This is a genomic window from Curtobacterium sp. L6-1, from assembly GCF_018885305.1.
GTDB lineage: Bacteria > Actinomycetota > Actinomycetes > Actinomycetales > Microbacteriaceae > Curtobacterium > Curtobacterium aetherium.
Genome location: NZ_CP076544.1, coordinates 1 through 922,746, shown reverse-complemented (window position 1 = coordinate 922,746; position 922,746 = coordinate 1). Strand labels below are relative to the sequence as shown.

The 922,746-nt window shown below is 72.2% G+C and carries 836 protein-coding genes, 15 tRNA genes, 9 rRNA genes, 2 other RNA genes, 4 pseudogenes and 1 riboswitch (1 of these 867 only partly in view); of the genes and pseudogenes, 339 read left to right on the top strand and 527 right to left on the bottom strand.

Translation table 11 applies throughout. The features are described from left to right. The 7 genes from KM842_RS04310 to KM842_RS04280 all read right to left on the bottom strand — a co-directional run. Nucleotides 1–589, bottom strand: partial view of a F0F1 ATP synthase subunit delta gene (locus tag KM842_RS04310; RefSeq protein WP_216261267.1) — the 5' portion only. Its footprint begins 206 nt before the window's first position; the window shows 589 of its 795 coding nt (coding positions 1–589); its start codon is at nt 587–589; the stop codon falls past the left edge of the window. Between the two features lie 2 nt (nt 590–591). Then, nucleotides 592–1,155 carry a F0F1 ATP synthase subunit B gene (locus KM842_RS04305; RefSeq protein WP_216261265.1) on the bottom strand — a complete coding sequence of 188 codons (564 nt, stop codon included), beginning with the start codon at nt 1,153–1,155 and terminating at the stop codon, nt 592–594. A 9-nt stretch (nt 1,156–1,164) separates the two neighbouring features. Further along, a complete protein-coding gene (gene atpE / locus KM842_RS04300) occupies nt 1,165–1,401 on the bottom strand; it encodes an ATP synthase F0 subunit C (RefSeq protein WP_058729232.1) in 237 nt (78 codons plus the stop codon). Nucleotides 1,402–1,462: 61 nt separating this feature from the next. Next, nucleotides 1,463–2,323 (bottom strand): F0F1 ATP synthase subunit A, encoded by an 861-nt coding sequence (gene atpB / locus KM842_RS04295; protein ID WP_253206248.1) that lies wholly within the window; start codon nt 2,321–2,323, stop codon nt 1,463–1,465. Nucleotides 2,324–2,427: 104 nt separating this feature from the next. Next, a complete protein-coding gene (locus KM842_RS04290; RefSeq protein WP_216261263.1) occupies nt 2,428–2,907 on the bottom strand; it encodes a Cg1360 family ATP-synthase-associated protein in 480 nt (159 codons plus the stop codon). Then, the gene (locus KM842_RS04285; protein ID WP_216261261.1) at nt 2,904–4,157 is read right to left on the bottom strand and encodes an MraY family glycosyltransferase; all 1,254 of its coding nucleotides are present in this window, start codon (nt 4,155–4,157) and stop codon (nt 2,904–2,906) included. The genes KM842_RS04290 and KM842_RS04285 overlap by 4 nt, the downstream gene beginning before the upstream one ends. Beyond that, nucleotides 4,154–4,828: an L-threonylcarbamoyladenylate synthase gene (locus tag KM842_RS04280; protein WP_216261259.1), complete on the bottom strand. Its 675-nt coding sequence runs from the start codon at nt 4,826–4,828 to the stop codon at nt 4,154–4,156. The genes KM842_RS04285 and KM842_RS04280 overlap by 4 nt, the downstream gene beginning before the upstream one ends. Nucleotides 4,829–4,866: 38 nt before the next feature. On the opposite strand from KM842_RS04280, the gene KM842_RS04275 reads away from it, so the two are divergent. Beyond that, on the top strand, nt 4,867–5,520 hold the full coding sequence (locus tag KM842_RS04275; RefSeq protein ID WP_253206247.1) for an HAD family hydrolase: 654 nt from the start codon (nt 4,867–4,869) through the stop codon (nt 5,518–5,520). A gap of 34 nt (nt 5,521–5,554) precedes the next feature. Here the strand turns inward: KM842_RS04275 and prmC are convergent, their stop codons facing one another. The 9 genes from prmC to argS form a co-directional block, all read right to left on the bottom strand. Continuing rightward, the gene (prmC, locus tag KM842_RS04270; protein WP_216262065.1) at nt 5,555–6,388 is read right to left on the bottom strand and encodes a peptide chain release factor N(5)-glutamine methyltransferase; all 834 of its coding nucleotides are present in this window, start codon (nt 6,386–6,388) and stop codon (nt 5,555–5,557) included. A gap of 128 nt (nt 6,389–6,516) precedes the next feature. Then, the gene (gene prfA / locus KM842_RS04265; RefSeq protein ID WP_216261255.1) at nt 6,517–7,599 is read right to left on the bottom strand and encodes a peptide chain release factor 1; all 1,083 of its coding nucleotides are present in this window, start codon (nt 7,597–7,599) and stop codon (nt 6,517–6,519) included. A 3-nt stretch (nt 7,600–7,602) separates the two neighbouring features. Then, nucleotides 7,603–9,768, bottom strand: a complete 2,166-nt coding sequence (rho, locus tag KM842_RS04260; protein ID WP_216261253.1) for a transcription termination factor Rho — start codon at nt 9,766–9,768, stop codon at nt 7,603–7,605. Between the two features lie 128 nt (nt 9,769–9,896). Then, nucleotides 9,897–10,844, bottom strand: coding sequence for a homoserine kinase (gene thrB, locus KM842_RS04255; RefSeq protein WP_253206340.1), 948 nt, complete (start codon nt 10,842–10,844; stop codon nt 9,897–9,899). A 74-nt stretch (nt 10,845–10,918) separates the two neighbouring features. Beyond that, entirely contained in the window at nt 10,919–11,998 is a 1,080-nt protein-coding gene (thrC, locus tag KM842_RS04250) for a threonine synthase (protein WP_216261249.1), read from the bottom strand. A 107-nt stretch (nt 11,999–12,105) separates the two neighbouring features. Next, nucleotides 12,106–13,413: a homoserine dehydrogenase gene (locus KM842_RS04245; protein ID WP_216261247.1), complete on the bottom strand. Its 1,308-nt coding sequence runs from the start codon at nt 13,411–13,413 to the stop codon at nt 12,106–12,108. A 28-nt stretch (nt 13,414–13,441) separates the two neighbouring features. Further along, nucleotides 13,442–14,863 carry a diaminopimelate decarboxylase gene (gene lysA / locus KM842_RS04240; RefSeq protein WP_216261245.1) on the bottom strand — a complete coding sequence of 474 codons (1,422 nt, stop codon included), beginning with the start codon at nt 14,861–14,863 and terminating at the stop codon, nt 13,442–13,444. 67 nt (nt 14,864–14,930) lie between these two features. Continuing rightward, complete coding sequence (locus KM842_RS04235; protein WP_216261243.1) at nt 14,931–15,695, bottom strand: LmeA family phospholipid-binding protein; 765 nt, start codon at nt 15,693–15,695, stop codon at nt 14,931–14,933. A gap of 2 nt (nt 15,696–15,697) precedes the next feature. Beyond that, complete coding sequence (gene argS, locus KM842_RS04230) at nt 15,698–17,362, bottom strand: arginine--tRNA ligase (RefSeq protein ID WP_216261241.1); 1,665 nt, start codon at nt 17,360–17,362, stop codon at nt 15,698–15,700. Nucleotides 17,363–17,435: 73 nt separating this feature from the next. Between argS and KM842_RS04225 the strand changes: the two genes are divergently transcribed. The 4 genes from KM842_RS04225 (at nt 17,436) to KM842_RS04210 (ending at nt 23,741) form a co-directional block, all read left to right on the top strand. Further along, nucleotides 17,436–18,029, top strand: a complete 594-nt coding sequence (locus tag KM842_RS04225; RefSeq protein WP_216261239.1) for a hypothetical protein — start codon at nt 17,436–17,438, stop codon at nt 18,027–18,029. A 132-nt stretch (nt 18,030–18,161) separates the two neighbouring features. Continuing rightward, nucleotides 18,162–18,233, top strand: a tRNA-Arg gene (locus KM842_RS04220). A gap of 253 nt (nt 18,234–18,486) precedes the next feature. Continuing rightward, a complete protein-coding gene (locus tag KM842_RS04215; protein ID WP_216261237.1) occupies nt 18,487–22,416 on the top strand; it encodes a Pls/PosA family non-ribosomal peptide synthetase in 3,930 nt (1,309 codons plus the stop codon). An 8-nt stretch (nt 22,417–22,424) separates the two neighbouring features. Continuing rightward, the gene (locus KM842_RS04210) at nt 22,425–23,741 is read left to right on the top strand and encodes a M1 family metallopeptidase (protein WP_253206246.1); all 1,317 of its coding nucleotides are present in this window, start codon (nt 22,425–22,427) and stop codon (nt 23,739–23,741) included. On the opposite strand, the gene KM842_RS04205 is transcribed toward KM842_RS04210, so the two are convergent. Together KM842_RS04205 and KM842_RS04200 are read right to left on the bottom strand one after the other, a co-directional pair. Beyond that, complete coding sequence (locus tag KM842_RS04205) at nt 23,738–24,445, bottom strand: 4'-phosphopantetheinyl transferase family protein (protein WP_216261236.1); 708 nt, start codon at nt 24,443–24,445, stop codon at nt 23,738–23,740. The two genes, KM842_RS04210 and KM842_RS04205, sit on opposite strands and share 4 nt — an antisense overlap. Nucleotides 24,446–24,486: 41 nt before the next feature. After that, nucleotides 24,487–24,690, bottom strand: a complete 204-nt coding sequence (locus KM842_RS04200; protein WP_111043803.1) for a hypothetical protein — start codon at nt 24,688–24,690, stop codon at nt 24,487–24,489. A 219-nt stretch (nt 24,691–24,909) separates the two neighbouring features. Here KM842_RS04200 and KM842_RS04195 point away from each other — a divergent pair, with 219 nt between their 5' ends. The 5 genes from KM842_RS04195 to KM842_RS04175 all read left to right on the top strand — a co-directional run bounded on the left by KM842_RS04195 (nt 24,910) and on the right by KM842_RS04175 (nt 30,461). Beyond that, a complete protein-coding gene (locus tag KM842_RS04195; RefSeq protein ID WP_216261234.1) occupies nt 24,910–26,943 on the top strand; it encodes a TPM domain-containing protein in 2,034 nt (677 codons plus the stop codon). A gap of 47 nt (nt 26,944–26,990) precedes the next feature. After that, nucleotides 26,991–27,716 carry a PspA/IM30 family protein gene (locus KM842_RS04190; RefSeq protein ID WP_216261232.1) on the top strand — a complete coding sequence of 242 codons (726 nt, stop codon included), beginning with the start codon at nt 26,991–26,993 and terminating at the stop codon, nt 27,714–27,716. A gap of 59 nt (nt 27,717–27,775) precedes the next feature. Then, nucleotides 27,776–28,597, top strand: coding sequence for an arginase family protein (locus KM842_RS04185; protein WP_216261230.1), 822 nt, complete (start codon nt 27,776–27,778; stop codon nt 28,595–28,597). Nucleotides 28,598–28,700: 103 nt separating this feature from the next. Continuing rightward, a complete protein-coding gene (locus KM842_RS04180) occupies nt 28,701–30,101 on the top strand; it encodes a dihydrolipoyl dehydrogenase family protein (RefSeq protein WP_216261228.1) in 1,401 nt (466 codons plus the stop codon). 3 nt (nt 30,102–30,104) lie between these two features. Further along, nucleotides 30,105–30,461 carry a Fe-S oxidoreductase gene (locus tag KM842_RS04175; RefSeq protein WP_216261226.1) on the top strand — a complete coding sequence of 119 codons (357 nt, stop codon included), beginning with the start codon at nt 30,105–30,107 and terminating at the stop codon, nt 30,459–30,461. Between the two features lie 156 nt (nt 30,462–30,617). On the opposite strand, the gene KM842_RS04170 is transcribed toward KM842_RS04175, so the two are convergent. Beyond that, nucleotides 30,618–31,448, bottom strand: coding sequence for an ABC transporter ATP-binding protein (locus KM842_RS04170; RefSeq protein ID WP_216261224.1), 831 nt, complete (start codon nt 31,446–31,448; stop codon nt 30,618–30,620). Further along, complete coding sequence (locus KM842_RS04165) at nt 31,445–32,362, bottom strand: siderophore-interacting protein (RefSeq protein WP_216261221.1); 918 nt, start codon at nt 32,360–32,362, stop codon at nt 31,445–31,447. Before KM842_RS04165 ends, KM842_RS04170 begins: the two co-directional genes overlap by 4 nt. A gap of 183 nt (nt 32,363–32,545) precedes the next feature. Here KM842_RS04165 and KM842_RS04160 point away from each other — a divergent pair, with 183 nt between their 5' ends. From KM842_RS04160 to KM842_RS04135, 6 genes are all read left to right on the top strand, one after another. Continuing rightward, nucleotides 32,546–33,499: an alpha/beta fold hydrolase gene (locus KM842_RS04160; RefSeq protein ID WP_216261220.1), complete on the top strand. Its 954-nt coding sequence runs from the start codon at nt 32,546–32,548 to the stop codon at nt 33,497–33,499. A 110-nt stretch (nt 33,500–33,609) separates the two neighbouring features. Further along, on the top strand, nt 33,610–35,109 hold the full coding sequence (locus KM842_RS04155) for an ABC transporter substrate-binding protein (RefSeq protein ID WP_216261218.1): 1,500 nt from the start codon (nt 33,610–33,612) through the stop codon (nt 35,107–35,109). A 9-nt stretch (nt 35,110–35,118) separates the two neighbouring features. Beyond that, nucleotides 35,119–36,072, top strand: coding sequence for an ABC transporter permease (locus KM842_RS04150; RefSeq protein WP_216261216.1), 954 nt, complete (start codon nt 35,119–35,121; stop codon nt 36,070–36,072). Continuing rightward, nucleotides 36,069–37,007: an ABC transporter permease gene (locus KM842_RS04145; RefSeq protein ID WP_253206245.1), complete on the top strand. Its 939-nt coding sequence runs from the start codon at nt 36,069–36,071 to the stop codon at nt 37,005–37,007. The genes KM842_RS04150 and KM842_RS04145 overlap by 4 nt, the downstream gene beginning before the upstream one ends. Further along, nucleotides 37,004–37,966 carry an ATP-binding cassette domain-containing protein gene (locus KM842_RS04140; RefSeq protein ID WP_253206244.1) on the top strand — a complete coding sequence of 321 codons (963 nt, stop codon included), beginning with the start codon at nt 37,004–37,006 and terminating at the stop codon, nt 37,964–37,966. Before KM842_RS04145 ends, KM842_RS04140 begins: the two co-directional genes overlap by 4 nt. Beyond that, on the top strand, nt 37,963–38,778 hold the full coding sequence (locus KM842_RS04135; protein WP_437124541.1) for an ABC transporter ATP-binding protein: 816 nt from the start codon (nt 37,963–37,965) through the stop codon (nt 38,776–38,778). Before KM842_RS04140 ends, KM842_RS04135 begins: the two co-directional genes overlap by 4 nt. 616 nt (nt 38,779–39,394) lie before the next feature. On the opposite strand, the gene KM842_RS04130 is transcribed toward KM842_RS04135, so the two are convergent. Genes KM842_RS04130 through KM842_RS04120 form a run of 3 tightly spaced genes read right to left on the bottom strand, consistent with a single transcriptional unit; the run spans nt 39,395 to nt 41,730 of the window. Further along, a complete protein-coding gene (locus KM842_RS04130) occupies nt 39,395–40,834 on the bottom strand; it encodes an amidase (RefSeq protein ID WP_216261212.1) in 1,440 nt (479 codons plus the stop codon). A gap of 9 nt (nt 40,835–40,843) precedes the next feature. Beyond that, nucleotides 40,844–41,059 (bottom strand): helix-turn-helix domain-containing protein, encoded by a 216-nt coding sequence (locus KM842_RS04125; RefSeq protein WP_216261210.1) that lies wholly within the window; start codon nt 41,057–41,059, stop codon nt 40,844–40,846. Further along, nucleotides 41,059–41,730, bottom strand: coding sequence for a hypothetical protein (locus KM842_RS04120; RefSeq protein WP_216261208.1), 672 nt, complete (start codon nt 41,728–41,730; stop codon nt 41,059–41,061). The genes KM842_RS04125 and KM842_RS04120 overlap by 1 nt, the downstream gene beginning before the upstream one ends. Before the next feature lie 124 nt (nt 41,731–41,854). Here KM842_RS04120 and KM842_RS04115 point away from each other — a divergent pair, with 124 nt between their 5' ends. Beyond that, nucleotides 41,855–42,550, top strand: a complete 696-nt coding sequence (locus KM842_RS04115) for a hypothetical protein (protein WP_216261206.1) — start codon at nt 41,855–41,857, stop codon at nt 42,548–42,550. On the opposite strand, the gene KM842_RS04110 is transcribed toward KM842_RS04115, so the two are convergent. Continuing rightward, nucleotides 42,547–43,518 (bottom strand): NAD-dependent epimerase/dehydratase family protein, encoded by a 972-nt coding sequence (locus tag KM842_RS04110; protein ID WP_216261203.1) that lies wholly within the window; start codon nt 43,516–43,518, stop codon nt 42,547–42,549. The genes KM842_RS04115 and KM842_RS04110 overlap by 4 nt on opposite strands. Before the next feature lie 101 nt (nt 43,519–43,619). Here KM842_RS04110 and KM842_RS04105 point away from each other — a divergent pair, with 101 nt between their 5' ends. Next, nucleotides 43,620–45,284, top strand: a complete 1,665-nt coding sequence (locus KM842_RS04105; protein WP_216261202.1) for an ABC-F family ATP-binding cassette domain-containing protein — start codon at nt 43,620–43,622, stop codon at nt 45,282–45,284. Nucleotides 45,285–45,310: 26 nt separating this feature from the next. Next, entirely contained in the window at nt 45,311–45,796 is a 486-nt protein-coding gene (locus KM842_RS04100; protein ID WP_253206243.1) for a tetratricopeptide repeat protein, read from the top strand. Nucleotides 45,797–45,802: 6 nt separating this feature from the next. Here KM842_RS04100 and KM842_RS04095 read toward each other — a convergent pair whose 3' ends face one another. After that, a complete protein-coding gene (locus KM842_RS04095) occupies nt 45,803–46,465 on the bottom strand; it encodes a TetR/AcrR family transcriptional regulator (RefSeq protein ID WP_253206242.1) in 663 nt (220 codons plus the stop codon). 104 nt (nt 46,466–46,569) lie between these two features. Here KM842_RS04095 and KM842_RS04090 point away from each other — a divergent pair, with 104 nt between their 5' ends. Further along, nucleotides 46,570–47,517: an alpha/beta hydrolase family protein gene (locus tag KM842_RS04090; RefSeq protein ID WP_253206241.1), complete on the top strand. Its 948-nt coding sequence runs from the start codon at nt 46,570–46,572 to the stop codon at nt 47,515–47,517. 74 nt (nt 47,518–47,591) lie between these two features. On the opposite strand, the gene KM842_RS04085 is transcribed toward KM842_RS04090, so the two are convergent. Both KM842_RS04085 and KM842_RS04080 read right to left on the bottom strand, forming a co-directional pair. After that, nucleotides 47,592–48,140 (bottom strand): gluconokinase, encoded by a 549-nt coding sequence (locus KM842_RS04085; RefSeq protein ID WP_216261198.1) that lies wholly within the window; start codon nt 48,138–48,140, stop codon nt 47,592–47,594. After that, nucleotides 48,137–49,639 carry a GntP family permease gene (locus tag KM842_RS04080; protein ID WP_216261196.1) on the bottom strand — a complete coding sequence of 501 codons (1,503 nt, stop codon included), beginning with the start codon at nt 49,637–49,639 and terminating at the stop codon, nt 48,137–48,139. Before KM842_RS04080 ends, KM842_RS04085 begins: the two co-directional genes overlap by 4 nt. Before the next feature lie 213 nt (nt 49,640–49,852). Here KM842_RS04080 and KM842_RS04075 point away from each other — a divergent pair, with 213 nt between their 5' ends. Together KM842_RS04075 and KM842_RS16115 are read left to right on the top strand one after the other, a co-directional pair. Next, on the top strand, nt 49,853–50,551 hold the full coding sequence (locus tag KM842_RS04075; protein ID WP_216261193.1) for a FadR/GntR family transcriptional regulator: 699 nt from the start codon (nt 49,853–49,855) through the stop codon (nt 50,549–50,551). Then, nucleotides 50,548–50,754 (top strand): annotated as a pseudogene (locus tag KM842_RS16115) (hypothetical protein); the annotation flags it as partial. The gene KM842_RS04075 and the pseudogene KM842_RS16115, both read left to right, overlap by 4 nt. Nucleotides 50,755–50,937: 183 nt before the next feature. Here the strand turns inward: KM842_RS16115 and KM842_RS04065 are convergent. From KM842_RS04065 to KM842_RS04045, 5 genes are all read right to left on the bottom strand, one after another. Beyond that, nucleotides 50,938–51,543, bottom strand: coding sequence for a GNAT family N-acetyltransferase (locus tag KM842_RS04065; RefSeq protein WP_216261191.1), 606 nt, complete (start codon nt 51,541–51,543; stop codon nt 50,938–50,940). A gap of 23 nt (nt 51,544–51,566) precedes the next feature. After that, nucleotides 51,567–52,253, bottom strand: coding sequence for a uracil-DNA glycosylase (locus KM842_RS04060; protein WP_216261189.1), 687 nt, complete (start codon nt 52,251–52,253; stop codon nt 51,567–51,569). A 1-nt stretch (nt 52,254) separates the two neighbouring features. Continuing rightward, complete coding sequence (locus tag KM842_RS04055) at nt 52,255–52,974, bottom strand: Type 1 glutamine amidotransferase-like domain-containing protein (RefSeq protein ID WP_216261187.1); 720 nt, start codon at nt 52,972–52,974, stop codon at nt 52,255–52,257. Further along, the gene (locus KM842_RS04050) at nt 52,971–53,504 is read right to left on the bottom strand and encodes a phosphoribosyltransferase (RefSeq protein WP_253206240.1); all 534 of its coding nucleotides are present in this window, start codon (nt 53,502–53,504) and stop codon (nt 52,971–52,973) included. The genes KM842_RS04055 and KM842_RS04050 overlap by 4 nt, the downstream gene beginning before the upstream one ends. Nucleotides 53,505–53,592: 88 nt before the next feature. Further along, entirely contained in the window at nt 53,593–54,369 is a 777-nt protein-coding gene (locus KM842_RS04045) for an SDR family oxidoreductase (protein WP_216261186.1), read from the bottom strand. 116 nt (nt 54,370–54,485) lie between these two features. Between KM842_RS04045 and KM842_RS04040 the strand changes: the two genes are divergently transcribed. Continuing rightward, on the top strand, nt 54,486–55,595 hold the full coding sequence (locus KM842_RS04040; RefSeq protein ID WP_216261184.1) for an acyltransferase family protein: 1,110 nt from the start codon (nt 54,486–54,488) through the stop codon (nt 55,593–55,595). Nucleotides 55,596–55,607: 12 nt separating this feature from the next. Here the strand turns inward: KM842_RS04040 and KM842_RS04035 are convergent, their stop codons facing one another. Further along, on the bottom strand, nt 55,608–56,594 hold the full coding sequence (locus KM842_RS04035) for a helix-turn-helix domain-containing protein (protein ID WP_216261182.1): 987 nt from the start codon (nt 56,592–56,594) through the stop codon (nt 55,608–55,610). Nucleotides 56,595–56,893: 299 nt separating this feature from the next. Here KM842_RS04035 and KM842_RS04030 point away from each other — a divergent pair, with 299 nt between their 5' ends. From KM842_RS04030 to KM842_RS04010, 5 genes are all read left to right on the top strand, one after another. After that, a complete protein-coding gene (locus tag KM842_RS04030; protein WP_216261180.1) occupies nt 56,894–58,225 on the top strand; it encodes a bifunctional o-acetylhomoserine/o-acetylserine sulfhydrylase in 1,332 nt (443 codons plus the stop codon). Between the two features lie 66 nt (nt 58,226–58,291). Further along, a complete protein-coding gene (metX, locus tag KM842_RS04025) occupies nt 58,292–59,491 on the top strand; it encodes a homoserine O-acetyltransferase MetX (protein WP_216261178.1) in 1,200 nt (399 codons plus the stop codon). Between the two features lie 180 nt (nt 59,492–59,671). Beyond that, entirely contained in the window at nt 59,672–60,829 is a 1,158-nt protein-coding gene (locus tag KM842_RS04020) for a sensor histidine kinase (RefSeq protein WP_216261177.1), read from the top strand. Continuing rightward, entirely contained in the window at nt 60,826–62,142 is a 1,317-nt protein-coding gene (locus tag KM842_RS04015; RefSeq protein ID WP_216261174.1) for a hypothetical protein, read from the top strand. The genes KM842_RS04020 and KM842_RS04015 overlap by 4 nt, the downstream gene beginning before the upstream one ends. Nucleotides 62,143–62,272: 130 nt before the next feature. Beyond that, nucleotides 62,273–62,944: a response regulator transcription factor gene (locus tag KM842_RS04010; RefSeq protein ID WP_216261172.1), complete on the top strand. Its 672-nt coding sequence runs from the start codon at nt 62,273–62,275 to the stop codon at nt 62,942–62,944. Between the two features lie 758 nt (nt 62,945–63,702). On the opposite strand, the gene KM842_RS04005 is transcribed toward KM842_RS04010, so the two are convergent. From KM842_RS04005 to KM842_RS03990, 4 genes are all read right to left on the bottom strand, one after another. Further along, entirely contained in the window at nt 63,703–64,971 is a 1,269-nt protein-coding gene (locus tag KM842_RS04005; RefSeq protein ID WP_216261170.1) for an MFS transporter, read from the bottom strand. Between the two features lie 232 nt (nt 64,972–65,203). Then, a complete protein-coding gene (locus tag KM842_RS04000) occupies nt 65,204–65,380 on the bottom strand; it encodes a hypothetical protein (RefSeq protein WP_216261168.1) in 177 nt (58 codons plus the stop codon). A 485-nt stretch (nt 65,381–65,865) separates the two neighbouring features. Next, nucleotides 65,866–66,174, bottom strand: coding sequence for a thiamine-binding protein (locus tag KM842_RS03995; protein WP_216261166.1), 309 nt, complete (start codon nt 66,172–66,174; stop codon nt 65,866–65,868). Between the two features lie 96 nt (nt 66,175–66,270). Further along, nucleotides 66,271–67,536, bottom strand: a complete 1,266-nt coding sequence (locus KM842_RS03990) for a glycosyltransferase family 87 protein (RefSeq protein ID WP_216261164.1) — start codon at nt 67,534–67,536, stop codon at nt 66,271–66,273. A 138-nt stretch (nt 67,537–67,674) separates the two neighbouring features. On the opposite strand from KM842_RS03990, the gene KM842_RS03985 reads away from it, so the two are divergent. Continuing rightward, nucleotides 67,675–68,400 carry a YceI family protein gene (locus tag KM842_RS03985; protein ID WP_253206239.1) on the top strand — a complete coding sequence of 242 codons (726 nt, stop codon included), beginning with the start codon at nt 67,675–67,677 and terminating at the stop codon, nt 68,398–68,400. 161 nt (nt 68,401–68,561) lie between these two features. On the opposite strand, the gene KM842_RS03980 is transcribed toward KM842_RS03985, so the two are convergent. After that, a complete protein-coding gene (locus KM842_RS03980; protein WP_216261162.1) occupies nt 68,562–69,404 on the bottom strand; it encodes an ADP-dependent NAD(P)H-hydrate dehydratase in 843 nt (280 codons plus the stop codon). 24 nt (nt 69,405–69,428) lie between these two features. On the opposite strand from KM842_RS03980, the gene KM842_RS03975 reads away from it, so the two are divergent. From KM842_RS03975 to KM842_RS03965, 3 genes are all read left to right on the top strand, one after another. Continuing rightward, the gene (locus KM842_RS03975; protein WP_216261160.1) at nt 69,429–70,052 is read left to right on the top strand and encodes an HAD-IA family hydrolase; all 624 of its coding nucleotides are present in this window, start codon (nt 69,429–69,431) and stop codon (nt 70,050–70,052) included. A 190-nt stretch (nt 70,053–70,242) separates the two neighbouring features. After that, nucleotides 70,243–71,610: a hemolysin family protein gene (locus tag KM842_RS03970; RefSeq protein WP_216262050.1), complete on the top strand. Its 1,368-nt coding sequence runs from the start codon at nt 70,243–70,245 to the stop codon at nt 71,608–71,610. Further along, nucleotides 71,607–72,647: a hemolysin family protein gene (locus KM842_RS03965; RefSeq protein ID WP_216261158.1), complete on the top strand. Its 1,041-nt coding sequence runs from the start codon at nt 71,607–71,609 to the stop codon at nt 72,645–72,647. Before KM842_RS03970 ends, KM842_RS03965 begins: the two co-directional genes overlap by 4 nt. Nucleotides 72,648–72,807: 160 nt before the next feature. Here KM842_RS03965 and guaB1 read toward each other — a convergent pair whose 3' ends face one another. Further along, on the bottom strand, nt 72,808–74,247 hold the full coding sequence (gene guaB1 / locus KM842_RS03960) for a GMP reductase (RefSeq protein ID WP_216261156.1): 1,440 nt from the start codon (nt 74,245–74,247) through the stop codon (nt 72,808–72,810). Between the two features lie 189 nt (nt 74,248–74,436). Here guaB1 and KM842_RS03955 point away from each other — a divergent pair, with 189 nt between their 5' ends. Then, complete coding sequence (locus tag KM842_RS03955; protein WP_216261154.1) at nt 74,437–78,252, top strand: multifunctional oxoglutarate decarboxylase/oxoglutarate dehydrogenase thiamine pyrophosphate-binding subunit/dihydrolipoyllysine-residue succinyltransferase subunit; 3,816 nt, start codon at nt 74,437–74,439, stop codon at nt 78,250–78,252. Between the two features lie 63 nt (nt 78,253–78,315). Here the strand turns inward: KM842_RS03955 and KM842_RS03950 are convergent, their stop codons facing one another. The 3 genes from KM842_RS03950 to KM842_RS03940 all read right to left on the bottom strand — a co-directional run bounded on the left by KM842_RS03950 (nt 78,316) and on the right by KM842_RS03940 (nt 79,722). Continuing rightward, nucleotides 78,316–78,753: a GNAT family N-acetyltransferase gene (locus KM842_RS03950; RefSeq protein ID WP_216261138.1), complete on the bottom strand. Its 438-nt coding sequence runs from the start codon at nt 78,751–78,753 to the stop codon at nt 78,316–78,318. Nucleotides 78,754–78,832: 79 nt separating this feature from the next. Then, nucleotides 78,833–79,075: a zf-HC2 domain-containing protein gene (locus tag KM842_RS03945; protein ID WP_216261136.1), complete on the bottom strand. Its 243-nt coding sequence runs from the start codon at nt 79,073–79,075 to the stop codon at nt 78,833–78,835. Beyond that, nucleotides 79,072–79,722, bottom strand: a complete 651-nt coding sequence (locus KM842_RS03940; RefSeq protein WP_253206339.1) for a sigma-70 family RNA polymerase sigma factor — start codon at nt 79,720–79,722, stop codon at nt 79,072–79,074. Before KM842_RS03940 ends, KM842_RS03945 begins: the two co-directional genes overlap by 4 nt. A 338-nt stretch (nt 79,723–80,060) precedes the next feature. Here KM842_RS03940 and aroA point away from each other — a divergent pair, with 338 nt between their 5' ends. The 5 genes from aroA (at nt 80,061) to KM842_RS03915 (ending at nt 88,075) form a co-directional block, all read left to right on the top strand. After that, nucleotides 80,061–81,488 (top strand): 3-phosphoshikimate 1-carboxyvinyltransferase, encoded by a 1,428-nt coding sequence (gene aroA, locus KM842_RS03935; protein ID WP_216261134.1) that lies wholly within the window; start codon nt 80,061–80,063, stop codon nt 81,486–81,488. Next, nucleotides 81,485–82,540: a ribosome small subunit-dependent GTPase A gene (rsgA, locus tag KM842_RS03930; RefSeq protein WP_216261132.1), complete on the top strand. Its 1,056-nt coding sequence runs from the start codon at nt 81,485–81,487 to the stop codon at nt 82,538–82,540. Before aroA ends, rsgA begins: the two co-directional genes overlap by 4 nt. Nucleotides 82,541–82,627: 87 nt before the next feature. Next, nucleotides 82,628–83,770 (top strand): hypothetical protein, encoded by a 1,143-nt coding sequence (locus tag KM842_RS03925; RefSeq protein ID WP_216261130.1) that lies wholly within the window; start codon nt 82,628–82,630, stop codon nt 83,768–83,770. Nucleotides 83,771–83,851: 81 nt separating this feature from the next. Beyond that, on the top strand, nt 83,852–84,637 hold the full coding sequence (locus tag KM842_RS03920) for an inositol monophosphatase family protein (RefSeq protein WP_216261127.1): 786 nt from the start codon (nt 83,852–83,854) through the stop codon (nt 84,635–84,637). Between the two features lie 741 nt (nt 84,638–85,378). Then, on the top strand, nt 85,379–88,075 hold the full coding sequence (locus tag KM842_RS03915) for a helix-turn-helix transcriptional regulator (RefSeq protein WP_216261126.1): 2,697 nt from the start codon (nt 85,379–85,381) through the stop codon (nt 88,073–88,075). Between the two features lie 101 nt (nt 88,076–88,176). Here the strand turns inward: KM842_RS03915 and KM842_RS03910 are convergent, their stop codons facing one another. After that, nucleotides 88,177–89,481 (bottom strand): glycosyltransferase family 2 protein, encoded by a 1,305-nt coding sequence (locus KM842_RS03910; protein ID WP_216261124.1) that lies wholly within the window; start codon nt 89,479–89,481, stop codon nt 88,177–88,179. Between the two features lie 385 nt (nt 89,482–89,866). Here KM842_RS03910 and KM842_RS03905 point away from each other — a divergent pair, with 385 nt between their 5' ends. From KM842_RS03905 to KM842_RS03870, 8 genes are all read left to right on the top strand, one after another. Further along, entirely contained in the window at nt 89,867–91,264 is a 1,398-nt protein-coding gene (locus KM842_RS03905) for a nucleotide sugar dehydrogenase (protein WP_216261122.1), read from the top strand. Nucleotides 91,265–91,275: 11 nt separating this feature from the next. Then, nucleotides 91,276–92,295, top strand: coding sequence for an NAD-dependent epimerase/dehydratase family protein (locus KM842_RS03900; protein WP_216261120.1), 1,020 nt, complete (start codon nt 91,276–91,278; stop codon nt 92,293–92,295). Beyond that, entirely contained in the window at nt 92,296–94,125 is a 1,830-nt protein-coding gene (gene glmS / locus KM842_RS03895) for a glutamine--fructose-6-phosphate transaminase (isomerizing) (protein ID WP_216261118.1), read from the top strand. Beyond that, nucleotides 94,122–95,654 carry a polysaccharide deacetylase family protein gene (locus KM842_RS03890; RefSeq protein WP_216261109.1) on the top strand — a complete coding sequence of 511 codons (1,533 nt, stop codon included), beginning with the start codon at nt 94,122–94,124 and terminating at the stop codon, nt 95,652–95,654. The genes glmS and KM842_RS03890 overlap by 4 nt, the downstream gene beginning before the upstream one ends. Nucleotide 95,655: 1 nt before the next feature. Next, the gene (locus KM842_RS03885; RefSeq protein ID WP_216261107.1) at nt 95,656–96,555 is read left to right on the top strand and encodes a hypothetical protein; all 900 of its coding nucleotides are present in this window, start codon (nt 95,656–95,658) and stop codon (nt 96,553–96,555) included. Nucleotides 96,556–96,601: 46 nt separating this feature from the next. Beyond that, on the top strand, nt 96,602–97,321 hold the full coding sequence (locus KM842_RS03880) for a M50 family metallopeptidase (RefSeq protein WP_216261105.1): 720 nt from the start codon (nt 96,602–96,604) through the stop codon (nt 97,319–97,321). 233 nt (nt 97,322–97,554) lie between these two features. After that, complete coding sequence (locus KM842_RS03875) at nt 97,555–99,048, top strand: O-acetylhomoserine aminocarboxypropyltransferase/cysteine synthase family protein (protein WP_216261103.1); 1,494 nt, start codon at nt 97,555–97,557, stop codon at nt 99,046–99,048. After that, nucleotides 99,048–100,352: an LLM class flavin-dependent oxidoreductase gene (locus tag KM842_RS03870; RefSeq protein WP_216261101.1), complete on the top strand. Its 1,305-nt coding sequence runs from the start codon at nt 99,048–99,050 to the stop codon at nt 100,350–100,352. The genes KM842_RS03875 and KM842_RS03870 overlap by 1 nt, the downstream gene beginning before the upstream one ends. Before the next feature lie 56 nt (nt 100,353–100,408). Here KM842_RS03870 and KM842_RS03865 read toward each other — a convergent pair whose 3' ends face one another. The 7 genes from KM842_RS03865 to KM842_RS03835 all read right to left on the bottom strand — a co-directional run bounded on the left by KM842_RS03865 (nt 100,409) and on the right by KM842_RS03835 (nt 106,605). Further along, nucleotides 100,409–101,245 (bottom strand): hypothetical protein, encoded by an 837-nt coding sequence (locus KM842_RS03865; RefSeq protein ID WP_216261099.1) that lies wholly within the window; start codon nt 101,243–101,245, stop codon nt 100,409–100,411. A 202-nt stretch (nt 101,246–101,447) separates the two neighbouring features. Continuing rightward, nucleotides 101,448–101,823: a transfer-messenger RNA gene (gene ssrA, locus KM842_RS03860) on the bottom strand. Between the two features lie 123 nt (nt 101,824–101,946). Continuing rightward, nucleotides 101,947–102,423, bottom strand: coding sequence for an SsrA-binding protein SmpB (gene smpB / locus KM842_RS03855; protein ID WP_216261097.1), 477 nt, complete (start codon nt 102,421–102,423; stop codon nt 101,947–101,949). A 124-nt stretch (nt 102,424–102,547) separates the two neighbouring features. Beyond that, a complete protein-coding gene (ftsX, locus tag KM842_RS03850; RefSeq protein ID WP_216261095.1) occupies nt 102,548–103,462 on the bottom strand; it encodes a permease-like cell division protein FtsX in 915 nt (304 codons plus the stop codon). Continuing rightward, entirely contained in the window at nt 103,459–104,214 is a 756-nt protein-coding gene (gene ftsE / locus KM842_RS03845) for a cell division ATP-binding protein FtsE (protein WP_216261093.1), read from the bottom strand. Before ftsE ends, ftsX begins: the two co-directional genes overlap by 4 nt. A gap of 76 nt (nt 104,215–104,290) precedes the next feature. Beyond that, complete coding sequence (prfB, locus tag KM842_RS03840; RefSeq protein WP_216261091.1) at nt 104,291–105,400, bottom strand: peptide chain release factor 2; 1,110 nt, start codon at nt 105,398–105,400, stop codon at nt 104,291–104,293. A 41-nt stretch (nt 105,401–105,441) separates the two neighbouring features. After that, entirely contained in the window at nt 105,442–106,605 is a 1,164-nt protein-coding gene (locus tag KM842_RS03835; RefSeq protein ID WP_216261089.1) for a cysteine desulfurase family protein, read from the bottom strand. 57 nt (nt 106,606–106,662) lie between these two features. Here KM842_RS03835 and glgX point away from each other — a divergent pair, with 57 nt between their 5' ends. The 3 genes from glgX (at nt 106,663) to glgB (ending at nt 113,466) form a co-directional block, all read left to right on the top strand. Next, nucleotides 106,663–108,774: a glycogen debranching protein GlgX gene (gene glgX / locus KM842_RS03830; RefSeq protein WP_216261088.1), complete on the top strand. Its 2,112-nt coding sequence runs from the start codon at nt 106,663–106,665 to the stop codon at nt 108,772–108,774. A gap of 85 nt (nt 108,775–108,859) precedes the next feature. Then, the gene (locus KM842_RS03825) at nt 108,860–110,860 is read left to right on the top strand and encodes a maltotransferase domain-containing protein (RefSeq protein ID WP_253206238.1); all 2,001 of its coding nucleotides are present in this window, start codon (nt 108,860–108,862) and stop codon (nt 110,858–110,860) included. Beyond that, the gene (gene glgB, locus KM842_RS03820; protein ID WP_253206237.1) at nt 110,857–113,466 is read left to right on the top strand and encodes a 1,4-alpha-glucan branching protein GlgB; all 2,610 of its coding nucleotides are present in this window, start codon (nt 110,857–110,859) and stop codon (nt 113,464–113,466) included. Before KM842_RS03825 ends, glgB begins: the two co-directional genes overlap by 4 nt. Before the next feature lie 105 nt (nt 113,467–113,571). On the opposite strand, the gene KM842_RS03815 is transcribed toward glgB, so the two are convergent. Beyond that, entirely contained in the window at nt 113,572–114,585 is a 1,014-nt protein-coding gene (locus tag KM842_RS03815) for a tetratricopeptide repeat protein (RefSeq protein WP_216261086.1), read from the bottom strand. Between the two features lie 109 nt (nt 114,586–114,694). Then, the gene (locus tag KM842_RS03810) at nt 114,695–116,323 is read right to left on the bottom strand and encodes a DUF8094 domain-containing protein (protein WP_216261084.1); all 1,629 of its coding nucleotides are present in this window, start codon (nt 116,321–116,323) and stop codon (nt 114,695–114,697) included. 206 nt (nt 116,324–116,529) lie between these two features. Here KM842_RS03810 and KM842_RS03805 point away from each other — a divergent pair, with 206 nt between their 5' ends. Continuing rightward, a complete protein-coding gene (locus KM842_RS03805) occupies nt 116,530–118,386 on the top strand; it encodes a coiled-coil domain-containing protein (RefSeq protein ID WP_216261082.1) in 1,857 nt (618 codons plus the stop codon). 155 nt (nt 118,387–118,541) lie between these two features. Here KM842_RS03805 and KM842_RS03800 read toward each other — a convergent pair whose 3' ends face one another. The 10 genes from KM842_RS03800 to KM842_RS03755 form a co-directional block, all read right to left on the bottom strand. Beyond that, nucleotides 118,542–119,315 carry an alpha/beta hydrolase gene (locus KM842_RS03800; RefSeq protein WP_216261081.1) on the bottom strand — a complete coding sequence of 258 codons (774 nt, stop codon included), beginning with the start codon at nt 119,313–119,315 and terminating at the stop codon, nt 118,542–118,544. Then, nucleotides 119,312–119,617 (bottom strand): Rv1322 family protein, encoded by a 306-nt coding sequence (locus KM842_RS03795; protein WP_216261079.1) that lies wholly within the window; start codon nt 119,615–119,617, stop codon nt 119,312–119,314. Before KM842_RS03795 ends, KM842_RS03800 begins: the two co-directional genes overlap by 4 nt. Before the next feature lie 12 nt (nt 119,618–119,629). Further along, a complete protein-coding gene (locus KM842_RS15825) occupies nt 119,630–120,520 on the bottom strand; it encodes an aggregation-promoting factor C-terminal-like domain-containing protein (RefSeq protein ID WP_253206236.1) in 891 nt (296 codons plus the stop codon). Nucleotides 120,521–120,679: 159 nt separating this feature from the next. Then, on the bottom strand, nt 120,680–121,228 hold the full coding sequence (locus KM842_RS03785) for a DivIVA domain-containing protein (RefSeq protein ID WP_216261077.1): 549 nt from the start codon (nt 121,226–121,228) through the stop codon (nt 120,680–120,682). A gap of 55 nt (nt 121,229–121,283) precedes the next feature. Next, nucleotides 121,284–122,276: a phosphatidate cytidylyltransferase gene (locus KM842_RS03780; RefSeq protein WP_216261075.1), complete on the bottom strand. Its 993-nt coding sequence runs from the start codon at nt 122,274–122,276 to the stop codon at nt 121,284–121,286. Beyond that, entirely contained in the window at nt 122,276–122,830 is a 555-nt protein-coding gene (frr, locus tag KM842_RS03775; protein WP_111052922.1) for a ribosome recycling factor, read from the bottom strand. The genes KM842_RS03780 and frr overlap by 1 nt, the downstream gene beginning before the upstream one ends. A gap of 54 nt (nt 122,831–122,884) precedes the next feature. Beyond that, nucleotides 122,885–123,604, bottom strand: a complete 720-nt coding sequence (pyrH, locus tag KM842_RS03770) for a UMP kinase (RefSeq protein WP_216261072.1) — start codon at nt 123,602–123,604, stop codon at nt 122,885–122,887. A gap of 105 nt (nt 123,605–123,709) precedes the next feature. After that, complete coding sequence (gene tsf, locus KM842_RS03765; protein ID WP_216261071.1) at nt 123,710–124,537, bottom strand: translation elongation factor Ts; 828 nt, start codon at nt 124,535–124,537, stop codon at nt 123,710–123,712. A 90-nt stretch (nt 124,538–124,627) separates the two neighbouring features. Next, on the bottom strand, nt 124,628–125,542 hold the full coding sequence (rpsB, locus tag KM842_RS03760) for a 30S ribosomal protein S2 (RefSeq protein WP_216261069.1): 915 nt from the start codon (nt 125,540–125,542) through the stop codon (nt 124,628–124,630). Between the two features lie 283 nt (nt 125,543–125,825). Further along, complete coding sequence (locus tag KM842_RS03755) at nt 125,826–127,268, bottom strand: sugar porter family MFS transporter (protein WP_253206235.1); 1,443 nt, start codon at nt 127,266–127,268, stop codon at nt 125,826–125,828. Here KM842_RS03755 and KM842_RS16015 point away from each other — a divergent pair. After that, entirely contained in the window at nt 127,153–128,490 is a 1,338-nt protein-coding gene (locus KM842_RS16015; RefSeq protein WP_367397708.1) for a M23 family metallopeptidase, read from the top strand. The genes KM842_RS03755 and KM842_RS16015 overlap by 116 nt on opposite strands. Here the strand turns inward: KM842_RS16015 and KM842_RS03745 are convergent. From KM842_RS03745 to rplS, 9 genes are all read right to left on the bottom strand, one after another. After that, nucleotides 128,440–129,411, bottom strand: coding sequence for a tyrosine recombinase XerC (locus KM842_RS03745; RefSeq protein ID WP_216261063.1), 972 nt, complete (start codon nt 129,409–129,411; stop codon nt 128,440–128,442). The two genes, KM842_RS16015 and KM842_RS03745, sit on opposite strands and share 51 nt — an antisense overlap. Before the next feature lie 79 nt (nt 129,412–129,490). Next, nucleotides 129,491–130,792: a DNA-processing protein DprA gene (locus KM842_RS03740; RefSeq protein WP_253206234.1), complete on the bottom strand. Its 1,302-nt coding sequence runs from the start codon at nt 130,790–130,792 to the stop codon at nt 129,491–129,493. Continuing rightward, nucleotides 130,789–132,312 carry a YifB family Mg chelatase-like AAA ATPase gene (locus KM842_RS03735; protein ID WP_216261060.1) on the bottom strand — a complete coding sequence of 508 codons (1,524 nt, stop codon included), beginning with the start codon at nt 132,310–132,312 and terminating at the stop codon, nt 130,789–130,791. The genes KM842_RS03740 and KM842_RS03735 overlap by 4 nt, the downstream gene beginning before the upstream one ends. Continuing rightward, nucleotides 132,309–132,695: a YraN family protein gene (locus KM842_RS03730; protein ID WP_216261058.1), complete on the bottom strand. Its 387-nt coding sequence runs from the start codon at nt 132,693–132,695 to the stop codon at nt 132,309–132,311. The genes KM842_RS03735 and KM842_RS03730 overlap by 4 nt, the downstream gene beginning before the upstream one ends. Nucleotides 132,696–132,880: 185 nt before the next feature. Then, nucleotides 132,881–133,237 (bottom strand): histone-like nucleoid-structuring protein Lsr2, encoded by a 357-nt coding sequence (locus KM842_RS03725; RefSeq protein WP_216261056.1) that lies wholly within the window; start codon nt 133,235–133,237, stop codon nt 132,881–132,883. A gap of 78 nt (nt 133,238–133,315) precedes the next feature. Further along, nucleotides 133,316–133,639, bottom strand: a complete 324-nt coding sequence (locus tag KM842_RS03720) for a DUF2469 family protein (RefSeq protein ID WP_110826150.1) — start codon at nt 133,637–133,639, stop codon at nt 133,316–133,318. 65 nt (nt 133,640–133,704) lie between these two features. After that, complete coding sequence (rnhB, locus tag KM842_RS03715) at nt 133,705–134,400, bottom strand: ribonuclease HII (protein WP_216261054.1); 696 nt, start codon at nt 134,398–134,400, stop codon at nt 133,705–133,707. Then, nucleotides 134,397–135,146, bottom strand: coding sequence for a signal peptidase I (gene lepB / locus KM842_RS03710; RefSeq protein ID WP_216261052.1), 750 nt, complete (start codon nt 135,144–135,146; stop codon nt 134,397–134,399). Before lepB ends, rnhB begins: the two co-directional genes overlap by 4 nt. 158 nt (nt 135,147–135,304) lie before the next feature. Then, nucleotides 135,305–135,658, bottom strand: a complete 354-nt coding sequence (gene rplS, locus KM842_RS03705; RefSeq protein ID WP_110826147.1) for a 50S ribosomal protein L19 — start codon at nt 135,656–135,658, stop codon at nt 135,305–135,307. A 167-nt stretch (nt 135,659–135,825) separates the two neighbouring features. Between rplS and map (KM842_RS03700) the strand changes: the two genes are divergently transcribed. Then, complete coding sequence (map, locus tag KM842_RS03700) at nt 135,826–136,617, top strand: type I methionyl aminopeptidase (protein ID WP_216261050.1); 792 nt, start codon at nt 135,826–135,828, stop codon at nt 136,615–136,617. Nucleotides 136,618–136,792: 175 nt separating this feature from the next. Here the strand turns inward: map (KM842_RS03700) and trmD are convergent, their stop codons facing one another. The 5 genes from trmD to KM842_RS03675 all read right to left on the bottom strand — a co-directional run bounded on the left by trmD (nt 136,793) and on the right by KM842_RS03675 (nt 141,093). Continuing rightward, complete coding sequence (gene trmD / locus KM842_RS03695; RefSeq protein ID WP_216261048.1) at nt 136,793–137,482, bottom strand: tRNA (guanosine(37)-N1)-methyltransferase TrmD; 690 nt, start codon at nt 137,480–137,482, stop codon at nt 136,793–136,795. A gap of 2 nt (nt 137,483–137,484) precedes the next feature. Then, a complete protein-coding gene (gene rimM, locus KM842_RS03690) occupies nt 137,485–138,039 on the bottom strand; it encodes a ribosome maturation factor RimM (protein WP_216261046.1) in 555 nt (184 codons plus the stop codon). Nucleotides 138,040–138,058: 19 nt separating this feature from the next. After that, nucleotides 138,059–138,295 (bottom strand): RNA-binding protein, encoded by a 237-nt coding sequence (locus KM842_RS03685; RefSeq protein ID WP_110826143.1) that lies wholly within the window; start codon nt 138,293–138,295, stop codon nt 138,059–138,061. A gap of 3 nt (nt 138,296–138,298) precedes the next feature. Then, nucleotides 138,299–138,709, bottom strand: coding sequence for a 30S ribosomal protein S16 (rpsP, locus tag KM842_RS03680; protein ID WP_216261044.1), 411 nt, complete (start codon nt 138,707–138,709; stop codon nt 138,299–138,301). A 269-nt stretch (nt 138,710–138,978) separates the two neighbouring features. Then, nucleotides 138,979–141,093, bottom strand: coding sequence for an oxidoreductase (locus KM842_RS03675; RefSeq protein ID WP_253206233.1), 2,115 nt, complete (start codon nt 141,091–141,093; stop codon nt 138,979–138,981). Nucleotides 141,094–141,187: 94 nt separating this feature from the next. On the opposite strand from KM842_RS03675, the gene KM842_RS03670 reads away from it, so the two are divergent. Both KM842_RS03670 and KM842_RS03665 read left to right on the top strand, forming a co-directional pair. Then, on the top strand, nt 141,188–142,318 hold the full coding sequence (locus tag KM842_RS03670; protein WP_216261042.1) for a glutamate--cysteine ligase: 1,131 nt from the start codon (nt 141,188–141,190) through the stop codon (nt 142,316–142,318). 248 nt (nt 142,319–142,566) lie between these two features. After that, entirely contained in the window at nt 142,567–143,550 is a 984-nt protein-coding gene (locus tag KM842_RS03665; protein WP_216261040.1) for a hypothetical protein, read from the top strand. Nucleotides 143,551–144,328: 778 nt separating this feature from the next. Here the strand turns inward: KM842_RS03665 and ffh are convergent. The 3 genes from ffh to KM842_RS03650 form a co-directional block, all read right to left on the bottom strand. Further along, entirely contained in the window at nt 144,329–145,882 is a 1,554-nt protein-coding gene (gene ffh, locus KM842_RS03660) for a signal recognition particle protein (protein ID WP_216261038.1), read from the bottom strand. 71 nt (nt 145,883–145,953) lie between these two features. Further along, nucleotides 145,954–146,931: a hypothetical protein gene (locus tag KM842_RS03655; protein ID WP_216261036.1), complete on the bottom strand. Its 978-nt coding sequence runs from the start codon at nt 146,929–146,931 to the stop codon at nt 145,954–145,956. Then, nucleotides 146,928–147,299, bottom strand: coding sequence for a PadR family transcriptional regulator (locus KM842_RS03650; RefSeq protein ID WP_216261034.1), 372 nt, complete (start codon nt 147,297–147,299; stop codon nt 146,928–146,930). The genes KM842_RS03655 and KM842_RS03650 overlap by 4 nt, the downstream gene beginning before the upstream one ends. A gap of 81 nt (nt 147,300–147,380) precedes the next feature. On the opposite strand from KM842_RS03650, the gene lipB reads away from it, so the two are divergent. Next, nucleotides 147,381–148,145 (top strand): lipoyl(octanoyl) transferase LipB, encoded by a 765-nt coding sequence (gene lipB / locus KM842_RS03645; RefSeq protein WP_216261032.1) that lies wholly within the window; start codon nt 147,381–147,383, stop codon nt 148,143–148,145. Further along, nucleotides 148,142–149,125 (top strand): lipoyl synthase, encoded by a 984-nt coding sequence (lipA, locus tag KM842_RS03640; protein ID WP_216261030.1) that lies wholly within the window; start codon nt 148,142–148,144, stop codon nt 149,123–149,125. Before lipB ends, lipA begins: the two co-directional genes overlap by 4 nt. A 193-nt stretch (nt 149,126–149,318) precedes the next feature. Here the strand turns inward: lipA and KM842_RS03635 are convergent, their stop codons facing one another. Genes KM842_RS03635 through ftsY form a run of 3 tightly spaced genes read right to left on the bottom strand, consistent with a single transcriptional unit; the run spans nt 149,319 to nt 151,871 of the window. Beyond that, nucleotides 149,319–149,486, bottom strand: coding sequence for a hypothetical protein (locus tag KM842_RS03635; protein WP_216261028.1), 168 nt, complete (start codon nt 149,484–149,486; stop codon nt 149,319–149,321). A gap of 40 nt (nt 149,487–149,526) precedes the next feature. Further along, entirely contained in the window at nt 149,527–151,005 is a 1,479-nt protein-coding gene (locus tag KM842_RS03630; RefSeq protein WP_216261026.1) for a hypothetical protein, read from the bottom strand. Next, nucleotides 151,002–151,871 (bottom strand): signal recognition particle-docking protein FtsY, encoded by an 870-nt coding sequence (gene ftsY, locus KM842_RS03625; RefSeq protein ID WP_216261016.1) that lies wholly within the window; start codon nt 151,869–151,871, stop codon nt 151,002–151,004. Before ftsY ends, KM842_RS03630 begins: the two co-directional genes overlap by 4 nt. Nucleotides 151,872–152,098: 227 nt before the next feature. Between ftsY and KM842_RS03620 the strand changes: the two genes are divergently transcribed. Further along, entirely contained in the window at nt 152,099–153,127 is a 1,029-nt protein-coding gene (locus KM842_RS03620; RefSeq protein ID WP_216261014.1) for a TerC family protein, read from the top strand. 78 nt (nt 153,128–153,205) lie between these two features. On the opposite strand, the gene KM842_RS03615 is transcribed toward KM842_RS03620, so the two are convergent. The 7 genes from KM842_RS03615 to KM842_RS03585 form a co-directional block, all read right to left on the bottom strand. After that, complete coding sequence (locus tag KM842_RS03615; RefSeq protein WP_216261012.1) at nt 153,206–157,033, bottom strand: chromosome segregation SMC family protein; 3,828 nt, start codon at nt 157,031–157,033, stop codon at nt 153,206–153,208. A gap of 40 nt (nt 157,034–157,073) precedes the next feature. After that, a complete protein-coding gene (mutM, locus tag KM842_RS03610) occupies nt 157,074–158,165 on the bottom strand; it encodes a bifunctional DNA-formamidopyrimidine glycosylase/DNA-(apurinic or apyrimidinic site) lyase (RefSeq protein WP_216261011.1) in 1,092 nt (363 codons plus the stop codon). Between the two features lie 4 nt (nt 158,166–158,169). After that, the gene (gene rnc / locus KM842_RS03605) at nt 158,170–158,901 is read right to left on the bottom strand and encodes a ribonuclease III (RefSeq protein WP_216261009.1); all 732 of its coding nucleotides are present in this window, start codon (nt 158,899–158,901) and stop codon (nt 158,170–158,172) included. 13 nt (nt 158,902–158,914) lie between these two features. Then, nucleotides 158,915–159,118 (bottom strand): 50S ribosomal protein L32, encoded by a 204-nt coding sequence (rpmF, locus tag KM842_RS03600; RefSeq protein WP_022905230.1) that lies wholly within the window; start codon nt 159,116–159,118, stop codon nt 158,915–158,917. 47 nt (nt 159,119–159,165) lie between these two features. Further along, nucleotides 159,166–159,756, bottom strand: a complete 591-nt coding sequence (locus KM842_RS03595; protein ID WP_367397707.1) for a YceD family protein — start codon at nt 159,754–159,756, stop codon at nt 159,166–159,168. 71 nt (nt 159,757–159,827) lie between these two features. Next, the gene (coaD, locus tag KM842_RS03590) at nt 159,828–160,316 is read right to left on the bottom strand and encodes a pantetheine-phosphate adenylyltransferase (RefSeq protein WP_216261000.1); all 489 of its coding nucleotides are present in this window, start codon (nt 160,314–160,316) and stop codon (nt 159,828–159,830) included. 37 nt (nt 160,317–160,353) lie between these two features. After that, entirely contained in the window at nt 160,354–162,558 is a 2,205-nt protein-coding gene (locus KM842_RS03585) for an ATP-dependent DNA helicase RecG (RefSeq protein ID WP_216262035.1), read from the bottom strand. 165 nt (nt 162,559–162,723) lie between these two features. On the opposite strand from KM842_RS03585, the gene KM842_RS03580 reads away from it, so the two are divergent. Beyond that, nucleotides 162,724–163,287: an RsmD family RNA methyltransferase gene (locus KM842_RS03580; protein ID WP_216260997.1), complete on the top strand. Its 564-nt coding sequence runs from the start codon at nt 162,724–162,726 to the stop codon at nt 163,285–163,287. 160 nt (nt 163,288–163,447) lie between these two features. Here the strand turns inward: KM842_RS03580 and thiL are convergent, their stop codons facing one another. Next, nucleotides 163,448–164,527, bottom strand: coding sequence for a thiamine-phosphate kinase (gene thiL / locus KM842_RS03575; RefSeq protein WP_216260995.1), 1,080 nt, complete (start codon nt 164,525–164,527; stop codon nt 163,448–163,450). A 24-nt stretch (nt 164,528–164,551) separates the two neighbouring features. Here thiL and KM842_RS03570 point away from each other — a divergent pair, with 24 nt between their 5' ends. Continuing rightward, nucleotides 164,552–165,034 carry a DUF3515 family protein gene (locus KM842_RS03570; RefSeq protein ID WP_216260993.1) on the top strand — a complete coding sequence of 161 codons (483 nt, stop codon included), beginning with the start codon at nt 164,552–164,554 and terminating at the stop codon, nt 165,032–165,034. 55 nt (nt 165,035–165,089) lie between these two features. Here the strand turns inward: KM842_RS03570 and KM842_RS03565 are convergent, their stop codons facing one another. From KM842_RS03565 to leuC, 6 genes are all read right to left on the bottom strand, one after another. Next, nucleotides 165,090–166,211 (bottom strand): D-alanine--D-alanine ligase family protein, encoded by a 1,122-nt coding sequence (locus KM842_RS03565; RefSeq protein ID WP_216260991.1) that lies wholly within the window; start codon nt 166,209–166,211, stop codon nt 165,090–165,092. A gap of 31 nt (nt 166,212–166,242) precedes the next feature. Continuing rightward, on the bottom strand, nt 166,243–167,256 hold the full coding sequence (locus tag KM842_RS03560; RefSeq protein ID WP_216262034.1) for an NAD(P)H-dependent glycerol-3-phosphate dehydrogenase: 1,014 nt from the start codon (nt 167,254–167,256) through the stop codon (nt 166,243–166,245). Nucleotides 167,257–167,362: 106 nt separating this feature from the next. Then, nucleotides 167,363–168,193: a lysophospholipid acyltransferase family protein gene (locus tag KM842_RS03555; RefSeq protein ID WP_253206232.1), complete on the bottom strand. Its 831-nt coding sequence runs from the start codon at nt 168,191–168,193 to the stop codon at nt 167,363–167,365. A gap of 46 nt (nt 168,194–168,239) precedes the next feature. Then, nucleotides 168,240–169,607, bottom strand: a complete 1,368-nt coding sequence (gene murA / locus KM842_RS03550; RefSeq protein ID WP_216260989.1) for a UDP-N-acetylglucosamine 1-carboxyvinyltransferase — start codon at nt 169,605–169,607, stop codon at nt 168,240–168,242. After that, nucleotides 169,607–170,203, bottom strand: a complete 597-nt coding sequence (gene leuD, locus KM842_RS03545) for a 3-isopropylmalate dehydratase small subunit (RefSeq protein ID WP_216260987.1) — start codon at nt 170,201–170,203, stop codon at nt 169,607–169,609. Before leuD ends, murA begins: the two co-directional genes overlap by 1 nt. Further along, nucleotides 170,203–171,654, bottom strand: a complete 1,452-nt coding sequence (gene leuC / locus KM842_RS03540; RefSeq protein WP_216260986.1) for a 3-isopropylmalate dehydratase large subunit — start codon at nt 171,652–171,654, stop codon at nt 170,203–170,205. Before leuC ends, leuD begins: the two co-directional genes overlap by 1 nt. Before the next feature lie 145 nt (nt 171,655–171,799). Between leuC and KM842_RS03535 the strand changes: the two genes are divergently transcribed. Continuing rightward, nucleotides 171,800–172,867, top strand: a complete 1,068-nt coding sequence (locus KM842_RS03535) for an FUSC family protein (protein ID WP_216260984.1) — start codon at nt 171,800–171,802, stop codon at nt 172,865–172,867. Nucleotides 172,868–173,000: 133 nt separating this feature from the next. Further along, nucleotides 173,001–173,438 (top strand): GNAT family N-acetyltransferase, encoded by a 438-nt coding sequence (locus KM842_RS03530; RefSeq protein WP_216260982.1) that lies wholly within the window; start codon nt 173,001–173,003, stop codon nt 173,436–173,438. Nucleotides 173,439–173,583: 145 nt separating this feature from the next. On the opposite strand, the gene KM842_RS03525 is transcribed toward KM842_RS03530, so the two are convergent. The 31 genes from KM842_RS03525 to otsA form a co-directional block, all read right to left on the bottom strand. Continuing rightward, on the bottom strand, nt 173,584–174,186 hold the full coding sequence (locus tag KM842_RS03525) for a histidine phosphatase family protein (RefSeq protein ID WP_216260981.1): 603 nt from the start codon (nt 174,184–174,186) through the stop codon (nt 173,584–173,586). Further along, complete coding sequence (crcB, locus tag KM842_RS03520) at nt 174,183–174,557, bottom strand: fluoride efflux transporter CrcB (RefSeq protein WP_216260979.1); 375 nt, start codon at nt 174,555–174,557, stop codon at nt 174,183–174,185. The genes KM842_RS03525 and crcB overlap by 4 nt, the downstream gene beginning before the upstream one ends. Beyond that, nucleotides 174,554–175,024 (bottom strand): fluoride efflux transporter FluC, encoded by a 471-nt coding sequence (locus KM842_RS03515; protein WP_216260978.1) that lies wholly within the window; start codon nt 175,022–175,024, stop codon nt 174,554–174,556. The genes crcB and KM842_RS03515 overlap by 4 nt, the downstream gene beginning before the upstream one ends. 111 nt (nt 175,025–175,135) lie before the next feature. After that, nucleotides 175,136–175,211 (bottom strand) — tRNA-Glu (locus KM842_RS03510). Between the two features lie 33 nt (nt 175,212–175,244). Continuing rightward, a tRNA-Glu gene (locus KM842_RS03505) sits at nt 175,245–175,320 on the bottom strand. Nucleotides 175,321–175,562: 242 nt separating this feature from the next. Then, nucleotides 175,563–176,195 (bottom strand): MBL fold metallo-hydrolase, encoded by a 633-nt coding sequence (locus KM842_RS03500; protein WP_216260976.1) that lies wholly within the window; start codon nt 176,193–176,195, stop codon nt 175,563–175,565. Between the two features lie 52 nt (nt 176,196–176,247). After that, the gene (locus tag KM842_RS03495) at nt 176,248–177,255 is read right to left on the bottom strand and encodes a LacI family DNA-binding transcriptional regulator (RefSeq protein ID WP_253206231.1); all 1,008 of its coding nucleotides are present in this window, start codon (nt 177,253–177,255) and stop codon (nt 176,248–176,250) included. A gap of 19 nt (nt 177,256–177,274) precedes the next feature. Then, on the bottom strand, nt 177,275–177,559 hold the full coding sequence (locus KM842_RS03490) for a hypothetical protein (protein WP_216260972.1): 285 nt from the start codon (nt 177,557–177,559) through the stop codon (nt 177,275–177,277). Nucleotides 177,560–177,563: 4 nt separating this feature from the next. Then, entirely contained in the window at nt 177,564–178,469 is a 906-nt protein-coding gene (locus tag KM842_RS03485) for a carbohydrate ABC transporter permease (protein ID WP_253206230.1), read from the bottom strand. Beyond that, entirely contained in the window at nt 178,466–179,503 is a 1,038-nt protein-coding gene (locus KM842_RS03480) for a carbohydrate ABC transporter permease (protein ID WP_216260970.1), read from the bottom strand. The genes KM842_RS03485 and KM842_RS03480 overlap by 4 nt, the downstream gene beginning before the upstream one ends. Before the next feature lie 96 nt (nt 179,504–179,599). Then, entirely contained in the window at nt 179,600–180,883 is a 1,284-nt protein-coding gene (locus KM842_RS03475) for an ABC transporter substrate-binding protein (protein ID WP_437124540.1), read from the bottom strand. A gap of 251 nt (nt 180,884–181,134) precedes the next feature. Then, nucleotides 181,135–181,425: a zinc-ribbon domain-containing protein gene (locus tag KM842_RS03470; protein WP_216260968.1), complete on the bottom strand. Its 291-nt coding sequence runs from the start codon at nt 181,423–181,425 to the stop codon at nt 181,135–181,137. 354 nt (nt 181,426–181,779) lie between these two features. Next, a tRNA-Gln gene (locus KM842_RS03465) sits at nt 181,780–181,854 on the bottom strand. Nucleotides 181,855–181,898: 44 nt separating this feature from the next. Continuing rightward, a complete protein-coding gene (locus tag KM842_RS03460) occupies nt 181,899–182,822 on the bottom strand; it encodes an NAD(P)/FAD-dependent oxidoreductase (protein ID WP_253206229.1) in 924 nt (307 codons plus the stop codon). Between the two features lie 5 nt (nt 182,823–182,827). Beyond that, nucleotides 182,828–184,315 (bottom strand): glutamate--tRNA ligase, encoded by a 1,488-nt coding sequence (gene gltX, locus KM842_RS03455; protein ID WP_216260966.1) that lies wholly within the window; start codon nt 184,313–184,315, stop codon nt 182,828–182,830. Nucleotides 184,316–184,433: 118 nt separating this feature from the next. Then, nucleotides 184,434–184,550, bottom strand: a 5S ribosomal RNA gene (gene rrf, locus KM842_RS03450). A gap of 143 nt (nt 184,551–184,693) precedes the next feature. Further along, nucleotides 184,694–187,822, bottom strand: a 23S ribosomal RNA gene (locus tag KM842_RS03445). A 448-nt stretch (nt 187,823–188,270) separates the two neighbouring features. Continuing rightward, nucleotides 188,271–189,792, bottom strand: a 16S ribosomal RNA gene (locus KM842_RS03440). Together the 16S, 23S and 5S rRNA genes form the textbook arrangement of a ribosomal RNA operon. 478 nt (nt 189,793–190,270) lie before the next feature. Further along, nucleotides 190,271–191,041 carry a fumarylacetoacetate hydrolase family protein gene (locus KM842_RS03435; protein WP_216260964.1) on the bottom strand — a complete coding sequence of 257 codons (771 nt, stop codon included), beginning with the start codon at nt 191,039–191,041 and terminating at the stop codon, nt 190,271–190,273. A gap of 9 nt (nt 191,042–191,050) precedes the next feature. Continuing rightward, on the bottom strand, nt 191,051–192,199 hold the full coding sequence (locus tag KM842_RS03430) for a branched-chain amino acid aminotransferase (RefSeq protein ID WP_216260962.1): 1,149 nt from the start codon (nt 192,197–192,199) through the stop codon (nt 191,051–191,053). A 12-nt stretch (nt 192,200–192,211) separates the two neighbouring features. After that, a complete protein-coding gene (locus KM842_RS03425; protein WP_216260960.1) occupies nt 192,212–193,285 on the bottom strand; it encodes a 3-isopropylmalate dehydrogenase in 1,074 nt (357 codons plus the stop codon). 7 nt (nt 193,286–193,292) lie between these two features. After that, entirely contained in the window at nt 193,293–194,882 is a 1,590-nt protein-coding gene (gene serA / locus KM842_RS03420) for a phosphoglycerate dehydrogenase (RefSeq protein ID WP_216260959.1), read from the bottom strand. Nucleotides 194,883–194,988: 106 nt separating this feature from the next. Beyond that, nucleotides 194,989–195,378, bottom strand: coding sequence for a hypothetical protein (locus tag KM842_RS03415; protein ID WP_216260957.1), 390 nt, complete (start codon nt 195,376–195,378; stop codon nt 194,989–194,991). Beyond that, nucleotides 195,375–195,797, bottom strand: a complete 423-nt coding sequence (locus KM842_RS03410) for a hypothetical protein (protein WP_216260955.1) — start codon at nt 195,795–195,797, stop codon at nt 195,375–195,377. Before KM842_RS03410 ends, KM842_RS03415 begins: the two co-directional genes overlap by 4 nt. A 26-nt stretch (nt 195,798–195,823) precedes the next feature. Beyond that, nucleotides 195,824–197,014, bottom strand: a complete 1,191-nt coding sequence (locus tag KM842_RS03405) for a mannitol-1-phosphate 5-dehydrogenase (protein WP_216260953.1) — start codon at nt 197,012–197,014, stop codon at nt 195,824–195,826. A 234-nt stretch (nt 197,015–197,248) separates the two neighbouring features. Beyond that, complete coding sequence (gene ilvC, locus KM842_RS03400) at nt 197,249–198,274, bottom strand: ketol-acid reductoisomerase (RefSeq protein WP_216260951.1); 1,026 nt, start codon at nt 198,272–198,274, stop codon at nt 197,249–197,251. 44 nt (nt 198,275–198,318) lie between these two features. Next, the gene (ilvN, locus tag KM842_RS03395) at nt 198,319–198,819 is read right to left on the bottom strand and encodes an acetolactate synthase small subunit (protein ID WP_110904691.1); all 501 of its coding nucleotides are present in this window, start codon (nt 198,817–198,819) and stop codon (nt 198,319–198,321) included. Continuing rightward, a complete protein-coding gene (locus KM842_RS03390; protein ID WP_216260949.1) occupies nt 198,816–200,636 on the bottom strand; it encodes an acetolactate synthase large subunit in 1,821 nt (606 codons plus the stop codon). Before KM842_RS03390 ends, ilvN begins: the two co-directional genes overlap by 4 nt. 46 nt (nt 200,637–200,682) lie before the next feature. Beyond that, nucleotides 200,683–202,377 carry a dihydroxy-acid dehydratase gene (gene ilvD, locus KM842_RS03385; protein WP_216260947.1) on the bottom strand — a complete coding sequence of 565 codons (1,695 nt, stop codon included), beginning with the start codon at nt 202,375–202,377 and terminating at the stop codon, nt 200,683–200,685. A 95-nt stretch (nt 202,378–202,472) separates the two neighbouring features. Beyond that, nucleotides 202,473–203,252 (bottom strand): trehalose-phosphatase, encoded by a 780-nt coding sequence (gene otsB, locus KM842_RS03380; protein ID WP_216260944.1) that lies wholly within the window; start codon nt 203,250–203,252, stop codon nt 202,473–202,475. After that, nucleotides 203,245–204,837, bottom strand: a complete 1,593-nt coding sequence (gene otsA / locus KM842_RS03375) for an alpha,alpha-trehalose-phosphate synthase (UDP-forming) (protein ID WP_216260942.1) — start codon at nt 204,835–204,837, stop codon at nt 203,245–203,247. Before otsA ends, otsB begins: the two co-directional genes overlap by 8 nt. A 158-nt stretch (nt 204,838–204,995) precedes the next feature. Between otsA and KM842_RS03370 the strand changes: the two genes are divergently transcribed. After that, a complete protein-coding gene (locus tag KM842_RS03370; RefSeq protein WP_216260940.1) occupies nt 204,996–205,967 on the top strand; it encodes a magnesium transporter CorA family protein in 972 nt (323 codons plus the stop codon). Nucleotides 205,968–206,045: 78 nt separating this feature from the next. Here KM842_RS03370 and KM842_RS03365 read toward each other — a convergent pair whose 3' ends face one another. Further along, complete coding sequence (locus KM842_RS03365; RefSeq protein ID WP_216260937.1) at nt 206,046–207,197, bottom strand: SLC13 family permease; 1,152 nt, start codon at nt 207,195–207,197, stop codon at nt 206,046–206,048. A gap of 102 nt (nt 207,198–207,299) precedes the next feature. Between KM842_RS03365 and KM842_RS03360 the strand changes: the two genes are divergently transcribed. Beyond that, nucleotides 207,300–207,491, top strand: a complete 192-nt coding sequence (locus tag KM842_RS03360; protein WP_216260935.1) for a hypothetical protein — start codon at nt 207,300–207,302, stop codon at nt 207,489–207,491. A 90-nt stretch (nt 207,492–207,581) separates the two neighbouring features. Here KM842_RS03360 and KM842_RS03355 read toward each other — a convergent pair whose 3' ends face one another. After that, on the bottom strand, nt 207,582–208,769 hold the full coding sequence (locus KM842_RS03355) for a mechanosensitive ion channel family protein (RefSeq protein ID WP_216260932.1): 1,188 nt from the start codon (nt 208,767–208,769) through the stop codon (nt 207,582–207,584). Between the two features lie 102 nt (nt 208,770–208,871). Here KM842_RS03355 and KM842_RS03350 point away from each other — a divergent pair, with 102 nt between their 5' ends. Beyond that, nucleotides 208,872–210,422, top strand: coding sequence for an amino acid permease (locus KM842_RS03350; RefSeq protein WP_216260931.1), 1,551 nt, complete (start codon nt 208,872–208,874; stop codon nt 210,420–210,422). A gap of 68 nt (nt 210,423–210,490) precedes the next feature. Continuing rightward, entirely contained in the window at nt 210,491–210,802 is a 312-nt protein-coding gene (locus KM842_RS03345) for a hypothetical protein (protein ID WP_216260929.1), read from the top strand. 363 nt (nt 210,803–211,165) lie between these two features. Here KM842_RS03345 and KM842_RS03340 read toward each other — a convergent pair whose 3' ends face one another. The 4 genes from KM842_RS03340 to KM842_RS03325 all read right to left on the bottom strand — a co-directional run bounded on the left by KM842_RS03340 (nt 211,166) and on the right by KM842_RS03325 (nt 213,585). Further along, complete coding sequence (locus KM842_RS03340) at nt 211,166–211,378, bottom strand: SCO4848 family membrane protein (RefSeq protein ID WP_216260927.1); 213 nt, start codon at nt 211,376–211,378, stop codon at nt 211,166–211,168. Nucleotides 211,379–211,760: 382 nt separating this feature from the next. Beyond that, nucleotides 211,761–212,687, bottom strand: a complete 927-nt coding sequence (locus KM842_RS03335; RefSeq protein ID WP_216260926.1) for a hypothetical protein — start codon at nt 212,685–212,687, stop codon at nt 211,761–211,763. After that, nucleotides 212,684–213,148: an ImmA/IrrE family metallo-endopeptidase gene (locus KM842_RS03330; RefSeq protein ID WP_216260924.1), complete on the bottom strand. Its 465-nt coding sequence runs from the start codon at nt 213,146–213,148 to the stop codon at nt 212,684–212,686. Before KM842_RS03330 ends, KM842_RS03335 begins: the two co-directional genes overlap by 4 nt. Beyond that, on the bottom strand, nt 213,145–213,585 hold the full coding sequence (locus tag KM842_RS03325) for a hypothetical protein (protein WP_216260922.1): 441 nt from the start codon (nt 213,583–213,585) through the stop codon (nt 213,145–213,147). The genes KM842_RS03330 and KM842_RS03325 overlap by 4 nt, the downstream gene beginning before the upstream one ends. Nucleotides 213,586–213,642: 57 nt before the next feature. Here KM842_RS03325 and KM842_RS03320 point away from each other — a divergent pair, with 57 nt between their 5' ends. Further along, the gene (locus tag KM842_RS03320) at nt 213,643–214,293 is read left to right on the top strand and encodes an IMPACT family protein (protein ID WP_216260920.1); all 651 of its coding nucleotides are present in this window, start codon (nt 213,643–213,645) and stop codon (nt 214,291–214,293) included. Between the two features lie 221 nt (nt 214,294–214,514). On the opposite strand, the gene KM842_RS03315 is transcribed toward KM842_RS03320, so the two are convergent. Continuing rightward, nucleotides 214,515–214,590: transfer RNA gene (locus KM842_RS03315), tRNA-Lys, on the bottom strand. A gap of 112 nt (nt 214,591–214,702) precedes the next feature. Here KM842_RS03315 and bcp point away from each other — a divergent pair. Further along, complete coding sequence (bcp, locus tag KM842_RS03310) at nt 214,703–215,173, top strand: thioredoxin-dependent thiol peroxidase (protein WP_216260919.1); 471 nt, start codon at nt 214,703–214,705, stop codon at nt 215,171–215,173. 72 nt (nt 215,174–215,245) lie between these two features. Here the strand turns inward: bcp and KM842_RS03305 are convergent, their stop codons facing one another. Continuing rightward, complete coding sequence (locus KM842_RS03305) at nt 215,246–215,665, bottom strand: hypothetical protein (protein WP_216260918.1); 420 nt, start codon at nt 215,663–215,665, stop codon at nt 215,246–215,248. 266 nt (nt 215,666–215,931) lie between these two features. On the opposite strand from KM842_RS03305, the gene KM842_RS03300 reads away from it, so the two are divergent. Further along, the gene (locus KM842_RS03300) at nt 215,932–216,180 is read left to right on the top strand and encodes a WhiB family transcriptional regulator (protein ID WP_022904217.1); all 249 of its coding nucleotides are present in this window, start codon (nt 215,932–215,934) and stop codon (nt 216,178–216,180) included. A 135-nt stretch (nt 216,181–216,315) separates the two neighbouring features. Here the strand turns inward: KM842_RS03300 and KM842_RS03295 are convergent, their stop codons facing one another. Then, nucleotides 216,316–217,827 (bottom strand): sensor histidine kinase, encoded by a 1,512-nt coding sequence (locus tag KM842_RS03295; protein ID WP_216260917.1) that lies wholly within the window; start codon nt 217,825–217,827, stop codon nt 216,316–216,318. A gap of 119 nt (nt 217,828–217,946) precedes the next feature. On the opposite strand from KM842_RS03295, the gene KM842_RS03290 reads away from it, so the two are divergent. Then, nucleotides 217,947–218,435 carry an Rv3235 family protein gene (locus tag KM842_RS03290; RefSeq protein WP_216260914.1) on the top strand — a complete coding sequence of 163 codons (489 nt, stop codon included), beginning with the start codon at nt 217,947–217,949 and terminating at the stop codon, nt 218,433–218,435. A gap of 94 nt (nt 218,436–218,529) precedes the next feature. Here the strand turns inward: KM842_RS03290 and secA are convergent, their stop codons facing one another. The 6 genes from secA to mtrA all read right to left on the bottom strand — a co-directional run bounded on the left by secA (nt 218,530) and on the right by mtrA (nt 227,263). Continuing rightward, nucleotides 218,530–221,313 (bottom strand): preprotein translocase subunit SecA, encoded by a 2,784-nt coding sequence (gene secA / locus KM842_RS03285; RefSeq protein ID WP_216260913.1) that lies wholly within the window; start codon nt 221,311–221,313, stop codon nt 218,530–218,532. 142 nt (nt 221,314–221,455) lie between these two features. Then, complete coding sequence (gene hpf / locus KM842_RS03280) at nt 221,456–222,178, bottom strand: ribosome hibernation-promoting factor, HPF/YfiA family (protein WP_216260911.1); 723 nt, start codon at nt 222,176–222,178, stop codon at nt 221,456–221,458. Between the two features lie 157 nt (nt 222,179–222,335). Next, nucleotides 222,336–223,061: a ComF family protein gene (locus KM842_RS03275; protein ID WP_216260910.1), complete on the bottom strand. Its 726-nt coding sequence runs from the start codon at nt 223,059–223,061 to the stop codon at nt 222,336–222,338. A 160-nt stretch (nt 223,062–223,221) separates the two neighbouring features. Continuing rightward, entirely contained in the window at nt 223,222–224,922 is a 1,701-nt protein-coding gene (locus KM842_RS03270) for an LpqB family beta-propeller domain-containing protein (RefSeq protein WP_216260908.1), read from the bottom strand. After that, a complete protein-coding gene (gene mtrB / locus KM842_RS03265; RefSeq protein ID WP_253206228.1) occupies nt 224,919–226,580 on the bottom strand; it encodes an MtrAB system histidine kinase MtrB in 1,662 nt (553 codons plus the stop codon). The genes KM842_RS03270 and mtrB overlap by 4 nt, the downstream gene beginning before the upstream one ends. Before the next feature lie 5 nt (nt 226,581–226,585). Then, nucleotides 226,586–227,263 (bottom strand): MtrAB system response regulator MtrA, encoded by a 678-nt coding sequence (mtrA, locus tag KM842_RS03260; protein WP_216260906.1) that lies wholly within the window; start codon nt 227,261–227,263, stop codon nt 226,586–226,588. Between the two features lie 147 nt (nt 227,264–227,410). Here mtrA and KM842_RS03255 point away from each other — a divergent pair, with 147 nt between their 5' ends. From KM842_RS03255 to KM842_RS03235, 5 genes are read left to right on the top strand one after another with little or no spacing between them, the layout of a single operon-like run. Further along, nucleotides 227,411–228,985, top strand: a complete 1,575-nt coding sequence (locus KM842_RS03255; protein WP_216260903.1) for a glycerophosphoryl diester phosphodiesterase membrane domain-containing protein — start codon at nt 227,411–227,413, stop codon at nt 228,983–228,985. Beyond that, nucleotides 228,982–229,641 (top strand): DUF4129 domain-containing protein, encoded by a 660-nt coding sequence (locus tag KM842_RS03250; RefSeq protein WP_216260902.1) that lies wholly within the window; start codon nt 228,982–228,984, stop codon nt 229,639–229,641. The genes KM842_RS03255 and KM842_RS03250 overlap by 4 nt, the downstream gene beginning before the upstream one ends. Further along, a complete protein-coding gene (locus KM842_RS03245) occupies nt 229,638–230,966 on the top strand; it encodes a DUF4350 domain-containing protein (RefSeq protein ID WP_216260901.1) in 1,329 nt (442 codons plus the stop codon). Before KM842_RS03250 ends, KM842_RS03245 begins: the two co-directional genes overlap by 4 nt. Then, a complete protein-coding gene (locus KM842_RS03240) occupies nt 230,963–231,958 on the top strand; it encodes an AAA family ATPase (protein ID WP_437124539.1) in 996 nt (331 codons plus the stop codon). The genes KM842_RS03245 and KM842_RS03240 overlap by 4 nt, the downstream gene beginning before the upstream one ends. Further along, on the top strand, nt 231,958–233,310 hold the full coding sequence (locus tag KM842_RS03235; RefSeq protein WP_216260900.1) for a DUF58 domain-containing protein: 1,353 nt from the start codon (nt 231,958–231,960) through the stop codon (nt 233,308–233,310). The genes KM842_RS03240 and KM842_RS03235 overlap by 1 nt, the downstream gene beginning before the upstream one ends. A 226-nt stretch (nt 233,311–233,536) precedes the next feature. Here the strand turns inward: KM842_RS03235 and KM842_RS03230 are convergent, their stop codons facing one another. Next, nucleotides 233,537–234,532, bottom strand: coding sequence for a stage II sporulation protein M (locus KM842_RS03230; RefSeq protein WP_216260899.1), 996 nt, complete (start codon nt 234,530–234,532; stop codon nt 233,537–233,539). A gap of 108 nt (nt 234,533–234,640) precedes the next feature. Between KM842_RS03230 and KM842_RS03225 the strand changes: the two genes are divergently transcribed. After that, entirely contained in the window at nt 234,641–235,510 is an 870-nt protein-coding gene (locus tag KM842_RS03225) for an RDD family protein (protein WP_216260898.1), read from the top strand. 63 nt (nt 235,511–235,573) lie between these two features. Here KM842_RS03225 and ahcY read toward each other — a convergent pair whose 3' ends face one another. Further along, entirely contained in the window at nt 235,574–237,052 is a 1,479-nt protein-coding gene (gene ahcY, locus KM842_RS03220; RefSeq protein WP_216260897.1) for an adenosylhomocysteinase, read from the bottom strand. 131 nt (nt 237,053–237,183) lie between these two features. Then, entirely contained in the window at nt 237,184–237,411 is a 228-nt protein-coding gene (locus tag KM842_RS03215) for a DUF3499 family protein (protein WP_216260896.1), read from the bottom strand. A gap of 80 nt (nt 237,412–237,491) precedes the next feature. On the opposite strand from KM842_RS03215, the gene KM842_RS03210 reads away from it, so the two are divergent. Both KM842_RS03210 and KM842_RS03205 read left to right on the top strand, forming a co-directional pair. Continuing rightward, on the top strand, nt 237,492–237,932 hold the full coding sequence (locus tag KM842_RS03210) for a metallopeptidase family protein (protein WP_216260895.1): 441 nt from the start codon (nt 237,492–237,494) through the stop codon (nt 237,930–237,932). Nucleotides 237,933–237,948: 16 nt separating this feature from the next. Continuing rightward, nucleotides 237,949–238,104, top strand: a complete 156-nt coding sequence (locus KM842_RS03205) for a hypothetical protein (protein ID WP_216260894.1) — start codon at nt 237,949–237,951, stop codon at nt 238,102–238,104. On the opposite strand, the gene KM842_RS03200 is transcribed toward KM842_RS03205, so the two are convergent. From KM842_RS03200 to manA, 5 genes are all read right to left on the bottom strand, one after another. Continuing rightward, the gene (locus KM842_RS03200; protein WP_216260893.1) at nt 238,101–239,498 is read right to left on the bottom strand and encodes a DUF5719 family protein; all 1,398 of its coding nucleotides are present in this window, start codon (nt 239,496–239,498) and stop codon (nt 238,101–238,103) included. The genes KM842_RS03205 and KM842_RS03200 overlap by 4 nt on opposite strands. Beyond that, nucleotides 239,495–242,341: a glycosyltransferase family 2 protein gene (locus KM842_RS03195; protein WP_216260891.1), complete on the bottom strand. Its 2,847-nt coding sequence runs from the start codon at nt 242,339–242,341 to the stop codon at nt 239,495–239,497. Before KM842_RS03195 ends, KM842_RS03200 begins: the two co-directional genes overlap by 4 nt. Nucleotides 242,342–242,413: 72 nt before the next feature. Then, nucleotides 242,414–242,773 carry a WhiB family transcriptional regulator gene (locus tag KM842_RS03190; RefSeq protein ID WP_216260889.1) on the bottom strand — a complete coding sequence of 120 codons (360 nt, stop codon included), beginning with the start codon at nt 242,771–242,773 and terminating at the stop codon, nt 242,414–242,416. Between the two features lie 192 nt (nt 242,774–242,965). Beyond that, nucleotides 242,966–243,928, bottom strand: coding sequence for a UDP-glucose 4-epimerase GalE (gene galE, locus KM842_RS03185; protein ID WP_216260888.1), 963 nt, complete (start codon nt 243,926–243,928; stop codon nt 242,966–242,968). Nucleotides 243,929–243,999: 71 nt separating this feature from the next. Beyond that, a complete protein-coding gene (manA, locus tag KM842_RS03180) occupies nt 244,000–245,223 on the bottom strand; it encodes a mannose-6-phosphate isomerase, class I (protein ID WP_216260885.1) in 1,224 nt (407 codons plus the stop codon). 86 nt (nt 245,224–245,309) lie between these two features. Here manA and KM842_RS03175 point away from each other — a divergent pair, with 86 nt between their 5' ends. Together KM842_RS03175 and KM842_RS03170 are read left to right on the top strand one after the other, a co-directional pair. After that, entirely contained in the window at nt 245,310–247,409 is a 2,100-nt protein-coding gene (locus tag KM842_RS03175) for an acyltransferase family protein (protein ID WP_216260884.1), read from the top strand. Nucleotides 247,410–247,432: 23 nt separating this feature from the next. Continuing rightward, nucleotides 247,433–248,812 carry an O-antigen ligase family protein gene (locus tag KM842_RS03170; protein ID WP_216260882.1) on the top strand — a complete coding sequence of 460 codons (1,380 nt, stop codon included), beginning with the start codon at nt 247,433–247,435 and terminating at the stop codon, nt 248,810–248,812. A 10-nt stretch (nt 248,813–248,822) separates the two neighbouring features. Here the strand turns inward: KM842_RS03170 and KM842_RS03165 are convergent, their stop codons facing one another. Then, complete coding sequence (locus tag KM842_RS03165; protein ID WP_216260881.1) at nt 248,823–250,322, bottom strand: hypothetical protein; 1,500 nt, start codon at nt 250,320–250,322, stop codon at nt 248,823–248,825. 94 nt (nt 250,323–250,416) lie between these two features. On the opposite strand from KM842_RS03165, the gene KM842_RS03160 reads away from it, so the two are divergent. Next, on the top strand, nt 250,417–251,718 hold the full coding sequence (locus KM842_RS03160) for an O-antigen ligase family protein (protein WP_216260879.1): 1,302 nt from the start codon (nt 250,417–250,419) through the stop codon (nt 251,716–251,718). A gap of 78 nt (nt 251,719–251,796) precedes the next feature. Then, nucleotides 251,797–253,746, top strand: a complete 1,950-nt coding sequence (locus KM842_RS03155; RefSeq protein ID WP_216260878.1) for a glycoside hydrolase family 25 domain-containing protein — start codon at nt 251,797–251,799, stop codon at nt 253,744–253,746. Between the two features lie 82 nt (nt 253,747–253,828). On the opposite strand, the gene KM842_RS03150 is transcribed toward KM842_RS03155, so the two are convergent. The 4 genes from KM842_RS03150 to KM842_RS03135 all read right to left on the bottom strand — a co-directional run bounded on the left by KM842_RS03150 (nt 253,829) and on the right by KM842_RS03135 (nt 259,625). Then, nucleotides 253,829–254,590 (bottom strand): polyprenol monophosphomannose synthase, encoded by a 762-nt coding sequence (locus tag KM842_RS03150; protein ID WP_216260876.1) that lies wholly within the window; start codon nt 254,588–254,590, stop codon nt 253,829–253,831. Nucleotides 254,591–254,621: 31 nt separating this feature from the next. Then, nucleotides 254,622–256,040, bottom strand: a complete 1,419-nt coding sequence (locus KM842_RS03145) for a hypothetical protein (RefSeq protein ID WP_216260874.1) — start codon at nt 256,038–256,040, stop codon at nt 254,622–254,624. A 208-nt stretch (nt 256,041–256,248) separates the two neighbouring features. Then, nucleotides 256,249–258,342: a hypothetical protein gene (locus KM842_RS03140; RefSeq protein ID WP_216260873.1), complete on the bottom strand. Its 2,094-nt coding sequence runs from the start codon at nt 258,340–258,342 to the stop codon at nt 256,249–256,251. Nucleotides 258,343–258,590: 248 nt separating this feature from the next. Further along, a complete protein-coding gene (locus tag KM842_RS03135) occupies nt 258,591–259,625 on the bottom strand; it encodes a glycosyltransferase family 2 protein (RefSeq protein ID WP_216260871.1) in 1,035 nt (344 codons plus the stop codon). Nucleotides 259,626–259,756: 131 nt separating this feature from the next. On the opposite strand from KM842_RS03135, the gene KM842_RS03130 reads away from it, so the two are divergent. The 6 genes from KM842_RS03130 to KM842_RS03105 all read left to right on the top strand — a co-directional run bounded on the left by KM842_RS03130 (nt 259,757) and on the right by KM842_RS03105 (nt 267,699). Continuing rightward, complete coding sequence (locus KM842_RS03130) at nt 259,757–262,324, top strand: glycosyltransferase (RefSeq protein WP_216260869.1); 2,568 nt, start codon at nt 259,757–259,759, stop codon at nt 262,322–262,324. A 70-nt stretch (nt 262,325–262,394) separates the two neighbouring features. Further along, on the top strand, nt 262,395–263,291 hold the full coding sequence (locus KM842_RS03125) for an ABC transporter permease (protein ID WP_216260867.1): 897 nt from the start codon (nt 262,395–262,397) through the stop codon (nt 263,289–263,291). Nucleotides 263,292–263,295: 4 nt separating this feature from the next. Beyond that, nucleotides 263,296–264,534: an ABC transporter ATP-binding protein gene (locus KM842_RS03120; protein ID WP_216260866.1), complete on the top strand. Its 1,239-nt coding sequence runs from the start codon at nt 263,296–263,298 to the stop codon at nt 264,532–264,534. 1 nt (nt 264,535) lies between these two features. Further along, the gene (locus KM842_RS03115) at nt 264,536–265,663 is read left to right on the top strand and encodes a glycosyltransferase family 4 protein (protein ID WP_253206227.1); all 1,128 of its coding nucleotides are present in this window, start codon (nt 264,536–264,538) and stop codon (nt 265,661–265,663) included. Further along, nucleotides 265,660–266,523, top strand: a complete 864-nt coding sequence (locus tag KM842_RS03110) for a glycosyltransferase family 2 protein (protein ID WP_216260864.1) — start codon at nt 265,660–265,662, stop codon at nt 266,521–266,523. The genes KM842_RS03115 and KM842_RS03110 overlap by 4 nt, the downstream gene beginning before the upstream one ends. 51 nt (nt 266,524–266,574) lie before the next feature. After that, entirely contained in the window at nt 266,575–267,699 is a 1,125-nt protein-coding gene (locus KM842_RS03105) for a glycosyltransferase family 2 protein (RefSeq protein WP_253206226.1), read from the top strand. 75 nt (nt 267,700–267,774) lie between these two features. On the opposite strand, the gene KM842_RS03100 is transcribed toward KM842_RS03105, so the two are convergent. From KM842_RS03100 to KM842_RS03085, 4 genes are all read right to left on the bottom strand, one after another. Then, on the bottom strand, nt 267,775–269,730 hold the full coding sequence (locus KM842_RS03100; protein WP_216260863.1) for a glycosyltransferase: 1,956 nt from the start codon (nt 269,728–269,730) through the stop codon (nt 267,775–267,777). 2 nt (nt 269,731–269,732) lie between these two features. Further along, complete coding sequence (gene rfbA / locus KM842_RS03095) at nt 269,733–270,596, bottom strand: glucose-1-phosphate thymidylyltransferase RfbA (RefSeq protein ID WP_216260861.1); 864 nt, start codon at nt 270,594–270,596, stop codon at nt 269,733–269,735. 10 nt (nt 270,597–270,606) lie between these two features. Further along, complete coding sequence (locus KM842_RS03090; RefSeq protein ID WP_216260858.1) at nt 270,607–271,215, bottom strand: dTDP-4-dehydrorhamnose 3,5-epimerase family protein; 609 nt, start codon at nt 271,213–271,215, stop codon at nt 270,607–270,609. A 65-nt stretch (nt 271,216–271,280) separates the two neighbouring features. Beyond that, a complete protein-coding gene (locus KM842_RS03085) occupies nt 271,281–272,381 on the bottom strand; it encodes a glycosyltransferase (RefSeq protein WP_216260856.1) in 1,101 nt (366 codons plus the stop codon). Nucleotides 272,382–272,504: 123 nt separating this feature from the next. Here KM842_RS03085 and KM842_RS03080 point away from each other — a divergent pair, with 123 nt between their 5' ends. From KM842_RS03080 to KM842_RS03050, 7 genes are read left to right on the top strand one after another with little or no spacing between them, the layout of a single operon-like run. After that, entirely contained in the window at nt 272,505–273,446 is a 942-nt protein-coding gene (locus tag KM842_RS03080) for a glycosyltransferase family 2 protein (RefSeq protein ID WP_216260854.1), read from the top strand. Nucleotides 273,447–273,450: 4 nt separating this feature from the next. Further along, entirely contained in the window at nt 273,451–275,076 is a 1,626-nt protein-coding gene (locus tag KM842_RS03075; RefSeq protein WP_216260852.1) for a DUF2142 domain-containing protein, read from the top strand. Between the two features lie 41 nt (nt 275,077–275,117). Continuing rightward, complete coding sequence (gene rfbB / locus KM842_RS03070) at nt 275,118–276,104, top strand: dTDP-glucose 4,6-dehydratase (protein ID WP_216260849.1); 987 nt, start codon at nt 275,118–275,120, stop codon at nt 276,102–276,104. 14 nt (nt 276,105–276,118) lie between these two features. After that, nucleotides 276,119–276,970: a dTDP-4-dehydrorhamnose reductase gene (rfbD, locus tag KM842_RS03065; RefSeq protein WP_216260847.1), complete on the top strand. Its 852-nt coding sequence runs from the start codon at nt 276,119–276,121 to the stop codon at nt 276,968–276,970. Then, on the top strand, nt 276,967–277,902 hold the full coding sequence (locus KM842_RS03060; protein WP_216260845.1) for an NAD-dependent epimerase/dehydratase family protein: 936 nt from the start codon (nt 276,967–276,969) through the stop codon (nt 277,900–277,902). The genes rfbD and KM842_RS03060 overlap by 4 nt, the downstream gene beginning before the upstream one ends. Beyond that, nucleotides 277,899–279,476 carry an ArnT family glycosyltransferase gene (locus KM842_RS03055; protein WP_216260843.1) on the top strand — a complete coding sequence of 526 codons (1,578 nt, stop codon included), beginning with the start codon at nt 277,899–277,901 and terminating at the stop codon, nt 279,474–279,476. Before KM842_RS03060 ends, KM842_RS03055 begins: the two co-directional genes overlap by 4 nt. 10 nt (nt 279,477–279,486) lie before the next feature. Continuing rightward, the gene (locus tag KM842_RS03050; RefSeq protein WP_216260841.1) at nt 279,487–281,472 is read left to right on the top strand and encodes a right-handed parallel beta-helix repeat-containing protein; all 1,986 of its coding nucleotides are present in this window, start codon (nt 279,487–279,489) and stop codon (nt 281,470–281,472) included. Between the two features lie 33 nt (nt 281,473–281,505). Here KM842_RS03050 and KM842_RS03045 read toward each other — a convergent pair whose 3' ends face one another. Then, nucleotides 281,506–282,687, bottom strand: a complete 1,182-nt coding sequence (locus KM842_RS03045) for a glycosyltransferase family 4 protein (RefSeq protein ID WP_216260839.1) — start codon at nt 282,685–282,687, stop codon at nt 281,506–281,508. Nucleotides 282,688–282,716: 29 nt separating this feature from the next. Here KM842_RS03045 and KM842_RS03040 point away from each other — a divergent pair, with 29 nt between their 5' ends. The 3 genes from KM842_RS03040 (at nt 282,717) to KM842_RS03030 (ending at nt 285,893) form a co-directional block, all read left to right on the top strand. After that, nucleotides 282,717–283,787 carry a lysylphosphatidylglycerol synthase transmembrane domain-containing protein gene (locus tag KM842_RS03040; RefSeq protein WP_216260837.1) on the top strand — a complete coding sequence of 357 codons (1,071 nt, stop codon included), beginning with the start codon at nt 282,717–282,719 and terminating at the stop codon, nt 283,785–283,787. Between the two features lie 142 nt (nt 283,788–283,929). After that, the gene (locus KM842_RS03035) at nt 283,930–285,072 is read left to right on the top strand and encodes a glycosyltransferase family 4 protein (protein WP_216260836.1); all 1,143 of its coding nucleotides are present in this window, start codon (nt 283,930–283,932) and stop codon (nt 285,070–285,072) included. 101 nt (nt 285,073–285,173) lie between these two features. Continuing rightward, nucleotides 285,174–285,893, top strand: a complete 720-nt coding sequence (locus KM842_RS03030) for a hypothetical protein (RefSeq protein WP_216260834.1) — start codon at nt 285,174–285,176, stop codon at nt 285,891–285,893. A 241-nt stretch (nt 285,894–286,134) separates the two neighbouring features. Here KM842_RS03030 and purE read toward each other — a convergent pair whose 3' ends face one another. From purE to KM842_RS03015, 3 genes are all read right to left on the bottom strand, one after another. Further along, nucleotides 286,135–286,644 (bottom strand): 5-(carboxyamino)imidazole ribonucleotide mutase, encoded by a 510-nt coding sequence (gene purE, locus KM842_RS03025; RefSeq protein WP_253206225.1) that lies wholly within the window; start codon nt 286,642–286,644, stop codon nt 286,135–286,137. 37 nt (nt 286,645–286,681) lie between these two features. After that, nucleotides 286,682–288,754: a glycoside hydrolase family 6 protein gene (locus KM842_RS03020; protein ID WP_216260832.1), complete on the bottom strand. Its 2,073-nt coding sequence runs from the start codon at nt 288,752–288,754 to the stop codon at nt 286,682–286,684. Between the two features lie 227 nt (nt 288,755–288,981). Continuing rightward, nucleotides 288,982–290,118: a 5-(carboxyamino)imidazole ribonucleotide synthase gene (locus KM842_RS03015; RefSeq protein WP_216260830.1), complete on the bottom strand. Its 1,137-nt coding sequence runs from the start codon at nt 290,116–290,118 to the stop codon at nt 288,982–288,984. Between the two features lie 133 nt (nt 290,119–290,251). On the opposite strand from KM842_RS03015, the gene KM842_RS03010 reads away from it, so the two are divergent. After that, entirely contained in the window at nt 290,252–290,725 is a 474-nt protein-coding gene (locus KM842_RS03010) for a GtrA family protein (protein WP_253206224.1), read from the top strand. An 88-nt stretch (nt 290,726–290,813) separates the two neighbouring features. Here KM842_RS03010 and KM842_RS03005 read toward each other — a convergent pair whose 3' ends face one another. The 5 genes from KM842_RS03005 to KM842_RS02990 all read right to left on the bottom strand — a co-directional run bounded on the left by KM842_RS03005 (nt 290,814) and on the right by KM842_RS02990 (nt 296,273). Then, entirely contained in the window at nt 290,814–291,752 is a 939-nt protein-coding gene (locus KM842_RS03005) for a pentapeptide repeat-containing protein (protein ID WP_253206223.1), read from the bottom strand. Then, complete coding sequence (locus KM842_RS15820) at nt 291,749–293,371, bottom strand: phospholipid carrier-dependent glycosyltransferase (protein ID WP_253206222.1); 1,623 nt, start codon at nt 293,369–293,371, stop codon at nt 291,749–291,751. Before KM842_RS15820 ends, KM842_RS03005 begins: the two co-directional genes overlap by 4 nt. A gap of 160 nt (nt 293,372–293,531) precedes the next feature. After that, nucleotides 293,532–294,839, bottom strand: a complete 1,308-nt coding sequence (locus KM842_RS03000) for a UDP-glucose dehydrogenase family protein (protein ID WP_216260826.1) — start codon at nt 294,837–294,839, stop codon at nt 293,532–293,534. A gap of 77 nt (nt 294,840–294,916) precedes the next feature. Further along, nucleotides 294,917–295,450 carry a PH domain-containing protein gene (locus KM842_RS02995; protein ID WP_216260823.1) on the bottom strand — a complete coding sequence of 178 codons (534 nt, stop codon included), beginning with the start codon at nt 295,448–295,450 and terminating at the stop codon, nt 294,917–294,919. 4 nt (nt 295,451–295,454) lie between these two features. Further along, nucleotides 295,455–296,273 (bottom strand): biotin--[acetyl-CoA-carboxylase] ligase, encoded by an 819-nt coding sequence (locus KM842_RS02990; protein WP_216260821.1) that lies wholly within the window; start codon nt 296,271–296,273, stop codon nt 295,455–295,457. Nucleotides 296,274–296,347: 74 nt separating this feature from the next. Here KM842_RS02990 and KM842_RS02985 point away from each other — a divergent pair, with 74 nt between their 5' ends. Continuing rightward, nucleotides 296,348–297,943 carry an acyl-CoA carboxylase subunit beta gene (locus tag KM842_RS02985; RefSeq protein WP_216260819.1) on the top strand — a complete coding sequence of 532 codons (1,596 nt, stop codon included), beginning with the start codon at nt 296,348–296,350 and terminating at the stop codon, nt 297,941–297,943. After that, nucleotides 297,940–298,191, top strand: a complete 252-nt coding sequence (locus KM842_RS02980; RefSeq protein ID WP_216260817.1) for an acyl-CoA carboxylase subunit epsilon — start codon at nt 297,940–297,942, stop codon at nt 298,189–298,191. The genes KM842_RS02985 and KM842_RS02980 overlap by 4 nt, the downstream gene beginning before the upstream one ends. A 593-nt stretch (nt 298,192–298,784) precedes the next feature. Here the strand turns inward: KM842_RS02980 and KM842_RS02975 are convergent. The 4 genes from KM842_RS02975 to KM842_RS02960 form a co-directional block, all read right to left on the bottom strand. Beyond that, a complete protein-coding gene (locus KM842_RS02975; protein WP_216260815.1) occupies nt 298,785–299,837 on the bottom strand; it encodes a DUF8320 family protein in 1,053 nt (350 codons plus the stop codon). Beyond that, nucleotides 299,834–301,165, bottom strand: a complete 1,332-nt coding sequence (locus KM842_RS02970) for a sensor histidine kinase (RefSeq protein WP_216260813.1) — start codon at nt 301,163–301,165, stop codon at nt 299,834–299,836. Before KM842_RS02970 ends, KM842_RS02975 begins: the two co-directional genes overlap by 4 nt. 24 nt (nt 301,166–301,189) lie before the next feature. Further along, complete coding sequence (locus KM842_RS02965; RefSeq protein ID WP_420362454.1) at nt 301,190–301,915, bottom strand: response regulator transcription factor; 726 nt, start codon at nt 301,913–301,915, stop codon at nt 301,190–301,192. 129 nt (nt 301,916–302,044) lie between these two features. Beyond that, entirely contained in the window at nt 302,045–303,304 is a 1,260-nt protein-coding gene (locus tag KM842_RS02960) for a class I SAM-dependent RNA methyltransferase (RefSeq protein ID WP_216260811.1), read from the bottom strand. A 14-nt stretch (nt 303,305–303,318) separates the two neighbouring features. Here KM842_RS02960 and KM842_RS02955 point away from each other — a divergent pair, with 14 nt between their 5' ends. Beyond that, nucleotides 303,319–304,044: a Maf family protein gene (locus KM842_RS02955; RefSeq protein WP_216260809.1), complete on the top strand. Its 726-nt coding sequence runs from the start codon at nt 303,319–303,321 to the stop codon at nt 304,042–304,044. Between the two features lie 79 nt (nt 304,045–304,123). Then, nucleotides 304,124–305,896: an ATP-binding protein gene (locus KM842_RS02950; RefSeq protein WP_216260806.1), complete on the top strand. Its 1,773-nt coding sequence runs from the start codon at nt 304,124–304,126 to the stop codon at nt 305,894–305,896. 102 nt (nt 305,897–305,998) lie between these two features. On the opposite strand, the gene KM842_RS02945 is transcribed toward KM842_RS02950, so the two are convergent. From KM842_RS02945 to KM842_RS02860, 18 genes are all read right to left on the bottom strand, one after another. Then, nucleotides 305,999–306,955 carry a hypothetical protein gene (locus KM842_RS02945; protein WP_216260804.1) on the bottom strand — a complete coding sequence of 319 codons (957 nt, stop codon included), beginning with the start codon at nt 306,953–306,955 and terminating at the stop codon, nt 305,999–306,001. 211 nt (nt 306,956–307,166) lie between these two features. Next, entirely contained in the window at nt 307,167–308,819 is a 1,653-nt protein-coding gene (locus tag KM842_RS02940) for a phospho-sugar mutase (RefSeq protein WP_216262007.1), read from the bottom strand. Between the two features lie 62 nt (nt 308,820–308,881). Next, complete coding sequence (locus tag KM842_RS02935; protein WP_216260802.1) at nt 308,882–309,712, bottom strand: purine-nucleoside phosphorylase; 831 nt, start codon at nt 309,710–309,712, stop codon at nt 308,882–308,884. A 24-nt stretch (nt 309,713–309,736) separates the two neighbouring features. Next, entirely contained in the window at nt 309,737–310,009 is a 273-nt protein-coding gene (locus tag KM842_RS02930) for a PTS sugar transporter subunit IIB (protein WP_216260800.1), read from the bottom strand. Continuing rightward, nucleotides 310,006–310,455, bottom strand: coding sequence for a PTS sugar transporter subunit IIA (locus tag KM842_RS02925; RefSeq protein WP_216260798.1), 450 nt, complete (start codon nt 310,453–310,455; stop codon nt 310,006–310,008). Before KM842_RS02925 ends, KM842_RS02930 begins: the two co-directional genes overlap by 4 nt. Before the next feature lie 4 nt (nt 310,456–310,459). Further along, the gene (locus KM842_RS02920) at nt 310,460–311,572 is read right to left on the bottom strand and encodes an adenosine deaminase (protein ID WP_216260795.1); all 1,113 of its coding nucleotides are present in this window, start codon (nt 311,570–311,572) and stop codon (nt 310,460–310,462) included. A 131-nt stretch (nt 311,573–311,703) separates the two neighbouring features. Then, complete coding sequence (locus tag KM842_RS02915; protein ID WP_216260794.1) at nt 311,704–312,990, bottom strand: thymidine phosphorylase; 1,287 nt, start codon at nt 312,988–312,990, stop codon at nt 311,704–311,706. A gap of 3 nt (nt 312,991–312,993) precedes the next feature. Continuing rightward, nucleotides 312,994–313,506: a cytidine deaminase gene (locus tag KM842_RS02910; RefSeq protein WP_301183814.1), complete on the bottom strand. Its 513-nt coding sequence runs from the start codon at nt 313,504–313,506 to the stop codon at nt 312,994–312,996. A 16-nt stretch (nt 313,507–313,522) separates the two neighbouring features. Continuing rightward, nucleotides 313,523–314,812: an ABC transporter permease gene (locus KM842_RS02905; protein WP_216260792.1), complete on the bottom strand. Its 1,290-nt coding sequence runs from the start codon at nt 314,810–314,812 to the stop codon at nt 313,523–313,525. Then, a complete protein-coding gene (locus KM842_RS02900; protein WP_437124538.1) occupies nt 314,809–316,239 on the bottom strand; it encodes an ABC transporter permease in 1,431 nt (476 codons plus the stop codon). The genes KM842_RS02905 and KM842_RS02900 overlap by 4 nt, the downstream gene beginning before the upstream one ends. Next, nucleotides 316,236–317,756: an ABC transporter ATP-binding protein gene (locus KM842_RS02895; protein ID WP_216260790.1), complete on the bottom strand. Its 1,521-nt coding sequence runs from the start codon at nt 317,754–317,756 to the stop codon at nt 316,236–316,238. The genes KM842_RS02900 and KM842_RS02895 overlap by 4 nt, the downstream gene beginning before the upstream one ends. A gap of 91 nt (nt 317,757–317,847) precedes the next feature. Beyond that, complete coding sequence (locus tag KM842_RS02890) at nt 317,848–318,921, bottom strand: BMP family lipoprotein (RefSeq protein ID WP_216260788.1); 1,074 nt, start codon at nt 318,919–318,921, stop codon at nt 317,848–317,850. A 271-nt stretch (nt 318,922–319,192) separates the two neighbouring features. Beyond that, complete coding sequence (locus KM842_RS02885; RefSeq protein WP_216260785.1) at nt 319,193–319,708, bottom strand: hypothetical protein; 516 nt, start codon at nt 319,706–319,708, stop codon at nt 319,193–319,195. Next, the gene (locus tag KM842_RS02880; protein ID WP_216260783.1) at nt 319,698–320,204 is read right to left on the bottom strand and encodes a hypothetical protein; all 507 of its coding nucleotides are present in this window, start codon (nt 320,202–320,204) and stop codon (nt 319,698–319,700) included. Before KM842_RS02880 ends, KM842_RS02885 begins: the two co-directional genes overlap by 11 nt. After that, a complete protein-coding gene (locus tag KM842_RS02875; protein ID WP_216260781.1) occupies nt 320,194–320,346 on the bottom strand; it encodes a hypothetical protein in 153 nt (50 codons plus the stop codon). The genes KM842_RS02880 and KM842_RS02875 overlap by 11 nt, the downstream gene beginning before the upstream one ends. A gap of 374 nt (nt 320,347–320,720) precedes the next feature. Continuing rightward, a complete protein-coding gene (locus KM842_RS02870; protein ID WP_216260779.1) occupies nt 320,721–321,098 on the bottom strand; it encodes a hypothetical protein in 378 nt (125 codons plus the stop codon). A 125-nt stretch (nt 321,099–321,223) separates the two neighbouring features. Further along, on the bottom strand, nt 321,224–323,143 hold the full coding sequence (locus KM842_RS02865; protein WP_216260777.1) for an alpha/beta hydrolase: 1,920 nt from the start codon (nt 323,141–323,143) through the stop codon (nt 321,224–321,226). A 133-nt stretch (nt 323,144–323,276) separates the two neighbouring features. Continuing rightward, complete coding sequence (locus KM842_RS02860) at nt 323,277–324,392, bottom strand: mannose-1-phosphate guanylyltransferase (protein ID WP_216260775.1); 1,116 nt, start codon at nt 324,390–324,392, stop codon at nt 323,277–323,279. A 159-nt stretch (nt 324,393–324,551) separates the two neighbouring features. Here KM842_RS02860 and KM842_RS02855 point away from each other — a divergent pair, with 159 nt between their 5' ends. The 6 genes from KM842_RS02855 to KM842_RS02830 all read left to right on the top strand — a co-directional run bounded on the left by KM842_RS02855 (nt 324,552) and on the right by KM842_RS02830 (nt 330,109). After that, nucleotides 324,552–325,793: a glycosyltransferase family 4 protein gene (locus KM842_RS02855; RefSeq protein WP_216260773.1), complete on the top strand. Its 1,242-nt coding sequence runs from the start codon at nt 324,552–324,554 to the stop codon at nt 325,791–325,793. A gap of 75 nt (nt 325,794–325,868) precedes the next feature. Further along, on the top strand, nt 325,869–326,330 hold the full coding sequence (gene sdhC / locus KM842_RS02850) for a succinate dehydrogenase, cytochrome b556 subunit (protein ID WP_301183813.1): 462 nt from the start codon (nt 325,869–325,871) through the stop codon (nt 326,328–326,330). 13 nt (nt 326,331–326,343) lie between these two features. Further along, nucleotides 326,344–326,790: a succinate dehydrogenase, hydrophobic membrane anchor protein gene (gene sdhD / locus KM842_RS02845; RefSeq protein ID WP_216260771.1), complete on the top strand. Its 447-nt coding sequence runs from the start codon at nt 326,344–326,346 to the stop codon at nt 326,788–326,790. Nucleotides 326,791–326,847: 57 nt separating this feature from the next. Further along, nucleotides 326,848–328,641: a succinate dehydrogenase flavoprotein subunit gene (gene sdhA, locus KM842_RS02840; RefSeq protein ID WP_216260769.1), complete on the top strand. Its 1,794-nt coding sequence runs from the start codon at nt 326,848–326,850 to the stop codon at nt 328,639–328,641. Between the two features lies 1 nt (nt 328,642). Further along, on the top strand, nt 328,643–329,416 hold the full coding sequence (locus KM842_RS02835) for a succinate dehydrogenase iron-sulfur subunit (protein ID WP_216260767.1): 774 nt from the start codon (nt 328,643–328,645) through the stop codon (nt 329,414–329,416). A 51-nt stretch (nt 329,417–329,467) separates the two neighbouring features. Next, entirely contained in the window at nt 329,468–330,109 is a 642-nt protein-coding gene (locus KM842_RS02830; RefSeq protein ID WP_216260765.1) for a TNT domain-containing protein, read from the top strand. Between the two features lie 66 nt (nt 330,110–330,175). On the opposite strand, the gene KM842_RS02825 is transcribed toward KM842_RS02830, so the two are convergent. From KM842_RS02825 to ptsP, 7 genes are all read right to left on the bottom strand, one after another. Then, nucleotides 330,176–330,859, bottom strand: coding sequence for a DUF805 domain-containing protein (locus KM842_RS02825; protein WP_367397705.1), 684 nt, complete (start codon nt 330,857–330,859; stop codon nt 330,176–330,178). Between the two features lie 124 nt (nt 330,860–330,983). Then, a complete protein-coding gene (locus KM842_RS15815) occupies nt 330,984–331,868 on the bottom strand; it encodes a DUF805 domain-containing protein (RefSeq protein ID WP_253206221.1) in 885 nt (294 codons plus the stop codon). A gap of 163 nt (nt 331,869–332,031) precedes the next feature. Then, complete coding sequence (locus KM842_RS02815; protein ID WP_216260763.1) at nt 332,032–332,964, bottom strand: quinone oxidoreductase family protein; 933 nt, start codon at nt 332,962–332,964, stop codon at nt 332,032–332,034. 217 nt (nt 332,965–333,181) lie between these two features. Next, nucleotides 333,182–334,333: a mannitol-1-phosphate 5-dehydrogenase gene (locus KM842_RS02810; protein WP_216260760.1), complete on the bottom strand. Its 1,152-nt coding sequence runs from the start codon at nt 334,331–334,333 to the stop codon at nt 333,182–333,184. Further along, on the bottom strand, nt 334,330–334,767 hold the full coding sequence (locus KM842_RS02805) for a PTS mannitol transporter subunit IIA (protein ID WP_216260759.1): 438 nt from the start codon (nt 334,765–334,767) through the stop codon (nt 334,330–334,332). Before KM842_RS02805 ends, KM842_RS02810 begins: the two co-directional genes overlap by 4 nt. 75 nt (nt 334,768–334,842) lie before the next feature. Continuing rightward, the gene (locus KM842_RS02800) at nt 334,843–336,399 is read right to left on the bottom strand and encodes a PTS mannitol transporter subunit IIBC (protein ID WP_216260757.1); all 1,557 of its coding nucleotides are present in this window, start codon (nt 336,397–336,399) and stop codon (nt 334,843–334,845) included. A 72-nt stretch (nt 336,400–336,471) separates the two neighbouring features. Further along, nucleotides 336,472–338,130, bottom strand: a complete 1,659-nt coding sequence (ptsP, locus tag KM842_RS02795) for a phosphoenolpyruvate--protein phosphotransferase (protein WP_216260755.1) — start codon at nt 338,128–338,130, stop codon at nt 336,472–336,474. 315 nt (nt 338,131–338,445) lie between these two features. Between ptsP and KM842_RS02790 the strand changes: the two genes are divergently transcribed. The 9 genes and pseudogenes from KM842_RS02790 (at nt 338,446) to KM842_RS02750 (ending at nt 347,606) form a co-directional block, all read left to right on the top strand. After that, nucleotides 338,446–339,216 carry a DeoR/GlpR family DNA-binding transcription regulator gene (locus tag KM842_RS02790; protein WP_216260753.1) on the top strand — a complete coding sequence of 257 codons (771 nt, stop codon included), beginning with the start codon at nt 338,446–338,448 and terminating at the stop codon, nt 339,214–339,216. 104 nt (nt 339,217–339,320) lie between these two features. After that, nucleotides 339,321–339,593, top strand: coding sequence for an HPr family phosphocarrier protein (locus KM842_RS02785; protein WP_216260748.1), 273 nt, complete (start codon nt 339,321–339,323; stop codon nt 339,591–339,593). Nucleotides 339,594–339,787: 194 nt separating this feature from the next. Next, entirely contained in the window at nt 339,788–340,630 is an 843-nt protein-coding gene (locus tag KM842_RS02780) for an exodeoxyribonuclease III (RefSeq protein ID WP_216260746.1), read from the top strand. Between the two features lie 35 nt (nt 340,631–340,665). Next, nucleotides 340,666–341,673, top strand: a complete 1,008-nt coding sequence (gene trpS / locus KM842_RS02775; RefSeq protein WP_216260744.1) for a tryptophan--tRNA ligase — start codon at nt 340,666–340,668, stop codon at nt 341,671–341,673. A 6-nt stretch (nt 341,674–341,679) separates the two neighbouring features. Next, nucleotides 341,680–342,267, top strand: coding sequence for a GNAT family N-acetyltransferase (locus tag KM842_RS02770; protein ID WP_216260742.1), 588 nt, complete (start codon nt 341,680–341,682; stop codon nt 342,265–342,267). Nucleotides 342,268–342,365: 98 nt separating this feature from the next. Then, nucleotides 342,366–343,406 (top strand): bifunctional diaminohydroxyphosphoribosylaminopyrimidine deaminase/5-amino-6-(5-phosphoribosylamino)uracil reductase RibD, encoded by a 1,041-nt coding sequence (ribD, locus tag KM842_RS02765; protein WP_216261997.1) that lies wholly within the window; start codon nt 342,366–342,368, stop codon nt 343,404–343,406. Between the two features lie 29 nt (nt 343,407–343,435). Continuing rightward, nucleotides 343,436–344,059, top strand: a pseudogene (ribA, locus tag KM842_RS02760) (GTP cyclohydrolase II); the annotation flags it as partial. 195 nt (nt 344,060–344,254) lie between these two features. Continuing rightward, entirely contained in the window at nt 344,255–345,655 is a 1,401-nt protein-coding gene (locus KM842_RS02755; protein ID WP_216260736.1) for an MFS transporter, read from the top strand. A 115-nt stretch (nt 345,656–345,770) separates the two neighbouring features. Beyond that, nucleotides 345,771–347,606 (top strand): ABC transporter ATP-binding protein, encoded by a 1,836-nt coding sequence (locus KM842_RS02750; RefSeq protein WP_216260734.1) that lies wholly within the window; start codon nt 345,771–345,773, stop codon nt 347,604–347,606. 45 nt (nt 347,607–347,651) lie between these two features. On the opposite strand, the gene KM842_RS02745 is transcribed toward KM842_RS02750, so the two are convergent. The 4 genes from KM842_RS02745 to KM842_RS02730 all read right to left on the bottom strand — a co-directional run bounded on the left by KM842_RS02745 (nt 347,652) and on the right by KM842_RS02730 (nt 352,572). After that, nucleotides 347,652–349,133 carry an NAD-dependent succinate-semialdehyde dehydrogenase gene (locus tag KM842_RS02745; RefSeq protein ID WP_216261995.1) on the bottom strand — a complete coding sequence of 494 codons (1,482 nt, stop codon included), beginning with the start codon at nt 349,131–349,133 and terminating at the stop codon, nt 347,652–347,654. Nucleotides 349,134–349,168: 35 nt separating this feature from the next. Then, nucleotides 349,169–349,789 carry an isochorismatase family protein gene (locus tag KM842_RS02740; RefSeq protein ID WP_216260733.1) on the bottom strand — a complete coding sequence of 207 codons (621 nt, stop codon included), beginning with the start codon at nt 349,787–349,789 and terminating at the stop codon, nt 349,169–349,171. Between the two features lie 116 nt (nt 349,790–349,905). After that, complete coding sequence (dacB, locus tag KM842_RS02735; protein WP_216260731.1) at nt 349,906–351,408, bottom strand: D-alanyl-D-alanine carboxypeptidase/D-alanyl-D-alanine endopeptidase; 1,503 nt, start codon at nt 351,406–351,408, stop codon at nt 349,906–349,908. Between the two features lie 114 nt (nt 351,409–351,522). Further along, nucleotides 351,523–352,572, bottom strand: coding sequence for a Gfo/Idh/MocA family protein (locus KM842_RS02730; RefSeq protein WP_216260729.1), 1,050 nt, complete (start codon nt 352,570–352,572; stop codon nt 351,523–351,525). A 189-nt stretch (nt 352,573–352,761) separates the two neighbouring features. Between KM842_RS02730 and KM842_RS02725 the strand changes: the two genes are divergently transcribed. After that, a complete protein-coding gene (locus KM842_RS02725) occupies nt 352,762–354,486 on the top strand; it encodes a glycoside hydrolase family 13 protein (protein WP_216260728.1) in 1,725 nt (574 codons plus the stop codon). An 88-nt stretch (nt 354,487–354,574) separates the two neighbouring features. Here the strand turns inward: KM842_RS02725 and KM842_RS02720 are convergent. From KM842_RS02720 to KM842_RS02680, 10 genes and pseudogenes are all read right to left on the bottom strand, one after another. After that, a tRNA-Thr gene (locus KM842_RS02720) sits at nt 354,575–354,650 on the bottom strand. Nucleotides 354,651–354,697: 47 nt separating this feature from the next. After that, nucleotides 354,698–355,429, bottom strand: coding sequence for a TetR/AcrR family transcriptional regulator (locus tag KM842_RS02715; RefSeq protein WP_216260726.1), 732 nt, complete (start codon nt 355,427–355,429; stop codon nt 354,698–354,700). An 86-nt stretch (nt 355,430–355,515) separates the two neighbouring features. Beyond that, nucleotides 355,516–356,658 carry a DNA polymerase III subunit delta' gene (locus KM842_RS02710; RefSeq protein ID WP_216260724.1) on the bottom strand — a complete coding sequence of 381 codons (1,143 nt, stop codon included), beginning with the start codon at nt 356,656–356,658 and terminating at the stop codon, nt 355,516–355,518. A gap of 121 nt (nt 356,659–356,779) precedes the next feature. After that, complete coding sequence (gene tmk, locus KM842_RS02705; protein WP_216260722.1) at nt 356,780–357,451, bottom strand: dTMP kinase; 672 nt, start codon at nt 357,449–357,451, stop codon at nt 356,780–356,782. Next, nucleotides 357,448–360,252 carry a type I DNA topoisomerase gene (gene topA / locus KM842_RS02700; RefSeq protein WP_253206220.1) on the bottom strand — a complete coding sequence of 935 codons (2,805 nt, stop codon included), beginning with the start codon at nt 360,250–360,252 and terminating at the stop codon, nt 357,448–357,450. Before topA ends, tmk begins: the two co-directional genes overlap by 4 nt. Nucleotides 360,253–360,471: 219 nt before the next feature. Further along, a pseudogene (locus KM842_RS16010) lies at nt 360,472–360,786 on the bottom strand (Rv3654c family TadE-like protein); the annotation flags it as partial. Nucleotides 360,787–360,902: 116 nt separating this feature from the next. After that, on the bottom strand, nt 360,903–361,223 hold the full coding sequence (locus KM842_RS02695) for a TadE family type IV pilus minor pilin (RefSeq protein ID WP_216260716.1): 321 nt from the start codon (nt 361,221–361,223) through the stop codon (nt 360,903–360,905). A gap of 41 nt (nt 361,224–361,264) precedes the next feature. Next, the gene (locus tag KM842_RS02690; protein WP_216260713.1) at nt 361,265–361,543 is read right to left on the bottom strand and encodes a DUF4244 domain-containing protein; all 279 of its coding nucleotides are present in this window, start codon (nt 361,541–361,543) and stop codon (nt 361,265–361,267) included. Between the two features lie 131 nt (nt 361,544–361,674). Further along, complete coding sequence (locus KM842_RS02685; RefSeq protein WP_216260712.1) at nt 361,675–362,595, bottom strand: type II secretion system F family protein; 921 nt, start codon at nt 362,593–362,595, stop codon at nt 361,675–361,677. A gap of 53 nt (nt 362,596–362,648) precedes the next feature. Continuing rightward, entirely contained in the window at nt 362,649–363,980 is a 1,332-nt protein-coding gene (locus tag KM842_RS02680) for an ATPase, T2SS/T4P/T4SS family (RefSeq protein ID WP_216260709.1), read from the bottom strand. 755 nt (nt 363,981–364,735) lie between these two features. Here KM842_RS02680 and acs point away from each other — a divergent pair. Further along, entirely contained in the window at nt 364,736–366,703 is a 1,968-nt protein-coding gene (gene acs / locus KM842_RS02675) for an acetate--CoA ligase (RefSeq protein ID WP_253206219.1), read from the top strand. An 82-nt stretch (nt 366,704–366,785) separates the two neighbouring features. Here the strand turns inward: acs and KM842_RS02670 are convergent, their stop codons facing one another. Next, nucleotides 366,786–367,247, bottom strand: coding sequence for a RidA family protein (locus KM842_RS02670; protein ID WP_216260707.1), 462 nt, complete (start codon nt 367,245–367,247; stop codon nt 366,786–366,788). Next, entirely contained in the window at nt 367,244–367,402 is a 159-nt protein-coding gene (sp36, locus tag KM842_RS02665; protein WP_181439508.1) for a Sp36 family protein, read from the bottom strand. Before sp36 ends, KM842_RS02670 begins: the two co-directional genes overlap by 4 nt. Before the next feature lie 50 nt (nt 367,403–367,452). Here sp36 and KM842_RS02660 point away from each other — a divergent pair, with 50 nt between their 5' ends. The 3 genes from KM842_RS02660 (at nt 367,453) to KM842_RS02650 (ending at nt 371,299) form a co-directional block, all read left to right on the top strand. Then, nucleotides 367,453–370,089 (top strand): transglycosylase domain-containing protein, encoded by a 2,637-nt coding sequence (locus tag KM842_RS02660; protein WP_216260704.1) that lies wholly within the window; start codon nt 367,453–367,455, stop codon nt 370,087–370,089. After that, nucleotides 370,086–371,039, top strand: coding sequence for a metallophosphoesterase (locus KM842_RS02655; RefSeq protein ID WP_216260702.1), 954 nt, complete (start codon nt 370,086–370,088; stop codon nt 371,037–371,039). The genes KM842_RS02660 and KM842_RS02655 overlap by 4 nt, the downstream gene beginning before the upstream one ends. A 186-nt stretch (nt 371,040–371,225) precedes the next feature. Beyond that, nucleotides 371,226–371,299, top strand: a tRNA-Pro gene (locus tag KM842_RS02650). Between the two features lie 201 nt (nt 371,300–371,500). On the opposite strand, the gene KM842_RS02645 is transcribed toward KM842_RS02650, so the two are convergent. The 12 genes from KM842_RS02645 to ffs form a co-directional block, all read right to left on the bottom strand. Next, complete coding sequence (locus KM842_RS02645) at nt 371,501–372,541, bottom strand: LLM class flavin-dependent oxidoreductase (protein WP_216260700.1); 1,041 nt, start codon at nt 372,539–372,541, stop codon at nt 371,501–371,503. A 155-nt stretch (nt 372,542–372,696) separates the two neighbouring features. Next, a complete protein-coding gene (locus KM842_RS02640) occupies nt 372,697–373,332 on the bottom strand; it encodes a thymidine kinase (RefSeq protein ID WP_216260698.1) in 636 nt (211 codons plus the stop codon). After that, nucleotides 373,332–374,033 carry a DNA-binding response regulator gene (locus tag KM842_RS02635; protein WP_253206218.1) on the bottom strand — a complete coding sequence of 234 codons (702 nt, stop codon included), beginning with the start codon at nt 374,031–374,033 and terminating at the stop codon, nt 373,332–373,334. The genes KM842_RS02640 and KM842_RS02635 overlap by 1 nt, the downstream gene beginning before the upstream one ends. After that, nucleotides 374,020–375,126 (bottom strand): hypothetical protein, encoded by a 1,107-nt coding sequence (locus KM842_RS02630; protein ID WP_216260695.1) that lies wholly within the window; start codon nt 375,124–375,126, stop codon nt 374,020–374,022. The genes KM842_RS02635 and KM842_RS02630 overlap by 14 nt, the downstream gene beginning before the upstream one ends. A gap of 92 nt (nt 375,127–375,218) precedes the next feature. Next, a complete protein-coding gene (locus KM842_RS02625; RefSeq protein WP_216260694.1) occupies nt 375,219–376,487 on the bottom strand; it encodes a sensor histidine kinase in 1,269 nt (422 codons plus the stop codon). A 231-nt stretch (nt 376,488–376,718) separates the two neighbouring features. Continuing rightward, nucleotides 376,719–377,945 (bottom strand): Rv2578c family radical SAM protein, encoded by a 1,227-nt coding sequence (locus tag KM842_RS02620; protein ID WP_253206217.1) that lies wholly within the window; start codon nt 377,943–377,945, stop codon nt 376,719–376,721. A 46-nt stretch (nt 377,946–377,991) separates the two neighbouring features. Then, nucleotides 377,992–379,479 carry a malate:quinone oxidoreductase gene (locus KM842_RS02615; protein WP_216260692.1) on the bottom strand — a complete coding sequence of 496 codons (1,488 nt, stop codon included), beginning with the start codon at nt 379,477–379,479 and terminating at the stop codon, nt 377,992–377,994. A gap of 438 nt (nt 379,480–379,917) precedes the next feature. Then, the gene (locus KM842_RS02610; protein ID WP_216260690.1) at nt 379,918–380,976 is read right to left on the bottom strand and encodes an aspartate-semialdehyde dehydrogenase; all 1,059 of its coding nucleotides are present in this window, start codon (nt 380,974–380,976) and stop codon (nt 379,918–379,920) included. Nucleotides 380,977–380,993: 17 nt separating this feature from the next. Continuing rightward, nucleotides 380,994–382,259 (bottom strand): aspartate kinase, encoded by a 1,266-nt coding sequence (locus KM842_RS02605; RefSeq protein ID WP_216260688.1) that lies wholly within the window; start codon nt 382,257–382,259, stop codon nt 380,994–380,996. 117 nt (nt 382,260–382,376) lie between these two features. Next, nucleotides 382,377–382,976: a recombination mediator RecR gene (recR, locus tag KM842_RS02600; protein ID WP_111080591.1), complete on the bottom strand. Its 600-nt coding sequence runs from the start codon at nt 382,974–382,976 to the stop codon at nt 382,377–382,379. Next, nucleotides 382,976–386,110: a DNA polymerase III subunit gamma and tau gene (locus KM842_RS02595; protein WP_216260686.1), complete on the bottom strand. Its 3,135-nt coding sequence runs from the start codon at nt 386,108–386,110 to the stop codon at nt 382,976–382,978. The genes recR and KM842_RS02595 overlap by 1 nt, the downstream gene beginning before the upstream one ends. A gap of 138 nt (nt 386,111–386,248) precedes the next feature. Next, nucleotides 386,249–386,345: signal recognition particle sRNA small type (gene ffs, locus KM842_RS02590), an RNA gene on the bottom strand. Nucleotides 386,346–386,382: 37 nt separating this feature from the next. Between ffs and KM842_RS02585 the strand changes: the two genes are divergently transcribed. After that, nucleotides 386,383–387,057 (top strand): NAD(P)H-binding protein, encoded by a 675-nt coding sequence (locus KM842_RS02585; protein WP_216260684.1) that lies wholly within the window; start codon nt 386,383–386,385, stop codon nt 387,055–387,057. 77 nt (nt 387,058–387,134) lie between these two features. On the opposite strand, the gene KM842_RS02580 is transcribed toward KM842_RS02585, so the two are convergent. Beyond that, nucleotides 387,135–388,331: an acetate/propionate family kinase gene (locus tag KM842_RS02580; RefSeq protein WP_216260681.1), complete on the bottom strand. Its 1,197-nt coding sequence runs from the start codon at nt 388,329–388,331 to the stop codon at nt 387,135–387,137. Further along, nucleotides 388,328–390,466 carry a phosphate acetyltransferase gene (gene pta / locus KM842_RS02575; RefSeq protein ID WP_216260679.1) on the bottom strand — a complete coding sequence of 713 codons (2,139 nt, stop codon included), beginning with the start codon at nt 390,464–390,466 and terminating at the stop codon, nt 388,328–388,330. Before pta ends, KM842_RS02580 begins: the two co-directional genes overlap by 4 nt. 119 nt (nt 390,467–390,585) lie before the next feature. Between pta and KM842_RS02570 the strand changes: the two genes are divergently transcribed. Both KM842_RS02570 and KM842_RS02565 read left to right on the top strand, forming a co-directional pair. After that, nucleotides 390,586–390,670, top strand: a tRNA-Ser gene (locus KM842_RS02570). A gap of 378 nt (nt 390,671–391,048) precedes the next feature. Then, complete coding sequence (locus tag KM842_RS02565) at nt 391,049–391,645, top strand: hypothetical protein (RefSeq protein ID WP_216260677.1); 597 nt, start codon at nt 391,049–391,051, stop codon at nt 391,643–391,645. A gap of 29 nt (nt 391,646–391,674) precedes the next feature. Here the strand turns inward: KM842_RS02565 and KM842_RS02560 are convergent, their stop codons facing one another. Then, on the bottom strand, nt 391,675–392,931 hold the full coding sequence (locus KM842_RS02560) for a multidrug effflux MFS transporter (RefSeq protein WP_216260675.1): 1,257 nt from the start codon (nt 392,929–392,931) through the stop codon (nt 391,675–391,677). Nucleotides 392,932–393,436: 505 nt separating this feature from the next. On the opposite strand from KM842_RS02560, the gene KM842_RS02555 reads away from it, so the two are divergent. Then, on the top strand, nt 393,437–394,018 hold the full coding sequence (locus tag KM842_RS02555; protein WP_216260672.1) for a TetR/AcrR family transcriptional regulator: 582 nt from the start codon (nt 393,437–393,439) through the stop codon (nt 394,016–394,018). 75 nt (nt 394,019–394,093) lie between these two features. Here the strand turns inward: KM842_RS02555 and KM842_RS02550 are convergent, their stop codons facing one another. From KM842_RS02550 to KM842_RS02530, 5 genes are all read right to left on the bottom strand, one after another. Next, on the bottom strand, nt 394,094–394,681 hold the full coding sequence (locus KM842_RS02550; protein ID WP_216260670.1) for a substrate-binding domain-containing protein: 588 nt from the start codon (nt 394,679–394,681) through the stop codon (nt 394,094–394,096). Nucleotides 394,682–394,704: 23 nt separating this feature from the next. After that, nucleotides 394,705–396,126 carry an MFS transporter gene (locus tag KM842_RS02545; RefSeq protein WP_216260668.1) on the bottom strand — a complete coding sequence of 474 codons (1,422 nt, stop codon included), beginning with the start codon at nt 396,124–396,126 and terminating at the stop codon, nt 394,705–394,707. Between the two features lie 223 nt (nt 396,127–396,349). Continuing rightward, on the bottom strand, nt 396,350–397,495 hold the full coding sequence (locus KM842_RS02540) for a cystathionine gamma-synthase (protein WP_216260661.1): 1,146 nt from the start codon (nt 397,493–397,495) through the stop codon (nt 396,350–396,352). 135 nt (nt 397,496–397,630) lie between these two features. Beyond that, nucleotides 397,631–398,995 carry a cystathionine beta-synthase gene (locus KM842_RS02535; protein ID WP_216260659.1) on the bottom strand — a complete coding sequence of 455 codons (1,365 nt, stop codon included), beginning with the start codon at nt 398,993–398,995 and terminating at the stop codon, nt 397,631–397,633. 129 nt (nt 398,996–399,124) lie between these two features. Beyond that, nucleotides 399,125–401,017: an ABC transporter ATP-binding protein gene (locus tag KM842_RS02530; RefSeq protein ID WP_216260658.1), complete on the bottom strand. Its 1,893-nt coding sequence runs from the start codon at nt 401,015–401,017 to the stop codon at nt 399,125–399,127. 209 nt (nt 401,018–401,226) lie between these two features. Here KM842_RS02530 and KM842_RS02525 point away from each other — a divergent pair, with 209 nt between their 5' ends. Both KM842_RS02525 and KM842_RS02520 read left to right on the top strand, forming a co-directional pair. Next, nucleotides 401,227–402,639, top strand: a complete 1,413-nt coding sequence (locus KM842_RS02525) for an amino acid permease (protein WP_216260656.1) — start codon at nt 401,227–401,229, stop codon at nt 402,637–402,639. Between the two features lie 264 nt (nt 402,640–402,903). Then, on the top strand, nt 402,904–403,758 hold the full coding sequence (locus tag KM842_RS02520; protein WP_216260654.1) for a hypothetical protein: 855 nt from the start codon (nt 402,904–402,906) through the stop codon (nt 403,756–403,758). A 188-nt stretch (nt 403,759–403,946) separates the two neighbouring features. Here KM842_RS02520 and rplL read toward each other — a convergent pair whose 3' ends face one another. The 4 genes from rplL to KM842_RS02500 form a co-directional block, all read right to left on the bottom strand. Beyond that, nucleotides 403,947–404,330 (bottom strand): 50S ribosomal protein L7/L12, encoded by a 384-nt coding sequence (gene rplL / locus KM842_RS02515; RefSeq protein ID WP_216260652.1) that lies wholly within the window; start codon nt 404,328–404,330, stop codon nt 403,947–403,949. Between the two features lie 54 nt (nt 404,331–404,384). After that, complete coding sequence (rplJ, locus tag KM842_RS02510; protein WP_216260650.1) at nt 404,385–404,900, bottom strand: 50S ribosomal protein L10; 516 nt, start codon at nt 404,898–404,900, stop codon at nt 404,385–404,387. 388 nt (nt 404,901–405,288) lie between these two features. After that, the gene (locus KM842_RS02505; protein WP_216260648.1) at nt 405,289–406,863 is read right to left on the bottom strand and encodes a HAMP domain-containing sensor histidine kinase; all 1,575 of its coding nucleotides are present in this window, start codon (nt 406,861–406,863) and stop codon (nt 405,289–405,291) included. A 9-nt stretch (nt 406,864–406,872) separates the two neighbouring features. Beyond that, on the bottom strand, nt 406,873–407,625 hold the full coding sequence (locus KM842_RS02500) for a response regulator transcription factor (protein WP_496196124.1): 753 nt from the start codon (nt 407,623–407,625) through the stop codon (nt 406,873–406,875). A 93-nt stretch (nt 407,626–407,718) separates the two neighbouring features. Between KM842_RS02500 and KM842_RS02495 the strand changes: the two genes are divergently transcribed. The 3 genes from KM842_RS02495 to KM842_RS02485 are packed head-to-tail and all read left to right on the top strand — an operon-like array spanning nt 407,719 to nt 410,953. Then, complete coding sequence (locus KM842_RS02495) at nt 407,719–408,861, top strand: acyl-CoA dehydrogenase family protein (RefSeq protein WP_253206216.1); 1,143 nt, start codon at nt 407,719–407,721, stop codon at nt 408,859–408,861. Continuing rightward, nucleotides 408,858–410,231: a bifunctional PIG-L family deacetylase/class I SAM-dependent methyltransferase gene (locus tag KM842_RS02490; protein WP_253206215.1), complete on the top strand. Its 1,374-nt coding sequence runs from the start codon at nt 408,858–408,860 to the stop codon at nt 410,229–410,231. Before KM842_RS02495 ends, KM842_RS02490 begins: the two co-directional genes overlap by 4 nt. Beyond that, on the top strand, nt 410,228–410,953 hold the full coding sequence (locus KM842_RS02485; RefSeq protein ID WP_253206214.1) for a glycosyltransferase family 2 protein: 726 nt from the start codon (nt 410,228–410,230) through the stop codon (nt 410,951–410,953). Before KM842_RS02490 ends, KM842_RS02485 begins: the two co-directional genes overlap by 4 nt. 13 nt (nt 410,954–410,966) lie before the next feature. Here the strand turns inward: KM842_RS02485 and KM842_RS02480 are convergent, their stop codons facing one another. The 6 genes from KM842_RS02480 to KM842_RS02455 all read right to left on the bottom strand — a co-directional run bounded on the left by KM842_RS02480 (nt 410,967) and on the right by KM842_RS02455 (nt 417,273). Continuing rightward, the gene (locus tag KM842_RS02480) at nt 410,967–411,911 is read right to left on the bottom strand and encodes a TolB family protein (RefSeq protein ID WP_216260638.1); all 945 of its coding nucleotides are present in this window, start codon (nt 411,909–411,911) and stop codon (nt 410,967–410,969) included. Nucleotides 411,912–412,062: 151 nt separating this feature from the next. Further along, complete coding sequence (locus tag KM842_RS02475) at nt 412,063–412,902, bottom strand: carbohydrate ABC transporter permease (protein WP_216260636.1); 840 nt, start codon at nt 412,900–412,902, stop codon at nt 412,063–412,065. Beyond that, on the bottom strand, nt 412,895–413,890 hold the full coding sequence (locus tag KM842_RS02470; RefSeq protein ID WP_216260634.1) for a carbohydrate ABC transporter permease: 996 nt from the start codon (nt 413,888–413,890) through the stop codon (nt 412,895–412,897). The genes KM842_RS02475 and KM842_RS02470 overlap by 8 nt, the downstream gene beginning before the upstream one ends. 92 nt (nt 413,891–413,982) lie before the next feature. Further along, nucleotides 413,983–415,284, bottom strand: a complete 1,302-nt coding sequence (locus tag KM842_RS02465; protein WP_216260632.1) for an ABC transporter substrate-binding protein — start codon at nt 415,282–415,284, stop codon at nt 413,983–413,985. 94 nt (nt 415,285–415,378) lie between these two features. After that, a complete protein-coding gene (locus tag KM842_RS02460; RefSeq protein WP_216260630.1) occupies nt 415,379–416,530 on the bottom strand; it encodes a Gfo/Idh/MocA family protein in 1,152 nt (383 codons plus the stop codon). Continuing rightward, entirely contained in the window at nt 416,527–417,273 is a 747-nt protein-coding gene (locus KM842_RS02455) for a sugar phosphate isomerase/epimerase family protein (RefSeq protein ID WP_216260629.1), read from the bottom strand. The genes KM842_RS02460 and KM842_RS02455 overlap by 4 nt, the downstream gene beginning before the upstream one ends. Nucleotides 417,274–417,414: 141 nt before the next feature. Between KM842_RS02455 and KM842_RS02450 the strand changes: the two genes are divergently transcribed. Both KM842_RS02450 and KM842_RS02445 read left to right on the top strand, forming a co-directional pair. Then, nucleotides 417,415–418,626, top strand: coding sequence for an ROK family transcriptional regulator (locus tag KM842_RS02450; protein ID WP_420362519.1), 1,212 nt, complete (start codon nt 417,415–417,417; stop codon nt 418,624–418,626). A gap of 66 nt (nt 418,627–418,692) precedes the next feature. Beyond that, nucleotides 418,693–419,385, top strand: a complete 693-nt coding sequence (locus KM842_RS02445) for a YqaJ viral recombinase family protein (RefSeq protein ID WP_216260625.1) — start codon at nt 418,693–418,695, stop codon at nt 419,383–419,385. On the opposite strand, the gene KM842_RS02440 is transcribed toward KM842_RS02445, so the two are convergent. The 6 genes from KM842_RS02440 to KM842_RS02415 all read right to left on the bottom strand — a co-directional run bounded on the left by KM842_RS02440 (nt 419,327) and on the right by KM842_RS02415 (nt 423,105). Then, nucleotides 419,327–419,986, bottom strand: coding sequence for a Pr6Pr family membrane protein (locus KM842_RS02440; protein ID WP_216260623.1), 660 nt, complete (start codon nt 419,984–419,986; stop codon nt 419,327–419,329). The genes KM842_RS02445 and KM842_RS02440 overlap by 59 nt on opposite strands. A gap of 117 nt (nt 419,987–420,103) precedes the next feature. Continuing rightward, nucleotides 420,104–420,796 (bottom strand): 50S ribosomal protein L1, encoded by a 693-nt coding sequence (gene rplA / locus KM842_RS02435; protein WP_216260620.1) that lies wholly within the window; start codon nt 420,794–420,796, stop codon nt 420,104–420,106. A gap of 80 nt (nt 420,797–420,876) precedes the next feature. Then, the gene (rplK, locus tag KM842_RS02430; RefSeq protein ID WP_111080617.1) at nt 420,877–421,308 is read right to left on the bottom strand and encodes a 50S ribosomal protein L11; all 432 of its coding nucleotides are present in this window, start codon (nt 421,306–421,308) and stop codon (nt 420,877–420,879) included. Between the two features lie 140 nt (nt 421,309–421,448). Continuing rightward, the gene (gene nusG / locus KM842_RS02425; RefSeq protein ID WP_216260617.1) at nt 421,449–422,564 is read right to left on the bottom strand and encodes a transcription termination/antitermination protein NusG; all 1,116 of its coding nucleotides are present in this window, start codon (nt 422,562–422,564) and stop codon (nt 421,449–421,451) included. Between the two features lie 170 nt (nt 422,565–422,734). Further along, nucleotides 422,735–423,013 carry a preprotein translocase subunit SecE gene (gene secE, locus KM842_RS02420; RefSeq protein ID WP_216260614.1) on the bottom strand — a complete coding sequence of 93 codons (279 nt, stop codon included), beginning with the start codon at nt 423,011–423,013 and terminating at the stop codon, nt 422,735–422,737. 19 nt (nt 423,014–423,032) lie between these two features. Further along, nucleotides 423,033–423,105, bottom strand: a tRNA-Trp gene (locus KM842_RS02415). A gap of 292 nt (nt 423,106–423,397) precedes the next feature. Here KM842_RS02415 and KM842_RS02410 point away from each other — a divergent pair. Further along, nucleotides 423,398–424,579 carry a pyridoxal phosphate-dependent aminotransferase gene (locus KM842_RS02410; protein ID WP_216261991.1) on the top strand — a complete coding sequence of 394 codons (1,182 nt, stop codon included), beginning with the start codon at nt 423,398–423,400 and terminating at the stop codon, nt 424,577–424,579. Nucleotides 424,580–424,741: 162 nt separating this feature from the next. Here the strand turns inward: KM842_RS02410 and KM842_RS02405 are convergent, their stop codons facing one another. From KM842_RS02405 to KM842_RS02395, 3 genes are read right to left on the bottom strand one after another with little or no spacing between them, the layout of a single operon-like run. Continuing rightward, complete coding sequence (locus tag KM842_RS02405) at nt 424,742–425,779, bottom strand: UDP-N-acetylmuramate dehydrogenase (RefSeq protein WP_437124549.1); 1,038 nt, start codon at nt 425,777–425,779, stop codon at nt 424,742–424,744. Then, nucleotides 425,776–426,216: a MaoC/PaaZ C-terminal domain-containing protein gene (locus tag KM842_RS02400; RefSeq protein WP_216260611.1), complete on the bottom strand. Its 441-nt coding sequence runs from the start codon at nt 426,214–426,216 to the stop codon at nt 425,776–425,778. The genes KM842_RS02405 and KM842_RS02400 overlap by 4 nt, the downstream gene beginning before the upstream one ends. Continuing rightward, nucleotides 426,213–426,662, bottom strand: a complete 450-nt coding sequence (locus KM842_RS02395) for an FAS1-like dehydratase domain-containing protein (RefSeq protein ID WP_216260609.1) — start codon at nt 426,660–426,662, stop codon at nt 426,213–426,215. Before KM842_RS02395 ends, KM842_RS02400 begins: the two co-directional genes overlap by 4 nt. 110 nt (nt 426,663–426,772) lie before the next feature. On the opposite strand from KM842_RS02395, the gene KM842_RS02390 reads away from it, so the two are divergent. Further along, nucleotides 426,773–427,186, top strand: coding sequence for a hypothetical protein (locus KM842_RS02390; RefSeq protein ID WP_216260607.1), 414 nt, complete (start codon nt 426,773–426,775; stop codon nt 427,184–427,186). A 211-nt stretch (nt 427,187–427,397) separates the two neighbouring features. Here the strand turns inward: KM842_RS02390 and KM842_RS02385 are convergent. The 5 genes from KM842_RS02385 to KM842_RS02365 form a co-directional block, all read right to left on the bottom strand. Next, nucleotides 427,398–427,474, bottom strand: a tRNA-Met gene (locus KM842_RS02385). 49 nt (nt 427,475–427,523) lie between these two features. Further along, a tRNA-Thr gene (locus KM842_RS02380) sits at nt 427,524–427,595 on the bottom strand. 91 nt (nt 427,596–427,686) lie between these two features. Continuing rightward, entirely contained in the window at nt 427,687–428,970 is a 1,284-nt protein-coding gene (locus tag KM842_RS02375) for a M23 family metallopeptidase (RefSeq protein ID WP_216260605.1), read from the bottom strand. Nucleotides 428,971–429,116: 146 nt separating this feature from the next. Next, entirely contained in the window at nt 429,117–429,950 is an 834-nt protein-coding gene (locus KM842_RS02370) for an inositol monophosphatase family protein (RefSeq protein ID WP_216260604.1), read from the bottom strand. A 179-nt stretch (nt 429,951–430,129) separates the two neighbouring features. Next, nucleotides 430,130–430,212: transfer RNA gene (locus KM842_RS02365), tRNA-Tyr, on the bottom strand. Between the two features lie 160 nt (nt 430,213–430,372). On the opposite strand from KM842_RS02365, the gene KM842_RS02360 reads away from it, so the two are divergent. Both KM842_RS02360 and cls read left to right on the top strand, forming a co-directional pair. After that, the gene (locus KM842_RS02360; RefSeq protein WP_216260602.1) at nt 430,373–430,861 is read left to right on the top strand and encodes a YajQ family cyclic di-GMP-binding protein; all 489 of its coding nucleotides are present in this window, start codon (nt 430,373–430,375) and stop codon (nt 430,859–430,861) included. A 28-nt stretch (nt 430,862–430,889) separates the two neighbouring features. Beyond that, on the top strand, nt 430,890–432,350 hold the full coding sequence (gene cls / locus KM842_RS02355; RefSeq protein WP_216260601.1) for a cardiolipin synthase: 1,461 nt from the start codon (nt 430,890–430,892) through the stop codon (nt 432,348–432,350). On the opposite strand, the gene KM842_RS02350 is transcribed toward cls, so the two are convergent. The 4 genes from KM842_RS02350 to KM842_RS02335 are packed head-to-tail and all read right to left on the bottom strand — an operon-like array spanning nt 432,331 to nt 436,807. Next, nucleotides 432,331–433,485 (bottom strand): heparan-alpha-glucosaminide N-acetyltransferase domain-containing protein, encoded by a 1,155-nt coding sequence (locus KM842_RS02350; protein ID WP_216260599.1) that lies wholly within the window; start codon nt 433,483–433,485, stop codon nt 432,331–432,333. The two genes, cls and KM842_RS02350, sit on opposite strands and share 20 nt — an antisense overlap. Before the next feature lie 2 nt (nt 433,486–433,487). After that, on the bottom strand, nt 433,488–434,864 hold the full coding sequence (locus KM842_RS02345) for an FAD-dependent oxidoreductase (protein ID WP_216260597.1): 1,377 nt from the start codon (nt 434,862–434,864) through the stop codon (nt 433,488–433,490). Between the two features lie 25 nt (nt 434,865–434,889). Next, a complete protein-coding gene (locus KM842_RS02340) occupies nt 434,890–435,966 on the bottom strand; it encodes a polyprenyl synthetase family protein (RefSeq protein ID WP_216260595.1) in 1,077 nt (358 codons plus the stop codon). 46 nt (nt 435,967–436,012) lie between these two features. Further along, entirely contained in the window at nt 436,013–436,807 is a 795-nt protein-coding gene (locus KM842_RS02335; RefSeq protein WP_216260594.1) for a demethylmenaquinone methyltransferase, read from the bottom strand. Nucleotides 436,808–436,898: 91 nt separating this feature from the next. Between KM842_RS02335 and KM842_RS02330 the strand changes: the two genes are divergently transcribed. Then, the gene (locus KM842_RS02330; protein ID WP_216260592.1) at nt 436,899–438,158 is read left to right on the top strand and encodes an isochorismate synthase; all 1,260 of its coding nucleotides are present in this window, start codon (nt 436,899–436,901) and stop codon (nt 438,156–438,158) included. Nucleotides 438,159–438,221: 63 nt separating this feature from the next. Here KM842_RS02330 and menD read toward each other — a convergent pair whose 3' ends face one another. Next, nucleotides 438,222–439,973 (bottom strand): 2-succinyl-5-enolpyruvyl-6-hydroxy-3-cyclohexene-1-carboxylic-acid synthase, encoded by a 1,752-nt coding sequence (gene menD / locus KM842_RS02325; RefSeq protein ID WP_253206213.1) that lies wholly within the window; start codon nt 439,971–439,973, stop codon nt 438,222–438,224. A gap of 91 nt (nt 439,974–440,064) precedes the next feature. Further along, nucleotides 440,065–440,436, bottom strand: coding sequence for a PLDc N-terminal domain-containing protein (locus tag KM842_RS02320; RefSeq protein WP_216260588.1), 372 nt, complete (start codon nt 440,434–440,436; stop codon nt 440,065–440,067). Between the two features lie 82 nt (nt 440,437–440,518). Between KM842_RS02320 and KM842_RS02315 the strand changes: the two genes are divergently transcribed. Next, the gene (locus KM842_RS02315) at nt 440,519–440,806 is read left to right on the top strand and encodes a DUF4229 domain-containing protein (protein WP_216260585.1); all 288 of its coding nucleotides are present in this window, start codon (nt 440,519–440,521) and stop codon (nt 440,804–440,806) included. Nucleotides 440,807–440,840: 34 nt separating this feature from the next. Here the strand turns inward: KM842_RS02315 and KM842_RS02310 are convergent, their stop codons facing one another. The 4 genes from KM842_RS02310 to KM842_RS02295 form a co-directional block, all read right to left on the bottom strand. Continuing rightward, nucleotides 440,841–441,869: a 1,4-dihydroxy-2-naphthoate polyprenyltransferase gene (locus KM842_RS02310; protein WP_216260583.1), complete on the bottom strand. Its 1,029-nt coding sequence runs from the start codon at nt 441,867–441,869 to the stop codon at nt 440,841–440,843. Between the two features lie 76 nt (nt 441,870–441,945). After that, entirely contained in the window at nt 441,946–443,082 is a 1,137-nt protein-coding gene (locus KM842_RS02305) for an AMP-binding protein (RefSeq protein ID WP_216260581.1), read from the bottom strand. After that, nucleotides 443,082–444,011 (bottom strand): 1,4-dihydroxy-2-naphthoyl-CoA synthase, encoded by a 930-nt coding sequence (locus KM842_RS02300; protein WP_216260579.1) that lies wholly within the window; start codon nt 444,009–444,011, stop codon nt 443,082–443,084. The genes KM842_RS02305 and KM842_RS02300 overlap by 1 nt, the downstream gene beginning before the upstream one ends. A gap of 20 nt (nt 444,012–444,031) precedes the next feature. Beyond that, nucleotides 444,032–444,406, bottom strand: coding sequence for a hypothetical protein (locus KM842_RS02295; protein ID WP_216260577.1), 375 nt, complete (start codon nt 444,404–444,406; stop codon nt 444,032–444,034). Nucleotides 444,407–444,564: 158 nt separating this feature from the next. Here KM842_RS02295 and KM842_RS02290 point away from each other — a divergent pair, with 158 nt between their 5' ends. Continuing rightward, nucleotides 444,565–445,587 (top strand): o-succinylbenzoate synthase, encoded by a 1,023-nt coding sequence (locus tag KM842_RS02290; protein WP_301183824.1) that lies wholly within the window; start codon nt 444,565–444,567, stop codon nt 445,585–445,587. A 166-nt stretch (nt 445,588–445,753) separates the two neighbouring features. Here the strand turns inward: KM842_RS02290 and ccsB are convergent, their stop codons facing one another. The 3 genes from ccsB to KM842_RS02275 form a co-directional block, all read right to left on the bottom strand. Then, nucleotides 445,754–446,746 (bottom strand): c-type cytochrome biogenesis protein CcsB, encoded by a 993-nt coding sequence (ccsB, locus tag KM842_RS02285; protein WP_253206212.1) that lies wholly within the window; start codon nt 446,744–446,746, stop codon nt 445,754–445,756. A gap of 584 nt (nt 446,747–447,330) precedes the next feature. After that, entirely contained in the window at nt 447,331–447,771 is a 441-nt protein-coding gene (locus tag KM842_RS02280) for a hypothetical protein (protein WP_216260568.1), read from the bottom strand. 3 nt (nt 447,772–447,774) lie between these two features. Continuing rightward, the gene (locus KM842_RS02275; protein WP_216260566.1) at nt 447,775–447,951 is read right to left on the bottom strand and encodes a hypothetical protein; all 177 of its coding nucleotides are present in this window, start codon (nt 447,949–447,951) and stop codon (nt 447,775–447,777) included. Between the two features lie 128 nt (nt 447,952–448,079). On the opposite strand from KM842_RS02275, the gene KM842_RS02270 reads away from it, so the two are divergent. After that, nucleotides 448,080–448,421 carry a hypothetical protein gene (locus KM842_RS02270; protein WP_216260564.1) on the top strand — a complete coding sequence of 114 codons (342 nt, stop codon included), beginning with the start codon at nt 448,080–448,082 and terminating at the stop codon, nt 448,419–448,421. A 146-nt stretch (nt 448,422–448,567) separates the two neighbouring features. Here KM842_RS02270 and KM842_RS02265 read toward each other — a convergent pair whose 3' ends face one another. The 10 genes from KM842_RS02265 to KM842_RS02220 all read right to left on the bottom strand — a co-directional run bounded on the left by KM842_RS02265 (nt 448,568) and on the right by KM842_RS02220 (nt 454,044). Next, entirely contained in the window at nt 448,568–449,005 is a 438-nt protein-coding gene (locus KM842_RS02265) for a DUF6941 family protein (protein ID WP_216260562.1), read from the bottom strand. Nucleotides 449,006–449,014: 9 nt separating this feature from the next. Then, nucleotides 449,015–449,365 (bottom strand): hypothetical protein, encoded by a 351-nt coding sequence (locus KM842_RS02260; RefSeq protein ID WP_216260560.1) that lies wholly within the window; start codon nt 449,363–449,365, stop codon nt 449,015–449,017. Further along, nucleotides 449,362–449,778, bottom strand: coding sequence for a hypothetical protein (locus tag KM842_RS02255; protein ID WP_216260558.1), 417 nt, complete (start codon nt 449,776–449,778; stop codon nt 449,362–449,364). Before KM842_RS02255 ends, KM842_RS02260 begins: the two co-directional genes overlap by 4 nt. Nucleotides 449,779–449,976: 198 nt before the next feature. After that, a complete protein-coding gene (locus tag KM842_RS02250; protein WP_216260556.1) occupies nt 449,977–450,621 on the bottom strand; it encodes a hypothetical protein in 645 nt (214 codons plus the stop codon). 298 nt (nt 450,622–450,919) lie between these two features. Then, complete coding sequence (locus tag KM842_RS02245; protein ID WP_216260554.1) at nt 450,920–451,768, bottom strand: phage major capsid protein; 849 nt, start codon at nt 451,766–451,768, stop codon at nt 450,920–450,922. 168 nt (nt 451,769–451,936) lie between these two features. After that, nucleotides 451,937–452,383, bottom strand: coding sequence for a hypothetical protein (locus KM842_RS02240; RefSeq protein ID WP_216260553.1), 447 nt, complete (start codon nt 452,381–452,383; stop codon nt 451,937–451,939). A 2-nt stretch (nt 452,384–452,385) separates the two neighbouring features. After that, a complete protein-coding gene (locus tag KM842_RS02235; RefSeq protein ID WP_216260551.1) occupies nt 452,386–452,565 on the bottom strand; it encodes a hypothetical protein in 180 nt (59 codons plus the stop codon). 238 nt (nt 452,566–452,803) lie between these two features. Further along, entirely contained in the window at nt 452,804–453,109 is a 306-nt protein-coding gene (locus tag KM842_RS02230) for a helix-turn-helix domain-containing protein (protein WP_216260549.1), read from the bottom strand. 303 nt (nt 453,110–453,412) lie between these two features. Further along, a complete protein-coding gene (locus KM842_RS02225; RefSeq protein WP_216260546.1) occupies nt 453,413–453,862 on the bottom strand; it encodes a hypothetical protein in 450 nt (149 codons plus the stop codon). Further along, the gene (locus tag KM842_RS02220; protein WP_216260543.1) at nt 453,862–454,044 is read right to left on the bottom strand and encodes a helix-turn-helix domain-containing protein; all 183 of its coding nucleotides are present in this window, start codon (nt 454,042–454,044) and stop codon (nt 453,862–453,864) included. Before KM842_RS02220 ends, KM842_RS02225 begins: the two co-directional genes overlap by 1 nt. Nucleotides 454,045–454,163: 119 nt before the next feature. On the opposite strand from KM842_RS02220, the gene KM842_RS02215 reads away from it, so the two are divergent. Together KM842_RS02215 and KM842_RS02210 are read left to right on the top strand one after the other, a co-directional pair. After that, complete coding sequence (locus KM842_RS02215; RefSeq protein WP_216260541.1) at nt 454,164–454,706, top strand: helix-turn-helix domain-containing protein; 543 nt, start codon at nt 454,164–454,166, stop codon at nt 454,704–454,706. A 2-nt stretch (nt 454,707–454,708) separates the two neighbouring features. Next, complete coding sequence (locus KM842_RS02210) at nt 454,709–455,845, top strand: tyrosine-type recombinase/integrase (RefSeq protein WP_253206211.1); 1,137 nt, start codon at nt 454,709–454,711, stop codon at nt 455,843–455,845. On the opposite strand, the gene resB is transcribed toward KM842_RS02210, so the two are convergent. From resB to KM842_RS02185, 5 genes are all read right to left on the bottom strand, one after another. After that, nucleotides 455,820–457,589 (bottom strand): cytochrome c biogenesis protein ResB, encoded by a 1,770-nt coding sequence (gene resB / locus KM842_RS02205; RefSeq protein WP_216260538.1) that lies wholly within the window; start codon nt 457,587–457,589, stop codon nt 455,820–455,822. The genes KM842_RS02210 and resB overlap by 26 nt on opposite strands. After that, the gene (locus tag KM842_RS02200; protein WP_216260537.1) at nt 457,573–458,319 is read right to left on the bottom strand and encodes a cytochrome c biogenesis CcdA family protein; all 747 of its coding nucleotides are present in this window, start codon (nt 458,317–458,319) and stop codon (nt 457,573–457,575) included. The genes resB and KM842_RS02200 overlap by 17 nt, the downstream gene beginning before the upstream one ends. Nucleotides 458,320–458,322: 3 nt before the next feature. Further along, entirely contained in the window at nt 458,323–458,943 is a 621-nt protein-coding gene (locus tag KM842_RS02195; protein ID WP_253206210.1) for a TlpA family protein disulfide reductase, read from the bottom strand. Further along, the gene (locus KM842_RS02190) at nt 458,940–459,596 is read right to left on the bottom strand and encodes a histidine phosphatase family protein (RefSeq protein WP_216260535.1); all 657 of its coding nucleotides are present in this window, start codon (nt 459,594–459,596) and stop codon (nt 458,940–458,942) included. The genes KM842_RS02195 and KM842_RS02190 overlap by 4 nt, the downstream gene beginning before the upstream one ends. A 68-nt stretch (nt 459,597–459,664) precedes the next feature. After that, the gene (locus KM842_RS02185; RefSeq protein ID WP_216260533.1) at nt 459,665–461,155 is read right to left on the bottom strand and encodes a SulP family inorganic anion transporter; all 1,491 of its coding nucleotides are present in this window, start codon (nt 461,153–461,155) and stop codon (nt 459,665–459,667) included. Nucleotides 461,156–461,252: 97 nt separating this feature from the next. On the opposite strand from KM842_RS02185, the gene KM842_RS02180 reads away from it, so the two are divergent. Together KM842_RS02180 and aspS are read left to right on the top strand one after the other, a co-directional pair. Next, the gene (locus tag KM842_RS02180; protein WP_216260531.1) at nt 461,253–461,666 is read left to right on the top strand and encodes a MerR family transcriptional regulator; all 414 of its coding nucleotides are present in this window, start codon (nt 461,253–461,255) and stop codon (nt 461,664–461,666) included. 240 nt (nt 461,667–461,906) lie between these two features. Further along, nucleotides 461,907–463,247, top strand: a complete 1,341-nt coding sequence (gene aspS, locus KM842_RS02175) for an aspartate--tRNA(Asn) ligase (protein ID WP_216260528.1) — start codon at nt 461,907–461,909, stop codon at nt 463,245–463,247. Nucleotides 463,248–463,465: 218 nt separating this feature from the next. Here the strand turns inward: aspS and KM842_RS02170 are convergent, their stop codons facing one another. The 5 genes from KM842_RS02170 to KM842_RS02150 form a co-directional block, all read right to left on the bottom strand. Then, nucleotides 463,466–463,759, bottom strand: coding sequence for a Dabb family protein (locus tag KM842_RS02170; protein ID WP_216260526.1), 294 nt, complete (start codon nt 463,757–463,759; stop codon nt 463,466–463,468). After that, nucleotides 463,756–464,010 carry a glutaredoxin family protein gene (locus KM842_RS02165; RefSeq protein WP_216260524.1) on the bottom strand — a complete coding sequence of 85 codons (255 nt, stop codon included), beginning with the start codon at nt 464,008–464,010 and terminating at the stop codon, nt 463,756–463,758. Before KM842_RS02165 ends, KM842_RS02170 begins: the two co-directional genes overlap by 4 nt. A 92-nt stretch (nt 464,011–464,102) precedes the next feature. Further along, nucleotides 464,103–464,201: a 30S ribosomal protein bS22 gene (locus KM842_RS02160; RefSeq protein ID WP_003792170.1), complete on the bottom strand. Its 99-nt coding sequence runs from the start codon at nt 464,199–464,201 to the stop codon at nt 464,103–464,105. A 157-nt stretch (nt 464,202–464,358) separates the two neighbouring features. After that, nucleotides 464,359–464,553 carry a helix-turn-helix domain-containing protein gene (locus tag KM842_RS02155; protein ID WP_058729786.1) on the bottom strand — a complete coding sequence of 65 codons (195 nt, stop codon included), beginning with the start codon at nt 464,551–464,553 and terminating at the stop codon, nt 464,359–464,361. A gap of 88 nt (nt 464,554–464,641) precedes the next feature. Next, nucleotides 464,642–465,157: an ArsR/SmtB family transcription factor gene (locus KM842_RS02150; protein ID WP_216260521.1), complete on the bottom strand. Its 516-nt coding sequence runs from the start codon at nt 465,155–465,157 to the stop codon at nt 464,642–464,644. 72 nt (nt 465,158–465,229) lie between these two features. On the opposite strand from KM842_RS02150, the gene KM842_RS02145 reads away from it, so the two are divergent. Beyond that, entirely contained in the window at nt 465,230–466,666 is a 1,437-nt protein-coding gene (locus KM842_RS02145; RefSeq protein ID WP_216260519.1) for a TrkH family potassium uptake protein, read from the top strand. Beyond that, on the top strand, nt 466,659–467,354 hold the full coding sequence (locus KM842_RS02140; protein WP_216260517.1) for a potassium channel family protein: 696 nt from the start codon (nt 466,659–466,661) through the stop codon (nt 467,352–467,354). The genes KM842_RS02145 and KM842_RS02140 overlap by 8 nt, the downstream gene beginning before the upstream one ends. Nucleotides 467,355–467,387: 33 nt before the next feature. Here the strand turns inward: KM842_RS02140 and proC are convergent, their stop codons facing one another. Then, entirely contained in the window at nt 467,388–468,218 is an 831-nt protein-coding gene (gene proC / locus KM842_RS02135) for a pyrroline-5-carboxylate reductase (RefSeq protein WP_216260515.1), read from the bottom strand. A 73-nt stretch (nt 468,219–468,291) separates the two neighbouring features. On the opposite strand from proC, the gene KM842_RS02130 reads away from it, so the two are divergent. Further along, on the top strand, nt 468,292–469,248 hold the full coding sequence (locus KM842_RS02130; RefSeq protein ID WP_216260512.1) for a cation diffusion facilitator family transporter: 957 nt from the start codon (nt 468,292–468,294) through the stop codon (nt 469,246–469,248). An 82-nt stretch (nt 469,249–469,330) separates the two neighbouring features. Here the strand turns inward: KM842_RS02130 and KM842_RS02125 are convergent, their stop codons facing one another. Beyond that, nucleotides 469,331–469,762: a nucleoside deaminase gene (locus tag KM842_RS02125; protein WP_216261983.1), complete on the bottom strand. Its 432-nt coding sequence runs from the start codon at nt 469,760–469,762 to the stop codon at nt 469,331–469,333. 106 nt (nt 469,763–469,868) lie between these two features. Between KM842_RS02125 and upp the strand changes: the two genes are divergently transcribed. From upp to KM842_RS02090, 7 genes are all read left to right on the top strand, one after another. Further along, nucleotides 469,869–470,504, top strand: a complete 636-nt coding sequence (upp, locus tag KM842_RS02120; RefSeq protein ID WP_216260511.1) for a uracil phosphoribosyltransferase — start codon at nt 469,869–469,871, stop codon at nt 470,502–470,504. 520 nt (nt 470,505–471,024) lie between these two features. Further along, entirely contained in the window at nt 471,025–471,858 is an 834-nt protein-coding gene (locus KM842_RS02115; protein WP_216260508.1) for a winged helix-turn-helix domain-containing protein, read from the top strand. A gap of 272 nt (nt 471,859–472,130) precedes the next feature. Continuing rightward, entirely contained in the window at nt 472,131–472,646 is a 516-nt protein-coding gene (locus KM842_RS02110; protein ID WP_253206209.1) for a MarR family winged helix-turn-helix transcriptional regulator, read from the top strand. Beyond that, the gene (locus KM842_RS02105) at nt 472,643–473,992 is read left to right on the top strand and encodes a cryptochrome/photolyase family protein (RefSeq protein ID WP_216260506.1); all 1,350 of its coding nucleotides are present in this window, start codon (nt 472,643–472,645) and stop codon (nt 473,990–473,992) included. The genes KM842_RS02110 and KM842_RS02105 overlap by 4 nt, the downstream gene beginning before the upstream one ends. Continuing rightward, entirely contained in the window at nt 473,989–475,578 is a 1,590-nt protein-coding gene (locus KM842_RS02100; protein WP_216260504.1) for a serine hydrolase domain-containing protein, read from the top strand. Before KM842_RS02105 ends, KM842_RS02100 begins: the two co-directional genes overlap by 4 nt. 112 nt (nt 475,579–475,690) lie before the next feature. Continuing rightward, the gene (locus KM842_RS02095; protein WP_216260502.1) at nt 475,691–476,023 is read left to right on the top strand and encodes a hypothetical protein; all 333 of its coding nucleotides are present in this window, start codon (nt 475,691–475,693) and stop codon (nt 476,021–476,023) included. A 124-nt stretch (nt 476,024–476,147) separates the two neighbouring features. Beyond that, a complete protein-coding gene (locus tag KM842_RS02090; RefSeq protein WP_216260501.1) occupies nt 476,148–476,723 on the top strand; it encodes a TetR/AcrR family transcriptional regulator in 576 nt (191 codons plus the stop codon). Between the two features lie 136 nt (nt 476,724–476,859). Here KM842_RS02090 and KM842_RS02085 read toward each other — a convergent pair whose 3' ends face one another. The 5 genes from KM842_RS02085 to KM842_RS02065 all read right to left on the bottom strand — a co-directional run bounded on the left by KM842_RS02085 (nt 476,860) and on the right by KM842_RS02065 (nt 483,176). Then, nucleotides 476,860–477,474 carry a superoxide dismutase gene (locus KM842_RS02085; RefSeq protein ID WP_216260500.1) on the bottom strand — a complete coding sequence of 205 codons (615 nt, stop codon included), beginning with the start codon at nt 477,472–477,474 and terminating at the stop codon, nt 476,860–476,862. A gap of 45 nt (nt 477,475–477,519) precedes the next feature. Further along, a complete protein-coding gene (locus KM842_RS02080) occupies nt 477,520–478,167 on the bottom strand; it encodes a flavin reductase family protein (protein WP_253206208.1) in 648 nt (215 codons plus the stop codon). Nucleotides 478,168–478,322: 155 nt separating this feature from the next. Then, nucleotides 478,323–479,846: an MFS transporter gene (locus KM842_RS02075; protein WP_216260498.1), complete on the bottom strand. Its 1,524-nt coding sequence runs from the start codon at nt 479,844–479,846 to the stop codon at nt 478,323–478,325. Between the two features lie 307 nt (nt 479,847–480,153). Beyond that, a complete protein-coding gene (locus KM842_RS02070) occupies nt 480,154–481,176 on the bottom strand; it encodes a LacI family DNA-binding transcriptional regulator (RefSeq protein ID WP_216260496.1) in 1,023 nt (340 codons plus the stop codon). After that, nucleotides 481,155–483,176, bottom strand: coding sequence for an aldo/keto reductase (locus tag KM842_RS02065; protein WP_216260494.1), 2,022 nt, complete (start codon nt 483,174–483,176; stop codon nt 481,155–481,157). Before KM842_RS02065 ends, KM842_RS02070 begins: the two co-directional genes overlap by 22 nt. Before the next feature lie 123 nt (nt 483,177–483,299). Here KM842_RS02065 and KM842_RS02060 point away from each other — a divergent pair, with 123 nt between their 5' ends. Both KM842_RS02060 and KM842_RS02055 read left to right on the top strand, forming a co-directional pair. Continuing rightward, complete coding sequence (locus KM842_RS02060; RefSeq protein WP_216260492.1) at nt 483,300–483,848, top strand: TetR/AcrR family transcriptional regulator; 549 nt, start codon at nt 483,300–483,302, stop codon at nt 483,846–483,848. 66 nt (nt 483,849–483,914) lie between these two features. Then, a complete protein-coding gene (locus KM842_RS02055) occupies nt 483,915–484,085 on the top strand; it encodes a hypothetical protein (protein WP_216260491.1) in 171 nt (56 codons plus the stop codon). Nucleotides 484,086–484,218: 133 nt separating this feature from the next. On the opposite strand, the gene ribH is transcribed toward KM842_RS02055, so the two are convergent. From ribH to KM842_RS15810, 7 genes are all read right to left on the bottom strand, one after another. Further along, nucleotides 484,219–484,713, bottom strand: coding sequence for a 6,7-dimethyl-8-ribityllumazine synthase (ribH, locus tag KM842_RS02050; RefSeq protein WP_216260489.1), 495 nt, complete (start codon nt 484,711–484,713; stop codon nt 484,219–484,221). Beyond that, nucleotides 484,710–485,456, bottom strand: coding sequence for a 3,4-dihydroxy-2-butanone-4-phosphate synthase (ribB, locus tag KM842_RS02045; protein WP_216260487.1), 747 nt, complete (start codon nt 485,454–485,456; stop codon nt 484,710–484,712). The genes ribH and ribB overlap by 4 nt, the downstream gene beginning before the upstream one ends. Beyond that, on the bottom strand, nt 485,456–486,157 hold the full coding sequence (locus KM842_RS02040) for a riboflavin synthase (protein WP_216260484.1): 702 nt from the start codon (nt 486,155–486,157) through the stop codon (nt 485,456–485,458). Before KM842_RS02040 ends, ribB begins: the two co-directional genes overlap by 1 nt. 87 nt (nt 486,158–486,244) lie before the next feature. Then, nucleotides 486,245–486,378: riboswitch (FMN riboswitch) on the bottom strand. Between the two features lie 154 nt (nt 486,379–486,532). Then, nucleotides 486,533–489,031, bottom strand: coding sequence for a bifunctional lysylphosphatidylglycerol flippase/synthetase MprF (locus KM842_RS02035; RefSeq protein ID WP_216260482.1), 2,499 nt, complete (start codon nt 489,029–489,031; stop codon nt 486,533–486,535). After that, entirely contained in the window at nt 489,028–490,398 is a 1,371-nt protein-coding gene (locus KM842_RS02030; protein WP_216260481.1) for an alpha/beta hydrolase, read from the bottom strand. Before KM842_RS02030 ends, KM842_RS02035 begins: the two co-directional genes overlap by 4 nt. A gap of 261 nt (nt 490,399–490,659) precedes the next feature. Then, nucleotides 490,660–493,005 carry a cell wall anchor protein gene (locus KM842_RS02025; RefSeq protein ID WP_216260479.1) on the bottom strand — a complete coding sequence of 782 codons (2,346 nt, stop codon included), beginning with the start codon at nt 493,003–493,005 and terminating at the stop codon, nt 490,660–490,662. 85 nt (nt 493,006–493,090) lie between these two features. Continuing rightward, nucleotides 493,091–494,662: a hypothetical protein gene (locus KM842_RS15810; RefSeq protein WP_253206207.1), complete on the bottom strand. Its 1,572-nt coding sequence runs from the start codon at nt 494,660–494,662 to the stop codon at nt 493,091–493,093. A gap of 105 nt (nt 494,663–494,767) precedes the next feature. On the opposite strand from KM842_RS15810, the gene KM842_RS02015 reads away from it, so the two are divergent. Further along, nucleotides 494,768–495,199, top strand: a complete 432-nt coding sequence (locus tag KM842_RS02015) for a GNAT family N-acetyltransferase (RefSeq protein ID WP_216260477.1) — start codon at nt 494,768–494,770, stop codon at nt 495,197–495,199. A 27-nt stretch (nt 495,200–495,226) separates the two neighbouring features. Here KM842_RS02015 and KM842_RS02010 read toward each other — a convergent pair whose 3' ends face one another. From KM842_RS02010 to KM842_RS02000, 3 genes are all read right to left on the bottom strand, one after another. Next, nucleotides 495,227–495,757 carry an Lrp/AsnC family transcriptional regulator gene (locus KM842_RS02010; protein ID WP_216260475.1) on the bottom strand — a complete coding sequence of 177 codons (531 nt, stop codon included), beginning with the start codon at nt 495,755–495,757 and terminating at the stop codon, nt 495,227–495,229. 110 nt (nt 495,758–495,867) lie between these two features. Further along, nucleotides 495,868–496,377 (bottom strand): hypothetical protein, encoded by a 510-nt coding sequence (locus KM842_RS02005; RefSeq protein WP_216260473.1) that lies wholly within the window; start codon nt 496,375–496,377, stop codon nt 495,868–495,870. Between the two features lie 6 nt (nt 496,378–496,383). Further along, a complete protein-coding gene (locus KM842_RS02000) occupies nt 496,384–496,761 on the bottom strand; it encodes a DUF5997 family protein (protein WP_253206206.1) in 378 nt (125 codons plus the stop codon). A gap of 33 nt (nt 496,762–496,794) precedes the next feature. Between KM842_RS02000 and KM842_RS01995 the strand changes: the two genes are divergently transcribed. Further along, nucleotides 496,795–497,556 (top strand): LysR family transcriptional regulator substrate-binding protein, encoded by a 762-nt coding sequence (locus KM842_RS01995; protein WP_216260471.1) that lies wholly within the window; start codon nt 496,795–496,797, stop codon nt 497,554–497,556. Nucleotides 497,557–497,587: 31 nt separating this feature from the next. Beyond that, nucleotides 497,588–498,058 (top strand): GNAT family N-acetyltransferase, encoded by a 471-nt coding sequence (locus tag KM842_RS01990; protein ID WP_216260470.1) that lies wholly within the window; start codon nt 497,588–497,590, stop codon nt 498,056–498,058. Nucleotides 498,059–498,079: 21 nt separating this feature from the next. On the opposite strand, the gene KM842_RS01985 is transcribed toward KM842_RS01990, so the two are convergent. The 4 genes from KM842_RS01985 to KM842_RS01970 form a co-directional block, all read right to left on the bottom strand. Continuing rightward, nucleotides 498,080–498,676 carry a DNA-3-methyladenine glycosylase I gene (locus KM842_RS01985; protein WP_216260468.1) on the bottom strand — a complete coding sequence of 199 codons (597 nt, stop codon included), beginning with the start codon at nt 498,674–498,676 and terminating at the stop codon, nt 498,080–498,082. Between the two features lie 28 nt (nt 498,677–498,704). After that, nucleotides 498,705–499,121: a VOC family protein gene (locus KM842_RS01980; protein WP_216260467.1), complete on the bottom strand. Its 417-nt coding sequence runs from the start codon at nt 499,119–499,121 to the stop codon at nt 498,705–498,707. A 166-nt stretch (nt 499,122–499,287) separates the two neighbouring features. Beyond that, a complete protein-coding gene (locus KM842_RS01975) occupies nt 499,288–499,611 on the bottom strand; it encodes a hypothetical protein (RefSeq protein ID WP_216260466.1) in 324 nt (107 codons plus the stop codon). A 26-nt stretch (nt 499,612–499,637) separates the two neighbouring features. Continuing rightward, nucleotides 499,638–501,323, bottom strand: a complete 1,686-nt coding sequence (locus KM842_RS01970) for a sodium:solute symporter family protein (protein WP_253206205.1) — start codon at nt 501,321–501,323, stop codon at nt 499,638–499,640. Between the two features lie 240 nt (nt 501,324–501,563). Between KM842_RS01970 and aroQ the strand changes: the two genes are divergently transcribed. Further along, nucleotides 501,564–501,998, top strand: coding sequence for a type II 3-dehydroquinate dehydratase (gene aroQ, locus KM842_RS01965; protein ID WP_216260464.1), 435 nt, complete (start codon nt 501,564–501,566; stop codon nt 501,996–501,998). Nucleotides 501,999–502,016: 18 nt separating this feature from the next. On the opposite strand, the gene KM842_RS01960 is transcribed toward aroQ, so the two are convergent. Further along, entirely contained in the window at nt 502,017–502,613 is a 597-nt protein-coding gene (locus tag KM842_RS01960; RefSeq protein WP_216260462.1) for an NAD(P)H-dependent oxidoreductase, read from the bottom strand. Between the two features lie 89 nt (nt 502,614–502,702). On the opposite strand from KM842_RS01960, the gene KM842_RS01955 reads away from it, so the two are divergent. Continuing rightward, complete coding sequence (locus KM842_RS01955; RefSeq protein WP_216260459.1) at nt 502,703–503,167, top strand: MSMEG_6728 family protein; 465 nt, start codon at nt 502,703–502,705, stop codon at nt 503,165–503,167. A 273-nt stretch (nt 503,168–503,440) separates the two neighbouring features. Here the strand turns inward: KM842_RS01955 and KM842_RS01950 are convergent, their stop codons facing one another. The 6 genes from KM842_RS01950 to KM842_RS01925 form a co-directional block, all read right to left on the bottom strand. Next, nucleotides 503,441–503,704, bottom strand: a complete 264-nt coding sequence (locus tag KM842_RS01950; protein ID WP_216260457.1) for a hypothetical protein — start codon at nt 503,702–503,704, stop codon at nt 503,441–503,443. An 82-nt stretch (nt 503,705–503,786) separates the two neighbouring features. After that, nucleotides 503,787–504,926 carry a cysteine desulfurase family protein gene (locus tag KM842_RS01945; protein ID WP_216260455.1) on the bottom strand — a complete coding sequence of 380 codons (1,140 nt, stop codon included), beginning with the start codon at nt 504,924–504,926 and terminating at the stop codon, nt 503,787–503,789. A 3-nt stretch (nt 504,927–504,929) separates the two neighbouring features. Continuing rightward, the gene (gene nadC / locus KM842_RS01940; RefSeq protein ID WP_216260453.1) at nt 504,930–505,853 is read right to left on the bottom strand and encodes a carboxylating nicotinate-nucleotide diphosphorylase; all 924 of its coding nucleotides are present in this window, start codon (nt 505,851–505,853) and stop codon (nt 504,930–504,932) included. Next, nucleotides 505,850–507,523 carry an L-aspartate oxidase gene (locus KM842_RS01935; RefSeq protein WP_216260451.1) on the bottom strand — a complete coding sequence of 558 codons (1,674 nt, stop codon included), beginning with the start codon at nt 507,521–507,523 and terminating at the stop codon, nt 505,850–505,852. Before KM842_RS01935 ends, nadC begins: the two co-directional genes overlap by 4 nt. Continuing rightward, nucleotides 507,523–508,830 carry a quinolinate synthase NadA gene (gene nadA, locus KM842_RS01930; protein WP_216260449.1) on the bottom strand — a complete coding sequence of 436 codons (1,308 nt, stop codon included), beginning with the start codon at nt 508,828–508,830 and terminating at the stop codon, nt 507,523–507,525. The genes KM842_RS01935 and nadA overlap by 1 nt, the downstream gene beginning before the upstream one ends. Nucleotides 508,831–508,841: 11 nt before the next feature. Continuing rightward, complete coding sequence (locus KM842_RS01925) at nt 508,842–509,561, bottom strand: NUDIX hydrolase (RefSeq protein ID WP_216260446.1); 720 nt, start codon at nt 509,559–509,561, stop codon at nt 508,842–508,844. Between the two features lie 133 nt (nt 509,562–509,694). Here KM842_RS01925 and KM842_RS01920 point away from each other — a divergent pair, with 133 nt between their 5' ends. The 3 genes from KM842_RS01920 (at nt 509,695) to KM842_RS01910 (ending at nt 512,927) form a co-directional block, all read left to right on the top strand. Continuing rightward, nucleotides 509,695–509,979, top strand: coding sequence for an acylphosphatase (locus KM842_RS01920; protein ID WP_216260445.1), 285 nt, complete (start codon nt 509,695–509,697; stop codon nt 509,977–509,979). 112 nt (nt 509,980–510,091) lie between these two features. Beyond that, nucleotides 510,092–511,591, top strand: coding sequence for an MDR family MFS transporter (locus KM842_RS01915; protein WP_216260442.1), 1,500 nt, complete (start codon nt 510,092–510,094; stop codon nt 511,589–511,591). A gap of 88 nt (nt 511,592–511,679) precedes the next feature. Beyond that, entirely contained in the window at nt 511,680–512,927 is a 1,248-nt protein-coding gene (locus tag KM842_RS01910) for a D-arabinono-1,4-lactone oxidase (protein WP_216260440.1), read from the top strand. Between the two features lie 23 nt (nt 512,928–512,950). On the opposite strand, the gene KM842_RS01905 is transcribed toward KM842_RS01910, so the two are convergent. Then, nucleotides 512,951–513,448 carry a 2'-5' RNA ligase family protein gene (locus KM842_RS01905; RefSeq protein ID WP_216260438.1) on the bottom strand — a complete coding sequence of 166 codons (498 nt, stop codon included), beginning with the start codon at nt 513,446–513,448 and terminating at the stop codon, nt 512,951–512,953. Nucleotides 513,449–513,616: 168 nt separating this feature from the next. On the opposite strand from KM842_RS01905, the gene KM842_RS01900 reads away from it, so the two are divergent. From KM842_RS01900 to KM842_RS01890, 3 genes are read left to right on the top strand one after another with little or no spacing between them, the layout of a single operon-like run. After that, the gene (locus KM842_RS01900) at nt 513,617–514,573 is read left to right on the top strand and encodes a MetQ/NlpA family ABC transporter substrate-binding protein (RefSeq protein ID WP_216260436.1); all 957 of its coding nucleotides are present in this window, start codon (nt 513,617–513,619) and stop codon (nt 514,571–514,573) included. Then, on the top strand, nt 514,573–515,610 hold the full coding sequence (locus tag KM842_RS01895; protein WP_216260434.1) for a methionine ABC transporter ATP-binding protein: 1,038 nt from the start codon (nt 514,573–514,575) through the stop codon (nt 515,608–515,610). Before KM842_RS01900 ends, KM842_RS01895 begins: the two co-directional genes overlap by 1 nt. Then, nucleotides 515,607–516,278, top strand: coding sequence for a methionine ABC transporter permease (locus KM842_RS01890; RefSeq protein ID WP_216260432.1), 672 nt, complete (start codon nt 515,607–515,609; stop codon nt 516,276–516,278). The genes KM842_RS01895 and KM842_RS01890 overlap by 4 nt, the downstream gene beginning before the upstream one ends. Before the next feature lie 984 nt (nt 516,279–517,262). Here the strand turns inward: KM842_RS01890 and KM842_RS01885 are convergent. Then, entirely contained in the window at nt 517,263–518,039 is a 777-nt protein-coding gene (locus tag KM842_RS01885) for an endonuclease/exonuclease/phosphatase family protein (RefSeq protein ID WP_216260431.1), read from the bottom strand. Nucleotides 518,040–518,257: 218 nt separating this feature from the next. Next, nucleotides 518,258–519,682 carry an MFS transporter gene (locus tag KM842_RS01880; protein ID WP_216260429.1) on the bottom strand — a complete coding sequence of 475 codons (1,425 nt, stop codon included), beginning with the start codon at nt 519,680–519,682 and terminating at the stop codon, nt 518,258–518,260. A 154-nt stretch (nt 519,683–519,836) separates the two neighbouring features. Between KM842_RS01880 and KM842_RS01875 the strand changes: the two genes are divergently transcribed. Further along, nucleotides 519,837–521,078 carry a putative hexosyltransferase gene (locus tag KM842_RS01875; protein ID WP_216260427.1) on the top strand — a complete coding sequence of 414 codons (1,242 nt, stop codon included), beginning with the start codon at nt 519,837–519,839 and terminating at the stop codon, nt 521,076–521,078. Nucleotides 521,079–521,255: 177 nt separating this feature from the next. Here the strand turns inward: KM842_RS01875 and KM842_RS01870 are convergent, their stop codons facing one another. From KM842_RS01870 to KM842_RS01860, 3 genes are all read right to left on the bottom strand, one after another. Beyond that, nucleotides 521,256–521,747: a pyridoxamine 5'-phosphate oxidase family protein gene (locus KM842_RS01870; RefSeq protein ID WP_216260425.1), complete on the bottom strand. Its 492-nt coding sequence runs from the start codon at nt 521,745–521,747 to the stop codon at nt 521,256–521,258. A gap of 284 nt (nt 521,748–522,031) precedes the next feature. Next, entirely contained in the window at nt 522,032–522,655 is a 624-nt protein-coding gene (locus KM842_RS01865; RefSeq protein WP_216260423.1) for a hypothetical protein, read from the bottom strand. Between the two features lie 205 nt (nt 522,656–522,860). Continuing rightward, nucleotides 522,861–523,970, bottom strand: coding sequence for an LLM class flavin-dependent oxidoreductase (locus tag KM842_RS01860; protein ID WP_216260421.1), 1,110 nt, complete (start codon nt 523,968–523,970; stop codon nt 522,861–522,863). A 134-nt stretch (nt 523,971–524,104) separates the two neighbouring features. On the opposite strand from KM842_RS01860, the gene KM842_RS01855 reads away from it, so the two are divergent. After that, nucleotides 524,105–525,022: an SDR family oxidoreductase gene (locus tag KM842_RS01855; RefSeq protein WP_216260419.1), complete on the top strand. Its 918-nt coding sequence runs from the start codon at nt 524,105–524,107 to the stop codon at nt 525,020–525,022. A 103-nt stretch (nt 525,023–525,125) separates the two neighbouring features. Here the strand turns inward: KM842_RS01855 and KM842_RS01850 are convergent, their stop codons facing one another. The 3 genes from KM842_RS01850 to KM842_RS01840 all read right to left on the bottom strand — a co-directional run bounded on the left by KM842_RS01850 (nt 525,126) and on the right by KM842_RS01840 (nt 526,750). Next, nucleotides 525,126–525,434 carry a transcriptional regulator gene (locus tag KM842_RS01850; protein WP_216260417.1) on the bottom strand — a complete coding sequence of 103 codons (309 nt, stop codon included), beginning with the start codon at nt 525,432–525,434 and terminating at the stop codon, nt 525,126–525,128. Beyond that, nucleotides 525,431–525,862, bottom strand: coding sequence for a chemotaxis protein CheY (locus KM842_RS01845; RefSeq protein WP_216260415.1), 432 nt, complete (start codon nt 525,860–525,862; stop codon nt 525,431–525,433). The genes KM842_RS01850 and KM842_RS01845 overlap by 4 nt, the downstream gene beginning before the upstream one ends. Nucleotides 525,863–525,937: 75 nt before the next feature. After that, entirely contained in the window at nt 525,938–526,750 is an 813-nt protein-coding gene (locus KM842_RS01840; RefSeq protein ID WP_216260413.1) for an NRDE family protein, read from the bottom strand. A 125-nt stretch (nt 526,751–526,875) separates the two neighbouring features. Here KM842_RS01840 and KM842_RS01835 point away from each other — a divergent pair, with 125 nt between their 5' ends. The 7 genes from KM842_RS01835 to KM842_RS01805 all read left to right on the top strand — a co-directional run bounded on the left by KM842_RS01835 (nt 526,876) and on the right by KM842_RS01805 (nt 532,528). Then, nucleotides 526,876–528,201 (top strand): bifunctional phosphopantothenoylcysteine decarboxylase/phosphopantothenate synthase, encoded by a 1,326-nt coding sequence (locus tag KM842_RS01835; RefSeq protein ID WP_216260411.1) that lies wholly within the window; start codon nt 526,876–526,878, stop codon nt 528,199–528,201. Between the two features lie 45 nt (nt 528,202–528,246). Beyond that, nucleotides 528,247–528,648 carry a DoxX family protein gene (locus KM842_RS01830; protein ID WP_216260409.1) on the top strand — a complete coding sequence of 134 codons (402 nt, stop codon included), beginning with the start codon at nt 528,247–528,249 and terminating at the stop codon, nt 528,646–528,648. After that, nucleotides 528,645–529,466, top strand: a complete 822-nt coding sequence (locus KM842_RS01825) for a DUF2071 domain-containing protein (RefSeq protein ID WP_216260407.1) — start codon at nt 528,645–528,647, stop codon at nt 529,464–529,466. Before KM842_RS01830 ends, KM842_RS01825 begins: the two co-directional genes overlap by 4 nt. Further along, a complete protein-coding gene (locus KM842_RS01820; protein ID WP_216260405.1) occupies nt 529,463–529,918 on the top strand; it encodes a DUF1810 domain-containing protein in 456 nt (151 codons plus the stop codon). The genes KM842_RS01825 and KM842_RS01820 overlap by 4 nt, the downstream gene beginning before the upstream one ends. 68 nt (nt 529,919–529,986) lie before the next feature. Further along, entirely contained in the window at nt 529,987–530,637 is a 651-nt protein-coding gene (locus KM842_RS01815) for a GntR family transcriptional regulator (protein ID WP_216260403.1), read from the top strand. Between the two features lie 186 nt (nt 530,638–530,823). Further along, nucleotides 530,824–531,279: a MarR family winged helix-turn-helix transcriptional regulator gene (locus tag KM842_RS01810; protein ID WP_216260401.1), complete on the top strand. Its 456-nt coding sequence runs from the start codon at nt 530,824–530,826 to the stop codon at nt 531,277–531,279. A 364-nt stretch (nt 531,280–531,643) separates the two neighbouring features. Next, entirely contained in the window at nt 531,644–532,528 is an 885-nt protein-coding gene (locus KM842_RS01805) for an aggregation-promoting factor C-terminal-like domain-containing protein (RefSeq protein WP_216260400.1), read from the top strand. Between the two features lie 99 nt (nt 532,529–532,627). On the opposite strand, the gene KM842_RS01800 is transcribed toward KM842_RS01805, so the two are convergent. Genes KM842_RS01800 through KM842_RS01790 form a run of 3 tightly spaced genes read right to left on the bottom strand, consistent with a single transcriptional unit; the run spans nt 532,628 to nt 534,248 of the window. Next, complete coding sequence (locus KM842_RS01800; protein WP_216260398.1) at nt 532,628–532,999, bottom strand: hypothetical protein; 372 nt, start codon at nt 532,997–532,999, stop codon at nt 532,628–532,630. Beyond that, a complete protein-coding gene (locus KM842_RS01795) occupies nt 532,996–533,685 on the bottom strand; it encodes a hypothetical protein (RefSeq protein WP_216260396.1) in 690 nt (229 codons plus the stop codon). Before KM842_RS01795 ends, KM842_RS01800 begins: the two co-directional genes overlap by 4 nt. Then, nucleotides 533,682–534,248, bottom strand: coding sequence for an RNA polymerase sigma factor (locus KM842_RS01790; protein ID WP_216260394.1), 567 nt, complete (start codon nt 534,246–534,248; stop codon nt 533,682–533,684). The genes KM842_RS01795 and KM842_RS01790 overlap by 4 nt, the downstream gene beginning before the upstream one ends. A gap of 70 nt (nt 534,249–534,318) precedes the next feature. On the opposite strand from KM842_RS01790, the gene KM842_RS01785 reads away from it, so the two are divergent. Continuing rightward, entirely contained in the window at nt 534,319–534,954 is a 636-nt protein-coding gene (locus KM842_RS01785; protein WP_216260391.1) for an MOSC domain-containing protein, read from the top strand. 124 nt (nt 534,955–535,078) lie between these two features. Here the strand turns inward: KM842_RS01785 and KM842_RS01780 are convergent, their stop codons facing one another. Next, the gene (locus tag KM842_RS01780) at nt 535,079–535,462 is read right to left on the bottom strand and encodes an MmcQ/YjbR family DNA-binding protein (protein ID WP_216260389.1); all 384 of its coding nucleotides are present in this window, start codon (nt 535,460–535,462) and stop codon (nt 535,079–535,081) included. Between the two features lie 131 nt (nt 535,463–535,593). Here KM842_RS01780 and KM842_RS01775 point away from each other — a divergent pair, with 131 nt between their 5' ends. Next, a complete protein-coding gene (locus KM842_RS01775) occupies nt 535,594–535,893 on the top strand; it encodes an excalibur calcium-binding domain-containing protein (RefSeq protein WP_216260388.1) in 300 nt (99 codons plus the stop codon). Nucleotides 535,894–535,915: 22 nt separating this feature from the next. Here the strand turns inward: KM842_RS01775 and epsC are convergent, their stop codons facing one another. The 4 genes from epsC to KM842_RS01755 form a co-directional block, all read right to left on the bottom strand. Then, nucleotides 535,916–536,500 carry a serine O-acetyltransferase EpsC gene (gene epsC, locus KM842_RS01770; RefSeq protein WP_253206204.1) on the bottom strand — a complete coding sequence of 195 codons (585 nt, stop codon included), beginning with the start codon at nt 536,498–536,500 and terminating at the stop codon, nt 535,916–535,918. After that, entirely contained in the window at nt 536,497–537,435 is a 939-nt protein-coding gene (gene cysK / locus KM842_RS01765; RefSeq protein ID WP_216260378.1) for a cysteine synthase A, read from the bottom strand. Before cysK ends, epsC begins: the two co-directional genes overlap by 4 nt. A 223-nt stretch (nt 537,436–537,658) precedes the next feature. Further along, nucleotides 537,659–538,696, bottom strand: coding sequence for a dipeptidase (locus tag KM842_RS01760; RefSeq protein ID WP_216260376.1), 1,038 nt, complete (start codon nt 538,694–538,696; stop codon nt 537,659–537,661). A gap of 19 nt (nt 538,697–538,715) precedes the next feature. Then, entirely contained in the window at nt 538,716–539,762 is a 1,047-nt protein-coding gene (locus tag KM842_RS01755) for a YeiH family protein (RefSeq protein ID WP_216260374.1), read from the bottom strand. Nucleotides 539,763–539,798: 36 nt separating this feature from the next. Here KM842_RS01755 and KM842_RS01750 point away from each other — a divergent pair, with 36 nt between their 5' ends. Continuing rightward, on the top strand, nt 539,799–540,263 hold the full coding sequence (locus KM842_RS01750; protein WP_216260372.1) for an SRPBCC family protein: 465 nt from the start codon (nt 539,799–539,801) through the stop codon (nt 540,261–540,263). Nucleotides 540,264–540,302: 39 nt separating this feature from the next. Here KM842_RS01750 and KM842_RS15805 read toward each other — a convergent pair whose 3' ends face one another. Beyond that, entirely contained in the window at nt 540,303–540,461 is a 159-nt protein-coding gene (locus KM842_RS15805) for a hypothetical protein (protein WP_253206203.1), read from the bottom strand. Between the two features lie 387 nt (nt 540,462–540,848). Here KM842_RS15805 and KM842_RS01740 point away from each other — a divergent pair, with 387 nt between their 5' ends. Both KM842_RS01740 and KM842_RS01735 read left to right on the top strand, forming a co-directional pair. Further along, nucleotides 540,849–541,778 carry an ABC transporter ATP-binding protein gene (locus KM842_RS01740; protein ID WP_216260370.1) on the top strand — a complete coding sequence of 310 codons (930 nt, stop codon included), beginning with the start codon at nt 540,849–540,851 and terminating at the stop codon, nt 541,776–541,778. Next, on the top strand, nt 541,775–542,659 hold the full coding sequence (locus KM842_RS01735; RefSeq protein ID WP_216260368.1) for an ABC-2 family transporter permease: 885 nt from the start codon (nt 541,775–541,777) through the stop codon (nt 542,657–542,659). Before KM842_RS01740 ends, KM842_RS01735 begins: the two co-directional genes overlap by 4 nt. 186 nt (nt 542,660–542,845) lie before the next feature. Here KM842_RS01735 and KM842_RS01730 read toward each other — a convergent pair whose 3' ends face one another. After that, nucleotides 542,846–543,595, bottom strand: a complete 750-nt coding sequence (locus tag KM842_RS01730; RefSeq protein ID WP_216260365.1) for a FadR/GntR family transcriptional regulator — start codon at nt 543,593–543,595, stop codon at nt 542,846–542,848. 133 nt (nt 543,596–543,728) lie between these two features. Here KM842_RS01730 and KM842_RS01725 point away from each other — a divergent pair, with 133 nt between their 5' ends. The 3 genes from KM842_RS01725 to KM842_RS01715 all read left to right on the top strand — a co-directional run bounded on the left by KM842_RS01725 (nt 543,729) and on the right by KM842_RS01715 (nt 547,299). After that, entirely contained in the window at nt 543,729–544,643 is a 915-nt protein-coding gene (locus KM842_RS01725) for a proline iminopeptidase-family hydrolase (protein WP_216260357.1), read from the top strand. 194 nt (nt 544,644–544,837) lie between these two features. Next, nucleotides 544,838–546,355: an APC family permease gene (locus KM842_RS01720; protein WP_253206202.1), complete on the top strand. Its 1,518-nt coding sequence runs from the start codon at nt 544,838–544,840 to the stop codon at nt 546,353–546,355. Then, nucleotides 546,352–547,299 (top strand): acetamidase/formamidase family protein, encoded by a 948-nt coding sequence (locus tag KM842_RS01715; RefSeq protein WP_216260356.1) that lies wholly within the window; start codon nt 546,352–546,354, stop codon nt 547,297–547,299. The genes KM842_RS01720 and KM842_RS01715 overlap by 4 nt, the downstream gene beginning before the upstream one ends. 85 nt (nt 547,300–547,384) lie before the next feature. Here KM842_RS01715 and KM842_RS01710 read toward each other — a convergent pair whose 3' ends face one another. Beyond that, nucleotides 547,385–548,107 (bottom strand): VIT1/CCC1 transporter family protein, encoded by a 723-nt coding sequence (locus tag KM842_RS01710; protein WP_216260353.1) that lies wholly within the window; start codon nt 548,105–548,107, stop codon nt 547,385–547,387. Between the two features lie 237 nt (nt 548,108–548,344). Between KM842_RS01710 and KM842_RS01705 the strand changes: the two genes are divergently transcribed. Beyond that, nucleotides 548,345–549,133: an SGNH/GDSL hydrolase family protein gene (locus KM842_RS01705; RefSeq protein ID WP_216260352.1), complete on the top strand. Its 789-nt coding sequence runs from the start codon at nt 548,345–548,347 to the stop codon at nt 549,131–549,133. A gap of 73 nt (nt 549,134–549,206) precedes the next feature. On the opposite strand, the gene KM842_RS01700 is transcribed toward KM842_RS01705, so the two are convergent. Both KM842_RS01700 and KM842_RS01695 read right to left on the bottom strand, forming a co-directional pair. After that, nucleotides 549,207–549,698: a GNAT family N-acetyltransferase gene (locus KM842_RS01700; protein WP_216260350.1), complete on the bottom strand. Its 492-nt coding sequence runs from the start codon at nt 549,696–549,698 to the stop codon at nt 549,207–549,209. Between the two features lie 101 nt (nt 549,699–549,799). Continuing rightward, entirely contained in the window at nt 549,800–551,200 is a 1,401-nt protein-coding gene (locus tag KM842_RS01695) for an LLM class flavin-dependent oxidoreductase (protein ID WP_301183812.1), read from the bottom strand. Between the two features lie 185 nt (nt 551,201–551,385). On the opposite strand from KM842_RS01695, the gene KM842_RS01690 reads away from it, so the two are divergent. The 3 genes from KM842_RS01690 to KM842_RS01680 all read left to right on the top strand — a co-directional run bounded on the left by KM842_RS01690 (nt 551,386) and on the right by KM842_RS01680 (nt 553,504). Beyond that, nucleotides 551,386–551,964 carry a hypothetical protein gene (locus KM842_RS01690; protein WP_216260341.1) on the top strand — a complete coding sequence of 193 codons (579 nt, stop codon included), beginning with the start codon at nt 551,386–551,388 and terminating at the stop codon, nt 551,962–551,964. A gap of 86 nt (nt 551,965–552,050) precedes the next feature. Beyond that, nucleotides 552,051–552,782 carry an SDR family NAD(P)-dependent oxidoreductase gene (locus KM842_RS01685; protein ID WP_216260339.1) on the top strand — a complete coding sequence of 244 codons (732 nt, stop codon included), beginning with the start codon at nt 552,051–552,053 and terminating at the stop codon, nt 552,780–552,782. Nucleotides 552,783–552,883: 101 nt separating this feature from the next. Next, complete coding sequence (locus KM842_RS01680) at nt 552,884–553,504, top strand: uridine kinase family protein (RefSeq protein ID WP_216260337.1); 621 nt, start codon at nt 552,884–552,886, stop codon at nt 553,502–553,504. A gap of 138 nt (nt 553,505–553,642) precedes the next feature. On the opposite strand, the gene KM842_RS01675 is transcribed toward KM842_RS01680, so the two are convergent. Continuing rightward, nucleotides 553,643–554,011 carry a VOC family protein gene (locus KM842_RS01675; protein ID WP_216260335.1) on the bottom strand — a complete coding sequence of 123 codons (369 nt, stop codon included), beginning with the start codon at nt 554,009–554,011 and terminating at the stop codon, nt 553,643–553,645. Between the two features lie 61 nt (nt 554,012–554,072). On the opposite strand from KM842_RS01675, the gene KM842_RS01670 reads away from it, so the two are divergent. Continuing rightward, entirely contained in the window at nt 554,073–554,522 is a 450-nt protein-coding gene (locus tag KM842_RS01670; protein ID WP_216260334.1) for a MarR family winged helix-turn-helix transcriptional regulator, read from the top strand. 113 nt (nt 554,523–554,635) lie between these two features. On the opposite strand, the gene KM842_RS01665 is transcribed toward KM842_RS01670, so the two are convergent. The 7 genes from KM842_RS01665 to KM842_RS01635 all read right to left on the bottom strand — a co-directional run bounded on the left by KM842_RS01665 (nt 554,636) and on the right by KM842_RS01635 (nt 562,438). Then, nucleotides 554,636–555,328, bottom strand: coding sequence for an alpha/beta fold hydrolase (locus tag KM842_RS01665; RefSeq protein WP_216260332.1), 693 nt, complete (start codon nt 555,326–555,328; stop codon nt 554,636–554,638). Between the two features lie 30 nt (nt 555,329–555,358). Continuing rightward, nucleotides 555,359–555,808 (bottom strand): Fe-S cluster assembly sulfur transfer protein SufU, encoded by a 450-nt coding sequence (gene sufU, locus KM842_RS01660; RefSeq protein ID WP_216260329.1) that lies wholly within the window; start codon nt 555,806–555,808, stop codon nt 555,359–555,361. Continuing rightward, the gene (locus tag KM842_RS01655) at nt 555,805–557,130 is read right to left on the bottom strand and encodes a SufS family cysteine desulfurase (protein WP_437124537.1); all 1,326 of its coding nucleotides are present in this window, start codon (nt 557,128–557,130) and stop codon (nt 555,805–555,807) included. Before KM842_RS01655 ends, sufU begins: the two co-directional genes overlap by 4 nt. A 110-nt stretch (nt 557,131–557,240) precedes the next feature. Further along, nucleotides 557,241–557,453: an antitoxin gene (locus KM842_RS01650; RefSeq protein WP_216260328.1), complete on the bottom strand. Its 213-nt coding sequence runs from the start codon at nt 557,451–557,453 to the stop codon at nt 557,241–557,243. A gap of 111 nt (nt 557,454–557,564) precedes the next feature. After that, on the bottom strand, nt 557,565–558,848 hold the full coding sequence (locus KM842_RS01645; protein WP_216260326.1) for a chloride channel protein: 1,284 nt from the start codon (nt 558,846–558,848) through the stop codon (nt 557,565–557,567). A 148-nt stretch (nt 558,849–558,996) separates the two neighbouring features. Further along, nucleotides 558,997–561,261: an alpha-galactosidase gene (locus KM842_RS01640; protein ID WP_216260325.1), complete on the bottom strand. Its 2,265-nt coding sequence runs from the start codon at nt 561,259–561,261 to the stop codon at nt 558,997–558,999. Nucleotides 561,262–561,454: 193 nt separating this feature from the next. Next, complete coding sequence (locus tag KM842_RS01635) at nt 561,455–562,438, bottom strand: magnesium and cobalt transport protein CorA (protein ID WP_253206200.1); 984 nt, start codon at nt 562,436–562,438, stop codon at nt 561,455–561,457. 103 nt (nt 562,439–562,541) lie between these two features. Between KM842_RS01635 and KM842_RS01630 the strand changes: the two genes are divergently transcribed. Beyond that, nucleotides 562,542–563,330, top strand: a complete 789-nt coding sequence (locus KM842_RS01630) for a TspO-related membrane protein (protein ID WP_253206199.1) — start codon at nt 562,542–562,544, stop codon at nt 563,328–563,330. Nucleotides 563,331–563,542: 212 nt separating this feature from the next. Here KM842_RS01630 and ald read toward each other — a convergent pair whose 3' ends face one another. The 3 genes from ald to KM842_RS01615 form a co-directional block, all read right to left on the bottom strand. Beyond that, a complete protein-coding gene (ald, locus tag KM842_RS01625) occupies nt 563,543–564,643 on the bottom strand; it encodes an alanine dehydrogenase (RefSeq protein ID WP_216260315.1) in 1,101 nt (366 codons plus the stop codon). Nucleotides 564,644–564,798: 155 nt separating this feature from the next. Further along, nucleotides 564,799–565,761 carry an AraC family transcriptional regulator gene (locus KM842_RS15935; protein ID WP_216260313.1) on the bottom strand — a complete coding sequence of 321 codons (963 nt, stop codon included), beginning with the start codon at nt 565,759–565,761 and terminating at the stop codon, nt 564,799–564,801. 68 nt (nt 565,762–565,829) lie between these two features. Continuing rightward, the gene (locus tag KM842_RS01615) at nt 565,830–566,801 is read right to left on the bottom strand and encodes a sugar-binding transcriptional regulator (RefSeq protein ID WP_216260311.1); all 972 of its coding nucleotides are present in this window, start codon (nt 566,799–566,801) and stop codon (nt 565,830–565,832) included. 193 nt (nt 566,802–566,994) lie between these two features. Between KM842_RS01615 and KM842_RS01610 the strand changes: the two genes are divergently transcribed. Continuing rightward, nucleotides 566,995–568,737: a glycerol-3-phosphate dehydrogenase/oxidase gene (locus KM842_RS01610; protein ID WP_216260309.1), complete on the top strand. Its 1,743-nt coding sequence runs from the start codon at nt 566,995–566,997 to the stop codon at nt 568,735–568,737. A gap of 248 nt (nt 568,738–568,985) precedes the next feature. On the opposite strand, the gene KM842_RS01605 is transcribed toward KM842_RS01610, so the two are convergent. Further along, the gene (locus tag KM842_RS01605; RefSeq protein WP_216260307.1) at nt 568,986–569,642 is read right to left on the bottom strand and encodes a histidine phosphatase family protein; all 657 of its coding nucleotides are present in this window, start codon (nt 569,640–569,642) and stop codon (nt 568,986–568,988) included. A 29-nt stretch (nt 569,643–569,671) separates the two neighbouring features. Beyond that, nucleotides 569,672–569,794 carry a type B 50S ribosomal protein L36 gene (gene ykgO, locus KM842_RS01600; RefSeq protein ID WP_071247691.1) on the bottom strand — a complete coding sequence of 41 codons (123 nt, stop codon included), beginning with the start codon at nt 569,792–569,794 and terminating at the stop codon, nt 569,672–569,674. 44 nt (nt 569,795–569,838) lie between these two features. Between ykgO and KM842_RS01595 the strand changes: the two genes are divergently transcribed. Beyond that, nucleotides 569,839–570,852 (top strand): CobW family GTP-binding protein, encoded by a 1,014-nt coding sequence (locus KM842_RS01595; protein WP_216260305.1) that lies wholly within the window; start codon nt 569,839–569,841, stop codon nt 570,850–570,852. A 61-nt stretch (nt 570,853–570,913) separates the two neighbouring features. Further along, entirely contained in the window at nt 570,914–571,438 is a 525-nt protein-coding gene (locus KM842_RS01590) for a DinB family protein (RefSeq protein ID WP_216260304.1), read from the top strand. A gap of 71 nt (nt 571,439–571,509) precedes the next feature. On the opposite strand, the gene KM842_RS01585 is transcribed toward KM842_RS01590, so the two are convergent. Beyond that, nucleotides 571,510–572,610: a sugar-binding transcriptional regulator gene (locus KM842_RS01585; protein ID WP_216260302.1), complete on the bottom strand. Its 1,101-nt coding sequence runs from the start codon at nt 572,608–572,610 to the stop codon at nt 571,510–571,512. 74 nt (nt 572,611–572,684) lie between these two features. Continuing rightward, nucleotides 572,685–573,515 (bottom strand): GolD/DthD family dehydrogenase, encoded by an 831-nt coding sequence (locus tag KM842_RS01580; RefSeq protein WP_216260299.1) that lies wholly within the window; start codon nt 573,513–573,515, stop codon nt 572,685–572,687. 49 nt (nt 573,516–573,564) lie between these two features. On the opposite strand from KM842_RS01580, the gene KM842_RS01575 reads away from it, so the two are divergent. The 7 genes from KM842_RS01575 to KM842_RS01545 all read left to right on the top strand — a co-directional run bounded on the left by KM842_RS01575 (nt 573,565) and on the right by KM842_RS01545 (nt 579,615). Beyond that, complete coding sequence (locus KM842_RS01575; protein ID WP_216262498.1) at nt 573,565–573,762, top strand: hypothetical protein; 198 nt, start codon at nt 573,565–573,567, stop codon at nt 573,760–573,762. Then, complete coding sequence (locus KM842_RS01570; protein WP_253206198.1) at nt 573,759–574,235, top strand: MFS transporter; 477 nt, start codon at nt 573,759–573,761, stop codon at nt 574,233–574,235. The genes KM842_RS01575 and KM842_RS01570 overlap by 4 nt, the downstream gene beginning before the upstream one ends. A 43-nt stretch (nt 574,236–574,278) precedes the next feature. Next, nucleotides 574,279–576,054, top strand: a complete 1,776-nt coding sequence (locus KM842_RS01565) for a dihydroxyacetone kinase family protein (protein WP_216260297.1) — start codon at nt 574,279–574,281, stop codon at nt 576,052–576,054. Continuing rightward, the gene (locus KM842_RS01560; protein WP_216260294.1) at nt 576,051–576,512 is read left to right on the top strand and encodes a ribose-5-phosphate isomerase; all 462 of its coding nucleotides are present in this window, start codon (nt 576,051–576,053) and stop codon (nt 576,510–576,512) included. Before KM842_RS01565 ends, KM842_RS01560 begins: the two co-directional genes overlap by 4 nt. A 130-nt stretch (nt 576,513–576,642) precedes the next feature. Continuing rightward, entirely contained in the window at nt 576,643–577,719 is a 1,077-nt protein-coding gene (locus KM842_RS01555) for a LolA family protein (RefSeq protein WP_216260292.1), read from the top strand. Continuing rightward, a complete protein-coding gene (locus KM842_RS01550; protein ID WP_216260290.1) occupies nt 577,716–578,705 on the top strand; it encodes an ABC transporter ATP-binding protein in 990 nt (329 codons plus the stop codon). Before KM842_RS01555 ends, KM842_RS01550 begins: the two co-directional genes overlap by 4 nt. Next, nucleotides 578,692–579,615 (top strand): ABC transporter permease, encoded by a 924-nt coding sequence (locus tag KM842_RS01545; protein ID WP_301183811.1) that lies wholly within the window; start codon nt 578,692–578,694, stop codon nt 579,613–579,615. The genes KM842_RS01550 and KM842_RS01545 overlap by 14 nt, the downstream gene beginning before the upstream one ends. A 9-nt stretch (nt 579,616–579,624) precedes the next feature. Here KM842_RS01545 and KM842_RS01540 read toward each other — a convergent pair whose 3' ends face one another. Both KM842_RS01540 and KM842_RS01535 read right to left on the bottom strand, forming a co-directional pair. Next, entirely contained in the window at nt 579,625–580,686 is a 1,062-nt protein-coding gene (locus tag KM842_RS01540) for an NADP-dependent oxidoreductase (RefSeq protein ID WP_216260288.1), read from the bottom strand. A 160-nt stretch (nt 580,687–580,846) separates the two neighbouring features. After that, nucleotides 580,847–581,758, bottom strand: coding sequence for a metallophosphoesterase family protein (locus tag KM842_RS01535; RefSeq protein WP_216260286.1), 912 nt, complete (start codon nt 581,756–581,758; stop codon nt 580,847–580,849). A 61-nt stretch (nt 581,759–581,819) separates the two neighbouring features. Here KM842_RS01535 and KM842_RS01530 point away from each other — a divergent pair, with 61 nt between their 5' ends. The 3 genes from KM842_RS01530 (at nt 581,820) to KM842_RS01520 (ending at nt 585,435) form a co-directional block, all read left to right on the top strand. After that, a complete protein-coding gene (locus tag KM842_RS01530) occupies nt 581,820–582,818 on the top strand; it encodes a threonine aldolase family protein (RefSeq protein ID WP_367397703.1) in 999 nt (332 codons plus the stop codon). A 443-nt stretch (nt 582,819–583,261) separates the two neighbouring features. Beyond that, complete coding sequence (locus KM842_RS01525; protein ID WP_216261963.1) at nt 583,262–584,206, top strand: ABC transporter ATP-binding protein; 945 nt, start codon at nt 583,262–583,264, stop codon at nt 584,204–584,206. Continuing rightward, a complete protein-coding gene (locus KM842_RS01520) occupies nt 584,203–585,435 on the top strand; it encodes an ABC transporter permease (protein ID WP_216260282.1) in 1,233 nt (410 codons plus the stop codon). The genes KM842_RS01525 and KM842_RS01520 overlap by 4 nt, the downstream gene beginning before the upstream one ends. A gap of 105 nt (nt 585,436–585,540) precedes the next feature. On the opposite strand, the gene pnuC is transcribed toward KM842_RS01520, so the two are convergent. After that, the gene (gene pnuC / locus KM842_RS01515; RefSeq protein WP_216260280.1) at nt 585,541–586,206 is read right to left on the bottom strand and encodes a nicotinamide riboside transporter PnuC; all 666 of its coding nucleotides are present in this window, start codon (nt 586,204–586,206) and stop codon (nt 585,541–585,543) included. 367 nt (nt 586,207–586,573) lie between these two features. Between pnuC and KM842_RS01510 the strand changes: the two genes are divergently transcribed. From KM842_RS01510 to KM842_RS01480, 8 genes are all read left to right on the top strand, one after another. Further along, a complete protein-coding gene (locus tag KM842_RS01510) occupies nt 586,574–587,128 on the top strand; it encodes an alternate-type signal peptide domain-containing protein (protein ID WP_216260272.1) in 555 nt (184 codons plus the stop codon). A gap of 113 nt (nt 587,129–587,241) precedes the next feature. Further along, complete coding sequence (locus tag KM842_RS01505; RefSeq protein ID WP_216260270.1) at nt 587,242–587,862, top strand: hypothetical protein; 621 nt, start codon at nt 587,242–587,244, stop codon at nt 587,860–587,862. Then, entirely contained in the window at nt 587,859–588,734 is an 876-nt protein-coding gene (locus KM842_RS15795) for a hypothetical protein (RefSeq protein ID WP_253206195.1), read from the top strand. The genes KM842_RS01505 and KM842_RS15795 overlap by 4 nt, the downstream gene beginning before the upstream one ends. Continuing rightward, complete coding sequence (locus KM842_RS15790; protein WP_253206194.1) at nt 588,731–589,462, top strand: signal peptidase I; 732 nt, start codon at nt 588,731–588,733, stop codon at nt 589,460–589,462. Before KM842_RS15795 ends, KM842_RS15790 begins: the two co-directional genes overlap by 4 nt. A 394-nt stretch (nt 589,463–589,856) precedes the next feature. Next, complete coding sequence (locus tag KM842_RS01495) at nt 589,857–590,405, top strand: alternate-type signal peptide domain-containing protein (protein ID WP_216260267.1); 549 nt, start codon at nt 589,857–589,859, stop codon at nt 590,403–590,405. Nucleotides 590,406–590,482: 77 nt separating this feature from the next. Next, entirely contained in the window at nt 590,483–591,076 is a 594-nt protein-coding gene (locus tag KM842_RS01490) for a TasA family protein (protein ID WP_216260265.1), read from the top strand. After that, nucleotides 591,073–591,948 (top strand): hypothetical protein, encoded by an 876-nt coding sequence (locus KM842_RS01485; RefSeq protein WP_216260263.1) that lies wholly within the window; start codon nt 591,073–591,075, stop codon nt 591,946–591,948. Before KM842_RS01490 ends, KM842_RS01485 begins: the two co-directional genes overlap by 4 nt. Before the next feature lie 86 nt (nt 591,949–592,034). Continuing rightward, nucleotides 592,035–592,664 (top strand): signal peptidase I, encoded by a 630-nt coding sequence (locus tag KM842_RS01480; RefSeq protein WP_253206193.1) that lies wholly within the window; start codon nt 592,035–592,037, stop codon nt 592,662–592,664. On the opposite strand, the gene KM842_RS01475 is transcribed toward KM842_RS01480, so the two are convergent. Then, on the bottom strand, nt 592,631–594,178 hold the full coding sequence (locus KM842_RS01475; protein WP_216260260.1) for a Mur ligase family protein: 1,548 nt from the start codon (nt 594,176–594,178) through the stop codon (nt 592,631–592,633). The two genes, KM842_RS01480 and KM842_RS01475, sit on opposite strands and share 34 nt — an antisense overlap. A 161-nt stretch (nt 594,179–594,339) precedes the next feature. Between KM842_RS01475 and KM842_RS01470 the strand changes: the two genes are divergently transcribed. The 4 genes from KM842_RS01470 to KM842_RS01455 all read left to right on the top strand — a co-directional run bounded on the left by KM842_RS01470 (nt 594,340) and on the right by KM842_RS01455 (nt 598,366). Further along, a complete protein-coding gene (locus KM842_RS01470) occupies nt 594,340–594,879 on the top strand; it encodes a hypothetical protein (protein ID WP_216260258.1) in 540 nt (179 codons plus the stop codon). An 84-nt stretch (nt 594,880–594,963) separates the two neighbouring features. Then, nucleotides 594,964–596,490: a cryptochrome/photolyase family protein gene (locus KM842_RS01465; RefSeq protein ID WP_253206192.1), complete on the top strand. Its 1,527-nt coding sequence runs from the start codon at nt 594,964–594,966 to the stop codon at nt 596,488–596,490. A 32-nt stretch (nt 596,491–596,522) separates the two neighbouring features. Next, the gene (locus KM842_RS01460; protein WP_216260256.1) at nt 596,523–597,860 is read left to right on the top strand and encodes a GNAT family N-acetyltransferase; all 1,338 of its coding nucleotides are present in this window, start codon (nt 596,523–596,525) and stop codon (nt 597,858–597,860) included. Continuing rightward, nucleotides 597,860–598,366, top strand: a complete 507-nt coding sequence (locus tag KM842_RS01455) for a DUF2087 domain-containing protein (RefSeq protein WP_216260254.1) — start codon at nt 597,860–597,862, stop codon at nt 598,364–598,366. Before KM842_RS01460 ends, KM842_RS01455 begins: the two co-directional genes overlap by 1 nt. A gap of 96 nt (nt 598,367–598,462) precedes the next feature. On the opposite strand, the gene KM842_RS01450 is transcribed toward KM842_RS01455, so the two are convergent. The 10 genes from KM842_RS01450 to KM842_RS01405 form a co-directional block, all read right to left on the bottom strand. After that, nucleotides 598,463–599,461: an ABC transporter permease gene (locus KM842_RS01450; protein WP_216260251.1), complete on the bottom strand. Its 999-nt coding sequence runs from the start codon at nt 599,459–599,461 to the stop codon at nt 598,463–598,465. Beyond that, nucleotides 599,458–600,396, bottom strand: coding sequence for an ABC transporter permease (locus KM842_RS01445; RefSeq protein ID WP_216260248.1), 939 nt, complete (start codon nt 600,394–600,396; stop codon nt 599,458–599,460). The genes KM842_RS01450 and KM842_RS01445 overlap by 4 nt, the downstream gene beginning before the upstream one ends. Beyond that, nucleotides 600,393–602,081 (bottom strand): dipeptide ABC transporter ATP-binding protein, encoded by a 1,689-nt coding sequence (locus KM842_RS01440; RefSeq protein ID WP_216260246.1) that lies wholly within the window; start codon nt 602,079–602,081, stop codon nt 600,393–600,395. The genes KM842_RS01445 and KM842_RS01440 overlap by 4 nt, the downstream gene beginning before the upstream one ends. Further along, nucleotides 602,078–603,745 carry an ABC transporter substrate-binding protein gene (locus tag KM842_RS01435; protein WP_216260244.1) on the bottom strand — a complete coding sequence of 556 codons (1,668 nt, stop codon included), beginning with the start codon at nt 603,743–603,745 and terminating at the stop codon, nt 602,078–602,080. The genes KM842_RS01440 and KM842_RS01435 overlap by 4 nt, the downstream gene beginning before the upstream one ends. A 298-nt stretch (nt 603,746–604,043) precedes the next feature. After that, entirely contained in the window at nt 604,044–604,916 is an 873-nt protein-coding gene (locus tag KM842_RS01430; protein ID WP_216260243.1) for a cation-transporting ATPase, read from the bottom strand. Between the two features lie 139 nt (nt 604,917–605,055). Further along, nucleotides 605,056–606,333 carry an FAD-binding protein gene (locus KM842_RS01425; protein ID WP_253206191.1) on the bottom strand — a complete coding sequence of 426 codons (1,278 nt, stop codon included), beginning with the start codon at nt 606,331–606,333 and terminating at the stop codon, nt 605,056–605,058. A gap of 29 nt (nt 606,334–606,362) precedes the next feature. Further along, nucleotides 606,363–607,889 carry an L-arabinose isomerase gene (gene araA, locus KM842_RS01420; protein WP_216260239.1) on the bottom strand — a complete coding sequence of 509 codons (1,527 nt, stop codon included), beginning with the start codon at nt 607,887–607,889 and terminating at the stop codon, nt 606,363–606,365. Continuing rightward, nucleotides 607,886–608,587 carry an L-ribulose-5-phosphate 4-epimerase gene (locus KM842_RS01415; RefSeq protein WP_216260238.1) on the bottom strand — a complete coding sequence of 234 codons (702 nt, stop codon included), beginning with the start codon at nt 608,585–608,587 and terminating at the stop codon, nt 607,886–607,888. Before KM842_RS01415 ends, araA begins: the two co-directional genes overlap by 4 nt. After that, nucleotides 608,584–610,215 (bottom strand): xylulokinase, encoded by a 1,632-nt coding sequence (locus KM842_RS01410; RefSeq protein ID WP_216260236.1) that lies wholly within the window; start codon nt 610,213–610,215, stop codon nt 608,584–608,586. Before KM842_RS01410 ends, KM842_RS01415 begins: the two co-directional genes overlap by 4 nt. A gap of 103 nt (nt 610,216–610,318) precedes the next feature. Then, the gene (locus tag KM842_RS01405) at nt 610,319–611,377 is read right to left on the bottom strand and encodes a LacI family DNA-binding transcriptional regulator (RefSeq protein ID WP_216260234.1); all 1,059 of its coding nucleotides are present in this window, start codon (nt 611,375–611,377) and stop codon (nt 610,319–610,321) included. A 185-nt stretch (nt 611,378–611,562) separates the two neighbouring features. Here KM842_RS01405 and chvE point away from each other — a divergent pair, with 185 nt between their 5' ends. The 3 genes from chvE (at nt 611,563) to mmsB (ending at nt 615,526) form a co-directional block, all read left to right on the top strand. Beyond that, on the top strand, nt 611,563–612,699 hold the full coding sequence (chvE, locus tag KM842_RS01400; protein WP_216260232.1) for a multiple monosaccharide ABC transporter substrate-binding protein: 1,137 nt from the start codon (nt 611,563–611,565) through the stop codon (nt 612,697–612,699). Between the two features lie 108 nt (nt 612,700–612,807). Next, the gene (gene mmsA, locus KM842_RS01395; RefSeq protein WP_216260230.1) at nt 612,808–614,358 is read left to right on the top strand and encodes a multiple monosaccharide ABC transporter ATP-binding protein; all 1,551 of its coding nucleotides are present in this window, start codon (nt 612,808–612,810) and stop codon (nt 614,356–614,358) included. Beyond that, nucleotides 614,345–615,526, top strand: coding sequence for a multiple monosaccharide ABC transporter permease (gene mmsB / locus KM842_RS01390; protein ID WP_216260228.1), 1,182 nt, complete (start codon nt 614,345–614,347; stop codon nt 615,524–615,526). The genes mmsA and mmsB overlap by 14 nt, the downstream gene beginning before the upstream one ends. Before the next feature lie 111 nt (nt 615,527–615,637). On the opposite strand, the gene KM842_RS01385 is transcribed toward mmsB, so the two are convergent. Then, entirely contained in the window at nt 615,638–617,005 is a 1,368-nt protein-coding gene (locus KM842_RS01385; RefSeq protein WP_216260225.1) for an alpha-amylase family glycosyl hydrolase, read from the bottom strand. Nucleotides 617,006–617,097: 92 nt separating this feature from the next. Between KM842_RS01385 and KM842_RS01380 the strand changes: the two genes are divergently transcribed. Together KM842_RS01380 and KM842_RS01375 are read left to right on the top strand one after the other, a co-directional pair. Beyond that, nucleotides 617,098–617,496: a DUF3253 domain-containing protein gene (locus tag KM842_RS01380; protein ID WP_216260223.1), complete on the top strand. Its 399-nt coding sequence runs from the start codon at nt 617,098–617,100 to the stop codon at nt 617,494–617,496. A gap of 137 nt (nt 617,497–617,633) precedes the next feature. Beyond that, nucleotides 617,634–617,810, top strand: a complete 177-nt coding sequence (locus tag KM842_RS01375) for a CsbD family protein (RefSeq protein WP_216260221.1) — start codon at nt 617,634–617,636, stop codon at nt 617,808–617,810. Nucleotides 617,811–618,086: 276 nt separating this feature from the next. Here KM842_RS01375 and KM842_RS01370 read toward each other — a convergent pair whose 3' ends face one another. Continuing rightward, nucleotides 618,087–619,160, bottom strand: coding sequence for a spore photoproduct lyase family protein (locus KM842_RS01370; protein WP_216260219.1), 1,074 nt, complete (start codon nt 619,158–619,160; stop codon nt 618,087–618,089). 71 nt (nt 619,161–619,231) lie between these two features. Between KM842_RS01370 and KM842_RS01365 the strand changes: the two genes are divergently transcribed. After that, a complete protein-coding gene (locus KM842_RS01365; RefSeq protein WP_216260218.1) occupies nt 619,232–619,555 on the top strand; it encodes a biopolymer transporter Tol in 324 nt (107 codons plus the stop codon). An 889-nt stretch (nt 619,556–620,444) separates the two neighbouring features. Further along, nucleotides 620,445–620,750: a hypothetical protein gene (locus tag KM842_RS01360; RefSeq protein WP_216260216.1), complete on the top strand. Its 306-nt coding sequence runs from the start codon at nt 620,445–620,447 to the stop codon at nt 620,748–620,750. Between the two features lie 93 nt (nt 620,751–620,843). On the opposite strand, the gene KM842_RS01355 is transcribed toward KM842_RS01360, so the two are convergent. The 4 genes from KM842_RS01355 to KM842_RS01340 all read right to left on the bottom strand — a co-directional run bounded on the left by KM842_RS01355 (nt 620,844) and on the right by KM842_RS01340 (nt 626,136). Beyond that, nucleotides 620,844–622,682, bottom strand: coding sequence for a glycoside hydrolase family 35 protein (locus KM842_RS01355; RefSeq protein ID WP_216260214.1), 1,839 nt, complete (start codon nt 622,680–622,682; stop codon nt 620,844–620,846). A gap of 67 nt (nt 622,683–622,749) precedes the next feature. Further along, on the bottom strand, nt 622,750–624,084 hold the full coding sequence (locus tag KM842_RS01350) for an ABC transporter substrate-binding protein (protein WP_216260212.1): 1,335 nt from the start codon (nt 624,082–624,084) through the stop codon (nt 622,750–622,752). Between the two features lie 142 nt (nt 624,085–624,226). Further along, nucleotides 624,227–625,189 carry a carbohydrate ABC transporter permease gene (locus KM842_RS01345; RefSeq protein ID WP_216260211.1) on the bottom strand — a complete coding sequence of 321 codons (963 nt, stop codon included), beginning with the start codon at nt 625,187–625,189 and terminating at the stop codon, nt 624,227–624,229. Further along, the gene (locus KM842_RS01340; RefSeq protein WP_216260209.1) at nt 625,186–626,136 is read right to left on the bottom strand and encodes a carbohydrate ABC transporter permease; all 951 of its coding nucleotides are present in this window, start codon (nt 626,134–626,136) and stop codon (nt 625,186–625,188) included. The genes KM842_RS01345 and KM842_RS01340 overlap by 4 nt, the downstream gene beginning before the upstream one ends. A 195-nt stretch (nt 626,137–626,331) precedes the next feature. Here KM842_RS01340 and KM842_RS01335 point away from each other — a divergent pair, with 195 nt between their 5' ends. Beyond that, on the top strand, nt 626,332–627,375 hold the full coding sequence (locus KM842_RS01335; RefSeq protein WP_301183810.1) for a LacI family DNA-binding transcriptional regulator: 1,044 nt from the start codon (nt 626,332–626,334) through the stop codon (nt 627,373–627,375). A gap of 682 nt (nt 627,376–628,057) precedes the next feature. Here KM842_RS01335 and arfA read toward each other — a convergent pair. Continuing rightward, nucleotides 628,058–629,560, bottom strand: a complete 1,503-nt coding sequence (arfA, locus tag KM842_RS01330) for an arabinosylfuranosidase ArfA (protein ID WP_216260205.1) — start codon at nt 629,558–629,560, stop codon at nt 628,058–628,060. Nucleotides 629,561–629,791: 231 nt separating this feature from the next. On the opposite strand from arfA, the gene KM842_RS01325 reads away from it, so the two are divergent. The 3 genes from KM842_RS01325 to KM842_RS01315 are packed head-to-tail and all read left to right on the top strand — an operon-like array spanning nt 629,792 to nt 633,077. After that, a complete protein-coding gene (locus KM842_RS01325; RefSeq protein WP_216260203.1) occupies nt 629,792–631,153 on the top strand; it encodes an extracellular solute-binding protein in 1,362 nt (453 codons plus the stop codon). 42 nt (nt 631,154–631,195) lie between these two features. Then, the gene (locus KM842_RS01320) at nt 631,196–632,161 is read left to right on the top strand and encodes a carbohydrate ABC transporter permease (RefSeq protein ID WP_216260201.1); all 966 of its coding nucleotides are present in this window, start codon (nt 631,196–631,198) and stop codon (nt 632,159–632,161) included. A 1-nt stretch (nt 632,162) separates the two neighbouring features. After that, nucleotides 632,163–633,077 carry a carbohydrate ABC transporter permease gene (locus tag KM842_RS01315; RefSeq protein WP_216260193.1) on the top strand — a complete coding sequence of 305 codons (915 nt, stop codon included), beginning with the start codon at nt 632,163–632,165 and terminating at the stop codon, nt 633,075–633,077. 119 nt (nt 633,078–633,196) lie between these two features. Here KM842_RS01315 and KM842_RS01310 read toward each other — a convergent pair whose 3' ends face one another. From KM842_RS01310 to KM842_RS01300, 3 genes are read right to left on the bottom strand one after another with little or no spacing between them, the layout of a single operon-like run. Continuing rightward, on the bottom strand, nt 633,197–633,580 hold the full coding sequence (locus tag KM842_RS01310) for a VOC family protein (protein WP_216260190.1): 384 nt from the start codon (nt 633,578–633,580) through the stop codon (nt 633,197–633,199). Nucleotides 633,581–633,611: 31 nt separating this feature from the next. Continuing rightward, nucleotides 633,612–634,406 (bottom strand): hypothetical protein, encoded by a 795-nt coding sequence (locus tag KM842_RS01305; protein WP_216260188.1) that lies wholly within the window; start codon nt 634,404–634,406, stop codon nt 633,612–633,614. 38 nt (nt 634,407–634,444) lie between these two features. After that, a complete protein-coding gene (locus KM842_RS01300) occupies nt 634,445–635,266 on the bottom strand; it encodes a siderophore-interacting protein (RefSeq protein WP_216260187.1) in 822 nt (273 codons plus the stop codon). A gap of 28 nt (nt 635,267–635,294) precedes the next feature. Between KM842_RS01300 and KM842_RS01295 the strand changes: the two genes are divergently transcribed. The 5 genes from KM842_RS01295 (at nt 635,295) to KM842_RS01275 (ending at nt 640,551) form a co-directional block, all read left to right on the top strand. After that, complete coding sequence (locus KM842_RS01295; RefSeq protein ID WP_253206190.1) at nt 635,295–636,374, top strand: FecCD family ABC transporter permease; 1,080 nt, start codon at nt 635,295–635,297, stop codon at nt 636,372–636,374. Then, nucleotides 636,371–637,519, top strand: a complete 1,149-nt coding sequence (locus KM842_RS01290; RefSeq protein WP_216260176.1) for a FecCD family ABC transporter permease — start codon at nt 636,371–636,373, stop codon at nt 637,517–637,519. The genes KM842_RS01295 and KM842_RS01290 overlap by 4 nt, the downstream gene beginning before the upstream one ends. Further along, the gene (locus KM842_RS01285; protein WP_216260175.1) at nt 637,516–638,364 is read left to right on the top strand and encodes an ABC transporter ATP-binding protein; all 849 of its coding nucleotides are present in this window, start codon (nt 637,516–637,518) and stop codon (nt 638,362–638,364) included. The genes KM842_RS01290 and KM842_RS01285 overlap by 4 nt, the downstream gene beginning before the upstream one ends. 69 nt (nt 638,365–638,433) lie before the next feature. Further along, complete coding sequence (locus KM842_RS01280; RefSeq protein WP_216260174.1) at nt 638,434–639,450, top strand: ABC transporter substrate-binding protein; 1,017 nt, start codon at nt 638,434–638,436, stop codon at nt 639,448–639,450. A 111-nt stretch (nt 639,451–639,561) separates the two neighbouring features. After that, the gene (locus KM842_RS01275; protein WP_216260173.1) at nt 639,562–640,551 is read left to right on the top strand and encodes an alpha/beta hydrolase; all 990 of its coding nucleotides are present in this window, start codon (nt 639,562–639,564) and stop codon (nt 640,549–640,551) included. Between the two features lie 22 nt (nt 640,552–640,573). Here KM842_RS01275 and bla read toward each other — a convergent pair whose 3' ends face one another. From bla to KM842_RS01255, 4 genes are read right to left on the bottom strand one after another with little or no spacing between them, the layout of a single operon-like run. Continuing rightward, complete coding sequence (bla, locus tag KM842_RS01270) at nt 640,574–641,524, bottom strand: class A beta-lactamase (RefSeq protein ID WP_253206189.1); 951 nt, start codon at nt 641,522–641,524, stop codon at nt 640,574–640,576. A gap of 31 nt (nt 641,525–641,555) precedes the next feature. Continuing rightward, a complete protein-coding gene (locus tag KM842_RS01265) occupies nt 641,556–642,353 on the bottom strand; it encodes an SDR family NAD(P)-dependent oxidoreductase (RefSeq protein ID WP_216260172.1) in 798 nt (265 codons plus the stop codon). Between the two features lie 57 nt (nt 642,354–642,410). Then, the gene (locus KM842_RS01260) at nt 642,411–643,331 is read right to left on the bottom strand and encodes an NmrA family NAD(P)-binding protein (RefSeq protein WP_216260171.1); all 921 of its coding nucleotides are present in this window, start codon (nt 643,329–643,331) and stop codon (nt 642,411–642,413) included. A gap of 10 nt (nt 643,332–643,341) precedes the next feature. After that, nucleotides 643,342–643,941, bottom strand: coding sequence for a MarR family winged helix-turn-helix transcriptional regulator (locus KM842_RS01255; protein WP_216260170.1), 600 nt, complete (start codon nt 643,939–643,941; stop codon nt 643,342–643,344). Nucleotides 643,942–644,027: 86 nt separating this feature from the next. Here KM842_RS01255 and KM842_RS01250 point away from each other — a divergent pair, with 86 nt between their 5' ends. From KM842_RS01250 to KM842_RS01220, 7 genes are all read left to right on the top strand, one after another. After that, a complete protein-coding gene (locus tag KM842_RS01250; RefSeq protein ID WP_216260168.1) occupies nt 644,028–645,209 on the top strand; it encodes an epoxide hydrolase family protein in 1,182 nt (393 codons plus the stop codon). 246 nt (nt 645,210–645,455) lie between these two features. Continuing rightward, nucleotides 645,456–645,749: a hypothetical protein gene (locus KM842_RS01245; RefSeq protein ID WP_216260167.1), complete on the top strand. Its 294-nt coding sequence runs from the start codon at nt 645,456–645,458 to the stop codon at nt 645,747–645,749. 150 nt (nt 645,750–645,899) lie between these two features. After that, entirely contained in the window at nt 645,900–646,535 is a 636-nt protein-coding gene (locus KM842_RS01240; RefSeq protein WP_216260166.1) for a helix-turn-helix domain-containing protein, read from the top strand. 83 nt (nt 646,536–646,618) lie between these two features. Further along, entirely contained in the window at nt 646,619–649,300 is a 2,682-nt protein-coding gene (locus tag KM842_RS01235) for an MMPL family transporter (RefSeq protein WP_216260165.1), read from the top strand. 153 nt (nt 649,301–649,453) lie between these two features. Further along, on the top strand, nt 649,454–649,897 hold the full coding sequence (locus tag KM842_RS01230; RefSeq protein ID WP_216260161.1) for a MarR family winged helix-turn-helix transcriptional regulator: 444 nt from the start codon (nt 649,454–649,456) through the stop codon (nt 649,895–649,897). Between the two features lie 52 nt (nt 649,898–649,949). Beyond that, entirely contained in the window at nt 649,950–650,162 is a 213-nt protein-coding gene (locus KM842_RS01225; protein WP_216260160.1) for a hypothetical protein, read from the top strand. Between the two features lie 83 nt (nt 650,163–650,245). Continuing rightward, entirely contained in the window at nt 650,246–651,340 is a 1,095-nt protein-coding gene (locus KM842_RS01220; protein WP_216261955.1) for an alkene reductase, read from the top strand. Nucleotides 651,341–651,473: 133 nt separating this feature from the next. Here KM842_RS01220 and KM842_RS01215 read toward each other — a convergent pair whose 3' ends face one another. Continuing rightward, nucleotides 651,474–652,043 carry a manganese efflux pump MntP gene (locus KM842_RS01215; RefSeq protein ID WP_216260159.1) on the bottom strand — a complete coding sequence of 190 codons (570 nt, stop codon included), beginning with the start codon at nt 652,041–652,043 and terminating at the stop codon, nt 651,474–651,476. A 359-nt stretch (nt 652,044–652,402) separates the two neighbouring features. Here KM842_RS01215 and KM842_RS01210 point away from each other — a divergent pair, with 359 nt between their 5' ends. Both KM842_RS01210 and KM842_RS01205 read left to right on the top strand, forming a co-directional pair. Further along, on the top strand, nt 652,403–653,083 hold the full coding sequence (locus tag KM842_RS01210; RefSeq protein ID WP_216258550.1) for an ABC transporter substrate-binding protein: 681 nt from the start codon (nt 652,403–652,405) through the stop codon (nt 653,081–653,083). A gap of 142 nt (nt 653,084–653,225) precedes the next feature. Continuing rightward, nucleotides 653,226–653,480, top strand: a complete 255-nt coding sequence (locus KM842_RS01205) for a PLDc N-terminal domain-containing protein (RefSeq protein ID WP_216260158.1) — start codon at nt 653,226–653,228, stop codon at nt 653,478–653,480. A gap of 281 nt (nt 653,481–653,761) precedes the next feature. Here the strand turns inward: KM842_RS01205 and KM842_RS01200 are convergent. The 3 genes from KM842_RS01200 to KM842_RS01190 form a co-directional block, all read right to left on the bottom strand. Continuing rightward, a tRNA-Arg gene (locus KM842_RS01200) sits at nt 653,762–653,834 on the bottom strand. A 93-nt stretch (nt 653,835–653,927) separates the two neighbouring features. Then, nucleotides 653,928–654,713, bottom strand: a complete 786-nt coding sequence (locus KM842_RS01195) for a dienelactone hydrolase family protein (protein ID WP_216260157.1) — start codon at nt 654,711–654,713, stop codon at nt 653,928–653,930. 28 nt (nt 654,714–654,741) lie between these two features. Next, the gene (locus KM842_RS01190; RefSeq protein WP_216260151.1) at nt 654,742–656,163 is read right to left on the bottom strand and encodes a glucose-6-phosphate dehydrogenase; all 1,422 of its coding nucleotides are present in this window, start codon (nt 656,161–656,163) and stop codon (nt 654,742–654,744) included. A 103-nt stretch (nt 656,164–656,266) separates the two neighbouring features. Between KM842_RS01190 and KM842_RS01185 the strand changes: the two genes are divergently transcribed. The 4 genes from KM842_RS01185 to KM842_RS01170 all read left to right on the top strand — a co-directional run bounded on the left by KM842_RS01185 (nt 656,267) and on the right by KM842_RS01170 (nt 663,012). After that, entirely contained in the window at nt 656,267–657,484 is a 1,218-nt protein-coding gene (locus KM842_RS01185; protein ID WP_367397702.1) for a Gfo/Idh/MocA family protein, read from the top strand. Next, a complete protein-coding gene (locus KM842_RS01180; RefSeq protein ID WP_216260150.1) occupies nt 657,481–658,413 on the top strand; it encodes a sugar phosphate isomerase/epimerase family protein in 933 nt (310 codons plus the stop codon). The genes KM842_RS01185 and KM842_RS01180 overlap by 4 nt, the downstream gene beginning before the upstream one ends. 72 nt (nt 658,414–658,485) lie before the next feature. Further along, nucleotides 658,486–660,300 (top strand): thiamine pyrophosphate-requiring protein, encoded by a 1,815-nt coding sequence (locus tag KM842_RS01175; RefSeq protein ID WP_216260149.1) that lies wholly within the window; start codon nt 658,486–658,488, stop codon nt 660,298–660,300. Nucleotides 660,301–660,558: 258 nt separating this feature from the next. After that, complete coding sequence (locus KM842_RS01170) at nt 660,559–663,012, top strand: bifunctional metallophosphatase/5'-nucleotidase (RefSeq protein ID WP_216260148.1); 2,454 nt, start codon at nt 660,559–660,561, stop codon at nt 663,010–663,012. A 279-nt stretch (nt 663,013–663,291) separates the two neighbouring features. Here the strand turns inward: KM842_RS01170 and KM842_RS01165 are convergent, their stop codons facing one another. From KM842_RS01165 to efeU, 3 genes are read right to left on the bottom strand one after another with little or no spacing between them, the layout of a single operon-like run. Further along, nucleotides 663,292–664,560 (bottom strand): Dyp-type peroxidase, encoded by a 1,269-nt coding sequence (locus tag KM842_RS01165; RefSeq protein ID WP_253206188.1) that lies wholly within the window; start codon nt 664,558–664,560, stop codon nt 663,292–663,294. Beyond that, the gene (gene efeO / locus KM842_RS01160) at nt 664,557–665,789 is read right to left on the bottom strand and encodes an iron uptake system protein EfeO (RefSeq protein ID WP_216260146.1); all 1,233 of its coding nucleotides are present in this window, start codon (nt 665,787–665,789) and stop codon (nt 664,557–664,559) included. The genes KM842_RS01165 and efeO overlap by 4 nt, the downstream gene beginning before the upstream one ends. Beyond that, nucleotides 665,776–667,452: an iron uptake transporter permease EfeU gene (gene efeU / locus KM842_RS01155; RefSeq protein WP_216260145.1), complete on the bottom strand. Its 1,677-nt coding sequence runs from the start codon at nt 667,450–667,452 to the stop codon at nt 665,776–665,778. The genes efeO and efeU overlap by 14 nt, the downstream gene beginning before the upstream one ends. Nucleotides 667,453–667,522: 70 nt before the next feature. Here efeU and KM842_RS01150 point away from each other — a divergent pair, with 70 nt between their 5' ends. Together KM842_RS01150 and KM842_RS01145 are read left to right on the top strand one after the other, a co-directional pair. Next, nucleotides 667,523–668,332, top strand: coding sequence for a trimeric intracellular cation channel family protein (locus tag KM842_RS01150; protein WP_216260144.1), 810 nt, complete (start codon nt 667,523–667,525; stop codon nt 668,330–668,332). A gap of 235 nt (nt 668,333–668,567) precedes the next feature. Beyond that, on the top strand, nt 668,568–669,206 hold the full coding sequence (locus KM842_RS01145; protein WP_216260143.1) for a TetR/AcrR family transcriptional regulator: 639 nt from the start codon (nt 668,568–668,570) through the stop codon (nt 669,204–669,206). A gap of 49 nt (nt 669,207–669,255) precedes the next feature. Here KM842_RS01145 and KM842_RS01140 read toward each other — a convergent pair whose 3' ends face one another. The 15 genes from KM842_RS01140 to KM842_RS01070 form a co-directional block, all read right to left on the bottom strand. Next, nucleotides 669,256–671,604 (bottom strand): transglutaminase TgpA family protein, encoded by a 2,349-nt coding sequence (locus tag KM842_RS01140; protein ID WP_216260142.1) that lies wholly within the window; start codon nt 671,602–671,604, stop codon nt 669,256–669,258. 28 nt (nt 671,605–671,632) lie between these two features. Further along, nucleotides 671,633–672,967 carry a DUF58 domain-containing protein gene (locus tag KM842_RS01135; RefSeq protein ID WP_216260141.1) on the bottom strand — a complete coding sequence of 445 codons (1,335 nt, stop codon included), beginning with the start codon at nt 672,965–672,967 and terminating at the stop codon, nt 671,633–671,635. Continuing rightward, the gene (locus KM842_RS01130) at nt 672,967–673,959 is read right to left on the bottom strand and encodes an AAA family ATPase (RefSeq protein WP_437124536.1); all 993 of its coding nucleotides are present in this window, start codon (nt 673,957–673,959) and stop codon (nt 672,967–672,969) included. Before KM842_RS01130 ends, KM842_RS01135 begins: the two co-directional genes overlap by 1 nt. Nucleotides 673,960–674,117: 158 nt before the next feature. Then, complete coding sequence (locus KM842_RS01125; RefSeq protein WP_253206320.1) at nt 674,118–675,122, bottom strand: glycosyl hydrolase family 18 protein; 1,005 nt, start codon at nt 675,120–675,122, stop codon at nt 674,118–674,120. Nucleotides 675,123–675,200: 78 nt separating this feature from the next. Next, nucleotides 675,201–676,064 (bottom strand): phosphate ABC transporter ATP-binding protein, encoded by an 864-nt coding sequence (locus KM842_RS01120; protein ID WP_216260139.1) that lies wholly within the window; start codon nt 676,062–676,064, stop codon nt 675,201–675,203. Between the two features lie 124 nt (nt 676,065–676,188). After that, on the bottom strand, nt 676,189–677,190 hold the full coding sequence (locus KM842_RS01115; protein WP_216260137.1) for a sortase: 1,002 nt from the start codon (nt 677,188–677,190) through the stop codon (nt 676,189–676,191). 67 nt (nt 677,191–677,257) lie between these two features. Next, nucleotides 677,258–679,315: an Ig-like domain repeat protein gene (locus KM842_RS01110; protein WP_216260136.1), complete on the bottom strand. Its 2,058-nt coding sequence runs from the start codon at nt 679,313–679,315 to the stop codon at nt 677,258–677,260. A 67-nt stretch (nt 679,316–679,382) separates the two neighbouring features. After that, the gene (locus tag KM842_RS01105) at nt 679,383–681,998 is read right to left on the bottom strand and encodes a hypothetical protein (RefSeq protein WP_216260134.1); all 2,616 of its coding nucleotides are present in this window, start codon (nt 681,996–681,998) and stop codon (nt 679,383–679,385) included. After that, the gene (pstS, locus tag KM842_RS01100; protein ID WP_216260132.1) at nt 681,995–683,689 is read right to left on the bottom strand and encodes a phosphate ABC transporter substrate-binding protein PstS; all 1,695 of its coding nucleotides are present in this window, start codon (nt 683,687–683,689) and stop codon (nt 681,995–681,997) included. The genes KM842_RS01105 and pstS overlap by 4 nt, the downstream gene beginning before the upstream one ends. Next, nucleotides 683,686–685,083, bottom strand: coding sequence for a phosphate ABC transporter permease PstA (gene pstA / locus KM842_RS01095; RefSeq protein ID WP_216260131.1), 1,398 nt, complete (start codon nt 685,081–685,083; stop codon nt 683,686–683,688). Before pstA ends, pstS begins: the two co-directional genes overlap by 4 nt. A 2-nt stretch (nt 685,084–685,085) precedes the next feature. After that, on the bottom strand, nt 685,086–686,063 hold the full coding sequence (gene pstC, locus KM842_RS01090; protein WP_216260130.1) for a phosphate ABC transporter permease subunit PstC: 978 nt from the start codon (nt 686,061–686,063) through the stop codon (nt 685,086–685,088). A 485-nt stretch (nt 686,064–686,548) separates the two neighbouring features. Beyond that, a tRNA-Ser gene (locus tag KM842_RS01085) sits at nt 686,549–686,637 on the bottom strand. A 315-nt stretch (nt 686,638–686,952) separates the two neighbouring features. Beyond that, on the bottom strand, nt 686,953–688,329 hold the full coding sequence (locus KM842_RS01080; RefSeq protein ID WP_216260129.1) for an LCP family protein: 1,377 nt from the start codon (nt 688,327–688,329) through the stop codon (nt 686,953–686,955). A gap of 214 nt (nt 688,330–688,543) precedes the next feature. After that, complete coding sequence (locus tag KM842_RS01075) at nt 688,544–689,230, bottom strand: GntR family transcriptional regulator (RefSeq protein WP_216260128.1); 687 nt, start codon at nt 689,228–689,230, stop codon at nt 688,544–688,546. Between the two features lie 210 nt (nt 689,231–689,440). Then, nucleotides 689,441–690,970, bottom strand: coding sequence for an MFS transporter (locus KM842_RS01070; RefSeq protein ID WP_253206187.1), 1,530 nt, complete (start codon nt 690,968–690,970; stop codon nt 689,441–689,443). 399 nt (nt 690,971–691,369) lie between these two features. Here KM842_RS01070 and KM842_RS01065 point away from each other — a divergent pair, with 399 nt between their 5' ends. The 3 genes from KM842_RS01065 (at nt 691,370) to KM842_RS01055 (ending at nt 696,220) form a co-directional block, all read left to right on the top strand. Next, on the top strand, nt 691,370–692,569 hold the full coding sequence (locus KM842_RS01065) for a cobalamin-independent methionine synthase II family protein (protein ID WP_253206186.1): 1,200 nt from the start codon (nt 691,370–691,372) through the stop codon (nt 692,567–692,569). Nucleotides 692,570–692,762: 193 nt separating this feature from the next. Then, the gene (locus KM842_RS01060; protein ID WP_216260127.1) at nt 692,763–694,151 is read left to right on the top strand and encodes a MoxR family ATPase; all 1,389 of its coding nucleotides are present in this window, start codon (nt 692,763–692,765) and stop codon (nt 694,149–694,151) included. A 23-nt stretch (nt 694,152–694,174) separates the two neighbouring features. Then, the gene (locus tag KM842_RS01055; protein WP_253206185.1) at nt 694,175–696,220 is read left to right on the top strand and encodes a vWA domain-containing protein; all 2,046 of its coding nucleotides are present in this window, start codon (nt 694,175–694,177) and stop codon (nt 696,218–696,220) included. A 171-nt stretch (nt 696,221–696,391) separates the two neighbouring features. Here KM842_RS01055 and KM842_RS01050 read toward each other — a convergent pair whose 3' ends face one another. Genes KM842_RS01050 through KM842_RS01040 form a run of 3 tightly spaced genes read right to left on the bottom strand, consistent with a single transcriptional unit; the run spans nt 696,392 to nt 698,496 of the window. Further along, a complete protein-coding gene (locus tag KM842_RS01050; protein WP_216260126.1) occupies nt 696,392–697,222 on the bottom strand; it encodes an SCO1664 family protein in 831 nt (276 codons plus the stop codon). Further along, on the bottom strand, nt 697,219–697,746 hold the full coding sequence (locus KM842_RS01045) for a DUF3090 domain-containing protein (protein ID WP_216260125.1): 528 nt from the start codon (nt 697,744–697,746) through the stop codon (nt 697,219–697,221). Before KM842_RS01045 ends, KM842_RS01050 begins: the two co-directional genes overlap by 4 nt. Before the next feature lie 33 nt (nt 697,747–697,779). Continuing rightward, entirely contained in the window at nt 697,780–698,496 is a 717-nt protein-coding gene (locus tag KM842_RS01040) for an MSMEG_4193 family putative phosphomutase (protein WP_216260124.1), read from the bottom strand. Between the two features lie 81 nt (nt 698,497–698,577). On the opposite strand from KM842_RS01040, the gene KM842_RS01035 reads away from it, so the two are divergent. Together KM842_RS01035 and KM842_RS01030 are read left to right on the top strand one after the other, a co-directional pair. Beyond that, complete coding sequence (locus KM842_RS01035; RefSeq protein WP_216260122.1) at nt 698,578–699,018, top strand: BLUF domain-containing protein; 441 nt, start codon at nt 698,578–698,580, stop codon at nt 699,016–699,018. 57 nt (nt 699,019–699,075) lie between these two features. Then, entirely contained in the window at nt 699,076–700,332 is a 1,257-nt protein-coding gene (locus KM842_RS01030; RefSeq protein WP_216260120.1) for an AI-2E family transporter, read from the top strand. 124 nt (nt 700,333–700,456) lie between these two features. On the opposite strand, the gene KM842_RS01025 is transcribed toward KM842_RS01030, so the two are convergent. From KM842_RS01025 to serS, 6 genes are all read right to left on the bottom strand, one after another. Then, nucleotides 700,457–701,104: a ScbR family autoregulator-binding transcription factor gene (locus KM842_RS01025; RefSeq protein ID WP_216260118.1), complete on the bottom strand. Its 648-nt coding sequence runs from the start codon at nt 701,102–701,104 to the stop codon at nt 700,457–700,459. Nucleotides 701,105–701,195: 91 nt separating this feature from the next. Beyond that, the gene (locus KM842_RS01020) at nt 701,196–702,032 is read right to left on the bottom strand and encodes a helix-turn-helix domain-containing protein (RefSeq protein WP_216260116.1); all 837 of its coding nucleotides are present in this window, start codon (nt 702,030–702,032) and stop codon (nt 701,196–701,198) included. Nucleotides 702,033–702,102: 70 nt separating this feature from the next. Then, nucleotides 702,103–702,858, bottom strand: a complete 756-nt coding sequence (locus KM842_RS01015) for an SDR family oxidoreductase (protein ID WP_216260115.1) — start codon at nt 702,856–702,858, stop codon at nt 702,103–702,105. Between the two features lie 87 nt (nt 702,859–702,945). Further along, nucleotides 702,946–703,030: transfer RNA gene (locus tag KM842_RS01010), tRNA-Ser, on the bottom strand. 85 nt (nt 703,031–703,115) lie between these two features. Then, nucleotides 703,116–703,994, bottom strand: coding sequence for an HAD family hydrolase (locus KM842_RS01005; RefSeq protein WP_216260114.1), 879 nt, complete (start codon nt 703,992–703,994; stop codon nt 703,116–703,118). Then, the gene (serS, locus tag KM842_RS01000; RefSeq protein ID WP_216260113.1) at nt 703,991–705,259 is read right to left on the bottom strand and encodes a serine--tRNA ligase; all 1,269 of its coding nucleotides are present in this window, start codon (nt 705,257–705,259) and stop codon (nt 703,991–703,993) included. Before serS ends, KM842_RS01005 begins: the two co-directional genes overlap by 4 nt. 208 nt (nt 705,260–705,467) lie before the next feature. Between serS and KM842_RS00995 the strand changes: the two genes are divergently transcribed. Next, nucleotides 705,468–706,535, top strand: coding sequence for a diacylglycerol/lipid kinase family protein (locus KM842_RS00995; protein ID WP_216260112.1), 1,068 nt, complete (start codon nt 705,468–705,470; stop codon nt 706,533–706,535). Nucleotides 706,536–706,684: 149 nt separating this feature from the next. Here the strand turns inward: KM842_RS00995 and pheA are convergent, their stop codons facing one another. From pheA to KM842_RS00970, 4 genes are read right to left on the bottom strand one after another with little or no spacing between them, the layout of a single operon-like run. Next, nucleotides 706,685–707,644 (bottom strand): prephenate dehydratase, encoded by a 960-nt coding sequence (pheA, locus tag KM842_RS00990; RefSeq protein ID WP_216260111.1) that lies wholly within the window; start codon nt 707,642–707,644, stop codon nt 706,685–706,687. A 20-nt stretch (nt 707,645–707,664) separates the two neighbouring features. Beyond that, nucleotides 707,665–708,747: a GNAT family N-acetyltransferase gene (locus KM842_RS16005; RefSeq protein ID WP_367397701.1), complete on the bottom strand. Its 1,083-nt coding sequence runs from the start codon at nt 708,745–708,747 to the stop codon at nt 707,665–707,667. A gap of 9 nt (nt 708,748–708,756) precedes the next feature. Next, entirely contained in the window at nt 708,757–709,242 is a 486-nt protein-coding gene (locus KM842_RS00975; protein WP_216260110.1) for a hypothetical protein, read from the bottom strand. After that, nucleotides 709,239–710,615, bottom strand: coding sequence for a molybdopterin-dependent oxidoreductase (locus tag KM842_RS00970; protein ID WP_216260109.1), 1,377 nt, complete (start codon nt 710,613–710,615; stop codon nt 709,239–709,241). The genes KM842_RS00975 and KM842_RS00970 overlap by 4 nt, the downstream gene beginning before the upstream one ends. A 21-nt stretch (nt 710,616–710,636) precedes the next feature. Between KM842_RS00970 and KM842_RS00965 the strand changes: the two genes are divergently transcribed. From KM842_RS00965 to KM842_RS00950, 4 genes are all read left to right on the top strand, one after another. After that, on the top strand, nt 710,637–712,076 hold the full coding sequence (locus tag KM842_RS00965; protein WP_216260107.1) for a glycosyltransferase family 87 protein: 1,440 nt from the start codon (nt 710,637–710,639) through the stop codon (nt 712,074–712,076). Nucleotides 712,077–712,127: 51 nt separating this feature from the next. Next, the gene (locus KM842_RS00960; RefSeq protein WP_216260104.1) at nt 712,128–713,906 is read left to right on the top strand and encodes a GH25 family lysozyme; all 1,779 of its coding nucleotides are present in this window, start codon (nt 712,128–712,130) and stop codon (nt 713,904–713,906) included. Nucleotides 713,907–713,972: 66 nt separating this feature from the next. After that, nucleotides 713,973–715,109, top strand: a complete 1,137-nt coding sequence (gene moaA, locus KM842_RS00955) for a GTP 3',8-cyclase MoaA (protein ID WP_253206184.1) — start codon at nt 713,973–713,975, stop codon at nt 715,107–715,109. A 4-nt stretch (nt 715,110–715,113) separates the two neighbouring features. Further along, nucleotides 715,114–715,353, top strand: a complete 240-nt coding sequence (locus KM842_RS00950; RefSeq protein WP_253206183.1) for a MoaD/ThiS family protein — start codon at nt 715,114–715,116, stop codon at nt 715,351–715,353. A 227-nt stretch (nt 715,354–715,580) separates the two neighbouring features. On the opposite strand, the gene KM842_RS00945 is transcribed toward KM842_RS00950, so the two are convergent. From KM842_RS00945 to KM842_RS00925, 5 genes are all read right to left on the bottom strand, one after another. Then, on the bottom strand, nt 715,581–716,729 hold the full coding sequence (locus KM842_RS00945; RefSeq protein ID WP_253206182.1) for an ATP-binding cassette domain-containing protein: 1,149 nt from the start codon (nt 716,727–716,729) through the stop codon (nt 715,581–715,583). After that, nucleotides 716,726–717,484, bottom strand: a complete 759-nt coding sequence (locus KM842_RS00940) for an ABC transporter permease (RefSeq protein WP_216261936.1) — start codon at nt 717,482–717,484, stop codon at nt 716,726–716,728. Before KM842_RS00940 ends, KM842_RS00945 begins: the two co-directional genes overlap by 4 nt. Nucleotides 717,485–717,581: 97 nt before the next feature. After that, nucleotides 717,582–718,394 (bottom strand): molybdate ABC transporter substrate-binding protein, encoded by an 813-nt coding sequence (gene modA, locus KM842_RS00935; RefSeq protein ID WP_253206181.1) that lies wholly within the window; start codon nt 718,392–718,394, stop codon nt 717,582–717,584. 60 nt (nt 718,395–718,454) lie between these two features. Further along, nucleotides 718,455–719,537: a ThiF family adenylyltransferase gene (locus KM842_RS00930; RefSeq protein WP_216260102.1), complete on the bottom strand. Its 1,083-nt coding sequence runs from the start codon at nt 719,535–719,537 to the stop codon at nt 718,455–718,457. After that, nucleotides 719,534–719,944, bottom strand: a complete 411-nt coding sequence (locus tag KM842_RS00925; RefSeq protein WP_216260100.1) for a TOBE domain-containing protein — start codon at nt 719,942–719,944, stop codon at nt 719,534–719,536. Before KM842_RS00925 ends, KM842_RS00930 begins: the two co-directional genes overlap by 4 nt. Nucleotides 719,945–720,052: 108 nt before the next feature. On the opposite strand from KM842_RS00925, the gene KM842_RS00920 reads away from it, so the two are divergent. Further along, nucleotides 720,053–721,705 carry a glycosyltransferase family 39 protein gene (locus KM842_RS00920; protein WP_216260083.1) on the top strand — a complete coding sequence of 551 codons (1,653 nt, stop codon included), beginning with the start codon at nt 720,053–720,055 and terminating at the stop codon, nt 721,703–721,705. Between the two features lie 13 nt (nt 721,706–721,718). Here the strand turns inward: KM842_RS00920 and KM842_RS00915 are convergent, their stop codons facing one another. The 5 genes from KM842_RS00915 to KM842_RS00895 all read right to left on the bottom strand — a co-directional run bounded on the left by KM842_RS00915 (nt 721,719) and on the right by KM842_RS00895 (nt 727,065). Beyond that, the gene (locus KM842_RS00915; protein WP_216260082.1) at nt 721,719–722,651 is read right to left on the bottom strand and encodes a 4-(cytidine 5'-diphospho)-2-C-methyl-D-erythritol kinase; all 933 of its coding nucleotides are present in this window, start codon (nt 722,649–722,651) and stop codon (nt 721,719–721,721) included. A gap of 39 nt (nt 722,652–722,690) precedes the next feature. Continuing rightward, on the bottom strand, nt 722,691–723,989 hold the full coding sequence (locus KM842_RS00910) for an O-acetylhomoserine aminocarboxypropyltransferase/cysteine synthase family protein (RefSeq protein ID WP_216260081.1): 1,299 nt from the start codon (nt 723,987–723,989) through the stop codon (nt 722,691–722,693). After that, nucleotides 723,989–725,035: an LLM class flavin-dependent oxidoreductase gene (locus tag KM842_RS00905; protein ID WP_216260080.1), complete on the bottom strand. Its 1,047-nt coding sequence runs from the start codon at nt 725,033–725,035 to the stop codon at nt 723,989–723,991. Before KM842_RS00905 ends, KM842_RS00910 begins: the two co-directional genes overlap by 1 nt. A 92-nt stretch (nt 725,036–725,127) precedes the next feature. Then, on the bottom strand, nt 725,128–726,135 hold the full coding sequence (locus KM842_RS00900) for an ATP-grasp domain-containing protein (protein WP_216260079.1): 1,008 nt from the start codon (nt 726,133–726,135) through the stop codon (nt 725,128–725,130). A gap of 75 nt (nt 726,136–726,210) precedes the next feature. Beyond that, nucleotides 726,211–727,065, bottom strand: a complete 855-nt coding sequence (locus KM842_RS00895; protein WP_216260078.1) for a helix-turn-helix transcriptional regulator — start codon at nt 727,063–727,065, stop codon at nt 726,211–726,213. Between the two features lie 101 nt (nt 727,066–727,166). Here KM842_RS00895 and KM842_RS00890 point away from each other — a divergent pair, with 101 nt between their 5' ends. Then, nucleotides 727,167–727,907, top strand: a complete 741-nt coding sequence (locus tag KM842_RS00890; protein WP_216260077.1) for an SDR family oxidoreductase — start codon at nt 727,167–727,169, stop codon at nt 727,905–727,907. Nucleotides 727,908–727,915: 8 nt separating this feature from the next. Here KM842_RS00890 and KM842_RS00885 read toward each other — a convergent pair whose 3' ends face one another. After that, entirely contained in the window at nt 727,916–728,455 is a 540-nt protein-coding gene (locus KM842_RS00885; RefSeq protein ID WP_216260075.1) for a hypothetical protein, read from the bottom strand. A gap of 67 nt (nt 728,456–728,522) precedes the next feature. On the opposite strand from KM842_RS00885, the gene KM842_RS00880 reads away from it, so the two are divergent. After that, nucleotides 728,523–729,020 carry a hypothetical protein gene (locus KM842_RS00880; protein WP_216260073.1) on the top strand — a complete coding sequence of 166 codons (498 nt, stop codon included), beginning with the start codon at nt 728,523–728,525 and terminating at the stop codon, nt 729,018–729,020. 173 nt (nt 729,021–729,193) lie between these two features. Here the strand turns inward: KM842_RS00880 and rsmA are convergent, their stop codons facing one another. The 4 genes from rsmA to rsmI form a co-directional block, all read right to left on the bottom strand. Continuing rightward, nucleotides 729,194–730,045 (bottom strand): 16S rRNA (adenine(1518)-N(6)/adenine(1519)-N(6))-dimethyltransferase RsmA, encoded by an 852-nt coding sequence (gene rsmA / locus KM842_RS00875; RefSeq protein ID WP_216260071.1) that lies wholly within the window; start codon nt 730,043–730,045, stop codon nt 729,194–729,196. Between the two features lie 2 nt (nt 730,046–730,047). Then, nucleotides 730,048–730,971, bottom strand: coding sequence for a TatD family hydrolase (locus KM842_RS00870; protein WP_216260070.1), 924 nt, complete (start codon nt 730,969–730,971; stop codon nt 730,048–730,050). After that, nucleotides 730,968–732,545 (bottom strand): methionine--tRNA ligase, encoded by a 1,578-nt coding sequence (metG, locus tag KM842_RS00865; RefSeq protein ID WP_216260068.1) that lies wholly within the window; start codon nt 732,543–732,545, stop codon nt 730,968–730,970. Before metG ends, KM842_RS00870 begins: the two co-directional genes overlap by 4 nt. A 123-nt stretch (nt 732,546–732,668) precedes the next feature. Next, nucleotides 732,669–733,490, bottom strand: a complete 822-nt coding sequence (gene rsmI, locus KM842_RS00860) for a 16S rRNA (cytidine(1402)-2'-O)-methyltransferase (RefSeq protein WP_216260067.1) — start codon at nt 733,488–733,490, stop codon at nt 732,669–732,671. Nucleotides 733,491–733,568: 78 nt separating this feature from the next. Between rsmI and KM842_RS00855 the strand changes: the two genes are divergently transcribed. Then, entirely contained in the window at nt 733,569–735,200 is a 1,632-nt protein-coding gene (locus tag KM842_RS00855; RefSeq protein ID WP_216260065.1) for a dolichyl-phosphate-mannose--protein mannosyltransferase, read from the top strand. Between the two features lie 88 nt (nt 735,201–735,288). Here KM842_RS00855 and KM842_RS00850 read toward each other — a convergent pair whose 3' ends face one another. Next, complete coding sequence (locus tag KM842_RS00850) at nt 735,289–735,948, bottom strand: TetR/AcrR family transcriptional regulator (RefSeq protein ID WP_216260063.1); 660 nt, start codon at nt 735,946–735,948, stop codon at nt 735,289–735,291. Nucleotides 735,949–736,110: 162 nt separating this feature from the next. On the opposite strand from KM842_RS00850, the gene KM842_RS00845 reads away from it, so the two are divergent. From KM842_RS00845 to hrpA, 6 genes are all read left to right on the top strand, one after another. Continuing rightward, nucleotides 736,111–737,652 (top strand): MFS transporter, encoded by a 1,542-nt coding sequence (locus KM842_RS00845; RefSeq protein WP_216260061.1) that lies wholly within the window; start codon nt 736,111–736,113, stop codon nt 737,650–737,652. Between the two features lie 151 nt (nt 737,653–737,803). Then, the gene (locus KM842_RS00840; RefSeq protein ID WP_216260060.1) at nt 737,804–738,655 is read left to right on the top strand and encodes a sulfurtransferase; all 852 of its coding nucleotides are present in this window, start codon (nt 737,804–737,806) and stop codon (nt 738,653–738,655) included. Nucleotides 738,656–738,712: 57 nt separating this feature from the next. Beyond that, nucleotides 738,713–739,780, top strand: coding sequence for an NAD-dependent epimerase/dehydratase family protein (locus KM842_RS00835; protein WP_216260058.1), 1,068 nt, complete (start codon nt 738,713–738,715; stop codon nt 739,778–739,780). Nucleotides 739,781–739,795: 15 nt separating this feature from the next. Continuing rightward, nucleotides 739,796–740,344, top strand: a complete 549-nt coding sequence (locus KM842_RS00830; protein WP_216260056.1) for an AAA family ATPase — start codon at nt 739,796–739,798, stop codon at nt 740,342–740,344. A gap of 88 nt (nt 740,345–740,432) precedes the next feature. Beyond that, nucleotides 740,433–742,277 (top strand): thioredoxin domain-containing protein, encoded by a 1,845-nt coding sequence (locus KM842_RS00825; protein WP_216260054.1) that lies wholly within the window; start codon nt 740,433–740,435, stop codon nt 742,275–742,277. 35 nt (nt 742,278–742,312) lie between these two features. Beyond that, on the top strand, nt 742,313–746,203 hold the full coding sequence (hrpA, locus tag KM842_RS00820; RefSeq protein ID WP_216260052.1) for an ATP-dependent RNA helicase HrpA: 3,891 nt from the start codon (nt 742,313–742,315) through the stop codon (nt 746,201–746,203). Nucleotides 746,204–746,270: 67 nt separating this feature from the next. Here hrpA and KM842_RS00815 read toward each other — a convergent pair whose 3' ends face one another. After that, a complete protein-coding gene (locus KM842_RS00815) occupies nt 746,271–746,864 on the bottom strand; it encodes a YbaK/EbsC family protein (RefSeq protein ID WP_216260051.1) in 594 nt (197 codons plus the stop codon). 122 nt (nt 746,865–746,986) lie between these two features. On the opposite strand from KM842_RS00815, the gene KM842_RS00810 reads away from it, so the two are divergent. Beyond that, a complete protein-coding gene (locus KM842_RS00810; protein WP_216260049.1) occupies nt 746,987–747,325 on the top strand; it encodes a hypothetical protein in 339 nt (112 codons plus the stop codon). Between the two features lie 119 nt (nt 747,326–747,444). Here the strand turns inward: KM842_RS00810 and KM842_RS00805 are convergent, their stop codons facing one another. The 4 genes from KM842_RS00805 to KM842_RS00790 are packed head-to-tail and all read right to left on the bottom strand — an operon-like array spanning nt 747,445 to nt 753,123. Next, nucleotides 747,445–749,916, bottom strand: coding sequence for a beta-xylosidase/alpha-l-arabinosidase (locus tag KM842_RS00805; protein WP_216260047.1), 2,472 nt, complete (start codon nt 749,914–749,916; stop codon nt 747,445–747,447). Further along, complete coding sequence (locus tag KM842_RS00800; protein WP_216260045.1) at nt 749,913–750,794, bottom strand: carbohydrate ABC transporter permease; 882 nt, start codon at nt 750,792–750,794, stop codon at nt 749,913–749,915. Before KM842_RS00800 ends, KM842_RS00805 begins: the two co-directional genes overlap by 4 nt. Beyond that, entirely contained in the window at nt 750,794–751,825 is a 1,032-nt protein-coding gene (locus KM842_RS00795; RefSeq protein WP_216260042.1) for a carbohydrate ABC transporter permease, read from the bottom strand. The genes KM842_RS00800 and KM842_RS00795 overlap by 1 nt, the downstream gene beginning before the upstream one ends. 2 nt (nt 751,826–751,827) lie before the next feature. Beyond that, a complete protein-coding gene (locus KM842_RS00790) occupies nt 751,828–753,123 on the bottom strand; it encodes an ABC transporter substrate-binding protein (RefSeq protein WP_216260040.1) in 1,296 nt (431 codons plus the stop codon). A gap of 245 nt (nt 753,124–753,368) precedes the next feature. Between KM842_RS00790 and KM842_RS00785 the strand changes: the two genes are divergently transcribed. Together KM842_RS00785 and KM842_RS00780 are read left to right on the top strand one after the other, a co-directional pair. Continuing rightward, the gene (locus KM842_RS00785) at nt 753,369–754,400 is read left to right on the top strand and encodes a LacI family DNA-binding transcriptional regulator (RefSeq protein ID WP_253206180.1); all 1,032 of its coding nucleotides are present in this window, start codon (nt 753,369–753,371) and stop codon (nt 754,398–754,400) included. A gap of 665 nt (nt 754,401–755,065) precedes the next feature. Continuing rightward, a complete protein-coding gene (locus KM842_RS00780; RefSeq protein ID WP_216260039.1) occupies nt 755,066–756,298 on the top strand; it encodes an endo-1,4-beta-xylanase in 1,233 nt (410 codons plus the stop codon). A 45-nt stretch (nt 756,299–756,343) separates the two neighbouring features. On the opposite strand, the gene KM842_RS00775 is transcribed toward KM842_RS00780, so the two are convergent. Next, on the bottom strand, nt 756,344–757,351 hold the full coding sequence (locus KM842_RS00775) for a LacI family DNA-binding transcriptional regulator (protein ID WP_216260037.1): 1,008 nt from the start codon (nt 757,349–757,351) through the stop codon (nt 756,344–756,346). Nucleotides 757,352–757,444: 93 nt separating this feature from the next. Here KM842_RS00775 and KM842_RS00770 point away from each other — a divergent pair, with 93 nt between their 5' ends. Together KM842_RS00770 and KM842_RS15930 are read left to right on the top strand one after the other, a co-directional pair. Next, nucleotides 757,445–758,944 (top strand): hypothetical protein, encoded by a 1,500-nt coding sequence (locus KM842_RS00770; protein WP_216260035.1) that lies wholly within the window; start codon nt 757,445–757,447, stop codon nt 758,942–758,944. A 32-nt stretch (nt 758,945–758,976) separates the two neighbouring features. Continuing rightward, nucleotides 758,977–759,111 (top strand): hypothetical protein, encoded by a 135-nt coding sequence (locus tag KM842_RS15930; protein WP_301183809.1) that lies wholly within the window; start codon nt 758,977–758,979, stop codon nt 759,109–759,111. A 143-nt stretch (nt 759,112–759,254) separates the two neighbouring features. On the opposite strand, the gene KM842_RS00765 is transcribed toward KM842_RS15930, so the two are convergent. Together KM842_RS00765 and KM842_RS00760 are read right to left on the bottom strand one after the other, a co-directional pair. Further along, nucleotides 759,255–759,989: an esterase/lipase family protein gene (locus KM842_RS00765; protein WP_367397700.1), complete on the bottom strand. Its 735-nt coding sequence runs from the start codon at nt 759,987–759,989 to the stop codon at nt 759,255–759,257. Beyond that, entirely contained in the window at nt 759,986–760,774 is a 789-nt protein-coding gene (locus tag KM842_RS00760) for an alpha/beta fold hydrolase (protein ID WP_216260033.1), read from the bottom strand. Before KM842_RS00760 ends, KM842_RS00765 begins: the two co-directional genes overlap by 4 nt. A 282-nt stretch (nt 760,775–761,056) precedes the next feature. On the opposite strand from KM842_RS00760, the gene KM842_RS00755 reads away from it, so the two are divergent. Both KM842_RS00755 and KM842_RS00750 read left to right on the top strand, forming a co-directional pair. Then, nucleotides 761,057–762,355 carry an NAD(P)/FAD-dependent oxidoreductase gene (locus KM842_RS00755; protein ID WP_216260032.1) on the top strand — a complete coding sequence of 433 codons (1,299 nt, stop codon included), beginning with the start codon at nt 761,057–761,059 and terminating at the stop codon, nt 762,353–762,355. Between the two features lie 156 nt (nt 762,356–762,511). After that, on the top strand, nt 762,512–763,726 hold the full coding sequence (locus tag KM842_RS00750) for an acyltransferase family protein (RefSeq protein WP_216260030.1): 1,215 nt from the start codon (nt 762,512–762,514) through the stop codon (nt 763,724–763,726). Between the two features lie 181 nt (nt 763,727–763,907). Here the strand turns inward: KM842_RS00750 and KM842_RS00745 are convergent, their stop codons facing one another. Together KM842_RS00745 and KM842_RS00740 are read right to left on the bottom strand one after the other, a co-directional pair. Then, entirely contained in the window at nt 763,908–764,834 is a 927-nt protein-coding gene (locus KM842_RS00745; RefSeq protein WP_216260028.1) for a DUF2382 domain-containing protein, read from the bottom strand. A 97-nt stretch (nt 764,835–764,931) separates the two neighbouring features. After that, the gene (locus tag KM842_RS00740) at nt 764,932–765,627 is read right to left on the bottom strand and encodes a hypothetical protein (RefSeq protein WP_216260026.1); all 696 of its coding nucleotides are present in this window, start codon (nt 765,625–765,627) and stop codon (nt 764,932–764,934) included. 323 nt (nt 765,628–765,950) lie between these two features. Here KM842_RS00740 and KM842_RS00735 point away from each other — a divergent pair, with 323 nt between their 5' ends. Next, nucleotides 765,951–767,150 (top strand): FAD-dependent oxidoreductase, encoded by a 1,200-nt coding sequence (locus tag KM842_RS00735; protein ID WP_216260024.1) that lies wholly within the window; start codon nt 765,951–765,953, stop codon nt 767,148–767,150. 161 nt (nt 767,151–767,311) lie between these two features. On the opposite strand, the gene KM842_RS00730 is transcribed toward KM842_RS00735, so the two are convergent. Then, nucleotides 767,312–767,875 carry a VanZ family protein gene (locus KM842_RS00730; protein ID WP_216260022.1) on the bottom strand — a complete coding sequence of 188 codons (564 nt, stop codon included), beginning with the start codon at nt 767,873–767,875 and terminating at the stop codon, nt 767,312–767,314. A gap of 151 nt (nt 767,876–768,026) precedes the next feature. Beyond that, the gene (locus KM842_RS00725; RefSeq protein ID WP_253206179.1) at nt 768,027–768,896 is read right to left on the bottom strand and encodes a UbiA family prenyltransferase; all 870 of its coding nucleotides are present in this window, start codon (nt 768,894–768,896) and stop codon (nt 768,027–768,029) included. A gap of 119 nt (nt 768,897–769,015) precedes the next feature. Between KM842_RS00725 and KM842_RS00720 the strand changes: the two genes are divergently transcribed. Together KM842_RS00720 and KM842_RS00715 are read left to right on the top strand one after the other, a co-directional pair. After that, entirely contained in the window at nt 769,016–769,264 is a 249-nt protein-coding gene (locus KM842_RS00720) for a hypothetical protein (RefSeq protein WP_216260019.1), read from the top strand. Nucleotides 769,265–769,301: 37 nt separating this feature from the next. Beyond that, nucleotides 769,302–769,829: a hypothetical protein gene (locus KM842_RS00715; protein WP_216260017.1), complete on the top strand. Its 528-nt coding sequence runs from the start codon at nt 769,302–769,304 to the stop codon at nt 769,827–769,829. Between the two features lie 16 nt (nt 769,830–769,845). Here KM842_RS00715 and KM842_RS00710 read toward each other — a convergent pair whose 3' ends face one another. Then, nucleotides 769,846–770,781, bottom strand: a complete 936-nt coding sequence (locus KM842_RS00710) for a DMT family transporter (protein ID WP_216260015.1) — start codon at nt 770,779–770,781, stop codon at nt 769,846–769,848. A 70-nt stretch (nt 770,782–770,851) separates the two neighbouring features. Here KM842_RS00710 and KM842_RS00705 point away from each other — a divergent pair, with 70 nt between their 5' ends. From KM842_RS00705 to KM842_RS00680, 6 genes are all read left to right on the top strand, one after another. Then, nucleotides 770,852–771,700 carry a LysR family transcriptional regulator gene (locus KM842_RS00705; RefSeq protein WP_216260014.1) on the top strand — a complete coding sequence of 283 codons (849 nt, stop codon included), beginning with the start codon at nt 770,852–770,854 and terminating at the stop codon, nt 771,698–771,700. A gap of 92 nt (nt 771,701–771,792) precedes the next feature. Continuing rightward, nucleotides 771,793–772,605, top strand: a complete 813-nt coding sequence (locus KM842_RS00700; RefSeq protein WP_216260012.1) for a fructosamine kinase family protein — start codon at nt 771,793–771,795, stop codon at nt 772,603–772,605. 142 nt (nt 772,606–772,747) lie between these two features. Further along, entirely contained in the window at nt 772,748–774,052 is a 1,305-nt protein-coding gene (locus KM842_RS00695) for an ABC transporter substrate-binding protein (protein WP_253206178.1), read from the top strand. A 28-nt stretch (nt 774,053–774,080) separates the two neighbouring features. Further along, nucleotides 774,081–775,037 (top strand): carbohydrate ABC transporter permease, encoded by a 957-nt coding sequence (locus KM842_RS00690; RefSeq protein ID WP_216260010.1) that lies wholly within the window; start codon nt 774,081–774,083, stop codon nt 775,035–775,037. Next, nucleotides 775,034–775,930: a carbohydrate ABC transporter permease gene (locus KM842_RS00685; RefSeq protein ID WP_216260008.1), complete on the top strand. Its 897-nt coding sequence runs from the start codon at nt 775,034–775,036 to the stop codon at nt 775,928–775,930. The genes KM842_RS00690 and KM842_RS00685 overlap by 4 nt, the downstream gene beginning before the upstream one ends. A gap of 70 nt (nt 775,931–776,000) precedes the next feature. Continuing rightward, on the top strand, nt 776,001–778,427 hold the full coding sequence (locus tag KM842_RS00680; protein WP_253206177.1) for a glycoside hydrolase family 31 protein: 2,427 nt from the start codon (nt 776,001–776,003) through the stop codon (nt 778,425–778,427). Nucleotides 778,428–778,499: 72 nt separating this feature from the next. Here the strand turns inward: KM842_RS00680 and KM842_RS00675 are convergent, their stop codons facing one another. Beyond that, nucleotides 778,500–779,366 carry an NmrA family NAD(P)-binding protein gene (locus tag KM842_RS00675; RefSeq protein ID WP_216260006.1) on the bottom strand — a complete coding sequence of 289 codons (867 nt, stop codon included), beginning with the start codon at nt 779,364–779,366 and terminating at the stop codon, nt 778,500–778,502. An 86-nt stretch (nt 779,367–779,452) separates the two neighbouring features. On the opposite strand from KM842_RS00675, the gene KM842_RS00670 reads away from it, so the two are divergent. Both KM842_RS00670 and KM842_RS00665 read left to right on the top strand, forming a co-directional pair. Further along, entirely contained in the window at nt 779,453–780,211 is a 759-nt protein-coding gene (locus KM842_RS00670; RefSeq protein WP_216260004.1) for a TetR/AcrR family transcriptional regulator, read from the top strand. Further along, nucleotides 780,208–780,714 (top strand): GNAT family N-acetyltransferase, encoded by a 507-nt coding sequence (locus tag KM842_RS00665; RefSeq protein WP_216260003.1) that lies wholly within the window; start codon nt 780,208–780,210, stop codon nt 780,712–780,714. Before KM842_RS00670 ends, KM842_RS00665 begins: the two co-directional genes overlap by 4 nt. A 37-nt stretch (nt 780,715–780,751) precedes the next feature. Here the strand turns inward: KM842_RS00665 and KM842_RS00660 are convergent, their stop codons facing one another. Then, nucleotides 780,752–781,777 (bottom strand): LacI family DNA-binding transcriptional regulator, encoded by a 1,026-nt coding sequence (locus KM842_RS00660; RefSeq protein WP_253206176.1) that lies wholly within the window; start codon nt 781,775–781,777, stop codon nt 780,752–780,754. A gap of 52 nt (nt 781,778–781,829) precedes the next feature. Here KM842_RS00660 and KM842_RS00655 point away from each other — a divergent pair, with 52 nt between their 5' ends. Beyond that, nucleotides 781,830–783,728: a glycoside hydrolase family 2 protein gene (locus KM842_RS00655; RefSeq protein WP_216260002.1), complete on the top strand. Its 1,899-nt coding sequence runs from the start codon at nt 781,830–781,832 to the stop codon at nt 783,726–783,728. A 72-nt stretch (nt 783,729–783,800) separates the two neighbouring features. Here the strand turns inward: KM842_RS00655 and KM842_RS00650 are convergent, their stop codons facing one another. Genes KM842_RS00650 through mvk form a run of 5 tightly spaced genes read right to left on the bottom strand, consistent with a single transcriptional unit; the run spans nt 783,801 to nt 789,109 of the window. After that, nucleotides 783,801–784,973, bottom strand: coding sequence for a hydroxymethylglutaryl-CoA synthase (locus KM842_RS00650; RefSeq protein WP_216260001.1), 1,173 nt, complete (start codon nt 784,971–784,973; stop codon nt 783,801–783,803). Continuing rightward, the gene (locus tag KM842_RS00645) at nt 784,970–786,034 is read right to left on the bottom strand and encodes a hydroxymethylglutaryl-coenzyme A reductase family protein (protein ID WP_216260000.1); all 1,065 of its coding nucleotides are present in this window, start codon (nt 786,032–786,034) and stop codon (nt 784,970–784,972) included. Before KM842_RS00645 ends, KM842_RS00650 begins: the two co-directional genes overlap by 4 nt. Continuing rightward, nucleotides 786,031–787,110: a phosphomevalonate kinase gene (locus KM842_RS00640; protein WP_216259999.1), complete on the bottom strand. Its 1,080-nt coding sequence runs from the start codon at nt 787,108–787,110 to the stop codon at nt 786,031–786,033. Before KM842_RS00640 ends, KM842_RS00645 begins: the two co-directional genes overlap by 4 nt. After that, on the bottom strand, nt 787,107–788,105 hold the full coding sequence (mvaD, locus tag KM842_RS00635) for a diphosphomevalonate decarboxylase (protein ID WP_216259998.1): 999 nt from the start codon (nt 788,103–788,105) through the stop codon (nt 787,107–787,109). Before mvaD ends, KM842_RS00640 begins: the two co-directional genes overlap by 4 nt. Next, nucleotides 788,102–789,109, bottom strand: coding sequence for a mevalonate kinase (gene mvk, locus KM842_RS00630; protein WP_216259996.1), 1,008 nt, complete (start codon nt 789,107–789,109; stop codon nt 788,102–788,104). The genes mvaD and mvk overlap by 4 nt, the downstream gene beginning before the upstream one ends. Nucleotides 789,110–789,265: 156 nt before the next feature. Here mvk and KM842_RS00625 point away from each other — a divergent pair, with 156 nt between their 5' ends. From KM842_RS00625 to KM842_RS00615, 3 genes are all read left to right on the top strand, one after another. Beyond that, nucleotides 789,266–789,790, top strand: a complete 525-nt coding sequence (locus KM842_RS00625; protein WP_216259994.1) for a MarR family winged helix-turn-helix transcriptional regulator — start codon at nt 789,266–789,268, stop codon at nt 789,788–789,790. A 134-nt stretch (nt 789,791–789,924) separates the two neighbouring features. Continuing rightward, complete coding sequence (locus tag KM842_RS00620; RefSeq protein ID WP_216259992.1) at nt 789,925–790,347, top strand: organic hydroperoxide resistance protein; 423 nt, start codon at nt 789,925–789,927, stop codon at nt 790,345–790,347. A 21-nt stretch (nt 790,348–790,368) separates the two neighbouring features. Beyond that, the gene (locus tag KM842_RS00615; RefSeq protein WP_216261923.1) at nt 790,369–791,343 is read left to right on the top strand and encodes a zinc-binding dehydrogenase; all 975 of its coding nucleotides are present in this window, start codon (nt 790,369–790,371) and stop codon (nt 791,341–791,343) included. Nucleotides 791,344–791,441: 98 nt separating this feature from the next. Here KM842_RS00615 and KM842_RS00610 read toward each other — a convergent pair whose 3' ends face one another. Beyond that, nucleotides 791,442–792,902 (bottom strand): sugar porter family MFS transporter, encoded by a 1,461-nt coding sequence (locus KM842_RS00610; RefSeq protein ID WP_216259991.1) that lies wholly within the window; start codon nt 792,900–792,902, stop codon nt 791,442–791,444. A gap of 201 nt (nt 792,903–793,103) precedes the next feature. Here KM842_RS00610 and KM842_RS00605 point away from each other — a divergent pair, with 201 nt between their 5' ends. Continuing rightward, entirely contained in the window at nt 793,104–794,072 is a 969-nt protein-coding gene (locus KM842_RS00605; RefSeq protein ID WP_216259989.1) for a LysM domain-containing protein, read from the top strand. A gap of 90 nt (nt 794,073–794,162) precedes the next feature. Here the strand turns inward: KM842_RS00605 and KM842_RS00600 are convergent, their stop codons facing one another. The 7 genes from KM842_RS00600 to hisD form a co-directional block, all read right to left on the bottom strand. Then, nucleotides 794,163–794,672 (bottom strand): hypothetical protein, encoded by a 510-nt coding sequence (locus KM842_RS00600; RefSeq protein ID WP_216259987.1) that lies wholly within the window; start codon nt 794,670–794,672, stop codon nt 794,163–794,165. 223 nt (nt 794,673–794,895) lie between these two features. After that, complete coding sequence (locus KM842_RS00595) at nt 794,896–796,605, bottom strand: glycoside hydrolase family 13 protein (protein ID WP_216259984.1); 1,710 nt, start codon at nt 796,603–796,605, stop codon at nt 794,896–794,898. Further along, nucleotides 796,602–797,450: a nitrilase-related carbon-nitrogen hydrolase gene (locus KM842_RS00590; RefSeq protein ID WP_216259982.1), complete on the bottom strand. Its 849-nt coding sequence runs from the start codon at nt 797,448–797,450 to the stop codon at nt 796,602–796,604. Before KM842_RS00590 ends, KM842_RS00595 begins: the two co-directional genes overlap by 4 nt. Then, nucleotides 797,447–798,247 carry a carbohydrate ABC transporter permease gene (locus KM842_RS00585; protein WP_216259980.1) on the bottom strand — a complete coding sequence of 267 codons (801 nt, stop codon included), beginning with the start codon at nt 798,245–798,247 and terminating at the stop codon, nt 797,447–797,449. The genes KM842_RS00590 and KM842_RS00585 overlap by 4 nt, the downstream gene beginning before the upstream one ends. Next, nucleotides 798,244–799,182: a carbohydrate ABC transporter permease gene (locus tag KM842_RS00580; RefSeq protein ID WP_216259978.1), complete on the bottom strand. Its 939-nt coding sequence runs from the start codon at nt 799,180–799,182 to the stop codon at nt 798,244–798,246. The genes KM842_RS00585 and KM842_RS00580 overlap by 4 nt, the downstream gene beginning before the upstream one ends. 1 nt (nt 799,183) lies before the next feature. Then, nucleotides 799,184–800,515 carry an ABC transporter substrate-binding protein gene (locus KM842_RS00575; protein WP_216259976.1) on the bottom strand — a complete coding sequence of 444 codons (1,332 nt, stop codon included), beginning with the start codon at nt 800,513–800,515 and terminating at the stop codon, nt 799,184–799,186. Nucleotides 800,516–800,517: 2 nt separating this feature from the next. Then, entirely contained in the window at nt 800,518–801,903 is a 1,386-nt protein-coding gene (gene hisD, locus KM842_RS00570; protein WP_216259974.1) for a histidinol dehydrogenase, read from the bottom strand. Between the two features lie 36 nt (nt 801,904–801,939). Between hisD and KM842_RS00565 the strand changes: the two genes are divergently transcribed. After that, nucleotides 801,940–802,833 carry a LysR family transcriptional regulator gene (locus KM842_RS00565; protein ID WP_216259972.1) on the top strand — a complete coding sequence of 298 codons (894 nt, stop codon included), beginning with the start codon at nt 801,940–801,942 and terminating at the stop codon, nt 802,831–802,833. A 68-nt stretch (nt 802,834–802,901) separates the two neighbouring features. On the opposite strand, the gene KM842_RS00560 is transcribed toward KM842_RS00565, so the two are convergent. The 3 genes from KM842_RS00560 to KM842_RS00550 are packed head-to-tail and all read right to left on the bottom strand — an operon-like array spanning nt 802,902 to nt 807,633. Further along, on the bottom strand, nt 802,902–803,864 hold the full coding sequence (locus tag KM842_RS00560) for an NAD-dependent epimerase/dehydratase family protein (RefSeq protein ID WP_216259970.1): 963 nt from the start codon (nt 803,862–803,864) through the stop codon (nt 802,902–802,904). Further along, a complete protein-coding gene (locus KM842_RS00555) occupies nt 803,861–806,563 on the bottom strand; it encodes an alpha/beta fold hydrolase (protein ID WP_253206175.1) in 2,703 nt (900 codons plus the stop codon). Before KM842_RS00555 ends, KM842_RS00560 begins: the two co-directional genes overlap by 4 nt. After that, nucleotides 806,560–807,633, bottom strand: coding sequence for a 3-oxoacyl-ACP synthase III (locus KM842_RS00550; RefSeq protein ID WP_216259968.1), 1,074 nt, complete (start codon nt 807,631–807,633; stop codon nt 806,560–806,562). Before KM842_RS00550 ends, KM842_RS00555 begins: the two co-directional genes overlap by 4 nt. Nucleotides 807,634–807,772: 139 nt before the next feature. Between KM842_RS00550 and KM842_RS00545 the strand changes: the two genes are divergently transcribed. Further along, nucleotides 807,773–808,438 carry a class I SAM-dependent methyltransferase gene (locus KM842_RS00545; RefSeq protein WP_216259966.1) on the top strand — a complete coding sequence of 222 codons (666 nt, stop codon included), beginning with the start codon at nt 807,773–807,775 and terminating at the stop codon, nt 808,436–808,438. A gap of 149 nt (nt 808,439–808,587) precedes the next feature. Here KM842_RS00545 and pgi read toward each other — a convergent pair whose 3' ends face one another. Beyond that, a complete protein-coding gene (gene pgi, locus KM842_RS00540) occupies nt 808,588–810,309 on the bottom strand; it encodes a glucose-6-phosphate isomerase (protein ID WP_216259964.1) in 1,722 nt (573 codons plus the stop codon). A 249-nt stretch (nt 810,310–810,558) separates the two neighbouring features. On the opposite strand from pgi, the gene KM842_RS00535 reads away from it, so the two are divergent. The 6 genes from KM842_RS00535 (at nt 810,559) to KM842_RS00510 (ending at nt 817,076) form a co-directional block, all read left to right on the top strand. Then, nucleotides 810,559–811,641, top strand: a complete 1,083-nt coding sequence (locus KM842_RS00535; protein ID WP_216259962.1) for an NADH:flavin oxidoreductase/NADH oxidase — start codon at nt 810,559–810,561, stop codon at nt 811,639–811,641. A 140-nt stretch (nt 811,642–811,781) separates the two neighbouring features. After that, nucleotides 811,782–813,077: a histidine kinase gene (locus KM842_RS00530; protein ID WP_216259960.1), complete on the top strand. Its 1,296-nt coding sequence runs from the start codon at nt 811,782–811,784 to the stop codon at nt 813,075–813,077. Further along, entirely contained in the window at nt 813,059–813,844 is a 786-nt protein-coding gene (locus tag KM842_RS00525; RefSeq protein WP_216259958.1) for a response regulator transcription factor, read from the top strand. The genes KM842_RS00530 and KM842_RS00525 overlap by 19 nt, the downstream gene beginning before the upstream one ends. Nucleotides 813,845–814,058: 214 nt before the next feature. Then, nucleotides 814,059–814,940, top strand: a complete 882-nt coding sequence (locus KM842_RS00520; RefSeq protein WP_216259956.1) for an ABC transporter ATP-binding protein — start codon at nt 814,059–814,061, stop codon at nt 814,938–814,940. Further along, complete coding sequence (locus tag KM842_RS00515; RefSeq protein ID WP_216259954.1) at nt 814,937–816,022, top strand: ABC transporter permease; 1,086 nt, start codon at nt 814,937–814,939, stop codon at nt 816,020–816,022. Before KM842_RS00520 ends, KM842_RS00515 begins: the two co-directional genes overlap by 4 nt. Before the next feature lie 85 nt (nt 816,023–816,107). Further along, the gene (locus tag KM842_RS00510) at nt 816,108–817,076 is read left to right on the top strand and encodes an AraC family transcriptional regulator (protein ID WP_216259950.1); all 969 of its coding nucleotides are present in this window, start codon (nt 816,108–816,110) and stop codon (nt 817,074–817,076) included. Here KM842_RS00510 and KM842_RS00505 read toward each other — a convergent pair. The 5 genes from KM842_RS00505 to KM842_RS00485 all read right to left on the bottom strand — a co-directional run bounded on the left by KM842_RS00505 (nt 817,069) and on the right by KM842_RS00485 (nt 819,085). Next, nucleotides 817,069–817,668, bottom strand: a complete 600-nt coding sequence (locus KM842_RS00505) for a TetR/AcrR family transcriptional regulator (protein WP_216259948.1) — start codon at nt 817,666–817,668, stop codon at nt 817,069–817,071. The genes KM842_RS00510 and KM842_RS00505 overlap by 8 nt on opposite strands. A 1-nt stretch (nt 817,669) precedes the next feature. After that, the gene (locus KM842_RS00500; protein WP_216259946.1) at nt 817,670–817,828 is read right to left on the bottom strand and encodes a hypothetical protein; all 159 of its coding nucleotides are present in this window, start codon (nt 817,826–817,828) and stop codon (nt 817,670–817,672) included. Beyond that, on the bottom strand, nt 817,825–817,989 hold the full coding sequence (locus tag KM842_RS00495; protein ID WP_216259944.1) for a hypothetical protein: 165 nt from the start codon (nt 817,987–817,989) through the stop codon (nt 817,825–817,827). Before KM842_RS00495 ends, KM842_RS00500 begins: the two co-directional genes overlap by 4 nt. 87 nt (nt 817,990–818,076) lie before the next feature. Then, a complete protein-coding gene (locus tag KM842_RS00490; RefSeq protein ID WP_216259942.1) occupies nt 818,077–818,277 on the bottom strand; it encodes a hypothetical protein in 201 nt (66 codons plus the stop codon). 271 nt (nt 818,278–818,548) lie between these two features. After that, nucleotides 818,549–819,085 carry a DUF1990 family protein gene (locus KM842_RS00485; protein ID WP_253206174.1) on the bottom strand — a complete coding sequence of 179 codons (537 nt, stop codon included), beginning with the start codon at nt 819,083–819,085 and terminating at the stop codon, nt 818,549–818,551. Nucleotides 819,086–819,164: 79 nt separating this feature from the next. On the opposite strand from KM842_RS00485, the gene KM842_RS00480 reads away from it, so the two are divergent. Beyond that, nucleotides 819,165–819,806 (top strand): NAD(P)H-binding protein, encoded by a 642-nt coding sequence (locus KM842_RS00480; protein ID WP_216259941.1) that lies wholly within the window; start codon nt 819,165–819,167, stop codon nt 819,804–819,806. A 146-nt stretch (nt 819,807–819,952) separates the two neighbouring features. Here the strand turns inward: KM842_RS00480 and KM842_RS00475 are convergent, their stop codons facing one another. Further along, on the bottom strand, nt 819,953–820,507 hold the full coding sequence (locus KM842_RS00475) for a TetR/AcrR family transcriptional regulator (RefSeq protein ID WP_216259940.1): 555 nt from the start codon (nt 820,505–820,507) through the stop codon (nt 819,953–819,955). Nucleotides 820,508–820,530: 23 nt separating this feature from the next. On the opposite strand from KM842_RS00475, the gene KM842_RS00470 reads away from it, so the two are divergent. Further along, on the top strand, nt 820,531–821,859 hold the full coding sequence (locus KM842_RS00470; protein ID WP_216259939.1) for an MFS transporter: 1,329 nt from the start codon (nt 820,531–820,533) through the stop codon (nt 821,857–821,859). On the opposite strand, the gene KM842_RS00465 is transcribed toward KM842_RS00470, so the two are convergent. Further along, nucleotides 821,744–822,091: a hypothetical protein gene (locus KM842_RS00465; RefSeq protein WP_216259938.1), complete on the bottom strand. Its 348-nt coding sequence runs from the start codon at nt 822,089–822,091 to the stop codon at nt 821,744–821,746. The genes KM842_RS00470 and KM842_RS00465 overlap by 116 nt on opposite strands. Nucleotides 822,092–822,172: 81 nt before the next feature. Between KM842_RS00465 and KM842_RS00460 the strand changes: the two genes are divergently transcribed. After that, nucleotides 822,173–822,487, top strand: a complete 315-nt coding sequence (locus KM842_RS00460) for a DUF7882 family protein (protein WP_216259937.1) — start codon at nt 822,173–822,175, stop codon at nt 822,485–822,487. Beyond that, on the top strand, nt 822,484–822,783 hold the full coding sequence (locus KM842_RS00455; protein WP_216259936.1) for a hypothetical protein: 300 nt from the start codon (nt 822,484–822,486) through the stop codon (nt 822,781–822,783). The genes KM842_RS00460 and KM842_RS00455 overlap by 4 nt, the downstream gene beginning before the upstream one ends. Nucleotides 822,784–822,835: 52 nt before the next feature. Here the strand turns inward: KM842_RS00455 and KM842_RS15925 are convergent, their stop codons facing one another. Next, nucleotides 822,836–823,468, bottom strand: a complete 633-nt coding sequence (locus KM842_RS15925) for a TetR/AcrR family transcriptional regulator (protein WP_216259935.1) — start codon at nt 823,466–823,468, stop codon at nt 822,836–822,838. A 140-nt stretch (nt 823,469–823,608) separates the two neighbouring features. Between KM842_RS15925 and KM842_RS00445 the strand changes: the two genes are divergently transcribed. After that, entirely contained in the window at nt 823,609–825,090 is a 1,482-nt protein-coding gene (locus KM842_RS00445; RefSeq protein WP_216259933.1) for an MFS transporter, read from the top strand. 301 nt (nt 825,091–825,391) lie between these two features. On the opposite strand, the gene KM842_RS00440 is transcribed toward KM842_RS00445, so the two are convergent. Both KM842_RS00440 and KM842_RS00435 read right to left on the bottom strand, forming a co-directional pair. Continuing rightward, complete coding sequence (locus tag KM842_RS00440) at nt 825,392–825,748, bottom strand: hypothetical protein (protein ID WP_216259931.1); 357 nt, start codon at nt 825,746–825,748, stop codon at nt 825,392–825,394. A gap of 145 nt (nt 825,749–825,893) precedes the next feature. Further along, nucleotides 825,894–826,640 carry a type 1 periplasmic-binding domain-containing protein gene (locus KM842_RS00435; RefSeq protein ID WP_216259930.1) on the bottom strand — a complete coding sequence of 249 codons (747 nt, stop codon included), beginning with the start codon at nt 826,638–826,640 and terminating at the stop codon, nt 825,894–825,896. 125 nt (nt 826,641–826,765) lie between these two features. Between KM842_RS00435 and KM842_RS00430 the strand changes: the two genes are divergently transcribed. Further along, nucleotides 826,766–828,037, top strand: a complete 1,272-nt coding sequence (locus KM842_RS00430; protein WP_253206173.1) for a HupE/UreJ family protein — start codon at nt 826,766–826,768, stop codon at nt 828,035–828,037. Between the two features lie 117 nt (nt 828,038–828,154). After that, complete coding sequence (locus tag KM842_RS00425) at nt 828,155–830,287, top strand: Ig-like domain repeat protein (protein ID WP_216259928.1); 2,133 nt, start codon at nt 828,155–828,157, stop codon at nt 830,285–830,287. A 64-nt stretch (nt 830,288–830,351) separates the two neighbouring features. Here the strand turns inward: KM842_RS00425 and KM842_RS00420 are convergent, their stop codons facing one another. The 3 genes from KM842_RS00420 to KM842_RS00410 all read right to left on the bottom strand — a co-directional run bounded on the left by KM842_RS00420 (nt 830,352) and on the right by KM842_RS00410 (nt 833,582). Then, nucleotides 830,352–831,209 carry a glycoside hydrolase family 16 protein gene (locus tag KM842_RS00420; protein ID WP_253206172.1) on the bottom strand — a complete coding sequence of 286 codons (858 nt, stop codon included), beginning with the start codon at nt 831,207–831,209 and terminating at the stop codon, nt 830,352–830,354. A gap of 357 nt (nt 831,210–831,566) precedes the next feature. Further along, nucleotides 831,567–833,108, bottom strand: coding sequence for an MFS transporter (locus tag KM842_RS00415; RefSeq protein ID WP_216259927.1), 1,542 nt, complete (start codon nt 833,106–833,108; stop codon nt 831,567–831,569). A gap of 159 nt (nt 833,109–833,267) precedes the next feature. Next, on the bottom strand, nt 833,268–833,582 hold the full coding sequence (locus KM842_RS00410; RefSeq protein WP_216259926.1) for a helix-turn-helix transcriptional regulator: 315 nt from the start codon (nt 833,580–833,582) through the stop codon (nt 833,268–833,270). Between the two features lie 75 nt (nt 833,583–833,657). Between KM842_RS00410 and map (KM842_RS00405) the strand changes: the two genes are divergently transcribed. Further along, the gene (gene map, locus KM842_RS00405) at nt 833,658–834,437 is read left to right on the top strand and encodes a type I methionyl aminopeptidase (RefSeq protein WP_216259925.1); all 780 of its coding nucleotides are present in this window, start codon (nt 833,658–833,660) and stop codon (nt 834,435–834,437) included. Between the two features lie 49 nt (nt 834,438–834,486). After that, nucleotides 834,487–835,224, top strand: a complete 738-nt coding sequence (locus KM842_RS00400) for a hypothetical protein (RefSeq protein WP_216259924.1) — start codon at nt 834,487–834,489, stop codon at nt 835,222–835,224. 76 nt (nt 835,225–835,300) lie between these two features. Here the strand turns inward: KM842_RS00400 and KM842_RS00395 are convergent, their stop codons facing one another. Further along, a complete protein-coding gene (locus KM842_RS00395) occupies nt 835,301–835,822 on the bottom strand; it encodes a GNAT family N-acetyltransferase (protein ID WP_216259923.1) in 522 nt (173 codons plus the stop codon). Between the two features lie 105 nt (nt 835,823–835,927). On the opposite strand from KM842_RS00395, the gene KM842_RS00390 reads away from it, so the two are divergent. The 4 genes from KM842_RS00390 to KM842_RS00375 all read left to right on the top strand — a co-directional run bounded on the left by KM842_RS00390 (nt 835,928) and on the right by KM842_RS00375 (nt 838,633). Then, complete coding sequence (locus tag KM842_RS00390) at nt 835,928–836,701, top strand: LamB/YcsF family protein (RefSeq protein ID WP_216259921.1); 774 nt, start codon at nt 835,928–835,930, stop codon at nt 836,699–836,701. Continuing rightward, complete coding sequence (locus KM842_RS00385; RefSeq protein WP_216259920.1) at nt 836,698–837,351, top strand: 5-oxoprolinase subunit B family protein; 654 nt, start codon at nt 836,698–836,700, stop codon at nt 837,349–837,351. Before KM842_RS00390 ends, KM842_RS00385 begins: the two co-directional genes overlap by 4 nt. Beyond that, nucleotides 837,348–838,232, top strand: coding sequence for a 5-oxoprolinase subunit C family protein (locus tag KM842_RS00380; RefSeq protein ID WP_216259918.1), 885 nt, complete (start codon nt 837,348–837,350; stop codon nt 838,230–838,232). The genes KM842_RS00385 and KM842_RS00380 overlap by 4 nt, the downstream gene beginning before the upstream one ends. Before the next feature lie 95 nt (nt 838,233–838,327). Continuing rightward, entirely contained in the window at nt 838,328–838,633 is a 306-nt protein-coding gene (locus tag KM842_RS00375) for a putative quinol monooxygenase (protein ID WP_216259916.1), read from the top strand. A gap of 38 nt (nt 838,634–838,671) precedes the next feature. On the opposite strand, the gene KM842_RS00370 is transcribed toward KM842_RS00375, so the two are convergent. The 3 genes from KM842_RS00370 to KM842_RS00360 are packed head-to-tail and all read right to left on the bottom strand — an operon-like array spanning nt 838,672 to nt 841,509. Beyond that, nucleotides 838,672–839,757: a DUF2891 family protein gene (locus tag KM842_RS00370; protein WP_253206171.1), complete on the bottom strand. Its 1,086-nt coding sequence runs from the start codon at nt 839,755–839,757 to the stop codon at nt 838,672–838,674. Further along, nucleotides 839,744–840,814 (bottom strand): DUF979 domain-containing protein, encoded by a 1,071-nt coding sequence (locus tag KM842_RS00365; RefSeq protein WP_216259915.1) that lies wholly within the window; start codon nt 840,812–840,814, stop codon nt 839,744–839,746. Before KM842_RS00365 ends, KM842_RS00370 begins: the two co-directional genes overlap by 14 nt. Further along, nucleotides 840,811–841,509 (bottom strand): DUF969 domain-containing protein, encoded by a 699-nt coding sequence (locus KM842_RS00360; RefSeq protein WP_216259913.1) that lies wholly within the window; start codon nt 841,507–841,509, stop codon nt 840,811–840,813. Before KM842_RS00360 ends, KM842_RS00365 begins: the two co-directional genes overlap by 4 nt. Nucleotides 841,510–841,605: 96 nt before the next feature. On the opposite strand from KM842_RS00360, the gene KM842_RS00355 reads away from it, so the two are divergent. Beyond that, the gene (locus KM842_RS00355) at nt 841,606–842,244 is read left to right on the top strand and encodes a GntR family transcriptional regulator (RefSeq protein ID WP_216259911.1); all 639 of its coding nucleotides are present in this window, start codon (nt 841,606–841,608) and stop codon (nt 842,242–842,244) included. Nucleotides 842,245–842,359: 115 nt separating this feature from the next. On the opposite strand, the gene KM842_RS00350 is transcribed toward KM842_RS00355, so the two are convergent. Further along, nucleotides 842,360–842,719, bottom strand: coding sequence for a hypothetical protein (locus KM842_RS00350; protein ID WP_216259909.1), 360 nt, complete (start codon nt 842,717–842,719; stop codon nt 842,360–842,362). 174 nt (nt 842,720–842,893) lie between these two features. Here KM842_RS00350 and KM842_RS00345 point away from each other — a divergent pair, with 174 nt between their 5' ends. Beyond that, nucleotides 842,894–843,235 (top strand): hypothetical protein, encoded by a 342-nt coding sequence (locus KM842_RS00345; RefSeq protein WP_216259907.1) that lies wholly within the window; start codon nt 842,894–842,896, stop codon nt 843,233–843,235. A gap of 106 nt (nt 843,236–843,341) precedes the next feature. On the opposite strand, the gene KM842_RS00340 is transcribed toward KM842_RS00345, so the two are convergent. Further along, nucleotides 843,342–843,884, bottom strand: coding sequence for a hypothetical protein (locus KM842_RS00340; protein WP_216259904.1), 543 nt, complete (start codon nt 843,882–843,884; stop codon nt 843,342–843,344). A gap of 202 nt (nt 843,885–844,086) precedes the next feature. Next, the gene (locus KM842_RS00335; protein ID WP_216259902.1) at nt 844,087–844,800 is read right to left on the bottom strand and encodes a hypothetical protein; all 714 of its coding nucleotides are present in this window, start codon (nt 844,798–844,800) and stop codon (nt 844,087–844,089) included. Nucleotides 844,801–845,001: 201 nt separating this feature from the next. Here KM842_RS00335 and KM842_RS00330 point away from each other — a divergent pair, with 201 nt between their 5' ends. The 3 genes from KM842_RS00330 (at nt 845,002) to KM842_RS00320 (ending at nt 847,435) form a co-directional block, all read left to right on the top strand. Next, the gene (locus KM842_RS00330) at nt 845,002–845,499 is read left to right on the top strand and encodes a hypothetical protein (protein ID WP_216259900.1); all 498 of its coding nucleotides are present in this window, start codon (nt 845,002–845,004) and stop codon (nt 845,497–845,499) included. After that, on the top strand, nt 845,496–846,194 hold the full coding sequence (locus KM842_RS00325) for a response regulator transcription factor (RefSeq protein ID WP_216259898.1): 699 nt from the start codon (nt 845,496–845,498) through the stop codon (nt 846,192–846,194). The genes KM842_RS00330 and KM842_RS00325 overlap by 4 nt, the downstream gene beginning before the upstream one ends. A gap of 92 nt (nt 846,195–846,286) precedes the next feature. Next, nucleotides 846,287–847,435, top strand: coding sequence for a sensor histidine kinase (locus KM842_RS00320; RefSeq protein ID WP_216259897.1), 1,149 nt, complete (start codon nt 846,287–846,289; stop codon nt 847,433–847,435). A 26-nt stretch (nt 847,436–847,461) separates the two neighbouring features. Here KM842_RS00320 and KM842_RS00315 read toward each other — a convergent pair whose 3' ends face one another. From KM842_RS00315 to KM842_RS00305, 3 genes are all read right to left on the bottom strand, one after another. Further along, on the bottom strand, nt 847,462–847,602 hold the full coding sequence (locus KM842_RS00315; RefSeq protein WP_216259896.1) for a hypothetical protein: 141 nt from the start codon (nt 847,600–847,602) through the stop codon (nt 847,462–847,464). Nucleotides 847,603–847,984: 382 nt separating this feature from the next. Beyond that, nucleotides 847,985–850,003 (bottom strand): serine hydrolase domain-containing protein, encoded by a 2,019-nt coding sequence (locus KM842_RS00310; RefSeq protein WP_216259894.1) that lies wholly within the window; start codon nt 850,001–850,003, stop codon nt 847,985–847,987. Between the two features lie 78 nt (nt 850,004–850,081). Further along, nucleotides 850,082–850,633 carry a putative immunity protein gene (locus tag KM842_RS00305; protein WP_216259893.1) on the bottom strand — a complete coding sequence of 184 codons (552 nt, stop codon included), beginning with the start codon at nt 850,631–850,633 and terminating at the stop codon, nt 850,082–850,084. A gap of 290 nt (nt 850,634–850,923) precedes the next feature. On the opposite strand from KM842_RS00305, the gene KM842_RS00300 reads away from it, so the two are divergent. Continuing rightward, nucleotides 850,924–851,892 (top strand): phosphotransferase, encoded by a 969-nt coding sequence (locus tag KM842_RS00300; protein ID WP_216259892.1) that lies wholly within the window; start codon nt 850,924–850,926, stop codon nt 851,890–851,892. 268 nt (nt 851,893–852,160) lie between these two features. Here KM842_RS00300 and KM842_RS00295 read toward each other — a convergent pair whose 3' ends face one another. Continuing rightward, nucleotides 852,161–853,732 (bottom strand): MFS transporter, encoded by a 1,572-nt coding sequence (locus KM842_RS00295; protein WP_216259891.1) that lies wholly within the window; start codon nt 853,730–853,732, stop codon nt 852,161–852,163. 201 nt (nt 853,733–853,933) lie between these two features. Continuing rightward, nucleotides 853,934–854,494, bottom strand: a complete 561-nt coding sequence (locus KM842_RS00290) for an MOSC domain-containing protein (protein ID WP_216259890.1) — start codon at nt 854,492–854,494, stop codon at nt 853,934–853,936. 180 nt (nt 854,495–854,674) lie between these two features. On the opposite strand from KM842_RS00290, the gene KM842_RS00285 reads away from it, so the two are divergent. After that, a complete protein-coding gene (locus KM842_RS00285; protein WP_216259889.1) occupies nt 854,675–855,289 on the top strand; it encodes an NUDIX hydrolase in 615 nt (204 codons plus the stop codon). Between the two features lie 46 nt (nt 855,290–855,335). On the opposite strand, the pseudogene KM842_RS00280 reads toward KM842_RS00285, so the two are convergent. The 5 genes and pseudogenes from KM842_RS00280 to KM842_RS00260 all read right to left on the bottom strand — a co-directional run. Then, nucleotides 855,336–855,482, bottom strand: a pseudogene (locus KM842_RS00280) (SLC13 family permease); the annotation flags it as partial. A gap of 144 nt (nt 855,483–855,626) precedes the next feature. Continuing rightward, nucleotides 855,627–855,812, bottom strand: coding sequence for a hypothetical protein (locus KM842_RS00275; protein WP_216259888.1), 186 nt, complete (start codon nt 855,810–855,812; stop codon nt 855,627–855,629). 34 nt (nt 855,813–855,846) lie between these two features. Beyond that, nucleotides 855,847–856,287, bottom strand: a complete 441-nt coding sequence (locus KM842_RS00270) for a cytidine deaminase family protein (protein ID WP_216259886.1) — start codon at nt 856,285–856,287, stop codon at nt 855,847–855,849. Between the two features lie 81 nt (nt 856,288–856,368). Further along, nucleotides 856,369–857,124, bottom strand: coding sequence for a hypothetical protein (locus KM842_RS00265; RefSeq protein WP_216259885.1), 756 nt, complete (start codon nt 857,122–857,124; stop codon nt 856,369–856,371). Next, nucleotides 857,114–857,653: an RNA polymerase sigma factor gene (locus KM842_RS00260; RefSeq protein ID WP_216259882.1), complete on the bottom strand. Its 540-nt coding sequence runs from the start codon at nt 857,651–857,653 to the stop codon at nt 857,114–857,116. Before KM842_RS00260 ends, KM842_RS00265 begins: the two co-directional genes overlap by 11 nt. Before the next feature lie 265 nt (nt 857,654–857,918). Here KM842_RS00260 and KM842_RS00255 point away from each other — a divergent pair, with 265 nt between their 5' ends. From KM842_RS00255 to KM842_RS00225, 7 genes are all read left to right on the top strand, one after another. Continuing rightward, entirely contained in the window at nt 857,919–859,406 is a 1,488-nt protein-coding gene (locus KM842_RS00255) for an LCP family protein (protein ID WP_216259880.1), read from the top strand. Nucleotides 859,407–859,515: 109 nt separating this feature from the next. Continuing rightward, the gene (locus KM842_RS00250; RefSeq protein WP_216259879.1) at nt 859,516–860,889 is read left to right on the top strand and encodes a glycosyltransferase; all 1,374 of its coding nucleotides are present in this window, start codon (nt 859,516–859,518) and stop codon (nt 860,887–860,889) included. Between the two features lie 139 nt (nt 860,890–861,028). Further along, nucleotides 861,029–862,132, top strand: coding sequence for an SDR family oxidoreductase (locus KM842_RS00245; protein WP_216259877.1), 1,104 nt, complete (start codon nt 861,029–861,031; stop codon nt 862,130–862,132). Nucleotides 862,133–862,311: 179 nt separating this feature from the next. Further along, nucleotides 862,312–862,833 carry a hypothetical protein gene (locus KM842_RS00240; RefSeq protein ID WP_216259876.1) on the top strand — a complete coding sequence of 174 codons (522 nt, stop codon included), beginning with the start codon at nt 862,312–862,314 and terminating at the stop codon, nt 862,831–862,833. An 89-nt stretch (nt 862,834–862,922) separates the two neighbouring features. Beyond that, a complete protein-coding gene (locus KM842_RS00235; protein WP_216259875.1) occupies nt 862,923–863,090 on the top strand; it encodes a hypothetical protein in 168 nt (55 codons plus the stop codon). Nucleotides 863,091–863,509: 419 nt separating this feature from the next. Continuing rightward, nucleotides 863,510–864,178 (top strand): DUF4166 domain-containing protein, encoded by a 669-nt coding sequence (locus KM842_RS00230; RefSeq protein ID WP_216259874.1) that lies wholly within the window; start codon nt 863,510–863,512, stop codon nt 864,176–864,178. A gap of 198 nt (nt 864,179–864,376) precedes the next feature. Next, nucleotides 864,377–864,565, top strand: coding sequence for a hypothetical protein (locus KM842_RS00225; RefSeq protein ID WP_216259873.1), 189 nt, complete (start codon nt 864,377–864,379; stop codon nt 864,563–864,565). A 31-nt stretch (nt 864,566–864,596) separates the two neighbouring features. On the opposite strand, the gene KM842_RS00220 is transcribed toward KM842_RS00225, so the two are convergent. Continuing rightward, nucleotides 864,597–865,538 carry a LysR family transcriptional regulator gene (locus tag KM842_RS00220; RefSeq protein WP_216259872.1) on the bottom strand — a complete coding sequence of 314 codons (942 nt, stop codon included), beginning with the start codon at nt 865,536–865,538 and terminating at the stop codon, nt 864,597–864,599. Nucleotides 865,539–865,657: 119 nt separating this feature from the next. Between KM842_RS00220 and KM842_RS00215 the strand changes: the two genes are divergently transcribed. The 3 genes from KM842_RS00215 to KM842_RS00205 all read left to right on the top strand — a co-directional run bounded on the left by KM842_RS00215 (nt 865,658) and on the right by KM842_RS00205 (nt 868,424). Continuing rightward, a complete protein-coding gene (locus tag KM842_RS00215) occupies nt 865,658–866,653 on the top strand; it encodes a putative oxygenase MesX (protein ID WP_216259871.1) in 996 nt (331 codons plus the stop codon). Nucleotides 866,654–866,673: 20 nt separating this feature from the next. Beyond that, complete coding sequence (locus tag KM842_RS00210) at nt 866,674–867,723, top strand: methionine synthase (protein ID WP_216259869.1); 1,050 nt, start codon at nt 866,674–866,676, stop codon at nt 867,721–867,723. A 275-nt stretch (nt 867,724–867,998) separates the two neighbouring features. After that, nucleotides 867,999–868,424, top strand: a complete 426-nt coding sequence (locus tag KM842_RS00205; protein ID WP_216259866.1) for a PRC-barrel domain-containing protein — start codon at nt 867,999–868,001, stop codon at nt 868,422–868,424. Nucleotides 868,425–869,033: 609 nt separating this feature from the next. Here the strand turns inward: KM842_RS00205 and KM842_RS15775 are convergent. From KM842_RS15775 to nrdH, 6 genes are all read right to left on the bottom strand, one after another. Further along, nucleotides 869,034–869,207 (bottom strand): VOC family protein, encoded by a 174-nt coding sequence (locus tag KM842_RS15775; RefSeq protein ID WP_253206170.1) that lies wholly within the window; start codon nt 869,205–869,207, stop codon nt 869,034–869,036. Between the two features lie 698 nt (nt 869,208–869,905). Continuing rightward, nucleotides 869,906–872,356: a hypothetical protein gene (locus KM842_RS00195; protein ID WP_216259862.1), complete on the bottom strand. Its 2,451-nt coding sequence runs from the start codon at nt 872,354–872,356 to the stop codon at nt 869,906–869,908. Nucleotides 872,357–872,609: 253 nt separating this feature from the next. Continuing rightward, nucleotides 872,610–873,584 (bottom strand): class 1b ribonucleoside-diphosphate reductase subunit beta, encoded by a 975-nt coding sequence (gene nrdF / locus KM842_RS00190; protein ID WP_216259860.1) that lies wholly within the window; start codon nt 873,582–873,584, stop codon nt 872,610–872,612. A gap of 138 nt (nt 873,585–873,722) precedes the next feature. After that, nucleotides 873,723–875,828 (bottom strand): class 1b ribonucleoside-diphosphate reductase subunit alpha, encoded by a 2,106-nt coding sequence (gene nrdE, locus KM842_RS00185; RefSeq protein ID WP_216259858.1) that lies wholly within the window; start codon nt 875,826–875,828, stop codon nt 873,723–873,725. Between the two features lie 17 nt (nt 875,829–875,845). Continuing rightward, on the bottom strand, nt 875,846–876,262 hold the full coding sequence (nrdI, locus tag KM842_RS00180) for a class Ib ribonucleoside-diphosphate reductase assembly flavoprotein NrdI (RefSeq protein WP_216259856.1): 417 nt from the start codon (nt 876,260–876,262) through the stop codon (nt 875,846–875,848). 140 nt (nt 876,263–876,402) lie between these two features. Beyond that, entirely contained in the window at nt 876,403–876,636 is a 234-nt protein-coding gene (gene nrdH, locus KM842_RS00175; protein WP_058769310.1) for a glutaredoxin-like protein NrdH, read from the bottom strand. A 410-nt stretch (nt 876,637–877,046) separates the two neighbouring features. On the opposite strand from nrdH, the gene KM842_RS00170 reads away from it, so the two are divergent. Beyond that, the gene (locus tag KM842_RS00170; RefSeq protein ID WP_216259854.1) at nt 877,047–878,252 is read left to right on the top strand and encodes an MFS transporter; all 1,206 of its coding nucleotides are present in this window, start codon (nt 877,047–877,049) and stop codon (nt 878,250–878,252) included. A 97-nt stretch (nt 878,253–878,349) separates the two neighbouring features. Beyond that, nucleotides 878,350–879,168 carry an aldo/keto reductase gene (locus KM842_RS00165; protein WP_216259852.1) on the top strand — a complete coding sequence of 273 codons (819 nt, stop codon included), beginning with the start codon at nt 878,350–878,352 and terminating at the stop codon, nt 879,166–879,168. A 47-nt stretch (nt 879,169–879,215) separates the two neighbouring features. On the opposite strand, the gene KM842_RS00160 is transcribed toward KM842_RS00165, so the two are convergent. Continuing rightward, nucleotides 879,216–879,545, bottom strand: a complete 330-nt coding sequence (locus tag KM842_RS00160) for a hypothetical protein (protein ID WP_216259851.1) — start codon at nt 879,543–879,545, stop codon at nt 879,216–879,218. Between the two features lie 111 nt (nt 879,546–879,656). Here KM842_RS00160 and KM842_RS00155 point away from each other — a divergent pair, with 111 nt between their 5' ends. Then, nucleotides 879,657–880,247, top strand: a complete 591-nt coding sequence (locus KM842_RS00155) for a hypothetical protein (protein WP_216259850.1) — start codon at nt 879,657–879,659, stop codon at nt 880,245–880,247. 17 nt (nt 880,248–880,264) lie between these two features. Here KM842_RS00155 and KM842_RS00150 read toward each other — a convergent pair whose 3' ends face one another. Beyond that, the gene (locus KM842_RS00150; RefSeq protein WP_216259849.1) at nt 880,265–882,136 is read right to left on the bottom strand and encodes a hypothetical protein; all 1,872 of its coding nucleotides are present in this window, start codon (nt 882,134–882,136) and stop codon (nt 880,265–880,267) included. 192 nt (nt 882,137–882,328) lie between these two features. Here KM842_RS00150 and KM842_RS00145 point away from each other — a divergent pair, with 192 nt between their 5' ends. Continuing rightward, nucleotides 882,329–882,850, top strand: coding sequence for a ribonuclease H family protein (locus KM842_RS00145; RefSeq protein ID WP_216259848.1), 522 nt, complete (start codon nt 882,329–882,331; stop codon nt 882,848–882,850). Between the two features lie 114 nt (nt 882,851–882,964). Here KM842_RS00145 and KM842_RS00140 read toward each other — a convergent pair whose 3' ends face one another. Next, nucleotides 882,965–883,216: a DUF6458 family protein gene (locus KM842_RS00140; RefSeq protein WP_110890864.1), complete on the bottom strand. Its 252-nt coding sequence runs from the start codon at nt 883,214–883,216 to the stop codon at nt 882,965–882,967. 67 nt (nt 883,217–883,283) lie between these two features. Continuing rightward, nucleotides 883,284–885,839, bottom strand: coding sequence for a DEAD/DEAH box helicase (locus KM842_RS00135; RefSeq protein WP_253206169.1), 2,556 nt, complete (start codon nt 885,837–885,839; stop codon nt 883,284–883,286). Nucleotides 885,840–885,943: 104 nt separating this feature from the next. Between KM842_RS00135 and KM842_RS00130 the strand changes: the two genes are divergently transcribed. Then, nucleotides 885,944–886,957, top strand: coding sequence for an LLM class flavin-dependent oxidoreductase (locus KM842_RS00130; protein ID WP_216259847.1), 1,014 nt, complete (start codon nt 885,944–885,946; stop codon nt 886,955–886,957). Between the two features lie 514 nt (nt 886,958–887,471). Here the strand turns inward: KM842_RS00130 and KM842_RS00125 are convergent. After that, complete coding sequence (locus KM842_RS00125) at nt 887,472–890,009, bottom strand: glycoside hydrolase family 3 protein (protein WP_216259846.1); 2,538 nt, start codon at nt 890,007–890,009, stop codon at nt 887,472–887,474. Nucleotides 890,010–890,132: 123 nt separating this feature from the next. Between KM842_RS00125 and KM842_RS00120 the strand changes: the two genes are divergently transcribed. Together KM842_RS00120 and KM842_RS00115 are read left to right on the top strand one after the other, a co-directional pair. Beyond that, the gene (locus KM842_RS00120; protein WP_216259843.1) at nt 890,133–890,723 is read left to right on the top strand and encodes a TetR/AcrR family transcriptional regulator; all 591 of its coding nucleotides are present in this window, start codon (nt 890,133–890,135) and stop codon (nt 890,721–890,723) included. A gap of 128 nt (nt 890,724–890,851) precedes the next feature. Continuing rightward, a complete protein-coding gene (locus KM842_RS00115) occupies nt 890,852–891,706 on the top strand; it encodes an NAD-dependent epimerase/dehydratase family protein (protein WP_216259842.1) in 855 nt (284 codons plus the stop codon). A gap of 9 nt (nt 891,707–891,715) precedes the next feature. On the opposite strand, the gene KM842_RS00110 is transcribed toward KM842_RS00115, so the two are convergent. Together KM842_RS00110 and KM842_RS00105 are read right to left on the bottom strand one after the other, a co-directional pair. Continuing rightward, nucleotides 891,716–893,281, bottom strand: a complete 1,566-nt coding sequence (locus tag KM842_RS00110) for a DUF7059 domain-containing protein (protein ID WP_253206168.1) — start codon at nt 893,279–893,281, stop codon at nt 891,716–891,718. Further along, nucleotides 893,278–893,643 carry an ArsR/SmtB family transcription factor gene (locus tag KM842_RS00105; protein ID WP_216259840.1) on the bottom strand — a complete coding sequence of 122 codons (366 nt, stop codon included), beginning with the start codon at nt 893,641–893,643 and terminating at the stop codon, nt 893,278–893,280. Before KM842_RS00105 ends, KM842_RS00110 begins: the two co-directional genes overlap by 4 nt. 148 nt (nt 893,644–893,791) lie before the next feature. Here KM842_RS00105 and KM842_RS00100 point away from each other — a divergent pair, with 148 nt between their 5' ends. Continuing rightward, nucleotides 893,792–895,036 carry an MFS transporter gene (locus KM842_RS00100; protein WP_216259838.1) on the top strand — a complete coding sequence of 415 codons (1,245 nt, stop codon included), beginning with the start codon at nt 893,792–893,794 and terminating at the stop codon, nt 895,034–895,036. 44 nt (nt 895,037–895,080) lie between these two features. Here the strand turns inward: KM842_RS00100 and KM842_RS00095 are convergent, their stop codons facing one another. Together KM842_RS00095 and KM842_RS00090 are read right to left on the bottom strand one after the other, a co-directional pair. Further along, a complete protein-coding gene (locus KM842_RS00095) occupies nt 895,081–895,551 on the bottom strand; it encodes a TIGR02611 family protein (RefSeq protein ID WP_216259836.1) in 471 nt (156 codons plus the stop codon). An 81-nt stretch (nt 895,552–895,632) separates the two neighbouring features. Then, a complete protein-coding gene (locus tag KM842_RS00090; RefSeq protein ID WP_216259833.1) occupies nt 895,633–895,968 on the bottom strand; it encodes a TraR/DksA family transcriptional regulator in 336 nt (111 codons plus the stop codon). 49 nt (nt 895,969–896,017) lie between these two features. Here KM842_RS00090 and KM842_RS00085 point away from each other — a divergent pair, with 49 nt between their 5' ends. Both KM842_RS00085 and KM842_RS00080 read left to right on the top strand, forming a co-directional pair. Next, nucleotides 896,018–897,055 carry an LLM class flavin-dependent oxidoreductase gene (locus tag KM842_RS00085; RefSeq protein WP_216259832.1) on the top strand — a complete coding sequence of 346 codons (1,038 nt, stop codon included), beginning with the start codon at nt 896,018–896,020 and terminating at the stop codon, nt 897,053–897,055. A gap of 116 nt (nt 897,056–897,171) precedes the next feature. Next, a complete protein-coding gene (locus KM842_RS00080) occupies nt 897,172–897,624 on the top strand; it encodes a DUF2510 domain-containing protein (protein WP_216259830.1) in 453 nt (150 codons plus the stop codon). Nucleotides 897,625–897,648: 24 nt separating this feature from the next. On the opposite strand, the gene arfB is transcribed toward KM842_RS00080, so the two are convergent. The 9 genes from arfB to KM842_RS15765 all read right to left on the bottom strand — a co-directional run bounded on the left by arfB (nt 897,649) and on the right by KM842_RS15765 (nt 907,896). After that, complete coding sequence (arfB, locus tag KM842_RS00075; protein WP_216259828.1) at nt 897,649–898,071, bottom strand: alternative ribosome rescue aminoacyl-tRNA hydrolase ArfB; 423 nt, start codon at nt 898,069–898,071, stop codon at nt 897,649–897,651. Between the two features lie 40 nt (nt 898,072–898,111). Beyond that, on the bottom strand, nt 898,112–899,110 hold the full coding sequence (locus KM842_RS00070; RefSeq protein WP_216261910.1) for a site-specific tyrosine recombinase XerD: 999 nt from the start codon (nt 899,108–899,110) through the stop codon (nt 898,112–898,114). A gap of 12 nt (nt 899,111–899,122) precedes the next feature. Then, nucleotides 899,123–899,692 carry an NUDIX domain-containing protein gene (locus tag KM842_RS00065; protein ID WP_253206167.1) on the bottom strand — a complete coding sequence of 190 codons (570 nt, stop codon included), beginning with the start codon at nt 899,690–899,692 and terminating at the stop codon, nt 899,123–899,125. A gap of 109 nt (nt 899,693–899,801) precedes the next feature. Continuing rightward, nucleotides 899,802–901,514, bottom strand: a complete 1,713-nt coding sequence (gene pyrG / locus KM842_RS00060) for a CTP synthase (RefSeq protein ID WP_301183808.1) — start codon at nt 901,512–901,514, stop codon at nt 899,802–899,804. Nucleotides 901,515–901,751: 237 nt separating this feature from the next. After that, nucleotides 901,752–903,443, bottom strand: coding sequence for a DNA repair protein RecN (recN, locus tag KM842_RS00055; protein ID WP_216259826.1), 1,692 nt, complete (start codon nt 903,441–903,443; stop codon nt 901,752–901,754). After that, nucleotides 903,440–904,369 (bottom strand): NAD kinase, encoded by a 930-nt coding sequence (locus tag KM842_RS00050; protein ID WP_216259824.1) that lies wholly within the window; start codon nt 904,367–904,369, stop codon nt 903,440–903,442. Before KM842_RS00050 ends, recN begins: the two co-directional genes overlap by 4 nt. Continuing rightward, nucleotides 904,366–905,370: a TlyA family RNA methyltransferase gene (locus tag KM842_RS15770; protein WP_301183807.1), complete on the bottom strand. Its 1,005-nt coding sequence runs from the start codon at nt 905,368–905,370 to the stop codon at nt 904,366–904,368. Before KM842_RS15770 ends, KM842_RS00050 begins: the two co-directional genes overlap by 4 nt. Before the next feature lie 743 nt (nt 905,371–906,113). Further along, nucleotides 906,114–907,088 carry an HAD-IIA family hydrolase gene (locus tag KM842_RS00040; RefSeq protein WP_253206166.1) on the bottom strand — a complete coding sequence of 325 codons (975 nt, stop codon included), beginning with the start codon at nt 907,086–907,088 and terminating at the stop codon, nt 906,114–906,116. A gap of 31 nt (nt 907,089–907,119) precedes the next feature. Continuing rightward, the gene (locus KM842_RS15765; protein WP_253206165.1) at nt 907,120–907,896 is read right to left on the bottom strand and encodes a tetratricopeptide repeat protein; all 777 of its coding nucleotides are present in this window, start codon (nt 907,894–907,896) and stop codon (nt 907,120–907,122) included. A 111-nt stretch (nt 907,897–908,007) separates the two neighbouring features. On the opposite strand from KM842_RS15765, the gene KM842_RS00035 reads away from it, so the two are divergent. Then, complete coding sequence (locus KM842_RS00035; protein WP_216259818.1) at nt 908,008–909,192, top strand: hypothetical protein; 1,185 nt, start codon at nt 908,008–908,010, stop codon at nt 909,190–909,192. Between the two features lie 147 nt (nt 909,193–909,339). Here KM842_RS00035 and rrf (KM842_RS00030) read toward each other — a convergent pair. The 6 genes from rrf (KM842_RS00030) to KM842_RS00005 form a co-directional block, all read right to left on the bottom strand. Further along, nucleotides 909,340–909,456: ribosomal RNA gene (gene rrf, locus KM842_RS00030) — 5S ribosomal RNA — on the bottom strand. Nucleotides 909,457–909,599: 143 nt separating this feature from the next. Then, nucleotides 909,600–912,727 (bottom strand): 23S ribosomal RNA (locus tag KM842_RS00025). A 448-nt stretch (nt 912,728–913,175) separates the two neighbouring features. Continuing rightward, nucleotides 913,176–914,697 (bottom strand): 16S ribosomal RNA (locus KM842_RS00020). Nucleotides 914,698–917,162: 2,465 nt separating this feature from the next. Next, nucleotides 917,163–917,279, bottom strand: a 5S ribosomal RNA gene (gene rrf, locus KM842_RS00015). Nucleotides 917,280–917,422: 143 nt separating this feature from the next. Further along, nucleotides 917,423–920,551: ribosomal RNA gene (locus KM842_RS00010) — 23S ribosomal RNA — on the bottom strand. Nucleotides 920,552–920,999: 448 nt separating this feature from the next. Continuing rightward, a 16S ribosomal RNA gene (locus tag KM842_RS00005) occupies nt 921,000–922,521 on the bottom strand. Between the last annotated feature and the right edge of the window lie 225 nt (nt 922,522–922,746).

The following is a 922,746-nucleotide window of genomic DNA, read 5'->3' as shown; positions in this document are numbered from 1 at the left end:
TGGCGACGAGCTTGTCGGCCTGGTCGGCGACGATCCGCGAGGCGTCCCGCACGATCTCACCGATGCGACGGCCACGAGGCTGCTGCACCAGGTTCGACACGATGGTGATCGTCTGCGCGGACACCTTGCCGCCCAGCAGGCGCTCGGCGAGCGAGCCCTTCTGGTCGGCGCTGCCCAGCTTGGTCCCGAGCGCGAGCTCGAGTCCGGCGTCCGAGCGCACCGCGGTCTCGAAGGCGAACAGTTCGGCCTCGATCGAGGTCGACTGGTCCGCCGTCGCTGCCACGGCGCGGACGCCGGCGTCCTCGATGCCGGCGAGCAGGTCACCCTGCGACGACCAGCGCGAGCCGGCCACCGCGGTCAGCACGGCGCGCGAGGCGTCGGTCTGACCGGCGAAGACGCGGTCGATGAGGACCTTCTTGCCGGCGGTGTCCGCCGTCGGGTCGGCGAGCAGGTTGAGCAGCTGCGGCGCACGGGCGATCGCTCGCCCGGCGGCGAAGATCTCCGACCCGACGTGCAGGTCGACGGCGCCGCCGAGGTCGGCGAGGACCGCCCGGGTGGACGTCATCGCTTCGCGGGTGGCGCTGCGCATGCTCAGTGCTCCGTTCCGGCAGCCGTCTGGACGCCCTTCGACGACTCGAGGTCGGCGAGGAAGCGGTCGACGACAGCGGTCGCCTTGGCGTCGTCCTGGAGGGACTCGCCGATGACACCCGACGCGAGGTCGAGCGCGAGCGTGCCGACCTCGGTGCGGAGCGACTGGAGCGCGCTCTGGCGCTCGGCCTCGATCTGTGCCTGGGCGTTGGCGGTGATGCGTGCTGCATCGGCCGTCGCCTGCTCGCGGACCTCGTTGCCGATCGCGGTGGCGTCGGCACGGGCCTGCTCACGGATGCGCGATGCCTCGGCACGCGCGTCCGCCAGCTGCTTGTTGTACTCGTCGAGCGCAGCAGCGGCCTGTTGCTGGGCGGCTTCGGCCTTCTTGATGCCGCCCTCGATGGCCTCGGTGCGCTCATCGAGCATCTTCGTGATCCGCGGCGTGACGACACGCCACATCACGAGGAAGATGATGACGAAGGCGACCGCTGACCACACGATGTCGTAGATCTCTGGGATCAGCGGATTGTGGGTCTCCTCCGCCGCCAGGATGAGTGCAGTCTGCATCGAGAAGCCTTACGCAGTGAAGATGAAGTACGTCGCGATGCCGATGAAGGCAAGGGCCTCGGTGAAGGCGATACCGATGTACATGAGGGTGGTCAGGCGGCCCTGGAGCTCGGGCTGGCGAGCGACGGACTCGATCGTCTTGCCGACGACGATGCCGACGCCGATGGCCGGACCGATCGCAGCGAGGCCGTAGCCAACCGTCGCGATGTTGCCGTTGATCTCCGCGAGAACGGTCGTTGCGTCCACGTGTTTTCCTTTCGAGGTGCGGGGCCGGCGGACGCCGGACCCGTAGGGGGTCAGAAGGGTGTCAGTGCTCGTCAGCCAGCGCGAGCTGGATGTAGACGGCCGTCAGCAGCATGAAGACGTACGCCTGGAGCAACCCGACGAGGACTTCGAAGAAGCTGAAGGCGATGCCGAACGCGAGCGTCCCGACACCGAACAACTTGAAGAGGCTCTCCGCGTCGAAGAAGAAGAACCACGTCGCCGAGAAGAACAGGACGAGGAGCAGGTGCCCGACGACCATGTTCATCAGCAGTCGCAGCGTCAGCGTGACCGGACGCAGGACGAAGGTCGAGACGAGCTCGATTGGCGTCACGATGATGTACAGCGGCCACGGGACCCCGGGCGGGAAGAGCGCGTTCCGGAGGAACGTACCCGGGTGCTTGCGCAGACCCGCGTAGATGAAGGCGACGTAGGCGACGATCGCCAGGATCATCGGCATCGCGATGCGGCTGGTACCGGCGATGTTCATGGCCGGGATGAGACCGGTGAGGTTCATGAACAGGACGCCGAAGAAGATCGTCGCGAGGAGCGGCAGGAAGCGCTTGCCGTCCTTCTCGCCCAGGTTGTCGAAGGTGTTCCGACGGACGACGTCGAAGGCGTACTCGATAAAGGCCTGTCCACGGTTGGGGACCAGCTTGAGCGCGCGAGTTCCGGCGAAGGCGAAGACGAGGAGCACGGCCACCGCGAAGAAGCGGATGAGGACGATGCGGTCCATCTCGAACGCAGTACCGGCGAAGAAGATCGGGTCCGGGAAGAACTCGTTGATCGACGGACCATGGAACTCGGCGGCCTTGCTGCTCCCCGCCGCGACGGTGTTACCCGCAGCGATGAGGGACAGGGGAAGAGCGTGGGATAGCAGCGCTGTCTCCTGTGTCGGGGCGCGCACGCATGGCACGCGGAGGTGGACTGAAGTGGAGGCTTGCCCGTCCGAGCTCAAGCTCCGGCAGCGGGCTCAAGAAGACTATCAGGTGTGTGCGGCTTCTCGGGCTCTCAGGCTGCCGGGTCGCGATCCCCAGCGTCCGTCCGGTCTCCGGGCAGGGACACACCGATGGGGACGCGGGACCGCGCGATGACCGTGACGTCGATCACGAGGGATCCGATGACCCCGACGATGATCGCCACCGCGAGCACGGGCGTGTCGACCCAGTCGCGGTCCTTGAGGGCGACGAGCACGACGATGAAGAGCACGAACTTCACCAGGAAGGTGCCCATGATCGTGCCGAAGAAGGCGCCGGAGACCATCTGACCGCCCGAGAAGCGGATCGCCAGCAGCACGCTGACGGCGGTCAGCCCGCAGAAGACGACGCTCATCACGGCGCCGATGAGCCCGCCGGTCAGGCCGGGTCCGCCGGCGACGAACCAGCCGACGACACCGCCGACCAGGGCGAGGGCGGCGGCGAGGACGGCGCCCTGCAGGAGGATGCGGCGGAACACCGGCCGGACGTGGTCGAGCGCGTTCGGTTCGGTCACGAGGGGTCTCCAGAGGTCGAGCGGGTCTGTGGGCGGGGCTGCGGGTCGTGGACGGCCGCGGCGGCGTCGAGCGGGTCGTGGCTGGCGTCGAAGCGCGCCCCGCGACCGGCCGTGGTCTGCGCGGCGATCTCGACGCGCTTCCGGCCGAGCGGCGCGAAGGTGACGATGGCGCACACCGTGAAGCCGACGGCGACGAAGGCCGCGACCCACCACCAGTTGACGAAGAGGAAGAGCAGGCACCCGAAGGCGACGACCGCCGTCCACGCGTAGAAGATGAGCACCGCGTGGAAGTGCGAGTGCCCCATGTCGAGCAGCCGGTGGTGCAGGTGCTTCCGGTCGGCCGAGAAGGGCGACTTGCCGGCGCTGACCCGGCGGATGACCGCGAGCCCGAAGTCGAGGATCGGGACGACCAGGATCGCGAAGGGCAGCAGGATCGGGATGAACGCCGGCAGCAGGTCGGTCCGGGTCCGGACGGCCGCGGGGTCGATGTTGCCCGTGATCGACACCGCGCTGGTGGCCATGAGGAACCCGACCAGGAGCGCTCCGGCATCCCCCATGAAGAGCTTGGCGGGGTGCCAGTTGAGCACGAGGAAGCCGGCACAGGCCCCGACGAGCACCGCGGTCAGCAGCGACGGCAGGTTGAAGAAGAACTCGGTCTCGACGACCACGCGGTTGATGAAGAACGTGTAGAGGAAGAACACCCCGCCGGCGATGATCGCGACCCCCGCGACCAGACCGTCCAGTCCGTCGATGAAGTTGACGGCGTTCATCACCAGGACGACCGCGAGCACGGTGAAGATCAGGCTCATGTAGGACGAGCCGACGCCGAGCGTGTTCCCGATCGGCAGCGACACGATCGCGACGCCCTGCCACGCCAGGATCCCCGCCGCGATGATCTGCCCGGCGAGCTTCGTCATCCAGTCGAGGTCCCAGATGTCGTCGGCGACACCGAGCACCACGATGATCGTCGCGCCCGCCAGCACGGCGATCACCCGCCCCGGCTCGGCGAACACCAGCCGGAAGTAGTCCTGCCCCGCGATGGCGGGGAACAGGAACCACGCGCAGAGCAGCGAGACGATCACGCCGAGGAACATCGCGATCCCACCGAGCCGCGGCGTCGGCGTGCGGTGCACGTCCCGCTCACGGACTTTCGGGTACCACCGGTACTTGATCCCGAGCTTCCAGACGAGCCAGCTGACCAGGAAGCTCACGACCGCCGAGATGACCCCCGCGAGCAGGTAGAACTTCACAGGACGAGGTCGTCCCCGACGACCCGTCTGATCTCGTCGTCCGGGATGACCCCGTGGCGGACGATGCGCAGGCCCTCCCCCGCGGCGAGACCGGTCGCGTCGACGATCGTCGAGCCGGTCGACGCGGCCGAGCCGTCGTGCGGGGGCAGTGCGCCGCCGTCGAGGTAGACCGAGACGCTGTCGCCGAGCATCTGCTCGGCGGCGTCGACGTCCATCGCCGCCGGGTCGCCGGTCGAGTTCGCGGAGGACACCGCGAGCGGCCCGACCTCGTGCAGGAGCTCGAGGGCGATGCGCGAGTCCGGCATGCGGAGCGCCACGGTCCCCCGCGTCTCCCCCAGGTCCCAGTCGAGCGACGGCTGCGCGCGGAGGATCACGGTCAGCCCGCCCGGCCAGAACTCGTCGACGAGCCGGCGCACCTGTTCGGGCACCTCGCTCGCGAGCGCGTCGAGGGTCGCCACGCCCGGGATGAGGACCGGCGGCGGCGACTGGCGGGTGCGTCCCTTCGCGTCGAGGAGGCGCTGGACGGCCTGCGCGCTGAAGGCGTCCGCCGCGACGCCGTACACGGTGTCGGTGGGGACGACGACGAGTTCACCGCGACCGAGGGCGGTTCGCGCGAGCCGCATGCCGGTCAGGAGCCCGTCGGGATCGGAGCAGTCGTATCGGGAAGCCATGACCTGGACGATGATAGTGCGCGAGGATGGGTTGCATCGTGAACGAGACGCCCGCACCCCCACTCCTGTTCCTCTTCGACATGGACGACGTGCTCGTCCGCTACGACTGGAAGACCCGCATGGCCGGGCTGTCCGAACTGACCGGGCACGACTTCGCCGAGCTCCGCCGTCGCTGGTGGGACTCCGGCAACGAGCAGCGGGCCGAGGCGGGGCACTTCGCGGACGGCGACGACTACCTCGCCGCCTTCGAGGAGGCCATGGGCTGCCCGGTGCCCGAGGCCGAGTGGGCACGGATCCGCGGTGCCGCGATGACCGAGCTCCCCGACCGGGTCGAGGCGGTCCGCATCGCCGAGCAGCACGGCCGCGTCGCGCTCCTGACGAACAACGGTCCTTTGGCCGGGCGCTGGCTGCACGAGTGGGTGCCGTCGCTGCCGCCGCTGTTCGGTGAGCACCTGGACACCTCGAGCGCGTTCGGCGCCCGGAAGCCCGAGCCGGAGGTCTTCCGCCGCGTCCTCGAGCACCACGGTGTCCCGGCCGAGCGGACGTTCTTCGCCGACGACATGCCCGAGAACGTCGCGGGCGCCCGGAGCGTCGGCATCACGGCCGTGCTCGTCGAGCACGACACGGACCTGCGGGACGCGGTCCGCACCTTCGTCGCCGCCCACGCCGCGACGGACGCACCGGTCGTCTGACGGCTCGCGGCCGGGAGGCCCGACCAGCGTCCGGTCAGCGGGTCGCGGTGGTCGTGCGGTCGCGTCCAGTGAGGTCGACGTGGGTCTCCGGTGAGCGGAATCCCCCCGCGGCGAGGACCGCCCGGACCCCAGCGCCCTGCTGCTCGGCGTGTTCGACGACCACGAGCCCGCCGGGCACGAGCAGTCGCCACGCGGTCTCGGTGAGCGCGCGGACGGCGTCGAGGCCGTCCGGTCCGCCGTAGAGCGCCAGCGCCGGGTCGTGGTCACGGACCTCGGGATCGATCGGGACGGCGTCGTCGGGGACGTACGGCGGGTTCGACACGACGACCGACACCCGGCCGTCGAGCTCGGGCAGCGCGTCGGCGAGGTCGCCCTCGACCAGCCGCACCGTCCCGCCGTGGGCGTCGACGTTCCGACGGGTCCAGGGCAGCGCCTCGGGCGAGCGTTCGACGGCGTACACGAGGGCGTTCGGGACCTCGGTGTCCATCGCGATCGCGATCGCACCACTGCCCGAGCCGAGGTCCACCGCGATCGGTTCCGGCACCGCGGTCGCACGGAGCGCGTCGATGCCGAACTGCACGACGGACTCGGTCTCCGGTCGCGGGACGAACACACCCGGTCCGACGGCGAGCGTCAGCGCGCGGAAGTGCGCCTCGCCCGTGACGTGCTGCAACGGCTCGCGGGTGACGCGGCGGGCGACGGCGTGCCGGAAGCGCTCGACGTGCTCGGACGCGATCGCTCCCCCGGTCATCGCCCGGGCCTGCACCGCGCCGCGCGAGGTGTCGGTCGCCCAGGCGAGCAGGAGTTCCGCGTCGACCTGCGGTGTCGGGACGGCCGCGGCGGCCAGCGCCGCGGCCGCCTCGCGCAGGAGGCGGTCCGCGGCGAACGACGGCTGCGGGGCGGCGGTGGGACGGGGCCCCCGACCAGCGCCCGGGACGGTCTCCGACCGACCGGGACCGACCGGACCGAGGCTGTCCGACGGGACGGACACCGGGCTCAGGCGTCCTGGTCGCCGATGGCGGCCAGTCGTGCCTCTTCGTCCGCACGGATGGCGGACTGGACGACGGGCTCGAGCGCACCGTTCATCACGCGGTCGAGGTCGTACGCCTTGTAGCCGGTGCGGTGGTCCGCGATCCGGTTCTCCGGGAAGTTGTACGTGCGGATGCGCTCCGACCGGTCCATCCCGCGGATCTGCGACTTCCGGGCGTCCGAGGCCAGGGCGTCGAGCTCCTCCTGCTGCTTCGCCAGGATGCGGGCACGCAGGACGCGCATGCCGGCCTCCCGGTTCTGCAGCTGGGACTTCTCGTTCTGCATCGCGACCGTGATGCCCGTCGGGAGGTGCGTGATGCGCACCGCGGAGTCGGTCGTGTTGACCGACTGCCCGCCGGGACCGGAGGACCGGTAGACGTCGATCTTCAGGTCGTTCTGGTTGATCGCGACCTCCTCCGGCTCGTCCACCTCGGGGAAGACGAGCACACCGGTCGTCGACGTGTGGATGCGCCCCTGCGACTCGGTCGCCGGGACACGCTGGACGCGGTGCACGCCGCCCTCGTACTTCAGGTGCGCCCAGACGCCCTGGGACGGGTCGGTCGTGTTCGACTTGATCGCGACCTGGACGTCCTTGTAGCCACCGAGGTCGGACTCGGTGCGCTCGAGCATCTCGACCTTCCAGCCCTTGGACTCGGCGTAGTGCGAGTACATCCGGAGCAGGTCCGCCGCGAACAGCGCCGACTCCTCGCCGCCCTCACCGCCCTTGATCTCCATGATGACGTCGCGCCCGTCGTCCGGGTCGCGCGGGATGAGGAGCCGGCGGAGACGCTCCTGGCGCTCGGCCAGCTGCTCCTCGAGCCCGGGCACCTCGTCCGCGAACGCCTCGTCCTCACGCGCGAGCTCCCGGGCGGCGGCGAGGTCGTCCCCCGCCGCCAGCCAGGCCTCGTGGGCGTTCTTGATCTGGCTGAGTTCGGCGTACCGCCGGTTGACCTTCTTCGCCCGGGCCGGGTCGGCGTGGAGCGCGGGGTCCGACAGCTGCTGCGTCAGTTCCTCGTGTTCCGCCAGCAGCCCTGCCACCGACTCGAACACGCGTTACTCCTGGTGGCCGTTGCCGTGGTGACCGTTGGTCGCCGGCACCGACTTCTGGATCTGGACGAGGAACTCGACGTTCGACTGGGTCTCCTTGAGGTTCCGGAGCACGACGTCGAGCGCCTGCTGCGGGTCGAGCCCGGCGAGGGCACGACGGAGACGCCACGTGATCGCCACCTCGTCGGCGGAGAGCAGCTGCTCCTCGCGACGGGTGCCGGACGCGTTGATGTCGACGGCGGGGAAGATTCGCTTGTCGGCGAGGTGCCGGTTGAGGCGGAGCTCCATGTTGCCGGTGCCCTTGAACTCCTCGAAGATCACCTCGTCCATCTTCGACCCGGTCTCGACGAGCGCCGTGGCGAGGATGGTGAGCGAGCCGCCGTTCTCGATGTTGCGCGCGGCGCCGAAGAAGCGCTTGACCGGGTAGAGCGCGGCCGAGTCGACGCCACCGGAGAGCACGCGGCCCGACGGCGGGGTGGCCAGGTTGTAGGCGCGACCCAGGCGGGTGATCGAGTCGAGCAGCACGACGACGTCGTGGCCGAGCTCGACCAGGCGCTTCGCGCGCTCGATCGCGAGCTCGGCGACCGTGGTGTGGTCCTCGGCGGGACGGTCGAAGGTGGAGGCGATGACCTCGCCCTTCACCGTGCGCTGCATGTCGGTGACCTCTTCGGGCCGCTCGTCCACGAGCACGACCATGAGGTGCGCCTCGGGGTTGTTCTTCGCGACGGCGTTCGCGATCGCCTGCAGCACGACGGTCTTGCCGGCCTTCGGCGGGGACACGATGAGGCCGCGCTGGCCCTTGCCGATCGGCGACACGAGGTCGATGATCCGCGTGGAGGTCTTCGCGGGCTCGGTCTCGAGGCGCAGGCGCTCGTTCGGGTAGAGCGGGGTGAGGTCCTGGAAGTCGACGCGGCTCGCGGCCTCGTCGGCGGTCTGGCCGTTGACCGTGTCGATCTTGACCAGCGCGTTGTACTTCTGGCGGCTCTGCTGCTCGTTGTCGCGCGGCTGCTTGATCGCGCCGACGACCGCGTCGCCCTTGCGCAGGTGGTACTTCTTCACCTGGCCGAGCGAGACGTAGACGTCCTCCGGCCCCGGCAGGTAGCCGGTGGTGCGCACGAAGGCGTAGTTGTCGAGCACGTCGAGGATGCCGGCGATCGGGATGAGGACGTCGTCCTCGGTGACCTCGGGCTCGAACTCGTCGTTCTGGCCGCCGCGGCCGCGCTTGCGGTCACGCTGCCGGCGGGTCCGGCCGTTCTCGGCCTCCTGCTCGGCGGCACGCTGCTGGTCGGCACGCTGGTCGCCGCGCTGCTGGTCGCCACGCTGCTGGTCGGCCTGCTTCTGCTGACCGTTCTGCTTCTGGTCGCCCTTGTCGGCGTTCTGCTGCTTGCCGCCCTGCTGCTGCTGCTGCTTCGGCTCGCCCTTGTCGACCTCGGCCTGCTGGCCGTTCTGGCTGCCCTGGCCGTTCTCGGCCTGGTCGGCGTTCTGCCCGCGACCGCGCCCGCGGCCACGGCTGCGACGGCCGCGGCGTGCGCCGCCCTCGCCCTGCTCGCCCTGGTCGGCCTGCTGGCCGTCGTCCTGCTGCGTCGCGTCCTGGTCCTGCTCGACGACGTCGGCGACGGGCGACTCGGCCTCGGCGGTGGCGCCGCCACGGGCCTCCTGGCCGTCGGCCTGCTGCGCCTGGCGGCCGCGGCCGCGGCGCTGCCCGGACTGCGCGGCTTCCTGCGCGTCCTTCTCGGCGCGGACCTGGTCGAGGCCGGCGAGCAGGTCCTCGGTGCCGGTGTGTCCGGCGTTGGTGTGCGCGGCCGCGCTCGTGGGCTCGGCCGTGACCGTGCCACCGGAGGTGGCGCGGCGGTTCCGGCGTCCGCGGGCCGGGGCCTCGGCGGCCGGCTGCGCCGGGGCGTCGGCCTGCTCGGCCGGCGCCTGCTGCGCGGCGGGCTGGGCCTCGTCCGCCACCGGCGTCCCGGTGCCGGCACCGTCGAGGGTCGGCGTGACCGTGGCGGGTGCCTCGGCCGGACGCTTGTCCTCGATGGAGGCGATGAGGTCGCCCTTGCGGAGCTTCGAGAGCCCCGTGATCCCGAGGGACGAGGCGATGCGCTGGAGCTCCGGGAGACGGAGCGCGCGCAGGTCAGTGGGGATCTCCACCGAACCGGTGGAGGTGGTGACGTCGGTCACGATGCTGTTGTTCCTTCCGACCGCAGAACGCGGAGAGTTTCCACCGTTCCCGTCGCGGGTGTGCAACGGCCGTCGTTCAGACGACGGACCGGGAACGGTGATCTGGAGAGAGTGCCCCACGCACCGGATCAGCGTGGCGGTCGACCTGGGATGGTCGACGCCTCCGCGAGTTCGGCTTCGAGCGTCGGGTGCGACCCCACTGTAGCACCACCGAGGTCGACGGCCAGCATGAGCGCCCGCCAGTCGGACTGGGCGTGTCGCTCGACGAGCGCGGCCGCCGTCAACCGCTGTGCCGGGTCGCTGCCCATCACCAGGAGGCTCGGGCCGGCACCCGAGACGACCGCCGCCAGGCCGTGCTGGCGCAGCAGTCCGATGAGTGCGTCCGTCTCGGGCATCGCGCTCGCCCGGTAGGCCTGGTGGAGCCGGTCCTCGGTCGCGGCGAGGAGCAGCTCCGGGCTCTGGATGAGCGCCGCCACGAGCAGGGCCGAGCGGGACACGTTGAACGCGGCGTCCTCGTGCGGCACCGTCGTCGGCTGGAGGGACCGTGCGAGCTTCGTGGAGAGCGTCGACGTCGGCACGAACACCACCGGCGAGACACCGCGGTGCACGAGCAGGCGCTTGTACGCAGGGCCGTCGGCGGTCATCCACGCGATCGTCAGCCCCCCGAACAGCGCCGGGGCGACGTTGTCCGGGTGCCCCTCCATCTCGGTCGCGAGCGACAGGAGGGTCGAGGCGTCGAGGTCGACGACCCCGGCGAGCAGCCCGCGCGCCGCCATGAGGCCGGCGACGATCGCGGCTGCGGACGACCCGAGGCCGCGGCCGTGCGGGACGGCGTTGGTGGCGTGCAGCTCGAGCCCGGGCTGCAGGACCCCGGCGTGCTCGAAGCCACGACGGACGGCGCGCACGACGAGGTTCGTGTCGTCGGTCGCGACCTCACCGGCACCGACGCCGTCGATCGTGACGGTCGCGCCCGGTTCCTCGCGCACCCGCACGTCCACCTCGTCGTAGAGGGACAGTGCGAGACCGAGGGAGTCGAAGCCCGGCCCCAGGTTCGCCGAGGTCGCCGGGACGCGCACACGGACCGCCCGTCCGGCCGGTACAGCGTCGTGGGCGGTCGCGCCCTCCCCCGGTCCGGACGAGCGGTCGACGCTCACCGCGCGCTGACCAGTCCGAGCACGCCCGCGATCGCCGCGGTGTCGACCGGCACGCTGGTCGGCGCGACCTCGCCGCCGTCCTGGGTGCGGAGTGCCCACTGCGGGTCCTTGAGGCCGTGGCCCGTCACCGTGATGACGACCGTGGCGCCCTTCGGCACGACGCCGGCGTCGGCACGCTCGAGCAGCCCCGCGACGCCGATGGCCGAGGCGGGCTCGACGAACACGCCGACCTCGGCGGAGAGGATGCGGTGGGCCGCGAGGATCGCCTCGTCCGAGATCGCGCCGAAGTACCCGTCGGTCTCGTCGCGGGCCTCGAGCGCGTACTTCCACGACGCCGGGTTGCCGATGCGGATGGCGGACGCGATGGTCTCGGGGTGCGGCACGACCTCGCCGCGGACGATCGGTGCCGAGCCGGCGGCCTGGAAGCCGAACATGCGCGGCATCCGCGTCGAGCGGCCCGAGGCGACGTCCTCGCGGTAGCCGCGCGAGTACGCGGTGTAGTTGCCCGCGTTGCCGACCGGCAGGAAGTGGAAGTCCGGGGCGTCACCGAGGACGTCGACGACCTCGAACGCGGCGGTCTTCTGCCCCTCGATGCGGTCGTTGTTCACGGAGTTGACCAGGTGCACCGGGTAGTTCGCGGCGAGGTCGCGCGCGATGTCGAGGCAGTCGTCGAAGTTGCCCTGCACCTGCAGCAGCTGCGCGTCGTGGGCGACGGCCTGGCTGAGCTTGCCCATGGCGATCTTGCCCTCGGGCACGAGCACCGCGGCGGTGATCCCGGCGTGCGTGGCGTACGCGGCGGCCGAGGCGCTCGTGTTGCCGGTCGAGGCGCAGATGACCGCCTTGGCGCCGTGCTCCACGGCCTTCGAGATGGCCATCGTCATGCCGCGGTCCTTGAAGGAGCCGGTCGGGTTCATGCCCTCGTACTTCACGTAGACCTGGGCGCCGGTGCGCTCGGAGAGGCGACGGGCCGGGATGAGCGGCGTGCCGCCCTCACCGAGCGTCACGACCGGGGTCGCGTCGGTCACGTCGAGTCGGTCGGCGTACTCGCGCAGGACTCCCTGCCACTGGTGGGCCATCAGGCTTCTCTCTCTGTCCGGTGGATCGGTCTGGGTGGGGCTGGCTGGTCGGTCGTGCGGGCGTGCGGTCGTGCGGTGGCGCGGTCGGCCGGGAGGCGCGGTTTGCGTCAGACGCCGACGACGCGCAGGACGCTGGTCACGTCACGGACGACGTCCTCGCCGCGGAGCGCGGCGACGGTGTCGGCCAGGTCGGCCTCGCGGGCGAGGTGCGTGCCGATCACGAGCGTGGCCGTGCCCTCGGCGGCGCCCGTGGTGGTCTGCTCGACGGTCTCGACGCTGACGCCGTGGTGCGCCAGGACGCCGGCGACCGTCGAGAGCACGCCCGGGGCGTCCGAGACGTGCAACGAGATCTGGTACCGGGTGCGGACCGTGCCGATCGGGAAGACCGGCAGCGCCGACTGGGTCGACTCCGCCACGCCGGGACCGCCGATGACGTGCCGACGGGCGGCGGACACCAGGTCACCGAGGACGGCCGACGCGGTCTCGACGCCGCCGGCACCGGCTCCGTAGAACATGAGGTCGCCGGCCGCCTCGGCCTCGACGAAGACGGCGTTCTTCGCGCCGTGCACGCTCGCGAGGGGGTGCGACTCGGGGACGAGCGCCGGGTAGACACGGGCGCTGACGCCCTCGCGGCCCTCGGCGTCGGTGAGGCGCTCGCACGTGGCGAGGATCTTCACGACGTAGCCGGCCTTGCGCGCGGCACGGACCTGCTCGATGGTCACCGACGTGATGCCCTCGCGGTGCACGGCGGCCAGCGGGACCGAGGTGTGGAACGCGAGCGAGGCCAGGATGGCGGCCTTCTGCGCGGCGTCGTACCCCTCGACGTCGGCGGTCGGGTCGGCCTCGGCGTACCCGAGCTCGGTCGCCGTCGCCAGCGCGTCGGCGAACGTCGCGCCCTCGCGGTCCATCAGGTCGAGGATGAAGTTCGTGGTGCCGTTGACGATGCCCATGATCCGCTCGATGCGGTCCCCCGCGAGCGAGTCGTGCAGCGGCCGGATGATCGGGATCGCACCGGCCACGGCGGCCTCGTAGTAGAGCTGTGCGCCGACCTGCTCGGCAGCGCCGAACAGCTCCGGGCCGTGCGTGGCGAGGAGTGCCTTGTTGCCCGTGACGACGTCCGCGCCGGACTGCAGCGCCTGCAACACGAGGGTTCGTGCCGGCTCGATCCCACCGATGAGCTCGACGACGATGTCGGCCTCCAGGATCAACGACTCGGCGTCCGTCGTGAAGAGCTCGCGCGGCAGGTCGACGTCCCGCGGTGCGTCGACGTCGCGCACGGCGATCCCGACCAGCTCCAGACCGGCGCCGGCACGCGTGGCGAGTTCCGGTCCGTGCTCGAGCAGGAGTCGGGCGACCTGGGAGCCGACCGAGCCGGCTCCGAGCAGCGCGACGCGGACGTTGCGGTATTCGATCATCTGGTGGGGGTCTCTCCGGGTCGGGTGGTCAGCGGTCGGCACCGGTGTCGGGCACCGGGGCGACGCCGGTGTCGCGGGCGAGGAGGTCGTCGACCGTCTCGCCCCGCACGAGGATACGGGCTGCCCCGTCGGCGACCGCGACGACCGGCGGGCGGCCGACGTGGTTGTAGTTGCTCGCCAGGCTCCAGCAGTAGGCACCCGTCGCGGCGACGGCTAGGAGGTCCCCGCGCTGCACGTCGCCGGGCAGGTACTCGTCGTGGACGACGACGTCGCCGCTCTCGCAGTGCTTCCCGACGACGCGGGTGAGCACCGGGTCGGCGTCCGACGTCCGGGCGAGCCGGGCGGTGTAGTCGGCGCCGTACAGGGCCGGGCGGACGTTGTCGCTCATGCCGCCGTCGACCGACACGTACGTGCGCGTCGCCGTGCCGCCCGCGCCGGTCTCGACGGTGACGGGCTTGATCGTGCCGACACGGTAGAGCGTGACGCCCGCGGGGCCGACGATGTACCGACCGGGCTCCACCGCGATCTCGGGCACCGGGATGCCGCGGGACGAGCACTCGTCCTCGATGATCGCGGCGAGGGCGTCGGCGACGTCCTCGGGCGCGAGGGCGGAGTCTGCCTCGGTGTAGTCGATGCCCCAGCCGCCGCCGAGGTTGAGCTCGGGCACCGGGCCGTCGGCGACGAGCGTGGCGTGCACGTCCATGAGCCGACGGGCGGCCTCGCGGAACCCACTGTCGTCGAAGATCTGCGAGCCGATGTGCGAGTGCAGCCCGACGAACGCGAGCGACGGTTCGGCGCGCACGGCCGTCGCGGCCCGCACGGCCTCGGACAGCGGGATGCCGAACTTCTGGTCCTCGCGCGCCGTCGCCAGGAACTCGTGCGTCGAGGCGTGCACCCCGCTGTTGATCCGGATCCGGACACGCTGGACCACACCGGCGTCTGCGGCGGCCCGGGCCACGCGACCGATCTCCTCGTGGCTGTCGAGCACGATCGTGCCGAGGCCGATCGACACCGCGCGCTCGATCTCGGCGTCGGACTTGTCGTTGCCGTGGAAGCCCATCAGCGCGGGGTCGACGCCCGCGGCCAGGGCGACCGCCATCTCCCCCATCGTGCAGACGTCGAGGCGGAGGTCGGCGTCGGCCATCCAGCGCGCGACGTGCGTCGTCCAGAAGGCCTTCGCCGCGTAGTAGACGTGCGCCCGGGTCCCGATGCGCGCGAAGGCGTCGGTGAAGGCGGTGCGCACGCGGACGGCACGGGACTGGACGTCACGCTCGTCGACGACGTAGAGCGGCGACCCGAAGCGGGCGACCAGGTCGTCGGCGGCGACACCACCGACGGCCAACGTGCCCTCGTCGGTCCGCGTCGCCGACGCGGGCCAGATCCGTCCCACCAGGTCGGAGGCGTCCGTCGGGAACCGCAGCCGCGGCGGCGCAAGGGGGTTCTCGCTCACGGGCCCGATCCTATCCGGCGGCCACGCGCCTCCCGGCCATGTGACGCGACCGGTGGACGAGCACCGCTCAGCAGCGACCGGTGGTGCGCAGGCCCGCCTCGTCGAGGGGCAGGCGGTCGGCCGTGATCCGGACCGCCGCGGCCGACTTCGTGAGGTCGAGCGAACGGATGCGGAGCTGCTCCGGCAGGAACTGAGCCGTGCACACCGGCACCGGCACGTCGGAGACGCCCGGGATGTCGTCCACCTTGAGACCGAGCGAGGAGTTCGTGATGCGCACCGTCTCCGGCGTGATCGTGACACCGCGGCCGTCCCGCTGGACCGCGACCGAGCCGTCGGCGGCGTACCCGATGCGGAAGCCGAGGACGGAGGCACTGCCGCGCAGCTCGACGCCGCCGTCGATCAGGCGGACCCGCTCGAACAGCGGGGAGTACTTCGACAGGTCCTTGACCGCGCCCGCCGCGAGCCGGACGGTGCCGTCGACGTCCCGCACGTCGCCGGCGCCGTCCACCGGGACGTCGTGCGCGGTCACGTCCGCCGCCAGCGGGATGCCGTCCACCGTGAGCCGGTCCGAGGTGATGTCGACCCGGTCGAGCGTGCCCCGCACGAGCTGCGGGATGACGACGCCGTCGACGTGGGCGTCCACCTGCCCGGTCGTGCCCTCCGGCAGCGACTGCTCGACCTGCTCGGCGACCGTGCGGTCGACGACGCCGCGCAGGACGAACTCGGCCACCACGACGAGCGCGGCGACGACGAGCAGCACGACGACCAGGACGATCGCGAACCTGCGACCGCGACGCTTCCGGGGGCGGCCGGTGGTGGGTGCGGACGACACCGTCACATCCGGTCGGGTGCGCTGACGCCGAGCAGGCCCAGGCCGTTGCGGACGACCTGCCCGGTGGCGTCGTTCACCCAGAGGCGGGTGCGGTGCAGGTCGGTCACCGGCTCGTCGCCGAGCGGCGTGACCCGGCAGGAGTCGTACCAGCGGTGGTACAGCCCGGCGAGCTGCTCGATGAAGCGCGCGATGCGGTGCGGCTCGCGGAGCTCGGCCGCCTGACGCAGCACCCGCGGGTACTCGGCGAGGGCGCCGAGCAGGGCGCTCTCGGTCTCGTGCGTGAGCAGGGACGCGTCGAACACCGACCGGTCGACACCGGCGGCCGCGGCGTTGCGCGCGACCGACTGCGTGCGGGCGTGGGCGTACTGCACGGTGAAGACCGGGTTGTCGTTCGTCCGCTTGACGAGCAGGTCGAGGTCGATGTCGATCGCGGTGTCGCTGGCGAAGCGCACGAGCGAGTACCGCCCCGCGTCCACACCGACCGCGTCGACCAGGTCCTCCATCGTGACGATCGTGCCGTTGCGCTTCGACATCCGCATCGGCTCGCCATCCTTGAGCAGGTTGACCATCTGCCCGATGAGGATCTCGAGGTTCTTGCCCGGCTCGTCGCCGAACGCGGCGCACATCGCCATCATGCGGCCGACGTAGCCGTGGTGGTCCGCGCCGAGCATGATGAGGTTCCGCTCGAAGCCGCGCTCGCGCTTGTCGAGGTAGTACGCCAGGTCGCCGGCGATGTACGCGGGCTCACCGTCGGACTTGATCACGACGCGGTCGCGGTCGTCACCGAAGTCGGTCGTCCGGAGCCACTGCGCACCCTCGGCCTCGTACATGTGGCCGTTCTCGCGGAGCCGCTCGATCGCGCGCTCGACCGCCTTCGACTCGTGCAGCTCGTTCTCGTGGAAGTACACGTCGAAGTCGACGCCGAACTCGTGCAGCGAGTGCTTGATGTCGGCGAACATGAACTCGACGCCCTCGCGCCGGAACAGCTCCTGGGCCTCGTCCCGCGGCAGGTCGGCGACGTCGCCGTCGTACGTCGCGATGACGCGGGCGGCGATCTCGCCGATGTAGGCGCCGCCGTAGCCGTCCTCCGGCGTGGGCTCACCCAGCGCCGAAGCGACGAGCGAGCGAGCGAAGCGGTCGATCTGGCTGCCGTGGTCGTTGAAGTAGTACTCACGCGTCACGAGCGCGCCCTGCGCCTGGAACACGCGGGCCAGGCTGTCGCCCACCGCGGCCCAGCGGACACCGCCCATGTGGATCGGCCCGGTCGGGTTCGCCGACACGAACTCGAGGTCGATGCGGACCCCGTCGTACAGGTCGCCGTGCCCGTAGGCCGTCCCCTGCTCGACCACGGTGCGGGCGACCTCGCCCGCCGCAGCGGCCTCGAGCGTGATGTTGATGAACCCGGGCCCGGCCACGTCGACCGAGGCGACGCCGTCGAGCTCGGTCAGCTCGCCGGCGATCTCGGTCGCCAGCTCGCGCGGGTTCGTGCCGAGCCGCTTCGCGAGCTGCATGGCCGCGTTCGACGCCCAGTCCCCGTGTGCCCGGTTCTTCGGGCGTTCGAGGGCCGCGTGCGACTCCTGGACCGTCACCGTGTCGGCAGCGCCTCGGCGCTCGACGATGCCCGTGAGGATCGACAGGTAGGCAGCGGAGAGTTCGACAGGAGTCACGGCGGTCGAGTCTACCGGGACACCCAGCCGCCGCCCGGACCGCGCCGCGGGCGATGCAGCATCATGGTCCGTCATGACCTCCCGCAGCCTCCGGGCGACCTGCCTGGCCGCTCTCGTCGTCCCGACGGCGCTCGTGCTCGCCGCCTGTTCCGGCGGCGGTGGCGGCACCCCCTCGGCCTCGCCGAGCACCGGCGGCGTCGGGCAGCGGGTCGCGCAGGACTGCGACGAGCTCGTGCCGACGACGACCTTCAGCGTGTACGGACAGGACTTCGAACGGGTCCGCACCCCCACCCCGGAGAAGGGCTCCCCCGCTGCGCAGATCGCCGCCCAGGACGGCCGCGTCTGCACCTGGCGCTCCACGACCGACGAGGACACCACCGTCACCGTCGCCGTCGCGCACCTGCCTGAGAAGACGCTCACGCGGCTCGCCGACGCCCTCTTCGAACAGGGCGGCTCCGTCCCGACCTACACCGTCGAGGGGTACTTCTCGCTGCACGACGGCTCCGGCCGCGCCGACGCCTTCGCCGGTCCCTACTGGATCCACACCGACTCCTCGCTCTTCACCGAGCCGGGCACCGCGCAGCCCGTCGTCGACGCCGTCCGACAGACCGTCGCGCCCGACGCGACCGCCCCCGCCGTCGCCCCCAGCACGTCACCGACGCCCTGACCGCGCCGCCGTGGCGGACGGGAGGCGCGCACCGGGCAGGCCACGCGCCTCCCGTCCGCCACGGCACGCCCGGGGCAGCGACGCGACGTACAGGAAGCCGGTCCGGACCTGCTACGGTTGGTGACACCCCGGGCCCCCATAGCTCAGGGGATAGAGCACTGCCCTCCGGAGGCAGGGGCGGAGGTTCGAATCCTCCTGGGGGCACTGTTGCATCTCCGCGCAAGCTGCGGAACATCCCCCACGCAAGCTGCGGAACATCCCCCGCGCAAGCTGACGTCCTCGCTGCGCTCGGTCGGCAGCGCGCGACATCGCCTGCGGCGACCTTCCCCCGTGGTCGCTTCATCGAGATCGGTTCTCTCCGTGGGTGCGTTCTCGAGGTCGTTCTGGTCGTGGGTGCGGCTTCGCTGCGGGGGCGTGTTCCCGGGGGCGACACCTGGGGGCCCTAGGATCACGCGGCGTGACGAACCCCACGCAGCAGGAACTCGACCGCGGTGCCCTGGCCGCACCGGCCCGGACCCTGCTCGACGTGCTCACCGCCACCGCTGAGGCGCACCCCGACGCCCTCGCGCTCGAGACCCCCGAGGGACCGCTCGACTACCGCGCCCTCCTCGACCTCGTGCACGGACGCGCCCACGACCTCGCCCGGCACGGCGTCCGCCGCGGTGACCGGGTCGGCGTCCGCGTCCCCTCGGGCGGCCGCGACCTGTCCGTGTCGATCCTCGCCGTCCTCGCCGCGGGAGCCGCCTACGTCCCCGTCGACGCCGACGACCCCGAGGAACGCGCCACCCTCGTCTTCGGCGAAGCGGGGGTCGTCGGCGTGATCGGCGCCGGCGGGGTCCTCGCCGACCGCGACGGCACCACGCTGCCCGTCGTCGACCCCGCCGCGCGCGCCGAGGCACCGACGACCGACGACGACGCGTGGATCATCTTCACCTCCGGCTCGACCGGGGTCCCCAAGGGCGTCGCCGTCACCCACCGCTCCGCCGCGGCCTTCGTCGACGCCGAGGCACGGATGTTCCTGCAGGGCGCGCCGCTCGGCCCCGGCGACCGGGTGCTCGCCGGCCTCAGCGTCGCGTTCGACGCCTCCTGCGAGGAGATGTGGCTCGCCTGGGGCCACGGCGCCTGCCTCGTGCCCGCCCCGCGCTCGCTGGTGAAGAGCGGCGTCGACCTCGGCCCGTGGCTCATCGCGCACGGCATCACCGTCGTGTCCACCGTCCCCACCCTCGCCGCGCTCTGGCCCGACGACGCGCTCGAGTCCGTCCGCCTGGTCATCTTCGGCGGCGAGGCCTGCCCGCCCGAACTCGCCGCCCGCATCGCCTCCCGCGACCGCGAGGTGTGGAACACCTACGGCCCGACCGAGGCCACCGTCGTCGCCTGCGGAGCCCTGCTCGACGGCAGCAGCCCCGTCCGGATCGGCCTGCCGCTCGACGGCTGGGACCTCGCGGTCGTCGACGCCGAGGGGCAGCGTGTCGCCCCCGGGCAGGTCGGCGAACTCGTCATCGGCGGCGTCGGGCTCGGCCGCTACCTCGACCCCGCCAAGGACGCCGAGAAGTACGCGCCGTTCCCCGAGCTCGGCTGGGACCGGGCCTACCGGAGCGGCGACCTCGTCCGTTACGACCCCGAGGGCCTCGTGTTCCAGGGACGTGCCGACGACCAGGTGAAGCTCGGCGGCCGCCGCATCGAGCTCGGCGAGATCGACGCCGCGCTCCAGGCCCTCGACGACGTCGCCGGCGGGGCCGCGGTCGTGCAGCGCACCCCCGCCGGCAACCAGGTCCTCGTCGGCTACGTCGCGCCCGTCGCCGGCGCGACCATCGACACCGCCGCCGCGAACGACCGCCTCCGCCGTGAACTGCCCGCCGCGCTCGTGCCGCTCCTGGCCGTCGTCGACCACCTGCCGACCCGGACGTCCGGCAAGGTCGACCGCGCCGCCCTGCCCTGGCCGCTCGAGGGTGCCGTCGGCGCCGACCTGCCGCCCACCGTCGCGTGGATCGCGGAACGCTGGTCCGCGATCCTCGGTGTGCCGGTCGCCGACGTCGACGACGACTTCTTCGCGCACGGCGGCGGCTCCCTGACGGCCGCACAGCTCGTGTCGGCGATCCGCGAGCGCTACCCGACCACGACCGTCGCCGACGTCTACGACCACCCCCGCATCGGCGCGCTCGCGGCAGCGCTCGACGAGTCCGGGCCGGTCGCCGCAGCCTCCCGCGACGTGGCACCGGTGCCGCCGCGGACCGGGCTGCTCCTGACGCTGCTCGGCCTGCCGCTCCAGGTGCTCCGCGGGCTCCGGCTGCTCAGCTGGACGGCCCTGGTCGCCGCGGTCCTGCACGCCACCACGATGCCGTTCCTGCCGGTGCTGCCCTGGCCGGTCCTCGTGCTCGCCCTCCTGCTCTTCGTCACCCCGGCGGGGAAGATGACGATCACGGTCGTCGCCGCCCGGCTCCTGCTCGCCGGCGTCCGCCCCGGGGACCACCCGCGCGGCGGCTCCGTGCACGTGCGGGTCTGGCTCGCCGAGCGCATCGCGGAGGCCGTCGACGGACCCTCGACCGCCGGGGCGCCCTGGATCAGCTACTACGCCCGGGCCCTCGGGGCGACGATCGGCCGCGACGTCGACCTGCACACGCTGCCGCCGGTCACCGGCATGCTCACCGTCGGCAAGCGCGCCTCGATCGAACCCGAGGTGGACCTCGCCGGGCACTGGGTCGACGGCGACGTCTTCCGGCTCGGCCCGGTGCACGTCGGCGCCGACGCGGTCGTGCACAGCCGCTCCACCCTCATGCCCGGTGCGCGGGTCGGCGACGGTGCCGAGGTCGAGGCCGGCTCCGCCGTCGCGGGAGCCGTCCCCGCCGGGGAACGGTGGGCGGGCTCCCCCGCCGAACGCGTCGGGTCCGCACGCCACGGCCGGGAGGCGCGCCCCGCCTCCCCGAAGCGCTGGCTGCTCGCGTACGGGGCCGGCTCGGTCGCGGTCGCCGGGCTGCCCGTCGTCGGCGTCGCGGCCGGGCTCGCGGTCGCCGCCGCCGTGGTCGGCCGTCCCGCGTCCCTCGGCGCCGCCGTCGGACCCGCCCTGCTCGCCGTCCCCCTCACCACGGTCGTCGCCGGGCTGGTCTACGCCGCCCTCGTGGTCGCCGCCGTCCGCCTGCTCGGCCTCGGGCTCACCGAGGGTCGGCACCCGGTGCGCTCCCGGACCGGCTGGCAGGCGTGGAGCACCGAACGGATCCTCGACGCCGCCCGCACGCTGCTGTTCCCGCTGTACGCGAGCCTCGTGACGCCGCTGTGGCTCCGGCTGCTCGGCGCGAAGGTCGGGCGGGACACCGAGATCTCCACCGTCCTGCTGATCCCCGCGCTGACGCAGATCGCGTCCGGCGCGTTCCTCGCCGACGACACGATGGTCGCCACCTACGAGCTCGGCGGCGGCCGCGTGAAGATCGGTCGCTCGAAGGTCGGTCGGCGGGCGTTCCTCGGCAACTCCGGCATGACCGGCGCCGGGCGCTCGGTCCCCCGCGAGGCCCTCGTCGCGGTGCTGTCCGCCGTGCCGAAGAAGGCCAAGCGCGGCTCCTCGTGGCTCGGCAGTCCCCCGGTCCGGCTCCGCCGCGCCGCCACGCAGTTCGACGAGGAGCGCACCTTCCGTCCGCCGCGCCGCCTCAAGGTCGCCCGCGGTGCGTGGGAGCTGCTGCGGCTCGTGGCACCGATGGTGTCCGCGGCGATCGGGCTCGGCGTCGCCGTGACCTTCCTCGCGCTCTGGGACACCGTCGGCATCGGCTGGACGGTCCTGCTCGCCGGCCCGGTGCTCATCGTCGCCGGAGCCGTGGCCGCCGCGGTGTCGACGCTCGCGAAGTGGGGCTTCGTCGGCCGGATCACCGCCACCGAGCACCCGCTGTGGTCGTCGTTCGTCTGGCGCAACGAGGTGCAGGACACCTTCGTGGAGACCGTCGCACGGCCGTGGTTCGCCGAGCAGGCCATCGGCACGCCGGCACTCGCCGCCTGGCTCCGGAGCCTCGGGGCGACGATCGGCCGCGGGGTCTGGTGTGAGACGTACTGGCTGCCCGAGGCCGACCTCGTCACCATCGGCGACGGCGCGACGATCGCCCGCGGCACCGTCGTGCAGACCCACCTGTTCCACGACCGCGTGATGCAGCTCGACACGGTCACGCTGGACGCCGGCGCGACGCTCGGTCCGCACGGCGTGGTGCTGCCCGCCGCCGGCATCGGCCCCGGCGCGACCGTCGGCCCGGCGTCCCTCGTGATGCGCGGCGAGCAGGTGCCCGGCGGGACGCTGTGGGCCGGCAACCCCATCGGCCCGTGGGAGCACCCGCCGTGGCGGACCACCCCGGACCCGGTGGACGGGAAGCGCGCGGAGACCCCGAGCCCCGTCGGCGCCGTGGCAGACTGACCGGCACCGTGAAGCAGACCGACCCCGCCGCCGACCCGTACACCCCGCACAGCGGCGACCGGCGCTGGACGAGCCGCCACCACGACCTGCACCTGGACTACCGGGTCGCCACGAACCGGCTCGACGCGACCGCCACGATCAGCGCGACGGCCGTCGAAGCGCTCGACAAGGTCGTCCTCGACCTGCACGGGCTCTCCGTCGACCGGGTCGACGTCGACGGCGTCCGCGCGAAGAAGGTCTCGGTCGGCACCCACAAGACCACCGTCACGCCGGCCGCCCCGATCCCCGCGGGCGCCGACTTCGCCGTGCACGTCCGCTACCGCGGCACCCCGCGACCGCTCCGGAGCCCCTGGGGCACGCTCGGCTGGGAGGAACTGACCGACGGCGTCATCGTCGCCAGCCAGCCGGTCGGTGCGCCGTCCTGGTTCCCCTGCAACGACCGCCCCGACGACAAGGCCACGTACCGGATCGAGCTCACCTGCGAGGCCGGGTACGAGGTCGTCGCGAACGGCGAGCTCCTCGGGCGCGACCGCACCGCCCGCGGGACCCGCTGGACCTTCGCCGTCACCGAACCGATGGCGACCTACCTGGCCACGGTGCAGATCGGCCGCTACCGGACGACGAAGCTCCGCGGCGGGGACGTCCCCGTCACGCTGCACCACCCGGCCGACCTCACCGCAGCGGCGAAGACCGACTTCGGGCAGGTCCCGGAGATGATCGCCCTGTTCGCCGACCGGTTCGGCCCGTACCCGTTCGCCGAGTACGGCGTCGTGGTGACCGACGACGAGCTGGAGATCCCGCTCGAGGCGCACGGGCTCGCCGTCTTCGGACGGAACCACGTCGACGGCGCGCACGGCACCGACCGGCTCATCGCCCACGAGCTCGCGCACCAGTGGTTCGGCAACTCCGTGACCCTCGGCCGGTGGCGGGACATCTGGCTGCACGAGGGCTTCGCCTGCTACGCCGAGTGGCTCTGGTCCGAGCACCGCGGCGGGCCGACCGCCGACGACCTCGCCCGCTCGTACCGGTCGGGCCTGCTGCAGCAACCGCAGGACCTCGTCGTCGCCGATCCCGGCGCGCGGGACATGTTCGACGACCGGGTCTACAAGCGCGGCGCCCTCGCCCTGCACGCCCTCCGCCGGACGATCGGCGACGCGGCGTTCACGGCGGGACTGCGGATCGTCACGACGCGGTACCGGCACGGCACCGTCAGCTCCCCCGACGTCGTCGCGTCCTTCGCCGAGGCCGCGGGCACCGGACCGGACGCCGTGCTGCTCCTGCTCGGGCCCTGGATCGACGAACCGGGCGTCCCGGAACTGCCCTAGCGCTGCTGCGGACGGACCCGCGCGGCGGCGGGACCACGGACGTCCTGCACGTGCACGGGGACACCGCCGGCGGCCACCGCGAGCACGAGGTCGTCGTCGAGCAGCAGGACGGTGACGGGCTGTTCGTCACCGGCGAACCGTGCGTGGTCGTGGTCGCCATCGTGGTCGCGGTCGTCGCCGCCGTCGCTGTCGCCGTCGCGGTGGCCGTCGCCGTCGCCGCCGTTCCGGAGCGGGCCGAGGACCGCCTCCACCAGCACGGGGTCGACCCGGAGCCCACGGCCGTCCCGCTTGAGCACCGACTCCTTGACCGCCCAGCACGCCGTGCGGTGTGCGTCGCCCGCGGCAGGGAGCACCTCGGCCGCGGCGCGGGCGCGTTCGCCGGGCGTGAAGACGTCGAGTGCGGCGGCGGTCACCCGCGACGGCCGTTCGACGTCGACGCCGAGTGGTCCCGGTCCGACGGCGAGGACGACCGCACCGGAAGTCCGGGCGAGGCTGACCGGGACCTGCCGGTCGGCGACGAGCGCCGACGGTCGGCCGTGGTCGGCCGCCCCGCAGTGCGGGCAGCGACGGACGACGCGCACCAGCGCGGGGTCCGTGTCGGTGACCTCGGCGACGAACGCGCGGAGGGCCTCCCGGTCGGCGTCGCGGGACGCGCCGGGCCGCATGACGCGGACCGAGACGGCCTGGAGGCACGGATCACCCACCCGCGCAGCCTACGGCGGGTGGGTGGGTGATGGACCTGCGGTCAGGCGTGGGTCAGCGCGATGAGCGCGACGTTCATGGTGGCGTACTTGCCCTCGGACCGGGTGGCCTGACGGACGCGGCCCCGGAGGACCTCGTACCGGCCGTCGCTCTCACGCACGAACCCGATCACGCCGCTCAGCGGCGTGGACACGCGGTGGTACCCGTCCTCCAGTGGGACGACTTCTGCGGTGGTCGCTCGCTCCATTGCTGCTCCCCTTCCTCGTAGGCGTTCCCCGACCCTACCCCGTTTCGGGGGACACCTCGTGACCGATGTGCGCAATCTGCGCCTTCCGGTCCACCGCGGCGGGGTACAACTCCGGCACCGCCAACGTCACTGTCCACAGGCCCGGGTCGCCCAGGAGGCCCCTGGATAGACTCCGGGCGACGGCCACGGACGACGGACGCGGCCACGGACGGAGGACGGATGCGCGCGGTCGGGATCAGGACGGACGCCGGGTCGAGGGGGCGGACGACGGCGACCGACGGGACCCGGTGGACGACACGGGTCGGTGCTGCCCTGGCGGCGGCCGCGGTGTCGGCGCTCCTCGTCCTCGCCCCGGTCTCCGCGGCGCAGGCCACCGCACCGGTCGACCTCGGCAGCGCCTACGTGCTCGACGACGCCGACGCGCTCACCGACGCCCAGCAGGCCGACGTCGAGCGGGCCGTGCAGGAGCTCTACCAGGAGACACAGACCCAGCTCTACGTCGTGTTCGTGCCCTCGTTCACCGACCCCGCCGACCACACCGCGTGGGGTACCGCGACCATGGAGCGGAACCAGATCGAGACGGACGGCATCCTGCTGTCGGTCGCGGTCGCCGAACGGAACTACGACGTCCAGCAGACGAACGAGACGGCCATCACGTCGCGGGACGTCGAGGACGCGGTCGACAGCGACCTGCTCCCGCGGCTCAAGCAGGGCGAGTGGGCCGCCGCGGCGACCGCCTTCGCGGGTGGCCTGCAGCAGAGCCAGCAGCCCGCCGACCTCACCTGGCTGTGGGTCCTGCTCGGTGTCGCCGTGCTGACCGCCGTCGTGGCCGTGCTCGTCATCCGAGCACGCAACCGACGTCGCGCCGCCGCGGCCCGCCGCGAGCAGGAGGCGTCGCTCGCCGACCTCGAGCGCCGCGCCGGCGGGGCCCTCGTCACCATCGACGACGAGCTCCGGACCGCCGAGCAGGAGGTCGGCTTCGCTGCCGCCCAGTTCGGCGACGACGCCGCGGAGCCCTTCGCCGAGACCGTCGCCGTCGCCAAGCGCGAGGTGCGGAAGGCGTTCGCCCTGCAGCAGCAGCTCGACGACGAGGTGCCGGACACACCGCAGCAGCGCAGCGACTGGGCGCACCAGATCATCTCCGTGTGCGAGCAGGCCCACGCGGCGATCGAGTCCCAGACCGAGGCGTTCGACCAGCTGCGGTCGCTGGAGCAGGGCGTCGACACCGCCTCCGCCGAGCTGACGACCGCACTCGCCGCAGCCCCCGCGGCGCTGGCCGACGCTCGTGCCGCGCTCGACCGGGTCCGCGGTTCCTACACGGGTCGGACACTCGCGACGGTCACCGACAACGTCGACCAGGCGGAGCAGGTGCTCGAGTACGCGGACGGCCGCGCTGCCGCCGCGCGTGCCGCGCTGGCCGCCGGCGCGCGCGGCGAGGCCGTCGTCGCCGTCCGCGACGGGCAGCACGCCCTCGCACAGGTCCAGCAGCTGACCGGTGCGGTGACCGCGGCCGAGCGCACCTTCACCGAGGCGGCCGACCGGGCCGAGGCCATGCGAGCCGACATCGAGGGCGACATCGCGTCCGCCGGTGCGCTGCAGCGTGGTGGGCCGGACCTCGCCGGCGCCGTCGCCCGCGCGCAGCGCGTCCTGCGCTCGGACGTCGACCCGCGTGACCCCGTCGGTGCGGTCGACGCCCTCACCAGGGCGAACACCGACATCGACGCCGCACTCGCCACCGCCCGCACCGCCGAGGAGCAGCTGCAGCGCGCGACCCGGGCGCTGGACGCCGCACTGCGCGACGCCCGGAGCCGCATCGGGCAGGCACGCGAGTACGTCACGGTGCACCGCGGGGCCGTCGGCCCGACCGCCCGCACCCGACTCTCCGAGGCCGAACGTGCCCTCGACGACGCCCTCGACCTCGCCACCTCCGATCCCATGCGCGCGCTGCAGGCGGCGCGCGCTGCCGAGCAGTACGCGGCAGCCGCCATCGACGCGGCGAACGACGACACGTCCGGCTGGCCCGGCGGCGGCCTGGGCGGCACGGGCGGCGGCCGTGGCGGCCCGCAGCTCGGCGGCCTCGTGACCGGCATCGTCCTCGGCGGCCTGCTCGGCGGCCGTGGCGGGAGCTACGGCGGCGGCAGCTTCGGCGGTGGGGGCTTCGGCGGTGGGGGCGGTTTCGGTGGGGGCGGCGGCTTCGGCGGCGGAGGTGGCGGCGGCGGGGGCGGCGGCTTCTCCGGCGGCGGCCGCTTCTGACCCACCCGGTTCGACCCCAGCAGTCCATCCACGAAAGGGAAACAGCAATGGCAAAGCAGACCATCTTCGGCCGGATCTCCTCGCTCGTCCGGGCGAACATCAACCAGATCATCGACGACGCCGAGGACCCGCAGCTGATGCTCGACCAGCTCGTCCGCGACTACTCGAACAACATCGCCGACGCGAAGAGCGCCATCGCCCAGACGATCGGCAACCTCCGCCTGCTCGAGCAGGACAACGAGGAGGACGTCCGCGCCGCGCAGGAGTGGGGCCAGAAGGCGGGCAACGCCTCGTCCGCCGCCGACAAGTACCGCGCCGAGGGCAAGACCGCCGAGGCCGACAAGTTCGACAACCTCGCCAAGATCGCCATCGGCAAGCAGATCGCCGCCGAGCAGGAGGTCAAGGACAACGCTGCACCGCTCGCCACGCAGAACGAGCAGGTCGAGAAGCTCAAGCAGGGGCTCGCCGGCATGGAGCAGAAGCTCGAGGAGCTGCGCGCCAAGCGCAACAGCCTCGTCGCCCGGGCGAAGACCGCCGAGGCGCAGTCGAAGGTGAACGACGCCATCGGCACGATCGACATCACCGACCCGACGAGCGACCTGGCGCGCTTCGAGGAGAAGGTCCGCCGCGAGGAGGCGAAGGTGATCGGCCAGCAGGAACTGCAGGCGTCGAGCCTGGACGCCCAGTTCGAGAGCCTCGAGGACGTCGGCCGCGACGCCGAGGTCGAGGCGCGGCTCGCGGCACTGAAGTCCGGCGGTCCGACCACGGCGTAGCCACGCTGCGAGCACCGAGCACACCGGACGGCGTCGGACCCGGCTGCCAGACTGACAGGATGCGATTCCTCGTGGTCGGTCAGTGGCAGGGTTCGGCGTCGTCGCGTGCGATGCGGCTGGCGGACGGAGCGACGGCCGTGGCGGCGGACCTCCCCCGCACGGCGACGACGACCGTCGACGTCCCGCCCGGGGCCGGCGACCGGTTGGACACCGCGGTCGCTCGGTACACCTCGGTGCTCACCGTCTCCGGCGCCGTCGCGCAGGAGGCCGCGGTCGCCTCCGAGCCGGTGCTCGTCATCGGCGGTGACGGGTCGAGCGTGCTCGGCGCCGCCGTGCTGGTCGGCGGCGACACGGCGGTGGTCCGGCTGTCCGGGTCGAGCGGGTACCGCGCACTGAACCGCGCACAACCGGTGGCCGCCGAGACGGCTGCGCTGCGCCTCCTGGTCGACCGTCCGGCGGACCTGTTCCCGGACCTCCCCGTGGTGCCCGCCACCTCCGTCGTCGTCGCCGGCACCCGAGGGACCGAAGGTGCCGAGGCAGCCGCCCTCGAGCGCGCCGGGATCACGCACCTCGACGTCGACGCGGCCACACCGGACCGGCTCGGCGCAGCGGTCGCGGCCACCGGTGCCACGCGGGTGTTCGTCCACGTCGACCTCGACGTCCTCGACCCGAGCGAGGTCGACGGTCTGCTCGAACCCGTCCCCTTCGGGCTCGACGGCGCGGCGCTCGTCGCCCTGGTGCAGGCCGCGACGGCCGGCCGGCAGCTCGTCGGTGCCGCCCTGACGGGGTTCGCCCCGGTCGACCCGGACCGTGCGGTCGACGACCTCGGGGTCATCCTGCGCATCGTCGGCGCACTCTCCACGGCGGCCCGCGCCTCCTGACCCAACCCGCACTCCCCTGCACAGGGAGGCATCCGGAGAGCGTCCTCCACACAGCGCACCGCTCACGGCCGGAGCCAGCCCGCAGGAGGCTACGCTCGGCCCCATGACGGACTACGACCTCATCGTGATCGGCGCCGGCGCAGTCGGCGAGAACGTGGCGGACTACGCCCACAAGCGCGGCCTGTCGGTCGCCGTGGTCGAGGCGGAACTGGTGGGCGGTGAGTGCTCCTACTGGGCGTGCATGCCGTCCAAGGCACTCCTGCGCAGCGGCCACGCCGTCGCCGCGGCCAAGCGTCTCGGCGGTGCCGCCCAGGCCGTCACCGGCGACGTCGACGCCGCGGCCGTGCTCGCCCGCCGCAACTCCTTCACGAGCAACTGGGACGACGCGTCGCAGGTGTCCTGGCTCGAGTCGTCCGACATCGCGCTGATCCGCGGCTACGCGACGTTCACCGGTCCGAAGACCCTCGAGGTGGACGGCACCACCCACACCGCGAAGGCCGTCGCCGTCGCCACGGGTTCGCTGCACACCCTGCCGCCCGTGCCCGGTCTCGAGGACGCGAAGCCCTGGGGTACGCGTGAGGGCACCAGTGCGCAGGAGGTCCCGGAGAGCCTGCTCGTCATCGGCGGCGGTGTCGCGGGCTCGGAGCTCGCCACGGCCTGGGCCTCGCTCGGCGCGAAGGTCACCCTCGTCGCCCGGCACGGGCTGCTCGGCGGCATGGAGCCCTTCGCCGGCGAGCTCGTCGCCGACGCCATGCGCGAGATGGGCATCGACGTCCGCACCGGTGTCAACCCGACCCGCGTCGACCGCGACGAGCACGGTCTCGTCACGACCACCCTCGACGACGGCACCACCCTGGTCACGAGCGAGGTCCTCGCGGCGACCGGTCGCGCCCCGGGCACCGGCAACCTCGGACTCGAGACCGTCGGGCTGACCCCCGGCGAGTGGCTGGACGTCGACGACACCATGCTCGTGACCGGAACCGACTGGCTCTACGCCGTCGGCGACGTCAACCACCGCGCCCTCCTCACCCACCAGGGCAAGTACCAGGCCCGTGCCGCCGGCGAGGCCATCGCGGCACGCCTGCAGGGCACCCCCGTGCACGCCGAGCCGTGGGGTGCGCACGTCGCGACCGCCGACCACGCGTCGGTCCCCCAGGTCACCTTCACGGACCCCGAGGTCGCAAGCGTCGGCCTCACCGAGGAGCAGGCCCGTCAGCAGGGCATCGACGTGCGGGCAGTCGAGTACGACCTCGGCAGCGTCGCGGGTTCCGCGCTGCAGGCCGACGGCTACAGCGGGCGGGCGAAGATGGTCGTCGACGAGTCCCGCGGGGTCGTCGTCGGGGTGACCTTCGTCGGGCAGGACGTGGCCGAGATGCTGCACGCCGCGACCGTCGCCGTCGTCGGCGAGGTCCCGGTCGACCGGCTCTGGCACGCCGTCCCCGCCTACCCCACGATGAACGAGATCTGGCTGCGTCTCCTCGAGACCTACGGCCGGCCCGAGTAGCGCGTGCGCAACCCGCTCGTCGACTCGCCGGTGTCCCGTGCAGGGTGGCTGGTCGCGACGCTCGTCGGGCTCGTGATCGGCCTCCCGCTGTCGACCGGGCCCGTGCGGGTCGTCGACGGGTTGATCGTGTGCCGGGGGCTGCCGCGCTGGGTGTTCCGGCGCGGCGGCACCTGCATCGGTTCGGTGTACCTCACGCGGGACAACGACGGTGAGCGGGTCCTCCGGCACGAGCGGGTGCACGTCGAGCAGTGGAAGCGGAACGGCATGCTCATGCCGCTGCTCTACGCCGTCGCGGGCCAGGACCCGCTGCGCAACCGGTTCGAGGTCGAGGCGGGCCTGGAGGACGGCGGCTACCGCTGACCGGGTGACAGGTGTCCTGCCGGGTGCGGAGCCGGCAGGTCGGCGGGACCGCAGCCCACGGGGCGGCGACGCCGTTCAGCGGACCGTCGGACCGTCGGACCAGCGGACCGGCGGACCAGCGGACCAGCGGACCGGCTGCCGAGGGGTTCGGTGGGCTCAGCGCGCCCGGCGCGGGACGACGAGCGGCGTACCCGTCTCCGGGTCGGGCACGACCACGCACGGCAAGCCGAAGACGTCCTCGACGAGCGACGCCGTCACGACCGACTCCGGCGGCCCCTGCGCCACGATGACGCCGTCCCGCATCGCGATCATGTGCGTCGCGTACCGGGCCGCCTGGTTCAGGTCGTGCAGCACCGCGACGACCGTCCGCCCGGCCACGTGCAGGGCCGACGCGAGTTCGAGCACGTCGTACTGGTGGGCGATGTCGAGGAACGTCGTGGGCTCGTCGAGCAGCACGATGTCGGTCTCCTGCGCCAGCACCATCGCGATCCACACCCGCTGCCGCTGGCCCCCCGACAGCTCGTCGACGCCACGGTCGGCGAGTTCGACGACGTCCGTCTGCGCGAGCGCCGCCTGCACCACCTGCCGGTCCGTCCCGCTGGACGGGTGCAGGAGGTCCTGGTGCGGGAACCGGCCCCGGGAGACCAGGTCGCGGACGGTGATGCCGTCGGGCGCGATCGGCGTCTGCGGGAGCATCGCGACCCGCCGGGCGACGGCCTTCGGGCGGTACGAGCCGATCGGCCGTCCGTCCAGGTACACGGTGCCCGCGCTGGGCGCGAGCGTCCGTGCCAGGGCCCGGAGGAGCGTCGACTTGCCGCACGCGTTCGGACCGACGATGACCGTCAGTTCACCGTCCGGCACGTCGACGTCGAGACCGTCGACCACGACCCGGTCGTCGTAGCCCAGGCGCAGACCGCGGGCGCCGAGTGCCGTGAGCGGCGCCTCGGGCGTCAGGACCGAACCACGACCGGTGCCGGCAGGGGTCAACACTCCGCCTTGCCGTGCCGCCAGTACCCCATGAACGCGACCTGCTTGCGCTCGAGGCCGACCCCGCGGACGAGGTGCCGGCGCAGTTCCTTCACACAGCCGGCCTCCCCCGCGATCCAGGCGTACACGGGCAGGTCGTCGTCCTCGCGCGGCACGTCCCACAGCACCTGCTGGTCGACGTCGACGTCCGCGAGCTCGACGGCGGGGTGACCCGCCCCGGCGACGGTGGTGGAACCCGTCACCGGTGCGACCGCCGACGCCCACGCCTGCACGTGGTCGGTCATCCGGACGCCGTGCGAGGCGCCGTTCCGGGCGATCCAGCGGACCTCGACCCCGGCCGGAGCGGACACCGGCAGCCGGTCGGCGTCGGTCGGGACCTCGATGAAGACGTGGCCGACCGCGGAGACGTCCAGCGCCTCGAGGATCGCGCAGATCGCCGGCGCCGCGGTCTCGTCGCCGGCGAGCAGGATCCGGTTCGCGGAGCCCGGGGCGAACTCGGCGGCACCGGACGGCAGGTCCTCCGGGGACTCCGGCACGCGCGGCCCCACGATGCGCAGCTCGTCGCCGACGCGGCACGCCGACACCCAGCGCGAGGCCGGTCCGGCGTCGCCGTGGGCGACGAAGTCGATGTCGAGCTCGTGGGCGTCCGGGCGGAACGAGCGGACCGTGTACGTGCGGATCGGGTTGCGGGTCGCATCCGGCAGCGCACGCCAGGCGGCGAACCAGTCCTCGCCCTCCGGCAGGTCCGAGAAGCCGTGGCCGTCGAGCGGCAGCAGCACCTTGATGCGCTGGTCGAGGCCGACGGCGGAGAAGTCGGCGAGCTCGTCGCCGGTGAGCGTCACCCGGACGAAGTGCGGGGTGAGCGAGGTGACGGCCGCCACGCGGACGGAGAAGACGCGGTACCGGGCTGCCACACCTCGAGTATGGCATGCCTAACCTAAGGGCGGAAGGACGGGCCGGCGCGGCCACCGGATCGGGAGCGCGCGACCGCACGTGGCGCCACCGCCCGGCTGCGACGCTGAGCGCCGACGGGCTGCGACACTGCGACACCGCCGGGCTGCGACGCCGCCACACCGACGGGCTGCGACACTGGGCGGGTGTCCGACCACGATGACGAATTCGCCGACGTCCCCGCCCTGGCCGCCGCGAGCGGCGTGACGGAGCCGCTCCGGGCCTCCCGGCAGGTGGTCCGCACCGCCGACGGCGGCGACGTGTCCGCGATCCGCTGGTCGCGGACCGACCCGCCGACCGGCCGGGAGGCCCGGATCACCTACCTGCACGGGCTCGGCATCGACGCGCACAGCTTCGACCAGACCGCGATCGCGGTCGACGAGCCGGCGGTCGCCCTCGACCTGCCCGGTCACGGACGGTCCGGGTGGCGGGACGACGCCGACTACGCCGCCGCGGTGACCGCGCCCACCGTCCTCGGCGCGCTCGACGCCCTCGACGTGCCACCCGGGCTGGTGGTCGGGCACTCGCTCGGCGCGATCCTCTCCGCCCGGCTGACCGCCCTCGCGCCGGAGCGGGTGACCGGACTCGTGCTCGTCGACATGTCGCCGGACTTCGCCCAGCGCGCCGTCGACCGGATCGCGCGGGCGCTGGAGGCCGAGGAGCCGTTCGCGACCCTGGACGAGGTCGTCGAACGGGCGGTCGCCGCCCGCGTCGGCGACGACCGGCCGGCACTCCTCCGCGAGGCCCGGCACACCACCCGCCTCGGCGAGGACGGCCGACTCGTGCGCCGCCACCACTTCCCGCACCTCGGCGCCGGACGGACGGCCTCGGTCGGTCGGTTCGCGGACGCCTGGCCGGACCTGGAGCAGCTCGACGTGCCGCTGCTCCTCGTCCGCGGCGACCGCGGGTACGTCTCCCCGAAGCTGCACCAGTCCTTCGCCGAACGCCTGCCGGACGCCACCATCGTCACCGTGACGTCGCGGCACGCGGTGCAGACGCAGGCGCCGCTCGACCTCGCCGCCGCGATCCGGGACTGGGCGACGACGCACGGTTTGTTGGACAGCGTCGAAGAACCCCCCGCGACTTCGTCCGAGACCTGACACCGTCCGGCCCGCGTCGCCCGGTAGCCTCGTCCGAGCGCCGCTGACGACCGTCGTCGCGCCGCCCTCGTTCCGCCCCGTCGTGGGTCGGCTCCGGGAAGGAACCCTGCATGCGTCCGCTCCACCGCACCGCCCTGGCCGCGGCAGCCCTCGCCGTGGCGACCTCGGTCGCCCTGGCCGGCTGCTCCGGCGGCTCCGACGACACCCGCGGCGGTGCCGACGCGACGGTCCGGGTCGGTCTCGTGCTCGAACCGACGAGCCTGGACATCCGGACCCAGTCCGGGAACGCCCTCGACCAGGTGCTCATCGACAACGTCTACCAGGGACTCGTCGGGCGCACCCCGGACGGCGAGATCCGCGACGTCCTGGCCTCGTCGCACGAGGTGTCGGACGACGGGCTGACCTACACGTTCACGCTGCGCGACGGCACCTCGTTCCAGGACGGCGAACCGGTCACCGCGGACGACGTCGTCTGGTCGCTGCGGGACGCGAAGACCCTCGACTCCTACGTCGACTCCGACAAGCTCGCCGCCGTCGACACGATCGAGGCGTCCGGGGACGACCGGGTCCGGATCACCTTGACGAAGCCCGACTCCGACCTGCTCTGGAACCTGACGGGACGAGCCGGCCTGGTCCTCGAGCAGGGCGCCGACAACGACCGCACGAAGACCGCCAACGGCACCGGCCCCTTCGAGGTCTCGAGCTGGAAGCAGGGCGACTCGCTGACCTTCTCGCGCAACCCGGACTACTGGGGCACGAAGGCGAAGGTCGCCGAGGTCGTCTTCCGCTACATCACCGATCCGTCGACGGCCGTGAACGCGATGGCCGGCGGCGACCTCGACGTCGAGACCGCGGTCGACGGCACGCTGAAGAGCCAGCTGCAGAACGCCTCCGGCATCACGCTGCACACCGGCAAGACGACGGACAAGTACACGCTCGCGTTCAACGACGCGAAGGCGCCCTTCGACGACGTGCGGGTCCGCAAGGCGATCCGCCAGGCGATCGACCCGAAGGCCGTCATCAAGGCGGTCGGTGGCGGCGGTGTCGAGCAGGGCGGCCCGATCCCGGCGCTCGACCCGGGCTACCAGGACCTGACCGACGTCGACCCGTACGACCCGTCCGCCGCGCGGAAGCTCCTGCGGCAGGCCGGCGTCGGGAAGCCGACGCTGACCCTCACCTACGCCAACGTGTACCCGACCGCGATCGGTGACGTCCTCACCTCGGAGCTGGCCGACGTGGGGATCACCCTGAAGGTGCAGCGGGTGGACTTCGCGACCTGGCTCGACACCGTCTTCACGAAGAAGGACTTCGACCTGAGCATGGTCAACCACACCGAGGCGCGGGACTTCGGCAACTGGGCGGACCCGGACTACTACTTCGGGTACGACAACCCCCAGGTGCAGCGTCTGTACGCCGCGTCGATCGCCACCACCGACGAGGACGAGAAGGTCCAGGCCCTGCAGCGTGCCGCGGCGATCGTCAGCCAGGACGCCGCTGCCGAGTGGCTGTACACGGCCACCACGACGACCGCGGTCCGCGACGGTGTCACCGGCTTCCCGTTCGACAGCACCACCACCCGGCTGGACCTAGCGGACCTCGCCGTCTCGTAGCATCGCACCGTGACCCGATTCCTCGTCGGGCGGGTGTTCCTGCTCGCCGTCGGCCTGCTCGTGGCGAGCCTCATCGTCTTCGCCACGCTGCGGGTGCTCCCGGGCGACGTCGCGCAGGTCGTCGCCGGTGCCGAGGCGACGCCCGCCCAGGTCGCCGCCCTCCGCGAGCAGCTCGGGCTGGACCGGCCGGTCGTCCTGCAGTACCTGGACTGGATCGGCGGACTGTTCCGCGGCGACCTCGGCACCTCGCTCGTCACGCGCGGACCGGTCGCACCCGAGATCGCGCAGAAGCTCGCCGTGACGCTGCCCCTGGCCGGGATGTCCCTCGCCGCAGCCCTCGTCATCGGGGTGCCGCTCGGGGTGCTCGCCGCGGTGCTCCGTCGCCGACCCGGCGGGGCGGTCATCTCGTTCGCGGCCCAGGCGGTCGCCGCGGTTCCGGTGGTGTGGGCGGGCATGCTGCTCGTCGCGCTGTTCGCCGTGACGCTGCACTGGCTCCCGGTGCAGGGTTTCCCCCTCGACGGCTGGCGGACCCCGGACCGGGCGTTCGCCGCACTCGTCCTGCCCGCACTGACGATCGGCGCGGTCGAGGGTGCCGTCATCCTGCGCTTCACCCGGTCGGCCACGCTCTCCGTCCTCGGCGCCGACCACCTCCGTACCGCCGCGGCCGTCGGCCTGTCGCGGAACCGGGCGCTCCTCCGCCACGGCCTGCCGAGCGTGGCCCTCACGGTGCTCGCCGTGCTGGGCGTGCAGATCGCCGGGCTCCTGGTCGGGGCCGTCGTCGTCGAGCAGCTGTTCTCGCTGCCCGGGGTCGGGCGGATGCTCGTGGCCGACGTCGGGCGCCGGGACATCACGAAGGTGCAGTCCGAGCTCCTCGTGCTGACCGGTCTCGTGCTGCTCGTCGGGTTCGCCGTCGACGTGCTCCACCGGCTGCTCGACCCCCGGCAGCGGGAGGCGGCCTCGTGACCGTCCTCCGTCGTCTGCTCGCCACCCCGACCGGGCTCTTCGCCGTGGTCGTCCTCGGGCTGCTCCTCGTCCTCGCCGGCGTCTCGCTCGTCTGGACGCCGCAGGACCCGTTCCGCACCGACCCCTTCGCGCAGTGGGAGCGGCCGGGTGCCGCGCACTGGTTCGGCACCGACGCGGTCGGCCGGGACATCGCCAGCTACCTGCTCGCCGGCACCCGCACGACCGTCCTCGTCGCCGTGGGGTCCGGGGTCATCGCGAGCGTCGTCGGCATCCTCCTCACCGCCGTCGGCTCACTGACCGCACGGTGGGTGCGCGAGACCACCGCCGTGCTGCTCGACGTGCTCGTCGCCTTCCCGACCCTGCTCACCGCGATGCTGCTGACCGCGGTGTACGGCGGCTCGCTCGGGGTCGTCGTCGTGTCCGTCGGGCTGGCGTTCGGAGTGACGATCGCACGTGTTGCCCGCGGGGAGATCCGACGCATCGCGCGGAGCGACTACGTCGTCGCCGCACGGGCGTCCGGGGTCGGGCCGGCGGGCGTGCTGTTCCGTCACCTCGTGCCGAACGCGGCGCCGCTGTTCACCGTGCAGCTGTCGCTCGCGATGGCGACCGCGGTCCTCGCTGAGGCCGGCCTGTCCTACCTGGGCTACGGCGCCGACGCGGGCACCGCCTCGTGGGGCCGCCTGCTCTCCGACCTGCAGACGTACATCGGCGTGCACCCGTGGAGTGCGACGTGGCCGGGTGCCGCCATCGCGCTCGTCGTGGCGGCGCTGTCGCTGCTCGGGGACGCGGTGCGGGACGCCACCGATCCGCGGCTGACGCGAGGACGGGGCGCGGGCCGTGGCGCCGGCGAACCGCGCGGCGCCGACACCGGCCCTGACTCCGGCGCCCGCCTCACCGGCACCGGCACCGGCACCGGCACCGAGGGGATCGCATGACCGACCCGACCGACCCCGGGCCAGCCGCCCGTACGACCGACCCGACCGACCCCGGGCCAGCCGCCCGTACGACCGACCCGACCGACCCCGGGCCAGCCGCCCGTACGACCGACGCGACCGTGCCCGGGCCAGCCGCCCCCGCTACCGACGCGAGCGCTCCCGGTGGGACCGACACCCCGCGAGGCCTCGACGTCCGCGGCCTGACGGTCCGCATCGCGGGACGGACGGTGCTCGACGACGTGACGTTCGCTGTGCCTCCCGGCCGCCGTGTCGGCGTGATCGGCGCCTCCGGGTCCGGCAAGTCCCTGACCTCCCTGGCCCTGATGGGCCTGGAACCTGCCGGTGCGACCGTGACCGGCAGCATCCGCCTAGACGGCCGCGAACTGGTCGGCCTGCCCGACCGCGAGCGCGCGCGCACCCGCGGCGCCGCGATCGGCATGGTGTTCCAGGAGCCCGGCACCGCGCTCGACCCGCTCCGCCGGGTCGGACGGCAGATCGCCGAGCCCCTCCGACTGCACCGCGGCCTCGACCGTCGTGCCGCGGCGGAGGCGGCCGTCGGCCTCGCCCGCGACGTCGGCCTGCCCGACCCCGACGTGCTCCTCCGCCAGTACCCGCACCAGCTCTCCGGCGGACAGCGCCAGCGCATCTGCATCGCCATGGCGATGGCCGGCGACCCGGCGTTCCTGGTCGCGGACGAGCCGACCACGGCGCTCGACGTGACCACGCAGGCGCGGATCCTCGACCTGTTCGAGTCGCTCACCGCCTCCCGGGGGACGGGGATGCTCTTCGTGACGCACGACCTCGCGGTGCTGTCGCGGATCGCGGACTCGGCGGTCGTCCTCGAGGCCGGCCGCGTCGTCGAGCAGGGCCTGGTCACCGACCTGCTCGCCGCACCCCACCACCCGGCGACCGTCGCCCTCGTCGAGGCCGCACGCGCCACCGCCAGGAGGACCCCGTGAACCAGGACCCGCCCTCCGTGCCCGGGACGGCCGCCGCGGCGCTCGTCGGCGCGGACCTGCGCCGCACGTACCGACTCCCCCGGCGCGGACCGTTCGAGCCCGGCCCCGTCCGCACCGCCGTCGACGGCGTCGACCTGACGGTCGCGCCCGGCGCACGGCTCGGCATCGTCGGCGAGTCCGGGTCGGGCAAGTCCACCCTCGTCCGCCTGCTGGCCGGACTGGAGGCCCCAACCACCGGCACCGTGCACGCTGCGGGCCGCCCCGTGGACGCGCGGGCGTCGGCCGCGTCCTCGCGCTGGTGGCGACGGGAGACCGGCATCGTGTTCCAGGACCCCGTCGCCTCGCTCGACCCGCGGATGCGCGTCGGCGCGATCGTCGCGGAACCGCTCCGGGCCCTGCGGATCGCGGGCGACCACCGTGCGATGGTGGCCGCCGTCCTCGACCGCGTCGACCTGCCCGGCGACGCGGTCGACCGGTACCCGCACGAGTTCTCCGGCGGGCAGCGGCAGCGGATCGCCATCGCCCGCGCCGTCGTGCACCGGCCGCGGATCCTGTTCGGGGACGAGCCGATGAGCGCCCTCGACGTGGTGGTCCGGGCGCGGGTGATCGACCTGTTCCGCTCCCTGGTCGACGACCTCGGGTTGACGCTCGTGCTCGTGTCGCACGACATCGGGGTCGTCCAGCGGCTGTGCGACACCGTCGCGGTGATGTCGGCGGGGCGGATCGTCGAGCAGGGCCCGGTGTCCCTGCTCGACGCGCCGACGCACGAGGTCACGCGCGCCCTGGTGGCGGCGGCGCCGACGCTGCCGTAGGCGCGGCGCGCCGCGGCGCGCCGCGGCCGGCGCGGCCGGCGGGGCCGGCGGGCGGGGCGGGGCCGGCGCGGCCGGCGGGGCCGGCGGGGCCGGCGGGCGGGGCGGGGCCGGGCCGAGGTCGCACGAACCGCCGCTCACGTCCGCCGAGGTCGCGCGATCTGCCGGCCACGGGCCTCCCGCCCGACCCTTCGAGCGACCTCGACAGCACGCAGACGGCATGTCGTGCGACCCCGGCAGCCCTCCGACACCGGCCGTTCTTGCGACCTGGGCAGATCGCTCGGTCGGCAAGCTGGCAGGACGCACGGCGCTCCCGGCGGAGCGCCGAGCTCGCACGAACCGCCGCTGGCATCCGCCGAGGTCGCACGATCCGCCGGTCACCGCCGACCCGGCCGGCAGTTCCTGCGACCTCGGCAGAGGGCCGACGGCGTTTCGTGCGACCTCGGCCGTCCCGTCCGAGCCCGAAGCGCTGGACGGCGCGGACTCGGGCGCCGGCTGGCAGTTCGTGCGACCTCGGCGGGCTGCGGGCGGCGTGTCGTGCGATCTCGGCGGAGCGGCGCCGCGCCACCACCTAGCCCCGCCGCCCGGCGCCGCCGCCCGGCCCCGCCGACCGCCCCCGCTACCAGCCCGCCGGGTGCCTCCGTTGCCAGCGCAACCGCCGCTCGAGCTGCGCCCCGATGGCCAGCAGCACCCGCTCGCCACCCGGCCGCCCGATCAGCTGCACCCCCATGGGCAGCCCGGCCCCGTCCGGGTGCCCCTCCTCCGTGACCCCGACCGGCAGCGTGATCGCCGGCAGTCCCGTCACGTTCGCCATCGAGGTCCACGGCGAGTAGGCGCACTGCCGCCGGAAGTCCTCCTCCGGGTCGTCGCCGTACCAACCGAGTGGGCGCGGCGTCAGCGCGAGGGTCGGGGTGAGGACGGCGTCGAACCGGTCGAACGCGCTGATGAGCTCCACCGAGAAGGCGTCGAGTCCCGCCATGGCGTCGAGCACCTGCGTGGCGGTGAGCGCCCGGCCGCGTTCGACGAGCCAGGCGACCAGAGGTGTCAGTTCCCCCAGGTCGATCCCGGGCACCCGCACGATCCCGGCCCCGGACGACTCCCACGCCACCTGGAACGGCTCGGCGTACGGCACGCGCGGCATCCGCACGTCCTCGACACCGTGCCCGACCTCCCCGAGGACCCGGAGCGCGGTGTCCACGGCCGCACGCGCGGCCGGGTCGACGACCACGTCGACGGTCTCGTCCCACGGCGACCCCTCGAGCAGGCCGATCACGAAGCGCCCCTCGCCACGGACGGCCGCGGCGGTGAAGGGCCCGTCGCCGACGTCCGGCGTGACGAGCGCGTACGGCGGACGGCCGGGCAGACCGGTCGGTGCGACGAGGGCGTCGAGCAGCATCCCCGCGTCGGCGACCGAGCGGGTGAGCGGCCCGGCGACGGCGAGTCCGCCGATCCCGGTGCGTCCGGGCATGGCCGGCACCCGCCCACGGCTCGGCTTCAGACCCACCAGTCCCGTGGCCGCGGCCGGGATCCGGACCGATCCGCCGCCGTCCGACCCGACGGCGGCGGGCAGCAGTCCCGCCGCGACCGCCACCGCGGCGCCGCTCGACGACCCGCCCGGCGCTCGTGTCGTGTCGTACGGGTTGCGGGTGACGCCGAACCGGGTCTCGGACGAGCTCGACATGCCGTACTCGGGCGTCGCCGTCTTCCCGAGGCTCACCGCTCCGGCTGCGTCGAGCGCCGCGACGAGTGGGTGGTCGGCGCGGGCGGGCGTCACCGGCAGCGCGGTGCTCCCGGACCGCGTGGGCACGCCACGCCGGTCGGTCAGGTCCTTGTCCGCGGACGGGAGGCCCCACAGCGGTCGCGACGTCGGCACCAGGTCCCCGAGGTGGTCGGCCCGGTCGCGGGCGGCCTCGGCCGTGACGGTCACGAACGCGCCGAGGGCGTCGTCCAGCCGGTCGATCCGCTCCAGGTAGTGGTCGGCGACCTCGCGGGCGGTGGCGTCACCGCGGCGGATCCAGTCCCAGAGTTCCTGCGCCGACAGGTGGTGGAGTTCGAACACGCACCGAGCCTAGGCGGACGCGTCCGGCACCTGCACGAGCAGGTCCCCGACCTGGCAGTCGAGTGCGACACAGATCGCTTCGAGGGTGCTGAAGCGGACGGCCTTCGCGTGCCCGTTCTTGAGGATCGAGAGGTTGACGGTGCTCACGCCGACCTGTTCGGAGAGGTCGACGAGGGTCATCCCGCGCGCCAGCAGCAGTTCGTCGAGACGACAGACGATCGCCATCAGACCAGCCCGGTCGCGTCGTCCCGGTAGCCGTCGGCCGTCCGGAACACCGACGCGAGAGCAGCGAGCCCGGCTGCAGCGACGACCGGCCAGAAGGGGGCGCTGAGCTGTCCCCGCTCCGGGTGCCCGGTGTACGAGCCCGAGAACTCGGGCAGGGTGCCGGCGATCGCCGGTTGCGTGAACCGAGCGACCAACTCCAGGATCGTGGCGGCCTCGAACCCCACGAAGACGATGACGGCGAGCGTCACGAGCGCGCGCGAGCAGGTCCGGGCGAACGGGCGCCCGTCGCCGATGCTGCGGGTCACGAGCAGCAGGCAGACGGCGATGCCCATGGTCGTGAGGACGGCGACGAGTTCGCTCAGGCTGTGCAGCACGATCGTGGCGGCCGGCAGGTCCTGCACCCGTCCGATCATCTCGGTGACCGCCGGTGTGGTCCCGGGCACGATCGATGCTCCAGCCGCCGCGGACGCCGACGGCTGGTCGATCGGTTCCTCGAGCGACCACGTCCAGTCGATGCCGGTCGTCCGGTGTGCCAGCTGGTCGACCATGCCGGCGACAACGAACCAGGCGCGGACCGCCGAGACCACGATCGTGCCCAGCGCGACGACGAACACGAAGCTGACGGAGCTCTTCTGGCGGAGCGCCGCTGCACGCTCATCGGGGACGGACATGTGGCGAGCATAACGAGGATCGTTGTGCTCCGGCACTTCCTGAGCACAGCGACAGTCGACGTGGCCGGCAGGCACCGGTGCGGAGGTGCTTGACCCCGGCGCAGCGGCGGGGCAGGCTCACCGCATGCACGTGGGTGGAGTCCTCGCAGCGGACGCACCGGATCCGGCCGTCGAACAGCGAGCGGGGGTCCGGGCTCTCGGGTTCGGCGTCGCCGGCCTCGTCCCGCAGCGCCACCTCGAGGAGCTCCGCGGCCTGAACGTGTCCACCGGCGAGTCCGGCGACGGGGTCGAGCAGGCGACCGTCGCGCGGAACTACACACTGTGGCGGAACCCCGACGACCGGGACGACCCGGTGAACGAAGCCGACCTCGACGAGGCGCGTCGCGCCGCCCTCGAGGACGACCCGCCCTGGCCACGCCCCGCCTGGCTCGTCGAGGTGGCCCGACGTCTGCGTTTCCCGATGCTCTGGGAAGCGGTGGCGACGCACTGGCACTCCGGAGCAGCAGACGCCCTCGACCCCGCTCGCGTGCTGACCGACCACGTGCAGTCCGTCCTGGTCAACCAGTACCGCGAGGCCCACGCCATGCCGGACGTCGTCGAGGAACGCTGGCCGGTCGTGGTCGACGAGCGGAGCGTGCAGTCCGGCCACCCGGTCCTCGTGGACGGTGTCCAGCGTCGGGGCTTCGTGCTCGACACCGACCCGTTCGTGCTCGGTCTCGCGACGGTGCTCGACGACGGCAGGGTCCTGACCGCGGTGCTCCCCCGCGACGACCTCGGACTGCTCACGGTCGCCTTCGACTCGTCGGCGTCCCTCGACTAGTCGCGCCGCGCCACGGCCCGCAGGACGCGCCGCTCGTGATCGGGTGTCAGTCCCGCCCGGCGCGGTCGGTCGACCCCGCGACGACGTTCGTCCTCGACGACACGGCCGACGGTCTCGACGAGTGGGCGCGCGACCCCGCCTGCGTCCCGGAACGCCCGGCCGCTGCGCCGCGCGAACCCGACCTCGCTCACCGGGATCCAGAGCGGCAACGAGGCTGCTCCCGCCCAGTACGCGACCCCGTGCTCGAGGAGCGCAGCGTCGTCTGTCTCCACGAGCCTCCCGCCGAACGCGGTCGTGGTCGCGACCGCCTCGAGGAACGCCCCCATCGACGTACTGCGCCCGACGGCGTCGACGGTCCCCGTCCGGGCAGCCGCACCGGCACGGGCGATCCACTCAGCCAGGTCGGTCACGTCGACGACCTGCACCGCGCGACCCTCGAGCACGGGGACGACCACGTCACCGCCGCGCTCGAGCCGCGCCGCCCAGTACCCGAACCGGTCGCTCGGATCGCCCGGACCGACGACGAGCCCCGGTCGCACCACGAGCGCGTCGGCACCCCGCACCGCGCGGACCGCCCGCTCGCCGGCGACCTTCGCGTCGGGGTACCGGGTGACGTCCTCCGGTTCGACGACGTCCGCGGCCTCGTCGCCGTCGGGCTCGTCCGTCCTGGCGTACACCGAGACCGACGAGACGCCCGTCCAGTGCGCCGCCCGCGCCGAGAGCGCATCGAGTGCCGACCGGACGTGAGCCGGGTCGGTCGCGAGGTCCACGACGGCGTCCCAGTCGGCGGCGACGCCGTCGTACGCGCCCGGCAGGGACCGGTCCGCCCTGACCAGCCAGGCGCCCGTGGGGACCTCGCCGGAGAGGCCGCGAGCCAGGCAGGTCACCTCCGCTCCGGTCCGCAGTGCGGCGTCCGCCACCTCGCGGCCGAGCCACCCCGTCCCACCCAGCACCAGCACGCGTCGCATCGCGCCAGTCTGGCAGGCGCCGGACGGGAGGCACGGGGCGGCCGCACGCCGCGCCTCCCGTCCGGTCCGTGGCCGCCCCCGCGGGGTGGGACGATGTGGGGATGACCGCCACGCTCGTCGCCAAGGGGCTCGCCGGCGGCTACGCCGCCCGCACGCTGTTCGACTCCCTCGACCTCACGGTCGCGCCCGGTGACGTGATCGGCGTCGTCGGCGTGAACGGTGCCGGCAAGTCGACGCTGCTGCGCCTCCTCGCCGATGTCGACGAGCCGCTCGACGGGACCGTGTCGCTCTCCCCGACCGACGCGTTCGTCGGCTGGTTGCCGCAGGAGCACGAGCGGGTGCCCGGGGAGACGGTCGCCGGCTACGTCGCCCGTCGCACCGGGTGTGCGCAGGCCGCCGCCGAGATGGACGCGACCGCCCTGGCGCTCGGCGAGCCCGACGCCGGGGACGCCGCTGCCGACCGGTACTCGACGGCGCTCGAGCGGTGGTTGGCGTCGGGGGCGGCGGACCTCGACGAGCGAATGCCGGTCGTCCTGGCCGACCTCGGCCTCACGCTCGACGCGGCCGACGGCTCGGTGACCGCGGACTCGCTCATGACGTCCCTGTCCGGCGGACAGGCCGCGCGCGTGGGGCTCGCCGCCCTGCTGCTCTCGCGGTTCGACATCGTGCTGCTCGACGAGCCGACGAACGACCTCGACCTGGACGGGCTGCACCGCCTCGAGGAGTTCGTGCGCGGCCTGCGCGGCGGTGTCGTGCTCGTCAGCCACGACCGGGAGTTCCTGGCCCGGTCGGTCACGGCCGTGCTCGAGCTCGACCTGGCACAGTCGTCCAACCGGCTGTTCGGCGGCGGGTACGACGCCTACCTCGAGGAACGGGAGATCGCCCGGCAGCACAAGCGTGATGCGTACGACGAGTTCGCCGCGACGAAGGCCGACCTCGTCTCGCGCGCGCGGACCCAGCGCGAGTGGTCGAGCCAGGGCGTCCGGAACGCGATGAAGAAGGCCCCGGACAACGACAAGATCCGCCGGAAGGCCGCGAGCGAGTCGAGCGAGAAGCAGGCGCAGAAGGTCCGGCAGATGGAGTCCCGGATCGCGCGGTTGGACGAGGTCGAGGAGCCCCGCAAGGAGTGGCAGCTCGAGTTCACGATCGGCCAGGCACCGCGGTCCAGCGCCGTCGTCGCGACCCTGTCCGACGCACGGTACGAGCAGGGCGACTTCACCCTCGGCCCGGTCTCGCTGCAGGTGAACGGCGGCGACCGGATCGGCATCACCGGCCCGAACGGTGCCGGCAAGTCGACGCTGCTGCGGGCGCTGCTCGGACGGCAGGCGCCGACGAGCGGCACGGCGTCCCTCGGGTCGAGCGTCGCGGTCGGCGAGGTCGACCAGGCCCGCTCGCTGTTCACCGGGCCGACTCCCCTGGCGTCCGTGTTCGAGGGACTCGTGCCGGAGATGACGACCGCCGACGTCCGGACCCTGCTCGCGAAGTTCGGGCTGAAGGCCGAGCACGTCGGTCGATCGTCGGGCGAGCTGTCCCCCGGCGAACGCACCCGGGCCGGCCTGGCGCTGCTGCAGGCACGCGGGGTGAACGTCCTGGTGCTCGACGAACCGACGAACCACCTCGACCTCGCCGCGATCGAGCAGCTCGAACAGGCCCTCGAGACGTACGAGGGCACGCTGCTCCTGGTCACGCACGACTGCCGGATGCTCGACACCGTGCAGCTGGACCGCCAGTGGCGCGTCGAGGCCGGGCGGGTCACCGAGGCCTGAGCCGGGCGGCGTCCTACGCTTGCGGGGTGGACGACATCGAGTGGGAACAGCACGTCGAGGACCTCTGGGCGGACGCGGACGCGGACCCGGCGGAGCGCATCGACCGGATGCGTGACCTCGCCGGCTCGGCGCCGCACCCGGCCCTGGGCGCCTTCGAGCTCGGCGGTGCGTACGACTCGGGTGGGCGCGAGGCCGACGCCGACGCCGAGTACCGCCGCGCCACCGAGGCCGGTCTCGGCACGGTCGATCCCGAACGTGCCGCGCGGCTGGTCATCCAGCACGCCTCGACCCTGCGGAACCTCGGCCGGGTGGACGACGCCATCGCCATGCTCCGTTCCGCTCCGTCGCACCCGTCGATCGGCGCGGCCCCGTCGGTGTTCCTCGCACTGGCCCTGCACAGCGCCGGACGGCAGGACGAGGCGTTGCGCCTGGCCCTCGAGACGATCGAGCCGACCATGCCGCGGTACAACCGGTCCGTCCGGGCCTACGCGGCGGCGCTCACCGAGGCCTGACCCGGCTCACCGCGGCGCCCCGACGAGCGCTCCGGAGACGTACACCTGCACGGCCCGGTCCACGTCGAAGTCCGGGTCGGCGGCGGTCCCGATGCACAGGTTCCCGACCCCGCGCAGGAGCTCGTAGCCGCTGAGGTCGGCGCGGCCCGCACCGTCGTCCCGGCCGCCCGCGCCCGCCACCGCCGCCCGGGCTGCCGACAGCAGCTCCGTGCAGACCGGCACCAGCCGGTCGACGAAGTACCGGTGCAGGGCGTCCGTCCCGGCCGCGTCCCCGTGCATCGCGACCGGCAGCCCGTGCTTCGTGACCAGGAAGTCGACGAACAGCCCGATCCACGCACGGAGTGCTCCCTCGGGCGTGGGGGTGTCGGCCAGGAGGCGCGGGCCGGCCTCGGCACACGCCTCCACCTGGTGGCGGTAGACCGCCAGCACGAGGTCGGCGCGGGTCGGGAAGTGCCGGTAGACGGTGCCGACACCGACCCCGGCCTCGGCGGCGACGGCCCGGACGGGGGCATCGACCCCGGCGCGGACGAAGACCCGCGCGGCGGCGTCGAGCAGGTTGGCCTGGTTCCGGACGGCGTCGCTCCGCCGCGAGCGGTCGGTCACGTCGGGACCGGCGTCCGAGTGAGCGGAGGCGAGGTCTGCGGGCTCGGGGTCGGCATGGTCGGGCACGGGCGACTCCTCACATCGATTGCATGCGGAACACTGTTCCGCTACTGTCCGGAACGTCGCTCCGTTTCATCCTACGGCAGCGCACCGCTCCCGGAAGGAACCCCGTGCCCACCACGTCCACGTCCACAGCTCTCGACACGATCCTCGGCGCCGGCGTCCCGGTCGTCTCCGTCGCGCCCGTCGACCTCGACGCCCCCGACCGTCCGCTCCCCCTGCAGGTGCGTGTCTCCGCCCCGGTGACGGGCTCCGACCTGCCCGTCCTGCTCTTCTCGCACGGCAACGGCCAGCACCTCGACGCGTACGCCCCGCTCGTGTCGTCCTGGGCGTCGTACGGCTTCGTCGTCGTCCAGCCGACGCACCTGGACTCCCGCCGGAACGGCTTCGGCTTCGACCACCCCGTCTTCCCGTCGATCTGGCGGGAGCGGACCACCGACCTCGTCCGCGTGCTCGACCAGCTCGAAACCGTCGAGGCGGCGCTGCCCGGGCTCGCCGGCCGCGTCGACCACACGCGCGTCGCCGCGGTCGGGCACTCGTGGGGAGCGCAGTCCGTCCAGGCGCTCCTCGGCGCGCGTGTCCTCGACGACCAGGGCCGCCCGGGCGAGGACCGCCGGGACACGCGGGTCACCGCCGGTGTCCTCCTCGCCGCCACCGGGGTGGCCGGGGACGAGCTCGTGCCGTTCGCCGCGGAGAACTTCCCCTTCATGCGCCCGTCGTTCGCCGAACTGACGACCCGCACCCTGGTCGTCGCGGGCGACCGGGACCAGTCGGCGATGTCGACCCGCGGGCCGGACTGGTTCACCGACGCCTTCACGTCGAGCCCGGGCGCGACGGACCTGCTCACCCTGCACGGCGGTGAGCACGGCCTCGGCGGCATCTCCGGCTACGAGGCCGCCGAGACCACGGACGAGGACCCGGCACGCGTCGCGCTCGTGCAGCGCCTGACGACCGCGTACCTGCGCTCCGCGCTCGACCCGGAGGACGACGCGTGGGAGCGGGCACGGGCCTCCCTGCCGACGACGCCGGACGCCCCGGCGTCCGTCACCGGTCGCTGAGCACGCCCGGACCGGGCGGTGGACGCCGGCGCAGACGAGGCGGGGAAGCCGGTGTGCCCGCGGGCACACCGGCCTCAGCCGCGCCGGAGGCCGAGCGCGGCGACGACCTCGGCCGTCTCGTCCGCCGGCGACCGGTCCGCGGTCACCGTCACGTGGGCCTCGTCCGACTGCGGCGGTTCGAGCGTCGCGAGCTGCGAGTCGAGCAGGGACGTCGGCATGAAGTGGCCCGAGCGGGCGGACATCCGGTGCTCGAGCAGGGCCCGGTCCCCCGCGACGTGCACGAAGACGACCCCGGCGGCGCGGAGCACGTCCCGGTAGGAGCGCTTCAGGGCCGAGCAGGTCACGACGCCGTTCGTCCCGGCGTCGAGGTGCCCGCGGATCCAGGCGGCCACGACGTCGAGCCACGGCCAGCGGTCCTCGTCCGTCAGGGGCGTGCCCGCCTCCATCTTCGCGACGTTCGCCGCGGGGTGCATGTCGTCCCCCTCGGCGAAGGCCCAGTCGAGCTCGTCGGCGATCATGGCCGCGACGGTGGACTTGCCCGACCCGCTGACACCCATCACGACGAGCACGCGGGCGTCGAGCGGCTGCACGCCCGTCGTCGTGTCGACCACTCCCGCGCTCATCCGACGAAGATCCCGGCGACGAGGACGCCGGCCAGGCCGACGAGGGAGATGAGGCACTCGAGCACCGACCACGTCTTGAAGGTCTGCCCGACCGTGGTGTTCAGGTACCCCTTGACCAGCCAGAACCCGGCGTCGTTGACGTGCGACAGGAAGACCGACCCGGCGCCGATGGCGAGCACGAGCAGGGACGTCTCCGGCGAGGACAGGTCCTGCGCGATGGGGGCCATGATGCCCGCGGCCGTGACCGTCGCGACCGTGGCCGACCCGGTGGCGACGCGGACGAGTGCCGAGACCACCCAGGCGACGAGGAGCACGGAGATGCCCGAGTCCTTGACGGCGTCGGCGATCACCCCGCCGATCCCGGTGTCGATGAGCACCTGCTTGAACCCACCACCGGCACCGACGATGAGGAGCACGCCGGCGATCGGCGGCAGCGCGCTCTCGAGCGACTTCGCGACCGCGGACCGGTCCATGCCGCCGCCGATCGCGAAGAAGACCATCGCGAACACGGCCGCGATGCCGATGGCGATCATCGGCGTCCCGAGGAAGTCGAGCAGCCCGACGAGCGCACCCGATGCGTCGGGCGCGGTCGCCTCGCGGATCGCCTTCGCGAGCATGAGGACGACGGGCAGCAGGATGCCGACCAGCGCGGTGGCGAACGATGGGCTGCGCGGTTCGCTGATGACGCGGGTGAAGTCGCTCTTGCCGTTCGGCAGGGACGCGGTGTCCTGCGTGGCGGGGCCGCGCCGCGCCTCCCGTGCGGAGTGGGCGGGGTCCTCACCGCGTGCGCCGAAGATGTCGGGCACCGGCACGTCGACCCAGCGCGCCGCGAAGCGGGCGAAGACCGGTCCGGCCAGGACGATGACGGGGATCGCGAGCACGATGCCGAAGGCCAGCGTGGTGCCGAGGTCGGCACCGACCGTCGACACGGCGACGAGCGGCCCGGGGTGCGGCGGGACGAACGCGTGCATCGTGGAGAGGCCGGCGAGGGCGGGGATCGCGATCTTCATGATCGGCACGTCGCTGCGCTTGGCGACGAGCACGATGATCGGGATGAGGAGCACCAGGCCCACCTCGAAGAACATCGGCAGACCGATGAGCGCGCCGATGAGGGCCATCGTCCAGGGCAGGGCTGCGGCCGAGGACCGGCGGACGAGGGTGTCCACGACACGGTCGGCGGCCCCGGAGTCGACGAGGAGCTTGCCGAACATCGCGCCGAGCCCGACGAGGATGCCGACGCTGGTCATGGTCGCGCCGAAGCCGTTGCCGAAGCTCGTGATCGCCTGCTCGGGTGCGAGCCCCGCGCCGATGCCGACCCCGAGCGCACCGATCGTCAGCGCGACGAACGGGTGCACCTTGAGCCAGGTGATGAGCACGATGATGACGACGATGCCGACGAGTGCGGCGATCACGAGTTGCGGGATGGTCCCCGACGGGTCGACCGTCTCGGTGCCCGCGGCGAGCACACTGCCCGCGGCCGTGGTCTGGAGGTGAGGCATCTGCGCCCCTTCCTGGCACAGCTCCTGCGCTGCGCCGTCCTGCTGCTGGTGCCGGACCGTTGGGGTGCTGATCACACCCGAGGTCGACCGAATAATCTGATTAATCAGACTACATCGTCGTCGTCCGCGCGCCACCCCGTCTGCTGCGCAGTCTGCCGCTGCAATGGGGAGCACGTCACACATCCGCGTGCGACGAGCCGACCAGGAGGAACGATGCCGACACCCCGCGGCCTGCACGCCCACGTGCTCGACACGCTCGGGCAGCGCATCGTCGACGGCACCGTGGCGCCCGGCACCGTCCTGCGCCCCGAGGACGTCGCCGCGGAGTTCGGCGTCTCCCGCTCCGTCGTCCGCGAGGCCCTGCGCGTCCTGCAGTCCCTGAGCATGGTCGAGCCGCGGCAACGGGTCGGCACGCAGGTGCTGCCGTCGACCGCGTGGGAGCTGCTCGCGCCGTCCGTCATCCGATGGCGCGGGGCGTCGTCGGCCTACTTCACCCAGCAGCGTGAACTCCTCGAGCTCCGACTCGGCATCGAGCCCGTCGCCGCCGCGCTCACCGCCGACCGGGGCGGGGACGACGCCCGGGCCGTGCTCGCCGCCGCGCTCGAGATGGTCGCCGCCGCCGATCGCGGTGACGGGCGCGTTTACCTGGAGGCCGACGTCCGCTTCCACCGCGCCCTGCTCACCGGCTCGGGCAACACCGTCTTCGCGCACTTCGCCGGGACGGTCGAGGCGCTGTTGCGGACCAGGACGAGCGAGTCGCGGGACACCATCACGGGGTGGACCGCCGAGGCCGCCGCCCGCCACGAGGCCGTCGGTCGGGCGGTGGTCGGACGGGAGGCCCGGGTCGCTTCCGACACGACGGCCGACCTGGTGCGCGTGACCCGCGACGAGTTCATCGCCGAGGCCCGCTGACCACATCGGGCTCGGGCTCTCACGTCACGGCGCCGTGGGCGACCCTGCACACGTTCACCATCCGCAACCAGACCGTCAGCTCCATCAACGCGGTGAACGGGTCGGAATCGGACAACAACGGCAACGTGCGCTCCGGCCCGTACGTCACCGTGCAGGACCAGGACGGCGTCTCGTCGACCATCAGCCTGAACCTGCAGTACAGCATCGACGCGAAGGCCGTCACCGACATCTACCGGTCCTACAAGACCGAGGAGAACTTCAAGACGCACTCCATCGGCAACTCGGTGGCCGCAGGGGTCCGACAACATCCTCAGCCTGTCGGGGACCGGGGCGAAGTCGAAGTGACGACCGGACGCTCCGGGCGCCCCTGTCGCTCCGGGCGTCGCTCAGCGCAGGAACGGCCGGCGGCGGATGCCCTTCAGCCGGAGCCGCATCGTGACCGTGCCGAGCCACCGGTCGTACTTGTAGCCCACTCGGCCCATCCGACCGACCTCCTCGAAGCCGAGCCGCTCGTGCAGCCGGATCGACGCGTCGGCGGACCGGTCGGCGATGACCGCGATCACCTCGCGCACGCCGGCGACCCGACAGGCCTCGAGGAGCGCCTCCATGAGCGCCCGTCCGAGACCCTTCCCGCCCGAGGCGGCACCGAGGTAGATCGAGTCCTCGACGACGTGGTTCGAGCGGTCGCGGATGTTCCACGGCTCGACGAGCGCGTAGCCGAGCACCTGGCCGGAGGGGTTCTCGGCGACCAGGAACGGCAGTTTCCGCCGCTGCACCTCGTCGAACCGACGCTTCCACGCGGCGAAGGTGAACGCGGCGGCGTCGAACGTGACCGACGAGTTCCGCACGTAGTGCGTGTGGATCTCGCGGACCTCGGGCAGGTCCGCGGCCGTGGCGGCGCGGATCGCGTAGGTGAAGGGCGACTCCGACGGCGCGGGCGTCCGCAGGTGCCGCGGCAGGACCCGCCGCTGCTGGTATTCCTCCTCGAGCACGGCACGAGCCTACGGGAGGCGCGTCACACCTGGGCGGGCAGCGTCCAGTCCACGGGGTCGGCACCCTGGGCGACGAGCAACTCGTTCACCGCGGAGAACGGCCGGCTGCCGAAGAAGCCGCGCGAGGCGCTCAGCGGACTCGGGTGCGCCGACGCCACGACCGGCGTCTCCCCGAGGAGCGGCCGGACCGATGCGGCCTGGGCACCCCAGAGCACGGCGACGAGGGGGCGGTCCCGCGCGACGAGGGCGCGGACGGCCTGCTCGGTGACGCCCTCCCACCCCTTGCCGCGGTGGCTCGCGGGCTCGCCGACGCCGACGGTCAGCACCCGGTTGAGCAGCAGGACGCCCTGCGCCGACCACGCGCGGAGGTCGCCGTGCTGCGGGGGCGTCACCCCGAGGTCGTCGGCGAGCTCGCGGTACACGTTCTGCAGGCTGCGCGGGACCGGGCGGACGTGCGGGTCGACGGCGAAGGACAGGCCGATCGGGTGTCCGGGCGTCGGGTAGGGGTCCTGCCCGACGACGAGCACCTTCACGCGGTCGAAGGGGTCCTCGAAGGCACGGAGCACGGCCGGCCCGGCGGGCAGGTACGGGCGTCCGGCCTCGGTCTCGGCGCGGAGCCAGTCCCCGAGCCGGTGCACCTCGTCCTCGACCGGGGCGAGCGCCGTGGCCCAACCGGGATCGACGAGGTCTGCCAGCGGCCTCGGCTGCACGTCAGGCGCCCATGGTGGCGACCGAGACGGACTCCTCGCCCGCCATCACCCGCCAGACGCTCCCGGTCCCCCGGACCTCGAGCGCACCCTCGCCGACGACGAGCGCGGTGTCCTCGTCGATGGCCAGGCCCGCGGTGACGAACTCGGCCTCGGCGCTGGCGATGAGCCGGGCGAGCGTGCCGGCCTGCACCGCGTGCACGTCGATCGTCAGGTCGACCAGGCCGAGTCCTTCGCGGAGCTCGACCTCGTCGAGGCCCTCGGAGGCGTCCTCGGGGCAGATCTCGACGCCGCCGATGCGGAAGCCGCCGACCAGGGCGCGGTCCGCGGCGATCATCGCGCCCGCGGAGTAGCCGAGGTACGGCAGGCCGTCGGCGACGAGCAGGCGGACCTGGTCGACGAGCGGGGCCACGGCGGACAGGTAGTCGGGCGTGCGACCGCCGCTGACGACGAGGGCGTCGACGTCGCTGAGGACCGTCGTGTCGAAGGTCCCGCCGGCGGGTACCTCGGTGACCAGGACCTCGGCGGCACGGGCTCCGCCGAGCACCTCGGCGATGTCCGCGGTCGAGCCGGGCGACGAACCGTCGGCACCGGCGACGGAGAGCAGCGCGATGCGCGGGACGGTGCGACCGACCGCGGCGGAGCGGGCGGTCGCCTCGGCGGTGAAGGCGGCGGCGACGTCCGCGGCGACGAAGGGTCCGCCGCCGACCAGGTGGATGCTCACGACTCGGCCGTCACCGGGGCGAGGGCGCTCCACGGGAAGGTGATCCACCCGTCGACGCGACGCCACACGTGGTCGGGCTCGAGGACCGTGCCGGGCTTCGAGTACAAGCAGGCGCTGCGGACGTCGGCCCCGGCGCTGCGGATGATGTCGACCACGAGCGCGAGCGTGCGGCCGGAGTCGGAGACGTCGTCGGCCACCAGGACGCGCTTGCCGGCGAGGCTCGGTGCGTCGAGGGCCGGTGCGAGCACGACGGGCTCCTCGAGCCGCTGCTCGACGTCGGTGTAGAACTCCACGTTGATCGAGCCGCACTCCTTGGTGCCGAGCGCGTAGGCCACGGCGCCCGCGATGATGAGGCCGCCACGGGCCACGGCGACGACCACCTCGGGCTCGAACCCGGCGGACAGGACGTCCTTGGCGAGCAGGCGTGCGGCGTCGCCGAACTCGAGCCAGCCGAGCACCTCCGGTCCGCTCGTCACGGTCACCACGGTCGACGACGCGGCAGGCTCCGCGGGTTCGCTGCTGATCGGCATCCGCCCACGGTACCGGCAGGGACGCGCCCGCCGCGACCCGCGGGCACGACCCGGGCGCTGCGGGGTGTCCGGGTCGGTCGGGCCGTCGCTACAGCTTCGGGGTGAGCGGCCCGCGGGCGGTCTTGTGCTGCGCCGACTGGGCCACCGGCCGGACGGTGACGAGGTCGAGGTTGACGTGGGCGGGCAGCTCGACGGCGTGCACGATCGCCTCGGCCACGTCGTCGGCGACGAGCGGCGCCTCCACCCCGTCGTAGACCGCGGCCGCCTTGTCGGCGTCGCCGCCGAAGCGCACGAGGGAGAACTCGTCGGTCTTCACCATGCCGGGCGCGATCTCGACGACGCGGATCGGTTCGCCGTTCAGTTCGAGCCGCAGGACGCCGACCAGGGCGTGCTCGGCGTGCTTCGCGGCGACGTAGCCCCCGCCGTTCTCGTAGGTGACGAAGCCCGCGGTGCTCGTCACGGTGACGACGTCCGCACCGCCGGTCTCCGCCGCCCGCCGACGCAGCGCGGGCAGGAGTGCCGCCGTGACGCGCTTCGTGCCGAGGACGTTCACCTCGAACATCGCCCGCCAGTCGTCGGTGCTCGATTCCTCGATCGAGGCCGAGCCGAACGCTCCCCCGGCGTTGTTGACGAGCACGTCCGCGCCCCCGAGTGCGTCGACCCGTGCGGCGAGCGCCGACACGTCCGCGTCCGATGTGACGTCGACGACCAGGGTGTCCGCCCCGGTCTCCGCGGCGAGCGCCTCGAGTCGGTCGGCACGGCGGGCGACGGCGAGGACGTCCCACCCGTGCTGGCGGAAGAGGCGGACGGTGGCGGCCCCGATGCCCGAGCTGGCTCCGGTGACGACGGCGCGACGTGTGGTCATGATGCTCCTCGATGGTCCGTGTGCACGGGTGTCCGTGCGGACGGCCGGTGGGGACGGGCGTCCGGTCGCCAACGCTACCGACACCGGCGGCCCGCGCGGACGGTAACGTGCGGAGGATGACGACGGACGCCGCGCCTCCCGCGCCCACGGCACCGGCCGAGCCGCTCGAGGCGGGCCGGGCGAAGCGCCGGATCCCGATGTGGGACACGTCGCGGTTCATCGCGGTGACCCTGGTGGTGGTGGGTCACGCGATCCAGCGGCAGACGGCGGGCAGCGAGCACGCCCTGGCGCTGTACACGTTCATCTACGCGTTCCACATGCCGGCGTTCGGGGTGATCAGCGGCTACTTCTCGTCGGCGGACACCCCGACGGCGAAGCGGATGCGGCGGACGTTCACGGACATCGTGGTGCCGTACATCGTCATGCAGACGATCTGGACCGTGGTGCAGGCGATCGTCGAGGGCGGCAAGGAGTTCAACCCGACGAAGCCGACGTGGACCCTGTGGTTCCTGCTCGCGCTGGGGATCTTCCGGTTGATCCTGCCGTACCTGGCGCAGCTGCGGTGGCCGCTGGCGTGGGCGGTCGTGCTGAGCATCGGTGTGGGGTACTTCGACAACGTCGACTCGACGCTGTCCCTGTCGCGGGCGATCAGCCTGCTGCCGTTCTTCCTGCTCGGGTGGCAGGTGAAGCAGTGGGGCGTGTTCGACCGGTGGTACGAGGCGCCGCGTCGCGTGGTGGTCCGGGTGCGAGTGGCCGCGGCGGTGGTGTTCGCGCTGTGGGCGGCGGCGTGCGTGCTGTTCACCCCGCAGTTCGAGGAGTTCGACCTGCACCACTGGTTCTTCTACGACGACTCGTACTCCGGGCTCGGCGAGGACACGTGGTGGGCCGGTGGGGTCCGCTTCGGGCTGATGGTGTTCGCGGCGGCGCTCACCGCGGCGTTCCTGCTCCTGGTGCCCCGGCGGACCGTGTGGCTGACGAAGTTCGGTGCCGCGACGATGTACGTGTACCTGCTGCACACGTTCGTGCTCTACCCGATCCGCGAGTCGGGCGTGCTGGCGGGTGAGCACTCTGCGTGGCCGTACGTGCTCGTCATGGTGCTGCTGGCGTGCGGGGTGAGCCTGTTCCTGGCGCAGCCCTTCGTGCGGCGTGGGATGCGGTGGCTCCTGGAGCCCGACGTGTCGTGGTTGTTCCGTCGGGACCCGGCCGAGCAGGCGCCCCGCCGGTAGTCGGCTCGGGCGTCAGGAGCGGAGCGTGTCGCTCGGGAGCTCCCCGAACCGCTCGGCGTAGTAGCCGGCGAACCGTCCGAGGTGCGAGAAGCCGCAGGCCCGGGCGATCGCGGCGATGCTGACCTCGCCGGGTCGCGCGTCGGCGAGCGCGGCGCGGGCCCGGCGGAGTCGGGCTTCGCGGAGTGCCTCGAGCGGAGTCGGCAGGTCGTTGCGACTGAAGGCCTGCTGGAGTCCGCGTTGGCTGAGCCCGGCGGCCTGCGCGAGGTCGGCGGCGGTGAGGGGTTCGGCGAGGTGCGCGTCGATGTGGTCGAGTGCCCGGGCCACGTTCGTCGGGTGGCCCGCGTGCCGCGGTGCGCCGGGTGTCGGCACGAAGGCGTCGAGGAGGCGTCGGCTGACGGCGTCGACGAGTCGGGTGCGTTCGAGGCGGTCGGTCTCGGTGTCGAGCAGGAGGGGGGCTGCGGTGGCCAGGATCGCCCGCAGTGCCCGGAGCCCGTCGGGGTCGGCGTGCCGGCCGAAGACCAGCGGATGGACGCCGTCGCCGGTGCGGGCGGCGTGGAGTTCCTCGAGCGGTCGTGCGGCCAGGTCGATCGTGTGCAGCGTCACGCCGGCCGGGGTGGCGAAGGTGAACGGGCGGCCGGTCGGGTAGACAGCGGGCAGGCCGGCCGCCACGACGAGTTCGTCGTCGGTGTCGGCGTCGAAGACCACCTGCCCGTCGTGGGCCCAGGTGACGAGGTACCGGCCCACCGGTTCGATGCGTCCCCACCGGTCGGCGGCCAGGGCGGAGCTGCGCAGGCGGAGCCGGTCGTCGCCGACGGCGCGGAACCGGAAGCCGAACGGCCGGTCGGGGTCCGCGGTGAGGCGGATGCGGTGGGCTTCGTGCACCCGTTCGTAGAACCCGACGGCCTCGTCGAGGTCGCGGCCGGCGACGTCGTCGCGGCGCACCGCGGGCGGTTCCGCGGCCGGACCGTGGTCCGGGGTCCTGGGTGGGCGAGCGTGCATGACGCCACGACTGTAGGTCATCCGGCGGCGCGGTGCACCGGCGTGCGTGCTGCGGACCGGTACAGGACCGCGGACCGGCACGCGACCGAGGCGGCGGACCAGGACCCGGTGCGGCGGACCAGCACGGGACGCGGGCGGGGCGTGGCCGCGCGACGGTGCCGCGTTACGTCCGGGGTCGGTCGCGCTGGTGCCGGCCCGGCCACCTGCGTAGCGTGACGGGCGACGGACAGACGCGGCGGTTCTCCCGGCCCCCGCGTTCGTGTCGACCCGACGAGCACGGCGACGGACAGGAGCTCCAGATGACCACGAACGACGCAGCCGCCTGGCGGTTCGAGACGACCCAGGTGCACGCCGGCGCCGCTCCGGACCCGACGACCGGTGCCCGGGCGACGCCGATCTACAAGACGACGTCGTACGTGTTCGAGAACTCGGACCACGCGCGGGACCTGTTCGCGCTCGCGCAGCCGGGCAACATCTACTCGCGCATCATGAACCCGACGAACGACGTGGTCGAGCAGCGCATCGCGGCGCTCGAGGGCGGCACGGGCGCGCTGCTCGTGTCGAGCGGCCAGGCGGCGGAGACCTACGCGGTGCTCAACATCGCGGGTGCCGGCGACCACATCGTGTCGTCGTCGTCGATCTACGGCGGCACCTACAACCTGTTCAAGTACACGCTCGCCAAGCTCGGGATCGAGACGACGTTCGTCGAGGACCAGGACGACCCCGAAGAGTGGCGCCGCGCGGTCCGGCCGAACACGAAGCTGTTCTTCGCCGAGACGATCGGCAACCCGCGCATCAACGTCCTCGACATCGAGACGGTCGCGGGCGTCGCCCACGAGTCGGGTGTGCCGCTCATCGTCGACAACACCATCGCGACGCCGTACCTCATCCGCCCGTTCGAGCACGGTGCCGACATCGTCGTGCACTCGGCGACGAAGTTCCTCGGCGGCCACGGCACCGTCATCGGCGGGGTCGTCGTCGACGGCGGCTCGTTCGCCTGGTCCGACCACGCCGAACGGTTCCCGGAGTTCAGCACCCCGGACCCCTCGTACCACGGGGCGGTGTTCTCGCAGGCGGTCGGCGACGCCCTGGCGTACGTCGTGAAGGCCCGCGTGCAGCTCCTCCGCGACCTCGGCGCCTCGAACTCCCCGGACACCGCGTTCGCGCTCCTGCAGGGCATCGAGACCCTGAGCCTGCGCATCGAACGGCACGTGTCGAACGCGCAGGAGATCGCGGAGTGGCTCGACCGTCACCCCGACGTCGCCACGGTCGCCTACGCGGGCCTGCCGACGAGCCCGTGGTACCCGGCGGCGACGAAGTACGCGCCCCGCGGGGTCGGGGCCGTGCTGTCCTTCGAGCTCAAGGGCGGTGTGGACGCGGGTCGCGCACTCGTGGACAACCTGCAGCTGTTCTCGCACCTGGCGAACATCGGCGACGTTCGTTCGCTCGTCATCCACCCGGCGTCGACCACGCACTCGCAGCTCACGCCCGAGCAGCAGCTCACCACCGGCGTCACCCCGGGCCTGGTGCGCCTGTCGGTGGGGATCGAGAACGTCGAGGACCTCAAGGCCGACCTGGAGGCGGGGCTCGCCGCCGCGCGCGCGGTCGCGCAGGCGGGTCTCCGCGCCTGATCCACCCGGCCGAGGCGACGTAACACGGCGGCGACGAGCCGCGCCTCCAGGGAGGATGGACGCACCATGGACTGGCAGACGACCCCCGAGGACTCCGTGCCGTCCACCCTGGTGCCCGGCGCCGAACTCGGCACCATCGGCAAGCCGCCCGTCACCGGCGCCTGGCGTCCCGGCGACCCGGTCGGCGCACGTCGGTTCGAGGACCTCGGCGAGCAGTTCGTCCGCGGCGGCCGGATCCCCGCCGTCCGGGTCGCCTACGAGACCTGGGGCACCCTGTCGCCCGACCGTGACAACGCGGTCCTCGTGTTCCACGCCCTCACCGGCGACTCCCACGTGGCGGGGCCGCCGGGGCCGGGGCACCGCACCGCCGGGTGGTGGGGCGACGTCGTCGGGCCCGGTCTCGCGATCGACACCGACCGGTTCTTCGTCATCGCGCCGAACGTGCTCGGCGGCTGCCAGGGCACGACCGGCCCGTCGTCGGTGGCGCCGGACGGGGTCGAGTGGGGCTCGCGGTTCCCGTTCGTCACGGTCCGCGACCAGGTGGCGACGCAGGGACGCCTGGCGGACCGGCTCGGGATCGACCGGTTCGCGGCCGTCGTCGGCGGGTCGATGGGCGGCATGCACGCGCTGGAGCTCGCGGTGACCCAGCCCGAGCGCGTCGCACGCCTGGCGGTCCTCGCGACCACGGCGCAGACCACCGCCGACCAGATCGCCGCGAATTCGCTGCAGCGTGCCGCGATCCAGATGGACCCGGGCTTCGCCGGCGGCGACCACCACGACGCCGAGCCCGGCGAGGGCCCGCACCGTGGGCTGGCGCTCGCACGGCGGATGGCCCTGATGACCTACCGCGCGCCCGACGAGCTGAACGGTCGCTTCGCCCGGTCGTGGCAGAGCGACGTCTCCCCCCTCGGCGACGACGGCCGGTTCTCCGTCGAGAGTTACCTGGACTTCCACGGCAACAAGTTCACCCGCCGGTTCGACGCCGCCTCGTACGTGGCGCTCACGCACGCGATGGACTCCCACGACGTCGGTGCCGGCCGCGGCGGGGTGGACGCAGCACTGGCCCGCGTGACCGCCCGGACTCTCGTCGTCGGGGTGTCGAGCGACCGCCTGTTCCCGGTCGAGGACCAGCACCGCATCGCCTCCGGGGTGCGCGACACGCTGGACGGCGACCGGTCCGCCGTGATCACGAGCGAGTTCGGTCACGACGGCTTCCTCATCGAACACGAGGCCGTCGGCGCGCACCTGCGGCGCCTCCTCGACTGAACGGGGTGCGCGCGTGTCCCCGGAACGTGGGACACGGGCAGACCGATCCGTCGGCCCCCGCGCGCCGAAGGCCCCACAACGGGTGTCGCCCGTGGAATGATGCAGGAGACGCGGTGTCGAACCGTGCTCGGTTTCCCCCAGAACACTGCTCTCCCGAACCAGGAACAGCCAGGACCAACGATGGAACTCCTCGCGCAGGAACGCGACCGCCTCCTCCGGTCGACGACCCGTGTCGTGGGTGTCGTCTGCGCGCTCGTGAGCGTCGTCGGCGTCGCCTCGTCCCTCGCCGTCCCCGCGCTCCCCCTGGTCGCCGGGTTCGCCTGCATCGCCGTCATGGTCGGATCGCTCATCGCCTTCGGCTGGAACGGCTCGACGTGGTGGACGGCCGCCACGATCCTGAGCGGCCTCGGCGCCGTCGCGCTGCTGACCACCGCCGTCGCCGCCGACGACCGCGCCGTCATCGCGAGCGCCCTCGTGCCACTCGCCGGTGGCGGCCTCGCCTCGCTGCTCATGGCCCAGCGCGGACACCCGGTCGGCCTCGGGCTGACCGTCGCCGCCGGCGTGGTCTCCGCAGCCCTGGTGAGCTGGGCGAGCGGCACCGTCCTCGCCGCCCCGGTCAGCGGTGTCCTGCTCGGATGGGTGCTCATCGCGGTCATCGCGGTGTGGATCAGCCGGAGCATCCCCCGCGTCGCCCGCCGCATCTACAGCATCGGCACCGCCCACCGTGCCGAACGCCAGGCGAGCGAGACCGAGGCGCAGCGTCGCCAGGGTGCACGCCTCCTGCACGACACGGTGCTCGCGACCCTGACCCTGCTCGCCCACTCCGGTGTCGGCGTGTCCGAGCACGCGATGCGCGAGCAGGCCGCCGAGGACGCCCGCCTCCTGCGCCACCTGCGGCTCGGTGCCACCCCGCAGCCACAGCAGTCCGGCGACTACTCGCTCACCCGCACCGAGGAGTCGCCCCTCGGGCAGACGCTCGAGTCCGTCAAGCAGCGCTTCGGTCGGATGGGGCTCGAGGTCGCCTGGCACGGCACCGGACAGGTCCTCCTGCCCAAGCACGTCCTCGACGCGTTCCTCCTGGCGCTCGGCGAGTGCCTCGAGAACGTCCGCCGCCACGCCGGGGTGCCCGAGGCGCACGTCACGATCGTGCACGACGAGGCGATGGTCCGCGCGATGGTCACCGACTCCGGCGTCGGCTTCGAGCTCGACGCCGTCGGCTCCGAACGACTCGGCTTCAAGGAGAGCGTCGTCAACCGTCTCCGCGAGGTCGGCGGCGACGCCCGCCTGTTCTCCGCCCCCGGTTCCGGCACCACCGTCGTCCTCGAGGCACCGCGGTGAGCGGCGTCCCGGAGGACACCATCAGCCGAGGCCTCCCCGGCGAACAGAGCGCACCCCGCACCCGCCGGGAGGCCCGTGAGCGCTACCGGGGCACCGACCGTCGGCAGGCGCGCGGCCTCCCCTCCACCTCCACCGGGGCGCGCTCGCTCCGGCAGGCTGCCCAGCCCGGCGCCTCGCTCGGCGCCGGTCACCTCGGGCTCGGGGCCGCGGTGCTCACCGGCCTCGAGGCGCTCGGCGGCATCGTCTTCTTCCTCGTGCACTGGGACGACTACGCGAACCCGTGGCCGACCGCGGCAGCATGGGCGCTCTTCGTCGTCGCGGCCAGCGCCGTGCTCGCCACCGTCCTCACGTACGGCGAGCGGCTGACCGGGCTGGCCTTCGGACTCATCTGCGTCGTGCTCGCCTGCATCGTCACGCTCGACTTCATCGGGATCTGGCCCCAGCACGACGTCGGGCACACCGCGACGGCGTCGATGGCGGCCGGCTTCGCGCTGCTGCCCATCACGACGCTCCGACCCGCGCGCGAGGTGATCGTCGCGATCGTCACCCTCGGCCTGGCGTTCGTCGTCTACGCCGTCGTCTCGACCCCGCTCACCCCGGCGACGCTGCCCGGCATCGTCACGACCGTCGCGGTCACCATCGTCCCGCCGTCGATCGCCCTGTTCGTCGTCCACCGCTTCCGGCAGCTCGTGCAGCGGGAACTCGACCGCGTGCTCGTGCAGAGCAACGTCGGCGCCCCGCAGTTCGCGGTCGGCATGCTCGCATCGGACGAGCTCGCCCGGCTCGACCTGGCCGCCGAGAAGCTCCTCGACGCCGTCGCGAACGGCTCGGACCCGTTGCCGTTGTCCGACGCGTCGTCCTCGGTCGCGGCGTCGCTCGCCACCGAACTCCGCCTGCACCTCATCGAGGGCCGACGCGAGACGTGGCTGTACCACGCGATCACCGAGTCCGACCACCTGGGCCGCTCCGTCGCCGTCGCCGACCCGAGCGCCCTCGCCGGCCACCTCACGCCCGCCCAGCGCGACGGTCTGCTCCAGGCGCTCTGGCAGATGGTCGGCGACGGACGCAGTCAGCAGCCGGGCGTCCCCGTCGTGTCCGTCACGCTCGGCCCGGTCGGCACCGACGGACACCCGGTCAGCGACGACACCATGGACGTGCCCGTCGTCATCGAGTCGCGCGGGGTCCCCCGCCGGCGCCTCGGTCCGGCCGCCTGGACCGCACTGCAGCGCATCGGTCCGTACACCGACACCGTCCGCGACGGCGTGCTCCACGTCACCGCGCACTGCGTCGTGAACCGGCACCCGCAGATGTGACGCACCACGCGCCTCCCGGCCCCGGCGACCTGCCGCAACCGGACAACCTGGCCAGCCTCCCCGAACCGGGCCGCCGATCCTCCTAGGATCAGCAGGCCCCGGACGGACACCACGAGAAAGGACGCCGAGCATGGCGACTCCAGCGGAACCGATCAGACTCGCACTCGTCGACGACCACCGGATGCTCCTCAGCGCCCTGACCGAGTGGATCCGCAACGCGGCGGACGACATCCAGATGGTCACCGCGGTCACCACCTGGCCGGAGCTGCTCACCAGCCCGGGCTTCCCGGTCGACGTCGTGCTGCTCGACCTCGACCTGAAGGACTCCATCCCGGTGTCCCTGAAGATCTCGACGCTGAAGACGGCCGGCGTGAAGACCGTCGTGATGAGCACCTACTCGGAGCCGAACGTGGTCCGCGAGGCCCTCGGCGCCGGTGCCCTCGGCTACCTCGTCAAGAGCGAGGACGCGGCGATGATCGTCGAGGCCATCCGCTCCGCCCAGCGCGGCGAGCAGTACGTCTCCGCCGAGCTCGACCTGGCGATCAACTCCGGCGACGTCGGCGGCGTCCCGAAGCTCAGCGCGCAGGAGCGCCGCGTCATGGCGCTGTACGGCGGCGGGGAGCCGGTGAAGAGCGTGGCGTACCAGCTCGGCATCTCCGAGGAGACCGCGAAGAGCTACCTCAAGCGCATCCGCGAGAAGTACCGCGTCGCCGGCTTCGACGTCGGCACGAAGGTCGCCCTGCGGAAGCGGGCGATCACCGACGGCATCATCGTCCAGGACGGCAGCCCGCACGGGTTGTAGGGGGTCTGCGGCAGCGGGGCGGCGGCGTTCAGTCGCCCGGCCGCCCGGCCGCCCGCGCGAGGTCGCACGACACGCCGCTCAGGTCCGTCCTGGGCGGCGTGTTCTGCGACCTGGCCGTCCGGCCGGCGGCACGTCGTGCGACCTCGGGCAGGAGCCGTACGGTCGACGCCGGGCATCGGGCTGGTCAGCCGACGGGTAGCCGCCGGTGCACCGAAGTCGCGGAAGAGGCCGCGCCGGTCCCTTCCGAGCGGCAGTCTCCGCGACCTCGGCGGAGCGCCGACAGCCGGTCGTGCGACCGGGGGGGGCCTGGGGCCTGGGAGCCGCCGTCCACCGCCCGCCGACCGGGAGGCGCGAGACTGCGTCCGCACGCCGCCGGGCCGACCGCGAGCCACCGGTACGCCGAGGTCGCGCAAACGGTCGCCCGGATCTCGTCTCGCCGGCAGGCTCCGTGACCTCGGCCGGACAGCGATGGCAGGTCATGCGACCTCGGTCGCGGCACAGGCCGCCGGAGTCCCTTCCGCGCGGCGGTTTCCGCGACCTCCGCGAGGCGCCGACGGCGGGTCCTACGGCTGGGCCGCGACACCGACAGCGCGTCATGCGACCTCGGGCCCCGCAGGTCGGCTCCGACCACCGGCCGGGAGGCGCGGGGCCGCCCCGCCAGGTGGGCTCCGATCACCGGCCGGAAGGCGCGGGGCCGCCCCGTCAGGTCGGCTCCGACCACCGGCCGGGAGGCGCGGGGCCGCCCCGTCAGGTCGGCGTCAGTGCGACGAGACGGGTTCGCGGATCGGGCCGGTGCTCGCCCCCGCGGTCCGGACCGCCGCTGCGCGTCGGTTCGCCCGGCTCTCGACGGCGTAGCTGATCACGGCGACGACGACACCGAGCAGCGCGAGCCCGATGCCGAGCCAGCCCGGCGCGAGGAACCCGAAGCCAGCCGCGATGACCGCACCACCGAGGGCCGCTCCCAAGGAGTTGCCGAGGTTGAACGCGGAGTGGTTGAGGGCCGCGGCGATCGTGCGGGCGTCGCCGGCGACGTCCATCAGGCGTGACTGCACTGCGGGCGGGATCGCCGACGAGGTGGCACCGAGCAGGAACGCGCCCACGAAGAGCCCGACGACCCACTGCGCGGTCAGGACGGTGATCAGCAAGGCCCCGACCAGGGCGAACAGGCCGACGAAGATCGTGGCCTTGACGCTGTGGTCGGCCAGGAAGCCACCGAGCAGCCCACCGACGACCATGCCGAGCCCGACGACGACGAGCACCAGTGGCACGGCGGACTCCGACAGCCCGGTGACGTTCTGCACGAGCGGCGAGATGTACGAGTAGACGGCGAAGAACCCGCCGAAGCCGACCGCTCCCAGACCCATGACGATCCAGGCCTGCGGCAGGCGGAAGACGCGGAGTTCGCGGCCGATCGTGGCGTCGAGGTCCCGTGCACTGCGCGGGACGAAGGCGGAGACCGCGAGGAAGGTCAGGACGAACAGGGCTGCGACGACGCCGTAGGCGACCCGCCAGCTGGCGACCTGTCCGATCCAGGTGACCGCGGGGACGCCGACGACGTTCGCGACCGACAGTCCGAGGAGCACGAGCGCGATGCCCTTGCCACGCTTTCCCGGCCCCATGATGTCGCCGGCCACGATCGAGGCGATCCCGAAGTACGCGCCGTGCGGCAGACCGGCGACGAACCGCGCGACGAGGACGAGCCCGAACGAGGGCAGCACTGCGCTGGCGACCGTCGCGATCGCGAAGCCGACGAGCAACACCATGAGCAGGCCCTTGCGCGGGAACTTCGCCGACATCGCGGCGATCGTCGGGGCGCCGACGACGACTCCCAGGGCGTAGGCGCTGACGAGCCATCCGGCGTGGGCGACCCCGCCCTCCGGATCGGCGGCGTACTGGCCGGGCAACAGGGCCTCGGCGATGTTCGGCAGCAGGCCCATCGCGACGAACTCGGTCGTGCCGATGGCGAAGCCTCCCAGCGCGAGGGCGAGGATGGCGAGCGTGCGACGTGCCGGCGTGAGCTGCGACATGGGACCTGTTCTCGTGCCGGAGCACGGTGGGTTCGGCGGGCCGGATCAGTGTAGACCGCTCCAACACGGGCGCGGAAGGATGCGATCCGAATCGATTCGATCTGGAGGCCGTCCCGCGGCTGTCGGGACAACGGAACGCGGCCCCGCGGACCGACATTCCGGATCGACAGGGCCACGTTCTGTGGACGTCGTCCCGCGGGTCGCCGCGACTCCGCGAAGCGACGGGGAGGACTCAGGCCGCGCGCTGCTCCGGCATCCGGGAGGCGGTGCGCGCCTCCGGCAGGTCGTCGCGGTGCACCCAACCGGCCCCGCACTCGGCGCAGCTCGCCCACGCGTGCTCACCCTGGTCGTCGACGTCGATCACGACCGAGGGGAGGTCACAGTCCGGGCACCAACCGTCGTGCATCATGAGCGGGCTCCTTCCGTCGTGGCGCCGGTGCTCGTGCACCGGCTGATGGGTCAAGCACACACCCGACCGCCGACATCGCAGCGACGTCAGCGGCGTGTCGGCCGGACACACACGGGCTGCCGACGCTGCCTGCTCCGCGCCGGTCCGGATCAATCGATCGATCGACGGATCCGCGGTGGCTTCGTCGGGTCCACGTTCAAGTTCGACGTGGAGCACGTCGCGATCGCTGCGAGTTCGCAGTTGCTCACCGCCTGCACTTCGGGCACCTCTGATCAGCGGGACGGCGGAGGCGACCTCCGCGGTCAGTACGTCGGGACCTGGACGAGGAGCACTGATGGCGGCTCGTCTTCGTTGGTCTTGTCTGCCGACGGGACGTTCGAGGCACACGACTTCCCTGCCGTGCTCGTGTGCGGCCGGTCGACCGGAGGCCGAGAGATCGACGCGTGTCGCTCGAACTCCGACACGGCGACTCCGTCCCGCGCCGCTCAGTCCCCCAGCGCCGCTTCGAGCCGCTCGAGCTTCCCGTCGATCTCCCCCGTGTGCCCCGGCCGGATGTCCGCCTTGAGCACGAGCGAGATGCGCGTCCCGAACGGTGCGACGGCCTCGGTCGCCCGCTTGACGACGTCGAGGACCTCGTCCCACTCCCCCTCGATCTCCGTGAACATCGACGAGGTGCGGTTCGGCAGGCCGGACTCACGCACGACCCGGACGGCCGCGGCGACGGCGTCGTGGACCGAACCGTCCTCGGTGGCAGCGGGTCCGCCGGAGGGGGCGATGGAGAAGGCGACGATCATGCGCCCATCCTGCCCCGCTGCGCCTCACCGCGCGATGCGGTCATCGCTTCATCACTCGAGGCGGTCACGGAACGACGGGGTCACCACGCGATGCGGTCACCGCACGACGGGATCCGCATGCGTCGGATCCGGAGCCCGACGGGAGGCCCGTGGCTCGATCCCGTCCCGCCACATCCGGACGAGGACGACCACCGCCCAGACCAGCACCGCGACCTCGAGCAGGTTCCGCACCGACAGCACGACGAGGATCCACGGCTGCACACCGAGCACCTGGTCGTAGTAGGCCGGGTACACGAGCTGCGTCAGGAGAGCCATCGGCAGCATCGCCGCGGCGACCGGCAGGAACCGCCGGGCACTCCCCCGTCCGGCCACGAGTCCCCAGACCACCGGCACGGCGAACCAGCCGATGTACTGCGGTGACCCGACCTTGTTCGCCGCGATGAGCGCGGCGACGAAGAGCAGCGCGAGGACCGGGGCGACCTGCGCCCGCTGCGCTCCGGTGCGGACGGCGAACAGCGCGAGAGCGACTCCGACCACGACGACGACCGCCATCAGCGGGGTGGAGAGAGCGGCCGCGACCGAGGTCCCCGCGCCGGACACCTCGAAGGTCAGGATCTCCTGGTCGTAGAAGACCGCGGCACCCGGCACCCGGGCCGCTGCCGCCCACAGGTACGGCGTCGCGAGCGGGGACTCGATCTGCAGCCCGCGCCCGGTCTGTTCCCCGATGAACGAGAAGAGGTGCGCGGCACCCCCGAACAACACGTCGACCAGGACCACGAGCGCCGTCACGGTGAGGGCCCCGGTGACGACCTCGACCCGGCGACCCCGACGGAGCACGACGAGGACCCCGACCAGCGCGGCCGGCCAGACCTTGACCCAGGCGGCGACGGTGAAGACCGCGGCGGCGATGCCCGGCCGTGCGGCGACGAAGGCCACGCCGACCAGGGCGACGGCGGTGGCGACGGTGTCGATCCGTCCGAGGCCGATCGGTCCGAGGGCCAGCAGGAAGACCAGCCACCACCAGACGACCCGGATGCCGAACGCCCGGAAGCGCCAGAGCACCGCGGCCGCGACGGCGTCGAGCAGCACCATGAGCAGCAGCCACCCGGTGCCGATCGCTGCGGTCCCGCCGATCGACGCCGCCGCCATCGGCACGATCGCCAGGATCGGGTAGACCCACGCGGCGTCGATCCCGACCCAGAAGTGCGCGGCGTGACCGGACTCGATCCACCGCCGGTACGTGATCGTGACGTCGCCGAGGGGCTGGTTCGGCACGACGAGGGTCAGGAACCACAGCAGCGCGTGCACGGCCACGAAGGTCCCCACGAACGCGACGATCTCCGGCCACGGGTTCCTGCGCACCGGACGAGCGTACCGACTCGGGTGGTGGCGCCCCTGCGGGCCCGGCACACGCATCGCCGACCAGCCCGGGACCGCACCGGCCGGTGCGGGCGCCGCGTCCTCAGCCGATCCCGAGAGTGACGTGTCACCGTCCTCTCTGTGACCTCAGCACCGGACCGTCCGTCCCCCCGCCGCCCGCGCCGCCGCCTCGTGACCTGGCTCGTCGTCGTCGCCGTCGTCCTCGTGGTGGCCGTCGTCGCGGTCGTCGTCGGAACACGCGCCTACACGTCGAACGAGAACGCCAAGGCCTCGGCAGCACCGTCGGTGGCCGCGTCCCGCGCGCCGTCGACGCTGGACACCCAGGACCTGTCCGGCGACTGGACGGTCGGCGAGGGGTCCGAGGCGGGCTACCGCGTGCACGAAGTCCTCAACGGATCGGACGTCACGGTCACCGGCCGCACCTCGAGCGTCACCGGCACCGCCACCGTCGACGGGTCGACCATCAGCGCCGCCACGATCACGGTGCAGGTGGGCGACATCACGACCGACTCGGAGCAGCGCGACTCCTACTTCCGCGACTCGGCCCTCGACACCCAGGCCTTCCCGACCGCGACCTTCACCCTCACCGAGCCCGTCGCGGACGCCGTCCCCAGCGGCAGCGACACGACCGAGGTGCAGGCCACCGGAACCCTCGAGCTGCACGGCGTGACCAAGGCCGTGACCGCGACGCTGCAGGTCGGGCTCAGCGGCGACGGCGTCGACGTCTCCGGCACGATCCCCGTCACCTTCTCGGACTACTCCGTCCAGGCACCGAACCTCGGGTTCGTGAAGGTCGACGACGCCGGTGCCGTCGAGTTCCTCGTGCACGCCACGCCGGCCTCCTGACCATCGGACCGACGGGTCACGGCGCGGCCCCCTGACGGACGGGAGGCACGCAACCGCTCCGTCGCGCGCCTCCCGTCCGACAGGCCGACGAGTCGACAGGCCGACGAGTCGTCAGTCGACGAGTCGTCAGGTCGACCCGCCCCGCCGGCCGGCTGGACGTGTCAGTCCGCGTCCCCGCGCACCGCGAGGTCCCGCACCACGCCCGGCAGCTGCTCGACGAGCCCGGTCATCGGGAACGGCCCCCCGCGCGAGGCGCGACGTGCCGCCACCCCGTGCACGACCGCGGCGGCGGCGGCGAGGTGCGCCAGCTCCTCCGGCCCGACCTCGGACGTCCCGGCCCGCGCGGCGACGAGCGCACCGAGCACACCACCGAGCACGTCCCCGGCGCCCGCAGCCGCGAGCCAGGGCGTGGCCGACGACGCGGCCAGCCGCACGCTGCCGTCCGGCGTCACCACGTGCGTGTCGGCGCCCTTGAGGAGCACGACGCTCCCGGTCTGCTCCGCCGCACGCAGCGCCGCCCGCTGCGGGTCGCCCTCGACCTCGTCGCGGGACACCCCGAGCAGGGACGCAGCCTCCCCGGCGTGCGGGGTCAGCACCGCCAGCGGGCCGAGGTCGACCAGCGGGATCGCGCCGGCGTCGACGACGACCGGCACGCCGTCGTCGGACGCGTGGGCGAATCCGTCGCGTGTCGCCGCGTCGAGGTCCTCGAGTGCGGACGCCGAGATCCCCGACCCGACGAGCCACGCCTGCACCCGGCCCACCCCGGCGACGATCTCGGGCCGTCGGGCGAGCACGAAGTCGGTGGCGCGGTCCGGCCCGACGTAGCGGACCATGCCGAGCCCGGTGTGGACCGCGGCGTCGACACCCATCACCGCGGCGCCCGGGTACTGCGCAGACCCGGTGGCGACGCCGAGGACGCCCCGTCGGTACTTCGAGGTGTCCCCGGTCGGGACGGTGATCCACGCGGCGGCATCGGCGGGACGGACGGTGACGAAGTCGTTCATCGTCCCCACGGTACGGTGACGGGCATGAGCCTGTCCCTGCCCGGCCGTGTCGTCGTCTTCGACTACGGCGAGGTCATCAGCCGCACGCCGTACGCCGCCCGAACCGCGCTGCTCGAGGCCACCGGTCTCGACGCCGACACGCTGTTCCCCGTGTACCAGGAACTCCGGCACGACCTGGACCGCGGCGACCTCTCCGTGCTCGACTACTGGCGGGCGATCGCGGCGCGGACGGGCGAGCGGTGGTCGGTGACCGAGATCCACCGGCTGTGGGCGCTCGACTTCACCGGGTGGTTCGAGGTCGACCCCGAGGTCCTGGCACTCGTCGAGGAGCTGCACGACGCCGGCACCCGGGTGGCGCTGCTCTCGAACGCGGGCTTCGACTTCGGCGACCCGTACCGCCGGTCGCCGATGGGCTCGCTGTTCGAGACGGTCGTGGTGAGCGCGGAGGAGCACGTCCTCAAGCCGGACGCCTCCATCTACCGTGACACCTGCGCACGGCTCGGCATCGAACCGGCCGCGATGGTGTTCGTCGACAACCGCCAGGAGAACGCCGCGGGTGCCGAGGCCGTCGGCGCCGTCGGCCTGCACTTCACCTCTGCGGCCGGTCTGCGCGCGGACCTCGAGGCGCTCGCCACGCCGACCGCCTGACGGCGGCACGGTCCGGACGGGAGGCGCGTCCCGCCTCCGTGACGTCCCCTCGGCTCCTCGCAGTCGGAGCCCGGTACGATTCCCTCATTGTGGACGACCCTCCTAGTTGCGCTGACCATCACATGCCCGCCGCTCACACAGTGAGCTGCCCGACTCCGAGGTGTGCCTCGTGAGCCCCGTCGACATCGTCATGCTGATCGGCGGCATCCTGCTGACGCTCGGCACCGGCGTCTTCGTCGCCTCCGAGTTCGCCCTCGTGAACCTCGACCGCGCCGACGTCGAAGCCCGACGCGACCGCGGCGAAGCCGGCCTCGGCCCCGTCATCGGTGCGCTCAAGGTCACCTCGACGCACCTGTCGAGCGCCCAGCTCGGCATCACGCTGACGACGCTGCTCACCGGCTACCTGCTCGAGCCGTCGATCGCGAAGTTGCTCGAGGCCCCGTTCCTCGCGATGAACCTCCCCGAGGGCATCGTCGAGACCGTCGGGTCGATCGTGGCCCTCGTCATCGCGACCCTGCTCTCGATGATCCTCGGCGAGCTCGTCCCGAAGAACTTCGCGCTCGCGCTGCCGCTGCAGACCGCCCGACTCGTCGTACCGCTGCAGGTCGGGTTCACGACGGTGTTCAAGCCCGCCGTGGCCCTGCTCAACGGCACCGCGAACGCCGTGCTGCGCGCGATGGGCATCGAACCGCAGGAGGAGCTCTCCGGCGCACGCAGCGCCGAGGAGCTCACCTCGCTGCTCCGCCGGTCCGCGTCCGAGGGCTCGCTCGAACAGGACACCGCGACGCTGCTCGAGCGCACGCTGTCCTTCTCCGAACTCAGCGCCAGCGACGTGATGACCCCGCGTCCGCGCCTGTCGACCATCCGCGTGTCGGACAGCGCCGAGGCCGTCATCGACCTCGCCCGCCGCACCGGTTTCAGCCGCTTCCCCGTCATCGAGGAGGACGCGGACGACGTGGTCGGGATCGTGCACGTCAAGCAGGCCGTCTCGGTCCCGCGTGAGAAGCGCGCCGAGGTGCCGGTCGGTGCCCTGATGACCGACGCCGAGCGGGTCCCCGAGACGATGCCCGGCGACACCCTGCTCACCGAGGTCCGCGGCCGCGGTTACCAGATGGTCATCGTGGTGGACGAGTACGGCGGGACCGCCGGCGTCGTCACGCTCGAGGACCTGGTCGAGGAGATCGTCGGCGAGGTGTCCGACGAGCACGACCGCGCCCGCATCGACGTCGTCCGCAGCCGCGGGTGGCTGACCTTCCCGGGGCTGCTGCGCCCCGACGAGCTCGAGGACCGGGCCAGTGTCACGGTGCCCGAGGACGGCCCGTACGAGACGGTCGGCGGGTTCCTCATGCAGGAGCTCGGCCGCCTCCCCGTGGTCGGTGACGAGGTCGCGATCGACTCGGGCGTGTTCCGGGTCGAGCGCCTCGACGGACGCCGGATCGACCGCATCCGCTACACACCGAACCCGACGGACGCCCCCGCCGGGAGCACGACGACCACGACGGCGTCCGGCACGACGAGGACCAGCACCACGACCAGCACCACGGAGGCCGACCGATGAGTTCTGACTGGTGGGGCATCTTCTGGCTGTTCGTGCTGCTCGGCGGCAACGCCTTCTTCGTCGCCGCCGAGTTCGCGGTCATCTCGGCCCGCCGCTCACAGATCGAGCCGCGGGCGGAGCAGGGGTCCAGGGCCGCGCAGATGACGCTGTGGGCGATGGAGCACGCCACCCGCATGCTCGCGACCACGCAGCTCGGCATCACGGTCTGCTCGCTGCTCATCCTCAACGTGTCCGAGCCGGCGATCCACCACCTGCTCGAGGTCCCGCTGCACCTGACCGGGTGGAGCGTCGAGGTCATCGGCATCGTGGCGTTCGTGTTCACGCTGCTGCTCGTGTCGTTCCTGCACGTGGTGTTCGGCGAGATGGTCCCGAAGAACATCTCGTTCTCGATGCCGGACCGCGCCGCACTGCTGCTCGTCCCGACGCTCTGGTACATCGGCCACGGCCTGCACTGGGTCGTCGTCGGGTTGAACGAGGTCGCGAATGCTGTGCTGCGTCTGTTCAAGGTCGAGCCGAAGGACGAGGCCGTCAGCGCCTTCACGGTCGAGGAGGTCCAGACGATCGTGGAGCAGTCCCGTCGCGAGGGCACCCTGGCCGACGACTCCGGCACGCTCCGGATGGCGTTCGAGTTCACCGAGAAGAAGGTCAAGGACGTCGCCGTGCCGATGTCCGGACTGGTGACGCTGCACGAGGACGCCACCCCCGCCGACGTCGAGCGGGCGGTCGCCCAGCGCGGCTTCTCGCGGTACGTGCTCGTCGACGACGCGGGCGACCCGACCGGATACGTCCACGTGAAGGACGTCATCGACCTGCGTCCGGACGAGTCCGACGACCCGGTGCCGCCGAAGCGCATCCGCCAGCTCATCTCGCTGTACACGGAGATGGACCTCGAGGACGCCCTCGCGACCATGCGCGGAGCCGGTCGTCACGTGGCGCGGGCGTTCGACGCCGAGGGCCGGACGACGGGCGTGCTGTTCCTCGAGGACATCCTCGAGGAGCTCATCGGCACGGTCGAGGACGCCACCCGGCGCCGCTGACGCGCCCCGGCACAGCTGACGCGACCGGAGACGGACGGGAGGTGGGCCCCTCCGGCCGGTTCCGGCGCACCGCGCCAGCGGGGTGGCGGCCGTGTCCGGAGGGACGGTACCAGCTGGTACCGGGCCTCCCGTCCGTCCGTGCGCCGGTGGCGCGACCGCGCTACCAGCTGACCGGCAGCGGCTTGCCCTCCTCGTAGCCGGCGGCGGACTGGATGCCGACGAGCGCGCGGTCGGCGAACTCCGCCAGGCTCGTCGCACCCGCGTAGGTGGCGGAGCTGCGGAGGCCGGTCGTGATCATGTCGAGCAGGTCCTCGACGCTCGGCCGCTCGGGGTCGAGGTAGATGGTCGACGACGAGATGCCCTCGGCGAAGAGCGCCTTGCGGGCCCGCTCGTACGGGTCGAGCCGCTCGAAGCGCTCGCGCACGGCCTTGGCCGACGCCATGCCCCAGCTCTCCTTGTACGCGCGTCCGGAGGCGTCCCGGCGCAGGACACCCGGCGCCTCGAGCGTCCCGGCGAACCACGAGCCGATCATCACCGCGGACGCACCCGCGGCCAGGGCCAGGGCGACGTCGCGCGGGTACCGGACGCCACCGTCGGCCCAGACGTGCGCACCGAGCGACCGGGCGGCCGCGGCGGTCTCGAGCACGGCGGAGAACTGCGGACGACCGACGGCCGTCATCATGCGGGTCGTGCACATTGCGCCCGGTCCGACACCGACCTTGATGATCGACGCGCCCGCGGCCACGAGGTGCGCGACGGCGTCGGCGGTGACGACGTTGCCCGCGACGAGCGGGATGCCGAGGTCGAGGGCGGACACGGCGCGGAGCGCGCGGAGCATGCCCTCCTGGTGGCCGTGCGCGGTGTCGAGGACGAGCACGTTCACACCGGCGTCGGCGAGGGCGGCGGCCTTGGCGGCGACGTCGCCGTTGATGCCGACGGCCGCCGCGACCCGGAGGCGTCCGGCGGCGTCCACCGCCGGACGGTAGATGTCCGAGCGGATCGCGCTCGTCGGGCTGGTGGTCCCGACGACCCGGCCGTGCCGCATCACCGGCGCGAAGTCGACCCCCGCCGCGGTGAGCACGTCGTACACGTGGCGCGGGGACCCGGCGTCGTCGGCGTCGATCGCCGTCGTCGCTCCGTGCAGCAGGTCGCCGAGGACGGCGTCCGCCCCGGCGGTGGCGAGACGGGTCGCGGGCACGCAGCCGAGGTACTCCCCCGCCGCGTCGCGCACCACGACACCGCGGCCCTCGACCGGCAGGAGCTGCTCGAGCGCCTCGGCCACCGTGGCGTCGGCGCCCAGGTCGAGCGCGGAGTCGAACGCGACGGGCTGCGCCTTGACCCAGCGGATCGCCGCGTCGAGGTCCTGCAGGTGCATGTCCTGCGGGAGCACCCCGAGGCCACCGCGTCGGGCGAGGGCCGCCGCGAGCCGCGGGCCCGTCACCGAGTTCATGTTCGCGCTGACGATCGGGATCGTCGCACCGGTGCCGTCGTTCGTCGCGAGGTCCACGTCGAAGCGGCTCGTCACGCTCGACCGGCTGGGGACGAGGAAGACGTCGGAGTAGGTCAGGTCGTGGGTCGGCCGCGTCTCGTAGAACCTCATGGGACCAACTGTACGGCGCGCGCGGCGGACCCCGCCGGAGCGGCCCGGACCGGCGGACGGGAGGCCCGACTCGCCCGTCTCCTCCCACCTCACGGCCACGGATGAGCGGCTAGGGTTGACGGCGTGCGGGACAGGGTTGCCCCGCACGACACACACGAGCATCAATCGACGGAGAGTGGGCGATCGGCTGTGTCGAGCCATCTGACCGGAACGGACGAGACCGCGGGCGAATTCGGCGCGAACGAGTGGCTGGTGGACGAGCTCTACGAGCAGTTCGTGGCCGACAAGAGCAGCGTCGACGAGTCCTGGTGGCCCGTCCTCGAGAGCTACCACCGGACGCAGGGCTCGACGGCCGCCGACACGTCGAGCGCCACCGAGCCGGCCGGCACCGACTCGGGCACCGCAGCCCCCGCCCAGGCCGCCGCCGCGCAGGACGCCCCCGCCGGCCAGCCCGCCGCCACCGCCGGACCGTCGACCACGCAGCAGCCCGCGACCGGTGAGGCGAAGACCCCGCTGCAGGCCCGCACCACCTCCCGCCAGCCCTCGCCGCAGCCCATCCCGGCCGAGGCGAACGACTCCGCCGACGAGCACGAGGAGACGCACGAGGACGTCGCCACCCCGCTGCGCGGCATGGCGAAGACCCTCGCGTCGAACATGGACGCCTCGCTGACGGTCCCGACCGCGACGAGCGTGCGGACCATCCCGGCGAAGCTGATGATCGACAACCGCATCGTCATCAACAACCACCTGCGCCGGGCCCGCGGCGGCAAGATCTCGTTCACGCACCTCATCGGCTGGGCCATGGTCCAGACGCTGCAGGAGTTCCCGAGCCAGAACGTCTCCTACGAGGAGCGCGACGGCAAGCCCTTCCTGGTCACCCCCGCGCACGTCAACCTCGGCATCGCGATCGACGTCCCGAAGAAGGACGGCACCCGGTCCCTGCTCGTCCCGAGCATCAAGCGCGCGGAGACCCTGACGTTCGGGCAGTTCCTGTCCGTGTACGAGGACGTTGTCAAGCGCGCCCGTGACGCCAAGCTCACCCCGGCGGACTTCCAGGGCACGACGATCTCCCTCACGAACCCGGGCGGCATCGGCACCGAGCACTCGGTCCCGCGTCTCACGAAGGGCCAGGGCTGCATCGTCGGCGCCGGCGCCCTCGAGTACCCGGCGCAGTTCCAGGGGTCGGCGCCGAAGACCCTCATCGAGCTCGGCGTCGGCAAGACCATCACGCTGACGAGCACGTACGACCACCGTGTCATCCAGGGCGCCGGGTCGGGTGAGTTCCTCAAGAAGGTGCACGAGCGGCTCATCGGCCAGCACGGCTTCTACGACGACATCTTCGCCGCGCTCCGGATCCCCTACAAGCCGATTCAGTGGGCGAACGACATCAACGTCGACCTGGCGCACCGGGTCAACAAGACCGCGCGCGTGCAGGAGCTCATCAACAGCTACCGCGTCCGCGGCCACCTCATGGCGGACATCGACCCGCTCGAGTACCGGCAGCGCACGCACCCCGACCTCGAGATCGAGCGCCACGGTCTGACCTTCTGGGATCTCGACCGCGAGTTCGTCACCGGTGGACTCGCCGGTACGACCACGGCGCCGCTCCGCGACGTGCTCGGCATCCTCCGCGACGCCTACTGCCGCACGGTCGGCATCGAGTACATGCACATCCAGGACCCGGAGCAGCGCCGCTGGGTGCAGGAGCACATCGAGGTCCCGTACTCGAAGCCTTCGAAGGAGGAGCAGCTCCGCGTCCTCGGCAAGCTCAACGAGGCCGAGGCGTTCGAGACCTTCCTCCAGACGAAGTACGTCGGCCAGAAGCGGTTCTCGCTCGAAGGCGGCGAGTCGACGATCGCGTTCCTCGACACGCTCATCCAGCACGCCGCCGGCGCCGGTCTCGACGAGGTCGCGATCGGCATGGCCCACCGCGGTCGCTTGAACGTGCTGACGAACATCGCCGGCAAGACGTACGGCCAGATCTTCCGCGAGTTCGAGGGCACCCAGCTGCCGGGCACCGTGTCCGGGCAGGGCTCGGGCGACGTGAAGTACCACGTCGGCACCGAGGGCGTGTTCCGCGCGTCCGACGGGTCCCGCATCCCGGTGACGATCGCCGCGAACCCGTCCCACCTCGAGGCCGTCGACGGCGTGCTCGAGGGCATCGTCCGCGCCAAGCAGGACCGCAAGCCCGCCGGCACGTTCGGCACGTTGCCCGTCCTCGTGCACGGCGACGCGGCGATGGCCGGCCAGGGCGTGGTCGTCGAGACGCTGCAGATGTCGCAGCTGCGCGGCTACCGCACCGGCGGCACGGTGCACCTCGTCATCAACAACCAGGTCGGCTTCACCACCCCGCCGGAGTCGGCCCGCACGTCGGTCTACTCCACGGACGTCGCGAAGACGATCCAGGCGCCGGTCTTCCACGTGAACGGCGACGACCCGGAGGCCGTGGCCCGCGTCGCCGACCTGGCGTTCGCGTACCGCGAGGAGTTCCACCGCGACGTCGTGATCGACCTGGTCTGCTACCGCCGACGCGGTCACAACGAGGGCGACGACCCCTCGATGACGCAGCCGCTCATGTACAACCTCATCGAGGCGAAGCGCTCCGTCCGCACGCTGTACACCGAGGCCCTGGTCGGCCGCGGCGACATCACGCAGCAGGAGTACGACGACGCGCACCGCGACTTCCAGGACCGCCTGGAGCGCGCGTTCGCCGAGACGCACGAGGCGCAGACCGGCACGGTGCCGACGGCCTCGGTCGACGACTCCGGCGCCGTGAACGGGCTCGAGCGTCCCACCGCGCAGCGGGACGACTCCGAGATCGAGGTGCACGACACCGCGATCCCGCAGGACCTCGTGGAGCTCATCGGGGACGCGCACGGCAACCCGCCGTCGGGCTTCTCGATCCACCCGAAGCTGCAGCAGCTGCTCACCAAGCGTCGTGAGATGACCCGCGCCGGCGGCGTCGACTGGGCGATGGCCGAGCTCATGGCCATCGGGTCGGTCCTGACCGAGGGCAAGCCCGTCCGCCTGGCCGGGCAGGACGCCCGCCGCGGCACCTTCGTGCAGCGACAGGCGGTCTTCCACGACCGGACGAACGGCCAGGAGTGGCTGCCGCTCGCCAACCTCACCGAGGACCAGGCACGTTTCTTCATCTACGACTCGCTGCTCAGCGAGTACGCGGCGATGGCGTTCGAGTACGGCTACTCGGTCGAGCGCCCGGAAGCCCTCGTGCTCTGGGAGGCGCAGTTCGGCGACTTCGCGAACGGCGCGCAGACCGTGATCGACGAGTTCATCTCGTCCGCCGAGCAGAAGTGGGGCCAGCGCTCCGGCCTGGTGCTCCTGCTCCCCCACGGCTACGAGGGCCAGGGACCGGACCACTCGTCGGGCCGTATCGAGCGCTACCTGCAGCTGTGCGCGCAGGACAACATGGTCGTGGCCCGTCCGTCGACCCCGGCGTCGTACTTCCACCTGCTCCGCCGCCAGGCGTGGGCGAAGCCGCAGAAGCCGCTCATCGTGTTCTCCCCGAAGGCGATGCTCCGCCTCCGCCAGGCCACGAGCGCGGTCGAGGACTTCACGTCGGGCACGTTCCAGGAGGTCCTGGACGACGACCGACTGCGGTCGCAGGGCGTCGACGGCGGCTCGGTCCGCCGGGTCGTCCTGCACACCGGCAAGATCCACCACGACCTGCGCGCCGAGGTCGACAAGCGCGGCATCACCGACGTCGCACTGGTCCGGCTCGAGCAGCTCGCGCCGCTCCCGCTCGACCGCATCCTCGAGGTCCTCGCGGGCTACCCGGAGGCCGAGGTCGTGTTCGCGCAGGAGGAGCCGGAGAACCAGGGCGCCTGGCCGTTCGTCTGCATGAACCTCTCGCCGCACCTGGACGGGCGTCCGCTGTCCGTCGCGGCCCGTGCTGCCAGCGCCGCCCCCGCCACGGGGTCGTCGAAGCGCAGCGCGCAGGAGGCCGCCGACGTCATCGACCGAGCGTTGCGGACGCCGGAGCGCTGATGCGCCGAGCGCCTCGTGCGGTGGTCCGACGGACCCCGCACGAGGCGCTCCGTGCCGTCCCGGTCAGACGAGCTTCGTGTACCGGACGCCGGCCTCGTGGTACCCACGGCGCTGGTAGAAGCGGTGCGCGTTGTCGGTCGCCGCGGCGCTGACGGCGGAGAGGCGCCGCGCGCCCTGCTCGACGGCCCACGTCTCGAACGTGCCGAGGAGCGCGGTCCCGGTGCCGTGCCGCCTGGTCGTGGGGTCGACGACCAGCAGCAGCAGCTGCGCGGTCGGTTCGTCACCGACGTAGGTCCAGGTGACCTGCGCGCCCGCGACCGCGATCGGACGACCGTCGTCGTCGCGCACCACCCACGTGCGGTGGCCCGCCTCGGCGGTGAGCCGGTCGAGACGGGTGCGCATGGCATCCGGGTCGACCTGGTGCCCCAGCAGGCGCACCAGGTCGGTCACCGCAGCGACGTCGGGTTCGGTCCAGGAGCTGATCGGCTCGGCGTCGGTCATGCCCGCACCCTACCCGGTCGGCTCGGCACGGCCGTGCGTGTGACGGCCCGGCGGACCGGCGCGGTCGGCGGGCTCCCGGTCAGTGGGTCGACTGCACCGCACGCAGGCGTGCGAGGACCTCGTCGCGGAGCTGGTCCGGAGCGGTCTCGCGGCACGCACGCTTGACGGTCTCCATGAGCACCACGCCGACGCGGTGCTCGGTGAGGCAGTCCTCGCAGCCGTCCATGTGCTCGCGGATGTCCGCGGCGTCCTCGTGCCGGAGCTCGTCGTGCAGGAACTCCTCGAGCTCCGCCTTGGCCTTCGAGCAGTCGCACCCGCTCATCGTGCGTCCTTCCGGGTCGTGCGGGAACCGGCCGTCGTGGCCGTCCGCGTGCCTGCACCGCGGCCTCGTCCGCGCATCGTCGCCGTCGACGCTGCGTCCGGGACGACACCGGTCTCGCGTGCGTGGTCCGCCAGCAGTCCGCGCAGGAGCCGGCGTCCACGGTGGAGGCGGCTCATGACCGTCCCCACGGGGGTCTTCATGATGTCGGCGATCTCCTGGTACGAGAAGCCTTCGACATCGGCGAAGTAGACCGCCATCCGGAAGTCCTCCGGGATGGCCTGGAGGGCGTCCTTCACGGCGGAGGACGGCAGGTGGTCGATCGCGTCGGCCTCGGCGGACCGGGCGGAGATCGACTGGGTGACGCTCTCCGCGCCGCCGAGTTGCCAGTCCTCGAGTTCGTCGATGGTGCCCTGGTACGGGTTCCGCTGGTTCTTGCGGTACGTGTTGATGAACGTGTTCGTCAGGATCCGGTAGAGCCACGCCTTGAGGTTCGTGCCCTGGCGGAACTGCCGGAACGCGGCGAAGGCCTTGACGAACGTCTCCTGCACGAGGTCCGAGGCGTCGGCCGGGTTGCGGGTCATCCGCATGGCTGCGCCGTAGAGCTGGTCCATGAACGGCAGGGCCTGGTCCTCGAACAGGCTGCGCAGCTCGTGCTCGGAGACGGTCTTGGCGTCGACGGGCTCGCTGTCGGCACCGGCGTCGCCGTCGACGGGCTCGTCGTCGGACCGGGCGTCGGCCCCGTCGGCGAGTTCCTCGTCCTCGACGGCGTCGAGCTGCTCCTCGGTCTCCTCGACCAGGTCGTCCGGTGCGTGCTGCGGTTCGTCGGTCGTCATCGCCCGCCAGTCTAGGCGGACGTCGATGTCCGGGCCCTGCGGCTCGACGAGCGTCGTGACGGCCCCCGGCAGCAGTGCTGCGTCGGCCGTTCGTGACGGTGCGAGTGCGATCACCGTGCTCCTCCCGATCGGTTCAGTAGTGTGGTGAACCGATGGTTGCCACGACGCATTCCCGCCCCTGGACCGCCCCCGTCGCGCGCGGCCCGCTCGCCGGCGACGTCGCCCTGCCCGGCTCGAAGTCGCTGACGAACCGGGAGCTCGTGCTCGCCGCCCTCGCCGACGGGCCGAGCACGATCCGGCTCCCCCTGCACTCGCGCGACTCGGCGCTCATGACGACCGCGCTCCGGCAGCTCGGCGTCGGGATCGACGAGGTCGAGCCGACACCCGGGACGGCGGCGAACCCCTACGGGCCGGACCTCCTCGTCACCCCGGGCGCGATGCACGGCGACGTCCGCGTCGACTGCGGCCTGGCCGGTACCGTGATGCGCTTCCTGCCGCCGCTCGCCGCCCTCGCCGAGGGCCCGGTCACGATCGACGGCGACCCCTACGCCCGGAAGCGTCCGATGGCGGCGATCATCCGTGCGCTCGTCGACCTCGGCGTCGACGTCACCGACGACGGCGGCGGCGCGATGCCGTTCACGTTCGTCGGCACCGGGGCCGTGCGGGGTGGCAGCCTTGAGATCGACGCGTCGGCCTCGTCCCAGTTCGTCTCCGGCCTGCTGCTCTCCGCGCCCCGCTTCACCGAGGGACTGCACCTCCGCCACGTCGGCGACCGCCTGCCGAGCATGCCGCACATCGCGATGACGGTCGACGTCCTCCGCGCCCGCGGCGTCCGCGTCGACGAGCCGTCGGTCGGCGAGTGGGTCGTCCGCCCCGGACCGATCGCCGCGCGGGACGTCACCATCGAACCCGACCTGTCGAACGCCGCGCCCTTCGCGGTCGCCGCCCTGGTCGCCGGCGGAACGGTCCGGATCCGGACCTGGCCGACCGAGACGACGCAGGTCGGCGCGGACCTCGAGACGCTGCTGCCGCGCTGGGGCGCGACCGTCACGCGCGACGGCGACGACCTCGTGTTCGACGGCGGCGTCGGGATCCGGGGCGGCGCCTCCCTGCCGGGTGTCGACCTGGACCTGACCCGCGGCGGCGAACTCGCACCGGCGCTCGTCGCGCTCGCGGCGCTGGCCGACGGACCGAGCGAGATCACCGGCATCGGGCACCTGCGCGGCCACGAGACGGACCGGCTCGCGGCGCTCGCGGCGGACGTGGGCGGCCTGGGAGGCGCGGTGGCGGAACAGCAGGACGGCCTGCGGGTCGAGCCGGCCCGCCTCTCCGGCGGCGCGTGGGCGGCGCACGACGACCACCGGATGGCGACCGCCGGGGCCGTCGTCGGGCTCGTCACCGAGGGGGTGGCCGTGGACGACATCGGGTCGACCGCCAAGACGCTGCCGCAGTTCCCCGAGCTGTGGGCCGCACTCGTCGCGACGGCGGACGACGCCCTCGCCACCGCTCCCGGGGCGGACACGGCCGGGCGCACCGACGCACCGGACACCACCGGCACACGACAGGGAGACCCGGCATGAGCTGGTGGGACGACACCGACGGCGGCGCCGACGAGGACGAGCCGTACGGTCAGTACGACGAGTCGAGCGTCCGCGTCCGACCGAACCCGAAGGGCAACCGGCCGCGCACGAAGACGCGTCCCGCCTACGAGGACGCCCCGAGCGGCTGGGTGACGAACGTCGACCGCGGGCGCTTCGGTGTGCTCGTGTCCGACGCCGACGGCGAGCACGTCATCACCGCGACGAAGGCCCGCGAGCTCGGCCGGAAGTCCGTCGTCACCGGCGACCACGTTTCGCTGACCGGTGACGTCTCCGGCGCCGAGGGCTCGCTCGCCCGCATCGTCCGCGTCGCCGAACGGACCACCCTGCTCCGCCGCAGCGCCGACGACACCGACGAGGTCGAGCGCGTCATCGTCGCGAACGCCGACCAGATGCTCATCGTCGTCGCAGCCGCCGACCCCGAGCCCCGCACCCGCCTCATCGACCGGTACCTCGTGGCGGCGTTCGACGCCGGCCTCGACCCGGTGCTCTGCATCACCAAGACCGACCTCGCCGACCCAGCCGACTTCCTCGCGCACTTCGCCTGCCTCGACCTGCGCATCGTGACGAGCCGGTCCGACGACGTGCCGTTCGCGGCCCTGCACGAACTGCTCGACGGCAAGGTCACCGTCACGGTCGGGCACTCCGGCGTCGGCAAGTCGACGCTGGTCAACGCGCTGACGGGCTCCACCCGGGCGATCGGCGTCGTCAACTCGGTGACCGGCCGCGGCCGGCACACGTCGTCGTCGTCCATCGCCCTCCGGGTGCACGACGGCGGGTGGATCATCGACACCCCGGGCGTCCGCTCGTTCGGCCTGGGGCACGTGGAGCCCGAGAACGTGTTCCGCGCGTTCGCCTCGCACGCGGTGCCGGTGCAGGACGCTCCCGACGGCATCCCGCTCGACCAGGCGCACGACTGGGAGATCGTCGACCGGGTCGCCGGCGGGGAGCTCGGGCCGACGGGCATCGAGCGGCTCGACTCGTTCCGTGCGCTGCTGACCGGGATGGGCGGCGAGGACCCGGGCACGGCGTAGCCCGCGGGACCCCGGTCCGGGCACGGGCGGGGGTGTGTCCACCCCCGGGTTCGACAGTCGCGCACGGCGGGCGTAGCCTTGCCCCTCGTGTCTGAAGTTGCAAAGTACAACTACCCGTCCCCGCACACGTCCTCCGTACCGTCGCCGGGCGGCGCGCACGGCCACGCCGCCCCGCGACCGCCGCACCGCGGTCCCGACGTGCTGCGTCCGCAGGGCCTCGGACACACCCTGCGCTCCTTCGGGTCCCACGTCCTCGTCCCGCTGTTCCTGGCGGTCGGCATGACGCTCGCCTACCTCGGCGCCTTCCACGCCCCCGCGCCGCACGACCTCGCCGTCGGCGTCGTCGGCACGACCCCGAGCACGCAGGTCTTCGCGCAGACCGTCACCGACCGGTCGGACGGTGCCCTCGTTGCACACGTGGTCGACACCACGGCGCACGCCGAGCGGCAGGTGCGCGACCGCGACCTGGCCGCCGTGTACGCCCCCACCGCCGACGACGCCACGCTCTACGTCTCGACCGCCGCCAGCGAGACCACGGCCTCCGCCGCGCAGAAGGTCTTCCTACCGATCGCGTTCGCGCAGCACCTGCCGTTCCACGTCGTCGACGTCGTCCCCACCGGTGACCAGGACACGACCGGCCAGGGGTTGTTCTTCCTGCTCGTCGGCCTCAGCGTCGGCGGCTACGCGTCGGCCATCGCGGTCGCCGGTTCCGCCGCCCGCCTCCGCCCGGTGTGGACCGCCGTCGTCGGGCTCGTCACGGCCGCCGTCGTCGCGGGCATCGGTGTCGTGGTCGCGGGCCCCGTGTACGGCGTCATCACGACCCACCAGTGGCAGGTGTTCCTGTTCGCGTGGCTGTACGACGCGGTGATCATCGCGCTCGGCATCGGCCTGCACCCGCTCATCGGCCGCTGGACCACACCGGTGCTCACCATGCTGTTCGTGATGCTCAACTTCACCTCGTCCGGCGGCATCTTCCAGCCGGCGTTCCAGCCCGGGTTCTTCGCCGGTCTCAACACGTTCTGGAGCGGGGCCGCCTGGCTGCAGGCTGCGCAGGACCTGCAGTACTTCCCGGGCGCCTCCCTCGGTCGGAGCGGACTGGTCCTGGCGCTCTGGCTCGTCGGCGCCGTGCTGCTCTGCGTGGTCGTGCACGGACTCGTCGCCCGCCGCACCCGCATCGCCCGGGAGCGAGCGGTCACGCGCCTCGAGGAGGAAGAGGTGGTCGCCGCCTGACCCGGTCTCGGCGGCGACCGACGCCTCGGGTACGCCGCCGCGACGGCCCGACCGTCACCGGCCGCCAGTACGCTGACGGACGTGGACCTCAGCGCCGACCTGGACTTCGCCCGCTCCCTCGCCGACACCGCCGACGCGATCAGCCTCGACCGGTTCCGTGCCGCCGACCTGCGCGTGACGGAGAAGGCCGACCACACCGCGGTCACCGACGCCGACCAGGCGGTCGAACGGGCGCTCCGCGAGCGACTCGCCGCCGAGCGGCCGGATGACGCCTTCCTCGGCGAGGAGACGACCGCCGACACCGGGGACGAGGCCGTCAGCACCGGGCACCGGCAGTGGGTCGTCGACCCGATCGACGGCACCGCGAACTACCTGCGGGGCGTGCCGGTGTGGGCGACCCTCATCGCGCTCGCGGTCGACGGCCGTCCGGTGCTCGGCGTCGTGAGCGCGCCGGCCCTCGGCAAGCGCTGGTGGGCCGCCGAGGGGCTCGGCGCGCACTCCTTCGACGGGCCGCTGCACGTCTCCGGTGTCGCGGCGCTCGAGGACGCCAGCCTCAGCTACAACTCGCTGCAGCAGTGGGACGACGACGACCGGCTCGACACGCTCGTCGCGCTGTCCCGGACGGTCTGGCGCACCCGCGCCTACGGCGACATGTGGTCGTACATGATGGTCGCCGAGGGCGTCGTCGACGTGGCCGGCGAGCCCGACCTCAAGCCGTGGGACATCGCCGCACTCGTCCCGATCGTCGAGGAGGCCGGCGGACGCCTCACCTCGCTCGACGGCGACCCGGGCCCGTGGCACGGCAGCGCGCTCGCGTCGAACGGGCTCGTGCACGACGCCGTGGTCGAGGTCGTCCGCCGCAGCTAACCCCCGGCCACGCGGCGGTCGACCCCGGGCCACGCGGTGGTCGAGCCCCGTCCACGTCGCAGCCGACCCCGTCCACGTCGCGCCGCCGCCGGAACAGCCGCGGAACGCGAGTCGCAGGCCCCCGAGCACGGCGGGCCACTCGCGCGGCTGTTTGTACCCCGTCCGGGGCGCAACGACCACGGCAGCACCAACCACCGGCCGGTCGGGACGTCGCCCACGCGGTGGCCGGTTCCGCCGCACGCGGAACGACGGGCGACCGCAGCGCGCCGATCACGACCGCGGGCGCCGGCCCCGCCCTGTACCCCGACGCCCTACCACGGGCACCTGGGCCCTGTCCGGCCGACCCCCCGGACTGGGGGCACGCCATCTGACGCAGTTCCCTGACGGCTCCCGCCGCGCGGTCGATGCTGGGTTACCGTTCTCCTGACGGCCGGTCTCGCGCCCGTCGGGATCCCTAGTCCCGATGGAGGCGGACTCGTCGTCATTCGTCCGAAGACCCTAACCCGAGGGGTGATCACGACGATGACATCATCGTTCCCGAGCGGAACCGAGCCCACCCAGGCTCGTCATCCGCGATCTGTCCACACGTCGACCCTGCCAGCGAACCGGGCCACCCACCCGTCCGTCGCCGGCACCACCCACCGCGGGGCCACCCACCTCGCCGCGGGCTCCCCCGTCGTCGGCTCCCCCGCCGACGCGTCCTGCTCCCCCGTCCCTGGCGCCGGAGGCCGGTGAGTCCTGATGGAACTCACCGGTCGACGCACTGAGGTCGACCGGATCACGACCCTCGCCGTACTCCCTCGGGAGTCCGCGCTGGTCGTCGTCGGCGACCCCGGCTCCGGACGCACGAGCGTCCTCGACGCGGCCAGTGGCCGCGTGTCCCTCCCCGTCGTCCGCATCGGCGTGAACGGCAGCGAATCCCGCTGGCCGCTCAGCGGTGTGACGACCCTCTTCAGCGCGCTCGACGACCACCGGGCCGCCGCACACGTCTCCCGGATCCTCGGGACCGTACGCGACGCGGACCCGGCGCAGGCCATCGTCGTGGCGCACGAGCTCCTCGACACGCTGCGCACCCTGCAGTTGCCGCCGACGCTCGTCCTCATCGACGACCTCGATCGCATGGACGCGGCGAGCCAGACGCTCATCGCGTTCCTCGCCGGCCGCCTGGCCGGGACGAGCCTGCGCGTCGTCGCCACGGTCGCACACGTGCCGTCCGACGGGCCGCTCGCCGCCCTGCCGTCGATGCGCCTGGCGCCCCTGCCCGCGGACGAGGCACTGCTGCTCGCCCGTGCGACGGCGGCCGACGACGCGAACGACGGTGTGCTGGCGGTCATCGCGGAACAGACCGCCGGCAACCCCGGTGCGCTCCGGGAACAGCTCGGCATGCTGCGGCGCGAACAGCTGCTCGGCTCCGAGCCGCTCGTGCTGCCGCTCCGGCCGACCCCCACCACCGACCGCGTCGTGGCCTCCGTGGTCGCGGCGGTCGCAGGACGCGATCTGGACGTCCTCGCCCGCCTCGCCCTGGTGCCGGTGACGAAGCTCGCCGGTCCGGAGTGGGACCGCGACGTCGTCGAGGACCTGGCGGCCCTCGGGCTCGTCGAGGTCCGCGGCCAGTCGATCGCGGTCCGCTCCCCGCTCGTGCGCTCCTACCTGCACTGGCGGATGCCGGCACGCGACCGTCGTGCCGCGCACGCCGAGCTCGCCGCGGCGGCCGTCACCCACGACCCGCGGGCCGTGGCGTGGCACCGGAGCTTCACGGACGACGAGCCGGACGCCGTGGCACTGCTGCACGCCGCCCGGGCGTACGCCACCGACGGTCACCCCGGTGCCGCGGTGACGCTCGCCGAACGCGCGCTGCACGTCGGCGGCCGGTCGGAGTCCGAGCACCTCGCGCTCCTCGCCGTCGCCGAGGTCCTGCTCGCCCACCGCCTGCTCGGCTACGCGGCCCGGTACCTGGCGGCGATCCAGCCGTTCCGCTCCCGGCTCGACGACGTGCGCCGCCTGCGGTTGCACTACTCGGTGCAGTACCTCAACGGCGAAGCGGTCGAGGCGGACGAGCTCCTGGTCCCCGCGGACGCGACCGACACCGCCGAGGCGGAGGCCGTGACGGGCCTCCTGGCCATGGTCGCCAGCTTCCGGGCCGAGGCCTGGGAGCTAGAGCACGCCCGCGACCTGCTGCAGCGGGCCGAGCCCTTCGCGGCGACGGTCCCCGACGGCACGCGGCAGATCCTGCAGGCGGCGCGGCACACGGTCGCCGCCGTCGACGGGTCGCTGCCGCCGGACCGCGACCTGCACGACGGGCTCGCGACCACGACCCTGCTCGCGCTGTCCGATCCGACGCTGCTGCTGCTCGCGCACGCCCTGAGCCTGTCCGACCGGCACCGCAGCGCCCGCCGGGTGTTCGCCCTGGTCCTCGCCCGGGCGGCGCACACCGCACCGGTCTGGGTCGAGGCCGCCCGGTACCTCAGCGCCGAGAACGAGGTGCGCTCGGGCAACTTCCGGCTCGCCCTCCGTGCGATCGACGCGTGGGAGTCCGGCTCCTCCGTGGTCGAGCGGCTGCGTGAGCCCTCGCGGGCGATCGCGATCGCGTGGCGGCACTTCCTCGAGGGGCGCCCGCAGGCGAGCCTCGAGGTCCTGGACCGCTGTCTGGCGCTCCGGTCGACGAGCGGCCTGTGGGGTGCGACGGCGAAGCTGCACGCGTTCCGCGGTCGGGTCCTGCTGTTCGAGGGCCGCCCGGCCGAGGCAGCCGCCGCACTCGAGACGGCGGACGCGATCGGCCGGACGCTCCGGAACCCGACGGTGCTCCGGCACCTCGGCGACCTGGTCGAGACGTACGTGCAGCTCGGCCGCACCGAGGACGCCCGGGCGATGACGGCCCGCCTCGCCGCCGACCACCGAGCGCACCCGTCACGCTGGGGCGCCCTGGTGCTGGCGCGGAGCCTCGCGCTCGTCGCCGACGACGGCACCCGCGACGCCGCACGGCACCGCGCGCTCGAGCTGTTCGAACCGACCGACTCGCAGTTCGAGCGGGCCCGGACCCTCACCGCCCTCGCGGCGACCGGGACGGGTCCGGACCGGGCGCGACTCGGCGCGGCGGCCGCCGCCGCGTACGAGGCGGCCGGCCTGCGTCGACCACTCGCGGCACCGCAGGGCGTCGCGGCGATGCCGCCGGCCGTCGGCGGCGCGCTCCGGCTCGCACCGTCCACGACGGCACCGTCCCCGACGACGCCGCGGAGCGCGCCGGACGGCACCGCCGTCCTGACGATGCTCACGGCCGAGGAGCAGGCCGTCGTGCAGAAGGTGACCGAGGGGTACCGCAACCGCGAGATCGCCACGTCGCTGTACATGTCGCAGCGCACGGTGGAGCTCCGTCTCACGCAGATCTACCGCAAGGTCGGGGCGCGGTCGCGCTCGCACCTGGTGGCGCTGCTGGGGTAGTCGCCACCCACGACGGACGGGAGGCCCGGTACCAGCTGGTACCGGGCCTCCCGTCCGTCGTGCGGTCGCGTCGCGACCCGGCGACACGGCACGCCGGACCGTCAGGCCGTCGCGGCCCGCCGGGTCGGGCTGTGCCACACACCGCTCGAGCCGCCGCGGAACGCCAGGACCAGCGCCCGTAGGCACAGCCACGCGTCGAGGACCCGCAGGAGCGGGAACGTGACCCCGTAGAGCACGTAGACCCAGCGGCGGGAGACGACGGCCACGACGATCGTCAGCGCGTAGTCGGGCAGCAGCACGCCGACCACGATGCCGGTCACCGGGTCGACGGCGAGCACGGCCTCGGGGAACCCGGCCCCCGTGCCGAGCGCGACGAAGACCGCGGCGGTCACGGCGAGCGCCACCGCCGGCACGAGCAGCAGCATCATGAGGCTCGAGGTGAGCAGTTCGAGGACGAAGAGCCCGGTGGCGAGCCCGAAGCGGCGCAGGCCGAACCGGTGGCGCCGGAGGGTCTGCCAGAACCCGAGGTTCCAGCGGCGCACCTGCTTGGCGTAGTCGCGGAGGTTGTCGGGGTCCTGCGTGTACGCGACGGCCGCTCCGGGGCGGAAGGCCACCCGGCCGAGGTGCTTGGCGTGCACCTCGAACGTCATGTTGAAGTCCTCGATCGCCAGTCCTTCCGCGGTGATGTCGATCTCGCGGAGGACCCGGGTGCGGTACATCGACGCGAACCCGGGGACGATGGCGACGACGTTGGCGCGCGGGGCCGCCTGGCCGAACTTCTGCAGGTACTGGACGGCGACGTAGACCCGTTCGCGGTAGGCGACGAGCAGTCGGCCGGCGACGGTGGGGGCGCGGGGCTCGAGGATCGTGGTGGCGCGGCCGGCGACGGCGACGACGTCCGGTGCGGAGAACTCCGGCAGGCCGGTGGTGAAGTAGTCCTCGGACAGGTGGGTGTCGGCGTCCAGGAGCATTATCACCTCGAAGCGCTCGGGGATCGAGAAGTGCTCGATGGCGGCGGCGATGGCTCCGGCCTTGCCGCGGTTCGGCTGCAGGTCGTACACCTGGGCCCCGGCGGCGCGGGCGATCTCGACCGTCCGGTCCGAGGAACCGTCGGAGACGACGAGGATCTGCTCGGGCGGCAGGTGTTCGGCGGCCGAGCGGATGGTCCGTTCGATGACGAGTTCCTCGTCGTGTGCGGCGACCAGGACGGCGACGTCGGCGGTCGTCGGCGGTCGGTACCCGCGGGGGACGGGTGCCGGCATGCCGCGGCGGCGGGCGCGACGGCCCCGCCCGGCGGCCGCGGCCCGGTGTGCCCGTGCGGTCACGACGCGGACGGCGCCGACCGTGGTCCAGAGGATCGTGTTGACGCCGAGGACGAGCACGAGGGCGACGACGAACGTGAGCATGGTGCGACGGTAGGCGGCGGTCGAGGTCCGACGCACCGCATTCCCGCACCGGGGGCCGCACCCCGTTGCGGGACCCCGCACGCGGACCCGCACGGCCCGCCACGGTGCTGCGGGCCACCGCAAGACCGGCCCGTGGGCGTTGCCGGGGCGGGGTGCGACCGGTGAGGGTTGCAGCGCACCGACCGCCGGCCCCGTCATCGGGGCAGGGCCGCGTACCCGAGACCGGTACCCGACCGGCCGCACCCGGACCGCCGCCGTCCGTCCCCGCCTGATCCGGGGACGGGCGGCGGCCCCGCAGGCGGCAGCCCCGATCCCGCGGCCCACCCGACGGCGGCCGGTGCCCGTCGGAACGCTCCGGCGGCTTCCCGACCCGAGGGGACACAGCATGTCCATCGCACCACCGCCGTCCGACGCCCGGTCGCTCCGCACGTCGCCGGTCGCCCCGACGACGTCCTCCGCCGTCCCGACGTCCCCGGACGTCACCGTGCCGCACACCGTCGGCACCGCCGTCCCGACGGGCACCCGCGGGTTCGAGTTCGACGTCGCGATCGTCGGGCTGGGCTACGTCGGGCTGCCGACGGCCCTGGCGTACCACCACGCCGGGACGTCGGTGATCGGTCTGGACGTGTCGCAGCGCCGCCTGGAGACCATCCGGTCGCGCGGTGCGGACCTGCTCGAGGACGACCGGGTGCGACTCGAGTCGGCGTTCCTGGCCGACGACTTCGTGCTCACCGACGACCCGTCGATGCTCGCCCGCGCCGCCGCCGTCGTCGTCTGCGTGCCAACCCCGGTGGACGAGCACCTCGTCCCCGACCTGGCGATCCTGCGCGGTGCGGCGGCGACCGTCGTGGAGCACGCCGTGCCGGGACAGCTCCTCATGCTGACGAGCACCACCTACGTCGGCTGCACGGACGACCTGCTCGTCCGGCCCCTCACCGAGCGCGGGCTGCTGCCGGGCACGGACGTGTTCGTCGCGTTCAGCCCGGAGCGCATCGACCCGGGCAACGCCTCGGTGTCGCACGAGGACGTCCCCCGCGTGCTCGGTGCGGCGACGCCGGCGTGCGCCGCGGTCGCGGACGAGATGCTCGGCCGCTACGCCCGGGTGCACCGTGTGCCGTCCCTCGCCGCGGCGGAGATGACGAAGCTCCTCGAGAACACGTTCCGTGCGGTGAACATCGCGCTGGCGAACGAGTTCTCGGACATCTGCCGGACGATGGGCATCGACGTGGCCGACGTGGTGGACGCCGCGGCGACGAAGCCGTACGGGTTCATGGCGTTCATGCCGGGTCCGGGCGTCGGTGGGCACTGCATCCCCTGCGACCCGCACTACCTGCTCTGGCAGCTGCAGGCCGACCGGCAGGCCGCGCCGATGATCACCCAGGCGATGACCGAGATCGCGGCCCGCCCGGGTCGGGTCGTGGACCGCACCCGCGAGGTGCTGTCGGACGCCGGCCGTGGTCTCCGTGGTGCCCGGGTGCTCGTCGTCGGCATCGCGTACAAGCGCGACGTGGCCGACCTGCGCGAGTCCCCCGCACTCGAGGTCCTCGAGCGACTCATCGCCGGTGGAGCCGAGGTCGGCTTCGCGGACCACCGTTTCGACTCCGTCCGCCTGCACGACGGCACCGTCCTCGACGACGTGGTCGACGAGGGTGCGTTCGGTGCGGACGTCGTCCTCCTGCACACCCGTCACAGCGACGCCGACCTGTCCTGGATCACCGGCGACCAGCTCGTCGTCGACACCACCTACCGGGCTGCGGACCTCACCGGCCGCATCCTCCTCTGAAAGGGAACGCCATGAAGTCCATCGTCACCGGAGGCGCCGGGTTCATCGGCAGCCACCTCGTCGAACGCCTGCTCGCCGACGGCGACGAGGTCGTCGTCCTCGACGACTTCTCGACCGGACGCGCCGACAACCTGGACGCCGTCGCCGGTCACGAGCGGCTCCGCGTCGTCGAGGGCACGATCCTCGACCGCGAGCTCGTCGCCGAGCTGGTCGCCGGGTCCGACCGGGTCTTCCACCTGGCCGCCGCGGTCGGCGTGAAGCTCATCGTCGACCACCCGCTGCAGGGCCTCCGGACGAACATCCACGGCAGCGAGAACGTCCTCGACGCCTGTGTCGCCGCCGGCGCGAAGCTGCTCCTCGTCTCGACGAGCGAGATCTACGGCAAGAACACCGCCGACGCGCTGCACGAGACCGCCGACCGCGTGCTCGGGTCGCCGCTCGTGGCCCGCTGGACCTACGCCGCGGCGAAGGGCATCGACGAGGCCTTCGCACACGCCTACTTCACGGAGTTCGGCCTGCGCGTCGCCATCGCGCGGCCGTTCAACACGGTCGGCCCCCGCCAGACCGGACGGTACGGCATGGTCGTCCCGAACCTCGTCGGCCAGGCCGTCCGCGGCGAGCCGCTGACCGTCTACGGCGACGGCGTGCAGTCGCGCTGCTTCTCCTTCGTCGGCGACGTCGTCCCCGCGATGGTCGCCCTCATCGAGCACGAGGAGGCCTACGGCGAGGCGTTCAACCTCGGCGGCGAGCGCGAGATCAGCATCGCCGAGCTCGCGGAGCTCGTCATCGACATCACCGGCTCGGACAGCCGGATCACCTACGTCCCCTACGACGAGGCGTACGGCGCCGGCTACGAGGACATGCGTCGTCGCGTGCCGGACAACGGTCGGGCGAAGGCGGCCGTCGGCTTCGCGCCGGTGACCCCGCTGGAGGCCGTGGTCCGGTTGGTCGCGGCCGACCTGGAGGCGCGCACGGCGGACGACGCGGCGAGCGCCGCCACCGGTGCGGCCCCGGCGACGGCGGTGGTCTGAGTGTGCGGCATCATCGCGGCGCGCGTCGCCGACGACGCGACGCCGTACCTCCTCGACGGCCTGGAGCGGCTCGAGTACCGCGGCTACGACTCCGCGGGCATCGCGGTGCGGACGAGCACCGGCGGCACCGAGACCATCCGGTCCGTGTCCCGCGTCGGTGACCTCCGCACGCTCGTCGCGGCGCGGTCGGGGGACCCGTTCACCGGGGTCGGCATCGGACACACCCGCTGGGCGACCCACGGAGCGGTGCGCGAGGCGAACGCGCACCCGCACGCCGACTGCTCCGGCCGGATCAGCGTCGTGCACAACGGCATCGTCGAGAACGCCGACGCGCTCCGGCAGCAGCTGAGCGCCCAGGGGCACGTGTTCGCGTCCGAGGTCGACTCGGAGGTCATCACGCACCTGGTGGAGCGTGCCCTGGCGGTCGACCCGGACCTCATGCTGGCGGTGCAGATCGCGACCGCGCAGCTCGAGGGGTCGTGGGCGATCGTCGTGCTCGACGCGCGAGACGGCCGGATGGTCGTCGCCGCGGACCGCTCCCCGCTCGTCGTCGCCCGAGCCGCCCGTGGTGACTTCGTCGCGAGCGACATCGGTGCGATCGCCACCTGGGCCGAGACCTTCGTCGCGCTGCGGGACGGCGACGTCGTCGAGCTCGGCGAGAGCTGGACCTGGTCGTCCCGTGGGGAGATGGTCCCGGTGCCGTTCGCCTCCCCGTCGCCGTTCGCCGCCGAGGCACTCGACCTCGGCGACCACACCGACCACATGGCGAAGGAGATCGAGGAGCAGCCCGCCGTCGTGGCGGAGATCCTCGACCGCATCGCCGGCCGCGCGGTGGACGGCAGCATGTGGGCGGGTCTCGGGCTCGCGCCGTTCGAGCGCGTCGCCGTGGCCGCCTGCGGCACGTCGCTGAACGCCGGTCAGGTCATCGCGACCGCGCTCCGCGGGCTCGGCGGCGTCCCGACGGACACCGTCGTCGCGAGCGAGGCCGACCAGGCCGTCCTCACACCCGGCACCCTGGTCGTCGCGATCAGCCAGTCCGGCGAGACCGCGGACGTGCTCCGCGCGCTCGACCGGTTCGCGGACCGCCACCAGGTGCTCGCCCTGACGAACAACCTGCACTCGTCGCTCGCCCGTCGTGCCGACGCGGTGCTCGACTGCCACGCCGGCCCCGAGATCGGCGTCGCCGCCACGAAGACCTTCACCGCGCAGGTCGTCGTCGGTGTGTCCGCGATGATCTCGGCGCTCGTCGCGTCCGGCCGCATCGACCGGTCCCGGGCGCTCGCGCTCGTCGGCGACATGCAGCGCCTGCCCGGCCTCCTCGCCGGTGCGGCGGAGGCGTCCGCCGACCGCATCCCGCTGCTCGTGTCGAGCGTGCGCGACGCATCCGGCTTCCTGTTCCTGGGACGCGGGGCGGGCCTCCCGTTCGCCGCCGAGGGTGCGCTCAAGCTCAAGGAGCTCTCCTACCGCTGGGCCGAGGCCTACCCGGCCGGTGAGCTGAAGCACGGGCCGCTCGCCCTCGTGACCGACGGCACGCCCGTGGTCGTCGTCGAGAACGGCGAGCACAAGATCCAGGCGAACGTCGCCGAGGTCCGTGCCCGCGGCGGGTTCGTCATCACGATCGGCGGTGTCGGCGCCGACGTGCCGGCCCTCGGTCGCGACGCCGGCCGCCTCCTGTCCCGCCGGACCGCCGTGACCGACCAGGGCATGTCCACCTGGGGTCCGCTCGAGTCGGTGGTCCCCCTCCAGATGCTCGCCCGGGAACTCGCCCTGCAGCTCGGCTGCGACGTCGACAAGCCCCGCAACCTCGCGAAGTCGGTGACGGTCGAATGACCAAGGAAACACCCATCAACCGCCTGACGGTGCTCCTCGCCGTCCTGGCAGCCGTGGCGGTCGTCGTCACGGGCCTGCTCGGCGGAGCCGTCCCCGCACACGCCGCCACCGCGGCGCCGAAGCCGGTGACGGTCAGCCTGACCTTCGACGACGGCGACGCCGACCAGGTGCAGGCCGCGCAGGTGATGCAGCAGAACGGGCTCGTCGGCACGTTCTACATCATCACCGGCTACCTCGGCGCCCCCGGGTACATGCAGCAGTCGGACCTCGCGGCGCTCGCCGCGGCGGGCAACGAGATCGGTGGGCACAGCGTCACCCACCCGGACATGTCGGCGCTCAGCCAGACCGAGGCGCAGCGACAGGCCTGCCAGTCCCGCGCCACCCTGTCCTCGTGGGGCTACCAGGTGCGGAGCTTCGCCTACCCGTTCGCCGAGTCGACCTCGAAGACCCGCGACGCGGTGCAGGCCTGCGGCTACACGAACGCCCGCGGACTCGGCGACGTGCGCACCACCCGTGACTGCGCCGGCTGCGTGACCGCGGAGACGCTGCCGCCGCGCCGACCGATGCTCACCCGCGCACCGAGCCAGGTCGAGGCGGACTGGACCCTGGCGGACCTGCAGCAGCAGGTCACCCAGGCGAAGACCGACAAGGGCGGGTGGGTGCAGCTGACGTTCCATCACATCAGCGACGACCCGACGCTCGACCCGACCACCTCGCCGGCGCTGTTCACGCAGTTCGCGCAGTGGCTCGCGGCGTACTCGGCCGACCCGGCGAACGTCACCACGGTGAAGACCGTCGGGGACGCCGTCGGCGCCCCGGTCCAGCCGGTCGTGCAGTCCCCCGTGCCCGGCCCCGCCCCGGCCGGTGTGAACGGGGTGCAGAACCCGTCGTTCCAGACCACCTCGGCCACGAGCCCGAGCGGCCAGAAGTGCTGGCAGTACGGCGGGTACGGCTCGAACACGGCCGCGTTCAGCACGGTCACCCCGGGGCGCATCGGGACGACCTCGAAGGCGGTGTCCGTGACCGTCAGCGGGTACGGCGACGGCGACGCGAAGTGGCTCCCCTCGTTCGACCTGGGTGACTGCGCCCCCACCGTCGTGCCCGGGCACACGTACGCGATGCGGGAGTGGTACAAGGCCGACACCGCCACGCAGTTCACCGTCTACCTGCGCGACTCCGTCACCGGGTCGTGGCACTACTGGACGTCGAGCCCCTGGTACGCGGCCGCACCGTCGTGGACCCAGGCGGCGTGGACCACCGACCAGATCCCGGCCGGCTTCGACGGGATCAGCTTCGGCCTCAACCTGTTCACGAACGGCACGCTGACCACCGACGACGTCGCCCTGTACGACACCGTCGGCGCCCCGGCGATCGCCACCCCGACCACGACGAACACCGCCACCCCGCGCTCCCGGACGGCCGCCGCGCTGACCCGGATCGCCCCTGTCGTGGACGCGCTCACCGTCCGGTCCCGTGCGGTCCTCGGCCAGCTCGACACGTCGGGCACGGCCGGCGAGATCCCCCGCTGACGTGACCCGCGCTGACGTGACCCGCGCACTGCCGCCCCGCTCCCCCGAGACGCGACCCCGCGCCTCCCCGGGGCGGGGCGTCCGCGACGGCGGAGGTGCCCGTCGCGACGGACGCGACCGACGCGACCGTCGCGACGGACGCACCGGGGGCCTCCGGCTCGTCACCGCCCTCGGCCTAGGCACCGTCGTCGGCCTCACCGCCGTGCTCGCGGGCTGCGGCGGGCCGAACGGCGGCGGCGCCGTGTCCCGCTCGTACCCGTGGCACACCGGCATCGTCTCGACGACCTTCTGGGTCGGCGAGGTGTTCGACCCCGACGCCGACGACGGCAGCCAGGTGTACTCCACGTACGACGACGACTGGCAGGGCAGCTACGGCGGCTGCGACGGCGTCGTCCAGGGGCGCCTGTGCCGGACGGAGCGCCGGACGGCGGCGAACGGCTGGTTCCCGCGGCACATGGCCCCGCGGGAGAACCCCTTCTACCTCGACGTGCCGTACGACGACGTCAACGACCGGATCGGCCTCCGCGACCGCGACCGCGTCGTCCCGTGGGCCGGCGACCCGGCGTACCGGCGGCACCGCGGCGACGAGGACTTCAGCTACCTCAAGAACCGGTGGGTGCAGCTCCGCAAGGGCACCCGCACCTGCTACGGCCAGGTGCAGGACGCCGGCCCCGGCACCTACCACGACAGTCGCTACGTCTTCGGCGCCGGGAACAGCCGACCGGCGAACAAGCGCTTCAACGGTGCCGGCATGGACGTCTCCCCCGCACTGAACGGATGCCTGGGCTTCGCCGAGCTGGACGGCGAGGACGACCGGATCAGCTGGCGGTTCGTCGAGGCCGGCGCGGTGCCGGACGGCCCCTGGCGGCGCATCGTGACGACGAGCCAGGTGTCGCACTGACCGGGGCTCCCAGAGAACGGGTGCGTCCGTCTGCCACGATGACGGCTTGACCTCGCTGCCCGCCTCCGCCGTGTTCGGTGCCCTGCTCATCGGCGCCGTCCTGCCCCTCGTGCCGTACCTGGGGCGCGTCGTCCGGATCGCCGCGACGATCGCGCACGAGGTCGGTCACTGCGTCGTCGTCGTGCCGTTCGGCGGCCGGATCCGACGGATCGACCTGCACCCCGACGGCTCCGGCGAGGCTCGGGTGCAGCTCGGCGGGGTCCCGGGCGGGATCCGCTGGCTCGTCCGGCTGCTCAACCTGTTCGCCGGGTACAGCACGCCGCTCTGGGCCGGGGTCCTCCTCGTCACCGGGGCCGTCGTCGGGTCACCCTGGCTGCCCGTCGTCGTGCTCGGCGTGGTCGGCGTGGTCGCGCTGCTGTTCGTCCGGAACTGGTTCGGGCTGCTCGTCGTCGTGGGCTTCGACGTGCTCGCGCTCTGGGTGGCGGTGCGTCCCTCCGACCTCACCCTGCTCGTCGTCGCCGCCCTCGGGGCCGCGTTCCTCGTCGACGGGCTGCGCTCCCTGCTGCAGGTCGTGCGCTGGCTGCTCACCGGGGCTCCGGTGCAGACGGACTTCCACATCGCCGCGGCCGAGATGCGCCTGCCGGCGACGGTCTGGTTCGTGCTCTTCGTCGGCGTGAACGGGTTCGCGGTGTGGGCCGCGCGCGAGCCGCTGCTCGCCGTCCTGGACACCGTGGTCACGGGCGTCCGGGGCCTGGTCGGCAGCTAGCGGGCGAGCGCGCGAGCGCCCGACGCCCGACGCGGTCCCGTCCGAGCCCGCTCCGCACCCGCACTCCGGGCCTGCTCCGCGCCCGCACTCCGGGCCTGCTCCGCACCCGCTCCCCCCGCGCTCCGAGCCCGCTCCGCACCCGCGCACGCCGTAACGCGACGCCGCATTCGCCCCGCCCCCGCACCGGGCCTGCGAGAGTACCGGCCACGACGACAGCACGGGAGGCGCAGCGGATGGACGAGCAACGCGGGTTCACGACCGAGCAGGTGCACGGCGGCTTCCTGCCCGACACCGCGCACGGCGCACGCGTCCCGGCGATCCACATGTCCTCGGGCTTCCTGTTCGAGGACGCCGCCCAGGCCCGCGACCGCTTCGCCGGCACCGACGACGGCTACACGTACACGCGCCTGGGGAACCCGACGAACGCCGACGTCGAGCGGCGCATCGCCCTGCTCGAGCACGGCGCCGAGGCGATCCTCGTCGGCAGCGGCCAGGCGGCGGCCACCGTCGCCTTCCTCGGCCTGCTCGGCGCCGGCGACCACGTCGTCAGCGCGGCGAGCATCTACGAGGGCACCCGCGGCCTGCTCCTGCAGAACCTCGGACGGCTCGGCATCACCGTCGACTTCGTCACCGACGCCCGCGACCTCGACGCCTGGGCCGCAGCCGTCCGCCCGGAGACGAAGGCGTTCTTCGCCGAGACGATCCCGAACCCGAAGAACGACGTGCTCGACATCACCGGCGTCGCCGAGGTCGCGCACCGCGCCGGGGTACCGCTCGTCGTCGACAACACCCTCGCGACGCCGTACCTCGTCCGCCCCGTCGACCACGGCGCGGACGTCGTCGTGCACTCGGCGTCGAAGTTCCTCTCCGGACACGGTGCCGGGCTCGGCGGGGTGGTCGTCGACGGCGGCCGCTTCGACTGGACCACGAACCCCGAGCGTTGGCCGCACCTCACCCAGGCGGACCGTGCCCTCGGCGGTGCCAGCCACACCGACCGGTACGGACGCGGCGCGTTCATCGCCTACGCCCGGGACGTCGTCGCAGCCCGTGTCGGCCCGACACCGTCGCCGTTCAACGCGTTCCTGCTGCGCCAGGGCATCGAGACCCTGTCCCTGCGCGTCGAACGCCACGTCGCGAACGCGCTGGCGGTCGCCACCTGGCTGGAGGCGCAGCCCGAGGTGACGAGCGTCGACCACGCCGGTCTCGCCTCCAGTCCGTACCACGACCTCGCCCGGCGCTACCTGCCGCGCGGCGCCGGTTCGGTGTTCGCCTTCACGCTCGCCGGCGGCGAGCCCGCCGCGCACGCCTTCATCGACGCGGTCGAGCTGTTCAGCCGGATGACCCACCTGGGCGACGTGCGCTCGCTCGCGCTGCACCCGGCCTCCACGACGCACGCTGGACGCACGCCGGAGGAGCGCGCCGCCCAGGGCATCGACGACGGGCTCGTGCGCCTGTCGGTCGGCATCGAGGACGTCGCCGACCTGGTCCGCGACCTGGAACGCGGGTTCGCCGCCGTCCGCGAGCTGGCGGGGACCGACCGGGAGGCGCGCCCCGCCCCCGCCACGACCGGCACCGCCCTCGGCCTCCCGACCTCCGCCTCCGCGTGGGTGCCGGAGGCGGTAGAGGCGGTCGCAGGAGCGGTCCCGGCAGCGCTCCCGGTCTCGGCGGCGGTCCCGGCGGCGGTCCCGGTCTCGGGGGCGGTTCCGACGGCGGCCGGGGCGCGCTGATGGGGCGCCCGCAGCACGTCGGGTACTTCTTCTCACGGGGGTTCGGCCCGCAGGCGTGGGGCCGGGCGGACTGGCACTGGGGCCACGACTGGACGAAGCCGGACCTGTACCAGCAGTCCGTCCGCGCACTCGAGGACGCCGGGTTCGACCTCGTCATCGCCGAGGACGCGATCTCACTCGGCGACCCGGCGACCCTCGACCTGCGCATCCGGCAGGCGTACGGCGGCCCGAAGCACGACCCGCTCCTGCTCGCGCCGTGGTTGTTCGCCGCGACCCGGCACATCGGCATCGCCCCGACCGTCAACGCCGGGGTGACCCCGCCGTACCTGGCCGCCCGGCAGCTCGCGACCCTCGCGCACCTGTCCTCCGACCGGCTCGGCGTGAACGTCGTCACCGACGTCGGGAGTGCCCGGCACGCCGGACTCGACCCGCTGCCGCACGACGCCGCCTACGACCGCGCCGAGGAGTGGGTCGGGCTGCTCCGGCGCCTCTGGCACTCGTGGGGCTCCGGGTACGTCGGCTCGGAGTCGGACTGGCACTTCGCCGACGGCTCCCGTCTCGACTCCTTCACTCACGAGGGAGAGCACTTCCGCACCGCCGGCCCGCTCAACGCTCTGCCGCTCGCGAGCGACCCCGTCGTGGTCTCCCCCGGCGGCTCCGGACGGGGGCTCGGGTTCGCTGGCACGCACTCCGACGTCCAGCTCGCCCTCGCACCCCTGTCCGCCGCGGCCGTGTCCGCCTACCGACGGCGGGTGCACGACGCGGCAGCCCTCGCCGGTCGCACCGCTGCGGACGTCCGTGTCCTGTTCGTCCTCAAGCCGGTCGTGGTGTCCTCGACGGCCGAGGCGGACCGCATCGTCGAGGCCTCCCGCCACCCGTCCGACGAGGACCTGCGCACCGCGGCCACGGCCTGGTCGAGCGACGCCGAGACGGACCTGCTCGCGCTCGACCTCGATGCGCCGATCCCGGCGGGGACGTTCGCCGACCACGTGTCCACGGGGACGATCCGGGGGCTGCTCGGCGACACCCCCGACGCACCCCTCCGCGAACTGCTCACCCGGAAGGCACGACTCGGCCGGGTCGCCGACCGGTCCGGCTTCGTCGGGACGGCGGAGGAGTTCGCGGACTTCATCGAGGAGCTCGGCGCCGACGCGGACAACGACGGCGTGATCCTGTCCGGTGACCTGCACCCGGCGCAGGTCTACCGGATGCTCGGCGACCTGGTGCCGGTGCTGCGGCAGCGCGGGATCCTGCGGCGGGAGTACGGCGACGGCGGTCTGCGGGCGAACCTCTTCGACTTCTGACGCCGCCGCACCCCTCGGGGCTCCTCGTGCTCCGTGCCGGACTCGTTCGTCTCGGGCTACTTCTTCGCGTCCTTCTTCTTCGCGTCCTTCTTCTTGTCCGACTTCTTCTTGTCAGACTTCTTGTCCGACTTCTTCTTGTCCGACTTCTTGTCCGACTTCTTCTTGTCCGACTTCTTCTTGTCGGACTTCTTCTTCGCGTCCTTCTCCTTGCCCTGCTGCACATCCGACTGCTTCGCGTCCTGTTCCGTCGGCTCGGCCGCGAGCGGCGCGGGTGCCGACGGGACGTCCGCGGACTCGACACCGTCGACGGGCTCGACCACGACGACGGACCCGGTGTCCGCGAGCACGTCGACCGCCTGCTCCTCGACGACCGGCGCGAGGGCGTCCTCGACCCGCTCGACGACGATTTCGGCGCCGTCCTCGGCCAGGCGGAGCAGCGCCTGCGCCGCCCGGAGTCGCGTCGTCGACCGACGGGCCAGCGCGTCGGCACGGGCCCCCTCCAGGAAGGTCCGCAGCGCCCGTTCGGGCACCGAACGCCCGCGCGGCGCGGAGCGGTCGAGCCGGTCCAGCTCCCCCGCGATCCCGGCGACGTCGTCCTCGACGTGCTCGTGGCGGACCGACTCGAGCAGCGCCGCGACCGCAGCAGCAGCCCGTTCGACCCCGGGGTTCCGCTGGTCCATCACGACGAGCATCTCGAACACCGACCCGTAGGACATCGTCTCGAGGCGCACCGGCTCGGCACCGCGGCCGCGCAGCACCAACCGCGCGTCCGGCGTCGGCAGCCAGGCGACCACAGCAGCGACCGAGGCCACCGAGCCGACGATGCGCTCGTACTCGGCCAGACCCAGACGGTCCTGCTCTCGCAGACGGACTCGGATCGCGATCTCCTGCACGGTGTACCTCTCGCTCGGGGCGACGCCGACGGGACGCGACGTCGTGCCACCGACCGTAGTCCTGGCACCCGGTAGCTCCACGGACGGTGCCGACCGCTCGCGTCATCGACGGGCTGCCACACGCAGAACGCCCCGCGCGGTCCGGGGACCGAGCGGGGCGTTCTGTGGCGACTCACGTGACAGCGGTCCGACGATCGGCAGGTGGTGGAGATGGGGGGAATCGAACCCCCGTCCATCGCTGCAATTCGACGTCTTCTACGGGCGTATCCGGATGTTCGTTCTGCTCGGCCCCGTCCGTTGCTACCGGCTTCTCGGACGACGGGCCCAGTCTCAGTGCAAGTCCCGCACGGCCCTGAGGCACGACCGCGCAGCAAGTCCCCCTGATGACGCCGGACTCAGGTTAGGGAACGATCACCTGGCCGACGGACTTCATGTGCTGGGCTGCTTACGCAGCGAGAGCGAAGTCAGTGCGCTTGGAATTGGCACTTGTTGTTTTCCACGGATCGTTGACGAGATGACCGTGGGTCCTCGGCCCGCTTCCCGTCGGCACACAGGCAATGTCGAAACCGATCATCCCCATGCAGGCCGTCGTGCGAACCGCTGTCACGCTGTTGAGTTGCCAAGCCGCATCCGGATCACCCGGGTGAGGCAGCTGTTCAGTCTACCGACCGAACACGTTCCACGCTAGTCGGTCCGGCTGGTCACTCGCCGAGACGGTTGCGCGAGCGCATCGCACGCTCGGCCTCGCGCTTGTCGGTCTTCTCGCGCAGGGCCTGGCGCTTGTCGAACTCGCGCTTGCCCTTGGCCACGGCGATCTCGACCTTGGCCCGACCGTCGTGGAAGTAGATCTTCATCGGCACCAGGGTGTAGCCGCCCTGGGACGTCTTGTGTGAGATCTTCACGATCTCCTGCTTGTGCAGCAGCAGCTTGCGCTTCCGACGGGGCGCGTGGTTGTTCCAGGTGCCCTCGGTGTACTCGGGGATGTGCACCGCGTCGAGCCAGGCCTCACCCGCGTCGACGAACGCGTACCCGTCGACGAGCGACGCACGGCCCTCGCGCAGGGACTTCACCTCGGTGCCGCTGAGCACCATGCCGGCTTCGTACGTGTCCTCGATCAGGTAGTCGTGGCGCGCCCGACGGTTCGTCGCGACGACCTTCTCTCCGCGTTCCTTCGCCATGCCCGACTCCTCCTCGATCACCCGTGCTCGCTGCGTGCGAGCCGCTCAGCCTATCGAACACGGACGGGCCCGCGCACCTTCCCGAGGTGTGCGGGCCCGTCCGTGTCCGGCGTGCCGTACCGGGTCAGACCTTGAGGTACCGGCGGATCGCGATCGACGCGGAGACCGCGGCCAGGACCACGCCGACGACGATCACCGCCGGGACGACCACGGCCGCGTCGTCCATGCCGATGAAGGCCGTACCGGTGAACCGCTTCGTCAGGTAGTTGCGGACGAAGAACCAGACGACGGCAAGGATCGCACCACCGGCCAGCACGGCGCCCACCGTCGCGGCGATCACGCCCTCGAGCACGAAGGGTGTCTGGATGAACCGGTTCGACGCACCCACGAGCCGCATGATGCCGAGCTCCCGGCGTCTCGAGAACGCCGACAACCGGATCGTCGTTGCGATGAGCAGCACCGCCGCGATGAGCATGAGGGCCGCGATGCCGATGGCCGTGTACGACGAGGCGTTGAGCAGGTTGAAGATCGGCTGCAGGTAGCCCCGCTGGTCGACGACGCTCTGCACGCCCGCGACCTTCGACAGGCTCTCGACGAGGACGTCCGCCTGCGACGGGTTCTTCAGGTTCACCCAGAAGGTCTCGTTGAGGTACTCGGGCTTGACGAACTCGGTCGCCGGGGAGTCCTTGAACTGCTGCTTGAAGCGCGTGTACGCGTCCTGCTGGTCCTCGAAGTAGGCCTTCTCGATGTACGGCTTGAGGGTCGACGACGAGAGCTGCTGCTGGATCTGCGCGCGCTGGTCGTCGGTCGCCTTCGCCCCGGTGCAGTTGCCGGTCGTGTCGGTGTCGGTGCACAGGTACACGGCCACCTGGGCGCGGTCGTACCAGTAGCCCTTCATCTGGTTGATCTGCATCTGCAGCAGGATCGCGGTACCGACGAACGTGAGCGAGATGAAGGTCACCAGGACGACGGAGACCACCATCGAGGCGTTCCGGCGGAGACCGGAGCCGGCCTCGGCCAGGACGAGTCCGAGCCTCATCGGATGAGCCCCGGGATCGTCTGGATGCCCGTGGTGTTCGACACGCCACCGCGCTGGATGGGCAGGGCCTGGGTCTGGTAGCCGCCGGCCTGCTCGTCGCGGAGGACGGTGCCGCCGGCGAGCTCGATGACCCGGCGCTGCATCTGGTTCACGATGCTGGCGTCGTGCGTGGCCATGAGGATCGTCGTCCCTCCCTGGTTGATGCGTTCGAGGAGCGCCATGATGCCCGCCGAGGTCGTCGGGTCGAGGTTGCCGGTGGGCTCGTCGGCCAGCAGGACCGCCGGCTTGTTGACGACCGCGCGCGCGATGGCGACACGCTGCTGCTCACCGCCGGAGAGTTCGTGCGGCATGCGGGTGGCCTTGCCGGACAACCCGACGAGCTTGAGCACGTCGGTGACGGACTCGCTGATGAAGCCCTTGCTCTTGCCGATCACCTGCAGCGAGAACGCGACGTTGTCGAACACGTTCTTGTTCGGCAGCAGTCGGAAGTCCTGGAACACGACGCCGAGGTTGCGGCGGAAGTACGGCACCTTCCGGGACGACAGCGCGCCGAGGCGCTGTCCGAGCACGTGGATCTGCCCGCGCGACGGCTTCTCCTCCTTGAGCACGAGCCGGAGGAAGCTCGACTTCCCGGAGCCGGACGCGCCGACGAGGAAGACGAACTCACCCTTGAGGATCTCGAGGGTGACGTTGTCGAGGGCGGGGCTCGGGTTGCCCGAGTACACCTTGGTGACCTGGTCGAATTTGATCATGACCGGATCAGGGTAGGTCGCGTTCCGGTGATCGTGCTCCAGGCGCGCGGCTCAGGAACCCGTGGGCTCGCTCAGGTCAGTCCTCGTCGCGACGCTTGCGCCAGCGGATGCCGGCGTTGATGAAGCCGTCGAGGTCGCCGTCGAACACCGCGGACGGGTTGTTCACCTCGTACTCGCTCCGCAGGTCCTTCACCATCTGGTACGGCGCGAGGACGTAGTTGCGGATCTGGTCGCCCCAGCTCGCCGTGATCGTGCCGGCGAGTTCCTTCTTCTTCGCGTTCTCCTCTTCCTTCTTGAGGAGCAGGAGGCGCGACTGCAGCACGCGCATGGCGGCGGCACGGTTCTGGATCTGCGACTTCTCGTTCTGCATCGACACGACGGTGCCGGTCGGCAGGTGGGTCAGGCGCACGGCGGAGTCGGTCGTGTTGACGGACTGCCCGCCCGGGCCCGAGGACCGGAAGACGTCGACACGGATGTCGTTCTCGGGGATGTCGATGACCGCGGTCTCCGGCATGAGCGGGATGACCTCGACCGCGGCGAACGAGGTCTGACGCTTCCCCGCGGCACCGAACGGCGACATGCGGACGAGGCGGTGTGTTCCGGCCTCGACCGACAGCGTGCCGAACGCGTGCGGGCCGTCGACCTCGAAGGTGGCCGACTTGATGCCCGCCTCCTCGGCGTACGACGTGTCCATCACGGTGGTCTTCAGGTCGTGCTGCTCGGCGTAGCGCAGGTACATCCGCATGAGCATCTCGGCGAAGTCGGCCGCGTCGACGCCACCGGCCCCGGCTCGGATCGTGATGACCGCGGGACGGTCGTCGTACTCGCCGTCGAGCAGCGTCTGCACCTCGAGCTCGCCCATGGTCTTCGTGACCGCGGCGAGTTCGGCGACCGCCTCGTCGGCGGACTCCTGGTCCTCGCCCTCGTTCGCCATCTCGACCAGGACCTCGAGGTCGTCGAGGCGCTGCTCGGTGTCGGTCAGCTTCTTCAGCTGGACCTGGCGGTGGGACAGCGCGCTCGTCACCTGCTGGGCGTGGTCGGTGTCGTCCCAGAGGTCGGGCGCCCCGGCCTGCTCGCTCAGCTCGGCGATCTCGCGCTCGAGCCGGTCGACGTCCACCACCGAGCGGATGTTCCCGAAGGTGACGCGCAGGGCGGCGATCTGCTCGCTGATGTCCAGTTCGACCATGGTCCCCGATCCTACCGGCGGACCGGGCCCTCCCGGCGCGCTCAGCGACCGAGCGAGGGTTCGCGGGACGCCATGCCCGCACTGCCCGCACGCGCCACCGCGTCCGGCAGCGCCGCCAGGAAGGCGTCGACGTCGGCGTCGGTCGAGGTGTGCCCGAGCGTGATCCGGAGCGCACCGCGGGCGTCGTCCTCGCTCAGCCCCATCGCGAGGAGCACGTGCGAGGCCTCGGGCACCCCCGCCTGGCACGCGGACCCCGTCGACACCGCCACCCCGGCCGCGTCGAGCAGGAACAGCAGCGAGTCGCCCTCGCAGCCCGGGAACGTGAAGTGCGCGTTGCCCGGCAGCCGGTCGTCCGGGTCCCCCATGAGCCGCGCGGTCGGCACGGCCCGCCGGACCCCGTCGACCAACCGGTCGCGGAGGTGTCGGACGTCGGCGCGCGGTGCGGCGGCGGCGACCCCGAAGGCGGCCGCGGCGGGAGCGTCCTGCGTGCCGCTGCGCACCTGGCGCTGCTGCCCGCCGCCGTGGATGAGCGGCTCGACGACGGCCCGCCGCCCGAGCACGAACGCCCCGACGCCGACGGGTCCGCCGATCTTGTGCGCCGACACGCTCATCGCGTCGAGGCCGGACGCGGCGAAGTCGATCGGCACCTGCCCGTAGGCGGCCACCGCGTCGCTGTGCACCGGGACGCCCGCGGCGTGCGCGAGTCCGACGATGCGCTCGACCGGCTGCAGCGTGCCGACCTCGTTGTTCGCCCACAGGAACGTGACCAGGGCGACGTCGTCGGCGGCGGCGAGACGCGCCTCCAGGCCGACGAGGTCGACGCGACCCTGCGCGTCCAGCGGGACGACGTCGACGACGGCGCCCTCGTGGCGCTCCAACCACTCGACCGTGTCGACGGTCGCGTGGTGCTCCCCCGCCGGCACCACGATCCGGGGTCGTCGACGATCGCGCTGCCTGGCCCAGAACAGGCCCTTCACGGCGAGGTTGATGCTCTCCGTGCCGCCCGAGGTGAACACGACCTCGACCGGGTCGGCGCCGAGCGAGGCGGCGACGTTCGCCCGCCCGTCCTCGAGCAGCATGCGGGCCCGCTGCCCGGCGCTGTGGATCGACGACGGGTTGCCGACCGTGCCCAGCGCGGCGGTGAACGCGGCGAGCGCCTCGGGCAGGATCGGGGTCGTCGCAGCGTGGTCGAGGTAGACGGGCACGGGGTTCCCTTCGTGGAGCGTTTTCAGGATACCCGGCTGTCCTCGTACCCTGGGGGCGTGTACGAGACGGCGATCGAGACCACTCCGGGCTTCCGGCTCGACGACGGCGACCCGCGGTTCACGCTGCGGTCGGCGTCGGCGACCTCGGCGGCGGTGGTCGTCGACGGCCGCGGGCGCTTCGAGCTGACCCGCCAGGGCGACGGCGACGTGTGGAGCGCGGTGACACCCGGCGTGCAGGTCGGGGACACCTACCACCTGCTCGTCGACGGCCCGTCTGGGCCCCGGCACGAGTTCGACCCGACCCGGCCGTTGCTCGACCCGTACGCCCGAGGCATCGTCGCGACGACGCCCGACGCCGGCGGCGGGCCCGAGACGTCCGACGGGCAGGACGGCACGCAGGGCGACGGCGAGACGGACGGTCCCGACACGGAACCCGCCCGCCCCCGCTGGACGAGCGTCGTCGTCGACGGCGGCTTCGACTGGGGCGGCGTCGGCAAGCCGGCCGTCCCGCTCGACCGCGTCGTCGTGTACGAGGCGAACGTCCGGACGCTGACCGCCGCGAACCCCGCCGTGCCGGAGGACCTCCGCGGCACCTACGCCGGGGTCGCACACGAGAGCACGATCGCGCACCTTCGACGCATCGGCGTCACGACCCTCGAGCTCCTCCCCGTGCAGGCCTTCGACACCGAGCGCTGGCTGCGCGAGGCCGGTCGCGAGAACGCCTGGGGCTACAACACGCTCGGGTTCTTCGCCCCGCACGCCGGACACGCCTCGGCCGCCGCCCGCGCCGCCGGTGCCGACGGTGTCCTGCGCGAGTTCAAGGGCATGGTGCGGCTGCTGCACGAGGCCGGCATCCAGGTCGTGCTCGACGTGGTCTACAACCACACCGCGGAAGAGGGACTCGGCGGCCCGACGTCCTCGCTCCGCGGGATCGACGGTGCCGCCCGATACCGCTGGTCCGACGCCGACACCTACTACGACACGACCGGCTGCGGCAACACGCTCGACACCTCGGTCGAGGCCACCGCGGACCTCGTCGTCGACAGCCTGCGCTACTGGGCGCGCGAGGTGCAGGTCGACGGCTTCCGCTTCGACCTCATGGCCTCGCTCGCGCGCGACGCCGACCACGCCTTCGACCCGGCCCACCCGCTGCTCGACCGCATCCGCTCGCACCCCGACCTGCAGGACACGCTCGTCATCGCCGAGCCGTGGGACGTCGGCCCCGACGGCTGGCGCACCGGCTCGTTCGGTGCCCGCACCCTCGAGTGGAACGACGGGTTCCGCAACACCGTCCGCAAGTTCTGGCTCGAGGACATCGCCGACGAACGACGCCGGGGCGCCCCGGACACCGGGATCGGAGCGCTCGCCGGCGCCCTGACCGGGTCGAGCGGCCTGTTCGGCACCGAGCGCGGTCCGCTCTCCGGTGTCAACTTCGTCACCGCCCACGACGGCTTCACCCTGCACGACCTGGTGTCGTACGACGGCAAGCACAACGAGGCGAACGGCGAGGACAACCGCGACGGCTCGAACGACAACCGCTCGTTCAACCACGGCATCGAGGGGCACACGACCGACCGCGGCGTCCGGGCGGCCCGCGGCCGCTCGATGCGCAACCTGATGGCCACCGTGCTGCTGTCCGCCGGCGTGCCGATGATCACCGCGGGCGACGAGCGCAGCCGCACCCAGCACGGCAACAACAACGCGTACGTCGTCTCGGACGACCTCACGCCGGTCGACTGGTCGGACGACGAGGACGCCGAGTCGATGACCGAGGCCGTCGCGACCCTCACCCGGCTCCGCGCTGCCCACCCCGCGCTCCGCCCCTCGCGCTTCGGTGTCCCCGGGCAGACGACCCCCTCGGCCTCGCGCATGACCTGGTACGGGCCGGACGGCGGTCCGATGACCGCCGAGGGCTGGGACCAGCCCATCCACCGGGCGCTGCAGTACTTCGTCGAGTCGACGCCCGAGCACGAGCCGTACGACCGGGTCCTCGTCGTCGTGCACGGCAGCGGCCGAACCCGCGACCTCGTCCTGCCGACGCGCGAGGACGTGTTCGCCTACCGGCTGGCGTGGTCGAGCGAGAAGCACCGCGACCACGACCGGCACCGCCCGGCCGGCACCGTCTTCACCGCCTACGGACCCGGCATCCACGTCTTCGACGTGGTCTGACCGACCGCGCTCCGCACGGTCCGGCCGGGAGGCCCGACACGCTTCCCGGGGAACACGGACGGCCCAGCCGGGTAGCGTCTGCTCCGTGGCCACCGCAGACCGACCCCGGCGTCCGAAGATCGGGCGCATCCCGATCACCGAACTCGCCCCGACGACGCCGAACGGCTTCCCGGGCAAGGGCTTCGACGGGGAGGTGATCACGTTCGGTGCGACCGTCTTCCGCGAGGGGCACGGCGTCATCGGCGCCGACCTCGTCCTCGTCCGACCCGACGGCGCGACGCGCACCGTCCCGCTCACCCTCGCCGCCCCCGGCACCGACCGCTACGAAGCGACCGTGCAGGTCGAGGGCGTCGGCGTCGTCGAGTGGCACGTCGAGGCGTACGCCGACGACTGGGCCAGCTGGGTGCACGGCGCACGGCTGAAGATCGCCGCCGGCGTCGACACCGAGGCGACGCTCCTCGACGGCGCAGCACTCCTCGAGCGACTCGCCGACGAGACGGGCTCCCCCGCGGCCGCCCGCGCCGCCGCCCGCGTCCGTGACGAGGACCTCGACCCCGCCGAACGGCTCGCCGCCGTCGACGACCCGCGCATCGTCGCCGAGCTGGCCGAGTCGCCGCTCACCTCGCTCCGCACCCACTCCGCGACGCAGCTGCTGGACGTCGAGCGCACCCGCGCCGGCGTCGGCGCCTGGTACGAGTTCTTCCCCCGCAGCGAGGGCGCGAAGCGCAACCCCGACGGCTCCTGGAAGAGCGGCGACTTCCGCACCGCGGCCCGCCGCCTGCCCGCCGTCGCCCGCATGGGCTTCGACGTCGTGTACCTGCCGCCGATCCACCCGATCGGCACCACCGCGCGCAAGGGTCCGAACAACACCCTGACCGCGGGACCCGGCGACCCCGGCAGCCCCTGGGCCATCGGCGGTCCCGAGGGCGGGCACGACGCCATCCACCCCGACCTCGGCACCGAGGACGACTTCCGCGACTTCGTCGAGACGGCGAAGAACACCGGCATGGAGGTCGCGCTCGACTTCGCGCTGCAGTGCTCCCCCGACCACCCGTGGGTCACCGAGCACCCGGAGTGGTTCACCGTCCGCGCCGACGGCTCCATCGCGACCGCGGAGAACCCGCCGAAGCGGTACCAGGACATCTACCCGATCCAGTTCGACACCGACCCCGAGGGCCTCGTCGCCGAGGTGCTGCGCGTCCTGCGGCACTGGATCACGTTCGGCGTGAAGATCTTCCGCGTCGACAACCCGCACACCAAGCCGCTGTGGTTCTGGGAGCGCGTGATCCGCGAGGTCCGCGACGAGCACCCCGACACGGTGTTCCTCGCCGAGGCGTTCACCCGCCCGGCGATGATGCGGGCACTCGCCGAGACCGGGTTCCAGCAGTCGTACTCGTACTTCACGTGGCGGAACACGAAGGAGGAGATCGAGACGTACTTCGAGGAGCTCTCCCACGAGACGAGCGCGTACCTGCGCCCGAACCTCTTCGTGAACACGCCGGACATCCTCACCGAGTTCCTGCAGTACGGCGGTCGTGCCGGCTACAAAGTGCGCGCGGCCCTCGCCGCCACGGGGGCGCCGACCTGGGGCATGTACTCGGGGTACGAGCTCTTCGAGGACGTCGCCCGTCCGGGGTCCGAGGAGAACATCGACAACGAGAAGTACGAGTACAAGCCGCGCGACTTCGCCCTCGCCGAGGCCGAGGGCGCGAGCCTGGCTCCGTACGTGACGATGCTCAACCGGCTCCGCTCGGCGCACCCCGCGCTCCGCCAGCTCCGCAACACCACGGTGCACACCGCCGAGGACGACGCGATCGTCGTCTACTCGAAGCACCTGCCCGGGCAGTACAACCGCTCGGGCCGGAACGACACCGTGATCGTCGTGGCGAACGTCGACCCGCACTCCTCGCGGGAGACGACCGTGCACCTCGACCTCACCGCCCTCGGCCTCGAGCCCGGCACCCTGTTCGACGTCCGTGACGTCGTGACCGGTGCCCGCTGGACCTGGGGGACCTCGAACTACGTGCGCCTGGATGCCTTCCAGGAGCCCGTGCACCTGCTCGTCGTGGAAGGACCGCACCGATGACCGACCCGAACACACCCGAGCAGACCCCTGCCGCCGGCTCGCCCCGACGCGGTCCCGGCCTGCCGCCGGTCCCGCCGCCCCCGCCCGCGCTCCCCCGCCGTACCGCGGCGGACGACGTCGCACCGGACGGCGCCCGCGTCGCACCGCGCACCTCGGCGCCCGGCGAGGACCTGCCCGGCGCTCCCGCGCCCCGCAGCGAGACCCCCTCGCGGGACGTCCCGGAGTCGGCGACGCTCGCCGGCGGCCTCGACCCGGCCTCCGTGCCGGCCACCCCCACGGCACCGCAGACACCGGCTGCACCGCAGACCCCCGCTGCACCGCAGGCCCCGGCGGCCCCCGCCGTCCCGGCTGCGGACGGGGCGTCGGCCGACGCGCCGGAGCCGACCAGCGCCTCCCGGCCGGCGTCCACCGACGCGGTCGTCCCGGCCGGCGCGACCACCACCGCGGTCACCGAGCCGGTCCCCGGCCCGGTCGACGAGTGGATCCGCCAGCAGGTGGCCGAGGGCCGCTGGTCCCAGCCGCACGACGTCCTCGGCCCGCACCCCGTCGACGGCGGCACGAGCGTCCGCGTCGTGCGGCACCTCGCGACGGCCGTCCGCGTCGTCCGCCCCGACGGCGACGACGTCGAGCTCCGCCACGAGGGCGAGGGCGTCTGGGCCGGTGCCACGGTCGGCGAGCTCGGCCGCTACCGCGTCGAGGCCGACTACGAGGGCGACGAGACCTGGACGACCGACGACGCCTACCGCTTCGCGCCGACCCTCGGCGAACTCGACCTGCACCTGTTCGGTGAGGGTCGCGACGAGCAGCTCTGGCACCACCTCGGCGCCCACGTGCAGACCGTCGACGGTGTCGAGGGCGTCGCGTTCGCCGTCTGGGCCCCCCGCGCCACGGCCGTCCGCGTGATCGGCGACTTCGAGGGCTGGGAGGGCCGCACCACCGCGATGCGCCGCCTGAACGACCTCGGCGTGTGGGAGCTGTTCTGGCCGGGCGCCCTCGAGGGCCAGCGGTACAAGTTCCAGATCCTCACCGACAGCGGCTGGGTGGAGCGGGCCGACCCGTTCGCCCGCCGCACCGAGGTGCCGCCGCTGACCGCGTCCGTGATCACGACCGCGCACCACACCTGGTCCGAGGGCGACGCCCGCTGGATGGCCGAGCGGGCCACCGCGACGACGCACGACCGTCCGATGAGCGTCTACGAGGTGCACCTCGGCTCGTGGCGTCCGGGCCTCAGCTACCGCGAGGTGGCCGACGACCTCATCGGCCACGTGCAGTACACGGGCTTCACGCACGTGCAGTTCCTGCCGCTCGCCGAGCACCCGTTCGGCGGCTCGTGGGGCTACCAGGTCACCGGCTACTACGCGCCGACGGCACGTTTCGGCTCGCCCGACGACCTGCGGTACCTCGTCGACCGCCTGCACTCGGCCGGCATCGGCGTCATCATGGACTGGGTCCCCGGGCACTTCCCCAAGGACGAGTGGGCGCTGGCGAAGTTCGACGGGTACGCCCTGTTCGAGCACCCGGACCCACGCCGCGGCGAACAGCTCGACTGGGGCACCTACGTGTTCGACTTCGGGCAGCCGCAGGTGCGCAACTTCCTGGTCGCGAACGCGCTGTACTGGCTCGAGGAGTTCCACATCGACGGCCTCCGCGTCGACGCCGTGGCGTCGATGTTGTACCTCGACTACTCCCGGACCGAGTGGCTGCCGAACGTGCACGGCGGCCGTGAGAACCTCGAGGCGATCTCGCTCCTGCAGGAGACGAACGCGACCGCGTACAAGCGCTACCCGGGCATCGTGATGATCGCCGAGGAGTCGACCTCGTGGCCCGGCGTCACGCAGCCGACGAGCGCCGGCGGTCTCGGGTTCGGCCAGAAGTGGAACATGGGCTGGATGCACGACACGCTCCAGTACGTGGAGCGCGACCCTGCCTACCGCTCGTACCACCACGACGAGATCACGTTCTCGTTCGTCTACGCCTTCAGCGAGCAGTTCACCCTGCCGATCAGCCACGACGAGGTCGTGCACGGCAAGGGGTCGCTCTACGGCAAGATGCCCGGTGACGAGTGGCAGAAGCTCGCCAACGTCCGCGCCTACCTGGCGTTCATGTGGGCCCACCCCGGCAAGCAGCTGCTGTTCATGGGGCAGGAGTTCGCGCAGCCCTCCGAGTGGAGCGAGGCGAACGGTCTCGACTGGTGGCTCCTCGACGACCCGGGACACCGCGGCGTGCAGGACCTGGTCGCCGAACTGAACCGCGTGTACAAGGACACTCCGGCGCTCTGGACGCACGACGGCTCCCCCGAGGGCTTCGAGTGGCTCGAGAGCGGCGACGCGCCGCACGCCACCCTCGGGTTCCTCCGCAAGGCCGGGGACGAGCGGATCGCCGTGTTCGTCAACTTCTCGGGCGTGCCGGTCGAGCACCGCTTCGGCCTGCCGACCGCCGGTACCTGGGACGAGGTCCTCAACACCGACGCCGCCGCCTACGGTGGCTCCGGTGTCGGGAACCTCGGGTCGGTGCAGGCGGAGGAGGTCCCGTGGGCCGGACGGCCCGCCTCGGCGAACCTCGTGGTCCCGCCGCTCGGCTCGGTCTGGCTGCGGCTGGCGCAGTAGCGCCGGACCGGCGACACGACGGACGGGAGGCCCGGTACCAGCTGGTACCGGGCCTCCCGTCCGTCGTGGGGTCGCGACCGTCGACCGGTCGCCACCGTCGGACCGTCAGTACAGGGCGTTCGCCAGGCGGCGGCGCGCCGCGACGACGCGCGGGTCGTCGACGCCGATGAGCTCGAAGTACTCGACCAGGCGGACCCGGAGGGCCTCGCGGTCGTCGCCGATCACCGTCGGCACGAGGTCGAGCAGGCGTCCGAAGGCGTCCTCGACGTGCCCACCGCTGACGTCGAGGTCGGCCACGGCGAGCTGCGCCGCGACGTCCGACGGACCGGCACCGGCCGCGGCACGGATGTCGTCGGCGGTCCGGCCGGCGAGCCGGTCGAGCAGCGACACCTGCGCGAGACCGGCGACCGCCATCTGGTCGTGCGGGTCCTGCGCGATGGCGGTGCGGTACTCGGCGATGGCCGCGGCGTAGTCCCCACGCTCGATCGCGTCGTACGCGGCCTGGTGGTGCGGCGGCAGCGGCTCCGGCTCCGGTTCGCCCTGCTCGGCTGCGTCGACGGGGGCACCGGCGTCGTCGGCCTGCACGCGTCCGGTGACCCCGTTCTGCTCGGCGGCCTGGAGCACCTGCTCGAGGACGTCGCGGACCTCGGCCTCGGGCAGGGCACCGACGAACAGCCCGAGCGGGCGCCCGCCGATCACCGCGGCGACGGTCGGGATGGACTGCGCCTGGAACGCCTGCACGAGCTGCGGGTTGGTGTCCGCGTCGACCTTGGCGAGCACGAAGCGCCCGGCGTACTCCTCGGTCAGGCGCTCGAGCACCGGCGAGAGCTGCTTGCACGGCCCGCACCACTCGGCCCAGATGTCGACGATGACCGGCACGACCGTGGAGAGCTGGACGATGTCCTGGAAGCTCTGGTCGGTGACGTCCATGACGAGCGACGGGACGCTGAGGACGCCGTCACCCGCGCCGGACGTCGACCCGCCGGTCGCCGGGTCACCGGCCGGTGCGGAACCGGTCGTCGGCGCGGCGCCCTGCTGCGGACGCTGCGCCCGGTCGACGAGGGACGAGAGGTCGACCGCTCCACGCAAGCTGGACGGGGTCGGGGGGACGTTGGTCATTGCACCTCACTCGCTGCGATCAGGCCCTGGGTGAACCCGAGGAGTTCTATCTTGTCGTCCGAGCCCACCGGAGGCACGGAGAAGAGCAACTGGACGCCGTACGTCGCCGTCACGCCCTTCGTGCTGGAGTCGACGCCGGAGAGGGCCTTGACCGCTCCCTCGGGTTGACCTCGGCACCGTCGGCCGTCGGCGTGACCTTCTCGATCTCGTTCAGGTCGACGGACACGAGCGCGCCGGCGGTGTTCGTCGCGAGCGCGAGCGCGGTGTCCTCGGGCACCTCGGACGTGTACTCGATCTCCGCGGTGTCCGGGAGCTTCTCGGCCTTGTCGTCCTTGTAGGACTTGCCGATGCGCGACCGCAGGTCGTCGCCCTCGCCGGCGAACAGGTCGGCCGACGCGCTCTCGCTGTCCTTGGACAGGATGTCGGCGTAGGCGGCCGCGACCTCGTCCGGCGCGAGGGTCAGGAGCTTCGAGTCGGGGGCGAGCTGCGCGGCACCGACCGACGTCGGGGCGAGCGACGGCAGTTGCGCGTCGGCCTCGAGCGAGACGGCGTACTCGACCTTGTAGTCGGACCGGGCGTCCGGCTGCACGAGCGTCAGGGCCTGCGGTGCGGTCTCTTTGTCGGAGCAGTCCGCGGCGACGACCGCGAACACCGTCCGCGGCCAGGTGTCGGTCTGCTGCGGGAGGGCGACGCAGACGTCGGCGGCGGAGATCTCCGGCAGGGGCTTGGCCTCGTCGTCGGCGTCGCGGATGGCGTAGTTCGCCTTGCGGAGCTCGAGCGCGGGACCGGTAAAGCGGGTCTCGGCGAGGTCGGCGTCCTTGCGCGAGTCGGCCTTCTTCGCGACCTCGGCCACGCGGGTCACGATCCGGGCGATCTGCTGCTTGGTCGCAGCAGTCGAGGGGTCCGCCGCGGCAGCGCCCGTGGCCGAGGCGGTCGGCGTCGGGGTCGCGCCCGCGTCCCCGCCCTGCGGCCAGTAGTCGGATGAGCAACCGCTCAGCACGAGCGCGCCGGCGACGAGCACCGGCACGGCCACGAGGGAGCGCCGGCCGCGCCGGCTGCGTGCGGGTACCTGGGCACCGGCGGCCGCGGCACGACGGGAGGCGCGGACGCGCGGCGGACGGCCACCACCGCTCCGACGACGGGGACCGCGCGACCGGCGCTGGTGCAGGAACGCCCAGACGAGCAGGACGAGGCCGCCGAGGACGAACAGTCCGCCGACGGTGAGCAGGGGGCCGACCGAAGGGGTGGCGGTGTCGCGCGGCCAGGTCACGGAGACGTCCGCGGGAGCGGCGTCCGAGCCGTCGCCGGCGACCACGAGGGACACGTCCGACGGCAGCCGCACGGTGAACTGCCGGGCGTCGTCGTACTCCTGGTACCAGAGGTCGCTGCCCTTCGGGTCCGGCACGTCCGTGCCGCTGCCGGTGGTGCGTCCCACGAGCGACCCGTCCTCGGCGTCGTACCGGAGCGTCGTGTGGGCGGCGTCACCGATCCACGCGTCCACGTCGGTCGTCTTGCCGTAGGCGGCGAAGACCTCGTCCGACCCCGAGATGGTGATGCGCTGGTACCCGGGGTTGGCGTTGAGGACGTCGCCCGGGATGACGGTCACCGGGGCCGAGCTCGTGCCGCTGGTCGCCGCGACGATCGAGGTCGGCGGGGCGAACACGGTCCGCTGCCCGACGCCGAGACCGACGAGGAGCACCCCGATGACGAAGCTGACGATCGCCAGGACGAATCGCACGGAACTCTCTCCCTCCGCGCCGGGGTGGGGGGATCGGCGCGCGAAACAACGGCCCAGGTTACCCAGGACAGCTGGGAGGCGCATCCCCGGAGCCCTCCGCCGCCCTCCGGAACGGTCCAGCGGCCTCAGGGCCCGCAGGTGCGGCACCACTACAATCGGTGTCCGGGCTGCACGGGGCGGTCCGGGACGACCGCAGGGAGCGACGCGTGGCGAACGACGAGGCAGAGTTCGGGACCGAACTGCGGGGCTACCGCAAGGACGAGGTCGACCGTGCTCTGAACGACCTCCGCCGCGAGCTCATCAAGTCGAACACCGACCGCGCCGAGGCGGCGAAGGAGATCCGCCTCCTGCAGTCCCGCGTGTCAGACCTGCAGGGCGAGCTCGACGAGGCCGGCACCCCGACCTACAGCGGGCTCGGCACCCGACTCGAGTCCACCCTCCGCGTGGCCGAGGAGCAGTCCACCCGACTGATCAGCCAGGCCGACATCGACGCCCAGCGCCTCCGTGCCTCCAGCCGTGCCGAGGCCGAGCGCACGCTCCGCGAGGCCCGCGACGAAGCCCACGACACGCTCGAGGACGCCCGCACCCGCGCCACGGACGAGCTGTCCCGGGCCCGTGCCGAGGCTGCCGACACCGTCGAGCGTGCCCGTTCCGAGGCCGGTGTCCTCGTGCACGACGCCCGCAACGAGGCCGCCGCCGTCCGTGGGGCCGCGGTCACCGAGGCCGCCGAGGTCCGCTCGGTCGCCATCCGCGAGACCACGGCGCTCCGGGCGCAGGTCGAGCACGAGGTCGCCGAGCTCCGGGAGGTCGCGCAGCGCGAGTCCGCCGAGGCCCGCCGTGCCGCCGCCGACCTCGACCGCGAGACCGAGCACCGCCGGAGCGTGTTCGAGGCCGACCAGGCACGACGCCTCGAGGACCTCGACCGCGAGGAGTCGACGCGCCGCGAGTCGCTCGACCGGACGCTGACCGAGGCCCGCACGGCGTGGGACCGCGAGCACGGCGAGGCCCGCCGGGCGCTCGAGCTCGAGCTCGAGACCGGCCGCGCCGACCTCGCAGCCGAGGTGGACCGGCGCCGCGCCGACCTCGCCGCCGAGCTCGACGACCGCCGCCGCACCGTCGACGAGGAGCTCGCGGAGGCCCGTGCTGGCTGGGACCGCGAACTCGCCGGGGCACGCACCGCCCTCGAGCAGGAGGTCGAGGCGGCCCGCGCACAGCTCCGCGTGGACACCGAGCAGACCGCCGCCGAGAACGCCCGCCGCGTGCAGGAGACCACCGACCGCATCGAGCGGGAGACCGCGGAGCACCTCGCCCGCATCGAGCGCGAGCGCGAAGCGGCCGAGGCTGCGGCCGACCGCGCCGCGCGGGAGCACGAGAACGAGCTCGCCGCCCGCCGTGAGCGCGAGCACGCCGAGGTCGACACCGAGATCGCGGACCGCCGGACCGCGGAGCTCGACGGCCTGTTCGCCGAGCGCGCCGCGCTGCGTCAGGAGATCGACACCGCACGCGCCGGACTCGCTCAGGAACGCGACGAGGCCCACGCGACCCTCGAGCGCGAACGCGACGAGGCACGGGCCGCACTCGAGACCGAACTGGCCGCGCGCCGCGACGACGCCGAGCAGGAGTACCTGGAGCGACACCGCGCGACGGTCACCGAGACGCAGAAGTACCTGGACGAGGCGAACCTGCAGCTCGCCGAGGCGACGCGTCGGGCAGCGACGGCCCGCGAGACGGCTGACCGACTCGAGCGCGAGACCGCCGACCTGGCGCGGGAGCACGAGCGGACCGCCCAGGAGCAGGCCGCCGACCTCGTCCGCGACGCCCAGGGACGTGCGCACCGCCTGGTCGCCGACGCCGAGGAGCGGACCGCTGCCCTCCTCGCCGAGGCGGAGGACCGGCTCGCGGCCATCCGGACCGAACGGGAGGCCGTGGCCGGCTACCTCGAGAACCTGCGCGGGGTGCTCAGCCACGCGGCCGGGGTGATCGACGAGCAGGGCGCTCCCGGGACGGCCGCCGGATCCCACGACGAGGACGCGGTCGCAGGGCAGGCCGACGGCGGGCGCTGATGCCGCACCAGCACACGTGCCACGGGCGCGGTCGGACACCGTCCGGCCGCGCCCGTCTCGTTCCGTGGCGCGGTTGTCGTCGTCCGGCCCCGGCCCCGGCGGCGCGGTCCGGCCCCGGCGGCGCGGTCCGGCCCCGGCGGCGCGGTCCGGCCTGGTCAGGCGGAGGGGTCGGACCAGGTCGTGGGCAGGGGTGCGGTGCCCGGCACGACGAGGTCGGCCAGGGCGTCGAGGACGATCCGCACGTACTTCTCCCCCACCCACAGGTGCTTCGCGCCCGCAACCGGGACGACCCGCACGGTGGGAGCGATCGCGAACCGTCGTGCGGCCTCCTCCGGCTGCAGGAAGTCGTCGTGCTCGGGGACGAGTGCGACGACCGGGACACCGACGTCCGCCCACCGACGCAGTTCGTCGTCGGACGTCCGGTGCAGCGGCGGGGACAGGAGGACGACGCCCGCGACGTGCCCGGCATCGACGTGTTCGCGGGCGTGCTTGAGGATCACCTCGGTCCCGAAGGACCAGCCGACCAGCCAGGGCGTCGGCAGGCCGCGGTCGACGACCTCGTGCACGGCGGCGCGCAGGTCGAAGCCCTCGGACACGCCGTCACCGAACGAGCCTTCCGACGTGCCCCGGGGCGAGGTGACCGAGCGGAAGTTGAAGCGCAGCACGGCGATGTCGGCGAGCTCCGGCAACCGTGCAGCCGCCTTCTTGAGCACGTGCGAGTCCATGAAACCGTGCGCGGTCGGCAGGGGGTGCAGCGTGACCAGGATCCCCCGCGCGGGGCGGTCGAGCGGTTCGGCCAGCTCCCCCACGAGCGTCAGGTGGTCGTCGGTGACCAGCTCGATGTCCGTGCGGCGTGCGGGCAGCACGGTTCCCGACCGGATCTCGGCGTCTGCCGCGGTCTGCTCGGACGCGGTCGCGTCGTCGTTCATTCGATGCTCCAGCAGTGGTGGTGCCAGTGCCGACGCGCCGCGAGGTCGGCGGCGTCACCGAGCACCCCGTCAGCGCGCCAGACCACGACGTGGGCGGTCCCCGGCTCGATGGTCAGCGTGCACCCGGGGCAACGGTACTCCTTCTGCGCGGACGCAGCCGAGACCGGTTGCACCGACCACTCACGACCCCGGCGGAACTCCGTCCGGCGCCATCCGCCCATCAGGCGATCGAGGCCGGCGTCCTCCGTCGATTCTTCGTGTCCACGGCCGCGCGGACGCCGCGGCCTGTTGCTCCGCGGCACCGCGACCGCCGATCAGTACCAGTTGTAGGAGACGCTGTGCGCCCAGGCGCCGCAGGGGGTGCCGTACACGCCCGTGATGTAGTTCAGGCCCCAGGTGATCTGCGTGGCCGGGTTGGTCTGCCAGTCGGCGCCGACCGAGGCCATCTTGCTGCCCGGGAGCGACTGCGGGATGCCGTACGCACCGCTCGGGTTGTAGGCGTTCACCCGCCAGCCGGACTCCTTGTTCCAGAGGGAGACGAGGCAGCTGAACTGGTCGTTGCCCCACCCGCGCGCGGCGACCATCTGCTGGGCGATGGCCTGTGCACTGCCCGGATCGGGCGTCGCGACCGCGGGCACGGCCGGCGCGGCCTGCTGCGGCGCGGCCGTCTCGGTCGTCGTAGTGTCGGTGGTGGCGGCGTCAGCGTCGGCCTCGGCGGTCGCCATGGGCGTCGGCGTTGGCGTCGGCGTGGGCTTCGGCGCAGGCTTCGTCACGTCGAACCCGTCGCGTGCCGCGTCGAAGTCGCCGTACGTGCCGTGTGCGGAGAACTGCTGCGGGGTCGAGATCGGCGCCGGGGCGAGCACCGGCGCGGCCGAGGCGGCGTCGGTCTGCATGGGGTTGAAGAGCGACCCGCCGACGAAGGCCGACACGGCGAAGAAGGACAGCGCGGGGATCGTCGAGCGCTGGCGGATGAAGCCGTTGAACGACCGCGGGGTCGTCGGCTTCGTCGGGGCGACCGAACGGGCGCGGGCACGACGGACCACGCGGGTGGCGGTCGGAGCGGCAGCGGCGCGCGCGGCTGCGGCGTCGGAGACGCGGTTGGCGGCCACGGACACCGGTGCGACGACGGGCGCGTGGTGCTGCTCCGTCTGCGGTGCCGAGGTCGGGCGGACGACCGGGGTCGCCGCCGTGCGGTTGCGGATCATCGCCGCTCGGCGCTCGCTGACGATCGCGTGATCGTGCAGCTCGCGGGTTCCGCGGTCGGATCGAGTGTCTGCCGTGTGCCTGCCCATGAGTTCGACCAGGATAACGGAACGATCACGGAAAGCGAAGCACCTGGGGACGGTGATTCGCGCGGTGTCGCCCTAGCGCACCGCGAGCATGACCTCGACGACGGCGTCGAGCAGCGCGTCGACCTGCGCCTCGCGGTAACCGCCGTGCTTCGGGCGGAAGACGATCGAGCGCACCTCGGTCAGGCTGAGGGGCTTCCCGTCCTTGAAGTAGCCGTGCAGGCGGCGGGAGAACGCGTCGACGTCCTTCGGGTGGTAGCCGGTCGTGAGGAAGCTGACACGCTGGAACCGCTGCCCGTCCGGGCGCCCCAGCCGGGCGACGACGTCGGATGCCTTGCCGCGGGCCTCCGCGTACCAGGCCTTCTGCCCGACGTCGGCGATCTCCCGCTCGCGCTCACGGGCGGCGAAGGCGTCCTCGAGACGCTCGAGCGCGGCGTCGACGTGCTGGGTGGAGTAGCCGCCCTTGCGCATCGAGAACGCGGTCGCACGGATCTTGGCGGCTTCGATCCCCGGGGCGCTGTCGTTGGCGGTGTAGGCACGCCGAGCGTCCTCGAGGAAACGCTCGACCTCGTCAGCGTCGTAGCCGAGGACCGAGCGGGGGGCAGTCGGGAACGTCGAAGGCACGGCGCCATTGTGCCAGGTGTCTCCCGGAGCACTTCCTGGACGCGCGGAGCCCCGGTCAGTGGTTGACGACGAGGTACAGCAGGTAGGCGATCGCTGCCGACGGCAGGATGCTGTCGATCCGGTCGAGCAAGCCGCCGTGTCCGGGCAGGAACGACGAGATGTCCTTGATGCCGAGGTCGCGCTTGATCATCGACTCGGTCAGGTCCCCGAGCGTCGCCGAGCCGGAGATGAGCACTCCGAGGATGATGCCCGTCCACCAGGGCAACCCGAGCATGAGCCAGGTCACCAGGATGCCGACGATGATGCTCGCGCCGACCGACCCGCCGAACCCCTCCCAGGTCTTCTTCGGACTGATCCGCGGGGCCATCGGGTGCTTGCCGAGGTTGATCCCCGTGGCGTACGCGCCGGTGTCGACCGCGACCACCACGAGGATGAAGGCGACGACCCACAGTTCGCCGCGGTCCTGTGCCGACAGCAGGACGACGCAGGCGCCGAGCAGGGTCACGTACGCCTGGACGAACAGACCGTTGGTGAGGTCCCGCACCACGCTGCTGGCCGACGGCCTGGTGCGGGAGACGGCGACCTCGACCAGGCGCCAGGCAGAGATGAACACCACGCCGCCGAGCAGCGTGAAGAGCGCCCAGTCCTGACCGCCGAGGAAGGCTGCGGGGACCGTGGCGACGGCGACCGCCACGCTCGGCACCCGCGGGACGTCACGGCCGGCGAAGCGCATCGCGCTCGCCAGCTCGTAGACGCCGACACCGAGCAGGAACGCCGCGACGACCATGAAGGACGGCTTGAACAGCAGCAGCGACGCCAGCATGACCACCGCGAACGCGAGGGCGATCGCGATGGCCGCCGGCAGGTTGCGTCCGGTCCGTGCCGTCAGTGCTTCGTTGCGTGCACCGAACTCGGCGCGGCGTTGGCGGATCTGCGCCTCGAAGTCACTCCGGGCCGCCCTCGCCCGCGCATCGAAGTCCTGGCGGAACCCCGTCGTGCGGCGGTCATCTGATGTGGGGCGGTCGCCGCCCTGGTCCGGACGGCGCATCAGACCTCGAGGAGTTCGGCTTCCTTCTTCTTCAGGGCTTCGTCGATCTGGTCGACGTGCTTCTTCGTCAGCGCGTCGAGCTCCTTGTCGCTGCGGGCGATGTCGTCGTCGGACACCTCGCCCTTCAACGCGTCGAGGTCGTCCTTGGCCTTGCGTCGGATGTTGCGGAGGACGACCTTGTGGTCTTCACCCTTGCCCTTGACGATCTTCACGAACTCCTTGCGACGCTCGGCCGAGAGCTCGGGGATCGTCACGCGGACGATCTCGCCGTCGTTCGTCGGGCTGGCGCCGAGGTTCGGGAACGTCGCGATCGCACGCTCGATCTCCTTGAGCGCCGACTTGTCGTACGGCGTCACGATGAGGGTGCGTGCCTCCGGCGTCTGGAGCGACGCGAGCTGCGCGAGCGGGGTCGGCGAACCGTAGTACTCGACCGGGATCTTCTGGAAGAGCGCCGCGTTGATGCGGCCGGTGCGGACGGTGGCGAAGTCGTCCTTGGCGACGTCGACGGCCTTCGCCATCTTCTCGGTCGCCTCGGTCATGACGTCACTGATCACGGTGGTTCTCCTTCGGTACGGGTCGAGTCTAGTCAGTCGGCGGCACGGAGCCGGTCAGTTGCTGACGACGGTGCCGATGCGCTCGCCCTGGATCGCGGCGCGGACGTTGCCCTCGCCCTCCATGCCGAACACGTGCATCGGCATGCCGTTGTCCATGCAGAGCGAGAAGGCGGTGGCGTCGACGACCTTCAGCCCCTTGAGCAGCGCGTCCTGGTACGTGACGTGGTGGAGCTTCTCTGCGGTCGGGTCCTTCTTCGGGTCGGCGGAGTAGACGCCGTCGACGCCGTTCTTCGCGACGAGGACCTCGGTCGCGCCGATCTCGAGCGCGCGCTGCGCCGCGACGGTGTCGGTCGAGAAGTACGGCAGGCCCGCGCCGGCGCCGAAGATGACGATGCGCCCCTTCTCGAGGTGCCGCTCGGCACGCCGCGGGATGTACGGCTCGGCGACCTGGGTCATCGCGATCGCGGACTGCACGCGCGTGGCGGCCCCGGCCTGCTCGAGGAAGTCCTGCAGCGCGAGGGCGTTCATGACGGTGCCGAGCATGCCCATGTAGTCGGCGCGACCACGGTCCATGCCGCTCTGGGACAGCTCGGCCCCGCGGAAGAAGTTGCCGCCGCCGACCACGACCGCGACCTCGACCTCCTTCGCGGCGAGGGCGATCTCCTTCGCGATGGTGCTGATCACCTCGGGGTTCACGCCCAGGGACCCGGCGCCGAACGCCTCCCCGGAGAGCTTCAGCAGGACTCGTCGGCGTCCGGTCTTCTCGTCGGTCATGTCAGGGCACCCTTCGTCGTGGTCTCGTGGAAATCTACTCGGTGCGCCGCGGCGCACGACAACGGGGCCAGGAACCGGTTGGTTCCTGGCCCCGTCATGGGTTCGTTACGCGCCGACCTTGACGCGGGCGAAGCCCTGGATCGTGATGCCGGCGTTCTCGGCGGCCTTCGCGACGGAGATCTTGTTGTCCTTCGCGTAGTCCTGGTCGAGGAGCGAGATGCCCTTGATGAAGGCGTTGACGCGACCCTCGACGATCTTCGGGAGGGCGGCCTCGGGCTTGCCCTCCTCGCGCGTGATCGCCTCGACGGTCGCGCGCTCCTTCTCGACGGCGTCGGCCGGGACCTCGTCGCGCGTCAGGTACGACGGGTTCGCGAACGCGACGTGCTGCGCGATCGAGCGGGCCTCGGCGGCGTTGTCACCCTCGTAGGCGACGACGACGGCGATCTGCGGCGGCAGGTCCTGGCTGGTCTTGTGCAGGTAGATCTCGAAGGCCGAGCCCTCGACACGGCGGACCGTGCGGACCTCGAGCTTCTCGCCGAGTGCGGCGGCGCTCTCGTTGACGACCTCGAGGACGGTCTTGCCGTCGAGCGGGGCCGCGTTCGCCGAGGCGACGTCGGTGGCACCGGCAGCGGCGACCGCACCGAGCACCTTGTCGGCGAGCGTCGTGAACTTCTCGTTCTTCGCGACGAAGTCGGTCTCGCTGGCGAGCTCGACGACCGTGGCGGCGCCGTTGTCGGCGGACGCGACGACGACACCTTCGGAGGTCGCGCGGTCGTCGCGCTTGGCGACGGCCTTCGCACCCTTGATGCGGAGCAGTTCGACGGCCTTGTCGTAGTCGCCGTCAGCCTCGACGAGGGCGTTCTTGGCGTCCATCATGCCGGCGCCGAGGTCCTCGCGGAGCTTCTTCACGTCAGCAGCGGTGAAGTTTGCCATTGACTGGAGTCCTTTCTGGACTGTGCGTGTGTGGAGAGTGGGGAGCGAGGCAGGGGCGCCGGACCGGTGTCGGTCCGGCGCCCCTGGTGCTCACTCGGCGGGGGTGGTCTCCGCGGCCTTGGCGGCCTCGGCCGTCGGCTCGGCGTTCTTGTCGGCGTCGGCGATCGGCTCGCCGATCTCCTTCGCTGCGACCTGCGCGTCGGCGTCGTTCTCCTGGACCGTGGCGCCCTCGCCCGTCGTCTGACCGGCGGCGTCGCCCGAGAGGAGCTCCTGCTCCCACTCGGCCAGCGGCTCGGAGGACTCGTCGTCGCCACCGTTGTGGCGGGTCTTGAGGCCCTCGGCCGCGGCGTCGGCGACGATGCGGGTCAGGAGGCCGACGGAACGGATCGCGTCGTCGTTGCCCGGGATCGGGTACGTGATCTCGTCCGGGTCGCAGTTGGTGTCGAGGATGCCGATGATCGGGATCCCGAGCTTCTGCGCCTCGTCGACGGCGAGGTGCTCCTTCTTGGTGTCGACGATCCAGAGCGCGCTCGGGGTCCGCGTGAGGTTGCGGATACCACCGAGGGTCTTGTGGAGCTTGTCCAGCTCGCGCTTCTTGATGAGGAGCTCCTTCTTGGTGAAGCCCTTCGTCGTGTCGTCGAAGTCGATCTCCTCGAGCTCCTTCATGCGCGCGAGGCGCTTGGAGACCGTCTGGAAGTTCGTGAGCAGACCGCCGAGCCAACGCTGGTTGACGTACGGCTGGCCGACGCGGGTCGCCTGCTCGGCGATGGAGCCCTGGGCCTGCTTCTTGGTGCCCACGAAGAGGATCGTGCCACCGTGCGCGACCGTCTCCTTGACGAAGTCGTACGCGCGGTCGATGAAGGCCAGCGACTGCTGCAGGTCGATGATGTGGATGCCCGAGCGCTCGGCGAGGATGAAGCGCTTCACCTTCGGGTTCCACCGACGGGTCTGGTGTCCGAAGTGGACGCCGCTGTCGAGCAGCTGGCGGATGGTGACGACGGCCATGCCGTCCCTCCTTGTTCTCGGCACACGGAACGAGCCGTGTGCACGGTTGCGGTTGTGTCGATCACGACCGGTGGTCGTGGTCCCTGGTGCCCTGCCCGTGCGACCGCCCGCTCGTGAGAGCAGGACCGGTGGTCACAGGACGCGCCGGAGGCCGGCGGTGGTGGACACGCGAAGTCAGCGCGCTCAGCGCGCTGCTGGATGAATGCTAACAGAACGGGAGGCCCGGATCACGCGCGCGACGCGGCGCACGTGATCCGGGCCTCCCGGACGTGGAACGGGTGTGTCAGGACTTGGCGCCCACGGTGTCGCCCTCGGCGCTGATGCCCATCTCCTCGAGGGAGCGGCCCTTCGTCTCGGGGATCTTCGCGATGACGAAGAAGAACGAGATGAGGGCGAACAGCGCGTAGATGCCGTACGTGACCGTGAGGTTGAAGCTCGACAGGACGGGGAAGGTGATCGTGACGACGAAGTTCGCGACCCAGTTGGCGGCCGACCCGATGCCGAGCGCGGTCGCTCGGATGCGGTTCGGGAACATCTCGCCCAGGAGCACCCACATGAGCGGACCCCAGGTGGCGCCGAACGAGACGACGAAGAGGTTCGCGAAGATGAGCGCGATGATGCCCCACGCGCCCGGCAGGCTCGGTTCGCCGTCGACCATGACCGACTGCGAGAACGCGATGGCGACCATCGTCAGCGACACGAACATGCCCGCGGAACCGGCGACCAGCAGCGGCTTGCGACCGACCTTGTCCACCAGGAAGATCGCGATGAACGTCACCGCCACGTTGACCACGGAGGTGATCGTGGAGATGAGGAACGAGTCGCTCTCCTTGAACCCGACGGCCTGCCAGAGGGTGGTCGAGTAGTAGAAGATCACGTTGATGCCGACGAACTGCTGCAGCACGGCGAGGATGATGCCGACCCAGACGATGGGCTGCAGACCGAAGCGGTTGCCGCGGACGGAACCCTTCTTCTCGTTGGCTTCCTTCTCGATGCCGTCCTGGATCTCCTCCAGGCTCGTGTTCACGGTGTCGCGCGGCACGATCTTCGTCATGACGTCACGTGCGTCGTCGGACCGGCCCTTGGTGAGCAGGTAGCGCGGCGACTCCGGCAGCACGATCGCGAGGACGCCGTAGACGATCGACGGGATCACGCCGACCAGGAACATCCAGCGCCACGCGGGCAGACCGAAGACCTCGGCCGAGGCGCTGCCGGCCGTGACGGCGAAGAACTGGTCGGACAGCAGGGCGGCGAAGATACCGAGGGTGATGGCGAGCTGCTGGAACGAGGCCAGCCGCCCACGGATCGCCTTCGGGGAGACCTCGGAGATGTACGCCGGTGCGATGACCGACGCAGTACCGATACCGAGACCGCCGATGAGGCGCCACAGGACGAAGTCCCACGTGGCGAACGCGAAGCCGGAGCCGATCGAGGAGACGAAGAAGAGCACCGCCGCCCAGAACATGACGCGGGTGCGACCCCAGCGGTCGGCGAGCCGGCCGGCGAAGTAGGCGCCGAACGCACAGCCGATCAGAGCCGACGCGACCGCGAAGCCGCTCGCCGCCTCGGACAGGCCGAACTCACCCTTGATCGCTTCGACCGCGCCGTTGATGACGGACGAGTCGAATCCGAAGAGGAAGCCACCGACCGCCGCCGCGATGGCGAACAGTGTGACCTTCCCCTTGAACGCACGGTCCTCGCCGTGCTCGGTGGTCCTGGTCGACACGATGCTCCTGGGTTCCCGCCGCCGTGCCGGGTGGTGCACGGTGCCCCGGCGGTCGACTGGATCGCCGACCGAGCGGCGTTGCGGTGTCCGGAGCGGCCCCGACAGTACCCCTTCGGCGGCTCGGGAGCACATCGGGAACGGTGCGGGGCAGCTCCGGGACGGCGCGGGGCACCTCCGGGACAGCGGCGCGCGCGGACCTCGGGGTCCGGGAGCACGGGGGCACGGGGCACGGGGCACTCCTGCACCGGACGGCAGGCGCGGGGCGCTCTCCACAGGTCGGTCGCGGCGACGTCGCGGTCAGCCCGCCAGCCGCCACGCTGGCGGCATGGAGCGCGGGGCGGGTGGCGGCGGGTGCCGCGAGTGCGGGGAGGCGTTCGGCGGCCAGGGCAGCCAGCGCGGCCAACGCAGCCAGCGCAGCCAGCGCAGCCAGCGCGGCGAGGGCAGCTGGGGATCGAGTGCCCGCCCACGGCGGCGGCGTGCTGCGGCCTCCGGGCGCGTCGCTCCGTCGCGTCGGTGGCTCGGTCGGCGGCGGTCGCCGGTCGGGCTGTCGGTCGCGGCGGTCCTCGTGGCCGTCCTCGTGGCCGTCCTCGCGGCGCTCCCGGTGGCGGGCGCGGTCGCAGGGCCCGCGCCCACCGCTGCGGCGGAACCTCCCGGGCGCGGAGCCGGAGCGGCATCGACACCGGGCGGGTCAGCACGGTCCCGGGAGGTCCACTGGGACTGGCCGACCCGCACCCGGGTCGTGCAGCGCCCCTGGGAGGCACCGACCTCCGACTACGGCCCCGGGCACCGCGGCCTCGACGTCGCCGCGCCGCCGGGGACGCCGGTGGTCGCTCCGGACGCCGGCACCATCGCCTTCGCGGGTCCCGTGGGCGGTCGGTCCGTCGTCACCGTGGACCACGGTGACGGCCTCGTGAGCACCCTCGACCCGGTGGAGCCGACCGTGCGGAAGGGTGACCCGGTGGAGCGGGGCCAGCGGGTCGGCACCGCCGGACCTGGGCACTGCGCGTCCGCGACGCCCTGCCTGCACCTCGGGGCCCGGGTCGACGGACGCTACGTCGACCCGCTGCCGTTCCTGACGCCGGCGGAGTGGCCGGTCCTGCTGCCGGACGGGACGGCGGGCGCACGCGCTGTGGACCGGGGTCGACGCCGACCGGGACGGGTCCGCGCGTGGTCAGGCCCGCGGGTGCGCGGTCCGGTACACCTCGCGGAGCCGGGCGGATGACACGTGCGTGTAGATCTGCGTGGTGCCGAGGCTCGCGTGCCCGAGCAGCTCCTGGACGGCGCGGAGGTCCGCTCCCCCGTCGAGCAGGTGCGTGGCCGCGGTGTGGCGGAAGGTGTGCGGCCCGCTCGGCCCGGCACCGGGCAGCGCCTCGAGGACGCGGGCGACGATGCGGTAGGCGCCGCGCGTCCCGAGCCGTGCTCCGCGGTCGCCGAGGAACAGCGCATCCCCGGCCGCCACCGGTCGGGCCCCGTCCCTGCTCGGGCCGGTGGGGATGAGTGCGGGTCGGCCGCGCTCCAGCCACGCCTCGAGGGCGTCCCGCGCCGGCGTCCCGAACGGCACGACGCGCTCCTTCCCGCCCTTGCCCAGGACGCGCACGGTCAGGCGCTCCCGGTCGAGGTCGGCGACGTCCAACCCGACGAGCTCGCTGACGCGGATGCCCGCGGCGTAGAGGAGCTCGACGACGGCGCGGTCACGGAGCGCTCCCGGGTCGTCGCCGGCAGCCCGGACGTCGAGGCCGTCGAGCATCGCCCGCACCTGGTCCTGCGTCACGACGCGTGGCAGGTGCGCGGCTCCCTTCGGTGCGCGGAGCCGCACGCCGGGGTCGACCGCGAGGACCCCCGACTCACTCGCCCACCGGGTGAACGCCCGGACCGAGGCACTCCGACGGGCGATCGTGGACCGGGCGAGCCCACGCTGGTTCGCCGTCCACAGCCAGTCGCGGAGGAGGTCGAGCGTGACGTCCTCCACGGCGAGGAGCCGGCGCCCCGCGGCGAACTCCACGAGGTCCTCGAGGTCTGCCCGGTAGGCCCGGACGGTCTGCTCGCTGAGCCCCCGGGCGTGACGCCCGTGGTCCAGGAAGGCGGTGACGGCAGCCCCGAGGCCGCGCCCCGCTGCGGTCCCCCGCTCTCCGTCGTCACGCATGCTCGTCAGCGTACGGCGGTCGGCAGCGCGCCGGTCGCACCACACCACTCCGCTGCCGGGCCGGCGGACGCCGTCCCGGTCACACGACGCGCCACCCCGTCGGCCCGCGCTCGACCAACCCCTGCAGTTCGGCGAGGGCGAGTGCGTCGGTCGCGTCGGACAGGGACAGACCCGACCGCCGCACGACCTCGTCGAGCGGGACCGGACGACGGCGGCCGAGGGCATCGACCGCACGGAGGACGTCCGGGTCGACCCGGGCGCCGGTGATCGGCACCTCGGCGTCCACGGCGGTGTCGTCTCCCGACCAGGCCCGGAGCGCGGCGTCGGCGGGGTCGCGCGGGTGCACGACGAGCTCGGCCCGCCGGTCCGCGACCAGCCGGTGACAGCCCACCGACGCCGAGGACGAGTACGGACCCGGAACGGCGAACACCGGTCGGCCGAGCTGCCCGGCGTGGTGCGCGGTGTTCAGCGCCCCGGAGCGGGCGCCGGCCTCGACCACGACCGACACGGTCCCCATCGCGGCGATGAGCCGGTTGCGCGCCAGGAAGCGCCACCGTGACGGCCGGGTGCCGGGCGGACACTCCGCGAACAGGGCCCCGCGCTCGGCGATCGTCCGCAGCATCGGGGCGTTCGCCGCCGGGTAGAGCTGGTCGATGCCTCCCGCCAGGACGGCGACGGTCGGTGCCCCCGCACCGAGCGCCACGCGGTGCGCGACGGCGTCGATGCCGTACGCGCCACCGGAGACAACCAGGCAGCTGGCGTCGACGGCGGCCGAGGCGACCTCCGCCGCTGCCTCGGCCCCGAGCACGGTGTTCGCCCGCGCACCGACGACGGACACGGCGGGCCGGGTGTCGAGGTGGTCCCCACCGCGCCGCCAGAGCACGAGCGGTGCGTGCGGGCCGAGGTCGTCGATCCCGGGCGGCCAGTCCTCGTCCCCGGGCAGCACGAGGGAGCACCCGACGGCCTCGGCGGCGTGCAGCACGGCGTCGACGTCGAGCCGCCGCACTCGGTGCCGCCACCGGTCGAGGGCGGGGACGAGGGCCGCAGCGGTCTGGCGAGCGAGCTCCGCACGGCTGTCGTCCTCGGCGTCGTCCGTCAGCGGGAGGCCCGCCTCGACGAGCAGCTCCCCCAGGAGGCCCGGCCCGGCGTCGAGCGCGTCGAGCACCGCGCGGACGGACCTGCCCGCGCCGAGCCGACCGACCAGTTCCCCGGCGTCGCGGTCCCCCGGCTCGACGACGGTCGACCACGCGACCCGCGCGAGGACCTCGTCCTCGTCCACCTTCCCCGAACGCACCGCCTCCGCCCGCAGGCGCGCGAGCACGGCGTTCCGACCACCACGCCCGGCGGCGGCGTGCACGCTGCCTCCGTGCACGCCGGTCACAGCGCGGTCCGCAACGCCAGCGCCCGCTCGACGTGCCGCCGCTCGGGGCGTTCGTCCCCGGTGAGGTCGGCCATCGTCCACGCCAGCCGCATCACCCGGTCCCAGCCCCGCATCGTCAGCGTCCCGATGTCGAGCCCCCGGTCGAGCACCTCGGTGGCGCCGGGTGCCGCTCGCCCGTCCTCCCGCAGCCACGGTCCGCTGACCTCGGCGTTCCGGCTCCACCCGGTCCCGTGCAGCCGGTCGCGCATCCGCGCTCGCGCGTCGTCCACGACCCGCTTCGCCTCCGCCGTGCTCGGTGTCGCGCCCTCGCTCGCCCGCAGCGTCCCGGTGGTGACCCGCGGCACGGCGACACGGATGTCGATCCGGTCGAGGAGCGGGCCGGAGAGTCGGCCGAGGTACCGCCGGACGGCACTCGGCACGCACGTGCACGGCGGACCACCGAGCGCACCGGCGTTCCCGCACGGGCAGGGGTTCGCCGCCAGGACCAGCTGACACCGGGCGGGGAACTCGGCCGAGCCGCCGGCGCGGTGCACCGTGATGCGCCCGGACTCCAACGGCTGGCGGAGCGCGTCGAGCACCACGCGCGGGAACTCGGTGGCCTCGTCGAGGAAGAGGACTCCCCGGGTCGCGCGCGACACCGCACCCGGCCGGAGCTGCCCGCTCCCCCCGCCGATGAGCGCGGCTGCCGAGGCGGAGTGGTGCGGCGCCTCCCACGGCGGTCGACGGGTCCACGATCGCGCACCGTGTCCCGCGACCGAGCGCACCGCCGCCACCTCGAGCGCGGCGTCCGGTTCGAGGTCGGGCAGCAGGGCCGGCAACCGCTCGGCCAGCATGGTCTTGCCGGCCCCGGGCGGGCCGAGCAGCAGCACGTGGTGTCCCCCGGCGGCTGCGGCGACGACGGCCCGGACGCCGACGGCGTTGCCGACGACGTCGGCGAGTTCGGCCGGTGGACGCGTGTCGTCGGGCGCGGGCGGCGGCAGCACCGGGTCGACGAACCCCTCCGGCAGGGCCGCGCCGGCGTCGATGGCGGCCGACCGGAGCGAGTCCACGGCGGTGAGCGCCACACCGGGGACCGCCTGCGCCTCGGCGAGGTTCCCGACCGGCAGGACGACCCGGTCCACGCCCGCTGCGCGCGCCGCGAGGACGACCGGGATGATCCCCGGTACCGGGCGGACCCGGCCGTCGAGCCCGAGCTCCCCGACGTACACGGTGCGCCGGTCCGCTCCCGGGGCCGTGCCCGCAGCCGCCAGGACCGCCATGGCGATGGCGAGGTCGAACCCCGAACCGCGCTTCGGCACGCTCGCCGGCGTGAGGTTCACCGTGATCCGCCGGGACGGCAGCGGGCAGTCCGCGACCGCCGCCGCCGACCGCACGCGCTCCCGGGCCTCCCCGAGGGACGCATCGGGCAGACCGATGATGCTGAAGGTCGGGAGCTGGCTGGTCAGGTGCGCCTCCACCTCGACGAGGCTCCCCTGCACCCCGACGAGCGCCACCGCCGAGGTGCGCCCGATGTCGCTCACGCGACGCCCTCGACGTGCTCGATCGCGACGTGGTCGTCGATGACGGTGACCGCGACGCAGTCGATCCGGATCGTCCGCGCCGTCTGGTCACGGTGCGCGGAGAACCACGCGGGCACCAGCTGCCGGAGACGTGCCAGCTTGCGGGGTGTCACCGCTTCGAGCGGGTGCCCGGTCCCCTGCCCCGTCCGCGTCTTGACCTCGACGAAGACGACGGCGTCGCCGTGCCGCGCGACGATGTCGACCTCACCCCGGGCACACCGCCAGTTCCGGTCGATGACGGTGAAGCCGTTCCGCCCGAGCCACTCCACGGCGTGGTCTTCCCCGGTGCGTCCCGTGGTCCTGCGCGGATCGACGGAGGCGGATGGTTCTGCACGATTCCTCATGCGTCCACGTTCTCGTCCGAGCACGAACAAAGTGCACTCGGTCCACGGAACTGTGGATGACGCAGCGGAACGACCGTCCTGTGCAGGAATGCCTTCCGGAAAGGCCGGGAACGACAAGAGCCGGACAATTCCTCACGGAATGTCCGGCTCGTGCCGTGACCGGCGGTGACCGCCGGTCGAGATGCTCAGTGTGCGGCTGCGTACGCTTCCTGCACCTGCGTCGAGATACGCCCACGAGAAGAAACCTCGTACCCGTTCTCCTTCGCCCATTCGCGGATCTTGCCGAGTTCCTCGGAGTTGCCGCGCTTCGGCGAACCCGAGCCCGAGGCCTTGCCCGTCGAACCGGTGCGACGCCCGGCGGTCTTGCGCGCCGCGGCGATGTAGTCCGAGATCGCGTCGCGGAACTTGTCCACGTTGTCGTTCGACAGGTCGATCTCGTAGGACGAACCGTCGAACGCGAACTCGACCGTACGGCCATCGCCAGCGGCGATCGGCGAATCGTCGAGATCGTCGACGAGCTGGACAGTGACCTTCTGCGCCATTTCTCACTCCTTCAAGGTGGTGGTACGCACCAAGGTTAACGCAGGAGTGCGAAGAATGCCGGAATACGGCGGCGCGTTCTACTCGTCGAGTGCGAGTTCCTTCGGCAGTTCGAGTTCCCGCGCGGTGAGTTCTTCCACGTTGACGTCCTTGAACGTGAGCACCCGGACCGACTTCACGAAACGGTCGGAACGGTAGACGTCCCACACCCAAACGTCGTTCATCGTCAATTCGAAGTAGAAGTCGTGCTCGGTGTCCCGACGCACCAGTTCGACCTCGTTCGCCAGGTAGAACCGTCGCTCCGTCTCGACCACGTACCGGAACTGCCCCACGACGTCGCGGTACTCGCGGTACAGGGCAAGTTCGACCTCGCGGTCGTAGTCGTCGAATTCTTCGTCATCCATCGCGCGACCAGTCTAGAGCGCCGCCGGGCGCACGGACCGCCCCTCGGGCAGAACCGCGTCGACGGTCAGCCGACCAGGCTGTCGAGCTCCTCGAAGCCGTCGAGCGCGACACTCGAGGCCGCGTGCAGCCATGTCGTCCGGTGCAGGGCGTGCGGGCCGACGGCGCGGATGGCGTCGTAGTGCGCGGTCGACCCGTACCCCTTGTTCGACGCCCACGCGTAGTGCGGCGCGTCCTCGTGCGCGGCGGTCATCAGGTCGTCCCGAGCGACCTTCGCGACGACGGACGCCGCGGCGACGGAGGCACAGTCTCGGTCGGCCTTCACGCGGACCTGCACGTCGAGCGGACGGTGCTCGGCGGGCAGTGCCCGCGAGAGCCAGTCGAACGACCCGTCGAGCAGCACCACGGCGCCGTCGAGCGAGACGCCGTCCTCGACCAGGGAAGCGATGGCGCGGGCGCCGGCGAGCCCCAGTGCGGCGACGATGCCCTGGTCGTCGACGACCTTCGCGGACGCCATGCCGACCGAGGTGCGCGCCCACCGCGTGACGGCGGGTACCAGGGCGGTGCGCCGTGCCTGCGAGAGGAGCTTGGAGTCGGCGAGGCCCTGCGGCACCCGGCGCACGTCCACCGTGACCGCGGCCGCCCCGACGCCGACCGGCCCGGCGATGGCGCCGCGACCGACCTCGTCGACGCCGATGACCGTCACCCGGCCCGCGGCGAAGAGGGACTTCTCGAGGCGCAGCGAGGGCCGGACCGCGGTCACCGGTCCCGCTCCTCCACGCCGGCGAAGACCTCGGGGTGGTCGTCGAGCCACTCCCAGCGGCTGGCGGGCCAGGAGATCACGAAGGCACGGCCGGTCACGTCGGACAGCGGCACGAAGCCCTTCGACGGGGTGTCGCCGTTGTACCGCGAGTCCTTCGAGTCGTTGCGGTTGTCGCCCATCACCCAGATCGTGCCCTTCGGCACCGTCACCGAGAAGTCGGTGAGCGAGGCACGGGTGTCACCGGCCGGCAGCTTCAGGTACGGCTCGGTGATCGGCACGCCGTTCACGGACATCTGCCCGAGGTCGTTGCAGCACTCGACCTCGTCGCCCGGCAGACCGATGACGCGCTTGATGAGGTGGTCGTCGCTGTCGCCGGTCCCGAGGCCGACCTGCGTGAGCAGCCAGTCCGCGGCCTTGCCGACGGGCGATGCCGGGGTGACGTTCGGCAGCTGCTCGCCGGAGAGCCAGCCGCCCGGGTCCTTGAACACGACGACGTCCCCGCGCTTGAGCGCCACGGTGTCCGGCACGAGTTCGTTGACGATCACGCGGTCGTTGATCTGCAGCGTGTTCTGCATCGACGCCGATGGGATGTAGAACGAGCGGATCAGGAAGGTCTTGACCAGGAACGAGACGAGGAGGGCCGCGATGAAGATGATCACCAGGTCGCGCAGGAAGGTGAGCACGCCGTTCCGGGCCTTCTTCGCGCTGCGCGGGCGACGGGTCTCGCCCTCAGTCGTGTCCGTCATCTTCACTCTCGTCGCCCTGTCCCCGGGAACGCTCCGGGACACGAGACCACCGGGAACGGCGGGCTCCGGGAACGGACGAGCCCCCCGCCGTTGCACAACCGTACATCGGCGGGGGGCTCGCAGCAGACCCCGTCGACCGGGGCACACTGTGAAGGCGATCAGTTGTCGCGCTTCTCCTTGATCTTGCGACGGGCAGCCTTGCCGCGGAGCTCGCGGAGGTAGTAGAGCTTCGCGCGACGGACGTCACCGCGGGTGACGATCTCGACGTGGTCGATGATCGGCGAGTGCACGGGGAACATGCGCTCGACGCCGACCTGGAAGCTCACCTTGCGGACCGTGAAGGTCTCGCCGATGCCGTGGCCCTGGCGGCCGATGACGACGCCCTGGAACACCTGGATACGCGAGCGCGTGCCTTCGACGATGTTGACGTGCACCTTGACGGTGTCGCCGGGGCGGAAGTCGGGGTGGTCGGTGCGCAGGGCACCGGCGGTCACGTGGTCGAGCAGCTGCATGATGGTGTCACTTCCTGCGGACGCACACGGGTCGCCGCGGATCGAATTCGGAAAAGTACGAGATGCGTGCCCGGTGTCGGCGACTCCCCCGTGGCAGAGTCAAGCCAGGGCACGAAGATCCATCTTGCCACACGGGACACACCGCAGCCAACCGGCAGGATGGACCCATGATCGAACTCCGCACCCCCGCCGAACTCGACGGACTGCGTGTCGCGGGCCGCTTCGTCGCCGACGTCCTCGACGCCCTGCTCGAGACGGTCGACGTCGGCGTGAACCTGCTCGACCTGGACCGCGTCGCCGCGCGGATGATCGCCGACCGCGGTGCCGAGAGCTGCTACGTCGACTACCACCCGTCCTTCGGCAGGTCGCCGTTCGGCAAGAACCTCTGCACGTCGGTCAACGACGCCGCCCTGCACGGCCTCCCGTACGACCGCGTCCTCGTCGACGGAGACCTGGTGAGCCTCGACTTCGCCGCGAGCGTGGACGGCTGGGTCGCCGACTCCGCGGTGACGGTGCAGGTCGGCACGCAGCGCGACGAGGACCAGCGCCTCATCGCCACGGTCGAGCAGTGCCTGGCCGCGGGCATCGCCCAGGCAGCACCCGGCAACAAGCTCGGGGACGTCTCGGCTGCCATCGGGTCGGTCGCCCGGCAGGCCGGGTACGGCGTCAACCTGCAGTTCGGCGGCCACGGCGTCGGACGGACGATGCACGGCGACCCGCACGTCCCGAACGACGGGCGCCCCGGACGCGGCCTGAAGCTCCGTCCCGGCCTCGTCGTCGCGATCGAACCGTGGCTCATGCAGGGCACCGACGAACTCGTCCAGGACGACGACGGGTGGACCCTGCGCAGCGTCGACGGCTCGCGTGCGGCGCACGTCGAGCACACGGTCGCGGTGACCGAGGCCGGCCCCGAGGTGCTCACCCTCCGTCGCGCCCAGCGCGCCGACGCGGCCGTCTGACGGACGGGAGGCGCGGTGGCGGCCCGCCCCGCGCCTCCCGTCCGTCGGCCCGGACAGATCCGCGGAAGCGACAGATCACCTCGAACGGTCGGCGGCAGTCTGTCGCTTCCGCGGTGCCGATGGACCGCCGGCTCCGACAGCGCCAGACCACCCGGCAGGCGCTGCGCCGAGAGCGCTACGCGTCCGGCAGCAGGTCGGGCCGGACGCGCCGCGTCCGCTCCACCTGCTGCTCGTGCCGCCAGGTGGCGACCCGGCCGTGGTGCCCGCTGAGCAGGACGTCGGGGACGTCGAGCCCGCGCCACGAGGCCGGCTTGGTGTACGAGGGGTACTCGAGGAGGCCGTCCTCGTGCGACTCCTCGACGAGCGACTCGGGGTTGCCGACGACACCCGGGACCAGTCGTCCGACGGCTTCGATCATCGCCATCGCGGCGACCTCGCCGCCGTTCAGCACGTAGTCGCCGAGGGACAGCTCGACGACGGTGCTCCGGGCGGCGGCCCACTCGAACACGCGGGCGTCGATCCCCTCGTACCGCCCGCAGGCGAAGACGAGGTGGTCGTGCTCGGCGAGGGAGCGTGCGATGGTCTGCCGGAAGGGGGTGCCCGCCGGGGTCGGGACGACGAGCGTCGACGACCCGTCCGGCCGGAGCAGGGCGTCGAGCGCCTGGGCCCACGGCTCGGGCTTCATCACCATGCCGGCACCGCCGCCGTACGGGGTGTCGTCGACGGTGCGGTGCCGGTCGGTCGTCCACGACCGCAGGTCGTGCACGTGCAGGTCGAGCAGACCGCCCTGCCGGGCCTTCCCGACCAGCGAGACGTCGAGCACCCCAAAGAACTCGGGGAAGATCGTGACGATGTCGATCCGCACGATCAGCTCTCGGTGGGGGTGACCGTCTCGGGGCGGCTCGTGTCCTCGGGCTCCTCGAAGAGGCCCGTGGGCGGCGTGACCGTGACGGTGCCGGCGTCCAGGTCGACCGAGGGGACGATCGCCGCGACGAACGGCACGAGGACCTCGCCGCGGGTCTCGGTGTCGACCGCGAGCAGGTCCTGCGCCGGCATGTGGTCGACCCGTGCGACGGTGCCCACCTGCACGCCGTCGCGGAGCACGGCCAGGCCGACCAGCTGGTGGTCGTACCAGGCGTCGTCCTCGCCGGTCTCTTCCTCGGTGTCCTGCTCGACCCAGAGGATCGCCCGCGCGAGGGTCTCGGCGGCGGTCCGGTCGGCGACACCCTCGAAGAAGGCGACGGGGTGCGAGTTGTACCAGCGCAGCTCCTCGAGCGCGATGGTCTTCCCCGACCAGGGAGAGTCGTCGGGGACCTGGAGCGTGAAGACCGCTCCCGGCACGAACCGACGATCCGGGTCGTCGGTGTAGAGCTCGAGCTTGATGCCGCCCTTGAGCCCGTGTGCCTTCGTGATGCGACCCACCCGGAGCTGGGTCGTCTCCCTAGGAATCGCTGTCCACCACGTCGACCCGCACGCGCTTGCCGTCGGCCAGGGCCGTGACGAGCGTGCGGAGCGCCTTCGCGGTGCGACCGGCGCGACCGATCACGCGGCCGAGGTCCTCGGGGTGCACACGCACCTCGAGGACCTCGCCCCGCGCGGAGGTGGAGCTGGCGACGCGCACGTCGTCAGGGTGATCGACGATCCCCTTGACGAGGTGCGTCAGCGCGGATTCGAGCAAGGACTACGCCTCGGTCGTCTCGTCGGCGGTCTCGGCCTCGGCCGGAGCGGCGGGAGCCGTCTTCTCCGACTTGGGCTTGAGGACGGCCTTCTTCGAGCTGTCGACCGTGAAGGCCGGCTTCGGCTCGCGGACCTTGACCTTGGACTCGGTGTCCTTCTCGCCCTTGAACTTGGCCCAGTCACCGGTCAGCTTCAGCAGCGCGGCGACCTGCTCGGTCGGCTGCGCGCCGACGCTGAGCCAGTACTGCGCACGCTCGGACTGGACCTCGATGAACGAGGGCTCCTCGGTGGGGTGGTACTTGCCGATCTCCTCGATCACACGACCGTCGCGCTTGGTGCGCGAGTCGGCGACGACGATGCGGTAGTACGGCGCTCGGATCTTGCCGAGGCGCTTGAGACGGATCTTGACAGCCACAATGACTCCTGTTGCGTACGTGTTGTGGTTGAACCGGAACCGCGGGCGTGGGGGCACACACGGTGGAAGCTCGGAGAGACGTGATCCGCTGGATAGAGGGTCGAGCGGACACGATTCGACCGTTCATTCTTGCAGATTCCCGAGCCGGAAGCGAGCCGCCGACCCCGGCGCGTCGGAGCCGATGCCTCGGACCCGATGCGTCGAGCCCCGTGCGTCGGGCCCGGGCCCCGCCGTCGTCCCGTCCGCCCGACGGTACGGCGCCGGGCGTCCTAGGGTGCGAGGGCCCGGACCGCCTCGAGGGCCTCGCTCGTGGCGCGCACCGCGTCGACGCTCCGGGCGTCCCGCGCGCCGCCGACCACCGCGAACGGCACCGCGGCGGACCGCAGGTCCGTGACCAGGTCGTCCCGCGCCTCCTGGCCGGCGCACAGCACGACCACGTCCGCCGGGACCGCGACCTCGGCACCGGCCTCGTCGCGGATCCACAGCCTGCCCGGCTCGATGCGCAGGTACTCCTGCACGCCGCCGACCATCCGGACGCCCGCGTCGCGGAGCCGACCGAGCGCCACCCAGCGCGAGGTGAGCCCGACGCCCTGCCCGAACTTGCCGGACCGGCGGAGCACGGTGACCTGGTGTCCGGGCCGGACCGTCCGGGGCACGGTGGGCTGGCGCTGCGGCAGGTCGCCGACGAGCTGGTCCGACACGGGCACGTCCCACCGAGCGGCGAACTCCGCGGCGCGGACGGCCTCGTCCGACGACTCGGTGAGGAAGGCTGCGGTGTCGACGCCGATCCCGCCACCGCCGACGATCGCGACCGACCCCGGCGGGACCCCGTCCTCGAGCGTCTGCTCGTACGTCAGCACGTGCGGCAGGTCGGAGCCCGGGATCGTCACCTCGCGCGGGACGACCCCGGACGCGAGCACCACGGCGTCGCTGTCAGCCAGGTCCGCGATCGTGGCCGGCCGACCGAGGTGCACCGTCGCCCCGCGCTCCGCCAGCTCCGCGCGCGCCGCCTGCACGGGACCGGCGTAGTCCTCCTTGCCGGGGACGACCGCCGCCAGACCGAACTGGCCACCCAGCACGTCCGCGGCCTCCCAGAGCCGGACGTCGTGCCCGCGGCGCGCTGCGTCCACGGCGGCCGCGAGCCCGGCCGGTCCCCCACCGACGACGTCGACCCGCTTCGGCGCGGCCGTCGGTCGGAGCGGGAAGAGCAGCTCGCGGGCGGCCCGCGGGTTCACCAGGCACGACACCGGGGCACCGACGACGGACCGGTCGAGGCACGCCTGGTTGCAGCCGATGCACGTGTTCACGAGGTCGAACCGGCCCGTCAGGGACCGGGCGACGATCTCCGCGTCCGCGAGGAACGGCCGGGCGAGCGCCACGGCGTCGATCCGGCCGTCGGCGAGCACGGCCTCGCCGTCGCGCAGGTCCGTCATCCGGTTCGAGGCGATCACCGCGACGTGCGGGTGGTCGGACGCGCGCACCACGTCGGCGATGCGGGTCGCCTGCTCGATCCACGCGCCGTGCGGCACCGCTGCCTGGATCGTGGGGGTGCGGGACTCGTGCCAACCGATCCCGACGGAGATCGCGTCGAGCCCGAGCGGCAGCAGGTCGAGCACCAGGGCGTCGACGTCCTCGTCCGTGGAGGACCCGGGCATCAGGTCGGCGCCGGACAACCGGATGGTGACGGCCAGGTCCGGGACGGCGGCGCGGACGGCGCGGACGACCTCGACGGCGAACCGTCGGCGCTTGGCGGGGGTGCCACCCCACTCGTCGTCGCGCAGGTTCGTCAGCGGCGACTGGAACTGGTTGACGAGGTAGCCCTCCGACGCCATGATCTCGACGCCGTCGAACCCGAGGTCGGCGGCCGTCCGGGCAGCGGTGGCGAAGTCGGCGACGGTGCGCTCGACCTCGTCGGCGGTCAGCTCCTCGGGCACCACGCCCCGTGCCGCGGCCCAGGGCAGCGCCGACGGTGCGACGGCGCGCTGCGGTCGGCCGTGCCGGTCCCGCAGTCCGCCGACAAGCGCGTACCGGCCGGCGTGGAAGAGCTGCGCGAGGACCGTGCCGCCCTCGTCGTGCACGGCCGCGACCGCGGTGCGGAACCGGTCGTCGGCGCCGTCGACCCCGAAGACCGCGAAGTCGGGGCCGCCGCGGGCCTCGTCGTTCACGGCGATGCCGCCGGTGATGATGCAGGCGGCTCCCCCGGCCGCGCGCTCCCGGTAGAAGGCAGCCATCGCGACCCCACCGTCGTCGCGGACCTCGAGCCCGGTGTGCATCGACCCCATCACCACCCGGTTCGGCAGGCGGAGGGGGCCGAGCGTCCAGGGCGAGGCGACGGTGCGGAGCTCGGCGGGCACGTCGGCGACGGGCGGAACGACAGCGGTCACGCAACGAACACTAGGCGACGACGCCGGGTGCGCGTCAGGGCGGACACGCCGGGCTCTCCGTCGATCCGCCGGGTGGGACGGGCAGGATGGCCCCATGGACATCCGGTTCTCCGAATCCGCTCCGTCGACCATCGGCGTCGAGTGGGAGCTCCCCCTCGTCGACCGCGCGACGGGGGACCTCACCCCGCGGGCACCGGCCGTGCTCGCGGCCGTCCGGGAGCGGCTCGGTGACGCGGACCGGGTGACCGAGGAACTGCTCACGAACACCGTCGAGGTCGTCTCCGGCGTGCACCGTTCGGTGGGCAGCGCGACCCGTGAGCTCTCGGGCATCATCACCGAGGTCATCGACGCCGCCGAACCGCTCGGCGCGCAGGTGATGTGCTCGGGCACGCACCCGTTCGCGCTCTGGGACCAGCAGGAGATCACCCCGGACAGCGAGCACTACACGACGCTCATCGACCGGACGCGCTGGTGGGGTCGGCAGATGCTCATCTGGGGCGTGCACGTGCACGTCGGCATCGACGACCGCGACAAGGCCGTCCCGATCATGAACGCGATGCTCGGGTACGTCCCGCACCTGCAGGCCTTCACGGCCTCGAGCCCGTTCTGGGCCGGGACCGACACCGGGTACGCGTCGAACCGGGCGCTCATGTTCCAGCAGCTGCCGACGGGTGGCCTGCCGCCGCAGCTCGGCGCCTGGGCGAACTTCGAGGAGGTCGTCGGCGACCTCGTGCACACCGGGGTCGTCGACGGCGTCAAGGACCTGCGTTGGGACATCCGCCCGTCGCCCGGGTGGGGCACGCTCGAGAACCGCGTGTCCGACGGCATCTCGACCCTGCACGAGGTCGGCGCCGTCACCGCGCTCGTGCAGTGCCTGGTCACCGAGAGCTCGGACCGCCTGGACGCCGGCGAGACGCTGCAGGCGATGCAGCCGTGGTTCGTCCGCGAGAACAAGTGGCGCGCCGCCCGGTACGGCATGGAGGCCGAGATCATCACGAACGTCGCCGGCGACGAGCGGCTGGTCACCGACGAGGTGCACGACCTCGTCGCCCGGCTCGACCCGGTCGCCGAACGGCTCGGCTGCCAGGAGGAGCTGCACCACCTCGACACGATGATCGAGCGCGGCGCCTCGTACCAGCGGCAGCTCGCGGTCGCGCAGGAGCACGGCGGCGACCTCCGCGCCGTGGTCCAGCACCTGGTCACGGAGCTCAGCGACTCGCTCTGACCCCGAGCGCCCCGCATCCCGCGGGGCGGGGCGGACGGGAGGCCCGGTGCCGGCTGGCACCGTGCCTCCCGTCCGTCGGTGGTCGCGGGCGTCAGCCCTCGACCGGCACCTCGACCGCCGGCGACGCTCGCCCCGGTGTCCCCGAGGACCGCCTCGACCCGGACGCGATCCCAGCGGGAGCGGAACGCGTCGACGGTCACCGGGAAGTCGAACGACGCGGTCAGCTGCGTCGGGATGCGGGCGACCCCGTGCTCGTCGGCACGTCCGACCGCGGAGGTGCCGCCGGCCGACGTCAGGTGGACGTCGAGCTCGGGCGCGGTGTGCACGACCGCCACCCAGCGGCCGTCCCGGACCTCGCCACCGACGAGGACGGGGGTGCCGTCGGACGGGGTACCGGGACCGTCCTCGCCATCGCCATCGCCGTCGCCGTCGCCGGCTCCCGGCTCGCCCGGACCGCCGCCGGCGCCCTCGCCGACCGTGAAGCCGGGGTCGACCGCGTCGACCGGCGGGACCGCGACGACCGGCTCGGTGCCGGGTCCGCCGCCGTCGCCGCCCTCGCCGGCGTCGGACCGCGTCGGGATCGTCGTGGTGATCGACGGCGACGTGACGTGCGCGCTGCCGACGTACGCGACCCGGACGGACACCTCGGTCTCGGCGAGCTCGGCGGGCAGGTCGACCGCGAAGGTGCCGTCCGCGCGCACCCTGGCGGTCCACTGGTCGTCACCGCGCGACACCTCGGCGAACAACCGCCGGCCGGTGGGCGTCTTGTCGATCGCCCCGTGCAGGGTGAAGCCGGTCGCGGTCTCATCGACGTCGCCGACGGTGGGGGCGTTCGCCAGAGGCAGGATCACCTGGAACGACGTCGCCGCGACCCGGTGGCCGTCCCGCCAGGCGACCGCGTCGAACGGCCCCGCCGGGACGGACGACAGGTCGAGCGGCGCGGACACCTCGCCCGTCGACGACGGCTCACGCACGTCGAGGAGGGTCGTGCCGGACGCCCGGTCGACCACGGTGAAGCGGTCGAACGCCGGCCCGGTGGCGGTGAGGTCGGGACGGTCGTCCGCGGTGGAAAAGAGCGACAGACCGTCGACCGTGCCGGACGCCGGACCGCCCACGGAGGTCACGGTCAGCGGACGCTGCGCACCGTCCTCGCGCTCGGGCAGGGAGACGCGCGTCGACACCGACCCCACGGCGCCGTCGTAGTCGAGGTACACGCCGATCGTCCGCCCTGAGAGGCCGCCCGGGACCCGCAGACGGAACGTGCCGTCGGTGCCGAGCTGCACCCCGCCGAGCGAGGAGTACGCCCGGACCGCGGCTCGCAGACGCTCCGGCGCGTGCTGCAGTGTCGAGTGCCCGGCGATGACGAAGCCGCCGTCGTCGGTGCGCGTCACCCCGTCGATCACGGGCGACTCCGGCCGGTACCCGACCGTCAACTCGGTCGACGCCACCACCCGGCCGTCGCGGTGCGCCCGGGCGACCATGGGGCCGAGGGGCAGCGCGGTCAGGTCGAGCTCGCAGCGTGCCTCACCGGTCGGAGACGCCGTCCCGACGCTGCAGATCCGATCGCCGCCGTAGCGGGTGACCACCTCGAAGCGGTCGAACGCCGGTCCGGAGGCCACCAGTTCCGGGTGCAGCGAGTCGGCCACGAAGAACGGCGAGCCTCCCTCGCCCTGGTCCGGGCGCCCCTGGACGGACGCGATGTGCAGCTGGTCGGCCCGCGGGGTCGACGACGCGTGCCGGGCGGGGACGGTCGGGAGCCCTGCGGCGATCGCGGGGCTCGACACGACTGCCGACCCGACGATGCCGGCGGCGCCGAGCACCGCGCAGAGACGACGCCGGTTGTGCTTCATGGAGTTCCTCTCGGTCTGCGCGAGGTGCGCGGATCGAGGACATCACGGGCCCGCTGTCATCATCCCGGCTGTGAGCACTTGCCACGACGAGGACGGGAGGCCCGGTACCAGCTGGTACCGGGCCTCCCGTCGAGGGCGCGTGCGTCGCCGCGTCAGCGGATCAGCGCCCGAGGAACTTCTGCAACGAGGCGAGCTCTTCCTCGGTCGGGGCCGCGCCGTTCTTGCCGCCGCCGGCACCGAGTCCCAGACCGGCGCCCTTCGGTGCCTGCTGCGGCGCTGCCGCGGCACCGGCAGCGAGCGCGGCACGCTTGGCGGGGTTGCCGACCTTCTTCTTCTTGCCCTGCGGCTGCTGCTTCTTGCCGCCGTGCATGCCCGGGATCGGACCCATGCCCGGCATCTGCGGGACGCCGCCACGGGCGACGGTCTTCATCATCTTCGCGGCCTGCTCGAAGCGGTTGACCAGTGCGTTCACCTCGGTCACCGTCGAGCCGGCACCGCGGGCGATGCGCAGGCGGCGGGAGCCGTTGAGGAGCTTCGGCAGCTCGCGCTCCTGCGGCGTCATCGACTGGATGATCGCCTCGGTGCGGATGATCTCTCGCTCGTCGAAGTTGTCGAGCGCCTCGCGCATGCCCTTCGCGCCCGGGAGCATGCCGAGCATGCCCTTGATCGACCCGGCCTTGCGCAGCTGCTGCATCTGCTGCAGGAAGTCGTTCAGCGTGAAGTTGTCGGTCGCGATCTTGTCCGCGACCTTGCGTGCTTCTTCCTCGTCGAAGGCACCCTGCGCCTGCTCGATGAGGGAGAGGATGTCGCCGAGGTCGAGGATGCGGCTCGCCATGCGGTCCGGGTGGAACGGCTCGAAGTCGTCGAGGCCCTCACCGGTGGAGGCGAACATGATCGGGCGCCCGGTGACCGAGGCGACCGACAGGGCCGCACCACCGCGGGCGTCACCGTCGAGCTTCGACAGGACGACGCCGGTGAAGTCGACGCCCTCCTGGAAGGCGCGGGCGGTGGTGACCGCGTCCTGACCGATCATCGCGTCGATGACGAACAGGACCTCGTCCGGGTCGACCGCCTTGCGGATGTTCGCGGCCTGCTTCATCAGCTCGGCGTCGACGCCGAGTCGACCGGCGGTGTCGACGATGACCGTGTCGTACTGCTGGTCCACCGCGGCCTTGATCGCGTTCTTCGCGACCTTGACCGGGTCGCCCACGCCGTTGCCGGGCTCCGGGGCGAAGACGTGCACGCCGGCCTGCTCGCCGACGACCTGCAGCTGCTGCACGGCGTTCGGGCGCTGGAGGTCGGCGGCCACGAGCATCGGGGTGTGGCCGTCCTTCTTGAGCCACTTGCCGAGCTTGCCCGCGAGGGTCGTCTTGCCGGCACCCTGCAGGCCCGCGAGCATGATGACCGTCGGCGGCCGCTTGGCGAACTCGAGCCGACGCTGCTGCCCGCCCAGGATGCCGACGAGTTCCTCGTTGACGATCTGGACGACCTGCTGCGCCGGGTTGAGCGCCTTGTTGACCTCGTCGGAGAGGGCGCGCTCGCGCACCGCGGCGGTGAAGGACTTCACGACCTCGAGCGCCACGTCCGCGTCGAGCAGCGCCCGCCGGATCTCGCGGACGGTGCCGTCCACGTCGGACGGGGTCAGCCGTCCCTTGCTCCGCAGGTTGCGGAAGGTCTCGGTGAGCCGATCGGAGAGTGAACCGAATTGCGCCATGATCCGGCCATCCTACCGTCCGTCGCGGACGGCCCTGGAGGCGCGGCCCGCCGCCGCCCCGCCGGTGCCGATCACGCCTGCTCGCGTCGGCGACGGGTCGGGCGACGGGCGGCGGCCGCCACGGCCCCGACCGCGAGGGCCACCGACACGGCGGCGACCACGACCGCGTCCGCGGGCTCGTCCGCGAAGAAGCGGAGGGTGACGGTCGTCGCGGCACCCCAGGGCAACCACGCCAGTGCGAGCGCAGCCGCGGGGACCGGTCGCCGCCGGACCAGGAGCACGACGACGGCGACGGCGACCGTCACGCCGGCGGAGGCCGTCATCCACGGCGCCGCGACGGAGCCCCAGAACCCGCCGTCGCCCACGGTGACGAGGCGCCACGAGTTGCCGGTCGGTGGGAGCCAGACCGCGTAGAACACGAGCCCTCCGCCGACGACGGCGAACGTGGACAGCAGCGCTCGCCGGTCACGGGGATCGCCGAGCAGTGCGACGAGCCCGAGCAGGAGAGCGGCGCCGAGTGTGGTCGACCGCGGGCCGGGCTGCCCAACGTCTGCGCGTACCATGACGGTCACGATCGGCAGTGCGACGAGCCCGACGAGCACGAAGAGGTGCGCGGCGGCACGCGACCCGGCCACCGCCGCGAGCGCACCGAGCAGGAACGGCACGCAGAACAGCACTCCGGCGTTCCAGAACGGCCCGAAGGTGTCGTACTGGTTCGGGGCGAGCGGCCGTGCGTCCCACGGTCCCCAGGACACCCAGACCAGGTAGACGAGGGCGAACCCGGCCATCGACCCGGTCCCGATCGACGCGGCGAGCGCCCGGACGTCCCCCGGCACGACGGTGTTCACCCGTTCGCGCACCCCCTGCCACCGCAGCTCCGCGAGTTCCCCGTGCGCGGGTCGACTGCGTCCCTCGTCGTCGGCGACGTCGAGCAGCGTCCCGAGCATCGCCGGTCCGTGCGTCCGGCGCCACCGCGTCGGGTACCACCCGAGCGCCCGCCCGTAGTCGCGTTCCAGCCTCGTGCCCTGTCCCGGCCTCGTGTTCGTCACGACACTCCCCCCAGTCGGATGTGGATGCTGCGTGTGGCCGGGGCCGGCCGCCACGCGGTGAGCCGTGCCCGTGCGGCAGCGGCGTTGGCCTCGATGCGGCGGACCTCGGCGTCGAGGGCGTCGGCACCGGCGTCGGTGAGTTCGAAGTACCGGCGCAGTCGGCCGTCGACGATCTCTTCCCCCGCCGCAGCGACGAGGCCCTGGTCGAGCAGCCGGTCGAGGACGGCGTACAACGTGCCGACCTTGAGGCGCACCCGCCCGTCGGACAGGTCGGCGGCGTCGCCGATCAGGCCGTAGCCGTGCTTGCGCCCTCCGGCGAGGGACGTCAGCACGAGCAGGGTCGGTTCGCGCATCTCGGCGGTGCTCATGCGGCGAAGATACTCTGTTGGTCAGAGTATCGCAAGCACTGGGTTGTTGTACTGCGTCCAACTACTGGCTACGCTCGCGGCATGCCGGAGATCGACGTCGTCCGCTGGCCGGGCCCGCTCCCCTACGCCGAGGGACTCGCACTGCAGTGCGCCCTGCACGCGGACGTCGTGGCCGGGCGCTCCCCGGGCGCCCTCGTGCTCGCCGAGCACCCGTCGGTGTACACGGCCGGTCGGCGCACCGAACCCGCCGACCTGCCGACGGACGGCTCGCCCGTGGTCGAGGTCGACCGCGGCGGCCGGATCACGTGGCACGGGCCGGGGCAGCTCGTGGCCTACCCGATCGTCCGGCTCGGCGAGCCGCTCGACGTCGTCGCCTGGGTCCGCTCCCTCGAACAGGTGCTCATCGACGCGGCGGCCTCCGTCGGGGTGACCGCCAGCCGGGTCCCGGGTCGCAGTGGCGCCTGGGTCGGCATGGGTCCGACCGCGGCCAAGGTCGGGGCGGTCGGACTCCACGTCGCCCAGGGTGTCTCCACGCATGGCATCGCCCTCAACTGCGCGAACGCCCTCGACGCCTACGCCGCCATCGTCCCGTGCGGCATCGCCGACGCCGGCGTGACGACCCTGAGCCACGCCGCCGGACGGCCGGTCGCGGTGGCGGACGTCCTCGACGTCGTCACGGCCGGCGTCCTCGCCGCCGTCGACGCGCTGCCCGCGCAGCACCCGGCTCGGCACCGCGACGGCGAGCCGTACACCGGACGCGCGCCGCGCCTCCCGGTCGGCACCGCCGCTCGCGACACCGCGCCCACCGGCACCAGCACCCGCCAGCGACAGGAGACCGCAGCATGACCCTCGCCCCGGAAGGCCGCCGCATGCTCCGCGTCGAGGCCCGGAACGCCGAGACGCCGATCGAGACCAAGCCGGCGTGGATCAAGACCCGCGCGTCGCAGGGCCCGGCGTACCGCGAACTGACCGACCTCGTGCGCGACCAGCGCCTGCACACGGTCTGCCAGGAGGCCGGCTGCCCGAACGTCTTCGAGTGCTGGGAGGACCGCGAGGCGACGTTCCTCATCGGCGGCTCGCAGTGCACGCGCCGGTGCGACTTCTGCCAGATCGACACCGGCAAGCCCGAACCGCTCGACCGTGACGAACCCCGGCGGGTCGCCGACTCGGTCGCCGCCATGCAGCTGCGGTACGCGACCGTGACGGGGGTGGCACGGGACGACCTCGACGACGGGGGCTCCTGGCTCTACGCCGAGACGATCCGTGCGATCCACGAGCACTCGCCCGGCACCGGGGTCGAGATCCTCGTGCCCGACTTCTCCGGTCGCCCCGACCAGCTCGGCCGGGTGTTCGACGCCCGCCCCGAGGTCTTCGCGCACAACGTCGAGACCGTCCCGCGGATCTTCAAGCGCATCCGACCGGCGTTCACCTTCGAGCGGTCCCTCGACGTCATCACCCAGGGCCGGGACGCCGGACTGGTGACGAAGTCGAACCTCATCCTCGGCATGGGCGAGGAGCGGCACGAGATCGAGGACGCCCTGCAGCGCCTCCACGACGCCGGCACCGACATCATCACGCTCACGCAGTACCTCCGGCCCTCCCCACGGCACCTGCCCGTCGCCCGCTGGGTCGCGCCCGAGGAGTTCGTCGCCCTCCGCGAGCTCGCCGAGGACATGGGCTTCGCCGGCGTCCTGGCCGGGCCCCTGGTCCGGTCCTCGTACCGGGCCGGAGGGCTGTGGGCCCGGGCGACGGTCGCGCGCGGCGGCACCGTGCCGGATCACCTGGCCCACCTGCTCGACGCGTCGCCGGGCCGGCAGGCCGTCTGACCGGCACCGGGTCGTCGGACAGTGGCCGGTGGGTGCACCGACCCACATCCGTCGGGCCGGACGTCGGGCCGCGGACCGTCCGCGGGCGATCACGGACGGACGATCACGCACGGACGGACGGACGCGCACGGACAGACGGGAGGCTCCCCACCTGCTGGTGGGGAGCCTCCCGTCGTGCGCGTGGTCGCGTCGGTCAGACGCGCGAACCGCCACCGCGGACACGGCGGAGGATCCAACCGACCACCGCCAGGACGATCAGCACGATGCCGATGAACAGCAGGGCCTTGAGGGCGGCACTCACGATGCCGGTGACCAGCAGGACGATGCCGACGATGATCGCGATGATGAGCAGTGCGGGCATGGTTGTGTTCCTCTTCGATCGGGGCAGGTCCTCCCGGACGCTACACGTCGGTGGGTGACGCCGTGCTCGGGCCCGCGACCGTGCGGTGCGCCACGGGTGCCGGATGCTGCCCGTCCGCTGAGTGCGCCTCGTCCGCCAGGCCCTGGTCGGTCGTCCGGTCTGGGTCGACCGCCTGGTGCGCGTCGACCGCCTGGTCGTCGTCGACGGCGCGGGCACGGAGGAACACCACCACGAGGATCGGCAGCAGGATGATCTGCGCCCAGACCCCGATGGACAGGGCCTCGTCGGCGTAGGTGCGCACCGTGGTGCCCGATGCCTGCAGGTGGATGTGCCGGAACCAGCCGGCGAAGAGCAGCGTGTTGGCGGCGAGGTAGGCGACGATCCAGCCCGTCCGGATGCGCACCAGGACGAAGAACGGGGCGAGCCACAGCGCGTACTGCAGCGAGTCGACCTTGTTCGCCACCAGGTAGGCGCAGAGGACCGCCGCGCTCGTCTCGATCCACGGCATGCGGCCGCGGCGGATGCCGAGCACCAGGCCGGTCACGAGCACGGCGAGCAGCGCGATCGCGGTGGCACCGGTGGCCAGCAGGTTCAGCGTGTGCTGGAACGTGGGCGAGTCGGCGGACGACCACGGCTGGAACGCGTAGTACCAGACCGAGAGCGTCGCGTTGTCGATGTCCCGGATGCCCTGGTACCGGATGATCGAGAACCACGACTCCGGTTCGACCAGCACGAACGGCACGTTCGCGACGAGGACCACGCCCACCGACCCGGCGACGGCGCCGGCGGTGCGCCGCAGTCGATCGCCCCAGGCCGCCGTCGCGTCGACGAGCAGGGCGAGGACGAACGGCGCCACGAAGACGAGCGGGTAGAACTTGAACGCCCCGCCGAGGCCGAACAGCGCACCGACGACGACCGCGCGCCAGACGAGCGCCCGCCCGGCCGGCCAACGGACCGCGACGACGACGGCCACGACCGTGCACGCGACCGGCAGCAGGTCCCAGTTGTAGAGGGCGTAGAGGAACAGCGGCGGGGTCGCGGCGAAGAACCACGCACGACGACCGGCGACCAGCGCGAGGCCCACGACCGTGACGACCACCACGGGCACGAAGGTCAGCGCCGTCACGACGAGGAACCCGTGCAGCGAGTCCACCGGCAGGGCGCTCAGCCACGCCCAGACGCCGGTGAGGGTCGGGTACTCGAGGCTGCCCGGCGGGAGGCCGTTCTCGCCCAGCGGCTGCACGTACGGGAACACGTGGGTGCCCAGGCCGCGGCTCGAGAAGAGGCTGACCGTGTCGGCGAAGCACGCCTTGCCGGTCGCCGACACGAAGTCGATGCCCGGGACCGCGCACTGCAGCTTGTGGAGCAGGCTGCCGATCGTCAGGGCGACGGCGACGATGCACATGACGACGACCTCGAGCACCGGGACCCGGCGCGGACCGCCTCGTCGCGTGCCGTCGCGCCCGTTCCGGACCCGGTCGTCGAGGCGGTGCGCCGTCGACGGTGCGGCGGCGCTCAACCGACCAGGTTCTGGACGAAGACGTGCGGCGTGAAACCGGTGAGGTCGTTGATGCCCTCGCCCTGGCCGATCAGCTTGATCGGGATCCCGGTCTTCTCCTGCACGCTCAGCACGAAGCCGGCCTTCGCGGAGCCGTCGAGCTTCGTGATGACGAGCCCGGTCACCCCGGCGCCCTCGATGAACGCCTGCGCCTGGGCCAGGCCGTTCTGCCCGGTCGTCGCGTCGAGGACCAGCAGGACCTCGGCGATCTCGGTCTGCTTCTCCACCACGCGCTTGATCTTGCCGAGCTCGTCCATCAGCCCGGCCTTGGTGTGCAGGCGACCGGCGGTGTCGATGACGACGATCTCGGTGCCCTCGCGGATCGCCCGTTCGACCGTCTGGTACGCCACCGAGGCCGGGTCCTGCCCGGGCTGCGCGGGTCGGACGACGTCGACGCCGGCGCGCTGGGCCCACGTCGCGACCTGCTCGACCGCGGCGGCGCGGAAGGTGTCCGCCGCACCGACCAGGACCGTGCGGTCGTAGGTGCGGAGGAACTTCGCGAACTTGCCGATCGTCGTGGTCTTGCCGACACCGTTTACCCCGACGACGAGCACGACGGCCGGACGGGCGCTGAGCTTGAGCGTCGTGTCGAGCTTCGAGAGCCGCTCCTCGAGCACCTCGCGCAACATGCGGTTCAGGTCGGCGGGGTCGGTCGTGCCGTAGCGCTCGACCCGCGCGCGGAGGTCCTCGATTATCTCCTCGGAGATGTCGGGACCGAAGTCCGCGCCGATCAACGCGGTCTCGAGGTCCTCCCACGTGGTCTCGTCGATGGTCTTCCGCTGGAAGAGACCACGGAGCCGGGAGGACAGGGACCAACTACTCGCCATGTTCCCAGCTTACGGGTGCGCGACCGCGGCGGACCTTCGCTAGCATCGAACTCGCGAAGGGGAGTATTCCCTCTCGGCGACCCCGTCAGTACGGCCCGGAACGACCCGGACCCGGGGCGTCGGTCGCGGCCCGGTCAGCTCCACTCGATCCGGACCGCGGCGGAAGAGACCTTCAGGCTCCGGCGTACCCACTTTCCTGTGGCACGCCCCTGACCTGGAGGCTCTCCATGGACGTCCCCCTGTACGTGTGGCTCTTCACGATCGCAGGCATCCTCGGCCTGCTCGTGTTCGACTTCTTCTCGCACGTGCGCACCCCGCACGTGCCGCACATCCGCGAATCGGCCTTCTGGTCGGTCGTCTACATCGCGCTCGCGATCCTGTTCGGTGTCGGCGTCTGGGTCTTCGGCGGTGGCCAGGCCGGCGGTGAGTACTTCGCCGGCTGGTTGACCGAGAAGGCGTTGTCCGTCGACAACCTGTTCGTCTTCCTCATCATCATGACGACCTTCGCCGTGCCGAAGGAGTTCCAGCAGAAGGTCCTGCTGGTCGGCGTCGCGATCGCCCTCGTCGCCCGCGGTGTCTTCATCGCCCTCGGCGTCACGATCATCGAGAACTTCTCGTGGGTCTTCTACCTGTTCGGTCTGCTCCTGTTCTGGCTCGCCTGGTCGCAGGCCAAGGGCGGCGACGAGCACGGTGCCGAAGAGGGCGACTCGAAGCTCATCCGTCTGCTGCGCCGCATCATCCCGACCTCGGAGCACTACGACGGCGACCGCCTGACCACCCGGGTCGACGGCAAGCGCCTCTTCACCCCGATGCTGCTCGTCATGGTCTCCATCGGCCTCACGGACGTGCTGTTCGCGCTCGACTCGATCCCCGCGATCTTCGGTCTGACGCAGGACGCGTTCATCGTGTTCACCGCCAACGCCTTCTCGCTGCTCGGTCTCCGTCAGCTGTACTTCCTCATCGCCGGCCTGCTCGAGCGCCTCATCTACCTCGGTCAGGGCCTGGCCGTCATCCTCGCCTTCATCGGCGTGAAGCTCGTCTTCCACGCGCTGCACGTCAACGAGGTGCCGTTCATCAACGGCGGCGAGCACGTCGAGTGGGCGCCCGAGATCCCGATCTGGTTCTCGCTCGGCTTCATCCTGCTGACGATCACCGTCGCGACCGTCGCCAGCCTCGTCGTGTCGAAGCGTCGGCAGCAGCGTGGTCTCACCCCCACCGGCGAGAAGCCGTCGGAGGTCCGAGCCGACGCCGAGTGACGCGTCACGGACGGGAGGCCCGGTACCAGCTGGTACCGGGCCTCCCGTCCGTTGCGCCGACCGTCCCGGCAGGGGCCGTCAGGCGACCGCGGCCTCCGCCTCGGCCGGCGGTGCCGGCTGCGGTCTCTGCACCCGCTGCCCGACGACCGCCGAGACGCCGTCCTGCCGCATCGACACCCCGTACAGGGCGTCCGCGATCTCCATCGTCCGCTTCTGGTGCGTGATGACGATGAGCTGCGACGCCTCCTGCAGGCGGCCGAACACGGTGAGCAGGCGGCCGAGGTTCGCGTCGTCGAGCGCCGCCTCGACCTCGTCCATGATGTAGAACGGGCTCGGGCGGGCGGTGAAGATCGCGACGAGCAGCGCCACGGCCGCCAGGGACCGCTCGCCGCCGGACAGCAGCGTCAGCCGGTCGATCTTCTTGCCGGCCGGCTTCACCTGCACGTCGATGCCCGTGGTGAGCAGGTCGTCGGGGTTCGTCAGGGCGATCGACCCGGAACCGCCGGGGAACAGGATCGGGAAGACCACGTCGAACGCCGCCCGGGTGTCCTCGAACGCCGACGCGAAGATGGTCTGCATCTTCCCGTCGAGCTCCTCGATGATCGTCATCAGGTCGGTCCGGGTCCGCTGCAGGTCGTCGAGCTGCTCGGACAGGAACGCGTGCCGCTGCTCGAGGGCCTGGAACTCCTCGAGCGCGAGCGGGTTCACCTTGCCGAGCCGGCCGAGGTCCCGTTCGGCGTCGGCCAGGCGACGCTCCTGCTCGGCGCGGACGTACGGGGTGGTCGGGACGTCGGCGGGGTCGACCTCGGGTGCCTCGTACTCGGGCAGGACGGCACCGCCGGGCAGGGTCGATCCGGCGTCGAGGAGCACCTCGCCGTCGGGCTCGGCGTCCGGCCCGGTGCCGTCCGGTGCGTCCGGTGCGTCTGGCGCGTCGGCCACGGCTGCGTCGGTGCTCCCCGTCTCCGCCTCCGCCTCCAGAGCGTCCGCAGCGTCGGCGTCCGCAGCATCCCCCGCGGCAGCCGCGGCCGCTCCGGCCGCCGCGCGTGCCGCCGCCCGGTGCCGTCGCGCGAGCACCCGCGGGTCCACCAGGACGTCGACCGGGACGGGGACGTCCGGGCCGTACTCGGCGACGAGGACCGCCTCCCCCAACCCGAGCTCGCTCTGCGCCCGGTCGAGGACGCTCGACACGTGCAGTCGCTTCTCGTAGATCTCCATCTCGAGCGAGTGCACACCGTCCGTGATGGTCTGCAGCCGGTCGCGGAGCTCGCGCTCCTCGGTGCGGATCACCTGCAGCTCCGTGTTGCGCTTGGACCGCTCGGACTCCTCGGTCGCCAGTTGCACGCGGGCCTCGGCCAGCGAGCGGTCGACGGCGGCTAGCACCACCGGCAGGTCGGCGAGCACCCCCTCCGCCGAGGCGATCTGCCCGCGCCGGATCACCGCCAACCGGGCGGCCTCCTCGGCGGCCGCGCGTTCCGCCTCGAGCTGTCGCTCCAACTGGTCCGCACGCCGCCGCTCCGCCCGTGCACGCTCCCGAGCCGTCTCGACCTGGATCCGGTGCTCGATCTCCTCGGCGCGGGCCGCGTCGACCGCCTCCTGCGCCGCCGGACGTGCCGACGCGTCGACGACCGGCTTCGGCTGCTCCGTGAACGCCCGGTGCGCCGCCTCGGCGTCGGCGAGGGCAGCCTCGGTCGTCGCCGTCACGCCGTCCGTCTCGGCCAGGGCCGCGCGCAACCGGTCGACCTCGGCCACCGTGTTCTCGGCCCGGGCCCGGGCGGAGGCGCTCGTCCGGTCGTACTCCGCGGTCGCGCGGGCGTGCTCGCGGGCGGCCCGGTCCGCCTCGTCCACGGCACGACGGGCGGTCTCCACCGCGGTGCGCGCGGCCTGGAGGCCCGTGGCCGCGTCCTCCGCCTCGGTCGCGACGGTCTCCCGTCGCGTCACCGCGGCGTCGCGGTCGGCCACCAGCTCGATGCGGGATGTCGTCCGTTCCCCGCCGCCCGTCACGCGGGCAGCGCCCACCAGGTCGCCGGAGGGCGTGACCACCGTGGCGTGCGGGGCGGCGGTGAGCACCGCCTCCAGGTCGACGTCGTCTGTGTCGGCGACGAGCGTGTCGGCGAGGAGTGCGGTGAGGGCGGCCGGACCGTCGACCAGGTCGAGTGCCGGTCGGACGTGCGGTGGCAGGGTCGCCGGCAGCCGGGACCCGCCGCCTGCGACGTCGGCGACGACGACGTCGATGCGACCGAGGTCGGCGGTCCGCGCGTGCCCGACGGCGTCGAGGGCGGACGGGCGGTCGGCGGCCAGGACGGCGTCCGCGAGCGCTCCGAGCGCGGCGGCGACCGCTGCCTCGGCGCCCGGGGTGACGGTGAGCCGGTCCGCGAGCCGGCCGTCGATCCCGGGCCGTCCCGCGTCGATGACCGCCTGTGATCCGTCCCGGACGTCGATCGACAGCGCGAGGGCCGCGATCCGGGCGTCGAGCGCGTCCCGCTCCCGCTCGACCGCGTGCAGTCGGTCGCGGTGGCCGTCCCGGTCGGTCTGCGCCAGGTCGAGCCGCTCGCGTGCGGCGACGAGGGTCGCGGCGAGGGCGTCCTCGTCGGCGTCCAGGGCCGGATCCCGTCCGAGGTCCTCGAGCGCCGCGGCGGCCTGCTCGGCCCGGGCGACGGCCTCGGTGAGTGCGCGCTCCCGACGCTCCCGGTCGGCGACCGCGCCGGAGCGCTTCGAGCGCGCGACCTCGACGGCGCTCGCGAGGCGCTGGCCGTCCAGGTCGTGCTGCGCCACGAGGGCGGCCTGTGCGGCGATCCCCTCGTCGAGTGCGTCGAGCGCTGCCCGGGCGGCGCGCACCCGTTCGGCGACGGCTGCCGCGCCGCCGCTCGTCTCGCGCGCGCGGACGTCGAGTCGGTCGGCCTCGGCGCGGGTGGCCGCGACCCGCTCGGGGGTGATCGTCGGACCCTGCTGGGGTGCCTCGGCCTGCTGCGCGAGGAACATGAGCCGCTGGTTGGCGAGCATCGAGAGCCCGCGCAGGCGTTCCTGCACGCTCTCCAGCCGGTGCACGACCGTCCGGGCACGGTCGACGTCGTCGCCGACCATGCTCTGCTCCACGTGCTGCTGCCGCTGCCGGGTCTGCTCGAGACGCTCCTGCAGGACGATCCGCTCGGACTTGCGGCCGGTCTCGACCTCGAGGTGGTAGCGGAGCTCGCGACGGAGCCGGACCACGTCGTCGGCGAGCAGGCGCGCCTTGGCGTCACGGGCGACGGCGGCGACGGACTGCGCGCGCCGGGCCACCTCGGCCTGCCGTCCCAGGGGTTTGAGCTGCCGACGGATCTCGCCGGCCAGGTCCGACAGCCGCGTCAGGTTCGTCTGCATCGCGTCGAGCTTGCGGAGGGTCTTCTCCTTGCGCCGCCGGTGCTTGAGGATGCCCGCGGCCTCCTCGATGAACCCGCGCCGGTCCTCGGGGGTCGCGTGCAGGACCTTGTCGAGCTGCCCCTGGCCGACGATGACGTGCATCTCGCGCCCGAGCCCGGTGTCGCTCAGCAGCTCCTGCACGTCGAGCAGCCGACAGTTCTCGCCGTTGATGGCGTACTCGCTGCCGCCGTTACGGAACAGCGTGCGGGAGATCGTGACCTCGGCGTACTCGATCGGCAGCAGACCGTCGGCGTTGTCGATCGTCAGCGTCACCTGCGCGCGACCGAGCGGGCCGCGCGTGGCGGTGCCAGCGAAGATGACGTCCTCCATCTTGCCGCCGCGGAGGGTCTTCGCCCCCTGCTCCCCCATCACCCAGGCCAGGGCGTCGACGACGTTCGACTTGCCGGAGCCGTTCGGGCCCACGATGCAGCTCACCCCCGGCTCGAACGCGAACGTCGTCGGCTGCGCGAAGGACTTGAACCCCTTGAGGGTCAGGCTCTTCAGGTACATGCGGTCTCCGGTGGGCTGCTCGCGCGCTGCTGGGGGCAGGCTAACGCAGCCGGACCCGCGGGGCGGGCTGGCACACGGGGCAGCGGTGGCTCGACCGGTTCATGAAGGCCTCGCGGACGATCGGGGTCCCGCAGCGGGGGCACGGCTTCCCCTGCTGTCCGTACACGGCGAGGCGCTGCGAGAAGTAGCCGGACTGCCCGTTCACGTTGACGTACTGCGCGTCGAAGCTCGTGCCGCCGTCGTCGAGGGCACGGCGCAGCACCGCGCGGACCTCGTCGAGGAGCAGCCGCAGCGTCGCCCGGGGCAGCCGGTCCGCCGGTCGGTCGAAGTGCAGGCGCGCCGCCCACAGCGACTCGTCGGCGTAGATGTTCCCGATGCCGCTGACGACGCCCTGGTCGAGGAGGACCCGCTTGATGCCGCTCGAGCGCTTCCGGGCGGCCGCGATGAAGCGGTCGTCGTCGAACGCCGGGTCGAGCGGGTCGCGGGCGATGTGCGACACCTGGAACGGGATCGTCCGGCGCCACGCGGCGTCCGGGTCGGCGACGTCGATCGCTCCGGCGGATCCGGCCGGCGCGCCGTCGACGGTGGGCAGCATCCGGTCGATCGCCATCGAGCCGAACGTGCGCTGGTCGACGAACTCGAGCTGGACGGGCGGCTCGGGTGCACCGTCACGGTCCGTGCCGCGGGGTTGCACGTCGAGGACGATGCGACGGTGCCGGGCGGCCGGGCGGTCGCGGCCGAGGAGGATCTGGCCGCTCATGCCGAGGTGCGCGACGAGTGCCTCGGGGCGGGCGTCGTCGACAGCAGGGTGCGGGTCGGCCTGCTGCGGCACCTGCGGGTGCGGGACGGACGGGCGCGTGCCGTGCGGGTCGGCCTGCTGCGGGTCGTGCGGGTGCGGGTCGTGCGGATGCGTGCCGTCGGTGGCAGGTCCGAGCGGGAACCACATGAACTTGCCACGGCGGACGGCGGCGGACACGGTCCGACCGGTCAGACGGTGAGCGAAGTCCTCGGCGGGACCGTCGTGCCGGGTGAGGGCGCGCTCGTCGAGGACGTAGACCGCCAGGATCGTCGCGCCGGTGACGGCCGGTTCGAGGCCCGCGCGGACGACCTCGACCTCGGGGAGTTCGGGCACCCGGTCAGGCCTCGGTGGTGCGTCCGGACAGCCGGGTCCAGGCGTCGAGCGCCGCGGACATCTCGGCGGTCTTCTTGCTCGTCCCGGTGCCGGTGGCGACGTCCTCGCCCTGCAGCACGACCGTCGCGTGGAAGGTCTTGTCGTGGTCCGGTCCCTCTTCGGTGATCCGGTAGGCCGGGTTGCCGAGGGACAGCGAGGACGCCAGCTCCTGCAGGCTGGTCTTCGGGTCCATGGCCGCACCGAAGCGCGCCGGGTCCACCAACAGCGGTGCGACGAGGCGCAGCACGAGGTCGGTGGCTGCGTCCGGGCCGGCGGACAGGTACGTCGCACCGATCACGGCCTCGACGGTGTCGGCCAGGATCGACGACTTGTCGCGACCGCCGGTCTGCTCCTCGCCCTTGCCGAGCCGGAGGTAGGCGCCGAGGCCGATGTTCCGCCCGATCTCGGCGAGGGCGACCGTCGACACCAGGCTGGCGCGCCGCTTGGCGAGCTCACCCTCGTCGAGCTCCGGGTAGTCCCGGAAGAGCTTGACCGTCACGGCCTGGCCGAGGATCGAGTCGCCGAGGAACTCGAGGCGCTCGTTGTGCCGGATGCCGCCGTGCTCGTAGGCGTAGGAGCGGTGGGTGAGGGCGAGCTGGAGGAGTTCCAGCTCCACCGGGACACCGAGGAGGTCGCGCAGACGAACGACGTCCGACCCCACGGGGCGGGACCCCGCGGCGCCGGACGTCGCAGTCATGTGCAGTGTCCGATCAGACGTCGGCGACCTTGCGGCCCTTGTACTCCATGTACAGGGGCGTGCCGGCGGAGTCCTCGACGACCTTCGCGCGGTGCGGGAGGCTGTAAGTGACCTTGCCGTTCTCGATCGTCTTCACGAGCTGGACCGGCGCGGCCTTCCACTGCGAACGACGGGCGTGCGTGTTGGCACGGGACTGCTTGCGCTTGGGAACGGCCATGGTGGTTCTCTTTCGGTTGGTCGGTGGTCAGTCGTGGGCGGTGGCGGTCACTCGGCCTGGTCGGCCGGTGCTCGCTGCTCGTCCACGGAGGTCTGGTCAGAGGTGTTCTGGTGCTCGCTGCTGTCGAACTGGATCCCGCCGAGCGCAGCCCAACGGGGATCGGTGACCGACGGTGCCGGCCGTTCGCCGACGTCCGCCAGACGCTCACCCGTCACCGGGTCGAGTCCTGGGCAGTCCGGTCGGCAGACCGGCTGGAACGGCAGCGACAGCACCACCGCGTCTCGGACGACCGGTTCACAATCCACGTGGTCGTCGTGAACCTGGTAGTCGAATTCCTCCGAGGCATCATACGCGAACAGTTCCGCGAATTCGACCTCGACGAGCTCGCTGATGTCGATGAGGCAGCGCGAGCACTCCCCCGTCGCCTCGGCCCGAGCGTGTCCGGAGACCAGGACGCCCTCGTGCAGGCCCTCGAGCTTCACGTCGAGGTGCATCTGGTCACCCTCGCGCACGGCGATGAGACCGGCGCCGAGGGTGCTGGGCACCGTGATGTCGAGCGAGACCTCGCGCATGTCGCCCGGCCGGTGCGCGAGGTCACGCACACGCAGGGCGTAGGGGCTGTTCACGGAGGAAGACACGATCAACCAGCCTAGCGCGCCCGGGCCGGGGAGTCGAGCACCCGACGCGTGTCGCGGACCGGTCGCGGCCCTCAGCGCTGTTCGGCGAGCGCGCGGGCCACGGTCGCCGGCACGTACGGCGTGACGTCCCCGCCCAGGGCCGAGACCTGGCGGATGAGCGAGCTCGACACGTGCGCCCGTGCGGCGTCCGGCAGGAGGAACACCGTCTCGACGCCCGCGAGGTGCCGGTTCATGATCGCCATGGGCGTCTCGTACGCGACGTCCTCCCCCGACCGCACGCCCTTGACCAGGATGGTCGACCCGACCTGCCGGCAGTAGTCGACCAGCAGCCCCGCGGTCCACTCGCCCACGACGACCCGTCCGGGCACGCCGACCTCGACGAGGGACTCCTCGATCATGCGGACCCGCCGTGCGGCGTCGAACATGGCCGTCTGCTTGTCGGGGTTGTGCACGACGAGGACGTGGACCTCGTCGAAGAGCTCGGCGGCACGGGCGATGACGTCGAGGTGCCCCAGGGTGACGGGATCGAACGAACCGGGCACGACGGCGATCTTCGGCATGGCTGCGACCCTACCGGGACCGTCCGGCGGCGCGGCGCTAGTTCTTGCCCAGGAAGGCGGCGTCGGACTCGTCGAGGCGACGGGCCAGCGCGTCCCGGAGCTCGGGGCTGCCGGAGAGGTCCGGGTCGTGCTCGAGGACCCGTTCGGCTTCCTGTCGCGCGTCCACGATCACGTCGGCGTGCTGGACGACGCGCAGCAGCGTGAGGGACGACCGACCGCCCGACTGCCGTTCGCCGAGCACGTCGCCCTCGCGCCGGAGTTCGAGGTCGACCCGGGCGAGCTCGAAGCCGTCGTCCGACGCCGCCACCGCGTCGACCCGCTCGCGGGACACGGTCTCGGCCTCGGCGTGGGTCACGAGGAGGCACACGCCCGCGTACTGGCCGCGGCCGATGCGCCCGCGCAGCTGGTGGAGCTGGGAGACACCGAACCGGTCCGCGTCCAGCACCGCCATCATCGACGCGTTCGGCACGTCGACGCCGACCTCGATGACCGTCGTGGCGACGAGTACGTCGACCGCGCCGTCGGCGAAGGACGTCATCACGCGGTCCTTCTCCTCCGCCGTCATGCGGCCGTGCAGGACCTCGACGCGCCGGTCGGCGAGCACCGGCATCGTCCGCATCCGCTCGGCGGTGGCGAGGACCGTCGCGGGCTTCCGGGCCGGAACGTCCCCGTCCTCGGCCGCGGCGGTGTCGTCGGCGCCGGGCGCACCGTCGTCCTCGCCGTGGGCGTCGTCGATCGCCGGGCACACGACGAACGCCTGCCGGCCCTGGCCGAGCTCCTCGGCCATGCGCGACCAGATGCGCGACTCCCAGCCCGGGTGCTCCGCGAGTCCGACGGTGAACGTCTCGACGCCGGCGCGTCCGGACGGCATGCCCGAGATGGTCGACACGTCGAGGTCGCCGAACACCGTCATCGCGACCGTGCGCGGGATCGGCGTCGCGGTGAGCACGAGCACGTGCGGCGGGGTCGCGCCCTTCGTGCGGAGCGCCTCGCGCTGTTCGACGCCGAACCGGTGCTGTTCGTCGACGACGACCAGGCCGAGCTCGGCGAAGTCGACGCGGTCGCCGAGCAGTGCGTGCGTGCCGACGACGAGCCGTGACCCACCGGAGGCCGCCGCGAGCAGCGCCCGCCGTCGTTCGTCGGTGGACTGCGACCCGGTCAGGATCACCGGGCGGAGCTCCGCGGCCAGGTCGGGTCCGAGGAACTTCACGATCGACCGCAGGTGCTGCGCCGCCAGGACCTCGGTCGGGGCGATCAGCGCGGACTGGCCGCCCGACTCGGCCACGGTGAGCATCGCCCGGATCGCGACGAGGGTCTTGCCGGAACCCACCTCGCCCTGCACGAGTCGGTGCATGGGCCACGTGCCCGCCACGTCCTGCGCGATCTCCGCCCCCACCGCACGCTGGTCGTCGGTCAGGGTGAAGGGCAGGGTGGCGTCGAACCGTTCGAGGATCCCGCCGGGCGCGGCGACCCGGGCCACGGACGCCGTCGCCCGGGCCGCGATCCGCCGCTGCACCAGGGCGGTCTGCAGCACGAAGGCCTCGCGGTAGCGAAGTGCGTCCTGCGCGCGCTTGAAGTCCGCCACCTTCTCGGGACGGTGCAGCAGTTCGAGCGCGCGGCGGAACGGCACGAGGTCGAGCCGCGTCCGGGCGGAGGCGGGGATCGGGTCGGCCACGTCGGGCAGCGTGTCGAGGACGACCGCCATCGCCTTGGCGATCTGCCACGAGGACAGCGAGGCCGTGGCGGGGTAGATCGGGATCGGCTGCCGCGACCACCGGAGTGCCTCGTCGGATCCGGGGTCCGCCGTCGCGCGCGGGTCGTCGCGGTCGAACAGCTCGTAGTCGGGGTGGGCCAGCTGCCGGGCACCCCGGTAGTCGCCGACCTTGCCGGCGAAGATCCCGCGGGCGCCCGGCACGAGGTCCTTCGTGCGCCACCCCTGGTTGAAGAACGTCAGGGTCAGCAGCCCCTTGCCGTCGCCGATCTTGGCCTCGAGGATCGATCCGCGGCGGGCACGCATCGTGCGCTCACGGACCTCGACCACCTCGGCGACGATCGTCACCGGTTCCCCGATCGCGAGCGAGTCGAGGGCCGTCAGTGCCCCGCGCTCGGCGTACCGGCGCGGCGCGTGCTCGAGGAACTCCCCCACCGTGCGGTACCCGAAGGCCTTCTCGAGCGCCTTCGCGGTCCGGCCGCCGAGGACGTTGGCCAGCCGGACGTCGAGCGGCGCCGGGCCCCACTGCACGTCGGCAGGGGTCGTGTCGCCGGGCGTGTCCGGGGCGGTCGGAGCGGCGTCGGTGCTGGAGGTGGCCACACGCCAACGGTACCCGGCGCGTCCGACGTGCCACGGGCCTCCCGGAGGCCTGTGGAGAACCGTGGGAGCGGTCCCGCGGCCCGCTACGGTGGCTGCATGACCCGCATCATCGCCGGCGCCGCCGGCTCCACGACGCTCCGGGTGCCGAAGTCCGGCACCCGGCCGACGAGCGACCGCGTGCGCGAGGCGCTCTTCTCGTCGCTCGAGTCGCGCGGGCTGATCGACGACACCTCGGTGGCCGACCTCTACGCCGGCACGGGTGCCCTCGGGCTCGAGGCCGCGTCCCGCGGTGCGGTGGAGGTCTCCCTCGTCGACCGCGCCGCCCCCGCGGCGGCGGCGTGCCGCGAGAACGCCAGGGCCGTGCAACGACGACTGCCGGGCGTCCGCATCGACGTGCACGCGCAACCCGCGCTCGGGTACCTGCGCGGGACCGCCAAGACGTTCGACCTCGTCTTCATCGACCCGCCGTACGAGGTCGCCGAGTCCGAACTCACCGACGTGCTCGACGCGCTCGTGTCCCGCCTCACCGCCGACGCCGTCGTCGTCGTCGAACGTGGGACGCGGTCGCCGGAACCGACCTGGCCGGCGGGCCTGACGCCGTTCAGCAAGCGCTCGTGGGGCGACACCGTCGCCTGGGAGGCCGTGGCCGACACCGTCTGACCCGGGTCTTGGGCACGGCCGCCCGGGCACGACGACGTCGGACCCGGGGCGCGTCCCTCGCGTCCCTCGCGCCCCGTCCGGGCCGCGTCCCTCGCGGCCCGTCCGGGCCGTGTGGATCGTACGGGTCGTCCGGGCCGTACGGGTCGTCCCGGTCCGCGCCTCAGCCGGCGGCGCCGTCCCAGTCCGCGTAGGGATCCCATCCCGTCGTCGGCACCGGGACGCCACCCCGCACGACGTCGATCCCGGACGCCGCTCCGCCGTCCGCCCCGCCGCCCGGTCCACCACTCGGCAGGCGGTCCCGCACCATGCCGATGCGGCGGAACCCACCCGGGAGGCGCGTCCCGGCCGGGAAGGTCGCCAGCAGTCCGTGGTCCTCGCCGCCGTGCAGCGCCGTTCCGTCCGGCACCGCCCCGTCCAGTGCTGTCCCGTCCGGTGCACCGTCGAGTTCGAGGGTCACCCCGCTGGCGCGTGCGAGTCGACCGGCGTCGATCGCCAGGCCGTCGGACAGGTCGAGCATCGCGGTCGCCCCGGCCGCCGCGGCGAGCGGGCCGTCCGCGATCGGCGGTACCGGCCGACGCTGGCGGGCGACGTCCGGGTCGGTGTCCGCGCCGGACGCGACGACCCGTGCGGCGCTCGGCTCCCCGTCCGCGCCGACGCCGTCCCGGAACAACCGCGCCAGACCGCGTGCGGCGGGACCGAGTTCCCCGGAGACGGCCAGGACGTCGCCGCCCTGCGCCCCGGACCGCACCACCGGCGCCCGCCCCTCGAGGTCACCGAACGCGGTCACGGTCAGCGAGAACGTCGCCGAGGTCGACAGGTCCCCGCCGACGACCCCGCAGTCCGGTGCGAGTGCGGCGCACGCCAGCCGGAACCCGTCGGCGACGCCCTCGAGCACGGCGACCGGCGTCGACCGGGGTGCGGCGATGGCGACGACCAGGCCGGACGGCACCGCGCCCATCGCCGCGACGTCGGACAGGTTCGTCGCGGCGGCCTTCCAGCCGACGTCCTCGGGCGACGACCAGGCCCACCGGAAGTCGGGCCCGTGGACCATCATGTCGGTCGTGACGACGAAGCGTCCGTCGGGGGCGGCGACCACGGCGCAGTCGTCCCCGGGGCCGAGGAGCGGCGACCCGGACGGCAGCCGACGGGTCACGCGCTCGAGCACGGCCAGTTCGCCGAGCTCGCCCACCGTCTCCCCTGCAGCAGCGGTCCCGTGCTCGTCCTCGTGCGTCGCGTCCACACGAGAACGGTAGCCTGGACGCCGATGGACACCCTGCGCCGACGACCCCGCCTCATCGCGTCCGTGCTCGCCGCGGCCGCCGTCGTCGCCGGTCTGTCCGGGTGCACGAACGCGGTCCGCATGCAGCCCGCTCCCTCGGCGAACGCCGCAGCGTGCGCGAGTGCCCAGGTCCGGCTGCCCGCGACCCTCGGTGGCACGCTCGCGCTGCGGAACACCTCCGCCCAGTCGACCGCGGCGTGGGGCTCCCCCTCGGCCGTGGTCTACCACTGCGGTGTCGCCGTCCCGACGGTGTCCGACCTGCCGTGCTTCTCGAAGGGGTCCGTCGACTGGATCCGCGACGACCGCGGGAAGCAGGTCGTCTACACGACGTTCGGGCGCACGCCCGCGGTGCAGGTGGTCATCGACACCTCACGGGCGACGTCGGACGCCCTGCAGACGCTCGACGCCGCGGTCTCGACGCTGCCGGAGGACGGGCACCGGTGCCTCGACCCGCAGGACGTCAGCTGAGCCGGACCCGGCGACCGTCGCCACCCGTTCAGCGGACTGTGGCGCCGGTCCGGCGTCAGCGGACCGCCGTGCGCCCCAGCTCGATGAGCTCCGCCACGAGCTCCGGGTAGCTCAGCCCCGACGCCGCCCAGCACCGCGGGTACATCGAGAACGGCGTGAAGCCCGGCATGGTGTTGACCTCGTTCACGACGAACCCGTCGTCGGTCAGGAAGCAGTCCACCCGCGCGAGCCCGGCGCCGCCGATGGCCTCGAACGCCCGCGCCCCGATGGACCGGATCGCGTCGGTCTCGGACTCGGTCAGGGGCGCCGGGCAGAGCAGCTGCTCGTCGCCGCCCAGGTACTTCGCGGCGAAGTCGTAGAAGCCGTCCTCAGCGACGACGATCTCCCCGGGCAGGCTCGTGCGCGGGACACCGTCACGGCTCTCGAGCACGGCGACCTCGACCTCGCGCCCGATGACGCGCGGCTCGACGATCACCTTCGTGTCGTGCTCGAACGCCAGGTCCATCGCGGCCCCGAGCTGCGCGGGCTCGTCGACGCGCGAGACGCCCATGCTCGAACCCGCCCGCGCGGGCTTCACGAACAGCGGGAACCCGTGTGCGGCGACGGACTCGGCGACGTCGACCGGGTCGGCCTGCCACTGCCGGCGGAGGACCGTCGTCCACGGGGCGACCCGCAGCCCGGCGTGCTCGAGGACGGCCTTGGCGACGTGCTTGTCCATCGCGAGCGCACTGGCGAGGACGCCGTCGCCGACGTAGGGCAGCCCCGCCGTCTCGAGGAGACCCTGGATCGTGCCGTCCTCACCGAACGGACCGTGCAGGATCGGGAACACGACGTCGACCTCGCCGAGGGACTCGACCGAGCCGTCGGGTCGTTCGACGAGCAGTTCGCGGGAGTCCGCCGACACCGGGAACCGGACGCGTGAGCCGTTGTCGGCGACGGTCGGCAGCTCCTGGCCGCGGAGCGTCCACGCCTCCGGGTCGTCCGGCTGGAGCGTGAACGCGCCGTCCTTCGTGATGCCGACCGGGACCAGGTCGTACCGGGACCGGTCGACGGCGTCCATGATGCCGCCGGCGGTCACGCAGCTGATCTCGTGCTCGCTCGACCGACCGCCGAACAGCACGGCGACCCTCGTACGGCCGGGGACGATGCCGGCGGGGGCGGGCGCGGTGCTGCTCATGGACGCTCCAAGCGGTGGGTACCGGGACCGGTCACTCGCCCTGGGGCTCGTCGGTCTCCGTGAGGTGCGGCGCGATGTTGCGCGGATCGAGCCTACCGGCGAGGACCTCGCCCACCTGCCCGACGATGGGCATGTCGACGCCGTTCGCCCGGGCCAGTTCGAGGATCGGCGCGACCGAGGCGAGCCCCTCCGCGGTCTGGTTCATCTGCCGGACGACCTCGTCGAAGCGGTACCCCTGCCCGAGCAGCCGCCCGGCGGTGTTGTTGCGCGACAGCGGCGACTGGCACGTGGCGATGAGGTCCCCGAGCCCGGCGAGACCCGACAGCGTCGAGGGCTGCGCGCCGAGCGACACCGCGAACTCTGTCATCTCAGCGAGACCGCGGGTGATGATCGAGGCCTTGGTGTTCTCGCCGTAGCCCACGCCGTCGACGATGCCGATCGCGACGGCGATGAGGTTCTTGAGCACCCCGCCGAACTCGGTGCCGATGACGTCGGTGTTGATGAACGACCGGAAGTACGGGTTCGTGGCGACGGCGGCGACCGCGGTGGCGGTGTCGGCGCTCGACGAGGACACGACGGCGGCGGTCGGCTGACGACGGGCGATCTCGAGCGCCAGGTTCGGCCCGCTCGCGACGGCGATGCGGTCCTGGTCGATCGCCAGGCCCTCGAGCAGCACCTCGCTCATCCGCAGCCCGGTGGTCTTCTCGACGCCCTTCATGAGGCTCACGACCGGGACATCGGCGGGCAGGAGCGCCCGGATTGCCTCGAGGTTCGAGCGCAGCGTCTGCGACGGCACCGAGACGTACACCTGCTCGGCACCGGACAGCACCGCGGCCAGCGACGTGGACGCGGTCAAGGTGCGGGGCAGGTTGATCCCGGGCAGGTAGTCCGAGTTCCGCTTCGTCTCGGTGATCTCGCGCGCGACCTCGGGTCGGCGCGCCCACAGCACGGTCTCGGCCCCGCCCTCGGCGAGCACCTTGGCGAACGTGGTCCCCCAGCTGCCCGCTCCGATGACGGCGACGCGCGGCTTGTCCGTCGACTGCATGACGACGCGGATCGCTGCCGTGTCGACGGCCCCGCGAGCGGCGACGGACGGGTCCGGGTGGTCGTCGTGTGGGCGGAGGCCCGGGGCGGTCGTCCGGTCGGCTGCGTCACTCAAACTTGCCGGTCTCCTTCTGCTGCTTGGCGGCGGGGTCCCAACGCTCGGCGGGTGCCTGCTCACCCCGGAGCCCCTCGAGGAGCGCGGTGATGCGGTCCATGAGCAGCGCCGTCACCTCGGTGAGGGCCTGCTGGTCGACGGGCCGGCCGCGCCACTTCGACAGGTCGAGCGGCTCGCCGTAGACGATGTCGACCTTCGCGGGCGGGAACAGCCGCAGCTTCTTGCCGTAGCGCGCCATGATCCGCTGCGTGCCCCAGTGGGCCATCGGGATGAGCGGCACGTCGTTCTCGAGCGCGATCCGGGCCGCACCGGTCTTGCCGCGCATCGGCCACAGGTCCGGGTCGCGCGTGAGCGTGCCCTCGGGGTAGACGATGACCGCACCACCGGTCGACACGAGTCCCTTGCCGCCCTTGAGCGGGTCGTTGAGACGCGTCCGACCGTTCCGCTCGACGGGGATCTGCCCCATGCCGCTCATCAGCTTGCCGAACACCGGCACGCGGAAGAGCGACGCCTTCGCGAGGAAGCGCGGAGACCGACGGTGCAGCCACACGGTCGTCCCGACGACGAGCGGGTCGATGTTCGTGTAGTGGTTCGGAGCGAGGACGAACGCGCCCGCCTCCGGCAGCCGGTTCGGGCCGTGCCAGCGGTAGCCGGAGGCGAACCGGATCGTCGGGATCACGACGGACCCCGTGATGCGGAACGCCCGGTTCAGCTCGCCCCGCCGCCACCGGCGGCCGGGGACCGGGAGGCCCGTGCGGACCTCGCCGGGTCGTCCCACCTGCGGCAGTTCCAGCGCGTCGGGTCCGGTCGTCGGTCGTGCCACGGCGGCACCGTCACCGGTGCCGCCGTGGTCGTCCTGGTCCGCCACGTCAGCCGGCGAAATCGAAGTCCGCGCCGAGCTTGCGGAGCTTCGGGATGAAGTGCTCGTACCCGCGGCTGATGATGCCGACGTTCGTGATGTGCGACTCGCCCTCGGCGGTCAGCGCCGCGATGAGGTGGCTGAAGCCACCGCGGAGGTCGGGGACGCGGACGTTGGCACCGTGCAGCTTCGTCGGGCCGGTGATGACCGCGGCCTGCTCGAACGGGCGCCGGGCGACGCGACGGTCGTGACCGGGGATGCCCTCCTTGTGCACGACGATGTCGGCACCCATCTCGTTCAGGGCGTCCGTGAAGCCGAAGCGGTTCTCGTACACGGTCTCGTGCACGACGCTCTGGCCCTCGGCCTGCGTGAGGGCGACGACGAGCGGCTGCTGCCAGTCCGTCATGAAGCCGGGGTGCACGTCGGTCTCGATGACGACGGGCTTGAGGACCTCGAGCTCACGGTAGAACCGGATCCCGTCCTCCTGGATGTCGAATCCGCCGCCGACCTTCCGGAAGACGTTGAGGAACGTCATGAGCTCCTGCTGCTTGGCGCCCTCGACGAAGATGTCGCCGTTGGTGGCCAGCGCGGCGGAGGCCCAGCTCGCGGCCTCGTTGCGGTCGTTGATCGCGCGGTGCGTGTAGCCGCGGAGCGACTTGACGCCCTCGATGAAGATCGTGCGGCTCGGCTCGACCGTGACGATCGCGCCCATCTTCTGCAGGATCGCGATGAGGTCCATGATCTCGGGCTCGATCGCGGCGTTGCGCAGCTCGGTGGTGCCCTCGGCGAGGACGGACGAGAGCAGGACCTGCTCGGTCGCGCCGACGCTCGGGTAGGGCAGCTCGATGTTCGCGCCCTTGAGGCCGTTCGGGGCGGTGATGTGGATGCCCGACACCTGCTTGTCGACGACCGCACCCATGGCGCGCAGTGCGTCGAGGTGGAAGTCGATCGGACGGTCGCCGATGCGGCAGCCGCCGAGGTCGGGGATGAACGCCTCGCCGAGCTTGTGCAGCAGCGGGCCGCAGAACAGGATCGGGATGCGGCTGGAGCCCGCGTGCGCGTCGATCTCGGCGAAGTGCGCCGTCTCGACCCGCGACGGGTCGAGGATGAGCTCGCCACGGGCGGGGTCGGTCACGCGGACGCCGTGCACCTCGAGCAGGCCGCGGACGACCTTCACGTCGGAGATGTCCGGGACGTCCTTGAGGATCGACGGGGTGTCGCCGAGGAGCGCCGCCACCATGGCCTTGGTCGCCAGGTTCTTCGCACCGCGGACCTCGATGCGCCCCACGAGGGGCTTGCCCCCGCGGATGACGATCTCGTCCGACTTCAACCCGACGCGCGCCCCTGCAGCTGCTGCGTCCTGTACGAGAGAGTTCACTACTTCACCGGCAATGTCTTCGGCCGCCAACTGGAGCGGCGGGATTCGAACTCCGTGATCGAGGTCTCGTCACGGAGGGTGAGCCCGATGTCGTCGAGCCCTTCCATCAACCGCCAACGAGTGTAGGCGTCGATCTCGAAAGCCACGTCCATGTCGCCGATCGACACGCGCTGTGTCGCCAGGTCGACGGTCGCCTCGATGCCCGGCTGGGCCTCGATGATCGCCCACATCCGCTCGATGTCGGGCTCGGAGACCATCGCGGTCACGAGTCCCTGCTTGCCGGCGTTCCCCTTGAAGATGTCCGCGAAACGGGGTGACACGACCACCTGGAAGCCGAAGTCGCGCAGTGCCCAGACGGCGTGCTCGCGGGACGACCCGGTGCCGAAGTCGGGTCCGGCGACCAGCACGCGCGCGCCCTGGTACGCCGGCTGGTTCAGTACGAACTCGGGGTCCTGGCGCCACCCGGAGAAGAGCGCGTCCTCGAACCCGGTCTTCGTCACGCGCTTGAGGTAGACCGCCGGGATGATCTGGTCGGTGTCCACGTTCGAGCGCTTGAGCGGCGCGGCGATCCCGGTGACGGTGGTGGTCTTGTCCATCAGTGGTTCCCTCCGGCGGTGGCCGGCACGGCCAGGCGAGCATCGTCCTCTTCCAGGTCCCACGGACTCGAGAGCGTTCCGCGGACAGCGGTGGCCGCGGCGACGAGCGGCGAGACCAGGTGGGTGCGGCCGCCCTTGCCCTGCCGACCCTCGAAGTTGCGGTTCGAGGTGGAGGCGCAGCGCTCCCCCGGTGCGAGCTGGTCGGGGTTCATCCCGAGGCACATCGAGCAGCCGGCGAACCGCCACTCGGCGCCGAAGTCCGTGAAGACCTTGTCGAGCCCCTCGGCCTCGGCCTCGAGCCGGACGCGGGCGGAACCGGGCACGACCATGACCCGGACACCCTCGGCCTTCGTGCGGCCCCGGATGACCGATGCGAAGGCGCGCAGGTCCTCGATGCGGGAGTTCGTGCAGGAGCCCATGAACACCGCGTCGACGGCGATGTCCTTCATCGGGGTGCCGGCCGCGATGTCCATGTACTCCAGCGCGCGTGACGCCGCGGCGCGGTCGTTCGGGTCGGCGAAGTCGTCGGGCGACGGCACCGACTCGGACAGCGAGACGCCCTGCCCGGGGTTGGTGCCCCACGTGACGAACGGCTCGAGGGTGTCCGCGTCGATGAAGACCTCGGCGTCGAAGACCGCGTCCTCGTCGGTGGCGAGGGTGTCCCAGTGGGCGACGGCCTCGTCCCAGTCCGCGCCGGTCGGTGCGTGGTCGCGGCCCTGCACGTAGTCGTACGTCGTCTGGTCGGGCGCGACCATGCCCGCACGGGCGCCGGCCTCGATCGACATGTTGCAGATCGTCATCCGGCCCTCCATCGAGAGCGCCCGGATCGCCGAGCCGCGGTACTCGAGCACGTAGCCCTGCCCGCCGCCGGTGCCGATCTGCGCGATGACGGCCAGGATGATGTCCTTCGCGGTGACGCCCGGTCGGAGCGTGCCCTCGACCGTGACCGCCATCGTCTTGAACGGCTTGAGCGGCAGCGTCTGCGTCGCGAGGACGTGCTCGACCTCGCTCGTGCCGATGCCGAACGCCATCGCGCCGAACGCCCCGTGCGTCGAGGTGTGCGAGTCGCCGCACACGACCGTGATGCCGGGCATCGTCAGGCCGAGCTGCGGACCGACCACGTGGACGATGCCCTGCTCCTTGTCGCCCAGCGAGTGCAGGCGGACGCCGAACTCCTCGCAGTTGCGGCGGAGCGTCTCGATCTGCGTGCGGCTGGTCGGGTCGGCGATCGGCCGGTCGATGGCGAGGGTCGGGGTGTTGTGGTCCTCGGTCGCGATGGTCAGGTCGAGCCGGCGGACCGGACGTCCGGCCTGGCGCAGCCCGTCGAAGGCCTGCGGACTCGTGACCTCGTGCACGAGGTGGAGGTCGATGTAGAGGAGGTCCGGGTTGCCGTCCTCACCCTTGACGACGACGTGGTCGTCCCACACCTTCTCGGCGAGCGTCTTCCCCATGCCCGTGCCTCCTCGTTCCGGTTCCGGCGCCGCTGTCGCGACGCGCTGCAGGCACTCTAGCAGGTTGGTATACCAATCGAGGGCAGCCGCCGGGAGGCCCGCCCCGCCTCGATGACACCCGTCGCGGTGAGAGGATGGCCGGGACATGACGACGCCCCCGCACTCGACCCGCACCACCAACCTCGAGGGCGCGGCCCGGGCCGCCGTGGCCGGCGGTGTCCCGCTCGCCCTGCTCATCGGTCTCGGCCTGCCGCAGTACGCCGCCTTCGCGGTGTTCGCCGGCTTCACGGCGATCTTCGGCGCCACGGAGCCCTACCGGCAGCGGGCCGTGACCACCGGCGTCGCCGGGGTCATGCAGGTCGTCTGCATGGCCGCGGGCATCGGCGTGGCGCTGCTCGGCGCACCCCTGTGGCTGCAGGCGGTCGGCCTCGTGGTCGTCATCGTCGGGGCCGTCGCCACCCTCACGGCACTCCGCACGATCCCGGCCCAGCCGATCTTCCCGGTGTTCGCGTTCGTCGTCTCAGCGCTGGTCCCGGTGCGCCCCGCCGACCTGCCCCTCGTCGCGACGATCATCCTCGGCAGCGTGGTCTGGGCGTGGCTCGTGGCGATGTCCGGCGCCGTGATCCGCCGCGTCCTGCACCCGCACGCACCCCACCGCTTCCGGCCGCTCGCCGACCGCAAGCGCCGCTCCCTCGCGGTCCTCCGCACGCCGGCGTTCCGGGAGACCGTCGCGCTCAACGTCGTCGGGGCGCTCGTGGCCGGCGGGGTCGCCGAGGCACTGCCCGGGCTGGGGCACCCGTACTGGGCGGTGATCGCCGTCGTGTCGACCCTGCCCGCGCTCCGGCAGCGGCACACGGTGTCCCGCGCGGTGCAGCGCGTGGTCGGCACGGTCGGCGGCACCGTGATCGCCGTCGGCATCCTGCTGCTCGAGCCCTCGGCGTGGTGGATCGTCGTCATCGCGGTCGTCGGGCAGTTCGGGGCGGAGGTCTTCGTGGCCCGGAACTACGCCGTCTGCCTGCTGTTCCTCACCCCGCTCGCCCTCGCGGTCTCGTGGCTGAGCGTGCCCGAGGCGCCGGCCCTGCTCGCCCTCGACCGCATCAGCCAGACCCTCCTCGGCGCCGTCGTCAGCCTGGCGCTGCTCGTGGTCGGGCGCCGGGTGGAACGCCGACGCGGTCGCGCGCTCGGCGCGACCAGCAGCATCCGCACCGTCTGACTGCCGGCGGCTCCGCGCCGGACGTGCGCGTGCCTCCCGGCCGGTACCGCCGTCCGTCGGCAGCCGTGAGCCGTCAGCCACCTGCTGCCCCAGGAGGCTCGCCCCGCCCCGCGGGGTACGGCAGGCTGGGCGCATGGACGACACGGAGACGAACGACGGCTACACGCTGCTGCCGACGGCACCGCCCCTCGACGACTACCTGCGCCTGCGACGCGACTCCGGCCTGACGCCGGTCACGGCGGAGCAGGGCGCGCCGGCGGTGGTGGGCGCCTGGTCGGCGTGCCACGTGGTCGACGGCACGGGGACGCCCGTCGCGATGGGCCGCGTGCTCGGCGACGGCGGCTGGTACTTCCACGTCGTGGACGTCGCGACCGACCCGGCGCACCAGCGTCGCGGGCTCGGACGGGTGGTCGTGGAGTGGCTCCTCGCGGACGTGCGCGACCGTGCCCCCGAGGGTGCGTACGTGTCGCTCATCGGGGACCCGCCCGGGCAGCGGCTCTACCGGTCGCTCGGGTTCGAGGACGTCACGCCGAGCGTCGGCATGGGCATGGTCCTCGGCCCGCAGGACTGAGCCGGAGTGCGGCGGCACCCAGACGGTGCCGCCGCACTCCGCACTCCGCACTCCGCACTCCGTACGCCGCCCGCCGCGCGCGACCGGCCTGTCGGGGGAGGCAGGAGCCCGTCAGGGGGCGTCGGGGGCGTCAGGGTCCGTCGGGTCAGGCCGGCGTGATGTTCCACGAGTCGATGACGGGCCGCCCGTGCTCGTAGCCGAGCGTGCTCACGGTCGCCGTGCCGAGCTTGAGCACCGCGCCGTCCTGCGGCGCGAGGCGGATCCAGGCGGCACCGAGGGCCCGGAGCACGTGCCCGTGGGCGACGAAGAGTGCGTCGTGCCCCTCGGCCAGGACCGGTCGAGCACGGTTGATCACCCGCTCCACGCGGACCCGCACCTCGGCCGCGCTCTCACCGGGGGTGTCGCCCGCCGGGACCCCGTCGGTCCACAGGTCCCACGGCCCGTGCCGCTGCACCTTAATCTGCGGAGTGGTGAGGCCCTCGTAGGCGCCGTAGTCCCACTCGTACAGGTCCTCGTCGAGCTCCGGGTCGACGCCGATGATGCGGGCGGTCTCCCGGGCGCGGGTGAGCGGGCTCGACAGTGCGAGCGCGAACTCCCGGTCGGCGAGGTGGCGAGCAGCACGCTCTGCCTGCGCGACACCGTTCTCCGTCAACGGGATGTCGGTGCGGCCGGTGTGCTGCCCACTCTTCGACCACTCCGTCTCTCCGTGGCGGACGAGGACGAGTTCGCCGGGGCGTTCCGAGGTCATGGGTTCCTTCCGAGCTGGAGGCCGAGCGCAGCAGCGCCGACCGAGACGACGAGCATCCCGAGACCGTTCAGGACGGCGAGCCGGGTCCTGCCCGATCGGAGGAGCTGCACGGTCTCGACGCTCGCCGTCGAGAACGTCGTGTAGCCCCCCATCATGCCCGTCCCGAGCACCGCGACCGCGGGGGCGGCGATGGTGCCTGCCTCCCCCAGGCCCGTCAGCAGCCCGAGGACGAACGACCCGGACACGTTGATGAGCAGGGTGCCGAGCGGGAAACGGGTCACCCGTGCCTTCACCAGACCGTCGAGCACGAAGCGCAGTGCCGCCCCGACCCCGCCGCCGAGGGCGACGAACACGAGCTCCAGGGCGCTCATCGCGTCACCTCCGGACCGGACGCCGCGCGACGACGCAGCGCCGTGGCGAGCGCGAGCCCGGCCACGACCGCCGCGAGGCCGAGCACGACGGAGAGCAGGGCGTACCCGCTGCCGGCGCCCCACCGTCCGACGTCGAGCAGGTGCGCGGTGTCGTCGGCGAGCGTGCTGTAGGTGGTGAACCCGCCGAGCACCCCCGTCCCGACGACGACCCGGACCGTCCGACGACGACCGATGTCGGGACCGCGCAGGGCGAGGCTCTCGAGCAGGAGTCCGAGGCAGAACGCGCCGACGACGTTGATCGCGAGGATGGTCCAGCTGATGCCGTCGACGGCGGGCAACGCCTGGGCGAGGATGGCCCGGGCCGTGGTGCCGACCGCGCCACCGAGGGCCACCAGGGCGACGAGCCCGGCGCGCAGGTGCGGCGGGCGGGACGACGGGGGTGCGGTGGTCGGCGCTCGGTCGTCCATCTGCTGTGCTCCCGTCCGCGCTGCGCTTCCCGGTCGACCGGGCCGGAACGACGACCGCTCCGGCCCGGAACGACGAAGTCCCCGCCCGGGACCCGGACGGGGACTGCGTGCTGGTGACCCCAGCGGGATTCGAACCCGCGTTACCGCCGTGAGAGGGCAGCGTACTAGGCCGCTATACGATGGGGCCGCGGCGATGTGTCGGTTCGGAGTGTGTCACTCGTGGTGACCCCAGCGGGATTCGAACCCGCGTTACCGCCGTGAGAGGGCGGCGTACTAGGCCACTGTACGATGGGGCCGTTCCGACAACTCGACAAGTATGGCACAGGGTGTGAGCGAGCACCAAAACGGCCGTGCTCGCGCCGGTGTGTCGCGCTCGCTCTGGCGGCCGGACGGGCGCCCGGCAGCCGGAAGCCACACAGCCCGGAGCCGGGAGCCGGGAGCCGGGAGCCCCAGCGAACCGCCCGCTCGGCCGCGTCGCCTGCACGGCTCGCCCGTCGCCCGTCGCCCGCCGCATCGCCGGGCGGCCTGCTCCGTCACGTCACACGGTGAGCGACTCCCCCGGTGCGAGCACCACGACCTCCCCGGCGGGCTCCACCACCTGGCGGATCCGGTCCGTGTGGCCGGCGAACCCGATGTCCGACAGCGTGGCCTCGTGGATCGGGAACGCACGACGCGGGGCGACCGCGGCGAGGTGGTCCATGAGGTCGCCGATCCGCAGCCAGGGCGCCCCGACCGGCGTCGCGAGCAGCTCGACGGGACCGGGCGGTGCGACGTAGGCGTCCCCCGGGTGGAACAGCGTGTCGTTCACCAGCACGCCGGTGTTGTCGACGATCGGGATCGACGAGTGGATGACCTGGTGCCGCGTGCCGTGGAAGGTGAGCGAGAACGGCCCGACGGTGCGCGCCTCCCCGTCGGTGACGACGTCGACGGCGACGACCTCGGCGAGCGCCGCGGCGACACCGGCCGGGCCGAGGACGGGGATGCCCGGGTTCCGCTCGAGAATCCCCGCGATCTGCTCCGTCGTGGCGTGGTCCGGGTGCTCGTGGGTGACGACGACCGCGACGACCCCGGTCTCCTCGACGGGGCGGGTGAAGGCCCCCGGGTCGATGACGAGACGGGCGCCGTCCTGCTCGACGACGAGGCACGCGTGTTCCAGTTTCGTGACCTGCATGCCTCCGACGCTACGCCCGGTCCGGCACCGGCGGGCGCAGCGCGAGCACAGGTCAGCGCGTCGGTGGCGCCGTCGTCCGCCGCACCACCAGACGGGCCGGCGACACCGGCACGACCGTCGGCGGCGCCCCCTGCGCCTCGGCCACCACGGCCCGCGCCGCGACCCGCCCCTGTGCACCCGGGTCCTGCGCCACGGTCGTCAGTCCGAGCACCTCGCCGTACTCGTGCCCGTCCACGCCGGTGACCGACACGTCGGCGGGTACCACCAGCCCGAGGCGCTGCGCCGCCACGACGACGCCGAGCGCCATCTCGTCCGAGGCGCACACCACCGCCGTGGGCCGTTCCACCGGCCGGACGTCGAGCAGCGCGGTCCCGGCGGCGACCCCGCCCGCGAACGAGAACCGCCCGTCGGCGTACCACCCGGTGCGGACGGGGTGGCCCGCCCGGGTCATCGCCTCGGTGAACCCGTCCCGGCGCTGGTACGGTACCGCGACGTTCATGCCCGCCTCGTCCTGGCCGCCGACGTACGCGACGTGGCGGTGGCCTAGGTCGGTCAGGTGCCGCACGACGAGGGCCGCCACCGCGCGGTCGTCCACGCCGACGTTCCGGAGGTCGTGGGCCGGACCGCCGATGACGATCGTCGGCAGTTCGCTCACCTGCAGTTCCCGGCGTTCGGTCTCGTCGAGCACGAGGGAGAGCAGCACGAGGGCGTCGACCCGCTGCCGCAGCATCGCCCGTCGGAACGCCCGGTGCCGGTCGCCGCCCGGCCCGCCGAGGTTGTACAGGACCAGGTCGTACCCGGCCGCCCGCAGCTCGGCGTCGACCCCACCGAGTGCCTTGGCGTAGAACCAGCGGTCGATGACCGGCAGGACCACCCCGACGGCACGCTGGCGTCCGGTGGCGAGCCCGGCCGCCGCCGAGCTCGGGACGTACCCGAGTTCGTCGGCGACACGGCGCACCTCGTCGATCGTCGCCCCGGCCACCGTGGGCAGCCCGCGGAGGGCTCGGGACACGGTCGCCTTGGACAGTCCGGTCGCGGTCGCGATCTCCTGGATCCCCACGGAACTGCCTGGAGGCCCGTCAGCGCCCCGACCCGCGCGGCACGTCCGCGGGGCGCTCACCCCGGCCGACCGGCGGCCGGCAGGCATCCGTCTCCTCGTGGCGGCGGAGCACGCGGCGGCGCCATCCGTCGAGGAGCGCGACGGCGACCACCGTGACGAGCAGGGTCATCGCCCACGCGAGGGCCGGGCGTCCGGTGAGCTCGCAGAACACCGTCACCCCGAGGAACAGCAGCCCGAAGCAGCCGACGAACCCGATGGCCTCCTCGATCCGCGACGTCGGGCGCAGGGGCGCACGCTGTGCCACCGGCTCAGCCCTTCACGCCGCCGGCGGTGAGGCCGGCCACGATGCGACGCTGGAACACCAGCACCAGGATGACGAGCGGGATCGTGACGATCGTGCCCGCCGCCATGACGGCGGTGTACGGCTCCTGGTGCGGCTGCGACCCGGCGAACGACGCGATGGCGACGGTCACCGGCTGGGTCGCGTCGCTGGAGAGCTGCGACGAGATGAGGTACTCGTTCCAGGACGAGATGAACGCCAGGATCGCCGTCGTGAAGACGGCCGGTGCGGCGAGCGGCAGGATGATCCGGCGGAACGCCTGCACGCGGGTGCACCCGTCGATGCGGGCGGCCTCCTCGAGGTCCCACGGCATCTCGCGGAAGAACGACGCCAGCGTGTAGACCGTCAGCGGCAGCACGAACGAGATGCTCGGCAGGATGAGCGCCTGGTACGTGCCCATCCAACCGATGTCCGTGAAGAGCTGGAACAGCGGGGAGATGAGCGCGACCCCGGGGAACATCGACGCCGCGAGGATGGCGCCGGCGATGAGCGACTTGCCGCGGAACTCGAGCCGGGCGAGGGCGTACGCCGCGGTGGTGCCGACGAGCAGCGCGATGATCGTCACGACCCCGCCGATGAGCACGCTGTTGAGCAGTGCGCGCCCCAGGTGGTTCCCGAGGGACGTGGAGAACGCCGTGGCGTAGTTGTCGAGCGTCACGTGGGTGAAGAACGGCGTCGGGTCGAAGGTGTACCCGACGTCCCGGAACGACGTGACGATCATCCAGTAGAAGGGCAGGAGGCACCACAGCGCGATGACGCCGGCCTGGATCCCGGTCCGGAGCCTCGGCCCGACGTGCCGCTTCGTCCGGACGTCGGTGCGGGTCCGGGCGCGGTCGCCCGGGACGGTGACGCGACGGTCTGCTGCGAGGGTCACTTGAGTTCGCCCTTCTGCTGCGCTGCCTGGGTCTGGACGACGTTCGCGCCGAGGAACCGGACGAAGATGAACGCCACCACGAAGATGACCACGAAGGTGATGGTGGACAGGGCCGAGGCCGAGTTGAAGCCCTGCCGGATCTGGTCGACGACGAGGACCGAGAGCGACACCGTGGCGTTGCCCGATCCGCCTCCGCCGCCGGTCATGATCGCGATGAGGTCGTAGATCCGCAGGGCGTCGAGCACGCGGAACAGGATGGCGACCATGAGCGCCGGCTTGACGAGCGGCAGCGTGATGTTGACGAACCGCTGGAACGTCGAGGCGCCGTCCATCTTGCCGGCCTCGTACACCTCGTCCGGGATGAGCTGGAGCCCGGCCAGGATGAGCAGCGCCATGAACGGCGTCGTCTTCCAGGTGTCGGCGATGATGATCGCGAAGCGCGAAGCCCACTCGTCCGAGAACCACAGGACCTGGTGGCCGATGACGTGGTTGAGGACGCCGTTCGCGTCGAAGATGAAGTACCAGAGCTTCGCGGTGACCGCCGTCGGGATCGCCCACGGGATGAGGATCGCCGCACGGACGAGGGCGCGGCCCCGGAAGTTGCGGTTCATGATGATGGCCATCCAGAGGCCGATGACGGTCTCGAGGGCCACGGTCACCACGGTGAAGAAGAACGTGTTGCCGAAGGCCACCCAGAACTGGGACCCGAGGTTGCCGGGCGGGCAGGCCGCGTTGCCGCACTGCTGGCCGAGCCAGTGCACGTAGTTCGTCACGCCCGCGAAGCCGCCCTCGACGAACAACCCGGTGGCCTTGTCCAGACCCTGGTCGAGCTGGAACGACTGGATGACCGCGCTGACGACGGGGTAGCCGATGACGACGGCGAGGAGCACGAGCGTCGGGCCGATCAGGTAGACGGCCCACCGGCCGTGGTCGGCGTTCAGCCCGCCCTTCCGGCGTCGCGCTGCTCCGCTGCCCTGGGGGTCACTGCTCGGGGGTTCGGGGATCGCTGCGGGGATCTCGGTTGCTGCTGACACGGACGGCCTCCTTGCCGGTGTCGGGGACGCACGGGGGTGAGGACGGGAGGCTCGTGGTCAGCGCGACCACGGGCCTCCCGTCCGGCTCGACGACGGTCAGTTGCCGCCGTCGGTGGCCGACGTCAGCGCGGCCTCCATGTCCTTCATCGCGTCGTCGACGCTCTTCGAGCCCTTCAGGGCGGCGTAGGTGTTGTCCTGGATCGCCTTCGTGACCGCCGGGTAGAACGGCGTCACCGGACGGGGCTCGGCCGACTCGATGGACTTGAGCAGCGTCGGCAGGTACGGCAGCTTCGCCGTGAGCTCCTCGTCCGTGTACAGGTCACCGATCACCGGGGCGAGCGAGCCCTGGGTCGCGAAGAACTTCTGCGTCTCCTCCGAGGTCAGGAACTCGAGGAAGTCGTGCGCGGTGGCCTTGTGCTTCGAGTACACGCTGATCGCCGCGTTGTGCCCACCGAGCGTGGAGGCACCGACGCCGTCCGCGCCGGGGATCGGCGCGATGCCGAAGGTGTCCTTGACCTTGCTCGACCCGTCGGTCTTGGCGAGGCTGTAGACGTACGGCCAGTTGCGCAGGAACAGCAGCTTGCCGTCCTCGAACGCGGTACGGCCCTGCTCCTCCTGGTAGGTGATCGCCTCCTTCGGGATGTTGCCGTCCTCGAAGGCGTCGACGAGCTTCTGCAGTCCGGCCTTCGCGTCGGCGGTGTCGACGGTGGGCTTGCCGCTGCCGTCCAGGACCGCACCGCCGGATCCGTTGATGGCCTCGGACGCGTTCACGGTCAGGCCCTCGTACTTCGCGAACTGGCCCGCGTAGCAGCCGATGCCCTCGGCCTTCGCGATCGCGCAGTCGTCCATCATCTCGTCCCACGTCGTGGGCGGGGTCTTGACGAGGTCCTTGCGGTAGTAGAGCAGCGCACCGTCGGACGTCTGGGGTGCCGCGTAGAGGGTGTCGTTGTACGTCGCGGTCTTCACCGTCGACGGCAGCAGCGCGTCCGTGTCGATCGCCATGTCGCCCGTCAGCGGCGTGAGCCAGCCCTTCGCCGCGAACTCGGCGGTCCAGACGACGTCCACGTCGACCACGTCGTAGTTGTCGTCCTTGGCCTGGAAGTGCTGCACGAGGTCGTCGTGCTGCTGGTCGGCCTGGTCGGACTGCTCCTTGAACGTGACCTTCTCGTCCGGGTGCGCCTTGTTCCACTTCTCGATCAGCGGGCGGACGACGTTCGAGTTGTCCTTGCCCTGCACGTAGGTGATCGGGCCGCGGCTGTCCTGACCGCTCTTCGCGTCGTCCGAGGCCGAGCTCCCGCTCGAGCAGCTCGCGAGCACCAGGCCGAGGACCGCGATCCCCGCGATCGAGGCCACGCGGCCTGTCGCACGTGTGTTCTTCACAGCGTTGTCTCCTCATCGAGATCACCAGGAGCGTCGCCGGACGGAGCCGGCGACGCTGCACTGGAGCAGGCGACGCTGCCTGCTGAGCGAGGACGCTACGCCCGCCCCTGCCGACCGTGCAACCGGTTGCAGGCGGACCGTGACCGGACCGTGACACGCTGCCCCACGAGCAGGACCGGCTCCACGAGCAGCGCGGCCCGGCTCGCGCAGCGCGGTTCGCTCCTGCGCCGTCGGCGGGAGGGTCTCCTGCGCTACTGCGCCGTCGGCGGGAGGGTCTCCTGCGCGAGGTGCGCGGCCTGTGCCCGCTCGGCGTCGGCGGCGAACCGCTCGGCGCCGTCGCGCGGCATCGAGGACTGCCCGCCGCAGTACGCGCACTGCAGGACGTAGCGCCCGTGCCCGAAGGGGAAGACCGGCACGAAGAAGAGCGTGAACCAGGTCCGGAGGCGGTGGAGTCGCTGCGCCGCGGTCGACCCGCATAGCGCGCAGGCGAAGAACAGCACGCCCACGAGGGCGGTCCGGGTCCGGCTGCCGAAGATGATCATCGTGTTCCCCCTGGTGTCGTCGGTCGTCGAGCCGGTGCCTGACCGTCCCGCCGCGCGTCCGTCTCGGTCCCGGTCCCGGTCCCGGTCTCGGTCTCGGTCTCGGTCCCGGTCCGACGGATTCGCGTGCAGTGCGCCATCTCGGGCGTGGCGCACGTCCGGACGGGTCGGGCGGGCTGATCGAACGGCCTGACAGCGGAGCCTACGCTGCGGTGGCGATGCGCGGTGGCGGTGCCCGACCACGGCCGTGTCGAACGCACCGGTGTCAGCCGCAGCCGGGAACGATCGCGTCGGGGGCCGATCGCAGCCAGGAACGACGAAGGCCCCCGGTTTCCCGAGGGCCTTCGATCACGTTGCTGGCTGGGGTACCTGGACTCGAACCAAGAACGACGGTACCAGAAACCGCTGTGTTGCCAATTACACCATACCCCAATGGACCGTGTGGTCCTGCGCCCCGTTGTCCGGGGCACGATCAACTACTGTACAGCATCCCGGAGGTCTTCGAGACCACCGATCAGGTCCCGGTGCACCGCAGCAGCCGTCGAGGCACCGTGACCGGCCGCCACGATCAGCTGTTCCGGCCCCGGAGGCGTGATGTCCCCCACCGCGTAGAGGCCGTCGACACCCGTCCGCCCGAGCCGGTCCACGCGGACGAGGCCGGCCGCGTCGCGGTCGAGGTCGGCCTCCACCCAGTCGAGGTCCGCGTGCCAGAGCGGACGCACGAACGCTCCACTGCGCGGCTCCACGTGCCCGTCCGCGAGCCGCACGCCGGTCATCCCGGTGCGGTCCCCCTCGAGGTCCGCCACCGGGCGCTCGTCGACGCGGATGCCCGCGGCGACGAGTCGGTCGCGGCCCGCCTCCGTGAGCACGGCGGCGCCGTTCGTGTAGACGACCAGGTCGTCGGTCCACGAGCCGACGAGGAGCGCGCGGTCGACGACGTCGTCCGTCTCGCAGAGGAACGCCAGCGGCTCCCCCGCCTTGTCGTACCCGTCGCACTCGACGCAGCTGTGGACGTCGGTCCCGTAGAACGCCCGGAGCGACGGCAGGGCGGGGAACTCCTCACGGAGGCCCGTGGCGAGCAGGACCGCACGCGCGGTCGCGTCCACCTCGGCTCCCCGCCAGGTGCCGTGCACCCGCCACGCGCCGTCGTCCTGCCAGACCCGGTCCACCACGGCCTGGACGACGGTCGCCTCCGGGTACGCCGCCACCTCGTCGCGGCCGAGCCGGCGCAGCTCCAGCGGCGAGATGCCGTCACGCGTGACGAAGCCGTGCGATCGGAGGGTCGCGGCGTTCCGCGGGCGGTTGGCGTCGACGAGCAGCACGGTGCGCTTGGCCCGCACCAGGTTCAGCGCAGCACTGAGCCCCGCCGGCCCGGCACCGATGACGACGACGTCGTACACGGACGTCAGCGCGCCGCGAGTGCCCGCAGGCGGGTGAGGGTGGACTGCTTGCCGAGGATCTCCATCGACTCGAACAGCGGCGGGCTGATCCGACGACCGGAGACGGCCACGCGCAACGGTCCGAACGCCACGCGGGGCTTCAGGCCGAGCCCGTCGATGAGCGCCTCACGCAGAGCCTGCTCGATGGCCTCGGTCCGCCAGTCGTCGAGCCGCTCGAGCGACTCGATGCCTGCCTGCAGCACCGGCGCCGGGTCGCCCTTGAGCGACGCGAGGGCATCGTCCTCGACGGTGAGCTCGTCGTCCGGCGTGAAGAGGAACCGGAGCATCGACGGTGCCTCGCTGAGGAGCTGCATGCGCTCCTGCACGAGCGGCGCCGCGAGCTCGAGCACACGCTCCTGCTCCGGCGACGCGGGCTCGTCGAGGAACGCCGTCAGGTACGGGGTGAGGCGGTCGCGGAAGTCCGCGGCGTCGAGCAACCGGATGTGGTCGCCGTTGATCGACTCGGCCTTCTTGTGGTCGAAGCGTGCCGGGTTCGGGTTCACGTCGGTGACCTCGAACGCGGCGACCATCTCGTCGATCGAGAACACGTCGCGGTCCGGACCGATCGACCAGCCGAGCAGCGCCAGGTAGTTGACGAGGCCCTCCGGCACCATCCCGTTCGAGCGGTGGTGGAAGAGGTTCGACTCCGGGTCGCGCTTGGACAGCTTCTTGTTCCCCTCCCCCATCACGTAGGGCAGGTGTCCGAACTGCGGGATGGACTCGGCCAGCCCGATCTCGTACAGCGCTTCGTACAGCGCGATCTGCCGCGGCGTGGACGACAGCAGGTCCTCACCCCGGAGGACGTGCGTGATGCCCATGAGGGCATCGTCGAGCGGGTTCGTGAAGGTGTACAGCGGCTTGCCGTTCGGACGCACGACCACGAAGTCCGGGAAGGACCCCTGCGGGAAGGTGATCTCACCGCGCACGAGGTCCCGGAAGCTCAGGTCGCGGTCGGGCACCCGGAGGCGCAGCGCCGGCGCACGGCCCTGGTCGCGGAAGGCCTGGCGCTCGGCGTCGGTCAGGTCGCGCTCGTGGTTGTCGTAGCCCTGCTTCGGGTCACGACCGTTCGCGATGTTCCGCGCTTCCATCTCCTCGGGGGTGACGAACGACTCGTACACGTGCCCGGCGGCCTGCAGCTGACGGATCGCGTCGGCGTACACGTCGTCGCGCTCGGACTGCCGGTACGGCCCGTGCGGTCCGCCGACCTCGACGCCTTCGTCCCAGTCGAGTCGGAGCCAGCGCAGCGCTTCAATGATCTGCGCGTAGGACTCCTCGCTGTCCCGGGCGGCGTCGGTGTCCTCGATGCGGAACACGAGTTTGCCGCCGGTGTGCCGCGCGTACGCCCAGTTGAACAGGGCGGTGCGGACCAGGCCGACGTGCGGCGTTCCGGTGGGCGACGGGCAGAACCGGACGCGGACGTCGGAACCGGTGGCAGAAGAGAATGGCGCTGTCATGACGCACTGATCCTACCGTGACACCGTCCGCCGACACCGTGTCCTGGGAATGCAGAAGAGCCCCTGGCCTGGGGAGCATTGCTGCTCCCCCGACCAGGGGCTCTTCTGTTCAAGGTAAGTCCGGCGGCGTCCTACTCTCCCACAAGGTCCCCCTTGCAGTACCATCGGCGCTGAGAGGCTTAGCTTCCGGGTTCGGAATGTGACCGGGCGTTTCCCTCTCGCTATGACCACCGGAACAATTTCGACACTCCTCTAGGGAAGCGTTGAAACGTGTTCCGCGCATGCGCGGTGTTCAGTTTCAGTTGTTCCCGATCATCTGTCGGGAACCACAAAGTGGACGCGAGCCCCAACACCCCGAAAGGTGTTGGGAAAAAAGTGTGTGTCAAGTCTTCGGCTTATTAGTACCGGTCAGCTCCACGGGTCGTTAGTCCCCGCTTCCACATCCGGCCTATCAACCCAGTAGTCTGCTGGGAGCCTCTCACACTCAAGGTGCATGGAAATCTCATCTCGAAGACGGCTTCCCGCTTAGATGCTTTCAGCGGTTATCCGGTCCGAACGTAGCTAATCAGCGGTGCCCTTGGCAGAACAACTGACACACCAGAGGTTCGTCCATCCCGGTCCTCTCGTACTAGGGATAGATCTTCTCAAATTTCCAACGCGCGCAGCGGATAGGGACCGAACTGTCTCACGACGTTCTAAACCCAGCTCGCGTACCGCTTTAATGGGCGAACAGCCCAACCCTTGGGACCTACTCCAGCCCCAGGATGCGACGAGCCGACATCGAGGTGCCAAACCATGCCGTCGATATGGACTCTTGGGCAAGATCAGCCTGTTATCCCCGAGGTACCTTTTATCCGTTGAGCGACAGCGCTTCCACAAGCCACTGCCGGATCACTAGTCCCGACTTTCGTCCCTGCTCGACCTGTCAGTCTCACAGTCAAGCTCCCTTGTGCACTTACACTCGCCACCTGATTGCCAACCAGGTTGAGGGAACCTTTGGGCGCCTCCGTTACTCTTTGGGAGGCAACCGCCCCAGTTAAACTACCCATCAGGCACTGTCCATGAACCCGATCAGGGTCCTACGTTAGACATCCAAAGTGACCAGAGTGGTATTTCAACAATGACTCCACGAACACTAGCGTGCCCGCTTCACAGTCTCCCACCTATCCTACACAAGCCACTCCGAACACCAATACCAAACTGTAGTAAAGGTCACGGGGTCTTTCCGTCCTGCTGCGCGTAACGAGCATCTTTACTCGTAGTGCAATTTCGCCGAGTTCGCGGTTGAGACAGCTGGGAAGTCGTTACGCCATTCGTGCAGGTCGGAACTTACCCGACAAGGAATTTCGCTACCTTAGGATGGTTATAGTTACCACCGCCGTTTACTGGGGCTTAAATTCAGAGCTTCGCCGTGAGGCTGACCCTTCCTCTTAACCTTCCAGCACCGGGCAGGCGTCAGTCCGTATACATCGTCTTGCGACTTCGCACGGACCTGTGTTTTTAGTAAACAGTCGCTTCCCACTGGTCTCTGCGGCCTTCAACGCTCACGGAGTAAATCCGGTCACGTGTCCGGCCCCCCTTCTCCCGAAGTTACGGGGGCATTTTGCCGAGTTCCTTAACCACGATTATCTCGATCTCCTTGGTATTCTCTACCTGACCACCTGAGTCGGTTTCGGGTACGGGCGGCTGCAACCTCGCGTCGATGCTTTTCTCGGCAGCATAGGATCACTGATTTCCCCTTACGGGTACGCGTCGGATCTCAGGCACACAGACGACGGATTTGCCTATCGTCAGCCCTACATCCTTACACCAGGTTCACCTTACGGATACCATCGCCTGGCTCAGCTACCTTCCTGCGTCACACCTGTTCATACGCTAACCGCACCAGCATGGGGTCGAGCGTTAGACCGGCCACCATCACCCCGAAGGGATCCGGATGTGCCGGGTTAGGACTCTTAGCACCACTGGATTAGCTTGGGCGGTTGTTCGCCGGTACGGGAATATCAACCCGTTGTCCATCGACTACGCCTGTCGGCCTCGCCTTAGGTCCCGACTTACCCAGGGCGGATTAACCTGGCCCTGGAACCCTTGGTCTTTCGGAGGACGGGTTTCTCACCCGTCTTTCGCTACTCATGCCTGCATTCTCACTCGTGTAGCGTCCACGGCTGGATCACTCCGCCGCTTCACTCGCCACACGACGCTCTCCTACCACTCCGCACGACTGAACCACGAAGGCTTGTCGAGTGTGCGAAATCTACAACTTCGGCGGTGTGCTTGAGCCCCGTTACATTGTCGGCGCGGAATCACTTGACCAGTGAGCTATTACGCACTCTTTCAAGGGTGGCTGCTTCTAAGCCAACCTCCTGGTTGTCTGTGCAACTCCACATCCTTTCCCACTTAGCACACGCTTAGGGGCCTTAGTTGGTAGTCTGGGTTGTTTCCCTCTCGACGATGAAGCTTATCCCCCACCGTCTCACTGCTGCGCTCTCACTCACCGGCATTCGGAGTTTGGCTGACGTCAGTAACCTGTTGAGGCCCATCGGCCATCCAGTAGCTCTACCTCCGGCGAGAAACACGCAACGCTGCACCTAAATGCATTTCGGAGAGAACCAGCTATCACGAAGTTTGATTGGCCTTTCACCCCTATCCACAGCTCATCCCCTCCATTTTCAACTGAAGTGGGTTCGGTCCTCCACGACGTCTTACCGTCGCTTCAACCTGGCCATGGATAGATCACTTCGCTTCGGGTCTAGGACATGCGACTGAATCGCCCTATTCAGACTCGCTTTCGCTACGGCTACCCCACACGGGTTAACCTCGCCACATATCGCTAACTCGCAGGCTCATTCTTCAAAAGGCACGCCGTCACCCCTACAAAGGAGGCTCCGACGGTTTGTAAGCAAACGGTTTCAGGTACTATTTCACTCCCCTCCCGGGGTACTTTTCACCTTTCCCTCACGGTACTTGTCCGCTATCGGTCATCTGGGAGTATTTAGGCTTATCAGGTGGTCCTGACAGATTCACACGGGATTTCTCGGGCCCCGTGCTACTTGGGATACACATCCGGCCATAACACCATTTCGTCTACGGGGCTGGCACCCACTACGGCCCGGCTTTCAAACCGGTTCGACTATGATGCGCTGTAACCGTCCCAGTCCGGCAGAACTGAGTGACGTGTCCCACAACCCCGACCATGCAACGCCCGCCGGCTATCACACATGATCGGTTTAGCCTCATCCGTTTTCGCTCGCCACTACTCACGGAATCACATGTTGTTTTCTCTTCCTGTGGGTACTGAGATGTTTCACTTCCCCACGTTCCCTCTACCCGCCCTATATATTCAGGCGGGAGTCACCAGGTCGACAAGTCGCCTGGCGGGGTTTCCCCATTCGGAAATCCTCGGATCACAGCTCGATTATCAGCTCCCCGAGGCTTATCGCAGATTTCTACGTCCTTCTTCGGCTCCAGATGCCAAGGCATCCACCGTTTGCTCTTAGAAACTTGACCACAAAGATTAAAATTGCGATCCAACGCCACAACACAACACCACCCACAAGGAGCAGCCCATGCTGATGACGCGAATCTAAAGATGCTCGCGTCCACTGTGTAGTTCTCAACATACGATCGGCACCACACTCCCCGAACCAAACAGGTTCGCTTCATGCAGCCCAACGAAGGACCCGCAGGCCCAACCCCCACCACCAGCACATCCGAAGACACACCACGGCAGGAAGCCTGGTCCCTCAGGACCCAACAACGTGCACCAGCCGACCCGCTCCCACCCGACCCGTTCCAACCCTGCAAGCAGAGCGTACTGAGACCGAGAGACGCGCTCCCGACTGCACTGTCAATGTTCCACCCATGAGCTACCCGTCGGACACGTTCGGTCCGAATCGGGCGCCTGGACCCCAAACCATGCTCAAACGAACACAACCTGGAACCAGATGCTCCTTAGAAAGGAGGTGATCCAGCCGCACCTTCCGGTACGGCTACCTTGTTACGACTTAGTCCTAATCACCGATCCCACCTTCGACGGCTCCTTCCACAAGGGTTAGGCCACCGGCTTCGGGTGTTACCGACTTTCATGACTTGACGGGCGGTGTGTACAAGGCCCGGGAACGTATTCACCGCAGCGTTGCTGATCTGCGATTACTAGCGACTCCGACTTCATGAGGTCGAGTTGCAGACCTCAATCCGAACTGAGACCGGCTTTTTGGGATTCGCTCCACCTTACGGTATCGCAGCCCTTTGTACCGGCCATTGTAGCATGCGTGAAGCCCAAGACATAAGGGGCATGATGATTTGACGTCATCCCCACCTTCCTCCGAGTTGACCCCGGCAGTCTCCTATGAGTCCCCGGCATAACCCGCTGGCAACATAGAACGAGGGTTGCGCTCGTTGCGGGACTTAACCCAACATCTCACGACACGAGCTGACGACAACCATGCACCACCTGTACACCGACCACAAGGGGGCGACCATCTCTGGCCGTTTCCGGTGTATGTCAAGCCTTGGTAAGGTTCTTCGCGTTGCATCGAATTAATCCGCATGCTCCGCCGCTTGTGCGGGCCCCCGTCAATTCCTTTGAGTTTTAGCCTTGCGGCCGTACTCCCCAGGCGGGGCGCTTAATGCGTTAGCTACGACACAGAAACCGTGGAAAGGTCCCTACATCTAGCGCCCAACGTTTACGGCATGGACTACCAGGGTATCTAATCCTGTTCGCTCCCCATGCTTTCGCTCCTCAGCGTCAGTTACGGCCCAGAGATCTGCCTTCGCCATCGGTGTTCCTCCTGATATCTGCGCATTCCACCGCTACACCAGGAATTCCAATCTCCCCTACCGCACTCTAGTCTGCCCGTACCCACTGCAAGCCCGAGGTTGAGCCTCGGGATTTCACAGCAGACGCGACAAACCGCCTACGAGCTCTTTACGCCCAATAATTCCGGACAACGCTTGCACCCTACGTATTACCGCGGCTGCTGGCACGTAGTTAGCCGGTGCTTTTTCTGCAGGTACCGTCACTTTCGCTTCTTCCCTACTAAAAGAGGTTTACAACCCGAAGGCCGTCATCCCTCACGCGGCGTTGCTGCATCAGGCTTTCGCCCATTGTGCAATATTCCCCACTGCTGCCTCCCGTAGGAGTCTGGGCCGTGTCTCAGTCCCAGTGTGGCCGGTCACCCTCTCAGGCCGGCTACCCGTCGTCGCCTTGGTGAGCCATTACCTCACCAACAAGCTGATAGGCCGCGAGTCCATCCCCAACCAAAAAATCTTTCCACCACCAGGCCATGCGACCAGTGATCATATCCAGTATTAGACGTCGTTTCCAACGCTTATCCCAGAGTCAGGGGCAGGTTACTCACGTGTTACTCACCCGTTCGCCACTAATCACAGGAGCAAGCTCCTGATCATCGTTCGACTTGCATGTGTTAAGCACGCCGCCAGCGTTCGTCCTGAGCCAGGATCAAACTCTCCGTAAAAAATTACAACCAACACCCGAAAGTGTCAGCGAGTTGATCTTGACTGTTGACTGTCTACTGACAATCTTCAATCCAAAAGGAATTGTCTCCGACACCCACCACCACGAAGGCGATGAGCGACGAGGTCAATAAATTGGCATTGACAATGTGCACGCTGTTGAGTTCTCAAGGACCAGACGCACTCCCCACTCCACACCATTAGGTGCATCGCCAGAGAGGCTGTCGATCTGTTGCCCAGCGGGGGCCCCGTCCGGACTGCGACGACCAGGTTTCCCCGGTGTCCGTCTCGGCCGTTCCGTTCTCGCTGCCGTGGCAACGAGAGGAAACACTACACGCGATCCAGAGCACCGCCAACCAGCGCCCATCTCGGGCGTGTCGCACGGCCCGCTCAGGGCGCGGACGTCGCCGACCGGCCCCGGGACGGACGGAGGCCCGACACCGCGAACGGTGTCGGGCCTCCCGTGCGGAGCACGCTGCGTCAGTGACGCGCGATGACCGGGTTGCGGAGCGAGCCGATACCGGAGATCGTGACCTCGACCACGTCGCCGTCGCGGATGGCGCCCACACCGGCAGGAGTCCCGGTGAGGATGACGTCCCCGGGCAGCAGGGTCCAGATCGACGAGATGAACTCGATGAGCGTCGGGATGTCGTGCACCATCTCGTTCGTCGACGCGGCCTGGCGGAGGTCACCGTCCACGCGCGTCTCGATGCGGATGTCCGACGGGTCGATCTCGGTCTCGATGACCGGGCCCAGCGGGCAGAACGTGTCGAAGCCCTTGGCCCGGGCCCACTGGCCGTCGCGCGCCTGCAGGTCACGGGCGGTCACGTCGTTCGCGATCGTGTATCCGAGGATGACGCTCGCGAAGTCCTCCTTGCTGACGTTCTTCGCCAGGGAGCCGATCACGATGGCGAGCTCGCCCTCGTGGTCGACGCGTCCGACGTCGGCCGGCAGCCGGATCGGGTCCTCCGGGCCGATGACCGAGGTGTTCGGCTTGAGGAACACGACCGGGTCGTCCGCCGTCCGCTCATCCATCTCGGAGACGTGCTCGGCGTAGTTGAGCCCGACGCCGATCACCTTCGACCGCGGGATCACGGGGGCGAGCAGCTTGGCGTCCTGCAGGGACACCCGCTCCCCCGTCGTCTCGAAGCCCTGGTACATCGGGTCGCCGGCGAGCACCACCAGTGCGCGCTCGTCGAGGATGCCGTAGCGGGGGTCCTCCCCCTCGGTGCTGAACCGTGCGATCTTCACGCGTCGACCCTACTCAGCGTCGATCGACGTCGGGTCCGTGAGCCGGACCATCCAGCCGTGCGGGTCGGGACGGCGGCCGTACTGGATGTCGGTCAACTCCTCGCGGAGGGACATCGTCAGCTCGCCGGCTCCGTTCGTCGGCGAACCGATCGTGAACCCGTCGCCACGCAATTCCGCGATCGGGGTGACGACCGCGGCGGTCCCACAGGCGAACGCCTCGGTGATTGTGCCGTCGGCGACGCCGTCCCGCCACTCGCTCAGCGCGACCGAACGGCGCTCCACCCGGAGACCCCGGTCGAGGGCGAGCTGCAGGATCGAGTCGCGCGTGATCCCCTCGAGGATCGAGTCGGAGTCGGGGGTGACCAGGGTGCCGTCGGACCGGACCAGGACCACGTTCATCCCGCCGAGCTCCTCGAGGTACTCGCCCTTCTCGGAGTCCAGGAACATGACCTGCTGGCAGCCGTGCTCGTACGCCTCCTGCTGGGGCAGCAGCGAGGCCGCGTAGTTGCCGCCGGTCTTCGCAGCACCGGTACCGCCGCGGGCCGCGCGGGCATACTGCGTCGACAGCCAGATCGACACCGGCTTCGGTCCGGACGTGAAGTAGGCGCCGGCCGGGCTGGCGATGCAGTGGTACTGGACCGCGTGCGCGGCCCGGACCCCGAGGAAGGCCTCGGTCGCGATCATGAACGGACGCAGGTACAGGCTCGTCTCGGGCGCCGACGGCACCCAGGCCTCGTCCGCGCGCACCAGCTGACGGATCGACTCGACGAAGACGGCCTCGGGCAGCTCCGGCAGGGCGAGACGACGGGCGGACCGGGCGAAGCGACGCGCGTTCGCGTCCGGTCGGAAGGACCAGATCGAGCCGTCGGCGTGCCGGTACGCCTTCATCCCCTCGAAGATCTCCTGCGCGTAGTGCAGCACGCTCGCGCTCGGGTCGAGGGAGAGCGGCCCGTACGCGTGCACGGTCGCGTCGTGCCAGCCGGCGTCGAGCGTCCACTCGACGCTGGCCATGTGGTCGGTGAAGTGCTTCCCGAACCCGGGGTCGGCGAGGATCTCCTCGCGCTCGGCGGCGGCGCGCCGTTCCGGCGACGGGGTCGTCGCGAAGTCGAGTGCGAAGTCGGTGCCGTCGCTCGGGGTCTCGGTCGTGCTGTCACGCATGGGTGGCTCCTGTCAGGCCGTGGTGGTGCGAGCGGTGGCCGCGGCGACGATGGCGTCGCCGATCTCGGCCGTCGACCGCCGTGTGGTGCCCCGGTCGGCGAGGTCGGCCTCGACCGCCTGGGTCACCGCCGCCGCCAGGTCCGACCGACCGACGTGGTCGAGCAGGAGGGCGACGGAGAGGACCGCTGCGGTGGGGTCGGCCAGCTGCTGACCGGCGATGTCGGGTGCCGAGCCGTGGACCGGCTCGAACATGCTCGGGAAGGTGCCGTCCGGGTTGATGTTGCCCGACGCCGCCAGACCGATGCCGCCGCTGATGGCCCCGGCGAGGTCGGTGATGATGTCGCCGAAGAGGTTGTCCGTCACGATGACGTCGAACCGCGACGGCTCGCGCACCATGTGGATGGTGACGGCGTCGACGTGCTGGTAGTCGACCGTCACCTCCGGGAACTCCTGCGCGACGGCGGCGACGGTGCGCTGCCACAGCGACCCCGCGTACACGAGCACGTTCGTCTTGTGCACGAGGGTGAGGTGTCGCCGCGGACGGCGGGCGGCGAGGGCGAAGGCGTACCGGACGACCCGTTCGACGCCGTGCGCCGTGTTCAGCGAGACCTCGGTCGCGATCTCGTGCGGGGTGTCGACACGGATGGCGCCGCCGTTGCCGACGTACGGGCCCTCGGTGCCCTCCCGCACGACCACGAAGTCCACGTCCCCGGGCTCGGCGAGCGGTGAGGTGACGCCGGCGTGCACCGTCGTCGGCCGGAGGTTCACGTAGTGGTCGAACGCGAACCGCAGCTTCAGCAGCAGCCCGCGCTCGATCACGCCGCCGGCCAGCCGCGGGTCGCGCGGGTCCCCACCCACGGCACCGAGCAGGATCGCGTCGTGCTCGGCGATCGCGGCCATGTCGGTCTCGGTGAGCACGTCGCCGGTCGCGAGGAAGCGGTCCGCACCGAGTGCGAAGTCGGTCTCCTGCACGTCGAGCGCACCGTCGGCCACGGCCCGCAGGACCTTGAGGGCCTCGTCGACGACCTCGGGACCGATGCCGTCCCCGCGGACCACCGCGAGCTTGAGCGTCTGCTGCTGCGTCACGGGGCTCCTAGAGGGTGATGTCGATCTCGCGGAGCGACGTCGCGTCGATCGTCGACCGGACGTGCTCGAGGACCGCGTCCGGCACCGGCGAGTCCACGGTCAGGACGCTGAGCGCCTCACCGCCGGCGGACTGGCGCGCGATCTGCATGGCGGCGATGTTGATGCCCGCCTCGCCGAACTCCTTGCCGTACACCGCGACGATGCCGGGGCGGTCCGTGTAGGCCATGACCACGTGGTGCTTGTCGAGCGCGACCTCGACGTCGTAGCCGTTGATCTCGACGAGCTTCTCGACCTGCTTCGGGCCGGTCAGGGTGCCGGAGACGCTGATCGCCGGCCCGTCGGACTGGGCACCGCGGATGGTGAGGAGGTTGCGGTACTCCGGGCTGTCACCGTCGGTGATGAGCCGCACGGTGACCCCGCGCTGCTCGGCGATCAGCGGGGCGTTGACGTAGGAGACCTGGTCGCTGACGACGTCGGTGAACACGCCCTTGAGTGCGGCGAGCTTGAGCACGCTGACGTCGTAGTCGGCCAGTTCGCCGTGCACCTCGACGTCGATGCTGGTCACCGGGGAGGTCGCCATCGCGGTGAACACCTGCCCGAGCTTCTCGACGAGCGGGATGCCAGGGCGGACGTACGGGTCGATGACGCCGCCTGCGACGTTGACCGCGTCGGGGACGAGCTCCCCGCCGAGCGCGAGCCGGACGGACTTGGCCACCGCGACGCCGGCTTTCTCCTGCGCCTCGTCCGTGGACGCACCGAGGTGCGGGGTCACGACGACGTTGGGCAGCGCGACGAGCGGCGAGTCCTTCGGGGGCTCGGACACGAACACGTCGAGCCCGGCACCGGCGATGGTGTTCGAGGTCAGCGCGCGGTGCAGCGCGTCCTCGTCGATGAGGCCACCGCGGGCGACGTTCACGACGAAGGCGGTGGGCTTCATGAGCGCGAACTGGTCGTCCGAGATCATGCCGACCGTCTCCGGCGTCTTCGGCATGTGGATGGTGGTGAAGTCGGCGCGACGCAGCAGGTCCTCGAGGGAGACGAGCTCGACCCCGAGCTGCTGGGCGCGGGCGCTGGTGACGTACGGGTCGTACGCGATCACCGAGACGCCGAACGCCTGCAGCCGCTGCGTGATGAGCGCACCGATCCGGCCGAGGCCGATGATGCCGACCGTCTTCTCGTACAGCTCGACGCCCGTGTACGACGAGCGCTTCCAGGCGCCGGCGGCGAGGGAGGCGTGCGCGGCCGGGATGTGCCGCGCGAGCGACAGGATGTGCCCGACCGTCAGTTCGGCGGCGGAGATGATGTTCGAGGTCGGCGCGTTGACGACCATCACCCCGGCCGTGGTGGCCGCCTTGATGTCGACGTTGTCGAGTCCGACGCCGGCGCGGGCGATGACGCGCAGCTCCGGTGCCGCGGCGATGGCCTCGGCGTCGACCTTCGTCGCGGAGCGGACGAGGATCGCGTGCGCGTCGGACAGCGCGGAGAGCAGGGCTGGACGGTCGGTGCCGTCCACGTTCCTGATCTCGAAGTCGGGCCCGAGGGCGTCGACGGTGGCGGGCGAGAGTTCTTCGGCGATCAGGACGACCGGCTTCGACACGACTGCTGTTCCTCACACGAGACGGGTGGTGTACCACCACCCTACCGACGCGACCGGGTCGTTACGACGCGGGACCGGCGTCGCGGAGCGCCGGACGGGAGGCCCGTCAGAAGTCGAGCAGGCGGGGCACGAACAGCTGCAGGTCCAGCCAGAGCGCCCCGGCGGCCGCGAAGGCGAGCAGGAACACCGCAGCCGTCACCGCGAGCGTGGCCCGGCGGGTGACCCACCACGCGACCGCGAAGGCGAGCGGCGCGATGACGATGTCGAGGACGAGCCACACCCACGGGACGGCGCGTCGGAGCGAGTCCCCGCCGGAGGTCGTCCCGATGAAGCGGTTGAACTCGTGCACGGACTGGGACACCGTCACGAGGTTCCCGACGCTCTGCACCGTCATGTACGCCAGCAGCACCGCGGCGACGGCCCAGACCACGATCCGACCGACGACCTCGCCACGGGAACGCCGCAGCCGACCGGTCCGACCGTCGACCGCGGTCACCCGAAGCTCCGCGTCATGAGGAACGGCCACGGGAAGAGCACCACGGCGCCGGCGAGCATCCAGAGCAGCCGGGTCCGGGTGCTGCGACCGCGCGCGGCCCAGAGCACGACCGAGAACCAGAGCGCCGGCGCGACGATCGACAGGGCGCGCAGCACGGCGACGTACCCGCTGAGCACCGCGTCGACGCCGGAGACGTACGTGGTGGACGCGGTCAGCAGCCAGGCCACCGTGTAGAGCAGGTACAGCCCGCCGAACACCCCGAAGCCGACCAGGGCGCCGGAGGTCTCCGGCGCGTCCGGGTCCCGCTGGTCGCGTTCCTTGACGGTGATCGGGTTGTGCGCGGCGTCCACGTGCGTGGCGTCGTCCGCGTCACCCCACGACAGGGCGTCGTCGTCGTCGCGGTCGCGGTCCTCGGTCATGCCGTCGATCCTACGAGGGTCGCCGCTCATGCCTGGGCGGGCTGGGTCTCGAGGACGCCGGCCACGACGTCGCGGACCGCCGGGAACAGCGGGTGGCCCTCCATCAGGCCGGTGAGGATCTCCGTCAGCGCGTGCGCCGTCGCCCCGGACCGGAGCAGCGCGTGCAGCTCGTACGACTCCGGGTCGTCCTGGTCGTCGAACTCGAGCGCGACCCGGACGGCGCCGAGCAGGTGGTCGACGGGCAGCCCGTGCTCGGCGAGCTGGGCGGCGGGGCCGATGAAGCGCTCACGACGGCCGAGCTTGCGGAGCGGGTTCCGACCGACGCGGAGCGTCGTGTCCGGCAGCAGGGGGTTCGCGATGCGCGTGAGGTTCGCCGCGACGTACCCGGCGTGCTCCTCCGGGTCGAAGCCGTGCTTCGCGATGAGCAGCGCGGTCGTCTCCGCGAGCACCCCGTCGACCTCGGCGCGCACGTCGGGGTCCTGGAGCGCCTCCCGGATGAGGCGGATGCCGCGGACCCAGCCGTGGTACGCGGCGGTCGCGTGCGCGGTGTTGACCGTGTAGAGCTTGCGCTCGACGAACGGCTGCAGGTCGTCGACCCAGGTCACGCCGTCGATGACGGGGTGCTCCACGTCGGTCCCGGCGAACGGGGTGCGCTCGATGACCCACTCGTAGAAGGGTTCGAGCACGACGTCGAGGCCGCCGGACTGGCCGAGCACGCCGGACTGGTCGGGGACGATGCGGTCGATCGCGCAGTTCGCGAACACCGCGGCGACGTCGCGGTCCTCGAGGATCGGCGCGCGGCGGATGCTCGCGTGCAGGGAGTCGGTGGCGTTGAACGCGTTCTCGCAGGCGACGATCGTGACCTCGCCCCGGTCGAGCGGGCGGGCGGCCAGTCCCTCGGCGATGAGCGGCGCCACGAGCGGCAGGGTCCGCGCCCCGACGGCGGTCGTGACGACGTCGGCCTCGGCGATGGCCTGCACGACGCGGTCGCGGTCGGTCTTGCTGTTGAGTGCGCGGAACCCGGCGACCGTGTGCTCGACCGGCATCTCGCCGACCTCGTGCACGACGAACCGTCCGGCTTCGTTGAGGGCTGCCACCACACGCTCGTCGACGTCGACGAAGGTGAGGTCGTAGCCGCTCGCCACGAGGAACTGGCCCACGAAGCCGCGCCCGATCTTGCCGGCGCCGATGTGGACCGCTCGTCTCGTCACCGCCATCCGACGATCATCCCACGTCCAGTGGACTGCCCCCGCCACGGGGTCGGCCGCTGCCGGGCGACGCCGGGGCCAGCGGGCACGGCGGTGCGCACGGCGTCGTGCGTCGTCGTGGTCGGTCGACGTCGTCGGGAGGCGTCGGGGTGGTTCAGGAGCTGATGCATCGTGTCCGGGTCACATCGAGAGGCGGCGGTGCACTGCACCGCCGCCTCGCGGGTCGAGCTTGTCTCAGGCAGACTACCGCGCGGCCGAGCCGTCGACGTAGTCGGAGTCGGCCTGCTTCCACGCGAACAGCTTGCGGAGCTCGCGGCCGGTCGCCTCGACCGGGTGCCCCTCGCCCTTCTCGCGGAGGGCGGTGAACTCCGGCGCGCCGGCATCCTGGTCCTCGATGAAGCGCTTCGCGAAGGTGCCGTCCTGGATGTCCGCGAGGACGGCCTTCATGTTCTCCTTGACCTCGGGCGAGATCACGCGCGGGCCGGAGACGTAGTCACCGAACTCGGCCGTGTCGGAGATCGACCAGCGCTGCTTGGTGAGGCCGCCCTCCCAGATGAGGTCGACGATGAGCTTGAGCTCGTGCAGCACCTCGAAGTAGGCGATCTGCGGCTGGTAGCCGGCCTCGACCAGGGTCTCGAAGCCGTACTGGATGAGCTGCGAGGTGCCACCGCACAGGACGGCCTGCTCACCGAACAGGTCGGTCTCGGTCTCCTCGGTGAACGTCGTCTTGATGCCGCCGGAGCGCAGGCCGCCGATGGCCTTCGAGTACGACCACGCCAGGTCCCAGGCGCTGCCCGACGCGTCGACCTCGACGGCGACGATCACGGGGACGCCGCGGCCGGCCTCGTACTCGCGACGGACGGTGTGACCCGGGCCCTTCGGGGCGACGAGCGACACGTCGACGCCCTCGGGCGCCTCGATGTAGCCGTAGCGGATGTTGAAACCGTGACCGAAGACGAGCGTGGCGCCCTGCTTGAGGTTCGGCGCGATGTCGTCCTTGTACACGATGCGCTGGACCTGGTCCGGGGTGAGGATCACGACGACGTCGGCCCAGGCGGTGGCGTCGGCCGGGGTGTGCACCTCGAAGCCGGCCTCCTCGGCCTTCTGGCGGCTCTTCGAGCCCTCCTTGAGGCCGATCTTGACCTCGACGCCGGAGTCGCGGAGGTTCAGGGCGTGGGCGTGGCCCTGCGAGCCGTAGCCGATGACCGCGACCTTCTTGCCCTGGATGAGGCTGAGGTCGGCGTCGGCGTCGTACACGATGTCAGTCACGGTGCGTGGTCTCCTTGGTTGTGGGGTGTCTGGGTGACCGGTGCTCAGCGCACCCGGTCGGTGATGCTCTTCGGTCCGCGGCCCATGCCCAGGAGCCCGGCCCGGGCCAGCTCCTTGATGCCGTAGGGCTCGAGGACGCGCAGGATCGCCTGGATCTTGCCGGGGTCACCGGTCACCTCGACGACGAGCGAGTCGGTGGCGACGTCGACGACCTGCGCCCGGAAGAGCGTCACGGCGTCGAGCACCGCGGACCGGGTCTGGTTGTCGACCCGCACCTTGACGAGCATGTGTTCGCGCTGCACCGACTGGGGGAAGTCGAGCTCCACGATCTTGATGACGTTGACGAGCTTGTTGAGCTGCTTCGTCACCTGCTCGAGGGGGAGGTCCTCGACGTCGACGACCACGGTGATGCGGCTCAGGCCGTCCACCTCGGTGTTGCCCACGGCGAGCGACTCGATGTTGAAGCCGCGACGGGCGAAGAGCCCCGCGACGCGGGTCAGCAGACCCGGCTTGTCCTCGACCAGGAGGGACAGGACGTGGCTCATGCGGGCTCCCCCGTCATGTCGGCGTCCTCGTCGTCCCACGTCGGGGCGAGGTCGCGGGCGTACTGGATGGACGAGTTGCCGATCCCCTGCGGGACCATCGGCCAGACCATCGAGTCGCGGCTGACCACGAAGTCGATGACCACCGGGCGGTCGTTTGTGTCGAGCGCGAGCTGGATGGCCGCGTCGACCTCCTCCGGCTTCTCGACCCGGATGCCGAGCGCCCCGTAGGCGTCGGCGAGCTTCACGAAGTCCGGGACCCGGCGGGTGCCGTGGCCGGTCTGCAGGTCGGTGAACGAGTGCCGGCCGTCGTAGAACAGCGTCTGCCACTGCCGCACCATGCCGAGCGACGAGTTGTTGATGACCGCGACCTTGATCGGGATGTCGTTGATGACGCAGGTCGCGAGTTCCTGGTTGGTCATCTGGAAGCAGCCGTCGCCGTCGATCGCCCAGACGACACGGTCGGGCTGTGCCACCTTGGCGCCCATCGCGGCCGGGACCGAGTACCCCATCGTGCCCGCGCCACCGGAGTTCAGCCAGGCGTTCGGGCGCTCGTACTGGATGAACTGCGCGGACCACATCTGGTGCTGGCCGACGCCCGAGGCGAAGACGCCCTCGGGTCCGGTCATCTCGCCGATGCGCTTGATGATCGCCTGCGGGGCGAGCAGTCCGTCGGTCGGTTCGGTGTAGCCGAGCGGGAAGTCCTCGAGCAGCTGGTTGAGGTGCGCCCACCAGTCGGCCGTGGAGGCACGCTGGTCGACCGGCACGTCGGCCCACGCCGCCACCAGGTCGACGAGGACCTCCTTGGCGTCGCCGACGATCGGCACGTCGGCGTACCGGATCTTCGAGATCTCGGCCGGGTCGATGTCGACGTGCACGACCTTGGCGTGCGGCGCGAAGTCGTCGACCTTCCCCGTCACGCGGTCGTCGAAGCGGGCACCGAGCGCGATGATGAGGTCGCTCTCCTGGAGCCCGAGCACCGCCGGCACCGTGCCGTGCATGCCCGGCATGCCGAGGTGCTGCGCGTGCGAGTCCGGGAACGCACCGCGCGCCATGAGCGTCGTGACGACCGGGGCGCCGGTGGCCTCGGCGAAGGCGAGGAGCTCGGCGGAGGCACCGGACCGGATCACACCGCCGCCGACGTACAGCACCGGGCGGGCGGACTCGGCCAGCAGCTGCGCCGCCGCGGTGATCTGCTTGCCGTGCGCCTTCGTGACCGGACGGTAGCCGGGCAGGTCGAGCTTCGGCGGCCAGACGTACGGCGCCGACTTCTGCTGCGCGTCCTTGGTGATGTCGACGAGCACGGGACCGGGTCGGCCGGTCGTGGCGATGAGGTGCGCCGCGGCGAGCGTCGCCGGGACGTCCTCGGGCTTGGTGACCAGGAAGGAGTGCTTCGTGATCGGCATCGTGATCCCGACGATGTCGGCCTCCTGGAAGGCGTCCGTCCCCATCAGGGTCGAGAACACCTGCCCGGTGATCGCGATGAACGGCACCGAGTCCATGTAGGCGTCGGCGATCGCGGTGACGAGGTTCGTCGCGCCCGGGCCGGAGGTGGCGATGGCCACGCCGACCTTGCCGGACGAGGACGCGTAGCCCTCGGCGGCGTGCCCGGCGCCCTGCTCGTGCCGGACCAGGATGTGCCGGATCGACGTGGACGCCATGAGCTCGTCGTAGAACGGGATGATGGCGCCGCCGGGCAGCCCGAACACGTCGGTGATCCCGAGGTGCTCGAGCGTCCGCAGGACGGCCCCCGAGCCGGTCAGGACCTCGGGTGAGCGTCGTGCTCCGGCAGCGGACAGCGGTGTGGCTTCCGTGGGCATGAGGGGTTCCTTGCCTGGAGGGATGGCGATGGTGCGGGTGTCGACGTCAGCCCGTGACCGCGCCCTGGGCGGCGGACTGGACGAGCTTGGCGTACTTCGCGAGGACTCCGCGGGTGTAGCGCGGGGGCAGCGGTTCCCAGCCTGCTCGGCGGGACTCCAGCTCGGCGTCGTCGACCAGTAGGTCGAGCGAGCGAGCCGCGATGTCGACACGGATGCGGTCGCCATCGCGCACGAATGCCACTGGACCTGCGTCCACGGCTTCCGGTGCGATGTGGCCGATGCACAGGCCGGTTGTGCCGCCTGAGAATCGCCCGTCCGTCAAGAGTAGTACATCCTTGCCGAGGCCAGCGCCCTTGATGGCGGCCGTGATCGCGAGCATCTCGCGCATGCCGGGGCCGCCCTTGGGGCCCTCGTAGCGGATCACGACGACGTCGCCCTTCTGGATGCGACCCTCGGTCAGGGCGTCCATGGCGGCGCGTTCGCGGTCGAACACCCGTGCCGGGCCCTCGAACACCGAGGCGTCGAAGCCGGCGGTCTTCACGACGGCGCCCTCGGGGGCGAACGAGCCCTGCAGGATCGTCAGGCCGCCGGTGGCGTGGATCGGGTTGTCGATGGTGCGGAAGACCTCGCCGTCGACCTCCGGCGGGTCGATCTCGGCCAGGTTCTCGGCGAGGGTCTTGCCCGTGACGGTCATGACGTCGCCGTGCAGCAGGCCGGCCTCGAGCAGCGCCTTCATGATGACCGGGATGCCGCCGTTGCGGTCGACGTCGACCATGACGTACTTGCCGAACGGCTTCATGTCGGCCAGGTGCGGGACCTTCGAGCCGATGCGGTTGAAGTCGTCGAGGGTGAGCTCGACCTCGGCCTCGTGCGCGATGGCGAGCAGGTGCAGGACTGCGTTCGTCGAGCCGCCGAGCGCCATGAGCACGGTGATCGCGTTCTCGAAGGCCTCGCGCGTGAGGATCTGGCGCGCGGTGAGGCCGAGTCGGAGCATGTTCACGACGGCCTCGCCGGAGCGGTGCGCGTAGTAGTCGCGGCGGCGGTCGGCGCTCGGCGGGGCGGCGGAACCCGGCAGCGACATGCCGAGGGCCTCGGCCAGGCTCGCCATGGTGTTGGCCGTGTACATGCCACCGCATGCGCCCTCGCCCGGGACGATCGCGCACTCGATCTTCTTCAGCTCGGCCTCGGTCATGGTGCCGGCCTTGCACGCCCCGACGCCCTCGAAGGAGTCGATGATCGTGACTTCCTTCATCGTGCCGTCGGCCTGCTTGACGTACCCGGGCATCACGGACCCGGCGTAGAGGAAGACGCTGGCGAGGTCGAGCCGCGCCGCCGCCATGAGCATGCCGGGGAGGGACTTGTCGCAGCCGGCGAGCAGCACGGTGCCGTCCAGGCGCTCGGCGTTGACGACGGTCTCGACGCTGTCGGCGATGACCTCGCGCGAGACGAGCGAGAAGTGCATGCCCTCGTGGCCCATCGAGATGCCGTCGGACACCGAGATGGTGCCGAACTGCAGCGGGTACCCGCCGCCGCCGTGCACGCCTTCCTTGGCGCCCTGGGCCAGGCGGTCGAGGGACAGGTTGCAGGGGGTGATCTCGTTCCAGGACGAGGCGATGCCGATCTGCGGCTTCTCCCAGTCCTCGTCGCCCATCCCGACGGCCCGCAGCATGCCACGCGAAGTGGTTGCTTCGATCCCGTCGGTGACGACCCGGCTCCGCGGCTTCACGTCGATGTCAGGCATGTCCAGAGTCTAGGACCAGTTGGGATACCAATGGCGCAACACCATGCGTCCGCATGGTGTTGCGCCGGTCGGTCGGGAGGCGCGGGTCGGCCCGGTCAGCGGGTCGCGCGTGCCCTGGCGAGCTGCTTCAGCACGTCGGTGAGGGCCGCCGGGTCGGCGACGCGGTGGCCGGCGAGCGTCTCGCCCTCCCCCACCTTGACGCCGACGTCGCCGTCCCGGAGGACCCGGAAGCCGTCCTCGTCGGTGACGTCGTCCCCGGCGAAGAACACCGCGTCGGCGCCGCGGAGCGCACGCAGACGGTCGATCGCGTCGCCCTTCGTCACGTGCCGGACGGCGAACTCGACGATGTCCTTGCCGCCGCGCTCGAGGACGTCGGGGTCCGCGTCGTGGGCGGCTCGGCTCGCCTCGGCGTTCGTCGCCGCCGCCTCGTCCGCGCCCACGCGGCGGGTGTGCACGCCGTGCCCAGCGGGCTTGTGCTCGACGACGACCCCGGGGTGCCGGGCGCCGACCTCGTCGAGCGCGGCGCCGATGCGGGCCACGCGCGCGGTCTCGTCCTCGGTCAGGGCGTCCTCGTCGTGGCCGTCGACCCGCCACTCGACACCGTGCGACCCGATGAGCGCCATGCCGTCGGGCGCGTGCGACACCGCCGCGAGACTGCCGAGCGGCCGTCCGGAGACGAGCACGACCTCGGTGTCGCGGGCCCGCTGCAGGGTGAGGACCGCCGCCCAGCTGCCGGGCAGGGCGCCGACCTGCGACGGGTCGTCGGCGAACGGGGCGAGCGTCCCGTCGAAGTCGAGCGCCACGAGCAGTCGCGGCGCAGCCGCGAGCGTCTCGAGGGCCGTGGCGAGACCGCCGTCCGTCGTCTGCTCAGGCATCACGGTCCTCCCGGGTGTCCTCGGCGGCGCGCGCCTTCTGCGCGTCCTGGTCGAAGATCGACGTGCCGTCGGTCTGTGCCTCGCGGTGCGGTTCGCCCTGGTCGACGGCGTCCGGGTCGATCTGCGCGCTGCGCGGGGCGTGCCGGTCGAGGGCCTCGAGGAACGAGCGCGACCACCGGGCGACGTCGTTGTCCCGGACCCGCTTGCGGAGCGCTCGCATCCGGGTCGACCGCTCACGGCGGGGCATCTCGATCGCGCGCTGGATCGAGTCCTTGAGCGCTCCGATGTCGTGCGGGTTGACGATCACGGCCTGCTTCAGCTCGTCGGCGGCCCCGGCGAACTCGGACAGGATGAGGACGCCGTCGTTGTCGAAACGGCTGGCGACGTACTCCTTGGCGACGAGGTTCATGCCGTCCCGGAGGGCCGTCACGAGCATGATGTCGGCGGCCAGGTAGAGCGCGACCATCTCCTCGCGCGGGTAGCCGTGGTGCAGGTACGAGATGGGCTGGTGGCCGATCACGCCGAGGTCGCCGTTGATCCGGCCGACCGTCAGCTCGATCTCGTCGCGGAGCATCCGGTACGTGTCCACGCGCTCGCGGCTCGGGCTCGCGACCTGGATGAGCGCCGCGTCCTCGACGGCGAGGCGGCCGTCCTCGACGAGTTCGCCGAACGCCTTGATGCGGTGGCGGATGCCCTTGGTGTAGTCGAGCCGGTCGACGCCGAGCAGGACGGTCGTCGGGTTGCCGAGGCCGTCGCGGATCTCCTTGGCGCGCTGCTGCACCTCGGGCCGGCGGGCGATCTCCTCGAAGCTCTCGGCGTCGATCGAGATCGGGAAGTGCCGGGCCTCGACGTGCCGGACGGTGATGCCCTTCCGGCTGCGCGGCGCCTGCGGGTCGTCGACGGGGACGTCCACCGTCGAGCCCTTCGTCGTGTAGCCCTTGATGTGCCGGACCGCGCGGAGGAAGTCGCTCGCGTCGTCCTGGCGCTGGAAGCCGATGACGTCCGCGCCGAGCAGCCCGTCGAGGATCTGCGCACGCCACGGCAGCTGGGCGTAGATGCCCACGGGTGGGAACGGGATGTGGTTGAAGAAGCCGATCGTCAGGTCCGGACGGAGTGCACGCAGCAGGGCCGGGACGAGTTGGAGCTGGTAATCCTGCACCCAGACGATGCCGTCCTGCTCGACGATCTCGGCGATCTGCTCGGCGAAGCGCTGGTTGACGCGCTTGTAGGCGTTCCACCAGTCGCGGTGGTAGCTCGGGTGCTCGATGACGTCGTGGTAGAGCGGCCAGAGGGTGTCGTTGCTGAACCCCTCGTAGTACTCCTGCACGTCGTCGGCGCTGAGCGGGACCGGGACGATGTGGATGCCCTCGTTGTCGAACGGCTCGACCGTGACGTCGGGCTGTCCGACCCAGCCGACCCAGGCACCGTCGTTCGCCCGCATCACCGGCTCGAGCGCCGTGACGAGTCCGCCCGGGGAGTGCCGCCAGCCCTCGGTGCCGTCCTCGTCGACGACGCGGTCGACGGGCAGGCGGTTGGAGGCGACGACGAATGCGTAGCGGTTGCTGTCGGTGCGGTCTGCGGGCATGGGTGGCGGGTGCTCCGTTCCTGCCCGGCGGCCTGCCGGGGCGTCGGCACCGAAACTACCAGCGACCGGATGGCCGGGCTGAGGGGACGTGCACGTCGGTGCCGCGTGCACCGGCCGAGCAGCACGGGCCCCAGCGCGCACCTCAGTAGGCTCGCCGCATGGTGAGCACGCGCTGCTGGCAGGACGGGACCGCGGCCGAGCGCGACTTCCCGGTGGAACAGGTGTCGGACCTGGTCGCCCGGGACGGCTCGTTCGTGTGGATCGACTACACCGACCCCGAGCCCGCCGACCTCGAGCAGGTCGAGGAGGAGCTCGGCATCCACGCCCTCGCGGTCGAGGACGCCGTCGAGCGCGGGCAGCGACCGAAGCTCGACCGGTACCGGGACAGCCTGTTCCTGGTCGTCTACGACGCGCACGGCCCGGGGAAGGACGGCGAACTCGTCACGCACGAGGTCAAGGCCTTCGTCACGCACCACGCGCTGGTCACGATCCACGGCGCCGACTTCGACACGGCCGCGGTGCAGCGGCGCTGGGACGCCAACAGCGACCTCGCCGACCACGGGGTGCCGTGGTTGCTCTGGGGGCTGCTCGACGCCGTCGTCGACCACGCCACCAGCGTCCTCGAGACGATCGAGCGCGACATCGACGCACTCGAGGACGACCTGTTCGAGAACGGCGACCCGCGCGAGCAGCAGATCCAGCGGCGCTCCTTCCGGCTCCGCAAGGCCCTCGGCGTGCTGCGCCGGCTCGTCGTCCCCACGCGGGACAGCGTCGGGTCGCTGCTGCACGGAGACGCCGCGACCATCGTGGACGGGGTCCGCCCCTACTTCCGCGACGTCGAGGACCACCTCGTCTCGATCGCCGACACCGTCGAGCAGCAGCGGGACGCGGTGTCGAGCGTCCTCGAGACGAATCTGAACCTGGCGTCGAACCGGCAGAACACGGTGATGAAGAAGGTGACGAGCTGGGCGGCGATCATCGCGATCCCGACCGGCATCACGAGCTTCTTCGGGCAGAACGTGAAGTTCCCGGGCGAGGGCGCCTGGAGCGGCCTGTACGCCTCACTCGCCCTGACCGTGGCGACCTCGCTGGTCCTCTACCGGTCGTTCAAGCACCGCGACTGGCTCTGACCGCACGCACCACCACCGCCGGCGCGGCCGGCGCGGCGCGCATGGTCCGTGCTGCCAGTGAGCAGCGCTGCCCGCGGGTCAGATCCCGAGCGCGAGCACGCCCGCCACGACGGTGAGCGGTGCGACGACGCACCCGAGGGCGATGTACCGCCCCCACGACAGGTGGATGCCCTCGGCCGTCAGTCGGGCGTGCCAGAGCAGCGTCGCGAGCGAGGCCCACGGGGTGATGAGGCACCCGGCGTTCACCCCGACGAGCAACGCGGCGTACCGGAGTGCCTCGTGCCCCGCGGCCGGCTCGAGCACCAGGTAGGCGGGCAGGTTGTCGATCGCGTTCGCCGCCACCGCCCCCGCGCCGCCCAGGAGCAGCAGCGAGCCGGTCCCGGTGCCGCCGCTGACGGCCTGCACGAGCGGGTCGGTCAGGCCCGTGGCGTGCAGGGTCTCGACGACGACGAAGAGCCCGGCGGCGAAGACGAGCGTGGACCACGGCACGCGCGACGGCTTCAGCTCCGACGGGGCCCGCCACGCCGCGACGCCGACGAGCAGCAGGGCCGCGACCACGGCGGCCACCCAGACCTCGACACCGGCGGTCAGGGCGACGACGAGGGCGACGAGCACGACCGACGCCGCCCAGAAGAACACCGGGTCAGCCGCCATCCGGAGCCCGGCGGGCGTGTAGCGGCCGAAGAGCGAGCGCCGGAACACGACGAGCAGCACGGCACACGGCACGACCACCCCGGCGAGGGCCGCCCAGACCATGAGGCCGGCGAACGGCAGCGGCCCGTCGAGCCCGATGCCGTCGACCGCGAGCAGGTTCGTCAGGTTCGACACCGGCAGCAGCAGCGAGGCGGTGTTCGCCAGCCAGACCGTGGTCAGCGCGAACGGCATCGGCGGCAGACCGACCCGACGCGCGAGCGTGATGACGATCGGCGTGAGCAGGACCGCGGTGGTGTCGATGGACAGGAACACCGTGCAGACGACCGCGAGCACGACGACGGCGGCCCACAGCCCGATGGTGCGACCGCCCCCGACGCGCGCGGCGACGTCGGCCAGCCGGTCGAAGACCCCGGCGTCCGCCGCGAGCTCGGACACGACGGTCAGCCCCAGGACGAAGCCGAGCACCGGCAGGACGCGCTCCGCGAGGGCGCCGAGCTCCGGCAGCGGCAGCAGGCCGAGGGCGACGCACACCGCCCCGACGGCGAGCAGGACGGCTCCGATGACGGCTTGGCGCACGATGCGACTCCTTCGGTGGGATGGCCGGAGGTCCCCTGTGCGCCCGGCGGCGCTCCAATGTAGCGCCCGGTAACGTGGCCGGCACGACGACAGGAGGAACCCGTGCGGAAGTTCATGTTCAGCGGTGCGGTGTGGGGCTCGCTCATCAGCGGCTACAGCGTGCTGCAGACCACCAGGCGTGGACCGCGTGACTGGCGGCTCGCCCTGACCTGGGTGGCCTGGCTCTCGACCACGATCGTGGCGGTCGGGACGGTCGTCGAGGACGACCGTGCGGTGAAGGGCAAGCAGCGCTAGTCGCGAGTCCCCCACACGACGGACGGGAGGCCCGGTACCAGCTGGTACCGGGCCTCCCGTCCGTCGTGGGGTGTGGCGACCGCCGGTCGCCTAGCGTCGGCCGCCCTCGGGCGGCACGTCCTCGGCGCGGATGCCCGAGGTCTGGATCGGCCCGGTGAAGAGCGCCGAGCGCTCGTCGCCCTCGCCGAAGAGCTGCGAGTCCCCCTCGCTCCGGGGGCCGCGACGCGCGGGCTGCTGCCGCGCCGGCTCGGTGAGCTGCACGCGCTGCAGCGGCAGGGCGTCGGGGTGGTGGCGCTGCATCCACTCCACCATCTCCTCGCGCACGTAGCAGCGGAGGTCGAACAGACCGCCCGCGTCCGGGGCGGTCACGAGGATGCGCACCCGCACCAGTCCCCCGACGGCGTCGGTGACCTGCAGCACCTTGGTGCGGCCGTCCCAGATCGTGCTCGTCGCGAGGATCCGGTCGAGTTCCTGGCGCATGTCGGAGGGGCTGACCCGCCAGTCGAGGTCGAACTCGACCGCGCCGAGCAGTTCGCTGCTGGTGCGGGTCCAGTTCTCGAACGGGGTGCTCGTGAAGTAGGTCGACGGGAGCACGAAGCGGCGGTCGTCCCAGAGGTGCACGACGACGTAGGTGAGGGTGATCTCCTCGATGCGGCCCCACTGCGACTCGACCACGACGACGTCGTCCACGCGGATCGACCCGGAGAACGCCAGCTGCATGCCCGCGAAGACGTTGCCGAGCGTGGACTGCGCCGCCAGACCCGCGATCACCGAGATGAGCCCGGCACTGGCCAGCACGCTCGCGCCGGCGGCCTCGACCCCGGGGAAGGTGAGCAGGATCGCGCCGACCGCGATGATCACGAGGACCGCGACCGTGAGCCGGCGGATGATGAGGACCTGCGTGCGGATCCGGCGGGCGACCCGGTTGTCGGGCACGTCGACGCGGTACTTGTGCAAGCCGAGGCTCTCGAGGAAGATCGCGAGCTCGCAGGCCAGCCAGCAGCCGACACCGATCACGGCGACGAGGAAGACGTGGGAGACCTCGTCCCGCCACGGGAAGCGCTCGGCGTCCCGCGGGATGCTCGACGCGAACGCCGTCCAGAGCAGGGCGATGAGCAGCGTCGTCCGGGTCGGGTGCTTGACGCGCCGGGACAGCGCGGCCGCCCAGCGTTCGCGTCGACCGAGGGCCCGGAACACCAGGTGCAGGACGAGGGAGGCGACCGCCGTGACGAGCAGGGCGAACCCGATCGCGACGAGGAGTCGGAGGAGGATGTCCATCCCTCCATGGTGGCGGTCGCCCGGGCCCGGTCGCCCAGGCGGCGACCAGGCACGCCCGGGTCCGGTCGGGCAGTGGGCACGTCCAGCGGTAGCGTGTCGGCCATGACAGCGAAGAACGACACGGGCGTTGACCGCGCTCCCGCGAACGACTTCTCGCACGAGCAGGAGGGCTACCAGCACGGGCTGAAGCCCCGCCAGCTGCAGATGATCGCCATCGGTGGCGCCATCGGCACGGGGCTCTTCCTCGGCGCCGGTGAGCGGTTGCACGACGCCGGACCGGCACTCGCGATCACCTACCTGATCGCCGGCGTCTTCGCCTTCTTCATCCTCCGGGCGCTCGGCGAACTCGTGCTGCACCGTCCGTCCTCGGGCTCGTTCATCTCGTACGCGCGGGAGTTCTACGGCGAGAAGTTCGCCTACGCCGCCGGCTGGATGTACTTCCTCAACTGGGCGATGACGTCGATCGTCGACACCACGGCCGTGGCGGTCTACCTGAAGTACTGGTCGGCGTTCACCGCGGCGCCGCAGTGGCTCCTGGCCCTCGTCGCCCTGCTCGTCGTCCTGGCGGCCAACATGGTCGCCGTCAAGGTGTTCGGTGAGCTCGAGTTCTGGTTCGCCCTCATCAAGGTCGCCGCCCTCGTGGCGTTCCTGGTCGTCGCCATCGTCTGGCTCGTCTTCGCCTTCCCGGTGGAGACCGGCGGCGAAGCGGTCCGCACCGGCTTCGCGATCTGGGGCGACAACGGCGGCATCCTGCCGAACGGCGTCCTGCCCGCCGTCCTGGTCATCCAGGGCGTCGTGTTCGCCTACGCCGCGATCGAGCTCGTCGGCACCGCGTCCGGCGAGACCCAGGACACCGAGAAGGTCATCCCCCGCGCCATCAACTCCGTCGTCTTCCGCATCGCGGTCTTCTACGTCGGCTCGATCGTGCTGCTCTCGATCCTGCTGCCGTACACGGCGTACAAGAAGGGCGAGAGCCCCTTCGTGACGTTCTTCTCGTCGCTCGGGAACCCGCAGGTCGGCATCATCGTCGGCTCGATCATGAACTTCGTCGTGCTCACCGCGGCGCTGTCGTCGCTCAACGCCGGGCTGTACTCGACCGGTCGCGCGCTGCACTCGATGGGCATGAACGGCTCCGCCCCGAAGTGGACCACGAAGATGTCGAAGGGCGGCGTCCCCTACGCCGGCATCCTGCTCACCGCGGCCTTCACGGTCGCCGGCGTCGCGCTCAACTACTTCGTCCCCGGGCAGGCGTTCGAGATCGCGCTGAACATCGCGAGCCTCGGCATCATCACGGCGTGGGGCACGATCATCCTCTGCCAGATGAAGCTGCGGCAGTGGGCGAAGCAGGGCCTGGCGAAGGAACCGACGTTCCGTCTGCCGGGCGCACCGGTCACGAGCTGGCTGACGCTGGCGTTCCTCGTCTCGGTGATCGTCCTCATGGCGATCGACTACCCGATCGGGACGTACACGATCGCCTCGCTCGTCATCGTCATCCCGCTGCTCGTCGTCGGCTGGTTCCTGCAGCGCGACCGCATCCTCCGCATCGCCGCGCTCCGGCAGGGCGTGACGGGGCCGTTCCCCGTGAACGGTCGTGACCCGGCCGCGCAGGTCCGCCGCCGTGACGGGGACCACGACGGGACCCACCAGGACTGAGCCGCACGGCCCGGGAACGGGCCCGCACTGCTGGGACGAGTCCGGCACCCACCGCTACGATCGGACGGGTGCCGGACTCTCCAGTTCTCCCGACGCTCGACCTGCAGCACACGTGGCGCGACGCCGTGTGCCGGGTGCGGGTGTTCCGCGACCGCGTCACCGCCGAGACCAGCTACGAGCGCGAGACGCTGCTGCCCGTGCCGATGGAGGCCGTGCAGGGCTGGCGCATCGAGGAGTGCGACTTCGACGCGGTCTGCATCGAGTTCGTGACGCCCGACGACGTGTGGCGGGTGCTGCTCGCGCCGGCGGACGAGACCCTCGCGGACCTCGCGCTGCGCCCGGTGCTCGGGGCGCCGCTGCCGCCTGCCGCCGCGTCCTGACGGTCGGGACCGGGGCCGGGGCCGGGGCCGGGCCGTCCTGCGGCGGTTCCTGCGCCGGGACGCTTCCGACGGGCGGGACCTGGGGGCGACGCTGGCGACCGCTGGACCCTGCGCAGGGACGCTGACGACCCGTGGGTCCGATGCGGCGACGGTGCGCACGTGGCGCCGGTGCCCGCGCGGCGACGCTGGCGATCGGCTGGTCCGATGCGGCGACGCTGGCGACGGCGCCTGCGCGGCGACGGTGCCACCGTGGCGACGCTGCCCACGTGGCGACGCTGCCGGCCGAGGTCGGGCGCGGCGACGCTGCCGGCCGAGGTCGGGCTCGGCGACGAGGCCGAGCGAGGCGCGCCTCCGGAGGGGACGTCAGACGAGCAGCAGGATCCCGGCGAGGACCGACGCGGCCGCGATCGCCAGCGCGATGAGCAGCAGCACGAAGTGCACCCGCCAGAAGGTGGTCGGACGGCCGGCGGCGTCGCGGGCCCGGGTGTCCTTCGCGACGCGCTGGAAGAAGCGCGGCCAGGCGATCACGTTGAACACGGCACCGATGAACAGGACCACTGCGGCGAAGACGAGCACCCGACGATCCTACGACGGACGGTCGCGAGACCACCGAGCCGGGAGGCCGTCCCGGTGAGCCGTTCCGTTCGGCCGTCCGGGCGAGGACGGGCCTCGGCCGCCCCCCACGACCGGCCGAGACCCACGGCCACACCCGGGTGTAGCACCTGCTACAGAGCCTACACGACCGTCCGTCCGGCACGAGGGGCCGCGGGTGGACGACGATCGGGCTGCGGTCAGCGGTCCGCCGACCGCGCGTGCGGCGGCCTTCGCAGCCGCCCGTGCGGCGGCCTTCGCAGCCGCTCGTGGGGCGGCCTGCGCAGCCGCTCGTGGGGCGGCCTGCGCAGCCGCTCGTGGGGCGGCCTTCGCGGCCGCTCGTGGGGCGGCCTGAACCGCCGTCCGCTCAGTGGCTCTCGAGGGCGGCCTCGGCGTCGGCGAGGGCAGCGCGGTCGGCCGGGCTCAGGGCCGTGCGGTGCCGTCGTGCGCCGTCGTTCACCTCGACGATGAGCCGGCTGAGCCGCGTGGCCGGGTCGTCGGTGTCCGGGTACGCGTTGTCGGTGCCGAGGCGGGCGTGCACGGGCTCCAGGCGCAGCAGCGCCCGCTGCAGCGCACGACTCCGGCGCCCTTGCCCCAGCCGGTGCCCGATGACGAGCAGGAGCATCCCGGACGCCACGAGCAGCACGGCGCCCGGCGTCGTCACGTCGTACGGCAGCGCCAGGGTCCGGGTGACGTCGACCCGGCCGGCGACGTGCGCCGTGTCCATCACCGCGACGACGACCATCCGGACGACACCGAGGACGCCGCCGGCCACGAGGAACCAGAGGCCGACGCGGTCGGGGCCGGTGTGGGCCTCCCGGAGGCGCAGGAGGCAGATGAGCCCGGTGGCCGCCAGCGCGACGCCGAGGTACGACGTCTGCACGATCGAGTACACCGCGGCCAGCGGGTCGGACCCGACGACGAGCATGAACGTCGTCGTCGTGGGCGCGGGGTCGATGCGGACGAACGCGACAACGATGACCACGACGACCACCGAGCACGACGCCACGACGGTGTTCCGCATCCACGGCCGCGCTGCGCCGACGGCCTTCGCGACACCCCAGAGCAACGTGCTCGTGCCCGCGGCCATGAGGACGTCGCAGACCAGCGTCAGGACGTTCCGCCCGCCGAGCAGCGGGTCGACCGCCCGGTAGAGCGGGTCGATCCCCGCGACGATCGTCGCCGAGAACAGCACGAAGGTCATCGTCAGCGTGCGGTCCTGCCCCCGCTGGAGCACCGTGAGCGCGACCGCGCCACCGACGAGCAGCAGCGCCTGGACGACGGCGAGGATCACCCGAAGACCCCGCGGAACGCACTGGGACGTTCGCGGTGGCCACGGAGGAGCTGCGCCAGACGGTCGGCGAAGAGCTCGGCCTGCCGCTCGTACTCGTTCTCGAAGAGCCCGCGTGCCAGCGCCCGTTCGACCTTGTACTCGGGCAGGTCCGGGATGAGGCTGCGGATGGCGGCCGCCTGCGGTGCGGACTCCTGGTGTCCGTGCAGCACGTGGCCGAGCTCGTGCCCGATGACGAACGCGCGGAAGGTCGGCGACGGTGTCGGGGAGATCATCACGAGGTGCTGGTGCTCGAGCGTGGCGACGAACCCGCACACCGGCTCGTCCGCCAGGAACTGCTCCTCACGCACACGGATGGGCTTGCCGACGAGGCGCTCGGCTGCGACGACGGCGTCCTCGATGCCGGTCCACCCGGCCTCGGCACCGACCGCCCAGAACCGTTCGACCAGGGTCGGCGCCGTCATGCCGCACCCCCGGTCCGGGACTCCTGCTCGATGACCTCCGCGATCCGGCGGAGGGCGTCCGGGGAGAGCTCCCCCGGGAAGGTCCGCGCCGCGAAGCCGCTCACCCGTGCGGAGCGGATGGACCGCACGAGGGCGAGCTGGGCGCCGATGCGCTCCGGGAGCTCGCTGTCCTCGAGCAGGAAGCGGTCGTCGACCTCGAAGAAGCCCGCGAGCAGGCGGAGCAGCTGCGTGTCGCTGTTGCGTCGGCCGTCGCCGGAGACCATGTACGTCCACTTGGCCCGAGAGAGCGACCCGCCGTGGTCGTCGACGTACTGCTCGATCTCCGCGAACGGCACGGGCGCTCCCCGCTGCGACTCCTCGAAGTCGAGCAGGAGGTTCAGGCGTCTGGCGAGCTCGCCAGCGTCGAGCACGCCGCCCTTCGGCACCGATCCCGTCATCGTCGCCCCCTTCGATCCCGTGCTCGTCCAGCGTACTGCGCCGGTACCCTCGGACGGGTGTCCCGCCGGTACCCCTCGACCATCGCCGGCCCGGTCGAGCACGAGTTCGTCGTCTCGCGTTCCCGGTTCGTCACGACCGCGCACCCCGCTGCCGACCCGGCCGCAGCCGAGGCCGTCATCGCCGACGTACGGCGCCGCTCCTGGGACGCCCGACACCACTGCACCGCGATGGTCACCGGGGTCCTCGGTGACCAGGCACGCTCCTCCGACGACGGCGAACCCTCGGGCACGGCGGGCGTCCCCATGCTCGAGGTGCTCCGACGCCGCGAGCTCACCGACGTCGTCGTGGTCGTCAGCCGCTGGTTCGGCGGCGTCAAGCTCGGGGCCGGCGGCCTGGTCCGCGCCTACTCGACCTCGGTGTCGGAAGCGCTCGACCGGGCGGTGCTCGTCCGACGGGCGGCACGGACGCAGGTGACCGTCGTGGTCGCCCACGCGGACGCGGGCCGGGTGGACAACGCCCTGCGCGCCTGGGTGCAGCACCACGACGCCACCTCGGGCGAGACCGTGTACGGCGAGCAGGCGACGTTCGAGGTCTGGGTGCCGGCGGACGGGATCGCCGCGCTGCGGGCGGAACTGGCGGCGGTGTCGGCGGGCGGACTCGAACCGGTGCTCGGCGACGAACGGGTGGTGGACCTCCCGGCCGACTGACGGCGTCGACGTCGCAGCACCCGCTGGCTCGGCGACCCTCGCCGGCCCCGCGTCGATGCCCGGGCAGACGGTCCCCGTGCGAGGGCGACGGCCGGGCAGTGACGATGTCCGGCCCGATCGGCACGTCGGGCGTGTCGGCGGTGTCCGCCCACCCGCGCCGCCGTCGCGGACACACCGCGGGAACGACGAAAACCCCGACCGGTTCGGTCGGGGTCTTCGGTTGGTGCACCCCCTCGGACTTGAACCGAGAACCCACTGATTAAGAGTCAGTTGCTCTGCCAATTGAGCTAGAGGTGCGTGTGTGGAGTTGTCCTGCCGCTTCGGCGTGCGCCCCGCGACGGGAATCAACAATAGCATGACTTCTGCGTGCCCTTGACCACTCGGGGCACCGGACGAACAGGAGCACCACTTGAGCGACCGTCTCGCCGCCGGCGACACCGCCCCCGACTTCACCCTCCCCGACCAGGACGGCACCGAGCACGCGCTCGCCGACCTCCGCGGACGCAAGGTCATCGTGTACTTCTACCCGGCCGCGTCGACGCCCGGGTGCACGACCGAGGCGTGCGACTTCCGCGACAACATGTCGTCACTGCAGGCTGCCGGGTACGAGGTGCTCGGGGTCTCGAAGGACGAGCTGCCCGCCCTGCAGCGCTTCCACCACGAGCAGGCGCTGAGCTTCCCGCTCCTGAGCGACCCGGACCTCGCGGTGCACCAGGCGTACGGGGCCTGGGGTGAGAAGAACAACTACGGCAAGATCGTCACCGGCACGATCCGGTCGACGATCGTCCTCGACGAGGACGGCCGCGTGTCGCTGCCGCTCTACAACGTCAAGGCGACCGGCCACGTCGCGAGCCTACGCAAGAAGCTCGGCCTGGTCTGACGTCGGACGGGCGCCGTCAGGGGCGGCCGGGTCCTCCCGCCACCCCTGCCGCTCCCCCGACGACCGCCGGGCTCAGTCCCGGCGCGTGAGCTGCGCCACGACCGCCCGGGACAGCACCAGGGTGATCCCGAGCAGCGCCGGGATGAGCAGCGCCCACCCGACCGCGGGCACCCGGGACGCACCCTGGAACGCCCCGATCGCGAGGGCACCCTGCAGGACCTGCCAGACCAGGACGCCGCTGCGCACCCAGGCCCGCCCACGACGGAGTCCGACGACCATGGCGCCCAGCCACAGCGTCGCGAGGGCCGCGAGCACGAGGAGCGCGATCGCCGACGCCACACTGGCAGCGGGCGTCGTGAGGAGCTCGACGAGCAGGAAGACGGTCACCGCGGCCAGCGCGAGGAACTCGAGGCCGACGACGGCGATGAGGACGAGGAGCGCCAGCGGACGCCTCCGGGGGACGAGCTCGTCGTCCGTGGTGGTGTCAGGCACAGCGATCCTCCAGCAGTGAAACCCTTGATTTGGCCATACCAGTATGGAACGATGTTCGAGGTCGTTTGGACGGCACGATGTGGTGTACGTCTCCCGTGGTTCGACGCTCTTCCCCCGAGCGTTCTGCGGGCGTCGAACTCTCCCCGCGCGGGCTCCTCCCCCACAAGAAGCCTCCCGTACGTCACATGAGCATGTGCAGAGTCCCGATCCCCCGAACTGCGGCCCCGGCCTGCCGTTCGAGCATCTATCGCAAGGAGCACCACCACATGGATTGGCGTGACCAGGCAGCCTGCCTCACCGCGGACCCCGAGCTCTTCTTCCCCGTCGGGAACACCGGCCCGGCCGTCGACCAGATCGAGAAGGCCAAGTCGGTCTGCGCTCGGTGCACCGTGACCGAGATGTGCCTGCAGTACGCACTCGAGAACAACCAGGACTCCGGTGTCTGGGGTGGCCTCAGCGAGGACGAGCGTCGCGCGCTCAAGCGCCGCGCCGCCCGCGCCCGCCGCGCCTCCTGACGCAGCCGCAGTACCGACGACGACGCCCGCCGTGCCCCCAGGGGCCGGCGGGCGTCGTCGTGTGCGGACCGTGGTGTGGAGGGGACCGCCTGGAGGCGCGGTGGCGGTCCGGCGGGCCGGCTACGGGCCTCCGCGCTAGGCGCTGGCGGCCGGCGCCGAGGTGAGCCAGCGGAACGGGATGGAGATGGTGACCTCGGTGCCGCTGCCGGTCAGGGTGTGCCAGTCGATCGTGCCGCCGAGCTCGCCCTGGATGAGGGTGCGGACGATCTGCGTCCCGAGGCCGGAACCGACCTTGCCCTCCGGCAGCCCGACGCCGTTGTCCCGCACCTGGATCTCGATGTGGTCGTCGTGGCGGTTGGCGACGATCTCGACCTCGCCGTCGCGGCCGTCAAGCCCGTGCTCGACCGCGTTCGTGACGAGCTCCGTCAGGCCGAGCGCGAGCGGCGTGGCTGCCTCGGACGGGAGCACCCCGAACTCCCCCGTCTTCTTCGGGTGCACGGTCGTGTTGTGCGAGGCGGCGACCTCGGTGACGAGCTTGAGGACCGAGTCGAACACCTCGTCGAAGTCCACGGTCTGGCTCAGGCCGGTGGACAGGGTGTCGTGCACGACGGCGATGGCGGCGACCCGGCGCATCGCGTTCTGCAGCGAGGTGCGGGCCTCGTCGGAGTGCGTGCGCCGCGCCTGGATGCGGAGCAGCGACGCCACCGTCTGCAGGTTGTTCTTGACCCGGTGGTGGATCTCGCGGATCGTCGCGTCCTTCGTGATGAGCTCGCGCTCCTGGTGCCGCATCTCGGTGACGTCGCGGCAGAGCACGACCGCCCCGATCCGCTCGCCTCCGTCCCGCAGCGGGATCGACCGGAGCGAGACGGTGACGCCCTTCGCCTCGATGTCCGCCCGCCACGGCGCACGGCCGGTGACCACGAGGGGCAGGGACTCGTCGACGTCGAGCTGGGCGCCGAGGAGCTCCGTCGTCACCTCGGCCAGGGACTTGCGCTCGAGCTCGCCGTCGAAGCCCATCCGGTTGAAGGCGCTCAGGCCGTTCGGGCTGGCGAAGGTCACGACGCCGTTCGTGTCGAGGCGGAGGAGCCCGTCGCTGGCCCGGGGAGCGCCGCGACGCGGACCGGCCGGGGCACCGAGGTCCGGGAAGTCACCGGTGGCGATCATGCCGAACAGGTCGTTCGCGCTCGCGGTGAAGTTGAGTTCCTGCCGGCTCGGCGTGCGCGACTCGTCCTGGTTCGAGTGGCGCGTGACCACGGCGATCGGGTGCTCGGTGGTCTGCGCGCTCTTCGCGGTGAGACGACGGAGCACGGGGATGGCGCGCACGCGTGTCGGGGTGTCCTCGTACCAGTCCGGCTCGGCGGAGTCGACGACCCGGCTGCCGGTGAAGCTCTCGGTGACCTGGTCGCGCCACTCCTCGCGGATGTCCTGGCCGACGATGTCCCGGTAGAACAGCGTCGCCGCCGAGGAGGGACGGGCGTGCGCGACCGCCACGAAGGTCGAGTCGTCCGCCGTCGGCACCCACAGCACCATGTCGGCGAACGACAGGTCGGCGAGCAGCTGCCAGTCCCCCACGAGCAGGTGGAGCCACTCCACGTCGGCTTCGGAGGAACGGCCTTGCGCGAGGACGAGGTCACTGAGGGTCGACACCAGCCAAGTCTAGGTGCGCTCGTGGTGTGGACGACGGCGCTCTCTCCACAGGTGGGGCTCCTCGGCGAAATTTCATGTTCCACGAACCCTACGCTCTGCCGTGAGGGAAAGGGGACGGGGTGGCGGAGCGCGCACAGCAGGTCGCAGGGGTCCAGACCGAGGAGCAGGCGAACGAGACCGGACCACCGGCGGCGGCGGCTGCGGCTCGGTGTGCGACGGGCACCGCTGTGGCATCGTGCGCGACGGACTCCGCGCCGCCGGACCGGCCGCTGCCGGATGTCGGCGAGACCGCCCGGTCCCTGGCGCTGTGTGTCGCCGAGATCCTCACCGGTGCACGCGAGGTGGACACCATCGCGCGGTGGATCACCGAGGAGGTGCACCGTCACCTGCAGCAGCGCGCGGCGATCGCGGCCCGCGCCCGGTCGGCGTCCCGACGGAGCCAGCACCGTGCCGTGATCCGCGTCGGCGGTGTCGTCCTCGACGCGTCCCGGGGCGACGTGGTCGAGGCCGCGGTCGTCGTCCACACGCGCAGTCACGCCCGCGCGGTCGCCATCCGCCTCGAGGCCCGGCAGGGCCGGTGGCGGGCCACCGCGATCGGTGTGCTCTGACGGGTGCGCCGCCCGGCGCACGTCCACGACGGACGGGAGGCCCGGTACCAGCTGGTACCGGGCCTCCCGTCGTGCGGATGGTGCGTGCGGTGCGTCAGCCCTTCTTGGCCGCCGCGCGCCGCTCGGCGCGGTTGGCCGCATCGGCCTGACCGGTCGCGGTCGCCGCGGAGCCGAACGCGGAGCCCTGCTCGGGGCCGGTGGCGGCCTCCTGCTCGGCCTGCGCGCGCTGCGCACGAGCCGTCGCGGCCTGCTCGAGGCGGCCGGCCTCGTCGCGCACCTCGACCTCACCGTCGATGGACGGGGCGGAGTACTCGAGACCGGCGTTCTCGCCCTCCTCGCCGAGGCCCTTCGCCTCGATGACCGCGCTGTCGCCGTCGGACTGCACCTGGACCTCGAGGTTGAACAGGAACCCGACGGACTCCTCGCGGATCTGCCCCATCATCGTCTGGAACAGGGCGTAGCCCTCGCGCTGGTACTCGACCAGCGGATCGCGCTGCGCCATCGCGCGGAGGCCGATGCCGTCCTTGAGGTAGTCCATCTCGTACAGGTGGTCCCGCCAGCGGCGGTCGATGACCGACAGGACGACGCGGCGCTCGAGTTCGCGCATGGCCTCGTCGCCGAGGGTCTCCTCGCGCTTCTGGTACGCGAGCTGGGCGTCCGACAGGATCTCCCGCGCGAGGAAGTCGCGCGACGCCTTGCCCTTCGAGCCGGCCTCGGTGATGACCTCGTCGATGGTGATCGAGATCGGGAACAGCGTCCCGAGCTCCGTCCACATGGCGTCGAGGTCCCAGTCGTCCGGGGACCCTTCGCCGGTGTGGGTGTCGATGACGTCGTCGACGACGCTCTTCAGGAACGACTGGGCACGCTCGTGCAGGTCGTCGCCCTCGAGGATGTGGCGGCGGTCGCTGTAGATCGCCTCACGCTGCCGGTTCAGGACGTCGTCGTACTTGAGGACGTTCTTGCGGATCTCGGCGTTGCGGCCCTCGACCTGCGCCTGGGCGGAGCGGATCGCGCGGCCGACGAGCTTGTTCTCGATCGCCAGGTCGTCCGGGACGTTGCCGCGGCCCATGAGGCTCTCGGCGGCGCCCGAGTTGAACAGCCGCATGAGGTCGTCGGTGAGCGACAGGTAGAAGCGGCTCTCGCCCGGGTCACCCTGACGACCGGAACGACCGCGGAGCTGGTTGTCGATGCGGCGGGACTCGTGGCGCTCGGTGCCGAGGACGTAGAGACCGCCCGCATCGCGGACCTTCTCGCTCTCCTCTTCGACGGTGGCCTTCATCGCCGAGAAGACCTTGTCCCACTCGGCCTCGTACTCGTCCGGGGTCTCGGTCGGCGAGAGGCCCTTGGCGTGCATCTCCTGCACGGCGAGGAACTCCGCGTTGCCGCCGAGCATGATGTCGGTACCACGACCGGCCATGTTCGTCGCCACGGTGACCGCGCCGGCACGACCCGCCTGGGCCACGATCGCGGCTTCACGGGCGTGGTTCTTCGCGTTGAGGACCTCGTGCTTCACGCCCTTCTTGGCGAGGAGCTTCGAGAGGTACTCGGACTTCTCGACGCTCGTGGTGCCGACCAGGACCGGCTGGCCCTTCTGGTGGCGCTCCTCGATGTCGTTGGCGACCTGCTCGAACTTGGCCTGCTCGTTCTTGTAGACGAGGTCGGTCTGGTCGATGCGCTGCATCGGGCGGTTCGTCGGGATCGGGACCACGCCGAGCTTGTACGTGGACATGAACTCCGCCGCCTCTGTCTCGGCGGTACCGGTCATCCCGGAGAGCTTCTGGTACAGGCGGAAGTAGTTCTGCAGCGTGATCGTGGCGAGGGTCTGGTTCTCGGCCTTGACCTCGACTCCCTCCTTCGCCTCGATGGCCTGGTGGATGCCCTCGTTGTAGCGACGGCCCATCAGGATGCGGCCGGTGTGCTCGTCGACGATGAGCACCTCACCGTTCATCACGACGTAGTCCTTGTCGCGCTTGAACAGGGCGGAGGCCTTGATGGAGTTGTTCAGGAACGAGATGAGCGGGGTGTTCGCCGACTCGTACAGGTTGTCGATGCCGAGGTAGTCCTCGACCTTCTCGATGCCGGGCTCGAGCACGCCGACGGTGCGCTTCTTCTCGTCGACCTCGTAGTCCTCGCCCGGGGTGAGCCGCGTGGCGATGGAGGCGAACTCGGTGAACCAGCGGTTCGCCTCGCCCGAGGAGGGACCGGAGATGATGAGCGGCGTCCGGGCCTCGTCGATGAGGATCGAGTCGACCTCGTCCACGACGGCGAAGAAGTGCCCGCGCTGGACCATGTCGGACGCCTGCCACGCCATGTTGTCGCGCAGGTAGTCGAAGCCGAACTCGTTGTTCGTGCCGTACGTGATGTCGGCGGCGTACTGCTCGCGACGCTCGGCCGGCGACTGCCCGGCGACGATGCAGCCGGTGGTCATGCCGAGGGCGCGGAACACGCGGCCCATGAGCTCGGACTGGTACGACGCGAGGAAGTCGTTGACCGTGATGACGTGCACGCCGCGCGACGGGATCGCGTTGAGGTAGGCGGCGGTCGTGGCGACGAGGGTCTTGCCCTCACCGGTCTTCATCTCGGCGATGTTGCCGAGGTGCAGGGCGGCACCACCCATGAGCTGCACGTCGAAGTGCCGCATGCCGAGGGTGCGCTTGGAGGCTTCACGGACGGCCGCGAAGGCCTCCGGCAGCAGGTCGTCGAGCGTCTCGCCGTTCGCGTACCGCTCGCGGAGCTCGGTCGTCTCCTCGAGGAGTTCCTCGTCGGTGAGGCTCGCGAAGTCGTCCTCGAGGTCGTTGATCGCCGAGGCGTACGCCTTCAGCCGACGGAGGGTCCGCCCTTCACCGATGCGGAGGACCTTCTCCAACACGTTTGCCACGTGAGCTCCTTACGAGTCGTCGTGCGCGGTCCGCGCCCCGATCAGCCAGTCATGCTAGCAACCCCCCGCGCCTCGGCGCTGGGAGCAGCGCGAGTGCGCACGGCCCGGGGCCGTGCGCACTCGACGGTGGTGCTGCGGACGTCTAGGCGTTCGCGGGTGCGGTCTCCTCGACGAGCACGTGCTCGCTGCCGCGGGCGTCGGCGCCCGGGTTCTCGTCGATGCCGATGACGCCGTAGTCCCAGCCCTTGCGGCGGTACACGACGCTCGGGCGGTGGGTCTCGGAGTCGACGAACAGGTAGAAGTCGTGCCCGACGAGCTCCATGTGGTACAGCGCGTCGTCGACGGTCATCGGCGCCGCCTCGAACACCTTCTGACGGATGACGACCGGCGAGTAGGCCGCGTCCTCGTCGTCGTGGTCGGAGCCCTGGTCAGCACTGACCACGGGGACCGCACCGGTGGCGACCTCCTCGATGAGCTTGCCGTCGGCGGGCTCGACGCCCATGCCCTCGAAGCCCGCTCCCGCGGCCTCGGCGACGGACGTCGGGCGGTGCCGTCCGCGGTGCACCTTCTTGCGGTCGCGGGCACGACGCAGGCGCTCCGCGATGCGGGCGAACGCGAGGTCGAACGCCGCGTACTTATCCGACGCCGCGGACTCGGCCCGCACGAGCGGCCCCGGTCCGATGAGCGTCAGTTCGACGCGGTCCTCACCCTGCGCGCCGCTGCTCTTCTCGTGGTGCCGACTCACTCGCACCTCGAACGCGAGGGCGCGGTCGGCGAGCGCGTCGATCTTCTCGGACTTCTGCTCCACGTAGCTCCGGAATCGGTCGGTGACCCCGACGTTCCGGCCCGTGATCGTCACGTCCATGGCGGCTCCATCCACTCTCGGCGGTTCGCCTCCGTCCGGCGAACACCAACGCCTTGCCGCGAGGCTAGACCCTGCCGACCGAGCCCGTCCGCCGTGCACGGCCCTGCCGGGAGACACCCACCGGATGCCCAGGAGGCGTCGGACCGGTCCACCGCGCTCACACCTCCACGCTCGCGACTGCGACGCAGCGCACCGGGCGACCGCCCACGGCGCGGACGGCACGGACGGCCTCGGCCATGGTGACCCCGGTCGTCACGACGTCGTCGACGAGCACGACGTCCCGCCCGCGGAGCCCGTCTGCGAGCGCGGCGGCGCTGAGCGACCCGACGGTGGCCGCGACGCGCTCGAGCGCGGTGCGCTCCTTCTGCCCGCCGCCGGCCCGGGCCGCCACGACGTCGGCCGGGTCCGCCGCCGTCGGGTGGACCGGCAGCCGGCGCAGTGCGGGGGTCCGCCGCAGTCCGGCGCGACGGAGGACCGACACCACCGGGTCGAAGCCACGACGCCGCGCGCCCCGCCGGGAGGGCGGGACCCGGACCACCACCGCACCCGGTGCTGCGGCGAGCGCCGCACGCACGAGCGCGCCGGTCCGTGCGGTGAGCGGGCCGACGACGTCGCTCCGGCCCCGGAGCTTCCACTCGAGGAGCAGGGTGCGGACGGTCCCCTCGTACTCGAACGCCGCGTCGAGCCGGACGCCCGCGACGAGTCGGGTCCGGCCCGGCAGCTCCCGCAGCAGCGTGTGGCACCCCCGGCAGAGCGCGCGGTCGGGCGTGCCGCAGCCGACGCAGACCACCGGCAGCAGGAGGGCGACCACCGCGGTGAGGGCGTCGCGCCACGCGGTGGTCGGCGGGGACACGGGTGCGGGTGCGGTCGGCGCGGTGGTCATGCCCCGATGCTCGCCGGTCCCACGGGCCGGCGGGACGCTGCCCGCCGTGCTGTGGACGGGCCTCCCGTGCGGTCCTGCTGTGCAGGAGTGGCCGCTCCGAGCGGCTGCTCCCGGCCTCGCCGGTCGCGGCGTCGGGGCCGGGCTCGGCGCTCCCGCCGCGTCAGCGCTGGATGCCCAGGACCGACGCCTCCACGCCCGTGCGGTCCCACGCGCCTCCGGTCGACTGCTGTACCTCGCCGTCGGTCGTGCGCAGCAACAGCGCTCCGCCGCTCCCGCCGGCGATCGTCGTCGCCGTGCCGTCGGGCTTCGCAAGGGTCTCCGACTGCCCGCCCACGGTGGTCCGCACGACGTCCGTGCCCGTCGCGGTCCGTCCCACCGAGGCGACGTCGAGCTCGTCGACCCAGGTCGCACCGACCGGCGTGCCGTCGGCCGCCTGGACCCGCACCGGCGGACCGAGCGAGGTCGGCACCCGGTCCGAGCCGCGGGTGATGGCGACGACGTAGAGCGCTGCGCCCTCGTCGGTGTCGAGCAGTGCGAGCGCCCGGGTCGAGTCGCGGGAGACCTGGAACGAGACGAGGCGTCCCTCCGGCAGCGTGGACGTCACGACGTGGGGGTCGCCCAGGAGGCCGTAGGCGGTGATCGAGCGGGAGTCGGACCGCTCGGCGACCCAGATGAACCCCTGGTCGTCGACCGTCGGCGGGACGAGGTCGTCCCGGGTGTCGATGCGCAGGGGGTCGCGGCCGCTGCGGACGACGAACACGCCGTCGCGGTTGCCGACCGCCGCGACGCTGCCCGAGGCGGAGAGCGCGAGGGACCGGGGGTCGAGCCCGGCGACCTGTGCGCTCATGCCGCCGCCGAGGCCGGAGACGTCGCCGGAGCCGGGCGTCGCGTAGCCCGCCGTGCCGCCGCGGACCACGAGGGGTCTGGCGTCGACGTCGGGGTTGCGCTGGGCGCTCGTGCCGCTCGAGTCGGGCAGGGACACCGGGACGCCCTCGACGGTCAGGTCGACGGACGAGACGGTGGCGATCGAGGACAGCGAGTCGGTGAGCTGCTCGCGCATCCGGACCTTCTCGACCGTGCTCGACCGGAGCGCCTCGCTCGACAGGTCGACCTGGGCGCTGCCGCTGTCGATCGTGACGGCGTTCAGCGAGAGCTGCGTGCCCTCCGGGAACGACGAGACGACGGAGCCCTCGAGCCAGTCCGCCGGTCCGGCGAGCAGGGCGCTGACGATGCGCGTGCTCGTCGAGGAGCGGGCGAGGAACCAGCGCTCGTCGGGGACGAGGAAGCGGTAGGTCGGGTCGTAGAAGTACAACGCGTGCGGCTGGAACACCGACACGAAGTTCACCGGCGACAGGATGATGCCGTCCGGCGCGTAGGCGATGCGCCACTCGCCGTCCTCGCGGGTGAACTGGAACGTCAGGGTCGACGAGGTCGGTCGGACCGCCTGCGTGTACTCCCCGTCGGCGTCGACCGTGGCGCTCGCGGTCAGGGTGTACGTCAGCTCACGGGTGCCGACCCGCTCCACCTCGCCGTCGCCCTGCCGGACCGTGACGCCCTGCCGCGGGTTCCACTTCTGGGAGAACCGGGCACTGAGGAACTCGCGAGCGACGGCGTAGTCGTTCTGGGCACCGGTGGCGGCGTCGATGAACTGCGTGAGCACCTCGGCCTGGTCGGAGCCGGCCTCGGGTCCGGAGGGCCGGTAGTCGACGCCGCCGGACTGGGACTCGTCGGTGATCGACTGCCCGGACCGGACGGGGCCGGACACCGGGATCGCCGCACAGGCGGTCACGCCGACCAGCGTCAGGGCGGCGAGGGCGGTCGCGAGGAGTCCGCGCAGGCGGTGCTGGGTCCTGGTCGTCACTGGTCCTCGGTTCCTCTCGGTCCGTCGTACGACTCGTCGAGCGCCGGCAGCGGGATGGCCGACGTCGGTGGTGCCTCGGCGCTGCGACGGGGCAGGACGAGCACGAACGCCGACCCCTCGCCCGGCCGGGACCAGACGTCGATGCGGCCGCCGTGCAGCTGCGCGTCACCCAGGCTGATGGCGAGGCCGAGCCCGGTGCCGCCGATGGTGCGCTTGCGGCTCGGGTCGGCGCGCCAGAACCGGTCGAAGACGCGGGCGGTGTCCTCGGGCGGCATGCCCACGCCGCGGTCGCGCACGGCGATGGCCACCGAGCGGGAGTCGCTGTCGACCACCACCTCGACGGGCTGCCCGTCACCGTGCTCGACGGCGTTCCCCACGAGGTTGCGGAGCACGCGACGGATGCGGCGTGCGTCGAGCTGCATGGTCGTGTGACCACCGGGGGTCGCGAGCCGCAGCTCGATGCCGACGCGGTCAGCGAGCGGGCGGAACTCCTCGACGATGTCGGCCGTGAGCGCCGCGGGGACGACGGACTCCGTCTCGAGCTCGACCGCCTGGGCGTCGTACCGGGAGATCTCGAGCAGGTCGGCCAGGAGCAGTTCGAAGCGGTCCACCTGCGCGTGCAGCAGCTCGGCGGAGCGGGCGACCGACGGCTCGAAGGCGTGCCGGGCGTCGAAGAGCAGGTCCCCCGCCAGCCGGATCGTCGTGAGCGGTGTGCGGAGTTCGTGCGAGACGTCGGACACGAACCGCTGCTGGACGCGGGACAGCTCGGCGAGCTGGGTGATCTGGCGGCTGACGGCGTCGGCCATGTCGTTGAAGCTGCGGGCGAGGGTCGCGATGTCGTCCTCGCCACGGACCGGGATGCGCTCGTCGAGGCGTCCGGCCGCGATCTTCCGACTCGTCTCGGCAGCGCCCCGGATCGGCACGACGACGAGCCGCACGACGAGCGAGGTCACGAGGGCGATGAGCACGATGAGCGCCACACCGCCGATCGACAGCGTCTGCGACACGAAGTCGAGGGTCTGCTGCGCGTCGGACAGGTCGTAGACCAGGTACAGCTCGTACTGGCCCGCGCCGGGCACCTGCAGCGTCGACCCGACGGCGAGGCCGGGGCTGCGGCCGTCGGGGCCGTCGAGCCGGACGGGTTGGAGGCTCAGCTCACCCGTGTCCGCGGCAACCCGGGCACGGAGCTCGTCGGTGATGACGGCGTCCGGGAACCCGCGGCTCGCGACGTTCTGCAGGATCTGCGGCGTCGACGCGCCGGGGGTCCGTTCGATCGCGATGCTCGTGCCGCCGGGGCTCGTGGTGTTCGAGAGGATCGCGTTCTGCGCCTCGCTCTGCAGCGTCTCGAGCTCGGTCTGGTCGTTGTCCTCGGCGGCCGTCGCCGCGTCGAAGATCCCCTGCGCGACGATCGTGGCGCGCGCCGACTCGGCCTCGATCTGGTCGCGGCGCTGCGCGTAGACGTTGTTCGAGATGCTCACCATCACCGCCGTGCCGATGACGGCGACCGCGAGCCCGGTGGTGAGGACGGTGATCGCGACCGAGCGGACGAGCAGCGACCGCCGCCACAGGTAGGCGATGCCGCGCCAGATCCGACGGAGCCAGGACCGGGTCCGCCGTCGGAACCGGCGGAACGGCACCGGGACGGGCGTGGACGGCACGCGCGTCAGCTCTGCGTGCCGGCCCGGTACCCGACGCCGCGGACGGTGGTCACGATGCGCGGGTTGTCCGGGTCGTGCTCGATCTTGGCGCGGAGGCGCTGCACGTGCACGTTCACCAGTCGGGTGTCCGCCTTGTAGTGGTATCCCCACACCTGCTCGAGCAGCATCTCGCGTGTGAAGACCTGGCTGGGCTTCTCGGCGAGGGCGCGGAGCAGGTCGAACTCGAGCGGGGTGAGCGCGATCGGCGTGTCGCCGCGGCGGACCTCGTGCCCGGGGACGTCGACGACGAGGTCCCCGACGTGCAGGACGGTGGCGTCGCTCGCCGTCGGACGCAGCCGGGTGCGGATACGGGCGACGAGTTCCTTCGGGTTGAACGGCTTGACGACGTAGTCGTCCGCCCCGTTCTCGAGCCCGAGGACGACGTCCGCGGTGTCGCCCTTCGCGGTCAGCATGATGATCGGCGTGCCGCTCTCGGCGCGGATCCGACGGCAGACCTCGTTGCCGTCGATGCCGGGCAGCATCACGTCGAGGAGCACGAGGTCGGGCTTCGTCGCGTGGAACGCGTCCACGGCGTCGTTGCCGTCGGCGCTGAAGTCGGGCTCGTAGCCCTCCGAGCGGAGGACGATGCCGATCATCTCGGCGAGGGCCTGGTCGTCGTCGACGACGAGGATGCGCGGTGTCATGGGATCCGGACTCCGAGGGGCAGGGCGGGGGTGCCCAGGGACGGGCACGCTCCGCTCACGATAGCCGAGGCCTCGTCAGCGGAGGTTTTCCGCCAGGATGGACACGGTCGCGCGTTCCGGCAGCGGCCGAGCTGAGGGGGCGGATCGATGGTCGACGGTGGATGGCACGTGCCGGGCGCGGGAGCGCAGCCCGAGCGCCACGACGACGGACCGCAGCGCGCCGTCCCGGAGCAGGGTCGCGCCTCCGGTCCTGGAGGCACGCCCTGGCCCCCGATGCAGCCCGCGTCCGGCGGCGGGCAGCTCCCACCGGCCGCTGCGCGGCCCGTCATCCCGCTGCGGCCGCTCGGCCTGGGTGACGTCCTCGCCGGTGCCTTCACCGTGTTCCGCCGCAACGCGCGTGTGCTGCTGCTGTGGGCGGTGCTGCTCTCCGGGGTGCTCGGCCTGGTCTCGACGATCGGCTCGGCGCTCGGGCAGCGCACCCTGCAGTCCCGACTGCTCGGCGCCGTCGACGGGGGCGGGGACACGGACGCGATCATCGCCGGGACGGTGACGCTGTACGCGGTGCTCTCGATCGGCCTGCCGTTCGTGGCCTACCTCGCCCGCGGGTTCCTCGTCGCTCCGATCGCGGTCGACACCGGGCAGCGGGTGCTCGGCCGCCGCGGGACCTTCCGCGGGCTGTGGTCACTCCTGGCCGGACGCCGGGGCGCGGTCCTCGGGTGGATCCTGCTGCAGCTCGCCGCGGGCGTCGTGCTCGGTCTCGCCTTCGTGCTCGTCATCGGCGGGACCGTCGGCGCGCTGGCGGTCGGCAACAGCAGCGCGGGCTGGTTCGTGCTCGCCGTCGTCGTGATGGCCCTCGGCTTCGTGGTGCTGCTCGCGTTCCTCGTCACCCGCTTCGCGTTCACGGTGCCGACCATCGCCCTCGAGGGCCGGAGCGTCTTCTCGGCCGCCGGCCAGTCGTGGCGGCTCACCCGCGGCGCCTTCTGGCGGACGTTCGGCATCCTGCTGCTCGCACAGGTGGCCTTCGCCATGGCTGCGGGCATCGCCGGCATCCCGCTCACCATCGGTCTGACGCTGTTCACCGGGGTGTTCGACCCGCTGGGGCAGACCGCGTCGACCGGACCGTCGGTCGGCGGCGTCGTCGCCCTCGTCGTGGGCAGCCTGCTCACGATCGCGGTGCAGTGCGTGACGGACGTCCTCGGCGCCTCGATCACGACGTTCCTGGCGATCGACCGCCGCATCCGGACCGAGGCGCTCGACCAGCGGATCGCCGCGCACCTCGAGACGGGGCAGCCGAGCGACCCGTTCGCGCCCGCCGCTCCGGTCGTACGGTCGGCGTGGTCCGGCCCGACAGGATGGCAGCGACAGGACTGGCAGCAGCAGGACTGGCAGCCGCAGGGCTGGCCGGACCAGCCCGGCGCCCAGCAGTACAGCGCCCAGCAGGGCTGGCCCCACCAGCCCGGCGCCCAGCAGCCCGGCGCCCAGCAGAGCTGGCCCCGGCAGGACTGGCCGGGCCAGCCCGGTGCCCAGCAGTACGGCGCCCAGCAGGCCTGGCCCCGGCAGGACTGGCCGGGCCAGCCCGGTGCCCAGCAGTACGGCGCCCAGCAGCCGTGGCCCCGGCAGCAGCCCGGGTCGCAGCAGGGCTGGCCGCCGGCGACCACGCAGCGCCCGGAGGACCCCACGAGCGAGCCGGACACGCAGGACCCGGCGAGCGGTCGCCCGTGACGACCCCCGGTCCGGACGAGGCGCGGCGGCTGCTCGAACAGGAACTCGGGCGCGCTGCGTACGGCGGCGCGCAGGAGACCTGGTGGGACCGGGCGTCCCGGACGTTCCTCGAGTGGCTCGGCTCGCTCGTCCCGGACGGCACCGGGTCGCCCGCCTTCGGTCGGACGCTCCTCGTGATCGCGGTCCTCGTGCTCGTCGTGGTGGTCGTCCTCGTCGTCGTGTCCCGTGGGCTCCCCCGCCGACGCCCGCGTCCGGGCACGACCGACCCCGGCGCGGTCTTCGACGACGACGACCTCCGCTCGGCGGACGTCGTCGCCGCTGCCGCCGCCGCTGCGCTGCGGGCCGGCGACTGGTCGACCGCCGTCCTCGAGGGCTTCCGCGCCCTCGCACGAGGGCTCGGCGAACGGGACCTCGTGCTGGTCGTCCCCGGTGCGACCGCGCGGGCGATCGCGGACCGGGCGACGACGCCGTTCCCGGCACTCGGCGACACCCTGCGTGACGCCTCGGACGCGTTCGACGCCGTCCGCTACCTCGGCGTCGAGGCCGACGAGCCCACCGCCCGCCGGGTCCTCGACGCGGAGCGGGACGTCCGGCGGGCACGCCCGGTCGCCACAGGCGGACCGGCCCGCTCCGACGGACCGACGGTGCCGGCGTGAGCGACACCGACGCCCGGACGGCGGAGGCGGGGCGCGCCTCCCGGACGCCCGCCGGACCGGCGCCCACCGGACCGGCGCCCACCGGACCGGCGCCCGCCCGCCGACGCGACCGACTCGTGCGGATCGGCGGCTGGACCGCGGTCGTCCTCGTCGGGCTGCTGCTCGCGGCGCTGACCGCCGCCGTCGGCAGCGGGGACCGGGGACAGGCGACACCGCTCGACCCGTCCTCGACCGTCGGCAGCGGGTCGCGCGCCCTCGTCCGGGTGCTCGAGGAACAGGGCACGGCGGTCGACGTGGTGCGTGGCGCGGACCGACTCGACGCGGACCTGTCCGACGGCACGGTCCTGGTCGACGACTCCGCCGGGGTGCTCTCCCCCGCCGCCGCCCGACGCATCGCCCGCACCGCGCCGGACGTCGTCCTCGTGACCACCGACCCCCGCGTGCTCGAGGCGTTCGGCGTGGACGCCCGACCGGCCGGCGGCACCTCGGCGGGGACCGTCGTCGACACCACCCCGTGCGCCGTGCCCGCCGCCCGTGTCGCGGGTTCCGTCACGACCTCGGGGGTGACCTACGACACGGACGACCCCGACGTCGACCGCTGCGCGCCCTCCGGCGACGGCGAGGACCGGCGCTGGGGCCTGCTGCGCGCCGACACCCGCGCCGGCACGGTGACCGTCCTCGGGACGACCGCCGCCCTCCGCAACGACACCATCACCAGCGCCGGCAACGCGGCCCTGGCCCTCGGACTGCTCGGCGACGGCGACCGCCTCGTCTGGTACGTCCCGACGGCCGCCGGTCGGGACGCCGCCCCGACGCTCGGCTCGCTGGCGCCGCCCTGGGTGCCGAGCGCCATCGGACTGCTCGGCGTCGTCGCGGTCGCGGCGGCGGTCTGGCGTGGACGGCGGCTCGGTCCCCTGGTCGTCGAACGGCTGCCGGTCGTCGTCCGCGCGGCCGAGACCACCGAGGGCCGCGCACGACTCGCCGCCCGGGTCCGCGACCACACCCACACTCTCGACACCCTGCGCGTCGCCGCGCTCCTGCGGACCGGACGCTCGCTCGGCCTGCCCCGCTCCGCCCACGTCGACGAGGTGGTGCGGCGCGCCGCCGCCGTCACCGGCCGTCCGGCGGCGACGGTGGGCGCCGTCCTGGTGGGCGGCCCCGTCGACGACGACCGCGCGCTCGTCGACGGCGCGGCGGCGCTCGACGACCTCGAACGCGCGGTCCGACGGGCCGCGTCCGGGGAGGCGAGCCGCGCCTCCCGGCCGGACCGACCCGACCGCCCGCCAGCACCGACCACCGACCCGCGACCAGGAGGACGACCGTGACCGACCTGCCCACCATCCCCAGCCCCGGACGCGCCCACGACGGCGACCCGCTCCGTGACGCGTTCGGCCGGGTCCGCGCCGAGGTCGGCAAGGCCGTCGTCGGACAGGAGGGCGCCGTCTCCGGGATGATCGTCGGTCTGCTCGCGCAGGGCCACGTCCTGCTCGAGGGCGTCCCCGGCGTCGCGAAGACCCTGCTCGTGCGGAGCCTCGCCGCGGCGATGTCGCTCGACACCAAGCGCATCCAGTTCACCCCGGACCTGATGCCCGGCGACGTGACCGGCTCGCTCGTGTACGACGCCTCGACCGGCACGTTCCCGTTCCGCGAGGGACCGGTGTTCACGAACGTGCTGCTCGCCGACGAGGTGAACCGGACGCCCCCGAAGACGCAGTCCGCGCTCCTCGAGGCCATGGAGGAACGCCAGGTGAGCGTCGACGGGACCGCCCGCCCGCTGCCCGACCCGTTCTTCGTCGCGGCCACGATGAACCCCATCGAGTTCGAGGGCACCTACACGCTGCCCGAGGCGCAGCTCGACCGGTTCCTCGTGAAGCTCACGCTCGACCTGCCGCCGCGCGAGGTGGAGTGGCAGGTCCTCCGCCGCCACGCCGACGGCTTCGTGCCGCGGGACGTGCGGTCGGCCGGCATCGTCCCCGTGGTCGGCGTCGACGAGGTCCGCGCCGCCCAGCAGGCCGTCCGCGCCGTCGGTGCCCGTGACGACGTGCTCGCCTACGTGGTCGACCTGGCCCGCGCCACCCGCCAGGCGCCGTCCGTCCGGGTCGGCGTCAGCCCGCGCGGCTCGACCGCCCTGCTGGCCGCCGCGAAGGCCTGGGCCTGGCTCACCGGCTACGACGCCATCACCCCGGACCACGTGCAGGCCATGCTCCTGCCGGTGTGGCGGCACCGCCTGCGCATCGCGGCCGACGCCGAGCTTGAGGGCGTCGGCGCGGACGGGGTGCTGCAGCAGGTGCTCGAGCAGGTGCGGGTGCCGATCTAGTGGCGGTCACCGGTCGGTTCGTGGCGCTCCTCGCCGTCGCGGTGGTCCCCGTCGTCCTGCTCGGCAGCGGCTGGGGCGGTGTGGCGTGGGTCGGCCTCGTCGTGCTCGCCGCCGCGGTCGACCTCGTGCTCGCCGCGGACCTCACCCGGGTGCGCGTCGAGCGGCGGATGCCCCGGCTCACCCGCCGGGACGCGTCCGCCGAGGGCACCCTGGTGCTCGCCAACGACGGCCGACGCGTCCTCCGCGCGGTGGTCCGCGACATGTGGGAGCCCTCGGCCGGGCACGCACCGCGACGCATCCCGCTGACGGTGCCCGCCGGCGAGCGACGCACCGCGCGGATGCGGTTCACCCCGTTCCGCCGCGGACGCCGCACCACCGCGGGCGTCGCCCTCCGGGCCGCCGGGCCGCTCGGGCTCGCCGCCCGCCAGCGGGTGCTCCCCGCGCCGGCCGAGCTCGTCGTCACGCCGCCGTTCCGCTCCCGCCGCCACCTGCCGTCCCGACTCGTCCGCCTCCGCGAGCTGGACGGCGAGACGACGCTCCAGCTGCGCGGCCAGGGCACCGAGTTCGACTCGCTCCGCGACTACGTCCGCGGCGACGACGTTCGGTCGATCGACTGGCGCGCGACCGCCCGGCGGCAGGACCTGGTCGTCCGGACCTGGCGCCCCGAGCGCGACCGCCGGGTCGTCGTGGTCGTCGACGCCGGCCGCGCGGGAGCCGGCCGCGTCGACGACGAACCGCGCCTGGACACCGCGATCGAGACCGCGCTGCTCGTGGGAGCTCTCGCCGCGGCGGCCGGGGACCGGGTCGACCTGGTCGTGCTCGACGACGCCGTCCGCGGCCGCGTGCACAACGCCACCCGGGCGGACGTCGTGCAGCGCTTCGGCGAGGAGCTGGCGACCGCGGAACCCGAACTCCGCCCGACGGACTGGGCGGCCGTTCCCGGCATCGTCGACGCGGTCACGACCCAGCGTGCCCTCGTGGTGCTCGCGACGAGTCTCGACTCGGTCGGGGCGTCCGGGGACCTGCTCGCGGTGCTGCCGGTCCTCGCACGACGGCACGCGGTGGTGGTCACGGCGGTCGAGGACCCGCTGGTGGTCGCGATGGCGACCGACGGGCGCACCGGACGGGAGGGGTCCGACGGAGCGGGGGCGGCCCTCCCGTTCGGCGGGACGCGACGTGACGGTGACGCCGTGTACCGGCGGGCGGCCGCGGAACGGACGCTGCTCGACGCCGAGGGCGTCGCCGACGTGGCCCGGCGTGCGGGGGTCGAGGTGGTGCGCGGTCTGCCGGAGGACGTGCCGCCGCGCACCGCCGACGCGTACCTGCGGGCGAAAGCGGCCGGGAGGCTCTGACCGGCCCCGGCAGGCGGGGCACGGCCGGCAGGTGGACGCGGCCCGGCAGTCGGGCACGGCAGTGGGGAGCGGCAGTGGGGCCGAACCCGACGGCGCCGACCCGACGGCACCGACCCGGCGGCACGGACCCGACGGCGCTGACCGGCCGACGGGGCCGATCGGGCAGGCGGGGCCAGCCCGGGAGACGGTGTGCCCGACGACGGAGCTGAGCCGTCGTGCCGGTGCGTCAGCCGGCGACGATCGACGTGGCGCCGCGGTCGAACTCGTCGACGTCACCGCGTTCGCCGGCCCGGTACGCCCGACCACCGAGCACCCACTGGTACGTCAGCACCGCGACGAGCGCGACCGTGCCGATGCCGATCTTGACCGGCCACGGCCAGTCCTGCCGGGTGACGGTGCCCTCGACGATGCCGGACAGCAGCAGCGTGAGCACGAGGCCGATCGCGACGGTGATGAGCGCTCGGCCGTCCTCGGCCAGGGCCTGCGCGCGCGTCCGCTGTCCGGGGGCGATCCACGACCAGGCGATCAGGAGCCCCGCACCGCCCGCGAGGAAGATCGAGTACAACTCGAGCTGCCCGTGCGGTGCGATGTACAGGAAGAAGTCGCCGAGTCGACCCTGCGAGTGCATGATCGACGCCGAGACACCGAGGCTCACGGCGTTCTGCACGATCGCGTACGGCACGAAGAGCCCGGTGATCCCGAAGGCCACCATGCTCGCGGCGATGTAGGCGTTGTTGGTCCACACCTGCGCGGTGAACGCCCCGAGGCCGTGGTCGGAGTAGTAGTCGACGAAGTCCTGGGTGGCGTACTGCCGGAGCGCCTCGTCGGAGCCGAAGGTCCCGACCGCACCCGGCGTCGAGGCGATCCAGACGGCGGTGATGGCCGCGACGACCGCGGTGGCGACGGCGACCCAGATCGTCACCCAGCGGATCCGGTACAGGGCTGCCGGCAGCTGCAGCGCGAAGAACCGCGTGAGCATGGTCAGCGGGTCCGTCGGCGTGCCGGTGAAGCGGAGGCGCGCACGGTGCAGGGTCAGCGAGAGCCGGTCCCCCGTCGCGGAGCGCGGCGCGACCTGGCGGATCCGTGCGAGTTCGGTGGCGGCGGCCTGGTACTCGGCGACGAGCCGGTCGACGTCCGCGCCCGACCGCGGGCGCCGTCGTGCAAGCCGGTCGAGCTCCGTCCACCGCTCCCGGTGCGTGTCCGCGTAGGCGTCCAGGTCCATCGGTCCTCCCCCTCGTCACCCTCCGAGCGGAGCACGTCCGGGCCACCGGTCGACCGGTCCCGTGCTCCGGTCGGCCCGGATGCGACGCGCGTCCGCCAGAATGATCCCATGCCGAAGCGCAGCACGCCCCGGGACCTGGCGGACCGACGGTTCGTCCGCGCACTCGACGAGACCGACGACGCGCTCGTGGTCGGCGAGGCGGTCGCGCTCGACGTCGTGCCCGCGGGGATCGTGCTCCGCCTGGCGGCCGCCGTCCTTGACGCGCTGTGCCTCGGTGTGCTCCTGGTGATGCTGCTCATCGGCATTTCCCGCGTCTGGCCCGTGGGCACGGACGACGCCTGGGCGGCGGCGCTGCAGATCGTCGTGGTCGTGGTGGTCTTCGTGCTCGTCCCGGCCGCGGTCGAGACCGCCACGCGCGGCAGGAGCGTCGGCCGGTACGCCCTCGGCACCCGCGTCGTGCGGCTCGACGGCGGGGCGATCTCCTTCCGGCACGCCTTTACCCGTGCCCTCGTCGGCCTGCTCGAGCTGTGGCTGACCGTCGGGTCGCTCGCGCTTGTGGTCGCCCTGTTCGGCGCCCGTCCCCGGCGTCTCGGCGACCTGCTCGCCGGCACCGTCGTGCAGCACGAGCGGCTGCCGCGTGCCACCGACCCGGTCGTCGTCCTGCCCGTGTCCCTCATCGGATGGTCCGGCCTCGCCGACGTGTCCGCGCTCCCCCAGCGCCTGGAGAACCGGCTCGCCGCGTTCTTCCGCGGGGCAGCGAGCGTGCGGCCGGCGCTCCGCGACGACACCGCGCGACGCTTGGCCGACGAGGTCGCCGAGTACGCCCACCCGGTGCCGCCGGTGCCCCCGGAGGAGTTCCTGGCCGGGGTCGTCGCACTGCGGCGGCAGCGGGACCGGCGGGCGTTCGGCTCCCGGGCGCGCACGCTCGACGCGGCCACAGCGGTGGCCGGCGCACGGCCGCCCGGCTTCCCGCGCTGACGGCGGGACGTCGCCGACCGCCGGTCGGGGGTGTCCCAACGGCGGTCGGCGTCCGTCGGACGCTCAGTAGCGGTAGTGCTCCGGCTTGTAGGGGCCTTCGACCGCGACGCCGATGTACGCCGCCTGCTCCGGCCGGAGCTCGGTCAGCCGGACGCCCAGGGCCTCGAGGTGCAGCCGGGCGACCTTCTCGTCCAGGTGCTTCGGCAGCACGTACACGCCCGTCGGGTACTCCTCGCGCCGGGTGTGCAGCTCGATCTGGGCGAGGACCTGGTTCGTGAACGAGTTGCTCATCACGAAGGACGGGTGCCCGGTCGCGTTGCCGAGGTTCATCAGCCGGCCCTCGCTGAGCACCAGGATCGACCGGCCGTTCGGCAGGCGCCACTCGTGCACCTGCGGCTTGATCTCGACCTTCTCGGCACCGGCCAGCGACTCGAGCCCGGTCATGTCGATCTCGTTGTCGAAGTGCCCGACGTTCGCCACGATGGCGAGGTGCTTCAGGGCGAGCATGTCCTCGACGCCGACGACCCCGAGGTTGCCGGTGCAGGTGACGACGATGTCGACCTCGCCCGCGACGTCCTGCAGCCGGGCGACCTGGTAGCCGTCCATCGCGGCCTGCAGCGCGCAGATCGGGTCGACCTCGCTGACGATGACCCGGGCACCCTGGCCGCGGAGCGCCTCGGCCGCGCCCTTGCCGACGTCCCCGTACCCGACGACGAACGCGACCTTGCCGCCGATCAGGACGTCGGTCGCGCGGTTCAGGCCGTCGGGCAGCGAGTGGCGGATGCCGTACTTGTTGTCGAACTTCGACTTCGTCACGGAGTCGTTCACGTTGATCGCGGGGAACCGGAGCTCGCCGTTCCGCGACAGCTCGTAGAGGCGGTGCACGCCGGTGGTGGTCTCCTCGGTGACGCCCTCGACGTCCGCGGCGATGCGGGTCCAGCGGTCGGTGGACTCCTCGAGCGAGGCGGCGACGGTCGCGAGCACGATCCGCCACTCGGCGCTGGCGTCCGCGGCGGCCTCCGGGACGGACCCGGCGGCCTCGGCGTCGGCACCGGTGTGCACGAGCATGGTGGCGTCGCCCCCGTCGTCGAGGATCAGGTTCGGGCCGGTCCAGTCGGCGCCGGCCGCCGCGGCCTCGACGCTCCAGTCGAAGACCTGGCTGGTGCACCACCAGTACTCCTCGAGCGTCTCGCCCTTCCACGCGAACACGGGGACGCCGGCGGGGGCGTCCGGGGTTCCGGTGGGGCCGACGGCGATCGCCGCGGCGGCTTCGTCCTGGGTCGAGAAGATGTTGCAGCTGGCCCAGCGGACCTGTGCGCCGAGCGCGACGAGGGTCTCGATGAGGACGGCCGTCTGGACCGTCATGTGCAGGGACCCGGCGATGCGGGCTCCGGCGAGGGGCTGCGTGGGACCGAACTCCTCGCGCAGGGCCATCAGTCCGGGCATCTCGTTCTCGGCGAGGCGGATCTGGTGGCGCCCGGCCTCGGCGAGGGAGAGGTCGGCGACGCGGAACGGGACGGCTGCGCGGGTTTCGATCGGCATGGGCTCAGTGTCCCACGCGCTGCCGGACACGGCCCGGTCGGTGACACCGGAGCGCCACAGTGTCGGTGCGGCCGGTCCGGACGCGGTGCGGCCGGTCCGCGGTGCGGCCGGTCCGGGCGCGGTGCGGCCGATCAGGACGCCGAGCGGTCCGGCGTGCGCGGTGGTGGGTCGCGCCGGACGATCCGCCACCCCTGCGGGACACGCAGGACCGCCGCGTGCCGGGCGCACAGGTCGTAGCCGTGCGGTTCGACCCGCGTGGAGAGCGGTCCGACGACCACCATCGAGTCGGCGTAGTCGTACGTCAGGGTCGCCGAGGCGCCCGCCCCGCAGGCGACCTTGCTGCAGATCCGCACGTCCATACCGCCTGCGACCCTACCGGGCCCGGCCGGGAGGCCCGTCCCGCGCCCGCCCCGACGGTCCCGCCGCGTACGATGGCCGGATGCGTCGCAAGCCCCCGCCCGTCCCCCGTGTCGACCGCGCCCGCGGACGCGCGAGGCACGGCCGGGGCCACCGCTCGAGCATCACCGGGCCGGAGCTCGCCCCCGTCATCACCCGTGCCGAGGCCTTCGACCGCATCGTCGGCGACACCGCGCACTACCTCGTCGGGCTCTGGCCGGAGGAGCTCGCGGGCGTCGTGTTCCAGGTCGCGGACATGCCGCACGACGCGGCACTGCCGGACGCCCTGCCGCGCTGGCGGGTGGACCGCGACGGCCGCCGGGTCACGGTGTTCCGCATCCCCGTGGAGCGCGTGACGCACAGTCCCGAGAAGGACGACGTGGACCGGCGGATCGTCGTCGAGACCGCGGTGTTCCGAGCCGTCGCCGAGCTCATCGACAAGGACCCGTGGGACCTGGCACCGGACCGCTACCGGCACTGGTGAGCCGCGCCTCCCGGCCGTGACGGCGCACGTGACCGGCACGGGCACCGTCGCCGCGGCGATCGCGGCGACACGCACCTCGGCGACGTGGACGCGGCAGCCCGGCCCGATCCAGCCCTACGGCTGGACCCGGCCCGACGGTCCGATCCAGCCCGACGGCCCGGTCCAGCCCTAGGGGTAGACGCGCACCGGGCTGGACACCTCGGTGGCCGGCCGCACCGGGAATCCGGCGATGCCGTCGGCGCCCTGGTAGGTGACCCCGGCGACCAGTCCCTGGGCACCGGTGATCGTCAGCTGCTGCGCGCTCGGCACGGTCACGGTGGCGGTCGAACCGGAGGTGACGTCGACCTCGCGGGTGTCGTCGCCGGACGCGATGGTGACGGTGGCGTCCTCCCGCGTCGGGTTGACGAGGTTGAGGCGGGCACCGGCGCCCGCTGCCACGGCGGTGACCGTCGAGCGTCCGAGCGGCTCGGCCGAGGCGAACCAGCCGAGGTCGGTGCGTCCGTCGTCGGTCGGGGTCGTGGTGCGGGCCCCCGCGACGATCGGCACCGAGGAGCTGATCGTGAAGGAGTACCGGCCGTCCGGGAAGTCGTCGAGCGGGACGTCGGTGACGAGCCCGGGCTCCGCGGTCGCCTCGACCGTGGTGCCGCCGCCGTCGGCCGTGGTGATGCCGAGCGTGACGCGGGCGGCCGTCTCGCCGGGCACGTACAGCCGGAGCACGGGGCCGGCGTCGGCGGTGTCCTCGCCGCGCTGGGCGCCCTCGGCGTCGTCGAGCACGACGCCCGGGATGACCTGCGTCCGCGACGGCGCTGCGCCGCCGGAGACGATGTCGAACCCGCCGGGCGTCAGCGTCCGGACGACGGTCTCCTGCATGTGCGCCACGATCTGCCCGCCGGTGGAGGTGACGTGCACGACGGTCGCACCCTGGTCGGTGACGAAGCCGGACAGCGGGACGACCTTCTGCGAGTTCGGGGCGACGACGATGCCGCTCGTTCCCGGGGCGCTGACGGTGCCGTTCGCATCGGCGATCGCCAGGTCGACGGTGGCGTTGACGTCGGTCGGGTTCGCGAGGGTGACGAGGCTCGTACGGCCGGTCTCGGTCGACCCGCCGACCAGCCACGTGGACTGGGTGGGGTCGTCGCAGGACGCGGCGCCGACACCGACGACGTCGCCCTCGGAGACGTTCTGGACCGTGCTGCCCGCGACCTGCGGGGCGGAGTCGCCAGCGGGAGCGGTCAGCAGCGTCGGCGCGCTGCTGCCGGTCGTCGATCCCTGCAGCTCGGACCGCTCGACCCGGTCGCCGGTCGTCGCGCTCGCGATCTCCGGCGAGCCGACGGCGGTGGCGCGGGTGGCGTCGTTGCCCGCGTCGTCGGACAGGCGGAGCGCGCTGCCCGCGCAGACCCGCTCGGCCGCGGCCGGCACCGGCGTGACGGTGCGCCCGGCCGGGTGACCGGGGTCCACGGTGGTGCCGATCGTGTGCGCGGCGGCGATGGTGCCGGCCGCCACGACGACGGCGACGGCGGTCGCGGTGCCGCGGAGCGCCCAGCGGCGCGCGGTGCTCGTGCTCATTCGTCGCGCTCCTCGTCGAAGGTGGTGGCGGGTTCGTCGGCCTCGATGACGTTCGACGTCGCGCGGCGGCGACGCGGTGCGGTCGGCACGGCGAGCAGGGCGGCGGCTCCGAAGACCACGCCGATCACCACGAGGTGCAGCACGTGGGCGGCCTGCACTGCGGCCGAGCCGGTGCTCGTGCGGTCCACCTTCCCCTCGTAGTGGAACAGGGCGCCGTTCGTGGTCTCGCCGATGCTCGTGAAGAGCGCGTTCTGCCCGATCGCCCCGGCGGCGCGGTCGTGCACGGTCCGGGCCTCGGGGTCGTCCGGCGCGTCGTCGAGGAGCACGAAGCTGATGCCGAGCTCGCGGAGGGCGGGTTCCGGGTCGTAGCCGCTGCGGCTCGCGAGGTTGCCGGCGAGCGTCGCCAGCTGCGAGCCGGACCGGCTGAGCGACAGCGCGGTGGCGTCGAGCGTCGACTGGTCGTCGAGCGTGGACCCCTGCCCCCGCTCGAGCGCGACGGCGAGGGACCCGTCGGACTGCGGCTGGACGACGAGGGTGCCGACGTCCGGGTTGGCCTGCGCCTCGGCGTTCACGTACGCGCTCAGCACCCGGCCCGAGGTGGGCTGGATCGATGCCCGGTCGAGGTGGAACGCGGCGAAGGCGGGGGCGACCGCGACGGCGGCGAACACGCACGCGACGAGACCGACGACCGGGGCTGCCCGCGGGACGGTGTCGACGCCGATGGACGCGGCGACGACGAGACCCAGTGCCGTGACGGACAGCGCGCTGCCCGGCCAGACGATGGTGGTGGTCGACCCGACGCCGCTGACCGCGAGGTGCGTGGCGCCGAAGGCGGTCGCGTAGCCGAGCAGGGCGGCGAGGAGCGCGGTGCCGGCGACGGACCAGCGGTGGCCGAGCACGGCACCGAGGGCGCTCGCCAGGAGCGGGAGGGCCAGGACCGCCATCGCGATCGGCAGGGCCGCCTCGACGAGTCCGAGCGGCGCCGTCGCCGACAGCCACCCGTTCCAGTCCGGCAGCGGCTGCCCGATCGCGAGCTGCAGGGCGCTCGGCGCCGGGGTCGCGGACGGGACGCCCGGGTCGGCGAAGACGGCGAGTGGGTTGCCGCGGGCGATCTGCGTGAGCACGAGCGGGACGAAGAGGACGGCGGCCGGGATCGGCACGAAGACCCGGCGGTGCGCGTGCCGCCAGCCGACCGCGAGCGAGAGGAGCCAGCCGACCAGCAGGATCGGCAGGAGCGACGGGGCGGACGCGGCGACGACGGCGAAGAGCAGCGCGGCGCCCGAGGACGAGGCCCAGGACCGGTGCGCCTCGACGAGCGTCAGGAACAGCCAGGGCAGGAGCACGTGTGCGATGACCGCGCCGAGGTGTCCGGTGGTGACGGCGCCGACGAGTGCGGGGGCGAGCGTGTAGAGGACCGCGCCGATGACCGGCACCCAGGTCCGCGTCGTGACCTTGCGCACCGCGGCCCACGCGCCGAGGGCGGCGAGCGGGAACGACAGCAGCACGACGAGGACGACCGAGGTGGACGGCGACCAGAACGTGATCGTCCCGAGGACCGCGACGACGGCGGCGAACGGGTCGGACGGACCGGCGAAGCCCGTGCCGAGCGCGTGCCAGCCGGAGCCGACGTTCCGCCAGAGGTCCCCGACGGAGGTGCTCAGCGGCAGGAGTCCCCCGCCGGTGAGCGCCGGGGAGCCGAGCAGCGGGAACAGCGTCACGATGCTGAGCACGACCGCGGCCAGGACGACCCAGACGCCGCCGTCGCCGAGGAACGACGCCCGGGCGATCGGGGCGTCCTCGACCCGTGCGAGTTCGACGTCGCGCGAGGTGGTGCGGTGTTCGTGCACCCGCCGCCAGCTGACGCGCAGTGGTTCGATCGCCGCCCATCCGGTCTTCCGGTTCGCCTGCAGGGTGCGTCGGGCCCGACCGACCCCGCCGCCGAACGCGACGGCGAAGGCGGCGGCGAGCTCCCCGCCGACGGCGGCCGGGTGCTTCGCGACGAGGTGCCCGAGGGCACGTCCGATCGCGAAGGGGACGAGCGTGAGCCAGTGGATCCAGAGCGCTCCGGCCGGCGCGTAGGTCAGGCGGCGGTGCAGCTGCGCCTGCCGGTGCATCCGGACGCGGCGACGCTCGGAGACCTTCGCACGCCCGAACTCCTCGATCGGCCCGGCGCTGGTGGCCCGGGCCTCCGGGACGACGGCGACGCGGTGGCCGGCGAGTCGGGCGCGGACGGAGAAGTCGAGTGCGGCGTCGACGTCCGGCAGCGCGGGGTCGAAGCCGCCGAGGCTGTTCCAGACGGAGCGGCGGACGAGCATCCCGCCGGCGGAGACGCCGAGGACGTCGGTGTGCCGGTCGTGCTGCCCCTGGTCGAGCTCGTCCTGCACGAGCGTCACGGAGCGTCCGAGGCGGGTCATGCTCTCGCCGAAGGCCGCGATCCGGGCGGGGTCCTCGACGTTCACGAGCTTCGGGCCGGCGATCGCGACCGAGGGGGCGATCTCGACGGCGGCGAGCAGGGCGGCGAGGGAGCCGGGTGTCGGGCTGTTGTCGTGCCCGACGAGCCAGAGCCACTCGTCGACGCCCTCCTCGGCACGGGGAGCGACCTGCTCACCGTGCCGCGCGGCCGCACCGAACGGGCGGCCGGCGGGGATGCGCGAGAGCTGGGCGCTGCCGCCGAACGACAGCTCCGAGGTCGACCCGTCGGTCGAGCCGACGTCGACGACCACGAGCGCCTCGGGCGGACGGGTCTGCGCAGCGAGGGCGTTCAGGGTGCGGTCGAGGTGGTCCGCCCCGTCGGCAGCGATGAGGATCGCTGTGACGCGGCGTGGAGAGGCACTGGGCTGCATGACGGCGCCACTCTACGGGCCGGGAGGCACGGTGCCGGCCGCGTACGGCGGCGCGGCGTGAACCTGTGGACGCTAGGCGCGCTTGCGCAGCTTCCGGCGCTCGCGCTCGGACAGCCCGCCCCAGATGCCGAAGCGTTCGTCGTTCTCGAGGGCGTACTCGAGGCACTGGGTGCGGACCTCGCACGAGGTGCAGATCTTCTTGGCCTCGCGCGTCGAGCCGCCCTTCTCGGGGAAGAAGGCCTCGGGGTCGGTCTGCGCGCACAGCGAGTCGACCTGCCACGAGAGCGGGTTCTCCTCGTCGGCGTCGGACGGCCGGCGGACACCCGGCACACCGAGCGCGACGGGGTCGACGTGCCAGTCGTTCGGCACTCCGGCTTCGAAGTCGGATGCACTCACCCTGATCACCCCTTGACGTCTCGGTTGCGGGAGCATGACGACGGTGCCGTCGGTGTAATTACAGCGGTGTGATTCCCGAGAGTCAAGTCGCGGATCATAGAAGCCCCTCCGCGTTCCGCCGTGGCATGTCCCCCGTTCGGGCGTGTCGCAGGCCGTCTGCGGGGCGTTCGGGGGACACGAGCGCGCCCCGGGACGAGCCCGGGGCGCGCCGAGGCGGACCGCAGCGGGCTACGCGGCCCGGCGCCGGGCCTCCCAGGCGCTCGTCACCATCTCGTCGAGCGTGTGCCGCATCGCCCACTCCAGGTCCCGCCCGGCCGCCTCGCCGGTGGCGACGATGCGTGCCGGGTCGCCGGCGCGACGCGGCGCGACCTCGGGACGGAAGTCGATGCCGGTCCCCCGGGCCATCGCGTCCATGATCTGGCGGACGCTGACGCCGTCCCCGCTGCCGAGGTTGTAGGCGCGCTCGAGCGGCTCACCGGCCTCGAGCTTCCGGGCGGCGACGGCGTGCGAGTGCGCCAGGTCGGCGACGTGGACGTAGTCGCGGACGCACGTGCCGTCCGGGGTGGCGTAGTCGTCGCCGTTGATCCGGGGCGTGCGACCGGCGAGCAGGGCGTCGAAGACGAGCGGGAAGAGGTTGTGCGGGCTGGCGTCGTACAGGTCCGGCTCCCCCGACCCGACCACGTTGAAGTAGCGCAGCGACGTCGTGGTGAAGCCCCGCGCGACCTCCATGTCGCGCAGCAGCCACTCGCCGATGAGCTTCGACTCGCCGTACGGGGACTCGGGGGCCTTCGGCGTCTCCTCGACCACGACGTCGACGTCCGGCGTGCCGTAGACGGCCGCGCTCGACGAGAACACGACCTTGTCGACGTCCACCGCGGCCATCGCGCGCAGCAGGGTCGCCATGCCGGTGACGTTCTGCTCGTAGGTGTGCAGCGGTCGCTCGACCGAGACGCCCGCGTACTTGAAGCCGGCGACGTGCACGACCCCGGTCACGTCGTGCTCACGCAGGGTGCGCTCGAGCAGGGCGCCGTCGAGGATGGTGCCCTCGACGAAGGGGACGTCCCGGGGCACGAAGGCCCGGAACCCGCTCGAGAGGTCGTCGAACGCGACCGTGTCGATGCCCGCCGAACCCAGCGCTCGGACGACGTGGGACCCGATGTACCCGGCACCGCCGGTGACCAACCAACTCATGCCGCCACGCTAGCGGACGGGCCGGGCGCAGCCGGGCCCGTCCGCTGGCGGGCGCCCGCCGAGGTGCCCGACTACGCGCCGGTCGCGATGAAGACCGTGGCGGTGGCGCCGCTGCCCGCGTCGGCCTCGACGGTGACGTCGCCCTCGTCTGGCGTCACGTAGCAGGACTCCCCCTGGCGGAGCAGCGTGGCCGAGTGGGCGCCGACGAGCGTAACGGCCCCCTCGGTGCAGATCGCGATCGACGGGCCGTCGAGCGGTGCGGTCCCGCCCGTGCCGAGCCCGACGGGACGGCCGTCGCTCGTCACCCGGACGAGCGCGAAGCCGACGCCCTCGGGGGCGAAGCGGTCGACCGCCGGCGCCAGGTGCTCCGGCTCCAGCAGCGGTGCCGGGTGCGCGGTGAAGTCGAGGACGCGCAGCAGCTCCGGGACGTCGACGTGCTTCGGGGTGAGTCCGCCGCGGAGCACGTTGTCGGACGGCGCCATCAGCTCGATGCCCAGGCCGTCGAGGTACGCGTGGATGTTGCCCGCGGGCAGGTACATCGCCTCGCCGCGGGCGAGCGTCACCCGGTGCATGAGGAGCGACACCACGACGCCCGGGTCCTCCGGGTAGGCGCGGGCGAGGTCGGCGGCGGTCGCGGTGTTCGGCGACACGACGGCGTCCGGCCCGGCGGCGGCGACGGCTTCGGTGGCCAGGTGCCCGACCGCGCCGATCACCGCGCGTGCCGAGTCGTCGGTCTCCTCGAGCCAGCGGACGGTGTCCTCGAGCCCGTGCTGCAGGTGCACGACCAGCGGGCCGAGCCGGCCGGAGCCGGCGTCGAGCGCCTCGACCTCGGCGAGCGCCTCGGACACCGGGCGGAAGCCGCTCAGCGCCTCGAACCGTTCGCTCAGCGCGACGACGAGCTCGGGCTTCGGGAATGGGTCCTTGTAGTTGCGGGCCGGGTCGTCGAGCGGGACGCCGGCGGCCTCCTCGCGGTCGAAGCCCTCGCGCGCCTGCTCGGGCGTGGGGTGTGCCTGCAGGGACAGCGGTGCGGCGGCGGCGAGCACCTTGAGCAGGAACGGCAGGCCGGTGCGCTCGGCACCGAGGGCGGTCTGCGGCTCGGCGTCGATCCAGTCGAGGAGCGTGTCGGCGCCGCCGACCATCGCCGGGTTGACGACGACGCTCGGGCTGCCGGCGTGCGCGCCGAGCCAGAGTTCGGCCTGCGGGACGCCGGTGACGGTGCGTCCGAGCAGTTCGGGGATCGCGGAGACGGACCCCCAGGCGTAGTCGCGCGGGGTGTTCGTGATGCCGAGGAACATGACACGAGCGTATCCGGCGCGCCGGGGCGGACCGGACGTGGTGTGCCGCCCGACGTGCACGATCCGCGATACATAGACTCTCCGCGATGTCCGTACCGTCCCGCGACCGCCCCGGTCCCACCGACGCGACCCGCTGGGACGTCCAGGCACTCCGGGCCTTCGCGGTCCTCGCCGTGGTGGTCTACCACCTGTGGCCGAACCGCCTGCCCGGCGGCTTCGTGGGCGTCGACGTGTTCTTCGTGATCTCGGGCTACCTCATCACCGGGCACCTGCTCCGCGAGCAGCTGCGCACCGGACGGATCGGCCTGGCGGGCTTCTGGACACGTCGGGTGAAGCGGCTCCTGCCCGGGGCATTCACCACGCTGACGGCGACGGGCATCGCGGTGCTCGTCGTCGTGCCGAGCTCGCGGTGGGGCCAGTACGGCCGTGAGCTGATCGCTTCGGCCGTCTCCCTGCAGAACTGGCAACTGGCGTCCGACTCGGTCGACTACCTGGCGAGCGACAACCGTCCCTCGCCGTTCCAGCACTTCTGGTCGCTGTCCGTCGAGGAGCAGTTCTACATCGGCCTGCCGGTGCTCCTCCTGCTGCTCGGGACGGCCCTCCGCCGCACCCGGTGGGCCGACCCGGTCCGCACCGCCCGCGTGCTCCTGGGCGCCGTGGTGGTCGCGTCGCTGGTGTGGTGCGTCGTCGAGACCCGCACCGCCCCGGGCATCGCCTACTTCTCCACGGCGACGCGTGCGTGGGAGTTCGCGCTCGGCGGGCTCGTCGCGACGGTGCCGCTCGTCGAGCGGGACACCGTCCGCGCCCGGCTGGTCCGGACGGGAGGCACGTGGCTCGGTGTCGTCGGCCTGCTCGCCGCCGTCCTCGTGATCACCCCGGCGACGCCGTTCCCGGGCACCGCCGCGCTCCTGCCGGTGCTGTCCGCCGCGCTCGTCGTCACGGCCGGCGCGCGGAGCGGGCTGGCGGCGCTCGGCCGCCGGCAGCCGGTGGCGTTCCTCGGGCGGACCTCGTACGCGCTGTACCTCTGGCACTGGCCGGCCGTCGTGCTCCTGCCCGTCGTGCTCGGCCACCCGCTGGGGACGACGAGCAAGGTCGCGGTGCTCGTCGGCTCGGTCGTGCTCGCCGCGGTCACGACGCGGTTCGTCGAGGAGCCGGTGCGCTCGGCGGCGTGGACGGCACGGCTGCGTCCCCGCCGCGTCGCGCTGCTCGGTCTCGTCGCGACGATCGCCGTCGTGGCCCTCGGCGCCGGCACGCTCACGGCGCTCCGGGTGCAGCAGGTGCAGGCGGCGGCGTTGACGGAGCGGCTCGCCGCCGGTGACGTCGACTGCTTCGGCGCGGCCGCGCGGATCGGCTCCGACGACCCGTGCGTGAACCCGCAGCTGGCCGACGTGCGGGTGCCCGCCCCGGCCGCCGTCGCGGGTGACGACGTGAACCGCCCGGCCTGCTGGTCGAACCGCACCGCCGACTTCAACGTCTGCTCGCTCGGGCCGACGACCGGGTACCGGAAGCACCTGCTGGCGGTCGGCGACTCGCACAGCAACGCGCTGCTGTCGGCGTACCGGGTGATCGCCGAGCGCGAGCACTGGCGCATCGACGTCGCGGGTCACATCGGCTGCTACTTCACGACCGCGGTGCAGGAGGCGCCGTCGCAGGCGTACACCGACAGCTGCCAGGGCTGGAAGCAGGCCGCGCGGACGTGGGTGTCCGACCACGCCGACGACCTGGACGCGGTCGTGGTGACGCACGCGACGACGAAGAGCCCGGTGGTCGTCCCGGCGGGCAGCACGGACGAGGAGACCGTCGTGCAGGGCCTCGTCGGCGCGTGGCGCTCGGCGACGGACGCGGGCGTGCCGGTGATCGCCGTCCGCGACAACCCGGTCGCCCGCGACGACGTCGTCGCCTGCCTGGCGCAGATGCAGGGGCCGACGACCGGCGCGTGCGACCTGCCGCGCGACCAGGCACTGGCCGCGTTCGACGGCAACGCCGAGGCGGTCCGGCAGGTCGGCGACCGCGCACGGTACGTCGACCTGACCGGGTGGACCTGCACCGCGACCGTCTGCCCCGCGGTGATCGGCGGCGTCCTGAGCCACCGCGACCCCACGCACCTGACGGCCACCTTCGCGACGACCCTGGCGCCGTACCTCGGGTCGGAGCTCCGGTCTGCCCTGGCCTCGCTCGACCGGTGACCGTGCGCGCTAGCCTGTCCCCCGTGACGAACACCTGGCCCCTCGCGCGCGGCACCGTCCCCGAGCGGGAGGCCTTCGCCCTCGCCGTCACGGTCCTGCTGACGCTGTTCGCCGGTGACGCCGTCCCGAACACCGTCACCTGGTACGGCGCCGCCGCCGTCTGGGCGCTCGAGGGCGCCTGGGGCCTCAGCGTCGTCGTCCGTGCCCGACCGCCGTTCACCCGGACACCACGGGCGCTCTGGTTCTTCCTGGCCTGGTGCCTGGTCACCGTGCTGTGGTCGCACTGGCGGCCGGCGACCCTGGCGTCCCTCGTCGCCCAGGTCCTCTGCGCGCTCGTCGCGTTCGCCATCGCGTCGACGCTGACGTGGCGGCGGATCCTCGACGCCGTGAGCGTGGCGTTCCGCTGGGTGCTCGGGCTGTCCCTGCTCTTCGAGGCCGTCGTCGCGGTCGTCGTCCGACACCCGATCGCACCGATCTGGACGCACTACGGCGACCGGGACATCCCGGACGCCTTCTACTTCTCGCGCGCCGAGCTCTTCACCGGCGGCCGCATCCAGGGCCTGCCCGGCAACGCGAACCTGCTCGCGATGGTCGCGCTGCTCGCCGCGATCGCCGTCGCGGTGCAGCTCGCCGAGGGACGGATGCGCCGTGTCCGTGCGGTCGGCTGGCTCGTCGTCGCGGTCGTGGTGCTCGCGCTGACGCGGTCGTCCACCGTCGTCGTCGCCGCGCTCGTGGTCGCGGTCGTCCTCGGCGTCGCGCTGTGGATGCGGCGGGTGCCGAGCGGGCAGCGCGGCGGCCGGTACGCCCTGCTCGCCGGGGCGGTCGCCGTGGTGGTCGTCGCCGTCGTGCTCGGCCGCGACGTCCTGGTCGGGGTCCTCGGCCGGTCGTCGGACCTGACCGGGCGGGGCACGATCTGGGCGCACGTGTGGGGCCTCGTCGAGCAGCACCCCGTCGTCGGATGGGGCTGGATCGGCTACTGGTGGCCGAACATCCCGCTGCTGGCCGAGCTCGCCCCGCGCAACGGCGTGCAGTACCTGCAGGCGCACGACGCCGCCCTCGACGTCTGGATGCAGACCGGCGTCGTCGGGCTCGTGCTGTTCGCGGCGTACGTGCTCACCACGCTCGGTCGTTCGTGGGCCGGTGCGACCCGACCGGGCTTCGACCGCGACCTGACCCCGCGGCCGTTCGACCCGGTGACCCTCTTCCCGCTGCTGCTCGTCGTGGCCCTGCTGGTGCAGTCGATCGCCGAGTCGCGGCTGCTCTACCAGGGCAACTGGGTCCTGTTCGCCCTCGTGGCGATCAAGTCGCGGATCGTCCTGGTCACCGAGGAGCCCGTGTCGGTCGGCGACGGCCCGCGCACGCCGCTGGCCACGCGCCGGTTCCGCTGGGCCGACACGCCCTGAGCGGACCCGGTCAGCGGTCGCGCAGCACCAGCGGGCACGGCACCCGGCTGCTCCACGGTTGCGCCCGGATCCGCAGGACGGCGTCCGGGTCGGCGCGGCACGTCGCGAGCGCGTCGGCGAACTGCGGCTGCCAGGTCGGACCGGAGTCCCGCTGTGAGGCCCCCGGCAGGTTCGTCACCCACGAGGCGACGAGGAGCGCGACCAGGCACCAACCGGCGGCCGCGAGGACGAGCCGGGACGCGCCTCCCGTCCGGCCCCGGCCGACCTTCGCCGGACCGGTCGACGCGCGCGTCCGTGCGTCCGCAGCGGCTCGACCCGGCAGGGACGCGCGACGGACGCCGGCGGCGCGGGCGGGTGCGTCGACCAGCACGGCCGCGGCGACCACGAGCGCCGCGGTGAGGAGCAGCCCCGCGGCGGCGGCGTAGCGGGAGGGCGTGCCGTCGAGGAGCGACGCCGGTGCGGACCGCGACCAGCGTCCGTTCGCCGAGGCGTTCGCGACGAGCGCGGCGGTCCAGACGACGCCGGACGACACCGCCGGTGCGGCGACCAGCACCGCCGTGCGGCGTCGTCCGCCGCGGAGGGCGACCGCGACCGACAGCGCCAGGAGCACGCCGAGCACGACCGCCGGGACCGCGACCACCACCCAGCCGTGCGCGGCGACGGCACGACCGACGGCCGCGACGTCGGCCCGCCAGAGCCCGCCGACGGTTTGCGCGAGGAACCCCGCGACGACGTCCCGCGCCGTCGGGTCGCCCGGCACGGACTCGCGCTCGGTCGTGAGCGCCGTCACCACCTGCGCGGCGCCGGTCACCAGCGCGGCCACCGTGACCGGGAGCGCGAGCAGCCGCGGCGAGCGCCGCCGCCCGGCCAGGAGGCCCGTGGCGGCCGGGTGCGCCGCGGCGACCGTGCGCGCGGGGTCGGCCGGGCGCCCCGTCCACGACAGCAGCAGGAGCGGGAGGAAGAGGACGGCCTGCGCCTCGGTGCCGACCACGAGCACGGTGACGAGCGCGAGGACCAGGGCACCCGGCAGGGTCCGCGCCCGGTGGGCGAACAGCCAGGGCGCGAGGAACAGCCCGAAGGTGTGCAGGTTGGCGGCGTTCCCCGTGACCTCCCACGGTGCGGTCGGCAGCAGGACCGGCACCGCCGCCAGGACGAGCCGGAGCGGCCACGCGGGCACGACGTCGCGGGCCAGGACGAACACGGCAGCGCTCACCCCGCCGACGAGCAGGCAGCACGTCGCGGAGACGGCCAGCGCGTACCACTCGACCGGCAGCAGGAAGGCGCCGTCGACGACCAGCCGTGGTCCGAGGTGCAGGTACCCGGCGTACGGGTGGAACAGGCTGCCGAGGGAGCCGAGCGCCAGGTGCTCGCGGTGGAACAGGCCGCCGTCCTCGGCCCACACGGTGCCCCGGGCGACGGGTCCCAGGCGCCACCACGCGGTCCACGCGGCGAGCAGCCCGACCGCGACGGCGGCGAGTGTGCTGCGCCAGCGCGCCCCTGGAGGTGTCATCGGACACCGACGGTACTGCCGCAGTGACGATCCGCGATGTCGCCGCTCCGCGACGTCGGCGTCGCACCCGGCCCGCGTGCGCGAAGATGGACGGATGACGGACGCCTGGACGACGCGACTGGTGCTCGCGCGCCGGTACCTGTCCGCGTGGATCGGGTTCTCGGCCGGCGGACGGTTCAGCCAGGCGCTCGCCACGGCCGTCGTGCTCTTCGCGTTCGGCGAGCCCACGGTGCGCGTGCTCGTCGGGACGGCCGGTACCTGGGCCGTCCTCGTCACGCTCGTCGTCCTGGCCGGTCTGAGCCTGCTCGGGCAGCGCTACCGGATCGAGTGGCACGGGGTGCTGCCGCTGTCGCTCCTGGCGTTCGTCGGGTACTGCGCGCTCAGCGTCCTGTGGAGCCAGTACTCGTGGGTGGCGCTCCGCGGGTTCGCCGAGACGGTCTGCTTCGTCGGGCTCGGGCTCTACCTGGCGCTCGGACGCGACCTCGTGCAGGTCATCCGCGCGTGCGGCGACGCCTTCCGCATCCTGCTCGTCGTCGCGCTCGGCCTCGAGGTCTTGGCCGGGCTCGTGCTCGACCTGCCGATCCCGGCGTTCGGCATCCGCGGCGACATCGCGTACGGCGGTCCGATCCAGGGCGTCGGCGGCACCCGGAACGTGATGGGGTTCATCGCCGCCATGGCCCTGGTCACCTTCGTGGTGGAGTTCCTCACCCGCTCCGTGTCCCGGTGGCGGGCCATCGCGTCGACGTCGATCGCGGTCGTCACCCTCATGCTCGTGCAGTCGCCGATCACCGGCCTGGCGATGATCGCCCTCGCCGTGACCGCCCTGGCCCTCTGGTCCCTCCGGCACGCCCGTCCGGGCACCCGCCCCGTCGTCAACACCGTCCTCGCGACGTTCGTCGTGGCGATGGGGGTCTTCCTCGTGCTCGCCCGCGACCGCGTCCTGCCGGAGATCGGCGCGGCGGGCGGGACCTCGACCCGGCTCGGGCTCTGGTCGCAGATCCGCGTCTTCATCGAGCAGTACCCGATCCAGGGCTGGGGCTGGGTCGGGACATGGCCCAGCGAGCCGGTCGTGCCGTACGTCACGTTCGTCGACCCGTCGGGCGCGCGGTTCACCTCCGGGCTCGACGCCGTGGTCGACGCCTGGCTGCAGGTCGGACTCGCCGGCATGCTGCTGCTCGTCGGCGCCGCACTGCTCGCCTTCGCCCGGTCGTGGGTCACCGCGACGACGTTCCCCGGGGTGGCGTACGTCTGGCCCGCCGCCGTCCTCGTCCTGCTCGGGGTGACGAGCGCCGCCGAGAGCTACCTGCTGCACGGCGCCGGCCTCATGGTTTTCGTCACGGTGCTCGTGGTGTCGGCTCGTCGGCGGTCCTGGCGGAGACGGCTGCCCCGCCTCTAGGCTGGTCCCCGGCCAGGAGCACCACGGGTCACCCCCGCCGTCGTCGTCGGGTGGAGCACCGGAACCGGGAGGACCGCGATGTCACGCCTGCACCACCTGCTCACCCTCACCACGGGAGCCGTGCTCGTCGCGGCCGGGATGGTCGCCGTCGGACCGGGAGCCGCCCAGGCCGCCACCGGCACGGCCGCGGCACAGTCCCCGTCCGCCGCGGTGCAGCCGTCCGGCACCGTCACCGCGCCGACGACCGGCCGTTACTGGTCCACCACGCCGACGCGCGTGTTCTCCGGCACCGTCGGCACCGAGCGGAAGGTCGTCCGGGTCGCCGGTCGGTCCGGCGTCCCGGCGGACGCCACCGCGGTGGTGCTGAGCGTCGAGGTCAGCGCCCCCACCGCCTCCGGATCCGTCCGCGTCACGCCGGCCGGATCCGACCCCACCGTCACCACGCAGCAGTTCCGCGCCCGCCAGGCCGTCACCGGCCTGACCACGGTCGCGCTCGCACGGGGCGGGGTGCAGGTGTCCACCTCGGCCGGCTCCGCGAAGACCGCGCTCGTCGTCTCCGGCTACTACGCCACCGGTGCCGGTTCGACCTTCACGCCGCTCGACACCACCCGGGTCACGACGGCCACCGGCGTCGGCGGGAAGGCCGTCCGCGTGCCGATCGCCGGCCGCGCCGGGGTCCCCGCCGACGCGACGGCCGTGGTCGCCACCCTCGGCGTCACCGCCGCCACCGCCGACGCCGCGGTCCGCATCACGCCCGCCGGGAAGGACGCATCCGTCGCCACGCAGTCGTTCCGCAAGGGCACCCCGATCGCCGGCGCCGCCGTGGTCGGGCTGTCCGGCGGAGCCGCGCAGGTCTCGGTCTCGAAGGGTCGTGCGACCGTGTCGGTCGACGTCTCGGGGTACTACTCCCGGTCGACGACCGGCTCGGTCTTCGTCCCGGTCACGCCGAGCCGCGTGACGACCACCACCGTCTCGAGCACGCCGCGCGCGGTCCGTGTGACCGGCATCAGCGGGGTGCCCGGCACGGCCGCCGCGGTCGTCGCCACGGCCGCCCTGTCCGCGACCACGACGAACGCCTCGCTCCGCCTGGCTCCGGCCGGCGGGAAGCCGACGTCCGCGTCGCTCGTCTACCGCAGGGGCCAGCCGCTGGCGACCGCGACGACGGTCCGGGCCGTCGGTTCGACCCTCGACCGGCGGGTGCTGGCGAAGGTGGACTCCGGCAGCGCCAAGCTGACCGTGGACGTCACCGGGTACTTCCTCGACGGACGCTCCGGCTCCGGCATCGGGGCCGACATCTCCTGGCCGCAGTGCACGACGCCGACTGCGAAGTGGCCCTCCGACCAGGCGTTCGGCGTCGTCGGGGTGAACGACGGTCTCGCCAGCGGGACGAACCCGTGCCTGGCGCAGCAGCTCGTCTGGGCCGCGGGGTCGCGTGGCGGCACCACCCAGCCACGCACGCAGCTCTACGTGAACACCGCGAACCCGGGCAAGGCCTTCAAGGACGATCCGTCGCTCCCGCGCACGACCTGGCCGACCGCGAACGTCGACCCCGACGGCGAGCCCGTCGCGGTCCCGGCGCGGTACGGCATCTGCGGTGGTGGCACGGCCGGGCTCACCTCGCTCGCGTGCTCCTACGTCTACGGCTGGAACCGGGCGCACGACGACGTGCACGACCGCGGCGTACCGGCCGGGGCCGCGTACCGCTGGTGGCTCGACGCCGAGACCGACGGATCGTGGCAGACCGACCAGAACCTCAACCGGGCCACGCTCGAGGGCATGACCGACCTGTTCCGGAGCACCGGCGGGAGCGTCGGCCTCTACTCGTCGCCCGGCGAGTGGAAGCAGCTCTTCGGCACGGTCCCGACGAGCAGTCAGCTCGTCCGCCTGCCCACGTGGAAGGCCGTCGGTCCGACGACGCTGTCGGCCGCGCAGGCGGCCTGCTCGACGGGTGCGTTCACCAGCGCCGGTCGGACCGAGATGGTGCAGTACGTGGCCGGGGGCTTCGACCGGATCGTCAGCTGCGTCTAGCAGCCCGACGGTGCGGGAGACGACCCGGCTCGGCGGCGCGGCAGCTGCGCCGTTCCGACGGTGCAGGGGCCGACCGGCTCGGTCAGACCCGCTTCGCGCCCGGACGGAAGCGTCGCTGCAGCCCCCACTGGGTGGTGCGCACCATCGCCTCGACGATGATGTCCTTGCTCATCTTCGAGACGCCGTGGATGCGGTCGCGGAACCGGATCGGCACCTCGACGATCGCTCCGCCCAGGTCGTGCGCCCGGATCGTCATGTCGATCTGGAAGCAGTACCCCTTCGAGTCGATCGACCCGAGGTCCATCCGGGCGATGGCGTCCGCGCGGTAGACACGGAAGCCGGCGGTGATGTCGTGCACCCTGATGCCGAGCAGCAGCCGGGCGTACGTGTTCGCCCCGCGGCTGAGGAACTCGCGGCGCTTCGGCCAGTCGACGACCGAGCCGCCGCGCATCCAGCGCGAGCCGATCGCGAGCACGACGTCGTCGGCGGGGTCGGCGTCCCGCACGGCACTGATGAGCGCCGGCAGGCGGTCGGCGGGGTGCGAGCCGTCCGCGTCCATCTCGGTGAGCAGGTCGAACCCGCGCTCCAGGCCCCAGCGGAACCCCGCGACGTACGCGGTGCCGAGGCCGAGCTTGCCGGCGCGACGCAGCAGGTGGACGCGGTCGTCCGTCGCCGCCATCTGCTCGACGAGGTCGCCGGTGCCGTCGGGACTGCCGTCGTCGACGACGAGCAGGTGCGCCGTCGGGACCGTCTCGAGGATGCGCCCGGCGATGTCGTGGACGTTCTCGGCCTCGTTGTAGGTCGGCACGATCACGAGCGTGCGGGCGTCGGTGCTGTTGGTCATGTCTCTCTCTGGTTCTCAGGGCGGCCGGCGATCAGCGGGCGTCGTCCTGGTCGATCAGGGCGCAGGGCACGGTGAACGCCCACTGGGGGCCCGGGGCGATCTGCACCGTCGCGTCGGCGGAGGGCGTGCGCGCACACGTCGTCTCCGAGGAGTCGATCTGCTGGTCCCAGATCGGGCCGCCCTGGCGGTTGGCGGCGGGGACGGAGGCGTTCACGGCGACGACCACGACGACGGCGAGGGCCAGGGCGAGCCCGGCGACCCCCGACCAGACGCTCGCCCGGGTCGGTCGCTCGTCCCCGCGGCTCCACGGCACGAGGGTGCCGAGCCGGGCGCGGCCGAGTGCCACGTCGGCCACCACGACGACGCCCGCGAGGACCCACAGCGACCCGGCGGCGGTGTACCGGAAGGTCCAGATGCCGGGCCAGTCCGCCGGCCCGAAGTGCGCGAACGCGAGCATGGCGTTCGGGTTGAGGACGGTGCCGCCGAACCACACCACCGCGGAGCCCCACACCATCGACGCGAGCACCCACCGCTGCCCGGCGACGCCGAACCAGAGGCCGAGCGCGACGAGCACGACGAGCAGTGCGAACGGCACGAGGACGACCGCGAGGCCGTGGGACGCGATCGCCTGCCCGACGTCGGCCATCCGCCAGGTGGCGGCACCGGCGACCGGTTCCACCACGTAGCCGAGCACCAGGTCGGCGAGCGAGTTGTGCGGGACGGGTGCCGACGCGCGCGGGTGCAGCAGGGTCGTCACGACCTGGGCACCGCCGCCGAGCACCGACCCGAGGATGACGGGCCACCGCCGCCGGTTCCGGATGCCGAGCAGGAAGAGGGGGAAGAACGCGACGATCTGGATCTCGGTCAGACCGGCCAGGAGCGTCACGACCCCGAGCACGATGCCCTTCGTCCACGACCGCACCGGCGTGAGGAGGGCGAACGGCATCAGGAACATGAGGAACCAGTGCAGGTTGGCGGTGTTCGCCTGGATCTCGATCGGTCCGAGCGGCATCAGCGCCGGCACGAAGGCGAGCAGCACCCGGGCGACGACCGAGCGCAGGACCCCCTCGGTGAGCACGTAGACAGCGGCACCGACCGCGCCGGTCACGAGCACGCACAGCAGGGTGACCATGACGGCGAACCGGTCGATCGAGCCGACGTGCGACGCGAGGGCGACGACCAGGCGCGGCACCACGTGCAGGTACCCGGCGTAGTCGTGGAACAGGGCGCCGAGGACACCCATGTCCACCTGCTGGTCGAGGAAGACCTTGCCGTCCTCGGCCCAGACGGTGTTGCGGACCTCCGGCGTCAGGCGCGCCCACCCGGCAGTCGAGACGGCGAGCCAGAGCACGACCGGGACGATGGTGCGCAGGGCCAGCTGCCGCGGCGACCGTCGGAGGTCCCGCGCGCCGTCCGCCGTGTCGCCTGCGGGCGGTCTGGTCTCGAGCACCGGACGATCCTCTCACAGCGCGTCATCGCGGCCCCTGCCGGTCGCCGGGGTGTCGGCGTCGGCACCCGGACGTCCGTTCAGGAACCGTCCCGCGCCTCCCGGCGGCCCCGGTGGCGAACTCGACGGCCCCGTGCCGGACGCGACGATGCCCGCCCCGGGAGCGGGACGGGCGTCGTCGAAGCGGCGGTCAGCGGTCAGCGGTCAGCGGTCAGCGGACGGTGACCGTCCGGCAGCCGAGGGCGGTGTCGGTGCCGGTCGCGCCGGCGGAGTCGACCGCCGTGGCACAGACCGTGTGCGACCCGGCCCGGGCCGGGATCGACACCGACCAGCCGTGCGCGGGGCCGGCGGACGGGTACGCCCGGCCGACGTCGGCACGCTTCTGGGAGGCGGTGGTGCGGGTGGCGACACCGTCCACCGTCACCGTGACGGCGATGGGCGACTTCGCGGTGTCGGCGTCGAACGCCCAGCCGCCGACCTGCACGGCCCGCGAGACGGGGGTGACGCTGTCGAGACGGCCCGTCGGTGCCGTGTTCGTCACGGTGACCTTCGTGCAGCGGATCTGGCGGTCCGCGGTGCCGGCGCCGACGTTCCGTGCCGTGACGCACACCTCGTGCGTCCCCTTCGCGGCCTTGACCGAGTACGCGAAGCCGTGGGCCTGGCCGTACGCCGGGTAGCGCCGGGCGACGTCGGTGCGCGGGACGTCCGCGCGGACCTGCTTCGTCACACCGTCGACCGAGATCGCGACCGGGACGGAGGCGGTGGTGTCGCCGTCCAGCGCCCAGCCGCGCAGCGAGATGGTCGAGCCCGAGACGGTCGCCGAGTTGAGCGACCCGACCGGTCGCGAGCCCGGCACGTCGACGGTGCGGCACTCCCCCACCACGGTGTTCCTGCCTGCGCCGACGTCCATGCCGTAGGCGCAGACCTTCCGGTAGCCGGCGTCGGTGGGCACCGTGGCTGAGAACCCGTGCGCCGAGCCGTAGGTCGGGTGCGCCTTCGCGACGTCCGTGCGGGTCTGGTTCGCGGTGAGCTTCTGCTTCAGTCGACCGTCGACGTGGACGTGCGCCCCGATCGAGGCCTTCGTCTCCGGGTCGATCGCCCAGCCGCTGACGGCGACACCGGTCGGCACGGCCTTCGCGACGTCGAGCGAGCCGAACGGGGACCCGTCGAGGACCGTGACGGTCTTGCAGCCGAGGTCCTTCCGGGTCCTGCCGTCGGCGGCGACCGCCTGCACGCAGACGTCCTGCCGACCCGGGGCGGCCGTGAACTGCTGCGAGAAGCCGTGCAGCGCGCCGGACTTCGGGTAGGCGCGGGCGACGTCCGGACGCTTCACGGCGGCGACGACCGAGGAGGCCTTCCCGCCGACGGTGACCTCGACGCGGGTGCTCGCCGTCGTGGTGGTGTCCAGGGCCCAGCCGCCGACGGTGACGGCGTTGTAGGTCGGGGTGACGGTCTCGAGGTTGCCCGCGGCCGTGGTCGCGGGGACGGCGGCACCGGTCGGCGAGCCGAACCAGTCGCTGTACATGCGCCAGAAGTTCCGGTTGCCGTAGGCCGAGCAGCCGTCACCGGTGCCGTAGAGGTTGTTCAGCGCCGCGGTGTTCGGCGTGTAGGGCGTGTAGTAGTACAGCGCGGCGGTCGCCTTGTTCTGCACCGCGACCGCCTTCGTGCCGCAGGAGGTCGGGACGTTGTACTGGATCGCGCGCGTGGCGCCCGGGTTGAACCACGTGAAGTAGTTGCTCGTGCCGGCCGGGTTGCCGTAGCGATTCCACTGCCAGGCCGACCAGTACACCTGGTTGCCGACGCCGGCGTACGCGGGGTCGCAGTGCCCACCGGCGTTGTCTGGGCAGGCGTAGCCCATCGCGCGCTCGAGCACGCCGGCCGACGGGCCACGGCTCGTGACGAGTCCCTGTTCCTTCTGCAGCGTCACGAGCATGACCTTCGGGCTGATCCCGCAGGCGGCGCCGACGCGCGTGAGGATCTGCGCAGCCGACAGCGACGACCCACCGGTGACCGCCCCGCACATGGCGTCCGCGCTGCGGGTGTTCATCGAGTAGCGACCGTTGCGGAGGCACCCGTTGTTCGTGCAGGACGACACCTGCGCGTTGAGGAACGACTGCACCTGGTCGACGGTCATCGACCGGCCGGCGTAGAAGTTGGCGTCGGAGATGATGTTCCCGGCCTGGAACGACGAGCCGCTGAGGGCGCGGGCCGACTCCTGGCCCGCCGTCGGTCCGGCGATCTGGAACCCGACGAGCACGCTCGCGACGGCGAGCACGCTGGCGAGGATGGCGACGACCTTCTGCACGTCGGGGGCCTTTCGAGTGGCGGCGACGGGGTCAGGACACGCGCGTTCGGGTGGCGCCCCGGCCGACCCCGGACGGCGGTAGGGACACACGCGTCCCAGCAGACTACCTGCGTCACAGTGATCACACAGCCCCCGGGACGACCCCCGAACGGGAGGCCCGATCCGGCCCCGGCGCGCCACCCCGCCGTTCCGGGCCCTACGGCGCCGACGTGCACCCGCGGGCGCGTGCGGCGCCCCTGTGCACCCGCTCAGGCGACGGTGTCGAGCGTCGCCTCGACGCGGCGACGTGCCGCCGCGTCGTGTCCGTCCGCACGGCGGAGGCGACGGGCACGACGGAGTGCGGCAGGGGCCTCCCGGCAGAGCCGCCACCACGCCGACGGCGCGAGCTGCGCCGACCCGGGCCGCACCAGGTCGCGGGCCAGGCGTCCCACGGTCCGGACCAGGACCCGGAGGAGCATGCCCCTGGAGCCGTTCCGGGCCGTGACCACCAGGCGGTTGCGCATGCTCTGGGACCGGACCAGCGGACCGCTGCTGTCCGAGCTCGCCGCGTGCCGGTGCACCACGACGGCGTCCGGAGCGGCGCGGACCGCGTAGCCGGCGAGGCGGAGGCGCCACGCGACGTCGAGGTCCTCGTAGTACATGAAGAGGGACTCGTCGAAGCCGCCCACCCGCTCGAGTGCGTCCCGGCGGAGGAAGGCCGCTCCCCCGGAGAAGCCGAACAGCGGCGCCGACTCCGGGGCGTCGTCGATCGGACGGAGCCAGTCCCGGTCGCGGCCGTTGCCGGAGCGGTCCAGCACGACCCCGGTGCCGTTGACGAGCGTGACGCCGCCGTCCTCGACCCGGCGCCAGCGTCGACCGTCCGCCGCGACGAGGTCGGCGTCGGACCGGGGCGCCGACGCCGGGGACGGGGCGAAGCGGCCCTCGAGGACCGCGGTCGCCGCGACGGCCGCGACCTGCGGACCACCCGCGGCCAGGACGGCGAGCCCGCGGTCGAGGAACCCGTGGTCGGCCACCGCGTCGTTGTTGAGGAGCACGACCACGTCACCGGTCGACGCGGCGATCCCCCGGGCGACCCCGCCCGCGAAGCCCGCGTTCCCGCGCTCGGGGACCACCACCACGGACGGCAGGTCGGCGCGGTAGGCCGCGACGGCCCGGTCGTCGGCCTCGTTCACGACGAGCACCACCTCGACCTCGGCGTCGACGCGCTGCGACAGGACCGAGGCGACCGCCCGCCGGGTGAGCTCGGGCTGGTGCCAGTCGACGATGATGACGGAGACGTCCACGGGGCCATCTTCCCAGCACGACGACGGACGGTCGCCGGACGGTCCGGACACCGCAGGCCGTCAGGGGTCGGTCCGCTACAGTGGTGCCGCCTCTGCAGGCAGCCCCGCAAGCCGATGTACGGAGTCGATCCATGTCCACCTTCGCGCCCCGCGTGTCCGTCGTCGTCATCAACTTCCGCGGGACGGACGACACCCTCGAGTGCATCGCCCGCCTGACCGAGGTCGACTGGCCGGCGGACCGGCTCGAGATCGTCGTCGTCGAGAACGGCTCCGGCGACGACAGCGAGACCCGCCTGCGCGCGGCCCTCGGTGACCGGCCGAACGTGCGCATCATCGTCTCCCCCGAGAACCTCGGCTTCACCGGCGGCAGCAACCTCGGCGCGCGCGAGGCGACCGGCGACGTCGTCGCGTTCCTCAACAACGACGCCAAGCCCGACCAGGCGTGGATCAAGGAGGGCGTGGCCGGGTTCGCGCCGAGCCCCCGGGTCGCCGCGGTCGCCAGCAAGGTCCTCGACTGGGAGGGCAAGACGATCGACTTCGTCGAGTCCGGCCTGAGCTGGTTCGGGATGGGCTACAAGAACCACATCGCCGAGGTGGACGACGGCCGCTTCGACGAGCCCCAGGACCTGCTCTTCGGCACCGGCTCGGCGCTGTTCGTCCGCCGCGACGTCTTCCTCGAGGTCGGCGGGTTCGACGAGGGCCTGTTCATGTTCTACGACGACGTGGACCTCGGCTGGCGCCTCAACCTGCTCGGCTACCGGGTGCGGTTCGCCCCGCGCTCCGTGGTCTTCCACAAGCACCACGGCTCGATGAAGTCGTTCGGCGACCACCGCGAGATGTACCTGCTCGAGCGGAACGCCCTGCACCTGCTCTACAAGAACCTGTCGGACGAGAACCTCGGCGTCTTCCTGCCGGCGGCCCTCGCGCTGCTCGCCCGCCGTGCCGTGGCGAAGAGCGGTCGGGACTCCGAGGAGTTCGACATCCGGCGCTTCACCGGGGCCCCGGACGAGTTCGACACCCTGACCTCGATCTCGAAGGAGACCGTCGCCGGCTTCTTCGCGCTCGACCAGTTCGTCGCCGACCTCCCCCGGCTCAGCGAGGAGCGCCGGCGCATCCAGTCCGAGCGCGTGCGGAGCGACAAGGACGTGTTCCGGCTGTTCGGCGACGCCTTCAAGCCGCTGTTCGAGGACGGCTACTTCCTCGAGGGCTACCGCGCGATCCTCGAGGCCTTCGACGTCGAGGCGCCGATGCACCGCACGAAGGTGCTCGTCATCACCGGTGACGCCCTGGGCGAGAAGATGGCCGGCCCGGGCATGCGGGCGTGGAAGATCGCCGAGGCGCTCGCGCCCGACAACGACGTGCGCCTGGTCACCTGGAACGTCGCGAACCGGAAGTCCGACGCCTTCGAGGTGAGCCGTGTCCCGCTCCAGCACGAGCGCGCGATGCGGGAGCACGAGGAGTGGGCGGACGTCATCTTCTTCCAGGGCTACGCGCTCCACCACTTCACGACCCTGCAGAAGTCGAACAAGATCATGGTCGTCGACCTCTACGACCCGATGCACCTCGAGCAGCTCGAGCAGGCGCGGGACAACGGCGACGTCGGCTGGCGCAACCAGGTCACCAGCACCACCGAGGTCATCAACGCCCAGCTCGAGCGCGGGGACTTCTTCCTCTGCGCCTCCGAGCGGCAGCGGCTGTTCTGGCTCGGGCAGCTCGCCGCCGTGGGCCGCGTGAACCCGGACAACTACCTGGCCGACGACAACCTGAACAAGCTCATCGCGATCGCGCCGTTCGGCATGGACTCGAAGCCGCCGCAGCACGAGCGCACCGCGATCCGCGGCGTCACGCCCGGCATCGGCGCCGACGACAAGGTCGTCATCTGGGGCGGCGGCATCTACAACTGGTTCGACACCCCGTCGCTCGTCCGGGCGATCGCGCAGGTCGCCGAGCGGCACGACGACATCCGGCTGTTCTTCCTCGGCGTCGCGCACCCGAACCCGGACGTGCCCGAGATGGCCATCGTCGCCGAGACCCGTCGGATCAGCGACCAGCTCGGCCTGACCGGCAAGCACGTGTTCTTCAACGAGCAGTGGGTCGCGCTCGACGACCGCCAGAACTACCTGCTCGAGGCGGATGCCGGCGTGAGCACGCACTTCGCGCACATCGAGACGACGTTCTCGTTCCGCACCCGGATCCTCGACTACATGTGGGCGAACCTGCCGATCGTCACGACCGACGGCGACAGCTTCGGGGACCTCGTCGCGGCCGAGGGCATGGGCGTGGCCGTCAAGGAGCGGGACGTCGACGCCCTCGCCGCCGCACTCGAGTCGATGCTGTACGACCCCGAGGCTGCCGCGGCCGCCCGAGCCGCCGTCAGCCGTGTCCGCCAGGACTTCACGTGGGAGCGTGCGCTCGCACCGCTCGTCGAGTTCTGCAAGGACCCGCAGGTCGCCGCCGACCGCGCGCACGACGCCGCCGTCCCGGCCGGTTCGGTCGCCGCCGGCAGCCGTCCGCGGGTGGCGCTCAGCCCCGCCCGACAGCGCGAGATGCAGTTCCACGAGATCGCGAACAGCCGGCACGGGATCACCCGCGACGTGCGCCTGGCCACCTGGTACCTCCGACAGAACGGCCTGTCCGGTCTTCGGGACAAGGTGCAGAACCGGGTGCGCATCATGCGCGAGAGCAAGAACGGCCGCTGACGCCCGGCGGTCGTCCCCGACCGCAGATGTACAGTTGTCCGTCGTCGCGCGTCGAGAACCGAAGGAACCCATGAGCAACATCGTCAGCGAGCGGTTCGAGCGTCTCCGTCAGGAGCGCATGGCCCCCGCCGGTCGTCCCGCCACCGCGGTGCTCGGGTCGATCCGCGAGGTCGTCGCCCACCGGCAGCTGCTCGACCTGCTCATCCGCCGTGACCTCAAGTCCCGGTACAAGGACAGCGCGCTGGGCTTCGCGTGGACGCTCATCCGTCCGCTCGTGCAGCTGGCGATCTACTACTTCGTGCTCGGGCAGATCCTCGGCGCCTCGCGGAACATCCCGGAGTTCGCGATCTACGTGTTCTCGGGGCTGACGCTCTACGGGCTGTTCAGCGAGATCGTGGCGTCCGGCACCGCGTCCATCGTGTCGAACGGCGGACTCATCAAGAAGGTCTACCTGCCGCGCGAGATCTACCCGCTCGCGAGCGTCGGCGCCGCGCTGTTCAACTTCGGCGTGCAGCTCGTCGTGCTCCTGGCCGCCGCGATCCTGCAGAGCGGCTTCGACTGGATCCGGCCGGACCTGCTCTACTTCTTCCCCGCGACGCTCGTCATCCTCATCTGGGCCACCGCGCTCGCGCTCCTGCTCGCGGCGGCCAACGTGTACCTGCGCGACATGCAGTACCTCGTCGAGGTGCTCGTGCTCCTGCTCATGTGGGGCTCCCCCATCGTCTACAGCTGGCAGATGGTGTCGAAGGCCGCGAGCTCGTGGCTGCTCGACCTGTACACGGCCAACCCGATCACGCTCGCCGTGCTCGGCATCCACCGGGCGTTCTGGACCGCGGGCAGCGACGCGCAGTACCCCGCCGACCTGCTGCTCCGGCTCGGCATCGCCGCCGCCGTCGGCCTCGTCGCCCTCGCCCTCTGCCAGCGCGTCTTCGCGAAGCTGCAGGGCAACTTCGCGCAGGAGATCTGATCCGATGACCATCGACAACGAGCGCACCCAGGCCACGACCTCGCCGTTCGCGGACGCCCCCGCCGTCGTCACGGTGCGGAACGTCTCGAAGCGGTTCACGATCCGCAAGGACAACTCGCTCAAGGAACGCGTCGTCACGCTCGGTCGCGCCGGGCGTCGGCACAGCGAGGACTTCTGGGCGCTCAAGGACGTCAGCCTGGACATCCCCGCCGGCACCACGATCGGTCTGCTCGGGCCGAACGGCTCCGGCAAGTCGACGCTGCTGAAGACCATCGGCGGCATCCTCGAACCGACCACCGGCTCCGTCGAGCGCCGCGGCCGTCTCGCCGCCCTCATCGAGCTCGGCGCCGGCTTCCACCCCGACCTGACCGGCCGCGAGAACGTCTACCTGAACGCGGCGATCCTCGGCCAGACGCAGGAGGAGACCGAAGCCCGCTTCGAGGACATCCTGCAGTTCTCCGGCATCGGCGACTTCATCGACACCCAGGTGAAGTTCTACTCGTCCGGCATGTACGTGCGGCTCGCCTTCGCCGTCGCGATCAACACCGACCCCGACGTCCTGCTGGTCGACGAGGTCCTGGCCGTCGGCGACGAGCAGTTCCAGAAGAAGTGCCTCGACAAGATCCGCGAGTTCCAGGAGCAGGGCCGCACGATCATCCTCGTGTCGCACTCCCTCGGCCAGGTGCAGGAACTCTGCGACTCCGCCGTCGTCCTGCACCACGGCGAGGTCATGTTCCAGGGCTCGGCCCGGCTCGCGGTGAAGAACTTCCGCGACATCCTCGAGGACCGCCGCGTCGCCGAGGTCGAGGCGACCCACCCGGACGAGGACGCGAACCCCGGCAAGGTCGAGCACGTCGAACTCGAGATCCCCGGCAAGCCCGCCGGCGCCGACCACGAGCACGGCGACGACCTCGTGGTCCGCGCGACCTTCTCGCACGCGACGGTCCTGCCCGAGTGGCGTGCCGGCATCAAGATCGAGACGCACCTCGGGCACCCCGCGTTCGGCATGGACAGCCGCCAGTCGCAGGTCGTCCACGACCCCCTGCGCGGCACGGCGACCGTCGAGTGGCACCTGCACGACCTGCGGCTCGGCGGTGGCCAGTACTTCGTGCACGTGTTCCTCGCCAAGCCGAACGGCGAGCACATCGTCATCCAGCGCGAGGCGGCCCGCTTCGTCGTCGTGGACGAGGACACGCAGTCCGGCATCGCCTGGACGCGGACCACCGAGCGCCAGGTCGGCTGACGTGGGGGCGCTGCCCGTGCTCGTCGACGCCACCTCGATCCCCCCGAACCGCGGCGGTGTCGCGCGGTACATCGCCGGCCTCCTGCAGGGCCTGGCGGAGCAGGACACGTCCGTCGACGTCGTCGTGAAGCCCGCCGACCTCGACTGGCTCCGCACGACGGCCCCGGGGCACCGGTACCGCGCGGCGCCGGGGTGGACGGCGTCGCGACCGCTGCGCCTGGTCTGGGAGCAGGTCGGCCTGCCGGCCGCCGCCCGGCGGGTGGGGGCGCGGGTCCTGCACAGCCCGCACTACACGTTCCCGGTGATCCGGGCCTCCCGGACCGTCGTGACGCTGCACGACGCGACCTTCTTCTCGGACCCGGCCGCGCACTCGCGGCTCAAGGTCGCGTTCTTCCGGACCTGGACGCGCCTGGCCCGTCGCCTGGCCCGCGGCACGGTCGCGCCGAGCGCGGCGACCGTGCGCGAGCTCGACCGCCTCGCCGGTGCCGCGCGGCGACCGACGGTCGTCGCGCACCTCGGCGTCGACCGCGACCTGTTCCGTGCCCCGACGCCGGCCGAGACCGCGGCGTTCCGGGCCGCGCACGACCTCGGCGACGACGACTGGATCGCCTTCCTCGGCACCGTGGAACCCCGCAAGCGCGTGCCGCAGCTCATCGCCGCGCACCGGGCGCTCCGGGCCGGCGACGGACCCGAGCCCCCGACGCTGCTCGTCGCCGGTGGACTCGGATGGGACGACGCCGCGCGACGGGAGCTCACCGCCGCCGGCGACGAGCCCGGAGCGCCGCTCCGCTACCTCGGGTACCTGCCGATCGACGAACTCCGCGCGTTCCTCGGGGGCGCCCGCGTGGTCGTCTACCCGAGCACGGCCGAGGGTTTCGGCCTGCCGGTGCTCGAGGCGATGGCCTCGGGTGCCGACGTCCTCACGACCGACCGTCTCGCGATCCCCGAGATCGGCGGCGACGCGGTGACCTACACGGAGCCGGACGCCGGGCCGATCGCCGAAGCCCTCGCCGCGCTGCTGGCTGACGCGCCGTCGGTCCGTGCCGAGCGGGTCGAGCGGGCACGCCGTCGCGCCGCCGGCTTCACCTGGGCGGCGTGCGCCGCGGTGCACCTGGGGGTCTACGCATGACCGAGGAGCACCGGACGCCGGGCCGCGCCGCGATCGTCACCGTCTCGTACAACTCGGACGACGTCCTGCCGCCGTTCCTCGCGTCGACCGCGGCGGCCAGCGACCGGGACGTCGAGGTGGTCGTCGCCGACAACGAGTCCGCGTCGGCCGCGCACCTCCGCGCCGTCACCGAGGACGCCGGGGCGCGCTTCGTCGCCGTCGGGGCGAACCTCGGGTACGGGGCCGCCGTCAACCGGGCCGTCGCGACGCTCTCCCCCGACGTGCGGTGGGTGCTCGTGTCGAACCCGGACGTCGTCCTCGAACCGCACGCCCTCGACCGCATGATCGCAACCGCCGAGTCCGACCCGACGATCGGCGCCGTGGGCCCGAAGCTGCTCGAGACCGACGGGCAGGTGTACCCGTCCGCGCGGCTCGTGCCCTCGCTCCGCACCGGCCTCGGCCACGCGGTGTTCGCGAACGTCTGGCAGGGCAACCCGTGGACGAAGCGGTACCGGCAGGACGGCGACCACACCGGCCGTCGGGACGCCGGGTGGCTCTCCGGGGCCTGCGTGCTCGTCCGGCGGGACGTGTTCGACCGGCTCGGCGGCTTCGACGAGGGCTTCTTCATGTACTTCGAGGACGTCGACCTCGGCTGGCGCATCGGCCGGCAGGGCTACCGGAACGTGTACGAGCCCGCCGCGGTCGCCACGCACGTCGGTGGCACGGCGACGCAGGGGTCCTCGGACCGGATGCGTCGGGCCCACCACGAGAGCGCCTACCGCTTCCTGGCGCAGAAGTACTCGGCGTGGTGGCTGTCGCCGCTGCGGCTGGCGCTCCGGGTCGCCCTGACCGTGCGGGCCCGCGCCACGCACACCCGCTGAACCCCGGTAGCCTCTCAGGGAGCTTCCCCTTCCCGAACCGGAGCGCTGTACATGATCCTCGCCGTCACCCTGATGGTCCGCGACGAAGCGGACGTCATCCCCGCCTGGCTCGACCACCACGTCGCCCAGGGCTTCGACGTGTTCGTCATCACCGACAACGGCTCGGTGGACGGCACGACCGCCCTCCTCGAGGCGTTCGCCGCGCGTGACGACGTCACCGTCGACCTCCGGCACGATCCGGTGCACCGCAAGCAGCAGGGGTCGGTCGTCACCGGCATGGCCCGCGACGCCGCAGCACGCCACCACGCCGACTGGGTGGTGAACGCGGACGCCGACGAGTTCATCGTGCCGGTCGACCGGGCCCTGACCGTCCGCCGAGTGTTCGAGCAGCTCGACCCCGCCGTCGGGGCGTTCACCGTGCCCGTCGTGAACCTCACGGGAGCGATGGCCGAGACCGGCGCCGGCTTGGAGCGTCTGCACTGGCGCGACGAGCGCTCGGTCGACGAGCTCCGCGCGGCCGGTCTGATCGCCCACCCCACCGCCAACGCCGTGCACGTCGGCGACCCGTCGGTCGTGGTCGTGCAGGGCAACCACCGCGTGAGCGTGGAGAACGGTGCCCCGGTGCCCACGGCCCTGGCGCTCGAGGTGCTGCACCTGCCGTGGCGCTCCTGGGAGCAGTACGCCCACCGCGTCGAGGTGAGCGGTCGTGCCTACGAGGAGAACCCGGCCCTCACCCCCAGCCCGCGCCACCACGGCATGCGCGACCACCGCCGCCTGCACGAGGGCGTCCTGCGGTCGGTCTTCGCGCTCCGCTTCGTCACCGACGACGAGGCGGCGGCGGGACCCTTCACCCGTGACGACACCGTCGCCGAGGTCCTCCGCCGGGCCGGGTCGACCGCGCTCGACGGCACGCCCGACCGCCTGGTGCCCGAGGACGAGTTCCGGACGCTGCAGGGGCTCGGCCGGTCCATCGCGACGCGGGACGCCCGCATCGACGCCGCCGAGGACGCACAGCAGGAAGCCGAGAGGAACGCCCACGCCCTGCGGGAGGCCGTGCAGTTCGAGCGCGACCGAGCCGAGGCGGCGCGCGCCGAGGTCGAGGCGTTCCGGGGGCGCCGCGTCGTCCGGCTCGCGGACCGGGCCTCGGACACCGTCCGGCGGCTCCGCCAGCGCTGAGCCGCGCGGCGGCCGGCCGACGCTGACGGGCCGGGCCCGCCGGCTGCGCGGCGCACCGGCCGGCCGCCCCCGGCGTCAGCCCCGCTGCTGCCGCACCGCGTCGAGCAACCGCTCCGCCCGGCGCACGAAGGCGTGCTCCGCACCGATCCGCGCCCCGCGCTCGGCACGCTCCGCCCTGCGCTCCTCACGCTCCGACGCGGTGCCGGCGTCGCCCCGGCCGAGCAGCGCCCGCAGCTCCGCGACGTCGGCGTACGGCCGCACCGCACCGCCGAACAGCTCCGCCACCCCCGGCACCGGGTCGGTGACGACGAGCGCCCCCGAGGCCGCGGCGTCGAACAGCCGGTTCGACACGAACCCGTCCCGCGCCATGTCGTCCCAGTGGTCGTTGAGCACCACCCGCGCGCTGCGGTACAGGCCGGGCAGTTCGTCGTTCGGCACGAAGACGCCCCGGTGCACGCCGTCGGGCAGCAGGCCCTCCCAGCCCTCGCCCCACACGGCCAGATCGGCACCGGCGGCGAGGGCGTCCCGCACCACCGGCCGGAAGACCTCGCGCGTCTTGCCGACGAACGCCGTGTCGAGTCCGGCGTACGCGCGCTCCACCGGTCCGGGGTGGAAGCGTGCCGGGTCGGTGGCCTGCAGGAGCGGCTCGACGACGAGCCCGGTCGCGGCCGTGGTGCGTGTCGCCCAGACCGGTCCGGCGGCGAAGCGCAGGTCGTAGCGCGCGAGCTCGGCGGGGGTGACCCGGTCCGGGTGCGAGATCACCCAGAGCACGTTCGTGGCCGTCGGGTGGACCGGGGTGTCGTCGAGCCCGCGGAGGGTCAGGGCGACGTCGTCCAGGTGCTCGGACAGCGGCCGGACGTGCGACTCGCGGTGGTCGAGCACGACCTCCTGTCCGAGAGACCGGAGGGCGGCGGCCAGGTCCCGCGCGAAGAACGTGTCGCCCCAGTCGTCCCCGCCCGGCCCGGGGTGGGCGGCGGTCCGGATCGACCAGCGCAGCCGCTGCCCGCGGTCGACCAGCACGAGGCGGTCCGGACCGCGTTCGGCGCGCAGGACCGGTTCGCGGAGCGCCACGGGTGCGGCCGCGGGGTCGGCGGTGACCAGCCCGAGGGTGAACCCGAGCCGCTCGGCCACGCGGTGCGCCGAGTCGTCGGTCCGGTCGCGCCACACGAGCAGGGCGTCCGCGGCGTCGGTGTCGATCCGGCGCTCGCGCAGGGCCGCGCGCCGGTACACCCGACCGAGCGGCAGGACGACGCAGGTGCCGCCGGCGGCGTCCGCGGTGTCGCGGGTCAGGCGGGCGACGGCGGTGCGGGTGTCGACGGTGCGGACCGGCACGGCGAGTGCAGCGGTGCGGGCCGCGAAGCAGGGTTCGTCCGCCGCGAAGACGGCGAGTGGTCCGGCGTCGGGTCCGGGCAGCCGCTCGGCGTCCTCCGCCGGGTGACCGCGCAGGAGCGACGCCACCGGCGCGGTCCCCCGGACGAGCGCGGCGCCGGCACTGGCGACCACGTCGTCACCGGTGCGGACGACGGGCAGGGCGACCACCGCCTCCCGGCCGGGTCCGGATCCGTCCACCGCGGCGACGAGGGCCTCGGCCGCGCCCTCCGGCAGCTCGACCGCGGCGTCCTGCACGAGCACCACGGGGGCACGCAGGTGCGGGCGCGCAGCGGCCACCGCACCGCCCCAGGTCGCCGCGACGGTCGGGCGTGCGGCCACCGTGCCGTCGCCGTCCTCGACGCGCGCGTACGTGCTCGTCGGTCCGGCGTGCACGTCGTGCACCGAGACGACCACCCGCACGGCCCCGGCTGCCCGCAGGCGTGCGACGGCCGGCAGGTGCTCACCGCGGCGGAAGGCGGCCTCGGCCACCGTCACGACCGCGTCGAACCCGGTGCCGTCGGTCGTCGCCGGCCCCACCGGGGCCGGCGCGAGCGACGTGTCGACCGGGAGGCCCGTCCCCGACCCGTCGGCGGCGTCGCGTCCGACGGTGGTCCCGTCGGCCGCGACACCGGCCCGGCGGAGCAGGCGGCGGATCGCCACGGTCAGCCGCGGAGGAGGTTCTGCAGGTAGACGCCGTAGCCGCTCTTGGCGAGCGGGGCGGCGAGGGCGGCGAGGGCCTCGTCGTCGATCCACCCGTTGCGCCAGGCGATCTCCTCGATGCAGCCGATCTTGTGCCCCTGCCGGTCCTCGATGACCTTGACGTACTCGGACGCCTGCATCATCGACTCGAACGTGCCGGTGTCGAGCCACGCGGTGCCGCGGTCGAGGACCTCGACGCCGAGTGAGCCCGCCTCGAGGTACCGCTCGTTGACGGTCGAGATCTCGAGCTCGCCACGGGCGCTCGGCTCGATGGTCTTCGCGATCTCGACGACGTCGTTGTCGTAGAAGTACAGGCCCGGGACGGCGTAGTTCGACTTCGGCTGCGCCGGCTTCTCCTCGATGGAGACCGCGGTGAAGTCGTCGTCGAACTCGACGACGCCGTAGGCCGTCGGGTCGGCGACGTGGTACGCGAAGATCGTCGCGCCCTGCACCGTGGTGTTCTTCTGCAGGCTCGTGCCGAGACCGGTGCCGTGGAAGATGTTGTCCCCGAGGACGAGCGCCACGCTGTCGTCGCCGATGAAGTCCTCACCGATGACGAACGCCTGCGCGAGGCCGTCCGGGCTGGGCTGCACCGCGTACTGGACGTCCATGCCGAGCGCGGACCCGTCGCCGAGCAGCGCGCGGAACTGGTCGTTGTACTCCGGGGTCGTGATGACGAGGACCTCGCGGATGCCGGCCATCATGAGCGTCGACAGCGGGTAGTACACCATCGGCTTGTCGTAGATCGGCATGAGCTGCTTCGAGATGCCCTTGGTGATGGGCCAGAGGCGCGTGCCGGAACCCCCGGCGAGGATGATGCCCTTCAACGGGTCCCCTTTACTTCTTCGTCCGGAGCTGTTCGGTGTACGCGACGCACTCCTCGTACGTCGGCAGCAGGCCCTGCTCGGCGGCCTGCTCGAGGGTCGGCGCGGTGGTGTCCTTCTCGGACAGCACCGGCTCGCCGATCCCGTCCGGGAGCTCGAGGCCCACGGTCGGGTCGAGGATGCTGATCCCCTTCTCGCGCTGCGGGTCGTAGTGCGCGCTGACGAGGTAGTTCACGGTCGACCGGTCCTCGAGCGCGACGATCGCGTGGCCGAGGCCCTCGGACAGGTACACGGCACGGCGTTCGACGTCGTCGATCCGGACGGCGTCCCACTGCCCGAACGTCGGCGACCCGACCCGGATGTCGACGACGTAGTCGATGAACGCACCGCGCACGGCCGTGACGTACTTGGCCTGGCTCGGCGGTACGAGGGCGTAGTGGATGCCCCGGGCGACACCGGCGGCGGACACCGACATGTTTACCTGGCGGAGGTCGAGCGCGTGCCCGACGGTCTCCTCGAGCACGTCGGCACGGTAGGCCTCGAGGAACGCACCACGGGCGTCACCGTGCTGGACGGGCGTGAACTCCCACGCGCCGGGGATCTTCAGTTCGCGGATCTGCACCGGGGCAGCCTAGCAAGGGGCCCGATCCCGGTGGCCGGGACCGCGCCGGGGACCTCCCGGTGTGCTCAGGCGAGCCCGAGCGCCGCCCGCCAGGCCCGTTCCCCCGGGGTGTCGACGCCGGGACCGACGGTGCGTTCGGCGAGCACGGTCCGGCGGGCGCGCGCGACGCGGTCGTCGGCCTCGCGGAACGCCGTCTCGAGGGCGGTGCGCCACGCGGCCGGCTCGTCCCCGACGAGCAGCCCACCGGCGCCCGCGACGCCGGCGTACGAGGGGCGGTCCGAGCCGACGAACGGCAGGCCGAGCATCGTGTACTCGAGGAACTTGAGGTCGCTCTTGGCGTCGTTGAACCGCTCGCCGGTGAGCGGTGCCACCCCCGCGGACCACCGGTCGGCACGCTCCCGCAGGAAGGCGACGAAGTCGGGGTGGTGGACGGCGTCCTCCGGCAGGGCGAGCCGGTCGAACCAGTCGTCGTCGTCCCCGGTGACCCCGACGACCTCGAGCCGGACCCGTCGGCCGTCGGCGGTCACGAAGTCGTCGAACACGGGGCGGAGCAGGTCGAGGTCGCCGCCGTGGGTGGCGCTCCCCATGTAGAGGACGCGTCGGTCGCCGGTCGGGTCCGGCCGCGCGGGGCGGGTCGGCCACGGCTCGGGCTGCACGCCGTTCGGCACGACGACCGCGTCGACGCCCTCGGCGGCCAGGACCGCCCGGAGCGGCTCGGTCGCCACGACCACCGCGTCGGCCCCGCGGACCAGGCGGTCCACCGCGGCCAGGCGGTCGGCGTCGTACTCTGCCTGCGCGAGCCGGGCACGGGCCTCCGGGGTGAAGAAGTCGTCGTCCACCTCGGCGACGATGCGGGTGCCCTCCCCGGCGGCGCGCGCGAAGGCCGCGTCGAGCGACGCGAGCGGGAAGGCGTCACGCTGCACGAGGATCGCGTCGAGGTGCGCGGTGTCCGAGCCGTCGGCCCAGCGGACCGGATCGACCTGCGCGACCCGGGCGGCGCCGGAGGCGGCGAGCGCCGTCATCCGCGCGACCACCCGGATGTGCGCCGAGGCCGGGTGCACGCCGCCGGCGCCGTGCACGACGAACCCGACGAGCGGCGGCTCGGCGGGCGGAGCGGGGGTCCGGCCGCGCAGCAGGCGGGCGACGGTCGAGCGGAGCGCTGCCATGCGCCCATCGTGGCACGACGGACACCCTGGTCTGCTTAGACTGTTCCGTCTTGGCGTCCGTCGGGGATGCTCCCCGATGCTGCGCCGGACCTCTCGTCCGCCGACCCCAGGGACCGCCAGCTCGTGAAACTGTTCGTCCAGATCCCCTGCCTCAACGAGGAGCAGACGCTCCCCGATGTCCTCGAGACCATCCCGACGTCGATCCCGGGCATCGACGAGATCGAGATCCTCATCATCGACGACGGCTCCACCGACCGCACCGTCGAGGTGGCGAAGGCGCACGGCGTGACGCACTTCGTCCGGCACACGCGCAACATGGGCCTCGCGCGGTCCTTCCGCGACGGCGTCGACTACGCCCTCCTCCACGGCGCCGACATCGTCGTGAACACCGACGGCGACAACCAGTACCCGCAGGCGCACATCACCGAGCTGGTCCAGCCGATCCTCACCGGGGACGCGGACATCGTGATCGGTGACCGGCAGACCCGCACGATCGAGCACTTCTCCGGCTTCAAGAAGACGATGCAGCAGTTCGGCTCGTTCGTCGCCAGCCGTGCCGCCGGGCTCGACCTGCCCGACGCCGCGAGCGGGTTCCGCGCGTACTCGAAGTACTCGCTCATCCGCCTGAACATCGTAACGCGCTTCAGCTACTGCATGGAGACCATCGTGCAGGCCGGGTACAAGCGCCTGGCGATCGCGAGCATCCCGATCACGACGAACGCGAAGACCCGCGAGTCGCGGCTGTTCAAGAACATCTGGCAGCACATGTTCCAGTCCGGGTCCGCGATCGCCCGGGTGTACCTCATGTACCGGCCGATGGCGCTGTTCGCCTCGGTGAGCGCGGTGTTCGGCGTCGCCGGCCTCATCCCGTTCGTCCGCTACCTGGTGCTGCTCCTGGCGGACTCGGGCGGCAACCACCTGCAGTCGCTCATCCTCGGCGTGACGCTCGTCATCGCGGCCCTGCTGTCGATCACCATCGGCGTGGTGGCGGACCTGACCCGGTTGAACCGGACGCTCGCCGAGGAACAGCTCGACATGCAGAAACTGGCGCGGTACGGCGACTGACGTCGTGGCCACCGACCGCCCGGAGCCCGCACCGCGTCCGTCGTCCCGCCCGTCGGACGACGGCGTCGTCCGACGGGCGGCCGTCCGGCGTCCGGAGGCCGTCGCCCTCGCCGCGGTCGTGACGCTGTTCGCGGTGCTGCTCGGGCTCTGGGCGGTCCTCGTCCCGCCGTTCCAGGCACCGGACGAGAAGGCGCACTTCGACAGCGCCCTGCACCTCGCCGTCGGTGACCCCTGGGTCGACCCGGGCGACCAGCGGATGACCGGCATCGTGCAGGCCGCGGCGGGGCAGGCGGCGGCGGGGACCACGGCGGTTCCGGCGGCCGACCGCTCGACCGTCGCGGCCCTCCGTGCCGAGCACCCCGGGGCCGACCCGGCGGCCGTCGACCAGATGACGCAGCACCCGCCGACCGCGTACGCGGTGCAGGCCACGGTGCTGCGGGTCGTCGGGTTCGAGCAGCTGCGGTGGGACCACGCCCTGCTGCTCCTGCGGCTCGTCGACGCCCTGCTCCTGCTCCCCCTGCCGGTCCTGGCCTGGGCCGCGGTGCGTCGGCTGACCGGCTCGCCGCGGACGGGCCTCGTCGGGGCGGCCTCGCTCCTGGCGGTGCCGGAACTGGCGTCCGTCGGTGCGTCGGTGACGAACGACGCGCTCACGATCACGCTCGGGGGCGTGGTCACGGTGCTGCTCGTCCGGGTCCTGACCGCCGACCGGCGTCGCCGCACCCTGCTCGCCCTGGGGACCGCGCTCGGCCTGCTCGTCGTGACGAAGGGCACCGGTCTGCCCGCCGTGCCCGTGGTCGCGCTCGGGCTGCTGGTCGCGCCGGGGGTCGTGCCGCGCGGTCGTCGCCTGCTCGAGACCGTGGCGGTCCTCGCGCTCGCCACCGCGATCGGCGGGTGGTGGTGGATCCGCAACGTCGTGCGGTACGGCACGGTGCAGCCCGACGGGTACGCGGCGATCCGACCGCCGCAGGCCTTCCCCGCCGGACAGGGGCCGAGCGCCGCCACGTTCCTCGACGTGAGCTGGGGCACGGTCACCCGGACGTTCTGGGGCAGCTTCGGGTCGAACGCCTACGCCGCCCTGCCGGTCTGGCTGACCGTCGGCCTCACCGTCGTCGCCGTGGCGCTCGTCGCCGGCTGGGCGTTCCGGCGGTCGCCCGTCCGGCGTGCGGTCGTCGTGCTCGCCGTGTTCCCGGTCCTGCTGCTCGCCGCGCAGACGGTCACCAGCCTCCGCGCCTACCTCGACACCGCGCAGGTCGTCGGGACGCAGGGCCGCTACCTCTTCCCCGGTCTCGTCGCACTCGTGGCCGTCAGCGCGGTCGCCTGGCGCCGCCTGGCCGGCTCGGTCCGGGTGCCGCGGGTCGTCCGAGAGGCCCTGCCCGCCGCTGCCACGGCCGTCGCCGGCGTCGTCGCCGGCCTGGGCATCCGCACCGCCGCCACGACGCTGGTGCCGACGAACGCGTCCGGCTACGCGGTCTGGTCGGCCGGACCGCTCGGCGACCGCGCGGTCACGGCGGGCTGCGGGCTGCTCGTCGCCCTCGCGGTCGTCGCCGTCCTGGTGGTGAGTCGGGTCGGGCGGGAACGCCCGGTCCACCCCGACGCGGCCGTCCACCAGCCGGAAGCCCTCCCCCACTAGACTGCTCGCCGACCGCACACGGCCACGAAAAGGAAGTCACCGTGAAGATCCTCGTCACCGGAGGGGCCGGGTTCATCGGCTCGAACTTCGTCCGTCGAACCCTGCAGGATGCCTACCCCGGCCTCGAAGGCGCCGAGGTCGTCGTGTACGACGCCCTGACCTACTCGGGCAACCTCGAGAACCTGGCGCCGGTGGCCGACTCCCCGCGCTACAGCTTCGTCGAGGGCGACATCCGCGACGCCGCGAAGCTCGACGAGGTCGTCCCCACGGTCGACGCGATCGTGCACTTCGCCGCCGAGTCCCACGTCGACCGGTCGGTCCGCGACTCCGGCATCTTCGTCGAGACGAACGTCGTCGGCACCCAGCGCCTGCTCGACGCCGCGCTCCGCCACGGCACTGAGCGCTTCGTGCACGTCTCCACCGACGAGGTCTACGGCTCCATCAGCGAGGGCTCGTGGGACGAGGACCGCCCGCTCGAGCCGAACTCGCCGTACTCGGCGTCGAAGGCCGGCAGCGACCTGCTCGCCCGCAGCTACCACCGCACGCACGGGTTGAACCTCTCGATCACGCGCTGCTCGAACAACTACGGGCCGTACCACTTCCCCGAGAAGGTCATCCCGCTCTTCGTCACGAACCTGATCGACGACAAGAGCGTCCCGCTGTACGGCGAGGGCAACAACATCCGCGACTGGCTGCACGTCGACGACCACACCCGCGGCATCGCGATGGTCCTCGTCAAGGGCCGCGCAGGCGAGATCTACAACATCGGCGGCGGCACCGAGCTGACCAACAAGGAGCTCACGCAGCTGCTCCTCGACGCCACCGGCAAGGACTGGTCGTCCGTCGAGCACGTGCAGGACCGTCTCGGCCACGACCTGCGCTACTCGGTCGACATCTCGAAGATCCAGGCCGAGCTCGGCTACGAGCCCCTCGTGCCGTTCGAGCAGGGCCTCGCCGACGTCGTGCAGTGGTACCGCGACAACCGCGCCTGGTGGGAGCCCCTGAAGGAGCGCGCGGCGCTCGCCTGAGCCCCGTCCACGCCATGACCCGCTTCCTCATCACCGGTGCCGCCGGCATGCTCGGCCAGGACCTCCAGCAGGTCCTGGCCGGACGTGACGTCACGGCGCTCTCCCGGGCCGACCTCGACATCACCGACCAGGCCGCCGTCCGTGCCGCCGTCGCCGGACACGACGTCGTCGTCAACGCCGCCGCCTACACGAAGGTCGACGACGCCGAGTCCCACGAGGACGACGCGTACGCGGTGAACGCGACCGGCCCGGCGGTCCTCGCCGCGGCCGCGGTCGACGCCGGCGCGCGCCTGGTCCAGGTCTCGACCGACTACGTGTTCGACGGGAACGGCACCTCGCCGTACGACGAGGACGAGCCGACCGACCCGCTCGGCGCGTACGGCCGCACGAAGGCCGCCGGCGAGGACGCGGTCCGCGCGATCGCCCCCGACTCGTCGTACATCGTCCGCGCGGCGTGGCTGTACGGCGCCGGCGGGCCGAACTTCGCGAAGACGATGATCCGCCTCGCCGGGTCGCACGAGACGGTCAGCGTCGTCACCGACCAGGTCGGGCAGCCGACGTGGACGAACGACCTCGCCCGGCAGATCGTCGCGCTCGTCGACGCGGACGCGCCCGCGGGCACGTACCACGGGACGAACGGCGGACAGGCGTCCTGGTTCGACTTCACCACGGCGATCTTCACCGAGGCGGGGCTCGACCCGGCCCGCGTCCTCCCGACCGACAGCGGTGCCTTCGTCCGTCCGGCACCCCGACCGGCCTACAGCGTCCTCGGGCACGGCGGCTGGGCACGTGCCGGCATCGCGCCGATGCGCGACTGGCGCGAGGCCCTGCACGCCGCCGCGGCCGCGGGGGTCCTCACAGCGTGAGCGCACCCACCACCCTCGTCGTCGGTGGCGGCGGGTTCCTCGGCACGGCCGTCCGGACCACGCTCGCGCAGCGCGGCCACGACGTGGTCGTCCCGAGCGTCCCGTGGTCCGAGCCCGAGGCGGCGGGCGCCGTGCTGCGCGCGGCGCTGCACGAGGTGCAGTCCGCGCCCGGCCGGTGGAACCTCGTCTGGTGCGCGGGCACCGGTGTCGTGGCGACCGACGAGAGCGCGTTCGTCGCCGAGTCCGTCGTCCTCGACGGCGCGTTCGGCGACGCGGACGCACCGGTGACCCCCGGCACCGCGTTCTTCGCGTCCTCGGCCGGCGCGGTGTTCGCGGGGTCCACGGCACCACCGTTCGACGAGTCCACGGAGCCGAACCCGCTCGCGCCGTACGGACGCAGCCGACTGCTCGCCGAGGAACGCTTCGCCGCCTGGGCGACCGCGACGGGCACGCGACTCCTCGTCGGGCGCATCGCGAACCTCTACGGTCCCGGCGCGAACCTGCGGAAGCGACAAGGACTCGTCTCGCAGCTCGCGCTCGCGCACCTCGAGGGTCGGCCGTCGTCGATCTACGTGCCGTTCGAGACCACCCGCGACTACCTCTACATCGACGACGCGGCGGCCATGGTCGCCGACGGGCTCGACGCCGTGGCCGCCGCCGCACCGGGCAGCACCACGACGAAGATCTTCGCCTCGCAGGTCGGGCACACCATCACCGAGGTCGTCGACGCCGTCACCGCGGCCCTCGGGGAACCGCTCGACGTCCGCGCCGGCCACGACCCGTCGTCGACGTTCCACGGCACCGACCTCCGGTTCCGGTCGACCGTCCTCACCGGTATCGACGACCGCACGCTCGTGCCCTTCGACGAGGGCGTCCGCCGGACCGTCGACGCGGTCCGCACGAACCACCACACCGCCACGGGAGCTCCATGACCAGCCACCGCCGCCGGACCGCACCGCGATGGGCGCGCCTGCCGGAGTGGGCGACGCTGACCGTCTGGGCGGCGACCCTGCTCATGGTCGCCGCGTCGGTCGCCCGCGCCTTCACGTACCCGCCGCTCGGCAGCAAGGACGAACCGGCACACTTCGACTACGCGGTCCTGCTCTGGCACGGCCGCTTCCCGGTCTTCGAGGACGGCATCACCTACGGCACGACCTTCGGCGTCGACGCCCCCGTCCAGTGGGTCTCGCAGCACCCGCCGCTGTACTACCTGGTGCTCGCGCCGATCGTCGGCCCGCTCTACGACGGTGACCACGCCCTGATCGCCGTCCTCGCCGGACGCATGGTGAGCGCCGTGATGGCCGGACTCGTGGTCCTCGCCACCGCTTGGGCCGCCTCGCGCTGCTTCCCCGGCCACCGTCGCCTGCCCGGCGGCGCCGCCGTCGTCACCGCCCTCGCCGGCATGCTCGTCCAGCAGGGTTCCTCGATCTACAACGACGTGCTCTTCGTCGTGTTCTGCGCCCTGGCCTGCGGTGTCGCCGGGGCCGCGCTGCGCACCGGGGTCGGGCCGCGCCTCCTGGTCGGTGCCGCGCTCGTCGGCGCCGGCGGCATGGCGACCCGCCTCACCTTCTTCGTCTGGCTCATCGCGATCTGCGCTGCCGTCCTGCTCGCGCCGACCGTCCGGCTCGGCCGGTTGCCGGCGGTCTGGGCCCGGCTGCTCGCCGCCGCGATGCCCGGGCTCGCCGCGCTCGTCGCCGCGGGCTGGTGGTACGTGCACAACAAGCAGACGACCGGCAACTTCAGCGGCCGCCACGCGCAGTGGGGCCTCGAGAACGCCGGACGCGTCGAGCGGCCGTTCCTCGACATCACGTTCGACCCCGAGTTCTACAAGAGCCTGTTCGGCGTGTACCGCGGCATCATGAAGCCCGCCGACCCGACGCAGTGGGTGCTCATGCTCGGGCCGATCGTGCTCGCGGTCGTCGTCGGCCTCGTCGCGCTCGTCCGCCGCACCCGCAGCGGGACCGCGCTCCCCGTCCGCCGGGTCGCCCCGCTCGGCTGGATGCCGGCGTGGCTCTCGGTCGGCCTCGTCGTGGCGATGTTCGTCGCCGTCACCCTGCTGCTCGTCGTCGTCGAGATCCAGTACGTCACCGGCGGCGGCGCCCCGATCACCCGGTACGCGCTGACCGTCCTGCCGCCGATCGCCATCGCGATGTCGGCCGGCCTGACCGGCTGGCGCTGGACGTCGGGCGTCTTCACCGCGCTCTGGATCGCCCTGGCCGTCGTGCCCTACCTGACCCTCGTCGACCTCCACGTCGTCGGCATCGTGCCGCACGCCGCGCGGGTCGTGCAGGTCATGTTCGTCGTGTCCCTCGTCGCCATGGTGGGTTGCGTCGTCGGGGCGTTCCTCGACGCCCGCCGACGTCCCGAAGCCCCGGCCGCCGTGTCCGGCCCGGGTACACCGACCACCGACGGCACCGCAGCCGAGGACACCGGAACCGACACCCCGGCCGCCGAGGACCGCGCCGACGGGCGGGGCGACACCGCCCTGCTGGACCGGACCGACTGACCGCACCGTCGTGCTGACACGCCGGACGCTCCTCGGTCTGCTCGCGGCAGGGTCCGCCGGTGGTGCCCTCGACGTGGCCGCCGACGGACCGGTCGCGGACACCGCCGACGTCGTGCTCACCGCGACGCCGCGCACCGCGACGTCCCGGATCAACGCCTGGCTGGCCCGCGACGACCTCGGCACCGGGTACCGGCGGCTGCGGGGCTCCGTCGTGCTCACGGCGCCGCTGATCGTCCCGGCCGGGGTGCACCTGGACGCCACGGGAGCGGACGTCACCGGACCGCGCCGGGACAACCTGCTCCGCAACGCCGCCGCGGTACCCCTCGCCCGGACGAGCGGCTCGATCCGTGCGCGCTCGACCACGCTGACCACGACGCAGCCGGTCTTCGCACAGGCGACCGTCGGGCAGCGCGTCCAGGTCGTCGGCGTCGGACCACGCGCCGGACACCGCCGCGCGCCGGGGTCGCTGTACGCCCGGATCACCGAGGTCACGTCGCCGCGTCGGGTGTCGCTCGACCTGCCCGCCGACTCGACCGACCACGAGGCGACGGTGTACCTGCACGCCCCGGTCGACGTCGGCATCACCATCCGCGGCGGCACCTGGACGAACCGCAACAAGAACCACATCGCGCAGACCACGCAGTCACACGGTGTCCTCATCCGGCGGGCCGCCGACCTCACGCTGACCGGGATGACCGTCCGTTCCGTCGGCGGGCCGCAGATCGGCGGCCAGTACGGGGTCGCGCTCGGTGACGTCACCCGGGTCACCGTCACCGACCTCCGCTTCGTCGACACGGCGTCCGACGGCCTGCACGTCACCGGGCCGGCGCAGGACGTCGTCGTGCGCCGGTTGTCCGGGCGCCGGACCGGCGACGACCTGCTGGCGTTCACGACGGTCGACGGCCAGACCCGCGACGGCTCGCGCCTGGGCGACTGCGAGGGCGACATCACCGACGTCGTCGTCGAGGACCTGCACTCGGACGAGTGCCACAGCCTGCTCAAGCTGACCTCCGGCATCGGGGCGGGCGGCCGCCAGCGCCACCTCGAGCGGTTCAGCGCGACCGGGGTGCACGGCGCGGTGACCGGCGCCTCCCCCGTCAACGTCCTCGACTACGCCGGGCCGACCTGGTTCTCCGGCACGATCAGCGACGTCACCGCCACCCACGTCGGCAGCCCGAGCGTCAACGTGCAGGCGTCCCGCCTCGGTCGGGTCACCGTCAGCGACGTCGCCTGGCCCGCCTCCGCCCGTGCCCCGAAGGACGGCGTCGTCAGCTTCACGGGGACGTCCGCCGAGTCGATCACCGTCCGCGGCGTCACGAGCCGCTCGGTCGCCGGCCGCTCCGACCAGCCCGGGTGTGCCGTGCGCCTCGCCGTCCGCAGCGTCCGCGAGGTCCACGTCGAGGGCACCCGATGCCCGGTGCTCGCGCCGCACTTCGACACCGTGCAGCTCGGCGCCCCGCGGATGCGGATCCAGCTGCTCACGGTTGCCGACGACCGCTCCGCGGCACGGACCGGTGACGTGCTGTCCCTCCGCGAGGGCTCCGGCCGCTACCGCATCGGCACCGCCCGGTTCACGGACCTGCGGCGCACGGGCGGCTCGGTGTGGGCAGCGGACGAGGACGGCGACCCCGACGCCCCGGCCACGTCGATCACGGTCGAGGGGCTGCAGGGCGGACGGGCGCTCGCGATCCTCCGCTCCCCCGCCCGGGTCACGCTGCGCGGGGTGCGGCAGCGCGCCGGGTCGGACGCCGCCGTCCGACTGGTGAGCGCCGCGGCCTCACCGGTCCGCGTCCTCGTCGACGACGCCCAGCGGCGGGCGCCGCTCGTCTCCCGCACGGGGCGGCAGGAGGTGTCCGTCGTCTCGACGGCGATCGGGACCGACGTGCGCGAGCTGACGCCGTTCCCGGGTGACGTCGTGCGGAACACCGGCCGGGAGCCCGCCCCGGGCGTCCTCGAGTACCGGACCGGCAGCGGCTGGGTCGCCGCCGACGGCTGAGGACCGGGCCGAGGCCGTCCTGCGCCTCGCCGGTCAGCGGCCGAGCGCTCCCGCGATGAGCGTGCGGTAGCGGTCGCCCACGGCCTCGACCGTGTACGCCGCCGCGGTCTCCTGCGCGGCCGCACCGAGACGCGACGCGAGGGCCGGGTCGGCGAGCAGCCGGTCCACCGCCGCCGCGAGGGCGCCGGCGTCACCCGGTGTCACGAGCAGGCCGTTCACGCCGTCCTCGACGACGTCGACGATGCCGGGCACCGCGGACGCGACGATCGCGCAGCCCGCGGACATCGCCTCGAGCAGCGCGACCGGCAGGCCGTCACGGTCGCCGTTGGCGGCCGGGACCGACGGGTAGAGCGCGATGCCGGCCTGTGCGTACTCGGCCGCCAGGCCGTCCTTGGACCGCGCACCGACGAACGACACGGCGGAACCGGCACGGGCCTCCAGGGCGCCGCGCAGCGGACCGTCACCGACGACCACGACCTCGGCCGGCTGCTCCCGCATGCGCTCGAGCGCGTCGAGCAGGACGGTCGCGCCCTTCTTCTCGACGAGGCGGCCGACGAAGAGGACGCGGCCGGGCGTCCGCTGCTCGCGCGCCACGGCAGCCGTGATCGGCGCGGTGTCGACGCCCATCGGAACGATGTGCACCTGCTCGTCGCGGGCGCCGAGCTTGCGCAGCTCGGCGGCCATGTCGGTGCTCATGCAGGTGATCGACGCGGCGCTGCGAATGACGGCCCGCTTGACGCGCTGGAGGACCGGGTGCCGCAGGGCGTACAGGTCGCCGCCCAGCGTGGTCACGACGCGCGGCAGGGATCCGAGGACGAGCTTGCCGACGGCCCCCTGCGGGATGATCCAGTGCAGCAGGGCGACGTCCGGCCGGGAGCGTGCGGCCTCCCGGCGGAGCGCGATCGCCATGGAGGCGAAGAAGAACGGCACCTGCAGCCACCGGACCGGCTTCGCGCGCAGGTTGTCCACGATCGCGCCGTCGGCCAGGTCACGCCAGCGCGACGGGAAGTAGTGGTAGCGCCGGACCTCGACGTCACCGATGCGCTGGTGGGTCGCGGCGCCCTTCGTCATCGGAGCGACCACGACGACCCGGTGGTCGTCGGCGAGTGCCAGCGCCAGGTCCAACACGAAGCCGGGGGTCCCGTCCCCCGGCTCGGCCGGGAAGGTCGACGCGGCGACCAACAGGGTCGGACGGGAAGCAGGGTCGCGGTGCATGCAGCGGTCTCGCTTAGAGTTGTCGGTCGATGGACGTTCGCCAGCCTACGGGGTCCGCCGCCGACGCAGCATCCGGCGACGACCAGACCGAGCCCGCACTCGCCGTGCCGCCCTCCGCCGCCGAGGTCGTGGTCGCGCCTCCGAGCCGTCGGGCCCGGATCCTCACCGTCGTGAAGTGGGCCGCGGCCGTCCTCGCGCTCGTGCTGCTGGTCCTCGGTGTGGTCGGCCAGTGGGACAAGATCGTCCGCGACTTCGCCCGGCTCGACGTCGGCACGGTCGCGCTCGGTGTGCTCCTGACGCTCGTCGCCCTCGTCGCGAACATGCTCTCGTGGCGGGCGATGATGGCCGCCACCGGGTTCCGCGTGCGCCCCGCGGCGGCGTCGTCGATCTTCTTCGTGGGCCAGCTCGGCAAGTACATCCCCGGCGGCGTCTGGTCGATCGCCGCGCAGGCCGAGCTCGGCCGTGCGCACGGTCTCGCCCGGACCGGCAGCGCCGTCGCCTCGCTCGCGTCGATGCTCGTGAGCATGGTCACAGCGGCACTCGTGGGCATCCTCGCGCTCCTGTTCGGCGCGCCCGACGGCCTGACGACCTTCTGGTGGCTCGGCATCGTCGTCGTGATCGGCCTCGTCGCGCTGACCCCGCCGGTGCTCGGTCGACTCATCGCCCTCGCCATGCGCCTGCTCCGCCGCCCGCCGCAGGACATCGTGCTGTCGTGGGGCGGCACCGTCATGTCGATCGTCTGGTCGGTCGTGATGTGGATCGCGTACGGCCTGCAGGCGTCGTTCGTGCTGCACGCCTTCGGCAGCGACTCCCCCGCCCTGTTCCCGGTCGCGACCGGTGCGTACGCGGTGGCGTGGCTCGTGGGCTTCCTGTTCGTCATCGCCCCGGCCGGCCTCGGCGCCCGCGAGGCCGTGCTCGTGGTGCTGCTCGGTTCCGTCACGACGCCGACCGGCGCGCTGGCCCTCGCGGTCGTCAGCCGGGCGTTCATGACGATCGGTGACGTCGTGCTCGCCGGTCTCGGTGCCGCCCTCGCGGTCCGGCACCGCCGCCGCACCGCCGCAGCCGCGGACCCCGGGAAGCCCCAGACCCGGCACTGGTAGTGTCACGGAGCGACCAGGGCCGTGCGTCCTGGGTCCGTCCCGCACCGGGCTCGTCCCGGACCGCACCGGTCCACCGCAGGACCCGCCGACCAGGGCCCCGTCCCGTCCGACCACTGCCGTCGACTCCGAGGAGCACCACCGCATGACCACTCTCCGCGTGATCGTGGACCAGGTGATCGCACCGGTCCCGGGCGGCATCGGCCGCTACGCGGAGGAGCTCACGCGCCAGCTCATCGCCACCGCCCCGGCCGGCTGCGACGTCGAGGCGGTCGTGTCCGCGGCCTCCCGCGACGAACTCGCCCACCTGCGGACGCTCCTGCCGGGTGTCGCCGACATCGAGCGCATCCCGCTCGGCCGTCGTGAGCTCTCACTCGCCTGGCAGGGCGGCTTCGCCCGCGGGTCGGCGCACGGCATGGTGCACGCACCGAGCGTCCTCGCCCCGCTCGTCAAGCACGACCGCGTGCAGGACCCGGGCCGCCAGACCGTCGTCACCGTGCACGACATCGTGCCGTGGACGAACCCGGAGACCCTCACCCCGCGCGGTGTGCACTTCCACAAGGCGATGATCAAGCGGGCGTGGAAGTACGCCGACGCGGTCGTCGTCCCGACCCACGCCGTCGCCGGGGCGCTCAACGCCCTCTTCCCGTTCGACGACCGCCTCCGCGTGATCGGTGGCGCCCCGAGCGCCCGGCTCCGCGTGCCGGTCGACGCCGACCTGCGTGCCGAGCGGCTCGGACTGCCGGAGCGGTACGTCCTCGCGGTCGGAACGCTCGAGCCCCGCAAGGGCCTCGCCCACCTCATCGAGGCTATGGCGCACCCGGAAGCACCTCAGGACGTCCCGCTCGTCATCGCCGGGCCGGACGGCTGGGGCGACGTGGACGTGCTCGCGACGGCCGAACGCGTGGGACTGCCCGCCGACCGGGTGAAGATCCTCGGCCGCCTCGACGACGCCGACCTCGCCGTCACCTACGACCGCGCGTCGGTGTTCGTGTTCCCGAGCCTCGCCGAGGGCTTCGGGCTGCCGGTGATCGAGGCGATGAGCTTCGGCACCCCGGTCATCCACTCCGACGACGAGGCCGTGCGCGAGGTCGCCGCCGACGCCGGCGTGACCGTCGCCCGCGACCCGCGCGACTCCTACCCGACCCGGCTCGCGCAGGCGGTGTACCAGGTGGTCAACGACCCCGACCTCGCCGGTCGACTGGCGATCGCCGGGCCGGACCGCGCGCGCATGTTCGACTGGCGCGACTCCGCGCTCGAGACCTGGCAGCTGCACGCCGACCTCTGACCGGCACGACGTCGCGCAACGCGGTCACGGCTCGGCATCGATCGCCGGGGAGGCCCGTGTCGCCGCCCGAGGGCACCGCACGGCGCTGGGATGATCGCCCCATGCCCACGCGCCGCCCGCTCACCGTCCTCACCGCCTCCGTCGCCCTCGGCTTCGGCCTGACGATGACGCTGACGGCGTGCTCGGGCGGCGACGACCCGTCGCCCTCGCCCACGCGGTCCGCCACGGCGACGCGGACCCCGTCCGCCACCCCGACCCCGGCGCCGACCACGAGCAGCGCTCCCGCCCCCGACGGGTCGGCGGCCCCCGCTGCCCCGTCGACCCCGGCCGTCCCGAGTGACGACCAGACCGGCGGCACGGACGACGGCACCGGCCCGGGCACCGGCAACGGCAGCGGCGTCGAGACCCCCGCCTCCGTCGACTGGTCCGCGATCAGCCAGCAGGGCGTCGCCGCGGCCGGCGGTGGCACCGTCGTGTCGATCGCCGGTTCCGGGGACGAGTGGACGGTGCTCGTCGCCGGGCCGGACGGATCACAGACGCAGTCGGTCGTGTCCGCGACCCTCGGCCGGGTCACCTCCGGCCCGTTCCCGAAGGACGCCGACGCGGCCACGAAGGCCGCGAACGCCGCACGGGCGGGCGCTGCGCGGGTCGACGCGGCGACGGCCGCCACGACGGCCATGAAGGCCATGTCGGGCAGCGCGCTGCGGTCGCTCGTGCTCGGCGGCTCCGCGTCGGCCCCGACGTGGACGGCCACGCTCTCGGTCGCCGGAGCGGACCGGACCGTCACCGTCGACGCGGTCTCGGGCGCCGTCCGCTCCTGACCGCGGCGTCCGGGCCGCGGCGTCCGGGCCGCGGCGCGGGTGAACGACCCGCTCCCGAGCGACCCGGCGCCCCGCGCGCCGACAGCCGTCGGTGGACGGCACGCGTGCGTGCGTGCGTGCGATCAGCAAGCACGCCGCTGATCTGCTCGCGTCACGCCTGCTCGCGTCAGAACTGCTCGCGTCAGAACTGCTCGTGTCAGGCCTGCTCGTGTCAGAGCTGCTCGCGTCAGAGCTGCTCGCGTCAGAGCTGCTCGCGGAGCGCCTGCGCCTTCCGCTCGACGACCTGCTCGAGGTCGGCCGCGTGCTGCGCCAGGGCCGCCGCGACCTCCAGGTCGGTGGACCCGATGATGCGGGCGGCGAAGATGCCCGCGTTCGCCGCACCGTTGATCGCCATCGTCGCGACCGGGATGCCGGCGGGCATCTGGACGATCGAGAGCAGCGAGTCGAGTCCGTCGAGCCGCGCCAGCTGCACCGGGACGCCGATGACCGGGAGGGTCGTGAGCGAGGCGACCATGCCCGGCAGGTGGGCCGCGCCGCCCGCTCCCGCGATCACGACGCGGATGCCGCGCTCGGCAGCACCGCGGCCGTAGCGCACCATCTTGTCCGGCGTGCGGTGCGCGGAGACCACGTCGGCCTCGAACGGGATGCCGAGCTCGTCCAGGATCTCGGCGGCGGCGCGCATGGTCGGCCAGTCCGAGTCGGAGCCCATGATGATGGAGACGAGCGGGGCGGCAGCGGTGGTGTCGGTCACGCGTCGAGCCTAGCTCCGGCGGCCCGGCCGGACCGTCTCAGCGGACGCGGACGGACCGGCAGCCGAGCGACCGGTCTCCCCCGGCACCGAGCCCGACGACGCGGACGCACACCGACCGGGTGCCGCTCGACGCCGCCACGACGGTGGAGAGCCCGTGCGACCGACCGACACCGTACGACCGGTCGACGTCGTCGCGCACGGCCGAGGCGCTCACGCGCACCGGGCTCCGTCCCGCGACGGACACCACGACGGTCACCGCCGCGCCGACGGCGTCACGGTCGAAGCCCCAGCCGCGGAGCGCGACGCGACGGTGCCGCGGCGACGTGACGCTGTCCAGGGCTGCCCGCGGCGCACTCGCCGCGACGGTGACGCTGCGGCAGGGGGCGGTGACGTCCGCGCCGCCCCCGACGTCGGCCGCCCGGGCGCAGACCGTGTGCTTCCCGGCACCGGCCGGCACGACGGCGGCGAACCCGTGCCGCGTCCCGAGGCCGTCCAGCGCCGCGACGCCGGTCCGGGCGACGTCCGCCGAGACCGTGCGCACCGCCTTGCCGTCGACGAGCAGGGTCGTGCGGAGTGCGGCGGCGGGATCGTCGGCGTCGACCGCGTACCCGCTGACGCTGATGCCGCCGGCGGACACCGTGGCCCGCTCGAGCGCGACGACCGGGTCGCGACCGCTCACCCGTACCGACTCGCAGCCGAGCCGGGAGGCGACGCCGGCGACGGTGGTCGTGTCGACGCAGACCTCCCGGACGCCGGCCGACGCGGGGACCGTGACGTCGTAGCCGTGGGCAGCGCCGACGCCGTACGCGTCCGCGACGTCCTGGCGCGGCCGGTCCGCCGCCGCCGGGGCCGCTCGTGCCCCGTCGACGCTGACACGGACCGTGAGCGTCGCGGTGGTGCGGGCCGGGTCGGCCGCCCACCCGGACACGCGGACGGACCCGGACCCGCCGGTGGCCCAGTCGACGGTGCCCATCGCCGTGCCGCTCGCGGTGGCGCCGAGGGAGCCGTTCGCGACGAGGGCCTGGGCGTAGGCGGAGTACCACTTGCCGGCCGTCGGACCGCCGTTGCACGTGCCGTCACTCGCGCCGGGGGTCTTCACCCAGAGCAGGGCGTCGAGCGCGGTGCCGTCGGTGCCCACGCGCGGCGTCGTGCCGAGGCCGGCACCGGGGGCGTTGCACCAGGTCCCGCGCCAGCCCTGGCCGTTCCGGGAGGTGTCGATCACGTAGTGCGCGCCACCCGTCAGCGCCGAGACCCGCTGCGCGTAGGCCTGCTCCTGGTTGGTCGGGTGGTAGTTCGCGACGTTCGTCGAGAACCCGCGCGCGTTCGCGACGCCGGCGCTCTGCAGACGTGCCGCCATCGTCGCCGGGGACACCCAGTTCGAGTTGCCACCGTCGAGGTAGGACGGGACGCCCGCCGCGGTGAACGCCGCGACGGTGCGCGAGAGGATCCGGTACCGCTGCGCGTCGATCGAGTCGGAGCAGGCGGCGTTGCTGAGCATGGCGAGCGCGTCCGGTTCGACGACCACCGCGGAGCGGGTGCCCGAGACGCGCGCGACGACCTGGTCGATCCAGGCGTCGTAGGTCCGTTCGTCGAACCCGCCGGCCGAGTAGCCGCCGCAGTCACGGTCCGGGATCGCGTACACGACGAAGACCGCGGTGGTGCCCGCCGCCGCGGCTCCCGCCGTCGCGGTGTCGATCGTGCGGGTGAGGGTCGTGCCGGTCGTCCACTCCCCGAGCCACGTCGCCACCGGGTAGCGGGCGATCGCGGCGGCGGCGCGCGCCCCGGCGGGGTCGCTGGTCTGCAGTGCCGTCGCGGCCTTCGCGGCCTCGCTGGTGGACGACCGGTACTGCCCAGCGCCGTACAGCTGCGCGGCGGTCGCGGTCCGGACGTCGGTCGTCGCCGCCGTCGCGGGTTCGACGGTCGCACCGACGAGCACCGCGGTCACCAGGGCCGCGGTGGCCACGAGGGCCGCCGGCAGCCGACGCCGGTGTCGCCGCGGACCGGAGCGCGCCCGTCCGGTGTCGGTGGGGCGCTCGCGGGACGGCGCGGTCGGGCCCGGACGGCTGACGGACGAGCTGGTGACGGACGGGTGGACGGGGCGGCGGGGCACGGCGGACTTCCTGGACAGGCGGCGGGGAGGATCCCAGAGCACCACCGACGGCGCGCGTCGACAAGTTCCCAGAGCGGGTGCCACCCGCTCAGGTGTCGGCGTCCCGGTGGACCGGACGGGAGGCGCGCCCCACCTCGACGACGCCGGCCGCCCCCGCCGCCGCAGCAGCAGTCGCCGTCGCCGCCGTCGCCGTCGCCGTCGCCGTCGCCGTCGCCGTCGCCGCGTGCCTAGTCGTCGAAGTGCGCGGCCGCGGCGCGGGCGCGGAAGACGACGTCGTCGACGTCCTCGCCGACGACCGTGACGTGCCCGACCTTCCGCCCCGGGCGCGGTGCCTTGCCGTAGAAGTGGTACTTCGCCTCCGGGAAGGCCTCCAACGCGCCCGGGTAACGGGCCCCCAGGTCGCCGTCCGCCGGGCCGCCGAGCACGTTCACCATGACGGCGACCGGTGCGTGCGTCCCGGTGGCGCCGAGCGGCAGGTCGAGCACCGCGCGCAGGTGCTGCTCGAACTGGCTGGTGGTGGAGCCGTCGATCGTCCAGTGGCCCGTGTTGTGCGGACGCATGGCGAGCTCGTTCACCAGGATCCGCTCGTCGTCGGTCTGGAACAGCTCGACCGCCAGGACGCCCGTCACGTCGAGCTCACGGGCGATGCGGACCGCGATCGCCTCGGCCTCGTCGGCCAGGCGTCCCGCGCTCCGGGGGGCCGGTGCGATCACCTCGGCGCACACACCGTCGCGCTGCACCGTCTCGACGAGCGGCCAGGCCACGATCTCGCCGGACGGGCGCCTCGCCACCGACTGGGCGAGCTCGCGGGTGAACGGTACGAGTTCCTCGGCCAGGAGCGCCTGCCCGGCGCCGGTCTCGGCGGCGGCCGTGAACCAGTCGTCGGCGTCGGACGCATCGGTGACGACCCGGACGCCCTTGCCGTCGTAGCCGCCACGGGGGGTCTTGACGACCGCTCGCCCGCCGTGGGCGTCGAGGAAGGCACGCAGCTCGGTCTGGTCGTGCACGGCTGCCCAGTCCGGCACGGGCAGCCCGAGCTCGGTGAGGCGCTGGCGCATCACGATCTTGTCCTGTGCGACCCCGAGCGGCGCCGGCCCGGGACGCACGACGACGCCGTGCTCGACCAGGGTGCGGAGGACGTCCTGCGGCACGTGCTCGTGGTCGAAGGTCAGGACGTCGACGTCGCGGGCGAACGCACGGACGACGTCGACGTCGCGGTGGTCGCCCTCCGCCGTGGCCGCGATCGCCGCGGACATGCCGGGCCCCTCGGCGAGGACCCGGATGTCGAGCCCGAGTTCGACTGCCGCCGGGACCATCATCCGGGCCAGCTGTCCTCCACCGACGACTCCGACGCGCAACGCCATCCTGTGTGTTCCTTCCGCCATCCCCGGCGGGCTGCCGACGGGGGCTCGACTACACTCCTGCGAGGCCGATCGTCGATCCGCCCCGGGCCGAACCACGTCGGCCAGCGACAACTCTACGGACCCAGGAGTCACCGTGCGGCGCCTCATCGCCCAGCTCGCCCGCTTCGGCGTCGTCGGCGCCGTCGGCTTCGTCGTGGACCTCGCCGTCTTCAACCTGCTGCGGGCCACCGTGCTGTCCCCGGACGAGGTCCACTCGGGGCCGTTCTGGGCGAAGGTCGTCTCCACCGTGGTCGCGATCGTCGTGAACTGGCTCGGGAACCGCTACTGGACGTTCCGGCACCAGCGTCGCTCGGTCGCCGCGAAGGAGGGCGTGGAGTTCCTCGTCGTGTCCCTCGGCGGCATGGTCATCTCGCTCGGCTGCCTCGCGCTGTCGCACTACGTGCTCGGGTTCACGTCCGCCCTGGCCGACAACGTCTCGGGGAACGGCATCGGTCTCGTGCTCGGCACGGCGTTCCGCTTCTGGCTGTACAAGGTCTGGGTGTACCACCCCGACCGTGCCGAGCGGGAGAACGCGGCCGCGCCGGAGCGGTCGCGCACCAGCGTCTGACGCAGGCCGAGCACCAGCGCTCGGCGCGGGTGTCGCGCCGAGCACCGGCCCTCCGGCACCGGTGTCGGGCTGCGCACCAGCGTCCGGGTCAGGGCGCCGGCAGCACCGTCACGGTGAACGTCGCCGTGGCCGCCATGCCGTTCTCGGCCCGGAAGTCGAGCTCGTGCATCCCGACTGCGTCGGCCGACGGCTTGCCGGTGATCTGCTGCGTCGCCGGGTCCCACGTCAGCCCGTCGGGCAACGGGGAGTCGAACACGGTGAGGTCCACGACGGGGAACGGGCTGGTGGCCTGGACGGGGATCGTGACGTCCTGACCGACCGTGACCTGCACCGCCGTCGGCACGGTGACGGTCGGCGCCTGCAGGACCGTCATCGTGACCTGGTACTCGCTCGTCTGCCCGTCGCGCGTCCCGGTGCTCAGGCGGCAGTCGATCGGCGTATGGCCGGGCGTGAAGAGCTGCTGCCCCTCAGCGCACGTGTTCGTCGTGAAGCCCGTCGGGGTCTCCGAGGACCACGAGATCCGCACCGGTCCGTCGCCGGCCGTCGTCCACGCCTGCTGCGGGTCGGCGGCGAGCACGGTGCCGGTCACGTCCATGCCCTCGATGTACGCACCGTCGAAGCGCGCCTCGGCCAGCTGCGCGTCCGTGAGCTTCGTCCCGGTCAGGTCGGCACCGGTGAGGTCCGCGCCGCGGAGGTCCGCCTGCTGCATGTCGGCACCGAACAGGATCGTGCCCTGCAGGTCCGCGCCGGACAGGTCGGCCCCGGCGAGGTCGGCGAAGCGCAGGTCCTGCGATCGGAGGTCCCGGCCCGACCAGTCCACCCGCGGGCAGTGCGTCGACGCGTGCAGCCCCGGGTGCACCCGCACGGCGCAGGTGCCCACGGTCTCGGTCTCGGCCGCGGCCCGTGCGGACAGCACCTGGCGTCCGACGAGGACCAGGGCGACGAGCACCACGACGGCGACGACGGCGACCCAGGTCCCGCGGCCCGGCCGCCAGCCGTTCGTGGTCGTCCGCTCGGTGCCGCTCACGGTGCGACCTCCCCGGTGTAGCCCGTCAACCAGCGGGGCAGGTGGTCGAGCGCCGTGTCCGTGTACCAGTTCGGCGTTCGCGCGTACTCGAAGAACGCGGTCGGCGCGGAGAACACCAGCAGCAGGACGGCGACCGCGACGAGGGCCGGCACGACCGCACCGGCGCGGACCCAGTCCGGCAGGCGCCTCCAGGCCGCGACGGCCGCTGCGATGAGCAACGCGTACAGGATCGGGACGACCGGCAGGACGTACCGGCCGGAGAACGCGTACTCGTCGTCGAGCTGCAGCAGCGTCCGGAGGTTGAACACGAAGGTCGCGCCGATGTACACGACGGTCACGATCGTGCCCCACGCGGCGGTGCGGCTGCCGAAGAACCGGCGGAAGGACAGCACCACGAGCAGGACGGCGGCGATCACCACGAGGGACCCGAGTGCGGCGACCAGCGGATTCACGCTCCAGACCGTGGTGCGGTCGCGGTAGAAGAACACCGACTGGAAGTACGTCGTGACCCAGCGGCCGGTGAACTCGAGCAGGTCCGGCGCCGGGAGCGAGGTGCCGTTCGCCGCCGCGAGCTCGTGCGTGCGCGTCGCGTCGTAGTTGCGGGCGTAGATCGCGAACGTCAGGCACTGCATGTGGGTGTGGAGCTTCGAGCAGTCCGGGTTGAACTGCCGGTACACGAGCAGGTTGACGCCGAGCCGTTCGACCAGCAGCGCCGCCACCACCGCGAAGCCGAGGAACCAGGCGACGGTCCGGACCGTCCTGGTCCGGATCGCCTCGCCCGCGACGCGGAGCGGGTGGGCGAGCACGCCCCAGCCGTCGCGCTGCACCGCGAAGCCGACGGCCACCACGACGGCGACGCCGACGAAGGGCAGGAACGTGTACTTGACCAGGACCGTCCAGCCCGCCGTGACGACCATCGCGCCGAGGGTCCCCCACCGCGGCTCGCGGATGAACCGGGCGCAGTACAGCAGGCAGCAGAGGAACAGCGTCATCGACGGGGCGTCGTAGCTCACCGCGGCGGACTGCCACACGTAGCGGCCGGTGAGGACGAGCACGATCACGGAGAGGACCGTGACCGCCGTCGAGAAGCCCATCGTGCGCAGCAGCCGCCGGAGCACCACGAGGCCGAGCAGCCCGAACACCACGTTCGCGAGCCGGAGCGCGATGACGATCCACGAGTACGGCAGCTCGGCGTTCACCATCGGCTTCACCGGGAAGCTCATGACGTAGTAGTAGAAGTAGCTCGGGAACCGCAGCATCTCGCCCATCGCGAGGTCGCCCGGGTCGATGTGGTGCAGCACCGGCCCGTTCGTCAGCGGGAGCCCGGCGTAGTACAGGATGTTCGCCAGGTGCCGGTGCTCGTCGGGGGCGATGGTGCCGCCGTAGGGCACGTGCCCCTCGCCGTCCACGATCGGGTAGTGCAGGATCCCGGCGAAGAACACGCCCATGAGCACGAACACCACGAGCGCCGCCCGGTACGTCCACGGGTTCGCGAGCAGCCGACCGATCCGGTCGGGCAGCGCGAGCAGCCCGTCGTGCAGCCGCTGACGCCCGTTCGGGCCACGCTGCGGGGAAGGGCGAGCGGCTGCAGGAGCCGTGTCGGTCACCGAGTCGGACATCGGCTCGACTCTAGTACGGACGGGGCCCGGACCAGAACGGGAGCGGGTGCCCGTGCGCGGGCGTCGACGTGGACGTGGGCGTGAACGGACGGGAGGCGCGCACCCGGCTGGGTGCGCGCCTCCCGTCCGAGACCCGGCGGCGTCCGCCGTCGGCCTCCGCTCAGCGCCCCATGCCGTGGTAGGCGAAGCCGGCCGCGCGCCAGGCGTCGCGGTCCAGGCAGTTCCGACCGTCGATGACGACCGGCGAGGCCACCAGGCCGGCGACCGTCGCGGCGTCGAGGGCGCGGAACTCGTTCCACTCGGTGAGGACGAGCACGAGGTCGGCACCGGTGAGGGCGGCCTCGGCGCTGTCCACGTAGTCGAGCTCCGGGTGCACGCGGCGCGCCGTGGGGATCGCCTCGGGGTCGTACGCGGCGACCTCGGCACCCTGCTCGAGCAGCCGTGCTGCGATGTCGAGCGACGGGGAGTCCCGGACGTCGTCGGAGTTCGGCTTGAAGGCCAGGCCGAGCACCGCGACGCGCTTGCCCCGAACGTCGCCGCCGAGCGCCTGGGCGGCGAGGTCGACGACGTGGGCACGGCGGCGGAGGTTGATCGCGTCGATGTCCGCGAGGAACGCGAGCGACTCCCCCACGCCGAGTTCGGTCGCCCGCGCCTGGAACGCACGGATGTCCTTCGGCAGGCAGCCGCCGCCGAAGCCGAGGCCGGCGTTGAGGAACTTGCGGCCGATGCGGGCGTCGTGCCCGATGGCGTCGGCGAGCGCGGTGACGTCGGCACCGACGACCTCGGCGATCTCGGCCATGGCGTTGATGAAGGAGATCTTGGTGGCGAGGAAGGCGTTCGCACTGACCTTGACGAGCTCGGCGGTCGCGAGGTCGACGACGAGACGCGGGGTGTCCTCGGCGAGCGCCACGGCGTAGACCTCGTCGAGGGCCGCGACGGCGGCCTCGCCCTCGGGTCCGGACGGCACGCCGTAGACGAGGCGGTCCGGCGCGATGGTGTCCTGGACGGCGAAGCCCTCGCGGAGGAACTCCGGGTTCCAGACCAGCGTGGCACCGGGGACGGCACGGCTGACGTCCTCGGCGAGGCGCGCGGCGGTGCCCACCGGCACGGTCGACTTGCCGACGACGAACTCGCCGGGCGAGAGGTGCTCGGTCAGCGACGCGACCGCGGCGTCGACGTAGGTGAGGTCCGCGGCACCCGAGGGGCCCTGCGGGGTGCCGACCGCGACGAAGTGCACGCGGGCACCGGCCACCTCGGCCATGTCGGTCGTGAACCGGATCCGTCCCGAGGCGAGCGCCTCGGTGAGGATCTCCGGCAGACCGGGCTCGAAGAAGGGCGCTTCGCCCGCCGCGAGACGTTCGATCTTCCCCGGGTCGACGTCGACTGCGACGACGTCGTGCCCGAGCTTGGCCATGGAGGCGGCGTGGACGGCACCGAGGTAACCGCAGCCGATGACAGAGATACGCACGGCACGACGGTACCGGGTCCGGCGTCCGATCCGGTGACGGTGAACCGCAAGAAGCGGCGCGGTTCACCGCAGCGGCGCTACCGGTCGCGGTGCGGGGTGCCCCGGACGATGTCGTCCCAGTCGGGTTCCCGGTGCCTCCGGCGGGCCTCGTGGGCCTCCACCAGGTCGTGCAGGACCGCGACGACGAGGTCGGCGTGCGGGACGTCGGCGAGCACGAGCGCGGGGTCGTCACCGGGGAACACGAGCACGTCCCCGGAGCGGAACAGCCCCTGCGTGCCGCGTCGGCGCACGGTGACGTCGTAGCCCCGGGAGTGCAGGAGCTCCCGCCGGGTCCGGGTGCCGAGCCCGTGCGACACGACGAGCCGCCGGGTCGTGACGACGTACCGCTGCGACATCCACCGCAGGAGCGGCACCACCCCGCCGAGGACGACGAGCACGACGGTCAGCACGGCGACGAGCACGTTCACCCACGCGAGCTCCGCCCGGAACACGCCGAAGCCGAACCCGCCGGCCGCGGCGACGAGGACCACGAACACCGCGGGCCGCACCAGACGGCGGGCGTGCGGCCGCAGCCGCGCGACGACGAGCTCGGGAGGCGGCTCGTCGGTCATGCCGTCATGCATAGCGCAGGTGCGTGACGTCGCCCACCGCGACGCCCCTGGAGACGCCGGTCCGGTCCCGGATCGTGATCCGACCGTCGTCGTCGACGCCGGTCGCGTCGGCCTCGACGACCGAGCCGTCCGGCAGCTCCAGCCGCACCCGCTGGCCGACGGTGCCGCAGACGGCGCGCACGTGGGAGCGGACCGCCTCGGCTGCCGCGCCGCCGGTGACCAGGCCGCCCACCGCCTCCTGGAGGCCCGTCCACAGGTCCGTCAGGACGGCGTCGGCGAGCGCCGTGGCCGGGCCGGTCGCGCCCGCGACGCGGAGGGAAGTGGACGTCGGGGTGGGCAGCTCCGACGCGGGGATGGTCAGGTTGACGCCGACCCCGACCACGACGGAACCGTCGCCTGCGACCTGGCAGAGGACGCCGGAGACCTTCCGGCCGTCGACGAGGACGTCGTTCGGCCACTTGACGAGGACCCGCTCGTCGGCGTCCGCCGCGCCGTCGGCGGCGAGGGCGGCGGCGACGGCGTCCCGGACGGCCGCGCCGGCCACCAGCGGCAGCCACCCGCGGTCGCGCGGGTCCAGGTCGGCGCGGACCAGGACGCTCGCGGCGAGGGTCTGTCCGGCGGGGGCGACCCACGAGCGGTCGAGGCGGCCCCGTCCGGCGGTCTGGTCGAGCGTGACGACGACGCTGCCACCGGGCGACGACACGGCGTCGGCGAGCAGGTCGGCGTTGGTCGAGCCGGTCGTGGCCAGCACCGCCAGCGTCGCGCCGGACGCCTCGACGGCGGCGCGCGTACGGGGGAAGGAGGCCTCGACCGGTGTGGACATGCACGCAAACCTACGGGCCGGAACCGTGGGGGTCCTCCAACGGGCAGGCCCGGGAGCGCCGGTATGGTGTGCGGGTGACCACTGGAGACACCCCCGATCTCTCGACGACCGCCGGCCGTCTCGCCGACCTCCGCGTGCGGTACCACGAAGCCGTGACCGCAGCCGGCGAGGCCGCGATCGCGAAGCAGCACGCCAAGGGCAAGATGACCGCCCGTGAGCGCATCGAACAGCTCCTCGACGAGAACTCCTTCGTCGAGCTCGACGAGTTCGTCCGCCACCGCACCCACGCGTTCGGCATGGAGTCGAAGCGCCCCTACGGCGACGCCGTCGTCACCGGCCACGGCACGATCCACGGCCGCCAGGTGGCCGTGTACGCGCAGGACTTCACCGTCTTCGGCGGCTCCCTCGGCGAGGTCGCCGGCGAGAAGATCGTCAAGGTGATGGAGCACGCGCTGAAGACCGGTGTGCCGATCATCGGCATCCTCGACTCCGGCGGCGCCCGCATCCAGGAGGGTGTCGTCGCGCTCGGCAAGTACGGCGAGATCTTCCGCCTCAACACGCAGGCCTCCGGGGTCATCCCGCAGATCTCGATCGTGATGGGCCCGGCGGCCGGCGGTGCGGTGTACTCCCCCGCCCTCACCGACTTCGTGATCATGGTCGACAAGACGAGCCACATGTTCGTCACCGGTCCCGACGTCATCAAGACGGTCACGGGCGAGGACGTCGGCTTCGAGGAGCTCGGTGGTGCCCAGACGCACAACGCGGTCTCCGGCGTGGCCCACTACCTGGCCGAGGACGAGACCGACGCGCTCGACTACGCGCGCTCGCTCATCGGCTTCCTGCCGGACAACAACCTGTCCGACCCGCCGTCGTACGACGTCGGTCCGGAGATGGAGACCACCGACGCCGACCGGGAGCTCGACGTCGTCATCCCGGACTCGACGAACCAGCCGTACGACGTGACGCAGATCATCGAGCACGTCGTCGACGACGGCGACTTCCTCGAGGTCCAGCCGCTGTTCGCGCCGAACATCATGATCGGGTTCGGTCGGGTCGAGGGCCGCACCGTCGGGATCATCGCGAACCAGCCGCAGGCCATGGCCGGCACGCTGAACATCGACGCGGGCGAGAAGGCGGCACGCTTCGTCCGGTTCTGCGACGCGTTCGGCATCCCGATCCTCACCCTCGTCGACGTGCCCGGCTACCTGCCCGGCACCGACCAGGAGTGGACCGGCGTCATCCGTCGCGGCGCGAAGCTGCTCTACGCCTACGCCGAGGCCACCGTTCCGCTCGTGACCGTCATCACGCGCAAGGCCTACGGCGGCGCGTACATCGTCATGGGGTCGAAGCAGCTCGGTGCCGACATCAACCTGGCGTGGCCGACCGCCGAGATCGCCGTCATGGGCGGTCAGGGTGCGGTCAACATCCTGTACCGCAGCGAGATCAAGCGCGCGGAGGAGGCCGGCGAGGACGTCGCCGCGGTCCGCACGAAGCTCGCGAACGAGTACACGTACAACGTCGCGTCGCCGTACCTGGCGGCAGAACGCGGTGAGCTCGACGGCATCATCCAGCCGCACGCGACCCGGGTGTCCGTCATCAAGGCACTGCGGGCCCTCCGTGGCAAGCGCGCGAGCCTGCCGCCGAAGAAGCACGGGAACATCCCGCTGTGACCCCCCGTCACGCAGCAGCCGTCCCCGCCGACGCCCCGGCCTCGGTCGCGGACGTCCGCGTCGTCCGGGGTGAGCCGACCCCGGAGGAACTCGCCGCGGTGATCGCCGTGCTGCAGCGGCAGGCCGACGAGGCCGCCGCCGCGGGTCGGGCACAGACGGTCGCCTCGCCGCGCGCCGGCTGGACCGCGTCCGCCCGGGGCATGCGGCAGTCGCTCGACCGGGGCTCCTGGAGCCGGTCGCTCCGCTGAGGTCTGTACCCCGTCCGTACCCGCGGGTACGGACGGGGCGGTGTGGCCCCTCCGGTGGGTCGCCCCGCGTGGCGGCACCCGGTCCGCGCTCGGACCGCCCGTTGACCCCTGTCTGACGAAGGGGGAACTGGGCCGACGAGCGGACGCACCGGTCGGTCTCCCCTCGCACGGGGGGCGTCCCGCCCGGGAACCGGCGGAGATCCGCGGAATTGTCCCCCGAAATGATGACTGACACCCCGTGGTGCTGCGGGCATCATTGTTCCTGTTCGGTGTTCTTCGTTGAAGTGCATCGCCGGTCGGTGGCCGACTAGGGTACGAAGCCACCACCGAGACGAGTCAGGGCGATATTCGGGTTGTCGCTCTGCCTCGGGTCGCGAACGGGCCGGTCGGTAGCTCCGACCGGCCCGTTCCCCGTTTCCGGGCTGTTCCCCGCTTCCGGCCCGTTCCCCGCTCCCGGGTGGTCGTGCGCCGGGCGGGCGCCCGCGCCGCGGGACGGCCGCCCGCTCCGCGCTGCGGTCTCCCACGCCGCCAGGCGACCGTTCGCGAGGCGCCGGAGGACGGCCGTTCGCGACGCGGTGCGGGACGGCCGTTCGCTACGCGGTGCGGGCGATCTCGAGCCAGAGGGCGACCGAGTCGTCCTCGTCGCCGTCGTCCTCGTCGTCGGCCGTCCCCAGCGCCGCCGACTCGCTCTCGGCCGCGTCGAGCCGCAGCCCGACGACCGTCACGGCCGAGTCCGCCTTGTCCGGCACGGTCCGCACGATGACGTTGTCCGCCTGGGCCTCGTAGGCGCGTCGAAGCGCGTCGGCCAGCTCGGCGTGCACGCGCTCCTGGTCAGCCGCCGGCAGGTCGTCGAGGCCGCCGTCGTCGTGCAGCTGCACGACCGCGCCACGGCGACGGAGCCGCATGACCTCGTTCCGGACGTCGTCGGACAGCAGCGAGCGCCCGCGGATCTCGTCGCGGATGGCCTGCTCGAGGTGCAGGCTCTCGTCGCGCTCGGCCGGGTCGAGGTCGCCGCAGGTGTCCATGATCCGCTGCAGCATCGGGAGCGCCATCCGCGTCGTCTGCCCGAGGCGGACCTGCCGCTCCGACACGTGCGCCTCCTGCGCGGCCTGCCAGTCGACGGTCTCCTGCTCGGCACGGACGAAGTCGCGCGTGATGCGGTTCGCGTGGTTCATCGCGATCGCGAAGCCCGTCGCCACCGTGAGCCAGATGACGCTGCCGAGCGCCCCGAGCTTCCCGAGCGCGTCCGGACCGGCCCAGGCGACGGCGTGCACCGTGCAGAACGCCACCCCGACCCAGGCGAACCGCCCGCGCTGCCGGACGGCGAGGACGACCATCAGGGTGCCGACGGCGGCGATCCACCAGGTGGCGTACGTCGGCGCGGTCGCCAGGTCGACGACGGGCGCGCACACGATCGGCATGACGATCGCCGTGGCGAGCGCGAAGCACGCGACCCACACCGGCAGCACCGTGCCGCGGACGAAGAGCGCCAGGGCCGTCGCCGCGGCGTACAGGACCATGCACGAGACGATGGGCGCCGCGGCGGCGGGTGACCCGGGGAGGGTCGTCGCGGCCAGCACGAGGTGCAGCAGCGAGAACAGCGCGGCCAGCCCGGTCGCGACGCCCGCGGGGACGGAGGCCCTCATGCCGGACCACCGCCGACTGCGTCGACGTCGATGCGGACGTCGGTGACGGGACCGGGGTCCGGCCAGGACAGCACGACCCGGGTGCCGGCGCCGGGTGCGGTCACCACGTCGGCGACACCACCGGCGGCGGCCATCCGCTCGAGGATCGACCGCCGGACCCCGAGCCGTTCGGACGGCACCGTGCCCGGGTCGAACCCGACACCGTCGTCGGCGAGCTCCACGCGGACCGTCGGCCCGTCGGACTCGACGGTCACCCACCGGGTCACGTCCGACCCGGCGTGCTGCACGCTGTTCACCGCGGCCTGCAGGGTCGCCGAGGCGAGGGCGTCGGCGGCCGAGGACGGCATCGCGGGCCCCTCGGCCGGGCAGCTGCGCACCTCGACGGGCGCGGCCAGGGTCGTGAGCGAGTCCACGATGCGCTGCCGGAACGCCGGGAACGGCACGAGGGGATCCCTGCCGGGACCGTCAGCGGCCGCGGCCGCGAGGTGGTCGACGGCGTTCCGGGCCATCCGTGCCGCGAGCGTCCGCGCCTCGACGGTGTCCGCCCGGGCCGCGGACAGGAGCGTCGTGAGCACGCTGTCGTGCACGATGGCGTCGACCTGCACCCGCTCGACCTCGGTGGCGTGCTCCCGCATGGCACGGGCGTACCGACGCACCGCGGTGGCCTGGGCGGCGTCGACGGCCGCGGCGGCCCGACGCAGGACCACGATGAGGACGAGTGCCGCGATGCCGAGCGTCGCCGTGTACGCGCCGTCCTGGAACGCCCGCACGATCCCTGCACTGCCGCCCGCGGGCGAAAGCCGCAGCAGGACGAAGACGACCGGGACGATCACGTTGTAGACGGCCGCACGCCAGCTGGCGAAGCTCAGCGACGCCGCGATCGTGCCGACGTTGCAGAGCCACCACGGCCAGGGCGACTGCGCCGGCGGGAGCGCGTCACGGACGGTCAGCGGGAAGGTGACCAGCGCGACGAGGAACAGGAGCGCACAGGCGGCCTGCGCGGCCTGCGCACACCGCTGCAGCGCGGCCGAGGCACCCACGGCGAGCAACGACAGCGCGACGACGCTCGCGGTCGCCGGACCCCAGAACGGGTCGAGGAACGGCAGCTGGCGGAAGAACGAGGTGGTGTTCGCGGCGCCGAACCCGACGGCGGCGATCGCCATGAGGATCGTGAAGGCCCGCTCGAGGGACGCCTGGGTGATCGACGCACGGACGGACCGCGACGGATCGAGCATGCCGGCGCCGTCGACGACGGACGGCACCGTCCCCGGGGACGGCGGACGCCGGGCCGCTCCCGACCCGGCGTCCGTCGCGGCGTCGACGGTCACGAGGACCGTCCGACGCAGCCGTCGTCAGCGACCATCGCCGTCGGGGTCGATGCCGGAGTCGAGCCCCGGCAGGATCCCGTCCTCGACCGCGCGACGCAGCAGGTCGACCTTGGTCGGGGCGGGACGACCGACCTCGACGTACTTCACGCGGATGCGGTCGAGGTACTCCCGTGCGGTCGAGTACCCGATCCCGAGCTGCTGGGCCGCGAGCTTGAGCGGCAGCCCCGAGGCGTACAGGTGCAGGATCTCGCGTTCGCGGCGACCGAGCTGGGCCTTCGCGAAGTCCCGGTCGGCGTCGATCGCGCTGGCCCACTCGAGGTTGTTGAGGACGTCACCGCGTGCGACGGTCGCGACGGCGGCCATCACGGTCTTCGTCGCGGACGACTTCGGGATGACGCCGGCGGCCCCTGCGGCCAGCGCCTCCCGCACGTTCGCGACCCGGTCGGCGATGCTGTGCACGAGGACTGCGGACCCGGTGCCCTGCACGCCCTTGACGTTCTCGGTGACGGTCGAGCCGTCCCCGAGCGACAGGTCGAGGACGACGACGTCGACCTCGCGACCGTTCAGCTGCGCGATGTACTCCGGGACGCTCGCGGCGGTGAGGACCACCTCGAACCCCTCGTTCTGGCACGCGGCCTGGATGCCCAGTCGGACGGACTCGTGGTCGTCGACGATGGCGACGCGGACGGGCCGCGTCTCGAGACCGGCTGCCCCTGTCGGACCGGTCGATGTGCTGGTGGTGGTGTCCACGGTTGCCTCTCGCTCCGACGACGCTCCGGGCCCTGATCCCGGGTGCCGTCAGCCTCCAAGGATACCCAGGTCAGCCTCAGCTTCGTACCCCGCCACGGAAGTCCGTCCGGGCCGTCCGGACGGTCTCCGTCAGTCGACCGGGACCAGTCGCGCCACGGCCTCCAGGTGGTGGGTGTGCGGGAAGAGGTCGAAGGCGCGGAGGGCCTCCAGGCGGTAGCCGAGGTCGGCGAAGGTGGCGACGTCCCGGGCGAGCGCGACGGGGTCGCAGGCGACGTAGACGACCTGCGCCGGCTGCAGGGCCGCGACCGACACGACGACGTCGCGACCGGCACCGGCGCGGGGCGGGTCGAGGACGACGGTGCCGGCGCGGAAGCGCTCCCGCTCGGGTCGGGAGGCGGTGTCGACGGTCCGGGCGAGCCACCGGTCGACGCGGGCCGTCTCGGCGCGGGCGCCGATCCATTCGGACAGGTTCTCCTGCGCGTGCTCGGTGGCGCGGGCCGCGCTCTCGACGCTCGTCACCCGGGCACGGGGGCCGGCCACGTCGGCGAGCGCCGCGGCGAGCAGCCCGACGCCGCCGTAGAGGTCGAGGTGCTGCCCCTCCGGGTCGAGTCGCTCGCGGTCGAGCGCGTCCTGGACGGCGGCGGTGAGGACGGCGGGGGCTTGTCGGTGCACCTGCCAGAACCCGGTGTCGTCGACGGCGAAGCGACGCTCGCCCACCAGCTCGGTGACGACCGTGGGCCGCTGGGCGTCGATGACCAGGCGGGCGCCGGCGGAGCCGCTCGGGCTGAGGACGTCGATGACCTCGGCACCGGGCATCGAGCCGCGGGCGGTCGGGGCGGACTCCTGGACGGCCGCGGTGGTGAGCGGCAGGCTCGTCACGGGCACGACCGTGTGGGAGCGGGCGGCGAAGGGACCGGGGGTGCCGTCGGCGTCCACGTGCAGGCGGAGGCGGGTGCGCCAGCCGAGGCCGTTCGCCTCGTCGTCGCCGGGCGCGGCCTCGACGACCACCGGCGCGCCGAGCACGGCGTCGAGGTCGATCCGACCGAACCGGCTGAAGGAGTCGACGAGCACGTCGCGCTTCAGGGTGCGCTGGTGGCCGAGGGAGATGTGCCCGAACTCCGCCCCACCGGGACGCTCAGCGGGGTCGCGGTCGAGGCCGGCCTCGGCCCAGACGTGGTCCACGCGGTGCTCGCTCGGCTCGAGTACCCGCACGGTGTCGGCGCGCCAGAACGACTTCTTCCGGTCCTCGGTCACCCGCGCCACGACCCGCTCCCCCGGGACCGCGTCCGTGACGAACACCACGCGCCCCTCGTGCCGTGCCACCGAGATGCCGCCGTGGGCGATCCCGGTGACGTCGAGTTCGAGCAGTGTGCCGACGGATTCACCCATGGTTCGATGTTCCCATGCGTCTGTACCTCGCGAGCACCTCCCCCGCCCGTCGCGCCCTCCTGGCGCAGTCCGGCATCGATCCCGTGCTCGTGTCGCCGGGTGTCGACGAGGACGCGGTCGCGCTGGCCGAGCAGGAGCGCCTCGGGCGGCCCCTCACCGGTCCGGAGCTCGTCGCGCTGCTCGCCGTCGCGAAGGCGCGCGCCGTCGCGGACGGCACGGTCGCCGCGGACGGACCGCTCGACGGGGTCGTGTTCGGCGGGGACTCCGCGTTCGAGGTGGACGGGCAGCTGTACGGCAAGCCGCACGACCCCGCCGTCGCGCGGGAGCGCTGGCGCGGCATGCTCGCCGCCGGGGGCGGGACGCTGTGGAGCGGGCACTGCGTGATCGACCGACGCATCGCGGGGTCCGGCACCTCGGCCGGCTCGCACGCGGTCCCGTCCCTCGGCGCCGTCGCGCCGGGCGGGTCCGCACTCGTCGCCGACGGGGACCACGTCGTGGCCGTCGACAGCGCCGTCCTGACGTTCGCCGACGACCTGACGCCCGAGGAGATCGACGCCTACGTGGCCACGGGCGAACCGCTCGAGGTCGCCGGTGCCTTCACCATCGACGGACGGGCTGCGGCGTACATCACCCGCATCGACGGCGCGCCCTCGGCCGTCGTCGGGCTGTCGCTCCCGGTCCTCCGCTCCATGCTGCTGCGGGGGTTCGGCATCGCCTGGCACGACCTCTGGTCACTGTAGACATCCACCTGCTCCCGGCGTGGTTTCTTGTGGATGCCGCTCAAAACACGACCGGTGCGCACGAATACGCTGATGTTCCATGCCCCGCATCAGCAAGGTCCTCATCGCGAACCGTGGCGAGATCGCCGTCCGCATCATCCGCGCGGCTCGCGACGCGGGCAAGGCCTCGGTCGCGGTCTACGCCGACCAGGACCGTGACGCCCTGCACGCACGCCTCGCCGACGAGGCGTACGCGCTGAACGGCACCACGAGCGCCGACACCTACCTGGTCATCGAGAAGATCATCTCGGTCGCTCGCCGCTCCGGTGCCGACGCCGTGCACCCGGGCTACGGCTTCCTCGCCGAGAACGCCGACTTCGCCCGCGCCGTCATCGACGCCGGGCTGACCTGGATCGGGCCGTCCCCGGAATCGATCGAGCGGCTTGGCGACAAGGTGTCCGCCCGTCACGTGGCCGAGGCCGTCGGGGCGCCGCTCGCCCCGGGCACCATCGAGCCCGTTCAGGACGTGTCCGAGGTCGTCGCCTTCGCCGACGAGGTCGGCCTGCCGGTCGCGATCAAGGCCGCGTTCGGTGGCGGTGGCCGCGGGCTCAAGGTCGCCCGCACCCGCGACGAGATCGAGTCCCAGTTCGAGTCTGCGACGCGCGAGGCCATCGCAGCCTTCGGCCGCGGCGAGTGCTTCGTCGAGAAGTACCTCGACAAGCCGCGCCACGTCGAGACCCAGTGCCTCGCCGACGTGCACGGCAACGTCGTCGTCGTGTCCACGCGCGACTGCTCGCTGCAGCGTCGCCACCAGAAGCTCGTCGAGGAGGCCCCCGCGCCCTACCTGACCGACGCGCAGACCGAGCGGCTGTACTCGGCGTCGAAGGCGATCCTGCGCGAGGTCGGCTACGTCGGTGCGGGCACGTGCGAGTTCCTCATCGGCGCCGACGGAACGGTGTCGTTCCTCGAGGTGAACACCCGCCTGCAGGTCGAGCACTGCGTCTCCGAGGAGGTCACCGGCATCGACCTGGTGCGCGAGCAGTTCCGACTGGCCGAGGGCGGCGTGCTCGACTACGAGGACCCGACCCCGCGCGGCCACTCGTTCGAGTTCCGCATCAACGGCGAGGACCCGGGCCGCAACTTCTTCCCCGCACCGGGCCCCGTGCACGTGTTCAACGCGCCGTCCGGCCCCGGTGTCCGCGTCGACTCCGGCGTGGTCTCCGGCGACGTCGTCTCCGGCTCGTTCGACTCGATGCTCGCCAAGCTCATCGTGACCGGTGCCACTCGCGCCGAGGCGCTCGAGCGCTCCCGCCGCGCCCTCGCCGAGTTCGAGGTCGCCGGTCTGCCGACCGTCATCCCGTTCCACCGTGCCGTGGTCGCCGACCCGGCGTTCGCGACCGACGACGCCACCCCGTTCTCCGTCTACACGCAGTGGATCGAGACCGACTTCGACAACGACATCCCCGCGTGGAGCGGTTCCCCGGAGGAGCTCCCCGTCCCCGCCGAGCGCGACAGCGTCGTGGTCGAGGTGCAGGGCAAGCGCATCGAGGTCACCATGCCGTCGATCGTCGGCGGCTCCGCCGGTGCCCGTCGTCCGGCCGGGCCCTCCGCTCCCCCGAAGCGCCGCTCCTCCGCGGTCAAGGGCGGGCGTGCGGCCTCGGGCTCGTCGGTGGCGTCGCCGATGCAGGCCACCGTGGTGAAGCTCGCGGTCGCCGAGGGTGACACCGTGGTGAAGGGCGACCTGCTCGTCGTCCTCGAGGCCATGAAGATGGAGCAGCCCGTCCAGGCGCACAAGGACGGCGTCGTCACCGGGCTGAACGCCCCCGTCGGCCAGACGGTCTCCTCCGGCCACGTCCTGCTCGAGCTCGCGTAGCGCGCCCCGCCGCTCTCGCCGCCTCTCGCCGCGCCCCGCCGAGCCCGCGCATCGCGCCCCGCTACGCACATCGCGCCCCGTTCCGACGGGGCGCGATGTGCGTTACAGGGCGCGAATGGCAGCCGCGCGCCAGGCGGCGGGCCACCGGTCGCCGAGCGGGAGGCCCGCGTCGAGCAGGATCCGTGGGAGCAGCCCGCCCGGCATCGCCTCTCGCCAGGTCGCCCGTCCGACTCCGGTGACGTCGCGGTGGCGGCGGAGTCGGTCCTCGCGGCGCTTCTCCTCGACCACGATCTCGTGCGGCGCCCGCCCGCGCTGCATGGCCGGGTCGGAGTACTTCACGAGCCCGTCGAACTCGATGACGACCCCGAGGTCGGGCTGCCACAGGTCCACGCGATCGACCGTTCCGTCCTCGTGCCGGAACTCGTGCTGCAACGCCAACGGCGGCGCTCCGAGCACGACGGCTCCCCAGCGGGTGATGCTCTCACCGACGGATTCCGCATCACCGTCAGTGGATCGGACGAGCGCACGGACGACGCGTGGGTTGCGCATGCGTCGTCCCTCGAGTTCGGCGCCGAGCTCCGTCCTGGTCACGCCTCGACGCAGCGCGGCGTCGAGAACCGCGATCGCGCGCCAGGGGTGCTCGCGGATCGCGACGTCGACGGCGGTCGCCGCCAGGCTGGTCACCCGCAGCCCGTCGATCGACACCGTCGCGAGGCTTCGTCCCCTGCCGCCGACACGCTGGATCGACGCTTTGACCTGTCCTCGATCACGGCCCGGGTCCGTGACGACCACGCGGTCCCCGAACGACCCGATCCACGGGAGACCGTGCACCGCCACGGCGGATGCGTGTGAGAGGACGAGCCCCTGCCGATCGCGGGGCATGACTGCGCGGATCAACGCGCGGTGCCGCTCGCGCGCGTCTGCGGCGTCCCAGGCCTGCCGGTCCGTGAACGCACCACGCGCGACCCGGACGAGCGAACCGGCTTCCGCAGCGCGACGCAGTCGAACGGCGGCGGCCGGATCGAGCTCCGCTCCGGTCGAGACGACGTCGAGATGCATGTCACGAGCATCGTTGCGGCGGCGGCGCCGTGGGTCGTCGAGCCGACTGCTGTGGAGAGTTCGTGTGCGGTGTCCCGCGGTGCAGGACGAGCGGCCCTGCCCCGCGCCCCCGAACGAACATCGCGCCCCGTCGGAACGGGGCGCGATGTTCGGAGCGGGGCGCGAACGCGCAGGCCGCGCCGCGCAGGCCGCGCCGCGCCGCGCCGCGCCGCTACGAGACGAGCGGGCGCACCGCGGCGGCCAGGCGGTCGGCGAGCGCGGACGCCTCGGCCGGCGTGGCCGCGACGGTGTCGATGTAGACCTTCACCTTGGGCTCGGTGCCACTCGGGCGGACGATGACGCGCGCGCCACCGTCCAGGTCGAAGCGCAGGATGTCCGACGGTGGGAAGCCCTCGACACCGTCGAGGAAGTCCGTCGTCGCCGTCACCGCCACCCCACCGAGCTCGGTGGGCGCGGCCGACCGCAGCGACGCCATGATCTCCCCGATGCGCGCGAGGTCGTCGACGCGCGTGGCGACCTGCCCGGACGCGAACGCCCCGAACCGCTCGGCGAACGCGTCGAGCTGGTCGGCGATGGTCCTGCCGTCGGCCGCGAGCTCGGTGGCCAGGGACAGCAGCTCGAGCGCCGCGGAGATGCCGTCCTTGTCGCGGACGACCTGCGGGTCGACGAGGTAGCCGAGCGCCTCCTCGTACCCGAACAGCAGGTCGGGTACGCGCGAGACCCACTTGAAGCCGGTCAGGGTGTCCCGGTACCCGAGCCCGTACTGCTCGGCCACGCGGGACAGCGCCGGCGAGCTGACGATCGACGCGGCGAGCACGCCCGTGGTGCCGGCGGCGGCAGCGCGGGCAGCGGCGCGCCACCCCAGCAGCCACCCGACCTCGTTGCCGGAGAGCCGTCGGAAGGACCCGGCGCCGTCCGGGATCGCGAGCGCCAGGCGGTCGGCGTCCGGGTCGTTGGCGATGACCAGGTCGGCGCCGACCGCGACGCCGCGGGCGATCGACAGGTCCATCGCGCCCGGCTCCTCCGGGTTGGGGAAGGACACGGTCGGGAAGGCGCCGTCCGGCTCGATCTGCTCGGGGACGACGGCCGGCTCACGGAACCCGGCGGCGGCGAAGACGGCGCGGGCGGTCTCCCACCCGACCCCGTGCATCGCCGTGTAGACGACGGACGGCTGTGCGTCGGCCGGGAGGCCCGGGGCCGGCACCGTCGCGGCCGTCGCGTCCACGTAGGCCTGCACGAGCGCCTGGTCGGCGACGGTGTAGTCCGTGGCCCGGTCGAGCGACCGGACGTCCCCGGCGGCGACGACGTCGATGGCCGCCGCGATCTCGGCGTCGACCGGGGGCACGATCTGCGAACCCTCGTCGTCACCGCCGAGGTACACCTTGTAGCCGTTGTCCCGCGGCGGGTTGTGGCTCGCCGTGACCATGACGCCCGCACCGACGCCGAGGTGCCGCACGGCGAAGGCGACGAGCGGGGTCGGCAGCGCACCGGGCAGCAGCGTGACGTCGAGGCCCAGCCCGCGCATGACCTCGGCCGAGTCCCGCGCGAAGACGTCGGAGTTGACGCGGCCGTCGTACCCGATGACGACGCTGCGGTCGCGCCCCGAGTCGATGAGGAACCGTGCGAGTCCGGCGGCGGCCTGCGTGACGACGACCCGGTTCATCCGGAGCGGACCGGCACCGAGCTCGGCACGGAGCCCCGCGGTCCCGAACTGCAGGCGTCCGGCGAAGCGGGCGGTGAGTTCGTCGGTGTCCCCGGCGTCGATGAGCTGCTGGAGCTCGGCACGGGTCTCGGCGTCCGGGTCCTGTTCGACCCAGGCACGGGCGGTCACGAGCACATCGGTGCCCGCGGTCTGCTCGGACACCGCGCCGTCTGCCAGGTCGCCGTCCGCGATCGCGCCGTCGCTCGCTCCCCCGTCGTGCCGGGTCACAGTGCCGCCACCACGCGGGCGAGGAGGTCGGCGATGACCGGCTCGGCCTGCTTGCCGGCCTCGAGCACCTCGGTGTGGGACAGCGGCGTCTTCTGGATGCCGGCGGCGAGGTTCGTGATGAGCGAGAAGCCCAGCACCTCCATCCCGGCCTGGCGGGCGGCGATGGCCTCGAGCGCGGTGGACATGCCGACGATGTGGCCGCCGATCGCCTTCGCCATCTGGACCTCGGCCGGGGTCTCGTAGTGCGGGCCGCGGAACTGCGTGTAGACGCCCTCGTCGAGGGACGGGTCGACCGTCTTCGCGACCGCGCGGAGGCGGGCCGAGTACAGGTCCGTCAGGTCGATGAACGTCGCGCCCTCGAGCGGGCTGTCGGCCGTCAGGTTGATGTGGTCGCTGATGAGGACCGGGGTGCCCGGCGTCCAGGTCTCCTTGATGCCGCCGGCGCCGTTCGTGAGCACCATGACCGACGCACCGGTCGCCGCGGCGGTGCGGACGCTGTGCACGACGCGACGCACGCCGTGGCCCTCGTAGTAGTGGGTGCGGGCGCCGATCACGAGTGCGTGGCGACCGTCCTCGAGGCGGATGGACCGCACCGTGCCGGAGTGCCCGGGGACGGCGGAGGCACTGAACCCGGGGACGTCGGACGCCGGGATCTCGGACACGGTCTCGCCGAGCAGGTCGGCGGCCTTCCCCCAGCCGGAACCGAGCGTCAGGGCGACGTCGTGCCGTTCGATGCCGGAGCGGGACGCGATGACGGCTGCGGCGTCGCGAGCCACGTCGAACGGGTCGACGGCGGGGTCGTTCAGGGGGTTGTCGGTGCTGACCATGCGCCGATCGTACCGGGCCGGGACCTACCCCAGCGCCTTCTCAACGGCCGCCGTGATCTCGCTCTGGTCGAAGTGGTTCCGGATGACGATCACCTCGGCGTAGGTGGTCCCGATCGCCTCGACGAACTCCTGGCTGGTGAGGATCACGTTGGCGTCGTCGGAGACCTGTCGCACCGACGCGACGTCGGCCGCGACGACCTCGGCCGAGAGCCCGAGCGAGCCGAGCGCCTTCTCGGCGTTGACCTTGAGGATGCCGCTCGCGCCGATGCCGGCGCCGCAGATGGTCACGATCTTCACGCGTTCGTCACTCCCATGATGGTCCGGACCTGTTCAGGCGTCGTCGCGGCGGCCAGCCGTCCGGTGACCGAGGCGTCGTTGAACAGGTTCGCGATCGCCCCGATGGACTCGAGGTGGGTGCCGACCTCGGCGACGGCGAGCCCGAGCACCACCGAGACGGGGTCGTTGTGCGGGTGCCCGAAGGCGACGGGCCCGGCGAGCGTGACGACCGCCAACCCGTCCCGGAGCACGCTCGCCCCAGGTCGGGCGTGGGCGAAGGCCAGCCCGGGCGAGATGACGATGTACGGCCCGTGCTCCTCCACCATGTCGACCATGGCGTCGGTGTACGCGTCCGTGGTCGCCCCGGAGGTCACGAGGGCGCCGCCGACCGTCCGCAGCGCATCACGCCACGACGACGCGGACGCCCCGAGCACGACGGCGTGGTCCGGCAGCGGCGGCAGCCCCATCAGCTCAGGCCTCCGCGTACCCGGCCGTGATCGCGGCGATGATCTCCTCGCGGTCCTCGAGCGGCAGGAAGGAGCCCAACGCGGCGTTGATCTGGAACGCGGCCAGGTCGTCGAGGTCGTAGCCGAACGTGCCCGCGAGGAGCGCGAGCTCCTTCGACAGCGACGTGTTGCTCATCAGGCGGTTGTCGGTGTTCACGGTGACCCGGAAGCCGAGCTGGTAGAGCACGTCGATCGGGTGGTCCGCCAGGTCGTCGCCCCACGCTGCGACGGCGCCGGTCTGCAGGTTCGACTGCGGCGAGACCTCGAGCGGGATCTCGCGGTCGCGCACCCAGGACGCCACCTCGCCGAGGGTGGCGAGCATGGACCCGTCGCCGCCGTCGGTCAGCGTGACGTCCTCGTAGACGCGGACGCCGTGGCCGAGGCGGAGCGCCCGACCGTCGACGAGCGCCGAGCGGATGGAGGCGAGCCCGTCGGCTTCTCCGGCGTGCACCGTGACGGGGAAGAGCTCGGACGCCAGGTAGTCGAACGCGGCGCGGTGGTTCGACGCCGGGAAGCCGGCCTCGGCCCCGGCGATGTCGAACCCGACGACGCCGCGGTCGCGGTGGCGGACGGCCAGCTCGGCGATCTCCATCGCGCGGTCGGCGTGGCGCATGGCGGTGACGAGCTGGCCGATGCGGATGGAGCCACCGGCGGCGTCGACCGCTTCCTCGATGCCCGCCTGCACGGCCTCGACGGTCTGGTCGAGCGTGAGCCCGCGCTGCAGGTGCTGCTCGGGCGCCCAGCGGATCTCGCCGTAGACGACACCGTCGGCGACGAGGTCCTCGACGAACTCGCGAGCGACGCGCGTCAGGCCCGCCGCGGTCTGCATGACGGCCGTGGTGACGTCGAAGGTCTTCAGGTACTCGACGAGCGACCCGGAGTTCGACTGCTCGGCGAACCAGGTGGCCAGCTCGGCCGCGTCGGTGGTCGGGAGGTCGACGCCGTCCGCCGCCGCGAGCTCGATGATCGTGGCCGGTCGGAGGCCGCCGTCCAGGTGGTCGTGCAGCGAGACCTTGGGCAGGTCGTTGATGACCGCTCCGGCGTCGGGCAGGCGGTAGATGGGGGCGGCGTCGCTCATGCCCCCAGGCTAGCGGTGGTCACCGACCACCGCAGGGGGACGGCCACAACGCTGTGGACGACCGACTGGAGGCTCCCCACACCGCGCGCGGGGAGCCTCCGGTCCGGCGGTCGGTCGGGACGTGACCGCCCCTACTGGATCCGCTCGCGCACGATCGGCCCGCGCTCCGGCGCGGCGTCGCCGATCGACCAGGCGCCCTCCAGCGACTCGAGCGCGCGCTCGAACCGGGCGGGCTCGTCGGTGTGGAGCGTCCACAGCGGCTGCCCGGCCGTGACGGTGTCGCCCGGCTTGACGTGCAGCTCGATGCCGGCGCCGGCCTGCACCGGGTCCTGCGCACGGGCGCGGCCGGCGCCGAGACGCCAGGCGGCGATGCCGAAGGGCAGCGCCTCCTGCGTCGCGAGCACGCCGGACTCGGTCGCCGTGACGACGTGCGACTCCGCGGCGACCGGCAGCGTGGCCGAGGCGTCACCGCCCTGGGCCTCGATCATGCGTCGCCACGTGTCCATCGCACGGCCGTCGGCGAGGGCGGCGGCGGGGTCGGCGTCGGGGACGCCGGCCAGTCGCAGCATCTCCTCCGCCAGGGACACCGTCAGCTCCACCACGTCGGCGGGGCCGCCGCCGGCGAGGACCTCGACGGACTCCCGGACCTCGAGGGCGTTGCCGATCGTCAGACCGAGCGGGACCTCCATGTCGGTGAGCAGCGCCGAGGTCGCGACGCCCGCGTCCTTGCCGAGGTCGACCATCGTCTGGGCGAGGAGCTTCGACTGCTCGAAGTCCGCCATGAACGCGCCCGAACCGAATTTCACGTCGAGCACGAGCGCGGCCGTGCCCTCGGCGATCTTCTTCGACATGATGCTCGACGCGATGAGCGGGATGCACTCGACCGTGCCGGTGATGTCCCGCAGGGCGTAGAGCTTCTTGTCGGCCGGGGCCAGACCCGAACCGGCGGCGCAGATGACGGCGCCGACCTGGTCGAGGATCTCGGTCATGCGCTCGTTCGAGACCGCGGCCTGCCAGCCGGGGATCGACTCGAGCTTGTCGAGCGTCCCGCCGGTGTGGCCGAGCCCGCGGCCGGACAGCTGCGGCACCGCGACGCCGAACGTGGCGACGAGGGGGGCGAGCGGCAGGGTGATCTTGTCGCCGACACCGCCGGTCGAGTGCTTGTCCACGGTCGTCTTGCCGAGCGAGCCGAACGACATCCGCTCCCCCGACGCGATCATCGCGAGCGTCAGGTCCTTGATCTCGCGACGCTCCATGCCGTTGAGGAAGATCGCCATCGCCAGGGCGGCCATCTGCTCGTCGCCGACGTAGCCGCGCGTGTAGGCGTCGACCAGCCAGTCGATCTCGGCGGTGGACAGCGTCCCGTGCGACCGCTTCGTGCGGATGAGGTCGACGGTGTCGAACGGCTCGACTGCCATGGTTCAGTGCTCCTGTCGGTACGTGGCGAGGGTGCGGGGCCCGAAGGCGTCCGGCAGGACCTCGTCGATGGTGCGGATGCCCGAGACGGTCTCGAGGAGCATGCCCTCGGTCGAGTGCTCGAACAGCAGTTGCCGGCAGCGGCCGCACGGCATCAGGGTCGCGCCGTCGCCGTCCACGCAGGTGAACGCGACGAGCTTGCCGCCACCCGTCATGTGCAGCTGCGAGACGAGCGAGCACTCGGCGCACAGGGTGACCCCGTACGACGCGTTCTCGATGTTGCAGCCGGACACGATCCGGCCGTCGTCGGTGAGCGCCGCGGCCCCGACCGGGAACGAGGAGTACGGCGCGTACGCCCGACCCATGGCGGTCGTCGCCGCATCGCGCAGGGCGTCCCAGTCGACGTCGACGCTCCCGTCGATCACGGCGTCCGGGTCGGACGGGAGGCTCGTGGCCGGGTCCGTCCAGGCGGTCGCGTCCGCGACCTGGTCGCGGTCCGCAGCGTTCGTGTCGGTCATGTGGCGGGCCTCCCGGCTAGTTCTTGATGTACGGCTTGCCGGACGCCGCCGGTCCGCGCGACTGCCCGACCAGGCCGGCGACCGCGAAGATCGTCACGACGTAGGGCAGCATGAGCAGGAACTCGCTCGGCACCGGCGAGTTGATCGCGCCGAGGGTGTTCTGCAGGTTCGACGCGAAGCCGAACAGCAGGGCCGCGAGGGTCGCCTTGATCGGGTCCCAGCGGCCGAAGATGACGGCGGCCAGGGCGATGTAGCCGGCACCCGCGGTCATGTCCTTCGTGAAGGGGCCGACGGCGTCGAGCGTGAAGTACGCGCCGCCCAGACCCGCGATCGCGCCCGCGAGCGAGACGTTCCAGAACCGGGTGCCGGTGACGTTGATGCCGACGGTGTCCGCCGCTTCCGGGTGCTCGCCAACCGCACGGAGGCGCAGGCCCCAGCGGGTCTTGAACAGCGCGAAGGTGACGACCGCGACCGCGACGTAGGCCAGGTAGACGATGACCGTCTGCTCGAAGAACACCGGGCCGATGACCGGGATCTGGTGCAGCACCGGGATCTCGACCTTCGGGAAGCGGATGCCGACGTTCAGGGTCGTCTCGGCCGGCGACAGCACCTGCGAGTACAGGAACCCGGTCAGACCGGAGATGAACGCGTTGATGACGACACCGACGATGACCTGGTCGACGAGGTACTTGATGCTGAACGCCGCGAGGACGAACGAGACGAGCACGCCGGCGACGAGCGCCCCGACCAGACCGACCCAGGCCGAGCCGGTGATCGACGCGATGAGCGCCGACGTGAAGGCGCCGGCGAGGAACTGGCCCTCGATCGCGATGTTCACGACACCGACGCGCTCCGAGATGACGCCGCCGAGCGCACCGAACACGAGCGGCACGCTCAGGCCGATCGCACCGACGAGCAGACCCGGCAGGGGGATGGTCTTGCCTGCGGCCGACCAGGTGAGGAAGCCGACGACGAACAGGACGGCGAACACGCTCGTCAGCCAGAGCGGCACCGGACGGTGGTTGCCAACCAGGGCGAAGGCGGCCGCCGTCACGGCGGCGAGGAGCACGACGACGACCACGCCGGTCGCCCGGGCGGGCAGGCCGACGTTCGGCAGCTGCACGAAGTCGCCAGCGTTCGCGAGCCGGAACGTGGTGGTCCCGTCACCGCCGACGATGAGGAACAGGACGCCGGCGAGCACCGTGAAGACGGCGAAGGCGACGGGCGCCTTCCAGCTCCGGGTGGTCTCGACCGGGCGGCCGTCGACGGGGGTCGCCGGGACCGCCGTGGGGCTGAGGGTGCTCACGCGGCGACTGCCTTCCGCTTGGTGCTCTGCTTGGTGCGTCGACGGGCGCCCGGCTGCGGGATCCGGAAGATCGCGCGGACGAGCGGCGGGGCCGCGATGAACAGGACGATGAGGGCCTGGATGACGCTGACGATGTCGATCGGGATGCCGTTGGCGGCCTGCATGGCGTAGCCGCCGTTCTTCAGCACGCCGAACAGGATCGCCGCCCAGAAGGTACCCCAGGGCTTGGACCGGCCGAGCAGGGCCACGGTGATCGCGTCGAAGCCGATGCCGGCGTCGATGCCCGACGTGAACCCGGTCGTGACCGCGCCCTCGACCTGGTAGGCGCCGGCGATGCCGATGAGGCCACCGGAGATGACCATCACCCAGATGGTCAGCATCGGCACGCTCATGCCGGCCACCCGGGCGGCACGCGGGTTCTCGCCCACGGTGCGGAACCGGAAGCCGAGCGACGACTTGTTCATCAGCCACCACACCGCGACGACGGCGGCGAGGGCGACGACGAACCCGAGGTCGATGCCGTACCGCTCGCCGAACAGTGCCGGGAGCACCGCGGAGTCGCGCGTGGGCGGCGAGATCGGGTTCGGGCTGCCGCCGGCCTGCAGGAGCCCCGGGGTGCGGAGCATGAAGCTCACCAGGTACAGGGCGACGTAGTTGAGCATGATCGTGAGGACGACCTCGTTGGCACCGGTGCGCGCCTTGAGGAGTCCGACGATCCCCGCCCAGACCGCACCGCCGACGATGCCGGCGACGATCGTGAGCGGGATGTGGACCGCGGCGGGCAGGTCGAACGAGAACCCGACCCAGCCGGCGGCCGCGGCGGCCACGAGGACCTGCCCCTGACCGCCGATGTTGAACAGTCCGGTGCGGAACGCCACGGCGACGCCGAGTCCGGCGACCACGAGCGGGACGGCGTAGTCGACCGAGCGCGTGATCGGGGCGATCGCGGCGGCGGCGGACGGTGCGCCGAAGTTGACGACCGAGCCCTGGAAGAGCGACGAGTAGGAGCCGCCGACGGCCGTGCCGATCGCGCGCAGGGTGTCGACGGGCCGGGCGAAGAAGTACCCGGCCGCGGCCTGCACGTCCTTGTCGGTGAGGGCGATGAGGACACCGCTCGCGACGAGGGCGAGGACGACGGCGAGCACGGTCGTCAGGACCGAGCCGTTCACGATGCTCCGGAGCGCGTCGCTCCAGCGGCCCTCGCGGCGTTCGCTGTCGGTCGCCGAGTCGGTCATCAGGTGCGGGGCGCCCGACACCTCCTGCAGGCGGTCGTCGACGGCCGGCGTGGATGCGTCGGCCGCGGTGGTCGCGGTGGTCGCGTCCGCGGCGGTCCCGGCACCGGCCGGGAGGCCCGTGGTGGCGTCGGCGGGCTGGGTGCGGTCCGACGGCGGGGTGGCGCCGCCGTGCTCCGGCGTGGTGTCGCTCACGCGGCGAGCTCCGTTCCTGCGGGCAGTTCGCCCGCCATCATGAGTCCGAGGACGTCCCGGGGGGTGGACGCGGGGACGATGCCGACGATCGTGCCGCGGTACATCACGGCGATCCGGTCGGCGAGCGCGACGACCTCGTCGAGCTCGGTGGAGACGACGATCACCGGGACGCCGCTGTCGCGGGTCTCGACGATGCGCTTGTGCACGAACTCGATCGACCCGACGTCGATGCCGCGCGTGGGCTGCGCGGCGACGAACAGCCGCAGGGGACGGCTCAGTTCGCGGGCGAGGACGATCTTCTGCTGGTTGCCGCCGGACAGCCGGCCGGCCGCCGTGGTGCGACCAGGCGTGCGGATGTCGAACTCGGCGATCTTCTCGTCGGCGAAGCTGTCCCGCTCGGCGGCGCGGATCGTGCCGGCGCGGACGAACTCGGCGGCGTCGGCACGGTCGAGCATGAGGTTCTCGGCGATCGTGAACTCGCCGACCAGCCCGTCCTCCTTGCGGTCCTCGGGCACGAACCCGACACCGGCGTCGAGGATCTGCTTGACGCTGCGCCCGGTGACCTCGCGGCCGTCGAGCGTGATGCGGCCGGAGCGGACCGGCTCGAGGCCCATGATCGCCTCGGTGAGCTCGGTCTGGCCGTTGCCCTGCACGCCGGCGATGGCGAGCACCTCGCCGCGGCGGACCGTGAACGACACGTCGTCGACGAGCACGTGGCCGGTGGCGTCGGTGACGGTGACGTCCTCGACGACGAGGGCGGCCTCCCCCGGGGTCGCCGGTGCCTTGTCGACGACGAGCTCGACGCTGCGGCCGACCATCAGGGCGGCGAGTTCGCTGTTCGACGCGGCCGGGGACGCCTCGCCGACGACCTTGCCGAGACGGATCACCGTGATGCGGTCGGCGACCTCACGGACCTCGCGGAGCTTGTGGGTGATGAAGACGATCGCGGTGCCGGCGGCACGGAGCTGGCGCATGATGCCCATCAGCTCGTCGGTCTCCTGCGGGGTCAGGACGGCCGTGGGCTCGTCGAAGACCAGGACCGAGGCGTCGCGGGACAGCGCCTTGATGATCTCGACGCGCTGCTGCACGCCGACGGGCAGGTCCTCGACACGGGCGTCGGGGTCGACGTCGAAGCCGAAGCGCTCGGAGATCTCCCGGACGCGCTTGCGGGCGCCGGCGAGGTCGAGACGTCCGCCGAAGGCCGTCTCCTCCTGTCCGAGCATGACGTTCTCGGCCACGGTGAAGACGGGGACGAGCATGAAGTGCTGGTGCACCATGCCGATGCCGGAGCGCATGGCGTCACCCGGTCCGTCGAAGTGCTGGACGACGTCGTCGAGCAGGATCTCGCCCTCCTCGGCCTGGTACATGCCGTAGAGGACGTTCATCAGGGTCGACTTGCCCGCACCGTTCTCGCCGAGGAGACAGTGCACCTCGCCCGGCTGGACGGTGATCGAGATGTGGTCGTTGGCGACCAGGCTGCCGAACCGCTTCGTGATGCCGCGGAGTTCGAGCTTCATGTCGGTGAGTCTATTTCTGTCTCGGGCGCGCACCGGTCCGTGCGCGCGAGAACGCGGGCGGAGGAGTGATCCCCCGCCCGCGTTCGACGGACTACTTGACGGATGCCTCGGTCTCGACGGTGATCGAGCCGTCGATGATGCCCGACTTGATCTCGTCGAGCTCGCCCTGCAGACCCGAGTCGACCTTCGACTCGTAGTCGTGGAACGGCGCGATGCCGACGCCGTCGTTCTTCAGCGTGCCGACGTACGGGGTCTTCGCGAAGTCGCCCTTCGACGCCTGCTCGACGACGTCCTTGACCGCGGGGCGCATGCCCTTCTCGATCGAGGTGAAGGCGATGTCCTTGTAGCGGGGGTCGGCCTCGTAGAGGTCGCTGTCCGCACCGATGAGGACGGAGCCGTTGTCGGCGTCCTTGATGGCCTCTGCGGCGGACTGGTAGATCGGGCCACCGACGGGCAGGATCACGTCGGCCTCCTGGTCGAGCAGCGACTGCGCGACCGACTTCGCCTGGGTGCCGGCCTCGAAGCCACCGGTGAAGGAGCCCTTCTGGCTCTTGACGTCCCAGCCGACGACCTTGACGTCCTTCTTCTTCTGCTCGTTGTAGTACTCGACGCCGTCCGCGAAGCCGTCCATGAAGATGGTGACGGTCGGGATCTGCATGCCGCCGAAGGTGCCGACCGTGCCGGACTTCGAGTAGGACGCCGCCGCGTAGCCGGCCAGGAAGGCGGCCTGCGAGGTGTCGAAGGTGATCGGCTTGACGTTCTCCGCGTCGATCGAGTTGTCGTCGATGATCGCGAAGTCGGTGTCGGGGTTGGCCGCGGCCTGCTTCTTGGTCGAGGCGGCGAGGTTGAAGCCGACCGTGACGATGAGGCCACAGTTCTGGTTCACGAGCTGCTGGATGTTCGAGTCGTAGACCGTGGCGTCCTTGGACTCGGCCTGCTTGAACTTCGAACCGATCTCGGCAGCGGCGTCCTTCATGCCCTCGAAGCCGAGCTGGTTGAACGACTTGTCGTCGAAGCCACCGGCGTCGGAGACCATGCAGGGCAGGAAGTCGGACTTCTTGGACGAGGCGGAGTCCGACGGGGCGGACGCACAGCCGGCGAGCACGGCGACGGTGCCGACGAGCGCGAGGCCGCTCATGGCGACGCGGCGGGTACGAGATGACACGGGGGTTCCTCCGGGGAGATCGGGAGTCGGCCCGGAGTCACTGCGCACCGGGCGATCGTGAGGACAGTACACGACCGGCCGGGCGGTACAGGACCGGTCCGGAGCCCCTCCGGGATCGGTTACGTGATCGCGACCGCGCCGTAACGCGCCGGAAACGCGGCTGCCGCTCCATGACCCCAGTTCGAGGGGTTTCGTGATGGAGCGCTACAGCCGGGCGCCGGTCTGGAGGATCGTGCAGGCATCCCCCACACCCACCGGTCCGCAGTGTGGTTCAGAAGTCCTCGTCCGCGTCGCCGGGGAAGCACAGCGAGAGAGCCTGGACCGCGTACTGTCCGTCCGACACCGTCAACCGGACGGAGTCGGTCCGCCCGCCACCACGCCCCACGATGGTCGGTCGGTCCTCCGTCCCCCAGTGGTCGATCGTCATCCCCTGCTCCGTCCACCGTGCCTCGGTCGCAGCGACGTCGCCGGCGATGTCGCCGGTGCCCGAACGGGTGACGAGGTACCGCCACTTCGCGCCCTGGTCTCCGTCGGGGAGCCGGCAGTCCTCCAGGTAGTCGGGGCCGGTCCGCGGCTGCCACGTCCCACCGAGTCGACCGGTGACCGCCTCGACGGCGTCGACCATCTGCTGCTGCGCGACGTCCCGGTCGACGGCCGGGACAGCGTGCTCGGACGTCGGTGCCGGTGCGGGGGCCGGAGCTGCCGCGCAGCCGACGAGCACACCGACGACGAGCACACCGGTCCCGAGGACCCCGGCGCATCGTCGCAGCCTGCGCTCAGAGCGCATCAGCGTCTCCGGGGAAGCACAGCGAGACGGCCTCGACGCCGTACAGGTCCGGGGCGACCGAGAGACTGATGGACCTCGTCGTCCCACCGCCGCGGCCTGTGATCGTGGGCTCGTGCCGCATGCCCCACCGGTCCAGCGACATGCCCTCTCCCTTCCACCGTGCCGTCACCGCGGCGACGTCCGCGGGTACGTCCCCGATCGAGCCGCGTGTGACGAGGAAGCGCCACTGCGCACCCGGCTCGCCGTTCGACAACCGGCAGTCCTCCGCGTAGTCGGGACCGGTCTCGTGCTGCCACGTGCCGCCCAACGCGGTGGTCACCTGGTCGACGGCATCGACCATCTGCCGTTGCGCGGTGTCCGCGTCGAGCACCGGTGTCGCCGTCTCGCTCGGTGTCGGTGTCGGAGCGGGCGTCGCACAGCCGACGAGCGCGCCGACGACGAGCACACCGATCGTGGCCGCGGTCCATCGGCGTGCGGTGATCGTGTCAGAGCTCATCGGGGTCCCCGGGGAAGCACCGCGACAGCGCCCGGACTCCGTACTGGTCGTCAGCGACCGAGAGGCTGATCGAGTGGGTCGCCGCGCCGCCGCAGCCGACGAGGGTCGGATGAGCCGTGGAACCCCACCGGTCGATGGTCATGCCCTGCCGCTTCCACTGCGCCTCGACCGCGGACAGGTCCTCCGCGACGGCCCCGACCGACGGACGCGTCCGGACGTCCACCCACTGCGCACCCGGCTGTCCGCCCGGCAGGGCGCACCATCGGCGTAGTCCGGACCCGTGCCCTGTTCCCAGTCCCCGCCGAGCCGTCCGGTGAGGTCGTCCACCGCACCGACCATCTGCTGCTTCGCGGCTGCAGGCGTCACAGCCGCCGTCGCGAGCGGGGTGGTCGTGACCGATGGGTGCTGCGCACAAGCGGCGACAATCAGTTCGATCGGAACGAGTACCAGTGCGCACACCGCGCTCCGACGCAGGCCGGAACTGCCGGTCATCCGTCAGTCCGGCAGCGCGTTCGTTCAGAGTTGGTCTGCATCACCCGGGAAGCAAAGCGAAACGCTCTGGATGGCGTAGAGCCCAGGCGCGATGGAGAAGCTGATGGAATCGGTGCGATCGCCGCCCCGCCCGATGACTGTCGGCTCCGTCTTCGTGCCCAGGTGTTCGATGGACATTCCCAGGGCCTTCCAACGAGCTTCGACCTTGGCTGCGTCGGCAGAGACGTCGCCGGTCTGCGCGCGGGTGAGGAAGTACGTCCACTTCGCTCCGGTGTCCCCGCCGGGTAATCGGCAGGCTTCTGCGTAGTCCGGCCCAGACCGGACTTTCCAGTCACCACCGAGGCTCTCCGTCGCGTCCTTCACGACGTCGACCATTCGTTGCTGCGCGCTCTCGGAATCCACCGCGGGTGTCCTCTCTGCTTGCGGTTCAGGGGCCGGACTTTGTGCACAGCCGACAGCCGATCCGCCGAACAGCGCGAGGAGGAGAAGCATCCCGGCCAACCGAACACCACGTGTACGCATCGACATCACTCTCCGCCGTCGGGATCTCTGACGCCCAACAGCCACTGGTCTCGCACGGTCGGAGGCGTCGGATCGAATTCCGTCAATTTGTCTTTCCGTCCGGTCGTCGCCGCGCCCACGTTGTAGAGGGTCTCGGTGTTCTGGTCGAGGTACCCGCCACCATCCGCGTTCAACGGATCGTGGTGCAGGACCGGGTTCGTCGTGGTGCCGTCAGCCGCAGTACCGCCGTTCGCCCCGAACGTCATCGCACCGAAGCCCGGCTTCGACGGGTCGACGTGATGGCTCTGGCTAAAGCTCCGACCCACCGTCGCCAGCTCGTCACCCTTACCGCCCTCGTCGAAGAGCACGTTCCGCGCCTGTCCGGCGTACACCTCGCTAGCGTGCAGGTCGTCGGCCGCATCGACCGTGTCCGGCAGACCAGCGGACGCCAGGGCAACGAACCTGTCGACGTGGATGTCCGATCGTGAGAGTGTGACCCCGGCTGTCGTCGTACCGTACGAGTGCGCGACGATGTTCGTGGTGGGCATGTCGTCAGCCCGGACGGCATCCAGCCCGCGTACTGACGCCGCCAGCTTCTCGGCGCCGGCTTCCGCCTTGTCCATGCCGAGGACGGTTGTCACACCGGGGGTCTCGTACCCGATCCAGGAGATGACCGCACGCTCGCCTTCGCCAGCGGCGACGATCTGCTGGTTGTAGATGTTCTGTGCGGCGTTCGTCCACGACGACATGTCAGCAGTCGTCGTGTTCATCCCCGGCACCGCCCAGGTCACGTTGTCCGCCGTGTCGAGGTCACCGATCGAGACGGCTGCAAGCGGCGGGACGTCGTCGGTCAGGGACACCAGGGACCGGGCGCCTTCGCCCTTCTTCCCCAGGGTTGCCTCGATGTTGAGCAAGGCCTTCAACTCCTTCTCGAGCGAGGCGATCTGCTGCTGGAACGGCGTCCCGTACTGACCCGACCAGGCGGACCCGGTCTGCGCGGTCACCAGCTGGCTCTGGACCTGGTCGATGCGGAGACCGAGCACCGATCGGTTGGCCGTGTCTCGTGCCCAGTAGGCAACGCCCTCGAGGTTGCCCAGCTTCTCGAGCACCGACTGCGGTAGAGCGCGGAGTGCCGGCGCATCGGCTTTCGACAGCCCCAGCGCTGCCCACCGCTTCGCGACCTCGGCCGGGGTCAGACCCTCCGCGAACAACGCATCGAGCACCGGTGGCGTCCGCCCGTTCGTGGCGACGGCGAGCACCATGTCGGGGAGCGCTCCGGCTCCCCCTGCCTTCTCGAAGGCGCTGGCGACGTGCTCGCTCCACGTGCAGTCCGACTCGTTGTGCTGCAGGTACTGGCGGAACCCGGAGAGCGCGCTCTGCCCGTCCACGACCGCCCAGCTGCACGATGCCTTGAAGCTCGACCATGCGGTTTGCAGCCGCTGCAGCTCGGTGTCGGCGTCACTGTCGGCCGAGCGGGTGGTGGACACGAAGGTGCGCAGGTGGGTCGGGTCTGCCGAACTCTTCCCGCTGCCATCGCCGCCGGCCGAGTGCGGACGCTGCCGTGCGTGGAAGGCCGCCGTCAGCGGCTTCGGGGTGATCGGCGTGGTCGAGGGTTCGTGGTCCGTGACGAACTCCCACAGCGGTACTGCCACCCCCGCGACGCCGCCACCGGACGCCTGGACGAAAGCGTTGCGTTGTGCTTCTCGCTGCTTCCACGCATCGTGGTCGCTGATCCGCTGACGTTCCTCCACGGCCTGGCGACTCACTGCATCGATGTCATCAGCGAAGTCGGCGAGGACCCCGGCGAGCTTGCCCCGGTCCTCGGCCTCGATCATCGCGGCTTCCTGGAACCGCTTCGCGTAGGCCCCGGAGAAGTCCTGCAGACCAGTCGGCACCGCCCCGGAACGCTTGCCCGCGCAGGACGCCATCCGCGGTACGCAGCGCATTGCTCAACGCTGACGCGTCCCCCGCGTCGTACTTGATGTCCACCATTTGTTCTCCCCAGGCTCCCCCGCAGCCCCCGCTGCGACCACCCACGATAACGCAGCATGCCGCTCCTGGTGGTCGGACGGGCGCTCCTCAGAGCACGTCGTCCCGCCCGCTGATCTTCAACGCGTCCACCACGCCCTTGACCCGCTGCGCGTTCGCGCTCGTGGTGACGAGCAGCGCGTCCGGGGTGTCGACGACGACGATGTCCTCGACCCCGATGAGCGAGATGAGCCGGTTGCTCTGCGAGACGACGATGCCGCTCGCCGAGTCGGCCAGGATGCGGGCGTTGTCGCCGAGCACCGCCAGGTTGTTCTGGCGACCGCCGGACTGCAGCTTCGCGAGCGAGGCGAAGTCGCCCACGTCGTCCCAGTCGAAGTCGCCCGGGACGACCGCCATCCGACCGGCTGCTGCGGCGGGCTCGGCGACGGTGTAGTCGATCGCGATCTTCTTGAGCGCCGGCCAGACGCGGTCGACCACGGCGCCGCGGGCCGGGGTGTCCCACGCGGCGGCGAGTTCCTCGATCCCGGCGAGCAGCTCGGGCTCGTTGCGGCCGATCTCGGCGAGCAGGACGTCGGCCCGCGTGATGAACATGCCGGCGTTCCACAGGTACGACCCGTTCGACAGGTACTGCTTCGCCGTCGACAGGTCGGGCTTCTCGACGAAGGACCGGACGGCGTGCGCGGTCGGTGCACCGTCGACGCCGAGCGAGTCGTCGGCCGCGTGGATGTACCCGAACCCGATGGCCGGCTCGGAGGGCGTGATGCCGATGGTGCTGATGTACCCGGCGCGGGCTGCCGCGACGGCCTCGCGGACGGACCGGCGGAAGCCACGGGCGTCGTTGATGACGTGGTCGGCGGCGAACGACCCGATGACGACGCCCGGCTCACGACGTCGCAGGATGGCCGCAGCGAGGCCGATCGCCGCGGTGGAGTCCTTCGGCTCGCTCTCGAGCACGACGTTGTGGTCCTCGACACCCGGCAGCTGCGACTCGACCGCGGCACGGTGTGCGCGCCCGGTCACGACCATGATGCGGTCCGGTCCGGCGAGCGGGGCGAGACGGTCCCACGTCTGCCGGAGCAGGGACGAGCCGGAGCCGGTCAGGTCGTGCAGGAACTTCGGGGCGTCGGCGCGCGAGAGCGGCCACAGGCGCGATCCGATCCCGCCGGCGGGGATGATCGCGTAGAAGTCGTCGAGTGCGTCCGTCACGCGCCCACCGTACCGGCGAGCCGGGGAAGGACCTGCGCGTCGCCTGGACGTGTCGTGAGCAGCAGCGCCGGACGCGCACGGTCTGTTCACCCCGCGCGTGCGCCGCGTTCACGCCACGCCCCCCGGTCGTCCACGCTCGGTCGTGAGCATGGGCGTGCCATGAACGCACGCAGCGTGGAGCGAGGCACCGAGTCCCCCCGGACCGTCGCCGTCGTGACCGAGAGCTTCCTGCCCACCCTCAACGGCGTCACCACGAGCGTCCTCGCGGTGCTCGAACACCTCCGACGACGCGGCCACCGTGCCGTGGTCATCGCCCCGGACACCCCTGGGCAGAGCGCCCGTCGGTCGCGGACCGAACAGGAACGGCACCTCGGCTTCGACGTGCACCGGATCCCGGCCGTCGCCTACCGCCAGTTCCCGGTCGCCCTCCCCCACCCGGTCCTCGACACGATCCTCGCCGCCTCCGGTGCCGACGTCCTGCACGCGGCCAGCCCGTTCCTGCTCGGCGGTCGCGCGATCACCGCGGCCGGGAGGCTCGGCATCCCCTCCGTCGCCGTCTTCCAGACCGACGTGGCCGGGTTCGCACGCCGCAACGGGCTCTCCGCGGCCGCCCCGCTGGTCCGACGGGTGCTCGGGCGGATCCACGCCGGCGCCTCGCTGACGCTCGCGCCGTCCTCCGCGACCGCGGCGATGCTCGCAGAGGAGGGCGTGCCGCGCGTCGCCAGGTGGGGGCGCGGCGTCGACACGGCGCTGTTCCACCCGGCTCGCCGCTCGTCCGCCCACGTCCGCGCGATGCGCCGCCGCATCGCGCCGCGCGGCGAGACGATCGTCGGCTACGTGGGTCGGCTGGCACCGGAAAAGGAGGTCGAGCGGCTCGCCGAACTCGGCGGCATGCCGGGCATCCGGGTCGTGGTCGCAGGAGGGGGACCCTCCCGGCCGTTCCTCGAACGTCGGCTCCGGCACCTCGACGTGACCTTCACGGGGCCGCTGCGCGGCGAGGCCCTGGCGGACGCCTACGCGATGCTCGACGTCTTCGTGCACACGGGGGCGGCGGAGACGTTCGGGCAGACCCTGCAGGAGGCCCACGCTGCCGGCCTGCCGGTCGTCGCGCCGGCCTCCGGCGGGCCGCTCGACCTCGTCGCCCCGGGTCTCGACGGCGAGCTCTACGACCCCGACGAACCGCTGGCCCTGCGCGCTGCGGTCGCCCGGCTCCACGCCGACCGCGCGCTCGCCGAGCGGATGGGGTCCGCCGGTCGCCTCCGCGTCGAGGGCACCACGTGGGAGGCGGTCGGCGACGAGCTCCTCGCGCACCACGAGACGGCCCGCGCGGTCGGCGCTCCCCCCGCCCTCGCGCGCGCTGCCAAGACCGGGTGGAACGAGAAGGTCGGTGCTCGGACGTAGGATGGACGTGTTCCACACGAACACGACGGCAACGGCGCGCCGATCGGTGCGCCGGCCCTACGGGAAGGCGAGCTCATGGCCGAGCAGACCGCAGGCGGGACGGCGACAGCCACCCCGCAGGTGACCATCGACGGTACGTCGATCGACGCACCTCGGACACGCGTCCCACAGGGAACGCTGTACCGCGGCTCGATCGGGATGTGGTCGTGGGTGCTGCACCGCATCACGGGTGTCGCGATCTACTTCTTCCTGCTCGTGCACATCCTCGACACCGCGCTGGTCCGGCTCTCGCCCGAGGCCTACAACGCGGTCATCGGCACGTACAAGACGCCGCTGATGAACCTCGGCGAGATCGCCCTCGTCGGCGCCATCGTGTTCCACGCGTTCAACGGGCTGCGGATCATCCTCATCGACTTCTGGTCGAAGGGACCGAAGTACCAGCGGGCCATGTTCTGGGTCGTCCTCGTGCTCTGGGCCGTGGCGATCGCGGGCTTCCTGCCGCGTCAGCTCATGAACCTCGTCGCCGACTTCAACTGAACCGAGGGCAGTCATGACCACCGAGACCATCGCACCGCCCCGCAGCGCCGACGCCGCCCGCCGCACCACCAACTGGGAGAAGTGGGGCTGGATCTACATGCGCGCGTCGGGCGTCCTGCTCGTCGTGCTCATCTTCGGCCACCTGTTCGTCAACATGGTCGCCGGCGAAGGCGTGAAGCAGATCGACTTCGCCTTCGTCGCCGGCAAGTGGGCAAGCCCGTTCTGGCGCATCTGGGACACGCTCATGCTCTGGCTCGCGCTGATCCACGGCTCGAACGGCATGCGCACGATCATCAACGACTACGTGGCCAAGCCCGCCGTGCGCAAGACCCTGCTCGGCGCCGTGCTCGTCGCCTGCGTGCTCCTGATCGTCCTCGGCACGCTCGTGTGCTGGACGTTCGACCCGTGCCCCGCCGGCGCTGCCGCCGCGGACCTGCCGTCGTTCTGCCCCGCGCAGTAGCGACGACCTCCCGCACGCGCCGTCCTGCACGCTCCACCTCCTGATCGAAAGACCCCTGTGACCGACATCACCGTCCACCACCACCAGTACGACATCGTCATCATCGGCGCCGGAGGCGCCGGCATGCGGGCCGCCATCGAGGCCGGCCCGAAGGCGAAGACCGCCGTCATCTCGAAGCTGTACCCGACGCGCTCCCACACCGGTGCCGCGCAGGGCGGCATGGCGGCGGCGCTCGCGAACGTCGAAGAGGACTCGTGGGAGTGGCACACCTTCGACACGATCAAGGGCGGCGACTACCTGGTCGACCAGGACGCCGCCGAGATCCTGGCGAAGGAGGCGATCGACGCCGTCATCGACCTCGAGAACATGGGCCTGCCGTTCAACCGCACGCCCGAGGGCAAGATCGACCAGCGGCGCTTCGGCGGCCACACGCGCGACCACGGCAAGGCCCCGGTCCGCCGGGCCTGCTACGCCGCCGACCGCACCGGCCACATGATCCTGCAGACGCTGTTCCAGAACTGCGTGAAGCTCGGCGTCGAGTTCCACAACGAGTTCTACGCGCTCGACCTCATCATGGTCGACGTCGTGGGCGACGACGGCGTCACCCGCAAGCAGCCCGCCGGCGTCGTGGCCTTCGAGCTCGCGACCGGTGAGCTGCACGTGTTCCACGCGAAGGCGATGATCTTCGCGACCGGTGGCTTCGGCAAGATGTTCAAGACCACGTCCAACGCCCACACCCTGACCGGCGACGGCGTCGGCATCGTCTGGCGGACGGGCCTGCCGCTCGAGGACATGGAGTTCTTCCAGTTCCACCCGACCGGGCTCGCCGGCCTCGGCATCCTGCTCACCGAGGGTGCCCGCGGTGAGGGCGCCATCCTCCGCAACGCCTCGGGTGAGCGGTTCATGGAGCGCTACGCCCCGACCATCAAGGACCTCGCGCCGCGTGACATCGTCGCCCGGTGCATGGTGCAGGAGGTCGCGGAGGGCCGCGGTGCCGGACCGAACAAGGACTACGTGCTGCTCGACTGCACCCACCTCGGTGCCGAGGTGCTCGAGACGAAGCTGCCGGACATCACCGAGTTCGCCCGCACCTACCTCGGTGTCGACCCGGTCGTCGAGCCGGTCCCGGTCATGCCGACCGCGCACTACGCCATGGGCGGCATCCCGACGAACGTCAAGGCCGAGGTGCTCTCCGACAACACGACCGTGGTGCCGGGCCTGTACGCCGCCGGCGAGTGCGCCTGCGTCTCCGTGCACGGCTCGAACCGGCTCGGCACGAACTCGCTGCTCGACATCAACGTCTTCGGCAAGCGCTCCGGCAACAACGCGGCCGAGTACGTGCAGACGGCGGAGTTCCTGCCGCTGCCCGAGGACCCGGCGGCGAACGTGCGCGGCATGCTCGAGCAGCTCCGCGCCTCCAGCGGGACCGAGCGCGTCTCGGTGCTCCGCAAGGAGCTGCAGGAGGAGATGGACAAGAACGCGCAGGTGTTCCGCACCGACGAGTCCCTCGCCCGGGTCACCGAGACGATCCACACGCTGCGGAACCGGTTCATGCAGGTGTCCGTGCAGGACAAGGGCAAGCGGTTCAACACCGACCTGCTCGAGGCCGTCGAGCTCGGCTTCCTGCTCGACCTGGCCGAGGTCGTCGTCTACTCCGCCCGGAACCGCAAGGAGTCCCGCGGCGGGCACATGCGCGACGACTTCCCGAAGCGCGACGACGAGAACTACATGCAGCACACCATGGCGTACCTGACGGGCGATCCGCACTCGTCCCTCGCCGACGACCACATCACGCTCGACTGGAAGCCGGTCGTGATCACCCGGTACCAGCCGATGGAGAGGAAGTACTGAGATGACCGACACCCTGGTCTCCGACGCACCCCGCACCGACACCGTGCAGGACGCCCCTCCCGGATCGTTCTCCGTCACGGTGATCGTCCGCCGCTTCGACCCGGACGTCGACGACGAGCCGCGCTGGCAGGACTTCGACGTCATGATGCTGCCGACCGACCGCATCCTCGACGCCCTGCACAAGATCAAGTGGGAGCAGGACGGTTCGCTGACGTTCCGTCGTTCCTGCGCCCACGGCGTGTGCGGCTCCGACGCGATGCGCATCAACGGTCGCAACCGTCTGGCGTGCAAGACGCTGATCAAGGACCTCGACATCTCGAAGCCGATCTACGTCGAGGCGATCAAGGGCCTGCCGCTCGAGAAGGACCTCATCGTCGACATGGAGCCGTTCTTCACGTCGTTCCGCGAGGTCCAGCCGTTCCTGCAGCCGAAGTCCGCGCCGGAGAAGGGCAAGGAGCGCATCCAGTCCGTCGCCGACCGCGCCCGGTTCGACGACACCACGAAGTGCATCCTCTGCGCCGCGTGCACGTCCTCGTGCCCGGTGTTCTGGACCGACGGCCAGTACTTCGGCCCGGCCGCGATCGTGAACGCGCACCGCTTCATCTTCGACTCGCGCGACGACGCCGCCGACGTGCGCCTCGACATCCTGAACGACAAGGAGGGCGTCTGGCGCTGCCGCACGACCTTCAACTGCACCGACGCCTGCCCCCGTGGCATCCAGGTGACGAAGGCCATCTCCGAGGTCAAGCAGGCCGTCATGCGCGGGCGGGCGTAGCGGCGCCGATCGGCCAGCAACGTCATGGGCGGGCGCGCTAGGCTCCCACTCATGACGTTCGCGGAGACCCGTCCCATCCTCGACCAGCTCGGCTACACGGTCCGCTACGTGCAGCTCCCGGGCGAGACCCTGCACGAACCGCCGGTCGAGGGTGCCCTGCGGGTCGTCCCGGTCGATGCCGACTCGTTCGCGCTCGAGGTCGTGGACTACGGCACCGCACGCCGCCTGGCCACCGTCCGGGGCGAAGCCGACGCGGTCGAGATGCTCCGCCGTTTCCTCAACCGGCCGTTCCCCGACCCCCGCGACGTCCGCCGGTCGGACCTCGACCACATGCGCGACCGCTCCGCGTCCACGTACCCGCAGCTCGCGCAGCAGGTCGCCGCGACGGGGGACGCCGGGTTGACCATCCAGATCCCGGCGGGTGTCCCCGTCGACCGCATCGGTGGTCCGGACGGCTACCTGCTGCACCCGCTCGAGACGCCGCTGCCCGCGCGTTCCCTGCCGCCGCACACCGCCGCGTCGCCGGAGGTGCACCGCTACGTCGTCGAGCGTCCGTTCCTGGTCACCGTCCGGTTCGTCCGGCCCTGGTTCGACCAGCCCGGCGGCGCCCTGCGCTTCGAGATCACGAACCCGGCCTCGACGATCCGCGACCTCGTCGTCGACGGCTCGCTCGCCCGCGTCCGCGTGGTCTGACCCCGCCGCACACGACGAAGCCCTCCCCGATCCGGGGAGGGCTTCGTCGTCACTGCCGGGTGGCCGTCAGCCGCGCTCGGGACGGTCGAACCGCTGCCCCTCGGGCTTCGACGGCATCAGCAGGAGCACGAGGACGATGACCGCGCCGACGAACGGGATCAGCACGAGCAGGTACAGCGGGCCGGCGAAGTTCGCGTCGTGCAGACGCCGCCACGCGAGCGCGAGGAACGGCACGATCGTCGCGAGTCCGAAGAGGCCCACGAGCGAGTAGGCGATCAGGTACAGCGGCGAGGGCGACGTCATCACGGACGTCACGCTGTAGCCCGTGGTCACCGTCTGGCGCTCGGACATCGCGAAGCCCACGCCCACCAGGATCCAGAGGACCGTCAGCACGACGGAGTGGACGAGGAACCACCACCAGAACTCACTGCGGCTGGCACGGCCGTCGAAGCGGATGTACTTCGTGAAGAAGCGCTTGACCGCGTTCGGGAGCGAGATGCCGTACCACGGCGCCCACAGCGGCGGCTGGCCGTTCGGTCCGGTCGGCACGGCCTGGCCGTAGCCCTGCTGGCCGGTGCCCTGCTGGGCGTACGGCTGCTGACCGTACTGCTGCTGGCCGTACTGCTGCTGACCGTACGGCTGCTGACCGTACGGCTGCTGGCCACCCTGCTGCTGGCCGTACTGGCCCTGCTGGCCGTACGGCTGTTCGTCGTCGCGCTTGCCGTACGGCTGCTGCGGGTTGTCGGTCACGGTCGTCTCCCTGGTGTCGAGTAGTGCTCGGGTCCGAGTCAACCAGGGCCGCGACCGTGGTGGTCGACGTCCCCGGCCCCCGAACGAGGGCGGTCCGATGCTGCTGCGGACCGCTCGGTCGTGGTCAGCCTCGGTGCGGCTGGTCGAAGCGTGCGCCCTCGCGGACGGACGGGATGCAGCCGATCACGACGGCGAAGAGCGCCCCGATCGGCGGGATGATGAACAGCAGGGCGAGGAGACCCGAGAAGTTCAGGTCGTGCAGGCGACGCACGGTCAGCGCGATGAAGCCCACGAACGTCGCGATCGCCCAGATGCCGCCGACCACGTTCGAGTCGCTCCCGCCGATGACGGTGTCGATGAGGTTGGTGACGATGTTGCCGAGGACCCACCAGAGCGCCCAGAACCAGAACTCGCTGCGGCTGGCACGGCCGTCGAAGCGGACGTACTTCTTCCAGAAACGGGTGAACGCCTTCGGGAACGGGATGCCGTACCAGGGGGCCCAGAGCGGCGGCTCACCCTGCGTGGCCGCCTGCTGGCCGTACGACTGCTGCTGCGCGTACTGGCCGGGCTGCTGGCCGTACTGACCCGGCTGCTGGCCGTACTGACCCGGCTGCTGGCCGTACTGGCCCGGCTGCTGGCCGTACTGGCCCGGGCCGGAGGCCTGCTGCCCGGACGGCTGCGCGTACGGCGACTGGCCGTACGGAGCCTGCGACCCCGACTGCCCGTAGGGCGACTGGCCGTAGGGCGACTGGCCCGATGCCTGCCCGTACGGCGACTGCCCCGAAGGCTGCCCGTACGGCGTCTGCCCCGAAGGCTGCCCGTACGGCGACTGCCCCGAAGGCTGCCCGTACGGCGACTGCCCCGAGCCCTGTCCGTACGGCGACTGGCCCGAGGGCTGCCCGTACGGCGCCTGCCCGCCGGGAGCCTGCCCACCGGACGACTGCTCGTCGGGCTGCCCGTCGCCGGGTCGCTTGCCGTAGGGGTCCTGCGGTGGGTACTGGTCGCTCACGGGGTTCCTTCCGAAGACGGTGTCGAGGCGCCCGGAGTCCGTCCAGCGGCCGGCGGTGGCCGGGCCCGCCGCGACGTCGGTCACGGCCGCCCCACTCCCCCGCACGCTGGCCCCGCGCGCTGCACCCAGTGTGCCAGGGCTTCCGTGCCGCCGCCGACCGCCATCAGGGCAGGAGTGCGATCTTGCCGCCCGGGTGCCCGGACTCGAGGAGCTCCAGTGCTGCACGCGCCTCCGTGAGCGGGAAGGTCCGGGCGACCGGGACGACGAGTCCTGCGCTCCCGGCCAGGTCCACCAGCCGCTGTCGCACGGCGTCGCGGAAGGCGGCGCTCTCGGGCTGCGTCCCCCCGATGGCCGTGATGCCCGCGTCCTGCGCCCGGCCGAAGGCCGCGATGGTGGCGATCCGCGCCCGGTCGGCGACCACGGCGAGCGAGACGTCGACGGCCTCGTCGGACCCGACGCAGTCCAGGGCCACGTCGACACCGTCGGGTGCGCGGTCGCGGACCCGCGCCTCCAGGCCGTCGCCGTACGCGACCCACTCGCCACCGAAGCGGCGGACCGTGTCGGCGTTCGCGGCGGAGGCCGTGCCGATCACCCGGGCGCCGAGCGACCGGAGTTGCTGCAGGAGGCTGACGCCGACCGCGCCGGAGGCGCCGTGCACGAGCACGGTGTCGCCGTCGCCGACGGCGGTGACACGGATCAGGTCGGCGGCGGTCGTACCCGCGAGCAGCAGGTTGGCCGCCTCCGCGAACCCGAGCCCGGCGGGCTTGGCGAAGACGTCCCGTGCCGGCAGGGTGATCTCCTCGGTCCAGCCACCGTGCACCCGGAACGCGAGCACCTCGTCGCCGGGGGTCACCGGTCCGGAGGCGATGGTCGTGTCCGGTCCCACGGCGGACACCACGCCGGCGACCTCGTAGCCGATCGGGACGGGGAAGTCGCCGGGATCGCCGGTCCGCGTGTGCTTCACGTCGGCGGGGTTCACACCGGCGGCGCGGACGCGGACGGTCACCTCGCCGGGGCCGGGCGCGGACACGTCGACGTCGACCAGCTCGAACACCTCGCTGCCGCCGGCGCGCGGCGCCACCCATTGCTTCGTCATGCCGGTGACGGTACTCGCGGGCAACGCTGCACGCGGGCGCCGGTGCACCCACGCCTGCGCTCGCGCGAGGCGGTGTCCGGAGCGGGCGGGCGTCCTCGTGGGACCGCGCGACCGCGCCCGCCGACCGCGGCCGGGACGGACAGGAGGCCCGGTACCAGCTGGTACCGGGCCTCCCGTCCGTCCCGTGGACGCGTGCGGACCGCGTGCGCGGTGCGGATCAGGCGCGGGCGGCGCCGACCCGACCCGTGAACGAGGCGTGCAGCGGGTGCTCGCCGCCCAGGCCGGTGATCTCGGACGCGATGTCCGCGTCCGACCGGTCGGAGCGCAGCAGCGCCTGCAGTTCGACGCTCTGCTCGTCGTCCGCGACATCGAAGCGGAGCGCAGCGCCCATCGCGTCGAGGAGCGCGGTCGGCTCCGGCCCGTGCTCGGCGAGGGCCGCCGCCGGGGACACGAAGCGCTCGTCGCGCGACAGCTTGCGGAGCGGCTGCCGGCCGACGCGGGTGACCGTGTCCGGCAGGTGCGGGTTCTCGAAGCGACCGATGATCGCCTCGACGTAGGCGCGGTGCACCTCGGGGTCGAGCTCGTGCCGGCGGACCAGCAGGTCGCTCGTCTCGGCGAGCACGGCCTCGAGCGCCGACCGGACCGCCGGGATGGCGATCGCGTCGGAGATCTTGTCGGCCCCGGCGAGGAACCCGTGGTACGCGACGGTGGCGTGCCCGGTGTTCACCGTGAAAAGCTTGCGCTCGATCGACGCGGCGAGCCCGTCGACGTAGTGCGCGCCCGGGATCGTCGGCTCGGCGCCCTGGAACGGCGTGCGGTCGATCGCCCACTCGAAGTAGGTCTCGACCGTGACGTCGAGCCCACCGTCGGCGGGCTGTGCCGGCACGATGCGGTCGACGGCGGTGTTCGCGAACACGGCCTTCGCCAGCGCCTCGTCGCGCTCGTCCTCGGGCAGTGCGGCGACGATGAACTCGCGCAGGCGGTCGGTCGCGTTGATCGCGTTCTCACAGGCCATGACGGCGAGCGGTGCGGCGTCGGCGGAGCGCTGCTGCAGGCCCTTCGCGATGACCGGGGCGATGAACTTGAGGACCGTCGGCCCGACGGCACAGGTGACGATGTCGGCGGCGGCGATCTCGGCGACCACGCCGTCCTCGTCCTGCGCGCTGTTCACTGCGCGGAAGCCGGTCACCTCGTGGTCCTGGGCGCCCGAGCCGACCTCGTGGACGGCGTACGAGTCCGCGGCGGCCAGGGCGTCGATGAGCGGGGCGGCGACGTCGGCGAAGACGACCTCGTAGCCCGCCTGGTGCAGCAGGAGTCCGACGAACCCGCGGCCGATGTTGCCGGCGCCGAAGTGGACGGCGGTGCTCACTCGTTGACCTCGCCGAGGATCGCGAGGACCGCTGCGGCGTCGGGGGCGTCGGTGAGCGCCTGGACCTGGTCCTCGTCCGAGAACACGATCGCGATCTTGCTGAGGATGTCGAGGTGCTCGTTGTTCACGCCCGCGATGCCGACGACGAAGCGGACGTCGTTGCCGTCCCAGTCGATCGGGGTGGCGTAGCGGACGAACGAGAGCGCCGAGGCCTTGATGGCGTCCTTGGCGTCGTTCGTGCCGTGCGGGATCGCCAGGTAGTTGCCCATGTACGTCGAGACGCTCTTCTCGCGCTCGAGCATGGCCGGGTAGTAGTCGGCGGTGACCGCACCCACCTCCTGGAGGATCGCGGCCGCCTCCTTCATCGCCTCCGACTTGGTCGGCGCGGCGTCCTCGGTGTGGATGCGGATCTGGCTCTCCTGCAGGACGGGCATTCGGGGTCTCCTTGTTCGTGGGTGACGGCGGAAGAGGGGACGGTCGCCCGTCCCCTCCTCCATCGTGCTCTTGCCTTACTGGTTCTTCAGCTGGTCGACGACCTGGTCGTACTGCGGCGCGTTCATGAAGTTGCCGACCGACACGTGCTGCGCGTTCGGGTTCTTCTGCTTCGCCCGGTCCGTGAGCTCCTCCTGGGTGATGATGAGGTCCTCGTCACCCGAGAGGTTCGCGATCGCCTTGTTGGCGACCGTGACACCCTCGATACCAGCCTTCTTGATCTTGTTGCGCAGGACACTCGCACCCATGGCGCTCGAGCCCATGCCGGCGTCGCAGGCGAAGACGACGTTCTCGACGCGCGTCGTCGTGGCGGTCGCGGAGCCGACACCACCGAAGGCGGCCTCGGTCTCCTCCTCGCTGCGCGGGGAGTTGTCGCCGAGCAGGCCCGAGGTCGCGGCGTTGACGTCGCGGCCCTTGTTCTGCTGGAGCTTGGCCATCGCGGCGCTCATGTCACCGGCGTTGCCCGCGGCCAGGTCGCGCTTGCGGCTGGCGAGCAGGAAGAACGACGCCACCGCGAAGGAGACTGCCGCCGACAGGATCACCGAGAGGATGACGCCGAGGAAGCTGTCCTTCGCCGTCGCGGTCAGGACCGCGAAGATCGAGCCCGGCGAGGCCGGGGCGACGAGGCCGGACTGGAAGGCGACGTTCGTCGCGACACCGGTCGCACCACCGAGGATGACGGCGATGAAGAGGACCGGCTTCTGCAGCACGTACGGGAAGTAGATCTCGTGGATGCCACCGAAGAACTGGATGAGGATGGCGCCCGGGGCGGTCGAGCGGGCGATGCCGACACCGAAGAAGGTGAAGGCGAGGAGGATGCCGAGACCGGGGCCGGGGTTCGCCTCGAGCAGGAAGAGGATGCTCTTGCCGGACTCCTGGACCTGCTGCGCACCGAGCTGGTCGAGCACGCCGTGGTTGATGGCGTTGTTGAGGAAGAAGACCTTCGCCGGCTCGATGATGACGCTGGCGAGCGGCAGCAGGGAGCTGTCGACGAGGAACTTCACCGCGGCGCCAAGGCCCTCGGCGATGAGCTTGAACAGCGGGGCGAGCCAGAAGAAGCCGACCAGTGCGAGCGCGAAGCCGAGGATGCCGGCCGCGTAGTTGTTCACCAGCATCTCGAAGCCGGGCTTGATCTTGCCGTCCCAGATCTTGTCGATCTGCTTGATGAGGTACGCACCGAGCGGACCACAGATCATCGCGCCGAGGATCATGATCGTGCCGTTGGCGCCGATGATGACGCCCATGGCCATGATCGAGCCGACGACGGCGCCGCGGGTCTCGTAGACCATCCGGCCGCCCTGGAAGGCGATCGCGAGCGGGATGAGGTAGGTCAGGATCGGACCGACGAGGCCGATGTTGGCCACGCCGTCGGTCTCACCGAAGCCGCCGAGGACGCCGACGGGCGTCCAACCGGTCTCGATGAAGAAGGCGGTGATGAGGCCCCACGCGATGAAGATCGCGATGTTGGGCATCACCATGCCGGACAGGAACGTGCCGAACTTCTGGACGGCGACGCGCGCGCCTCCCCGCGACTTCTCGCGGGTGTCTGGCGCTGCAACGGACGACGTTGTCATGTGCGTTGACTCTCTGTGTGGGTGCTGCTGCAGGGATCGGGGTGTGGTGCTGTGGTGCTGGGTGCGGGCGGCTCAGGCGGCGTGGACCGCAGCGGCGGCGGCGGTCCGTGCGGACGCCGCCGTGCTCGCGGCCAGTGCCGCCTTCGCCATCTCGCGGGCCTCGTCGAGGGTGTGCGTGCCGAGTTCGGCACGCACGTCGGCGAGGGCCGCGGGGGTCATCGAGAGGGTGGTGGCGCCGAGACCGACGAGCACGACGGCGAGCAGCGGGTCGGCCGCGGCCTCACCGCAGATGCCGACCGCCTTGCCGGCGTCCGCCCCGGCCGCGCCGAGCTGTGCGACGAGGCGCAGGACGGCGGGGTGCCACGGGTCCTGGTAGTGCGCGACGGTGCCGAGCATGCGGTCGGCGGCCATCGTGTACTGCGTCAGGTCGTTCGTGCCGATGGACACGAAGTCGGCGGACTGGAACACCTGCTCGGCCATCAGCGCGAGCGACGGCACCTCGGCCATCACGCCGGCGGTGCGGATGCCCAGTTCGCGGGCCAGGTCGACGAAGTACTCGGTCTCCTCGGCGTCGGCGACCATCGGGGCCATCACCCAGAGGTCGGCTTCCGTCGCGGCGTCGGCCTGGGCGAGCGCGGTGAGCTGGTCGCGGAGGACCTGCTCGTGGTTCCGGAGCGCACGCAGTCCGCGGCGGCCGAGCGCCGGGTTCTCCTCGTCCTTGTCGGTGAGGAACGGCAGCGGCTTGTCGGCGCCGGCGTCGAGCGCGCGGACGACGACCTTCCGGCCCGGGAACGCGGCGAGCAGCTGCTCGTAGGAACGCTGCTGCGACTCGACCGTGGGTGCGGTCGGGGCGTCGAGGAAGAGGAACTCGGTACGGAACAGGCCGACGCCCTCGGCGCCGAGCTCCACGGCCGCGGCGGCGTCGGCGGGGCTGCCGAGGTTCGCGAGCAGCGGGACGACGTGGCCGTCGGCGAGGGCACCGGCGGTCAGGGGTGCGGCTGCTGCGGCACGGCGGTCGGCGATGCGCTGGTCGACGTCGGCGACGAGCTCGTCGGACGGGTCGGTGACGACGGTTCCGGCCGCGGCATCGACGACGACGTGCTGGCCCTCGGCGAGGTCGTCCGCGCCGGTCACGCCGACGATCGCGGTGATGCCCTTCGCGCGGGCCAGGATCGCGGTGTGCGAGGTCGGGCCGCCGTCACGGGTGACGAGGGCGAGGACCTTGTCGAGGTCGAGCAGGGCGGTGTCGGCCGGGGCGAGGTCACGGGCGACGAGGACGAACGGGGTCGCCGACTCGGGGACGCCCGGCGCGGGGACCCCGCGGAGCTTTGCGACGATGCGCTGCGCGACGTCGTCGAGGTCGGCGGCGCGCTCCCCCATGTAGCCGCCCATGCCGACGAGCAGGTCCCGGAACTGGCCGAACGCCTCGAACACGGCGCGCTCGGCGTTGGTGCCGCCGTCGATGCGGGCGTGCACGTCGTCGAGGAGCGTCGGGTCCTGCGCCATGAGCGCCTGCGCCTCGAGCACGGCCTGGGCGTCGCCGCCCGCGAGCTGGCCGCGCTTCGTGAGGTCCTCTGCGACGGCGGCGAGCGCTGCGGCGACGGCGTGCTTCGCGTCATCGGCGGGGCCCTCGAGGGGTGCGGTTGAGGGTTCCCCGAGCGGGTCCGCCATCCGGAGCACGGGGCCGTGGGCAACGCCGCGGCCGACGCCGGTTCCGAGCAGATCGGACATGGGGAGACTCCTTCATCTCACGCGCAGCAGCGGTGGGCGGTTCGGGGGGCGGTGCTGCGTCCGGGGCGTGCTGCATCCGGACGGTTCTCCTGCACTGTACATCGACCCGCGTTGACAAACAAACACATCCGGGGATAAAAATGCAGAAACAGATGCCCGTTTTCGTCTGCTGGCCAGATCGGATGCGGGACACCGGCGGAGTACGTGCCCGAGCGTGTCCGTTCCGCCCCGCGTCCGTCTTCCCCGCGCCCCGGCGCCCGCCGACGGCGACGAGCACGACCCGCACCGCGCACGACCCGATCCGACGAGGCCCCGATGTACGCACCAGAACGCCACCAGCGCATCGTCGAGCAGGCGCGCGCCCACGGCCGGGTCGACGTCAAGGACCTGGCCGAGCTGCTCGCCGTCACGCCGGAGACGATCCGCCGCGACCTCACGAGCCTCGAGCGACGGGGCCTCGTCCGCCGGGCCCACGGCGGCGCGATCCCCGTCGAGCGGATCACCCTGCACCCGGGCGTCGGCGACCGCGGCGGCATCAACCAGACCGAGAAGATGGTGATCGCCGAGGCCGCGCTCGAGGAGCTGCCCGAGAACGGCTCGGTGATGATCGACGCCGGCACGTCCACGATCTGCCTGGCCGAGCTGCTGCCGACCGACCGCGGGCTGACCGTCGTCACGCACTCGCTGCCCGTGGCGATGGCGGTCGCGAACCGCCCCGGCATCGACCTGCACCTGCTCGGCGGCAACATCCGCAGCGACTCCCTCGCCGGGGTCGGCACGTGGACGCACCAGCTCATCGGCATGGTGAGCGTCGACGTCGCCTTCGTGAGCATCAACGGCATCACGCCCGAGCGCGGCCTGACCACGCACAACATGGCCGAGGCCGCCGTGAAGAGCGCGATGATCAAGTCCGCCCGTCGCAGCATCCTGCTCGCCGACCACACCAAGTTCGGCCGCGAGGAGTTCGGCCGCGTCGCACCGCTCGCCGCCATCGACACGATCATCACGGACCCGGGCGTCAACCTGGACCTGGTGCGCGAGGTCGAGGCCGCGGGCACGGAGGTCTTCTGGCCCGGACGCTCCTGACCACCGCCACCGCAGAGCCCACCGCCCCGGCCGGGAACAGTCCGGGAACCACCCGCGAGCCGCTCGCTAGCATGAGCGTCCCACCCGTCGACAGGAGACCATCGATGTCCGAAGCCACCCGCACCGTCACCGTCGCGAGCGCGTCCGGCCTGCACGCCCGTCCCGCCTCGCTCTTCGTCCAGACCGTCACCGCGTCCGGCCACCAGGTCACCATCGCGAAGGGCGAGAAGTCGGCGAACGCCGGCAGCATCCTGGGCCTCCTCGGCCTCGGTGTGGAGAACGGCGACGAGGTCCTGCTCACCGTGACCGGCGACGACGCCGAGACCACGGCGGACAGCCTGGTCGACTTCCTGCAGACGGACCACGACGCGGCCTGAGCCGCGCCGGTCGCCCGGGCGACCACGACCCGACGGGCGCGGCCCGCTCAGCGGTGACGCGCCAGCGTCACGCGGGCCGCGCCGACCGAGCCTGCGAGGGAGGGTCACCAGCCGGTGGCGGGCCTCCCGTCCGTCGTCCGGTCGCGCCCGCGACGGGACGGAGGCGCGTCGGACACCGCCGGTAGGGTTGCTGCATGACCCGCCTGCGCCTCGCGACCGTCAACGTCAACGGCATCCGTGCCGCGTTCCGGAAGGGGATGGGCGACTGGCTCGCGGACCGCGACGTCGACGTCCTCGCCCTGCAGGAGGTCCGTGCGTCGACCGAGGACCTCACCGGGCTGCTCGGGGACGAGTGGGACGTCGTGCACGACCCCGCCTCCGCGAAGGGCCGGGCCGGTGTGGCGATCGCCTCCCGACACCGGCCGCACCTGCACCGCGTCGAGCTCGGGGCCGAGGACTTCGACTCGGCCGGCCGCTGGATCGAGGCCGACTACGAGATCGGCGGCCGCACCGTCACCGTGGTCTCCACGTACGTGCACTCGGGCGAGGTCGACACCCCGAAACAGGTCGAGAAGTGGAAGTTCCTCGACGCGATGACCGAGCGCCTGCCCGCCCTGCGTGCGCACAACCCGCTCGCGGTCGTCGTCGGTGACCTGAACGTCGGGCACGACCAGCGCGACATCAAGAACTGGAAGGGCAACGTCAAGCGCGCCGGCTTCCTGCCGCGTGAACGTGCCTACTTCAGCCGCTTCTTCGGGGCCGAGGGCGAGCAGGTCGAGGGTGCCGACGGCTCCACCGGACCGGGCCTCGGCTGGGTGGACGTCGGTCGCGCCCAGGCCGGCGACGTCGACGGCCCGTACACGTGGTGGTCCTGGCGCGGCCAGGCGTTCGACAACGACTCCGGGTGGCGCATCGACTACCAGGTCGCGACGCCGGAGCTCGCCAGCACGGTGACCTCGTACACCGTCGACCGCGCCGCCGCGTACGACCAGCGCTGGTCCGACCACGCGCCCGTCGTCGTCGACTACGACCTCTGATCCCCCGCTCGCTCCCCAGCACCAGGACTCCTCGCATGACCAGCACGCGCATCTTCTCCGGCATCCAGCCCTCCGCCGGGTCGCTCCACCTCGGCAACTACATCGGCGCCCTCATGCAGTGGCGCGACCTGCAGGACGACCACGACGCCATCTACTGCGTGGTCGACATGCACGCGATCACCTCCCCGCAGGACCCTGCGGAGCTCCGGGCGAGCACCCGGGCGACCGCGGCGCAGTACATCGCCTCGGGCATCGACCCGTCGAAGTCGACGCTGTTCGTCCAGTCGCACGTCCCCGCGCACGCCGAGCTCGCCTGGGTGCTGAACACCCTGACGGGCTTCGGCGAGGCCAGCCGGATGACCCAGTTCAAGGACAAGTCCGCGCGTCAGGGTGCGGAGGCCGCCTCGGTCGGGCTCTTCACGTACCCGATCCTGATGGCGTCGGACATCCTGCTGTACGACACGGCGGTGGTCCCGGTCGGTGACGACCAGCGTCAGCACGTCGAACTGACACGCGACCTGGCCCAGCGCTTCAACTCGCGGTTCGGCGACACGTTCGTCGTGCCGGAGGCCCGGATCGGCACCGAGACGGCCCGCATCTACGACCTGCAGGACCCGACCAGCAAGATGAGCAAGTCGGCCGCGTCCGACAACGGCCTCATCCGCCTGCTCGACGACCCGAAGCGGACCGCGAAAAAGATCCGGTCCGCGGTGACCGACACCGAGCGCGAGATCCGAGCCGACCGGCAGGCGAAGCCGGGCGTGACGAACCTGCTCGCGATCCTGTCGGCGTTCACGCGGACCCCGGTCGCCTCGCTCGAGGAGCAGTTCGTCGGCAAGGGCTACGGCGACCTCAAGGGCGCGGTGGCGGACGCCGTCGTCGCCGAGCTCGAACCCGTGCGCGCCCGCACGCTCGAACTCCTCGACGACCCGGCCGAGCTGGACCGCCTGCTGGCCGTCGGTGCCGAGCGCGCCGAGGCCATCGCCGACGCCACGCTCGCCCGGGTGTACGACGCGATCGGCTTCGTGCCGCGGGCCCGCTGACCGACGGTGCTGCCCGTCACCCTCGAGTCGGCGCGGGTCCGGCTCGACCTGCCCACCCGCGCCGACACGGCCGCGATCACCGAGGCCTGCCAGGACCCCGCGGTCGTGCGGTGGACCACGATCCCGGTCCCCTACCGGGCCGCCGACGCGCAGCGGTTCGTCGACGCGCTCGTCGGACCCGGCTGGGCGTCCGACCGTGAGTACACCTGGGCAATCCGGCGACAGGGGTCGACCTGGCTCGAGGGCGTGATCAGCTACCGGACCGTGCACCGGGACCTCGGGTTCTGGCTCGCGCCGGAGGCCCGCGGCGCGGGGCTCCTGCACGAGGCCGTCGAGCTCGTCGTCGGGTGGGCGTTCGAGCAGGGCGCCCCGGACGTGTACTGGGAGTGCTACGTCGGCAACACCGCGTCGGCGGCGGTGGCGCGGCGGGCCGGCTTCGCGTACACCGGCACGGCCGACGCCCTCGTGGCGAACCGTGACGGCTCCCCCGCCGCCGCCTGGACCGGGCTCCGCCGCGCGGACGGCGAGCCCGCCTCGGACCTGCCTTGGCCGCCCGAGTCGACGGCAGGTGCCGCCGGTAGTCTCGCTCCGTGAGCGACTCCGCACCCGACACGACCCCGGCGCCGCAGGGCGGTCCCCGCAGCGCGACCGGGGCCGGCGCTGCTCCCGTCTCCGACGCCGAGGTCCGGGCGATGCGCCGGGCCCTCGAACTCGCCGCCCGCGGTCCCGCCGTCGGCGACCACGCCCGGGTCGGTGCGGTCGTGCTCTCCCCTGACGGTGCCGTGCTGGCGGAGGGCTGGCACCGCGGTGCCGGCACCCCGCACGCCGAGGTCGACGCGATGCGGCAGGTCGACCCGGCCGAGCTCCGGGGCGCGACGGCGGTCGTGACGCTCGAACCCTGCGACCACACCGGGCGCACCGGGCCCTGCTCGGTGGCCCTCCTCGACGCCGGTGTGACCCGCGTCGTCTACGCCGTCGACGACCCGGGTGCCGTGTCCCACGGCGGCGCCGACCGCCTCCGCGCCGCCGGTGTCCAGGTGGTCTCCGGGGTCCTCGCCGACCAGGCCGAGGCGTTCCTGGAACGCTGGCTGCTCTCCGTCCGGCTCGGGCGGCCGTGGGTCACCGTGAAGTGGGCGTCGAGCCTCGACGGGCGGGCCGCCGCGGCCGACGGGTCGAGCCGGTGGATCACCGGGGCAGCGGCCCGACAGCACGTGCACGAGCAACGCGCCGCGCACGACGCCGTGCTCGTCGGCACCGGGACCGCGCTCGCCGACGACCCGAGCCTCACCGCCCGCGGGGACGCCGGTGAGTTCCTGGCCGACCAGCCGCTGCCCGTCGTGCTCGGCGACCGGCCCCTGCCCGCGGACGCGGCGCTCCGGCGGCACCCGCGCGGGGTCGTCACGATCCCCGGGCACGACCTCGAGGCCGCCCTGCGGTCCCTGCGCGACCGGGGCGTGCACAGCGTCCTGGTCGAGGGCGGCCCCACCGTCGCGTCGGCCGTCATCGCCGCCGGGCTCGCCGACGAACTGCTCGTCTACCTGGCCCCGGTGCTCCTCGGTGGACCGCGGGTCGCGCTCGACGACATCGGCGTGGGAAGTATCCACGGTGCGCGGTCGTTGCGTGTACTGTCAACGTCCAGCCTCGGCCCCGACCTGCTGGTCCGCGCCCGTCCGGTCCCGCCGCGGACCACGAGCCCGGTCGACGGGGCCCCCACCGACCGGAGCACCACATGACCGACGCACTGACCTCCGCCACCCCCGGGAGCCCGGTCCAGTTCGAGGTCTCGACGAACGTCCCGACCACCCACGGCACCTTCGAGATGCGCGCCTACCGCGACCTCGTCACGAGCGCGGAGCACGTCGCCGTCATCGCCACCGCGCCCGACGGGTCCGCTCCGACCGACGGCGCCCTCGTCCGGGTGCACTCCGAGTGCCTGACCGGCGAGGCGTTCGGTTCGCTGAAGTGCGAGTGCGGCCCGCAGCTCGACGTCGCGCTCGACACCATCGCGGCCGAGGGCGGCGTCGTCGTCTACCTGCGCGGGCACGAGGGACGCGGGATCGGCCTCATCAACAAGCTCAAGGCCTACCGCCTGCAGGAGGACGGCCTCGACACGCTCGACGCCAACCTGGCGCTCGGGCTCCCCGCCGACTCCCGCGCGTACGGCGGCGCCGCGGGCATCCTCGCCGACCTCGGCATCACGCGCGTGCGGCTCCTGTCGAACAACCCCGAGAAGCGCCGCCAGCTCACCGAGCACGGCATCACGGTCGACTCGCTCGTGCCGCTCGTCGTCGGGATCTCCGCGCAGAACGCCGGGTACCTGGACACCAAGCGCGACCGGATGGGCCACGAGCTGCCCGCACACCTCGGGACCAGCGCGGCGAACTGACGGCGTCCTCCGGGCGGATTCGCAGGTGTGCGACATCCGTCGTACACTGAGGACCCCGTCACGAGCGGGACCACTCCCCCGAACGCACGCCGACCAGGTGTCCGCGCCACCCCGCGCGAACCGGTCGGTGTCCGCCGTCCGGCAGCACGCAGCGCTCCCTCCGAGCGCGCACCGCGCGAAAGTGTCCTCACGCCCATGTCCGCCGCACCGGCCACCCCGACGTCCGCCCCGAGGACGAACCCGCGCTCGCGGGTCGTCATCGCGAGCCTCGTCGGCACCTCCATCGAGTTCTACGACTTCTACGTCTACGCGACCGCCGCGGTCCTCGTCTTCCCGACGCTCTTCTTCCCGAACGAGGACCCGGTGGCCTCGCAGCTGTCCTCGTTCGTGACCTTCGCGCTGGCGTTCTTCGCCCGCCCGGTCGGATCGATCCTGTTCGGCCACTTCGGTGACCGCGTCGGCCGGAAGACCACGCTCGTCGCGTCCCTGCTCGTGATGGGCACCGCGACGTTCCTCATCGGCTGCCTGCCGTCCTTCGACTCGGTCGGCGTGCTGGCACCGGTGCTCCTCGCCGTGCTCCGCTTCGCGCAGGGCGTCGGCCTGGGCGGCGAGTGGTCCGGCGCGGCCCTGCTCGCCACCGAGAACGCACCCGAGGGCAAGCGCGGCGTGTTCGGCTCGATGCCGCAGCTCGGCGCACCGATCGGGTTCCTGCTCGCGAACGGCCTGTTCATCGCGATCAACGCCGCCATGCCCGCGGGCGCGGACGGTACCCCGAACGCCGACTTCCAGGCGTGGGGCTGGCGCATCCCGTTCCTGCTGTCCGCCGTGCTCGTGCTCGTCGGGCTCTACGTGCGCTTCCGCCTGGTCGAGTCCCCCGTGTTCCGCGGGGTGCAGGAGTCCGGCTCCGTCGCGAAGATCCCGCTGGGCCGCGTGTTCCGCACGTCGTGGCGCGCGGTCGTCGTCGGCACCTTCGGCATGGTCGCCACGTACGTCCTCTTCTACTTCATGACGACGTTCACGCTGGCGTACGGCACCACGGCGACGTCCCTCGTGCCGAAGATCGGGCTCGGCTACTCCCGCGGCGAGTTCCTGACCCTCCTCATGATCGGCGTCGTGTTCTTCGGCGTCTTCACCCCGGTCGCCGGGCTCCTGGCCGACCGGTTCGGGCGTCGTCGCACCCTCATCCCGACCACGATCGGCATCGCGCTCTTCGGCCTGACCTTCCAGTTCTGGTTCGCCGCGTCCCAGGGCCCGATCACCGTCGTGACGTTCCTCATCGTGGGGCTGTCGCTGATGGGGCTCACCTTCGGGCCGATGGGCGCGCTGCTGCCGGAGCTGTTCCCGACGAACGTCCGCTACACCGGCTCGGCGCTGGCGTACAACATCGCCTCGATCCTCGGCGCCTCCCTCGCCCCGACGATCGCACTGGCGCTGTGGCGTCCGGACGGGGACATCTTCCTCGTCGGCCTCTACCTGACGATCGCGGCCGTCGTCACGCTCGTCGCGCTGCTCCTGGTCCGCGAGACCCGCGGCCGCGACCTCGACGAGGCCGAGGCGACGGCCGCCGGCACCGCGCCGGACCGCGTCGGCTCCTAGCGGCCGTCGGCGACGCGTCGCGGACGCGAGCAGACACGGACGGGAGGCCGTCCACCGGACCGGTGGGCGGCCTCCCGTCCGTCTGTCGGTCCGGCGGTGAGAGAATCGGCACACGATGAGCAACCCGTTCGCACGCCCGAAGAAGACCGACGGACCCCGCGCCACCTTCGGCCGCCTGCTGTCCTACCTGTTCGAGAACAAGCCGGCGATGGTCGTCATCATCGTGCTGAGCGTCCTGGGCGCCGCCGCGTCGCTCGCGCAGCCGCTGCTCGTGAACCAGGTGGTCACCGCGGTGCAGCAGGGCACCGACATGTCCGCCCTGGTCTGGGCGCTCGTCGTCCTCGTCCTGGTCGCCGGCGTCCTGAACGGCGTGCAGCACTTCCTGCTGCAGCGCGCCGGCGAGGGCGTCGTGCTCTCGACGCGGCGCAAGCTCATCGCCCGGATCCTCAACCTGCCGATCTCGGAGTTCGACGTCCGCCGTACCGGTGACCTGGTCTCGCGGGTCGGCAGCGACACGACGCTGCTCCGGGCGGTCCTCACCCAGGGGCTCATCGAGTCGATCGGCGGTGCGCTCACGTTCGTCGGTGCCGTCATCGCGATGGCCGTCATCGACCCCCTGCTGCTCGTCGTCGTGATCGTGATCGTCATCGTCGCGGTCGTCGTCGTCGGCGGCCTCAGCCGGCGCATCCGGGTCGCGTCGAAGGCCGCGCAGGAGAAGGTCGGCGACCTCACCGCCGCGGTCGAGCGGGGCATCGGAGCCGTGCGCACCATCCGTGCCGCCGGGGCCACCGCGCGCGAGGTCGGCGAGGTCGACGCGCACGCGACGGAGGCCTACCGTCGGGGGCTCGTCATCGCGCGGATGTCCGCGTTCGTGGTGCCCGTCGCGAGCATCGTCATGCAGGTCGCGTTCATCGCCGTCCTCGGCATCGGCGGCGCCCAGGTGGCCGCCGGCACGATCACCATCGCCACGCTCATCACGTTCATCCTCCTGCTCTTCATGATGGTCATGCCGCTCGGGCAGGCGCTCGGCGCGGTCGTCGCCGTCGCCCAGGCGCTCGGCGCGCTTGGCCGCATCGAGGAGATCCTCAACCTGCCGACCGAGGACCAGGACGACGCAGCCGTGCGTCCGGCCGCTGCGGTCGCCACCGACGACGCGATCACGTTCGAGCACGTCACCTTCCGGTACGCCGCCTCGCCCGACGCCGTCGGGGCCGACGGGGCGGCCGGCGCCGCCGACGTGTCCGCGCCCGCCCCGGCACCCGGGGACGAGCACCCGGTGCTGCAGGACGTGTCGTTCCGGGTGCCGCGCGGCTCCCGGGTCGCCCTGGTCGGACCGTCGGGTGCCGGCAAGTCGACCACCCTCGCCCTCATCGAGCGGTTCTACGACCCCACGGAGGGCGTCATCCGCCTCGGCGGGCTCGACGTCCGCGGGCTCGACCGTGCCGAGCTCCGCGCCCAGATCGGGTACGTGGAACAGGACGCCCCGGTGCTCGCCGGCACCATCCGCGCGAACCTGCTGCTCGGCTCGCCCGACGCGTCCGAGCCCGAGTGCGTCCGGGTGCTCGAGGCCGTCAACCTCGGCGACGTGCTGCACCGCGACCCGCGGGGGCTCGACGCGCAGGTCGGCGAGGACGGCGTGATGCTGTCCGGAGGTGAGCGTCAGCGGCTGGCGATCGCCCGCGCACTGCTCGCCGCGCCCCCGATCCTGCTCCTCGACGAGTCGACGTCCTCGCTCGACGGGGTGAACGAGCAGAAGATGCGCCTGGCGATCGACGCCGTCGCCGAGGACCGCACGCTGCTCGTCATCGCCCACCGACTGTCGACCGTGGTGGACTCCGACGTCATCGTGGTGCTCGAGGACGGTCGCGTCGTCGGGTCCGGGACGCACTCGGAGCTGGTGCAGACCACGCCGCTGTACCGCGACCTGGCCAAGCACCAGCTCCTCGTCTGACGCCGGAGGGACCACGGCGTCGGGCGCTCCGGCTGTCGGGGAACGTCAGGCGGCGAAGGGGTCCGGGGTGAGGACGTAGACCGTCTCGAGGTACTCCTCGAGACCCTCGTGCGACCCCTCGCGGCCGAGACCGGACGACTTCACGCCGCCGAACGGGAACGCCGCGTTCGACACCACACCCGTGTTCCACCCGAGCATGCCCGTCTCGAGGCGTTCGGCGAGTCGCTGCCCGCGCCGCACGTCCTCCGTGAAGGCGTAGGCGACGAGGCCGTACTCGGTGTCGTTGGCGAGGCGGATGCCCTCCTCCTCGGTGGCGAAGCGCGTGATCGACACCACCGGACCGAAGATCTCGGTCGTCAGGATGTCCGACCCGGGCTGCACGTCGTCGAGCACGGTGGGGGCGTAGAACGTGCCCTCCCGGTCGACGCGCTCGCCACCCGTGACGAGCTGCGCGCCGCGGGCGACCGCGTCGTCCACGAGCCCGGCGGCCTTGTCGACAGCACGACCGTCGATGAGCGGCCCGATGTCGGTGCCGTCCTCGGTGCCCCGGCCGATGCGGAACGCCCGCACCTTCTCGGTGAGGGCGGCGGTGAACGCGTCCGCGATGCCCTCCTGGACGAAGAACCGGTTGGCCGCGGTGCAGGCCTCGCCGACGTTCCGGAACTTCGCCTGCACGGCGGCGTCCACCGCGCGGTCGAGGTCGGCGTCGTCGAACACGAGCAGGGGGGCGTTGCCGCCGAGCTCCATGCTCGTCTTGAGCACCGAGTCGGCCGCCTGCTTGAGCAGCGCGGACCCGACCGGCGTCGAACCGGTGAAGGTGAGCTTGCGGAGTCGGCGGTCCTCGATGATCGGGGCCGACAGGGCCTTCGCGTCCGACGACGGCACGACGTTCAGCACGCCGTCCGGCAGCCCGGCGCGACGGAACAGCTCGACGAGGAACAGCGTCGTCAGCGGGGTGAGGTCGGCGGGCTTCAGCACGACCGTGCACCCGGCGGCGAGCGCGGGGGCGATCTTCCGGGTCGCCATCGCGAGCGGGAAGTTCCACGGGGTGATCGCGTAGACGGGCCCGACCGGACGCTTGAGCACGATGCCGCGCCCGGTGCCCTCGGGCGTGGTCCGGTAGTCACCACCGATGCGCACGGCCTCCTCGGAGAACCAGCGGAGGAACTCGGCGCCGTAGACGACCTCGCCCCGGGACTCGGCGAGGGGCTTGCCCATCTCGAGCGTCATGATCGCGGCGATGTCGTCGGTGTGCTCGTGCACCAGGTCGAACGCGCGGCGGAGCAGGTCCGACCGGCGGCGCGGAGCGGTCGCGGCCCAGTCCTCCTGTGCGGCGGCGGCGGCGTCGAGCGCGCGGAGGCCGTCCTCGGCGGTGGCGTCGGCGACGCTCGCCAGCACGGCGCCGGTCGAGGGGTCGCGGACGTCGAACGTCGCGCCGCCCGATGCCGGTCGCCAGGACCCGCCGATGAACAGGCCGGTGGGGACGCCGGTGACGCTGACGTGCTCGTCGCCGACGGTGGTGGTGATGGTGGTCGTGCTCGTGGTCGTGTCGGTCGTGTCGGTCACAGGACCGCTCCTCCCGGGCGTTGCCGCCCCTCGTCCATGTCGCTGCGGCCGGTGTGGCCGCCTTCGTCGCGGACCTCGTCGAGCGCCGCCTCGCTGGCCGCGGGGTCGACACCGATGACCAGGTCCTCGTAGACGAACACGTCGAGGCCCGCGTGTACTCCGTCGAGGGCCGATGCCCGCACGCAGTGGTCGGTCGCGATGCCGACGACGTCGACCGCGTGCACGTCGCGGTCGAAGAAGACGTCGACCAGGTCGGCGCCGGTGTCGGTCGTCCCCTCGAAGGCCGAGTAGGCGGGCTCGCCCTGCCCCTTCCGCACGTGGACGTCCACGAAGGAGAGGTCGAGCGCCGGGTGGTACTCGGCGCCCGGGGTGCCCGCGACGCAGTGCACGGGCCACGAGGTCCGGAAGTCCGGGCCCGTGGCGCCGGCGAAGTGGCCGCCGTTGTCCCCGTCGGCGTCGTGCCAGTCGCGGGAGGCGACGACGAGGTCGTACTCGCCGGCGTGCCGACGCAGGAACGCGGTGATGCGCTCGACCACCGCCGTGCCCCCGTCGATGCCGAGCGCGCCGCCCTCGGTGAAGTCGTTCTGGACGTCGGTGATGAGCAGTGCCCGTGCCATGTGTCCATCCAACACCCGATGGGTCAGCACGACCCGAGCGGCGCCGCACGGTGGTGCGAGCCGGGGCGCCGCGGGGTGCGGTGCGAGGCGCGGCGCGGCGCGGGGCGGTGGACGGCTCAGGACCCGGAGAGCGATCCCCCGCACCGGTACGCCGCCGCCGTCACCGCGTCGAGCGCCGGGAGCGCTGCCGCCCGCGGTGACCCGATGGCGTAGAACGCGAACGTCAGCTTCGTGCCGTCCGCCGCGTCGATGTACCCGCCGAGGGTGTTGGCGCTGTCGATCCAGCCGGTCTTCGCGTGGACCTTCCCCCGGGCGACGGCGTTCGCCCCGGTGAACCGGCTCGAGAGCGTGCCGGACACCCCCGATACCGGGAGGACCTGGGCGAGCGTGCCGAGGCCCTTCGCGCCCGTCGTCACCGGCACCATGAGGTGGGCGACGAAGGACGGGGACACGGCGTTCGCGGCGCTCTCCCCCGAGCCGTCGATGATCGTGGTGCCGGAGGGGTCGACGCCGTACCCGCGGAGGGCGGACTGGTACACGCCGGTGAGCGAGGCAGCCGTCCCGCCCCCGCCCGACTCCTTCGACGCGATGCGCGCGAGCATCTCGGCGAGGGTGTTGTCCGAGTTCGGGATCATCTGGCCGATGAGCGTCGACACCGGCTGCGAGCGCACGGTGGCGATGGCGTCCTGCGAGGTCGTCGCCCGCTTCGCGATCGGCGCCGTCGCGGCCCCGACGACCCCGGCGTCGACGAGGGCGGTCCGGAAGGCCTCCCCGGCGCGGCCGATCGGGTCCTCGGACCGGGGTGAGGTGGCGGCGGCGGGGTTCGCCCGGTCGCCGTCGACCATGAGGGCGGTGACCTCGGGCTGGTACCCGATCGTCCGCTCGCTGACCGGCCAGGTCGGGTGCCAGGCATCGGCCTCGGTCCACCACGTGCCGTCGGCGACGATCGTGGTGACGGGGCTGTCGCCGAGGCGCGCCTTCACCTGCTGCGCGAGCTGCGGGAGCGTCGGGGCGCCCGCGTAGACGCTCCCCCGGCCCGCGGAGAGGGTGGCGTCCCCGTGGCCGACGAGGGCGATCGTGCCGCCGCCCTCGTTCGTGACCGTGGTGGGGATCGTGTACCCGCCGCCGAGCACCGCGAGCGCCGTCGCACTCGTGAGGGTCTTCATGACGCTGCCGGTCTGCGCGGGGGTGCCGCCGTCGCGGGAGAAGAGCTCCTCGCCGGTCGAGGCGTTCATCACGTACCCCTCGAACCGACCGAGGCCGCTCGCCGACGCGGCGCCGGCGATCGAGCAGGTGCGGGCCGCGGCGGTGGCGGTCGGCGTCGGCGTGGGGGTCGCCGTCGGCTCCGCGGTGGCGGTGGCCGACCGGGTCGCCGTGGGCGTGGGCCCGGCGGTCGGGCTGGCGGTGGGCGTCCGGGAGGCGGTGGCCGCCACGGTCGCACCCGGCTGGTCCGGCGTCACCGCGCCGACGGCGACCGCACCGCCGGAGCCGACGACGAGGACGGCGACGAGGCCGCCGATCGCCCAGGGCACCGGTCGGCGGTTGGCGGAGGCACGGACCGCCGCGACGGAGCGGCGGACGGGACCGCCGGCGGACGGCTGGGGGGACTGATCGGACATCGCGACGATCCTACGAGACGCGCGGCCGGGCCTCCAGGGCGGGACTGGGTGGGCGCGGGCGGAACGGGACCGCGCGGACGGGCCGGGTCCGGACCGCCGGAACGGGCGAGCCGGTCAGACCGCGTCGTCCGCCGGGTACCGCACGCCGACCTGTCGTCGAGCCTCATCCATGACCGTCATCACCGCGATCGTGTGGTCGATCCCGCACGTCGCGCCGTCGGCGATCTCGGCCGGCATCCGCCCGCCGCCGTCGGCCCCGTCCGCACCGCCGGACGCGCCCACGGCGCCGGACGCGGTGACCGCCGCCTCGAACGCGCGGGCCTCGTGCGCGTAGCCGGCCAGGTCCTCGCGGCCGTCGAACTCCTCGACCGTGACACCGTCGGCGTCGCGGATGCGCCAGGTCGTCGGCGTGTACCAGGTCGGGTCGACGTCGATGCGCCCCTCGGTGCCGATGATCGACGCGCTGTTCGGGCTCCGCACGTCGAGCGCGAAGTGCACCGTCGACTGGGCACCACCCTCGTGCGTCATGACGATGCCCATCTGCGTGTCGACACCCTGGTCGCTCAGCGTGCCGGCGGCGACGAGCGAGGTCGGGACCCCGAGCACGTCGACCGCGAACGACACCGGGTAGACGCCGAGGTCGAGCAGCGCCCCGCCGCCGAGCGCGGGGTCGTTGAGTCGGTGTCGCGGGTCGGTCGGGAGCGCCTGGTGGTGCGTGGCCTCGACGAGTCGCGGGGTGCCGATCCGTCCCTCGGCCAGGACCCGGCGCATCATCGCCGTCTGCGGCAGGAAGCGGGTCCACATCGCCTCGACGACCAGGACGCCCCGGTCGCGGGCGGCGTCGCGGACCCGTCGCGCCTCGGCGGCCGTGATCGTGAAGGCCTTCTCGACCAGGACGTGCTTGCCGGCCTCGATCGCGAGCAGGGCGTCCTCGGCGTGCCGGGAGTGCGGCGTCGCGACGTACACCGCGTCCACCTCGTCGTCGGCCACGAGCGAGCGGTAGTCGCCGTGGGCGCGGGCGATCCCGTGCTCGGCGGCGAAGGCGCGGGCGCTCTCCCCGGTGCGCGACCCGACCGCGGTGAACTCCACCCCCGCGGCACTGCAGTCGGTGACGAAGGACCGGGCGATGCCACCGGTCCCGAGCACTCCCCATCGAACGGCCATGTCATCTGTCTACCAGGCGACCCCGCCGGTGGCGGCACCGCCCGCGTTGAGCCGTCGTCAGGACCGTCGGCGTAGCCTCCGGGTGACCAGGCGACGGTCTGGAGGCGCGACACCGGACGTGTGGCGGGCCTCCCGTCCGTCAGGTGGTGGTGAGCGCGCCGCGGCGCGCTCCGGACGCGAGGAGGCGCCGTGACCGAACCGGAACCGTGGTGGACGGGAGCCGTCGTCTACCAGGTCTACCCGCGGAGCTTCGCCGACGGGGACGGGGACGGCGTGGGCGACCTCGCCGGGCTGCGGAAGCACCTCGACCACATCGCCGACCTCGGCGTCGACGTCGTGTGGCTCTCCCCCGTGTACCGGTCACCGCAGGCCGACAACGGCTACGACATCTCCGACTACGAGGACATCGACCCGCTCTTCGGGACGATCGACGAGTTCGACGCCCTCCTGGTCGAGGTGCACCGGCGGGGCATGCGGCTCGTCATGGACCTCGTCGTCAATCACTCCAGCGACCAGCACCCGTGGTTCCGCGCCGCGCTGCAGTCCCCCACCTGCCCGAAGCACGACTGGTACATCTGGCGCGACCCGGTCGACGGACACGAGCCGAACGGCTGGCGTGCGGCGTTCGGCGGTCCGGCGTGGTCGTGGGACCCCGGCACCCGGCAGTACTACCTGCACATGTTCACGCCGCAGCAGCCCGACCTGAACTGGAACAACCCGGACCTGCGCGCCGCCGTGTACGACATGATGAACCGCTGGCTCGACCGCGGCGTGGACGGCTTCCGGATGGACGTCATCAACCACATCGCGAAGGACGCCGACGCCCTGTCCGGCGACAGCGACGCCTACGTGATGCAACCCCGGATCCACGACCACCTGCAGGAGATGCACGAGCGGGTGTTCGCCGGCCGGGACGCGCTGCTCACCGTCGGTGAGATGCCGGGCGTGACCGTCGAGGACGCCGCCCTGTTCACCGACCCCGACCGGCACGAGCTGGACATGGTGTTCCAGTTCGAGCACGTCGGGCTGGACCACGCGGCCTCGTCGAAGTTCACCCGGCAGGCGACGGACCTGCCGACGCTGAAGCACTCGTTGGCGCGCTGGCAGACGGGGCTCGAGGACCGCGGGTGGAACTCGCTGTACCTGTCGAACCACGACCAGCCGCGTCCGGTGTCCCGGTTCGGGCCGGGCGGGCTCGGGGCTGGTGCGGGTGCGAGTGCTGGTGCTGGTGCTGGTGCTGGTGACGATCCGTTCGCGTACCGGTACGAGGCGGCGACGCTGCTCGCCACCGTCCTGCACCTGCACCGCGGCACCCCGTACGTCTACCAGGGCGACGAGATCGGCATGGTGAACGCCGGGTTCACCTCGCTCGACGAGTACCGCGACGTCGAGTCGCTCAACTGGTTCCGCGGAGCCGTCGGCCGGGGCATGCCGATCGCCGAGGCGCTGGAGGCCCTGTCGTTCCGCAGCCGCGACAACGCCCGCACGCCGATCCCCTGGGACGACACCGAGCCGGCTGGCGGGTTCTCGACCGCTACACCGTGGATCGGGATGGGCCAGGGCTGGCCGCGGGTGACCGTCGCCGCCGACCGGGCGGCCGGGGAGCGGTCCGTGTACGAGCACCACCGTCGACTCATCGACCTACGGCACCGCTCCCGGACGGTGCGGCTCGGGTCGTTCACGCTGCTCGAGGCCGAGCACCCGACGCTGTGGGCGTTCACCCGGGCGCTGCCGGACGGGGCGGCGGCGTCCGAGGTGCCGCTGGTCGTCGTCGCGAACCTGTCGGCGCAGGACCTCGAGTTGCCCGCGGATGTCGCGGGACGTGCGGGTGACCTCGTGCTCGGGAACCTCGGGGCGCCGCCGGTGCCGGCGCTGCTCCGTCCGTGGGAGGCGCGCGTGCACGCGTGCCGGTGACGGGCCTCCCGGCCGCGCGTGCCGATGACGGGCTGGCGGGGCCGGGAACGAGAGAACCCCCTCGGCCCGTGGGACCGAGGGGGTTCTGTGGAGCCGCCTGTCGGAATCGAACCGACGACCTATTCATTACGAGTGAATCGCTCTACCGACTGAGCTAAGGCGGCGGACGCTCCGGTCAGACCGGAGCGGCACGAGAAGCAACTGTACAGGATCAGACGAGCGAGCGCGAAACGAGCGCGCCGAGGTCGTCGAAGGAGCGCTCGAGCTCGTCGACGAGGTGTGCGTCGGCGTCCGACTCGGACCACTCCCACCAGGCGTGGCGGAGCGCGGCGAGGCCGACCAGGGCGGCGAGGCGCGCACGACGGCGGAGGACCGTGTCGGCTGCCGGGGCGGTCGCCGGCCCGGAGGACTGCGTGTCGAGGCCATGCCCGGAGGGCTGCGCGCCGGGGCCCTGCCCGGGGGCCGCGCCTGCGGAGCGTGCGTCCGGGAGCCCTGCCTCGCGGCGGAGACGCCGCTCGACGACCGCCTGGATCTCCGACTGGAACTCCTTCATCGACGCCATCCGACGGCTGAACAGCTCGGGGTTGGCACGGAGCACCCGCTGCCGCTCCCCGATCAGCCCGCGCTCCTCGATGAGCTCCCGCGCCGAGTGCACGAGCAGGGCGCCGAGGTCCGACAGCAGGTCGCCCGTCGGACCGCCGGCGACGAACACCTCGACGTCGTCGCCCTGCGGCAGCGTCGGGTCGTCCCCGAGGATCGCCTGTTCCTTGCTCGGGAAGTAGTTGAAGAAGGTCCGTGGGGAGATGTCCGCGCGCCGGGAGACCTCGTCGACCGTCACCGCTGCCAGACCGTGCTCGATCGCGACGCGCAGGGCTGCCTGCTGGATCGCGAGGCGGGTGGCGCGGCGCTTCCGCTCGCGGAGGCCCGGTTCGGCATCGGTCATGCGCACGATCCTCCCATGCGCGCCATCGCGGACGGCATGAGAACCCGTGCGGGGAGACGCGGGACCACCAGGCCGAGGGTCGCTCGTCAGCGGACCGCGCGGGCCACCGTGACGAGCAGGGCCTCGAGCGCGAGCAGCGCGGCGACGTTCGCACCGATGCGCTGGCGTGCCGTGCTGATGGCGTCGAGCACCTCGAGCGCGGCGGCGGGCGGCACGGACGGCAGGGCGCGCTCGAGCTCGTGCCGCATCGCGAGGTTCACCGGCTCGGTCGGCGCACCGAGGCCGAGCAGGAGCAGGTCGCGGTAGAGCGAGGAGACGTCCACCAGGATGCGGTCCAGCCCGTCGCGGAGGCTCCGGGTCGCCCGACGCTTCTGGTCTTCCTCGAGGGCGCGGAGCTGCGACCGGAGCGCGGGCGGGACCGTTCCGCCCGGCTGCACCCCGAGGGAGCGGAGGGCTGCGTCGCGTTCCTCCGCGTCGCGTTCGAGGGTGATCGCCTTCGCGTCCTCGTCGGCCACCGCGAGCAGTGCCGCCGCCGCGTTCACGGCGTCGCCCACGCTGCGGATCGCCAGCACCGTGGTCAGCGTGCGACGCCGGCGTTCCCGCGCGTCCTCGCTCGTCGCCAGCCGCTGCGCCATCCCGATGTGGCTCTGCGCCTGTCGTGCGGCGTCGGTCGCGAGGACGCGGTCGACACCGGTGCGGGCGACGATGAGGTCGGCGACGGATTCGATGCCGGGCACCCGCAGGCGCACCGACCGGACGCGCGACCGGATCGTCGGGAGCAGGTCCGCCTCACTCGGGGCGCAGAGGATCCAGACCGTGCGCTCCGGCGGCTCCTCGAGCGCCTTGAGCAGCAGGTTCGAGGTGCGCTCGGTCATGCGGTCGGCGTCCTCGACGATCATCACGCGGTAGCGGCCGACGGACGGCGAGAACTGCGACGAGGTCACGAGCTGCCGGATCTCGTCGATCGTGATGATGACCCGCTGGGTGGTGAGTCGGGCGACGTCGGGGTGCGTGCCTGCGGAGATGAGGCGGAGCGTGTGGTCGTCGTCCGGTCCGTTCCCGACGAGGGCTGCTGCGAAGGCCGCTGCCACGTTCGACCGGCCGGACCCGGGCGGGCCGGTGATGAGCCACGAGTGCGTCATCCCGCCGGTGCCGTCGACCGACTCCGCCGCGGCGCGCAGGGCCGCCACGGACTCCTCTTGCCCGGTCAGGCCTTCCCACACGCTCACGGGATGATCCTGCCAGTCCCCACCGACGGGGCCGGCGTCGTCGACGCCATCGGCCCCGGCGTCGCCATCCGCTTCGGCGGCGGCGGCGTCGGCATGGGCGTCGGCGTCGGCGTCGGCGTCATCAGGCGATCCCGAGGAGGCCCGACACGGCAGCGCGGATCCGCTCCTGCACGACGTCGGCCGGTTCCGCCGCGTCGACGACGAGGAACCGCGTCGGTTCGGCGTCGGCCATCGCGAGGAAGGCCCGACGCACCGTCTCGTGGAACGTCTCGGCCTCGGACTCGAGGCGGTCGAAGACGTCGCCGCGGGCAGCTGCCACACGGGCACGTCCGACGGTCACGTCGAGGTCGAGCAGGACGGTGAGGTCCGGGGTCTGCCCCTCGGCGGCCCAGTCGGACACCCCGCGGATCTGCTCGGCACCGAGGCCGCGTCCGACGCCCTGGTACGCCACCGACGAGTCGATGTACCGGTCCTGCAGGACGACCGATCCGCGAGCGAGGGCCGGTCGGACGACGGTCTCCACGTGGTGCGCTCGGTCGGCGGCGTAGAGCAGCGCTTCCGCGCGGGGTGTGATGTGGCCCCGTTCGTGCAGCACGATCTCGCGGATCTTCTGTCCGAGCTCCGTCCCGCCGGGCTCGCGGGTGCGGACCACGTGCCGGCCGTGCTCCCCGAGCCACTGCTCGAGGCGCTCGGCCTGGGTCGTCTTGCCCGCGCCGTCACCGCCCTCGAGGGTGATGAACCAGCCGCGGGCGGCACCGGAGACGTCGTCCGGTGCCGCTGCCGCTGCGGTCACTTCTTCTTCGCGGGGGCGCGGCGGGCCGGTGCCTTCTTCTTGACCGGGCCCTTGGCGCGCTTGTCCGCCAGGAGCTGGACGGCACGCTCGAAGTCGACCTGCTCGACCTCTTCGCCGCGCGGGATCGTGGCGTTCGTCTCGCCGTCGGTCACGTACGGACCGAAGCGGCCGTCCTTGACCTTGATCGGCTTGCCGGACACCGGGTCGGCGTCGAACTCCTTGAGCGCTGCGCTGGCGGCACGCTTGGCGCCGTACTTCGGCTGGGCGAAGATCTCCAGCGCGCCGGGCAGGTCCACGTCGAAGATCGCGTCCTCGCTCGGGAGCGTCCGGGTGTCGGTGCCCTTCTTGAGGTACGGACCGTAGCGGCCGTTCTGTGCGGTGATCTCGTCGCCGGACTCCGGGTCCTTGCCCACCACCCGGGGCAGGTCGAGGAGCTTGAGCGCGGTCTCGAGGTCGACGGACTGCGGGTCCATCGACTTGAAGAGCGAGGCGGTGCGCTCCTTGGGGGCGGCCGCCTTCTTCGTCGTCTTCTTCGCCGCGGCCGTCTTCGTCCCCGTGGCTGCCGTCGACTTCGCGGTGGTCTTCGTCGCGGTGGTCGTCGTCGCGGCCTCGGGCTCCGCCCCGGCGGCGGCCGGCAGGACCTCGCCCGTCGCGGGGTCCACGGTGGGCTCCGGCTCGGGAGTGCGCTCGGTGACGTACGGTCCGAAGCGGCCGTCCTTCGCGAGGACCTCTTTCCCGGTCTCCGGGTTGATGCCGACGACACGGTCGCCGATCACGGGCGCCTCGACGAGTTCGCGGGCCTTCTCGAGCGTGAGCTCGTCCGGTGCGATGTCCTCGGGCACGTTGACGCGACGCGGCTTCTCGGGGTCGTCACTCGGCGTCTCGATGTAGGGCCCGTAGCGGCCGATGCGCAGGGTGAGGCCCGGCGCGAGCTCGACCGAGTTGATCTCGCGGGCGTCGATCTCGCCGAGGTTGTCGATGACCGTCCGCAGACCGCGCTGGTCGCCGCCGCCGAAGTAGAAGCCCTTGAGCCAGTCGACGCGGTCCTCGTCACCGCTGGCGATGCGGTCGAGGTCGCTCTCCATCTCGGCCGTGAAGTCGTACTGCACCAGGTCGCCGAAGTAGTCCTCGAGGAGCCGGACGACGCTGAAGGCGATCCAGTTCGGCACGAGGGCGGTTCCGCGCTGGGTGACGTAGCCGCGGTCCATGATCGTCGAGATGATCGCCGCGTACGTGGACGGACGACCGATGCCGAGTTCCTCGAGCGTCTTCACCAGGCTGGCCTCGGTGTAGCGCGGCGGAGCCGAGGTGTCGTGGCCCTTGGCGAGGACGTCGTGCACGCCGAGGTGGTCGCCCTCGGCCATCTGCGGCAGCTTCGCGTCGTCGCTCGTGTCGTTCGCGGCGCGCTCTTCGTCGCGGCCTTCTTCGTAGGCGTTGAGGAAGCCGCGGAACGTGATGACCGTTCCCGAGGCCGTGAACTCGACGTCGGTGCCGGAGGCCGTGGACGGCAGCCCCTCGACCGCTTCGGTCGACGTGATGCCCAGGACGACCGAGGCGGTCGAGCCCTTCGCGTCCGCCATCTGCGAGGCGACGGTGCGCTTCCAGATGAGGTCGTAGAGGCGGAGGTCGTTGCCGCGGAGGACGCCCTCCATCTGGGACGGCGTCTTGAACGTGTCACCGGCGGGGCGGATGGCCTCGTGCGCTTCCTGCGCGTTCTTGCTCTTGCCGGCGTAGGAGCGGGGCTTGGCCGGGATCGAACCGGCACCGTAGAGCGCCGACGCCTGCTTGCGCGCCGCGGTGACCGCCTGCTGCGAGAGCGAGGCGGAGTCGGTCCGCATGTAGGTGATGTGGCCGTTCTCGTAGAGCGACTGCGCGACGCTCATCGTCTGGCGAGCCGAGAACCGGAGCTTGCGCGCCGCCTCCTGCTGCAGGGTCGACGTGGTGAACGGTGCGGCCGGACGGCGTGTGTACGGCTTCGACTCGACGCTGCGGACGACGGCGTCCCCGGCGCGCTCGAGCACGGCCGAGAGGGCGTTCGCCGCGGCCTCGTCGAGACGGACGACGTCGGAGGTGGTCACACCACGGTCGTCGAAGTCACGACCGGAGGCGACGCGCTTGCCGTGGATGCGGGCGAGCTTGGCCGCGAAGGAGCCGTCCTCGGACTTCTCGAAGCGTGCCGAGAGGTCCCAGTAGTTGGCGGTGACGAACGCGAGACGCTCGCGCTCCCGGTCGACGACGAGGCGGGTCGCCGCGGACTGCACACGACCGGCGGAGAGGCCGGGTCCGACCTTGCGCCAGAGCACCGGCGAGACCTCGTACCCGTACAGACGGTCGAGGATGCGGCGGGTCTCCTGCGCGTCGACCAGTGCGGTGTCGAGCTCGCGGGTGGCTTCCTGGGCGCGCTGGATCGCCTCCTTGGTGATCTCGTGGAACACCATGCGCTTGACCGGCACCTTGGGCTTCAGCACCTGCAGGAGGTGCCACGCGATGGCCTCGCCCTCGCGGTCTTCATCTGTTGCGAGGTAGAGCTCGTCGGCGTCCTTGAGGGCTCGCTTGAGGTCGGCGACGGTCTTCTTCTTCGCGTCGGAGACGACGTAGTACGGCTCGAACCCGTTGTCCACGTCGACCGAGAACTTGCCGAGGGAGCCCTTCTTGAGCTCGGTCGGCAGGTTCTTCGGCTCGACGAGGTCACGGATGTGGCCGACGGACGCCTGGACCTCGTATCCGTCGCCGAGGTATTGCGCGATCGTCTTCGCCTTCGCGGGGCTCTCGACGATCACGAGCTTCTTCGTGCCTGGCACGTGTCTCCTTGATCGATGGTGCTGATCGGCCGACGGACGTCTCGATGCGTCCGGGTCGACCGGGAATTCGGTGACCGGCGGGCCGACAGGCACACCATACACACTCCGCTGGGGATGCCTCGGTGGAGGCCGACCCGGACCGTTCCCCCGGGACGGCACCGGGTGGACGGCCGACGCCGTCCGCATCACCGACCCGGCGTCGCCGCGTGGGCCGGCGGTCGCCGTCGCGCGAGCAGCCAGTGGTCCGGACCCGACGACGACCCCGACCACAGCGGTTGCGCCCACCACCGAGCAGGTCGAGAGGGAGGCACGGTTCGCCCGGACGAGGCGGCTCGCCGACGCGCACGGCCGGCCGGGCAGCAACCCGACCGCGGACGCCGCCGCGGCGAGCGCGGCAGCGTCAGCGGCACCCTGTGCTCGGGCCGTCGCGACGCGGTGTGCCGCGGCCGTCAGCACCGCCGTCACGACGAGTGTGACGGCGGCGAGCACCGCGACGAGCACGACCGCGGCCGAACCGGTCTCGGCGCGCCGCACCGGAGTGCGCGGAGCGCGGCCGACCGGGCCGGAGGGCTCGTCCGGCACGGTCGCACCGCGTCCGGTGCCGTCCGGCCGTCGACCGGGTTCGGCAGCGACACCCCGGTCGGAGTGGGTCACGGCGGTCCCCCGGCAGCCTGCTCGTCCACGGCGCACGCACGCCCCTCGACCGCGATGCCGACGAACGGCCCGCTCCCCGCCGACCGGGTGGCGCGCACGCAGACGATGCCCGCCGCACGCTCGATCCGCACCGATCCCGCGGCGGCCCGGTCGAGCACGCTCCGGCCGCCCGTCTCGTCCCCGCGCCCGAACGCCCGGGCCGCCGAGGCCGCCGCCGACTGCAGCCGCCCCTGCCTGTCGACGACCACGACGCCGGCGATGCCCGCAGCCACGACCACCGCGACGACGGGGAGCGCGACGGCGAACTCGACCGTCACGGCTCCCCGCTCCCGGTCGCCCCGGGCACGTCGCGGGCCGGTCACGGTGTGAGGGCGTTCCGCACGAGCTCGGTCAGGATGGCCTGCACCTCGCCGGACCGCATCACCGCGACGAGTACCCCGGCGAAGGCGACCGCCGCCAGGATGACCACCGCGTACTCCGCCGTCGCCGAGCCGCGGTCGTCGCGCAGCAGCCCGCGGAGGCCGTCGACCTCCGCCGTCGGCCGACGCCGCAGCGAGCGCGCGGGTCGGACGGTGTCCTGGGTCGCGTCGGGTCCGGCGGTACCGCCGCGGACGGGTGCAGCCGAGTCCTCTTCCATGTGGTGTCCTTCCTTCTCTCTGTCGAACGGTGTCTCCGCCGGGCCCGCGGTCGGTGCCGGTCCCGGCGGTGGACCGAGTCTCGGCGAGCAGCCCCGCCGGCCGGCGTCCCCTGCCGCATCCGGTGGAGGGCTCATCCGAGGCCAGTGGATGTGGAGGAGAGGATCGCGAGCACGACGGGCACCACCCCGACCAGCACGAACGCGGGCAGCACGCAGACCCCGAGCGGCACGACGAGCCGGACCCCGAGCCGCTCCGCCCGGGCGATGTCCTCGGCAGCGGCGTCCGCACGGCTGTCGACGGCCCAGGCGCGGAGCAGTGCCGCGGCCGGGACCCCGGCCCGCTCGGCGAGCGCCAACGTCTCGGTCAGCCGGGCGCGGTCCTCCGCGGGCCAGTGCCGACCGGGGAACACCGCCTCGACGGTTGACGCCGCGTCGGTCCAGGCGCCACCGCCGGACACCGCGACCGCCCAGACGTCGAGCAGCAGCCCGGGGACCTCCGGTCTGCCTGCGGCCGCGGTGACGAGGCGCGCGGTCCACCGTCCGGCCACCGCGACCAGGAGCGCTGCCCCCGCCAGGCACCCCCAGCCGACCGGTGTCCGGACGAGCACGCCGACCGTGTCCACGCCCCACGTCGAGCCCAGCAGGACGCCGAACGCCGGGAGCGCCAGCACCACCCGCGCACTCGACCGTGGTCCGGCCAGCGCGATCCGCACCGACCGCTCCGCCGCCGCGGTGTCTCGGAGGGACGCAGCCAGCGCCCGGAGCGCCGGCACCACCGGGGCACCGGTGCGAGCAGCGACCGCGAGGACACCCTCGACGTCCCGGTCTGCGGCGCCGACCGCGCGACCGGCGCCGACCGCGCGACCGGTGCCGACCGCGCGACCGGTGCCGACCGTGAACCTGTCGGCCGCGGGGCCCGCAGCGCGGTCATCCGCGGCGCCCGCGGTGCCGTCGCCGACGGCAACGTCCTCCCCGGTGCGGTCCCCGGCGAGCCACCGGGCTCGTGGCGGCGGGACGCCGGCGCTCACCAGCACGGCGACACGGTCCAGCACGCGTGCTCGGTCCAGCGCCGCACTCGTCCGAGCATTCCTCCGGCCGGTCGCCCTCACGTCCCGTCACGTCGCCGGCGATGGGCACCACCGGACCGGCCACCCGACGCCGCCGTCGACGACCCGGCAGCCCCGAAGGACCCGGCGGCCGGGGAAGGACCGGGAAGCCCGGAGAGGCCGGACGGACCTCCCGGGCGCAGGCCGGACGTCCCGCCGAGCACGCCGCCGGACGCTCCGTGGTGCCCGCCGGTCTGGACCCGCGCATCGTGCGAGATGCGCACGTCCGGCGAGATCCGCCCGTCCGGTGAGATCCGCCCGTCCGGCGCGGTCCGACGTGCCGACAGATCCCGTCCGACCGCGGTCCGCGCCCGGTGTGCCCGTTCCGGCGGCGCGTGCAGCGGGTGCAGAGCGGAGACCTCGAGTCGCCCCACGGGATCGATCCCGAGGCGGCCGACCGCCGCCAGTCGTCGGACACCACCGCGCCGCTCGACGTGCAGCACCAGGTCGAACGCACTCGCGGCCTGGCGTGCCAGGGCCTCGGCCCCCAGACCGGCGAGCGCCCCGAGCGCCTCGAGCCGGGCGGCGACGTCCTCGAGCCCGTTCGCGTGCACGGTGCCCGCGCCACCGTCGTGCCCGGTGTTCAGCGCCGAGGTCAGTTCGCGGATCTCGGCGCCGCGACACTCCCCCACGACGATCCGGTCGGGGCGCATCCGGAGCGCCTCGCGGAGCAGCCGGTCGAGCCCGAGCGCCCCGGCCCCCTCAGCGTTCGCCTGTCGCGCCTCGAGGGACACGACGTGCGGATGGTCGACGCGGAGTTCGGCGACGTCCTCGACCGTGATCACGCGTTCGGCGGCCGGGACCAGGGCGAGCATCGCGGCGAGGAGCGTGGTCTTGCCGCTCCCGGTCGCTCCGGTGACGAGCATGTTGCGTCGCTCGCGCACCGCCCGTTCGACGACCGCGCGCGGGACCTTCTCGAAGAACCCGCCTGCCGCCAGCCGGGCGACGGTCGGGCGTTCGGCCAGGGGCAGCCGGATCGAGATGGCGGTCCCCTGCACCGAGACGGGGGCCAGAACCGCGTGCACCCGGATGCCGTCTCCGTGCCGGACGTCCGCGCACGGCGTGGTCTCGTCGACGTGTCGTCCGCCGCGTGCGACGAGTGTCCGCGCGAGATCGCGTGTCCGCTCCTCGGACAGGACGAGGCCCCGGACGACGTCGAGCCCGGACCCCCGGTCGGTCCAGACGCCACGTCCGCCGAGGACGAGCACGTCGGTCACCCGGTCGTCGGCGACGAGCGGGGCGAGCTCCTCGAAGTCGATCAGGGCGGCGGCATGCCGCAGGTGGCCGGTCTGAGGGGTGCCGGGCAGGAACGGAGCGCGGTGCCGGTGCATGTCGGGGACGGTACGGACCCGGTCGGGCCGCACCGCGCCTCCCGGCCGGGCCGGTGGACAAGGCAGCTCTCCTCAACGCGACCGCGCGTTTGTACCCCGAAGCGCGCGCCCGTACCCCGTTGCAGTCGACGGGCGGTGGGGCGGGCCAGGACGGTCGGCGCGCCGGTGTCGCCGCTCCGCCGGGCTGCTGCGACCCGACCGCGGCAGCATTGCCGTGTCGGCCGTTCGGCGGACCGGTCTGTCCACTCCGGCCGCGTCCCTGCACCGATCGAGCGCCGTGTCGACACCTGCCGGACCACTCGTGCAGGTGAGGGGAACCCAGGAAAAAGAAGAGGCGGCACCTGTTGGGGGGAACGGGTGCCGCCAGGACACCGGCTGATTGGGGGGAATCGTTGCCGGCGCCACCGGGAACGAGCCCGGCAGGTACGAGTGTACCCCATGAACGGGATGCGATGACACCTGCGAGCACGTGCGGGGGCGCCCTGCGGAGATCGACTGCACGACTGCGCACGGACAGCCGCGGCTCCGCCCCGCAGTGGCGGCGGCCGACGAGCCGCGCGCAGTGACGGCGGCCGACGGACCGCCCGACGTGACGGCGATCCGTTCACAGCGGGTCGTCGATCGACATCCGTCCACAGCCCTCCACGGACCGCCCCCACCGACGTCACCGCCCGGAGTAGTCTCCGACTGCGCCCGGTCGTCGTCTGCCTCGGTGGTCCGACCGCGTCCCGGGCGGACGAGACGAAAGGACATCGATGACGATTCCGCAGCAGGCCGACGCAAAGCCGACCGACACCACCACCGACGAGGGGGCGACCTTCCCCCCGTCGCCCGAGTTCGTGGCCGACGCCGTCGCCGACCAGGGACTGCACGAGGCCGCGAGCGCCGACCGGGTCGCGTTCTGGGCCGAGCAGTCCCGTGCCCTCCTCGACTGGCGCACCCCGTTCACGACCACGCTCGACTGGTCGGCAGCACCCTTCGCCCGCTGGTTCGCCGACGGCGAGTTGAACGTCGCCGAAAACTGTCTCGACCGGCACGTCCGGGCCGGCAACGGTGAGCGGGTGGCGATCCACTTCGAGGGCGCACGCGGCGACACCCGCACCATCACGTACGCGCAGCTGACCGCCGACGTGCAGCGGGCCGCGAACATGCTCGAGGGGCTGGGCGTCGGGCGTGGCGACCGGGTCGTGGTCTACCTCCCCCTCATCCCGGAGGCCGTCGTCACCATGCTCGCGATCGCCCGGATCGGTGCGATCCACTCCGTCGTCTTCGGTGGGTTCAGCGCGGAGAGCCTCCGCACCCGGATCGAGGACGCGGGCGCCAAGGTCGTCGTCACCGCGGACGGCGGGTGGCGTCGCGGTGCCGTCACGCCGCTCAAGCCCGCCGTCGACGAGGCACTGCAGGGCGCGGGCACCGGGAGCGTCGAACACGTGCTCGTCGTGCAGCGCGGCGGCAACGAGGTCGCCTGGACCGACCGCGACCACTGGTGGCACGACGCGTTCGAGGCCGCCGCCCCCGAGCACGAGGCGCAGGCCTTCCCCGCCGAGAACCCGCTCTTCATCCTGTACACCTCGGGCACGACCGGGAAGCCGAAGGGCATCGTGCACACCTCCGGCGGGTACCTCACGCAGGCGGCGTACACGCACCGGAACGTCTTCGACATGCACCCCGACAAGGACGTCTACTGGTGCACCGCCGACATCGGCTGGATCACCGGACACTCCTACGTCGTCTACGGGCCGCTGGCGAACGGCGTCACCCAGGTGCTCTACGAGGGCACCCCCGACGAGCCCGAGCCAGGCCGCTGGTGGGACCTCGTCGACGCCTACGGGGTGACGGTCCTCTACACCGCACCGACCGCCGTACGCGCGGCGATGAAGGCCGGCCGCCAGATCCCGGAGGCCCGCAGCCTCGAGACGCTGCGACTGCTCGGCAGCGTCGGGGAACCGATCAACCCCGAGGCCTGGCAGTGGTACCGGCAGGTCATCGGCCACGACCGCACGCCCATCGTCGACACGTGGTGGCAGACCGAGACCGGCGCGATCATGATCTCGGCGCTGCCCGGCGTCACGAAGCTCAAGCCGGGCGCAGCCCAGACTCCGCTGCCCGGGATCGTCGCAGAGATCGTCGACGACGACGGCCACCGCGTCGACCCCGGCGGCAGCGGCTACCTCACCATCACCGAGCCGTGGCCCTCGATGGCGCGCGGCATCTGGGGTGACGACGACCGCTTCGTCGAGACGTACTGGTCGCGCTTCCCCGGCCGCTACTTCGCCGGCGACGGCGCCCGGCTCGACGGACAGGGCGACATCTGGGTGCAGGGCCGCGTGGACGACGTCATGAGCGTCTCCGGCCACCGCCTGTCCACGGCCGAGATCGAGTCCGCGCTGGTCGGACACGAGGGCGTCGCCGAGGCAGCCGTCGTCGGCGCCGCGGACGAGACGACCGGACAGGCCGTGGTCGCGTTCGTGATCCTCACCGCCGAGGCGGCCGAGGGCGTCGACCGCGAGGCCTCCGCAGCGGAACTGCGCAACTGGGTCGGCGCACGCATCGGCCCGATCGCGAAGCCCCGGCAGGTGGTCATCGTGCCCGAACTCCCGAAGACGCGGTCCGGCAAGATCATGCGCCGCCTCCTCCGCGACGCGGCGGAGGGCCGACGCATCGGTGACACGACCACGCTGGCGGACCCGACGATCATGGCGACCATCGCGGAACTGATGTAGTCCGCACGACAGGAGAAGGGCCTCCCGGCACCGGCCGGGAGGCCCTTCCTGCGTCTCCGGACGCGTCGCGTCCGCAGGTGGTTCAGTCCGTCAGCTCGACGACCAGCTCGACCTCGACCGGCGCGTCGAGCGGGAGCACCGCGACGCCGACGGCGCTGCGTGCGTGGACGCCCGCCTCGCCGAACACGTCACCGACGAGCTGCGAGGCGCCGTTCGCGACCCCCGGCTGCCCGGTGAACGACGGGTCCGAGGCGACGAAGACCGTGACCTTGACCACCCGGGCGACGCGGTCGAGCGAACCGGCGACGCTCTGCACCGCAGCGAGCGCGTTGAGCGCCGCCTGGCGGGCCTGCGCCGTCGCGGTCTCGGCGTCCACCGCGGAGCCGACCTTGCCGGTGACCGGGAGCGCGCCGTCGGCGAAGGGCAGCTGTCCCGCGGTGAAGACGTGCGCCCCGGAGACCACGGCGGGGACGTAGGCGGCGACGGGCGCCGCGACCTCCGGGATCGTGATGCCGAGCTCGGTCAGGCGGTCGGCGGTGCTCACGCGTCGGCCTTCGGGCGCTTCAGGTAGGCGACGAGCCCACCCTCCGGACCGGTGACGACCTGCACCAGTTCCCAGCCCTGGTCGCCGAAGTTGTTGAGGATGGCGGTGGTGTTGTGGATGATCAACGGGGTCGTGAGGTATTCCCAGCGGCTCATGCGGTTCCTTGCCAGCCTTTCAGTCCGAGGTGTCGTTTAGGCTGCATCCTATGTCTGCCCAGAAGACGTCTGCCCGCCGGACCAAGCCCGTCTCCGCAGTCGGCGCCTTCGTCGGCTTCGTCGGTTTCAGTGCCCTCGCCGGTCTGCTCGTCACCATCGGTGTCACCCCGGCCATCGCGGTCGCCGGTGTCACGACGACCTCGACGATCGGTGTCTTCGAGTCCCTGCCGGAGTACATCGAACTCGGTGACCTCCCCCAGCGCAACGAAGTGCTGGCGTACCAGGGCGGCAAGCCGGTGCACCTGGCGACGGTCTACGACCAGAACCGCCAGGAACTCAAGTACGACCAGATCAGCGACAACCTCAAGAACGCCGCGATCGACGGCGAGGACAAGCGCTTCTGGGACCACGGCGGCGTCGACATGACCTCGCTCGTCCGCGCCGGTGTCGGCACCGTCGCCGGCGGTGGGCTCGGCGACTCCGGTGGTGGGTCGACCCTCACCATGCAGCTGGTCCGCAACATCAAGATGCAGCAGGCCCTCGAGCTCCCCACGCAGGAGGAGCGGCTCAAGGCCTACAACGAGGCCACCAAGGTCTCCGTCTCCCGCAAGCTCGAGGAGATGAAGCTCGCGATCGGGCTCGCGAAGAAGTACCCGAAGAAGGACATCCTCACCGGGTACCTCAACATCGCCTTCTTCGGCGACCAGACCTACGGCGTGCAGGCCGCCGCGCAGCGGTACTTCGGCAAGAGCGCGACCGACCTCACCCCGGCCGAGGCCGCCTCGATCCTCGCGATCGTGCAGTCGCCGAACACCCGCAACCTCTCGGACCCGAAGTACTACAAGGCGAACGTCGCCCGACGCGACGTGATCCTCAAGTCGATGTACGCCCAGGACCACATCGACAAGAAGGCCTTCGACGAGGCCATCGCCTCCGACCCGAAGGACTACGTCCACCTCACCGACCCGACGCAGGGCTGCAAGGCCGCCGCGGGCAACGGCTCGCAGTTCTTCTGCGACTACGCGGTGCAGGTCGTCAAGGAGATGTCGCAGCTCGGCTCGACGCAGAAGGCGCGCGACGCTGCCTGGCGCAACGGCGGGTACACGATCCAGACCACGCTGAACCTCGACCTGAACAACGCGCAGAAGGACCTCATCAACGCGTACGCGCCGAACACCGAGGCGCGGTTCAAGCTCGGCGGCGTCATCAACTCGGTCGAGGCCGACACCGGCCGCATCCTGACGATGGCGCAGAACAAGAACTACAACCAGCTCGCGGCGTGCGGCTCGCAGGGCGCTGACCCGAACGCGTGCGCTCCCACGACGGACACCGGCCTCAACCTGAGCGTCGACCAGGAGTACGGCGGCGGCGAGGGCTTCCAGACCGGTTCGACCTTCAAGCCGTTCACGTTGCTCAACTGGCTGCAGAACGGGCACGGTCTCGGCGAGATCGTCAACGGGACGCCGCGGACGTACAACTCCTACCCCCTCTGCGGGTCGCCGTCGACCACCAACTACACGCCGAAGAACGACTCGCCGGGCGAGGGCGGCAACATGACGGTGGAGAACGCGACGTACCGCTCCGTGAACGTCTCCTACATCAACATGGCGCAGAAGCTCGACTACTGCGACATCCGGAAGACCGCGGAGTCCCTCGGCGTCCACCGCGCGGCGCCGCGCGCGCCCATCGCGGCCTTCGGGGACGACATGTCCAAGAAGACCACGCAGAACCTCGAGCTCTACGCCGGTTCGGTCCTCGGTGACAACTACATCGCTCCGCTCACGATGGCTGCGGCGTACGCCGGCATCGCGAACAACGGCACCTTCTGCCGACCGATCGCGATCGACAACGTGACCGATGCCGACGGCAAGTCGCTCGGCGGTCAGCCGAAGGACTGCACGCAGGCCATCGATCCGCAGGTGGCCGCCACGGCGATCTACGCGCTGAAGAAGGTCCTCACGATCGGGACCGCGCCCGGCGGCAGGACTGCCGACGGCTTCGACGAGTTCGCGAAGACCGGTACGACGAACGAAGCCGATCAGATCTGGCTCATCGGCGCCACCACAAAGGTCGCGACGGCGACCTGGATGGGCAACATCGAGGGCAAGCAGAGCCTCCGCTTCGTCTACGGCCCCAACGGCCAGTACGCCGGGTCCCGCACCCAGCTCTGGAAGCAGGCGCAGACGATCGTCAACACCCAGTACCCCGGTGGCCAGTTCGCCGACCCGTCCCCCTCGGCGGTGCGCGGCAACGCCATCGCGGTGCCGAACGTCCAGGGCCAGACGCCCGAGGCCGCCCGTGCCGCGATCACCGGCGCCGGCCTCACCTACGTCGACGGCGGCGTCCAGGCCGGCGGCGGCACCCCCGGTACGGTCTCGTCGACCAACCCGGGTGCGGGCCTGCAGCTCTCCAGGGGCTCGAGCGTGACCGTCTACACGACCGACGGCTCGCAGGCCTCGGTGCCCGAGGTGGGCGGCAAGAAGGTGGACGACGCCCGTTCGACCCTCTCCGACGCCGGCTTCGGCAACGTCGGGGTCGCCGACCAGTACGAGAAGGGTGACGGCAAGAACGAGTGCACCGTCGCCGCGGTCGAACCCGGTGCGGGAACGGCCGTCGCGAAGGACACCGGCGTGACCCTCAAGCTGTACGGCACCAAGGGCGGCAAGGCCCCGAAGGACTGCCGATGACGCGCGGCCGCGGTGCCCTCGGCGTCCTCGCCGCCGGTGCCGCGGTCGGAGCCGCCACCGCAGCCTGGGGTGCCCTCGTCGAGCGTCGGCGGTTCGGCATCCGCTGGGAGACGGTCCCGGTCCTGCCGGTCGGCTCCCGCGACGTGACGGTCCTGCACCTGTCCGACATCCACATGGCCCCGTGGCAGGCCGACAAGCAGCAGTGGATCCGCGACCTCAGCCTGGTCGAGCCGGACTTCATCGTGAACACCGGCGACAACCTGGGCCATGAGACCGCGAACGCCGCGGTCGAGTACGCCCTCGAACCGTTCCGCGGCATCCCCGGTGCCTTCGTCTACGGGTCGAACGACGTCTACGCGCCGTCGCCCCGGAACCCGGCGAAGTACCTCACCGGTCCGAGCAGCCTGCGCGCGGACGCCCAGCCGGCGAAGCTCGACGTGGACCGGCAGACGGCGTTCTTCGAGTCGCTCGGCTGGCTCGACCTCAACGACCACGCCCGCGCCGTCGAGGTCCGTGGCTCCCGCTTCGAGCTGTTCGGCACGTCCGACGCGCACCGAGACTGGGACCGTCTCGACCTCCTGCCGGCGAACGTCGACGAGATGCGCTCCGAGGTGCCCTGGTCCGAGGACGAGACCGGCCCCTCCCCCGTGTCCATCGGCGTGACACACGCGCCGTACCGACGTGTGCTCGACGCCTTCGTGACGCAGGGCGCCGACATCGTGTTCGCCGGGCACACGCACGGCGGCCAGGTCGCGGTCCCCGGGGTCGGCGCACTCGTGACGAACTCGGACCTGCCGCGCCGGTACGCGAGCGGCCTGCACCAGTGGCAGAACCGGACGCACTGGTCCTGGCTGAACGTCTCCGCCGGACTCGGGACGTCGATCTACGCCCCGGTGCGGTTCGCCGTCCGGCCCGAAGCGGTCGTCGTCACCCTGACCGCCCGGGCCTGACCCCGTCCGTCCGTCACGGCCCGTCTCCACGAGGAGGCGGGCCGCCGTCGTTCCACGGGGGACCCGCCGCGCGCCTCCTGGGCACCTCCCGTGCGCGACACACCCGGCCGTCACACTGTGGTCGTGAGCACCCCCGAACATCGGATAGACTTCTGGGGTTGCTCCGGGAACGGAGCGATCACACCGCGGGGTGTGGCGCAGCTTGGTAGCGCGCGTCGTTCGGGACGACGAGGTCGCAGGTTCAAATCCTGTCACCCCGACAGACAAGGCCCCGGCTTCTCACGAAGTCGGGGCCTTCTCCGTCCCACGCCGGAGTCCAGCCCTCCCGCACCCACCGCGACGGTCGCGCCGACGCGTGCAGGTCGCAGACACAGAACGAGGACCGGCCCGGACCACGGATGTCCGTGGCCCGGGCCGGTCCTCGTCGTGTCGGTGCGGCCGGAACCGCGTACTCCCCCGCGTCAGGCGACGGCGACACCCGGCCGGACCAGCCGGCCCTCGGTGTGCAGGTCGGCCACGACCTCGAGCGCCTGGTGCCGGTAGCGCGACTGTGCGGCGCCCGGAGCGACGATCACGCCGTCGGCCCCGGTCGACGCGACGAGCTCGTTGATCTTCGCCGCGACCTGGTCACGGGAGCCGTACGCCTGCCGCTCGGTGCGTGCCGCGATGAACCGACGCTCGAGGTCCGAGAACTCGTACGCGCGGGCCTCCTCCATCGACACCGGCTCGGGCTTCGCGCCCTGGCGCATCCGGATGAACGAGATCATGCCCGGGGCGCTCTGCTCCTCGACGACCGCGGGGTCCTCGTCCGTGACGACCTGCACGCCGATGAGGGCGAGCGGCTCGGACCGGAAGCGCGACGGGCGGAACGACTGGTGGTAGAGCGCCAGCGCGGCCTCGGTGTTGTCCGAGGCGAAGTGGTGGGCGAACGCGAACGCGATGCCGAGCGCGCCAGCGACCTGAGCGCTGTAGCCCGACGAGCCGAGCAGCCAGAACTCCGGCACGTCACCGTAGCCGGGGACCGCGCGGATGCGGGACAGCGGGTTCGACTCCTCCATGCCGGTGAAGAACCCGACCAGGTCGGCGAGCTGCTGCGGGAAGTCGTCCACGTCCAGCCGGTCCGTGCGGCGGAGCGCCATCGCGGTGGCACCGTCGGTCCCGGGCGCACGCCCGATGCCGAGGTCCACCCGGTCACCGTAGAGCGCGCGCAGGGTCCCGAACTGCTCCGCGACGACGAGCGGTGCGTGGTTCGGCAGCATCACGCCGCCCGACCCGATACGGATCGTGGAGGTCGCGGCACCCACGGCGCTGAGCAGGACGGCCGGGGCCGACGAAGTGATGCCGGGCATGCCGTGGTGCTCGGCGACCCAGAAGCGCTCGTAGCCGAGCTGCTCGGCGCGGACCGCCATGTCGATCGAGCCCTGCAGGGCCTCGGTGTTCGACTGGCCGTACTCACGCGTGGCCAGGTCGAGGACGGAAAGGTGCAGTGGGGCGTCGCTCATGGTGGTGCCAACAGCGTCCGCCCCGGACGCATTCCGTCCCTCGGGCTGCGTCCGTCGCGCCCACCGACGGCTCGGAGGCGCGTGACGGTGCCGGCGCGCGCCTCCCGGCCGGCGGACGGTCGGCCGTACCGCGTCAGGACGCCGCCTGCGGGGCGTCAGACGGCGATCTCGCCGTCCAACCGACCACCGGACTCGGTGAGGTAGCAGTTGGCGCACAGCGACTCGTACGTGACGTCCACACCGTCGATCGCGACCTGCGACCCGTCGAACACGAAGCGGCCGTCGACCTTGCGGGCGTTGAAGACTGCCTTGCGACCACAGCGGCAGATCGTCTTGAGCTCCTCGAGGGAGTGTGCGACCTCGAGCAGGCGGCGGCTGCCGGGGAACGCCTCGGTCCGGAAGTCCGTGCGGATGCCGTAGGCCAGGACCGGGACGTCGTCGAGGACGGCAACCCGCAGGAGGTCGTCGACCTGCCGCGGGGTGAGGAACTGCGCCTCGTCGACGAGCACGCAGCTGACCGGGCGGACCATCCCGTCCAGGCGATCGGACTCGGGGTCGGTCGCTCCGGCGTCGGCGACCGCGGCACGGACGTCGGCATCGGCGGGCAGGACGACGTCGACCGTCCGGGTCACGCCCAGGCGCGAGACGATCTCACGGTCGCCCTTGGTGTCGACGCTGGGCTTGGCGAGCAGGACGCGCTGGCCCCGCTCCTCGTAGTTGTAGGCGGCCTGCAGGAGCCCGGTGCTCTTGCCGCTGTTCATCGCGCCGAAGCGGAAGTAGAGCTTCGCCACTACGCGAGGAAGCCGTCCTCCGCCGCACGACGGATCAGGTCGGACTTCTTCGACGCCGGACGGCCGACCTTCGCGTACTTCTCGCGCACGCGGCGCAGGTACGTCTTGGCGGTCTCGTACTGCACGTTCATCTGCGCGGCGACCTCGTTCGTCGAGTAGCCGGAGACGTACAGGCGGAGTGCTTCCTCTTCACCGTGACTGAGCTTCGGCCGCTGGTGCGCACTGGCACCGGTCGGCAGCGGCCGCCACTCGCGCTGGGCCGGGGTCTCGCGGGCGACGCCCATGACCTCGCGGGCGATGTCCATGACCTCGCGCATCGGCAGCGACTTGGACAGGAACGCCGCGGCGCCGGCGGCGAGCGAACGGTCGCGTGACTCACGGGCGTCGACGCTCGAGAGCACGATCACCTTCGCGCCCGCAGCCCGGCACGTGCGGACGCGGGCCTCGATGGAGACCGGTTCCTTGAGCTGGAAGTCGAGGAACACCAGGTCGGTCGGGAAACTGTCGCTGTGCACCATCTCGAGCCAGGTGTGCGCGGTGAGGGCCAGGTCGAAGTCGAAGGCGTTCACCGCGATCCAGCTCGACAGGCTGTCGAGCAGGACCTCGTGGTCGTCGAGGATGGCCAAACGCACCCGGCGGGAACCCGGGGCCGGCATGGCGGGACCGCCCTCCGGCAACCGGGTCGGGTCAGTGCTGGTCATACGAGAACCTTAATGTCAGTGACGATGGTCGGACGGCGACGTCCAGGTCGGGGAACGTCACGCGGAGGACGGCGAAGTACGGGTCGAACCTCCGGTGGATGCCGACGTCGGAGTCGGCCACCGCGACGTCGAAGGTCATCCGGACCGGTGGCGGCCCGGAACCGGTGCCCTCGTCGAGCGGTTCGACGACGACGTGCACCTCGTCCGGCTCCACCGTGTCGGCGGCGAGGAGCGCCCGGACGAACGCCCGGACGACGGTGCGCTGGTCGGCGTCCATGGCGGCGGCGAGCCCGCCCGGGTCGGTCACGGTCGCGGCCGCGTCCCCGGCGATCCGGACGGCGTACTCCAGCCAGGTGCGGTCCGCCTCGGCGACCATGCCCTGCCGGATGCCGTCCGCGATGTCCCGCGCCCGGGCCCGGTCGGCGTCGGTGATCGACGCCCTGGTGCGGAGCTCGGCGAAGAACGGGGCGACGTCGCGGGCCAGGATCGTCGACCGGTCCTGCTGGACACTCGCGGTGATGCCGTCCCGCTCGGCGCGCTCGACCGAGTAGGAGCCCGCCCGGATCTGCACCCGCTCGGCCAGGCCGGCGAACGTGCGGGCGAACACCGCCGACGCCGCGGTCAGCACGAGCGTCGGGGCGGCGGCCAGGAACGCAGCGACCGGCACCGGGACACCCGCGGGGTGCACGGTCGCCACGGTGCCGAAGGTGGCCCCGCCGACGACCGCGAGGACGGTGCCGCCGACGACCAGGTCGGTCCACGGCCGGTAGGGGGCGACCGCGACGATGCCGACCGCGCTGAGCAGCACCATGAAGTCGTTGACGAGCGAGCGGTCCGGGCCCCACTGCGCCGCCGCACTCGTGAGCGTGGCGGTGGCGAGCAGGGCGATGTGCGCGGTGAACGCCCAGCGGGTGAACGGGGCGCGGAACGGGCTGGAGGCGGTGATCACCACGACCGCCGACGCCGCGAGCAGCAGGACGGTCAGCGCGCTCAGGGTCGGGCTGCCGAGGACGTCGCGGTCGAGCAGGGACACGAGGGAGGCCCAGAGCACGCCGCCCGCGCCGAGCACGACCGCGAGCGGCCGGGAACCCATGGCACCCAGGGGGTCGTACTGCTGTGCGGTGCGGTGCGACGCCCGCGGCCAGGCGACGCCACGCCGGCGGTCGGGGCCGGGTCGGTCGCCGGTCACGATGCACGCTCGATCCCGAAGCTACCGGAGTCGAGGGTGGTGCTCCCGGTGCCGACGTCGACCGGGACGGGCTCGGTCCCCGCGCTGTACGGCACGCTCATCATGACGCTCGTGCCCGAACCGGGCGACGACCACACCTGCACCTCACCGCCGACGCGACCGATCCGCTCGCGGACGGAGTTGCGGAGCCCCATCCGGTCCGCACCCGTCGCCTGCTCGTCGAACCCACGGCCGTCGTCGACGACCATGACCGTGCACGAGACACCGTCGTCGAAGACGCTGACCTCGGCCTCGTCGGTCCCGGCGTGCTTGGTCACGTTCGCCAGGCACTGGCCGACGGCGCGGAGGACGGCCGTCATCGCCCTGGTGTCCAGGCGCGCGACCGACACCGGGTCCCCCGTGACCGTGACCCGCAGTCCGGCCGACCGTTGCTCGTCGAGCATCCGTTCGAACGCCGCCACACCCTCGGCGGTCGCGGTGTCCGTGTCGTCGGTGGCGTGGGCGTTCCCGGCGAGCCAGGCTCGTCCGGTGAGCATCGCGACGTCGGACTCCATCGTCCGTGCCAGGTGCTCGTCCATCGGCCCCGCCGGAGCGAGCGCGATGGCGTTGAGGTGGTTGAGGACCGTGTCGTGCAGGATCGCCGCCGCCTCGGCCTCAATGCCGGCACGGTAGGCGGTCACGTGCTCTTCCCGGGCAGACCGGAGCAACTCCGGCTGGATGCGCTCCGACCGCGCCGTCGAGCGGCCCACCGCGAGGACGAGGGCGATCACGAACCCGAGCGTCACCCAGGCGAGGACCAGGGGGTGGTCCGGTCCGCCGACCTGCAGCACGGCGATCGCCGTGACGACCCGGCCGACCACGAAGCCGGTAACCGACCAGAGCACCACGCGGGCGCTGCCGCTCCCCGATCCGCCGATGAGGACGAGGGGCACGACGACGAGGGACATCAGGTAGGACGCCACCCACGGCACCTCGGTCAGCTCCCGTTGCACGACGGTCGCGAACCAGAACGTGCAGAGCCCTCCGACGACGAGGAAGGCCGCTGCCGACCGCCACGTGCCGATGTGGACGTGCACGCCGATCATGACGAGCATCGGGACCACCGCGAGCACGGCCCCGAGGACGTGGTCGGAGGGGGCGTCGAGCCGGTAGAGCAGGAGCAGGAGGGCCGCGGCGACGAGGGACCCGATCGCGGCCGCGTGGAAGGCGCGCACGGTCGACCACGCGTTCACCCGAGGGGCGAGATGCGTGGGGATGCCGAGCACCGGGCTGTCCTTCCGTGCGGTCGAGGGTCACGGAGCACCCGGACCACGGGTGCTCTCCGCTCCCGATCGCCGTGGGGTGGCAGGTCGGTGGCGGGGGCGCCGCGTTCGATACAACCACGATGTGCTCGGAGATGTACCCCGATCTGGTCGTTCGGCCGCAGACACCCCCATGGTACCGACGACCGCCGACGTCCGGCTGTCCCCCGGACTCGGGCCCGACACCCCATCCGGTCAGAACAGCCGGGGCGCTCCGCTCGTCGACACGGTTCCGCGTCGGACACCGGTCGCACCAGCACCGGCAGCGCCGCGGTCCGCACCACCGCCGGGGCCCGCACCGACAGCGCGGCCCGCGTCGGCGCCGAGGCCTGCACCGGCCGCGCCGTTCGTCGGCCGGTACTCGGCACGGTGCTCGTACGACGGGTCCGCGCGCTTCAGCGGCGACTGGTCGGACGTCCGCGGCACGGCGTCGTCCGTGAAGCCCATCGACCCCGTCGCCGGGTCGACCCGCCCGAGGGACAGACCGTGCTCGCGCAGGATCGGGCGGACCCGCTCGGCGAGCCAGCGCCGGTAGTCGGACGGCGCGTACGTGTTGTCGAGGTACATCGCCCGGTAGCGCCCGACGAGGTCCGGGTGGGTCCGGCCGAGCCACTCGTACCACCACGGCTTGATGCCCGGCTTGAGGTGCAGTGCGGAGTACATCAGGCTCGTCGCGCCCGAGGCCGCGGCCCGCGCCACGGCGTCCTGCAGGTGCGCCCGGGTGTCGGTGATGTACGGCAGCACGGGCATGAGGAACACCGAGCAGTCGAGCCCGGCGTCACGGACCGCGCGCACAGTCGCCAGTCGTGCGGAGGTCGTCGGGGTGCCCGGCTCGACGGACTGCTGCAGGTCGTCGTCGTACACCGCGATCGACATGGCGATGTCGACGGGGACGGACTTCGCCGCCTCGACGAGCAGCGGGATGTCCCGCCGGAGCAGACTGCCCTTGGTCAGGATGCTGAACGGCGTGCCGGAGTCGGCCAGGGCCCGGATGATGCCGGGCATGAGCCGGTAGCGGCCCTCGGCCCGCTGGTACGGATCGGTGTTGGTGCCGAGGGCGACCGGGTGGCGGTCCCAGCTGGGCTTCGCGAGCTCGCGCGTGAGGACGTCCGCCACGTTCGTCTTCACGACGATCTGCTGGTCGAAGTCAGCGCCGCCGTCGAACTCCAGGTAGGTGTGCGTCGGCCGGGCGAAGCAGTAGACGCACGCATGGCTGCACCCGCGGTACGGGTTGATCGTCATCCCCCACGTGCCGCCGTCCGCTCCCCCGACCTTGTTCAGCGCCGACTTCGCCAGGACCTCGTGGAACGTGACACCGGCGAACTCCGGCGTCGTCACACTCCGGACGAACCCGCTGTTCGACTCGAGCCCGGAGAGCATGTCGCTCCGCTCGGCCGTGATCGCCTGTCCGTCCCACCGCATGGACCCATTCGAACACACGTTCGAACGGTCCGCAAGGCGAGGAGTGTCAGCGGTGCAGTCCGAGCACGGCGGCGGTGCGCTCGAGCGTGGCCTCGGCCAGTGCGGGGTCGTCACCGAGGTCCTGCCCGTAGGTGGGCACCAGGTCGCGCACGGCGGGCTGCCAGCCGTCCCAGCGGTCGGGGAAGCACGTCCGCAGCAGGCCGAGCATGATCGGCACGGCGGTCGATGCTCCCGGCGAGGCGCCGAGCAGACCGGCGATGGAGCCGTCCGCCGACGAGATGACCTGCGTGCCGAACTGCAGCACGCCGCCCTTCTCAGGGTCCGGCTTGATGACCTGCACGCGCTGCCCGGCCGTGATGCGGTGCCAGTGCTCGGGCTGCGCGCTCGGCATGAACTCCCGCAGCGCGTCGAACTTGGTGGTCTTCGACGCGAGCAGCTGCCCGACCAGGTACTTCACCAGGTCGAAGTTCGAGAACGCCACCGCGAGCATCGGCCGCAGGTTGTGCGGGCGGATCGACGTGAAGAGGTCGAGCATCGAGCCCTGCTTCAGGAACTTCGGGCTGAACCCGGCGTACGGCCCGAACATGAGCGAGGACTGGCCGTCGACGATGCGCGTATCGAGGTGCGGCACCGACATCGGCGGGGCGCCGACGCTGGCCTTGCCGTAGACCTTCGCGGCGTGCTTCTGCACCACCTCGGGGTCGTCGGTCCGCAGGAACTCGCCGGACACCGGGAAGCCGCCGTAGCCGCGGATCTCCGGGATGCCCGACTTCTGCAGGAGCTGGAGGGCACCGCCACCGGCGCCGACGAACACGAAATTGGCGGCGATGCGCTGCTTGGACCGGCCGACCTCGTTCCGCACGTCGAGCACCCAGCCCTCGGACACCTTCGACCGAACGATCTTCGTCACGCGGTGCGACGGCTCGAACTGCAGGCCCTCGATCTCGAGGTGGTCGAAGAGCTGCCGTGTGAGCGACCCGAAGTCGACGTCCGACCCGGCCGCCGAGTACGTGGCCGCGATCGGCTGGTCCTTCTTGCGTCCGGGGATCAGCGCCGGCGCCCACCTACGGATCTGCTCGGCGTCCTCGCTGTACTCGAGCCCGGCGAACAGCGGGTGGTCCTTCATCGCCTCGTAGCGAGCGCGCATGTAGGCGACGTTTTCGGCGCCCCAGACGAACGAGATGTGCGGCGTCGGGTTGATGAAGCTCGACGGGTCCGGCAGGGTGCCGTCCTCGACCAGGTGCGACCAGAACTGCCGGGACACCTGGAACTGCTCGTTCACGGTGACGGCCTTGGCGATCTCGACCCGACCGTCCGGGAGCTCGGGCGTGTAGTTCAGCTCGCAGAGCGCGGAGTGCCCGGTGCCCGCGTTGTTCCAGGGGTTCGAGGACTCCTGGGCTGCACTGCCGAGCCGCTCGTACACGCGGATCGTCCAGTCCGGCTCGAGCCGGTGGATGATCGCGGCGAGCGTGGCGCTCATGATCCCTCCGCCGACGAGGACGACATCGATGGGGTCCACCTGCTTCACTGCCACCCCGCGAGCCTACCGCCGACCGCTGTCGCCGCGCCGTACGCGGCTCGGTCGCTGGTCGTCCCACCTGAGCACGCGCGCGTCACGACCGCGGACGGAACCGCGGTTCCGACGGGGCGGTGCGGACGGGGACGGCGCGCTCCCCACGCCGGAGTCCAACGCTGAGGCCGGGTCGAGCGCGACGCCAACCCCCGACCACCGCACAGGCACGGGCACAGGCACAGGCACAGGCACAGGCACAGGCACAGGGTCCACCGCCGCTCCTGCGCCGACGCAGCCGACGCAGCCGTCGCGCCTGACCGACGGCACGGCCGTGGGTCGTCGGACCCGACCCCACGACGGGCGGGAGGCCCGGTACCAGCTGGTACCGAGCCTCCTGTCCGTCGTCGTGGACGCCGGGCGCTGCGTCGCGCGGTGCGCCACCGCACACCGTGGCGTCGGTCAGGCGGTGACCGAGCGGCGTGCGACCACGACCTCGGCGATCTGCACGGCGTTCAGCGCCGCGCCCTTGCGCAGGTTGTCGTTGCTCACGAAGAGCGCGAGACCGTGACCGGCCGGGGCGGACTGGTCGGCGCGGATGCGCCCGACGAAGGACGGGTCCTGACCGGCGGCCTGCAGCGGGGTCGGGACGTCGGACAGCTCGACGCCGGGCGCGGACGCCAGCACCTCGGTGGCGCGTTCCGGCGAGAGCGGCCGCTCGAACTCGGCGTGCACCGAGATCGAGTGACCCGTGAAGACCGGGACACGGACGCACGTGCCGGCGACGAGGAGGTCCGGCAGGTCGAGGATCTTCCGGCTCTCGTTGCGGAGCTTCTTCTCCTCGTCGGTCTCGCCCTCGCCGTCCTCGACGATGCTGCCCGCGAGCGGGACGACGTCGAACGCGATGGGCCGGACGTACTTGACCGGCTCCGGGAACGTGACCGCCGAGCCGTCGTGCGTCAGTGCCGCGGTGTCCTGCTCGAGGGCGGCGCGGGCCTGGCCGAGGAGCTCCTCGACGCCGGCGAGCCCGCTGCCGGACACCGCCTGGTAGGTGGTCGCGACGAGACGGCGGAGGCCGGCCTCGGTGTCCAGCACCTTGAGCACCGGCATGATCGCCATGGTCGTGCAGTTCGGGTTGGCGATGATGCCCTTCTCGGCGGCGTCGATCGCGTCCGGGTTCACCTCGCTGACGACGAGCGGGACCTGCGGGTCCATCCGCCAGGCGCTCGAGTTGTCGATGACGAGCGCACCCGCGGCGGCGAAGCGCGGCGCGAGCGACCGGGACGCGGTGGCACCGGCCGAGAACAGCGCGATGTCGATACCGGAGGGGTCGGCGGTCTCGGAGTCCTCGACCACGATCTCCTCGCCGCGGAACGGCAGCGTGGTGCCGGCCGAGCGGGCGCTGGCGAAGAACCGGACGGTCGTGGCCGGGAAGTCGCGCTCCTCGAGCAGACGGCGCATCACGGCGCCGACCTGACCGGTGGCGCCGACGACGGCGACGGTGAGCTGGGTGTCGGTCATGGTGCTCCTGCTCGGGTTCAGCGGCCGGTGCCGGCGTACACGACGGCTTCGTTGTCGGCGTCGAGACCGAAGGCCTCGTGCACGACGCGCATCGCCTCGTTGAGGGTGTCGGCGCGGGTGACGACCGAGATGCGGATCTCCGACGTGGAGATCATCTCGATGTTGATCGAGGCGTCGTGCAGCGCGCGGAAGAGCTGCGCCGAGACGCCGGCGTTCGTGCGCATGCCGGCGCCGACGAGGGCGAGCTTGCCGATCTGGTCGTCGTACTGGATGCCCTCGTAGCCGATGTCGGACTTCGAGACCTCGAGCGCGGTGAGGACGCTCTGGCCCTGGTCCTTCGGCAGCGTGAACGAGATGTCGGTGCGGCCGGTCGACGCCGCCGAGACGTTCTGCACGATCATGTCGATGTTGGCGCCGGCGCGGGCCACGATCGTGAAGATCTCGGCCGCCTTGCCGGGCTGGTCGGGCACACCGACGACGGTGATCTTGCCCTCGGACAGGTCGCCGGCGATGCCGGTGATGATCGGTTCTTCCACGGTTTCCCCCTCGGCAGGGTTGTAGACGATGGTGCCCTCGACGTTGCTGAACGAGGAACGGACGTGCAGGGTGACGCCGTGCCGCCGGGCGTACTCGACGGCGCGGATGTAGAGGACCTTCGCGCCGGACGCGGCGAGCTCGAGCATCTCCTCGGTGGTGACCCGGTCGATCTTGCGGGCCTTCGGGACGATGCGCGGGTCGGCGGTGAAGATGCCGTCGACGTCGGTGTAGATCTCGCAGACGTCGGCGTCGAGCGCGGCGGCGAGGGCGACGGCGGTCGTGTCGGAGCCGCCCCGCCCGAGGGTGGTGATCTCGCCGGTGGTCCGGTTGAAGCCCTGGAACCCGGCGACGATGGCGACGTGCCCCGAGTCGAGCGCCTCACGCACACGCTTCGGGGTGACGTCGACGATGCGGGCCTTGCCGTGCTGGGCGTCGGTGAGCATGCCCGCCTGGCTGCCGGTGTACGACGACGCCTCGACCCCCAGGCTCTTGATCGCCATGGCGAGGAGGGCCATCGAGATCCGCTCCCCCGCGGTGAGGAGCATGTCGAGCTCGCGCCCGGCGGGGATCGGGGTGACCTCGTGCGCCAGGTCGACGAGTTCGTCGGTGGTGTCGCCCATGGCGGAGACCGCGACGACGACGTCGTTGCCGGCCTTCTTCGTCTCGACGATCCGCTTCGCGACGCGCTTGATGCTCTCGGCATCCGCGACGGACGAACCACCGAACTTCTGCACGATCAAGGCCACTGGTACGCACTCCTGGGGACGGTTCTCCGCGACGTCACGCGGCTGATCGATCGTAGCCGGTGTTCCTCGGATGTTGCGTCGGGACCGGTCGGCACGCAACGATCCCGCGCGGACGGATCAGCCGCCGACGACCCGACGACCCTCGAAGGCGCGGCCCAGGGTCACCTCGTCTGCGTACTCCAGGTCACCGCCGACCGGCAGCCCGGAGGCCAGACGGGTGGTCCGGATGCCCATCGGCACGAGCAGGCGGCTCAGGTAGGTCGCGGTCGCCTCGCCCTCGAGGTTCGGGTCGGTCGCGATGATGACCTCGTCGACCGTGCCGTCGGCCAGCCGGACCATGAGCTGCTGGATGCGGAGGTCGTCCGGTCCGACGCCGTCGATCGGGCTGATCGCCCCGCCGAGCACGTGGTACAGCCCGCGGAACTCCCGGGTGCGCTCGATGGCGGCGACGTCCTTGGCTTCCTCGACGACGCAGATCGTGCTCGGGGACCGTCGGGGGTCCCGGCAGATGCTGCACCGGACGTTCTCGGTGACGTTGCCGCACACCTCGCAGAACCGGACCTTCTCCTTGACCTCACCGAGCAGCTCGGACAGGCGCGTGGGGTCGAAGGACTCGGTCTGCAGGATGTGGAACGCGATGCGCTGCGCCGACTTCGGACCGATGCCGGGCAGACGCCCGAACTCGTCGATGAGGTCCTGCACGATGCCGTCGTACATCAGGCACTCCCCTCGGACAGCGACGTCTCCTCGATGAACTGCGCGCCGAGGATCTCACGCACCACGGCCTCGCCGTAGCGGCCGGGCACGGGGGTGCGGCGGACACCCGACTGCGCGCCGGCCGCCTGCTGCGGCGCCTGGCGCTGCTGCGGCGCGGCCTGCGTCGGCGCGGCCTGCGTCGGCGCGGCCTGCGTCGGCGCGGCCTGGGCAGGCTGCTGCGGCACGGCCGGAGCCGGGTCCTGCCGACGCGGGTGTGCCGACGGCGCGGCTCGTCCGCCGCGCGGTCCCGGGTCCGGGAAGGGCGCGCCGTCGTCGTACGGCTCGTCGTCCAGCGGGTAGTCGTCGACCGGAACGGGGCCGGCCGGCGAGCCGCCGCCGTCGTGCCCGCCGGTCCGGACGGGAGGCGCGGCCTGCGCTCCGGACGGACGTGCGGCACCGGCGGGCGCGCGTCCGGCAGCGTCGGGACCGCCACCGTCGTCGGACGAGGCGGCCGACGGGTTCGGCGGGGCGGGCTGCGTCGACCGGGGTTCGACCGGCGCGACGGCGGCGTCGCCCGGGACGACGCCGAACGGAGCCCCCCACGAGGGCTCGACGTGCTCGGGGACGGCGCCGGCGGTCGGGTCCGTCACCGGGATGGTCGCGACCGCCCACTCCGTGACGGGGCCCGAGTCCTGCGGCGCGGCGGGTGCGGGGGCCTGCGCTGCCGGGCGGTCCTGGCTCGGGTGGTCCGGGCCATGGCCCTGGTGCTCCTGGTCCGGGCGTCCGGGAACGGCGGTCTCCCGGTCCTGGGACTGCTGCTCGGGACGGGCCGGAGCGTCGGGAGGCGTCGCTCCCGACGGGCGTTCCGACCGTCCGGATCGGTCGGTCGCCGATGCCCCGTTCTCGGGTGCAGCCGGCTGCTCGTCCTGCTGCGGCGACGACGCGCCGAGCGTGCCGCTCCCCTGCGGTCGAGCCGGAGCCGCCGTTGCACCGAGTGTGCCGTGGTCCGGCGTGCCCGGACCGTCCGGCGACGACGTCGACCGACCGGGAGCGCTCTGGGCCGGAGCGCTCTGAGTCGGAGCGTTCTGGGCCGGCGCCGGTGCGGTCTGCGCAGGAGCGGTCGGAGCCGATGACGCCTGGGCCGGAGCGGTCGGAGCCGACGACGCCTGGGCCGGAGCGGTCTGCTGCCGTCCGGCGCCCGCGGTGGGGGCACCGGTCGCCGGTCCTCGCGCCACGAACTTCACGCGGAAGCCCAGGATGTCGAGGATCGCGCTTCGCAGGTGCTCACTGACGCTCGTGTGCGGGTCGCTCATCTCCTTGAACGACGCGACGTCCTGCTGGCTCGGGAACGTCAGGGTGAGGACGTCGTCCCGCAGCGCGGTCACCTGCGCGGTCGCGACGACGGCCCACGCGGAGCGCTTGGCGTGCTGGACGTGCTCGACGATCTGCGGCCAGGTGTCCCGCATCTGCTGGAGGCCGACAGGGGTGACCGGACGGACGGCCGGCTCGTCCCCGATGACGGTGCCGACACCGGTCGAGGACGGTGAGGCCTGGCCACCCGGCGCGGAGGGCGCGCCGTCGGCGGAGGTGGGAGCGGAAGCGGACGGAGCCGCGGGAGCCGTCTCCGGTCGGGCAGCCGCACGCGCGGTGTCCCCGGACGATGCCGATGCCGGTGCGCCGGGGCCGGCTGCCGCCTCCGGGGCGTCCGCGGGGACCGCCGCGGCCCACGAGGCCGCTGCGCTCCGCGCCGCGTCACCCGCGTCCGCGGAGGACTGCTGGTCGTCCCGTGCCGGTGCGGTGCCGGCGGTCACGGTGCCGGCGGCCTGCGACGGTGCCGGGGTCCGGGCGCCGTCGGACGGCGCGGCCGGTGCCGCGCTCCGGGCACCCTGGGCGGACTGCTGCTGCGGTGCCGCTGACACGGCCGCCGCGGACGGCTGCTGCGGTGCGGCGACCGGCAGGTCGGCGGGACCGGCCTGGTGCCCGCCGGCGTCGCCGACGCCGACACGGCGCTCGAGTCGCTCCACCCGGGCGAGGGCTCCGCGCTGGGTGTCGTCGGCCTCGGGCACGAGCATGCGCGCCACCATCAGCTCGAGGTGCAGTCGCGGTGACGTGGCGCCGGTCATCTCGGTGAGGGCTCGGTTGGCGATGTCGGCGCCGCGGGACAGTGCGGTCGCGCCGAAGACGGCGGCCTGCCGGGACATCGTGTCGAGCTCCTCGGGCGAGATGCCGCGGAGGACGGCTCCGGCGCTCTCGTTCGTGGCCGCGACGACGATGAGGTCACGGAGGCGTTCGAGCAGGTCCTCGACGAAGCGTCGCGGGTCCTGCCCGGTCTGCACGACCCGGTCGATCGCGGAGAACGCGGACGCGGGGTCGGCGACGGCGAGGGCGTCCACGACGTCGTCGAGCAGCGCGGCGTCGGTGTAGCCGAGGAGTGCGACCGCTCGTTCGTACGCGATCGCGCCGTCCTCGCTGCCGGCCATGAGCTGGTCGAGCAGGGACAGCGTGTCGCGGACGGACCCGCCGCCGGCCCGGACGACGAGGGGCAACACGCCCGGCGCGACGGAGACGGACTCCTGCGCGCACAGCTGCTCGATGTACTCGAGCATGGTGGCCGGCGGGACGAGACGGAACGGGTAGTGGTGGGTCCGCGACCGGATGGTGCCGATGACCTTCTCGGGCTCGGTGGTCGCGAAGATGAACTTGACGTGCTCCGGCGGCTCCTCGACGAGCTTGAGCAGGGCGTTGAAGCCCTGCGGCGTGACCATGTGGGCCTCGTCGAGGATGAAGATCTTGTAGCGGTCGCGGGCCGGCGCGAACACGGCGCGGTCGCGGAGGTCGCGGGCGTCGTCGACGCCGTTGTGGCTGGCGGCGTCGATCTCGATCACGTCGAGGGAACCACCGCCGCCGCGTGCGAGCTCGACACAGCTGGGGCAGACGCCGCAGGGGGTGTCGGTCGGGCCCTCGGCACAGTTCAGGCAGCGGGCGAGGATGCGGGCCGACGTGGTCTTGCCGCAGCCACGCGGGCCGCTGAACAGGTAGGCGTGGTTGACGCGGTTCGTCCGGAGCGCGGTGCGGAGCGGGTCCGTCACCTGCGACTGACCGATGAGTTCGGCGAAGTTCTCGGGCCGGTAACGGCGATACAGGGCGGTGACCACGCGACCAGGGTAGTCGGCGCCGCCGACACGTCGGCACCGTCGTCCACAAGCGCGGAAGCCCGTTCCGGAAACGAAGAAGACTCCTCACGCACGGAACCGACACAGCCCCGGTCGCCGTGGCGAACCGTCCCTGGAAACGAAGAAGACTCCTCACGCACCCGCCAGAGCCCGGTTACCCTTGCTGCGTTTCCGCCCTGGGGGAGTTGGCCTGGATGGCGTCACGTGAGGAGCCGCTGAACACTCTACCGGACGGAAGGAGCAGCATCGAACCCATGAAGATCGCCATCGCCGGAGGTCACGGGCAGATCGCCCTGATCCTCGAACGCCTCATCACCGAAGCCGGTCACGACGCCATCGGCATCGTCCGCAACCCCGCCCACGTCTCCGACGTCGAACAGACGGGAGCGAAGGCGCTCGTGGCGGACCTCGAGCAGCTGTCCGAGGATGAGCTCGCCCTGCGGCTGCGCGGGGTCGACGCGGTGGTCTTCGCCGCCGGCGCCGGGCCGGGCAGCGGCGCCGAACGGAAGCTCTCCGTGGACCGAGATGCCGCCGTGCTGCTCGCCGAGGCCGCGGTCCGCCTGGACATCGAGCGCTACGTGATGGTCTCGGCGATGGGCGCCGACGCGTACGACCCGGAGGCGGCGAAGCTGCCCGCCGAGGACGAGGACGCCGTCTTCCAGGTCTACCTCCGCGCCAAGGCTGAGGCGGACGCCAACGTGCGGATGCGCCGGTTCCGGTGGACGATCGTCCGCCCGGGCGCCCTGCTCGACACACCCCCGCAGGGCACGGTCACCGTGGGCCGGACCGTCCCGCGCGGCTCGATCCCCCGCGCCGACGTGGCGGCGGTGGTCCTGCACGCGTTGCTCGACGACTCCGCGGTCGGCCAGCAGTTCGAGGTCACCAGCGGCGACGTCCCCGTTCCGGCTGCCCTGCGCGCGCTCGGCTGACCGAGGCGACCACCGTCACGGACGGGAGGCCCACCACCGGTCCGGTGGTGGGCCTCCCGTCCGTCAGGGGGCGGGTCTCAGAGCGCGACGGCCGCGGACTGGCGCGCGATCTCGAGTTCCTCGTTCGTCGGGACCACGAGGACCGCGACGCGTGAGCCGTCCGTGGAGATCCGTCGCGCCTCCTTGCTGTGGAGCTCGTTGCGGTCGGCGTCGACCTCGATGCCGAGGTGCTCGAGGCCGGCGAGCACGCGCCGGCGCAGCAGGGCGTTGTTCTCCCCCACGCCCGCGGTGAAGACGACCGCGTCGAGACCGCCGAGCTGGGCGGTGTAGGCGCCGACGTAGCGGCGGATGCGGTGCCGGTACACGGCGAGCGCCGCCTCGGCCGTCTCGTCGCCCTTGGTGGCGGCGTCCTGCACGTCGCGCATGTCGCCGCTGCCGGTGAGGCCGAGCAGCCCGGACCGCTTGTTGAGCATCGTGTCGAGGTCGTCGAAGGACATCCCGGCCTCGCGGTGCAGGTGGATGAGCACGGCGGGGTCGAGGTCGCCGGAGCGGGTGCCCATGACGAGGCCCTCGAGCGGGGTGAGGCCCATCGAGGTCTCGATCGAGCGACCGCCGTCGATCGCCGCCGCCGACGCGCCGTTGCCGAGGTGCAGCACGATCGTCTTCAGCTCGGACAGCGGGCGGTCGAGGAACACCGCGACCTGCTCGGAGACGTACTTGTGGCTCGTGCCGTGCATGCCGTAGCGACGGATCTGGTGCTCCTCGGCCAGGTCGGCCGGTATCGCGTACGTGTAGGCGTGCGGCGGCATGGTCTGGTGGAACGCGGTGTCGAAGACGGCGACGTGCGGGACGTCAGCGAAGACCTGCTTGGCGGCGCGGATTCCCTCGAGGTTCGCGGGGTTGTGCAGCGGCGCCAGGCTCGACAGGTCGTCGATCTGCTGCTCGACCTCGTCGGTGACGATCGTGGCGGCGTCGAACCGGGTGCCGCCGTGCACGACCCGGTGTCCGACGACGGCCGGCGGGTGCTCGTCGAAGGACGGTCCGACCTTACCGAACGCGTCGATCATCGCCTGGAACCCGGCGGCGTGGTCGGGCACCTCGGCCGAGTCGTTCGACGAGGTCTCCCCCGTCAGCGCGTTGGTGTGCTTCCACGACCCGGTGGACTCGCCGATGCGCTCGACCAGGCCGGAGGCGAGGGTGCGCTCGTCCTCGAGTTCGATCAGCTGGTACTTGAAGGAACTCGAACCGGAGTTGACGACGAGGGCTGCGCTCACGAGGGGTCGCTTTCTGTGCGGGGTTCGGCGGGGGTCGGGGCCGCGGTGCCGGCCTGGATGGCGGTGATGGCGACGGTGTTGACGATGTCGCTGACGAGTGCGCCGCGGGACAGGTCGTTGATCGGCTTGCGGAGCCCCTGCAGCACCGGCCCGATCGCGACCGCGCCGGCGGACCGCTGGACGGCCTTGTACGTGTTGTTGCCGGTGTTGAGGTCCGGGAAGATGAACACCGTCGCCTGACCGGCCACGGGCGACCCGGGCATCTTCGTGCTCGCCACCGTGGGGTCGGCGGCGGCGTCGTACTGGATCGGGCCCTCGACGAGCAGGTCGGGGCGTCGCTCGCGGACGAAGGCCGTACCGGCACGCACCTTGTCGACGTCGGCGCCCGATCCGCTGTCGCCGGTGGAGTAGCTGAGCATCGCCACCCGCGGCTCGATGCCGAACTGGGTCGCGGTCTCGGCGGAGGAGATCGCGATGTCGGCCAGCTGCTCGCTCGTCGGGTCGGGGATGACCGCGCAGTCGCCGTAGACGAGGACCCGGTCGGCGAGCGCCATGAGGAAGACGCTCGACACGATCGAGGTGTCCGGGCGGGTCTTGATGATCTCGAACGACGGCCGGATGGTGTGTGCCGTGGTGTGCTTGGCGCCGGAGACCATGCCGTCCGCCAGGCCGAGCTGCACCATGAGCGTGCCGAAGTACGACACGTCGGTGACGGTGTCGCGGGCGAGCTCGACGCTCATCCCCTTGTGCGCGCGGAGGGCGGTGTACTCCTGCGCGAACCGCTCGCGCAGCTCGGGGTCGAACGGCGAGAGGAGCTGGGCGCCCTCGAGGTCGAGGCCGAGTTCGGTCGCCCGGGCGGTGACGGCCGCCGGGTCGCCCAGGATCGTCAGGTCGCACACCTGCCGCTGCAGCAGCGTCGACGCGGCCCGGAGGATGCGGTCGTCGTCACCCTCGGGCAGGACGATGTGCTTGCGGTGCTCACGCGCCCGGTCGATCAGGCCGTGCTCGAACATGAGCGGCGTGACGACCCCGGACGGCGTGAGCTGCAGTCGGGCGAGCAGCGCCTCGGCGTCGACGTGCCGCTCGAACAACGCGAGCGCGAGGTCGGCCTTGCGGGGCGAGTCGGCGGCCAGGCGACCCCGGGTCTGGGTGATCCGCAGGGCGGTGTCGTACGTGCCGAGGTCGCTCTGCGCGATCGGCAGCGAGCTCGACAGGCCCTCGAGCAGCCGGGAGACCTGCGGTGCCGTCTCGAACCCGCCGTTGAGGATGACGCCGGCCAGGCTCGGGAAGGTCTCGGACTCGTTGGCGAGGAGCGTTGCGATGAGGACGTCGTTGCGGTCCCCCGGCACCACGACGATGCCGCCCTCGATGAGCCGGGGCAGCACGTTCTCCATGCTCATGCCGGCGACGACGGTGCCGAGTGCCTCGCGGTCGAGGAGCGCCTCGTCACCGCGCACGAGCGTGGCACCGGTCGCGGCGAGCAGTGCCCGCACGGTCGGGGCGACCAGGACGGCGTCCTCCGGGATGGCCCAGACCGGCGCATCCGGGTGGTGGTCGTGCACGGCGGTGCCGACGTGCGTGACGATCGCGTCGAGGGCGTCCGGGTCGGCGCGGTTCACGACGACGCCGAGGAGCTGCGCGTGCTCGGCCCGGAGCTCGCTCGTGGTGACGTCGGCCACCTGCCCCATGTCGTCGGCCGACCGGGCTCCGCGTTCGGCCGAGTCCCGTCCGCCGAGCACGAGGAGGACCGGCGCGCCGAGGTTCGCCGCGACCTTCGCGTTGAAGGACAGCTCGGTCGGGCTGCCGACGTCCGTGTAGTCGGAGCCGAGGACGACGACCGCGTCGCAGCGGCGCTCGACCCCGGCGAAGCGCGTGAGGATCGTCGCGAGGGCGGCGTCTGGGTCCGAGTGCACGTCGTCGTAGGTCACCCCGACCGCGTCGTCGTAGGGGATGTCGACGGCGGTGTGCTGGAGCAGGAGCTCGAGCACGTAGTCCGGCTCGTCGACCGACCGCGCGACCGGACGGAACACCCCCACGCGCCCGACCGTGCGGGCGAGGGTCTCGAGCACCCCGAGGGCGACGGTGCTCTTGCCGGTGTGTCCTTCTGCTGACGTGATGTAGATGCGGGTCGACACGTTCCCCAGGGTAGACCTCGCGTGTGCACGGACCTCCGGAGGGGCCGTGAGGACGCTGGTGGTCGTGAGCACCCCCGGAGACCTGTACCATGGGGTGTCGTCACCGCGAGGTGACGCCCGGAGGATTCGCCTAGTGGCCTATGGCGCACGCTTGGAAAGCGTGTTGGGTGCAAGCCCTCGGGGGTTCGAATCCCCCATCCTCCGCAGCACGAACCGGACCCGCGGTCCGGCACCCGAGACCCCCGCCACCGGCGGGGGTCTCGTCGCCTGTGGCCCACTGCGTCCTCCGTCCGACCGGCCAGGAGGCCCGCCCCGCGTCCGGTCCCGCAGGCTGCGGACCGCCGCGCGCCCCGTCCGGCGCGGACGATCCGGAAAGCGGCCAGCACCCTGTGCCCACCGGCGACGGTCCCCTATGCTGACCGCTACGAGCTCGCCGGAGGGACCCGGACGGCTCGACCAGCATCGGACGGCAGGGGCGCCGTCGCGGGACCGGCGCTCTCGCCGTGGCCGTGCAGTCCGGGGACGAGGAGACCTGCCGTGGGGGACGTGACGGCGCGAGCGACACCGCTCGACAGGAGCACCGTGGAGACGATCGTGCGACCGCGCGCAGCACTGGTGCGCTCGACGGCGTTGAGCATCGTCTTCTCCGCCGTGCCGATCGCGGTCGCCGTCGTCTGGGTCGCCGTGCCGACCGGGCGCTGGCTCGTCGTCGGTGCGCTCGTGCTCCTGCTCGGCGCCGTGGTCCTCGCCCTGTTCCTCCGACTGCGGACCGCCTTCGTCGCCGTGCACGACGACCGTGTCACGGTGCGCGGCGCGGTCACCGGGAACCGCACGTTCTCACGGTCCGGCGTCGCCGAGCTCGTGCTCGCGACGACGCACGGCGCCGTGGCCGAGCGGACGAGCCGGGAGCTCGTGGCCCTCGACCCCGCCGGCGAGGCGCTGTTCCGCGTCCGTGCCGACATGTGGGGCGACGAGGGGGTCGACCGACTCGTGGAGGCGCTCGACGTGCGGACCACCCGGCTGCCGAAGCCGATGTCGATGCGCGAGTTCGCGCGACGGTGGCCCGGCCTCCGGACCTGGTACGAGCAGCCGGTGGCGCTCGTGGTCATCGGGACGCTCGCCGCGCTGACGGTCGGTTGCCTCGTCGTCGCCGAGGCCGCGGGACTCTCGCACCGCTGACACCCGCCGCGCGGACGACCGCCAGTGCGTCAGTGCGTCAGTGCCGGGACGGTCTTCGGCCGCACCAGGAACCACAGCAGCAGGATCGCGACGAACGCCGTCGTGCCCATGACGGCCGCCATCGGAGTCGCCCGCGTGATGCCGAGCAGACCGACCACGGGCGAGATGAGCCCCGCCACCCCGAAGTTGAGCGCGCCGAGGAGCGAGGCGGCGGTGCCGGCCTCCTTGCCGTGCGACGCGAGCCCGATCACCTGGACGAGCGGGAACGAGAACCCGCAGGCCGCGATGTAGAACCAGAGCGGGACGAGCACCCCGACGAGCCCGGCACCGAGCTGGTCGAGCACGACGATGGTCACCGAGGCCAGGAACAGCGTCGCGGTCGACGCGGCGAGGATCCACTGCGGTCCCACGCGCTGCGCGAGCCGCGCCGAGATCTGCACGCCGAGCACGACGCCGACCGAGTTCACCGCGAAGAGGAGCCCGTACTGCTGTGGGTCGAGGCCGAACACCTCCTGGAACAGGAACGGCGACGCGCTGAGGTACGAGAACAGCCCGCTGAACACCATCGCCCCGATGAGGGCGACGCCGACGAAGATCCGGTCCGAGAACAGGGCCTTGTACCGCTGCCCGATCGTGGAGTGGCCGTTCTCCTGGCGACGCTCCTTCGGCAGGGTCTCGATGATGAGCAGGATCGACGCGATGACGACCGCCAGGCCGTAGCAGGCGAGGAACACGAAGATGCCGCGCCACGGGAAGAACCGCAGCATCTGCGAGCCGATGAGCGGCGCGAGGATCGGTGCGAGGCCGTTCACCATCGCGAGCCGCGAGAGCATCCGGACCAGGGGCTTGCCGCCGAAGAGGTCGCGGACCGTGGCCATCGCGACGACACCACCGGCCGCGGCGCCCATGCCCTGCAGCACGCGGAACAGTGCGAGCACCTCGACGTTCGGGGCCAGCGCCGCGCAGACCGAGGCGGTCACGTGCAGGCTCGTCGCGATGATGAGCGGCAGACGACGGCCGACCTTGTCGCTCCAGGGCCCCACGAGCAGCTGCCCGATCGCGAACCCGAGGGTCGTCGCGGTGAGGGTGAGCTGGACGGCCCCCTCGGAGATGCCGAGGTCCCGCTCGAGCGACGGGAACGCCGGCAGGTACAGGTCGATCGTGAACGGCCCGAGTGCGGTGAGGGCGCCGAGCACGAAGACGTAGACGAGGCGCTGGGCGCGGGTCAACGAGTCACCGGGGTGCTTGACGACGGTGAGCGGACCGGTGGTCGCGGGGGCGGACACGGCGAGATCCTCCGAAGGGGGTCGAGTGGGGTGGGATCGGCCGCTCGAATCGATTCGGTCCGTTCCACCATGGTACGGGTTGCCCGGGCTGGCCGACAAGCGTCGTCGACCGCGACCGCGCTCCCCGGACCCGACGGGCTGCCGGGCCGTCGCCGTTCCCCGGGTCCCGGGCGTCCTCCCACCCCGCCGCTGCTCGCGCGTCCGCTGCTCCCCGCCCGCCGCTCGCGCGTCCGCCGCTCCCGCGTCCGCCGCTCCCCCGTCCGCCGCTCCCCCGTCCGCTGCTCCCCCGTCCGCCGCTCCCCCGTCCGCCGCTCCCCCGTCCGCTGCTCCCCCGTCCGCTGCTCCCCCGTCCTCCGGGTCCGGGTCCGGGTCCGGGCACGCGACCGGACCGGCCGCCTCCCGCACGAAGGTGCGGCGGACACCTGCCCGGAGGCGGTGGTGCGGTACCGTCGGACTCCCGGCCGAGGCGCGCCGGGAGCACCGCGAACGAGATGGGAGGAGCGTCATGGTCGACGCTCGGATCCTGCACACGACGGCCGCCCTGCGCGAGGCCGTCCTCCGACTCGCCGCCGACCGCCCGGTGTCCGAGATCACGGTCGCCGACGTCACCCGGGCCGCGGGCATCAACCGGGCCACCTTCTACTCGCACGCCGTCTCGCCCGGCTCGCTGCTCGCCGACGTGCTCACCCCCGAGCTCGACCGCATCCGCGAGGACGACGCCGCGGCCCACCGCGCCGCCGTCGAACGCGGTGCCGGACCCGAGGACCTCGCCGCCATCACGCGCCGCGGCATCGACGCCGTGATCGACCACGTCACCGCCCACCGGGACATCTACGAGCGGGCGCTCCCCGACCCGAACGACGGCTCGCTCCACCGGCTGCTCGTCGACCACTTCACGGTCTCCAGTGCGATGCACATCTCCGAACTCGACCCCGCGACCAAGCCCGACATCATCGACGACGTCGCGGCCGGGTTCGTCGCCCAGGGCTTCGTCGGGGCGATCGAGGCGTGGCTCGCCGGACCCCGGCGCTCCCGCAGGGCGCTCGTCGCGACCATCACGCAGTCGTTCCCCGCCTGGTGGAGCTGAGCCGGGCCTTCCGATCGCTCGAGCGGACCGTCGGGCCCGGACCGTCAGGACCGGGCCGACCGCCCGCTGCCGTCGCTACTGCGCCGGATCGTCGGCGTCCTGCGGCTCCTCGCCACGTTGCAGCGACGCGACCATGTCGACGCTGCGGCTGACCAGTTCGTCGTCCGAACCGGCACTGTCGATCCGGTAGTCGGAAGCCAGTCCGTCGTTGCCGCCGCCCGACGACGGCAGGGCACTGCCGAGCGCCACGACCACGACACCCGCGTCGTGCGCGTCCCGCAGCTCGGTCCGCAGCGACGACGGGTCGGCCGCCCGCACGAGCAACGCCTTCGCGCCCGTCCGGACCAGGTCGCGCACCGCCGACCGCTGCCGTGCCGCCTGGTCGGCCCCGGCGACCCGGATGTCGGGCCGGAACCCGGCCTCGGTCAGCTGCTCGCGGAAGACGGTGGCGAGCGAGCGGCCGTCGCCCGAGTCGCTCGGCGTCGCCGCGTCCCCGGTCAGCACGACCCCGATGACCGCGTTCCGGTCGAAGCCACCGTCGGAGCTCGTCAGGTCGGTGCTCCGGACCGGCGTCGGCGCGGTGGTCGTGGTCCCGCTGCAGCCCGTCAGGACGAGCGCGCTCGCAGCGAGCGCGGCGGTCAGCACGGCGACGGTGCGGCGCACGGTTCCTCCTCGGTCATGGCCTGTCACGCTACCCGCCCGTCGGTCCGGACGGACGCGGTCCCGGCCCCCGCCCGTGGCGCCGTGGGCACCGGACCGAGCCGCCGGACCGCGACCAGGCCGACGAGTGCGACCACCGTCATCGCGGTGAACACGAGCGCGAAGGCTGCGGGCTCCTCCCGCCCGCCGGCCGTCGTGAAGAGCAGCCCGGCGACCGCCAGGCCGACCACGCTGCCCGAGGCGTCCGCGATCGTGAGGGCCGAGCTCGCGAAGCCGTCGTCGCCCTCGCGGGAGAACCGGAGCGTCAGCATCGACGTCCTCGGGTACGCCACCCCCATGCCCGCGCCGCCGACGAACCAGCCGGCGACGAGCACCCACACCGGCAGGTCCCACAGCGCGACGGCGAGCGCCGACAGCAGGCTCACCAGCACCAACGCGAGTCCGGTCCCGAAGGCGCGGGCGGCCGGGAGGCGCGCCTCGCCGAGCCGCCCGTGCAGCCAGCTGGCAGCCGCCCAGCTCAGGGCAGCCACCGTGAGCGCCAGGCCGGCCGCGGAGGGTTCCAGTCCGTGCTGCGCCTGGAGCAGGAAGGGCACGTAGGCCTCGCTGCCGAAGAACCCGGCGGCGAGCACCCCGCGCAGGAGCACGACCGACGGCAGCCCCGGTCCACCGGTGAAGGTCCGGCGGGGCAGCAGCGGACGGAGTGCGAGCCACGCCCCGACCAGGCCGACGAGGACCGAGGCGAGGCGGACCGGCACCGGCAGGTCCGGTGCGACGTTGAGGAGCAGCACGGCGGCTGCCGCACCGACCGACCACCCGATCCGGCTACGCTGCCAGGGCGGGCGGGCCTCCTGGGCTGGCGGACGCAGGTGGCGGAGCGTCGGGACCAGGCAGGCGAACGCGACCACGGCGATGACCAGCGCACCGGCGAAGACCCAGTGCCAGCCGACCGCGTCGGTCACGAACCCGGCGACGGCCGGGCCGACGAGTGCCGGCACGACCCACGCGGCGGCGAAGCCGGCGAACACCGAGCCGTGCAGGTCGGGCGGGAACACCCGGGCCACCATGACGTACAGGACGACGTCGATGGCCCCGGCGCCGAAGCCCTCGACGAGGCGACCGGCCAGGAATACCGGCATCGTCGGGGCGAGCATGACCACGGCCGTCCCGAGCGCGAACAGCGCCGCCGAGACCCAGGCGACGACCCGCCCGCCGGAGCGGTCCGCCCAGTTGCCGGCGAGCACCATGCCGGGGACGCCGGCCGCGAGCGGTGCGGCGAAGCTCAGGGAGTACAGCGTCTCGCCGTGCAGGTCCGCGGAGATGACCGGCATGATCGTCGTCATCGCCAGGTTCTGGAACGCGGCGACCGCGACGATCGCGACCATGCCGACCGAGGCCACGAGGTACCGGCGGTCGAACAGGGTCGCCCGGTCCGCCGTCGTCGTGGTCACCTGGTCATCGTAGGACCGTGGTCGGACACCGCGGCGGGTCGGTGCCCGAGCCGTGGGGGTCGTGGTGCGCGGGGTCGTGGTGCGCGGGCTCGTGCTCCGGGGGGGGCGAGCTCCGGCTCGTGCTGCCGGGGGCGAGCTCCGGCTCGTGCTGCCGGGGGCGGGCTCCGGCTCGTGCTGCCGGGGGCGGGCTCCGGGGCCTGAGCTCCGGGGCCCGAGCTCCGGGTCAGCGGTCGAGCGCCTGCTGCACGTCGGCGACCAGGTCGCGGACGTCCTCGATGCCGACCGACAGGCGGACGACGTTCTCCGGCACCGCGAGCTCCGTGCCCTTCACCGACGCGTGGGTCATCTCGCTCGGGTACCCGATGAGCGACTCCACCCCGCCCAGGGACTCTGCGAGCGCGAAGAGCTCGGTCGACTCGGCGAACCGCTTCGCCGCTTCCGGCCCGCCGGCGAGCGCGACCGAGAGCATCCCGCCGAACCCGGACATCTGCTTCGCGGCGATGGCGTGGCCCGGGTGCTCGGGCAGGCCCGGGTAGTGGACGTGCTCGACGGCCGGGTGCGCGAGCAGCGCCTCGGCGATGGCCTGCGCGTTCGACGAGTGCCGCTCCATGCGCACGCTGAGGGTCTTGATCCCGCGGATGGTGAGCCACGCGTCGAACGGCGACGAGATCGCGCCGCCGCCGAACTGCACGAACTGCACCTGGTCGGCGAGCTCCTGGTCACGCAGCACGACCGCGCCGCCGACGACGTCCGAGTGCCCGCCGAGGTACTTCGTCGTCGAGTACACGACGACGTCCGCACCGAGCGACAGCGGCTGCTGGAGGGCCGGCGAGGCGAAGGTGTTGTCGACCACGACGAGCGCCCCGGCCTCGTGCCCGATTGCCGCGAGGGTCTCGATGTCCGCGATCTTCATCAGCGGGTTCGTCGGCGTCTCCACCCACAGGACCGTCTTCGCCGGGCTGTCGGCGAGCGCTGCGCGGACCCGGTCCGGCTCGCTCATCTCGACCGTGACGAGCTCGACCCCCCACGGGACGTGCAGCCGGTTCGCCAGGCGGTGCGTGCCGCCGTAGACGTCGTTGCCCATCACGATCCGAGCACCCGGCTCGAGGTACGCCCGGAGCAGCGCGTCCTCGCCCGCGAGGCCGGACGAGAACGAGAACGCCGCCACACCGCCGTCGAGGTCGGCGAGCAACGTCTGCAGGGCGTCGCGAGTCGGGTTGCCGGACCGGGAGTACTCGTACCCACCGCGCAGCCCACCGATGCCGTCCTGCACGTACGTCGACGTCAGGTGCAGGGGCGGGATGACGGCGCCGGTGGCGCCGTCGGGCTCCTGACCGGAGTGGATGGCGCGGGTGCTGAACTCGGTCATGTCGCGGGGCTCTTCCTGGAGGCTCGGTGCGGGCTGGGTGGGTGGGTGCGGCCGAGCGGGCGCTCGGGTCGTGCGGGTGCTCGGGGTGCTCGGATCGTCCGGGTGCTCGACCGCCGAGGCGGCGGCCGGGCGGCGTCACTCGGACAGGTAGGTGAGCAGGTCGTGGCGGGTCAGGACCGTCACCGGCTTGCCGTCCCCGACGACGAGCAGGGCGTCCGCGGACTCGAGGGCCCGACGCGCCGCCGACAGCGACTCGCCGATGCCGATCAGGGGCAGCGGCTCGCCGACGAAGGGCGTGAGCGCCTCCGCCATGCCCGCGGCCCCCGTGAAGACGTGTCCGAGCAGGGCCTTCTCCTCGACCGCCCCGACGACCTCACCCATCACGACGGGCGGTTCGGCGCTGAGGACGGGCATCTGCGAGACTCCGTACTTCGTCATGATGTCGACCACGTCGCGGACGGTGTCCGAGGGGTGCGCGTGCACGAGGTCGGGCAGGCGGCCGTCCTTGCCCGCGATGAGGTCGCCGACGGAGCGCTCGTCCTCGGTCTCCGCGAAGCCGTAGGACCGCATCCACCGGTCGTTGAAGATCTTCCCGAGGTACCCGCGGCCGCCGTCGGGCAGGAGCACCACGACCACGTCGTCCTCGGTCAGGTCCTGCGCGGCACGGAGCGCGGCGACGACCGCCATCCCGCTCGACCCGCCGACGAGCAGCCCTTCCTCGCGGGCGAGCCGCCGGGTCATCGCGAACGAGTCCGCGTCGGAGACGGCGATGATCTCGTCCGGCACCCCGGCGTCGTACGCGCCCGGCCAGAAGTCCTCGCCGACGCCCTCGACGAGGTACGGGCGACCCGTGCCGCCCGAGTAGACGGAGCCCTCCGGATCGGCGCCGACGATCCGCACTCGGCCGTCGGAGGCCTCCTTGAGGAACCGGCCCGTGCCCGAGATGGTGCCACCCGTGCCGACGCCGGCGACGAAGTGGGTCAGCTGGCCCTCGGTGTCGCGCCAGATCTCCGGACCGGTCGTCTCGTAGTGGCTGCGGGGGCCGTTCGGGTTGGCGTACTGGTTCGGCTTGTAGGCGCCGGGGATCTCCCGCACCAGGCGGTCCGACACCGAGTAGTAGGACTCCGGGTGGTCGGGCGCGACCGCGGTCGGCGTCACGACGATCTCGGCCCCGTAGGCGGTGAGGACATTGCGCTTGTCCTCGCCGACCTTGTCGGGCAGGACGAAGACGCAGCGGTACCCGCGCTGCTGGGCGACGAGGGCCAGGCCGACCCCGGTGTTGCCGGAGGTGGGCTCGACGATGGTCCCGCCCGGGCGGAGCTCGCCGGAGGCCTCTGCGGCGTCGAGGATCCGCGTCGCGATGCGGTCCTTCGACGATCCGCCCGGGTTGAGGTACTCGACCTTCACCAGGACGGTGGCCCGGATGCCGTCGGTGACGCGGTTGAGCTTGACCAGCGGGGTGTCGCCGACGAGGTCGACGACCGAGTTCGCGTAACGCACCCGCAGAGTCTAAGCGGCAGGCCCGACCGAGTGTCCTCGTGTGTCCTCGCGCGACATCGTGCGTCCTCGTTCGTCCTCACGGGACGTGTCCGGTCCGAGCGGTCGGTCCCGCGTGCCCGGTCCGAGCGGTCAGTCCCGCGTCGCGACGACCGGGTCGCTCTGCTGCTCGTGCAGCGTCGCGTACGTGCCGCCGAGGGCGAGGAGCTCGTCGTGCGTGCCCTGCTCCACGATCTGCCCGTGGTCGAGCACGAAGACCACGTCAGCGTCGCGGATGGTCGACAGGCGGTGTGCGATCGAGATGGTCGTCCGTCCCCGGGCGGCCGTGTCGAGGGCCGTCTGCACCACGCGCTCCGAGATGGAGTCGAGCGCGCTCGTGGCCTCGTCGAGGACCAGGACCGGCGGGTCCTTGAGCAGCACCCGGGCGATCGCGATGCGCTGCTTCTCACCACCGGACAGGCGGTACCCGCGCTCCCCCACCACGGTGTCGTAGCCGTCCGGGAACGAAGCGATCGTCTCGTGGATGTTCGCCGCCCGCGCCGCCCGCTCGAGGTCGGCATCGGTCGCGTCCGGCTTGGCGTACCGCAGGTTGTCGCCGATCGTCGCGTGGAACAGGTAGGTCTCCTGGCTCACGATGCCGATGTGCCGCATGAGGTCCTCGTGCTCGAGGTCGCGCACGTCCTGCCCGGCGAACCGCACCGAGCCCGCGGTCGCCTCGTACAGGCGCGGCACCAGGTACGAGATCGTCGTCTTGCCCGCACCCGACGGCCCGACGAACGCGGCGAACTGTCCGGGCTGCAACTCGAACGAGACACCGCGCAGCGTCGGCTTGTCCGCCTCGCCGTCCGGGTAGGTGAACGAGACGTCGTCGAAGGCCACGTGCCCGACCCGTGTCACGTCGACCGGCTCCGCGGTCGGGGCGTCGGTGATGGCCGGTCGCAGGTCGAAGTACTCGAAGATGCGGGCGAACAGCGCCCCGGAGGTCTGCAGGTCCAGCACGACCCGCAGCAACCCGACGGTCGGGAACAGCAGCCGGGACTGCACGGTCGTGAACGCGACGATCGTGCCCGCGGTGATCGGGACGCCGCCGAGGATCAGGTACGCGGCCACGAGGTAGATGACCGCCGGGATGATCGACAGGAAGATCTGCACGATCGCGAAGAACCACTGCCCGGACATCTGCTGCCGGACCTGCAGGCCGATCTGGTTCCGGTTCTCGTCGCCGTACCGCTGGATCTCGCTGCGCTGCTGGTTGAAGCTCTTCGCGAGCAGGATGCCCGACACGCTCAGCGTCTCCTGCGTGATCGCCGTCATGTCCGACAGCGACTCCTGCGTCTGCCCGGCGATCCGGGCCCGCACCTGCCCGACCTTGCGCTGCGCGATCACGAGGAGCGGCAGCAGGACGACGGCCACCAGGGTCATCTGCCAGCTGAGCAGCAGCATCGCGACGACGGCCGCGATGACCGTCACCGTGTTGCCGAGCACCGACGAGATCGTGTTGTTCAAGACGCTCGCGACACCGCCGACGTCGTTCTGCAGTCGGCTCTGGATGACGCCGGTCTTCGTGCGGGTGAAGAACGCGAGCTCCATGCGCTGCAGGTGTCCGAACAGCCGCATGCGCATGGCGCCCATGACCTTGTTGCCGACCGTCGCGGTGAGGTAGGTCTGCCAGACACCGATGCCGGCGCTGGCGATCCAGAGGCCGATCATCGCACCGACGAGCACCGCGAGCACGGGGACGTCCGGGCCGCCGCTCGGTGGGAACAGCCCGCGGTCGAACGCCTGCTGCGTGAGCAGCGGCGGGATCACGGACAGCGCCGCACTGATCAGGACGAGCACGACCGTCAGCGCGATGGCGCGGCGGTGCGGGACGAACAGGCCGGCGATCCGCCGGAGCAGGTGCGGGATCTCGGGCGCCTCGGCGTTCGCGGCACGCTGGGCCGCCGTGTCGCCACTGGAGATGCGGCCACGGCCATGCCCGCCACCACCACCACGCATCCCGCCGCCACCGGCGACGGAGTCCATCCGGCTCATCCGCACCCTCTCTGCGCCTCCGGCGCCGTCCTCGCACGAATGTACGCCCGCGGAAGGACCCGGCCGCCTGCGTTCGCCGAGGGCTGTGGACGGCGGTGATCCGTGCCTCCCGTGTGGAGGAAGGGACTGCACCGGTTTGGACCCCGTCGGAGGGCCATGGGACGATGACCCGTCCCCCGCCAGCGCCCCCGTGAGGTCCCATGTCGTCCGCGCCGTCTCTCAGCCACCAGCTCCTCCGGCGCAAGCCGGTCGACCAGCTCCGCGCCGAAGCGGAGCAGGGGGTCGACGGCCAGCCACTGCGCCGGACGCTCGGTGTCTGGCACCTGACGATGATCAGCGTCGGGGCCACGCTCGGGACCGGCATCCTCGTCGTGCTCGGCACCGCGGTCCCGCTCGCCGGACCGGCGGTCTGGATCTCGTTCGTGCTCGCCGGGGTCGCGGCGCTGCTGTCCGCGCTGTCCTACGCCGAGATGGCCGGGGCCGTCCCCACCTCCGGGTCGAGCTACTCGTACACGTACGTGACGATGGGCGAGGGGATCGCCTGGATCTGCGGGTGGTGCCTGGTCCTCGAGTACGCGGTCTCCGTCGCTGCCGTCGCGGTCGGCGCGAGCGAGTACGTCGACGAGACGCTCCGGGTCTTCGGGCTGCACCTGCCCACCGCACTGTCCGCGCCTCCCGGGGACGGCGGTTTCCTCAACCTGCCCGCCGCGGCGCTCGTCCTCATCGCGATGCTCGTGCTGCTGCCCGGCGCGAAGGAGAGCGCCTGGGTGAACACGCTGATGGTCCTCGTGAAGATCGCTCTGCTGGTCTTCTTCGTCGTCGTGGCGTTCTCGGCGTTCCGGGCTGGCAACTTCGAGCCGCTCGCACCGATGGGTGCCGCGGGCGTGAGCGCGGCTGCCTCCCGACTGTTCTTCTCGTACATCGGGTTCGACGCCGCCTCGACCGCGGGTGAGGAGGCGAAGGACCCGCGCCGCGACCTCCCCCGCGCGATCATCGGCTCGATCGCTCTGATCACGGCGCTGTACATCCTGGTCGCGGTCGCCGCGATCGGAGCCCGCTCGTGGACGTCGTTCTCCGCCGACGAGGCCTCGCTCGTCCGGATCGTGGTCGACGTCACCGGCCAGCCCGTCGTCGCGCTGGTGTTCTCGATCGGCGCCGTGGTCGCCATCGCGAGCGTCGTGCTGACCGTGCTCTACGGGCAGACGCGCATCCTGCTGACCATGGCTCGCGACGGCCTCGTGCCGAAGGTGTTCGGACGCGTCTCCCCGCGCACCGGGACCCCGATCGCGAACACGCTCATCGTCGGCATCGTCGTGACGATCGTCTCGGCCGTCGTGCCCCTCGGCGAACTGGCTGACGCGACGAGCATCGGCACCCTCGTCGCCTTCGCCCTGGTGAACGTCTCGGTGATCGTGCTCCGTCGGACGCAGCCGGACCTCGAGCGCTCCTACCGCGTGCCGTTCTTCCCCGTGGTGCCGGTGCTCGGCGTCCTGTTCTGCCTGTTCCTGGCGGTGTCGCTCGGCGCCGGCACGTGGATCGCGTTCGGCATCTGGATGGTCGCCGGCGCGGTGCTCTACGTGGCCTACGGCCGCCGCCACAGCACGCTCGCGTAGCGCGGCGCCGCGCGCGGCCGTACGAGACCCGACGCTGCGACCCTTGCGCTCAGCGACGGCACTCGCGCCTCGCACCGCGAGCGACGTCGCGGAGCCCGAACGTCACCGTTCCTCCACACCGCCTCACCGCGTGTCGGCCGTCCACAGCACGAGCGTCCGGGGGCGGAGACCCGGATCCGCGGGCCACGATCGGACCTGGTCCACTACCGGAAGCGCCCACACCTCCTCCGAACCGACGTCGCCGACAAGAGCGTCGCTCGATCAGTGCAACGTGCTCACCTCGCCGGCGCACTCGTCCCCGTGCACCGTGGTGTGTTCATGGCCAAGGACGAGTGGGAAGGACTCGACGACGCCGGGCGGCACCTCGCACGAGCTCGAGCGGTGGCACCCTCGCTCGCGATCGACACGGCGTTCTCGCACATCACCGCGGCGGTGTCACACGGTTGGCCCGTGGTCGGTCCACTGCCCGTCCGCGTGCACGTGACCGACGAGGCACGGACCGCGACAGCGCACCGGTCGGGCTTGGTGCGGCACGCCGGACCGCTGCCCGCGCTGGATGCGATCCGGCTCGACGGGGTGCCGGTGACCGCCCCGCTGCCCACCGCATTGGCGCTGATCGCGACCACTCCCGTACACGTCGCCGCAGTCGCGGTCGACATCAGCGTCCGTAACGGATCACTCCGCCTCGAGGACGTCGCGGCAGCCCTCCCGAGCTCGCCAGCACGAGGGTCAGCACGAGGACGTCTCGTCATCAGCGCGCTCGACCGCCTCCACGAGTCGGTCGGAGAGTCCTTCGCGGCGATCCGCCTGGTCGAACTCGGGGCAGCGGAAGTGGTGCCGCAGCACGAGTTCGTCCTGGCCGACGGCAGCACCTGTCGCCTGGACTTCTGGATCCCGGAACTCGGTGTGGTCGTCGAGTTCGACGGCAGGCAGAAGTACGTCGACCCGGCGATGACCGGCGGCGCGGACCAGACGGACGTCCTCTGGCGGGAGAAGCTGCGGGAGCACCGGCTCCGGTCCCGACCAGACGTCCGGGCAGTCGTCCGTGTGACGTGGTGGCACCTGATCGACCTGGACCGGTTCCGCGCACTGTTCCGAGCGCACGGCATCCGGTTCTGAGGGCGGCCGGTGCCGAATCCGCACTGAGCGACACTGTTCGGCCCGCAGCGCGCGCGACGTGTCGCTCAGCGCGAAACTCGCGGCGCGCACGCGGCACGCGCGTCGCGGCCCGCGCACGCGTGGCGCCCCGCGCACGACGAAGGCCGCCACCCCGAGGGGCAGCGGCCTTCGTGACCAGAAGGTCGGACTCAGACGAGCTCGACGGTGGCGCCAGCGGCCTCGAGGGCAGCCTTGGCCTTCTCGGCGGCGTCCTTGTTGGCGCCCTCGAGGATCTTCGCGTCGGCGGTCTCGACGAGGGCCTTGGCCTCGCCCAGGCCGAGCGACGTGAGGCCACGGACCTCCTTGATGACCTGGATCTTCTTGTCACCGGCCGACTTGAGCACGACGTCGAACTCGGTCTTCTCCTCGACCTCCTCGGCGGGGGCAGCAGCGCCACCGGCCGCGGCGACCGCGACGGGGGCAGCAGCGGTGACCTCGAAGACCTCTTCGAACTTCTTCACGAAGTCCGAGAGCTCGATGAGCGTGAGCTCCTTGAAGGCCTCGATGAGCTCGTCCTGCGAAAGCTTCGCCATGATTTTCTCCTACTACTTACTGATGCGTGGTGTGGGTGTGGAACGCGTGCCTGGTCAGGCCGCGGACTCCTGCTTCTCGCGGAGGGCGTCCACCGTGCGGACGGCCTGCGAGAGGGGTGCGTTGAACAGGTACGCAGCACCGAACAGCGAGGCCTTGAAGGCGCCGGCGAGCTTGCCGAGCAGCACATCACGGGACTCGAGGTCGGCGAGCTTGTCCACCTCGGTCGCGGAGAGCGGGTTACCGTCGAAGTAACCACCCTTCACCACGAGCTCGGGGTTCGCCTTGGCGAATGCACGCAGCGACTTCGCGACGGCGACGGTGTCACCGTGGACGAAGGCGAGAGCGGACGGACCGGCGAGCTCGTCGTCGAACGACGTGATGCCTGCCTCGTTGGCCGCGATCTTGGTCAGCGTGTTCTTCACCACGGCGTACGTGGCGTGCTCACGGATCGAGTTGCGGAGCTCCTTGAGCTGCGCGACCGTGAGACCGCGGTACTCGGTGAGCAGAACGGCGTTCGAGCTACGGAAGGACTCCGTGAGCTCGGCGACCGCAGCTTCCTTGTTCGCCATGGTTCTCCTTGGGGTTGTGCTGGCAGCCCCTGGTCCACACATGAAGAAAGCTCCGGCGCAGAGGCTCGGAGCTGCTCCCGCATCGAGTGTGGGAGTGGTTCTGAACACCTGCGCGGGCTGCCTCGTGACGAGGACCTTCGGTCACTGTCCGAGCGTGAGCACGGCAGCGACGACCAGCGGTCTTTGGCTGAGAAGAACGGTACCACAGCGACGCGGCGTTCCGGAACCCATGACCGGCCGGGAGGCACGCGCCCCGCCCGTCACGCCCCTCACGCCCCTCACGCCCGCCAGGCACGCCCCCTGCCCGCCAGTCCCGTCAGGCCCGCCAGTCCCGTCAGGCCCGCCAGTCCCGTCACGCCCGTCAGGCCCGTCAGGCCCGCCAGTCCCGTCACCGTCGCTCCGGTACCCCGGCCCACGCATCGACCGTCGCCGGACCACCGGCTCCGCCGCCCTCGCCGTCGGACGGACCGCCCGTCCCGCCTGCACCCGTGCCCGCGCCGGCACCAGTGCCCGCGTCCGCGTCCGCCCCCGCAGTCACCGCCGCCCGGTCCGGCAGGCGCACCGTGAAGACCGTGTCCCCCGGCTCGCTCGTCACCGACACCCGCCCGCCGTGCGCCTGCACGACCGCGTCGACGATCGCCAGCCCGAGCCCCGTCGACCCGGCCGTCCGGGACCGCGAGCTGTCCGCCCGAGCGAACCGCTCGAACAGCTTCGGCAGGAACGCCGGGTCGATCCCCTGCCCGTCGTCGCGGACCGTCAGGTCGACCCCGCCGCCGCCCGCCGCGGGCAACGGCGCGATGCCGACCGTGATGCGCGTGCCGTCCGGGGTGTGCGTGCGGGCGTTCGTGACGAGGTTGACGATCACCTGGTGCAGGCGTGCCGCGTCGCCGAGGACCTCGACGGGCTCCTCGGGCAGGTCGACCGCGATCGGGTGCTCGGGCGATGCCGCGTGTGCGTCGTTGACGGCGTCGAGCACGAGTCCGGTCAGGTCGACCTCGGCGAACTGGATCTCCCGTCCCTCGTCGAGGCGGGCGAGGAGGAGCAGGTCCTCGACCATCGAGGTCATGCGCACCGACTCCGACTCGATGCGGCTCATCGCGTAGACGACGTCCGGTGGGAGGTCGCCGCCCATCCGACGGGTCAGCTCGGCGTACCCGCGGACGGATGCGAGCGGTGTGCGGAGTTCGTGCGAGGCGTCGGCGACGAACTGCCGGACCTTCTGCTCCGACCGCTCCCGCGCCTGCATCGCACCTGCGATGTGGTCGAGCATCCGGTTGAAGGCGGTCCCGACCCGGCCGACCTCGGTCCGCGGGTCGGCGTCGGGCACCCGGACGCCTTCGAGTGCGGCGCTCCGGTCGAGCGGCATGCCGGCGACCGTGGACGCGGTCTCGGCGACACGGTCGAGGGGCCGGAGTGCCCGGCGGACGGCGGCCGTGGCGGCTGCGGAGGCGGCGAGGAGCGCGAGCCCGGTGACCACGAGCACCACCCCGAACAGCTTCCACACGCTCTCGTACACGGGCGCGAGCGGGAGCCCGACCACGAGGACGGCGGGTCCGACGGGCGCCGCTGTGACCCGGTACCGGCCGAGGTCGCCGCCGAGGTCGATGCTGTGCGGCCGCCCGTCGACCCGCACCGTCCCGAGCGGCTGGACGGCGGACGCGGCCAGCTGGTCGACGTCGCCGGCGTTGTCGAGCACGCTGCCGAGCACCACGCTGCCGTCGAGGAAGTACACGGTGAGCGTGCCGGCCGCCTGCCCGGAGGGACGGCCGATCTCGAGCCCCGGCCCGTTCGGCCCCTGCCGCTCGACGGACCGTTGCGCACGGCTCGTGGCGTACTGCAGCTGCTCGTCGATCGCCGATCGCTGGATGGAGAAGAGCGCGAGGATGCTGCCGCCACCGATCACCGTGCTGACGGCGACGACCAGGGCGACGATGCTCAGGACGAGCCGACGGCGGAGGGTCACGGGACCGGCTCAGGCGGTCGGCTTGATGACGTAGCCCACGCCGCGCACGGTGTGGATCATCGGCTGCTCGCCGACGTCGATCTTCTTGCGGAGGTAGGAGATGTAGATCTCGACGACCGAGGACTTGCCCCCGAAGTCGTACGACCACACGCGGTCGAGGATCTGCGCCTTGGAGAGCACGCGACGCGGGTTGCGCATGAGGAAGCGGAGCAGTTCGAACTCGGTGGCGGTGAGCTCGATCGGCCGTCCGGCGCGGCTGACCTCGTACGACTCCTCGTCGAGCACCAGGTCGCCGACGACGATCCGCGAGTCGCCGGCCTCGGACACGGAGATCTGCGAGCGTCGGACGAGACCGCGCAGGCGTGCCACGACCTCCTCGAGCGAGAACGGCTTCGTGACGTAGTCGTCGCCGCCCGCGGTGAGTCCGGTGACGCGGTCCTCGACGGAGTCCTTGGCGGTGAGGAACAGCACCGGCGTCTCGTCGTTGTTCTGCCGGAGGCGGCTGAGCACCTGCAGCCCGTCGAGGTCCGGCATCATGACGTCGAGCACCATCGCGTCGGGCCGGAACTCCCGCGCCGTCGTCAGCGCGTCCTGCCCGCCGTTCGCACTGCGGACGTCCCAGCCCTCGTACCGCAGCGCCATGGTGAGCAGGTCGGTGAGGCTGGCCTCGTCGTCGACGACGAGGATGCGCAACGGCGAACCGTCGGCACGCGTGAGGCGCGGGGCTGCGGAGGGCTGGGAGATGGTCACGTCATCGAGTATCGAGAGTTCCCTATGAGCCGACTGTGGCCCTCCCCTGTTCGCCCTGTGGATCAGCGGGGGTTCTCCCGATGCCGTCTCACTAGCGTTGCGGTCATGCTGGCTTCCCCTGCTTGGCCCGACGGCGCGACCGCGGTCGACACGGACGCGATCACCGCCCTCGTCACCGCGTGCACCGGTCCCGACACCGCACCGGCGGCCACGTCGACCGGGACCGCCGGGAGGCCCGCCCCCACTCCGGCGGACCGGCTCGCCGTCGCGCGCGCCCTCGCCGCCGACACCCCGCCCCTCACCGCCGGCACCGCCGGCCGGTGCTTCGCGACCCTCGCCGCGGTCGCCGCGGCCGACGTCGCCACCGCCCGCACCGTCGAGCCGCACCTCGACGCGCTGACGATCCTGGCGCAGGCCGGGGTGGCGGTACCCGCCGACGCGACGTGGGGTGTCTACGCGGCCGAGGCCCCGGGCCTCCGTCTCGACGCCCGACCGGACCCGGGCACGGCCGGGGCGGTCGTGCTCGACGGGACCAAGCCGTGGTGCTCGCTCGCGTCGACGCTGTCGCACGCGCTCGTGACCGCCACCGTCGACGGGGAACGGCAGCTCGTCGCCGTCGACCTCCGCCAGGACGGGGTCGTGCCGCACGACGAGGCGTGGGTCGCGCGCGGTCTGCCGGACGTGCCGAGCGGGCCGGTGGACTTCACCGCCGTCCCCGCGACGACCGTGGGCGACCCGGGGTGGTACCTGCACCGACCGGGCTTCGCGTGGGGCGGCATCGGCGTCGCCGCGTGCTGGTGGGGCGGGGCGGTCGGTCTGGCCCGGGTCCTGCGCCACCACGCGGCCGCGCGCCCGGACGCCGAACTGCTCCGCGTCGCCCTCGGTGCCGTGGTCGCCGACCTGGCCGACGCCGAGGACGCCCTCGCCACCGCCGCACGCCTGATCGACGCGAGCGCCGAGCACCCTGACGCCGACCACCCCGACGCCGACCACGACCACACCGCGGCCGGTGGTGCCGAACCCGACTGGCAGCTCCTCGCCCAGGTCGTCCGGTCGCGTGTCCGCCGTGCCGTCGACGCCGTGCTGACGCGGGTCGTCCGCACGGTCGGCCCCGGCCCGCTGACGAGCGACCCCGCGATCGCGGCCCGGGTGGCCGACCTCGAGCTGTACATGCTGCAGGACCACGGCGACCGCGACCTCGGCCGCATCGGGCGGATCGTCCTCGAGCGTGGCGGCGTCGCGTGGTGAGCTTCGACCACCGGGAACCGGGCACCGACCCGGACGCCTGGACCGCCGTGCTGCCGTCCGCGACCGCGGCGCCGCTCGACCTCGACGGCGTCGCCGCAGTGCTGGTCGTCGCACCGCACCCCGACGACGAGACGCTCGGGGCCGGCGGGCTCATCGCGACCGCGGCCGAAGCGGGCCTGCCGGTCCACGTCGTCCTCGTCACCCGCGGCGAGGGCTCGCACCCGGACTCCCCCACGGCCACGCCCGCGGAGCTCGCCGACCGACGGGCCGCCGAGTTCCGCGCCGCCCTCGGCACCCTGCACCCCGCCGTGACCTGGACGGTGCTCGACGTGCCGGACGTCGGGCTCCGCGAGCAGCCCGACACGCTCCGGGACGCGCTCGACGCCCGGCTGGCGGGCACCGACGGGCGGACGATGCTCGTCGCTCCGTGGCGGGGCGACGGACACCGGGACCACCGGGTCGCCGGCGAGGTCGCGGCGGCCGTCGCGTCCGGCAACCCCGACGTCGTCCTGCTCGCGTACCCGGTCTGGGCCTGGCACTGGGACGACCCGACCGCGCCCGTCCTGCCGGTCGCCGGACTCCGCCCGCTCCTGCTCACCGGCGCCGTGCTCGACCGGAAGCGGCGCGCGCTCGACGCCCACGCCTCGCAGGTCCGGCCGCTGTCGCCGGCGCCGGGGGACGAAGCCGTCGTCGACGACCGGCACGCCCGACACCACCTCCGCACCGAGGAGTGGTTCGTCACCGTGCCCCCGCCCGGGCCCGCCACCCCGCCGTCCTCCCGGTCGCGGGAGTCCTTCGACGCGCACTACGACCGGAAGCCCGAGGGGTGGGACTTCGACGGCTCCTGGTACGAACAGCGCAAGCGGGCCGTGACGCTCGCGGCGCTCCCCCGGCAGCGCTGGCGGTCGGCGCTGGAGCTCGGCTGCGCGACCGGCGTCCTCACCGACGCCCTCACCGAGCGTGCCGACGACGTCCTCGGCACCGACATCGCGGCGGCCCCGCTGGAACGTGCCCGACGGCGCGCACCCCGGGCCCGCTTCGTGCAGGCCGCCCTGCCCGCCGAGTGGCCGGACGGCCGCTGGGACCTCGTCGTCATGTCCGAGGTCGGCTACTACCTGTCCCCCGCCGACCTCGACGCGACGATCGACCACGTGCTCGCCACCCTCGACGACGACGGCGTGCTCGTCGCCTGCCACTGGCGACACCCCGACGACGACGCCGTGACCGACGGCGACACCGTCGACGCGCACCTCACCGCACGGTGGCCGCGACCGGTCCTGGTCCGGCACGTCGAGGAGGACTTCGTCCTCAGCGTCCTCCCCGGCCCCGCCGTCCCGAGCGTCGCACGCGCCGAGGGGCTGGTCCGGTGACGACCCGCCTCGACGTCGTCGTGCCCGCACACGACGAAGCGGACCGCATCGGCGCCTGCCTGGAGGCGCTGGCCACCGCCGTCACAGTCCTGCACCACGAGCGACCGGGCACGCGGGCACACGTCACGGTCGTCCTGGACGGCTGCACCGACGACACCCCGCTCCTCGTGCACGCCGCCGCCCGGGCCGGGACGTCCGCGTGGCTCGACGCGCTCGCGACCGACCACGTCGGGGTCGGTCGAGCGCGGTCCCTCGGCGCCGCCCACGCGCTGGCCCGCGACGTCGGGGACGACACCGCGCTCGAGCACCGGTGGCTCGCGCACACCGACGCCGACTCACGGGTGGCCCCCGGCTGGCTCGTGCAGCAGGCCGACGCCCTGGCCGCCGGTGCCCACGTGCTCGTCGGCGCCGTCGTGCCCGACCCCGAGGACCTCGACCCGGTCGTGCTCGCCCGGTGGCAGGCGAGCCACCCGCCGGGCGCGACGCTCGGCCACGTGCACGGCGCGAACCTCGGTGTCCGGGCCGACGCGTACCGGGCCGTCGGCGGCTTCGACCCGGTGCGGGAGCACGAGGACGTCCGTCTGGTGGCGCGCGCCCGGGCGCTGGGGCTGCGGGTGGACGCGACCACGGGCCTCCCGGTCGTGACGAGCGGTCGCTTCGACGGGCGGACGCCCGGCGGGTACGCCGAGCACCTGCGCCGGACCTACGGCGACGCGTCCTGACCGGACCGGTCGGCTAGCCCGGCTCGGTGACCGGGTAGTCGCAGTACGCGAACCACGACGAGTCCGGGGCCCACGGCGGCACGTTGACCGTCCCCTGCCCGCCGTCGAGCGCGACCAGGGTCTCGGGCAGGACGGCGATCCGGGCGCCCCGGGCGAGCGAGCCCGGCAGCAGCCGGAGCTCCACGCGGTGGTCGGCGGGGTGGCCCTGCACGCCGGGCTCGTACGACAGGTAGAGCAGGTGCGCGCCGTCCGGGGAGACGTGCGGGAACCAGTTCACCCGCTCGTCCGCGGTGACCTGCACGGGCGTGTCCGACCCGGTCCGCAGCGTCGCGAGCTGCGCCGTCCCCGGCGTGAAGCGCTCGGTGTTGAACAGCAGGGCACCGCCGTCCGGGGTCCACGAGCACCCGTCGTCGGGGTGCTCGTCGCGGGTGGTGAAGGTGGTCGCACCGGTCGCCGGGTCCACGAGGGCGACGTCGGTCGTCCAGACGCCCTGCTCCGACCGCTCGCCGACGATCGCCGCGAGGGCCGACCCGTCGGGCGCGATGCCGTGCAGGTAGTACTTCCGCACGACCGGCAGCGCGGCGGCCGTGTCGGTGATCCGGGTCCCGGTGCCGCCGTCGGGCAGCGGCACCCGGTAGAGCTCGCCGTCACGGCCGCTCACGACGACCGACTCCCCCGACGGGTCGAGCACGTGGTCGTTGTTGATCTCGGGGACACCCGCCATCGGGACCGGCACGAGGGCGGTCTCGTCGAGGACCGTGCCCGCCTCCGGCACCGGCAGCAGCCAGAGGTCGCCGTCGGCGTTCAGGACGAGGGTGTCGGCGTCCAGGACGTTCGGCGCCTCGACGAGCACCGAGCGGGACGCGAACACGAGCCGGGCGGCGCGTCCCCCGACGTCGTACACGTGCACGCGGCTGGTCTGTCCGGGCAGCAGCTGCCGCCCGCGGGTCTCGGTCATGCGTCCATCCTGTCGTCTGGTCGGCGGACACGGACGGGAGGCGCGGTGCGGGTCGGACCCGCACCTGGGCCCACAACGGCCGGGACCGGTCCGACGCGCCTGCGTCGGACCGGTCGTGACCGTCGGGGAGCCTCCCGTCAGGGTGTCGCGGCTACTTCACCGCGCCGGCGGTGAGGCCGGCGACGAACTGACGCTGGACCACGAGGAACGCGATGACCACCGGGATCGACACGACCAGCGACGCGGCCATGATCTGGTTCCAGTACACGTTCGTCTGCGTCGAGTACTGCTGCAGACCCACCGCGAGCGTCGACCCGAGCCCGTTCGTCATGACGGAGGCGAAGAGGACCTCGCCCCAGGCCGTCATGAACGAGTAGATGCCGACCGCCACGAGACCCGGGCGGGCCGACGGCAGGATGATCCGGAACAGTGCGCCCATCGGGCCGGAGCCGTCCACCATCGCGGCCTCGTCGAGTTCACGCGGGATGGTCTCGAAGTAGCCCGCGAGCATCCAGATCGAGAACGGCAGCGTGAAGGTCAGGTACGTGATGATGAGGCCGAGCCAGCTGCCGACGAGCTGGATGCCGAGCGAGTTGCCGAGGTTCGTGAAGATGAGGAACAGCGGCAGCAGGAACAGCACGCCGGGGAACATCTGCGTGGAGAGCACCGTCGTGGTGAAGGCGCTCTTGCCCTTGAAGTTCCAGCGCGACACCGCGTAGGCGGCGAACGTCGCGATGATCAGCGAGAACACCGTGGCGACCGTGCAGACGACGAGCGAGTTCACGAAGTACTGCGCGAGCGGCACCGTCGTCCACATGTCGATGAACGGCTGGATGGTGATGTTCGTCGGGATCCACGAGAAGTCGTTCTGCACGTCACCGAGCGGCTTGATCGCCGTGGTGACCATCACGTAGAGCGGCACCACCGTGAAGACGGTGAGCAGCACGAGGACGATGACCTTGAAGGACTTGGCGCCCACTGTTTCACGCACGGACGGACCTCCGGTTGGTGACGGCCAGGTAGATGCCGGTCACGATGAGCAGGAAGACGAGGAGCAGCACGCTCATCGCGGCCCCGGAGCCGAAGTTCCAGGTGATGAACGACGCGTTGTAGATGTGGAAGCTCAGCAGGTCCGCGGCGGGCGGCTGCGCGGTCGACCCGAACAGCACGAACGGCGTGTTGAAGTCGTTGAACGTCCACAGGAACATCACGAGCACGAGCGTGACGTTCACCGGGCGGACCATCGGCAGCGTGATCGAGCGCCACTGGCGGAAGGGCTTGGCGCCGTCGACCGAGGCGGCCTCGTACACGTCGGCCGGCACGGACTGCAGGCCCGCCATGAGCATGAGGAACGCGAACGGCCAGGTCTTCCAGATCGCCACGACGACGACGGCCACGAAGGCGTTGTTGCCGATGAGCCAGAACGGGGCGTTGTCGCCGAACAGGTGGAGTTGGTCGACGAGGATGTGGTTGAGTGCGCCGGAGTCACGCTGGAACATGAACTTCCACGTGATGACGCCCGCGTACATCGGCAGCGCGTAGGGCACGAGGAACAGGGTGCGGAAGAGACCGCGACCGGCGAACGGCTTCTGCAGTGCGACCGCGGCGGCCATGCCGAACGCCCACGACAGCCCCACGACGAGGATCGTGAACGCGCACGTGATGAGGAACGAGTTGAGCAGCCCACGACCGATGGCCTGGTCGAAGTCCACCGCGACGGAGTAGTTCCGCAGACCCGCGAACGGCGCAGCGCCCCAGTTCGCGATGAAGTACTTGGTGAGCTGCACGAAGCTGATCCAGATGCCGACGAGCATCGGCACGATGTGGATGAGCAGCTCGAAGAGGATCGCGGGACCGACGAGCGCGTACGGCAGCCACTGGATGCGACGCTTCCCCCGCGGCGGCGGCCCGGACAGGGTCGGCGCCTTGGTGTGCGTCAGGTCGATGGCCTCGGATTCTGGCAGGACCGACGTGGACATGGGCAGGCCTTTCGGCTGGGTGGAGGGGGTTCGAGAAGTGGGGCGGGAGGCCCGGACGCGTCCTGTCGGACGCGGCCGGGCCTCCCGTCGGGTCAACCAGCGGCCTGGGAGACCTGGTCCTGAGCCGTCTGCAGCGCGTCCTTGATGTCCTTGTCGGACACCGTCGAACCCGTGGCGATCTTGGCGAACATCTCGTTCATCGCCTTGCCGACCGTGGACTCGAACTGGTCCTCGGCGGGCACCAGCGGGAGCGGCTTCGCCTTGTTGTTGTAGATGTCGAGGAACGTCTTGGTCTGCTCGTCGGTGACCGAGTCGGCAGCGGCGGCGAGCACCGGCAGGGCCGAGTACGGCTTGTCGAGCGTGGCCTGCGTGTCCGTGCTCGTCATGTACTTGACGAACTTGAGCGCGCCGTCCTTGTTCTTCGTGTTCTTGAAGATCGACAGGTTGATGCCGGCCGGGAAGCTCGCGATCTGCTCGCCACCGGTCGGGGCGGGCAGCGGCACGACGCCGAACTCGTCGGACTTCATGCCGAGCGACTCGATGGTCGTGTTCGCGTTGTTCTGGTTGAGGATCATCGCGGCCTTCTTGTTCGCGAAGTCCGCGACCGACTGGTTCGCGTTGTCGTACTGAGCGTTCGACGGGTTGGCGGCCTTCGTCTCCTGCATCAGGTCGATGTAGCGCTTGATGCCGTCGACGTTCGCCTTCGAGGTGAAGGTCGGCTTGCCGTCGCCGTCGAACCACTCGCCGCCGTTCTGCGCCGAGTTGATGAACGCGAAGTGTGCGTTCTCCGTGTAGGACCCACCGGCGAGGCTGAAGCCGTACTTGCCGTCGGTGGTGAGCTTCTTCGCTGCCTCGGTCAGTTCCTCCCACGTGGTGGGCGGCTCGACACCGGCGTCCTTGAGCATGGCCTTGTTGTAGAACAGGCCGTAGGCGAGGCCGTAGAGCGGGACACTCGTGACGGTCTTGCCGGGCGCACCACCGGTCGACAGCGGGACCTTGCCGAACTTGTCCGCACCGCCGATCGCCTTCATCTCGGCGTCACCGAACTCCTGGAAGGCGCCGGTGGCCTGCAGCGACGTCGCCCAGGTGTTGCCGATGTTGACGACGTCCGGGCCCTGGCCCGAGGTGACGGCGGTCTGGATCTTCGTCTGGAGGTCGTTCCAGCCGATGACCTGGAGGTCGACCTTGATGCCGGTCTCCTTGGTGAACTTCTCGAGGACGGGCGTCAGCACCTCCTTGTCGTTCTGCAGGGACGTGCCCTGGTTCGACGCCCAGTAGGTGAGCGTCTTCGGGTCGCCGGATGCGCCGGAGGACCCGGAGGAGCAGGCTGCGAGGCCGGACACGGTGAGTGCCGCGGCCGCGGTGATGGCCAGTGCGCGGATGGCAGTGCGCATGACTCTCTACTTTCTCGTCGTTGAGATGGTGCGGGAAGGTGGTGCTGGGTGCTGCTGTGTGGGACGGGCAGGTCCGGTCAGGCCACGGGAGTGGTCAGGACAGGGTCTGCGCCGCGGGGTCCCAGCCCTCGGGGAGGGTCGGGGAGGGTGCCACGGTGCTCTCCACGAGCACCGTCTCACCACGTTCGGCTGCCTCGGCGATGGAGACCATCACGTCGAGGACGTGGAAGGCGAGCGAACCGGGGACCCGGTTCTCCTCGCCGGCGCGGAGGGAGCGGGCCAGGTCGACCACGCCCGTCCCCCGCGTGTACGTGGACCCGACGGCGGGGATCGTCTCGGGCTCGTCGGCGCCCAGCGCGTAGAGCGCGGTGTCGCCGTCGAAGTCGTTGGGGTCGGGGAAGACGACCGTGCCGGTCTCGCCGGCGATCTCGACGAAGCCGGTGCGGCCCCGGTCGGACTCGAACGAGAACACGCTCTGCGCGCTCCCGCCGCCCTCGAACTGCAGGAGCGCGGAGTGGTTCGTCGGCACCTCGACCGGGAACTCGGTGCCCGCCTTGGGGCCGGAGCCAATCGTGCGCGTCGCTCGCGACCGCGACGCGGTCGCGGTGACCTTCGCGACCGGACCGAACGCCTGCACGAGGGTCGTGATGTAGTACGGGCCGATGTCGAAGAGCGGGCCGGCGCCGTGGGCGAAGAGGAACTCGGGGCTCGGGTGCCAGGACTCCGGGCCGGGGCTCTGGAACAGGGTCAGTCCGTTGAGCGGCGTGCCGATGCGGCCGTCGCGGATGGTGCGGAGTGCGGTCTGGAGGCCCGCCCCGAGGAACGTGTCGGGTGCGACCGAGACGGTGCGGCCGGCCGCGACCGCGGCGTCGCGCAGCTGCGCTGCGCTCTCCCGGTCGAGGGCGTAGGGCTTCTCGCCCCAGACGTGCTTGCCGGCGGCGAGGGCCTGCAGCGCGACCTCGACGTGGGCGGCGGGGATGGTCAGGTTGACGACGATCTCGACCGCGTCGATCGCGAGGAGCTCGTCGACCGTGCCGGAGCCGGGGACGCCCCACTTCTCGGCCTGGGCGGCGGCGCGCTCGAGGTCGATGTCGGCGATGAAGAGGACCTCGATGTCCGGGAAGACCGTGAGGTTGGAGAGGTACTGGTCCGAGATGACCCCGGCGCCGATCACCCCGACGCCGACCCGACCGGTGCGGGCGCCGGTGGTGGTGCTGTCGGTGGTGGTGCTGTCGGTGGTGGTCATGCGCGGGCTCCCTCGAGGAAGGCGTACGAGTCGCGGACGGCCTGCACGACGTCGCCGTCGTGGTCGTCGAGCTCGACGACCTGCTGGGCCTGGGGCGCCGCCGCGACGATCTCGCGGACCGGCATGACGCCGCGGCCGACGGCGACCTGCTGCTTGTCGTCGTGCGATCCGTCGCCGTCCTTGACGTGCAGGAAGCGGACCTGCTCGCCGAGTCGACCGAGGACGGCCACCGGATCGTCACCGCCGACCTTCGCCCAGTAGGTGTCGAGCTCGAGCACGACGTCGTCGGAGAGCGCCCCGGCGAAGACCTCGAACGCGCTGGTGCCGTCGATCCGGTTCGAGAACTCGAACGCGTGGTTGTGGTAGCCGAGCACCAGGCCGTGGTCGGCGGCGCGGGGGGCCAGGTCGTTGAACTGTCGGGCGATCGCCTCGACGTCCTCGCGGGTGGTCCAGCGGGTCTCGTCCACGTGCGGGTCGATGAGGGTGCCGAGGCCCACGGTGACGCTCGCGGTGAGGATGCGCTCGAGGTCCTGCTCGCCGGCGTCTAGGAGACGTGCGTGCCCGCTCGGCGCGACCAGACCGGCCTGCTGCAGGGCGGCCGCGTACTCGTCGGCGCGGTCCACGAAGCCGAAGAGCTCGACGTTCGTGAAACCGATGTCGGCGATCGTCGCCAGGGTTCCGGGGAGGTCCGCCGACAGTGCGTCACGCACTGTGTACAGCTGGACCGAGAGCGGTTGGGTCACCAGGTGTTCTCCTCATCGAGACGTGGTCTTCTCTGACCGATCGTCACACTATGGGCGCTTCTGTCGGCGGTCAAGCAAAAGTTAGAAGAGGTTCGACGACCTTCGTTGCGCGGCTCGGAGGATGTGTGGTTCACTCCGACCATGGTCGACATGACTCGGACGGCAACGTCGCCGCCGGTCGGGACGAGCGAGCTCTTCCAGATCCTGCGTGACGGTGTGCCGCGGACCCGTGGCGAGCTCGCCGCCCTCACCGGGATGGCCCGCTCGACCATCGGCGTGCGCCTCGACGCCCTCGTCGACGTCGGTCTCGTCGGCGCCGTCGACACCGCGGCCTCGACCGGTGGTCGCCCGCCCGCGCAGATCGCCCTCCGTCCCGCCGCTCGGCTCGTCGTGGCCGCCGACCTCGGCGCCTCCCACGGCCGCGTCGCCGTCACGGACCTGGTCGGCACGCCCCTGTCCACGCGCGAGGCACGGATCGACATCGCGGCCGGCCCCGTCCCCACGCTGCAGTGGCTGATCGGCGTCGTCGACGAGCTCCTCGACGCGGTCGGCCGTGCCCGTGACGACGTCATCGCCTTCGGCATCGGCCTGCCCGGACCGGTCGAGTTCTCCACCGGACGCCCCGCCAACCCGCCGATCATGCCCGGCTGGGACGGGTTCGACGTCCCCGGGTGGCTCCGACAGCACGTCCAGGCACACGTCCTCGTCGACAACGACGTGAACATCGCCGCCCTCGGGGAACGCCAGCACGGCTGGCCGGACCTCGACCACCTGTTGTTCGTCAAGGTCGCCACGGGCATCGGCTCCGGCATCGTGTCCGAGGGTCGCCTGCAGCGCGGCGCGCAGGGCACCGCCGGGGACATCGGCCACGTGCGGGTGTCCCGGGCCGGCGACGTCCCCTGCCACTGCGGCAACACCGGGTGCCTGGAAGCCGTCGCCTCCGGTCCGGCGATCGCCCGCGCGCTCCGCGCCAAGGGACACGACGTGCACACCAGCGCGGACGTCATCGACCTCGTCGCCCGGTCCGACCTCGACGCGATCGGTGCCGTCCGGCAGGCGGGGCGCGACATCGGCGAGGTCCTGGCGACCTGCGTCTCGCTCATGAACCCGTCGGTGATCGCGCTCGGCGGGTCGATCACCCAGGCCGGGGAGCACCTCCTGGCCGGCGTCCGCGAGGTCGTCTACTCCCGCTCGATGCCGCTCGCCACCGAGCACCTCGTGATCGCGCAGTCGCGTGCCGGTTCGATCGCCGCGCTGCAGGGGGCCGCCGCCCTGGCCATCGCGTACGCGCTCTCCCCCGCGGGCGTCGACGAACTCGTCACGCTGTCCGAGGGCCGGCAGCTCGTCTCCTGACCGTCCCCGACCGGTCCGCCGCGCGCCGGTTTCGCCGGTGCCGGTGGTCGGGTGGACAATCGTCGGGTGACGATCGTGCAGCCCACCCTGTGGGGCGACCTGGATGACGGGCAGGAGGCCCACCTCCGGTCCGTCGCGTCACCCTCGTCCGCCCCGCGACCGGCCCGCGACGCCTTCACCGCCCTGCGCGGCCACACCGAGCGGATCGTCGCGCACTCGTCGGACCGGGTCGCCTGGCTCCGTGCCCGCGCGATGGGCATCACCGCCACCGACGTGGCCCGCCTCGCGTCGCTGCACGCCGTCGACGCCGTGGTCGCCGACAAGCGCTACGGGTCGCGGTTCTCCGGCAACGCCTACACCGAGCACGGTAAGGACCGCGAACCCGTCATCGCGTCGTGGGTGGCCGCGACGCACGGCATCCTGCCCTCGGCGCACCTGTTCCACGCGGCCACGAACCGGGCGCACCTGGCCACCCCGGACGGTGTCGGGCAGGACCGCGACGGTCGGCTGCTCCTCGCCGAGATCAAGACGACGTCCTCCGGGTGGAAGCGCGTCCCGCGGCACTACATGCGGCAGGTCTGGTGGCAGCAGTACGTGCTCGGCGCCGACCGCACGCTGTTCGTCTGGGAGAAGCACGACGACTTCGTGCCCGTGGCCGACGAGCCCGAGTGCCGGTGGATCGACCGCGACGACGACGCCATCAGCGGGCTGATCGCACTCGCCGACCTCGTGCTCGACCGCCTGCGCGACGCCCGCTGACCGGCACCAGCCGGAGTCGGCTCAGCGCGACGACGACGATGCCCATCAGGCCGATGAACACCGCGACGCCGAGGCAGTACAGCGCCACGATGCCGTAGCCCGACACCGGGTCGAGGAACGGGTACGGCACCCAGCCGTCCGTCGCTCCGCGCACCACGACGACCACGAGCCAGACCGCCGGGTAGACGAGGAACCACCAGACGTCGCGGAAGAACAGCCGACTGCGGTCCGAGAACAGCACCCAGTCGAGCACCACGTACAGCGGGACCCACCGGTGCACGACGTCGTTCGACCAGGACTCCCCCACCGCCTGGCCGACGTCGGCGAGCAGCGTGTTGTAGACGAGCCCCGTCGTCGCGATGTAGACGGTCGCCGCGCCGCGGAACAGGTCGAGACGACGCCCGGACGGTCGGTCCCCGATCGCGGCGACGACGGTCAGCGTCAGGACGGCCGCGACGAGCAGGTTCGACTGGTTCGTGAAGTACCCGAAGAAGTTCCAGAACACGAAGTCGTTGCGCAGCGCGCCCTGCAGGTCGGTGACCACCGCGGCGACGATGACGACGGCGACGACGAGCCGCAGAGTGTTCACGAAGATCCGCACGGACCAACGGTAGTGCTCCGGTCCGCCGGCCGGGTTCGGGTCCCCGCGAACGACGACGGCCCGCACCGGATCGGTGCGGGCCGTCGTGGGGTGCGGATCAGGACGATCCGCGAGCGATCACGCCAGGACGTTGACGTCCAGCGGGATGCCCGGGCCGAAGGTCGTCGAGACGGCGCCCTTCATGATGTAACGGCCCTTGGCAGCGCTCGGCTTGAGGCGGACGACCTCGTCGAGAGCGGCGGTGATGTTCTCGTCGAGCTGCTCCGGCGTGAACGAGGCCTTGCCGACGACGAAGTGCACGTTGGCGTGCTTGTCGACGCGGAACTCGATCTTGCCGCCCTTGATGTCGTTCACGGCCTGGGCCACGTTCGGCGTGACGGTGCCGGTCTTCGGGTTCGGCATGAGGCCACGCGGGCCGAGCACCTTGCCGAGACGACCGACCTTGCCCATGAGCTCCGGGGTCGCGACCGCGGAGTCGAACGAGGTGTAGCCCTCGGCGACCTTCGCGATGAGCTCGTCGCCACCGACCTCGTCGGCGCCGGCGGCGATGGCGGCCTCAGCGGCTGCACCCGTCGCGAAGACGATGACGCGGGCGGTCTTGCCGGTGCCGTGCGGGAGGATGACGGTGCCGCGCACCATCTGGTCCGCCTTGCGCGGGTCGACGCCGAGCTTCAGCGCGACCTCGACGGTGGAGTCGGTCTTCGCAGAGCCGGTCTCCTTCGCCAGGGCGACGGCCTCGGTCGGGGTGTAGAACTTGTCGGCCACGATCTTCGCGGCCGCGGCGCGGTACGCCTTGGACTTCTTCGCCATGGTGGTCTCCTTGCGAGATACGTGGTTGGCGAGCCGGCGCGGCTCTCCCACGGTGAGTACTGGGGTGTGTGGGGTGAGGCTCAGGCCTCGACCGTGATGCCCATCGAACGAGCGGTACCGGCGATGATCTTCGTCGCCTGCTCGAGGTCGTTGGCGTTCAGGTCGGGCTGCTTGGTCTCGGCGATCTGACGGATCTGCTCCGCCGTGATGCGCCCGGCCTTGACCGTGTGCGGCGTCGCGGAACCCTTGTTCACACCCGCGGCCTTCTTGATGAGCTCGGCTGCCGGCGGGGTCTTGAGGATGAACGTGAACGAACGGTCCTCGTAGACGGTGATCTCCACCGGGATGACGTTGCCGCGCTGCGACTCGGTCGCGGCGTTGTACGCCTTGCAGAACTCCATGATGTTCACGCCGTGCTGACCGAGCGCCGGACCGATCGGCGGGGCCGGGTTGGCGGCGCCCGCGTTGATCTGCAGCTTGATCAGGCCCGTGACCTTCTTCTTCGGTGCCATGTTTCGCTTTCCTCCTGGGATCGAACGCACGGGGACCCGTGCACTCTCCCGCGTCTCCGGCGGATCCGGATCGCGGTGACGGACCCGCAGCGCACGAGGCGCGCGGACCCAAACTCGGACAGTCTAGTGGATGCTCGTCGCTAGAGCTTCGTGACCTGGTCGAAGCTGAGCTCGACCGGGGTCTCGCGCTCGAAGAGCGAGACGAGGACGGTGAGCTTGCCGCTCTCCGGCTTGATCTCGGAGATCGACCCGGGCAGACCCGCGAACGAGCCTTCCTTGATGGTGATCGTCTCGCCGACCTCGAAGTCGACCTCGGCCTGCGGCTGGGCCTGCGCGGCACGGCCGGACTTCGATCCACCCTTGGTCGGGGCGGCCTCGGCGACCTGGACGAGCGACTTCAGCATGCCGAACGCCTCGTCGAAGCGGAGCGGCGTGGGGTTGTGCGCGTTGCCGACGAAGCCGGTGACGCCCGGCGTGTGGCGCACGACGGACCAGGAGTCCTCGTTGAGGTCCATGCGGACCAGCACGTAGCCGGGGATCCGGACGCGGGTGACCAGCTTGCGCTGCCCGTTCTTGATCTCGACGACGTCCTCCATCGGGACCTCGGCCTGGTAGATGTAGTCCTCCATCGACATCGAGACCATGCGGTTCTCGATGTTCGCCTTCACGCGACGCTCGAAGCCCGCGTAGGAGTGGATGACGTACCACTTGCCCGGCTTCATCCGGAGCTCGGCCTTGAAGGCGTCGTACGGGTCGGCCTCGGGCGCGTCCTCGTCGTCCTCTGCGGTGATCGTGACCTCGGTGTCGGGAGCCAGGTCGACCTCGGACTCCGGGGCGATCGCGCCGAGCGCGTCCGCGGACTCCTCGTCGGCGATCGCGGCGTTCGCCTCGGCGGCGGTCTCGTCCTCGAGCTCGGACTCTTCCTCGTCCTCGACGGCCTCGACGGCGGCCTCGGCCTCGTCCGGGGTGTCGATCTCGAGTGCGTCGTCCACCACGGCGTCCGCCTCGGGGTCGCGGGACTCGGCCAGGGCGTCCAGCGTCTCGTCGAACTCGGCGGCGACGGTGCCGTCGTCGGGCTCGTCGCTCAGGCCGAGGGACTCGTCGTCCTCGTCCTCGACCGTGATCGCGCGCTCCTCGGCGGAGTCGGTCGAACGGAGCTCGCCCGTCTCGACGTCGCCTTCCTGGTTCTCCTCGACCTCGGAAGACTGCTCGGCAGCGGTCGCGAGGTCGATGTCGTCGCGGGAGTAGTCAGACACAGTCGGTTCTTTCCGTTCGGTGGTGCGGATCGGGTTGGCGTTCGCGTCCCGGGCGGGGAGCTCGTCGCCGTCTCCGGGCGACCGTACCCCGAGGATGCGCGGTGCGGTCGGACCTGCGGTCAGGCCGGGCGCGCCAGGAGTGCAGCGCGCCGGGGTTCACGCCAGCTGGGTCAGGCCGTGGGGCCGTTGCCGAACACGTAGCCGACGCCGAGACCGAAGACGAAGTCGAGGACCGACACGAGGATCATCATCACGACGACGAACACCAGGACGACGCCCGTGTAGCTGAAGAGTTCCTTGCGGGTCGGGGTGACGACCTTGCGCAGCTCGCCGAAGACCTGGCGGATGAACAGCACGATCGCGGCGACGGGGCCGCGACGTTCTGCGCGGTCGGCCTTCGCCTGGGCAACGACGTCGTCCGCCGTCGTCTCCACGTCTTTGCTCGCCACTTCAACCCTTCCCGATGTGCAGGGCGGACAGGACTCGAACCTGCAACCTGCGGTTTTGGAGACCGCTGCTCTACCAATTGAGCCACCGCCCTTCGGAACGTCCCACCCGTGCGGATGTGTCGGCCGTTCCGGTGGAAGTCCGTCGACCGCGCTGAGCGGGCCGCCTGATCTGCGACTCGGCGCATGTGATCCGGTGGACTTCAACCACCGCGGAACAGTGTACGGGAGTCCCGAGGGCGGTGTCCACTTGACGGATGCTCCGGCGCGGCGCGTCGGTAGGCTGGGCGCGTGAGCACCGAAGCCGCCAGCACTCAGCCCACCGCCAGCCACGAGCAGACCCCGCGTCCGACGTCGGACGCCGCCACGCCGACCGATCGCCCGCGCATCGCCTCGCGCATCGCCGCCATCGCCGAGTCCGCGACGCTCAAGGTGGACGCGAAGGCCAAGGCGCTCAAGGCCGAGGGTCGCTCGGTGATCTCCTTCGCCGCCGGCGAGCCCGACTTCGCCACGCCCCGGCACGTCGTCGACGCGGCCGTCGCGGCGGCGCAGGACCCGGCCAACCACCGGTACACCCCGGCGACCGGCCTCCCCGAGCTCAAGCGCGCGATCGCCGACAAGACCGCCCGCGTCTCGGGCGTGTCGGTCGACCCGGCGCAGGTCATCGTCACGAACGGCGGCAAGCAGGCCGTGTACCAGGCGTTCCAGACGGTCGTCGACGAGGGCGACGAGGTCCTCCTCCCCGCGCCGTACTGGACCACCTACCCCGAGGCGGTCCGGCTGGCCGGCGGCGTCCCCGTCGACGTCTTCGCCGGCAGCGACCAGGGCTACCTCGTCACGGTCGAGCAGCTCGAGGCCGCACGGACACCGCTCACCAAGGCGCTGCTGTTCTGCTCGCCCTCGAACCCGACCGGCGCCGTGTACTCCGCCGAGCAGACCCGCGCGATCGGCGAGTGGGCCCTCGAGCACGGCATCTGGGTGATCAGCGACGAGATCTACCAGGACCTCGTCTACGACGGCGTCACATTCTCCGGCGTCCTCGAGCAGGTCCCGGCCCTCGCCGACACGACGATCCTGGTCAACGGCGTCGCCAAGACGTACGCCATGACCGGCTGGCGGGTCGGGTGGATGATCGGCCCGACCGACGCGGTCAAGGCCGCGTCGAACCTGCAGTCGCACCTGTCGTCGAACGTCTCGAACGTGTCCCAGCGCGCTGCGATCGCGGCGCTCACCGGACCGCAGGAGCCCGTCACGGCCATGCGGGACGCGTTCGACCGCCGCCGCCGGGCCATCGTCGACGGTCTGAACGCGATCCCGGGCTTCGTCACGCCCGAGCCGCAGGGTGCCTTCTACGTCTACCCGGACGTCACCGCACTCCTCGGCCGCGAATGGGCCGGCTCGACCCCGACCACGACGCTCGAGCTCGCCGACCTGGTCCTCGAGCACGCCGAGGTCGCGGTCGTCCCCGGCGAGGCCTTCGGTCCGTCCGGCTACCTGCGCCTGTCGTACGCCCTCGGCGACGACGACATCGCCGAGGGCGTCGCGCGCCTGGCTCGCCTCTTCGGCTGACGCCGGTCGCCACGGTGCCCCCGCACGCAGCGCGTGCGGGGGCACCGTGCCGTCTGCGCGCGGTCCGACCCAGCCGCGCGGTCCGGCCCAGCCGCGCGGTGCGGCACGGCGGGGGCCACCGGACGGGAGGCCCGCCCCGCGTCCGGCACGCGCCTCCGGTGGTCAGTCGAGCAGGTCGCCGACCACGACGGGCTCCGGCACGAGGGTGACCCCGAACCGGTTCGCGACGGTCAACTGCACGTAGCGCGCGAGCTCGGCCACCTGGGCGGCGGTCGCTCCCCCGCGGTTCGTCAGCGCGAGGGTGTGCTTCGAGGAGATCGCCGCGCGAGACCCGGGCACGCCGTACCCACGGTGCACGCCGGCGTGCTCGATGAGCCACGCAGCGCTGAGCTTGACGTCGTCGCCGGCCGGCCACCGCGGCGCGTCGGCGGGCATCGTGTCGGCGAAGCCCGACGAGACGATCGGGTTCGTGAAGAAGGACCCGGCGCTCCACGTGTCGGGGTCGGCGTCGTCGAGGACCATGCCCTTCGAGGCGCGCAGCCGGAGCACTTCGGACCGGATGTCGGTCGGTGCCACGCGCGTGCCCAGGTCGACCCCGAGCGAACCGGCGAGCTGGGCGTACCGGACCGGCACCCCCGCCTCGGTCGCCGTGCCGAGGCGGAACTCGACGGTCAGGACGACGCCGCGACGGCCGTGCTTGAGCGTGCTCGTCCGGTAGCCGAGCGCCAGCTCGGCGGCGGGCACCCAGGACCGCTCGCCGGTCTCCGCGTCGAGGAGGTCGACGGCGGTGAGCACGTCGGACAGCTCGACCCCGTAGGCGCCGATGTTCTGCACGGGGGCGGCGCCGACCGTGCCCGGGATGCCGCTGAGCGCCTCCAGTCCGGTCCAACCGCGCTCGACGGTCGTCGCGATGAACGCGTCCCACGGCTCCCCCGCGGCGACGCGGACCGTGACGCCGTCGGCGTCGGTCTCGTGCGTCACCCCGCGCGTCCGTGCGACGACGACGGTGCCGGGGAACCCGCTGTCGGCGACCAGCAGGTTGCTCCCGCCGCCGACGACAAGCCAGTCGTCCTCGTCCGCCCAGGCGTCGACGACGTGCGCCACGAGCTCGTCGGTGGTCTCGGCGACCAGGAGACGACCGGCGGGCCCGCCGACGCGGAGCGTGGTCAGGTCGGCGAGGGTGGTGTCCGCCACGGTCAGCGGAAGGCCACGGTGACCTGCGCCTTGCCGAGCACGGTCTGCCCGGCGGCGGTCACGGTGAGGTCGATGCGCAGCGGACGGCCGTGCTCGTCGAGGGTGCCGACCTTGGCGACGACGCCGACGTCGGCTCCGTCGCGGGGGTCGACGACGACGGGTCGGGTGAAGCGGACGCCGTACGAGGCGACCCACCCGCGGTCCCCGAGCCACTCGGCGACCGGCTGGACCGCGAGGCCCATCGTCAGCATGCCGTGGGCGAGGACGCCGGGCAGCCCGACCTCGGCGGCGACGTCGTCGCGGTAGTGGATGGGGTTGAAGTCGCCGGACCCGCCGGCGTACCGGACGAGCGAGTCACGCGTCAGGTGGACCTGGCGCTCGGCGACGACGGCACCGACCTCGAGGCCGGTCGGGGCGTCGGTGCCGGACGTGGTGTCGGTCATGCGTCATCTCCTCGGACGACCAGGGTGGACGTGGCGGTGACGACGTGCTGGCCGTCGGCGTCGACGACGGTGGACGCGGCCGTGACCATCGCGTTGCCGCCGAGGGTCTTCACGCTCGTGACGCTGAGGGTCGCGGTGAGCTCGTCGCCGGCCACGATCGGTCGCTCGTACGCGAAGTCCTGCGCGCCGTGCACGACCCGCGAGAAGTCGATGCCGGCGTCCGGCTCGGCCAGGAGCTGGGCGAGCGTCGCCTCCTGCACGACGACGGCGAACGTCGCGGGTGCGACGACGTCGGCGTACCCGGCGGCGCGGGCGGCGTCGGGGTCGGAGTGGATCGGGTTCGTCGCGAAGACGGCGCGGGCGAACTCGCGCACCTTCTCACGACCGACCAGGTAGGGCTGGGCCGGCGGGAAGGCCCTGCCGACGAGCTCGGGGTTCACAGACACCACGGCAGTCTACCGAGGCGCCCGGACAGGAGGGCGGAGATGCGTGCGCATCGGTTACGCTGACGGTGCGCAGGCCGGGGGCGGCCGCGCACGTCCGGCGGGGAGTGGCCATGGAGACGACGACCGAGTACACGGTGCGCGACGGTGATCGCTGCACGGCGGTGGAACTGGCGGGCGCTGCGCTGCGCGCCGAGGGGCACCGCGTCGAGGCCGTGGACGGGCGGCTCGTCGTCACCGGCGGTGCTCGTGTGCTGACGGCGCTGCTCGGCGCCCTCGTCCCACCGACGCGCCAGTACCAGCGCTACGACCTCGAGCTGTCCGAGGCGCCCGGCCAGGCGGTGCTGACCCTGCGGCCTGCCGACCACGGTGCGGCGGTCGCCGGGGGGATCATCGGTGCGAACCGGCGTCGGGCGGCCTGGCAGCGGACGACGACGCTGCTCGAGACCACGCTGCACGAGGGTGGCGTCCTGCTGCACCGCACGGACCGCATCGACACCTCGGGCATCACGCTGTACGACCGCTGACGACCGCGCACCCTGCGTGTCGCTGACGTCCGCCGATGCGCGGCCGTCGGTGCGGGTGCGGGTGCGGGTGCAAGTTCCGGTCCCGCGCGTGCCGGTCCCGCGCGTGGAGGGCCCGCGCGTGGAGGGCCCGCGCGAGCCGGTCCGCGAACGACGAAGGCCCGGCGCTGCTGCGCCGGGCCTTCGTCGTCGTACCGTTCGTCCTGGTACGGAGTGGTAGCGAGGGCGGGACTTGAACCCGCGACACCACGATTATGAGCCGTGTGCTCTAACCAACTGAGCTACCCCGCCAAGGATCCGCCGTGATCAGCACTGCGAGAGTGATCACACTGCGAGTCGGAGCCCCGAGTCAGGATTGAACTGACGACCCCTTCCTTACCATGGAAGTGCTCTACCACTGAGCTATCGGGGCGAGTACCGCGAACGGCACCACACGAGGATAGCAGACCCGGAACGGTGGTCCCGAACCCACCGTGACGCCCGGGCGTGCCGTCCGCGCTGACCTACGTCGCGTTGGCCTGCAGCCACGCCAGCGGGTCGACCGGGACACCGTCGATGCGGATCTCGAGGTGCAGGTGCGGGCCCGTGGAGTTGCCCGTGCTGCCGACCAGTCCGATGACGTCGCCGACCTTGACCTGCTGGCCCTGGACGACCTGGAACGAGTTGTCGAGCATGTGCCCGTAGACGCTGACGAACTTCTTGCCCGCGACGTCGTGCTCGACCCAGACGTCGTTGCCGAACGCACCGTCGTTGGCCTGGACCTTGATGACGGTGCCGTCCGCGACGACCCCGATCGGGGTGCCCGCACCCGGGGCGAAGTCGACGCCCTGGTGGAAGGTCGAGCAGAACGAGCAGCCGGCGACCTGGCGTCCGCCGAAGCCCGACGAGATCGGGACGGCGGTCGGGAACGGCCACTGGATGGCGCCGCCGGTCGACGTGCTGGAGGTCGAGGGGACCGCCGAGCCGGACGCGCTCGCCCCGGCCGCGACCGCACCGGCCGCAGGGGTGACGACGCGCTGCGCCTCGGACACCGTGTAGGCGTCGCGGTCGACCGAGCCCTCGACGGCGTCGCCGACGGACAGCGACTGCACATCCTGCACGGATGCGCGCACGGTCGCCGCGCCGGGCTGCGGCACGTAGAGCGCCTGCGCGGGCAGCGACGTGGAGACGACGAGACCCGCGGTGAACAGGAGTGCACCGACGACGGTCACACCCGAGGCGGTCTTGCGGAAGGAGGCGCCGTGGCCGGTGGGACGGGTGGTGCCGACGGCGGTGCGGGCGATGTGCCGAGTCGCGCGGTCGACGCGGGGGCCGTCGGCGATGGTCGGGACGGCGGCGGTCCGACGTACACCGGCAGCGGCACGTTTCGTGCTCGCCGCACGCTTCGTGCTCGGCACACGCTTCGCACTCGGGGTCGTTCGACCGGCGGCCGGCGCCACGACACCGCTCCGCTCGGCGGTGGGCGCGGCGCCACGGGTCGCGCCGTCCGCACGACGGGCCGCCGGCAGGCTGTCGGCCTGCGGGGCGACGACCGGGGAGGCGGGCGCCGGGGGCGTCAGCGGTGCGGCGCTGGAGGCCGGGAGGACCGGGGACGATGGCGCCGGGGGCGTCGCGGGGCCGGCACCGCGGGATGCAGCAGCGGGGCGGGCCGCGTCACCGCGACGCCGGTTCGGCTTGGCGGCGGCCCGCTCGGCTTCGATCCGAGCTCGTCTCGTCAGGTGCACGGACGGCGTCGCCGAGGAGGCGTCGCGGTCGATGGTCGTGGGCTTCTGCGAGGTGTCGAGCATGCGTTCGGTGGCGATCCTGAGTTCGAGGCACGGGCGCTCGTTCTGTAACGAGCAGGTAACGGGACTCGAGAACGGTAGCAAAGGACCGCAGCCCCCGCCAGTCGTGTGGACGTCTGTGCAGGACCCCCAGAGCGGGTGGCGACGACTCAGGACGCGAGGACGTCGTCCTCGAGGGCACGGACGAGCGTGACGAGGTCCTCGACGATGCTCGGCGCGGCGAAGAGGAACGACCGCGTGTCGCCGGCCTCCCACGTGCGGACCTCCGCCCCGGCCGCCGCCGCGACGATCGACCCCGCCGCCATGTCCCACGGGTTGATCCCGCGCTCGTAGTAGGCGTCGACCGTCCCCGCACCGACGGCGCAGCAGTCGAGCGCCGCCGCTCCCCCACGGCGGACGTCCCGCACCTCGGTGACGAGCCCGGCGAGGACCGCCGCCTGCTCCCACCGTCGGTCCGCCGTGTAGCCGAAGCCCGTCGCCACGAGGGTCTCGGCGAGGGAGGTCGGGGCGGAGACGGCGAGCGGACGCCCGTCGAGCGTCGCCGCCCCGCCGGCCACCGCACGGTGGACCTGGCCGGTGGCGGGCGCGACGACCACCCCGGCCACCGGCTCCCACATCGACGGGTCGGGCACACCGCGGACCACGGCGATGCTCACCGCGTAGACCGGGCTGCCGTAGAGGTAGTTGACGGTGCCGTCGATGGGGTCGACCACCCACGTGAAGCCGGAGGTGCCGTCGGCTGTGCCGGACTCCTCGCCGAGGAAGGCGTCGTCCGGACGGGCTTCGCGCAGGCGACGCCGGATGAGCTCCTCGACCTCGCGGTCGGCGGCGGTGACCACGTCGGCGATGCTCGACTTGCGGTCGGCGACCTCGACACCCTCGGCACGGCGCCGGACCGCGAGGGCCGCGGCCTCCCGGGCGATCGACTCGGCCAGGTCGGCGAGGGCGTCGGGAGCGTCGGGGACTGCGGCGGCGTTCGTCATGCCCTGATCCTGCCCCACGGCCGCGACGCCGCGTCACAGCAGTCCGCGACGCCGGATCACAGCAGCCCGCGGTACGAGGGCACCGCACGACGGCGGCGGACCCGGCACGGGAACGCAGAACGGCCCCGTCCGAGGACGGGGCCGTTCTGTCGGGCCGACACGATGGTCGACCAGGTGCGTGGCGAGTGAGGGATTCGAACCCCCGGAGGCATACGCCGGCTGATTTACAGTCAGATCCCTTTGGCCGCTTGGGTAACTCGCCGTTCGCGCACCCGGCTCGTGTGATCACCAACCGAAGGCGCGGTGAAGAGCATAGCCGATGTCCGGAGGTGCTCGTGACCACCGGCGGACCGCGACCGGTCCGCCGGACGTGCTCCGGGCCTCCGGAACGGGGCGGCGCGCCGCCGGATAGGCTGTCCGGCATGGCAGACAGCTCCTTCGACGTGGTCAGCAAGGTCGACAAGATGGAGGCGGAGAACGCCCTCAACCAGGCGGCGAAGGAGATCGAGCAGCGCTACGACTTCAAGGGCGTCGGTGCGTCCGTCGCGTTCAGCGGCGAGGACGTCCTCATCAAGGCCTCGACCGAGGAGCGCGCGGTGGCCGTCCTCGACGTGCTGCAGACGAAGGCGATCAAGCGCGGCATCAGCCTGAAGAGCCTCGACGCCGGTGACCCCTACCCCTCGGGCAAGGAGTTCCGCATCGAGGTGACGTTCAAGAACGGCATCGAGCAGGACATCGCGAAGAAGATCGGCGCGTTCATCCGGGCCGAGGCGCCGAAGAGCGTCAAGAGCCAGGTGCAGGGCGACGAGCTCCGCGTGTCCTCGAAGAGCCGCGACGACCTGCAGCAGACGATCCAGCTGCTCAAGGGCGAAGAGTTCGACGTGCCGCTGCAGTTCATCAACTTCCGCTGACCGCCCGCCCCCGCGAACACCCGACACCGTGGAGCACTGGCTCGTCGTCACGCTGATCGTCGTGCTGGTCCTGCTGGACCTGGCGATCCGCGCCTTCTCACTCGTCGTCGTGCCGATCAACCGGAAGCCGCAGACCGCGACCGGGTGGCTGCTCGCGATCTTCCTCATCCCCTACATCGGGTTCTTCCTGTTCCTCCTGCTCGGGTCGAGCAAGTTGCCCAGGGCGCGTCGTGAGAAGCAGACCGAGATCAACCGGTACATCCTCGAGCAGACCGAGGGCATCGAGCGTGTGCGCCGGGACCACCCGTGGCCGCCGTGGCTCGAGAGCATCACGCACCTGAACCGGCACCTCGGCGCGATGCCCCTGGTCGGCGGGAACCAGGCGGAGCTGTACCCGCACTACGACGACGCCTTCGCCGAGATGACGGCCGCGGTCGACGAGGCCCGCCGGTTCGTGCACGTCGAGTTCTACATCGCGTCCCTCGACGACACCACGCGGCCGTTCTTCGAGTCCCTCGCCCGCGCCCAGGCCCGTGGGGTCACCGTCCGCTTCCTCATGGACCACTGGGCGAGCAAGAGCTACCCGTACTTCAAGCAGACCCTGGCGTTCCTCGACGCCGCGGGCATCGAGTGGCACCTCATGCTGCCGCTGCTCCCGCTGCAGGGGAAGTTCCAGCGTCCGGACCTCCGCAACCACCGCAAGATCCTGGTCATCGACGGCTCGGTGGCCTTCACCGGCTCGCAGAACCTCATCGACCGTTCCTACGACCTGAGGTCGAACATCGAGCGCGGCCTGCGCTGGCGTGACCTGTTCGCCCGGTTCGAGGGTCCGGTCGTCGCGGGCATCAACGCGCTGTTCGTGACCGACTGGTACAGCGAGACCGACGAGCTCCTGCTGCGTGAGAGCGACCCAGTCCAGCGGGCGGACCGAGCCGACGCGCTGGACTGCCAGGTCGTGCCGTCCGGCCCGGGCTTCGACGGCGAGAACAACCTCCGTCTGTTCAACGCGCTGCTCTACGCGGCGCAGGAGCGGGTCGTCATCACCTCGCCGTACTTCGTCCCGGACGACTCGATGCTCTACGCGATCACGACGACGGCCCAGCGCGGGGTCGAGGTCGAGCTGTTCGTCGGCGAGATCGGCGACCACGCGATGACCTGGCACGCCCAGCGCTCCTACTACGAGGGCCTGCTGCGCGCCGGTGTGCGAATCTGGCTCTACCGGTCGCCGACCGTGCTCCACGCGAAGCACTTCACGATCGACGACGACGTCGCGGTCATCGGCTCGAGCAACATGGACATGCGGTCGTTCACGCTGAACCTCGAGATCTCGGTGATGGTCCGCGGCAAGCCGTTCGTCGACGCCCTCCGCGAGGTGCAGGACGACTACCGGGCCGCGAGTCGCGAGCTGACGCTCGACGAGTGGCTCGCCCGTCCGCGCGGGTCGCGGGTGTTCGACAACGTCGCGCGCCTCACCGCGGCGCTGCAGTAGCGTCCGGCCGGGAGGCCCGCCCCGGCTCCGTCGGGACGGCCCCGGCCACCAGGGCGGTCACCCGCTCGAGCGGCCCCCGGCCGAGGAACCGCCGCCAGGCCATCGCGACGACCACCGCCCCCACCGTGAAGGCCCACCAGGTGGTGGCGCCGTGCGGCAGCTCCGGCCACGCTGCGATGACGACGAGGTGCAGCGCGTAGACGGTCAGGGGCATCGACCCGACGGCCGCCAGGGGGAACACGACGCGGGCCACCACCGGGCCGCGCCCGTCGACGAGCAGGCGGCAGAGGGCGATCACGGCCACCGCCACGGCTGCGGTCCCGACGACGTCGACGACGGACGACGAGTGGTCGCGGGGCGAGAGGAACACCTGGGCGAACGCCTGACCGGCGTCCGAGCCGCGCGGCACGAACGGCACGCCGGGGAACGCCGCGGTCGTGTCCGCCGGGACCGGCGCGGCGACCGTGCCGACCATGTAGGCGACGGTGGCGACCACGACGCCGGACGCGAGCAGCACGACCTGTTGCACCGCGCCTCCCGGCCGCATCCGGGCCACCGCCAGGCCCACCAGCACGTACGTCGCGAAGGTGACCACGGGGTAGACCAGCCCGAGCTGCACGCCGAACATGTCGGCGTCGGCGTACACCGGCAGGATCGCGATCGCCACCGGTGCCGAGGCGACCGCGCAGCCGGCGGCCAGCAGCAGCAGCGCCCACGGGCGCCAGCGGAGGACGGGCAGGGCGAGCAGGAACAGCGCGCCGTACGTCGGCAGGACCACGTAGACGGGCGTGCCGAGGGCCATCAGCAGCATGCCGACCACCACCACCACGACGGCACGCAGGGCGAGCCGGGCCCGGATGCGTCCGATCCGCGGTGGTCCCGGCGGATCGGCGCGACCGCTGACCAGGCCGATCGAGACACCGGCCAGGACCGCGAAGAGCGCTGCCGACCGGCCGTTCACCACCGCACCCCAGCTGGCCGGGTCGGACCAGTCGACGGTCTCGGCGACGTCGCCGACGTGCGCGGCCATCATGCCGAGGAGGGCGAGTGCCCGGGCGACGTCGACCCCGACCAAGCGGTCGGACGACGGCGCGCCCGGTGCCCCGCGGAGGGACACCGGGCGCGTCACGGTCATGCTCAGGCCTGCGAGCCGGCGGGGCTGCGGCGGAGGGACACGTCGATCATCTCGTCGCGCGGGACGACCTTGATGCGGGCTCGCCCCTCGGTCGCGCCGAGGGCCATCTCGTGCTCGTCGAGCGCGTGCCAGCCGGCGAGGTCGGTGTACTCCACCCCGCGCTCGCGCAGCAGTGCCGGGATAGCGGCTTCCGAAGGGTCCTCCGGCGTCCACCAGCTGCCCTGGTCGGTGACGAGGTGCTGCACGGTCTCCATCGCGTCGGACTTCGTGTGCCCGATGAGCCCGACCGGGCCGCGCTTGATCCACCCGGTGGCGTAGACGCCCGGGATCGGCGTGGCGTCGGCGTCGAGGACCTGGCCCTCGTGGTTCGGGATGACGCCGTAGCGCTCGTCGAACGGCACACCGGGCAGGGGCGAGCCGACGTAGCCCACCGCGCGGTAGAGCGCCTGGATCGGGACCTCGCGGACCTCGCCGGTGCCCTCGACGCCGCCCTGACCGTCGGGTCGCGTGCGCTCGTAGCGGATGGCGCGGACCTTGCCGTCCTCGTCGCCGAGCAGCTCGAGCGGCTTCGCGTAGAAGTGCAGGTGCAGGCGACGGCTCGCGGCGCCGACCTCACGCGTGCGCCACTGCTGCAGGACCCGGTCGATGACGGTGACCTGCTTGTTGGTCTGGATCGCGAGCTTGGAGGCCTCGTCGTGGTCGAAGTCCTCGTCGTACACGACCATGTCGACGTCGCGGAGCTCGCCGAGTTCGCGCAGCTCGAGCGGGGTGAACTTCACCTGCGCCGGGCCGCGGCGGCCGAAGACGTGGACGTCGGTGACCGGCGAGGCCTGCAGACCCTCGTACACGTTCGCCGGGATCTCGGTGGGCAGCAGGTCCTCGGCGTGCTTGGCGAGGATGCGCGACACGTCGAGGGCGACGTTGCCGTTGCCGATGACCGCGACGCTCTCGGCCGTGAGGGGCCAGGTGCGCGGGACGTCCGGGTGGCCGTCGAACCAGCTGACGAAGTCGGCCGCGCCGTACGAGCCGTCGAGGTCGATGCCCGGGATGTCCAGGTCGGCGTCCTTGATCGCACCCGTCGAGAAGACGACCGCGTTGTAGTGCTTCCGGAGGTCGTCGAGCGTGATGTCCTCGCCGAAGCGGACGTTCCCGAAGATCCGGATGTCGCCCCGGTCGAGCACGTCGCGGAGCGCGTTGACGATGCCCTTGATGCGCGGGTGGTCGGGCGCGACGCCGTACCGGACCAGGCCGTACGGCGCCGGGAGCTGTTCGAAGAGGTCGATCGAGACGTCGAAGCCCCGGGCTTCGCGCAGCAGGATGTCCGCGGCGTAGATGCCGGCCGGACCGGCGCCGACGATGGCGAGTCGGAGGGTGGGCACTGATCGGTCTCCAGTTTCGTTCAGGTCAGCGGCTGCGGTCGACGACCGTCTCCGCGAACCGGGTGAGGGCTCGTTTCACGGTGCCGTCCGGCAGGGGCGCCAGCGCGGCCACCGCTTCGTGGGCCCAGCTCGCGGCGAGGGCCCGGGTGGCGAGGGTCGCCTCGTGGTCGTGGAGTTCGGCCACGGCGCTCTGGTACGCGGCCGAGTGCACGGCGTCGTCCGGGGCGTCGCGGACGTCGCGCTCGATGCGGGCGAGCAGCGCCGCGGCACCGTCGTCGGTGGCGGCACGGCGGCGGAGCTGGAGCAGCGGCAGCGTGTCGACGCCGGCGCGGAGGTCGTTGCCGGCGATCTTGCCGGTCTTGTCCTTCGCCGGGGCCAGGTCGATGACGTCGTCGACGAGCTGGAACGCGACGCCGACCTTCTCGCCGAAGGTGCCGACGGCGTCGAGCAGGGCGCGGTCGGCCCCGGAGAACATCACACCGGCGCGGGCGGCGGTGGCGATGAGGGAACCGGTCTTGTCGCTGAGCACCTGGATGTAGTGCTCGACGGGGTCGTCCTCGGGCTGCGGGCCGGTGGTCTCGTGCAGCTGCCCCATGCAGAGCCGCTGGAACGTCTCGGCCTGCATCCGGATGCCCTCGGGGCCGAGGTCGGCCGTGATGAGCGACGCACGGGCGAAGAGCAGGTCCCCGGTGAGGATCGCGATGTTGTTGCCGTAGGTCACGTGGGCGGCGGGCACACCGCGGCGGACCGGGGCCTCGTCCATGACGTCGTCGTGGTACAGCGACGCCAGGTGGGTCATCTCGACGCTGACCGCGGCCTTGACCACGTGGTCGGTGACACCGTCGCCGAGCTGGGCGATGAGCAGCGTCAGGGTCGGGCGGATCCGCTTGCCGCCCGCCGCGAGCAGGTACCGGCTCGTCGTGTCGGCCAGGGTGTCGGCGGAGCGCATCGCGTCCTCGAGCCCCTGCTCGACGAGCTCGAGGCCGTCGTCGACCGCGGCGATGAAGCGCCGGTCCGAGGGGGTGGCGAACAGCCGCTCGCCGATGCCGAGGGAGGCTCGGAGACTCGGTGCGCGTCGTGCGACCGGGACACTCGGGTTCAACTGCTGCTCCGTACTCGGTGTGGCGGTGGCGGTGGGCCGGCGGCGCCTAGGCCTGGGTCTCGGGGTCGACGCGGGGCTGCTCCCCCGTCGCCTGGTGCTCGCGGCGCGCCTTGGCACGGCGGGCGGCGGACTCGCGCACGCTGCCCGCGACCGGCTTGCGGCCCCGGTGCAGAGCGACGATACCGGCCGTCAGGTTGCGGTGGGCGACCATCGTGAAGCCCACGCCGCGCAGCCACTGGCTGAGCACCTGCTGGTCGGGCCACGCCTCGATGGACTCGGCCAGGTAGCGGTACGCCGCCGGGTTGCTGCTCGAGAGCTTCGCGATGCCCGGCAGGACCCGCTTGAGGTAGGTGTTGTAGCCGAACCGGAGCGCGGCGAACGGCGGCGTCGAGAACTCGCAGATGACCAGGCGGCCACCGGGCTTCAGGACGCGCAGCATCTCGGTGAGGGCCTGCATCGGGTCGTTGACGTTGCGCAGCCCGAACGAGATCGTGACCGCGTCGAAGGACTCGTCCTCGAACGGCAGGTGCTCCGCGTCGCCCTCGACGAACGTGATCTCGGGGTGACGCTCACGGCCGACCGCGATCATGCCGGACGACAGGTCGAGGGCGGTGACCTCCGCGCCCTTCTTCGCCAGCGCGGCGGAACTCGTCCCGGTCCCCGCGGCGAGGTCGAGCACGCGCTCGCCAGGCTGGGGGTCGACGGCCTTGACCGTCGCGACGCGCCACAGCGGAGCGTTGCCCGCCGACAGGATGTCGTTGGTCAGGTCGTACTTCGCCGCGACGTCGTCGAACATGGCCGCCACTTCGTCCGGCCGCTTCTGCATGTCCGCTCTGCTCACCCAGTCATCCTAGAGGCCACGACCCGGCGCTTCCCGGCAGGCGTGCAGGAGCGCAGCACCCCGGGCGCGCCCCGACGCGTAGCATCGGTCCGTGACCCGACCCGCCACAGCGGCACCCCCGCTCACGGTCTCGACCCGGATCCTCGACGACCCGGGAGCCGTGCTCCGCCACACGCTCGCCGAACACCCCCTGGCCTTCGTCCGGAACGGCGACGGGATCGTCGGCATCGGCGAGGCCCTGCGCTTCACGTTCACCGGTCCCGAGCGGATGCGGGAGGCCTCCGCCGTGTGGCGCGAGGTCGTGGCCGCCGCGACGGTCGACGACCCGGTCCGTCTGCGGGGCAGCGGTCTCGTGGCGTTCGGTTCGTTCACGTTCGCGGACGACTCCGCCGAGACGAGCGTCCTCATCGTGCCGCGAGTCGTCGTCGGGCGCCGTCGCGGTCGGGCGTGGATCACCGCCGTCGACACCACCGACGCCCCGGCAGCGCTCCCCTTCACGAGCACCTCGGTGCCGGTCCCCCGGGTCGGCCCGCACGTCTCCGTCGCGCTGCGGCCCGGCGCCGTCGACGAGGACGCCTACGCGGCCTCCGTCGCCGCCGCGGTCCAGGCCATCACGGCGGGACGGGCGCAGAAGGTCGTGCTCGCCCGGGACCTCGTCGGCAACCTCCCGCCCGGCGCCGACCGACGTGCCGTGCTGCTCGACCTCGCGGCCGCCTACCCCTCGTGCGTCACCTTCGCGGTCGACGGCCTGGTCGGTGCCACCCCCGAGACGCTCGCCCGGACGGAGGGCCGCACCCTCACCGCACGTGTGCTCGCCGGCAGCGCCGCCCGCGGGGCCGACCCGGAGAGCGACCGCGTCGCCGCGGAGACCCTGGCCGCGAGCACGAAGGACCTGCAGGAGCACGACTTCGCGATCGCGAGCCTCGTCGCGTCGCTGCGGCCGATCGCCGCCGACCTGCGGGTCGACCCCGAGCCGTTCCGGCTGCAGCTGCCGAACCTCTGGCACCTCGCGAGCGACGTCGAGGCGGTCCTGCCGGCCGGCGTCACCGCGCTCGACGTCGCCGACGCGCTCCACCCGACCGCCGCCGTCGCCGGCACCCCGACCGACGTCGCGGTACGGCTCGTCGCCGAGTTGGAGGGCGTGGACCGCGGGCGGTACGCCGGTCCCGTCGGCTGGCTCGGCGCCTCCGGGGACGGCGAGTGGATGCTCGCGCTCCGCAGCGCGCAGATCACCGACGACGGGACCGTGCGCGCCTGGGCGGGAGCGGGGATCGTCGCCGGGTCGGACCCGGCACGCGAGGTCGCCGAGACCCGGTTGAAGTTCCGGCCGGTGACGGACGCGCTGGCCTGACCGGGAGGCGCGTGGTGCGCCCGGTACCGCCGCGCCGGACGGGCGGTCCGGCCGCCCGGCAGGTCAGTCCGCCAGCGGCACCTCGATGACCACGCGCTCGGCCGGGTCGGTCAGGACCCGCTCGAGGTCGCCCCACGTCTCGGCCCGCCGGTACTCCCAGCCCAGACCGGTCACCACCCGCTCGACGTCGACCTGCTGCGGCGTGGTCATCATCCGGCGCATGTCCTCGGGCGCGGTGGTCGCCGCGACCTCGAGCCCGCGGAAGATCGCGCCGCCGGAGTCGTTGCCCACGACCACCTGCAGGCGGGGTCGGCGCTCCTCGGTGCCGGTGACGAGACCGCCGAGGTCGTGCAGGAACGTGAGGTCCCCGACCACGACGCGGGTCGTCCCGACGGCCCCCGACCCGGCCTCGAGCGCCGTGGCGATCCCGAGGGCGGTCGAGATCGTGCCGTCGATGCCGGCGAGCCCGCGGTTGGCGTGCACCGGGATCTTCTTGCCCGGGACCGTCGCGTCGGCGACGCGGATGATCTGCGAGGCGCCGAGGACCAGGCGGTCGTGCGGCCAGGTGACGCCCCAGACGGCCTCGGCGAGCATGGCACGGTCGACCGGACGACGCCGCAGGGCGACCTCGTCCTTGAGGAACCGGTTGCGTTCCGCCCGGTCCGACGAGCGCTTGGCGTCGAGGTCGGGTCCGGCGTCGCCCCCGCCGAGCAGCGCGCGGCTCGCCGCGACCCAGCGTCCGACCCAGGCGCGGTGGGCCGCGCTCGTGCGACCGGTCACGCGGACGTCCGACACGATCTGCGTGGCCGACGACGGACGGGAGGCGCGGGCCGGGTCGAACGCGTCGGCGCCGGGTCCGCGGACGACGACGGTCTCGACGTCGGCACGCTGGAGCAGTGCCGGGACCTCCCGGCTGAGGGTGGGGTGGCCCAGGACGACCGCACGACGGACGCGACCGCCGAAGGACTCGTCGCGGAGCAGGTCGCGGTAGGCGGCGACGAGGTTGCGGCCGAAGCGCGCCCCGCTCGACACCTCGGCGAGCAGCGGCGCACCGAGCTCCCACGCGACGCGCTCGGCGTCCGGCCCGGCGTCGTGTCCGGCGATGACGACGGTCGCGGGCTCGTCGTCCGGCGCGAGCTCGGCGACCGGCAGCGCGGCGGTGCGGCGGCGGGTGGCGAAGGCGTGGTCGACGTCCTCGTCGGCGACCCCGGCGACCCGGTCGAGGCCGGCGGACAGGGGTTCGCGGAAGGCGAGGTCGAGCTGGACCGGCCCGGGCTGCCCGGCGTGTCCGGCGGCGGCGGCGACGGCCTCCCGCACGAGCGCCCGGACGGTGGAACGGGCGTCGTCGTCCACCCCGTCGGTGCTGGGCGCCTGGACGTCGCGGACGAAGGACACGGCGGCACCGAACATGCCGGGCTGCACGGTGGTCTGGTTGCTGCCGATGCCCCGCAGTTCGACGGGGCGGTCGGCGGAGACGACGACCATCGGCACGCCGGAGTGGTGCGCCTCGAGCACGGCGGGGTGCAGGTTCGCGACCGCGGTGCCCGAGGTCGTGACGACCGCGGCGGGACGTCCGGTCTCGACCGCGAGGCCGAGCGCGAAGAACCCGGCGGTCCGTTCGTCGAGCCGCACGTGCACGCTGATGCCGCCGGCACGTTCGAGGGCGACGGCGGCGAGGGCGAGGGCCTGCGACCGGGACCCCGGGCTGACGACCACGTCGGTCACGCCCGCGCGGGCGAGCTCCTGCAGGACGGCGAGGGCGAAGTCGGTCGCCGGGCTGCCCGAGGCGCCGGGTACCGTCGCGGTCTCGTCCACGGGGGACACGTCGTCGCCGGCCGGGACGGCCCCGGTCGGTGCTGCGCCGGCGATCGGTGCGAGGTCCGCAGCCGTGTCGGCGGCGGGAGCGTCAGCGTCCGACGCGGCCGTCGTCGTCGCCGTCGTGGAACTGGTCTTCGAGGGATCGGAGGGTTGCGTCGTCCTGGTCCTTGTCATCGCTCTTCCGCCCGGGCGGCGTGCTGCCCCCGAGGAAGTCCGGGTCGTCTTCGGGACCACGGTACCCGGCGCCACCGCCCCCGTCCCCGCGGGGTCCGGCTGCCGGGGTCCGGCCCAGCAGGAACCACAGCACACCGCCAACGACAGGGAGCACGACGATCAGCGGCACCCAGAGGCCCTTGCGCAACGACCGGACGCGCGAACGGGGCATCGTGGCGCAGTCGATGATCGCGTAGACCGTGAACGCCACGGCGGCGACGACGATGACGAGCCACAACCTGACCATCTCCGCAGTGTAGGTCGGGAGGCTGGGACCCCCCTCCGCCCCGGCGCTCTGCGACCCGGAGGCGGTCCGTACACTTGCCAGGGTGAAAGCGTGGCTCGTCTACACCCTCGCCCGGCTCGGCATCTTCGCGGCGGCGCTCCTCGTGCTGCTCCTGATCGGCCTGCAGTGGTACTGGGCGGCGATCGGCGGGGCGCTGATCGGGCTGCTCGTGTCGTACATCGCTCTGCCGGGCCTCCGTGGCGCCGTGACGAGCTCGATCGCCGACCGCCGGGGGCGTCCCGCCCGCGACGGCGACAGCGACTTCGAGGACGACTTCATCGACGCAGCCGACTCCGACGGACCGGCGCCGAAGCGTCCCGACCTCGGCTGAGGGTCCTCGCTCCGGCGGCGGCCGGGGTGCGGGTCTAGGGCTGGACGGCGAGCGTGGCCGTGAGCACCACGCCGAACGCGAGCGCCGAGAACGACGAGAGCTGCAGCGCGGTGATGAGTTCGCGCGGCTTCGACGACGAGACGCCGATCGCCAGCGCCGGCAGCGCGAGCAGCAGCGAGAAGTACGTGTACCCGCTGCGGAAGTAGAGCAGCACGAACCACACGAGCACCACGTAGGGCAGCAGCAGGAACAGCGCGAACAGCACCCGCGCGACCGGACGTCCCACGACGACGGCGAGGGTGCGCTTGCCGGCGGCCGTGTCCTCGTCGATGTCGCGGATGTTGTTGACCATGAGGACGGCGCACGCGAAGAGCCCGGCCGCGACGGCCGCCGCCCACCCGCTCAGGGTGACCTGACGGATGAGGACGTACTGGGTGCCGAGCACGGCGACGAGCCCGAAGAACACGAAGACGAAGACCTCGCCGAGGGCGTTGTAGCCGTAGGGCTTCCGGCCGCCGGTGTAGAACCACGCGGCGACGATCGCGGCGGCCCCGACCAGGAGCAGCCACCAGAGCTGGGTGAGCACCACGATGACGAGGCCGGCGACCGCCGCGAGGCCGAAGAACGTCAGGGCGACCGTGAGGACGGTCCGGGGCTTCGCCGTGCCGGCACCGGTGAGACGGGCCGGACCGACGCGGAACTCGTCCGTGCCGCGGATCCCGTCGGAGTAGTCGTTGCTGTAGTTCACGCCGATCTGCAGGAACAGCGCGACGGCCAGGGCGAGCAGCGCGATCGCGAGGTGCCCGTCGGCTGCCAGGAACGACCCGAAGGTGCCCTGGAGCCGGCTGTCGACGTAGGCCACCCCGGTGCCGAGCACGACGGGGACGATGCCGAGCGTCAGGGTCCGGAGGCGTGCGCCGCCGATCCACTCGCGCGCGGTCGCCCGTCGCACCGGACGCCGCTGCGCCGCCTTCGCCGGGTTGCCGGACCGTGCCGGGTTGCCGGACCGCGCCGGCTTGCCGGACCTGCTCGCGGGACGTGTCGTCTTCTTCGCTCCTGCCACGACCGCCCATCGTATCCGCGCCGGACGGGCCCTGGCGACGTCGTCGTGGGGCGGGTGCCCGAGGTCGTCGGGCGCGTCAGGTCGTGAGGTCGGCCAGCGACCGGATGGAGCGCCGGTCGGGCTTGCCGGACGCGAGCATCGGCAGGCGCTCGACCACGAGCACCTCGGCCGGGCGCGCGGCACGACCGAGTGCTGCGCCGACGTGCGCACGGACGACCTCGAGGGCGATCGGCGCCTCGGTGACGACGACGGGCTCCTCGCCCCACTCCCCCGACGCGCGACGGGTCACGACCGCGCCGTCCTGCCCGGGCAGCTCCCGGACGAGCCGCTCGACCGCTCCGAGCGGCACCTTCTCGCCGCCGGAGATGAGCACGTCGTCGAGCCGACCGGAGACCCGCACGCGGCCGTCCTCGACGGTCGCCGCGTCGCCCGTCCGGTACCAGCGTCGACCGTCACGCTCGGTGAAGGTGGCCGCAGTGCGGTCCGGGTCGCCCAGGTACCCCTCGGCGAGCACCGGACCGGCCAGGAGCAGTTCGCCGTCGACGACCTCGGCGTGCACGGGGCCGAGCGGGACGCCGTCGTACACGCAGCCGCCGCTCGTCTCGCTCGCGCCGTAGGTCGTGACGACCCGGACGCCCGCCGACCGCGCCAGGGAGACCAGGGCCGCGGGGGTGGCCTGACCCCCGACGAGGACCGCGTCGAACCCGGCGAGGGCCGCCGTGGCGCGTGGGTCGTCGAGCACCCGCGCCAGCTGCACCGGCACGAGCGACGTGTAGCGCCGCGGCACGGTCGGGCCGGCGACGAGCCGGTCGGCGGCGTCCGCGAAGGCCGCCCCCGTGAAGTGACCGGCGGCCACCACGGACGGTGTCGTCCCGGCGGCGATCGACCGGGTCAGCACGTTGAGCCCGGCGATGTAGTGCGTCGGGAGCGCGAGCACCCACCCACCGGGCCCACCGAGCGCCGCGTCGGCCGCGGCCGCGCCGGCCAGGAGCGCCGCCGCGGACAGGGCGACCCGCTTGCCGGTGCCGGTGGAGCCACTGGTCTCGACGACCACCGCGACCCCGTCCGGGACGTGGGCCGGCGCCGCCGTCGGGAGCGCCGGGGCGTCCTCGTCGACGGGGAGCAGCGCGGGGCCGCCGGTGAGGGCAGCCTCCAGGCCGCGCAGCACCGCCGACGGGTCGGCGGCGCCCGTCGCGACCAGCGGACGGGACATCAGTAGTGCCAGGGGAAGGACGTCCACTCCGGCGCGCGCTTCTCGAGGAACGCGTCGCGGCCCTCGACGGCCTCGTCGGACGCGTAGGCCAGGCGCGTGGCCTCGCCCGCGAAGACCTGCTGTCCGACCATCCCGTCGTCGACGGCGTTGAAGGCGTACTTGAGCATCCGGATGGCGGTCGGCGACTTCCCGAGGATCGTCTCGCCCCAGCGGATCGCCTCGCGCTCGAGGTCCTCGTGGGGCACGACCTTGTTCACTGCGCCCATCTCGTACGCGCGCTGCGCCGAGTACTCCTCGGCGAGGAAGAAGACCTCGCGCGCGAGCTTCTGGCCGATCTGCTTGGCGTAGTAGGCGCTGCCGTACCCGCCGTCGAACGAGCCGACGTCGGCGTCGGTCTGCTTGAACTTCCCGTGCTCGGCGCTCGCGATCGTGAGGTCGCAGACGGCGTGCAGCGAGTGCCCGCCACCGGCCGCCCAGCCCGGCACGACCGCGACGACGACCTTCGGCATCATGCGGATGAGGCGCTGGACCTCGAGGATGTGCAGGCGACCCATCGACGCCTGCGCGGCCGCCGGGTCGACGCCCTCCGGCGGGGCGCCCTCGTCACCGACGTACTGGTAACCGCTGCGGCCCCGGATGCGCTGGTCGCCGCCGGAGCAGAAGGCCCACCCGCCGTCCTTCGGGCTCGGCCCGTTGCCCGTCAGGAGCACGACGCCGACGCGGGGGTCCTGCCGGGCGTCGTCGAGTGCGCGGTACAGCTCGTCGACCGTACGGGGGCGGAAGGCGTTGCGGACCTCGGGACGGTCGAACGCGACGCGGACGATGCCGCCGGAGACGTGCTTGTGGTACGTGATGTCCGTGAACCGCTCGGCGATCGGGGCGGCGGTCCAGACGTCGGGGTCGAACAGGTCGGAGACGGCAGAGGGCATGCCCCGAACCTACCGCGGCGCTACTGCCCCATCCCGGACAGGAGCTCCGGCGCGATGACGACGACCAGCACGATGAGGATCACCGGGTTCGCGAAGAAGGCGAGCACCACGCCGACGACGCCGTACCAGCGCCCGAACGACCCCACCGCGGCGATGAACCCGAGGACCGCGGCGACCAGGGTCAGGAACACGACCACGAAGCAGATGCCGAACGCGAAGGTGGTGTCGCCGCCCATGAAGACCGCGAAGGCACTCGCGTCGACCGCTGCGGCGACCACGGCGAGCCCGAGGGCGATCTTGCCGGTGACCGGGTTCCGTCGGCGCTGTGCGGCGGGCTGACGACGGACGTCGACGGTGCCCTGACGCATGAGCCGTGCGAACTCGTCGGTCGCCACCGAGCCTCCTCGTCGATCCCGGTCGGGGTCCGGGAGGACCGGTCCGACCCGTCGACCGGCGGCCGACCGCAGCGATGCTAGTGCGCCGCCCTGGCGGTCCCCTCGGAGGAACCGTGAGGAGGCCTGGGCGCTCCTGCGAGGATGGCCGGGTGCCCGATGTGACCCCGCCGTCCCGACCGTCCGCACCGGTGCCCGCTGCCGGTCTCCCCGACCTGACGGACCTGCTCGCGTCCGCGCGGGTCGTCGCGTTGCCGATGCGCGTCCGGTTCCGCGGCATCACCGAGCGCGAGGCGGTGCTGCTCCGCGGGCCCGAGGGCTGGACGGAGTTCTCGCCCTTCGTGGAGTACGACGACGCCGAGGCCGCCGCGTGGCTCCGGGCCGCCGTGGACTTCGGGTGGACGCGGCACGAGCCCGCCGCCGACTCCGTGCCCGTCAACGCCACCGTCCCCGCGATCGCCGCCGAGGACGTCCCCGACCTGCTCCGCCGCTACCCCGGCTGCACCACCGCCAAGGTCAAGGTCGCCGAGCCCGGCACGAGCGTCGACGACGACGTGGCCCGGGTCGCCGCCGTCCGCCGGGTGATGGGCGAGGACGCCGCCGTGCGCGTCGACGCGAACGGGCTCTGGTCGCTCGACGACGCCGAGGCGGCCCTCGGACGGCTCGCACCGTTCCGCCTGCAGTACGCCGAGCAGCCGGTGGCCTCGGTCGCCGACCTCGCCGAGCTGCGGAGCCGCCTGGCCGGACTGGGCATCCCGATCGCGGCCGACGAGAGCGTCCGCAAGGCCTCGGACCCGCTCGCCGTCGCGCGGGCGGGGGCCGCGGACGTCCTGGTCGTCAAGGCCCAACCGCTCGGCGGGGTCACCGCGGCGCGAGGTATCGTCGCCGAGGCAGGACTGCCCTGCGTCGTCTCGAGTGCGCTCGACACGTCGGTGGGGCTCGGGATGGGGGCGTTCCTCGCCGCGGAGGCGATGGCTCCCGGCTACGCAGCCGGGCTCGGTACCGCCGCGATGTTCGCCGGGGACGTCACGACCGACCCGCTGCTGCCGGTGGACGGTCGGGTCGCGGTGCGCCGGGTCGAGCCGGACGGGGAACTGCTCGACCGATGGGCTGCCGCGCCGGAGCGCACGGCGTGGTGGAGAGCCCGGCTGCAACGGGTGCACGCGCTCCTCGCCGCCGGGTAGCGCGCACGGGCTGGACGGGGCGGGGCCGGCGCGCCTGCGCTGGGCACCTGCTGCCGGCACGACCGGCGACGGACGGGAGGCGCGGCACCAGCCGGTGCCGCGCCTCCCGTCCGTCCGGTGGTGCTCCCGTCGACGGTCACGTCCGCGAGGACGCGACCACGTCGGTTCAGAGCCCGGAGTAGCTGTGCAGCCCCTTGAAGAAGACGTTCACGACCGAGAAGTTGAACATGACGGCCGCGAAACCGATGAGGGCCAGCCACGATGACCGTGCGCCGCGCCACCCGCGGGTCGCGCGTGCGTGGATGTACCCGGCGTAGAGGACCCAAATGATGAAGGTCCAGACCTCCTTGGTGTCCCACCCCCAGTAGCGGCCCCAGGCGCGTTCGGCCCAGACGGCACCGGCGATGAGCGTGAAGGTCCACAGCACGAAGCCGACCAGGATCACGCGGTAGCTGAGGACCTCGAGCCGGTCGGCGTCGGGCAGCGTCTCCATGAAGCGGAGGCGGCGCGAGACTGGGCGGCCGGCGCGGTACGTCTGCACGAGCTGCGACACCGCGAGCCCGGCGCCGAGCGCGAAGAACCCCGTGCCGGCGATGGCGACGAACACGTGGATGACGAGCCAGTACGACTGGAGCGCGGGCTGCAGCGGGACGACCGGCACGTAGTAGTTCACGGTCGCGATGCCGAGCAGGATGATCGTCAGCCCGGTGATGAACACACCGAGGAACTTGAGGTCCTGCCAGAACTGCACGAGCAGGAACACCGCGATGATCAGCCCGGTCCCGGTGAGCGAGAACTCGAACATGTTGCCCCACGGCACCCGGTCGGCCGCGACGCCACGGAGGACGATCGCGCCGATGTGGACGACGAGCGCGAGGACCGTCATCGCCATGCCGACGCGCTCGAACCGCGAGCCGCGCCGACCGCCGTCGTCCTTCCGCTGCTCGACGCGTTCGAGGACGACCGTGCCGCCCTGGACCGTGGCGACCGTGGTCGCCGACGCGTCGTTCCGGGACGAACCGGCGCCGGCCGCGGCGGACCCGACGTCACCGGCCCGCTTCGCCAGGTCCAGCGCGAAGGAGATGAACGCGATGACGTAGACCGCCATCGCGGAGTACGTCAGCACGACCGAGTAGGTCGCAAGAGTCGTCGTGTTCACTGGGCGATCCTAACTCTTTCATCGTGAGTGCCAGGTGCTGGCGGGTGATGCGATCATTGATCCTGCGCGCATCGACATGGTGTGACGGCACGTCGGACGCGGCCCCCTGATGAGGCTTCTGCGGACTCGCTGCGGACCTGACCTACGGTTTGGGACATGGCCGAGGACATCGAGAGCATCATCCGGCGCGTCATCCGCGAGGAACTTGAGCGCGCGTTGAGGCGGGAGCTGGAGGCCACCCCTGCTGGCCAGCGCCTTGATCGCATCAAGCGCACCCACGAGGATGCTCTGGGACGTCACCGACCTTGCAGACGCGATCGGCATGTCGAGACAGTACGTCCGAAACGACATCCAGGCGGGGAGGCTCGAGGGCCACCGTAACGGCAGGTCGAAGTTCGTGATTGAGCATCAAGAGGCAGACCGATACGTCGCGTGGATCGCCGCCGGAAGACCGTGACTCGCCCGCTTGTCGGGAACGGCAGTGTCATGCGACTCACGGGCGGGGCGGGTGGCTGTTTTGCGGTGCGGTAAGCGCCGCAGGGGCTTCGCCGGAGAAGAACCGAAGCGCACCCGGCAACCCGGCGCTACGGCTGCCGATGCTGCTTGATCCAGGCGACCGTGGTCTCGGGTAGGCGGAAGTCGTACTGGTTCTGGTGTTCCCATTTCGTCCCGGGTACGGTGCCGCCGGCAGCGATGACGGCGTGGAGAACTTCGTCAGGCAGCTGATCGTCCGTGTGCTCGAGCAGCCATGCTCGAGTGCTGTCGTCGAGCTTCGACCACCAGCTCTTGACGTCGACGATGCCGCCGTCATGCCAGATCCCATTGATGAACTCGGACACGAGGTTCCCCTCCAGGATGCTGATGACGTCACCTCGGTCGCGGATCAGGACGTTCGCTACCCCGCCCTTCACTGCGAGACGCTCGCCGGCGCGCTTCGCCTCGTTGACAGTTGCGTACGTGCCAGTGCGGTACGGGCCGTCGGCCTGGCCCTCGAGGGTGTTCTCATGCTCGAGTGCGTAGGTCATCGGTCAGCTCGCGCGGTGCGCAGCGCGCGACAGCTCCGCGACTGCCTTGCTCAGCTCCAGGACAGCGAACGACAGACACTCGAAAGCACGATCCGGTTCGTCGTTGTTCCGCATCATCCCGGCCTTGTCGGCAAGGTCTGCTGCTTTGTCTGCGTGGTCAGCCGCTTGTAGGTAAGTCATGCTCGCAGGCTAGCGCCGGCTGGAGACGCGAGGAAGGATGCACGCGCCGAGATCGTCGGTGTCTTCCAGTATCATCACGCCATGGGACCTGGTCGGCAGGGCCCGTAGAGCGTCCTGAGGAGGACAACATGCTCAGTCAGATAGCTCAGAACTTCGCTGCCGAAATTGCTGGACACGACTGGTCCGACGCGCCCTTCCGGGCTGACCGCGCTGGCCACCAGCGCGACGTGGATCGCAAGAAGAAGTCGATCGAACAGCTTTCGCAGGAGCAGACCGAGACCGTCGTACTCAACGTCATGTGGGTCGTTGCTCAGCAGCTCGCATCCGTAGACCCGAATTTCGACGTTCACGAGTTTGCGAAGGCATGCGGCATAGCGGGTCATTACCGGCTGCGGTCGAACGGGGCAGCCAACGGTCTCATTGACGCCGGCTTGCGTCCTCAAGACTTCCAGGTCGTCCGCGAGGACTGACAGCGCAGCGGCAAGACCCCCACGTTCTTCGGAATGAAGCCTGTGGGGGGGGGTCTTGCCGTTGCCTTGTACCCGGGCCGGCACTCTGCGTGGATCAGGAGAAGGTCACTGCACGAGTGCCAAGTGGTGCCCAACCAATCGGTGGATCAGCCCGAAAGGTCCCCCAGGTCAGCGAACATGTTCTCGTCCAGCGTGGCGGTGAACGGGATCCGACCGATTGACTTGTCATCCACCGAAATCTCGACCTGGTACGCCCCAGCGCTCGGGATACCGAGGTTGGCTGCCGGGAGGATGGCCGAAACGGACTGCGCACCGTCTTCGGTGCCAAGCACAGTCCGTAGGGTGTACTCGAAGCCAAAGACGGGCTCGTCGTCCGAGCCCTGTAGGCGACAAACGCCTGTCACCTTGTGCGCCACCTCTACGCCCGAATCGCCGTCCACATAGAGAAGCAGAGCGATATCTGCCCCTAAGGGTGCCGGGAATCCCGGTCGCGGCAAGCGGGTGACGCCGCCACCGAGAACATGGAGAAGGTTCTCTCGGACGGTTGCGGCGTCGCAGAGGAGGGCAGCTCCTAGATGGATCACGCTTACAGGTTAGTAGGTGCGGCGCAGGGCCGACCGACGAACAGTGGCACCGGTCGACGCGCTGGTTGCGTGCTGATTCGCCACGCGCGCGACGGCTCGATTGGCGTTCTGCGAGAAGTTGATGGTACCGACCGACCCATCGTCGTCGCGGAGAGATGCACGATTGATCGTCAGGAAGGCGTATCCCGTGGTCGCGTCGACTCGGAGGACGTAGGCCTCGCCGGCGATGCCGTCTTCGCTCTCGTAAGCCGTAACCATCTGCCCCTGGTGAAGCTCACCGCTCGCCCGTGCGAGGCGCACTCGGGTGGTTCCGTCCGTGCGCACGGAGTTCAGGTCGACTTCGACTCGTACCTGGTTCATCTCGAGCCTTCCTTCCAAGCAGGATTCGTCAAGCGACGATCCTCCAGCAGCGATGCTAGTTCGTCTACCCTTGGCGGGTCTGAAAACGGGTCGTCTCCGACGAGGTGGTGCAGCGGTTCCTTCGCGTTCGGATCCGCCACCACCTCGAACCCAGCCGCACGTAGTTCATTCCCCGTCAGGACGGCGATCTTCTTACCTCGGAGCGTGGTGCTCCCGACGATCCTACGGACAGTGTCCAAAACGTCCTCCCCGTCTTCGGGGGTGGCCGCGATGACTGAGACACCATAGCGGGGCGACGCGTCGCCCCGCTCGCGCTCCTCCTCGAAGGTGTCCTCTGCGTTCTCCCGGAGGCGGTCAGCGAGGAAGGGGGAGAACCGAATCACGATCTCCGATCCATCCTGCTCAGTAGGCACCCGATGACTGTAGCGGAGCGAGGCAAAGTCTCAGAGGGGAGCGACCGGCCGCTCTCCTGATGAGTTGGCCCTGCGGTCGGTCGGTCGTGATCCCCTGTCCGCTACCAGTGATGATGATCACAGGTGCTTCTGTCGAGCTGTGTGACGGTGCTCTCCGTCAGCGGTGATGAGTGGCATGTGCCCGTGTTGTGCCGCTCTTCACACGTCGCGGAGCGCTCCCAGGTCAGGTACGACGTGCACGTCCATGGAGGTTTGCCGGAACATCTCGGCAACGTGGGCATCCTGCTGACCGAACAGCAGATGGTCGTCCAAGGCGAGCCACTGCGTGCGGATGGTGCCCTCGGGGTCGAGTTCTTCACCGTTGCAGGTGAGGCCGAGTCCGACGACCGACGAGATGCACAACGCGTGCTGGACGGGCTCGCTCGGCAGCGACCACTCGCTGAGGAACTGGTCACCACGTTCCCGAACCAGTTCCGACACCTGGCCGATGTGCTCCATCAGACGGAGCCCGCACCCGCATTGCGGGAGAGGACTCGGGTGCGGTTCTGCGACGTAGCGCGTGACCCGCATGTGACCTGACGGTCCCGTGTAGCACTCGGCCCTCGGGGTGCAGGAGTTCCACCCTGTGGGGAACGGCGACCCGTCGATGTGTTCTGGCCGGTACTGGCCGATTGCTCGAATGCCGCTGTCGTCGTAGTAGACGACGTCCATGCGCCAGCCAAGCGCCAGCCTCTGCACCCGCCTCAGCTCGCCGTCGGGCATGGCCCAGACGTCGGGATTGATCTCGCGACCATGCGGTCGGTCGATCGTGATCTCCTGTCCGCTACCAGTGGTGATGATCACAGGTGCTCCTGTCGGGTGTGTGACGGTTTTTCCCGTCAGCGGTGATGAGTGGGGTTGAGCCTCGCGGGACGACGTGAGGGTCGTAACGGCAGCTGTTCGGTCGGCAGCGGACCGCAGGCGTCCCGCTGGGCTTGGTTGGAAAAAATCGCGGGGAGAGATTGGCCCTATGACCTTGGGAGGGCCAAACCGGGGGCGGGAGGGGGTACCCCCCTATCGCCCGATAGGCCGCGCCGGCCGGCGCGAGCATGCCTCGCTACTTCCTGGGTAGCGAGCGGCTCTTCGCCGGCTGGCGCGGAGCTCAGGAGAGCTTGAGGCTCAGCTTCGCGATGCGCTTCGGGCGGACGAGGTTCTGCCCGAACCGGAACGTGACGCGGAGCGCGATGCTGTCGCTTCCGAAGTACGCGTGCTCAGACGTTGCGACCTGCACTGCGCCTGCTGCGGAGACGATCGCGGACTTGTCGAGCAGCGCGAGGGTGCCCGACGGGACAGCGTTGGAGGTGAACACGGGCGTGTTGAGGATGCGCTTCTCGGCGTCGTCGGTACCAGCGCCGAGCAGGCTCTCGTTGCTGCTGCTGCCCTTCTTGAGCTTCCGGAGCGCACCCCACGTGTCGGGCGCTGCGAGCAGGTGCGTGACGTTGCCGCCGGCGATTTCGACGAGGGTGAACGCGTCGGCGAGGGCGTCGAGGTTGGTGGCGATCTGGCCGCCGTCCTGGATACCTGGGTGGGTGAGCACACCCCCCGGGGGCGTGACTGCCGGCGGGGTGGGGATCACCTGGGACAGGTAGGCCTCATTGGCCTTCTTGAGGACGGCCCGGCGTGCACTGTCCGACAGGATGTCGGCGGTACCGTTCTGCACGTACTGCTCGCGGGAGACGCGAACGAGCAGGGTGACCTTGCCTGTGTGGACGAGCACCTCGGAAAGAGTGGGCTCGGCTTCGGGGATGTCGGCCCCCTCGGCGGTGAACTGGGCGTCGGCGTCGTCGACGTAGGCGACGCGGACCGCGGGCTCGTCGCCCTCGATGCTGCCGGCGACGGTAGAGGTCTGCAGAACGAGGGCCTCGGGGATGACGTCCTGGGCGGCGAAAGTCTGCAGGTCGGGGGACCACGCCTTGGCGGAGTCGGTGGTCGTGATGGGGTTCGGGGACATGATCGTTGGTCTTTCGACTCAGGCGGCCCGCCTCAACGAGATGAGGCCAGGGCCGCGCGAACAGTTGACTGTTCGGCGGGCACCTGGCCTCATCCGAAGATCCCACCTGGGGATCAAGCTCGTTGGCTCCGGAGCGACCGCCTGGGTCTACCCGAAACCGAACTCACTCTACCGCGGAGCGAACGCGCCGGCGAAGCCCCCGCCGGTGAGTCCTGCTCCGACGGATGGTTCATTGCCGGCACGACGAACGATCGGGCCGGTCGGTGCCTTCCTCAGCCCGAGCTCGTCGGCCGCCTTCGTGGCGGCCGCGGTGACCTTCTCGCTGTCGACATTGCCGTCCTCGTCGAGGAGGTCCTCGAGCTTGGTGTCGGAGGCCCAGAGCGACTCGGGCTTTTCGAGGCTCTTCCCGGCGATGCCCTCGACCATCGTCTTTCTAGCGGCGGTGAGGGATGCGGCGAGCGCGTCGCGTTCCGTCGTGACGTCGCGGAGCTGGTTGCGGTACTTCGCGGCTTCCGCGTTGCCGCTCTTCGGCGTCTCGTTGGCCGGTACCGGTGCGGGTGCCGGTGATGCTGCGCCCTGCTGGTCGACGCTGGGCGTGGTGTCGTCGGTGGTCATGGTCAGGTGTCCTTCCGGTCGGGTGTCTTACTCGTGGAGTGGCTGAGGATCCGGTCGAGTCGACGGACCTGCGCCATGAGGTCTGCGCGGAGGTCCATGAGGAGATCGCGTTGCTTCTGGTTGATGCGTTCGATGCGGCGGGTGCGAGCAACCCACTGTTCGTGGCTCATCTCACTGGGCATGTGGCTTCCTTCCTGGTCGGGTTGGTGGTGCTGAGGGACGCGATCAGCGCGAGGCCGATGAGCTCGAACTGACCGCCTCGCCTTCACTTGCGGTTAAGTTGCGGTTCGTCTTGCGGTTCTTCTTTCTATTCAGGTCCCGGAGCGGGACCGTCGTACTGCCCGCTCCGGGACGGGGTACTACTCGCTCCGGGACCATCACTGCCCGCTCCGGGACCGGGTACTACTCGCTCCGGGACCATCAGGCAGCCGTCGAGGTGGGGCGCGACAGAGGGTCGTAGTCAGGCAGGTAGTAGCGGTTGCTGGTCTTCCTGCCGGATGGGTCCTCGCGCGCTTCGATCTCAATGAGACCGAGATCGCCCTGCAACGAGGCGACAGTTCGAATCACAGTTGATCGGCCGAGGTTGGTCTCCGTCGCCACCAGGCTGTGCGAGGGCCAGGAGCAGTGCTCGGCGTCGTTGAAGTGGAACGCGATCATCATGAGTACGGCCTTCTGCGTCGGTGACGTCTCCTGCTTCACTGCCCACTCGATCGCCTTGAAGCTCACTCGCCTACCCGTTGAACCTCTCCGCGGTGCGCAGGGCGTACAGAACGGCGCTACGGAGCTCCATGTGGTCCTCATGACCGACGTCAGGGGTCGGGTCGGGCGGTGCAGTCAGCTGCACCGGTTCGTCGTCGCCCCGAACCAGCCAGACCGCCCAGGGGTCGTCCTCGGTGCGCTTCTCGACTGACACCGCGGCGAGCGCCGTGTGAACAGTGCGGAAGCGGTGCGTCGTCTCCCGACTTGTGTGCCAGAGGCCGAACCGGATGCACCCGCGCTGCCGGCACCGCTCGTACGTGGACTCGTCCACTAGCAGGCGACCTCGGCGTTGTGGTGACGTTCGGCGTTGAGCGACTCGGTGATATCGGAGCATCGGACGAGCGCTCGAGCAAGCAGCCGTGCGCGCTGTGGGGTCAGGTCCTCGTCCAGGACGTTGATCGAGAGGTCCCAGTTGTCGTCCGTGGAGAAGCGCTCGACCGAGACGCGGAACCCCTCCTCGCGGACGGAGACGAAGCGGTGGACGAACAGCGGTTCCGAGGCGTCCGCATAGTGGCCCTGGTGGAAGTAGGCGCACGACTCGTCGACGCAAGGGACGAGCGCGCTGTCCCTTGAACTGGCGAGTTCCTCATTGTCGGGGGCGTGTGCGACTCTGGGCGCAGTAGTCTTCATGGCGATCGGTTCTCCCTTGTAGGTGTTCTGGTCGTTGCCCTCGAAGCCCTGGCCGGCTTCGGGGGCGTTTCTCGTTGCGGTGCGGGTCATCAAGATGCCTCCGCGAACTGCGCCTCGATGTACGTCTCGATGTCGGTCTCTCGGACGAACACTCGGCCGCCGATCTTCGCGGCCTTCACCGGGCAGTCCTTCTGCGCGAGCCACCACCGCATGGCAGCCTCGGTCTTCCGCACGAGCGGTGCCGCCTCGACGATGGTCAGCAGCTTCTGCATAGTGGTCCTTTCGTTGTCACGGACGACTTCGTATCGACAGCATGCACGCGATCGTAGTCGTGGTCAACTACGACACACGAGAGTTGACTCCGACTACCTTTGGAGTATGGTCAAGTCCCGTGGAGATTGATGACGCCCAGATCGGTCGGAACGTAGCTCGAGCGCGAGGTTCGAGGTCGCAGAAGGAGCTCGCCGTTGCTATGCGCGAACGCGGTCACAGGTGGTCACAGGCGACCGTGTGGAACGTCGAGCGCGGAGAGCGTCCCTTGCGCCTCAGCGAGGCGAACTCGCTCGCCGAGATCCTTGAGGTGCTGAGCATCCACACCTTCACTGTCACAGACGTACAGGAGCGGGTATTCGAGGTCATGAAGCAGCTCGCCGCTGCGCAGGCCCAGATGGAGGCGCAGGCCGCGGAGGTGCTGCGATTGCAGCGGCGGCTGGCCACTGAGGCAGACGCGCTGGTTCGTAGGGATTCGACAGCTCTCGACGCCGGCGAACTCGGGAAGCGCATCCGCTATGAACTCGGCGTCGTGCCCGTCGAACTGATCCGCGACGAACAGACCGACGTGCTGCTCAAACTGAGGGCACAGGAGCACCGCGGCCCCTACGCGCAGGCGATGCTCGACGGCCTCGAAGAGATCAAGTGGACGGTGGACGAGTAGCCATGTCCAGCATCAAGCAGCGGCCGAACGGCAAGTGGCGGGCGCGGTACCGCGACGACGCCGGAAGGGAGCACGCGAAGCACTTCGACCGGAAGCGGGACGCGCAGGACTGGCTCGACACCACGGCGAGCGCCATCATCACCGGTAACTATGTGGACCCGAGGACTGCACGCACGACTCTGCGCGCGTTCTACGACGACTGGGCTCCCAGGCAGATCTGGGCGTCGTCGACGCGTGACTCGTACGACATCACCATGAACGACTGCACGTTCGCTGCGATCGAGACGGGCAAGCTCCGGCGCAGCCACGTGGAGTCGTGGGTGAAGTACATGCAGGCGCGCCTCGCGCCGGGGACAATCAAGACCCGCATGGGCAACGTCCGCACGGTGATCCGTGCAGCGATGGCGGACCGAATCCTGACCGTCGACCCCTCGATGGGTGTCCGTCTCCCCCGCACACGTCGCGCCGAGGTCGCAATGGTGATCCCGTCGCCTGAGCAGGTCGGGGCGATCATGGATGCCGCCGAGGACTGGTTCAGGCCCTTCGTCGCGCTCGCAGCCTTCGCCGGCCTCCGTATCGGCGAGGTCGCCGGCGTGCAGGTGAGCGACGTCGAGTTCCTCAAGCGCACGCTGCACGTCACCCGGCAAGTGCAGAAGGAGCCGGGCACCTTGTCCGTCATCCCTCCGAAGCACGGCAGTGAGCGCCCGGTATACCTGCCTGACGACCTCGTGGCCCTGCTGTCGAAGCACGTCGCGGACATCGGCGTCCACGGCGACGACTGCTGGCTCCTGCCGGGGCGACCGCCGAACCCGGACTCCCTGCGGTGGCACTTCACGCGAACGCTCGAGCGCGCCGGTGTCAGCGGATTCACACCCCACGATCTGCGTCACTACTTCGCCTCAGGCCTGATCGCGCACGGAGCCGACGTGGTCACGGTGCAACGTGCCCTCGGGCACGCGAAGGCGACGACGACGCTCAACACGTACAGCCACCTCTGGGGAACAGCAGAAGACCGCACCCGGACCGCTGCTGCGGACCTGATGCGGTCTTCCCGCGTTGCTGCGGACTCCTCGCGGACCAGCAGGCCCGAAACAGCTGATTTCCGCGCGGACACTACTCGCCTCGGACTTCGATCCTAACTCCGAGGTCCGACATGTGCCGTCGGGCGATGTCCGCCACCGCACGTTCCAGGTTCGGGTCCTCGCCGCGCGCGAGGCCCGCGTACTCGAGGTCGTACTCCCCGTGCTCGGCCCCGCTGCGGCGGACGGCCTTCACCCAGACGCGGCGGCGCGGGACGAACAGGGACGTGAGCAGGCCGAGCACGGACAGGATCGCGAACGCGGCGACCCAGCCCTGCGAGGGGTCGTGGTGCACGTCGAGCGAGACGTACCGCTTCACGCCGTCGAAGGTGATCGAGCCCGCGCCGTCCGGCAGCTGCTTCGTCTGCCCGGGCTTCATGGTGATGCTCGGGTCAGGCGACTGGCGGCCGGCGATCTGCTGCATGCCCTTCGTGGACAGCTGGTAGACGCTCTGCGGGACGCCGTCGTCGAGGCCGAGGTCGCCCGTGTAGACCTGCAGCGACAGCACCGGGTTCTCGGTGTCCGGGTAGGACGACGCGAACGCACCGGCGTTCGCTCCGGAGGCCTGCTTGACGGCGGTCGGGTAGAAGAAGCCGATCATCCCGAGCTGGTCGGGGACGGCGTCCGGCACCTTGATGACGCCCGTGGACGTGTAGTTGGCGTCCTCGGGCAGGAAGGGCACGACGTCCTTGAACGCCACGTCGCCCTCGCCGTCGCGCACGGTGACCTGCATCGCGTAGCCGTTGCCGAGCAGGTAGACGTTCGTCCCGCCGATCGCGAGCGGCTCGTTGACGCCGAGGCGGCTCGTCTTCTCGGCCCCGTCACGCGTCCGGGCGGTGACGGTCGCCGAGTAGTCGGTGGCCTGTCCGAGGGCGTCGAGGTTGCGCTCCTCGTACTTCGTCGTGAAGTCGTCGAGCGTCAGGTTGTAGCCCTGCAGGTCCGCCTGCGAGGACCAGCGGCCGGGGTTGAAGGAGTCGTACGCGCCGATGACGTTGGTGAACGTCTGGCCCTCGACGAGCAGGCGCTGGCCGGTGTAGCTGAACCCGCCGCCCAGGCCGACGGCGACCAGCACACCGACGAGCGCCCCGTGGAACACCAGGTTGCCGGTCTCGCGCAGGTACCCGCGCTCGGCGCTGACGGAGTCGCCGAACCGCTCGACGCGGTACCCGGCCTTCTTCAGCTGCGTCATCGCGGTCGTGACCGCGTGGTCGACGGACGGGAGGCCCGCGGTCGCGTCCGACCCGCCGGTCGCGGTCGCGCCGCCGGTCACCGTCTCCGGTGTCACCGCGACGGAGCGGAAGCCGGCGAGCCGGCCGAGTCGTGCCGGGGTCCGCGGCGGACGGGTGCGGAGGGCCTGCCAGTGGTGGCGGGTCCGCGGCACGATGCAGCCGATGAGCGAGACGAAGAGCAGGAGGTAGATCGCCGAGAACCACACCGAGGTGTACGTGTCGAAGACCTGCAGCTTGTCGAGGACCGGGAAGAGCGCCGGGTGGTCGTTCTTGTACTGGACGACGCCGTTCGGGTCCGCCTGCCGCTGCGGCACGAGCGACCCCGGGATCGCCGCGAGGGCGAGGAGCATGAGCAGGAAGAGCGCGGTCCGCATGCTCGTGAGCTGGCGCCAGGCGAACCGGAGGCACCCGACGACACCGAGCTTCGGCTGCGTGATGCCGTCGGCACGGTCGGACGCGGCGACCGGGGTGCCGTCGACGTGGTCGGACGGCCTCTGCGGGTCCGAGGTCCGGTCCGCGCCGGTGCCGGCGTCGTCGGTCCGGTCGACCTCGTCGGGATCAGACTGCGGGGACATAGCTCTGGATCACCGCCCCGACGCTCGACATGACGGCCGACCAGATACCGGTGACCATGAGCAGACCGATGACGATCAGGATCGCTCCTCCGATGATGTTGACGGTGCGCATGTGCCGCTTGACGACACCGATCGCGTTCGAGGCCCACCCCGCGCCGAGGGCGACGAGCAGGAAGGGCACGCCGAGGCCGAGGCAGTACGCGATGCCGAGCACGACGCCCTGCCAGGCGCTGCCGGACTGGAAGCTGATGAGGTTGATGGCCGCCAGTGTGGGGCCGATGCACGGGGTCCAGCCGAGGGCGAACACGATGCCGAGCAACGGTGCCCCGAGCAGCCCGGTCCGCGGCGTGAACGTCGACTTCACGGTCCGCTGCAGGAAGGTGAACCGGCCGATGAAGACGAGGCCCATCGCGATGACCACGACGCCCATGAGCTGCACGATGAGGTCCCGCCAGCGCACGAGCCAGAAGCCGACGGCGCCCGCGGCCGCGGAGCCGAGGACGAAGACCACCGTGAAGCCGAGCACGAACAGCAGCACGCCGAGGAGCACACGCCCGCGGGAGTGCCGGCTGCCGTCGGCGATGCCGCTCACGTAGCCGAGGTAGCCCGGCACGAGGGGCAGCACGCACGGCGACAGGAACGACACCAGTCCGGCCAGGGCCGCGACGGGGAGGCCGACGAGCAGCTGTCCGCTGAAGATCGCGTCAGCGAAGGGGTTGCCGCTGGACACCGGTCAGGACGCCTTGCCGGACAGCTCGTCGGACACCAGGGTCTTGAGGATGCCCGGGCCGTCGACGGCGCCCAGCACGCGAGCGGCGACGCGGCCCTTCTCGTCGAGCACGATCGTCGTCGGCACGGCGTTCGGGGCGATCTGCCCCGAGAGCGCCAGCTGCATCGTGCCGTTCGAGGCGTCGAGCACGGTCGGGTAGTCCACGCCGAACTTCCGCTCGAACGCCTTCGCCGTCCCGGCCTCGTCGCGGACGTTCACGCCGATGAACTGCACGTGGTCGTCGTCGGCGAAGGCGTCGTGCACCGCGTTGAGGTGCTTCGCCTCGGCCCGGCAGGGCGGGCAGCTGGCGTACCAGAAGTTGATGACCACGACGTCGCCGCGGAGGTCTGCCGCGGAGAGCCGGTCCCCCTCCATCGACTCGGCGGTGAAGTCGATCGGGTCGGTGCGCTCGTCGGCGGCGACCTCGGTGACCGCACCGGTGCCCGAGATGTAGTTCTGGCCGCTGCCGCTGCCGTACTGCGCCGCGATGCCGTCGTTGCTCGACGTGCAGCCGACGAGCGCCAGGGCTGCTGCGGTCGCGATCGCGAGGACCGCGGTCGTCCGGGTCCGGGTGGTGGTGCTCACACTGCTCCTTCGTCGACGGCCGACGCACGGAGGTCGGCCGCGGGGTCCGCGTACCCGACCTCGGTGAAGTGACCGGCGACGGAGTCGGGTGTCCGCACGAGGGTCGTGATGCTCGAGAGGTCGCAACGACGCTTCCGGGGGTCGTGCCAGAGCGGCTCCCCCGCCAGGCGACGGTGCACCATCCAGATCGGCAGCTGGTGGCTGACCAGGACGACGTCGCCGCCGTCGACGCTCTCCCACGCGGTCGTGACCGCGGCGAGCATCCGGTTCGCGATCGACTCGTAGGCCTCGCCCCAGCTGGGTCGGAGGGGGTTCGCGATCCAGGGCCACTCGGTCGGACGCCGGACGGAACGCTTCGTGAACCCGGGGGGCTGCCCCTCGTACCGGTTGGTCGGCTCGATGAGGCGCTCGTCGAGGCGGACGTCGAGCCCGTACGCGGCGGACCAGGGGGCGGCGGACTCCTGCGTGCGCTGCAGCGGCGAGGCGACGATCGCGCGGACGTCGGTGCCGGCGTCCTTCCAGGCGGTGGCGGAGGCGAGGGCCATCCGGGTGCCGAGCTCGCTCAGACCGAAGCCCGGGAGCCGCCCGTAGAGGACACGGTCGGGGTTGTGGACCTCGCCGTGCCGCACGAGGTGGATCTTGGTCGCGGGCATGGGTTCCAGTGTAGGTCGGTCCCGCTCGCCCACCGCCCGCACAGCAGATCCACGGGCTTCGGGACCGTTCAGCCGAGGTGGCCCGACAGCTTGCCGTGCAGCGCGACCGACCCGGTGTTGAGGTTGACGACCTCGACCGTGGAGCCGTGCTTCGCGAACCGCTGTTCCACGCCGTCGAGGGCCGCCACCGTGCTTGCGTCGAACACGTGCGCGTCGGACATGTCGATGACCACGTGGGCCGGGTCCTCGGCGTACGAGAACCGCGTGACCAGGTCGTTCGAGGAGGCGAAGAACAGCGCACCCCGGACCCGGTACCGGACGGTGTGCTCGTCGACGGGTTCGCGGACGACCTCGACCACGTGCGCGACCCGGCGGGCGAACACCAGTGCGGCGACGACGACGCCGGCGAGGACCCCGGTGGCGAGGTTGTCCGTCGCGACCACGACGAGCACCGTGATGACCATGACGGCCGTCTCGCCGAGCGGCATGCGGCGCAGGGTGCGGGGCCGGATGCTGTGCCAGTCGAAGGTCGCCACGCAGACCATGAGCATCACCGCGGTGAGCGCGGCCATCGGGATCTGTGCCACGAGGTCGTGCAGGACGATCGTCAGCACGAGCACCGCGACACCCGCCGTGAACGTCGACACCCGGGTGCGGGCGCCCGCGGTCTTCACGTTGATGACCGTCTGACCGATCATCGCGCAGCCGCCGGTGCCACCGAAGAACGCGGACGCGATGTTCGCGACACCCTGACCCCACGACTCCCGCCACGCGCTCGACCGGGTCTCGGTGACGGCGTCGACGAGCTGCGCGGTGAGGAGGGTCTCGATGAGCCCGACGATCGCGACACCGAACGCGTAGGGCGCGATGAGCCGGAGGGTCTCGAGCGTGAACGGGACGGTGATCCCGCTGAAGCCCGGCAGCGCGGTGGGCAGGTCGCCCTCGTCGCCGACCGTCGGGACCGCGACGTGGAACAGGACGGTGATCGCGGTGACCACGACCACGGCCACCAGCGGTGCCGGGACGGCCTTGGTCAGGAACGGCACGCCGACGATGAGCGCGATGCCGAGGGCGGTCAGCGGCCACACCACGAGCGGCACGTCGTCGCCGAACAGGTTCGGCAGCTGCGCGGTGAAGATCAGGATCGCCAGCGCGTTCACGAAGGCGACGTTCACGCTGCGCGGGATGAACCGCATCAGCCGGGCGACACCGAGGAACCCGAGCACGAGCTGGAACACGCCCCCGAGGACGATCGTCGGGACGAGGTACGCGACCCCGTGATCGTGCACGAGCGGGGCGATCACGAGCGCGACGGACCCGGCCGCCGCGGAGATCATCGCCGGGCGACCGCCGACGACGGAGATCACGACCGCGATGACGACGCTCGAGAAGAGCCCGACCGCGGGGTCGACGCCGGCCACGACCGAGAACGAGATCGCCTCGGGGATGAGGGCGAGCGCCGTGACGACGCCCGCCAGGACCTCCCGGGTGAGGAGGCGCGGGGACCGCAGGGCGGAGAGGACGCTCGGTGCGACGGGCGTGGTGGTGGAGGTCGACATCGCCGTGGACTCTACCGTCACGTGAGGGTGTCGGAGGTCCGGCGGGGGCGTGCGGCGGTCCAGCGGGCCCACGTCGCGTTCTGCCACCATGGCGGACATGACCGCACCGGACGTCCCCGCGACCATGCACATCGGCGAGCTCGCCGAGGGCACCGGCATGTCCCTGCGGTCGATCCGGCACTACGACGAGGTCGGCCTGCTCGTCCCGAGCGGTCGCACGGCGGGCGGCTTCCGCGTCTACACGGCCGGCGACCTGGACCGCCTGCTCGTCATCCGTCGGATGAAGCCGCTCGGCTTCACGCTCGAGGAGATGGCCGGGCTGCTGCGCGTCGTCGACAGCCTGGCCGCGGCGGACCCGGACGAGTCGCCGGGGCTGGCCGCGCAGCTCGACGCCTTCCTCGAGGACGCCCGGGGTCGTCACGCCAAGCTCCTGGAACGTGCGGCGATGGCGGAGGAGTTCATCGGCACGCTCGGCACGCTGCGCTCCTCGCTCCCGTCCTCCCCCGCCTGAGCGGACGTCCCCGAGGGGTGTGACCAGGCCGCAGAGCGCCCTCGGTCCCTCCGTCACGGGTACCGCCCCTCCTGCGCTGCGACCTGGCCACGACGACGACGCTACGGAGGTGGCGGAGTCGCCACGGGCCTCCCGGCCGGTCTGTGGAGAACCGCGGGACAGGAGCTGCCTGTGCAGGAGGGAGCGCGAGTTCTCCCCGGGCGACGCCACGGGCGCGCCCGGCCGGTAGACTCGACGACCGTGATCGAACGCACCCGCATCGCCGACCTCGCAAGCCTCCCCGACGGCCCCGTCTCCGTGGCCGGATGGGTCGAGACCGTCCGCGATCAGAAGAAGGTGCAGTTCGTCGTCCTCCGCGACGAGAGCGGCGCCGTCCAGCTGGTCAACCCCGCCACGCGCGAAGCGGTCGAGGGTGACGACGCCTCCGCCGCCGCCCTCGCCACGACCGAGAGCATCTCCGGTCTGGCGCACGGCACCTTCGTGCACGTGCAGGGCACCCTCAAGCACGACGAGCGCGTCAAGCTCGGCGGGCTCGAGGTCAAGGTCGGCGCACTGACCGTCGTCAGCGCGGCCATCCCCGAGACCCCGATCGCGGACGACTCCTCGCTCGACAAGCGGCTCGACTGGCGCTTCCTCGACCTGCGCAACCGCAAGCAGAACCTGATCTTCCGCATCCAGACCACGCTCGAGCACGCGTTCCGCACGTACTGGGTCGAGCGCGACTACATCGAGATCCACACGCCGAAGCTGATGGCGTCGGCGTCGGAGTCCCGCGCCGAGCTCTTCCAGCTCGAGTACTTCGAGACGACCGCGTACCTGGCGCAGTCCCCGCAGAACTTCAAGCAGATGGCGCAGCCCGCGGGCTTCGGTGCCGTGTTCGAGATCGCCGACGCCTTCCGCGCCGACCCGTCGTTCACCTCCCGCCACGCCACCGAGTTCACGAGCGTGGACGCCGAGTTCTCGTGGATCGAGTCGCACGAGGACGTCATGGCCATGCACGAGGAGGTCCTCGTCGCCGGCATCACCGCCGTCAAGGAGAAGTACGGCGACGCCATCCAGGACGTCTTCGGCTTCGAACTGCAGGTCCCGACGACGCCGTTCCCCCGCGTGACCCTGGCCGAGGCACGCCAGATCGTCGCCGACAGCGGCTACGAGGTCGTCCGGGCCGACGGCGACCTGGACCCCGAGGGCGAGCGTCGTGTCTCCGCCTGGGCCAAGGAGCACCACGGCTCCGAGTTCGTCTTCGTCACGGACTACGACGCCTCGATCCGCCCGTACTACCACATGCGCCACGCCGACGACCCGACGCTCACGAACAGCTACGACCTGCTGTTCAACGGCGCCGAGATCTCCACGGGTGCCCAGCGTGAGCACCGCGTCGACGTCCTCACCGCACAGGCGGAGGAGAAGGGTCTCGACCCGGCCGAGCTCGGCTGGTACCTGGACTTCTTCCGCTACGGCGTCCCGCCGCACGGTGGGTTCGGCATGGGCCTGGCGCGTGTGCTCATGCTCATGCTGGGCGAACCGTCCATCCGCGAGGTGACGTACCTCTTCCGCGGCCCGACGCGCCTCACGCCGTAGGCATCGGCGGCCCGGCAGCCGGACCCTCCTGGCGGCGGACCCGGCACCGGACGCACCCGCACGACACGAACCGGCTCGCTCCACGGATCCCCGTGGAGCGAGCCGGTTCTGTCGTGCTGCGGCACGGAGCGCGACGGCAGCGCGCAGCGGCAGCGGCAGCGCACAGCGGCAGCGCACCGCCGCACGGCCGCGCGCAGCGCACCGCCGCGCGGCCGCGCTCAGTCCTGCCAGTCGATCGCAGCCCGTGAGGTGACGAGCCCGCGGATCTCCGCCGCGGCGGCCTGGTGCTCCGGGTGCACCTGGTACTCGTCGAGCCCGGCCAGGTCGTCGAACGTGGCGACCACGGCGACGTCCTGGTTCTTCCCCGGGTAGGCGACGTTCTGGACCACCTGCAGGGACCGGACGGACGGGACGACCGCGATCAGGTCGGTGAGCAACTGGCGGATGCGCGCGATGCCAGCGTCACGGTCGAGGTCCTCGCGGAGCGTCCAGGAGACGACGTGGTGGATCATGCGCGGGCCTCCGCCTGCTCGAGCGCCCGGGCGAGTCGGTCGGCGTCGACGTGCCAGTTGCTGTGCACGCGTCCGTCAACGAGCACGACGGGGATGTCCTCGGCGTGCTCGGTGCGGAGGTCGTCGTCGTCGAGGATCGACCGCTCGTCGAGGGTGGTCCCGGGGTGGGCGGCGACGACACGTTCGACGATCGGTCGTGCGTCGTCGCAGAGGTGGCATCCGGGCTTGGTGAGGAGCGTCACGGCTGGCATGGGCTCAGGCTACCGCCGCCCGATGCGCCTGAAGTTGCCCGGGAAACGCAGAAGCCCCGGCGAACCGGGGCTCCTGCTGCGGGTCTCTCGACCTACTTCTTGTTGCGACGCTGGTGGCGCGTCTTGCGAAGGAGCTTGCGGTGCTTCTTCTTCGCCATGCGCTTGCGACGCTTCTTGATGACAGAACCCATGTGGACCTCGCTCGGACTGATGCTGATGTACGGACACCGGGCCGATGAAGCCGCGGAAAATCAACCTGCCCGAGTCTACCGGCTGGCTGCTGCGATGTCGAACGGCGCCGGAACGGACGGTGGACGCCCGGGGCGGATGCGGTCGGACCGCGTCGGTTCAGCCGACGTCGGCGATGCCACCGCGGAGGAGCTCCGCGACCGCCGACTCCGGCACCCGGAACGAGCGACCGAAGCGGATGGCGGGGAGTTCTCCGGCGTGCACCATGCGGTAGACGGTCATCTTGGAGACGCGCATCATCTCGGCGACCTCCGCGACGGTGAGGAAGCGCACGTCGTCGAAACTGCCGGTCATGGTCCGCCTTCGGGCTGGCTTGCTTGTTGTGACCTGTGTGGTCACTGGACACTGTAGAGGCGCGTGCGGCTCGGTGTCCAGCAGTCGGTCAGTCGTCCTCGGGGCGCTTGGTGAACCGGCGCCGACTGCGGTCGACCACCCGCTCCCACCCCTGCTGTGCGCCCGTGAACGCGGCCGTCGCGCGGTGCGACGCCTCGGCCATCACCCGGCCCAGCTCGGTGCCGACCTCGACCGACGACTTGCCGCCCGCACCGTTCCTCCGGAACGACACCGGCTGCCCGTCGAGCGTCCAGGACGTGGTCGCCGGCGTGCCGTCGGCGTCCACCGCGTTGGTGAACGGCAGGACCCACTCCTCGATGCCGAGCAGCGGCTCCGGGTCGAGGCGGTAGTAGCGGTGCTGCCCCTCCTCACGACTCGTGACGAGTCCGATGTCCCGGAGGACGCGGAGGTGCTTCGAGACCGTGGGCTGGCTCACACCGAGTCGGAGGACGAGCTGTCCGACGCTGAGTTCACCGCCGGTGGCGTCCGCACCGTACGCGGTGAGGAGCTCGCCCAGCAGTGCTCGCCGCGTCGGGTCCGCGACGACGCTGAAGATGTCGGCCATGCGGCAAGGCTATCCGCCGCGGTGCGGATGTACCATGACGAACCGTCCCGCCCATGTCCCCGGAGGCATACGATGCTCGACCGCACCGAGCCGGTCCCCACCGTGGGTGCCGCGGCAGGTCGTGCGCGGCCGAGCCGCCTCCTGACGGCCCTCCGGTCGTCGCCCTCCCGCCTGGCGATCCTCGTCTTCATCGTGCTCATCTTCCTGTTCACGTTCCTGTTCATGACACCGATGGCGACCGCGGACGGCACGACGACGCACTTCTCGGACGCCCTGTTCACCGCCGCGAGCGTCGTCTGCGTGACCGGGCTCGCGACGGTGGACATGGCGACGCACTGGTCCGTGTTCGGCAAGGTCCTCGTCGTGATCGGCACGCAGATCGGGGCGCTCGGCGTGCTGACATTCGCGTCGATCCTCGGCCTCGTGGTCACGCGTCGGCTCGGCCTCCGCGCGAAGCTCATCGCGGCGGGCGACTCGAACCCGCTGCGCACCCACCACGGCGCCGTGCCCGAGGGCCAGGCGGTCCGGCTCGGCGACGTCGGTACGCTCCTGCTCACCGTCGCGGTGAGCACGCTGACCATCGAGATCGTGCTCGGCCTGCTGCTCCTGCCGAGCGTCCTGGTGACCGGTGTGCCGTTCTGGACCGCGGTGGGCGACTCCTTCTACTACGCGGCGATGGCGTTCACGAACACGGGCTTCGCGCCGAACGCCGAGGGGCTCGACCCCTTCGCGCACGACTACTGGTTCCTCACCCTGCTCATGATCGGCGTCGTCGCCGGCTCGATCGGCTTCCCGGTGATCCGGACCCTGACCAAGCAGCTCCGCGCTCCGCGCCGCTGGCCCATCCACGTGAAGCTGACGCTCGCGACGAGTGCCGTGCTCCTCCTCGGCGGGACAGCCGCCTACATCGCCCTCGAGGCGTCGAACCCCGAGACCTTCGGCCGCGAGGGTGCCGGCCGCACCGCCTTCCAGGCGCTCTTCCTCTCCACCATGACCCGCTCGGGTGGGTTCTCGCTCGTCGACTTCGACGAGCTGAACGGGTCGAGCCTCCTGGTGACGGACATGCTCATGTTCATCGGTGGCGGCTCCGCCTCCACCGCCGGCGGCATCAAGGTGACGACGCTCGCCGTCCTGTTCCTGGCGGCCGTTGCGGAGGCCCGTGGCCGGCAGAGCATGGAGGCGTTCGGCCGGCGGATCCCGAGTGACGTCCTCCGCGTGGCGGTCGCGATCGTCCTGTGGGGGTCGACCATCGTCGCCGTCGCCACGGTCGTGCTCCTGCAGATCACGCACGAGCCGCTCGACCGCGTGCTCTTCGAGGTGATCTCGGCGTTCGCGACGTGCGGTCTGTCCTCCGGGGTGTCCTCCGACCTGCCGGAGTCCGGCAAGTACGTGCTCGCGGCCACCATGTTCCTGGGCCGTGTCGGTACAGTGACGATCGCCGCCGCGCTCGCTGCCAGTCAGAGCCGGCAGCTGTTCCGCCGTCCCGAGGAGAGGCCGATCGTTGGCTGACCGACACCGTCCGCACCCGCAGCAGGGTCCCGTCAGCCACGACGCCCCGGTCCTGGTGATCGGGCTCGGCCGCTTCGGCGCCGCGACCGCGGGGCAGCTCGAACGCCAGGGGCGGGACGTCCTGGTGGTCGACACCGACGCCGCCCTCGTGCAGAAGTGGTCGGACCGCGTGACCCACGCCGTCCAGGCCGACGCGACCGACATGGACGCGCTGCGGCAGATCGGCGCGCAGGACTTCGCCATCGCGGTGGTCGGCACCGGTTCGGACCTCGAGTCGAGCGTCCTCATCACCGCCAACCTGGTCGACCTCGGCGTGCCGCAGATCTGGGCGAAGGCGATCAGCCGCTCGCACGGCACGATCCTCAGCCGCATCGGCGCGAACCACGTCGTGTACCCGGAGCGCGAGGCCGGCGAGCGCACGGCGCACCTGGTGTCCGGCCGGATGCTCGACTTCATCGAGTTCGACGACGACTTCGCCGTGGTGAAGATGTTCCCGCCGCGTGCCGTGCGGGGACGGGACCTCGCCACGACGGTCATCCGCACCCGCTACGGCCTGACGGTGCTCGGCATCAAGCCGCCCGGCCAGGCCTTCGTCCCCGCGACGCCGGACAGTGTCATCGGCGAGGACGACGTGATCATCGTTTCGGGCACCGAGACCGACCTCGAGCGGTTCGCCGCGCTCGAGTGAAGCCGGGGCCCGCCGGCGGCAGCGGGCTCGACCTCAGAGGCGGGACAACTCCTCGGCCCGGGCGATCGCCGCGCGCGCGGCCTGCTCGAGCGTCGTCGCGAGGTCGGCCTCCTGCAGCACGGCGACGGCCCGCTCGGTGGTCCCCTTCGGGCTCGTCACCGCACGGCGCAGGTCGGCGGGGGCGCGGCCGGAGCGTGCGAGGAGCTCGACGGCCCCGCGGACCGTGCCCTGCACCATGGTGGCCGCCTGCTCGGGCGTGAAGCCGAGCGCCTGTGCGGCCTGCTGCCACTGCTCGACGAGCAGGAAGACGTAGGCGGGCCCGGACCCGGACACCGCGGACAGCGCGTCGAGCTGCGACTCCGGCACCTCGAGGACCTCGCCGGACACCGCGAACAGGTGCGCGGCGAGGGCCACCGCCTCGGCGTCGGCCGACGCACCACCGCTCACACCGGTCACGCCGAGCCCGACGCCGATCGGCGTGTTCGGCAGGGCGCGGACGACGCGCACGCCGGTCGGGACGTGGGCCTCCATGGAGGCGCAGGTCACGCCCACCGCGACGCTCACGACGACGGTCCCCGGCTCGAGGTCGGCCGCGACCTCGTCGAGCAGGTCGACGATGCCGAAGGGCTTCACCCCGAGCACCACGACGCCGGCGCCGCGCACCGCGGCGCGGTTGGCGTCCGGGTCGGTCTCGGACGCGGTGGCGAGCAGCCCGGAGGCCCGGTGTGCGGCGGCGGAGGCCTCCGACCGGGTGGTCACCGCGACGGTCCCGGGCGTGACGCCCGCGGCCAGGAGCCCCTGGAGGACGGCGCCGGACATGGAACCGACGCCGAGCATGGCGACGCGGGGCAGGTCGATGGTCATGGCCCGACCCTACCGACCACCGTCGGCCTAGGATCGTGGTCCAGGTCGGTACGAGAAGGGGTCGGACAGCCACATGAGCGCTTCCGGAGGGACGAAGGCGATCTTCGCCGCACTCGGTGCGAACATCGGGATCGCGATCGTGAAGTTCATCGCGGCGGCGATCAGCGGGTCCGCCTCGATGCTCGCCGAGGGCGTGCACTCGCTCGCCGACTCCGCGAACCAGCTGCTCCTGCTGCTCGGTGGTCGTCGGGCGAGGAAGGCCGCCGACGAGGAGCACCCGTTCGGCCACGGCCGGGAGCGCTACGTGTACGCGTTCGTCGTGTCGATCGTGCTGTTCTCGGTCGGTGGCGTGTTCTCGCTCTACGAGGGCATCGAGAAGTTCGCGCACCCGCACCCGCTCGACAACTGGTGGCTCCCGGTGACCGTGCTCGTCATCGCGATCGGGCTCGAGGGCTTCTCGCTCCGCACCGCGCTGAAGGAGGCGCGACCCGACAAGGGCAGTCAGTCGTGGGTGCAGTTCGTCCGCCGGGCCAAGGCGCCGGAGCTCCCGGTCGTCATGCTCGAGGACACCGCGGCCCTGACCGGCCTCGTCTTCGCACTGTTCGGCGTCGGCCTGACCGCGATCACCGGCAACGGGGTCTTCGACGCGATCGGCACGGTCCTCATCGCGGTGCTCCTCATCGCGGTCGCGCTCGTGCTCGGCGTCGAGACGAAGAGCCTCCTCGTCGGTGAAGGTGCCAACCCCGGCGACGTCGCCCGCATCCGGCAGGCGGTCCTCGACGGCCCCGAGGTCGACTCCGTCATCCACCTGAAGACCCTCTACCTGGGCCCGGACGAGCTGATGGTCGGCGTGAAGGTCGCGGTCGACGGCGACCGACGCCTCGGGGACGTCGCGGCCGGCATCGACACGGTCGAGCAGCGGGTCCGTGCGGCGGTGCCGATCGCTCGGGTGATCTACATCGAGCCGGACGTCCTGCACGACGGCCCGCACCCGTCGACCGAGGCGATCGTCCTCCGCGCCGCCGATTGACCGGACCGACCCGACCGAAGCGGCCGACTCGATCGACTCGATCGACTCGATCGCTCCGACCGGCCGCCGAACCGCCGCCGGGTCAGCGCCGCTCGGCGAAGAAGTCGTCGAGCACCGCGGCACACGCGTCCTCGAGCACCCCGGCCACGACCTCGGCCCGGTGCGGCAGTCGACGGTCCCGCGTGATGTCGTAGACGCTCCCGCTGGCACCCGCCTTCGGGTCCCACGCACCGAACACGACGCGCGGCACCCGGGCCGCGAGGAGCGCCCCCGCGCACATCGGGCACGGCTCGAGCGTGACGACGAGCGTGTGCTCGGCCAGGTGCCAGTCGCCCGTGACCGCAGCCGCGGCGCGCAGCGCCAGGACCTCGGCGTGCGCGGTCGGGTCCTGCCGCGCCTCCCGTTCGTTGCGGCCGACGGCCACGACGGCGCCGGACGCGTCGAGCACGACGGCCCCGACCGGCACGTCCCCCGTCGCCAGGCAGGCCCGCGCCTCGACGAGCGCGCGCTCCATGGCGGGGACGAAGGGCCGTCCGGCTGGGTGCTCCACACGTCCTCCGACCCGACACCGACGAGGGCCGCGACCGCCGGTCGGGGTGCGGCACGGTACGCTCGACCCTATGCGAGTCCACGTCGCCGACCACCCGCTCATCACCCACAAGCTCTCGGTGCTCCGCGACCGGACCACTCCCTCCCCCACGTTCCGGGCCCTGACCGAGGAGCTCGTCACGCTCCTCGCGTACGAGGCCACGCGGAACGTCCGGGTGACGGCCACGCCGATCAGCACCCCGGTCGCCCAGACCATGGGCGTCGCCATCGCGAAGCCGCGTCCGCTCGTCGTGCCGATCCTGCGCGCCGGGCTCGGCATGCTCGAGGGCATGGTCAAGCTCGTCCCGACCGCCGAGGTCGGCTTCCTCGGCATGGCCCGCAACGAGGTCACGTTCGAGCCGCAGACCTACGCCGAGCGCCTGCCCGACGACCTGTCGAACCGCCAGTGCTTCGTGCTCGACCCGATGCTCGCCACCGGTGGCACGCTCGCGGCCGCCATCGACTTCCTCTTCGACCGCGGCGCGGTCGACGTGACCTGCGTCTGCATCCTCGGTGCACCCGAGGGCCTCGCCGCGCTCGAGAAGGCCGTCGGCGACCGTGACGTCACCATCGTCCTCGGCGCACTCGACGAGCGCCTCGACGAGAACGGGTACATCGTGCCGGGACTCGGCGACGCGGGCGACCGCCTCTACGGGCTCGCCGACTAGCGTCCGCACCACCTCCTGACGGGAGGCCCGCCACCGGTCCGGTGGTGGGCCTCCCGTCCGTCGTCCGACCGGCACCGACGACTCCCGCCCCGCCGCGGCGGGGCGACTGTCCGCTTCCGTCACCGTCCGCTCGGACGGTTGACACGGCGTTGGTATACCGCGGATACTCGTGCCATGACTGCAACCGTGTCCACCCGAGCCCTGCACGAGGCCAAGGGGACTGCCGGCATCTCGATGCCGGCCACAGCGGTCATGCGTTGTCGAATGTGTGCCTGATCGGTACCCGTTCCAGCCGGATCCGCCGCGACACCACCCCCGTCGCGCGCGCGTGATCCCTCGGTGACGACCCCGTCGACGACGCGCACCACCGTCACGAGGTCGGACCCCGCTCCCCCGGACCAGCCCCGGTTCCCCCACGGACCGCAGGGCACATCGGCGTACCGCCGGTCCGGGCCGACGCATTCGACACCGACCGACGCGCCACCACGCAGCTCGGCCGTACCCCCCCGGAGACCGCACCATGTCCCTCACCATCGCCCAGCCCCGCACCGCCGCCGCCGCCGCCGACACCGCGCTGCCGACGCAGCCCCGCACCGCCCCGGCGCGCCGGACCGCAGCGTCCGCCCCGACGAGCCTCGGCAGCGTGACGCCGATCCGCCCCCGTCGCACGCCGGCCCAGCCCGCCCGTCCGACCGCCGACCACGCCGCCGTACCGACCAGCCCCGTCGTCGCGCCGGTCCGGAACCGTGCCCTGCCCGAGGGCACCGAAGCGCGCGGCTTCGCGCTGTACGTCGGTCTCGACGAGGCCGCCGCCGCCGCTGCCGGCACGACGCTGGCGGCCGTGGTCGAGCAGCTCAAGGCGCTCACCGCCCAGCTCGTGCCCTCGGCCCAGACCTACGCGGCCGTCGCCGTCGCCGCCGAGGGGTCCGGCGGACGGGACGTCGACGTCGTCCGGCTCGCCCTGCAGGACCGATCCGCGGTCGCGGCGCGCAAGCAGACCGAGAAGCCCGAGCCCGAGGAGACCGGCGTCGTCATCGACATCTCCCGCAAGCGGGTCGTCCTGGACGGCGAGGCCGCTCCGCTGACCTTCAAGGAGTTCGAGCTCCTGCAGTTCCTCGTCCTCCGCGAGGGCCGCACGGTAGACCGCACCGCCATCATCGAGGGCCTGTGGTCCGACGGCGAGGACGAGACGCCGAACGAGCGCACGATCGACGTGCACGTGCGGCGCCTCCGGGCCAAGCTCGGCGCCTTCGAGGAGATCGTCCGCACCGTGCGCGGGGTGGGCTACCGGTTCGACCGGCACGCCGACGTCTCCGTGCGCTACGCCTCGACCCCGTCGCCCGACCTGTTCTGAGCCCGTCCTCGCCGTCGGTCCTGAGCCCGCTCTCGCCCGGCGTTCGGGGAACTCGCAGGAACAGACGGCGTGGCCGCCTTCCCTGGCGTTACCGCTTCGTTATACAGTCGGTCGTGCAGTCGGTGTTTGCTGTGGCACCGGCTGTGGAATGTGATTGCAGGAATCTCTTGGTGCAAGGGAGCGGGCCGGTCGTCCACCAGGACGGCCGGCCCGCGTTCTGTTGTCCGACCCCGTCGGTAGGGTGGTGGTCCACCAGTCGGAGGGAGTGGTCCGTGAGCGATCACCGCAGTGAGAAGGCCACGGCGGTCGCCGCGTGGGAGTCGTTGTTCCGCGCACAGGTCACCGTGATGCGGAACCTCAACACGGAGTTCCCCTCCGCCGAGATCTCGTTCAACGAGTACGACGTCTGCTTCAACCTGTCCACGCAGCCCGGCCGTCGCTGCCGGATGCGGGACCTCACCGGCCACCTGCTCCTGACACAGCCGAGCGTCAGTCGGCTCGTCGACCGTCTCGCGGCCAAGGGCATCGTCGAGAAGCAGCCCGACCCCACCGACGCCCGCGGTGTCATCGTCGCCCTCACCGCGCACGGCTTCGACGTGTACCGGGCGGTCGCCGTCCAGCACGCGTCGACGATCGCCGCGCAGGTCGGTGCCGGGCTCGACGACGCCGAACTGCGGACCCTCACCGAACTCTGCACGAAGCTCCGGGTCGCGGCCGCGAACACGACGCCGAGCCGCCGCTCCGTCGTCGGCGTCCCCACCGCCGTGTCGGACCGGGCCAGCGCATGAGCGGCTCCGTCGTCTGGCTCCGCGACGATCTGCGCATCGCCGACAACCCGGCACTCCGCTCGGCCGTCGACCGCGGCGGCCCCGTCACCGTCGTCTACGTGCTCGACGAGCAGAGCGACGGCATCCGGCCCTTCGGCGCCGCGGCCCGCTGGTGGCTGCACCAGTCCCTCGCCGCGCTCGACACCGACCTGCGCGCGCACGGCTCGGCACTCGTGCTCCGACGGGGCCCGGCGGCCGAGGTCATCCCGTCCCTCGTGCAGGAGTCCGGCGCCGACGCGGTGTTCTGGAACCGCCGCTACGGCAAGGTCGAACGCGAGATCGACACGGGCATCAAGTCCGGGCTGGTCGAGAGCGGGATCGACGCCCACAGCGCCGCGGCGACCCTGCTCTGGGAACCGTGGACGGTCCTCACCGGCAAGGGCGAGCCGTTCAAGGTCTTCACCCCGTTCTGGCGGGCCGCCCAGGCGATGCCCGAGCCCCGGCACCCCGTCCCCGAACCGGAGACGATCGCCGCGCCGGCCGACGTCCACTCCGACGCGCTCGACGACTGGGCGCTGCTGCCGACCACCCCGGACTGGGCCGGCGGCATGCGTGACGCGTGGACGCCCGGCGAGCACGGCGCGTGGGACCGCATGGAGCGGTTCATCGACGAGGCCCTGGCCGACTACGACCAGCGTGACGAACCGGCACAGGCGGCGACGAGCAGCCTCTCGCCGCACCTGCGGTGGGGTGAGATCAGCCCGTACCAGGTGTGGCACCGCCTGCACGAGACGCTCGAGCCCGACCAGCGTCGCGCGGCGCCGGCGTTCCTGCGTCAACTCGCCTGGCGCGAGTTCAACTGGAACGAGTACTTCCACTGCGACGACATCGCACGGACCAACGTGCGCGGCGAGTTCGACGCCTTCCCGTGGCGGGACGCCTCGGACGACGAACTCGACCGGTGGCGTGCCGGAACAACCGGGTTCGACCTGGTCGACGCCGGCATGCGCGAGCTGTGGCACACCGGGGCCATGCACAACCGTGTCCGCCTGGCGACGGCGAGCTTCCTCGTGAAGAACATGCTCGTCGACTGGCGCATCGGGGAGCAGTGGTTCTGGGACACCCTGGTCGACGCCGACGCGGCGAACAACGCGGCGAACTGGCAGTGGGTCGCCGGCTCGGGCTTCGACGCCGCTCCGTACTTCCGTGTCTTCAACCCGGACCGGCAGCTCGAGCGGTTCGACCCGCACCGCGAGTACGTCCGTCGCTGGGTGCCCGCCGACGAGGACCGTCCGGAGCCGATGCTCGACCTCAAGGCGACCCGGCAGCGCGCGCTCGACGCCTACGCCGATATGCGACGCGCATGACGGCGGTCACCGCACGGGCACTCGAGGCCGTCGACGCGCTGCACCGGCAGCGGGTCGAGTCGAGTGTGGCCCCCAGCAGCGTGTGGGGCGTCTTCGACCGGAGTGGGCTCATCGCCTCGGGCGGTCACGGCGACCGCGGTGACGGCGCCACGCCGGACGCCGACACGGTGTACCGGATCGCGTCCTGCACGAAGAGCGTCACCGCCACCGCGCTGCTCGGTCTCGTCGCAGGGGGCGTACTGTCCCTCGACGCTCCCGTCACGGACTTCGTGCCCGCCTTCGCAGCCGTCCGCCTCCCCACGCCGGACTCCCCCGTCCCGACCGTGCGGATGCTCCTGACCATGTCCGCCGGCTTCCCCACCGACGACCCGTGGGGCGACCGGCAGGAGTCCATCTCCGACGCCGAGCTCGACGAGGTCCTGCGCGCCGGGTTGCTCTTCGACTCGGTCCCGGGCACGCGCTTCGCGTACTCGAACCTCGGGTACGCGCTGCTCGGCCGCGTCGTGTCCGCGGTGACGGGCGTGCCGTTCACCCGGTTCGCCACCGAGCGGGTGCTGCGGCCGCTCGGACTGGACGACACCGTCTTCGCCGCCGCCGACGCCCGCGGGCACGTCGTGACCGGACACCGTCGTGTCGGTGACGCCTGGGAGGCCCTGCCCACGACCGGGCCGGGTGCGTTCTCGCCGATCGGCGGCCTGTTCTCGACCGTGCGGGACCTCGCGCGCTGGGGCACGTGGCTGGCGTCGGCCTTCGACGGGTCGGCACCGCCGTTCGGCGCCGATCGCCCGGACCCGACGGTGATCGGGACCCCGACCCGGACCGCGACCTCGACGGGGACCGGGGCCGGGGCCGGGGCCGGGACCGCAGGTGGCCCCGGCACCGACCCGATCGGGACCGCTGACCGGCGTGCGATGCAGCAGGCGATGCGGGCGATCCCGGCCGAGGCGCTCCCGGGCTCCGCTCGCGGGACCGGGTACGGCTTCGGGCTGTTCGTCGAGCACGACCCCTTCGTCGGTCCGATCGTCTCGCACTCCGGGGGCTACCCGGGCTTCTCGGCTCACATGCGGTGGTCGACGTCGACCGGCCTCGGTGTCGTGGCCTTCGAGAACGCCACGCAGGCCAAGGTGTCGGTCGCTGCCGGGCAGGCGCTCGACCTCGTCCTCGCCGATGCCTTCCCTGCGTTCACCGCTCCCCCCGCACGGGCTGCGGCCGGACCCCGCCCTGCAGCACCCGGCACCGCAGCCGTGCTGCCCCAGACCCGTGCGGCCCAGGGAGCCGTGCGCCGTCTGCTGGCGGACTGGTCCGACGAACGGGCTGCGTCGATCTGCACCCCGAACGTGCCCATGGACGTGCCGTGGGACCGGCGACGGGCGGCCGTCACGCAGGCCGTCGAGGCGGTGGACGTCGACCTGACCGCCGAGCCCGTCGCCGAGGAGTCCGCGTCCCCGACCCACCTGCGCTGGTGGCTGCCGGGCGCGCGTAGCCGTCTGCGGGTGGAGATCCGGCTGGCGCCGTTGGCCGCGGGCTCGGTCCAGACCCTGCTCGTGCGGGCCGAGCCAGCCCCGTGGGAGCAGGCCTCCGCCTGACACGGCAGGAGGAGGCTGGTGCCCGTGCGCCGGCCCCGGGTCGACCCGACGGAACCGCCGACCGTCACGACGACGACAGGGATCGCGATCCCGAGTGAAGGAGCATCGAGCAGTGGGTTCGAGCGTCCAGTCCGAGCCGCCCGGCACCGGGTGGTACACCGCAGCACGGGTCCTGCTGATCTGCTCCGCTGCAGGCTTCGCGGTCCTCTGGGCGGTCCTGTGGCTGCCCGTGCTGCTGACCGGTGGCCAGGGCAGCCCGCTCCTGTACCCGGTCGTGTTCCTGCTGGCCACGGGTCCGTGGGCCGGCGGGTGGGTGACCCTGGTGCTGGCAGGTCGCGCCTGGAAGGTGGGTGTCGGCAGGCACAGCGGGATGGTCGCCGCCCTGAGCGCGGTCCTGCTCGCCCTCGGTCCGGTCCTGCTCTGGTTCGGACCGGTGATCGCCTGAGGCACCGGTTCGCCTCGGGTGCGAGCACTCGTCACCGGCCGACCAGGAGCGTACGGTAACATCTCACATGCTCGCTCGTCCTCGTGGCGGTCAGCTGCCTCCGCACCTCGTCCTGGAAGAGACCATGCCGCGCAAACCGGACCCGACACTCAAGCCCGCGATCGTCTGCAAGGTCACCGACCACCTGCACGCCACCCGCCTCGAGGACGTCTCGGTGCGGAGTCTCGGTCGGGCCCTGGGCACCAGCGCGTACCCGATCGTCTACCACTTCGGTTCCCGCGACGGCCTCATCGACGCCGTCGTCGAGCACCTCAACCGCCACGTGCACGCCGTCCGGCTCGACCCGGACGCCGACGAGACCGGGTTGGCCGAGTACCTCCAGGCGGTGTTCGGTCACCTCGGCGAGCGGGACCGCTTCCTCGCCGCCCGGCTCACGTTCGAGCTCGGGTCGGTCGAGTGCCTGACGGAGCACGACCGGCACCGCAGGCTCCACCGGGCGCACATCGAGACCCTCGCCGCGTGGTGCCGGGCGCACGGGGCGGACGACCGGTCGGCTCAGCGGGTGGCCCGGGCGGCGGTGCTCGCCTGCCGCGGCGCCCAGTGGGGTGCGGTCCTCGACGGCGACGTCGCGCACACGGACGTCGTGCTCCGCGGCGTCGCGCAGCGCATCGCGTCCGAGGTCAGCGTCGCCGTCCACTGATCCGTTGCCGCTGCCGCGGCAGGACACCGAGGCCCGTCGCCGCTGCCGCGGCGGACCACCGACGGACGGGAGGCCCGGTACCAGCTGGTACCGGGCCTCCCGTCCGTCCGTCGGTCGCGTCAGCGACCCGTGCGGGTCAGAGCGTGACGAAGCGCTGTGCCTTGGCGTTGTCGAAACGAGCAGCGACGTTCTCCCAGTCGACGATGTTCCACACGGCCTTGACGTAGTCCGCCTTGACGTTGAGGTAGTCGAGGTAGAAGGCGTGCTCCCACATGTCGAGCATGAAGATCGGCACGAGACCGAACGGGATGTTGCCCTGCTGGTCGAACAGCTGGAACGTGGCGAGCTTCTGGCCGACGACGTCCCAGGCGAGGACGGACCAGCCGGAGCCCTGGATGCCGTTGGCGACCGCGGCGAACTGGGCCTGGAACTTCTCGAACGAGCCGAAGAACTCGTCGATGGCGGCGGCGAGCTCACCCTCGGGGACCTTCGTGTCCGGGCCGAGGTTGGTCCAGAAGATCGAGTGGTTCACGTGGCCACCGAGGTGGAACGCGAGGTCCTTCTCGAGCTTGTTGATCGCACCGAAGTTACCGGACTCGCGGGCTTCGCCGAGCTGCTGCAGCGCGGTGTTGGCGCCGGTCACGTAGGCCTGGTGGTGCTTGTCGTGGTGCAGCTGCATGATCTTGCCGCTGATGTGGGGCTCGAGGGCGGCGTAGTCGTACGGCAGCTCGGGCAGGGTGTACTCAGCCATGTGCGGTCCTTTCGATCGGTGATGTGGGGCGTGTGGTCCCGCGGCTCACGAGAGGCGGGAACGATCGGTCAGGGAGTGGAATTCCCGGTTGTGGTAGACCAGCGGCTCGCCGCGGTCGGACCCGACGACGATGTCGAGCACCTCGGCGACGACGACGGTCGAGCTGCCGATCGGTGTGGTCGAGAGCGGACGGCAGCGCAGGGCACTGGCGGCGTCGGGCAGGTACCGGTCGCCCGAGGGCAGCCGGTCCCAGATCGGGTCGTCGGCCGCGGGGCTGCCGGTGGAGGCGAAGCGCTTGGCGAGGGCCACACCGCGGGCGTCCATGAGGTGCACGACGAACACGGGCGCACCGAGGACGACGCCGGCGGACCCGGAGTTGGTGGAGAGCGAGAAGACCAGGACGGGCGGGTCGACCGCGACGGACGCGACGCTCGAGGCCGTGAGCCCGGTGGGCCCGTCGGGCCCCTCCGCGGTGATGACGGCGACACCGGCGGGGTGCCCACGGAAGGCGGCCTTGTACGCGGCGGTCATGTCGGCCGGGGTGGCCTCGGCTGCCGCGGGAGCGGCCGCGGCGGACGTCGGGTCGGTGCGGGGGACGTCGGGCTGCTGGTGCGCAGCGGCGGCGTCGGTCGTGTCAGTCGTGGTCGTTCCTCGTTCGTGGGTGTGACCGCGGTGCTCGCGGCCACCTCCCAACGTAGGACCTGACCCATGGTGGCGGTCCACGATTCACAGGATCAGCGCATCCCGGGCGTGCCGCGCGGCCCGTCCGCGGCACGCGACGACGCCGGCCGGCGAGGACTCCTGCCGGTCGGCGGAGGCCCCTCCCGCTCAGCGAGGGGCCGTGCCGGTCAGCGTCGGCGGAGCATCACGACCGCGCCGGCGGCCGCGACCACCATGAGCACCGCGGCGACGCCCGCCGTCGTCGTCACACCGGAGTCGAACGCGGCGCGTGCGGACTCGAGGAGCACCCGTCCCGCCGACCCGCCGAGTTCGGAGGCCGCGTCCACCGCACCACCGAGGGTCTCCCCCGCGGCGGTGTGCGCGGTCGAGGACAGCCCCTCGGGCACGACGACGTTGGCGCGGTAGGCCGTCGCCAGGATCGTGCCGAGGACGGCGGTGCCCAGGACGGCACCGATCTCGTACGCGGTCTCGGACATCGCCGACGCCGCACCGGCCTTGTCCGCCGGGGCCGTCGAGATGATCAGGTCGTTCGTCACGGTCTCGGACGCGCCGATGCCGATGCCGAGCAGCACGAAGGCGAACGCGAGCGCGGGGATCGTCGCGTGGTGGCCGAGGACGGCGACCAGGGCGTACGCGGCGGCGGAGAACAGCAGCGACACGGACACCACCCAGCGCGGGGCGACGCGGGCGACGACCGGCACGACGGCCAGTCCGGCGATGACGGTGAGCACGGCCCCGGGGACCAGGACCAGGCCGCTGGCGAACGGGTCGAGCCCGGCGACGAGCTGCAGGTGCTGGGCGATGAAGAACAGGAAGCCGGTCAGCGAGAACATCGCGGCCATATTCATGAGCACGCTGCCGGTGAACGCTGTGCTCCGGAACAGACGCATGTCGAGCATCGGGGTCCGGGTCCGCAGCTGCCGGCGGACGAACGCCACGCCGCACAGCACGCCGACGGCGACCATCGCGATCGCGAGACCGCGCTCCTCGGGGTGCACGAGCGACTTGATCGCCCAGACGAGCGGTCCGAGGGCGCCGAGCGAGAGGAGCATGCTCGGCACGTCGACCGGTCCGGGCTCGGGGTCGCGGGACTCGGGCACGCAGAACGGCACGGCGACGAGCATCACGACGAGGATCGGCACGGCGACGAGGAAGACGCTGCCCCAGTGGAAGTGCGCGAGGAGGACGCCGCCGACCAGTGGGCCGAGGGCGTTGCCCGCGGCGAACATGGTCGACCAGACGGCGAGCGCCAGACGTCGCTCCCCCGCGTCGGGGAAGACGTTGCGGATGATCGAGAGCGTCGCCGGCATGAGCATCGCGCCGAAGACGCCCATCGCGAGGCGGGCCGCGACGAGCATCCAGGCCTCGGTGGCGAACGCTGCGGCGGCGGAGAGCACGGCGAACCCGGTCGCCCCGATGACCAGGATCCGACGCCGGCCGATCCGGTCACCGATGCTGCCCATCACGACGAGGAGGCCGGCGAGCACGAGCGGGTAGGCGTCGACGATCCAGAGCTGCGTGGTGGCGTCGGGGTGCAGGGCGCGAGCGATCGAGGGAAGCGCGAAGCTCAGGACGGTGTTGTCGACCGAGATGAGCAGCACCGGCAGCATGAGCACCGCGAGCGCGGCGAACCGGGACCCGCGACTCGCGGTGATCCGGGTGGCGACGGGGCTGGTGAGCAGTGCGGACATGGCGGACTCCAGGACTTCGAGCGTATCGGCGTCCCCGGCCGCAGGGGCCGGACGCAGACGAGACGGGACGCGGAAGTCGTCACGCGTCCCGTCAGGGTCCCGTTAGTGTACCGTCCGGACGGTTACGGTTGCAAATGCAACCAAAAGCGGCCGGGAGGCGCGGATCGCGGCCGCCACGCGACTCCCGACCGGCGGGGCCACCGCCCGACGAGGTGAGCAGACCGTCAGGACCGCCCGGCCCTCCGGCCGCCGGCCACGGCGGCGCGGACCGGCCAGCCGTGGCGCCCGGCCCCGCCCGCTCCCCCGGCTACGCCGACTCGCGCACCAACAGCCGGTGCCGGACGACCCGCTGCACGGCGTCGCCGGAACGGGGCAGGGAGCCGTCGAGCATGCCGAGTGCCAGGTCGACCGCGTGCCGGGCGACCTCGTCCAGGTCCACCGCGAGGGTCGTCAGCGTCGGCGCCACGAGCGTGCCGAGGGTGAGCCCGTCGATGCCGACCACGCGGACGCGCTCCGGGACGTCGACGCCCGCCCGACGGCACGCCGCGAGCGCGCCGAGGGCCATCACGTCGTTGAAGGCGAGCACGGCGTCCACCCGGCGGTGCGCCGCGAGGGCCGCGCTCGTCCCCGCGGCACCGGCATCCGCCGACGCGGCCCCGGCGAGCACGTGCCGGGGCAGGTACCCGCGGCGCCGGAGTGCGTCGAGCAGCAGCTGCCCGCGGGCGCTCGGCTGGCCCGCACCGACCGCGGCGGACGGTGCGTCGAGCACGAGGGGGTGCTTCACGCCGACGGTCACGAGGTGGTCCGCCAGGGTCTCGACGGCTTCGGACGGGTCGAGCCGCACGGCGCCGCGCAGCGCCGGACCGGCCGGGTCGAGCTCGACCACGGGTACCGAGCCGAGCCGCTCCAACCACTCCGGCGCGCGGGCACCGAGGTACCCGATCACGACGTCGCTCTGGGCGCCGAGGTCCTGCACCGACCGGTCCGAGTCACCGGTGAGCCCGACGTCGGCGAGCACGACCGTCCACCCCCGCGCCGCGGCGAGCCGGAGGACCGACGCGGCGAGCTCCGGCGAGTACGGGTTCCGCAGGTCGTCGACGAGCAGTCCGAGCTGGTGCGCGCCGCCGGAGACGAGCCCCCGGCCGAAGCGCGAGGGTCGGTAGTCGAGCGCCTCCGCCGCGGCGAGCACCCGCTGCCGGGTCGCGACGCTGATGCCCGGCAGGTCGTTCACCGCGCGGGTGACGGTCTGCCGGGACACCCCGGCGGCCGCGGCGACGTCGAGGATCGTCGCCCGCCCGCCGGCGCCGCTCAGTCGCGCAGGTCGAGCCATGCCACCTGCTCGGGCGTGAGGTCGACCGTCAGGCCGAGCATGGACGACCGGGCCTCGGCGATGGTGCGGGGTCCGAACAGCGGGAAGGTCGGGAACGGCTGGTGCAGCACGTAGGCCAGGGCGATCGCCGTCGCCGGGACGCCGAACCGCGAACCGAGCTCCTCGGCACGACGCAGCCGCTCGAAGTTGGCGTCCGAGTAGTAGCAGCGGACGAGCTCGGCGTCGCTGGTGTCGTCCGGACGTGCCCGGCCGGTGAAGAACCCGCGTGCCTGCGACGACCAGGGCAGCAGCGGGACCTGGCGTTCCTCGAGCCACCGCTTCGACGCCGGGTCGGTGACGTGCTCGCAGCCGGCCCACGGGACGTCGAGGGCCTCGGCGAGACCGAAGTGGTTGCTGAGCACCTCGAAACCGTACTTGCCGTTCGCCGCCGCCCACGCGTTCGCCTCGTCGAACCGGTCGCGTGTCCAGTTCGAGCCGCCGAACACGCGGATGCGTCCGGCGCGGCGGTGCTCGTCGAGCACGTCGACGAACTCCCCCACCGGGATGTCCGGGTTGTCCCGGTGCATCATGTAGACGTCCGCGTAGTCGGTGCCCTGCCGGTCGAGGCTCTCGAGCAGCTGGCGGGTCAGGGACTCGGGGTCGCAGAACGGTGTGTGCGCGCCCTTCGTGATGACGACGACGTCCTCGCGGATGCCACGGTTCCGGATCCAGGCGCCGAGTCGACCCTCGAGCACACCGCCGCCGTACACGTACCCGGTGTCGAAGACCGTCCCGCCCTGCTCGACGAAGTGGTCGAAGATCGCACTGGCGTGGGCGAGGTCGGGCTGGTTGTCGACACCCATCACCAGGCGCGACACCCGCTTGTCGATCCCGGGCAGCTCGCCGTACGCCATCGGGGCGTCCGCGGCGACGGCGAGTGGTCGTCCGCCGACCGTCGGGATGTCGGCGGTCTCGGCCTCGAACGGGTAGCGCAGGCCGATCGCGGCACGCCAGCGGTCGAGCGTGCGGGCGGTGGCGAGGGTCTCGTCGGTCGTCATCTGCGGGGCGTCGACGCGGCCGGCACGGAGCGCGGCGATGGTCGCGTCTGCCTCGAGTCCGTAGGGCGCGGCGTCGGCGTACGACGTCGTCGTCGGTTCGGCGTCGACGGTGCGGACCTCGATGACCGGCTCGCCGCCGATGGTCCACGGGTCGCGCAGCGTGATCGTGCCGCGGCTGCCGTGCACGACGACGGCGTTGGTGTCCTCCACCCGGACGCCGGTGCGGAGGCTCGCGGTCACGCCCGACGCGTAGGTCGCGTGGGCGACGCTCCACTCGTCGACCCCGGTCGGGCCGAGGGTGCCGGTCGCGGTCAGCTCGACGGGTTCGACGACGGGGAGGCCGGTGGCGGCCTGCACGACCGCCGCGGTCATGGTGACGGGGTAGCAGCCGACGTCGAGGATACCGCCACCGGCGGTGTCGACCTCGAAGAGCCGGCCGGTGCGCTCGCCCGCACGGAAGGCGAACGAGGCGTCGACGTGGCTGACGGTCCCGACGGCCCCGTCCCGCACGAGGTCGAGGAGCGCGGCCGTCTGCGGGTGGAAGCGGTACATGAACGCCTCGACGAGCGGCAACCCGGCCTGGCGTGCGGCGTCGACGAGCGCCATCGTGGTGCCGTGGTTCGGCGTGAGCGGCTTCTCGCAGAGCACGGCCTTGCCCGCTCGGAGCGCGTCGAGCACGAGGTCGGCGTGGCCGGTGTGCACGGTAGCGATGTAGACGGCCTCGACCCGCGGGTCCGCGAGCACCTGGTCGTACGTGCCTGCGGTGACGTCGGTGAAGCCCCGCTCGGCGGCCTCGTCCGCGAAGGCCTGCGCCCGCTCGGGCGACGAGCTGCCGGCGGCGACCAGGGCGCCTCCGCTCGCGGACAGCTGCGAGAGGAAGCGGCGGGCGATGCTGCCCGGGCCGAGGACGGCCCACCGCGGGGACGTGGGGGTGGTCGGGGTGGTCGCGGTCTGCGCTGACATGCGGATCCTGTTCGTCGTGAACCTTCACGGTCTCGGCGAGGCTAACGGCAGACCGGCTGCTGGGCAAGCGGTCGTGAACGTTCACGGGCGCGATGGAGAGTCGCGTGTCCGTAGAATCAGCGCATGGCCAGTGCTCGCGACCGCGTCCTCGACAGCTTCGTCGCCATCGTGTGCGAAGAAGGTGAACGGCCGGCGACGCTCGATGCCGTCGCCGCTCGCGCCGGGGTGTCGAAGGGCGGACTGCTGTACCACTTCGGATCGAAGGCAGCCCTGGTCGAGGGGCTCTGCGAGCGACTCGCCGACCTGTCCGCGCTCGACATCGAACGGATGCGCGCCGCCGAGGACGGTCCCGCGCGCTACTTCGTCGAGAACTGCCAGTTCGTCGGCAGTGAGCTCGACCTCGCGCTGCTCGCGGCCTCGCGGCTGCAGCAGGCCGGCTACGAGGAGGCCGGCCGGACCCTCGACGACACCGAGAACGCCTGGCTCGCCACGCTCGTCGAGGCACTCGGCGACGTCCCGACCGCGCAGGCCGTCAAGCTGCTCGGCGACGGGCTCTACCACGCGGCGTCCCTGGGTGCCGCGAGCGACGTCCGCCCCGACCGCGCGAGCGTCGACATGTCGGCCCTGCTCGAGGTCGTCGACCGTCTGATCGCCACCAAGCCCACCGCGTGAACCAGCGCACCCGCTCCTGGGGATAGACTGAGGGCGATCCACCCGCTGATTCCCGGAGGTACCACCGTGGGCCGCGTCATCGCCGCTGTTTTCTCGATCCTGCTGCTGCTGGTGTCGATGTACCTGTTCGGGTTCGCGTTCCAGGTCGACTCCGGCCAGGCGCTGGTGTTCATCGCCGGTGTGCTCCTGATGAGCCTCTCGTTCTACCTGCCGATCCACGTCTTCGGCAAGCGCTGACCTCAGCACGACCACGACGGCCCCGCACCTGATCGGTGCGGGGCCGTCGTCGTCGCCGGGCCGTCGTGACCGGGCCGTCGTGACCGGGCCGTCGTGACCGGGTCGTCGTGACCGGGTCGTCGTCACCGAGTCGTCAGTCGGCGGATGCTCCGGCGCCGTCGCGCAGCCCGCGGAGGGTCACCGCGGTGGCGACCGCGGCGTGTGCGGCCTCGGCACCCTTGTCCTCCTTCGACCCGGGCAGTCCGGCCCGGTCGATGCCCTGCTGCTCGTCGTCGAGGGTGAGCACCCCGAACCCGACAGGCTTGCCGGTGTCGATCGCGACCCGGGTCAATCCGCTCGTGGCCGCGTCGGAGACGTACTCGAAGTGCGGCGTCCCGCCGCGGATGATCACCCCGAGGGCGACCGCCGCGTCGAAGCCCGACTCGAGGGCGACCTTCGCGACGACCGGGAGCTCGAAGCTGCCCGGGACCGGGATGACCTGCGCGGTCGCACCGAGCCGCTCGATCTCGCGTTGCGCGCCCTCGAGCAGTCCCGTCGCGATGACGTCGTGCCACTGCCCGGCGACGACCGCGACCCGGATCCCGCTGCCGTCGACGAGCTCGCGCTCGGCCGCTCCTGCTCCGCTCATGCGTGTGTCCCTTCCGTGCGGACGGCGTCGTCGGCCGCCCGGTCGGCCGCGTCGAGCCAGGTGGCCAGCGCGGCGATGGTGATGACGGGCACGCCCTCGCGTGCCCCGAGTCCGACGAGCTGCGGGAGGCGCATCATGTCGCCCCGCTCGTCGACGATCTCGCAGATCGCCGCTGCGGGCCGCAGCCCCGCGGCCGTGACGAGGTCGATCGCGGCCTCGGTGTGACCGGCGCGTTCGCGGACGCCACCGGCCCGTGCCCGCAGCGGGACGATGTGTCCCGGGCGGTGCAGGTCGTCGCGGACCGAGGCGGGGTCGGCGAGCACCCGGAGCGTGCGGGCCCGGTCGTGGGCGCTGATGCCGGTCGTCACGCCGACCGCGGCGTCGACGGTCACGGTGTACGCGGTGCCGCGGACGTCCTCGTTGTGCTGGACCATCGGCGGCAGGTCGAGGGCGTCGGCGATCGCGGCACTGACCGGGGCGCAGATGAACCCCGACGAGTGCGCGACGGTCCAGGCGATCCACTCCGGCGACGCGAGCTCCGCGGCGAGGACGACGTCGCCCTCGTTCTCGCGGTGTTCGTCGTCGGCGACGATGACGGGCCGTCCGGCGGCGATGGCGGCGACGGCCTCGTCGACCGTCGACAGGCCCTCGGTCACGCGCTCGCCCGGCAGGCCGGCCGCGCCCGTGCTCGTGGTCCGCTCGGCCTGGTCCGGTCCGGCGGGCTGCGTCGTGTCGGCGGTCATCAGCGGACGTCCGCCCGGTGCGCGGCGACACCCGTGCCGGCAGCGTCCTCCGCGTGGGCGGCCGCGCCCGCACCGGCGCCGGCGGAGGCTGCGTCGAGCCGGAGCATCCGCCGCACGTGCCGCGCCAGGACGTCGGTCTCGATGTTGACCCGGTCCCCCGGCACACGGGCGCCGAGCGTGGTCGCGGCGAGGGTCTCGGGGATCAGGCTGACCTCGAACCAGGCCGCGTCGGGAGCGGTGGTCTCCGGCGAGACCGCGCTCACCGTCAGCGAGACGCCGTCGATCGCCACGGAGCCCTTGTCGACCACGAGCGGGCTGAGTTCGGGACCGAGCGCGAACCGCACCCGGCGCCAGCCGTCGCCGTCGTCGGTCTCGAGCACGGTCGCGGTGCCGTCGATGTGGCCCTGCACGATGTGGCCGCCGAGCCGGTCCCCCACCGAGGCCGCACGCTCGAGGTTCACCCGGTCGCCGGAGCGCAGTGCACCGTGCGCGCTCATGTCGAGCGTCTGCTTCATGACGAAGGCCGTGAAGGTCTCCGGGGTCTGCTCGACGACGGTCAGGCAGACGCCCGAGACCGAGATGGAGTCGCCGTGCCCCGCGTCGGAGACGACGAGCGGGCCGCGCACGGTGAGCGCGACGGAGTCGCCTCGTTCGTCGACGGCGGTGACGGTGCCGAGTTCCTCGATGATGCCGGTGAACACTGGTGTCCTCTCAACGGGACTCCGGGTGCGCGCGACGGTCGTCGGCAGACGGGAGGCACGGGTCGCGGAACGACCGTCACCTTCCGTCAGCGCTTCCTCCCGTCCGGACTCTCACCGTCGGTCCCGGAATCCCACCGGGTCAACCCCGCACCGGGCGGACCCGGCGCGGCGCTCGTGGACTGTCACCACCGGTTCGGACTTGCACCGACCCCGGAGCGCTTGCGTACCCGCGACGATACCCCAGGCCCCCGATGGTCGCGCCCCGGCCACGCGCCGGACGTCACGCGGCGTCGCGGAGGCGGGGCGGGCCTCCCGGCGGGTCCCGGCGACGGCGACCGTGGGTCGCGTCACGAGGTCCCCGTGCCACACGGCCGGTCACCCACGGCCGCGCACCAGTGCGAGCGCCTGCCGGAGCGACAGGTCCGGCAGGTACGCACGGACCACGGCGACGCCGATGGCGGGCAGCGCCACCGGGTCCGGGTACGCCATGACGAGCGGCTCCAGCTCGGGGCCGAACTTCCGCTTGAAGCGCAGCAGCGAGCGGAACCCGTAGACCGGCTCGAGCACCCCGCCGACAAGTTCGAGCAGCGACTCGACGCCGTCGCCCGCCGCGGTGCCCGGGGTCCGTGCGAGCGGAGCGGCCGACAGGCCGAGCCGCTCGACGCCCTGCTCGCGCATCTCGGCGGCGGCGCTCGCGATGAGGAACTCCATGATCCCGTTCGGTGCGTCCGCCCGCCGCCGCATCACGTCGAGGGTCCAGCCGACGACGCGGCCCTCGCGGTGGGACGGGAGCCAGCTCGTCACCCCGAGCACGGTGCCCGTGGCGTCCTGCGCGACGAGGGTGCGGACGGCCGGGTCGCGCATCTCGTCGGTGCTGCCGAGGGTGAACCCCATCTCCGGGAGTTCACGCTCGGCGACCCACTCCTCAGAGATCGCCTCGATCTGCCGGGTCGTGCCGACGGGCAGGTCCTGCCAGGACGACCAGGTCGCGGTGGTGCCGGCACGGCTGGCCTTGTTCACCGCGGTGCGGACGTCCTGCTTCCGGCTGCCGCTCGTGGTCCAGTCGCGGGGGTCGAACGAGGCGTCCTCGGCGACCGGCAGGGTCCGCCAGCCCAGGTCGGTCAGCGCCGCCGCAGCCACGGTGTCGATGCCGTGGAAGACCGCCGTCCACCCGTTGTCGTCGCAGTACCGCGCGAACGCCGTCAGCGCCGGGACACGGGCGTCCGGCCACCCGAACGGACCGAGGGCCACGGCGACCGTCCCGTTCCGTCGGTACGCCACGCCGGCGCGGCCGTCGGCGCTGAACCAGTGCGCGGTGCCGGGCCAGGTCGCCATCCAGCCGAACGTGTCGCCGCCGCCGGCGACGAGCAGTGCACGGGCACGCTCCCGGTCGGCCGTGGAGACGTCCGCGTCGGCGACGCGCGGGGCGGCGCCGGACGGGCGGACGGCGGCGATCGCGACGACCGTCCACAGCACCGGTCCGACCAGGGCGACCACCAGGCGGAGGACCGGGTCGAGCGCCGGCAGGTCGGCGCGGTGCACCATGGGCACGAGCGGTCCGAGCACCGCCATCGCCAACCGCATCGGGTCCTGCACGCGGACCGGCGAGGCGTCGGCCACGACGAAGACCACCGTCGCGAGCACCACGGCGGCACCGAGGACCGTCGCCCCGAACGCGAGCACCCGGCGCCGCGGCAGCACGACCGTGAACGAGCGCCGCAGGAGCACCAGCACGACGGCGGTCACCAGCGGCACGGCCACCGAGGCGGCGATCGACAGCGTCACCACCACGTGGTCCTCGGTCGCGCGGAGCCGCTCCACCCGCCCCGGGACGTGGGTGTAGGTGAGCGCGGCCGCGATGCCCGTGGCGACGTCGACCACCACCACGAGCCACACCGCGAACCGGCTGCCCCGGAAGAGCCCGAGCCCGCCGACGACCAGCACGAGCAACGGCGCGACCGCGAGCAGCAGTGTCCACGGGTCGGTCGCCCGGTAGGTGAGCAGGCGGTGCAGGCACTCCCCCGCGACGCCGTCCGCCCGGCAGACCGCCGTCCGGTCGGCGGGACCGAGCCCGACGACGGCGGCGATCGGCGCGAGCAGCCCGACCCGCGCGCGGGACACGAGCGCGATCACGGGGCCGACCGCCGAGACGAGGACGACCGTGCCGAGCAGGACCCGGGTCTCGCGGTGGGAGCTGCGGGTCCAGCCGGTGCGCTTCGGCGTCCGTCGGAGGACCTCGCCGAGACCCCACCCGACGACGGCGGCGACGACCGCGGCGAGGTCGGACACGTGCCCCGCGTACAGGAGGAGGGTGAGCACCACGGCGAGTGCGTTCACCCGGATGCGCCGCCGCCACAGCGGGCCGGCGAACGCGCTCGCGGCGGTGGTCGTGCCGACGATCGCTGTCCAGGGATCGAGGACTGCCGCCCCGAGCACCAGCGCCGCGGCGTGCCGGCGGGCGGGATCGAGCACGCCGACCACGGCGCCGACGGCGGCGCCGACGAGCGCGGCGGTGACGAAGGCGAGCACCGTCCGCGCGGACCCCATCAGCCGCTCGGCACTCCCGACCAGCAGGACGACGCCGGCGAGGGTGAGGACCAGCGCGAGCACCCCGGTCGTGACGGCGAACGCGCGGAACGGCACCAGGGCCTCCGGCACCGGTCGGCCGTGCGTCACCCGGAGGGCGACGGCGGCGACCGAGGTCGCCAGCACGAGGAGCAGGAGGACCGCGGTCACCGGATGCCGCCGGACCGTCTGCAGGACCGGCCGGGAGGCCCGCCCCACGGCCTGCAGCACGCCTGCGGGCGACGCGTGGTCGGCCTCCGTCGTCGGTGCGGCGGTGGTCGGCTGCGCGCTCCCCCGTTCCGCCGTCATCGACCGGTCCCGGTGAGCGGCGTCCGGGTGTCGTCGACCGGCAGCCCGAGGTGGGCGAGGACCGCGGGCAGACCGTGCTCGAGCACGTACTCGACGGTGTTCCAGTCGTGGGCCGACCCCGGCGAGACGATCAGGTCGGTCGAGACGCCGGCTCGTTCGGACGCCGCGCGGAGGGCGAGGGTCGACTGCCGGTAGGGGGCGTCGTCCTGGCCGTAGCCGAACACGGTCAGGTGGTCGCGGTACGGCTTGTGGGCGGCGAGCAGCGCCTCCGGGACGGCCCGCTCGTATGCGCGACGGGAGCCGCCGAACCCGACCGCGATGGTGTGCTGGAGCGACCCGTTGGACGGAGCCAGCTCGCTGGAGATGGCGAGCGTGGTGCCGAAGACCTCCGGGTGGGCGCTCGAGAACTGCATGCTGCACGTCGCGCCCTGCGAGAACCCGGCGATGCCCCACGCGGACGCTCCGCTGGCGACGTCGAGGTGCTGCTCGACCCAGTGCACCGTGTCGGTCATCACGTAGGTCGCACTCCGCCCGAGCCGCCGACTGTCGACGCACATCGGGTTCCGGCCGGGCGCACCGAGCTGGTCCGGCGACACCACGATCGGTGCGAGGCCGTGGTGTGCGGCGGCGTACCGGTCGAGGAACACGCCGATCCGGCCGGTCTCGAACATGTCGGACGGCTGGCCGGGCTGCCCGGAGAGCGCGATGAGCACCGGGAGGGTCGGCGGGTCGGCGACCTGCGCGGCCGGTGGCAGCCAGACCACGCCGGGCCGGGCGTGGAAGTGCGAGACGGTCCCGGGGATGCGGACCGCGAGGGTGCGGCCGTGGCGGGGCATCCCCTGCGGGGCGTGCCATTCGGCCGCGTCCACCACGTGTGCTCCCGGCCGGGCCGCGTGCTGGTGGTCGAGCGTGCCCGACGGGTAGGGGTCCGGGGTGATCGCCTGGTCGATCGTCCGGTAGGCCCCGAAGTCGACGTTGATGCCCAGGCCCGCCGCGAGGACGACCGCTGCGCCGGCGGCGAGCGCGACGACCCGCCGGCCCCAGCCGCCCTGCACCAGGACGACGAGGAACAGCACCACACCCGCTGCGGCGACCGCGACCCACATGCGCGTCACGGCGGTGAACGCGACGCCGAACAGGTCCTGCACGTCGCCGAACCACCAGACGGCGAGGAGCCCGATCGCCGCCCCGACCGCGAGTGCCGCGACCCGGACGAGCACCGCCGTCCGGCCGCGGGACCACGACGCCCCGTGCCCGCGACGCCGCGGACCGAGGAGCGTCCAGAGCACGAGGACGGCGGCGACGACGTCGACCGGCACGAGCACGGCGGGGGCGACGATCGGGATCTGCAGCGGGTCGAGGAGCACGGGTTCATCGTCCTGCCGTCCAGCTGGCGCACAGCCGCCTGTCGGCTTCCGCTGTGCTCAGCATCGGGGGCGGGGTGTCCAGGAGGCACGCAGCGAGTCCCCAGGACGGCCTCCGCGGACGGGACGCGGCGGTCGTGCGGCACGTGGTGCAGGTGCGGGTGCGGGTGCGGCATGCGCACGCGGGTGGACGCACGCCGGCGGGCGCACGAGGGCAGGCGGATGCGGAGCACCGGGGTCCGGTGCTCCGCATCCGTCGGGACGTCAGCCCTGGCGGCGGTGCCGCGCGGTCTGCAGCCTCCCCAGCGTCCCGAGGCCGATCAGCAGCAGGAGCAGCGCTGCCAGGGCCGGGAGGACCGGCCGCTCGGACCCCGTGTACGCGAGCGTGCCCGGCGTCGTGGTCGAGCCCGACGTCGTCGCGGTGGCGGCGGTGGCCGTGGTGGCACCGGTGCTCGTACCGACCGTCCGGTCGACCGTGGCAGCGGCGGTGCGGGTCGTGCCCGTCGTGCCCGTCGTGCCCGTCGTGCCCGTCGTCACGGTCGCAGCGGGGGCGATCGGCGTGGTACTGACGCCGGTGCCGTCACCGGAGTCGGCGGGCGTCCCCGTCACCGGCTGCGTGCCGGGGTCCGTGCCAGGGTCGGTGCCCGGGTTGGTACCAGGGTCCGTGCCCGGGTCCGTGCCCGGGTCCGTACCGGGGTCCGTGCCCGGGTCCGTGCCCGGGTCCGTGCCCGGGTCGGTGCCCGGGTCGGTGCCCGGGTAGGTGCCCGGGTCGGTGCCCGGGTCGGTACCCGGGTCGGTACCAGGGCCAGTGCCCGGGTCGGTACCAGGGTTCGCGCCCGGGTCCGAGGTGACCGGCGTCGTGCTCGTGCCGTCACCGACCACGCCGATGCCGTTCCCGCCGACCGTGACGGGGATCGTGATGACCGGGATGATCTGGGTCCCGGAACCGATGCCGCCCTCACCGGAGGTGGTGCCTCCGCCGAGGACCGGGGTCGTCCCGGTGCCGGTGGTCGTGCCACCGGTGCTCGTACCGTCACCGACCACGCCGATGCCGTTCCCACCGACCGTCACCGGGACCGTGACGACCGGCGACACCTGCGTGCCCGAACCGATGCCGTCCTCCCCCGAGGTCGAACCACCGGCCACCGGAACCACACCGGAGCCGGAGCCGGTGCCGGTGGTCGTGCCACCGGTGCTCGTACCGCCACCGACCACGCCGATGCCGTTCCCACCGACCGTCACCGGGACCGTGACGACCGGCGACACCTGCGTGCCCGAACCGATGCCGTCCTCACCGGAGGTGGTGCCTCCGCCGAGGACCGGGGTCGTCCCGCCACCGGTGCTCGTACCACCGGTGCTCGTGCCGTCACCAACCACGCCGATGCCGTTCCCACCGACCGTGACCGGGGCCGTGATGACCGGCGACACCTGCGTGCCCGAACCGATGCTGCCCTCACCCGAGGTCGAACCACCACCGGCCACCGGAGCACTGCTGCCACCGGTGCCGCCGGTCGTCGTGCCACCGGTGCTCGTGCCGTCACCGACCACGCCGATGCCGTTGCCACCGACCGTCACCGGGACCGTGATGACCGGGGTCACCTGCGTGCCCGAACCGATGCCGTCCGCACCCGAGGTCGAACCACCACCGGCCACCGGAGCCGTACCGGAGCTGGTGCTGCCGGTGCCGGTGCCGGTGCTCGTGCCCTCGCCGAGGACACCGATGCCGTTCCCACCGACCGTCACCGGAACGCTCAGGACCGGGGCGAGCTGCGTGCCCGAACCGATGCCGTCGGCACCCGAGGTCGAACCACCATCGGCCACCGGAGCCGTACCGGAGCCGGTGCTGCCGGTGCCGGTGCTCGTGCCCTCGCCGAGGACACCGATGCCGTTCCCGCCGATGGTGACGGGCACGGAGACGGTCCCGAGCAGCTGCGTGCCCGACAGGAGGGCATCGGTACCGGAGGTCGAGCTTCCGCTGGCACCGGTCGTGGGCGTCGAGGTCGGAGCCGACGACGGACCCGATGCGGCACCGTCGCCCAGAACACCGATGCCGTTGCCCGACACCGTGACCGGGACCGAGACGTCCGGCAGGACCTGGGTGCCGGAGAGGACACCCTCGGAACCCGAGGTGGTCGCCGGGGCGGCCGGGCTCGGAGCAGCCGGTGCGGGAGCGGCCGGAGCCGGAGCCGGAGCCGGAGCAGCTTCGGCGTCGCCCAGGACGCCGACGGCGTTGCCCGTGACCTCGACCGGGACGCTGACGTCCGGGACCACCTGGGTGCCGGACCCGATGCCCTGGGAGCCGCTCGTGCTCGGGGCGGGAGCCGGAGCAGCAGGTGCCGGAGCAGCGGGGGCTGGCGCAGCAGGTGCCGGAGCCGGAGCCGGAGCAGCGGGTGCCCCCGTCCCGGTGGCGGTGGAGACCGCGTCGCCGACGATGCCGAAGGCGTTGCGGGTGACGGAGACCGGTGCGTCGATGGTCGGCGCGACCTGGGTTCCGGAGACGGTGCCGTCCTCGCCGGTGGTCGTCGCCGCGTTCGCCGCGACGGCTCCACCGAAGGTCAGCCCGCCCACGCAGAGGGCGAACCACAGCCCTCGGGAGACGTTCTTGTTCATGGTCGTTCACTCCTGATCGAGATGGTTGGTCGACCGCACGTGCGGCCGATGGCGCGTCCTGCCGTGACGGGCAGGTGCGCCGATCTCAATCGGGAGCGACGTCGTGGTCGCCGACGAGCGAAGCCGGGACGGCGTCATCGGAGACCGGACCGCGGAGCGCCGCGGCCAGGGGGTCGGCGGACGCCTCGACACCGACGGTGCCGAGGACGGTCGCGCCGCCGGAGCCCGAGGCGGTCGAGCCGCCCGCGGTGCCTCCGGTCGCGCCCTCGAGGGGAGCGTGCACGGGCGAGCCACCCTCCGGGAGGACCAGCGCCTCGCCGCCGAACGCCGCGGACGCCGGCGTCGTGACGGCCGAGGAGGCAGCGACCGGGCCGAGGACGACCCGCTCAGCTGCGACCGCGCTGGCGGCGCGGGTGACGGCGGTCGTGGTCTCGGCCTCCGGTCGGACGACGGCGTCGGTGCCGACCGGGACGGACGTCCGGTCGTCGACCGCGGTGCCGTCCGGTACCGGTCGCGCCGGACGGTCCTGACCGGCGTCCCCGTCGCTGCCGGGCAGCACCGGTCCGACGACCGGAGCGGTCGGAACGGGGACGCCGGAGCCGGGGACGGTCGGGACCGTGGGGACGTCGACGACCGGGAGCGGGCCTCCGGGCAGGAGACCGCCGCCGGTACCGGGCAGACCGCCGACGACACCCGGCACCGAGCCGACGACGTCGGGCACCTCGGCCACGACGTCCGGCACCGCATCGACGACGTCGCCGACCGCACCGAGTGCGTCGTCGACGGTGCCGGTCACGGGTGCCGTGACGGTGCCGAGGGGCTCGTCACCGAGCAGCGCGCCGACGACCGGGAGGCTCCCGACCACCCGGTCGACGGTCGCCACGATCGCGGTCACGGGCCGGTCGGCGGTGACGGTCCGGACGGTGCCGGTGAGCGGGTCGACGAGGTCGGACACCGTGTCGGTGACGGGCCGGGAGGCGCCGCTCACGCCCGTCACGACACCGCCGAGGAGCGACGTGGCCGGGCGGGTGACCGCCTCGTCGTCAGCACCGTGGGCGGTGTGCGTCGGAGGGGTCGACGAATCGTGGTCGGCGGCCGGCGACGGGGTCGCCGGAGCACCGTGCCCGGCGCCGGAGGGGGCTGCGACCGCGGGAGCCGGTGCGGCCGGCGCCGTGGTGGACGGCGCCGGTGCCGGACGAGCGGGTGCCGGGGCGGCCGGTGCCGCCGCGCTGGGGGCAGGTGCGGGAGCCGGAACGGCGGGGGCGGGGGCGGCGGGCGCTGCCGGTGCCACGGGGACGGGAGCCGGTGCGACCGGGGCCGGAGCCGCGGGGGCCGGGGCCGGAGCCGGGGCGGGGGCCGGCACGACGCTGCGCACCGGGGCGACCGCCCGGTCGACAATGCCGCCGACGCCGTCCGTGACGCCCTGGACCGTGCCGCCGACGCCCGAGACGACGCCGCGCAACAGCCCGTCCGAGCGTTGCGCCGACGAACTCGAGGGACCACCCGACTGCGCACCACCGAGGAGCGGTCCGCCTGCCGCCGCGGCCGGGCGAGCGCCCAGGACCAGCGAGAGCAGCACGACCGCCGCCGCGATCCCGGAGGCCATGAGAGCCCATCGCAGGACCGCGCGCCAGGGTGCACGCATCGACGCGTCCATGCGCTCACCTCCTGATCTCGGCTGCGCACGTAGAGTGGTTGACCGGCACGGTACGCCTCGACGGCGACCGCGCGAACCATTCACAAGGAAAAGTCAGGAAAAGGCGTGCCCTCGACCTTCAGTGCCCCCACCCGCAACCTCGACGTCGTCACCCTGCACGAGATCCTCCGCCTGCGGCAGGACGTGTTCGTGGTCGAGCAGGAGTGCGCCTACCCCGACATCGACGGACGGGACCTCGAGCCCGGCACGGTGCAGTTCTGGGCCGGTTCCGGCTCGGTGGACGCCACCCTCCGACTCCTGCGCGAGTCCGACGGCACTGAGCGGATCGGCCGGGTCGCCACCGCCGCGCACGCCCGCGGCAAGGGTCTCGGCGCCGCGCTGATGACGGCCGCCATCGCCGAGAGCCGCTCCGAGCGGATCGCGATCAACGCGCAGGCGCACCTCGGCGAGTGGTACGGCCAGTTCGGCTTCGAGCGCTCGGGTGACGACTTCCTCGAGGACGCCATCCCCCACACCCCGATGGTCCGCACGCGCTGACCCACCAGGGCGAGCGGCGCTGACGGGTCAGGCCTGCCAGCGCCGCAGCTCGCCGTACGAGCGCGCCTGGTGCTCCCGGTCGGCGACGAGCCGCTCGAACACGATCGACGTCTGCGTCGTCGCGACCGACGGGTCACCGCTCAGCTCGTCGGCGACGAAGTCCCGCAACTGCTCGGTCGAGGTGCAGGCGATGTGCACCAGGAAGTCCTTGTCCCCGGCCAGGAACGACACGTCGAGCACCACCGGCACCCGCAGCAGGCGCTTCGCGAAGTCGCGGAGTTCGTGCCGGGCAGCGGCGTGCACCCGGACGGAGACCATCGCCTCGATCGAGAAGCCGAGCCGGGCGATGTCGACCTCGGCCCGGTAGCCCGAGATCACGCCCGCGTCCTCGAGCGCCCGCACCCGCACCAGACACGTCGACGGGGCGATGCCGACGGCTGCGGCCAGTCGGTTGTTCGGGATCCGGGCGTCCGAGGCCAGCACCCAGAGGATCCGCTCGTCGACCTCGTCGAGACGGGGCTGCGGGACGTCGGGGCGGCGGACGGGGCGGTCGGACACGGCTCCACCGTAACGCCCACCCCGATCGACCGCGGGGTCGGCGGCGTCGGTGGCGATCGACGCAACGACGGTCCGACAGGCCGACAGGCCGACGGACTGACGGCCGCCGGTCACATGGCGAGCGTCATCCCCACCACGGCGACGGTCATCGCGAACACCTCGCCGCTGCGGATCGCCCGACGGTCCTCCCGCGCCCACTCGTACCGGAGCAGCCACCCGCTGAACGCGCAGTAGCCGATCACGCCGGCACCGAGCACCGCGGTGAGCACGAGGGCGTGCGCGTGTGCCCCGCTCCCCGCGAGGCCGGACGCGTGCCCCATGAGGAGCATCCCGGCCATCACGACGGCCGAGAGCGCGCGGTGCACGTCCATCGGCTCCGCCCGACGACCGTCGCGACGTCGGCGGCGCACGACCGGCATCGGTGCGAGGAAGAGCAGGAGCGCAGCGGCCAGGATCGTCCACGACGGGCCCGCCTGGACGACGGGCATGAGCATCGCGACGAGCATCACGGCCGCGGGCACGATGACGGCGGGCCGCGGACGGTACCGGTCACCGACGATGCAGCAGACCGAGGCGAACTGCGGCACGACGAGCACCGCGTCGGCGACGGTCGCGTGCACGGTGGGTCAGCCCTCGGTGCGGGCGGCGCGCTCCTGCTTCACGCGCACGTTCTCGGTGCGGACCGCGGCCTGCGTCGAGCGCTCGCGCACGAGCCACTCGGGCATCTCCTGCAGCAGCTGCTTGATCTGCTCGGTCGTGAGCACGTCGTCGACCCCGGCCCGGGCGAGACCCGAGATCGAGACGCCGAGCCGTGCGGCGACGACGGGGCGCGGGTGCGGCCCGTCACGACGGAGCTCCTGCAACCACGTCGGCGGCTCGTTCTGCAGCTCGTCGAACGTCGTGCGAGCGATCGGGCCCGCGCGGAACGACTCGGGAGTCGCCGAGAGGAGGATGCCGAGCTTCTTGGCAGCGGTCTCGGGCTTCATGGTCTGGTCCTGGGCCATGGTGACCAGCGTACGGCCCCTATGCTCGGGTGCATGACCGCGCTCACCATCGCCTTCGTGCCCGGGGTCTCACCCGCCAAGTGGGTGCGGGTCTGGCGGGAGCGCCGCGCCGACGTCGACCTGGTGCTCATGCCCGTGGACGCCGACGGGGTCACCGCCGCGATCGAGGGCGACGCCGACATGGTCTTCGCCCGCATGCCCGTGCCCGAGCAGCACCACGCGATCCCGCTCTGGACCGAGACCGCGGTCGTTGCCGCCCCGAAGGACTCCCCGCTCGCCGACCTCGACGAGGTCACCGAGGCGGACCTCGCCGACGTCACCGTCCTCGACGCCGGGCCCGTCCCGGCCGACGTCGCGGCGGCCCTCGACCTGGTCGAGGCGAACGTCGGCGTCGTCGTCCTGCCGCAGTCGCTCTTCCGCGCCGCCAGCCGCAAGGACCTCGTGTCGCGGCCGCTCGCCGACTCCCCCGGGACGCGGGTCGCGCTGGTCTGGCGGGACGAGGACGCCTCCGACCTCACCGAGGAGTTCATCGGCGTCGTGCGCGGCCGGACCTCGAACAGCTCACGGAACGCGTCCGACCAGTCCGCGGGCACGGACCAGGGCGGCGACGACCGGTCCCGTCCGGCGAAGGCCGGCGGCAAGGCCACGGCCGCCAACGCGAAGACCGTCGCCAAGCGGAGCGCGACGAAGGGCACCGGCGCGAAGAGCGGCGGCGGCAAGAACTCGACGGGGCGCGGCCGGACGCAGCGCGGCATGTCCGGCAAGCCGAAGCGCGGCTCCAAGGGCAACCGGTGACCACCCGGACGGCGGGCGAGCGGAGCCTCCGGTGAGTGCAGTCCGGCTCGTGCAGATGCCGGCGGACCGCCTGCCCGGATGGCTCGACCGATCGATGGCCGCGTACGTCGAGTCCCGCGTGCGGTCCGGCGAGCGCCGTGAGCAGGCCGAGGCGAACAAGCAGCGGTCCCTCGACACCTGGTTCCCGGGCGGCTCTCCCGCGGCGGGGCACCACGTGTGGGAGCTGACCGACGACGAGGACACCGTCGTCGGGCACCTCTGGATCGGCCCGTTCACCCCGGGCAGCAACGACTGGTGGGTGTTCGACGTCGAGGTCGACGCGGACCACCGCCGGCAGGGGCACGCACGACGGGCGTTCGAGCTCGCCCACGTGGTCGCCCGGCGTGCGGGTGCGACGAGCATCGGCCTCAACGTCTTCGGGTACAACACCGGCGCGCGGGAACGCTACGAGCAGCTCGGGTACGAGGTCGCCTCGCTGCAGATGCGACTCCCGCTCGACTGACCGGGTCGGGCTCGGCGCCGGTCAGTCCGGCCAGACCCCCGAGGTCGCGCGCCGGTGGCTGCCGAGCAGGTGGGTGTCGACGATGCCCAGCGCCTCCATGAGGGCGTGCATCGTCGTCGGTCCGACGAAGGCGAACCCGCGCTTCCGCAGCGCCTTCGACAGGGCGGTCGACTCCGGGCTGGTGGTCGGGACCTCGGCGGCGGTCCGTGGTCGGGGCGTGTCCGACGGCCGGAAGGACCAGACGAGGTCGGCCAGCCCGCCGTCGGTCCGCAGGGCGACCGTCGCGTTCGCGTTCGTGATGGTCGCCGCGATCTTGGCACGGTTCCGGACGATGCCCGCGTCACCGAGCAGTCGGGCGACGTCGTCGTCCCCGAAGCCTGCGACGACGTCGGGGTCGAAGTCGGCGAACGCCGCCCGGAACGCCGGCCGCTTGGCGAGGATCGTGCGCCAGGACAGCCCGGACTGGAACGCCTCGAGCGACAGCCGTTCGAAGACGCCCCGCTCGTCGCGCACCGGCATGCCCCACTCGGTGTCGTAGTAGGCGCGGAGCATCGGGTCCGTCGACGCCCACACCGGACGGGCGAGGCCGTCCTCCCCCGTCACGAGATCGTCGGTCATCCCCCCATCCTGGCGGAGCCGGGGCGGGTCAGTCGGCGTGCGGGCCCTCGTCGGCAGCGGCGGGGTCCATCCAGACGTACTCCCAGCGGTGGCCGTCCGGGTCGACGAAGCTGCGCTGGAACATGAACCCGAGGTCCATCTCCGGCCGGTCCTCGGCGCCGCCGGCCTCGACGGCCGCGTCGACGATGCGGTGCACCTCGTCGCGCGTCTCGGCCGTGAGCGAGTTGATGACCTCGATGGTGTCCGGGTCCGCGATCGCCTTGTCGGTGAACTCCGCGAACTTCGCGTGCGTGAGGAGCATCACGTACACCGTGTCGCTGATCACGATGCTCGTCGCGGTCTCGTCGCTGAACACCGGGTTCACCGGGTACCCGAGGGCCTGGTAGAACGTGGTCGCCCGGCCGAGGTCGGACACGGGCAGGTTGATGAACACCATGGTCGACATGTGCGGTTCCTTCCGTCGCACCCAACCTGGCCCCGCCGAGTCCGTTCCGCAACCGTTCCGTGGCGGAACCGCCCGCACCACCGCACCGACGACGGACGGGAGGCCCGTCACCAGCTGGTGACGGGCCTCCCGTCCGGTCGTGGTCGCCGTGGCGACCGTCCGCGGCCTAGCCCAGGTCGCGGCCCTCGCCGGCGGCGCGCTGGTGCGCCTCCGCCTCGGCCTGGCCGACGATGTCCTCGGCCGGGACCGGCGCGAGACGGTCCCAGAGGAAGAACAGCAGGCCGGCGGCGAGCATCGCGAGCCCGACCCACAGGTTGATGTGGATGCCGCCGGTCATCTCCGGGTCGCTGTCCCAATGCACGATGCCGACGACGGTCGTGATGACGCCGTAGACCAGGAACAGTCCGCCGAGGATGCGGCGCAGGTCGAGGCGGCGGGTGGACCGGACGAGGTCGGCCTTCTGCTCCTCGGTGAGTGGGGTGTCACGCATGAGGGTTCTCCTTCAGAGGACGTCGATCAGAGGAACGGCAGGTAGAGGGCGACGCAGAGCACGAGCGCGACCGTGCCGAGCAGCGCCGGCGAGCGGTACCAGGCGGTGTCGGTGGCGACGGCGCCCGCGCTCATGTCGATCTTCCCGATGCCGTAGACCAGGCCGCCGAGCTCCGAGACGTCCTTCGGCTTCGTGACCATCGAGACCGCGACGGCGACGATGATGACCGTGACGAACGAGATGATCGCACCGTACATCGTCTCGGCCGTGGCGGTCGAGAAGAGGTCCGGGTCCACCAGGTAGGCGATCCAGGTGATCGTCGGCGTGACGATGCCGAGCACGTAGCCCCACAGCGCGCCCTGTGTCGTCATCCGCTTCCAGAGCAGACCGAGGATGAAGACGGCGAACAGCGGCGCGTTGAAGAACGAGAACAGCGTCTGCATGTACGTCATGATGTTGCCGGCCTGCGCGGCGAGGAACGCCGTGCCGACGCCGACGACGACACCGACGACCGTGACCCAGCGACCGGTCGTCAGGTAGTGCACGTCGGGCATGTCCGGCTTGATGTACCGCTGCCAGATGTCGTACGTGAACACCGTGTTGAAGCTCGACACGTTCGCGGCCATGCCGGCCATGAAGGACGCCAGGAGGCCCGTGACGGCGACACCGAGGACACCGGTCGGCAGGTACATCTGGATGAGCTTCGGGATCGCGTCGTTGTAGGTCAGCGTGCCGTCGGCGAACTGGTTGCCCACGACGGCGGCGGCGATGAGGCCGGGCACGACGACGATGAACGGGATGAAGAGCTTCGGGATCGCCGCGATGAGCGGTGTGCGGCGTGCGGCCGACATGTTCTTCGCCGAGAACGCACGCTGCACCTCGGTGAAGTTCGTCGTCCAGTAGCCGAACGACAGCACGAAGCCCAGGCCGAGCACGATGGCCAGCCAGTTCGCCCCGATCGGGTTCGTCACGTTGCCGATACCCGTGCCCGCCCAGGTCTGCAGGTGCTGCACGCCCTGCGTCTGCTTGATCGCCTCGGTCAGCCCGCTCCAGCCGCCGACGCGGTGCAGGCCGACGATCGTCAACGGGATGAGCCCGGCGAGGATCACGAAGAACTGCATGACCTCGTTGTAGATCGCGCTCGAGAGCCCGCCGAGGGTGATGTACGCGAGCACGAAGCCGGCGGACACGATGATCGCGAGCCACTCCGGCCAGCCGAGCATCGCCTCGATGACGATCGCCATCGCGTAGAGGTTGATGCCGGCGATGAGGACGTTCGACACCGCGAAGGCGATGGCGTTCACCAGGTGCGGCGCCTTGCCGAAGCGACGGAGCATGAACTCCGGGACGCTGCGGACCTTCGAGCCGTAGTAGAAGGGCATCATCACGAGGCCGAGGAACACCATCGCCGGCACCGCGCCGATGAGGTAGTAGTGCAGCGTCGCCATGCCGATCTGGGCACCGTTCGCCGCCATGCCGAGGATCTCGGTCGCGCCGAGGTTCGCCGACACGAACGCCAGCCCGGTGATCCACGCGGGCATCGACCGGCCCGAGAGGAAGAAGTCCATGCTCGTGCGGACCTGCCGCCGAGCCGTGAACCCGATCCAGATGACCACCCCGAAGTACACGAGGATCATCACGTAGTCGACCCAGCCGAGGTGCAGCCGGATCCCTTCTGTCGCTGATGCAGCGAGCTCCATGTTCAACTTCAACTCCACATCGATGTAGTGCGTCGGTGAGGCATCGCTGCCTCGTCGGGGCGCGGTCGACGGGTCGAACCGGCGCCCGTCGGGACGGGTCGTGACGGCAGCACCGCCGATCCGAGCGGCGACACTACACCTCAGCCGACGTCGAGACGACTTTGCGCAGATTCACGGTCTCGCCTATTGTGACCGTTCACATAGCCGGGACATGCATCGGCTCGGAGTGGCCGTCGCCAGTAGGCTCTGGCCATGCGCATCCTCGTCCTCAACGGCCCGAACCTGGACATCCTCGGCCGCCGCGACCCGGCGCAGTACGGCACCGTGACGCTCGCCGACCTCGAGGGGATCGTCCGCGCCGAGGCCGCCGAGCACGGGCTCGACGTCGACTTCCGGCAGACGAACCACGAGGGCGAACTCGTCACCTGGCTGCACGAGGCGCTCGACGACCACGACGCCGTCGTCGTGAACCCCGCCGCCTACGCGCACACGTCGGTCGCGCTGCACGACGCCGTCGAGGCGCTGACCGTGCCCGTGGTCGAGGTGCACCTGTCGAACACGTGGAAGCGCGAGCCGTTCCGGCACGTCGACCACGTCGCGACCGCGTCGACGGCGGTCATCGCGGGCGCGGGGGCCGACGGGTACCGCCTGGCGGTCGCGCACGTCGCCGCGCTGCTCCGCGCCTGACGGCTCTCGGGAGGCCCGTCAGAAGTCCGCGGGCCGCCGCACGTCGTCGACGCCCGCCGCCACGAACCCACCGCGGATGATCGGCAGCGCCCGACGGACGGCCTGGTCGATCCGCAGCTCGAGGTCGACGCTCGCGATGTCGTAGCCGCCGACGCGCTTGGTGAAGTCCCGCTCGTTGCCGAACACCGCGAGCGGCAGCGTCGTCGACTGGAAGAAGCCGAACAGCGGCCGCATCTGGTGCTCGACGAGCAGGGCGTGCCGGTCGCTGCCACCGGTCGCGGTGAGGAGCACCGGGGTGTCGACCAGGTCGTACTGCCCGATCCAGTCGAAGAACAGCTTGAACGCACCGGAGTAGGCGGCACGGAACGCCGGGCTCCCGACGACCAGGACGTCCGCGGCCTCGACCGCGGCGAGGGCCGCCCGCGTCCGCTCGGACATGTGCTCGCGGTCCGTCGCTGCCCCGAGGTCCGCCAGCAGCGGCCCGATCTCCACCGTGACGGTTTCGGCGTCCGGCAGCTCGGCCGCGAGCCGCTCCACCGTCGCGCCGACGAGGGTCGTGGTCCGGGAGGGGTCCGAGGGGCTGCCGCTGACGCCGACGACGAGGGTTCCGCTCATGGACCCGATGCTCACACGCACCCGTCCGGCACGGTCGCGATGTGACGACTTGTGTCGGACTCCCGGGCGGTCGGCGTAGCGTCCGGCAGATGCAGACCTTCCTGCCGTTCGCCGACTTCCGCGCCTCCGCCGAGGTCCTCGACGACAAGCGGCTCGGCAAGCAACGGGTCGAGACTCTGCAGGTCATGCGGGCGCTCACGCTGCCGGACTACGGCTGGCAGCACCACCCCGTGACCGCGATGTGGCGGGGCTTCCGGCCGGCGCTGATGGCGTACCAGGACGCCACGTGCCGGGTCTGGCTCGAGCGCGGCCACGTCGACACCTGCCTCGAGAAGACCCTGGCGGACCTCGCCCGCGTCCCGGAGGACCTCGAGGCGTACGAGCGCGGGGACTTCGAGGTGCCGTCGTGGAACACCGACGAGCGCGTGCACCGCTCCCACCGGTCGAAGCTCGTGCAGAAGGCGCCGGAGCACTACCGGCCGCTGTTCCCCGACGTGCCGGAGGACCTCGAGTACCACTGGCCCGGGACCGTGGAGCACCGCACCTCAGCCTGACGCCACCGCCCTCCCGTCGGCGCCGCACGCACTGGTCGAACCGAGCCCGCCGCGGATCTCAGGGGGAACGGGAACGATCGTTCAGGGGTCGATCGTCCCGGATCCTCGGCGGGCCCGGTCGCTCCGGGACAGGACGGTAGGGGCCGTCGTCCCGGCCGGACGCGCATCAGGGGATGCGTCCGGCGGCGTGCACCGTCCCTGCGGGCGGTGCGGTCCGGTGGGCGCGGACGACGCGGTCGTCAGCGCCGGTGGTCGGTCGGTGCGGTCGGGCGGTCAGTGACGATCGCGACCCTCCCGGTACCGGTGGGACTCGGTCGGCGCCGGCATGGCCCGTGCGGTCCGGGCGAGCTGCCCGGGGAGCAGGGCGCTGGCGACGGTGGCGACCGCCCCGACGGCGGCGACCACCGCGAGCGGCACCGCGTCCAGCCCGTGTGCCGCACCGAGGGCGAGCGCGAGGACCGTCGCCGGCGCGGGCAGGAGCTGGACCGCGCGGAAGCGGTCGTCCTGCGCCGCCGGTCGGGTGGTCACGTTCGCCATGTCCCCACTCTGGCCGACAACGCCGGTCCGCAGAAGGGGGGACGCGGCCCCAGACCTGGAGTAGAACGTCTAGTACACCGTCTCAGCCGAGCATCCGGACCGTGTCCACCGCCGATGCGACCGCGTCGACCACGGCTTCGGCGTCGTTCATGGAGAGCGTCTCGTCGAAGGTCAGGCGCACCGCGGAGCGCGCGAGGTCCTCGGTCAGCCCGAGGGCGGTCAGCACGTGCGAGGCCTCGGTGCTCCCGGCGGCGCAGGCACTCCCCGACGACGACACCACGGCGCGCCGCTCGAGCTCCAGCAGCACGGTCTCGCCGTGCACGCCCGGGAAGCAGAACGAGGCGTGCCCGGGCAGTCGTCGGTCCCGCGGCCCGGTGAGCACCGCCCCCGGTACCCGCTCGAGCACCCCGGCGACGACGTGCTCGCGGACGGCCGTTGCCCGGGCCGCCGCTGCCTCCCGCCCGGCGAGCACGCTCCTCCACGCCGCTGCGAGCCCGACGGCACCCGCGACGTCCTCGGTGCCGGACCGCCGACCGCGCTCCTGCCCGCCACCGTGGACGAGTGGCTCGAGCGGCACCCCGGTCCGGACCGCCAGTGCACCGGTGCCCTTCGTCGCGCCGAGCTTGTGCCCGGAGACGGACACGGCGTCCACGCCGAGGACGTCGAGCCCGACCGGCAGCCAGGACGCCGACTGGACCGCGTCGGTGTGGAACCGGGCGCCGACCGCGTGGGCGACCTCGGCGAGCGCCGCCACGTCCTGCACCGTGCCGATCTCGTTGTCCGCGTGCGCGATCGACACCAGGGTCGTGTCGGGTCGGAGGGCGGCGCGGAGCGCCCCGGAGGTGACGGTGCCGTCCGGCTCGACCGGCAGCACGGTGACCGCGAAGTCGTGGAACCGTGCCAGGTACCGGCAGCTCTCGAGCACCGCCTCGTGCTCGATCGCGCTCGTGACGACGTGACGACCGCGGGGTGTGGCGAGGGCGATCCCCTTGACGGCCGTGTTCGCGCCCTCCGTGCCGCCGCCGGTGAGGACGACCTCGCCCGGACGGCAGCCCATCGCGGCGGCGACGACGGCGCGGGCCGCGGTGAGTCCCCGTGCCGCGGCACTCCCGACCTCGTGCGTCGACGAGGGGTTGCCGAACGTCCCGGCGAGGTACGGCCACATCGCCTCGAGCACCTCCCGGCGGACCGGTGTGGTCGCGGCGCGGTCGAGGTAGAACACCGCTCAGCCCAGCGGCACGTCGACGGCCCGGCCCGCGGCGACGTCCACGTCCACGTCGAGGCCGAGGTCGAGGGCCCGCGCCGAGTGCGTCAGGGCGCCGACCGAGACGATGTCGACCCCGGTGGCGGCGATCGCGGCGACGGTGTCGAGCGACACCCCGCCCGACGCCTCGACGAGCGCCCGGCCGGCGACGAGTGCCACGCCCTCCTCGAGCATCGGGACGGTGAAGTTGTCGAGCATGATCGTGTCGACGCCGGCTGCGACGACCGCCTCGACCTGGTCGAGGCGGTCCACCTCGACCTCGAGGTGCACGGTGTGACCGAGCCGCTGTCGGGCGGCGCGGATCGCGTCCCCGATGCCGACACCCTCGGCCAGCAGCACCGCCAGGTGGTTGTCCTTCGCCAGCACCGCGTCGGACAAGGACGTCCGGTGGTTGTGGCCGCCGCCGCAGCGGACCGCGTGCCGCTCCAGTGCCCGCAGACCGGGGGTGGTCTTCCGGGTGTCGACGACGCGCGCTCCGGTGCCGGTCACCGCGTCGACGTACCGCGCGGTGAGCGTCGCGATGCCCGACATCCGCTGCACGAGGTTGAGCGCGACCCGTTCCGCCCGCAGCACCGACCGTGCCGACCCGGTCACGGTGGCGAGGACGTCCCCGGCGGCGAACACCCCGCCGTCACGGACGGCGACCGACACGACGAGGCCGGGGTCGACCGCGTGCATCACCGCGACGAACACCTCGCCGCCGGCCAGGACGCCGGGTTCCCGCGCCGCGAGGGTCGCGGTCGCGGTCGCCGACGCGGGGATCAGGGTCTCGCTCGTGACGTCGCCCCAGGGCGCGTCCTCCTCGAGCGCGGTGTCGATCACCCGGCGGAGGGCGTGCGGCGGGATGGTCCCCGGGTCGAGGACGGGGCTGGTCGCGGTGGTCATGCGCGGGTCTCCTGCAGTGCGGCGGTCGGGCGGGGTCGGACGGGGTCGGCGGGCCGGGCCAGCACCCAGGCCGTCGACGGCGGGGCGGTGGGGTCGGTGTCGGGGTGGTCGGTCCGTGCGTGGGCACCGCGGGACTCGGTCCGGGCCGCGGCGGCGAGCGCGGTCACCCGGGCCAGGTCGAGCAACGCCCGGTCCTCGGCGTCGCGAACGGTCGTCGGGGCCGGGGACGGCAGGGCGTCGAGCAGTCGCCGTGCACCGGCGAGCCCGTCCGCGTCGCGGAGCAGACCCACACGGTCGGTCATGACGGACTGGAGCACGTGACGGAGGGAGGCGTCGTCGGCGGGGTGCTGCGGGCCTCCCTGCCGTCCCCCGGCGGACGGACGCTCCGTGACGGCCGGACGGGAGGCCCGTCCCACCGCCGCCACGGCGGGCACCACCGTCGGCACGAGCGTCGCGTCCCCGCGCAGCCGGAGCCGACCCGGCCGCGGGGTGCCGAGCGCGTCGGCGGCCCGGACCGCGAAGACGAGCCCCTCGAGCAGGGAGTTCGAGGCGAGTCGGTTGGCGCCGTGCACGCCGGTGCAGGCGACCTCGCCGACGGCGAGCAGCCCGGGCAGGCTCGTGCGCCCCTCGGTGTCCGTCGCCACGCCGCCCATCGCGTAGTGCGCGGCGGGGGCGACGGGAACGGCTTGACGGGTCCAGTCGTACCCGGCGGCGAGCGTGGCACGGGTGAGCCCGGGGAAGCGAGCGACGAGGAACGCGGGGTCGAGACCGGTCGCGTCGAGGACCACCGGTGCACCGCCCTGGTCGCGCGCGGTGGCGGCGATCCCGCGGGCGACGACGTCCCGCGGAGCGAGCTCGGCGTCCGGGTGCCGGTCGGTCATGAAGCGGTGACCACGGGCGTCGCGGAGGACGGCCCCTTCGCCGCGGACGGCCTCGGAGACGAGCCCGCCGCCGGGCACGGCCAGACGGGTCGGGTGGAACTGGACGAACTCGAGGTCGGCGAGCACCGCCCCGGCACGCCAGGCGGCCGCGGCACCGTCCCCGGTGGCGACGAGCGGGTTCGTCGTCTCCCGGTACAGGTGCCCGGCGCCGCCGGAGGCGAGCAGCACCGCGTCGGCCGTGATCCGACGCGGTTCGCCGAGCAGGTCGAGGACGTCCACGCCGACGACCTGTCCGTCGCGCACCACGAGGTCGGTGAGGCAGGTCCGCTCGAGGATGGTGACGTGCCGGCGGTGCAGGGCGGCGACGAGCGTCCGCTCCACCGCGGCTCCCGTCGCGTCGCCGTCCGCGTGCAGGACCCGCCACCGGCCGTGCGCCGCCTCACGACCGCGCGCGAGGTCGTCGCCGTGGCGGTCGAGGGCGTCCGGGTCCGTGGTCCGGTCGAACGGCACACCCAGTGCGAGGAGGTCCCGCACCCGGGCGGGACCGTCGGTGCAGAGCACGTCGACGGCGCGCGCGTCGGCGCTGCCGGCCGCGGCGACGTGGGTGTCCTGCTGGTGGAGCACGGCGCTGTCGTCCGCACCGAGCGCCACCGCGATGCCGCCCTGCGCGTACGCCGTGGCGCCGTCGGCCAGGGCGCCCTTCGTGACGAGCGTGACGTCGTGCGTGGTGCTCGCCCGCACGGCGGCGGTCAGCCCGGCGATGCCGGACCCGACGACGACGACGTGCATCAGACGGTGGGGACCGCGGGGTCGGGCTGGCCGGCGAGCGGGCGGGGCTTCGCCGCGAGCATCCGCTCGAGGGCCACCTTCGCGTCGACCTGCACGTCGGCGGGCACCACGACCTCGTTGAGGACGACGCCGTCGACGAGCGCTTCGAGCACCCACGCCAGGTAGCCCGGGTGGATCCGGTACATCGTCGAGCACGGGCACACCACGGGGTCGAGGCAGGTGATGGTGTGCTGCGGGTACTCGGCGGCGAGGCGGTTGACCATGTTGATCTCGGTGCCGATCGCGAAGCTCGTCGGTTCGGTGGCGGCGGCGACGGTCTTCCGGATGAGGTCGGTGCTGCCCGCCACGTCGGCCGCGTCCACCACGGCCATCGGGCACTCCGGGTGCACGATCACGCGCACGTCCGGGTCGGCGCGCCGGGCCTGCTCGATCTGCTCCACGGTGAAGCGGCGGTGCACCGAGCAGAAGCCGTGCCACAGGACGACCTGCGCGTCGAGCAGCTCCGCCGCGGTGTTGCCGCCGCCGGCCAGCCGCGGGTTCCACATCGGCATCCGGTCGGTGCTGATGCCCATCGCCTTCGCGGTGTTCCGGCCGAGGTGCTGGTCGGGGAAGAACAGGACGCGCTGCCCCCGCTCGAACGCCCACTCGAGCACGGTCGCCGCGTTCGACGAGGTGCAGACGATCCCGCCGTTCCGGCCGCAGAACGCCTTGAGGTCGGCGGCGGAGTTCATGTACGTGACGGGGACGACCGGGACGCGGCCGTCGGCGTCGGGCTCGGTGCCGTACAGCGCGGTGAGCTCGGCCCAGGCGGCCTCGACGCTGTCGATGTCGGCCATGTCGGCCATCGAGCACCCGGCTGCCAGGTTCGGCAGGATGACGCGTTGGTCGTCGCGGGCCAGGATGTCGGCCGTCTCCGCCATGAAGTGCACGCCGCAGAACACGATCGCCTCGGCGTCGGGCTTGGTGAGCGCGGCGTTGGCGAGCTGGAACGAGTCGCCCAGGAAGTCGGCGTGCCGGACGACCTCGTCGCGCTGGTAGAAGTGCCCGAGCACGACGACGCGGTCCCCGAGCGTGGCCTTGGCGCGCTCGATGCGCTCGTGCAGTTCGTCGTCGGGGGCGGTCCGGTACTCGTCCGGCAGCACGCCCTGCCGTGGTGCGGTGGTCGGGATGACGTCGGACATCGACGAGCCCGGGCCGTAGCCGGGGACGGCGTCGAAGGTCCAAGTCGGGGCGGCGAGGTCGGGCGTGCAGGTGCTGCCGCCCGCCTGGCCGTTCGAGATGCGTTCGATGGTGGTCGCGATGGACACGGTGTCCCCGTTCAGTGCGCGGTGGTGGGTCGGGAGGGGTCCGCGGGCTGCCGCGGGGTCGTCAACGGGCCGTTGTCCGCGTACGACAGGTCGGGGTTCGAGCGGTAGAGCCGGGCCGGTCGGTGCCGTCCGCCGCTCGTCGTCTCCTCGGTGGGCAGGACGGCGTCGCCCTGCGCGACCTGGCGTCGGAAGTTCGCGGGGTCGAGCGTCCGTCCGAGCACGGCCTCGTAGACGCCGCGGAGTTCGGCGAGGGTGAACCGGTCGCCGAGGAACGCCTGCGCGATCCGGGAGTACGACACCTTGTTGCGGAGGCGCCAGAGGGCGTAGTCGACGATGCGGTCGTGGTCGAAGGCGAGCGGCGGGTGCTCGTCGGCCAGGAACCAGCGCACGTTCCAGTCGTCCGGCACGACGCTCGCCTCGTCCGGGTGCACGAGCGCCCAGTACACGACGGACACGACGCGGCTCGGGGAGCGGTCGACGTCGCCGAAGGCGTAGAGCTGCTCGAGGTACCGCGGCTGGACCTTCGTCGTCTCGCGGAGTCGGGCGGCTGCGGAGTCGTCGAGGGCCTCGTCGGCACCGACCCATCCGCCGGGGAGCGCCCAGGAGCCCTCGAACGGCTCGGTGATCCGGCGGACGAGCGGCATCCAGAGTGCGGGGACGCCCGTGTCCGGGTGCGGGCGGAGCGCCACGATGACGGTCGAGACGGCGAGCCGGATCGGTGTCTCGTCCATCGGGCTCCTGCTCGGTCCTGTTCGGGTCATGCTGACCAGAAGTGTTCGGGTACTGATGACCGTATCACGCGGGTCACCAGACCGAAACGCACGCGTGACGACCGCGAAACACGCGCCACCTAGCATCGGCCGCATGGGGAGCACGACCACCAGGAAGCACGCCGTCGTGACCGGGACGGTGCAGGGCGTCGGGTTCCGGTACTGGACCGCGCGGAAGGCCGACGGGCTGGAACTGGCCGGGTACGCCCGGAACCTCTTCGACGGCACGGTCGAGGTCGAGGCCGAGGGACCGGCGCCCGCGGTCGACGCCCTCGTCGTCATGCTCCGCTCCGGACCGCCCTCGGCCACCGTCACCGGCGTCGACGTGCGGGAGGTCGTGCCGCACGGGGACGAGGACGGCTTCCGCATCCTGCACTGACCGTCCACCCGCCGTTCCCCGGGTCGGGAATGATCAGGACCGCTCAGCTCTTCCAGTCTCGGTACCCGTACGTCACGGGTCCGTGCCGCACCCAGATCCTCCAGGAGCCCCCTTGACCCAGGCCGTCGACTCCGCACCCCGTACCGGGAGCGTCGAAGCGCCCACCCCCGCGGGCAACCGCCTCGTGATCGGACTGCTGCTCGTCTCGGCGTTCGTCGTGATCCTCAACGAGACCATCATGGGCGTGGCGCTGCCGCGACTGATGGACGACCTCGAGATCAGCGCCGCGACCGGGCAGTGGCTGACCACCGGCTTCCTGCTCACCATGGCGGTCGTGATCCCGATCACCGGCTACCTGCTGCAGCGCTTCAACACCCGCCCGGTGTTCGTCTGGGCGATGAGCCTGTTCTCCGTCGGCACGCTGATCGCGCTGCTCGCACCGGGCTTCACGATGCTGCTGGTCGGGCGCATCGTGCAGGCCAGCGGCACGGCGATCATGATGCCGCTGCTCATGACCACCGTCCTGACCCTCGTCGAGCCCGCCCACCGCGGTCGCGTGATGGGGAACATCTCGATCGTCATCTCGGTGGCCCCGGCCGTCGGCCCGACGATCTCGGGGCTCATCCTCAACGCCTTCTCGTGGCGCTGGCTGTTCGGCTTCGTGCTCCCGATCGCCGTCGCCGCGCTCGTGCTCGGCATGGTCAAGGTGCGCAACGTCTCGGCCCCGCGGAAGTCCGCGATCGACGTACTCTCGGTCGTGCTGTCCGCCTTCGCGTTCGGCGGAATCGTCTACGGCCTGTCGAGCATCGGCGAGGCCGGCGACACCGGGTACGGCGTGCCGATCGGTGCACTCGTCGTGGGCTTCGCCGCCCTCGCGGTGTTCATCGTCCGCCAGACCCGCCTGCAGCGCCGCGACGCCGCGCTCCTCGACCTCCGCACGTTCAGCACCAAGGGCTTCACGATCCCGATCGTCGCGATGGCCATCAGCTTCATGGCGATGTTCGGCACGCTGATCCTCCTGCCGATCTACCTGGAGCGCGTGCTCGGCCTCGAGGTCCTGCAGGTCGGACTCCTGCTGCTCCCCGGTGGTCTGCTCATGGGCCTGCTGTCCCCGATCGTCGGCCGTCTCTACGACCGCTTCGGCCCGCGCATGCTGCTCGTCCCCGGCTCGGTCATCATCAGCGCCGTGCTCTGGGCGCTCTCGACCGTCACCGCGGACACCAGCGTCACCTTCGTCCTGATCGCCCACATCGTGCTGAGCCTCGGCCTGGCGCTGACCTTCACGCCGCTCTTCACCGCGGCACTCGGTGGTCTGCCGCCGCGCCTGTACTCGCACGGCAGCGCCGTCCTCGGCACCGCCCAGCAGCTCGCCGGCGCGGCCGGCACGGCACTGTTCGTCACGCTGCTGACGCTCGGCGCCACCGCTGCGGCGACGAACGGCGACGTCGCGGGTGCCGCGACCGCCGCCGAGGCCACCGCCCGGGCGACCGCGTCCGGCGCGCACTCGGCGTTCCTGGTCGGCGCCGTGATCTCCCTGTTCGGCATCGTCGCCTCGGCGATGGTCCGGAAGCCGGTCACCCCGGAGGGCGCCCCCGCACCCGTCGTGCACTGATCGCGACCAGCCACCCAGCGCACACGACGCGCCCCCTCTCCCCGGAGGGGGCGCGTCGTCGTTCCCGACCACGTGGCATCGTGGGCGCATGCGGTCGACGACGAGCGAACTGAACTGGTCCGGCACGGTCACCTACACGGCCGAACGGGTCCTCCGCCCCACGTCGCTCGACGCCGTCGCCGAGGTCGTCGCCGCCTCCCCGCGCATCCACGGGCTTGGCACCCGGCACTCGTTCAACGACGTCGCCGACACCCCGGGCGTGCTGCTCGACCTCACCGCCGTGCCGACCGACCTCGTCGTCGCCGCGGACCGCCGCACCGCGACGATGGGCGCCGGCACCCGGTACGGGCTCGTCGCCCCCGACCTCGACGCCGCCGGGGTGGCCCTGCACAACGAGGGCTCGCTGCCGCACATCTCGCTCGGCGGCGCGATCGCCACCGGCACCCACGGGTCCGGCACCACGCTGGGGTCGCTGAGCACCGCCGTCGCCGCCCTCGAGCTCGTCGGCCCGGACGGCACCACCAGCACCGTCCGCCGCGGCGACCCCGACATGGCCGGCGCCGCGATCCACCTCGGCCTGCTCGGCATCGTCACCCGCGTCACCGTCGACGTGCAACCCGCGTACCGGATGCGCCAGGACACCTACGGGCCGATCCCGTGGGACACCTTCACCGCGTCAGCCGCCTCGGTCTTCGCGGCCGGGTACTCCGTCTGCGCGTACACGCTGTTCGGCGACACCGTGTCCGAGGTGCTCGTGAAGTCCCGCGTGCCGGACGGAGCGGACGACGTCGACGTGCCCTCGGGCCTCCTGGGCGCCCCGCGCCTGCCGGGGTCACCCGGGGACGGCCACCACACGGCCCGGGACGGGTCGGTCGGCCCCTGGTGGGACCGCCTGCCGCACTTCCCCATCGAGGCGGTGCCCTCCGTCGGGTCCGAGGTGCAGAGCGAGCACTTCGTCCCGCTCCGGCACGCCGCCGCCGCGCTCGACGCCCTGCACGGGCTCGCCGACCGCATCCAGCCGCACCTGCACGTCTGCGAACTGCGGACGATGGCCGCGGACGACCTGTGGCTCAGTCCCACGCAGGGCGAGGACGTGCTCTGCATCGCCTTCACCTGGCGCAAGCACCCCGAGCAGGTCGCCGCCCTGCTGCCCGACCTGGAGGCGCGACTCGCCCCGTTCGACGGCCGCCCGCACTGGGGGAAGATGAGCTCCCTCGACGGCGCCGCCGTCGCGGGGCTGTACCCGCGCCTGGCGGACTTCCGCGACCTCGTCGCACGGCGCGACCCGGACCGGAAGTTCGCGTCCGCCTTCGGTGCGCGGGTCCTGGGGAGCTGACCCGGGCCTCCCGGCCGTCCCGCTCACGCCACCGGCGTGACGGTCCTCGTCTCCCCGTCCCAGTGCCGGAGCCCCGCGACACCGAGCTCCTCGGGCAGCGGGACGGCGGCGAGCACCTCGAGCATGCGGGGCAGGTCGACGTCCCGCGGTCGGCGGGCGAGCGTCAGGTGCGGCGCCCACCGCCCGGGCAGCGACGTGTCGACACCGCCCGGCGCGGCGCGGTGCACCGCCTCGTGCAGGTCCGCGAGCGCCCGGTCGACCACGACGGAGACCCCGAGCACGTGCCGGCCCGGTCCCGCGGGGAACAGCAGCAACCCGCCGGGGCGGATCCGTGCCGGCAGCGGGGCGTCGAGCCCGGTCGGGACGACCAGGTCCTCCCCCGCCACCAGCGTGACGTGAGGGGCGTTCGTCTCCGAGGTGTGCCGTCCCATGCTCGGCAGGTCGGCGGCGACCAGGGCCGCCCAGGCCGCACGGACCGCCTGCTCGGCGGCGGGGTCCAGGACGAGTTCGATGCTGTGCACACCACCGAGCCTGCCCGGGTCCGCGGCCGTCCGTAACACGGCGGAACGCGAATCGACCCGTGCCGGTCCCGCCGTGCACACTCGGGTGGTCCGCGCCGGACACCCTTCGGCAGCGGTCCCCCAGCACCCGTCCCTGCCCGCAGGGCGACCCCTTCTCGAGGAGCACCCATGACCGCAGCACCCGTCCTGCCCGACCGTCCGAAGCGCAAGCGCCCGATCGGGTGGATCGTCGCCGCGGCCGTCGTCGTCGTCGCGATCGTCGTGGCGATCGTCGTCGTCGCCGTCCGTGGTGGCGGTACCGACCAGGCCGGTGCGGCCGGGTCGGACCGGAAGCCCCAGACGGTGACCATCGGCGTCGCGGACAAGGCGCTGCCCTACTGGAAGACGTACACGGAGCTCGCGAAGGAGCGGCTGAACGTCACCGTCGAGCTGACCAACTTCGCCGACTACTCGCTGCCGAACCCCGCGCTCAAGGACGGGCAGGTCGACATCAACCAGTTCCAGCACATCCAGTACCTGGCGAACTACAACGTGACCTCGAAGGACGACCTGCAGCCGATCGGCTCCACCGCCGTCTACCCGCTCCCGCTGTACGCGACGAAGGTCGACGAGCCGTCCGACCTGCCCGAGGGCGCGAAGGTCGCCATCCCGAACGACGCCATCAACGAGGCCCGCGCCCTGCTCGTGCTGCAGTCCGCGAAGCTCCTCGAGCTGAAGGACGGCGGCAACGCGTTCTCGACCACCGACGACATCGAGTCGCACGTCGTGGACGTCCAGCCGCTCGACGCCTCCCAGACCGCGAACGCCCTGCAGCAGGGCTCCGTGCAGGCCGCCGTCGTGAACAACAACTTCGCCACCGCCGCCGGGCTGCCCGCGTCGGACAAGATCTTCACCGACGACCCGTCGAGCTCGTCCGCCGCCCCGTACGTCAACGTCTTCGCCGTCCGGAACGAGGACAAGGCGAACTCGACCTACATCGACCTCGCGAAGCTGTTCCAGGACCAGGCCGTCCAGCGGGCGTTCACGAAGGACTACCCGGACGCCGTGGCCCGCGACGAGAGCGCCACGACGCTGCAGGAGGAGCTCGCCACGGTCGAGCAGGACGCGAAGGCGGCAGCGGAGTAGTGGCTGCCCTCGTCGAACTCCGCGGCGTCACCAAGAGCTACCGCCGCGCCGACACCGGAGAGACCGTCACCGCGGTCGACGGTGTCGACCTCGACGTCCACCAGGGCGAGGTGCTGGGCGTCATCGGGTACTCCGGTGCCGGCAAGTCCACCCTGGTCCGACTCGTCAACGCCCTCGAGCTGCCGACCTCCGGGACCGTCACGGTCGCCGGCCAGGAGCTGACTGCGATCCCGGAACGTGACCGCCGCACCGCGCGTCGCCGCATCGGGATGGTCTTCCAGCAGTTCAACCTGTTCCGCTCGCGCACCGTCGCCGGCAACGTGGCGTACCCGCTCAAGGTCGCGGGTGTCGCGAAGGACGAACGGGACCGTCGCGTCGCCGAGCTGCTCGACTTCGTCGGGTTGCTCGACCGCGCGTACGCCTACCCGGAGCAGCTGTCCGGCGGCCAGAAGCAGCGCGTCGGCATCGCCCGGGCGCTCGCGTCGAACCCCGAGCTGCTGCTCGCCGACGAGGCCACGAGCGCCCTCGACCCCGAGACCACGTCCGAGGTCCTGGCGCTCCTGCGTCGGGTGAACCGCGAGCTCGGCATCACCATCATCGTCATCACGCACGAGATGGACGCCGTCCGCCGCATCGCCGACCGGGTCGCCGTCATGGAGAAGGGCCGGGTCGTCGAGGTCGGGGACGTGTACGACGTCTTCTCCGCCCCGACGACCGGTGCCGCGCAGCGCTTCGTCCGCACCGCCCTGCACGACCGCCCCTCGGCCGAGACCGTCACGCGCCTCCACGAGCGCCACCCCGGACGCCTGGTGTCCGTGCGGATCACGGACGAGACCGGGCTGCAGGCCCGCATCGACCGGGCGTTCCGCGACGCCGGGGTGACTGCCGAGCTCGTGTTCGGCGGGGTCACCGAGATCCGCGAGCGGCGGATCGGGTCCCTCACGTACGAACTCGGCGGCACCGACACCGCCGCCGACCACGCCCTCGCCGCACTCCGGTCCGACGGCATCACGGTCGACGAGGAGGTCCGCGCATGAACAACTCGTTCCAGAGCGTCGTCGACACGTTCGACGTGTTCCTCGCCGCTATCCGGGACACCATCGTCATGTCCCTGGTGTCGCTCGTCATCGCCGGCGTCATCGGCCTCGCGCTCGGGCTCCTGCTCTACGCCACCCGCCCGGGCAACCTGCTCGGCAACCGGACGGCGTACACGGTCATCAACCTCGTCGTGAACCTGGTGCGGCCGATCCCGTTCGTGATCTTCCTCGCCGCGATCGCACCGTTGTCGCGCGTGGTCGTCCAGACGACGATCGGCGTCCCCGCGGTGACGTTCGCGATCTCCCTGGCGGCGGCGTTCGCGGTCTCGCGGATCGTCGAGCAGAACCTGCTGGCGGTCGATCCCGGCGTCGTCGAGGCGGCTCGGGCCTCCGGGGCGCACCCGGTGTCCATCCTGCTGACGGTGCTCATCCCGGAGGGGCTCGGGCCGCTCATCCTCGGGTACACGTTCATCTACATCGGGATCGTGGACATGACCGCGCAGGGCGCCCTGGTCGGCGGCGGCGGGCTCGGCGAGTACGCGATCACCTACGGGTCGCAGCGGTACGACTGGTGGGTCGTGTACGTGTCGGTGGCCGCGATCGTCGTCATCGTGCAGCTCGGCCAGTTCGTCGGGAACCGCTTGGCGCGGGCGACGCTCCGGCGCTGAGGCGCGGGGCGCCGGGCGCGGGACGGCGGGCGCGGGGCGGCGGCCGGCTGTGGTCGAGGTCGCACGAACTGCCGCCCCCGCCCGCGCCCGGCGGCAGTTCGTGCGACCCCGGCGACACGCGCACGGCACGTCGTGCGACCTCGGCAGGCGGCCGGCATCCCTAGGAGGCCCGGCCTCCGCCCGGCAACCCGCCGCCGGTCCGGTCGCCGTTCCGGGCCGAGGTCGCACGAAGTGCCGCACGACACCGCGGGACGCGTCAGTTCGCGCGACCCCGGTGGCGCGTGCGCGGCGCGTCGTGCGACCTCGGCAGGCGGCCGGCATCCCTAGGAGGCCCGGCCTCCGCCCGGCAACCCGCCGCCGGTCCGGTCGCCGTTCCGGGCCGAGGTCGCACGAAGTGCCGCACGACACCGCGGGACGCGTCAGTTCGCGCGACCCCGGTGGCGCGTGCGCGGCGCGTCGTGCGACCTCGGCAGCCCACCGGTACTGCCAGGAGGCCCGATCTCCGTCACGAGACCGCCGCCGGTCCGTCCCGGACCCTAACGAAGTCGCACGTTCCGTCGCCGAGCGCTCCAGCCAGCGGCGACTCGCGCGGCCGCCCCGTCGAGGTCGCACGATCTGCGGCGACGCGCGCGGCCGCCCCCGTCGAGGTCGCACGATCTGCCGCCAGCTGCCGGGCACAGCGGCAGTTCGTGCGACCCCGGCGACACGCGCGCGGCACGTCGTGCGACCCCGGCAGCCCATCGGTACTGCCAGGAGGCCCGACCTCCGTCACGAGACCGCCGCCGGTCCGCCCCCGGCCCCTGCCGGGCCGCACGATCCGTCGCCGAATGCCACCGCCAGCGGCACGTCGTGCGACCTCGACGAGACACGCGCGGCACGTCGTGCTACCTCGGGGACCGGCGGGCGGCGCGTCGTGCGACCTGGAGGCGCGTGGCACCGGTGGTGCCGCCGGGACCGGCGGCAGCGGGCCAGGTGCCGACGGCGCTACGCGGCGGGAGCGTCCGACGCTGCGGGGGCGTCCGCGACGGCGGGGGCCTCGTAGTTCGCACGCACCAGGATCGGTCGGTGGTCGGAGATGCCCGCGGGCAGGGTCTCGACGCCGGCGATGTGCAGCCCGACGCTCGTGGCGAAGTCGAAGTGCCCGGTGAACTTCCGGTACCGCAGGTAGGTCGGCTGGTCGGAGAGGGACAGCGCGAAGCCGGACTCCTCGATCTTCCGACGCAGGTTCGTCTGGAACCACGGGTAGTTGAAGTCGCCGACCATGATCGCCGGCGCCTCGCTCGACAGGTCACGGACGAAGTCGTGCGCGGCCTCGATCTGCTTGCGCCGCAGCGAGTTCGTCGCGGTCAGGGGTGAGGCGTGGAAGGAGGCGACGATGACCTCGGCTTGGGCATGCCGGTCGTACAGGTGCATGGCGATGAGGCGCTCGTGCGCGGGTGACAGGACCCGGTCGTGCAGGGACTTCTGCAGCGAGTGGATGCCGACGTCGCGGACCTCGAAGCGGTCGTCGCGCTTGTAGATCGCCAGGCCGAGACGGTTCGCCTGGGTGGAGGCGGCGAGGCTCAGTCCGCCGACGGTGCTGGCGAGGTCGGTGCTGTCGCACTCCTGGACGCAGAGCACGTCGGCCTGCGAGGACTCGGCCAGTGCGGCGAGTTCACCGTTCGCGGTGTGCTCGCGCAGGTTGTAGCTGACGACACGCAACGTTGTCTGCTGGACCTCGGTGGTCGAGTCGGTCGTTGCCTGCTCGTGTGGCGCCGCCATGCTGCCTTCCGTCCTGGGCCCTGGTCGGCCCGCTCGCCTGCCGCGGTCACGGTACTCGGGCACCACAGCAGGTTGCTGAGACTGTAGCGCGGTGCGGTCTCCGGACACGTGACCGCCCGGTGGCCGCCCGGTGACGAGCCTCCCGCCCCCGCGCACCGGCACCCACCGGTGCCCCGGCGCCCCAGCGCCACGCGCGCCACGCAGGAACACCCGCCCCCTCAACCCCGCGCGCCCACCCGCACCTGACGCGCCGGTCGCACGGTCTCCCCCGCGGTCCGGCTCATGAGCAGTCCCTCGACGCAGGCCACGACGAGCAGCACCGCGATGACCGCGAACGCGACGGCGTACGGGGCGGTGCCGGCGAGCCCCTCCCCACCGATGCCGGACGCGGCCCGGAGCACGACCGCGGCGACCGCGACCCCGAAGCCCGCCGCGGTCTGCTGCAGGGTCGAGGAGAGCGTGTTCGCCGCCGTCATCCCGGGCTGCTCGACGTCGGCGAAGGCGATGGTGTTGTACGCGGTGAACCCGACCGAGCGCGCGGCACCGCTGACGACCAGGAGGACGGCGAGCACCCAGAACGGCGTCTCCGGCGTCAGGAACACCATCGCGACGACGGACAGCGCGGCCACGGCGGAGGACACCACGATGACCGGTCGGTAGCCCCACCAGCGCAGGAACGGGGTCGTCGCGGGCTTGATCCCGAGGTTGCCGACGAACACCCAGAGCACGGCGGACCCGGCCTGCAGGGCACTCCACCCCCACGCGTCCTGGAACAGCAGCGGGAGGACGAACGGCACCGCGGAGACCGCCAGACGGAACAGGCTGCCGCCGGCGTGGGACACCCGGAAGGTCTCGAGCCGGAACGCCTCGAGCCCCATGATCGGATGCGGTGCCCGCAGGAAGTGCCGGATCGCGAGCCAGGTGCACACCGCGCCGACGACGCCGGCCAGGGCGGCGGGCACGACGGGGACGGACTCGAGGGCGAGCAGGGACGCCATGACGACGAGCGCACCGAGCCCGAGGCAGGCGAGCAGCGACCCGCGCCAGTCGAACGGGACCCGTTCCGGCGCGCGCTCCTGCGGCACGAGCACGAGCGCCGCGACGACGGCGACGACCCCGAGCGGGATGTTCACGAGGAAGATCCAGTGCCACGACAGGGTGTCGACGAGCACCCCGCCGAGGAACGGCGCGATGATCGGCGCGGCGAGCGCCGGCCAGGTGAGGATCGCGATGGCCGTGACGAGACGCTCGCGACCGGCGCTGCGGAGCACCACGAGCCTCCCGACCGGCACCATGAGCGCGCCGCCCAGGCCCTGCAGGACGCGCCAGAGCGTCAGCTCGACGAGGCCGGTGGAGGCGGCGCAGAGCGCCGACGCGACGGTGAACAGCGCGATCGCGCCGACGAAGACGGTGCGTGAGCCGACCCGGTCGGTGATCCACCCGCTGACCGGGATGAACACGGCGAGGGTGACGAGGTAGGCGGTGATCGCGACGCCGACGGCGGCGGAGTCGACGCCGAGGTCGCGTCCCATCGCGGGTGCTGCGGTGGCCAGGATCGTGCCGTCGAGGAGCTCCATGAAGAAGGTGCCCGCCACGAGCACGGCGACCGCCGTGCTGCTCGTCCGTCGTGTCGTCGTCGTCATCGCCTCGAATGCTAGTCGCGCTCGGGTTCCGGCCGGGAGGCCCGTGGCCGGGTCCGGTACGACGGCGCGGCGACGCGCGTTCCGGCTCCTCAGCGATCGACGACTACCGTGGGGTCGTGCCGTCTGCCGTTCCCGACCTCCACGGACCGCGCGCATGAGCCGGCTGGACGGGGTCCTGACCGGCTCGGTCGCCGCGGGGCACCGCCGTGTGGTCGACACCGTGCTCAGCCTGCCTGCGTGGGCGGCGGTCCTGGTGCTCTGGGCCGTCGGCCGTCTGGTGTCGACGACCTGGCTGATGGTCGCCTACCCCCTGGTCAGCCGGGTGCAGCCCGACAACGCGATCTGGGGCAACGACCAGGGCTTCACGGCGTTCCTGACCTCGTGGGACGGCCAGTACTACGAGGCGATTTCACTGCACGGCTACCCGTCGGTGCTGCCGCTCGACGCGACGGGCCACGTCGCGCAGAACGCCTGGGCCTTCCTGCCCGCGTTCCCCTTCACGATCCGACTGCTGACCGTGTCGACCGGCCTGCCCTTCTCCATCGGGGCGCCGGCGGTCGCGGTCGTCGCCGGTCTCGTCGCGACGTTCCTGCTGCACCGCCTCGTGCAGGAGCACGCGGGAAGCACGGCGGCGCTGTGGGCGGTGTTCTTCTTCACGTGCGGCCCGCTGTCGTTCCTGCTGCAGGTCGGGTACGCCGAGACCGCGTTCCTGGCGCTCACCTTCGGGGCGCTGCTCGCGATGGAGCGGCGGCGGTACGGGTTGCTCACGGTGCTCGGCGTCGTCGCCGCGTTCACCCGGCCGGGTGCCCTGGCGATCCCGCTCACCCTCGGGGTCCTCGCGCTCGTCCGGTACGTCGCGGCCCGTCGCTCGGGCAGCCGGACGCTCGACGTGTTCCCGGTGGGCGAGCGCGTGCGCGTCGTCGCCGCCGGGCTCGTGATGGCTGCGGCCGGTTCGGCGTGGCCGCTCATCGCCGGCTGGGCGACCGGACGTCCTGACGCGTACCTGGCGACCGAGATGTCGTGGTGGGTGAACTTCATCGGCCGCGTGCACTTCGTCCCGCTGTCGCCGTGGTTCCTGACCACCGCGAAGTGGCTCGGCGTGGGCGGCGTGCTCATGGTCGTGCTGCTGCTCGTGCTGTACCCGCTGTGGTTGTCGCGCCGCTCGACGCGGACGCTCGGCACGACGACGATCGTGTTCGCCGCCGGGTACGCGCTGTACGTCTTCGCGGTGTCGCTGCCGATGGCGTCGACGCCGCGGCTGCTCATGCCCCTGGCACCGCTGATGGGGTCGCCCGAGCTCGTGGCGAAGCCGGCGATGCGGTGGACCCTGGTGATCGGCGCGCTCGTGCTGCAGCCGGTGTTCGTCTCGATCCTCTGGCTGCTCGGCCCGCCCTGACCCCGGGCCAGACGGCCGTCGGGCCCTCGCGCCGCCCGGGCCGCCCGAGCCGCCGCGCCGCCCGCGCCGCCCGAGCCGCCGCGCCGCCCGCGCCGCCCGAACCGCCGCGCTGCCCGGGCCGCCAGGGACGCCCGCGCCGCCCGGGCCGACGCGCGGACCCGGGCGACGCCGTCGCCGCTAGACCTCGAGGGTCCCGTGCCTGCCGACGTCCGGCTGCGACTGGTGGCCGAGCGCCGCCTTGAGGGTCTGCACGAGGCTCCCCACCGGCCCGGTGTCCTGCGTCCAGTACTCCACCGAGACGCCCTCGACCGTGAGCAGCCGGATGGAGGGGTCGTCGCGTCCGTCCGGGAACCACGCCTCGGCGAACGGGGACCACAGCTCGTCGACGACCGCCCGGTCCTCGGTGACGGTCGCCGTCCCCGCGATGGACAGGTAGCCGCCCTGCGACTCGATCGCCACGTTGACGTGCGGGTTCCGGGCGATGTCCTCGACCTTCTCGCTGCCGTCCTGCACGAGGAAGCGCAGCGACCCGTGGAAGGACTTGTCCTGCACGGCGAGGGGTCGGGCGTGGAGTTGCCCGTCCTCGCTCACGGTCGTGAGGAGTGCCGTCCGGGCGCCGTGGACGATGTCGGAGATGGCGGCGCGGTGGTCGGTCTGGGTGTCGGTCATGATGCTCCTTTGCGTCGTGCACCCCGTCGTCGACACGACCGGCCGACGTCGGGGCGCGAACCGTTCCGACCAGTGTGCCCCTCGAGACTGGGCGCGCGCGAGCACCACCGGCCCGGCACCGGGCGCGCGACCGCCACCGGACGGGAGGCACGCCCCGCTCCGGGCGTCCGGCACCCGTCCGCCGGTGGCCGGGTCGCGGAGCGCGCGACAGGAGCCCGTCCGCCGACGGCGGTCTCAGGCCCGTCCGCCGACGGCGGTCTCAGGCCCGTCCTCGGAGGGCGGTCTCAGGCCCGTTCGCGGATGGTCGTCTCGACGTCCACGACCTGCGGGATCCGCGGCAGCGAGGCGAAGCCGAACCGGACCGGCGGGTCGAGCGGTGCGAGCTCCCCGAGCGGCTCCCCCGCCCAGGTGCCGCGGACACCGACGACGTCGTGGGCGCCGGTGACGCCGTAGTACTCGCGGCGGCCGTTGCCCGCGGTGCCCGCCGTGCCGGCGCCGGGCGCGACGAGCTTGGCCACCGGGTCGATGACGGTCAGCCAGCGCGGGTCGCGGGCGATGCGCTTCGGGACGATGCGGAGCACACGGCCGAGCGGTGAGATTGCCCCGACGTCGACCGAGGCGACGAGCGGCCCGGCGTCGAGCTCGAGCCCGCGGGCGGTCCGACGCGCGCTGATGTCGACCACCGACACGGCGTCGAACCGGTAGGTGCCGGAGACGTACGCGGCGACGATCTCGTCCGGGGCGAGCAGCACGCTCGACCCGTCGGGCAGCTCGACGAAGACGTCCGTGAAGGCGCCGAACGGCGAGGCGTCCCACATGCCGACGACGAACCGGACGCCGGAGGTGCTCCCGGCGCCCAGGATCCGCCCGCGGAACCGTCGTTCGGTGGTCTCGTTGCTCGGCGACATGCGCCCGACGGTACCCGCGGACCCCGTGAGCCACTGTGCGGAAGGACCCCGCGCCCCCTGGCTGCGCTGCGCCCGACCGGACCGCGGGCTGGTCACCCGCGGGCTGGCCACTCGCGAGTCGGCCGCGCCACGGCCCGGCCACAACCATAGGTCGGTCACACCGCGGGTCGGTCCCCCCGCGAGTCGGACGCACCGCCCGTCGGCGTCAGGGAACGGGGACCGGCTCCGCCAGCAGTTCGCGCACCCGCGGGGCCACCCGCGTGCCGTACAGCTCGATCGACCGCATCATGTCCTCGTGCGGCAGCCGTCCGGTCGCGTACCGCATGTCGAAGCGCGAGACGCCGAGGATCCGCATGTTCCGGGCGATCTTCCGCGCCACGGTCTCCGGCGACCCGACGTACAGGGAGCCGCCGGCCGACAGGCCCGCGCGGTACCCGGCGACGTCGAGGGGCGGCCACCCACGCTCGCGGCCGAGCTGGTCGGTGACGGCCTTGTGGTACGGCCAGTAGCGCTCGGCGGCCTCGTCGTCGGTCTCCGCCACGAAGCCCGGCGAGTGCATGGCGATCGGCTGCTGCGGGAGCTCGAGCTGGTCGAGCGCCTGGCGGTACAGCCGCGAGAACGGTGCGAACTGCGCGGGCTGCCCGCCGATGATCGCGAGGAACAGCGGCATCCCGTAGGACGCTGCGCGGATCACGGACTGGGGGGATCCGCCGACGCCGATCCAGGTCGGGATCGGGCCGTGCTCGAGCTTCGGGAAGACGTCCTGCTCGACGAGCGAGGCGCGCTTCGTGCCTTGCCAGGTGACGGTGTCCCCGCCGCGGAGGGCGCTCCACAGCTGCAGCTTCTCCTCGAACAGCACCTCGTAGTCCTGCAGGTCGAAGCCGAACAGCGGGAAGGACTCGGTGAAGGACCCGCGGCCCAGGATGACCTCGGCGCGGCCGTTCGACAGCGCGTCGACCGTGGCGAAGCGCTCGTAGACGCGGACCGGGTCGTCCGAGGACAGCACGGTGACGGCCGAGCCCATCCGGATGCGCTCGGTGCGGGCGGCGATCGCGGCGAGGACGACCTCGGGGGCGCTCACGGAGTAGTCCCCGCGGTGGTGCTCGCCGACACCGATGAAGTCGATGCCGACCTGGTCGGCCAGGACGGCCTCGTCGACGAGGTCGCGCAGGGTCGCGGCATGGGTCTTCGGGCCGCCGTCGGGCGACTCGGTGACGTCACCGAAGGTGTCGAGGCCGAGCTGCACGGGGCCGATGCGGTCCGGCGCGGGGGGCGGGACGTCCGAGGGTCGGTCGGTACCGAAGGCGTTGCTCATGTGACCCTCCCGGATCTCGCAGTCGATCAATGCGAACGCATGAAAACTACTACGATCCGGCCACCACCGCACCCCCTCCTGGACGCGCGAGCACGAGCGGGTGCGGTCCAGCACGCGTGTGTACCGTCCACGCCATGGTGCTGCCTGCGACCCTCCCCGACCAGACCGGCCGACGCATCGTCGTGACCGGCTCGAACAGCGGCACCGGCAAGGAGGCCGCCCGCCGCCTCGCCGGAGCCGGCGCGAGCGTCGTGCTCGCCGTCCGCACCCCGTCCAAGGGCGAGGACGCCGCCGCCGAGATCCGCCGCGAGCACCCCGACGCCGACCTCGAGGTCCGCCAGCTCGACCTCGCCGACCTGTCGAGCGTGCACCGCTTCGCCGAGGGCATCGTCGCCGACGACCGACCACTCGACGTGCTCGTCAACAACGCCGGCGTCATGGCACCCCGCGAGCGCTTCGAGACCACGGACGGCTTCGAGCTGCAGTTCGGCACGAACTACCTCGGCCCGTTCGCCCTGACGAACCTGCTGCTGCCGACGCTCCTCCGCGCCGAGGCCCCGCGCGTCACGACGATGTCGAGCATCGCCGCGGTGCCGGGCAGGATCCACTTCGCCGACCTGCAGTGGGAGCGCGGCTACCAGCCGTGGCTCGCCTACGCCCAGTCGAAGCTCGCCGACCTGCTGCTCGGCCTGCACCTGCACCAGGTCGCCGTCACCCGCGACTGGGGCCTCACCTCGACGCTCGCGCACCCCGGCTTCACCCGCACCAACCTGCAGACGGCCGGTCGCTCGCTCGGCCGCGACCGTCCGCTCCAACCGTCCGACCGGGCGATGCCGTTCACGCAGGACGTCGAGCAGGGCACCGAGCCGCTGCTCTACGCGGCGGTCGGCCCGGGCGCCGTCTCCGGCGCGTACTACGGCCCCGCCGGCCCCTTCGGCCTGACCGGGCCGGCGACGCTCGCGCCGGTCCCGCGCTCGGCCCGTGGTGTCGACCTCGCCCGGTCGCTGTGGGCGGTCGCCGAGGACCTCACCGGGACCCGCCTGCCGGACTGACGCCGGCCCGCACGACGCGGGGCGGGCCTCCCGGCGGTCCCGGCACGAGCCGCTCCGTCCGGGAGGCCCGCCCCGCGCCCGCCCCGCCCCGGCGGGCCGCCGGTCAGTCGCCCCCGGCGATCTCGCGGAGCGCCGCCAGGTGCGACCGCCAGGCTGCGCGTCCCGCCCGGCTGAGGACGAGGGTCGTCCGCGGGACCTTGCCGACGAAGCCCTTCTGCACGTCGACGATGCCGGCCGCCTCGAGTTGCGAGACCTGCTTGGAGAGCACCGAGTCGCTCACCTCGACGGCGTCCCGGACCTCGGCGAACCCGAGCTTCTCGGCCTTGTCGAGTGCAGCGACGACGGAGAACCGGACCGGGTGCTGCAGGACGTCGACCAGGCGGTGCCGCGGGTGGACCTGCTCGGCGGTCACCGTCGCGCCTCGACCGCGGCGCAGGCGGTGGTGACGAGGAGCACGAGGCCCGACGTCACCCCGGCTGCCAGCACGTCGCCGTGCCACCAGGCGACGACGGCGATGGCGGCGAGGTACGTGACGGCCCACGCGCCGATGTACAGCGACCACCGGCGGCTCCACGCGAAGGCCCGTCGACCCTGGATCGTCACGCAGAAGAACAGGACCAGCGCGAAGCCCACCACGAGGGTCCCGACGTAGGCGAGGCCGAACGCAGACCCCTCGGTCACCGCCATCGCGAGAGTGCCGAGCGACGTGCTCGTCCCGAGGGCGAGCAGGAAGGTGACGTAGGGCCACCGGGTGGCGTCGTGCGCGCGTCGGCTGATGCGCTCGGCCTCGTCGAGCAGGCGACGGGCGTCGGTCGGGCTGGTGTGGGTGTGGTCGGTCATAGTGTGCCCCCTTCGGCTGGCTCCAGCATGACACCCACTTTCCACTCCGGCAAGTACTTTCTGGTGCTGCTGGCGTCAGGCATGGTGGTGCACGTCCGGCCCGTGCAGGACGCCGGGGTCGGCGAGCCGGGTGTGCCGCAGCGCCGTGCGGCCCGGGCCGACCGCGGCGGCGACGATCGACAGGGTCGCGAAGTGCCCCTCGGGCTCGACCGTGTCGCGGAGGATCGCGTCCGGGTCGTCCGCCGGCAGGACGGTCGACCGCTCCAGCACGTCGAACCACCCGCCCCACCCGTCGCCGGCAGCATCCGGTCCGCCAGCGTCCGCGCTCGCGTCGCCAGCGACCGGCTCGTCGCCCGGGACGCGTGCCGGCGGGCCGGTCGGGGCGGGCGCGGCACGGAAGGCGTCGAGCCACCGACCGACCCGGGCAGCCCCGGGGTCGTCGGGGTCGCCGTGCGTCACCATGTGCACGCCGGGTCCGAGCACGGTCGTCCGCACCGAGGCGCCGTCCCACGTGACGACCTCGGCGCCGGCCGCGGTCGCGCGCACCAGGTTGAACGCGCGGCTCGTCGGCAGCGAGCCGTCCCCGCCCGGTGCCGCGTCGTCGACCACCGCGTCCAGCGGCAGCGTGCCGCGGGTGGTCCAGGTGCCCTCGCCGTCGCCGGGCGTCTCCTCCCAGCGGTTCAGCACCACCGCCAGGCCGTTCCGGTCCGAGGCGGCGAGCCACGCGCCACCGGCCTGTCGGTCGCGGACGCCCCGCACGTCGGGGTCGCGGTCGGGCCACCACGCCGCCGGCGGGTCCCACGGCCGGTCGGGCGACTCGTCGCGGAGGGCGAGCACGGTGACGGGCCAGGCCGCGCCGGGATCGACACGGACGACGACGGTGCACATGACGGCGATCCTTCCACCCGCCGCTCTGCGCCCGGGCCGGCGCTCGACTGACGGGCGCCCGGCCACGCCGTCACCCGGGCCGCGCCGGTGCCCGCCGCCCGGTGCGCGCGGGTAGCGTGAGCGCCGTGAACGAGGCAGCTCCGCACACCGACCGCTCCCGCACCGTCGTCGTCGGCATCACCGGCGGGATCGCCGCGTACAAGGCCGTCGGCGTCGTCCGCGACCTCGTCAAGCGCGGCCACGACGTGCACGTGGTGCCGACCGAGGGCGCCCTCCGCTTCGTGGGACTGCCCACCCTGGAGGCACTCAGCCGCAACCCCGTCTCCACCAGCGTCTGGGACGACGTCGCCGAGGTCCGCCACGTCGCCCTCGGTCGTCGCGCCGACCTCGTGGTGATCGCCCCCGCGACGGCGGACAGCCTCGCGAAGATGGCGGCCGGCCTCGCGGGCGACCTGCTCGGCACCACCCTGCTCGCGACCGAGGCCCCGGTCGTCGTCGCGCCGGCGATGCACCCGCAGATGTGGGAGCACCCCGCCACCCGGGCGAACCTCGCGACCCTGCGCGACCGCGGCGTCCACGTCGTCGGTCCCGTCGTCGGCGCCCTCACCGGTGACGACGCCGGGATCGGGCGGATGTCCGAGCCCGAGGACATCGTCCGCGCAGCCCTCGCCGTGCTCGACCAGACCGACGCACGGAGCGACCGGCACGGCCACGCGACGGAAACGGACAGCACGGCGGACGCGGCCACGGGCCTCCACACCGGCGCGCGCGGCGAGCAGGGCGACCTGGCCGGCGTCCGCGTCGTCGTCAGCGCCGGCGGCACCCGCGAACCCCTCGACCCGGTGCGGTTCGTCGGCAACCGGTCGAGCGGCCGACAGGGCGTGGCGCTCGCCGCCGAGGCCGCGCGCCGCGGTGCCGACGTCACCCTGGTGGCGGCGAACACCGACCCGGGCCTCACCGCCGACCTGCCGGTGCGCATCGTGCGGGTCGGGTCCGCACAGGAACTCGCCGAGGCCATGCACGCAGCAGCACCCGAGGCCGACGTCCTGGTGATGACCGCGGCGGTCGCGGACTACCGGCCCGCCGAGGTCCTCGAGTCGAAGCTCAAGAAGGAGCAGCAGGGCGACCGGATGACGCTCGAGCTGGTGAAGAACCCCGACGTGCTCGCCGAGCTCGTCGCCGCACGTCGGGTCGGCCAGGTGGTCGTCGGCTTCGCGGCCGAGACCGAGCCCGACCGCGACGCCCGCATCGCACTCGGACGCGCCAAGATCGCCCGGAAGCCCGCCGACCTGCTCGTCGTGAACCACGTCGGCTGGTCGCACGGCTTCGAGCGCGAGGAGAACGCCATCGAGGTGCTCACCCCCAACGGCGAGGTCGTGCGCGAGACCGCGGGCTCGAAGGCCGAGGTCGCCACCGCCGTCCTCGACCTGGTCGCGACCGCGCTGGCCTGAGCCGGACCTGAGCGCCGGTCGGGGTCGCACGGGAAGGATGGGACCATGCGACGGCGAACTCGACGTGCACGACGTGCCACCAGGACGGCCGCGGCCCTCGCCGTCCTCCTCGGTGGGGCGGGCGTCACCCACTTCACCCGACCGCGGCACTACGACCGCAGCGTGCCGGAGGCGCTGCCGCCCCGCACGACCACCCTCGCGTCCGGCCTGGCCGAGCTCGGCATCGCCGCCGGCCTCCTCGTCCCGGCCACCCGTCGCGGTGCCGGGTGGGCCGCCGTCGCACTCTTCCTGGCGGTCTTCCCCGCGAACGTGAAGATGGCCGCCGACCTGCTCGACAGCCCCCGCTCGACCCGCACCATGCGGCTGGTCTCGGTCCTCCGGCTGCCGCTGCAGGCACCGCTCGTCGTCTGGTCGCTGCGCGTCGCCCGGCACGCCGCGCGCCGATGACGCGTGCCGTCACGTCGCCGCCCTCCCCCGGCGAGCCGCGGACACGGGCCGCCGTCCCGCTGCTGCACCGCCCGGTGACCGTGCACGCCTGGGACGACGTCGTCTTCGCGCACTGGCGCTGCGACCCGGAGACGGTCGCGCACCTGGTCCCCCGCGGGACCCGTCCGGACATCGTCGACGGCAGCGCGTGGGTCGGCCTCGTCGCCTACGTCTTCCGCGAGACGCAGGTGCCGCCCTTCCCACCGTCGACCCGCCTCGGCTCGATGACCGAGGTCACCATCGAGGTCCTCACCGTCGACGACGCCGGCCGCCGCGGGATCGCCTACCTCACCGTCGACACCCCGAACGTGCCCGCGATCGTCGCCGCGCACGCCCTGCTCGGTGTGCCCTACGTCTTCGCGTGGGCCCGCTCCCGGCGCCGCGGCGAGACCGTCGGCCACCGCTCCATCCGCCACCCGGGCCGCGCCCGGCACCCGTTCCGCGCCCTGCGGCAGGTCCGGACGACCCGTCGGACGGGAGGCTCGTCCAGCGCCCGTCACGCCGCCTCCGTCCGCGTCGTGGCCGGCGAGGTCGACCGTTCGCCGCTGGCTGCCGACCTCACCACCCGGGCGGGCATCCACGCCCGGCTGCTCGCGCAGACGCTGTTCTGGCAACGCCAGCACGCACCGCTGACCGTGCGGTCCGCCCGGCTCGAGCAGCTCGAGGGCGACCTGCCCGCAGCCGTCGGGCTGCCCACCCTGTTCGACCGCGCGCCGGACTCGGTGCTCGTGGTCGACGGCACGACGGTCCGGTACGCGTGGGGGGACGTGGTCCGGTGACCCCGACCGCCGCCGACCAGCAGCAGGACGACCCGTCCGACCTGGCCCGCTTCGTCACGGCCCAGGAGGGCGTGTACGAGACGGCCCTCGCGGAACTCCGAGCCGGACGGAAGCGCTCGCACTGGATGTGGTTCGTCTTCCCGCAGGTCGCCGGACTCGGCCGGAGCGCCACGGCCCGGCACTACGCCGTGCGCGGGCTGCCCGAGGCGCGGGCGCTGCTCGCCCACCCGGTGCTCGGCCCGCGCCTGCACGAGGCCGCCGCGGTGGCACGCGACGCACCGGCCGCCTCGGCGGAGGACCTCTTCGGCGGCATCGACGCCGTGAAGGCCCGCTCGTCGATGACGCTCGCGGCCCGCGCCGCCGACGACCCGGCACCCTTCCGCGCCGTCCTCGACCGCTGGTTCGCCGGCGCGGAGGACCCGGCGACGCTGCGGCTGCTCGGTCTCGACTGACAGGGACCGTCCGGTACCACATCAGGTACGGTGAGCGGGCACCCGTCCCGATCCCGGAAGGTCCCGTCATGCCGGTCCCCAGCACCGCCCCGACCGAGCACAGGCTCCTGCGCGACACCGTCCGGCAGAAGATCCACGAGGCGATCATGGACGGCACCCTCGAGCCCGGGGAACGCCTCAACGACGAGGAGCTCATCGCCTGGCTCGGCGTCTCCCGCACCCCCATCCGCGAAGCCCTCAGCCAGCTCGCCCGCGCCGGACTGATCGAGATGGCGCCGAACCGCTACACGCGCGTGACGACGCCCGACCCGGCCGAGGTCACCGAGGCGATCCAGACGCTCGGCGTGCTGTTCGGCGGCGTGGTCCGGCTCGCGGTCCCCCGCCTGTCCGCGGCGGCGCGCAAGCGGATCCTCTCGGCCCTCGACACGACGATCGGCGAACTCGACGCCCACGACGTGGCGGCCGTGAACCGCGACGCCCTCGGGGTGTTCTCGCTGTACGTCGACGAATGCGGCAACGAGAACCTGCAGCGCGTCTGCCGCGACACGATGGACGGCCTGGCCTTCCGGTTGCGTCTGCCGAACCTCGACGAGCTGCTCGACTGGCAGCTCATGACCGACGAGTTCCGACGGCTGCGCACGGCGACGGCGGACGGCGACAACGTCGCCGCCGAGCTCGCGACCGAGGCCATCCACATGCTCCCGGGCGAGAAGCGCTGACCCTGGTCGACCCGATCTCCTGAGCGTCCGTACAGGCTCGTGGCGGACGCGCCGTCCGCGCCCGATCGGACCGCGCTGGCCGGACAGGACGAAGACGCGCCGCCCGACCGTCGTGTCCCCCGATCGACGCCGTCGCACCGACCGCTACGATCGGTCCCACCACCCGAACGACGCCCCGGAGCAGCCATGACCGACCTCCACCCGGACCGCACCGAGGTCGCCGCACGCCTCGCCGCGGCGGTCGGCCGGATCAACCGCAAGGCCCGCACCGACTCCGCGTCCCTCGGCTACGGGATCGTGTCCGCGCTCGCGTCGATCGTGCAGCACGGACCCCTCCGCCCCGGCGACCTGTCGCGGATCGAGGTGGTCACGAAGCCGACCATGACCCGCATCCTCACCGAGCTCGAACAGCGCGGCCTCATCGCCCGCGACGCCGACCCGCGCGACGGCCGCGCCTTCATGGTCAGCGCCACCCCGGCCGGTGTCGCCGCCGTCGACGCCGCCCGGTCGGAGCGGACGGGGATCGTCGCCGGCCTCATCGCCGAGCTGTCCCCCGACGACGTCGACGCGATCGCCGGAGCACTCGACGCCCTCGAGCGCGTCGCGCAGAGCCCGAGCGCTCGAACGGCCTCCGCGTCCTGACGTCACCGGGTCGTTACCGAACCGTTACCGGCCGGTGGACCGACCGTTCTGGGAGCGGTTGCTGACGACGCGTCCAGGATGACGAGTCATCGTTGCCGCTTCGCCCCGCGGGTGACCTGACGGTCGCCGCACCGAGGCGGACCGGACGGGCCCCCACACCACCGTCCGCTCCCACCCCGGCTCGCGGGTCCACGCGACGACGCGGACGGTTCGGATCCCCACCCCGACCGTCTCCCCGGTGCCCGGCCGTCCACCACGGTCCAGCAGTACCGGTGTCCGGCGTGCGCCCCGAGCGCACGAGCAGCCGGACCGCCACGCGCCGCCACGAGGACCCGCAGCACGAGCCGGCCGACACCCGGAAACCATGACGCGAACCACTCCCCGCTCCAGCACCCCCGTGCCCGGCAGCCGCCGCGCCACCCACGACACCCCGTCCCGCCGCATGCGCCGGACCCTCCGCAAGCACGGCCTCCTCCTCGCTGGCGGCGCAGCGGTCGTCGCGATCGCCGGCGGCGCCCTCACCGTCACCCAGCCCGCGCTCGGCGAGGCGCTCGGCGTCCCCAGCGCCTCCGCCACCCCCGGCCTGTCCGGCACCGAGCTCGACCGCGCCCAGGCCGCCGCGACCATCACGAGCGCCCGGGCCGTCCTGCAGGACGCGAACGAGAAGACCGACACCGGACGCCTCGAGCAGCGCATCGCCTCGCTGGCCGACTACTCCTCGCTGTCCGGCTCGGCCTTGACCGAGCGCATCGCGTCGACCGTCGACACCACGCAGGACGTCGCCCAGGCGAGCGCCGACCAGGACCACGACGACGCCCGTGCCGCCGCCGAGCGCCGGGCCGCGGCGCAGCGGGCGTCCGACCGGGCAGCAGCCGCGAAGGCCGCCGCGGAGCAGGCAGCCGCCGAACGCGCAGCCGCCGAGGCCCAGGCGCAGGCGAACACCCCCGCCGGTGCGAAGAGCGTCGCTGCCTCGATGGCGTCCTCCCGCTACGGCTGGGGCGCCGACCAGTTCCAGTGCCTCGACAGCCTGTGGACGAAGGAGTCGGGCTGGGACTACCGGGCGGTGAACCCGAACGGTGGCGCGACCGGCATCCCGCAGGCACTCCCGGGCTCGAAGATGGCCTCGGTCGGCGCGGACTGGCAGACGAACGTTTCGACGCAGGTCGCCTGGGGCCTGCAGTACATCAAGGGCTCGTACGGCACCCCGTGCAGCGCGTGGTCGCACTCGCAGGCCGTCAACTGGTACTGATCCGTCGCGACCGCATCGCGCCTCCCGGTCGGCGACCCGGCTGAGGACGGGACCGGCGGAGCGGGACGGTGCCGCGCCTCCCGGTCGTGGGTGACCCGGTCAGCCGACGCGGGCGACGCGCACGTCGATCCGCGTCGGGGTCCGACCGGACGCCGCGGCCTCGGCGAGGACCGCGTCGTGCACGGCGCGGGCGACGCCCGGGGCCGGTGCGGCACCGTCCGTCCCGATGACCAGTCGCAGCACCGACCCGTCGGCCACGATCCGCGGCCCCGCCTCGGCGGAACCGAGCCGACGGACCGCGGCGACCGCGCTGCCGATCGTGGGACGCGCACGGTACAGGTCGGAGACGCCGGGGACCGCGAGGACCGCGGCCTCGACGACGAGGAGCGCGTCGTCGGTCCACGCGGGGCCGGTGGCGTCCGTCGTGTCGGCGGGGAGGGCGACCCCGTCGGCGGTGGTGGGGTCGGTCATCGTGCTGCCTCCTCGTCGGGGTCGCTGCTGGTCGTGCTGCCGCCCGTCGCCTGCGTGGGGACGATGAGGTCGCGGACCACGACGTCGACGGCGACGACGGTCAGGTCGGTCTGCGTGGCGAGGGTCTCCTCGACCGCGAGCCGGACGGCGTCCGCGGTCGGGATGATCCGGCGTCCGGAGACGACCGCGATCTCGACGGTCACCCGCACCGGAGCGGTGAGGGCCGTCACGTCCCCGTCGAGCACGCACCGGGACACGACGACGCCCGGGACCCCGTCGCCCGCGCGGCGGACCAGCGACCGGACGGCACCCTCGGTCAGGACCATGTGCTCGGTGGGGGCCTCGGCGCGGAGCGGGATGTCCCGGCCGGCGCGGACCTCGAGCGAGATGTTCGCCAGGACCCCGCCGATCCACGACTCGTCGGCGGGCGCCTCGGCCTTCGCGGCCTCGTCGAGGGAGCCGAGCGAGGCCTGTCGCAGCCGCACGATGGCGGCGAGGGCGTTCTGGCACGCCGGTGAGTCGTCGATCGTCGGGTCCGCCGGCCGCATGCCCGCGTCGAGGTAGTCGGCGAGTTCGTCGATGGTGTGCCCGTCCAGGTCCTCCGGCTCGAGCGCGGACAGGTCGGGCTCGTTCGCGCCGACGTCCCCCGCTCCGGGCGACGCGGACGGTTCGGGTGCGGCGGTCATCGCCATCCCTCCATGAGTCGGATCATGTTCTTCCGGGCGCGGGACAGGAGCCCGCGCACGGTCGACGTGGGCAGGCCCAGCTCCTCGGCGATGTCCTCGTAGCGGTACTCGAGGACCTCCTTCATCACCCAGCACCGGCGTTGGTCGGCCGGCAGTTCCGCCAGGGCGCGGTCGACGGCGTCCTCGCGGGAACGGGCCTCGGCAACGCGTTCCGGGGCCCCGTCCGCCGGGGCGGCGACCTCGAGTTCGGTGACGTCGTCGTGGTCGCGGCGGGCCCGGATGCGGTCCAGGCACTTCCGGCTGAGGATGCGCATGAGCCAGGCCTTCACCCGGCGGCGGTCCTCGAGCGCGTCGAGGCGGTTCCACGCCGTGATGAAGGTCTCCTGCACCACGTCGTCGAGTTCGTCGGTCGAGCCGAGCGTCCGTCGCGCGTACGCACGGAGCAGCGGCGTGTGCCGACGGATGAGCACCTCGAACGCCCGCACGTCGCCGTCGGCGGCGCGGTCGGCGAGGACCTGGTCGTCGAGGTCGACGAGGTCCGTCCGGTGTCCTTGCTCGTGCACGCTCTCCTTCTACCGGCCGCGGGGACGGACGGCCCGCGTGTCGCCGGTCGACGTACGGCAGGCTGGGCGCATGTCCGTCGTCACCGCCGTCTGCCGCGTCGAGGCCCTGCTCCGGGACTCCGGGGTCATCGGGGTCACCGCCATCGACAAGCGCCCCGTCGCGGGCCCCGTCCGGGTCCGCCCCCTCGGGCTGCACGCCGACGTGCAGGCCGACCGGAAGCACCACGGCGGCGAGGACCAGGCCGTGTACGTCTACGCCGACGAGGACGCCGCGTACTTCGCCGAGCAGCTCGACCGGCCGATCCCGCCGGGGCTGTTCGGCGAGAACCTCCGCACGACCGGTGTCGACGTCACCGGGCTCGTCATCGGCGAACGCTGGCGCATCGGCGAGACGCTCGAACTCAAGGTGACGATCCCCCGGACGCCGTGCGGCACCTTCGCGCGCCGGATGCGGATCGACAGGTGGGTCAAGCGGTTCGCCGAGGAGGGTCGGCCGGGCGCGTACCTCCGGGTCCGCCGGTCCGGGCCGGTCGCCGCCGGGGACACCGTCACGGTGCTGTCCCGGCCCGAGCACGGCGTCACCATCGGGCAGATGTCCGCCGGCCTGACGGCCGAGCAGGCCCGTGCCGTGCTCGCGTCCGGCGACGGGCTCGCGCCGAAGGTCGTCCGGGAGGCGCAGCTCGCCCTGCAGCGGGCGGCCGGCTGACCGCAGGCGGTCGGCTGACCGCAGGCGGTCGACTGATCGCAGGCGGTCGGCTGCTCGGACGCGCGCGAGTCGGACGCCCCCGTGGTCGAGCAACCGCGGGTCGGCCGGCCGCGTGGTGGGGCGCTCAGTCGGGCGGTGCGCCGCGGGTGGGGTCGAGGGGGCGACGGGCGCGTGGCAGACCGGCGACGACGAGGTCCCAGGAGTTCGCCACGAGGTCCTGCACGGTGGTCTCGTCGAGGCCGTCGCCCGGCGCGAGCGTGATCCAGTGGCGCTTGTCCATGTGCCACCCCGGCGTGACCTCGGCCAGGTCCCGCACCAGTGCGACCGCGTGCGGTGGGGCGCACTTGAGGTTCACGATCGGGACCCCGCGCAGCTCGGTCGTCATGGCGAACATCCTGTCGACGACCTTGTAGACGTCGGCGCCCTCGCCGAACGGCTGGGTCACGGTCACCGCGGGGAGGGCCGTCGCGGTCCGGTCGACGACCTCGTGCAGGGTGCTCCCGTCCATGCCTCCAGCATGCCCGCCGCCACGGACACACGACGGCGACCCCGTTCGGGGGGTGAAGTTCTCTCATGAACGTGGGTACGCTCGTCCCGCCGCGCGTACCCGACGCCGAGCACCGTCCTCCAGGAGCACCCATGCAGATCATCCGCACCCTCGGCGTCGCCACCCTCGCGCTCGCCCTTACCGTCGGCGGCGTCGCCGGCACCGCCGCGAGCGCCTCGGCCGCGCCGAAGACCTTCGCGAACTGCACCGCCGTCAACAAGGTCTACTCGGGCGGCATCGCCAAGAAGTCCGTCACGAGGAACAAGGTGACCTCCGCCGGCAAGACGTCCTACCGCGCGCTCAAGGGCACCGTGAAGAAGGACGACGCGCTCTACAACGCGAACAAGAAGATGGACCGCGACGCCGACGGGATCGCCTGCGAGAAGAGCTGACGCTCCCCGGGCTCCGCGGGCCTCACAGCTCGGGGACGCCCTCGCCGCCCGAGCGCGGCCGTGCCGTCCCGGCGATCCCCGTCACCACGGAGTTCGCCGGGACGTCCTTCGTCACGACGGTGCCCGCGCCGACGACGGAGTCGTCGCCGACCATGATGCCGCCGATCAGCGCCGACCCGGCGCCCAGGACGACCCGGTCGCCCACCGTCGGGTGCCGCTTGGAACGCGGCCCCGGGCCTCCGCCCCGACCGCCCAGCGTGACGCCGTGGAACACGAGGACGTCGTCACCGACGACGGCGGTCTCGCCGATCACGACGCCGATGCCGTGGTCGATGAAGAACCGGCGACCGATGCGCGCGCCGGGGTGGATCTCGATGCCCGTGAGCGTGCGGGTGAGCTGTGCGAGCACCCGGGCCGCCGTGCGCGAGCCCGGGAGCCCACGCGCGATCCAGAGCCGGTGCGCCACCCGGTGCGACCAGACGGCGTGCAGCCCGGAGTAGACGATCGCGTTCTCGAGGTCCCCGCGTGCTGCGGGGTCACCGCGGCGTGCGGCGGCGAGGTCCTCCCGGACCGTCCGCAGCACGCCGCGGCGTGGAGCCGTCGTCACGCAGAGAGTCCCTCGAAGAGCACCGTCGAGAGGTAGCGCTCCCCCGTGTCGCAGACGATCGCGACGATCCGCTTGCCGGCGTTCTCCGGACGGGCGGCGACCTGCAGGGCCGCGTGGATGATCGCGCCCGAGGAGATGCCGGACAGGATGCCCTCGTCGGTCGCGAGCGCCCGGGCGACCCGGAGCGCGTCGTCGAGCTCGACGTCGATGACCTCGTCGATGACGGAGCGGTCCAGGACCTCCGGGACGAAGTTCGCGCCGATGCCCGCGATCTTGTGCGGACCGGCGGTGCCCTTGGTCAGGAGCGGCGAGTCGGCGGGCTCGACGGCGACGATCTGCACGCCGGGCACGCGTTCCTTGAGGACCTGGCCGACACCGGTGATCGTGCCACCGGTCCCGACGCCGGCGACGAAGACGTCGACGTGCCCCTCGGTGTCACGGAGGATCTCCTGCGCGGTGGTCCGGCGGTGGATCGCGGCGTTCGCCGTCGTCTCGAACTGGTGGGCGAGGATCGCACCGGGCGTCTCGTCGACGATCTGACCGGCGCGGGCGACGGCGCCCTTCATGCCCTCGGACCCCGGCGTCAGGACGATCTCGGCACCGTAGGCGCGCATCACGGCCCGGCGCTCGACGCTCATGGTCTCGGGCATCGTCACGATGACCCGGTAGCCGCGGGCAGCGCCGACGAGTGCGAGCGCGATGCCGGTGTTGCCGGACGAGCCCTCGACGATCGTGCCGCCGGGCTTCAGCTCACCGGACTCCTCGGCCGCGTCGATGATCGCGACGCCGAGGCGGTCCTTGACGCTCGCGCCGGGGTTGTAGAACTCGAGCTTGGCCAGGACCTCGGCCCCGCCCTCCTGCGGCAGGCGGTTGAGCCGCACCAGCGGGGTGTTGCCGAAGGCCTGGGAGATGTCGTCGTAGATGGTGCCGGTCATCCGTTGCGTCCTCACGTCGGTCCGGTGGCCCCCGGTGCCGGAGGCGCTGTGTGCGGCCTGATCCTAGCGATCGGAGCCGGGGTGGCCCTGTCCGTGACGCCCGGTTCCGCCGGGAGCGCGTCGGCGTCCGGTGGCTCGTCGGCGGCCGGGAGCGCGGTGGTGCGTGGGTGCGTCCGGGCCGCGGTCGTGCGCGGGTGCACGGGTGCGTCCGCGACCGCGGTGGTCAGCGGAGGCCGGCCGAGCGGGCGAACCGGTCGTCGGTGGCCTCGAGCACGCGCAGCACGTTGCCGCCCGCGAGCGCCCGGAGGTCCGCGTCGCCCCACCCGCGGCGGCGCAGCTCGTCCGCGAGCACCGGGTAGCGGGAGACGTCCCGCAGGTCGGGCGGCAGCACGGGGGTGCCGTCGTAGTCCCCGCCGAGACCGAGGTGCGCGAGGCCGGCGACCTCCCGCGCGTGGTCGACGTGGTCCGCCACGTCCGACACCGTCACGAGCGGCGGCTCCCCGAGCGAACCGTCCTCCTCCCAGTCCGCCCACGCGCGGGAGACGAACTTCGGCACGAAGGTGATCATCACCACGCCGCCGTTGTCGGCGAGCCGGGCGAGCACGTCGTCGGGCACGTTCCGCGGGTGGTCGTCGACCGCGACGGTGGACGAGTGGCTGAAGACGACCGGCCGGGTCGCGACGTCGAGCGTGTCCCGCATGGTCGCGGGCGCCGTGTGGGACAGGTCGACGAGCATGCCGAGGCGCTCCATCTCGGCGACGACCTCGCGACCGCGGTCGGTGAGGCCGCCGTGGGCCCGGGCGCCGGTGGCGGAGTCGGCCCACGGGGTGTCCTCGTTGTGGGTCAGCGTCATGTACCGGACGCCGAGGCGGGCGAGGACGCGGAGCACCGCCAGGTCGTCGCCGATCGAGTGCCCGCCCTCCGCGCCGAGCAGCGAGGCGATCCGGCCGGAGCCGATCGCCGCCCGGACCTCGTCGGCCGTGCGGGCGAGCGCGAGGTCGTCCGGGTAGCGGTCGATCATCCGGTGTGCGAGGTCGACCTGCTGCAGGGTCGTCCGGACCGGGTCGGCCTCCTCGACCGGCACGAAGACCGACCAGAACTGCCCGACGACGCCGCCGGCACGGAGCTTCGGCAGGTCGGTGTGGAGGGAGTCGGTCTCGGAGTCGATGCCCTCGACGCCGGAGTCGTGCGTCTCGCGACGCTCCCACGGCAGGTCGTTGTGGCCGTCGATGACGGGGAAGGCGAACGTGTCGAGGTCCATCCCCCGACCGTAGCGTCGGTCAGGTGCTGCCGGTCAGTGCCTGCAGCCCGAGGCTCGAGAGGGAGACCACGATCCACAGCGACCCGCCGAGGAGCAGTGGGCGGAACCCGGCGCGGCGGAACCCCGCGACGTCGGTCGACAGGCCGATGGCGCTGAGGGCGACGGTGATGAGGAAGGCGGCGACCGCGGCGATCACCGGGTGCGCCGGCCCCGGGATGACGCCCGTGGAGTTGACGGCGGCGACCAGCACGAAGCCGACGAGGAACCACGGCACGAGGCGGAACACCCGGCGCAGGGACCAGGCCGGCCGGGCCGCACCGTCCGGGGTGGGTGCTGCCTCGGTCCGACGTCCGACCAGCCACGCCAGCGCCACCACCACCGGGATGATCATGAGCGTGCGGACGAGCTTCACGACCACGGCGAAGTCCGCTGCGCCGGGACCGTAGGTGCTCGCCGCCGCGACGACCGAGGACGTGTCGTTCACCGCGGTGCCCGCGAACAGCCCGAAGGCGTGCTGGCTCATCCCGAGGGCGTGTCCGACGACGGGGAAGACGACGACCGCGGCCACGTTGAACAGGAAGATCGTCGACACCGCGTAGGCGACCTCGACCGAGAGCGCCCCGATGACCGGCGTCACGGCGGCGATCGCGGACGCCCCGCAGATCCCGGTCCCGACGCCGATCAAGGTGCGCAGGTTCCCGACGACGCCGAGCGCCCGGCCGATCCCCCACGCGGCGAGGAAGCAGACGACGAGGGTGCCGAGCATGACCGGCAGCGAGGCGACCCCGACCCGGGCCACCTGCAGCAGCGACAGCTGCGCACCGAGCAGCACCACCGCGCACTGGAGGACGGTCTTGCTCGCCGTCGTGATCCCGGGCCGGACGACCGCGCCCGGACGGCGGACCGTGCCGAGGACCGCACCGAGGACGACGCCGCTCACCGGCGCGCCGACGACGGGCAGGAACCGACCGATGACGGTGGCGACCACGGCGATGCCGGTGGCGAGCGCGAGACCGGGGAGGAGCCTCCCGGCACGGTCGAGCGGGCGCGCGGGGACATCGGTCACGTGACCATCCTGCCGTCCGTGCGCCAGGATCGTGTCATGAGCGCTGCCTTCCGGGTCGTCACCCACCTGCCGGTGCCGCCGGAGCGCGCGTTCGCGCTGTCCCTGGACATCGGCGCGCACCTGCGGTCCATGGCCGCGAGCGGCGAACGGGCCGTCGCTGGTCGGACCAGCGGCACCATCGGCCTCGGCGAGACCGTCACGTGGCGCGCCCGCCACCTGGGTGTCGTCTGGCGGATGACGAGCGAGATCACCGCCCTGGAGGCGCCCACCGCCTTCGTCGACGAGCAGGTCCGTGGGCCGTTCGCCCGGTTCCGGCACGAGCACCGGTTCACGGCGACCGCTGACGGGACGCGCATGGTCGACGAGATCGCGTTCCATGCGCCCTTCGGCCCGCTCGGCCGGATCGCCGAGGGACTCGTCCTGCGCCGGTACCTGCGTGCGTTGATCGTCGAGCGCAACCGCTCGCTCGCCGCCGAGCTGCACGCAGCGTCGGGGTCCTGACCCCGACCCGAGCGGCCCGTGCGGCGTCGGTGCGGGCCCTCACCGGCCCGTGAGCTCGCCGAGGGTGTCGTAGGCGGTCGCGACGGCGTCCACCCGCGTGCGCCCGGACGGTCCGGAGGCCTCGTCCACGTCGTTGGCGATCGCGGCCACCACGGCGAACACGGCAGCCATCGAGTCGAACGCCGACGGTGAGTCCACCGGACACAGGACGGCCGTCGCGGCGGGCGCGGCGATGACGGCGGCGGTCGAGGTCGGCGACCTCCTCGCCGAGACGCTGTCCCGGCGTCGGGCCGATGCGGACGTCCGGCCGGACCTGTGCGAGCTGCGCACGCGACTGGAGGGCGATCGGGTACGCCCCGCGCTCCCCGAGGACGAGCACCCGCCGTGCGCGCATGACCCGCCTCGCCAACCGCGGTCGGTCGGCGCGGGCGAGGGAGGCGAAGGCGGCGTCGAGGTTCCGCGCCTCCAGCGCCCGTTGGTCGACGTGTGCGGCGTCCTCGGCGGCCCACGGCGGTGGGACGCCGCCACGATCTCCCCCTCGAGGGGGAGGCACGGGCGGGACCGCCTCCCCTACCGTGGCCAGCGATGATCGAAGTACAGCACCTCTCCAAACGCTACGGACCGAAGCTCGCGGTCGACGACGTCTCGTTCGTCGTGCACCCGGGGAGCGTGACCGGCTTCCTCGGCCCGAACGGCGCCGGCAAGTCGACCACGATGCGCATGATCATGGGACTCGACCGGCCGACCTCCGGCAGCGCCACCGTCAACGGGCGCCCGTACCAGAGCTTCCGCGACCCGCTCCGGCAGGTCGGCGCGCTGCTCGAGGCGAAGGCCGTCCACTCCGGTCGGAGCGCCTACAACCACCTCCTCGCCCTCGCGGCGACGCACGGCATCCCGAAGCGGCGTGTGCACGAGGTCATCGAGATGACCGGGCTCGAGTCCGTCGCCCGCAAGCGGGTCGGCGGGTTCTCGCTCGGCATGGGGCAGCGACTCGGCATCGCCGCGGCGCTGCTCGGCGACCCGCGCACCCTGATCCTCGACGAGCCGGTGAACGGCCTCGACCCCGACGGCGTGCTCTGGGTCCGCCAGCTCGCCCGCCGGATGGCCGCCGAGGGGCGCACCGTCTTCCTCTCCAGTCACCTCATGAGCGAGATGGCCCAGACGGCGGACCGCGTGGTGGTGCTCGGCCGCGGCAAGGTGCTCGCCGACGCGCCGATCGCGGAGTTCGTCGCCGGTGCCGGAGGCGCCGACGGCAGCCCCGCCCTCGCCCGCGTCGTCGTCCGGACCCCGATGCCGAACGAGCTCTTCTCGGCCATCGGTCCCGCGGCGTCGGTCACCCAGCGCGAGGACGGCTCCTTCCTCGTCGTCGGGCCGGACGCCCCGACCGTCGGCGCCATCGCGGCCCGTGCCGGTGTCGTCCTGCACGAGCTCACGCCCACCGGCGCCAGCCTCGAAGAGGCGTACATGGCCCTCACCCGCGACGACGTCGAGTACCGATCGGAGGGAGCCCGATGAGCGCTCCGAAGCACACCGACGAGCGTGCCGTCGACCAGCACCGCCACCGGGACGACACCGCAGCGCAGGACGTGCGCCTCGGGTTCTCGAGGCTCGTCCGCGGGGAGTGGATCAAGTTCTGGAGCATCCGTTCGACGTTCTGGTGCTTCGCGATCATCGTCTTGCTGACGATCGGTCTGGCGGTGCTCCTGGGCGCCGTGTCCGAGCCGACGGACCAGGAGGCCGCAGCCACCGGCGCGAACGCGATGATCGTCGGGATGAACACGATCAGCGTGTACCTGTCCGCCCTGGTGGTGGGCGTGCTCGGCGTGCTCATCATCACCGGTGAGTACGCGACCGGGCAGATCCGCTCGACGTTCACCGCGGACCCGGGCCGCCTCGGCGCACTGCTCGCGAAGGCCACGGTCCTGGCCGCGTCCACCTTCGTCGTGAGCGTCGTCGCCACTGCGATCGGTGTCGCGGCCTCGACCGGCATGCAGGTCGGCAAGGGCCTGGAACCCGACATGGCCGATCCCGCCGTTTGGATGCCGCTCCTGGGCGCGTCGGTCTACGTGACGCTCCTCGCGCTCCTCGCGTTCGGCATCGGTCTGCTCGTCCGGTCGAGTGCGGGCGGCATCGCCATCACGCTCGGCATCCTGTTGGTCCTGCCCGTCGTGATCGGGCTCGTGTCCTCCATCGGTGGCCTCGGCTGGCTGGCCGACGTCATGGCGTTCCTGCCGGACGCAGCGGGCTCGCACCTGTTCCAGTTCGACTCCGGAGCCGCGACACCACCGCAGGACGGCGTGGTGCTGAACGGCTGGAGCGGCGCCGGGGTCCTCCTCGCCGAGGTGCTCGCCGTCAACGCCGTCGCGATGACGGTGGCGCGCCGACGCGACGTCTGACGCGGAGCGCGACCCGACCACACACGGGAGGCCCGTGGCGACTCCGCCACGGGCCTCCCGTCGTCCGTCACCTCGGTCGGATCGGGTCAGGACGGACCGACGCGGTCGGCCGCCCGGCGCAGTCCCCCACGGTCGGCCTCGCCCGGCGCAGTCCCCCGCGCTCGGCCTCGCCCGGCCGCGCTCGACTCAGGCGCCGACGGTCGGCACCTGCCCCGCACGCCGCATCGCCTGCTCGAGCAGCTCGAGGTCGATGCCGACGTGGCGCCGGGCGATGTCCCCCGCTTCCGCCGGGCGTCCCGAGCACACCGCGTCGACCAGGTGCTCGTGCTCCCGCAGCGCTCGCGCCTCCATCTCGGCCATGCCGTCCGCCGTCCCCCACAGGTGCGCCGGTGCCGCGATGGAGATCTGCGCCTCGAGTGCCGCCAGGGTGCTGCGGAGCGCGTCGTTGCGCGCCGCGTCGATGATCCCCCGGTGCAGGACCGCGTCCGCCTGCTGCTTCGCGAAGCCCGAGCCGGCGGTCCGGAACGTCTCGAGGCGCGCGCGTAGGTCCTCGGCCTCGGCCGGGGTGATCCGTTCGGCGGCGACCGCGGCGAGTGCTCCGTGCAGGACCGCGATGGCGTCGGCGGTGTCCCGGATGCCGACCCACCGAGCGGCCAGGGTGCGGCCGATCGCGTCCGGCACGGCACCCGCCTCCTGCTCGCGGACGAAGGTGCCACCACCACGCCCGCGTCTGGTCTCGAGCAGCCCGCGGTCGACGAGTCGGGCGAGGGCGGCGCGGACCGTGACCCTGGCGACACCGAGCAGGGCGGCGAGTTCGCGCTCGGGTGGGAAGCGGGAGCCGGGCAGGTACTCCCCCACCGCGACGGCGGTCACGAGCCGGTCCTCGACCTCGTCCACGCGCGTCTCCGGGCCGCGCGGCTCGGTCGGGTGGTCCACCACGGCGCCCCTCCCTGTCGTGTCCGCGCTCCACGGCCAGCAGCACGGCCAGCGGCGCGGAGTCCTGTTACGGCCACGTTAAACGAGGAGAAAAGGTCTTGCCTGGGACCTTTCGAGGGACCATGCTCACCCCATGTCCCGCATCACCGAGAGCACGATGCCGTTCCAGGACGGCGAGACCTGGTACCGCGTCACGGAACCCGACCGCCCCGTCCCGGGTGCGCTCCCCCTCGTCGTGCTGCACGGCGGGCCCGGCATGGCGCACGACTACGTCCGCAACCTCGAGGCCTTCGCCGACGAGACCGGGCGCACCGTCGTACACCACGACCAGTTCGGGTGCGGCCGGAGCAGCCACCGTCCGGACGCCCCGGCCGACCTCTGGCAGCCGCAGCTCTTCGTCGACGAGTACCGCGCGCTGGTGGCACACCTCGACCTCGGTGACCACCACGTGCTCGGGCAGTCGTGGGGCGGCATGCTCGGCGCCGAGATCGCCGTCCGTCGCCCGGGCGGCATCGCGAGCCTGTCGATCTGCAACTCCCCCGCGTCGATGCAGCTCTGGGTGGACGGCGCCGCCGAGCTCCGCGCCCAGCTGCCCGAGGACGTGCAGGACGCACTGACCCGGCACGAGGCCGCCGGCACCGTCGACGACCCGGAGTACCTCGCGGCGACGCAGGTGTTCTACGAGCGCCACGTGTGCCGCGTCGTGCCGATGCCCGCGGACTTCGTCGCCTCCGAGGAGCAGATGGAGGCCGAGCCGACGGTCTACCACACCATGAACGGGCCGAACGAGTTCCACGTCATCGGCTCGCTGCGCGACTGGTCCGTCGTCGACCGTCTCGACCAGGTCGACGTGCCGACCCTCGTGGTCGCCGGTGAGCACGACGAGGCGACCCCCGCCACGTGGGAGCCCTTCGTCACGCACGTCCCGGACGCCCGCCAGCACGTCTTCCCCGGCGCCAGCCACTGCACGCACCTGGAGCAGCCGGAGGAGTTCCGCCGTGTCGTCGGCGCGTTCCTCGCCGAGCACGACGCCCAGCCCACCGCCTGACACCGGCGCTCCCCACCCCGACGCGTCCACACCCCGCACGCACACCCGGCACCCCAGCACCTCAGCACCCCAGCACCGGCACCACCCCGGCCGGCCACGCACCGGACCGCAGGCGTCCCACCGACCCGGAACGCGCCTCCCGTCCGACCACCACACTCCCTGCACCGTCCCTCCTTCCGACGAACGGAACCGACATGTCGCAGCAGCACAGCGAACTCTCCCCCCAACAGCAACTCGAGGCCTACGGCTACCGGCAGGAGCTCAAGCGCTCCGTCTCCACCACCGACCTGCTCGTCTACGGGCTCGTCTTCATGGTGCCGATCGCCCCGTGGGCCATCTTCGGCACCGTCTACAACGCGTCCTCCGGCATGGTGCCGTTGGTCTACGTCGTCGGCCTCGTCGCGATGATCTTCACCGCCCTCGCGTACGCGCAGATGGCGAAGTCCATCCCGCTCGCCGGCAGTGTGTTCTCGTACGTCGGCCGCGGCATCCACCCCACCGCCGGGTTCTTCGCCGGCTGGGCGATCCTGCTCGACTACCTGCTCGTCCCGACGCTGCTCTACGTGTTCGCGGCGGAGAGCATGGTCGGTATCTTCCCGGGCACCCCGCGCTGGCTGTGGGCACTCGTCTTCGTGGCGATCAACACCGTCATCAACCTGGCAGGCGTGTCGTCCCTCAAGCTGGCGAACCGGATCTTCCTGCTCATCGAGCTCGTCTTCGTGGTCGTCTTCGTCATCATCGCGGTCGTCGCGTTGACGGGCGGGACGGTGCCGGGCGCCTCGTTCAGCACCGACCAGGTGTTCGACCCCGCGAAGGTGTCGGCGCCGTTGATCGCTTCGGCGCTGTCCATCGCGGTGCTCAGCTTCCTCGGCTTCGACGGCATCTCGACCCTGTCCGAGGAGTCCACCGGACGCCGCGGCGGTGCGGGACTGGCGATGATCCTGGCGCTCGTCATCGTCGCGTTCCTGTTCGTCGTGCAGACCTGGCTCGCCAGTGCACTGGCCGCCGGCCGGGACTCGTTCTCGGACAGCGAGGCAGGCAACGCGTTCTTCACGATCGTCGAGCAGGCCTCGTCCAGCGGGTGGGCGACGGCGTTCTTCGCCGTCAACGTCCTGGCCGTCGGCATCGCGAACGCGATGGCTGCGCAGGCCGCCACGAGCCGCCTGCTCTTCTCGATGAGCCGCGACCGGCAGCTGCCTGCCTTCCTGCACAAGCTGAACGGTCGGAAGGTCCCGCAGAACGCGATCCTGGTCGTCTCGGTGCTGTCTGCGATCCTCGTGCTGTTCTTCGTCGGGCAGATCGACACGATCTCGTCGCTGGTCAACTTCGGTGCGCTGTTCGGCTTCATGCTGCTGCACGTGTCCGTGGTCGTGCACCACGTCGTGAAGGGCAGGTCCCGCAACTGGGTGCTGCACCTGGTCGTGCCGCTGATCGGGTTCCTCATCATCGGGTACGTGCTGCTCAACGCCGCGGTCGAGGCGAAGGTCGGCGGCATCATCTGGCTCGTCGTCGGCGCCGCCGTGTTCCTGTACTACCGGGCCACAGGCCGTTCCACCAAGGTCGGCTCCGAGGAACCGGGCACACTGGGCGAAGGCGACCCGACCGGGGCCACCACCCCGGCCGCCACCGCCGCGACCGGTGCCACCACCCCGGCCGCCGGCACCGCCAGCGGACCCGCCGCCCCACGCACGACGGACGAGGACCCCCGATGACCGCCGACCACCACCTGCCGAACACGCTCGGCCGCCCCGGGTACACCGCCGACCGCGAGCCGGTCCTGACCATCGCCCCGGGCACCGGCGAGACGATCGGCTTCGAGACGACCGACGCCGTCTACGCCGAACTCGACGTGCACCACGACATGGCGCAGCTGCAGGCCCCGATCAACCCGGTCACCGGCCCGGTGTACGTCGAGGGCGCCGAACCGGGCGACACGCTCGCGGTCACCATCCACGACATCGAGCTCACCACGCACGGCTGGTCGGTGTCGCTCCCCGGTTCGGGAGCACTGCAGCACGTGATGGGCGACCGCGTCTTCACCCGACGCTGCTCGATCGAGGACGGCGTGGTGTACGTCACGGACCGGCACGCCTTCCCGGTCCGCCCGATGATCGGCTGCATCGGCACGGCCCCCGCCGAGGGCGAGAACTCCACGATCATGCCCGCGCACGCCGAGGGCGGGAACATGGACGTCACCGAGGCCCGCCCCGGCTCGACGGTGTACCTGCCGGTCCGGGTGCCGGGAGCCCTGCTGTCGATCGGGGACATCCACGCGCTCATGGCCGAGGGCGAGTCGTCCTTCGTCGCGATCGAGGCGCAGGGCACCGCCGTCGTCTCCGTCGACCTGGTCAAGGGTGGCCCGGAGCTGCGTGCCCCGCGCATCGAGACCGCGGACGAGTGGCTGTTCGTCGGCCTGGGCGACCCGGTGCAGGAGAGCATCCGCCGCGGGTACGAGGACGCCTTCGCGTTCCTGGTGGACGAGCACGGCTGGACGGCGGACGACGCCTACGCGGTGCTCAGCGCCGTCGGCGACTCGAAGCTCGGCGGGCCGACAGGGTCCGGCACGCCGGATCCGCTGCACCCCTTCGACGCGGTCGGTGCGGTGACCCTGCACCGGGTGCCGAAGGCGGTGTTGGAGCCGACGCCGGCGGCCTGACCGCTTGTGGACGGACGGGAGGCCCGGATCACGTGACCGACGTCGGTCACGTGGTCCGGGCCTCCCGTCCGTCGTCGCGGTCGCGTCAGAACGCGTGCGTCCCGAGCAACGCCCCGGCCGCGTAGGTGGCGGCGAGCGCGAGCGCCCCGCCGGCGACCACGCGCACCGTGGCCCGGCCGCGGCGTGCGCCGCCGAGGGTGGCGCCCGTCGTCCCGGTGACGGCGAGGGCGACGAGGACGGCGACGACCGTCACGAGGATCTTGCTCGACGCCGGGGCGAGCAGCATGGCGAGGAACGGCAGCGCGGCCCCGACGATGAAGGTCGCGGCGGACACCCAGGCCGCACGCCACGGGCTGACGACCTCGTCCTCGGCGTCACGGAGGGCTGCGGCGGCACGGCGGTCGCGCACCTCGGGACGGACGAGCTCCGCCGCGACGGAGCGGGCGACGTCGTCCGAGACGCCGAGGCCGCGGTAGTGGGCGGCGATGGTGGCGGCGTCCTCGGACTCGGCCTCGAGCTGGGCCTGGTGCGCGGCCTGCCCGGTGCGCTGGGCGTCCCGGGCACCGCTCACCGAGACGTACTCGCCGAGGGCCATCGAGACCGCGCCGCCGACGAGGGCGGCGGTGCCCGCGGCGAGGACCGGTCCGGTCGAGGCGCCAGCACCCGCGACGCCGACCAGGACGGCGGCGACGGACACGATGCCGTCGTTCGCGCCGAGCAGGCCGGCGCGGAGCCAGTTGAGTCGTGCGGCGCTCGTGGCGTCGTCGTGCTCGGAGACGGGGAGCGCGAGGTCGGCAGCGGTGGACATGGGGAGAGCAAAGCACGTGCGAGCCATCCCCACCAGCAAGGGAAGGCTGCCCTGACCGGGACTTTCCGGGTGAGGGCAGCCTTCCCTCACCGCCGCGCCAGCCGCCGTCGCCGCCTTCGTTACCGCCGTCGCCGCCGCGGTCGTCACCGCCGTCGCCAGCGCGGTCGCGGTCGCGGTCGCGGTCGTCGACCGAGGAGCACGATGGGGTCAGCTCGTTCGTCGTCCCCGAGGAGGACCATGTCCGCCGTCCCCGCCCGCACCGATCCCGTCCGCTACGTCGCGATCGGCGACAGCTTCTCGGAGGGCGTCGGCGACGACGGGGACGTCCCCTTCCCGGGGTGGGCCGGGCGGCTGGCGTCCGGCCTCGCGGACCACCTGTCCGGCCCGGTGTCCTACGCCAACCTCGCGATCCGCGGGCGCCTGCTCGCCGGGGTGCTGGAGGGGCAGCTCGACGCCGCCCTCGCGCTCGACCCCGCGCCGACCCTGATCACCTTCTGCGGTGGCGGCAACGACATGCTCCGCCCCGGCTACGACGTCGACGTGCTGCTCGCCCGACTCGCACGGGCCGCGGACGCCGTCGCGGCGCAGGGCGTCCGGCTCGCGCTGCTCAGCCCCGCCGACCCGAGCGCCCGCCTGCCGCTCGGCCGACTCATCAACGCCCGGGGTGACGCGTGGGCGGAGGCCCTGACCGGGTTCGCCCGCGACCGGGGTCTGCCGTTCGTGGACGTCTCGCGCGACCGGCACCTGCGTCGCGCCGAGTTCTGGTCCGATGACCGGCTGCACATGAACCCGCTCGGGCACCAGCGCGTGGCCGACCTCGCCCTGCACGAGATCGCGAGCGGACCGGAGGCTGCGGTGCCGTCGGTCCCGGACGCCGCGCCGACGTCGGTGTCCGCGGAGCTGCGCTACTACCGCGACCACGTCGTCCCGTGGGTCCGCCGCCGGGTGACGGGCCGGTCGTCGGGCGACGGTCGGGTCGCGTCGCACGGCGACTGGACGCTGGTCGCACCGGCCGGACGGCGCTGACCGGGAACAGCTGACCGGTCGGTGCCGGCGGGACCGGCTGTCCGGGAGCAGCGGCCGGGGCGGTCCCCTTGCGTCAGACCAGGTAGGTCCGCGTGGGACGGCCGTTCAGCGCGTGCGGGAAGGGCTCCCCCACCGGACGGAAGCCGGCGCTGCGGTAGAGCCGGAGTGCGGGGGCGTTGTCCTCGAGCGCGTGCAAGGAGCAGTGCGCGTACCCGGCGGCCCGAGCAGCGTCCACCGCCGCGACCAGGAGCGCTCGACCGAGACCGCTCCCCTGCGCCGACGGATCCACGGCCAGCAGGCTGAGGTAGGCGGCACCGGCCGGTCCGTCGCCACCGGTCCCGGGTGCCGTGACCAGCGCGAAGCCGCGGACGCCGTCGTCCGACGAGGGTGCGACCACGAGCGCAACCCGGTCGGCCGCGAACTTCGTCGCTGCCCGGGCACGCACCGCGGGGTCCTCGGCGCGGCCGTCCCGCACGGCGACCGCGGCGACCCAGAGGTCGATGCAGGCAGAGTCGGTGTCGGCCCCGGGTTCCGCGACCCGTACGGCTGCCGTCGACTCGATCATCGGCCCACCCTACGACCGTGCTGCTGCGTGCGCCGTCGGCCCGCGGCCTCGGTGCGTCGGGCGGTCACGAGGCCGCCCGGCAGCAGCACGGTCGTGGTCGCTCACGCGGTCGCGGACACCCCGACACGGAACGACGCCCCGCGGTGCTCCTCCGGCAGCCGGTCGCCCCGGCCGAGCAGCTTGTGGCGGAGGGATCCCTCGCGGTAGCCGTCCGGGTACGCGTTCCGTGCGCGGAGCTCGGGCACGACGAACTCGATGACGTCCTCCCACGTGCCCGGGGTCACCGCGTAGGCGAGGTTGAACCCGTCGACGTCGGTCTGCTCCTGGATGTCGATCAGCCGCTGCGCGATCGTCGCCCCGCTGCCGACCTCGACCGGCCCGAGTCCGCCGATGGCCGTCTGCCGTGCGATGTCCCGCACCGTCCAGGTCGTGCCGTCCTCGCCGGTCGCCGCGGACAGGTTGGCGGCGGCGGACTGGATCGCGTTCGACTCGATGTTGCCGAGCGGCTCGTCCAGGTCGTACTGCGACAGGTCGACGCCCATCCACCCGGAGTTGAGCACGAGCGCACCCGCCTCGGACGCGTAGGACAGGTAGTCGCGGTACTTCGCCTGCGCGGCCTCGTCGGTCTCGTCGGTGATGACGGTGAGCAGCGTGTAGACGCGGGCGGCGTACCGGTCGCGACCAGCAGCCTCCAGGGCGTCCCGGATCTTCGCGACGGTCGCGGCCAACTGCGGCAGGGTCGGGGCGCCGACGAAGACGGCCTCGGCGTTCTCGGCCGCGAAGCGGATGCCCCGCGGCGACGCGCCGGCCTGGTAGACGACCGGCGTCCGCTGGACCGACGGCTCGGACAGGTGGATGCCGGGCACGTCGAAGTGCGTGCCGTGGTGCTCGATCGGGTGCACCTTGGCGGGGTCGGTGAAGACGCCGGTCTCGCGGTCCTCGACGACGGCGTCGTCCTCCCACGAGCCCTCCCACAGCTTGTAGAGGACCTCGAGGTACTCGTCGGCGACGTCGTAGCGGTCGTCGTGGCCGAGCTGGTCGGTCTGCCCCATGTTCCGGGCGGCACTCGGCAGGTAGCCGGTGACGACGTTCCAGCCGACGCGGCCCTTCGTCAGGTGGTCGAGCGTCGACATGCGTCGGGCGAACGGGTACGGGTGCTCGTAGGCGGTGCCGGCGGTGATGCCGAACCCGAGGTGCTCGGTGACCGCGGCCATCGCGGACACGAGCAGGATCGGGTCGTTCACCGGCACCTGCGACCCGGTGCGCAGGGCTGCCTCGTCGGTGCCGCCGTAGACGTCGTACGTGCCGAGGACGTCCGCGATGAAGATGCCGTCGAAGGAGCCGCCCTCCAGGATCTTCGCCAGGCCGGTCCAGTACGACAGGTCGTTGTAGTGCCGGGAACGGTCGCGCGGGTGCCGCCACAGCCCGGAGGACTGGTGGGCGACGCAGTTCATGTCGAACGCGTTGAAGCGGATCTGCCGGGGTTCGCGGTTCGTGGTCACGTCGCGACCGTACGTCGGGGCCCGCGGGTCCGTCACGGACGATGACGCCGCGTGACACGACCGGCGCCCGGCCGTCCCGCAGCGGGCGGTGGCCACCGCGAAGGAGGCGACCCGGGTGATGCCCTGGATCCGCGGACGAGACGTCGTGCTCGTCGATCGTTCGCCGTGCGCGCCAGACTGAACGCGTGCGTTTCGACACCGTTCTGGCTGCAACTGACGTCCCGACCCTCCAGGCCGAGGTCGCCGCGCTCCGACGCCCGGCCAGACGACTTGCTCGCGGCCTGACAGCGCTGCGGGGCGGCTCGGCGCAACCGCGTCAGTTCCAGGTCGTCGTCGACGAGCGTGACCAGAGCTGGACGTTCGATCGGCAGGGCGATCACCACCGCGACCAGTACGCGGAAGGCGTCCTGCATTCGGTCGACGGGCCGGTGGAGGTCGGCTTCGCCCGAAGCGGCGCGGTGGCTCCTCCCGTTCGGCTGCTCACCCCGGAGCTCCTCCTGCTGTGGGGCTCGCCCGGGAGCTTCGCACCGATCCTGGTCCAACGGATCCACGGGCACTGGCTGCTCGTGACGTTCGAGCACGAGCGCGATCCGGCTGACCGCGTGACAGTGGTCGTCGACGAGCGGGACGGTGTTGCGCACCGCTCGTACGACACGACCGAGATCACCGTGCTCACGGAGGTTCGGGTGATGGACGACGATGAACCGGTGCCACCGCGCCCCCGGTTCTCACGGCTGCGGGAGTGGCCAGTGCTCGAGTACTGACCGCTGCGTCGGTGCCTCGGCCGAGGATCGGCTACCCGGGCACGGGCGATGTCAGCCATGCTGCTTCCGTAGGTGAGGATGGCGGCATGCAGAACCCTTCACCTGTCACAGCAGTCACGGGCGGGTCCCGCGGCATCGGAGCAGCCGTCGTGAGACGACTCGCAGCCGAAGGGCATCACGTGGTCATCGGGTACCGCGACGATGTCGACGCCGCAGCCCAGGTGGCAGCTGAAGTCCAGGCCCTCGGGCGCGGAGCGGTGATCGCCGCCGTCGATGTCACAGACCCCCGTTCGCTCGACGCGTTCTTCGGCGAAGCGCAGAACCTGGGGCCGCTGACCGGCGTCGTCGCTGCGGCAGGTGCCGTCCGAGGCGTCGGCCGTCTCTTCGATCTCGACCCGAGCGATGTCAAGCAGGACCTCGAGGTCAACCTCCTGGGTGCCGTCCTGACCAGCCGTGCCGCAGTGCACCACCTGGCCCGAGGAGCGGGGTCTCTCGTTCTGATCGGTTCGGCAGCGGCGACCCTCGGCAGCCCTGGGAGCTACGTGCACTACGCCGCGGCCAAAGCCGGGGTTGCGGCTCTGAGCCTGGGGCTTTCGAAAGAAGTGGCTTCCGAGGGCATACGAGTCAACTGTGTTGAGCCGGGGACCGTTTGGACGGACTTCCACCAAGACCCTGACCGGCCGGCAAAGGTTGCGTCGTCCGTACCCCTTGGACGAGCGGCGATGCCGGACGAGATCGCAGGAGCCGTGGCGTGGCTGCTCTCACCAGACGCGGCCTACACCACGGGGGCGACTCTGAGGGTTGCCGGGGGCCTGTAGCTGCCGTTTCTTGCAGCAGGAGTACAGCCCAGCTCTTGTCCCAGGAGACCTCCGCTCACCGAGACGGTGCAGGGAGTGAGGGCTCCTTGTAACCTCGGCAGATGAACCAGAGCGACGTCCTCGAGCACATCGTGGAGCGAGAGCGGGTTCTCGAACGTCCGGTGGTCGTCGGCGTCTCTGGCTACTGTGGGTCCGGCAAGTCGACGCTCGCCCGCAGCCTGGTCGCAGCACTTCCCGATGCCGTGCGGATGCGTGGAGACGACTTCCTGGACCCCGAACGTTCACACCGACGTTCCTCGGACTGGGACGGGGTGGGGCGTGAGCGCCTGGTCGCGACGGTGCTGGAACCGTTCCGAGACGAACGCACCAGCCGCTTCCAGCGGTACGACTGGGCCCGGCGAGCCCTCGGCCCCGAGGAGCCACTACCGCAGGCGAGAACCCTCGTCGTCGACCTCATCGGCCTGTTCCACCCCGAGGCGCTGCCCACACTCGACGTGACCGTCTGGTGCGACGTCGACCTTGACACTGCTGCCCGCCGCGGTGTTGCCCGAGACCGGAGACTCGGCCGCAGCCACGACGCTCTCTGGCACGACATCTGGCTCCCGAACGAACGAGACTTCGAGCAGCGCTTCACCCCCCGCCACACCGCCGACCTGCTCTCCGCACCGTCTTCACGGCCGATCGTGCAGCGGAACGGGTCGAGTGCCTCATCGTGCTGCTGACCAGGAGCACTCCAGACGGAACGAGAACGCGACGGGTGAGCAACTGCGCGACCTGCGGTCGCTGCTCTCCGCGCCGTGGCGGATCGGTCCGGACCGTCCTCCGGCGCGCTCTCCTCACACTGCACCGACCACCCGTCGTCAGGCCCGGTCGTGCAGCGTCACGTGGTAGCCGTCCGGGTCGGCGAACGTGAAGGTCCGGCCGAAGGGACCGTCGATCGGGTCGGCGACGATGCGGTGTCCGTCGGCCACGAGGGCGTCGTGGATTGCCTGGACGTCCGTCGCGTGCAGCCAGAGTGCGACGCCGATCCCGGGCTGCTCGACCGCGGCCAGGTCGGTGCCCGGGACGATGTCGCGCAGGGCGAAGGCGATCGGCGCCGTGGTGAAGACGACGGCGTGCGGCGGCCCGGCCGGAGAGCGGACGAGGCCGAGGTACTGCTCGTAGAACGCCTGCGCGGCGCCGAGGTCGCGGACCTGCAGGGAGATGAAGTCGGGGCCGGTGACGGGCATGGGTGCTCCTCCAGTTCGTGTCAGTCTTCTGACATGCAGGAGCGTATGTCAGACTACTGACATGAGTCAAGAGCAGACCGGCGTCGACCTCCCGACCTCGATCGGGTACCTGCTCAAGGAGACCGCCAGCGCGCTCCGGGCGGCGATGGAGTCCGTGCTGCGCCCGCTCGGCATGACGGTCACGCACTACGCCTGCCTCGAACTGCTCGCACAGCGGCCCGGGTCGTCGAACTCCGAGCTCGCCCGCGGCACCTTCGTCACCCGGCAGTCGATGAACGTGCTCCTGCAGACCCTCGAACGCGACGGCGTCGTCGCCAGGCCGTCCGAGGCCCGCACCGGCCGGGTGATGCCGACCGAGCTCACCGACCGTGGCCGCCGCGACCTGGCCGCCGCGACGGCTGCCGTCCGCTCCGTCGAGGACCGGATGCTCGGCGAGCTCGACGAGGACGACCGCGCGACGGCGCGACGGCTGCTGCGCAGCATGGTGCACGCACTCCGGCAGGGGGACTGACCCGGGAAGGACTCTCGGCGCACCGGACGCCGGACGGGAGGCACGGCACCAGCCGGCACCGCGCCTCCCGTCCGGCGGTCGGCGTCCCCGGCCGACCCCCGCTGCCGAAGGCGTCAGCGCACGAGGAAGTCCGTGACGACGTCGACGACCTCGGGGTGGTCCTGCGGCCGGTGCCCGTGGCCGACGAGCGTCACGTGTCGGGCACCGCGGATGCGCGCGGCGATCACCTCGTACTCGTCGTTCCACCCGCCGGTGACGACCAGCGTGGGGACGTCCAGCTCCGACGGCGTGTCCAGCGTCCACGGGCCGGGCAGCATGCGCTGTCGCCGGGCAGCGAGGAGCCCGTCGGCGCCGAGCGGCGGCGTGAGCCGGTCACCGCTCATCGCCGCCGCGAAGTCGGCGGCGAACTCCTCGGCCGTGCGGTCCGACGCTCGGTCGAGCACCGGCTGCACCCGGCGGATGTGCTCCTCGACGGCCTCGTGACCACGCGCCAGTGCGTACGCGGCCGGTTCCAGCAGCACGAGCGCTGCCACCAGGTCTGGTCGACGGACCGCCGCGCGCATCGCGACCGCCCCGCCGAACGAGTGCGCGACGACCGTGCTGCCGCTCCGACAGGCGGTGAGCAGCCGCTCCTCCCAGCGGTCCTGGTCGAACCGGACGGCCAGCTCGGAGTCGTAGCCCGGCATCCACGCGACCCGGGCGTCCGGCAGGTCGAGGAGGTCGCCCCAAGCCCGGCGGGGCGAGCGGTTCGAGGCGTGCAGGAACACGGTCCCTCCGCCGCGGCTGCCGGGCCGCTCGTCGCTCATGCGCTGCAGGCTAGCGGAGCACCGAGCGGGTCAGCGCGTGGCGACCGCCTGCTGCGCAGCCGTCTCGGCCGCGACCCACGCGAGCATCCCGCACTTGACGCGCATGACGAACTTCGAGACGCCCTGGAACGCGACGAGGTCCTCGAGCACGTCCTCGTCCGGCTCGCCGACCCCGCGGGAGCGCATCATCGTGCGGAACTCCTCCGTCAGGGCCAGGAGCTCCGGCACGGTGCGCCCGACCGCCATGTCGGTCAGGACCGAGGCCGACGCCATCGAGATCGAGCACCCGTCACCCTGCCAGGCGATCGCGGCGATCCGGTCGGTACCGGGCTCGAGCCGGAGCCGGACGGTGATCTCGTCGCCGCAGGTCGGGTTCCGCTCGAAGTGCTCGGCGTCGGCGTCGGGCAGCGGCCCGTCGCCCCGCCGTGCCTTGGCGTGGTCGAGGATCACCTGCTGGTAGAGCCCGTCGAGCCCGTTCACGAGGCGTCCTCCGCCCCGAAGTAGGCGCGGATCTCGCCGACGGCGGTGACGAACCGGTCGACGTCGTCCTCGGTCGTGTAGACGTACGTGCTCGCCCGGCTCGTCGCGGTGAGGCCCAGGCGGCGGTGCAGCGGTTGCGCGCAGTGGTGGCCGGAGCGGACCGCGATGCCCTGCGCGTCGAGGTACTGCGACACGTCGTGCGCGTGCACACCGTCGACGACGAACGAGGCGAGGCCGCTGCGCGGGACCCCGACCGCCGGACCGACGACGTGGACGCCGGGGACCGTGGCGAGGCCGGTCAGCATCCGCTGCGCGAGGTGCTCCTCGTGCGCCTGGACCCGGTCCATGCCGATGCGCTCGAGGTAGCGGACGGCCTCGGCGAGGGCGACCGCCTGGGACACGGACTGCGTGCCGGCCTCGAACCGCTCGGGAGCCGGCATGAAGTCGGTGTGCTCCATCGTCACGGTGGTGATCATCGAGCCGCCGGTGCGGAACGGCGGCAGCGCGTCGAGTAGCGCACCCCGTCCCCAGAGGACACCGATGCCGTTCGGTCCGAGCATCTTGTGCCCGGAGAACGCGGCGAAGTCGACGTCGAGCGCGCGGACATCGAGCGGCCGGTGCGGTGCGGACTGGCAGGCGTCGAGCACGACCAGGGCGCCGACGGCGTGGGCGGCGGCGACGACCTCGGCGACCGGGGCGATCATCCCGGTGACGTTGGACACGTGCGCGAACGCGACGACGCGGGTGCGCTCGGTGATGCGGGCGACGGCGCCCTCGGCGGTCCAGCAGCCGGCGTCGTCGACGGGCACCCAGCGCAGGGTGGCGCCCGTCGCGGCGGCGAGCTCCTGCCACGGCACGAGGTCCGCGTGGTGCTCGGCCTCGGTGATGAGGACCTCGTCCCCGGCGCCGATCCGGAAGCGGTCCGCCTCGGGCCCGCCCCGGCCCGCGCTCGCGGCGCGGATGCCGAACGCGACGAGGTTGAGGGCGTCGGTGGCGTTGGCCGTCCAGACGACCTCGGACGGGCTCCCCGCGCCGATGAAGCGGGCGACGGTGGCGCGCGCGTCCTCGTATGCGTCGGTGCTCAGCGCGGCGAGGGTGTGGGCCCCGCGGTGCACGGCGGCGTTGTCGTGCTCGAGGAACCGGCGTTCCGCGTCGAGGACCTGCACGGGCCGTTCGGCGGTGGCGCCGGAGTCGAGGTACGCGAGCGGCTGCCCGTTCACCTCCTGCTGGAGGATCGGGAAGTCCGCACGGATGCGTGCGACCTCGTCCTCGGTGAGCGGTTCGACGGAGTCGTCCGTCGGCGCTGGTGCCACGATCGTCACGGTGCTGGCCCTCCTGCCGTCTCCGGGAGACAACCCGTCAATGGTGGTCGTTCTTCCCGGTGGCGTCCAGTCGGGCCGGCACCGGACGGTCCGGCTCCGACTCGTCGGGCCTACTCGTTGCCGACGCGCTTGTCGGCCTCGTCGCGGGCCTTGTCGATCTTGTCGTCGTACTTGCCGCCGGTGGCCTTCTTGACGGCGTCGGCGACCCCGTCGAACACCTTGTCGCTGATGCCCTCGGCCTTCTCGCTCTGCAGTGCGTCCTGGACCTTGTTGTCCTGCAGGAACGCCTGGGCCTTCTTCGTGATGTCGTCGAACCCTGCCATGACCGTTTCCTCGAGTCGCCGCGGAACCTGGTGCTCCGCGTCCTGGCGCCGATGCTAACCACCGCGCCGGCGATCGGACCGCCCTGTGACCGGATGCCCAGCCGAGCGCCGTCAGACCATCTGTGCGCTGCGCCGACGCGCGAGCACGTACCCGACGGCGACCGCACCGCTCACCGCGAGCAGGGACGGGATGAGGATGTCGGTCCCCTCCTGCGTGAACTCGAGCACGAGCACGAGCGCGGTGAAGGGCGCGCGCATGGTCGTGGCGAGGAAGGCCGCCGCCCCGACGAACGGGAACGCCGCCACGCTCCCGCCGTCGGTCGGCCAGAGGAGCAGCCAGGCGGCGCCGAGGAACCCGCCGAGGGCCGATCCGATCGCGATCGACGGCGTGAGGGTGCCCCCGACCGCCCCGGCGCCGATCGTCGCGGCGGTGGTGACCGTCTTGAGCAGCCCCAGCACCAGCAGGGCGAGCAGCGGCGCCATGCCGAACAGCGTCGGTCCGTCGAGGTCGGCGTTCATGGCCGCGAGCCCGAGGGCACGGCCGTTGCCCATCACCTCGGGGAACGGGACCGCGACGAGGCCGACGAGCGCGAACACGACGGGCAGCACGACGAGGAGCTTCCACCCGGTCGGCGCGATGCCCTGCAGGCGGTTCGTCGTCTTCACGAAGCCGACCCCGGCGAACCCGAGCAGCGGACCGACCACGACCGCCCAGACGAGCAGGGACGGCGAGAGGTGCATCGCCGGCACGTGATACAGCACCTCGTCCGGGATCACGAGCCGCGCGACGAACGCCGCGATCGCACTCGTCACGAACGCCGGCAGTGCGGTCGCGAGGGTCAACTCGCCGAGCAGCACCTCGACGGCGAAGAGTGCGCCGCCGAGCGGGACGTCGTACACCGCCGCGAGGCCGGCAGCCGCACCGCAGGCGACCAGGACCCGGGTCTCGCGGGCGGTGAGACCCGCCCGGACGGTCAGCAGCTGGGCGGCCCAGGCGCCGATCTCGCGCGGAGCGACCTCCTTCCCGATCGAGGCGCCGAGCCCCACCGCCAGGATCTGCACGCCCGCGTTGCCGAGGCTCACGAGCGAGGGCATCCGCTTACCCGCGACGGCCGCGGTCACCCCGACGACCGGTCGGCCCCAGCGGCGGATCGCCCACCAGGCGACGGCGGTGAGCACACCGGCCGCGAGGACCGCCAGGAACCGGTTCAGCCCCGACGGCGCGTCGGCTGCTTCACGGTGCCCGCCGAACGGGTACCCGAAGGCGACGAACTGGATGAGCTGGAGTGCGAGCCACACCGCGATGCCGGCGACACCGCCGGCGACGCCGACGAGCCCGGTGACAACGGCGAGCTTGATCGCCCAGACCGGGCTGGCGGGTCCGTTGTGTGGCATGTCGGCCAGCGTAGCGGCGCGCGTCGGCGTGCTGCGTCCGCCCGGCCGGGAGGCACGACCCGCCACCCGCGGACCGGTGGCGGTCCGAGGGTGGCGATCCGGGCCTCCCGTCCGAGCGGCCCTGCCGCGCCTCCGGCGGGGCGGGTCGTCAGACGGCGACGACGCGGAACGGCACCACGGTCTCGGGGAACGTCATCGGTGCCTGGACGCCGACGACCTCGAGGGCGCGACCGGAGAACACCCGGTCGCCGGACCACCACGGTGCGGGCTCCAGACCGGGCACGTCCCCGGCCACGAGCGGGTCCACGCGGTAGCGGGTGTCCGGGTCGAGTCCGCGCAGGGTGGTGCGCCCGCGGGGGCTGACCTCGGAGCGGCCGATGACGGCGAGGAAGAACAGGGCCTCGCGGCGGTCCGGGGCGACCGAGCCGTAGACGAGCTGGGTCGGGTCGGCCTGGTCGACGCGCACCAGGTCGCCGTGGTGCAGCAGGTCGCGGTGCGCCTTGTAGTGCGCGATCCACTCGGTGAGTTCGCGCTCCTCGGCCTCGGTCGCGGTCGCGAGGTCCCACTCGATGCCGAGGTGCCCGAACAGCGCCGTGCCCGCCCGGAACGCGAGCGTGTGCCAGCGTCCGGTCGTGTGGTTCGTGCCGCTCGCGATGTGCGAACCGAGCATCTCCGGCGGCAGGAGCTGCATGGTCCAGCGGTTCATCTGCTGCCGCTCGAGCGGGTCGATGCAGTCCGAGGTCCAGACGCGGTCGGTGTGCTCGACGACGCCGAGGTCGACGCGACTGCCGCCCGACGAGCACGACTCGATCTCGAGCGCCGGGAACCGCTCCTTGAGCGCCGCCATCAGGCGGTAGGCGGCGAGGGTCTGCTCGTGCACGGCGGCACCCGCGCCCCGGGTGCCGGCCTCGACCAGGTCCCGGTTGTGGTCCCACTTGACGTAGTCGACGCCCACCTCGCCGATCACCGCGGTCAGGCGCGCGAGGACGTGTTCGTACGCCGCCGGGATCGCCAGGTCGAGCACCTGCTGGTTCCGCGCCCGGACCGGCAGACGACCGTCCGCCTGCATGATCCACTCGGGGTGCTCCCGTGCCAGGTCGCTGTCCTCGTTGACCATCTCGGGCTCGAACCACAGGCCGAACTCCATGCCGAGCGCACGGACGTGGTCGACCAGCGGGGCCAGGCCGTCGGGCCAGACGTCCTCGTCGACGAACCAGTCCCCCAGGCCGGCACGGTCGTCGCGGCGTCCGCGGAACCAGCCGTCGTCGAGGACGAACCGCTCGACCCCGATCCGGGCGGCGCGGTCGGCCAGGTCGGTCAGGCGCTCCAGGTCGTGGTCGAAGTAGACCGCCTCCCAGACGTTGATCGTCATCGGGCGCGGACGGACCGGGTGCTGCGGACGCTGCCGGAGCCAGTCGTGGAAGCGCCGGGCCTGCGCGTCGAGACCGTCCCCGTGGGCGCCGTAGACCCACGGCCCGGTGTGGGTGTCGCCCTCGGCGAGCCGCACCTCGCCGGGCAGCAGGAGCTCGCCACCGCCGATGACCTGGTGGCCGTCGGCGAGGCGCTCCGCGTGGTGGCGGTGGTTGCCGCTCCAGCCGACGTGCACGCCCCACACCTCGCCGCTCGCGAAGCCGAAGCCCGGCGTGCCGACGCTGAGGACCGTCGCGGCGTCGGGGCCCGTGCGACCACGGCGTCCCTCGCGCTGGTGGGTCCCGACGACGAGTTCGTGGCGCTGCGGGGTGCGCTCCTTGCCCCAGCGGCCGGCGAAGTCGAGGACCTCGCGGGCGCGTCCGGGGACGGGCAGCGCGACGGTGAGGTCGTCGACCGTGTACGTGCCCGGGGCCCGGTTCGTGACGGCGGCGCGGAGGCGCACCAGGCCGGAGACGAGCATCTCGACCTCGATGCGGAGGGCGAGGCCGGCGACCCGGTCCTCGGCCAGGGCGACGAGGCGCTGGGCGGCACCGGAGGCGGCGGTGCCGGAGGTCGCGGCGCCGGAGGTCGCGGCGCCGGAGGTCGCGGCGCCGGAGGTCGCGGTGCCGCTGGCGGAGCCGCTGGTGTCGGGGCCGCTGGCGGCCTGCTCGCTCGTGGCGCTGGGGATGTCCGTCACGGTGAGGTCGGTGACCGTGAACGCGGGTGACCAGTCGTGGCCGTCCCGGTGCCCGGTCAGCCCCGGGCGTCCCGTCCACCCGGTGTGCGGCTCGGGCAGCACGCTGAGGCGCACGGCGACGTCGGGTGTGCTCGGCTGCAGCGGTAGCACGTCGGCGGCGGCGAGTGCCCGGAGCTCCGCGTCGGACTGCTCGCCAAGGGCGGCGCCCCAGTGCACGACGGCGGGCAGCCGCCCGTCGGAGCAGTCGAGGACCAGGGAGACTCCCCCGGCGGTCAGGTGGACGGGGGCGGTGGGGAGCTGCGTCATCGGGTCTCCTCGGGGCGGACGGACGGTGTCGAGCCTCCCGGTCCGGACCGGGGCACCGCAAGCCGACGCGCGCGGGGCCGGCCGCGCGCTGCCGGTCACGGGCGCAGGGCAGCGCGCCCTGCACCCGTGACCGGGCGCACGGCGGCGCGCTCTGCGCTGCCGGTCACGGGCGCGGCGCGCCCCGCGCTGCCGGTCAGAACCAGCGTTTCACCTTGAACACCGCGTAGAGGACCGCCGCGAACAGGACCATCGCGATGATCGCGAGCGGGTACCCCCACGTCCACGACAGCTCGGGCATGTGCGTGAAGTTCATCCCGTACACGGCCGCGATGAGGGTCGGCGCGAACAGGATCGCCGCCCAGCCCGAGATCCGCTTGGTGTCGTCGTTCTGCTTCTGCGCCGCCAGGGTCGAGTCCACCGTCAGGGCGTTCTGCAGCAGCTGCCGGAAGGTGTCCAGCCGCTCGACGACGCGGATGACGTGGTCCAGGACGTCCCGGAAGCGGCGCTGGAGCTCGACGGGCAGGTGGTACTTCTCGGCGCCGCGGTGCAGGTCCTCGATCATCCGGATGAGCGGACGGGCGGCCCGCTGGAAGTCGACGACCTCGCCGAAGAGCTCGTAGATGCGGCGGGAGACCCCGGGGACGCCCGAGAATAGCTGCCCCTCGATCTGGTTGATGTCCTCCTCGAGCCCGTCGATCACCGGCCGGTAGTCGTCGACGATCGAGTCCATCAGCGCCCAGAGCTGCGCCTGCGCCCCGGCGGTGACGAGGCCGGGCTTGCCGCTCATCCGCTGCAGGGCCCGCGGGACGGTCTGCGTGCCGCGGGGGTCGGCCTGCACGACCGCGAGGAAGAAGTCCTCGCCGACGAAGGCGTGCACCTCGCCGAACTCGACCTCCTCCTGGGCGTCCCGGTAGACGGCGGGCTTCAGCACGGCGAACAGCGTCGACCCGTACCGCTCGAGCTTCGGGCGCTGGTGCCCCTCGGCGGAGTCCTCGACCGCGAGCTCGTGCAGGCCGAGGGCGACCGCGACGTCCCCGAGCTCCTCGGCGTCCGGGCGGTCGAGCACGATGCACGCCGAGGCGCCGTGCTCCTCGATCATCCGGAAGCTGTCGTCGAGCGAGGAACTCGTCGTCGGGGCGATGCGGTCGACGTACACGGTGTTCAACTCGACGGTCACGGCACCACCGTACGCACCCTGAGCGCGACCTGCGCGGCGCCGATGGCAGCGGCGTAGCGTCCAGGTCCTCAGCATGCTGACGAAAGGGACGACCATGCGGTGGATGCGGAAGATCGTGATCGCGGTGAGCGCTGTCGTCGCCGTGGTGGGCTCGACCATCGGGTCCGGAGCGGCGGGCGGCACACCGATCGCCGAGGCCGCGGGCGGAGCGCTGTCGGCGTCGTCGACGGCGATCGCTCCGGGCGGACCGGCGTTCGGCATCTGGAGCGTCATCTACGTCGGGCTCATCGCCTTCGCCGTCTGGCAGTTCCTGCCGCGCCGCGACGACCAGGCCCGCCACGACCGGCTCGCCGTGCCCGCGACACTGTCCCTGCTGCTCAACGCGGCGTGGATCCTCTCCGTGCAGTTCGGTCTGCTCTGGGCCAGCGAGCCGATCATCGTCGCCCTGCTCGGGGTGCTCGCGTGGGCGTTCGTCGTGCTCCGGCGCACCGAGCCGTCCGGCCGGGTCGAGGCGATCGTCACCGACGGGACGTTCGGGCTCTACCTCGGCTGGGTCTGCGTCGCGACGGCGGCGAACACCGCCGCGGTCCTGACGGCGGCCGGCTTCCGGGGCTTCGGGATCGGACAGGACGCCTGGGGTGTCGTCGTCGCCGCGGTCGCCGGCCTGGTGGGCGTGCTCGTCGCGGTCACCGGTCGCGGACGGATCGCGCCGACGCTGTCGCTCGGGTGGGGGCTCGCGTGGGTCGCGGTCGCACGCCTCGACGGCCCCCTCGTCTCGGTGCCGACCGCCGTCGCAGCGCTCGTCGCCACCGCGGCCGTCGTCGTCGTGACCCTCGTCACCCGCGCCCGCGCCGGCTGGGTGGCGCGGCCGGCCACCCTGCGTACCGCGTAGCGGGGGCGCGCCCCGCGCCTCCGTGGCCGCCTGCGCTGCCGGAGTCGGACGCGGAAGCGACAGATCGGTGCCGACCACCGGCGGCGATCTGTCGCTTCCGCGCACCTGTCCCCGGGTCCCGGCGTGCCTGGCCCACCCCGAGGCGCGCCCCGCGCCTCCGCACCGGACGCGCGCAGCGCGGCAGAACGGCGGCGGCAGCAGCGCGCAGCTCGTCAGCGCGCCGCCGCCACCAGTCCGTGCGCAGCCGCGACGGCCTCGTTCGTCACCCGGCCCGCGTGCACGTTGAGCCCGTGTGCGAGCGCCGGGTCGGCCTCCAGCGCGCGCTCCCACCCCTGGTCGGCGATCGCCACGGCGTACGGCAGCGTCGCGTTCGTCAGCGCGATCGTGCTCGTCCGGGGAACAGCGCCGGGCATGTTCGCCACGCAGTAGTAGACGGCAGCGTGCACGGCGAAGGTGGGGTCGTCGTGCGTGGTCGGCCGCGAGCCCTCGAAGCACCCGCCCTGGTCGATCGCGACGTCGACGAGGACCGATCCGGCACGCATCTCTGCGACCATCGCGTCGGTCACGAGCTTCGGCGCGGACGCCCCCGGGATGAGGACCGAGCCGATGACCAGGTCGGCGTCGGCCACGGCGCCGGCGATCGCGAGCGGGTTCGACCGGAGCGTCGTCACGCGGCCGTCGAACCGGGCGTCGAGGGCCCGGAGGCGCGGCAGGCTGATGTCGAAAACGGTCACCTCGGCGCCCATGCCGAGGGCGATCGTCGCGGCGTGCTCGCCCGCGACACCGCCGCCGATCACGACGACGCGGCCCTTCGGCGTCCCGGGCACCCCACCGAGGAGGAGACCACGTCCGCCGTTCGCGCGCATGAGGTGGTTCGCACCGACCTGGGCGGACAACCGCCCGGCGATCTCGGACATCGGGGACAGCAGGGGCAGCGAGCGGTCCGGCAGCTGCACGGTCTCGTAGGCGATCGCGGTCGCGCCGGACTCGACGAGCGCGGTGGTCAGGGGCCGGTCGGCGGCCAGGTGCAGGTAGGTGAAGAGGGTCTGCCCCTCCCGGAGGAGCGGGTACTCCGCGGCCACCGGCTCCTTCACCTTGAGGACGGTCTCGGCACGCTCCCACACCGCGGCGGCCTCGTCGACGATGGTGGCTCCGGCGGCGCGGTACTCGTCGTCCGTGAAGGCCGATCCCGCACCGGCTCCTGCCTGCACGAGGACCTCGTGCCCGTGCAGGGACAGTTCGGCGACGCCGGCGGGCGTGGCGGCGACGCGGAACTCGTTGTTCTTGATCTCGGTGGGGACGCCGATGCGCATGACGGACTCCTTCGTGGGCAGGTGCTCGGGCACCGCCCATTCAGCCGCGCGTTCGCCCCGACCGTGGACGGACCGAAGGACCCGCTGCCCGTCGCCCGTTCGGTGTCACCGTGTTCGGTACCGACACGGCGCGGAGCGCTCCCACCGAACGCGCGTCAGCGGCGCGGGCGGGAGCGGAGTGTGTCGCTCGGCAGCTCCCCGAAGCGCGAGCGATACGCGGCCGAGAACCGTCCGAGGTGCCCGAACCCCCACCCGCGGGCGATGTCGGCGACCGAGGTCTCATCGCGCTCGGCACGACGCAGGTCCTCGAGCGCGCCGTCGAGTCGGACACTGCGCAGCAGGTCGCCCGGCGTCTGGTCGAGGTGACGGCGGAGGGACTGCTGCAACCCACGCGGGCTGAGCCCCGCGGCGGCGGCGATCTCGGGCGTCCCGATCGGCTCGCGCGCGTGGGCGTGCACGTAGTCGAGGGCCTTCCGGAGCCGCTGGTGCTCGGGAGCGGAACCGGACACCGACGTGCGCCAGGCGCTCCGTCGGGGGAACGCCCGGAGTGCCGCGTCGGCGAACGCGGAGGCGATGTCGTGCCGGACGACGGCTGACATCGCGGTGTCGACCTGCAGCCAGGTGGACGAGTAGCGGCGCACGGTCTCCTGCCAGATGCGCATGCCGCCGGCGTCCGGACGCTCGAGCGGCTCGAACGCGAAGGAGTCCTCGCCGACCAGCTCGGTGAGGAACCCGCGGTCGAGGTGCACGAGGTTCAGGCCGATGTCGCGGTGGTGCAGGTCGTAGCGCTCGGAGGGGAGCACGACGGGGACGCCGGGCTCGAGGTCGACGGACCGGCCGTCGAAGGTGATGGTGCTGCTGCCGCTCCGGAGCCACGCCACGATGACGTCGTCCGACTGGCTCTGGCTGCGCAGGTCGACCCCGAACCGCGACGTCCGGAGCGACATGCGCTCGTCGGTGACGCCGGCGAAGTCCCAGATGGTGTCGGCGTGGGTGCGGCGGATGGACGGCGCCCGCAGCTCGTAGTCCGAGGTGAAGAACGCCATGGCCTGGTCGATGTCGGTGCCCGCCAGCCGCCGGTACGACCGCGTGTCCGCCCGGCCGACGCCGGTGGGCACGGGGGCAGTGGACGGACCGGCTTCGTGAGTGAGCACCATCCTCCGACCGTACGGGAGACCACCGACAATCAGCCCTGGGGGTTCTGCAGGATCGCCTGTCCGACGCTCTCGTCCAGGATGAGGTCCGTCACGAGCCCCGCGGCGAGCGCCCCGCGCAGCGACGCCGCCTTGCCCCGCCCGGCGACGACGCAGATCCGGCGCGGCGCCCGCTTCACCGTGTCGAGGTCCGGCGCCCCGGCCCGCGCGTTCACCCCGATGTCCTTCCACGACCCGTCGGCGCGGTAGAACACGGTCGAGACGTCACCAACGACGCCGGCGTGCCGCAGCTCCTCCTGGTCGGCGGGGTCGAGGTAGCCGCCGGAGTACACGTGCGACGGCACCGGGGCCTGCGGGGCACCGACGCCGAACACCACGACGTCCATCCGCTCGTGCAGGTCCAGGACGCGGCGGATCGAGCGCTCCCGGAACAGCGCGGCCTTCGTGGCGGGGTCGTCGAAGAACGCCGGCACGGGGAACTGCTGCACGAGGGCGCCGTACGCCTCGCCGAAGCGCCGGAGGATCTCGGACGCGTAGACGATGCCCGTCGTGCGGGTGTTCGCGGCGCCGTTGACCTGCACGACCGTGGACCCGTGCGTCGTCTTCGGCACGAGGTACCGGCTGACCGCGCTGACCGTCGAGCCCCACGAGATGCCGATCACCATGTTCGACTCGATGTACTGCGTCAGGATGCGGGCGGCGGACAGGGCGACCCGCTCGAGCCGGTCGACGTCACTCGTGTGGTCGGGCACCGGGACGACGTGCGCGTGCACTCCGAAGCGCGCACGGATGCTCCGGCTGAGGGCCGCCGCCTGGTCGAGGGGCGACCGGATCTGGATGTCCACGAGCCCGGTGTCGCGGGCGTACTTGAGCAGCCGGGACACCGACGAACGGGACGTGCCGAGCTCGTCGGCGATGGCGTCCATCGTCAGGTCCTGCAGGTAGTAGAGGTGCGCGGCCCGCAGGGCCTGCTGGGTGCGCACGGGCTGGGCGGCGTCGCTCATGGAACCGAGCATGCACGGACGTGCACGACCTCTGCAACCCCGTCCGCGCCTCCCGTCCGCCGCCGCGCGGCTCGCGACGGAGGCGCGACAGGCGTTCTGCACGTCCGTGCACGGAAGTTGCCCGATCGTTCCGACGAGCGCACGATCGATGGAGTACCAACGGAATCGACCCCAGAAAGCGATGCGAACGACCATGTCGAAGAAGACGCAGCCCAGGAACACGGTCACCGCCCTCACCGGACGCCCGAACGCACAGGTCCTCATCGTCGGTGGTGGCATCAACGGCATCGCCACCTTCCGCGACCTCGCACTGCAGGGGGTCGACGTCGCCATCGTCGAGCGCAGTGACTACGGCTCCGGCGCCTCCGCCGCGTCGAGCCACATGATCCACGGCGGCATCCGCTACCTCGAGAACGGCGAGTTCCGCCTGGTGCGCGAGAGCGTGCAGGAGCGCAACGGCCTCATCCGCATCGCCCCGCACTACGTCAAGCCGCTGCAGACGACGATGCCGATCTTCTCGACGTTCTCCGGCATCATGAACGCCCCGCTGCGCATGCTGACGCACAAGCAGCGCTCCACGAAGGAGCGCGGCGCGATGCTCATCAAGATCGGCATGACGATCTACGACTCCTTCTCGCGTGACGGCGGTTCCGTCCCGAAGCACGTCTTCCGCACGAAGAAGGCCGCGCTCGAGGACATGCCGGCGCTCAACAAGGACCTCAAGTACACCGGCACCTACTACGACGCCAGCGTGCACGAGCCGGAGCGCCTGGCCCTCGACGTCCTCAAGGACGGCCTGGCCGCCGGCACGGGGACCGGCTCGGACGCCACCGCCCGCGCCGTGAACTACGTCGAGGCCGTCGGCACCCGCGACGGCGGCGTGCTCCTCCGCGACCGCGAGACCGGCGACGAGTTCGTCTTCTCCGCCGACATCGTCGTCAACGCCTCCGGGCCGTGGACCGACCTGACGAACGCGGCCTTCGGCGGCGAGACGAAGTACATGGGCGGCACGAAGGGCTCGCACATCGTCGTGCACAACGACGAGCTGCTCGAGGCCACCAAGGGCCGCGAGTTGTTCTTCGAGAACAACGACGGCCGCATCGTCCTCATCTACCCGCTCAAGGGCCGGGTGCTCATCGGGACGACCGACATCGACGCCGACCCGTCGAAGCCCGTCGTGACCACCGACGAGGAGATCGAGTACTTCTTCGGGCTCGTCAAGCACGTGTTCCCGCAGATCGAGGTCACGCGCGACGACATCGTCTACAGCTACTCCGGCATCCGTCCGCTCCCCCGCCACGAGGACACCGCCCCCGGGTTCGTGTCGCGTGACTACCGAATCGTCGACACCCCGATCGCCGGGCTGCCGTCGAGCACGGTCCTGTCGCTCGTCGGCGGCAAGTGGACGACCTTCCGCGCCCTCGCCGCGCATCTGTCCACCGAGGCGACGCAGAAGCTCGGGATGGCCCGCAAGGTCGACACCACCGGGATGCCGATCGGCGGCGGCAAGGACTTCCCCACCACCGACGGCCAGCGTGCCCTGTGGATCAAGTCGCACCGGGACGGCCTCGCCTCCGAGACCGTGGACCGCCTGCTCGACCGCTACGGCACCCGTGCCGCCGAGGTCGTCGACACGCTGATCACCGGTCCGGTCGAGCCGCTCGAGTCCGACCCGACGCTCACCCGCGGCGAGGTCCGGTACTTCGCCGAGCGCGAGCAGGCCGTGCACCTGGTCGACGTGGTGCTCCGCCGCACGAACCTCGCGTTCGTCGGTGGCGTGACGATCGACCTGCTCGACGAGCTGGCGGACGTCATGGCCGAGTCCCTCGACTGGACGACCGAGGAGCGTGCCGACGAGGTCCAGCGCACGCTCGACGTGCTGCGCGAGTCGCACGGCGTCATCGTGCCGCTCACGTCGGCGTCGCAGCCCGCCTGATCACCCCCCCCGCATCACGACATGGGCGGTCCCCGGCAGCACTTCCCGCTGCTGGGGACCGCCCACGTCGCGCTGCGCTGAGGGGTCTGGTCGGCGCGGTCCGGACGGGAGACCCGGGTCCGGTCCGCCGGGACCGCTCGGTCCGGACGGGAGGCCCGGGTCGGGTCCGCCGGGACCGCTCGGTCCGGACGGGAGGCCCGGGTCGGGTCCTGCAGGCACCGCGCCGGCCCGCCGGTCGGCTCGGACCCTCAGAACCGCTCGCCGGTCGGGTCCTGGGCCGTGAGGTCCGTCAGGTCGTCGCCGCCGATGGGCTCGCCGGCCCAGTCCACCAGCCGCCAGCCGTCCGCGCTGGAGCCCTCGAGCTCGACGACGCCCGTGTTCTCGAGGTGCCGCTCGCGACCGAGGTCGTTCGGCACGTTCTGCGACCGGACCGCGGCCCAGATGCGGATCGCCGCGCCGTGGCTGAACGCCGCCGCCACCTCGACCCCGGTCGCCTCGATCTGCCGGACGGCGTCGTCGTAGCGGTCGAAGAAGGCGTGGCCGTCCTCGGCGCCGGGCATCCGCTCGTCGAGGTCGCCCGCCGCCCAGGCGTACGCGGCCGCCAGGTAGCTCTGCACCGACACGTGGTCGCGCTTGCCCTGCAGGTCGCCGGCCTCGATCTCCCGGAGGCCCGGCAGCACGACGGGCTCGAGGTCGAGTGCGCGGGCGAGCGGTGCGGCGGTGATCTGCGTCCGGACCATCGACGAGGTGAAGAGCCGCTCGATCCCCCGGTCACCGAGGGCGGCGGGCAGCGCGTCGGCCTGCTCCTGCCCGAGGTCGGTGAGGCCGGGTCCGGGCACCTCGGCGTCGAGCAGGCCGGTCACGTTCGCGGGGGTCTGTCCGTGGCGGACGAGCAGGAGTCGCATGGCCTCACCCTACGGACCCGTCCGGGGCGTCAGCCCTGGCGCGTGTTCCACCGCGGGTTCTTCTTGTTGATGACGTAGACGCGACCGCGGCGGCGGACCACCTGCGAGCCGGGGATCTGCTTGAGCGCCTTGAGCGAGTTGCGGACCTTCATCGGGGCCTCCTTGTTGATAACGGTTTTCATGTACCGTACTGCACATGCCCGTCGCCCCGATCACCCTCGTCTCCGCACTCCACGACGTCGACGCCGCACGCATCGCCGCACGGCTGTCCGACGGCCACCGGCTGCACGCGGCCGGGAGCGCCCTCGACGCCGCCCGGACCATCGCTGACCGTGCCGAGCGTCTGGCGGACGCCTGCGGTCCGGACGCCCGCCACTCCCTCGTCGTGACGCTGCCCGTCGGTGGCGACGCCCGCGCCGTCGGCATGATGCTCGCGAACGCCGCCCGGGCCGAGACCGGCGACGACCGCGTCCTGCGGCACGTGGTGTCCGTGCTCCGCGCCGACGAGGTCGACCACCTGCTCTGGTCGGGCGTCGACGACGCGTTCGTGGAGGGGGAACGCCTGGCCGCGCTCCTCGAGTACGCGACCGTCATCGTGCTCGACCGTGTCGACCGCCTGCGCCCGGCCCGCCGGCGCGCGCTGGTCGCCCTCGTGCACCGGTGCGCACCGCAGGCCGTCGTGCTCGCCGACGCCCGGGTGCGCGGTGCCGACGACCTGCCGGCCTCGAACGGCGGGGCCGCCCGGGTCCTCGCCGGTGGCGCGGGCTGGATGCGCGCACTCTCGGCCGTGGAGGACGACGCCCGCCCGCGGACGCTCGACGGCCTGGTGTCGCTGCGCTACCGGGAGCCGCTGCCGTTCCACCCGGCCCGTCTGGCCGACGTCGTCGAGCACGACCTGGCCGCCGGACCGAACGGACGGGTCCTGCGCTCCCGCGGCTTCTTCCGCCTGGCCTCCCGACCCGACCACGTGGGCTCGTGGTCGAGCGTCGGTGCGATGCTCGCGCTCGACCCGACCGCGAACCCGTCGTGGGACGAGGACGCACCGGTCGGGCAGGCGCTGTGGTTCGTCGGCGAGGACCTCGACGTCGACCGGATCACGCGGGCGCTCGACGGCGCCCTCATCACCCCACCCGAACTGTTGGCCGGCCCCGACCTCTGGCGGTCGTGGGCCGACCCGTTCCCGGTCTGGCCCGCGCTCGACCGCGAGTGACGGGCCCCGCGGCGGCGTCACACGACCCTGCGCGGACGACGCCGACTGGTACGGTCGCGCCGTGGCGATCGCACCGGACACGAAGAACTGGACCTGGGTCATCGACGCGGCCTGCCCCGACTGCGGGTTCGACGGCGCGAGCGTGTCGATCCGCGACGTGCCGGGCATCATCGACGCGAACTCGGACGGTTGGCCCGAGCAGCTCGCCCGTCCCGACGTGCGAGAGCGCCCGGACCCGGCCACCTGGTCACCGCTCGAGTACGGCGCCCACGTCCGCGACGTGCACCGGAAGATGACCGAGCGGCTCGCGCTCCTGCTCGACCAGGACGACCCGCTCTTCCCGGACTGGGACCAGGACGCCACCGCCGTCGCCGAGCGCTACGCCGAGCAGGACCCCGCGACCGTCGCCCGGGAGCTCGGCGAGGCCGCGGACCGCGCGGTGTCGGCGTTCGGCGCGGTGCACGACGGGCAGCTCGAGCGAACCGGACGCCGCTCGGACGGCAGCGTCTTCACCGTCGCGACGCTCGCCGTCTACTACGCGCACGACCCGGTCCACCACCTGTGGGACGTGCGCCGGTCCCGCTGACCGCCACGGCCCTCCGGGCACCGGTGCCCGTCCGACCGGTCCGGGTGTCCGGGTGTCCGGGTGTCCGGGACTCAGTCCAGCGCGTCGAGCAGCGCTCGCGCGGTCGCCGCGTCCGTGACGAGCTCGTTGACCAACCGGCCCCGCACGGCGCTGATGATGCTCGGCACCTTGACCGCCCCGACGGCCACACCGACGGCGTGCGGCACCGCGGCGAGGACCTCGCGCGAGGTGCGCACCATCCGGTCGCTGCCCGGGAACTCGATCGGTTCGCCGTCCGGGCCGGTGAAGTTGAGGCACACGTCGCCGGTCGCCCGGTCGAACACGGCGTCGTCCACCGGCAGTCCGCGCGCCATCGCGTCCCGCATCGCCACCGGCGCGCCGATGCCGAGGACGGCGCCCTTCGCCCGACTCCAGAGGCCGACGACGTGCTGGAAGGCCGGGTCCTCGTCGAGGGAGGCCCGCAGCGCCTCCGACGGGAGGGCCTGCGCGAACAGGAAGGCCGGGATCGCACCGGACCGCTCCGCCGCCGCCCGGGTGATCTCGTTCGTCTGGAACCACTGGTTCGGGTCCGCCTGGCCACCGACGGTGGGGACGAGCTGCACGCCGGGCATCGGCGGCACCGCGCCGTGCGCGATGGCGTGCACCGTGCTGCCGGAGGACACGAGCACGGCGTCGCCCGGCACGAGCCGCATCGCCTCGACGGCGGCGGCGACCGGCTCGGCGAGGTCCACGCCCAGGGTCGCGGCGTGCGTCACGGCGGTGACGTACACGGCCTGCAGCCCGAGTGCCACACGCAACCGCTCGGCCAGGCCGACGGTCTCGTCCTGGAACGGGTCGACGACCTCGATCCGGACGAGACCGGCGCGCCGGGCCTCGGAGACGAGGCGGCTCACGGTCGGCCGGGAGACCCCGAGCCGCGCCGCGATCTCGCTCTGCGTGGCGTCCTCGAGGTAGTACATCCGAGCCGCCTGGTACACGGTGTCGAGCGGGAAGCGCGACCGGCCGCCGTCGGAGGCGACGACCGCGGGCTCCGGCGTACCACCACCCGGACGGACCGTCCCGCGTGGGGCGCCGCCGGGACCGGTGCGGTCGGACGGGGTCTGGCCGGACGGTGTCTGGCCGGTCGGTGTCGGACCGGTCGGTGTCTGGCCGGACGGGGCTGGGACGGACATCGAGCGCGGGCCTCCCGGGGGTCACGTCGTCGGGCGGACGCCGCGACGACACCGCGATCGTAGCGTCGGCCGCCCTACCGGATCGTGAACCCCCCGTCCACGCGGAGGTCCGCACCGTTCACCATCGCCGCGGACTCCCCGGCCAGGAACAGTACCGCCGCCGCGATCTCGTCGGGCGTCGCGAACCGGCCCGTCGGGATCTCCTCTTGGTGGCGGAGTCCGGCGTCGTTCGCCCACGCCGAGCGGCCGAGCGCGGTGAGCACGACGGTCGGCGACACCGTGTTGACGGTCACGCCGCGGCGGCCCCACTCGAGCGCGAGCACCCGGGTGAGCCCGAGGACCCCCGCCTTCGACGCGCAGTAGGCGGCGTGCCCGTCGATGCCGACGTGCGCCGCCTGCGACGCGATGGTCACGACGCGCCCGTACCCGGCGGCGAGCATGTGGCGCCCGACTGCCTGGGTGACCCGGTTGGTGCCGGTCAGGTTGACCGCGAGCGTGCGGTCCCAGGAGTCGGCACCGAGGTCCTCGGCCGGGGCGAGCGCGACGACGCCCGCGCAGTTGACGAGGACGTCGACGCGCCCGGTGGCGGCGAGGACCCCGGCGACCGCCCGGTCGACCGAGTCCTGGACGGTGACGTCGCACGCGGTGCCCAGGTGGCCGGAGCCGGCGAGCGCGTCGGCGGCGGCGGCCGAGGCGTCGGCGCGGACGTCGAGCACGGCGACGCGGGCCCCGCGACCGGCGAGGGCGTGCGCGATCGCGTTCCCGATGCCGGACGCGCCGCCGGTGACGACCGCGACCCGGCCGGCGAAGGAGCCGCCGTGGTCGAGGTGCTCGGGGCCGGGACGGAGTGCGGCGGCGAACTCCTCGGCGGTGGGTGCGGGCTGGTGGTTCGGAGACGTGGACATGAGTGGGTAACATACTCGATGTCAGATACCTCTGCGATCGAGAGAGTCCATGTCAACGACGACGAAACCCCTGCCCGACACCGCGCCGGCACCGACCACGGGTCGCTTCGACCGTCTCGGGATCCCCCGCCCCCTCGCCCCCGGCTTCCTCGGGGTCCTGCTCACGATGACGGGGGTCGGCGTCGAGTCGAACGTCGTCGCCCCGCCGAGGACCGCGGCTGGGGGCAGCAGCGCTGGCTGCTCATGACCGTCTGCGTCTACTCCACGAACATCCTCGTCAACGCCCTGTTCGGCTGGGTCGGCGACCGCATCGGCTGGGTGCGCACCGTCCGGTGGTTCGGGGTCGTCGGCTCGGCGGTCGGCCTCCTCGCCTGGTGGTACGTGCCGCAACTCGTGCCGGCCGGCTCCGACTGGGGCTACGTCGCCGCCGTGGTCGCCGGCTGCGTGTTCGGCTGCTCCCTGGCCGGCTTCGTGCCGATGGGCGCGATCATGCCCGCGCTCGAACCCTGCCACAAGGGCGCCGCGATGGCGATGTACACGACCGCCGCGGGCGGGGCCGCGTTCCTCGGCACCGGCGTCGTCGCCGTCGTGTTCGCCCTCGGCGGCGACGGCGCGGCCGTGACCTGGACCTTCGTCGGGCTCTACGCCTGCGCGTTCGTGCTGGTCGGCCGGCTCCACGTCCCCCAGCACCGCGACACCGCACACGGCGACGCCTCCTGACCTGCTCCGACCCCACTCCATCCGTCCCGAGGAGGACCGCACCATGACCACCATCTGCGACGACCCCGACGAGTTCGCCGAGGACCAACTGGCGGGCTGGCTCGCCCTGTACGCCGACCGGGTCCGCGGCGTGACCGGCGGCGTCGTGACCCTGCCCACCGCGGGCGCCGACCCGCAGGTCGCCGTCGTCGTCGGCGGAGGCTCGGGGCACTACCCCGCGTTCAGCGGCCTGGTCGGTCCCGGCCTCGCCACCGGCGCCGTCGTCGGCAACGTCTTCACGTCGCCGTCGGCCGCGCAGGTCTACTCCGTCGCCAAGGCCGCCGACCAGGGGCGCGGGGTCGTCCTGTCCTTCGGCAACTACGCCGGGGACACGATGAACTTCGGGCTCGCGGCGGAGCGGCTCCGCGCGGGCGGCACCGACACCCGCATCGTCGTGGTCACCGACGACGTCGCCTCGGCGGACGAGGTCGACCGGCGCCGGGGCATCGCAGGTGACCTCGCCGTCTTCAAGGCCATGGGCGCGGCCGCTGCCGAGGGCGCCTCCCTCGACGAGGTCGAACGCATCGGGAACCGCGCGAACGAGCGCACCCGGACCATCGGCGTCGCGTTCTCCGGGTGCACCATGCCGGGCGCCGACGGACCGCTGTTCACCGTGCCGGACGGGCACCTCGGGCTCGGCCTCGGCATCCACGGCGAGCCGGGCATCCGCGACGTCCCCCTGCTGCCGGCGCGGGAGCTCGCGGACCTGCTCGTCGGACGGCTGCTGGCCGAGCGTCCGGACGACGCCACCGACACGACCCGGGTCGCACCGGTGCTCAACGGCCTCGGGGACACCAAGTACGAGGAGCTGTTCCTGCTCTGGGGCCGGATCGCCCCGCTCCTGGCTAGGGCCGGCCTCGAGGTCGTCGAGCCCAAGGTCGGGGAACTCGTGACGAGCCTCGACATGGGCGGGTGCTCACTCACCCTGCAGTGGCTCGACGACGAGCTCGAGCGACTCTGGCGCGCCGACGCCCACACGCCCGCCTACCGGAAGGCCGCCGCTCCCCTCGCCGCCCTGGTCCCCGCGGCGGCCGTGACCGAGGCGGCGGCGACCGCGACGGTCGTGCCGGCGGCGAGCCGTGCCTCCCGGCGGGCCGCGGCCACCGCGCGCGACGTCGTGGCGGCGATGGACGCGCTCCTCCGCAGCCAGGAGCACGAGCTCGGTCGCATCGACGCGGTCGCCGGGGACGGCGACCACGGACGCGGCATGGTGAAGGGCATCGGCGCCGCCCGGCGCGCGGTGGACGGCACCGACCCGGCGGCGGGCACCGGGTTCCTGCTCGGACGGGCCGGTGAGGCCTGGGCGGCGCAGGCCGGCGGCACCTCCGGCGTGCTGTGGGGTGCGGCGCTCGAGGCGTTCGGGGCGGCGATCGGCGACGAGGTGGACGAGGTCACGCCGGCCCTCGTCGTCGACGCCGCCCGGGCCTTCGCCGACGCGATCGTGCAGCTCGGGCGTGCGCAGCGCGGGGACAAGACGCTGCTCGACGCCCTGCTGCCGTTCGTCGATGCGCTCGACGAGGGGGTGGCCGCCGGTTCGTCGCTCGCCGAGGCCTGGACCGCAGCCGCGACGGTCGCCGAGGTCCAGGCGACCGCCACCGCCGCCCTCACCCCGCGGGTCGGACGGGCGCGCCCCCTCGCCGAGAAGAGCGTGGGCACGCCCGACGCCGGTGCCGTGTCGATGAGCATGGTCCTCACCTGCACCGGCGCCGTCCTCAGCGCGCGGGCCGGCGGGCCCGACCACACCACCACCGCAGTGCACACCGAAGGAGTCCACGCATGACGTTCCGCATCGTGGTCGGGTCCGACGACGCCGGCTTCGCGCTCAAGGAGGTCCTCCGCGACGACCTCGCCGCCGATCCGCGGGTCAGCAGCCTCGTCGACGTGGGGGTCGACGCCGACGGCCACACCGCGTACCCGCACGTCGCCGTCGCGGCTGCGCGGCTGGTGGCCGACGGGTCCGCCGACCGGGCACTGCTCGTCTGCGGGACCGGGCTCGGCGTCGCGATCAGCGCGAACAAGGTCCCCGGCATCCGGGCGGTCACCGCGCACGACCCGTTCAGCGTCGAGCGCTCGGTGCTGTCGAACGACGCCCAGGTGCTCTGCCTCGGGCAGCGGGTGATCGGCACCGAGCTCGCCCGTCGCCTCGTGCGGGAGTGGCTCGGGTACACGTTCGACCCCGACTCCCCGAGCGCCGGGAAGGTCGACGCGATCCGCTCCTACGAGCACCCCGCCCGCTGACGGTCCACCCGCTGTGTCCCGGCCCCGCACGACGGCCGGAGCACAGCGTTCTGTCGGTTGTCGGACGTACGGTGCTCGCGTCCCGCGATGCTCCACCGTGGGTCCGCTGCTCCACCGAGGGGATGTACCCATGAAGAAGTCCGTCTGGCTGCCGGCCGTGATCGCACCCGTCGTCGTGGCCGGTGCCGTCGCCGCTCCCGCCCTCGCCCAGGCCGCCGCGACCCCGATCGCCGGGTCGCACCCGACCGCCGCCGCCGTCATCGCGAGCATCGCCGAGTCCTCGGACGCCCGGTACTCCGGCAAGCTCACGCAGACCAGCGCGCTCGGCCTCCCCGAACTCCCCGCCGGTGCCGGCGGGTCCTCGCTCGAGGGCGACGCCTCGGACGTCCTCGGCCTGCTCACCGCGCCGCACACCGCTCGGGTCTACGTCGACGGGGCGAGCAAGCAGCGCATCCAGGTGACCGAGCAGCTCGCCGAACAGGACCTCGTCCGCAACGGTGACCGCGTCTGGACCTGGGACTCGAAGGACCGCACGGCGACGCAGGTCACCCTGCCGAGCCGGACCGCCGACGCCCCCGCCGCGGGTACCACGACCCCGACCGACGTGGCCGAGCGCGCGATCGACGCGATCACCCCGACCACGACGGTGTCGAAGCCGGTCGCGACCTCGGTCGCCGGGCACGACGCCTGGCTGCTCACCCTGACGCCGAAGTCGTCGGACACGCTCGTCGGACGCGTGCAGCTCGCCGTCGACCAGCAGACCGGGCTGCCGCTGCGCGCCTCGGTCACCGCCGCCGGTGCGGACGACCCGGCCTTCCAGGTCGGCTTCACGAGCCTCGACTACGGCGCACCCGCTGCCCGCCTGTTCGACTTCACCCCGCCGGCGGGTGCGGACGTCACCACGAAGGACCTGTCCGACGTCGACCCGGGTGCGGCCCGTGGTCACGGCGACGGTGCGCGCGGCCACGACCACGGCGGCGCGACCGTCTCCGGCAGCGGCTGGGACACCGTCGTCACGCTCCCCGCGGGGACCGGAGCGACGAAGGACACCGGGTCGGACGCCTCCGGGCTCCTCGACCAGCTCACCACCAGCGTCGACGGCGGACGTGCCGTGCAGACGTCACTCGTCTCCGTGTACCTGACCGACGACGGCCGGGTCCTGGCGGGCGCGGTGCCGGTCGCCGCCCTGGTGGCAGCTGCCGAGTGACCACCGGGACGGACACCGCGGCCGCTGACACCGGCACCGCGGCGACGACGACGGACCTCGCGATCCGTACCACGGGCCTCCGCAAGGTCTTCCGGAAGCAGCGCGCCGTCGACGGCATCGACCTCGCGGTGCCGCGCGGCTCGGTCTTCGGCTTCCTCGGGCCGAACGGGTCGGGCAAGACGACCACGATCCGGATGCTCCTGGGCCTGTCGAGCGCCACGGACGGCACGATCGAGGTCCTCGGCGAACCCATGCCGCGGGCGCTGCGCTCGGTGCTCCCCCGGGTCGGCGCCCTCGTCGAGGGTCCGGCGTTCTACCCGTACCTGTCCGGTCGTGCGAACCTCGCCCGCTTCGACGCCGCCGACCCGACGTCGGACCCGCGCACCCGGAAGGCCCGCGTCGCCGGAGCCCTGGACCGCGTCGGCCTCACGCACGCCGCCGACAAGAAGGCGCACGCGTACTCGCTCGGCATGAAGCAGCGTCTGGGCCTGGCGAACGCCCTGCTCACCCCGCGCGAACTCCTGGTGCTCGACGAGCCGACGAACGGTCTCGACCCGCAGGGCACCCGCGAGGTGCGGAACCTCATCCGCTCGCTCGCCGACGACGGCACGACGGTGTTCGTGTCGAGCCACCTGCTGGCCGAGATCGAGCAGGTGTGCACGCACGCCGCGGTCATGCGCACGGGTTCGATCGTCGCGCAGGGGCCGCTCGACGAGCTCCGCGCAGCCGGAGCGCGGACCGTGACCGTGCGGACGCCCGACGTCGGGCAGGCCGGGGTCGTCCTGACCCGTCTGGGCCTGCAGCCACGACGGGACGGCGGATCGGACGTGCTGGTCGCGGACCTGACCGCCGACGTCGCGCCCGAGACCATCACGGCCGAGCTGGTCCGGGCCGACGTCCGCGTCCGTGGGCTCGCGGTCGGCGGCGGGACCCTCGAGGACCTGTTCGTCGCACTCACCGGGGAGGGTTTCGATGTCGCTGGTTGAACCGGGTCGTCCGACCACGAACGGCCCCGGCGCCGGGGACGGGAACGGCTCCGCCGCCGGGGATGCGAACGGCTCCGCCGCGGCCCCCGGCCGACGCACCCGTCCGTTCGCGCTGCTCGGCTCGGAGCTCGCCCTGGTGTTCCGGCGGCGCCGCACCTGGGCGATGCTCGGCGCACTCGCGCTCGTGCCGATCCTCATCGCGGTCGCGGTCAAGCTGGCCACCGACGGGGACAGCGGTGGCCCCGCGTTCCTCGGCGACATCACGAACAACGGGCTCTTCGTGTCGTTCACCGCGCTGACGGTGTCGATCCCGCTCTTCCTGCCGCTCACCGTCGGTGTCGTCGCCGGTGACACGGTGGCCGGCGAGGCGAGCCACGGCACCCTGCGGTACCTGCTCGTCGCACCGACCGGTCGCGTGCGGTTCATCCTGGTCAAGACGGCCGGCGCGATCGCGTTCTGCCTCGCGGCGACGCTGCTCGTCGTGCTGGTCGGCGCGGCGATCGGGGCGGCGCTGTTCCCGATCGGACCGGTGACCCTGCTCTCCGGGACGCAGGTCGACGGCTGGTCGTACGCGGGCCGTGCGCTGCTGCTCGCGCTCTACGTCACCCTGTCGATGCTCGGGCTCGTCGCGATCGGGCTGTTCGCCTCGACCCTGACGAACGTGCCCGTCGGGGCGATGGCGGCGACGGTCGTGCTGGCGGGGGCGTCCCAGGTGCTCGACCAGCTCCCGCAGCTCGACTGGCTGCACCCGTTCCTGTTCTCGCACCTGTGGCTCGGCTTCGGCGACCTGCTGCGCGACCCGATCTCGTTCGACTCGTTCGGCAGCAACGCCGCGCTGCAGCTCGGTTACGTGGCGGTGTTCGGCGCCCTGGCCTACGGCCGCTTCGCGAGTAAGGACGTCCTCAGCTGACGGGTCGGCTCACTCGGCCCCGCGGGAGGCGGGCGACCCGCTCTCGAGCGTCCCCTCGGCCTTCTCGTGCGCGTACACGTCGCGGAGGTCGCGGGCCTTCTCCGAGCGGTACCAGTCCTGCCGGGCGCCGGTCTCGACGGGCTGCATACCGACCACGACCTTGCCGCGGGAGTGCATCTCGGCCAGGTCCTCGTAGGCGTCGACGATGTACTCGAACGGGTAGAACCCCGAGATGAGGACCTGCACGCGGCGGTCCTCGACGGCCTTCACGAGGTACGTGATGAGTTCCCGGGCCTCGGGGTCGGACGCCGGTGCCCGCAGGAACCGGAGCTCCGCGTCGCGTCGGTCCTCGGACGAGACGAACCGCCCCTCGGCGACGCCGAGCCGCGTCGCGAGCTCGCGAGCGGACGCGTCCCCGTGGTTGTCGATGAAGGCCGTGACGGGCCGGCCCTTCGCGATCTCGGTGATCCGGGCCTCCTCACCGTCCCCGTACGCGACGGGCAGGATGCCGATCTGCCGCAGGTAGTCGTGGTTCCGGGGGCTGCCGAGACCGATCACGGTCGCCCCGGCGTCGCGGGCGAGCTGGCACTGGATGTGGCCGACGCCACCGGCGGCGGCACTGATGACGACGGTGTCGTCGGGGCCGAGGCGCAGCTTCCGCACGACGTCGACGGCGGTGCATCCGGCCAGGTAGAGGCCGCCAGCGACCTCCCACCCGACGTGCGCCGGCTTGGTGACGACCGCGTCGCGGGGCACGACGACCCAGGTGGCGTGCGAGCCGCCCTCGGGTGCGTGGCCCATGACCTCGTCGCCGACGCGGAGGTCCTTCACACCGTCGCCGCGTGCCCGGACGATGCCGGCGAGGTCGACGCCCTGCCGTGCGGGGAACTCGACCTGCACGTGGTCCTGGAGCTTGCCCTCGCGGAGGAACCGTTCGATGTGGTTCAGGCCCGCGGCGATGACCTCGACGAGCACCTCGCCGGGTCCCGGGGTGGGGCGTTCCTGAGGGACGACCTCGACCACGTCGAATTCGCCGTACCGCTCGTACTGCACTGCGCTACCGGTTCGCATCTCATCCTCCTCGGACGTCGTGTGCTGTCCGTCATACTCGCCACGGCCGAGTCGGTCCCGGACGCAGCGCGGTACTCCCGGTGGCGGGGCTCCGGACGGGAGGCGGGGGCCGGTCCGACGGGCGTCCTCCGTCCGCCGGTGACGCGTCCGCCGGAGCGGGTCAGGCCGGCCCGGAGTCGGCGGCGATGCGCGCCGACGTCTCGGCGTCGAGGTGCAGCGCCCGCTGGTCGGCGTCCGGACGCGGGACCCGGACGGGCGTCGACCAGAGCAACCCGTCCTCGGCGACGTCGACGACCAGGGCGCCGGTGCCGACGAGGGCGGTCTCTTCGTCGTAGGGACCGGTGACGTCGGCGTCGTTCGCCACCCCGGGAGCCACGAGGACGGGCACGCCCGCGAGCGACCCGGCGAAGTGGTGGTGGTAGTGGCCGGCGAGGACGACCCGGACGTCGGAGTCGCGCAGCACGGCGGCGAGCTCCCCGGGGTTCCGGAGCTTCAGGGCGTCGTGCAACGAGGTCGGCGCGGGCAGCGGCGGGTGGTGCAGCACGACGACCGACCCGTGCGGTGCCGGTTCGGCCAGGGCCGTGCGCAGGTGCTCGAGCGCTGCCGCTCCGACCTCGCCGTACCCGGCGCCGGGGACGCTCGTGTCCACCGTGACGACCCGGCGTCCGGCGACGAGGGACCGGCCGCGCACCGGTACCGAGGGGTCGTGGTGCTCCATGGTGTGCAGGAGTTCCTGCCCGCCCTCGCCCAGCACGTGCCCGTCGAACAGCACCCGGCGGAAGCCCGCGCGCTGGTCGTGGTTGCCCGGCACGGCGACGAAGGCCGCCCCGCGCCGCGCAGCCCACCCGCCGACGAGCCGGCGCACGGTCGCGTACGACTCCGGGGACCCGTCCTCGGACACGTCCCCCGAGACGACGACCAGTCCGACGCCGTCGACCGCACCGAGGTGGTCGAGCAGGGCCTCGAGCGCGGCCGTGGTGTCCACCGTGCCCTGGTGCAGCGCGCCGTCGCCGGTCAGGTGGGTGTCGGACAGGTGCAGGATGCGGAGTGTTCCGGGAGCGGGGGTCTGCATGTCGGCCACGGTAGCCGGGGCGTGCTGCCGGAGCCCGTCGGCGGGGTTACCGTTGTGTCCCGTGATCGACCTGCGCTCCGACACCGTCACCCGTCCCACCCCGGCGATGCGCCGCGCCATGATGGAGGCCGAGGTCGGCGACGACGTGTTCGGCGAGGACCCGGAGACCACCCGGCTCGAGCAGGAGGTCGCGGAGCTCCTGGGGCACGAGGCCGGGCTCTTCACCCCGTCCGGCTCGATGGCGAACCAGCTCGGCCTGCGCCTGCTCGTCGGTCCGGGCGAGGAACTCCTGGCCGACGTGCAGGCCCACGTCGTCCGTGCCGAACTCGGGGCGGCGGCGGTCTTCTCCGGCATCACGACGCGCACCTGGGCATCGGAACGCGGCCTGCTCGTGGCCGACGCGGTCCGGGACATGGCCGAGCCGAACGCGGGCGCCTACTCGGTGTCGACCACCGCGATCGCGGTCGAGAACACCCACAACTTCGGCGGCGGCACGGTCCAGCCCCTCGACGAGGTGCGGGCGGTGCAGGCCCACGCCCGGGAGCACGGCATCGGGATGCACCTGGACGGGGCCCGGCTGTGGAACGCCCACGTGGCGTCGGGCACCCCGCTCCGCACGCTCGCCGCCGGCTTCGACACCGTGTCGGTCTGCATGTCGAAGGGCCTCGGCGCCCCGGTCGGTTCGGTGCTCGTCAGCACGGCGGAGCGGATCGCCGCCGCGCGGACCTGGCGGAAGCGCTACGGCGGGGGCATGCGGCAGACCGGCATCCTCGCCGCGGGGGCCCGGTACGCGCTGCACGAGCACGTCGACCGGCTGGCCGAGGACCACGCGAACGCACGGGTGCTCGCCGCCGCCCTCGACGTCGACCCCGCGACGGTGGACACGAACATCGTGTTCGCCCGGGTGTCGGACCCGGCCGCCTTCGTCGCCGCTGCCGCCGCCGGTGGGGTCCGTGTCATGCAGCTCGGCCGGACGACGGTGCGGCTCGTGACGCACCTCGACGTGTCGGCGGCGGACGCCGAGCGTGCCGCGGAGGTGCTCGCCGCGCTCCCCCGCTGACCCGCCACGCGAGACGCGCACGCAGCGACACCGCTCGCGCGGCGGCACCCGGGGGATGTCGCCCAGCGCGAACGCGGCGGAGACGGCGAGCGCGGCGAACGCGGCAGGAACGGCGAGCGCGGCGCCGGCCGCCCGACCTGGGCGCCTGCCTCGCCGCGTTCGCGCTCTGGTCGCGCGTGCTCGGCAGACCCGGACGCGCGGACGGTGGCGGTCGTCGTGCGCGCGTCGACACGCCGTACCAGGCGGGTCTCGTCGCGTGACGCGACCCGCGACCGGACGGGAGGCGCGACGCACGACCCGCACCGCGCCTCCCGTCCGCCCCGTGGCCGCCTCCCGCCCCGGGGCGGGAGGCGGTGCCGGTGCCGTCAGTCGGGCTCGGTAGGGTCGGCACGTCGAGAGGGGGCCGTGTGGCCGGAGCAGCCATCAGGGTGCAGGACTTCGTCATGCGCTTCGGGGAACGGACCGTGGTGGACGGGCTGACGTTCGACATCGCGCCGGGCGAGACGTTCGGGCTGCTCGGCAGCAACGGCTCCGGCAAGACCACGACGATCCGCGCCCTCCTCGGCATCACCGCGCCGACCGAGGGCACCCTGACGATCGACGGCGAACCGTACCGTCCGGCGACGGGCGGGATCGGGTACCTGCCCGAGGAACGCGGCCTGTACCGCAAGGAGACCGTCATCGACGTCATGACGTACTTCGCGGCGCTCCGCGGCACGCCCCGGGGCCCGGCGACCCGCTGGTCGACCGAGTACCTGGAACGCGTGGGCCTGGCCGACAAGGCGAAGGTGCGGATCGACAAGCTCTCCGGCGGCCAGCAGCAGAAGGTGCAGCTCGGCATCACGATCATGGACCGGCCGCGCCTGCTCATCCTCGACGAGCCGACGAAGGGCCTGGACCCGGTGAACCGCCGACTGCTGCTCGACCTGGTCGACGAGCGGAAGGCGGACGGCGCGACGGTCGTGCTCGTCACCCACCACATGGACGAGGTCGAACGGCTGTGCGACCGGATCCTGCTCCTCAAGGACGGGGTGGCCGCCGCGTACGGCACCATCCCCGAGGTGCAGGACGCCTTCGGCGGCGCGGTCGCGAAGGTGGGCCTGACGGGTCCGGTGCCGCGGTCCGAGCGCTACCGCACGGCCCGGCACGAGGGGCACGTCGCCTACCTCGTCCCGACCGCCGCCGCCGCGCGCGACGGGTCGGACATCCTCGCCGAGCTCGTCGGCGCCGGTGTGCACGTCACGGGCTTCGAGATGCGGCGGATCCCGCTCGACGAGATCTTCGTGCAGCTGTACGGGCACGACGCCGGGACCGACGCGCTCCGTGCCGACGCCCTCCGGACCGACCGCCGCACCCCGGGTGCCGCGCCGGCGGGAGCAGCACGATGAGCCGCCTCGGCACGGTGGTGCGCTTCGAGTTCGTCCGCGCCGTCAAGAAGCCCGCGTTCTGGATCGGGACCCTGGCCCTCCCCCTCGTCGTCGTCGTCGTGTCGTTGCTCGTCGGGATCGGGCAGGCAGCCGGCACCGACTCGGCCGTGTCGAGCGGCTCCGCCACGAAGACCCCGTTCCACTACGTCGACCACTCCGGGCTCGTGTCCGAGACGGTCGCGGCGAAGTGGGGCGGATCGCCGTCCGACGACCCTGCGGGCGACCGGGCGGCGGTGCGGTCCGGGCACCTCGACGCCTTCATCGAGTTCCCCGCCAAGCCGTCGTCGACGCCGGTCACCGTGCTCGGCGCCGACCGCGGCCTGTTCGCGAACAACGGGTACGGCGCCCTCGCGAGCCGGGTGCTCGAACAGAGCGTCGCCGCACAGGTCGACGACGCCGAGGCCGTGCACATCCTCCGGTCGCCGCCGGACGCCGACGTCACCACCTACGCCGACGGACACGTCGCCCCGGGCTGGCTGTCCGTCGTCCCGCCGCTGCTCTACGTGGCCGCGTTCTTCGGGCTCGTCATCCTGCTCGCCAGCCGGATGGTGACCGTCGTGGTCGAGGAGAAGGAGAACCGCATCTCCGAGATGATCCTCACCACCGTCACCGCCGGCACGCTCATCCGCGGCAAGGTCCTGGCGATGCTCCTGGTCGGGCTCGTGCAGGTAGGCGTGTTCCTGGTGCCGGGTCTGCTGTCCCTCGCGGTCGTCCTGCCACTCGTCGCGGGACGGGTCGGCACGCTGGCGGTCGACCCGTGGCGGATGGTCGCCGGGGCGCTGCTGCTCGTCGGCGGCGTGCTGCTCGCGTCCGCCCTGTTCGTCGCGGTGGGAGCGTCGGTCCCGACGATCAAGGACGCCTCGACGCTGCAGTCCGCGGCGCTGTTCGCGGTGATCATCCCGCTGTACGCGGCGTTCTTCGTGACGACGACCCCCTCGTCGCCGGTCGCCGCGTTCTTCACGTACTTCCCGACCTTCACCCCGGTGACGGCCATGGTGCGGAACGCGGTCGGGTCGCTCTCGGTCGTCGAGACGGTGGTGTGCATCGTCGAGGTGTTCGTCGTCGCAACCGTGCTGCTCTGGTTCGCCGAGTACCTCTTCCGGCACTCGGTCGCGCAGTACGGCACCAAGGTGAGCCTGCGGCAGATCGCGGGCTGGCGTCGGTCCCGCGCCATGCCGCGGTCCCGCTGACGGGAGGCCCGTGGCGGCGCCGCCCCGCGCCTCCCGGCCGACGACCGGTCACCCGTCCGGCGGACGACGGGGCGACCGGCGGACGACGGGACGACCGGCGGCGGGTCAGCCGACGGTGACCGGCGCGGCGGACGGCTTCCGACGCTGCTGCATCCACACGAAGAACCCGGTCAGCGTGAACAGGCCGTAGACGACGTACATCAGGCCCGAGGCGTAGTAGCCGGCCGAGAACAGCAGGGGCACCCCGACCAGGTCGACGGCCACCCAGACGAGCCAGAACTCGACCCAGCCCTTCGCCATCCCGTAGGTGGCCAGGAGCGACCCGACGAAGATCCACGCGTCGCTCCACACCGGCTCGTACGAGCCGAGCGCGCGGAACACGGGGGTGAGCAGCGCGGTGCCGCCGACCAGGGCCACCACGAGGAAGGCGCGCGCACGCCACGAGGCCCACCGGGGTTCGAGCACGGTCGCGGTCTCGTCCGCCCGGTGCGTCCAGCGGTACCAGCCGTAGACGCTGACCAGGACGAACATCACCTGTCGCCCGGCCTGCCCGAGCAGGTTGACCGGGTTGGGGGTGTCGAAGAGCGCCCCCATGAAGACGGTGAACAGGAGCGCGTTGCCGGCGATGCCGACGGGCCACGCCCACACCCTCCGGCGCATGCCGCCCAGGGCGCTGAGCAGGCCGAAGACGTTGCCGATCACCTCGCGCCAGAGCACGGTCTGGTCGCCGATGACGAGCTGCGCGTCGAACAACCACCGCACGATGCCCATGTGCCACTCTCCTCGTTCCGGTTCATGCAACTGCACAGACCTGGTCGACATTCCGGACGGGCCGGCGCATCGAAGGGGTACAAAACAGTCCTCCATCTGGCCGACCGAGATCACCCCCCTTCTGGGGGCACTCCAGAGCCCCTCTCCGGTTGTCCTCCATTTGGGGGACGCGTACGGTGGAGACCACGAGCGAGTCCAGCCCGCCCGAGCAGCGTGAACGCCTCGGAGCCCGGCGACCGCCCACCTCTCGCACGACCGGCCACGGCCCCGCCACCCACGGAGCCGGCACGTCGTCGTGCCCGAGGCATCCCCCCGAATGCCGAGGACGGCTCCACGCGCCCTCCCGGCGCAGAACGGACACACCCCCATGCACAAGATCGTCACCGGAGCCATCGCCGGAGCAGCAGGCGTCGCGCTCCTCCTGGGCGGAGCAGGCTCCTTCGCCCTGTGGAACGCGAGCGCCAGCAGCGCCGCGTCCGCCGTGAGCTCGGGCACCCTCAGCCTCACCGCGAACAACGACGGCGTGTGGACGGACATCACCAACGGGCGCTCGGCGACGATCAACCCGTCCTCCGTGCTCATGGTCCCCGGCAACACGTACCAGTTCACCCAGACGCTCACCGTCGGGGCCACCGGTCAGGACCTCAAGGCGAACCTGACGTACGCACAGCAGAGCATCACCGGCGACCAGGCCCTCATCGCCGCCACCACGAAGACGCTCGCGGTCACGTCCTCGAGCGCCTCGGTGGTGCCGGCCAGCGGCAGCAGCAACACCTTCGTCGTGTCGCCGTCCACCGCGACCTCGACGGTCAAGGTCGTCTTCACGATCGCACTGCCGTCGTCGGCGACCACGGGACAGGGCGGCACGGTCAACGTCGGCGCCCTCGCCTTCACGCTCACCCAGACCGCCATCGGGTCCTGACCCGACGGTGACCGACCGCGTGCGACGGGCTGCTGATCCGTCCGTCGCACGCGCCGACCCCTGAGCACGCGACGACGGCAGTCCGGACGGACGCCCGTGCGCGCGACCACACCATGACCACGACGACCACGGACGGGACGACCATGAGCGGGACCTCGACGGCCGGCGGACGCCACCGCGCGTCCCGCCGTCACCGCTGGGTCCTGCCCCTCGCACTCGCCCTCGTCGTCGCGGTCGGCACCGCACTCCTCGGCTCGGCCGGCACCTACGCGCTGTGGAACCAGGCCGCCAGCACGGCACCGCTGACGGTGCGCTCCGGGACCGCCACGCTCTCCGTCAGCCAACTGGTGATGTCGTCCGCTCCCCTCGCCCCGGGGACCGGCAGCACGGGGACCGTCACGATCACGAACACCGGATCCGTCCCCCTCACCACGCGCGTCACGACGACGAGCGCCCGTGTCTCCGGCACCTCGACGGCGAGCGCGGCCGTCCTCGCCGAGGTGACCCTCCGTTGGTCCGTCGTCTCGTCGGCGGCGTCGTGCCGAGCCGGTCTCACCGCGACCAGCGGGCGGGCCGCCTCCTTCGACAGCGGAGTGGACCGGACGGCCGTACCGGTCGGCGGTCAGCGCCTCGGGTGCGTCGAGGTGGTCCTCGACGCCGATGCACCGCAGGGCGTGGCCGGCGCCGGCGTCGACGTGGGCCTCACGGTCACCGGGACGCAGGTGGCGTCGTGACCGCCCGGCTGCGCGTGCTGCTGGCCGTCGTGCTCGTCGCCGTGTTCGTCGGCGCCGGGTCCTCCGCGGCCTGGGCGGTGTGGACCGCGTCGGGCACGACCACGGCGGGCGTCACCGTCGGCCGGCTCACCGCGACCCTCGCCGGCACGGACGCGCTGAGCACGGCGTTCACCCCGACGGTGACGAGCTCCACCAAGCCGCTCACGTTCACCAACACCGGGACCGTCGCCGGCACCGTCGGCACCGCGGTCGCCGTGGCCCCGGGCAGCTCGAGCACACTCGCCGCAGCCGTCGGCGTGCAGGCCTGGCCCGTCGCCTCCACCCGGGCGTGCACCACGAGCACCGCGGTCGGCACCGGCGCGGTCAGCGGCACCTGGGCCGCCCTGCCGAGCCTGTCCTCGCGCCTGGCGCCCGGTGGCAGCGCCGTCTGGTGCGTCCGGTCCACCCCGTCCACGAGCGCCCCGGCCGCCTCGCGCTCCGACGTCACCCTCGACGTCACGCTGACCGCGGGGACCTGGACGACGGGCGTCCGCGGCGCCTTCTCGCTCACCACGCCGGCCCCCGCCCTGGTGTGCACCGATCACGGCGGCAACTACGTCGAGGTCGCGTGGGACGGCGCCGGACGGCCGATGGACACCTGGTACGGCGCCTTCGTGAAGGGCGTGCAGGTCGGCGACCGGCAGCAGATGTACTTCGGGCGCATCACGCTCGCGCCGAGCCAGATCCCGGCGTCCGTGGCGACGAGCGGCACGATCACGGTCGACGTGCTCGTCCTCGACTCCGCCGGGCGCCCGACGACCACCGTCGCCGGCTCCGGCCCGCTCACCCTCTTCACGCAGAACAACGGCGCGGCCGTCCGGTGCGGAGCGTGAGCGCGCACCTCGCCGACGTCCGGCGCACGCGCGGCCGGCGTCGGGCTCCGTCCCCGGCGGCCGGGCATGCCTCGCCGTCGGCGCCGACCGCACGCCGCAGCACCCTCGGCGCCGTGCTCCGGGCCGTCGGGTTCGGTCTCAGCACCGGACTTGTCCTGCTCGTCGCCGGGCTGGCGGTCGTGCTCGTCGTCGTCCCGAAGGCCACCGGGTCCATGCCGCTGTCCGTGCTCACCCAGTCGATGGAGCCGACGCTGCCGCCGGGCACGCTCGTGGTGGTGCGACCGGTGGCGGTCGACACCATCGAGGTCGGGGACGTCGTGACCTACCAGATCGCCTCCGGCCAGGCGGCCGTGGTCACCCACCGCGTCGTCGGCATCGCGTCGTCGTCGGACGGCGGACGCACCTTCACCACCAAGGGCGACAACAACGACGTCGCCGATCCCCGGCCGGTCATCCCGGCGCAGGTCCGCGGCACGGTCTGGTACAGCCTGCCCGCCCTCGGCACGGTGAACCAGTTCGTGAACGGCTCCCGGAGCTGGCTCGTCCCGACCGCGGCAGTCCTGCTCCTGGGCTACGGCGCGGTGATGATGACGGCCGGGACGGTCTCCACCGTCCGGCGCCGCCGACGTCGTGCCGCCCGTCGGCGGACCAGCGAGCGACGGGCGGCGGTCGCGCGGGACGCCACGCAGCACGCTCCGGCCGACGGATCGGCCACCTCCGCGGCCTGACCGGCGCCGACCGGCCGACCGGCGCCGACCAGCGGACCGACGACGGCCGGGGCCGACCCGTGCTGACCGGTGGCGACCGGCACCGCCCCGTCGACCACCCCGGGGCACGCGTCCGCCGGCGTCGGGCCCGTCCGACGCGCGCGGACGAGCAGTGCCCCCCGGACTGGGGCGGGGACGACCGGACATCGGCGTGTCCGCCTTTCGGGGGACGGCGTAGCGTCCTGGCCAGAACGGTCCGGCCCGCCCGAGCTCCCTGGCTCCGGAGTGCGGCCGCCGTCCTCCGGCACCGGTCGGCCGTCGCCCCACCCCACGGGACGACGCTGCCCGGTCCGTCGGGGTCCTCCGGGAGAGCCGATGTCGTCCACAGCGCTGCCCTGCGCAGAACGGAAGAACCATGCACAAGATCATGACCGGCACCATCGCCAGCGCCGCCGGGGTCGCCCTCCTCCTCGGTGGTGCCGGCTCCTTCGCCCTCTGGAACGCCGAGGCCAGCAGCGCCGCGACCGGGGTGCGGTCCGGCACGCTCACCCTGACGACCCTGGACGACGGCGCGTGGACGGACATCACGAACGGCCGGACCGACACCATCGACCCGACGAAGGTGCTCATGGTCCCGGGGAACACGTACCGGTTCACGCAGACCCTCGTCGTCGGCGCGACCGGCAAGGACATGCGCGCGCAGCTCACCTACGCCCCGCAGAGCATCACGGGCGACCAGGGGCTGATCGCCGCGACGACGCGCACGCTCGAGGTCACGTCGTCGAGCGCCGGGCTCCGCAAGACCTCGGACACCGTGTTCGAGGTGACGCCCGCCGAGGGTCGGTCGACGGTCCGCGTCGTCTTCACCATCGCGCTGCCCGAGTCGGCGACGACCGGGCAGGGCGGATCGGTGGACGTCGGCGCCCTGGCGTTCACCCTCACCCAGACCGCGATCGGGTCCTGACCCGCTGACCCTCGTCGGCCCGGTGGACCCACCGCACCGCACCACGACGAGGACGACGACGTCCGAGGGGGACGACCATGACGAGGACCGCACCACCGACCGGGCGACACCGCGCCGTGCGCCGGCGACGCCTGTGGCCGGTCGGGCTCGCGCTCGGCACCGCGGTCCTCGTCGCGGTGGTCGGGAGCGGCGGCACCTACGCCCTCTGGGACCGGAGTGCCAGCACCCGGGCGTCGACCGTCCGGTCCGGCACCGCCACGGTCGTCGTCAGTCCGCTCACCGCGATGTACCGGACCCCCCTCGCACCCGGCGACAGCACCACGGGGACGTTCTCGGTGCGCAACACCGGCTCGGTGCCGCTCTCGATCCGCTTGTCCCTGACCGGCACGAAGGTCGCCTACGCGGGGGACGTCCCTGCCGCAGCGGTGCTCGACGAGCTGACGCTCCGGTTGTCGGCCGTCGGTCGGGCGTCCGACTGCCGGAGCGGCCTCGGCGGCTACAGCGCCCGACCGGCGGCCTTCGACACCGGCTCCGGGTACTACACCCTGCCGGTCGGGGTCGCCGGGACGGCCTGCCTCGAGATGGTCCTCGACGCCGACGCCCCGCAGTCCGTCGCCGGCGCGGTGACCGACTTCACGCTGACCGTGACCGGGACGCAGGTGGTCCGGTGAGCCGGCTGCTCCGCGTGGCCCTCGTCGCCGCGCTCACCACCGCACTCGTCACCGGCGGGTCCTCGGTCGCCTGGGCGCTCTGGACCGCGACGGGCACGGCCGCCTCGAGCGCCACGATCGGGAAGCTCGCCGTGGCGATCAGCGGGACCGAGGCGATCACCACGACCTTCTCCACCTCGGCGCCGCGGGTGACCCGGCCGGTCACCATCACGAACGCGGGGAACGTCGCGGGCACGACCGCGACGAGGGCGGCGGTCGCGACCGGGTCCGCGGCACTCGCCCAGGCCGTCGACGTGCAGGCCTGGCGCGTGTCCTCGGCCGACGCGTGCACGGACGCCGCCGACGTCGGGTCGGGGCCGGTGAGCGGCACCTGGGCCGACCTCCCCAGCCTGCAGGCCCGGCTCGCGCCCGGCGCCGCGGCGGTCTGGTGCGTCCGCTCGACCGTCCGCGCCGACGCACCGCCGTCGGCGACGGTGGACGTGCACCTCGTCGCCACCACCGCCACCGGCAGCTGGGTGTCCGAACCCGTCTGGGGCGGCTTCTACCTGAACACCGACGCCGGCGCACCCGCGCTCACCTGCACCGACCACGACGGCAACTGGGTCGAGCTCACCTGGGACCAGGGCGGCCGGGACCAGTCGACCGCGTACGCCGCGTTCGTCGGGACCACGCAGGTCGGCGACCGTCAGCTCGGGTTCTTCGGCCGGATCACACTCGCACCGAACCAGGTCACGACGACCACCGCCGGCACCGTCTCCGTCGACGTCGCGGTCGTCGACGACGCCGGCCAGCGCACCGGCGACGTCGTCGGGCGCGGCCCGGTCACCCTGTTCACGCAGAACGACGGCCCCGCGATCCGGTGCGGCGCGTGACGCTGTCGGTGCTCCGGACCCGGCCGGGAGGCGGTGGTCGCCACCGTCACCCGGCTCGCCGCTCCGCGCCTCCGGTCCGGTCCGGGGTGTCCCCCGCGCTCCGCGCGGTCGGCGTCGGCCTGCGCACCGGGCTGGTGCTCCTGGTCGCCGCCCTCGCCGTCGTCCTGGTGGTCGTCCCGAAGAGCACCGGCGCCGTGCCCCTGTCCGTGCTCACCCGCTCCATGGAACCCGCCCTGCCCGCGGGCACGCTCGTCGTCGTGCGGCCGGTCGACCCCGCGTCGATCCGGGTCGGCGACGTCGTCACCTACCAGCTCGTCTCCGGCCGTCCCGAGGTCGTCACGCACCGGGTGGTGGCCGTCGGCGCGCAGTCGGACGGCTCGCGGACCTTCGTGTTCCGGGGCGACGCGAACGCCGCCGTCGACGCCCGACCCGTCGTCCCCGCCCAGATCCGCGGCGCGGTCTGGTACAGCGTGCCGGGGCTCGGAACCGTGAACCAGGTGGTGAACGGCGCTCGGAGCTGGCTGCTGCCCGCGGTCGCCGGCCTCCTCCTGGCCTACGGCGTCACCCTGATCGTGAGCGGCACGGTCTCGGCGGTCCGTCGGCGGCGGCGTCGTGCCGAGCGTCGTCGAGCCGGACGCGACCACGTGGGACGCCAGCGTCGTGACCGCGTCGGTCGCCGGGGTCAGCGCACCGGGACGGCCTCCCGCGCGGCGTGACCGGCCTCGGCCAGGGCGGCCTGTGCGTCGCGGAACGACGAGTACGACACGTGCACGCCGCGGACGTCGCGGTAGTCGGTCAGCCCCGGGCCGGCCCAGTAGACGACGCCCTCGTCCCCGACCGCGGCGAGCGCGTGGCGGATCGCGGCGGCGGGGTCCGCTCGTTCGACGACGGACGCGGTCCCACCGGGGGCGCGGGCCCCGGCGAGCAGCGCGGCACGGATGCCGTCCGGGTCCTCGAACCGCGGGTGGTGGTCCGCGACCACGACCACGTCGGCGAGCCGGGCGGCGACCGCGCCCATCGCCTCCCGCTTGGTCGGGTCCCGGTCACCGTCCGCCCCGAGCACGATCGCGACCGGCCCGGTGCTGAAGGCGCGGATCGCGGTCAGGCTCTTCGCGAAGGCGTCGGGGGTGTGCGCGAAGTCGACGAACACGCGCGGCCCGGTCGCGAGGGACGCGTCCGCCATCCGCCCGGGCACGACGACGTCGAGCCGTCCGGCCACCGCCGACTCCAGGGCGGTCCCGGGCGCCCCGGCGGCGGCGAGCATCGCGACCGCCAGGGCGACGTCGGCGGCCATGTGCCGGCCGAGCAGCGGCACGTCGGTGACGACGTGCACGTCGGGTCCGTCGAGCCGGAAGCGGGTGCCGTCCACGCGCTGCTCGAGGACGGTGACCTGCCAGTCCGCCTGCGTGTCGGGGTTGCTCGACACCGTCGTCACCGGGATGCCCGCAGCCCGGACGACCGCCCGGCCCGCGGCCGAGTCGAGGGAGACGACCCCCCGCCCGGCGCGGTCCGGCTGGAACAGCTGCACCTTCGCGCGGAGGTACGCGTCCATGTCGGCGTAGTCGTCGAGGTGGTCGTGGCTGAGGTTCGTGAACCCGGCGACGTCGAAGTGCACGCCGTCGACGCGGTGCCGGGTCAGCCCCTGCGCGCTCACCTCGATCGCGGCACCGTCGACCCGCTGCTCCACCGCACGGGCCAGGAAGGCGTGCAGCTCGGTGGTCTCCGGCGTCGTCAGTCGACTCTGCACCACCTGGTCGACGATCCGGCGCTCGGCGGTCGAGGTCATCGCCGACCGCCACCCGAGCCGGCGCATGACCGCGTCGAGGACCGACACCGTCGAGGTCTTGCCGTTCGTCCCCGTCACACCGAGCAGCGGGAACCCGGGGTCGGCGGTCCCGGACACCAGCCGTGCGACCGCGCCGAGCACCGCCCGCGGGTCGGCGGCGACGACGGTGGGCAGCCCGGACCGCGCGGCGGCCTCCGCGCCGGCCGGGTCGGTGAGGACCGCCACCGCACCGGCGCTCCGGGCGGCGTCGACGTGTCCGGCACCGTGCCCGCGACGTCCGGGGACGGCGACGAAGAGCCAGCCCGGCCGGAGGTCCGCGGTCGCGACCGCCGCGCCGGTCACCGTGACGTCGGCGGCGACCACCGGCACCGACGCCCCGGCGGCGACCGCGACGTCCCGCACCGCGGTCGTCCGCGGGCGGTCGGGGTCGAAGGCGTGTGGCACGGGGTCCTCCTCGGCGAGGGTGGGATGGGGAACGGAACCGTCCGTCGGTGGTCACCGCGACGGAGGCCCGGGTCGTCCATGCAACGCGGGCGTGTCCGAGCGCGACCACAGCCGTCGCGTCCCCCGTCCGGCGGCGCCGTCCGCCGTCTAGGCTCTGCGGGGTGACGGACGGCGTGGCGGACGGGGTGGAGCGGGCGCGCGGACTGCTCGCGGGAGCGGCGGCACGGCTCGGCGAGGCGGACGCGCGCGACGAGGCGCTCGGCGAGTACGTCGAGCCGAAGCCCGTGCTGGGCATCCGGCGCGACCCGACGATCCGCTCGCTCGGCCGCGTGTGGCGGGTCGGTGCGCTGCTGCTCGGGTCCTCCCCTGAGACCGCCGGGCAGGTGTGGGCCACCGGGACGATCACCCGGGTCACCGAGGCCGGCCGCTCGCAGTTCGTGTCGGTGTCCGCGGAGGTCCGCCGTGCCTACCGGGCCGCCGCCGCGAAGGGGCACTTCGCCCCCGGCGACACGGTGAACCACGGCGCGACGCCGATCCCCCTCGACGGGACGCTCGTCGACGCCGACTCGGTGCTGTTCGTTCGCGACGGAGAGCCCCGGGTGCGCTGGTCCGCCACCGCCGGCACCGACGTCCCCCTGCGCACCTACCTCGACGACCGGGTGGGGCTGCTCGTCGACCCGCCCCGCGGCGCGACGGACTGACCGCCGACGGGCCGCTCGCCCCCACCGGCCCGGCAGGGACTGCCGCTCGGGCGGCCGTCGGTCCGCACGCGTAGCGTCCCGGGGGTGACCGACACCACGCGCCGGCGCCTCGTCCTGCCCGGTCAGTACGGGCCGCTCTTCGACGACGGCGGGCCGATGGTCGTCGTCGAGGCCCGCGAGTTCTTCACCGCCCGCCCCGTGCACCGGACGAAGGCGCACCTCTGGCTGAGCGCCCTCCGGCACCGTGTCCGCGCACTGGGCGACCGCGCCGAGCACGTCCGGGTCGACCGGCTCCGCGACGCCCTCGTCGGCCAGCACGACCTCGAGGTCGTCGACCCTCCGTCGCGGGTCCTGCGCGGGCAGGTGCGGCACTGGGGGCACGACACCACCGTGCTGCCGAGCCGTGGGTTCGTCACGAGCGAGGACGACTTCGCCGCGTGGGCGGCCGGTCGGGGTGGCCGCTTCCTCATGGAGACGCACTACGAACGGGTCCGCCGTCGCGAGGGCTGGCTCATGGAGCACGACGCACCCGTCGGCGGTGCGTTCAGCCTCGACGCGCAGAACCGGCAGCCACCACCCCGCGGCGCGACGACCCTCGGCCTGCCCGATCCGTGGTGGCCCACCGAGGACGAGGTCGACGACGAGGTGCGCGCGGACCTGGACCGCTGGGAACGCGACGGACTCGTGCACTTCGTCGGCCGGGACGACCGACGACGGTTCGCCGTGACACCCGACGAGGCCCGTGCGGCGCTCGAGGACTTCGTCGCCGTCCGGCTGGGCGACTTCGGTCCCTACGAGGACGCGGTGCTCACGAACGACTGGACGATGGCGCACTCGCTGCTCAGCGTGCCGTTGAACCTCGGGGTGCTCGACCCGCGGGACGCCGTGGGCGCCGCGGTCGCCGCGTACGAGTCGGGCGCGGCGCCGCTCGCGAGCGTCGAGGGGTTCGTCCGGCAGATCGCCGGGTGGCGGGACTACGTCTGGCACCTGTACTGGTGGCTCGGCGACGAGTACGGCGCCGACGTCGAGGCACTCGGCGCGCGGCACCCGGGTCCCGAGGCGCACGACGGAAGCCGGTCCGCGGGAGGCGGGACGGGCCTCCCGGCGTGGTGGCGCACGCTCGACGCCGGCGACGTCGAGGCGGTGTGCCTGTCCGTCGCCCTCGACGGGGTGCGGGACCACGGCTGGCTGCACCACATCCAACGGCTCATGGTGCTGGGGAACTGGGCGCTGCAGCGCGGCTACGACCCCGTGCAGCTGACCGAGTGGTTCACCGACGTGTTCGTCGACGGGACCGACTGGGTGATGCCGGCGAACATCATCGGGATGTCGCAGCACGCCGACGGCGGGGTCGTGGCCACCAAGCCGTACGCCGCCGGGGGCCGCTACATCGACCGGATGACCGACCACTGCGGCGGCTGCCGGTTCGACCCGACGAAGCGCCTGGGCCCGGACGCCTGCCCGTTCACCGCCGGCTACTGGGCCTTCCTCGAGCGGGCCGAACCCGCGCTCCGGCGGAACCCGCGGATGCACCGACCGCTCCAGCAGATGCGCGCGATGCCCGACCTCGAGCAGGTCGTCGCCCAGGAGGCGGCCCGCCGGATGCCCTGACGCCGCCCGCCCGGCGCCGGTAGGGTCGCCCCGTGGGATCGATCAACGACGCATTCGACGACCGCTACGAGCTCCGGGAGTTCCGGCCGGGGACCGACGACCAGGGGGCACCGGACAGCAGGACCAGACCGTGGATGGACGCCGTCGGCCTCGGCTTCCACGAGCCGACCGAGACCGACGAAGCCGCGGCCCGGATGGCATCGCACTTCATCGCCGACCAGGAGACCTTCCTCGGCGTGTACGTCCGGCAGCCCGCCCCGGGCTCCGTCGACGCGACCTGGCCGGCGGGCACGTTCACCTGGTTCCGCAAGGCGCTCAGCTGGGGTGACGGCTCGTCGATCGACACGCAGGCGGTCTCCGCCGTGACCGTCCGGCCGACCGAACGTCGACGGGGCATCCTCCGCCGGATGATGACGCACGCGCTCGAACGCGGTGTCGCCGAGGGCTACGCGGTCGCGTCGCTCACGGCGTCCGAGGGCACCATCTACCGCCGGTTCGGCTTCGGCTGCGCGATCCGCGAGCGCGCCGTCCGCGTGCGCCGCGACCGTGCCCTCCCGTTCCTCGCCCCGACCAGCGGCACCGTCACGATGGTCACCACCGCGTGGCTCGCGGACGGCGTCGGCAAGGACGTGTTCGCCCGCTTCGACGCGCGCACCCCGGGCTCCATGGTGCGGAACGCCGGCACCTGGCCGATCGTGTTCGGCGAGATCGGCCGCGACGGCCAGCCGGCCAAGGACGTCCGCGCCGCCGTGCACCGCGCCGACGGCGAGGACGAGGTCGACGGCTACGTCACGTGGCGCGTCGTCGAGGGCAAGAGCGGCGAGGACACCCGCGTCCAGGTCGTCGACCTGGTGTACGCCACCGACCAGGCGTACCTGTCGCTGTGGGAGTTCCTGCTCTCCATCGACCTCAACGACGTCGTCGTGTACGACCGGGCGCGCCTGGACGACCCGATCGTCGCCGCGATCGCCGACAACCGCGCCTTCGACGTCGACCACGAGGAGGACCACGTGTGGCTCCGCGTCCTCGACGTCGCCGCCGTGCTCGAGTCGCGGCCGTACGCCGTCGACGGCTCGCTGACCATCGCGGTCACCGATGCGCTCGGCCACGCCGCCGGCATGTACCGGCTCGACGTCCGGGAGGCCCGTGGCACCGTCACGCGTCTGGCCGACGACGCCGAGGTGGCCGGCTCGGGCACGGCCGACGTGGCACTCGACGTCGCCGACCTCGGCGCGCTGCTCATCGGGTCGGTCTCGCCCGTGACGCTCGCGGCGGCCGGACTGCTGCACGCCGCCGACCCCGCGGCGCCGGCACTGCTCCGCGCGATGCTGACCCCGCCGCGGACGCCGCACGGGATCACGTACTTCTGATGACGGGCCCCGTGGGTGCGGCCACGGCGAGCGACGTGCGGCGGGTCCTCGGACGGGCACGGCAGGTCGTGTCCGTGATGGCGGACCCGTCGCTCCGCTCGGCGGTGGTCGGGTCGACGGCGTCCGACCAGGCCGCCCTCGACGACCGCACGCGAGCGGCGCTCGGGGGCTTCGACTGGGTGCACGCGGGCGCCCCGGACCGGGTGCTGCTCGCCGAGACCGGTCGCGCCCTCCAGGACCTCACGGCGCCGTCGGCGGTCCTCGCGTTCGACCGGATCGAGCGCATGCCGGCGAAGGAGGACGCGCGCCACGCCCTCTCGGTGCGGATCATCGGGGTCGTCGCCGCCCGGCTGGGGGTGTCGCGTCCCGTGTCCGAGGCGGTGCTCAACGCCGCGATCGCGATGCTCGCCGCGGACGTCGCCCTCGTGCGGCGGGACGCGGTCGACCTCGGCGTGCTCGAGCGGACGGCCGACGGGTCGGCGTACCGGTTCGTCCCGCAGACCTGAGCACGAACGCCCGCTGCCCGGCCGGCGGCTGCCCGGATGGGCGGCCGTCCGGCCGGGTGGTCGCTCGCGGGCACGAGACGGGCCAGGAGGCGCGGCTCAGGCCCGGCGGCGGACCCGCGGGTCGACGACGGCGTAGACGAGGTCCACGACGACGTTCGCCGTGACCACGAGGAACGCCGAGAACACCGTGAAGCCGACGACGACCTGCAGGTCCAGGCTGTGCACCGCGTCGATGAGCAGCGCCCCGAGGCCCTGCATCGAGAACACCTTCTCGGTGATGACGGCCCCGCCGAGCAGCGTGCCGAGGTCGAGCCCGAACAGCGTGACGACCGGCAGGATCGCGGTCCGCAGCCCGTGCCGCACCACGACCTGGCGTTCGCGGAGCCCCTTCGCGCGGGCCGTCCGGACGAAGTCCTGGCTCATCGCCTCGAGCATCTCGCCGCGGGTCAGCCGCGCGTAGATCGCCGCGCTGATGAACGCGAGCACGCACCACGGCAGCACCAGGTGTGACAGCCAACCGATCGGGTCCTCGGTGAGCGGCACGTACCCGCTCGTCGGCAGGACCCCGAGCACGAAGCCGAACAGCAGGATCGACAGCAGCCCGATCAGGTACGCCGGTGAGGACACCCCGGCGACCGCGACCGTCATCACGGTGCGGTCGAGCGCCGACCCCGGGCGCAGCGCCGACACGGTACCGCCGAGCACCCCGGTGACGAGCCAGAGCAGCGCTGCACCGATCGCGATCGACGCGGTCACCGGCAGGCGGTCGACGATCAGCGTCGTGACGCTCTCGTGCAGCTGGAACGAGTAGCCGAAGCACGGTGCGGCGCACTGCACGGCGGAGACCCCGCTGCCGAACGACCGACCGGAGAAGATCCCGCCGAGGTAGGCGAGGAACTGCAGGATCCACGGCTTGTCGGTGCCGAGGAACGCCTGGACCTGGGCGAGACGCTCGGGCGTGCAGGGCTTGTCACAGATCGCCCGCGCCGGGTTCGTCGGCAGGAGCATGAACAGTGCGTAGGTGATCGCGGCGACGACGAACAGCACGACGACGGCGCCGAGCACCCGGAACAGGACGAAGCGGAGCGCGGTCACCGGGTGCCTCCTCGCGGGTCGAGGGCGTCGCGGAGCGCGTCGCCGAGCACGTTGAAGGCCAGCGTGACGAGGAACAGGGCGGCTCCCGGGAAGACGAGGTACATCGGGTCGGTCTGCACCCACCCGACCGCGTCACCGATGCTCCGCCCCCACGACGGGGTGGGCGGGGTGACGCCGACGGCCAGGAAGGACAGCGCTGCCTCGGCACCGATCATCGACGGGATCGAGATGGTCGCGTACACCGTGATCGTGGCGGCGAGGTTCGGCAGCAGCTGCGTGCGGATGACGTGCCAACGGCCGGCTCCCATCGCGGTCGAGGCCACGACGTAGTTCCGTTCGCGGAGGGACAGCGTCTGCCCGCGGATCACCCGCGCGACGGCCGGCCAGCCGAAGAACCCGATGACGAGCACGACGAGGACGGGCTTCGGGAACGACGTCGGCACGATCGCGGTGAGGGCGATCATGAACACCAGCGACGGGAACCCGAACATGACGTCGACGACCCGGCTCAGCACCCGGTCGTACCAGCCACCGAAGAACCCGGTCGTGACGCCGACGAGCACGCCGACGACGAGCGACACCACGGTCGCGGCGAGACCGATGCCGAGCGAGGTGCGCGCGCCGTACGTGACGATCGCGAACAGGTCCCGTCCGGTCAGGGGCTCGACACCGAACCAGTGCGTCCCGTCCACCCCGCCGAGGGCACCCCGAGGAGCACCGAAGTCGTTCAGCGCGTCCACGTGGTAGTCGTACGGGTCCTGCCCGGAGATCCGCGCGATGAGCGGAGCGGCCAGTGCGACGAGGACGAACACGGCGATCACGACCGCCGACGCCACCGCCCAGCGGTCGCGACGGATCCGCCCGACGACGGCACGGAGACCGGTGGCGGACCCCGGCGCCGGACGGACGGGACGGTCGACGACGTTCGCGGTCATGCGACCACTCCTTCCGACGCGCGCCGGGCACGCCGGCGTTCGGCCTGTCGCGCGGGGTCGGCGACGGGTGCCGCGGCGATGAGCATGCGCGTGTAGTCCTCCTGCGGGTCGTCCAGGACGGCCTCGGTGGTGCCGCGCTCGACGATCCGTCCGTGGTGCAGCACCGCGACCCGGTCGGCGAGCTGTCGGACGACGGCCAGGTCGTGGCTGACGAGCAGGCAGCCGAACCCGAAGTCTTGCTGCAGGTCCCGCAGCAGGTCGAGCACGGCGGCCTGCACGGTGACGTCCAGTGCGGACGTCGGCTCGTCGGCGATGAGCAGGGCCGGCCGCAGCGCCAGGGCACGGGCGACGGCGACGCGCTGTCGTTGCCCGCCGGACAGCTGGTGCGGGAACCGCTCGGCCCAGGACGGGTCGAGCTGCACGGCCTCGAGCAGTTCGCGCACCCGGCCCCGACGGTCGGCGTCCGGCTCGTGCACGAGGAGCGGTTCGGCGATGCTCCAGCCGATGCTCTGGCGCGGGTTGAGCGACGACGCCGGGTCCTGGAAGACGATCCCGACGCGCTTGCGCAGTGCGCGGAGGCGTCGGCCGCGAGCTGCGCGGAGGTCCTGCCCGTCGACGTCGACGATCCCCTCGGCCACCGGGACGAGACCGGCGAGGGCTCGGCCGATGGTCGTCTTGCCCGAGCCGGACTCCCCCACGAGGCCCAGGGTCTCGCCGGCGTGGAGTTCGAGGTCGATGCCCGAGACGGTCGGTGCGCCGCGGCGCGAGTAGCGGACGCTGACGTCGCGCATGCGCGCGACCACGGGAGCCGTCGCCGGACGTCGGTCGCCGACCGTCGCGTCGGCGGCAGGCCGCTCCACGCGGGGCGTGTGGTCCGCGGTGTCCGTGGCGGAGGCGGGGCGGGCCTCCAGGGCGGGCACCGCGGCGAGGAGCGCTCGCGTGTACTCGGCCTGCGGATGCGCGAACAGGTCGGCCACCGGGCCGTGCTCGACGGGGTCGCCGCGGCGCATGACGAGCACCTCGTCGGCGACGTCGGCGACCACGCCCATGTCGTGCGTGATGAGGAGCACGGCGAGTCCGCGGTCACGGCAGAGTTCCCGCAGCAGGTCGAGGATGCCGGCCTGCACGGTGACGTCGAGCGCCGTCGTGGGCTCGTCCGCGATGAGCGCGACCGGGTCCCCGGCCAGTGCCATCGCGATCATCGCGCGCTGGAGCTGCCCGCCGGAGAGCTCGTGCGGGTAGGCGCTCCGGATCGCTCCGGGTGCGTCGATGCCGGCGGAGCGCAGGAGCTCGTCCACACGCGCCGTCACACCCCTGCGGTCGAGGGAGGTCGGGTGCGCCCGGACGGCCTCGGCGATCTGCGTCCCGATCGAGAGCACGGGCGTGAAGGAGTTCATCGGTTCCTGGAACACGACGCCGATGCCGGCACCGCGGACCTCGCGGAGCGCCTCGACGGGGGCACCGACGAGTTCCTCGCCGCGGAAGCGGGCACTGCCGGTCACCCGTGCCTGCGGCGGCAGGAGCCCGAGCACGCTCATCGCGCTCACGGACTTGCCGGACCCGGACTCGCCGACGAGCGCGAGCACGCGGCCGGGGGTCAGGTCGAAGGAGACGTCACGGACGACGGGCTCCGCGTCGCCGAACGCGACGCGGAGCCCTGTGACCTCGAGGATCGGATCCGTCACTGCTGCAGCGAGACCTTGAGGTAGTTCGGGTAGGCCGGGAAGTCCGCGATCTGGAAGTTCTCGACGTCCGAACCGGCGAGGAACGACTGCTTGGCGTACATCAGCGGCACGACGGGCGCGTCGGCCATGATCGCCTTGTCGGCCTCGGCCCACACCTTCTGCGCCTCGTCCTGGTCGACGGTGGCGCTGGCCTTCGCGATGAGCGCGTCGACCTCCGGGTTGCTGTACTTCGAGACGTTGTAGCCGCCGCCACCGATCTGCGACGAGTCGTAGAGCGGCTGGAGGTTCGCGTTCGCGCTCGGGAAGTCCGGCTGCCAGCTCGAGAGCGACAGGTCGAAGTCGGTCCCGTTCGTGGTCGCCTGCGTGAACGAGTCGTAGTCGAGCGGCTTGAGCGTGACGGTGATGCCGGCACGCTTGAGGCCGGCCTGGAGCGCCTGCGCCTGCGCGAGGTACGTCGGGTCGTTCTGCGTGACGAGCGTCAGCCGCAGGTCGGACACCCCTGCCTCGGCGAGCAGGGCCTTCGCCTTGTCGACGTCACCGGTCGGGTTCGTCTCGTACAGGTCGTAGTCCTCGCGACCGGCGATGCCCGGCGTGATGAGCGTCGACGCGTAGGTCCCGGCGATCGCACCACCCGCGGCGATGCGGAACGACTTGCGGTCGACCGCGTACTGCAACGCCTGTCGGACCTTGAGGTCCTTCAGCTCGCCGCGCTGCGTGTTGATCGCCATGTAGCTGATCGGCCCGGCCTTCGACGTGGCGAGGCGGTCCTGGGCGGCGGGGTTGCTGCGCACCTGGTTCAGCTCGGCCGCGCCGAGGTAGATCGCGCCGAACGAGTCCTTCGCGTCCCCGTTGTCGGCGATGAGGGTCTGCGTGATCGTGGAGGCGTCCTGGCTCTCCTTGAAGACGATCTTCGACGGGCCGGCGGTGCGGACCGCGTCGGTCTTCGCGCTCCAGGCCTTGTTCCGGACGAGGGTGACCTGCGACCCCTGCTGGTTCGACTCGACCTGGTACGGGCCGGAGGCGACGGGCTTCAGGTCGTAGGCGCCGGTGTCCGTGCCCTCGCCCTCGGGGACGGGCGTGAAGGCCGGCATCGACGCGAGCCACGGCCAGTCACCGTAGGCGTGGTTCAGCGTGAAGACGATCGTCTTGTCGTCGGGGGTCTCGATGCTGTCGAGCGTCTTCCCCTCGAACGGCCCCTTGTAGGCGCTGCCGCCCACCAGGAGCGACTTGTGGTAGCTCAGGCCACCCGAGAGCGTCGGCGCGAACGAGCGCTCGATCCCCCACTTGATGTCCTTCGTGGTGATCGGGGTGCCGTCCTGGTACTCCAGGCCGTCCTTGAGCGTGTAGGTCCAGGTCTTCCCGCCGTTGCTCGAGACACCGGTGTTCGTGGCGAGGTCCGGGACGACCTTGGCGGTCTTGCCCGGCTCGACGTCCCACGTGGTGAGGCGTCGGGCGACGAGGCCCATGGACGTGATGCCGAGGCTCTGACTCGTGGCCGGGTCGAGGTGGAACGACGTCTGCGGCGTGAGGATCGTGAGCGTCCCGCCCTTGCTCGTCCCGCCGCTGGCGTCGTCGGACGCGCTGCCGCCCGAGCAGCCCGTGAGGACCAGGGCCGCTGCTGCGGCGACGGCCGCGGTGATGGTCAGGCGCTTGGGACGTCTCATGACGACGGATCTCCTCGTTCAGGGGGGTGTGCCGGGTGGGCGGCGTCCATCCTGACACCGCGCTCGGACCCGTTCCGAATCCCGCGCATGCGGGACGACGCACGACGAAACATTGCAAGTCGTCGGCGTCCCCCGCCATTCCCGAACGCCGGTCGCGTTCTGCCCACCGCCCGAGGGCGGGCGACGTCGGCAGCACCAGCCGCCCGTCGTCATCCCGACCACCACCGGCCGGTCGGCCACCTGCCGGCAGCCCGTCGGGGATGCATCAGCTGTGCGTCAGCGGTGCGTCAGCGGTGCGTCAGCGGTCGAAGAAGTCCCCGATGCCCGGCCACTGGAACCCCTCGCCGAGGGACCCGACCTGCTCGCCGAGCCCGCCGAGCGCCTGCTCACCCTGGGCCGCGATGCCCTCGACGCCGCCGCCGAGGTCGCCCAGCCCACCGGTGACGGTCTCGCCGAGGCCGGACGCCACCCCCTCGAAGTCGACGCCGAGGTCGGCCGCCTGCGCGAGTACCGGTCCGGCGGCTGCGCTGAGCACTGCTCCACCGGCGACCGCGACCGCGAGGCCACCGACCGCGAGCGCGCCACCGCCGAGCGCCGCACCACCGAGCACCTTGCGCATCGTCCCGGGTCGGCTCGTCTCACCGCGGGTCGCCGCCCGCGCCAGTCCCGCCGGTGAGGCGTCGGTCGAGCGGTCGTGCTGCGGGACCTCGGCGTTGAGTCGCTGCAGGACCTGCTGCCGCTGCTCGGGGGTCAGCCGCGCGAAGGCGTCGTGGTGCGCCTGCTCGAGCCGCTCGGGGTCCGCGGTCTTCAGCAGGTAGTCGTACTTGGCGATCGCGACGCGGTCGGCCTCGCTCGACGGCGTACCGCTCCGTCGGCCGGGGTGCTGCGCCTGGCCGGACGGCTGCGGGCCCGGCTGCTGACCCGGCTGCTGACCGTACTGCTGGCCGCGCGGCTGCACACCGGGGTCCGCCTGACCGCCGCGGGCGTCACCGGTCAGCCGGTCCGCCGCCGTCCGCACCAGCCCGCGCCAGTCGGTCGCACCGGAGTGCCCCGACTGCCGGTACTGCTGCACGCCGCCGTGCTGCCCACCGGGCTGCTGGCCGGAGCGCTTCTGGAGCTGCTTGTCGATGACCTTCGAGGCCATGCCGAGGATGCGGTTCAGGTTCGCCATGCATGAACCTTTGCGTCCTCACATGTGCAGCGCCGGCGCTGCCCCGGTGGAGGAGCAGTGCGGTCCCCCGGCATCCCCTGTGAACACAGGTCGCCGCCGCCCACCGCGCGCTCCGTTCGGGAGGCCCGTGGCGCGCCCGTCAGGCGAGCACGCGCTCCAGGAACGGGTTGCGGAAGCGCCCCTCCGGGTCGAGGTCCCGCGCCAGTGCCGCGAAGGCCCCGAGCTGCGGGTACACCTGGTGCAGCTGCTCCGGGCTCGCCGCGGTGACCTTGCCCCAGTGCGGCCGCGGTCCGAAGGGCGCGAGGGCGTTCTCGATGAGGGGCAGCGCGACGGCCACGTCCTCGGCCTGCCGCCGGAACGTGAAGTGGAACGCCACGGAGTCCCGCTCGGAGCTCGGCGCGAGCCAGGCGTCGTCGGCCGCGATGCGTCGGATCTCGGAGACGTACAGGACCGGTGCGATGGCCGTACCGATGCGTCGGAGTGCCTGGATCGCGGGCACGGCGTCCTCGGCGGCGATGAGGTACTCCGCCTGGATCTCCGCACCGGCCGAGGGCGTGAACGACGACCGGAAGTGCGGCAGTCGCTCGTGCCAGGGTCCGGGCACGCCGCCCTGCTCGGTGACGCCGGCGGTCTCGCTGCCCGGGACCGGGTGGATCGGCTCGAGCCCGGCGACCGCGCCGAGGGCGGTCAGGTCGACGACCGGGTCGTCCCGGTCCTCGCGGCGCTTCGTCCAGACCTGGCGGATGCCGTCGTCGGTGTAGCCGGTGAACATGCTGACGCTGTACCCGGCGGACATGACCTGCTCGAACTGCGCGTCGACGACGTCCCAGCCGAGTCCGGTGTGCACGGTCTGCGCGACGCGGTAGGTCGGTTCGACGGCGAGGTGCACCGCCACGACGACGCCGAGGGCGCCGAGGGCGACGCGGTGCGCGTCGAGCCGCGGGTCGTCGGCGCCGACGACCTCGAGCTCGCCGGAGGCCCGGACGATCTCGAGCCCGACGACCGACTGGGCGAGCGAGGCGTTGCCGACCCCGGACCCGTGCGTGCCGGTCGCGACGGCGCCGGCGACGGAGATGTGCGGCAGGGAGGCGAGGTTCGCGAGGGCCCAGCCACGGGCCTCCAGGCCGGCGGCGACCTGTGCGTGGGTGAGCCCGGCGGCCACGCGCGCCACGCGCCGGTCACCGTCCACGTCGAGCTCGGGCGGGAGGCCCGTGAGCGTCACCTGCACCGCGTCGGTGTCGGCGATCGTGTTGAACGAGTGCCGCGACCCGAGCGCCGTGAGGCGCGGGGTCGAGGCGACCAGCCGCTGGAGGTCCGCCACGCTCCTCGGTTCCGCCAGGTGGCTCGCCGAGTAGGTGACGTTCCCCGCCCAGTTTGTGCGGGTGTGGGCTGCGGTGGTGGTGTCGTCGTCGATCACGTCGCTCATGCTAGGCCTCCCGACCTGTCTCAGAAGCCGCGGTCGAGCCGGTGCCAGGTCTGCTGCGTGCGGACCTCGTCGCGGAAGCCGCGCAGCGTGGTGTGCTCGTCGATGACCAGGAACTCGGTGCCGATCATGGTGGCGAGGTCCTCGACCACCTGGATGCCGACGGCAGTCGTCATGACCGTGTGGTGCGCGGCACCGGCGGTGAGCCAGGCCTCGGCGGACACGGGGAACGACGGCTGCGGCTCCCAGACGGCACGGCCGACGGGCAGGTTCGGCAGCGCATCGGTGGGCTCGACGACCTCGACGACGTTCGCGGTGAGGCGGAAGCCGTCGCGGGTGTCGGACAGCGCGGCGACGACGGCGGGTCCGGCGTCGGCGGTGAAGACCAGGCGCACCGGGTCGTCCTTGCCGCCGATGCCGAGCGGGTGGATCTCGAGCGTCGGGGTGGACGACGTCAGGGTCGGCGAGACCTCGAGCATGTGCGCGCCGAGGATCTTCTCCGCTCCGGGCGTGAGGTCGTACGTGTAGTCCTCCATGAGCGAGGCGCCACCGGGCAGGCCGGCGCCGGCGACGTTCATCGCGCGGACGAGGACGGCGGTCTTCCAGTCGCCCTCGGCACCGAATCCGTAGCCGTCGGCCATGAGCCGCTGGACGGCGAGGCCGGGCAGCTGCTTGAGCGTGCCGAGGTCCTCGAAGTTCGTGGTGAACGCGGCGGAGCCGTTCTCCGCCAGGAGCGCGCGGAGGCCGAGTTCGATCGCGGCACCGTCACGGAGGGACTGGCGACGCTCGCCGCCGTCCTGCAGCTCCGGAACGAGGTCGTAGGCCGCGTCGTACTGCGCGACGAGCGCGTCGACGGCGGCGGTGTCGGCGGTCGCGGTCTCGACGGCCGCGACGAGGTCGTTGACGGCCCAGGTGTTGACCTGCACGCCGAGCTCGATCTCGGCCTCGGTCTTGTCGCCCTCGGTGACCGCGACGTAGCGCATGTTGTCACCGAAGCGCGTGAGCTTGAGCTCGCGGATCGCGGCGGCACCGGCGGCCGCACGGGTCCAGTCGGACACGCGCTGCTGGACGCGCGGGTCGGAGACGTGGCCGACGGCGGTGGCGTGCCGGACGCCCATGCGGGCCAGGGCGTAGCCGAACTCCCGGTCGCCGTGCGCGGCCTGGTTGAGGTTCATGAAGTCGAAGTCGATGTCCGCCCACGGCAGCGCGACGTTCGCCTGCGTGTGCAGGTGCAGCAGCGGCTTGGTCAGCGCGTTCAGGCCGCCGATCCACATCTTCGCCGGGCTGAACGTGTGCATCCAGGTGGTGACGCCGATGACCCTGTCGTCCGCGCTGGCCTCGATCAGGGCGCGGCGGATGCCGTCGGCGTCCTTCAGGACGGGCTTCCAGACGAGCTTCACCGGGACGTGCGGCGCCAGCTCGGCGTGCACCGCGCGGCTCTGCTCCTCGACCTGGCGGAGGGTCTCCTCGCCGTACAGGCCCTGCGAGCCGGTGAGGAACCACACTTCGTAGCCGTCGAGCGTGGCCTGGGGGTCGATGTCCTGCGTCATCGCATGGCTCCTTCGGGGTTCTGTCCGTAGACGTTCTGGTACCGGTCGAACAACCGGTCGATGTTCTCCTGGGCGATCGGCACGAGCTCGCCGCCCTGCTTCGCGATGTGCACCGTGCGCGCGACGTCCTCGCACATCACGGCGGCCTTCACAGCGTCCTTCGCGTCCTTGCCGATCGTGAAGACGCCGTGGTTCTGCATGAGGACGGCACGGGAGCGGTGTCCCGACAGCGTCTCGACGATGCCGCGGCCGATGGTGTCGTCACCGATGACCGCGAACGGGCCGACCGGGATCGGGCCACCGAACTCGTCCGCCATCGCGGTGATCACGCACGGGATCTCCTCGGCGCGGGCGGCCCACGCGGTGGCGTACGTCGAGTGGGTGTGCACGACGCCGTTCACCTCGGGCATGTTCCGGTACACGTATGCGTGGGCGGCGGTGTCGCTCGACGGGCCGTGGGCGTTGCCCCACCCCTCGGCCGGCACGCCGTCGAGGGTGCAGACGACCTGGTTGCCGGGCGTCAGGTCGTCGCTCGAGACGCCGCTCGGCTTGATGACGAAGAGGTCGGTGCCGGGGACGCGCTCGGAGACGTTGCCGCCGGTCCAGATGACCAGACCGTAGCGGACGAGTTCGCCGTGCAGCCGGGCCACGCGTTCACGGGCCGCGGCGACGGCCTCCTGGGTGGCGGTGTCGGTCATCGGGTCACGTCCTGTTCCTGCTCGGTGTCGGTGGTGGCGGTGGTGGTGGCGGTGGGCACCGCGGCGGCGAGCGCCTGGATCGGCAGAGCGGCGCGGAAGCGGTCGAGGTACGCCGCGAAGCCGTCGACGTCACGCCGGTCGGGCTCGACGACGTTCGTCGCGGCGGCGCCGAACACGGTCTGGTCGAGGTACTCGGCGAGCGAGCTGTCCGCGGCGTGCTCGAGGTAGGCGGCGAGGACGGCGATGCCCCACGCTCCGCCCTCGCTCGCGGTGGCCTCGAGGGCGACGGGCACGCGGAGGGCGGCGGCGAGCTGGCGCTGCGGCAGCCCGGGCGTCCGGAAGAGTCCGCCGTGCGCGGTCATCCGGTCGACGGCGACGCCCTCGCCGTGCAGGACGTCCATGCCGATCGCGAGCGTCGCGAACGCCCCCATGAGCTCGGCGCGGACCAGGTTGCCCAGGGTGAAGCGGGCGTCGGGTGCACGGAGGAGCAGCGGGCGGCCGTCCTCGACGCCGGTGACGGGTTCGCCGGCCAGGTAATTGACGGCGATGAGTCCGCCGGCGTCGGGGTCCGCGTCGGCGGCCTCGTCGAGGAGCGTGCGGAACACCGTGTCGGCGTCGACCGGGGCGCCCGCGGCGTCGGCGAAGCGTCCGAACACACGGGCCCAGCTGCCGATCTCGCTCGCGCCGTTGTTGCAGTGCACCATCGCGACGGCGTCCCCGGCGGGGGTGGTGACCACGTCGAGTTCCTCGTGCGGGGTGCCGAGGGGGCGCTCGAGGACGACCATCGCGAAGATGCTCGTGCCGACGCTGACGTTGCCGGTGCGCTGGGCGACCGCGTTCGTGGCGACCATACCGGTGCCGGCGTCGCCCTCGGGCGGGCACAGCGGCGCCCCGGGCAGGAGCGTGCCGCTCGGGTCGAGCCAGGCGGCACCCTCGGGCGTCAGCGAGCCGGCGTCCTGACCGGCGACGCGCACCTCGGGCAGGAGTGCGCGGAGGTCGGGGACGCCGATCAGGTCCTGCGCGGTCGCGAGCATCGTCGCGTCGTAGTCGCCGGTGGCGGGGTCGATCGGGAACATGCCCGACGCGTCGCCCACCCCCAGGACGTCCTGCCCGGTGAGGCGACGGTGCACGTAGCCGGCGAGCGTCGTGATGCCCGAGGTGTGCGCGACGTGCTGCTCGTCGTCGAGGACGGCCTGGTACAGGTGCGCGACCGACCAGCGGAGCGGGATGTTGAAGCCGAGGGCGTCGCTGAGGGCGGCGGCGGCCGGGCCGGTCGACGTGTTCCGCCAGGTCCGGAACGGTACGAGCAGGTCCCCGGCGTCGTCGAAGGGCAGGTAGCCGTGCATCATGGCCGAGACGCCGACGGCGCGGAACGTCGTCGGGGCGGAGCCGTTGTGGGCCTCCAGGTCGGCGACGAGGGCGGCGTAGGCCGCGCGGACACCGGTCTCGACGGCGGCCAGGGGGTAGGTCCAGCGGCCGTCGACGAACTCGTTCTCCCACTCGTGCGAGCCGGAGGCGATGACCGTGAGGTCCTCACCCACCAGACACGCCTTGATGCGGGTCGAACCGAGTTCGATGCCGAGGGTCGTGCGGCCGTCCGCGATCTCGCGGGTCCGGTCGTCGCTCATGGTGGGCCTCCTGCTCTCGCCGTCGAGTGAGCGCTCACACCGTAGCGCGTGAGCGCTCACCCGGACAACTCGTACCGACCGTGTCGTGCCGCGACGCAGGGCGTCAGGCCGAGCGGCGGACCACCAGCTCCGGTTGCAGCAGCGCGTCGTCGTGCTGGCCGCCCTCGAGCAGCGCCCGAGCCGACGCCAGCACCCGCTCCCCCATCGCCTGGAAGTCCTGCCGCACGGTGGTCAGCGGCGGGGTGAAGTGCGCCGCCTCCGGCAGGTCGTCGAAGCCGACGACCGCGATGTCGTCCGGGACGCGCAGCCCCTCCTCGGCGAAGGCGTGCAGGACGCCGAGCGCCATCTGGTCGTTCCCGGCGAAGACCGCGTCGACGGCGGCCGTGTCCATCGCCCGACCGGCCGCGAAGCCGCTCGCCGGGGTCCAGTCCCCCTGGAACACGACGGGCGTCAGGCCGAGCGAGCGCATCGTGCGTTCGTAGGTCGACCGGCGGACCTCGGCCTCCTGCGACACCGCCGGCCCCGTGATGTGCACGATGCGGCGGTGTCCCTGGTCGATGAGGTGCTGCAGCGCGAGCGTGGTGCCGGCCGCCTGGTCGATCGCGACGGCGGCGATCGTCGCGCCGCCGGTCCCGGGCACGACGAGGTCCGTCGGCAGCGCGTCCCGCTGCACGGCGTTCGCGACGACGACCGGGACGGCGACGGGGAGGGTCAGGGACGCCAGCGCCTCGAGCACCCGGTTGTCGGCCGCGACGAGGACCACGGCGGCGACGTCCTGGGCGAGCAGCGTCGTGAGCGCCTCGGACAGGTCGACGGGCCGCGGGTCGTCCGGCAGCGTCGAGAGCAGCACGTGGTACCCGGCGGTGCGGGCGGCACGCTCGAAGCCGATCGCCGTGCTCGACGGTCCGTAGAGCGCGTCGCCGGCACTGACCAGGCCGAGCGCCCGACTCCGCCCGCCGGCGAGGGCCCGGGCAGCGGCGCGGGGTCGGTAGCCGAGCTCCCCGATGGCGGTGGTCACCCGCGAGCGGAAACCGTCCCGGACCGTGGGGTCACCGTTGATCACGCGGGACACCGTCTGGTGCGAGACACCGGCGCGCTCGGCGACGTCGAAGATCGTCGGGGCCTTGCGTCCCCTGCCGTTCGGCGCCGCTGTCGTCGTCATCCGGTCACCGTACCGCGACACCAGTTCGGGGACGGGACATCCCGATCCGGTCACGACGAGTTGACACGGTGGAACACAACGCACATGATGTGAGCGCTCACTTCGAGCATCACATCCCCAGCGGGACACAGCAGCCCCGCACCCGAGCGCGTCGACGTCGACGCGAGAGGAACAGAGGTACTTCGATGAAGAAGCGCAGGATCGTCGCGAGCGTCACCGCTCTCGGTCTCGCCCTCTCCCTGGCCGCCTGCTCCGCTGGCGGCCGCGGTGCCACCAGCTCTGACGGCGGCGACGAGAGCAACGGCAACAAGGGCGCCCTCGTCGGTGTCGCCATGCCGACCAAGGTCTCCGAGCGCTGGATCAAGGACGGCGACGCCGTCAAGAGCAGCCTCGAGAAGGCCGGCTACAAGGTCGACCTCGAGTACGCGGACAACAAGATCCCCCAGCAGGTCCAGCAGGTCAGCAACATGATCACGAAGGGCGCGAAGGTCCTCATCGTCGCGTCCATCGACGGTGGTTCGCTCTCCGACCAGCTCGACGCAGCGGCCGAGGCCGGCATCAAGGTCATCTCCTACGACCGCCTGCTCACCGGCAACAAGAACGTCGACTACTACGTCTCGTTCGACAACTACAAGGTGGGCGTCGACCAGGCCACCTCCCTCCTCACCGGCCTCGGCCTGCTCGACTCGGACGGCAAGAAGACCGACGAGAAGGGCCCCTTCAACATCGAGGTCTTCGCCGGTTCGGCCGACGACAACAACGCCACGTTCTTCTTCAACGGCGCGATGGACACCCTCAAGCCGTACCTCGAGGACGGCACGCTGAAGATCGGCTCCGGCCAGGACGGCTTCACGCAGGCCGCCACGCAGCAGTGGGACCCGGCGCTCGCCAAGTCCCGCATGCAGAACCTCGTCGCGAAGTCGTACTCCGGCGGCACCAAGCTCGACGGTGTCCTGTCGCCCTACGACGGCATCTCGATCGGCATCATCTCGGCGCTCCAGGGTGCCGGCTACGGTTCGGGCGACCGCCCGCTCCCGGTGATCACCGGCCAGGACGCCGAGGCCGCCTCGGTCAAGTCGATCATCAACGACCAGCAGTACTCGACCATCTACAAGGACACGCGCCAGCTGGCCGACAAGTCCGCGTCGATGGCCCAGGACCTGCTGTCGGGCAAGAAGCCCGAGGTCAACGACACCAAGACGTACGACAACAAGGCCAAGGTCGTCCCGACCTACCTGTTCCAGCCGACGATCGTCACCAAGGAGAACTACGAGAAGGTCCTCGTCGACTCCGGGTACTACACGGACGCCGACCTCAAGTAGGTCGCGACTCCTCTTCGGACGGGAGGCCCGGTGCCGGGCTGGCACCGGGCCTCCCGTCCGTCCCCACCCACTCGCGCGCCGTCCCGGCGCCCAACGGAAGGCGGTCCCATGGCGGACACCATCCTCGAGATGCGCGACATCACCAAGACGTTCCCCGGCGTCAAGGCCCTGCAGAACGTCTCGCTCCAGGTCGAACGGGGCCAGGTCCACGCGATCTGCGGTGAGAACGGCGCGGGCAAGTCCACGCTCATGAAGGTCCTGTCCGGCGTGTACCCGGCCGGCAGCTTCGAGGGCGAGATCCTGCTCGACGGGAAGCCAGTCTCGTTCTCGACCATCAACGACTCCGAGGACGCCGGCGTCGTGATCATCCACCAGGAGCTCGCTCTGAGCCCCTACCTGTCGATCGCCGAGAACATCTTCCTCGGCAACGAGCGCTCCAAGCGCGGCTTCATCGACTGGAACAAGACGAACCTCGAGGCCGCGACGCTCCTGAAGCGCGTCGGCCTCAAGGACAACCCGATCACCAAGATCACGGACATCGGCGTCGGCAAGCAGCAGCTCGTCGAGATCGCGAAGGCGCTGTCGAAGAAGGTGAAGCTCCTCATCCTCGACGAGCCCACCGCCGCGCTGAACGACGACGACTCCGCACACCTGCTCGAGCTCATCCGCTCGCTGCAGGACGAGGGCATGACGGCGATCATCATCAGCCACAAGCTCAACGAGATCAAGGCGATCGCGGACAAGGTCACGATCATCCGTGACGGCCAGACCATCGAGACGCTCGACATGCACGCCGGCGAGGTCTCCGAGGACCGCATCATCCGCGGCATGGTCGGTCGCGACCTCTCCACCCGGTACCCGGAGCACGAGTCGGTCATCGGCGAGGAGCTCCTGCGCATCGAGGACTGGACCGTCCACCACCCGCTCGACGCCTCCCGCGAGATCATCCACCAGGCCAACCTGACGGTGCGCGCCGGCGAGATCGTCGGCATCGCCGGCCTCATGGGCGCCGGCCGGACCGAGCTCGCGATGAGCGTCTTCGGGCACTCGTACGGCACCGGCATCAGCGGCACCGTCTACAAGCGCGGGACCCCGATCAAGACGAACACCGTCACCGCCGCGATCGACAACGGTCTGGCCTACGCGACCGAGGACCGGAAGCGCTACGGCCTCAACCTGATCGACGACATCAAGCGGAACGTTTCCGGCTCGGCCCTCGGCAAGCTCGCCAACTGGGGCTTCGTGAACGGCTCGCAGGAGACCACCGTCGCGCGCGGGTTCCTCAAGGACATGAACATCAAGGCCCCGACGGTCAACGCGATCACGGGCAAGCTCTCCGGCGGCAACCAGCAGAAGGTCGTCCTGTCGAAGTGGATGTACTCCGACCCGGACGTGCTCATCCTCGACGAGCCGACCCGAGGCATCGACGTCGGCGCGAAGTACGAGATCTACACGATCATCAACGCGCTCGCGGACCAGGGCAAGGGGATCATCGTGATCTCCTCCGAGCTGCCCGAGCTGCTCGGCATCTGCGACCGCATCTACACGCTCTCCGAGGGCACCATCACCGCCGACGTCCCGCGCTCCGAGGCGTCGCCGGAAGTCCTCATGCAGTACATGACCCAGGAACGGGAGACCCCAGTCAATGAACGCGCTTAAGTCCGCCGCCAGCTACCTCACCGGGCAGCTCCGACAGATCGGCCTGTTCATCGCGCTGATCGTCATCGTCATCTTCTTCCAGGTGACGACGAACGGCATCACCCTGGCCCCGATCAACGTCTCGAACCTGATCGTCCAGAACAGCTACATCCTGATCCTCGCCATCGGCATGGTGATGGTGATCATCGCCGGCCACATCGACCTCTCCGTCGGTTCGGTCGTCGCGTTCACCGGCGCCATGGCGGGCGTCATGATTACGCAGTGGGGCATCCCGTGGCCGATCGCGGTCGTCCTCTGCCTCGTCCTCGGCGCGCTCGTCGGCGCATGGCAGGGCTTCTGGATCGCCTACTTCGGGATCCCGGCGTTCATCGTGACCCTGGCGGGCATGCTCGCCTTCCGCGGTGCCGCCCAGATCGCCCTGCAGAACCAGCAGATCTCGCCCTTCCCGGACGGCTTCCGCTCGCTCGGCTCCGGCTTCCTGCCGTCGTTCGGCACCTCGGGCTACGAGCCGCTCACCATGGTGCTCGGCCTCGCCGCCGCGGCGATCCTCGTCATCACGGGCTTCCGTGGGCGTGCGACCCGTCGCAAGTACCAGCTCGAGGACGAGCCGTTCGCATGGTTCATCACCAAGATGGCGTTCACCGTGGCGCTGGTCATCTTCATCGCGCTGCTGCTCGCCAGCTACAACGGCACCCCGATCGTCCTCGTGATCCTCGGCGTCCTGGTGATCGCGTACTCGATGGTCATGCGCAGCGCCGTGTTCGGCCGCCACATCTACGCGATCGGCGGCAACCCGCTCGCCGCGCAGCTGTCCGGCGTCAAGACGAAGCGCGTCACGTTCCTGCTCTTCGTGAACATGGGTGTCATCTCGGCCCTGGCCGGCGTGGTGTTCACCGGCCAGCTCAACCTCGCCTCGCCGAGCGCGGGCAACGGCTTCGAGCTCGACGCGATCGCGGCCGTGTTCATCGGTGGCGCGGCCGTCACGGGCGGCATCGGCACGGTGCCGGGCGCGATCGTCGGTGGTCTCATCATCGGTCTGCTCAACAACGGCATGTCGATCCTCGGTGTCGGTTCCGAGTTCCAGCAGCTCATCAAGGGCTTGGTGCTCCTCGCCGCCGTCGCGTTCGACGTGTTCAACAAGCGCCGCGCGGCCTCGGCCCGCAAGTAGTCCGGCCGCGGTCGTCCCGACCGCACCCGAAAGCGACAGATCTCCGTGGAGCACCCACGGAGATCTGTCGCTTTCGCGTTCCCCTCGCGGGTGCGCCGGGCTGTCGGGCCGTCAGGCCGTCAGGACGGCCCAACCGGCGGCCGGGAGGCGCAGCCGCCCCTCCGACAGGTCGCCTGCGCCGACCTCCACGCGCGTCGCGTCCGCTGCGGGCAGGACCACCGGCTCGGGTGCGAGGTTCAGGGCGGTGACCACAGCCTCCCGGTCGGTCGCGGTGCGGAGCACCAGCGCGGTGTTGTCGAGGTGCACCACGTCGGTGTGTGCACGGTGGAGCCACGGGTGCCGACGTCGGAGCGCGATGAGTGCCTGGTGCGCGTGCAGCAGGTCTGCCGCCGCTCCCGTCGGCACCGGCGGCACGTCCGGGAACGCCGGTCGGACGGCGTCGTCGCCGCCTTCCCGCTCCTCCTTCACGCCGGTCCAGCCGAACTCGTCGCCCGCGTAGACCGACGGTGTGCCGGCCACCGTGCAGAGCACCGCGAGGGCGTGGGCGGCGAACCCCTCCCCCACCGCGCTCGCGATCCGGGTGACGTCGTGGTTGCCGACGAAGGTGCTCGGGGCGAACGTGGCGAGCAGCTCGTCGTGCCGCTCGATCGCGTGCGCGAGCTCGTAGCAGTTCCGGTCGGCGATGCCGTGCCAGATGCCCTGCCACAGTTCGTACTGCGTCGTGGAGTCCATCGTCGACTCGCGGACGATCGCCGCGGTGTCGCCGTGGATGACCTCGCCGGAGAACCACGCGTCCGGGAAGCGCTCGCGCACCCGCGGCAGCACCCGCGCCCAGAAGGCCGGTGGGACCGCGTAGGCCGCGTCGAGCCGCCAGCCGTCCACGCCGCGCTCGAGCCAGTGCGTCATCACCGCGACGACGAGGTCCTCGGTCGCCTGCGTGGCGTGGTCGAGGGCCACCAGGATGTCGTGCCCCTCGAACGACCCGACCGGCACCGGCTGTCCGGGCTGCCACCCGGACCAGTCGACCGCGAACAGGTCGGCCGTGGTCGCCCCGGGCCCGTCGGTGGCGAGGGCGCGGAACGCGGGGTGGTCGCGGCCGACGTGGTTGAAGACGCCGTCCAGCAGCACTCGGACGCCCCGCTCGTGCGCCGCGTGCACCAGGTGGTCGAAGTCGCCGTCGTCACCGAGCCGCGGGTCGATCCGGAAGTGGTCGACCGTGTCGTACCCGTGGGTCGAGCTCGCGAACACCGGCCCGAGCAGCAGCCCGTTCAGACCGAGGTCGACGACGTGGTCGAGCCACCCCTCGATGCGACCGAGCCGGTGCTCGACCTGCCGGTCCTCGACGGCGGAGTCCGGGCGGACCTCCGCGCCGACGAACCCGAGCGGGTAGACGTGCCACCACATCACGTGCTCGACCCAGGCGGGCTCGCCCGTTCTCGTCCCGGGCACGGCGTTCGGCGCTGCGGCTGCGGAGTCCATCCCTGCATGCTGCCAGGCGGCCCTGGCCGACACCGGCGATCGGGGTACCGCCAGCCTGGAAGCGCGTCGGTGGTCGGGACGATCATGGCGGCATGGGACGAGCCATCCGCACCGAGGACGACGCACGCCGCTCAGCGCAGGCGCACGCGGAACGCACGTGCGCCTCGTGCGGACGCCGGATGCCCGACATGGCCGGGCCGGACGCGAAGTGGTGCTCGGACGCCTGCCGCCGGCACAAGCTCGACGACACCGATCGCACCCTCGAGCGCACGATCGACGACCTGCTCGACGCCCGGGCCCTCACGTCGAGCATCTGCCCCTCGGACGCCGCCCGCGCGATCGGCGGCGAGGACTGGCGCGACCTCATGGAACCCGCCCGACGAGCGGCCCGCCGGATGGTCGCGCGGGGCGAGGTCGAGATCACGCAGGGCGGGAACGTCGTGGACCCGTCGACCGCCAAGGGCCCGATCCGCATCCGCCGCCCGCGCTGAACGACCACGCTGGACGCCGGGTCGGCGACCGCGGGGTACACGTCGCTCGGACCCCGCCGTGAACGACGCCGGAGCCGGGGTTAGCGTCAGCAGCACGCGCCGGGGATCCTCGGCGGATCCCCGCAGGAAGGAACACCATGTCGCTCGCAGACAAGGCCAAGGACGCCACCCAGAAGCTCGCCGGCAAGGCCGAGGAGGCCGTGGGCAAGCACACCGACGACGCCGAGCTCACCGCGCAGGGCCACAAGGACCAGGGCATGGGCGAGGCGCGCATGCAGACCGAGAAGGCGAAGGACGCCGTCGACGGCAAGTGATCGACGCTCCACCACGCAACGCCCGTACCGCTCGCGGTGCGGGCGTTCGTCGTGCGGGGCGGACTGGATGATCCCCAGCGCACGGTCGATCCCCTTGTGCTGTGCGGCTCGCGCGACGCGAACGACCAGGCGCCCCGTCGACCCAGCGTCAGTGCGGGCGAGGACGCGGAGGGCGTCGGCCTGGGTCGGCCCGACGAGGGTGGCGAGCGGGGTGGCGAGCGGCCTGTCCGGAGTGCACCGCCGATCGGTCCACGTGGACACGGATCGTGTGCACCGTCAGAACGCGTAGCGGATGCGGCAGGACGGCAGGTTCTCGGCGACGAGCGCCCGGAAGCGGTCGAGGTGCCGCGCCTTCATCGCTGCGCGGTACCGGATGTTGACGGCGCCGTTCTGCGACAGCTTCTGCTCCTGCAGGTCCGGGCGCCAGAGCAGGTCCTCGGCCTTCGGGTGCCACCCGAGGTTCACCTCGTGCAGCTGTTCGTTGTGGGTGAGGAAGATCACCTCGGCCGCGAGCTGTGCCTTCGCTGCCGGGGAGAGCACGTCGTCAACCTCCCGCAGCAGTGCGGCCCAGTCGGCTTCCCACGTCGGCGTCAGGATGACGGGCGAGAAGTTCAGGTGGACCTCGTACCCGGCCTCGACGAAGTCGTTCACGGCCGTCAGTCGTTCGGCGATCGGCGACGTCCGGATGTCCGTCACCTTCGCCGGCTCGTGCGGCATCAGCGAGAACCGGATGCGTGTCCGGCCCATCGGGTCCCAGTCGAGGAGGTCCCGGTTGACGTACTTCGTGGCGAACGACGCCTTCGCGGTCGGCGTCATCCGGAACAGGTCGCACAGGTCGCGGACGTTGTCGCTGAGCATCGCGTCCACCGAGCAGTCACTGTTCTCGCCGATGTCGTAGACCCAGGCCTCGGGGTCGCACTGGTTCGGTTCGGTCTTCGGGCCCTGCTTGTGGATGTTGCGCGCGAGGTGCTTGGTGATCTGCTCGATGTTCGCGAAGACGGTGACCGGGTTGCTGTAGCCCTTGCGGCGGGGCACGTAGCAGTACGCGCAGGCCATGGCGCAGCCGTTCGCGGTGGACGGTGCGATGAAGTCGGCCGACCGACCGTTCGGACGGGTGACGATCGACTTCTTCACGCCGAGGACGAGCGCCTCGGTCTTGATCCGCACCCAGCGGGAGACGTTCCGTTCGTCGCCGTGCACCTCGGGGATCTGCCAGTGCGACGCGACGGGCACGATCTCGGCGTCCGGCCACCGCCCGACGATCTCCTGCCCGCGAGGCAGTTCGAGGGCGGCGTCCTCGGCGTAGATCCGCTTGACGTCGAGCAGGGGGCGCACGCGGGAGTCGGTCATCACCGTCCGTTCTACCGGTCACCACCGACAGGTCCGACGGTCCCGCCAGGCTCGTCGGGCAGACTCGGGGCATGACCGCCGGCGTGGAGGACGACCACTTCTTCGTCGTGGACGGGCGGCGCTGGCGACGCACCGACCCGGCGATACCCGAGGACCTCGCCGCGCGGCTCCGGTCCCACCTCGGTCGTGGTCGGAACGCGGTCAAGCAGGCGAAGCGGGCTGGGGACGAGGACGCCCTCGCTGCCGCCCGGCACCGGAACGGCCTCGCGAAGAACGGGCTCGGGGAACGCGGCCGGGAGTGGTGGACGCGTCCGGAGTCCGAGCGGCTCGCTCAGGCCGAGCAGGCCCTCGCGGACCTCGACCGCCTGGACGGAGCGGGCTCGCCCCGGTCCTGATCGGGGCCGTCCGGCCGGCGGCTGTGCCGGGGTCGTCGGCCGGCGGTTGCGCCGGGGTCGTCGGCTGGCGGCTGCGCCGGGGTCGTCGGCCGGCGATTGCGCCGGGGTCGCACGATCTGCCGTTCCGGCTCGTCCGACCCGGCCGTCCGTGCGACTCCGGCGGACGGGCGGCGGCGGGTCCTGCGACCTCGGTAGGCAGGCGGGCTGGCTCGCGCCCGCACGGCCGCGCCAGGCGGCCGCCCCGGGCGGGCGGGCGGCTGCCGAAGTCGCACGATCTGCCGCTCAACCCGTTCTGACCCGGCAGTCCGTGCGACCTGGGCGGACAGGCGACGGCGCGTCGTGTGACCTCGACAGTCCGGCGACGGCGAGTCGTGCGACCTCGGCGGACAGGCGACGGCGCGTCGTGCGACCTCGGCGGCGGGTAGGCGAGGCGCATCCTGCAACCTCGCTGGACGGGTAGCGGCCGTTCCCGCGACATCGGCAGGCGGTCGGGCTCGCGCCCGCGCGGCCGCGCCGGGCCGGCGGCCGCCGAAGTCGCAGGATCTGCCGCTCAACCCGGTCCGACCCGGCAGTCCGTGCGACCTCAGCGACCGGGCGACGGCGCGTCGTGCGACCTCGGCCGAGGGGCGACGGCGCGTCGTGCGACCTCGGCCCACGGGCGACTCGCGCCCGCGCCTGCCGGCCGGAGCGACGGGAGGCGCGGGGCCGTCCCGCCCCGTGGCTCCCCACCAGCACGCCGAGCGGCACGCCGAGCGGCACGCGCGCGACGGCACCACCTCAGCCGGACGGCGGACGCGACACCCGGTTTCCCCACCTTCCGGATGAGGTGCGAGCGATCCTCGCGGCCGTAGGCTCATCGCGGCGAGGACGCCGAGGAACGAGGGGGACCATGAACGACATCGTCACGCACACGGGCACGCTGGTGGGGCTGCGTACCGGGACGACCACCGCCGAGGGGCCGGACGGCGCGCGGGTCGGCGTGCTGCTCGAGCTCTGCTCGGAGGACAGCGCCGGGGTCCGTCGACCGTGGGAGCTCCTCGTGACGCCCGCACAGGCCGCGGCGTTGGTCGAGGCCGAACGGACCGAGCCCGGCGTGCTCGTCCGCTTCGCCGGGAAGCGACTCGGCGACCACGCCGGCGTGCCGCTGATCCGGGTGGGCCGCATCGCGGTGCTCGTCCCCGAACCGACCTGCTGACCCGGACGCCGCGGCCACACGGCCGACCCCGACGACACGACAGCGCCCCGGGACACCCCGGGGCGTTGTCGTCGTCCGTGAGACGTGTCCCAGTCAGGCCTCGGTGTGGCCCAGTTCAGGTTCCACGCACATACAGACAGTGCGTGCCGCGGCGGCGTGCACCTCGAACACGACGACCTCGTTGCGCCCGGAGCGCAGGACGGGTCCCGGCACGGCGAGGGTCTTCTGCGGTCCCCGCGACCAGTAGCGGCCCAGGCAGAAACCGTTCACCCAGACGACACCCTTCCGGAACCCGTCCAGCGCCAGGTAGCGGTCGATCGTCGCACCGCTCACGGGCAGGTCGAACGTGCCGATCCCGAACGCCGGTCCGGCCAGGGTCTCCCCCGCGGTGGTCGTCGCCGCGCGGAGCACCTCGACGGCACCCTCGGGGAGCGGGTCGAGCGCGAGCGGCGACACCGTCCACCGCGACAGCTCGACGCCATCGACGCGGACGGCACCGATCAGGCCCTTCGGCTCCCCGATGCGCGGCCCGTAGTCGACGCGGCCCTGGTCCTCGACGAGCAGCTCCAGGAGGCCCGTCACCGGTGGCAGGGCGACGGCACGGTCGTGGTGCTCGCGCTCCAGGACGCCGACCGGCCGACCGTCCACGCGGACGAGGACCCGGTCGCGGACCTCCTCGTCGACGGTCAGCACGCCGCCCTCGGGCAGGTCGACCTCGGTCCGGTAGAGCACGAAGCCGGACGCGGCGCCGAGCTCGTCGAACGTCGGCGGCGTCTCGTGGGTCGTCCACGCGGTGACGGCCGGCAGCAGCTCGGCGAGCGGCAGGACGCGGTCGAGGCTGACGGCGACGTCCGCGGCGGGGGTCGGTCGGGCCTCCTGACCGTCGCTGACACCCACGTCGGATCCGAGCCGACCGGATCCGCCCGGCTGCATCGTGGCGGGCAGGTCGGGCACGGGCGCGTAGCGGGCGATGACCGCACGGAAGGCGTGGAACTTCTCGGTCGGACGGCCCGCTTCGTCGAGCGGCGCGTCGTAGTCGTAGGACGTCGCGATGGGCCGGTACACGCCCTTGTCGTTGGCACCGTTCGTGAAGCCGAAGTTGGTCCCACCGTGGAACATGTAGATGTTCACTGAACCGCCGGCCGCCAACAGGACGTCCAGGTCCTCGGCACTCGCCGCGGCGGGCGTCGTGTGGTGGTGCTCGCCCCAGCTGTCGAACCAGCCGTCCCAGAACTCGGAGCACATCAGCGGACCGGTCGGCTGCGCCTGCCGGAGCCGGGCCAGCCGCTCCGACGAGCGGGACCCGAACGACCCGGTCTTGTGCAGCGACGGGAGCGACCCGTCCTCGAGCATCGAGTCCATCGGCTGGTCGACACTCGTGAACGGCACGGTGAGGCCGACGTCACGGTGCATCTGCTCGAGCTTCTGGAGGTAGACCGGGTCGGACCCGTACGCGCCGTACTCGTTCTCGACCTGCACGAGCACGATCGGGCCGCCGGCGTCGATCTGCCGGGGCACCAGGATCGGTGCGAGCGCGTCGAGGTAGCGGCCGACGGCGGCGAGGAACTGCGGCTCGTCGCGGCGGATGCCGACCGTGCCGTCGGTGAACAGCCAGAACGGCAGGCCGCCGTTGGTCCACTCGGCGCAGATGTACGGGCCGGGGCGGACGATGGCGTGCATGCCCTCGGCGGCGACGAGGTCGAGGAAGCGGCCGAGGTCGAGTCCGCCGGAGAAGTCGAAGGTGCCGGGTGTGGCCTCGTGGGCGTTCCACGCGACGTAGGTCTCGACGGTGTTCAGGCCCATGAGCTTGGCCTTGCGGATCCGGTCGGCCCACAGGTCGGGGTGCACGCGGAAGTAGTGGATCGCACCGGAGAGGACGCGGTGCGGCTGCCCGTCGAGCAGGAAGTCGGTGTCGCCGATGGCGAAGCGCATCTCGCGCCTTTCTTCGTGGGAACGCGGCCGTGCGGGAAGCCCGCACGGCCGCGTCGATGGGGTGGTGCTACTTGCTGGAGACGCTGAAGCCCTGGTCCTTGCCGTACTTCACGAGCGCGTCCTGCCAGGCCTTCAGGCCGGACTCGAGCGACGTGCCCTTCTCGTACGACTGACCGACCGTGTCGGCGTAGACGCTGTTCGCGTACACCTGGTACGGCAGGTAGGTGAAGTCGTTGTCCGACGCCTTGGACGCGTCGACGAGCACCTTGTTGATCTGCTGGCCACCGAAGTACTCCGGCTTCTCGTCCAGGAAGGCCGAGGATTCGAGGTCCGCGGTAGTCGACGGGAAGCCGCCGGACTCCATGAAGACCTTCGTGGACTCCTTCGACGAGTTCAGCCACTTGAGGAAGCCGGCGGCGAGGGCCGAGTTCTTCGACTGCTCCATGACGACCTCGGCGCTGCCGCCGTTGCTCGCCGTGGTCGCGGTACCGCCGTCGTAGGTCGGCATCGGGGCGACGCGCCAGTCACCCTTGGCGTCGGCGACGCTGGCCTCGAGGTTGCCGGGCATCCAGGCACCGGTGATCATCGTGGCGATCTGGCCGTTGCCGAGCTGCTTGTACCAGTCGTCGGTCCAGCCGACGGTCTTGGCCAGGAGACCCTTCTCGACGAGCTGGTCCCAGGTCTTCGTCCACTTCTTCGTGCCCTCGTCCTGCAGGTCGATGGTCACCTTGTCACCGTCGGTGGTGAACGGGGTGCCGCCTGCCTGGGCGATCATGCTCGTGGTGAAGCCCGCGTCGCCGGAGTCGGCGGCCAGGTACTTCTCGGGGTCCGCTTCGTGCAGCTTCTCGGCCGCCGTGACGTACTCGTCCCACGTCTTGGGGACCGAGATGTCGTACTCGTCGAACACCTTCTTGTTGTAGAACATGGCCATGGGGCCGGAGTCCTGAGGCAGGCCGTAGACCTTGCCGTCCATCGACACGGAGTTCCACGTACTCGCGGCGAACTTGTCCTCCAGGTCGCCGAACCCGTAGTCGGACAGGTTGAGCAGCGACTCGGAAAGGGCGAACTGCGGCAGCGCGTAGTACTCGACCTGGGCGACGTCGGGAGCGCCCGACCCGGCCTTGATCGTGTTCTGCAGCTTGGTGTACTGGTCGGCGCCGGTGCCGGCGTTGACGAGCTTGACCTTCACCTTGGGGTAGGCCTTCTCGAACGCGGCGACCTGGTCCTTCGCGGACGGCGTCCACGACCAGTAGGTCAGCGTGCCGCCCTGGTCGAGGGCCTTGTCGATGTCGGAGGCCGAGCCGCCGGAGCCGGAGCCGCCGGACGCGCAGGCGGCGAGGGCCATGGCGGCGGTGACGCCGATGGCGAGGGCGCTGAGCCCGCGCCGGAGACGCTTCTGCATGGTGGTGCCTTTCACTTCATCGTGAAGAAGGGACTTCTTCGTGGGAGGGACTGCTGGTGCTGGGTCGGTGCGGTGCTCTGCGGGGCCGACCCGTGCCTCCCGGCCGTGGTCCGGTGCTGTGGACCGGGGCCGGGCGGCGGGATCAGGCCTTGACGGACCCGGCCGCCAGGCCGGACTGCCAGAAGCGCTGCAGGAAGAGGAACGCGACCACGATCGGGATGATCGTGAGGAGCGAACCGGTGACGACGAGGTTGTAGATCGGCTGCGCACCGGAGCCGGTGGCCTGCGCGTTCCACTGGTTGAGGCCGACCGTCAGCGGGTACCACTTCGGGTCGCTCAGCATGATGAGCGGCAGGAAGTAGTTGTTCCACGTCGCGACGACCGCGAACAGCAGGACGGTGACGACGCCGGGGGCGAGGAGCTTGAGCGCGATGGTGAAGAAGATCCGGAACTCGCCGGCGCCGTCCATGCGGGCTGCCTCGATGAGCTCGGTGGGGATCGCCTCGACCGCGTAGGTCCAGATGAGGTACATGCCGAACGGGCTGATGAGCGACGGCAGGATGATCGCCCAGGGGGTGTTCGTCAGGCCGACCTGCGAGAAGAGCAGGAAGGTCGGGACGGCGAGGGCGGTGCCGGGGACCGCGATCGCGCCGAGGACCACGGCGAACACCGCACGACGGCCGGGGAACTGGAACTTCGCCATGCCGTAGCCGGCGACCGTGGCGAGCAGCGTGGCCCCGCCGGCGCCGATCACGACGTAGAGCAGCGTGTTGCCGAGCCACTGCACGAAGATGCCGTCGTTGTACGTCAGAGTGTCGACGATGTTCTGCCAGAGGTTGAAGTCCCCGCCGAACCAGAGGCCGAACGTGGACAGCAGCGACACCTGCGTCTTGGTGCTGTTGACGAGCAGGTAGAACAGCGGCGCGAACGAGTAGACGACGAACACGACCATGACCGCGGTCAGGAGACCGGAGCGCTTCACCTTGCGGCCGTCGACGGGCTTGCGGGACTTCCGGGAGGCGCGCCCACCGCCGTCGCGCGGGTCGCGCTGCGTCGTGGTCGCCTCCGTCACGGTGAGGGGGGCGGGACCCTGCAGGGTGCTCATCGGTTCTCCTGTCGGGTGCCGCGGACCTGCACGACGTAGGCGATGACGGCGGTGATGACGCCCATCACGATCGCGACGGTGGCGGAGTAGTTGAACTGCTGCCCGCTGAACGACAGCGAGTAGGCGTACATGTTCGGGGTGAAGGCGCTGCCGATCACGTTCGGGGCGAGCGTCTTGAGCAGGTTCGGCTCGTTGAAGAGCTGGAAGCTGCCGATGATCGAGAAGATCGTGGCGATGACCATCGGGCCGCGGAGGGCCGGGAGCTTGATCGAGAAGACCGTGCGCATCGGGCCGGCGCCGTCGAGCTCGGCGGCCTCGTAGAGCTCGCCGGGGACGGTGCGGAGGGCCGCGTAGAAGATCAGCATGTTGTAGCCGAGGAACTCCCACGTGACCACGTTGCCGATCGACGTGAGGACCCAGCTCGGGCTGAACGGCTGGAGCAGGTCGATGCCGAGCGCGTCGTTCGCCGCACCGGTCAGGCCGAACTGGTTGCCGTAGATGAAGCCCCAGATGAGGGCGGCGACGACGCCGGGGACCGCGTAGGGCAGGAAGACCGCGATGCGGAAGAAGCCGGTGCCCCAGAGCCGCGCACTGTCGAGCGCGAGGGCGGCGACGAGCGCGAGGCCGAGCATGATCGGCACCTGGACGACCAGGAAGATCGCGACCCGACCGAAGCCGGCCCAGAACTTGGTGTCCTGGAAGAGCTGGACGTAGTTGGCGAACCAGACGAACTGGTTGCCGCCGATGAGCTGGTCGCGGAACAGGCTGAGCCAGAGGGCGTAGCCGATCGGGACGACGAGCATCGCGATGAGGACGACCACGAACGGGCCGACGAACAGCCAGCCGGTCAGTCGACCCCGGGGCTTCCCACGGCGACGCGGAGCGGGGGCCGTGCCCTCGCCACGTCGCGGCGCGGCCTCGGGGCTCCGCGCGGTGAGCGTGCTCATGTGACTCCTTCGTCGTGTCCTGCGTGACGTCGATGGGACCACCGGCCGAACCGCGGTGGTGCTGCTGCCGCGACGGCCGATGTTGACGTCAACATCGAACGGAGCGACCATAGCATGGCAACGTCAACATGCACTAGCGTTCGCAGGAGTGACCGGCTCCGGTGCCGCTCACCACCGATCGCACGAAGGGGGCGCGTGACCATCCCCACCACCACGGACCCCGCGGCCGTCCCCCGCCGCGCGCCGTCGCTCTCCGCCGTCGCCGAGGCCGCCGGTGTCTCGATGCAGACCGTCTCCCGTGTCGCCCGCGGCTTCGACAACGTCAGCCCCGAGACCCGCACGCGCGTCCAGCAGGCAATGTCCGAGCTCAGCTACCGCCCGAACCGCGCCGCCCGCGCCCTGCGGTCCGGACGCTTCCGCACCATCGGCGTGATCATGTTCACCCTCGCGTCCTTCGGCAACATGCGCACCCTCGAGGCCATCGCGGACGCCGCCGGGGCCGCCGACTTCACGATCACGCTGCTGCCGATGGCCTCCCGCACCGAGGAGGGCGTCCGCAGCGCCTTCTCCCGCCTACACGAACAGGCCGTCGACGGCGTCGTGATCATCATCGAGTCGCACGTCATCGACACCGCCGAGGTCGCGCTGCCCGACGGCGTCCCGATGGTGGTCGTCGACTCGACCGGCACCACCGAGCACCCCGCGATCGACACCGACCAGGCCGACGGCGCTCGGCTCGCCACGCAGCACCTGCTCGACCTCGGCCACGAGACCGTCTGGCACGTCTCGGGTCCCGCATCGTCGTACTCGGCAGCGCGGCGCCAGGCGGCGTGGGCCGCGACCCTCACCGCCGCCGGCCGGCCCGTCCCCCCGGTGTTCGAGGGCGACTGGAACACCTCGTCCGGGTACCAGGCCGGCCTGTCGATCGCGGCGCGGTCCGAGATCACGGCGGTCTTCGCGGCGAACGACCAGACCGCGCTCGGGGTGCTGCGTGCCTGCCACGAGCTCGGCCGCCCGGTCCCGTCGTCGCTCAGCGTGGTCGGCTTCGACGACTCCCCCGAGTCCGACTCGTTCTGGCCGCCGCTCACCACCGTGCACCAGTCGTTCGACGAGGTCGGGCGCCGCGCGGTCGCCACGCTGCTCACCCAGATCGAGGGCGGCGCAGCCACGGCAGCGACCGACCTGGTGCCGGTGCGGTTGGTCGAGCGGGCGAGCACGGCGGCGCCGCCGGCGCGCTGACGCCGGACGGGCGAAGGCGGACTCGGCCGTGAGCGTCGGCGAGGTCCGCGCTGAGCGACGGGATCCGCGACGGCGGCCACGCGCGGTGTCGCTGAGTGCGAACCGCGCGGCGCGGCTCGCGCCAGCTGCGCGGCACCGCACGGGAGGCGCGTGCCCAGCCCGCCACGCGCCTCCCGGCCGCCGCCGCTCGCGACCATTCGCGCTGGGCGACAGGATCCGCGACGGCGGCCCCGCGCGGTGTCGCTGAGCGCGAACCGTGCGGTGCGGCTCGCGCCAGCTGCGCGGCACCGCACGGGAGGTGCGTGCCCAACCCGCCACGCGCCTCCCGTCCGCCGCCGCTCGCGACCATTCGCGCTGGGCGACTGGATCTGCGGCGGCGGACCCGCGGGGTGTCGCTGAGCGCGAATCCTGCAACAGCGCACCCGAACCGCGCACCCGCCACGCGCCTCCCGGCCGCCGCCGCTCACGTCCATTCGCGCTGAACGACCGGATTCGCGACAGCGGCCCCGCGGGGTGTCGCTGAGCGCGAATCCCGCAATCGCACACCCGCACCGCACCCGGACCGCGCACCCGCACCGCACCCCGCACCCGCGCCCCGCACACGAGGAACGCCGGGCCCCCGAAGGGACCCGGCGTCCTCTGCTCACTCGACGCCCGCCGTACGCAGCGTGCGCCGAGGCGTTCAGCCGATTGAGAGCGCCGTCCAGGACACCGGCGGCAGCTCGATCGTGACCGTGTCGCCCTCGCGGCGGACGGACTCGTTGGTCCGCAGGCCCACGCGGGCGGTGTTCGACAGGTCGTTCACGGCGTGCAGGTCGTCGTCCCAGATGCCCTCCGCGTGCACGTCGCCGGACACGTCGAGACCACCGAGGTCGATCGTGACCGTGGTGCTCTCGGTCTGGTGGCGGTTGACCAGGAACACCGCGGCGCGACCGTCCTCGACCGTGGCGGCCGAGTCGACGACGGGGACGGTGCCGTGCTTGCCGCCGTCGACCGTGTCACCCGACGCGACGACGTTCAGCGACGTGCCGTGGGCGAGTCGCGACGTGACCGAGAACGGAAAGAACGTGGTCTGGCGCCAGGCCTCGCCACCGGGCTCGGTCATGATCGGACCGATCACGTTCACGAGCTGCGCGATCGACGCCGAGGCGACGCGGTCCGCGTGCCGGAGCAGCGAGATGAGCAGGCCACCGAGGACGACCGCGTCGGCGACGGTGTAGACGTCCTCGAGCAGGCGCGGGGCGACGGGCCACTCCTCGAGCGTGAAGGTCTTGGCCTGCGCCTCCCAGCGCTTGATCGACCAGACGTTCCACTCGTCGAACGAGATGTCGATCCGCTTGTCCGAGCCCTTGTGCGCCTGCACGTGGTCCGCCGCGGTGGTGACCGTCTTGATGAAGTGGTCCATGTTCGCGCCGGAGGCCAGGAACGACGTGAGGTCCTCGTCCTCCTCGTAGTAGGCGTGCGCCGAGATGTAGTCGACGTCCTCGTACGCGTGCTCGAGGACGGTGCGCTCCCACTCGCCGAACGTCGGCATCGACGCCCCGGACGAGCCGCACGCGACGAGTTCCAGGTCGGGCTGGATCTGCCGCATCGCCTTCGCGGTCATGGCGGCGAGCTTGCCGTAGTCCTCGGCGTTTTTGTGGCCGAGCTGCCACGGGCCGTCCATCTCGTTGCCGAGGCACCACATGGTGATGCCGAAGGGCTCCTCGCGGCCGTTCGCCTTGCGCTCCTCGGAGCGGGCGGTGCCACCGGGGATGTTCGCGTACTCGAGCAGCTCGATGGCCTCGGCGGCGCCGCGGGTGCCGAGGTTCACGGCGAGCATCAGCTCGGACCCGACGGAGTCCAGCCACTGCTGGAACTCGTGCAGGCCGACCTCGTTCGTCTCGGTGGAGTGCCAGGCCAGGTCGAGGCGGCGGGGGCGCTGCTCGACGGGGCCGACGCCGTCCTCCCACTTGTAGCCGGAGACGAAGTTGCCACCGGGGTAGCGGATCGTCGTGACGCCGAGCTCCTTGACGAGGTCGATGACGTCCTTGCGGAACCCGTGTTCGTCGGCCGTCTCGTGCGCCGGTTCGTGGATGCCGTCGTAGACGTGACGCCCGAGGTGTTCGACGAAGCCGCCGAACAGTCGGCGCCGCACCGGTCCCACGGTGAACGCAGAGTCGAGGACGAGGTGTGTGCGGGGCATGGATCTCCTTCGATCAGGTGGTGCGTCGAGCACGAGTGTTCCGCGGTGTCACGGAAGTGAGCGCTCACCTACAGGAAACGCTACCGGGTGTCGACACGGGACGGAAGGGCTGGCGCGCGCGTCGGCGCGGCGCTAACGTGAGCGCTCACGGGGCACCGATGCCCCGAGAACGGGACAGCACTCCTCCCCCGGATGACGTCCCGCTTCGGCCCGTCCCGATGGAGTGATGCCATGCCGAACCGTCCCGTCCCGCCACCCCGCGGGTCCGCGTTCACCCGCAGGAGCCTGCTCGCCGCCGGAGCCGCGGCAGCCACCGTGCTGCCGCTGGCCGCCTGCGCGAGCCCCCTGTCGGCGGGCCTCGCCGGCAGCCCCCTCAACCCGGAGACGCTCGTCTTCTGGAACCTGTTCGGTGGCGGTGACGGCGTCCGCATGAAGACCATGGAGGACGGGTACGCGAAGCAGCACGGCGGCTCCTCCGCCCTGCAGGCCACCACGTTCGCCTGGGGCAACCCGTACTACTCGAAGGTGACACTCGCGACCGTCGGGAACAAGCCGCCGGACGTCGCGATCGCCCACCTCACCCGGGCGAAGCCGCTCTGGGACGGCGACCTGCTCGACCCGATCACCGCGGACGACCTGGCGAGCGTCGGCCTCAGTGCGAGCGACTTCAACCAGAAGGCCTGGACCGCGCAGAAGACCGACGGCAGGAACATCGCCATCCCGCTCGACACGCACCCGTTCGTCCTGTTCTACAACGTCGACGTCTGCCGCAAGGCCGGCCTGCTCGACGCCGACGACCAGCTCACGGACCTGGACGGGATGGAGAACTTCGAACGCGCGCTGGCCGCCGTGTCGAAGGTCACCGGCGGGACCGCCCTGAACGTCGCGAACGTCGTGCCGGAGACCGCCACCCCGTGGCGCTTCTTCTGGACGATGTACAACCAGATCGACGGCGCCACCCCGTTCATCAGCGACGGTGGGGCGAAGCTGACCGTCAACGAGGACGCCTACAACGAGGTGACGAGCCGCACCCAGAAGTGGGTGAAGCAGGGCTGGATGAACAAGGCGCTCGACTACGCGACGGCGCAGTCGCTCATGTTCGACGGCAAGGCCGGCTTCTTCATGCAGGGCGAGTGGGAGATCAGCACCGCCCAGTCGATCAAGGGGCTGAAGTTCGGCATGGCGCCGATCCCGACGCTGTACGACAAGGCCGCCACACAGGCCGACGCGCACACCTTCATCCTCCCGAAGAAGGACCGGACACCCGAGCAGCGCAAGCAGCACATGCTGTTCATCAAGCAGATGCTCGAGCAGAGCCTGACGTGGGCCGAGGGCGGGCACGTCCCCGCGTACATGCCGACGTTCGACAGCACCGCCTACAAGGAGCTCAAGCCGCAGTCGAACTACGCCGCTGCGGCCGAGACCGCGGTGTTCGACGACCCCGCCTGGTACGGCGGGTCGGGATCGACCTTCGAGGGCACCGTCGGTGCCCAGCTGGCGCTCGTGCAGCAGGGCAGCTCCAGCCCGGCGCAGGCGCTCAGTGCCATCAAGAGCCAGCTGGCGACCTACCTCAACACCCCGAGCCCCCTGTGACCGGCCCGGACGACGTGAACACCGCGCGAAAGGCACGATGACGTGACCACAGCACCAGTCCTCGACCGGCCGACCGACGCGGCCACCGCCCCGAGGCGGCTCCGGACCAACCGGGCCGGCCTCACCCGTGGGCAGGGGCGCAGCGGATGGCTGTTCCTCGCCCCGTTCGGCCTGTTCTACGTGGCCTTCCTGCTCGGCCCGACGGTCTGGATGATCGTCACGAGCTTCTTCAACACCTCGACCGTGCGCACCGGGCTCGGCAGCTTCGCCGGACTCGCGAACTACGCCGAGATGCTCGGCCGCAGCGACTTCTGGTCGTCGCTCTGGCACACGCTGCAGTTCACGCTGTACACGACGCCGCCGCTGGTCGTCCTGGCGTTCGTGTTCGCCGTGCTGACCAACCGGATGAACAAGGGCCAGTGGTTCTTCCGCCTGGCCTTCTTCCTGCCGTTCATCCTGCCCTCGGCGACGATCTCGCTGATCTGGGTGTTCATCTTCACGCCGGCGACCGGTCTGTGGGCGACCCTGCAGTCCGCGATCGGCATGACGCCCGGCTCGGGCATGCTGTCCAGCCCGAACACGGCGATGATCGGTGTCGCGATCGCTACGGTGTGGTGGACGCTCGGCTTCAACTTCGTGCTCTACCTGGCCGGCCTGCAGGAGATCCCGCGCGAGCTGTACGAGGCCGCCGCCGTCGACGGTGCCTCGAACTGGCAGCAGATCAAGTCGATCACCCTGCCGCTGCTCGGCCGCACGACGACGCTCGTCATCCTGCTGCAGATCATCGCCTCCCTGAAGATCTTCGACCAGGTGTACCTGATGACGAACGGCGGGCCGGGCATCTCGACCCAGGTCTCGCTGCAGCTCATCACGGGCGTCGGCTTCACCGACAACCGACTCGGCGCAGCGTCCGCGGCGTCCGTCCTCCTGTTCATCGTGATCGTCGCGATCGCGGTCATCCGGCAGCTCGTCGAGCGCGCTGCCGCCAAGCGAGAGATCGGGGCCTGACATGACCGCCACCGAGAGCATCACCACCGGCCGCGCCAAGCTCCGCACCGGCGTCTCGTCGGCAGCACCCACGAGCGCCGCGAAGATCGGCGTCAGCGGCCGCGGCTTCACGATCGCATCGGGCGTCGTCCTGACGGTCTTCGCGATCATCTGGCTGATCCCGAGCCTGTTCGCCCTGAAGACGTCGCTGTCCGACAACGGCGTCGCCGCCCTCGGCGCGGGCGCGATCCTGTCGAACTGGAACCCGACGCTGCACTCGTACGCGTCGCTGTTCCAGTCCGGCGACATCTGGAACTGGTACCTGGCCAGCGGCATCACGAGCGTCATCACCGCGGTGCTGACGGTGCTGTTCGCGTCGATGGCGGCCTTCGCGCTGTCCCGGCTGGTGTTCCGCGGCCGGAACGTCGCGTTCCTGCTCATCATCCTGGGCATCATGATCCCGACGCAGGTCCTGATCATCCCGATCTTCCAGGAGCTCAACGCCGTCGGCCTGCTCAACACCTACTGGTCGGTGATCTTCCCGCAGGTCCCGGCGGTGATCGCGGTGTTCATCTTCAAGCAGTTCTTCGACGGCATCCCGAAGGAGCTCGAGGAGGCCGCGCGCATCGACGGCGCCGGCATCTGGAAGGTCTACTGGTCCGTCATCCTGCCGCTGTCGCGTCCGGTGATCGCCGCGGTGACGATCCTGACGTTCGTGGGCGTCTGGAACAACCTGCTGCTGCCCCTGTTCGTGCTGTCGAACCCGGACCTCATGACGATCCCGGTCGGGCTCGCCACGGTCCAGGGCAGCTTCGGCCAGCGGTACGCCGACATCCAGGCGGGTGCGCTCCTCGCGGCGCTGCCGCTGATCATCCTGTACCTCGTCTTCCAGCGCCAGATCGTCGAGGGCGTGACGGGGTCCGGACTGAAGGGCTGAGGGCACGGCCGGACCGACGGTCCGGACCGGACGACGGACGGGAGGCTCCCCACCGGCTGGTGGGGAGCCTCCCGTCCGTCGTGTGGTCGGCTCGTGACCACCGGGCGCGCGTCGGACGGTCAGTCGGCGAGCGGCGCGAGCCGTCTGCGCAGCAGGCAGAACTCGTTGCCCTCCGGGTCCTGGAGCACGTGCCAGGACTCGTCCCCGGTCTGGCCGACGTCGGCCGGGCGCGCGCCGAGGGCGAGGAGCCGCTCGAGTTCGGCGTCCTGGTCGCGGTCGACCGGGTTGACGTCGAGGTGCAGGCGGAGCGGCTGACGCTTCGCGTGCGGGACGCGGGTGAGGATCATCGTCGGCGCGGCCCCGCCGAAGCCGGACGCCGGGCCGATCTCGATGCCGTCCTCGTCCTCGCCGAGGACGACGTGGTCGAGGACCGCGCACCAGAAGCGCGCCAGGGTCGCCGGGTCGTCGCAGTTGAGGACGAGTTCGCTCAGACGGCAGCTCATGGCGCGAGGCTACCCGGCCGCCGGACGGCCGTCACGGTGTGGGGCGGACCGACCAGGACCCGTTCGTCGAGATCGCGACGACGCCCGGCAGGTCCGCGTCGAAGGTGTCGGAGAACGCCTCGGTGTCGCCGAACAGCCGGGTGCGGTCCGAGGTCGTGAACACCCGCGCGGCGAACCGGTCGTCGCCGTCGGCGGGCGTGTAGTCGACCTGCACGTGCGCGACGTCGTCCGAGAAGAAGAGCACGGCGGGACCGGTGCCGGACTGCGGCCCGGACACCGTCGTCAGGTCGTTCCAGCTCCGCATCGTCATCGACCACGGGCCGTCCGCCTGCACGATGAGCATCTGCTCCGCCGGGTCCGCCTGCATCACGCCGGTGAGGAACGAGGCCCGCAGGGGTGCCGTCGCCTCGCCGAACGGGGTCATCCGTCCGGGTGCCGTGACGGTGGCCGTGCCCGTACAGCGCGAGCAGTCGAGGTCCATCACGACGGCGAAGTCCCCGCGGACGTGGAAGGCGACGTCGGACGGGCCGGTGCCGGACACGGTGGCCGGGGCGCCCTCGCCGACGTCACCGGCGTCGAGCGTGACCCCGACGAGCTCGGCGACGGGCGGTGTGGTCGCGGTCGGTGTGGGCGTCGGTGACGCTGTCGGCCGCGGGCTGGCCGGCGCGGTCCGTCGTGGTGCCGCGGCGTCGGTCGGGTCCGTGGCGGGCCCGCCGACGGGCAGGGAGGCGCACCCGGTGACGAGCAGGACGAGCGCCGCGAACACCCCCGCCGCGGCCGTGGTCGTGGTCGTGCGTCGGACGTGTCGTCGCTGCTGTTCCCCCATGGGCACAGCGTGCCACAGCGGTGCGCGGCCGGTCCGGCTCAGGCGGGGACGGGCAGTCGGGCGTCGTGCTTCCAGAAGCCCGAGAACGTGATGCGCGACTTCGGCAGTCCGGCCCGGTGCAGGTGGCGACGGCCCTCAGTGGCGAGCCGGGACTCCCCGACGACGAAGGCGTACCCGAGGTCGTCGCAGGGCACGTGCCGCTGGAGCTCGGCGAGCGCCGCGCGGCCGGGGACGGCGCCCTCGGTCCGGACGAGCCAGGTGACGGTGACGCCGGCGGGGGCGTCGAGGTCGCGGACGTCCAGGGCGGTCGGGACCTCCTGGATGATGCGGCCGACGGCGTCACGCGGCAGGGAGCGTGCGATGCCGACGACGGCGGGCAGCCCGGTCTCCTCGGCGGCGATGACGACCTCGCTCGCGTCGTCCGGGCAGTCGAAGATGCAGCCCTGGTCGAGCAGGGCGAGCTCGTCGCCGGGTCGGGCGCCGCACGCCCAGATCGCGGCGCGGCCCTCGAGCTCGCCGTCGGCGGTGGTGTGCACGACGAAGTCGACGTCCATCTCGCCGAGCTCGGGCCGGTGCCCGGCGACGGTGTAGTTCGCGCAGTGCGGCCGGGCGTCCTCGGGGATGCGGAGGTACTGCGGCCACCACTTGCTGCCGTCGATGTCGGGCATGCGGAAGGCGTCCTGCTCGGGCCGCTGCAGGAACAGGCGGAACCAGTGGTCGAAGCCGAGGAAGGGGAAGTCGCGGATCTCGTCGCTCGCGATGGTGACGCGCTGGATCGACGGGGTGTGCCGTCCGGTGCGCACGACCCGTGCCCGGAACAGCCGCGGGTTCTCGGGCATCAGCCTCGGGATCTTCGCCATGAGGGAAGGCTAACCTAATATGGCTTCCGTGCCACCCCCTCCCCTCGCTGTCCCGACCGCGCCGCCCGCCCCGCCCGGAGCGGTGGTCGGCGCGACCGGCGTGCACCGTCGGACCGCCCGTCGGCGGATCGCGGTCCTGCTCGGACTGGCCGTCCTGGTCCTCGGCGCGGCGGTGGCGAGCATGCTCCTCGGCAGCAACCACATCGGCGTCGACCGGGTGCTCGCGGGGCTGACGCGGAGCGGGTCCGGCACCGACGAGGCGATCGTCTGGGGCTCCCGCATCCCCCGCACCCTCATCGGCGCTGCCGTCGGTGCCGCGCTCGGGATCGCCGGGCTGCTCATGCAGGGCCACACCCGGAACCCGCTCGCCGATCCCGGTTTGTTCGGCGTCTCGGCCGGTGCGGGACTGGCCGTCGTGCTCGGCGTCTTCGTCCTCGGCGTCACGAGCACCAGTGCGTCGGTGTGGTTCGCGCTCGTCGGGGCGATCGTCGCGAGCGTCGTCGTCTTCTCGGTCACCGTCGCCGGCAGCGGCACCGCGAGCCCGGTGCCCCTCGCCCTGGCCGGGGCCGCGGTGTCCGCCCTGCTCGGGGCGCTGACCTCCTTCATCGTGCTCACCGACCAGGACTCCCTCGACGCCTACCGCCTCTGGGTCGTCGGTTCGCTGTCCGGCCGGCAGCTCGACGTGCTCGCCGCCGCGTGGCCGTTCATGGCGGTCGGCCTCGTCCTGGCGATCTGGAACACGCGCGCCCTCGACGCGCTCGGCCTCGGGTCGGAGCTCGCGAAGGGACTCGGCGAGGACCTGCTGACCGCGCGACTCGTCGGCCTCGGCGGGATCACGCTCCTGGCCGCCGGTGCCACCGCCGCCGCCGGGCCGATCGGCTTCGTCGGCCTCACGGTGCCGCACGTCGCGCGTGCCGTCGTCGGCACGGGCCACCGGTGGACCCTGCCGGCGTCGGCGCTGCTCGGTGCCGCACTCGTGCTGCTCGCCGACGTGGTCGGTCGACTCATCGGCGGGTTCGCCGAGGTCGCGGTCGGCATCGTGCTCGCCGTCATCGGCGGCCCGGTCTTCGTCGCCGTCGCCCGTCGCCGATCGCTGGTGTCGCTGTGAGCGGCGCGCCGACGGCCACCCGCGGGACCACCGCCTCCGGCGTCCCGGACAGCACGAGGACCGACACGAGCACCGGCACCGGCACCGACCGGGGTGCCCGCCGCGGTGTCCGGATCGGACCGGTCGGGCTCGCCTGGCGTCCGCGCGTCCTGACCACGTCCGTCGTCGCCGTCGTGGCCGCCCTGCTGCTCGTCGTGCTCGGGGTCGCGATCGGGTCCACGTTCATCGCACCGAGCACCGTCGTCCGGGCACTGCTCGGGCTGGGCTCCGGGCCGGACCAGTTCATCGTGACGACCCTGCGCCTCCCCCGCGTGCTGACGGGTGCCCTCGTCGGGGTGACCCTGGCGGTCGCGGGCGCCCTCACCCAGACCTTCACGCGGAACCCGCTCGGGACGCCGGACATCATCGGTGTGACGTCGGGCGCGAGCGTGGGTGCGGTCGCCGCGGTCGTGCTCGGCGGCGGGAGCTACTCGGTGGGCGCGCTCGTGCTCGGCGGTGGCATCCCGGTGGCGGCGACGATCGGCGCCCTCGTGGCCGCGACGATCGTGTACGGCCTCGGCTGGCGCGGTGGCGTGCAGAGCCACCGGCTCATCCTCGTCGGCATCGGCGTGAGCGCGACGCTCGACGCCCTGACGAGCTACCTGCTCGTCCGCGCCAAGATCACCCAGGCCACGGCCGCGTCGCAGTGGCTCGTCGGCAGCCTCTCGAGCACCTCGTGGACGACGGTCTGGCCGCTGCTCGTCATCGCCGCGGTCGGGGTCCCGATCGCCCTCGCCACCTCGGCCGCGCTCGGCATCGGGCAGCTCGGGGACGAGGTCGCGACCGGCGTGGGGCTCGGCGTCCAGCGCCACCGCCTGCTCGTCATCGGCCTCGCGGTCGTCCTCACGGCCGCGGCGGTCGCGGCCGCGGGCCCGGTCGGGTTCGTCGCGTTCGTGGTCCCGCAGGTCGCACTCCGGCTGGCGGGCACGAACCGGCCGCCGCTGCTGCTGTCCGCGGCGCTCGGCGCGGTGCTCGTGCTCGGCGCGGACCTGCTCGCCCGGTCGGCGTTCCCCTGGCAGGTGCCCGTCGGCATCGTCACGACCGTGATCGGTGCGCCCTACTTGATCTGGCTCCTCATCCGTCACCGCAAGGAGATGTCCCGATGACCACGACGACCCCCTCGGTCCCGACCGCGACGACGACGGTCCGACCGCACGCGGCGCCCGTGCTGGAGGCTCGTGGCCTGTCCGTCGGGTACGACCGGCACCCGGTGCTCCGCGACCTGGACCTCGAGATCACCCGCGGCACCGTGACGACGTTCCTCGGCGCGAACGGCTGCGGCAAGTCGACGCTCCTCAAGGCGCTCGGCCGTGTCCTCAAACCCCAGTCCGGCGAGGTGTTCCTGGACGGAGCGCCGATCCGGAAGGAGGCGAACCGGGCCGTCGCGCGGAAGCTCGCGATCCTCCCGCAGTCCCCGCTCGCCCCGTCCGGCACCAGCGTGCTCGACCTGGTGATGCGCGGGCGGAACCCGCACCAGTCGTGGGCACGCCCGTGGACGGCCGAGGACGCGGCCGTGGCCGAGGACGCCATCGCCGCCACCGGTCTGACCGACGTCGCGCACCGGGACGTCGCCAGCCTGTCCGGCGGGCAGCGCCAGCGTGCCTGGATCGCGCTCGTCCTGGCCCAGCGCGCGGACACCCTGCTCCTCGACGAACCGACGACCTACCTCGACCTCGCCCACCAGCTCGACGTGCTGCGGCTCGTCCGGCGGATCAACCGCGAGCAGGGCGCGACCGTCGTCATGGTGCTGCACGACCTGACCCTGGCCGCGCGGTACTCGGACCGCCTCGTGGTGCTGCACGACGGCGGGGTCGTGGCCGACGGGGCACCCGTCGACGTCCTCACGCCGGCCGTCCTGCAGGAGGCGTTCGGGCTGCACGCCCGCGTGGTCCCGGACCCGGTGACGGGCGCGCCCATGGTGGTGCCGGAGGCCGACGAGCACGACGTCTGACGCGCCTCCCGGCCGGGGTCGCGGCGCGGAACTGGTGCATCCGTACAGGTTAGGTTAGGCTCACCTAATGTGAAGACTCCCCGCCGCGGCTCCGTACGTGCCGCCCTCCTGACCGCCGTCACCGCGACGGCCCTCATCCTGACCGGCTGCTCGAGCACCGGTGGCTCCGACGACGCCGGCAGCGACGCGAGCGCGTCCTCCGGCCCCTGGTCGTACGAGGACGCCACCGGCGCGACCGTGCAGGTCGACCACACGCCGAAGCGGGTCGTGGTCCTCAACGACGTCGCGATCTCGTTCATCGAGTACGGCCTGCGCCCGGTCGGCACGTTCGGTCAGCTGACCATGGCGAAGGACAAGCGCTTCGCGGGACTCGACACCGACGGCATCACGCAGCTCGGCACCGGCTACGGCGACATCGACCTCGAGCAGCTCGCGGCGCTCCAGCCCGACCTGGTCGTGACCTCCGTGTACCCGACCGACGAGAAGGGCACGCTCGACCCGAAGTCGCCCCTCTACGGCTTCAAGGACAAGCAGCAGCAGGAGCAGGTCGAGGCCATCGCCCCGGTCGCCGCCGTGAAGTGGGGCGGCGAGGGCGAGGACGTCATCGAGCACATCGCCGACCTGGCCGAGTCGCTGGGCGCGGAGGAGTCCACCGTCGAGGCCGCCGAGCAGGACTTCGACACCGCGAAGGACGCGCTCGAGAAGGCCGCGAAGGACAACGACGTCTCGATCGTGTCGATGTACGCGGACGGCGACGGCGCCTACGTCACGCGCCCGTCCGACGAGCCCACCCTGCAGATGTACACCGAGTTCGGCGTGGACTTCGTCGTCCCGAAGCCGAAGGGCTGGTACTGGGGCATCTACAGCTGGGAGAACGCGGGCCAGATCTCGGGCGACGTCATCCTGCTGTCCCAGCAGGGCTACCAGGTCGCCGACCTCGAGAAGCAGCCGACCTTCGCCGACAACCCGGCGCTCGAGGCGGGCCAGGTGCACAGCTGGACCTTCCCGGCCCTCGACTACGCCTCGCAGGCGGAGTACATGACGCAGCTCGCGGGCTGGATCGACGACAGCAAGCCGGTCGCCTGACCCGAGCGGTCCGACGGCCGTGCGGCCTGACGGACGGGAGGCTCCCCACCAGCCGGTGGGGAGCCTCCCGTCCGTCCGTGGTCGCGCAGCGACGAGGGGTAGGAACGACCCATGACGGACACGGGGTGGCACGAGGACGTCCTCGGACCGTCCTACGAACGACTCGAGCTCCCGCTCGGTGACGACGCCGAGGGACCGGTCGTCGCCACCCTCGTCCGCCGACGGCGACACGCTGCCGACCACCTGCGGCCGCACCCGGGGCCCCTCCACGACGTCGACGTGCTGTACGTGCACGGCTGGTCCGACTACTTCTTCCAGACCGAGCTCGCCGAGCGGGTCGAACGGCTCGGCGCCCGGTTCCACGCACTCGACCTGCGGAAGTACGGTCGGAGCCTGCGCCCGCACCAGACGCCCGGCCACGTGACCGATCTCGACACGTACGACGAGGACATCGCCGCCGCCCTCGACGCGATCCGTGCCGGGCACGCGGGGCAGCAGCGTCGCCTCGTACCGATGGGGCACTCGACCGGCGGACTCACCCTCGCCCTGTGGACCGCGCGCCACCCGGACCTGGTCGCCGGCCTCGTGCTGAACAGCCCGTGGCTGGAGTTCCAGGCCGACGCGATCGGACGTGCCGTCGTCGCGCCGGTCGTCAAGCTCGGCGCGAAGCGCAACCCACTCGCCCCGATGCCCGCGGTCGACCCCGGCTTCTACACCCGCACCGTGTCGAGCTCGGCGGAGGGCTCGTGGACGTACGACCAGCACTGGCGGCCCGAACGCGGCTTCCCGCTGCATCCGGGGTGGCTCGCCGCGGTGTTCACCGGCCAGGAGCACGTCGCCCGCGGCCTGGGCATCGCTGTGCCGGTGCTCGTCCTGCTCAGCGACCGGAGCATGCTGCAGCCGCGGTGGAACGAGGGGATGTCACGGGCGGACGTGGCCCTCAACGTGGACGCCGTCGCGCGGCGGGCCCTGTCCCTCGGCGACGAGGTGACGGTGCGGCGCCTGCACGGTGCGCTGCACGACGTCGTCCTGTCGGCCGGACCGGTGCGGGAGCGGGCGTACGACACCGTCGGCCGGTGGGCGGCGACGCTGCCCCGCTGAGCAGCGGCGACAGGGGACGCGGTCAGCGGTCGAGCGCGTGGACGACGGCGCGGGTGGCGGCGGCGACGAGGCCGTCGTCCGGCTCGGCGTCCGCCCCGGCGTGGCCGGTCATCACGACGAGGACGATCGGCGCATCGCTCGGCGGGGTGACGAGACCGACGTCGTTCCGCACGCCGTACGACGCGGTCCCGGTCTTGTCCGCGACCGTCCACCCGCCGGGCACCCCGGCGCGGATGGTCCCGGCACCCGTGGTGGTACCGCGCATGGTGTCCACGAGGAGCGCCCGGTCGGCCGGGTCGAGTGCGTCCCCGACGAGCAGTGCGCGCAGGTCGACCGCGAACTGGGCCGGGGTCGTGGTGTCCCGCTCGTCCCCCGGCGTCGCCTCGTTCAGGTCGGGTTCGACCCGGTCGACGCGCGTCACGTCGTCCCCGATGCCGCGCAGCCACCGCTCGACGGCCGCCGGTCCCCCGACGCGGGCGACGAGCAGGTTCGCCGCCGTGTTGTCACTCGACCGGACCATGGCGTCGAGGAGCGCCCGGACGGTCATCCCGGTGCCGACGTGCTGCGACGTGACCGGGGCGTACGCCAGCACGTCACCCTGCGTGATCGGCACGACGACGTCGAGGTCCGGCCCGGAGGCGTCCGCGAGCACCGTCGCGGCGATGAACACCTTGGCGGCCGAGGCGAACGCGAAGCGCTCACCGGCGCGGTGCGTGACGGTGGCCCCGGTGCCGGTGTCGATCGCCACGACCCCGAGCCGCGCGTCGTGGTCGGACTCGAGCGCGTCCAGCGCACGGGTGGTCGCGGCGTCCGTCGTGGGCGCTGCGGTCGGGGTCACCGACGGCGCGCTCGTCCGGGTCGTCGGCGCGCTGGCGGTGCCGACGGGCGCCCGCGCCGTCGCCTGACAGCCCGCGAGCCCGAGACCGAGCGCGACGGCCACGGCGACCGCGGCCAGCGCGGTCCGCCGTGTCACGCCCGCCCCGTCCGGGTCGGTCCGACGGCCGTCACGGCAGGATCGCGTCGACGTAACCGCCGTCCGCCCGCAGGGCGCCGCCGGTCGTCGCGGACGCCAGCGGCGACGCGAGGTAGGTGACCATGTGCGCCACCTCCTCCGGTTCGAGGAGCCGCTCGACGAGCGACTGGGGTCGGTGCTGCCGCATGAACTCGCGCTGGGCCTGGTCCCACGGCAGGTCGCTGCCCACCATCTCGGCGACGAAGTCCTCGACGCCGGCGGTGTGCGTCGGTCCCGCGATGACGGTGTTGACGGTGACGCCGCTGCCCTTCACTGCCTTCGCGAACCCGCGGGTCACGGCCAGGAGCGCCGTCTTCGACATGCCGTAGTGGATCATCTCGGCGGGGGTGACCACGGCGGAGTCGCTGGCGATCGACACCACCCGTCCCCAGCCCCGCTCGGTCATGCCGGGCAGGTGGGCGCGGATAAGCCGGACGGCGGAGAGGACGTTCACCTCGAAGTAGTGCCGCCACTCGTCGTCGGTGATCGTCAGCGGATCGGCGCTGCCGAAGATCCCGAGGTTGTTCACCAGGACGTCGACGTGGGGGTGCTGCTCGACCACCGCCGCGGCGCCCTCCGCGGTGGCGAGGTCCGCCGCGACGCCCGTCACCCGGGCGCGGGGCACCGCGTCCTGCACGGCGGCGATCGCCCGCTCGACGCCGTCCAGGTGACGGCCGTTGACGACGACGGTCGCTCCGGCACGTGCGAGGTCGACGGCGATCGCGAGCCCGATCCCCTGGGTGGACCCGGAGACGAGCGCGGTCCGGTCGGTCAGGTCGATCTGCGTCATGACCGACACGCTAACCCTCCGTTCCGTGGGTCCCTCCGGGTCCGCCCGGGTCCGGGCTCAGGACGCGGTCGACCCGTCCGTGGTGGCGAGGTGCGCCTGCAGCACGTCGCGCACGGTGGTCCAGGTGTGCGCCCCGTACCGACCGTTGTCGACGTGCCGCAGCTGCGCCTGTCCGCTGAACATGCTCACGAAGTACTGCATCCCCTGCCATGCCGGGAACGTCTCGTCCGGGTTCCGGGACAGCCGTCGGCCGACCGCGCTCATCGCGGAGAGGGTCCCCGTCGTGCCGGCCCACTGCAGCCGGAAGGGCGTGCCGGTCAGCTCGCTCACCGTGCGGGCGACGCCGCGGGCCGAGACCTGGTCGCCGGCCATCTCGACGACGCGGGGAGCGTCGTCGTCCAGGGCGACCAGGGCGGTCACGCGGGCCACGTCGTCCTTCGTGGTGAAGTCGAGCACCTGGTCGGCGTCGGACCAGAACAGGACCCGGCGTCGGCCGAACAGCACCATCGGCGCCTGGCCGGTGAGCAGGTCGGTGAACATGCCGGTGAGGACCGACGTCGCCTGGACGGGCGCCGCGTCGACCTCGGCGGCGAACTCGCGGCGGAGCTCGAAGTTGCGGTTCGTGCCGGGGGCGATCCGCCGGTAGTCCGCGGAGTAGTCCGACGGGAGGAACCGGGGCACGCCGGCCGCGACCGTCGCCGCGAGCAGGGCACGCTGCGCGTCGACGATCACCGGGCGGGTGCCGCTCACCGCGGACACCACCACGTCGGAACCGGCCACGGCCTCCGTCAGCGCGGCGCGGTCGTCGTACCCGGCCGCGACGACGTCGACGCGCGGGTCGTCGCGGAAGCGGTCGGCGGCGGTGGCGCTGCCGGGTCGGGTGAGCACCCGGACGCGGACGTCGTGTCGGAGGAGTTCGCGGACGATGCGTCCACCGAGGTCGCCGGTCGCGCCGGCGACGAGCACGGTACTGGTCATGGGAGGGGCCTCACTCTGGGGTCGTCGACCGGGTCGACGTGGTCGGGGACGGGGCGCGCCGTCGGGAGCGCTCCGGGACGGCGAGCGGGTGCTCGAACGCCGGATCGTGGGGAGCCGGTCCGGTGCCGGCGGTCCCGGCACCGAGCGCGACACGGGCGAGGAGCAGACGCATCGACCGCTGCTCGTCGGCGCTGAGGTGCCGCATCAGCACGCCCTCGGCGTCGCGGAGGGCCGTCCGCGTCCTGGCGAGCAGGGCGCGACCGGCGTCGGTCGGGTGCACCTGGCGCACGCGACGGTCCGCAGGGTCCGGACGACGTTCGACGTGGCCCGCTGCCTCGAGTGCGTCGATGACGTAGGTCATCTGGGTCTTGTCGATGCCGAGTCGGTTGGCGAGCAGGAGTTGCGAGGACGCCTCCTCGGTGGTGGTGGCGACGAGCACCTGGTACCCGCGTGGCCCGCCGGGGACCTCGGCCACCGCCTCGGACCCCAGGCGGACGTAGCCCTGGAGCACGAGCGGGACCGCCCAGCCGAGTTCGGTCTCGATGCCCTGCGCGTCCCAGTCGATCTCGGGGAGGTCGTCCGTCCCTCCCGCAGTCGCTCGATCGTCCATGCCGCAGACGGTACACCTCCGAGATCGTCTTGTGCAAAGATCATCTCCGAACGGGAGCATCCGCTCCCCCGCACGAGGAGACAGCCATGAGCGACCAGACGGCGATCACGCCCTTCACCCTCGACGTCCCGCAGGGCGACCTCGACGAGCTCCGACGCCGCCTGCTCGCCACGCGCTGGCCCGAGCGCGAGACGGTCGAGGACACCTCGCAGGGGCCGCGACTGGACAAGGTGCGCGCCCTCGTCGAGCACTGGGCGTCCGACTACGACTGGCGCCGGGCCGAGACCCTGCTGAACGGCTGGGGCCAGCACACGACGACGATCGACGGGCTGGACGTCCACTTCCTGCACGTGCGGTCGGCCGAAGCAGGGGCGCGTCCGCTCCTGCTCACCCACGGCTGGCCGGGCTCCGTGCTCGAGTTCCGCCACGCGATCGGACCGCTGACCGACCCGGTCGCGCACGGTGGCACGGCCGAGGACGCCTTCCACGTGGTCATCCCGAGCCTGCCCGGCTTCGGGTTCTCCGGGAAGCCCACCGCACCCGGCTGGGACCTCGCCCGCACCGCCCGTGCCTGGGCGGTCCTGATGCAGCGCCTCGGGTACCCGGAGTGGTTCGCCCAGGGAGGTGACCTCGGCGCCACGGTCACCGCGGAACTCGCGGCCCTGCAGGCCCGGATCGACATCGGCCTCGCCGGCATCCACCTGAACATGGCGCTCTTCACGCCGACCGACGACGAGGTCCGGCACGCCTCACCCGAGGAGCAGGTCATGCTGCAGGAGAGCGGGCGGTACTGGCAGGAGCTGTCGGCCTACTCGCAGCAGATGGCGACCCGACCCCAGACGATCGGGTACGCGTTGACCGACTCCCCCGTCGGACTGGCCGCGTGGATCTACGCGATGTTCCAGGACGTCGGCGGCTCCCACGACGAACACGGCGACGTCGAGCGGGTGTTCCCGCTCGACGAGGTCATCGACGACGTCATGCTCTACTGGCTGCCGAACGCGGCGGCGTCCGCAGCGCGGATGTACTGGGAGGCGAACCGGACCGGGTGGGCGTCACCCGGCACCGTCGAGGAGCCGCTCACCCTGCCGGTCGGCCTGAGCATCATGCCGGGCGAGTACGTCCGACGCTCCCGTCGCTGGGCCGCTCGTCGGTACACGGACCTCGTCCACTTCTCCGAGGTCGCCCGCGGTGGGCACTTCGCCCTCCTCGAACAGCCCGAGCTGCTCGTCGCCGACATCCGGGAGACGTTCCGCGCACGCCCCTGACCAGCCGTCGAGGCAGCACTCCCGGCACGGCCGACACGGCCGACACGGCCGCGGACGGAGGCCCCCGCACGGCCCCGTCCGCGTCCGCCCCCGAGCCCCGTCCGCGCCCAGCGGACAGGACCGGACGTCGGGTCCGCGTCCGGCGGACAGGACGAGCGATCGGCGTGCGGCGCGGCCGGGATCGGTCGTAGCCTCCCGGCACAGCCACGCGACGGAGCGTGACGGGACACCGGAGAGGTTCGGGCCATGACTGCTGTCGACCACACACGCACGACCGCGACCACCCCCGCGATCGCGACCGACCGGGACGGCACCCGGCTGTCCTGTCCCCGCTGTTCGCGCCCGCTCCGGGTCGCTCGGAACCAGTACTACGGCGTCGGACTGGCCGTGCACGAGTGGCTGCACGTCTGCCCCGGGTGCCCCTGGTTCGCCTTCGCGCCGTCCCCGACGGCCGAGGCGGTGGTGGCGGGCGACCGTCGTCTCCCGCGCTGGGTGGCCCTGCTGCAGCGCCACGGGCGCCACCGCCGGTCGCCCCACTGAACCGACGCCGCGGACCGGGCGGTGCCGGCACGTCGGAGCCGCCACGGGCCTCCCGGCCACCGGGTGGAACCCCGGAGCTGCGGGGGACGTTCCTGGGGATCCACCTCGTGAAGGTGCACCGAGTGCATCGATGCACCTAGTGTCGTCGTCGTGACCCTCTCACCCGACCGCCGCGCTGCCCTCAAGGCGCGACACCGGGAGGCGATCCTGCAGGCCGCGCGTGACCTCATCGAGGAGCGCGGCGGGGAGTTCAGCGTCGACGAACTCGCCGCACGTGCCGACGTCGCCCGTCGCACGGTGTTCAACCACTTCGCCTCGCTCGACGAGATCCGGCTCTCGGTCTGCGAGGAAGCACTGTCGGTGATCATCGACCGGTTCCTCGCCGAGATCGCCAACACCCCGGTCGGCGACGGCTCCCGCGCGGCCATGTTCGACGAGCTCGAGAGCGCCGCCCGCGGCACCGACCTCGCCGGGGCGATCGTCCGACTGCACCGGATCCTCGGCGAACCCGAGGAGGACGACCCGAAGGCGGCCGCCCTCACGCAGACCGCGTTCGCACGCGTCACCGGCCGACTCCGGAGCGAGGTCGCCCGTCGGCACCGCGCAGCTGACCCCCTGGACACCGCGCTCCTGGTGGACTCGTTGATGAGCGGCATCGTCGTGATCGCCGAGCACTGGCTGCAGACGACCGGCCCACGCCTCGACGACGCTGCCCGCGCGGACTGGGACACCCTGCTCGGACGACTCGTGCACAGCGTCCGCAGCGGCTACCTGCCCGAACACTGACCACTCCACCGACGGCTTCCCAGGGGTCCACCGGCGCACCCCGCCCGACAGCACCACCCACGACGAAAGGAACGGGGCCCAGCATGGCCGGTCTCCTCTACCGCCTCGGTCGCTTCGCGGCCCGCCGACACTGGACGGTGATCATCGCCTGGATCGTCCTCATGGCGATCGCCGGTGTCACCTTCAGCCTGTTCTCCGGCACGATCTCGTCCTCGATCACGATCCCGGGCACGAAGACCAGCCAGGTGCAGGACGAACTGGCCGACAAGTTCCCGAGCGCGAACGGCGGCAACGGCACCCTGGTCTTCCAGACCACCGACGGCGAGGCCTTCACCCGCACGCAGCGCGCCGAGGTGAAGGACTTCCTCCGGGACCTCGAGGACCTGCCGGGCGTCAAGGGCACCACCGACGGCTTCACCACCCAGAAGCGCCTCGACGACCAGCGGCAGAAGATCGTCGACGGACGCAAGGAGATCGCCGACGGACGGGACCGGATCGAGGACGGCCAGGCGGAGCTCGACGCGCAGGAGGACCAGCTCGCGTCCGGCAAACGGCAGATCGAGCAGGCGCAGGCGCAGCTCGACGCACAGAAGGCCCAGTCGGAGGCACAGGCGAGTGCCGCCGGTGCCGCCGCCGCATCGAGCCCCGCCGCGCAGGCACAGGCCCAGGCCGGCCAGCAGCAGCTCGAGCAGGCCCAGGCGCAGATCGACGCCCAGAAGGCCCAGATCACCTCGGGTGAGCAGCAGATCGCCGACGCGCAGAAGACGATCGACGAGAACACGCAGAAGCTCGAGGACAGCCAGCGCGACCTCGAACAGGGCTCCGACCTGCTTGACCTGTCGAAGGACATCCGCTTCGTCTCGTCGAACGACTCGGCCGCCATCGGCACCGTGCAGTTCACCCAGTCGACGTACGAGGTGCCGCAGACCACCAAGCAGGAGATCTCCGACCGCGCGGAGTCGGCGGAGATCAGCGGCGTCCGGGTGCTCGTCTCGAACGACATCGCGCAGGGCGTCCCGTCGATCCTCGGACCGGGCGAGATCATCGGCGTCGTCATCGCCGCACTCGTGCTGTTCCTCATGCTCCGCACCGTCATCGGTGCCGCGATCCCGCTCCTCAGCGCCGTGCTCGGCGTCGGTGTCGCGACCCTGGCGTCGCTGTCGTTCTCGGACCTGGTCGAGTTCATCTCGGTCACGCCCGTGCTGGGGGTGATGCTCGGCCTGGCGGTCGGCATCGACTACTCGCTGTTCATCCTGAACCGCCACCGGACCCAGCTGAAGCAGGGCATCGGCGTGCACGAGTCGATCGGGCTGGCCAACGGCACGTCCGGCAACGCCGTGGTCTTCGCGGGCACGACGGTGATCGTGGCGCTCCTCGCGCTGAACATCACCGGCATCCCGTTCCTCGGCCTGATGGGCACCGTCGGCGCCGTCGCGGTCCTGTTCGCGATCCTCATCGCCACGTCGTTCACACCGGCCCTGCTGTCGCTGCTCGGCATGCGGGTCCTGCGGAAGAAGGAGCGTCGGCAGATCGGCGACACCGGCTCGGTCCGGGTGCCGAACAAGCCGATGTCGACCTGGCGCGCGGTCGTCACCCTCGTGGCGGGCGTCGCCGTCCTCGGCACGATCGCACTCCCCGCGACGCAGATGCGCCTCGGCCTGCCGTCCGGCTCCTCGGAGGCCGTCGAGTCGAGCCAGTACAAGGCGTACAAGACGCTCGAGAAGGAGTTCGGCGCCGGTCAGAACGGCCCCCTCCTCGTCGTCGCCACCCTGCCCGAGGCGATCAGCGAGGACGACGTCGTCGCCACCGAGGTCACCATCGGGCAGGCCCTGTCGAAGAACGACGACGTCGACGCGGTCCTGCCCATCGGCGCCTCGAAGGACCGCTCGATCATCGCCTTCCAGGTGAAGCCGCACGGCGGCCCGGACAGCGTCTCGACCGAGGGGCTCGTCAAGGACCTCCGGGCGCAGAGTGTCTCGACCGACGACGGCGAGCTCGAGCTCGGTGTCGCCGGCAACGCGAGCGCGAACATCGACGTCTCCGAGAAGCTGGCCGACGTCCTGCCGCTCTACCTGGCGGTCGTGGTCGGACTATCGCTCATCATCCTGATCATCGTGTTCCGGTCGTTCCTGGTGCCGATCACGGCCACGGCGGGCTTCATCCTGTCGGTGCTCGCCTCGTTCGGCGGGCTGACGGCGATCTACCAGTTCGGCTGGCTCGGCAGCGTGTTCGGCGTGCACGACCCGGCGCCGATCCTGAGCTTCCTGCCCATCATCGAGATCGGGATCCTGTTCGGTCTCGCGATGGACTACCAGCTCTTCCTGGTCTCCGGGATGCGTGAGGCGTACGCCCACGGCGCGAGCGCGAAGGTCGCCGTGCAGCGCGGTCTGCACGCCGGTCGCGCGGTGGTCACGGCGGCGGCGATCATCATGATCTCGGTCTTCGCGGGCTTCATCTTCTCGGAGTCCTCGACCATCAAGCCGATCGGGTTCGGCCTGGCGTTCGGTGTCCTGCTCGACGCCTTCGTGGTCCGGATGCTGCTCATCCCCGCGGTGATGCACCTGCTCGGCCGGAGTGCCTGGTGGATCCCGAAGTGGCTCGACCGGATCCTGCCGGACGTCGACGTGGAGGGCGCGAAGCTCGAGCGGTCGCAGCCCGACGCGCAGCACGGCTCGGGCGACGAGCACCACGGCTCGCACGCTGCACCGGCCGAGCCGGACGCCCCGACGCACGGTTCCGGACACCCGCCGGCGCACCGCGCGTAGGCAGCAGCGTCACCACCGGGAGGCCCGGTGCCGGTCCACGAGACCGGCACCGGGCCTCCCGTGCGTCACCAGTGCGCCGGCGGCGTCGGCAGCCGCCGGGCCGGTTCCTGCACTCCGGGGGGTCGGTTCGTGCACGAAGGGTACGGTGGGCGCATGCTCCACACCGAGACCGACCCGCTCCTGCTCGACCGGCAGCTCTGCTTCGCCCTCGCCGCGACGAGCCGGAGCATCGTCGGCCTGTACCGGGAGCTGCTCGAGCCGATGGGCCTGACGCACCCGCAGTACCTCGTGATGCTCGCCCTCTGGGAGCGGGACCCGCGGTCGGTCCGCGAGATCGCCGCGGAGCTCCGGCTCGAGTCGGCGACCCTCAGCCCGCTGCTGAAGCGGCTCGAGGCGTCCGGCTACGTCCGACGCACGCGGAGCACCGAGGACGAACGGCAGCTGGCGGTGACCCTGACGACGGCCGGACGCGCCCTCCGCGACCGCGCCGAGACCGTCCCGGTCGCCGTCGCCGACCGGCTGGGGTGGCCGGTCGCACGACTCGAGGCGCTGAAGGACGAGCTGACGGCGCTCCTCGAGGTCGTCGACCACCTCTGACGCACGAGAAAGCGCGTACACTAACGATCAGGGCACGAACGGAAGGACGGCCATGGGACGCTTCGCGCAGTGGTACGAGCGCTGGAACTCGACGCTCATCGACAAGATGGGCCCGTCCCAGATCGGCGCCGGCCACCCCGAGGGCATCGACGACCGCACGATCGACCGCGGCTGCCCGATCTGCCACCAGCCGCTGTCCCTGCACACCGTGATCCGCCCCGAGGGCCAGGTCCGGTCCTCCACGCTGGTCTGCCCGCGTCCCTGACACCCGCCCGGTCCCGCGGCCGGGAACAGCTGCGGTCGATCGAAGTCGGAATGCGCAACACACCCCCGGCGTTCCCCACCCGCGTGAAGCTCTTCGAACCCGCCGCACTCGGCGCCCTCCGACTCAGCAACCGCATCGTCATGGCCCCGCTCACGCGCACCCGCGCCGGCGCCGACGGTGTGCCGAACGACCTGCTCGTCGAGCACTACGCGCAGCGCGCCACGCTCGGCATGATCATCACCGAGGGCACCTGGCCCGTGCAGGAGGGCCGCTCCTACCCCGGCCAGCCCGGCATCGAGACGGACGAGCAGATCGCCGGCTGGCGTCGCGTCGCCGACGCAGTGCACGAGCGTGGCGGCACGATCGTCATGCAGCTCATGCACGGTGGCCGCGTCTCGCACCCGGACATCGCGCAGACCCCGCGCATCGTCGGCCCGAGCGCCGTCGCCGCCCCCGGGCAGACCCACCTGGCCGACGGCTCGAAGGCCGACATGCCGGTGCCGCACGCCCTGACCACCGACGAGGTCGCCGAGGCCGTCCGTGGCTTCGCCCAGGCCGCCCGCAACGCGATCGCCGCCGGCATCGACGGTGTCGAGGTGCACGGCGCGAACGGCTACCTCGTGCACGAGTTCATGTCGAGCAGGTCGAACACCCGCACCGACCAGTACGGCGGCTCGGCCGAGAACCGCGCCCGCTTCGCGATCGAGGTCACCACGGCCGTCGCCGAGGCCGTCGGCGCCGACCGCACGGGCATCCGGCTCTCGCCGGAGCACGGCATCCAGGGTGTCGTCGAGGACGACGCCGACGACGTGCGCGCCGTCTACACCGCGGTCGCCGAGGGCCTGGCGCCGCTCGGCCTCGCCTTCATCGACGTCCTGCACGCCGAGCCGGCCGGCGACCTCGTGCAGCACATCCGCCGCACCGCGGGCGCCCCGTTCGTCGTGAACTCGGGCTTCAGCGCCATGACGACCCGCGACGAGGCGATCATGGTCGTCGACGAGGACGTCGCCGACGCGATCGCCGTGGGCCGTCCCGCCATCGCGAACCCGGACCTCGCCGAGCGCTGGGAACAGGACGCCGAGCTCAACGAGCCGCGCCCGGAGCTCTTCTACGGCCAGTCGGCGGAGGGGTACACCGACTACCCGACGCTGGCCGAGGCGCGCGCGTCGGTCGCCTGACCGGCAACCCCACCTGACGGGAGGCCCGTGGCAGATCCGCCACGGGCCTCCCGTCGTCCCGTGGAGCGGGACAGTGGGCACGGGTCGCCCGCGGCCGTGGCCGTGGCCGTCGCCGTCGCCGTCGCCGTCACACTCAGCCGAGCACGCCGGTGTGCTCGAGGACGATCTGCACGCCGATGAGGACGAGGACCACACCGCCGGCGATCTCGGCCGGCTTGCCGAAGCGCGCACCGACCCGACGCCCGACCGCGACGCCGACGAAGCTCAGGACGGCCGTCGTGACGCCGATGAGCAGGACCGCCCAGCCGATCGAGACCGGCAGGAACGCCAGCGTGATGCCGACCGCGAGGGCATCGATGCTCGTCGCCACCGCGAGCACGAGCAGCTCCCGCACCCGGAGACGGTCGGTGTCCTCGTCCGTGTCCTCGTGCGGGTGGAACGCCTCCCACAGCATCTTGCCGCCGACCAGGGCGAGCAACCCGAAGGCGACCCAGTGGTCGTAGTCGGCGATCGCCCGCGCGAAGGTCGTGCCGAGGAGCCAGCCCACCAGCGGCATGAGCGCCTGGAACGCGCCGAACACGACGGCGATGACCACGGCCTGCCGAGGGGCGAACCGCTTCATGTGCAGGCCCTTGCCCAGGGCGACGGCGAAGGCGTCGGCGGAGACACCGAGCGCGATCAGGAACAGGGCCCAGAAGGACATGGAGTGGTGCCTCTCGAGACGGACGACGGAGACGCCGTCGTCTCGGAACCTGTCGATCCTGCCACGCACCTCGGTACCGCCACGAACGGAAATACCTGGTCAGGAGGATTCGTGGTGCCGAATCCAGCGGTTGGGAGCGTCGTGTGCCACCCCTGATCGAGCGCCCGATTGTCACAGAACGGTAACGACGCCGAACCCGTCCAAACCACTTCGCGGGTGGTGCCGAATCACTGTCACAAGCCGGGAAACACCCGCAGCGCTCACCAGCCGCACGTTGCTGGTTCTCCACCCCGTCACGGGGTGTGTTCGGCGCGCATCCAACGACCGCGCCGAGCGCGAACAAGCAAAGGAACGAAGACATGCGCAAGTCTCTGAAGACCTCGATCACCCTCGCCACGACCGGTGCCCTCGTGCTCGGCGGCGCCGCGTTCGGTGTCACCGCCGCGAACGCGTCGACCCCGGCCGTGCACACCGTCTCGAGCTCCGAGTCGAAGATCCCCGCCCCGGTCGCCTCGGTGCCCGAGGTCCTCGGCGGCGACACGTCCGTCGCGCTCGACAAGGGCTTCACCGACGCCCTGGCCTCGCTGAAGCTGACCCCGGGCGTCTCGGGTGACGGCAAGCTCGAGGACGGCGCCGTGTCGTTCCCGATCACCTCCGGCTCGGTCACGTACTGGAGCCCGGACGGCAACTACCGCCCCTACGTGCAGGGCCTGCTGAACCACGACGACTCCGGCCTGACCCTCAAGGCCGGCGACACCACCGTCACGCTCGAGAACTTCGTCGTGAACCCGGGCTCCTCGAAGCTCTACGGTGACGTCCTCGTCAACGGCAAGGTCGCCGCGCCGAACGCGTACCTGTTCTCGCTGCACGGCGGCACCCTCAAGCCGCTCCAGCTCGAGGGCGACAACGCCATCCTGACCGGCACCACGGTCCACGTCTCCGACGACGCCGCGAAGCTGCTCAACGACACCTTCAAGACCGACGCCGTCAAGGGTGGCCTGCTCGTCGGCACCGCCACCATCACCGCCCAGATCAAGTAACACCCCCCCCCGGCGTCACCAGACGCAGCACCACACGAGAACGCCGTCCCGCACCAGCGGGACGGCGTTCCGTCGTTCTGTGGTTCCACGGCGGGAACGACGTCGGGCCGTTCCCGGAGCACCGCTACACTCCCGATCGAGCGTGATCGAGCGCTCGGACAGGGGGAATGGGATGTTCGGGAACGTCGTGGTCGGATCGCACCTGGTGGTGCTGGTGCTGGTCGTGCTGGTCGACGTCGGCGCGCTCGTACTGCTGTGGCGTGACCGGACCCGCAGTCAGCTGGCGAAGGTGGTCTGGACCGTCGTCGTGCTCGCGCTGCCGCTCGTCGGCGCGTTGGGTTTCCTGGTGAACTGGGCGCTCGGCCGCCTGGCGGATCGGTTGAACCGGGCGCACTGACCGCGGTCTGCGCGTCGACACGGTGCGCGCCTCCCGAGACGGACCGAGCCTCCCGAGACGGACCGAGCCTCTCGAGACGGACTGAGCCTCTCGAGACGCCGCACGACGTCTGGGACGCCGCCGTCTTCCGCAGCGTCTCGCGCCGAGAGCGGCGTCCTGCCCACCAAGCGGCGTGGTACGCGGCGACCGGGGCACGACAGACCGGGTGCGCGCCCGGCAGCACCGATGGAACGACGAAGGCCCCGGAGATGATCTCCGGGGCCTTCGTCGTTCCACTGCTGTGCGCTCGAAGGGACTCGAACCCCCAACCTTCTGATCCGTAGTCAGATGCTCTATCCATTGAGCTACGAGCGCGTGGCCCTTGCGAGCCGTGGAAGACTCTACAACAGCTCCGGTCGCAGCGCCAATCGAGCGCCCCGAGCCCGCCCCTTCGGCGTGTCGCGGGGGTCAGGCGACGACGGGCTCCTCGTCGAAGACCTCGGCGAGGAAGACCTGCAGCGCCTGCCACGAGCGGCGGTCGGCGCGCTCCTGGTACTGCGCGCCGTGGTCCGGCGCGTCGGTACCGGGGACGGCGAACGCGTGCATCGCGTCGGCGTAGGTGACGACCTGCCAGTCGACCTCGGCGGCGCCGCGCATCTCGTCCTGCCAGGCGTGCACGGCCTCGTCCGGGACGACCGGGTCGGCGCCGCCGGTGAGCACGAGCAGCTTCGCGCGGATCTCGTGCGCGTCCGAGGGGTCGTGGGTGATCAGGCCGCCGTGGAAGGAGACGGCACCGGCCAGGTCGGCACCGGTCCGGGCGAGTTCGAGCGCACCCGAGCCGCCGAAGCAGTAGCCCATCACGACGACCTTCGCGGCATCGACGTCGGGGTCCTCGAGCAGGCGGTCGAGCCCGGCGCGCAGGCGCGTGCGGAACAGGGCGTTGTCGCCGTAGAACCGACCCGCGACCTCGGCCGCCGTGTCGTCGCCCGGACGGACCCCGGCGCCGTAGACGTCCGCGCCGAAGGCGACGTAGCCCAGGCGGGCGAGCATCGTCACGCGGGCCTCGACGTGCTCGTTCACGCCGTGCCAGTCGTGGATGACGAGCACCGCGGGACGGGGTCCGGCGACGGCGGTGTCCTTCGCGAGCACGCCCTCGAGGGCTGCTCCGTCGGAGTCGTAGTGCACGGTCTCGACGCGGATGTCGGCGCCGGCGGGTTCGGGGACGGTGGAGAGGACGTCGTCAGTGGTGGTCACGTCACGGCACGTTACGCCGCCGGGGCCGTCACGCGTCGATGTTGTCCCAGCCGTCCGGCCCGCCCGACCCGGCGGCGTACTCGTCCAGCGGCACGTCGCCGTCCCGCCAGGCGGTGAGGAACGGCTCGACGACCTTCCAGCCCTGCACCGCACTGTCCCCGCGGACCGACAGGGTCGCATCGCCCTCGAGCACCCCGGCCAGGACCTCCCCGTAGGCGCTGAGCCGCCCGGGGTTGAACGTCGTCGACAGGGCGGTGTGGTCGATCGTGTACGGGTCGCCGGGACCGTTGACGTTGAGCTCGAGCTGCATCTCGTCGGGTGCGATCCAGATGCAGAGCCGGTCGGGCAGCACGGCGCCGGAGAGGCCGTTCGGCACGTGCGGCGAGTCCTTGAACGTGACGAGGATCTCGCGGCGCTGCTTGCCGAGTGCCTTGCCCGAGCGGAGCGTGAACGGCACGCCGGCCCAGCGCCAGTTCGCGACCTCGAGGGTCAGCTGCGCCAGGGTCTCGGTCTCGAGCGACGGGTCCACCCCGTCCTCGTCGGCGTAGGACGGCATCGGCCGGTCCCCCACCGATCCGGCCGTGTACCGTGCACGCTTGCTCGCCGACACCGCGTCGCCACCCCACGGGCGGACGGCCCGGAGCACGAGTTCCTTCTGCGTGCGCAGGTCGTCGGCGTCGATGGACGCGGGCGCCTCCATGGCGACGACGGCCATCACCTGCAGCAGGTGGCTCTGGATCATGTCCACGAGCGCGCCGGCCTTGTCGTAGTAGCGGGCACGTCCCTCCAGGCCGAGGGTCTCGTCGTAGACGATGTCGACGCGCGCGACGTGCTGCGAGGACAGCAGCGGCTCGATGATGCGGTTCGCGAACCGCAGGCCGAGCAGGTTGAGGACGGTGGACCGCCCCAGGAAGTGGTCGACGCGGTGGATGCGCTCCTCGGGCAGGAACGAGTGCAGCAGGTCGTTGAGGTGCTCGGCGCTCGCGGCGTCGGTACCGAACGGCTTCTCGAGCGCCAGGCGGGTCCGCGCCGGCAGGTCGAGGTGCGCGAGCTGCTCGCAGCTCTTCTCGGTCACGGCCGGCGGCAGGGCGAAGTACACCGCCGGGTCGTGCCGGCAGTCGGCGAGCAGGTTCGTCAGGTCGCCGGCGTCGGTGACGTCGGCCTTGCGGTACGACGAGGCGTCGATGACGGCCTGGAGGCGCGGTGCCAGTTCCGTCTCGCCGGTCGCGCCCTCGTCCTCCTCGTTCTTCGACGCCTGCGCGTTCTCGAACGCCTCGTGCACGAGGTGCTTCCATTCGGCATCCGACAGGTCCTCGACACCGGCGCCGACGAGCTGGACGTCCCAGTCCTCCTTCACCTCGAGGAGGGTCGCGAGGCCCGGCAGCAGGAGGCGCTTGGACAGGTCGCCGCTGGCTCCGAGGATGAGCAGTGTGGTCTGGAGGCTCGCCATGCCCCAGACCGTACTCACCGGTTCCCGAACAGGTCCGGGTCCCGCCGGTACGGTGGTCGCGGTGACGACGCGCGGGAGCGTCGACACGGCGCGAGGGAGCACCATGACGACAGAGGGCACGGTCTACGCACCCGGGACGGACCAGCAGCTGGCCGGTCCACCGCGGGCGGAGCGGGAGCGGGGCGGACGACTCCGGGTCGCCGTGGTCGGTACCGGCATGATCGCCGCCGTGCACGTCCGCGCAGCACGGGCCGCCGGAGCCGACGTGCTCGGTGTCCTCGGCCGCACCCCCGCCCGCTCCGAGCAGGTCGCCGAGCAGCTGGGACTCGACCGCGGGTACGAGGACCTCGACGCGGTGATCGCCGACCGTCCGGACGTCGTGCACGTCTGCACGCCGAACGACCAGCACCACCCGCAGGCCCTCGCGCTCATCCGTGCGGGCATCCACGTGGTGTGCGAGAAGCCGCTCGCGGTGTCCGCCGAGCAGGCCGAGGAGCTCGAGCGGGCCGCTGCCGAGGCGGGTGTCGTCGCGACGGTCCCCTTCGTCTACCGCTACCACCCGATGGTGCGGGAGATCCGCGCGCGCGTCGCCGACGGCGCCCTCGGCCGAGTGCTCGCGGTGCACGGCCACTACCTGCAGGACTGGATGCTCGACTCGGACGCGTCCTCGTGGCGGGTCGACTCCGGCGCGGGCGGGCTCTCGCGGGCGTTCGCCGACATCGGGTCGCACTGGTGCGACCTGGTCGAGTTCGTGACGGGCGAGCCGTTCGCCTCGGTGAGCGCGGCGACGGACATCGTCTACCCGACGCGGCCGGCGGCGTCCGGCCCCTCGTTCTCCGGCGCCCCGGACCCGGACCCGGTCGCGGACGCCGCCGAGCGCGCCGAGGTCACCACCGAGGACACGGCCGTCGCGACGTTCCGCACCGGCACCGGACGGATCGGCAACGTGGTGATCTCGCAGGTGTCCGCGGGTCGCAAGAACCGCCTGTGGTTCGAGGTCGACGGCACCCTCGGGTCGGCCGCCTTCGACCAGGAACAGCCGGAGTCGGCCTGGTTCGGCAACGAGACCGGTGCCCAGATCGTCGTTCGGGACCCGTCGCAAGGCGCTCCGGACCAGCGCCGCCTGGCCGTCGTGCCGTCCGGGCACCCGCAGGGCTACGTCGACGCCTTCGCGGCGTTCGTCGCCGACACCTACACCGCCGTCACGACGGGCACGGCGCCGGAGGGCCTGCCGACCTTCGCGGACGGGGCCCGGTCGGCGCGCATCATCGACGCCGTGGTCGCCAGCGCCGGCGAGCACGCCTGGAGGGAGATCCGATGAAGCTGGGGATGCTGACCGCCTGTCTGCCGGGCTGGGACCTGGACCGCATCGCGACGTTCGCGGCGGCCGAGGGCTACGAGCGGCTCGAGGTCGCCGTGTGGCCGGGGACCGGTGGACGCGACTTCGAGGCCGCGCACCTGCCCGTCGCGACCTTCACCGACGAGGACGCCTCCGCGACCCGCGACCTCCTCGACCGCACCGGCCTCGAGATCAGCGCGCTCGCGTACTACGAGAACAACCTGCACCAGGACCCCGCCCGCCGCGAGGAGGTCCGCGCGCACCTCCGGCACGCGATCGACGCCGCGCAGGTGCTCGGGGTGCCCTACGTCGGCACCTTCATCGGGCGCGACAACACCAAGAGCGTGCGCGAGAACATGGCCGAGGGCGACCGGGTGCTCCCCGAGCTCGTCGACTACGCCGGGGAGCGCGGCGTCAGGCTCATCATCGAGAACTGCGTCATGGAGGGCTGGCACCCCGACGGCTACCCGGGCAACATCGCGTACTCCCCCGAGCTCTGGGAGTGGGTCACCGGGCTCGGCTTCGGCCTGAACTGGGACCCGTCGCACCTGACGTGGATCGGCATCGACCCGGTCGAGACGATCCTGCCGTTCGCGGAGCACATCGTGCACGCGCAGGCGAAGGACGTCGAGCTGTTCCCGGACCGGCGCGACCGGTACGGCTTCTTCGGCAAGGTCGACAAGGGCGACGACCCGTGGGAGATGGGCTGGTGGCGGTTCCGGGTGCCGGGCCGCGGCGTCGTGGACTGGCCGCACGTGGTCGACCGGCTGTACGAGGCGGGCTTCGACGGCACGTTGAGCGTCGAGCACGAGGACCCGCTCTGGAGCGGCGAGGACGTGAAGGTCCTCGAAGGACTCCGGATCGCGCACCGCACGCTGCGGCCGCTCATCGCGGTCGACGAGCGGCCCTAGGCGGCTGGTGGCTCCGGCCGCCGGTGAGCGCGCGCTGGGAGCGCGACGGACCCGGGCGAGCACCATGGGCGGATGAGCCAGAACGTCAGCGAATTCGTCCTCGACCGCATCAAGGCGTGGGGCGTCACCCGCGTGTACGGGTACCCGGGCGACGGGATCGGCGAGTTCGACGGCGCCCTCGGCAAGGCCGACGGGAAGGGCGAGGGCGTCGAGTACGTCCGGCCTACGCACGAGGAGATCGCCGCTCTGATGGCGACGGCGCACGCGAAGTTCACGGGCGAGGTCGGTGTCTGCATCGCCACGTCCAGCCCCGGTGCGTTCCACATGCTCAACGGGTTGTACGACGCGCAGATGGACAACCAGCCGGTCGTCGCGATCGTCGGGCAGCAGGGGCTCGCCGCCGTCGGCACGTTCACGCAGCAGGAATCGAACCTCGAGCGGGTGTTCGCCGACGTGGCCTGCTACGTCGAGACGATCGCCTCGCCGGACGCCGCCGGGGTCGTCATCGACACGGCGTTCCGCACGGCGATGCTCCGTAAGCAGCCCGCGGTCGTGGTCCTCCCGCACGACGTGCAGGCGATGCCGTGGTCGGAGCCGGGCGCCGAGCACTGGGTGTCCCGGTCGAGCCACGTGCCGGCATCCACCCGCATCACCCCGCCGGCCGAGGACGTCCGGAAGATGGCGGAGATCATCAACGCCGGTCGGAAGGTGACCTTCCTGGTCGGGGCCGGTGCCCGCGGTGCCACCGACCAGGTGCTCGCCGCCGCCGAGAAGGCCGGCGCCGGCATCATCACCGCGCTGCGCGGCAAGGACGTCGTCCCCTCCGACGTGCCGTTCCACACGCAGCAGGTCGGACTGCTCGGGTCGCGTCCGAGCCTCACGCAGATCAAGGAGTGCGACACGATCGTCCTCCTCGGCACGAACTACCCCTACGGCGAGTACCTGCCGGCGAGCGGGCAGGCGCGCGGCATCCAGGTCGACATCAAGCCGGAGCAGCTCGGCCTGCGGTACCCGAACGAGCTCAACGTGTGGGGCGACGTCGGCGCGACGCTCGACGCGCTGTTGCCCTTGCTCGAACAGCGGCACGACCTCGCGTGGCAGGAGCAGCTCGCCTCCGAGATGCGCGAGTGGGAGGCCGAGATGCGCCGTCAGGCCGAGGTCTCCTACAGCGACGGGGTCAACCCGCGCCGTGTGGTCCAGGCCGTCAACGACCACCTGCCCGAGGGCGTGACCGTCACGTGCGACGCCGGCACGACCGCCGACTGGTACGGGCACCACATCCGACTCCGCCGCGGCATGCACGGCGACATGTCCGGCCGTCTCGCGACGATGCTCGCCGCGATGCCGTACGCCGTGACCGCGAAGTTCGCCTTCCCGGACCGGCCCGCCGTGTGCACGATCGGCGACGGCGCGTTCCAGATGCTCGGCATGAACGAGCTCATCACCGTGAAGAAGTACATGGACCGGTGGGAGGACAAGCAGCTCGTCGTCGTCGTCATGCACAACGACGACCTCGGGCAGGTCTCGTGGGAGATGCGCACCGAGGACGGCAACCCGATGTGGCGGGGCTCGCAGGACGTCGAGACGATGGACTACGCCGGGTACGCCGAGCTCCTAGGGTTCCAGGGCATCGCGGTGCACGGCGACGACGAGGTCGAGGCTGCCGTGGAGCGTGCGTTCGCCCACCAGGGCGTGACGCTCATCGACGCGTACGTCAGCCGGAGTGTGCCACCGCTGCCGCCGCACATCACGGCCGAGTACGCCGTGAACACGGCGAAGAGCCTGCTGAAGGGCGACCCGGTCGAGCTCGACGTCGTGAAGGACTCGGCCAAGGCGATGGCCGCCGAGGTCGTCGAGCGCGCGAAGGGTGTGCTCGGCCGGGACTGAAGCGGTCACGTCCAGGACGATCGGACGTCCAGGACGGCCGGACGTGCAGGACGGTCGCACGTGCAGGACGGTCGCACGTGCAGGACCCGCCGCGCCGCGGAGCCGATGGGTTCCGCGGCGCGACCGTGTTCCGAGCAGTTGAACAACACGTGACGCCGTCGACGACACCCTGGCGTGTCGCCTGTGCATCCTCCTAGGTTCGGAAGGTCACGTCCCCCGTCCGGGGGCAGAACCACCACACCAGGAGTCCTCACACCGATGAGCCCGTCCCACACCCCCGACCGCACCACGAGGCCCCGGCGCGGCCTCGTCGCCGGCACCGCCCTCGTCACCGCCGGCGTCCTCGTCGCCCTCGGCGCACCCACCGCGAGCGCAGCACCCGCAGCTGGCGCCGGCCCCACGGCCGGCACCAGCCCGGCTGCCGAGGTCGGCTCCGCCGCAGCGGCCGCCGCACCCGCGACCATCGACCTGTACGACGTGAACGACTTCCACGGTCGCATCGCCCGGTCGATCTCGACGACGGACGGCAAGCCCACGCCCCGCGACGGCGACGCGGCCGGTGCCGCCACCCTCGCCGGGGCGCTCCGGCAGCTCCGCGGCGCCGACACCTCGACGTCGGCCTTCGTCAGCGCCGGCGACAACATCGGTGGCTCCACCTTCGAGTCGTTCATCCAGGACGACCAGCCGACGATCGACGTCCTGAACGACATCGACCTCAGCGTGAGCGCGATCGGCAACCACGAGCTCGACAAGGGCCAGGACGACCTCCGCGACCGGGTGATCGGGCCGGACGGCGCCCGCAACGCCGAGTGGGACCACGTCTCCGCGAACATCCTCGACAGTGCGACGGGGAAGCCGGCGTTCGACCCGTACTCGGTCCAGGAGATCAGCGGGAAGCGGGTCGGGTTCATCGGCGCGACGGTCGACCTCGTCGGGCAGGGACTCGTCAGCCCGGACGGCATCACCGGTCTGGAGATGGGCGACATCACCACCGAGGTGAACCGCGTCGCGGACGACCTGACCGACGGCGACGAGGGCAACGGCGAGGCCGACGTGCTCGTGCTCCTCGTCCACGACGGGGCGGAGACCTCCGCGGTCGCCGACCTCGACGACGACTCCGACTTCGCCCGCGCCGTGCACGGTGTGACGCCGAAGGTGTCCGCGATCCTCTCCGCGCACACCCACCAGACCTACGTGCACTCGGTGGTCCCGGACGGCGGCACGCTCGCGCGCCCGGTGATCCAGACCGGGTCGTACGGCTTCAACCTCGGGCACGTGCAGCTCTCGGTCGCGGCCGACGGCACGGTGATGCCGACGGTCGCCGAGAACATCCGTCTCGTCGACGGCACCTTCGCCCCGGACCCGGCGGTGCAAGCCACCGTCGACGCGGCCGTCGCCGAGGCCGACGTCCGCGGGGCGGTCGAGCTCGGCACCGTTGACCGGGACCTGCGCCGTGCCGTGCAGACGAACCGGTCCGAGAACCGGGGCGGCGAGTCGACGCTCGGCAACTTCGTCGCGGAGGTCCAGCGCCAGGCGACGCAGCGTCAGGGGTCGCAGATCGCGTTCATGAACCCGGGCGGTCTCCGCGCGGACGTCGCCGCGGGTGCCGTCACCTACAAGGAGGCGGCGGTCGTCCAGCCGTTCGCCAACACGCTCGTGGTCCTCGACCTCACGGGTGACCAGGTCCGGCAGGCGCTCGAGCAGCAGTGGCAGCCGTCCACCGCGTCCCGTCCGTTCCTCAAGCTCGGCGCCTCCGAGGGCTTCTCGTACACCTACGACCCGCTGGCCCCGGCCGGCGAGCGCATCACCGCGATGACGCTCGACGGGGAGCCGGTCGCGCTCGACGCGACGCTCAAGGTGACGGTGAACTCGTTCCTCGCCGGCGGCGGGGACAACTTCGGCGCCTTCAAGCAGGCCGCGGTGAAGCAGGACAGCGGCAAGGTCGACCTGGAGGCACAGGTCGAGTACTTCGACGCGCACCGGGACGTCACCGTCGCCCGCGACCAGCGCGCCGTCGGCGTCCGCACCACCGCGGAGCCGGAGGGCGGCTTCCAGCCCGGCGACGAGGTGACCGTCGACCTGTCGTCGCTCGTCTTCAGCAGCGACGAGGACCAGGGCGGCACCGTCAGCGTCTCGGCGGGTGGCCAGGAGCTCGCGTCCGGCCCGGTCGACACGACCGTGGTCGACACGACGGACGAGCAGGGCCGCGCCTCGCTGACCTTCACCGTCCCGACGTCGGGCACCGCGGTGCCGGGGACGCCCTCGGTCCCGACGGCCGCCACCCGGGTCGCCGCGACGGCGGAGACCTCGGACGAGCCCCTCGTCGTCGACCTGCCGAACGGGCAGCAGATCACCCTCGCCGTGACCGTGCCGGTCGTCGTCGCCCCCGAGCCCGGCGAGGACCCGGGCACCGAGCCGGTGCCGGGCACCGACCCGACGCCCACGCCGACCGACCCGACGACGCCGGGCCCCGGGACGCCGACCGACCCGGCTGTGCCCGGCGTGGTCGACCCCGGCGCGACGACCCCCGACGACGGCGTGGTCGCGGTGCCGGTCGCCGGGGCCGACGACACGGACGGCGGCTCGCTCGCCTGGACGGGTGCGGAGGTCGCCGGGCCGGCCCTGGCCGCGGTGCTCCTCCTGCTCGCCGGCGTCACCACGCTGGTCCGGACGCGTCGCCGTCGGGAGGCGACGGTCCGAACGGAGCGGTGACGCGCCTCCCGGCACCCTGACGGGCCCGCCCACCCCTCGGTGGGCGGGCCCGTCGCCCGTTCCCGACGCCGGACGCGACCCGCACGGCGCACGGCGCCCACCGGTCCGCGTGACCCGGACGGTCGCTCGGTCGTCACGACGGCACGCGGTACGATCCAGGGGTCGCGACACGCGATGCGCCGCGCTGGGTCGCTGGACGGTGGTTCCGCCCGCTGCGACTCCGCGACGCGGGTGTCCTCCGCCTCCAGGGAAACGGCGGAGGGCACCCCCTCTCCCCCGTCAGCGGAAGAGCTGCTCCGCGACGTACGAGCCTTTGCGGGGCGCCGGCGGGACCGCGAACACGGCCGAGCCGATGTGCGCGATGTACTCGTTGAGGCGGTCCGACGCCCCGAGCTTCCGCTGCAGCCGCGTGAAGTGGTCCGGGTCGTTCATGTACGCCACGAACAGCAGCCCGGCGTCGAGCTGGCCGTACTGGTTGAGACCGTCCGTGTAGTTGTAGCCGCGGCGCAGGATCTTCACGCCGCCGTTCGCCTCGTGCGCGGCGAGGGCGACGTGCGAGCGGGGGTCGATCGCGGGCGCACCGTGCGCCGTGGCCGCGAAGTCCGGGGTGGTGTGCTCCCCGCCGCCGGACAGCGGCGCTCCCGAGACCTTCGTCCGGCCGAAGACGCGCTGCTGGTCGCTCACGACGTCGGCGTCCCAGATCTCCAGGTTCATCCGGATCTTCCGCACGACCTGGTACGAGCCGCCCGCCATCCACCCGGCGTCGGACCCGAGCCAGACGAACCGGTCGTGCTCGGCGTCGCCGGTGACGTTCCGCGTGCCGTCCTTGAACCCCATGAGGTTGCGGGGCGTCGCCTGGGTCGGTCCGGCCGAGGCCCGGCCGAAGCCGAGCACGGTCCATCCCACGGTCGCGCTCCCCCGGGCCATCCGGGCGAGGTCGCGGACCGCGTGGTAGGCCACCTGCGGGTCGTCGGCGCAGGCCTGCAGCGAGAGGTCGCCGCCGGTGAGCCCGTCCTCGAAGCGGTCGCTCGGCAGCGCCGGCAGCTCGGCGAGGGCGGCGGGCCGTCGGCTCCCCAGCCCGAAGCGTCCGTCGAACACCCCGGGGCCGAGGCCGACGGTCACGGTCAGCGACGCCGGCCCGAGGTCGAGCGCCTCGCCGGTGTCGGCACCGACGCCGTCCCCGTGCGCGGGTTCGACGCTGCCGACGGTCCGTCCCGCCTGCAGCTGCGCGATGGCGGCCGACCACCGGGCGAGGAGCACCTGCAGTTCCGCCGCGGTGTCGACGGTGAGGTGGAACGTCATGAAGACGCAGTGGCGCTGCGGGTCGGTGCGGATCCCGCCCTGGGGCTGTCGTGCCGCGGTCGCGTAGAAGGGGTGGCTGCGGGAAAGGTCGAGGGACTCGTCGCCGTTCGCGGCCGCCGTGAACGGGTCGACCCCGCTGGCCGCCGCGGAGCCGACGATGCCCGCCGCCGCCCCGACGCCGGCACCGGCCGCCGCGAGCCCCGCGCCGAGGAGCCCCCGACGCGACATGCCGTGCTGGTCGTTCACGCGGTGGCGACCTTCTCGGCGAGCCGGGACAGCGGGTCCTGGAGCGCCTGCACCTGCTGCGAGACCGCGTTGGCGTGCGCGGCCCGGGTCGCCGCGTCCCACGTGGTGAAGCCGCCCAGGTCGTCGGCGTCGCGGAACCCGTCGAGCAGGGTGTTCGTCGCGTCGAACTGCTCCGCGATCTGCTCCGTGAGGGCCGGGTCGAGCTTCGTCAGGCCGGGCTTGAGGGACGCGAAGGCCTGCCGGGAGCCCTCGACGTTGGCGGCGAGGTCGACCAGGTCGATGTGGCTGTACGCCTCTTCCTCGCCGGTGATCTTGTTGGACTGCACCTCTTCGAGGAGGCCCGCGGCCCCGTTCGCCAGGTCCTCCGGCTTGTAGTCGAGCGTCGGCACGAGCTTCGCGAGCAACTGCACGTCCTCGGTCAGGTGCGCGGCGGTCTGCTCGGTCGACGCGGTGATCTTCCCCGCCTGGAACAGGTCCTTCTCGACGGCGTGGAACCCGCTCCAGCCGACGGCCGGGTCGAGGTTCGAGGCGCGCATGTCGATCAGGTAGTCGAGGTTGCCGGCGTTGTCGGTGGCCGTGAAGCCCTTCTCGACGAAGCCGTCGACGTCGCTCTCGACGTGCTCGTAGAACGGACGGGCGTTCGCGTAGTCGGTCCTCGCCGCGTCGAGGTCGCCGGCGTCGATGTCCTCCTGCAGCTGCTGGACCGCGGCGACCATGTCGGTGACCTGGCCGTCGACGTAGGTCGCGTAGCTCTTCGCCCCGTCGCGGAGCAGGGTCGAGGCGCTGCTGTTCGCGGTGGACGCCGCCGTGCCGGTGACGGTGAAGTCCGTCAGCTCGGTCTCGGCGCCGGGGCAGTACACCTGGTACTTCCCGCCGGTCAGCGTGGCGGTGAAGCGGACGGCGTCGAGGCCGGGCGCCAGGTTCTCCTTCTCGCCGAGGATCCGCTGGTCCTGCAGCAGCTCGACCTCGGTGATCGCGGTCGACGACTCGTTCTCCACCGTGAAGGTGACGGGGCCCGCGGGGACCTTGGTCGAGGACACCGCACAGGCGTCCTGCCCGTCGTCGGTGAGCGTGATGGTGACGCGGGAGACCTTCGCGTCGCCGGAGCCGGAGCCGCCGGCCTCGGTGGGCCCATCGGCGCACCCGGTGAGAGCGAGGGCGACGACGGCGCCGAGGGCGCCGAGGGCGCCGAGCGTGATCAGGGGTCGGACGGGCTTACCGGAGGACATGGGCGGTGCTCCTTGCAGGGTCCGCGGCCGGAGGGCCACGAGCGGGGACGGGTTCGGGGGTGGGAGTGGTGGGGAGTCGCCGGCGACGGCGGTCACGGAGGGCCAGCAGCGCCTGGGCGGCGGCGGCGACGCCGAGGGCGATCGGCAGCCAGGCCTTCCAGAGCAGCAGGTCGGCGGACCGCGCGTCCGCTGCGGCCACCGAGGCGGCCGACCGCTCGACGCGGGCGTCGGGGACGGACCAGACGATGCGGTCCAGGGTCGTGGTGCGCGCGGACGGGAGGCCCCCACCGCTCAGCGTCAGCACCTCGCGTTCGTCGCGGGTCGCGTCGAGGACCCCACCGCGGATCGTCCACAGCGTCACCGTGTCGCGCACGGCCCAGCGGGCCGCGAACGGACCGGGGTTCGTCGACGGGGACACCCCGACGGGCAGGCGGCCGAACAGGGTGACGAGGTCGTCCAGGGTCAGCGTCGACGGACGGTCGGCTCCGCTCCCCTGCGCACCGGTGCCGTCCCGCACGACGCGCCACCGGTCGGCGGTCACGCCTGCGCGGGTGACGCGGCGGTGGGCCGACGTCGGCAGGGCGATCCCCACGGTCTCGGCCGTGCCGTCGCTCCGCAGGCTCCGCGACGCGCCGGGACCGGACCGCATGGGCCCAGCCTCCTGGCCCGTCCCGGTGCCGGTCACCCGCAGGACGCCGGTCGCACCGTCGACGCGGGCCGAGACGGAGCCGGCACCGCCGCTGACCGCGGTCGTGCGGGGCAGGTCGACACCGCCCGTCGGCACGGCGACTGCGAGCACCGCCGCGGCCACGGCGAGTGCACCGGCGACGACGGCGCGCACCCGGGGCACGCGGTCCGGCGACGGACGCCAGGCGCGCGGCCAGAGGGTCAGTGCCAGCACCGGGACGACGTACAGGACCCAGCCGAGGACCTCGACGACCCGCGGGTCCGGCGGGATGCCGAGCACCCCGGTGACGAGGGCGCCCTGCACGGACCCGTTCGGTGCGAGCCAGGACAGGTCGACGGTGCGCTGCTGGCCGACGACGATCCACCCGGCCTCGTGCGCCCGGCGGAGGACGGTGAGGACGAGGCCCGCCGCGACGAAGACCAGGAAGACGCCGGTGGCCGTGAAGAACCGGCCGAGGTCGAGCCGGACGCCGCCGGTGTAGATGCCGTACCCGACGACGACGGCCGCGGCGATCCCGACCACGGCGCCGAGTGCGGCGAGTCCGGTGTCGCTCGACGCCTGCAGGGTGGCGAGGAGGAAGACCGCGGTCTCGAAGCCCTCCTTGAGGACGGCGAGGAAGGCCATGCCGGCGAGCGCCCACGCGGTGCCCCGTCCGACGGCGGCCGACGCGCTGGCCTCGAGCTCGCGGCCGAGCGTGCGCGCGTGGGTGCGCATCCAGACGATCATCCCGGTGACGAAGACGACGGCGACGATGCCGATGACGGCCTCCATCGCCTCCTGCTGCGCCTGCGGGAGCGCCTGCTCGACGGCCTGCAGCCCGAGCCCGACGGCGATGCTGAAGAGCACGGCGACGCCGACCCCGGTCCACATCGGCGCGAGCGGGACGCGGTTCCGGCGGAGGAACGCGGCGATGATGCCGACGACGAGAGTGGCTTCGAGGCCTTCGCGGAGACCGATGACGAGTGTGGCGAGCATGACGAAGGTGAGGCTAACCTAACCAGCGCTCGGCCCGCCAGCCGGGGGCGGGTGCGCTTTGATGGTCCTCATGAACCTGCTGACCGTGGACGGCCTGGCGTCCGTGACGAACGTGCTCGACCTCGCCGGGGTCTTCGCGTCCGCACTGCTCGGCGGGTCGATCGCGCGGACGATGGACTTCGACCTGTTCGGGTTCCTCGTGGTCGGGTTCGTGTCGGGGCTCGGCGGCGGTCTGCTCCGCGACGTGCTGCTGCAGAACGGCCCGCCCGTCGCCCTCACCGACCCGCTCTACCTGCCGGTCGCGGTCGCCGGGGCGCTCGTGGCGTTCTTCGTGTCGTTCTCCGAACGCACCTGGGACCGGCTGTTCACGGTGCTCGACGCGGCCGTCATCGGCTTCTGGGCGGTCGTCGGCGTGCAGCGCACCTTCGACGCGGGACTCGAGTGGCCGGCCGCGGTCATCATGGGCACCGTGACGGCCGTCGGCGGCGGGGCGATGCGGGACATGCTCCTGCGCCGGGTCCCCGCGGTGTTCGGCGGCAACGCGCTCTACGCCACGGTCGCGGTGGCGGCCTCGCTCGTGATGGTCGTGGCGTCGTGGCTCGGGTCGCCGTCGATCGGGATCCTCGTCGCCATCCTGCTCTCGCTCCTGCTGCGCTGGGGTGCCGTGCGACGCGGGTGGGGCCTGCCGAACGGCCGCAACTGGCAGCCGCAGTCCCGCCTGGCGTCGCTGCTCCGTCGCGGTCGTGGCCGGGGACGCGGGCTCCGCCTGGCCCGACCCGACGCGGTCCGCCTGCTCCGTCGCCCCGGACGCCGGGCCGGCGCCGGCAGCGTGCACACCGACGCGGACGCGCCGATTCCCGCGGACCCCGACCAGGACTGACCCGGCACTGGGCACCGCGTGCCGGCCGTCGTACACTCGGTACCGCCGGGTACCGAACCGGCCGCACCACCACGGACAGCGCACCGACGTGACCCGAGAACGCCGGTACCGACCGTGGCGAGCGGGTACGAGGGGTCACCGTTCCGCGCGAGGTCAGACGCACGGCACGGCTCCCCCGCCCCGCGCTCCACCCCGCCAGCCGCCGCACCGCCAGCAGAGCCCGGAACAGGTCCTGATGACCGACGCACCCACCCCGGAACTGTCCGGGCAGCACGAGGACCGCGCACCGTCGGTCCCCCGCACCCCCCGCGCCGAGGTCCGCGAGCGCCTGCTCGCCGCCGGTGCCCGGGTCTTCGCCGAGCAGGGCGTGCACGAGGCGCGGCTCGACGAGATCGCCGCCGCCGCGGGCTTCAGCAAGGGTGCCGTCTACTCGAACTTCGCGTCGAAGGAGGACCTCGTCGCGCAGGTCATGCAGCGCGCCACGAACACCGTGCTCCACTCGCTGCAGGAACTCGTCGGGACCGACGTGACGCCCGACCGCATCGGGGACGTCGTCCGGGCAGCGTTCGACCGGCACGACCAGGCGGCCCAGTTCGCGCTGCTCTCCGAACTCCGGGGGTACGCGATGCGGCACCCCGAGTTCCTGCCCGAGTTCGTGCGGCAGCGGCGGCACCTGCAGGACGGCGTGCGCGACCTCGTCCACACCTGGTTCGGCGCACATCCCGAGGTCGACCCGGGCATGCCGCTCGACGTCTTCGCGGTGCTGCTCATCGCCGCCAACACCGGGATGGTGTTCGACGCGCCGGCCGTCGACGGCACCGACCCGGGCGAGGCGGTCGCGGCCCTGGTCGAGGCGGTGGTGCGGCCGCGCTGAGCCGCCGGCGTGCGGCCGCAGCCCGCCGTCACCGCAGCCCGCCGTCGCCTCAGCCCGCCGTCACGCGGGTGCCCCGTCCCCGCGGCGGGCGGTCGGCCGACGGCAGCAGACTCGGCGGGAACAGACGCGACCAGACCACCTGGCGGCGTGACACCGATGCGTCCAGGGCGGTGCGCGCCTCCCGGACCGCCGTGCCGAGCGCCTGCGGATCCGCCGGCTCGGCGGCCGCGTACCGTTCGCGGTCCAGCGCGTCCACGACGGACCGCAGGTGCGGCAGCACCGACGCCGGCACCGACGACCGCAGCCGGCCGTACGTGGCGCGCGCCGTCCGTGCGGCCGCCGCGGCGTCCCCGGGCGGCGGCGCGTCCGGGGCGAGCCCGTGGTCGGCGAGGTCGTCGAGCAGCTCCCGCCACGCGGTCGCCGCGGGCTGGTGCCCGGTCGCGATCGCGGCCAGGCGACGGCGGCGCCGCCAGCCGCGGACCAGTGACGGCGCGGCCAGGAGCGCCAGGGCGACGAGCAGCCCGACGAGCACACCCCACGGCGTGGAGGCTCCCCCACCGCCGGTCTCGCCGGCCGCGTCCGCGCCGGCGGACGCGCTCGGGGTGGCGCTCGGTGACGCCGAGGGCGCCGTCGTCTCGCCGGGCGCCGGCAGCGGTGTCGCCGCCGAGGCGGACGGCGTCGCGGAGGCCGACGGCTGCGACTGCGCTGCGGCGTCCGAGTCCGGGGTCGGCTCGAAGGCCACCCAGCCGGCCCCGCGGATGTACAGCTCGGGCCACGAGTGGAGCTGGCGGTTCGAGACCGTGTACTGGCCGTCCTCACGGGCGGCGCCGGCCCGGTACCCGACGGCGATCCGTGACGGGATCCCGAGCGTCCGGGCCATCACCGCCATCGCCGAGGCGAAGTGCACGCAGTAGCCGGAGCGCTCCTGCAGGAACCGCGCGACGACGTCCATGCTGTCACCGTCGTAGCCCTGCTCGACCGGCGCCGTCTCGGAGTAGGTGAACAGGCCGCTGCGGAACCACTGCTCGAGCGCGCGGCCCTGCTCGTAGTCCGAGGTCGCACCCGCGCGGACCCGGCCGGCGGTGTCGCGGATCACGGCGGGCAGGTCGTCGGGCAGTGTCGTGTCGATGCGCAGCTGCTCCTGCGACGGGGCGCGGAACGACCGGCCCCCGTCATCGTCCAACCGCCCCGCCGCGGCCACGGCGTCGAGGTACGGGTTCGCCGTCACCGATGCGCCGTACGCCTCGTAGGTCGCTCCGCGCGCGGTCGCCGGGCCGGTCGAGCGCACGGTGTTCGCCGACCCCGACCAGCGCCACTGCCCGAGGTCGAGGTTGGTCGACTTGGACTCGATGGACATCGCACCGGAGGGCAGCGGCAGGTAGTTGCTCGACAGGCCGGTGATCTGCACGGTCACGTCGCCGCGGTCCGCGAGCCGGGGGTTCACGCCCTCCGCCCACCGGGCCTGCTCGGCGGTGTCGGCGGTCGAGGCGTCGGTCACGGTCGGGACCCAGTCGCCCGTGCCGAACTCGTCGAGGTCGGCGAGCTTGAGGTACTGCGGCTGCCCGTCGGACGAGCGGTACCGGAAGACCTCGAGCTCGTTCGGGCGACGGAGGTCCTGCCCGAGCTCGAGCAGCGTGCCCGGACGGCCCGGCTGGATCGGCGACCGGATCGCTCCCGTCACACCCGACAGGAAGCCCGCGTCGAGCGGCACGAGGGTGGGCAGCCCGACCGCGACGACCAGGCCGATCGCCCCGACCACGACGGCCGGGAACGCGCGTTGCACCGGCCGGACCGAGGTCCACAGCAGCGCCAGGAACGCCAGCGCGGTCAGGACCACGAGCCAGGTGGACGGTGCCTGCCCGGTGATGATGCCCGGTACGAGCAGGATCACGAGCGCCGGGGCCGCGGCGAGGGCGGCCGTGGGGGCGACGGCGGCGAGGAACAGGGACGCCCCCGCGACCCAGGCGATCGCCACCGTCACGACGAGGCGGACCGCGTCCGACTGCGGCAGCGGCGCGGGGTTGAGCCGGATGGACGCGAGCGTCTGGCCGAGCGCACCGCCCTGGTCGAGCCAGCCGAGCGGGCCGGACCCGTTGACGAGCGCCACCGCGCAGGACCCGAGGACGAGCGTGGCGACGAGCGCGACGAACCGGACGCCGCGCGGGCGGGTGCGGACGGCGAGCACGACGACGACGAGCAGCGCGACGAAGACGACGCCGGACACCCACCACGCGACGCCCTGCACGAGCGGGCGCATCGCGAGGGCGGCCAGGAGCACGGGGACCGGCGCGAGCGCGACGACGCGGGCGGCGGGGGCGTCGTCGGGCAGGTCGTCGCGGTCGAGGACCTCGCGCACGTCCACCCGGGGACGCTGTCGGCTCGGGCTGGTGGCGGTCATCGGCGGTGTCCGTCCGTGCGGGGTGCGGTCATCGGCGGTGTCCGTCCGTGGTGGTGCCGGGCACGGGGACGACGACGACCCGCCACCCGGCACGGTCGAGGATGCCGCGGACGACGGGGTCCGGTGCGGTCACGGTGGCCAGCACGCCGCGGCTCGACCCGTTGGTCGCGGAGACGAGTTCGGCGGCCTGCTCGGCGGTGCAGTGCCCGGTCACGACGGCCGTCATGCCGTGCACGTCGCGGCCGCGGACCCCGTGCAGGACCTCGGTGACGTGCCGGGCGTCGCTGCGCACGTGGACGTCCGCGAGGCCGACGAGCACCTCGGACAGCCCGCCCGCGTCACCGTTGTGGCGGACGTCCCCGCCCGGCCCGTCGGTGACCAGGACGACGCGTGACGTCCGCGCCGCCAGGGCCCGTGCGACGCTCGCCGCCACGACGACCGCGTGCTCGAAGGCCTGGTCGCCGCCGAGGTCCGCCAGTTCGGCGAGGTCGTCGCGGCCGAGCTGCTGGTACGCCTCGCGCCGTACGTCGAGCGCGACCACGGCCTCCGGCGGCTGGGCCTGCGTCGTCTGCCGCACGTGCAGGACCCCGCGCTTCGCGCTCTGTCCCCAGTGCACGCGACGGATCGGGTCGCCGGGGCGGTACGGACGGAGTTCGCTGTCGTCGGCCGAGCCGCCCTGTCCGACCCGGCCCTCGTCGGCGGACACAGCACCGGCCAGGGCGCCGGCGTCCAGGCCGGACATCGGGGTCGAGCCGGGCACGACGACGACCTCCTCGGCGGCGACGACCGGGCGGTCGATGCGGAGCAGACCGAAGGCGTCCTCGACCCGGACGGTGGCCGGTCCGACCAGGCCCCGACCGCGGCGGATCGCGAGCGCCTCGACGTCGAGCACCGCCGGCGGGGTCGCCGGCCCGATCGTCACGAGGGCCGCCGCCTCGGCCGTGCTGACGAACAGGTCGTCGAGCTGCTCGCGGACGAGCAGCGTCGACCGCGGGGCGAACCGGACGCCGGAACCACGGACCGTCACGCGTCCGCGGTAGACCTCGCCGACCTGCACGACCACGCGGGGCGCCTGCCGGGAGGCGCGGAGCGGCGCCGCCACGGCGAGTGCGGCCACGACGCCCAGCACCACCAGCACGACCAGCAGCAGTCCGGCGGACACGGCGACACCCATCGACGCGACGAGCCCGCCGCCGACGAGGCCGAGGCCGACCGCGAGGACCGTCCAGCCACGCACGGTCGGACGCGGGAACGGCGTCCGCCGCAGCATGCCCGTGCCCCGCCGGCCGTAGCGGGCCAGCACCGAGCCGACGGCACCGGCACGGCGCGAGAGCCGCCGGGCGACGGGCCGATGGTCGGTCATCAGGACCGGACGGGCGTGGCCGTGAAGGGCACCGCGGTGTCGGCGACGATGCGGACGACGATCTCGCGGGCGGTGTCCTCGGCCGACCCGCCGAGGCCCCGGGCGACCGGCACGAGTCGGTGCGCGAGGACGATCGGTGCGAGGGCGGCGACGTCGTCGGGGGTCACGAACGGACGGCCGGCGAGGGCCGCGTACGCGCGGGACGCCTGTGCCAGGTGCAGGGTCGCGCGGGGGCTCGCGCCGAGGAGCAGGTCGGGGTGGGTGCGGGTGACGCGGACGACCTCGACGATGTACGCCTCGACGTCGGCCGCCACGTGCACGGTGCGGACGGCGGCGATCATCGCGCGCAGGGTGTCGACGTCGACCACGGGGCGGAGGTCGGCGAGCGGGTCGTGCGCACCGCGGGCCGCGAGCATCCGCCGTTCGGCCTGGGGGCTCGGGTACCCCATGGCGATGCGGGCCATGAACCGGTCGCGCTGCGCCTCGGGCAGCGGGTACGTGCCCTCCATGTCGACGGGGTTCTGCGTCGCCACGATCATGAACGGCGACTCGAGCGGTCGGGTGACACCGTCGACGGTGACCTGCGACTCGGCCATCGCCTCGAGCAGCGCCGACTGCGTCTTCGGGCTCGTGCGGTTGATCTCGTCGCCGATGACGACGTTCGCGAACACCGGGCCGGGCGAGAACCGGAACGTGCCGGAGGACTGGTCGTAGATGTTCACCCCGGTGACGTCCGACGGCAGCATGTCCGAGGTGAACTGGATGCGGTTCACCGAGCCGCCGACCGAGGCGCCGAGGGCCTTCGCGAGGACGGTCTTGCCGACGCCCGGGACGTCCTCGACGAGCAGGTGTCCCTCGGCGAGCATCACGGTCAGGGCGGTCCGGATGGCGTCGTCCTTGCCGTCCACCACGGTCGCGACCGACGCGACGATGTCCGCCCCGGCGTCCTGGATCCGGTCGATCGGGAAGGCTTGGTGGGTCAGTTCCGGCACGCAGGTCTCCTCGCCGCTGGGTCGATGTGCGGTGATGCTACAACGGCTCGCCGACAGCAACCGGAGGATGCGTCACCGAACGCGCCGGGCGGACGGGCGGCGCGGACGGACCGGGCGGCGCGGACCGGGCGGCGCGGACCGCGCGGCGCCGGCCGGGTTCAGTCCTCCGGCAGCGGCGACAGGTTGAGCGACCACAGCGCCACCCCGTGCACGCCGAGCTCGCGGGCGAGGTCACGGCGCACGGCGTACGAGCGGGCGTCCGACCAGTGCAGCTCCCGCCCGTCGTCGAGCGTCGCGGACCACTCCCCGTCGCGCTCCGACCACTCGGCCCGGTCCCCCGCCAGGTGCGCGGCGGCGGCGGCAGCAATCGGGGCGCTGTCCGCGCCGGGCCCCCACGCGTAGCCGTACCCGGCGACGCCGACGTCGATCCGCTCGGCGGGGACGCCGCCGTCGATCGCGGTGCGCACGGCCTTCCGGGTCCACGGCAGGGCGCCGACGGTGCCCGGGCCGCTCCACGGTCCGTGCTGGTCGTAGGTCATGAGGACGACCCGGTCCAGGTGCGGGGCGAGGTCGGCGAGGTCGTACCCGCGGGAGCGGTACTCCGCCGGGTCGGTCGAGGCCATCATCGCGATCGACACCTCGGCCCGGTCGCCGAGCCGGTCGTGCACGGCCGTCCGCAGCTCGGCCGCGAAGGACACGAGGCCGGACCGGTCCTGGTCGCGCATCGACTCGAGGTCGATCTGCACGCCGTCGGCACCCAGGCGGTCGGCCAGGTCGACGAGCTCCCCGACGACGTCGGCCCGGTTCGACGCCGAGGAGAGCAGCGCGGTCGCCGCCTCGGGCGAGAAGTCCCCGATGGTCGCCGAGTAGTTGCTGAAGAGCAGTTCGGTCGTCGCGCCGGCGTCGGCCGCGGCCCCGACGAGTTCGCCGAGGCCCTCCGGCGCGTCGAGCAGGTGGGTGCCGTCGTCCGACAGGCCCGCCCCGTCCACGCCGATCACCGTCGCGCCCCGGTCCACCGCGGTGCGGACGCGCTCGAGCGCGCCGCCGCCCGGCTCGACGTAGCCCTCGACGCCGCTGCCGGAGGCGGCCGTGCCGGCGCTGCAGCCCGACAGCAGGAGGGCGGCGACCGCCAGGGTCGCCGCGGCCGTCGTCGTCCGTCGCATCACCCGCTCACGGTAACCGACCTGGAGGCGCGGGTCGGGCCTCCAGGTCGGGTCACCACCGACGCGGCGCGCGTCCGCCTACCCGAACCGGCCGTTGACGTAGTCCGAGGTGCGCGGGTCCCGGGGCGCCTCGAACATCGCCGCGGTGGGGCCGTGCTCGACGATCGCGCCGGGCGTGCCGGCCTCGGCCAGGAAGAACGCGCAGCGGTCCGAGACCCGCTGGGCCTGCTGCATGTTGTGCGTGACGATGACGACCGTGACGTCGCGTGCGAGCTCGGTGATGGTCTGCTCGATCCGGCGGGTCGACGTGGGGTCGAGGGCGGAGCACGGCTCGTCCATGAGCAGCACGCGCGGCCGGACCGCCAGCGACCGGGCGATGCAGAGGCGCTGCTGCTGTCCGCCGGAGAGCCCGCCGCCGGCCTGCCGGAGCCGGTCCTTCACCTCGTTCCAGAGCCCCGCCTTCGTCAGGGTCTCCTCGACCAGGTCGGTCTTCGCGGCCTTGTCGAGCTTGACGCCGGTGAGCGCGAGACCGGCCAGCACGTTGTCCGCGATGCTCATCGCCGGGAACGGGTTCGGCTTCTGGAACACCATGCCGATCTGCCGACGCGCCTCGGTGATGCGCCGGGAGGCGTCGTAGATGTCGACGTCGTCGAGCAGGACCTCGCCGGCGAGGGACGCGGTCGGCACGAGCTCGTGCATGCGGTTCAGCGTGCGGAGGAACGTGCTCTTGCCGCAGCCGGACGGCCCGATGAGCGCGGTGACCTGGCCGGCCGGCATGGTCAGGGAGACCCGGTCGAGGACCTTGTGGTCGCCGAACCAGGCCGAGACCTCGCGGGCGTCGAGGGTGGCGGGGGCGATGGTCGGGATCGCCTCGGTGGTGGTGCCGTCGTCGGGTGCGAACCAGCTGTCGAACTCGTCGGCCAGGGTGGCGGTGTCGGTCATGGTGGTCTCTCAGTCGGGGGCGGCGGCGCGGGCGGGGGTGTCGGCGCCGGTGGGGGCTGCGGCGCGGGCGGCGGTGTCGGCACCGGCGGGGGCGGGCGCTCGTGCGGTCACGTCGGGTGCCCGGTCACATCAGGTTCGGGAGCAGGAGGGTGAGCTGCGCGGCGGCGGAGAGCCCCACCGCGAGCACGACCGGGACGGCGACGACGACGGTCTGCCGGCGGCCCCACAGCCGCATCCCGACCGCGAAGAGCGCGACCATGGCGGCGAGCACGATGAGCCCGAGGGTGAGGAACGGCCAGACCGTGCCGTCCCCCGCCATCGTCAGTTCGCGGGGTTCGAGACTGGAGTAGCCGAACGCGGGCGCGGGGGTGGGGGCGGCATCGGACACCAGCTCGGCGTCGACGCGCACGACGGTGTCCGGCAGGAACGGCAGTCCGGCTCCCGACACGAGCGTCAGGCGTCCGTCGCCCGCCGACATCGGGGCGGGGACGGGGTCGCCGGTCCGCCGCACGTCGGTCACGCGGTAGCGGGCGGTGCCCTGTCCGGTGGTGGCGGTCACGACGTCGCCGCGGCGGAGCTCCGCGATGCGACCGAACGGTCCGCCGTAGGCGGTCTGCCGACCGTAGACGACGCTGGCGCCGGCCTGCCCGGGCAGCGGGGTGTCGCGACGGTGGCCGGGCCCGGAGCGCGTCACGTCCGAGGTCGTGCCCTGGAGGACGACCGACCGCAGACCGATCGCCGGGACGCGGAGGATCGCGACCGGGGTGCCGTCGGCGACCAGGCGGCCGTCGGGGCCGGTCTGCCCGACCGGCGCCGTCGCGTTCGCGAGCTGGAAGCGCAGCGCGTCGAGGGCGAGCTGCTGGTCGCGGACGTACGACACCTGCGAGACGCCGATGAACTGGAGCGCGAAGCCGACCAGGAGGAGGCCCACTACGACGACCGCGGATCCGCCGAAGCGCCACCGGTCGGGCTGACCGAGGACCGGCAGGGCGCGGGCCGCGGGGCCGACGGGCTCGGGCGACCAGCCGCTGGTCGGACGGCGGACGGCCGGGCGGCGGAGCGTCGGGCGGCGCAGGAGCGGCCGTCGTCGGCTCGGCCGGCGGCGCCGGGAGGGGGTGCTGGTCATCGTCTCGTCCATCGGGAGGTGGGGTGTCCGGCCGGCCGCGGGTGCGGCCGGCCGGACGGAGGGGGTGTTACTTGGTGACCTTGAGCGACGCCGTCTTGCTGGTGCCGTTCCAGGTCGTGCTGCCGCTGTACGAGACGGTCAGCTTGTGGGTGCCGGCCTTGAGCTTGGGCAGGGTGACCGTCACGCGGCCGTCCTTGCTCGAGACGGTGCCGGTGGCGAGCTTCTTGCTGCCCTCCTTGACGGTGACCGTGCCGGTCGGGACCGAACCGGAGCCGCTGACGGTGGCGGTGACCTTCGCCTTGGCGGACGCCTTGACCGACTTCACCGAGTTCACCTTGAGCGTCGCGGCGCCCTTGGCGGCCGTGACGGTGCCCGTCGTGCTCTGGGCGACGTTGCCGGACGCCGCACCCGTGTAGGTGGTGGTGAAGCGGTACGAGACGGCCTTCGGGACGAACGAGATCGTCGCGGTGCCGGCGGCGGTGACCTTCGCGGTGCCGAGGGTTTGCGTGCCGTTCCGCAGCGTGACGGTGCCACCGGCGGCGTCGGCCCCGGTGACGGTCACGGCGACCTTGGCGGTCTTGCCGACCGTGAGCTTCGGCACCGTGACCGACACGGCGGTGGCGGGCGTGACCGTCACCGACGAGGCGCCCGAGGTGCTCGAGGCGACACCGGCGAGCGACGGGACGAAGAGCGCCGTGAGCGACGCGGTGCCGGCGGGCAGGGTGACGGCGGCGGTGCCGGTCGTCGCGCCGCGGGCGATCGTGCCGGTGCCGACGAGCTTGGTGCCGGAGAAGACCTTCACGCTGCCGCCGCCGGCGCCGAACGACTCGACCGAGACCGATGCCGACACGGGACGACCGGCCGTCGCGCTCGCCGGGACGCTGAGCTTCGTGGTGCTCGGCGACGCGGTGATCGAGCGCAGCTGGTCGTAGCCGCAGGTGGTCGAGGGGCTCGTCGCGGGCTCCGGGAGGAAGCCGTAGGCCGCGATGGTCGCGGTCTGCTTGCAGACGAGCGAGTCCTTGCCGACGAAGGTCTTCGCGACGGCGCTGGACGGGTCGTCGGCCAGCCGCGACGGCACGATGTTGTAGACGTCGCGGACGAACCCGGCGTAGGCCGGGTTGGTCGCGTGGGCCGTGCCGCTGCCGGTGGTGGCCGGGGCCTGCTTGCCGTCGACGACGCTCAGCGGTGCGAGCACCACGCCGTGACGACGGTCCTTCACCGAGCCGACGCCGTTCGCCTGCGCGACCCACTGGCTGACCGAGAACGGCGCGAGGGCGAGCGTGTTCGCCGTCGTGCTGTCGACGATCGCCTGACCGTTGTGCTCCTCGATCGGCTGCCCGTCGACGGTGTCCGAGACGAACGGGCTGGTCGCCGTGAAGCCGGAGGCGTCGGTGAGGCCGAGCTTGCCGAGGAAGTAGCTGCGGGTGCCCGAGCCGAACTTCGGCAGGAGCGGCTTGATCGCCTTGGCGGTCGTGCCGTCGGGGCCGGTGACGCCCGAGCCGACCGAGTTGTACGACCCGTCGGCGTTGAAGTAGGCGTGCGTCACGTCGCCGCGGTACACGTTCCACAGGGTCGGGGCGGTCTTGGCCTGCGTGCCGTCGCCGACGAAGAAGGGGACCGACGCGAGCTTGCTGCCCGGGGCGTAGGCGACGTCGACGGCATCGCGGGCGAACGGGACGTAGGCGACGACGCCGTCCGACGCGGTGCTGGACGGACCGCTCGAGGAGCGGGCGAAGTCGAGCTGGCCGACCACCGAGGAGTCGACCGTCGTGCTCGTGCCGTCGGCGAGCGCGACGCCGGACTTGCTGGCGATCGCACCGATCGAGACGAGGAGCGCGTCGCGGCCGGCGCCCGAGCCGGAGACGCGCGGGATCGCCTTGCCACCGGGACGGGTGACGACGCTCGGGCCGGCGTTCGCCGCGTCGTACGAGGCGATCGCGTTGCCACCCACCGACGCCGCGACGCCGTTCATGACGTCCTGCGTGGTGTCCGAACCGAGTCCGACGAGGGTGCCGAACGCGTTGCCGGCCGGATCCGCCTGGGCGGCCGGCACGGCGAGGGCACCGACGATCAGGGCGGTCGCCCCGAACGTGACGCCGATCTTGCAGAAGGTGTTCGCCTTCATGGCTGGTGGTTCCTTTCGTGGGTTCCGACGCCGCCCAGGTGGCAGCTGTCGATGGGGTGGAACTCGGTCACACGTGGGCGGCGGCCAGCATCGCCAGCCTCCGGCCACGGCGGATCAGGAACGGACCGATCCCGAGGGCCGGGACGCCGGCTCCGAGGGCGGCCGCGAGACCCATGCGGGTCGCCGCGAGCGGTTGGTCCGTGGTGCGGTGGTCGGGCCCGTCCGCCGACGCCGGGGCCTGGTCGACGTCGTTGGTCGACGGTCTCGGTGCGGCGGGGAGCTCCGGGGTCGTCCCGACGCCGGTGGCGCCCGGTCCGGACGCGGACCCGCCGGTCACGGCCGGTGGGTCTGCGACGCCGGAGGCGGTGGGCGCCTCGGCGCCCGGGGTCGCCGACGGCGCGGGGGCCGGGGCGTCGGGGCACGCGGTGGCCACGGCGGCCGTGTCGAGGAGTCCGGCTGCGGTGACCCGCGCCCCGGTCACCGCCGCGGCGGCGAGGGGCACGTACCCGGCCGGCAGTTCGCCCTGCCGCTCCCCCGGCACCTGGCCGCGACCGACCGCGTAGTCGATGAACGCCGCGTAGGCACGGCGCTCGTCCGGGGATGCGGCGCAGACATTGACCGCCGCGTAGCTCAGCATCGACAGCGGGTAGGCGCCCGGGGTGCGGTCCGCCGGGTCCGCCGCGACGACGCCGGGGACCGACGAGGGCCGCATGGTCGCGATGCCCGCGGCCACCGCCTCCGCCGTCGGTGCGACCGCCTCGCCGGCGCCGTTGACGATCTTGGCGGTCGGCAGCCCGTACCGCGCCGCCGATGCGGCGTCGGTGATCGACAGGACGAACCGCGCCCCCGGCACCTGGGCACCGAGCGACGTGTAGCCCTTCGGCTGCCCGAACGGGTTCCAGGAGTCCTTCTCGTTGGGGTCCGCCTTGAGCGTGCGGTAGGCGCCCTCGTGCATGTCGTTCATGTACGGCCGCATGTCGAGCGTGCCGTAGCCGGTCTCGTCGGGGTCACCGCCCTTCGCGATCGTCAGGTCCGCCTTCGGGAAGCTGTCCGTGCTCGTGTCCGTGGCGAGTGCCAGCGACCGGTACGCCGGGTTGATCCGCATGCCCCACTCGTCGGGACGGCCGTCGAGGAACGCGGCGGCGACCGGGTCGGACCGCAGCCACGACCACACCCGGGCGTTCGCGTCGGCGTTGCCGAGCGCCACCATCAGACCGGCGGGCGCGGTGTCGCTCTTCGACCCGACGAACGTGGGGTTGAGGGCGAGGAATTCCGGGTCGGTCACCAGGCTCGCCGCGTTGCCCTGCACGGTCGCGTCGCCGCTGCCGCGGCCGGGGACGTCCGCCTGGTACGACTGCGTCAGCAGCTTGGCGACCAACCGTGCGTCCAGGGTCAGGTCCAGGGCCTGGAGGCCGTCGCGCACCTTCGCGGGTGCGTCCGGGTACAGGCGGTAGTCGATGGTGAAGGCGATCACGATCGCGGACTGCGCCACCGGCGCGTACCGGATGCTGGTGCCCTTCGCCGCCTGCTCGTCGAGCGGCTTCGTCACGAGGGCGAGGCGCGACGACCCGTCCACGTCCGAGACGATCTGGCTCGCCGCCTCCCCGTCGCCGATCTGCGAGAAGCCGTACGTCGTGCCGAGGCCGCAGAGCGCCGGCTGCCACGCGGTGACCGCCTCGGTGACCGTCTCCGACCCGACGAGCCGCTCCTCCGCGTTGCCGATCGGGCAGGACTGCGCGACGGACTGGAACGCGAGCGGGAAGACGACGCGGTTGCGCCAGGCGGACGCCGACAGCGGCGACCCGGTGACGCGCCCGGCCGCGGTGGAGTCGGCGGGGGTGCCGTCCAGGTTGTGCGAGCCGCGCGGGACGATGACGAGCCAGCAGGACCGGGGCCCGGTCCTGCTGGCGACGGTGGTGTCCTGGCCGCACCCGAGCTGGGGCGCCTCGAGACCGGACTGGGTCTCGAAGGTGACCTGCCCGGTGCCGTCGCTCGCGGTGCGGGCGGCCGTGACCTCGTTCGACGTGTTCGCGTCGAACTGCTTGGACAGCTCGGTGGACGTCTTCGCGAGGGTGCCGTCGACCGCGCGGAACGGCATCCGGTAGGCCTTGAGGAACGGGTTCTCGACGGGCGGTTCGAGCATCAGGTCCGGGTCGGCGTGGTCGCCGACGAGGGTCGCGTCCTGCACCGGGTCGTCGCCGCGGACGAGGTCGCGCTTGGCGGCGCCGACACCGGTGCGACCGCTGACGGCGGCGGACGGGGCGCCCCACACGCACTGCTGCGGGGAGGGGCCGGTCGGCTCGTCGCCCCAGCACTGCATGACCTGCATGTAGTCCGTGGCGTACTCGCTCGGCGACGTCGGCTTCGCGCCCGTCCAACTGACGGTGATGCCCTGGTCGGTGAGGTCCTTCGTCTGGCTCACCGTGAAGGTGGTCCCCGCGAACGCCTCGGCGTCCGGGTCGGTCGTGCCGCCGTCCGGGTCCGTGGTACCGCCGTCCGGGTCCTGCCCGGCGCCGATGGCGGCCTGTGCGTCGGTCCACGTCTGCGTCACGGCGGAGCTGTCCGTCGGACCGGTGGCCGAGGCGGGTGCGGTGACGACGAGCAGGGACCCGGCGATCGTCGTGGTCACGACGCCGAAGGCCAGCGCGGCCGAGCCGAGTCGGACGAGGTGGTGGTTCTTCACTTCCGGAGCCTCCGTCGGGAGATGAGCACGCCGATGAACGGGGGCAGCAGGACGAGTGCGAGGAGTGCCGCGACGGCGACGAGCATCAGCGTCTGCCGGGGGCTCCAGCCGTCGAGGGCGTCGACCGACACCGGCAGGGCGGCGACGTTCTGGCAGACGCCGCTGTCGGCGTCGCACTGCACGGGTGAGCCGTTGCCGACCGTGTTCGCGGCGACGCCGGAGCCGCCCGACCCGCCGCCGCTCCCGCCGGAGAGCGCCTCGCCGCCGGAGCCCGAGGACCCCGAGCCGCTCGAGGAGCCGCCCTTGCCGGAGCCCGAGCCGCCGGAGCCCGCGCTGCCGCCGCCGGACGTGCCGGCACCGCCCGACGCGCCGCCCGTGGTCTGGGTGGGCGTCTCGGTGGTCTTCGCGCCGCCCGTGCCGATGGTGCACTGGGCCGCGCCCTGCTTGTCGCACGCCGGCGGTTGCGGCGCCTTGTTCGCCAGGGTGTTCGAGCCGTCCGCCGAGAACGTCGGGTTGTTGCACTTGCCGATGTCGATGTCCTTCGCGACGGCCCCGGGGATCCGTCGCACCTGGTCGAGACCGGCCTGCACCAGGTTGATCGGCAGCGGCGAGTACCCGAGCACCTCGGCCTGCTGCTGTCCCTCGCAGAGGAAGTAGTAGTCGAAGGCGGCGAGCGTCTTGCCCTTCGCCGGCGTCAGGCTCGCGTCGGTGGTCGTCGGGATGACCATGTAGGAGTACGACGAGAGCGGGTAGGCGCGGGCGTCCGCGTTGTCGTACACGCCGTCGAGCACCTGCGTCAGGTACGACGAGGACTTCTCGTCCTGGTTGATCTTCGCGCCGAGGAGCCCGACCGCCACGTTCGAGGCCGTCGGCTCGACGTAGTAGCCCGCCTTGTTGAGGACCTTCGCGACCGGGTACCCGGTCTTCAGCGCGTACGAGTACTCGACGTACGTGATCGTGCCGACGTTCGCCTTCTGGGCCACGTAACCCGACACGCCCTGCGAGTTCGGCTGCGCGATGAAGCCCTTGCCGGGGACCGTCGGGTAGTTCGACGTCACACCGCACGGCAGCGGACGGCCGGCCTGCTTGCAGTAGGCGTTCCACTCGGCGGGGTACTTCTTGCTCAGCCAGGTGGTGAACTGCGCCGTCGAGCCGGAGCCGTCCGACCGCACCACCGGCACGACCGGGCGCTTCGGCAGCTCGAGGCCGGGGTTGTCGGCCTTGATCGCCGGGTCGTCCCAGCTGGTGATCTTCCCCGTGAACACACCCGCGAGCACCGGCCCGGACAGGCGCAGATTCGTGATCTGCTTCCCGCCGGAGCTGAGGTTGTACATGAACGAGGTGCCACCGGCGACGACCGGCATGTAGGCGTAGCCGACCGTCGGGGGCGTGTCGGTGACCCCGCCGTCCTTGATGCCGTACGGGATCTCCGAGACGGCGAAGTCGACGGTGCCGGCCTTGAACTGGTTGCGGCCGTCGGACGACCCGGTGCTCGCGTACCGGACCTTCATGCCGTACTGCTGCACGTTCACCGCCCACTGCTGGATGGCGACGGAGCTCCACGAGGAACCGGCGCCCGAGATGGGCACGTAGTTCTCGGCCGCGCTCGCCGCGGTGGCGGGCAGGGTCGTGAGGGCCAGCACGGCGGCGGCCAGGAGCGCACCGAGTGTGCGTCTTCTGCGGGTGGTCACGAGGGGTCCTTCGGGGAGGAGTCGGTCGGGCGGGGGGCGAGGCGGTCGACGTGGTGGTCGACGAAGCGGCGGACGGCGTGCGCTGCGGGGGTGGCGGCCGCGATGCCGCGGCCGACGAGCCGACCGACGGCACGGAGGCGCTGGTTGCGTCGTTCTCGGGTGGCCACCGTCTGCGCGCCGATGACGCGGGCGATGACGAAGAGCACGAGGACGAGCGTCATGAGGACCGCGGCGGCGCCGAAGCCGCGCGCGATCATGTTCGGTTCGGGCGACTTGACGAACTCGAAGATCGCCAGTGGCAGCGAGATCATCGGGCCGGAGGTCGGGTCGATGTTGAGGTCTGGCGCGTACCCGGCGGTGAGGAGCACGGGGCTGGTCTCGCCGATCCCGCGGGCGGTCGCGAGGATGATCGCCGTGACGAGCCCGGACCGGGACGTCGGCAGGACGACCCGCCACACGGTCTGCCACTGCCCCGCACCCAGGCCGATCGATGCCTCCTTGAGCGTCGCCGGGACCAGACGGAGCACGACGTCGGCGGACCGGATCATGATCGGCAGCATCATCACGCTGATCGCGAGCGAGGCGGCGAAGCCCGACTTGTCGACGCCCAGGCCGACGATGACGCTGGCGTAGATGAACAGGCCGGCGACGATCGAGGGCAGGGCGGTCATGGCCTCGACGATGGTGCGCACGAAGCGGGCGAACGGCCCCGGCACCTCGGTCAGGAAGAGGGCGGTGGTGATGCCCAGCGGGACGGTGATGACGAGCGCGATCGAGATCTGGATGAGCGACCCGACGATGGCGTGCAGCACACCGCCCGACGTCATCGGGTCGAGCGGCCCGGTGAGCGCCATGTCCTGCGTGTAGAAGTTGAGGTGCGGCAACGCCTTCGTGGCGCGGACGACGCTGAACCCGACGACGAACACGAGCGTGGCGACGACGACGAACGCCAGCGAGTGGACGGCCGCCGCCACGACGCGGTCCCGCACGACGGCGGCGTTCTCGCTGGTGGCGACGAGCAGCGCGTAGAACACCAGGAACATGACGTACGCGACGGCGGCGAAGGCGATCGGGCCGGACACCGGTGCGAGTGCCGTGAACACCACCACCGTGACGGCGAGGGACGCCAGTGCCGCGCCGACGTGGCAGAGCACGTCGCTGATGCGGGTGCCGTTCACCCGGCGGAGCTCGGGACCGGGGGCCGGTCCGGAGGCCCGCTCGGCCGTGGGCAGGACCGTCCCGGCCCCGGCACCCGACGGCTCCGACGCCGTCACGGGACTCGTCGGCACGGCGGTGCGCGCGCGGACGGTGGGCAGGGGTGTGGTGGCGCCGGTGGGCACGGCTGCGACGGGAGCGGGAGCTGCGGCGGCGGGTGCCTGCGTGGTGTCGGTCATGGTCAGCTGCTCGCTCCGGATCGGGACCGGGCGACGACCGCCGACGCGGCGAAGTTGATGCACAGCGTCATGAGGAAGAGGGTCAGTCCGGCGGCCATCAGCGCGGACATGCCGAAGGGCGTCGCGTCGCCGTAGCGGAGGGCGATGAGGGAGGACACCGAGCTCGCGCCGGCCTGCAGGATGTGCGGCTGGATGGCGAACACCGGCGAGATGATCATGTAGACCGCGATGGTCTCGCCCAGCGCCCGACCGAGGCCGAGCATGGTGCCACCGATGATCCCGCCGCGGCCGAAGGGCAGCACGACCGAGCGGATCATGCCCCACTTCGTCGACCCGAGCGCGAGCGCCCCCTCCCGCTCGCCGAGCGGCGCCTGCGAGAAGACCTCGCGCATGATCGAGGTGACGATCGGCGTGATCATCAGGCCGACGACGATGCCCGCGATGAAGGTCGACGCCGTGTACACGGTCGAGGACGCCAGCGGGTCGTCGAGGTCGATGCCGTCCACCCGGAACAGCGGGATCCAACCGAACCACTGCGAGATCCAGCGCGACACCGGCGTGATCTGGCCCTGCAGGAAGAAGAAGCCCCAGAGGCCGTAGACCACGCTCGGGATGGCGGCCATCAGGTCGACCAGCCCGATGAAGGCCTTCCGCACCCGGATCGGCGCGTACTCGGTGATGTAGAGCGCGGTGCCGAGCGAGAGCGGCACCGCGAGGGCGATCGCGACGCAGGCGATGAGGATCGTGCCGACGAGCACGGCCGCGATCCCGAAGCGGTGGGCGTCGGGGTCCCACGCCTGGGTCGTCAGGAAGCTGAAGCCGGCGACCCGCAGGGCCTCAGAGGCACGGAACGCCAGGAACAGGCCGACGAGCGACATGATCGTCAGGACCGCGACACCGCCGGCTCGGGCGATGATGCGGAACCTGACGTCCGACGGGTCCCGCACGACCGTGAGGAGGCGAGGGTGATCTGTGGACAACGTGATCCTTCGGGAGTTCCGGGGGCTGCGACTCGGGCCGTCCGCCGGAGCGTCTGCTCCCGGTTCGGCGGCATCACAGTGGCAGTCGGAGGGCGAACCAGAGCCCTCCCGATGGCGTCGGGTTCGTGGCCCGCAAGTGAACAGCGGGCGATTCCTAGCGAATTCCGGGGATGCTCGGATGCACCAGTCCCCGGATCGGGGGGCAGAAAACGTACCCCGGGGTACGAGTGGGGACACCGTGGAGCAGCGCGACGGAAACCCCAGGTGGGCGCGGAGGTTCGTTCCACGCGCGAACCAACTCGGCGATCGACCCGGACGAAGAGTCCGGCGTCCTGTCAGGAAGGAGCGCTGCTCGGGCGGGCCAGAAGCACGCCCAGCCGGTCGCCGGAAGGCGCCGGCGCCGGCTCTCGGCTGGCGCCGGGGTCGACCCTGGAGAACGACGAAGCCCCGGTGCCGCTGCTGCGGAACCGGGGCTTCGTGGAGTGCGGAGACGGAGGGATTTGAACCCTCGGTCCCCTAGAGGGGACTCCACCTTAGCAGGGTGGTGCACTCGGCCTGACTATGCGACGTCTCCAGGTGCCTGACGGCACTCCCATCACCATACAGGAGGACGAGCACCGGAACGAAACCACGGCCTCCCGGACGGCGATGGCCATGGAACGCGGTCCCCTGAAGTGGGGACGCCGAAGGGTTGCCGTCCTGTACCCCGCTGCATAGTCTCGTCGGGACGTGGCGATCACATTCCGGGGCATCCGTGCCCTGTCGCTGCGACACAGCACCCAGATGTCGCTCCCCGTGGCCTGGGCCCGGCGTCCCCGATCGCCCGGCGCCCGCCCGGGGAGCGACGTCGTCTGGGGCGCGACCGATCAGGTGTGAGCGCGCGGCTCCGTCACGAGCCGAACGCCCTGGTGCAGGTCCGCTCGTCGGCCGACTGCCCCTGCAGTCCGTCGATCGTCTCGGGCGCCGGCGTGCTCGTCGACCCCGGTGCGCTCGACGAACCCGATCCACTCGACGAACCCGATGCACTCGTCGATCCCGGTGTGCCCGACGGCGCCGGGGCGTCCGGCGCGGTGGGGCCGTCGGGTGCCGGGGTCGCCGTCGACGGTCCGGCCGCGGGCGCGGCCGTTTGGTCCGGGCCCGTGGCGGCCTCCGGGTCGGCCTCGGACCCGATACCGGTGCTGTCCGCGCCGAGGGAGAACGGCCGGTCGGCCCGGATCGCCGCGAAGAGCCGGGTGGCGATGGCCGCGTCGGGCTGCACCTTGCCGGCGTAGATTCCGGTGCCACCCGTAGCCCCGGGGTACTGCACGAAGTTCACGTGGTCGAGGGGCAGGTCCTGCAGGGCGCGGCCCATCTGCACCATCGTGCCGACGTCGCCGAGGCTCTGGGAGAGCGACATGTTCGAGGCTGCGGCGCGGGCGAGCTTGTACAGCGTCGGCGGCGCGGTCAGCGTCCGGTCCGACCTCACCGTGCGCAGCAGCGAGGACAGGAAGGCCTGTTGGCTCGAGATCCGTCCGAGGTCGGACCCGTCGCCGACGCCGTGCCGGGAGCGGAGGAACGCCAGGGCATCGGCACCCTGCAGTGTGGTCGTACCCGCCGGCAGGTCGAGTCCGGTGTACGGGTCGGTGATCGGCTGCGCCACGCACACGGGCACGCCGCCGACCGCGTTCGACATCTCGATGACGCCGTTGAAGGACACGGCCGCCGAGTACTGCACGTCGACGCCCGTCAGGCCCTGCACGGTCTGGACGACGCAGTTCAGCCCGCCCGCACCCCAGGCCGTGTTGATCGGCTGCTGCCCGGGCGACGGGACCGTGCCCGTCCCGTCGGGCTTCTCGCACGCAGGGATCGGCGCCACCAGGTCGCGCGGGATGCTGACGGCGGTGGCGTTCGTGTGGTCGGCGGACACGTGCACCAGGATGTTGACGTCGTTCAGGGTGGCGTCGCGTTCGCCGTAGGAGGTGCCCTGGTCCGGGTCGTTGTCGGTGCCCACGACCAGGACGGTGAAGCCACCCTGGTACGACCGCAGCGCGCTCCGGTGCGCCGGGGCGGTGGGCTGCCCCTGGATCACGACGCCTGATCCGAGGTCGTCCGACACCTGCTTCGTGGCGATGGCGGCGACGGAGGCGGAGCTGACCAGCGCGACGGCCACGACCCCTGACAGCAGGCGGGCCGCCGCACCGAGCGGCCGGGGGCGCCGGAGCCGTCCGTGTCGGGCGATCCCCCGCGCCCGGTTGAGGCGGTGGGACCGATCGCGGACGTCGGACATCGGCACTCCTGTCGTCGGCGGACACGGACACCGACGCTCCCTGCCGCGACGGTGGTTCCCCGGGCGCTGATCGGTCGACACACCCGCCGAGCAGACGGAGCGACCGGACCCTTCGGCGGGGACGGCAACCGGAACAGGCTGGCACAGGGCCTCCTGACGATCCGGTGGACCAGGCGTGACCGTCCTCGCAGGAAGCCGTCCGCCGCGGGACGGGTCACACGGTCTCGGTGGCGCGGAACCGCTCGGGCAAGCCGATGAGCAGTTCGGAGAGCTCTGTCAGCCTCGCCGCGCACTGGCCGACGTCGTCGACGAGTGCCGCGGCGCGAGCGGCCTTCACCAGGTGCATCCGGCTCGACCAGTCAGCCGCGACGTCGATGCCGTTCGCGCGGGCGATGTCGTCGGTGTGGAAGACGTCGAGCACCGGCTGCTGCGACCGCAACCAGTCGGCACTCACCGGCGCCCCGGACCGTCGGAGCACCCACACCGCGAGTTCCACGAACGCCCCCGCCTCGGACAGGCAGTCACGCAGGGCGAGCGCGTCGAAGGGCTCATCGGTGGGCGCACAGCTGGCCGGTGGGTCGAGGAGCATCGCCTGCGCGATCCGCACGCGCTCGACCATCTGGCCGACGGTCCAGGGCGCGATCACCACGCCGACGTAGCGCTGCACGATGACCAGCCGCATGGCCTCGAGTGGGACGAGGGCTTCGCGCACCGGCGTCCGCGAGACCTGCATGTCGTCGGCCAGGGCGTCGAGCCGGAGGCGTTGCCCGCGGCGGTAGTCCCCGCGCAGGATGCTCCGCAGCATGCGCGCGAACACGGCGTCGCGCAGCAGGTTGCGTGGGACGGCGAGCGGGTCGCTGGGCTGAGCGAGGTCGCGCTCCGCGCGGAGGAGTCCGGTCATCCCGCCACCCTCATGCACGGCGATGCCCGCCGGGTGCCCTCGGTGCGAGGCGGTGGACAACCGGGATGGACAACCCGGTGTGCAGGGCAGCGTCCTGCCCGATCGGTGTTCTCGTGTGCGGCATCTGTTCCCCTCGTGACCACGGCCCTCCAGGACGGGCCGTGGTCACGAGCGTCACAGGACGTGGCGTCGACCGCTAAACATGTTGCATCAGGTGTTTCGCCTGGATCCCGTGCTCGACCCTGCGCCGGAGGAGGATCCGGAACCCGAACCCGAACCCGGACCCTTCCCGTCCCTCGCCGTCAGCACGGACAGGGGCTGCGTGATGTCCTCGAGCCCCTTCCGTGCGGCGTCGACCCCGAAGACGAGCGCCACGACCCCGCCGATGATCATCACCGCCGATCCGAGCAGGTACCCCCAGAAGAGCGGTTCGCGGGAGGCCCCCTCGCCGATGAACGCGCCGTAGATCGTCGGGGCGAGCGCACCGAAGACCTGGGCCAGGGCGAAGAAGTACGAGATCGCCTGCGAGCGGAGTTCGAGCGGGAAGATCTCGCTCACGGTCAGGTAGGCGCTGGACGCACCGGCCGACGCGAAGAAGAACGAGACGCACCAGAACACGACCTGGACCGTCGCGCTGATCGCGTCCGCCCGGAACAGGAACGCCGACGTCGCGAGCACCAAGCCGGACACCAGGTAGGTCAGGAAGATCATCTGCCGACGACCCCACGTGTCGAAGAACCGGCCGAGGATGATCGGCCCGAGCAGGTTGCCGATCGCGAACGGGAAGAAGTACACGCTCGTCTCCGAGGTCTTCAGCCCGAAGAAGCTCGTGAGCACCAGCGCGTACGTGAAGAAGATCGCGTTGTACAGGAACGCCTGCGTGATCATCATCGTCGCCCCGACGAGGGTGCGCGTCGGGTACTGCTTGAGGAGCACCCGGGCGATCGTGAGGAAGCCGACGCGGTCCATCGGCGTCACGGTCAACGCCTTCGAGTCGGGGACCGGTTCGAGCTTCCGGCCGGACTCACGCTCGACCTCGGCCTCGATCCGTGCGACGGTCTCGTCGGCCTCCTGCTCCTTGCCGTGCGTCATCAGCCACCGCGGACTCTCCGGGATGTGCCGGCGCAGGAAGATGATCGCGATGCCGAGCACCGGGCCGAGGAAGAAGCCGATCCGCCAGCCGACGTTCTCCGCGAAGTACGCGGTGTCGAGCAGGTAGATGTTCGCGGCCGCGCCGAGCGCCGCGCCGCCCCAGTAGGTGCCGTTGATCGCGATGTCGACGTGTCCGCGGTACTTCGACGGGATCAACTCGTCGATCGCGGAGTTGATCGCCGCGTACTCACCGCCGATGCCGAGGCCCGCGACGAAGCGGAAGACCGCCAGGAACCACCAGTCCTGGGCGAGGCCGGCGATGCCGGAACCGATCAGGTAGATGGCGAGCGTCAGGATGAACAGCTTGCGTCGGCCGAGTCGGTCGGACATGCGGCCGAACACCAGCGCACCGACCACCTGTCCGATCAGGTAGACGCTGCCGAGGCTGGCGACCTCCTGGTTCGACAGTCCGAGGTCGGCCTTGAAGCCGGCGTTCGAGACGATCTGGATCTCGAGTCCGTCGAGGATCCACGACACCCCGAGACCGACCACCACGCTCCAGTGGAACTTCGTCCACGGCAGGCGGTCCATCCTCGCCGGGACGAGGCTCCTGACCGTCCCGTCCTTCGTTCCGCTGGCGCTCGTCATGCGCAGTCCCCTTCCCGCGGCAAGCGCCCTCCGCCAGCCGCAAGAGTGGAACGTACGCCCGCGTCGCCGGTCCGGTTCCCGGTCGCGAGGAGTCGCGTTCCGCGGCCTGTGACGACCGGTGCCCACGACGGAGCGACGCCCAGGAGCGGCGGAACGACGCCAGGACCGACGGCACGACATTCAGGACGGACGGAGCGGAGCCGAATCCCCCTATGTCGATCCGGCTCCGCCGCCGTGCGTCCATCCTCCCGGATAACTAGGGATCCTCACAACTTGTGCCGCCCCGGCCACCCGCCGACCCGCTCACCTCGCCGACCCGGCCACCCGCCGACCCGACCACCCGAGGACCGATGCCGTAACGCTCCGCCGTGCCGCGCCTCCGGTCAGTACCGTGGGCGCGTGCCGCTGCAGAACTCGACCGACCGCATCCTCACGACCCACACCGGGTCGCTCCCCCGGACGCCGGAGCTCACCGCGCTCCTGGTCGCGCGCGACCAGGGGAAGCCCTTCGACGAGCAGGCCCTCCGTGACGAGGTCGCCGCCGTGCTGGCGCGCACCGTCGACGCGCAGCTCGACGCCGGCCTCGACGTGGTGAACGACGGCGAGGTCCCCCGCGTCGGGTTCTCGACCTACATCCGCGAGCGCCTGTCCGGATTCGGGGGCTCCGGTCACCGCAAGCCGACCCTCGACTCGCTGAAGTTCCCCGAGTACGCCGCGTTCCAGGCCCGTCAGATCGACGAGAGCGCCGAGGTCGCCCGCGTCTGGGACACCCCGGTCGCCCAGGGCCTGCTGCAGTACGACGAGGAACGCGCCGGCATCCGCGAGGACCTCGACGGCTTCGAGCGCGAACTCGCCCGGAACGCCGCCGCCGGGCGCACCCCCGCCGGAACGTTCATCTCGGCGGCGACGCCCGGGATCGTCGCCACGACGCTGCTCCTCGACGAGCACAACCCGCACTACGCCGACCACCGCGAGTACGTCTTCGCCCTCGCCGAGCAGCTCCGTGTCGAGTACGAGGAGATCGTCGCCCGCGGGCACGTCCTGCAGCTCGACGCCCCCGACCTGGCGATGGAGCGGGTGATCCACTTCGGCGACGCCCCGCTCGACGAGTTCCTCGCCGCCGTCGACCTGCACGTCGACGCGCTCAACCACGCCCTCCGGAACATCCCGAAGGAGCAGACGCGACTGCACGTCTGCTACGGCAACTGGCAGGGCCCGCACCAGGACGACGTCCCGGTCGACGTCCTCCTGCCCCACCTGTACCGCGCCGAGGTCGGCTCGTTCAGCATCCCGTTCGGCAACCCCCGGCACGCCCACGAGTTCCCGGCGTTCCGCGACCTGCCGCTGCCCGACGACGCCGTCCTCGTGCCCGGCGTGATCGACGTGACGACGAACTACCTCGAGCACCCGCAGCTCGTCGCGAACCGCATCGTCGAGGCCGCCGAGGCCGTGGGCGACCCCACCCGCATCGTCGCCGGCACCGACTGCGGCCTGGCGACCTTCGCGAGCTACGAGTTCGTCGCGTCCGACGTGGCGTGGGCGAAGCTCCGCGCGCTCACCGAGGGCGCCGAGATCGCGTCCCGCCGTTTGTTCGGCTGACGGGGGCGTCTGCCCGAGACGCCTCCGACCTGTGGAAGCGCCGCCACATCCGGCGGCGTCTCGGCGCTGACGCTGCGTCGACAGGAGACGGGGGCGTCTCGGCGCGGCCGTGTCGGACGGGAGGCGCGGGGCGGCGCCGCCTCGCGCCTCCCGTCCGTTGCCGCCGTCGGTGGGCGGGCGTACCGTGGCGCCCGTGAACCGACCTGAGATCCACACGGTCGGCGAGCTCCGCGCTGCTGGGCACGTCCAGAAGTCGGTCCGCGCCGAGATCCGCGACAACCTGTTGAGCGCCCTCCGCGAGGGCCGCGACCCCTGGCCCGGCCTGCACGGGTTCCAGACCACCGTGATCCCGCAGCTCGAACGTGCCCTGATCGCCGGGCACGACGTCGTCCTGCTGGGCGAGCGCGGGCAGGGCAAGACCCGCCTGCTCCGCACCATGCACGGCCTGATGGACGAGTGGACGCCGGTCATCACCGGCTCCGAGCTCGGCGAGCACCCCTTCGAGCCGATCACCACCGCGAGCATCCGGCGCGCCGGGGACCTCGGCGACGCCCTGCCGATCTCGTGGGTGCACCGCGACGAGCGGTACGTCGAGAAGCTCGCGACGCCGGACACCTCCGTGGCGGACCTCATCGGCGACGTCGACCCGATGAAGGTCGCCGAGGGCCGCAGCCTGGGCGACCCGGAGACCATCCACTTCGGCCTCATCCCCCGCGGCCACCGCGGCATTGTCGCGATCAACGAGCTGCCGGACCTCGCCGAGCGCATCCAGGTCGCGATGCTCAACGTGATGGAGGAGCGGGACGTCCAGATCCGCGGCTACGTGCTGCGCCTGCCGCTCGATGTGCTCGTCGTGGCGAGCGCGAACCCCGAGGACTACACGAACCGCGGCCGGATCATCACGCCGCTCAAGGACCGCTTCGGCGCCGAGATCCGCACGCACTACCCGATCGAGCTCGCGGACGAGATCGCCGTGATCCGCCAGGAAGCCCAGTTGACGGCCGAGGTGCCGGACGCGCTCGTCGAGATCCTCGCCCGCTTCACCCGCGGTCTGCGCGAGTCCAGCGCGGTCGACCAGCGCAGCGGCGTCAGCGCCCGGTTCTCCATCGCCGGCGCCGAGACCGTCTCGGCAGCCGCCGTGCACCGGGCCGCGCGGCAGGGCGAGCCCGACGCCGTCGCCCGTCCGATCGACCTCGAGACCGCCGTCGACGTCCTCGGAGGCAAGATCGAGTTCGAGTCCGGCGAGGAAGACCGCGCCGACGAGGTGCTCGAGCACCTGCTCCGCACGGCCACGGCGGAGACCGTCCGCGCCCGGTTCCGCGGGCTCGACCTCGGCGTGCTCGTCGAGGCGCTCGAGGGCGGCACGATGGTGACGACGGGCGAGCAGGTCAGCGCCCGCGACTTCCTGGCCGGCCTGCCGTCGCTCGGTGAGTCGGACCTGTACGACCGGATCTGCGAGCGGGTCGGCGCGACGACCGACGGCGAGCGTGCCGGTGCGGTCGAGCTCGCACTCGAGGGCCTGTTCCTCGCCCGGCGCATCAGCAAGGAGTCCGGCGGGGGCGAAGCAGCGTATGGCATCTGAACTCCGGGACGACGAGGCTCCCCGTGGCTAGCCGGCCGAACCGTCGGCTGAGCCGGGACAGCCGCTACGGCAAGTACGAGGGCGGGCCGGACCCGCTCGCCCCACCCGTCGACCTCGCCGAGGCGCTCGACCTCATCGGCCAGGACGTCATGGCGGGCACCTCGCCCGAGCGCGCGATGCGGGAGTTCCTGCGCCGCGGTGGTCGGTCGCAGCGCGGGCTCGACGACCTCGCCCGACTCGTCGCCGAGAAGCGCCGTGAGCTGACGAGCAAGCACGGCCTCGACGGCACCCTGCAGGAGATCAGGCAGCTCCTGGACGAGGCCGTGCTGGCCGAACGCGGACAGCTCGCGCGCGACACCGCGATGGACGACGGTGACCGCGCCCTCGCCGAACTCCAGCTGGACAGCCTGCCCGCCTCGCCCGCCGCGGCGGTCGGCGAGCTGTCCGGGTACGACTGGACGAGCCCGACCGCCCGGCAGAAGTACGAGCAGATCAAGGACCTGCTCGGACGCGAGATGCTCGACCAGCGCTTCGCCGGCATGAAGCAGGCGCTCGAGAACGCCTCCGACGAGGACCGGGCCGCCGTCGGGCAGATGATGCAGGACCTCAACGAACTGCTCGAGGCCCACCGTCGCGGCGAGGACACGCAGGAGCAGTTCGACGACTTCATGCGGCAGCACGGCGACCAGTTCCCGTCGAACCCGCAGAACGTCGACGAACTGCTCGACGACCTCGCCGCCCGGGCCGCCGCCGCCCAGCGGATGCGCAACTCGATGACGCAGGAGCAGCGCGACGAACTCGACGCCCTGGCCGAGCAGGCGTTCGGCTCCCCCGCGCTGATGGGCGCGCTGTCCCAGCTGGACGACAACCTCCGCGCGCTCCGGCCCGGCGAGGACTGGGGCGGCTCCGAGGGGATGAGCGGCGAGCAGGGCCTCGGCCTGGGCGACGGGACCGGCGTGTTCCAGGACATCGCCGACCTCGACGCCCTGGCCGACCAGCTCGCCCAGGTCGGCCCGGGCTCCGAGCTGGACGACCTCGACCTCGACGCCCTCGCGCAGCAGCTCGGCGACCAGGCCGCCGTCGACGCCCGGACGCTGCAGCAGCTCGAGAAGGCACTGCGCAACTCCGGGGCGATGCGGCGCGGGACCGACGGTCAGCTCCGGCTCACCCCGAAGGCGATGCGGCAGCTCGGCAAGAGCCTGCTCAAGGACGTCGCCGAGCGGATGTCCGGCCGCCAGGGTGCACGCGACCTACGCCGTGCCGGGGCAGCCGGAGACCGGTCGGGCTCGACCCGCCCGTGGGAGTTCGGCGACACCGAGCCGTGGGACGTCACCCGGTCGATCACGAACGCGCTGACCCGCACCGCCGGCGACGGTCCGCGCTCCGGGCCGGGAGTGCGCCTGCAGATCGAGGACGTCGAGGTGCAGGAGACTGAGGCCCGCACGCAGGCCGCGGTCGCGCTGCTCGTCGACACCTCGTTCTCGATGGCGATGGAGGACCGCTGGGTCCCGATGAAGCGCACGGCCCTGGCCCTGCACACCCTGATCTCGACCCGGTTCCGCGGCGACGACCTGCAGCTCATCGCCTTCGGTCGCGAGGCCGAGGTGATGGACGTGGAGCAGCTCGTCGGCCTCGACGCCATGTGGGACAAGGGCACGAACCTGCACCACGCCCTGCTGCTCGCGAACCGGCACTTCCGGAAGCACCCGAACGCGCAGCCGGTACTGCTCATCGTCACCGACGGCGAACCGACCTCGCACCTCGAACCGAACGGGCAGGTGTACTTCAGCTACCCGCCGGACCCGGTCACGATCGCGCTGAGCGTGCGGGAGCTCGAGAACGCGCACCGGCTCGGCGCGAAGACGACGTTCTTCCGCCTCGGCGACGACCCGGGGCTCGCCCGCTTCGTGGACGGCATGGCCCGCCGGGTCGACGGCACCGTCACCGCGCCGGAGAACGACGACCTCGGGGTCGCCGTGGTGGGCTCGTACCTCGGCGCGCGGCACGGCTCCGGCTCGGTCTTCGGCGACGACGGCCTGTGGGGCAGCGCGTTCGGCCGCTTCGGCTGACCCGCGGCGCCCACGGCGCCGTCGGCGCCCGCGGCGCCCGCGGCGCCCGCGGCCGCCGACGGCGACGCCCACGGACGATGACGTCGGCGCGGGAGCGTCGGTGCCAGCGTCAACGCGACGGCGTCAACGCATCGGCGTCGACGCATCGGCGTCAGCGCGGAAGCGTCGGCGTCAGAACACCGGCCACGGCACGGCCGGTCCGTAGCCGTCCGGCGGCGGGAAGGCCCGCACCGCGGCGAGCGCCGCACACCGCCCGCGGAGCGCGGACAGCTCCTCGCCGCTCAGGTGCTCCCGCAGCGTCTCGCCGAGCTCGCCGCGCAGCGCCTCCGACAGCCGCTGCAGGCCCTCGACCTCGTCCTCGGTGAGCGGCTCGCCGATCCAGCCCCACAGGACGGTGCGGAGCTTGTGCTCGACGTGGAAGGTCAGGCCGTGGTCGACTCCGAAGCGGTGCCCGTCCGGCATGGCGAGCACGTGTCCGCCCTTGCGGTCCGCGTTGTTCGTGACGACGTCGAAGACGGCCATCCGGCGCAGGACCGCGGTGTCCTCGTGCACGAGCGTCACCGCCTGGTCGTTCTCGTCGACGGCGTCGAGCACCTCGCGGACGGTGCCCGCGGCGACCGCGACGGCGGCCTCCTCGGCGGGGACCAGGTCGACGGCGTCCTGCTCGGGGTCGATGTCCTGCCACCGCTGGACCATGCCGGGGCCGAAGGGACCGTCGCCCATCCAGGTCGGCGGGACGACGTTCCACCCGAGGGTCTCGGAGACCAGGTAGGCGGCGACCTCGCGACCGGCCAGCGTGCCGTCCGGGAAGTCCCACAGCGGCTTCTCGCCCTCGATCGGCTTGTAGACGACGTTCTCGCCGTCGAGCCGGGCGAGGAAGGTCGCGTTCGAGGCCTCGCGGATGCGTCCGGTGATCCGGAGTTCGCCGGGCGCGCTCGGCACGGAGGGGCTGGCGGCGTCGAGGCCACCCGTCCCGCCGCCGTCCCCGCGCTGCACGGTCATCCGAGCTCGGGCGGGTTCGGGCGGCCGGCGGCGACGACCTCCCGCGTGCGCTCGACGAAGGCCCGGGCGCTGCCGACCGGGATCTTGACCTGCAGGAGTTCGCTCGGCTCGGACAGTTCGACGACCGCCTCGACGTCGTCGCCCTCGCCCTCGGAGACGACCTCGATGTCGTCGTCGATCGGGTACGCCTCGATGACGACCTGCGCGGTGGCGGGGTCGAAGCCGAGGCTCAGTGCCCCGGCGCGGAACTCGGGCTCGACGGGCTGGTCGAGCGGGTCGCCGTCGCGGAGCTCGGAGGGCGCGGTGTCCGGGACGCTGAAGCGGTTGTCCTCGACGGTGGCGACCTCGTCGAGGAGCTCGTCGATCTTGTCGGCGAGGACGGCGGACTGTTCCTTCTCGATCGCGACGCTGACGACGCGGCGGCCGTCACGGGCCTGGATGTAGAACGACCGCTCACCCGGGCGCCCGATCGTGCCGACGACGAGTCTGTCCGGCCAGTCGAAGCCGTGGACGATGGTGGGCATACCCGCATTGTAGGAGCGCCCGCCTCCGTCCGTTCAGGGAGTGGCGGTCCCCGGCTCGGCGGGGTCGTGCCCGGCGCCTCCGCCGATCGGTGCGTCGCCCGTCGGCGCAGCAGCGCGGGCGAGCCACGACAGGTCGCCGGACTCGGTGTTCGTCGCGACGACCTCCGGGCGCTGTTCGCCGTACCGGACGATCGACACCGAGGCCGGACCGACCGAGATGCGCTGGAACAGGTCGAGGTGCATGCCGAGCGCGTCGGCCAGGACGGACTTGATGATGTCGCCGTGGCTGACCGCGACCCAGACCGCGTGGGCGCCGTGTTCGGCCTCGATCTGCGCGTCGAGTCGTCGGATCGCGGCGACCGCGCGGGACTGCATGGTCTGCATCGACTCGCCGCCGGGGAACACCACGGCGCTCGGGTTCGTCTGCACCACGCGCCAGAGCGGCTCGCGGGCGAGGTCGCTGATCTTCCGGTTCTGCCAGTCGCCGTAGTCCGCCTCGATGATGCCGCGCTCGACGAACTGCTGCGGTTCGCCCGACTGGAAGGCGGTGACGGCGCGTGCGGTCTGCCGGCAGCGCTCGAGCGGGCTCGACACGACCGCGGCGAGCGGTACCGCGGCGATGCGTTCGGCGGTCGCGGCGGCCTGGCGTTTGCCGACGGAGTCGAGCGCGACGCCGGCGGTGCGGCCCGCGAGGAGCCCCGTCGCGTTCGCGGTGGTGCGTCCGTGCCGGACGAGGAGGACGGTCGCCATGCCGACGATCCTAGGCGCGGGTCGCGGTGCGAATCGCGGACACGATTGTGCCGGGGGCCTGGTGCAGGCGAAGATGCCCTGGTGCTGGTCTCCATCGTCTACATGAGCGTCGCGACGCACGAGTTCAGCGAGGACGAGCTCACGGAGATGCTCGCGGCGGCCCGACTGCGCAACGAGGCGCTCGGGGTCTCCGGCCTGCTCGTCGTCAAGGGCGGCCGGTTCATGCAGCTGCTCGAGGGGCCGGCGTGGAGCGTCGACGACCGGTTCGCGGCGATCGAGCGTGACCCGCGCCACCACACGGTCCGGTCCCTCATCCGCGAGGACATCGACCGTCGGCGCTTCGACGGCTGGTCGATGGCGTACCGCGGACTCGACGACGCGGACATCGCGGCCGAGGAGGGGTTCAGCCCGTTCCTCTCCGGCACGCTGGACTTCCCGCGGTCCTTCGACCGGACGAGTGCCGCCTGGCTGCTCAAGTGGTTCCGGGACCGCGACCTCGACGCGACTCCCGCCGACGCCTGACCCGCGCATCCCGCTCGATCCCGGCGCACGCACCCGCGCGTCTGTAGCGTCGGCGGCATGCCGTTCTCCCGCTCCACCCCGCCCCCGCCCGCGTCTCCCCCGTCGGAGCAGGTGACCGGTGTGCGGGCGGTGTGGTCGGACTCGTTCGGCAAGCTCGCGACCCGGTGCCTCCAGGTCATCATCATCATCGTCATCCTGGCGGGCATCATCTACGCCAGCCAGGTGCTCAGCGTCGTCACGATCCCGGTGCTCCTGGCGCTCATCATCGCGTCGGCCATGCACCCCGTGGTGTCCTGGCTCCGCCGGCACCGCGTCCCCTCGGTCCTCGCGACGCTGACGGTGCTGCTCGGCGTCCTCGTCGTCCTGGGCCTCGTCGGGTACCTCATCGTCGTCGCCGTCGAGAACCAGTGGTCGAGCCTGCAGAAGTCCGCCGTGCAGGGCTTCCAGCAGCTGCAGGAGTTCGCGACGACCCTGCCGTTCTCGATCTCCGACTCGCAAGTCGACGACGCGGTGAAGACGGCCACCGACTTCGTCACGAGCGCCCAGTTCGGCTCGGGCGCCCTCGCCGGCGCCTCGGCCACCGCGAACTTCCTCACCGGCCTCGTGCTGATGATCGTGGTGCTGTTCTTCTTCCTCAAGGACGGGCCCCGCATCTGGGAGTTCCTGCTCCGCCCCTTCACCGGCGCCTCGTACGACCGCGCCCGTCGTGTCGGTGACCGCGTCGTCTCGACCCTCGGCGGCTACGTCCGCGGCACCGCCACCGTCGCGGCGGTCGACGCGATCGGCATCGGCGTCGGCATCGCGATCGTCGGCGTCCCGCTCGCCCTCCCCCTGGCCGTCGTCGTGTTCATCACGGCGTTCATCCCGATCGTCGGTGCCACCGCGGCCGGCATCCTCGCCGCCCTGGTGGCCCTCGTCGCGCTCGGTCCGGTCCCGGCGCTGATCGTCGTCGGCATCGTCGTGCTCGTCAACCAGCTCGAGGGCAACTTCCTGCAGCCGGTCCTGATGGGCAAGACCCTGCGCCTGCACGGCCTGGTCATCCTGATCGGCCTGACCGCCGGCACGGTCCTCGCCGGCATCACCGGTGCCATCATCTCGGTGCCCCTCCTGGCCGCCGCCTGGGGTGCGATCAAGGTCTGGGACGGCCCGGACCTGGCCGCGCAGCCGTGGCGCCAGAAGCGCTCCGAGGACGTCGAGGACCACGAGCGCGCGAACAAGCGCGCGAAGCGTCGCGAGAAGGCGCAGAAGGCCCGCGTCGAGCGCCGCGAGAAGGCCGAGAAGGCCCGCGCGAAGCAGGCTGCCAAGGCCGGCTGACGCCGCCACCACACCGGACAGGAGGCCCGGACCAGCCCACCGGGGCCGGTCCGGGCCTCCTTCGTGGTCGCGGGAGCACCCCCGGTGTCCAGCGGCCAGCGGCCAGCGGCCAGCGGCCAGGCCCTCAGGCCGTCGGGCAGGCGAACGTGCGGTCGACGACCGCCAGCAGCCGGTCGCGGTGCGCCGGCACGACGCAGGCGTGGGCGAGGACCCGCCACATCGTCCCGACCGCCGGCAGCAGGTCCGCCCGCGCGGCGCGCACGTCCGACACGAGCTGCACGCCGGTGAACCACGGCACGACGGTGGCGCCCAGTGCCTCCGCGCTGATCGTCGTGTCCACCTCACCGGCGGCGACCGCGAGCCGGAAGACGTCGACGACGCTCGCCACCCACTGGTCGTAGAAGGCCGAGGTCGCGCCGGAGAACACGCGGTTCTCGAGCGACAGCCGGATGCCGGCGCGCACGACCGGGTCGTCGAGCAGCAGTCCGGCGATGGTCCGCGACGCCTGGACGAGCCCGCCGAGGGGCGAGGCGTCGTCGAAGGTCACCGCGGCGAACGTCCGGGCGTTCTGCTCGTCGATGACCCCGAGCGCGATGGCCTGCTTCGTGCGGAAGTGGAAGTGCAGCGCGCCCTGGCTGACCTCGGCGGTCTTGGCGATGCCGGCGATGCTCGCCGCACCGAAGCCCCGCTCGTCGAACTCGACGGCGGCGGCCTCGAGGATCGCACCCCGGCGGTCCGTCCCCCGACTGGACATCGACGTCGTCGTGCTCATCGTCTGCGTTCCCCCGCGGTTCCTGGTCCTGGACGTGGACAGAACGGACGGTCCACGCCGCCGACCACCGTAGCGCGGACGCGGCTGCTCCTCACGCCCCCGAGCGGGTGCCGTGCGCGAGCGAGGCGAGCAGGGCCAGCCGCTCGGCACTCTCGCTGCCCGTCTCGGCGTGGTACAGGACGAGGAGCAGCCCGTCGACCGGCAGCTTCTCGCGGTGCAGGTGCAGCTCGCCGACGACCGGGTGGTCCACGACGAGGGAGCCACCCTCGAGCGCGCGGACGTCCTGCCGCGCCCACAGCTGCCGGAAGCGCCCGCTCGCCAGGGACAGCTCGCCGACCAGTTCGACGACGCGCTGGTCCTGCACGTCGTCGGCGACCGACCGTCGGAAGGCGCCGACGAAGCCCGCCACCGCTCGCTCCCAGTCGCGGTGGAACGCCCGCTCCTCGGGGTCGAGCAGCAGGGACCGCAGACGGTTCTCGCCGACCCGCAGCCGAGGTGAGAACGCGGTGGCCAGCTCGTTCGCCGCCAGGACGTCGAAGGCACGCCCCTCGATGAACGCCGGGACCCCGACGGACGCCAGCAGGTGGTGCAGCCGCGCCGGCACGCGTTCGGCGCTGCGCTTCGGACGACGACGACGCCCGGGCTCGGCCAGGTGCCGCAGGTGCTCCTGTTCGACGTCGTCGAGCAGGAGCACCCGGGCCAGCGCGTCGAGGACCTGCGCGGACGGGTGCGTGTCGCGCCCCCGTTCGAGCCGGAGGTAGTAGTCGGTGCTGACGCCGGCGAGCATCGCGACCTCCTCGCGGCGGAGGCCCGGCACGCGCCGGACACCGCCGGGCGGGATCCCGGCCTGCGCCGGCGTGACGAGCGCCCGGCGCGCCTGCAGGTAGGCGCCGAGGCGGTCGGCGGCGGGGTCGCGCGGCTCGCTCACCGGGGACTCCCGGGAGGCGCGGCGCACCGCATCCGGTCGACGGCGCGGAGCGCGTCCCACTGCACGAGGCTCACGCCCGCCCCGGCAGCATCGCGAGCGCGGCCGACCGCTGCGCCACGAGCTCGTCGTAGGTGCCGTCGCGCTCCGCCCAGCGGTGCATGCGCACGCCCTGCACGAGGACCTCGCGCGGGGTCGGTTCCTGAGCAAGCAGGTCCATGACCTCGGCGCCGAAGGCGTCGAGCGGGAGCGCGTGCGGGTTGCTGTCGCCCATGGTCGTCGCCACCGCGGGCGGGACGAGTTCGGCCACGTCGACACCGGTGCCGGCCAGCTGTGCACGGAGCGCCTCGCTGTAGGAGTGCACCGCGGCCTTCGATGCCGCGTACGAGGCCATGAGCGGGAACGGCAGGAACCCGATCCCCGAGCTGACGGTCACGATCGTCCCGCTCCCCCGCGCGAGCAGGTGCGGCGTGAACGCGTCGACGACCCGGATGGTGCCGAGCACGTTGACGTCGATGGTGCGCTCGGCGTCGGCGAAGTGGCCGGGGTCGCGGAGGTCCTCCGGGAAGCCGATGCCCGCCGTGGTGACGACGGTGTCGAGATCGGGGTACGCCTCGAGCACGGCGTCCCGTGCCCGCCCGACGGAGCCGCCGTCGGCGACGTCGACCTCGACGGTGCCGAGTCCCTCGGCGCGGAGCCCGTCGAACAGGTCGGTCCGGCGCCCGCCGACGACGACGGTGCTGCCGGCGTCGCGGAAGCGGCGTGCGAGGTCGAGGCCGATTCCGGAGGTGCCGCCGACGACGGCGACGGTGCGTGTGGTGATGTCCATGCCCTCGACGGTAGGAGCATCGTGCTCGCGCTCCCAGGGCCCTGGCAGGACCCCCTCACGTCACCGCAGGTCGGCCTGGTTCCGCAGCGGAGGGTGTGGGATTCGAACCCACGAGACATCACTGCCCACCTGTTTTCAAGACAGGCTCCATCGGCCACTCGGACAACCCTCCGGTGACGCGGCCACGTGGCGAGACGTGACCGCGTCACGAGGAGTCTACCGGGCCTCCCGGCTGCCGACGCAGCGCCGGTGCGCGCTCAGCGCGGCAGCGTGTCGAGCGCCGCCGCCAGCCCGTCGGCGGTGACGCCGCCGGTGAGCTCGTTGCCCGCGTCGACGACGTCGTCGGGCGCCTGCCCCATCACGACGCCGCGACCCGAGGTGGAGGCCCACCGCAGCATGTCGATGTCGTTGCGTCCGTCGCCGGCCGCGAAGACGCGGGAGCGCGGGATGTCGAGCCACTCGCGGATCCGCTCCATCGCGGTCGCCTTCGTCACGCCCTCGGGTGCGATGTCGAGCCACGCGGTCCAGCCGACGGTGTACGAGACCTTGTGCAGGCCCATCGCGTCGACGATCTCGAGGAACTCCTCGAGCCCGTGCTCCGGCGAGATGACGACGACGCGGGTGGCCCGGACGCCGAGCAGCCGTTCGAAGTCGACGTGGTCGCCCGATGCGGTCATCGTGTCGTCGGGGAAGTCCCCGGACAGCAGGTAGTGCCCGGTCTCGTCCTCGACGCCGTACGCACCGTTCTCGAGCGCGCCGCGGATGGTCTGCAGCACCTCGGTCGGGTCGAAGGTCTCGACGTGCACCCGCTCGTAGGCACCCTCGGCGGTGCGCTGGAGCGTCAGGGCGCCGTTCGCGCAGACCAGGTACTCCGGCTCGATGCCGAGTCGCTCGAGCAGCGGGACCGTCATGTTCTCGCTGCGGCCCGTGGAGAGCATGACCTCGTGCCCGGCTGCCTCGGCGTCACGCACGGCCTGGATGACGGTGTCGGTGACGACCCCGTCCTCACGCATGGTCGTCCCGTCGATGTCGAGCGCGACGAGCCAGCGCTTCACCCGGGCGGGCGCAGCGTCGGCTCCGGCGGGAGCACCACCGGCGCCGCCCGACCCGTCCACGAACCCGCGCGAGGAGCTCATCGGGGTTCGATGACCTCGAGGCCACCCAGGTACGGCCGCAGCACCTCGGGGATGACGACCGAGCCGTCCTCCTGCTGGTGCGTCTCGAGGATCGCGACGAGCCAGCGGGTGGTGGCCAGGGTGCCGTTCAGCGTGGCGACCGGAGCGGTCTTGCCGCTCTCGGTGCGGTAGCGGATGTCGAGGCGGCGGGCCTGGAACGTCGTGCAGTTCGACGTCGAGGTCAGCTCGCGGTAGGTGCCCTGCGTCGGGACCCACGCCTCGATGTCGTACTTGCGCGCCGCACTCGTGCCGAGGTCGCCGCCGGCGACGTCGATCACGCGGTAGTGCAGCCCGAGGTCCTGCAGCATCGACTCCTGCATCGCGACGAGGCGCTGGTGCTCGGCCTCGGCCTGCTCGGGCAGGACGTACGAGAACATCTCCAGCTTGTTGAACTGGTGCACGCGGAGGATGCCGCGGTTGTCCTTGCCCGCCGAACCGGCCTCGCGCCGGTAGCAGGTGGACCACCCGGCGTAGCGGATGCTCTCGCCCGACTCCGGGAACTGCAGGATCTCGTCGGCGTGGTACCCGGCCAGGGCGACCTCGCTCGTGCCGGTCAGGTACAGGTCGTCGGCCTCGAGCCGGTAGACCTCGGCCGCGTGCTCGCCGAGGAAGCCGGTACCGGCCATCGTCTCGGGGCGCACGAGCGTCGGCGTGATGAGCGGCTCGAACCCGTGCGCGACGGCGCGGTCGAGTCCGAGCGACATGAGGGCGATCTCGAGCCGGGCGCCCATGCCCCGGAGGAAGTAGAACCGCGAGCCGGAGACCTTGACCCCGCGGGCGATGTCGATGATGCCGAGCGACTCACCGAGGTCGGCGTGGTCCTTCGGCTCGAACGTGAACGCGGGCTTCGTGCCGACGGTGCGCAGGGTGACGAAGTCGTCCTCGCCACCGGCCGGTACGTCGGGCAGCACCACGTTCGGGATGGCGCGGACGACCGAGTTGAAGGTGTCCTCGGCGGCGGTGGCGGTGGCCTGCGCCGCCTTCACCTTCGCGGCGAGCGCCTGGGCCTGCTGCACGAGCGCGGCCTTCTCGTCCTTCGGGGCCTTCGCGACGGTCTTGCCGAACGCGTTCTGCTCCGCGCGGAGCGCCTCGAACGAGGTGATGGCGCTGCGTCGGGCGGCGTCCGCGGCGACGGCCTGGTCGACGACGTCGACGGAGGCGCCGCGCGCCGCCTGCGAGGCCTTGATGAGGTCCGGTTCGTCGCGCAACAGCTGGGGGTCGATCACCGCCCCAGCTTAGCGAGCCGGGCACGGCCCGCCGCTGAACGGACGGACGGGAGGCGCGGCCCGGCCGGATCCGCGCCGCTCCCCACCGACGGGGCCGTCACGGCCGACCCGCCGCCGGCGCGTCGGTCCGGGACCGACGGCGTGGTCCCGGTCCGTCCGCCGGCCACCTTCCGGACCACCGCAGGCACAGGCCGGTAGCGTTGCTGACATGTCGACGCCCTCGGATGCCACCGCTGTGCCGGAGGACGCCCTCGCCACTGAGCAGCGCACCGCCGCAGTCATCTACAACCCCGTCAAGGTCCACCTGCCGACGCTGAAGCGCACCGTGAACCGGTACCAGCGCGAGGCCGGCTGGGCCGACACGAAGTGGTACGCCACGAGCGAGGAGGACCCGGGCGGCGGCATGGCCCGCGAAGCCCTCGAAGCCGGTGTCGACGTCATCGCGGCGGCCGGCGGCGACGGCACGGTCCGTGCGGTCGCCGAGGTCGTGCACGGGTCCGGCGCCGCCCTGGCCCTGCTGCCGAGCGGCACGGGCAACCTGCTGGCGCGGAACATCCCGGCGCCGATCGACGACCTGGGCGCGAGCGCGCACACGATCTTCCACGGCGAGGACCGCGCGATCGACTTCGGCGAGGTCCGGGTCGAGCGTCCGGACGGCTCCCGCGACCGCTTCGGCTTCCTCGTGATGGCCGGTCTCGGGCTCGACGCCCGGATGCTCGCGAACACCAACGACGACCTGAAGAAGAAGGTCGGCTGGCTCGCCTACGTCGACTCGCTCGTCCGCTCGCTGCGGGACGCCGACGCCTTCGAGTTCCGCTACCGCCTGGACGGCGCGGGCAACCGGACGGTGCGGGCCCACTCCCTCATCGTCGGCAACTGCGGCATGCTGCAGGCCGGTGCGACGCTGCTGCCGGACGCCGAGATCGACGACGGCGTGTTCGACATCGTCGTGATGCGTCCGCACGGGTTCTTCGGCTGGGTCCGGATCGGTGCCCGCGTGTTCTGGGAGAACGCGATCCTGCGCGCCTTCCGCCGCTCGGCCCTCGGCAACACGGCGGTCGGCAAGCGGATCGTCACGAAGACCCGCGACGAGCGCCCGCTGCGCTACCTGCGCGGCGAGGAGTTCGTCGTGCGCCTGGAGCGTCCGGACGAGTTCGAGATCGACGGCGACCCCGTCGGCGAGGTCACGGCGTTCCGGGCGCGCATCGACCCGGGCGGGCTCACGGTCCGCGTGGCCGGTCCCGAGGACCAGACGCGGGCGACCCGACGCCGCTGACGCGGTCGGCGGTGGCTGGCGGCGCCGCCACCGGTCGCGCTGCCACCGGTGGCGCCGCCGCCGGACGCGCTGCCACCGGTGGCGCTGCCGCCGGACGCGCTGGCACCGGACGCGTCGGCACCGGTCGGGCGCTCCGACGGCCGGGAGGCTCAGCCCGCGTCCGGCTCGCCGCTCACGATCGCACGCAGCCAGTCGCGCGCCTCGACGAACGCCTCGTCCGAGTAGCGCGCCGAGACCTCGGGGCGGAAGCCGTCCGCCCGGGGGTACGACCCGAGGAACGTCACGCGCGGGCTGAACCGGCGCAGGCCGAGCAGCGCGTCCGCCACACGCTCGTCGTGCACGTGTCCGTCCAGGTCGACGACGAACCGGTACCGGCCGAGCTCGTCGCCGATCGGCCGCGAGGACAGCAGGCCCATGTTGATGCCGCGCGTCGCGAACTGCTCGAGCATGTCGACCAGGGCGCCGGGGTGGTCGGCGGGGAGTTCGACGATGATGCTCGTCTTGTCGGCGCCGGTGCGCGGCGGGATCGCGAGCGTGCGCGACACCAGGACGAACCGGGTGACGGCGCTGGTGTTGTCGCCGATCGAGTCGGCGAGCACGGCCAGGTCGTGGTGGTCGGTGATGCCGGGCGGGGCGACGGCGGCGTCCGCGACGGGTCGGTCGTCGAGCAGGGCGATCGCGGCGGCGACGTTGGACGAGGCGGGGATGTGCCCGTGCCCGGGGACGTTCGTCTCGAGCCACCGGTGCGTCTGCGCGTAGGCGACCGGGTGGGCGTTCACCGTGCGGACGTCGGCCAGCCGGGTGCCGTGCCGGGCGACGAGGACGAAGTCGACGGGGACCAGGTACTCGCCGACGATCCGCACGCCGGGGATGCGGGCGAGGGCGTCCTGCGTGGCGCTGACCCCGCCGTCGACGCTGTTCTCGATGGCGATCACCGCGCCGACCGAGCGCCCGGTGACGACGTCGTCCAGGGCCTCGCCGACGTTGTTGACGCTGCGCCAGGGCTTCCCCTCGGCAGCTTCGACGAGCTTGAGCGCCGCCTCGGTGAAGGTGCCGGCCGGTCCGAGGAAGCTGTAGGTCTCGGACGGGTGCTCGGCGGCCTGGCTCATACCGGCGAGCCTACCGGCGGTCAGAACGTCAGCAGCATGGTGTCGGAGTCGCCGTTCCGCCCGACGGTGCGGAAGCCGGCGCGCTCGTAGAGGATGCGCGCGGCGGTGTTGCCGTCCTCGACGCTCAGGCTGATCCCGGGCCGGTCGGCGTCCCGTGCGGCGGCGACGAGCCGGGTGAGCAGGGCCGCTCCGACACCGCGTCCGCGCGCCCGGGCGTCGACGGCCAGGGTGAGCTCGGGCACGTCCGCGGCGACGAAGCCGTACCCGGGGTCCTCCGCCGGCAGGTGCACCACCCAGGCGGCACCGACCGGGCCGTCGCCGTCCGTCGCGACCACGCCGAGGTCCGCGGCGCGCTGGTCGACTGCACCCGCGCCGGCCGCGCGGGTCGGGTCGAACGCGGTGACGTAGTGCCCGAACTCGGGGCGGTCCAGGTCGGCCTCGGTGAAGCGCTGTCCCGACCAGTTCAGCGCGTCGAGCGTCGCGCGGCGCAGCAGCGGCACGTCGTCGGTCGTGGCCGCCCGGTAGTCGATGCCGTCGACGGTGCTCGGCAGCCTGTCGTCGGCGGTGCCGGTGAGCCGCCCCTCGCAGATCACCGCGTCGTCGTCAGCGTCGCCGGGCATGCCGCTGACCGCGGCGAAGCGCCCCTCGGGGTCGACCCGGGACAGCAGCACGCGGGAGATCGTCCCGAGTTCGTCGACCTGCTCGTCGGACAGCGCGTCGATGACCAGTCGCCGTGCGGTCCGGACGTGCTCGGGAGCGGCGGCGACGATGTGGTCGAAGCCGGCGTCGGTGAGCCGGACGTCGGTCGCGCGGCGGTCCTCGGCGGACGGGCACCGGGCCACCAGGCCGCGCTTCTCGAGCCGGGACACGACGTGCGACAGGCGTGGGAGCGACGCGTTCGTGGCCGAGGCGAGGACCGACATCCGCAGCGTCCGCGACTCGGTTTCGGACAGCATCGCGATGACCATGTAGTCGAACAGCGTCACGTCGGCGTCCCGCTGCAGTTGCTGGTCGAGGGCGGCCGGCAGGAGTTCCATGATCGCGACGAGGCCCATCCACGCACGCAGCTGCTCGCGCGAGAGCCAGGGCGTGTCGTCGGTCATGTCCTCATCCTAGGGAGAGGTTGTCGCTGCAACCACAGGTTCGTCCGCGTGACGCCGAGCCGTGACCGCACCGACCACGAGCGCCACCACGACGACCGCGACGAGCACGCCCTCGACCACGAGCAACCGGGCCGTGTAGTCGAACGGCAGCACGGTCGGGTTCTTCGTGCCCTCGGACTTCGCCACGATCTCCGGCACCACCACGAGGACCAGCACGCTGCCGAGCACGACCGCGGCCTGCACCACCACGAGCACCCACGTGCGCAGGGCCCGCCCGGCGCGCCGCAGCCCGGCGCCGACGGCCAGTACGAACGGCGAGAGGATCGCATCGTGCAGCACGACGGCGGCGAGCAGCCACACCGCCAGGCCGCCGATCCGGTTCGGCCGGACGGAGGTCACGAGGACCCACGCCCCGAACGCGATGACGAGCACGCCGACGACGACGAGCAGGACCCGGGCGGTGCGGATGCGGCGGTCGACGGTCGAGACGCTCACTTGATGACCTCGATCCGTTCGATCCACTTCGTCTGCAGGACACCGGGTCGACCGGGGGCGATGATCCGCGCCGGGAACCCGTGCTCGAGGTCGAGCTTCTCGCCGTTCAGCTCGAGGGCCACGAGCGTCGTCGGGTCGGCGGTGTACTCCGGCCCCATCTCCATGATCCGGTAGCCGCCGTGCCGCTCCAGGCTCGTCACCCGGACGCGGACGTCCGGGTCGGACTGCACCGCGGCGAGCAGGTCGCGGATCCGCACGCCCTTCCACGTCGCCATCTGGCTCCAGCCCTCGACGCACGAGATCGGCAGCCGTGCCTCGGTCTGCCCGAGGGCGACGAGTTCGGCACGCGAGAACGTCCGGCTGATAGCGGGCCCGGCGACGGTGAGGGCCCAGTCCGCGGCGGTCGCGGTCGCCAGCACGCCGGCGGCCCGGGCCGTGCGGTTCACCGGCAGGCCGTTCTGTCCGATGTGGCGCTGCCGGGGGCCGAAGACGTTGAACGGTTCGGCGAGCACCGACGACTGCCCGGCGGTGAGGACGACGACCCCGGCCGTGGCGGCGGTGACGCCCGCGATGAACCCGCGGCGCGCGACCCGCTGCCGTGCACCGTCGGACGCGGCACCCGGGTCCGCGGTCGCGGACGACCGCTCGTCCGGCCGGGAGGCCCGGGGCGCGTCCGCCCCGTCGGTCCCGGTCGCGTCGGCGGGGGCGACCGGACCGGCGCCGTCGATCCAGCGGTGGAGGCGACCCACGAACCCGCGTGACGCCGTGGCGGAGGCGGGACGGGCCTCCCGGCCGGGGTCGGGCAGGTCGCTGCCGACCGTCGCGTCCGGGACGAAGCGGCCGTGCTCGTCGTAGGCGTCACGCGCCCGCCAGTAGCGCGTGATGATGCGCAGCTTCGTGCCGATGTGCAGGACGAGCGAGCCGATGATGACGTAGGCCAGGGCGTTGTGGACCTGCCGGAACGGGAACGGCCAGGGGTACCACTGGAAGGTGTTGAGGAGCCCGGTCACCACCTGGATGAGCGCCGACGCGACGAAGACAGCGATCGAGAGTCGTTCGAGCAGGTGCAGGACACCGCGGACCGGCGGGGTCTGGAGCAGCGCCGGCATGACGACGTTGAGCTTGGCGAGCAGCAGCGGGATCGCGGCGATGCCCGCCGTGATGTGCAGCCCCTGCGTGACCTGGTAGAGCTGCACGGGCCGGGTCGGGAAGCGCATCCAGCCCGGCGGTTCCTGCAGCAGGTGGCTGTAGACGCCGGTCGCGAAGCAGACCAGGAAGGCGATGCCGAGCAGCCTCCCGGTGACCACGGCGGAGCGTGCGGTGCGGTTCGGCGAGGCCATCGCGGTCCGCGCCTCCAGCAGGAGCCGCTGCACGCCCGCTAGCCTCGACGGACCATGAGCGAACGACTGCGTCCCGGCCGCCTGCTCCCGACGGTCCTCGCCGTGGCGGGCGTGCTCGTGCTCGCCGTCGTCATCGCGGTGGGTGTCACGCATCTGGGCTTCCTCCGGGAGGGTCATCGCTCTCCATTCGTCACGTGGACGCTCATCGCTTGGACCGTCTTCGCGGGCTCGGTGCTCGCGCTCAGGTTCGTTCCGCCGCACCTCGTGACGCGGATCGTGCTCGGGGGTGCGGTCGTCGTGGGGATCGCGGCCCTCGTCGGCCCGCCGAACACGAGCACCGACTCCGCACGCTACGCCTGGGACGGCATCGTGCAGCACGCCGGTGTCTCGCCGTACGCGCACACGCCGCAGTCGACCGCGATCGCCGACCTCCGCCCGGACTGGTTGTTCCCCGACAAGGTCGACGGCACGTGCAAGCCGCTCGAGCCCCGCTACCGCGGTCTGGGCGACGGCGCGGCCGGGCACTGCACCGCGCTGAACCGTCCTGACGTCCCGACGATCTACCCGCCGATGGCCGAGCTGTGGTTCGCACTGGTCCGTGCGTTCGTGCCGGCCACCGCCCAGTACATGCCGTTCCAGGTCGCCGGCCTGCTCGTCTCGCTCGGCGTCACCGTCGGGCTGCTCGTCGTGCTCCGCCGCCTCGGCCGGCCGACGTGGTGGGCCGCGCTGTGGGCCTGGTCGCCGCTCGTCGCCGCCGAGGCCGTCACGAACTCGCACGTCGACGTCGTCGGGGCCGCCCTCGCGACCGCCGGCGCGGTGCTCGTGGCGTTCGGCCGGCCGATCTGGGGCGGCATCGCGCTCGGGGCCGCCACCGCGACGAAGCTCATCCCCGCGATCGTCTACCCGGCGCTCCTCGGTCGCTGGCGGAACTGGTGGGCGATCCCCGTCGGCATCGTCGTGTTCGGGCTGCTCTACGTCCCGTACGTGCTCTCGACCGGGCCGAAGGTGCTCGGGTACCTGCCGGGATACCTGTCCGAGGAGGGCTACGAGGACGGATCCCGGTTCGCCCTCGTCGCGAAGGTGGTCCCCGGCGACGCTGCCACGATCGTCGTGGGGCTCGTCGTCCTCGTCGCGGCGGTGCTGGCGTGGCGCCTGTCCGACCCGGCGAACCCCTGGTCCGGCCAGGTGTTCATGATCGGCGTGACCTTCCTCGCGGTGACCCCGCGGTACCCCTGGTACGCCCTGCTGCTCATCCCCTTCGTGGTGCTGTCCGGCCGGTGGGAGTGGCTGGCCCTGACGCTCGCGATCGCCCTGCGCGGTGTGTGGCCCTCGGTCGTTGCCTACCGGTGGTGGCTGCTCGCCGCGATCGCCGTCGTGCTCGTCGTGACGCTCGTCCGCACCCGCCGCTCGGACTGGCTGCGCTTGCGCGACCGCCTGCTCGGCCGGAGCACGACCCCCACACGCGGGCTCCCGCAGCGGCACGAAGTGACCTAGGCTCATCGGACCGTACGCGGCGTGGGGACGCCGTCGATCCCAGGGAGATCCGTGCAGCCGAAGCACCCTCGTGGTGCCGTCTTCGTCGTGGCGTGCCTCACCAGCACACTCATCGCCTCGACGTTGACCGCAACCGCAGCAACCGCAGCAACCAGCACCGTCGCCGGCACCTCGAGTGCCACCGCGGCGCCGACACCGACGCCGGAACCGACCGGCACCGCGTCACCCACCCCGACGCCGACCACCGCCCCGACGCCGGCCGCACCCGCTGCTCCGGCACCGCGGTCGGACACCACCGCCGAGGAGGAGCCCGCCGCCGAGGACACCACGTCCACGCCGGATGACCCCTCGCTCGCCGAGATGAACGCCGCCGGCGACCACGCCATGGGGTCGACCGTCCCGGTGCCCGCCGCCGACCGAGGACTCCGGACGCAGCTGCGCTCGGCGAACTCATCGGCCGTGCCCGGCACCGACGGGCTCGACATCAGCGCGTGGCAGCCGAACAGCAGCATCAACTGGCCGTCCGTCTACAGCAAGGGCGCCCGCTTCGTCTACATCAAGGCGAGCGAGTCGACCACGTACACGAGCAGCCAGTTCACCGCGCAGTGGAACAGTGCGACGGCGAACAACCTGATCCGCGGGGCGTACCACTTCGCCCTGCCGAACAAGTCGACCGGCGCGACGCAGGCGAACTACTTCGGCGCCCGTGGCGGCGGCTGGAGCACCGACGGCCGCACCCTGCCGCCGCTGCTCGACATCGAGTACAACCCGTACTCGGGCTCCGACGGGACGAACTCCTGCTACGGCCTGAGCCAGGCGCAGATGGTCGCCTGGATCCGTGACTTCTCGAACACGATGAAGGCCCGGACCGGCGTGCTGCCCGCGATCTACACCACGACCGACTGGTGGCGGACCTGCACGGGCAACAGCGCCGCCTTCGCCGCGAACGCGCTGTTCATCGCCCGCTACCCGACCAACCTGGCCTCCGGGGCGGGCACGCTCCCGGCGAGCTGGACGAAGTACACGATGTGGCAGTACGCCTCGTCGGGCACCTTCCCCGGCGACCAGGACGTGTTCAACGGCTCGCTCGCGCAGCTGCAGGCCTTCGCCCGCGGCAGCAACGCGGGCGGGACCGGGAGCAACGCCGGCAAGCCCCTGCCGGCGATCCGGACCAAGCTCGTCACGAACGACGTGCTGTCCGCCGGGCAGGGCATCGTCAGCGGCAACGACCAGTACACGGTCAAGCTCCAGGCCGACGGGCAGTTCGTCACGACCGGCAACGGCCGCGCGATCTGGTCGTCGGGCAAGACCTCGCCGGGCGCCCGCGTGACGTTCGTGAACGGCGACCTCGCCGTCAAGTCGCCGCAGGACAAGTACCTGTGGCACACGAAGACGAACAACAGCGGTGCCGACAACGTCGTGATCACGAGCAGCGGTGACCTGCAGGTCCGCCGCGGCTCGAAGGTCATCTGGCGGAACGGCCGACCGGCCTCGGACTCGCTCGCCCCGGTGGCGCGGATGTACCCGGGCCAGTGGATCGTCTCGCGGGACGCGAAGACCAAGCTGCTGCTCCGCTCGGACGGCAACCTCGTCCTCACGCGCGGCAGCCGCACCACCTGGACGTCGGGGACCGCCGGCAACCGCGGTGCGCACGCCACGCTGCAGGCGGGTGGCGACTTCGTGCTCTTCAACGCGGCGGGCCGCACCATCTGGCACTCCGGCACCGCGGGCAAGAAGACGCGGAAGCTCGCCGTGCAGGACAACGGCGACCTCGTCATGACGAACACCGACCGGAAGCAGACCTGGCACACGAACACCGCCGGCAAGTGACACCGGAAGACCAGCAGGGGCTGCGTCCGCTTCGCGGGCGCAGCCCCTGCGCCGTATCCTGAGCCAATGCCGGCCCAGATGCTCCCCTCCACGGGTCTGATGAGCCGCGTCCACCCCGAGGGTCCCGGCGATCAGCCCGACCTCGGTACCCGCGCCGCCTCGGCGACACGGCCCGTGCTCCCGCCCCGCCCGGACGGCGACCCCGGACTCGTCGACCGCTTCGGTCGTCGCGCCGTCGACCTACGGGTCTCACTGACCGAGCGCTGCAACCTCCGCTGCACCTACTGCATGCCGGCCGAGGGGCTGCCCTTCGCGCCCGACGCCGCGCTCATGTCGGCGGACGAGATCGCCCGACTGGTCGGCCTCGGCGCGCGGGAGCTCGGCATCCGCAAGGTCCGCTTCACCGGCGGTGAACCGCTGCTCCGCAAGGACCTGGTCGACGTCGTCGCCCGGAGCGCGGCCGCCCACCCCGACCTCGAACTCTCCCTGACCACGAACGCGATCGGGCTCGCGTCGCGCGCCGCCGCCCTGCGCGCAGCCGGGCTGCACCGGCTCAACGTGTCGCTCGACACCGTCGACCCGGACGTCTTCGCCGAGGTCACCCGCCGCCCGTTCCTCGACCGGGTGCTCGAGGGCATCGCCGCCGCGGCCGACGCCGGCCTCGGGGTGAAGATCAACGCGGTGCTGCTCCGCGGCGTGAACGACCACCTGGCCGCCGACCTGCTGGCCTGGTGCCTCGAGCGCGGGCACGAGCTGCGCTTCATCGAGCAGATGCCGCTCGACCCCGGGCACGCCTGGAACGCCACGACGATGATCACCGCCGCCCAGATCCGCGACCTGCTCGCCGCTGACTACTCCCTGACCCCGGACGAGGCCCCGCGCAACGGCGCCCCCGCCGAGCGGTACCGGGTGCGGTCCCGGGCGACCGGCGCCGACCTCGGCACCGTCGGGGTCATCGCGAGCATCACCGAGTCGTTCTGCGGTGACTGCACGCGCACCCGGCTCACCGCCGACGGCCACGTCCGCAGCTGCCTGTTCTCGGACGACGAGACCGACCTGCTCGGCGCCCTGCGTGCCGGCGCCGACGACCAGGCCGTCCTCGACCGGTGGCGCCGGGCGATGTGGGCGAAGCCGCGCGACCACGGCGACGACACCGACGGACTCGTGCACCCCACCCGTGGCATGAGCGCGATCGGAGGATGAGGACGTGACCACCCTGCGCTTCTTCGCCGCCGCCCGGGCCGCCGTCGGGCTCGACGAGACGACCGTCACCGCGGACACGCTCGACGCCGCCCTCCGGCAGGTGGCCGCCGTCGACCTCGACCGCTGGACAGCGCTGCAGGAGCGGTGCTCGTACCTGGTCGACGGGGTCACCACTCGTGACCGCACCACCCCGCTCGCAGGCGTCGCGCTCGTCGACGTCATGCCGCCCTTCGCCGGCGGCTGACGGACGCTCGCGGCGCCGAGGGTGTCCTGGCCGGCTGGCCGGCTGGCCGGCTGGCCGATTGGCCGGGTCGGGCCGACTGCCGTCGGTGACCGCGACGGGAGGTTGGTCGGGAAGCTGCACCGAGCCTCCTCGCGGTCGTGCTCGACCACGTGGCCGCGCCGGTCGCGGCCGAGGAGAACCGGCGAACGGACCGATCGCCGTTCCGTCACCGGGCACCCCTCGACGGGCTACGTCCCGGTGACGAGGAAGTCGGCTGCGCCTCCTCGGCCAGCGGGCCCCGTGGCACGCTCCCAGACGCTGAGCTCGGCCGCCGGCACGTGCACGCGGACGGCCTGCCCGGGCGCTGCCGCCAGACGGGCGACCGCCGCGAGCGTCAGGTCGGCCGTCAGCTCCCCCGCGCGCACCCGCACGAGCCCGTCCCGCGGCTCGAGGGCGGTGACGGTCCGGAGCACGGCGGGCGCGTCGGCCCCGCCGGGCGACGCACCGGCAGCGCTGACGACCGCCGCCGTCGGGTGGTACGTGGCCGACACCGGCCGGCCGGGAGGCACACCGTGCGCCGCCGACACCAGCTCGCCCCCGCCCGTGGCCGGGTCGAGCGCGAGCCCGCGCGCCGTGGCGACACCGTGCAGCACGACGAGGCCGGAGAACGCCGCCGCGAAGGCACTGTGGGGACGGGCGAGCACCGCGGACGTCGGCCCCTGCTCGACCACGCGCCCGCACTCGAGGACGACCACGCGGTCGGCGAGGGCCATCACCTCGACGGGGTCGTGCGAGACGAGGATGCTCGGTCGACCGGCGACCGCGGCACGGAGGGCGTCGCGGACCTCCTGCTGCGCGCTGACGTCGAGCGCCGCGGTCGGCTCGTCGAGGAGCACGACGGACGGGTCGGCCGCCAGTGCCCGGGCGATCGCGATGCGCTGCGCCTGTCCGCCCGACAGGGTCCCGGGCGCCCGGTCCGCCAACGCGGCCGCCCCGACGGCGGCCAGTGCCCGGCGGGCCGTCAGTCGGGCCTCCCGTCCGGAGCTGCCGGCCGCGCGCGGGCCGAAGGCGACGTTCGCCAGCACGCCGAGGTGCGGGAAGAGGTCGGGCCGCTGTGCCACCAGGCCGGTGCGGCGGCGGTGCGCGGGGACACGCCGACCGGGGCCGGCGAGGACGCGGCCGGCGGACCGGACCTCGCCGTCGTCGAGCGGCAGCAGGCCGGCGACCGCGTCGACGACCGTCGACTTGCCGGCGCCGTTCGGGCCGATCAGGGCCACGCACTCGGTCGGGCCGACGATGAGGGCGACGTCGACGTCACGGTCGTGGCGGACCACGTGGACGACGAGCCCGGCTCCGTCGTCTCCGGGGGTCGTGTCGGCGTCGTCGGGCCCGGTCACGGCGTCACCGGCCGGGTCCGGGCTGAGGCGAGCCCGATGACGAGCACCGCCACGACGACGAGCACGAGGGCGAGCGCCACGGCGGTGTCCGGGTCGACCTCGCGCTGCAGGTACACCTCGAGCGGGAGGGTCCGGGTCACGCCCTGCAGACTGCCCGCGAAGGTGAGCGTGGCCCCGAACTCGCCGAGGGCCCGGGCACCGCAGAGCACCAGGCCGGACAGGATGCCCGGCAGCACCCGCGGGGTCGTGACGGTGAGGAAGGTGCGGGTCGGACCCGCACCGAGGGTCGCCGCGACCCGCTCGTACCGGTCGCCCTCGACGCGGAGGGCCCCCTCGACCGCGGAGACCAGGAACGGCATCGCGACGAAGGTCTGCGCGACGACGACGGCCGTCGTGGTGAACGCGATGCGCAGCCCGTGCTCGTCGAGGAACGCCCCGAGGACCCCGAGCCGCCCGAACGCCGCGAGGAGCGCGAGCCCGCCGACCACCGGCGGCAGCACGAGGGGCAGCAGCACGACCGCCCGTGCGACGCCGACCCACCGCGACCGGGAGCGTGCGAAGAGCACGGCCAGCGGGTAGCCGAGCACCAAGGACAGCCCGGTCGCCGCCGCCGCGGTGCCGAGGCTGAGGCCCAGGGCAGTGAGGGACGCGGGCGAGGTCACGAGCGCGACGAAGGACCCCCAGTGCACGCGGCCGACCATCGCCAGGACCGGCACGACGACGAACAGGCCACCGAGCACGGCCGGGACCGGCAACCACCACGGGACGGGCGCCCGGCGGACGGCGCCGTGTGGGGCCGCGCGACGACGGGCGGCGGGTCCGGCACCCGGAGCGGCGGGGTCGGCCACCACGTCAGGGCTTCCCGAAGCCGGCGGCCGCGAGCACCCGTTGCCCGTCGGACGACCGGACGTAGGCGGCGAAGGCACGGGCGCCGTCGGGGTTCGACGAATCCCGCAGCACGCTGATCGGGTACGTGTTCACGACGTCGTCGGCAGCGGCGAACGACACGCCGTCCACCGCGTCCCCGGCGCCCTGCACGTCGGTGCGGTACACGATGCCGGCGTCGGCCTGGCCGGCGGTCACCTTGCCCAGGACGTCGGTCACGGACTGCTCCTCGCTCACCGGCCGCAGGTGCACACCGCTCGCCCGCTCCACCGCGACCGTCGCGGCACCGCAGGGCACCGGCGCGGCACAGGTCACGAGCTGCACGTCCGACGCGGTCAGGTCCCGCAGGTCGCGGACGCGGTGCGGGTTCCCCGGCGCGACCGCGATCTCGAGCGTGTTCGTCGCGAAGTCCCGCGGTGACCCGGCCGCGAGCAGGTCGGCGCCGAGCTCCGCGGTGGTGGCCCGGTCGGCCGAGGCCACGACGTCGGCGGGGGCGCCGTTCCGGATCTGCGAGACGAGGTCGCTCGACCCGGCGAACGAGAAGCGCACGGTCGTGCCGGGGTGCGCCCGCTCGAAGTCCCGCCCGATCGTCGTGAAGGTCCGCTGCAACGAGGCCGCGGCGAACACCGTCACGGTGCCGGTCGGCGTCCCCGCGGCCGTCGGTCCGCCGCCGCGTGCGCCGTCGGCGGCCCCGCTCGCGCACCCGGCCAGGGCGAGGACCCCCAGCACGCCACCGGCGAGCGCCACGGCACCGCGACCTCGAGCTCGTCCCTGCGCCACGTCCGCCTCCGTCCGACCGCACCTGCGGCATTCCGGAGCAATGGTAGCCGCAGCAGCGGATCAGGGGTCGACGAGCGGCAAGCCTTCCCGGCGCCAGGCGTCGACGCCGCCGTCGAGGACCGTCACGGGCCTCCCGGCGGTCCGCGCCCACGCGTCGGCGCGCGGCCCGCGCGCGCAGGTGACCACGACGGCGGTCCCGTCGGGCAGGTCCCCGGGGTGCACGGAGCCGCCGATCACGCCCGTCGCCCACTCCTCGGGGGTGCGCACGTCGACGAGCGTCACCGGGTCGGCCGGGTCGGCGAGCCGGGCGGCGAGCGCCGCCGGGGCGATCCGCGGCACCGCGGCCGCGGCGTCGGCCGGGAGGCCCGTCGGCCGTCGCGACGCCGGCCCGCGTCGGATCGGGCTCTCGGTCCACCGCCAGCGGCGGGCGTCGACCGTGAGGAGGCGGCCGAGCAGCGGTTCGCCGAGCCCGGCCACGAGGGCGGTCACCTGTGCCGCCATCACGGACCCGACCGCGCCGCACAGTGCCGGCAGGACGCCGTCCACGGCGCACGAGCCCTCGTCCGGCAGCACCTCGGGGTGCAGGTCGTGGAAGTCGACGCCGTCGGGACCACGGTCGCGGAAGACCGAGACCTGGCCGTCGTAGGCGAGCACGGTGCCCCAGACGAAGGGGACGCCGAGCGGGGCGCACGCGTCCGAGACCGCCCGGGTGACGTCCACGGCGTCGGCGGCGTCGACCACGACGTCGTGCCCCGCGACGTGCTCGGGCCGGAACCGCCCGACGACCGCCACCACGTCGAGTTCCGGGTCGACCGCACGGGCACGGGCCGCGGCGACCTCGGCCTTGGCGCTGCCGACGTCGGCGGCGGTGAAGAGCGTCTGCCGGGCGAGGTTCGAGCCGTCCACGACGTCGTCGTCCACGATGGTGAGCCGCCCGAGTCCGCTGCCCGCCAGGTACGCGACGACCGGGGCGCCCAGGCCGCCGGCACCCACCACGAGCACGCGGGCCCGTCCGAGCCGCTCGAGCAGGTCGGGTCCGGCGTCGGCGAGCGCCGCGGTCCGTGACCCGAGCCGGCGGCGGGTGGGGCTCGGTGGTCGGGTCGTCGTGTCGCCCGTGCCCGTCGGCTCGGCGTCGGACGTCACGCGTCCGTCTCCGGGCCCGGGGTCTCCACCGTCACCATGGTCGCCTTCACCGACGCGACGGCCACCGACCCGACCTCCAGGCCCAGGTCGCGCACGGCCTCCGCGCTCATCAGGGACACGACGCGGTGCGGTCCGCACTGCAGCTCGACCTGCGCCATCACGGTGTCGACGACGAGCCCCGTGACGATGCCGACGAACCGGTTGCGTGCGGAGCTCCGGACACCGGAGGGGTCGGCGAGCTGGTCGCCGCGCGTCGAGGCGTACTCGGCGAGCTCGCGGCCGTCGACGACCGCCCGACCGGTGGGGTCCGTGCCCCGGCTGAAGGTGCCGCCCTCGACCAGCCGACGGACGGTGTCGTCGCTCACGCCGAGGTACGTCGCGGCGTCACGGATGCGGAGCTGCGTCATGACGACGACCCTAACCGTGGAGCAGCCACCCACGGCTTGTGGACACTCTCCGGCTGGGACCCCCGCGCGTCGGGTTCCCGCCCAGCGGCGCTCGGTACCGTGCAGGACGTGAGTTCCCCCCGTACCGGCAGCATCGGCGTCCCGCACACGGTCCGGCAGCTGCCGGTCCGTGCCGGCGTCCGCGGTGCCGTGCGGACCGCGGTGTCCGCCGCCGTCCGCACCCCGGAGCTCACCGTCGGCGCCCTCGGCGTCATCGTGGCCGCGGCCTTCTCGTGGGTGCCGTCCCTCTGGTACGACGAGGCCGCGACCGTCACCAGTGCGCAGCGGTCCTGGGGCCAGCTATGGACCGAGCTGCACACGGTCGACGCCGTGCACGGGCTCTACTACGCGCTGGTGCACGCCTGGTTCTGGCTCGTCGGCTACACCCCCTTCACGCTGCGCCTGCCGAGCGCCCTGGCCGTCGGGGTCGCCGCGGGCCTGGTCGTCGCCCTCGGTCGGCGCATCGGCGGACGGCGGCTCGGCATCACCGCGGGCATCGTGTTCCTGCTCCTCCCCCGCGTGCAGTGGGCGGGGACCGAGGGCCGTCCCTACGCCACGATCACGACCCTCTCGGTCTGCCTCACCCTGGTCGGCCTGACCGCGGTGCGCCGGACCCGGTCGGGCGGCGCCGTCCGGTGGTGGGTCGCCTACGGCCTGCTCGCCGTCGTCGCGGTGGGGTTCAACGTCTACCTGGCCCTCGCGGTCGTCGCGCACGCCGTCGCTCTCGTCTGGACGCTCGTCGCCGAACGGCACGCCCTACGCAGCGCGACCGTGTTCCGCAGCGGTCGTCTGCCCGGTCAGCCGCTCGTCACCCGTCGGGTGCTCGTCCGCTGGGCGATCGCCGCCGGTACCGCGGCGGTGGTCCTCGCCCCCTTCGTGCTGGTCGTGGCCTCGCAGGCGAAGCAGGTCGGCTGGATCAAGGACATCAGCCGCGACACCTTCGGGCAGGTCTACGCGACCGCCTGGTTCGGCGCCTCCGACCCGTACGCCACGCTCATGTGGACGCTCATGGTCGTCGGCACCGTCGTCGCCCTCGTGCAGGTGCACGGCAGGGTGCCGTCGGCCCGCGCACTCTTCCGGGCGCAGGCCGTCCGCCTGGCGCTGCCGCTCGTCGTCGTGCCGACCGGCGTGCTCCTCGTCGCCACCGCACTCGGTGAGCGCCTGTACTCCCCCAAGTACGCGACCCTCAGCCTGCCGTTCGTGGCACTCTTGGTCGCCGTCGCCGTCACGGCGGTCCGGCCGCGGGCGTTGCTCGCCGCCGCGGTCGCCGTCCTGGTGGTCCTGTCCGTCCCCACCGCCGTCACCGTGAAGGGGCCCGAGGCCAAGCAGGCGTCGACCTGGGCGCACGCCGCCTCGATCATCAGCGCCGAGCGTGCGGCCCGTCCCGGTGCGAACGAGGGCGTCGTCTTCGGCAGCGTGTACCGGCACCCGACCACGACCGCCGAGATCATCAAGGTGTCCTACCCCGAGGCGTTCTCCGGGCTGACCGACCTCGCCGTCGGCACCGACGGTGCCGACCAGGGCGTGCTCTGGAACACGAACGGCGACCTCGCGACGACGATCCCGGCACGGCTCGGCGACATCGACACCGTCTGGTACGTCGGCGGTACCTCGCGGACGATCCGGCCCGAGGTCAAGGCCGTGCTCGAGGACGAGGGCTTCACCGTCGCGCACAACTGGAAGACCGGCAAGGTCATCATGACGGAGTTCGTCCGCTCCTGACGCGGCCCGCCGGTCAGTGCACGACGCGTGCGCCGTGGACCGGTCCGTGCGCCCGGAGGGCCACCAGACCGGAGGCGCTGAGCGCCACCTGCACCGCGAGCGCGGCGTCGCGGTCGGAGACCAGGAACGCGACGGTCGGTCCGCTGCCGGAGACGAGCCCCGCGAGCGCGCCGGACCGCTCCCCGAGCTCGAGCGTGTCGGCGAGCGCGGGCTGCAGCCGCATGGCCGGGGCCTGCAGGTCGTTGTGCAGGTGCTCGGCGAGCAGCTCGGCGTCCCCGGCGCGGAGGGCCTGCAGCACGTGCGTCTCGACGACCGGGGTGCGGGGTGCCGGGGAGATGTCGGCGCGGTAGCGCTCCCGGTGCTCGTCGAGGGCGCGGTACACGGCGGGCGTCGACAGGCCGGTGTCGCTCAGCGCGAGGACCCAGTGGAACTCGCCCTTCGCCAGCGCCGGGCTGAGTTCGTCGCCCCGCCCCGTGCCGACCGCGGTCCCGCCCGCGAAGGCGAACGGCACGTCGGCCCCGAGCTCGGCGGCCAACCGCAGCAGCTCGTCGCGCCCGAGCCCGGTCCCCCACAGGGTGTCGACGGCCAGGAGCGTGGCGGCGGCGTCGGCGGATCCGCCGCCCATGCCCCCGGCGACGGGGACCTGCTTGTCGATGGTCAGGCGCACGCCGCCGCGGTGGCCCGCGGTCCGGGCGACGAGACGAGCGGCCCGGACGGCCAGGTTCGTGTCGTCGGTCGGGACGGCGGACGTGTCGATCGGACCGGTGAAGCGCACCGAGAAGTCGTCAGCGCGCTCGGCCGTCACGTCCTCGTACAGGGACACCGCCTGGTATGCGGTGGCCACGTCGTGGTAGCCGTCGTCCTGCAGGGCGCCGACCGACAGGTGGACGTTGATCTTGCCCGGCGCGCGCGTCCGCACCCGATCCGGAGCGGGCGTCGACGTCATGCGACCAACCTATCCCCGTCCCGGTCGGGTGCCGGTCGCTCAGGCAGCTGCGGCGAACCCACGGCGCAGGTCGGCGATGACGTCGTCGACGTGCTCGAGTCCGATCGACAGCCGGATCAGGCCCTCGCCGACACCGGCAGCCGCGCGCTCCGACGGGGTCATCTGCACGTGCGTCGTCGACGCCGGGTGCACGACCAGGGAACGGACGTCGCCGATGTTCGACACGTGGTCGAAGAGCTCCAGCGCGGACACGAACCGCCGCCCGGCCTCGACGCCCCCGGCCAGGTCGAACGCGAGGACGCTCGACGGCCCCTTCGGCACGTACCGCTGCTGCAGGTGGCGCCACGGGGAGCTCGGCAGCCCGGCGTAGTGCACGTGCTCGACCTGGTCGTGCGCGTCCAGCCAGGTGGCCACGGCGGCGGCGTTCGACACGTGCCGGTCCATGCGCAGCGACAGCGTCTGGATGCCCTGCAGCACCAGGAAGGCGGTGAACGGCGCGATCGCCGGGCCGAGGTCCGCGGACAGCTTGGACCGGGTGCGCTGGATGAACGCGCGCCGCCCGAACTTCGCGGCGAAGTCGGTGCCGGCGAAGCCCGAGTGCTCCGCGGAGGTCAGCTGCGGGTACTTCTCGGGGTGCGCCGCCCAGTCGAAGGTGCCGGCGTCCACGATCAGTCCGGCGATGGCGCTGCCGTGGCCGGCGAGGTACTTCGTCGCCGAGTGCACGACGATGTCCGCCCCGTGCTCGATCGGCCGGACCAGGTACGGCGTCGCGATCGTGTTGTCGACGATGAGCGGCACGCCGACCTCGTGGGCCACACCGGCCACCCCGGCGAAGTCGAGGACGTCGCCGCGCGGGTTCGGGATCGACTCCCCGAAGAACGCCCGGGTCTCCGGACGGACCGCCGCGGCCCACTCGTCGAGGTCGGTCGGGTCCTGCACGAAGGTGAACGCGATGCCCAGGTCCCGCAGCGTCGACGCGAACAGCGTGTAGGTCGCGCCGTACAGCGACGCACTCGACACGATGTGGTCGCCGGCCCGCGCGAGCCCGAGCACCGCGAGCGACGTCGCCGCCTGGCCGGACGCGAGCGCGAGGGCGGCGACCCCGCCCTCGAGGTCGGCGATGCGGCGTTCGAGCGCGGCGGCGGACGGGTTGTTCACCCGCGAGTACGTGTGCCCGGGGGCGTTGAGCAGGAAGCGGTCGGCGGCGTCCTCCCCCGAGGGGTAGACGAACGCGGCGCTCTGGGCGATGGGCGGCACGTTCGCGCCGAAGCCCGGGTCGGCCCGGAAGCCGGCTCGGATCTGTCGGGTCTCGAACGCCCAGTCGTCCTCGACGGCCATCAGGAGACGACCTCGGCGGGCACCGACGCCCGGACGAGCGGGATGACCTGCTCGCCGAACCGCTCCATCTCCTCGAGCTGCGGCGAGAACTGCAGCAGCAGCGTGTCGACGCCGGCGTCCTCGTACTCGCGGATCCGCGCCGCGACCTGCTCCGGTGTCCCGACGAACTGGGGGCGGAGGCCCCGGTTCGACACCGAGTAGTCCTCCAGGCTCGGGACGTGCTCGAGCTGCGACTTCGAGATGAAGTCCTGGTACGACTCGTACGCCCCGCCGTGTTGCACGTCGGTGATCCGGGCGAGCTCGGCCTGCGCCTCTTCCTCGGTCTCGCGGACGATCGCGTAGGCGGCCATGCCGAACGCCTCGAACGGCGGCAGCCCCGCGTCGTCACGTCGACGGCGCATCTCGGCGATCTTCGTGCGGAGCTCCTCGACGGTGCCACCGTGGGTGACGTACGCGTCGGCGTAGTGCGTGATGCTCGCCTTGCCGGCCTCGCTCTCCCCGCCGGCGTAGATGCGCGGGGTGACGCGCGGCTTCGGCTCGAGGTGCGCGTTCTCGACGTCGTAGTACTCCCCGTGGAAGCTGTACGGTGTCTCGCGCCACAGCCCCTTCATGACCTCGACGAACTCGGCGGTGCGCTTGTACCGGTCGTCGTGCTCCGAGAAGATGCCGCCGTACTGCCTGGCTTCTTCCGCCCACCACGCACTGACGACGTTGAAGGTGAACCGGCCGCCGGAGATGTCGTCGATCGTCGCCGCCTGCTTCGCCGTGACCGCCGGCAGGTGGTACCCGGGACGCATCGCCGCCATGATCTCGAGCCGCTCGGTGGTCGCCGCGATCGCCGCCGCCAGGGCCCACGCCTCGAGACTCGGCGCCGCGACACCCTTGATGTCGTTGAGGTTGAGCTCCGGCACGAGGGTCAGGTCGAAGCCGATCCGCTCGGCGCGCTGCGCCAGGAGCTTCACGTAGTCGAACGTGACCGGCATCTGCTCGTCGTCGACGTTGCGCAGCCAGCCGCCGAAGAGCGGGGTCCAGTATCCGAATCGCACGAAGAGGTTCCTTGGGTGGTGGGGCGGGACGGACGGGAGGCGCGCGCCGGGTGGTGTGCCGCGCCTCCCGTCCGGTGGGTGGTCGGGTCGGGTCAGCGGTGCGCCGCCGCCGTGGCGGCGTACTCGGCGTCCAGCAGGCCGCCGAGGTAGCGGGCAATCGACCGCGGCCCGGAGGCCGGGGCGGTCGCCTCGACCGCTGGGTTGTAGTTCGTGTTCGTGTTGATGTCGTACACGACCGTGCGGCCGTCGACGGTCTCCATGAACTCGACACCCGCGATCGTGATGCGCTGCTCGGCCAGGAACGTCCGCAGCTGCTGGACCAGCGGGTGGTCGGCGGTGACCTCGGTGCGCACCGTGAAGGTGTCCGTCGCACCGGCGGAGCCGTCCGTGCCCGGGACGTCGCACACGGCGCCGGCGATCACCTGCGGGACCTCGCACGCGTCCGCCGGGCAGAGCTCGAAGCTGCCCGCGCTCGTGTCGACCCGGACCGCGTACACGAACTCGCCGCCGACGAACTCGGCACGCGTGATGAACGGCTCGCGGGCCGTGAGGTACTCCTGCAACAGGGTGATGCCGTCGACCGGCTCCTCGAACTCGGGGCTGGCGACGTGCACGTCGAACTCGGCGAGCGAGTCGAAGCGACGGACGCCGAGCCCCTTGCCACCCTGGTTGTGCTTCGTGATGAACGGGACGTCCTGGCCGCCGGTGAACGCGCGGGCGGCCTGCTGCAGGGTCGCTGTGCCGAACACGGCGGTGGTGCGCGGGACGTCGAACCCGGCCCGCTGCAGCAGCCCGTGCTGGGCGACCTTCGACACCTCGAGCTCGAGCACGTGGCTGCCGCCGACGACCTGCCGCCCGGCACGCTCGAGCCACCCGAGCAACGCCCGGGTGTACTCCTTGCTGTGCTCGTGCCCGCGGGTGTGGCTCGACGCGGACATGCGGGACCAGTACACGCCGGGCTCGGGCTCGGCGGCGAGGTCGATCTGCCCCTCGGTGAGGAGGACCTCCTGCACCGGCACGCCCTCGGCCTCGAAGGCGGCGGCGAGCGGCGGGAACCACTCGGGGTTCTCGTGGATGACGTACACGCGCGGAGTGCTCACCGCCCCACCCTAGGCACGGCGGTCGGGGTGAGGCCAGGTGTGTGACGTGGTGTTGCGGGGGGACGCGGGCGATCGTCAGGACTCGGTGAGGGCACCGAAGGTCTGCTGGCCGACGACACCGAGGAGCTCCAGCTTCTGCGCGTCCTCGCTCCCCGGCGGGGCTGTGAAGAGCAGGAGCGCCTGGGCCTGGTCGTCGGTGTGCAGGACCTGGCAGTCGACGGTGATGCGACCGAGCTCGGGTTGCACGATCGTCTTGTTGTCGGACCAGCGGAGGGCGACCTCGTGCAGGGCCCACAGCCGGGCGAACTCCGGGCTGCGGCGCTCGAGCTCGGCGACGAGTTCGCTCGCCCGACGGTCGCCCGGCCCGGCGAGGCCGACCGCCGCGCGGAGCGACGCCACCACGACGCGACCCAGGCGGCCGTGTTGCTCCGGGGCGTACTTCGCGAGCTCGGTGCCGGTGACGAACCACCGCCAGGCCTGGTAGCGGTCGTTGCCCGACAGGCCCACCGACGAGCCGAGCAGGGCGGCCGCCATCCGGTTCTCGACGAGGGTCTCCCCCAGGTGGCTCACCACGATCGCCGGGGTGTCCTCGAGTCGGTCGAGGACCCGGAGGATCGCGGGGTCCACGTGGTCGGCGCGGTGCATGCGGACGGGGGCGTTCTGGCCCGCCAGGTGGAAGAGGTGGTCGCGCTCGTCGAGGGAACAGCGCAGGGCACGGGCGATCGCCGCGACCATCTGCTCGGACGGCTGCGGGCCGCGCTGCTGCTCGAGCCGCGTGTAGTAGTCGACCGACATACCCGCGAGTGCCGCGACCTCCTCGCGACGGAGGCCCGGGGTGCGTCGGCGGGCACCGGCTCCGATCCCGACGTCCTCCGGACGCAGCAGCTCACGCCGTCGGCGGAGGAAGTCGGCGAGCGCGGCACGGTCCATGCACCCAGTGTGGTCGTCTCGACACGGGCGAGCCAGGGATCGCCGGTCCCCCGATGACGGCGCTCTGGTTGTCCCCGCCCGACCGGCGCATGGTGGTCGACATGGACACCACGAACAGCACCGTCTTCATCCCCGGCGCGACCTCGGGCATCGGCCTCGCGCTCGCGCTCCGCCTGCAGCAGGCCGGCAGCACCGTCGTCATCGGCGGTCGACGTCAGGCGCTCCTCGACTCGATCGCCTCCGAGCACGGCCTGGACACCGTGCAGGTCGACGTCGCCGACGCGGACTCGATCCGGCAGGCGGCCGAGACCGTCCTCGCCGCCCACCCCTCGCTCGACACCCTGGTGACGATGTCGGGCATCATGCGCAACGAGGACCTGCGCGACCCGGCGCACATCACGGACGCCGTCGAGATCGTCGAGACGAACCTGGTCGGCACGATCCGGCTCATCGACGCCTTCCTGCCGCACCTGCTCGGCCGCCCGAGCGCGACGGTCATGACGGTGTCGTCGGGTCTGGCGTTCGTGCCGCTGACCGCCACCCCGACCTACAGCGCGACCAAGGCCGGCGTGCACGCGTACACGCAGGCGCTCCGGCAGCAGCTCGTCGGCTCCTCGGTCGAGGTCCTCGAGCTCGCGCCGCCCGCCGTCGCCACCGACCTGATGGGCGGCCAGGACTTCGGCGGGATGCCGCTCGACGCGTTCATCGACGAGGTCGTCGGCCTGGTCGAGTCCGGGGCGGCTCCGGAGATCCTGGTGCAGAACGTCCTGCCACTGCGCTGGGCCGAGCGTGACGGGACGCACCAGCACATCCTCGAGGCGATGGCCGGCACCGGGCACTGAACCCGGCCTCAGACGTCGGCGAGCAACTCCCGCAGGGCGGCCTTCGCCTCCGGCATGCGCTCCGGCCCGGTCAGACGCTCCCGCGTCGCCGAGAGCCGGACGGTGTCGGGGCGGGGGCCGTCCTCGGCGGTGAGGAGCACCGATTCCCGGTCGGCTGTGGTCCACCGCGCCGACGGACGCTTCCCGCCGCGCCGCTCCGAGGTCGGCGGGTGGCCGAGCGTGACGGTCGCGGCGGCCACCGCCCGGTCGAGCACCGCCTCCCGGTCGCCGGGGACCTGCCGGGAGGCCGAGACTGCGAAGGTGCCGTCGGAGCGCTGCCCGGGGATGCGGAGGCCGCGGGACTGCTCGTAGCCGATCGCGACGCTCTGCGCCCACCAGGGGTCGACACCCGCGTCGACGAGCCAGGCGGCGATCGCGGTGTGGCCGATCGTGTGTCCGTCCGCCGCGTCGAGCTGCGCGTACCAGTCGTCGGGCGTCGTGCCGGTGGCGGCGAGCACCCGGTCGGCGGGGATGCCCCGGGCGTGCGAGCGGACCACGTCGTCGTTCATGGGCCGAGCGTACTTCCCACGTCGTGACATGTTGCGTGGCAGGTGCCAGCACGGACAGGATGGACGCATGCGACCTGAACCGTACGAGGAAGTGGTGCCGTCCGGACGTCTCATGCTGTGGGTCGGGCTCGGCCTGGCGGCAGTGGTGGTCGTCACGGTGGGCGTACCGCTCGCGGTCCCGTCGCCGACCGGTCAGGACGTGGGCACCGGTGACACGATCGCCCTGGTCGCCACACTCGTCGGGACGCTCGTGCTCGCGGTCGGCGTCGCCCGGATGCGGATCCACGTCCGCGTCGACGACGTGCTCGAGGTGCGGGTCACACCGTTCTGGTACCGCCGCCGCATCGACCCCGCGCAGATCACGTCGGCGGTGCCGATGGTCCTGAACGGGGTGAACTCGGCCGGGTGGGGCATCCGGCTCGTCCCCGGCGGGACCGCGCTCCTGCTCGACAACGGGCCGGGCGTGCAGGTGCACGTGGCAGGGAAGCGGTCGCTGCGTTTCCGCTGCGGCGACCCGGAGGCGTTCGTCGCCGCGCTGGAGGCCCGGGGCGCGTCCGTCGGCTGAGCCCGCCGGCTCCGGCGTCGCCGAGCGCGGTGGCCGACGCCGGGTCCGCGCGGTCGCGCCAGGGCGCGCGGTCGCCCGGTCGCGCCAGAGCGCTCGGTCACGCCAGAGCGCTCGGTCATGCCAGGGCGCTCGGTCGCGGCCGGTCCGCTCGGTCGCGCTCCGCGTCCGACGGCTCAGTCGGTGGCGTCGAGCACGGTCCGCCCGAGGCGCACGAAGTCGTCGACGCCGAGCTCCTCGCCGCGGGCCGTCGGCGCGATCCCGGCAGCCTCGAGCACCTCGGACGCACGAGCGCTGCTGCCGAGCACGCCCGACAGCGCCTGCCGCAGCATCTTCCGCCGCTGCTGGAACGCCGCGTCGACGAGGGCGAAGACCTGCGCACGCAGGCGTTCGTCGCCCGGGGGCTCGTGCCGGTCGAAGCCGACGAGGACGCTGTCGACGTTCGGCACCGGCCAGAAGACCTGCCGACTGACCTGCCCGGCGATCCGCCACGAGCCGTACCACGCGGCCTTCACGCTCGGGGAGCCGTAGACCTTGCTGCCCGGGTCGGCCGCCAGTCGGTACCCGACCTCGGCCTGGACCATGACGAGCGACCGGACGAGCGAGGGGAAGGTCGCGAGCAGGTGCAGCAGCACCGGCACGGAGACGTTGTAGGGCAGGTTCGCGACCAGGTGCGTCGGCGCGACCGGCAGGTCGTCCGCGGCGACCCGGAGGGCGTCCTGGTGCACGACCGTCAGTCGGGCGTCGGGCTGCAGGGCCGACACGGTCGTCGGCAGGTGCGCGGCCAGACGGGCGTCGATCTCGACCGCGGTGACGGGAGCGCCGGTCTCGGTGAGCCCGAGCGTCAGGGACCCGAGCCCGGGTCCGACCTCGAGCACACGGGACTCGGGTGTGACGCCGGCGACGGACACGATGCGCCGCACGGTGTTGGCGTCGTGCACGAAGTTCTGCCCGAGCTTCTTGGTCGGGATGACGTCGAGGGTCTGCGCGAGGTCGCGGATCTCCGCCGGACCGAGGAGCGCGCCCACCGCTACGCCCCCACCGAGACGGGCTCGTCGTCCCACGAGCCGTACACGGCCTCGGTGTTGGACGCGATCTGCTCCGCGAGCATCGCCGGGTCGGTGCCGAGCGTGTCGGCCATCGACCGCAGCGTGAGCGGGACGAGGTACGGCGCGTTCGGCCGGCCGCGGAACGGCGTCGGCGTGAGGAACGGGGCGTCGGTCTCGACCATGACGAGGTGCCGCGGCGCGACGTGCAGGGCGTCCCGCAGGTTCTGCGCGTTCTTGAACGTGACGGTGCCGGCGAAGGACATGTACCAGCCACGCTCCGCGCAGAGTCGTGCGAGTTCAGGACCGCCGGAGAAGCAGTGGAACACGGTCCGTTCGGGAGCGCCGACCCGCTCGAGGACCTCGACCACGGCGTCGTGCGCGTCCCGGTCGTGGATCGTCAGCGCGAGGTCGTGCTCCTTGGCGATGCGGATGTGCTCCTCGAACGAGCGGACCTGGGCGGCCCGGCCGTCGTCGCCCGTGCGGAAGAAGTCGAGCCCGGTCTCGCCGACGGCCCGCACGCGCGGCAACGCCGCGAGCTCCCGGATGCCGGCCAGGTGCTCGTCGAGCAGCCCCTGCTCGTCGAGGACCGGTGCTTCGTTCGGGTGCAGCGCGACCGCCGCGAGGACCCGCGGCTCGCGGGCGGCGAGGGCGGCTGACCACTGCGAGGTGGCGAGGTCGGTGCCGACCTGGACGACGCCGCGGACCCCGACCTGCTCGGCGCGGTCCAGGTGCTCCGGGTACTCGAGCGGCCCGTCCCCACCGTCGCCGACACCGTCGGCGATCTCCATGTGGGTGTGGTTGTCGTACACCGGCACGGTGAGGGGCTGCGGGAGCGGCGGGTAGCTCAGGTCCCGCTTCTGGCCGCCGCCGGCACCGCCACGAGCGCGGACGTGCGCGTCGGTCACGCGGCGCCCTGCTCCGTCTGCTCGATGCGCGGGAACAGCCCGGCGGCGAGCGGGGTCACCGTCGAGGACCCCTGCCACTCCCAGGCACGGTCGATGCGCTGCTCGGCGATGGACCTACCGGCACCGATGGACGCCCAGAGCTTCTCGGTCGCCTTCGGCATCACCGGGGACACCAGCACGGCCACGGTGCCGAGGCCGCGGAGGGCCGTGACGAGCACCGTCGCGAGGCGCTCGCGCTGGGCGTCGTCCTTCGCCAGGGCCCACGGCTCCTGCTCGGTGATGTAGCCGTTCAGGGCGTCGACGAGCTCCCACACGGTGCCGATCGCGTCGTGCGGTGCGAACGACCCGATGGACGCGTCGGCCCGCTCGGTGACGGACTGGGCGAGGGCGTCGATCGCCGCGTCGGACTCGGTGAGGTCGCCGCGTTCCGGGACGGCACCGTCGAAGTAGCGGTTGATCATCGCGACGATGCGGGAGGCCAGGTTGCCGAACCCGTTCGCGAGCTCCGCCTGGTACCGCGCCGAGATGTCCTCCCAGCTGAAGTTGCCGTCCTGCCCGAAGGTGATGGCGCGGAGGAAGTAGTACCGGAACGCGTCGGACCCGAACGTGTCGGTGATCTCCGACGGGGCGATGCCGGTCAGCTTCGACTTGGACATCTTCTCGCCGCCGACGAGCAGCCAGCCGTGGCCGAAGACGCGCTCCGGTACGGGCAGTCCGGCCGCCATGAGCATGGCCGGCCAGATGACGGCGTGGAAGCGAGCGATGTCCTTGCCGACGATGTGGACGCTCGGCCAGAGGCGCCGGAAGGCCTCGTCGTCCTCGGTGCCGTAGCCGAGCGCGGTGATGTAGTTCAGGAGCGCGTCGAACCAGACGTACAGGACGTGGTCGGAGTCCCACGGGATCTGGATGCCCCAGTCGAAGCTCGACCGCGAGATCGACAGGTCGCGCAACCCCTGCTTGACGAACGACACGATCTCGTTTCGGACGCTCTCCGGCTGGATGAACGCCGGGTTCGACTCGTACAGGTCGAGCAGCCGCTGCTCGAAGTCCGACATGCGGAAGAAGTAGTTGCGCTCGGCCAGCACCTCGACCGGGATCGAGTGGATCGCGCAGACCTGCTGGCCCTCGTACGGCCCGGTGCCGGGGACGAGGTCGCTCGGCTGCTTGTACTCCTCGCAGCCCACGCAGTAGAAGCCCTCGAACTCGCCGGCGTAGACGTAGCCGTCGTCGTACAGCTTCTGCAGGAACGCCGTCACGCCGCGCTCGTGGCGTTCGTCGGTCGTGCGGATGAAGTCGTCGTTGGCGACGTCGACCGTGTCGAGCAGCGGCTTCCACGCGTCGGTGACGAGCCGGTCGGCCCACTCCTTCGGCGTGACGTCGTTCGCCGAGGCGGTGCGCAGGATCTTCTGCCCGTGCTCGTCGGTGCCCGTGAGCAGCCAGGTGTCGTCCCCGCGCTGGCGGTGCCAGCGCGCGAGGACGTCCGCGGCGACCTCCGTGTACGCGTGCCCGATGTGGGGCACGTCGTTGACGTAGAAGATCGGCGTGGTGATCGAGAACGAGCTGCCGTCGGCCATGCGGACCATCCTAGAGGCGCGCTCGTACCCCGTGACGCGCGCCCCCGCGACCTGTGGACGACCGGACGGGAGGCCCGAGGCGGCGCCGCCACGGGCCTCCCGTCCGACGTCGTCGCGTCGGGGTCAGCGCGCGGCGAGCGCGCCTTCGTAGAGGTCGCGCTTCGACAGCCCGGTCGCGTCGGCGACCGCCGCGGCGGCCTCCTTCATGCGCGCTCCGGCGGCCACCCGCTCGAGCACGAGGCGGACGCCGTCCTCGATCGTGGCGTCGTCACCCGACCCGGTCGACCCGGCGACGACGACGCAGATCTCGCCGCGGACCCCGTCGGCCGCCCACGCGGTGAGCTCGGCGAGGGTGCCGCGCCGGACCTCCTCGTGCAGCTTCGTGAGCTCTCGACAGACCGCGGCACGCCGGTCGGCGCCGAAGCCGGCTGCCATGTCGCCCAGCGTGTCGGCGATGCGGTGCGGCGACTCGAAGAACACCATCGTGCGCTGCTCCCCGGCGAGCGCGGCGAAAACCCGACGCCGCTCCCCCGCCTTGCGGGTCGGGAAGCCCTCGAAGGTGAAGCGGTCGGTCGGCAGCCCGGAGAGGGCGAGCGCGGTCAGGACGGCACTCGGCCCGGGCACGGCGGTGACGGTGACGCCCGCCGCCGCGGCCGCCTCGACGAGCGGGAAACCGGGGTCGCTGATCGCGGGCATCCCGGCGTCGGTGAGCACGACGACGTCGTCCTCCCGCGCGAGCTCGACGACCTCGGCCGCGCGCTCCCGTTCGTTGTGCTCGTGCAGGGCGATGAGCCGCGGACGGTTCTCGATCCCGAGCGCACGCATGAGGTGGATGGCGGTCCGGGTGTCCTCGGCGGCGACCACGGAGGCGTTCGACAGCGTCTCCACGAGTCGACGGGAGGCGTCACCGAGGTTGCCGATGGGGGTTGCTGCGAGGACGATCACGTCCCCATTGTCGTCGCCACGCCTGCGACCTGTGGACAGCGCAGCCGACGGCGGGACCGCCTCCGTAGGATGCTGCGGGTGACCACGGACCTGGCCGACCCGCAGAAGACCGTGCCGGACGTCCCCCGTGGCTCCCGGCTCGACGACTGGTGGGCGCGCACGCTCTCGGTCGGGTGGCGTGTCGCCGCGTGGCGGTGGGGCGGTCCGATCGCGGTGACGGTGCTGGCCGCGCTGCTGCGGCTGGTCGACCTCGGACGGCCGCACGCGCTCGTGTTCGACGAGACCTACTACGTCAAGGACAGCTGGTCGCTCGTGCACCTCGGGTACGAGGGCACCTGGCCGGCGAACCCGAGCGACGACGGCGCCCCGACGACCGACGACCGGTTCGTGGACGGCCAGACGGACATCTACTCGCGGGCCGCCGAGTTCATCGCGCACCCGCCGCTCGGCAAGTACCTGATCGGCCTGGGCATGCTGCTCTTCGGTCCGGACAACGCCTTCGGGTGGCGCTTCACCGTCGCGGTCCTCGGCATCGCCACGGTGTTCCTCACCGCGGTGATCGCCCGGTCGCTGTTCCGCTCGACCCTGGTCGGCACCCTCGCCGGCGGGTTCCTGGCGGTCGACGGGCAGGCGATCGTGATGTCCCGCGTGTCGCTGCTCGACGGCGTCGTCACCTTCTTCGTCGTGCTCGGCGCCGGCGCCCTGCTGCTCGACCGGCGGTGGTCGGCCCGGCAGCTCGACCGGTGGACCGACCGGCGCGCCGCGGCCGGCAGACCGACGCTGTGGGGGCCGGTGCTGTGGTGGCGCCCGTGGCTGGTCGCGATGGGCGTCGCGCTCGGACTCGCCTCGGCGACGAAGTGGTCCGGCATGTACTTCCTGGCGTTCTTCGCCGTCTACTCGGTGCTCAGCGACATGCTGCTGCGTCGTCGCGCGGGCGTGGCCTTCTGGTCGTCGAGCGCCGCACTCCAGCAGGCACCGGTCACGTTCCTGCTCACGGTGCCGATCGCGGCCGTGACGTACCTGGCGTCGTGGACCGGCTGGTTCGTCACGCGGGGCGGCTGGGACCGCGACTGGATCGGCAGCGGCGGGCAGCGCTGGACCGGGGTGCTCGCGTGGGTGCCGGACAGCCTGCAGAACTGGTGGCACTACCAGTCCGAGATCTACGCCTTCAACATCGGCCTGCACACCCCGCACTCGTACCAGGCGAACCCGCTGCTCTGGTTGGTCATGCAGCGCCCCACCTCGATGTACTACGCGGGCACGAACGCCGGGCAGGACGGCTGCGGGTTCGACCGCTGCGGCGCGGCGATCACGGGCGTCGCGAACCCGTTCGTCTGGTACGCGTCGGTGATCGCGGCCGTGGTACTGCTCGTGCTGTTCGTCACCCGTCGGCGGTGGGAGTACGGCTTCGTGCTGATGGGCATCGCCGCGGGGTACCTGCCCTGGCTGATGTACCTGGACCGGACGGTGTTCCAGTTCTACACGGTGGCGTTCGAGCCGTTCCTCGTCATGGCGCTCGCGGCGGCGATCGGCCACCTGATCGGGTCAGCGCGCGACCCACGACCCCGACGGACCCGTGCACTCGTGTGGCTCGGCGTGTACCTGGCGGTCGTGGTGCTGGCCTCGGCGTACTGGTACCCGATGTGGACGGCCGTGCAGACGTCGTGGGACTTCATCCGGTCGCACTACTGGCTGCCGAGCTGGTTGTAGGGCGCGCGCCCGCCGGACGGGAGGGTCGTGGCGACGCCGCCACGGGCCTCCCGTCCGGTGGGCGGGAGCGTCGCGGACGACCGCGCCGTCAGGACTGCGGCTGCATGGCGCGTTCGAGCGCGTCGCGGTCGAGCGGTTCGCCGACCATCTCGTCCGGCTCCGCCTGCGGCAGGACGCCGTCGACCAGCACCTGGGCGTAGCGCTTCCAGGCGTCGGGGTCGTGCTCGCGGGTGGCGTCGGCGACCGTGCCGACCATCGCCGTGAGGATCGGGAGGTCGCGGGCGTCGAAGCCGGGGCGCACCACGCCGGCGTCCCTGGCGCGGCCGATGATCGTCGCCACCTGCTGTTCGAGCCGGTCGCGCTCGAGCACGATCGAGGGCCGGGCCCTGCCCGCACGGACGATGGCGTCGGCGAGCGCACGGTCGCGGGCCCGGAAGGAGAAGACGCCCATCAGGTACAGGCGGAGGGATTCGCGCGGGTCGAGTTCCTCGGCGGCCCGGGCGGCAGCGGCGTTCATCGCCTCGAACTTGGTCGCGAGGAGCGCCTCGATCAGGGAGTCCTTGTCGGCGAAGCGCCGGTACACCGTGCCGACACCGACGCCGGCTTCGTGGGCGATGTCGTTCAGCGTGACGGAGATGCCCCGCTCGGCGAAGCACTTGCGTGCGGTCTGCAGGATCAGTTCGCGGTTGCGCGCGGCGTCGGCGCGCAGGGGCCGGTCGAGGTCGGCCGCGGATCCGGTGGTGCTCACGGGACGAACCTAGACGAACAGTCTGGGAACAAACGGATGCGGTGACTCCGTTTTGGGCTACAGTGGTCACAAGCGGATGCCCGGCATCCGCTTCACCATCCTCCGGGACGCCCGACGGCGCGCGCCCCTCCTCCCCTTCCATCCTTCGAGAAGGAGGCTGTCGTGACGGCAGAACAGACCGCGCCCGCTCCCACAGGAGCGACGCCCAGCACAGCGGGCCCCACCCCGGCCCGGACCGACCACCGATGGATCGCCCTCGCGGTCATCGCCCTCGCCCAGCTCATGGTCGTCCTCGACGCCACCATCGTGAACATCGCGCTGCCCTCGGCGCAGCAGGACCTCGGGTTCGGCACCGACCAGCGCCAGTGGATCGTCACGGCGTACTCGCTGGCGTTCGGCTCGCTGCTGCTCCTCGGCGGTCGACTCGGTGACCTCTTCGGCCGGAAGAACACGTTCATCATCGGCCTGGTCGGCTTCGCCGTCGCCTCGGTCCTGGGCGGCCTGGCCGACTCGTTCGGGCTGCTCGTCGCGGCCCGTGCCCTGCAGGGCGTGTTCGGCGCGCTGCTCGCCCCGTCGGCGCTGGGCATGCTCACCACCACGTTCCGCGACCCCAAGGAGCGCGGTCGCGCGTTCGGCATCTTCGGTTCGATCGCCGGCTCGGGTGCGGCCATCGGCCTGCTGCTCGGCGGCGTCCTGACCGAGTACGCCTCGTGGCGCTGGTGCCTCTACGTGAACGTCGTGTTCGCCGTCCTCGGCGTCATCGGCGCCCTCGTCTTCATGGCGAAGCCGCCGAAGGTCGAGCGTCCGCGCATCGACGTGGCGGGCGTCCTCACCATCACGGCCGGTCTGGTCGGCGTCGTCTACGGCTTCTCGAACGCCGAGACCAACGGCTGGGACGACCCGGTCACGATCGGCATGCTCGCCGGCGGTGTCCTGCTCATCGCGGCCTTCATCGTCATCGAGACCCGCGTCGCACACCCGCTGCTCCCCCTGCGTGTCGTCCTCGACCGTGACCGCGGCGGTTCGTTCGTCGCGATCGGCCTGGTCGCCATCGGGATGTTCGGCATCTTCCTGTTCCTGACTTACTACCTCGAGCAGACCCTCGGCTTCTCGGCGCTGCAGACCGGACTGGCGTTCCTGCCGATGCCGCTGTCGATCATGCTGTCGGCGACGCAGATCGGTGGGCGTCTGCTCCCCCGCGTCGGCCCGAAGGTGCTCATCTTCGCTGGCGGACTGGTCGCTGCGACCGGGCTCCTGCTGCTCCTGCGCACCGACCTCGACAGCTCCTACGCGGGCACCGTGCTGCCGGCGCTCATCGTGATCGGCCTCGGCATGGGCACGATCTTCTCGTCGGCCATGAACACCGCCACGACCGGGGTGGCCCGTGCCGATGCCGGCGTCGCGTCGGCCACGGTCAACACCATGCAGCAGATCGGTGGCTCGATCGGGACCGCGCTGCTGTCGACGATCTTCGCCGACGTGGTCGCGAACAGTCTCTCCGGACTGGGCGGGGCACCGACGAAGCTGCAGCAGGCCCAGGCCACGCTCGACGGGTACCACGCCGCGTTCGCGATCTCGGCCAGCGTGCTGGTCCTCGTCGCGATCGCGAGCGGGCTGCTCATCAACCGACAGTCGGTGCGACTGGCACGCCTCGAGCGCGCCGGGTCGGACGCGACGGGGAGCATCCCGGCCGCCGCACACTGAGCGGCAGCGAACGGGACGGACACCGCACGGGCAGCGCCCGGGTGGTGTCCGTTCCGTGTTCCCCGACCGGCTCGGCACCTGTGGGGACGCGCATGTCGCCTTGTTGCTGACTCTCTGTCACGAGTCAGAGGTCTGGTTTACGGTGATCGGCATGGCCCCCGTCCTGACCTCGCCGCTCGTGTCGACGCAGTGGCTCGCCGACCACCTCGGCGCGGACGACCTCCTCGTCCTCGACGCCTCGGTGCACACGGACGGCATCGGCCTCGACACGACCTGGCACTCCGCGCAGACCGCGCACGAACACGACGGACACGTCCCCGGCGCCGTCTACGCCGACCTCATCCACGCGTTCTCGTCGCCGGACACCGGCCTCCCGTTCACCCGCCCGGACGTCGAGCGTTTCGAGTCCGCCGCCCGCGCGATCGGGGTGAGCCGCGCCTCCACGGTGGTGGTCTACGACGACGGCATCGGCGAGTGGTCCGCCCGCCTCTGGTGGATCTTCCGCTCGTACGGCTTCGAGTCCGTCGCCGTCCTCGACGGCGGCTTCCCGAAGTGGCGCGACGAGGGCCGCCCGGTGCGCGTCGGTGCCCTGTCCCGCGCGCCGCGGCCCGCGGCCGACGGCGACGCGTTCGTCGCCGGTGAGGAACGCCCGCTGTGGGCCGACCGCGCCCGCGTCCTGCGGGCGGTGGACGGGTCGGAGCCCGCCGCACTCGTCCTCGCCGCGGACGTCACCACGCTCGGCGACGACCACCCGCCCGTGGTGCCCGGCAGCACGACCATCCCCGTGCACGAGCTCCTCGACGAGTCGAACGCGTTCCTGCGCCACACCGACCTCGAGCGCGCCCTCGCCCCCGTGCTCTCGGCGGACGAGGTCGTGACCTACTGCGGTGTCGGGAGCGCCTCGTGCGTGGACGCCCTGGCGCTGACGGTCCTCGGGCACCGCAAGGTCCGCGTGTACGACGGCTCCCTCGCCGAGTGGTGGCGGGAACCGGTCGCCTCCTGACGGTCCGACCCTCCCGTCGGTCCGGCGCGCCGTGCCCCGCGGTCTAGCGTTGGCGCCATGAGCAGCAGACGCGCCGTGGTCCTCGGCGGGACCGGCGGCATCGGGTCCCAGGTCGCCCGCGAACTCCTCGGCGCCTCCGGACGCGGTGGCGACGACTGGACCGTCGAGATCGTGTCCCGACGCGGCGGCCCCGTCGCCGACGAACTCGTCGCGGCCGGAGCCCTCGCCCGCCCGGGCGACCGGCGGGACACCGCGCTGCTGCGCGACCTGCTCCGCCCCGGCGCCGACCTGGTCGTGGACACCATGGGCCTCACCCGCGACGACGCCCTGCAGCTCGCACCGTTCCTGGACGACGTCGGGTCGACGGTCTTCGTCTCCTCGAAGGCCGTCTACGCCGACGAGCAGGGACGCCACGCGAACTCCGTCGAGCGGCCGGTCTTCGGCGGCGCGGTCACCGAACTGCAGCCGACCGTCGCACCCGGTGACGGCGACCCGACCTCGCGGGACGGGTACGGTGCGGCCAAGGTCGCCGCCGAGCAGGTGCTGCTCGACCACGGCGCCCCGGTCACCGTGCTGCGGCCGTCGAAGGTGTACGGCGTCGGCATCGGACGACCGCGCGAGTGGTTCGTCGTCCGCCGGGTCCTGGACGGCCGGGAGCGGATCCTGCTGGCGGACGAGGGGCGCGGTGTCGACCACACCACGGCGGCCTCGGGCATCGGCGCCCTCGTCCGGACCATCGCGGACGCACCGGACCGCCGGATTCTCAACGTCGCCGACGAGACCGCCCCGACCGCGCTCGAGATCGTCCGCACGGTCGCGGGGCTCCTCGACCACCGGTTCGACGAGGTCCTCCTCGGTGCGGACGCGCCCGCCTTCGTCGGCGTCACCCCGTGGTCGTCGCCGTCGCCGTTCGTGCTCGACACGACGGCCGCACGGGCCCTGGGGTGGGAGCCGCCCCGCTTCGCCGAGGCGGTGCGGCCCGAACTGGACTGGCTCGTCGAGACCGCCCGCCGGACCCCGGCGGACGGGGACGTGCCGTGGGCTGCCGACCCGTTCTGGGACCGGATGTTCGACTACGGCCCGGAGGACGCGGCGCTCGCGCTGCTGTCGCTCGGGCTCAACTGACCGGCGCGCCGACCGGTGACCGCGGCGTCCGTCCCGCCACCCCGCTCGGAGCTGCTGGTCATCGGCGGTCGCTCCGGGGTGGGCAAGTCGACGGTGGCCGCGGCGCTCCACGACCTCCTCGCCGACGCCGCGGTCCGCCACGTCGTCGTCGAGGGCGACTCGCTCGACCTGGCGTGGCCCGCTCCGCACCGCGAGCACCCGGAGGCCCGTCTCGCCGAGCGGAACCTCGCCGCCCTGTGGGCCAACACCCGGGCCCTCGGACACCACCGGCTCGTGTTCACGAACACCGTGTCCGTGCTCGAGTCAGCCCGCCTCGCCGCCGCGATGGGCGACGACCCGACGGTGACGGCCGTCCTCCTGCGCGCCGACGACGACGTGACGCACGGGCGACTCGACCACCGTGCGGCAGGACACGTCCGCCAGGCGGACGTCGACCACAGCGCGACGACGGCACGGAGGCTCGACGCCACCGCGCCGGACCACGTCGTGCGGCTGGACACCGACGGGTCGACGCCGGCCGAGATCGCCGGCCGGATCGGCCGACTGGTCGGCTGGCTCGCCTGACGCGCACGGCGCCTGTGGACGGCGCGGTCCTGTCCACAGATCGGTCGGGAGGCCCGCCCACTCAGGCCGGTCGGGGCACGCTGGGAGCATGAACGACAACCGGCTCGGGACCGCCGTCAGCCCCTACCTCCGTCAGCACGCCGACAACCCGGTGGACTGGCGTGAGTGGGGTGCGGAGGCGTTCGCCGAGGCCCGCGAGCGCGACGTGCCCGTCCTCGTGTCGATAGGGTACGCGACCTGCCACTGGTGCCATGTCATGGCACGCGAGAGCTTCTCCGACCCCGCGGTGGGGGCGCTCCTGCGGCAGGACTTCGTCGCCGTGAAGGTCGACCGCGAAGAGCGCCCCGACGTGGACGCGAGCGCGATGGCCGCCGCGAGCGCCTTCACGGGACAGCTCGGGTGGCCGCTGACGGTGTTCATGACGCCCGACGCGCAGGTGTTCTACGCGGGGACCTACTACCCGCCGCAGCCGGTCGGGCAGCATCCGTCGTTCCGGCAGGTCACCGCGGCGGTGCTCGACGCCTGGCGGGACCGTCGGGACGAGGTGGACGCGAACGCATCGGCCGTCGCGCGGGCCATCCGGCAGGGGGCGGAGGCGGACGCGGCGTCCGCAGCGGCCGCGGGGTCCGACGGAGCCGAGCCGGGCCTCCCGTCCGTCGACGCGGTGCTGGGCGTCGTCGCCGACCTGGAGCGTGCCGAGGACACCACGTACGGCGGGTTCGGTGGGGCACCGAAGTTCCCGAACGCGCCGCTGCTGGAGTTCCTGCACGACGCCGCCGCCGACGGCAACACCGCGGCGGGAGCCCTGCTGGGGCGTGCGCGGACGGCGATCGCGCAGTCCGAGCTGACCGACGCCGACGGTGGGGTGTTCCGCTACGCGACGCAGCGGGACTGGTCCGTGCCGCACTACGAGCGGATGCTCTACGACAACGCCGGACTGCTCGCCGTGGCGGACGCCGGACGGGCGCGCGGCATCGCCGACTTCCTGCGCGACACCCTGCGTCGTGCGGACGGGGCATTCGTGGCCGCGCAGGACAGCGAGTCCACCATCGACGGCCGCCGGGTCGAGGGCGAGTGGTACCACCTGCCGCTCGACGAGCGCGGCGACCTGGACGCCCCGCCGCTCGACGACCAGGTCCTGACCGGGTGGAACGGTCTGGCGATCCGCGGACTCGTGCTGGCCGGCGGTCGCACGGGTGACGACGAGATGATCGAGCTCGCCCGTGGCGCGGCCGACGCCGTGCTCGCCGCGCACGTCCGTGACGGCCACGTCGTCGTCCGGTCGAGCTCGGCGCGGGGGACCTCCGCGGCAGCACCGACGCTGGAGGACCTGGGGCTCCTCGCCGAGGGGCTGCTCGAACTGGCGCTGGTCACCGGGGAACTCCGGTACGCACTCACTGCCCGGACGATCGTGCAGGACGCTCTGTCCGGTGCGCTCGAGGTCGACCCGGTGCTCGCCGCTGCCGGCACGGCGACCGGGGAGCAGCCGCAGACGGCCCTGCGCTCCGGCACGGTCGGGCTGGCGGGCGCCGCCACGGTGCTCGCGGCCCTCACCGGTGACGACGGCCTGCGTGCGGCGGCGACCCGATCGGTGGCGGACCGGGCGCGGACGGGGGTGGAGCGTCCCCTCGGGCACGCCGACGCCCTCGGTCTGGCGCTCGGCCTGCAGCGTCCCGCACGAGAGGTCGTCCTCGTGGCGTCCGACCGTACCCGGCCCGACGTGGCCGCGATGGAGCGGGCCGTCCTCGGTGCCCGGCGCCCGGGGACCGTGGTCGCGGTGCTCACTCCCGAGCAGGCGGCGGCGTGGTCGGTGGCCGGGTTCGAGCTCTTCGCCGGTCGGGACGGCCAGGACGGCGTCGCCTACGTGTGCCACGACCGGGTCTGCGAACTGCCCGCCCACACGCCGGACGAGCTCGCGGCACAGCTCGGCTGATCGCGGACGCGCCCGGACGGTATCCTGGAATGCTCATGTCGAATCCCCCTGTCATCACGTACCCGCCGGAGCTGCCCGTCTCGCAGCGGCGGGACGACATCGCCGCTGCGATCCGCGACAACCAGGTCGTCATCGTCGCCGGCGCCACCGGGTCGGGAAAGACCACGCAGCTGCCCAAGATCTGTCTCGAGCTCGGGCGCGAGCGCATCGGACACACGCAGCCCCGCCGGATCGCGGCCCGCACCATCGCGGAGCGGGTGTCCGAGGAACTCGGCGGCGAGCTGGGCGACCTCGTCGGCTACCAGGTGCGGTTCACCGACAAGGTGAGCGCGAACACCCGGATCAAGGTGATGACCGACGGCATCCTGCTCAACGAGATCCACTTCGACCGGGACCTCAAGCGCTACGACACGATCATCATCGACGAGGCGCACGAGCGGTCCCTCACCATCGACTTCCTGCTCGGCTACCTGAAGCGGCTGCTCCCCCGCCGACCGGACCTCAAGGTCATCATCACCAGTGCGACGATCGACCCGCAGTCGTTCTCCGAGCACTTCGGCGGAGCGCCGATCGTCGAGGTGTCCGGCCGCACCTACCCGGTCGAGATCCGCTACCGCCCGTTGGTCGCCGACGACGACGTCGCCGGTGACGACGACGAGGACGACGACTTCGACGAGCGTCCGGCCGGCACCCGACCGGCGACAAGCGGGCGTGCCGGGGCCGGCCGGAACGCCGGCGGTGCCGACGCCGACGACCGCGACCCCCTGCAGGGGATCACCGACGCGCTGGACGAACTGGCGCGCGAGGAGCCGGGCGACGTCCTCGTGTTCCTCTCCGGCGAGAACGAGATCCGCGACGCGCAGGACGCCATCGAGGGCAAGCACTACGCCGGCACCGAGGTCCTGCCGCTCTACGGACGGCTCTCCGCCGCGGACCAGCACCGGGTGTTCCAGCGGTCCGCGACCCCGGGTGTCCGTCGTCGCGTGGTGCTCGCGACCAACGTCGCCGAGACGTCGCTGACCGTGCCCGGCATCAAGTACGTCATCGACACGGGTACCGCGCGCATCTCGCGGTACTCCCCGCGGGCGAAGGTGCAGCGCCTCCCGATCGAGGCGATCTCGCAGGCGTCGGCGAACCAGCGCTCCGGGCGCGCGGGCCGCACCAGCGCGGGCATCGCGATCCGGCTCTACTCCGAGGACGACTTCGAACGCCGTCGGGAGTACACGGACCCCGAGATCCTCCGCACGAACCTCGCCGCCGTCATCCTGCAGATGATCTCGCTCGGGTTCGGCGACATCGAGTCGTTCCCGTTCCTGCAGCCGCCGGACTCCCGCGGTGTGAAGGACGGCCTCGACCTGCTCCGCGAGCTGCGGGCCGTCGACACCGCCGGCGCGATCACGAAGACCGGCAAGCAGCTCACCCGTCTGCCCATCGACCCGCGACTCGGCCGGATGGTGCTCGAGGCGAGCCGCCAGGGCGTCGGGCGCGAGGTCATCGCCATCGTGTCGGCGCTGAGCATCCAGGACCCCCGCGAGCGTCCGCTCGAGAAGCGTGCGCAGGCCGACCAGCTGCACGCCCGCTTCGCCGACCCCACGAGCGACTTCCTCACCCTGCTCGGCCTCTGGAACCACCTGGAGGAGAAGCAGGAGGAGCTGTCCTCGAGCGCCTTCCGCCGGATGTGCAAAACCGAGTTCCTCAACCACCTCCGCATCCGCGAGTGGCAGGACCTGTACCGACAGCTCGCACGGGCGGCGAAGCAGGTCGGCATCCACGTCGGCAAGGAACGCAAGGACGACCCGGACTCCGTGCACCGTGCCCTGCTGGCCGGACTCCTCAGCCAGATCGGCCTGCGGGACCGCGAGAAGCGAGACTACCTCGGCTCCCGCAACACCCGCTTCGTGGTGTTCCCCGGCAGCGTGCTCGCGAAGAAGCAGCCCGACGCCGTGATGGCCGCCGAACTCGTCGAGACGAGCCGGTTGTTCGCGCGGACCGTCGCACGGATCGACACCGCCTGGGTCGAACCGCTGGCGGGCGACCTGCTCAAGCGCACCTACGGCGAACCGCACTGGGAAAAGAAGCAGGGCGCGGTCGTCGCCTTCGAGCGGGTCACCCTGTTCGGTGTCCCGATCGTCCAGCGGCGCCGGGTGCAGTACAACCGCATCGACCCGGTGCACTCCCGCGAGCTCTTCATCCGTCACGCCCTGGTCGAGGGCGAGTGGGACTCGCAGCAGGCGTTCGACCGCGCCAACCGGAAGCTCCGCCGCGAACTCGAGCAGCTCGAGGAACGCACCCGCCGCCGCGACATCCTGCTCGACGACGAGACGGTCGTCGAGTTCTACGACGCGCGCATCCCGGCCGAGGTCGCGACCACCCGCGACTTCGAGGGCTGGTGGCGACGGACCCGTCGTGACCAGCCCGACCTCCTCACGATGCGCCGCGAGGACCTGCTCGACGAGTCCGCCGCCTCCGCGGCCGAGGACGACGAGGAGTACCCGACGCAGTGGCGCAGCGGCGACCAGCGGTTGGCCGTCCGGTACCGCTTCGAGCCGGGCGCCGAGGACGACGGTGTCAGCGTGCAGGTGCCGCTCGCCGTCCTGCCGCGGATGCGTGAGGAGGGCTTCGACTGGCAGGTGCGCGGCCTGCGGAAGGAACTCGTCACCGCGCTCATCAAGGCGCTGCCGAAGCACATCCGGAAGAACGTCGTGCCCGCAGCCGACTGGGCCGAGAAGATCGTCACCGAGCTGCCCGACGACGCCCCGACGACCCCGACCGAGAGCTTCCGCGCCACCCTGGCGAAGACGATCCAGCGCCTCGTGCACGTGCCGGTCGCCGAGTCCGACTTCGACATGTCCCGGGTGCCCGCGCACCTGTTGCCGACGTACGCGGTGGTCGACGAGCGCGGCCGCCGGGTCGAGGCCGGCAAGGACCTCGCAGCGCTGCAGACCAGGCTCAAGGACCGCACCCAGCAGAGCGTCGCCGCCGCGACGCAACGCTCAGGAGGCTCGTCCCGCGTCGCCGACGCCGGCTCCGGTCGGCGCATCGAGCGCACCGGCCTGACCGGGTGGCCGGACCAGGACCTGCCCGAGGTGCTCGACACGAAGCAGGCGGGCGGCGTCATCCGCGCCTACCCCGCCCTCGTCGAGGAGGGCTCCGGCCCGAAGGCGACCGTGGGCGTGCAGCTCCTCGCCACCCCGGGCGACCGTACGGTGCGGATGCCGGCCGGGGTCCGCCGCCTCGTGATGCTGGCGGTGCCGTCGCCGGTGTCGTACATCCAGCAGCACCTCACGGCGCCGGAGAAGCTCGCCCTGGCCGCGAGCCCGTACACCTCGACGGCGGCGCTGTTCGACGACGTCCTCGCCGCGGTGGTCGACGCCGGCATCCGCCGGTCGCACCCGGACGGTCTCGTGTTCTCGCGGACGGCGTTCGAACAGGTCCGCGACGCCGTCTCGGCGACGGTCGTCGACACCATGTTCACCGCGGTGTCCGAGGTCGCCGCCGTCCTGACCGCACAGCGGAACGCGGAGCGGGCGATGAAGCAGGCGACGAACATGGCGCTCCTGCCGGCGCTGTCGGACATGCGGCAGCAGATGGAACGGCTGGTGTTCCCCGGGTTCGTCTCGGTGGCGGGGCTGGACAGACTCCGCCGCATCCGGGTGTACCTGCAGGGCATCGAGGCGCGGGTGACGAAGCTGCTCCAGAACCCGGGCCGCGACGCCCAGTGGATGCGCGAGGTCACCGGAGCGACCGACCGCTACGTCGAGGCCGGCGGGACCTTCCCGCCCGCCGTCGGCGCGCACCCGGAGCTCGTGCACACGCGGTGGATGCTCGAGGAGTTCCGTCTCAGCCTGTTCGCGCAGGAGCTCGGGACCGCAGAGACGGTCTCGCTGCAGCGGATCACGAAGGCGCTGACCGCAGCCTCGCGCTGACCGCGGCCTCGCACTGACGTTCGCCCTCGCGCTGACGTCGGCGGGCGTCGAGGGCCGGACCGCCGGGTCAGGCGGACTGACCGGCCGCGTCCGGGCCCGTGGTCGGCTCCGCGTCGGTCTCGACCGGCTCGACCGCGAGCCCCTCGACGACCTCGACCCGCGGCAGCTCGGCGAGCACCGCCCCCGGCAGGAACAGCTTCGCGCCCCGGACGCCCGCTCCGATGACCACCTCGGGCGCCGTGAGCACCCGCGAGTCGACGTAGACCGGCCAGTCGGCGGGCAGTCCGATCGGCGTGATGCCGCCGTACTCCATCCGCGTCCGCTGCACGGCGTCGTCCATCGGCGCGAAGCTGACCTTCCGCACGCCGAGCAGCCCCTTGACCGTCCGGTTGACGTCGAGCTTGGTGGACGCGAGCACCACGCACGCGGCGTAGGTGACGGTCTCGCCCCGCTTGCCCGCGACGACGATGCAGTTCGCGCCGCCCGCGACCGGGAAGCCGTACGCCTCGGAGAACGCGGCGGTGTCCGCGAGCTCGGGGTCGATCGGTGCGGCCTCGATGCGCTGGAGCACCTCGAACGGCAGGGCGACCAGGGCCTCGGCGACGGGGATGGCGATCGAGCCGGTGGCGAGCAGGACGGGCATGCGGTTCAGCGTGGGCATCGTTCCACCCTAGGGACGCGCAGGATGACGAGGTGTCAGCAGCTGACCGGTCCGGAGCGGAGACCTCGGAACGCACGGCACGTTCGTCCATCCGTCCGTCCCTGTCTCGCTAGCCTCACGGCATGGGGGAAGCAGCACAGGGTCGACGGCGGAACAGTTGGCGCACGGTGCGCGGCCTCCTCATCGCAGCGCCACCCGTCATCGAGGTGCTCGTCCTCGTCGTCGGGCTCGTGGTCTCGATCGACGCGCCGTACGAGAGCGAACGGGCCTGGGCGCCCATCGCATGGCCGATGCGGGCGACGTTGGGGACCTTCCCGCTCGCCCTCGTCGCGGTGGCCGTCGCCGTCGGGCTCCGCTCGGTGGAGGGCCGGACCACTGCGGTCTGGCTGGCCTGCATCTCCACCGCGATCGGCCTCCTGCCGTTCGTCGCCGCGGCGCGGATCGCCCTCCGCCTCTCCTGAGGACCGGCGCGGACGCCACGACCACACGACGGACGGGAGGCCCGTGACCAGCTGGTCACGGGCCTCCCGTCCGACGGTCCCGCGCTCCCCCGCGGCGACCGTCACCGGCCGGTTCCCCGTCAGCCGGCGACCTCCCACGTGACGAGTCGGGCGTCACGCGTGGTGACCTCGTGCACCGGCCCGTCCACGGCGACGGTCGACCGCGGTGTCGCGGTGCCGGGCAGGACCCGGGCCTCCGTGGCGCGCTCGTTCACGATGACGCCGCCGGTCGCGGCGTCGGCGTCGGCCGCGGAGGCCGATGCCGAGGCGTGCGAGCCGACCCAGACCTCGACGTCGCCGGGTTCGACGACCCGCACCATCCGCCGGTCGCTGAACGCGAAGCGGGTGGACGGGACGGTGAACGCGAGCCGCACGGACTCGCCGGTGTCCAGGTCGACGCGTGCGTAGCCGAGCAGCTGCACGACGGGGCGGGTCACCGAGCCGTGCACATCGCGCCCGAAGAGCTGCACGACGTGCCCGCCGGCCACCTCGCCCGTGTTCGTGACGGTGACGCTCGCCGTGAAGGCCGCGCCCGCGCGGACCGAGGGGTCGACGACCAGGTCGTCGTACGCGAACGACGCGTAGGACAGGCCGAAGCCGAACGGCCGGACCGGCGTGGAGTCGGTCGCGGTGACGTCCGACGGCCCGCCGAGCACGGGGTGCAGGTACGAGTACGGCTGGGCACCGGCGGACCGGGGCAGCGAGACCGGCAGTCGGCCGGACGGGTTGACCCGCCCGGTGACGACGTCGGCGATCGCGAGGCCGCCGCCCTCCCCCGGGAAGAACGCCTGCAGCACCGCTGCCGGTCGGGACCCGTCGCCGTCGAGCGCCCAGCTGATCGCGTACGGCCGACCGGTGAGGAGCACGAGGACGACGGGCGTGCCGGTGGCGACCACGGCCTCCACGAGCTCGCGCTGCACACCGGGCAGGTCGAGCGACTCGGAGTCGTTGCCCTCCCCCACGGTGCCACGGCCGAACAGGCCGGCCTGGTCACCGACGACCACGACGGCGAGCTCGGACGCGGTGGCGGCCTCGACCGCCGCAGTGAAGCCGCTGCGGTCGGTCCCCTCGACCGCGCAGCCCGCGACGTGGCGGACGTCGGCGTCGGCGAAGGAGGCGGTGAGCGCCTCCGCGACGGTCGGGATCGAGAACCCGAGCGGCAGGCCCGGGTGGGCCGCGAGCACGTGGTTCGCGAACGAGTAGCAGCCCTGCAGGGCCTCGGCGCGGTCGGCGTTCGGGCCGATCACGGCCACGCGCGCCGGGTTCCCGCGGACCGGCAGCACGCCGTCGTTGCCGAGCAGCACGACGGACTCCTCGGCCAGTCGGCGGGCGAGCGCCTGGTGCCGGGGCGAGTCGAGGTCGACGCCGGTGGGCGGCTCGTCCTCGTAGGCCTCGGGGTCGAGCAGGCCGAGCGCCTCCTTCTGGGCGAGGGCGCGGAGCACGGCGCGGTCGACGTACGCCTCGTCGAGGGCACCCGACCGGACGCGGTCCACCAGCGGCTGCAGGTATGCGTCCCCGGTGGGGAGTTCGACGTCGATGCCGGCCTCGAGGGCGAGAGCAGCCGCCTCTCCCCGGTCGGCAGCGACGGCGTGCATGACCTCGAGGAACGCGATGGCGAAGTAGTCCGCGACGACGGTGCCGTCGAAGCCGAGCTGCTCGCGGAGCACCCCGGTCAGGTACTCGGGGCTCGCCGCCATCGGGACGCCGTCGGTCTCGGTGTACGAGTTCATGACCGAGCGGGCCCCGCCGTCGAGCAGCGCCATCTCGAACGGCGGCAGGAACACGTCGCGGATCTCGCGCGGTCCGGCCGAGACCGGACCGTGGTTGCGACCGCCGCGCGAGGACGAGTAGCCCAGGAAGTGCTTGAGCGTCGCGTGGACGCCGGCGTCCTGCAGGCCGCGGACGTATGCGGTGCCCACGGTGCCGACGAGGTACGGGTCCTCGCCGATGCACTCGTCGACCCGTCCCCAGCGCGGGTCGCGGACGACGTCGAGCACCGGGGCGAGGCCCTGGTGGATGCCGAGTTCGCGCATCGAGTCGCCGATCGCCCGTCCGACCTGCTCGACGAGCTCGGGGTCGAACGACGCGCCCCACGCCAGCGGGGTCGGGAACGTCGCGGCCTTCCACGCGGCGAGGCCGGTCAGGCACTCCTCGTGCACGAGCGCCGGGATGCCGAGGCGGGTCTCCCGCTTGAGGCGCCGCTGCTCCTGCCAGAGCCAGGCGGCTCGCTCCTCGGCGTCGACCGGTCGGGTGCCGTAGACGCGCGTGTAGTGCCCGATGCCGTCACGGGTGACGTCCGGCAGGGTCGCCTGGGCGTCCTGTGTGGCGGCCATCTCGCCCTGCATCGGGGCGACGACGCCGTTCTGGTCGAGCCAGTAGCCGACGATCTGCGCCGCCTTCTCCTCGAGCGTCATCCGGGCGAGCAGGTCGCGGACGCGGTCGCTCACCTCGGGGACGGCCGGGAGGCCCGGGGCCGGGTCCGACAGGTCGGTCCGGGCCGTGTGGACGGCTCGGTCGTCCGCGGTCTGCCGCGGTTCGTTGGTGATCGTCATCCCTTGACCGCCCCGGTGAGGCCGCCGACGATCCGGCGCTGGAAGATCGTGAAGAACACGAGCGCCGGGATCATCGACATGGACGTGAAGGCGAGCACCTTGGCGGTGTCGACGGAGTACTGCGACGAGAACGCCTGCACGCCGAGGGGCAGGGTGTAGCTGCCCTCGTTGTTGAGGATGAACAGCGGCAGGATGTAGCTGTTCCAGCTCGCGATGAACGCCAGGATGCCGACGGTGACGACGCCCGGCAGGGACAGTGGCACGATCATCCGGAAGAAGAAGCCGAGGCGGCTGGCACCGTCGATCGACGCGGCCTCCTCGAGTTCGTCGGGGATCGCGCGGAGGAACGGCACCAGGATGATGACCGTCGTCGGCAGGGCGAAGGCGATCTGCGGCAGGATCACACCGGCCAGGCTGTTCGTCAGACCGAGGTCCTTGATGAGCAGGTACAGCGGGGTGATCGCCACGGTGATCGGGAACATCAGGCCGGCGGCGAACAGGGCGTACAGCGCACCGCGGCCGGCGAACCGGTAGCGGGCGAGCACGTAGCTGACCATGAGGCCGAGCACGACGACGCCCGCGGTGGTGGCGACGGCGCTGATGGTCGAGTTGCCGAGCTCCTGCCAGAACGTGCCGCTGGACAGCACCGAGCCGTAGTTGCCGAGCTCGAACGGTGCCGGCAGACCGGCGGGGCTCGTCGTGATCTGCGAGTTCGTCCGGAAGCCGCCCAGCACGATGTACAGCACCGGGGCGAGGTTCGCGGCGACGAAGAGGATCGCGACGACGTAGGTGAGCGGGTTGGCGCGTCCGATGGCCGCACTGGACCGGCGGTCCCGTGTCGCCCGACGCCCGGGGGCGACGATGCTCGTGGTGGCCATCACTTCTTCCTCTCGGTGATCGCGCCCGCGGTGTCCCGGCGCAGCACGAAGCGTTGGTAGATGAGCGCGACGGCCAGGGAGATGATGAACATCACGACGGCGACGGCGCTGCCGAACCCGTAGTTCCCGGAGTTGCGGCCGTTCGCCACCATGTAGGTCGCCATCGTCGAGGTGCCGGCGGTCGAGGCGATGTACTGGCCCCAGATGATGTAGACGAGGTCGAACAGCTGGAGCGACCCGATGATCGACAGGAACGCCCAGATGCGGATGGTCGGGCCGAGCAGCGGCAGTGTGATGCGCCGCTGGATCTGCCAGTAGCCGGCGCCGTCGATGGCCGCGGCCTCGAAGAGCTCCTCGGGGATGCTCTGCAGACCGGCGAGGAACAGGATCACCGCGAAGCCGATGTACTTCCACGAGATGATCACGAGCAGCGTCCAGATGGCGAGGTCGGGGTTCGACAGCCAGTCCGCACGGAGACCGCCGAGGCCGATGCTCTGGAACATGTCGTTCACGGCGCCGTTGGACTGGAGCAGGAGGCTCCACCCGGTGCCGACGATGACCTCGGAGATGACGTACGGCACGAAGACGAGGACGCGGATGAGTCCACGGCCGTGCATCTTCTGGTTGAGCAGCAGTGCCAGCACGATCGCGATCGGACCCTGCAGCACGAGGGACATCACGACGATGAACCCGTTGTGCATGAGGACCGACCGGAAGGCCTGGTCCTGGAAGATGATGAGGTAGTTCTGCAGCCCGACGAAGTCGGTGGGCGGGCCGTAGCCCTGCCACTTGTAGAAGCCGTAGTACGCGGCCATGCCGACGGGCAGGATCACGAACGTGACGAAGACGATCACGGCGGGACCGGCGAGGACGGCGATCTCCGCGCGCTGCCGCCAGTCCGCGAGCCGCTTGGTGGGCCGACGCCGGGCGGGGCGCGGTGCGTTCGACGCACCGCTCCCCGCCTGCGTGGACCCCGCGGCGCCGTCCGACCCGGAGGCCGGGGTCGTGCCGAGCGAGGTGTCGAGGGTCATGGTCAGCCCTTGGCCGCAGCCTGGTTGGTGGTGGTGACGATGTCCTTGGCGGTGCCCTTGCCGGCGAGGACGTCCACGACGCTGGTGTTCATCGCGTTGCCGACGTTCTGGCCGTACAGGGTGTCGAGGTACTGCGAGACGAACGGGGCCTCCTTGTAGGCGGCGAGGGCCGACTTCAGGTAGGGCTCCGACACGACGGACTGCGCGTCCTGGTTCACCGGGATGGCCTGGAAGGCCTTGTAGTAGCCCTCCTGGTTGTCCTTCTGCACGATGAAGTTGAGGAAGTCGGTGCACGCCTTCTTCGGGGCCTGCGCGGTGCAGGAGTAGCCGTCGACGCCACCCATCATCGACTTCGGGTCACCCTTGCCGCCCTCGACGGCCGGGAACGGGAACCAGCCGAGGTCGGGCAGCGGCTTGGCGTCCGGGGTAAGCGAGGAGATCACGCCCGGGTCCCACGCGCCCATGAGCTCCATGGCGGCCTTGTGGTTGGCGAGGAGACCGGCGGAGCTGCCGGCGCCCTGCTGCGCGGCGGTGGTGAGGAAGCCCTTGTTGAACGGCTTCGTGTCGTTGAAGGCCTCGAGCTGCTCGCCGGCCTCGGTCCAGCACGCGTTGTCGAACTTCAGCGACTCGGCGGCACCGGTCAGGGTCTTCTCGCTGCAGGCGCGGAGGGCGAAGTTGTAGAACCAGTGCGCGGCGGGCCAGGCGTCCTTGGCGCCGACGGCGACCGGGTCGACGCCGGAGTCCTTGAGCTTGGCGATGTCCTCGTTGAGCTCGTCCATCGTCGTGGGCGTGCCCTCGATGCCGGCCTTGTCGAAGAGGTCCTTGCTGTACCAGATGCCCTCAGGGAGCACGGCGACGGGCATGGCGTAGGTGCCGTCCTTCGCGTCGTACCCGGAGAACGTGCCGGCGCTGATCGACTTCTTCGCGTCGGCGCTGATCGAGTCCTTGATGTCGAGCAGCTGTCCGGCGTTGATCATCGCGTTGAGCTTGCCGCCGCCGCGCTGCAGGAACACGTCGGGGCCGTCGCCGGAGTTGAGCGCGGTCTGGAGCTTGCCGTCCAGGTCCTCGTTCTGCACGGCCTGGATCTTGATCGTGACGTTCGGGTTCTTCTCCTCGAACGCCTTGACCGTGTCGGCCCAGTAGGCCTTGCCGGGGCCGGTGGTGGAGTTGTGCCAGAAGGTCATCGTGACCTTGCCGTTGCCGTCGTCGGCTGCGCCGCCGCTCGAGCAGCCCGTGGCGAGCAGTGCGGTGCCGGCTGCGATGGCGATGGCCGCCGCGAACCTGTTCTTCCTCGTCATTGTGGAGTCCCTCGGTAGTCGTCGTTGACATGCGACCGCGAGGCCGCACGGAGAGCATGCCTGGCGCTCCTTCCGCCTGTCAATCGATTTCGATAACGATTTCGGTCCGCTGCGCGCGGTGGCTGCTCCGGGTGGAGGCGCCCGCTGCCGGACATGTCCCACACCGGACCACGCACATGTCGACGCGCGGAACCGACTTCGGCACACGTTGCTGATCCAGCCCCGAGGACGAGTACGGTGTCGACGTGGATGCCATCGCCCGTCCTGCTCCCCCGCCGGGGCGGACCACCATCAGCGATGTCGCGCGGGCAGCCGGCGTCTCGGTGCCGACGGTCTCCAAGGTCATCAACGGGCGTGACGGTGTCGCCGCCGCGACCTCGCAGCGGGTGCTCGCGGTGATCGAGAACCTGGGGTACGAGAGCTCGCTCGTCGCACGCAGCCTCCGCCGCACGCGCACCGACGTCATCGGCATCCTGGTCACCGAGTTCGAGCCGTTCTCGACCGAGCTCCTCAAGGGCATCTCCTCGGCCGCCGACGGCACCGGGTACGAGCTCCTCGCCTACGCCGGACTGGTCAGCGGCGAGGCACGACCAGGCTGGGAACGCCGGTCCCTCTCCCGTCTCGCCGGCACGCTCATCGACGGCGCCATCGTGGTCACGCCGACGACGCTCATGGCGAGCACCCCGATCCCGGTCGTCTCGATCGACCCGCACACCGGCCCCGAGGGGCACGCCGCCATCGACTCGGACAACATCGGCGGGGCACGGGCCGCCACCGAGCACCTGATCGGCCTCGGGCACCGGCGGATCGCGCACATCCGCGGCCGTGCGGACCTGGCCTCGGCCGAACTCCGCGAGATCGGGTACCGCCAGTCGCTCGAGGCCGCCGGGATCCCGTTCGACCCGGCCCTCGTGTGCGTCGGCGACTACCAGACCGCCGCCACCGCCGAGGTCGCCCGCGAATTGCTCTCCCGCCCGGACCGACCCACGGCGGTGTTCGCGGCGAACGACAGCTCCGCGATCGGGGTCCTGCAGGTCGCCGGCGAACTCGGGCTCCGCGTGCCGCAGGACCTGTCCGTGGTCGGCTTCGACGACGTCCCGCAGGCCGCGAACGCCACACCCCCGCTGACGACGGTGGCGCAGCCGTTGCACGACCTCGGTGCCGAGGCACTGCGGATGCTCCTCGAACTCCTCGGCGGCCGCGACGTCCCGGCGCACGTGCAGCTGCCGGCGTCGCTGGTCGTCCGCGCGAGCACCGCGCCGCCGCCCGGCGCCTGAGACGCCGCCGGGCGCGTGAGACGCCGGCGTCTTCGCACGACGCCGCCCCGCCCGCGAGACGCCACCACTTCCGGCAGCGCCACGCCTGGTCGGCGGCGCCGTCGACAGACGGGGGCGTCTCGTCCCCGCATGGCCCACCCGTCGGGAGGCCCGGCGCCCGGCCCGCACGCGCCTCCCGTCCGGCATCCTCGGCGCGCGAGACACCGGCGTCTGCGCATGACGCCGCCCCGCCCGCGAGACACCGCCACTTCCGGCGGGGTCTGGCGTGACCGGCGGCGCGGTCGGCAGACGGGGGCGTCTCCCCCCCCCCCCCCGCATGGCGCGGCAGCACCATGCGGGGGGGGCGTCTCGCCCCCGCACAACCCACCAGACGGGAGGCCCGGTACCCGACCGTTCCGCGCCTCCCGTCCGGCTCCTTGTTGCGCGAGACACCGGCGTCTGCGCGAGACGCCGCTCCACCCGCAAGACGCCGCCACTTCCGGTGGCGTCACGCCTCGTCAGCGGCGCCGTCGGCAGACGGGGGCGTCTCGCCGCGTGGCCCATCCGGCGGGAGTCCAGGGCCCTGCCTGCCCGTGCGTCGGGACGGGCGCCGACACGCAACACCCCCTCGCCTCCGCCGGCCGGACCTGATAAGTTCCCGCTCACAACAAATCGGGAGGCCGTCGATGGCGACGCACCAGGACACAGCACACCGCACGGGCGAAGCCGTCGTGACGGTCACCGACGCGGACGGCACCCCGGTCAGCGGCGCGACGGTCGAGGTGGAGCAGCGGCGGCACGCGTTCGGCTTCGGCAACATCGGCTTCGACTTCGTCGGACTGGCGAACGGCGACCCCGACGTCGGCACCCCGGCGCTCGCGGACCTGTGGCTCGACGTGTTCAACACCGCGACGCTGCCGTTCTACTGGGGTCGCTTCGAACCGGAGCGGGGACGCCCCGACACCGAGCGGCTGCAGCGCACCGCCGCGTGGTTCCGGGACCGCGGGGTCGCGACGAAGGGCCATCCGCTCGTCTGGCACACCGTGCAGCCGGACTGGCTGCTGGGCCTCGACACCGACGAGGTCGAGCGGCTGCAACGGGAACGCATCCGCCGCGAGGTGCGCGACTTCACCGGTCTGGTGGACACATGGGACGCGATCAACGAGGTCGTGATCATGCCGCACTTCACCAACGGCGACAACGCGATCACACCACTGGCCCTGGACCGCGGTCGTCTCGCGATGATCCGGATGGCCGTCGAGGAGGCGCGGACGACCAACCCCGGCGTCACGCTGCTGCTCAACGACTTCGACCTGTCCGACGCGTACGAATGTCTCATCGAGGGCGTCCTCGAGGCCGGGATCCGGATCGACGCCATCGGCCTGCAGACCCACATGCACCAGGGCTACTGGGGCGAGGACACCATGCTCGCGATGGTCGACCGCTTCGCCCGGTACGGCCTCCCGCTGCACCTGACCGAGACCTCGCTCGTGTCCGGCGAGCTCATGCCGGCACACATCGTCGACCTCAACGACCACCAGGTGGCGTCGTGGCCCTCGACCCCGGAGGGCGAGGCACGGCAGGCCGACGAACTCGAACGGCACTACCGCAGCCTGGTCGGCCACCCCGCGGTCGAGGCGATCACCTACTGGGGCATCACCGACGAGGGCGCGTGGCTCGGCGCACCGATCGGGTTGGTGCGTGCGGACGGGACACCGAAGCCGTCGTACGACGCACTCCGACGGCTGGTCAAGGACGAGTGGTGGACCGGCCGGACGACCCTCGTCACCGACGAGGCCGGACGCGTGTCGTTCCGCGGGTTCCGCGGGGAACACGCCGTCCGTGTCGGAGGCGTCGAGACCGCGGTCGAGATCGGCCGCGACGGTCCGGTCGCGGTGCGGGTGACCACCGGCCGCTGACGGTCACGACCCGTTGGCCGACCGTCGGTCCCCGGCGGCAGGTCGTCAGCGCGCCGCGACGCTCGCGCGCTCGACGATCCGGTGCGGCACGACGACGGTCTGCACCGGGGCGTCGCGGTCGGAGATCCGCCGTTCGAGGAGGTCGAGTGCGGCCCCGGCGAAGTCCCGCCGGTCGAAGGACACCGTCGTCAGCGCCGGGATCGCGAACGAGGCCTGGTCGACGTCGTCGAACCCGACCACGCTGACCTGCTCGGGCACGCGGACACCCCGCGCGGCGAGCACGTGCAGCACGCCGAACGCGATCGAGTCCGTGAAGGCGAAGACCGCGTCGGGCAGCGGGTGGTGGTCGAGCCAGTCGGCGAACGTGCGCGCTGCCGAGGCGGTCGTCCACTCCGGCAGCGGGACCCGGAGTGCGGGGTCGACGCGGAGGCCCGTGGCCCGGAGGGCGTCCTCGTACCCGAGCTGCCGCAGCCGCGCCGTCGCCGTGACGCTGTCCTGCCGAGCGGCCCCGACGATCGCGATGCGCCGGTGCCCGCGGTCGAGGAGCATCCCGGTCACCTCGCGCGCCGCCGCCCGGCTGTCGACGTGGACCTGGTCGACGTGTTCGGGCTCGACCTCGCCGATGACGACGGTCGGCGGCAGGCCCTCGGTGGTCGCGAGGGTGCTCGCGCTCAACGACACCGGGTTGAGCACCAGCCCGTCGACCAGGTGCGCCCGGGCCCGCGAGACGAGCTCGCGCTCCCGCTCCGGGTCCTCGGCGGTCTGCTCCAGCTGCACGACGAGACCGCGGTCGTGGGCGAGTTCGACGAACCACCGGGCGACGTCGGCCGAGTAGGCGCTCGACAGCTCGGGCAGCGTGAGGGCGATCGCGCCGGTGCGGCCGTTGCGGAGGCCCCGCGCGGAGAAGTTGGGCACGTAGGCCAGCTCGGCGACGGCGGCCTCGACCCGGGCGCGTGTCTCCGGTCGGACGACGACGCCGCCGTTGACGACGTTCGACACCGTCTTCGGCGACACCCCGGCGAGGGCCGCGACGTCCCGCACGGTCGCTCGCATGACAGCACCGTAGCGCGACGGACGCGGAACACGACGTGCGACATGTGCCACCGCCACGCCCACACCCGCTGCCGGCGCAGTAGCGTCGGCGGCGTGACCGACGTGATCGACCCGACCGACCCGACCGACGTGACCGGTCCGCTCGCCCCGGCCGATCTCCTCGACCCGCTCGACCCGGTCGTCGTCGGGAGCCGGACGATCGTGCCGGACGCCTCACGCCCGGTGGCGGCGGTCCTCGAGGGCGAGCGGTTCGTCCGCTGGATCACGTGGCCGGACGCGGTGCTGCCGTCACGCGCCGTCGACCGCGCCGAAGTCCGACCGAGCCCGACGGGCGCCTGGGTCGTCTACGTGGCCGAGGGCATCGACCTCGCGGAGCGGACGGCGGTGTTCATCACGCCAGAGGGTGTCTCGTGCTCCGTCGACCTGGGCGACCGGCGGCCGATCGGGGACGACGCCGGCGGGCTGTGGATCGGCGACCCGCGCGACGCCTCGACCTGGACGCGCGCGGTGGACGGCCACGACGACGACGAGGCCGCCGACGGGATGGACACCATCGACCCGGAGACCCTCGAGTGGGCCCCCGCCGGACCGTTCTGGCCGGACCGAGACACGTGGACCGAGCCGGACGAGCCGGACGAGTCGCACGACCACTACCACGAGGACGACGGACTCGACGCCCGGGACCCGGACGAGGACGACCCGGACGACGACACCGACGACGACCCCGACGGCCCGTCCGTCGTGATGACCGCCTCGCAGTGGTCCTTCCGCGTGGGGTACCCCGAGGAGGACGCGGGCGTCGACGACCCGGACGGGGAGCGCGAGCACGAGCCCGCGCCGGAGGACGCACCCGCCGTCCCGCTCGACACCCCGCCCACCGAGGTCGTCCGCATCGGTCACGACGGGGTCCGGACCCCGGTGCAGGTCGACCACCTCGTCGACGCCGTGCATGTCGAGGGCGACCGGATGACCCTCCGGTTCCACCCCACCGGTCCGCGGCTCCTCGCCGCCGCGTACGGCGGCTGGGACACGCACTACGAGCCACGCGAGGTGCACGTCGACGTGTCCGACGGCTTCCCCGCCTCCGTGGCGACGGCGGACCTCCCGTCCACCCCCGTGGTCGAGGACACCGACGACGACGCCTGGGCCGCGGACGAGGAGGAGCTCGACGCCCGACGCGCCCCCTTCGTCGGGCGGTTCGACCTGTCGGGCGTGGCGGGCGCCTCCTGGCAGATGGTCGAACCGTCCGCCGAGGCCGTCGCCGCGAGCACCGCGGCGCTCCGGGACGCGTTCACCGGCCTCGGCGACCCGGGCGTGATGTGGACCGCCGACTCCGACGAGCTCCGGCGGTCCCGGAGTGCCCACCGGGCGGTCGAGGTGACCGTCGAGGGCACCTGGCCGGACACCGAGGTCGTCGTCTCGTTCGAGCACACCGACGTGCCGTTCCTCCGTCTTCGTCGCCGCTACCGGGTGTTCGACGCCAGTGGCCGCCCGAACGACTGGGGGTACGTCACCGTGTACCTGGAAGAGGACATCGCCACCGGGGACATCCCGCCTCGGAGCGCCGCGGTGGACGGCGTCCTCGACATCTGAGCGGTTCAGCGCGCTCGCGGCACGGACCCGTCGTGCAGCGCCGGCAGCGGTCGGTCGGTGTCTCGGCCGAGGAGGCGCGGGCCGCCCGTGCGTTCCTCACGCGGATCACCGAGGCGGCGGCAGCGGCGAACACCCGGCTCACCGAGCGGGCACGCACGGCGCGCTGACGGCCGCGACCGTCACGCACGCCGCAGCGACGGGCGCGGCGGGAGACGGGCGCGGCAGGAGACGGGAGCGGCAGGCGGCGGACGCGGCAGGCGGCGGACGCGGCGGACGACCGGCGAGGCGGACGATCGGCGACGCCCGGAGGTCAGTCCCCGTCCGCCGCGCGCAGGACCGCCACCGCGGTCCGCCGGTCCGCGAGGATCCGGAAGTGCCCGCCGACCTCGAGCTCCACGTTCGTCGCCCCGGCCAGCTCGCAGCCGCCGGGGATGAGGGTGTCGTACACGCCGTACACCGACGTGATCCGGGCGTTCGCGTCGAGCTCCCGGGCCAGCCCGGCGAGCACGGGGTCGGCGGCACGGAAGACCCGGAGGTGGCGCACCGGCGCCAGGACGGCGTACCGCGAACCGGCGAACGGCGTCGACACCGCGACCATCCGGTCGATCCGGCCGTGCGGGTCGAGCCGTGTCATCGCGTACTTCCCGATCAGCCCGCCCTTGCTGTGGGCGACGACGAGCACGCCCCGCAGGTCGTGCTCGTCGAGGTACGCCATCACCGCCTCCGCCGACACCGGCACGGGTCGGACGTTGTGGCGCAGGCCGGTCAGCACGTGCACCGGGTGGCCCCGGTCGTGCAGGACGTCCATCAGCGGACGCATGAAGTGCCAGGTCTCGTAGACACCGGGGATCACGACGACGGCCTGCCGGTCGCCGGTCCGGTAGTCGTCGGCCGTGGTCGGGCCGAGGCTCCGGACCTGCCAGATCCCGGCGTACACCCAGTCCTGGACCGCCCACCGCGCTCGCCGGACGAGTCCGACCCGGACGGGAGGCACGCCTGCCGCCGCGTCCGTCGACTCGGCCGGGCGCACGGTCGGGTCCGTCACAGCGCGACCTCGTCCCGCGACGCCTGCAGGGTCTGCACCCGGCGGAACTCGTCCACGAGCCGCGCGACCGCGATCGGCTGCCGCTCCTGCACGTGGTGCGGCCCGGGCAGCTCGACGAGCGCACCCTCTGCGGCGGCGGCCACGACCCGTTCCGCCCAGTCGTGTCGGGACACCGGGTCCTGCAGTCCGCGGATGACGAGCACCGGCACGGTGAGTCCGCGCACCCGCTCGATCATCCGGTAGTCGCGCATCGGCCGGAGCTCACGGAGGTACTGCGCCGCACCGCGGACGTAGTCGGTGAAGACCACGCCGTTCATACGAACGCCCTCGACCACGCAGTCGACGGTGAGCGCGGCGGCCAGTCGGACGAGCGAGCGGCGGCGGTCGTCGACGACGGGGCCGACCAGCACGACCGAGGTGACGACGTCCGGGTGGCGGAGCCCGGCCTCGACGGCGATCTGCGCCCCCATCGACTGTCCGAGGACGACGAGGTCCCCGGCACCACGGGCGGTGACCGCGCGGACGACGAGGTCGGCGTACTCGTGCTCCTCGAGCCGGCGACCCGCGTACGACTGCCCGCCGAAGCCCGGCAGGTCGACGGCCACGGTGCGGTGCGTGCGGGACAGTGCTGCCTGCACCCGACGGAAGGACCGGTGCGACATCCCGATGCCGTGCACCAGGACGATCGTGGGCGCGAACGCGTCCCGGACCCGTCCGGCCGGCGCGACCGTCCGCAACCGGACGCCGTGGCCGTCGACCCGGACCGTCTCGATGTGCGCTCGCATGCCCCGAGACTATGCCGGTCCCGCCCCCGGGCCTGGGAACGATCCGCAGGGCGGGGTCAGCGGCGTCTTCGACTCCTGCAAGGTCGGCGCGGTGCACTGCCGGCATGACCGACACGAACCACGACACCTCTCGCACCGGAGGCGGTGCCGAGCGCCCGCAGCGGGGCGGCTGACCCGACGGGGCGACCCGCGCCTCCCGGCTGCCCGCCGGGGTGGACGGCGAGGCCGCGCGATCGGCGTAGCCTTCTGGGTGGCCTTGACCGCACGACCCCGGAGCTCACCATGCCGCAGGACACCCGCCCGCACGTCGTCATCGTCGGCGGTGGATTCGCCGGGATCGCCGCGATGCGCGAGCTCAAGGACGCTCCGGTGCGGGTGACGCTGGTCGACCGGCACGTCTACAACATGTTCCAGCCGCTCATGTACCAGGTGGCGACGGGCGGCCTGAACGCCGGCGACGTGACGTACTTCCTCCGCAGCCTCCGCGCGCGGCAGTCGAACGCGGACTTCCGGCACGGGCTCCTCACCGGCATCCGGCACGACGAGCGCATCGCCGAGATGTCGGACGGCGAGCACCTGCACTACGACTACCTCGTCCTGGCCAACGGCGTGAACACGAGCTACTTCGGGACGCCGGGCGCCTACGAGTACGCGTACTCCATGTACTCCCGCTCGCAGGCGCTCCGGATCCGCGACGAGCTGTTCACCCGTCTCGAGCAGGCAGCCGCCAAGCAGGGCCCGGACGAGATCCGCGTGGTGATCGTCGGTGGCGGCGCGACCGGCGTCGAGATGGCCGGTGCGCTCGCCGAGCTCCGCGACCAGGCGCTCGTCGGGGCCTACCCGGAGATCGAGCGCGGCAACATCTCGATCACCCTCGTGCACCGCAGCGGCGAGCTCCTCAAGCCGTTCGCCCCGCGCCTGCGCCGGTACGCGGCGAAGATCCTGCGGAAGCGCGGCGTCGTGCTGCGCCTGAACGCCGGTGTCGAGGAGGTCATGCCCGACGGCGTCCGGCTGGCAAGCGGCGAGGTCATCCCCGCGTCCCAGGTCATCTGGGCGACGGGTGTCGCCGCGCACAAGGAGGTCGGCAACTGGGGCCTCCCGCAGACCCACGGCGGGCGCATCCAGGTGAACGACGACCTGAGCGTCAAGGGTGTGGACCGGGTCTTCTCGGCCGGTGACATCGCCGCCCAGGACGACGCCCTCGCGCAGCTCGCCCAGCCGGCACTGCAGGGCGGGAAGCACGCCGCCGAGCAGATCAAGCGACTCATCGCGGGCAAGTCGACCGAGCGCTTCAAGTACTTCGACAAGGGCACCATGGCCACGATCGGCACGAACGCCGCGGTCGCCCAGCTGCGCGGCGGCATCACGATGGTCGGCCCGGTCGCCTGGGCCGCGTGGGTCTTCGTCCACATCACGAGCCTGCTCGGCAACGGCAACCGCATGTCGACGCTCACCCACTTCTTCGTCCGGTACGTCTGGTTCATGCGGAAGCGCTCGATCCCGATCGTCGGCGACGTCCGCCCGGTGCGCCCGAACGGCGACCGCGAGCCGGAGCCCTGGCAGCTGCAGAAGGCGGAGTAGCCGCCGCCCAACGGACGGGAGGCACGTGGGGACGTCCCCACGTGCCTCCCGTCCGTCGTCGCTGCGGTCGTCCGCTCCGCGCGGCCCGGCCCGGACCTGAGAGAGCGATCCGGCAGCACTGAGGCGCTTCTTGGCCGCCGGGAGCAGACTGGCGTGATGACCCGGACAGCAGCCCCGGTGACCACCGCGACCACGACGGGGACCGCACCCGCGCCCGCCGGCGTCGCCGCCGCGACGGGTCACGGACCGGCCCGGACCCCGCGCGCCGGTCGTGCCCTCGCACTGGACGGGCTGCGCACGGTCGCGATCGTCGCGGTGATCCTGTACCACCTGCACGTCCCGCAGTTCGAGGGCGGCTGGATCGGCGTCACGGTGTTCTTCGTGCTGTCCGGCTACCTGATCTCGACGCTGCTGCTGCGCGAGCGGGACAAGACGGGCACGATCCGTCTCGGGTCCTTCTGGTGGAAGCGGCTGCTGCGGCTGTACCCGGCACTCGTCGCGCTCGTCGTGGCCGGGCTCCTGCTCTGGAACTGGGTCGGCGACTACAAGGGCGCGTCGTTCTCGGCGGGTGAGGCCGCGTTCATCGCCCTCACCTACACGGGCAACCTCTACCGGTCGTTCTGGGACACCACGCAGGGCGTCTTCGCGCACACGTGGAGCCTCTCGATGGAGGAGCAGTTCTACCTCGTGTGGCCGCCCGTGCTCCTGCTCCTGCTGTCCCTCGGCCGTCGCCGCCGTGCGCTCGTGGCCGGCCTGTCCGTGGTCGTCGTGGCCGCGTCGGCAGCGTCGTGGCTGAGCTACCGCACCCCGTCCGGCGGGTCGACCCCGGACGTGTACTTCTCCCCCGTGCTCGGCGTCGTGCCGCTCGCCACCGGGTGCCTGCTCGCGCTCCTGCTCGACGACGAGCGCGTGCGGTCGTTCGCCGCGGGCATCGCCGGGCACGTCGGCACCTGGGTCGGCGCGGCGGTCGTCGTGGGCGTGCAGTTCTGGATCACCGACGACTGGACCGAGCACGCCTGGACGTTCGGTCTGCTCATGCCGGCGACGGGGCTCTTCACGGCGGTGCTCATCGGCGGGCTCGTGTCGGTCCGCACCCCGGTGTCGGCCGCCCTCTCGTGGGCCCCGGTCGCCTGGTTCGGCCGCCGGGTGTCGTACTCTGCGTACCTCTGGCACCCGCTCGTCATCGCGCTGCTCGGGACCTTCGCCATCGGGTGGCTCGGCAACGTGTGGCTGTTCGCGGTGGCCGTCGTCGTGTCCATCGGGGCGGCGTACGCGGTCGAGGTGCCGGTCGAGAAGCTCCGCAACCGGGCACGTGAGGCCCACCGCCTGGTCGCCGAGGACCGCGCGGCCCGCAGCGCAGCGACCGGCTGACCCGCGGATCCTCTGGCCCGCTGGCCCGGTGGCCCGGTGGCCCGCCTGCCTACCGGCCCGCCAGCCGGGCCGGCCAGCCGGCCCGCCCGCCCGCTGGCGCGCTGGCCGTGGTCGTCGCCACGACGGACGGGAGGCCCGGTGCCGTCCGGCACCGGGCCTCCCGTGTGGAGTGTCGCTGGACTCAGCGGCGGTTCGTGCCGTCCTCGTCGAGCTCGATCTCCTCGTGCGCGACCTCTTCCGAGACCTGCTGCTGCTCGGTGACGGTCTCGGTACCGAGGCGGACGCGCTCGACCGGGACGGTCTCCTTGTCGACGACGACGCGCTCCTCGGAGAGGGTCACCTCGTGCTCCTCCTCGGACAGGGCCGGGCCGTCGGTCGCTGCGCCGACGTTGCCGTCGGTGATCGGCTCGGTCTCGACGCGGAGCTCCTCGTGCTGCACCGGCACGGTGACGTTCTGCTGCTCGGTGACCACGTGCTTGCGGAGGCGGGCGCGGCCCGTCTGGACGTTCTGCGTCCCGACGTTGAGGTGCTCCTCCGAGCGGGTCATCGCGTCGTCGGTGTTCGCACCCGAGGTGTCGTGACCGGCGCTGCGCGTCGTGTCGGTGACGTCGCCGCCCACGACTCCCGTCGCGTCGGCGCTGGTGTCGTAGCCGGCGGCACCGTCGGTGCGGCTGTCGGTGGCCGACGTCGTGCTGCCGGTCGCCGTGTGCGCCGAGGCCGGGTCGGTCGGGGTGAGGTCCGGGTCGACGCCGACGGTGTCGTCGGTGTGGGTCGAGGTCGTGCCCGTGCTGCTGCCGCCGCCGATGCCGTAGTGGTCGAAGATGCGGTCCTGCTCGTCGTCGCTGAGGTCGCCGTCGGCATCGATGCGCGGTGCGTCCTTGATGCGGTCCTTGTCGTAGGCGACACGGAGCTCGTCGCCGGTGAGGTCCGCGCCCTCGAGCGGGACGAACGACTCGGAGGTGCCGAAGAGGCCCGTCGAGACGCTGGCGAACAGGGGGTGGCCGTCGTTGTGGTCGACGTACACCTGCTTGACGGTGCCGACCTTCTGGCCGTCCGGGTCGATGACCTTCGCGTCGAAGACGCTGTTGATGTTGTTCGAGTCGATCATGGTCGTTCCCTTCGTCGTGCGGCGGTTTCGGTGAGGTGGTGCAGTCTGTGGGGTCGGCCCGGGCTCGGCGAGCCGGACCGACGCGGTCGGCTCGGGGTCAGCGGCCGAGACCGACGCGGTCGACCTTGCGGTGGTAGCGCATGCCGGCCAGGCCACCGAGGACGGCGCCGACCAGGCTGATCAGGGCGACGACGACGAGCGTGATGATGCCCGTCACGGTGAGGGTGCCCTCGTCCACGGGGATGCGCGGGAAGCTGTTCAGGTTCCCGAGCACGTTGAACTGTGCGCCGGCGATCGCGGTGACGATCGCCACGACGATCGCGATGACGACGGCCCAGATCCAGACCGCGACGCCCTGCTTGGCGCCGGAGAACCGGGCCATGCGACCGGCGACGTAGCCGCCTGCGTAGTACGCGACGAAGAGGATCACGGCGAGGGCGATCGCGCCGACGATGCCGATGACGTCACCGTTCTGCGTGACGTCCTTCGCGGCGTCGTCGACGTCGCCGCCGTTCTGGCCGAGGCCGACGCCCGCGCCGATCGCGCTGAGAATCGCCGTGAGGATGACCGCGGTGCCGGTGGCGGTGAGCCAGCCGAAGAACGCGGAGCCCCACTTGAAGCCGGAGAACTCCTCCTTCTCGCGCTCGAGGACGCTCTCGCGCTGCGTGGCGCCGCGCTCGGCGGGGACCGCGCGGGTCGGGCCGGTGCCGTCGGCGTCCGGGTGGTCCCGGCGCGGGTGGTCGTGCCCGTCCTGGTCGCGCAGCGGCCGGGTGTCGTCGTCGGGTGTGCTCATCACTGTCTCCTGGCGCTGGTGCTCGCGCCGGCGGCTGCCGGCGTTCCGTCGCTGGTGACGGAACTCGGGACCGCATGGGAGCGCGGGCAGACGCAGCAGGTCGTGCGGTTCCCGGACAGTCGACGGGTCGGCTCAGGCCTCCGTCGTGCCGACCGTCACGCGCCGCACGGCGGGCGCGGCCGCGGCGGCGATGTGGCGACGACGATGAGCACGGCACCCACGGCGTGGTCGTCACACCGCACCGGCACGACCGTCGACGCACTCCTCGGGGGCCGCGGCCCTGGCTGCGCCGGCGCGCCCGTCCCCCTGCGTAGGCTCGGTGCGTGACCACGGACCGCACGGACGTCCTCGTCGTCGGCGGTGGACCGGTCGGCCTGTTCCTCGGCGCGCTCCTGGCCGCGCGGGGAACCGCCGTGCGGGTGTGGGAACGCCGCACCAGCGACCCGGTCGGCTCCCGCGCGATCGGCATCCACCCGCCGTCGCTCGACGCCTTCGCCGCGGTCGGCCTCACGCAGGCGGTGCTCGACGAGGCCGTCCTCGTGCGGACCGGGGTCGCCCGGAGCCGCGGGCGGGTCCTCGGCACGCTGTCGTTCGCCGGCGCCTCGGACACGCACCCCTACGTCGCGACGCTCGACCAGCACCGCACCGAGCACCTGCTCCGTGCCCGACTGCAGGCCACCGCACCGGATGCGCTGCGCACCGGCACCGCCCTCGTCGACCTGGACCGCCACCCCGACCACGTCGTCGCGACCGGCACGGACCGGGACGGCAGCCCCGTCACCGTCCGCGCGTCCTTCGTCGTCGGCGCGGACGGCGCCCGCAGCGTCGTCCGCGACCTGCTCGGCGTCGGCACGACCGGGCGGGACTACCCGGACCGCTACGTGATGGGCGACTTCGCCGACCCGGAGGCCGACGACGACCGCTCGGCCGCCCTCGTCGACGTGGGCTCGTCGGGCGTCCTGGAGTCCTTCCCGCTCCCCCACGGTCGGCGACGGTACGTCGCGCTGCTGCCCGACGGCGACCCCCTGGCGGACCCGGCCGGCTCGGTGTCCGCAGCCGACGGGCCGGACGCGCACCGGGCCTCCCGGCTGGCGTCCGTCGTCCGCGACCGCACCGGCGTCGCACCGGACCCGGCCACGTGCTCGATGCTCAGCGCGTTCGGTGTGCGCCGCCGCACCGCCGACCGCGTCGGCGTGGGCCGCGTCGTCCTGGTCGGCGACGCCGCCCACGAGATCAGCCCGATCGGCGGGCAGGGCATGAACCTCGGCTGGCTGGACGCCGCCGACCTCGCACCGCTGCTCGCCGAGGCGGTGCGCAGCGACGCGGCCGGGCCGTGGCCCGCGTACGCACGCCGACGACAGGCGGCGGCCCGACGGGCCGGGCGGCAGGCCGAGGCGAACATGGCCCTCGGACGCGCGGTCCCCGGCGTGGTCGGCGTCGGCCGGGAGGCGCTGCTCCGGTCCGTCCTGTCCCTCCCGACGTCGGGGGTGCTCGCCCGGCTCTACGCGATGGCCTGGGCCTAGGGGCGCTGGGTCTGCTGGGCGTGCTGGGCCGGTGGTACGGGCCCGTCTGGTCGGGACGCCGCCATCCCGTCGAGACGCCGCTATGCAGTCGAGACTCCGCTGAAGGTGGCGGCGTCTCGGGCATCCCGAGGCGTCTCGGGCAGACGCCGTCGTCGGGCTGGTCACCGCGCGCGCGGAACCGCCGCTCGTGGCGTCCAGCGGAACCGCTCGACCAGGGCGTCGGTGCCGGGCAGCCGCACCAGCAGCGTGTACAGCGCGAACCCCACGCCTGCGCCGACGACGTTCCACAGCCAGTCGTCCACGTCCGCGACGTGTCCGCCCCCGGCGACGCGGGCGGTGACGAGCTGGGTGAGCTCGATGACGAGGCTGATCCCGGCGGCGGTCGCCAGCACGCGCCACCACGTCGGACGGGCGAGCAGGAGCGGCACGAGCACGCCGATCGGCAGGAAGACCAGCACGTTCGTCACCGCGTCGCCGACCTCGTAGTCCACGAACGGCACGAGGACGAGCGGCAGTGTGCCCGAGTCCGCACCGCCGACCCGGTGGAGGAAGACCGGGAACACCGTGTTCGCCACGACACCGGCCGCGTACACCGCGACGGCGGCGGCCACGGCTGCACGCGGGAACGAGAAGCGGCGCCTGGCGAGCAGGACCGACACCAGCGCCACGAACACCACGATGCCGAGTGGCACCACCACCGGCAGCACCGGGACCGCATCGCCCACGTCGTCCTCGTTCCCGTTCGCGTTCGCCGGCGCGGACGGCCGGGACCGTCCGAGGGTACCGGGCCCGGGGCGTGCCGAGCACCCCTGCCGTCACCGGTCGTCGGCGGTCTGCTCCGGTCGGCTCCGGTCCGCGCGCTCGTCGCCGGACGGGTCAGGCGACGAGGGCCGCGCCCGCGAAGCCGAGCTCGACCACCAGCACGAGCGACGACGCGATCACGAGCCGGAACAGCGTGCGGGTCGGCGGTCCGGTGAGCACGAGCCGCACCCCGACGACCGCCAGCACGACCACGACGAGCGCCCCCAGCACGGCGAGCACGGCGCCGACACCCTGCACGGGGTCGTCGCCGCCGAGCTGCCCGACGAGCACGAGGACGGCCGCCACGACGAGCGAGCCGAACGCCACGATCCCGGACGCGTGCAGTCCGAGCCGGTGCGGGAACCCCCGCACACCGGTCGCCGCGTCGTCGACCAGGTCGGGCAGCACGTTGGTGCAGTGGATCGCGACGCCGAACACCGCGCCGGTCGCGATCGCCCACGCCGCCGGCCACCTCCCGTCGGGCCCCGCGGCGACGGCCACGACGGGCAGCAGCCCGAACGCGACGACGAAGGGCGCGACCGACCAGACGCTGCGCTTCAGGCCGGCGTCGTAGGCCCATCCCGCGGCGACGAGGACGACGTGTGCGACCGCGGCGACCGGCCCGAGGAACAGCGAGAGCACGACGGCGACCGCGGCGGTCACGACGGCCGCGGCCCGGACCGTCCCGACGGCGATGAGCCCGCGCGCCACCGGCTTGTCGCTCCGACCGACGGCCCGGTCACGGTCGGCGTCGATCCAGTCGTTCGCGAGGCCGATGGACAGCTGTCCGGCGACCACGGCGAGCGCCACGAGCACGACGACACTGACCGGGTGCCCGACGGCGGTGGCGATCACGGTGGCGAGGACCGTCACGGTCACGGTCGGCCCGGGGTGCGAGGACGCGAACAGCAGGCGGAGGGTCGAGGGCCTGCGGGGAGGGGTCACGGTGCCAGCGTACGGAGCGGGCGTGCGCGCGGTCGCCAGGAGCCATGCTGCGAGCGGCATGTGGTCGGGAGGACGTGTGGCACACTCCTCCCCACCACCACACGGAGGAGACCCCAACCATGACCCGAGCGCACCGGCTCCACGTCCTCAGCACCGTCCTCCTCGCCGTCGGCTTCGCCGGGGTCGCCTGGATGCTCCTGTACAGCAGCTTCGGCCCTGTCGGGGTGCCGATCGGACTCGCGCTGCTGATGCCGCTGTTCCTCCTCGCCGGACTCGTCGGGCTCGTCCTCGGTGTGGTCGCCGTCGTCCTCGGACGGCGCGACCGCCGGACCCCGCGGCGACCCGGACCGCTGCCCGTCCGTTCCTGACCCGGACCGAACCCGCCGGCACCGGCAGGATGGGGTGGTGCAGACCACCCGGCGCCGGTCGACTCCCGTCCTGATGCTCCTCACCGGGCTGCCGTTCGGGGCGTTCTGGTTCCTCTGGACCACGTTCACGATGCCCGGTGCTCCGGTCCTGGCCCGTGTCGTGGGCGCGCTCGTCACGGGAGCGGTGTTCGGTGTCGTGTTCGGCCTGTGGGTCGGACGCCAGGTGCAGGCGGCCGGGCCGGCGGTCCGGGACCGGTCCTTCGCCCGTGCCCGCCGCACGGGTGTGGTGCCCGCCGATGCCGATCTGCTCGCGTGGCGGCAGGCGCTCGAACACCAGCGGGCGCAGCACGAGCGCCAACGCTGGTCCGGCCCACTCGTCTTCGTTGCGGCGACGGCGCTGGCCCTGTGGCTCGCCCTGACCGATTCGCCGTACTGGTGGTTCGGTGTCGCGCTGTTCGTCGGTTTCCTGGTCGCGTTCCTGCTCAGCACGCCGCGCGTCCTCCGGCGGACGAGGACGATGCTCGCCGAACTCGATCGGCGCTCCGCGCAGCGCATCGACGGCTGACCTCCTCGCCGGACGCTCAGCGGCGCGCGGCCACCCCTGCTCCACTGGCCGCGGCAGCCGCCGGGTGTCGCCGCCGCCCGCCGAGCAGCCCGGACGCCAGCGCGATCCCCGCGAGCACGACGAGGCCGCCCACCGGCTCGTTCCACCGGAGCGGCTCGCCGAGCACGAGGACCCCGAGCGCGACCCCGACGACCGGCGTCAGGTAGGTGACGGTGGAGGCCCGTCCGGCACCCCACGCACCCACCAGTCGCGTGTTCCACGCGTAGGCCAGCCCCGTGCCCACCGCACCGAGCGCGACCATCGCGCCCACGATCCTCCAGTCCAGCTGCACCGCACCGGTGGCGACGACGGGCGCGACCAGCAGCATGAGCACAGCGGCGAGCGTGAGCTGCACGGTCGCGACGGTGGTCGGGTCGGAGCCGCCGCCGACGCCGAAGCGGCGGAGCCAGGCGAGGCCGATGCCGTAGGAGGCGGTCATGCCGAGCAGGGCGACCTGACCCGGCACGCTGGCCAGGACCTCCGGGTCGCCGAGGACGTCCCACGGCCCGACGAGCACGAGGACCCCGACGATGCCCAGGACGATCCCGCCGACCTGCCGGCGGCTCAACCGTTCGGACGGCACGAGCACGGCCAGGGCGAGCAGCGTCATGATCGGTGTCGTCGCGTTGTAGATGCTCGCGAGCCCGGAGGGGACGGTCTGCTCCGCCCACGCCATGAGCGACGACGGCACCGCGTTGAGGAACACCGCCACCACGAGCAGGTGCCCCCACACCCGCGGCTCCCGCGGCCACCGGCGACGGGTGACGAGCAGCACCACGACGAGCGTGACGGCGCCGAGCACGGTCCGCACGGTGGCGACCTGCTGGGGTGCCAGACCGTCGAGACCGATCTTCGCGAAGAAGAAGCTCGAGCCCCAGGTCAGGGCGACGAGGACGTAGAGGAGGGCGTTCACGTGGCCTAGTCTCGGCACCACCAGCGCATGCGGCAAACGCATGTGGTTCATGTCGGCATGAGGAGGACGCATGGGCGTCTCGGTCCCCCAGCTGCGCGCCTTCGTCGCGACCGTCGACGCCGGCTCGTTCACGAGCGCGGCCACCGCGCTCGGCGTCGGCCAGTCCGCGGTGTCGCACGCCGTGGCCGGGTTCGAGCGCGAGGTCGGCGGCCCCGTCGTCCGGCGTGGCACCGCCGCCGTCCCGACGCCCCTCGGCGACCGGCTGCTGGCACACGCCCGCAGCGTGCTCGCCTCCGTCGACGCCCTGGAGGCCGTGGTCCGGCCCGCGACGGCGCGCGGCACCGTGCGCCTCGCCGCTGTCCCGACCGTGTGCCAGGGACTGCTCCCGCGCCTGCGCGAGCTGTGGGCGGTGACGCTGCCGGACGTCGACGTGCAGGTGTACGAAGGCGACGACGACGAGATGCCGGAGTGGCTCGAGGCGGGCACGGTCGACGCCGCGGTCCTGGTCGACCCGACGGTCGTACCGGACGGCGGGGTCGTGGTCGCGACCGACGAGATGGCCGCCGTGGTCCGACGCGACCACCCCCTCGCGGGCACCGACGCCCTGACCCTCGACGACCTGCACGAGGACGGCCTGGTGGCGGGTGGCGGCGGGTGCGAGTACCAGATCCAGCGCATGCACGAGATCGCCGGGCAGCCCTTCCGCTACGCCCACCGGGTCCGCGAGATGAGCACGATGTTCGGCATGATCCAGCGCGGCGAGGGGGTCTCGATCGTGCCGACCCTCGGCCGGGTGATGCTGCCGGACGACCTGGTCATGGTGCCGACGGTCCCCCACCTCCAGCGGACGCTCGTGCTGAGCGGGCCGTCGACGCGCGCGTGGCATCCGCTCGCGACGGCCCTCGTCGACGCGCTCTGACCTGCGACGCCCTGACCGGCGACGCGCGTTGCCCTGCGACGCGCGCTGCCCGCCCCACGGCGACTCGGAGGCGTCGTCGGCAGGATGGGGGCATGTCGGAGACGTTCGTGAAGACCTTCGCCGCCCCGGACGAGGCAGCCGCCGAGGCAGCCGGACTGGAGTGGCTCGCCGAGGCCGAGGACGGCGGTGGGACCCGCGTCGCCCGCGTGGTCCGGCGCCCGCGGCCGACGGTGCTCGAGCTGGAGTTCGTCTCCGACGGGGCACCGACGAAGCAGCAGGCGGAGCGCTTCGGCCGGTCGCTCGCCCACACGCACGCGGCGGGGGCGTCGCACTGGGGAGCGCCCTCGCCGGGCTTCCCCGCGAACGGACCGCTGCGGATGGGTCGCTCCCGCACACCGTTCGTCCCGGCGTCCGAGGCGCCGTCGACCTGGGGTGCGTTCTTCGCCGAGTACCGGATCCGGGACTTCGTGCAGCGCATCGTCGATGCCGGCGGGTTCGACGGCGCCGAGGCCGCGGTGTTCGAGCGCGTCTGCGACCGCCTGGAGGACGGCACGCTCGGCTCCCCGCAGGCGGCGCTGGTCGGGGACGGACCCGCCCGACTGCACGGCGACCTGTGGGCCGGGAACGTGCTCTGGCCGCGGGACACCTCCGAGCCGACCGGCGCCGTGCTCATCGACGCGAACCCGCACGGCGGACACGCCGAGACGGACCTGGCGCTGCTCGCCCTGTTCGGGCTGCCGCGGCTCGAGACGGTGCTGGCGGCCTACGACGCCGAGTCCCGGCTGGCCGCCGGGTGGCAGGAGCGCGTCGAGCTGCACCAGCTCGCGCCGCTGCTGCTGCACGTCCTCCTGTTCGGCGGGTCGTACACGGACGCCGCGCTGCGGGCGGCCCGCCGATACTCCTGACGCCCGCGAGACGTCCCGGAGCCCCGCGGCTCGTCCCGGCCCCGACCCTCCCAGGAGAACGCGACGTCGGCGTTGACTTTGCGTTTACAGCGCTGTAAAACTGGGCTGGCGCGATGGAGCGCGAAAGGGAGTGACCATGGTCATGAGCAGCACAACGGCACGGTCGGCGCTCAGCCGCCGTGGGTTCCTCGCGGGCGCGGTCGGCGGCCTCACCCTCGGCACCATGGCACTCGCCGGGTGCTCCGCCCCCTCCGCCGGACGGTCGGCGACCGGTGGCACGACCCTGCGCTTCTACGAGCAGAAGCAGGAGGTCATCGCCTACTTCGACGACCTGCTGCGTCGCTTCGAACGCGAGAACCGCGGCATGCGAGTCGTCCACGACAGCTCGAACGCGATCGCCCCGCAGTTCGTGCGCGGTGAGCCGGCGGACGTCGGGTGCTTCAACGACAACCTCGAACTCGCGCGGTACATCGAGCGCGGCGTGCTCCGCGACCTCGGCGACCTCCCCGCCGCCGGCCGCATCCGGAAGAGCATCGACGGCCTGACGAACCAGTACGCGAAGTACGAGGACCGCACCAGCGTGCTGCCGTTCTCCCTCGCCGCGGCCGGGGTGATCTACAACAAGCGGATCTTCGCCGAACAGGACCTGCCGGTCCCGACGACCTGGGACGAGTTCGTCGACGTCTGCACCGCGCTGCAGCAGGCCGACATCACGCCCGTCTACGCCACCGACCGCGACACGTGGACCCTCTGGCAGGGCCTGTTCGACTACTCCGTCGGCAGCCTGGTCGACACCGGCACGTTCTTCCGCCGCATGAAGGAGCTGGGCACGGACGTCGGCCCCGACTCCGCGGTCTCCTTCCAGAAGGACTTCGCCGTGCCGATGGAACGGGCGAAGACCATCTCGTCGTTCTTCAACCCCGACCACGCCACCCGCTCCTACGCCGACGGCAACCTCGCCTTCGGGCAGGGCGAGGCCGCGATGTACCTGCAGGGACCATGGGCGCTTGGGCAGATCGCCCTCATCGACGAGGACCTGCCGGTCGGCACCTTCGCGCTCCCGGTGTCGAACGACCCGCAGGACCGGAAGGCCCGCGTGAACATCGACCTGGGCCTCTGGATCCCGACGACCACGCCGCACCTCGAGCAGGCGCAGGAGCTCGTCGAGTTCCTCATGCAGCCCGAGGTCATCGACGCCTACAACCGGGACAACCTGGCGTTCTCGACCACCGAGGACGCTCCCCCGCAGACCGACGAGCGCCTCGAGGGCCTCCAGCGGTACGTCGACGACGGCGCCTTCTACCAGGGCGCCGGCACCTTCATCCCCACCTCCATCCCGCTCGGCAACTACCTGCAGTCGGCCATCCGCAGCGGTGACTTCGACTCGATGCTGCAGCGGCTCGACGCCGACTGGCGGCGCCTCGCCGGCCGCTCGGCGACCGTCTGACCGGCGTGCACAGGACCCAGGAGCGACCATGAGCATGCAGACCCCCCTGACCCGCGAGACCGACCCCACCCGGCCCGGCCCGACCACCCAGGCCACGCGCGTCCAGCGCCGCGTCGGCTCGCTGCACCGCACCGAGGGCATGTACTACCTGTTCCTCGTCCCCGCCCTCGTGCTGTTCACGGCGTTCGTCGTCGCCCCGGCGTGCGTCGGCATCTTCTACAGCTTCACCGACTACCTCGGCTTCGGGCAGTGGCACTTCCTCGGCATCGAGAACTACCGGGCGCTCGTCTCCGACCCGTCGATCATCGGCTCGTACGGCTTCACGCTCGGCTTCGCGGTGGTGACGGTGATCGTCACGCAGGTCATCGCACTCGCCCTCGCGATCGGCCTGGCGAAGCGGGTCCGGTTCGCCGCCGGGCTCAGGTCGGTCTTCGTCATCCCGATGGTGGTGTCCGGCATCATCGTCGCCTACGTGTTCAACTACCTCTTCTCGAACACGCTGCCCGCCCTGGCCACCTCGGTCGGCTTCGCGCCGCTCGAGCAGAGCATCCTCGGCGACCCGAACCTGGCCTGGCTCGCCATCGTCATCGTCTCCGCCTGGCAGACCATCCCCGGCGCGCTCCTCATCTACACCGCCGGGCTCACCTCGATCCCCGCCGACGTCTACGAGGCCAGCTCCCTCGACGGCGCCGGGTCGTGGAAGCAGCTGCGCGCGATCACCCTGCCGCTCCTCGGCGGGTTCATCGTCATCAACACCGTGCTCGGCGTGAAGGGCTACCTCGGCGCCTACGACGTCATCGTCGGCCTGACGAACGGCGGTCCCGGATCGGCGACGAGCAGCGTCGCGATGACGATCTTCGGCGGCTTCACCGGCGGTGACTACGCCTACCAGATGGCCAACGCGACCGTCTTCTTCATCATCACCGTCCTCATCTCGGTCCTGCAGCTCGCAGTGACGCGCGGAAGGAACCTCCGACTCGCATGAGCGCCATCGACACCCGGTCCCCGGCCACCGCCGCGGCCCGCACCACATCCGACCACCCGCGCCGCCGTCGTCTCGACCGGGTCAACTGGCCGCTGACGATCATCCTGGCGATCGCGTCGCTGAGCGTCCTCGTCCCGCTCTACGTCACCGTCGCGATGGCGTTCAAGACGAGTGCGCAGTCCGTCGACGGCAACGCCCTGTCGCTGCCGACGCCGTTCAACCCCGCGAGCTTCGCCGAGGCATGGGCACTCACCCGCTTCCCGGTGTCGTTCTCGGTGTCGCTCGGCGTCGCGGCGCTCACGGTCGTGGCCACCCTGCTGCTCAGCTCGTTCGCCTCGTACGCGATCGTGCGGAACTGGCACCGCCGGTTCTTCCGCTGGTCGTTCGTCTACCTGCTCGCGGCGATGTTCCTGCCGTTCCCGGTCGTGGCCCTGCCGCAGATCAAGCTCACCGCGATGATCTCGCTCGACAACCCGATCGGCGTCGCGATCCTGCACGCCATGTTCCAACTGTCCTTCAGCGTGCTGCTCTACTCGGCGTTCCTGCGGTCCATCCCGGTCGAACTCGAGGAGAGCGCGCGGATCGACGGGGCCTCGACGTGGCAGGTGTTCTGGCGGATCATCCTGCCGTTGCTCGGACCGATGAACGCCACCGTGGGGATCTTCGCGTTCCTGGCGTCCTGGAACGACTTCATGATGCCGTCGCTCATCACCGCCGACCCCGGTCTGCAGACGCTGCCCGTCGTGCAGAACATCTTCCAGAGCAAGTTCGGCACGAACTACAACGTCGCCTTCGCCTCGTACCTGATGGCGATGGCACCGACGATCGTCGTGTACCTGTTCGCGCAGCGCTGGGTGATCAGCGGTGTGACGCAGGGCGCCGTCAAGAGCTGACCCGCCCGCCGGACGCGAGCCGAGCCTCCAGACCGACACCGGCCGGAACGGCCGAGACAGGACCACCAGCGTGACCACACCGAACCCCGGCCCCCTGCCCACCATCCGCCCCTTCCCCGGCTCCGACCCCGTGGCGGACCCGGACGCCGTCGTCGTCGGCGACCGCTGGCGCATCACCGTCCTGCAGGACGGCCTGTTCCGGATCGAGTGGAGCGAGGACGGCGGGTTCGAGGACCGCGCCTCCACCTTCGCGATCCGCCGCCGCCTCGACGTGCCGGAGTACACGGTCGTCCGGCGCGGAGCCGGCGTCGAGGTGACGACCGACCGCGCGACCCTGCGGTACGACGGTGGTCCGTTCTCGTCCGCCGGACTCGTCGTCGAGACCTCCGGGCCGGACGCGAACCGGTGGCGGTACGGCCAGGAGCCGCGCGACCTCGGAGGGACCGGCCGCACGCTCGACGACGTCGACGGACGGATGCCGCTCGAGTCCGGGGTGCTCGCCCGCGACGGCATCGTCGCGCTCGACGACAGCGAGTCGTTCCTGTTCGAGGACGACGGGTGGGTCGGCAGCCGGGTCCCGGGTCGACGCGACGTCAGCGTCTTCGCGTACGGTCGCGACTACGCGGCCGCGCTCCGGGCGTTCCACGCGGTGTCCGGACCGCCGACGCTGATGCCCCGGTGGGCGCTCGGGAACTGGTGGAGCCGGTACCACCCGTACTCCGACGAGTCGTACCTTGCGCTGCTCGACCGGTTCGACGAGGAGCGCCTGCCGTTCTCCGTCGCGGTGATCGACATGGACTGGCACCGGGTGGACTCCGTCCCGTCCCGCTTCGGCAACGGCTGGACCGGGTACTCGTGGGAGCCGTCGCTGTTCCCGGACCCGCGGGCCTTCCTCGCCGAGCTGCACCGCCGCGGGATGCGGACGACGCTCAACCTGCACCCCGCCGACGGTGTCCGGGCGTTCGAGGACGCCTACCCCGCGATGGCGGCCGCGACGGGGGTCGACCCCGACACCGAGCAGGCGATCGCGTTCGACCCGACCGACCCGGACTTCCTCCGCGCCTACTTCGCGGTCCTGCACCGTCCGCTCGAGGAGCAGGGCGTGGACTTCTGGTGGATCGACTGGCAGCAGGGCCGGACCACGAGCATCCCCGGCGTCGACCCGCTCTGGATGCTCAACCACTTCCACCTGCTCGACTCGGCACGCGACGGCGGCCCCGGCATGACGTTCTCGCGCTACGCCGGCCCGGGCAGCCACCGGTACGCCGTCGGGTTCTCGGGCGACGCGGTCGTCTCGTGGGCGTCGCTGGCGTTCCAGCCCGAGTTCACCGCGACCGCCGCGAACATCGGGTACCCGTGGTGGAGCCACGACATCGGCGGCCACACCCGCGGTGTCCGCGACGACGAACTCGCCACGCGCTGGGTGCAGTTCGGGGTCTTCTCGCCCGTCATGCGGCTGCACTCGGCGAACAACCCCTTCATCCGCAAGGAGCCGTGGGTCTTCCCCGCCGAGCCCCGTGCCGCGATGGGTGACGCGCTGCGCTTCCGCCACCGCCTCGTGCCCTACCTGCACACGATGAACCACCTCGCCGCCGCCGGTACCCCGCTCGTCCGCCCGCTCTACCACCTCGAACCACACCGCGACGAGGCGTACCGGGTGCCGAACGAGTACGCCTTCGGGACCGAGCTGCTCGTCGCCCCGATCGTCGAGCCCCGCGACCCGGTCACCCTGCGCGGACGTGCCCGGGCCTGGCTGCCGGCGGGCACTTGGACGGACGTGTTCACCGGCACGACCTACGCGGGGGACCGGTTCGTGGACCTGCACCGCACGCTCGACACGATCCCGGTCCTGCTCCGCGCCGGCGGGATCCTGCCCCTCGCCGCACCGGAGGAGGTCGACGCCACGGTGAACCCGGCCGCGCTCGAGGTGCTCGTCGCGCCGGGTGCCTCCGGCTCGTTCACGCTCGTCGAGGACCGCGAGGGGCAGGCGGTCGGCGCGGACGACGGGGCCGACACCCCGGCCGCCGACGCAGTGCCCGCGGACACCGAGTCCGGTGCCGGGGTCTGCCGGACGGCGCTGACCTGGGACCGGGGCACCGCCTCCTTCCGGATCGACCCCGCCGAGGGCGACGTCGACAGCGTGCCGGTGCGCCGACGGTGGCGTGTCACGTTCCTCGGCGCCCCGGCAGCGGGCCAGGAGACCTCGGCCGTCGCCGCCGACCGGTTCTCGGTCGACCTGGACGTCGCGACCGACGAGGGCGCCGTGCTCACCCTGGCCGGTGCGCCGACCGTCGGGGTCGACGCCCGGGACGACGCGCGACGGCTGCTCGAGGCCGCCCAGGCCGGCAACCCGGAGAAACTGACGGCGTGGGAGGTCGTCGACCGCGACGTCCCGCGGGCCGACCGGATCGTCGAGCTCGAGACGGTCGGGCTGCCGGACTCGCTGCGGGGCGCCCTGGTCGAACTGCTCGGGAGCGTGCACCCGGACGCGGGCTGACGGGCGAGCGCCCCGCCCGCCCCGCGCCGCCCCGCGTCGCCCGTCAGCGCCCGCAACGCCCCGCGCCGCCCGTCAGGGCCCGGCGCCGTCCACCACCCCGGCGAGCACGTCCCGCGCGCTGACCGGCTCCCGCCCCAGCAGCTCGCGCAGCAGCGGGTCCGTCCCCGCGAACGAGCCCTGCGCAGCCGCCTGGTACATGCCGAGCAGGAAGCGGACCATGCGCTCGTCCTGCCCGCCGGCGACGGCCCGCGCGACCCACTCGTCCTCGTCCAGGACCTCGTACCGGACCGGCCGCCCGGACACCTCGGCGGCGATGTCGGCGAGGTCCGCGAACGTGGGTGCCGCACCGGCCGTGAGCGTGACCGGGCCGTCGAGGGGCTCCGCCGCGAGGAGGATCCGCGCCGCCGCCTCGGCCGCGTCGGACCGCGCCGTCCACGAGACCGGGCCGTCCGCCGGCACCGAGACGACACCGGTGGTCTGCCAGGGGCCCGTCAGCCACGTGATGCTGTGCGCGTAGAAGCCGTTCCGCAGCGACGTCCAGGCAAGTCCGGACGCGGCGAGCGCCTCCTCGGTCGCGGCGTGGTGCTGCGCCGGCAGGAACGGCGACCCGGCGGCGGCACCCTGGTGGCTCGTGTAGAGCACGCGTCCGACGCCGGCCGCGACCGCCGCGTCGACCGCGTTGCGGTGCTGCCGGACGGTGTCGCCGGCCGGGTCGTTCGACGAGACGAGCAGGAGCTGGTCGGCGCCCGCGAAGGCGGTCCGCAGCCCGTCGGGGTCGTCGTAGTCGCCCTGGCGGACGGTGACGCCGCGCTCGGCGAACCGTGCCGCCCTGGCCGGGTCGCGGGTGACGACGGTCAGTTCCGACGCCGGCAGCCGTTCGAGCAGGTGGTCGGCGGTGGCTCCGTTGAGCGCTCCGGTCGCTTCGGTGATGGTGATCATCGATCTCTCCCTCGTGCTTCCAGTGGTAACAGCGTGACGGTAGCACCGGAAACACAGCGGTAGCAAGGAGTTGTTATCGTTGGTCCGTGCCCGACGCCCCCACACCCCGAGCCGACGTCCGAGGTCGGATCGTCGCCGCCGCCGCGGACCTGCTCCGCACCGACGGCGCGGCCGGCGTCACGACCCGCGCCGTCGCCGACCGCGCCGCCGTCCAGCCGCCGACGATCTACCGGCTGTTCGGGGACAAGGACGGTCTGCTCGACGCCGTCGCCGAGCACGCGATGGCCGAGTTCGGTCGGACCAAGGCCGCCGCCGTGCACGCCGCGGCCGAGCACGAGGTCGACCCCGTCGCCGACCTGCGCACCGGGTGGGAACTGACGATCGGGTTCGGACTCGCCAACCCCGACCTGTTCGTCATCATGAGCGACCCCCGCCGGGGACGGGGCTCCCCCGCCGTGGCCGCCGGGCTGCGCCTGCTCGAGGAACGCCTCCGTCGCGTCGCGGCGGCCGGGAGGCTCGTGGTGCGCGAGCAGGACGCCGTCCGGCTCCTGCACGCGGCCGGCACCGGTGCCGTCCTGGCGATCCTCGACGAGCCGGCGGACGCGCGGCACCCCGCCCTGGCCGACACGGTGTTCGAGGCCGTGATGGCGAAGATCGTCGCCCCCGCACCCGGGGACGCACCGACGGACGGGTCCTCGTCGACCAGGACGGCGGCGCTCACCCTGCGTGCCGTCACCGACGACCTCGCCGCCCTGTCCCCGGCCGAGCGTGCCGTCCTCGCCGAGTGGCTCGACCGCGTGGTCGACGCCGAGGCACGCGGCTCGTCGGACGCGGCCCCGCGGTGACCGGGGTCGACCGCGCCACCGCCGCCGACGCCGACGAGGTCGGCCGGTTCCAGACCCGGTGCTGGGAGCAGACCTACCGCGGCATCGTCCCGGACGAATTCCTCGACGCGGCCGGCGACGACGGGGCCGCCCGGACCCGGGCCGCACGCTGGGCCGGACGGATCACCTCCGGCGCACGGACCGTGATGACCACCCGGTCGGCGGACGGGACGCTCGTCGGCGTCGCCAGCGCCGCGCGGGCCTCCGCTCCGGCCGACGGCCTGCCGGCGCTCGAGCTCTGCACGCTCTACGTCGACCAGGACGCGCAGGGCACCGGCGTCGCGGACGCGCTCCTCGCGGCCACCGTGGGTGACGAGGACGCACACCTGCTCGTGTTCACGAGCAACGAGCGGGCGCGGCGTTTCTACCGGCGTCACGGCTTCGCCCCGGAGGGCGAGCCGGCGGTCGACCCGGGGACCGGACTCGACGAGGAACGCTGGGTGCGCCGGTCCGGCGGTCGCTGACGCCCCGCGCGACCCGACGAACCGGCGCCCGGTGGGGTCAGTCCACGGACCCGTCCGGGTACGGCGCGCTCTCCCCCACCAGGATCCGGTGCCCGACGGTCACCGCCTGCCCGTCGCCCGGTCGCCCGGCGATGCGCTCCTGCAGGCGGTCGAGGGCGGCCTCGGCGAGCGCGACGGTGTCCGGCGCCACCGAGGTCAGGCTCGGGACGAGACTCGCGGCCAGGCCGATCGCGTCCCACCCGACGACCGCGACGTCCCGCGGTGCCTCGAGGCCGCGCAGGCGCATCGCCCGGAGCGCACCGACCGCGGCGAGGTCGTCCCGGCAGAGCAGGCCGTCGATCGAGAGTCCGCCGTCGAGGGCTCGCCCGAACGCCAGCTCGGCGCCCTGCGCGTCCCCGACCTCGCGTGGCACGCAGAGCGTCGGGTCGAACGGCAGCCCCGCCGCGCTCAGGCCGTCCCGGTAGCCCTCGAGGCGGAACGTCGACGTGCGGGACTGCTCGCCGACCTCGTGCCCGAGGAACCCGATCCGCCGACGGCCCAGGGCGGCCAGGTGCGCGACGGCCTCTGCGGCGGCGCGCACGTTGTCGATCGCGACGAGGTCCCCACCCGGCGGTCGGACGTCCTCGCCGAGGAAGACCACCGCGGTGTCCCCGCGGGCGCTGTCGATCTCGGCCGGCGTGAGGACCTGCGGGTGGATGACGACCCCGTCGACCACGCCGGCCTCGCGCCCGCGGACCGCGGAGAGCTCACCGCCCGGGGCGCCGGCGGTCTCCTCGAGCAGGAGCTGGTAGCCCCGCTCGGCGCAGACCTGCGAGAACACGTGGGCGAGCTCGGCGAAGTACGGGCGCCGCAGGTCGGGGAAGGCGAACGCAAGCATGTTCGTCCGTCCGGTGGCCAGGCTCCGTCCGGACACGTTGGGCCGGTACCCGAGCGCGTCGATCGAGCCCTGCACCCGCGTCCGCATCGCGTCGCTGACGTGCCGGTAGCCGCGCACCACGTTGGATACGGTCTTCATCGAGACGCCCGCGTGCTCCGCGACGTCCTGCAGTGTGACCTGGCCCACGCGCTCACCGTACCGTTGACGCGGTCTTTACAGCGCTGTAAATTGCGGTGGCATGAGCACCGTCGCTTCCCCGGTCCCCGTCGACGTCACCGACGTCCCCCTCGCCTCACGCCAGGACGGCCGGTACCCGCGGCCGCAGATGCTGCGCCACCACTGGACCGACCTCAGCGGCACCTGGTCCTTCCGACACGACGACGCGGACACCGGGGCGGACTCGGGATGGACCACGGGCCTCCCGGACCCCCGCGCGATCACGGTGCCCTTCCCACCGGAGTCGGCCGCGTCCGGCATCGGCGACCCAGGCTTCCACCCCGTGGTCTGGTACGCCCGGACCGTCGGGCGGGCCGAGCTCGAGGCCGCCGGCCACGGCACCGCCCGGCCGCGCCTGCTGCTGCACTTCGGCGCCGTCGACCACCGCGCCCAGGTCTGGATCGACGGACGGTTCGTCGGCAGCCACGAGGGCGGGCACACGCCGTTCTCGTTCGACGTCACCGCCCTGCTCGCCGGCGACACCGGCTCCGGCACGGGCACCGGCTCCGGCACCGGCACCGGCACCGACGACCACGTGCTCGTCGTCCGCGCCGAGGACGACCCGCTCGACGTCACCCAGCCGCGCGGCAAGCAGGACTGGCACGAGGACGCCCACGCCATCTGGTACCGCCGGACGACGGGCATCTGGCAGCCGGTCTGGCTGGAGGCGGTGCCCACCACCGCGATCGGCACGCTCCGGTGGACCCCAGCCGGGCCCACCGCGACGGCCCTCACCGTCCGCTTCCGCGGGCGCGTCCCGGCCGGCGCCCGCCTCCGGGTCGCCCTGCGCTTCGACGAGCGGGACGAGGACCTCGGCACGACCGACTGGGACGCCACCGCCAGCCGCCCCACGCTCGACGTCACCGTGCCCGTCGCCCGGCAGCGCAACGGCCAGGCCGAGGACGAGCTGACCTGGTCGCCGGAGACCCCGCGGCTCGTCGACGCCGTGCTCACCCTGGTCGACCGTGACGGCCTGGTCCTCGACGCGGTGTCGAGCTACCTCGGCATGCGCAGCGTCGGTGTCGGCGGCGGTCGGTTCCTGCTCAACCGGCAGCCCTACCCGGTGCGCAGCGTCCTCGACCAGGCGTTCTGGCCCGAGTCGCACCTCGCCGCCCCGCACCCGCTCGCCCACCGGCAGGAGGTCGAGCTCATCAAGGCGCTGGGCTTCAACGCGGCCCGGATGCACCAGAAGATCGAGGACCCCCGGTTCCTGCTCTGGGCCGACCGCCTGGGCCTGCTGGTGTGGGGCGAGGCGCCGGCCGCGTACGAGTTCTCCCCCACCGCCGTCGGCCGGCTCACCGCGGAGTGGACGGCGGCGGTCGAGCGCGACGCCTCGCACCCGTCGATCGTGACCTGGGTGCCGTTCAACGAGTCGTGGGGCATCCAGCACGTCGTCTCGGACCCCGCACAGCAGGCGTACGCCCGGGCGCTCGTCGACCTCACCCGGGCGCTCGACCCCTCCCGGCCCGTCATCGGCAACGACGGCTGGGAGCAGCAGGAGACGGACATCGTCACGATCCACGACTACGAGGGCGACGGCGCGGTCCTGGCGCGCACGTACGCCGACGACGCCGCCCGGACCCGCGCCCTGGAGGGTCTGGCACCCTCCGGCCACCCGCAGTTCGTCGGCGGGGCCGTGGACCGGGGCCAGCCCGTGATGCTCACCGAGTTCGGCGGGGTCCGGTACCAGTCCGGCGGCCGGCGGGAGGAGGGCTGGGGCTACACCACCGCCGTCGACGACGAGGACTGGGTCCGGCGCATCGCCGCACTGCACGACGCGGTCCGGGCCAGCACGTTCCTGGCGGGCTCCTGCTGGACGCAGCTGACCGACACGATGCAGGAGACGAACGGGCTGCTGAACGCCGACCGTTCCCCGAAGGTGCCGATCGAGCAGATCCGGCGGGCCGTCACCGGTCGGTGAGCGCGGCGCCCGGCCTGGAGGCACCCCTCGCGTCCGCCACGCCCGGGCGGTCGGCCGCACGGGCGGGACGGTTCAGGCGCCGGTCGCCTCGTAGTGGCGGGCGCCACCGGTGACGCCGGCGAACCGGAAGGGCCCGGCCGTCACGCGGGGGCGCTCGACGTCGTCGCTCGTCGCGGCACCAGCAGCGTGCAGCTCCCGGTACGCCTCGACGGACAGCGGGACCCGCGCCGCGAGCAGGTCGGCCACGCGACCGGCCCGGCGGTGCTCGCGGTAGCGCTCGCTGACGACGCCGGTCATGAGCTCCCCGACGCTGCCCGAGCCGTAGCTGAACATGCCGATCCGGGCGCCGGCCAGGTCGTCGTCGAGGTCCAGCAGGGCCCCGAGCGCGATCCAGAGCGACGCCGTGTAGGTGTTGCCCGTCTGCCGGTTGTACGTGAAGCCGACGGCGAGCTCGGTCTCCTCGAAGGGGACGTCGACGTGCTGCGCGAGCTTCCGGTGCGCCTTGATCGCCATCTTCGTGAACGGCTGGTGGTGCACGAAGCGGTCGATCGCCTCGATGCCGGGGCCACCGCGCGAGGCGAGGTCGTCCCAGGCGCCGATGAAGGCGTCGACGTAGGCGGTCACGGACAACCGGCCGTCGACGAGTGCCGTGGAGCGGTCGTTCGGCCGCCAGAAGTCGTCGACGTCGGCGGTGAACAGGCCGGACTGCGGCTCGAGCACGACGAGGTCGGGGTCGGCGGCGATGAGCATCGCGACCGCGCCGGCACCCTGGGTCGGCTCGGCGGCGGTGTCGACGTCGTAGCGGGCGACGTCCGCGGCGATCACGAGGACGCGCTCGGACGGGTCCCGCGCGATGATGCCGAGCGCCATCTGCACGGCGGCGGTCCCGCCGTAGCAGGCCTGCTTCAGCTCGACGACGCGGGTGTTCGTGGGCAGCCCGAGCAGCCCGTGCACGAAGACGCCGGCGGCCTTCGACTGGTCGATGCCCGACTCCGTGGCGAACAGCACCGTGCGGATGCCGTCGACGCCGTGGCGGTCGAGGACCTCCTTCGCGGCGGCGGCGCCCATCGTGACGATGTCCTCGTCGGGGGCGGGCACGCTGAAGGCGTCCTGGCCGATGCCGACGTGGTACTTCGCCGGGTCGACCCCGGTGGTGGCGGCGAGGTCGTCGAGGTCGAGCACGTGGTGCCCGGTGGCGATCGCGAGGTCGTGGATGCCCACGGCCAGTGGGGCCTGCGTCGTCATGCGGACGCTCCTTCCGGTCGGTGGCCGCGTCGTTCCATGGCGACGTGGGCGGCCATGAGCTCCCCCGGGTTCGTCTGGGCGGCGAGCAGCGAGAGTTCGCCGCAGAGCACGGTGGCGGCGCAGAGTGCGGCCAGGCGGCGGGCGTTGGCCCCGGGCTCGCGGTCCTCCCGGCAGCCGAGGCGCACGAGGGCGTCCTCGACGACGGGCAGGTCGTTGCCCTTGCCGTTGCCGACGGTGCCGACGATGAGGTGCGGGAGCGAGCACGAGAAGTACAGGTCGTCGCCGCGGGCCTGCGCGAGCGTGATGCCTTGGGAGCCCTCGACGATGTTCGCGGCGTCCTGCCCGGTGGCCAGGTAGAAGCCGAGCAGCATGTTCGCGTAGTGCGCGTTGGCGGAACGCAGGGCCCCGGCGATCGTGGAGCCGACCAGGTTCTTCGCCGTGTTGAGCTCGACGATCCGTTCGGTGGAGGACCGCAGGCGCTTCTCGACGACCTCGCCGGGGATGACGATCTCGGCGATGGTGTTCCGCCCGCGGCCACGGATGCCGTTCACCGCGGTGGCCTTCTTGTCGGAGCAGAAGTTGCCGGAGATGGACACGTACCGCAGCTCGGGCTCCCACGCCAGGATCGCCGGCAGCAGGGTGTCCGCCGCCTGCGTGACCATGTTGTGCCCGGAGGCATCGCCGGTGGTGAACGCGAAGCGCAGGAACAGCAGGTCCCCGACGATCTCCGGGTGCACCTCGATGAGCTTCGCGAACCGGCTCTGCCCGACGACGATCTCCTCGAGCTCGGCCTGGCGGGCCAGGATCCGTCCGGCCGAGATGTGCGCGGCGGCGGCGCTGGTGGCGCGGACCACCACCGAGCGGGTCATCCGCTCGTCGACGACGGTCGAGACGATGCCGCCCTCGACCATGCGGGAGATCCGGGCACCGCGGCCGACGGACGGCCAGAGCGGGGACTCGTAGGTCGCGAGCGGTACCTCGTGCTCGCCCTCGACGGCGTTGCCGCTGACGCGGATCGGTCCGACCCACTTCGTGGGGATCGGGGTCTGCAGGTCACTCATCGCGTGGTCCCTTCCTCGGGTTGCACCGCGACGCTGAGGTGCCTGATGTCGTGCGCTTCCCAGGCGCGGAAGACCGCTGCGGTGTCGCAGTCCGCGGGGACGAGCGCGATGCCGCAGTCCCCGCCACCGGCGCCGGAGGGCTTCGCCGCGCCGCCCGCCGCCTCGACGACGTCGCAGAGGGTCGCCAGGCGCTCGGTCTCGATCTGCGACCCGACGGAGGTGCCGAGGCCCTGCAGCAGGCCGCGCGCGCGGCGGAGGGCGCTGAGGGTCCGGTCGGCGTCGCCGGTGCGGAGGCCCGTGGTCAGGTCGTCGACGCAGGCCCGGCTGGCGTCGAGGAACGCCGCGTAGTCGCCGTCGCGGTGCCGTCGCACGACGCCGACGAGCTTCGTCGTGGACGCCGGCGAGCCCGTCCACCCGACGAGGAGGCGCAGGTCGGCCGGTGCGGGCAGGTGCTCGACGTCGAAGCCGGCCCAGGCCGCGTCGTCGTCGAGGATCGCGGTGACCGCGTGGTCGTCGAGCATGCCGGCGAGGACCTCGCGGTCGGGGGCGCTGTAGCGGAGCCACCCGCCGAAGGTGCTCGCGGCGAGGTCGCCACCGGACGCGCGGGGCGCCACCCTGATGGTCGCGAGCAGCGCCACCATGAAGCGTCGGCGCTGCGACAGGCCGAGCCCGTAGAAGCGGTCGAGGGCGCCGACGGTCGCGACGGTCACCGCGGCGGAGGAGCCGAGCCCGAACTTCCGGCCGCTGGCGTCGTCGAGCTGGCTCTCGATGCGCAGGTCGTGGAAGCGCGGTGCGATCCCGAGTTCCTCGCGGAGCTTCTCGACGAGGTCGATCGTCGCCATCACGTAGTCGTAGGGGTGGTGCTCGCGGTCGAGCGCGATGCCGTCCTCGGCCCGGGTCCACGTGAGCGGGAGGTTGCCGTACTCCTCGGAGTGCACGCTGCCGGCGCCGTGGCCCTCGGACACCCGGGCCGTGATGGCACGGTCGAGGGCGATGAGCACGGACGGCTGGCCCGGCTCGACGACGGCGTACTCGCCCGCGACGAACAGCTTGCCGTGGGCACGGAACTCGATCACGCTGCGCTCTCCTCTGCTCGGGGGTGGTCCCCCGGGTCTTCGGAGCGGAGCAGGCGAGCGGCTGGTCCGGTGCCCGACTCGATGACCGCGCCGAAGCCGTCGAGGGCACCGGCCACGCGGGCGCGGTCCTCGGGGCGGCAGAGCACGACGACGTTCGGGCCGGCGTCGGCGGTGGCGTAGGCCTCGATCCCGTCGGCGCGCATCGCGACGACGGCGTCGAACACGGCGACGCTGCGGCTGGTGAGGTAGCGGATCGGAGGGAACGCGCCCTCGATCGTGGCGTGCATGCGGAGGGCGTTGCTCTCGGTGAGCTCGCCGATCCGGGTGAAGTCGCCGGCGGCGCACGCGGCCAGCATGTCCCCGACGGTCTCGGTCGTCGAGCTCACCCACGCCGGGTAGAACGGCGACGTGGCGATCGTGCGGCGCATGGCCTCGCGCGACCCGATCTCCTTCGGGCCGTCGTTGATCGTCACCACGACCATGGCCATCGGCGGTGCCGGCACGGTCTCGGCGAAGGACCCCGCGTCGTCGCCCGCGTGCCAGACCGACACCCCGCCCGGGATCGACCGCGTCGCCGACCCGGAACCACGGCGGGCGAGCCGGGAGAGGTCGCGCTCGGACAGGTCGAGGCCGTAGGCAGCGGCGGCCGCCACGGCGAGGGCGGCGAAGCCCGAGGCGCTCGAGGCCAGGCCGGCGCCCGTGGGCACGGTGTTCTCGGAGACCACGGCGGCGCGGGCGTCGGAGCCGGCCATCCCGCGGACGAGGTCGAGGAAGCGCTCGACGCGCACGAGCGGACCATCGTCGACCACGCGACCGTTCAGGGTGAACGTGTCACGCGCCTCCCGGCGGTCGGTCAGCGTGACGGAGGTCGTGGTGGGGAAGACGTCGAGCCCCATCGACACACTGCCGGTGGCGGGCAGGGCGAGGTCGGCGTCCGCCTTCCCCCAGTACTTCACGAGCGCGATGTTGGGGTGCGCGACGGCGGTGGCGGTCATGAGGCGCGGGCTCCGATCGAGGTGGTCCAGGTTCCGGCGGCTCCCGCGCCGCGCAGTGCGGCGGTGATCCGGGCGGCGTGCTCGTCGTCTGCGGCCAGGGCCAGGACGCACCCGCCCCGTCCGCCTCCGGTGAGCTTCGCGCCGAGGGCGTCCGCGCTGCGTGCGGCGCCGACGAGCCGGTCGAGGTCGCCGCTCGACACGTCGAGGGTGCTCAGCAGTTCGTGCGCGGCGTCCATGGTGGCACCGAGGGCCTGTGCGTCGCCGTCGACGAGCGTCCCCCGGGCCTGCCGGGCGAGTCCGCCGATGCGCTCGACCACCGAGTCGACCATCGCCGGTGCACGGTCGTGCCGGGCGCGCACGGCGGCGACGGCCTCGCGCGTGTGGCCCGGGACGCCGGTGTCGGCCACGACGAAGACGAACCGGCCGGTGAGCTGCACGGGCTCGACGACGTCGGTCTCGAACCAGACGGGCTCGTCGGCGACGACCCCGCGGGCGTCGAGCCCGGACGGTCGACCGTGGGCGACGCGCTCGCACTCCTGGATGAGCTCGTGGTGGGTGGCGGCGTCGAGGTCCACGCCGAGGGCGTCCGCGACGGCGGCGGTCACGGCGGCGGCGACGGCGGCGCTCGACCCCATGCCGCGGGCGGTGGGGACGGCGCTGTCGACCACGACGTCGAAGGCGGTGTCGGCGGCGTGGTCGATCCCGAGGCCCGCCAGGTGCCGCAGCGTCGCGGTGACGGCAGTCACGGTGGGGAGCACGGCGGCGGGGGCGGTCGAGACCGGCCCGGTGTGCACGCTCGAGCGGAGGGTGTGCTCGGCGCCGGCGGGCAGCGGCGTCGCGGTGGCCGTCACCCGGACGTCGGTCACGGGCAGGACGAGGGCGGGTGCGCCGTAGACCACGGCGTGCTCGCCGATCAGGATCGTCTTGCCGTGGGACACCGAGGAGCCGACTCGCGGGATCGCTGTGGTCGTCGTCGGTGCTGTGGCGGGGTGGTTGCTGGTCATCGTCGGTCCGGCCAGCCTAACGGGACCGGAGGACACCCGTCCGTCCGTGCGCGCTCCGGCACCCGGTGTGCGCTGTGGGCGGACGACCGCCGTGATCCTGCTGGGCGTCCGGCTGACTGAGTTGTGTGCAACACGATCGCGTGCAAGGGTTGCAGCATGCCCGTGACCGACGAGATGGTGTGCTTCTCCCTCTACGCGGCGACCCGTGCGACCACCCAGGCGTACCGGACGCTGCTCGAGCCGTGGGGCCTGACGTACCCGCAGTACCTCGTGCTCGTGACCCTCTGGGTGGAGGGCGACCAGACCGTGTCGAGCCTCGGCGACCACCTGCAGCTCGACTCGGGCACCCTGTCGCCGCTGCTCAAGCGCATGGAGCAGGCCGACCTCGTCCGCCGCGAACGCCGGAGCACCGACGAGCGCGTCGTCACCGTCACCACCGGCGAGCGCGGACGCAGCCTGCGCACCGAGCTCGCGCACGTCCCCGCGGCCGTCGCGGCGGGCACCGGCCTGGCCGACGAGCGGTCGGCCGCCGAGCTCATCGCGACGCTGCAGCGCCTCACCGAGACGATGCACCGCGCCGCCACCACGCCCGCGCCGGGAGCGCCCGCCGCGCCGAGCGACCCCGCGGGCCTCGCGACCGCCGCGCCGGGCGGGACCGGCGCCTCCCGGCCCTCGGCCTGAGCGACGGGCTCCGCGCCCCGCGGCGCGGACGGTGTCGCCCAGCGCGGACCGCGCCCGCCGCCCACATCCGCCACCGGCGGAGCGAGCGGCACGGCCACAGACCACACAGACCCCACGAAGGAAGGAACGACGCAATGGACGTCCTCTACACCGCAGAAGCCCTGTCCACCGGCGAAGGCCGCAACGGCAAGGTCCAGACCAGCGACGGCACGTTCGAGCTGGACATGGCCATCCCGAAGGAGATGGGTGGCTCCGGTGCCGGCGCCAACCCCGAGCAGCTCTTCGCCGCCGGGTACGCCGCGTGCTTCCACTCCGCACTGCAGGGCGTCGCCCGCTCGCAGAAGCTCAAGGTCGCCGACTCGTCCGTCGGCGGTCGCGTCCAGATCGGCCCGAACGGCCAGGGCGGCTACCAGCTCGCCGTCGTGCTCGAGGTCGTGATCCCCGGCATGGAGCACGACCAGGCCCAGGCCCTCGCGGACGCCGCACACCAGGTGTGCCCGTACTCGAACGCGACCCGCGGCAACATCGACGTCACCATCACCGTCTCGGAGGACTGACCCATGACCGACCAGACCACCATGCGCGCCGTCGTCCACCCCGAGTTCGGCGAGCCCGCCGACGTCCTGACCGTCGAGCAGCGGCCCGTCCCCACCCCGGGCGCCGGCCAGGTGCTCGTCCGCACCGTGCTGTCCCCGATCCACAACCACGACCTGTGGACGATCCGCGGCACGTACGGCTTCAAGCCCGAACTGCCCGCCCAGTCCGGCACCGAGGCGCTCGGCGTCGTCGAGGCCCTCGGCGAGGGCGTGTCGGACCTCACCGTCGGCCAGCGCGTCGCCGGTGGGACGTTCGGCGTCTGGGCCGAGTACTACGTCGCCGACGCGGCCGGGCTCATCCCCGTGCCCGAGGCGATGCCCGACGAGTCCGCCGCCCAGCTCGTCTCGATGCCGTTCAGCGCGATCAGCCTGCTGCACTCGCTCGACCTGCACGAGGGCGACTGGCTCATCCAGAACGCCGCCAACGGTGCGGTCGGCCGCATGGTCGCCCAGCTCGCCGCGGCCCGTGGCGTCAACGTGGTCGGCCTCGTCCGCCGCGCCGAGGGCGTCGAGGAGCTCCGCGCCCAGGGCATCGAGCGGATCGTCGCCACCGACGCGGACGACTGGCAGGACCAGGTCACCGCGATCACCGGTGGCGCGCCGATCGTCGCGGGCGTCGAGTCCGTCGGCGGGAAGGCCGCGGCCGACATCGTCTCGACCCTGGCCGAGAACGGCACGCTCGTCGTCTTCGGCGCCATGGCGTCGCCGACGATGGAGATCCCGTCCGGTGCCGTGATCTTCAAGCAGGTCACGGTCAAGGGCTTCTGGGGCAGCGTCGTCAGCCGCACCATGCCGGCCGAGACGAAGCAGCAGCTGTTCGGCGAGCTCATCACCCGGGTGCTCGACGGCTCGCTGACGCTCCCCGTCTCCGACACCTTCGCGTTCGAGGACGCCCGCGACGCCGTGCGCGCGAGCGACACCGCCGGCCGCGTGGGCAAGGTGCTCCTGCGCCCGTAGGACGCAGCCACAGGACGGACGGGAGGCCCGGTACCAGCTGGTACCGGGCCTCCCGTCCGTCGTGGGTCCGGTCCGACGCGTCGCGGCGCCGGCGTGGCTCAGTGCCCGCGGCGACCCGCCGTCGCGACGGCGCCGACGTCCCCGGTGGTGACGCCCTCCTCGACCTGCTCGAGCGTGCGGCCGCGGCTCTCCGGCACGAAGCGCCAGATGAAGGCCAGGGCGAGCAGTCCGACGACGCCGAAGCCGAAGAACGTCCCGGTGATGCCGGTCGCGGCGACGAGCGAGGGGAAGGACAGGCCGAGGAGCGCGTTGGCGGTCCACAGGCAGAACACCGCGATGCCCATGCCGAGCGCGCGGATCTGCATCGGGAAGATCTCGGACAGGACCACCCACGTGGCGATGTTGAGGAACGTCTGCATCGAACCGACGAACGCGACGACGAGGACCAGGATCACCCAGGGCCGCGCCGGGTTGCCGGCGGGCAGCAGGACGGACGCCGTCCCGATGAGGAAGTGGCAGACCGTCGTCAGCGAGAAGCCGAGGACGAGCGTCGTCCGCCGGTCGATGCGCTCCATGTTCCGGATCGCGACGACGCCGCCGACCACCGCGATGACCCCCGGTGCGATGTTCGCGATGAGGGCCGCCGACGCCTCGAACCCCGACTCGATGAGGACGGTCTGGCCGTAGTACATGATCGAGTTGATGCCGGTGAGCTGCTGGGCGACGCCGAGGCCGGCACCGACGAGCACGATGCGGACGAGCCAGCGGTTCCCGAGCAGCGTGCGCCACCCGCTCTCCCGCGGCTCGTCCGGGGCGACCGTGGTGCTCCGGCGGATGTCCGCGAGCTCGGCCTCCGCACGCTCGTCGGAGCGGACCTGCCGCAGGACCGCGAGCGCCTCGGCGTCACGGCCCTTCGACGCCAACCAGCGCGGGGACTCGGGCACGCGGAGCATGCCGACGAACAGGGCGATCGCGGGCAGGGCGCAGACCGCGAGCATGACCCGCCAGACCCCGTCGCCCTCGCCCCAGAGCGTGCCGATGGCGGCGTTCACGAGGAAGGCCGCCAGCTGCCCGATGACGATCATCAGCTCGTTCCGGCCGGAGAGCGACCCCCGGATCTCGTACGGCGCGAGCTCGGCGAGGAAGACCGGCACGACCGTGGACGCACCGCCGACCGCCAGCCCGAGGAGCACGCGGCCGACGACGATCACGCCGAAGGTCGGCGCGGCGACGCACGCCACCGTCCCGACGAAGAAGAGCACGGCGAGCACCAGGATCGTCTTCCGGCGCCCCCAGCCGTCCGCGATCCGGCCGCCGAGCACCGCACCGAGGGCCGCGCCGAACAGCAGGGAGCTCGTGACGACCCCCTCGGTCACGTTCGTCAGGCCGAGTTCCTGCTTCATCGGGAGGAGGGCACCGTTCACGACGCCCGTGTCGTAGCCGAACAGCAGGCCGCCGAACGTGGCGACCAGCGCGAGCAGTCCGAGCCGGCGGCGGTGCGGGCCGGTGCCCACCGGTGGCAGGGCTGTGGTCGGTGCGGTCGGTCTCGTGTCGACCATGCGGGAGCTCCTTCGTCCGTGATCGCGTGGCGTCGGAGGGGTCCACCACCACGGGCGGACCTCCGGTGGACCGTCTGTGATCATCCCACCCCCGGGGCGCGCCGGCCTCGTCCTGGTCGCTGGGCGCTGCCCGGGCCGACGCCGGACCGCCGTCGTCGGCGGGCACCGGTAGGCTCCCGGGGCGAGGGGAACGAGGGGACCGTGCACCAGGGGAACAGCACCACACGACGAGCCGCAGGGCTGCGGGCAGCACGGCTGCGGGCAGCACGGCTGATCGGGGCCGCCGTGCTCGCGGGCGTCCTCGCGACGACCGCCAGCGGGTGCTCGTTCCTCCGCGGTCCGGACGAACTGCCCGCCCCGAGCCGCAGTGCCGCGTCCGACGACGGTAGCGCCACCCCGGACGCCGATCCGAGCGCGAGCGCCGAGGCCCGCCGCATCGCGGAGTCCGCCTCGCCCCGCACCCCGACCCCGGTGCCGACCGAGGCGGCGGCACCCGACCCGACGGTCTCCCCCATCGCTGTCGGCACCGTGATGAGCGAGGCCGACGTCGTCACGCCGAAGGGCAGCGTCCGGTTCCACTACCGCGTCGTCGTCGGAGACGACGGGTACCCGACCGTGCAGTGGTCGAGCTTCGCGTCGACGCTGCCGGTCCCGGTCGGGGCGACGTTCCTCGAGACCCCGCCCTCGGTGGGCGACGGCCTGTCCTGGCACGGCGTCGGCGACACCCGGCTCGGCGGCGGCCCGGGTGCAGCGGCCCCGGCGGCGACCGACATGGACCCCGGCCGGGTCGACCCGTCCTGGCTCGGTGCGGTCGTCGTCTACTCGGCCGCCGAGTCCGCCGGCCCGGACCTGCCCGTCGAGCTCGGGCCGGACAAGGTGCTCGCGGTGCAGCCGGTGCGCTGGTCGGTCCCCGCCCGGACGACGAACGTGCATCCGGTCGACGGTGGGGCGCGACCGAACGCGACGGGCACGACGAGCGACGACGGCTCGGCGGACGGCTCCCCGACGGCGTACCGGATCGCGTCCGAGGACCTCATCGGCGCGGTCGCGGACCGGCTCGGGCTGTCCGTGAAGGACCTGGTCTGGCTGAACCCGGACGTCACGGTCTACGGGGACCAGCAGTACCTGTACGAGGACACCGTGCTCAACCTGGACCCCTTCCGCCGCTGACCCTGACGGCCGGTCCGGACGTGCGTGGGCCGGGCGGGGTCGAACCGTGCGTCGGGCCGGGCGTGCGCCAGGCTCAGGCGGGGGTCGGGCTCAGGCCGGGGTCGGGTCGTCGTCGCGACCGACCGGTCCGGCGTCGAGCACGTCACCCAGCGCCGACATGCCGGCGCCGTGGTCGGTGTACCGCCGGACGGTGCGACGGGCGGCCGCTCGTGCCGCACCCGCCAGTCGTTCGTTGCGTCGAGCGGCGTCCGCCACACGACCGGCGTGCCCGGCGGTCGAGAGCAGCACGTTGGCGAACGCGCGCGCGTCACCCTGTTCGGGCACGCCCGTGACCGTCCAGGCGCTGCGGATCTGGGCGTCCGGGGTCATCCCGCGACGGGTGCCCATCCGGCGCCAGTCGGACAGCGCACCCTCGGTCCGGTCGGCGGCCCGGTCGGCCTCGGCCGCACGCTCGGCGTCCGCCGACCGACGGCGTTCCGGCGCGGGCGCGGCCGAGGCGGCCTCGGCCCGCTCGCGGGCGGCGCCGTCGTCACCACCGGCGGCGGCGATGCGGGCGGCGTGGGCCGCTGCAGCGGCCGCGAGGATCTCCGAACGGTCCATGCGACGACGGTACCCCGGACGACCGACGTGGTGCGGGCCTCCCGGCGGTACCGACGACCGAGCGGCGGGTGGACAGACCGGCGCACGGGCACGCCGGTGGTCGGGGAGAGCCGGTGGTCGGGCACGTCAGCGAACCGGCAGGCCGGCGCCCTGGGGCGGAGGGACGGGCGACGGCGCGACCGGCGGTGCGCGGCTCCGGGAGGGGTGTCGCAACGCCGCCTGGTCAGGTCGTGCGGGCGGGCTCCGTGGTCAACCAGACCGCAGCATCGACAGCGAGCACCCCGTCCACGAACGCGCCCGGCACCGACTCGACCAGGACGTCCCCGCCGAGGACCGCCTCCCCCGCTGGCAGCCGTACCGGCTCGGAGCCGAGGTTGCCGACGACGGTGACCCGGCCGTTCGACCACGCCAGCACGGCTGCGCTACCGGTGTCGTGCCAGCGCAAGGTCCCGCTGCCGAGGTCGGACCGACGTCGGACGGCGAGCGCCCGCCGGTACATCGCCAGGGTCGAGGTCTCGTCCCCCTCCTGCGCGGCGACGGCGTACCCACCGAAGTCGGCCGGTTGCGGCAACCACGTGTCCGCGGCGGACGAGAACCCGAAGGACGGTCCGTCGGAGGTCCACGGGATCGGGACCCGGCACCCGTCGCGCCCGCGGATCCGGTGGCCGGAGCGCTCCCACATGGGGTCCTGGCGGACGGCGTCGGGCAGCGTGGTGACCTCGGGCAGGCCGAGTTCTTCGCCCTGGTACAGGTAGGCAGAGCCGGGCAGCCCGAGCATGAGCAGCGTGGCGGCCCGGGCACGGCGGAGACCGGTGGCACGGTCCGGCTGCGGGTCGTCCACGCCGACACCGGCCTCGAGCTCGACCGGGCCGTCGTAGCCGAAGCGGCTCGCGTGCCGCATCACGTCGTGGTTGGAGAGCACCCACGTGGTCGGCGCACCGACGGCGTCGTTCGCGGCGATGCTCGTGTCGACGTTCGCCCGGATCGCGGTCGCGTCCCACGGGAGCGACAGGTACGCGAAGTTGAACGCCTGGTGCATCTCGTCCGACCGGACGATCCGTGCCGCCCGCTCCGGCGGCAGCCACGCCTCGGCGCAGAGGATGCGCTGGCCCGCGTACTCGTCCAGGATCCGGCGCCACTCGCGGAAGACGGCGTGGATCCCCTCCTGGTCCCACATCGGCGGCATCACGCCGTCGACCGGCTCCACGACACCGTGTGTGGCGTGCGGCCAGTCCGGGAGGCCCGGGGCCTTGACGATCGCGTCGCACACGTCGACGCGGAACCCGTCCACCCCACGGTCCAGCCAGAACCGCAGCGTCGTCTCGAACTCCCGGTGCACCCGGGGGTCGTCCCAGTTCCAGTCCGGCTGCTCGGGCGCGAAGAGGTGCAGGTACCACTGGCCGGGGGTGCCGTCCGGCTCGGTCACGCGGGTCCAGGCCGGGCCCTCGAACATCGACTGCCAGTCGTTCGGCGGCAGGTCGCCGTGTCCGCCGCGTCCGTCGCGGAAGTGGAACATCCCACGCTCCGGGCTGCCCGGCGCGGCGGCGAGCGCGGCGCGGAAGAGCACGTGCTGGTCCGAGCAGTGGTTCGGGACGAGGTCGGCAATGACCCGCAGTCCCAGGTCGTGGGCCCGCGCGAGCAGGGCGTCCGCGTCGGCGAGCGTGCCGTACCGCGGGTCGACTTCCCGGTAGTCGGCTACGTCGTAGCCGCCGTCGGCCTGCGGGGACGGGTAGAACGGCGACAGCCAGACGGCGTCGGCGCCGAGGGCGGCGACGTGGTCCAGCCGCGCCGTGATGCCGGCCAGGTCACCGGTCCCGTCACCGTCGAGGTCGGCGAAGGACCGCGGGTAGACCTGGTAGATGACGGCGGTGCGCCACCACTCGGTCGGGTCGGCTTCGATCGCGTCGGCGTCGGTCACGTCGGGGGTGGTCATGCGGTCGGCACCTTCCGGTCGTAGAGCTCGGGGCGGCGGTCCCCGATCCAGTCGTTGTGCGGGCTCGTGGACTTGTCGCGGGCGAGGGCCGGGAAGACGTCGACGGTGATCGCGGTCGCTCCGGCTCCGACCTCGGTCTCGGCGGCGACCCAGCCGAACTGGTCGACGATCACGCTCGCCTCGTTCCAGTCCTGGCCGCGTTCGGTGCCCGCGCGGTCGCAGCACGCGATGAACACGCCGTTGGTCCGTGCAGCCGCCTGCGCGGCGATCACCTCGGCGACGCGGTCACGCTCCGGGTGGTCCCCGACCGGCCAGTTCGTCGGGACGGCGATGAGGTCCGCTCCCGCGAGCGCGAGCATGCGGGGCATCTCCGGGAACTCCATGTCGTAGCAGACGAGCACGCCGATGCGGCCGTGCGCGGTGTCGACAACGGGAGGCGCGGCGTCCCCCGGCGTGAACACCAGCGTCTCGCGGTCCCACAGGTGCGTCTTCCGGTAGACGGTCCGGACACCCGTCCGGTCCACGACCGCGACGCTGTTGCGCAGGAGGCGACCGTCCCGCTCGCAGAAGCCCACCACGACGACCGTGTCCGTCCCGTCGAGCGCACCGGCGACCCGGGCGAAGAGCGGGTCGTCCGCCGTGACCGCGACGGTCGCTGCCTCGTCGGCGTCCCGGAAGACGTAGCCGGTCGTGGCGAGCTCCGGCAGGACGAGCACGTCGACCCGGTCTGCGACGGCCTGCTCGACCGCGGCGAGGATGCTCCTGCCGTTGCCCTCGAGGTCGCCGAGCACCGGGGCGAGCTGGTCGCACCGGATCCGGGCCACGCCGGTCCCGCCGGCCGTCACTTGACCGCGCCTTCCGTCAGCCCGGTGATGAGTCGGCGCTGGAGCAGGACGTAGGCGACGACGATCGGTAGCGCGACGAGCACGGCGGCTGCGGCGGTGACGTCGGGCTGGGCACCGCGCTGGGCGCCGGAGAAGAACGACAGCGACAGCGGTGCCGTCTGGACGGCCTCGTTCTGCGGCACGAGCACGAGCGCGAGCAGGAACTCGTTCCACGTGAACAGGAACAGGATCGTCGCGAGCGTCGCCACGGCCGGCAGCGCGACGGGTGTCAGCACGCTGCGGAGGATCCGGAAGCGGGACGCACCGTCGATGCGCGCCGCCTCGAGCAGCTCACCCGGCACGGAGGCGAAGAACGACCGCATCCAGAACACCCCGAGCGGCACCGACAGACCGATCTGCGGCAGGATGAGCGCCCAGTACGTGTCCACGAGGCCCCAGCCGGCGAGCATCTGGTAGAGCGGCAGCACGGTGACCTCGTACGGCAGGACGAGCCCGACGAGCAGGAGGCCGAGGAGCAGCCGGCCGCCGGGCACCCGCATGTGGGCGAGGGCGTACCCGGCCAGGCAGGCGATCGTCGCGGTCACGACGACGACCGTGATCGCGACGACGGCACTCGAGACGAGTGCGGACGCGAACCCGCCCTGCGTCCAGGCGTCGACGTAGTTGTCGAACCCGACTCCGCCGTCGTCCCCGCTCAGCGAGGTGACGATCACCGACGCGAGGGGGAACACCGCGACGAGCGCGGCGACGACGAGCACGGCGTGGGTGACGAGGGTCTCGCTGTGGGCGACCTTCACGACGCTGCTCCCTTCCGCTCGCGGAGGGCGAGCTGCACGACGGCGACGACGGCGAGGATGAGCACCGTCAGGACCACAGCGAGGGCGGACGCTTGTCCGAGTGCCCGGTCCTGGAACGCGTCCTGGTAGACGAAGACGCTCGGCACGGTGGTCGAGGTCCCGGGCCCACCGCGCGTGGTGTTCCAGATCAGGTCGAAGTTCCGCAGCGCGAACGTGATGGTCAGGATGAGCGCGATGGAGATCTGCGGGCGCAGGGCCGGCAGCGTGATCGACGTGAACTCCCGGAACGCCCCGGCGCCGTCGAGACGAGCCGCCTCGTACAGCGACCGGTCGATCGTCGCGATACCGGCCAGGAAGAGCACCATGCACAGGCCGTACTCGACCCAGGTGCCGATGAGCCCGATGGACGGCAGGGCGGTGCCGAAGTCCCCGAGCCAGCTCCGGGCGAGACCGCCCAGCCCGACTGCCCGGAGGAAGTCGTTGACGGGACCGTCCTCGGCGAGCAACCCGCGCCAGGCCACGGCGACCACGACGCTCGACAGGATCTGCGGCAGGAACAGCACCGCCCGGAAGACGGTCAGGCCGTGGATGCGGATCCGCGACATCGCCCCGGCGAGCAGCAGGCCGACGAGGACGGGCAGCGCGGCGTAGAAGAACAGCAGGACGAGCGAGTGCCCGAGCGCCTGGCGGAGGTCGGCGTCCGCGAACACGGCCGCGTAGTTCGACAGCCCGGCCGGGGTGGCGACGCTGATGCCGTCCCAGTCGTAGAACGAGATGCGCACCGACTGGACGATCGGCACCACCACGAACACGACGAAGAACGCCAGCGCCGGTGCGACGTACAGGAGCGAACTCCAGCTGACACGGGTGGCGGCCGGCCGACGTCGGCGTGACGTCGCCCGGTCGGTCCCGCGCTCGGCGAGCGTGGCCGCCATGTCAGCCGTGCGCCTTCGCCCAGGTCTGCTGGACCGCCTCGGTGAACTCGGACGGCGTCGTCCGACCGGCCATCACCTCCTGCAGCGCTCCGCCCATCTCCGTGAGCATGTCCGTGGTGCTCCAGTCGTAGTACCCGACCTGGGTGCCCGCAGCGATGGTGTCCTTGAGCGCGGTCAGGGTCTGCTCCTGGAGCGGGTCCTCCGAACTGACGCCGTCCGTGACGACGGGCAGTCGACCGGTGTCGAGGATCCACTGGCCGACCTCGGGGCTGTGCATCATCCCGAGAAACGCGATGGCGGCATCCTGGTGCTCGGACTTCGTGCTGATGTGCCACGGGGACGCGGTCGCGCCGACGCCGCCGGACGTCAACGGGGCGAACCCGAAGGAGTCCGAGTCGAGCGAGGCGCCGTTCCACGAGCCGCCGACGAAGAACACGCCCTTGCCGTCGGCGAACCGGGCGATGGCGTCCTCGTTGCTCAGCCCGTCGTAGCCGGACCCGAAGTACCCCTTCTCGGCCCAGTCGCGCATGGTCTGAGCGGCTTCCTCGTTGCCCTTCGTCGCGAAGGTCGAGCCCGACTTCCCACCGATCCAGGCGGCGATCGACGACGGGTCCTGCTTCGTCGCGGCGATGTCCGAGAAGACGTGGGTGGCGGCGTACTGGTCGGAGTTGCCGAGCATGATCGGCTGCTCGCCCGCGGCCTTCGCCGTCGCGAGGTCCTGCTCGAGGTCGTCGATCGACGTCGGCGGTTCGAGCCCGAGTTCGTCGAGCTTCTGCTCGTCGTAGTAGATGCCCTGCACCTCGCTGATCACGGACATGCCGTAGAGCGTGCCCGAGCCGAATGCGGTGCCGTCGTCGTTCCATCGCGCGGGCCCGAGCGTCGAGGCCCCGGTACCCGTCGACCACCCGTACACCTTCGCCACGTCGTCCAGCGGCCGGACCAGGTCGCCCTTGACCAGTGCCCCGTCGACCGCGTAGCCGATGTTGCCCTGGAAGAGGTCCGGGGCGTTCGCCGAGTTGGCGGCGTTCACGACGGTCGCGATGAGGTCGTCGAAGCTCTTGTACGTGATCCGCACGTCGACGTCCGGGTAGGCCTTCTCGTAGGCCGGGACGAGCCTCTCCATGAGCGGCTTCTCGGCGACGTCTGCCCACATCGTCAAGGTCGTGTCACCGTCGATGTCCGACGCGGCGACCTTCTTCGTGATCTCGGGCTGGTCGACCTGCCCGACGGGCCCTCCGGAGCCGGGGGCCGAGCACCCGGTGAGGGCGACGACGAGGCCGATGACGGGCACCGTGGCGAGGAGACCTCGACGGCGTGCGGCTGGTGTGGTCATGGTCACTTCCGGGTCGTGTGGTCGGGTTCGGGGGTGGTGGAGCGCGTGAGCCGCTCGGTCCGCAGGGTGGCGGTGGCACGGTGCGCGGACATGCCCTCGCTCGCCGAGATGACGTCGACGGCGTCCGCCAGCTCGGGGGTGGCCTCGCGGGCGATGTGCTGGTACGTGAGCGGCTTGAGGAACCGGGACACCGACAGGCCGGAGCTGTGCTTCGCGCCACCCGCGGTGGGGAGGGTGTGGTTCGTGCCCGCCATGCCCTTGTCGGAGTAGGCCACGGTGCTCCACGTGCCGATGAACAGCGAGCCGTAGTTCGTGAGGCGGTCGTGGTACCAGGCGTCGTCGGCGGTCTGCACCTCGAGGTGTTCCGGGGCGTACTCGTCCATGACCGCGGCGGCGGACTCGCGGTCCCCGACGAGCACGACCGAGCCGTGGTCGCGCCAGGCGGGTCCGCAGATCTCGTTCGTGGACAGGGTCGGCAGCTGCCGCTCGACCTCCGCGATGACAGCCTCGCCGAGGGTGCGGGAGGTGGTGACGAGCGCCGCCGGCGAGTTCGGGCCGTGCTCCGCCTGACCGAGCAGGTCGGCGGCCACGAGCTCCGGGTCGGCGGTCTCGTCCGCGATCACGGCGACCTCGGACGGCCCGGCCAGCAGGTCGATGGCGACGGCACCGAACAGCTGGCGCTTCGCCTCGGCGACGAAGGCGTTCCCGGCACCGACGATCATGTCGACGGGTGCCGCACCGAGCAGGCCGAACGCCATGGCCGCGAGGGCCTGGACGCCACCGACGACGAACAGCCGGTCGACGCCGGACACGTACGCCGCGTACGCGACGGCCGCGTTCACGCCGCCGTCGGGCTGCGGCGGGGTGCAGGCCACGACGGTCGGGACACCCGCGGCCTTCGCGACGCCGACGCTCATGAACGCGCTCGCCGTGAGCGGGAAGCGCCCGGCCGGCAGGTACGCGCCGACACTGCCGACCGGGACGTAGCGCTGTCCCACGGTGAGCCCGGGGACGAGTTCTGCGGAGAAGTCGACGAGGTGCTCGCGCTGCAGGCGGGCGAACTGCTGCGTGCGTGCGGCACCGAGCTCGATGGCCGCGCGGAGCTCCGGGGTGAGCCGGTCGCCCGTCGCGGCGAGTTCCGCGGCGCTCAGCTCGACGACCTCGGCGTGGTCGAGCTCGCGGGCGTACCGCTGGACGGCCTCGAAGCCGTCGCGCTGGATCTCGGCGAGCATCCCGGCGACCCGTTCGGCGACGGCGGGGTCGCGCTGGGCCTCGGGAGCGTCCACGGCCGGGGCCTTCAGGAACGAGAACCGGTCGGCGTTGTCCGCCACGAAACGAGGGCTGAGCTTCATGAAGACGACCCTGCCCGCGACGAACGGCAAGGACAAGGTCAGATGATCCACGATCACCCATAGGGTTCCCCTGTGACTCTGACCCAGCTACGGGCATTCCTCGTCATCACGACGGCGGGCTCGTTCTCCGCTGCCGCCGTTCAACTCGGCATGGCGCAGCCGTCCGTGTCGGAGCTGGTCCGACGGCTCGAGGAGTCCTACGGTGTGCGGTTGTTCACCCGCGGTGGTCGCCGCCTCGTGTTGACGAGTGCCGGCGAAGCGCTCCTCCCCCACGCGCGCCGGGCGGTCGAGGCAGCCGACGACGCCGACCGGACGCTCCGGGACCTCACGAGCCTCCAGGGCGGTGTCGCCACCTTCGGTCTCCTGCGCAATGCGAACTACTACTTCCTGTCCCGCCTGCTCGAACGGTTCCACTCCCGCTACCCGGATGTCCGGCTCCGCGTGATCGGCCTGAACTCGGTCGAGGTCGCCGACGCCGTCACCGCCGGGGACCTCGAAGCCGGGCTCGTCGTCCTGCCGATCGACGCCGACGGGCTCGAGGTGACGCCGCTCCGCCGCGACGACGTCCTCTACGCCTCGGCGGACCCGGCGCGGACCGCGCGACCGGCGACGATCGAGGGCCTCGCGGCCGCGGACCTCATCCTGTACGACGCCCACTACGGGTGGCGCGATCCGACCCGGCGGCAGCTCGCCGAGCGGGCGCAGTTCGCCGGGGTGACGCTCTCCGCTCGGATCGAGGTCGAGCACGTCGACTCGGCGCTCGACCTCGTCGCACGGGGCGCCGGTGACACGATCGTCTCGCGGGCCGTCGCCGAGGCCCCGACCTTCCCGGCCGGCGTCCACACCGTGCCGTTCGCGGAGCCGCTGTACGACACGATCGCCCTCGTCCGACGGCGAGACGTCCCGCTCTCCCCCGCGACCCGCGAGATCGCACGGCTCGCGCGCCGGATGCTCCTCGAGCGCTGACCCCGGGCGCCGTGCAGAGCGCCGAGTACCCCGAGGAGCGCGACGGGTGACCCGCGCAACGCGACGGCTCAGCGAGCCTCCGCCAGCGCCCGGAACCCCTCGTCGATCGAGACCGTCGGCTCCCACTCCAGGTCCCGCCGCGTGCGACGCTGGTCGAACCAGTGCGCCGTCGACAGCTGCTCCGCCAGGAACCGGGTCATCGGCGGCTCGTCGGTCCCCGGGCGCACCCGCCACACGGACTCGACCGCCGACCCGGCGACCCGCGCGAACCCGGCTGGGACGTGCGTCCGCGGGACCGGCACCCCGGACGCGGTGCAGATGCCCGCCAGCAGCTCGCCGACGGGGCGCGGTTCCCCGTTCGTCACGACGTAGACGTTGCCGTGCACGGCCTCGGCGCGGTGGAGTGCCGCCACCATCGCGGACGCGGCGTTGTCGACGTAGCAGGAGTCGATGAGCGCGGCGCCCGAGTCGAGCAGCGGCAGGCGGCCGTGTCGGGCGCGGTCGACGATGCGGCCGACGAGCTGTTCGTCGCCGGGACCCCAGACGAGGTGCGGCCGGACGGCGACGACCGCGAAGCCGGGTGCGTCGGCCGCGAGGGCGAGCAGTTCGGCGGCGGCCTTCGTCCGGGCGTAGTCGCCGTGCACGGCGTCCGGCGCGGCGGGCGCCGCGCCGCCGCCGGCGATGGACGTCCCGGTGTGGGCGACCGACGGCGACGAGACGAACACGACGCGTGCGACCCCGGCTGCGCGTGCGGCCGCGAGCAGGTCCCGCGTGCCGTCGACGTTGACGCGCTCGAAGTCCGCAGGGTCGCCGGCGAGCGACACCTTGGCGGCCAGGTGCACGACGGCCTCGACCCCCACGACCGCGGTCCGGATCGCGTCCGGGTCCGTCATGGTGCCGAGGACGTCCTCGACCCCGTCGACCCCGGACGGCCGACGCTGGAACGTGCGCACGTCGTGCCCGGCGTCACGGACGGCTGCGGCGACCGCGCGGCCGAGGAAGCCGCTCGCGCCGGTGACCAGGACCTTCACGGTCGGGCCATCCGCCCGCCGGACAGCACCGACGAGGCCCAGCGCGACAGCCGTGCGCGGTCGACCTTGGAGTTGTGGCGGATGTCGGTGGGCAGCACCGGGACGACCAGGACGGCGGCGATCGGGACCCCGGCCGCGGCCCGGACGGCCTCGGTGACCGCGGCGTCGGCGAGGCCCGGTCGGCGGGCAGCGGGGACGGTCTCGACGACCGCAACCACCTGCTGGGTGCCCGACGGACCGACGCCGACGACACCGGCGCGGCCGACGCCGTCGACCTGCTCGATGCGCTGCTCCGGACCGACGGGCGTGACGACCCCGGACGGTGCGGTGACGACGTGCTGCATGCGGCCCTCGACCCAGAGCTGCCCCGTGGCGTCGAGGTGGCCGACGTCGCCGGTGCGGTGCCCCCGCGGGTCGTCGACGCCCAGGCGCGAGGCCCGGTCGGTCCGCCACAGCCGGTCGTAGTGGTCCCGCACGTGCGGCGCCGCGACGACGATCTCGCCGGTGACGTCCGGGTCGTCGGTGAGCGCACCGGTCGCCAGGCCGTCGCGGTCGAGCGGGGCGATGCGCACGCGCACGGAGGCGGCGGGTCGGCCGACGCAGATGCCCGACGACGAGGACGACGCGGCGGCGCGGACGCCCTCCAGGTCGACGTCGGTCATGAGCAGGCCCTCGGTCATGCCGTAGGGCGAGTGCGCGGTGGCGTTCGGCATGAGCTCGGTCGCGGCGGTCAGCAGCGCGGCCGGCACGGGAGCGCCCGCAGACAGGAACAGCCGCACGTGCCCGAGGGCCGCGCGGTCGTCGTCGGTCAGCGCGGACGCCGTCGCGACGACGTTCGCCAGCGCGGCCGGTGAGAGGAACACCACGGTCGCGTCCGCGGCGGCGACGGCGTCGGCGACCGCACGTGCCGTCAGCGTCCGGGGCGCGGTGACGTCCATGTCGGGTGCGACGGAGCGGGCGCCGAGGGCGGGTCCGAGGAGGGCGAAGGGGGCGAACCCGGCGACGAGGCCGGTGCCGACGCCGACGTCGTACTGCCCGGCGAGGGCGTCCCGGACCGCGCCGAGCTGGCCGTGCGTGTACACGACGCCCTTCGCGGGGCCGGTGGAGCCGGAGGTGAACAGGACGGCGGCCGGGGCGTCGGACGCGGGGGCGTCCGGCAGCACGGCACCGGCAGCCAGGCGAGCGGCTCCCCGTCGTGCGACCGCGGCGAGCGTGTGCTCGACGCGCAGTGCCGCGCGCAGCGGGGTCGGCAGCGCCAGGGTGGCGATCCGGCGTCCGGGCCAGCCGAGGGCGCGCGCGGCGGCGAGGCCGGGCAGAGCGCCGATGATCCAGTCCGGTTGCGCACCGCGGACGGCGCGCGTCAGACCGCCGAGGCCGAGGCCGGCGTCCGCGACGACGACGACCGCACCCACCCGGATGCAGGCGTACAGCGCCGCGGTGAGGTCGGCGCCGGGGGTGACGAGCAGGGACACGCGGTCGCCCGGGCGGACCCCGAGGTCGACAAGCCCGGCGGCGACCTCGTCGATCCGACGGGCGAGCAGCCGCCAGGTGATGGTGCGGGGGCCGCCGGCGGCGGCCATCTCGACGAGCGCCGCGCCGTCGCTGTCGCGCAGCTCCGTCAGGTGCGCCCAGAGCGGACGACCGGCGTCGGCGTCTGCGTCTACGTCTGCCGGGAGGCGCGACCCGGCCGGGGCGGGCACGGTGCCGTCCGGCAGGTGGTCGCCCAGCCAGTCGAGGACGGTCCCCGCCACGTCGGCGTCGTCCGGCAGCAGGTGACCGGCTCCCTCGAACCGGTGCACGTCCGCCTGCGGGAGGCGCTCGGCGAGGTCGTCGAGGTAGCGCTCGAGGAACACGGGGTCCCGCGGCCCCCAGAGCAGCAGCGCCGGGACGTCGAGCGCCGCGACCCCCGCGGCTATGCGGTCGAGTTCGGGCGCGCTCGGGTGGGCGGCGTCGACGGGGATGTCCGCGACGAAGCCGCCGACGCCCCCACGCCGGGCAGCACCGCGGTAGGGCGCGCGGTAGGCGTCCGCGGTCGCCCGGTCGAGCCGGGGGTGCGCGATCGCGAGCGTCGTCTCGAGGAACGCCGGCGTCACGACCGTCGCCCGGCCGAGCAGCTGCGGTCGGAGCGCGAGCCGCAGCGGGGCCGGGATCGGCGCGTCGTCGGGCTGGTGCACGGCGGTGTTGCAGGTCGTCACGGCGACCACGAGGTCCGGGTGGTCGACCGCCCAGCCGAGCGAGACGACCCCGCCCCAGTCGTGCCCGAGCGTGACGACGGGGCCGGCGAGCCCGAGGACGTCGGTCAGGTCACCGAGTTCGGCGACGCGGTCGGCCAGCAGGTGGTCCTGGCCGGTGCGCTCCGAGAACCCCATGCCGAGCTGGTCGACGGCGACGACCCGCCAGACCGGACCGCCGGCGGCGGCGACCTCGAGCGAGCGTGCGACGACCGAGCGCCAGAGGTACGACCACGTCGGGTTGCCGTGCACGCACAGCAGGGTGCCGACCGGCCGCAGGCCACGCTCCTCGAGGACCGCGGCCGTGTCGAGGAGGTGCCAGGTGCGCTCGGGGCGGGAGGCGCCTCCCGGCAGCGACACGGCCGGGACCGTGACCAACCGGGACCAGGCCGGGTCGAGCCCGGGCAGGGGCGGCGGGAGCGTCGCCGGGGCCGTGCTCGCGGCGACGCGGGGCAACCGCGAGGTCACCAGCGCAGTTCCATCATCGCCGTGTTGATGCCGGAGCCCACGCCGCCCAGGAACACGCGGTCGCCGGGGCGGATGGACCCACGGGAGACCTCGTCCGCCAGGGTGATCGGGATGGAGGCGGGGCCCACGTTGCCGAAGCGCTCGTACGTCGTCGGGACCTTCTCCCGCGGCACGTTGATCGCGGCCACGAAGGCGTTCGTGTGCACGTCCGAGACCTGGTGGAGCACGTAGCGGTCCATGTCGGTCCAGTCGAAGTGCGCGCGGGCCTCGTTCCAGGCGGCGACGACGAGCTCCATGCCGCCCTTGAGCAGCATCTTCGCGTCCGTGAACATGCCGTCGACGCTGCCGACGCACAGGTCGTACCACTGGGTCGCGGCACGGGTGACGCCGCCGACGATCCGGTGGCCGGTCGGGTGCGCGTCCGCCGGGCCGAGCACGGCGGCGGCGGCACCGGAGCCGAGGGTCAGGCTGGCGAACTCGCTCATGAAGTCCTTGCGGTTCCGGCCGCCCTGGTTGAGCCGGTCGATCGTGTTGAGCTGCACCTGGTCGGCGTCCTCGCCGTCCACGATGAGCGCGTACTTGATCTGGCCGGAGTCGATCATGCCGGCGGCGACGCTCATGGCGTTCACGAAGCCGAGGCACGCGTTCGCGATGTCGAAGTTGATCGCCGACGTGGGCAGACCGAGGCCGTGGTGCAGCCGCACGGCGACCGAGGGCTCGAGGTGCGGGCGGGTCACCGAGGTGTTGATGAGCAGGCCGACCTCTTCCGGCGCGATGCCGGCTGCGGCCATCGCCCGACGACCGGCGTCGATCGCGGCATCCTGGAACGACTGCCCTTCGCCCCAGTTGCGGCGCTCGCGCACACCGGCGACGCGCTCGAGCAGACCCATCGGGAGGCGGAGGCGTCGGAGCACCCCGCGGAGCTTCTCCTCGATGTCCGCGGAGGTGGTCACGCGGTCGGCGACGGTGGTCTCGACGGCGAGGATCGCGGCGTTGCGGAACCGGACCGTGGCGTTGCCGGGTCGCTCCGTCTCGGCGCTCGGGGTGTCCTGCAGAGGCCGCTCGGTCATGACTGTCACTTGCACATACTTCCGTATCGAGGCTGGGTCTCCGTTGCGACTGCGTTGCACGGACCCCGGGAACGTCGTCTCCGTTGCCGATCCGGCAAGCGTACTGGCCGTGGATGTGCGCCGGTGGCATGCTGCGCGGATGACCGCGCATCCCGCTCCCCGATCCGACGCCGAGACCTTCTGGACGGACCGCTACGGCGACTCGCCAATCTGGTCGGGACGCCCCAACGCGTCGCTCGTGGACACGGTGCAGCCGCTCGCGCCGGGTGCCGACACGGACGGCTCCGGCGTCCCCACTGCGCTCGACCTCGGCTCGGGTGAAGGCGGCGACGCCCTCTGGCTGGCGGCGCAGGGCTGGCGGGTGACGGCGGTCGACATCGCGCCGAACGCCCTCGCACGCGGTCGCGCCGAGGCCGAGCGCGTCGGGCTGGGGGCCCGGGTGACGTGGGTGCAGGCGGACCTCGCCGAGTGGGACACCGAGGAGCGCTTCGACCTCGTCGCGGCGTCGTTCCTGCACTCGTCGGTGTCGTTCCCGCGGGCGGCCGTGCTCCGGCGTGCGACGACGTTCGTCGCGCCGGGCGGTCACCTCGTGGTGGTCGGGCACGCGGGATCGCCGTCGTGGGCCTCCGCCGAGGAGCACGTGCACGCCGAGCCCCTGGTCGGGCCCGAGGAGCAGGTCGAGCAGCTCGCGCTCGGGGACGGCTGGACGGTCGAGGTCGCGGAGCTGCGGACCCGACGGATCACCGCGCCTGACGGCTCCCCGGCGACCCTGGACGACAGCGTCGTGCGGGTCCGGCGGGCCTGACCCGCAGGCGGCGGCGCTCCGGCGGGCCTGACCCGCAGGCGGCGGCGCTCCGGCGGCCGCGCAACGGGAGCCGCGCTCCGCACCCCGCAGACGGACGAGGCCCCGTCGCCGGAGCGACGGGGCCTCGTCGAGCGCGAGGTGCGACGGTGTCAGCCGCGCAGCTCGAGGTACTTCGCGATGAGTGCCTTCGTCGAGGAGTCCTGCGCGTCGAGCGCCTCCTGGTCGCCGTCGACCGCCGGGGCGATCTGCAGCGCCAGCTGCTTGCCGAGCTCCACGCCCCACTGGTCGAACGAGTCGATGCCCCAGATCGTGCCTTCGGTGAACACGATGTGCTCGTAGAGGGCGATGAGCTGGCCGAGGACGCTCGGGGTGAGCTCCGGCGCCAGGATCGACGTGCTCGGCTTGTTGCCGGTGAAGGTGCGCGCCGCGACGATCATCTCGTCGGTGGTTCCCTCGGCGCGGACCTCGTCGGCGGTCTTGCCGAACGCCAGCGCCTTCGACTGGGCGAAGAAGTTCGCCAGGAACAGGGCGTGGACGTCCTGACCCGGCTGCACGGCCGCGCCGTCACCGGTCTGGTCGGCCAGCGCGTGCGCGGGCTTCGCGACGGTGATGAAGTCGGCCGGGATCAGGCGCGTGCCCTGGTGGATGAGCTGGTAGAACGCGTGCTGGCCGTTCGTGCCGGGCTCGCCCCAGAAGACCTCGCCCGTGTCGGTGACCACGTCGGAGCCGTCCCAGCGGACGCGCTTGCCGTTCGACTCCATCGTGAGCTGCTGCAGGTAGGCCGGGAAGCGGTGCAGGTACTGCGTGTACGGCAGGACCGCGTGCGTCTGGGCGCCGAGGAAGTTCGTGTACCAGACGTTGAGCAGGCCCATCAGGACGGGCACGTTCCGCTCGAGCGGGGTGGTGCGCATGTGCTCGTCGATCGCGTGGAAGCCGGCGAGGAACTGCTCCCAGTTCTCCTTGCCGACGGCGATGACGACGCTCGTGCCGATGGCGGAGTCGACCGAGTACCGGCCGCCCACCCAGTCCCAGAACCCGAAGGCGTTCTCGGGGTCGATGCCGAACGCGGCGACCTTGTCGAGCGCGGTCGAGACGGCGACGAAGTGCTTCGCGACGGCGTCCTTCTTCTCGTCGTCGCCGGCGTCGGCGAGGCCGAGCCCGGCCCACAGCCACTGCCGGGCGAGGCGCGCGTTCGTCAGCGTCTCGAGGGTCCCGAAGGTCTTCGACGCGACGATGAACAGCGTGGTCTCGGGGTCGAGGTCCGCGGTCTTCTCGTGGATGTCGGCGGGGTCGATGTTCGAGACGAAGCGCGCCTCGAGCCCCTGCTGCACGTACGGCTTGAGGGCTTCGTAGACCATGACCGGACCGAGGTCGGAGCCGCCGATGCCGATGTTGACGACGGTCTCGATGCGCTTGCCGGTGACGCCCGTCCAGGCGCCGGAGCGGACCTGCTCGGCGAAGCCGTAGACCTTGTCGAGGGTGGCGTGCACGTCGGCGTCGACGTCCTGGCCGGCGACGGTCAGCGGCGCGGCGGGCTCGAGGCCCTCGGTCGCCCGCGGCCGGCGGAGCGCGGTGTGCAGGACGGCACGGTCCTCGGTCACGTTGATGCGCTCGCCCGAGATCATCGCCTGGTAGCGCTCGGCGACGCCCGTGTCCTGTGCGACCTGCAGGAGCGCCTGCAGGATCTCCTCGGTCACGAGGCCCTTGGACAGGTCGACGGTGAGGTCCGCGGCCTGGAAGGTGTACTTCTCGGCACGACCGGGGTCGGCGTCGAACCACCCTCGGAGGTCCGGGGAGAAGCCGGCGGCGATGCCGTCGAGCTGCTTCCATCCTGCGGTCGATGTGGGGTCGACGGGTGCGGGTTCGGTCACTTCGGTCCTCCTGGACGCCAGAGCTGGACGGCCCGCAGACCTGGCGCAGCATCGCGTCGCGGGCCGGGTCCGAGCGTAGTGCTGTTCCACCGACCACGCGCACAGACCGACGCCACCCGGACCGCCCCGGCGGTCCGTCGCCCGGGACGCGGCTGGGCGGGGAGTACGACGACAGTCGTACTGTGGACGGGCCTCCCGGCGCACCCCGTCCGCCGGCCGGTCCCCTGCACGACCAACGGAAGGACCCGCGTGACCCACGCACTCTTCGACCCCATCACCCTCCGCGGCCTCGAGATCCGGAACCGCGTGTGGATCCCGCCGATGTGCCAGTACATGGTGGAGGCCCAGGACGGCGTCCCGACGCCGTGGCACCTCGTGCACCTCGGCGGCCTCGCCCGCGGTGGAGCCGGCGCCGTGGTCGTCGAGGCCACCGGCGTCGTCCCCGAGGGCCGCATCAGCCCGCAGGACCTCGGCCTGTGGAACGACGAGCAGCGGGACGCCTTCCGCCCGATCACCGACTTCGTCCACAGCCAGGGCGCGGTCGCGGGCATCCAGCTCGCGCACGCCGGACGCAAGGCCTCGACGAGCCGCGGGTGGGGTCCCTCCGCGGGCGCCGGCACGGTCGGCGCGGACCAGGGCGGCTGGCAGCCGGTCGGCCCGTCGCCGATCGCGTTCCCGGGTCTGGCGACGCCGACCGAGCTCACGGCCGAGGGCATCGCCGAGGTCGTCCGCGCCTTCGCGGCGTCGGCCCGCCGGGCGGTCGACGCCGGGTTCGACCTGCTCGAGCTGCACGGCGCCCACGGGTACCTGCTGCACGAGTTCCTCTCGCCGCTGTCGAACGAGCGCAACGACCAGTACGGCGGCTCGCTCGAGAACCGTGCGCGTGCGCTCCTCGAGACCGTCGACGCCGTCCGTGCCGAGGTCGGCGAGGACGTCCCGCTCGTGGTCCGGCTGTCGGCGACCGACTGGGTCGAGGGCGGCTGGGACCTGCCGGAGACCGAGCAGGTGTCCGCGTGGCTCGGGGAGCACGGCGTCGACCTGGTGTCGGTGTCCACCGGCGGCAACGTCGCGGACGCCGCGATCCCGGTCGGGCCGGGCTACCAGCTGCCCTTCGCGACGGCGATCCGCCAGGCCACCGGGGTGCCGGTCGCCGCGGTGGGGATGATCGACGACCCGTTCCAGGCCGAGCAGATCGTCGCGCTCGGCCAGGCGGACGTGGTCCTCGTCGGCCGCGGTGCCCTGCGCGACCCGAACTTCCCGATCCGGGCGGCGCAGGCGCTCCGCGTCGACCTGCCGTACCGGCCCGCACCGTACGAGCGCGCCTACCGCTGACGCGTCGGCGGTGACGGACGGGAGGCGCGCACCACGCGCCTCCCGTCCGTCACCCTCCACAGGTGACGGTCCACGCGCCGCCGTCCACAGGGTCGGCGGTCGACCGGCGGCGCGGTGCGCCGAGCCGCTACCGTGGTCGCATGACGGGCACGGGGGCGGCCGCCGGGGGCGGACCGACGCAGGAGGACGGCTGGTCGCGGTTGCCGGTGGGGCGACGCGAGCACCGACAGGACGCGGTCCTCGCGCTGGTGCTCGCCGCCGCGCTCGCGGTGTCGATGGTGCTCTACGGCTCGATGGGCCTGTACGACGACCCGGCACCCTGGTGGGTCTGCGTCCTGCTCGTGGTCGCGAACGCCGGGCCGCTGGCCCTCCGACGGCGGTACCCGATGACGGTCGCCGTGGTGGCCGCGCTGGCGTTCGCCGCGACGCAGCTCCTGCGCGTGCCGGAGGGGCTGTTCATCAACTTCACGCTCTTCATCGCGCTGTACACGGTGGGCGCCTGGTGCTCCGACCGCGTCCGGGCCGAGGCCGTGCGGTGGACGGTCATCGTCGGCATGTTCGCGTGGGTGTTCCTGGCGATCGTGTTCCGGTGGTCGGTGCCCGGTGCACTGCCCGACGAGGGCGACACCGTGATCCCGCCGTACATCGCGAACTCGCTGCTGTCGATCATCATCAACCTCGTCTACTTCGGCGCCGCCTGGTGGTCCGGCAACCGGGCGTGGACGGCCGCGGTCGCGCAGCACGAGCTCGCCCAGCGCACCGTCGAGCTCGCGGCGGAACGCGAGCGGTCGGCGGCGCAGGCGGTCGCGCTCGAACGAGTCCGCATCGCCCGCGAGCTGCACGACGTCGTCGCCCACCACGTGTCGCTGATGGGCGTGCAGGCCGGCGCCGCCCGACGGGTGCTCGACCGTGACCCGGCACAGGCGGCGGCGTCCCTGACGGTCGTGGAGGGCAGTGCGCGGACCGCGGTCGAGGAACTCCGCCGGATGCTCGGCACCCTCCGCGACGCCGGCGCCGACGGTCGGGACGCTCCGACGGACGCACCGAGCACCGAGGGCCTGGCGCGGCTGCCCGAGCTGGCGACGGCGGCGAGCACCGCCGGGCACGACACCGGGTTCAGCGTGATCGGCGACGAACGGCCGGTCCCGCCGACGGTCGCCGCGGTGACGTACCGGATCGCGCAGGAAGCCGTGACGAACGTCCTCAAGCACGCCGGTCCCGGCGCCCGTGCCGACCTGCGCCTCCGGTACCTGCCGGATGCGGTGGAGCTCGAGGTGACCGACACCGGGTCGGGGGCACGGGCCTCCCGGTCGGCCGGCTCCGGGCTCGGCCACGTCGGGATGCGGGAACGGGTCGCGGCGGTCGGCGGGCGGATCGAGATCGGGCCGCGGGACCGCGGCGGCTACCTGGTGCGCGCATGGCTGCCGACCACGTGATCCGGGTCGTCCTCGCCGACGACCAGGACCTCGTGCGCGCGGGGTTCCGGGTGATCCTCGAGTCCGAGCCGGGCGTGCGGGTCGTGGCCGAGGCGTCGGACGGTGCCGCAGCGGTGGCGGCGGTCGACGCGCACCGGCCGGACGTCGTCTGTCTCGACGTCCAGATGCCCGGGGTCGACGGGCTCGAGGCAGCGCGGCGCATCACGGCCGCCGACGACCCACCGGCGGTGCTCGTCCTGACGACCTTCGACACCGACGAGTACCTGTTCGACGCGCTGGCCGCCGGGGCGAGCGGGTTCCTGCTGAAGAACGCCTCGCCCGAGAAGCTGATCGAGGCGGTCCGGACCGTCGCCGCCGGGGACGCCCTGCTCGCGCCCGACGTCACGCGGCGGGTGATCAGCCGGGCGACCACCGCCTCGGTGCCGGTGGTCGTCGACGTGCCGGCCGCGGGCCACGCGGACGCCGACGTGGACGCGGATCCGGCGACGAGCACTGCCGGAGCCGGTTCCGGTGCAGGTGCAGGTGCAGGTGCAGGTGCCGCTGGTCCGCCGGAGGTCCGGGTGCCGGGGCTGACCGAGCGCGAGGCCGAGGTGCTGCGGCTGCTCGGCCGCGGCCTGAGCAACGCGGAGATCGCCGGGCTGCTCTTCGTGGGCGAGGCCACCGTGAAGACCCACGTGTCGAACGTCCTGCAGAAGCTCGGGGTGCGCGACCGCATCCAGGCCGTGGTGTGGGCGTACGAGCACGGCGTGGTCCGCTCCGGCGACTGACCGACGCCCGGACCGCGGCGGCCGGGCGGCAGCGGCCGGGCGGCAGCGGCCGGACCGCGGCGGCTGGGCGGCGGCGGCCGGACCGCGGCGGCCCCGCCTCCCCCGTGCGGCGGAGGCCCCGGGTCGCGCGATCCCCGTCCCGGGTGGGAGGCGCCGGTCCCCCGCGCCGCAATACCGTCGGAGTGCAGCGACGGCCGCTGCGGAAGGGGACCCCATGCTCAGCATCGAGGGAGTGACCAAGCACTTCGGTGACCGCCGCGTGCTCGACGACGTCGGCTTCACGGTCGGACGCGGCCGACTGACCGGCTTCGTCGGCGGCAATGGCGCCGGCAAGACGACCACCATGCGCATCATGCTCGGCGTGCTCGACGCCGACAGCGGGACCGTCGCACTCGACGGCACCCGGATCGGCCCGGCCGACCGTCGGCGCTTCGGCTACATGCCCGAGGAGCGCGGGCTGTACCCGAAGATGCCGGTCGCCGAGCAGATCACCTACCTGGCGCGGCTGCACGGTGTCGACCGGCGGACCGCGACGGCCCGCACCGCCGAACTGCTCGAGCGGCTCGAGCTCGGGGCGCACGTCGACGACCCGGTCGAGAAGCTCTCGCTCGGCAACCAGCAGCGGGTGCAGGTCGCAGCGGCCCTCGCCCACCGACCCGAGGTCCTGGTGCTCGACGAACCGTTCTCCGGCCTCGATCCGATGGCGGTCGACACGGTGCTGGGGGTCCTGCGCGAGACCGCAGCCGACGGGGTCCCGGTGCTGTTCTCGAGCCACCAGCTGGACGTCGTCGAGCGGCTCTGCGACGACGTCGTCGTGATCGCCGACGGCCGCATCCGGGCTGCCGGCCCGCAGGACGACCTGCGACGGACGGCCGGCCCACCCGCGTGGGAGATCCTCGTCGCGGACGACGTCGCGTGGCTCCGCGACGAGCCGGGGGTCGTCGTGCGGTCGTTCGACGGCGGCTACGCCCTGTTCGAGGCGGACGAGACGGTCGCGCAGACGGTCCTGCAGCACGCGGTCGCCCGCGGCGGGGTCGGGTCGTTCGGTCGTCGGGTCCCCCGGCTCAGCGAGGTCTTCACGGAGGTCGTCCGATGAGGGGCATCGACAGCAGCACGGTGGACGTGGTCCGGCTCGTCACGGTGCGCGAGGTCCAGGCGCGGTTGCGGAGCAAGGCGTTCGTCGTCTCGGCGGTGATCCTGCTCGTGATGGTCGTCGTCGGCATCGTGGTCGGCGGCATCGTCGGGAAGTCCGCGGCCGACGACACCACGCCCGTCGCCGTGGTGAGCGGGGTGACGCTCCCCTCGTCGGACGGGTTGGACGTCACTACCGCGCCCGACCGGGAGGCCGCGGAGCAGCTCGTGCGCGACGGCGAGGTCGACGCGGCGGTCGTCCCGGACGGCGGGCAGCTCGGGTTCCGCCTCGTCGGCCTGGACAGCGCCCCGACCGACGTCGTGGCGGCGCTGAGCGTCTCGCCCGAGGTCGACCTGCTCGACCCCGACGCGCTGCCGCCCGGGCTCATCTCGCTCGTCGGCATCGCCTTCGGCGTCGTCTTCTTCGCCTCGGCGGTCACGTTCGGGCAGTCCATCGCCCAGAGCGTCGTCGAGGAGAAGTCGACCCGCGTGGTGGAGATCCTGATGGCGGCGATCCCGGCGCGCGCACTGCTGGCGGGCAAGGTGATCGGCAACAGCGTCATGGCCCTCGGGCAGATCGTCGCCATCGCCGTCGCCGCAGCGGTGACGCTCGCGGTGACCGGGCAGGACAACCTGTTCACGCTGCTCGGCCCCAGTGCGCTGTGGTTCGTCGGCTTCTTCGCGATCGGCTTCGTCCTCATCGCGGCCCTGTTCGCGGCCTCGGCGGCGCTCGTGTCCCGGCAGGAGGACGTCGGCAGCGTGACCACCCCGGTGATGATGCTGCTGATGATCCCGTACTTCCTCATCGTGTTCGCCGCGGACGACCCGACGATCCTCGGGATCATGTCCTACGTGCCGTTCAGCGCGCCGATCGGGATGCCGGTGCGCATCTTCCTCGGCACGGCCCAGTGGTGGGAGCCGGTGCTCTCCCTGCTGATCGTCCTGGTCTCGGCCCTCGTCGTCGTGCTCCTCGGCGCCCGTGTCTACGAGAACGCCCTGCTCCGGACCGGCGGTCGCGTGAAGCTCGCCGAGGCCCTGCGCGGCTGAGCGCGGTCACCCGACGGCGGCACCACACGGCGGTTCCCGGACACCGGGATGTCGTGCGGTGCCGCCGTCTGCGATGCTCTGCGTGATGCCGATGGACGACGTGATGCCGGTGCGTCTCGACGTGGCCGGGACGGACCTCGACGACGCCGTGTCGTTCATCTCCGACCTGTACGGCGCCGAGCTGCAGGTCGAGTCGGCCGCGGACCCGTTCGAGTTCCGCTACGTCGCGATCGGCGACCGCACGATGTCGTTGCACACCGTGCGCTTCGCCGGACGCATGACCGGCCGCCTCCCCCCGTCGGACGCCGTCATCGTGCAGTGGCTGCAGTCGGGTTCGTCGCGGCTGGACACCGGCGGCGACGTCGTCGACATGGAGCACGGCGTCCCGGTGCCGCTGCTGCCCGACCGCACGTTCTCGTTCGCGATGGACGACTACGAGCAGCGTCTCGTGCACCTGTCCCGCGAGGTCGTCGAGCGGGTCGCCGTCGAGCAGGGCGCGGACATCTCCGCCGGTCTGCGCTTCGAGGCCACCGCGACGCCGTCCGAGCAGTCGGTGCGGACGTGGCACAACACCGTCGCCCTGGTCTCGCACACCCTGCGCGACGGGACCCCGGGCCGTCTGCTGCACGCCGAGATGGCCCGGCTGGCCGCGGCGTCCCTGCTCGAGATGTACCCGCAGCAGCGTCCCCTGCCGACGGAGACGGTGCTGGCCGCCCGGTCCGCGCACGTCCGCGCGGCGGTCGACCACGTGCACGAGAACGCGCGACTGCCGATCACCTCGAGCTCGCTCGCGCGGCACCTCGACGTCAGCCTGCGCGCCCTGCAGGAGGCGTTCCAGCGGGACCTGCAGACGACGCCGAACGCCTACATCCGGCAGGTCCGCCTGGAGCGGGCACGGCAGGAGCTCCTGACGTCGGCACCCGCCACGACCACGGTCCGAGAGGTCGCGGCCTCGTGGGGCTTCGCGCACCTCGGGCGCTTCACGCAGCAGTACACCGCCGCGTTCGGCGAGACGCCGAGGGCGACGCTCGACCGCCGGGACACGGTCAGATGAAGTCGGTCGCCGGCGTCGACGCGTAGGCGCCCATGAGGGTCGCCGCGGCCAGGCGTGCCGACCGGGCGGGCTGGGTCGTGTGGTGCACGGCAGCCTCGACCTTGGCGCCCTCGACGAGGAGCGACAGTGCGTCCGCGAGGTGGTCGGGCAGCCCGGCCCGTCGGGCGAGGACGTGCAGGTGCGCCTCGATGCCGCGGAGGTGCTCGTGTGCGAGCTCGGCGACGCGGGGGTCGGATCGGCCGAGCTCGCCGTAGCCGTTGATGAACGCGCACCCGGACCAGGAGTCCTCCTCGAAGCAGGACTCGAGGTGCGTGAAGACGGTGATGATCTCGTCGCGGGCGTCGGTGACCCCGACGGCGGCGACGGCCAGTCCGGCGGCCCACTGCTCGTGACGGTGCTCGAGCACGGCGAGGACGACGTCGACCCGTTCGGGGAACAGGGCGCGGACCAGGGTCACGTCGGTCCCGGAGGCGGCCGCGACGGCGGCGGCCTCGAGTCCGGCGGCTCCCTGGGCGATGAAGACGCGGTCGGCGGCGTCGACGATGCGGGCCCGTTCGCGGCGGTGCCGGTCGTTCCCCGTGTCGGCGCCCACGTCAGATCGTCGTCGCGGTGGTCCGGGCGACGACCCCGTCGGAGCGTCGGGCGCAGAGCGCCTCGAGGCGGCCGAGGCGCGCCCACACCAGGCGGTGCTCCGAGGTCAGTTCGCTGCTGCTCGCCGTCGCGCGGACGTCGGCGCCGCTCAGGGCGCTCACGCCGCGGCCAGGAAGAAGTCGGCGTAGGTCGGGTCGGCGCTCGTGCCGAGGCCGACGCGGCTCATCACGATCCGGTCGATCTCGACCGGCGAGGACATGCCGCGACGGTGCCACTCGAGCGGGTCGGCGCGGAGTTCCTGCATGGCGGTGGGTTCACGCACGGTGTGCCTCCTGCTCGAGGATGAGGGCGGTCATGTCGATGGGTTCGGTCAGTGCGACGGTGTCGTACGGCACGGGGGCGGCGGCGATCACGCGGCGACCCCCAGGCTGATGAGGGCGAGGCTGAACGCGGTGACGGCGGCGAGGCCGACGACGAGTGCGCTGGCGGCGAGGACGCGACGACGAGCGGTCTCGCGGACCTCGGAGAAGACGGACGGACGGACGGCCGAGGCCGTGCCGGCGACGGGGCTGCCGACTGCCGGTGTGGGGCTGGTGATGGTGGCGGACATGTGCGTCGCCTCCTCTCCAGGGACCTCGTTCGGTCCCTGCATCGACCAGGACGGCCGCCGTGCTCCCGCCCTCGCGGACCGCGGGGAGTGTCGGAGGACGACGGCTCGAGTGCGTCCTGGTGTCTGCGACGGTACGGCGTCCGGGCGGCCCGCCACGAACCCCGGGGCCCGATCCGCGAATCGCGGCCCGGCATGTCCGCGCATCGTGTCCCGCCGACCCCGGGACGGTCCCGCTCACGCTGTCGCGGACGACGCCCGACGCCCGACGCCGTCAGCGGAGCGCGCGCCGGTAGCGTCGGCGGACCACGACCTGGGCGACCAGGAGCACCGGGAAGACGAGTGCCCAGCGCCGGGTGGTCGACGGTCGGGTGAGCGAGCGGAGGGTCAGCGACACCTCGTCACCGTCGCGGGTGACGACGAACGCCTCCTCGCCGTCGACGGGGTGGCCGGGGCGGGTCCGGTAGGCGAACCCGACGCGGTCCTCGGTCCTGACGACCTCGACGACCTCGACGGGTTCGCGGACGACGACCGGACCGATCCGGAACCGCACGTCGAGCTGCTGCCCCGCCCGCACCGGGGCACCGTCCGACACCGTGAACCCGCTCCGGGTCTTCATGCCCCACCGCAGGACCGCTCGGGAGGCCCGGAGCCAGTCCGCCTCGCCCCTCCCGACCACGGTCCGCCGCTCGTACCGGCGGTGGCCGGTCCCGGTGGGCCCCCACACCGCGGCGGCGACCTGCGTCGACACCGCCGGGCCGGCACCGTCCCCGCCGGCGCCGACCACCCGAGAGCCCCCGTCACCACGCACGCCCGCCATCCTGCCCGACCCGCCCGACCGACGACCGGTGGCCACCCCGCCGTCAGCCCCCGCGCGTACGGTCCGTCCCATGAGCAACGTCATCATCCTCGGCGGCCACGGTCGCGTCGCCCTCCTCACCGCGCAGCTCCTCACCGCCCGCGGTGACACCGTCTCGTCGGTCATCCGCAAGGCCGAGCAGCAGGACGACGTCCGCGCCACGGGTGCCGAGCCGGTCGTCGCCGACATCGAGCAGCTCGACATCGCCGGTCTGACCGAGCTGGTCCGCGGGCACGACGCCGTCGTCTGGTCGGCCGGTGCCGGTGGTGGGTCCGCCGAGCGCACCTGGGCCGTCGACCGCGACGCCGCGATCCGGACCATGCACGCCGCCCTCGAGGCCGAGGTGCACCGCTACGTGCTCGTCTCCTGGTCGGACGCGGGCCTCGGCCACGGTGTCCCGGAGGACGACGACTTCTTCGCGTACGCCGAGGCGAAGACGATCGCCGACGCGGTCCTGCGCGACTCCGCCCTCGACTGGACCGTCATCGCGCCGAGCACGCTGACCGACGACGAGCCGACCGGGTCCGTCGAGGCCGCCGACCCCTCCTCGAGCATCGCCCGCGGGGACGTCGCAGCCCTCGTCGCCGCCGCCCTGCACGACGACGCCTCGGTCGGCAAGACCTTCCGCGTCAACACCGGCAGCACCCCGATCGAGCAGTTCGTGCGCGACTGACCCGGTCGTCGGCGCAGCCGACGACCCCGCACCGGACGGGAGGTCCGGACCGCGTGAGCAGACCGCTCACCCGGTCCGGGCCTCCCGTCGTGCGGCGACTCCGCGGCCGACCCCGGCCGCCGCGGGCCGGCGGACGCACCGCCTGCTCAGCCGATGAGCGCCGCGGCGACCGACCGCGCGGTGGCCGTGCCCTCGCCGCCGTCGCGGAGGCGCATCGCGAGCGCCCCGGAGACCACCAGGAGGAGCTGCTCGGCGAGCACCTCGGCACGGTCCCCGACGAGGGGTTCGGCGGCCGCGCGGAGCCGGGTGCGCAGGGTGCTGGTCTCGCCGTGCAGGACCGCGGCGAGCTCGTCAGGGGCGTCGGCGTACTCCGAGGCCGCGCCGAGGAAGGCGCACCACCGCGACCCGGTCGTCGTCGCCCGGAACGCATCGAGCGCGTCGAAGACCGCCAGCAGTCGGCCGCGGTCGTCCGACGCGCGTGCCGCGGCGTCGTCCCAGACCCGCACCCACTCGTCGTGCCGGCGTGCGAGGGCGGCGGCGACCAGCGCCTCCTTGCTCGGGTAGCCGCGGTAGAGCGTCGCGGCGGAGACCCCGGCCCGCTCGAGCACGGCGTCGATCGGCGTCGCGGCGATGCCCCGCGTCGAGAAGAGCTCCTCGGCGGCGTCGAGCAGCTTCCGCTCGGTCCCTGGACGCATCGTCATGGCAGCACCCTAGGGTGTGAAAAGTGAAACGTACGTTTTCGTTATCTCGGGGTGCGACCGACGGCACGGCCCTGGTCGCCAGCGGCACGGCGCTCGTCGCCGCGACCTACGGCCTGGTGCGCCTGGCGTACGGGCTCTTCCTGCCCGACGTCGAGCGTTCCCTGTCGCTCGACGCCGGCCCCGCGGGCTGGATCGCCTCCGGGTCGTCGGTCGTGTACTGCGCGGGTGCGCTCCTCGGGTTCGTCCTCGCCCCGGTGCGACCACGCACGACGGTCGTGCTCGCCGCCGCGACCGCCGGGCTCGGGGTCGCCGCCGCGGCCGCGAGCCCGTCCGCGTCCTGGTTCGCGGTGGCGACGGTGGTGGCGTCCGCCGGGGCCGGGCTGGCCTCCCCCGCGCTCGTCCGACTCGTCCAGCGTGACCTGCCCGCCGAGCGGGTCGACCGGGCGCAGGCCGTGGTGAACTCCGGCACCGGTCCCGGGCTCGTCGCCGTCGGGGCGCTCGCCCTCGTGCTGCTGCCGGACTGGCGGAGCGCCTGGGTCGTCGCCGCGGTCGTCACGGTGACGGCGGGGGCGGCCGTCCTGCTGACGGACCGGCACGCGCCCGACGGCCCGACGACGCCGTCCGGCTCCGGTGCCGACGAGCCGGCACCGGGTCGTGGCCGGGGCCGGACGCGCCACCTTGTCCTGCCGCCACCGACCTGGTTCGTCGCGCACCGCCGCCCGGTGCTCGTCGCCCTCCTGCTCGGTGCCGGTTCCTCGGCCGTCTGGACGTTCGGGCGGTCCCTGCTCGTCGGGGCCGGCGCTCCCGACACCCTGTCGGTCGTCGCGTGGACCGCGCTCGGCCTCGGCGGCGCCGCGGTCGCCCTGACCGCCCGGCCCCTCGCACGGCTCCGTGCACGGACGGCCTGGACCGTCACGGCCGCCGCGGTCGCGCTCGCCACCCTCGGGCTCGGCCTCGCACCGCAGGCGATCCCGCTCGCCCTGGTCTGCTGCGCCGTGTTCGGCTGGGGCTACACCGCCGCCACCGGCGCGCTCATCGCCTGGACGACCGAGCTCGACGCCGGGCGTGCGGCAGCCGGCACCTCGGTGCTCTTCGTCGTGCTCGTGCTCGGGCAGGCGGTCGGGGCCGCGGTCGCCGGGTCGGCCGTGCACGTCCTGGGGACCGGGGCCGTGTTCGTCGTCGCCGCGGCCGTCGTCGGGCTCGCCGCTGCGCTGACGCTCCGGCGGCGCGGGACGGTCAGGACTCCTGCAGGTCGGTCCACCCGTCCAGGTCCGGCACGTCGGTCATCTCCTCGCTCCACGCCGGCCGGGCCGGCTGCAGACGCAGGGTCTCCCGTTCGAGGTAGGCGATGACCGCCTCGTCCTCGGGGGCGTCCGGGCTCTCGGGCACCGGGGTCGAGAAGATCTCGCTCGCCGGACCGATGAGCAGGTGCGCCCGCGCCGTGCTGCCCGTCTCCGTCACCACCGGGATCTCGACGACGTCGGAGCGGTCGGCCACGGCGAGCGCCCTGGCGTAGCGGAGCAGGGCCTTGCCGGTCCGGTCGCCGGTGAGGACGGAGGTGTTGACGTAGTGGATGCGACGCATGTCGGCAAGGCTGGCCGTCCCTCCCTGGACGACGTTTAGGCTCGGCGGCAGCCGGACATTCCGCCGCGGAAGGGAACCACCATGGGCAAACTCGTCTACGACTCGACGTTCACCGCGGAGTTCGACGACCGCCTCCTGACGCACCTGCAGATCGTCATCGGGATGAAGCTGCGACGGGGCGAGTCGTTCATGTTCTCGTGGAAGGACGACGTCGAGCTCGGCGACGGGCGCACCGCGATCTGGCTCGACCGCTCGATGCCGCTCGTGTTCCGCTACTCCGGCAGCCGCATCCCGGCCGTCAACCGGGCGTGGGTCGAGGCCCTCGGCCTCACCGCCGGCTCGTCCGCGGGGCTGCGCATCGTCCCCGAACCCACCGAGAACGGAGACCACTCGTGAAGCGCACGGTCGTCAGCTACGGCGGAGCCCGGTACACGATCGCCAACGAGGACGTCGAGACCGTCCAGGCACGCATCGCCGAGGGCCTGCGCGAGGAGCCGTTCATGTGGCTCCAGGTGAACCACGGCGACGGGCGCGCCACCCCCGCACTGCTGCTCGTCTCGCCGGCGACCCCGGTGGCGATCGTCACCGAGCGGGACTCCGACGAGCAGGACGAGGACCCGTCGGTGGCCCGCTACCTGCTGCCCGACCAGGCCCGACCGGCGTCCCTCGACCTCGGACCGGGCGACTCCTAGCCCGGGGTGATTCCCGGCGTCCGGCGACCGCGCGGCCGCGCGGCCGCGCTGATCAGGCTCGCCCGCGCCCACCGCCGAGCAGCGCCCGCAGCGCGTCCTCGAGCGGCACCGCGACCGCCTCGACGTCGGCGGACGCCAGCGGTTCCACGCGTGTCGACGTCCGCAGCATCGTCATGCCGAGCACGACGGACAGGGCGATCTCCGCGCGGACGAGCAGGTCGTCGTCGACCCCGGCATTCCCGCCACCCCGGACGGCCCCGGCCAGGCGCTCCGCGTAGCCGCGCAGGGTCTCGCGGCGGATGCGGTCGACGGCCTCGTCGCCCGAGCTGCGCAGCAACAGCAGGAGCTGCATCGAGTCCTCGTCGGTGGGCGACCGGATGATGTGGCGGATCAGCCCGCTGAGCGCCCGCTCCAGGTCCGGGCCACCCGCGGCACCGTCGACGGCGTCCCCCCCGGCCCGATCGCCGGCCGTCCGGTCGGTCGCCGTCCGGTCGGTGGCGGTCCGGTCGAGGCAGGCGCGGAACAGTCCCTCCTTCGACACGAAGTACCGGTTGATGAGCGCGACGTTCACCCCGGCGTCGGCAGCGATGTCCCGGACCGTCGTGGCGCGGTAGCCGTCGAAGGCGAACCGGTGCCGCGCAGCCTGCACGAGCGCCAGGCGGGTGGCGGCGGCGTCCTTGCTCATGGGCCGAGCGTAGCGTGCCGCCCGCCGATGTAAGCGAGTGTTGACATCGGGCTGGGACTGCGTACGCTCGTCGTGTCAGCAGTTGTTGACATCGACAGCGTCGTCGCCCTCCCCCACCCCTCCCGACCAGACGGAGCACGATGTCCACCGCCACCGCGAGTCCCCGCACGGGCTCGACACCGACCACCCCGCCGGAGCGCCGACCGAACGCCACGGCCATCGTCGTGTTCCTCTCCCTCGGCGGGCTCTCGTTCGCCGTCCTGCAGTCACTCGTCGCCCCGGCCCTGTCCACGATCGGCCGCGACCTCGGAGCGTCGACGAGCGCGGCGAGCTGGGTCCTCACCGCCTACCTGCTCTCCGCCTCCGTCCTCACGCCGATCCTCGGCCGCCTGGGCGACATGGTCGGCAAGCGCAAGGTGCTCATCTGGGTGCTGGCGATCCTCCTGGTCGGCGCGGTCCTGGCCGCCCTCGCCCCGAACCTCGGCGTGCTCGTCGTCGCCCGGGCCCTGCAGGGTGCCGCCGGTGCCGTCATGCCGCTGTCCATCGGGATCGTGCGCGACGAGCTTCCGAAGGAGAAGGTCAGCGTCACCATCGGCCTGCTCTCCGCGATCTTCGGCATCGGCGCCGGCGTCGGCATCGTCGCCGCGGGCCCGATCGTCGAGCACCTCTCGTGGCACTGGCTGTTCTGGCTGCCCGCCGTCCTCGTCGTCGTCGCACTGCTCGGCGCCGTGTTCGGGATGCCGGAGTCGCCGATCCGCAAGCCCGGTCGCCTCGACGTCGCCGGGACCGCCGTCCTCGCCGTCTCCCTCGTAGCGATCCTGCTCGCCGTCAGCGAGGGGCAGACCTGGGGCTGGGGTGACGTGAAGACCGTCGGCCTGCTCGTCCTCGGTGCCGTCACGCTCGTCGCCTTCGTGCTCGTCGAACTCCGCGTCGCCGAGCCGCTCATCGACGTCCGCCTCTTCGCGGTCCGCGGCGTCTGGACCGCCCACGTCGTCGCCCTCGTGTTCGGCTTCGCGATGTTCGGCACATTCGTCCTCGTCCCGACGCTCCTGCAGCTCCCCGCCGCGACCGGCTACGGCTTCGGCAAGGACGTCACCCAGGCCGGCTTGTTCCTCCTGCCGACCGTCGTCATGATGGTCATCGCCGGGCCCGTGGCCGGGATCCTCGTCCGCCGCGTCGGCCCCAAGCCGCCGATGCTGCTCGGCGGGATCGCCATCGTCGCCGCCTTCGCCGTCCCCGCGGTGTCGCACGCGCACATCGCCGCGGTCGTCGTGTCCGGCGTCCTCACCGGCATCGGCATCGGCCTCGCCCTGGCCGCGTGCTCGAACGCGATCATCGAGAGCGTGCCCGCCGGCCAGACGGGCGAGGCGATCAGCGCCAACACCGTCGTCCGGACCATCGGCTCGAGCGTCGGCACCGCCGTCATCGCGGCCCTGATCACCTCGCACAGCACCGCGCAGGGCCTGCCGACCGACGACGCCTTCACGATCGGGTTCTGGGCGTGCACGGGCGTCGCGGTCCTCGCGGTCCTCGGGGCGCTGGCCGCGCCGTCGATGCGTGCCCGCCGGGCGGCCGCCGTCGCCGCCGGGGTCACCGACGTGGACGACCAGGTCGCGCGCTGACCGCACGGCGCCTCCCGCCTCGCCGCACGCAGCGGCACCCGGGAGGCGCCGGCGCCGTGCACGCTGCACCGGACGGGAGGCCCGGACCACGTGGGCAGACCGCTCACCCGGTCCGGGCCTCCCGTCTCCGACGCGGCCACGCGGGCACGCGGTCACCCGGTCACCCGGTCACCCGGTCACGCGGTCACGCGGTCACGCGGTCACGCGGTCACGCGGTCACGCGATCACGCGATCACGCGATCACGCGGTGCCGTGGCACCGGCGTCGCGGGTCGGCCCGCGCCTCCCGGCCGTCAGCGCCGTCAGGCGCGGTGGTGACTCCGACCGAAGAGCGACGCGAGCGACGCGACGACCGCCGTGCGGAACCGGACCCCGGCCGACGGGGCGGACGGCACCGTGCGGATCGGGGCGGTGAACGCGAGGTCGTGCAGGTTGTTCCGCTTCGACCCGTCCCAGTTCGCGAACAGGTAGGGCGTCCCGAGCGCCATCAGGCTGCGCACGGGCGCGGGCCGGATGCCCGAGGCCGCGACGGCGTACCCGGAATGCCCGGCGGAGATGGCGCGGATGACGGTGTCCGCGTCGGAGACACCGTCCGCGGTGACGACGGTGGTGATGCCCGTGCGGTCACGGGCCACGAATTCGATGATGTGTTCGGTCACGAGGAGCTCAGGGTCGCGAGTGACGTCTCGGCGGGGGTGAGTCGCGCGAGGCTTGGCCGGAACCGACGTTGCTTCCGTCGTCGAGGATACGTCGCGGGTCCGGAGCGGGTGCGCGGACGATCCCGATTGCGTACCCGGACCGTGGTCAGGCGACCCAGACGACGATGCCGCTCAGACCGTTCAGGGCGGCAGCCACCCCGGCCCGGAGCGCCCGGCCGGCGCGTTCGTCGGTGAACGTCGACGGGTCGTGGTGGCTCGACGTGCCGAGCCCCTCGCCGCGGAACCCCGCGCCGGTCCAGTCGGCGGCCGTGACGTTCGAGGTGGGCTCGGCGATCTCCGCACCGAGCACCAGGAACTGCTGGTGCAGGGCGGACGGCGAGATCGCCGCGATCGGGTCGACCATCTCGTCGCCGATGCTGATCACCAGGTCGGCACGCTCGCCGATGGCCGTGGCGACGGACGACAGCCGGTCGTCGGCGCTGTCGGCGACGACCGGGACCACCGTGACGTCCTCAGCCTCGGCCCATGCGTCGACGGCATCCGCGAGCGTCTCGGTCTCCGGACTCGGGTCGCCAGGCGAGAGCAGGACGACGCGGTAGCCCGTGGGCGGGGCGACGTCGTCCCACGACCCGGTTGCCGGGCTGACGGTGGCCTCCGGGGCCGGCGGGTGTTCTGGGTCCGCGAAGCCCTCACCGAGGGTGCCGGTGCCGCGGACGGCGGTCGGCACGCCGGTCGGGACGGCGGGGTGCTGGCTGGTGGCCCGTTCGCCGCTCACCGCGCTGCGCGAGGAGCCGTCGGCGACCGTCGAGCACCCGGCGAGCGAGACCGCGCCGGCCACCACCACGGCAGCGGCGGCGAGGACGACGGAGGTGCGGGGAGCGAGGCGGGTCACGAGGGGCCATGCAAGCACACCGCCCGCCGACGATGAACCCCCACGGGCCGCTGTCCAGGGCCCGTCCAACTGTTCGTTGCCGATTGTTTCCCTGCTGGTCGCTCTCGACCGCGATGGTCGGGCCGGTGAAGCACCGAAGCACCCGTCCCGTCCCCGCCGGGCTCCCCCTCCTCCCCCCGTTCGTCGCCCGGGTCCTCGCGGCACTGGTCCTCCTGGGCACGCTGACCGCGAGCCTCCTCGGCGGGGCGACCGCGGCGAGCGCCCACGGCTTCAGCTCCGTCGTCTACGCGGACGTCAGTGGCGAGGGCTCCGACGTCGTCCGTGCCCGGCTCGGGCTCGAGTACGACCTCATGCTCGTGTCCGTCGGGACGAGCGAGGACGACGACGCCCTCTACCGACAGGGCCAGGCGGCCTGGGACGACGGGGACGACGCGGGCATGGTCCGCGCTGCCGAGGCGCACCACGACTCGATCAGCCGGTACCTGTTCGACCGGTTCTCGGTGACCTCGGGCGGCCAGGAGTGCACCGGCACCCTCGACGACACCGTCCGGGTGGACATGCAGGACGAGGTGCCGTACGCCCAGGTCGTCGCCGACTTCCGGTGCCCGCCGGCCGGACACACCGCCTCCGGGCACGTGGTCGAGTCGCGGCTGTTCCCGGACAGCGAGACCTTCGTCCGCGACACGAAGACGATCGTCACCTACGACGTGGACGACGAGGCGGGCACGGCGACGCTCGACGCCGACCAGCCCTCGTTCTCGACCGAGCAGTCCGCCGGGCAGCGCTTCTGGGAGTTCTTCACCCTGGGCGCCGAGCACCTGCTGACCGGGATCGACCACATCCTGTTCCTCATCGCGCTCATCGCGGGGTCCCGGCGTCTGCGCGAGGTCGTGTACACCGCGTCGGCGTTCACCATCGCGCACTCGATCACGTTCATCCTCGCGGCGCTCGGCGTGGTCAGTCCGCCGTCGATCGTCGTCGAACCCCTCATCGCGCTGTCCATCGCCGCCGTCGCGGGCTGGTACCTGTGGCGCCTGGTCCGGCGTCGGTCCCGCGCGGACGAACTGGTGCTCACCGACCAGGGCCGCTTCGCGCTGGACCGCTCCGGGTGGTCGCGCCTGGCCGTGGTGTTCGCGTTCGGGCTGATCCACGGCCTGGGCTTCGCCGGCGCCCTCGGCATCCACGAGGCGTTCTCGTGGCAGCTGCTCGTGTCGCTGCTCATCTTCAACGTCGGGATCGAGGCGGTGCAGCTCGCGATCATCGTCATCGTGTTCCCGCCGCTGTCCCTGCTGCGCCGGAAGGCCCACGTCGCCTCGCTGTGGGTGACGGGCGCGGTGACCGCCGGGGTCTTCGTGATGGGGATGATCTGGTTCGTCCAGCGCCTGGTCGAAGGCTGAACGCTCTTACTGCCCGGACGCCGTGAGACGGATGGTCACACAGCGTTTACTCACGATCTACCAGGGCGATGCAGAGTCTCTCTGCTGCACCATCCCTCTCCTTGAGAACGGAACGACATGAGTCTCCTGTCCGGCGCCCCTTCCCGGCGCAGAACCACCACCCTCCGCCTCGGCGGGGCCGCGATCGGAGCGGCCCTCATCGCCGGTGCGTGCCTCGTCGGCACCAGCTCCGCGACCGCGGCCACGAACACCCCGACGAGCAACATCTCGACCGGCGGCCCGATCCACATCCTGCTCGGCGTCGGCGCGACCGAGAGCCAGCGCATCGCCTCGTGGTACTTCCCGGCGAACGTCGCCCAGTCGCTCGAGATCCAGAAGACCGACACCATGACCGGTGGCGCCTTCACCGACGCGAAGACGACGATCGCGGCCTCGAAGGCAGCGAACACCGCGGCCGACAGCAGCACCGTCGACTCGAGCACGCGCGGCATCGCGGGCATCACCGCCGAGTCGGGCTACATCAACGCGCACGCGACGATCTCGGACCTCGAGCCGAACACCACGTACACGTACCACGTGGGTGCCGCGGACGGTTCCGCCTGGTCGACCGCGTACACCTTCACCACGAAGAGCTTCAGCGGCGACTTCGACTTCCTGTTCTTCGGTGACCCGCAGATCGGCTCGTCGGGCTACACGGACGACGACGGCGCCGGCTGGGCCGACACCCTGAAGTACGCGACCACCAAGGAGAAGGACGCCGAGCTCCTCGTCTCCGGTGGCGACCAGGTCGAGAACGCCAACAACGAGTACCAGTGGGGCGCGTTCGCCGACAGCAGCGACGTCCTCAAGCGCTACCCGTGGGCCTCCACCATCGGCAACCACGACGTCGGCGGCAAGGCGTACGAGCAGCACAACCAGCTGCCGAACTCCCTCAAGGTCCCGGACTTCTACCCGGGCGGCAACACCTCCGCGAACTCGGGCGGTGACTACTGGTACACCTACAAGGGCGTCCTGTTCATCGACATCAATTCGAACGCCTACTCCGGTGGTTCGGACGCAGCGCACGTGAACTACGTGCGCGACGTGATCAACCGTCACGGCGACGACGCCAAGTGGACCGCGCTGGTCTACCACCACTCGATCTACTCGCCGGCCGACCACGCGAACGACAAGGACAACCAGCAGCGTCGCTTCGACTTCACCCGCGCCTTCTCGGTCATGGGTGTCGACGTCGTCCTGCAGGGCCACGACCACTCGTACTCGCGCAGCTACGCGATCAAGAACGGCAAGAAGGCCAACCCTGACGAGCAGCCGGGTGCCGACCAGGTCTTCGCCGGCCCCGGTGGCGTCATCTACCTGACCGCGAACTCCGCCTCGGGCTCGAAGTACTACGACCTCACCACGCCGGACCCCACCCAGGGTGGCTACGGCGCGGACCCGCTCGACCCGACCGGTCAGCGTCACTTCGCCAACTCGGTGGAGAACCAGGAGCACGTCCGCACCTACGTCAAGGTCGGCGTCACGGACGACAACCTCGCCGTCACGACCGTCCGCGCCGGTGACTGCACCACGCTCAACTCGGCCGTCCAGCACGGCAAGGTCGACAGCTGCGGCGTGACCCTCAAGCCGACCGAGTCGGCCGACCCGGCGCCGATCGGCTCGAACGTGGACCAGTTCACGCTCCAGGCCGCGCTGCCGGCGACCACCACCACCGTCGCGCTGTCCTCGACCAAGCAGTACGCCGCGACGACCGCCCCCGCCACGGTGACCGCGACCATCGGCGGTGGCATCGGTGCACAGCAGGGCACCGTGACCTTCTCCGACGGCACGACGAAGCTCGGCACCGCCCCGGTCACCGACGGCAAGGCGACCTTCCGCCTGCCCGGCACGCTCGCGGTCGGCACGCACCCGATCAGCGCGTCCTTCGTGAGCAGCTCCACCTTCGCGGGTGGCGACTCGGCGACGACCAGCCCGGTCACCTTCACGGTGGTCAAGGCGAAGTCCTCGACGAAGATGACCTACACGAGCGGCAAGGCGACCGTCACGGTCTCCTCCGCCGGTCGTCAGGTGAACGGCAACGTCCGCATCTACGACGGCTCGAAGCACGTCACGACGTTCAAGGTCGTGAACGGCAAGGCCACCGGTGCGGTCAAGCTCGCCAAGGGCAAGCACACCCTCAAGGCCTCGTTCGCCGCCAACGCGACGATCGCCGCCAGCACGAGCGCCACGGTGTCGGTCACGGTCAAGTAACTACCACCGGCACGACGACGGGCCCCGCGACCTCGGTCGCGGGGCCCGTCCGCGTCCCGACCGGTCAGGCGTTCTGCCAGACCCGCACCCAGTCGACGAGCATCTGCTGCGGGAACTGGGTGGTGGCGTCCGGGTTGCCCGGCCAGCCGCCGCCGACCGCGACGTTCAGCACGACGAAGAAGGGCTTGTCGAACACCCACGGGTCGCCGTTCGTGTCCGCCGGGGTCACCGAGTGGTAGACCGTGCCGTCGACGGACCACGTGATCGACCCGGGTCGCCAGTCGACCGCGTAGTCGTGGAACGCATCGGCGAAGGCACCGCTCGGCAGCGTCGCCGCACGACCGATCCCCTCGGCACCGGAGTACCCCGGCCCGTGCACCGTGCCGTGGACCGTGCCGGGCTCGCGACCGATGTTCTCCATCACGTCGATCTCACCGCACGCCGGCCACCCGACCTGCGGCAAGTCGGCGCCGAGCATCCAGAACGCCGGCCAGATGCCCTGCCCGCGCGGGATCCGGATGCGGGCCTCGACCCGTCCGTACTGCACCGAGTAGGTCCCCTGCGAGGTCAGGCGCGCGGACGAGTACGACCCGTCGGCCTCGCGTCGGGCGGTGATGACGAGGTTGCCGTTGCCGTCGAGCGCCGAGTTCCGTCGCGAGTCGGTGTAGACCTCGAGTTCGCCGTTGCCCCACCCGCCACCGCCGCGGTCGTACCGCCAGATGCCCGGGTTCGGCGCGCTGCCGGCGGGGCCGTCGAACTCGTCCGCCGCGAGGAGCGTCCGCCCCGTGGCGGCGCGGGCGCCCTCGGGGGCGAGCAGCGCGGCTCCCGAGACGCCGAGTGCGGCGGCGGCGCCGAGCCCGAGCGTGAGCAGACGTCGGCGGTCGATCCCGCCGACGTCGGTGGTGTGGTCGTCCTGGGTCACGTCGGTCCTCCTCCGCCCGGTCCGGTGCGGGCGCACGAGGGAACAGCACACGTCACCTCGTGCCGGAGCACCAGTCCCCCGTCCGGGTCCACCGCGTTCGCCGGCCAGGACGACGGCGGTCGACTGACCGGCGTCCGTGCGACCGGGGTGCCCCGGGCGTCGCCGTCCGCTGTCGCTCACCGAGCCGGACGGGAGGCCCGTGACGGCCCCGCCACGGGCCTCCCGTCCGTCGTCGGTCACGACGGCACCCGCTCAGGGTGGCGCGCCGCTCGGGTCGGCACGAACCGCCCGGATCGGCGCGCCCGGCCCGGAACCTCGTGCCCGCCCGGGCCGGCGAGGAGCGCCGGCCGGGACGGATCAGGCGTGCCCGGCGGTGGCCTCGGCCGTCTCCTCGAGGACCTCGGCTGGGGCGTGCGCCGTCCGGGTGCGGACGAACACGGCGGCCAGGACGGCCACGACGACCGCGACCACACCGGCCACGACGAACGCGCTGTGCAACCCGCCGAGGAACGCGTCCCGCGCGGTGGCCGCGGCCGCGGCGGTGAGCCCGGTCGGCACGATGCCCTGCACGAGCCCCTGCCGCGCGGCGGTCCCGAGCCCCAGTCCGGCCGTCCCGGAGAGCACCCCGGCGCTGACGACCGCCGAGAGCACCGAGGTGCCGAGCGCGCCACCGAGCTGCAGCGCGGTCGCCTGGAACCCACCGGCGACGCCCGCGAGCTGGACGGGCGCACCGCCGACGACGGCCTCGGCCCCCGCGGTCATCGTGAAGCCCGCACCGAGCGCGAACACGACGAACGGGATCGCCATGCCGACGTACGGCGAGTCCTGCGTGGTGCCGGTCAGGGCGAACAGGGCCACGCCGACCATGAGCAGGCCGATGGTCAGGGAGCGGCGGATGCCGAGCTTCGCGACCAGGGCCGCACCGATCGGCGAGGCGATGATCGAGACACCGCTCAACGGGAGCTGCATGAGCCCGGCCTGCAGACCGGTCGCCCCGCGCAGGTTGAGCATGTAGAGCGACAGGAAGAAGGTGACGCCGAGCATCGCGAAGAAGTTCGCGCCGACGGCCAGCCCGCCGATCGACAGCGACGACGACCGGAACAGCGACATCGGCAGCAGCGGGTCGGTCACGCGGAGTTCGACGACGACGAACACGACGAGCAGGGCGAGCCCGCCGAGCAGCACCCCGAGCGTGAGTGGGCTGCCCCAGCCCCACGACTCGGACTGCACGACGGCGAGCACGATGCCGAACAGGCCGAGCGCGAGCAGCACGACACCGGGGACGTCGAACCGCCCCCGGTGGGGTGCGGTCGACTCGCGCAGGACGAGCGCACCGACCACGAGGCCGACGACGGCGATCGGGGCGTTCACGAAGAAGACCGATTCCCAGCCGAGTGCGGCGACGAGCACCCCGGCGACGATCGGGCCTGCGGCGATGGCCACCGAGGACGCTCCGCCCCAGACGCCGACCGCGACGCCGAACCGCTCCTTCGGGAACGTGGCCCGCAGCAGCGCGAGGGTCTGCGGCATGAGCAGTGCGGCACTGAGGCCCTGCAGGGCGCGGAACACGATCACACCGGTGGCGGTGCCGACCAGGCCGATGGCGACCGAGGACAGCGCGAAGGCGACGACCCCGATCAGGTACATCCGGCGACGACCGAACCGGTCACCGAGCTTGCCGCCGAGGATGAGGAACACCGCGAGCGCGAGCAGGTAGGCGTTCGTGATCCACTGCAGCTGCGTGAAGGTGGTGCCGAGGTCGGCGGCGATGGCGGGGTTGGCGATCGAGACGACGGTCGCGTCGAGGCCGACCATGAACAGGCCGAAGCACACGGCGACGAGGGTGGCGATCGGGTTGCCGCGCAGGGTGCGGCGGGATCCGGGCATGACTGTGCCCACGGGGAGCTCCTTCGGACGACACGGATCGTGCTCCGGCGGCGGGGCCGCACGGCGAGAGGCACGAGGGGTGCGAACCGAAGGACGCGGGGTGGCACCGGCGAGGCGGTACACGAGCCGTCCGTCGGTCTCGCACGACGGCCGGCCCCCTTGGTTCTGACGTCAGAACTGTACCAGAGCGGCGTGGGGCGCCACGGCCGGCGCCGCCTCCTGCGCTGCCGCCGCCGCGCCGGTCTCGGCGCTGACGGCTCGCCACACGTCGTCGAGCGACAGGCCGAGCACCCCGGCGAGCGCCGCGACCGTCGGGAAGGACGGGGTCGCGATCCGTCCGGTCTCGATCTTGCGCAGCGTCTCCGGTGAGACCCCGGCGTCGAGTGCGACCGCCAGGATCGACCGCGCTCCCCGGGCGTCCCGGAGGAGGGCGCCGAGGCGCTGACCGCGTTCGAGGTCGACGGGCGAGAGCGGGAGACGGACCATGGTCTGATACTAATACCGGTACAACTATCCGGACCAACGACCCCGGCACGACCCCGAACGGAAGAAGCGCCCCGCATGATCGAGATCCTCTCCCCGTCCGAACTCCCCCGGGCGCGCGCCGCCGGCACCCTGGTGGCCGACATCCTGCACACGCTGCGCAGCCGGACGACGGTGGGCACGAACCTGCTCGACCTCGACCGGTGGACCGCCGAGATGATCACCGCCGCCGGGGCCACCTCGTGCTACGTCGACTACGCGCCGTCGTTCGGTCGCGGACCGTTCGGGCACCACGTGTGCACGGCCGTGAACGACGCCGTCCTGCACGGGATGCCGCACGACCAGGTCCTGGCCGACGGGGACCTGCTGACGCTCGACCTGGCCGTCGTGCACCAGGGCTACGCGGCGGACTCGGCGATCAGCTTCATCGTGGGGACGAGCCGGCCGGCCGAGAGCGTGGCACTCATCGAGACGACCGAGCGGGCCCTCGCCGCGGGGATCGCCGCCGCGCGACCGGGCGCCCGCCTCGGTGACCTCTCCCACGCGATCGGGTCGGTGCTCACCGCGGCCGGGTACCCGATCAACCTGGACTTCGGCGGCCACGGCATCGGCTCGACGATGCACCAGGACCCGCACGTGGCCAACGACGGACGACCGGGCCGCGGGTACACCCTGCGCCCGGGGCTGCTCCTGGCGCTCGAGCCCTGGGTGATGGTCGACACCGACGAACTCGTCACGGACGCCGACGGGTGGACGCTCCGCAGCGCGACCGGCAGCCGGACGGCGCACAGCGAGCACACGATCGCGATCACCGAGGACGGTGCGGAGATCCTGACGCTGCCCTCGGCCCACCGGTAGCCTCGACGGGTCGTGCGGCCGAGGGGCTGCCCGCACGAGGGGGAACACGATGCGCACCATCACCACGGCCGTCGCGGCAGCCGCACTCGTCCTGGGCCTCACCGGCTGCTCGGTCGGGGACACCGGCGGGTCCACGACTCCGCCCCGGTCGTCGTCCGGCGCGAGCACGCCCGCGCCGAGCGCAGCCGCGTCCGGCGACACGTCGGGCACTCCGTCCGCCGACGGGACGACCGCCGCCACCGAGGCGCACACCGCCGAGGAGTTGTCCGCGGTCTTCCGACGCATCCAGTTCAAGCCCGGCGAGTTCGACACGACCGACGCGATGCTCGACTCGGTGTACCCGGGACTCACGGTCTCCGATGCGAGCTGCCTCGCGCCGTTCGGCGTCGGGTGGGACGGGGACGACACCTCGGGGCCGGTCGCGTTCGGCACGAGCAACGACCGCTCGATGACCGCCGTGGTGGCGAGCACCGGGGACGTCGAGGCCGCGACGGACCTGGTCGACGACGCCCGCGACGCACTGACCCGGTGCGCGGACGGCTCCGAGCTGTTCACGATGGACGGCCAGCGGGTGGAGACGACCGTCGCACCGATGCGGTCCACCCTGACCGGCACGGACGAGTCCCTCGGGTGGCGGATCCGCGGCACCGTCGGCGGCGCCCCGTTCACCCTCGTCGGGCTGACCGGGCGCGTCGGTGGGGACGTCGTCGCCCTCGTCGGTTGGGACCCCGCGTCGAACACCACGAACGTCCCGCTCGCCTCCCAGATGTTCGTCGACGACCTGTAGGGCGCACGACCGTCGGGCGGACGCGCCGTCAGGCGGACGGGCCGTCAGGCGGACGGGCCGTCGGGCGGACGGGCCGTCAGGACGTCGCAGGCCCGTCGAGCACGCGCAGCATCTCGAGCTCCGTCCGGCTCGGGTCGAGCACGTACGGCTCGGTGCGCCCGGTCGCGACGAACCCGCGACGCTCGTAGAAGGCCCGCGCGCGGACGTTGTCCTCGTGCACGTGCAGCCGGAGCGTCGTGCCGTGCTCGGCTGCCCAGTCCTGCACGGCGTCGAGGAGCGCGTCCGCCACGCCCGCGTCCCGGCCCCGGTGACCAGGCGCCACGTAGACGCCGACCAGGAGGGGCCCGGTCGCCGCGTCCGGGACGAAGCCGTTCATCATCCCGACCCACGTGCCGCGCTCGTCCACCGCGGCGAACGAGGTGCTGCCCGGCGTTCCGCCACGGCGCCCCCGGGCACGCCACTCCTGCTCGTCGAGCCCCTCGGCGTCCGCCAGGTGCTCGCCGTACGCGATCGGCGTGTCCGCGAGCATCGCGAGCCGGAGGGCACGGACCTCCCGCCAGTCGTCCTCGGTCGTCGTCCTGATCGTCACCGCCTGCATGCACCGACCCTACGGCCAGGTCACGGGCCGACCGCGCGCGGGCCGGACGGTGACAGGGACGGCGGCGACCGCTAGGTTGTTGAACAATCCAGACAGGGGGTCCGCGTGCCATCGATCGACCTGAACAGCGACCTCGGCGAGGGCTTCGGTGCCTGGACCGCGGGTGACGACCGGGCGGTGCTCGACGTCGTCTCGAGCGCGAACATCGCCTGCGGCGCCCACGCCGGCGACCCCGTCATCATGCTCGACACCTGCCGTGCCGCCGCGGACCGCGGGGTGGCCGTCGGGGCGCACGTCGCGTACCGCGACCTCGCCGGGTTCGGCCGCCGTCCGGTGTCCGTGACCCCGGACGAGCTGTACGCCGACGTCGTGCACCAGCTCGGCGCGTTGACGGCAGCCGCACGGGTGGCCGGCACCGCCGTCACGTTCGTCAAGCCGCACGGGGCCCTCTACAACACGGCCTGCGCCGACCCCGTGCAGGCAGAGGCCGTGGTCCGAGCGGTCGCCGACGTCGATCCGACGCTCGCGATCCTCGCACTGCCCGGGTCGGAGCTGCTGCTCGCCGCCGCGCAAAACGGCCTCCGCGCGGTCTCCGAGGCATTCGCCGACCGGGCGTACGAACCCGACGGCTCCCTCGTCCCCCGCGGTCGACCGGGCGCCGTGCTGCACGACCCCGAGCAGGTCGCGGCCCGTGTGCTCCGGATGGTGACCGACGGCGTGGCCACGGCCGTCGACGGCTCCGAGGTGCGGGTCGCCGCCGAGTCCGTCTGCGTGCACGGGGACTCCCCCGACGCGGTCGCGACGGCGCAGGCGATCCGCGCGCTGCTGACCGCACACGGCGTCGGGATCGCGTCCTTCGCGGGGGCCACTGCGTCATGACGCTCGACCTCCGCCCGGCCGGCACGTCGGCGGTGCTCGCCTCGTTCGACAGCCTGGCCGAGGTCGTGGCGTTCCGCGACGGGCTGCGCGGGGCGACCGTGCCCGGCGTGACCGAGGTCGTGTCCGGCGCCCGGACGCTCCTCGTCCGGTTCGACCGCACCCGGACGGACGCCGGACGGCTGCGCGCCGAGCTGTCCGCCGTCGCGCCGGTCACGGTCGGCCCCGGCGGCACCCCGGACACCACCCTCGCCGGTGCGACGACGCCGGTGGTCGTACCCGTGGTCTACGACGGCGCGGACCTCGACACCGTCGCCGAGATGACCGGCAGGACCCGTGCCGAGCTCGTCGCGTGGCACACCGGCCAGACCTGGACGAGCGCCTTCTGCGGCTTCGCCCCGGGCTTCAGCTACCTGACCGGCACCGCCGCACCGCTCGACCTGCCTCGCCGCGACACCTCGCGCACCGCGGTGCCGAGCGGGGCCGTCGCCCTCGCCGGCGAGTTCAGCGCCGTCTACCCGCGCACCTCGCCCGGCGGGTGGCAGCTCATCGGACGCACCGACGTCCCCGTGTGGTCCCTCGACCGGACGCCACCGGCACTCGCCCCCGCCGGCACGCGGGTGCGCTTCGTCGACGCCGAGGCCCCGACGTGAGCACCCTCACCGTCCTGCACGTCGGCTTCGGCGCCACGACCCAGGACCTCGGCCGCCCGGGCACGAGCGACATGGGGCTCGGTGCCGCGGGTCCGGCCGACCGCGGCTCCGCGGCGCTCGCCAACCGAATGGTCGGCAACCGACCCGACGCGGCCGTCCTGGAGGCGCTGCTCGGCTCCGTCACGCTCCGCGCCGACGCGCACGTGGTCGCCGCCGTCACCGGGGCACCGTGCCCGGTGTCGATCGAACGGGCGGACGGCCGGGTGCACGGCGCCGCCGCGTACGAGGTGCTCGCGCTGGCACCCGGCGACACCGTCCGGGTCGGGCTGCCGACGGACCGCCTGCGGGCGTACGTCGCCGTCCGCGGGGGCGTCGCGGTCGGGCGCGTGCTCGGCAGTCGCTCGTGGGACACCCTGGCCCGGCTCGGCCCCGCTCCCCTGATCGTCGGAGACGTCCTGCCCGTCGGCGACGACGCCGACGGCTGGCCGGTCGTCGACGCCGTCGCACCGCCGATGTCCACCCGGGCGGGCTCGCCGGTCGTGCTCGACGTGGTGCCGGGGCCGCGCGACGACTGGTTCACCCCGGACTGGCAGAGCGTCCTCACCGGGCAGGAGTACACGGTGAGCGCCGACAGCGACCGGGTCGGGGTGCGGACCACGGCCGCGGAACCCCTCGTCCGAGCCGTGACGCGGGAACTGCCGAGCGAGGGCGTCGAGACCGGTTCCCTCCAGGTCCCGCCGGCCGGACGCCCCGTGCTCTTCCTGGCCGACCACCCGGTCACCGGCGGCTACCCGGTCGTGGCGGTCCTCACGCCGGAGTCCGTCGACCGTGCGGCCCAGCTCCGCCCGGGGGACGCCCTGCGCTTCCGCGTCGTCCGCTGACCCGCATCCGACCGGTGCGGAACAACCCGGCCGTCCGCGTGGTTGGCGCGAGGGCGTCGTCACTCGACGCACCGGACGACGAAAGGTGCACACCCATGACGCAGACCGTCTTCCTCGAGGTCCAGCTCCGCAGCGACGTCTCCGACGAGACCGTCGCGAGCGCCGTCCGCGAGACGCTCGCGCAGACCGCCGCACGGCCGGGCAACGAGTCGCTCGAGGTCCTGGTCGACGACGCCGACCCGACTCGCATGGTCGTCCTCGAACGCTGGGCCACCGCCGAGGACCACGACGCCTACGTCGCGTGGCGCGCTACCCCGGAGGGCGCGGCGGAGGCGCTCGGCGCGGTGCTCGCGGCGCCCCCGGTGACGCGCACGTTCGGCCGCACCATCCCGCTCGCGTAGTCCGGGCGCCGGGCCCGGCGCCCGGGGCACACGGCGGGTCAGCGGGCCGCGTGCTCCCGGGCCTCCATCGCGTCCCAGGCGAAGCTCGCGAGCCAGTGCGTCGAGTAGTACTCCTCGCCGACGCTGGCCGCGAGCCCCGACCCGAGCAGCCGATCCGCCGCACCGTCGAGCAGCCCCGCCACGTCGACTCCCGCGCCACCGACTCCCGCGCCACCGACGCCCTCGCCGTCGGCGGCCCGCAGGGCGTCGGCGATCCGGCGGGCGGCCCCGGCCCGCGACAGGTCGAGGCCGAACAGGTGCACCTGCTGCGGGTCGTTCTCGTCGCGGACGATCGTCGGCGTGAGGACCGCGTCCCCCGCTGACAATTGCGCGAAGAAGGCCCGTGCCCACGGCGCGAACTCCGTCGCCGGCAGCACCGCCCGCACGAGGTCCGCCTCGGCGAGCCCGGCGGACAGGAAGTCGTGCCCGCTGCGCTCCCACGCGAAGGGCCACCCGGCGTCGTCGCCGAACCACTCCCGCGTCGTGCGTTCGACCGTCGCCGCGAGGTCGTCGCGGCCGAGCGTGCGCGCACCCTCGAGCACGAGCAGCAGCCCGAACGCCGAGTTCGCGTGCACACCGTGCCGGACCGGGTGCGCGGCGCCCTCGACCCAGCGGGTCACGAGCTCCTCGAGCACCTCGACGACGGGGGCGAAGCCCGGCGCGAGCGCGCGGATGGCGGGGGCCTCGGACGCCGACACCTCGGCGGCCAGCCGCATCAGCCACGCCCAGCCGTACGGGCGCTCGTAGTGCGGGGTCGCGCGGAGGTACGCCGCCTCGGTCGCCAGGTGCTCCGCGGACAGGTGGGCCTGCAGGACCGAGGTGATCCGGGCCTCCAGGTCGGTGGGGACGCCGAAGGCGACCAGCCGTGCCGCCAGCCAGTGCATGTGCACCGACGAGTGCCAGTCGTACGACGTCGCGAAGGCGGGGTGCAGTTCGACGGGCAGTGCCCGGTCGTCGGGTCCCGACGTCGTGTGGTGCGAGGCGTACGGGTACTCGCGGGTGACGTTGTCGAGGGCGACAGCGGAGAAGCCCGCCGCCCAGGCAGACCGGTCGAGGTCGATCGGGGCGGCATCAGAACGCGACAAGGTACATCACTCCCATGTTGACGACGAGCAGGATCCCGGCGGTCGGGAGCTGCGCCTTGATCGGCCCGTACTTGTCCCGCATCTCGAGCAGGGCAGCGGGCACGAGGTTGAAGTTCGCGGCCATCGGGGTGACCAGGGTGCCGCAGAAGCCGGCGAGCATGCCGATGGCGAAGATCGCCGCCGGGTTGCCGTCGAAGCCCTGCACGAGCACCGGCCAGCCGATCGCCGCCGTCATGATCGGGAAGGCCGCGAAGGCGTTGCCCATGATCACGGTGAACAGCGCCATGCCGAGGCAGTAGACGACGACCGCGGCGAACAGGGATCCGTCCGGCAGCACGGCCTCGATGATCGTGCCGACCGCGGTGCCGACGCCAGCCTGGGTGAACACGATGCCGAGCGTCGAGAGCATCTGCGGCAGGAGCGCCGCCCAGCCGATCGCCTGCAGCAGACGCGCGCCTTCTCGGACGGGAGTGTCGATCCGCGGCGGCCGGAGCACGAGGACGGCGACGACGACCGCGAGCACCGAGCCGATGCCGAGTCCGGTCAGGGTCGCGCTCCCCTCGGCGAGCAGGGGCTTCCCGCCGACGTGGACGAGCGGTCCCAGGGTGGCGACCAGTACGGCCACGACCGGGATGACGAGCGCCGGGACGAAGAGCTTGTTGCCGTACCGCTGCGCGAAGGTGGCGCGCTCGTCCGGGCTCGTCGTCGCGAGGACGCTCGTGCTCGAGCTCGGGCGGGTGGTCACGGCGGTGGGTTCCGCCGGGCCGGTCGCGGAACCGACCCCGGCACCGGGCACACTCGCGACACGGGTGCGGCTCGTCGTGCCGGTGAAGCCGAGGCCGGCGAGCGCCACCATCACCAGGACGGCGATCCCGAGCGCCCAGGCGGGGATCGCGCCGGACACCACGAAGGTGCCGGCGAAGAACGAGAGCCCGAGGATGCCCCAGAACGCGGCGTTCCCGAGGCGCTTGGCGTGCGTGCGGTCCGTGACGATGAACACGGAGACGGCGATGAAGAACGCACCGATGAGCCAGTAGAGCCATTCGCTGGTGATCATGCTGCGACCCCCTCGGTCTGGCGGACGTCGGCTGCCATCTTGTCGAGCTTCCGGTCGAGCAGCAGCAGTCGGGCGCCGTGCACGAGGAGTGCGGCGATGCCGGTGGGGATCGCCCACAACGCCAGGTCGATCGGCTCGAGGGCCAGCCCGTAGGTGGTGTCGACGAACGTCGTGATGAGCAGTATCGACCCGACGGCGACGAAGACGTCCTCGCCGAAGAAGACACCGACCGTGTCGGACGAGGCCGAGAAGCCCTTGATCTTCTCGCGCATGCGTTCGTCGATCCGGCCGTACTTCTTGGTCGCAGCGCCCTCCGCCATCGGGTGGACGAGCGGGCGGACGGTCTGTGCCGGGCCGCCGATGCTCGTGAGGCCGACGGCTGCGGTCACCTGCCGGACCGCCAGGTAGCCGGCGAGGATGCGCCCGGTCGTGAGCTTGTCGAGCTTCGCGATGAGCCGCTTCGCCTGGTCCTGGAGCCCGTAGCGCTCGATGAGGCCGATGACCGGCAGCACGAGCGCGAAGGTCGTGACGCTCCGGCTGGACGCGAACCCGTTGCCGAACGCGGTGAGGATGCCGACGGGACCGATCCCGCCGATGGCTGCCGTGACGATGCCCGCCACGGTGACCACGAGCAGCGCGTTGATGCGCAGCGCGAAGCCGATGATCACGACGGCGACGCCGATGAGGACGAACATGCGGGCCAGTCTGGCGTGCATTGTTCAACAATCTCAAGGGCCTGTTCGGATCTGTAACACGCCGGTCACACGCGCCGGCTCTGTCAGGATCGGACCATGACCCGAACCGTCAGCGGCGCTGAGTCGACCGCCGCACGGCTGCGCGCCGCCATCGCCGACGGCGGCCACGCGCCGGGGACGCAGCTGTCCGAGGAACGCCTGAGCGACGAGCTCGGCGTCTCGCGGAACACCCTGCGCGAGGCCTTCCGGCTGCTCGCACGGGACCGGCTCGTCGAGCACGTCTTCAACCGCGGGGTCTTCGTCCGGCGGTTGTCGGCGGACGACGTGGCGGACCTGTACGCGGCCCGCCGGGTCCTCGAGCAGGCCGGACTCCTCGCGTGCACGCCGGAGTCCCCCGCCCTGGCAGCTGCTGCCGGCGCGGTCGTGGACGCCCGGGCCGCGGCGGTGGCCGGCGACTGGCGTGCGGTCGGTACGGCCGACATCCGCTTCCACACCGAACTCGTGCGGGCTGTCCCGAGCGAGCGCCTGCAGGGACTCATGGACTCGCTGCTCGCCGAGATGCGGCTGGCGTTCCTCACCACGGACGACCCGGCGGCGTTCCACGCGGGTTTCGTCGACCGGAACGAGGCGATCGTCTCAGCCCTGCGCGCGGGCGACCGGCCCGCCGCATCGGCACTGCTGGCGGACTACCTCGACGACGCGGAACGCACCCTCCGGACGACCGCGACCCGCTGACGGTTCGCCGGCGGGCGCTCAGGACCAGGGCTGTGCCTGCGGGCGCGGACCAGGACTGCACCTGTGGGCGCACGCGCCCGGGGTCGCGTCGGGGCCGAGTCGGGCCCGCGTGCGCTCAGACCCCGGGTTGCCCGGCCGGCGGCGTCGGCTCGTCGTGCCCAGCGGTCAGGTCCGAGCGGGTGTCGGCGTGGATCACCGTGTCGTGCCCGAAGGTCCGCGCGGCCGCGCGAAGGCGGGCGACGAACTCGTCGTTCTCGAGCTCGAGCTCGTCCTCCTCGGCGTCCTCGACGACCACCTCGCTGGACGGGCCGATCAGGATCTTCGTCGTCGTCATCGTGCCGTCGGGGGCCACCGACGGCACCGCGACGGTGTCCGCCCGGTCACCGCCGGAGAGCGCCGCTGCGTACTCGATGACGGCGTCGGCGACGTCGTCGCTGGTCAGGATCGCGGTGTTGTCGTAGTGGATGGTCTTCATCGGTGGTGCTCCTTCCGCAACACATCCTGGTCGGGCTGTCTCAAGGCCGGTCCAGGTGGTGGCGCGGCGGCTGCGTCGAGCGCGCCGATCGGACGTCGGAAGGGCGTCCTGTCCGCTGGACGACGATGTCGACCGCGACAAGTCAGGTTCCTCGGTCCGCCCGACATCTCCCAGGTGGCAGTACCCACCACCACGAGGAGGTCCCACGCCCACGCCCACGCTCCGGACGTCCTGACGGCCACCTCCGTCGCACTGGCGGTCGCCGCCGTCCTGTCGCGCTGTTCGACCTCGGAGGCGGCACGACCGACCACCGCACCGGTCGCGACCGAGACCACCGTCGCGGCGACTCCGACGGCAGGAACGACGTCGACGCCGATGCCGATGCAGACGGCCCCCGGGAGCGGGGCGACGACCGCCACGCATCCGACCCCGGCTGCCACCGCGACGGCCACCGCTGTGAGCGACGACGGCAGCGGCGCGCACTTCGTCGCCGGCGGCCTGGCTGACTCGCACTGACGGGCACCGCGACACGCAGGACGCCCCGCCGTCGACGACGGCGGGGCGTCCTGCGGACCGGGCGGCGCGACGGGGCGTCACGACCGTGTCGGTCCGGCGTCGCGACTCAGCGGCGCTTCTTGTCGAGCACACCCGCGGCGGAACGCTGCTGCTCGCCCTGCTGCGCACCCATGACGAGCAGCACACCGGTCATCGCCGGGATCGCCCACTGGAGGATCTTCTGCTGACGCTGCGCGCCCTGCAGGGCCTCCGACGCGTCCGCACCGGGCTCGGTCGTGCCCTCGGCACCCTCGCGCGCGTGCTCCGCCATCTTCTTGCCCACGGAGGCGGACCAGAACGTGGTGACCGCGGCAGCGATCGTGAGCGTCAGCTTGACGGCCGTGTTCGTCCGGGCACCCTGCTGCACCCCGAGGCGGTCACGGTTCGCGACGATGAGGCCGACGCCGCCGATGGCGTGCACGCCGAGGGCCGCCAGCTGCACCGGCGCCCACTTCGCCCACCCGAGGGAGGACAGCGTCAGGCGCTCGACCGGGTCCTTCGCGCCGGCTGCGGCACCGTTCAGCCCGGTGGCACCCATCAGGGTCCCGCCGAACCAGGCGGCCAGTCCGAGGTCGTGCATGCTGCGGATGACGGTGTTGTTCTGGGACATGTGGTGACTTCCTGTCGTTGCACGAGCACGGCGACCAGGTCGTCCGCGCGGATGAGCGCGGGCGGCAGCGCAGGGCGCCGCCCGCAGACGGATCCGGGAGGCGCGGATCGCGCCCGCCCGTCCCCGACGTGATGGGCGGGACGCTACGCGGACGGCGACCCGCGCCGACCCAGTTCCGCGCGATGTGTCGAGCGGCTCCGGATCACCGGAACGACTGCACGACCCCCGGGGTCACCGCGTCGGGCGAGAGCTGCACCAGCCGGTACGCGGTGCCGTCGTCGTAGGCGAGCACGACGGTGTGCTGCTGCCACACGTAGGGGTAGGCGCTCGGCTTCGGGCGGTTCGCGCTGAACTCGGAGAGCACGGCGCTCCGGGCGATCGCGCCGCCGTGCACGTCGTACAGCGAGACCTCGTCGGGTGAGCTCCCCGTCGCGTCCGCGCACGTCGTGTCCACGAGGTACTGCGTGCCGCCGTCGCCGCGCAGGTCGCCCGAGGCGGTCACGATCGACCCGATGTCGTCGCCGCAGATCTGCAGCCCGGGGTGGGGCGTGGACGCGATCGCAGCCGTCAGGCCGGGGACCGTGTCCGAGCTCGGGTACTGGTCCTGACGGCCGGGCCGCGGCGGTTGCCCGGCCGGGAAGGGCACCGCGGTCGAGGGGCTCGGGGTCGGACGCTCCGTCGCCCCGCCGCCGGGCCGGTCACCCGTCCCCGTGTGCGCTCCCCCGGGCTGCGCCGAGGACCCGGTCCCGCCGGCCGGTCGCGGTGTCGCCGTGGGGCTCGCCGCCGACGGCGACCCGGACCCAGCGGGGCCCGCGACGACCGGCGACCGGTCCGGGCCGCCGATGCCGGCGCAGCCGGTGAGCGCGAGTGCCGCCGCCAGCACGACGACGATCGGGCCGATGGGCTTCATGGTCACGGTCTTCCCTCCTGGTGTGCGGACTGCCGCCCGCTCGGAACGACGCTGACGCTACGGACCCGTCGTCTCCGACCGGTGTCACCCCATCGTCGCGCCCGGCGGTCCCCACGCCCGGATCGGCGTCCGGACGTGCGAGCATCTGTGACGGAACTGACACATCCCTGCCCCGGGACGGACACCCACGAGACGGAGGCTCAGCGTATGCATCGCTCAGTACCGTGGCGTGGCCTCGGGGCCACCGCCGCCGCGGTCGTCACGACCGTCGTGGTCGTCGCCTCCGTCGCGGCCATGACCGGCCCGGTCCCCCACGACGCCCTCCCGCAGGCCGCCCACGTCGACGTCGACAGCGCCTACTACGCCGGCTGCGGCGAGCAGGCGGTGGCCGAACCGGCGGCCATCCCGATCTGGTGCCAGTCCTCCGACCAGCGGCTCGAGAACCTCGCGTGGTCGTCGTGGGGCGGCGGGCAGGCGCTGGCCACGGGCCTCCTGACCGACGACGGGTGCGACTGCGCGACCGGGACGACGCGCACCTACCCGGTCGCGGTGCGGTTCGACGCGCCGACCGCGGTCGGCGAGGTCAGCCGCTACCAGCGGCTCAGCATCACCTTCGCGGGCGACCGGCCCGACTGGGCCACCCGCCGGACGATGCACTTCACCTGGGGCGACCTCGGCTTCCTCAGCGACCAGGAGCGGGCATGACCTCCACGACGCACGCCGGGCACCCGACCGAGTCCTCGCCGCTCGTGCTGCTCGCCGAGGACGACGACGACGTCCGCGAGACGACGGAGCTCCTGCTCCTCCGGCGCGGCTGGCGCGTCACCGCGACGGTCGACGGCATCGCGGCGCTGGAGTCCGTCGACACCGAGGTGCCGGACGTCGCCGTGCTCGACGTCGCCATGCCGCGACTCAACGGCCTCGACCTGACGGCCCGGCTCACGGCACTCGGCATCCCCGTCGTCCTGCTCACCGCACGCAGCCTGCCCCTCGACGAGGTCACCGGGCTGGCGGCCGGCGCTGACGACTACGTCACGAAGCCGTTCGACGCGGACGTCCTGTCGGCCCGGCTGCACGCCGTGCTGCGTCGACGCCTCGGTCCGCCGCAGGAACTCGTGACGATCGGCGACGTCCGGGTCGACGTCCGCGCCCGACGGGTCGAACGTCGGGGCGCGCAGGTCCCGCTGACGTCCGTCGAGTTCCGCGTGCTCGAGGCGCTGCTCCGGAACCGCGGTGCCGTCCTCAGCCGGGAACAGGTCATCGCGATGGTGTGGGACAGCACCTGGCAGGACCCGCGGATCGTCGACACCAACGTGCAGCGGCTGCGGCGGAAGCTCGGGCCGACGGTCATCGAGACGGTCCGCGGGTTCGGGTACCGCGTCGACCGGGCCCCCGCGTGACGTGGACCTCGGCGGGCGGAGTCGGGCTGCCCGCCCGGACGGCCGACCGGACTCCCTGGTGGCGGTCCCTGCGCCTCCGGACCGCGGCCGCCATGACCGTGCTCGCCACCACGCTCGTCGTCGGCGCTGGTGCGGTGTTCGCGCAGACGGCGATCGACGGCGCCACCGGCCAGCTCCGCCAGCAGGCGCTCACCCAGCTCGACGAGATGATCGCGACCCAGGCGTTCGGCGGTGCCCTGCCGCCCCAGTCCACCGACGACCCGTCCGTCCTGCCCGCAGCGCTCCGGTCGGCGCTGGACGGCGGCAGCGCGGTGACGTACGACGACGGCCGGTGGATGTGGGCCGCCCGCGACCAGGCGTCGGGCGTCATCGCGACGCGCGTCGACAACACACCGCTGCGGATCCAGTGGACGAACCTGCAGCGGACCTTCCTGGTCGCCGCCGTCGTCGCCGCGGTGGTGGCGGCCGTCGGGTCGTGGGTCGCCGCCGGCCGGCTGACGGCCCGCCTGCGACGCGCTGCCCGGACGGTGGACGAGACGGTCGCCGGCCGGGTCACCGCGGAGGTCCGTGGCGAGGACGAGGTGGCGGTGCTGTCCCGCGGACTCGCCGACACCGCCGCGGCGCTCGCCCGGAGCCTCGACCACGAGCGCGCGATCAGCGCGGAGGTCGCGCACGACCTGCGAACGCCCGTGACCGCGCTGGTCGGTGCGGCCGAGCTGCTGCCGGACGGCCCCGACGCCGCCCGCGTCCGCCGGATCACGGGACGGTTGCGCGAGCTGCTCGACGACCTGCTCGACCTGTCCCGGGCGGCGCACGAGGCGAGCGAAGCCCGCGCGGTACCGGCCGACCTCGCGGACACGGTGCGGCGTCTCGTCGCGGACGAGGGCCTCGGCGACCGTCTCGACCTCCGCGCTGGGGTGACGAGCACGGTCCTCGTCGACCCGCGCCACCTGGGCCGGGCGCTGGCGAACCTGGTGACCAACGCCGAGCGGCACGGTGCGCTGCCGGTGACGGTCGAGGTGGACGGGCACACCGTCGCCGTGCAGGACGCCGGCCCGGGGTTCCCGCCCGAGGTCCTCCGCGACGGGCCACGTCGTTTCGGCGCGCTCGGGTCGCACGGCGGCTCGGGGATCGGGCTGGCGATCGTGCTGCAGCACCTGGCGGCGTCCGGGGCGGTCCTGCGCCTCGAGAACACCGAACGCGGCGCACGGGCGACGATCGAGCTCCGGCCCGTGGGCTGAGCCCGCGGTTCCGGAGCTCGGCCCTGTCAGGACAGGCAGACGGCCGCGAAGCCGACGATCCCCATGAAGGTCACGACGATGCCGACCTCGAGCCACAGCACGACGATGTCGTCCTGCTGCGGGACGTCGTCGTCGTAGCGGGTGGGGACGGATGTCGTGTTCTGCATGGGCAGGACCGTAGTGACGGGATGTCTCAGGACTGCGGCAGCGGTGGACCGCAGGAACACCCATCCCGGCGACCAACCGCGTCGATCCCCACCGTCGTACCGATCCCGGTCGTCGCCGACCTGACACATGCCGACCAGCGGCACCGGTCGGCCACCCTTCCAGCGACGGTCGCACACCTCGGCGCGGTCGTCAGACCGCGCTGGCGCGGTCGTCGAGTGAACGAGCCCGCTCGTCGAACGTGACGCCAGCGATCTCGTACGCCTCCACCGCGCACGACCCGTCCGTCGCCGCCTGCCCTCGCCAGCCGGCGGGCCTCCGCCACGGGTCCCGGTCGCGACAGCACCACCGCCGCCGGCGGGAACCGATCACCGCTGCCGCGGGTCAGTAGGAGATGTCGGGGAGCAGGAGCCCGCCGGTCACCGCGGCGTACCCGAGACCGGCGAACGCGAGCACCAGCAGCGCGTGCCCGGTGACGGCGACGACCTGCCGGAGACGCGGAGGCGCCCCACCCCCGGCAGCCCGCGCAGCGGGCGTGCGCCGCGCCCGCCAGAGGAGCACCACCGTCGCCGGCACCACCCCGGCCACGGTGACGGCCGTCAGGACCTGCGCCGATCGCACCACGAACGCAGCAGGCGGTCCGGCGTCGTCGAGCAGGGCGGACGCGACCGAGGCCCAGAGCACGCCGGCGGCCACGAGTGCCACCAGCGAGACGATGACCCCGACTCGGCCGATCGTCTCCACGCGCGACGGGAGCGATCCGACCGGCCGACGCCCGGACCACAGCCGACGTGCGACCGCGACCACGGTCCCCACCAGGGCCAGCAGCAGCACGGCCAGCGACGCGAGGAGCACGAGGGGCAGCACCTGGCGCGTCGTCGGCATCGGTTGCAGGGTGAAGGCGGGGTTCAGCCCGACGGCCTGGACGGCACCGTCGACCTGGTCGACGGCCACCCGCCGGTCACCGTCGACCTCCTGCCAGACCCACGGCTCGACCTCCACGAACTCCACCGGGGCCCCGGACGTGTCCGTGAGGGCCGAGATCGACACCGAGTCGCCGCGACCACGGGAGACGTCCACCGCCGACAGGGCGTAGAAGAGCCGGACGAAGGTCGTCTCCGCGCGCCGCGACACCTGGTAGCTGCCCACCAGGGCGTCGGCGTGCTCTGCGGCGGTCGCCGTGGCGGTCACAGCCGTCGCCGCTGCCGTGTCGGCCGGGAACCAGCGGTCGGCGAACCCCTGCACGAGGGCTTCGCGCACGGCGGTCGTGGCATCGCCTCGTGCCCCCGTGCTGTTGAGGGAGACGTAGATCCCGGCATCGTCGTCGGGCCAGATGTCCATCTGGGCGTGGAACGCCGTGAGGTCGCCACCGTGGCCGAGGACCCGGTGTCCGTTCCGGTCCTCCTCGAACAGGCCGAGCGTCATGCGCGGCCCGGTAGCGAGCCCGCCGAGGTCGTCGCGTCCGAGGGCAGGGGCGTGCATCTCGGCGAGTGTCTCCGGGGCCAGTACGTCGTCTGCGTGGCCGAGCTGGGCGAGCATGAACGCGCTCATGTCCGACGCCGTGGCCGACACGGCCCCGGCGGGTGCCGGCGAGACGATCTCGAAGGGCACCGCCGCACCTCCGGCGGCGTCCCACCCCCCGGAGACCACGGCGTCGTCGTCGGCGGTCAGGGGCTGGTCCAGCGTCGCGGACGTCATCCCGGCCGGGTCGAACACCCGCTCCTGCACGAGCTCGGCCCACGGGCGCCCGGTGACCTGCTCGGCGACGTAGGCCGCGACCCCGTTCGACCAGTTCGAGTACGCCGGGGTCGTGCCGGGCTCGAAGATCTGCTCGGGCGGGTCGACGGCCACCGCGTCCCGCAGCGACGTCGGCCCCTCCCCCGGGCCGGCGATCACGCCGGTGAGCTCGTCCTCGAAGCCCGCGGTGTGGGTTAGCAGGTGCCGCAGGGTTACCGGACGGTCGAACGACCGGGGCAGCGTGACGTCGATGCTGTCCTGCACGGGCTCGTCCAGGTCGAGGACCCCCTCCTCGACGAGCGACATGACGACGGTCGCCGTGACGACCTTCGAGACCGACCCGATGCGGAAGAGGGTCCGCTCGGGGTCGACGGGACGTCGCTCCGACCGACCGTCGCCGAGGTCGGACCAGCCCCAGCCACGTTCGGTGACGACCTCCCCGTCGCTGACCACGGCGACGGTCGCGCCGACGATGCCCTCCCGCTCCAGGGCGGCCGGGACGAGACCGTCGAGCCAGGCGTCCGCATCGGCGGTGGTGAGCTCGGAGTGCAGCCCGCCGTCAGGCGGGACGACGGAGGCGCGTGGGGCGGTCGCGCAGGAGGCCACGAGGAAGCAGGCGACCAGTGACGAGACGACGCCCCCGGCGGTCCGGAGGCGGGCAGACATCACGGGCGTCCTCCTGGGCGCGAGCGAGGGCGGACCAAGCGTCGCGCCTCCTCGACCATACCGGTCCTCGACGAAGACTCAGGTACCGGGCTCCCGAGGGACGCCGTCCAGGAGCGCCGCCTGCAGGCGGCGGATCGTCGCGCCGAGCGCACCGGAGGCGAGGAGCCCCGAACCGAGGGGGCCCGACAGATCCTCTCCGAGCAGCGGAAGACTCCGCAGTGCCGCCCGCACGGGCTGGCTCATGTGCTCCACCTGCCACCGGATCTCGGCCTCGCCACCCTGCTGCCGCGACGCCAGCTCGACCGCCTTCACGGCGTAGGCGGCCGCGCCGAGGGCGTGCGCTCCCATGTGGGCGACGCCGGACGCCTGCCCTGCCGACCATGCAGCGGCCTTCCCCGCTGCGGACGTGGCTGACTGCGCAGCCCGACCGGCGACGAAACGGCGGCGGATCTCGCCGGCCGTGTCCGATTCACCGCGCGAGAAGGCGCGCGCTCGGTTGATCCCGTCCCTCGGCCGGTCGTCCCCCGGGGCCTCTGCCTCGAACAGCGGCAGGACCCGCTCCGCGCAGTCAGCAGCCCAGGCTGCGACGAGACGACGATCGTCCTCGGAGAGCGACTGCGGAGAGGGCATGTCGACACTCTCGCAGACGGCTCCGTCGACACGGCCGATCTCTCCGCGACGGGCGACTCGGGCAGTGCGACGGTCAGCTTGACGCCCACGTGGGAGTCCGCGAAGCCGAGCCGCCGGGAGGAGGGACGTCCAGAGCAGCGACCACACGTCATCATCTCGGACGAAGGTCCGCACCCACCAGTGGACGACCGGCTCCTGCAGTGCCGAGGGATCAGCAACAGATCAGTGCGGCGGGGCAGGATCGGGTGCGGTGTCGCACTCGACGCTCGTGTCGTGACGCAGGGGGATCGATGACGGTCGAGATGTTGTGGGAGCAGGACGACCCGGACGAGGTGCTCCGGAACCGGTTCGGGTTCGCGGACGCGGCGGCAGGAGGTGACTGGGTCGTCTCGACGGTCGAGCGCCGGTGGGGCGTCCGTGTCGATCCGCCGGAACGGCTGGTGATGAGCGACAGCAACGCGCTCGCCTGGGTCCGCAGCGGCGACGAACGCCTCCTGGTGAAGTGGTCGGTCGCACCCGCCCGATCCGAACGGCTCGCGTTCGCCGCCGAGCTCACTGCTCGGCTCGCAACGCTCGGACTGCCGGTGTCCGCCCCGGTACCGACGCTCGTGGGAGCGGTGCAGGTGACGGTCGACGGCGTCTCGATGGGCCTCCAACGCGTCATCGACGGAGCGCACCTCGACGTCGCGGACGCCGAGCAGGTCCGCGCCGCGGGGGCGACGCTCGCCCAGCTGCACGACGCGCTGCGCTCGTACCCCTCGCACGGATCCCGACCCGGTGTGCTGTCCACGCCAGCTCCGCTCACCGACCAGATCGCGGGCTGGATCGCCTCTGCGCCGTCGACACTGTCGCCGGAAGCTCGCGACGTCTTCGGATCGATGGCGGATCGAGCACCGACGGCTCTGCCGTCCGTGCAGATCGTGCACGGTGACTACCGCGCCGCGAACATCTTGTGCAGAGGAACCGCCGTCGTCGGCGTCCTCGACTTCGAGGAGCTCCGACTCGACCATCGGATCGTCGAGCTCGCTCGTTCAGCGGTCATGCTCGGCACGCGCTTCCGCGACTGGGGGCCCGTTCCGCTCTCCGTCCGGCAGCAGTTCCTGGACGGCTACCAGACGGTCCACGCCCTCACCGACGAGGAACTCCGATGGTGGCCGGTCCTCGTGCTCTGGTACTCGCTGGCGCTCGTGCCGCCAGGCGAGGATCCGCACGGGTGGGGGCCCGCAGCCGTCGAGGTCCTCGAGCAGACAGCCAGGTGAGGAACCACCGTTCCGGTACCCGGTCTCCCCGAGGGCATCCACCAGACGCCGATCCGGAGCCCCGGAGCCCTGGCGACCTGACCCGACCCGACCCGAGACCCGACCCGACCCGCCCCGTGACGGACGGGAGGCGCGCAGCCAGCCGGCAGCGCGCCTCCCGTCCGTCGTACGGACGCGACCGCAGACACGGCCGGAACGTCGCGACCGCGGACACAACCAGACCGTCGCGACCGCTGACGCGGTCAGACGGTCGCGACCGCGGACGCGGTCAGACCGTCGCCTCGGTCCCGCGCACCTTGCCGACGACGACGTCGACGATGCCGGCGACCAACGCGGCCGCGACGAACCCGAGGGACACCCCGAGCCCGAGCGGCAAGCCCTTCGTGTAGTCCCCGTCGGAGCTGGCGAGCGACGAGTAGAAGACGCTGCCGACCGCGGCGATGCCGATGGCCGAACCGACCCGCGCGCCGACCTGGATGAGCCCACCGGCCGAGCCGCCCTGTTCGACCGGGACCTCGGAGAGGGTCAGGGTCTGGTTTGGCGAGATGGTCAGGCCGGAGCCGATACCGGCGACGAGCAGCGGCAGGACGAGCCACCACCCCAGGTCCGGCTCGTAGTGGTTCGCGACGACCCAGATGACGGCGCCGAGCCCGAGGAGCACCAGGATCGTCCCGATGACGATGAGCTGCCGACCGAACCGGTGCACGATCCGCCCGCCGACGGTCGAGGCGATCCCAGATCCGATCGCGAACGGCACCGAGGTCAGCCCCGCGAGCAGCGCCGAGTAGTGCAGCCCGGACTGGAGTGCGAGCGTCAGGACGAAGAACAGCGGGGTGAAGCCGGCGAAGTACACCGTCGCGAGCCCGACGCCGAGGGAGAACGACCGACGGCGGAACAGCCGGAGGTCGACCACGGGCTCCTTGGTCCGCTGGTACCGGCGCTCCCACAGCGCGAACAGGACGCCGAGCACGACGGCGACGACCACGAGCCACCACTTCGCGGTGCCCTTCCACTGCTCGGACTGCACGAACGGCAGCAGCAGGGCGACCACCGCGGCACCGAGCAGCACGATGCCGACCGGGTCGAAGTCGTGCTTCTTGCCCCGCTCCTCGCCGGTCGAGCCAGGCAGGTACCGGAAGGCCAGGAGGATCGTGACGAGTCCCACGGGCAGGTTCACGAAGAAGACGAAGCGCCAGCCGTTCTCGGTGCCGAACGCGGTGATGAGCAGACCGCCGATGAGCGGTCCGATGGCGGTCGCGATGCCGACCGTGGCGCCGAACAAGCCGAACGCGGTCCCGCGTTCCTTGCCGCGGAACAACTGCTGGATGAGGGCGGTGACCTGCGGCGTGAGCAGCCCACCGGCGAGGCCCTGCACCAGACGGGCGATGACCAGGACGATGCCGTTCGGCGCGAAGCCGCAGAGGGCGCTGGCGAGGGTGAACAGGCCGACACCGATGACGAACATGCGGCGTCGTCCGGTGGCGTCGCCGAGGCGTCCGCCGGGGACGAGCAGCAGGCCGAACGACAGGGCGTAGCCGGAGAGGATCCACTGCACCGCCTCGGCGCTCGCCCCGGGCAGCCCGGTGGAGATCGACTGGAGCGCCACGTTGACGATCGACACGTCGAGGAGCACGATGCCGCCGCCGAGCAGGCAGATGACGAGGGCCTTCCAGCGGTTCGGGTCCGGCTGGTCGCCGTTGGGGCGTGCTGCGCGGTCGGGCGTCGCGGCCAGGTCCGACACGGGAGCGTCGTCGGCGTGGGTCGCCACGTGGTGGGCGTCGTGGTGCGCGACGGAGGGCGCCGCGTCGGGCTCGGCGGGTGAGCGGTGTTCAGCTGTCATGGCCTCTTCACGGTAGGCGCGTCGTCCCGGGTCCGTCGCAGGGAGTGCGTTCGGTGATCCACATCGCCGGCGGCGTGAACGGATCCTCAGCCCCGGACCACCGATCGGCCGACCGGTGCCGCACCGCCCAGTCGACTCCGGCGCGTCCGTCGGTGCGTGTCCCGGACGTCAGGGAGCGCCCCCGGAGGCCGGGTCGGACGCTCAGACCGGGCGCAACGGTTCGAGGACACCCTCGGGCAGTTCGACCCGCACCGCGTCGCCGGAGCGGACGACTCCCCCGCTGACGACGACGCCCATCACGCCGCCCTTCCGCGACACCGATCCGTCGGAGGCCCGGCCGAGAACCTGCCGGAGGAGCCCCGGTTCGAACCCGTTGATCTGCTGGCATGGGTTCCGGAGGCCCGTCACCCGCACGCACGCATCGGCGCCCAGGTGGAGCAGCGTCCCCGTCGGGAGCCCGAGCAGGTCGACTCCGCGCGTGGTGACATTCTCGCCCAGCTGACCGGGCGCCACGTCGTGACCGGCGGCGTCGAGCTCGTCGAAGAGCTCGGCGTGGATCAGGTGCACCTGCCGCAGGTTCGGCTGCGACGGGTCGCGCGCGACGCGGGAGCGGTGCTGCACGGTGGTGCCGGCGTGCGCGTCGCCCTCGATGCCCCACCCCTCGACGAGCGTGACCTCGTCCACGACCGGTTTGCTGAAGCGGTGGTCGTGGTCTCGGCTGACCGCCACGACCCGCGATCCCTCTGTCCCTGCAGTCCCCATGGTCCGAGTCTCGTGCACCGGACCGACCGCCGGCAACGACGGCGGCCCCCGACGTGCCTAGGCTGGTCGGGTGGCCCTCCCCCGCACGTCGTCCGTCCGCTCCGCCGGCACCCGGCCGTGACCGCTCGGGACCAGCTCGCGCGCGCCGTCGCCCCGGGAGCCGCACCGCTCGTGAGCGGCATGCCGTCAGCCACTGCGCCGCGCCGGGCAGCGGTCCTCATGCTGTTCGGCCCGCTCGACGACGTGCCGAGCGGACGCCCGGCCCGGTCGGCCGCGGTCTCCCGCGACCTGGACGTGCTCCTCCTCGCCCGTGCCAGCACGCTGCGCTCCCACGCCGGCGAGGTCGCGTTCCCCGGCGGCCGCGTCGACCCGGACGACGTCGACGTGGTCGCCGCCGCACTCCGGGAGGCGCGGGAGGAGACCGGCCTGCAGGTCACCGGGGTCGACGTGCTCGGCTCCGCCGCTCCGGTCCCGCTCGCCCACTCACGGCACCTGGTCACGCCGGTACTCGGGTGGTGGCGTGCACCGTCGCCGGTCCGGGTGGTCGACGAGGCCGAGTCGGCAGCGGTCTTCCGCACCCCGGTCGCCGACCTGCTCGACCCGGCGAACCGCGGCATCACGGAGTTCCGGCGGGAGGGCCGGACGTGGCGGGGGCCGGCGTTCGTCGTCGAGGCCGACTCCGGGTCCCACGTCGTGTGGGGCTTCACCGCGACGCTGCTCGACGCCCTGTTCGACCGGGTCGGGTGGACCGAGCCGTGGGACCACGACCGGGTGGTGGCGATCCCCGGACGGTGAGGGCCCCGCCGGGCCGGATCACCCGAACGGGATCACCGGAACGGGATCACCCGAACGGGGTGACCCGCACCAGGATGCCGACCACGAGCATCGCCGCCGACACCACCGCCGCCCGCCAGAGCACCTTCCTGTGGTGGTCGCCGAGGTCCGCGTTCGCCAGGGACACGAGCAGCAGGATCGTCGGCACGAGCGGGCGGGCGGCCGCCCGGCCGGGCGGCGGGCGGCCGGAGCACCCGTACCTGCGGCGGTGACCAGCGGTGGCGCGGCCACCCCGGCGACCCCGCCAGACCTGTCCGGCGCACCTCGCTCCTCCCGGCGGAGCGCCGTCACACGGTCGTCAGCGACGACTGATCGCGCTCACCAGCATCCCCGTGCAGACGAAGAGGATGCCGCCGAGGATGAGGGCGGCCCCGAGCGACCCCGTGTCGACGACGAACACGGCCACCAGGCCGAGCAGGGCGAGGGGGCCGCCGACCAGGTAGGCGACCAGCGCGGTGTCGGGGATGCCCGTCTTCGAGTTCACGTCCGCAGGCTAGCGGTCCTCGGGACGCTGTACGTCACACCTGTTCCGATCGGTGGTCGAACGCGAACGGCAGGAGTTCCCGAGCCGGCACGCTGACCAGGCCGTCGGGCCCCGGCAGGATCACCCGCACGTCGGGATGGAGGTCGGCGAGGACCTGACGATCACGACCGCACGGGCTCTTCACCCCACGACCGTGGTTGCCCACGGCGACGATGTGCGTCAGCCCGGTCGCGCCGGCAGCCCGGGCGGCCCCGAGGGCGACGAGTTCCGCGCACGGCCCTCCGGTGAAGTGGTAGACGTTCACGCCCGTGAACACGCGTCCGTCCGACGCCCGGACGGCAGCGCCCATCGTGTGCACGCCGTCCTCGTCGGGCCCGGCGTCCGTCGCAGCGTCGATCGTGGTGCGAGCAGCCTCGATGAGTGCTCGCTCGTCGTCGGTGAGTGTGGTGGCCGAGGCGGAGGCGGTGTTCGACATGGCTCGACCCTAGGGCGGGAAGCACCCCCCAGTGGCTGCTTCCCGCCCGTCGTCTCGTCCGGGGTCTTCCTCCCCGGGGCCCTACCCCCAGACCTGCTGCTGGATCGCCGCGAGCAGACCGTTCGTGGGGAAGTTGGTCTGCCGGATGAGCACCCAGGTCGCCCCCTCGGAGTAGTAGGTGAACGTGGTGTCGACCGGGTAGACCGTGTCCGTGGTCGTCATCGTGCACAGACGACCCGGGCCACTGTCCGCGCAGCTGTACCCGCTCCGGGCGAGGAGACCCTCGTAGTCCCGAGCTTCCTCGGACGACCCCGCGCCGAGGTTGACGACGAGCCCGGAGACGTCCGCCCGCGGGTCCCGCCAGATGCAGGAGAGGTCCACCGGCGGCCCCTCCCCGCCACTGCCCGCCTCGCTGCCGGCCGGGTCCGCGAGCGGCGTTCCGCTGAACAGACGGTCGTACTCGGTCGCCGGTACGAGTACGCGGCAGTCCGTCGGCAGTGCGCCCGCCCTCGCCGTCGGCGTCGGCGTGGACGTCGGCGACGGGACGGGGTCGGGGATCTCCTGGACCGGTGCCGACGCCGGGGTGCTCGGCGCGGTGGGCTCGGAGGGCTCGGTCGTCGGTGCCGCCGCGGTGAACGGCTGCGGGATCATCCCGAGGGCGACCGCACCGCTCGTGGCGCCGAGGCCGAACAGGGCGACCACGCCGACGGCGATGCCGATCCGCCGGCCGCGACGACGCGGTGCCGGTCGCGGGTCACCAGCACGGTCGAGGACCGTCTGCTTCATCGAGACGAGCATGCGCTGCAGGTCGTCTCCGGTTGGGGGCTCAGTGTTCATCGTGCATCACCGCCTTCTTCAGTCGTGCTCGCGAGCGGGAGACCCGCTGGGTGACCGCCCCGACGCTGAGGCCGAGGATCTGCGCGGCCTCGGCGTAGGAGTGCCCCTCGAGCAGGCACAGCTCGCAGATGCGCTGGTCCGTCGGGGTCAGGGTCGCGATCTCGTCGCGGACCCAGCGCAGCCGCTCCCGGGCGTCGTCGACGTCGGGACGTCCTGGCAGGTCCTCGGGGAGCTCGTCGGCGGCCCCCTTGGCGAGCCGCCGGGACTGGTTGCGTGCATGGTTCCGGCACACCACCAGCAGCCACGGCAGCAGTGCGCTCGTCGCCAGGTCGAGCCCGCCGGCCTTCTGCCAGAGCGTCAGGAACGTGTCCTGCACGAGCTCCTCGACGTCCTGCTTGCTACCCGCCAACGCCCACGCATAGCGGGTCAGCGTCGGCGCGTACCGGTCGAACGCGTCGGCCAGCGCCGTCCGTTCACCGTTCGCGAGCCGACGGGTCAGTGCGCCGTCGGCTTCTGTCTCCACATCCACGGATGCCCCCTCTCACTCCAGAAGTGTCGGGGTCGACGCGATCCTGACGAGCGGGCCGCACATCGGCGTGTCGGCCGCCGCCGACGGCGGCACCGGCGCACCAGCGGGCGTCGCGCCGGACGGGAGGCGCGGTGCCGGCTGGCTCCGTGCCTCCCGTCCGGCACGTGTGCGGACCCGCAGGAGACGTCCGTGGTCGCACGGATGTCTCCCGACCGGTGCGGTGTGAGACTGCTCCTCCTGCCACAGAACCCGAGCGAGGTCCCCGATGCCCACCGACGACCGCGACACCGTCCCCACTCCCCGCGGCGGTCCCGTCCGACACGGCCGACAGCGCCACCGACGGCTCGTCCTGCCGAGCATCGGGGGCGCGCTCGCGATGGCCCTCGTCCTCACCGGTGGCTACGCGGCCTGGTCGTACGAACAGCTCGACTCGAGTCTCACCAAGGTGCACGTCGCACGCTCCGCCCCCGACGGTCCGGCAGGCAGGGACGCGGCGGCCGACGCCGACGGGGCCGCGCAGAACATCCTGCTCATCGGGGACGACCACCGTCCGTCCGACGCCACGCCGCAGGAACTCGCCGAACTGAGCACACAGCTCGACGACGGAGCGACCAACACCGACACCATGATCGTGCTGCACATCCCGGCCGGGGGCGGCAGCGCGACCATGATCTCCTTCCCCCGCGACTCCTGGGTGCCGATCCCCGGACACGGCACGTTCAAGCTGAACAGCGCGTTCTCGGACGGAGCAGCGGACGGAGGGGGCGACGCCGGCGGCATGAAGCTCCTCATCCAGACGATCGAGAACACCAGCGGACTGACCATCGACCACTTCGTGCGGGTGTCCCTCCTGGGCTTCTACCAGCTCGTCAAGGCGCTCGGCCCGATCGACGTCTGCCTGAACCAGGCGGCCCACGACACGAACTCGGGCGTGGACCTGCCGGCGGGCCGATCGACGCTGGACGCCTCGCAGGCGCTCTCGTTCGTGCGCCAGCGCGACGGACTCCCCCGCGGCGACCTGGACCGCGAGGTCCGACAGCAGTACTTCCTCTCGCAGGAGGCCCGGGAGGCGTTGTCGGCACGCACGCTCCTCGACCCGGTGAAGGTCGCCAACCTGCTGCACGGGGTCGGCGACGCGGTCCAGGTCGACGACACCCTGAGCATCCCGGACCTCATCGCGACCTTCAGCCACATCGACCTGTCCGCCATCCGGTCGACCACGATCCCGACGTCGGGCACCCCGACGATCGACGGGTACTCGACGGTGGCCGTCGACTCCGCCGCGATGCCCGCCTTCATCCAGGACATCGTCGGCCCGCCTGCGGCGTACACCTCGGCCACCGCCGCGGATCCCTCGTCCGTGCACGTCTCCGTGCTGAACGGCAGCGGGGCGCAGGGCGGCGCCACGGCGGCGTCGAGCGCGCTGACGGCGAAGGGGTTCGTCGTCGGGGCACCGGGCGACACGGCGACGACCAGCACGACCGTCGTCGAGTACCCCGCGGGGTCGGAAGCACAGGCGAAGGCCGTGGCGGCGGTCGTCCCCGGCGCCACCGCCGTCGTGTCGACGACGGTCAGCGGCGTGACGCTCGTCCTCGGCACGGACAGGCACACGGTCTCGACGCCGCCCGCCCCCGCCGCGGGAGCGAGCAGCGCACCGGCCGCGACGCCGTCGACCGCGGCCCACGCGGCCGCGCCCGCACCGCGGAAGCCGGTCGGGACGGCGTACGGGACGAAGGGCACCTGCATCAACTGACCGGGACCGGGGAGGCGGCACGAGCCTCCCGTCCGGACCGCAGAGCAGGCGCACCGGTCTCAGGGGGACCACGGACGCCACACGGCCGTGCGGCTCCTACCGTCGCACCATGACGACGAACGAGCCACGGTCCGAGCACGGCGGGGGCGACGCAGACTCGGTTCGGACGATGCGGATCACGCTGGTGGCGGTCGGGACGCGCGGCGACGTCCAGCCGACGGCGGTCCTGGCGTCGGCCCTCGCCGGACGCGGGCACGACGTCACGCTGGTCACACCCGACGACCTCGTGCACTTCGGCAGGTCGCTCGGGATCGCCACCGTCGGCCTCGGCTTCAGCACACGGTCGTTCCTCGATTCGCCCGAGGGACGCGCCTTCGTCTCGTCGGGCAGCGGCAGGCGCTACCTCGAGGCCGTGGTCGCCAAGAAGGAGATCGAGCGCCGCACCCTCCAGGCGGTGCTCCTGCACGCCTGCGACGGAGCCGACCTCGTGATCGCGAACAACCTGGTCCTCGACGAAGCGGCGATGGTGGCACAGGCCGTCGGGGCCGAGGTCGTCGCACTGCACTTCGCCCCGCGCCGGAGCAGTGCCGCCTACCCGTCGCTGCTCCTCACGGCGCGGCCGCTGCCACGCCTCCTCGTCCGGGCGTCGCACATCGCCGCCGGCATCCTGGAGGCGCGTGTCACCAGGGCGCACAACGCTCGGTTCCGACAGGACCTCGGTCTCCCCCACGACGACGTCCCGATCCGCTGGCGCCTCCGCGCAGGCGGGGTGACCGAGATCCAGGCCTACAGCGCCGCGCTCGTCCCCGGGCTCCGGGACTGGCCGGACCGGTGGCCGCGCACCGGCTTCCTGGCGCCGAGCCCCGAGCACCGGGAAAGGTGGGGCGACACCGGACTCGACGAGGACCTCGACGCCTGGCTCCGCGCCGGCGAGGCCCCCGTGTACTTCGGATTCGGCAGCATGCCCGTGCGGGATCCCGTGGCGCTGATCGCGAGCATCCGAGCGGTCTGCCAGCAGCTGGGGGTCCGCGGGGTCGTCGGGGCAGGGTGGTCCGGCATGGCCCAGGCCGTGGCCGACGACCGCGTCCGTCTGGTCGGACCCGTCGACCACACCGCGCTGTTGGCCCGTTGCCGAGCGGCAGTCCACCACGGTGGCGCCGGGACCACCGGGGTCTCCGTCGCTGCCGGCGTACCGACGGTGATCTGCGCCGTGGCGTTCGACCAGCCGTTCTGGGGTGAGCGCGTGCGGGAGGCGGGCGTCGGGACCTGGTTCCCGTTCGCCCACTTCTCAGTGGACCGACTGGTCGATGCGCTCCGTGCGGTCCTGACGGACACGACGGCCGCCCGGGCTCGCGCGCTCGCCGCGACCCTCGCGGACGAGGACCCGGTGGCGGCGGCCGTCGCGGTCGTCGAGCGGGTCGGGGCGGATGCCGCAGCGTCGGCTGCACGCCGTCGGGGCACCAGACACGAGACCGGCCGGTGACGCCCCTCCGTCAGGGCGTCGAGCCCGCCGACGAGGCGACGGCCGCAGCGATCCTGGGCTCCGCGCGGGGCCCACGGGGCAGGATCGGCACCGGCGCAGCGACGGCTGCCCCGCGTTCCCGACCCGACAGGACCAGCACATGACCGACGCACGCCCCGCCTCCACGACGTCGCCCGACAGCAGCGACGCGGTCCTCGTCGTCGGCGCCGGCGGTGTCGTCGGACGCAGCGTCGTCGAGCACTTCGCCCGCTCCGGCGTCCGCACCCGCGGCGCCAGCCGACGCGCTCCGCAGGGCCCCGTGTCCGGGTGGAACCACCTGCCGGTCGACCTGTCCGACGCCGACGCCGCGACCGAGGGACTCCGTCCGGCGGCGGACACCACGCGCCTGGCGTTCGCCGCGTACGTGGAGCACACAGACCTCGCGGCGCAGATCGCGCCGAACGTCGCGCTCCTCGAGAACACGCTCGACGCACTCGACCGACTCGGCGCACCGCTCCGGCACGTCACGCTGTACCAGGGGATGAAGTACTACGGCGCCCACCTCGGCCGCTTCAGGACGCCGGCGAAGGAGGACGACCCGCGCCTGATGGTCCCGAACTTCTACTACGACCAGGAGGACCTGCTCCGCGAGCGTGCAGCCGAGCGGGGCTTCGCGATGACCGTGCTCCGCCCGGAGGCCGTCATCGGGTACGCCCAGGGCACCCCGATGAACCTGCTCATGGCGCTCGGGACGTACGTGAGCATGACGAAGGAGCTCGGGCTGCCCCTCCGCTTCCCCGGCGCCCGCACCACCTACGACGGCATCTTCTACCAGATGACCGACGCCGAGCTCCTGGCCCGGGCCACCGACTGGGCGGGCACGACCCCCGCTGCGGCCGGAGAGGCGTTCAACGTCACGAACGGCGACGTCGTGCGGTGGAGCCACCTGTTCGAGCGCCTCGCCGAGCACCACGGGCTGGACCTCGCAGAACCGCAGTCGATGGAGCTCGCGCAGGTGATGCCCTCCCGCGAGGACCTCTGGCAGCGCATGGTCGAACGGCACGGACTCGTCGCCACGCCCTACTCCGACCTGGTCGACTGGCGGTTCGCGGACATGATCCTGCACTCGACGTGGGACAACGTCTCGTCGCTGATCAAGATCCGGCAGGCGGGGTTCGGGGAGTGCCACGACTCGGCGGACCGGCTCGTGGAGCTGCTCGACGACCTCGGTCGGCGGCGGATCCTCCCCGTCCCGCGCGGGTAGAGCGCCGTGCCGCTCGCTACCCGCGTCCTCATCTGGAGATTCCGATGAGACAGCCGGTCAGCCCGACAGCGGTAGGAGCGCGATCACAGGGCACCCGGATGAAGTGATGTTGCGTATGTCAGGCATCACCTGCAGGATGGTGTGCACTCCGGCGAGGGGCGTCGGAGGGGAAGGATCCGATGACGAAGTCGAACACCACCATCGCGCCGACGCGGGCCACCCTGGCGGCCGCTGTCGCTGCCGGACTCGTCGCATCGATGCTCGTCGCTGCGCCCGCTCAAGCGGCAACCGAGGCACCAGCGAGCATCGTCATGGAGGAGCTGGGGGCGCAGGCGGCCGATCTCGAGCAAGGCCTCGAGTTCATCCAGAGCATCCCGGATGCGGTCCTCCTCTCGGGCGACGCTGCCCTACAGGAATGGATCGCGGTGACGCATCCGGAACTGCTCCGAGGCCCGCGAGCCGACATCGTCGGCTGCACCGGGGCGATCGCTTGGCTGATCGCTTCGACAGCCATCCCCGTCGCGAAGATCCTCAAGATCAAGAAGCTGATCAACGCGCTCGGAGGCGTCGCGAAGGCGGTGAGGATCTTCTGGGGAGCCTCGTTCAGCTGGGAGAAGATCAAGGCCGTGGGTGGTGCTGCAGGTGCACTCGCCGCGGAACTCATCGGAATCACCTCGGTCAAGCAGAAGTGCTTCTCGTGAGCCGCTGGGGATCCCCTCACCTGGCTCTCGGAGGGCTCGCAGCGTCAGCGCTCGCGCTCGGACTCTTCGGGTGGACGATCGCCGGGGTCGTGCTGCTGATCAGCATCTCCTGCACCGCGTTCCGTGCGCCGATCATCGGTGACACCCCGGTGCTCGACGTAGCAACGTCCATCGACCCCAGAGAAGTGCGGCGATACCGAGAAGACAATCCGGGAGCGACGATCAGCGACGCCGTCGCTGCCGTCTCGCGACGGTGAAGCACGGGGAGCCCGTCGATGGTGCGACGGGCTCCCCCACGCCATCGAACTGCGGCAGGCCCTCTGCACCGGGTGGTCTTCGGACTCTGGTCCGGCTTCCTTCCGAGCCCGGACGGGGGCCTGCCCTGCTGAGTCACGGTCGCGCTACGCTCCCGACCGTGGGGAACCGGGGGATCTACGTCGAGACACTAATCGACGCGCCCCAACCGGACGTCCCAGCGGACGTGCTGCGCCGGGTCCTGCGTGGCGTCCCACACGCGGTCGAGCTGGCCGCTCCCCACCGTCCTGCAGGTCTGGCGACCAGACCGGCCACGGGCCTCCAGGACGCTCCGCGCGCCCGTCGGCGGCAGCCGACGCGAGGACCACCTGCGGGACGCGCCACCCACCGTGGCGGCCCTGCCCGAGCCGGGAGGCCCGTCTTGACGTCCGTCTTCGAGCAAGCGCTGGGCGCGGACTTCCGTCGCCTGCACCCGATGATGCAGCGCCGCTTCGGCGTCGGTCTCGACGCCGCGGAGGCGTGCGTCGGCCGTGGCACGATGACGATCCGCCGCGGGCCCTGGTGGACGGTGCCGTTCCTGCAGATCGGTCGGCTGCGGAACATCCTCGTGCCCGACCTGGGAACGGACGTGCCGTTCACGATCGAGAACTACCCGTACCGGGACGCCCTCGGCCGCGAGACGGTGACGTTCGTCCGGACGTACGCGACGCGGCCCGGCCGACCGGCACGGTTCGACGCGACGATGATCTTGTCGGACGGCCGGGTCCTCGACTACCTCGGGACGCACCAGCACCTCGCGGTGGACCTCGACCTGCGCGTGGACGAGCGCGGCGGACTCGTGCTGACGTCCGACGCGCAGCGGTTCCACGAGGGGCCGGTCTCGTTCCGCTTCCCGATGCTGTTCAGCGGTCGGGCGACCATGCACGAGTGGTGGTCGGACGATGATCGGGCGTTCCACGTCGACCTCGAGGTGCACAACCGCGTGTTCGGGTTCCTCTTCGGCTACCGCGGGACGTTCACGTGCGAGTGGGTGCCAGCAACGGACGCCCCGGAGCGACTGAAGCCCCGGCGGACGGAAGCGCGGACCTGACGGCCGGCTGCTCAGCAGCAGCCCCAGCGACTACGTGCTCGGATCTCCGTGGCGGACTCAGAGAACCACTGATGTTCGTCATTTTGTGTTCCGAACATCAGAGCTCGCTACCCTACGGTTGTGGAGCGCGACCGCGCCGCGGTCGTACATCACCGAAGGGGGAACGATGCGCGTCTCAGCAGAACGGGGCGAGGACTCGTGATCAAGCGATCGAAGAGCGTCCCGTTCGCAGCGAGCATCAGCCTCGCGCTCGTGGCGTTCGGAGCGGTCCTCATGACTGCTCCCGCGACCGCCGGCCGCTGGCCCAGCACCGCCATCGCCGCGGTCGCCCTGTTCGTGGCGATCGTGTACACGGGCGCGGCGATCTGCAGCCGCCACCGCCGCTGACCCGTCCGCACCGAACGGCGCCGCACCTGCCCTACCCGAGTGGCTCGACCCCGTAGCTGACGACCACCGCACGCAGCTCCTCCAGGTACGTCTGCGCCTGCACCGTCAGGGGCACCGAGGAGTGCGCGATCCACCCGATCTCGATGCGCTCATCGACGTCGAGCGGGATCGCGACGATCTCCGGGTCGAGGTCGTCGCTGATGAGCCCCGTCGAGATCGTGTACCCGCCGAGCCCGATCATGAGGTTGAAGATCGTCGCCCGGTCCGACACCCGGATCTCCCGCTTGCTCGACATCGTCGACAGGATCTCCTCCGCCAGGTAGAAGGAGTTGTTCGCGCCCTGGTCGAAGGTCAGCCTCGGCAGGTCCGCCAGGTCGGCCAGGGTCGCCCGCTCCTGCGCCGCCAACGGGTTCCGCCGCGCGACGAAGACGTGCGGCTGCGCGACGAACAGCGGCGTGAACACGACCCCGGCGTCCCGCATGAGCTTGCCGAGGACCTGCCGGTTGAAGTCGTTGCGGTAGAGGATGCCGAGCTCGCTCCGCAGCGTCCGGACGTCCTCGATGATGTCCCAGGTGCGGGTCTCCCGCAGCGAGAACTCGTACTGGTCGGCGTCGGCACCCTCGACCATCCGGACGAAGGCCTCGACCGCGAACGAGTAGTGCTGGGCCGACACCCCGAGCAGTCGGCGCGAGGCCTGGCGCCCGACGTACCGCTGCTCGAGCAACGACACCTGCTCGACGACCTGCCGCGCATAGCCGAGGAACTCGACCCCGTCGACGGTGAGCACGACACCACGAGCGGAACGGGTGAAGAGCGGCCGGCCGATGCGCGCCTCCAGGTCTTTCATCGCGGCCGACATGGTCGGCTGCGAGACGTAGAGCAGGTCGGCAGCTGCGCTGATCGATCCTTCGGACGCGACCTCGATGAAGTACCGCAGCTGTTGCAGGGTGATGTCGTTCGCGACGCGAGCCATAGGCAAAGGCTATGCGACTGCATAGCGTCTCGGTATTACCTGATGACCCGCGCCTCCCGTCATGATCGGAGGACTCTTCCCACAGTGCCCGCGGGCGCTCGACGTACGGACTGCGGACCATGGCGAACGACATCACCTTCAGCATCAGCAGGACCCGCTTCGACGAGGACTACACGCCGGCGGAGTGTTCCCGCCTGACCACGAACTTCGCGAACCTGGCCCGCGGGGAGCACCGTCAGCAGAACCTCCGCAGTGCACTCGCACTGATCAACCGGCGCTGCAACGACCTCGCCGGCGACACGGACGGCGACCGCTACCGGGTCGAGCTCGACATCGTGTCGGTCACGATGCAGTTCGAGGACCGCGGACAGGTCGAGCGTCTCCCCCTGATCGAGGTGCTCGACGTCACGATCGTCGACCAGTACTCCGGCGAGCGCCACCAGGGCATCATCGGCAACAACTTCTCGTCGTACCTGCGCGACCACGACTTCGCCGTCCGCCTGCCGTCAGCATCCTCGCTCCCCGCCGACTTCGGGCTGCTGCACGGACAGCTCTTCCAGCACTTCCTGCGGTCGGAAGCGTTTCGGTCGGAGTTCGACGCGGAACCGGTCGTCTGCATCAGCGTCTCGACGAGCCAGACCTACCGGCAGACGGGCTTCGTCCACCCGGTCCTCGGCGCGGAGTACGAGCACGAGCACTCCTCGCTCACCGACGACTACTTCGGTCGGATGGGCATGCAGGTCCGGTACTTCATGCCCCCGGGAGCGAAGGCCCCGCTCGCCTTCTACTCGCGCGGCGACGTCGTCACCGACTACTCGGACCTCCAACTGATCGGCACGATCAGCACCATGGAGACGTTCCAGAAGATCTACCGTCCGGAGATCTACAACGCGGACACCGTCGCTCCGAGCACGTTCCGCCCCACGCTCGACCACGGCGACTGGTCGTCGACCGGCATCGCCTACGACCGCGAGGAGCGCAGCCGCCTCGGCGTCACCCAGGGCCGGTGGACCGAGGAGCACCTCGTGACACCGCACCGTGACTTCCTCGACCGCTGGCTCGCCGGGCAGACCGCCCCGGCCGGGCAGACCGCCCCTGCCGCCCTCACCCACTGACCGACTGGACCTCCACGCGCATGAGCACACTCCTCCCCACCTCGATCGTCGGCAGCCTGCCGAAGCCGTCCTGGCTCGCCGAGCCCGAGCGGCTCTGGTCCCCCTGGCTGCTCGAGGGTGACGCACTGGCCGAGGGCAAGCAGGACGCGCTCCGGTCCGCCGTCCACGAGCAGGAGCACCGCGGCATCGACATCGTCAGCGACGGTGAGCAGACCCGCCAGCACTTCGTCACGACGTTCATCGAGCACTTGGACGGCATCGACCAGGAGCGCAAGGAGACCGTCCGCATCCGCGACCGCTACGACGCCGCCGTGCCCACCGTCGTCGGCACCGTGAGCCGCCCCGCCTCCGTGTTCGTCGAGGACGCGACGTTCCTGCGCGCGCAGACCGACCGCCCGATCAAGTGGGCGCTTCCCGGCCCGATGACGATGATCGACACCCTCTCCGACCAGCACTACAAGAGCCGCGAGAAGCTGGCGTGGGAGTTCGCCACGATCCTCAACCAGGAGGCCCGCGAGCTCCAGGACGCCGGCGTCGACGTCATCCAGTTCGACGAGCCCGCCTTCACCGTCTTCCACGACGAGGTGCAGGACTGGGGCGTCGCAGCCCTCGAACGCGCCGTCGAGGGCCTGCACGTCGAGACGGCCGTGCACATCTGTTACGGCTACGGCATCGAGGCCAACAACCGGTGGAAGGAGACGCTCGGCGCCGAGTGGCGCCAGTACGAGCAGTCCTTCCCGCTGCTGCAGCAGTCCTCGATCGACATCGTCTCGCTCGAGTGCATCCACTCGCACGTGCCGCTCGAGCTCGTCGAGCTCATCCGCGGGAAGAAGGTCATGCTCGGCGCGATCGACGTCGCGACCGAGACCGTCGAGACGCCCGAGGAGGTCGCGGAGGTCCTCCGCCGCGCGCTCGACCACGTCGACGCGGACAAGCTCATCCCCAGCACCAACTGCGGCATGGCGCCGCTCGCACGCGGCGCGGCCCTGCAGAAGCTCAGCGCGCTGTCCGCCGGCGCGGCCATCGTCCGCGCCGAGCTCGCCGACGTCGCCTCGCCGGCATCGCGGTAGCGGATCAGCCCTCAGGACGGCTCGCCTCGGTAACGGGGCGGGCCGTTCGTCGTCTCCCGTCCGTCAGGTGCCCGGTCTCGGTCCGGCCTGGAGGCACGGCTCGGCTCCGGCAGGCAGGTCACCTCGGAAGAGAACAAGCGCGACACGGGCATGACCGCCTCTCAGCACAGTCCGCCACTCCTGGCCGTCAAGGCCCTGGAGGAGCCGCCACCGCACGCTCTCGGCGGGTCGAGACTCCGCCGCGAAGCACCAGCCGTGGGGCGTTGACTACACCCATGATCACCAAGAGCCAGATCCACGAGGTCGAGAACGCGACCGTCCGGGACCGCGACGGCGCATCGGTCGGCAAGGTCGCGCAGGTGTTCCCCTCCGACGAGGACGGCAGCGCTGCGTTCGTCAGTGTCGCGACGGGTCTCCTCAGGGGCAACACCGCGCTCGTCCCCGTCGAGGACGCCACGTTCGACGGCAAGGACCTGCACGTCGGGTACGCGAAGAGCGCGATCAAGGGCGCACCGTCCCCAGGAGCCGGGAACGTTGTGTCCATCACCGAGGCGAACGCCGTCCGCAAGCACTTCGGGCTGTCACCAGCCGGCAAGGCGACCGGCGACATGGGCGACCCGCACGAGAACCTCGACCAAGCCGGCACCGGCCCTGCGGGCGCAGACGACACCGAGGGTGCGGGCACGACACCACCTGCGTGAGCGCTTCTGGAATTCCCGCCATCGCGCCACCCCGGTGCCTGACGACGCTCAGTCCCAGGGGCCGTCAGCCGTGCCGAGGTGCTCTTCGCCGAGCGGGTGTGATCGGCAGGGCCCCGAGGCTTGCGATCCCCACCGGCAGGAGCGCCGCGCGCGACGTCCCTGGGGTGGACTACCGCCGTGACCGCAACCATGAACTCGGCCCCTCGCGGACGAACGTCTCCGCTCGCATCGGCGATCCGCGCGACCGCGGTGAGTGCCGATGCCGCGGGGCGGTCACCCGCCGCAGTGTCGCCGGTCGTCGCCGAGGTCACCGCCGGTGCCGTCGAGGACGCGGCGTCCCGCACGGTCGATGCCGCCGGCCGTCCGGCGACGGTGCTCGACCCCGTGTCCGCTGCCGTCGTCAAATGGGCCACGGCCGAGGGACTCAACACGGTCGACGTCCCTTACACACCCGTCAGCCCCGCAGGAGCGCCTCGACATCCTGCGCCCCGCGCTCGACGCCGCGGGCATCGGGCTCGTCACCGTCCGTCGGCGCTGGGACGGCCGCGCGTGGCCGTGCGCGTCGCGGGGCTGCTTCCCCTTCCGCGAGCGGATCCCCGGCCTGATCCGCTAGTCGGCGGTCGGCGTGCTGAACAGGTTGACGACCTTGCCGTCGGGGTCGCGGACCAGTGCGGAGCGGTTGCCCCAGGGCATCGTCGTGGGTTCGAGAACGACGTCCTCGTCCTTTGGGTCCAGCGCGGCGGACGCTCCGTCGACGTCAGCGACATCGAACTCGATGAACACGGAGCGGTTCGTCGGGTGGACGAGCGCATCCCCGAGCATCGCGACGGTCGCGGTGTTGGCGATCGCGAGGTTCGCGCCGGGGCCGCTGACCGGCGACCGGCGACCGGTGACCCGTGACCTGCTCGTAGAACCCGGCCAGACCGTCGAAGTCGTCGTCCGTGACGGTCACCGAGAGCATCCGGTCGGCGCGGAACGCCCGCCCTCGCAATCGGCACCAGGCGATCATGGACCACTGCCCGTCCTTCTCGAGTGACCTTACGGCTCGCCGTGCCGGGTCGGCCGCACCGCACCGCACCGCCGGCGTACGGGTATTGCAGCCGGGTGCAGCGCCTCCGCGGACGCCACCGGCATGGCCGGAGTCTCGACGCTCTCGAGGAGGTGCACACGGGACGTGAACGCGCTGGGCGTACCGCATCCCGGTCTGGCGTGACCGCGAGTAACGTCCAGACGGCGGTCTGAGCGGACTGCCGAAAGGGACCGTGGCGGAGCGTGCCGAGCCCGATTGGCACCGCGAGGGCTTCGTCCAGTGTGAACCCGACCGGGCCGCGCGCTCAGCGAGGCGACGGGCGATCCGCGGACGCGGTGACACCACTCGGCACTCCTCCACGAGACCGTACGAACGCTCGGTCCGGTTCACCGATTCATCATCCGGAACGTGCCGCGCCTAGTGTCGCGTCACCTCGCGGCAGAGGTCAGATCTACAATCTCCGTTCGTTCGCCGCCGGCGCGAGACGACTCTGACATAGAAGCGTCGTTACGCAGACGCCGGCGCGGGTATCCCTGCCACATATCACTAAACTCCGACCTGTAGCCCGGCCGGAATCGCAGCCGCTCAGGGGCTCCCCAATCTGCGCGCTTGTCACGACGTATTGTGGAGCATCCAGCGGCGGCAGTCCACCCCAATCCATCTTTGATGGACGAGCGAAGACGGCATTCCGGCCAGACTCGTCCCGCAGAGTGATTGCGCTGCGGCCCCACTCATCCAACTGCATCGCGACCCGCCTGTACACGCTTCGGTAAAAGCCGTTTTGCTCAAGCAGTCGAACCGCTCCACTCGTCGCTTCGAGCGCTTCGATCATCGAGTCAAGTTCAGCATTCGAGCGTCGGAAGTGTAGGTAGGAATTTCGAACATCGGAAACCTTACCTGCATCAAGCAGACGAGAGACTTCGCGCAGGCTTCTGAGGATGGTGGCACGCGCAGATTCATTGACGTCCAGGAATGGACGGGTGTGCAGGAACGGGAAAGTCTGAAGAACCGTATGCTCCGCGTATTCCGGCATTCCTTCCTGGTCCCGCTCGAAGTCGCCCGCACGTGACACAAGCTTATCGAGTCCTCCAGCGAGGATACCAAAGCCCCGGCAAAGACTGTAAAGCTCGTTTTTGTCATCCTCGAATCGGATTACATACTCAGCGCCCGAGGTCGCTTCTTCCGACATCGCATTGAGGATGGCAATGGCCTTTGATCGCTCCGCGTCCGGATCGTATGTGTACCGGCGATTTGAAACATGATGATCCGTATTGAACGCCCAAATCACAAACACCAGTGAATCGAGGAGCAATTCCTCTAGAGCGACAAAGTAGTTGCTTGCCACGGACCGAATGGACTCTGTATCGCTCATTGTAGAGATGCTCGCCTCGTCCGTGAGTCGCTTCAAGCTTTCGTGCAAGCGCCAAAACCTCGCGTGCCGAGCCTCGCTTGGATTTACGTCAAAGCCGAGCTTCCACATCAGCGTGTCAAGCAGCTCGTCATCCGACTGCTCGCCGATCGATCGAATGCGCATCCCTAGCTTGTGGCCGGCGGTTAGCAGATCGGATCGTCGCGAGAGGACGAGCCTGGTGAGAACGTCCCGCGGATGAGCGTTTCGGAAGAACTCCTCGAGACGTCCCTCACGCTCTGGCGCATCCACCCCCCGAAGCTGCCAGTCAAGCTCAGTTGCGTCAGCGGATGTGCCTACTGCATACAGCTCGTCAAGAAGGCGACGTAGGCGCGCGGATGCCACGCTGAGAGAGAGCGGCCGCACGCCGACTCCAAATCTACTCAGGTGCGCCTGCAGTCGGAACGCGCCGGAGTGCGCGGATCCATTGACCATCGGTCTGCGCACCTCTCCCTCTGGCACAGATATACGCTCCGCGTGCACCAAAGCGTCAACCGCCCCGACGATAGCTTCATCACCGCACAGCAGAATAAGCTGAAGCCATTCCGCTCGACCTAGGCCTGCCGAGAATTTCCCGCGACCTCTCGTGATAGTCCGACCAGAGGCGTCAATCATCGCCTGCATCTGTGAAGACCCGTCCTTCAGCAGCGCTTCCGCGAGACGAGCGAGTTCCGAGTCGCTAAGCGCATCCCCTATAAGGAAGGCAATAGTATCGGTGCTACCTTCATCGAAATATTTGCGATTGAACCCTGAGACTTCGGCCAAGAACGATCCCCAGCTAGATGCTTCCCGAGACTCGTCCTCAAGAATCTTCCGTAGTTTCTCGCGATTCCGGTTCACCGGAGCCTCAAAGTCAGTCGCGAGCTCGGTTCTATGAACCGCATCGCAGTCAGCATCCGCGCAATGATACAAAGGGACCGTTCGGAACACTGGAACGTCCCGGCTCGCCGACGAACGCAGAAGACCATATGGTCCCGTTACGTAATCACCCGATTGCATCACACCGATACTCGTCCCCTCGAGGAGATCGTCCGTCTCATCGATATTCAGTCGACCCCGCTCGGTGGGGAAGAGGTCCGCAGCACGATCGTACAGTTCGCGCCCGAAAATGAATGGGTATCTAATCCTGCCAGCTAGAATCTGCGATCCGATGGATCGCTCGATCGCATCAATGTCGGTTCTCTCTATGTCCACCAGAACATCGGTATGCGTGAACGTAAGGAAGCACATTAGACGCGCATCATTCGGCTTTATTGCATCTTGCGGCGATTTTGCATTCTGCTTCAGTCCGTTTTTCTGTAGCAACGACTTGAATACTTTATCGCCGTATCCACTCAAAGCAATGGCCTGGTTAAGCTCGTCAGGGACGGTGTAATCTCCGCGAATGATACAATCCCCGAGTAGGTCGGACAGATTTCCCAGGCGAATGAAGCGCTCGCGCCAATTTTGGTCCGGATACTTGTTGAGGAGCTGTTTTTTCGAGAGCTTTGACACAGTCGGGGCACACCTTGTGGGTCGAAGGAAGTTAGTGAGTCAGCGACCGGCCTGGTAACTCCCGCACTAGACGCGTCAGTCGGCGCAGCAACTAAAGGATCTCTCACCTCCAAGAGCAGCGCAACCATTCGATGGCGGCGACCGCGCTGGCCGGATTGTCCTCAATGGGGGAGGGGCTCGCGTCGTCCGCTCTAACGAGACGAACGCCCCACCAGCCGAAGCCAGCGGGGCGTCCCCACGAGTCAGACCAGGATCAGAAGTCCCAGTCCTCGTCCTCAGTGTTGACTGCCTTGCCGATGACGTACGACGACCCCGACCCGGAGAAGAAGTCGTGGTTCTCGTCCGCGTTCGGCGACAGCGCCGACAGGATCGCCGGGTTCACGTCGGTGATGTTCTTCGGGAACATCGGCTCGTAGCCCAGGTTCATCAGCGCCTTGTTGGCGTTGTAGTGCAGGAACTTCTTGACGTCCTCGGTCAGCCCGACCTCGTCGTAGAGGTCCTGCGTGTACTGCACCTCGTTGTCGTAGAGCTCGTACATGAGCGAGAACGTGTAGTCCTTGAACTCGTCGCGCTCGGCCTGCGTGACCTTCTCGAGGCCCTTCTGGAACTTGTAGCCGATGTAGTACCCGTGCACGGCCTCGTCGCGGATGATGAGGCGGATCAGGTCGGCGGTGTTCGTGAGCTTCGCCCGCGAGGACCAGTGCATCGGCAGGTAGAAGCCGGAGTAGAAGAGGAACGACTCGAGCAGCGTCGACGCGATCTTGCGCTTCAGCGGGTTGTCGCCCTGGTAGTAGTCCATCACGATGGACGCTTTCTTCTGCAGGTTCGGGTTCTCCTCGGACCAGCGGAAGGCCTCGTCGATCTCCGGCGTCGATGCCAAGGTGGAGAAGATCGAGGAGTACGACTTCGCGTGCACCGACTCCATGAACGCGATGTTCGTGTAGACGGCTTCCTCGTGCGGGGTGATCGCGTCGGGGATGAGCGAGACGGCGCCGACGGTGCCCTGGATGGTGTCCAGGAGCGTCAGGCCAGTGAACACGCGCATGGTCAGCTTCTGCTCGGCCGGCGTGAGCGTGTTCCACGACTGCACGTCATTCGACAGCGGCACCTTCTCGGGCAGCCAGAAGTTGTTGACGAGACGGTTCCAGACCTCGACGTCCTTGTCGTCCTGGATCCGGTTCCAGTTGATGGCCTGGACCCGGTCAATGAGCTTGAGCTTCTCGACCAACGTGTGTTCCTCGTCTAGCAGTAGATGGTGACCAGTGATGCGGACGGGAGGCGCGGTGCGGGGTGGCGCCGCGCCTCCGGTCCGGTGGGCGGTCGCGTCAGCGACCAGTGGGCCGCAGCATGCACGACGCCGGAGGCGTCACAGCATGCACGAAACGCAGCCCTCGACCTCGGTGCCCTCGAGCGCGAGCTGGCGGAGACGGATGTAGTAGATCGTCTTGATGCCCTTGCGCCATGCGTAGATCTGCGCCTTGTTGATGTCGCGCGTGGTGGCGGTGTCCTTGAAGAACAGCGTCAGGGACAGGCCCTGGTCCACGTGCTGCGTCGCCGCGGCGTACGTGTCGATGATCTTCTCGGCACCGATCTCGTACGCGTCCTGGTAGTAGTCCAGGTTGTCGTTCGTCATGAACGGCGCCGGGTAGTAGACGCGGCCGAGCTTGCCTTCCTTGCGGATCTCGATCTTCGACGCGATCGGGTGGATCGACGACGTCGAGTGGTTGATGTACGAGATCGAACCGGTCGGCGGGACGGCCTGCAGGTTCTGGTTGTAGATGCCGTGCTCCTGGATGGACGCCTTCAGCGCCTTCCAGTCGTCCTGCGTCGGGATGGTGATGTTCGCGTTGTCGAACAGCGACGCGACGCGCGGCGTGGCCGGCGTCCAGACCTGGTCGGTGTACTTGTCGAAGAACTCACCCGACGCGTACTTCGAGTCGCGGAAGCCGTCGAAGGTCTCCCCGGTCTCGATGGCGATGTTGTTCGAGGCGCGCAGGGCGTGGAACAGCACCGTGTAGAAGTAGATGTTCGTGAAGTCGATGCCCTCTTCGGAGCCGTAGTAGACGCGCTCACGAGCGAGGTAGCCGTGCAGGTTCATCTGGCCCAGGCCGATGGCGTGCGACTTGTCGTTGCCGTCCTCGACCGAGCGGACCGACGTGATGTGCGACATCTGCGACACCGAGGTCAGGCCGCGGATCGCCGTCTCGATCGTCTTGCCGAAGTCCGGCGAGTCCATCGTCAGCGCGATGTTCAGCGAGCCGAGGTTGCAGGAAATGTCCTTGCCGATCTCGTTGTACGAGAGGTCCTCGTTGAAGGTGGTCGGGGTGTTGACCTGCAGGATCTCCGAGCACAGGTTGGACATGTTGATCCGACCCTTGATCGGGTTGGCCTTGTTCACCGTGTCCTCGAACACGATGTACGGGTAGCCCGACTCGAACTGGATCTCGGCGATGGTCGTGAAGAAGTCACGCGCCTTGATCTTCGTCTTCTTGATGCGCGAGTCGTCGACCATCGCGCGGTAGTTCTCGGAGATCGGGACGTCGCCGAACGGGACGCCGTAGACCTTCTCGACGTCGTACGGCGAGAACAGGTACATGTCCTCGTTGTTCTTCGCGAGCTCGAACGTGATGTCCGGCACGACGACACCGAGCGACAACGTCTTGATGCGGATCTTCTCGTCGGCGTTCTCGCGCTTGGTGTCGAGAAACTTCATGATGTCGGGGTGGTGCGCCGACAGGTAGACGGCACCGGCACCCTGACGCGCACCGAGCTGGTTCGCGTACGAGAAGGAGTCTTCCAGCAGCTTCATCACGGGGATGATGCCCGAGGACTGGTTCTCGATCTGCTTGATCGGGGCGCCGGCCTCGCGGATGTTGGAGAGCAGCAGCGCCACGCCGCCGCCGCGCTTCGAGAGCTGCAGCGACGAGTTGATGCCGCGCGAGATCGACTCCATGTTGTCCTCGATGCGGAGGAGGAAGCAGGAGACGAGTTCACCGCGCTGGGCCTTGGCGGTGTTGAGGAACGTCGGGGTCGCGGGCTGGAAGCGGCCGGCGATGATCTCCTCGACGAGGTCGATCGCGAGCTGCTCGTTGCCCTGCGCGAGGCCGAGGGCGGTCATCACGACGCGGTCCTCGAAGCGCTCGAGGTAGCGCTTGCCGTCGAACGTCTTGAGCGTGTAGCTCGTGTAGTACTTGAACGCACCGAGGAACGTCTGGAACCGGAACTTCTTGGAGTACGCCAGGTCGTTGAGCTGCTGGATGAACTCGAGCGAGTACTGGTCGATCGTCGCCTGCTCGTAGTACTCGTTCTCGACCAGGTAGTCCAGCCGCTCCTTCAGGTTGTGGAAGAAGACGGTGTTCTGGTTGACGTGCTGCAGGAAGAACTGCTTGGCCGCCTCACGATCCTTGTCGAACTGGATGTTCCCGTCCGCGTCGTAGAGGTTGAGCATCGCGTTGAGGGAGTGGTAGTCCATCCCCGTCTGCGGCGACGTCAGATCGACGTCTGCAACTGCTGCGTCCAAAATGCTTCCAATCCTGAGTTGACCGCAGACACGTCGTCCGGGGTCCCGAAGAGTTCGAATCGATAGAGCACGGGCACGTGGCACTTCTGTGCGATCACGTCGCCCGCGAGACCGTAGGCCGCGCCGAAGTTCGTGTTGCCAGCGGCGATCACACCCCGGATGAGTGCCCGGTTGTGTTCGTCGTTGAGGAACTTGATGACCTGCTTGGGGACCGCTCCCTGGCCGTTGCCGCCACCGTAGGTGGGGAGCACGAGGACGTACGGACCGTCCGCGTGGAGGAACGGCTCGCTCGGGAGGAGCGGGATCCGGTCGGCGTCCTGGCCGAGCTTCTCCACGAACCGGGCAGTGTTGCCCGAGACACTCGAGAAGTAGACGAGGCGGCTCATGGTGCGCTCCTTCGACAGGTGCGGACGGTGGACCGGAGGGGTGTGGCGGGGGCGGGACGAGCCTTCTGGCTGTCTGCCCACCACCGGGGGTGCGGACCGGATAGGTCCGCGGGTGTCAGGCCGGATCGGCCTGCACCGTGTCAGGCCAGTTCGGCGCTGAGGGTCGCGATCTTGTCGGGGCGGAAGCCCGACCAGTGGTCGTCGTCGGTCACGACGACGGGGGCCTGCATGTAGCCGAGGCTCTTGACGTGCTCGAGCGCTGCTTCGTCCGTGGAGACGTCGTGCACCTCGTACTGGATGCCCTTGTTGTCGAGGGCGCGGTACGTCGCAGTGCACTGGACGCAGGACGGCTTGGTGTACACGGTGACGGCCATGATCTCCCCTGGTTCTGGGCCCGGTTGGAGGCCCGACGTTCTGGTGCTGTGTTGTCGACGACGCTACTACATGTAGTGCCCGGTGGCCCGATGGACCACTAGAGGAAGTGTTACACCCCTGTAGTTCTCCACAACGCCCTCCACAGACTGTGGATTCCCGTGAGGCCCGGTTTTCCGCCACTCTGGCACCCGCCACCGACACTCCCAACAGGGTGTGGAGGTGGTTCTCCACGGGTGTGGAAACCGATCCGGTCGACCACCGCCCCGGCGTGTCTGAGAACGCTCCGCGGACACCCGTCACACGCCCTTCCCCCGGACGGGTGACAGCGCCCCGGACGGCCTCCCCGGCCGGGTCGCACGCTCGTCCCCAGGGGCCGCGGCGGGACCCGCCCGATCCGTAGACTTGACGTGTGAGTGCGTACGGGTCCCTGCTGAAGACGCCCGGTGTCGGCCGGGTCATCGCCGCGCAGCTGACCGCCCGCTTCCCGTTCGGCATGCTGTCGCTGGCCTACCTGCTGCACGTCGAGCACATCTTCGACTCGTACGGCGCCGCGGGCCTCGTCCTCGCGACCACGAGCGTCGGCCAGGCCCTCGCCGGCCCGCTCACCAGCCGCTGGATGGGCCGATGGGGCATGCGGCCGGTGCTGATCCTGACCAGCATCGTGGCGCTCCTCACCATGGGCGTCATCGCCTTCTTCGTCATGCCGCTCTGGGCCTACGTCGTGATCGGCTTCGTCGGCGGCCTGGCCGTGCCGCCCGTGCAGCCGGCGGTCCGCACGATCTACCCGAAGATGGTGACGTCCAAGCAACTCACCCCGCTGTTCTCGCTCGACGCCAGCGCGCAGGAGCTCATCTGGGTGGCCGGCCCGGTCATCACGACCTTCGTCGGGACGCAGATCGGCACGGTCGAGGCGATCGTCGTCGCGATGGTGTTCCTGCTCGTCGGCGGCGCGTGGTTCATCGCCTCCCCCGAACTCGGTCGCGTCCGCATCCCCCGCTCGAAGCGCGCGTTCGGTGTCGTCATGAAACGCCCGGCGGTCGTCGTCGCAACCCTGACCGGCCTGCTGCTCATCGGCGCGTGCTCCGCCGTCGAGGCCAGCGTCACCAGCGTCTTCGGTGAGGGCAGCCCGAACGCCGGCATCGTCCTCGCCGTCTTCGCGGTGGGCTCGCTCGTCGGCGGCCTGGCGCTCGGCCACCGTCCGATCTCGCCGAACACGCTCTGGCTGCGAATGGCGATCGTGTTCGTCGGCCTCGCGCTGGCCGTCGGCAACCCGACCTTCTGGTGGCTCTGCATCGCCCTGGTCATCGCCGGCGCCGGCATCGCCCCGGCACTCGCGGTGATGTTCGGGTCCGTCTCGGCGACCGTCAAGTTCTCGGACACCGCCGAGGCCTACGGCTGGATGGGCACGGGGCAGCTCATCGGCGCCGCCGGCGGATCCGCCGTCGCCGGCTTCCTCATCGACAGCAACGGGCCGAGTGGCGGCCTGATGGTCGGGGCGGTCATGGCCGCGGCCGGCGTCGTGCTGCCGCTCGTCATGCGCAGCTGGCTGCCCGACCTGCGCGGCCGCGACGCGAGCCCCATCCCCGACACCGAGCCGGTGCACCTCCCCACCTGATCCGTCCGGCTGTCCCCCGCAGGTCCGCCCGGGCCGGTTCTCCACAGATCCGCCCGGGAGGCCCGGGTCCTCCCGTCACGCCGGGCAGGATGGGTGCATGGTCACCTCCATCCCCCTCCGCGACGGTCGGAGCATCCCCGCCGTCGGCTTCGGCGTCTACAAGGTCGACGACACCGCAGCCGAGACGGCCGTCGGCACGGCGCTCGACGCCGGGTACCGCCACGTCGACACGGCCGAGATGTACGGCAACGAACGCGGTGTCGGGGCGGCGATCCGTGCCTCCCGGCTGGACCGCGACGACGTGTTCGTGACCACGAAGGTGTGGAACGACCACCAGGGGCGCGACGCGACCCTGCGCGCGTTCGACGCCAGCCTCGAGCGTCTCGGGCTCGACACGGTCGACCTGTACCTGATCCACTGGCCCGCGGCGGCCAACGACCGCTACGTCGAGACCTGGCGCACGCTCGTCGAACTGCGGGAGTCGGGCCGTGCCCGCAGCGTCGGGGTGTCGAACTTCCAGGTGCCGCACCTCGAGCGGCTCATCGACGAGACCGGCGAGGTGCCGGCGCTCAACCAGGTCGAGCGACACCCGTGGCTGCCCCAGCGCGAGCTCATCGCGTTCCACGAGCAGCACGGCATCGTCACCGGCGCCTGGTCGCCGCTCGGCCGCGGACGCCTGGTCGACGAGCCGGTCCTCACCGGGATCGCGGAGGCACACGGGGTGAGCGTCGCGCAGGTGCTCGTCCGGTGGAACGTGCAGCAGGGCGTGGTGGTCCTGCCGAAGTCGGTCACACCGTCGCGCATCCGGTCGAACATCGACGTCGACGGTTTCGTGCTCACCGACGACGAACTCGCAGCGATCGCCGGGCTCGAGTCCGGTCAGCGGACCGGGTCGCACCCCGACTCGGTGGTCTGAGCGCAACGGGTTCGACGGCGGCCGGCCCGCCTGCTCCTACCGGGCCCTCAGCCCTGGCGGTCCTCCTCGGACTGCCACGGCAGGTGCAGGTCGCCGGGCTCGGGCTCGACGTCACCGGCGTCGTCAGCGCCACCGGTACCCGGGGCTGCGACGACCCGCGACGGGTCGATGCCGTCCTCGCGCAGGTCGTCGTCGTCCCGCTGCTTCGTCTGCGACGCTTCCATCTCCCGCTCGCTCGAGGGGCTGTACGAGGTGTCGGCGGCCCGCTGCTCGCGACCGCTGACCCCGTCGACGTCGTCGCTGTGCGCAGCCGAGGTCAGGGCGTCCGAGCGGTCCCGGTCGTCGGAGTGCTCGGGGCCTGCGATGTCGTTGCTCATGGTGGTTCCTCCCGTTTCCCGGAACGGTAGGCGGCTCGTGGTGGTCGACTCCCAGGCCGTCGGATCGATCGGGGCACAACAGGGCCGCCACCACATCGGTACCGTCGAAGAGTGATCGATCCTCGTGCCCTGGCCACCGACGAACTCCGCCCCGGCGAACGCTTGCTGTGGGTGGGGCAGAGCGATCCCGCCCGCCTGTTCAGCGCACGCGACGCCTTCCTCGTGCCGTTCAGCCTGCTGTGGGGCGGTTTCGCGATCTTCTGGGAGGTCAGTGTCCTGACCACCGGAGCGCCGTGGTTCTTCGCGCTGTTCGGCAGTGTCTTCGTGCTGGTCGGGCTGTTCTTCATCGGGGGCCGGTTCCTCGTCAAGCGACACCGCAAGCGCACCGAGGTCTACGCCGTGACGGATCGCCGTGCGTTCATCACCACCGGCACGAACACCCGCGAGACCGACGTCTCCCGGACCGACCGGACCGTGACCCGGTCCCGGGGGCACGTGTCGGTCGAGTGGCAGGACCGTGGCATCACGGGTTCGTTCTTCGGGCGCTCGACCGCGGTCACCGCCCAGTACGCGAACTCAGGCTTGGACGGCATCGCCGGCCCGCGGCCGTTTGGTTTCTACGACGTGCTCGATGAGAAGGCCCTGGTCGAGGCCCTCGATGCGGCCGAGCGGTTCGATCGATCCGAGCATGCCGGACGCTGACGAGCCGAAGCCCGACGTCACTTCGCGACTTTGCCCGTCTTCGCCGACGTCTGCTTCACGGTGACGTAACCGTCCTTCTTGCCCGTCACGGTCACTGTGATCGTCTTACCGCCCGCACTCTTCGGTATCTTCACGGTCGACTTGGTCGCGCCGACGATCGCAGTTCCGTTGACGCTCCACTGGTACGTCAGCGCCACCGGAGCCGGTGACCACTTGCCGGCCGATACCGTGAGAACCTTCCCCACCTTGACCGTCCCGCTGATCTTGGGCTTCGGGGTCGCCGTCAGCTTCTTCAGCGGCGCTACGGGCTTCGATTCTGCACTCGAGACGGTCGCATCCCCGTAACCGGCTCTGCTTCCGGTGAGCACCACGGACAGCTTCGCGCCGACCGCAGATGTCGGAACGGTGAAGGTCGACTTCGTCGCTCCGGCAATGCGCTGACCGTCGCGGAGCCACTGGTACTTCCACGTCGTCGGCGCGGGTGTCCACGTTCCGACTCGAGCGGTCAGGATCGAGCCGTCGCGGGGCGTGCCCACGATCGTCGGAACAGCTGAGACGAACGCCTGCAGCGGAGCCGAGACCGCTACCGTCCGGGATGAGACGGCCGTCGTGTCAGTACGGCCGCTGATCACGCCGGTCACCGCGACGGAGATCACCTTGCCACGCTGCGCTTCCGCCAGGATCAGGTTGAGACCATTTGCCCCGTTGATCCGCTCGTCGTTGGCGCTCCACTGGACCCGGAAGGTCGTGCCGGCTTCCCAGCGCCCGACGTCGGCGACGAGGGTCTCACCGACCCGGGCCGCCCCGCTGATGCTCGGAGCGACGAAGTTCTCGACGGCCGGGGCGGGCCGCACTGCGGGCGACGGCTGACTGACGACGGTCTGGTCCACGTAGCCCGAGCGGCTCCCCGTCTGAGCGACCGTGATGACCTTGCCGGCGAGAGCTGCCGTCAAAGCGAGCTCCGAGCGAGTCTCGCCCTGGATCGCGCGGCCATCAGCGAACCACTGCAGCGAAGTCGTCGTCGGCGTCGGCGTCCACGCACCGGGCAACGCCGTCATCGTTCCCCCGACCTGCGCCGTTCCGGCGACCAGCAACGGCGCACTCACCTGGTCGAACGAGCCGGGCCGCACTGCGGGCGACGGCTGACTGACGACCGTCTGGTCCACGTAGCCCGAGCGGCTCCCCGTCTGAGCGACCGTGATGACCTTGCCGGCGAGAGCTGCCGTCAAAGCGAGCTCCGAGCGAGTCTCGCCCTGGATCGCGCGGCCATCAGCGAACCACTGCAGCGAAGTCGTCGTCGGCGTCGGCGTCCACGCACCGGGCAACGCCGTCATCGTTCCCCCGACCTGCGCCGTTCCGGCGACCAGCAACGGCGCACTCACCTGGTCGAACGGCACGACTGCGGGCTTCTCGGAGATGGTGAAGTCGCCAGCCGAGAAGTCGACCGTGTGCCCCTGGAAAGTGAAGGAGCCGTTCTCCAGTACCGTCGCAGACCCGTTGCGCCTGTAGACGGCGTAGTTGTCTGCACTGTCGAAGATCGTGATGTCTGTCACCTGAGCCGGCCCGACCGCCCACGAGCTGTCAATGGGTAGCCGCAGGTCTCCGGCATTGCTGCCCTGGATGGTGTGAGTCTTGCCGACCTCGTCCCGGATCGACACGACGATGAAATCGATGCCAGTTCCTACGTCCGAGGCTCCAACGGTCTCGTTGATGATGGAGCCGCTGGACGGCGAAGGATTCGAGACCGTCACGCTCGACAACACCGGGGCAGATGCGTCGAGCACTGCCTGGGCTGGGGTAGAGCCGACAACTCCAGTCCCCACCAGAACGACGGCGACGGCTGTTCCGATCGCGGCGCCGTGAAGCGCCCGCTTGGTGATGATGGTCATCGTTCCCTCTGCATCGAGCGGCCTCGAGCAGGCAGCAAGAGGACGCTACTAGCTGAGACCGCTTCATATCTAGCCGACTGTCTCTTCGGGAAGGGGCGGCATCTAATCGCATGTGCGTCTCCACACCCGCGTCGAGCGGGCACCAGGTCCGTTACGCTCGTCGGGCACTCGCCACCACCAGGAGGTCTCACCGTGACGATCGTCGCCGCCGCAGACGGCTCAGCCCTCGGCAACCCCGGCCCCGCCGGCTGGGCCTGGTACGTGGACGACGACCGCTGGGCTGCCGGTGGCTGGCCGCGTGGGACGAACAACCAGGGCGAGCTCACCGCCGTGCTGCAGCTGCTACGTGCCACGAAGGACGCGGGCGAGCCGCTGCACATCCTCTGCGACAGCCAGTACGCGATCAAGGCGTGCACCGAGTGGCTCGCGGGGTGGAAGCGGAAGGGCTGGCGGAAGGCCGACGGCAAGCCCGTGCTCAACGTCGAGATCATCAAGGAGCTCGACGCCGAGCTGCAGGGCCGCAAGGTCACCTTCGAGTGGGTGCGCGGACACATGGGGCACGAGATGAACGAGGCCGCCGACGTCCGCGCCCGGGGTGCCGCGACCGCGTACCAGAACCGCACCGAGGTGCCGACGGGCCCGGGGTGGCCGGGTGTCGACGTGCCGGAGCCGGAAGCGCTGCCCGAGGCCGTGCCGCCCGCGACGCTCTTCTGAGCCGGACGGACGCGCAGCCGCAGCCGCAGCCGCAGCCGCAGCCGCACGGTCCACCAGGACACACGAGGAGGGCGGGACCGACCGGTCCCGCCCTCCTCGTCCGTGCTGCTGGGGTCAGTAGGTGCCGTCGCGGCGGTCCTGCCGTGTGATCTGCTCGCCGGATGCCGGGTCGACCCCGGACCGGGTCGTGGTGGTGGTCCGACGTCCGCCGAAGCCGACCGCCAGGCTGATGATGAGCAGGATGATGCCGGCTGCGATGAGGATGTAGCCGATGAGCTTCAGGTCGATGCCCGCGACCTGGAAGTCGACCGCGAACGCGACGATGGCGCCGATCACGATCAGGGCGATGCTGGAGCCGATACGCATGGGCGTTCCTTCCGTGGGAACCCCGAACCTACCGGACCGCACGCGCTCGTGTTCGTTCGTGCGTTCGTCAGTCGACGTCGACCTCGGCCCACCCGTCGAAGCGCCCGATCTCGGTGACCCGCACCACGGCCTCCCCCGCTTCGTCGGAGGCGTCGAGGTCGATGGTCGCCGAGAACCCGAAGTCCTTGTCGCCTGCGGGGTCCGCGAAGAGCTGCCGCGCCCGCCAGGTCCGTCCCTGCTCGCTGAGCACGAGGTACTGCATCGACCGGGCCTCGGCGTCGATGCCGATCGTGTCGTGTTCGTCGTAGTACTCCTCGAGCACGGCGTCCCAGGCAGCGCGGTCGAACCCCTGCTGCGCGTCGAGTTCACCGAGCCCGTCGATGTCGTCGCGGGCCGCCAGCAGCACCCGCTGGAACAGCGCGTTCCGCACGAGCACCCGGAAGGCCCGCACGTTGCCGGTGAGCCGCGCGGGCTGCGGCGGCGCGATCTCCTCGTGCTCGGCCTCGGCGAGCGCGACGTCCCCGTTCATCAGGGCCTCCCACTCGTCGACGAGCGAGGAGTCCACCTGCCGCACGAGTTCCCCGAGCCACTCGATCAGGTCGTCGAGCTCCTGCGTGCGGTGCTCGTCCGCGATGGTCTGCCGCATCGTGCGGTAGGCGTCGGAGAGGTACCGCAGCACGAGGCCCTCGGACCGCGTGAGTTGGTAGAAGCGCACGTAGTCGCCGAAGGTCATCGCCCGCTCGTACATGTCGCGGACGACGGACTTCGGCGACAGCGTGAAGTCGAGCACCCAGGGCTGCTCGTCCGCGTAGCTCTCGTAGGCGGCGGTGAGGAGCTCGTCGAGCGGCTTCGGCCACGTGACGTCCTCGAGGAGCTCCATGCGCTCCTCGTACTCGATGCCCTCCTGCTTCATCCGCGCGACCGCTTCACCACGCTCCTTGAACTGCTGCTGCGAAAGGATCGCGCGCGGGTCGTCGAGGGTGGCCTCGACGATGGAGACCATGTCGAGGGCGAAGGTCGGCGAGTCGGGGTCGAGCAGCTCGAAGGCCGCCAGGGCGAACGGCGACAGCGGCTGGTTGAGCGCGAAGTTCGCCTGCAGGTCGACGGTCAACCGGTAGGTGCCGTCGACCTTCTCGATGACGCGGGCGTTGACGAGCGTCCGGGCGATGGTCAGGGCGCGGCGGGCCATCGCGAGCTGGCGGGACCGCGGCTCGTGGTTGTCGAAGACGAGCGACCGAACGTCCTGGAAGGCGTCCCCGCCGCGGGCGACCACGGAGAGCACCATCGCGTGCGTGATCCGCATGCGCGACGCCATCGGCTCGGGCTCGGCCGCGATGAGTCGCTCGAAGGACGCCTGCCCCCACGACACGAAGCCCTCGGGCGCCTTCTTGCGCTTGATCTTGTTCTTCTTCTTCGGGTCGTCGCCGGCCTTCGCGACGGCGCGGGCGTTCTCGATGTCGTGCTCCGGCGCCTCGGCCACGACGTCGCCTTCGGTGTCGTACCCGGCACGACCGGCGCGTCCGGCGATCTGGTGGAACTCGCGGGCCGAGAGCTGGCGCATCTTCGTGCCGTCGAACTTGGTCAGGCCGGTGAACAGCACGGCGCGGATCGGGACGTTGATGCCGACACCGAGGGTGTCCGTGCCGCAGATGACCGGCAGGAGGCCCCGCTGCGCGAGCTGCTCGACCAGCCGCCGGTACTTCGGCAGCATGCCCGCGTGGTGCACGCCGATGCCGGCGCGGATGAGTCGCGACAGGGTCTGTCCGAACCCGGCGCTGAAGCGGAAGCCGGCGATGGCCTCGGCGATCTCGTCACGACGCTCGCGGCTGGCGACCTTGGCGGACATGAGCGACTGCGCCCGCTCGAGCGCCGCGGCCTGGGCGAAGTGCACGATGTACACCGGTGCCTTGCGCTCCTCGAGCAGGCGCTCGACGGTCTCCTGCACGGGCGTCATCACGTACTCGTAGGCCAGGGGCACCGGGCGGCTCACGCCGGTGACGCGCGCGGTCGGCCGTCCGGTGCGGCGCGACAGGTCGTCGGCGATGGTGGTGACGTCGCCGAGCGTGGCGGACATGAGCAGGAACTGCGCCCGGTCGAGCACCAGCAGCGGCACTTGCCAGGCCCAGCCGCGGTCGGCGTCGCCGTAGAAGTGGAACTCGTCCATCACGACGACGTCCACGTCGGCGTCCGGCCCCTGGCGCAGCGCGAGGTTCGCGAGGATCTCGGCGGTGCAGCAGACGATCGGCGCGTCGGCGTTGACCGCCGAGTCGCCCGTCACCATGCCGACGTTCTGCGCGCCGAACAGGTCGACGAGCTGGAAGAACTTCTCGGAGACGAGCGCCTTGATCGGCGCCGTGTAGTAGCTCCGCTTGCCCTCGGCGAGCGCGGCGAAGTGCGCCCCGGCCGCGACGAGCGACTTGCCGGTGCCGGTCGGGGTGCTGAGCACGACGTTCGCCCCGGAGACGAGCTCGATGAGCGCTTCGTCCTGCGCGGGGTAGAGGGGCCGGCCGCCGGTGGCGGCCCAGTCGGCGAACGCGGTGTAGACGGCGTCGGGATCGACGACACCGCCCTCGGCCGCCGGCAGTGCGGCGACGAGCGGAGGGACGGTGGTGACGTCGGTCATGGACCCATCCTCCCAGGACGGCAGCCGTCCCACACGGGAGGCCCGGATCCTGTGGACAGGCCCGGCACCTTCCACAGATACATACGGCCGCATAGACTCGACCCGTGCGCGAACTCGGCTTCCTCTCCTTCGTCCCGAACCACGGCGGTACCCCCGGTGCCGCGAGCGCCCTCGAGGACGGTCTGCAGCTGTTCGCGACCGCCGAGACGCTCGGCTACGGCACGGGGTGGGTCCGCGGTCGGCACTTCGAGCCCTTCCTGACGAGCCCGATGACCTTCTTCGCCGCGGCCGCCCAGCGCACGACCACGATCGGCTTCGGGACGGCCGTCCTGGGCATGCGGTACGAGGACCCGGTCCGTCTCGCCGAGGACGCCAGCACGGTCGACCTGCTCAGCGGTGGGCGCGTGCAACTCGGCATCAGCACGGGCATCGCCGGCTACGGACCGATCCTCGACCCGGTGTTCGGCGGCTCCGAGCGGTCGTTCCGTGACGAGGCCGAGGCCCGGGCAGCGCGGCTCCTCGAGGTCCTGCGCGGCGACGCCCTCGGCTCCGCCGGCAACGGCTACGAGAGCATCCCCGCCGGTGCCGAGCTCACCCTCCAGCCGCAGAGCCCCGGCCTGCTCGACCGTGTCTGGTGGGGCGGCGGCAGCACGGGCACCGCCGTGAAGACGGCCGAGAAGGGCCTGCTGCTGCACTGCTCGACCCTGAACACGGAGGACACCGGCGCCCCCTTCGCCGAGGCACAGGCCGACCAGATCGCCGCCTACCGTGCCCGCTTCGGCGAGCTGCACCCGGACCGCCGGTCGAAGGTCGCCGTCGGTCGGATCATCGTCCCGCTGCTCGACGACCACGACCGCGCGGTGCACGAGGAGTTCCTCACCGGCTACGCCTCGGGCATGGACGACGACGGTCGGCCCCTGTCCGGCCCGCCGTTCCGCTTCAGCCGCGTGCTCTCCGGTGAGCCGGCCGCGATCGTCGACGCACTCCGCGCCGACCCGGCGGTGGCGGCGGCCGACGAGCTCGTCGTGACCCTGCCGGCCAACGGGGACAGCGCCTCCCACGAGCGGATCCTGCGGATCGTCGCCGAGGAGATCGCACCGGCGGTCCGCACCGCCTGACGCACCGCGCACCGGCGGTCCGCACCGCCTGACGTACCGCGTACCGGCGGTCCGCGCCGACTGCCGCACCACGCGCCTCCGGCCGGTCAGCAGTCGACGCCGGACGAGCGCAAGACCGCACGACCGCAGCGCCGCTGGAGCGCACGACCGCACGACGACCCAGAGGACGTCCAGCGGGGCCCACGGGTCGGTGAGTCCTGCGGGCTCCCCCGCCGGACGACCATCCCGTCCCTGATCCGCACGGGATGGTGGAGCCATCGTTCCACCTGTCCTGACGATCTGTCACGCCGATGAGCCGCAGAACGAGGATGCGCCCCCGCACATCGTGCGGGGGCGCATCGGGACGCATCAGGACCACCGGGGCGCCATCGACCGGATCAGGAGGCCGCGGCGCTCGCACGGGAATCCCTCGTCGATGCGCGCGCCGCCGGTAACCAGCCGACTGGCGCAGCACCGATGCTACTGGCCAGGCCCCGTCAGGTGCGGAAAGTGGACGGATCCACAGCTGTCGGCCTCACTCCAGTTCGAGGGTCGCCTGCCCGGCCTCGTCGACCACGGACGACCCGACGTGCAGGGTGAAGGAGCCCGGCTCGTAGGCCCAGCGCCCGTCCCGCCCGCCGTCCCAGTACGCGAACGCACGGGCCGGGACCTCGACGGAGACCTCGGTCGACGCTCCCGCCGCCAGGCGCACGGGCGCGAACCCGACGAGCCAGCGGACCGGACGGTCGACGGCCGAGGTCGCTCGGGACGCGTACACCTGCACGACGTGCTTGCCGGCGCGGTCGCCGGTGTTCGCGACGGTCGCCGTGACGATGACGGCGTCGCCCTCGGTGACGGTCGGCGTCGCCGCGATCCCCTCGATCGACCACGACGTGTACCCGAGGCCGTGTCCGAACGGGTACGCCGGGGCGGTACCGCTCCGCAACCAGGCCCGGTAGCCGATGTGCACGCCCTCGTCGTACCGGACCGCGCCGTCGACCGGGGTGACGTCGAGCACCGGCACGTCGGCCATCGCGACCGGCCAGGTGGTGGGGAGGCGCCCGCCCGGTTCGCGGGCCCCGGTCAGCACGTCGGCCAGGGCGTTGCCGTACTCCTGGCCGCCGAACCACGTGAGCAACACCGCGGCCACGTCGTCCCGCCACGGCATCTCGACGGGCGCGCCGGCGTTCACGACGATGACCGTGGCCGGGTTCGCAGCGGCGACGGCGGCAACGAGGGCGTCCTGGTGCCCGGGCAGGGCGAGCGAGGTGCGGTCGTACCCCTCGGACTCGACCCGGCTGTTCGTGCCGACGACGACGATCGCGACGTCCGCCGTGGACGCGGTCGCGACGGCCGCGGCGATCAGGTCGGCCGGGTCGTCGTCCGAGGGCTCGGTGCCGAACTGGTACGCGAGCACACCCCCGAGGGTCTCGTCCTGCACGATGTCGTGCTCGATCCGGATCGCGAGCTGCTGCCCGGCGGTGACGGTCACGGGCACGGACCGGGCCGGCGGGTTGAGGAACGCCGCACCGAGCTGGTCGCCCTCGAAGGGCACGTCCTCGTCGAGCAGGAGTTCGCCGTCGATCCACATCCGCGATCGTCCGGCGGCGCCGATGCCGATCCGCACGATGCCGTCCTGCTGTGCCGTGTGGGTGGTCGTGATGTCGAGGCGGTCGGCCTCGCGGGTGGGAGCGTCGCCGCCGAACCAGAAGAGCGCGGTCGCACGGCGGTCCTCGGTGTACAGCTCGGTGCCCGCGCGCACGAACGCCACCCGGGCCCCGGGCTCGCCGGTCGCCGGGTTCGTGATGGTGTCGAGCGGGAACTCGGCGATGCCCTCCTGGACGACCGCGCCGATCGCGTGCTCGACCTCGGCGTCGGGGTAGGCCGCCCGGATGCCGTCGATCGGGGACACGACCGACGACGGCACGACCGTCGCCGAACCGCCGCCCTGCGTCCGGGCCTGGTCGGCGTTGTGGCCGATCACCGCGATGCGGGTCACGTCGGCGGGAGCGACGGGCAGGAGGCCCGTGTTGCGGACGAGCACGGTGCCCTCGGCCTCGGCCTCCCGCACGAACGCGACGCCGTCCTCGGCCGACGGCGCCGACGGCACCGACGGCACCGACGGCACCGACGACGCGTCGACCGCCCCGGCCTCGTCCACGTCCACGTCCACGTCCACGTCCACGTCCGCCAGCGCCCCCACCCGCGCCGCGAGCACCAGGATCCGCCGCACCTTCCGGTCGATCGCCGCCATCGGCACCGCACCCGACCGCACCGCTTCGAGCAGCGGCCCCTCGCTCCACCACGGGTTCGGCCCGGGCATCGCGAGGTCCTGCGAGGCGTTCGCCGAATCGACCGACCGCACGCCGGTCCAGTCCGAGACGACGACCCCGTCGAAGCCCCACTCGCTGTTGAGCGGCGTCTCGAGCAGGTCGTTCTCCGACGCCGTCACGCCGTTCACCGCGTTGTACGACGACATGACCGCCCAGGCGTGCGCCTCGGTCACGGCCTTCTCGAACGCGAGCAGGTAGAGCTCGCGGAGGGCCCGCTCGGAGACCTCGGTCGAGGCGGTGAAGCGGTCGGTCTCGTAGTCGTTCGCGATGTAGTGCTTCGGGGTCGCCGCGACCCCGTGCTCCTGCACACCGGCCACGTACGAGGCGGCCAGGTCACCGGTGAGCACCGGGTCCTCGCTGAACGCCTCGAAGTGGCGACCGCCGAGCGGTGAGCGGTGCAGGTTGATCGTCGGACCGAGGACGACGTCGACGCCCTTGCGCCGCGCCTCGACGGCGGCCGCTCCGCCGTAGCGGCGGGCGATCGCGCGGTCCCACGAGGCGGCGAGCGCCGTCGCGGACGGCAGGTTGAGCGACGGGTCGCGCTCGTCCCAGACCTCGCCGCGCACCCCGGACGGCCCGTCGGACATGAGGACGCGGCGCAGCCCGATCTCCTCGACCGGCCACGTCGTCCAGAAGTCACGGCCGGTGAGCACCTGCACCTTCTGCTCGGTGGACAGCCGGGCGACGAGGGCGTCGATGCGCTCGTCGTGCGGTCCGGGGGCTGCTGGGGTCGTGGTCACGGTGGTCGGTCCTTCCGTCGGGGACGTACCGCCGAGCGCCGTCGTCGGCAGTGTCCCCACGCTAGCACCAATCCCTAGTGCCGTTCGGTTTCTGCTCCGGTCACGGGGCGGTACTCTCTCGCCATGGCACGACGGGGTTCGTACGCGAAGGGCATCGCCAAGCGCGAGGAGATCCTGTCCGTCGCGCTCGACCTCGTCGCCACCCAGGGGTTCCGCCGCACCAGCATCAAGGACGTCGCGGACGCCGTCGGGCTCACCCAGGCCGGACTCCTGCACTACTTCGACTCGAAGGACGAGCTCTGGGTCGCGATCCTCCGACGGCGCGACGAGCACGACAACGCCGCGCAGTGGGACGCCCCCGACTTCGCGGCGCTCCTGGCCGCGGTCGTCCGGCACAACGCCGAGGTCCCCGGACTCGTGCAGATGTTCGTGAACCTGTCGGCCGCTGCGGCGACCGACCCGGAGCACCCCGCGCACGACTACTTCCGCGAGCGCTACGAGAGCACCCGCAGCCGCATGACCGCGGACTTCCGCACGATGCAGCAGGACGGCCGCCTGCGCGCCGACCTCGACCCCGAGGAACTCGCGAGCGTCCTGCTCGCCGTCTCCGACGGCATGCAGATCCAGTGGCTCTACGACCCGTCGCGCGACATGGCCGAGCACGTGGAGCTCGTGACGCGCCTCGCGATGGCCCAGGCGACCACCGCCTCCTGACCACCGGCCGGGAGGCCCGCCCCACCCCGACCACGCAGGTACCGCCCGTACCTGGTTGCGTCCACCACCCGCAGGGCAGGATGGACGGGACCCGATCCGGGGTCTCGACGACGAGGTGGAGTGACGCGATGACGCGTGTAGTGGTGACCGGTGGCAGCGGCAAGCTCGGACGGGCGGTCGTCCGCGACCTGGACGAGCACGGCTACGACGTCGTGCTGATCGACCGGGTGCCCTCGCCGGACAAGCCCGAGCGGGTGCAGTTCGTCCGCACCGACCTGACCGACCACGGCCAGGTCCTCAACACCTTCCTCGGGGTCGACGACCGGTACGACTCGGTCGACGCCGTGGTGCACCTCGGCGCGGTGCCGGCACCCGGTCAGGTGCCGGACGTGGCGCTCATCACGAACAACGTGACGGCGTCGATCAACGTCTTCCACGCCGCTCGCGCCGCCCGCATCCGCAACGTGGTCTGGGCCTCCAGCGAGACGCTCCTCGGCATCCCGATGGGCGAGCACCACCCGCCCTACCTGCCCGTCGACGAGGACTTCGCGGTGCGCCCGCAGTCCTCGTACTCGCTCGGCAAGGCCGTCGAGGAGGAGATGGCCCGCCACTTCACGCGCTGGGACCCGCAGCTGAAGATGATCGGCCTGCGCTTCTCGAACGTGATGGACGAGACCGACTACCCGGCCTTCCCGTGGGACGCGACCCCGGAGGCGAAGACCTTCAACCTGTGGTCGTACATCGACTCGCGCGACGGCGCCCAGGCCGTGCGGAAGGCCCTCGAGAGCGAGCTGACCGGCTTCGAGGCGTTCGTCATCGCCAGCCCGGACACCGTGATGGACATCCCGACGCTCGAGCTCGTGGAACGGTACCTTCCGGACGTCGAGCGCCGTGCGGAGTTCGAGGGCACCAGCTCCCTGCTGTCCTCGGAGAAGGCCCGCGAGCTCCTCGGCTACGCGCCCGAGCACACCTGGCGCCGCTGACCCCCGCGGTCAGGCGGGGAGCAGCAGACCGTCGAGGACGAGGTCACGGAGGCGCGGGAGCAGGTCCGCGGTGAGCGCGGCCTCGTCCACCTCGGTGAGCTGGGCGATCGCGCCGACGATCTGCCCCACGGTGAGCTCCCCGTCGGCCGCGCCCACGAAGGCCGCGAGTGCGGTGTCGGCGTCGACCCGGCGGCCGAAGCCCCCGCCCTGCACGAGCGTCATCACGGTGGGGTCGTCGTTGCCGGGCCAGTAGTGCCGTTCCTCGGTGACGTCCCCGGCGACGCGCAGGTGCGCGGCGGCGAGGGCGCGGTCGTCGCGACCGGCGAGCCACGAGACGGCGTCGAGCGTCCGCGCGACCGTCGCGCCGAGTCCCGCGGGGTTGGAGCCGAGCGTCTGCGGGACGCGCTCGAACCGCCGGAGGGCGGCAGCGCCTCCCGGCACCGGTGCGGCCCGGACCACGACGTACCCGAACCCGACCCCGGTCACGTGGCGGTCGCGGAAGTCGTCGAGCCAGGCGTCCACCAGGTCGTCGAAGCCGGGCGTCCCGGGCTTCGTGCCGCCGTCGCGGATCCAGGTCTCGGCGTAGGCGGGCGGGTCCTCGCGCTCCCGCTCGACCACCCACACGTCCAGGTCGGTGTCGGCGAACCACGACCGCACGCGGTCCAGGCCGTCGCTGCCCCAGCGGTACTCCCAGTTGCCGAGCAGTTGCGCGGTCCCGCCGGGGACCAGGTGGTCGGCCAACCCGCGCAGCACCGTCTCGACGAGGGCGTCGCCGACCATGCCGCCGTCGCGGTACTCGTACGCAGGGACGCCCTCGCGTCGGGGCGTGATGACGAAGGGCGGGTTCGAGACGATGCGGTCGAAGCGCTCGCCGGCGACCGGCTCGAACAGGGAGCCGAGCCGGAACTCGATGCCGTCGATCCCGTTGAGCTGCGCGTTGAATCGGGCGATGTCGAGCGCGCGGGTGGAGATGTCGGTGGCGACGACCTCGTCGGCGAAGCGTCGGGCGTGCATGGCCTGGATGCCGCACCCGGTGCCGAGGTCGAGCACCCGTCGGACGGGCACGGGGACCTGCAGGCCGCTCAGCGTGGTGGTGGCGCCGCCGATGCCGAGCACGTGCTCCTCGCTGATGGCGTGCCCGAGGGCGAGTTCGCCGAGGTCGGACGCGATCCACCAGCTGCCGGCGCCGAGGTCGTCGACGAACGCGTAGGGCCGGAGGTCGAGCGCGGGTGCGACCTGCTCCCCCGCCGTCCCCTCGACGCGGAGGACCCCGGCGTCGACCAGGGCGTCGACGCCGACGGTCGGGAAGGCGGTCGCAGCATCGGACGAGGGCACGGGCAGGCCGAGGACGAAGAGGGTCGCGACGGTCGACAGCGGTGTCGTCGTGCGGGTGGCGAGGGCGCGGAGGGCGGCGACGCGGACACCCCGGTGCAGGGCTGCGGCGGCCTCGGTCCCCCACAGGGCGTCGACCCCCTCGACCGTGTAGCCGGCGGCGGTCAGGTCCGCGGCGAGCGCCGACGTGACGGCGGGGTCGGCGACGACGGTCGGCAGGCGGTGCGGTGCGGCGGCGCTCACGCGAGGGCCTCGGCGCGCACGAGCCCGGCCGGGACGTGCCAGTCGAGCACGAGGTCGAGCAACCCCGGGAACCGCTGCTGGACCGCCTCGGTGCGGACGCGACTCACCCGGGTCAGGCCCTCGAGGTGCTGCTCGAGGAGTCCGGCCTCGCGGAGGACGCGGAAGTGGTGCGTCAGCGTGGACTTCGGCCGGTCGATGCCGACCCATCCGCACGAGCGCTCACCGCCGGCTGCGTCAACCAGGTACCGGTGCAGGATCGACAGCCGGATCGGGTCGGAGAGGGCGTCCATCACGACGGGCAGGTCCATCTCGGCCGGGGACGGCTGGGGCAGCCGTTCGGGGGCATCCTCGCGCGCGGGCATGGACGGGACGCTACCACCGTTCGTCTCGCAGTACGACTTGCGTCGTACTGTTCGGATGCGGTACCAATGCGGTACCGCATGCAGTACGACTCCGGGCGTACTGAGCGGACGACGGGGCCACGACAGGCCCACGACGGAAGGGTCACCCATGCAGTCCACCCGCTCGATCGCCGGGTTCTGGATCATCGCCGCGATGCTGCTCGTCTCGCTGGCGTCCTCGGCCGTCCCCTCGCCGATCTACCCGGTGTACGCCGCCCAGTGGCACCTGACCCCGCTCATGCTCACCGCCGTGTTCGCGATCTACGTCGCCGGGCTCCTGGTGAGCCTCCTCGTGGCGGGGCGGCTCTCGGACCACGTCGGCCGGAAGCCCGTGCTCGTCGTCGGCGGCCTCGGTCTCACCGTCTCGCTCGGGCTCTTCGCCGTCGCCCACGGCTTCGGCGCACTCGTGCTCGACCGTGTCGTGCAGGGCGTGTCCGTCGGACTGCTCATCGGCGCACTCGGCGCCGCGCTCATCGACAACTCCCTCGAGCGTCACCCGGCCCTCGCCGGGGTGCTGAACGGGGCGGTCCCGCCGATCGCCCTCGCCACCGGCGCACTGTCGAGCGGGGCACTCGTCGAGTGGGGTCCCGCTCCCGAGCAGTTCGTCTACCTGCTGTTCGGCGCGCTCCTCGTGCTCATGCTCGTCGCCCTGGTCGTCGTCCCCGAGCAGGTCGCCCGTCGCCCCGGAGCCCTGCGCTCCCTCCGCCCGACGGTCTCCGTCCCCCGCTCCTCACGCCGCCTGTTCCGCAGCGTCGCCGGCTCCCTCATCGCGAGCTGGGCGCTCGGCGGGCTCTTCCTGTCACTCGTCCCCTCGGCACTCGGCGCGGTGTTCGGCATCGAGAACCACTTCGCGGCCGGCGCGCTGATCGCGGTCGTGACCGGGGTCGGCGCGGCCACCGGCATCGCGACCCAGCGGCTGGACGCCCGGATCGGCGTGCTCGTCGGGCTCGTCGCGCTCGTCCTCGGGCCGATCGTCACGATCGGCTTCGTGTTCGCGCACTCCCTGCCGGGGCTCGTCGTCGGCAGCGCGATCGCCGGCGTCGGGTTCGGCGCGGGGTTCCAGGCGCCCCTGCGCATGCTGCTCGCCACCGCCGCCCCGACGCACCGGGCGGGACTGCTCTCGACCATCTACGTCGTCAGCTACCTGGCGTTCGGCGTGCCGGCCGTCATCGGCGGGCTGCTCGAACCGACGGTCGGACTGGTGCCGGTGCTCGCCGGGTACGGCGCGTTCATCGTCCTCGCGGCGGGCGTCGCCCTCGTCCTGCAGCTCACGTCGAGGGCTGCGCACGAGGTCGAGGAAGCGGCAGCCGGCGCCGTCGAGCGCACCGCGACCGGTTCGGTCCGCGCGGTCTGACGACCCGCCTCAGTGGCGGGGACGCGCGGTCCGACCCCGGCGTGTCAGTGCCCGGGCCGCGCGGTCCGACCCCGGGGCCGCTGGACCCCGACGTTCCGGTGCGCCTCGGCGTGTGCCGCGTCGACGTCCGCCTTGCCCCGGTCCGCCGCGTCGCGCATCCGCTTCGAGGGGGCGTGGTGCTTCGCCCAGTCCCAGAAGCGGTGCAGCTTGGCACGCAGCCAGGTGATGATCCGGTGGAAGAAGTGGAACTCGCTCGCCAGGACCGTCAGGCCGATGAAGACGACGAGCCACCCCGGTCCGGGCAGCGGCACCAGGATGAGCCCGATGACGACGATGAGCCCGCCGACGATCCCCACCAGGACCTTGTAGAAGAGGTGCACGTGCGGCCTGGCGTGGATCCAGGTGCGGAGGTCGCGGAACCACTGGAAGCGCTGGCGGCCGCCGGCGGTGTGCTCCGCCGACGCGGTCGCGTCGGGAGCTGCGCTCCGGTCGGTCTCGTCGGTGTCGCCGTGCATGTCCGAACGGTAGGGCGCGCGGCTGGGAAACGGCGGCGGAACGGGTCCGCGCGAGGTGGGTGTCGGCGACCGGGAGGCCCGTCAGGCGTGGGCGACGCAGGTCGCGGCCCACGGAACGGCGGCGAGCCGCGCCTCCGGGATCGGTTCACCGCCGACTGCGCAGCGGCCGTACGTGCCCGCGTCGAGCCGACGGAGGGCGGCGTCCACCTGCTCGATGCGCCGGCGGGCGTCGTCGCGGACCGCACCGAGTGACCCGCGCTCCCAGGCCAGGGTCGCGCCCTCCGGGTCGTGCTCGTCGTCGGTGTTGGCACCGTCCCGCGCGTCGCTGACGTCCTGCATGCTGCGCTCGACGTCACCCAGCAGCTTCGTCGCCCGTGCCCGTTCGGTCTCGAGTGCGGTGCGCGGGTCGGGGTCCATGCGACCGACCGTAGTCCGACGGAATGGACCCCGACGCAGATGCGTTCGCATGCACATGACGAAGATCGGGTTCCTCTCCTTCGGGCACTGGCGTGACGTTCCGGGCTCCCGCGTGCGCAGCGCGCGCGAGTCCCTCGTGCAGGCGGTCGACCTCGCCGTCGCCGCCGAGGACGTCGGCGTCGACGGCGCGTCCTTCCGCGTCCACCACTTCGCGCCGCAGCAGGCTGCCCCGTTCCCGCTGCTGGCCGCGATCGCCGCCCGGACCAGCCGCATCGAGATCGGCACCGGCGTGATCGACATGCGGTACGAGAACCCGCTGTACATGGCCGAGGAGGCGGCCGCCGTCGACCTCCTCTCCGGCGGCCGACTGCAGCTCGGCGTGAGCCGGGGATCACCCGAGACCGCCCTCGCCGGCTACCGCTCGTTCGGCTACGTGCCCGAGGCGGACGACGAGAACGGCGCCGACCTGGCCCGCGACCACACGGCCGTGTTCCGGCGCGCGATCGCCGGTGAACCGATGGCGAACGCGAACCCGCAGATGACCGGGTCCGTCGGCTCCCTGGCGATCACTCCGCAGTCCGACTCCCTGTCGCAGCGCATCTGGTGGGGTGCCGGCACCCGGGCGACCGCGGAGTGGACCGCCGAGCAGGGGATGAACCTCATGTCGTCGACGCTCCTCACCGAGGACACCGGCGTGCCGTTCGACCAGCTCCAGGCGGAGCAGATCGAGCGCTTCCGGAGCACCTGGCGCGAGATGGGCTGGGAGCACGAGCCCCGCGTCAGCGTCAGCCGCAGCATCATCCCGATCGTCGACGACGAGTCCCGCCACTACTTCGGCGTCCGCGCCCAGGTCGAGGGCCAGGACCAGGTCGGCCACCTCGACGGCGGACTCGCCCGCTTCGGCCGCTCGTACATCGGCGAGCCCGAACAGCTCGTCGCCGAGCTCGCCGCGGACCGGGCCGTCCGTGCGGCGGACACCGTCCTCGTCACGGTGCCGAACCAGCTCGGGGTCGACTTCAACGTCCGGCTGCTCGCCGCCGTCAAGGACGTCTTCACCGAGGTGGACGCCGCGCCCGTCCCCGCCTGAGGCGGCAGCGGCCGGTCCTCCCTTCTGCCGACACCCGGTCTGGGGCGGGGACCGGCACGGCGTGACGGGTAGCGTCGAAGCGCCCCGACGAGACCCGCCCACCCCAGGAGACGACCGTGACACTGCCGGCTGCCGGCTGGTTCCCGGACCCCCAGGACACCGCACGACTGCGGTGGTGGGACGGCCGCACCTGGGGCGAGTCCACCCGGGTGCTCGAGCGTGAGGCCCAGGCACCGGTGCTCCCCGTCCTCGCGGTGTCGAGCGGCCCGGCGTTCTCCGTCGAGACCCCGACCGGGTCCGCCGAGGCAGGGTCCTGGGCGTACGGCAGCACCGACCGACGGTTCTGCGTGTTCGCGGTGCTCGCCGTCCTGTTCGCCGTCGTCTCCCTCGTGGTGAACCCCTGGGGCGCGTGCAGTCTCCTCGGCGTGGTGGCCGGCGTCGTCGCGCTCCTCCGCCCGGGCGCGACCGGGGCGTGGCGAGTGGTCGGTCAGAGCGTCGGCGCCTCGGCGCTCGTGGTCGCCGTCGCGACCGGCGTGGTCGTCCTCGACCAGCACCTGCACCTGTTCTGACACGGCGTCGGCCGGGACGGACCGTCAGTCGCCCGTCGGCCGCCGACGCTGCTGCTTGGTCGCGGACCGCTGCTGCTTGCTCGCGAGACGACGGCGCTGCGAGCCGCGCGTCGGACGGGTGGGCCGCCGCGGGGCACCGGGCGGGGCGAGCGCGTCAGCGACGAGGTCGCGGAGTGCCTCGAGCGCGGTCTCGCGGTTGCGCAGCTGGGACCGACGTGCGGACACCGTGACGGTGACGGCTCCCGCGGCCGTCCGCCGACCGATCCGTGCGAGGAGCCGCGTCCGCTGGTCCTCGCTGAGCACCGGTGAGGCGGCGATGTCCCAGGTCAGCTGGACACGGCTGTCGGACGTGTTGACGTGCTGCCCGCCGGCCCCGGACGACCGCGAGAACCGCCACTGCAGTTCGGCCTCGGGGATGGTCAGCCCGTGCCCCACCTCGAGGTCCATGCCGCAAGGGTCGCACGTTCCGCGGGGTGCTGTGCTCCGCCTACCGCCGCGCCCGCGGGTGCGCGGTCTGGTAGACGTCACGCAGCGTGTCCGCGGTGACGAGCGTGTAGATCTGCGTCGTCGCGACGCTCGCGTGCCCGAGCAGCTCCTGCACGACGCGGACGTCGGCTCCGCCCTCGAGCAGGTGCGTGGCGAACGAGTGCCGGAAGGTGTGCGGTGAGACGTGCGCCGCGAGGTCCGCTCGTTCCGCGGCCGCCTGGATGACGAGCCACGCGCTCTGCCGGGACAGCGGAGCGCCCCGGGTCCCGAGGAACAACGCGGGCGTGCCCGTCCCCCGCGCGGCGAACACCGGCCGCGCTCGCACCAGGTAGGCGTCGATCGCCGCCCGCGCGTAGCTGCCGAGCGGGACGATCCGCTGCTTGTTGCCCTTGCCGGTCACCCGGACCACCGACACGTCGGTGCCGTCGTCCACGTCCGCCACCTCGTCGGTGCCTGCCAGGGTCGTGACGTCGTCGACCGAGAGCCCCACGGCCTCGGACACGCGGGTCCCCGTGGCGTAGAGCAGCTCGAGCAGGGCCCGGTCGCGGAGCTGGACGGGGTCGTCACCGGCCACCGCCCCGAGCAGGCGTTCCATGTCGTGCACCGAGATCGCCTTCGGTAGGCGCATGGGCGCCTTCGGCGGGCGGACGGAGGCGCCGGGATCGAGCGGCAGCCAGCCCTCCCCCGCGGCGAACGCGGTGAACGACCGGACCGAGCTGAGCATCCGGGCGACGGACCGCGGCGCGAGGGGTCCTCCCGGCCGTGTGGCGAGGTGCTGCACGAAGCCCGCCAGGTCGGCGCGCGCCAGCCGTCCGACGTCGTCGACGACCGTTGCGCCACCGGCGCGGTCGGCACCGGCGGAGTCCACGATGGGCTGCGTCCCGATCCAGTCCCCGAAGGTCGTCAGGTCGCGCCGGTAGGCGGAGAGCGTGTGCTCGGACAGCCCCCGCTCGATCGCGATGTGCCGCAGGTAGTCCTGGGTGGCGCGGGCGAACGGGATCACCCGACGAGGCTAGCGGCGGTCCGCGGCCTCGACCGCGAGCGTCGCCACGATGAGCGCCGAGTTGTGCAGACGCCCCTCGAGGATCCCGGCGACGATCTCCGCGCGCGGCACCCAGCGGATCACGATGTCGGCCTCCTCGGCCTCGCGCTCGAACGCGGACTCGGCTGGCCGGACGCCGCTCGCCCGGAACACCTCGATGAACTCGGTGCTCCCGCCGGACGACGTGTTGTAGCGGACGAGGTGCTGCCACTCGTCGGCCTCGACGTCGGCCTCCTCCGCCAGTTCGCGCTTCGCGGCCGTGAGGTGGTCCTCACCCTCGTGGTCGAGCAGGCCGGCGGGCAGTTCCCAGTCGCGCAGCTGCACCGGGTGGCGGTACTGCTGGATGACGAGCACCCGGCCCTCGTCGTCCTCGGCGTAGACCGCGACGGCGCCGGTGTGGTCGACGTACTCGCGGACCATGTCCGAGCCGTTGTAGTCGACCGTGTCCCGCGTGATGTCCCAGACGGCTCCCTCGAAGACCCGCTCGGAGGCGGTGACGTGGTGGGAGGCGGCTTCGTCGGCGATCGGTGCGTCAGTCACACCGCCATCCTGCCCCACGGCGGACGGGAGGCTTTCCACCAACTGGTGGGGAGCCTCCCGTCCGTCACGGCGCCACGCCGTCACGCCGTCGCGACCGCGACCTGGTCCGTCAGGCGACCGCCTCGGTCTCCGGATCGAACAGCCGCGAGGACTCGTTCCGCTCGATCGCGGCGCCGACGAGGCCCGCGAAGAGCGGGTGCGCCTTCGTCGGCCGCGAGCGCAGCTCCGGGTGGGCCTGCGTGGCGATGTAGAACGGGTGCACGTCGCGGGGCAGCTCCACGTACTCGACGAGGGTGCCGTCGGGCGAGGTGCCCGAGAACACCATGCCGGCGTCGGCGATCTGCTCGCGGTAGGTGTTGTTCACCTCGTAGCGGTGACGGTGGCGCTCCGACGCCTCCGAGGCGCCGTAGAGCTCGGCCGCGAGCGACCCGTCGGTGAAGTGCGCCGGGTACAGGCCGAGGCGCATCGTGCCGCCCATGTCGCCGCCCGCGATGATGTCCACCTGCTCCGCCATGGTCGCGATGACCGGCGTCGAGGTCTCCGGGTCGAACTCGGTGCTCGACGCGTCGGTCAGACCGGCCTCGTGGCGGGCGTACTCGATGACCATGCACTGCAGGCCGAGGCACAGGCCGAGCGTCGGGATGCCCTGCTCACGCGCGAAGCGGAGCGCGCCGAGCTTGCCCTCGATGCCGCGCACGCCGAATCCGCCGGGGACGCAGATGCCGTCGACGTCCCCGAGGTGCTTCGCGGCTCCCTCGGGCGTCGTGCAGTCGTCGGACACGACCCACTTCAGCGTGACCTTGGCGGTGTGGGCGAAGCCGCCGGCGCGCAGGGCCTCGGTGACGGACAGGTACGCGTCCGGCAGGTCGATGTACTTGCCGACGAGGGCGATCGTGACGTCCTTCTTCGGCTCGTGCACGGCGTCGAGCACCGGGTTCCACGCCGACCAGTCGACGTCGTGCGCGTCGAGCTTCAGCGCGTCGATGATGACCTGGTCGAGGCCCTGGTCGTGCAGCAGCGTCGGCAGGTCGTAGATCGAGGGCACGTCGACCGCGTTCACCACGGCGTCCTCGTCGACGTCGCACATGAGGGCGATCTTGCGCTTGTTCGCGTCCGAGACGGGTCGGTCGGAGCGGAGCACGAGGGCGTCGGGCTGGATGCCGATCGACCGCAGCTGCGCGACCGAGTGCTGCGTCGGCTTCGTCTTCTGCTCCCCCGAGGCGCTCATGAACGGCACGAGCGAGACGTGCACGAAGAACACGTTGTTCCGGCCGAGCTCGTGGCGCACCTGGCGGGCCGACTCGATGAACGGCTGCGACTCGATGTCGCCGACCGTGCCGCCGACCTCGGTGATGATGACGTCGGGCTGCGGGTCGTTCTCGGCCTGCTCGCGCATCCGACGCTTGATCTCGTCGGTGATGTGCGGGATGACCTGCACGGTGTCGCCGAGGTACTCGCCGCGACGCTCCTTGGCGATGACCGTCGAGTAGACCTGCCCGGTCGTGACGTTCGCCGACTGCGCCAGGTCGATGTCGAGGAAGCGCTCGTAGTGCCCGATGTCCAGGTCCGTCTCGGCGCCGTCGTCGGTCACGAAGACCTCACCGTGCTGGAACGGGTTCATCGTGCCCGGGTCCACGTTGAGGTACGGGTCGAGCTTCTGCATGACGACCTTGAGGCCGCGTGCCGTGAGCAGGTTGCCGAGGCTGGCCGCCGTCAGGCCCTTGCCGAGGGACGAGACGACCCCGCCGGTCACGAAGATCTGCTTCGTCACCTTCGGGGTCGCGTTCGAGGAATTGGTACCGCCGCTGAGAGTGTCCGCCACGGGATTCCATCGTACGTCAGAAGTGCCGGGAGGCGCGACCCGCGTTCGCCGCTGACGTCGCGCCGGGCGGTGGTCGCTCCCACCGAGACGCCCCGGCCCACGCGAGACGCCGCAGGTTCCGACGGCGTCTCGCAGCGCGGGCGGCGTCTCGTGCTGACGCCGGTGTCTCGCGCTGACCAGGGGGCGGGCGCGAACCGAGTGGCGGGGGTGAGGTGTGCCTCCAGGCCGACCGGCTGGCTACGCGCGCTGACCGGCGACGTCGAGGAGTTCGCGCGCGTGCTCCATGCCGCTCGCGCTGTCGCCGAGCCCGGAGAGCAGCCGCGCCATCTCCTGCAGCCGGTCGTCGCCCTCGAGGCGTCGGACGCTCGACGAGGTCACGGCCCCGCTCGCGTCCTTCACGACGTTGAGGTGGTTGTTCGCGAACGCGGCGACCTGCGCCAGGTGGGTGACGACGATCACCTGCGTGCGTTCCGCGAGCGCGGCCAGCCGTCGGCCGATCTCGATCGCCGCTGCCCCGCCCACGCCGGCGTCGACCTCGTCGAACACGAACGTGGGCACGGTCGTGCTGCCGGCCATGACGACCTCGATCGCGAGCATCACCCGCGAGAGCTCACCCCCCGAGGCGCCCTTGCCGATCGGCCGTGGGTCCGTGCCGGAGTGCGGCTGCAGCAGGATCGCCACCTGGTCGCGTCCGTGGCGCCGGTACTCCCCGGCGTCGGTGACCTCGACGACCAGCGTCGCGCCGGCCATCGCCAGACTCTTCAGCTCGGCGGTGACCCGCTTCGCCAGGTCGGTCGACGCCTTCGTGCGGACCTTCGTCAGTGCGGCAGCGGCGGTCTCCAGGGCGACCCGGTCCGCCTCGACGGACTCCTGCAGCGCGACGATGCGGTCGTCGTCCCCGTCGAGCTCGAGCAGCCGGTCGGACGCACGCTGCCCGTAGGCGATGACGTCCTCGACGGTGTCGCCGTACTTCCGGGTGAGCCCGGCGAGCAGGGCCCGGCGTTCGTTGATGAGTTCGAGGTCGCGCCCCGCCTCGGGCTCGAGCGACCCGATGTAGCTCGACAGCGACGCGGACGCCTCGGTCGCCTGGATCCCGAGCTCGGTCAGCTGCTCGAGGACCGGTTGCAGGGCGGGGTCGACGCTCGCCACCCGCTCGATGGCGCGGCGGGCGGACTCGACGAGGCCGATGACGTCCGGACCGTCGAGTGCCTCCGTCGAGACGGCTTCGTGTGCGAGACCGGCCGCGAGGCGCAGGTCCTCGAGGTTCCCGAGCCGCTCGGCACGTTCGGCGAGCTCGGCGTCCTCGGCCGGCTGGGGGTCGGCCGCCTCGATCTCGTCGGAGGCCTCACGCAACCGGGCGGCCTCGGCGAGCCGTTCGTCACGGTCCCGCGTCAGCGTCTCGAGGTCGCCGGTGTGCTGCTGCCACGCGTCGTAGACGGCGACGTACTTCGCCAGGGCCTTCTCGACCGCCGCGCCGCCGAACCCGTCGAGCGCAGCGCGCTGTGCCGACGCGGACGTCAGGCGGATCTGGTCCGACTGGCCGTGCACGGTGACGAGCTGGTCGGCGAGTTCGCCGAGCACCGCGACCGGGGCGCTGCGTCCGCCGACCGTGGCACGGCTGCGTCCCTCGGCCGAGACTGTCCGCGTGAGGATGAGCTCGCCGTCCTCGACCGTCCCGCCGGCGTCCTCGACGCGTTCCGCGACGGCGGCGTGCTCGGGCAGGTCCCAGCGGCCCTCGACGACGGCGCTCGAGGCACCGCGGCGCACCGAGCCGGCGTCCGCGCGTGCGCCGAGGAGCAGTCCGAGCGCGGTCACGATCATCGTCTTGCCCGCACCGGTCTCGCCCGTCACGACCGTGAAGCCGGGACCGAGCTCGAGCGTCGCGTCCCCGATGACCCCGAGGTCGGAGATGCGGATCTCCTCGATCACTCGTCGACACCCTCGTCGTCGCGGGCCGGGCCACGCCACCCCGCCACGGGCAGCTGGAACTTCGCGACCAGGCGGTCGGCGAACGGGGCGTCCTTCAGGCGGGCGACGCGGACCGGGTCCGGCGAGCGCCGGACCTCGACGCGGGCGCCGGGAGGCAGGTCGTGCGTCCGACGGCCGTCGCACCAGAGCACGCCGACACCGCTGGTGCGGCGGAGGACCTCGACCGCGAGGACACGGTCCGGTCCCACGACGATCGGACGGGAGAAGAGGGCGTGGGCGCTCAGCGGCACCATGAGGAGGGCGTCGACGTCGGGCCACACCACGGGGCCGCCACCGGAGAAGGAGTAGGCCGTCGACCCGGTCGGCGTGGAGAACACGACGCCGTCGCAGCCGAACGAGGACAGCGGGCGACCGTCGACCTCGGTGACCACCTCGAGCATGCGCTCGCGCGACGCCTTCTCGACCGTGGCCTCGTTGAGCGCCCAGCTCGAGTACACGACCTCGTTGCCGACGACGACGTCGACCTGGAGGGCGACCCGCTCCTCGACCTTGTACTCGCCGGTCAGGGCGCGCTGCACGGTCTCCGCCAGGCCGTCCCGCTCGCTCTCGGCCAGGAAGCCCACGTGCCCGAGGTTCACGCCCACGAGCGGCACCGACGTCCCACGGACCAGTTCGGCCGCGCGCAGGATCGTGCCGTCGCCGCCGAGGACGATGACGATCTCGAGGTCGTCGGCGCGCACGTCGACGCCGAGGATGTCGACCTGTCCGACCGATGCCTCGGCACGTCGGACGTCGGCGTACTCGTCGAACGGCATCACGGGATTGAGGCCCGCGGCGTGCAGGATGTCGCACACCTCGACCGCGGCGTCGATCGAGTCGCGCCGCCCGGTGTGCGAGACGAGCAGGATGTGTCGTTCGTCGCTCATGGAGCTCCTTCCGCCAGTTCCGTCGCCCGGACGATCCATTCTGTCGGGTTCTCCCCGCCGCCTCGCTGGAGACGCGCGAGGTACTCGTGGTTGCCGTGCGTTCCGAGGATCGGCGAGGCCGCCAGCCCGGCTGTTCCGAGTCCGAGGTCCCACGCTGCCCAGAGGACGTTCATGAGGGCGTCCTGCCGGAGCGACGCGTCGCGGACGATGCCCTCGCGGATGCCGGTGCGGCCGACCTCGAACTGCGGCTTCACGAGCAGGACGAAGTCGTCGGCGGGGACGGAGGCGACGAGCGCGGGCAGGACCAAGCGCAGGCTGATGAACGAGAGGTCCCCGACCACCAGCGCGGTGTCCGACGCGGCCGGGTCGAGCGCGAGGTAGTCCGCGGGCGTCAGGTTCCGGGCGTTGACGCCCTCGACCACGGCGACCCGGTCGTCGAGCGCCACGACCGGTGCGAGTTGCCCGTGACCGACGTCGAGGGCGATCACCCGCGCCGCACCCCGGGCCAGCAGCACCTGGGTGAAGCCGCCCGTGGAGGCGCCGACGTCGAGCACGGTCCGTCCGCTCGGGTCGAGGTCGAAGGTGTCGAGGGCGGCGACGAGCTTCAGCGCCGCGCGGGAGACCCACTCGTCCGCGGTGTCCACGGTGATGTCGGCGGATGCTGAGACCTGCGTCGAGGGTTTCACGATCGTCGAGCCGTCGACGGTCACCCGCCCGGCCTGGACGAGGGCGGCGGCTGCCGTCCGGGAGCGTGCGAGCCCCCTGGCGGCCACGGCGCTGTCGAGCCGGGCGGTGCCGGTCGCTGGTGCCGGGGCAGTGGCCGTGGCCGTGGCCGTGGCCGACCCGTTCGCGTTCGCGTTCGAAGTCGCGTCGACGCTCGGGCTCGTGCTCGTACTCGTGCTCGTCGGGTCTCCTGCGGTCGTGGTCGGAGTCGCGTTCGTGCTCGTCGGTTCTCCTGGGGTCGTGATCGAAGTCGGCTTCAGTGTGGAGGTCGAAGTCACGGACGAGGTCGTTGCGGTGCCCGCGACCGACCGGTCGTCCGCGGATTGCGGAACATCTCGGCCCGGTCCACCCCTGCCGCTCTCTCCGGCGGTGTCGTCCGCCTCGGCGACTCCGGTCGGACCGACGCTGGCAGCATCACTCGCGGGGCCAGTATCAGTCGTCGGGCGCTCCGAGGAGGTCGTCGGCCGGGCCGGGCCGCGGGACGAGCCGTCGTGCTCAATCACGTCCGTCGCCGCCCTGCTCGAGGCGAGTCCGCAGTTCATCGTGCAGTGCCGCGAAGGCGTCCGCTCGGTCAGGGAGGGGCATCGCCTCAGCAGCGGCCGCCCGCGCGGGAACGGAGTCGTCGTCGAGACCCGCGGCGGACTCCGGCGGGACATCGCGGTGCTCACCCGGTGCATGGTCATCTTCCCCGGTCCCGTCCGCCGAAGGCTGAGCGTCCCCGGTCCCGTCTGCCGAAGGCCGGCCCTCGTCGGGTCCTGGGCTGGTGGTCTCCGCTGCCGTCGGTCCGGGAATGGGCGGTCCGACCGTGGTCGGCACGGGCGTCGATCGGGACGCCTTGTCCTCGGGATCTGGCCGCTCGGGAACTGGGCGCTCGAGATCTGTGCGCTCGGGAACTGGGCGCTCAGAATCTCCGCGCTCGAGCCCTGTGGACCCTCGCGGCGGTCCCGGCACCGGTCGGAACGACCCTGGTTTCCGCGGTACGGGCGTACCGGAACGCGGGGCCTCTTCCACGCCCGCCACGCTACTCGCCGCCGTACAGCTTCGGGTCCACGTCGAGGCCGTAGATGGCCAGCCCGGAATCCCAGATCGCCGTGGCACCGGCGCGGAGCAGGTCGAGGTCGTCGTCGCCGACCCGTTCCGCCCGGACGACGTGCCCGCGCATCGAGACCGTCGACTCCCCCACGGTGACGCGTCGAGTGCCGTCGGCGTCCTCGCTGCGGATGGTGACCGGGTACGGCTCGTGCAGCCCGCGGAGGTCCCGCAGCACGTAGGCCGGTCGGGACCGTTGGTCTGCCGCGAGCACCTGCTTCGGCTGGTCGATGCCGGTCAGCACGAGGACGCTCGGGATGCCTGCGTCGTTCGCGCCCTTGATGTCGGTGTCGAGACGGTCACCGATGAACAGCGGACGCTCTCCGCCGAACCGCGCGAGGGCGGCGTCGAAGATGGGTCGCTCGGGCTTCCCGGCGACCACCGGCATCCTGCCGACGGCCTGGTGCACAGCGGCGACCAGCGTCCCGTTGCCCGGAGCGATCCCCCGCTCGACCGGGATCGACCAGTCCATGTTCGTCGCGACCCACGGCACACTCGCGTCGGCGAGGGCGAACGACGCCTCGGCCAACTGCGCCCATCCGAGATCCGGAGAGAACCCCTGGATGACGGCCGCCGGGCTGTCGTCGGCGCTGGCGGTGACCACGAAGCCGGCCTCCTCGACGATCGACGTCAGACCGAGCCCGCCGATCACGAGCACCGTCGCCCCCTGCGGGACCAGGGTCGTGAGCAACCGCGCGCCAGCCTGCGACGAGGTCACCACGTCGTCGGCGTCGACCGTGAGGCCGTACTGCTCGAGGTGCTCTGCGACGTCGACCGGGCGCCGGGAGGCGTTGTTGGTGATGTAGCCGACCCGAGCCGACGAGGCGGCCTGTGTGAGGGCCTCCACGGCGTACGGGATGGCGTTCCGGCCGCGGTAGACGACGCCGTCGAGGTCCGTCAGGACCACGTCGACGCCGTCGACCGGCGGCTTCGGGGTGTCAGTCGGCTGCGGAGCCGTCGACGTCGCGGGGGTTGTCGTCGTCGATCTCGCCGGGCTCGTCCCCGGGCGCTGCGTCGAGTTCGTCGTCGTCCCCGAGCTCGCTGACGTGCCCTGCTGCCGGTTCGTCGGCGTCGAGCTCGTCGGCGTCGAGCTCGTCGTCCCCGGAGTCGTCGACGTCGTCGAGTCCGTTGTCGAACTCGTCGTCTTCGAGCGCTTCCTCGACCACATCAACTGTCTCCCAAGCATCGTCTTCAGCAGCCTCGGCGAGAGCCTCGGCCGCACGGTCGACACGAGCCCACCATTCGTCGGCTTCGTCCTGGCGACCGAGCTCCTCGAGCGTGGCCGCGTAAGCACTGTAGAGCGCCGGCGACCAGCTGTACGCCGTGGAGGGGTCGAGCTGTGGAATCTCCAGTTCGCCGAGAGCAGCTGTGGAGTTCCCGAGGTCGAGCCGCGCTCCGGACATCGCGATCGCGAGTTCCACCTGCACGGGGGTCTCGAGGGCGGCACGGTCGACCGAACGACCCAGCTCCAGCGCTCGCTCCGGTCGGCCGAGACCACGCTCGCAGTCCACCATCATCGGCAGCTGGTCGTTGCGTCCGGAGATCCGGCGGTACGTCCGCAGTTCGCGCAGGGCGGTCGCGAAGTCCCCGAGCCGGTAGGCGGTGATCGCCGCGGTCTCACGGACCACCGCGACCCGTCCTGCTCGGCGGGCAGCGCTCAACGCGTGCTGGTTCGCGAGTTCCGGGTCGGAGTCCACGAGCAGTGCAGCGGTCACGAGGTGACGTGCGACCCAGTCGGCGTTGTCCTTGCTGAGGGTCTTCAGCTCGGCACGCGCTGCCGGGTGTAGATCGCGCGCATCGACCTCGTCGGGGATCTCCGGGTCGTCATGCCGCGGGCGGATCGACCGCGTGCCGTACGGGTCACGGTCCTCCCAGTCGTCACGAGCTGCCTCGCCGAAGCGTGCGCCGGCGGAACGGCTGCCGTCGCCGAAGCGCTTGCGGTCGGCGCCGTCGCGACCAGAGCGGTCGTCGTTCCCGCGGAACGGACGGTCGCTGCTGTTGCCGCGGAACGGCCGGTCACCATCACGACGGGGACGGTCGTCGTTCCCACGGAACGGCCGGTCGCCATCACGACGCGGACGGTCGTCGTTCCCACGGAACGGCCGGTCGCCACTGTTGCCGCGGAACGGCCGGTCACCGTCACGACGGGGACGGTCATCGTTCCCCCGGAACGGCCGGTCACCATCACGACGCGGACGGTCATCGTTCCCACGGAACGGCCGGTCACCATCACGACGGGGACGGTCATCGTTCCCACGGAACGGCCGGTCGCCATCACGACGCGGACGGTCGTCGTTCCCACGGAACGGCCGGTCGCCACTGTTGCCGCGGAACGGCCGGTCACCGTCACGACGGGGACGGTCATCGTTCCCCCGGAACGGCCGGTCACCATCACGACGCGGACGGTCATCACTGCCCCGGAACGGCCGGTCACCATCACGACGCGGCCGGTCATCGTTCCCGCGGAACGGCCGGTCACCATCACGACGCGGCCGGTCATCGTTCCCACGGAACGGCCGGTCACCATCACGACGCGGCCGGTCATCGTTCCCCCGGAACGGCCGGTCACCATCACGACGCGGACGGTCATCACTGCCCCGGAACGGCCGGTCACCATCACGACGCGGCCGGTCATCGCTGCCCCGGAACGGCCGGTCACCATCACGACGCGGACGATCGCTGGCCGCGCGGTCGGAACGCCACGAGGGACGATCGGAACGCGCCCCGCCCTCGCGGAAGTCACGCCCACCGGAACGCCGGTCGGAGCCCTCGCTGTAGGGCCGACTGCCGCCGCTCCGATCGTCTCGGCCACGCTGACCCTCACGCCGCTCGAAGTCGCGAGGCCCGGACGACCAACCGCCCCGCCGAGGGCCGTCGTCGCGTCGAGGCCGGTCTGGACGGTCTCCGTCGCGCCCGTCTCGTCGCTGTTCGTCGTCGTTCGCCACCGTAGCTCCTCGTTGCGTGTCGAGATCGCTCGAATCTCGACGGTCGTCCGCTGTGTCGTTGTGTGAAGGGTGGGCGCGAGGCCCGCACCAAGTCCATCACGAACCCGGCGCTGAGTCGACCTCGAACGCTCCCTGGAAACCAGAAATGGCCACCGACCCTCCGGAGAGCTGTTGCTCTCGATGGAGGGCCGATGGCCACATCATTGAAAAGAAGTCCGGCGGCGTCCTACTCTCCCACAAGGTCCCCCTTGCAGTACCATCGGCGCTGAGAGGCTTAGCTTCCGGGTTCGGAATGTGACCGGGCGTTTCCCTCTCGCTATGACCACCGGAACAATTTCGACACTCCTCTAGGGAAGCGTTGAAACGTGTTCCGCGCATGCGCGGTGTTCAGTTTCAGTTGTTCCCGATCATCTGTCGGGAACCACAAAGTGGACGCGAGCCCCAACACCCCGAAAGGTGTTGGGAAAAAAGTGTGTGTCAAGTCTTCGGCTTATTAGTACCGGTCAGCTCCACGGGTCGTTAGTCCCCGCTTCCACATCCGGCCTATCAACCCAGTAGTCTGCTGGGAGCCTCTCACACTCAAGGTGCATGGAAATCTCATCTCGAAGACGGCTTCCCGCTTAGATGCTTTCAGCGGTTATCCGGTCCGAACGTAGCTAATCAGCGGTGCCCTTGGCAGAACAACTGACACACCAGAGGTTCGTCCATCCCGGTCCTCTCGTACTAGGGATAGATCTTCTCAAATTTCCAACGCGCGCAGCGGATAGGGACCGAACTGTCTCACGACGTTCTAAACCCAGCTCGCGTACCGCTTTAATGGGCGAACAGCCCAACCCTTGGGACCTACTCCAGCCCCAGGATGCGACGAGCCGACATCGAGGTGCCAAACCATGCCGTCGATATGGACTCTTGGGCAAGATCAGCCTGTTATCCCCGAGGTACCTTTTATCCGTTGAGCGACAGCGCTTCCACAAGCCACTGCCGGATCACTAGTCCCGACTTTCGTCCCTGCTCGACCTGTCAGTCTCACAGTCAAGCTCCCTTGTGCACTTACACTCGCCACCTGATTGCCAACCAGGTTGAGGGAACCTTTGGGCGCCTCCGTTACTCTTTGGGAGGCAACCGCCCCAGTTAAACTACCCATCAGGCACTGTCCATGAACCCGATCAGGGTCCTACGTTAGACATCCAAAGTGACCAGAGTGGTATTTCAACAACGACTCCACGAACACTAGCGTGCCCGCTTCACAGTCTCCCACCTATCCTACACAAGCCACTCCGAACACCAATACCAAACTGTAGTAAAGGTCACGGGGTCTTTCCGTCCTGCTGCGCGTAACGAGCATCTTTACTCGTAGTGCAATTTCGCCGAGTTCGCGGTTGAGACAGCTGGGAAGTCGTTACGCCATTCGTGCAGGTCGGAACTTACCCGACAAGGAATTTCGCTACCTTAGGATGGTTATAGTTACCACCGCCGTTTACTGGGGCTTAAATTCAGAGCTTCGCCGTGAGGCTGACCCTTCCTCTTAACCTTCCAGCACCGGGCAGGCGTCAGTCCGTATACATCGTCTTGCGACTTCGCACGGACCTGTGTTTTTAGTAAACAGTCGCTTCCCACTGGTCTCTGCGGCCTTCAACGCTCACGGAGTGAATCCGGTCACGTGTCCGGCCCCCCTTCTCCCGAAGTTACGGGGGCATTTTGCCGAGTTCCTTAACCACGATTATCTCGATCTCCTTGGTATTCTCTACCTGACCACCTGAGTCGGTTTCGGGTACGGGCGGCTGCAACCTCGCGTCGATGCTTTTCTCGGCAGCATAGGATCACTGATTTCCCCTTACGGGTACGCGTCGGATCTCAGGCACACAGACGACGGATTTGCCTATCGTCAGCCCTACATCCTTACACCAGGTTCACCTTACGGATACCATCGCCTGGCTCAGCTACCTTCCTGCGTCACACCTGTTCATACGCTAACCGCACCAGCATGGGGTCGAGCGTTAGACCGGCCACCATCACCCCGAAGGGATCCGGATGTGCCGGGTTAGGACTCTTAGCACCACTGGATTAGCTTGGGCGGTTGTTCGCCGGTACGGGAATATCAACCCGTTGTCCATCGACTACGCCTGTCGGCCTCGCCTTAGGTCCCGACTTACCCAGGGCGGATTAACCTGGCCCTGGAACCCTTGGTCTTTCGGAGGACGGGTTTCTCACCCGTCTTTCGCTACTCATGCCTGCATTCTCACTCGTGTAGCGTCCACGGCTGGATCACTCCGCCGCTTCACTCGCCACACGACGCTCTCCTACCACTCCGCACGACTGAACCACGAAGGCTTGTCGAGTGTGCGAAATCTACAACTTCGGCGGTGTGCTTGAGCCCCGTTACATTGTCGGCGCGGAATCACTTGACCAGTGAGCTATTACGCACTCTTTCAAGGGTGGCTGCTTCTAAGCCAACCTCCTGGTTGTCTGTGCAACTCCACATCCTTTCCCACTTAGCACACGCTTAGGGGCCTTAGTTGGTAGTCTGGGTTGTTTCCCTCTCGACGATGAAGCTTATCCCCCACCGTCTCACTGCTGCGCTCTCACTCACCGGCATTCGGAGTTTGGCTGACGTCAGTAACCTGTTGAGGCCCATCGGCCATCCAGTAGCTCTACCTCCGGCGAGAAACACGCAACGCTGCACCTAAATGCATTTCGGAGAGAACCAGCTATCACGAAGTTTGATTGGCCTTTCACCCCTATCCACAGCTCATCCCCTCCATTTTCAACTGAAGTGGGTTCGGTCCTCCACGACGTCTTACCGTCGCTTCAACCTGGCCATGGATAGATCACTTCGCTTCGGGTCTAGGACATGCGACTGAATCGCCCTATTCAGACTCGCTTTCGCTACGGCTACCCCACACGGGTTAACCTCGCCACATATCGCTAACTCGCAGGCTCATTCTTCAAAAGGCACGCCGTCACCCCTACAAAGGAGGCTCCGACGGTTTGTAAGCAAACGGTTTCAGGTACTATTTCACTCCCCTCCCGGGTACTTTTCACCTTTCCCTCACGGTACTTGTCCGCTATCGGTCATCTGGGAGTATTTAGGCTTATCAGGTGGTCCTGACAGATTCACACGGGATTTCTCGGGCCCCGTGCTACTTGGGATACACATCCGGCCATAACACCATTTCGTCTACGGGGCTGGCACCCACTACGGCCCGGCTTTCAAACCGGTTCGACTATGATGCGCTGTAACCGTCCCAGTCCGGCAGAACTGAGCGACGTGTCCCACAACCCCGACCATGCAACGCCCGCCGGCTATCACACATGATCGGTTTAGCCTCATCCGTTTTCGCTCGCCACTACTCACGGAATCACATGTTGTTTTCTCTTCCTGTGGGTACTGAGATGTTTCACTTCCCCACGTTCCCTCTACCCGCCCTATATATTCAGGCGGGAGTCACCAGGTCGACAAGTCGCCTGGCGGGGTTTCCCCATTCGGAAATCCTCGGATCACAGCTCGATTATCAGCTCCCCGAGGCTTATCGCAGATTTCTACGTCCTTCTTCGGCTCCAGATGCCAAGGCATCCACCGTTTGCTCTTAGAAACTTGACCACAAAGATTAAAATTGCGATCCAACGCCACAACACAACACCACCCACAAGGAGCAGCCCATGCTGATGACGCGAATCTAAAGATGCTCGCGTCCACTGTGTAGTTCTCAACATACGATCGGCACCACACTCCCCGAACCCAACAGGTTCGCTTCATGCAGCCCAACGAAGGACCCGCAGGCCCAACCCCCACCACCAGCACATCCGAAGACACACCCTGGCAGGAAGCCTGGTCCCTCAGGACCCAACAACGTGCACCAGCCGACCCGCTCCCACCCGACCCGTTCCAACCCTGCAAGCAGAGCGTACTGAGACCGGGAGACGCGCTCCCGACTGCACTGTCAATGTTCCACCCATGAGCTACCCGTCGGACACGTTCGGTCCGAATCGGGCGCCTGGACCCCAAATTATGCTCAAACGAACACAACCTGGAACCAGATGCTCCTTAGAAAGGAGGTGATCCAGCCGCACCTTCCGGTACGGCTACCTTGTTACGACTTAGTCCTAATCACCGATCCCACCTTCGACGGCTCCTTCCACAAGGGTTAGGCCACCGGCTTCGGGTGTTACCGACTTTCATGACTTGACGGGCGGTGTGTACAAGGCCCGGGAACGTATTCACCGCAGCGTTGCTGATCTGCGATTACTAGCGACTCCGACTTCATGAGGTCGAGTTGCAGACCTCAATCCGAACTGAGACCGGCTTTTTGGGATTCGCTCCACCTTACGGTATCGCAGCCCTTTGTACCGGCCATTGTAGCATGCGTGAAGCCCAAGACATAAGGGGCATGATGATTTGACGTCATCCCCACCTTCCTCCGAGTTGACCCCGGCAGTCTCCTATGAGTCCCCGGCATAACCCGCTGGCAACATAGAACGAGGGTTGCGCTCGTTGCGGGACTTAACCCAACATCTCACGACACGAGCTGACGACAACCATGCACCACCTGTACACCGACCACAAGGGGGCGACCATCTCTGGCCGTTTCCGGTGTATGTCAAGCCTTGGTAAGGTTCTTCGCGTTGCATCGAATTAATCCGCATGCTCCGCCGCTTGTGCGGGCCCCCGTCAATTCCTTTGAGTTTTAGCCTTGCGGCCGTACTCCCCAGGCGGGGCGCTTAATGCGTTAGCTACGACACAGAAACCGTGGAAAGGTCCCTACATCTAGCGCCCAACGTTTACGGCATGGACTACCAGGGTATCTAATCCTGTTCGCTCCCCATGCTTTCGCTCCTCAGCGTCAGTTACGGCCCAGAGATCTGCCTTCGCCATCGGTGTTCCTCCTGATATCTGCGCATTCCACCGCTACACCAGGAATTCCAATCTCCCCTACCGCACTCTAGTCTGCCCGTACCCACTGCAAGCCCGAGGTTGAGCCTCGGGATTTCACAGCAGACGCGACAAACCGCCTACGAGCTCTTTACGCCCAATAATTCCGGACAACGCTTGCACCCTACGTATTACCGCGGCTGCTGGCACGTAGTTAGCCGGTGCTTTTTCTGCAGGTACCGTCACTTTCGCTTCTTCCCTACTAAAAGAGGTTTACAACCCGAAGGCCGTCATCCCTCACGCGGCGTTGCTGCATCAGGCTTTCGCCCATTGTGCAATATTCCCCACTGCTGCCTCCCGTAGGAGTCTGGGCCGTGTCTCAGTCCCAGTGTGGCCGGTCACCCTCTCAGGCCGGCTACCCGTCGTCGCCTTGGTGAGCCATTACCTCACCAACAAGCTGATAGGCCGCGAGTCCATCCCCAACCAAAAAATCTTTCCACCACCAGGCCATGCGACCAGTGATCATATCCAGTATTAGACGTCGTTTCCAACGCTTATCCCAGAGTCAGGGGCAGGTTACTCACGTGTTACTCACCCGTTCGCCACTAATCAACCCAGCAAGCTGGGCATCATCGTTCGACTTGCATGTGTTAAGCACGCCGCCAGCGTTCGTCCTGAGCCAGGATCAAACTCTCCGTAAAAAATTACACCCAACACCCGAAAGCGTCAGCGAGTTGATCTTGACTGTTGACTGTCTACTGACAATCTTCAATCCAAAAGGAATTGTCTCCGACACCCACCACCACGAAGGCGATGAGCGACGAGGTCAATAAATTGGCATTGACAATGTGCACGCTGTTGAGTTCTCAAGGACCAGACGCACTCCCCACTCCACACCACCAGGTGCTTCGCCAGAGAGGCTGTCGTTCTCGACCCACCGATCATCGTCGAACCCGCCAACACACAACAGTGCAGTCAGATCCAGTGGCTCATCCCGAAGGAGAGAACCGGTGGAGTAGTCATCCTAAGCGTCGAAGCGAACCAGCACAAGGCCAGATCCGAACTCCAGTGGAGGATGGTCCCGCTTGAGGCCGACAGGCTCTGGGCTCTTCGCACCAGCCGCTCCGCCGCACCTTTGGGGTGACGAGGGATTACTTTACGCACGCCCCACCGACACCACCAAGCCAGCCCACATCCCGGGCGTGTCGCACCATGCAACACCACCGGCTCACGGCCCACGACCCACGACCCACGACCCACGACCCACGACCCACGACCCACGACCCACGGCTCACGGCTCACGGCTCACGGCGACGATCGCACTTCCGTGCTCCAGACCAGGCCCGTAGGCCCATCACATCTCTGCGCCTCCTCCGCGTACGACGTCGTGCAGCTGCACGACCCACGCCGGCTCACTCGAGCATCGCGTTCGGCACGGCAGAGTTCGTGGACTCGCCGCTCAGCTCATTGCCTCCGGCTCCACGGCTCCACGGCTCCAGGGCTCCACGGCTCCAGGGCTCCAGGGCTCCAAGGCGCCAAGGCGCCAGGGCTCCAAGGCGCCAAGGCGCCAGGGCTCCAAGGCGCCAGGGCTCCAAGGCGCCAAGGCTCCAAGGCTCCAAGGCTCCAAGGCTCCAAGGCTCCAAGGCTCCAAGGCTCCAAGGCTCCAAGGCTCCAAGGCTCCAAGGCTCCAAGGCTCCAAGGCTCCAAGGCTCCAAGGCTCCAAGGCTCCAAGGCTCCAGGGCTCCAGGGCTCCAGGGCTCCAGGGCTCCAGGGCTCCAGGGCTCCAGGGCTCCAGGGCTCCAGGGCTCCAGGGCTCCAGGGCTCCAGGGCTCCAGGGCTCCAGGGCGAGGATGCCACCCCCTCGTCTCAGTGCCTTGTCGTCAGGCCGTCCCTGATGCGGCCGGCCAACTCGCTCCCCACTGGACGATCGCGATGGAGGTCACATGACCGCATCGATCCTCCGACACCGGCCGACGCGCGGGACCTCGCCCTCACCCTGCAGGGGGGCGAACTGCTCCCGTCCGGCCGGCGCCCCTCCGACCCGAGGCGCGACCACGAGCGACGTGTCGCCAGACCGAACTCCCCCATGGCGACCCTGGTCGCGCGACTGCAGCTCCCGATCCGCACACCGTGCCGACCAGCACACAACTCCGCACGACCCGGAGGTCAGACGCGAGGTCCGCTGCACTTCGTCCCGCCTCCACGATCACGGAAGACGAGCTCCCCCTCGAGCGAGGAACGCACGACCGCTGGTCAGTACCGCTCGGGGTGGAAGCCCGCCGTTCGCCGGCGACGAGCGGCACTTTGCCGCCGAGCCCCGGTCGACCCGTCCGCCGCCGAGGACGTCACTGGAGAGAGCCGCTCTGTCGCAGACCAGCGCACCACTCACCGAGGCAGCACCGCCGGCCCTCCGAACGTCATCGTTCACCGGCAGGCAGACTGTTTCCGACCGACATCGCGCGACGGCCTCCACACGCGGGCGCTCACAGCGGGTCCGCCCGACACAACGGGAAGGTCCTGCCGGCAGGACCGCCCGACACAACGGGAAGGTCCTGCCGGCAAGACCGTCCGACTCGGATGGCAATCGCCTCGAAGGCGGCACGGCGTCTCTGCACCGGCGCCGACCACCCGCCGGCGATGTCGCTCGGGCAAGGACCACCGGAGTCACCGCCCAACGCGTCCCCGGCGATGACGGAGCCGAACGGTGTCGACGTCAGCGAACATCACGGCGCGATCACCGCACGAAACATCTTCGGCACTTCTGACATCGATGCTGGAGTGCCCTTCACGAATGCCGAAACAACGCTCGTCCGGAATCGACGAAGGGAATCGGCCCAGCCGACACCAGCGTCAACTGCACGACGTCAACAACGTTGAGCTAAGAGCCAGCTGCTTGCGACAGCCAGCTTGAGTCGCGCTCCCCACGGAAGCCCGGGCAAGTACCGCCGGCCGTTTCGCCGGAGCCCCACATGTCTCGTCGTGCGGGCGCCGTCTCGCCGCCGATTGGACAGCTCGGGTCCTGCCTCAGCGGGAGCGGCTCGCCTCTGCACGTAGACGGGAACTCCGCCACGGAGCAGATCGAAATCTCCCCTGGGAATGCAGAAGAGCCCCTGGTCGAAGGGAGCATTGCTGCTCCCCTGACCAGGGGCTCTTCTGTTCAAGGTAAGTCCGGCGGCGTCCTACTCTCCCACAAGGTCCCCCTTGCAGTACCATCGGCGCTGAGAGGCTTAGCTTCCGGGTTCGGAATGTGACCGGGCGTTTCCCTCTCGCTATGACCACCGGAACAATTTCGACACTCCTCTAGGGAAGCGTTGAAACGTGTTCCGCGCATGCGCGGTGTTCAGTTTCAGTTGTTCCCGATCATCTGTCGGGAACCACAAAGTGGACGCGAGCCCCAACACCCCGAAAGGTGTTGGGAAAAAAGTGTGTGTCAAGTCTTCGGCTTATTAGTACCGGTCAGCTCCACGGGTCGTTAGTCCCCGCTTCCACATCCGGCCTATCAACCCAGTAGTCTGCTGGGAGCCTCTCACACTCAAGGTGCATGGAAATCTCATCTCGAAGACGGCTTCCCGCTTAGATGCTTTCAGCGGTTATCCGGTCCGAACGTAGCTAATCAGCGGTGCCCTTGGCAGAACAACTGACACACCAGAGGTTCGTCCATCCCGGTCCTCTCGTACTAGGGATAGATCTTCTCAAATTTCCAACGCGCGCAGCGGATAGGGACCGAACTGTCTCACGACGTTCTAAACCCAGCTCGCGTACCGCTTTAATGGGCGAACAGCCCAACCCTTGGGACCTACTCCAGCCCCAGGATGCGACGAGCCGACATCGAGGTGCCAAACCATGCCGTCGATATGGACTCTTGGGCAAGATCAGCCTGTTATCCCCGAGGTACCTTTTATCCGTTGAGCGACAGCGCTTCCACAAGCCACTGCCGGATCACTAGTCCCGACTTTCGTCCCTGCTCGACCTGTCAGTCTCACAGTCAAGCTCCCTTGTGCACTTACACTCGCCACCTGATTGCCAACCAGGTTGAGGGAACCTTTGGGCGCCTCCGTTACTCTTTGGGAGGCAACCGCCCCAGTTAAACTACCCATCAGGCACTGTCCATGAACCCGATCAGGGTCCTACGTTAGACATCCAAAGTGACCAGAGTGGTATTTCAACAATGACTCCACGAACACTAGCGTGCCCGCTTCACAGTCTCCCACCTATCCTACACAAGCCACTCCGAACACCAATACCAAACTGTAGTAAAGGTCACGGGGTCTTTCCGTCCTGCTGCGCGTAACGAGCATCTTTACTCGTAGTGCAATTTCGCCGAGTTCGCGGTTGAGACAGCTGGGAAGTCGTTACGCCATTCGTGCAGGTCGGAACTTACCCGACAAGGAATTTCGCTACCTTAGGATGGTTATAGTTACCACCGCCGTTTACTGGGGCTTAAATTCAGAGCTTCGCCGTGAGGCTGACCCTTCCTCTTAACCTTCCAGCACCGGGCAGGCGTCAGTCCGTATACATCGTCTTGCGACTTCGCACGGACCTGTGTTTTTAGTAAACAGTCGCTTCCCACTGGTCTCTGCGGCCTTCAACGCTCACGGAGTAAATCCGGTCACGTGTCCGGCCCCCCTTCTCCCGAAGTTACGGGGGCATTTTGCCGAGTTCCTTAACCACGATTATCTCGATCTCCTTGGTATTCTCTACCTGACCACCTGAGTCGGTTTCGGGTACGGGCGGCTGCAACCTCGCGTCGATGCTTTTCTCGGCAGCATAGGATCACTGATTTCCCCTTACGGGTACGCGTCGGATCTCAGGCACACAGACGACGGATTTGCCTATCGTCAGCCCTACATCCTTACACCAGGTTCACCTTACGGATACCATCGCCTGGCTCAGCTACCTTCCTGCGTCACACCTGTTCATACGCTAACCGCACCAGCATGGGGTCGAGCGTTAGACCGGCCACCATCACCCCGAAGGGATCCGGATGTGCCGGGTTAGGACTCTTAGCACCACTGGATTAGCTTGGGCGGTTGTTCGCCGGTACGGGAATATCAACCCGTTGTCCATCGACTACGCCTGTCGGCCTCGCCTTAGGTCCCGACTTACCCAGGGCGGATTAACCTGGCCCTGGAACCCTTGGTCTTTCGGAGGACGGGTTTCTCACCCGTCTTTCGCTACTCATGCCTGCATTCTCACTCGTGTAGCGTCCACGGCTGGATCACTCCGCCGCTTCACTCGCCACACGACGCTCTCCTACCACTCCGCACGACTGAACCACGAAGGCTTGTCGAGTGTGCGAAATCTACAACTTCGGCGGTGTGCTTGAGCCCCGTTACATTGTCGGCGCGGAATCACTTGACCAGTGAGCTATTACGCACTCTTTCAAGGGTGGCTGCTTCTAAGCCAACCTCCTGGTTGTCTGTGCAACTCCACATCCTTTCCCACTTAGCACACGCTTAGGGGCCTTAGTTGGTAGTCTGGGTTGTTTCCCTCTCGACGATGAAGCTTATCCCCCACCGTCTCACTGCTGCGCTCTCACTCACCGGCATTCGGAGTTTGGCTGACGTCAGTAACCTGTTGAGGCCCATCGGCCATCCAGTAGCTCTACCTCCGGCGAGAAACACGCAACGCTGCACCTAAATGCATTTCGGAGAGAACCAGCTATCACGAAGTTTGATTGGCCTTTCACCCCTATCCACAGCTCATCCCCTCCATTTTCAACTGAAGTGGGTTCGGTCCTCCACGACGTCTTACCGTCGCTTCAACCTGGCCATGGATAGATCACTTCGCTTCGGGTCTAGGACATGCGACTGAATCGCCCTATTCAGACTCGCTTTCGCTACGGCTACCCCACACGGGTTAACCTCGCCACATATCGCTAACTCGCAGGCTCATTCTTCAAAAGGCACGCCGTCACCCCTACAAAGGAGGCTCCGACGGTTTGTAAGCAAACGGTTTCAGGTACTATTTCACTCCCCTCCCGGGGTACTTTTCACCTTTCCCTCACGGTACTTGTCCGCTATCGGTCATCTGGGAGTATTTAGGCTTATCAGGTGGTCCTGACAGATTCACACGGGATTTCTCGGGCCCCGTGCTACTTGGGATACACATCCGGCCATAACACCATTTCGTCTACGGGGCTGGCACCCACTACGGCCCGGCTTTCAAACCGGTTCGACTATGATGCGCTGTAACCGTCCCAGTCCGGCAGAACTGAGCGACGTGTCCCACAACCCCGACCATGCAACGCCCGCCGGCTATCACACATGATCGGTTTAGCCTCATCCGTTTTCGCTCGCCACTACTCACGGAATCACATGTTGTTTTCTCTTCCTGTGGGTACTGAGATGTTTCACTTCCCCACGTTCCCTCTACCCGCCCTATATATTCAGGCGGGAGTCACCAGGTCGACAAGTCGCCTGGCGGGGTTTCCCCATTCGGAAATCCTCGGATCACAGCTCGATTATCAGCTCCCCGAGGCTTATCGCAGATTTCTACGTCCTTCTTCGGCTCCAGATGCCAAGGCATCCACCGTTTGCTCTTAGAAACTTGACCACAAAGATTAAAATTGCGATCCAACGCCACAACACAACACCACCCACAAGGAGCAGCCCATGCTGATGACGCGAATCTAAAGATGCTCGCGTCCACTGTGTAGTTCTCAACATACGATCGGCACCACACTCCCCGAACCCAACAGGTTCGCTTCATGCAGCCCAACGAAGGACCCGCAGGCCCAACCCCCACCACCAGCACATCCGAAGACACACCCTGGCAGGAAGCCTGGTCCCTCAGGACCCAACAACGTGCACCAGCCGACCCGCTCCCACCCGACCCGTTCCAACCCTGCAAGCAGAGCGTACTGAGACCGGGAGACGCGCTCCCGACTGCACTGTCAATGTTCCACCCATGAGCTACCCGTCGGACACGTTCGGTCCGAATCGGGCGCCTGGACCCCAAATTATGCTCAAACGAACACAACCTGGAACCAGATGCTCCTTAGAAAGGAGGTGATCCAGCCGCACCTTCCGGTACGGCTACCTTGTTACGACTTAGTCCTAATCACCGATCCCACCTTCGACGGCTCCTTCCACAAGGGTTAGGCCACCGGCTTCGGGTGTTACCGACTTTCATGACTTGACGGGCGGTGTGTACAAGGCCCGGGAACGTATTCACCGCAGCGTTGCTGATCTGCGATTACTAGCGACTCCGACTTCATGAGGTCGAGTTGCAGACCTCAATCCGAACTGAGACCGGCTTTTTGGGATTCGCTCCACCTTACGGTATCGCAGCCCTTTGTACCGGCCATTGTAGCATGCGTGAAGCCCAAGACATAAGGGGCATGATGATTTGACGTCATCCCCACCTTCCTCCGAGTTGACCCCGGCAGTCTCCTATGAGTCCCCGGCATAACCCGCTGGCAACATAGAACGAGGGTTGCGCTCGTTGCGGGACTTAACCCAACATCTCACGACACGAGCTGACGACAACCATGCACCACCTGTACACCGACCACAAGGGGGCGACCATCTCTGGCCGTTTCCGGTGTATGTCAAGCCTTGGTAAGGTTCTTCGCGTTGCATCGAATTAATCCGCATGCTCCGCCGCTTGTGCGGGCCCCCGTCAATTCCTTTGAGTTTTAGCCTTGCGGCCGTACTCCCCAGGCGGGGCGCTTAATGCGTTAGCTACGACACAGAAACCGTGGAAAGGTCCCTACATCTAGCGCCCAACGTTTACGGCACGGACTACCAGGGTATCTAATCCTGTTCGCTCCCCATGCTTTCGCTCCTCAGCGTCAGTTACGGCCCAGAGATCTGCCTTCGCCATCGGTGTTCCTCCTGATATCTGCGCATTCCACCGCTACACCAGGAATTCCAATCTCCCCTACCGCACTCTAGTCTGCCCGTACCCACTGCAAGCCCGAGGTTGAGCCTCGGGATTTCACAGCAGACGCGACAAACCGCCTACGAGCTCTTTACGCCCAATAATTCCGGACAACGCTTGCACCCTACGTATTACCGCGGCTGCTGGCACGTAGTTAGCCGGTGCTTTTTCTGCAGGTACCGTCACTTTCGCTTCTTCCCTACTAAAAGAGGTTTACAACCCGAAGGCCGTCATCCCTCACGCGGCGTTGCTGCATCAGGCTTTCGCCCATTGTGCAATATTCCCCACTGCTGCCTCCCGTAGGAGTCTGGGCCGTGTCTCAGTCCCAGTGTGGCCGGTCACCCTCTCAGGCCGGCTACCCGTCGTCGCCTTGGTGAGCCATTACCTCACCAACAAGCTGATAGGCCGCGAGTCCATCCCCAACCAAAAAATCTTTCCACCACCAGGCCATGCGACCAGTGATCATATCCAGTATTAGACGTCGTTTCCAACGCTTATCCCAGAGTCAGGGGCAGGTTACTCACGTGTTACTCACCCGTTCGCCACTAATCAACCCAGCAAGCTGGGCATCATCGTTCGACTTGCATGTGTTAAGCACGCCGCCAGCGTTCGTCCTGAGCCAGGATCAAACTCTCCGTAAAAAATTACAACCAACACCCGAAAGCGTCAGCGAGTTGATCTTGACTGTTGACTGTCTACTGACAATCTTCAATCCAAAAGGAATTGTCTCCGACACCCACCACCACGAAGGCGATGAGCGACGAGGTCAATAAATTGGCATTGACAATGTGCACGCTGTTGAGTTCTCAAGGACCAGACGCACTCCCCACTCCACACCACCAGGTGCTTCGCCAGAGAGGCTGTCG

Excerpts from the sequence above, each read along its gene's own strand:
- KM842_RS04030 (WP_216261180.1), top strand. The coding sequence starts at position 56,894 with ATGACCACGAACGACGCAGCCGCCTGGCGGTTCGAGACGACCCAGGTG.
- KM842_RS02470 (WP_216260634.1), bottom strand. The coding sequence starts at position 413,890 with ATGTCCACGTCGGTCCTGCCAGAATCCGAGGCCATCGACCTGACGCAC.
- KM842_RS00265 (WP_216259885.1), bottom strand. The coding sequence starts at position 857,124 with ATGAACACTGAGCCCCCAACCGGAGACGACCTGCAGCGCATGCTCGTC.
- KM842_RS02170 (WP_216260526.1), bottom strand. The coding sequence starts at position 463,759 with ATGATCCACCACGTCGTCTCCTGGACGCTCCGCGAGGACCTCGACCGT.
- KM842_RS02655 (WP_216260702.1), top strand. The coding sequence starts at position 370,086 with ATGACGCGCGGCCGCGGTGCCCTCGGCGTCCTCGCCGCCGGTGCCGCG.
- KM842_RS00245 (WP_216259877.1), top strand. The coding sequence starts at position 861,029 with ATGACCGACGCACGCCCCGCCTCCACGACGTCGCCCGACAGCAGCGAC.
- rplL (WP_216260652.1), bottom strand. The coding sequence starts at position 404,330 with ATGGCGAAGCTTTCGCAGGACGAGCTCATCGAGGCCTTCAAGGAGCTC.
- KM842_RS03905 (WP_216261122.1), top strand. The coding sequence starts at position 89,867 with ATGTCCATCGCACCACCGCCGTCCGACGCCCGGTCGCTCCGCACGTCG.
- ald (WP_216260315.1), bottom strand. The coding sequence starts at position 564,643 with ATGCGCATCGGCGTCCCCACCGAGATCAAGAACAACGAGTTCCGCGTC.
- moaA (WP_253206184.1), top strand. The coding sequence starts at position 713,973 with ATGCCGGCCCAGATGCTCCCCTCCACGGGTCTGATGAGCCGCGTCCAC.
- KM842_RS00840 (WP_216260060.1), top strand. The coding sequence starts at position 737,804 with ATGGCCCCCGTCCTGACCTCGCCGCTCGTGTCGACGCAGTGGCTCGCC.
- KM842_RS02645 (WP_216260700.1), bottom strand. The coding sequence starts at position 372,541 with ATGAGCGACGCCCCACTGCACCTTTCCGTCCTCGACCTGGCCACGCGT.
- KM842_RS03230 (WP_216260899.1), bottom strand. The coding sequence starts at position 234,532 with ATGGACCTGGACGCCTACGCGGACACGCACCGGGAGCGGTGGACGGAG.
- mmsA (WP_216260230.1), top strand. The coding sequence starts at position 612,808 with ATGGCGGACACCATCCTCGAGATGCGCGACATCACCAAGACGTTCCCC.
- KM842_RS02635 (WP_253206218.1), bottom strand. The coding sequence starts at position 374,033 with ATGACCAGCACTGACCCGACCCGGTTGCCGGAGGGCGGTCCCGCCATG.
- KM842_RS01640 (WP_216260325.1), bottom strand. The coding sequence starts at position 561,261 with ATGACGCAGCTCCCCACCGCCCCCGTCCACCTGACCGCCGGGGGAGTC.
- KM842_RS01780 (WP_216260389.1), bottom strand. The coding sequence starts at position 535,462 with ATGGACGGGAGCACCCTGCACGAGGTCGTCGACCGGACCGCGACGGCC.
- KM842_RS04185 (WP_216261230.1), top strand. The coding sequence starts at position 27,776 with ATGCGATTCCTCGTGGTCGGTCAGTGGCAGGGTTCGGCGTCGTCGCGT.
- KM842_RS00490 (WP_216259942.1), bottom strand. The coding sequence starts at position 818,277 with ATGTCCGCCACCATCACCAGCCCCACACCGGCAGTCGGCAGCCCCGTC.
- ftsE (WP_216261093.1), bottom strand. The coding sequence starts at position 104,214 with ATGATCAAATTCGACCAGGTCACCAAGGTGTACTCGGGCAACCCGAGC.
- KM842_RS01435 (WP_216260244.1), bottom strand. The coding sequence starts at position 603,745 with ATGAGACGTCCCAAGCGCCTGACCATCACCGCGGCCGTCGCCGCAGCA.
- KM842_RS03110 (WP_216260864.1), top strand. The coding sequence starts at position 265,660 with ATGACCGAGGAGCACCGGACGCCGGGCCGCGCCGCGATCGTCACCGTC.
- KM842_RS00095 (WP_216259836.1), bottom strand. The coding sequence starts at position 895,551 with ATGCACGGCGACACCGACGAGACCGACCGGAGCGCAGCTCCCGACGCG.
- KM842_RS01855 (WP_216260419.1), top strand. The coding sequence starts at position 524,105 with ATGGTGCTGCCTGCGACCCTCCCCGACCAGACCGGCCGACGCATCGTC.
- KM842_RS04180 (WP_216261228.1), top strand. The coding sequence starts at position 28,701 with ATGACGGACTACGACCTCATCGTGATCGGCGCCGGCGCAGTCGGCGAG.
- KM842_RS01150 (WP_216260144.1), top strand. The coding sequence starts at position 667,523 with ATGAACCTGCTGACCGTGGACGGCCTGGCGTCCGTGACGAACGTGCTC.
- KM842_RS00375 (WP_216259916.1), top strand. The coding sequence starts at position 838,328 with ATGACGCAGACCGTCTTCCTCGAGGTCCAGCTCCGCAGCGACGTCTCC.
- KM842_RS02070 (WP_216260496.1), bottom strand. The coding sequence starts at position 481,176 with ATGGCTCGACCTGCGCGACTGAGCGGCGCCGGCGGGCGGGCGACGATC.
- KM842_RS00315 (WP_216259896.1), bottom strand. The coding sequence starts at position 847,602 with ATGCAGAACACGACATCCGTCCCCACCCGCTACGACGACGACGTCCCG.
- KM842_RS01800 (WP_216260398.1), bottom strand. The coding sequence starts at position 532,999 with ATGACCGACCCCACCACCGCCGACGGGGTCGCCCTCCCCGCCGACACG.
- KM842_RS00885 (WP_216260075.1), bottom strand. The coding sequence starts at position 728,455 with ATGAACGACGACGTGGTCCGCTCGCACGCCCGGGGCATCCCCGCCGAC.
- KM842_RS01360 (WP_216260216.1), top strand. The coding sequence starts at position 620,445 with ATGAACGACATCGTCACGCACACGGGCACGCTGGTGGGGCTGCGTACC.
- KM842_RS01525 (WP_216261963.1), top strand. The coding sequence starts at position 583,262 with ATGCGCTTCGGGGAACGGACCGTGGTGGACGGGCTGACGTTCGACATC.
- KM842_RS01825 (WP_216260407.1), top strand. The coding sequence starts at position 528,645 with ATGACGCGTGCCGTCACGTCGCCGCCCTCCCCCGGCGAGCCGCGGACA.
- KM842_RS00140 (WP_110890864.1), bottom strand. The coding sequence starts at position 883,216 with ATGCGTATCGGCTCCAGCATCGCCCTGATCGTGATCGGCGCCATCGTC.
- KM842_RS01225 (WP_216260160.1), top strand. The coding sequence starts at position 649,950 with ATGGGACGCTTCGCGCAGTGGTACGAGCGCTGGAACTCGACGCTCATC.
- KM842_RS03165 (WP_216260881.1), bottom strand. The coding sequence starts at position 250,322 with ATGACACCTCCAGGGGCGCGCTGGCGCAGCACACTCGCCGCCGTCGCG.
- KM842_RS03160 (WP_216260879.1), top strand. The coding sequence starts at position 250,417 with ATGACGGACGCCTGGACGACGCGACTGGTGCTCGCGCGCCGGTACCTG.
- KM842_RS01630 (WP_253206199.1), top strand. The coding sequence starts at position 562,542 with ATGCGGAAGATCGTGATCGCGGTGAGCGCTGTCGTCGCCGTGGTGGGC.
- KM842_RS01015 (WP_216260115.1), bottom strand. The coding sequence starts at position 702,858 with ATGGACATCACCACACGCACCGTCGCCGTCGTCGGCGGCACCTCCGGA.
- KM842_RS02620 (WP_253206217.1), bottom strand. The coding sequence starts at position 377,945 with ATGCGGTGGGACGGACAGGCGATCACGGCCGAGCGGAGCGACATGCTC.
- KM842_RS01750 (WP_216260372.1), top strand. The coding sequence starts at position 539,799 with ATGAGCGCTGCCTTCCGGGTCGTCACCCACCTGCCGGTGCCGCCGGAG.
- KM842_RS01760 (WP_216260376.1), bottom strand. The coding sequence starts at position 538,696 with ATGGACCTCGACACGTTCGCCTTCCCCGTCATCGACGGCCACAACGAC.
- KM842_RS02585 (WP_216260684.1), top strand. The coding sequence starts at position 386,383 with ATGAAGATCGCCATCGCCGGAGGTCACGGGCAGATCGCCCTGATCCTC.
- KM842_RS00035 (WP_216259818.1), top strand. The coding sequence starts at position 908,008 with ATGCCGCGGGCGGATCGACCGCGTGCCGTACGGGTCACGGTCCTCCCA.
- KM842_RS03975 (WP_216261160.1), top strand. The coding sequence starts at position 69,429 with ATGAGCCTGTCCCTGCCCGGCCGTGTCGTCGTCTTCGACTACGGCGAG.
- ribB (WP_216260487.1), bottom strand. The coding sequence starts at position 485,456 with ATGACCGCCGACACGACGCAGCCCGCCGGACCGGACCAGGCCGAGCGG.
- KM842_RS02210 (WP_253206211.1), top strand. The coding sequence starts at position 454,709 with ATGTCCAGCATCAAGCAGCGGCCGAACGGCAAGTGGCGGGCGCGGTAC.
- KM842_RS00445 (WP_216259933.1), top strand. The coding sequence starts at position 823,609 with ATGTCCACCGCCACCGCGAGTCCCCGCACGGGCTCGACACCGACCACC.
- KM842_RS01815 (WP_216260403.1), top strand. The coding sequence starts at position 529,987 with ATGCCGGTCCCCAGCACCGCCCCGACCGAGCACAGGCTCCTGCGCGAC.
- efeU (WP_216260145.1), bottom strand. The coding sequence starts at position 667,452 with ATGCTCGCCACACTCGTCATCGGTCTCCGCGAAGGCCTCGAAGCCACT.
- acs (WP_253206219.1), top strand. The coding sequence starts at position 364,736 with ATGACGATTCCGCAGCAGGCCGACGCAAAGCCGACCGACACCACCACC.
- KM842_RS01925 (WP_216260446.1), bottom strand. The coding sequence starts at position 509,561 with ATGGACGAGACACCGATCCGGCTCGCCGTCTCGACCGTCATCGTGGCG.
- rplJ (WP_216260650.1), bottom strand. The coding sequence starts at position 404,900 with ATGGCGAACAAGGAAGCTGCGGTCGCCGAGCTCACGGAGTCCTTCCGT.
- KM842_RS03130 (WP_216260869.1), top strand. The coding sequence starts at position 259,757 with ATGTCCACCTTCGCGCCCCGCGTGTCCGTCGTCGTCATCAACTTCCGC.
- KM842_RS03615 (WP_216261012.1), bottom strand. The coding sequence starts at position 157,033 with ATGTACCTGAAGAGCCTGACCCTCAAGGGGTTCAAGTCCTTCGCGCAG.
- KM842_RS01845 (WP_216260415.1), bottom strand. The coding sequence starts at position 525,862 with ATGACCGACCACACCCACACCAGCCCGACCGACGCCCGTCGCCTGCTC.
- KM842_RS02060 (WP_216260492.1), top strand. The coding sequence starts at position 483,300 with ATGGCCAGTGCTCGCGACCGCGTCCTCGACAGCTTCGTCGCCATCGTG.
- KM842_RS01520 (WP_216260282.1), top strand. The coding sequence starts at position 584,203 with ATGAGCCGCCTCGGCACGGTGGTGCGCTTCGAGTTCGTCCGCGCCGTC.
- KM842_RS03980 (WP_216261162.1), bottom strand. The coding sequence starts at position 69,404 with ATGAACGACTTCGTCACCGTCCGTCCCGCCGATGCCGCCGCGTGGATC.
- KM842_RS02530 (WP_216260658.1), bottom strand. The coding sequence starts at position 401,017 with ATGGACTCCGTCGCCGGTGGCGGCGGGATGCGTGGTGGTGGTGGCGGG.
- KM842_RS03965 (WP_216261158.1), top strand. The coding sequence starts at position 71,607 with ATGAGTTCTGACTGGTGGGGCATCTTCTGGCTGTTCGTGCTGCTCGGC.
- KM842_RS00890 (WP_216260077.1), top strand. The coding sequence starts at position 727,167 with ATGGACACCACGAACAGCACCGTCTTCATCCCCGGCGCGACCTCGGGC.
- sp36 (WP_181439508.1), bottom strand. The coding sequence starts at position 367,402 with ATGAGCCGCTGGGAATACCTCACGACCCCGTTGATCATCCACAACACC.
- KM842_RS00580 (WP_216259978.1), bottom strand. The coding sequence starts at position 799,182 with ATGGCGGCCACGCTCGCCGAGCGCGGGACCGACCGGGCGACGTCACGC.
- KM842_RS04125 (WP_216261210.1), bottom strand. The coding sequence starts at position 41,059 with ATGGCGATCGTCTGTCGTCTCGACGAACTGCTGCTGGCGCGCGGGATG.
- KM842_RS00050 (WP_216259824.1), bottom strand. The coding sequence starts at position 904,369 with ATGAGCGACGAACGACACATCCTGCTCGTCTCGCACACCGGGCGGCGC.
- KM842_RS01235 (WP_216260165.1), top strand. The coding sequence starts at position 646,619 with ATGGCCGGTCTCCTCTACCGCCTCGGTCGCTTCGCGGCCCGCCGACAC.
- KM842_RS03325 (WP_216260922.1), bottom strand. The coding sequence starts at position 213,585 with ATGACGGGATCGGTGCCGAAGGGCGGCGTGCTCGACGCTGGCGAGCTC.
- KM842_RS01665 (WP_216260332.1), bottom strand. The coding sequence starts at position 555,328 with ATGAGCGACGAGCGGCCCGGCAGCCGCGGCGGAGGGACCGTGTTCCTG.
- KM842_RS03085 (WP_216260856.1), bottom strand. The coding sequence starts at position 272,381 with ATGGCAGCGCTCCGCTCGACCGTCGCCCGCCTGCTGCGCGGCCGGACC.
- KM842_RS01870 (WP_216260425.1), bottom strand. The coding sequence starts at position 521,747 with ATGACCGACACCCAGACCGACCACCGCGCCGCCATCTCCGACATCGTC.
- KM842_RS02540 (WP_216260661.1), bottom strand. The coding sequence starts at position 397,495 with ATGACCGAGTTCAGCACCCGCGCCATCCACTCCGGTCAGGAGCCCGAC.
- KM842_RS03195 (WP_216260891.1), bottom strand. The coding sequence starts at position 242,341 with ATGCAGCCCAGTGCCTCTCCACGCCGCGTCACAGCGATCCTCATCGCT.
- KM842_RS01300 (WP_216260187.1), bottom strand. The coding sequence starts at position 635,266 with ATGGCGAAGATCCCGAGGCTGATGCCCGAGAACCCGCGGCTGTTCCGG.
- metX (WP_216261178.1), top strand. The coding sequence starts at position 58,292 with ATGGACTGGCAGACGACCCCCGAGGACTCCGTGCCGTCCACCCTGGTG.
- KM842_RS01735 (WP_216260368.1), top strand. The coding sequence starts at position 541,775 with ATGAGCGCTCCGAAGCACACCGACGAGCGTGCCGTCGACCAGCACCGC.
- KM842_RS02115 (WP_216260508.1), top strand. The coding sequence starts at position 471,025 with ATGTCCCTCACCATCGCCCAGCCCCGCACCGCCGCCGCCGCCGCCGAC.
- KM842_RS03525 (WP_216260981.1), bottom strand. The coding sequence starts at position 174,186 with ATGACCTCGGAACGCCCCGGCGAACTCGTCCTCGTCCGCCACGGAGAG.
- KM842_RS03015 (WP_216260830.1), bottom strand. The coding sequence starts at position 290,118 with ATGGCGTTGCGCGTCGGAGTCGTCGGTGGAGGACAGCTGGCCCGGATG.
- KM842_RS00515 (WP_216259954.1), top strand. The coding sequence starts at position 814,937 with ATGAGGGGCATCGACAGCAGCACGGTGGACGTGGTCCGGCTCGTCACG.
- KM842_RS04140 (WP_253206244.1), top strand. The coding sequence starts at position 37,004 with ATGACCGACCCGACCGACCCCGGGCCAGCCGCCCGTACGACCGACCCG.
- KM842_RS00210 (WP_216259869.1), top strand. The coding sequence starts at position 866,674 with ATGAGCACACTCCTCCCCACCTCGATCGTCGGCAGCCTGCCGAAGCCG.
- KM842_RS01840 (WP_216260413.1), bottom strand. The coding sequence starts at position 526,750 with ATGTGCACCGTCGTCGTCCGTGTCGATCCCGGCGCGGCCTGGCCCGTC.
- nrdI (WP_216259856.1), bottom strand. The coding sequence starts at position 876,262 with ATGAGCCGCCTCGTCTACTTCTCGAGTGTCTCGGGCAACACTGCCCGG.
- KM842_RS00655 (WP_216260002.1), top strand. The coding sequence starts at position 781,830 with ATGAGCACCGTCGCTTCCCCGGTCCCCGTCGACGTCACCGACGTCCCC.
- KM842_RS02260 (WP_216260560.1), bottom strand. The coding sequence starts at position 449,365 with ATGAACCAGGTACGAGTCGAAGTCGACCTGAACTCCGTGCGCACGGAC.
- KM842_RS00575 (WP_216259976.1), bottom strand. The coding sequence starts at position 800,515 with ATGACCACACCAGCCGCACGCCGTCGAGGTCTCCTCGCCACGGTGCCC.
- KM842_RS02715 (WP_216260726.1), bottom strand. The coding sequence starts at position 355,429 with ATGACCGATGCCGAACCGGGCCTCCGCGAGCGGAAGCGCCGCGCCACC.
- KM842_RS04045 (WP_216261186.1), bottom strand. The coding sequence starts at position 54,369 with ATGACCACACGTCGCGCCGTCGTCACCGGAGCCAGCTCGGGCATCGGG.
- chvE (WP_216260232.1), top strand. The coding sequence starts at position 611,563 with ATGAAGAAGCGCAGGATCGTCGCGAGCGTCACCGCTCTCGGTCTCGCC.
- aroA (WP_216261134.1), top strand. The coding sequence starts at position 80,061 with ATGGTTGCCACGACGCATTCCCGCCCCTGGACCGCCCCCGTCGCGCGC.
- KM842_RS01045 (WP_216260125.1), bottom strand. The coding sequence starts at position 697,746 with ATGCCCACCATCGTCCACGGCTTCGACTGGCCGGACAGACTCGTCGTC.
- KM842_RS00645 (WP_216260000.1), bottom strand. The coding sequence starts at position 786,034 with ATGAGTGACCTGCAGACCCCGATCCCCACGAAGTGGGTCGGACCGATC.
- KM842_RS02360 (WP_216260602.1), top strand. The coding sequence starts at position 430,373 with ATGGCAGACAGCTCCTTCGACGTGGTCAGCAAGGTCGACAAGATGGAG.
- KM842_RS02235 (WP_216260551.1), bottom strand. The coding sequence starts at position 452,565 with ATGCCCAGTGAGATGAGCCACGAACAGTGGGTTGCTCGCACCCGCCGC.
- KM842_RS02275 (WP_216260566.1), bottom strand. The coding sequence starts at position 447,951 with ATGACTTACCTACAAGCGGCTGACCACGCAGACAAAGCAGCAGACCTT.
- KM842_RS00925 (WP_216260100.1), bottom strand. The coding sequence starts at position 719,944 with ATGACGCAGCTCCGCATCCGTGACGCCGCGACGTACCTCGGCGTGAGC.
- KM842_RS01250 (WP_216260168.1), top strand. The coding sequence starts at position 644,028 with ATGAGCGACCAGACGGCGATCACGCCCTTCACCCTCGACGTCCCGCAG.
- KM842_RS02025 (WP_216260479.1), bottom strand. The coding sequence starts at position 493,005 with ATGAACAAGAACGTCTCCCGAGGGCTGTGGTTCGCCCTCTGCGTGGGC.
- KM842_RS00350 (WP_216259909.1), bottom strand. The coding sequence starts at position 842,719 with ATGAAGACCATCCACTACGACAACACCGCGATCCTGACCAGCGACGAC.
- crcB (WP_216260979.1), bottom strand. The coding sequence starts at position 174,557 with ATGAGCGCCCTGGAGCTCGTGTTCGTCGCCCTCGGCGGCGGGGTCGGG.
- KM842_RS02350 (WP_216260599.1), bottom strand. The coding sequence starts at position 433,485 with ATGACCGTGACGCGCCCGGTGTCCCTCCGCGGGGCACCGGGCGCGCCG.
- KM842_RS01230 (WP_216260161.1), top strand. The coding sequence starts at position 649,454 with ATGCTCCACACCGAGACCGACCCGCTCCTGCTCGACCGGCAGCTCTGC.
- KM842_RS00720 (WP_216260019.1), top strand. The coding sequence starts at position 769,016 with ATGACCCGAGCGCACCGGCTCCACGTCCTCAGCACCGTCCTCCTCGCC.
- KM842_RS02835 (WP_216260767.1), top strand. The coding sequence starts at position 328,643 with ATGACCGACACCCTGGTCTCCGACGCACCCCGCACCGACACCGTGCAG.
- KM842_RS00410 (WP_216259926.1), bottom strand. The coding sequence starts at position 833,582 with ATGGTCCGTCTCCCGCTCTCGCCCGTCGACCTCGAACGCGGTCAGCGC.
- KM842_RS00340 (WP_216259904.1), bottom strand. The coding sequence starts at position 843,884 with ATGTCCCAGAACAACACCGTCATCCGCAGCATGCACGACCTCGGACTG.
- KM842_RS04225 (WP_216261239.1), top strand. The coding sequence starts at position 17,436 with ATGACCTCCCGCAGCCTCCGGGCGACCTGCCTGGCCGCTCTCGTCGTC.
- KM842_RS02885 (WP_216260785.1), bottom strand. The coding sequence starts at position 319,708 with ATGCGCTCTGAGCGCAGGCTGCGACGATGCGCCGGGGTCCTCGGGACC.
- KM842_RS02990 (WP_216260821.1), bottom strand. The coding sequence starts at position 296,273 with ATGTCCACACCGGTCGAGGCCTCCTTCCCCCGTACGCGCGCCGCCGTC.
- KM842_RS02160 (WP_003792170.1), bottom strand. The coding sequence starts at position 464,201 with ATGGGTTCTGTCATCAAGAAGCGTCGCAAGCGCATGGCGAAGAAGAAG.
- KM842_RS02085 (WP_216260500.1), bottom strand. The coding sequence starts at position 477,474 with ATGGCTGAGTACACCCTGCCCGAGCTGCCGTACGACTACGCCGCCCTC.
- KM842_RS00270 (WP_216259886.1), bottom strand. The coding sequence starts at position 856,287 with ATGTCGAACACCGCCTCCGCCTCGGCCACCACACTCACCGACGACGAG.
- KM842_RS02225 (WP_216260546.1), bottom strand. The coding sequence starts at position 453,862 with ATGACCCGCACCGCAACGAGAAACGCCCCCGAAGCCGGCCAGGGCTTC.
- leuC (WP_216260986.1), bottom strand. The coding sequence starts at position 171,654 with ATGGGGAAGACGCTCGCCGAGAAGGTGTGGGACGACCACGTCGTCGTC.
- KM842_RS03470 (WP_216260968.1), bottom strand. The coding sequence starts at position 181,425 with ATGATCATCTTCGGCAGCCGGACCCGGACCGCCCTCGTGGGCGTGCTG.
- KM842_RS00545 (WP_216259966.1), top strand. The coding sequence starts at position 807,773 with ATGACCGCGCATCCCGCTCCCCGATCCGACGCCGAGACCTTCTGGACG.
- KM842_RS04245 (WP_216261247.1), bottom strand. The coding sequence starts at position 13,413 with ATGATCGAATACCGCAACGTCCGCGTCGCGCTGCTCGGAGCCGGCTCG.
- KM842_RS04200 (WP_111043803.1), bottom strand. The coding sequence starts at position 24,690 with ATGGAGCGAGCGACCACCGCAGAAGTCGTCCCACTGGAGGACGGGTAC.
- KM842_RS02950 (WP_216260806.1), top strand. The coding sequence starts at position 304,124 with ATGCCCCGCATCAGCAAGGTCCTCATCGCGAACCGTGGCGAGATCGCC.
- KM842_RS03570 (WP_216260993.1), top strand. The coding sequence starts at position 164,552 with ATGGACACCCTGCGCCGACGACCCCGCCTCATCGCGTCCGTGCTCGCC.
- KM842_RS02065 (WP_216260494.1), bottom strand. The coding sequence starts at position 483,176 with ATGTCAGCGCAGACCGCGACCACCCCGACCACCCCCACGTCCCCGCGG.
- KM842_RS04280 (WP_216261259.1), bottom strand. The coding sequence starts at position 4,828 with ATGGCTTCCCGATACGACTGCTCCGATCCCGACGGGCTCCTGACCGGC.
- KM842_RS01545 (WP_301183811.1), top strand. The coding sequence starts at position 578,692 with ATGTCGCTGGTTGAACCGGGTCGTCCGACCACGAACGGCCCCGGCGCC.
- KM842_RS00755 (WP_216260032.1), top strand. The coding sequence starts at position 761,057 with ATGCCGCAGGACACCCGCCCGCACGTCGTCATCGTCGGCGGTGGATTC.
- KM842_RS00215 (WP_216259871.1), top strand. The coding sequence starts at position 865,658 with ATGGCGAACGACATCACCTTCAGCATCAGCAGGACCCGCTTCGACGAG.
- KM842_RS01885 (WP_216260431.1), bottom strand. The coding sequence starts at position 518,039 with ATGGCGGCGCCACACGAGCAGGCAACGACCGACTCGACCACCGAGGTC.
- KM842_RS00325 (WP_216259898.1), top strand. The coding sequence starts at position 845,496 with ATGACCTCCACGACGCACGCCGGGCACCCGACCGAGTCCTCGCCGCTC.
- KM842_RS01975 (WP_216260466.1), bottom strand. The coding sequence starts at position 499,611 with ATGCGTGACACCCCACTCACCGAGGAGCAGAAGGCCGACCTCGTCCGG.
- KM842_RS03580 (WP_216260997.1), top strand. The coding sequence starts at position 162,724 with ATGACCCGCATCATCGCCGGCGCCGCCGGCTCCACGACGCTCCGGGTG.
- KM842_RS02270 (WP_216260564.1), top strand. The coding sequence starts at position 448,080 with ATGCTCAGTCAGATAGCTCAGAACTTCGCTGCCGAAATTGCTGGACAC.
- KM842_RS04040 (WP_216261184.1), top strand. The coding sequence starts at position 54,486 with ATGACGACGGACGCCGCGCCTCCCGCGCCCACGGCACCGGCCGAGCCG.
- otsB (WP_216260944.1), bottom strand. The coding sequence starts at position 203,252 with ATGCCTGAGCAGACGACGGACGGCGGTCTCGCCACGGCCCTCGAGACG.
- KM842_RS01210 (WP_216258550.1), top strand. The coding sequence starts at position 652,403 with ATGCGCAAGTCTCTGAAGACCTCGATCACCCTCGCCACGACCGGTGCC.
- KM842_RS01345 (WP_216260211.1), bottom strand. The coding sequence starts at position 625,189 with ATGAGCACCCTGCAGGGTCCCGCCCCCCTCACCGTGACGGAGGCGACC.
- KM842_RS00360 (WP_216259913.1), bottom strand. The coding sequence starts at position 841,509 with ATGTTCGTCCTCATCGGCGTCGCCGTCGTGATCATCGGCTTCGCGCTG.
- KM842_RS03150 (WP_216260876.1), bottom strand. The coding sequence starts at position 254,590 with ATGACCAACAGCACCGACGCCCGCACGCTCGTGATCGTGCCGACCTAC.
- nrdE (WP_216259858.1), bottom strand. The coding sequence starts at position 875,828 with ATGGACTACCACTCCCTCAACGCGATGCTCAACCTCTACGACGCGGAC.
- KM842_RS02790 (WP_216260753.1), top strand. The coding sequence starts at position 338,446 with ATGTACGCACCAGAACGCCACCAGCGCATCGTCGAGCAGGCGCGCGCC.
- thrC (WP_216261249.1), bottom strand. The coding sequence starts at position 11,998 with ATGGCCCACCAGTGGCAGGGAGTCCTGCGCGAGTACGCCGACCGACTC.
- KM842_RS04190 (WP_216261232.1), top strand. The coding sequence starts at position 26,991 with ATGGCAAAGCAGACCATCTTCGGCCGGATCTCCTCGCTCGTCCGGGCG.
- KM842_RS01935 (WP_216260451.1), bottom strand. The coding sequence starts at position 507,523 with ATGCACGTCGTCGTCGTCGGGTCCGGCATCGCCGGGCTGACCGCCGCC.
- KM842_RS01120 (WP_216260139.1), bottom strand. The coding sequence starts at position 676,064 with ATGACCGACACCGCCACCCTGGCCGACGAGTTCGACAGCTGGTTCGCA.
- ribH (WP_216260489.1), bottom strand. The coding sequence starts at position 484,713 with ATGAGCGGAGCAGGAGCGGCCGAGCGCGAGCTCGTCGACGGCAGCGGG.
- KM842_RS03565 (WP_216260991.1), bottom strand. The coding sequence starts at position 166,211 with ATGAGCAGCACCGCGCCCGCCCCCGCCGGCATCGTCCCCGGCCGTACG.
- KM842_RS00135 (WP_253206169.1), bottom strand. The coding sequence starts at position 885,839 with ATGACCGACGTCACCACCGTCCCTCCGCTCGTCGCCGCACTGCCGGCG.
- KM842_RS00700 (WP_216260012.1), top strand. The coding sequence starts at position 771,793 with ATGTCGGAGACGTTCGTGAAGACCTTCGCCGCCCCGGACGAGGCAGCC.
- KM842_RS00320 (WP_216259897.1), top strand. The coding sequence starts at position 846,287 with ATGACCGTGCTCGCCACCACGCTCGTCGTCGGCGCTGGTGCGGTGTTC.
- KM842_RS01140 (WP_216260142.1), bottom strand. The coding sequence starts at position 671,604 with ATGACCGCCACCAGCCCGAGCCGACAGCGTCCCCGGGTGGACGTGCGC.
- KM842_RS03430 (WP_216260962.1), bottom strand. The coding sequence starts at position 192,199 with ATGCGTGACAGCACGACCGAGACCCCGAGCGACGGCACCGACTTCGCA.
- KM842_RS03190 (WP_216260889.1), bottom strand. The coding sequence starts at position 242,773 with ATGCTCCCGCAACCGAGACGTCAAGGGGTGATCAGGGTGAGTGCATCC.
- proC (WP_216260515.1), bottom strand. The coding sequence starts at position 468,218 with ATGACCATCGACCTGCCCCGCGTCGCCATGCTCGGCGTCGGTTCCATG.
- KM842_RS03120 (WP_216260866.1), top strand. The coding sequence starts at position 263,296 with ATGACCATCGACAACGAGCGCACCCAGGCCACGACCTCGCCGTTCGCG.
- KM842_RS01960 (WP_216260462.1), bottom strand. The coding sequence starts at position 502,613 with ATGAGCGGAACCCTCGTCGTCGGCGTCAGCGGCAGCCCCTCGGACCCC.
- ffh (WP_216261038.1), bottom strand. The coding sequence starts at position 145,882 with ATGGCGCAATTCGGTTCACTCTCCGATCGGCTCACCGAGACCTTCCGC.
- map (WP_216259925.1), top strand. The coding sequence starts at position 833,658 with ATGATCGAGATCCTCTCCCCGTCCGAACTCCCCCGGGCGCGCGCCGCC.
- KM842_RS01415 (WP_216260238.1), bottom strand. The coding sequence starts at position 608,587 with ATGACCGACACCGCCACCCAGGAGGCCGTCGCCGCGGCCCGTGAACGC.
- KM842_RS01115 (WP_216260137.1), bottom strand. The coding sequence starts at position 677,190 with ATGACCAGCACCCCCTCCCGGCGCCGCCGGCCGAGCCGACGACGGCCG.
- KM842_RS00775 (WP_216260037.1), bottom strand. The coding sequence starts at position 757,351 with ATGCGAGCGACCGTGCGGGACGTCGCGGCCCTCGCCGGGGTGTCGCCG.
- KM842_RS03870 (WP_216261101.1), top strand. The coding sequence starts at position 99,048 with ATGGGGCGCCCGCAGCACGTCGGGTACTTCTTCTCACGGGGGTTCGGC.
- KM842_RS01040 (WP_216260124.1), bottom strand. The coding sequence starts at position 698,496 with ATGGCGACCGTCCTCCTCGTCCGGCACGGACGCACCACCGCGAACGCG.
- KM842_RS03970 (WP_216262050.1), top strand. The coding sequence starts at position 70,243 with ATGCTGATCGGCGGCATCCTGCTGACGCTCGGCACCGGCGTCTTCGTC.
- arfB (WP_216259828.1), bottom strand. The coding sequence starts at position 898,071 with ATGGACCTCGAGGTGGGGCACGGGCTGACCATCCCCGAGGCCGAACTG.
- KM842_RS02390 (WP_216260607.1), top strand. The coding sequence starts at position 426,773 with ATGGAGACGACGACCGAGTACACGGTGCGCGACGGTGATCGCTGCACG.
- KM842_RS03620 (WP_216261014.1), top strand. The coding sequence starts at position 152,099 with ATGGACGTCCCCCTGTACGTGTGGCTCTTCACGATCGCAGGCATCCTC.
- smpB (WP_216261097.1), bottom strand. The coding sequence starts at position 102,423 with ATGGCGAAGGAACGCGGAGAGAAGGTCGTCGCGACGAACCGTCGGGCG.
- KM842_RS04035 (WP_216261182.1), bottom strand. The coding sequence starts at position 56,594 with ATGCACGCTCGCCCACCCAGGACCCCGGACCACGGTCCGGCCGCGGAA.
- KM842_RS01190 (WP_216260151.1), bottom strand. The coding sequence starts at position 656,163 with ATGGCGAGCCTCCAGACCACACTGCTCATCCTCGGAGCCAGCGGCGAC.
- KM842_RS04080 (WP_216261196.1), bottom strand. The coding sequence starts at position 49,639 with ATGCCTCACCTCCAGACCACGGCCGCGGGCAGTGTGCTCGCCGCGGGC.
- KM842_RS03530 (WP_216260982.1), top strand. The coding sequence starts at position 173,001 with ATGGACGACACGGAGACGAACGACGGCTACACGCTGCTGCCGACGGCA.
- KM842_RS02155 (WP_058729786.1), bottom strand. The coding sequence starts at position 464,553 with ATGACCGGCAGTTTCGACGACGTGCGCTTCCTCACCGTCGCGGAGGTC.
- KM842_RS01705 (WP_216260352.1), top strand. The coding sequence starts at position 548,345 with ATGTCCGCCGTCCCCGCCCGCACCGATCCCGTCCGCTACGTCGCGATC.
- KM842_RS01080 (WP_216260129.1), bottom strand. The coding sequence starts at position 688,329 with ATGTCCGACGTCCGCGATCGGTCCCACCGCCTCAACCGGGCGCGGGGG.
- KM842_RS02035 (WP_216260482.1), bottom strand. The coding sequence starts at position 489,031 with ATGACGGCGGAACGGGGGAGCGCGCAGCCGACCACCGCCGCACCGACG.
- KM842_RS00705 (WP_216260014.1), top strand. The coding sequence starts at position 770,852 with ATGGGCGTCTCGGTCCCCCAGCTGCGCGCCTTCGTCGCGACCGTCGAC.
- KM842_RS01370 (WP_216260219.1), bottom strand. The coding sequence starts at position 619,160 with ATGACCGACTCCCGCGTGCGCCCCCTGCTCGACGTCAAGCGGATCTAC.
- araA (WP_216260239.1), bottom strand. The coding sequence starts at position 607,889 with ATGACGCAGGACATCGACCCCCAGGCCACGCTCGACGGCTACGAAGTG.
- KM842_RS03350 (WP_216260931.1), top strand. The coding sequence starts at position 208,872 with ATGACAGCGAAGAACGACACGGGCGTTGACCGCGCTCCCGCGAACGAC.
- KM842_RS04105 (WP_216261202.1), top strand. The coding sequence starts at position 43,620 with ATGACCGCCACGCTCGTCGCCAAGGGGCTCGCCGGCGGCTACGCCGCC.
- ykgO (WP_071247691.1), bottom strand. The coding sequence starts at position 569,794 with ATGAAGGTCCGCAACTCGCTCAAGGCGCTCAAGCAGATCCCCGGCTCG.
- KM842_RS00835 (WP_216260058.1), top strand. The coding sequence starts at position 738,713 with ATGAGCAGCAGACGCGCCGTGGTCCTCGGCGGGACCGGCGGCATCGGG.
- KM842_RS01720 (WP_253206202.1), top strand. The coding sequence starts at position 544,838 with ATGTCGCAGCAGCACAGCGAACTCTCCCCCCAACAGCAACTCGAGGCC.
- KM842_RS01375 (WP_216260221.1), top strand. The coding sequence starts at position 617,634 with ATGTCGCTCGCAGACAAGGCCAAGGACGCCACCCAGAAGCTCGCCGGC.
- KM842_RS01555 (WP_216260292.1), top strand. The coding sequence starts at position 576,643 with ATGAAGAAGTCCGTCTGGCTGCCGGCCGTGATCGCACCCGTCGTCGTG.
- KM842_RS00160 (WP_216259851.1), bottom strand. The coding sequence starts at position 879,545 with ATGAGCAACGACATCGCAGGCCCCGAGCACTCCGACGACCGGGACCGC.
- KM842_RS02180 (WP_216260531.1), top strand. The coding sequence starts at position 461,253 with ATGACCGCACCGGACGTCCCCGCGACCATGCACATCGGCGAGCTCGCC.
- KM842_RS04115 (WP_216261206.1), top strand. The coding sequence starts at position 41,855 with ATGCACGTGGGTGGAGTCCTCGCAGCGGACGCACCGGATCCGGCCGTC.
- KM842_RS03330 (WP_216260924.1), bottom strand. The coding sequence starts at position 213,148 with ATGACGGCGCCGACCCTGGTCGAACGGTTCTGGGCGGTCGGTGCCGAG.
- KM842_RS03875 (WP_216261103.1), top strand. The coding sequence starts at position 97,555 with ATGGACGAGCAACGCGGGTTCACGACCGAGCAGGTGCACGGCGGCTTC.
- KM842_RS02780 (WP_216260746.1), top strand. The coding sequence starts at position 339,788 with ATGACCCGCCTGCGCCTCGCGACCGTCAACGTCAACGGCATCCGTGCC.
- KM842_RS00815 (WP_216260051.1), bottom strand. The coding sequence starts at position 746,864 with ATGCCCACGCTGAACCGCATGCCCGTCCTGCTCGCCACCGGCTCGATC.
- KM842_RS03635 (WP_216261028.1), bottom strand. The coding sequence starts at position 149,486 with ATGCCCGCACTGCTCATCATCGCGATCATCGTCGGCATCGTCCTGCTG.
- KM842_RS04050 (WP_253206240.1), bottom strand. The coding sequence starts at position 53,504 with ATGCCGATCAGCAGCGAACCCGCGGAGCCTGCCGCGTCGTCGACCGTG.
- KM842_RS03105 (WP_253206226.1), top strand. The coding sequence starts at position 266,575 with ATGATCCTCGCCGTCACCCTGATGGTCCGCGACGAAGCGGACGTCATC.
- KM842_RS00365 (WP_216259915.1), bottom strand. The coding sequence starts at position 840,814 with ATGATCACCAGCGAATGGCTCTACTGGCTCATCGGTGCGTTCTTCATC.
- KM842_RS02130 (WP_216260512.1), top strand. The coding sequence starts at position 468,292 with ATGAGCGCTTCCGGAGGGACGAAGGCGATCTTCGCCGCACTCGGTGCG.
- KM842_RS03030 (WP_216260834.1), top strand. The coding sequence starts at position 285,174 with ATGCCCACGCGCCGCCCGCTCACCGTCCTCACCGCCTCCGTCGCCCTC.
- guaB1 (WP_216261156.1), bottom strand. The coding sequence starts at position 74,247 with ATGAGGTTCTACGAGACGCGGCCGACCCACGACCTGACCTACTCCGAC.
- KM842_RS00750 (WP_216260030.1), top strand. The coding sequence starts at position 762,512 with ATGACCCGGACAGCAGCCCCGGTGACCACCGCGACCACGACGGGGACC.
- KM842_RS01615 (WP_216260311.1), bottom strand. The coding sequence starts at position 566,801 with ATGAGCGACGCCGCCCAGCCCGTGCGCACCCAGCAGGCCCTGCGGGCC.
- rplA (WP_216260620.1), bottom strand. The coding sequence starts at position 420,796 with ATGGCGAAGAAGTCCAAGGCGTACCGCGCCGCGGCCGCGAAGATCGTG.
- ilvN (WP_110904691.1), bottom strand. The coding sequence starts at position 198,819 with ATGAGCCACGTCCTGTCCCTCCTGGTCGAGGACAAGCCGGGTCTGCTG.
- KM842_RS01595 (WP_216260305.1), top strand. The coding sequence starts at position 569,839 with ATGCCCGTCGCCCCGATCACCCTCGTCTCCGCACTCCACGACGTCGAC.
- KM842_RS00615 (WP_216261923.1), top strand. The coding sequence starts at position 790,369 with ATGCGCGCCGTCGTCCACCCCGAGTTCGGCGAGCCCGCCGACGTCCTG.
- KM842_RS00595 (WP_216259984.1), bottom strand. The coding sequence starts at position 796,605 with ATGACCACCCCCGACGTGACCGACGCCGACGCGATCGAAGCCGACCCG.
- KM842_RS00305 (WP_216259893.1), bottom strand. The coding sequence starts at position 850,633 with ATGCCCTCTCCGCAGTCGCTCTCCGAGGACGATCGTCGTCTCGTCGCA.
- efeO (WP_216260146.1), bottom strand. The coding sequence starts at position 665,789 with ATGTCCTCCGGTAAGCCCGTCCGACCCCTGATCACGCTCGGCGCCCTC.
- KM842_RS03175 (WP_216260884.1), top strand. The coding sequence starts at position 245,310 with ATGTCCGTACCGTCCCGCGACCGCCCCGGTCCCACCGACGCGACCCGC.
- KM842_RS01535 (WP_216260286.1), bottom strand. The coding sequence starts at position 581,758 with ATGCAGACCCCCGCTCCCGGAACACTCCGCATCCTGCACCTGTCCGAC.
- KM842_RS01795 (WP_216260396.1), bottom strand. The coding sequence starts at position 533,685 with ATGACCGCCGCACCCGAACCGTCCGCGTCGCCCGGAGCGGGGGACGTC.
- KM842_RS01340 (WP_216260209.1), bottom strand. The coding sequence starts at position 626,136 with ATGAGCACGCTCACCGCGCGGAGCCCCGAGGCCGCGCCGCGACGTGGC.
- KM842_RS00310 (WP_216259894.1), bottom strand. The coding sequence starts at position 850,003 with ATGTCTGCCCGCCTCCGGACCGCCGGGGGCGTCGTCTCGTCACTGGTC.
- ribD (WP_216261997.1), top strand. The coding sequence starts at position 342,366 with ATGCGCCGGGCCCTCGAACTCGCCGCCCGCGGTCCCGCCGTCGGCGAC.
- KM842_RS04010 (WP_216261172.1), top strand. The coding sequence starts at position 62,273 with ATGGCGACTCCAGCGGAACCGATCAGACTCGCACTCGTCGACGACCAC.
- KM842_RS01495 (WP_216260267.1), top strand. The coding sequence starts at position 589,857 with ATGCACAAGATCATGACCGGCACCATCGCCAGCGCCGCCGGGGTCGCC.
- KM842_RS02400 (WP_216260611.1), bottom strand. The coding sequence starts at position 426,216 with ATGACCGACACCACGTCCGGCACCGACGCCCCGACCGGCCTCGAGGTC.
- KM842_RS02185 (WP_216260533.1), bottom strand. The coding sequence starts at position 461,155 with ATGTCGACCTCCACCACCACGCCCGTCGCACCGAGCGTCCTCTCCGCC.
- KM842_RS01185 (WP_367397702.1), top strand. The coding sequence starts at position 656,267 with ATGACGACAGAGGGCACGGTCTACGCACCCGGGACGGACCAGCAGCTG.
- KM842_RS01685 (WP_216260339.1), top strand. The coding sequence starts at position 552,051 with ATGCAGAACCCTTCACCTGTCACAGCAGTCACGGGCGGGTCCCGCGGC.
- KM842_RS00880 (WP_216260073.1), top strand. The coding sequence starts at position 728,523 with ATGCGACCTGAACCGTACGAGGAAGTGGTGCCGTCCGGACGTCTCATG.
- KM842_RS03650 (WP_216261034.1), bottom strand. The coding sequence starts at position 147,299 with ATGAGCACCGCCGAGATGCGCGAACCGACCCTGCTCGTGCTGACGTCC.
- KM842_RS01540 (WP_216260288.1), bottom strand. The coding sequence starts at position 580,686 with ATGCGAACCGGTAGCGCAGTGCAGTACGAGCGGTACGGCGAATTCGAC.
- KM842_RS00220 (WP_216259872.1), bottom strand. The coding sequence starts at position 865,538 with ATGGCTCGCGTCGCGAACGACATCACCCTGCAACAGCTGCGGTACTTC.
- KM842_RS01675 (WP_216260335.1), bottom strand. The coding sequence starts at position 554,011 with ATGCCCGTCACCGGCCCCGACTTCATCTCCCTGCAGGTCCGCGACCTC.
- KM842_RS01110 (WP_216260136.1), bottom strand. The coding sequence starts at position 679,315 with ATGAAGGCGAACACCTTCTGCAAGATCGGCGTCACGTTCGGGGCGACC.
- KM842_RS00465 (WP_216259938.1), bottom strand. The coding sequence starts at position 822,091 with ATGCGTCGCATCCACTACGTCAACACCTCCGTCCTCACCGGCGACCGG.
- KM842_RS01645 (WP_216260326.1), bottom strand. The coding sequence starts at position 558,848 with ATGCCACACAACGGACCCGCCAGCCCGGTCTGGGCGATCAAGCTCGCC.
- KM842_RS02690 (WP_216260713.1), bottom strand. The coding sequence starts at position 361,543 with ATGGAAGAGGACTCGGCTGCACCCGTCCGCGGCGGTACCGCCGGACCC.
- KM842_RS03560 (WP_216262034.1), bottom strand. The coding sequence starts at position 167,256 with ATGCAGTCGACGGACAAGCCGCGCGTCGCCGTCATCGGAGCGGGCAGC.
- KM842_RS00120 (WP_216259843.1), top strand. The coding sequence starts at position 890,133 with ATGGCACGACGGGGTTCGTACGCGAAGGGCATCGCCAAGCGCGAGGAG.
- aroQ (WP_216260464.1), top strand. The coding sequence starts at position 501,564 with ATGCGCATCCTCGTCCTCAACGGCCCGAACCTGGACATCCTCGGCCGC.
- KM842_RS01380 (WP_216260223.1), top strand. The coding sequence starts at position 617,098 with ATGGGACGAGCCATCCGCACCGAGGACGACGCACGCCGCTCAGCGCAG.
- KM842_RS03410 (WP_216260955.1), bottom strand. The coding sequence starts at position 195,797 with ATGACCGAGGACCGCGACCGCGACGACGACGACGCCCTGTCGTGGGGT.
- KM842_RS03745 (WP_216261063.1), bottom strand. The coding sequence starts at position 129,411 with ATGCGTGACGACGGAGAGCGGGGGACCGCAGCGGGGCGCGGCCTCGGG.
- KM842_RS02740 (WP_216260733.1), bottom strand. The coding sequence starts at position 349,789 with ATGGCACGGGCACTGCTCATCACCGACGTCCAGAACGACTTCACCGAG.
- recR (WP_111080591.1), bottom strand. The coding sequence starts at position 382,976 with ATGTACGACGGCATCGTGCAGGACCTCATCGACGAGTTCGGGCGTCTG.
- KM842_RS02925 (WP_216260798.1), bottom strand. The coding sequence starts at position 310,455 with ATGGGGCTGCCGCCGCTGCCGGACCACGCCGTCGTGCTCGGGGCGTCC.
- KM842_RS02150 (WP_216260521.1), bottom strand. The coding sequence starts at position 465,157 with ATGGCCGACATCTTCAGCGTCGTCGCGGACCCGACGCGGCGAGCACTG.
- KM842_RS01715 (WP_216260356.1), top strand. The coding sequence starts at position 546,352 with ATGACCGCCGACCACCACCTGCCGAACACGCTCGGCCGCCCCGGGTAC.
- KM842_RS00685 (WP_216260008.1), top strand. The coding sequence starts at position 775,034 with ATGAGCGCCATCGACACCCGGTCCCCGGCCACCGCCGCGGCCCGCACC.
- KM842_RS03780 (WP_216261075.1), bottom strand. The coding sequence starts at position 122,276 with ATGCGCCGTCCGGACCAGGGCGGCGACCGCCCCACATCAGATGACCGC.
- pstA (WP_216260131.1), bottom strand. The coding sequence starts at position 685,083 with ATGACCGACACCACGCAGGCACCCGCCGCCGCAGCTCCCGCTCCCGTC.
- KM842_RS03800 (WP_216261081.1), bottom strand. The coding sequence starts at position 119,315 with ATGAACGACGACGCGACCGCGTCCGAGCAGACCGCGGCAGACGCCGAG.
- KM842_RS01490 (WP_216260265.1), top strand. The coding sequence starts at position 590,483 with ATGACGAGGACCGCACCACCGACCGGGCGACACCGCGCCGTGCGCCGG.
- KM842_RS00295 (WP_216259891.1), bottom strand. The coding sequence starts at position 853,732 with ATGACAGCTGAACACCGCTCACCCGCCGAGCCCGACGCGGCGCCCTCC.
- KM842_RS01920 (WP_216260445.1), top strand. The coding sequence starts at position 509,695 with ATGGGGAGCACGACCACCAGGAAGCACGCCGTCGTGACCGGGACGGTG.
- KM842_RS03815 (WP_216261086.1), bottom strand. The coding sequence starts at position 114,585 with ATGACCAACGTCCCCCCGACCCCGTCCAGCTTGCGTGGAGCGGTCGAC.
- KM842_RS01575 (WP_216262498.1), top strand. The coding sequence starts at position 573,565 with ATGTCAACGACGACGAAACCCCTGCCCGACACCGCGCCGGCACCGACC.
- KM842_RS02750 (WP_216260734.1), top strand. The coding sequence starts at position 345,771 with ATGAGCAACCCGTTCGCACGCCCGAAGAAGACCGACGGACCCCGCGCC.
- KM842_RS02785 (WP_216260748.1), top strand. The coding sequence starts at position 339,321 with ATGTCCGAAGCCACCCGCACCGTCACCGTCGCGAGCGCGTCCGGCCTG.
- KM842_RS00795 (WP_216260042.1), bottom strand. The coding sequence starts at position 751,825 with ATGACCCTCGACACCTCGCTCGGCACGACCCCGGCCTCCGGGTCGGAC.
- KM842_RS00525 (WP_216259958.1), top strand. The coding sequence starts at position 813,059 with ATGGCTGCCGACCACGTGATCCGGGTCGTCCTCGCCGACGACCAGGAC.
- KM842_RS03535 (WP_216260984.1), top strand. The coding sequence starts at position 171,800 with ATGACGACGCCCCCGCACTCGACCCGCACCACCAACCTCGAGGGCGCG.
- KM842_RS01385 (WP_216260225.1), bottom strand. The coding sequence starts at position 617,005 with ATGGACTCCGCAGCCGCAGCGCCGAACGCCGTGCCCGGGACGAGAACG.
- KM842_RS03670 (WP_216261042.1), top strand. The coding sequence starts at position 141,188 with ATGGACATCCGGTTCTCCGAATCCGCTCCGTCGACCATCGGCGTCGAG.
- rpmF (WP_022905230.1), bottom strand. The coding sequence starts at position 159,118 with ATGGCCGTTCCCAAGCGCAAGCAGTCCCGTGCCAACACGCACGCCCGT.
- KM842_RS01145 (WP_216260143.1), top strand. The coding sequence starts at position 668,568 with ATGACCGACGCACCCACCCCGGAACTGTCCGGGCAGCACGAGGACCGC.
- KM842_RS02730 (WP_216260729.1), bottom strand. The coding sequence starts at position 352,572 with ATGGCCGTTCGATGGGGAGTGCTCGGGACCGGTGGCATCGCCCGGTCC.
- KM842_RS02995 (WP_216260823.1), bottom strand. The coding sequence starts at position 295,450 with ATGACCGACGAGCCGCCTCCCGAGCTCGTCGTCGCGCGGCTGCGGCCG.
- KM842_RS03300 (WP_022904217.1), top strand. The coding sequence starts at position 215,932 with ATGGATTGGCGTGACCAGGCAGCCTGCCTCACCGCGGACCCCGAGCTC.
- lepB (WP_216261052.1), bottom strand. The coding sequence starts at position 135,146 with ATGACGGACACGACTGAGGGCGAGACCCGTCGCCCGCGCAGCGCGAAG.
- ftsX (WP_216261095.1), bottom strand. The coding sequence starts at position 103,462 with ATGAGGCTCGGACTCGTCCTGGCCGAGGCCGGCTCCGGTCTCCGCCGG.
- KM842_RS01310 (WP_216260190.1), bottom strand. The coding sequence starts at position 633,580 with ATGAGCTGCCGTCTGAGCGAACTCGTCCTCAACTGCGACGACCCGGCG.
- hrpA (WP_216260052.1), top strand. The coding sequence starts at position 742,313 with ATGTCGAATCCCCCTGTCATCACGTACCCGCCGGAGCTGCCCGTCTCG.
- KM842_RS01275 (WP_216260173.1), top strand. The coding sequence starts at position 639,562 with ATGACGGACACGGGGTGGCACGAGGACGTCCTCGGACCGTCCTACGAA.
- KM842_RS03890 (WP_216261109.1), top strand. The coding sequence starts at position 94,122 with ATGACCAAGGAAACACCCATCAACCGCCTGACGGTGCTCCTCGCCGTC.
- KM842_RS02875 (WP_216260781.1), bottom strand. The coding sequence starts at position 320,346 with ATGACCATCGACCGGTGGGGTTCCACGGCTCATCCGACCCTCGTCGGC.
- KM842_RS02450 (WP_420362519.1), top strand. The coding sequence starts at position 417,415 with ATGGTCGACATGACTCGGACGGCAACGTCGCCGCCGGTCGGGACGAGC.
- KM842_RS02880 (WP_216260783.1), bottom strand. The coding sequence starts at position 320,204 with ATGAGCTCTGACACGATCACCGCACGCCGATGGACCGCGGCCACGATC.
- arfA (WP_216260205.1), bottom strand. The coding sequence starts at position 629,560 with ATGCCCCGCACACACCTCGTCCTCGACTCTGCGTTCACCGTGGGACCG.
- KM842_RS01505 (WP_216260270.1), top strand. The coding sequence starts at position 587,242 with ATGACCACGACGACCACGGACGGGACGACCATGAGCGGGACCTCGACG.
- KM842_RS03040 (WP_216260837.1), top strand. The coding sequence starts at position 282,717 with ATGGACGTTCGCCAGCCTACGGGGTCCGCCGCCGACGCAGCATCCGGC.
- gltX (WP_216260966.1), bottom strand. The coding sequence starts at position 184,315 with ATGACAGCGCCATTCTCTTCTGCCACCGGTTCCGACGTCCGCGTCCGG.
- KM842_RS03215 (WP_216260896.1), bottom strand. The coding sequence starts at position 237,411 with ATGGACGTGCGGATCTGCAGCAAGGTCGCCTGCGGGGCGGGCGCCTCG.
- ahcY (WP_216260897.1), bottom strand. The coding sequence starts at position 237,052 with ATGCCGATCGAAACCCGCGCAGCCGTCCCGTTCCGCGTCGCCGACCTC.
- KM842_RS00115 (WP_216259842.1), top strand. The coding sequence starts at position 890,852 with ATGACGCGTGTAGTGGTGACCGGTGGCAGCGGCAAGCTCGGACGGGCG.
- KM842_RS00475 (WP_216259940.1), bottom strand. The coding sequence starts at position 820,507 with ATGACGATGCGTCCAGGGACCGAGCGGAAGCTGCTCGACGCCGCCGAG.
- KM842_RS04005 (WP_216261170.1), bottom strand. The coding sequence starts at position 64,971 with ATGTCGCAGCTCACGCCGGCACGTCGCACGCTCGCCATCCTCGCCCTC.
- KM842_RS01875 (WP_216260427.1), top strand. The coding sequence starts at position 519,837 with ATGAGCCGGCTGGACGGGGTCCTGACCGGCTCGGTCGCCGCGGGGCAC.
- KM842_RS01880 (WP_216260429.1), bottom strand. The coding sequence starts at position 519,682 with ATGACGACGACGACACGACGGACGAGCAGCACGGCGGTCGCCGTGCTC.
- KM842_RS00780 (WP_216260039.1), top strand. The coding sequence starts at position 755,066 with ATGGCGACGCACCAGGACACAGCACACCGCACGGGCGAAGCCGTCGTG.
- KM842_RS00385 (WP_216259920.1), top strand. The coding sequence starts at position 836,698 with ATGACGCTCGACCTCCGCCCGGCCGGCACGTCGGCGGTGCTCGCCTCG.
- KM842_RS01285 (WP_216260175.1), top strand. The coding sequence starts at position 637,516 with ATGACCACGACGACCCCCTCGGTCCCGACCGCGACGACGACGGTCCGA.
- hpf (WP_216260911.1), bottom strand. The coding sequence starts at position 222,178 with ATGGACGTGACGATCACGGGCCGGAACGTCGGGGTCACCGACCGATTC.
- KM842_RS15820 (WP_253206222.1), bottom strand. The coding sequence starts at position 293,371 with ATGTCCGACTCGGTGACCGACACGGCTCCTGCAGCCGCTCGCCCTTCC.
- KM842_RS01985 (WP_216260468.1), bottom strand. The coding sequence starts at position 498,676 with ATGACCGACGATCTCGTGACGGGGGAGGACGGCCTCGCCCGTCCGGTG.
- KM842_RS03275 (WP_216260910.1), bottom strand. The coding sequence starts at position 223,061 with ATGACCACCGCGCCGACCGCACCCGCACCCGTGTCCCCGCCGACCACC.
- KM842_RS02895 (WP_216260790.1), bottom strand. The coding sequence starts at position 317,756 with ATGAAGCTCGAACTCCGCGGCATCACGAAGCGGTTCGGCAGCCTGGTC.
- KM842_RS02830 (WP_216260765.1), top strand. The coding sequence starts at position 329,468 with ATGACGTTCGCGGAGACCCGTCCCATCCTCGACCAGCTCGGCTACACG.
- rpsB (WP_216261069.1), bottom strand. The coding sequence starts at position 125,542 with ATGGCCGTCGTCACCATCCGCCAGCTGCTCGACAGCGGCGTCCACTTC.
- KM842_RS01005 (WP_216260114.1), bottom strand. The coding sequence starts at position 703,994 with ATGAGCTCCTCGCGCGGGTTCGTGGACGGGTCGGGCGGCGCCGGTGGT.
- KM842_RS01350 (WP_216260212.1), bottom strand. The coding sequence starts at position 624,084 with ATGCAGAAGCGTCTCCGGCGCGGGCTCAGCGCCCTCGCCATCGGCGTC.
- otsA (WP_216260942.1), bottom strand. The coding sequence starts at position 204,837 with ATGCCCGCAGACCGCACCGACAGCAACCGCTACGCATTCGTCGTCGCC.
- KM842_RS02125 (WP_216261983.1), bottom strand. The coding sequence starts at position 469,762 with ATGGAGCGCGCGCTCGTCGAGGCGCGGGCCTGCCTGGCGACGGGGGAC.
- KM842_RS02815 (WP_216260763.1), bottom strand. The coding sequence starts at position 332,964 with ATGACGAAGCAATGGGTGGCGCCGCGCGCCGGCGGCAGCGAGGTGTTC.
- KM842_RS02075 (WP_216260498.1), bottom strand. The coding sequence starts at position 479,846 with ATGTCCGCACTGCTCACCAGCCCCGTCGCCACCCGGATCACCGCGAGT.
- KM842_RS00205 (WP_216259866.1), top strand. The coding sequence starts at position 867,999 with ATGATCACCAAGAGCCAGATCCACGAGGTCGAGAACGCGACCGTCCGG.
- rnc (WP_216261009.1), bottom strand. The coding sequence starts at position 158,901 with ATGACTGCGACGTCCGGCGCCGCGGGGTCCCGCCCCGTGGGGTCGGAC.
- rplS (WP_110826147.1), bottom strand. The coding sequence starts at position 135,658 with ATGCAGCTGCTCGACCACGTGACCGCCGGTGCCCTGCGCACCGACCAC.
- KM842_RS01070 (WP_253206187.1), bottom strand. The coding sequence starts at position 690,970 with ATGACGAGCGCCAGCGGAACGAAGGACGGGACGGTCAGGAGCCTCGTC.
- KM842_RS00150 (WP_216259849.1), bottom strand. The coding sequence starts at position 882,136 with ATGACCATCATCACCAAGCGGGCGCTTCACGGCGCCGCGATCGGAACA.
- KM842_RS01365 (WP_216260218.1), top strand. The coding sequence starts at position 619,232 with ATGACCGCCGGCGTGGAGGACGACCACTTCTTCGTCGTGGACGGGCGG.
- KM842_RS01175 (WP_216260149.1), top strand. The coding sequence starts at position 658,486 with ATGAGCCAGAACGTCAGCGAATTCGTCCTCGACCGCATCAAGGCGTGG.
- KM842_RS03915 (WP_216261126.1), top strand. The coding sequence starts at position 85,379 with ATGGAACTCACCGGTCGACGCACTGAGGTCGACCGGATCACGACCCTC.
- lipA (WP_216261030.1), top strand. The coding sequence starts at position 148,142 with ATGACCCTCGCCCCGGAAGGCCGCCGCATGCTCCGCGTCGAGGCCCGG.
- KM842_RS02300 (WP_216260579.1), bottom strand. The coding sequence starts at position 444,011 with ATGCCCTCTGCCGTCTCCGACCTGTTCGACCCCGACGTCTGGACCGCC.
- KM842_RS02610 (WP_216260690.1), bottom strand. The coding sequence starts at position 380,976 with ATGACCGACACCCAGCTCACCGTCGCCGTCGTCGGCGCCACCGGTCAG.
- KM842_RS03910 (WP_216261124.1), bottom strand. The coding sequence starts at position 89,481 with ATGCTCACGTTCGTCGTCGCCCTCGTGCTCGTCCTCGGCGTCAACACG.
- KM842_RS02525 (WP_216260656.1), top strand. The coding sequence starts at position 401,227 with ATGTCGTCCGCGCCGTCTCTCAGCCACCAGCTCCTCCGGCGCAAGCCG.
- KM842_RS01995 (WP_216260471.1), top strand. The coding sequence starts at position 496,795 with ATGACCGCGCTCACCATCGCCTTCGTGCCCGGGGTCTCACCCGCCAAG.
- pnuC (WP_216260280.1), bottom strand. The coding sequence starts at position 586,206 with ATGGGCATCGTGCGGTGGTTGTTCGACGCGCAGCTCGTCATCGGCGAC.
- KM842_RS03155 (WP_216260878.1), top strand. The coding sequence starts at position 251,797 with ATGTCACGCCTGCACCACCTGCTCACCCTCACCACGGGAGCCGTGCTC.
- KM842_RS00745 (WP_216260028.1), bottom strand. The coding sequence starts at position 764,834 with ATGATCGACTCGAACAACATCAACAGCGTCTTCGACGCGAAGGTCATC.
- KM842_RS01605 (WP_216260307.1), bottom strand. The coding sequence starts at position 569,642 with ATGCGACTCCTGCTCGTCCGCCACGGACAGACCCCCGCGAACGTGACC.
- KM842_RS02165 (WP_216260524.1), bottom strand. The coding sequence starts at position 464,010 with ATGCCAGCCGTGACGCTCCTCACCAAGCCCGGATGCCACCTCTGCGAC.
- KM842_RS02945 (WP_216260804.1), bottom strand. The coding sequence starts at position 306,955 with ATGCATCTCGACGTCGTCTCGACCGGAGCGGAGCTCGATCCGGCCGCC.
- mvaD (WP_216259998.1), bottom strand. The coding sequence starts at position 788,105 with ATGACCGCCACCGCCGTCGCGCACCCCAACATCGCGCTCGTGAAGTAC.
- KM842_RS02305 (WP_216260581.1), bottom strand. The coding sequence starts at position 443,082 with ATGTCCCGTCCGCTGGTCGCGACGGGCGCCGCCGACCCGTCGGCGGTG.
- KM842_RS03900 (WP_216261120.1), top strand. The coding sequence starts at position 91,276 with ATGAAGTCCATCGTCACCGGAGGCGCCGGGTTCATCGGCAGCCACCTC.
- KM842_RS00530 (WP_216259960.1), top strand. The coding sequence starts at position 811,782 with ATGACGGGCACGGGGGCGGCCGCCGGGGGCGGACCGACGCAGGAGGAC.
- KM842_RS01325 (WP_216260203.1), top strand. The coding sequence starts at position 629,792 with ATGCCGAACCGTCCCGTCCCGCCACCCCGCGGGTCCGCGTTCACCCGC.
- KM842_RS01670 (WP_216260334.1), top strand. The coding sequence starts at position 554,073 with ATGAGTCAAGAGCAGACCGGCGTCGACCTCCCGACCTCGATCGGGTAC.
- KM842_RS00690 (WP_216260010.1), top strand. The coding sequence starts at position 774,081 with ATGAGCATGCAGACCCCCCTGACCCGCGAGACCGACCCCACCCGGCCC.
- KM842_RS01445 (WP_216260248.1), bottom strand. The coding sequence starts at position 600,396 with ATGACCGCGAACGTCGTCGACCGTCCCGTCCGTCCGGCGCCGGGGTCC.
- KM842_RS03035 (WP_216260836.1), top strand. The coding sequence starts at position 283,930 with ATGACCACTCTCCGCGTGATCGTGGACCAGGTGATCGCACCGGTCCCG.
- KM842_RS00810 (WP_216260049.1), top strand. The coding sequence starts at position 746,987 with ATGGGGGAAGCAGCACAGGGTCGACGGCGGAACAGTTGGCGCACGGTG.
- KM842_RS02460 (WP_216260630.1), bottom strand. The coding sequence starts at position 416,530 with ATGACCACCACCGACAGCACCACCACCGACAGCACCACCACCGGCGCC.
- KM842_RS02100 (WP_216260504.1), top strand. The coding sequence starts at position 473,989 with ATGACGGCGGTCACCGCACGGGCACTCGAGGCCGTCGACGCGCTGCAC.
- map (WP_216261050.1), top strand. The coding sequence starts at position 135,826 with ATGATCGAACTCCGCACCCCCGCCGAACTCGACGGACTGCGTGTCGCG.
- pheA (WP_216260111.1), bottom strand. The coding sequence starts at position 707,644 with ATGAGCCAGGCCGCCGAGCACCCGTCCGAGACCTACAGCTTCCTCGGA.
- KM842_RS01830 (WP_216260409.1), top strand. The coding sequence starts at position 528,247 with ATGCGACGGCGAACTCGACGTGCACGACGTGCCACCAGGACGGCCGCG.
- KM842_RS00675 (WP_216260006.1), bottom strand. The coding sequence starts at position 779,366 with ATGATCACCATCACCGAAGCGACCGGAGCGCTCAACGGAGCCACCGCC.
- KM842_RS00610 (WP_216259991.1), bottom strand. The coding sequence starts at position 792,902 with ATGGTCGACACGAGACCGACCGCACCGACCACAGCCCTGCCACCGGTG.
- KM842_RS00355 (WP_216259911.1), top strand. The coding sequence starts at position 841,606 with ATGACCCGAACCGTCAGCGGCGCTGAGTCGACCGCCGCACGGCTGCGC.
- KM842_RS01260 (WP_216260171.1), bottom strand. The coding sequence starts at position 643,331 with ATGACCAGTACCGTGCTCGTCGCCGGCGCGACCGGCGACCTCGGTGGA.
- KM842_RS02105 (WP_216260506.1), top strand. The coding sequence starts at position 472,643 with ATGAGCGGCTCCGTCGTCTGGCTCCGCGACGATCTGCGCATCGCCGAC.
- KM842_RS00400 (WP_216259924.1), top strand. The coding sequence starts at position 834,487 with ATGCGCACCATCACCACGGCCGTCGCGGCAGCCGCACTCGTCCTGGGC.
- sdhD (WP_216260771.1), top strand. The coding sequence starts at position 326,344 with ATGACCACCGAGACCATCGCACCGCCCCGCAGCGCCGACGCCGCCCGC.
- rplK (WP_111080617.1), bottom strand. The coding sequence starts at position 421,308 with ATGGCACCGAAGAAGAAGGTCACGGGCCTGATCAAGCTGCAGATCAAC.
- ptsP (WP_216260755.1), bottom strand. The coding sequence starts at position 338,130 with ATGTCCGATCTGCTCGGAACCGGCGTCGGCCGCGGCGTTGCCCACGGC.
- KM842_RS04000 (WP_216261168.1), bottom strand. The coding sequence starts at position 65,380 with ATGATGCACGACGGTTGGTGCCCGGACTGTGACCTCCCCTCGGTCGTG.
- KM842_RS01785 (WP_216260391.1), top strand. The coding sequence starts at position 534,319 with ATGTCCGTCGTCACCGCCGTCTGCCGCGTCGAGGCCCTGCTCCGGGAC.
- KM842_RS02145 (WP_216260519.1), top strand. The coding sequence starts at position 465,230 with ATGCTCGACCGCACCGAGCCGGTCCCCACCGTGGGTGCCGCGGCAGGT.
- nadC (WP_216260453.1), bottom strand. The coding sequence starts at position 505,853 with ATGACCACCGCGACCAGCCCCGTCCTCGACCCGGGGACCATCCCGCCG.
- KM842_RS00910 (WP_216260081.1), bottom strand. The coding sequence starts at position 723,989 with ATGGCCGTCGAGGACGACTGGGCGTTCGAGACCCGACAGATCCGAGCC.
- KM842_RS01585 (WP_216260302.1), bottom strand. The coding sequence starts at position 572,610 with ATGTCCGTCCCAGCCCCGTCCGGCCAGACACCGACCGGTCCGACACCG.
- KM842_RS01405 (WP_216260234.1), bottom strand. The coding sequence starts at position 611,377 with ATGACGACGACAGCGGCGCCGAACGGCAGGGGACGCAAGGCCCCGACG.
- KM842_RS00460 (WP_216259937.1), top strand. The coding sequence starts at position 822,173 with ATGGGCAAACTCGTCTACGACTCGACGTTCACCGCGGAGTTCGACGAC.
- KM842_RS02805 (WP_216260759.1), bottom strand. The coding sequence starts at position 334,767 with ATGCCCGTCCTGCAGGAGAGCCAGATCCGCATCCACACCGAGGACGCC.
- KM842_RS00240 (WP_216259876.1), top strand. The coding sequence starts at position 862,312 with ATGACGAAGTCGAACACCACCATCGCGCCGACGCGGGCCACCCTGGCG.
- KM842_RS03995 (WP_216261166.1), bottom strand. The coding sequence starts at position 66,174 with ATGATCGTCGCCTTCTCCATCGCCCCCTCCGGCGGACCCGCTGCCACC.
- KM842_RS00520 (WP_216259956.1), top strand. The coding sequence starts at position 814,059 with ATGCTCAGCATCGAGGGAGTGACCAAGCACTTCGGTGACCGCCGCGTG.
- trpS (WP_216260744.1), top strand. The coding sequence starts at position 340,666 with ATGACCAGCACGCGCATCTTCTCCGGCATCCAGCCCTCCGCCGGGTCG.
- KM842_RS00425 (WP_216259928.1), top strand. The coding sequence starts at position 828,155 with ATGAGTCTCCTGTCCGGCGCCCCTTCCCGGCGCAGAACCACCACCCTC.
- KM842_RS03390 (WP_216260949.1), bottom strand. The coding sequence starts at position 200,636 with ATGCCCACGGAAGCCACACCGCTGTCCGCTGCCGGAGCACGACGCTCA.
- KM842_RS00895 (WP_216260078.1), bottom strand. The coding sequence starts at position 727,065 with ATGGACCGTGCCGCGCTCGCCGACTTCCTCCGCCGACGGCGTGAGCTG.
- KM842_RS03210 (WP_216260895.1), top strand. The coding sequence starts at position 237,492 with ATGCGTCGCAAGCCCCCGCCCGTCCCCCGTGTCGACCGCGCCCGCGGA.
- pyrH (WP_216261072.1), bottom strand. The coding sequence starts at position 123,604 with ATGACCGACGAGAAGACCGGACGCCGACGAGTCCTGCTGAAGCTCTCC.
- KM842_RS00255 (WP_216259880.1), top strand. The coding sequence starts at position 857,919 with ATGCCCACCGACGACCGCGACACCGTCCCCACTCCCCGCGGCGGTCCC.
- mvk (WP_216259996.1), bottom strand. The coding sequence starts at position 789,109 with ATGACCAGCAACCACCCCGCCACAGCACCGACGACGACCACAGCGATC.
- KM842_RS00090 (WP_216259833.1), bottom strand. The coding sequence starts at position 895,968 with ATGGACCCCGACCCGCGCACCGCACTCGAGACCGAACGGGCACGGGCG.
- KM842_RS01710 (WP_216260353.1), bottom strand. The coding sequence starts at position 548,107 with ATGTCCACCGCTGCCGACCTCGCGCTCCCCGTCTCCGAGCACGACGAC.
- KM842_RS02555 (WP_216260672.1), top strand. The coding sequence starts at position 393,437 with ATGGTCGACGCTCGGATCCTGCACACGACGGCCGCCCTGCGCGAGGCC.
- KM842_RS01455 (WP_216260254.1), top strand. The coding sequence starts at position 597,860 with ATGACGGGCCCCGTGGGTGCGGCCACGGCGAGCGACGTGCGGCGGGTC.
- KM842_RS02465 (WP_216260632.1), bottom strand. The coding sequence starts at position 415,284 with ATGCGCACTGCCATCCGCGCACTGGCCATCACCGCGGCCGCGGCACTC.
- mtrA (WP_216260906.1), bottom strand. The coding sequence starts at position 227,263 with ATGACACCGCGCATCCTCGTCGTCGACGACGACCAGGCCCTCGCCGAG.
- KM842_RS01700 (WP_216260350.1), bottom strand. The coding sequence starts at position 549,698 with ATGATCGAGTCGACGGCAGCCGTACGGGTCGCGGAACCCGGGGCCGAC.
- KM842_RS02955 (WP_216260809.1), top strand. The coding sequence starts at position 303,319 with ATGCGTCTGTACCTCGCGAGCACCTCCCCCGCCCGTCGCGCCCTCCTG.
- KM842_RS00825 (WP_216260054.1), top strand. The coding sequence starts at position 740,433 with ATGAACGACAACCGGCTCGGGACCGCCGTCAGCCCCTACCTCCGTCAG.
- KM842_RS02245 (WP_216260554.1), bottom strand. The coding sequence starts at position 451,768 with ATGTCCCCGAACCCCATCACGACCACCGACTCCGCCAAGGCGTGGTCC.
- KM842_RS01680 (WP_216260337.1), top strand. The coding sequence starts at position 552,884 with ATGAACCAGAGCGACGTCCTCGAGCACATCGTGGAGCGAGAGCGGGTT.
- KM842_RS01650 (WP_216260328.1), bottom strand. The coding sequence starts at position 557,453 with ATGGCAGGGTTCGACGACATCACGAAGAAGGCCCAGGCGTTCCTGCAG.
- mmsB (WP_216260228.1), top strand. The coding sequence starts at position 614,345 with ATGAACGCGCTTAAGTCCGCCGCCAGCTACCTCACCGGGCAGCTCCGA.
- KM842_RS01955 (WP_216260459.1), top strand. The coding sequence starts at position 502,703 with ATGCAGACCTTCCTGCCGTTCGCCGACTTCCGCGCCTCCGCCGAGGTC.
- KM842_RS00600 (WP_216259987.1), bottom strand. The coding sequence starts at position 794,672 with ATGGACCGTTCGGAGATCCTCGCGGCCGCTGCAGCGGCCCACGCCGCC.
- KM842_RS02935 (WP_216260802.1), bottom strand. The coding sequence starts at position 309,712 with ATGGTCAGCACCGACAACCCCCTGAACGACCCCGCCGTCGACCCGTTC.
- KM842_RS01255 (WP_216260170.1), bottom strand. The coding sequence starts at position 643,941 with ATGGACGATCGAGCGACTGCGGGAGGGACGGACGACCTCCCCGAGATC.
- KM842_RS00995 (WP_216260112.1), top strand. The coding sequence starts at position 705,468 with ATGTCGACGCCCTCGGATGCCACCGCTGTGCCGGAGGACGCCCTCGCC.
- KM842_RS01430 (WP_216260243.1), bottom strand. The coding sequence starts at position 604,916 with ATGGCGAACCTGAACCGCATCCTCGGCATGGCCTCGAAGGTCATCGAC.
- KM842_RS04305 (WP_216261265.1), bottom strand. The coding sequence starts at position 1,155 with ATGCAGACTGCACTCATCCTGGCGGCGGAGGAGACCCACAATCCGCTG.
- leuD (WP_216260987.1), bottom strand. The coding sequence starts at position 170,203 with ATGGACAAGACCACCACCGTCACCGGGATCGCCGCGCCGCTCAAGCGC.
- KM842_RS02855 (WP_216260773.1), top strand. The coding sequence starts at position 324,552 with ATGAACGCACGCAGCGTGGAGCGAGGCACCGAGTCCCCCCGGACCGTC.
- KM842_RS02495 (WP_253206216.1), top strand. The coding sequence starts at position 407,719 with ATGCTGGCTTCCCCTGCTTGGCCCGACGGCGCGACCGCGGTCGACACG.
- KM842_RS00740 (WP_216260026.1), bottom strand. The coding sequence starts at position 765,627 with ATGAGCACACCCGACGACGACACCCGGCCGCTGCGCGACCAGGACGGG.
- KM842_RS01565 (WP_216260297.1), top strand. The coding sequence starts at position 574,279 with ATGACCACCATCTGCGACGACCCCGACGAGTTCGCCGAGGACCAACTG.
- KM842_RS03950 (WP_216261138.1), bottom strand. The coding sequence starts at position 78,753 with ATGACCGACGCCGAGCCGATCAGCTCCTGGACCGAACCCGACGTCGCT.
- KM842_RS02370 (WP_216260604.1), bottom strand. The coding sequence starts at position 429,950 with ATGACGAACGCCGCCGCAGTCCCCGACGCTCCCGACGCCCTCGCCGAC.
- nrdH (WP_058769310.1), bottom strand. The coding sequence starts at position 876,636 with ATGGCCGTCACCGTGTACACCAAGCCGTCCTGCGTCCAGTGCACTGCG.
- rsgA (WP_216261132.1), top strand. The coding sequence starts at position 81,485 with ATGAGCTGGTGGGACGACACCGACGGCGGCGCCGACGAGGACGAGCCG.
- KM842_RS00300 (WP_216259892.1), top strand. The coding sequence starts at position 850,924 with ATGACGGTCGAGATGTTGTGGGAGCAGGACGACCCGGACGAGGTGCTC.
- resB (WP_216260538.1), bottom strand. The coding sequence starts at position 457,589 with ATGTCCCCGCAGTCTGATCCCGACGAGGTCGACCGGACCGACGACGCC.
- sdhC (WP_301183813.1), top strand. The coding sequence starts at position 325,869 with ATGGCCGAGCAGACCGCAGGCGGGACGGCGACAGCCACCCCGCAGGTG.
- KM842_RS01170 (WP_216260148.1), top strand. The coding sequence starts at position 660,559 with ATGAGCCCGTCCCACACCCCCGACCGCACCACGAGGCCCCGGCGCGGC.
- KM842_RS02630 (WP_216260695.1), bottom strand. The coding sequence starts at position 375,126 with ATGGGTTCCCGGCCGCTCGCGGTCGTGCTCGGCGCGGGCGGCGTGCTC.
- KM842_RS00100 (WP_216259838.1), top strand. The coding sequence starts at position 893,792 with ATGCAGTCCACCCGCTCGATCGCCGGGTTCTGGATCATCGCCGCGATG.
- KM842_RS00085 (WP_216259832.1), top strand. The coding sequence starts at position 896,018 with ATGCACATGACGAAGATCGGGTTCCTCTCCTTCGGGCACTGGCGTGAC.
- KM842_RS02090 (WP_216260501.1), top strand. The coding sequence starts at position 476,148 with ATGCCGCGCAAACCGGACCCGACACTCAAGCCCGCGATCGTCTGCAAG.
- tsf (WP_216261071.1), bottom strand. The coding sequence starts at position 124,537 with ATGGCAAACTTCACCGCTGCTGACGTGAAGAAGCTCCGCGAGGACCTC.
- KM842_RS02915 (WP_216260794.1), bottom strand. The coding sequence starts at position 312,990 with ATGGCAGTCGAGCCGTTCGACACCGTCGACCTCATCCGCACGAAGCGG.
- KM842_RS02800 (WP_216260757.1), bottom strand. The coding sequence starts at position 336,399 with ATGACAACGTCGTCCGTTGCAGCGCCAGACACCCGCGAGAAGTCGCGG.
- KM842_RS15810 (WP_253206207.1), bottom strand. The coding sequence starts at position 494,662 with ATGGACGCGTCGATGCGTGCACCCTGGCGCGCGGTCCTGCGATGGGCT.
- KM842_RS00695 (WP_253206178.1), top strand. The coding sequence starts at position 772,748 with ATGAGCAGCACAACGGCACGGTCGGCGCTCAGCCGCCGTGGGTTCCTC.
- KM842_RS01125 (WP_253206320.1), bottom strand. The coding sequence starts at position 675,122 with ATGCGACGGACGACGACGGCCGCGGCGACCCTGGCGGTCGCCGCCCTC.
- KM842_RS00105 (WP_216259840.1), bottom strand. The coding sequence starts at position 893,643 with ATGCCCGCGCGCGAGGATGCCCCCGAACGGCTGCCCCAGCCGTCCCCG.
- KM842_RS04120 (WP_216261208.1), bottom strand. The coding sequence starts at position 41,730 with ATGTCCGTCCCCGATGAGCGTGCAGCGGCGCTCCGCCAGAAGAGCTCC.
- KM842_RS02865 (WP_216260777.1), bottom strand. The coding sequence starts at position 323,143 with ATGCGCTGCGTACCGCGGATGGCGTCCTGCGCGGGCAAGCGTTCCGGG.
- KM842_RS01580 (WP_216260299.1), bottom strand. The coding sequence starts at position 573,515 with ATGTCCACGTCTCCGAACCACCAGCCCGCACCCACCGCCGAGGAGTTC.
- KM842_RS02755 (WP_216260736.1), top strand. The coding sequence starts at position 344,255 with ATGTCCGCCGCACCGGCCACCCCGACGTCCGCCCCGAGGACGAACCCG.
- KM842_RS01050 (WP_216260126.1), bottom strand. The coding sequence starts at position 697,222 with ATGACCGTGCAGCGCGGGGACGGCGGCGGGACGGGTGGCCTCGACGCC.
- KM842_RS01950 (WP_216260457.1), bottom strand. The coding sequence starts at position 503,704 with ATGGCGAACGTGACCACCCGACCGGCGGCGCAGGACGACCGCTTCCGC.
- KM842_RS00760 (WP_216260033.1), bottom strand. The coding sequence starts at position 760,774 with ATGCGAGCGCACATCGAGACGGTCCGGGTCGACGGCCACGGCGTCCGG.
- prfB (WP_216261091.1), bottom strand. The coding sequence starts at position 105,400 with ATGGTCGAACTGGACATCAGCGAGCAGATCGCCGCCCTGCGCGTCACC.
- KM842_RS03720 (WP_110826150.1), bottom strand. The coding sequence starts at position 133,639 with ATGGATGACGAAGAATTCGACGACTACGACCGCGAGGTCGAACTTGCC.
- ilvD (WP_216260947.1), bottom strand. The coding sequence starts at position 202,377 with ATGCCTGACATCGACGTGAAGCCGCGGAGCCGGGTCGTCACCGACGGG.
- KM842_RS00550 (WP_216259968.1), bottom strand. The coding sequence starts at position 807,633 with ATGACCGAGCGGCCTCTGCAGGACACCCCGAGCGCCGAGACGGAGCGA.
- KM842_RS00650 (WP_216260001.1), bottom strand. The coding sequence starts at position 784,973 with ATGACGACGCAGGCCCCACTGGCCGTGGGCATCCACGACCTCGCGATC.
- KM842_RS01215 (WP_216260159.1), bottom strand. The coding sequence starts at position 652,043 with ATGTCCTTCTGGGCCCTGTTCCTGATCGCGCTCGGTGTCTCCGCCGAC.
- KM842_RS00330 (WP_216259900.1), top strand. The coding sequence starts at position 845,002 with ATGCATCGCTCAGTACCGTGGCGTGGCCTCGGGGCCACCGCCGCCGCG.
- KM842_RS01740 (WP_216260370.1), top strand. The coding sequence starts at position 540,849 with ATGATCGAAGTACAGCACCTCTCCAAACGCTACGGACCGAAGCTCGCG.
- KM842_RS03370 (WP_216260940.1), top strand. The coding sequence starts at position 204,996 with ATGGTGAGCACGCGCTGCTGGCAGGACGGGACCGCGGCCGAGCGCGAC.
- KM842_RS00790 (WP_216260040.1), bottom strand. The coding sequence starts at position 753,123 with ATGACGAGGAAGAACAGGTTCGCGGCGGCCATCGCCATCGCAGCCGGC.
- KM842_RS01570 (WP_253206198.1), top strand. The coding sequence starts at position 573,759 with ATGACCGTCTGCGTCTACTCCACGAACATCCTCGTCAACGCCCTGTTC.
- galE (WP_216260888.1), bottom strand. The coding sequence starts at position 243,928 with ATGAGTTGGTTGGTCACCGGCGGTGCCGGGTACATCGGGTCCCACGTC.
- KM842_RS01030 (WP_216260120.1), top strand. The coding sequence starts at position 699,076 with ATGCCGTTCTCCCGCTCCACCCCGCCCCCGCCCGCGTCTCCCCCGTCG.
- KM842_RS02220 (WP_216260543.1), bottom strand. The coding sequence starts at position 454,044 with ATGCAGAAGCTGCTGACCATCGTCGAGGCGGCACCGCTCGTGCGGAAG.
- KM842_RS03055 (WP_216260843.1), top strand. The coding sequence starts at position 277,899 with ATGACCAGCCACCGCCGCCGGACCGCACCGCGATGGGCGCGCCTGCCG.
- KM842_RS00250 (WP_216259879.1), top strand. The coding sequence starts at position 859,516 with ATGACGACGAACGAGCCACGGTCCGAGCACGGCGGGGGCGACGCAGAC.
- glgB (WP_253206237.1), top strand. The coding sequence starts at position 110,857 with ATGACCGACCCGAACACACCCGAGCAGACCCCTGCCGCCGGCTCGCCC.
- KM842_RS02375 (WP_216260605.1), bottom strand. The coding sequence starts at position 428,970 with ATGCTCGACACCTCGCAGAAGCCCACGACCATCGACCGCGACGCCTCC.
- KM842_RS04110 (WP_216261203.1), bottom strand. The coding sequence starts at position 43,518 with ATGCGACGCGTGCTGGTGCTGGGTGGGACGGGGTGGCTCGGCCGCGAG.
- KM842_RS03500 (WP_216260976.1), bottom strand. The coding sequence starts at position 176,195 with ATGCAGGTCACGAAACTGGAACACGCGTGCCTCGTCGTCGAGCAGGAC.
- KM842_RS01910 (WP_216260440.1), top strand. The coding sequence starts at position 511,680 with ATGCGGTCGACGACGAGCGAACTGAACTGGTCCGGCACGGTCACCTAC.
- KM842_RS03730 (WP_216261058.1), bottom strand. The coding sequence starts at position 132,695 with ATGAGGAATCGTGCAGAACCATCCGCCTCCGTCGATCCGCGCAGGACC.
- KM842_RS02910 (WP_301183814.1), bottom strand. The coding sequence starts at position 313,506 with ATGACCGACACGAACGCTGCGGACCGCGACCAGGTCGCGGACGCGACC.
- KM842_RS02975 (WP_216260815.1), bottom strand. The coding sequence starts at position 299,837 with ATGAGGGCCTCCGTCCCCGCGGGCGTCGCGACCGGGCTGGCCGCGCTG.
- KM842_RS02000 (WP_253206206.1), bottom strand. The coding sequence starts at position 496,761 with ATGGCCCAGGACCAGACCATGAAGCCCGAGACCGCTGCCAAGAAGCTC.
- metG (WP_216260068.1), bottom strand. The coding sequence starts at position 732,545 with ATGGCCGACGGCAGCTCGTTCTCGATCACCACGCCGATCTTCTACGTC.
- upp (WP_216260511.1), top strand. The coding sequence starts at position 469,869 with ATGCGAGTCCACGTCGCCGACCACCCGCTCATCACCCACAAGCTCTCG.
- KM842_RS01265 (WP_216260172.1), bottom strand. The coding sequence starts at position 642,353 with ATGACGCAGATCGACCTGACCGACCGGACCGCGCTCGTCTCCGGGTCC.
- KM842_RS02320 (WP_216260588.1), bottom strand. The coding sequence starts at position 440,436 with ATGGTCAGGTTGTGGCTCGTCATCGTCGTCGCCGCCGTGGCGTTCACG.
- lipB (WP_216261032.1), top strand. The coding sequence starts at position 147,381 with ATGCCGGAGATCGACGTCGTCCGCTGGCCGGGCCCGCTCCCCTACGCC.
- KM842_RS03725 (WP_216261056.1), bottom strand. The coding sequence starts at position 133,237 with ATGGCGCAGAAGGTCACTGTCCAGCTCGTCGACGATCTCGACGATTCG.
- KM842_RS00805 (WP_216260047.1), bottom strand. The coding sequence starts at position 749,916 with ATGACGATCACCAACGAACCGCGGCAGACCGCGGACGACCGAGCCGTC.
- ftsY (WP_216261016.1), bottom strand. The coding sequence starts at position 151,871 with ATGGCGAGTAGTTGGTCCCTGTCCTCCCGGCTCCGTGGTCTCTTCCAG.
- KM842_RS03405 (WP_216260953.1), bottom strand. The coding sequence starts at position 197,014 with ATGGCGGTGACGAGACGAGCGGTCCACATCGGCGCCGGCAAGATCGGG.
- KM842_RS00165 (WP_216259852.1), top strand. The coding sequence starts at position 878,350 with ATGGTCACCTCCATCCCCCTCCGCGACGGTCGGAGCATCCCCGCCGTC.
- KM842_RS02190 (WP_216260535.1), bottom strand. The coding sequence starts at position 459,596 with ATGCCCGCGACCAAGATCCACCTCGTGCGGCACGGCGAGGTCCACAAC.
- KM842_RS00800 (WP_216260045.1), bottom strand. The coding sequence starts at position 750,794 with ATGGCCACCACGAGCATCGTCGCCCCCGGGCGTCGGGCGACACGGGAC.
- KM842_RS15925 (WP_216259935.1), bottom strand. The coding sequence starts at position 823,468 with ATGAGCAAGGACGCCGCCGCCACCCGCCTGGCGCTCGTGCAGGCTGCG.
- coaD (WP_216261000.1), bottom strand. The coding sequence starts at position 160,316 with ATGCCGAAGATCGCCGTCGTGCCCGGTTCGTTCGATCCCGTCACCCTG.
- rfbD (WP_216260847.1), top strand. The coding sequence starts at position 276,119 with ATGACCCGCTTCCTCATCACCGGTGCCGCCGGCATGCTCGGCCAGGAC.
- dacB (WP_216260731.1), bottom strand. The coding sequence starts at position 351,408 with ATGTCCGATCAGTCCCCCCAGCCGTCCGCCGGCGGTCCCGTCCGCCGC.
- KM842_RS01510 (WP_216260272.1), top strand. The coding sequence starts at position 586,574 with ATGCACAAGATCGTCACCGGAGCCATCGCCGGAGCAGCAGGCGTCGCG.
- KM842_RS01560 (WP_216260294.1), top strand. The coding sequence starts at position 576,051 with ATGACGTTCCGCATCGTGGTCGGGTCCGACGACGCCGGCTTCGCGCTC.
- KM842_RS01315 (WP_216260193.1), top strand. The coding sequence starts at position 632,163 with ATGACCGCCACCGAGAGCATCACCACCGGCCGCGCCAAGCTCCGCACC.
- KM842_RS02480 (WP_216260638.1), bottom strand. The coding sequence starts at position 411,911 with ATGACCGAGACCCGCGGGCGGCAGCTGCTGCCCGGACAGACCAGCCGC.
- KM842_RS00290 (WP_216259890.1), bottom strand. The coding sequence starts at position 854,494 with ATGGGGACTGCAGGGACAGAGGGATCGCGGGTCGTGGCGGTCAGCCGA.
- KM842_RS00395 (WP_216259923.1), bottom strand. The coding sequence starts at position 835,822 with ATGCAGGCGGTGACGATCAGGACGACGACCGAGGACGACTGGCGGGAG.
- KM842_RS01410 (WP_216260236.1), bottom strand. The coding sequence starts at position 610,215 with ATGAGCGACGACCGGACCCGCGAGATCGCGGACGGCCGCACGACCCTC.
- KM842_RS03045 (WP_216260839.1), bottom strand. The coding sequence starts at position 282,687 with ATGCACCGCGACCCTGCTTCCCGTCCGACCCTGTTGGTCGCCGCGTCG.
- KM842_RS01810 (WP_216260401.1), top strand. The coding sequence starts at position 530,824 with ATGACCGACCTCCACCCGGACCGCACCGAGGTCGCCGCACGCCTCGCC.
- KM842_RS02660 (WP_216260704.1), top strand. The coding sequence starts at position 367,453 with ATGTCTGCCCAGAAGACGTCTGCCCGCCGGACCAAGCCCGTCTCCGCA.
- KM842_RS00625 (WP_216259994.1), top strand. The coding sequence starts at position 789,266 with ATGCCCGTGACCGACGAGATGGTGTGCTTCTCCCTCTACGCGGCGACC.
- KM842_RS04195 (WP_216261234.1), top strand. The coding sequence starts at position 24,910 with ATGCGCGCGGTCGGGATCAGGACGGACGCCGGGTCGAGGGGGCGGACG.
- KM842_RS02680 (WP_216260709.1), bottom strand. The coding sequence starts at position 363,980 with ATGCACCGGCACCGCGCTCCGTTCCTGCCCGGCACCCCTCAGACCGGC.
- KM842_RS03225 (WP_216260898.1), top strand. The coding sequence starts at position 234,641 with ATGCCGAAGCGCAGCACGCCCCGGGACCTGGCGGACCGACGGTTCGTC.
- KM842_RS00285 (WP_216259889.1), top strand. The coding sequence starts at position 854,675 with ATGCCGTCAGCCACTGCGCCGCGCCGGGCAGCGGTCCTCATGCTGTTC.
- KM842_RS01075 (WP_216260128.1), bottom strand. The coding sequence starts at position 689,230 with ATGACCGGACTCCTCCGCGCGGAGCGCGACCTCGCTCAGCCCAGCGAC.
- KM842_RS03125 (WP_216260867.1), top strand. The coding sequence starts at position 262,395 with ATGAGCAACATCGTCAGCGAGCGGTTCGAGCGTCTCCGTCAGGAGCGC.
- KM842_RS00915 (WP_216260082.1), bottom strand. The coding sequence starts at position 722,651 with ATGACGTCGACGCCCGCTCCGGATCGGGTGCGGACGCGCGCGCCGGGC.
- KM842_RS04020 (WP_216261177.1), top strand. The coding sequence starts at position 59,672 with ATGGAACTCCTCGCGCAGGAACGCGACCGCCTCCTCCGGTCGACGACC.
- KM842_RS01355 (WP_216260214.1), bottom strand. The coding sequence starts at position 622,682 with ATGCGCTTCGCCATCGGCGACACCGACTTCCTGCTCGACGGGCAGCCG.
- KM842_RS00965 (WP_216260107.1), top strand. The coding sequence starts at position 710,637 with ATGAGCGAACGACTGCGTCCCGGCCGCCTGCTCCCGACGGTCCTCGCC.
- KM842_RS01890 (WP_216260432.1), top strand. The coding sequence starts at position 515,607 with ATGAACAACTCGTTCCAGAGCGTCGTCGACACGTTCGACGTGTTCCTC.
- KM842_RS01775 (WP_216260388.1), top strand. The coding sequence starts at position 535,594 with ATGCAGATCATCCGCACCCTCGGCGTCGCCACCCTCGCGCTCGCCCTT.
- KM842_RS04075 (WP_216261193.1), top strand. The coding sequence starts at position 49,853 with ATGCCGACACCCCGCGGCCTGCACGCCCACGTGCTCGACACGCTCGGG.
- KM842_RS03515 (WP_216260978.1), bottom strand. The coding sequence starts at position 175,024 with ATGGACGACCGAGCGCCGACCACCGCACCCCCGTCGTCCCGCCCGCCG.
- KM842_RS02240 (WP_216260553.1), bottom strand. The coding sequence starts at position 452,383 with ATGACCACCGACGACACCACGCCCAGCGTCGACCAGCAGGGCGCAGCA.
- KM842_RS02280 (WP_216260568.1), bottom strand. The coding sequence starts at position 447,771 with ATGACCTACGCACTCGAGCATGAGAACACCCTCGAGGGCCAGGCCGAC.
- KM842_RS02920 (WP_216260795.1), bottom strand. The coding sequence starts at position 311,572 with ATGAGCGACGCCGCCCCCATCTACCGCCTGCCCGACGCCGGAGCGGTC.
- KM842_RS02960 (WP_216260811.1), bottom strand. The coding sequence starts at position 303,304 with ATGGGTGAATCCGTCGGCACACTGCTCGAACTCGACGTCACCGGGATC.
- KM842_RS01135 (WP_216260141.1), bottom strand. The coding sequence starts at position 672,967 with ATGACCGACCATCGGCCCGTCGCCCGGCGGCTCTCGCGCCGTGCCGGT.
- KM842_RS04085 (WP_216261198.1), bottom strand. The coding sequence starts at position 48,140 with ATGAGCGCGGGAGTGGTCGACACGACGACGGGCGTGCAGCCGCTCGAC.
- KM842_RS04155 (WP_216261218.1), top strand. The coding sequence starts at position 33,610 with ATGCGTCCGCTCCACCGCACCGCCCTGGCCGCGGCAGCCCTCGCCGTG.
- KM842_RS16015 (WP_367397708.1), top strand. The coding sequence starts at position 127,153 with ATGACGGACGAGTCGAATCCGAAGAGGAAGCCACCGACCGCCGCCGCG.
- KM842_RS03255 (WP_216260903.1), top strand. The coding sequence starts at position 227,411 with ATGGTCGACGGTGGATGGCACGTGCCGGGCGCGGGAGCGCAGCCCGAG.
- KM842_RS01805 (WP_216260400.1), top strand. The coding sequence starts at position 531,644 with ATGACGCGAACCACTCCCCGCTCCAGCACCCCCGTGCCCGGCAGCCGC.
- cysK (WP_216260378.1), bottom strand. The coding sequence starts at position 537,435 with ATGACCGGCACCATCTACGACGACATCTCCCAGGCCTTCGGCAACACC.
- KM842_RS01860 (WP_216260421.1), bottom strand. The coding sequence starts at position 523,970 with ATGAGCAACGCCTTCGGTACCGACCGACCCTCGGACGTCCCGCCCCCC.
- KM842_RS01305 (WP_216260188.1), bottom strand. The coding sequence starts at position 634,406 with ATGGGGGAACAGCAGCGACGACACGTCCGACGCACGACCACGACCACG.
- KM842_RS00510 (WP_216259950.1), top strand. The coding sequence starts at position 816,108 with ATGCCGATGGACGACGTGATGCCGGTGCGTCTCGACGTGGCCGGGACG.
- KM842_RS03200 (WP_216260893.1), bottom strand. The coding sequence starts at position 239,498 with ATGAGCACGAGCACCGCGCGCCGCTGGGCGCTCCGCGGCACCGCGACC.
- KM842_RS01980 (WP_216260467.1), bottom strand. The coding sequence starts at position 499,121 with ATGTCGACCATGGTGTTCATCAACCTGCCCGTGTCCGACCTCGGCCGG.
- KM842_RS03355 (WP_216260932.1), bottom strand. The coding sequence starts at position 208,769 with ATGGACATCCTCCTCCGACTCCTCGTCGCGATCGGGTTCGCCCTGCTC.
- KM842_RS01725 (WP_216260357.1), top strand. The coding sequence starts at position 543,729 with ATGTCCCGCATCACCGAGAGCACGATGCCGTTCCAGGACGGCGAGACC.
- KM842_RS01865 (WP_216260423.1), bottom strand. The coding sequence starts at position 522,655 with ATGTCGCCGAGCAACGAGACCACCGAACGACGGTTCCGCGGGCGGATC.
- KM842_RS01025 (WP_216260118.1), bottom strand. The coding sequence starts at position 701,104 with ATGAGCACGACGACGTCGATGTCCAGTCGGGGGACGGACCGCCGGGGT.
- KM842_RS16005 (WP_367397701.1), bottom strand. The coding sequence starts at position 708,747 with ATGACCGACGACACGCCCTGGCTCTCGCGCGAGCAGCTGCGTGCGTGG.
- manA (WP_216260885.1), bottom strand. The coding sequence starts at position 245,223 with ATGTTCCTCGGCATCACGAACACCCCGCGCGACTACGCCTGGGGGTCC.
- KM842_RS01610 (WP_216260309.1), top strand. The coding sequence starts at position 566,995 with ATGTCGAAGAAGACGCAGCCCAGGAACACGGTCACCGCCCTCACCGGA.
- KM842_RS01900 (WP_216260436.1), top strand. The coding sequence starts at position 513,617 with ATGACCGCAGCACCCGTCCTGCCCGACCGTCCGAAGCGCAAGCGCCCG.
- KM842_RS01180 (WP_216260150.1), top strand. The coding sequence starts at position 657,481 with ATGAAGCTGGGGATGCTGACCGCCTGTCTGCCGGGCTGGGACCTGGAC.
- KM842_RS15825 (WP_253206236.1), bottom strand. The coding sequence starts at position 120,520 with ATGATCCGCAACCGCACGGCGGCGACCCCGGTCGTCCGCCCGACCTCG.
- KM842_RS03945 (WP_216261136.1), bottom strand. The coding sequence starts at position 79,075 with ATGAGCGGGTGCGACTGCTCGAAGGCCAAGGCGGAGCTCGAGGAGTTC.
- KM842_RS00480 (WP_216259941.1), top strand. The coding sequence starts at position 819,165 with ATGAGCAACGTCATCATCCTCGGCGGCCACGGTCGCGTCGCCCTCCTC.
- KM842_RS01245 (WP_216260167.1), top strand. The coding sequence starts at position 645,456 with ATGACTGCTGTCGACCACACACGCACGACCGCGACCACCCCCGCGATC.
- KM842_RS00620 (WP_216259992.1), top strand. The coding sequence starts at position 789,925 with ATGGACGTCCTCTACACCGCAGAAGCCCTGTCCACCGGCGAAGGCCGC.